The organism is Plantactinospora sp. BB1 (genome assembly GCF_003030385.1).
GTDB lineage: Bacteria > Actinomycetota > Actinomycetes > Mycobacteriales > Micromonosporaceae > Plantactinospora.
In genome coordinates this window covers 3,955,430-4,878,175 of the sequence record NZ_CP028159.1, presented here as the reverse complement: position 1 = coordinate 4,878,175, position 922,746 = coordinate 3,955,430, and the positions used below count along the sequence as shown (strand labels likewise).

Below are 922,746 nucleotides of genomic sequence, written 5' to 3'. Positions count from 1 at the left end.
GTGTGCCGCCTGTTCCTGCGCCAAGGCGGCCAGGCCATGTCGTTGCGTCGGGTCCAGCGGCACCGACTCCTCGGCCAGGGCCCGGGTCAGTGAGCGCAGCGACTCGATCGGTGACCGCAGTTCGTGGCAGAACATCCGCAACAACAGCGTCTCGCTTCCGGCAGCGGGTGCCCCGGTCTCCTCCGGCGCTGCCGAAACGGAGCCGGCGGTCGGGAGTTCCCGGACGTGCGGAGCACGGATACCGGCGCGATGAGTGGTCTCGGGCCGGCCGGGCATGATCGGTCCCAGATCGGGAAACGCCGCCGCGTGTCCGGATCCGCAACCCTCCGCCTCGTACTGGTCGATGACCATCCCCTCTTCGTCCGGGGTCTCGAACTGCTGCTTCCGGCCAGCACCCAGGGGCGGGCCCGGATCGTCGGCGCCACCGGTGACGCCGCCGCCGCGGCGGCCACGGTCCGCCGGTGCGTACCCGATCTGGCCCTGGTCGACCTGCACATGCCGGCACCGGGCGGGATCCGGGCCATCACCGCCATCCGGCGGACCGCGCCACGGGTACGGATCGTCGCGATCTCGGGTCTGGACGACACCGATCTGATGGTGCAGGCGCTGCGGGCCGGCGCCGAGGGTTACCTGCCGAAGAGCAGCGAACCCGAGGAGCTGCTGCCGCCGCTGATGGCGATTCTGGACGGGTGGGCGGTGCTCCCTGCCGGGCTGCTCGTCGCGCTGCTCCGCCCGACGTACAACGGGCTGCCGGCGACGGCCATCCTCGACGACGAGGAACGCCGGCTTCTGCAGCTTATTGCGAAAGGTTGTCGGACGGTGGAAATCGCCGAAGAGCTGAACTTCTCCGAACGCACGGTGAAGCGACTCACGGCGTCCCTGCTGCGGAAGCTGCGGGTGTCGAACCGGACAGAGGCCGCGGCGGTGGCCGGAAACGCCGGGCTGCTCTGAACCGGGCACGTCCACCGGTGGGACGGCATGGCTGAGGCGTTTGTCCCGTTGCCCGCCGGGTACGCCATCCGTGGGTGGCGGCGGTCCCCATGGGAGTTCCGCGCCGGCCGTACCGGGCGGGAACGGCCGCCGGCTTCGGGTTGGGAGGATCGGCATGGTTGGCAGGGTCAGTGGATGGCTGGCGGTGACGGTGGCGGCCGGCGTGGGAGCGGGCCTGCTCGCCCGGCGCCGCCGGGAATCGCTGCCGGCGCGCCAGGACGGCGGATACCGGACCGTACGCGCGGTCACCGTCGACCGATCGGCGGAGTCCATCGTGGAGTACTGCGGGCAGTCGCCGCACCTCTCGGCCATGCTGGACCGGCAGGTCCAGGTGCGACCGGGTGACGGCGAGCGGCGCCGGGTCCTGAGCGGCGGGTCCGGGACGGCCGGCTGGACCGTCGAGGTCCACGCCGACTCCGCGACCGGCCCGTTCCACTGGCAGGTCGAGGAGGGGTCGACGCCGCACCAGGGCCGGATCGAGCTGGTTTCCGCGCCGGGTGCCCGGGGCACCGAGGTACGGGTCGAGCTGCGCTACCCGGAGAGCCGGGTCGGACATCGGGCGGCGGCGCTGCGGGGACGCGACCTCGACCAGCTGCTCCGTACGGTGCTGCGGCGGGTCAAGTCCCTGATCGAGGCGGGGGAGGTGGTCTCCACCATGGCCGAACCCTCCGGACGGGCCGGCATCACGGAGCGGACCACCCGGGTCGTCCGGGAGAAGCTGTCGACGGGAGGACGGCCGTGAAGGCACTGTGCTGGGAGGGCGTCGGGAAGCTGCGCGTGCAGGAGGTCCCCGACCCGACGATCCAGGGCCCGGGTGACGCGATCGTCCGGGTGCGGGCGAGCAGTGTCTGCGGATCCGACCTGCACCTGATCAACGGCTACCTGCCGGCGATGCGCGAGGGCGACATCCTCGGCCACGAGTTCACCGGCGAGGTGGTCGAGGTCGGGCCCGAGGTCGGCAAGCTCAAGGTCGGTGACCGGGTGGTCGTCGGATCGGTACTCGCCTGCGGCGGCTGCTGGTACTGCCGCACCGGCCAGTACTCGCTCTGCGACAACTCCAATCCGCAGCCGAACTTCACCGAGACACTGTGGGGGCACGCGCCGGCGGGGATCATCGGCTATTCGCACGCCGCCGGTGGCTTCGCCGGCAGCCACGCCGAGTACGTCCGGGTGCCGTTCGCCGACGTCGGCGCGTTCCCGGTGCCGGAGGCGGTCGCCGACGACGCCGTGGTCTTCGCCTCCGACGCGATGCCGACCGGTTGGATGGCCGCCGACTTCTGCGACCTGCGTGGTGGTGAGGTGGTCGCGGTCTGGGGGGCCGGTGGCGTGGGCCAGATGGCGGCCCGCTCCGCCCAACTGCTCGGCGCCGAGCGGGTGATCGTGATCGACCGGCTGCCCGAACGGCTCCGCGTCGCGGAGCAGCGGCTCGGGGTGGAGACCATCGACTACAGCCGGGTCGACGTGCTCGCCGCGCTCCGGGAGATGACCGGTGGCCGGGGGCCGGACGCCTGCATCGAGGCGGTCGGGATGGAGGCCCACGACGTCGGTCCGGCGTACCGGTACGACCGGATCAAGCAGGCCGTGCGGTTGCAGAGCGACCGGCCGACGGCGGTACGGCAGGCGATCATGGCCTGCCGCAAGGGCGGTACGGTGAGCATCGTCGGCGTCTTCGGCGGCTTCGTGGACAAGTTTCCGCTCGGCGCCGCGATGAACAAGGCACTGGTGCTGCGGATGGGGCAGATGCACGCCCAGCGCTACATTCCGATGCTCCTGGAACGGCTCGCCAACGGCGAGATCGATCCCGGCTATCTCGCCACCCATCCGCTGCCGCTGACCGACGGCGTGCGCGGCTACGAACTCTTCGAGAAGAAGCAGGACGGCTGCCTGCGGTCGGTGCTGCACCCGACCCCGGCCTGACCGCCGGCTACCGGGCGACCTCGACCGAGCCGCGACCGTAGGCGTCGAGCCGGCCCCACCGTCCCGGGATGTCGAGCAGCGCGATGTGACCCATGTGCTGGGGCAGGGCCGGGTTCACCACGAGATTCTCGCCCGACGGTTCGAGGCCGAGCATCGTCCGCAGGAAGAGCAGTGGTGCCCCGGCCGACCACGCCTGCGGGCTGCACGCGGTGGGGTACTGGACGGGGTATTTGGTCCGCTCCCGCTCGTGCCCGGCGAACGCCTCGGGCAGGCGTCCCTGGAAGTAGGTCGCCGCGTCCAGGATCGCGGCGGCGACCCGGGCCGCCTCGTTCTGGTACCCGTAGCGGCGCAACCCCCAGGCGATGATCGAGTTGTCGAACGGCCAGACCGTGCCGACGTGGTAGCCGACCGGGTTGTAGAGCCGCTCGCTGTTCGCCAGGGTCCGGATCCCCCAGCCGGAGAAGAGCGCGGGACCGAGCAGGTGCCGCACCACGGCGTCGGCCTTGTCCTCGTCGACGATGCCGCTCCAGAGCAGATGGCCGATGTTCGACGAGAGGGCGTCGATCTGGCTGCCGTCGGCGTCCAGGCCGAGCGCGTAATACTGCCGGTCCTCGATCCAGAAGTCGCGGTTGAAGCGCTCCCTGAGCCTGAGGGCGTCGTCTTCGAGCCGGTCGGCGAGGGCGGGGTCGTTCCAGAACGAGCGGGCCAGTCGGGACGCGCGCAGCTTGGCGTCGTAGGCGTAGCCCTGGAGTTCGCAGGTCGCCCGGGGATAACCGGGCAGCCGACCGTCGCGATAGGAGATCGCATCCGGGGAGTCCTTCCAGCACTGGTTCGCCAGTCCCGTGTCCGGGTTGCGGGGACGGTAGGAGAGGTAGCCGTTCCCGGTCAGGTCGCCGTACTCGTCGATCCAGTTCAGAGCCGCGCGCGCCTCGTACTCGAAGTGCCGCACCAGGTCGACGTCCCCGGTCCACCGCTCGTACTCGTCGAGCAGCACGACGAACAGCGGTGTCGCGTCGGCACTGCCGTAGTACGGGCAGTGCGGCCGCTCCTCGAAGGCGACCGTCTCGCCGAACCGCATCTCGTGCAGGATCCGGCCGGGGTCCTCGTCCCGGAAGTCGTCCCGGCGGCTGCCCTGCCGGGTGCCCAGCTCCCGCAGTGTCGAGGCGGCGAGTTCGGGCTGGAAGGGCAGTGCCTGGAGGCTGGTGATGATGCTGTCCCGGCCGAAGACCGCCATGAACCACGGCAGGCCGGCGGCCGGCAGGCTGCCGCCCATGGAGGTGGGCGCGGTGAAGCGCAACGCGGCGAGGTCGACGAGGCTGCGCAGGTAGGTGTGCCGCAGCGGGTCCCAGTCGCACTCCAGGCGCGGCGCGTTCTCGATCCACTGCTTCAGGTCCCGCTTCATGTCCCGGTCGGCCCAGCTCGGGTCCCACTCGGACCCCAGCGGCAGGGTACGGCCGGCCGGGCCGATCATCGTCGGTACGACCCGCAGCTCGGTGGTCCACTCCTGCTTCGGGTCGAGCCGGACGGTGAAGGTCAGGCCGCGCCGGTCCAACTGAGCCGGTGCGGTGGCGGAGATGACGGTCTGCCGGTGGAAGGTCTGCCGGGTGTACCCGAGCAGCAGGCGCCCGTCGTCGACCCGCGTGTAGTAGTCGCCCTCCTTCGCCAGGGCGTCCTTGACCTCGAAGAGATCGGCGAAGTCGGACCCCACCTCGACCCGTACGGTGAGTTCGACCGGCTTGTCGCCGTGGTTCAGGATGGCGATCTCCTCGCTGAACCCGTCCGTCACCGCGCGCTGGCGGAGCACCGACACCTTCGCGTTGGTGTACACCCCACCGGGACCGACGAGCAGGAAGAAGCGCTTCTCGTAATATTGCAGGTCGTCGATGGAGAGCGGGCTGAGGCGTTCCCCGTCGACGGTGAGCACCCAGGTGGAGAGGTAACGCGTGTCGAAGGAGAAGAGCCCCGCCGGGTCGGTGGGCGAGGTGTCGATGTCGCCACGGGTGTCGCTGACCACGAAGGTGTTCCCCGCGAGAATGCTCACCAGGTCGCTCATCGTCTCGGCGGCTCCCCGCTGGTGGCCATCCGGTGCCCGCTGGGCGCCTGCGGTCCCGGCAACAGCCGTTCGAACATGAGCAGCAGCGGGACCTTGCCCTCGGCCGAGATCTCGCCCCGCAGCAGCGCCGCCATCAGGTTCGCCTCCCCGCAGGCGGCGCGGTCGAACAGCTCCCGGCCGACCCGTACGACACCATCCGCCTCGATGTTCTCCCGGGTCACCGTCACGTCGCCCCGGTCGACCCGCACGTACCAGTGCTCCGTGCAGAGCCCCTGCACGACCTCGAAGCGCACGGTGCCGGAAGCCTTCTCGAGCAGCCGTTCGTGCCCGCGCCGGCTGAACTCGGCGAAGTACTCCTCGGTGGGACTGGTCATCCCAAGCCTCCGTTTCCTGCGATCGTCGGCCCACCACGCCGGCGGCCGGGATCTGGGTCTGGAGCGGCGTCGGCACCTACCCCCCATGGTCGCCGTCGCCCGGGGCCGGGACATCACCCGCGCCGGGTGATCCGGACCGGCAGGGCCGGCGAAATGCGCCTGGGCGGGCCGATCGAGTCGGCCGGCCGACCTCCGGCGAGGGCGGCCGACGGGCACGCCGGACCGGGCCGTGCGGCGCTGTCGGAGAGTCGGACATCCGGGTCCGAACAGACCGGGTGAGGTCGTCACCGGTCGACGAGACCGGCCCGATCGGCTCCGCGAGGTGTCGCGGTCGCCCACCGGGGGAGACCGGATGCGGTGGCGGCCGACCGGCCGCTGTCACGAATCACCGTCCCACCCGGTCGTTGTGGGTGACAGGGCGCCGTCGGCGCCACGGAAAGCCGAACCAGAGGAACAGAAATGAAGATCGTCGTTATCGGCGGCAGCGGACTCATCGGCAGCAAGGTCGTGGAGCTGCTCGCCGCAGCGGGTCACCAGGCGGTGGCGGCCTCCCCGAGGACCGGCGTGAACGCGGTGACCGGCGAGGGACTCGCCGAGGCGCTCGACGGGGCCGACGTCGTCGTGGACGTGTCGAACTCGCCCTCCTTCGACCCGGCCGCCGCGCGGGAGTTCTTCGAGACCTCCACCCGCAACCTGCTCGCGGCCGAGGCGGCGGCCGGGGTCGGCCACCACGTGGCGCTCTCGGTCGTCGGCGCGGACCGGATGCCGAACGTCGGGTACATGGGGGCGAAGGTGGCGCAGGAGGCACTGGTCGCGGCGGGGCCGGTCCCGTACTCGATCGTGCGGGCGACGCAGTTCTTCGAGTTCCTCGACGCCATCGCCGACACCGGGACCGACGGCGACACCGTACGCCTGGGACCGGTGCTCTTCCAGCCGATCGCCGCCGACGACGTGGCAGCCACGGTCGCGGACGTCGCGCTCGGTGCCCCGGTCGGCGGCATCGTCGAGGTGGCCGGCCCCGAGCGGTCCCGCCTCGACGAGGTGATCCGGTCGGTGCTGCGCGCACAGCAGGACCCCCGGCAGGTGGTGACCGACCCGGCCGCCGGGTACTACGGCGCCGAGGTGGCCGAGGACGCGCTGGTTCCGCTCGGCGAGGCCCGGACGGGGCGCATCCGGCTGGCGGAGCGGCGTGCGGTGGACGGGGTCGGGCGGTAGCCGTCGACCCGGCACGCTGTCTGCCCGACCTGCGGCCGGCCCGCCGTGCCGGCCGGAGGCCGGGCCCGGCACCGGCCCCGGGCCGTCGGTCGGGCACAGCACCGGCCTCGGGCCGTCGGCCGGGCGCCGACGGGATTTTGCCACCGGCCCACGAACCCGTGGACGATGGCGATGTGCAACCCCCGATCGAGCAGGCCGACGGAGCGATCGAACAGGCCGAGAGATCCACTGAGCGGACCCACGGACCGATCGAGCAGGCCGAGGGACCCACCGAGCAGGCCGAGGGACAGCCGGAACAGGCCGACGGAAAGGCCGGGCAGTCCGGACATACCGACGAGCTGGGCGACTTCCAGGCGGTCCGGGGACGGTTGTTCGGCATCGCCTACCGGATGCTCGGCAGCGTCGGGGACGCCGAGGACGTCGTGCAGGATGCCTGGCTGCGGTGGCAGGGGACGGATCGCCGGAGCGTCCGCAACCCGGCGGCGTTCCTCACCACCACGACGACCCGGTTGGCGATCAACGCGGTGACGACGGCCCGGGCGCGTCGGGAGACGTACGTCGGGCCGTGGCTGCCGGAGCCGGTGGACACCTCGGCCGATCCGGCGCTCGGCGCCGAGCGGGCCGAGGGGCTGGAGTTGGGGGTACTGCTGCTGCTGGAGAAGCTCGCCCCGGCGGAGCGGGCGGCGTACGTGCTGCGGGAGGCGTTCGACTACGCCCACCGGCAGGTCGCCGAGGTCCTGGGTACCACCGAGGCGAACGCCCGGCAACTGTTGAGCCGGGCCCGCCGGCACCTGGCCTCGACGCGCTCGACACCCGTCGGCCGGGCCGAACACCGGCGGTTGGTCGAGGCGTTCCGGGCGGCGGCCCGGAGTGGCGACCTGGCCGCGCTGGAGCGGCTGCTCGCGGCCGACGTGATCGCCAGTTCCGACGGCGGGGGACGGGTGCACGCCTCCCGGAAGGACCTGTACGGCGTGGCCCGGGTGACGACCCTGCTCGACAACGTCCTGCGGAAGTACTGGAGCGAGTCGGTGATCCGGGTGGTGCCGGCCAACGGCACCGAGAGCCTGCTCGTGGCCGCCGCAGACGGGACTCCGGAGGCGCTGCTCGCCCTGACGGCCACCGACCGGGGCGTCGAGCGCCTCTTCCTCGTGCTGAATCCGGACAAGCTGCGCCAGTTCGCCGCACGGGGCTGACGGCTGCGGCAGGGCGGATTCCGGCAAACCGCCCTGCACCAGGCCCGAGCTGTGTCTAAATCGGGTACGTCGGGCGCTGGACCGATCGCGACGTACGGGGGAGTCATGGGCTTCGTCACCGCCAAGGACGGCACGGAGATCTACTACAAGGACTGGGGCTCCGGCCCGGTCGTGACCTTCTCACACGGCTGGCCGTTGAGCGCGGACGCCTGGGACGGCCAGTTGCTGTTCCTGGTGCAGCAGGGCTTCCGGGTCGTCGCGCACGACCGGCGGGGGCACGGCAGGTCCGGCCAGGCCTCCGCCCGCAACGACATGGACGGGTACGCCGACGACCTCGCCGCCGTACTGGAGGCGCTGGACCTGACCGACGTGACGCTGGTCGGCCACTCGACGGGCGGCGGTGAGGTGGCCCGCTACATCGGCCGGTACGGCACCGGTCGGGTCGCCAGGGCGGTGCTGATCTCCGCCGTGCCACCGATCATGGTGCAGACGCCGGACAATCCCGAAGGGCTGCCGATCGACGTCTTCGACGGGCTGCGCGCCAAGCTCTTCGCCGACCGGTCGCAGTTCTACCAGGAGCTGGCGCAGATGTTCTACGGCGCGAACCGGCCCGGGGCGAAGGTCTCCAAGGGCATCCTCGACCAGTTCTGGCTCTGGAGCATGCAGGCCGGCATGAAGAACGCGTACGAGAGCATCAAGGCCTTCTCCGAGACGGACTTCCGGGACGACCTCGCCAAGTTCGACGTTCCGACCCTGGTGATGCACGGCGAGGACGACCAGATCGTCCCGGTGAAGGACTCGGCCCGGAAGACCGCCCAGTTGATCGCGAACGCCCAGGAGATCTACTACCCGGGCGCGCCGCACGGGTTGACCGCCACCCTCCAGGACCAGGTCAACAACGACCTGCTCGCCTTCCTCAGGAGCTGACCGGGGACAGCTCAGAGCCCCTGACCGGCGACGACCGAGAGCAGCCGGAGCCGCTCCGCGCTCTCGCTGCCCGGGGTGGCGGTGAAGACCAGCAGCGACTGGGACTGGTCGGGATCGAGCAGGACCTGGCAGTGCAGTTCGAGGAGCCCGAGCCGGGGATGCTGGATCCGCTTCGCCGCGCAGTACGGGCCGGTGACCGGGTGCTCGCGCCACAGTTCGGCGAACTCCGGGCTGCGGGCGAGCAGCCCGTCGACGATCTCCCCGGCCCGGGAGTCCCGCCCGGCCCGGGTGTACGCCCGGTGCAGGTCGGCGGCGAGCAACCGGCTGTGCCCGGGATGGTCCTCCTCGGGGTGGATGCGCCGGCTCTCCGGTTCGGTGAACCAGCGGTAGTGCAGGCTCCGGGCCAGCCCGGTGTGCCGGGTCTCGTCGCCGAGCAGCGCGGTGGCGAGCCGGGTCTGCCGCAACGTCTCGCCGAGGTCGCTGACCACCTGCGCGGCCGCGTCGCCGAGCCCGTCGAAGATGCGCATCATCCCCGGGTTGATGTGCTCGGCCCGGCGTACCCGGCTCGGCGTCGGATAGCCGCCGAGCCGGAACAGGTGGTCCCGTTCCTCCAGCGAGAGGCGCAGGCCACGGGCGATCGCGGCGAGCATCTGCTCGGAGGGGCGGGGGCCGCGCTGCTGCTCGATCCGGCTGTAGTAGTCGGTCGACATGTCGCTGAGCGCGGCGACCTCCTCCCGGCGCAGCCCGCCGGTACGCCGCCGCCGCTGTCCCCGGGGCAGCCCGACATCCTCCGGTTGCAGCGCCTCGCGCCGGCTCCGGAGGAACTCGGCCAGCCGCACCCGGTCCATCGCGCCTCCTGCTCGTCCTGCCTTCCGGCCGCCCGCCGACCGTTCGACTTCGGCAACAATCCCCGGACCGGCGGGAATTCCTCCGGCGGCGCCGATCGTCACACCGGGGCGCGGCGGCCGACCAGGTGAGCGCTGTCCACGGATCGGCTGTACCTGGCTACGCCCGTACCGCCGGCCAAGACTCGGCTCCATGACTGGACCAACACAGAACGCGCCCGGGCACTGGATCGACGGCGCGTGGACCCCGGCCGGATCGTCGGCGACCATTTCGGTGTCGAACCCGGCGAGCGGTGAGATCGTCGCCGAGGTGCCGGCCGGTACCGCCGATGACCTTGACCGGGCGGTCGCCGCCGCCCGGGCCGCCCTGCCCGGCTGGGCCGCGACACCGCCCGCCGAGCGGGCCGCCGTCGTGCGGCGGATCGCCGAGGGCCTGGGTACCCGGGCCGAGGAGATCGCCGCCGCGATCACCGCCGAAATGGGTTCCCCGCTCGGCCTGTCCCGGACCGCCCAGGTCGGCTTCCCGGTCGCCGTCGCCGAGTCCTTCGCCAGCCTGGCCGCCGACTTCGCCTGGACCGAGGAGATCGGCAACTCGCTGATCGTGCGCGAGCCGATCGGCGTGGTCGGCGCGATCACCCCATGGAACTTCCCGCTCCAGCAGATCGTGTCGAAGCTGGCGCCGGCCCTGGTCGCCGGGAACACCATGGTCTTCAAGCCCTCCGAGATCGCGCCGCTGACCGCGCGGATCCTCGCCGAGGTCACCGCCGGGGCGGGCCTGCCGGACGGGGTCTTCAACGTCGTCTACGGCACCGGACCGGTCGTCGGCGAGGCGATCTCCGCCCACCCGGGGATCGACATGATCTCGTTCACCGGCTCCACCCGGGCCGGCCGGCGAATCGCCGCCGTCGCCGCGGCGACGGTGAAGCGGGTCGCGCTGGAACTCGGCGGCAAGGGCGCGAACGTCGTCCTCGACGACGCCGACCTGCCGACGGCGGTACGGACCGGGCTGGCGATGGCGTTCACCAACGGCGGTCAGGTCTGCGGCGCCTGGCCCCGGATGCTGGTACCGGCGTCGCGCCAGGACGAGGTCGTGGCGCTGGCCGTCGCCGCCGCCCGGGAGTACGTCGTCGGCGAGCCGACCGACGAGGCGACCCGGATCGGCCCGATGGCCTCCGAGGCGCACCGGGAGAGGGTCCACAGTTACATCGAGCGGGGCATCGCCGACGGGGCGAGGCTGGTCTTCGGCGGTCCCGGCCGCCCCGAGGGGCTGGACCGGGGCGCCTACCTCCGGCCGACGATCTTCGCCGACGTCGACCCGTACTCGGTCATCGCCCAGGAGGAGATCTTCGGCCCGGTCCTGACGATCATCCCGTACGCGGACGAGGACGAGGCGGTCGCCATCGCCAACGGCACCGTGTACGGCCTCACCGCCGGGGTCTTCGGCGAGCCGGAGCACGCCCTCGCCGTGGCCCGGCGGCTGCACGCCGGTCAGGTCGACGTCAACGGCGGCCACTGGAACCCGCTCGCCCCGTTCGGCGGCTACAAGCAGTCCGGCAACGGCCGTGAGTTCGGCCGGGCGGGGCTGGAGGAGTTCCTGGAGACCAAGTCCATCCAGCGCTGAACGGGCGTGCGGGGGGCCCGACGGCGGCCGGTGGACGCCGTCGTCACACCCCGCGCGAGTGCAGGTAGTCCGCCAGTGCGGGGACGGTGTCCAGCCCGGAGACGTCGTCGTCGGGCTCCACCACTACGCCGTAGCGGTGCTCGACGGCCTGGATCAGCCGCACGTAGCCGAGCGAGGTGAGGCCGAGCAGCCCGAGCGACTCGGGCTCGGCCAGGGCGTCCGCCGCACTGATCTGGCCGTCACTGGCCTCGACGACCAGGCCGGCGAGGTCGTGGTGCAGCTCGGAGACGGTCACCCGGGCTCCTCCGGTCGTCACTCCTGCTCCTCCTGCCGCAACCCCTGCTCCTCGGGTCGTCACTCCTGCTCCTCCTGCCGCCACTCCTGCTCCTCGGGTCGTCACTCCTGCTCCTCCTGTCGCAACTCCTCGATGGAGCTGACCACCCCGTCGACGGTCGGGGTGTCGAAGAAGACGTCGAACGGCACCTCGACGCCGAGCGCCTTCCGGATCCGGGCGGTGATCTGCATGATCGTCAGCGAGTGGCCGCCGAGGTCGAAGAGGCTGTCCTGCGGGCCGATCTCGTCGACCCGCAGTACCTCCTGCCAGATGCCGGCCACGATCCGGGTCAGGGCCACGCTCTCCGGCGTGCCGGCAGGCTCGACCTCGGTGGCCGGCGGCGTGCCGTCGGTCCGCTCCGGGGTCGGCAGGGCGGCCCGGTCGAGCTTGCCCGCCGGGGTACGGGGCAGCCGGTCCAGCCACCGGAGATCCCTCGGGATCATGTAGCGGGGCAGCGTACCGGCGACGTGCGCGCGGACCGGCGCCAGCTCGCCCGCGCCGACCAGGTAGGCCACCAGCTCGCCGTCCCGGACCGCCACCGCCGCCTCGACGACCCCCGGCGCGTCGAGCAACGACCGCTCGACCTCGCCCAGCTCGATCCGGTGCCCGCGCAACTTGATCTGGTTGTCGGCCCGGCCGAGGAACTCGACAGTTCCGTCCGCACCGAGCCGTACCCGGTCACCGGTGCGGTAGCGCCGCCGGCCGGTACCGTCCGGCACGAACCGCTCTGCGGTGAGTTCCGGCCGCCCCCGGTAGCCCCGGGCCAGCCCGGCACCGCCGATGCAGAGTTCGCCGGGTACCCCGACCGGCACCGGACGGAGCCGGGCGTCCAGGACGTGCAGCGTGGTGTTGGCGATCGGGCCGCCGATGGTGACCCGGGACGGGTCGGCCGGGATCTCGACGGCGGTGGACCAGATGGTGGTCTCCGTCGGGCCGTAGACGTTGACCAGGCGGTCGACGAGCGGGCGCAGCCGCCGGGCGAGCGGGAGCGGCAGCGCCTCCCCGCCGCTGAGCGCGGTGATCGGGGCGCCGGCCCAGCCCGCGTCGAGCAGCAGTTGCCAGCTCGACGGGGTGGCCTGCACGTGGGTGATCCCGGCGTCCCGGACGAGTCGGCCGAGCGCGGCGCCCTCCCGGGCGGTCGCGTCGGCGGCCACCACCACCCGGCCGCCGGTGCAGAGCGGCGCGAAGAGTTCGAGTCCGCTGATGTCGAAGGAGATGGTGGTCTGGTGCAGCCAGCGGTCGGCCGGATCGGCACCGAGCAGCTCGGTCATCGCGGTGACCAGGTTGAGCAACGCCGGGTGGCCGATCTCGACGCCCTTCGGGCGGCCGGTCGAACCGGAGGTGTAGATGACGTAGCCGAGCCCGTCCGGGTCGATGGCGGTCGGCGGTGTCTCCGGCTCACCGGCGAAGGCGGCCAGACCGTCGAGCGGCAGCAGCTCGACGGGTACCCCGCCGAGCGTGGCGGTCGCCTCGGCGTGCCCGAGGACCAGCTTCACTCCAGCGTCGCCGACGATGAACTCCAGCCTGCTCGCCGGATAGCCCGGATCCAGCGGGAGGTAGCCGGCCCCGGCGGCGAGGATCCCCAGCACACCGGCGACGAGTTCGACGCCCCGGCGGGGGCAGAGTCCCACCAGGTCACCGGCGGCGACGCCGTGCCGGCGCAGCCCGTGGCCGATCCGGTGCGCGGCGGCGACCAGCTCGCGGTAGCTCAGGGTGCCGTCGTCGGCGTGCACCGCCACCGCGTCCGGGCTGGCCTCGGCGGCCGCCCGGACCAGGTCGAGCACGGTGCTGGCCGGGCGCGGTCGCGCGGTGGCGTTCAACCGGTCCAGCAGCGCCAGCTCCGCCGGGACGAGCAGGTCGAGGTCGCCGACCGGGCGGTCGGGCTCGGCCAGCGCCGCGCCGAGCAGGGTACGCAGGTGTCCGGCGATCCGCTCGGCGTCCGCGACCGAGAGCAGCCGGGCCGGTACGAGCATCCGCCCGGTCAGCCCGCCCGGCGCGTCGACCAGGTGCAGGTGCAGGGCGCTGCGTACCGTCGCCGGTACGAGCAGCCAGTCCACATCGGACACACTTTCGACCAGCCGTCGGTAGCTGACCGAGACCGGTGCCATCGCCGGCCGGGGCGGCAGGCCGGGCAGGGCACGCCCGAGCGGTACCTCCCGGTGCCGGTAGACGGCCCGGGCCTCGGCCCGTACCGTGCGGACCAGCTCGGCGAAGGGGGCCGCCAGGTCGACGCCGATGGTCACCGGCAGCTCGTTGACCCACATCCCGAGTTCGTGTGCGGTCTGCGGGGACCGGGTAGAGAGGTCGACGGCGACCGAGGCGGTGCCGTTGCCGTAGCGGGCGAGTACCACGTGCACGGCGGTGAGCAGCACTTCGAACCGGGTCACCCCGAGCGCCGCCGCCCCGGCGGTCAACGCGGCGTCCAGCTCACCGCCCCAGTCGAGGTCGAGTCGGGTGGCGGGTTCGGCGGCGGTCGGCGTACCGGTCAGTCCCGGCAGCAGTACCTCGTCGGCCGGTGCCGGGCGGGCGGACCAGAAGTCGCGGGCCGCCGGGAGCGCCTCGGCGATCCGGTCGGCCTGTGCGCGTACGGCGGCGGTCAGCCCGGCCGGCGATCCGGCGCCGAGCGGCCGGCCGGCGAGCGCCTCGGCCAGGTCGGCGACGAGGATGTCCTTGCCGCCGCCGTCGAGCACCAGATGGTGGCCGACGACCAGCACCACCGTGCGACCGTCGTCGACCCGCAGTGCCACGCAGCGGGCGAGCGGGTCGGCGATGAGGTCGAAGCCGACGGCGAGTTCGGCGGCGACGGCGGAGCCGAGCGCCTCCGCCCCGACCGCCCGGTGCGCGACCGGCGCCGGGTCGGTGCGGGTCAGCAGCGCCGCGCCGTCCGCCTCGGCCACGGTCGCGGCGAGCAGCGGATGCCGGCCGGTCAGCGCGACCCAGGCCCGCTCCAGCACCGCCGGTTCCACCGGCTCCGGCACGGTCAGCGCCACCGCCAGCAGGTACGCCGTCGACGCGCCGCCGGCCCGCTCGGTGAACCAGACGCCCTGCTGGGCCAGGGTCATCGGCACCTCGACAGGCGAATCCGCCACCGCACCGGCTCCGTCGGGTCCGGCGCCGACGACCGGGGCGCGGGCACCGGACGGCTCGGCTGGCAGGAGGTTCGGTGCCTGGGTCATGGCCTCGCCGTTCTCTCTGGTGCTGCCTCCGGTGGGCAGCCGCTCGGATGCGCCGGAGTCGGGTCGGGCTGGTCGAAGAGCGCCCGCAGGCGGTGTTTGACCACCTTGCCGCCGGCGTTGCGGGGCAGTTCGTCGACGTGGACGATCCGGCTGGGCTGCTCGTGCCCGGCCAGCCGGCTGGCGAGGAACCCGCGTACCTCGGCGAGGCGCAGCGGGCGGGTGGTCACCAGCGCGGCCACCGGGGTGGTCCCGAGTACCGGATCGGGCAGGCCGAAGACGGCGGCCTCGACGATCTCGGGGTGCTCGTGCAGGGCCGCCTCGACCGCGACCGTGGAGACCTTGTCCGCACCACTCTTGATGACGTCGCTCTCCCGGTCGACGAGGTAGAGGTAGCCGTCGGCGTCGAGATAGCCGACGTCGCCCATCCGGGTCCAGCCGTCCCGGAACACCCGCCGGGTCGCCGCCGGATCGTCGTGATAGGACCGGGCGGTACCCGCGGCGCGCAGCCACACCTCGCCGGTCACCCCGGCGGGGCAGGGCCGGCCGGCCTCGTCGCGGACCTGGAGCGCGCCACCGGCGACCACCCTGCCCAGCGCGGCCGGGCGATCGGGCTCGAAGACCACGCTGGTCTGGGTCGGCGCCGCCTCCGTCGAGGTGTAGTAGTTGACGATGGTGGCGCCGGGCAGCGCGACCGCCAGTCCGGTCGCCACGGCGGGTGGCAGGACGGCGGCGGTCGAGCCGAGCAGCACCACGCTGCTCAGGTCGTACCGCTCCAGTGCCCCCGAGCGGAGCAGTTCGATCGCCATCGCCGGCACCACGAAGACGCTCCCCACCCCGTGCCGCTCGATCAGCCGGGCGAAGTGGTCCGGGCCGAACCGGGCCGTCACCAGCATCCCGGCGTGCGCATCGAGGGCGTTGAAGAGCATGGTCTGGCCGGCGTTGGTGCCGATCGGAAAGGCGTGCAGGAACTGCCGGGAGTGGGCCAGCGCCCGCAGCGGCGGATCGAGCCGGCAGCCGTGGGTCAGGTTGGCGTGCGTCGCGGTGACCCCCTTGGGCCGACCGGTCGTGCCGGAGGTGTAGAGGATCTGTGCCGGGTCACCGGGTCGGGGTCCGGCCGTCGGTGCCGCCCCGGGCAGTTCCGCGTCGGGTAGCGCCGCCCCGGGCAGCTCCGCTCCGGGCAGCTCCGCTCCGGGCAGCTCCGCGTCGGGCAGCCCCGCGACGTCGTCGGGGCCCCAGCGGAGCCGGATCGGCACGTCGGGCAGCTTCGCGGTCGGCCCGTGCAGCAGCGCCGTCGCTCCACTGTGGTCCAGCATGTACGCCAGTTCCGCCGGGGCGCTGCGGGTGGAGAGCGGCACCGCCACCGCGGCGGCGGCGAGTACCCCGGTGTAGGAGCAGGCGTACCCGATCCAGTCCTGGGCGCCGTAGAGCAGCCCGACCCGGTCCCCGGGGCGTACCCCCGCCGCCCGCAGCCCGGCGGCGATCGCCCGGGTCCGGGCCTGCCAGGTGCCCAGGTCGAGGCTGGCCGCGCCCTGGCTGACGGCGACGTGCGACGGTTCGGTGCCGGCCCGGGCGGCGAGCAGTTGCGGCACGGTCAGCGCGACCCGACCGACCCCGCCCGGCCGACGGCCGACGGTCCGCCGCGCCCCGCCGTCGGTGGCGACGCCGCGTCCCGCACCGGCGGCGCCTCCGGCCGAGGTGTCGCTCATCGGGCCGCCACCCGCTCGGTGGCCGGCGGCTGCGCCCCGCCCGGCTGCGTTCCAGCCGGCTGCGTCCCGGCGGGCTGCGTTCCGGCCGGCTGCGTTCCACCGGGCTGCGCATCCGACTCCGCCTGGCACCGCGTTCCGGGCTGCGCCCCGGGCTGCGTTTCGGCGAGCTGGGCGGACACGGCCCGGTGGCGCAGCGCCTCCACGCCCACCTGGTCGTCCGGCTGGGCGTCCGGGACCTCGTCGTCGAAGCGGGCGATCCGGGGCAGCCGCATCGCCACCAGCGCCACCGCCGCGATGGCGACCGCGAGCAGCAGGTAGAGCAGGCCGATGCCCCGGCCGTGCCCGACCCCGATGACCCGGCCGACCGTGCCGGCGAGCAGCCCCTCCGGGGCCATCAGCGGTTCGAGGAGGCGGGAACCGACCGGGCCGACCAGGGTCCAGCCGATCGGCAGGGTGGACCAGGCGATGACGGTGTTGATCGCGAAGACCCGGCCGTGGAACCGCTGTGGGATCTTGACCTGCACGATCGTGGTGTAGACGCCGTTGAGCAGCACCAGCCACATCGAGATGCCGAACGCGCCGACTGCGATCACCCACAGCGTCGGCCGCAGGCCGATGACCAGGCAGAAGGCGGCCAGCACCAGCGTGCAGCAGAGCACGGTGAAGAGCCGGCGATGCCGGGGGCCGCCCCAGATGCTCATCGCCAGGCCGCCGAGGAACGCCCCGACGCCGCCCGCGACCGAGACCTGGGCCACCTGGTCGATGCCGGCGAAGGCCAGCACCAGCGGCGTCAGCATCATGAACAGCGGCGACAGGAACACGTTGAGGCTCATGAAGAAGAGCAGCAGTGACCGGAAGCCCCGGTGCCCCCAGGAGAGGCGCAGCCCCTCGCGGATCTCGGCGGTCAGGCTCTCCCGGCGCCGCCACGCCAGGGTCCGGGGGAAGCGCACCAGCAGCACGATGACGATCGCGGCGGCGTAGCTGAGCACGTCGATCACGAGGATGCCGCCGAGGTCGATCACGGCGAGCAGCGCCACCGAGAGCAGCGGCATCATGATGGTGGCGACGCCGGTCACCATCTGGACGACCCCGTTGGCGTGCCCGAGGTACTGCTTCGGCACCAACTGCGCGATGGCCGAGTTGTAGGCGAGGCGCTGGAAGGTGAGCGACACCGACAGCAACGCGATCAGCGGATAGATGTGCCACACCTGGAGCGACCCGGTCCAGAGCAGGACGCCGAGCAGGAGCTGCGTGCCACCCGCGCCGACGTCGCCGCAGAGGATCACCGCACGTCTGCTGTACCTGTCGACGACGGCTCCGGCCACCGGCAGCACCAGTAGCCCGGGGACGAGCCCGGCGACGGCGAGCAGCGCGAAGTTCAGCAGCGACCCGGTCTCCTTGAGTACCCAGAGCGGCAGGGCCACGTCGGTGAGGGTCGAGCCGAGGATGGAGACGAGCTGGGCGAGCGCGATGACCAGGAAACGCCCCATGCTGGGCTGCGGCCCGGCTGGGGCGACCCGGTCGGCGGACCGGGAGGTGTCGTGCAGCCACCAGGTCGGCTCTGTACCGCGCGCCGGCCGGGTCAGCGGCTCGGTCCGCTCCGCCAGCACGGCGGGGTCGACGGTGGTGACGATCTCGGCCAGCTCGTCGGCCCGCCACCTGAGGAAGAAGTGCCCGGCCTCGTCGAGTACGACGACGGCGGCGCGGTCGGTCAGGAAGTGCCACTCGGTGAACCGTTCGGCGTAGAACTCGGTCGCCGGGTCCCGCTCGCCGGCCACCGTGATGACGGGCGCGCGGAGCCGCTCGGTGCCGGCGTGCATCAGCTGGGTGAAGTACGCCTCGGCGCTGTCGGAGTCCCGGCGCATGTTCCGGATGATCTGGCGGGCCTGGCCCGGCTCGATGTCGCTCATGTCGACGCCCATCGAGGTCAACCAGTTGGCGTAGACCCGGTCGGAACGGAGCGACTCCATCCGGGTCAGCCGGGACAGTGCGGTCCAGACCCGGCTGCGTGGCCGGGCGAACGGGAAGATCGCTCCGATGTAGACGGCGTCGAGGTCCCGCCCGCGCTGCTCCAGCCGGCGGGCGATCTCGACGGTGAGCGCCGAGCCGACCCCGCAGTGGCCGTAGAGCGCCAGTGGCCCGTCGACCTTCGCCAGGATCTCCTCGGTGCAGCGCTCGGCCAGTTCGTCGAAGGGGAGTGCGGCCTCGTCCAGGCCGATGTCGTGGCCGGGGATGGCGACGGAGAAGAGCCGGTGCCCGGCCGGCAGCGCGTCGGCGAGCGGCTGGTAGACCACGGCGCTGCCGCCGCCGTACGGCACGCAGACCAGGGTGCGTACCCGCTGCGCGGCGGGCACCGGGCGGGTCAGCTCGTGCACCAGGTCCCGGGGGGCGCGCTGCTCCGGCGGGGCGGCGACGAGCCGGGCCAGCTCGCGTACGGTGCGGTGGGTGAAGAGGTCCAGCACGGAGACGCCGGCACCGGCGGCCCGGCGCAGCCGCGCGACGACCTGCACGGCGAGCAGCGAGTGCCCGCCGAGGTCGAAGAAGTCGTCGTCGAGGCCGACCCTCGGCACGTCGAGCACCTCGGTCCAGACCTCGGCGACCAGCACCTCGGTGGCCGTCTCCGGTGCGACGTAGGGGGCGTCGAGGTCGCGTCCCCGGGGCGGGGCCGGCAACCGCCGCCGGTCCAGTTTGCCGTTCGGGCTCAGCGGCAGCTCGGGCAGCTCGACGAAGGCCGCCGGCACCATGTAGTCGGGCAGCCGCCGCTTGAGGGCGAGCCGGAGCGCGGCGACATCCACCGGGGCGGACCCGACCAGGTACGCCGCCAGCCGCCGGTCGCCCGGACTCTCCTCGCGGACGACGACGGCGGCGTCGCGTACCCCGGGCTGGTCACGCAGCGCCACCTCGATCTCGCCCAGCTCGATCCGCAGGCCGCGCAGCTTCACCTGCCCGTCGAGCCGGCCGAGGAAGTCGAGTGTCCCGTCCGGCCGCCACCGGGCCAGGTCGCCGGTGCGGTAGCGGCGCTCGCCGTCCGGGCCGGTGCCGAACTTCTCGGCGGTCAGCTCGGGTCGGTTGAGGTAGCCGTGCGCCAGCCCCACCCCGGCCAGGTGCAGTTCGCCCGGTACGCCCACCGGCAGCGGCTCGCCCCGCTCGTCGAGGACGTACACCCGGATGTTGTCGATCGGTGCGCCGATCGGCACCCGGGCGGCGCCGGTCAGCTTCTCGGCGGTGCAGTGGTACGCGGTGACGTCGATGGCGGCCTCGGTCGGCCCGTACAGGTTGTGCAGCTCGGCGTCGGGCAGCGCGGCGAGGGCGTGCAGCGCCAGGTCGACCGGGAGTTCCTCGCCGCTACAGACGATCCGCCGCAGCGACCGGCACCGCCCGATCCCCTCCTCGGTCAGGAACACCGTCAGCATCGACGGCACGAAGTGCACCGTGCTGACCTGCTCGGCCACGATCAGGTCGCGCAGGTAGCCGGCGTCCCGGTGCCCGTCCGGCCGGGCCAGCACCAGCCGGGCGCCGGCCAGCAGCGGCCAGAAGAACTCCCAGACGGAGACGTCGAAGCCGGCCGGTGTCTTCTGCAACACGGTTTCCGTCGCGGTCAGGCCGTAGCGGCGCTGCATCCAGTGCAGCCGGTTGACCACGCCGCGGTGGCCGTTGAGCACCCCCTTGGGCTGCCCGGTCGAGCCGGAGGTGTAGATCACGTAGGCGGGGTCGTCCGGCCCGGCCAGCGGTTCGGGGGCGGTGCCGGGAGCGCCCGCCCAGTAGGCCGGGTCGTCGAGGGCCAGCACCGGCCGGTCGGTCGGCGGCAACGCGGTCGCAGCCGCCCCGGCGGTGAGTACGGCCACCGGGTCGGCGTCGGCGAGCATGAAGCCGAGCCGTTCGGCCGGGTGGTCCGGATCCAGCGGCAGGTACGCCGCACCCGAGACGAGTACGCCGAGCAGCGCGACGACCAGCTCCGGGCTCCGGTGTGCGCAGACGGCGACCAGCCGCCCCGGCCCGGCGCCGTGTTCGCGCAGCCGGTGCGCGACCCGGTTCGCCCGCTCGGCCAGCTCCCGGTAGCTCAGCGTCGTCCCCTCGAAGGTGACGGCCGGCGCCTCCGGGGTGGCGGCGGCGCTGGCCTGGACCAGCTCGTGCAGGGTCGCCTGCTCCGGGAAGTCGGCGGCGGTGTCGTTCCAGGTGACCACTACCTCTTCCCGGGCCGCTCCGCCGAGGGTGAGCAGGCGGTGCAGCGGCCGGTCCGGGTCGCGGGCGACCTCGTGCACGAACTCGACGAAGGTGTCGGCGATCCGCTCGACCGTCTCGGCGTCGAAGAGGTCGCGGCGGTAGACGAAGGCGCCGGAGAGCGTCTCCCCGGCCAGCAGGTCCAGCTCCAGGTCGAACCGGGTCGCCACCGCCTCGACGACGAAGGGCGCCACCGAAAGCGCGGTGTTCGCCCCGCCCGGGGAGCGCGGGGAGACCGGTGGTGGCGACGACGCGGCGGGGGTCCGCATCGAGAGCGCGACCTGGAAGATCGGCGAACGGCCGACGTCGCGCGGCACGTCCAGCTCGGTGACCAGCTCCTCGAACGGCAGCTCCTGGTGGGCGTACCCGTCCAGCACGGTGTCCCGGACCCGGGCGACCAGCTCGGGAAAGCTCGGGTCGCCGCTGGTGTCGACCCGGGTGACCAGCATGTTGACGAACATGCCGATCATCGGCTCCAGCTCGGCATGGCTGCGCCCGGCCTGCGGTGACCCGACGGCGAAGTCGTGCTGCCGGGCGAACCGGGCCAGCACCGCCGCGTAGGCGGCGAGCACCACCATGAAGAGGGTGGCGCCGTGGTCCAGCGCCAGCCGGCGCAGCGCCGCCGTCGACCCGGCGTCCAGGTGCACGCCGACCGGCGCGCCCCGGAAGGTCGGCTCCGCGGGGCGCGGCCGGTCGGTCGGCAGCTCCAGTGGGGGTACCCCGGACAGCCGGGTCCGCCAGTAGCCGACGTCGCGGTCCCGGGTACCGTCGGCGAGCCGCTGCCGCTGCCGTTCCCGCTGCCAGAGCGCGTAGTCGCCGTACTGCCGCCGCAGCGGCGGGAGGGGAGCGGCCGGGGTGCCCCGCCCGGCATCACCGGCGGCGGCGAGCAGGGTGAGCACCTCGCCGACGAGCAGCTCGGCCGACCAGCCGTCGCAGACGATGTGGTGCACGGTGAGCGCGAGTACGTGATCGTCGGGGTCGACGGCGTAGAGCGCGGCGCGCAGCAGCGGACCCCGGGCCAGGTCGAACGGTTCGGCCAGCCGGGCCTGTACGGCCGTACGCACCCACGCCTCCCGGGCCGCCAGGTCGGCACCGGCCGCCTCGACCACCTCCAGCCGGATCGACACGGTGTCGTCGATGTGCAGCACCGGCCGGCCGTCGGCGGTGGCGTCGAAGCGCATTCGCAGGCTCTCGTGCCGCGCCGCGACCGTCCGGAGGGCGGCCTCCAGCGCGGTCGCGTCGAGCGTCCCGTGCAGCCGGAGTACCACCGGGACGGTGTACGCGGCGGTGCCGGGCGCGTACTGCTCCATGAACCAGAGCCGCTCCTGGGCGAACGAGAGCGGCACCGTGGTCCCCGGCGACCGGGCCGGGACGACCTCGGCCGGCGCGACCGCCGGCCTGAGCCGGGCGGCGAGCAGCGACCGTTTGGTGGCGGAGAGCTGGCCGGGAACGCCGGCTGTGGCGCCACCCGGCGGGGTGGTGCTCGACGGGGTAGTACCCGGCGTGGCGGTGGCTGGCGTGGCGGTGGCTGGCGTGGCGCTGGCTGGCGTGGCGGTGCTTGGCGTGGCGGTGGCTGGCGTGGCGCTGGCTGGCGTGGCGGTGCTTGGCGTGGCGGTGGCTGGCGTGGCGCTGGCTGGTGTGGTGGTGGCTGGCGTGGCGGTCTCCGCCCGGCGCCGGCCGGCGATGCCGGGCTCCGGTGCGGTCGGGTGCGGCTGGACGCGGCCGGTCACGGTGCCCCCGTCCGGGCGGCGGCGAGTTGTGCCGCCGCCTCGTCCTCGGTGAGCCGGTCGATCTCGGCGACGAGTGCCGCCTCGACCGCGCGGGCGAAGCCGGCGACGGTGGGATGCTGGAACAGCAGCCGCACCGGCAGGTCCAGGCTGACGGCCGCCCGCAGCCGGGCGATCACCCGGACGGCGAGCAGCGAGTGCCCGCCGAGGGCGAAGAAGTCGTCGGCCGCGCCGACCCGGTCGACCGGGAGCAGCTCGGCGAAGATCCCGGCGACCAGTTCCTCCGCGTCGGTCCGGGGTGCCTCGAACGCGACCCGGGCCTCGTCGACGATCGACGGCACCGGCAGCGCCGCCGTGTCGACCTTGCCGTGCGGGGTCAGCGGCAGCGCGGCCAGCGGCACCAGCACGCTCGGCACCAGCGGCGCGGGGAGACGCTCGACGGCGTGGGCCCGGATCTCGGCCACGGCGGCGGTGCCGGTCACGTACCCGACCAGCGTCCCGCCGAGCGCGGTGACCACGGCCTGGCCCACCTCCGGATGCCCGGTCAGCACCGCCTCGACCTCGCCCGGCTCGACCCGTACCCCGCGTATCTTGAGCTGCCGGTCGAGGCGGCCGAGGAACTCGAGTACGGGTTCGTCCCGGCGCCAGCGGGCCCGGTCGCCGGTGCGGTAGAGCCGCCCGCCGCCGTACGGGTCGGGGCGGAACCGCTCGGCGGTCAGGTCGGGCCGGCCGAGATAGCCGTCGGCGAGCCCGGCACCGGCCAGGCAGAGTTCACCGACCGCCCCCCGGGGCACGAGCCGCCCCGCCTCGTCGAGCAGGTACGCCCGGACCCCGCCGACCGGGCGCCCGATCGGTGGCCGGCGAGCGGTGTCGGCGGCCCCGAGGTCGATCGCAGTGGCGATGATCGTCGCCTCGGTCGGCCCGTACGTGTTGGTCAGCCGGATCCGGTCGCCGTGCCGGTCGCGCCAGCGGGTGACCGCCGCCGCGTCCACCTGTTCCCCGCCGAGGATCACCAGCCGCAGCGCGGCCGGCCAGTCCGGTACGAGGCCCAGCAGCTCCTGCCAGTACGCGGTCGGCAGGTCGAGTACCGTGATCGCCGGGTCGGCGGCGAGCAGTTCCGGCAGCGACTGTGCACCGTCGGGGAGCAGCACCAGGGTGCCGCCGGTGGCCAGGGTGGGCCAGATCTCCTCGGCGTGGGTGTCGAAGCTCGGCTCGGCGAACTGCACGACCCGGTCGGTGCCGGTCAGCCGGTAGGCGTCGATCATCCAGCCGACGCGTGCGGCCAGGGCGGCGCGGCCGACGAGTACCGGTTTCGGGGTACCCGTCGAGCCGGAGGTGAAGAGGACGTAGCCGGGGTCGGGCACCCGGGTCGGCGCGGTCGAGCCGGGCCGGAGACCCTCGACGGTGAGTACGGCGGCGACGGCGGCCTGCTCGACCAGCGCCGCCCGGCGCCGGGGCGGCAGTCCCGGGTCGACCGGCAGGTAGCCGGCGCCGACCCGCCAGGTCGCCAGCAGGGCGACGACCAGGTCGGGGCCGCGCGGCAGGCTCACCCCGACGAGCTGGCCGGGCCGGACCCCGGCGGCCCGCAGCGCGTCGGCCAGCTCGCCGGCACGTGCCCAGAGTTCCCGGTAGCTGACCTGGTCGGCGCCGCTGACCAGGGCGATCGCCTCGGGTGTGGTGTCGACCGCCCCGGCGATGCGGGCGAGCAGCGGCGGGCCGTCGGCGAGGACGGGGCCGGTGCCGATCCGCATCAACTCGGCCCGGGCCGCCTCGTCGACCAGCGGTAGCGCCCGGACCGGGGTGTCCGGGTCGGCCAGCACGGCGCGCAGCACGGCGCCGAACCGGTCGGCCAGCTCGTCGGCGGTGGCCGGGTCGAACAGGTCGGCGCTACAGGTGAGCAGGATGTCCATCCGGACGTCGTCGGACCGGCTGTTGATCGCCGTCGAGCTGACGAAGACGTCCATGGCGACGTCGGTGACGGTGCGCCGCGACCCCTCCCCGAACGCCTCGACGGTGAGCCCCTGGAAACCCTCGAAGCCGGTCGCCGAGACGTCCATCGTGGAGTGCAGGGTGAAGGCGGCCTGGAAGAGCGGGTTGCGGCTCGGGTCGCGCGGCAGGTCGAGGTCGGCGACGAGCTGCTCGAACGGGATCTCCTGGTGGGCGAAGGCGGCCAGGCAGGTCGCCCGGGTCCGCAGCACCAGGTCGCGCAGCGTGACGTCACCGGAGAGGTCGCCGCGGAGCACCAGCATCCGGGTGAAGTAGCCGAAGACCGACTCCGCCGCCACGTCGTCGCGGCCGGCGACCGGGGTACCGACACAGATGTCGTGTTGACCGCTGGCCTGCGCCAGGGTCAGTTGGTAGACCGTCATCAGCAGCATGAACGGGGTGCAGCGCAGGTGCCGTGCCGCCTGTTGCACCGAGGTCCACAGCTCGGCGCCGCACTCGCGGACCACCGCAACGCCCGCCGAGGTGCGTACCGCCGGGCGTGGCCGGTCCAGCGGCAGTTCGAGTACCGGTGGCCGGGCCAGCGCCGTCCGCCAGTAGCCGAGTGCCGCCTCGTCGACGGCCTGCGCGGCGCGGGCGTGGTCGAGGTAGCGCAGGCCGGGGGCGGCGGGTTCGACTCCCCGGTACGCCTCGGCGACCTGCCGGTAGAGCAGGTTCATCGACCAGCCGTCCCCGACGATGTGGTGCACGGCGGTGCAGAGCACGTGTCTGCGCGCGTCCAGGCGCAGCAGGCCGACCCGGATCAGATGCCCCTCGGCGAGGTCGAACGGGCGACCGATCAGCTCCTCGACGGCCCGCCGGGCCTCGTCCTCGCTCGACACCTCGACCAGCCGTACGGGTGTCGGCCGTGCCGCCAGCACCTCCTGGACCGGTACGCCGCCGGACTCGACGAACCGGGTCCGCAGGCTCTCGTGCCGGGCGATCACGGTGTCGAGGGCGTCGACCAACCGCTCGACGTCGAGGTCGCCCCGGAGCAGCACCGTGGTGGAGATGGTGTACGCGGGGTCGCCCGGGTCGAGCCGGTCGAGGAACCAGAGGCGCCGCTGTGCCGGGGTCAGCGGTGCCCGATCGTGTTCAGCCATGACGTGCCCGCCCCCCGTGGACCGGCTCCGGGACGGCGGGTCCCAGCAGGCGGTCCAGCAGTCGCGGCAGCTCCGGGTGCTGCCAGTCCGGGAAGACCGCCGCCGCTCCGGCCGCCCCGATCCTCTCCAGGTAACCCCGGTCCGGCACGGTGGGCATCGCCACCACCGGACTGCCGGCCGACCGGGCGGCGGTGATGCCGGTGACCGAGTCCTCGAAGACCAGTTGACTCGCCGGGGGGACACCGAGCCGTCGCGCCGTTTCCCGGTAGACGTGCGGCGCCGGCTTCAGCTTTGGTACGTCCCGCGCCGTCACCACCCGGTCGGCGCCGAAGAGCGGGAGCAGCCCCGCCCGGCGCAGGATCCGCAGCGCGGTCCCGCGTTCGGTGACGGTGCCGACGGCCATCGGGACACCCCGACCGGCCAGCCGGTGCAGGATTTCGGTCACACCGCTGCGCGGCACGATCTCGTCGACGGCACCGACCAGCGAGGAGAAGTACCGGCGCTTCGCCGCGAGCACCTCGGCCGGCGAGACCCCGGTGCCGGACAGCGCGGCGACCTCCGCCGCCAGCCGGGCGTCGGGGCCGCCGACGAAGTGCGGGAGCCGGTGCAGCGCCTCGTCCCAGCTGAGCGCGACGCCGACCTCCCGGGCGGCCCGCAGCAGGGCGTCGTGGTGGAACCGTTCCAGGTCCACCAGGGTTCCGTCGAGGTCGAAGGCGACCGCCGACGGCCGGCTGCCCGTCACCGCCGGCCGCCAGCCGGCGCGGACCCGAGGTCGGGTGGTGCCGCCGTCGCCGACCCGGGGTGGGTGAGCCGGACGACGGCCATCTCGTCGTCCTGGTAGGAGACGACGGCGGAGTAGCGGGGCGTGAGCATGCCGAGGAGATAGTCCAGGTCGTCGAGCATGCCGATCCCGTCGGCCGGGTCCCGGCGGAGCCCCTTCGACAGCACCAGCAGCGCCACCCCGGCGATGCGGAGGCTGTCCAGGATCAGCGCGGAGAGGTCGATCGGGGTGAGCATGCGCCACAGGTCGAGGTGCACCACGTAGTCGAAGGAGCCGTCCGGGTACGGCGTCCGGACGCCGAACAGGTGCGGGTTCTCCGGCCCGTACGCGACGGCGTGGTCGATGCCGGTGATCCGGCCGGCCGACGCCGCGGTGCCGACGTCGTACCCGATCCAGAGACTGCTCGCCGCGTCCGGCAGGCCGACGGCCTTGCGCACGGCGTCGCCGGTGACCCGGGCCGGGTGGTCCCGGACGAACTCCCGGCACTCCTCGTAGAACGGCAGCGTCCGGGCGACCCGGCGGTGGTTGTCCGACGGGTGGGTGAAGAACTCGACGTCGTAGTGCCGGTATTTCTCGACGAGGTACGGCAGGACCGGCTTGGTCTTCTCCCACTCGGTCGCCCAGTCCCGGAAGTGCGGGGTGTGGTAGCAGAGGGCGTCCGGGTCGTAGCGGAAGCGGCTGCTGTCCCGACCGAAGTGCCGGTAGATCCGGTAGGTGAAGTCGGTGTCCTCGTATCCCCACTGCACGAACGCCTCGTCGAAGCCACCGACCTGGAGGTAAAGCTCGCGGGGGAGCGAGAGGTTGTGCGTGAAGCCGAACATCCAGCCGGTACGCCGGTAGACGTCGAAGCCGCCGCCGGCCCGCCCCGGCAGGTCGCGGTGGTCGCCCTCCATCGGCAGCAGGTCGGCCTCGTCGGGTATCGCCTGCCGCAGCCGGGCGAACGTCCCCCAGCTCGGCTCGATCCGCCGGCCGTAGACGACCTCGACGCACGCCCCGCCGGACCGGCGCAGGTGCCGTTCCACCAGGTCCGGGGCGGCGTAGGAGTCCGCGTCCATCAGCAGCAGCAGGTCGGCCCGGGACCGGGCCACCCCGGAGTTCCGGGCCGCCGACCGCCCCCGGTTGGCGTCGTGCCGGACGTACCGCAGTCGCAGGTCGGCCTCGTGCCGGCGGACCACCGCGCGGACGTCCTGGACCGAGGCGTCGTCGACCACGATCACCTCGAACCGGTCCCGGTCGGCGGTCTGCCGGGCGAGCGACCCGAGGGTCAGGTCCAGGCAGCTGACCTGGTTGTAGGTCGGCATGATCACGGAGAGCACGTCAGGCCCCCCGGTGTGCGTGCAGGGTCGGCGTGGCGATCCCGACCAGGTCGGCCACCCGGTCGACGTCGAGGTCACCGGCGTCGAGCAGCTCGATCAGCACGAGTTCCAGCCCGGCCAGCAGCCTGCCGGCGTCGGCGGCCGGCAGGCGGCGGCTGTCGGCGAAGAGTTCGAGGACGGCGCGGGAGCGCAGCGACCTGACGTGCAGGTACAGCGTCAGCCGCTCGCTCTCCCGACCCTCCAGCTCCGAGACCACGGTGGCCGCGCTCAGCTCGCGCAGCTCGGCGACGCCGAGCGGCGCCGGAGGCGGCCCCGCGACGCCGGGTTCGGGTACCACGTTCACGGTGCTCGCCAGGTCGATGTCGACACCCCGCCGGGTCTGCACCTCCGCCAGCAACCGCGCGACGTCCCGGGGGTCGCTCTGCCCCCGCAGGTACGCCAGCGTCGAGGCCCGGTGCGCGGCGCGGAGGGTGCCGGCCAGCGAGCCGTCGTCCACCTTGATCAGTGCCGGGGCGCCCTGGTAGAAGGTCCCCACCGAGGCGGCGTCGTCCGGGGTGAACCGGTTGCCCCCGGCGAGGAAGAGCGGCACCTCCCGGGTACCGGTCCGGACGCCGATGATCGTGGCGACCGCGCCGAGCAGGACGGCGGCCGGCCCGACCCGGTGGCGTACCGAGACGGCCCGTACGGCCGCCGCCAGCGCCACCGAGTGCAGGCCGACGCCGGGGAAGAGCGGGCTCCCGCCCGGCCCCGGCGGACCGGGAAAGGCGGTCGGCGGCATGCTCTCCAGCACCCGGCGCCAGTAGGCGAGGGCGAGCTCGTTGGTCCGGCGGCCCGACGCCGACGCCTCGTAGCCGGCCCGGGCCAGCGGCTGCCAACCTGCGGCCGGCGCGGCGCGGTCGTCGCGGAGCAGGTCGAGGAACTCCCGGCGGAGCACGAAGCAGCCCCAGGAGTCGGCGGCGAGGTGGGAGAGGACGAAGACGACCTGCCGGGGGCGGCCACCGGCGGCGACGAGGCTCACCCGCAGCGGCCACTCGTCGTCGTGCCGGAACGGCTGCCGCCAGAGCCGTTCCTCGGCCTGCTCGGCGACCCGGCGTACCCGGCCGGGCTCGGTCTCGCAGATCTCCACCGGCAGGTCGCCGGCCCGGTCGCAGTGCTGCCGGGGCTCGCCGTCCGGGTCGACGGTGAACCGGGTCCGCAGCGCCTCGTGGCGGCCGACGAGGGTGTGCAGCGCGGCCAGCACCCGCTCCCGGGTGACGTCGGCCGGCAGGTGCACCCGGAACCGGATGTTGAGGTAGTGGTTGGCCGGGGCCAGCGACTCCAGGATGTCCCAGACGAAGCGCTGTCCCCAGGTCAGCTCGGCGCTGCCCCCGTCCGGCCCGGTGAACTCCAGCGTCGACCGCTCGCGGCGCGGCGCGTCGGCCGTCCCGTCGCCGGTCATGACGCCTCGGCGGTCGGGTCGGTGCCGGCACGGCGGTAGAGCAGGAACCAGTCACCGGCGCCGACGAGTTCGCGTACGTCGGGGTCGGCGATGGTGGGTTCGCGGGCCGCCAGGACGTAGCCGTGGCGAGCGAGTACCGGGGCGAAGTCCCGCCGGAGGTAGTCGTCCTCCAGGCTGAGCAGCCGGTCGCCCTCGTTCGGCACGATCAGCAGCGTGGGTACGCCGCACCGGGCCAGCAGGTCGATCCAGGCCTCGATCGCCGCGATCGGCATCTCCGAGAAGCTGTGCACGTTGACGGCCAGGTCGGGCCGCTCGGCCGCCAGCCGCTCCGCCATCTCGTCGAGGCGCAGGACCACCGCCTTCGGCTCGACCCTGCGGTGTCGCAGGTAGTGCTCGCTGAGGAAGGTCGACTCCGGGATCGCGTCGACACAGAAATAGCGCTTCAGGCCGGGAACGCTCTCCACCATCCGGTGGGCGAGGCGGCCGTACCCGGCGCCGATGTCGACGACGGTGAAGTCGGTCCTGGAGAGCAGCCCCCAGTGCCGGTCCAGGAAGTAGATCTCGTTGATCGAGTCGAGCAGGTCCCGGCTGGCCGTCGGCAGGCTCTCGAAGTCGAACGTCCAGCAGCCGAACGCGCCGTCCTCGGTGGTCCGGTCGAGCAACTTGTGCGTGTCGAGCGAGCTGACGTACCGGGCGAAGAGGAAGAACTTCAACCGGGCGTTGTCGCCGAGCTGGCGCAGCTGCCAGACGTAGGCGTTGTCGCCACGGAAGTACCGGAGGTCGAGGTCGCGCAGGCGCCGGCTCCGCCGCCAGAACCGGCCGGGCCGGAACGGCGACGCCAGCTCCCGGTAGTGCCTCCGGAGCTGCACCAGGTCCGGGTTCCGGTCGTGCAGCAGCGTGGCCAGCTCGGCCGGGAGCGGTCGGGAGTCGTCGTACCGCCCGTGGCCGGCGTGGATCCGATAGCTGGTGATCTCGGTGGAGGTCCGCGTCAGGGTCAACCCGAAGAGGCCGACGAGGTAGCGAACGGTGAGGAAGAGCCTAGAACTGACGTGGTTCACCGCGCTCGCCAACCTTCTCGCGTTCCGCCCCGGCACCGGCCGGCCCGTCGTCGGCGGCAGCGGCGCTGAATCGGCAGGCGTCGCCGCCGCGCAGCACGCGTACCGCCATGTGCCCGAGGGCGACGTGCAGGTCCTCGGTCAGGCCGTAGTCCGCCTGCCCGAAGACGACGAGCCGGTCCGCGAGTCGCGCCACCTCACCGGCGTTGCCGAGCGCCGCCAGCACGGTCATCCCGAGGTCACGGCCGACCCGGGCCGCCCGGACCAGGTTGGCCGAGTGACCGCTGACGCTCAGCAGCAGCAGTGCGTCGCGCGGCCTGCCCCAGCCGGTCAGCTGCCGGGAGAAGATCTCGTCGTAGCAGTGGTCGTTGGCGATCGCGGTGATCCGGGCGATGTTCTCGGTCAGCGCCACGACCTGGGGCGCACCGCCGAGGGTGCCCGCCGCCGCCATCAGGTCGCTGGCGATGTGGATCGCCGCCGTGCTGCTGCCGCCGTTGCCGGCCACGAAGACCCGACGACCCGAGTGCAGGGTGAGGACCAGGGTCTCCAGCAGGTCGGTCACCGAGCCGGTCTCCAGCTGGGCCAGCGCCAGCGTCAGGTCGTCGACGTACTGCTTGACCACGGTTTCGGCGCCGGTGGGTGCGGGGACCGGCCCGGCTGCCGGATCGAGCCGCTCGCCCGGGTGGACGGTCATCGGTATTCGGCGGCGGGGGAGCGCCCGAATTGCACGGACGCACCGCATTCGGTGTTGCTTTCGGATAACCGCCGGAGACCCCGATCCGGGGTGCGCGGCGCAATTATGGCCGCCGATAGTCCGACCAACGCAGGCTCCTCCTCGACACGTTGTGCGAGGACGGTGACAGACCGCAGCGCTGCGCCAGGTCGCCGTTCCCCCGTGACCCGTGTGGAAGATAACAACCATCGATGGGTACGGCAACCCCGCGATTGTGCGTCCCGGGGCCGACCTGGGCATCTTCCATCGTGCTACCAGCGACCCGTGGCGGCGGAATATCGAGATTGGACGATTCGCGCCCGCTCGGTCCCGAAATGGACCGGTGCCCGCCGTGCGGTGCGGAATGCGCCCGGAATTTGGGCGCCAACCCCGTCCCCGGACCGATCCGGAATCGCTGCCCGGCACATTCTGTCGAATGCCGGGCAACGCTCCCGCTGACCGATGGTCCGGTCGGTTCCAACTTGGTGGGATTTACGATAGGAGGACTGACCCGGCGGCCGGGTGCGGCGCTCAGACCCGGGTGATCCGGACCGCGTCGGCGACGACGTAGCCGGTGCCCGAGGTCCACCGGCTCACTCCCACCCTGTTCGCGTCTCCCGAGGGCAGCGTGAACACCCCGAGCGACACCCACCGGCCGCCGTTGGCCCGCTGGTTCACCCGTACGGTCTGGTTGCCGCTGGTGGTGGCGACGATGAACGGCGTCGAGTCGTTGTATCCGGGGTCGGCCGGATACCAGACCGCCACCGCGTAGCTGGCGGTCTCCGGGACGTTCACCCGGTACCAGGCGACGTCGCTGGACAGGACCGGGTCGGCGAACCGGTAGTCGGTGCCGAACCTGGAGCTGGAGTAGCTGGAGGTACCCCAGTTCGCGCTGGCGGTGAACCGGCCGGCCGTGCTGTTGTCGACCGTGCTGCTCCACGCCTGCGCGGTGGAGACGAAGCCGATCCCGTTCGGCACCGGTCGCTGCGCGCCGTCCGACGGGGTGTTGCGGACCGACACCGAGGTCGCTCCCGGCATCCGGGCGACCATGGTGCTGGAGCCGCCGCCGTCGAGGTTGATCGCGTCGTCGGCGCCGAGCGACTTCATGTAGTTGGCGAGTTCGACATAGGTCATCCCGACGCTGGTGCCGGAGCGCCCGTCGACGACGACCATCCACATGGTGAGGCCGTCCGCCGAGAAACCGACCGCGGTACGCGGATTGCGCGGATGCGCCACCGTGGTGGCCACCCCGTCCCGGACCAGTACGAGGTTGCCGCCGATCGCGACCTGGGTCGCGCCGGCCGCGCCGCGTGGCGAGTAGTCGACGGTGACCGTGTCGCCGACGGCGATCCCGGCCAGGGCGTCGGCACCGGCGTTCACCCCGAGCAGTACGACGGATCCGGCGGACACCTTGCCACCGGCGGTGGTGCTGACCCGGCTGACCCGGCCACCGGTTATCTCGACCTCCCGGCTCCGGGTGGCCCCGTCGAGTGCCTGACTGCGTGGCTCGTCGCCCCAGAGCGCGTTGTAGACGCCGATGCCGTCGGCGGCGATGTTCGGCGAGTTGAGGTTGGTGGCGGTGAGCTGGGCGCCGCCGGGGAGGGTGATCCGCGCGTCGAGGAAGATCTGGGCCAGGCCGCCCCGGGTGCCGGTGCCGTTGGCGTACAGCGCGGCCACGTTGTTCCAGCCGGACGCGGGGCCGTGCAGCATCGTGCCGTCGTCCAGCCCCACCCCCCGGGGTGCCCCGGTGGCGCCGATGTCGAAGAAGTCTCCGTTCACGGCGGCGACCGCGCCGACCCGGTTCGCCTGGGTGGTCAGGGTGGCGGTGGCGCCGACGGTCCCGGGGCTGAGGTATTTCGGCTTCAGGGTGGGCTCGGAGAGGTTCGCGGTGAGGACGTTGACCTGGTTCGGACCGCTGGCCGAGGCGGTGCTCAGGGAGAGGCCGGGGGCCAGTGAGGTGCTGGCGAACGTACCGATGTCGGGGTCGGCGGCGACCGCGACCGCCGGGACGGGGGTCGCCGCACCGATGCCGACGAAGGCGACCAGTGCGGCGAGCGGGACGGCGAGGGCTGATCGTCGCATGGCGTCTCCCGTGCGGGCAGGGGTGGGGACCGGAGACCGGTGGGACCGGACCGGGACGGCGCGAAACTTATTGTCATATCTTGATGCTTCGATGGCAAGAAGCGCCGCCGTCTCGGCCGGGCGGGCGAGGCATTGCTAGGCTGCCCCGGATGATCGGACCGGACGCCTACGTCGAGAACGCCGCCGCGATGTGGAGTGTGGTCGCTCTCCACACGCGTCGAGACCAGAGCTGCTTCCGCGCGGAGCTGCCCCGGGCGACCCGCCTGATCCTGCGCGCGCCGCTCTCCACCGAGGGCGTGTCGGGACTGCTCGACTCCGTGCCGCCGGCCAAGAGTGCGGTAGTGGAGGACGTCTTCGGCGGCGGTGCCGCCGAGCCGGCCGACCCGGCGGTGCGGGTCCTGCGCATGCCGGTGATGGTGCGCCCGGCGGGGACGGTCGGGACCACTTCGGACGGTGAAGCCCGGATCGTGTGCGTCTCCGATCCCGAGGAGCTGGCCGTGGCGGAGCGGACCATGGTGGAGGGCTTCCCGCTGCCGGCGTTCCTGCCGTGGCGCAGCGGAGAGGCGCTTCCCGCCGCTGTGCTGGCGGTGCCCGGCTGGAGTGTCCGACTGGCGTACCGGCGGGGCGAGCCGGCCGCCGCCACCTACACCTACGACGACGGCCGGGTGGTGGGCCTGTACTGGCTCGTCACGTCGCCCTCGCACCGCTCGGCCGGGCTGGGGCGGGCGCTGCTGACCCAGGCGATCGCGGCGCACCCGGACCGGCCGTTCACCCTGGTGGCCACCGACGCCGGGCGGCCGCTGTACGAGTCGCTCGGGTTCCGTACCGTGGCGACGGCCGGTTGGTACCTGCGGTCGCCCGTCCCGGCACCTGACCCGCACCGGTAGCCGCTGGTCCGGTCAGCCCCGGGATCCCCGGTCGAACCTGCCCGGCACGGCGTGCGCGGTGTCGGTGACGACCCCGCCTCCAGGAGCTGTTCGAGCCGGCGGAGGTTCGCGGCCATCTCCTCGGCGGGTGGCTTCCCGGCGAGCTTCAGCACCGCGTGACCCAGGTCGCCCAGCGGCGTGCTCAGCACCTCGCGGAGCCGAGCGGGTGCGGGTAACCGATGAATGAGCCGAAGTTTTGTCCGGGCGTCCGAAAGTCTGTTCAGATTGAACGAAAGCGGTTAGCCTCGCGGAAGGTTTCTACCGAGAGCCGAGGTACGCGATGGGTCGTGCGGCACCGCGTCTGCTCGCTGCCGTCCTGCTCGGCCTGCTCACCGTCCCGCTGGGAGCCGTGGCTTCCCGCCCGGCGTACGCGCACGGGCAGCTCGCCGTCTCCACCCCCGCCGACGGCGCCACCCTGAGCGCGCCCGTCGAGTCGGTGTCGCTGGCCTTCACCGAGCAACCCGCGCCGTTCGCGTACTTCACCGTGACGGCGCCGAACGGCAGCCGGGTCGACCGGCGCTGGTCGACCGGCGCCCCGATCCGGCTGGAAAAGCCGGTACGCGAGTACCAGTTGGTCAACGGCGCCTGGGAGCCTCGGCTCTTCCACGTCGGGTTCACGGTGCGGGTGCCGGTCGCGTACTGGCCGGAGCAGGGCCGGTACGTGGTGCGGTACCAGACGGTCGCCTCCGACGGGGAGGAGGTCGAGGGCGAGGTCCGGTTCGCCTACACCGGCGCAAGTACGTCCGCCCCGGCGGGTTGGCAGGCCCCGACCGACCAGCCCAGCCCGGAGCTGGTCGCGGCAGCCGGACACGGCCGCCCCACCGCCCCGGCCCCGGTACCCCCGTCGGCACCGCCGTCGGCGCCGGCCGCACCCGCGGCGGCGCCGGAGCGCGGGCCCGGTGTGTCGGTCTGGCTGGTCCCGGCCGTGCTGGTGGTCGGCGCCGTCGTGCTGATCGCCGGGGTCGCCCGCCGCCCGGCCGGTCCGGGCAGCGCGTCCCGCTCACGTGCCCCGACCGGCGGGCCGGCGCGCCGCCGGGCCGGTCCCGCCCCGACCGCGAACCGCCGCAAGCGTCGCTAGGCGTGCGTCCCCCGAACCGCCACCGACCGTCCTGGAGAACCCCATGCCGCCCCACCCCCGGCGACACCGGTCGACGCATGCCGCCGTCGCGCTGCTCGCCCTGCTCCTGATCGGACCGACCGCCTGCGGTGACGGCGAGCCGGCCGGCACCGGCACCGTCGAGACCGTCACGGTGACCATCGCCGGAGGTACCGTCTCACCCGCACCGGGCCGGATCGAGGTGACCCGGGGCCAGACCGTCCGGATCATCACGACCAGCGACGTCGCGGACATGGTGCACGTGCACGGGTACGACCGGTCGGTGACCCTGCGACCCGGGGTCGCCGGCACCGTCGAGTTCGTGGCCGACCAGGACGGGCTCTTCGAGGTCGAGACCCACGGCCAGGACCTGCAACTGTTCCAGCTCGTCGTCAGGTAGCCGGCCGTGTGGCTCGCACACGGCGTCGGCGGGCGCCAGGATCTGCCCATCCCGTTCGGCCTCGCCCTGACCGGCGCGCTGGTCGCCCTGCTGGTCTCGTTCGTGGCGCTGGGCGCGCTCTGGCGGGAGCCCCGGCTGGGCGACGACGCCGGATCGGCACGACCGCTGCCCGCACCGGTCCAGCGGGTGCTGGCCAGCCCCGCCTGGCCGTGGCTGTGCCGGCTGGCCGGGCTGGTCGTCGCGGCGTACCTCGGGCTGGGTTTCGCCGGCCCGGACACGGCCGACAACCCGACCGCCGGGGTGGTGTACGTCCTGTTCTGGGTCGGCCTGCTGCCGCTCTCGCTGCTGTTCGGCCCGGTCTGGCGGAGCCTGAACCCGCTGCGGACCCTGCACCTGCTGGCCTGCCTGGCGCTGCGCCGGGACCCGGTACGCGGGCTGCGTGACCTCCCGTCCGGACTCGGCTACTGGCCGGCGGCGGCCGGGCTGTTCGCCTTCGTCTGGCTGGAACTGGTGGCCCCGCACCGGGTGAGCCTGCCGGTCATCGGCGGCTGGCTCGCCGGGTACGCCGTCGCGATGTTCGCCGGAGCGGTGGTCTACGGCTCCCGGTGGTTCGACCGGGGCGACGCGTTCGAGGTCTACAGTGCCCTCGTCGGCCGGCTGGCGGTGCTGGCCCGGCGCCCCGACGGGACGCTGGTCCGGCGGCACCCGCTCGACGGGATCGCCGGGCTGCGACCGGCTCCCGGCCTGGTGGCCTTCGTGGTGGTACTCCTCGGTTCCACCATGTACGACAGCCTCTCCAACGCGCCGTTCTGGGTCCGGCTCCTCCAGGCGGGCGTGGCGCCGCCACCGCTGGTCGGTACGGCCGGGCTCGCCGTGGTGGTCGCGCTGGTCCTCGCCGCCTATCTGGCGGCGACCGGGCTGGCCGCCCGGCTCGGCGGCCGGTCGGTGCGGTACTGCGCCGGGGAGCTGGCCCACTCGATCGTGCCGATCGCCGTCGGGTATCTGGTCGCCCACTACTTCACGCTCTTCGTGCTGGAGGGGCAGCGCACCCTCGCCCTGCTCAGCGATCCGCTCGGGATCGGAGCGGACTGGCTGGGCACCGGGTCGTGGTCGGTACGGGGCTTCGGCACCTCGCCGGCCGGTACGTCGGCACTCCAGGTGACTGTGATCGTTCTCGGTCACGTCTTCGGCACGGTACTCGCGCACGACCGGGCGCTACGGCTCTTCGACCGGCGTACGGCGGTCGTCGGTCAACTGCCGCTGCTGGTGCTGATGGTGCTCTACACGACGGCCGGGCTGCTGCTCCTCTTCGCCGCCTGAGCAACACCGTCCCGGCCCGCGCACCCGCCCCGGCACCGGAGGGGGAGCGAGGACGCCGGATCGTCAGCGGTCGGGGGCGTCGGCGGGGGCCATCACCCGCAGTGCGTTGGCGGCGAGCCCGATCCGGACCGGGGTGCGCCCGCGTACCTCGCCGTCGACCTCGACCGGGACCGGACGGTCGGTGCGGAGCAGGATCTCACCGGCGGTCAGGAAGGGCTCGTCGTCGAGGGTGCGGCGATGACCGGTCGCCGCGTTGCGCGCCGTCGCGCCCAACAGGTCGCGGCGGGTCGGTCCCCCCACCGGATACGCGACCAGCAGCCGGTCGTCGGCGTTCGCGTCCGCCGTGATCGGCCGGCCGGCGTGGAAGCCGCCGTTGGCCACGAAGAGCTGGTGGGTCAGGTACTCCCGGGACCGCCCGTCGGCCTGCACGGTGATCCGCATCGGACGGTGTCCGGTGAGCAGCGCCAGGGCGGTCGCCGGGTACGCCAGCCGGCCGACCACCCGCTTGAGCCGGGCCGGTACCCGGGCCATCACGTCGGCGGAGAGCCCGACGCCGACGTGGTTGGCGAACGGCATCCCGTCGGCGGTCCCGAGGTCGACGTCGATCACCTTGCCGTCGGCCAGCGTCGCGACGGCCGCGTCCAGGTCGAGCGGGATGCCGACGGTCCGGGCGAAGTTGTTGGTGGTGCCGAGCGGCAGCAGCCCGAGCGCGATGTCGCGGTGCGCGAGCAGCCGGGCGGCGGCCCCGATCGTGCCGTCCCCGCCGCCCACGGCCAGCAGGTCCGGACCCAGCCCGGCGGCGGTGGCCAGGCTGGTCTCGAGTTCACCCGGCCGGTCCGCCGGATAGGTGCCGAGCAGGGTGAAGCCGGCCGCGACCAGCCGGGTCCGGGCCTCCTCGTAGAGCCGGCGGCCCCGGCGGGAGCGGGCGTTGACCACCAGCGCCGCCCGGCGCTCCCGCCGGATGGCGGCGTCCAGCTCCTGCTTCGACCGCATGCGCCAAGACCCTATCGCCCGCCGCCGCGCCGGTCCCCGGCGGTGCGGGACCGGCGGGTCGCAGGCCGCGGGGTCACCCGGGGCGGGCGGTCAGCAGGTAGTCGTCGGTCTCCGGGCTCCACCGCAGCTCGACCGCGCCGCTGGTGGCGGCCGCCTTGCAGAACTGGAGGAAGCTGCGGTAGCCGAGCTTCTTCTCGCTGAAGTCGGGCCGGGCGCGGCGGAGCTGGTTCTTCAGCCCGGAGAGCGCCACCGAGCCGTCCGCACCGGCGAGGTCGAGGAGCACGGTACGCAGCAGCCCGAACGCCACCTCCCGGTCGCCGTGCTCGGGCAGGGACACCCCCGGGTCGCCCTTGGCCGGGCCCTCGGTCAGCTCGACCACGTTGTGCTCGGCGAGGTGCCGGAGCAGCTCCCCGAAGGCCCGGAACCCGTAGTCGGACTCGCTGAAGGTCGGGTCCTTGCGCAGCAGGGTGCGCTTGAGCGTGGAGGCGGTCACCTCTCCGCTGGAGCTGCCCTGCAACCCCGCCACGGTCTGCGCGACCACCTCGGCGAGGGTGTCGACGTCGCGTACCGACTCCTCGGTGCCCTGTGCGGGCTCGGGTACCGGCTCCGCCTGCTGGTCCGGACCGGCCTGCGGCGCCTCCGGGCCGGTCGGCCGGGTCGGTCGGCCCCGCCGGGGACGGGTCGAGGGGATGTCCACCCCCTCCAGCCGGTCGTAGTAGAGGAACTCGTCACAGGCGGGCGGCAGCAGTGCCGAGGTGGACTTCTCCACGCCGACGCCGATCACCCGCTTGTTGAGTTCGCGCAGCTTGTGCACCAGCGGGGTGAAGTCGCTGTCGCCGGTGCAGATCACGAAGGTGGAGATGTATCCGCGTTCGAAGGCGAGTTCGACGGCGTCGACCGCCATCTTGATGTCGGCGGCGTTCTTGCGGCTCGCCCCCATCCGCTGCGGGATCTCGATCAGCTCCACGTGTGACCGGGTGAGCATCCGGCGGTCCTCGTCGAAGTACGACCAGTCGGCGTACGCCCGGCGGACCACCACCCGGCCGCGCTCGGCCAGCGCGTCGGCGATCGGGCGGAAGTCGAAGGCCTGGCCCCCGAGATGGTCCCGCGCGCCGAGCGCGAGGTTCTCGTAGTCGAGGAAGAGGGCGATCCGGTCTTCTTGATCCACGTCGTTCAGCCTACGCCGGGTGGGGCGCCGCAGGCGGTGGCCCGGCCCGGCGGGTCCGACCTGCTCCGGGTTGTTGCCCGATATCGCCGGTCGGTACGCTCGCCGCGACAATTGTCGATGACCACGGGGGAGGAACAGTGCCGGAGCATGTCAGTCGCCGGGCGGCGATCGGGATGGGAGCGGCGGCGGCCGCGCTGGTGGCGACCGGACGGCCCGCTGCCGCCGCGCCGGCCACCACGGTGGCGGTCGGGCGGGCACCCGTCTCCGGGCCGGGCGTACCGGGCGGCCCACTGGGCGTGACCGGCACCGCGCAGGCGTCGATCCGGCAGGCGTACGACACGCAGAAGGCCCGGGCCGGTGGGGTGTGGCACTCGCACATCGCGATGGTCAACGCCGCCGGCACCCTGGAGACCGTGGTGGCGGACGACGCCGACCGGGTCACCCACGGCTACAGCGTGCAGAAGCTCGCGGTCGCGGTGGCGGTGATGGACAAGATCGACCGTGGTCAGCTCCGGCTCGACCAGAAGCTCGACCTGACCGCCGACATCATCCTCGGCGGCACCGGCATCTACTTCCTGCACACCGTCTGGGGCGACGACATCACGGTCGCCAACTTCCTCACCGCGATGCTGCTGGTCTCGGACAACACGGCCGTCCGGATGTGCGGCCGGGTGGTGCCGGCGTTGGAGATCAACGAGATCCTCGCCAGCAAGGGCTTCACGCACACCCGGGTCGAGCCGGTCGCCAACCCGAACCGGTTCTTCCTCGGCGTCACCACGCCCCGGGAGACCCACGACCTGCTGTGGCGACTGGCCAACAAGACCATCGTGACGCCGAGGTCCGCCGACTTCCTGCTCGGCATCCTGCGCTGGATCAACGGCTACCACGACGGGGTCCGCCGGAACATGTCCTCGGCCGAGCGCAGCCGGGTGGCCACCAAGTACGGTGCGGACTACGACGAGTTGGGTGCGGCCCGGCACGAGGCCGGCATCATGTTCGACGCGGCGGGCGCGCCGACGCTGACGTACGCGATGTTCGCCGACTCCCTCGGCGACCTGGACAACTACGGCGCGACGCACCCGGCGGTGCAGGCGCACGCGGTGCTCGGCCGGACCATGTTCGACGCGATCGCGACGGTCACCAACCGGACGGCGAAGGCCCGGCACACGGTCGACCCGTTCCGTCCGGTCAGCGGCGGCTGACCGGCGCCGATGCCCGGACCGCGGCCGGGGCGAGCGGATTCCCGGCTCGCCCCGGCCCACGGGTCGCCGGGTGGGCGCTCAGAGCGTCACCACCACCTTTCCCGGGCTGTGTCCCTCCTCCTGATAGCGGACCGCCTCGCGGATCTCGGCGAACGGATAGCGCCGGTCGACGACCGGGGTGACCCTGCCCTGCTCGATGAGCCCGGTCAGCAGCCGCAGGCACCGCTTCTTGTCCGGGCAGCGGACGGTGTCGGCGAGCGTGATCCGCTGGGACACCAGCGGGCTCGCCGCGAGCGCCGCGAAGACCCGCCCGACGGGCTGTAGCCAGCGGCCGGCCGGGCCGCCGACGACGACGAGGGTGCCGTCGCGGGTCAGCGCCCGCCGGTAGGCCGCGACGGAGCGGCTCCCCACGTTGTCCAGCAGCAGGTCGTAGCGGCGCCCGCGCCGGGTGAAGTCCTCGGCGGTGTAGTCGACGACCTCGTCCGCGCCGAGGGACCGGACCAGTTCGACGTTCCGGCCGCTGCACACGCCGGTGACGGTGGCGCCGAACGCGCGGGCGAGCTGCACGGCGAAGGTGCCGACCCCGCCCGAGGCGCCGTTGACGAGTACCTGCTGGCCGGGCTGGATCCGGCCCGCGTCGCGGAGGGCCACCAGGGCGGTGACGGCGGCCATCGGCACCGCTGCCGCCTGCTCGTACGTCAGGTTCGTCGGCTTCGGCGCCAGCAGGTCCTCCCGGACGCAGACGTACTCGCCGAAGCCGCCCTCCGGCAGCAGGGCGTAGACGTCGTCGCCGGGGCGGAACTCGGTGACGTTGCCGCCGACCGCCTCGACCTGGCCGGCCATGTCGCAGCCGGGGATGCCGATCGCCGGGGTGCGCAGTCGGGGGCCGTCCGGCATCAGGCGGGCGACCAGCGGCTCGCCCCGGATGTGGTGCCAGTCGTACGGGTTGACGGAGGTGGCCCGGACCCGGACCAGCACCTCGTCGTCGCCGGGGGTGGGGCGCTGGACCTCGGTGAGTTCCAGTGCATCGGGTGGGCCGTACGAACGCAGGACTGCCGCCTTCATCGTCGTCTCCTCGGCTCGGCTCGGCTCGGCTCGGCTCAGCTCAGCTCGGTTCGGGCTCGGCTGGATCGTGCGGGCGAGCGGTGTCCCGCGTGGAACCACCGACACCCTTACGTTGTAAGTCTTACGTCGTAAGGTACTCGTACGACGTAAGGTTGTCGAGGGTCGAGCGTCGATGGAATCTCGCGTTGCTGGTCGGCACCGTCCAGCCGGGACGGCGGGTGGGCTCAGCCGCGCTCGCGGAGCCGGTCCAGGCCGTCCAGGATCAGGTCGAGTCCGAACTCGAACTCGGCCTGGTCGTCGCACCAGCCCAGCGTCGAGTCGGGATCGTCGTGTGCGATCTCGGAGAGCATCCCGACCAGGTGCGGAAGCTGCTCGGCCAGCTCGGCCAGCCCGGCCGCCGGGTCACCGTCGCCGCCGCCGTTCGGGTCGAAGAGTTCCTGGCTGAACCCCAACGCCCGGCTGCCCAGCGCGTGCATCGCGTGGTGCGCCAGATCGTACGAGAAGCCGCCCTCGCGCAGCAGACCGAGCAGGGCGTCGTAGTAGCGCAGCACCGCCATGCTGGTGGTGGTACGCGTCTCGAAGACCCCGGGCGCCCACCGGTGCCGGAGCAGGACCTCGCGGGCGGCGAGGATGCGCTGGCGTACCGCCTTCTTCCAGCCCGCGCCCCCGGCCGGTACGTCGATCCGGTCGACGACCTCGTTGATCTCCGTCGCGATCACGTCCACGACGCCGTCGAGCACGTCTTCCTTGTTGGTCACGTGGTAGTAGAGCGACATCGCCTCGGCCCCGAGATGCTCCGCGAGACGACGCATCGTCAGCGACTCGATGCCGCCCGAGTCGGCGATGCTGACCGCGGCCCGCAGCACCCGCTCGCGACTCAACGGGATCCGGGGCTCGACGCGCTCGGCTTGGCTGGCCACCTACCTCAACTCTCCTCCGGGACGACATCGTACAAGGCAGGTCGGGGCCCGGAGCGCAGGTGGCTCGGCGGAGGCGCCCGCCCGGCCGGCGGCGTCAGTAGATCCGTCGGCCGTGCGCGTCCGGTACCCCCGACTTGCGGAGGAAGTAGGTGTTGACCTTGTCGCGCCACTCCTCGGCCGAGCGCAGCTGCTCGGCGAGCCGTTCCGTCACCCGGGCGTGCAACGCCGGGTCCACCAGCCCCGCCGTGCCGATCCGCTGCCACCGGCGCACCATCTCCACCACCTGCTCGACCCCGGCGAACCGGGTGTCGTAGACGTGCTGGATCACCGTCGACCCGGAGTGCAGCACATGCTGGTAGGGCACGTGGTGGAAGAAGAGCAGCAACTCGTCCGGGCAGGTCTCCAGGAACTCGTACCGGTCCGCCCAGGGCTGCGGGTACTGGCCGGTGAAGCCGGTCCCGGTGGCCCGGGTGCGGTCCACCCCGACGCCGTACCGGTCGGCGAAGTGGTAGGTGCCCCAGCGCGAGTACTCGTAGCCGTCCACGTCCGGGCCGTAGTGGTCGCCCGGCGCGACCATGAAGCCCACCCCGAGCGGTGCCGTGTACCGCTCGTAGGTGCGCCACGAGTCGTCCAGCAGCGCGTGCAGCGTCCCGCGCAGCAGCTCGGGATCGCCGGTCGCCGACGGCGTGAAGGTCAGCTCGATCCACTCGTCGAGTACGGCCAGCGGGTCGAGGTCGGGGGCCCAGGCGAGCCGGCCGGCGACGTAGAGGTTGGCCTGGGCGAACGGGTGGCCGGTCCAGTACCGGTCGTCGCCCACGTTGGAGACGACCACCAGGCCGCCACCCGCCGACGCCCCGCCGTCACCGGCACCGTCACCCGCCGAGCCGGCGACCACCGAGGCGACCGTCGGCCCGCCCGGACCCCAGGGCGCGAACCGCAGCACCTCGCTCCAGCACGGGCCGAGATAGCAGACGTGCCGCTGCTGCCCGGTGTACTCCTGGGTCGCCTGGAACTCCACCGCGAGCCGGGTGTTCGGCATCGCCGCCAGTACCGGGGAGACGGGCTCGCGCACCTGGAAGTCCATCGGACCGTGCTTCACCTGGAGGACCACGTTCTCCCGGAACCGGCCGTCCAGGGGCGTGAAGTGGTCGTACGCCGCCCGGGCCCGGTCGGTCGACCGGTCCCGCCAGTCCTGCCGGTGGTTGTAGACGAAGGCACGCCAGTGCACGATCCCGCCGAACGGCGCCAGCGCGTCGGCGAGCATGTTCGCGCCGTCCGCGTGACTGCGCCCGTACCTGGCCGGGCCCGGCTGCCCCTCGGAGTCCGCCTTCACCATGAAGCCGCCGAAGTCGGGAATCCGCTCGTAGACCTGCGCGGCGGCCTTGCACCACCAGGCCCGGACGTCGTCGTCGAGCGGGTCGGCCGAGGGCAGTTCGCCGAGGACGAACGGCGCGGCGAAGTTGACCGACAGATGCACCCGGATCCCGTACGGGCGGACCAGGTCGGCGATCGCGGCGACGTCGTCGAGCCGGTCGGTCAGCAGCCGGGTCGCCGTACCGTGCACGTTGACGTTGTTGACCGTCAGCGCGTTCATCCCGCAGGCGGCGAGCAGCCGCGCGTAGTCGCGTACCCGATCCGGGTCCCGGCGCGGCGCACCGTCGCGCCAGAAGATCGACCCGCCCGCGTAGCCGCGCTCGACCTGCCCCATCACCGGATGCACGTCGACGTTGTCCCAGTGGCTGACCAGGCGCAGCCGCATCGCCGGCCGGTGCCGCCGCACCGCGATGTCGGCGCCGAACGCCGCCGCACCGAGCCGGACCACGTGGAACAGGCCGTGGAGCAGCCCGGCCGGCTCGTCGGCGAGCACCACCGAGACGCCGTCCCGGCGGGCCACCGCGAAACCCTCCGGTCCGAGCCCGTCCGGCTCCGATCCGGGGCCGATCTCGGCGGCGAGCGCCGCCGCGCCGGCCGGCAGCGGCCCGGCCGTGCCGAGCGCGAACACCAGGTCGTACGGCCCGTCGTGCTCGCCGGTGCGCTGCCTCTGCTCGGCCGGCAGGTGGGTGACCGTGCCGCCGAAGCGGGCACAGGCCCCGGCCACCTCGTCGCGCACCGTGTCCACGAGCGCGCCGGTGCCACGGACCAGCGTCCGGCGCGACCCGATCGCCCGGAACGCCTCCACCGGCAACCAGGCCGGATGGGTGCGCGTGGGCTCACCGGTGCTCATCGGGTCCCTCCCGGGCATGCTGCCGGAACCGTCATCGGTCCGTCTCCGGGGGGTCCTCGCGCAGCACCAGTACCCCCTTCGGGTCCAGCCGGATCGGCTGGCCCGCCGCCACCCGGCCCCCGCCGAGCAGATCCGTACCGGCGGCGTGCGCCGTCGTCTCGACCGGCTCCGCGCCGTGGTTGAGCAGGAACCGCAGCCGCGTCCCGTCCGGGGCGACCCGCACCGTCGACTCCAGTTCCGGCAGGTCCGCGTACGGGCCGACGAGATCGTGCCGCTCCAGCACCCGACGGACCACCCAGTGCACACCGGGCTGGTCGAGGCCGGCGGCGACGTACCAGCCGTGGCCGGCACCGTAGCTGTTCCGGGTGACCGCCGGGGTACCGGCGTAGAAGTCCGCCAGGTAGCTGCCGACCACCTCCGCACCCTGCGGGATCACCAGCTCGAAGAGGAGCCGCGCCTCGACCTCCAGCTCGTCGTCCGGGCCAGCGCCGTGCAGCCGTACCGGATTGACCACCTCGGGCGGGCGGGCGTCCCACTCGTCGATCCGGATGCCCATCAGCGGCCCGAGCGGACCGGGCACGTCCATCAGGAACGCCCGGTCGTCCTCGTCGACCCGGCCGGAGAGGAAGGTGGTCAGCACCGAACCGCCGCGCTCGGCCACCGCCGCCAGCCGCTGCGCCAGGTCGCCCTTGAGCATGTGCAGCGCCGGCGCGACCACCACCGCATAGCCGGTCAGGTCCGCGGTCACCGGCACGACGTCGACGTCGACGCCGGCCTCCCAGAGCGCCCGATAGTACGCGTGCACGATCTGCTGGTAGCGCAGCAGCCGGGACGGGCCGTCGGAGATCTCCAGCGCCCACCAGCTGTCCCAGTCGAAGAGCAGGGCGACCCGGGCCGGGGTCCGGGCGCCCAGCGTCGCCGGGCCGAGCCGGTCCAGCTCCTCGCCGAGGCCGGCCACCTCCCGGAAGACCCGGGTGTCCTCTCGTCCGGCGTGCCCGATGACCGCGCCGTGGTATTTCTCGCAGGCACCCCGGGAGGCGCGCATCTGGAAGAAGAGCACCGCGTCCGCGCCGTGCGCCACCGCCTGCCAGCTCCACAGCCGCATCACCCCGGGCCGCTTGAGCGGGTTGACGTCCCGGGACGCGGTGTAGCTCGGGGTCTGCTCCATCAACCAGAACGGCTGACCGTCCTTGAGCCCGCGCATCAGGTCGTGGGCCAGCGCCATCCAGGCCGGCGAGTCGTCGTCGGGCGGGTAGTTGTCCCAGGAGGCGAAGTCGAGGTGCGGCGCCCAGCGGTGGTAGTCGATCGGCCGGTACATCCCCATGAAGTTCGTGGTGACCGGCACGTCCGGGCTCGACTCCCGGATCGCCGCCAACTCGTCCCGGAAGTTGGCCAGCATCGCGTCCGACATGAAGCGCAGGTAGTCGAGGGTGATGCCCTGGAAGGCGGTGTGGTTCGGCCCGCGCCAGTGCTCGGTCAGCGCCGACGGCGGCTCGATCTCGGCCCAGTCGGTGAAGGTGTGCGACCAGAACGTGGTGTACCAGGCGGTGTTGAGCGCGTCGAGGCTGCCGTACCGGTCGCGCAGCCAGTCCCGGAAGCCGGCCGCGCAGAGGTCGCAGTAGCAGGCGCCGCCGTACTCGTTGCCGACGTGCCAGGCGACCACGGACGGGTTGCCGGCGTACCGCCGGGCGATCCGCCGGGCGAGTTCGGTGGAGAGTCGACGGAAGACGGGGGAGCTGGGGCAGGAGTTGTGCCGCTGCCCGTACCGGTGCTTGCGCCCCTCGAAGTCCGTCCGGGTCACCTCCGGATGGGCCCGGGCCAGCCAGGCCGGGTGCGCGCCGGTGCCGGTGGCCAGGCAGATCCGCCGACCCTCGGCGGTGGCCCGCTCGACGATCCGGTCCAGCAGGCTGAAGTCGTAGACGTCCGGCGCCGGCTGGGTCAGAGCCCAGTCGAAGACGCCGAGGGTGACGGTGTCGATCCGGGCGGCGTCGAAGAGCCGGTAGTCCTCCTTCCAGACCTCCTCCGGCCACTGCTCGGGGTTGTAGTCCCCGCCGAATGCAATCTTGGGGGTGACCGGCAGGCTCACGCGGTGAACTCCTTCTCGACCTTCGCGATCAGCGGGCGGCAGTTGCGGAGCAGGGCCAGCGTCAGCACCGAACCGAGCAGCCCGAGGACCGCCTCGGAGGTGACCCAGACGACCCCGGCCATCACCACCAGCAGGCAGAGGTTGCCGAGGGTCACCCCGGGGGTGTGCCCGAGGAAGTGCATCGCCAGCCGGGCGACGTCCCGGACCCGGAAGCTGAAGAGCGACGTGATCACCAGGGCGTGCACGCCCCACAGGGTGACGCCGAGCGCGACCAGGAGCAGCGGCCCCCGCCACCAGCCGGGCACCCCGGCGGCGCCGAAGTAGCTGAGGTTGAGCGCGACGATGGTGAGCCAGGCCAGCCAGGGCACCCAGATCGCGAGTACGCCCCGGACGTTGGCCCGGTAGCCGCGCCAGAACAGGGTTGCCGGGGTCAGCTCGGTCAGGTCCGGGCGGTGGTGGCGCAGCGCGTACAGCGCGGCCGAGACGGCCGGGCCGAGCGGCAGCGCGCAGAGCGCGACCAGTGGAAGGTTGCTGACGTGCCGGTCCAGCAGGAAGAGCGGGACCAGGCCGGGCAGGGTGGTCAGCACCAGCAGCAGTTCCACCACCAGCAGGCTGTAGACCAGCGCCATGGCCCGGGAGAGCGGCCCGGTGCCGAACCGTCCGCCGGCCTCCGTGGTCTCGTTCATCCCTGCTCCCTTCCGGGCGTACCCTCCGGCGTGGTCAGGCCGAGGAGCCGGCCCTCGTCCCACCACGGCGGGGTCTCGTCGACCACCACCGTGATCTCCGCCAGGGTCACCTCGTGCCGGGCCAGGGTCAGGTCGAGTTCGACCCGGCCGGCCACCACCGGCAGGCTCCGGTGGGTACGGGCCGGTTCGGCCGCCTCGCGCAGCGCGTCCAGTTGACCGGAGCGCGGCGAGCGGGGCCGACCCATCTCCGACCAGGCCGTCCAGGCGTTGCCCGACTCCTCGTTGACCGTCGAGCGGAGCAGAAAGGCGGAACCGGTGCCCGGCGGTCCGACCGGGATGGAGAGCGCCACCCGATGCCGGTCGACCGGCGCCGCCCCGGTGACGTCCACCGGTGCCCAGGCGAGCACCGCGATCCGGCCGGCGGCATCCCGGGTCACCAGGTGGTCGTCCCCGCGCGCCAGCACCTGGTCACCGAGCCGGGCCAGGAAGGCGTACAGGTGGTAGGTGGGCTTCTTGACCTGGCGGTGGGTGAGCAGGCCGAAACCGCCGTGGAAGAACGAGGTCGGGATGCCGACCTCCTCGAACATGTCGCTGAAGGTCCAGTACGAGAAGGAGTCGACCAGGTCGCCGCCGGCCGCCAGCACCGGGGCCAAATAGGCCGCGTGGAACGCCGTGTCGTGGATCGGGTTGTCCGGCCGGTAGGAGGAGTTGAACTCGGTGATGTGCACCGGCAGCCCGGCCAGGGCGGTGTCCCGGAGCAGCTCCCTCGGCGTGCCGAACTGCTCCAGCAACCGGGACGCCGGAGCCAGCGTCTGGTGTACGCCGAACGGCACGTGCTGGGCCGGCCCGGAGGTGTAGGCGTGCTTGCTGACGAAGTCGATCGGCACGTCACGGGCGGCGACGAAGTCGGCGAAACGCGGCAGCCACTCGTCGGCGCCGGGGGAGATGGCCGGTCCACCGACCTGGAGGCCGGCGTCGACCTCCTTGACGGCGTGCGCGGTCACCTCGTAGAGGCGGTGGTAGGCGGACTCGTCGGCGCCCTGCCAGAACTGTTCGAGGTTCGGCTCGTTCCACACCTCGATCGGCCAGCGGCGCACCTCGGCGAGGCCGTACCGGTCGACCAGGTGCCCGACCGTGGCCCTGACCAGGTCGGCCCACTCCGACTCGGAGCGGGGCGGGGTGACGTTGCCCTGCCACCAGAAGACCGTCTGGTCGCCGGAGGCGAGTGCGGCGGGCATGAAGCCCAGCTCGACGAAGGGCCGGATGCCGAGTTCCAGATAGGCGTCGACCACCTGGTCGACGTAGCCGAAGTTGTGCCGGACCCGGCGCGAACCCTGGTGCTCGTAGGGCCGGTAGACGCCGACACCGTCGCTGAGCAGCCCGTGCCCGCGGATGTGCCGGAAGCCGATCTCCCGTTGGACCAGCGCGAGGGAGTCCTGGTAGTCACGGCGCAGCGCCAGTTCGAAGCGGCCCGTGCCGACGCAGGTCCGCCAGGCGTCGCTCAGCCGTCCGGTCGGCTGCTCCGGTACGGGGATGTGCATGGTGTTCCTCTGTTCCGTTTCGCGCGGGTCCCGCCCGCTCCGGTGGTGGTGCGGGCGGGGCCGCTGCGCCGACGTCCGGTCCGGTCGTGCCCGTCGCGGGGCACGACCGGACCGGAGTGGTCAGCCGTGTTCCTTCTGGTACCGGTCGTACGCCTGCTGCACCTTCTCCATGTAGGAGTCCATGTTCTTGCCCTTGAGTTCGGTCAGGTAGGCGTCCCACTGGGCGAGGTCCCGCTGCCCGAGGATGAACTGAAGGGTCGCCTGGTAGACGAAGTCCCGCAGCGGCGTCGCCCAGAGCGATATCTGCTCGCGCTCCTCGTCGGTGAACGGGAAGGGCGGCATCACCGCCCGCGGCTGCCGGGCGTTCATCACCTTCTGGAACTCCTGCTCCTCCGGGGAGAAGAAGGCCTGCACCAGTTCCGGCTTTCCGCCGTAGGCGAAGATGCCGTTGTAGAAGCCGAAGTCCTTCTGCAGGTGCTTCGGCGCCTTGGGGTTGAGCGCGATGACCCGGACGTCCGGCGACAGGGTGTACTTGCCGGAGGCGTCCTTGGTGAAGGTGGTGCCCTCCACGCCGAGACGGGCGAACTCCTGCCCGGCGTCGGAGTAGAACAGCCAGTCGATGAACTGCATCATGGCGACGAAGTTCTTGCTGTCCCGGGCCTTCTTCGAGATCATGACGCCGTTCTCCAGCCTGCCGGCCGGGTTGATCTCGCCGGCCGGGCCGATCGGCAGCGGGATCTTCGTCAGCGTCGCGTTCGGCAGGGTCTTCGCCAGGTCCGGACGGTAGTCGTTGTCCAGGGTCTGCGCGTTGCTGCTGATCACGAACGACTTGCCGTTGGCGAGCTTCTGCCGGGCGTTGTCATCGGTCTGGGTGAAGGTCTCCGGGTCGAGCAGCCCCTCCTTCACCAGCTTGTTGAGGTAGGTCAGCATGTCCCGGTACTTCTCGCTGGCGCCGGTGTAGAAGAGCTTCTTGGCGTTCGCGTCCCAGCTCACGTGCTGGAAGTTCCAGCCGGCACCCTCCAGGCCGTACGAGGCGGCGAGGATGTTCAGCAGGTTGCCGGCCGGGTTGGGCTGGCTGAACCGGTCGGAGAAGGGGAAGGTGTTCGGGTACTTCGCCTTCATCGCCTTGAGCACGGTGTAGAGCTCGTCCCAGGTCTTCGGGATCTCCAGGTTGAGTTCCTTGAGAATGTCCGTCCGGATCGCCAGCGAGTAGTCGTGCCAGGGCTTCTCGTGCAACCCGGGGAGCAGGTAGAACTTGCCGTCCGCCTGCCGCCGCTGGTTGATCTCAGGAGCCAGGTTCCACTTCTCGATCTTGTCCTTGAAGTTCGGCATCAGGTCGAGATAGTCGCTGACCGGCAGGATCGCGCCGGAGGAGACGAAGGTGTCCTCCTGGCTCGGGTAGGTCTTCGGGATGATCATCGGTGCGTCGCCGGCACCGATCAGCAGACTGCGCTTCTGCTCGTAGTCGCTCAGCGGTACGGAGACCGGTTCGAGCGTGACGTTGGTCCGCTTGTTCAGCTCGGTCCAGAACAGCCAGTCGGCCTTGTAGGGGTAGTTCGGGTGGTTGTTGTAGAGCATGGAGAACGACACCGGTTCGGTCGCCTTGAACTGCTGGTTGACACCGTATTCGGCCATCGCCCCGGCGCGGTTCTCCGAGAGGTCCTCAGCCTCGCCCTCGTCGCCACTGCCGCAGGCGACGAGCGAGAGAGTGAGCGCGCCGGCAGCGACCACCGCTGCTCGGCGCCGGGCTCGTTGGAACATCAGGCTTCCTTTCGCTGGTGGTTCGTGGGTTCGACGGCTCACTCCCGCCTGCCGGACTATCCCTTCACCGCGCCGAGCATCACGCCCGACACGAAGTACCGCTGGACGAAGGGGTAGACCAACAGGATGGGCAGGGTGGTGAGCACGATGGTCACGGCCTTGAGCGTCGCCTCGGCCTGTACCTCGTTCGCCTCGGTGACGGCGCCGACGTTCTCCGCGCCGACGGCTCCGGCGATCAGGTTGCGCAGATAGACGGTGACCGGCAGCAGGTCCTGCCGATCCATGTAGAGGAACGCGGAGAACCACGAGTTCCAGAAGGAGACGGCGTAGAAGAGGATCATCGTGGCGATCACCGCCTTCGACAGCGGCAGCACGATCCGCAGCAGGATGCCGTACGTGTTCAGCCCGTCGACGGCCGCGGCCTCCTCCAGGTCCACCGGCAGGCTCTCGAAGAACGCCTTCATGACCAGCAGGTTGAAGACGCTGATCGCGTTCGGCAGCACGATCGCCCAGATGGTGTTCGTCATGCCCAGGCTGCTGATCAGGACGTAGTTCGGGATCAGCCCGCCGTTGAAGAACATGGTGAAGACCGCGATGCCGATCAGCACGGTGCGGCCCTTGAGGTGGTGCTTGGAGAGCACGTACGCGAAACAGGTGGTCAGCACCATCGCGATGATGGTGGCGACGACGGTGTAGACCACGGTGTTCCGGTAGTTGGTCCAGAACAGCGAATCCTTCATCACCAGCGCGTACGTGTCGGTGTTGAAGCCGCGCGGCACCACGGTGACCTGGCCGGCGATGATGTACGCCTCGTCGCTCAGCGACCGGGCCACGATGTTCAGGAACGGGTAGAGCGTCACCACCACCACGCCGGTCAGCACGATGGCGTTGAACACCCGGAAGACCCGGTAGCCCCGGGTGTCCTGGATGCCGCGCCGCCGACGGGGCCGGCCGAGCCGCTCGGCGGCCCGCTCCGGGTCGGCGGCCTCGGGCGCGACGGTGCTGGAATCCACGGTCACCACAGGCTCGTCCCCACTGTGCGGCGAGAGATCGCGTTCGCGGACAGGATCAGGGCCAGCCCGATCACGGCCTCGAAGAGTCCGATCGCGGCGGCATAGCTGAAGTTGCTCGACTGGAACGCCATCCGGAACAGGTAGGTCGAGATCACGTCCGCTGTCGGGTACGTCAACGGGTTGTAGAGCAGCAGGATCTTCTCGAAGCCGACCGCCATGAAGGTACCGATGTTGAGGATGAGCAGCGTGACCATCGTCGGCCGGATGCCGGGCAGCGTGACGTGCCAGGTCTGCTTCCACCGGTTGGCGCCGTCGATCCGGGCCGCCTCGTAGAGGTTGTCGTCGATCGTGGTCAGGGCGGCGAGGTAGAGGATCGTGCCCCAGCCGACCGTCTGCCACACCTCCGAGGTGACGTAGATGGTCCGGAACCACTCCGGCCGTTGCAGGAACGGCACGGCGTCGCCACCGGTGAGCTTGACCAGCTGGTTCACCGTGCCGTCGGTGGAGAGCAGCTGCATCACCATCGCGGCGACGATCACGATCGACAGGAAGTGCGGCAGGTAGGAGACGGACTGGACGAAGCGCTTGAGCTTGCGGGTCCGGACCTCGTTGAGCAGCAGCGCCAGGATGACCGGCAGCGGGAAGCAGACCACCAGGGTCAACGTGCCCAGGATCAGGGTGTTGGTGAAGACCTCCCAGAACGTCGGGTCGGAGAGGAACATCTTCACGTAGCGCAGGCCGACCCAGTACTCGCCGAAGATGTTGCCGCCGGGCTGGAAGCGCCGGAACGCGATGATGTTGCCCAGCATCGGCAGGTATCGGAAGACCAGGAAGAAGAGCAGCGGCAGCAGCGCCAGCGAGTAGAGCTGCCAGTCCCGGCGTATCGCCTGCCGCCACGTCCGGCGGTGCTTGCGGGACCGGCGCCCGGTCGCCCCGGCGGCCGGCCGGTCGGACTCGACGGTCACGGGCGGTGGGCCCGCGGTCATGGGCGCACTCATCGGCGTACCTCCGCAACTGTGGGCGGGAGCGGGCCGGTTTCCTCGCCGGAGGCGTCGGTGCCGCGCAGTCGCGGATCGCGCCGCGGCACGGCGGTCCCCGTCGTGGCGCGGTCGGCCACGGGCAACTGGCTCTTCATGCCACCCCTTCGGGCCGACGCGCCACCGTCCGGTCGGGACGGTGAAGCTGTCAGGCCGGCGAGTCTTCGAAACTTTCGGCAATATCCGCGTTACCTGTGCGGGGCAACCTATGCGGCGTAGCGAAGATGTGTCAAGGGTGTCTGAACTGCTGGATCCGTGACCACACCGCATATCGTGCGTAGAGCGGTCCGGACGGTCAACCGGATCCCACTGCATTGTCGAACCCGGGTCCGCCCGGCCGGTGTTAGGGTTTCGCACCGAAAGTTTCGGATAGTTGCGGGAGGGTGTCGATGACGAGGTCCCGACGGATCGTCAGTACCGGTGCCGCGACGATCGCGACCATCGCCGACGAGGTCGGGGTCTCCCTGACGACCGTCTCCAAGGTCCTCAACGGCCGCTCGGACGTGGCGCCCGAAACCCGGGCCCGGGTCGAGGCCAGCCTCGAACGGCACCGGTACCGCCGCCGCGCGAAGCGCCAACCGAGCGCGGTGGAGCAGATCGACCTGGTCTTCCACGAACTCGACTCCGGCTGGGCGACGCAGATCATCCACGGTGTGCAGGCGGTGACCAACACCGCGAACGTCGGCGTGGTGCTCTCCCAGCTGGGCGGCCGGCACCGCCCCTCGGCGCAGTGGTTGGAGGGCGTGCTGCTGCGGCGGCCGCTCGGGGTGCTGCTGGTGCTCTGCCACCTCACCGAGCCGCAGCGGCAGCAGCTCGCGCGCCGGTCGATTCCGCTGGTGGTGATCGACACCGACAGTGCGACCTCGGCCTCGGTGCCGACGGTGGGCTCCAACAACTGGAACGGTGGCCTGCTCGCCACCCGGCACCTGCTGGAGCTGGGCCACCGCCGGGTCGCCTGCGTCTCCGGTCCGGAGGACGTACTGTGCAGCCGGGCCCGGGCCGCCGGATTCCGCTCGGCACACGACGAGGCCGGCATCCCGGTCGACCCCGATCTGGTCCGGTACGGCATGTTCTCCGCGCAGGCCGGCTACCAGTACGGGATGGAGCTGTTGACCCGGCCCGACCGGCCCACGGCGATCTTCGCCGGCTCCGACATGCAGGCCCTGGGCGTGCTCCGCGCCGCCCGGCAGCTCAACCTCGACGTGCCGGCGGACCTCTCGGTGATCGGTTACGACGACCTGCCGGTGGCCTCCTGGATCGGCCCGGCCCTCACCACGGTCAACCAGCCGCTGCGGGACATGGCCGGCACCGCGACGCAGATGCTGCTCGACCTGGCCCGGGGGGCGGAACTCTCGACCAGCCGGATCGACCTCGTCACCGAGCTGGTGGTCCGGGAGAGCACCGCGCCGCCCCGGCAGCGCGGCTGAGCCCCGGCCGACCTGGTCGACCGGCCGGACCCCGAACGCCGCCGTCGCGCCGCCGGCCGCCGGGTCAGACCGGCGCCGGGCCGGCGCCGGGCCGGCGGTCACCAGTCGGCGTCCTGGCACACCTTGTGCGTGGTGGGCGGCTCGATCTGCAGGGTGCAGTGGTCGATGCCGAAGCCGTCGTGCAGCCGGGCACGCGCGGCGGCGAGCACCGGGGCGAGGTCGGCGCCCGGGGCCAGGGCGAGGTGCGCGGAGGCGACGTCCATCCCGGAGGTGAGGGTCCAGACGTGCAGGTCGTGCACGCCGGTGACGCCGGGCACCCCGGTCAGGCTGGTCGCCACGGCGGCGACGTCGATGTGCGGCGGTGCCGCCTGCACCAGTACCCGGACCGCGACCCGGGCCAGTTGCCAGGTGCGGGGCAGGATGAAGAGGCCGACGGCGACCGCGACGACCAGGTCGGCGTAGCGCCAGCCGGTGGTGGCGATGACCACGGCGGCGACGATCACCCCGACCGAGCCGAGCAGGTCGCCGAGCACCTCCAGATAGGCGCCCCGGACGTTGAGGCTCTCCTTGGCGCCGGCGCGCAGCAGCAGGAACGCCACGACGTTGGCGGCGAGACCGACGACCGCGACTGCCAGCATCGGCCCGGCCCGCACCTCGGGAGGGTCGTCGAACCGGCGTACCGCCTCGACGATCACGAAGATCGCCACCCCGGAGAGGAGTACGGCGTTGGCCAGCGCGGCGAGTACCTCCAGCCGGTAGAGCCCGAAGGTGCGGTGGGCGTGCCGGGCGGCCCGGCTGGCGGCGGTGATCGCGGCCAGCGCCAGGCCGATGCCGAGCACGTCGGTGAACATGTGGCCGGCGTCGGAGAGCAGCGCCAGCGAGCCGGTCCACCAGGCCGCCCCCGCCTCCAGCAGCAGTACGGTGCCGAGGACGGCCACCGCGGCCCAGAGTGGCCTGCGATGACGCTCGCCGGCCCGCATCGCCTGGCCGCCGTGGTCGTGACCCGCGCCCATCTGCCCAGCCTCCCGCCGCCGACGCCGTCGCAGCCAACATATGCGGACATTGCAATGTGTGCAAGTTGAAACTGGATGCCGATGCCGATGCCGATGCCGATGCGGTGCCGGTGCCGGTGCCGATTCCGCTTCCCGTTCCCGTTCCGGTTCCGGTTCCGGTTCCGGTTCAGCCCAGCGGCTTCGCCCTGTTCAGCCAGGCCGCCACGTCGCGGTAGATCGGCGCGTTGGCCAGGTAGCTGAACGGGGCGGCCGGCTTCCAGGGGTAGACCTGACCGGCCCTGACCGCCGGCAGGTTCGTCCAGGTCGGGATCTTCTCGGCCTTGCCCGCCACGCTGGTCACCTCCCGGCTGTCGAAGATGATGGCGTCGGCGGGGAAGCCGCCGATCTGCTCCCAACTGATCTCCTGGAAGTACTCGCCGTGCCCGAGTCGCCGGGACGGCAGCACGAACCGCATCCCGAGGGCGGCCAGGTGCTTCAGGTCGGGGTGGGCGTTCGGGTCGGCGACGTAGAACTTCTCCGGGTCGCGGGAGATGGCGAGTACCCGCAGGCCGGGCTTTGCCGCGATCGCCGCCTTCACCTCGGCGACCGCCGCGTCGAAGTCGGCCCGGGCCGCCTTCACCGGCCCGGCCTCCGGGTCGGCGCCGAGTTGCGTGGCGAGCGCCATGAAGCCGTCGATGATCTGCGGCAGGTCGAGACCGGGCATCTTCATCCCGATCGACGGGGCGAGCGCGTCGACCTCGTCGACACTGGCCTGCGGGATGTACCAGAGGGTCTTGTCGTCGAAGGAGAGGTCGACCAGGAGTTCCGGGCGCAGTGCGGCGTACCGCTCCAGGTTGAACTCGCCCCAGGTCGATCCGACCACCTCCAGATGGTCCAGTTCGATGTTCCCGGCCTGGTAGTTGAGCTTGCCGTCGGTGGTGCCCAGCTCCCCGTACACCCCGGTCACCCGGAAGCCGGCGTCCCAGAGCGCGGCGGCGGCGCTGCTCTGCGCGACCACCCTGGTCGGCCGGCCGGCCAGCTCGACGGTCCGGCCCCGCCCGTCGGTGTAGCGGAACGGCTGGCTGCCGGCGGACGGGCCGGCGCCGGGGGAGCCGGCGTCGCCGCAGGCGGCCAGCCCGAGCAGTAGGCCGGTGGCGCCGGCGTAGCGCAGGAAGCCGCGCCGGTTCACGAGGTGCGCAGACATGTTTCTCCAGTCGTCTCGGGTGCGATGCGGTCCGGGGAGGGCGCCGTTAGGTTAGCCTGCCCTAAGACTCGCTGCGCAACCCCCTCGGCCTGGTCTTTCCGCTCGGTGACTCCGGCGACAACCGGAGTGCGAAGCCCGATGCTCGCGCGCCGACGGCCCGCGCGACCGGGGCCGGCGGGTCGGCGGGCTGGCGAACGAAGATCAAATATGCCGGGACGACGGGACGGGACGGGACGGGCGCGGCCGGCGCTGCTCAGGCGCTCTCCCGGAGGATGAGCTCGGACGGGTACGCGGTGGCCGGCGGCACCCAGGCCCGGTCGAGCACCGCCGTCGCGGCCGCCGTGGCGATCTGCTCGACCGGATGGCTCGCGGTGGTCAGGGCCGGCGCGCTCAGCGCGGCGAACGGCACGTCGTCGAAGCCGGCCACCGCGATGTCGCCCGGCACGTCGATCCCGCGCCGCCGCAGCACCGCCAGCGCCCCGAGCGCCATCGCGTCGCTGTTCGCGAAGACCGCGTCGGTGTCCGGCCAGCGCGCCAGGATCGTCAGCATCGCGGCCTGGCCGGCGGGAGCGGTGAAGTCGCCCGGCACCAGCCGGATCGGCCGCCCCGCCGCCCGCATCGCCTCCCGGTAGGCGATGACGGGACGCCGGGAGCAGGGCATCCACTCCGGGCCGGTGATCATCGCGATCCGGCGGCGTCCCGAGGCGAGCAGGTGCCCGACGATGGTACGGGCGGCCCCGCCGTTGTCGACGTCGAACGACGGTACGCTCCGGGAGCCGATCCCGATCGACACCGTCCGGCCCTGAAGCCCGGCCGGTACCGCCGCCAGAATCGGTTCGGTGGTGTTGATCATCAGTACCCCACGGACGCCACGGTCCTCCGCCAACTGTCGCAGCCGGGCGGGTGCGTGCAGCGGCAGCCACTCCAGGGAGACCCCGACCTCCCGGGGTGCACAGACCTCGGCCGCGGCCCGGACGACCCGGTCGACGTACGGGTCGTGCAGCACCGTCGGCGCCGTGCCGGCGACCGCCACCACCAGTCGTACCCCGGCGCCGGTGGCCAGGGCCCGGGCGGCCGGGTCGGGTGCGTAGCCGAGTTGCGCGGCGGCCGCGACGACCCGGTCCCGGGCGGTCGCCGAGGCGGCACCGTATCCGGCGATGACCCGGGAGGCCGTCGACCGGGAGACTCCGGCGACCCGGGCCACGTCCTCCAGGGTGGCCCGGCGCGGCGCCCGGCTAGGCATCCGGGCTCCCCGTGTCGCGCGAGCAGGGAGACGAGGGGGTGGCGACGGAACGGCCTGGCTGACGCATGAGGGAATGATGCACCCGAGACGCACCCGTCCGCGAACGGGTTGCGCCGAGGCGGACGAGCGGCGGCCCTGCGCTCCCGGGTTGCGTCGAGAGCGTTCCCAGGGGTGCGATCAATGGACCCTTCCGACCCGGACGGCGCGGCGCGGGCGCCACGGCTTCCACCCGGCGGCCACGGCTGACCGCCGGGAGGGGTGCGCAAGGGTGCACTCGGCGGCTCGCCGACGGGGGAGCCGAGGAAGCGGAGGGGTACCAGGTGAACATGTCCGCCGGCACTGTCCGGCCACCGGTCGTACCGCGGCAGGTCCTTACCGCCCGGACCGCCGTCGCCGTGGTCTTCGGGCTCAACGGGCTGGCCGTCGCCTCGTGGTTCGCCCGGGTGCCGGCGGCCCGGGACGCGCTCGGGCTCACCCCCGGACGGTTGGGCCTGCTGCTGCTGGCCCTCTCCGCGGGCGCCCTGCTCGCCCTCCCGTCCGCCGGGATCCTGGCGCAGCGGCTGGGCACCGCCCGCACGGTCGGCACCGCGACCGGGGTGGCCGCGCTCGGACTGGCACTCGCCGGGGTCGCCACCGGAAGCTGGCAGGCGATACCGGCCGTCGCGGTCGGGCTCTTCGCCCTCGGCTACGGCTCCGGCACCTGCGAGGTCGCGATGAACGTCGAGGCGGCGGCGGTCGAACGGCGACTCGGCCGTACCGTGATGCCCCGGTTCCACGCCGCCTGGAGCCTCGGCACCGTGGCCGGGGCGATCGTCGGGGCCGGCAGCGCCCGGTTCGGCGTACCGATCGGGCTGCACCTCGGGCTCGCCGCCGTGGCGATGCTCGCCGGTACGCTGCCCGCGGTCCGGCTCTTCCTGCCCGACCGCGCGACCCCGCCGTCGCGGTCGAGGAGCGGACCGACCCGGGGTACCGGCACGCTGGCCGCCTGGCGCGAGCCGCGTACCCTGCTGATCGGCCTGCTGCTGCTGGTGATGGCCTTCACCGAGGGGACCGCCAACGACTGGCTGGCACTGGCCTTCGTGGACGGCCACCGGGTGAGCGACGCGGTCGGCGCGCTCGCCTTCGGGGTCTTCGTCGCCGCGATGACGGTCGGCCGGACCGCCGGCACGATCGCGCTGGACCGCTGGGGTCGGGTACCCGTGCTGCTCGGCACCCTCGTGCTGGCCGCGTTCGGCGCCACGGTGGCGGTACTGGCCAGCCCCTGGCAGTTGGCGATGGCCGGGGTACTGCTCTGGGGTCTCGGTACCTCGCTCGGCTTCCCGCTCGGGATGAGCGCGGCGGCCGACCAGGAGGACCGGGCCGCCGCCCGGGTCAGCGTGGTGGCGGCGATCGGCTACACCGCCTTCCTGGCCGGGCCGCCGCTGGTCGGACTGCTCGGCGACCGGGTCGGCAGCCTCCGCGCCCTGCTGGTCGTGCCGCTGCTCCTGCTGCCCGCCCTCCTCCTGGTGCCGGCCACCCGCCCGCCCGCCGACGCCCGACCCGAACCTCCCGACGCCCGACCCGAACCCGTTGGCGGCCGGTCGGAACCTGCCGCGGGCCGGGCGGAACCTGCCGACGCCCGACCCGAACCCGCCGAGGGCCGGTCGGAACCCGTTGGCGGCCGGTCGGTGCCGGTCAGCTCTCCCGGAGACCCCACCGCCGGTGGAGCCGGCTGAGCGGGGCCGGCGCCCACCAGTGGCCGGGCCGGCGAGCCTCAGGGCCGGCACCAGCGGTCGTGATCAGCCGGCCCGTCCGGGCCAGCCGGGTGGCGACCGGCCGGACGGCCAGCCCGGTGGGGCTGGCCGTCCGGATCGGAGGGTGCCGACCGCCGGCCGGGTCACGGCCGGCGGCGGCACCGGGCGGGGCCGGCGCCGAGACCGTTCCCGCCAGGTGCCGGGCGGGTCCGGTCGGGCGGCGCCGGCCGCCCGCGTTCACCGGCGCGACGGCGCCGTCCCGCCCCGGACCGGCTCGGTGGCCGGCGGGGCGCCGTCGACGGCACCCGCCGCGGTGGCGGTGCTGGTGGCCGGGTCCGGCAGGTCGAGGCTGGTCCGCAGGGTGACCGGCTTGAGCAGGGCGGCGGCGATCACCCCGACCACCGCGATCGCGGCGGAGATCAGGAAGATGTGCCCGGTGGCGTCGCCGTAGGCGTCGCGCACGATGTGCACGACGACGTCCGGCAGGCCGGAGAGGTTCAGGCTGTTGCCGGCGCTGCCCGCTCCCGAGGCCGGGATCCCGGCCGCGGTCAAATCCTCGGTGATCTGCTCGGTGACCCGGCGGGCGAGCACCGCACCCAGTACGGAGACTCCGATGGTGCCGCCGAGCGAGCGGAAGAACGCCACCGAGGAACTCGCCGCGCCGATGTCCTTCAGCGGTACGGCGTTCTGCACCGCGAGGACCAGGTTCTGCATGGTCATGCCGACCCCGACCCCGACCAGCAGCATCGCCCCGCCGATGAAGACCAGGGAGGTCTGGTGGTCGATGGTGCCGAGCATCAGGAAGCCGGCGACCAGGACGACCGCCCCGATCAGGATGTACGGCTTGATCCGCCCGCTGCGGGTGATCAGCCGCCCCACCACGATCGACGAGACGAGTACCCCGACCATCATCGGGATGGTGAGCAGGCCGGCCTCGGTCGGGCTGTAGCCACGGCCGATCTGGAAGTACTGGCCGAGGAAGACGGCGCCACCGAACATCGCCATCCCGACCGCCAGGCTGGCGAGGATCGAGAGTGCGGTGGTGCCCTGCCGGACGATGTCGAGCGGCACGACCGGCTCGGCGGCGCGGGTCTCGACCAGGACGGCGAGGGCGAGCAGGACCAGGGCGGCGCCGACCATGGCACCGGTCTGCCAGGAGATCCAGCCGAACGAGCCGTCGACGAACGAGATCCAGATGAGCAGCACGCTGACCCCGGCCGCGATCAGGGTGGCGCCGAGATAGTCGATCTTCACGTTCTCCCGGCGGACCGTGACCAGGTGCAGGGTGGCCTGGAGGACGAGCAGCGCGATGATCGCGATCGGTACCCCGACGAAGAAGCACCAGCGCCAGCCGAGCCAGGAGGTGTCGACGATGAGTCCGCCGAGCAGCGGTCCGCCGACGGTGGCGAGCGCCATCACGCCGCCGAGGTAGCCGTTGTAGCGGCCGCGCTCCCGGGGCGGGATCATCGCGGCGATCACCACCTGGACGAGGGCCTGCAACCCGCCGACCCCGATGCCCTGGAAGGCGCGGGCGGCGATGAGCTGGCCGGCGTTCTGGCTCAGCCCGGCGACCACGGAGCCGAGAATGAAGATCACGATAGCGGTCTGGACCAGGGCCTTCTTGTTGAACAGGTCCGCCAGCTTGCCCCAGACCGGAGTGGTCGCGGTCGCGGTGAGCAGGGTCGCGGTCACCACCCAGGTGTACTGGTTCTGCGAGCCGTTCAGGGCGCCGATGATCTTCGGCAGCGCGGTCGAGACGACGGTGCTGCTGAGCATCGCCACGAAGAGCACCAACAGCAGGCCGCTGAGCGCCTCCAGGGTGCGCCGATGACTTATCGGCTCCGCTTCCGGCGCGGGTGCGAGGGTGGTGGGTGCGCTCATCGCGCGGCCTCCAGCTTTTCTTGAGAGTTGATCGTTCCAGGGGCCCGGTCGAGGCTGCCCTGGATGTCGGTGACGAACCGGTCGAGCGCGCCGGTCAGCGCGTCGATCTCCGCCGCGCTCCAGTCGGCGAGCGCGGCCCGGAGCAGGTCGCCGTACCAGTCGCGGGCTTCGGTCAGTGCCGTACGCCCCTCGTCGGTGAGTACGACGAAACTGGCCCGCCGGTCGGCCGGGTCGGCGCGCCGGGTCACCAGGCCCCGCGCCACCAGCGCGGCGACCGCCCGGCTGACCGTGGACGGGTCGAGCCCGGACCGGTCGGCCAGTTCCTTGGCGTGGCAGCCGGCTGCCTGGTCGGCCAGCTCGTCGATCTGCAACAGCATTCCGACCAGCCCGGACGGCACGGCCGGCCGTTCGATCGCGCGACGGTGCCGGATCAGCCGCATGGCCGACATCAGGTCCCGGAGCCGGTCACCGAGCTCGATGTGTCGAGCCATGGTGTCCACCTCGTCTCCTCGGGCGGTTGGTTGTCACATACAAGGATCGGCAGTTGCTGCGCAATGCGCAAGTTTGCTCTTTGAGAAATGAGTCACCACCCCGTAAGCTGTTCCCGATGGATGAGACGGTGGGGCGGCGGGAGCGCAAGAAGATCGCCACGCGCGAAGCACTGCACCGGGCGGCACTCCGGCTCGCCGCGGAACTGGGGCCCGACCGGGTGACCGTGGAGGCGATCGCCGACGCCGCCGACGTGTCCCGCCGGACATTCTCGAATTACTTCGCAAACAAGGAAGAAGCCCTCTTCCACGCCGATCTGCTCCGAATCCGCCGGCTGTTGGAGCTGGTGCACGCCCAGCCCGCCGACGAGGCGCCCTGGACCGCCCTCACCGGGGCCGCCGAGCAACTGGCCCGGGAGAGCGACGGCCTCGACCCGCTGTGGCTGGCCCAGCGGCGGCTGATCCGCCACCATCCGAGCCTCGCCGCGCACCAGATCGCCGCGTACGGCACCGTGGAGCAGGAGTTCATCGCCGAGATCAGCCGGCGCCTGCCCGAGGCACCCGAGACCCCGCTGCACGCCCGGGTACTCGCCGGAACGTTCCTGCACACGCTGCGCGCGGCCACCCAGTACTGGACCGACCATCCCGAGCGCCCCCTGGTCGACGTGGTGCGTACCGCCCTCGGCTACGTACTCCGATGACCGGCGGGCCGGCCCCCACCGGTCGCCGGGGCGGGCCCCGGGCCGGTGACACCCGGTCCCGGATCCAGGACGTCGCGCTCGGCCTCTTCGTCGCCGACGGCTACGACCGCACCTCCCTGCGCGAGGTGGCCGACCGGCTCGGCCTGACCAAGGCGGCGCTCTACTACCACTTCCGGGCCAAGGAAGACATCGTCGACAGCCTGATCGAGGAGCGGATCGCCGCTCTGGACGAGTTGATCGAGTGGGCGGAGCGGGAGCCGGACCCGGTACGGATGCGTCGCGAGTTCGTCCGCCGCTACGCCAGCGACCTGTACGAGACCGAACGGCAGGCGGACATCAGCCGGTTCGTCGCCCGCAACCCGACGGTCGTCAACGCGCTGCCCGGCGGCCGGCGGTTGGCCGCCCGGATGCGGCGGGCCCTGGAACTGCTCGTCGTGCCGGACGAGCCGCTGGGCGCCCAACTGCGGCGGATCCTGGCGGTCTTCTGCCTGCACGCCGGTGAGCTGTTCGACGAGGGGCTCGGCGACGAGCGGGAACGGCGGACGGCGCTGCTGGAGATCGCGCTGGAGACGATGGAGAGCGCGGACGGGGCGACGGCCCGCCGGGACCGGCAGCGGAGCCCTGCTCCGGCGGCAGCGCCCGCCCGACCGGGCACCCGGCGGACCACGACCCGGTCAGGCCGCTGACCACTGACGAGTGACCGCTGACGAGTGACCGCTGACCGCTGACGGCTGACCGCTGCCGGCGGACGGCTGATCGCTGCCGGCTCTCCGGTGCCCGGCACCGGCCGCGTGGTGAACCCGACTCCCTTGCCGGCTGTCCGGTGTCCGAGGTCGACCTCGACGTGGACCCGACTCCCTTGAACATCGGTGGTGCTTGATGTTAGGAAGAGTTGATAATTTTCGGTCCCTGTGCGGATCTGTCGAGATCCGGGTGAGAGGGTGTCGATGTCATCCCGAGGACTGCTCGCCGCGTTCACCCTGCTAGCCCTGCTGGCGCCCGGCGCAGCGCCGCCGGCCGCCGCGTCGGCCGCCGGGCGCCCGAGTACCGCCGCCGCTGTCGAGGGCCCGGTCACCGCCGAGGACGTCTACCGCTATCTGGACGACCCGGAGATGACCGGCGAGGGGCAGCAGCCGCCACACGCGATGCTCCGCCCGTACCCGGACGCCCGGACCGCCGCCGCCGACATCACCGAGCACAGTGCCCGGTCGCCCTGGATGCTGCCGCTCAACGGCGACTGGCGGCTGACCGTCGCCGAGCGGCCCGGCGAGGTACCGGCCGGCTTCCACACCGAGGACTACGACGTCTCCGGCTGGCCGACCGCCACGGTGCCGCACACCTGGCAGTCCGACTTCGTCGACCACCCGATGTTCCGCAACATCCCCGAGGAGATCTGGCCCGACGACCCGCCCCGGGTTCCCCGGGACGTCAACCCCACCGGCGCCTACGTCCGCGCGTTCGAGGTCTCCCCGTCCTGGTCCGGCCGGCGGTCCTTCCTCCGCTTCGAGGGCGTCACCAGCGGCTACTTCGTCTGGGTCAACGGCCGCTACGTCGGCTACGACCAGGGCGGCTACACCCCGGCCGAGTTCGACGTGACCGACGCGCTGCGCCCGGGCACCAACCGGGTCGCGGTGCAGGTGCACCGGTGGGGCTCGGGGGCGTACCTGGAGGACGTCGACCAGTGGCGCTACAGCGGCATCTTCCGGGACGTCTGGCTGTACGCGACCCCGCGGACCCACCTGCGCGACGCGTACGTCAGCACCGACCTGGACGACCGGTACCGGGACGCCACCCTCACCGCCCGGATCGGGCTGGCCGGCCCGGCCGACGGGTACACCGTGCGGGGCACCCTGCGCGACGCCGCCGGCCGGACGGTCAGCACGATGACCGGGCGGGACACGCTGAGCACCACCGTGCGGAACCCGGCGAAGTGGAGCGCCGACGCGCCGCACCTCTACGCGCTGGTGCTGGAGCTGCTCGACCCGGACGGCCGGGTGGTGCAGACCACCGCGCAGGCGGTCGGCTTCCGCGAGGTCGAGGTGCGCGACGCGCAACTGCTGGTCAACGGGGAACGCATCCTGATCAAGGGCACCAACCGGGCGGAGACCGACCCGGAGACCGGCCGGCACGTCAGCCGGGCGGCGCAGCGCCGCGACGTCGCGCTGATGAAGAGCCTGCACATCAACGCGGTCCGCACCTCGCACTATCCGTCGGACCCCTACCTCTACGACCTGGCGAACCGGCACGGTCTCTGGATCGCCGACGAGGTGGACATCGAGACGCACTCCCACGAGAACTGCCCGAACAACTGCCTCGCCTCCCGTCCGGAGTGGCAGGCGGCGTTCGCGGACCGGTTCCAGGCGATGGTGCACCGCGACAAGAACCACCCGAGCGTGATCATCTGGGACACCGGCAACGAGGCGGGCCTCGGCACCGCGCACTTCGCGATGGCCGAATGGGCGGACGCGAACGAGCCCACCCGGCTGCTCTACCACCAGTCGAACAGCCCGAACGGCGACGCGCCGTACGCCGACGTGTGGGGGCCGCGCTATCCGACCCCGAGCTACGTCGAGTCGATCGCCCGCACCACCACCCGGCCGGTCGTCTTCGGCGAGTACGCGCACGCCATGGGGAACAGCGTCGGCAACTTCGACCGGTTCTGGGCGCTGGCCCGGGAACATCCGTCGCTACAGGGCGGCTTCATCTGGGACTGGGCCGAGGCGAACCTGCGCCAGCCGCTGGTGTTCACCCCCGACTCGTCGCGCAACCGGATCCAGGCGTTCTTCGTCGGCAAGCCGTCCCTGGTCGACGGCAGGCGCGGCAAGGCCGTCGCACTGTCCAGCCTGGACGACTTCGTCGACGTTTTCCGCGACCCCCGGCTCGACTTCACCGGCACCGAGGTGACCCTGGACGCCTGGGTACGCCCCGGCGAGTGGGCCGGCAGTTTCCCGGTCGTCACCAAGGGCCGGGCGTACGCGCTCCAGATGCGGGACCGCGGCACCCTGGAGTTCGGGGTGACCACCGCCGCCGGCTGGGCCTCGGTCGCCGCGCCGGTGCCGGCGAACTGGTACGACGACTGGCACCGGGTCAGCGGCGTCTACGACGGCACCGCGCTGCGGCTCTACGTCGACGGCACCGAGGTCGGCAGCGCCGCCCGCTCCGGCGCCCTCGACCCGGGGCTCTACGAGGTGAACGTCGGCCGCAACGCCGCCACCCAGCAGGACGACCTGCGTACCCGGTTGGCCCGGGGGCTGGTCGACGACGTCCGGGTCTACGGCGCGGCGCTGACCGTCGACGAGTTGGCGGCCGACCCGGTGCGCCGGGCCGCGCTGGCCCTGGACTTCGACCGGGCGCAGCCGCGCGGCGAGTTCGACAGTCTCGGGATCAGCCTCTCCGGCACCGACGGGCTGGTCGGCACCGACCGCTACCTCCAGCCGGAGACCGTCGAGGTGGCCTGGGCGCACGCGCCGGTCCGGTTCGACACCGACGACGCGGCGACGGGCCGGGTCCGGGTGCACAACGAGCAGCCCGCCGCCGCGCTCGACCTCCGGCTGCGCTGGTCGCTGGTCGAGGTGGACCGGACGCTGCGGTCCGGCACCCGCCCGCTGCGGCTCGGGCCGGGCCAGACCGTCACCCTCGACCTCGGCGCCGCGCCGCCGAACCCGCAGGACCGGCAGCGCCGGCTGCGGCTGGAGGCGGTCGGCGCCGACGGTCTCCGGTACGGCTGGGACGAGTTCGCCGCCGGTGGCCGGGTGGTGCCCGGCGTACTGCCGTCGGTGCCGGGCGCCGACGCCCCCCGGTTGACCCGGGACGGTCGGACGGTGCTGGTCTCCGGCCCCGGCTGGCGGTACCGGTTCGACACCGGCAGCGGAGTCCTGCGCTCCATGACGTCGGACGGCCGGGAGCTGCTGCGTACCGGTCCGGAACTCGACGTCTACCGGCCGCCGACCAGCAACGAGACGTACGGCTGGGGCACCGCCGACCGGGAGGTCTGGCACGCGCTCGGCCTGGACCGGCTGCGGACCGAGGTGACCGGCGTGTCGTCCACCCTGGACGGCGGGGCGGCGGTCGTCGAGGTACGCAGCGTCGCCCGGGGTTCGGCGGCCTTCGAGATCGACCAGACCATGCGCTACCGGATCGACGGGCGCGGCACGATCACCCTGGAACACCGGGTCACGCCGCGCGGCTCGGGCGTCGGGCAACTGCCCTACCTGCCCCGGGTCGGCGTGCAACTGCGGGTGCCGGACTCGATGCGGAAGTTCGCCTACTACGGCCGGGGACCGCAGGAGACCTACAACGACCGGCAGCGGGGCGCCTTCACCGACGTGTGGCGCAGTACGGTCGACGAGGAGTACGTGCGCTACTCCCGGCCGCAGGCGTACGGCAACCACACCGGGGCCCGGTGGGCGTCGCTCAACGACGGCCGGCGGGGACTGCTGGTCGGCAGCGCCACCGGTGCCGATCTCGACGTCAGCGTCACCCCGTACGACGAGCTGGCCCGGGCCGAGTACGACTTCCAGCTTCCACTGGTCCGCAACGACGGCTGGGTCACCCTGCACGCCGCCGCCGGGGAGACCGGGATGGGCGAGACGCCGAACTCGGTGCTGGACGAGTACCGGGTGCCGGCGAACCGGTCGCACGAGTACACCCTGACGCTCCGGCCGCTGACCGGGCCGGAGGTCCGGGCCGGTGGCGTACCCGATTCCCGGGCGGCCGCGCCCTGCCCGCCGGACGTCGCGGTGGCGGCCGGTGCGGAGGTCCGCCCCGGCGAACCGCAGCGGGTCGCGGTCACGGTCACGGCCCGGTGCGCCGACGGCCTGCGGGACGCGGTGGTCAGGCTGGCCGCGCCGGCCGGCTGGACGGTCACCCCGGCGGCCGTGCCGCTGCCGCAGGTGCGGTTCGGCTCGCCCGAGGAGGCGGTCTTCACGGTCACCGCGCCGCCGGAGACCGACTACGGCGGCTACGAGCTGACCGCGACGGTGCAGGCGGTGGGCAACGGCTTCCCGTCGGCCGTGCAGGCCCGCACGACGGTACGCGCCCCGCTGCCGCCGGGGGACCGCTGGGTGAGTGACCTGCCGTTCCTGGTCGCCGAGAACGGTTGGGGGCCGGTGGAGCGGGACATGAGCAACGGCGAGCAGCCGGCCGGGGACGGGCAGCCGCTGCGGATCGGCGGGACGACCTACGACAAGGGGATCGGGGCGCACGCACCGTCCCGGATCGTGGTCGACCTGGCCGGCGAATGCACCGCGTTCCGGGCCGACGTCGGAGTCGACGAGGAGATGGGCGGGAGTGGCTCGGTCGCCTTCGAGGTCTGGGTCGACGGCGAGCGGCGGGCCGCGACCGGGGTCCTGACCGGTGCCGCCGGCCCCGAGCGGATCTCCGCCGACGTCACCGGCGGCCAGCGGCTGGAGTTGCGGATCACCGACGGCGGCAACGGCAACGGCGCCGACCACGGCGACTGGGCCGCCGCCCGGCTCACCTGCGCCTGACGCCGGTCAAGCTGCACTCCCCGACGCCGGTCGAGCTGCTTCTGAGGCGGGTCGACCGGCGTCGGGCGGGCGGGCACGGCGGCCGGTCGGAGACGCCGACCGGCCGCCGGCCCGGTTACGGTGCCACCGGGTACTCCGTGAGATAGACCGGTGCGCCGACCCGGGTGGTGTCGGCCGGCCCGCCGACGCCGTTGACCACGTGGTCGATGGTGCCGGCGCTGAGGTTGACGGTCATGATGTGGTGCAGCCGTACGCCCGGGGTCTCCGGCACCTCGAAGCCGTTCTCGGTGTGGATCGACGGGTTGTTCTGGTTGAAGACGTACACCCCGCCGCCGTGCAGGGTGTGCCGCCGCACCCGGTCGCCGACCTTGTAGCCGGCCCAGCCCTCGACGTCGCCGTTCATCCAGTCGGCCTGGGTCGGCGGGTCGTACGGCAGCTCGTTCTGGTAGAGGATCGTCGTGCCGTCCTCGCCGTTCCAGACGGTGTTGTAGCGCTGGAAGTGCTCGACGAAGAGGCCGGTCGCGGTGACGTGGTCGCCGTTGATGACGGCGCCGTACCGGCCGGTGTTGGTCCGCCAGCGCTCGGTGTCGCCGTTGACGCCCTCGGTGAAGCCCTCGACGCCGTGGTCACCGCGCCACACCCAGGTGTGGTCGATCAGGACGTGGTCGCTGTTCACCTCCAGGGCGATGTGTGTCCTGCCGATGTGCGGCCCGCCGACCCGGAAGTAGACGTCGGACAACGTGATCGGGTTGCCCGGGGTGCTGTGGTTGCGGCCGTGCCGGCTGCCGACCCGGAGCAGCACCGGCGACTCCCGCAGGCCGGCGTCGACGGTGACCCCGGCGACCACCACGCCGGGCACCCCGGCGACCTCCAGCGGAACGGCGCCGTTCACGGCGGTCAGGGTGGCGTGCCCGATGCCCAGCACCACCGTGTCGGGGCGGCGGACCTCGATGCTGCGGGCCACGTCGTAGACGCCGGGGGTGAGCAGCAGGTGCCGGCCGCGCGCCAACTCGCGGTTGATCACGTGTACCGGGTCGGACGGCCGGGCGACGAAGAAGTCCCGCAGCGGGATCGTCCGGCCCGGGGTCAGCCCGGCACCCCAGGTGACGCCCCGGCTCTCCCGTCGTACGGCGGGCACCCGGACCTGGTACTTCCCCTTCCCGTCCACGAAGAGGTACGGCTTCTCCCGGCTGAGCGGCGTCCGCTCCAGGGTGGTGTACGGCGGGTCGGGGAACCCGGCGTCGTCGGGTGCGCCGACCACCCCGGCGAAGACCTGGTTCCAGACCGCGTTGGACCAGCTCGCGACCTCGGTGTTGCGGGTCAGCCACTGCTGCTGGGAGCCGTTGGTGGTGGCGGGCAGCCGCGAGTCGGCGATGAAGCCGCCGCTGGCGTACTGCGGTCCGGCGGTGCAGTAGTCCATCAGCGACAGTCCGCCGCCGCCGATGTTCATCCGGCGCAGCGAGACGGCCTGGGAGACGGCCCAGAAGTTCGCCGACGCCCGACAGTCGTCCTGGCCCGTCGCGACAATGTTGATCGACAGGTTGGAGAGGGTACGCCAGAAGTTGACCAGGGCGATGCAGTTGCCGGTGCCACCGCCTTCGAGGCAGCGGTTGTAGACCTCGACCTTGCCGTTGATCAGGACGTCGGTGGGGGAGGCGCCGAGCCCGGAGATCTCGGTGTAGTAGCCGACCTTGATCTGTAGCGGCTGCTCCGGGCTGCCGTAGGTGCCGGGCTTGAAGAGGTAGGCGTACCGGTCGGTGCCCATCTCGTTGCCGACCTGCCGGGCGTGTGTCGCGTCGAGCGTCGCCTGGATCTGGCTGACCGGCATGCTCGGGTCGAAGACGGTGACGTTGCGCCCGAGGTCCTGAGTACCGGGCCGGGCCGGGCCGGTGGCGCCGGCGGGTGTGCTCGTCGCGGTGGTGGCGGTGGCCAGTACGAGGCCGAGCACGAGCGCCCGACGGAGCCGGTGCCGTGCGGGGCGCCGCCGGAGGCCGGGGGAGGGTGTCGTCATGCGGTTCGTCCGTCCTTTCCACTGGCCGGAGCAGCGGCTCCGGACGCAGCGACGGGGTGGGTCGACGGGGCACCTTCGCCGGGCGGCGGCGGAGCCCCGGACGGCTAAGAGAGCGCTCTCTCAACCGTCCGGGGACATCCACTCGCCACACCAGGAAGGTTGACATGTTTCTACCCGTTGCCCGCCCCGTACGCCATCGGACGAGCGGCGTCGTCGAGAGTCGAGGGACGTCAGGAGATTAGGGTGGCGGTCCTCGGCGCGCTCGCGGGACAGACGACGAGCAGGCAGCTCTCGACGCGTACGGCGTCGATGACCGGGCCGTAGGCGCTGGGCGTGGTACTGGTGAACCGGAGGGTGGTCGAGCCGGAAAGCACGTTGGTGAAGTACACCGTCCGGTACACGTAGCCCAGGTCGGACGGGTTCCGGCCGGTGGTGTCGAAGGTCAGGTTGCCGATCGTCTGGCCGTTGGCGGTGACCGTGCCGCTGGTGACGACGGGGCCGTTGTCGGGGTTGCCGGCCAACGCGTAGCGCACCCGGTAGGTGGTGAGCAGGGTGGTCGGCAGGGTCCGGGCGACGGCGCCCGGGCCGCTGCCGTTGAGGTCGAGGGACTGGTTGCCCTCCGCGTGCTGCCAGTCGCGGGTCAGGTCGACGGTGCCGGAGGCGACCGTCCACGGGCCCAACTGCTCGCCGGCGGCGAAGGTGGTGAAGTCGTTGAAGATGACCGGGTTCTCGAAGCCGTCGGCGAAGACGACGGCGGCGGAGGCGGGACTCGGGATCAGGACGGCCAACAGGGTGGCGACGGCCGCCGCCAGGCTGGCGCCGACCGAAGTACGACGGGCACGTGCGGAGGTACTTGCCATGCTTGTCCTTCCGACGCGGCTCTGTCCGGCCAACCGGATGCCGGAATGCCGCACCGCACCCGGTCGCCGGCAACCGAGGAATCGATATCTGTCGGTGACGCTATGGTGACGCGACCAGGCGGGACAAGGTCGTCCCTGCTCGGGAGTGCCGCCGCCATCCGACAACGGAAGGAGTATCCGCCGACCTTGACACGCCGGCCCCGATCGTCGGCGGAGCCGGTGGGCGCCGGTGCCGGGCGAGGTCGGTCGGCCGGGATGGCAGCAGAGGCGGACCTCTGCCGGCGTGGCATCCCTCCGGCTGATACTCAGCTCAGCGCAGGATCAGCACCGCCACCGTGCCGATGACCGCGTTGGCGGTCACGTGCACCAGGTACGGCACCAGGATCCCGCCGCTGCGCAGCCGGAGCACGCCCAGGGCCAGCCCCCAGGTGCCGGCCATGACCATGCCGACCGTGCCGGACGGAAAGCCGGCGTGGTGTGCGGCGCCGAACAGCACCGCCTGGAGCAGCACCGCTGCCCGGGCACCCCAGACGGTGGCGAGTTCGCTCAGCAGTACCCCTCGGAAGAGCATCTCCTCCCACACCGGGTTGACCAGCGCGAACCCCACGATCCCGAGGATGGCGAGCCAGAGCGGGAGGCGTTGCAGGTCCCGCAGGTATTCGGCCGGCTCGGGGCGTACCGCGAGCGCCCAGGCGACGAGTGCGACCCCGCCGAAGAGTACGGTGGCCAGGCCCAGCCACGGCGCCTCCGGGGTCAGCCTGCCCCGGGCCAGCCACGGCGCCGCCGGGGCCACCCCGGCCCATCGCCCGACGAGTAGCAGGCAGGCCAGCGGCAGCGCGCAGACCAGCACGGTGGTGAGCGCGGGCGGCCAGTCGGCGAGGATCCCCACCGCGAAGCAGCCGAAGAGCGGGCCGACGAAGGCGGCGGTCCGCAGCGCCGCCGGTGAACGCAGCACGGCGGCGGCCACGATCAGCGCGGCCAGCAGCACCGCGACGACCGCCGTCCGGGCCGGTGCCGCGGGATCGATCGGCAGCACGGCGCAGACACCGAGCGCGACGACGATGCCGCCGGCCAGCCCGGCCCGGTTGACCGACGACGTCGATCTCGACTGCTTCGTGCCTGAGGACATCGGCGGCTCCCGAGCGGTGCGCTGCGACGGCGGACAAATCACATTGTGCTGACCGCTCGGCATCGAGGTGGTCCCGGACCGGCGCCGACCGCCGAAATCCCACCTCCGCGCGCCACTGGCGCGCGCGTCGGAACGGCTCCACAATGCCCGGTCGTGACCCGAGCCGGTGTCGGTCGGGGTTGGTGCCGCTGGGGCACGAACGGCCCCGCAGGCACCCTCCCCGACCGACAGCGTCGGGTGGTCGACTCAGCCGACCAGGTCGAATCGTTCCCAGGGGCCGATTCCGGTCCGGTTGGCGACCAGCGGGGCGGCCCCGGCGTTCTCGGCGACCACGTACCGGTTGTTCACCGTGGCGCGCAGGCTGACGCTGCCGTCGCCGTTGCGGACCAGGTGGAAGGTCTCCCAGCCGCCGACCGCCGTCCGGTTGGCGACCAGCGGATTCGCCCCGGCGTTCTCGGCGGCGACGTACCGGCCGTTGGCGCGGGCGCGCAGCGCCACGGTGCCGGCGCCGACTTCGACGAGGTCGAACTGTTCCGCCGTACCGACGGCGGTGCGGCTGGCGATCAGCGGGGCGGTGCCGGCCGGGTCGGCGGTGACGTACCGGCCGTTGGCGTGGGCGCGCAGGCTCACCGGTCGGGCCGGATCGGGCCCCGGTCCGGGGTCGACGGCCGGGTTGAACTGGCGTACCCAGTGCCGGGTCCGGTCCAGGTAGGCCGTCTCGGCGGCGGCACCGGTCTGCCCGTACGCCCCGGAGTAGGTCAGGTAGCCGTGCCCGTCCGGCGGGTTCGCGCTGGCCGGTTCGATCGTCGAGCCCTCGTGCCACTCGTTGAACGAGGTGATCGAGACCCAGGTCGGCGGGCCGCCGTGCGCCGCGCTCAGCGCGTTGCCCCACTGCCGGTCGTACGCGGTGCCGTTCGCCCGGTCCACCGTCGGGGTGGTGTTGCCGGGCACCGCCCGGTCGTCGAGGTACCCGGGTGCCACCGAGGGGGCCCAGACCAGGCCGTTCGCCTTGCAGAAGGCGCTGGCGTCGGCCCAGCCGGGCGCGGTCGCCCCGGCGATCCCGTCGTAGGTGTACATCCCGCCGAAGTGCGCCACCTTCGTGGTGTCGGTGGTCTGGGCCAGCACGATGCTGTTCGGCCTGACCTGCTCCAGCGGGGACCAGTCGGTGATCCGCAGGCTCTCGAAGACGTAGAACGCCGACCGGTTGCCGTGCGCGGTGTCCCGGTGGAAGGCCGGGTGGCCGCCGTACCGGCTGTGGATGTAGGTGATGTCGGCGACGGTCGAGTCGGCGCTCCGCCCGGCGTACGGCTCAAGGTGCCAGGCGACCTGGAGGCCGTGCTCGGCGGCGGCGTCCAGCACCACCGGGGTCAGGTTGTCCTCGTAGGAGCCCTGCCCCCACCAGCTGTGCACCACCACCCCGACCCCGGCCCGGCTGATCCAGGCCATGTGCTGCCGCACCGCCGCCGGGTCACCGGAGTCGTACGCCCCGAGCGTCGGATAGAAGTTGGCGCCGATCTCCTGCGGCGGGGTGTGGCCGCCCTGTTGCCGGTGCCGGTAGCTGCCGGAGTGCGCCGGGTTGCCGTACCAGGAGTAGTAGAAGATGTGCACGTTGTCTGCGGTTCGCGGCGGCGCCGCTGCCGCGACCGGTTCGGCGGGGCCGGCCGGGGCGGCGGCGTTCGCCGGTACGGCCGGCGCGGCGAGCCCGGCCGCCAGCAGCAGGGTGGCGGCGGTGCTCCGCAGCCAGCGCGTTCTCGGGTGCATCAGGGGTACCTCCGTTGTCGAGCCGGGCCGGCGCGGCGCGGTCGGGGACGCCGACCGCACCGCCCGGCCCGGCGGTGCTCAGCCGTTGACGAGGGTGAACTTCTCCCAGGGGCCGATCGCCGTCCGGTTGGCGATCAGCGGTTCGGTGCCGGCGTTCTCGGCGGCGACGTACATGTTGTTCACCGTGGCCCGCAGACTGACCGTGCCGTCCGGGTTGCGGACCAGCGCGAACGTCTCCCACGCCCCGGCGGCGGCCCGGTTGGCGACCAGCGGGTTCGCCCCGGAGTTCTCGGCGCAGACGTACATTCCGGTGTTCCGGGACCGCAGCGCGACGTTGCCGCCGCCGAGGTCGACCAGGTCGAACTGTTCGGTGGCCCCGATGCTCGCCTTGTCGGCGATCAGCGGGCTGCTGCCGACGGCGCTGACGTACCGGTTGTTGGCGCTCGCCCGCAGCCCGGTCGCCGGCCCGCCGCCGGTGCCGCCGGTGGCGAAGGTGAACGAGTCGACGTCGAAGAGGTTGCCGGCGCCGCCCTTGAAGACCAGGAAGAGCGTGGTCGTCCCGGCCGGCTGGTTGGCGAGGGTGGTCGAGACGTTGCCGAAGGTGTCCCAGCTGCCGGTGTTCGGCACCGCGACGCTGCCGAGCAGGGTGCCGGTGGCCGAGCCGGCCCGGACCTCGATGGTGCCGCCGGCCCCGCCGGAGGAGACCCGCGCGGTGAACCGGGTGGCGTTGCCGAGCTGGTACGGCTGGTACGAGATCCAGTCGTTGTTGTCGATGAACCCGGCGGTCCGGCCGCCCTCGGCGGTGGCGTGCTCGGCGGTCTGCACCCCGCCGGACTGGGCGCCGAAGTGCTCACCCTGGCGGTGTCTCGGTTGCAGCGTCCGGATGCTGTGCGAGGTGAGGCCGCCGTTGTCGGTGTAGCTGGCGTCGAGGACGCCGTAGATGTTCGCGGCGGCGTCGTGCTCACCGTCGACCGGCACGTCGATGGTGCCGGAGCAGCCGGTCCTGGAGGTGATCTCGTGGGCGTGGCTGTCGTGCCCGAGGGCGTACGTGACCCGGACCCGGGCACAGTCGATCGTCCCGTCCTCCGGGTCGCTGACCGTCACCTGGTACGGCACCGTGTCGCCGAAGCTGAACAGCGCGCCGTTGCCGGGGACGGTCAGGTTCACCGTCGGCGCCGAGTTGCCGACCGTGACCACCAGGCTGGCGGTGCCGGTCAGCCCGGCCGGGTCGGTGACCCGCAGCGTCGGGGTGTACGTCCCGTTCGCCGTGTACGTCTTCGTCGGGTTCGCCGCCGTCGACGTCGTACCGTCGCCGAACGTCCAGAGGTAGCTCAGCGTCCCGCCCTCCGGATCGGAGCTGCCGGCCGAGGAGAAGTTCACGGTCAGCGGGCTCGGTCCGGAGCTGCGGTTGGCGGTGGCGACCGCGATCGGGTTGCGGTTGCCGCCGCCGATGTACTCGATCCGGTAGAGCGCCTGGTTGTTGGCGCCGGTGCCGTAGTCGAGGACGTAGAGCGCGCCGTCCGGGCCGAACGCCTGGTCCATCACCTGGGTACCCCGCCAGGGGAAGTCGGAGATCTCCCCGGGTGAGCCGTCGGCGTTCACCGCGATCGCCTTGATCCAGCGCCGGCCGTACTCACCGGCGAAGAAGCGGCCGTTCAGCGAGGCCGGGAACTTGACGCTGGAGTCGAGGTTCGGGTCGTACCGGTAGACCGGGCCGCCCATCGGCGACTCGGAGCCACCGCCGAACTCCGGCGGCGAGCCGGCGTCGCCGTACCGGATCCAGCTCGGCTTGGCGGGCGGCAGGGTGCTCAGCCCGGTGTTCCGGAACGAGTTGTTGGTCGGCCCGCCGGCACAGTTGTACTTCGCCTGGGACGGCCCGGACGGGAAGGTGTACTCGTTGTACGTCTCCGCCGTGGTGTTCGTGCCGGTGCAGTACGGCCAGCCGTAGTTGCCCGGCCCGGTGATCCGGTTGAACTCGACCTGCCCGCCCGGTCCCCGGTTCGGGTCGCCGACGCCCGCGTCCGGCCCGTAGTCGCCGAGGTAGACGATTCCGGTCGCCCTGTCGACGCTCATCCGGAACGGGTTCCGGAACCCCATCGCGTAGATCTCCGGCCGGGTTCCGGCGGTCCCCGGCGCGAACATGTTCCCGGCCGGGACGGTGTAGGTGCCATCGGCCTGCGGCTTGATCCGCAGCACCTTGCCGCGCAGGTCGTTGGTGTTGCCGGAGGAGCGCTGCGCGTCGAACTGCGGGTTCCGGTTGGTCCGCTCGTCGATCGGGGTGTACGAGTTCGACTCGAACGGGTTGGTGTCGTCCCCGGTGGACAGATAGAGGTTGCCGGCGGCGTCGAAGTCGATGTCCCCGCCGACGTGGCAGCACTGCCCCCGGTCGTTCGGCACCTGGAGCACCACCCGCTCGCTGCCCAGGTTGAGGGTGTCGTCGGCGTTCATGGTGAACCGGGAGAGCCGCAGGTGCCCCTTCCACCGCTCGAAGTCGGCGGCGGTCCCGGTGGTCGGGGCGTCCCCGGCCGGGGTGTTCAGCGGCGGCGAGTAGTAGAGGTAGACGAAGCGGTTGCTGGCGAAGTTCGGGTCGACGGCGACACCCTGCAACCCCTCCTCGTCGTGGGTGTAGACCGGGATGGTGCCGGCGACCCTGGTGTTGCCGGCCGCGTCGGTGACCCGGACGGTGCCGTTGCGGGCGGTGTGCACCACCGACCGGTTCGGCAGTACGGCCAGGGACATCGCCTCGCCGATCTCGGCGGAGCCGGTGGCGAGGGTGACCTGCTGGTAGTCGGCGGCGGGGACCGGGTCGGCCTGGGCCGCCGTCGTCGGCGACGCGGCGAGGATCGCGGCGGCGGTGGCGAGCGTCGCGGTCGCGTACGACCACGGTCGTCCTCTGCGGGGGTGCGCGGACACGGGAACCTTCCTTCTGGGCCGGGGTGTGCGCGACCGCCGCCCCGGGTCGCGGGGCGCGGCACGCGCGTGCTGGGGGAGGGAGCGGAGTAGCGGGTCAGCCGCCGTAGACGTTGAGGTCCCAGAGCGAGTAGCCCCACTGGGTGGCCCGCTGGGTACCGGTGATCCGGACGTACCGGCCGTTCGCCGAGATCGGCACGTCGTCGACGCCGCCGTCGCCGGTGCTGGTGGCGTAGACCTGGGTCCAGGTCGCGTTGTCCGGCGAGACCTGGATCTGGTACGCCCGCCCGTACGCCGTCTCCCAGTTCAGCCGCACCCGGTTCAGCGGGTACGCCGCGCCGAGGTCGACGGTGATCGTCTGCGGGTCGCCGTACGCGCTGCCCCACCGGGTACCGGAGTTGCCGTCGACCGCGTTCGCCGCCACGTGCGGGCTGTTCGGCTCGACGCTGCTGGCGGTGGCCGACCTGCCCCGGGCCAGGTCGGTGCCGGGCGGCTGGGTCGGCCCGTCGGTCCTGATCCGGACGTTGCGGTAGTTGATGTCCAGCCCGGCGCCGTCGTTCTGGAGTCCGAGGTAGCCGTCGGCGATGTTCCGGCCGCTGGTGTAGTCGTTCACCTTGACCCCGTTGAGCCAGACCTCGACCCGCTGGCCGTGCACGCCGATCTCGTAGCTGTTCCACGAGCCGGGCGGGTTCAGCGCGGCGTCCCGGATCGCGGGGTTCGGTGCGGAGAAGCTGTAGACGCTGCCGGTGGTCCGGGACGGGTCGGCGTCGGTGGCGTCGATCTGGATCTCGTGGCCGGCGTCGACCGGCCGCCACGGGTCACCCTGCGGGTCGGGGAAGCCGACGAAGACGCCGCCGTTGTCGTCGCCCGGCATCATCCAGTCGACCTTGAGGGAGTAGTTGGCGTAGCTGCGGACCGGGAACCAGAGCAGCCCCATCCCGCCGAACGAGGTCAGCGTGCCGTCGGCCAGGGTGAAGCCGCCCGGCCCGGCCTGCCGCCACTGCGCCAGGCTGGCCTGGGTGCCGTCGAAGAGCGCGGTGTAGCCGGTCTCCGGCCGGCAGTCCGCCGAGGCGGCCCCGGCGGCGATCCGCAGGCCGCCGAGGAGCATCCGGGTGAAGAGCGGATCCGAGTACGACTCGTCGGTGTGCCCGAGGCCGGTGTACCAGGATCGTCCGCCGCCGTAGTTCTGGCACCAGGTGATCGGGTGGTCGCCGCCCATCGACCCGCCGCTGTACGACGACTCGTCGAGGCTGGCCAGCACCTTCACCCGGGACCGGGGATTGGTCCGGTAGTTGTACCACTCGTCGGTGCGGGTCCAGCTCGCCGGCAGGTGCGAGGTGGCGGCGTTGGCTCGGTCCTCGACCCGGATCGTCGCCTGCTGGGTCGCCGGGTGCGAGGCGAAGTACGCCCCGACCAGCCCGCCGTACCAGGCCCAGTCGTACTCGGTGTCGGCGGCGGCGTGCACCCCGACGTACCCACCACCGCCCGCGACGTACGCCTCGAACGCGCTCTGCTGCCCGGCGTCGAGTACGTCGCCGGTGGTGTTCAGGAAGACCACCGCCTGGTACTGGCCGAGGTTGCCGGTGTTGAAGGCCGCCGCGTCCTCGGTGGCGGTCACGGTGAAGCCGTTGGCGGTGCCGAGCTGCCGGATCGCGGCGATCCCGGGCGCGATCGCGGAGTGCCGGAAACCGGCGGTCTTGGTGAAGACCAGCACCCGGCTCAGCGGGGCGGCCTCGGCCGGTGCCGGGCTCAGCACCGTGACCGCGCCGGCCAGGGCGAGTCCGGCGGCCACGGCGGCGGCCGTCACGGCGAGAAGACGTCTGCGCATGCGAACTCCTTGCGAGGGGGTGTGTTCCGGGCGGAGGGACGGACGGGGCGTGGTCAGGGCAGGGTCCAGTTCTGCGCGGCGGTGCCGTTGCAGTCGTAGATCTGCAACTGCCGGCCGTTGCCGGGATTCGAGCCGGGGATGTCCAGGCACCGGTTGGCCTGCGGGTTGCGCAGGCTGCCGTTGGCGCCGGCCGCCCACTGCTGCGCCCCGCTGCCGTTGCAGGTCCAGAGCTGCACCGGGGTGCCGTTGGTGGTGCCGCTGGCCGCCACGTCCAGGCACCTGCCGAGGGCCCGGATCGTGCCGTCGCCGGGCAGCGTCCACGTCTGGTTGGCCGAGCCCGCGATGCAGTCCCACATCTGCACCCGGGTCCCGTCGGCGGTGCCGCCCGCGTTGACGTCGACGCACCTGTCCATGCCCCGGATCGGCCCGGTACGCGGCCCGCCGCCGCCGGCCGGGGTGCTGACCCCGGCGCCGGTGAAGGTGTAGCTGTCCAGGTCGAGCAGGGCGCCGCCGCTGCCGCCGGTGAAGACGACGTAGAGGTCGTGGGTGCCGTCGTCGGGTTTGCTGACCGGGGCGCTGACCTCGGTGTAGTTGTCCCAGCCGCCGGTGTTCGGCACGGTGACCCTGGCCACCTCCGGGCCGGTCGGCGAGTCGTACCGGAAGGAGACGACGTTGCCGGCCTTGTCCGACGAGACCCGGGCCCGTACCCCGGTGATGCCCTTGAGGCTCACCGCGTGGTGCCGGACGTACTCGCCGGTCTGGATGTCGCCGAGCCGCCGGCCGCCCTCGGCGCCGGAGGCGTTGATCACCTGCGGGCCGTGCACCGAGACGTAGTGCTCGGCCTGCCACTGCTTCGGCCAGAGGGTGATGTCCTTCTCCCCGGTCAGCGGCACCGCGCCGGTGGCGCCCCGGTCGGTGTAGCTGGACCGGAGCACGAAGAAGAGCACCGAGTCCGGGCCGGCGTGCACCGGTCCGGTGTTGACGGTGAAGCCGCAGCCGGTGCCCTGGCCCTCCTCGTGGGCGTGCTCCTGGTGGCCGAGCGCGGCCCGGATCACCACGTTGGCGCAGGGCACGGCGCCGTCCTGCGGGTCGGTGGCGGTCGCGGTGGCGGTGACGTTCTCGTCCCACGAGATCATGCCGCCGTTCGGCAGCCCGTCCAGCGTCACCGTCGGCCGGTTGTTGCCGACCACGATCGCGACCTGGGTGGTGCCGGACCGCCCGGTGCCGTCGTTGACGGTCAGCCGGGCCCGCTTGTCACCGTTGCCGGTGTAGGTGTACGTCGGGTTCGCGGCGGTCGAGTCGACGGTGCCGTTGCTGTCGAAGTCCCAGGCGTAGCTCAGCGGGTCGCCGTCCGGGTCGGAGCTGCCGGCGCTGGAGAAGGCGACCTGGAGCGGGGCGAGCCCGTTGTCCCGGTTGACCGTGGCGACGGCGGTCGGGGAGCGGCCCCCGGCGACGTAGTTGATTTTGTAGAGGCCGGCGGCGACGTCACCGGAGAAGTAGCCGTTGCCGTACTCCAGCAGATAGAGCGAGCCGTCCGGGCCGAACTCCATGTCGATCGGGTGCACGAGCTGCATCCCGGCGAGGACCGGCTCGATGACGGTCGGGTTGCCGGTACGCGGGTTGCCGTTGTCGAACTGGACCTCCTTGATCCAGTTGCGGCAGTACTCCGTGATGATCAGCTTGTTGTCGTAGTACGCCGGCCACTTCACCTCGGAGTTCAGGTTCGGGTCGTAGTGGTAGACCTCGGCGTGGTTCGGCGAGCCGCAGCCGCCCGGGTTGTCCAGCGCCGGCCACTCCCGGCTGCCGCCGTGCTGCTCCCAGACCAGTGCGCCCCGGGTCGGCGGCAACTGCCGCAGCCCGGTGTTGTTCGGCGAGTCGTTGACCGGCCCGGTGCCGCCGCCACACGGGAACCAGCCGCGCGGGGAGTTGGTGGCGAAGTTCCAGTCGTTGTAGGCGACGTTCGGCCCACCGCAGTACGGCCAGCCGTGGTTGCCGGGCGCGGTGGCCCGGTTGTACTCGTCGTACGCCGCCGGCCCCCGGTTGGTGATCGTGGCACCGGCGTCCGGCCCGACCTCGCCCCAGTAGAGGGTGTTCGCGTTCTTCCTGTCGACCCAGATCCGGTACGGGTTCCGTACCCCCATGACGTAGATCTCGGGCCGGGTCTGCGCGGTCCCCGGCGCGAAGAGGTTGCCGGCCGGGATGGTGTAGGTTCCGTTCTCCTCCGGATGGATCCGGTTGATCTTCCCGCGCAGGTCGTTGGTGTTCCCCGAGGTGCGCTGCGCGTCGTACTGCGGGTCGCGGCCGGGGCGCTCGTCGATCGGCGCCATCCCGGCCGAGTCGCCGCCGGAGTTGGTGTTGTCGCCGACCGCGAAGTAGAGGTTCTCGTTGCTGTCCCAGCTCATCGAGCCGGCCGAGTGGCAGCAGAGCCGCCGCTCGGTCGGCCACTCGATCAGCTTCGTCTCGGCGCCCAGTTGCAGGGTGCCGGTGTCGAAGGTGAACCGGGAGATCCGGTTGACCAGCGGGGTGCCGACCGGCGAATAGAAGAGGTACACCCAGCGGTTGGTGGCGAAGCGCGGGTGCAGGGTGATGCCGATCAGCCCGTCCTCGAACCGGGCGTCGAGTGGCAAGGTCAGCGCCACCGTGGTCGAACCGGTGGCCGGGTTGTAGAGCCGGACCTGCCCGCCGCCGGAGCTGGTGCCCCGGTTGATGTAGAGCACCTTGCCGTCCGGCAGCACGGAGAGCTCGATCGGCTCGCCCATGGAGAGCCCGCCGTCGAGCTTGACCTTCTCGAACTGGGTGGTCGGCGGCGGCGCGGCGGTCGCCGGTGGGGCGGCGACGCCGACCGCGACCAGCGGCGGCAGGAGCGCCGCGACGGTGGCCAGCACCACGGCGGCGACGGTACGACGTGCGGGAAGTCTTCGATTCATGGCGTACTCCGGCGGTTCGGTGGGGGTGCGCGGTGGGGTGGTCCGGGTACGCGGCCGCCGATGCCCGACCCGGTGGTACCGGCGGGAAGAGCCGGCGGATGCGGCTGTCCCGCCGCCACGGCCGGCGGGTCGGGGGTGGACCCGCCGGCCGTGGCCGGTCAGGCGGGGACCAGGTCGAACTTCTCCCAGGGGCCGATCGAGTCCCGGTTGGCGATCAGCGGCGCCGCGCCGCCGTTCTCGGCGACGACGTACCTGCCGTTCACGTTGGCCCGCAGGCTGACCGAGCCGTCCGAGTTGCGGACCAGGGCGAACGTCTCCCACGCCCCGGCCGAGGGCCGGTTCGCGATCAGCGGGTCGGCCCCGGCGTTCTCCGCGCAGACGAACTGGTTGTTCACCCTGGCCCGCAGCCCGATGATGCCGCCACCGAGGTCGACCTGGTCGAACTGCTCCCAGGAGCCGACGGCGGCGGCGTTCGCGACCAGGTTGCCGGCGCCCGCGTTGCTGGCGCTGACGTACTGGCCGTTGGCCTGGGCGCGCAGCGCCACCCCGCCGGACGGCTGGGTGCCGCCGGTGAGGATCCGGAGCGCGTCGACCATGCCGACCGAGGTGGTCCGGTTGACGATCCGGATCGTGTGCTGGCCGTTCGACAGGCCGGTCCGGCGCCAGACGACCTGCTGGGCCTGCCGGGCGCCGGAGGCGTTCAGGTTGACGTTGGCCTGCAACACGTTGTCGAGATAGACGTCGACGTTGCCCATGTCGCTGAAGCGCTCCGAGAGGTATTCGACGCCGGTCCCGGTGAAGGTGTACGAGGCGGTCGCCCCGACCGTGGTGCTGTGGTGGGTGTCGTCGTTGTAGTCGCCGTACCCGCGGGCGGTGGTGAGGTGCCAGTTGGCGTCGTAGCTCAGCAGGGTGTTGTTGACCAGTTCACCGCCGCCCGGGTTGCCGGGGCCGCCGCCGAGGCCGAGCGTCGAGGCGGTACCGGAGAGCGCCTTCGCGCCCTGGTTGGCGCTGCCGGTCAGCGTGGCGGCGGAGTAGCTGGCCAGCGGCTTGCCGGTCCGTTCCAGCACGTAGTTCGCGTTCGCCGCCGTGGCAAAGGCGATCTCGCCGGCCGTGCTGGTCGTCAGGACGGCGTTGTCCGAGGTACGCCGGACGCGTACCTCCTGGTTGCCCCACGGGTTCACCACCCGGGCCTGCTTGCCGTGCAGGCTGCGCAGCCCGACGTACTTGATCTCGCCGGCCTCCCGCTCCGAGCTGACCAGGAAACCGTCCTTGGCCAGCAGGGTGAACCTGCCGACGAAGCTCGCGTCGGTCGGCACCGCCGGAAAGACTCTGATCTTGTCGTTGTACGACTGCATCAGCGACTCGTTCATCGCCGTCAGGTGGATGCCGAGGTACTCGAAGACCCCGTTGGTGTTGTTGGTCATCCCGTTCGGGTAGTTCTGGTATTTCTGCAGCATCGTCCGCATGCCCTGGAACGCCTGGTTGCCGAGCCCGAGCCGGGCGGCATGCACGTGGTCGTTGGCCCAGACGTTGCCGTAGGGGTGCGGCCGGACGTTCCAGGTGTTTACCGCGGTCTGGTGGTCCGGGTAGCCGATCCCGGTCAGGTCGTAGGGCCAGACCAGCTCCAGCGCCACGTTCTCCCCGTTGCGGGTCGGCGACGACGGCGGGTCGTGCGGCAGGTAGGCCCCGTTCGAGATCTGGTACGGCGCCAGGTTGTTCACGATGTTCTGCCAGTTGGCCCGCAGCCCCGAGTCCAGCCCGAGCTGCTGGCTGACCTGGATCGTCAGCGGGAAGAGCAGCCGTACCGCCGCCAGGTCGGTGATGGCGTTGCGGACGTCCCAGTAGGTCTCGTGGGCGTTCGAGTTCGCCATGTAGTAACGACCGGAGGAGTCCCGGCTGAGGATGTCCTCGTAGAACTTCACCGCCTCCCTCATGTACGGGTACGCGGTGTTCCGCAGGTAGTTCTCGTCGTTGGTGTACCGGTATTGCAGGTACATGTTGTAGGCGGCCTCGGTCCCGGTGGAATAGAGGTCGTTGACATAGTCGCTGTTGACGGTCCCCCGGGCGTTGCCGTCCCAGCCCATCGTCTCCGGCACCCAGAGCCCGTCACTGCCGTACCGGGTGGTGGTGAAGGACTTCAGCGCGGCCAGATTGCGGCTGTAGAGCCGGTTGAAGCCGGCCATCAGGTCGACGTGGTTGCTGGCGTAGAACGAGTTGTAGACGTCGCGCTGGTTCCAGTACCAGTAGCCGTTGCTCCACTTGGAGTTGTCCTGGGTGGCCCGGAAGACTCCGTTGATGAAGTGCAGCGGATAGTTGCCGAAGCCGCCCGCCGCGATCATGTAGGTGGCCAGGTAGTAGACGTTCTCCAGATAGTCGGCGTCCCCGCCCGCGTTGGAATACTGCACGAACGACCTGGCCCAGAAGTTGTGCCACCAGTTGCGATAGTTGTTCAGCGTGCTGGCGTAACCGGTCGCCTTCACCGCCGCGAGCTGGTTCTTGGCCTGCTGCACCGAGTTCTGCCCGGGGGAGTTGACCCGGGAGGCGGCGGTGAACCAGACGGTGTAACTGCTGGTCGGGGTGATGTTCAGGCGTACCCGGGTGCCGTTGACCGTCTGCGAGGTGTAGCTCGCGCCCTCGACGGTGGCCGCCAGGGTGAAGCCGAAGTTGTTCGGGTCGGCCTGCCCCCGGCTGATCCCGACCCCGGTCGAGTCCGCGAAGGTGCTCGCGGTGCGCCAGGTGGTCAGGTTGGGCACGTCGGCGATGTTCTGGACGCTGTTCAGGTCCCAGAGGCTCAGGTCGAGGCCGACGCTGGTGACACCCGGCCGGCTGTCCTCGACGTGGATTCCCATCACCTCGGAGTTGGGCGAGCCCATGATGGTGACGGTGCGGTTGTTGTCGTACTTCGTGGTCAGGGTGCCGTCGTAGAGCGACAGCCGCTGCTGGAACGTGGTGTAGCCGGTGTCCAGCTGCGGGTTGCTGAACAGGTTGACGTTGCCGGCCGCATAGGTCGACTGCTGGGCCAGGTCGACTCCGGAGACCTGCATCGACAGGCCGTTCTGGCTCCACACCATCGCCCCGGTCCTGCCGTTGCCGACGGTCAGCCCGTGCAGCGGGTTGGTGTTCGGCCGGTTGTAGACGATGTCGTGCTTCGACAGGTAGTTGGCGTAGTTGACGTTCAGGGTGCCGGTGCTCGAATTGAACGCGGCGTCGGTGGGCGCCGCTGCGGCCGGTGTGGCCGGGCCGGTGGCGACGAGACCACCGGTGAGCAGGGCGGCGAGCATGACGCGGATCGGCGTACTCACCTTCATCGACACGATCCCCTTCTAGATCGTCCGGTGGATGACGTCTCGCGCCCCGGAGGCCGGTGCAGCTCCCCATCCGCCGAAAACGGGGAGCGACGTCGAGACGGACCGGGCCGGTGCGGTAGCCCGAGGTCGCGTTGACCCCGGGTAACCATCGACCCAGGTCTGTGATTTGCAGTTAACATTGGATGTCTTGCATCCGTCAATCCCTTGCTGCGAGGTTTTGCCGGCAGCCTGCTGCCGGAGAGCGCGCGCATACATCGGACGTATCGTCTGCCGTGCCGTGCCGTGCCGTGCCGTCGTGCGGCAGGCGGCCCGCCCCGGACCAGGGGAGAGTGGTCCGGGGCGGGCCGGGGGTGACGAGACGGGTCAGCGGCGCCGGGGCACCCAGTAGAGGAGCTGCCCGGCGATCAGCGCGGGATGCGTGTCGGGCAGCGCTCGCAGCGCGCGGGCAAGGTGCGCGGCGAGGTACATCATCAGTCCCACCCGGTCACCCCGGAAGCCGACCAGCAGGGCAAGGCGGGCCGGCGCGCACGGCCACGGGTCGCGGCAGGTCCGACACTGGTACGTCGTCGCCGGGCTGTGCCGGCCGGCCGGGTAGCGTCGCGGGTTCCGGCGCATGTGCCGGTACCAGCGCTCCTGCGGCCCGATCACGGCTCACACCAGAGCGCTGGTGCCGCGCCCGGACCGCTGCTGCCGTACCGGCGTCGCGGCGGCCGCCCGGTTGGTCCGTCGGGCGTGCAGGGGTGCGTCCCAGCCGTGGCGGCGGTTGGTCGCCCTGGTGCGGGCCGGCGGCGCGGGTACGGCCGGCTGGGCCGGCTCGGGCGTCGCCGCCCGGACGGCGGCCCGATAGTCGGCGCGGGAGAGTGGCGGTGGTGGCGCCGGCTGACAGGGCATCGGAGTCAGTTCGACCGAGTCGGGACAACGCCACCGGTAGCCGCACCGGCAATACCGCCAGAGCCGGCGCCAGTTTCGGCGGTGATAGGGCCGGAATCCGCACCAGAGTTTCATGATGATGCCTTTCGTCGGCGGAATTGGACGGGGGTGACGCCAGGCTCCGAACCTCGGCGCCACCCCCGTGGGCACCCACCCGAATTGGAAGGTCACGGGGGCGGGCAAGTGCCCGGATTCCACCCTGGACCCTGGCCCCAGCAGGGCGGAAGATGCTGGTCGGGCACGGGAACCCAGCAGGCAGAACAGCGAACATGACCATCGGCGCCGAAGCGAATTGGGGGACGTGAGAGCCTATGTCCGCGAGCGAATATCTGGTAAAGGACCTACGCCGTACGCGCGAGTTGCTCGGCCTGACCCAGGAGGCGTGGGGAGATCGAATCCACTTTTCCGCCAAGCACGTCGGCGCGGTAGAGCGAGGCGAGCGGCCGGCGCTCCCGGACTATCTTGGGGCGGTCGATCGCGCCTTCGGAACCACGTTCATGCAGTTCTACCGGATGTTCGTGAAGGAGGAGCTGGTCCCGGTCTGGTACCGACCGTTCAACGAGCACGAGCAGCAGGCAAGCCTCCTCAGGGTCTACCAACCGCTGCTGGTCCCTGGCCTCCTGCAAACCGAGGCATATGCTCGGGCCATCCTGGCCGGCTTCCGCATCCATCCAGACTCCATAGATGCCATCGTGGCGACCCGGCTCGGTCGACAGGAGATCCTCTACCGCCGGCCCGACCCCTGCCAGTTGGTCGCGGTGATCGACGAGGGTGTCCTGCACCGCCGCGTCGGGGACGCGGAGGTCATGCGCGACCAGTTGAAGGCCCTGGTGGCGGCGTGCGAGCATCCCAACGTCCGGGTGCAGGTCGTCCCGTTCGAGGCCGGCGCCTATGTGGGGCTGGACGGGCCGCTGGTGGTCGCGACGGTGGACGGCCGGTCGGTTGGGTTCCTGGAAGGGCACCTGAAGGGTCGCGTGGTCGAGAGCCCGGATGCCACGACGGACCTTGAGGGCGCCTGGGAGGCAATCCGGGACTACGCTCTACCCGGTAACCAAAGCCTAGACCTGATCACGAGGACGACTGAGAAATGGACGTGAACACCGCCCCGAACTGGCACAAGTCGTCACGCAGCGAGAGTGGACAGTGCGTCGAGGTGGCCGACAATCTCCCCGGCCGTGTCCTCGTGCGCGACAGCAAGGACCGGCAGGGACCGGTCCTGACGTTCGGCCCCCGACAGTGGCGCGGATTCGTGGAAGGGCTCTCAAGATTCTTGGAGAATTAGGGCTTGTAGCGAACCACAGATCTCCAAGAATCTTGAGGCTTGGCACGGCAGTTCACTGCGCTGCGGTCCGGTCGAGGAGGAACAGTGCGGTGGCGTCGATGACGTCGTCGAAGTGCCTGCCGTTGTCGGGGTAGTGGAACCCGTGTCCGGCCTGGTCGTATTCAAGGAGCGTGCACTCGTTGCCGGCGCGCACCATCGCGTCCCGGAACCGCCGCACGGAGTCGATCGGCTCGACCTCGTCGCGGGTACCGTGGTGGATCTGCATCGGCGGATTCCCCGGCCGCACGAACTCGATCAGCGAGTACTCGGTCAATCTGCCCGCCGCGACACCGACCTGCTGTTCGAGGCGGCGCTGCACCTCCGGCTCGAAGGAGCGCAGATTCGATCCCGCAGGATTGAAGCCGACCACGGCCGCGATGCCGGGCTCCGGCGCCGTGCCGGACGCCTCCGGGGTCATCGCCGCAAGGATCGCGAGATGAGCACCGGCTGAGCTGCCACCCGAGGCCAGCCGCGGCGCTTCGAGCCCGCGCGACGCCGCCAGCCGGCGGAACTGCTCGACCGCGCGCCGAACGTCGGCGATGCAGTCGTCGATGCTGACCGCGCCACGACCGAGCAGCCGATAACCGGCTGACACCGCGAGGATTCCGCGTGCCGCCAATTTCCGGCAGTGCGGGGCGAGCCCGTCGGCCGAGCCCGCCCGCAGGGCGCCGCCATGGAACAGCACGATGCCGGCACGCGGCTGTGTGCCGTCGCCCGGCTCGAAGACCAGCAGGGGCAGCTCCCGGCCGTCGGCGGCCCGATAGAGCATCGAGGACCCGCGACGGCCGGTCGTCATGAACGACGTCAGCCAACCCGGACGGGCAGGGCGGCCAGCCCACGGAAGACCGGGAAGGGGAGCCAGCTCAGCTCCTCCGGAGCGCACGCGAGGCGCAGGTCGGGGAAGCGGCGCAGCAGCGTACCGATTGCGACGGATCCTTCCATCCGCGCGAGTGCGGCGCCCAGGCAGCGGTGCAGACCGTGCCCGAAGGCCAGGTGCCGGTCGTCGCCGCGCGTGATGTCCAGCCGGTCGGGTTCGGCGAACCGGCGCGGGTCGCGGTTGGCCGCCGCGATCCCGACGATCACGATGCTGCCAGCCGGAACAGCGGTGTCACCGATGGTGAAGTCCTGCACGGCGTAGCTCGGCGAGGAACGCGCGGTGGGGCCGTCAAAGCGCAGCAGCTCCTCGATCGCGCCGGGCAGCAGCTCCGGCCGCTCGCGCAGCGTGGCCAACTGGTCAGGATGCCGGAGCAGGGCCGCCATGCCGTTGCCGATGAGGTTGGTCGTCGGTTCGTGGCCGGCGAAGAGCAGTTGCTGGGTGAGGGCGACCAGTTCCGCCTCGGTGAGCTGGTCGCCGTCGTCGCTCGCCGCGAGCAGCGCGGTCAGCAGGTCGCCCTGCCCACCGGTACGGGCCTGGTCACGCTTGTGCGCCACCAGACCGATGACGTACTCCCGCAGCAGTCGGCGTCCCTCCTGCCTGGACATCGGGGCGTCGGTCACGAACGGCGGGTGCATCGCCGCGATGGTCCAGGCCCGGAACCGGCCATGGTCGATCGACGGCACCCCGAGCAGTTCGGCGATGACGGTGAGGGACAACGGGTACGCGTAATCTTCGATCAGGTCTGCGGTCTTCCGCTCGGCGACGGCGTCGAGCAGGCCATCGGCGATCTGTTGGGTCCGCTCCCGCAGCTCGGCCACCCGTCGGGTCGTGAACGCCCGCCCCACCAGCGCCCGCAGCCTGGTGTGCTCCGGCGGGTCGGTGGTGTGCAGGTCGAACGTCGCCTCGCCCGGCTCACCGCTGACCACCCCGGCCGCGCGCAGGGCATCCCAGGCGCGTCGCGGATCCTTCGACAGCCGGCCGTCGGCGAACGCCGCCCGCGCCTCGGCATACCTCGTGACCAGCCAGTATTCCAGGCCGTTCGGGTTGCGAAGCCGCTGTACCGGCGCCTGCTCACGCAGCCGCGCGTACGCCGGGTGCGGATCGGCGAAGAACTCGGGCGTGTACATCGCGTGGTCCGCTGTCACCTGCACCGCCCCCTCGGCACCCCGTCGCTCGTCCTGCCGCCCGAACCGCACCGAACCGCGCCGGACCCGCCCGCCCGCCGCAGCCCGGTCCGCAGCCCGGCGATTGCCTCGACGTCCGCGATCGAAGGCTACCTCCACCGGGAGGGTCGCCAGGCCCCTGCGGTGCCGACACCTCGGGCCGGCGTTGTCGAAGGCTCGACGGAGGCGATAGCCGGCAGTGGGACGCCGGGGCAGCGGACGTGGCAGTCCTGGAATTCGGTGCGCGATGGTGGCGCGGGTTTGTAGGCTCGCCGAGCGCCGGTAACGACGGGGGTGCGGCTTGTTCTGTCAGATGGGGACGCTCCGGTGAGCGGCACGCCGGATCTCGGTCCCGTGCCGCAGCGCATCGCCGTCGACGCCGAGCAGGTACGTCGGCTCGTCGCCGACCAGTTTCCCCGGTGGGCCGATCTCCCGGTCTGGCCGGTGGCCGAAGGCGGCTGGGACAACTGGACCTTCCACCTGGGCTCCCGCCGGTCGGTGCGGCTGCCCAGCGCATCCGAATACGCCCTGGCGGTGGCGAAGGAACACCGCTGGCTACCGGAGCTCGCCCCTCGGCTCCCGCTGCCCATTCCGGTACCACTGGCGAAAGGGGAGCCGGGCCGAGGCTACCCGTACTCGTGGTCGATCTACCCGTGGTTGGACGGTGAGCCTGCCCGCGCGGACCGCATCGCCGACCCCGTTCGGTTCGCCGTCGACCTGGCCGAGTTCCTGGCTGCCCTGCGCGACGTCGACCCCACCGACGGTCCCCGGCCCGGCCTGCACAACTGGTTCCGCGGCGGCACGCTGCGCACCTACGATGGGCGCGCGCAGCACGCGCTCACGGCACTCGACGGCCATGTCGACGTCGAGCTGGCCGGCGAGATCTGGAAGAGCGCGCTGGACGCTCGCTGGGACGGTGTGCCGAGCTGGTTCCACGGTGACGTCGCCGAGGGAAATCTCCTGCTCAACGACGGCGAATTGGCGGCCGTCATCGACTTCGGGACGTGCGGCGTCGGCGACCCGGCCTGTGACCTGGCCGTCGCATGGACGCTGCTGACCGCCGACGGCCGGCAGGCGTTCCGGGAGCGACTCTCCGTCGACGACGCGACCTGGGCGCGCGGGCGCGGCTGGGCACTCTGGAAGACGCTCGTCACCTGCTCCCAGACCCTGGGCGAGGCCGACGAGTCGGCCGCCGGAAACGCACGGCGCGTCCTCGGCGAGATCTTCTCCGAGTACGCCGCCGGTGCCGTCGCCACGTCAGGATCACGTTCTGCGTTAATCGCGTCGCGTGCCGATCGTCGCGGGGGCTAGCCTGGCGCGGTGAGTTCAGGGGATGACCTTCACGGCGGATGTGTCGAGCCGGTGGTACGGCAGGAACGGGCCGAAGATCACGAGGCCGTGCGGGACCTTCACGCCCGGGCGTTCGGCGACGGCGACCGGGTTCCTGCGCTGGTCGATGCGCTCCGCGCCGGTCGGGCATCGCTCGCGCCGCTGTCGCTGGTCGCAACCGTCGCCGGGCAGGTGGTCGGGCATGTGCTGCTCAGTGCCTGCCGGTTGGACGCCCTGCCCCGGCTCGTGGACGTGTACTCGCTGTCGCCCCTCGGCGTGCTGCCGGAGCACCAGCGTCGGGGGATCGGTACTCGGCTCGTGGCGCACGCCCTCGCGGAAGCCGACAGTCGGGGCGTCCCGCTGGTGTTCCTGGAGGGCTCGCCGCTCTACTACGGCAAGCGCGGCTTCGCCGACGCCACGAAGCTGGGCTTCCGTCCGCCGACACTGCGCTACACGCCCGGCGTCTTTCAGGTCGCCAAACTGTCCTCGTACGAGGAATGGATGACCGGCACCTTCGTCTACTCCGATGCCTTCTGGGCCTTCGATTGCGTGGGCGGGCGGGGCGCAGACGCGCGGTCATAACGAGGTCGACGGGTGAATTCCGGCTGACCGCACACCCACAATGCGGAGTACGCGGAATGCGGCGCCTCGTGCACGGCCCGCCCGGGGTTGAATGTCGGTAGTACGCTCGGGCGGCGAAGGAACCGAGCGGATTAACCGCATGATTCTACTCGGGTGACTACGGCCATCGGCGATGGCGGCCGGATCGAGATGAGGGTGCCATGGGGCAGCGGCGGGCAGGTCGGCGCAACAGGTCGACGAAGCCAGGTTCCACGGCGACCCGGGAGGCCGCCCCGCCGCCACGGCCCCGCACCCGCGCTGCGGCCACACGCGACTCCGACGAGCCCGGGGCGCCGTACCGGTCGATGATGGAACGCGCGGCACAACCCGGCCCGGCGCTGGCGATTCTCCTGCTCGTGGGGCTCTTCGCGGCAGGCTGGCTCGCCCCGAGGTACGTCGCCGACCCCACGGCCGTGCAGGGTTCGGCGCGTTACGTGGTCGCCGCGGGATTGGCCGTCGTGGCATTTCTGGCGTTCTCCACTTTGAACCTGGTGGCCTATTGTCTGATCGTCGCGAGACGGTCGGAGCCGACGAAGAGGTTTGTCGCGGCGGTCGGAAACCGTGCCGCTATCGGCGCGATTCTGGGTACTCTGCTGGGCCTGCGCATGGCGACGATGATGGCGGACCGAACGGCGGGCGGCACCGTTACGGAAGGCATCACCTTCCTGGAGTTCGAGAGCAACCTGAGCAATACGATCACGCTGGCGACCCTGGCCCTGATCGGGACCGCGTGGCCATATTGCTGGGGTCCGGTCAAGACCTCGATGGCCGCCTTTGCCTCGAAGCCACCGCTCCAGGCGCACTCCGGCAGGGTGGGATCCGCGCTCGGGGCGGTCCTGCTGCTGAGCACCCACTTCCTGGGATTCGGGGTGGCGTTGTCCGTCTATCGAGGTGTCGCCTACCCGTAGCCGCCTGCCCACGTCCGGTCCCCGGTAACCCCGAGGATCGGCCCGAACCGACCCGGCATGCGCGCGATCAGCCGAGCGCTATGGCCCGCTGCGCGTCGTCGGCCGAGTCGAAGAAGGCGCAGCTCGGCCAGGGCGGTAGTTCCGCCGTTCCGCTCCAGGTCAGGTGAACCAGTGCCCACCGGTCGCCGACCCTGAGCAGTACGTCGTCGGTGGCATCGGAGCGTCCGACGACGGTGAAGGCCACCCCGTACAGCGGATGCCCCCGCGATGTCTCCTGGACCAGTTCCGTACTGATCTCCTGGACCTGCCGTTGCTCGGAATCGCCGGGTCCCCGCAGATCCCACCAGGGGTCGACCAGGACCACATCGTCAAGCACGTCGATATCTTGACATGTCGACCGCCGGCGGACGTGCCGTACCCGTCACTCTCGGTGCCGCCCGCGATCCGCGCCCCAGGAGTGGCGGTCGATGGATGTGGCGATGATGATGAGCGGATGTCGACTCCGACCCGGCCGTCGCCCCCGCGCCGCCGACCGGGCACGGTGCGGGTGGTCACCCAGAACGTCTGGGGGTGGTACTACTTCACCGAGGCGGGGATCGGCCGGGCCGCGCCGGCCGAGGAGTGGCCCGCGCCGTGGCGTGCCCGTCAGGCGGTGCTGGCCGGTGGGTTCGGTGAGCTGGATCCGGACGTGGTCGCGTTCCAGGAGGTGATCGCGGATCCCCGCTACGACCAGGTGGTCGAGTTGCTGGGCGCGGGTTACCACGTCGCGCACGCCGGCCGGCGGGAGGCCGACGGCTCGGGGGCCTCGATCGCGAGTCGCTGGCCGATCGGCGAGGTACGCGAGGTCGATCTTCAGGTGAGCACCCGCACGGCCGAGTTCCCGGCGGTGGCCCTGGTCGCCGAGATCCGGGCGCCGGAGCCGATCGGGCCGCTGCTGCTGGTCAACCACAACCCGAACTGGGAGCTGTCGTTCGAACGCGAGCGGGAACTCCAGGCCGTGGTCACCGCGCGGGCGGTCGAGGGCATCGGCGGCGTCGACGACCGGCATGTGGTGCTCGCCGGTGACTTCAACGCCGTACCGGAGGCGGCCAGCATGCAGTTCTGGGCCGGGCTGCGCTCGCTCGACGGTGTCAGCGTCTGCTACCGGGACGCCTGGCACGAGGCTCGGCCGGCGGAGCCCGGCCACACGATGACCCCGGCGAATCGGGTGGTCGCCGAGGGCACCTGGCCGCAGGAGCGCGGCCGGCGGATCGACTACCTCTTCGTCCGCTGCGTCCACCACGGGCCGACCCTGGACGTGCTCGACTGCCGTCAGGTCTTCTCGGAGCCCGTCGAGGACGTCTGGGCCAGCGACCACTTCGGCGTCGTCGCGGATCTCGGGATCCCGAGCAGGACACCCGCCACCCGCTACTGACCGGCCCGGCGGTGGCCGGTTGTCTCCGGGGACGTGGCCTTGGCGTACGTCGCCGCACCGGAACCCGCTCCGGATCGGACGTCTGCGTGCGTCGTCCGAGCCGGCCGACCTGCCGCGGAGTCCCGGGCGCGGAGGTCGGCCGGTCGGCGGGACGTCAGCCGGCGGTGCAGGACCTGACCTGTGGTCGGGCGCTGGAGTTGCCGTTCGTCATGGTGGTGAAGCCGAAGCTGTTGCCGCTGCCGTTGGAGCGCATCGTCAACACGGTGTTGTTGCTGCTCAGGCTGGCGCTGCCGCTCCAGGTGGTGCTGATCGACTGTGGTGAGGTGACGGCGACGACGACGGTCCAGTTGCTGGTGCCGCTGACGGTGACCGTGGTGTTGTACCGGTCGCCCCAGACGGTACCGGCGGTGGTCGAGGCGGTGCAGCCGCCGCTGCCGGGCGGTGGGGTCGTGGGGTTGCCGCCGGGCGGCGGGGTGGTCGGGTTGCCGCCGGGGTTGCCGTCCGGGGCCACCGCGCGGCCGGTGGACGGCGAGATCATGCCGGGGCAGAGGTTGCGGCTGGTGAGGTTGGACATGATCTGCGGGATCGCGTCGCGGGTGTTCTGGATTCCGTCGTGCATCAGGATGACCTGGCCGGCCTGGAGTCGGCTGGCGTTGGAGACGATCTGACTGACGCTGGCGCCGTTCCAGTCCTGGGAGTCGACGTCCCAGATCACCTGTCGCATCCCGAGCGACGAGGCGACGGACTGGAGGGTGCCGTTCGTCTCCCCGTACGGCGGCCGGAAGAGCTGCGGCCGGACGCCGGTCGCCGACTGGATCGCCGAACTCGTCTGGGACAGGTCGGACTGCATCTGGCTCTGGCTCATCGAGGTCATGTGGGCGTGGTTCCAGCTGTGGTTCGCGACCCACATGCCGGCCGAGACCTGCGCCTGGGCCGCCGACCGGTTGTTCTGGACGTTCTGCCCGACGTTGAACATCGTGGCCCGTACGCCGTTGTTGCGCAGCACGGAGAGCAGCGCGCTGGTGCTGCCGGTCGGCCCGTCGTCGAAGGTGAGTCCGACGTAACCGTTGCAGGCGGCGGCGCTGGACGGAGACCCCACGACGGCGACGGCGACACCGCCGGTCGCCACGGTGGTGGCGACGACGGCGAGCCGGACGAGGTGGCCGAGCCAGCCCCGGGTGGTCGGTGGCCGGGGCTTGGCGAGTTTGCCGAACATGCGGGTCTCCTTCTCGCAGGTGGTGGGTGCCGGCGGTGTCGGCCGTCCGGGCCGGGGCAGGGACAGCAGTCGTACGGTCCGGGCGGGTGGCGGTGGGCGGGAACGCCGCCGCAGACCTGAGCGGGTGCGTCGCATCGACCGCGATAGATCAAAGTATCGCAGCGTAAATTCAGGAACGTCAATAAGTTCCGGAAGCTTTCCGGACGTCGCGCGGGTGGTCGCCATCCTGCTGGCGACACTGACGCGCGCCGCCGTCGCCGACGCGCCGCTTCGTCCGAACCGGGGTGACGCGGCGGCGGCCCGCGGCTCAGACGTTTCCGGAACGCTGCCGGGGCCTGGGCGGCCGCGTCGCTCGGCTGTCGCCGCGGCCCGGGTGATGACCGTCGCGCCGTTTCCGGCCGGGCGGCGGGTACGCGCCCATCTTCCGGAACTTCTCCGATATGAGACCTCGTTGGAGTGCCGGTTGCCTCTCGCCAACCGGTCGTCCGCCTGTGCCCGGGGCAACCGGCGGCTCGCTACTCGCCGACGAGTGTGGACGACGCGTCGCGGCCGGCCGGCGGTCCCACCTCGGGGTGGGGTGCTGGGCCGGTCTTCCGTGCCGGGAAGGGTCAGCACGCGCGGCTCGGTACGGCTCTCGGAAGTTTCCGAAACATGTCTTGAACTTTTCAGGTCCGTCTGCGAGTCTTTGCCGGTCGATAGACAGTTACTGTGACGTTCGACGGATCGGATGATGGCCGTTGATGGCTGCGAGCCGGCCGTCGGACCGACACCTGTCGACGGGAGGGGACAGCGGCCCTCGTGTCCAGGGCGGACAACCGAGACCACTGTTCCCGTTCGCCCCGAGGGAGCCTCGGCTGGGCGCACTGGGCAGAGAGGACAGGTAGATGAGGGCAGGCAAGCTACTGACTCTGTCGGTAGTCCTGGCGACGGGCGTCCTGGGAACGGTCGCCTGTGGTTCCGGGGACTCGGAGGGTGCCGGGGGCAGCGGCGGCAACGTCACGATGACCTTCTGGCACAACGCCACGACCGGGCCGGGCAAGACCTTCTGGGAGAAGACCGTCGCCGACTTCCAGGCGGCCAACCCCAAGGTCAAGATCCAGCTCCAGTCGATCCAGAACGAGGACCTGGACGGCAAGCTCCAGACCGCGTTGAACTCCGGCGACGCCCCCGACGTGTTCATGCAGCGCGGCGGCGGCAAGATGGCCGCGATGGTCAAGGCCGGCCAGCTGATGGACATCACGGACGGGATCAGCGACGCCACCCGGAAGGTGGTCTCGGAGGGGTCGTTCAAGGCCCAGACGATCGACGGCAAGGTCTACGCGATGCCGGTCGCGGTGCTGCCCGGCGGCTTCTTCTACAGCAGGGACCTCTTCGCCAAGGCCGGTATCACCCAGACGCCGACCACGCTGGCCGACCTCCAAGCGGCCGTCGAGAAGCTGAAGGCCTCCGGTACCCAGCCGATCGCCCTCGGCGGCAAGGACGCCTGGCCGGCCGCCTTCTACTACTACTTCTTCGCGCTGCGCGAGTGCAGCACCGCCACGCTCACCGAGACCGCCAAGAGCATGAACTTCGACGACCCCTGCTGGCTGAAGGCCGGTCAGGACGTACAGGCCTTCGCCGCCACCCAGCCCTTCAACAACGGCTTCCTGACGACCTCGGCGCAGCAGGGCGCGGGCAGCTCGGCCGGACTGCTCGCCAACCACAGGGCGGCGATGGAACTCATGGGTGCCTGGAACCCGGGTGTCATCGGCTCCCTGACCCCGGACAAGAAGCCGCTGCCGGACCTGGACTGGTTCCCGTTCCCCAGCATCGAGGGCGGCGCGGGCGAGCCCGGCGCGATCCTCGGCGGCGTCGACGGCTACTCCTGCTCCGCGAAGGCGCCGAAGGCGGAGTGCACCGCCTTCCTCAACTTCATGCTCCAGACCCCCGTCCAGGAGGCGTACTACAAGGCGTTCCAGGCGCCGCCGGTGAACAGCGAGGCGCAGCGCGCGGTGACCGAGACGCACCTGAAGTCGGTGCTGGAGGCGTACAACAAAGCGCCGTTCGTCTCGCAGTGGCTGGACACCGTCTACGGGCAAAACGTCGGCAACGCGCTCAACACCGCCGTCGTGAACCTGCTGGCCGGCAAGGGCAGCCCCGAGGAGATCGTCAGCGCGGTCAAGACCGCCGCGAAGAGGGCCTGAAGACCCGTACATGTTCGACACAGACCGCGAGAGCGTGCAGCTCGCGCAGGACCGGCCGGCGGGTCTGACGACGGTCGGGGGTGACGCGCCCGTCGCGTCGCCCCCGACCCGGCGCCGTGCCCGCAAGGGCATCGGCTGGCCCGCCCGGCTGGAGATCGCGCTGATGACGGGCCCGACGCTGCTCGTCTTCCTCTCCTTCGTCATCCTCCCCGTCGCCATGGCCGGGTACTACGGCTTCTTCAGCTGGCAGGGGTACGGTCCGCCGACCGAGTTCGTCGGGCTCCGCAACTACCTGCTCGTCTTCCAGGACGGCACGTTCGTCGACGCGTTGCGGCACAACGCCGTGATCGTCGTACTGTCCCTGGTGCTCCAGGGGCCGGCCGCCGTGCTGCTCGCGCTGCTGCTGAACCGGAAGATGCGCGGGCAGACCCTGATCCGGGTACTCGTCTTCGTCCCGTACGTGATCTCCGAGGTGGTGGTCGGCACCGGCTGGAGCCTGATGCTCCAGGGCAGCGGCGCCGTCAACGCCTACCTGGAGCGGCTCGGGCTGGGCTGGTTGCAGAGCGACTGGCTCTCCGACCCGGAGAAGGCGATCTGGACCCTGATGGGGATCCTGACCTGGAAGTACATCGGCTTCGCCGTGATCCTCTTCCTCGCCGGGTTGCAGGGCATCCCGGACGAGCTGGTCGAGGCCGCCTCGATCGACGGGGCCTCCTACTGGCAGATCCAGCGCCGGATCACGCTGCCGCTGCTCGGGCCGACGATCCGGATCTGGGCCTTCCTGTCGATGATCGGTGCCCTGCAACTCTTCGACCTCGTCTACATCATCTGGGGCCAGTACGTCGCCGCCACGGCCGGGACCTCGACGATGGCGACGTACATGGTGGCCAACGGCCGCAACGCCGGGGAGTACGGGTACGGCAACGCCGTGGCCGTGGTCCTGTTCTTCGTCTCCCTCGTCGCGGCGCTGGTCTACCAGCGGTTCGTCCTGCGCCGTGACACCGAGGGTGCGATCACCGGAGGGAGACGCTGATGGCCGCGACCGCGGTAGCCGTGCGCAGGCCGGTGCGGGGCGGCCGGAAGCTGCCCTGGGGAAGCCCGGCGGTGTACTTCGTCGCGCTGCTGCTCATCGGGGTGATGCTGGCCCCGATCGGCTACATCGTGCTCGGTGGCTTCCGCACCAACGCGGCGATCACCACCGACCCGGCGGGCTGGCCGAGCCCGTGGGAGACCGGGAACTACCTCGACGTGCTGACCGGCGGCGTGTTCTGGCAACAGGTGCTCAACTCGACCATCGTCGCCGGGTTCACCACCGCGGGCGTGGTCACGCTCGGCCTGATGACGAGCTTCGTCCTGGCCCGCTACCGGTTCCGGGGCCGGGGCGCGATGTACTCGCTCTTCGCGGCCGGGCTGATGTTCCCGCTCACCGTGGCGATCACCCCGCTCTACATCCTGGTCCGGACCCTCGGGCTGATGAACACGCTGCCCGGGGTGATCCTTCCGCAGATCGGGTTCGCCATCCCGATGACGATCATCATCCTGGTCCCGTTCGTGCGGGCGATCCCGGACGAGATCCAGGAGGCGGCGTCGATCGACGGATGCGGCCGACTCGGCTTCTTCTGGCGGATGGTGCTGCCGCTCTCCATGCCGGGAGTCGTCACGGTGGCCATCCTGACCTTCATCTCAAGCTGGAACAGCTACCTGTTGCCGCTCTTCATCCTCAACCGGGAGGAGACCTTCACGCTGCCGCTCGGCGTGCAGGCGTTCGCGTCGCAGTACTCGGTCGACACGGCGAAGGTCCTGGCGTTCACCTCCCTGTCGATGCTCCCGGCGCTGCTGTTCTTCAGCCTGTTCCAGCGCCGGATCGTCGGAGGGCTGACCGGCGCCGTGAAGGGCTGACCCGGGACGGCTCAGCGGCGCGGGGTCAGGTAGCCACGGGAGAAGGCGGTGGCGACCGCCGCCGCCCGGTCGTTGACGCCGAGTTTGGCGTACACGTGCAGCAGGTGGGTCTTCACCGTCGCCTCGCTGATGAAGAGCTGCCGGGCCGCCTCCCGGTTGGTCGACCCCTGGGCGATCAGCTCCAGCACCTCCAGCTCGCGCTGGGAGAGCGGCTCCGAGGCGGGCTGGCGGATCTGACCCATCAGCCGGGTCGCGACGGCGGGGGAGAGGACCGCCTGTCCGCGCGCGGCAGCCTCGACCGCCCGGAACAGCTCCTCCCTCGGCGCGTCCTTCAACAGGTACCCGGTGGCGCCCGCCTCGATCGCGGGCAGCACGTCGCTGTCGGTGTCGTAGGTGGTGAGCACCAGGATCCGGGCCGGCACCCCACGGCTGGCCAGTTCCTTGATCGCGGTGACCCCGTCGGTCCTCGGCATCCGCAGGTCCATCAGGATCACGTCGGGCCGGAGCCTCTCCCCGGCGGTGATGGCCTCGGCGCCGTCACCGGCCTCGCCGAGCACCTCGAAGCGCGGGTCGGCGCTGAACATGCCCCGCAACCCGTCCCGCACCACCGGGTGGTCGTCGACGATGAGCAGCGAGATCACTGCGCACCTCCGGCGGGAATGGCCGGCACGGCCGCCGAGATCGCCGTGCCGCCACCCGGCTCCGACTCGATGTCCAACCGGCCCGCGAGGCGCTGCACCCGCTGCCGCATCCCGGCGAGCCCGAACCCGCCGTTGTGGGAACCGTTGGCCCGCTTGACCCCGGGCTCGAAGCCGACCCCGTCGTCGCGTACGTCGAGCGTCACCAGATCCTCCATGTAGGACAGGGTCAGGCCGACCCGGCTGGCCCGGGCGTGTTTCGCCACGTTCGCCAGCGCCTCCTGCGCGGTACGCAACAGGGCCACCTCCACGTCGGTGTGCATCGGCCGGGCGTCGCCGGTGGTGGTGAGTACCGTCTCGATGTGGTGCGCCTCCGCCCAGCGCCGCGCCACGTCGTTGATCGCGTCCGGGAGCCGGGCCTCGGCCAGCATCGTCGGCTCCACCGCGTGCACCGACCGGCGGGCCTCGGTGAGGCTCTCCCGGGCCAGGTTCATCGCGTTCGTCACGTGCCGGCGGGACGTCGCCGGGTCGTCGGTCTGCTCGGCGGCCTGGAGCTGGGTGAGGATGCCGGCGAGTCCCTGGGCGAGGGTGTCGTGGATCTCCCGGGCCATCCGCTGCCGCTCGTCCAGCACCCCCGCCTCGCGCGCCTGCACCAGCAGTTGGGCGTGCAGGCCGGCGTTCTCCTCCAGCGCCGCCTCCAGCTTGGTGTTCGCCTCGTGCAGCTCGGTCAGCGCCTGCCGCTGCTTGTGGTTGCGCTGGTCGGCCAGCTCGGCGAAGTAGAAGAACACCCCGGCCAGCACGATGCAGATCACGCTGACGGAGATCCCCTCCCACCACTCCCCGGCGACGATCTCGGCGGCCCCGCCCAGGTAACCGATCGCCGAGACGACCGCCGTGGCGGCGACGCCGGCGTAGCGCCAGCGGCCCTTGAGGTAGAGGAACGCCTGGGGGTAGCCGACGAAGGCGAAGAGCGCGAAGAAGGGCGCGATCGCCACCAGGCCGGCGGCCAGCACCATCAGCCCGGCGTAGTAGAGGCCCATCAGCGGACCCCTCTGGTGCCACTCCGGGTGCAGGGTGTGGAAGCAGAGCAACCAGAGCGTGGCCGCGAACGTCAGCCCGAGCACGGCCGGGACGTGCACCGGCGTGTCCCAGGTCGGTTGCAGCAGCGTGACCAGGACACTGGCCGCCAGGAGGAGGTACGGCAGCACGTTGAAGAGCGCCACCTCCCGGCGTTCCCAGCGGTCGAACTCGGCGCGCAGCTCCGCCTCGATGCTCACGACCTACTCCCAGCGGAAGTACCGCGCGGCCAGCCCACCGGCCACGATCGTCCACCCCAGCATGACAGCCAGGTGCAGCGGCTGCGGCCAGTGCCCGGCCGTCGCGTCCTGCAACGCCTGCACACCCGCGCCGAGCGGGGTGAGGTCGCTGATCGTCCGCAGTACGTCGTTCATGCTGTCGCGGGGGATCCAGAGGCCGGCGAAGAAGACGATCGGGAAGAACAGCACGGTCCCGATCGCGCCGGCACTCTTGCCGCTCGGGGCGAGCGCGGCGACGAGCAGGCCGATCGCGAACATCGCCAACGCGGCCAGCAGGTAGCCCAGCAGGTAGGCCGGGAGCTGCCGGGGCAGGCGTACCTCGAACGCCAGCCGGCCGACCGCCAGGACCACCACCATCGTTGCCACCGACAGGATCGTCGACATCAGCAACTGCGCGCCGAGCATCATCGCCGGCTTCACCGGGGTGGTCCGCATGCGTCGCAGCACACCCTTCTCCCGATAGCTGGCGAAGAGCTGGGAGAGGCCGTTGAGCGCGAACATCGCGAGGGCCAGCGCGACGACGATCGGCACGTACAGGTCGATCACCCGCAGGCCGCCGAGGGACTGGTCGGGTTCCCGGAACGCCGGGATCGCCCCGAAGATGCCGAGCAGGATCGGCGGGAAGGCGAGCGCGAAGAACACGATCATCGGCTCGCGGAAGAAGAGTCGGGTCTCGGTGGCGGTGAGCCGGTACAGGGCGGACATGGCAGTCTCCTCAGGCGTCGACGGGTCGGCCGGTGAGCGCGACGAAGGCGTCCTCCAGCGAGGTCTGCTCGACCCGCAGGTCGGCGGCGACGACCTGGTTGCGGGCGAGCACGGTGGTCACCGCGAGCAGCAGGTTTCCGGTACCGGTCACCACGAGCTGGCTGCCGGCCCGCTCCACCGACGTCACCTCGGGCAGCGCGGTCAGTACGGCGTGGTCCAGCGGCACCGACGGGCGGAACCGGATGCGCTGCCGGTCGTCGACCCTGGCGACCAGCCCGGCCGGAGAGTCGAGCGCGACGAGCCGACCCGAGTCGATCACGGCCAGCCGGTCACAGAGCCGCTCCGCCTCCTCCATGAAGTGCGTGACCAGCAGGATCGTCACGCCCCGGTCGCGGATGTCCTCGATCAGGTCCCAGGTGTCCCGGCGCGCCTGCGGGTCCAGGCCGGTGGTCAACTCGTCGAGTACCGCCACCTTCGGGTTGCCGACCAGCGCGAGCGCGATCGACAACCGCTGCTTCTGCCCGCCGGAGAGCCGCCGGAACTGCGTACCGAGCCTGCCGGTGAGCCGCAGGGTGTCGACCAGGTCCCGCCAGTCGGCCGGCTCCCGATAGAAGGAGCTGAACAGTCGCATCGCCTCGCCGACCGTGAGCTTGTCCGGCAGCTCGCTCTCCTGGAGCTGTGCGCCGAGCAGTTGCCGGAGTTCTCCGGTGTCCCGCTGCGGGTCGATGCCGCAGACCCGGATGCTGCCGGCGTCCGGGGTACGTAACCCCTCGACGCACTCGACGGTCGTGGTCTTACCCGCCCCGTTCGGTCCCAGGATGCCGAAGATCTCGCCCGGCTCGACGGCGAAGCTGACCCCGTCCACCACCGTCTGCTCGCCGTAGCGTTTGACGAGGCCGTCTACCTCGATGATTGTCATACCGGAAGCGTGCCGTCCGCGCCCCGGCGCCGAATCGACCACGCAGCCACCGCTGCCGCCGGCCCCGACGGGTGCCCCGGTCAACCGATCGGTGGATGCCCGGCCCGTCGTCGGGTCGACGTCCAGTCGGCGTCCAATCTGCGTTCAGTCCGCACTGGGAGCTTGTCCGAAAACCACACCAGCGACGGAGGCGACAGTGGAACGGACAGGCACGGCACGGATCGTCGGCCGGGGATCGGCGTGGATTCTCGCGCTGACGCTGGCCCTGATCGGGGCGTTGGCGAGCACCTTACCCGCGCAGGCCGGAGCGCGGGCGGCACGCGGCGCGCCCGATCTCCCCAACCTCACCGCCTCGGCACCGTCCGGCATCGCCAAGGCGACGCCGGATGCCGCCAAGCGGCCGGCAGGCGCCCAGCGGGCACTGCGCAAGCTCGACAGCACCGCGATGAAACTGGGTACGAAGGACGCGGGTACGGCCACCCGGAGGGTCGACGGCACCCAGGCGGAGGCTGCCGGGTGCACGCCGTACATCAGCGGATACGTGACCCGGGTCGGCCTCGACGTGCGGATCGACTACCTGGCGGAGATCGTCTGCAACTTCTACCTCGCCGGCGCCGGGCAGGCGTACCTGATCGAGCGGACGAGCGGCTCACCGTACAACGGGCAGGTGGTCGCCGCCGCCGGGGTGTTCAGCTTCGGCAACGACTACTACGGCTACAGCCTCGGCGCGGTGCTGATCGACGGCCGGGTCTACGACGGCGGCAGCCAGCTGGAGATCGGGTTCAACCTGGCGTTGCAGACGCTGGACGGATCCACCTGGGCCGGCTGCTTCCCGCTGCCGGCCGGGCAGCGCTACCTGAGCGGGTGTGCCGGCCTCGGCACTCCGACCATCTCCGTCTCGGTCGGTTCCGGAGTCTTCGGCACGGGGCTCGCGCCGAACCGGCTGGCGGTGCTGGCGAGCCTGACGCAGACCGGCTCCGACAGCTATGCCACCTGGGACGCGGCCCGGCAGAACCAGGCGATCCTGGCCGCGTACATGTTCGACTGGTCCAACGACGGCTGCACCGGCGCGCCGGACAACCCGCTCGGGTTCGCCTTCGAACTCTCCTGCATCCGGCACGACTTCGGTTACCGCAACTACAAGGCGGCGCAACGGTTCGCGGAGAACAAGGACCGGCTCGACCTCGCCTTCTACGGCGACATGCAGCGGGTCTGCGCGACCTACTCCGACGCGCTGCGACCGCCCTGCTACGGCCTGGCGACGATCTACTACGAGGCGGTCCGGATCTTCGGGCGCCCGAACGTCACCGACGCGCAGCTCAGGGCGGCGCAGGAGCAGATGCCGGAGGGTACGGCCGGCACAGCCCCGCTGGCCAGTACCGGCTGAGCACCGGGGCCGCAGCCAGCGGCAGGCAGCATTCCGGTAACCGGTCAGCGACAGCGGCAACGGTGCACGGCGAGCCTTCGAGCAGGCTCGCCGTGCACCCCGTTGCCCCACTCCGGCAGCCGGGTCAACCGGGGAGAGCGGAGATCGTCTTGACGAGGAACCGGCAGGCGTCCGCGATCTCGTGCCGGACATCGTGGTCGTCCACGTACTGGTAGCGGTCCAGATAGCGGCAGCCGGTGTCGCGGTACCCGAGCCGGAGATAGAGCCGGGCGGCGCGGACGTTCTGCTCCTCGACGCCCATCCCGATCCGGTGCCGGCCGCGGCGCGCCGCGAGGTGTTCGGCCGCACGGATGATCGCCGACCCGACGCCCTGCGACCGCCGCTCGGCAAGGACGGCCAAGCCGTTGATCTCCGGGCAGCCGGGGAACCGGTCACGGACGTCCGGATCTTTCGCCCCCTGCCACATGACCTCGCCGGAACCGACCGGAACGGCATCGAGGCAGGCGATCAGGAACGTGCTGGAACCCGCACGCTGCCGCTGGTAGCGGGCCTCGTGGTAGCGGTTCCGCCCGGTGGGGAAGTGCCGCTCCAGCACGGCGACGTCCTCCGGCCGGCACTGCCTGAGCGTCAGCCGCAGCCCTGCCGTACCCACCCGCAGCACGTTAGCCGGCACCGACCACCGGTACCAGGGGTCGGCCGACACCCCGCGGCTACGGGTGCTGGCGGGGTAGCTCGGTGGAGATCCGTCGCCACTCGCCCGGGGTGAGCCCGTAGGTGGCGCGGAACCGTCGGGTGAAGTGGGTCGGGTCGGTGAAGCCCCAGCGGCGGGCGACGGTCGCGATCGTACGGCTGCGGCTCGCCGGTCGCTGCAACTCCTGCCGGGCGCCCTGAAGTCGTTCGCCGATGATCCACTGCTCCAGGCTGAAGTCGGCCTCGGCGCAGATCTTGTAGAGGTGGCGGAGCGAGACGTTGTGCGCGGCGGCGATGGTGGCCGGGCGCAGGTTCGGATCGGCGAGGTGCTGGCGGACGTAGGCGCGGACCCGGGTCAGCAACGTCTCGGCGAGGACCGCGCGGCTGAGCGGCTCGACCCGGGCGGCCGAGACGAGCAGGGCGCGGAGCAGCTCGACGCTGGCCCGGCCGAGCGCGTCGGCGGCGGGGTCGAGGCTGAGCCGCTCGGCGTCCCCGACGAGCTGGCTGACGTGGTTGGCGACCAGGCCGTACAGCGGGCTGGTGCGCAGGTTCGCCGCCGCCCGGCGGATCAGGTCGAGCGGGAGGCCGACCTGGTCGATCGGGACCTGGATGCAGCCGGCCGCGCCCTCGCCGGACCAGGAGAAGTCGTACGCCGCCGAGAGGTCGACCATCAGCATCTCGCCGGGCGGCACGACCTGGCGGTACCCGAGTTGCTCGTGCCGGCCGTCGCCGAGCCGCTGCACGGAGAGCGCGATGACCGGGGCGGCGTCCTGGCGGGCCTGCTTGGGGGTGCGCAGCAGCCGGAGGCCGGTGGAGCGGGCGGTGAAGATGTTGGCGCCCCCGAGGTCCCACACCTCCAGCCGGGTCCGGACCTCGCCGTCCGGATCCTCGTGGATCACGTACGACGGGACGGACGCCTGCATCATCGCCGCGTAGATCGCGTCGACCCGCTCGTGAGGTGGTATGTCCGCCGTATCCAACACGAAGCCCATTTACCCCGCCCGATGTGCACGCTCAGCCGACAACGGTGCACGCACAGCCCCCGACCCGACGCGCTCCGCTCAATAGGTTCGCATGCGGGTGTTACGAGAGGGTGCCGTGCCGCAGGGGGCGGGGCAACGCCCGGATCGTCGCCCGACTCCTCATCAGCGCGAGCGCGGGAGTGTATGCATGCCCTTCGTCACCACCGCCGACGACACGCAGATCTACTACAAGGACTGGGGCGAGGGGCGACCCGTCCTGCTCAGCCACGGCTGGCCGCTCAACTCCGACAGCTGGGAGGCGCAGCAGCTCTTCCTCGCCGAGAACGGATACCGGGCCATCGCGCACGACCGCCGTGGGCACGGCCGCTCCACCCAGTCGTGGACCGGCAACGAGATGGACACCTACGCCGACGACCTGGCCGCCGTGATCGAGGCACTCGACCTGCACGACGTCACGCTGGTCGGCTTCTCGACCGGCGGTGGCGAGGTGACCCGGTACATCGGCCGGCACGGCACCGCCCGGGTCGCCCAGGTGGTGCTGGTCGCGGCCGTACCGCCGCTGATGGTGCGGACCGAGGACAACCCCGGCGGCGTGCCGGTGGAGGTCTTCGACGGGATCCGGGCCGGTTCGGTGACCGACCGTTCGCAGCTCTACCGGGACCTCGCCGACGGCCCGTTCTTCGGCCTCAACCGTCCGGGGGCGAGCGTCTCGCAGGGCGTGCGGGACGCGTTCTGGCGGCAGGGACTGCAGGCGGGACACCGCAACGCGTACGAGTCGATCGCCGCCTTCTCGGCCACCGACTTCCGCGCCGACCTGGACGCGTTCGACGTACCGACGCTGGTCATCCACGGCGACGACGACCAGGTCGTCCCCTTCGAGGTCGGCGGAAAGGCCTCCGCCGCCCGGATCAAGGGTGCGACGCTGCTCGTGTACCCGGGCGCACCGCACGGCATCACCGACACCCACAAGCAGCAGCTGTCCGAGGACCTGCTCTCGTTCCTGAGGAGCCTGCCATGACCAGCACGCCCGACACGATCGTCCTCGTGCACGGCTTCTGGGTGACGCCGCGCAGCTGGGAGCAGTGGATCGCGCACTACGAGGCGAAGGGCTTCCGGGTGATCGCGCCCGGCTACCCCGGCTTCGAGGTGGAGGTCGAGGCGCTGCGGGAGAACCCGCAGATCATCACCGACGTCACCGTGCCGGCGATCATCGCCAAGATCGAGGGGATCATCCGGGAGCTGGACCGCCAGCCGATCATCATCGGCCACTCGGCCGGCGGAGCCTTCACCCAGATCCTGCTCGACCACGGCTTCGGCGCGGCCGGCGTCGCGCTCAACTCCGCACCCACCGAAGGGGTACGGGTGGTACCGCTCTCCCAGGTGAAGTCGACGCTTCCGGTGTTGAAGAGCCCGGCCAACCGGCACCGGGCCGTCGGCCTCTCCTTCGAGGAGTGGAAGTACGCCTTCACCAACACGTTCACCGAGGAGGAGTCCCGCGCCCTCTACGAGCGCTACCACATCCCGGCCAACGGCGGCATCCTCTGGGGCAGCGTGCTCGCCAACTTCCAACCCGGCCACCAGGACACCTGGGTCGACTACCACAACGACAACCGGGCGCCGCTGCTCTTCGTCTCCGGCAGCGAGGACCACATCATGCCGCCCGCGATCCAGAGGTCGAACGCCAAGCACTACAAATCCAACACGGTCACCGAGATCGAGGAGTACCAGGGGTACGCGCACCTGCTGCCCGCGCAGAAGGGCTGGGAGGAGATCGCCGACCACGTTCTCGACTGGGCCCTCTCGCATGCCCGCTGACGTCCGCGTCACGCACATCGGCGGCCCCACCGTACTGATCGAGGCGGCCGGCTGGCGGCTGCTGACCGATCCGACGTTCGACCCGGCCGGGCGCAGCTACGCGTTCGGCTGGGGTACCTCCTCCCGCAAGCTCGCCGGCCCGGCCGTACCTCCGGACGCGCTCGGGCCGGTCGACGCGGTACTGCTCACCCACGACCACCACGGCGACAATCTCGACGAGGCCGGCCGCCGGTTCCTTCCCTCGGCCGGGACCGTCGTCACCACCGTGTCCGGCGCGGGCCGTCTCGGCGGCGGTGCCCGCGGCCTCGCGCCGTGGGCGACGACCACCCTGCGGGGTGACGGCCGGCCGTCGATCGAGGTCACCGCCACGCCCTGCCGGCACGGGCCGCCGCTGAGCGGGCCGATCGTCGGTGACGTCGTCGGCTTCGCCCTGCGCTGGCCGGGGCAGCGGCACGGTGCCCTCTGGATCTCCGGCGACACCGTGCTCTACGGCGGTGTCCGGCAGGTCGCCGGGCGGATCCCCGTCGGGCTGGCGCTGGTGCATCTCGGCGGGGTCCGCTTCCCGGTCACCGGCCCGCTCCGGTACACGATGACCGCCCGGGACGCCGTCGAACTGCTCGGTGCGGTACGCCCGCACACCGCCGTGCCGGTGCACTACGAGGGGTGGCGGCACTTCCAGCAGCCCCGTTCCGTCATCGAGGCCGAGTTCGCCGCCGCCGCACCCGAGGTACGCGACCGCGTCCGCTGGCTGCCGATCGGCACCCCCACCGAACTGGAGACCTGACCCGTTCCTCGGATTGGCCAACGACGCCCGGGCCTGCTTCGAGGCGCGCGAACGGGCCCGGGATCTGCTGGCGACGGATCCACCCACGGCCGGCAATGTGGTGGCGCGCCGGCCCGGCGGTGGCTACCGTGCCAGGGTCGCGGCCCCCTAGCCGATGGAGCGGGATTGACTCTGGACAACGATCCTGATCTCACCGAGGGATCGGCGACATCGATCGTCACCCAGGAACTCGGCGTCCGGGCGACAGGTGCGCGACGGGTTGCCGGTTCGGTTGGAAACGCGACCTTCGTGGTGCGGGTCGCCAGCGGCGGCGATGTGGTGCTGAAGGTCGGCAGCCGCGATCTGCTGACCGCCGAGTCGTGGGCCTGCGGTCGAGTCCGCGATGCTGGCATTCCCGCGCCGGAGGTCGTGACGCACCGGCTGGACACCGACGCGGTCGACACCGCGTTCATCATCATGCGGGTACTCCCCGGAGAGCCCACCCGCGACCTCGACGTCTGGCGCCAGGCCGGCAGATCGTTCCGCGCGGTACACGACATCGGCATCCCCGGGTACGGTGCGCTGGCCGTACGCCCCGACGAGGTCCGGGGCCGTCACGGGTCGTGGCGCGACGCGCTCGAGAGCGTCCTCGCGCGAATCCCGGATCTCGTGACGGCCGGTGTGCTGACGCGCGACCTGGGCGGTCACCTCGACCAGGCGATCAGGTCCTCGGGCATCATGACCTATCGAGAACCCGGTGTCCTGCTGCATCGGGATCTCAAACCGCAACACGTCTTCGCCGACCGGGCGCGACTGGCCGGGATCATCGACTGGGGCGATGTCGGCGTCGGTGACCCGATGCTCGACATCGCCCGCGTCTCCATGGCCGGGCAGGAGATCCTGTCGGCGTTCCTCGACGGCTACGGGCTGAGCCTGACACCCGAACTCGGCGACAACATCCGCGCCTATCGTCTGCTCTGGAACCTTGCGGCGCTCGCCTTCGAGTTCTCGGCCGGCGGCGACTGGTTCGACTTCTACCGGCGGAACATCCAGGCGGACCTGGGAGCCCGCGGATAGGCACCGACCGGCCGGCGTCGGCCGGGCCCAGTGCGGTCAGCAGGGCCGGTGCTTCGCGGCCGTGGGGCGCAGCAGCCGGTAGCCGCCGCCCTGCCGGGTCAACTGGAGGGTGAGATCCCAGCGCGTACAGGTCTCGTCCGGCCTGCCCTTCGGGCCGTAGCCGGCGGCCTGGTTGCTGGTGAAGGTCACCCGGGCCCGGACCGGGTCCAGCCGTGGGTCCACCTGCACCAGCGCGACGTCCGAGTCCTCGGTGCTGGACATCGCCGCAATGAAGGAGTCGCGGCTTTTCGGCTTCGCCGGGTCGACCACGCCGTCCGGGTCGTAGAGCGCGAGGAGGGTGTCCCAGTCCTTGTCGTTGATCGCCCGGAAGTAGCCGTCGAAGAACTCGGCCACCTCGATCACCTCGGCGCTGTCGCCGGCACCCGCCAGCCGGACCATACCGACCCGGTCACGCGGCGGCTCGGTGGAGAACCCGGTGCTCGGTGTCGCGGCCGTGCTCGGCACCGCCACCGGCGGCGGGACCACCCTCGTACTCGCACTCTCGTCCCGGGCGCCGTCGTCCGTCCGGCCGCCGACCCAGACCAGCAGCACACAGAGGGCGGCGACGATTGCCGCGGCGGCGACGGCCCAGCGCGCGGTCCCGGACCGTGACGTCCGGGGTGGAGCGGTGCCGCCCACCGGTCCGCCGGCCGCCCCCGGCACCGGGCCGCCGGTGGCGATCCGCCGCCGCTCCGAGCGCGGTCCCGGCTGCGGGGTGGGCACGATCTCGTCCGAGAGCGGCAGGACGGCGTCGAACGCGGCCGTCCACTCGGGCCAGTCGGGCCGCGCGTCCGGCTCCCGCCGGCTCCGGGCGGCGAGATCGGCGACGTCGGCGAAGAGTTTCCGCGCGGCCGTGAGTTCGGCCGGGTCGCGGGCGGCCTGATCCGACAGCAACAACCGGAGCACGAGCAGACCGAACTTGTACCGGTCACCCGCCTCGGTGCCGAGCGCCTCGCCCTCCGGCAGCCGCCAGTCCGGCGTTTCGACCTGCGGCGCCACGGAGTCGCCGTCGACGCAGACCGCATCGCAGTCGAGCAGGAAGCAGCGTGGCGGATCCACCGTCACCAGGACGTTCTTGGGGGAGAGGTCGCCCACCACGATCCGGTCGCCGTGCAGCACCGCGAGCATCCGGGCGAACTCGCGCAGCAGCCCGACCCGGTCGCGCTCCGAGACCCGCAGGCCGACCTTCGCCATGTACTCGATCGGGTTGAGCAGGAACTCCATCGCGAGTGGCCGGGGTCGACCGTCGCCCGGAAGGGTGAGCGTCACGGTGTATTCCGGCGGGGCCGGCGGCATGAGGAATCCGCGCAACTGCGCGCCGCGCCGGACGGCGGCGAGCGGCCACGCGGCCCGCTCGGCGAGCAGGGTACGCAGGTCGTCGCCGGCCGACGCGCGCAGCGCCACCAGCCGGTCGAGTACGTCGGCCCGCACCGAGGCGGTCGTCCCCGGGTCGTACTCCTTGAACGCCAGCCGTCCGGGGAAGATCCCCGGCGCCTCCACCAGCCGCACCCGGCCCTGCCCGCCGGAGCCGAGTTCCCCGACCACGGTGAGCGCGTCGACCTCGACCGGCCCGCCGATGACCACGCTCATCCCGCCGCCCCCGACCGCCGGGGACGCGGCCACACCGCGACGAGCGTCCGGTCGTCGTCGAAGGTGTCCCGGGAGAAGTCGAGCGCGTGGGCCAGCCCCAGCATCGGCGGTGGCCGGTCGAGCAGCGTGCCGAAGAGGTCGCCGACCAGGCCGGTACCGTCGCCGAGCGGATCGCCGAAACCGTCCGTTCCGATCAGCAGCACCGATCCGGTCAGCGACACCTCGACCGGTGCGATCCGCTCCGGCAGCCTGGGCAGGGCCGTCACCGCCGAGTCGACCATGCCGCCGCCGGAGTACTTCGACGGGAAGAGGCCGGTGAACCGGGAGCCGTCGAAGGTCCAGGCAGCGGAGTCACCGGCGCGGACCAGCTCGGCCGTCGCGCCGGAGCGGGTCGGCCGGACCACGCCGGTGACGATCGTCGTGCCGAGCCGCCGCTCCACGTCCTCGGCCCGCTCACCCGACCGCAGCCCGTACCGGCCGTGCCGCAGCAGCGCGTCGGCGGCGTCGGTCAGCACCCGCCGCCAGTCGACCCGGGTGCCACGGTCGAGTTCGTCCGCCAGCGCCTGGAGGGCGGCCTGACCGGCCAGCCTGGCGCCGACCTCGGCAGCCGTCGCACTGGAGACACCGTCCATGACCGCGAAGAGCACCGCTCCGGTCGGCCGGTGCAGCACGACACCCGCGTCGTCCTGCCGGTACTTTCCGGCGTACCGGTGTGCGTTCCCGCGCACCGAGGCCATCCGGACCACGAAGTCCGGCGTTGTCCAGCCGTCGCAGACCGTGTCGGGCTGACGTCCCGGCGCCGGCCGGGGGTCGAAGGGGTCGGTGGGCTCGTCGACCACGATCGGCGCCCACTGCCCGGGTTGCGGCGGGTTGTGGATCCTCGGGTACCCACCGGGGTCGGCCGACGGTTCGTCCCGGGTACTCCCGGCGGGGTTGGTGCGCGGATCGGCCGTCCGGCCGCGTCGCAGGAGCATCGTCACACCACGTCGATCGCCATGTGGAAGCCCTCCGGGCGGTCGACCCGGAGTTCGGCCGCGCCGTTCGCCATCGACCGGCCCGACTCGACCACGCTCTTGGTGAGCGCCGCGCAGAACTTCGCGATCGCCTGCCCGATGTCGGAGCCCTGGATGGAGACGAACGCGTACTCGGGACGCGTGGCGACCTCCAGGATCGTCCGCGCCTCGGCCCCGCCGATGCCGCAGGCGATGATGTTCGGCGCGCCGAGGGTCTGGTTCCGGTCGACGAGTTGCCGGTGGGACCGCCGCCAGTTTCCGCCGTCGCTGGGCTGACCGTCGCTGAGGAAGAAGACCGCCGGCCGGTGCACCGCGTACTCCTGCGACTTCAGGTGTCTGACATCGGCCGGGATCTGCTGGAGCAGCGCCTGGAATGCGGCGCCGAAGCTCGTGGCGCTCCGGCAGGCCAGCGGCGGCATCCCGTCGACCCGGCGCAGGTCGGCGAGGTGCATCCGCAGCACGGCGGTGTCGGAGAAGCCGATGACGGTGAAGCGCACCTTCGCCGCCGCCATCGGTTCGGCCAGCAGCGCCTGGTGCAGCGAGACGAGGCCCGCGTTCAGTTCACCGACGAGGTGCCGCATCGAGGCGGACTCGTCGGCGAGTACGTAGATCGGCAGTAGGTGCCCGCGTACGTCCGGCATGTGCTGGATCACTCTCCCTGGGGTGGCGGCGCAAGCAGTTCGGCGGCCGGGCGGAAACCGTCCGGCCCGGTGACGACGGAGTTCTGGTCGCCGTCGAGGACGGCGCGGCCGTATTCGACGACCCGGCGCAGGGCGAAGGCGCAGAATCGGCGGGCCGCCTCGGCGACGTCGCCGGCCGGGGCGACGAAGGCCAGCTCCGGCCGGGTCGCGATGCGCAGGACCGTCGGCGCCGAGGCCGGGCCGACGCCGCAGGCGATCAGGTCCGGGGCGTAGCGCTGACTGGCCCGGTCGGAGAGCCGGCGGTGCACGTCGGCCCAGGGCTGGTCCTCGGCGGGCCGGTCACCGGTGAGCATCAGCACCTGGGGGCGGCGCAGCGACGAGGTCTCCTCTTTGAGCGCGGCCGCGTCCCGTGGGATGCAGTCCAGCAGGCGGGAGAACGCGTCGGCGAGCCTGGCGGAACCGGCGCCGACCGTGAACGCCGGAAGCCGGACGCCCGGCCTCGCGGTGCTCAGGGGTATCCGGACGGCGGCCGTGTCGGCATAGCTCAGCACCGCCAGCCGGACCACCTCGGCGACCTCCGGGTCGGCGGCCAGGGTGTCGTAGAGCGAGCGCAGGCCGGCGTTGAGCGCGTCGATCCCGGCGGCCATCGCCGGTGACTCGTCGATCACCAGGTAGATCGGAATCAGGCCGGGCGGCCGGCTACCGGGCCGGTCCGCACCGTCCCCGGCCTCCGGCAGCGGTACGTCCCAGCCCGACGCCGTCGAGGGAGCGCTGCCCAGCGCGACGTGCGGGTACCCGGAGGCACCGCGGACGACCTCGTCGCGGACCTGGCCCATGTCGTACGCCTCGACCAGGTTCCGGCCGGCCATGTACTGGAACTTCTCCCAGTTCCGCTTGTCCGCCTTCTCCCGCTCGACGGCGAGCCGGGCCTCCATGTCGGCGGCCATCTCCAGGGCTCGGGCGGTGTCTCCCGGGTTGTTCTCCAGGTGCAGCGCGAGCAGGTCCTGCATGCTGAACGGCCGCCCGGCGAGCGCGTCGCGTTCCCGGGCCCGCTGTTCGATCGCGCCGCTCTGCCGGATCAGGTCGATGTTGTTCGCCCGCCGGGCCTCGTCCGCGTTGCGCTCGTGCTCGGCGGCCTTGACGACGTTGTCCCGCTTGGCCTCCTCTTCCCTCTGGAGGTAGGCGACCGCCGCCGCGTCGGGTTCCAGCCGGGCGCGGCACATGTACAGCTCGATGCAGCCGCCGATCGTCACACCGCGCCGGAAGCGGGCGTTGATGGCGTCCTCCGCCGCCTTGGCCTCCTCGATCGGGAAGGCGGCGGTGATGTCGCGGAACTCCGACATCAGATAGTCGGAGACCACCCGGAGCCCGTCCTGGATGTTGCGGCTCACGATCTGCCTCGGATCGGTCACCCGGAAGCCGACGTTCACCATCGTCGCGAAGTGGTAGATCCCGCCGCGCGCCGGCGGTGGCGAGCTGCGCAGCTCGATGGTGCGCTGGTGGTCGCTGAGGTCGACGTCGTACCTCATCCGGTAGCGGAGCAGGAGTTGGTCGCCGAGCCCGATCGGCCGGCCGCCGTCCAGGATGTCGATCTGACCGCCGGCCGTCACGTACACGGCGGCGACGTGCGGGTCGCGGACCCGTTCGGTGGCATCGAACCGCGATACCGGCCCGGACCTGAGGATCAGTTGAACGGACATGCTCGGGTTCACCTCGTGGAGTGTTCGGGGAGCAGCACGGCGTTCACCGCCTGCGCGACATTCGGCATCGGAATCAGGGCGTCCTCGTCGTCCCAGCGACGGGCCTGGCGGGTGACCACCGCGCCCGCCCACGGATCGGACTCGGCGACCGCCCGCACCAGCCGGGTGAACGCCTTGCGGATCGCGGCGTCGGACTCGGCGTAGCTGGCCCAGATGCGCAGCACATGCTCCGCGACCGAGCTGTAGCGGCTGCCGGCCAGGGTGCGGGCCCAAGACTCGATCAGCGGCCGGCGCAGGTGACCGTGACGGGTGGCCAGCAGCAGCAGCGTCGGCCACCTCGTCTTCGCGCCGTCCGCGCCGGTGACGTCGCTGAGCAGGTCCGCGGCGACGAACAGGAACATCAGCTGCGCGGTGTCCGTCCGCTTCGGATCTGCCAGGCACCGCTCGACGACGCCGTAGAAGAGCGGAAGGTACTGCTCCGGCTCCTCGGCCAGCAACGCCGCGAACCCTCGGCAGATGCCGAACTGCACCTGCAGGTCCGTGACCATGGCCAGCCGCTCCAGTGCCCGGACCGACCTGGTGGTGTCGGTACGGCCGAGCCGGGTGCCGTGTGCCAGCGCCGCCGTGGACTGCAACTCGGGACTGCCGGCCCGGTACCAGCCGTCGACGAGCCAGGTCACCGCGGTCTGCAACTCTGGCACCCCGGCCGCCACCCGGAGCACGTCGGCGACCGCCTCCCGGCGGTACGTGTTGTCACTGGCCGCCCACTCGTGCAGGACGGCACGGCGGACGTACTCGAAGGCGAGCGTCGCCAGGAAACCGACCGCCGTGCCCGCCGAGACGCGTATCTCGTCGGAGCGGTGCATCACCAGGTCGCCGAGCCAGTCGAGGATCTGGTCCTGGATCCGGTAACCCTTCCAGGCGCGTTCGATGACCCGGCGCGGATAGTCGGGGTTGCGGTACGAGATCTCGGTGGCCGGCGCGTACCCGTAGGGTGTCCGGATCGTCCCCTCCGTGGTGCGGGCCTGTAGCGTCCGCAGCAGCTGGATCGGCGGCATCCGGAAGGGATCCGGCCCGGCGACCCGGAGTGACGCGTCGTCGTCCACCACGAGCGGGCCACCGGCCGACAGGCGCTGGTGCAGCCGACGCGCGGCGGCGGCGACCTCCTCGAACGGCTGCCCGTCCAGCACCGCGAGGGCGATCGCGAAGCAGCGCAGCTCCAGGTCGGCGAGCCCGTCGAACCAGATGCCGAACTCGTCGACGTCCCGGCGCATCAGCATCGCCCGGATCCGGGCGACATCCACCGTCTCCGACTCGCGGCTGAGCAGCATCGCCAGGATGGCGGCGACCTCGCAGGTGATGCTGTCCCGGTCGAGCTTCTCCCTGACCAGCTCGGCCACGGCCGGCTGCGCCAGCAGTCCGTCGGCCCGGGTCTCGTCGTCGAGGCGATATCTCAGATGGGTACGCAGGATCTCCCGCCGTGGTGGCGCCGCGGGCAGGCTTATCCGGTGCCGGAGCAGGCTCTCGTCCCGGATCGGTGCCTCCGAGCCGACGGTGAGCACGAGCCGCGCGTCGGCGGCCCTGAGCGCCGCCTCCAGCCGGTCGAAGGTGGAGGCGTCGAGCCGCCCGACGTCGTCGGGCTGGCAGAGCAGGAAGGCGGTACCGCGCTCGAACCGGCGCGCGGTGAGTTGCTCCGCCATCCGGCTCAGGTCGATCCGGGGATCGAGTTGATAGATGACCTGGGATTCGACGCCGAGCAGGAGCCGGATCGCCATCGTGACCCGGCCGCCCCCGGTGACTCCCTGGAGCAGGACGCTGCGGCGGTCCTGGAAGTCGGCCCGGCAGGCGTCCCAGCGCTCCGGGAAGACGAAGGCGTGCCGGGCGTACTCCTCCAGGGTCGGCGCCAGCCTCGTCAGCGGCGCGCTCTGCTCCCCACCGGTGAGATAGAAGACGATCTTGTCGCCGGAGACGGCGTCGCCGCCGAAGCGCTGCTGCGCGTCGCGGACGAACTGGTGGCGGTCTGATCCGCGGCCCGGCTGGTCGGGCAGTTCGGGCAGCGCGTCGGCGCCGCCGGCCCGCTCGGTGCTCCCGGCGTCGCCTTCACCGCCCTGCTCCGGCGGTGTGGCCCCGGCCTCCGCGCCACCCTCGGGCGGCGGAGCGCCGCCGGCATCACCGGCGGCAGCGGGCCCGGCTGGTCCGCCCTCGGGTGCCGGTCCCGCGTTGGCCGGTGCCGCGGCCGGCTGGGCGGCCGCCGGTGATGCCGCTGCGGCGGGTGCGGCCGGTGCGGCCGCCGCGGCGGGTGCGGCCGGTGTCGGCGCCGTCCCGCTCATCGGTATCCCGCCTCGTCGCCGCGCACGACCTTGTTGCCGTTGACCCAGTCGCCGCCGACCTGCGGGCCGTGCACCGGTCCGTGGTTGTTGAACTGGACGCCGTGGTTGCCCGCCGGTGCCGGGCCGCCGCCGGCGGAATCCGGTGGGGAGGGGACGTCCGGCGCCGACCGGAGACCCGGCGGGGACGGGTACCCCGGAGCGTGTACCCAGCAGCGCTCCCTGCCGCCGGCGATCGGCACGGGCAGGTAGGTGGACGGATCGGCCACCAGCGGGTGCGCCCGCACCACGCCGTCGTAGAAGGCGTCCGGCAGTACGAGGACGAGGCCCGCCTTCGTCGCTCGACGCCGTACCTTGGCGACCGCCGGAAGGTCCAGGAGGTAGGCGAGCTCGTCGCAGACGTCCGTCCGGCCGCTGCGCATCGTCGAGTGGTGCAGTCCGGCGCGGACGCGCAGCGGACCGCTCTCCGGGACGGGTTGGTCGGTCAGGGCCGTCTCCAGCGCGCCGACCAGCCTGGAGAGCACCCGGATCGGCGGAACGGCCGCCGGGACGAAGAGTGTGAGCCTGGTCGGACGGGTCACCGTCTCGATGTCCGACATCTCCGCGTCCGCCGTGGCGCGGTCGATGGCCTGGTGCAGGGCGGCCACCTGCCACTCCCGGACCGGTGGTTCCAGTCGCAGCATCAGGACGGTGCCGTCCCGACCCGTCGCCGGCCCGGCGGCCGCAGCGGGCTCGCCCCGGGCGAGGGTGGCGAGTTCCTCGATCAGGAGGGGAAGGTCCCGCTGGATGCCCCGGGTGCTCAGCCACCGGTACTGCCGGTGCGCCAGTTCCGCGATGTCGTCCGGAAGGTTCTCGGCGCGGAGCACGGGTACCTCCCCGACCAGGACCGGGACGACGGGGATCCCCATCGACAACGCCGCGGCGATCTCCCGCCGTACGAAGTCCTCCGGCTGGTCGATGCGCCTGCGCCCGCGACGGTCCCGGGCCAGCCACCGTTTCCCGATGACGACCACCAGCACCACGCTCTTGGCGAGACTGCCCCAGAGTTCGGGACGGTAGTCGCGTCCCAGTTCGATCGATCGGTTGTCCCGGAAGACCCGCTTCGGGCCGATCGTCGCGCACAGTTTCTCGTCGATAAGGACGGCCACGGCCGCCTCGTCGTCGGAACGGTAGTTGATGAATACATCCGGCACCAGGAAATCCTTACTAGGATGGACTCATTCCCGATCGCCGCGGCCGATGGAGCCAGTGCATCCAGAATCGCGCGGAGTTGCCGGCCGCCGCGCTTTCAAACGATGCCAATCGTCCCAACGCCGCCAGGCCGGGACAAGCGGTTGTTGGGTCCTTCGGCAATGGACAACGGGAAACATGAGACGGATTCGGTACGGCCCGACGACGCCGATCATGTGGAGCGGCCCCGCTGGATCCCCGAAAGGAGACCGACGATCGGGAGCCTCGGCGCGGACCGGCTGCGGCGGAAGGCTGAATGACCGGCCGGGCGAGCGCGCCGGTCGGCCACAGTTGTCGTACCGGCGGACCGGTCCGCCCCGGCCAGCCCCCGTGCGAAGCTGGCGTCAGGCGCCGGGCGGCAATTGCGCTGACACCGGGCTGTCGAAAACGCGCATCCTCGGGAATCTCCTCGTGCGCCGCCCGTGACTCCGTAGCAGGTCCGGGTCGGTGAAAACCCGCCATGAATGATCTTCGCCGAGTACGGTACTACTGTCCGTAATGGGCAAACAGTCGATCAAGGTTGTTTCAACACTCGGGGACCTCGATGTCGATCCGCGCGCGGCAGCGGCTACTCAGCCTCGCCGCAATCAGCACCGTGACGATGCTCGTCGCGCCGGCCGCTGCGGCGGCACCGCCGTACCCGCCACCCCCACCGCCGGACTGGATGGTGGAGGACCCCCCACTGAAGCCCGACTGGGCAGAGGTGATCAAGGTGAAGCCCTTCAAGCCGGAGGAGCCGATTCACCTGGGCCACACCGGTGGGATCAACATCAGGTTGTCGTTGCCCACCCCGCACCGGCAACGAATGGGCGCGAACGGAAACAGCGAGCTGTACACCACCGCCGACGAGGAGGGCGAGGTTCGGTTCGCCGTGACGTTCAGCGAGGCGGGTACGGCGACGATCGAGGCCACCGGGCTGGTCTCGGAGATAACCAGCAGCATGGACCTCACGGCGGTGGAAGACCCGCTACCACGGCTGTTGACGGCGAACGACTCCGCGGAGCGCCCGCGCCCGGACGAGGAGGGCCGGAACAACCTGGCCCTGGCAGCGTCCACGGTACTGGCGGCACTGGCCGCCGGGACCGTAGCGATCTGGCTGGTGCGGCTGCGGCGACGGCATCGCTGATGTCCGGAACCCCGTAGGAGTCCGCCGATTCCGATGCCGGCGTCGCCGGCCTGGCGCCGCCCGGCGAGCGACCGGGGTCGGTCACCCGCCGGGCGGCGGAGGGGTGGGCGGAACGTCGGACGGTCAGCCGAAGGCGCGGGCCTGCCAGCTCGACACCTGGTCCGCCGGTAGCGCCTCGGGCAGGATGGCGATCCGGTCGACCTCACCGGTGAGCCGCTGGCCGCCGTCCTGGTCGGCGCCGAACCGCAGCTCCCGGGTGGCGCAGCCGACGATGCCGCCGTCGGGCACCTTGGCCGTACCGGCCTGCTGGCCGTCGAGGTAGACGACGATGTTACCGTCGTCGTCCATGGTGACGACCAGGTCGACGTACCGGCCGGTGGGCACGGTGGCGTTGCTGGTGACACCCGTACCGGAGCCGATGAACCGGAGCTGGTTGCCCGGGGTCAGGTCGATCAGGATCCCGTCGGTGCCGGGGTCGCCACCGGGCTGGAAGTCGAAGAGTCGCCGGTAGCTGCCGCTGGTGGTCACCTTGACCTCGGCCGCGAACGTCGCCCGCTCCAGATAGCCGAGGGTGGTCGGCGCGGTACGCAGGAACCGGTTGCCGTCGAGCACCAGCGCGCTGCCGGTCGGCCCGGCGGCGACGTACGCCCCGCCGGTCTGCACGGTCGCGGTCCGCCCGTTCGGCGAGTGGTCGGTCACCGTGTCGCCGGAGACCGGGTCCCAGGCCACCAGTGGCACGTCCGGGGCCGGTCGGGCACAGGGCGGCGGGACCGGCAGCGCGATCGACGTGCCGGCGGTGGCCCGCCATCTGTCGTGGGTCAGCCGCGCCTCGATCCGGTTAGGACCGGGTGCCGCCGCGCCGCCCGGGGTGACGGTGAACCGGTAGGTCTGCGTGTCACCCGGCCACAGCCGGGGCACCTGGACCCGACCCGGCCGGACCTGCCAGCCCGCCGGCAGCACCAGCTTCAGCGCCGAGGGCGGCACCTTCTGGTCACCGAGCGCGGAGACGGTCACCGAGACCGTCCCCGACTCGTCGGTCTCCAGCGTCGCCGGAGCGTCGATGGTGAAGCCGACCTGGGCGGTGGCGACGTACCGGTGGCCGGCCCGGGCGGTGAAGGTCAGCCTGTCGCCCTTCGCCGTCCCGTTCACCTTCCTGCCGGTACCCGCGTCGACCAGCTCGTACGGGCCGGCGAAGAGCGGACTGCGCACCGTCACCTCGCCGGCCCGGTCGGCGGTCAGCGCGATCTCGGTGGCGGCCCCGGCCGACCACGTCGTGTCGACGGTCAGCCCGCCCCGGGCCCGCAGTCCGCGTACCGAGCCGTCGCGCCACGCGCTGGGCAGCGCCGGCAGCACGTGTACCTCACCGGTCTGGCTCTGCAGCAGCATCTCGGCGATCCCGGCGGTCGCGCCGAAGTTGCCGTCGATCTGGAACGGCGGGTGGGTGTCCCAGAGGTTCGCCAGGGTGCTCTGCCGCAACTGCTCGACCAGCATCTTGTGCGCGTGGTCCCCGTCCAGCAGCCGGGACCAGAAGTTGATCTTCCATGCCTTGCTCCACCCCGTACCGCCGTCGCCGCGCGCGGTGAGCGAGACCTTGGCGGCGGCGGCCAGCTCCGGGTCGTCCAGCGCGGTGATCTGCGCGCCCGGGTGCAGGGCGAAGAGGTGCGAGACGTGCCGGTGCTGGTCGTCGGGGTTGTCCAGGTCCTCCTTCCACTCCTGGAGCTGCCCCCAGGAGCCGACCCGCAGCCCCGGGTCGAGGTTGGCCAGCGCGTCGCGCAGCTCCCGCCGGAACGCGTTGTCGCCGCCGACGATCCCGGCCGCCTCGATCGTGTTGGTGAAGAGTTCCCAGACGATCTGCTGCGACATCGAGGCACCGGCGGTGAAGTCGCCGTTTTCCGGCGAGTAGCTCGGCGAGACCACCAGCCTGCCGTCGCGCGGGTCGACGACCAGCTCGTCGAGCCAGAAGAGCGCCAACTCCCTCATCAGCGGGTACGCCCGCTCGCGGAGGAACCGGGTGTCGCCGGTGAACCGGTAGTGCTCGTAGTAGTGCTGGGCCAGCCAGGCACCGGCCTCCGGGAACCAGAACGACTGCGGATAGCTGTGCAGGCCGGTGAAGCCGTAGACGTTGGTCTCGTTGTTCACCACCCAGCCCCGGTTGCCGTAGATCTGCTCCGCGGTGACCCGGCCCGGCGGCACCATCGCGTCGACGTAGTCGAAGAACGGGGCGGTGGTCTCCGACAGGTTGGTGGTCTCGGCCGGCCAGTAGTTCATCTGGAGGTTGATGTTGACGTGGTAGTCGGCGTCCCAGGGCGGGTTGGTGACGTTGTTCCAGACGCCCTGGAGGTTCGCCGGCAGCGAGCCGGGCCGGGAGGAGGCGATCAGCAGGTAGCGGCCGTAGGCGAAGAAGAGCGCCTCCAGCGCGCGGTCCGCCGCCGACGCCCCGCCGCGATACTGCCGCAGCAGCTCGTCGGTGGGGATCGCCGGCATCTGCTGGCCGATGTCCAGGCGTACCCGGTCGAAGAGCGCCCGGTGGTCGGCGGTGTGCGCGGCGAGCAGCTCCGGGTAGGACTTCGCCGCCGCCGCGTCGACGGTGGCGGTGACCCGGGCGTGCGGGTCGGCTCCCCGGTACGTCGGGTACGTGCCGGCGTAGTCGGTGCCGGCGCCCAGCACCAGGGTGGCGGAGTCGGCCCCGGCCACCGTGACCGTGCCGTCGGTGCCGTCGGCGACCGTACCGCCGTCGGCGGTCACCTGGATCTGCGACTCGTATTTCAGCTTGTTGTCGTCGAGGGTGCCGGCGAAGGTGATCCGGCCGCCGCTGGCGGTGACGTTCTTCGAGCGGTTGTTCGGCGCGGTGACCCCGGCGGTGAAGCCGATCTTCCCGGGCTGGTCGGCGCCGAGCCGCACCACGAGTACCCCGTCGGGCTGGCTGGCGAAGTACTCCCGGGTGTAGCGCACCCCGTCGTGCGCGTAGGAGACCCTGGCGACCGCCCGGCCGATGTTCAGCTCGCGGCGGTAGTCGCTGACCGTGCCCGGGTCCTCGGTGAGCCGCAGCGACAGCTCCCCGAAGGTGTTGTACGACCCGAAGCCGCTCTTCGGCTGGCCGAGCCGGTTCGCCACCTCCTGCGGGCTGAGCCGGCCCCGCTCGTTGATCAGGCGCTGCACCTCCTCGATCGCGCCGGGGCGGGGCGAGGTCCAGTTGCCGAAGTTGTAGCCGCCGGCCGAGCCGGGGCCACCGGTCCAGAGCGTCTTCTCGTTGAACTGCACGGTCTCGGTGGCGACCCGGCCGAAGACCATGCCGCCGAGCGCGCCGTTGCCGATCGGCAGCGCCTGGGTCTCCCAGTCGGCGGCCGGTTCGTCGTACCAGAGGGTGAGCGGGTCCTCGGCGGAGGCCGCGCTGCCCGACGTGTGGTCGGGGGCGGCGGAGGCGGGGGTGCTGGTGGACCAGGTCGGCAGGAACGCGGTCAGCGCGGCCACCAGGGCGGCGGCCGTCCACCGACGCGGCGCGGGCCGCCGGTTGGGGTCATCCATTGCTGTCTCCGGGTCGTCCAGATGGGCCGGGGGAGAACTCTGGCGGGGCGGACGCCGCGGCCACGACCACGGGTCCGGCACGCATCCGATGTTTGGCGATGAGGTTACAAAGGACACCCGGGAGAAACAAGAGAAGATCTTGGTACGAGCTGCCTGTTCACCCGGGTATCCCCAGGTCGGTCCCGGGTTTCCGACGGCGATGACGGCGGTCCCGGGCGGGCGCCGGTAGGCCGGCGATTACCGTCCCGCTCTTGTGCCCCGGCGAGCGCACCTGATAGACATCGGATGTATTCCTGACGGGTTGCGATGGAAGTCTGGGGGCGACGGGTGAGGCTGTTGCGGGTGGGCGCACCGGGGCAGGAGACCCCGGCGCTGCTGGACGAGGCCGGGCGGTTGCGCGACCTCGGTGGAGTGGTCGACGACCTGGACGGATCGTTCCTGGCCGACGGCGGCATCGAGCGGCTGGCCGGGATCGACGTCGAGGGGCTGCCGCTCCTTCCCGACGGCCTCCGGGTCGGGCCACCGCTGCGGCCGGGAAAAATCATCTGCATCGGCCTGAACTACCGGGACCACGCCGCCGAGACCGGCGCCCCGCTCCCGGCCGAACCGGTGGTCTTCATGAAGGCCCCGGACACCGTGGTCGGCCCCGAGGACGAGGTGCTGGTGCCACGCGGCAGCACCAAGACCGACTGGGAGGTCGAGCTGGCCGTGGTGATCGGGCGGACCGCCCGCTACCTGTCCGGCCCGGCGGAGGCGCTGCGCTGCGTCGCCGGCTACGCCGTCTCGCACGACGTCTCCGAGCGGGAGTTCCAGCTCGAACGCGGCGGCCAGTGGGACAAGGGCAAGAACTGCGAGACCTTCAACCCGCTCGGCCCGTGGCTGGTCACCGCCGACGAGGTACCCGACCCGCAGCGGCTGGGGCTGCGGCTCTGGGTCAACGGGGTGCTCAAGCAGGACGGCAACACCTCGAACATGGTCTTCCCGGTGGCCGAGACCGTGCACTACCTGAGCCAGTTCCTGGTGCTGCATCCCGGCGACGTCATCAACACCGGCACCCCGGCCGGGGTGGCGCTCGGCCAGCCCGAACCGAAGCCGTACCTGGTCGCCGGTGACGTCGTCGAGCTGGAGATCGACGGGCTGGGCCGGCAGCGCCAGACGATGGGGCAGGCATGATCTTCACCGGACTCGACATCGCCGACATCCGCTTCCCGACCTCCCGGGAACTCGACGGCTCGGACGCGATGAACCCCGATCCCGACTACTCGGCCGCGTACGTGGTGATCCGTACCGACGCCGGGGACGGGCACGAGGGGCACGGCTTCGCCTTCACCATCGGGCGCGGCAACGACGTGCAGGCCGCGGCGATCGCGTCGCTGCGGCCGTACCTGGTCGGGCGCGCGGTCGAGGCGGTCCTGGCCGACCTCGGCGGCCTCTGGCGGGAACTCGTGCACGACTCCCAACTGCGCTGGCTCGGCCCGGAGAAGGGCGTCATGCACATGGCGGTCGCCGCCGTGGTCAACGCGCTCTGGGACCTGCGGGCCAAGCGGGCCGGGCTGCCGCTCTGGCGACTGCTGGCCGGGATGAGCCCGGAGGAACTTGTCGACCTGGTCGACTTCCGCTATCTCAGCGACGCGCTGACCCGCGACGAGGCGCTGGCGATCCTCCGGGCCGCCCGCACCGGCCGGGCCGAGCGGGAGGAACACCTGCTGCGCGACGGCTTCCCCGCCTACACCACCTCGCCCGGCTGGCTCGGCTACGACGACGAGAAGCTGCGCCGGCTCTGCAAGGAGGCGCTCGCCGACGGCTTCACCCAGATCAAGCTGAAGGTCGGCGCCGACCTGCACGACGACATCCGGCGGATGGGGATCGCCCGGCAGACCTGCGGGCCGGACATCCGGATCGCCGTCGACGCCAACCAGCGCTGGGACGTACCGCAGGCGATCTCCTGGGTACGCGAGCTGGCGCCCTTCGACCCGTACTGGATCGAGGAGCCGACCAGCCCGGACGACGTCGTCGGGCACGCCACCATCGCCCGGGAACTCGCCCCGGTCCGGATCGCCACCGGCGAGCACGTGGCGAACCGGGTCGTCTTCAAGCAACTGCTCCAGCTCGGCGCGATCTCCTACCTCCAGATCGACGCCAGCCGGGTCGCCGGGGTCAACGAGAACATCGCGATCCTGCTGCTGGCGGCGAAGTTCGGCATACCGGTCTGCCCGCACGCGGGCGGGGTCGGGCTCTGCGAACTCGTCCAGCACCTGTCGATGTTCGACTACGTCGCCGTCGCCGGCTCGATGCAGGACCGGGTCATCGAGTACGTCGACCACCTGCACGAGCACTTCGTCGACCCGGTGGTGATCCGCCGGGGCCGGTACGTGGCACCGACCGCTCCCGGCTTCAGCGCCACGATGCGCCCGGAGACGCTGACCGAGTACGCCTATCCGGACGGCCCGGTCTGGGCCGCCCCGCCGGCCGAGGTGGCGGTGCCGTGACCGTCGAGAACCTGCCCGGCGACGGTGCCGGCGACGGTGCCGGTGCAGGCGCCGGCCGGGGCGAGTTTGCCGGCCTGGCGGCGGTGGTGACCGGCGGAGCCTCCGGGATCGGCCTGGCCACCGCCACCCTGCTGGCCGCCCGGGGCGCCCGGGTCGGCTGCCTGGACCTGAACCCGGGCGGTCTCCCCGAACCACTGCTCGGGTTCGCCGCCGACGTCTCCGACGACGCCTCGGTACGCGTCGGAGTGGCCGCCGCCGCCCGGGCGCTCGGCGGCATCGACGTACTCGTCAACAACGCCGGGATCGGCGCGCAGGGCACCGTGGAGTCCAATCCGGACGACGAGTGGCACCGGGTACTCGACGTGAACGTGGTCGGGATGGTCCGGGTGAGCCGGGCGGCGCTGCCGTACCTGCGCCGCTCCGCGCACGCCGCGATCGTCAACACCTGCTCGATCGCGGCCTGGGCCGGGCTGCCCAACCGGGCGCTCTACAGCGCCAGCAAGGGCGCGGTGCAGTCGTTGACCCTGGCGATGGCGGCCGACCACGTCCGGGAGGGGATCCGGGTCAACTGCGTCAACCCCGGCACCGTGGACACCCCGTGGGTACGCCGGCTGCTGGACGCCGCCGCCGACCCGGCCGCGGAACTCGCCGCGCTCCAGGCCCGCCAGCCCACCGGCCGGCTGGTCGGCGCGGACGAGGTGGCGGCGGCGATCGCCTACCTCGCCAGTCCACTGTCGGGGGCGACCACCGGCACGGTGCTGGGGGTGGACGGCGGCATGTACGGGCTGCGGCTGCGGCCGAACCCGCCCGGCTGAGCAACCCGATCCCGGTCCCTCCGATCCGGACCGGCGGCCGCACGGGCGGGTCGCCGGTCCCGTTGCCATTCCCTCGTTCCCTGCCGCCCGGCATCCATCCGATGTAACGATTCCGCGTGGCCGGTGACGGGGCGGCAGATTGCCGGTTCTGGGTCTTGCGGGGCCACGGGTGGACTGATAGACATCCGATGTATTACCCGCGTGTTTCCACATTGCCTCCAAGAACCGCCCACCGTATCCGCACCGGATGGAGGACCACAGTGAGACATACCGCCAAGTCCCTGGCGGGGATCGCGATGGCCGCGACTCTCGCCGTCGGCACCGTCGCCTGCGGCGAGTCGTCGTCGAGCGGGACGGGTGGCCAGACCGGCGGCAGCCCGCAGATCGGCATCGACCTGCCCCGCGCCGACTCCGACTTCTGGAACTCGTACGCCAAGTACGTCCCGCAGTTCGCCGACGAGTACGACATCAACCTGATGTCGCCGACCAACTCGCAGAACGACGTCGCCAAGCTGGTGGCCAACGTGCAGGCGATGGTGAGCCAGGGCGCCAAGGCGATCGTGATGGCGCCGCAGGACACCGGCGCGATCGCCTCCACCCTGAGCACCCTGGAGTCGAAGAAGATCCCCGTCGTCTCCGTCGACACCCGCCCCGACAAGGGCAAGGTCTTCATGGTGGTCCGGGCCGACAACCGGGCGTACGGGCAGAAGGCCTGCGAGTTCCTCGGTGAGAAGCTCGGCGGCAGGGGCAGGGTGATCGAGTTCCAGGGCTCGCTCTCCTCGATCAACGGCCGGGACCGCTCCGAGGCGTTCGCCGAGTGCATGAAGACGAAGTTCCCCGGGATCACCATCTTCGAGGAGCCGACCGAGTGGGAGGGGCCGAAGGCCGCCGCCGCGCTACAGACCCGGCTCGCCCAGCACCCCGACATCAAGGGCATCTACATGCAGGCCGGCGGCGTCTTCCTGGCCCCGACGCTCCAGGTGCTGAAGGCGAAGAACCTGCTGGTGCCGCCGACCGACCCGAAGCACATCTTCATCGTCTCCAACGACGGCATCCCGCAGGAGTTCGAGGCGATCCGCAAGGGCGAAATCGACGCCACCGTCTCGCAGCCCGCCGACCTCTACGCCAAGTGGGCGCTCTATTACGCCAAGGCGGCGGCCGAGGGCAAGACCTTCCAGCCCGGCCCGACCGACCACAACAGCACCATCATCGACGTCGGCAACGGCCTGGAGGACCAGATCGCCGCACCGCTGGTCACGAAGGAGAACGTCGACGATCCGGCGCTCTGGGGAAACCAGATCGGCAAGTGATGACCGGTCAGACGCAGACCGCAGGCACCGTGGCCGGGGCCGTCGCCCCGGCCGCGGAGGCCCGCGACATCTCCAAGCGGTACGGCGCGACCGTCGCGCTGCACTCCGCCGGCATCACCGTCGCACCGGGCGAGACGCACGCCCTGGTCGGGCGCAACGGCGCCGGCAAGTCCACCCTGGTGGCGATCCTCACCGGACTGCAACGGCCGGACGCCGGCCAGGTGCGCTTCGACGGGACCCCCGCACCGGCACTCGCCGACCGGGACGCCTGGCGGCAACGGGTCGCCTGCGTCTACCAGAAGTCGACGATCATCCCGACCCTGACCGTCGCGGAGAACCTCTTCCTCAACCGCCAGGCCGGTCGCGGGCTGATCGACTGGCGCGGGCTGCGGCGCCGCGCCGCCGACCTGCTCGACGGGTACGGCGTAGCCGTCGACCCGGCCGCGCCGGCCGGCAGCCTCAGCGTCGAGCAGCGCCAGCTCGTCGAGATCGCCCGCGCGCTCTCCTTCGGTGCGAAGTTCATCATCCTCGACGAGCCGACCGCCCAGCTCGACGCCGCCGCGATCGAACGGCTCTTCGACCGGATGCGCGAGTTGCAGGCCACCGGGGTGACCTTCCTGTTCATCTCGCACCACCTCCAGGAGGTCTACGAGGTCTGCCAGACCGTCACGGTGCTGCGCGACGCCCGGCACATCCTGACCCAGCCGGTCGACACGCTCTCCCGGGAGGCGCTGGTCGCCGCGATGACCGGCGACGCGGGGGAGACCCTGGCCGGGATCGACCGGCCGGCCGTACCGGAGAGCGCGCCGGTCGTACTCGACGTCGCCGGCCTCGGCCTCGCCGGCTCCTACACCGACGTCGACCTGCGGGTGCGGGCCGGTGAACTGGTCGGACTGATCGGGTCGGGCAGCAGCGGCAAGGTCGCGCTGGCCGAGACGATCGCCGGACTGCGCCGCGCCGACACCGGCACGGTGCGCCTGGCCGGCAATACCCCGAAGCCGGGCAGCGTGCCCGCCGCGCTCGCCGCCGGCCTCGGCTACCTGCCGCAGGACCGGCACCGGGAGGGGCTGGTGCCGCTGCTGTCGGTGGCGGAGAACGCCACCCTGCCGATCACCGACCGGCTCGGGCCGGCCGGGATCATCACGCCGGCCCGGCAGCGTGCGGTGGCCCAGCGCATGATCGAGCAGTACGACATCAAGACCGACGGTCCACACCAGCCGGTCAACGGCCTCTCCGGCGGCAACGCCCAGAAGGTCGTGCTCGCCCGCGCCCTGGCGAACGACCCGAAGGCGCTGGTGATGGTGAGCCCCACCGCGGGGGTGGACGTCCGCTCCAAGGACTCCCTGCTGCGGGCGGTGGCCGAGGCGGCGGCCCGGGGCACCGGGGTGCTGATCGTCTCCGACGAACTCGACGACCTGCGCTCGTGTGACCGGGTGCTGGTGATGTTCCACGGACGGGTGGTCCGGGAGGTCCGGCGGGGCTGGGCCGACGCCGAACTGGTGACCGCAGTAGAGGGAGTGGAGGAGCCGTGACCGGCACCCAGACAATCGCCAAGCCGCCGGCTCCGACGCCGGGACGGCCCGGACCGGGCGGCCGGGTGCCGCTGGCCCGGCTGCGGGACCTCGCGCTGGTACCCGCGATCCTGCTGCTCGTGGTGGTCGGCGCGGTCATCGACCCGGTCTTCCTCTCCGCCGCCAACATCACCAACGTGCTGCAACAGCAGACTGAGCTGGCCCTGCTGGTACTCGCCGAGGCGATCATCCTGATCGCCGGCAAGTTCGACCTGTCGCTGGAGTCGACGATCGGGCTCGCCCCGGCGCTGGCCCTGGCCCTGGTCATCCCGGCCGCCAGCAACGGGCTCGGCACCGAACTGCCGGCCAGCCTGGCCATCCCGATCTGCCTGCTCGCCGGGATGGCGATCGGGGCGTTCAACGGGCTGCTGATCCTGCGCTTCAAACTCTCCGCCTTCATCGTCACCCTCGGCATGCTGATCGTGCTGCGCGGTCTCCAGATCGGGATCACCGGCGGGCAGAACCTCTTCGACATCCCGCCGTCGGTGCTCTATCTGGGCAACGCGGTCTGGCTGGGCGTACCGGCGTCGATCTGGATCAGCGGGACGCTCTTCGTCGTCGGGATCGCCGCGCTCGGGTTCTTCCGGCACGGCCGGGCCGTCTACGCGATCGGCGGCAACACCGACGCGGCCCGGGCCGCCGGGATCCGTACCGACCGGGTCGTCTGGATCATCCTGATGATCGGCGGGCTGCTGGCGGCGCTGGCCGGGCTGCTGATGACCGGCCGGCTCGGCTCGGTCGCGGCGGCACAGGGCGACGGCATGATCTTCACCGTCTTCGCCGCCGCGGTGATCGGCGGGATCAGCCTCGACGGCGGCAAGGGGACGCTCTTCGGCGCGCTCTGCGGCGTCATCGTCCTCGGACTGATCAACAACATCCTGACCCTCGCCGGGGTCTCCGCGCAGTGGATCCAGGCCATCTACGGCGCCATCATCCTGATCGCGCTGATCCTGGCCCGGCTGACCTCCGGCAAGGCACAGGACTAACCCGCCGGTGGACCGGCCGGTCCGGCGTGCCCCGCCGACGGTACGCCGGACCGGTCCCGGCCGGAAAGCATCGAGAAGGAGCGTCGCAGCATGCAGCGGATCGCCCTGCACACCCGGCTCAAGCCGGGGCGGGAGGACGAGTACGACAGCGTCCACCAGGTCATCCCCGCCGAACTGGAGAGCGCGCTGCGCGCGGCCGGGGTGCACACCTGGCGGATCTGGCGGGACGGCCAGGACCTGTTCCACCTGGTCGAGGTGGAGGACTACCGGCGGATGCGGCACGAACTGCGCGACCATCCGGCGAACGTGCCGTGGCAGGCTCGGATGGCGGAACTGCTGGAGGTGCGGGACGACTACTCCGGTAACGACTCGGGCCTGTCGCTGGTCTGGGAGCTGCCCACCGGCCGACCGGAGGACCGGGGCGACGACGAGCGCGACGAGGAGACGGCATGACCGGGATCAGGGTGGGACGCTCCGATGTGGTCGTGAGCCCGCTGGGCCTCGGCTGCGCCCCGATCGGCAACCTCTACACGGCGGTCGGCGAGGCCGAGGCGCTGGCGACGGTCGCGGCGGCCTGGGAGTCCGGCATCCGCTACTTCGACACCGCCCCGCACTACGGCCTCGGGCTCTCCGAGCGCCGGCTCGGCGACGCGCTGCGTACGCTGCCGCGCGCCGAATACACCGTGAGCAGCAAGGTGGGGCGGCTGCTCGTACCGGACCGGTCCGGGGCGGGGCGGCGCGACGACGAGGGTTTCGACGTACCGGCCGACCACCGGCGGCTCTGGGACTTCAGCGCCGACGGTGTGCGGCGGTCGCTGGAGGCGAGCCTCGTCCGGCTCGGCCTGGACCGGATCGACCTGGTGCTGATCCACGACCCGGAGGACCACCGGACCCAGGCGCTGGAACAGGGCTATCCGGCCCTGCACGAGCTGCGCGCCCAGGGCGTCGTCGGCGCCATCGGGGTCGGCTCGAAGCAGTGGCAGGTGCTGCACCGGTTCGCCGCCGAGACCGACGTCGACGCGGTGATGGTGGCCGGCCGGTACACCCTGCTGGAGCAGCCGGCGCTGGACACGCTGCTGCCGGAGTGCGAGCGGCGCGGCGTCTCGGTGCTGAACGCGGGCGTCTTCAACAGCGGACTGCTCGCCGTCGAGCGGCCGCACGCCGGGCTGCCGTACGACTACGCCGACGCCCCGGCCGAGATCCTGGACCGGGCCCGGGCGATCGCCACGCTCTGCGCCGCGCACGGCACCACCCTGCCGGCGGCGGCGCTCGCCTTCGCCGCCGCGCACCCGGCGGTCGCCTCCGTGGTGGTCGGCGCGCACAACCCCGACCAGGTACGCCGGAACGCCGCACTGCACGCCGCCGCACCACCGTCCGGCGAGTTCTGGGCGGAGCTGGTCGCCGTGGGACTGCTCCGCCCGGACGCGCCGGTCCCCACCCACCGGGTCGGTACCCGGTGATCGTCGACGCGCACCACCACCTGTGGCGGGTCGAGGACGGCTACCGGTGGCTGGACGCACCCGAGCTGGCCCCGATCCGCCGCTCCTTCCTCCCCGCCGACCTGGTCGCCGAGCTGACGGCGGCCGGAGTCGACCGGACCGTACTCGTCGAGGGCGGTAGGTGCGACACCGCCGAGGCGGAGACCCTGCTCGGCTACGCGGTCGGCTGCCCGGCGATCGCCGGGGTGGTGGCCTGGGCCGACCCGGCCGACCCGGCGCTGGCCGAGACCATCGCCGGCTACCGTCGGCTGCCCGGCGCCGAGCTGCTGGTCGGGATCCGGCCACAGGTGCAGGCCGAGACCGACCCGGACTACCTGGACCGGCCGGAGGTGCGGCGCGGGCTGCGTACCATCGCGGAAGCCGGACTCGCCTTCGACGTGGTCTGCCGGGCGGACCAGTTGCCGGCGGTGGCCCGGGCCGCCCGCGACGTCCCCGAGCTGCGGTTCGTGCTGGACCACCTCGGCAAGCCGGCGATCCGGGACGGCGCGGCCGGACTGGCCGCCTGGGCCGGCCCGGTGGCGGAGCTGGCCGCCGCGCCGAACGCGACCGCGAAGCTCTCGGGGCTGGTGACCGAGGCCGACTGGCGGCGGTGGCTCCCGGCCGACCTGCGGCCGTTCGTGGCCGAGGCGGTCCGGCTGTTCGGACCCGAGCGGCTGATGTTCGGCTCCGACTGGCCGGTCTGCCGGCTCGCCGCCGACTACGGCGCGGTGCTGGCGGCACTGACCGAGGTGCTGCCGCCGCTGTCGACGGCCGAGCGGTCGGCGGTCTTCGGCGAAACGGCGGTCCGGACCTACCGGCTCGGCACCTGACCGGCGCCTAGTCTTCGCGGTACGGCGGAAGGATGTGGGAGGAACGCGTGGCGGTCACAGACGAGGCGATCGACAAGATCAAACAGATGATCGTCGCCGGTGAACTGCGCCCCGGTGACCGGCTGCCCCGGGAACCCGACCTGGCCGAGCGGCTCGGCCTGTCCCGCAACTCGCTGCGGGAGGCGGTCAAGGCGCTCTCGCTGATCCGGGTCCTCGACGTGCGCCAGGGCGACGGGACGTACGTGACCAGCCTCGACCCGGCGCTGCTGCTCGACGCGCTGAGCTTCGTCGTCGACTTCCACCGCGACGACACCGTACTGGAGTTCCTGGAGGTACGCCGGATCCTGGAGCCGGCCGCGACGGCGCTGGCGGCGCAGCGGATGACCGAGGAGCAGTTGGCCAAGCTGCGCGGCGTACTGGACGGGCTCGGCGACGATCCGAGCATCGACGAGCTGGTCGCCAACGACCTGGAGTTCCACCGGCAGATCGCGGCCTGTGCCGGCAACAACGTGCTGACCTCGCTGCTGGACAGCCTCTCCGGGCCGACCACCCGGGCCCGGGTCTGGCGGGGGCTGACCCAGGAGGGCGCGGTCAGCAAGACCCGGGAGCAGCATGCGGCGATCCTGGACGCGGTCGCGTCGGGGCAGCCGGAGCTGGCCCGGGCCTGGGCGACCGTGCACGTCGCCGGGGTGGAGGAGTGGCTGCGCCGGGTGCTCTGACGCCCGTTGGCCAGACGATCCGGAAGCGGTCCCGTGCCGTCGACCCGGTCCGGTCGAAGGCGGCCCCGGGCCTCAGTGCAGGCCGAGGCGGAAGACCTCGAAGCCGGCCGCGTACTTGACGCCCAGGCGGTTGCCGGTCTGCCGGGAGATGCCCTCCAGGAACTCCTCCGGGTCGAAGTCCCCGGTGCCGAGGCCGCGCAGATAGGCGGCATGCGCCTCCAGCGACCGGACGCCCAGCTCGAAGGTGTCGGTGATGTCGGCCGCGTGCTTCGACAGCGGTGAACCGGCCGCCCAGACCTCCCGGACCCCGCCCCAGCGCTCCAGCCCCTCGTCGAGCTGCTCCCGGAACACCCAGCGGTTGGCCGCGTCGCGGACGGCGTCGAGTACGGCCCGGCCGGTGACGATGTGGTCGGACATGTTCAGCGCGTCGCCGGCCTCGTCCCAACTGTCCCGGAAGTTGTTGGTGATCACGATCTCCGGCCGGTACCTCCGGATCACCCGGCTCAGGTCACGGCGCAGTGCGACGCCGTACTCCAGTACGCCGTCGGGCAGCCCGAGGAAGTCGAGCTGGGACACCCCGACGATCGCCGCGGAGGCCCGCTGCTCCTCCTCGCGGACCGGCCCGGCCTCGGCCGGGTCCATCCCGTCGATCCCGGCCTCGCCGCTGGTGAGCAGCGCGTAGCTGACCTCCTTGCCCTGCCGCGTCCAGCGTGCGACGGCCGCGGCGGCGCCGAACTCCAGGTCGTCGGGGTGGGCGACGATGGCGAGCGCGCGCTGCCAGTTCTCGTCGACGGGCTGGAGCGGGTGCGGAACGACGGGTGTGTCAGCAGTCATGGGGACCATCATCCTCGACGTCGCGACAAATTCCGGAGCCGGCCGCGACGACGCTGGCGGCGCGGTGGCCACCGCCGTCACGCCGTTCACCCCAGGAGCGGCGTGACTATGCGCAGCCGCAGTCGGCGTCCCGGTCGACCTGTGGCTCGGGCCCGCGGCGGTGTTTCATCGTGGGAATCGGCAGTCCGAGCGCCCTGGCGAGCCGTGGATCGGCCTGCCAGATCGCGCTCGGACCGAAGAGTGCCACCGCCAGTGCGGCGCCGTTCGGCCCGTAGACCGTCCATGCCGGATCCAGCGACGGTGCGAGGTGTTGCTGCGCGTTCCGCAGTCTGGCGACCAGCCGCCTGATCGCCGATCGGTTGCCGAGCCAGCCGTCGGCCGCGAGCTGGTCGCGGAGCCGGTCGATGGCTGCCGCCACCCCGGGTTCGGCCGCGAGTCGGCGGTGCCGGCCGCCGCGGGCGGCGCCTCCGGCGGCGATCGCGGGCCCGGCCGGGGCGTCGCGCAGCGCGCAGAACACGGCGAAGGCCAGGGTGTCCGGCTCCGGCGGCGGGCCGGCAACGATCAGCCGACCGTCCGCGTCGACGGCCACCGCACCCGTGCTGTTCAACGACGCGATGCACGCCCAGACGGCGGTCCGGGTGCCACCGACGAGGAAGGCGACCCCTGTCCCGTCCGGCTCGCCACGCGGCCGGACTCGACGTAGGAACCATGCGGCCACCGGCCAATAGTAGCGAGAACACGCCGGCGACCAGTTCGGCGACGACGTCGACGAAGATCGGGTACGCGCCGCAGCCCGCCAGCCTCCGCCAGGTCCGGTACGGCGGGATCGACCGGTCAGCGGCGCGGGTCGACGTGGATCTTCGGGGCGGCACCCCAGCCGGGATCACGTTCGCCGCGCAGCACTCCGGCCACCTCGTCCAATCCGACCGTGGCGGCCACCAGCGGGCGCGGGTCGACCGCGCCGGAGGCGTACAGCGCGATGGTGCCGGCGAGCCCGCCGGAGGCGCTGAGCACGCCGATCGCGGTGACGTCCCGGAGCACCAGTTCGCGGGTGTCGAGCAGGCTCGGCCGCTCGGCGAGGCCGATCCAGACCACCCGGCCGCCGGGCTCCACCCGCTGCACCGCGTACGCCGGAAGCCGCTCGTCGTTGCTGGCGTCGGCGACCGCGTCGAAGGGGAGTGTCGCCGGGTCCGGCAGGCTCCGGGCGGTCCAGACGTAGCCGAAGCCGAGCCGGCGGGCGACGTCGAGCGACGGTTCGTCCCGGCCGAGCAGGTGCACCTCGGCACCCCGGGCCGCCGCGATCTGCGCCACCAGCAGGCCGATGGTGCCCGGGCCGAGCACCAGCAGCCGCCGGCCGGGGCCGACCCGCGCCGCCTCGACCACCCGCAACGCGTTGCCGCCCGGTTCGACGAGGGCGCCGAGGGTCGGGTCGACCTGGTCGGGGAGCGGGTGCAGGGCCCGGACCGGCACCGGCAGCCGCTCGGCGAGCGCACCCGGCCAGCCGCCCCGGATGCCGATCTCGTGGCGCTCCGCGCAGAGGTGCTGTCGCCCGCCGAGACAGCGGGCGCAGCGGCCGCAGCCGAGCATGGTGTCGCCGGTGACCCGCCGCCCGAGCCACTCCTCGGGCACGCCGGGTCCGACCGAGGACACCACGCCGCACCACTCGTGCCCGATCCGCAGCGGGTAGCGGGCGTCGCCGCTGTGCAGGTACGCCATCTGCCCGGAGAAGAACTCGACGTCGGTGCCGCAGACACCGGCCCGCAGTACGTCGACGACGACCTCGTCCGGCCCGGCGACCGGGGGCGCGACGTCGCGTACCTCGGCGACGCCCGGACCGGTCACCACGAAGGCACGCACGGTCAGGTCACCGCCCCGGGCGTGGCACGACGGTGCGGTACCGGGGTGATCCGCCGAGGACGGCGTAGCTGGTACCCGAAGTTGTTCTTGATAATGGAGAGTATGCCTGCACTTCGGAGCGATCAGTGGTACGCCGGCTCGGACCGCAACGCCTACCTGCACCGCGCGTGGATGCGCCGTGGTGTGCCGGACTCGGCGTTCCAGGGACGGCCGCAGATCGCGATCGCCAACACCGCGTCGGACCTCACCCCCTGCAACCGGCACCTCGACGAGGTCGCGGCGAGCGTCGCCAACGGGATCTGGGAGGCCGGCGGGGTGCCGCTGAACCTGCCGGTGGTCTCGCTCGGCGAGACGCAGGTCAGGCCGACCGCGATGCTCTGGCGCAACATGGCGGCGATGGCGATCGAGGAGATGATCCGGGCCAACCCGGTCGACGGGGTGGTGCTGCTCGGCGGCTGCGACAAGACCATCCCGGCGCTGCTGATGGGCGCCGCCTCGGTGGACCTGCCGGCGGTGGTGGTGCCGGGCGGCCCGATGTTGACCGGCACCTTCCGGGGCGTGCCGCTCGGCTGCGGCACCGACGTGTGGCGGCTCTCCGAGGAGGTACGCGCCGGCACGCTCTCCCCGGAGGGCTTCCTCGACTCCGAGTCGTCGATGATCCGCAGCCGTGGCCACTGCAACACCATGGGTACCGCCTCCACGATGGGCCTGCTCGCCGAGGTACTCGGGATGACCCTGCCGGGCACCGCCGGCCTGCCGGCCCCGGACAGCCGGCTGCTGGCCCGCTCGCACGGCACCGGCAGGCTGATCGTGGAGATGGTCGCGGCACAGCGCCGGCCGAGTCAGGTGTTGACCGAGGCGTCGTTCCGGAACGCGATCGTCGCGCTGGCCGCGCTGGGCGGCTCCACCAACGCGGTCGTGCACCTGCTGGCCATCGCCGGCCGGGTCGGGGTGCCGATCACCCTGGACGACGTCGACCGGCTCGGCAGCGGGGTACCGCTCCTGGTCGACCTGCAACCGGCGGGCCGCTTCCTGATGGAGGACTTCCACCGGGCCGGTGGCCTGCCGGCGGTGCTGAACCAGGTCGCCGACCTGCTCGACCCGACCGCGCCGACGGTGACCGGGCGGCCGATCGGCGACTATCTCGCCGGGCACGAGATCAGCGACCCGGAGGTGATCCGGTCCCGGGAGGCGCCGCTGATGCCGGAGGCGGGGATCGCGGTGCTGCGCGGCAGCCTCGCACCGGCCGGCGCGATCATCAAACCCGCCGCCGCCTCCCCGCACCTGCTGCGGCACCGGGGCCGGGCGGTGGTCTTCGACTCGGTCGAGGACCTGCACGCCCGGCTCGACGACCCGGATCTCGACGTCGACGCCGACTCGGTGCTGGTGCTGCGCGGCTGCGGGCCGAAGGGCTATCCGGGGATGCCGGAGGTGGCCAACCTGCCGCTGCCGGAGAAGCTGCTGCGCCAGGGCGTACGCGACATGGTGCGGATCTGCGACGGCCGGATGAGCGGCACCGCGTACGGGACGGTGGTGCTGCACGTGGCGCCGGAGGCGGCCGCCGGTGGGCCGCTCGGCCGGGTACGCACCGGTGACCCGATCGTGCTCGACGTCGAGGCGCGCCGGCTCGACGTGGACATCCCGGCCGCCGAGCTGGCGGCCCGGCCGCCCGCCGAGGCGATGGCGACCGCCTTCGCCCAGCCGGCGCGCGGCTGGGAACGGCTCTACGTCGACACCGTGCTCGGCGCCGACACCGGCGCCGACCTGGCGTTCCTGGTCGGCGGCAGCGGCGACCGGGTGGCCCGCGAGTCGCACTGAGCGCCGGCACCCCCGGCGGGGTGTTCACCGGGGGTGCCGGCGCTCAGTGCGGGGGAGACCTTGCTGCCCACCCGCGTCGGGGCCGCCTAGAGTCGGGCGCCGAGCTGCGGGTAGTCGCGCGGGCGCAGGAAGTCCGAGCCGCGGATGTTGCCGTTCGCGTCCCGGGGCCCGGTCAGCGTGCTCGGGTCGGTGCTGACCAGGTCGGCCGCGCTCCAGGAACTCTTGATGTTCCAGGAGTTGCCGGTGGCGGTGGAGGAGCCGAGCGAGACCCCGGCGCCGTTGGCGACGGCGAGGTTCCCGGTCAGCCGGGACGTGGAGTTGGCGAACTTGAAGCCGCCGTCGCCGTTGCGCCAGGCGCTGTTCCGGTCGACGGTGATGGTGCCGGGGTTGCCGTTGTCGATGAAGCCGCCGACGGCGTTGTCGAAGGCGACGCTGTTCCGGATGGTGTGGTTGGCCGGCGGATCGGGGTCGCCGCCGCCCATCTTGAAGCCGTTGCCGTCGCCGACGTAGTCGGGCAGGTTCCACCGGTTGACCCCGTTGCCCCAGGCGGCCGAGTTCTCCACCAGGATGGGCGAGGTGAACAGCCAGGCGTCGAAGCCGTCGTCGGAGTTGTTCCACAGCCGGGCACCGCGTACGACGTTGCCGCTGCCCGAGCCCTCCTTGATGGCGAGCCCGTCGGCGCTCTCACCGTTCTTGCGCGGGTCGCGGTTGCCGTACGCGTCGAGGTTGAGCACCTGGTTGTTGCTGGACGCGCCCTGGATCTGGAGTCCGGACTCGTAGTTGTCCCGGGTGACGAGCCGGTCGAAGACGTTGTTGTTGCAGTCCCGGCAGAAGATCGCGTACGGCCCGTGGATGATCTCCAGTCCCCGGATCCGCCAGTGGTCGGCCTCGATGTGCAGCACCCCGCGCTCCAGGTTGGGGATGCTGCCGCCGACCGGTGCCGGGGTGTGCGGCAGGTTCTCCCCGTCCAGCACCACCCGTTCGCCGTTGTGGTTGCTGATCGTGTACGGGCTGGCCGAGGTGCCGTCCTTCATGATCCGTACGTTGCTGCCGAACTGGTAGGTGCCGCCCCGCAGCGCGATGGTGGTGCCCGGGGTGGCCAGCTCGACCGCCCGGCCCAGTGTCGCCAGTGGCGCGCTCAGGGTGCCCGGGTTGGCGTCGTTGCCGTTCGTCGCCACGATCAGCGTCGACGCCGCGGCCTGCGCCGGGACGGTGGGGCCGAGACTGGTGCCCGAGGCGGCGGCGACGGTGGCGGCCAGCGCCGCCGTCAGTGCCGTTCGGTGCAGTCGTCGAGACATCGAGAAACTCCCTGGTGGTCGACGGGGGCGGGCGGGTCCGCGAACGTGCCGCGGACCCGCCCGGTGCGGCCCGGTGTTACCGGTAGGTGAGGTCGGACGAGGAGTAGATGCAGTTGGTGCCGTCGGCGCCGGTGCCGACCTGGGTGGGTTCGTCACCGTCGTCGTTGCCGTTGTACTTGCGGCAGATCACCATCGACCGGCCGGAGTCGTTGACGATGGTGATCCCGCTGAACCGGGCGGTGTCGCCGTAGTTCACGTTGATCCCGGCGACGGTGTTGCCGGGCCGGGTCAGCGTGACGTTGCGGATCACGACGTTGCGCTGGTGCTGGGTCGAGCAGTTGCCGCAGGAGCGGTAGAAGGTGCCGAAGTTGTTGGCCTGGAAGTTCTGGATGGTCAGCGTGCCGGGCCCGTTGTGCTGGAAGACCTTGTCGCTGGCGCTGCGTGCGCCGCCGCCGTCGACCAGGAAGCTCGGCGAACCGCTGCCCCGGAAGGTGGCGGCGTCCTCGCCGACGTCCTCCCACCAGACGTTGCGCAGGGTGCACGGGCCGGAACAGTGCACGCCGTCCCCGGCCGGGGCGCCGATGATGACGTTTTGCAGGGTGGCGCCGGAGGCGAGGCTGAACATCGGGTCCTGGTCCTCTTCCTGACCGCCGTCGCCGATGCAGCAGTACCGGCGCATTCCGCCGTCGAGGGTGCCGGAGACCGAGATGGTGCCGTTGACCCCGACCTGCCCGGTCGGGGTGGGCCAGCCACCCGTCGGCGGGGGGTTCGTCGGGGGCGTACCCCCGCCGCTGACGGTGGTCAGTCGCCACTGCTGGTTGGTGCCGTTCAGGTCGGCGAACTGGGCGATCGGGGCGCCGTCGGCGGTCGACCACTCCCAGACGTCCAGCGCCTTGCCACTGTGCCGGTTGATGAACCGGACGTGGCCGCCGTCGGAGTCGGCCAGCCGGAAGTGCTGCCGGGTGTTGTTGTTGTCGGTCATCTGGACCAGCCGGGTGCCGTCGTCGGCGTTGGGCAGTTCCAGCACCTTGCCGCTGTGCACCGAGCGGATTCGGTAGTAGCCGCTGCCGGCGTCGACGAACCGCCACTGCTGGACGGCCAGGTCGTTGCGGGCGAACTGGACGATCGGCGCACCGTCGTTGGTGGCCCAGTCGTAGACGTCCAGCGCCTTGCCGCTGTGCCGGGACGTGATCACGTAGGTGGCGTTGGTGTCGACGGTCGCGGCCGAGGCGGTACCGACGTCGACGACGCCGATCGTCGCCACCGCGGCGAGGGTGGTCGCGCCGGCCAGGACTGCCGCCCGCCAGCGTCTGGCGGGCCGGGCGATAACGGCCGCCGCCATGGACTGCGTCATATCGGAGGACCTCCGGGAGCGTGGGTGGTGGTCGGGGGACTAGGAACGCGCTTTCCTGCCGAGGTCGGAATCCTGTCGATCGATCAACCTCCAGTGCTGGTCGTGCGGCCGGGAGTCGTACGCCGGCTCGCCCGGGTGTCGGACCTGCTCCCCGGGCGGTCGCGCCGTTCGTCGCGGACCCCGGGAACCCACCGGTCCGAGTGGCTGCCCTGTCGCCGCCGTCGGAGCGCGCGCTGCGCTACGGCGGGGGCGGGCGGGGCCACTGTAGATCTGACACTGACAGCAGTCAATGCCCTCCGCAATTCGCGAGGAGTTTGTTTCATCGGTTGACGTAAACGGAAATCCGGTCGTAACCTTTCCGGCAAGATCGGACCCGCCGGCCCGCTTCCGCCGCTGCACAGTGCTTCGACGCCACCGATCCGGCCCAGGACCGTCGCGACCGACCCGCCGCCGCAGCCGGTGTGGCGCGGCCCGCCCGGGTGCGCCCGCACCGGCCGGCAACCCGCACCGGTGGCCGCCGGCAACTCCTGAAGGGACTGGGACCCCGTGACTGACGCAACGGCAAGAGTCGCCCGTACGCCGATGAGCCGCCGGGCCGTGCTGAGGACCGCCGGGCTCACCGGCCTCGGTCTCGGCACCTCGGCCTGCGGCCGGGGCTTCGGCGGCGGTGACGACGCCGAGGGCGGCACCGTCGCGCTCAACATGGTCTGGTGGGGCGACGCCAAGCGGGCCGAGAAGACCCAGGCCGCGCTGGAGATCTTCCAGCGGAAGAACCCCGGCGTCACCGTGCGGACCGAATACCAGGACAGCGGGCCGTACAAGGACAAGCTGGCCACCCGGTTCGCCGCCGGGGACGCGCCGGACGTGATGGCGATGCGGATGGACAGCCTGCGCGAGTACGCCGACCGGGGCGCCCTGCTCGACCTCGGGCAGCACGCCGACGCGCTGGACCTGACCGGGCTGAGCGAGAACGCCCGGGCACTGGCCACGGTCGGCGACAGGACCTACGGGGTACCGGCCGGGCTCAACGCGATCGGCTTCGTCGTCAACCGGACGCTGACCGAGAAGTACGGCGTCGCGGTGCCGGACGGCAACACCTGGAACTGGCCCGACCTGGCGAGGTTCGCCCGGGAGGTGACCAGGGCGAGCGGCGGCAGGGTCTACGGCACGAACTTCGAGGCGTACACCCTGGCCAACATCATCGTCTTCACCCGGCAGCGGGGCGAGGACTTCTACACCGCCGACGGCGGGCTCGGGGTCAGCGAGGCGACCGTCGCCGACTGGTTCGGGATCGTCGAGTCGATGCGCGCCGAGGGCGGCTTCCCGCCGGCCGGGTTCATCGAGAAGATCGGTGCCTCCGCCGAGCAGTCCTACCTGGCCAAGGGCTCCATCGCGTCCCAGATCATCCCGACCAACAACCTGCTGGCCTTCAACGCGGCCGCCGGGGGCAACCTGGCGCTGCTGCGCATCCCCGGCGAGACCCAGAGTGTCCGTCGTGGCCAGTCCGTCGACTGCCCGCACCTCTGGTCGATCGCCGCCGCCTCCAAGCACCGGGCCGAGGCGTTGCGGCTGCTCGACTTCCTGGTCAACGACGTCGAGGCGTCGAAGGCCACCGGCACCACCCGGGGCGTACCGGCGAACTCGACGGTGGCCGAGGAGATCAAGTCGACCCTGAGCCGGGACGACCAGATCGCCACCGAGTACCTCGGCGGGTTGCAGCGGGAGTCGTTGCCCCGCTCGTACACCTATCCACCCGGCTCGTCGAAGATCGCCGCCACCCTGGAGTCGATCGCCGCCGAGGTCGAGTTCAAACGGCAGACCCCGCAGCAGGCGGCGAAGGCGTTCGTCGAGGCCGGCCGGAAGGCGCTCGGCAGGTGAGGGCACCCTCCGGGCCGGGGGACGGCGGCCGGCCGTGAGCACGACGACCGGAGCGCCGGCCGGCGCCGTGGTCCGGCTCGATCCGGGTACGCCGCCGCCGGCCCGCCGGGCCCGGCCGCGTCGGGACCGGGCCGGCTATCTCTTCCTGCTGCCCTGGTTCCTCGGGATGCTCTTCACGATCATCCCGTTCTTCGCCTCGCTCTACCTGGCGTTCACCGACTACAACCTGCTCAACGCGCCCCGCTGGATCGGCGCGGAGAACTTCACCGAGATGCTGCACGACCCGCTGCTGCGCCAGTCGCTGAAGGTCACCTTCGTCTACACCTTCGTCTCGGTGCCGCTCTCCCTGGTCGTGGCGCTCGGGGTGGCGATGCTGCTCAACCGGGGCATCCGGGGACTGGCCGTCTACCGGGCCGTCTTCTACCTCCCGTCGCTGCTCGGCGGCAGCGTCGCGGTGGTGCTGCTCTGGCGGTACATCTTCGGCCTGGACGGGATCGTCAACGCCTTCCTCGGCTGGTTCGGCATCGACGGGCCGGGCTGGACCTCGGACCCCGACTACGCGCTGACCACCCTGATCGTGCTGCACATCTGGACCTTCGGCTCGCCGATGGTGATCTTCCTCGCCGGGCTGCGCCAGATCCCGGCGATGTACTACGAGGCCGCCGCGACCGACGGGGCGTCGAGGTGGCGACAGTTCCGCTCGGTGACGCTGCCACTGCTCAGCCCGATCATCTTCTTCAACCTGATCCAGTCGCTGATCACGTCGTTCCAGACCTTCACCCAGGGATTCGTGCTCAGCGGCGGCACCGGCGGCCCGGCCGACTCCACGATGTTCTACAACCTCTACCTCTACCAGCAGGGATTCTCCCAGTTCAACATGGGCTACGCCTCGGCCATGGCCTGGATGCTGCTGGTCGTCATCGCGGCCTTCACCGCGCTGAACTTCCTGGCCGCGAAGTACTGGGTCTTCTACGACAACTGAGGTCACGCCATGTCGATCGACACGAGGACTCCGGCCAGGACCGCCCGGCGGCGGGCCGAGGAGGAGAGCCACCTCGAACGGGTCGGGAGCAGCCGCCGGTCCCGGTTCACCCGGCACGTACTGCTCTGCCTCTTCGGCGCGGTGATGCTCTATCCGCTGCTCTGGATGGTCTCCAGCTCGGTCAAGCCGAGCCGGCAGGTCTTCACCGACCTCTCGCTCTGGCCGGCGGACTGGGACCTGGGCAACTATCCCGACGGGTGGGTCGCGCTGGAGCAGCCGTTCGGCGTCTACCTGGCCAACTCGTTCGTGATCGTCGTACTGAGCATCGTCGGCAACCTGCTCTCCTGCTCGCTGGCGGCGTACGGCTTCGCCCGGCTGAACTTCACCGGCCGCAAGCTCTTCTTCGCCCTGATGCTCGGCACCATGATGCTGCCCGGGCACGTACTGCTGGTGCCGCAGTACATCGTCTTCGCCAAGCTGGGCTGGATCAACACGTACTATCCGCTGCTGGTGCCGAACTTCCTGGCCACCAACGCGTTCTACATCTTCCTGATGGTGCAGTTCATGCGGGCCCTGCCCCGGGAACTCGACGACGCCGCCCGGATCGACGGCTGCGGGCCGTTCCGGACCTTCTGGAGCGTGATCATGCCGCTCTGCATGCCCGCCTTCGCCACCACCGCGATCTTCACCTTCATCTCGGTCTGGAACGAGTTCTTCGGCCCGCTCATCTACCTCACCGACTCCGAGCTCTACACCGTGCCGCTGGCGCTGCGCCAGTTCGTCGACTCCGAGGGCCAGTCCCAGTGGGGGCAGATGTTCGCCATGTCGTTCCTCTCGCTCGCCCCGGTGATCGGGTTCTTCATCGCCGGCCAGAAATACCTGGTCAAGGGGATCGCCACCACCGGCCTGAAATAGCCGGCCGAGGACGGAAGGGACCCACACCGATGACGCAGCAGCGACGGAGGAGGCGACCGTGCCCGACCCGGCCAGCCCGGCCGACCCGGTCAGGCTGAGCCTGGCCGGCCGGGCCGTCGCCGACTACGTCTGGCGGCCGAGGCTGCCCCGCACCCTGTCGCCCCGGCCGTTCCTGCACCCGGTACGCACCCTCGCCGGCACCGAGGTCACCGAGTCGATGCCCGAGGACCACCTGCACCACCTCGGGGTCAGCGTCGCGGTCGCCGACCTCGGCGGCGTCAACTTCTGGGGCGGCCGCACCTACGTGCCCGGGCAGGGGCCGGTGCAGCTGCCCAACCACGGCACCCAGCACCATCGCGCCTGGACCGCCCGGAGCAGCACCGACGTACGCCACGAGCTGCGCTGGGTCGGCCCGGACGGCACCGAACTGGTGCACGAGCGACGGCGGATCGCCGCCCTGCCGCTCACCGGGCAGGCGTGGGCGCTCGACTTCGGCTTCGAGCTGACCAACGTGACCGCCGAACCGCTGACCTTCGCCAGCCCCGCCACCAACGGGCGGCTGGGCGCCGGGTACGGCGGCTTCTTCTGGCGGGCCCGGCGCGGCGACCGGCGGGTGCACGTGCGGGGCCCGGAACGGACCGGCGAGCGGCACCTGCACGGTCGGCGGGCCGCCTGGCTGGCGCTGACCGGCACCGGCACCGACCCGTGGACGCTGATCTTCGTCCCGGCGGGCCGGCCGCACCGGCCCGATCTCTGGTTCGTGCGCAGCCGCGACTACGCCGGCGTCGGTTCCGCGCTCGCCTGGACGCGGCCGCTGGTCGTGGCGCCCGGCGGCCGGGTGCGGCGGCGCATCGTCACCGTCGTCGCCGACGGCAGGCTACGCTCCCGACAGGTCGCCGACCTCGCCGACACGGTGGCGGCGATCCCGGCCGAGGCGGCCCGGTCGTGAGCACCGGCCGTCGGGCCGAGCCCGGTGGCGCGACCGTCCGGGCCGGCGGCGAACCTCGGCGGTTGGCGTACCACGGGGGCCAGGCGACGAGAGGCGGCGAGGCGACGATGGCACGTCCCGGCGTACCGGATCCGGCGCTCGCCGACCGGCCGCCCGGCACCGCCGTACTCCGGGTCGAGGGTCGCGACGTCGCCCGGTACACCTGGCGGCCCGACCTGCCACTGGCGATGTCCCCGCGCCCCTACCTGCACCCGGTACGCACCTTCGCCGGCAGTACGGTCACCGACGCCGCCCCCGACTCGCACCCGCACCAGCTCGGGATCAGCCTCGCCGCCCCGGACGTCGGCGGGCGCAACTTCTGGGGCGGGCGCACCTTCGTGGCCGGACACGGCCCGGCCTGGCTGGACAACCACGGCCGTCAACGGCACCGGCGCTGGCTGCGGCACACCGGCGAGGAACTGGTGCACACGCTGGTGTGGACGGACGCGCACGACCGCACGCTGCTGGCCGAGCAGCGCGCCATCACCTGCCGGCCGGTCGACGGGACCGCCTGGTCGCTGGGCCTGCACACCCGGCTGGCCAACGTCACCGACCGGCCGTTGACCATCCGCAGCCCGGCGGCGCAGGGCCGGGCCGGGGCGGGGTACGGCGGCTTCTTCTGGCGTGGCCCGGCCGTCGCCGACACCGCCCGGATCCTCAGCCCCGCCGGCACCGACGCGACCGCCGTCAACGGCAGCCTCGCCGGCTGGGTCGCGGTCACCGGCACCGGCGAGGCCGGCCCCTGGACGGTGCTCTTCGTCCCGGGCGACGACACCACCGCCCGGGACAGGTGGTTCGTCCGGGCCCGCGACTATCTCGGGGTCGGCTCGTCGCTGGCCTGGGACCGGCCGCTGGTGCTCGGCCCGGCCGAGACGATCAGCCGGCACCTGGTCACCGTCGTCGTCGACGGTGCCCTGTCGGCGGCGACGGCCGGCGTACTCGCCGACGGTGTCCGGCAGCCGGCATGACCGGACCGATCCGACCGAGCCGACCCCGGCAGGCCGAGCAGCCCGTCCGACAGGAGAGCCTGCGCAGCATCAACCTCGAACTCGTCTTCCGGCAGATCCTCGGCGCCGCGCAGCCGATCTCCCGTACCGAACTCGCCGCGGTCACCGGGCTGACCCGACCCACCATCACCCGGATCGTCGACGACCTGCTCGGCGGTCGACTCGTCACCGAGACCGGCCTCGCGCACGACGGTCGGGCCGGCCGGCCCCGGGTCGGGTTGACCGTCTCCGACCGGGGACCGGCCGGGCTCGGCCTCGACATCCGCGCCGACGGGCTCGCCGCGTGCGTCGTCGACCTCACCGGTACGGTCCGGCACCTGGCCTTCGCCCCGGCGAGCTACGCCGACCGGGGCGCCCCCGCCGTCCTGGCCGACCTGGCCGGGATGGCGGACGCCGCCGTACGCGCCGTCGCGGCCGAGGACCTCGCCGTCGTCACCGCCACCCTCGCCGTGCCCGGTCCGGTCGACGCCGGGCTGGTCAGGTCCGCCCCGGCGCTGGGCTGGCGCAACGCCGACGCCGGTGCGCTGCTGCGGGCCGCCACCCGGCACCTGGACCTGCCGATCGCCGTCGACAACGAGGCGAACCTCGCCGCGCTCGGCGAGCTGTACGCCACGCACCACACCCTGGACAGTTTCGTCTACGTCTCCGGTGGGCTCGGTATCGGTGCCGGGATAGTCCTGGACGGACGGTTGATGCGCGGCTCGCGGGGCTGGAGCGGCGAGCTCGGGCACGTCACCGTCCATCCGGACGGGAAGCCCTGCCCCTGCGGCTCCCGGGGCTGCCTACAGACGTACGCCAGCCTGGCGGCGATCCTCGGCGCCGAGCCGGCACCGCCGGGTACCACTCCGGACGCCGAGATCACCGCCCGGGCCGACGCGGGCCACCCGGACACCCTCGCCGCGCTCGACGTCGCCGGCACCGCGCTCGGCGTCGCGCTCGCCGACATGCTCAACATCCTCGACATCGGCTCGGTACTCCTCGGCGGCAGCTTCTCGCTGCTGGCGTCCTGGCTCACCGCCAACGCCCGGGCCGAGATCGACCAGCGGGTGCTGACCACCGACTGGGCGCCGGTGACCGTCCGGCCCGCCCTGCTCGGCCCGGACGCGGCCGTGATCGGTGCCGCGCTGACCTCCATCGACCAGGTGCGCCAGCAGCCGGCCGGTTGGCTGTCGCGCCGGTCGGGCCGGTCCGGAGCGTCCCGACCGAGGCAACCGGCGAAGCCGTCCGGATAGCGCCCGACCTCCTCAGGGGGCCGGAAACGCGATGGGGCCGGCGGACGGGTGCGGGACGTCGCGGCCGCGCGCCGGGAACGCGGCTGATGGACGAGAAGCGCGAACTGCCCGGTTGGACGGTTGTGTGATCCCGAAAAGACAACGGTGGTTGTCCATGGCCGTGACGTCGCATAGCGTCCCTGTCGTTGCCCGCGTGTCCGGACGGATGCGGGCGGTGATTGCTTCGCTCACGCACGCGCGGAAGGGGAGGGACGTGCAACGACTGACATTCAGCGGGGGGATGAGATGGGCAGCCGGGCGAAGGCGCCTGCTCGCGGCGTCGGTACCCGTGCTGCTGGTCGCGGCGGCCGGAATGGCCGTCGGCGGTGCCGGGCCGGCGACCGCCGACCGGGCGGCCCGGTTCACACCGACCGAGCGCGACTTCTACATCAACTATGTGGACCCGAAGGTCGAGCGGCCCAGTGACGGCCCCGAGGTGGTGGTCCAGGGCGGCAAGCGCAAGATCAAGCGGGCCAAGCCGGATCCGGTCACCGCGTTCGGCCGGAAGTTCGCCGAGGGCAACCCGGTGGCGGCCCGGAGCCTGGCCAGGACCGAGGCCGAGGCGATCCGGACCGGCAGGAACCCCCGGCACATCCGCTACAAGCAGGCCGACGAGACGCAGGTCGCGAAGCTGCTGACCATCCTGGTCGAGTTCAACCCCGACGCGGACGACGACTTCACCGGCGTGATGGTGCCGCGGGCGACGTTCGACGACGCGACCACCCCGGAGAACGAGCGGGAGTGCGTGCCCGGCAACGTCCAGAACGGGCCGCTGCACAACAACATCCCGAACCCGGCGAAGGCCTCCCACCCGGACAACAACTCGATGTGGGTGCCGGACTTCTCCACCGAGTTCTACAACAAGATGCTCTACAGCCGGGAGGGCATCACCGAGCGGGTCCGCACCGACCTGCGTGGCCCGGACGGCCGGCGCGGCATCGACCTGCGCGGCTACACGATGCGCAACATGTACCTGGAGATGTCCAAGGGCGCGTACACGGTGAGCGGCGAGGCGACCCCCTGGGTGACCGTGCCGCACTCCGAGGCGTGGTACGGCGCCGACACCTGCACCCAGGCCGACGGTGAGTGGGTGGCCGGGGCCAGCCAGGACATGAACGGGCACCCGGACAACCCGGCGGGCCCCGGCGCGCTCGGCGTCGACGCGGTCAACGTGCTGGCCGCGCAGAACCCGGACTTCCCGTGGGCCGACTACGACATCGAGGACGTCGCGGACGCCGACGGCGACGGCGACCTCAACGAGCCGGACGGCGTCATCGACCACCTGGTGCTGGTACACGCGGGCGAGGACAAGTCCGGCGGCGGCGGCGCCGAGGGGCCGTACGCGATCTGGGCGCACTCGTCCGCGATCGTGCCCGGCCACACCATCCCGGGTACCGACAAGATGATCAGCAACTACATCGTCCAGCCGGAGGACTCCGGCGTCGGTGTCTTCGCCCACGAGTACGGGCACGACCTCGGCCTGCCGGACCTCTACGACATCGGCTCCGGCGGCGACTCGGACGTCGACTTCTGGGACCTGATGTCGTCCGGCTCGCACACCGGCCCGATCTTCCAGGGCATTCCCACCCACATGGGACTCTGGGACAAGTTCGTGCTCGGCTGGGCCGACCCGGTGATCCTGAACCCCGGCGACGACCCGGCCCGGGTCAAGCTCGGGCAGACCTCGCGGACCCCGGTCGGCACCGAGGACGGCGTCCGGGTGAACCTGCCGGCCAAGCAGATCAGCCTCTCCACCCCGCACAGCGGGGAGGGGCAGTGGTGGACCAACAACGACCAGTCCTGGGCCGACGTGCGGCTGACCCGCTCCCTTGAGGTGCCGGCCGGCTCCGACGTGCGGTTCTGGCTCTGGAACAACTACTCCATCGAGGAGGACTGGGACTACGGCTTCGTCGAGGTCTCCACCGACGGTGGCAGCACCTGGGCCGAGCAGAAGGTCTTCGACGCGGCCGGCAACCTCGTCTCCACCGACGACGGCGACCCCGACCCGAACGGCCGGCTGCACGACTACGGCAACAAGAAGTACGGCCTGACCGGCAGCACCGGCGGGCAGTGGCGGCACGACTACGTCAGCCTGACCGGGTTCGCCGGGCAGACCGTCCAGCTGCGACTGCGGTACGCCACCGACGCCGCGTTCGAGGACACCGGCTGGTTCACCGACGACTTCTCGGTCACCGCCGACGGCACGACCGTCTGGTCCGACGACGTGGAGAGCGGTGCCAACGGCTGGACCGCGACCGTCGGCACCTTCACCAACACCACCGGTACCGGCTGGAGCATCTCGCCCGGCGAGTTCTCCTACGCGCACTACTACCTCGCCGAGTGGCGCAACCACGACGGCTTCGACGAGGGCCTGAAGTACGCGTACCAGACGAACTACAACCGGGACGGTGCCTGGAAGGTGGACCGGGTGCCGTACAACGCCCCCGGCATGCTCGTCTGGTACCGGGACACCAGCTACGGCAACCTGAACCTGGTCCTGAACAACCTCTACGACCCGCCGAGCATCGGTGCCAAGGGCGGTCTGCTGATCGTGGACTCGCACTTCGACCCGTACCGCCGGCAGGGCACGGCGGCGGCGAAGGACCCGTCGGGGCTGGACAACCTGCCCTCGCGGCCGCAGTCGTCGAACGCGGCGTTCGGCTTCGGCCGGACCTACCCGTTCACCGAGTGTTTCGAGGCGCCGAACGAGCCGTTCAGCGCGTACTGCACCAAGTTCAGGTCCCAGCCCGGGGTCAGGTCCTTCACCGACGCCAAGGGCTGGTACCCGGGCATCGAGTACCGGCCGGACCTGGACGCGGAGAGCCCGCTCTTCTTCCGGGACGCCGACGCGTCGGTCGTGGTCCCCTCGGAGGGGAACGCGCCCTACTCGGTGCGGACCGTGGACCGCAACGGCAAGCCGGCGCGGAGCCAGTACGGTCTCGACCTGGGTGGCGGGGTCGTGACCGGCACCGGCAATCCGGGTGATGCCGGGGTGGACCTCGGCGTCCGGTTCGAGCTGCTCAAGCCCGGCCACCGCAACCAGTGGGCGGATGTCCGGGTGGTGCCGCCCGGCGCACCGTAACCGGTACCGGAGAGATCCACCGGTCTCCTGGGGCCGCCGTCAGCATCCCGCTGGCGGCGGCCCCGCCCGTTTCCCCGTTCCTGGCGTTTGGCCCGGCCCCGGAGGCACCGGCCAGTACCATTACGGGTTATATGCACGCAATCCGCTTCTCCTCTCGGAGGTGTGCGTGACGACGACCGGTCGACGGCGGCCCACCCCCGCCGACCCGAGCCCCGAGCCGGCGCCAGGCGGCCGGGTGCCGAGCGGGACGGATCGGGACCTGCCGCCCGAGCTGGGCCCGGACGCGGTCGGCGTACTCGACGGGTTGTCGTTCATGCTCTCCGACGCGACCGGGGACGTGCCGGCCGGCTCGATCGGCGGGCTGATCCACGAGGACACCCGGTTCCTGAGCCGCTGGGAACTCCTGCTCGGCGGCGTCCGGCCGCTGCTGCTCGGCTCCAGCTCGGTCGACCCCTACTCGGCGGCGTTCTTCCTGGCCAACGCGGAGCTGCCGGAGTTGCCCGCCAACCGGGTCGGGATCCGCCGGCAGCGTTTCGTCGGCGAGGGGATGTTCGAGCGGATCTCGGTGCAGTGCTTCGCCGACGAACCGGTGCCGATCGAGCTGCGGCTGGCGGTCGACGTCGACTTCGCCGACCTCTTCGAGGTCAAGGAGCAGCTCCGGGACCGTTCCGGCCAGATCGTCCGGGAACATACCGCCGACGGCTCCCGGCTCAGCTTCGGCTACCGCAACGAGGGGTTCACGGTCAGCACCGAGATCCGGGCGGTCCCGCCGGCGAGCCGGATCGAGGGCGACGACCTGGTCTGGGACCTCCTGCTGCATCCGGGGGAGAGCTGGGAGGTCGAGCTGCACGTGCCGCTGCACTACGTCAGCGTGCACGTGGTGCCGACCCGTCGAGAGTTCGGCGACGTGTTCGAGGTCGGCAGGGACGACGACTCGACCGGCCGGTGGCGGTCCAGCCGACCCGAGGTGCACGCCGACTCGGACCTGGTCCGCGACGTCTACCACCAGTCCGTGGCCGACCTGGTCTCGATGCGGGTCGAGAAGGAGATCGCCGGGGAGCGGATCGTCTTCACCGCCGCCGGGCTGCCGTGGTTCCTCACGCTCTTCGGGCGGGACTCGGTGATCACCGCCTACCAGGCGCTGATCGGCGGGCCGGAACTCGCCCGGGGCACCCTGCTGACCCTCGCCGCGCACCAGGCCGTCGACCTGGACGACTTCACCGACCGCGAGCCGGGCAAGATGCCGCACGAGTACCGTGGCGGCGAGCTGACCCGACTCGGCGTCAAGCCGCACAACCCGTACTACGGCGCCGCCGACACCACCCAGCTCTGGCTGGTGCTGCTCTCGGAGTACTGGCGCTGGACCGGTGACGAGCGGTTGCTGCACGACGTGCGGGAGAACGCCTACGCGGCGCTGCACTGGATCGACGAGTACGGCGACTCGGACGGCGACGGCTACGTCGAGTACGCCACCCGGTCCACCCAGGGGCTCGGCAACCAGTGCTGGCGGGACTCCTGGAACGGGGTGCAGACCGCCGACGGGACGATCCCGGTGCTGCCGATCGCGACCTGCGAGATCCAGGGCTACACCTATGACGCGAAGCTGCGGCTGGCCGAACTCGCCGACGGCCCGTACGCGGATCCGGAGCTGGCCCGGCGGCTGCGCGCCGATGCCGCCGAGCTGGCCGACCGGTTCAACCGGGACTTCTGGCTCGACGACCGGGGCGGCTACTACGCCCTCGGGCTGGACGGGGACAAACAGCCCATCGACGCGATGACCTCCAACATGGGACACCTGCTCTGGAGCGGCATCGTGCCGGCGGAGCGGGCCGCGATCCTGGCCCGGCAGCTCATGTCCGACGAACTCTTCTCCGGCTGGGGCGTGCGTACCCTGTCGACCCGCGATCGCGGCTACAACCCGATCGGCTACCACCTCGGCACCGTCTGGCCGCACGACAACTCGCTCGTCGCGCACGGGCTGGCCCGGTACGGGTTCCGGGCGGAGGCGAACCGGATCATCGAGGCGATGCTGGAGGCGGCCCGGTATTCCGACAACCGGCTGCCGGAGGCGTTCTCCGGTTACGACCGCTCGTTCGGCCGGGTTCCGGTGCCGTACCCGACCGCCTGCAATCCGCAGGCCTGGGCCAGCGCCGCGCCGCTGCTCTTCCTGCGGACCATGTTCGGGCTGGAGGCGGTCGAGGGGCGGTTCGTGCTCGACCCGGAGGTCCCGGAGCGGTTCGGACGGATCCAGCTCAACCGGGTACAGGGCTTCGGCCAGCGCTGGGAGATCGAGGTCAACGGCCGGCAGGGCCACCTGCGGCTGGTGCCCTGACCTCGACCGCGCCCCGGAGACCGGGAACCTGCACGGGCTGCTGGCGGCGTCGGCCGGCCGCCCCGGCCAGGTCGAGTGCGGTCCGGAGCAGCGCGACCGCCGGTGGGATCTCGGCATCGGTGATGTTGCCGTACCCGAGGACCAGCGCGGGCGACCCGGCCCGCTCCACCCGGTACGCGTCGAGGTCCGCCAGCCGCAGTCCGGCCGCCTCCGCCCCGGCGACCACCGCAGCGGTGTCGGTGCCGGCCGGCAGGTGCAGCAGGACGTGCAGTCCGGCGGCGGTGCCGGCCACCCGGCCGTCCGGCACCCGGACGGCGAGTTCGCGCAGCAGCAGGTCGCGTCGGGTCCGGAACCGGCGTCGGGCCGCCCGCAGGTGCGTGTCGTACCAGCCCCGGTCGATGAAGGTGGCCAGGGCGAGCTGGTCCAGCACCGGCGGCGGCGCCGCGACGGCGTTCGCCGACCGGAGTGCCGGCAGCAGGGCCGGCGGTGCCACCGTCCAACCCAGGCCGAGGGCGGGGGAGAGGGTCTTGCTGACCGAGCCGACCAGGAAGACCCGGCGGGGGTCCAGGCCCTGCATCACCGCGATCGGCCGGCGGTCGTAGCGGAACTCGGCGTCGTAGTCGTCCTCGACGACGTACCCGTCGACCGCCCGCGCCCAGCGCACCAGTTCGGCCCGGCGGCCGGGGCTGAGCATGGCCCCGGTCGGAAACTGGTGCGCCGCGCCGACCACCACCGCCCGCACCCCGCCCGCCCGGGTCAGCTCGGCCACCCGCAGCCCGTCCCGGTCCACCGGGACCGGGACGGTCCGCAGCCCGGCGCTCGCCGCCGCGTCCCGGAGCCGACCCCAGCCCGGCTCCTCCACCGCCACCTCGGCGATCCCCTCCGCCCGCAGCGCCCGGCAGATCCGGAACAGCCCGTCGGTGATGCCGGCGCAGACCAGCACCGACCCGGGCTGCGCGTCGGCGCCGCGCGACCGGCGCAGGTATTCCGCGAGCGTGCCGCGCAATGCCGGATGGCCGGCCGGGTCGGGTGGACCGAGGTCGTACCGCGCGGCCGAGCCGGTGACCGTGTGCACCGCCTCGGCCCAGCGTCGGCGGGGGAAGGCCCGCAGGTCGGGCAGGCCGGGCGCCAGGTCGTAGCGGAGCGGTGGCAGCGCCGGTCCGGGCACCGCGCGGCGGCGTGCCGGTGCGGTCTCCGGCGACCACGAGACCCGGGTGGCCGAGCCGACCCGGGCCGCGAGGTAGCCCTCGGCGACCAGTTGGGCGTACGCCTCGGTCACCACCCACCGCGAGCAGTCGAGTTCCTCGGCGAGCGCCCGGCTGGGCGGTACGGCGGCGCCGGTCGCGAGCCGGCCGTCCCGGATCGCGGCCCGCAGCGCCCGGGTCAGCCGGTCGTGCAGGGGACGCCGGGCGCGTTCCCGGGGCTCGATCTCCAGCAGGGTGGCCCACGCGGAATTGGTCTGGGATTCTGCCACGATATTGGAGCGTACCGCCCGTCCGATCGCGCCTACCGTTTCAGTCATGACCCACAACATCGCGCTCGGCGCCATGCTCTTCGGCACTGTCCAGGACGAGCGGCGCTCCTTCGAACTCCTGGACCACTTCGTCGAGGCCGGCGGCACCTGGATCGACACGGCCAACTGCTACGCCTTCTGGGCGGACCCCAGCGGGTACGGCGGGCAGAGCGAGGAACTGCTCGGCCGCTGGCTGGCCCGCCGCCCGGGGGTACGCGACCGGATCAGGATCAGCACCAAGGTGGGCTGTGAGCCGACCGTGGCCGGCCGGTTCCCGGAGACCGCGGAGGGCCTCTCCGCCTCGGCGATCAAGCACGGGATCGACGGCAGCCTCCGCCGGCTCGGCGTGGAGCACGTCGACCTCTACTGGGCGCACATGGAGGACCGCCGCACGCCGCTGGCGGAGACGGTGGCCGCCTTCGACGAACTCGTCTCCGCCGGTACGGTCGGCGCGCTCGGCTGCTCGAATCACGCGATCTGGCGGGTGGAGCGGGCCCGGGAGATCGCCCGGACGAACGGGATGACCGGGTTCACGGCGGTGCAGCAGCAGCTCAGCTACCTCCGGCCCCGCCCCGGGACCCGACCCAGCGTGGTGCACCGGTTCGGTGCGGTCAGCGACGAGGTCGTCGACTACCTGGAGTCCCACCCCGAGATGTCGCTCTGGGCGTACACGCCGCTGCTCGGCGGCCAGTACACCCGGGCGGACAAGCCGCTGCCGCCGGAGTACGAGCACCCCGGCACCGAGCGCCGGCTCGCCGTACTGGACGAGATCGCCGCCGAGACCGGCACCAACCGCAACCAGGTGGTGCTCGCCTGGCTGACCGGGGGCAACCCGGCCGCCACCCCGATCGTCGGGGTGAGCACGGTCGCCCAGTTGCGGGAGGCCCTGGCCGGGGTGGCGCTGGTGCTCACCGCCGAACAGCGGGCCCGGCTCGACGCCGCCGCCTGACCAGGCTGCCGGGCGCCGACGGCCCGGAACCCGGCCCGACGAGCCGGCCCGGCGGATCGGGGGCGGGCGCGGGCGTGCGGTGCCGGGGAACCGGACGCGGGTCCGGGTGGCCACCTCGACGGTGACCACCCGGACCCGGTGCCGTGCCGGCCGGGCTACCGTCCGGCGAGCGCGCCGTCCGGCCCGAACCTCGGCCGGAGCTGCTGGAGCCCGGTCGCGTCCACCTCGGCCGCCGGGCCGTGGTAGATCGCGTTGTACAGCAGGTTGAACTGCGCCCGGGGCAGGGTACGGAAGGTGATCTCGCTGCCGTACGTCACCACCTGGCCCTTGCCGACGTCGAAGGAGGCGGTGTTGACCGTCCCCCGGATGTGCTCGGCGCCGCGCAGGTATCCGCTGGCCAGCACCTCACCCTCGGCCGGGTACTTCGACACCACCGTCCCCTTGCCGGTCAGCTCCCACGCCTGGGTGTCGTAGAGCCAGATTGGCCAGGACTCCGGCATGCCCCAGGCGACCGGGTTGGTCGGGTCGAACTCCTGGTGCAGCAGGCTGCCGCCGGTGACGAACTCGTCCTCGTCGTCGGGCAGGGCCGGCTTGATCGGCAGCTTCAGCAGCTCCTGCACGGTCGCCACCGAGCTGCCGATCGCCAGCAGCGTGCCGCCGTTCCGGACGAACTGCGCCAGCTTGCGCCAGCCCTTGTCGCCCACCCCGTAGGCCCAGGAGTACTTCTCGGCGTACTCCTTCGGGTCGAGGCCCTCGACGATGTCGTCCTTGGAGATGCCGTGCGACAGGACGATGGTGTCGTACAGCTCGTTCAGCGACTTCCGCTGGAAGTCCTGCGCCGCGACGACGTCGTAGTTGATGCCGTACTGGTCGAACTGCCACATGTCCCAGCCGCCCGGCATGTTGCCGACGCCCCGGAAGAGTCCGACCCGGGTCTGCGGCTTGAGCTGCACCCCCGCGACGCGCGGCGCCCGGGCCACCGCGGTGACCGGGAGGCCGACCTTCGCCGAGGCGGTCGCCAGCACGTTGCGGGCCTGCGGGGTGGCCGGCACGACGTAGGTACCGGGCGGATAGCTGCCGCCCTGCGCGTCGAACCCCTGCGCGGCGCGGAACGTCGGGATGTTGGCGTCCTGCAACGCCGAGACGATCTGGATCGTCCCGTACGACTCGGGGCGGACCAGGTAGGCACCCCGGTCGCCGGGGGCGGGCGGCATCGTCACCTGGGGCAGCTTCACCGAGGCGACCCGTTCCAGGCTGGCCTCGAACGGCGCGCGGATCTCGGCGACGTCGACCCCGAGTTGCAGCGGCAGGCTGGTCGTCGCCTCGGCGTACGGCAGCAGCACCGGGCAGTCGCCGCAGTCCCGCACCTCGGGGTACCGGTCGGTGCCGAGCACCTGGTGCGCCCAGTTGCCGCGCGGCTGCCGCATCTTGATCACATATGAGCCGGCGCCGTAGCGCTTCCCGTCGGCGACGAACTCCGAGGTGGCCCGGTCGATCTCCACCTGTGTCCACTCCAGACGCTGGAGCATCTCGAAGGTCGCGTACGGGTCACGCTGCTCGGCGTCGACCACGAACGCGTAGCTGCCGGCCGGTACGCCCTTGGTCATGTACTCGTGCGGCACCGCGTACAGGTTGTCGTAGAGCAGGTCCCGGCCGTTATTCGCGGTGTACTCCATCCCGGCGTAGGTGGCGATCTTCGCGTAGTCGACGATGTCCGCCAGGGTCCAGGTGTTGGAGCGGTACGGCTCGATCAGGCTCATCCTGGCCTGCTGCGGGCCGAGCGGGCGGCCGTCCGGCGACACCTGCGGGTAGGCGTAGTCGGTCACCGAGGCGATCTCGGTCAGGTAGACGCCGGAGCCGGTGAACGGGAAGAACCCGACCGGCTGCTCCAGGGTCCAGAAGATGTGGTAGTCGAGGCTGCCCACCCCGGTCTTGCCGGCGGCGGCGAGGGCCCGGGCGGCGTGCTGACCGATCGCCGAGACCGAGGAACTCATGTTCGCCGGCACGTTCTCGCTGGTGATCCCCCCGTACGGCGGTACGAAGATCCGGCTGCCGGTGTTCCCCTTCTGGTGCATGATGTGCACGATCGCCGGCCGGTACTTCTTCTCCAGCGCCAGCCGGTACTGCGCCTCGATCTGGGTGAACATCGTCCAGTCGCGGTTGTCGTCGTGCCCGGTGTACTTGTGGTAGAGGTCCGGGTACGTCCGTCGGTAGTCCGTCCCGGCGGTGGAGTTGAAGTGGTCGATGATGAGGTGCTGGCCGTCCGGGTTCTGCGACGGGACCAGCACGATGACCGAGTTGTTCAGGACGTTCCTGGTGAACTCCGAGTCCTCGGTGGCGAGCCGGTGCACGATGTCGTTGATCGCCTGTCCGTTGCCGACCTCGCTGGAGTGGATCGTCGCCTCCAGGTGGTAGAACGGCACCCCCTCCCCGGCGAGCCTGCGGGCCTCCTCCGGGCTGGTGTTGCGCGGGTCGGAGAGCTTCTGGTTGATCTCGACCAGGCGGTCCAGCCGGCGCAGGTTCTTCGGCGCGCTGATCAGCACGGTGGCGTACTCGTTGCCCATCGTGGTGCGGCCGATCGTCTCGTAGTCGACCCGGTCGGAGCGTTCCGCGACCAGTTTCATGTAGCGGAGCACGTCGGGATAGCCGGCCAGTTTCCCTTCGGCGCCCATCTTGAAGCCGAAGTGCTGTTCCGGAGTGGGGATGGGTGCGGCCCGCGCGGTGCCGGCGGCCTCGGCGAGACCGGGGCCGGCGGTGGCGGTTGGTGCGACGGCGGTGGAGCCGACCAGGGCCAACAGGCCGACACAGGCGGTGTACAACAACGGGGGGCGGGTTTTGAGCATCGCGGGACCTTTCGACTCGACATCAGTCGTCGTAGATCGACCGTGCCTGAACGCTAGCGGTGTGAATGAAGATCCACAGTGGGGTCGCTGTTCGCGTTTGTTCGGTCTTCGGTCCCGCTGGGCGGAAGCTCAAGAATGCCTCAACACTGTTGCTCCGGGTACGGGCCGCGAGGTATCAAGAGCCATGATCGCCGGGGGGCCGCAGCCAGGGATCGGCGACCGGTTCCACCGGGCCGCCGCCGAGGTGCCCACCCGCCGGCCGGATCGGCTGCACGCCCGCGCGCTCGCGTTGATGCTCACCGACCGGTCGGCCCGGGGGATAGCCGACCGGCTCGGCCACCTGATCTACTCCGGGGAACTCGGCGCGGGGCTGCACCTGCCCACCGTGCGCGCCCTGGCCGCCGCGCTGCACGTCGGCCCGACCACGATCGCGTCGGCCTGGGCCCAACTGCGGCAACGCGGGCTGATCCACTCCGATCGGCGGCACGGCAGTTTCGTCCGTGGCCCGGGGCGGCTCGCCGGCCGCCGCTACGCCAGCCTGCCGGCTCCGGCCCGGGTCCGGCTGGACCTCTCCACCGCCCTTCCCGACCCGGCCCTGCTGCCGGACCTGGCCGGCCCGATGGCCGAGGCGGTGCACGGCGCCCGCTGGCGCAGCTATCCCGACGACACCGTGGACGCGCACCTGGCGGCCGTGCTGGACCCGAGCTGGCCGTTCGAGGCCGAGGACTTCACCGTGACCAGCGGTGCGCACGACGCCGTGCACCGGGTCGCCGACGTGCTGCTGCACCCGCACGACCGGGTGGTCGTCGAGGAGGTCGCCGCCGCCTCGCTGCTGGACATCGTCGAGGACCACCGGGCCCGGGCGACCCCGGTGGTCTGCGACGACGAGGGACCGCTGCCCGAGGCGCTCGAACTCGCCCTGGCCGCCCAGCCCAGGATGCTGCTGTTCCAGTCCAGGATGGCCAGCCCGCACGGCCACGCACTGTCCCGGCGGCGTGCCCAGGCGCTGGTGCCGATGCTCGCCGACCGGGACATCGTGATCGTCGAGCAGGACACCGCGCACGAACTCGCGCCGGCCCCGGACGTCTCGCTCGGCGAGTACCTGCCGGAGCAGACCCTCCTGGTGCGGAGCTGGAACAAGTCCCACGGACCGCACCTGCGGGTCGGCGCGCTGGCCGGGATCGGGCGGGTGGTGGCCCGGGTCCGGGCCCGGCAGCGGGCGACCGGCAGCTGGCCGTCGGTGCTGACCCAGCGGGCCCTCGCGCAGATGCTCACCGACCCGCAGACACAGGCGGCGATCCGGCTGGCCCGCACCCGCTACCGGCAGCGCCGGCAGCGGATGGTCCGGGCCCTGCACGAGCACGGGCTGGCCCCCACCGGTGTGGCCGGGCTCTCCGTCTGGGTGCACGTCCGCAACGCCGGGGCGGCGATCCGGTCGCTGGCCGCCGACGGCATCGGGATCGCCTCCGGTGCCCCGTTCGTCGCGTACGGCGACGGCAGGTCGCACGTGCGGATCGGTACCACCCTGCCGCACGACCAGCACACCCGGATCGCCCGTACCCTCGGCGAGGCGCACCGGGGCTGACCGGCCGGCGGTCCCGGCGAGGGCCGGCGCACCGACCCCCGCGCGGCCGCCCGCCGGCCGCCCCGCCGGTCTCACGGGCCGGGCTCGGCTCCCTCGTCGGCGGCGGACCGGTCCGCGTCGTCCTGCCCGGCGGCCTCGGCGGGCGGGATGGGGAAGTTGCGGTCGAAGACGTTGTCGGGGTCGTAGACCGCCTTGAGCGCGCGCAGCCGGCCGAGGGTGGGCTCGGGAAACGCGTCCAGCAGGCGCTCCGGTGCGGTGTCCACCTCGAAGCTGAGGTACATGCCGTCGAGGTGCGGATAGAGCTCGGCCCAGTGCCGGTCGAGCCGGGACCGCCGCTGCGGGACGGTGGCGGCGAGCACCGAGAAGTTCTGGGTCCGGTGTGGATAGGCGGTCTCGTCCCGGGCGACGTCGTTGACGGCGCCGCCGACGGAGCGGAGCTGCATCACCAGTACGTCGCCGGAGCGGATCATCTTCGCCATCGCGCTCGCGGCCGCCGCGTCGACGTGGTGCAGCAGGCCGCTGTGGCTGTCCACCAGCCCCTGGCCCCGATGCTGGTTGCCGGGCGGCGCGACGATCGCCGGATAGGGCACCAGCTGGGCCTGCTGGTCGAGGACCGGTCCGATCTCCAGGAACGGGCTCAGCGCTGCCTCGGCCGCCTCGACGTCGTCACCGGCGTAGACCAGGGTGACCTGGGCCATCGGTGCGGCACCGCGCCGGGCGGGAAAGAGGGAGAGGAAGCTGGTGATCTCCCGGGGGGACTGCTCGACCAGCCCGCCCCAGCGCTGGAGCAGCTCGGCCGGCTCCGAGGCGTCCACCACGAGCTGGGCGTAGACGACGTTGCCGATCTCGTACGCCTCCAGTTCGAGGGCGGTGACGACGCCGAAGTTGCCGCCGGCACCGCGTACCGCCCAGAAGAGGTCGGGGTGGTGGTCCCGGTCGACCCGGAGCAGTCGCCCGTCCGCGGTGACGATCTCGGCGGCGACGACGTGGTCGATGGTCAGCCCGTACTTCCGGACCAGATAGCCGATCCCGGCGGTGGTGGCGAGCCCGCCGACGCCGACGTCGCCGTAGTCGCCGGAACTCATCGCCAGGCCGTACGGGGCGAGCGCCCGGGCGACGTGCCCCCAGCGGGCACCCGGTTCCAGCCGGATCCGCCGGGTCGCCCGGTCGAGCACCTCGACCCTGTTCAGCTTCGACAGGTCCAGCAGGATCCCGCCGTCGTTGGTGGAGCGGCCGCTGATGCCGTGCCCGCCGCTGCGTACCGAGATCGTCACGCCTTGCGACCGGGCGTACCCGAGCGCCTCCACCACCTCGGCGGCGCTCTCCGGCCGGATCACCAGTGCGGGCGAGCCCTGCCGGCTGTAGCTGTGCCGGACGCGGTCGTACTCGGGGTCGCCGGGTTCGATCGCCCGCCCGGCCAGCGCGACCGGCAACGCGTCGTAGTCGATGCCCCGGTGTCGCCTGGCCAGCGCGACGGAGGGCCGGACCGGCCCGGTCGCGGTGCCGTTCTTGCGCCGCTCGGTGGCGACCGCCTCGCGCAGTGCCGGTGCCACCTCCCGGCCGAACGTCTGGAGCAGGCGCGGGTCGTCCCGGCCGATCAGGAACGCGCTGAACCCCTCGTCGAGGACGAGCGGGAGCAGTTGGTCGACCCACTGCGCGGGCGGCCCCTGTAGGAAGCCGCGTCCGGCGGCGGAGAAGTCGACCTGCATGATGTTGAGCAGCCGGCGGATCTGCCGGGGATCGCGTCCGGCCGCGACCGCCGCCTCGTCGATCAACCGGTTCGCGGTGACCCGGTCCGGGGTGTCCAGGTATTCCTGGGTCGGTAGCCATCCGTCGGCCTTGCGCCCGGTCAGCGCCAGCATCCGGGGCTTGTACGCACCCAGCCAGATCCCGATCTCGTGCGCCGGCGCGGGGCCGCGCCGCATTCCGGGTACCGGGTAGTGCTCGCCGGGCAGTCGCAGCGGTCCCGCCGTCGCGGTGTCCCAGACCCCGCGCAGCACGTCGATCGCCTCGTCCAGCGCCGCCACCCCCGGGCCGGCGCCGAGCCGGCGGGCGCCCATCCCCTCGATCGCGTCCCAGAACGCCCCGGCGCCGAGCCCGAGTTCGAACCGGCCTCCGGAGAGCAGGTCGAGGCTGGCGGCGGCCCGGGCCAGCACGGTCGGCGGGCGCAGCGGCAGGTTGAGCACGTTGGCCGAGACCCGAATCCGCTCGGTACGGGCGGCGACCCAGCTCAGCAGGGTCCAGGTGTCGAGGAAGCCGGGGTTGTAGGGGTGGTCCTGGAAGGTGGCCAGATCCAGTCCGGCCGACTCCGCCAGCTCGGCCAGCTCCACCACCCGCTCGGGCGCCTCCGCACTGGGCGTGATGAACGCCCCGAAGAGCAGCTCATGGCCGTAATCGGGCATTGCTTACCTCCGCGCCCCGTCGGTCAACCGACAGGAACTCTAAGTGGAACATCTTCTGCCAGACAACTCATATGGCGAGCAACATATTCCGCGCGGGGTTCGGAGCAGCGTCGGCCCCCTCCAGGGACTCCCGGAGGGGGCCGACCGAACGGTTCCCGAGCTGGCGGGTCAGCTCGACGGGTACGGCCGCGCCGCCAGCAGCTGCGCCAGGTGTGCGGCATTGCGGGCCAGTGTCCTGGTGGCGGCGCCGGTGGTCTCCGGCTTCGGCCCGGCGTCGCGGTAGTCGGTACCGCCCATCGCCTCGCCGACCCAGTAGGTGGACGCGGCGGCGGCGACGCTGAACCCGACGTCGTTGAGTGCCTGGAGCACCTCGGCGGTGACGTGGTGCGCCCCGTCCTCGTTGCCGACCACGGCCACCGCGCCGACCTTGCCGTAGGTCCGCAGCCGGCCCTGCTCGTCGGTCTCGGAGAGTTCGGCGTCGAGGCGTTCCAGCACCATCTTGCAGACGCTGGAGGGCTGACCCAGCCAGATCGGGGTGGCCACGACGAGGATCTGCGACTCCATCAGCTTGGCCCGGATGGCCGGCCACTCGTCGCCGTCGCCCTCGTCGGTGGAGACACCGAATCTGACCCGGTGGTCCACCACCCGGACCACCTCGCCCTGCACGTCGTGGTCGGCCAGCGCGGCGAGGACCTCCCGGCCGAGCAGTTCGGCGCTGGACGGCGCGGGGGAGGGCTTGAGGGTGCAGCACAGGACGAGGGCACGCAGGGTGGGCATGTCGCTCCTCAGCTCGATCTTCCGGTACCCGGAGATCCCTACCCCGGCGGTCTCCGGCCGAACCATCGCCGGAGATCGCCACGCGCCCGTCCACCCGTCCGCCGGCCCGATCCAGCGAATGTCCGGCAGGTGCCGTCCGACGGAAGGACGGCACCGACAAACCGGCCCGAAGCTCCGGCCCGGTGTGGCACAGTCGTCGGAAGTCGGTGCGGAAGGGTGGGAGACCGGCGGTGGAGACCAACATGACCGAGCGGCTGCTGGACGCGCTCAAGCGGGCCTCGGAGGCGCACGGGGAGCACGAGAAACAACTCGGCCGGGCCGACCCCGACTGGCCGCAGTGGTATGCCGAGCACATGACCCGGACCCTGACCGCAAACGGCTACGAGCTGACCCGGGCCACGCTGTCGTAGCCGCCCGGCCCGGTCCCGCCGCCGAGAACCCCCGGCGTCAGCCCAGCACCAGCACCCCGTAGTAGTCGAGCCGGTCGACCGTCACCGACAGCCGGCTGTGCCGGCAGGACCAGGCCGGCACCCGCGACCCCGCGAAGTCGGGCGAGACCAGCGTGATCCGCCGGGGGCAGGAGGGCAGCTCCACCCGTACGTCGACGCCGGTCTGCGGGATGATGCCCCGCTGGTAGTTGTGGTTGACCAGGTGCAGCGTCCGCGCCCCACTGCCGCGCTGCACCAGCAGGCTCGCCGCGACGTTGCCGGTGCTCACCCGGACCTGCTGCGCGGCGTGCGCGTTGCCGCGGTAGAGCGCCCGGTGCTCCCGGTAGAACCGGGTGTACGTCCGGAAGAAGCCGAGCATCCCGGCCTGCTCCGCCGTCGGGCCGCCGACCGTGTCCCTGAGGTGGAAGGCCGGGAAGAGCCCGTTGGCGTAGGCCTCGGCGCCGAAGATCTGCCAGTAGTCCCGCTTCTCCGCGAGCGGCAGGTTCTGGTAGTTGGTCATCATGTCGTTGGGCCAGTCGATGAAGACCGCCACCGGCACGTCACCGGCGATCTCGCGGTTGCGCTCCTTCAGGTAGCGGTAGTTGGCCTGCAACGACTTCGCCCCGTTGAGGTGCCCGTCGACCACCGGCACGTAGTCGGCGCCCCGGAAGTCGGGGGTCTGCTCGTCGGGGTTCCACGGATACATCCCGACGCTGTTGAAGTCGACGTACGGCAGCAGCCCGTTCGAGCTGACCAGGAGGTGCCGGTCCGCGCTGTCCCGGGCGTACGCCCGCAGCTCGTCCACCAGCTCCTTCCAGTACCGCCGCAGGTAGCTGGCGGTGAAGGAGTGGTCGTCGGCGTACATCCGGTTGGCGGTGACCCGTCCCCACTCGGCGGCCATCGGGTTGCCGGGGTTGAGCGGGTCGAGGTGCCAGCCGCCCGCCCGCAGGTAGTCGCGGTAGTTGAAGTTGCCGGTCAGGTCGTCGGCCGGCACGTCGGGGCGGACCAGGTTGTCGTCGGTCATCCCGAACCGGGACTTCCAGTCGGCGGCGGTGAAGGCCGGGTACTTCGCCAGCAGGTACCGGTTGAAGTCGGCGATGGCGTGGTCGTCGAAGCCCTCGTTGCCGTTGAAGCCGTACTTCTGCCCGCCGCTGAACCCGGCGTTGACCTCGTCGAGGTTGATCCCGTCCACCCCGCCGTCGATCTGGATCTTCGCCCAGTCGAGCAGGTAGTCCCGGTACCTCGGATTGAAGATGTTGCCCCGGCGGGCCGGGTCGGGGAAGCCGAACTCGTCGTGCGGTACCGGATTGTTCTCCGCGTCCCGGGTCGACATGTCGTCGAAGATCTCGGTGCTGGCGAAGTCGTGCGGGAAGATGACGCTGGCCGTCCCGCTGCCCATGAAGGTGATGCCCCTGGCGTGGTAGCGCCGGATCTGCTCGAAGTTGTAGTCGGCCGCCTCGTCGCCGTTGGTGGACCACTTCCCGATGGCCCGGATGGTGACGTCGGGGACGAGTTCGTAGACCTGCGGGTCCTCCTCGTGCACGTCGGACTGGCTGAAGCCGAAGACGGCGAAGTCCGCCGCCCGGGCGTCGCGGCCAGCCGGGGGCCCGGAGCCGGCCGGCGCGGCGGCGGCGGGCGGCACCGGCAGCATCACCGCGAGTACGACGGCGCAGAGTGCCCGGTGTGGTGTTCCGGATCGCCGTGGCATCGCGTTCCTCCGGTGGCCAGCATTCCCGCGTCCTCCGCCGGCCGGGTGCCGCGCTGCCGCCGGCAGGGCACCGCGAGCATATGCCCGGAGTACCAATATAGAAAGCTGTCTATTGCGGGCAGTTGCCGCTGGTCCGGGTGACCGTGTATTCGGTGTCGTCGTGGGTGATGCCGGACGGCTCGCCGTCGAAGTACGCCTCGACCTTCTGCCAGCCCTGCCGCTGCTCGTAGTGCAGGTGCGGCGCGCCGGAGTTGCCGGTGCTGCCGACCCGTCCGATCTGCTCGCCCTGTTCGACCCGCTGACCGACCTCGACCAGCGGCGGTTCGAGCAGGTGCAGGTACTGCGTCTCCCACTTGCCGCCATGGTCGATCTTCACCCAGTAGCCGCCGCCCCGGCCGCGCGGACCGTCCGGGTTCTCCGGGGTACGGCCGCCGAGCGAACCGTTGATCCCGGCGACCGTGACCCGACCGCCGTACGACGCCAGCACCGGCCGCCCCCACGCCTCGCCCTCGGTCGGGAAGAGGTCGACGTCGTAGTCGTCGTGCCCGGGATAGGTGCCGAGTTGCCACGCCTCGCCGCAGGCCACCGGCAGTTGGAAGAGCGGGCGCGGACCGGGTGGCCAGAGCAGCACCGCGGCGATCACGGCCACCGCGAGCACGACCACGGCCGACCCGATCGCGGTGATGGTCAACAGGATCCTGGTGGTACGGCTCCGTGGGCGGCGCCGGGCACGGCGTCTGGTCGGCTGGCCGGTCGTCACCGCCCCGAGGATGGCAGACGACGGCAACCCGCCGGCCGGCGGGTACCCGGCAGGGGAGTTTGTTTCATCGATTGATTTAATCCGGCGGGGTGCCATAGCCTCGCAGGTGCATCGAGACGGATCGGTGGCGGGCAACCACCTCTCCGTCAGCTCGTCGCCCGTCCGGGCCGGCGACGGCTACCCAGCCCCACGATGACGGCCGACAGGATCCTGATCTTCGGCTCCCACCGTCGCGAACCCGCGTACCGGGACGGCCGCCGTCGCGACCCGGCATCAAATCAGACCAACCCTGGCCCCCGTCGGCGACGCTCCCGGTCGGCGATGCGTCGCACCCCACCCGACCGGCCATCCTGTGAGCAGAGAGGATAGTCGATGTCCCAAAGGATTGCGCCGGTGCTCCGGCGTCTGCTGGCGGCGGGCGTGGCGGCCCTGACGGTGCCCGCCGTCGTGGTGGCGGTGTCGGCGCTGCCGTCCCGGGCGGCCGAGGCACCCGCGCACGGCGGTGTCTACACCCTCGCGGTCGGCGCGTCCGGCAAGTGCCTGGAGGTGGTGAACGGTTCGGCCGACAACGGTGCGCTGGTGCAGCAGGCGTCGTGCTCGGCCTCGGCGCGTCAGCAGTGGCGGGTGGTGTCGTCCGTGGGGCGGTTCACCCTGGTGAACGTCGGCAGTACCCGCTGCCTGGACGTGCCGTCGGGCTCGGCGGTGTCCGGGCTGCGGTTGCAGCAGTGGGGCTGCGGCGACGGTACGAAGGTGAACCAGGGGTGGTCCTTCGCGGCCTCGTCGGCGGCCGGAAAATACCGGATCACGAGTGCGGCGAGTGGACTGTGCGTCAGCGACCGGGACGGCGCGGCGGCGGACGGCAACCCGGTCGTCCAGGAGACCTGCGCGGACGTGGCCCGGATGCAGTGGGCCTTCGACCGGGTCGGCGGCACTCCCGACCCGACGCCGACCGGCGGCGGACGGAACTGGTCGAACACGGCCGACGGCTTCGCGCAGGGCACCACCGGCGGGGCCGGCGGACAGACCGTCACGGTCAACACCCAGGCACAACTCAACCAGTACGTCACCGCGAGCGCCCCGTACGTGATCCGGGTCGCCGGCACCATCACCATCAGTCCCAAGGGCACCGAGCTGCGGGTCGCCTCCAACAAGACCATCATCGGGGTCGGCACCAGCGGACACATCGTCGGCGGCGGCTTCTTCCTCGGCGCCGGGGTCAGCAACGTGATCATCCGCAACCTGACCATCCGCGACACCCTGATGCCCGACGACGACCCGGACGACGACGCGTACGACTACGACGCCATCCAGATGGACACCGCGAACCGGATCTGGATCGACCACAACCGGCTGTCCCGGATGAACGACGGCCTGATCGACAGCCGCAAGGACACCACCAACCTGACCGTCTCGTGGAACCACCTGGTCGACAACAACAAGACGTTCGGGATCGGCTGGACCGACAACGTCACCGCCCGGATCACCATCCACCACAACTGGTTCCAGAACACCCGGACCCGCAACCCGAGCGCGGACAACATCGCCTACTGCCACCTCTACAACAACTACCTCCAGAACACCTCCTCGTACGGCAACTACATCCGGGGCCTGACCAAGGGGGTGGTCGAGAACAGCTACTTCGAGAACAGCCGCAACCCGTACTACGTCGAGGCCGGTGAGCTGGTCAACCGGGGCAACGTCCTGGTGAACAGCCCCTGGGACTCCGGCAAGGTCACCTCGAAGGGGTCGGCGTTCAACCCGAGCAGCTTCTACTCGTACACCCTCGACCCGGCTGCCGGGCTGCCCGCGCTGCTGCGCACGTACGCCGGGCCGCAGTCGAACATCGGCACCTGATCCAGCCGACCCGAGCGGCCGGCCCCGCCCCGCGGCCCGGGGCGGGGCCGACCCCGCCTTTGCTCTCCGGGCCGGCATGACCTATGGTTCCTATTCGATGTAGCCGACTCCTTCCCCCGTGGGAGCCGGCTACATCCTTTTTCCGAGACCGTCACCCGGCCCGGCCGGGGAGCCGGACCGCCCGGACGGGGACCCGACCATGCCGGAGAGCACCCCCGCCCGGCCCCGGGCCTCCGCCGGTGCGCTGATCGTCGACACCGACGGCCGGATCCTGCTGGTCGACCCGACGTACAAACCGTTCTGGAACCTGCCGGGCGGCGGCGTCGACACCGGCGAGACACCCCGGGCGGCCTGCCGTCGGGAGCTGCGGGAGGAACTCGGGCTCGATCTCCCGGTCGGTTCGCTGCTCGTGGTCGCCTGGACGGCGAACGGCCCGGACGGACAGCTCTTCTTCGTCTTCGACGGCGGCGTACTGTCGCCGGAGCAGCGGGCGGGGATCGTGCTGCCTCCCGGAGAACTCGCCGGGTACGCCTTCGTCCCGCCGGCCGAGGCCCGGGCGCTGCTCGCCGAGCCCCGCCGGGCCCTGCTGGCCGAGGTGCTGCGGGCCCGTGCCGACGGCCAGGCCCGCTACCTGGAGCTGGCCGGGGCCTGAGTCGACGGTCCCGCCCCGCCGCGTCGAGTTCGATCTTCGGGCGATCCGGCGGTATCGTTGCACGCCGCACCCCTGCTCATGTTCCGGGCCGCCGCCAACGGCATCCGTCCCGAGCCGAGTGGTCCCTCGTCACCCTGGGAGTCGCTCGTGACCCTGCCACCGCCCGAGACGACCGCCGACTGGTTCGGGACCGCCGCCGCCGCGCTGCCCGAGGACGCCGAGCAGAGCGTCCTGGTCGGCCGGATCTGGGATCCCGCCGTCGGCGGACCGTCGCCGGTGCTGGTCCGCGACGGCGACGTCTTCGACCTCAGCGCCGAGTTCGCCACCGTGCGGGACATCTGCGAGCTGCCGGAACCCGCCGCCGTGGTCGCCGGGCTCGCCGGCCGGCGGGTCGGTGCCTTCGCCGAGCTGCTGGCCAACACGGGCCGGGCCGACCGGGACCGCGACCGGCCCTGGCTGCTGGCACCGGTCGACCTCCAGGCGCTCAAGGCCGCCGGGGTGACCTTCGCGGTCTCGCTGCTGGAGCGGGTCATCGAGGAACGGGCCCGGGGCGACCTGGGGCGCGCGGCGGAGATCCGGCAGCGGCTGCTCGCCGAGGTGGGCACCGAGCTGGCGGAGCTGACCCCGGGGTCCGAGCAGGCGGCGCGGTTGAAGGAACTGCTGGTTGCCGAGGGAGTCTGGAGCCAGTACCTCGAGGTGGGGATCGGGCCGGACGCCGAGATCTTCACCAAGGGGCAGGTCCTCTCCGCCGTCGGTACCGCCGAACCCGTCGGCGTACTCGCCGCGTCGACCTGGAACAACCCCGAGCCGGAGGTGGCGCTGCTGGTCGCGTCGACCGGGCGGATCGTCGGGGCGACCCTCGGCAACGACGTGAACCTGCGGGACGTCGAGGGCCGGTCCGCACTCCTGCTGCCGAAGGCGAAGGACAACAACGCCTCGTGTGCGCTCGGCCCGCTGGTCCGGCTCTTCGACGACCGGTTCGACCTGGACCGGGTACGCGGGCTCGAGCTGGCGCTGGAGATCGAGGGCGCGGACGGCTTTCGGCTCGACGGCGTCTCGGAGATGTCGCGGATCTCGCGCGACCCGGCGGAGCTGGTACGGCAGATGCTCGGCCGGCACCACCAGTACCCGGACGGTGCGGTACTGATGCTCGGCACCATGTTCGCGCCGATCCAGGACCGGGACCGCCCGGGGGAGGGCTTCACGCACAGGGTCGACGACGTGGTCCGGATCAGCTCCACCCCGCTCGGCACCCTGGTCAACCGGGTCCGGCACAGCGAGGAGTGCGAGCCCTGGAACTTCGGCATCCGCGACCTGATGGGCAACCTCGCCGGGCGGGGACTGCTCTGAACCGGGCCGGGGCCCGGTGCGGAGGCTGCTCGCCGCCACACCGGGCCCCGGGAAGATCGCTGGTGCGAACTATCCGGCCGAACAGGTGGGACTCATCCCCGTCCCGGAACCCGACCCCTGGAAGCCGAACTCCGTCGACTGGCCGGCGGCGATCGAGCCGTTGAAACTGACGTTGCTGAACTGCACCGCACCGGTGTTCCCGCTGCGGTTGGCGTTCCAGACGTTCGTGACGCTGGCCCCCGACGGCAGGGTCATCGAGACCGTCCAGCCGTTGACCGGCGCGGAACCGGCGGTGACCCGTACCGTGGCGACGAATCCGCCCGTCCACTGGTTGAGCGACACCGTCGCCGAGCAGGCTCCGCTGACCGGCGGGGTGGTCGGCGGCCGCGTGGTGGGCGGGGTGGTGACCGGCGGCGTGGTCGGCCCACCGGTCGGCGGCGTGCTGGGCCCACCGGTCGGCGGCGTGGTGGGCGTCGTGCCCGGACCGTCGGTCAGGGTCGGGGTCTGCCAGTCCCGCCACTCGGCCAGGTTGCCCGCCTTCCGGCTGGAGATCCGCATCGTACCGGCGGCGTTGCCCGTCTTCAGCAGGAACTTCTGCAGGTTCTGCTGGAGCGGGGTACGCCACTCGGACCGGACGGCGCAGTGCGTGCCGTCCTGGACGTCCGACCAGTAGGTGATGTTGTCACCCGCCCCGAGTGCCTTGTAGACCTCGGCACCGCCCAGCGCCGCCACGCTGCCGGAGCGGGCGCCCAGCCAGTCGACGTGCGGGTTGTCCATGATGAACAGGCCGCGCGGCGCCACCATCCCCACCATCTGGTGGGTGTCGACCGGCAGGCTGTTCGGGTTGCCGGTGAAGGAGCTGAACGCGTCACCCAGCCACGGCTGCTCGCCGTACGCACTGCTCAGCGGCTGTGCCCCACTCTCGGTGGCGATCGAGCGGAAGGCGCCGACGCCGCCGCTGCCGGACTCGATCGGCATGGTCAGCGCGATGCGCTGGTCGAAGACGCCGATGGTGAAGGCGCCCTTGCCGTACCGGGAGCAGCCGGTCACGCCCATGGCGTCGGCCCGGAGGATGTTGCCGCCGGAGGACTCGATCACGTCGATGATCCGGCTCACGCCCCAGGCCCAGGCCATCAGGATGCCGGTACTGCTGGACGCGCCGTAGATGCTGTAGAAGGCGCCCTGCTTGTTGTTCCGGGGGGTGCCCTCCCGGCCCACCGCCAGCGGGTCGAAGCTGATGGTGGCGACCCCGGCGGAGCGGATGGTGGAGGTGTCGGCGCCGAGCCCGCCCACCACGACGACGGCCGGGAAGGGGCCGGTGCCGCTGGGCAGTTGGACGCCGGCCGAGAAGCTCGCGCTGCGGCCCTGGTCGGAGACGTTCACCGTGATGCTGGAGCTCGACACCGTCCCGGTGACGGTGGCCGGCTTCGCGGGTTTCTGGCCGTAGACGTGCCGCTCCGCGAGCTCCCTGGTCTCGGCCCGCCGGCAACGCCAGTCGGCCTTGCTGGTGATCCGGGTACCGTCCATCTTCCGGAACGGGTCGGGAAGCCGGGAGTTGGATGTCGAGGACCCCGAGCCGGGTACGGGACAGTCGGCGCCCTCGTCCTCGACGCCAGAGGCGGCCACGACGACGTCGGCGGCGGCCTCGGCGGTGGTTGTCGTTCTCGCTACTACAGTTACCGTTCCGACGACCGCGAGCGCCGCTACCGCCAGCGTGACGACCGTCGAGCGGAGGCTAGAGCAGCCCGAGTTGGTGGCCACCAGGGCTCTCCTTCCGGGTGGGGTGATGGTCTCGCCAGCAAGTAATCGATGATCACCGATGCCGACTTGATAAGTTTCAGGCAAGGCGGTGAAACATGTCAATGCTGCTCCGGTGCCGCCGGATTCTCTCGCTGACCGTCGCCCCGTGATCACTTCAGGTGGCCGGCTGCGGAGGCTCCGCCGCGTCGGGTGACCGCCGGTGCGGGAGGTTCCGCTGGCCAGCGCCCTCGGCGTGGACCTACCGCCCGACCGGCCACATCCACCCGGACCCCGCCGAGAGCGGACGCCGCGAACCGGCGTGACGAGAAACGGCGCCACTACCCGGGTGCCCCGGGGCTGCGGCGCCTCCGCCGAACACCGGCGACGACCTCCGGGACCGGCCCGCCGGGCGGCCTTTTCCGGTACGCGTTTCAGCGCCGCCCACCGGGGCGGGGGCGCTCACGGTGTCGGCTCAGTGCGCGTGATCGGCTTACGTGATCGGCTCAGCGCGCGGTGTCGGCTCAGTGCACGGATCGGTTCAGTGCACGGTGTCGGCTCGGTGCACGTGATCGGTTCAGTGCACGGAATCGGGGTGCCCGGTCGTCGCCGAGCTGCCGCCGCTGCCGCCGGACGCCCCACCGGCCATCCCGGAGCCGTCGTCCTCGGTGACGATGTCCGGCCTCTCGTCCGTACCCGACGGGGCCGGGACCTCCGTGTCGGCGACCACCTGGGTCAACCTGGCCTGACCCTCCTCGTCCTCGGCGCGGTCCGGATCGACCGGCTGCTCACCCTGGCGCGCCCGGTATCCCATGACCGTCCTCCCGACTTCGCTCCCGGACGCGGCGGTCGCCCGCCGATGCCCACCGAGGGCCCGTCCGCGCGGTGCGCATACCCACGGCAGGCCCGGAGTCACCCGCCGGCCGGGCGGATCTGTGCCGGGCGAGCAACCCGGGGCCGACCGGCGAAACGGACATCCGTGCATCGCCGGAACACCGCCCCTCGCGCCGGCCCGGGAGACCGCCGCCTCCGGCGCCCCGGCTCCCGTGCCCCGCGCCGGTCGGGTCGGTCGGGTCGGCCGCGCCGGCCGGCCGTGCGCTCAGGCCAGCAGGGCCGGGCGCATTTCCGCGCCCAGGTTGATCGCGCTGACCACCCGGTGACCGCTGGGGTCGTAGACGTCGATGTTGTTGTTGCGCCGCATCAGCTCCCGGGCCGGCGGCGGCAGCCGGGGCGGGTCGTCCATCGCCGCGCGGATCTGCCGGGCGGTCGAGATCAGCCGGTTGGCCAGGGCGGCGGCGTCGACGTCCGCCCGGACCCGGCCGTACTCCCAGCCGGCGGCGGTGAGGTCCAGCACCTCGAAGACGTGTCGCAGCAGCGGGCTCGGGTCGGTCATCCGCACCAGCCGGGGCGCCCGGGCGCCGACGATCGTCACCGCCCCGGCCACCTGGACGTACGGGTGGAAGTCGCACCGCAGCGCCAGCAGCGGCCAGCGCAGCTGAGGCCCGGCCTCCCGCCACAGCGGCCGGTAGTTCCGCCGGTCGACCACGAGCCGGCGTCCGGTGCGCCGGTACAGCTCGGCGGCCTGGGCGAGGAGGTCCGCGTGGGCCGCGTCGGCGAACTCCCCGACGACCCGGGCCGCCACGAGCAGACCGTCGTCACCGTCCAGCAACCGGCTGACCGCATCGGCCTGGTCGGCGAACCGGACCTGCCCGCCGGCACCGAACCGGTGCCGAAGGTCCTGGAGGAGGGCCTCCTGTCGGGCCGGATCGTGCTGGATCTGCCTCCGACCCAGCAGGCGCTGGAACCACCGCATGTCGTCTCGTTTCAGCAGCCGACTGAAGAACGCGGCAATGCTACAAGGTGCGGCCGACGGAAGCGGGCACCGCCGCGTCGACACAGGGGAGCGGCCCGGCTCCGCGGGTCAGCCCCGCTGTCCCTCGTGAGAACGGCGGGGCCTCCTTGGCGCTGGGTTCCAGGCGCACCACGGCAATCCCGGCGATCCTACCGGCGATCCGGCCTTGACGATCTTCGCGGTGGGTCGGACCGCGCAGCGGGCGTCGGCGATCCGGGAGGCCGACACTGTGTACCGTCACCGTCGTGCTGGACGGACTCGACCGGGTGCCGTGGGCGGAGCTGACGCACGCGTACGGCCGCGCGAATGACGTGCCGGACCTGATCCGCCGGATCGGCGGTCCCGACGAGGAGGACGCGCTGTACGCGCTCTACGAGCTGCGCGCCCGCATCCTGCACCAGGGCAACGTCTGCCCGGCGACCGCCCCGGCGGTGCCGTTCCTGGCCGCTCTGCTGGACCACCCCGCCACCACCGACCCGGGCGGCATCGCGCACCTGCTCGGCGACATGGCGCAGATCGTCGACCCGGACCATCCGGTGCTGGCCGCACTCCGCCGCACGGTCACCGCCGAGGTCGACCGGCTGCTGCCCCTGCTCGCCGCAGCCGAGCCGTGGAGCCGGCTGGCCGCCGCCTACGCGCTCGGGCAGTGCCCGGAGCGGGCCGGCGACATCCTGCCGGCACTGCGCGACCGGTGGACGGTCGAGACCGACGACCAGGCGCGGGGAGCGCTCGTCATCGCGGCCGCCGCCCTCGACCCGGCCACCGCCCTGCTCGCCGAGGCGCTCGGGGAGGGCCAGCCGGGCCCGGTACGCGCCGCGGCGGCGCTGGCCGCGGCCCGGGCGCCGGCACCGTGGCCGGGGGAGGTGGCGGTCGCGGCCGTACGGGCGGGCTGGGCCGACGGGGACCACTGGCTCGACCGCGCCTCGGACGAGTACGGCATCCAGATCGGGCCGTACCTGTGGAACTGGGACCCGATCGAGGACCTGTTCGACCATCTCACCCCCGCCGACCAGCCCGCCGTGGTCGCCGCACTGCTCGCCTCCACCGATCCGGCGGTACGCGCGAAGGCCGCCGACTGCGGTGGCGAACCCGTCGACCGGTAGCGGTCGGTTTGCCGGCCGACGGCGCCGGTGCGGCGCTCCGCCGTCGTGGCCGGTCCGGCGCTCGCCGCCGTGCTGGCCCGGGGCCGGCCCGGGAACCGGGGCGAAATCTCAAGTAATGCTCAAGATCCGCTTCGGGTCGTCCGTCGATGTGAAGAATGCGCATACGCTCACCGCACCCAGCCTCGTCCACCGGCCGCTCCACGCGCATCGACCAGAGGCCGCAAACAGAAGGAGGGAGCATGCGACGCAGACGACTGCGCACCGCGCTCTTCGCGCTGCCCGCCCTGGTGGGGACCGTCCTGATGGCGACCGCACCGGCGGGCGCGGATCCCACCAGGTCCACCGACCCGGCCGGTTCCGGGCGATCCCCACTGGAGAGCCAGGAGTCGGTACGCCTGGTACGCATCCAGTTGACCGGCGCCGACATGCTGGACAAGGTCGTCGCCGCCGGCTTCGACCTCGAGCACGGCCTCCGGCGCGTACCGGCCGGCATCGAGGGCGAGGCGGTGCTGACCGCCGCGCAGGTCGCCGAGGTCCAGGCGATGGGCGTCAAGATCCTCGGCGACGACGAGTCCTTCTCCTGGAGTGACCGGGCCGACGGCGGGTTCGCCGCCCTCGGCGCGCGGGCGGTCCAGCCGCAGACCCACGAGAAGACGGTACGGGTGGTCCGCGCCGACTGGTTCACCACGAAGGGCCAGGGCTTCCTCTACGTCGAGGCCCGGACCACCGAGGGGCAGCAGTCGGACCCGGTCGTGGAGATGCAGCTCGAAAACGACTCGGGCCGGGGCACCCCGTTCGGCTTCGCCCGGACGATGAGCCGGTTCGTCGACTCCGGGCAGTACATGTTCCACCGGAACCTGTTCAAACTCGACGTACGGCCGAAGCAGATCCGGGTCACCAGTTCGACCGGCGGTGTCACCACCGGCGACGTCTCCAACTGGCTGGAGAACGCGCCGCCGCCGCTGACCGCGCGTCCGGGTTACCGGTCGGACTTCGTGGACGGCTACCGGCACCCGCAGCAGCTCTTCCGCCGCGCCGAGGAGATCGCCCGGCAGTACCCGGACATCGCGGAGATCGTCTACCTGCCGAACCGGACCAACGGCTACCAGCGCAAGGCGCAGGCCACCATCGGCGGTACCGGGCAGGAGGCGGTCGTCGTCAGCTCGGCGGCCTGGGGCCACCAGGGCGGCAACGAGGTGACCGTCGAGTTCGTGGAGCGGCCGGGTGCGAACCTCCCGCTCGGTGTCGAGGTCGTCGGCAAGGCGGTCCGGGTCCTCCTCGCCAAGGACGCCTCCGGCGCGCTGGCGAGTACCGCCGCCGAGGTGGCGGCGGCGCTGGAGAGCGGCTCCCGGGGCCTCGTCGACCGGGCGCACCCGTACCGGACGAACGCCGGCACCGGAATCGTCGCGCCGACGCCGGGTCCGGTCGCGCTGACCGACTTCCTCGACCAGAAGCGTGACGGCGCACCGGCGGGCGAGGTGCCCCGGGGCCCGGCCACCATCCCGGTCCTGCGGATCGGCAAGCACCGCGACGGCAAGAAGCCCGGCGTCCTGATCCAGGCGCAGGACCACGCCCGCGAGTGGGTACCGGCGACGACCACGCTGGAGACGGCCGAGCGTCTGGTGCACAACTACCGGACCGACCGGGAGACGAAGAAGATCGTCAACGACACCGACATCTTCCTGATTCTCTCCAACAACCCCGACGGGGCGAACTACAGCTTCTACAACTTCGCCTCGCAGCGCCGGAACATGACGAACCACTGCCCGGACGAGAACGCCGATCCGGGGCAGCGGAACGCCTGGGGCGTCGATCTGAACCGCAACTACCGGGTCGGGTCGGGCCACGACGGCTACGCGGGCGGCTCGACCAACTGCGTCAGCAACACCTACCAGGGACCGGCGGAGCTCTCCGAGCCCGAGTCGAAGAACATCATCTGGCTGGTCGAGAAGTACTCGAACATCAAGTTCATGATGTCGGTGCACTCCAACGGCGGCCAGCTCTTCTGGCAGCCCGGCGCCTACATCGCGGACGGGCGGATCACCACGCCACGGCCGCCGCTGGGTGACGAGGCGTTCTACTGGCAGTCGGCCGCCCGGATCCTGTCACAGGTCAAGGCGCACCGGCAGACCGTCGTCACGCCGGAGAACGTCGGCGGCTCGTCGGACGTCCTCTACTCCTCGGCGGGCAACGTACGCGAGGACCTCTACCACACCTACGGCATCTACGCCTTCGGCTGGGAGGTCGGCGGCTCGGTCTACAACCCGGGTACCGGCGACTGGCAGGGCGGTTCGTTCCAGCCACCGTGGGTGGGTGACCCGGAACTCGTCAGCGGCCACGCCGAGACGATGGAGTACGCCAACGGGATCATGGAGATGTTCCGGATCGCGGCGGAGTGGGGCAACGACAAGCGGGACCCGACCTCCCGGCTCCTCCCCGGCGCCGGGACATACCGCGACTCCGTCGACGTGCGCTTCGAGACCAGCGAGCCGGCCACCATCTACTACACGACGGACGGCAGCCGGCCCACCCTGGACTCGCCGCGTTACGAGGCGACCGAGTTCCGTGAGCCGGGGCAGGTGTTCCACGTGACCGAGACGACCACGTTCCGCTGGTTCTCGGTCGATGCCGCCGGGAACATCGAGAACAACTACGACCCGACGAAGAAAGACCGGCGCGAGAAGTACCGTACGGCGACGATCAGGATCGTCAAGCGGTAGCGTCCGACCCGGCCATCGCCTCGTCAGTGTGGTCCGCCGCGCTGACGCGGGCGATGGCCGATCGACGTCCGGGCCCGGCCCAGCCGGGAGGTCACGGTCGGCACGGCTCGCCGCCGGCCGCCCGCCGGTCGGTCGTCCACCTGTGACAGGTCGACCGCGACCGGCTGCGGCGGCGGTGGGCGAGGACGGCTGCGGCCGGTCGCATGGTTCGGGACCGAGCGGGGTACCAAGGCGCTGCGCGGCGAGTTCGCGACTTCCGTCGCCGCCGGTAGCCGACCCCCGACCCAGGAGCGGATCATGGAGAGTCGAGCCAAGGCGATGGGCCACGCGGTCCATCCGATGCTGATCGTCTTCCCGCTGGGGCTGCTGTGCACGGCAGTGGTCTTCGACATCCTGCACCTCTTCACCGACGGGGACGGATTTGCCGTCGCGGCGGCGTACACGATCGCGGCCGGCATCGTGGGTGCGCTGGTCGCGGCCGTCTTCGGCCTGATCGACTGGCTGGCGATTCCGGCCGGTACCCGGGCCAAGCGGGTCGGTGCGCTGCACGGCCTCGGCAACGCCGTGGTGGTCGTGCTGTTCGCGGTGAGCTGGCTGCTGCGCGCCGGCGCCGACGGCTGGGATCCGACCGTGCCGGCCCTGATCTTCAGCTTCGCCGGGGTGGCGCTCTCCGGGGTCGCCGGCTGGCTCGGTGCCGAACTCGTCGAGCGGCTCGGTGTCGGCGTCGACGACGGCGCGGGCCTGGACGCACCCAGCTCGCTCTCCGGCCGGCAGGCGTCGGCGCGGTAGCCGGGCGGCCTCCCCCTCCGGCCCCGGGTCGGGTGGTGAGTTTGGTTCACCCGGGGACGGGAGACATAGCCGACCATGGACGAACACCGCCTGCCCTTCGACGTACCGGACGCACCGCTCGACCCGGAGACGCTGCGCGACATCGTCAAGGCCGTCGCGGACCGTCCGGACCTGTGGCAGGACGCCCTCCGGCAGACGACCCGGGAGCGGACCTACGCCGACGTGCACACCAGTGAGCACCTGGGGATCTGGGCGATCTCCTGGATGGCCGACCAGCACGACACCGGCTACCACGACCACCACGCCTCCAAGGGCGCCGTCTTCGTGGTCCGCGGCGCCATCCGGCACGAACGCCTGCGGCTGGAGGGTGAGCCGGAGGGCGAGGCGGTCAGGGCGGGCGAGGTCTTCTGCTTCGACGAGACCTTCATCCACCGGATGCGACGGGAGCCGGGCGCGGGGGAGACGGTGACGATCCACGCCTACTCGCCGCCGCTGCGCCAGGCCGGACAGTACTCGGAGAGCGAGCAGGGGCAGCTGCGTCGCCAGGCGACCCCGGCGGAGGAGCAGCTCGCACCGAAGGGACCCCAGGGCGAGCCCACCGAGCGGTGAGCGCCGGCAGGCGTCCGAGCGCCGGGGCGGCGGCGCAAGGCACCGGCGCACCGTCGCGGTCCGGCCGGACCCGGGGGCGGCGACGGATCAGCGGTGCCACATTCCCACTCTGACCGGGACCCCGACGGACGCGTGCAGCAGCGGTTCCCCGTCCGGCGGTGGCAGACCCGCCGAGGGGAGCAGGTCCTGGTCCAGGTGCAGCAGTTCGGCGCGGTGCAGCGGCCACTCGACGTGTTCCGCCTCGGCGGCGACGAGCCGGCCGAGTACGACGCTGAACAGCCGGTACCGCGCCGTCAGGAAGTGGGCCAGCTCGTCGCGCTCGCGCTCGGGGAGCGGCGGACCGAGCCGTACGTCGGCGTCACAGCGCGCTCCCCTCGGCCCGGGCCAGCGGCGGGCGCACCGGTAGGAGATCCGGTCGTCGGCCCGGCGTACCGTCATGTCCGACCAGAAGTACGGCAGTGCGTAGCCGGCGCGGGCGGCGACCACGGCGGGCAGCCGCGCCGCGTCCAGGGACAGGAACCAGATGCCGCTGCGGCCCCGCCCGTCACGGACGTAGGTCCGGACGTTCGTCTCCGGGAATTCCGACAGCCACGGCACGCTCGGCACGACGGGTGGCCGGACCCCCTGCATGAGGAACGGGGTCAGGCCGATCCAGGCCGACCCGTCGAAGGTCTCCACCCGCAGCCCGGCGGGGAGCATCGCCTGCACCAGAGCCGGCGGGTAGCGCCAGTGGATGAAGCTGATCCAGTTCCACCGGTGGTACATCACCGGGTGAGCCACCCGGGGTGGAGGTGGAGCGTCCATTCGTGCCTCCCGCGCTGCGTGTCCGCGCCGACCACGATGCTGGCCGGTCGGTGACCCACCCGACCGGCCAGCATCGATCGCGTCAGCGCTTCCTGGTGGTGAGGAGCCCGAGAGCAATCATCCCCACCCCGAGGAAGAAGTGCAGCCAGTTGTCCGCACCGTTGAGCGGGACGAAGTTGGCGGCGCTGTCATGCCCGATGACCAGGCCGTACAGCCAGAGGACCAGGTAGACGGCGCCACCGCCGATGAGGTACAGCCGGGCCCGCTCGACGGTACGGGCCATCGCCAGGCCGACGACACCGAAGAGGAGGTGCACGATGTTGTGCAGCACCGAGACCTCGAAGACACCGAGCAGATGGGCGTCGGACTCGTGCCCGGCGAAGGTCATACTGTCGTAGTTGGTCGTCACGCCGGGGATGAAGCCCAGGACCCCGACGAGCAGGAAGACCGCGCTGACGGCGACCGCGACCCTGCGAACGAGGGCGGTCTCGTTCACCGTCCGGCCGATCGGCTCGGATCTGCTGGCCATGATGCCACCTCCATTGAAATAGGTGGCTGCATATTCTCCGGCTGGAGGTCCCCCAAACCCGCCGCCGCTGATCGGAGACTTGGACGATCATCACCGTCCACTCCCGCCGGGCCGAAAAAATGTCACGGCACAGTGGATCGTGCTGCGCTCGCGCGCTGATATGGCCGTGCTTGCCGGGATCCGCATCCCTCGACCGCAAAAAGCTTTGATGTCGCGTTTATCGGCAGGTCGCCAGGGTAGGGGGTGCGCACTCGACCGCTGGAGGAGAAATCGTGTTCAATCCCTTGGAGCACCAGGGCCTGCCACTGGACAGGCAAATTCGCAACTGGCGTGAGCTGAACGTCGAACCGATCGACCCGGAGGCGGTCGACCCGTACACCCGCTGCCGCATCATCACGATGAACGGCATCGAGGTCGAGGCGATCATGTTCCAGCACAACTTCGCCCGCAACTGCCCCGACCCGGAGGTCCGGCGCCAGCTCGCCTACGTGCGGTACGTCGAGAACCAGCAGCAGCGGGTGGTGAACTGGCTGCTGCCCGGGGTGGCCAGTGTGCTGGAGACGACACTCGGATACGAGCAGGTCGCGGTCGACCTCACCGCCTGGGTGGCCCGGCACGAGCCGGACCCCTACCTGAAGCAGGCGTACGAGTTCGGGGTCCTGGAGGACTTCGACCACCTCTACCGCTACGCCAACCTGTACGAGATGGTCGAGCGGCGCAAGGCGGAGAAGATCGTCGACGGGCTCACCGAGGTGATGCCGGGCCGGCCGACCGTGGCGGAGCACCGGCACCCCTTCGACGAGGTGCGGACGCCGTACGACAAGGACACCGTCGACCCCCGGTCGAAGCTGAACGCGCTGACGATCCTCTCGGCCGAGCAGCAGGTGATGATCTACTACATGAACGTCGGGCCGCAGTACATGGAGCCGATCGCCCGGCAGCTCTACCAGGAGATCAGCCTGATCGAGCAGGAACACGTCACCCACTACGAGTCGCTGCTCGACGCGGGGGAGAACTGGTGGGAGCGACTGCTCACCCACGAGTACAACGAGTGCTGGCTGTACTACTCGTTCATGGAGCAGGAGAGCGACCCGCGGATCAAGGCGATCTGGGAACTCCACCTCCAGATGGAGCTGGCCCACCTGCAACAGGCGGCGAACCTGCTGCGGGTGCACGACGGCCGGGAGCCGGAGGAGATCGTCGGCAGCACCGGGGTCCCGGAGCCGCTCACCTTCGAGCCGAACAAGGACTACCTGCGCCACCTCCTGGCCACCCAGATCGACCTGAACAAGCTCGGCGAGGGCTACGTACGGGAGGCGCACGAACGGTTCGAGTGGATGCAGCAGCAACTCCACGACGGCCAGAAGCCGCCGAGTGAGGAGGTCATCGACCTGCACCGGGAGAAGTTCGGCGACGAGTACCGGATCGAGACCGAGGGCCCGCACCCGGTCGAGTCCCTTCGCGCCCAGGAGGGGTCCCGCCGTGCCTGACGACAACGGCGCCGCCACCGCCACCACCGCCGGCTCGGCTCCCGCCACCCCCGGCCCCGAACCGGACGTCGTCGACCTGCTGCTCGCCCAGCACGCGCGGATCGAGGAGCTGTTCCTCCTGGTGACCGGGAGTGACGGCGAGACGCGGCGGGACGCCTTCGACGACCTGGTCCTGCTGCTCGCCGTACACGAGACGGCCGAGGAGGAGGTGGTCCATCCGCTGGCCCGGACGCTGCCCGGCGGTGGCGGCGACGAGCTGGTCGATGACCGGCTGGCGGAGGAACGCCAGGCCAAGGAGATGCTCAAGGAACTTGTCGACGGCGGCGTGCAGGCGGACGGCTTCGACGAGGGCGTGCTGCTGCTGCGGGAGGCGGTGCTCCAGCACGCGCGCCACGAGGAACGGTACGAGTTCCCGCTCCTGCGTCAGCACGTCCCGGCGACCCGGCTGCGCCGGCTGGCCACCGCGCTCCAGGCGGCGGAGGCGGTGGCACCGACACGGCCGCATCCGGGGGCCGAGTCGGCCACCGCCAACGCCGCGCTGGGGCTGCCGCTGGCCGTCCTGGACCGGGTCCGCGACTCGCTCCGGCGGGCCGCGGACGGCCAGGACTGACCGTCGACATGGCAGGTGCGACATGGTAGGCAGATCCACGGCGGACGTCGCCGGCCCGACCGAGGCCGTCGCCCCGGTCCGCAGGGTGGCGCTGGTGGTCGGCGTCGCGTTCCTGCTGGTCGGGATCGCCGGCTTCATCCCCGGTGTGACGACGAACTACGACAGCATGACGTTCGCCGGACACGAGTCCGACGCCCGGCTGCTCGGCCTCTTCCAGGTGTCGGTGCTGCACAACATCGTGCACCTGCTGTTCGGTGTCGTCGGCCTGGCGATGGCCCGTACGGCCGAGCGGGCCCGGCTGTACCTCATCGCCGGTGGCGCCGTCTACCTGGTGCTCTGGCTGTACGGCCTGGTGATCAGCCACGACAGCCCGGCCAACGTCGTCCCGCTCAACGGAGCCGACGACTGGCTGCACCTCGGTCTCGGGATCGGGATGATCGGGCTCGGCCTGGCGACCGGGAACCGCCGCTGACCGCCCTGCGGCCCGCGACGCCGACCGGTGGGACGGATGATCGGCGCGGCCGGCCCCCGAGGGCCGGCCGCGTTCGCGTCCCCTGCGCGGCCGGGGCGCGAGATCGGGTCAGGTCTGCCGCATGAGCTGGTCGAACTCCTCCCGGACGACCCGGTAGCACTCACAACTGGTCGCCTCCAGTCCGGCCCGGTCCCGGATGGTGATGACGCCCCGGCTGTAGCTGATCAGCCCCGCCTCCTGTAACGCTCCGGCGGTCAGTGACACGGTGGCCCGGCGCACCCCGAGCATCTGGGCCAGGAATTCCTGGGTGAGCGGAAACCGCTCGGCGTCGACCCGGTCGGCGGTCATCATCAGCCAGCGGGCGGCCCGTTGCTCGCTGTTGTGCATCCGGTTGCAGGCGACGTTCTGCGCCAGCTGCACCAGGGTGGCCTGGATGTAGCGGTGCAGCTGCCGATGGAGGTGACCGTCGCGGCTCAGGACGTCGCGCAGGCGCTCGACCGGCAGACGCAGAGCCCGACCGGGTACCTGCGCGAACACGGTGTTCGGGCTGGCCCCCACCCCGAGGAAGACCGGCAGGCCGGACATCCCCTCCCGGCCGATGGTGGCCACCTCGACCGCCGGTTCGCCGTCCACCTCCGCGATCATGGAGAGTACGGCGGTGACCGGAAAGTAGACGTCGTGGATCGCGCCGCCGGTGGAGTAGATCGGGTCCCTCGACGTCAGCTCGACGGGTGTCAACGCGTCGTGCAGTTGGGCGTACTCGGGGTCAGGAATGGTGGCCAGGATGAAGTTGCGCTGCCGGTCGGTTCGTGCCACGGCGCCACTCGGTTCGATCTGTTCCGCCATGCGACCCACCTCCGTCCGTGGTCGACTACCCAGCGCAGATACCCTTATGCCAGGTGCCGTACATAGGCGCATACACTCGTCCTATGTCTGCTGGCGTACCCAGGCGCGAGCGCCGGAGGCCGTTCGACGTGGTGGTCGTCGCCGCGTCTCTGGGCGGGCCCAGCGCGCTGAGCCAGCTGTTGCCGGAGCTGCCGGCCGACTTTCCGGCGCCGATCCTGCTCATCCAGCATCGGACGCCCGCCATCGACGGGCAGTTCGCCGCCACGCTGCGTCAGCGGTGTCAGCTGCCGGCCCGGTTGGTCGAGGATGGTGACCGGGTCGACACTCCCGGCATCGGTGTTCTGCCGGCCCGGCACACCGGAGCCGTCGATCCGGCCGGCCGGATCCGCCTGCGGCACCGGGACGACTTCCGGCTCGCGGATCCCCTGATCGCCAGCGTCGCGGTCCGGTACGGAGCGCGGGCGATCTCTGTCGTGCTCACCGGTCGGCTCGACGACGGCGCGAGCGGGGTCCGGGTGCTGAAGTGTCATGGCGGGCGCACGATCGTGCAGGATCCGTCGACGGCCGCGGCTCCCGGGATGCCGTTGGCGGCCCTGGCGACCGGCTGTGTCGACCTGGTGATGCCGTTGCACCGGATCGGCCACGCTCTGATCGCGCTGACCATGGCGCCCGGCGCGGCTGAACTTCTCCGGGTCCCCCCTTCGCCCTGGGCGAACCTGGCCGCCTGACGCCGGCCGGGCCGGCCGGTGGTGGCAGCACCGGCGGGCAGGATCTCGGCCGTGCCGGGCGCCCGGGCGGGTCAGGGGAGTTCCGGCAGGAACTCCGGGAAGTGCTTGCGGATGACCTCGGCGGCCCGGCATACCTCGTCGGCCGCGGCGAGCTGGTGCGTCTGGGTCAGCGCGGCCCGACTCCCGCCGGCTCGCTCGGCCAGGGCCCGATGGATGTTGGCCTGCTCCTCGAGCATGCTCACCGCGGTCCAGAGTGCCTGCTCGATCTTCTCCTGCTGGGCGGCGAGCAGGGTCTGCGGAGACCAGATGTGCCCGACGTGACAGGCGTAGTGCAGCGCGGCGCCGGTCTGGACCGCCCGCATGCCGCCGCTACAGTCCGGGCAGCTCACCGGCGCTGCTCGGCCGGGCTGCTCCCCGGCGACGACCCGTCGTTCGCTCTGGGCCATGTCGGTCTCCGTGATGAGGTCCGAGTCGAGGGACGGCTCGGCTGGTCGGGTGACGCTCTCGGCGACGAGTTGGCCGATCGCCGCGCCCAGCCGCTCGGCCGGCCCGACGACGGCCTCCGGTACGACGGCCAGGGCGGCCCTCGGCATGCTCTCGATGACGGCGTCGGCGGGATCCTGTACGACGCAGATGCCCCCGGCGGCGTGCAGCGCGGCCAGTCCGGCGGCACCGTCGTCGAGGCTGCCGGAGAGCACGACACCGACCGTACGGGGTCCGTACCATCGGGCGGCACTGCGGAACAGCGCGTCGACAGCGGGGCGGGCCCGGTTCTGTTTGGGCGCGCGACTGAGCAGCAGGTGCCCGTCCTTGACCAGCAGGTGCCGGTCGGGAACCGCGATGTACAGCCGCCCGGGCGACATCGGTTCGCCGTCGCGGGCGAAGGCGGTCGGCAGCGGACTGCACCGGCCGAGAATGACCGGTAGGGCGCTTTCCGCACCCGCGGGCATGTGCAGGACGACCAGGACCGCGGCGGCCAGTTCGGGCGGCAGGCCGGCGACCAGCGCCCGAAGCGCCTCGACACCTCCGGCCGATGCGCCGACGACGACGAGGTCCCGGTTGACCGCCCGGCTCTGTGCCATCCGCAGAACCTGCCCGTCGGCGGTGCCCGACAAACCCGCCCGGGGCACGGGGATCCGGCTCGACTACCGGAATTGACCCCCATCGACGGGTCGCCGCCGTTGCCGGCGATGCTCCGGCGTTCGGCTCTCGGCCGAGCGGTACGGTAGCCGCGACGACCAGAGTTCTACCCCGGAGTAGCCGTGACGCAGTCGGATCCACACCTCGAGGCGTTGCTGCTGTATCTGAAGGAGTCTCGGGGCTTCGACTTCACCGGCTACAAGCGGGCCAGCCTGACGCGCCGGGTCGGGCGCCGGATGAGCCAGGTCGGTGTCCAGGGGTACGCGGAATACCTGGACCACCTCCAGGTGCATCCGGACGAGTTCACCGGGCTGTTCAACACCATCCTGATCAACGTGACCGGCTTCTTCCGCGACCCGGACGCCTGGGCCGACCTGCGCGACCAGGTGTTGCCGGCGCTGCTTGAGGCGAAGGAGCCCGACGCGCCGATCCGGATCTGGAGCGCGGGCTGCGCCTCGGGCGAGGAGGCGTACACGCTGGCCATGATCGTTGCCGAGATTGTCGGGGCGGAGCGGTTCAGGCAGCGGGTGAAGATCTACGCGACCGATGTGGACGAGGAGGAGTTGACCACGGCGAGGCTCGGGTCGTACACCGAGCGGCAGCTCAGCCCGGTGCCGCCCGGCCTGGTGGAGCGGTACTTCGAAGCCAGCGGGGGCCGGTACGTCTTCCGCAAGGACCTCCGCCGCTCGGTCATCTTCGGCCGGAACGACCTGGTCCAGGATGCGCCGATCTCCCGGGTGGATCTGCTGGTGTGCCGGAACGTGCTGATGTACTTCAACGCCGAGACCCAGGCCCGGATCCTCTCCCGCTTTCACTTCGCGCTGACCGGTGGCGGGGTGCTCTTCCTCGGCAAGGCCGAGATGCTGCTCAGCCACGGTCGGCTCTTCACACCGATCGACCTCAAGCGGCGGATCTTCCGGAACACGTCCCTGGCGCCCCCGGGCAATCCGGCGCTACCGACCGCTCCGGTCCCGCCGGCGCAGGGCGGAGAACTCGGCGGACTCGACCGGCTCCGTGACGAGGCCTTCATGACCTGCCCGGTCGCCCAGGTGGTGGTCACCGGCGACGGCCTGGTGGCGCTGACCAACCGGCGGGCCGAGCAGATGCTCGGCATCTCGGCGAAGGACATCGGCCGGCCGTTCCGGGATCTCGAGTTGTCGTACCGTCCGGTCGAGTTGCGGGGCTACATCGACCAGGCCCAGGTCGAACGCCGGCCCGTGCAGGTGGCGGACGTGGAGTACCGGCGCGGTTCGCGGGAGCCGCTCTTCCTGGAGATCCAGGTCAACCCGCTGGTGGACAGCGACGCCAGCCTGCTCGGGGTGGCCCTGGTCTTCCAGGACACCACCGTCTCGCGGCGACTCCGCAGTGACCTCGACCACGCGAACCGCCAGTCGGAGGCGGCGCACGAGGAACTCCAGTCCACCAACGAGGAGTTGGAGACCACCAACGAGGAACTCCAGTCCAGCGTCGAGGAGTTGGAGACGACGAACGAGGAGCTCCAGTCGACCAACGAGGAGTTGGAGACCACGAACGAGGAACTCCAGTCGACGAACGACGAGTTGCAGAGCATCAACAACGAACTGCGGGACCGCACCGCCGAGCTGCACGAGGCGAACGCCTTCCTGGGGGCGATCCTGACCAGCCTTCGGGCCGGCGTCGTCGTGATCGACGAGGCGATGCGGGTGCGGTCCTGGAACCGGCGCGCCGAGGACTTCTGGGGGCTGCGCGAGGCCGAGGTGCTGGGCGAACACTTCCTCAACCTCGACATCGGCCTGCCGACCGGCCTGCTCCGCCCGCTCGTCCGCAAGGTCCTCACCGGCGAGGTCGACACCGAACAGATGACCGTCAGTGCGGTCAACCGGCGCGGGCGGCCGGTCGAGGTACGGGTCTCCGGCACCCCGATGCCGAACCAGCAGCACGGCACCACCGGGGCGATCCTGGTGATGGAGATCGACGAACCGTAGCCGTGCCGACGTGCCGGCCCGATCACTCGGGAGGCGGCGAGCCGATGTCCAGTGCGGCCCACACCACCTTGCCGCCCTCGACCGGAACGCTGCCCCATCGCCGGGCCACCCTGTCGACCAGCAGCAGCCCTCGCCCGGTCCCCAGGGTCGACGGCGCGGCCACGGACAACCTCGGCTCGGCCACACTGCCGTCCTGTACCGCGATCATCAGGTAACGGCGTAGCGAGACGCGCAGGTCGATCAGGGTCTGGGCGTGGGTCACCGCGTTGCTGACCAACTCGGTCGCGACGAGGCAGGCCGGGCCCACCGGATCCGCCAGGTGCCACCGGGTGCACGCGTCGGTGACCACGTCCCGAGCCCGCCGTGCCGCGCTGGAGACCGGCAGGAGCATCTCCCTGACCGAGGGCAGCAGCGGCCCCGCGTCGGTGGACAGCGCCCGGTCGATCGAGTCGAAGACCGCCATCCGCCCGTACGACCCGCTGCTCAGCAGGGCCGAGGTCGTCGTGTCCGGAGCGCAGAGCAGAACCGGGGTGCCGGGCCAGACGGCGGCCTGCCGGGCGACGGCGGTGAACACGGTGAGCGCCGTCGGCTGCGCGACGGTCAGCGCGGCGAGGTCGACCACCAGCGCGTCCGGCTGGTCCGCCAGACACTTGAGCAGGTTGAGTCGTACCGACGGGGCCGATGCCACCGTGAGGTGGCCGACAAACCGGGCGACCACCCGGGTGCCGACCAGTTGGGTCTCGCACTGGACCATACTGTCCATCCGTCGATTATTCCCAGCGACGCCCGCCGGGCACACCCGCCAGCTCTTCGGGCTTTTGCAGCCGGACGATGTCGCGGCCCCTCCCATAGAGCCGAATCATCCCGAACGGGGTAACGTGGCCAGTGGGTCAAGACGTGCGCCCGGACCGTTCGCCACGACGCCCGACACTACCTGAGCGGGCGGCTCCTGCCGATCACCCCCGGAGGCGTCATGCCGATTGAACAGGGGGCAACCAGTTCCGCGACAGCTCGGATCATCGGTGCCCCGATAATGTCACTCACGTTGGACCCCGAGGGCACGACGATCGTGCTCGGGGCGCGGGGTGAGGTCGACATGAGCAACGCCGACGGCCTCGTCACGGTCGTCGAGCGGCTGGCCGGCGGCCGGCCGCTGCGGCTCGTCCTCGACCTGTCGGCGGTGACGTTCTTCTCCGCGCACGGCGTCAGCGCCCTGCTGCGGGCCCGGACCATCGTCACCGGCACCGGCGGTGAGCTGGTCCTCCGTGACATCTCCCGGACGGTCGAGCACGTCCTCACCCTCACCGGCGTCCACCCCGGTTTCGGGCTGGAATCGCGGTCGTGCGTGCCAGGTGCGGACCGTCCCGACGTGACGCGGTGCGTGGCCGGCCATGCCGTCCCCAGCAGTGGTGGCGAGCACCGTGGCTGAGCGGAGAGCCGCCCCATCGGCCGCCGGGCAGGTCACCGCGACGGGCGGGGCGGAGACCCGGAGGGATTCACCGCACACCCACCCGCTGCTCGGCCAGGGACCGCCGCTGACGGTGGCGCTGGATCCGGGCACGGCCGGGGCACTCACCGTACGACTCGCCGGTGACCTCGACATGGACACCGTCGACCTGCTGCGCCGGACGCTCGACCAGGTGTTGCGGCACGGGTTCGCCAGCGTCGCCGTCGACCTGTCCCAACTGAGATTCTGCGACTCGTCCGGGATCAGGACCCTCCTGTTCGGATGCGCCGACGCCGAGCGGCTCGGCTGCCGGATGTACGTGGTCAATCCCCGGCCCTTCATCCTTCGGGTGTTCGAGCTCACCGGGGTGACGAGCCTGCTCGGGCTCCCCGAACGCCGGGCTCCGGAACGGCCGGATCGTGGCTACGCCCCGCCGCCGTTCTGAGATCCAATTCTGCTGATTCGGCCGCGTGGGGCAGGGGTAAAGGCAGACCGTGGTCGGCCACCGGCCGTCACGATCTGCGAAGCCGTGGCCCGGAGGAGTTCGAGAATGGCAGCGAAGCCATCCGCCGCGTCGGAGACCCGTGTGATGGACCACAACGACGCGTACCGGGCGATGCTGGACGCGGCGGCCCTGCGCTACGCCGAGCGTGCCGGACACCTGTCACCGTCGCAACGGGCCGCCGAGGCCGAGGAACTGGCCCGCCTGGCGCTGCCGTTCGTGCACGTCCTCGCCAGGAGGTACCGGGAGCGGGGCGAGCCGGTGGAGGACCTGCAACAGTCCGGCAGCCTCGGGCTGATGCTGGCGATCGCCCGGTTCGACCCGGGCCGTGGCTCCTTCAGCGCCTACCTCGCCGCCACCGTGCTGGGGGAGCTGAAGCGGCACTTCCGGGACCGCACCTGGGGGGTGCACGTCCCCCGCCAGCTACAGGAGCTGTCCCAGGAGGTCCGGCAGTGCGCGGCCACCCTGCGGCAGCGGCTGGCCCGCGAGCCGAGCGAGGCGGAACTGGCCCGGGAGATGGGTGCCTCGGTCGTCGACGTCCGGCAGGCCCGGCAGTCCTCGCTCGGGTATCGTCCCGCCTCCTATGACGCACCCCTGCGCGGCCGCGACGACAGCAGCGTCACCCTGGCCGACCAGATGGGCAAGCCGGACGCCCAACTGGAAACCGTCGACGAGCGGGTCACCCTGCAACGGCTGCTGGCGCAGTTGCCGCCGCGCGAGCGCCAGATTCTCACCCTGCGCTTCTACGGGAACAAGACACAGTCGGAGATCGCGCAGCGGTACGGGATCTCCCAGATGCACGTGTCCCGGTTGTTGACCCAGACACTCTCCTGGCTGCGCGTGGCGATGCTCACCGACGAGCCGCCCGCGTGGCGCGGCTACCAGCCGGGTGGGTGGCCGCCGGCGTTGCGGCTCCGTGGACAGCTCCGGGACGGCGTCCTGCGGCTCCGGGTCGAGGGTGAGGTCGACCACGACACCGCCGGTCAACTCCGGCACACCCTGCTGGAGTCGGTCGGCCGGGTCGCCGCGCGTCGGCTGGAGGTCGACCTCAGCCGGGTACCGCTGATCGACGCCGCCGGGGTGGCCGCACTCCTGGCCGGATACGAGGCCAGCCGCGCCGCCGGTTGGACGTACCGGATACTCGGCTCTCCGCCGCTCGTCGCCCGCGTGCTCCGGCTCTCCGGTCTGGCACCGCTGATGCGGGACTGACGCCGCCGGCTTCCTGGACGTTGGTGCCGCCCCCGCCGCCCCCGCCGCCCCCGCCGCACCCGGCGGGAGCCGGTCGCGGGTCCGGCCGGTCGGAGTCGTGACCGGTTGCCGGGCCGGGGGCGGCGCCGCGCCGCGGGCCCGGCCTCGGGCTCGCGGCGCGGGCGGGGTCGAGGGTCCGACCTCAGCCCGGCCCGGCGTCGCCGCCGGTCCGCCACCGGTCGTTCTCCGCGCCACCCCGGTCGGCGCCGCCGAGATCGTCGTCCGGTTCCGCCTCCGCATGCTCGGGGCGGCGTACCTCGGAGGGTTCCGGCACCTCGACCGGGCGGGCACCGGAGTGCGGGTCCGGCCGGTGCTCCTCGGCCCCGCGCGCACCTCGGGCCCCGCCCGGCGCGGGCCGGTCGGACCGGTCCGGGCCGGAGTCGGGCCCGAGCACCTCGTCCAGTTCCTGCGGCGGCTTCGTGGACCGTTGCGGCAGGTCCCGGCCCAGGTCGGCGACGAGCGGACCGTACTTGACGTCGAAGGCGGGCCGCTCGGAGCGGATCCGGGGCAGCCGGTCGAAGTTGCGCAGCGGCGGGGGGCAACTGGTCGCCCACTCCAGCGAGTTGCCGAACCCCCACGGGTCGTCGACCTCGACGACCCGGCCGAAGCGCCAGGACTTCCAGACGTTGTAGAGCAGGAAGAGCGTCGACGCGCCGAGGACGAACGACCCGATGGTGGAGATCGTGTTCAGCGTGGTGAAGCCGTCGGTCGGCAGGTAGTCGGCGTACCGGCGGGGCATCCCCTCGTTGCCGAGCCAGTGGTGCACCAGGAACGTGGTGTGGAAGCCGACGAACATCGTCCAGAAGTGGATTTTCCCGAGGCGCTCGTCGAGCATCCGGCCGGTCATCTTGGGAAACCAGAAGTACACCCCGCCGAAGGCGGCGAAGACGATGGTGCCGAAGAGTACGTAGTGGAAGTGCGCCACCACGAAGTAGGTGTCGTGGGTGTGGAAGTCGATCGGCGGGCTGGCCAGCAGCACCCCGGAGAGTCCGCCGAAGAGGAAGGTGGCCAGGAAGCCCATGGCGAAGAGCATCGGCGTCTCGAAGGTGAGCTGTCCCTTCCACATCGTGCCGATCCAGTTGAAGAACTTGACCCCGGTCGGCACGGCGATCAGGAAACTGAGGATCGAGAAGAACGGCAGGAGCACCTGGCCGGTGCCGAACATGTGGTGCGCCCAGACGCTCATCGACAACCCGGTGATCGCCAGCGTCGCCGCGACGAGTCCCTTGTAGCCGAAGATCGGCTTACGGGCGAAGACCGGGATGATCTCGGTGATGATGCCGAAGAACGGCAGCGCCACGATGTAGACCTCGGGGTGGCCGAAGAACCAGAAGAGGTGCTGCCACAGCAGCGGTCCACTGGTCTCGGCGGAATAGACGTGCGCGCCGAGCTTGCGGTCCGCGAGCAGGCCGAGCAGGGCCGCGGCGAAGAGCGGGAAGACCAGGATCGCCAGTACCGAGGTGAGCAGCATGTTCCAGGTGAGGATCGGCATCCGGAACATGGTCATCCCTGGTGCGCGCAGGGTCAGGATGGTGGTGATCAGGTTGACCGAGCCGAGGATCGTACCGAGCCCGGTGACCACCAGGCCGACGATCCACAGGTCTCCGCCGACACCCGGGCTGTGCTCGTACCGGCTCAGCGGGGTGTACGCGGTCCAACCGAAGTCCGGCGCCCCGCCCGGGGTGAACAGGCCGCCGACCACCAGCAGCGCCCCGAAGAGGTAGAGCCAGTACGCCAGGGCGTTCAGCCGGGGGAACGCGACGTCCGGAGCGCCGATCTGCAACGGCACGAGGTAGTTGGCGAAGCCGAACACCAGCGGGGTGGCGAAGAGCAGCATCATGATCGTGCCGTGCATGGTGAAGAGCTGGTTGTACTGCTCCGGCGAGAGGAACTGCATCCCCGGCCGGCCCAGCTCGGCCCGCATCAACAGCGCCATCACCCCGCCGACCAGGAAGAAGCCGAACGAGGTGACGAGATACATCAGGCCGATCTGCTTGGCGTCCGTCGTCCGGAGCAGCGCGGTGAGCGTGCTGCCCCGGCGGGTACGACGGACCGGCCCCGGATAGCCGGACTGCTGCGGAACCAGCACCACCCGCGGTGTCGCGCGTCGCCGCTCCGGTATCGTCTCGCTCACAGCCACTCCGTCCGCTCGCCGGCTCCCGAAGCCGGGCCGCTACCCCGGATTCCCCCCGCGAAACGTGCCCGTCGGGCGCACCGTCTGCTGCCGCAAAACGACGGCCAGCGGTGGGCGTGTCGCCGGCCGGAGGACCGGCCGCCATCGCCGCCGACGCCGCGCCGTGTCGAGGTTGGAGGTCCACCCGTCGTTTGGCTGTCCCGGATGGGGGTAGCGCACCCTTCGCAGGAGACGGCGACCACGACGCGGAGCTGGCCGACAGCGGGCCGGAGCGCCTCGAACGGAGGGGTTGAGATGACCGAGGGTGCGAAGCGACAGGGCGGCGAGCGTGGTGCGGCGGAGGAAAGCAGCGGCATACCGGAGACGCCGACCGAGAAGCGTGCCAGCGAACGGCCGCCGGGCCACCCGGAGGGGCACGAGGAGGACTCCCGGATGGAGGGCTACGCGGAGGCCAAGAGCGACGAACGGAACTCGGCCGGGTGATCCGGCCGGTGAGCGGCAGCGCGCCGGCCCCGTCGGTGCGGCTCCACCCACGGCACCGGCCGCCCGACCCGACGGGACCGAGATGACCAGGACAGCGCCGGCGATGGTGGCGGCGTCCGGTGAGTGGCGGGACGACGACGGCGTACGCCAGCCGGGCGGCGAGGTGCACGCGTGGCGGCCGGGGCAGAACCAGACGGTCTGCGGGCTGGCACTGAGCCGTTCCGCGCTGCGGCGTTTCCCGCACGTCAACTTCGAGTACGCCTCGACGGACGTGCTGACCGACAGCGACCAGGTACGGCATGTCTGCCCGCGCTGCGTCGCGGCGACCGGCGGCCGGCGGGACCGCCGGCCGTGGACCCGCAACTCACCGCGCCCCTGACCGGGGTGCTCACAGGTCCCGACGCTGGAAGGAGACCGCCGCCAGTCCGAGGGCGAGCAGGACCCAGAGGCCGGTCCAGCCGAGATAGGTGGGGGTGAGCGCCGCCTCGCTCAGGAAGGGGTGCCCCTTGAACGCCTCCTGGAACTGGACCAGCAGGGTCGGGTCCTGGAAGGCGTTCATGGCACCACGCCACAGCCCGTCGGTCGGCAGCAGCATCCGGGAGACGGTGCCGATCCGGGCCACGCTCTCGTTGCCGAGCGCCTCGCCGAACGCCCCGACCACGCCGCCGATCCAGGTGGCGCCGAAGAGGCCGACCGCGACGACACCGGACGCCATCGGGGAGACGGCGGTGGAGAGCAGCAGGCCGAGGGTGAGCAGCACCGCCGCCTGCGCGGCGAGCAGCGCCAGGCCGGTGACCGGTCGCGGCGGCCAGTAGCCGGTGGTGGTGCGGACGATGAGCAGCTGGGCGAGTCCGGCCACGGCCACGAAACCGCTGCCGAAGGTGACCAGCCCCAGCCACTTGCCGAGCAGCACCGTCGAGCGGCGTACCGGTCGGGCCAGGACCGCCAGGGCGATCCCGGTCTCGGTCTCACCGGCCAGGGTGGGGCCGGCGAGGAACGCCGTACCGAGCGCGGCGGTCAGGCTCAGCCCGAACATCACCAGGTTGAGCACCATGGCCGCCGCCAGCCGGGCCTCCCCGCTGGTGAGACCGCCGAAGGTGGCGTCGATCCGGGAGAATCCGAAGGCGCTGACCCCCAGCAGTACGACCGTCAGCGCGACGAGCGCCAGCAGCACCCGTCGGCGTGCGGCCTCCCGGACGGTGAGCGTGGCGACGGTGAACACGGTACGGGTGGTCATCGGTGCTCCTCGCTGGGGCCGGTACGCAGGATGTCGAGCAGCCGCTCCTCAAGGCTGATCCGCCCCGGCTCGACGGCGTGTACCCGTACCCCGAGCCGGACCAGGTCGGCCACCAGGTCGGGTACGCCGACGCCGTCCTGCTCGGCGGGGAGGGTGACGGTGAAGGTGTCTCCGCTCCGGGCGAGCGGGCCGGCGGCGGCGAGCCGGGCCTCCGCCTGCGCGTTCACCCCGTCGAGGCGGAGCCGCAGCTCACGCTGGCCGAGCAGCTCCGCGAGGGTTCCCGATGCGGCGACCCGGCCCCTGTCGAGGATGACCACCCGGTCACAGACCCGCTCGACCTCGCCGATGAGGTGCGAGTTGAGCAGGACGGCGATCCCACGGGCCTTGAGCGAGAGCAGCAGGTCCCGCACGTCGGCCCGGCCGACGGGGTCGAGTGCGCTGGTCGGCTCGTCGAGGACGACGAGTTCCGGGCGGGCCACCAGCGCGACGGCCAGCCCGAGGCGCTGCTGCATGCCCTTGGAGAAGCCGCCGACCCGGTCTGCGGCGCGGTCGGCGAGGCCGACCTGGGCCAGACACTCCTGCTGCTGGGCGGCCGGCACCGCGACGCCGGCGAGCCGGACGTGCAGGGCCAGCACCTCGGCGGCGGAGAGCCACGGCTGGTACCGGAAGAGTTCCGGCAGGTAGCCGACCCGGGCCCGGGAGTGCGGGTCCCGCCCGGGGCGCCCGAGCAGCAGCACCTCGCCGGCGTCGGGCCGGACCAGACCGAGCAGCATCTTGATCACGGAGGTCTTGCCGGCACCGTTCGGTCCGAGCAGCCCGACCACCTCGCCCCGGCCGACGGTGAGGGAGACGTCGTCGACCGCGGTCCGGCGCCGGTACCGCTTGCGCAGCCCCGAGCACCACACGGCCGGCGACGGGGGCAGCTCGGCGAGGAGCCGGTCGGCGGATTCCGGGGAGGGTGCCTCGCCCCGCCGGGTGCCGGGATCGGCCGTCACCGGTGCCACCTCGCCCCACGGGCCACCGACAGCACCTCGTCGGTGCTCAGCGAGCCGGTCACCGCGTTGAGGACGCCGTCCCGGACCCAGAAGACGGCGGCGAGCGTGCCGTCCCTGGTGGTGAGGACCGTGGCCGGTGCCCCGTCGACTTCGGCGGGGAAGCTCCGCTCCTGACCGGTCTTCACGATCAGGGGCAGGGTCGTCCCGTTGTCGGTGAAGCGGCGCAGTTGGGACGCCACGTCCTCGGGCAGGCCGGGCAGCGAGAGCAGATAGTCGCGGGCGGTGGAGAAGGGTACGCCCGAGGAGTAGACGGTCGGTGCGACCGCACGGCCGACGATCATGGACGGCCCGCCGTGGGCCTGCGACCAGACCGCGGCGATGCCCGGACCGGCGGTCATCCTGAACGGGCTGCCGTCGAGCCCCGGTGGCGGCGGGGGCAGCGGTTCGCCGACGGCCGCGGCGGTCCGCGCCGCCTTCTCCGCCGAGAAGGTGAAGGTGGCGCTCACCTGGTCACCGACGTGGAACACCGGCTCTCCGGTCACGCCCCGGGGCAGCTTCGCCACCCGTGGCGCGGTGAGGCCGGTGGCCCTCTCCGCCGCGTCGGCGTCGGCGACCGGGCGTACGTCGGCGATCCTGGTCACCGTCGCCTCGCCGTACGCGGAGAGGTCGGGCAGCCGCAGCAGATCGGCCTGGCTGATCGTGATCGGGGCGATCCGCTCGGTACGGAAGATCGGCAGCCAGTTCGCGGCGGCGGCGGTGGTGGCCCCGGTCAGCAGCGCGACGGCGGCGACACCGGCGAAGAGCGGGCTGCGCAGTGCCGTACGCCACCGGGGGGCGCGGGCGGTCACGGCAACCTGTCGGGGCCGGTCTGCGGCGACCGCACGGGAGAGGCGCTGCCAGCCGTGCTCGACATCGCTGTCGACGTCGACGTCGACAGCGAGCGCCGTTGCGGCGAGCGCGGCGTCCCGGCGGGTGGCCGCCAGTCTGGACCGGCACCGCGGGCAGTCCGCGACATGCTCGCGGTCGGTGTCGGCGACGCCGCCAGGCTCGTCCAGAAGCCGGCGCAGCATGCCGTCAGTCGGATGACGCATGACGGTTCAACTCCTTGCGTAGGGCGGACTCGGCGCGGCGCACGACGGTGCCCACGCTGCCGGGGGAGAGGTCGAGGGCGGCGGCCACCTCGGCGTAGCTCAGGCCGCTGTGCCGCAGTACCAGGGCCACGGCCTGCCTGCGGGGCAGCCGGGCCAGCGCCGCCCGCACCCGGCGGCGCTCGTCGCGCGTCACGACCATGTCGGCGACGTCCGGGCTGGCGACATCACCGACGCCGACGGCCTCCTCGCGGGAGGCGCGGCGCCGCCCGGTTCGGAGATGGTTCAGCGCGGTGTGCGCCGCGGCCACGCACAACCACCCCACCGCCTCGCCCGCCGGCACCGTGCAGCGGCCGAAGCTCAGGAAGACCTCCTGCGCGACGTCCTCGGCCTGGTCCCGGGAGCCGAGCACCCGGGCGGCGACCGCCACCACCCGGGGATAGGTGGCGCGGAAGACCTGCTCGAGGTCGGCACGGACGCTCTTTCGTCCCAGCGGCGTCGACAAGGCCACGGCATCCTTCCGTCCGGCTCGCCCGGCCGCCCGGCCGCCGATGGGCGGCACCGTGGCGACGACCGAGGCCAGCACCGTCGCACCCCGCCCGACGAACTCCACATCTTCCTCCACACCTGATGAGCACCGCCGACGGCCCGGATGTGACACCGCCGCCGGAACGCGCCGCGCAGCGCCCACCCCGCCCGGACGCGGCCCCTGGGGGTTGTGCGGGTTGGACGGGCTACGCCGGGTGGATGGGGATCGGGGCCGGGTCCGCTGCGGCCGGGGACGCCGCCCGGGCCGCCCACTCCTCGTCGGCGGCCCGCTTCCTGGCCAGCCCGTCCCGGCCGTCGTAGCGCAGGAACGCCGGCAGGGCCGCCGCCAGCGCCAGCGTGCCGACGACACAGAGCACACCGCCGGAGACGATCGACCCGCCGATGCCCACGAACCGGGCGGCGACGCCGGAGCGGAGCTGGCCGAGCAGCGGCCCGGTGGCGTACGAGAGCATCTCGATGCCGGCCAGCCGGCCACGCAGATGGTCGGGGACGGTCTGGTTCCAGATGGTCATCCGGAAGATTCCCGAGACCATGTCGGCGGCACCGGCGAAGGCGAGGAAGACGAGCGCCAACCAGAGCCAGTCGGTGAGACCGAAGCCGATGATCCCCACCCCCCACAGCCCGGCGGCGATCACGACCATCAGCCCGTGCCGGTGCACCCGCCCGGTCCAGCCGGAGGTGACCGTCGCGAGCAGCGACCCGACGGCGGGTGCCGCGTAGAGCAGGCCGAGTACGGCGGGGCCGCCGAGCTTGCCCGCCATGAAGGGGTAGAGCGCCTGCGGCATCCCGAAGAACATCGCGTTGATGTCCACGAGGTAGGTACCGAGCAGTTCGGGGCGGCTACGCGCGTAGCGCAGGCCGGTCGCCACCGAGCGCAGCGACGGTCGCTCGGCGGCCGGCGGCGGTGGTACGGCCCTGACCAGGTAGAGGCAGACCAGGGAGAACACGAACGTACCGAGGTCGACCGCGTACACCCAGGGCATCTCGACCGACGCGATCAGCAGGCCGGCGACGGCGGGCCCGCCGAGTTGGGCGATCTGCATCCGCAGCGAGTTGAGCGCGCTCGCGGCCGGAATCTCGTCCAGCGTGACGACGCGCGGGGTCAGTCCCTCCAGCGCCGGTCGCTGGATGCCGTCGATCGCGGCGGTGAGCCCGGCGATCACGTAGAGCAGCCAGAGGTGCGGCCGGTCGAAGAGCGAGTTGACCAGGAGCACGCCGCAGAGCGCGGTGAACGCGACCTCCGCGCCCAGCACCAGCGCCCGGCGGTCGAGGTAGTCGGCCAGGGCGCCGCCGACGAAGGCCATCACCAGCAGGGGTACGAGTTCGCAGACGCCGAGGAGGCCGACGAGCAGCGGATCGTCGGTCAGCGCGTACACCTGGAAGGGGATGGTCACGTACGTGATGAACGACCCGAACCCCGAGACACCGCTCGCCGCGAAGAGCAGCCGGTAGTCCCGCGACGTCCGTAACGGCGTGACGTCGAGCGCCATCCGGCGGAGCAGGCGTTTCACGAAGCGTGATGGTGCACCAGCGGCGGGGCGGTGTCGACCGGATTACCCCGGACCCGGCACCGTCTCGACGGGCCGGGCCATCGGTACCGCGACGTGGCGTTTTGAGTCGGAGCGCGGCGGGGCATATCCGTCGGTCAGAGGAAGGAGCGGACGAGATGAGCGACGTCACCCGTAGCAGCGCGGCCGACCCGGACCAGGCGCCGACCGCCGAACTGGTCCGCCAAGCCGCCGAGCAGATCTCGCACCTGGTTCGGAGCGAGCTGGCGCTGGCCAGGGCGGAGATGACCGAGAAGGGCAAGAGGGCGGGCGTCGGCGCCGGCCTGTTCGGCGGCGGCGGGCTGGTCGCCCTGTACGGGATCGCGGCGCTGCTGGCCAGCGTCATCCTCGGCCTGGCCGAGGCGATGCCGGGCTGGCTGGCCGCGTTGATCGTCTCCGTGCTGCTCTTCGCCGTCGCCGCCGGGCTGGCCCTCGTCGGCCGCAGGCACGTGCGGCAGGCCGGTCCACCGGTCCCGGAGGAGGCGGTACGCAGCGTGAAGGCCGACATCGACGAGGTGAAGGAGAGGGCACACCGATGAGCACGAGTACCGGTAAGGCAGGCGCGGATCCCGGTACCGCCACCGTCGGCGGGACGGGTGCGCCGCAGTCGGCGGGTCCGGAGGCGATCCGGGCCGACATCGCCCGGACCCGGGCGGAGCTGGGCGACACCGTGCAGCATCTGGCGGAGCGGGCGGACGTCAAGACGCGCGCCAAGGAGAAGGTCGCCGAGGTCAAGGACCAGGCCGGACAGGTCAGGGACCTGGCGGCGGAGACCGCGCAGGTGGCGGTGGTCCGGGCCGGGGAGGTCGGCCGGCGGGCCGCCACCAGGGCCCGGCAGCGGCCGGCGCCGTACGTCGGCGTGCTGTTCGGGCTCGCCGCCGCGGTGCTGACGGTGGTGCTGCTGCGCCGGCGCGGCACGATCGGGCACGGTGCCCGGTCGCGGCGTTGGCGGGCGCGGTAACCACCCGACGGAGTCGATGGGACCGGGTCGACCCAACCTGAGAGGCAGGCTCCGCGATGGTGGAGAAGAGCACGGACCACGCGTACCGCGACGACCGGGTCGCCGACGGCGGGACGGTACCCGGGAGTCGACGCCCGTCGGCGCCGCAGGCGGGTACGCACGGCGCCGGTGACGCCCCGGACCAGCCGACGAAGCTCGGTCTACGGGGCTGGTGGGGCGTACTGCGACGTACCGTGCGCGAGTTCGGCGACGACAGTCTGACCGACTGGGCCGCCGCGCTCACCTACTACGCCGTACTGTCGATCTTCCCGGGCCTGCTGGTCCTGGTCTCGGTGCTCGGCCTGATCGGCGACTCGGTGCTCCAGCCGCTGATCGACGACATGGGTAAGATCGCGCCCGGCCCGGTCGGCGAGATCCTGAAGACCGGTGCCCGGAACCTCACCGAGGCACAGGGTACGGCCGGACTCTTCGCCGCCGTCGGTCTGGCCGTCGCGCTCTGGTCCGCGTCCGGGTACATCGGGGCGTTCATGCGCGCCTCCAACGCCATCTACGACGTGCCCGAGGGTCGTCCGATCTGGAAGACCCTGCCGATCCGGGTCGCGGTCACCATCGTGGTCGGGACGCTGCTGGCGGTCAGCGCCCTGATGGTCGTCTTCACCGGCCGGCTCGCCGAGTGGGTCGGTGACGCGATCGGCGCGGGCTCGACACTGATCACCGTCTGGAACATCGCGAAGTGGCCGGTGCTGCTGGTACTGGTCAGCCTGATGTTCGCCATCCTCTACTGGGCGGCGCCCAACGCCCGGCAGGGCGGCTTCCGATGGATCACTCCCGGCGGTCTGCTGGCCGTGCTCATCTGGATCATCGCCTCGGGCGGCTTCGCCTTCTACGTGGCGAACTTCGGCACCTACAACCAGACCTACGGCACGCTGGGCGGTGTCGTCATCTTCTTCGTCTGGCTCTGGATCTCGAATCTGGCGGTGCTGCTCGGCGCCGAGTTCGACGCGGAACTGCACCGGGGCCGCGCCATCGCCGGCGGGCACCCGGAGGACGAGGAGCCGTTCGTCGAACTCCGCGACACCAGGAAGATCAAGGAAGGCAAGGACCGGGGCCTGAGCTGACCGGCCCGGCACCGGAGCGGACCGGCCGGCGCAGCGCAGCGGCCGGTCCGGGCGGGCGGAGGCGGCCCGGACCGGAGCCGGCCGGCACCTTCACCGTCGACGGCGGGGTCGGTGCCGGTTCGGGCGCCGTCGGCGGTAGCCGAGGTAGCCGGCGAGCAGCAGGGCGCTGGCGGCCGCGAAGAGGGCGAGGTAGCGGTTCTGCTCGGCCGGCCGGTCCGGGTCCGGCCGGGGCGGGGCCGCCCGGGGCGTACCACCGCAGCTGACCGAGCGAGCTTCGCCCGGCCCGGTGGCGGTGGGCGGCGGCACGGTCAGCCGGGCCTGGCAGTACCCGATGCCGGGCGCCGCGACGTCCACGGTGGTGGTCCACTCTCCGGCGGAGAGGGTGCCCTCGTAGCGGATGACGGACGGGGTCCGGGTGTCGATGGCGCGTAGCGGTACCGGACCGATCCGCGCTCCGCCGTCGGCCTGGGCGTTGATCGTGGCCACCACCGGGGTGGTGACCGGATGCCCGTCCGACCAGGTGACGTCGACCCACACGCTGCCCCGCCCGTCGTGGTGCACGACGGTGCGCACGTCGAGGTGGGCGCCGGCCGGGGCGGTGCTGGCGAGCAGCAGCCCGGGCAGGGGTGCGAGGAGCAGGACGAGTCGTCGTGCTCCGATCGCCGCGCTGGCGTGGACCCTGCCCACCTGGCCGTTCCTTCCCGGGTCGGGGCGGGGAGGTGGACAGCGCCGGCCTCCCCGCCGTACCGGTCATCGGTGGTGCCGGATCAGCCGGCGGCGACCCGTACCTCGAGCAGGCCGACGGAGGCCGCCGACCCCTGTAGTAGGACCCGCAGCCGGCTGGTGTTCACCCCGGTGAAGGTGACCCGGTTGTACTGGTTCACCGCGGTCGGGTAACCGCTCGCGCCGGGCACGTCCAGGTAGCCGCTGCCGTTCCAGTACTGCACCCGCCAGCCGGCGGGGGTGCGGACCCCGCCGTTGTCGTCGAAGAAGTAGACCTCGGCGGCGGAGACGCTCTGCGCCTGTGGCCAGGTCAGTTCGACCCACTGCTCACCCTGCTCCGGCCAGGTGCCCCAGCGGGGGTTGGCGGCGTCGTTCGACGACGTCGGCTCGACGCCGTCGTTGACCGCCGCGACGTTCTCCCACGGCGAGGTGTAGGACGCGGTCGCGGTGGCCGAGCGGGCCAGGTTGCCGGCCGGCGGATCGGGGTTCGGTCCCGGGCCGCCGCCGGTGCCCCGGATCAGGAAGAGGTTGTCGGCGACGTTGAAGTACTGGGCCAGGTAGCTGCCGGCCGGCGGGTTGGTGTGGTAATAGTCGTCGTGGTTGCAGTCCAGGCGCTGGTCGAGGGCACGGTCCGCACACCTGGTCTGGATCACCGTGTTCGCGTTGTCCTTGTAGCACATCACGTCCCACTCGTCGACGCAGTGGGCGTACCCGGAGGCGTTCGGCGCGTTGTTGTTGACGGCGCCGAGGGTGTGCCCGAGTTCGTGCGCCGCGACGCCGGCACTCCAGCAGCCGTTGTCCATCCGGGCGTACTCCGGTCCGGAGTTCGACCGGTTGGCGTCGCTCTTGCGGGTGTCGCCGGCGAACCCGCCCAGTCCACAGAAGACCCGGGCGTCGACGAACTGGAGATACTTGCGGTCGGTACGGGTGTAGCCGGCCGCCTTGACCGCGTTGAGCAGTGGTGCCCAGTCGTTGGCGTTCAGCGCGGCGTCGGGGATCTGCACGTCCCGGACGACGGGCCGGCAGGCGCCACCGACGGACTCGGTGACGTACCGGACGTGCCGTTCGCCGCCGGTGGCCCGGGCGCTCTCGTTGAAGATCACGTCGACCGCCTCGGCGAGTTGCCGGAAGGTCTCCAGGTACTGGTTGTACCGGCTGGTGCTGCCGCGCACGTAGAGCACCTCGACGCGGCGGCCGGAGACTCCGTCGCCCTCGCAGACGGCGAGCGGCTGGCTGCCCGTCCCGGCCCTGCCGGCCGGCAGCGGTGCCACCGGTCGCTTGACGGAGAGGCCGGCGGGCGCCGGATCGGGTCCGTGGGTGCACATCGCCGGTTCGACGCCGATAACCCGGAACAGCCCCGCGCACGGACCGGACCGGTCGGCGGCGAGTCCGGTGTAGACCAGGCCACGGTCGAGGTCGTCGGCCGGTACGGCGAGCGGGGCGGCGGCCGGTCGGTCCCGGTCCGGCGTGGCCGGCGGGCCTGCCTGGGCGGAACCTCCGAGGGTCGCCATCGCCATGACGGCCGCCAGGCCGACCGCGACAACTGCCTCTCGTCGGCGCCCCGAGGCGTGCGGTGGTGCTGACATGGTGCTCCTTCCGACGGTATGGATCTCGTCAGCCGGTGGGCGCCGACAAGGCAACAGAGTTACCTATCTCGATCTTTCGATAAAAACGTTTTCGGCACGGTAGGCGGTCTTCTTCGACGCCGTCAAGAGCACCTACTGTTACCGACGTCGATGTGTCGCCGGCCGAGGTGCCGGAACTGACCTGCGTCGAAGTCGACGAAGCCGTCGCATGGCGCAGGTCAGCGCGGTCGCGGCCGGAGGGCGTCGCCGGCGGCACCGTTCAGATGCTGAAAACCTTTTCGGGTACCGCGCGCCGCCGCGATCGCGCGCCGGCAACCGGGCGAGGCCGTTCTGAGCCCCGACGGCACAGTCGTGGCCCGGGGACCGGTCGGTCCCCGGGCCACGGCCCGTTCGGGTACGGCGGCTCAGCCGGCCCGGGAGAGCGCGTCGCGCGGCACCGTGAGGGTCACCACGCCGGGGTCGGCCTCGGAGACGGTGGCCACCTCACCACCGCCGACGTAGGCGTCGGCGGTGGTCATGCCGTCGAGATCGATCCGCAGGTAGCCCGCGTCCATCAACCGCTCCGCCTCCCCGGCCGGGGCGTCCGGGCGTACGTCGGTGCCGGGCTGCTGGACGGCCGACACCGTTCCGACGTGTTGGCCGGTGACGTCCAGCACGGACATTCCGGTGTTGACCTGGGCGATCGGCAGCGGCTCGGTCGGCATGCCGGGCACTGCGGGCGTGTGCGGATGCATGCCCGTCTCCTTCCCGCGACCGCCGGCGGCGAAACGTGACCGGGGTGTGCGGCGCTCGGGCGGCCGCCGGGCGGTCTCCGGCTCGGAACGCCGAGCCGGGCGGCGGCTCGGGTCGGGCCGTGCCATGATGCATGGCGGACGGCCAGCGTGGCGGTCCTGATCGCCACGCCCACCAGGCCACCTGGACAATGACTCCGGAACAGCACCCGCCCGTCGAACCCGAGGGTGAGCAGACCGTTGTGCCCTCGGTCGCGGCTGCCCGGTCCGCCCCGAGCGGCACCGGGCGGCCGGACCGGTTCGACCGGCTGCGGCGGCACCGACGGTGGCTCTTCGGGCTCGTCGTGGTGGCGCTGCTCGGGCAGATGGCGGCGGCGATGGTCAGCACCGCCCTGCGGCAGACCCCCACCATCGACGAACCGGTCTACGTGGGTACCGCCATGGTCTACCTGCGGGAGCACAGCCTGCGGTACAACCCCGAGCATCCGCCACTCGGAAAGCTGATCATCGGAGCCGGGCTGCTCTTCGCCGACGCGCGCTTCGACCCTGCCTTCACCGGTTCCCAGGGGGCGGTCGGGCGGCATCTGCTCTACGAGTCCGGTAACGACCCCGGGCGGCTGATGTTGCTGGCGCGGTTGCCGATGATCCTGTTGACGCTGCTGTTCGGACTGGTCGTCTACCTGTTCGCCGGTGACCTCGTCGGCCGGGTGGGCGGATCGGTGGCGCTCGCGCTGTACGCCTTCTCGCCCGACGTCATCGCGCACGGGTCGTTGGCCACACTCGACGTACCCGCGTCGGGGTTCCTGTTGACGTCGGTCTGGCTGCTGTGGCGGGCCCGCCGCCGACCGCTGCGCTACCTGCCACTCGCCGCGGTGGCACTCGGCGCGGCCCTGGCCACCAGGATGAGCGCGTTGGCGGCGGTGCCGGTGCTGCTCCTGCTGGTCGTCGTCTCCGTCTGGTACGCCGGCCGCCGGAGCGACCTCGGCGCGCGCACCGGGGCCCGGCTGCTCGGGCTCGGCGCGGCGGCGGGGGTCGGCGTCGGGCTGGTCGCGATCGCCGTGGTGTGGGCCAGCTACCTGGTCGTCGATCCCCGGTTGGGCTGGGCGACGCCGGAGAACCTGCGTGCCGTGCACGGGCTGCGCGGGCTGGCCCTGGACTGGCTGCCGTTCCCGCAGCCCTACCGGGACGGGATGCGGTTCCAGTTCCTCATCGAGGACAAGACGCTCAGTGGCTTCCTGTTCGGCCGACACTACCGAGGCTCGCGGTGGTATTACCTGCCGGCCGCGATGCTGGTGAAGACGCCGCTCGGCGCGCTCGCGCTCTGGCTGGCCGGCACCGTGGCGCTGGTGCTGGTGCCCCGGCTTCGCGCCGTGGTGCCGTACGTGCTGGTCCCCCCGGCGGTGCTGCTGGCCGTGGCGGTGACCGGATCCCGTGACTTCGGCGTCCGGTACGTCATCTTCCTGCCGATGTTCCTGGCGGTCGCCGCCGCTGCCGTGGTCGCCGTCCGCTGGCGGTGGGCGCCGGCGGTGACCGGGGCACTGGTCCTGTTCGTCGCGGTCAGCTCGCTGAGTACCTACCCCTACTACCTGCCGTACTCGAACGAGGCCTTCGGCGGGCCGGCGAGGACGCACCGGCACCTGCACGACTCGAACGTCGACTGGGGGCAGGACCTGGGACGACTGGCCGACCGCCTCCGGCAGCGGTACCCGGGGGAGCGGGTCTGGCTCGTCTACAAGGGCAGCGGGGTGCCGTCCTACTACGGAATCGTCGCGGCCGACCCGCTCAAGGTCCCGCCGAGCGAGGTGCACGGGTTGCTCGTCGTGTCGAACAGCCGGGTCGCCAAGGCCGGACCCCCACTGAGCACGCTGATCGAGAGCAGCAGGCCGATCGACCAGGTCGGCCACTCGATCACCATCTACCGTCGCCCGTGACCGGGAGACGTCGGTCGCCGGCCGGGGTCATGGAGGCGCTCCAGAAATCGGCGTAGCGGCCGCCACGGCGGAGCAGCTCGTCGTGGTCTCCCTCCGCCACGATCCGACCGCCGTCCAGCAGCACGACCCGGTCGGCGCGGCGGACACTCCGCGGCCGGTGTGCCACCATCACCACCGTCCGGCCCGCCATCAGCCGCTCGATCCCCTCGTGCACGGCCGCCTCGTTCACCGGATCCAGCGCCGAGGTCACCTCGTCCAGCAGCACGATGGGCGCGTTCTTCAGCAGCGCCCGCGCGATCGAGACCCGTTGCCGCTCACCACCGGAGAGCAGCGCGCCGCCCTCGCCGACGTTCGTCGCCCACCCGCCGGGCAGGCGCTCGAGCACGTCGTCCAACCGGGCGGCGGTCGCCGCCGCCCGTACCTCGGCATCGCTCGCGTCGGGACGGCCGAGACGCACGTTTTCCTCGATCGTGCCGGCGAAGAGATAGACGTCCTGGAAGACGAAGGCGATCCGCGCCATCAGCAGGTCGGTGTCGATCTCGCGTACGTCCACCCCGCCCACCCGGACCGCCCCCGCGTGCACGTCGTAGAAGCGCGCGAGCAGCCGCAACAGGGTCGTCTTGCCCGCACCGGACGGTCCGACCACGGCGAGCCGCTGCCCCTGCGGCACGGCGAGCGAGAGGTCGTCGAGCACCGTACGGTCGCCGTGCCGGAACGAGACGGAGTCGAACGCCAGATCGTGGCCCTCCGGCTGGCTGGGCTCGCGGGGTTCCGGCAGCGGCTCGGTGCGCAGCAGCGCGTCGAGTCTGGCCAGCTCGGCACGCGCGCCACGCAGTTGGCTGCCGATGTCCGACAGCGACAGCAGCGGATCCGCGCACCGGGCGGCCAGCACCAGGATGGTCAGGACCTCGGCCGTGCCGATCCGCCCGCCCAGCGCGAGGTAGGCGCCGAGCACCAGCAGCAGGGTGAAGACCGCCTGCACCACCAGGGTCAGGCCCAGCACGCCGGGCAGCGCCGACCGGATGCCACGCCGGGACGCGCGTTCGACCTCGCGCAGCGCGTCGTCGAGGAGTCGGAACCGCTCGACGGTACGGCCGCCGGCCCGGAGCACCGGCTGTGCCTGGAGGTACTCGATGACCCGCCCGGTGGCCTCGTGGTCACGCTCGGCGCGCTCGGTGTCGGCGGCGGCCATCGCGCGTCCCGTCCAGAGCTGGACCGCCGCCACGACCGGTACGGCGGCCAGCGCGGCCAGGCCCATCCGCCAGTCGAAGGCGAGCATCACGGCGACGATGGTCAGCGGCGTCACGCTGGCGGAGATCGACGGTGCCAGCAGGTGCGCGATCACCCCCATCGCCTGGAGGACGCCCCGGCTGGCCAGTACGGAGACCTCGCCGACCCGGGCGGCGCTGTACCAGCCGACGGGGAGCCGGGCCAGGTGGTCACCGAGCCGGTGGTACATGCCCCGCAACAGGGTGGTCGCGGCGCGGAAGCCGGAGACGTCGCTGAGGTAGCGCAGCACCGCGTAGCCGGCGACCACGGCCCCGAACCCGGTCAGCCAGGGCCAGGCGTCGTCGGGGGTGCCGCCGAACAGCTTCCGCAGCACCGGGACCAGCAGTGCGTAGCAGAGGCCCTCCACTACCGCGGTCGCCGTCATCAGCGCCACGGTCCGGCGTACCGGCCGGGCGTGTTCGCGGCCCAGCACGCGCAGCAGCATCCGGATCATCGGACCTCGCCTCCCTGCGGTACGCCAGCGGGTTCGGGACCGTCGGCGAGCGCCGACCGGTGTGATCGCCAGTACGCGGCGAAGCGCCCGTCCCGGGCCAGTAGTTCGGCGGGGCTGCCGCGCTCGACGATCGACCCGTTCTCCAGCACCACGACGCAGTCGGCGTCGGCGATCGTCTCCAGCCGATGCGCGATCACCAGGATCGTCCGGCCCGCCCGCAGGGTGGCCAGGGCCCGGCGTACCGCGAGTTCGGTCTGCGGGTCGGCGAAGGCGGTCGCCTCGTCGAGTACCAGTACGGGGGCGTCGGCCAGCAGCGCGCGGGCGATCGAGATCCGCTGCGCCTCGCCACCGGAGAGTTCGGCCTCCTCGCCGACCACCGTCTCGTAGCCGCGCGGCAGCTCCAGGATCCGCTGGTGGATGTTGGCCAGTTCGGCGGCGCGGACCACGTCGGCGAGGTCGGCCCGAGGTACCGCCAGTGCGATGTTCTCGGCGACCGTCGCGCGCAGCAGGCGGACGTCCTGGAAGACGAAGGAGACCATCCGGTAGAGGTCCCGGCTGCCGATCTCGCGCAGGTCGACGCCGCCCAGCCGGACCGAGCCGTGGGTCGGGTCGAAGAACCGGGGCAGCAGTTGGGCCAGCGTCGACTTTCCGCTCCCGGAGGGCCCGACGATCGCGGTCACCGTACCGCTCGGCAGCACCAGGTCGATCCCGCGCAGCACCTCGTGGTCGGGCAGATAGCCGAACCGGACGTCCCGGATCTCCACCAGGTGTCCCCGCGGCGCGACCGGGCGCGCGGGTTCGGGCAGCGGCGGCACCGCGAGCACGTCCCGGATCCGTCCCACCGCGCGTCGGGCGGTCTGCATGTCGTCGAAGCCGTGCCCGAGCGCCGCCACCGGAGCGGTCAGGCCGAGTCCGAGCAGCAGGAACGGCAGCAGGTCCGCCGGGGCCATCGAACCGGTGGTGAGCAGGGCCGCACCGCCGATCAACACGGCCAGCAGCACGAACGGTGGGGAGAGCGCGACCTGCATCCCGGCGGCGATCCCGGCGAGGCCGCGCACCATCCGGAAGAAGGAGCTGACGAAGTCGTCCACGGAGGTCCGGAAGGCGTGGTGGGCCCGCCCGGTTCCGCCGAAGGTCTTGACCACGGCGATTCCCTGGACGAACTCGACGACGGAATTCGCGATCCGTCCCATCGCCGCGTCGAACTCCTGCTGCTCGCGGAGCCGGGTCGGGGTCATCATCAGCGGGACCAGCGCCACCGCCAGCAGCACCGGGATCAGCGTGACGAGGGTGAGCCGCCAGTCGACGGTGCACAGGTAGACCAGCGACACCAGCGGCACGACGAAGGCGGAGACGAGTTCGCCGGGGGTGTGGGCGATGAACGGGTGCACGGCGGTCACGTCCTCGCCCAGCACCTTCGCCAGTTCGCCGGTGCGGCGTCGGGAGAGCCAGCCGATCGGTACCCGACCCAACCGTTGCGCCAGTTGCCGGCGGAACGACAGCTGCACCCGGCTGTCCACGGCATGCCCGACGCCGGAGGACGCCGCGGTGAAGAGCAGCCGGACGAAGAGCCCGAGCACCCCCGCGACGACGACGGTCCGGACATGTCCGTCGTCGACCGGGCCGGGGGACAACAGGGTACGGCCCAGTTCGACGACCGCCAGCAGCGGCGCGAGCCCCGCGACGGCGCCGACGACCTGGAGGATCACCACCACGGCGAAACTGGCGACGAACGGCCGCAGCAGTACCGCCAGGCTCCGTCCCGGTCCGGGCTCGGTGGGGTCGGGCCGCTCCCTCGGCTCGGCGAGACCGACCGCGCTCATCGGTTTCCCGCCGTCCATACCCAGTCACCCCGGGTCCCCGTTCGGCGGGCGAGATTCCTCTGCATGCCGTCGATCGTCGCGCCGACCGGGCATGCGTCGCTTCCGTCGACGGACGACGCCGGTTACGTAAACCCGCGTACCGAGCGGGTGGTCGGCTACGTCGGCCGGCGTACCCGGTGCCGCTTCGCGGCGGCGGCACCTGCCGTGACGGGTGTCGTACGATCACGGCATGGAGCTGGGGGCGGTGTCGGGGCAGACCTCCGCCTGGTTCTCCCGCCGGCCCGCCTGGTTCTCGGACCTGCTCCTCGCGCTCTTCGTCACCGTGATCCAGATTCTGAGCGTCGCCGACTACGGGGTCGGTCTGCCCGAACCGGTCTCCCGGCCGGTCTCGGACTTCGGCAACGCCGGTTACCTCCTGTTGGTCGTGAGCGGGGTGGCCGTCGCCGCCCGTCGCCGGTGGCCGGTCGCGGTCTTCGCCGTCACCGCGCTGGCCAGCCTGGTCTACTTCGGACTCGGCTTCCCCGACCGGCTCTCCTATCTCGGTCTCTTCGTCGCCCTCTACAGCCTCGCCGCCTACGGCGACGGCCACCGATCGCTGCGGATCGCCGCCGCGGGCACCACGGTGCTGGCCGTCGGCTGGCTGCTCGCCGCCGCGGACATCGAGCCGCGGGCGGCTCTCGGCTGGGTCTTCTTCCGGATCGGCGGGTCGGTGATCAGCACGACGCTCGGCGAGTCCGTCCGGTCCCGCCGGGTCATCGCGGCCGATGCGCAGCAGCGGGCGGAGCTGGCGGAGCGGTCCCGCGAGGAGGAGGCCCGGGCCCGGGTCGCGGCCGAACGGCTGCGGATCGCCCGGGAGGTCCACGACACGGTCGCGCACGCGATCGCCATCATCAACGTGCAGTCCGGCGTCACCGCGCACGTGCTGGACAAGCGGCCGGAGCAGGCCCGCGAAGCGCTGCACACCATCGAGGAGACCAGTTCCCGGGCACTGCTGGAGATGCGTGCCATCCTCGGTGTGCTGCGCGACGGCGACGAGCGCGAGCCGTACCCGGGTCTCGACCAGATCGACGAACTCGCCGACAAGGCCCGCGAGGCGGGACTGGAGATCGGGGTCGAGCGGGCCTCGCCGGTGACACCGCTGCCGAGCGCGGTGGGCAGTGCCGCGTACCGCATCGTGCAGGAATCGATCACCAACGTGATCCGGCACGTCGGCCCGACCCGGGTGACGGTGGTACTCCAACCCGGCGTCGACGCGCTGCGGGTACGGGTGGTCGACGAGGGCGGCCGGGAAGCCTCGTCCGCCCCGGCTCGCCCCGGCGCCTCACCCGCCACCGGTCGCGGCATCACCGGGATGCGCGAGCGCTGCCGGCTGCTCGGCGGCGAACTCGACGCGAAACCGCGTCCCGAGGGCGGCTTCGAGGTCACCGCGCACCTGCCGCTCGCCCCGGTCGGACCGGCGTCGTGAACTCCGCCCCGCCGATCAGAGTGCTGATCGCCGACGACGAGCGGCTGGTCCGGTCCGGTTTCAGGGTCCTGCTCGACCTGGAGGACGACATCACGGTGGTCGGTGAGGCCACCAACGGTGCCGAGGCGGTCGAACTCGCCCGCGCCAGCCGTCCCGACGTGGTCCTGATGGACATCCGCATGCCCCGGCTGGACGGGATACGCGCCACCGGCCAGATTGCCGAGACGAACGGGATGGAGCAGGTCAGGGTTCTCATCCTGACCACCTACGACACCGACGACAACGTCTTCGAGGCCCTACAGGCGGGGGCGAGCGGGTTCCTGCTCAAGGACGCGGGGCCGGCCGAACTCCTGCACGCCATCCGGGTGGTCGCCGCCGGGGACGCGCTGCTCGCACCTCGGATCACCCGCCGTCTCATCAGCCAGTTCACCGCGCGACGTCGGACTGCCAGGGAGGGCGAGGACCGGCTGGCGGTGCTGACCGACCGGGAGCGCGAGGTGCTCGCCCTGGTGGGGCAGGGCATGAGCAACGACGAGATCGGTGCCGCGCTCTTCCTCAGTCCGGCCACCGCGCGCACGCACGTCAGCCGGACGATGGGGAAGCTGGGCGCGCGGGACCGCGCGCAGCTTGTCGTGATCGCCTACCAGAGCGGGCTGGTCCCCTTCGCCGGTTAGGGCCACCGCGCCACCCGTGCGCCGCGCCGGCCGCCCGGACATGTCCAGTGGATCGTGCACTTTTGTCGACCGCTAGGAAAGTTGGGTCCGTCTTGACGAAACATCTAGACATCCAAACGTAACGATCGTAGGGTTTGCCTCGCCAGGCAGCGGCGTGCCAGGTCAGGTACAGGACGTCACGATGTCGTCCGTCGGCCGAGCACGGTGCGCCGCCGAGCGGTCCGCCATGCGCGTCACGGCGCGGCGTCGTCCCGCTCACCCCTGGGAGGAAACATGTTCCTACCATTCCGACGAGCGCGTACGCCGATTCTCGGCGCGGTCGCCACCGCGCTCGCCGTCGCGGCCGTCTGCCTGCCGACCGGCGCCGCCACGGCCGCGCCGCCGCCGCAGGAGCCCGGTGTCACCCTGCGGGTCTTCGACCTCCAGGTCCCGCTGAACAACCTCTGCACCCTCAAGGCCGCCCAGACGCCGAACGTCGACAAGCTGATGCCGACGGTCAACTGGACCAGCGCGGCCGACTTCGGCTTCGAGAACTACTTCCTCGCCCAGGTCCTCGGCAACATCAACATCGCCCAGGCCGGCAGCTACACCTTCCGGCTGATCAGCGACGACGGGTCGCGGCTGCTGATCGACGACGCCGTCGTGGTCGACCACGACGGGCTGCACGGACCGGACCCGAAGGACGGCACGGTCGACCTCGGCCCCGGCTACCACTCGCTGCGCATCGAGCACTTCGAACGCGACGGCGGCCAGCAGTTGACGTTGCAGTGGCGTACCCCCGGCTCGACCTCCTTCGTGACCGTGCCGAACTCGGTACTCAGCACCGACGCCGGGGTCGTCCGGGTGACCGCGCCCGGCCGCAAGGAGTGCGAGGCCAGCGGGGACTCGCCCGGTGACGGCCTGCCGCTGACCGCCGTACACCCGAACTACACGCTGACGAACCTGCGGCCCAGCGGCTTCGAACCGCAGGTCACCGGCTTCGACTGGCTTCCGGACGGGCGCCTCGCGGTGCTCACCTGGGGCGGTTCGCTGACCACCGCCGGCGAGGTCTGGCTGCTTGGCAACGTCACCGGCAACACCAGCCCGGCCCAGGTGACCCGGACCCGGGTCGCCAGCGGACTCCAGGAGCCGATGGGGATCAAGGTCGTCGACGGCAAGCTGTACGTCTCCGAGAAGCACCGGCTGACCGAGCTGAACGACACCAACGGGGACGGGGTGACCGACAACTACCGGACCGTGGCCACCTGGCCGTTCGGCGGGAACTTCCACGAGTTCGGGTTCGGGCTGCTCTACGCCGACGGGTTCTTCTACCTGAACCTCTCGGTGTCCATCAACTACGGCGGCGCCACCACGGATCCGCAGCCGGCGGGGAACCGGGGCACCACGATCAGGGTGAACCGGAGCACCGGCGCGGTGTCGTACATCGCGGGCGGGCTGCGTACCCCGCACGGGATCGGTTGGGGGCCGGAGGGCGGGCTCTTCGTCACCGACAACCAGGGCGGCTACCAGCCGGCGTCCAAGCTGCTGCACATCAAGCAGGACCGGTTCTTCAACCACTACCTCAACCCGGCCGGGCCGTTCGACAACAACCCGGTGACCCAGCCGGTCATCTGGTTCCCGCAGAACGAGATCGGCAACTCGCCGAGTACCCCGGTGATGATGACCCAGGGCGTCTTCGCCGGCCAGATGGCGATCGGCGACGTGACGTACGGCGGCCTCCAGCGGGCGTACCTGGAGAAGGTCAACGGTGAATACCAGGGCGCGCTGTTCCGGATGACACAGGGCTTGGAGGCCGGCGTCTCCGAGGTCAGCCTCGGCCCGGACGGCGCCCTCTACACCGGCGGGCTGCACGGCGGCGGCAACTGGGGCCAGGAGGGCAAGCTCAGCCACGGCCTCCAGAAGATCACCCCGAACGGCAGCAACACCTTCGACATGCTGGCGATGCGGGCCCGGTCGAACGGGTTCGAGATCGAGTACACCAAGCCGCTCTCGACGGCGACCGCGACCGCGCTCGCCTCGAAGTACCGGGTCAAGCAGTGGCGGTACGTCCCGACCGCCGCCTACGGCGGGCCGAAGGTGGACGAGGAGACGCTCTCGGTCTCCTCCGCGACACTCTCGGCCGACGGCAGGAAGGTCACCCTGGTCGTCAACGGGCTCAAGGCCGGCCGGGTCGTCCACGTCCGCTCACCCCGGCCGTTCAGCGCCAGCGACGGCCAGGCACTCTGGAGCACCGAGGTCTGGTACACCCTCAACGCGATCCCCGGCCAGACGCCGCCGGTCAACCTCGCCCTGGGCCGGCCGGCCACGGCCGACAGCTCCTGCTCGGCGGTGGAGGGCCCGGCGAAGGCCGTCAACGGGACCACCACCTCGGGCAACCTCGACAAGTGGTGCTCGACGGGCTCCAGCCGGTGGTTGCAGGTCGACCTGGGCTCGGCGCAGAGCGTGAACCGGGTCGTCGTGGCGCACGCCGGTGCCGGTGGCGAGGCCGCCGGCTGGAACACCCGGGACTTCGCGGTCCAGGTCAGCACCAACGGCACGGCCTGGAGCACGGTCGCGAACGTCACCGGCAACACGGCCAACACCACCACGCACACCTTCGCGGCCACCCAGGCCCGGTACCTCCGGCTCGCCGTCACCACCCCGGCCAGCGACGGCAACAACGCGGCCCGGATCTACGAGTTCGAGGTCTACGGCGGGGCGGCTCCGCCGACGGCCAATCTCGCCCTGGGCCGGCCGGCGACGGCGGACAGCTCCTGCTCCGCCACCGAGGGACCGGCGCAGGCGGTCAACGGCAGCGTGACCGGCGGCAACAGCGACAAGTGGTGCTCGCTCGGCGGCACCAAGTGGTTGCAGGTCGACCTCGGGGCCACCCAGAGCGTGCAGCGGTTCGTGGTCCGGCACGCCGGTGCCGGTGGGGAGAACACCGCCTGGAACACCCGGGACTTCGCCGTCCAGGTCAGCACCAACGGCACCGCCTGGAGCACGGTCGCGAACGTCACCGGCAACACGGCGAACGTCACCACGCACGACGTCCCGGCCACCCAGGCCAGGTACGCGCGACTCGCCGTGACCGCGCCGACCAGTACCACCGACAACGCGGCCCGGATCTACGAGTTCGAGGTGTACGGCCCCGGCGGGGCGCCCGGCCGGATCACCCTCTTCGACGGGTCCAACATGAACAACTTCCAGCAGCCGAACGGGGCGAACCCGACCTGGCCGCTGGGCAACGGCGGGGTGGAGGTGCTCGGCGGCGACATCCGCAGCCGGCAGAGCTTCGGCGACTTCAGGCTGCACGTCGAGTTCTGGTTGCCGAACCTGCCGGCGGACGTCACCGGGCAGGCCCGGGCCAACAGCGGCATCTACCTCCAGGACCGGTACGAGTTGCAGGTGCTCGACTCGTACGGCGACACCACCCCGGCCACCAACGAGTGCGGCGCCATCTACGAGAAACTGGCGCCGAGGGTGAACGCGGCGACCGCGCCGCAGACCTGGCAGACGTACGACGTGACGTTCCGGGCCGCCCGGTTCGACGCGGCCGGGGTCAAGACGGAGAACGCCCGGGTCACCGTGGTGTGGAACGGCGTAACCGTGCACGACAACGCCGAGATCAACGGGCCGACCGGCGGGGGTGCCCCGGAGGGACCCTCGGTGGGCCCGATCCGGCTACAGGACCACGGTGACCCCGGCCCCAACCTCTTCTACCGCAACATCTGGGTCGAGCCGATCGGCTAGGGCCCGGTCCGGCAGGGATCACGGCGACGAGGGCCGTGGCCACCCGGACGGCGAGAGCTGCCGTCTCCCGGGGCCACGGCCCTCCGGCCACGGTGGCCGGCGCGCGCCTCAGCCGGTGACGTGCAGGATCGCGTCGGCTCCGTCGATGGTCGCCTGGTCGAGCGGGAAATAGCCCTGCCGGGGGGTGGGGTCGGTCCGGGTACGAGCCGGGGGCACCTCGGCGGCCGGGATCAGGCCCCAGCCGGTGACGCGGCGTTGCAGGAGACCCTCGAAGGTGTCCGGCTCCGGCTCGCCCAACTGGAGAGCCTCGCTGCGGCCCAGACTGGCCGCGACGCAGAAGTACCTGCCGATCCGCAGGGAGTCGACGATCGCGCCGGCGCCGAACCAGTCGGCGCCGGTGTCGGCCGCGCTCCGGGCCTCGCCGGCTCCGCGCAGGTGACTGTTGTGGCCGAAGAGCATGGTCGGGCCGCGGGCCGCCTCGACGCCGCGGATGTCGAGCAGATTGCGCGCCATCAGGGTGTCCCGGGTGGTCAGCAGGAGGTGGAACCGGTCGCTCTGCCCGAGCGGCCGCGCCGCCTGCCAGTGGTAGTGCAGCAGCCCGAGGCCGGCATCCAGCTCGGTCCTGGCCCGGAGCCACTCGGCGCGGGAGGTCCTCGCGATCAGCTCCGGTGCCCGGGCGTAGAGCCTGGTGCGCAGATCCTCGCCGATCTCCCGCAGCCGTCCGGCTTCGGGTGTCGCGCCCATCGACATGGCGAAGTCGAGGACCGCCTCGGCGCGGCTCCAGCGACGGTCGTCCCCGGCGATGCCGGCGATGTCGAGATTCTCGACGTGCAGATAGTCGCGTACGTACTCGAGAAAGCGTCTCGGACTGGGTGCGCTGGTGTTCTCGGTCGGGGCGTCGAAGCCGTGGAAGGTGAGGTGCTCCCGCTCCGGCCGGTCCCGGTTGTGTTCCCGCATCCAGGCGACCAGCCGCCGGTTGGCGTCCAGGGCGCCGAAGCCGTGGGAGAAGCCTTCCCGCAGTACCGAGTCGAGGCTTCCGGTCCCGTGTCTCACGTGGTCGTCGACGACGAACGCGGCCACCCGGTCGGTCTCGAGGGCGATCGAACGGAAGCCGATCTCGACGAGCTGGGCGAAGAGTTCGTTGCGGATCGCGACGAACGCGGGTTCCTGGTGGGTCGGCTCGCCCAGGGCGAGCACATCACATGGCTCGGGTACGAGGTCCCGAATCTGCTGGCTCATGTGGCTTAAACGTACCATTGAAACTCAATTTGAGGCTTTTGCTGAGCGACGCTCCGTGACTGCCGTCGCCAAGCCTCAACCGGGGCGGGCGGCAGCCCCGTCGGCGGCGGGGGAGACCGTGCCGTGCTGTCTCCCCTCGACCGGTCGACGGGGCCGTGCCCGCGGCGAACCGGGGCCGATCCGCTCAGCAGGTGGAGTTGGTCTGGGTCAAGAGCGCGAGGCGCCAGGGGAGGCTGTTGTAGTCCCCACCGGCGCTGGGGTCCATGCCCTGGTAGAGATAGCGCAGGTTGCAGGGGCTGATCGTGAGGGTCTGGTCCACGTCGGTGCGGACCAGCTCGCCGTGGCTGATGTCCCGGGTCCAGGCCCCGTCCGGGAAGCTGACGTTGTTGGCCCGGGCGAACGGGTTGTTCTCCTCGGCGGCGAGCACCTGCCACGGACCGGCGATGTCCGAGGACGTCCAGGAGCGGAACCAGCGGCGCCCGTCCGAGCCGATCGCCTCGTGGAGCAGCAGGTACTGGTCCCGCCCGGCGACCCGGTAGACGTTGGCGGCCTCGAAGAGCCGGTACCGGTCGGCGTCCTGCATGGTGATCACCGGCTGGCTCATCCCGTTGGGGAAGTTCGCCAACGTGGTCTGCGACCGGTAGAGGTGGCCGTTGTCGTCGGAGGAGAAGAGGTGGCAGTTGGCGGTGTCGCAGATGACCCACATGTCGACCCAGTAGCCGTCGCCGATGTTCTCCTCGATGATCTGTGGCATCCCGCTGTAGAAGTGCCTCGGCGCGGTCCAGCCGTTCGGGTCGCCGATGTCGGGGTTGGTGGAGTACGACGCGTTGCCGGTCTGGTAGACCAGATACCAGAGCCGCTGCGGGGCGAAGTAGAAGACCTGCGGCGCGGCCCGGTATCCGGTGCCGAGCGGCGCTTGGTCGAGGTAGTGGAAGGTGGCGTTGCCGGCCTCGGACCAGTCGGTGAAGTTGAAGTAGACCAGGTTGTAGCCCGCCGACTTCGCCGTGCTGGCGAAGACGTGGTAGCGGCCGTTGTGGTAGACGACCGAGGGGTCCTTGATGCCGGCGATGTCGCGGCCGTCGTTCTTCGGCCCGACGAGTACGCCGGTGGAGTTCCACCGGAAGCTGGTCGGCAGGCTTCCGGTCGGCGGGTTCGTGGGCGGGTCGGTCGGCGGGGTCGTCGGCGGATCCGTGGGCGGGTTCGTCGGGGGATCGGTCGGCGGGTCGGTGACCCCACCGGTGCAGGTGGTGCCGTTCAGGGCGAACGACGAGGGCGCCGGGTTGCTGCCGGTCCACGACCCGTTGAGGCCGAACGACGCGCTCGCGTTGCGGGCTATCGAGGCGTTGTAGCCGACGTTTCTGGCGGTGACCTGGGCGCCGCTCTGCGTCACCGACGCGTTCCACGCCTGGGTGACCCGCTGCCCGACGCCGTAGGTCCAGGTGAGGGTCCAGCCGTTGATCGGGTCACCCAGGTTCGTCACGGTGACGTTGGCGCCGAACCCGCCCGGCCACTGCGACGATATCGAGTAGTTCACCGAGCAGCCGGCCGCGACGGCGTGTGCGGGCAGCACGGTCACCGCCCCGGCGGCGGCGACCATTCCGCTGACCGCCACGAGGATGCCGGCTCGTAGTCTGGCTGGTTGTCGCACTGGAGACTCCTTACAGTCGCGCTGGGGGTGGCGCCGCGCTGGGGTACGCGGCACCCGGACATGCCCGCATCGGCCTCGCGCCTCGTTCCGGCTCTCGCCCCGGCCGTCCGCCCGGTGGCGGGGAGCCGGTTGGAGCCGGGCGGCGAGGTGCACCGGGGCGCCGATCGGCTCGGGAGGTCGGCGGGGAGACGCCGGTTGGCCGTACCCGGCGACCGCCGGCAGTGGGGCATGCGGTGACGCGTGCCCGTGGACGGCCTGCACTGCACTGCACTGCACTGCCTGGCCCGTCCCGCGCGTGCCTGTCGGCGCGGCCGGGGGCTCGAAAGGCGTCCCGTGCCCCGCGTCGGCGCCACCCCGGGTGTGCTTGCCGCACACCCGTGCCCATGGGTGGTCGTCGATGTGAGCGATAACATATCGCCTGCCGGTGACCACCGCAAGATGCGATTTCCGTCGACCTCGAAGAAATGTGTCGAGCGACCGAATGAGCGCTGCACACTCTGCTTCGCCCGGATCGTCGAGTTCGACGGCGGCCGACGAACTCCCGGCATCCCCGCGGCATCCCGGAGTGGTTGCCGACACCTTTTCCGGGTTGCCGCCCGGATCACCGGGTCCGGGATCGGGTGCCGGAAAATCGGACGGTTTCTTCTTGACTCGGCCGTCGGCGTCCACCACAGTCAACCACCACACCATCGGCCCCTCGACTCCGCCGGGTACGCGACCGGCGTGCGACGGCTCGACACCACTCGTGCCCGTACGCCCGGCGTTCCGTGGCTGAGGTCGGCCCGGGCCCGGCACCACCCTCCGACACCTGCGACAGCGATGGGACATGCGAGCTACCCGTACGAACGAGACGAGCCTGGTCGTCGCGGCACAGTCCGGCGACCGTCGGGCGCTTGACGAACTCGTCGTCACGTACCTGCCGATCGTCTACACCATCGTGCGCAGGGCGCTGAGCGGCCATCCGGACGTCGACGACGTCGTGCAGGAGACGATGTTCCGTGCCCTGCGGGAGCTGCGGACGCTGCGGACGCCGGAGAGTTTCCGGCCCTGGCTGGTGGCGATCGCGCTGCGCCAGGTCAGCACGGCTGCGCAGCGCCAGCAGGCCGCCGCCGAACGCGCCGTCGCCCTGGAGGAGGTGGCCGGGGAGCCGGAGGTCGGGGCCGAGTTCGAGGACCTGACGCTGCTGCGGGTGGACCTCTCGGACCAGCGCCGGCAGGTGGTACGGGCCAGTCGCTGGCTCGACCCGGAGGACCGGGCGCTGCTGTCGCTGTGGTGGCTGGAGATCGCGGGCCGGCTGAGCAGGGCGGAGCTGGCCGAGTCGCTCGGCGTCGGGCTGGCGCACGCCGGGGTACGCGTCCAGCGGATGCGCAACCAGTTGGAGCTCGGCCGGCGGCTGGTGGCCGCGTTGGACGCCCGTCCGGGCTGCGACGGTCTCCGGGCCGTACTGGCGGATTGGGACGGCCGGCCGAGCCCGCTGTGGCGCAAACGCATCACCCGGCACACCCGGTCCTGCCCGGTCTGCGCCCGACACGGCGACGCGCTGGTCGCGCCGGAGCGCCTCCTCGTCGGCCTGGCGCTGATCCCCGTTCCCGCGGCGCTGGCGGCGGCCCTGACCGCAAAGGGCGGACTGGCCGGGGGCGTCCTCGGTGCGGTGTCGACGGCGGCCGCTTCGGGCGCGAACGGGATCGGCGGCTCCGGAGCCGTCGGCGCGGGCGTCAAGGCGGGGCTCCTCGGCCAGTTGGGCCAGCTTATCGGGACGCATCCCGTCGTCGCCGTCGTCGCCGCCGGTACGGTGGCCGCCGGTGCCACGGTCACCACCGCGACCTGGCCGGCGGCGGACCCACGGCCACCGGTACGCATCGCCGCGCCGACCTCGGCACCCACGGCCGCCGGCCCCACCTCGGCACCGGCGGTCGGTGTCCCTGCGACCTCGGCGCCCCGGGCCAGCACGCCGGCCCCGGGGCGCCCGAGCCGGACCGGTGCCCCACCGTCGAACACCGGGTCGCGACCCTTTCCGCTGGGGAGCGTGTCGATGGAGTCGGTCAACCAGGTGGGGTCGTTCGTCACGGCGGTCGACGGCGTCGGACTGCTGACCCGGGTCGGCGCGCAGAGCGACGGTGCGACCCGGCAGCGGGCGACGTTCGAGGCGGTCCCCGGCCTGGCGGACCCGGACTGCGTCTCCTTCCGCGCCGGGGACGGACGTTACCTGCGCCATTCGTCCTGGCGGGTGCGGTTGAGCGAGGTCGAGGAGAGCCGGCTCTTCCGTGGCGACGCGACCTTCTGTGTGCGGCCGGGCGCGGCGCCGGACTCCGTGTCGCTGGAGGCGTCCAACTACCCCGGCTGGTTCCTGCGGCACCGGGATCTCCAGCTCTGGGTGGACCAGGTCGTCGACGATCCCGAGTTCCGGGCCGACGCCTCCTTCCGGACCCGCCCCCCGCTGGGCGGGTAGCACCGGTCCAGCTCCGGCGGGACCCCTTCGGCGGCGACCACGGTCCGGTCCGTCCTCGGGCGGCGGCCGGCGCCGGAGGGGCGGCGCTGGGCCGACCGACCGGGTCGGCCGGGCGACTCCCCGGCACCGGCGTGGATAACAGAAAAGCGGTGTGAGATATCCGGCCGTGTCCGGCCGGCCCACTCCGGCGGAAAGTGTTATCGGTCCGCGTTATCCAAAGTCGACGTCGGATCGGGTCCGTGTCCGGTCACCCGATGCGGCAAATTCCGGCCAGGACATTGACGCTCACCCTTGAGTACGTCGAAACGTTCTGGCAATATCCGGTACATCCGACGGAGCGACTCACCCCGGGTCGGTTTGATACTGCGGCACGGTCGACTCGCTCGTGTTAGCGCTAACATTACTAGTGCGGTCAGCCCGGATATCGGCGGGCGAGGATGGTCACGACCGGAGGGAGAAACACCGTGGATGTCGCGGCGCAGTCGCCACCAGCCGCACCGACCCCGGGACCGGCCCACCGGCCCACGCTCCGCGGCCGGCGGCGTCGCTGGCGGACCGCCCTCGTCGCCGTCCTGGCGACCGCGCTGGTCAGCACCGCGACGGCCGCGTTCGGCCCGGTGCCGGCCTCGGCGGCCACCGTGGACACCGGTGCCTGGTATGTGTTGCTGAACCGGAACAGTGGCAAGGCGCTGGACGTCTACAACCTGGCCACCGGGGACGGCGCGCGGATCACCCAGTGGGCGCGGGGTGACGGCGCCTGGCAGCAGTGGCAGTTCGTGGACTCCGGTGCCGGGTACTACCGGCTGCGGTCGCGGCACTCGGGCAAGGTGCTGGACGTGTTCGACCGGTCGACCGCCGATGGTGCGGCGATCGTGCAGTGGAGTGACGGTAACGGGACGAACCAGCAGTTCAGGCTGGTGGACTCGACCGACGGTCACGTTCGGCTGATCAACCGGAACAGCGGCAAGGCGATGGAGGTGCAGGGGGCCTCGACCGCCGACGGGGCGAACATCGTGCAGTACTCGGACTGGGGCGGCACCAACCAGCAGTGGCAACTCGTCCGGGTCGACGGTGGTGCCGGCCCGACCCCCACCGACCCGCCCGGCGGCACGTTCAGCAACCCCGTGGTGTGGCAGGACTTCGCCGACGTCGACATCATCCGGGTCGGCGAGGCGTACTACCTGTCCGCGTCGACCATGCACTACTCGCCGGGCGCACCGATCCTGCGCTCGTACGACCTGGTGAACTGGGAGTTCGCCGGGCACTCGGTACCCCGGCTCGACTTCGGGTCGAAGTACGACCTCTCCGGCGGCCGGGCGTACGTGGACGGCATCTGGGCCTCCACCCTCAACTACCGGCCCAGCAACCGGACCTACTACTGGGCCGGGTGCATCGACTTCGCCCAGACCCACATCTACACCGCGTCCGCCGTCGACGGCACCTGGAGCCGGCACGCCACCATCCCCAACTGCTACTACGACGCCGGCATGCTGGTCGACGACAACGACACGATGTACGTCGCGTACGGCAACGGCACCATCAGCGTGGCCCAGCTCTCCGCCGACGGCCGTACCCAGGTGCGCAACCAGCAGGTCTTCAGCACACCGTCGAACATCGGCACCCTGGAGGGCGCCCGCTTCTACAAGCGCAACGGCAGCTACTACATCTGGCTCACCCGCCCGGCCAACGGCCAGTACGTGCTCAAGGCGAGCAACCCGTTCGGGCCGTACGAGATCCGTCAGGTGCTGCTCGACCTGCCGGGGCCGATCGCCGGCGGCGGGGTACCGCACCAGGGTGGCCTCGTGCAGACCCAGAGCGGCCAGTGGTACTACATGGCGTTCACCGACGCGTACCCCGGCGGCCGGATGCCGACCCTGGCACCGGTCAGCTGGACCGGCGACGGCTGGCCCGTGTTGCAGACGGTCAACGGAAGATGGGGGAGCACGTACCCGAACCCGCTGCCGCTGCGGCCGGTCAGGCCGCTCACCGGCGTCGACACCTTCGCCGGCACCACCCTCGGACCGCAGTGGGAGTGGAACCACAACCCGGACAACGCGCGATGGTCGGTCGACAACGGGCTGCGGTTGCAGACCGCCACGGTCACCGGCGACCTCTACAACGCCCGCAACACCCTGACCCATCGCATCCAGGGCCCGACCTCGACCGCGACGATCGAGCTCGACCATTCGACGATGCGCGACGGCGACCGCAGCGGCCTGGCGATGCTGCGCCAGTCCTCGGCCTGGATCGGCGTCAGGCGCGACAACGGCACCACCCGGGTGGTCGTGACCAACAACCTGACCATGGACGGCAACTGGAACACCACCGGCACCGGGACCGAGGTCGCCAGCGCCGCCGTCTCCGGGGGCCGGATCTGGCTGCGGGCCAACGCGGACATCCGGCCCGGCAGTGGGCGACAGGCCCGCTTCTCGTACAGCACCGACGGCGTCACCTTCACCGCCCTCGGCCCGGCCTTCACCCTGAACAACGCCTGGCAGTTCTTCATGGGGTACCGGTTCGGGATATTCAACTACGCCACCTCGGCGCTCGGCGGGGCGGTCACGGTCCGGAGGTTCGAGCTGTCCACACCATGACGCTCGGGGTGCGGGAGTGGAGGGGACCGCCCTTCCCGGCCTCGACCGCACCCCGAGACCGCCCACTGCTGGACGTGGGCGACGGGAGCCGGCGCGGAGTAGGCGACGCGCCGGCTCCCGGCGGTCTCCGGTGGTATCTGGGCGAGCACGTCGTCGACGTCGGCAGTACCCGTCGACCCTGACCGTCGCCGGTGCGGGGCCGGCAACCGGGCCCGGACCCGGGGGCGGTGATCCATACTTTGTTTGGGTCCCAAACTATTGACAAGCAGCATTCATGGGTGTGAATCTCTCATCAGGGCACCGCCGCCGGAGCCGGGTGGTTGGTGCGGGAGCGCCGGGCAGCCTCCCGCGTACTCGCTCGTGCAATCGACGTCTGGGGATCCCTATGTCTACACTCGCCCAACAACTCGATCCGGCCCGACACCGCGTCACGACGGTCCTGCGGATTCTCGCCGTCGCGGTGGCCGGGGTCGTCGCGCTCACCGTGTCCCTGGTTGCCACGCCGGACACCGCGAGCGCGCACGGCTCGACGATCAACCCGGCCTCCCGCAACTACGGTTGCTGGAAGCGCTGGGGCAGCGACTTCCAGAACCCGGCGATGGCCACCCAGGACCCGATGTGCTGGCAGGCCTGGCAGGCCGACCCGAACGCCATGTGGAACTGGAACGGCCTGTACCGCGACGGTGTCGCCGGCAACCACCAGGCGGCCGTGCCGAACGGGCAACTGTGCAGCGCCGGGCGCACCGGCGGCGTCCGGTACGCCGCACTGGACAACCCGGGCAACTGGCAGGCCACCAACGTCGGGGCCAACTTCGGTGTCAAGATCCACGACCAGGCGCTGCACGGCGCCGACTACTTCCGGATCTACGTCACCCGGCAGGGGTTCAACCCGCTCAGCCAGCGGCTGGGCTGGAACAACCTCGAACTGGTCCGGGAAACCGGCCGGTACGCGCCGGGCGCTGGCACCCGGGAGAACGACCCGGTGCTGAACGGCGTCTCCAACACCATCAACGTGAGCGCGCCGGGACGTAGCGGTCGGCACATCGTCTACACCATCTGGAAGGCCAGCCACTCCGACCAGACCTACTACTGGTGCGCCGACGTCAACTTCTGAGGCACGGGGGGCTCGCCCCTGAACCGCACCACCGCCCGACCATTCCGCCATGGTCAGGCACGGGCCGGGTCCGCGTCACACGTGGACCCGGCCCCTCCCGTCGGGCCGCCGCGGCGCCAGGTCGTCGGCGTACGGACCGGTCGAGCCGACTACCACCCGTACCGTCGATGGGGGTCCGTCGAGATCACGCCCGGCTCCAGCGTTGGTTCGCGGCGGTGTGACACGTCCAGACGATCACGGCGGTGCCGTTGCTGGTACCGCCGTTGTCGACGTCCAGGCAGAGGTTGGGGAGCCCGACGTTGCCGATCGTGCCGTTGCCGTTGAAGGTCCAGCGCTGGTTGGTGCCGCCGTTGCAGTCCCAGAGCTGTGCCGGCGTGCCGGCGGTGGCGTTCGTCGGGATGTCCAGGCACTTGCCGAGCACCCGCAGGGACTGGCCGGACTGACTAAACTGCTGGTTGGCCCCGGTGTGACAGTCCCAGACCAGCATCGTCGTACCGTTGGCCGTGCCGCCGTTGTCGACGTCCAGGCACCGGCCGCTGGACTCGCTGCGGAGCCGGAAGGTGGCCGGCGGCTCGGTGGTCCCCCCGCCGCTGACCCGGTAGACGACCGTGCCGTGCGCCGGCACGTTGGCGGAGATGTTGCCGCTGGTGGTGGAGGTGGCGTTGGTCCAGGCGTCCCGGAGGGTGAACGAGGTGCCGGACTTGCCGATCGCCGCCGCCGTCGTGGAGACCGTGGTGCCGGAGCTGCCCTGGTTGAACAGCGCCACCGCGACGTCGCCGTTGGAGAGCCGCTTGGCCAGCACCCGCGGGTACCGTCGTTGGAGACCTGCACCGCCTGGAGGGCCAGCGGATCCTGGTTGATCGCGATCAGGTTCTGGTTGCGCAGGATGGCCAGCGTCGCGGCGTCCGCGCCGCGCAGGTCGTTGCCGGCGATCAGCGGCGCCGCCATCACCGCCCAGAGCGCGAAGTGGCTGCGCATCTCGGTGTCGGTCATGCCGCCCCGGCCGACCTCCATCATGTCCGGGTCGTTGAACGACCCCGGGCCCGCATAGCCGGCCAGCGGCACGTTGACGTCGACGATGTTCTGGATCCCCATCGGATATCCGTTGGACTGGCCTGTGTTCCACGCGTTGGTGATGTCCTCGGTGCTGCGCCACATGTTGGCCACGTCACCCCAGTTGCGCATCGGCCCGGTCTTCTCGTGGATGCTGTTCGGATTGATGCTGTAGACGATCGGCCGGCCGGTGGCGGCCAGGGCGTCGCGCATCCTGGCGAACGTGGCGACCTGGTCGTCGATGGTGCCGCTCGGCGAGCACCAGTCGTACTTGAGGAAGTCGACGCCCCAGGCGGCGAACCGCCGGGCGTCCTGGGCCTCGTGCCCCTGGGCGCCGGTGGCTCCCGGGTACGAGCCGAAGTACTGTGCGCAGGTCCGGTCCAGCGGCGCCTGGTAGATGCCGAAGAGCAGACCCCGGGCGTGCAGGTAGTCGCCGAGCGCCTTCATCCCGCTCGGGAACCGGCTCGGGCTGGCCTGTAGCTCGCCCTGCGCGTCGCGGTTCGGGTCCATCCAGCAGTCGTCGACCACGACGTACCGGTAGCCCAGCTCGCGCATGCCGTTGGCCACCATGGCGTCGGCCATCTGCCGGATCAGCGTCTCGTTGATGTTGCAGCCGAACGTGTTCCAGCTGTTCCAACCCATCGGTGGGGTACGGGCCACCCCGTTGTTCAACGCCTGTGCCGGTTGCGGTGGGCGGAACGGTTCGGTGACGACCACCGCCACCGCGAGCAGAGCAACGGTCAGGGCGGCCGACCATCTGGTACGCGTACGCATGAGCCCCTCCAGGCGGGTGGGTGACGAGGATGGGAGTTCGGGAGTTCCGTGCGGGTCAGACGAAGCGCCAGAGGTGGTCGCTGGTCCCGTTGTCGTCCCAGATGACGATCTGTGCCCCGGCGGCGGTGGCGGCGCCGTCGACGCCGAGTACCCGGCCGCCGTTGGCGCACTGGATCCGGAAGTAGCCGTTGCCGCCGTACCGGAGCCGCCACCGGTGGTCCTCGGTGCCGTTGTCGGCCCACTGCACCACCCGGGCGCCGTTGGCGGTGCCGGCGTCCTGCACCCCGAGCACCTTGCCGCTGTGCGAGTTGCGCAGCCGCAGGTAGCCACCGGTGTCGACCAGCGCGGTCCAGAGATGGTCGGCGGTGCCGGTGTCGCCCCACTGGACCACCTGCCCGCCGTCGGCGGTGGACATCTCCCGTACCCCGAGCACCAGGCCGCTGGCGAGGTTCTGGATCCGCCGCGCCCCGTTGGGGACGAACCGCCACTGGTTGTCCGGCGTGCCGTTGTCCGGATCCTGCACCGCCTGGGCACCCTGGGCCGTGGAGCCGTTGAGCAGGGCCAGCAGCTTGCCGGTGTGCACGTTGCGGATCTTGTGAGAGCCGTCGCCGACGTCGGTGACGGTCCACCGGTGGTCGGCGGTACCGCTGTCGCTCCACTGCACGACGGCTGCGTTGTCGGCGGTGGACATCTCCTGGACGCCGAGTACCTTCCCACTGTTGAGGTTGCGGAGCCGGACGGCGTTGCCGTCGACGACCAGCTCCCAGTCGTGGTCGGCGGTGCCGGTGTCACCCCACAGCAGCGCCCGGCCGCCGTCGGCGGTCGACATGTCCTGGATCCCCAGCACGAGACCACTGGCCGCGTTGGCCAGCCGGTAGCTGGCGGTCGAGCCACCCGCCTGCCCGTTGGCGCTCCAGTAGACGGTGTAGTTGTGCCCGTGCGCGTCGTAGAAGGGACCGAGGTTCACGGTCGCGCCGTTTGCGGTGGCGGTGAAAGCCAGCGAACCGCTGCCGGTGCGGGTCACCGAGCCGGTGGCCAGCGACGGGAGCGCGCTCAGCGTCGTGTTGCCGTAGTTGCCGGACAAGACGACCGGACCGTAGGTGACCGCCACGACGTTCGGGTTGTCGTTCGCGGGCTGCGTCGCGACCCGCATGGGCAGCCGTACGGTGACCACGTCGCCGGAGGCCCAGGAGCGGGTGAGCGTGGCGTAGCTTCCCGGCGCGGTGGCGATGCTCTGCGCGACCCCGTTGACGCTGACCGTCGCCCCGCTCGTCCAGGCCGGGATGCGGATCCGCATCGTCCACGACCCGCCCGCGCTCCCGGTGACGGTGAGCGTCGTCGTGTCGCTGACCGGATAGCTGGTGGTCTGGGTGACGGTGATCCCGCGCTGCGACCAGGTGAGCACCGACGGCATGAACAGGTTCACCGTCAACGTGGTGCCGTTGTGGAAGTAGATCGAGTCCATCAGCTTGGTGTTCGTCTCCAGGCCCGTACCCTGGCAGCACCAGAACGAGTTGTAGTCGGTGCTCCAGGTGCCGCCGCCCCAGGCCGGACCGACGCCCCGGCGACCGCCCGGGTTGAGCGGGGTGAAGTAGGTGACGTGCCCACGGCTGTCGGCCGGGTTCTGCTGGCCGACCATGTGGTTGAGCAGCGCCCGCTCGTAGTAGTCGAAGTACGCCACCCGGTTCGGGTCCAGCAGCCACAACTCCCGGGTCAGCTTCAGCATGTTGTAGGTGTTGCAGGCCTCGCAGGTGTCGTTGCGCAGATATCCGGCGATGGCGTCGGGAGCCCGGAAGTGCTCGGCCTGGCTGTTGCCGCCGATGACGTAGGTGTGCGCGTCGACGGTGATGTTCCAGGCGTTGCTGGCGATGTCCCGGTAGCGGGTGGTGCCGGTGGCCTTGAACTCCCGGGCCGCGCCGACCCACTTCGGGACCTGGGTGTTCGCGTGCAATCCGTTGAGCTGGTCGGAGTTGGCCGCCAGGGGGTTGAACACGGCGGCGTGGTCGAACCGCTGGGCCGCGGTGAGCCATCGGGCGTCACCGGTCTGCTGGTAGAGGTCGGTGAGCACCTCGTTCATGCCGCCGAACTCGGTGCCCAGCATGGCCTGCATCTGCGCCGGGGTCAGCCGTCCGGTACGCCAGTCGACCCAGCCGGCGAGCCCGAGGAGTACGTCGCGGGCCTGGTTGCTGCCGAGGTGACGCCACACGTCGAGCAGCCCGGCCAGCGTCTTGTGGATGCAGTAGTAGGGCACGTTGCCGTTGCTCAACGTGCGCGCCTCCAGGGCGCTGAAGTCGGACTCGGGGAAGCCGGAGAGGTAGCCGGGGTTGAACCCCGCGGCGGCGTTGTTGGCCTGACAGCGGGCGAGTTCGGCCACCATGCGGTTGGCCCTGTCCCGGCAGGTGGTGTCGCCGAGCACCGCCCACATGTAGGCCCAGGCGGTCAGGAAGTGACCCTGCATGTGCGTGCGGAACGGGAACGAGGGCGCGTCCCATCCACCGGTCGCGGCGGCACCGTTGGTGGAGAGGCGGTGGTTGGCCCGGAAGTTGTAGAGCAGCCGCTCCACGTCGACGAAGCGCAGGTAGTTGAGGGTACGGTTCTGGTTGTCGAGCCAGCGGCTGGCGGTCAGCCGCACCTGGCCGAATTCGAACGGGTACGCCGAGACGCCGATGTCCGGCCGGGCGGGTGCGAGGGCGGCCTGCGCCTGGGGACCGTCGACGACGGAACCGACGGCCGAGGCGACGGTGGCGACACCGGCGGCCTGCAACAGGTGGCGGCGGCTCATGGGCGGGAACGACACGGGGGCCTCCGTTGACGGTGCGGAGTTGACAGCCGTGATCTCCGGGCTGCGGTGGTTTCCGGACTGGCTTCCGGACTGCCGGACTGGTTTCCGGGCCGCCGGGCTGGCTTCCGGGGTGCCGGACTCGTTTTCCGGACCGGGATGTTTCCGGATCTGGGGCCCGACCCGCCCGCCGGGCCCGGTGGCGGTGCCTAGGAGATGACCCGGAAGGTGGCGTCCTGCCGGTCCGACGCACTGGAACTCGCGCCGAGCGGGTCGATCCGCAGCAGATAGCCACTGTGCCGGAGGTAGCGATCGGGGAAGTTGTAGGAGCGGAACGACGACCACGAGCTGTCGGCCAGCCCGGCGGTACGCGAGAAGGTGGCGTCGGCCCGGAACGTCGCGCTGTTGTCGTTGGGGTCGAGCCGGATCGCGTAGTCGCTGTGCCGCAGGTAGCTGCCGGGGCGGTTCACCGACTCGAACGACACCCCGGCCGGGTCCGCCAGGCCGGGGACCATCCGCCACATCTGGTCCTGGTACGGGTCGAACGGGTAGGGGTCGATCCGGCCGACGTTGTTCGCGTGCCGCACGACGTGGTCGGGCAGGTTGGAGCACTTCAGGCGTACCCAGTTCGGCGTGCCCCAGCGGCTGACCAGGCCGTTGTACTCGGCGTCGGTGATGCCGAGGATCGAGCCGTGCTTGCCGTTCAGTGGCGGGGTGTAGTCGCGCTGGTTCAGTTGGCTCCACGCGTTCGCGGTGATGTTGCTGGAGGACCAGGCGTAGTAGTCGGCGTTGACCGGGCTGAACGAGTCGCCCCAGAGCCACCACCCGGCACCGTCGTTCCGCTTGACCAGCAGCGGCGCCTCTATCGCGTTGCCCTGTCGCAGGCCGCCGGTGTAGGTGGTGAAGCTGTTCGGGGCGCCGGTGCTGGACCTCGCGCCGTAGAGGTTTCCGTCGGTGAGGTTCTTGTAGTACAGGTAGGTGGTGCCGCCGTCGACGACGATGTCACCGTCGAGGACGCCGGAAGCGGGTCGGAAGAAGGGCTGCGGCGAGCTGACGGAGCGGAAGTCCGTCGTGTAGTTCACCTGGAGGATGTCGCCGCCGTTGTTGCACGAGTAGACGATCGCGTACTGGCTGCGGGAGGCGTCCCAGAAGACGGTCGGGGCCCAGGTGTGCGCGTTCAGGGTGTGCATCCGGACCCGGCGGTAGCCGGTGAAGGACTGTAGGTTGGTCGAGTCGTACACGTGCAGGTACTGGCTGTTCCGGCTGAAGTCCGTACCCCTGAGGTCGGTGGCGACCACGACGAAGGTGCCGTCCTGCTTGCGGTAGACGAACGGGTCGCGCAGGCCCAGTTCGCCGGCGGTCGGGGTGACCACCGGGTTGTTCTGGTTCAACGGGGTCCAGTTGAGCCCGTCCCGGCTGACCGCGAGGTGCAGGCCGTAGTCGGCGCCCTGGAAGCTCGGCGTCTCGGTGAAGTAGGTCATCACGTAGCCGGTGTAGGTCGCCGCCCAGGCGGCTCGGGGGCGGATCGCCAGGCCGGTCGCGGTGACTGCGGCGGAGGCGGCCACCCCCAGGGTGAAGGCTCGTCGAGTCAGGGGCACGGTAACGACCTTTCTGGGCAGGTGCTGCGAGGTGTGCCGCCCGTACTGCTCCGGCCGGGTGTCGGCCCGACCGGCGGGGCGCGGCGGGCGGTCAGCCGCACATGGGCTGCTATCGATGTGAGCGCTAACTTATCCCGCTCCAGGGATGTTCGCAAGCATCCTCGTCCGGCTGGCACATCTCCGGAGCCGATCAGTCACCCGAGGGCTCTGTGGAACCTGTTAGCGCTCACACCCGACGGGCGCAGGTCTCGCCGAAGTTGCCCGACACCCGCGCCCGCCGCCAGCCGGGAGGGCGCTACACCCGCCACTCACCGGCGACCATCAGATCCCGGCCCGCGATCTCGTTGACCTCGCGCCACGCCTGGATCAGCTCCGGCCGGATCCGGAAGTACGGGTAGTTCCGCAGTTTCCGGGGGTCGAACCCGGTCTTCGTCGCGAACGCGTCGCCGACCGCGTCGGTGAGCGTGCCGACCTCGGTCGCGGAGCCCTCCACGAGTACCACGTCGCGGGTTGGCCCGATCGTGAGCCGGACCCGCCCGTTGGCGCGCAGGTTCCGGGCCGTGGGGTTGGTGGCGGTCGTCGAGACGAGGAGCGTCTCGTCGTCCCAGAGGAAGGACAGGGGTACCAGATAGGGCGTGCCCGCCGCGTCGGCGGTGGCGATCCAGGCGTCGACGTCGTGTTCGAGCCGGTGCAGGGTGTCCGCTTTCCGCCGCTCGGGCGGTCGGGGTGGCGGTGTCATGGCGTCGAGCCTCCTGTTCACGGTCGAGCGATCGTCGTCGATCGGATGCGCCGGGACGGCGTGTCCGTCCTCGCGGGTGTTCCTTTCTACCAACCGGCTGTGACGTGGTCGGACGCGGCGGTCAGCGGTCCCGTGGGAGGCCGAGGACGGGTGCCCGCGGCGGTGACTCGGCGAGCTTCGCCCCGACGTCCGGTACGTGCCCGTAGGTGCGGCCGACCTCCCGACGACATTCGTCCAAGACGCATGCCCGGCAGGCCGTGCACCATCGCCAGATGAGCGAGTACGACGTTGAGTACCCGGACGGGTTGCACGTGGTCCACGACGGCCCCCGGCAGGCGCCGGCGATGCTGCTCATCCACGGATCCGGGGCGTCGAGCGGCAACTGGAAGCCGGTGGTCCCGGCACTCGCCGGTCACCACCACGTCATCCGGGTCGACCTCCCGGGCCACGGCCAGTCGCCACCCGGGCTCTGCTACGAGGTGCCCGCCCAGGCGGGCCGGGTGGCGGCGGTCCTCGACCACCTCGACCTGCGGGACGTGGCCGTGGTCGGGCACTCCAGCGGTGGCTACATCGCCACCGCCCTCGCCGAGCAGCGCCCCGCCCTGGTGCGGTCGCTGACGTTGATCAGCACCGGCCCGAGCCCCGACGCGTTCCTGCCGCAGCCGATCCTGCTCCGGGCCCTGTTGGCCCCGCCGCTCGGCCCGCTGCTGTTCGCGAGGCGGTCGGACGCGATGATCCGGCGGGGGATCAGCGCCACCTGCGTCCGTCCGGTGGAGATCCCGGACGACGTGGTCGCCGAGCTGCGCGGCATCTCGTACCGCACGTTGCGGACGGTGCTTAGCCGGAACACCGCGTACATCACCGAGCGGAGCGTGCCGGAGCGTCTCACCGACCTCGACCTCCCGGTACTGGCGATCTTCGGCGCCGCCGATCCCCGCTGGAACCCGTCCTCCGCACACCGGTACGCGACGGTGCCGAACGCTCGGCTCGAACTGCTGCCCGGCGTCGGTCACGTACCCATGTTCGAGGCGCCCGAGGCGGTCAGCGAACTGCTGTTGAGCTTCGCGGCGACGAGCCGCTGACGCCCCGGCCGTGACCTCCGCGCCGTAGGCTTGGTCGCGTGCTGCCGACCGGGACATCTCCCGACTGGGCGTCGGTGGAGGTCGCAGTCCCGCGCCCGTCGCGTCGGCTGCCGGGGATCAGCATGGCCGGCTTCCGCCACCACACCCCGGCGGCCGTGGACATCGCCATGGTGGCGCACCCGTCCGTCACGCTGATCGTCGACCTGAGCGAGGGCGAAGGACTCGGCTACCACGCGCCGGGCCGGCACGGGCGCGGCAGCGTCGTCGTCGGCCTCCTCCCCGGCGCGTTCCGGGCGGCGGGCCGGCGGGGCGAGTGCCTCCAGATCCGGCTGGAACCCGTCGTGGCGGCCGCGGTGCTCGGCGCGTCGACCGAACTCACCGGGACGGTGGCGACGCTGGACGAGATCTGGGGCCGTGACGCCGGGCGGGTCGAGGAGCGGCTGCGCGCCGCCGCGTCGTGGGACGAACGGTTCAGGATCGCGTGGGAGATCCTCGGCCGGCGGCTGGACGCCCGCCCGGCGGTCGATCCGGAGGTCGCGCACACCTGGCGGCAGACGCTCAGCAGCCGGGGACGGGTGCGCGTCGACGGGCTGGCGGGCGACGTCGGCTGGAGCCGCAAGCGCCTCTGGTCCCGCTTCCGGGCCCAGATCGGCATCACCCCCAAACGCGCCGCCCGGCTGGTGCGGTTCGACCACGCCGTACACCTGCTCGCCGCGGGGCAGGCCGCCGCCAGCGTCGCCACCGAGAGCGGCTACGTGGACCAGTCCCACCTGCACCGCGAGATCAGGGCGATCGCCGGGCTCACCCCCGCCGCCGTGGCCGACGCCCCGTGGCTCGCGATCGACGACGTCGCGTGGCCGGCTCCGGCGCGACCCGGAGCCCCGGTGACGCGTGGCGAAGGCGGCGCCGGCCGCTGACCGCCGTCGATCACCGACCGCCGCCGTCAACCGGTCTCGCGGTCGCGCGGTTCGCCGGAGAGTGGGCTCCGTCTGGGGCGTTCCGGACCTTCGGCGGGCTCGATCGGGCGGTCCGCCGAGGGGCGGTCGCCGGGGCAGCGAGCCGTGAACATTGTCGATACGGTGATCACGGCGCGCCGGCCGGCGCGCCTTTCCACACGACAAGACGGGGGGTTTCATGCTGCTCAGACGCTTGACGACACTCGGCATGGCGGCCGGGGTCGTCACCGCCACCGTGCTGACGGTCGCTGCCGCGCCGGCCCAGGCGGCACCGACCAGTGTGACGTCGTACTCGTTCACCAGCGAGGCCGGCGACTACATCGGCGGTGGACAGACCCGCGACTACCAGGCGCCGTCGGCCGACATCCGGCTCTCCGGCACCGCCGGGTACGTGACGATGCGGGTGGACGCCGGATCGGAGTGGTGGACCATCGAGTTGGCCGCGCCGAACGGTGACGTACTCCGGCCGGGGCGCTACCTGGACGCGGAACGGGCCGCCTTCCGCACCGGCCGCTCCCCGGGGCTGGACGTGTCGGGGACCGGGCGGGGCTGCAACCGGGTCTACGGCAACTTCTGGATCGACCAGATCGGCACCGCCGCCGACGGTACGGTGACGCTGCTGGACGCACGATTCACCCAGCACTGCGAGTCGGAGACCGCGCCCCGTCTACAGGGGACGGTGAAGTTCGCCGCCTACCCGCTGTCGTACCGGTTCGCCAGCGACGCCGGGGACTACATCGGCGGCGGGGTCACCAAGTCGTACACGAACGCCACGTCGGTGTTCGGGCTTCGGGGTACCGCGAGCGGCGTGTCGTTCTCGGTCTCCGGCCAGCGCGACTACTGGTCGGTCGAGCTGTACCCGCCGGCGGGGCAGACGCTGCGGGTGGGTACCTACACCGACGCCCAGCGGTACCCGTTCAACGAGAGTGGCCACCCCGGCCTGTCGGTGAGCGGAAATGGGCGGGGCTGCAACACTCTGACCGGAGAGTTCACCATTCGGGAGATAGCGTTCGACGCGTCGGGTGCGGTTAGCGCACTCTCCGCGACGTACGTGCAACACTGCGAGGGCGGTACGCCGGCGTTGCGCGGCACGATCCGCTACTTCGCCTAGCCGAGACTGTCCCAAACTGTCCGAGGCTGGCCGAGCGGGGGCGTGACCCACGGGTCGCGCCCCCGTCGCACATCCGTTCCCGACACCGCCGACGGCTCGGTGGCAACGCCGCCGGCCTGAGTGACCGGTCAGCGGACGAGTAGCGGAAAACTGTACTTCACACCTGGATCGGACTCGCCGCGAGGGTACGTCGCAGGAAACTCATGCACCGATTCCACATTGCCCCTAGTCAATGCCGTAGGGCGATGCTATGAATTGGTGGGTCGCTGGCGACCTACCAGGGCAATGCCGCCTCCACCGTCTAGGCATCGACGTCGTTTTGGGGAGAGAACAGTACATGAGCAAAGATCAGGATGGTTGGTTGCGGTCTGTGTGGCGGCGTTGGGCGAGAGCTGTCGCCACGGCGGTGGCATCCGCCGGAGTCGTGGTGCTCGCCATCGGAGTCACCGCCGGCACCGCTGCCGCGGGCGTCGGTCCCGCCGAGCGCGGCCCGTTGAACGCCGCGCTGGCCGCCCCGACGGTTTCCAGCGTCGCCGCGGGTTACGCGCACACCTGTGCGATCAGCACCGACGGCGGACTCTGGTGCTGGGGCGGCAACAGCAGCGGTCAGCTCGGTGACGGCACCACCACCAACCGGAGCACTCCGGTGCGGGTCGGCAGCGCCAACACCTGGGCGAGCATCGACGCCGGCACCAGTTACGCCTGTGCGGTACGGACCGACGGCACGCTGTGGTGCTGGGGCCGCAACAGCAGCAACCAGCTCGGTGACGGCACCAGCACGAACCGGACCAGCCCGGTGCAGGTCGGCACCGCCACCAACTGGGCCAGTGTCAGCGCCGGTGACGGGCACACCTGTGCCATCCGGACCGACGGCAGCCTGTGGTGCTGGGGCCGTAACCGCAACGGCCAGCTCGGTACCGGTGCCGCCCTGGCCGACGCGACCAGCCCGGTACGGGTCGACACCGCGACCACCTGGGCGAGCGTCGCGGCCGGCTACGCACACACCTGTGCCCGCCGCACCGACGGCACCCTGTGGTGCTGGGGGGACAGCTCGAACGGACAGCTCGGTATCGGCGTCCTGAGCTACCGGACGACTCCGACCCAGGTCGGCACCGGGACCACCTGGACCGGCGTGGTGACCGGCTACACCTTCACCTGCGCGGTCCGTGCCGACGGGACGCTGTGGTGCTGGGGCGAGAACGGCTACGGCCAGCTCGGCGTCACCGGCCCCCACCGGACCTCGCCGGTCCAGGTCGGCAGCGCCACCACCTGGAGGTCGGTGCTCGGCGGCAACGACACGGCCTGCGCGGTCCGCACCGACGGCAGCCTGTGGTGCTGGGGCAACAACTCGATGGGACAGCTCGGCGACGGCAGCACCACCCACCGGTACGCCCCCACCCGGGTCGGCACCGCCACCACCTGGGCCAGCGGGGTCGTCGGCAGCTACCACAACTGTGCGGTCCGCACCGACGGCGGTCTCTGGTGCTGGGGCAACAACGCGGCGGGACAGCTCGGCGACGGCACCCTCACCCAGCGGTCGACCCCGACCCAGGTGACCATCCCGGGCTGACCGGTCGACCACCGCATTTCGCTGTCATGCCGTCGGCCCGTGCCGCTGCCACTCCAGCGGCCGGGCCGACGGCATGACGACCGGGATCACCGCAGACCGCCGCGTACCCCGTCAGCGGTGCGCGAAGACGAAGCCACCCACCAGGTCCGGGGTCGGGCGCTGCACCATCTCGGCCTCGACCCTGAAGCCGGCCGCTTCCAACCAGGCCGTGACCCGAGCCGTCGACCGGCGATGCACGTAGACGTGCATCGGGTGGCCGCCGTACCCCTTCGTCTTGAGTTCGCTGCCGTCGCCGGCATGGAATCCCACCAGCAGCGGCGCGCCCGGCCGCAGCACCCGGAAGAACTCGGCCAGCACCACCGGCACCTCGTCGTCGGGGACGTGGATCAGCGAGAACCAGGCGAGCAGGCCGGCCAGGGATTCGTCGGCCAGTTCCAGACCGGTCATGCAGCCGACCTCGAACCGCAGCCCGGGATGGTCCCGCCGGGCCACCTCGATCATCCCGGGTGAGAGGTCGACGCCGAACGCGTCCAGGCCGATACCTCGCAGATGGGCAGTTATCCGGCCGGGGCCGCAGCCGACGTCGGCCACCGGCCCGTCCGGCCGGGCGCGCACCAGCTCGGCGAAGAGCGCCAGGATGCCCCGCTGGAACGGCTCGCCGGCCAGGGCGTCGCGCAGCATCCCGGCGTAGCTGACCGCCACGGTGTCGTAGGAGGTTCGGGTGTCGTCGAGCCAACCGGGAACGCGCATGCGCAGGACGATAGTCCCGGGCGGGCTGGGGTCGGCGTTCGCCAGGCGCTATGGTCGGCGCTATGCGGAACCGACAGCACCCGACCGGCGTCGAGCGGCGACTCGCCCTCTCGATCCTGGTGGTGCTGGCGGTGGTCGTCGCGGCCGTACGTACCGGTCAGGCGCTGGGCATGTGCATCGTGGTCCGGCTGGCCCGCGCCGTTCCGGGCTGCGTGCCCGCCTGGTCGGCCGACCGGGCCCCGCCGGGCGTGCCCCTCCCCGCCCGACCGTTCACCGCGCTGCGCTGACGCCGAGCCGCTCCGGCCGGCGGTCGGCAGCCGTCCCGCCTGGAGCGCCCGTCAATGGAAATCGAGCGTACGACCCTGCCCGGCATCGGGGTACGACAGACCTTCACCACGGCACAGGGCCACCGGATCGGCATCGTCGAGTACCACGACGGCGACCGCCGGGACGTCGTCCACGACGATCCGGACGACCCCGACCGGATGGTCGGCCTCACCCTGACCCGCGCCGAGGCGGTGGCCCTGGCCACCCTGCTCGGCTTCCCGGAACTGGTCGACGTCGCGGCCAGACCCGCCGAGACCCGCCGCCGGGTCTCATCCCGGGACCGCACCTGATACGCACACCCCCCGCTCCCGACGGTGGCTGTCCGGATCGGCGTGGCTGGTGAGGGCGGCGAGGCGGCGTTCCGCCTCGACCCGCTCGGGCGCCCTGAGACGGTCGAAGATGGCCACGGCCCGCTTCCAGTACCGGCACGCCTCGGCGCGGTCGTCTCGTTCGAGGAGGCCGGCGATGCCGGCGAGGGCCCGCCCCTGCTCGTAGGGGTGGCTGATCCGGGTGGCCACCCGCAGCGCGTGGTGGTGGAAGCCGACGGCCTCGTCGTGGCGTCCCTGTGCGGCCAGGGTAAGGCCGATCCCGTTCAGCGCGGCCGCCTCACCCTGCCGCTCACCGATCTGCTCCGCCGAGGCGAGCGCGCGTTGGTGGTACTCACGGGCCTCGTCGAACCGGCGCAGCCCGCGCAGCGCGGTACCCAGCTCGTTGAGGGCGAACGCCTCGCCGTACCGGTTGCCGGTACGGTCCTGTAGCCGCATCGACGTACGGAGGAAGCGGACGGCCAGCTCGAACTGGCCGAGCCGCGATCTGACCGCACCGAGATCCGTCAGGGCCCGGGCGAGGTGGAAGGGGCTGCCGACCACCCGGGCCAGGTGGAGGTGCCGACGGTGGATCTCCAGGGCTTCCTGGTACCGGCCGAGGAACATCAGGGCCAGGCCGATGTTCGGCAGGACGGTCAGCACGTGCTCGCCCCAGGACGTACGGTCCGCCAGCAGGTCGCGGTGCAGGTCGATGAGGTCGTCCATCCGGCCGAGATACCAGTAGACGGTCCCGAGATTGGCCCTGCTGCCGCTGGCGCCCGCCCTGTCGCCGATCTTCTCCCGTACCTCGATCGCGGTCTCCAGGTCCCGTACCGCGAGCTGAAGGTTGCCGCTGCGCATGTAGGCGTACGCCCGGTAGTTGCACATCGCGGCGACACCCGACTCGTCACCGCACTGCCGCGCCGCCAGTAGCCCGTACCCGTAGGTGTGGAGAATGTCGTCGTAGTAGCCCCGCATCATGTAGAACCGCCACGTCGAGGCGGCGAACTGCCAGGTCCACTGTGGGCACCTCTCCGCCCCGAGTCGGGCGAGCGCCCGCAGGTTCTGCCGCTCCGCCTCCAACCACTCCAGGTCTGTCGGTAGCGCCGAGAGCAGATCCGGCCGCAGCGGTCCGCCCGGGCTCACCTTCGCCGGGATCGGGACCGGCTCCATCGCCCGGCTCGCCGCCAGACAGGCGTGCACGTAGTAGTCGAACAGCCGCGCGAAGGCCGCGGAGAGGTCCGCCGGCTCGTCCCGACCCGCGGTCAGCTCGCGCGCGTAGTCGCGGACCAGGTCGTGCAGCCGGAACCGGCCGGCGGCCGGCTCCTGGACGAGGTGGCGGTCGACGAGTTCCGCCATCAACGTCTCCGCCCGCATCAGCGACACGTCCGCCAGCGCCGCCGCCACCCCCACCCCGAAGTGCTCACCGGGGAAGAGCCCCAACAGCCGGAACATCCGGCGTGCCGGCTCCGGCAACGGCTCGTACGACAGGCCGAACGCGTTGGCGACGGTGCTGTCCTCGGCCGAGAGTTCGTCCAGCACGGGGCGGGCGCCGGCAAACCGTTCCGCGAGATCCGCCACCCGCCATTCCGGTCGGTGTGCCAGCCGGGCGCCCGCCAGCCGGATCGCCAGCGGAAGATATCCGCACCGGCCCACCACCGCCGCCACGGCTTCCGGCTCGGCGTCGACCCGCTCCCGCCCGACGAGCCTCGCCAGCAGGTCGACCGCCTCGGCGCGGTCCAGCAGCGGCAGGGTCAGCGGCGGCACGCTGCTACTCACCACCAACCGCCGCCGGCTGGTCACCAGCGTCAGCGAACCCGGCGCCGACGGCAGCAACGGGGTCACCTGCTCGCTGCTGCCCGCGTTGTCCAGCACCAGCACCACACGCCGGCAGGCCAGTTCCGAGCGCCACAGCGCGACTCGATGGTCGAACTCCGCCGGAATTCGGCTCGCCGGGACGCCCAACTGGCGCAGCAGCGTGATCAGCGCCGCCGCCGCGCTGACCTGACCGTCGGTGCCGTGTCCGCCCAGGTCCACGAACAACTGCCCGTCCGGGTACGCCCCGGCGAACCGCCCGGCCAGGTGGACCGCGACCGCCGTCTTGCCGATCCCGGCCATGCCGTCGATGACCAGCACCGCCGACGAACCCGGGTCCACCCGCCGGATCGCCGTCGACAACCGGTCCACCAGCTCGTCCCGACCGGTGAAGTCTGCCGGTGCCCGGGGCAACCAACGTGTCGGCACCGCACCGGCACTCTCGGGCGCCGCCGACTCCGGGGACGGCGATTCCGTGTCGTCCCGGGGCGTCGACCGGTCCCGCAGGCGCGGCCCGGAACCGGCTCCGTCGAGCACCGGATCCCGGTTGAGTACCGCCTGGTGCAACCGCTGCAACTCCGCGCCCGGTTCGATGCCCAACTGCTCCACCAGCGCCGAACGCGCCACGCCGAACGCGGCCAGCGCCCCCGGCACGTCTCCCTCCTGGTACAGCGCCCGGATCAGCAACCCGTGCCCGCCCTCACGCAGCGGATGGGCGCTCAGGTGGTCCCGCAGCATCATCACCGCGGCTCCGGACCGGCCGGTCGCCAGGCAGAGCTCCGCCCACTGCTCGACCATCCCGAGCCGCAACTCCCGCATCGCCTCGGCCCGGGCCGAGAGCGCCGGGCCCAGCGGCAGCCCGGCCAGCATCGGCCCCCGCCACCGCCCCTCCGCGCGGCCGAGCGACCGCTCCGCTCCGGCGAGGTCCCCGGCGGCCAGCGCGGCGGACGCCTCCCGAAGCTCCGCCACGAACCCGAACACGTCGACGCCCTCCGGCCGCAGACCGAGTTCGTAGCCGTCGCCACGCCGGACGAGCACACCACGGCCGGCGGCGACCCCGTCCAACAGCCGACGCAGGTTCGCCGCGTACCCGCGCAGGTTCGCCACCGCCGACGCCGGGGGACCCGAGGGCCACAGCTCGTCGACCATCTCCGGCATGCCGACCCGCCGTCCCGGCTGCGACGCCAGCATGCTCAGCACCACCTGCTGCTTCGGCGGCCCGGGCGGCAGCGGTACGTCGTCGGCGATGATCTCCAGTGGCCCGAGAAGCCGAACCTCCAGCATCGCAGCCCCCCAACCACGGCCGACGTCACCCGCTACCGGGGCATCCTATCGATGGCCGCCACCGACAAACCGGTGCGCGATTCGGGGGCCAGCGGCGACGACAGGCCCGCCTCGGGCTCGCGCCGATCTCTCCGGCGGGACGGAGCACGAACGAAGAAAGGCGACCGGCGGCCGGGATGAGATCGTGGCTGCGCGGCGTCGGTCGCGCCGCCCCACCCGGGCAGTCGTCGTCGACAGCGGCGTCGCCCGACCGGGCCACCGCGCACGGCAGAGAGGCAGGACGATCATGGCGCACATCGATCTCGGGGTCGACGAGAAGCAGTTCCCCGGCATCACCGGCCCGATGCGGTACCGGCCGGAAACGGCGAAGCCGCTCAACGAGCTGGCCGAGGTACTGCTGCGGGCCCCGCACTCGCTCCCGGCCGGTGAGCGGGAACTCATCGCCGCGTACGTCTCCGGGCGCAACGAGTGCAACTTCTGCTGCGCGTCGCACTCGGCGTTCGCCGCCGCGCAGCTCGACGACGGCATGACCCTCGTCGAACAGGTACGCGCGGACCTCGACACCGCGCCGATCTCGGCCAAGCTGCGGGCGCTGCTGCGCATCGCCGGGGCGGTACAGATCAGCGGCCGCAACGTCACCACCGAGCTGGTCGCCGACGCCCGCGCGAACGGCGCCACCGATCTGGAGATCCACGACACCGTCCTGATCGCCGCCGCGTTCTGCATGTTCAACCGGTACGTCGACGGGCTCGGCACCTTCGCACCCGTCGGTCAGGACGCCTACGCCGAGTCCGCCCGCCGGGTCGTCGAGGTCGGCTACGGAGCGGCGGTGAACGCGTAGCCGGCGGAACATCGCCGCCCTCCTGAGCACAGCCAAGGGTGACCACGCCCCGATCCCGCTGCGATGGTCGATGGAGAAGCCTTGCCAGGCCCGTCACCCGGGAGTCGGAGGGATCGATGGACCACCCACGCCGCCTGCTCGACGCCGCGAAGCGGTGCCGAGCGGACATGGTCGACCGGCTGCGCACGCTCGTCGGGTACGAGTCGGCACCGGGCTCGCTGCCGCACCTGGAGTCCTGTGCCGACCTGCTCACCCGCTGGGGGGAGGAGGTGCTCGGCCGGCCCGCCCGGCGGGTCGTGGTCGACGGCCTGCCGCACCTGCTCTGGCCGGCCGCCGACCAGCGGGTGCTGCTCCTCGGCCACTTCGACACCGTCTTCCCGGTCGGCACGATCCGCGCCAGGCCCTTCACCGTACGCGGGGACGTCGCGACGGGGCCCGGCGTCTGCGACATGAAGGCCGGCATCGTGCAGATGTTCACCGCCCTGCGGCTGATCGAGGAGACCTCGACGGTCGGCGTACTGCTCAGCTGCGACGAGGAGAGCGGGTCGGTCACCTCGCGGCCGCTGATCGAGCGGGAGGCACGGCGCTCCGGCGCGGTGCTGGTCTGCGAGGCGGCCACCCCGGACGGGGCGGTGAAGGTGGCCAGGAAGGGCGGGTCGGTGTACCGGCTCACCGTCTCGGGGCGGGCCGCCCACGCCGGCGTCGAACCGCAGCGCGGCGTCAACGCCACGGTCGAGGTCGCGCACCAGGTCCTCACGCTGCGCGCCCTCGGTGCCCCGGACAGCGGTGGCACCTCGGTCACACCGACCCTGCTCTCCGCCGGTACCACGACGAACACGGTGCCCGAGCGGGCCAGCCTCGCCGTCGACGTCCGGGCCTGGACCAGGGACGAACTCGAACGCGTCGACCACGCCATCCGCGGGCTGGTGCCGTACCTGCCGGAGGCGACGTTGGCGGTGCAGGGCGGGATCAACCGCTACCCGATGTCACCGGAACTCGCGCGACCGCTGCTGGAGCTGGCCCAGTCGATCGCCGGGCAGCTCGGCATCCCGAACCTCGCCGGGGCGCACGCCGCCGGGGCGTCCGACGGCAACTTCACCGCCGCGCTGGGCGTACCGACGCTGGACGGTCTGGGCGCGGTCGGCGGCGGGGCGCACTCCGCCGACGAGTACGTCTGCCTGGACCGCATGCCGGAACGGACGGCACTGCTGGCCGGGCTGGTCGACACGCTGTCCGCCGTGGAGCGTCTCGGGCCGCGATCCATCGACGGAATCCCGTAACGTGCTCACCGCCGGCGAACGACCGGCAGCGAGAGGTCGGCGTCGGCATGGCTACCGGACGGCTCCCGGGATCGCGGATTCCGCTGCTCGGCGTGGAGGAGGAGTTCCTCGTCGTCGACGGCGAGCGGGGCGAGGTCGTACCGGAGGCGGCCACCGTGGTCGACCGGGCGCGCCCGGCCCTCGGTGCCCGGGTGGGCGGTGAGATCACCAAGCTTCAGGTCGAGACCCGTACCGATCCCTGCCGGAGCGTGGTCGAACTCAGCGGGCAGCTCGTCGAGGGCCGCGCCGTCGTCCAGGCCGCCGCCCTGTCGGCGGGTCTGCGGGTGATCGCGAGCGGCTCGCCGGTGCTCGGCCGTGCCGTGCCGCCGCCGATCACCGAGGGACCACGGCAGGATCGCGGCACCGCCACCTTCCGTGGGCTGCACGACGAACTCGCGATCTGCGCCGTCCACGTCCACGTGGAGCAGCCCGACCGGGACCGTGCCGTGCTGATCGGCAACCACCTGCGGCAACACCTGCCGGTGTTTCTCGCCCTCTCGGCGAACTCGCCCTACTGGGCCGAGCGCGACACCGGATACGCGAGTTGGCGCAGCGTCACGTGGGGGCGCTGGCCGGTGGCCGGCCCGCCGCCGTTCCTGCGGTCGGCACGGCAGTACGACGAGCACGTGCGGATGTTGCTGGAGGCGGGTGCACTGGTCGACCACGGCACGATCTTCTGGGATCTCCGGCTGTCGACGAAGCACCCCACGCTGGAGGTACGGGTCGCGGACGTACCCGTCACCGCCGCCGAGTCCGCGGCGCAGGCCGCCCTGGTGCGGGCGCTGGCGGTCGTCGCCGGTGCTGCCGTCGACCGGGGCGACGAGGGACCGGAGCTGGCGCCGGAGCTGATGCGGCTCGCGTACTGGCGGGCCGCCCGGGACGGGATGGCCGGGCACGGCGTCGACGTAACCACCGGTCGGCTGCTGCCTGCCGCGACGCTCGCCGCACGCCTGGTCGAGCTGGCCGGACCGGCGTTGGACGAGGCGGGTGACCGCGAGCGGGTCGAGGACTGGCTGGCCCGGCTGGCCACTGACGGCGACGGGGCGACCCGCCAGCGGGCGGCGGCGGCGCTGCGCGGACGCCTGACCGACGTGGTCGACGAGATCGCCAACCGGACCGCGCCCGACGTGCCCGCGCCCGACGTGTCCCGTCGGTAACGTGTCCCGTCGGTAACGTGCGCCGTGGGTGACGTGTCCCGCCGGTGACGTGCGCCGTGGGGTGACGTGCCGACGGGTGAAGAAAGCACGCCGGCATAACGCGAATCGCCCCGGTCTCGGAAATGCTGGAGGAACCGGACGCGGCGGCAGGCAGCCCTCCCGCCGGCAACCGGCACACCCGATCAGGGGAGGCCACAGGTGACCGAGGCAGACCTGCTACCCACGATCCCGGTCCGACACCACCGCAGGCCGCCGGCGGAGATGGTGCGCGAGGCCGAGGCGTTCGCGGAACGGATGGCGCAGCGCCGCTCCGTACGTGACTTCGCCCCCGACCCCGTCCCCGACGCGGTGATCGAGGCCGCGATCCGGGCCGCCTCGACCGCGCCGAGTGGGGCGAACGTGCAACCGTGGCGGTTCGTCGTGTTGACCGACCCGGCCCGCAAGCGTCGACTACGCGAGGCGGCGGAGGCCGAGGAACGCGCCTTCTACGACCGCCGCGCCTCGCGGGAGTGGCTGGACGCGATCGCCGGGTTCGGCACCGACTGGCGGAAGCCGTTCCTGGAGACCGCACCGGCCGTCATCGTCGTCTTCGAGATACACCAGGGGCCGCACAGCCCGAAGCCGTACTACGTCAAGGAGTCTGTCGGCATCGCGGTCGGCCTGCTGATCACCGCGCTGCACCACGCCGGCCTGGTCACCCTGACCCACACGCCCAGCCCGATGCGGTTCCTCAACCAGGTCTGCGAGCGGCCCCCGGAGGAGCGCCCGCACGTGGTGATGCCGGTCGGATATCCCACCCCGGACGCCCATGTCCCCGACCTGGCCCGCAAAACCCTCGACGAGGTCATGGTCCGCTGGTGAGGTCCCCGGTCAGGAACTCGACCAGTGGCTCGACGTGCCGGTCCGGGCGCCGCCACTCGGCCAGCAGATCCTCCAGCAGGTGCTGCTCGGCGAGCAGCTCCGCGCCACGGTACCGCCGGATGACCGGGTGGATGAAGGCGCTCTCCCGGGCCCGGTCCGGCGTCGGGTGCCGGTCGATGGCGAAGACGTCGCCGTAGTCGTCGCGCCCCCACCGGAGCGCGAGCGTGTACCAGTGCGCGGCGGCCGCGAAGCGCTGCACCGCGTAGTCCTCCGGCAGGTCCTCGTAGTGCTGGAAGTCGCCGGTGACCTGGTCGCGGACGAAGACGTCGCAGAGGTACTCGAACTGCGTCCAGAGCGCCGACGACCAGTTGATCCGGTCGAGCATCAGTTTGGCCAGCGACGCGGCGTCGGCCGGTGTGGTCGTGCGGGGCAACGGGACGTCCTCGTACCGCTCACGCAGGATCCGGGTGAACGTGCGGAGGTTGTAGCGGAAGCCGTCGATGAAGGGCGACGAGGCGTGCTTGACGTCCCGGGCCTGGGCGATGGTGCCGGCGAAGTAGAGGTCGTCGACGTTGCTCGACTGCCAGTCCGGGCGCAACCCGGGCATCCGGCCGTCCCGCACCATGTCGGGCCGGCACGTCTCGTCGAACATCGTGGTGTCCATCCGGAAGCCGGTGCAGCGCAGCACCGTGTGGTAGTCGAGGACGGCGGTCTCACCGTCGGCGTGGGTGTACGTGATCGACACCTGGTACCGCCCGTCGACCGGCCGGATCTCGTCGATGGTGCAGTCCAGCACCGAGTGCAACGTCTTGAACTGGTAGCTGTCGAGGATCGCGCCGTACTGACCACGGACGTCCCCGGGATGTTTGGTGTTCCAGGCGAGCCGCAGGGGTTGCCGGCTGGCGAGGTGCACCATCGACGCCCGGCCGAGGATCGCCGACGCGGTCTCGAAGGCGGAGTTCCCCTTGCCGATGATCAGGACCCGCTGCCCGTCGTACGCGGTGGGGTCGATGACCATGTCCTCGTACCCGACGGCATGCTCGATGCCCTTGATCGCCGGTACGAACGGCTGGCCCCAGCCTGTCGCGACGACCAGGCAGCGCGCGCGTACCTCCCCCCGGTCGGTCCGTACCGTGAAACCGTCGCCCGTCCGGGTGATCCGCTCGACCGTCGTGCCATAGCGGACGTTGAGCTGGTGGACCCGTTGGAACTCGGCGAGATAGCGCACCAGGTCGTCGGCGGCGGGCAGGTACTCCTGGCTGAATTTCGGGAACAGCAGGTCCGGTGAGTCGTTGAGCAGCGAATTCCAGTCCCAGCGCAGCCGGATCTCGGGATCGTTGCTGTCGGTGTGCACCTTGTTCAGGGAGATCAGCCGGCGATGCCGGGGAAACCGCCGGAAGAACCCGCCCGGTTCGTCGCCACTCTCGAGCGTCAGGTAGTCGGCGCGGTGCCGCTGAAGGTAGTAGCTCAGCTGAAGTCCGGCGGGCCCCGCCCCGACGATGACGTACCTGTGCTCGTTGCCGACCATCCTGGGACCTTTCGACGGAGAGGTGAGTCCATCGACCATGGGATGGATAGCGGAGTGTGTCAATGCGGCTTGCCGACCGGGAACCGATGCAGTGCGCCGAGAACGGCAGCACCGCGAGAGTCAGGGGCGAGGATCACGGACGCCTCCGCTCGGCTGTGGCTGAAGAACCGGGTACCCCAGGCCGGATCGGCGGTCGGACCGAAGGCGCAGGCATTCGGACGGCCGCACGGTGTGGCGAGGAAGTCCCACGGCACGACGTGGTACGCGGGTACGGCAAGCACATCTGCGGCTCGCGGCGCTACACCTCGGAGTGAGGGGCGGCCCACAGGTGCTGCCCGGCCGAGCCGTTCAGCCGGGCAGCAGGTCGTCGCGGCGGCGGGCCAGGAGCAGCAGGACGACTCCAGCGACCACGGCACCGGAGCTGTACCGGACCAGCGCACTGACGGGGTCGCCGGTGACCGGCAGGTTCGGGCCAGGGGGCGGCGGGTCGTCTCCGACGTACCGGAACCGGATCCCGGTCGAGACGCCGTCAGGGGTGTCGACGATGATGGTGGTGTGGCCGGCCCGGCAGGCCGGGGTGCGGAACGTCAGCGAGGTGCCGTCGGGAGCCACCGTGACCTGGTCGGCCGGAATGGTCCGGCCGCAGATCGTGATCGTGGTCCTACCGGGTCGGAATCCGCGGCCGAGGAGTGTCACCGTCGTGCCGCCCATGGTGTCGCCCCGGACCGGGTCGACCCTCTCGACGGTGGGCGCGACGACCAGGTAGGTGAAGCCCTCGGAGGTGACCGCGTCGGCTCCGGGCATTCGCACCCGAACCTCGACCGGGCCGGCGGGGCCGGGCGGGGTGACCACGGTCAGTGCGGTGCCGTCGGGGTCGACCGTCAGGTTGGTGCCGGGGACACCGTCGAAGGTCACCCCGGCCACCCGGTGGAAACCGGTTCCGGTGATGGTGACCGGCGTACCGCCGGTGCCCGGCCCGCGCGCCGGGCTGACCGCCGCGATGGTCGGCGCCACGTACTCGTAATGGCCGATGGCGCGGAGGCCGGCCGGGAAGGTCAACACCACCAGCGCCGGCCCAGGCGCGTGGGGCGGGGCGACCGCGCTGATGACGGTACCGGCCGGATCGATCGTGACGTCGGTGCCGGGGATCCCGTCGAAGGTCACTCCGGTCGCGCCGGTCAGGCCGGTACCGGTGACGACCACGGTGGTGCCGCCCGCGGTACGGCCGGAGCGGGGGGACAGCCGGGCGTCGCGGACCATGCTGCCGTCGGCCAGGTACGTGAAGTCCAATGGTGCCGTGGTGCCGCTGGGGGTGCGGACCAGGACGGTGGCCGGCCCGATCGGCCGGGTCGGGGTCGAGCCGGTCAGCGACCGCCCGTCGGGAGCCACCCAGACGTTCATCGCAGGTTCGCCGTCGAAGCTGACCGTCGTCAGGCCGGGAACGAGGTTGGTACCGGTGACGGTGAAGTCCTCGTAGCCCAACTGCCGACCGGAGGCCGGTGTGATCGCCGTGGCCGTCGGTGGCACACGCAGATAGCTGAAGCCGTCGACCGAGATGGCGTCGGCTCCCGGAATCAGCACCCTCACGACGGTCGGCCCGGGGAATCCGGGCGGTGTGACCACGGTCAGCGAGGTGCCGCTCGGGTTGACGACCAGGTCGGTCCCCGCTCTGCTGGCGAAGTTGACGCCGGTCGCCCCGGCGAGCCCGGTACCGGTGATCGTCACCGTGCTGCCGCCGACGGCCGGACCCTCAGCCGGAACGATCGAGGTGATCGTCGGCCCGAGGTAGCTGAAGCTCCCGGCGTAGGCATAGCCGGCGGGGAAGACGACCGATATGGTCGCCGGCCCGGCATCGCCGGGCGGAGTCACGATGCTGATCGTCGTACCGGCCGGGTCGACGGTGAAGTTGGTCCCGGGTACCTGGTCGAATATCACCCCGACCGCGTCGGTCAGATTGGTCCCGGTGATGGTGACGGTGGTGCCACCGAAACTGGGGCCGGTGTCCGGGGTGAGCCCGGTTACGGTGGCGTCGCTGCCGTCCGGCAGGTAGCTGTAGGTCACCGGCGGCGTCGAGCCGCCGGGGGTGGTGACGACGACGGAGGCCGTTCCGATCGGATGGGCGGGGGTGACGAAGGTGAGAGAGCTCTCGTCCGGACCCACATCGACGGCTTCCACGGGTACTCCGTCGACGGTGACGCTGGTCTGCTGGTAGATGAAGTTGCTGCCGGTGACGGTGACGTACTGGCCGCCGGACTGTGGGCCGGAACTCGGGCTCAGTCCGGTCACGGTCGGTGCGGGTGGCATGCCCGGACGTTCACAGCTCGCCCGCGCCACGATCACGGTTCCGACCGGGATCGTCACCGGGGAACCGGCGGCGGTGCCGGTCAGTGTGAAGGTGGCCAGGATGGCGGCGGACGCGCCGGCGCCGGTGGTCGTCTCGGTACTGCTCAGTGCGGCGTGCAGGGTGGCATCGAGCAGCCCCGGAACGGTGACCGGCGCGCTGGCGTCGACGCTGGGGCCGTTCACGGCCGGGTCGACGACCGTCGCGAACAGTCGGATCTGCCGGAATCTGGTGGTGGCGGTCTGCGCCCCGACGTATGGACAGTTGGCCAGGACGCCGACATCGACCGCGTCGAGCGTGCGGCTGCCCAGTACGTCCAGTGCCAGCACGGGCACGTCGGCGTCCGCGCTGGAGGAACCTGCCTGTCGTACGGCGAGGAGCGATCCGGCAGTACCCTGGGCGGTCACCCCTGTGGCCCCGGGCAGCGAGATGTCGGTCCGGAGGGCGAGATCTGCACCACGGCCGGCCGGCGCTGTCGCGCTGAGGATGGTGGCGTCCGCGCTGATTACCGGATCGCCGGAGACCTCCGCAGAGAGGTCCACCACCACGGCGCGGGCATCGGCGCTGCCCGGTTGGGCCACGGCCGGCGCCGGCACGGCCAGTACGACGGCACCGGCGACCAGCGTCGCCGCCAGTATCGCTCCGCTCTCCCGAATGGCTCTCACGGCTGCTCCGTCTCGGTGCGTCCGACCTCAGGTGGACGGACGGGAGCGTCCCAGGCCTGTCCTTCCTCTTTGAACGACCAGGAATCGCGAGAAGTTACGTGAAAACTACACAGAGTATTCATATGAATACGTATAGCGACGGAGGCGTCGGCGGGCGCGGACCGGATCGTCGAGGCCGCCAGCGACCCATCTATTGACGGCTGTCACTCAGCGTCGTCCAGTGCGCGTCCATTTGCGGTCCAGCCGAACTGCGTACGCTCTTCCATTGTCGACGGCATGGACGGAGAGCCGAAATTGCCCGAAATCAGCGCACCCACCACGGATCCGGTCGACACCCCCTTCACCTCCACGGGACCGGCCCGGTGCCGCCCCGGAGCGTGTCGTGGCGGCGGGTTCGACCCGGCACCGGCGCCTCACCCGGACGCGGCGGCACAGCGGATCGGAGAGCTCCTCGGTGACCTCGACGCGGGCGCCCACGTCGTCGAGGTCACCGCCGAGGCCGGCATCGGAAAGTCCAGGCTGCTCGCCGAGATCGCCCGCCTGGCCGGGGCCCGGGAGATCCGTGTCTTCTCCGGTGCCGCACCGCCGGACGGTGCGCTCTTCCCGTTCGGCGCCTTCGTCGACGCCGCCATCCGCCGTACCGGCGACGTCGACCTCGGGCCCGCTCCGCCGCCCGGAGTCCCGCCGGAGCACCGGCCGGTGCTCCGGGAGCTTCTCCCGCCGGGCGCCGGCCCGAGCGGCAGCCGCGCACGGCCGGACCGGTCGCTCCAGGCGTACGCGCGGATCGACGCCGTGTACGCCCTGCTGGAGCCGTACCTGGCGGCCGGCGGTCCCCTGGTGGTGGTGCTCGACGTCCCGCCCGCACACCCGCCGGAGCCGCTCGGACCCGACGACCGCGCCGACCCGGCCGACCGGACCGCACCGGAACCGGGTGCCGACGAGGCCGCACCGGAACCGGGTGCCGACGAGGCCGCGCCGGAGCGGGGTGGCGCACCCGTGGTCGCGCGTCCACGGCGCGGCCGGCGGCGGACCGGCCGGCCGGCGTCGGCCGCGCTGACCAACCGGGAGCGGCAGGTCGCCGAGCTGGCCGGTGACGGGCTCACCAATCGCGAGATCGCGGCGGCGCTCTTCGTCACCGAGAAGACGGTCGAGATGCACCTCACGCACGTCTTCGCCAAGCTCGACGTCCGCAACCGGGTCGGACTGGCCCGGCGGCTGCACGCGGCCGGCCGGAGCGAGTGACCGGCCCCCGGGGGCGGTGACCGCCGACCCGGCGACCGACCGGACCGGTCACCCCGCCCGCCTCACCAGCCCATCGCGACCGCGGCGACGAGGCCGCGCTTGTGGGTGATGGAGACCGTCACCTGGGCCACCCCGACCCGCTCGGCGGCGACGGTCGCCGCCCGGCGCAGGTCGACCTGCGGTGCGCCGCCGGGCCGGGAGAGTACGGCGACGTCGCACGGTGCCACCCCCTCGAAGAGTCCCGTGCCGAGTACCTTCAACACGGCCTCCTTGGCGGCGAACCGACCCGCCAGGAACTCCCGCCGTCGCTGCCCCGACAGTCGGTCGGCGTGCGCCAGCTCGGCGTCGGCGAAGGCGTACCGGACGAACCAGGCCCGCCCGGCCAGCCGGTCCAGCTCGTCCACGGACATCAGGTCAATGCCGAGCCGCATGGGGCGTCTCGTCAGGCTCGGTCGCGGCCAGGAAGTTGCCCTTCAGCACTCCCCGGAAGACGGACATCCGATGCAGGTTCGTGGTCCCTTCCATGATCTCGAAGGCCCGGACGTCACGGTAGATCTTCTCCAGCCAGGGATGTTCCACCAACGCCGCCGGTCCGAGCAGCCTGGTGGCGAGCAGCGTCGCCTCCTCGGCCAGCCGGGCGGCCTGTGCCTTGGCCGCGCCCAGCCGGTGACTGTTCACCGCGCCACGGTCGACGTCGGCGGCACCCTGCTGGATGAGCCGGCGCACCGCGGCGATCCGGTCCAGTACGTCGTCGAGGTGCAGCCGGTCGAAGCCGGCGAGGGCGGGGCGCTGCGCCTGGACGTAGTCGCAGACGGCCTGGGCACAGCCCAGCGCCATCGCCGCGATGGTGGGCCGGGCCCGGTACAGCACCTGGGTCGCGCCGTACAGGCCGCGGCGGGTCCGGCGCAGGTGCGCCCCGAGCAGGTTCTCCGCCGGCACCCGGACGCCGTCGAACCGGATCCGGCTGATCCGGGCGCCGCGCAGGCCGACGGTGGAGAGCAGCTCTCCGCTGAATCCGGGGGTGTCGGTGTCGACCAGTACGGCCTCGATGCCGAGCGGCCCGGTTGCCCGCCGGCAGAACACCACCCCGAACTCGGCGCGGGCGCCGTTGCCGATGTAGCACTTCTCGCCGTCGAGGATCCAGCCGTCGCCGTCGGGCGCCGGGGTGAGCGTGGTGGTCAGCTCGGTGGCGGCGGAGCCCTTGGCCGGCTCGGTGAGCCCGAAGAAGGTGTGCTGCGGCTGCGCGACGAGCCGGTGGTAGTACCGGTCGGCCTGTTCGGCGGTGGCGAGCACGTCGACGACGCCGCCGGAGAGCGCCGGGCCGGGGCTGGCCAGCCAGACGTTCGGGTCACCGTAGGCGAGCCGTTCCCAGGCGACGCTCTGCCCCAGTACCGTCCGGAGCAGGCTCACCAGGTTGGCCGGCGCCTCCGGGCCGGGCCAGTACCGGGGTGGGATGGCGCAGAACCGGGAGAGGCGCACCCCGGGCCGGTCCAGGTGTTCCGCGATGACGTCCGGATCGTGGTCGAGCAACCGGCCCAGCTCGCGGAAGTCCGCGGAGACCTCGGCGCAGAATCCGTCCAGCTCGCGGAGGGAGTCGTCGAGCAGCTCAGGCATGGTGGTCCTCCGTCGACCGGCCCGGCCGCGGTGCTCCGGGATGCAGGTAGAGATTGCCGGTGACCTCCGCGAGGTAGAGCTCGCCGGCCGGGCCGTCGAGCAGGAACCCGGCGGCGCCGAAGAGGTACAGGATCGTGCGACCGATCCGGACCAGCCGCTGGTGCGTACGCCACCGCGCGGCGCCGTCACCGCAACGCCGCTCCGGCGGCATCGCCTCGTCCTCGCGCAGCGCCATCGCGATGTCGGCGAGCTGCGCCTGGACGAGCTGCCGGGCCAGCAGCGAGGCCCCCTCCGAGCTGCGTTCGCCGAGATGCTCCAGCGCCTGGTCGAACGCGCGGCGCAGCACCGCCCGGTGCAGGTCGAGCAGTCCGGTGGCGAACCGCTCGGCGACGTCGTCCGGCACCGGGGGTGGTGGCCGGTCAGCACCGCCGGGCGGGGGTGTCACGGCGAGGCCGAACCGCCGCAACGGCGTCGGCTCCGCCGAGGGCAGCGCCGCCACCGAGGCGGCGACGTGCCCGGTCGGCGCCGGTACCGGCCCGTCGGGGCGGATGCTGTGGTGCAGGGCGTCCAGCGCGCGCGGGTATTCGCTGACGCCGAGCTGCTGGGTCAGGGTGATGGTCACGGCGATCTCCTCGGGGTCGGTGCGGCGGGCCGTCGCCACAGCACGGCGGCCTGGCTCTGCCCGGTACGCGGGTCGGTGTCGCAGAGCACCACCGACCGGTACGCGTCGCTCCACTCCTCGTGATGGCGCGCGAGTTCGAGCCAGACGCCGGTGCAGTACGGGCCGGCCGCGGCGTGGTGCACCGGCACGGCGATCTCGGCCAACTCGTCCGGGTGCGTCCACGAACCGGCGACGAGCAGGGTCGAGTCCGGCTCCAGGTCTGTCGTCACCGACCCGAGCAGGGCGCGCAGCGGCGTGCCCCGGGTCGCCATCCGGGTGCCGTGGAACTCGTACCGGCCGGTGTCGTCGAAGTAGAGCAGCGCCGCCGAGTTCGGCACCTTGTTCTCCTCGACGAACGGGTCGGGGTAGGCGTACGTGTTCTGCTCGCAGACGACCAGGGCCAGGGTGCGGCAGCGGCCGGAGCCGGCGAAGGCGTCGGCCACCCGCAGGGCGGTGTACGGCGCCCGGAGTCCCTGCTCGGAGACGGCGAAGCAGTGGCTGCCGCCGCCCAGCAGATAGTTGACCCGCTGGGCGACGTGCTTCAGCGCGATCATGTCCGGCAGCCCGAACGCGAAGACCAGCAGGTCGGGGCTGGTCAGCCGGAACGGCAGCCGGCCGATCACACTCTCGGCCAGCTCGGTGAACCCGATGTTCGCGCCCTGCCGGAGCCGCTCCTCGTCGCGCTGGATGCCGAACCGGACGAGCAGGTCCCGTTCGAAGATCGCGCAGTCGGGATCCGGCCGGTACGGGATGCTGCCGGGTTCCAGCACCAGGGCGGCGGATGACAGTGACAGCGGCATGGGATCAGGGCTTGTCGTCGAGGTTGCCGGCCACGTACTCGGCGAGGGTCTCCAGCGAGGTGAAGTCGGACATCTCCAGGTTCTCCGGGTCGACCTCGATGCCGACGCTGTCCTCCAGGGCCATCAGCAGTTCGAGGATCGAGGTGGAGTCCAGGTGCAGGTCCTCGAAGAGCCGGGTCTCCTTCGGCATGCCGGAGACCGGGCGCTGGAGTACCTCGCTCAGCGCCCGCTCGATGTCGGCGATGATCTTACTGTTCTCCATGGCTGGTCCCTTCGGGTGAGGCGGTGGCGGTGGTGCCGGTGGTCACCGGCACGGGCAGGCTGACCAGGCGTTGCGGCCGGAGCAGGTCCTCGACGGTGTCGCGGCTGCGGACGAGGTGCGCCACACCGTCGAGCAGGAGCACCTCGGCCGGGTGGCCGTGACTGAGGAAGAGCACCGGCGAGGCGCTGGGGCCGTACGCGCCGGAGCGCTCCACCCCGAGCAGGTCGCCGGGGCGGACCTCGGGGAGCCGGACCTGCTTGCCGACCACGTCGCCGGGAGTGCAGAGCGGCCCGGTGACCGTGTAGACGTGTTCGGCCGGCTCGTCGGGACGGCTCAGCGACCTGATCGGGAAGTTCCGCTTGACGAAGCTGCCGACGCCGACCGCGGCCATGTGGTGGTTGGTGCCGCCGTCGGCGACCACGAACCACTCGCCCTTGGAGCGCTTGACGTAGCGGGCCCGGGTCACGTACGTGCCGCACCAGCCGACCAGGTAACGGCCCAGTTCGGTGACGACCCTGCTCTCCGGGTGGCGTTCCCGGAACGCGGCCACCTCGTCGTTGACGCCGTCCACCGCGGCGTCGCCGTCGAGGTCGGTCTCGTTGTCGAAGTACGGCACGCCCCAGCCGCCGCCGATGTCCACCATCTCCAGCGGGATGTCGAGCGCCTTGGCGAGCGCCTCCGCCATGGCCAGTACGCCCCGGGTGTTGTGCCGTACCGTCGCCGCGTCCAGGATGCGGGTGCCGAGGTAGGCGTGGATCCCGGCGACGCGTACCCGGCGCAGCCCGCGCAGCGCGGCCGGGCCGTCCCGGAGGATCTCCTCGTCGATGCCGAACTGGCGCGGCTTGCCGCCCATCGCCAGCCGGGAACCGTGGGTGTCGAAGTCGGGGTTGACCCGCAGCACCACCCGCAGGCCGGCGGCCGCGTCCAGCGCGTCGAGCGCCAGCACCTCGTCGAGCGACTCGCAGACCACCGCGTAGATGCCGCGCTCGCAACAGGCCCGCAGCTCCTCGGCGGACTTGCCGGGACCGAGGAAGATCACGTCGGCGGGGTCCACCCCGGCCCGCTCGGCGGTGACCAGCTCGGCCAGCGAGGAGACCTCCAGACCCGCGCCGAGGGCGCCGAAGAGCGCGCAGACGCTGAGGTTCGGGTTCGCCTTGGCGGAGTAGAAGATGTCCACGTCGGGACGGAGCCGGCCGCGCAGCGTCTCGTACCGGCGGCGCAGCAGGTCGCCGTCGTAGACGTACACCGGGGTGCCGAACCTCTCGGCGATCTCGGCGTAGTGGTCGGTCATCGCCGTTCCTCCGTTGCGGTGGCGGTCATGTCGGCGCGGGGTTCGGGCATCGGCGCTCCTGCGGTAGGGCGGCGCTCCTCGGGTGCGAGGCCGGCGAGGGCGGCCCGGGCGGCGTCGTCCAGTGCCGCCAGCCCCGCCTGGTCGGCGGCGACGAGCAGGGCGTACAGCCGGCCGTCGAAGGGCGGCGGACGATCGGCGTCGGCGTTGACCGTGCCGAAACAGGTGATGAGGAACCGTTCGGCGCCGGTGCGGTCGAGTACCGGCCCGAGCGTGCGGGCGAGTTCGTCGAAGGAGACGGGCGCGGCCAGCCGCAGCGGGTAGTGCCGGGCGAGCGCCACGTGCCCGTCGGGCTGGTACCGCTCGGTCACCCCGCCCTGGTAGCTCGACATGTTCAGCCGGGCGTTGATCTCCAGTACCGGGTACAGCTCGCCGCCGGTGGCGACGACCGCGTCGACGCCGACGACCCCGACGTACCCGTCGGCGTGCAGCCGGGTCCCGACCACCTCGGCGGCGTGCGCCAGCTCGGCCCGCTGCCGTGGGGTGAGCGCGACCGGCATCAGGTGTCCCTTGTGTACGCCGTTCTCGGTGATCGCCCGCTTGACGAAGTCGAGGGTGACCCGGCCGTCGCCGGCCACCGTGAGCTGGTAGTTGAGGTCGTGGCTCTTCTCCAGCCACTCCTCGACGACCACGTGCAGCCGGTCGTCGCCGCTGCGCTCGGCCCGCCGGTCGACCATCCGCAGCAGCCGGTCGGCGGTCTCCGGGCGGTCCAGCAGCAGGAGCCCCTTGCCGGAGACCCCGTAGGCGTCCTTCACCACGAACCGGGTGCCGTCCGCGAGCGCCGCCCGGTGCCGGTGCAGCACCGCCGCGAGTTCGTCGCGACTCTCGCAGCAGTCGCCCGGCACGGCCCGCAACCCGGCGGCCGAGGTCAGCCGGCGGGAGTAGATCTTGCTGTTGACCCGGGCGAAGGTGGCCGCGTCGGGTACCGCGAGCGGCAGCCCGCACCGGTCGGCGAGCTTCTCCTCCAGCACGGTGGTCCCCATCGGCAGCAGTCGGGCCCCGGCGGCGCCGAGCGCGTGCAGCCGACCGAGCAGTCCGGGGGAGTCGAGGACGTCCTCGGTCGTCGACCGGTCGGCCCGGACGTTCTCCGGCACGAGTACGGTCGGCACCGGCAGCCCCAGCCCGGTCAGGTACTCCCGGTAGCCGGGGTCGAGCGGGTGTTTGAGTACCAGTACGTCGTCAGCGCCGGCCAGCAGGACGCCGTGTTCCTCCATCCGGGCCACCACCGAGGTCGGGGCGGCGAATCGCGGCGCGGGAAGTCCGACGTGTCCCTCGGCCCACCAGTTCTCGGCCTCGAAGTTGCAGAGCAGGACCAGTCGCCCGGTGGGCGCGCCGAGCAGGTTCGTCTTGAGCGTACGCAGATAGCTCGTGTCCATCGCCCACCCTCCGTCAGTATTGGATGACCATGGCGGCGTACGTGGCGCCGACCCCGACCGAGGTCAGCAGGTAGTACTGCCCCGGAATCAGCAGATCGCGGTCGCGCATCGTCGCCAGGTTGATGAACGGATCGGAACAGTACGTGTGGCTGTAACTCGCGATGTTGTCGAGAAAGACGCGGCTCCGGTCGAGACCGACCTTCGCGCACAGCCGCAACCACAGTGTCCGGTTGACGTTGTGCGGGACCACCATCGCGATGTCGGAAATCTCCAGCCCGGCCCGGCGCAACGCCTCCTGCATCATTTCCCACAGGTGGACGTTGTAGGTGTCGTCGAATTCCTTCTGCCGCTCGACCGTCATCCGGAACCCGTCGGCGAACTCACCGGCGGTGTGTGCGGCGTAGGAGAGGATCCGGCTGCCGGTGCCGTCGACGCCGAGCAGGCAGGCCGCCGAGCCCTCCCCGGTCACCGAGACGTTGAGCATGTACCGCACCAGGCCGGTGAACGGCTTCTCGCCGGTGACCACCAGCGCCTGCGCGGTCGGGTCGCCGTCGGCGCGGAGCAGCTCGCTGGCGACGTCCAGCGCGGCCAGGTTGCTGGCGCACATCTGGTGGGTGACGGCGAAGGCGTCCGCGTCGACCAGGCCCAGCCGCTCGCGCAGCCGGTCGGCCGCGAAGACGAACGACGGGGTGAGGTCGGGGAAGGTGTGTGCGTAGATCAGGTACCGGATGCGGCCCGGGTCGGAGACCGAGCGGAGGACCTTCTCGGCCGGGGCGGCGAGCAGGTCGAAGAGGTCCAGGTCGGGGTCGAGGTGTATCCGGTCGAGTCCGCGAATGCGCCGGAACATGCGTGCCTGATGTCGGTTCAGCCCATTCGCCTCGGCGATCTCCTCGACGGCCCAGGACCGTTCCGGGGCGAACGCCTCGACACGCAACAGGCTCGTGACGGGCTTGGCCACCGATTTCTCCAGGTGAGCGGCCACCGATTCCTCCCAGTGAGCGGTACGCCGGCGCGGCACTGTCGCACAACGACGGCGCGCGGCGATGCCAGATTATGTGCGGCGCCCGTTCGGCGGAACTGGGGAATCCCCCAGGATCTCGACGCCCTTCAATGTTCTCGAAAAGGCTCGGGTTTCCCCGATTGCCACGGGCCGAGCAATTCGCCTAGCGTGTTCGGCAGCCAGCGAGCCACCCATCCGCTCGACGTGTGCCGACGGACCGGCGAATCGACGCGCCGGTCGGGTAGCCGCCGCCACTTCCGGTTTCCCTGAGGAGACGGCAATGGGAATAAAGCCTATAGACCTCTTTCCGCCGCCGGTCGTCGGTCCTCGGACGTCCACTGTCGAGCTGGTCCGGGTGGAGCGGCGGTACGCGAAGGTGGTCGGCGGCCGGGGCGGCGACGGGCCGCTCACCCTCGGCCACCTCGGCATGCTGAAGTGGATCAACCAGGAGAAGCCGTACGGCCGCTGGGCGGCGGCGCCGCTGGAACTGCCCCCGGGCGCAAACGTCGACGACGTGGTGGCCGCGCTCGGCGTGCTGGTGTCCCGGCACGAGGGTCTGCGGACCCTCTTTCCCGGTCGGGGCGAACAGGTGCAGCGGGTACTCGCGCACTGCGAGCTGCCGGTCGACGTGTACGAACACGGCGAGGCGGACCCACCGGCGCTGATCGAGGAACTCTTCCACCGGCTCCGCAACGCCGAGTTCGACCTCGCCGAGGAGTTGCCGCTGCGCGCCGCCGTCGCCGTACGCGACGGCGTGCTCACCGTCGCGGCCGTGGTCTACTCGCACGTCGTCGTCGACCTGATGAGCGCGGAGCTGCTCGGTCGGGAGTTCACCGCACTCGCCGCCGATCCGGCCCGCCGGCACGTCGGACCGCCGCCGCACCAGCCACTGGACCAGGCGGCGTACGAGCGGTCACCGGCCGGGCGACGCCGGCTCGACACCGCCCTCGGGTACTGGGAACGGCACCTGCGGCGGCTTCCGCAGTGCACCTGGGCGGCACCGCGGTCGACGGCGCCACCCGGCGCCGCCCTCTCCGGCTGGCTCTGGTCCCGGGCCGGGGCGCTGGCCCTGCCGCAGATCACCGCCCGGGTGGGTGCGAGCGAGTCGATGGCGGTGCTCACCGCGATCTGCGCGGTGCTGGCCCGGCGCACCGGGCACCGGAGTTTCCCGCTGCCGACCCTGGCCAGCAACCGGATCGAGCGTCGGCTCCGGGAGTACATCGGACCGCTGGCCGCAGACAGTCTGGTGCCGATCGACATCGACGCCGAGACCTACGACGACCAACTGCGGCGGGTGGGCGGCGCGGTGCTGCGGGCCGGGCGACAGGCGTTGGTCGACGACGTCGCGCGGGTCCGGATGATCGATCGGATCCACCACGACCGGGGCAACTGGTACGGCCGGGACACCACCTTCAACGACGCCAGCACCTTCAACGACACCGAGGCGGCGGCCGACCCGACCGACCCGCCAGCCGACCCGGCCGAGGCGGTGACCGACCCGACCGAGCCGGCAGCCGAGCCGGCAGCGGAGGCGGCAGCCGAGCCGGCCGGAGGCGGCCCGACCGGTGCCGGGGACGCCCGGCGGATGCTCGGCGAGAGCCGGATCTGGTGGCAGGACTGGCCGCCCATCTCCCCGCTGCTGGCGTTCCGGCTGATGCAGAAGCGCGGTGAACTGGTGCTCGGCATCATCGCCCACGACCGGAACCGGATCCCGGCGGAGGAGATCGACCAACTGCTGCGCGGCGTGGAGCGGGTGCTGGTGGCGGCGGCCGAGGGGGACTTCCCGATGTCCCGGATCGGCGAGGTGAGCGGTGTCGAGCCGATGGAGCGCGGCGCCGGTTGGCGACTCGTCGACTCCTCCTGGGTCGAGCTGGCCGAGGCGCAGCGACTCCTCGACGAGTCGCTGGACGCACCGGTCCGGCGGGTCTTCGCGATCCCGGACGGCGACGGGTACCGGCTGGTGGCGTACCTGGTCGGCGGCTCGGCCCGGACCCCACGGGAGGCGCACGCCGCCTGCGTGGCCGCGATGCCGGGCCGCCGTACCGCGATGACGCCGCAGCGGTACGTGATCTGCGCCGAGCCGCCGGCCGACCCGGCCGACCCGGCGGCCTGGGCCCGGCAGCCCGTACTGGCCGACGGCGACGGCCGGATGGACCCGTGAGCGGGCGGACCGGCGGAGCCGGCGTCCCGGGCGACGACGTGGCCATCGCCGTGACCGACCTGCGCAAGTCCTACCGGGGGCGGCCGGCGGTCGCCGGCATCGACCTGACGATCCCCCGGGGCGAGGTCTTCGCCCTGCTCGGCCCGAACGGCGCCGGCAAGACCACCACGGTGGAGATCCTGGAGGGGCACCGCCGACGCGACTCCGGCCAGGTGCGGGTGCTCGGCGTCGACCCGGCGCTCGGCCGGGCGGACTGGAAGGCCCGGATCGGCATCGTGTTGCAGCGCTCCGACGACCTGACCCAGGGCGGGGCGCTCACCGTACGGGACTGGACCCGGGCGATCGCGGCCTGCTTCCCGAACCCCCGGGACCCGGACGAGGTGATCGAGCTGGTCGGGCTGACCGACCGGCGCGACGCCCGCGCGGCGTACCTCTCCGGGGGTCAGCGCCGTCGGCTCGACGTCGCGCTCGGCATCGTCGGCCGGCCGGAGCTGCTCTTCCTGGACGAACCGACGACCGGGTTCGACCCCGAGGCACGCCGCCGGTTCTGGGACCTGATCGCCGACCTCGCCCGGTCCGGCACGACGATCCTGCTCACCACCCACTACCTGGAGGAGGCCGAGCATCTCGCCGACCGGATCGCCGTGATCGTCGACGGCCGGGTCGTGGAGATCGGCCCGCCGCAGACCCTCGGCGGCCGGGCCACCGCCCCCGCCACGGTCCGCTGGCTCACCCCCGACGGCCCCCGCAGCGTCCGCACCGGTACCCCGGCGAAGCTGGTCGCCGAGCTGGCCACCGAGTACGGACCGGAGGTGCCGGGGCTGGCGGTCGAGCGCCCCACCCTGGAGGAGACCTACCTGCGGATGATCGGAGAGCCGGCGTGACCACCCCCGGACTCCCCGCCCGGCTGCCGGCCGTACTGGCGGTCACCCGGGCCCGGGTACGCGTGGAGTTCCTGGTCTTCATCCGGGAACGCATCTCGGTGGTCTTCACCTTCTTCTTCCCGGTACTGCTGCTGATCGTGATCGGCGCGATCTTCCACGGCCAGCGGTTGCCGGGCGACGTCGACCTCGCGCAGTACTTCGTCGCGGGCATGATCGGGGCCGGCCTCTTCGGCGTCAGCTTCCAGAACGTCGCCATCGCGATCCCGATCGAGCGGGACATCGGCACGCTCAAACGGCTCGCCGGCACGCCGATGCCGAGGTCGGCGTACTTCCTCGGCAAGATGGCGATGGTCGCGTTCGTCGCGCTGGCCCAGAACGTACTGCTGCTCGGCATCGGCTCGGCCTTCTTCGGGCTGCGACTGCCGGACACCGCCGACCGGTGGCTGACCTATCTCTGGGTCATCGCGCTCGGCATCGCCTCGTGCACCCTGCTGGGCATCGCGGCGAGCGGGTTCGTCCGCAACGGCCGTACCGCTCCGGCGGTGATGTCACCGATCGCGATCGTGCTCCAGTTCATCTCCGGCGTCTACTTCGTCTTCGCCACCATGCCGACCTGGATGCAGACGGTGGCCGCCATCTTCCCGCTCAAGTGGATCGCCCAGGGGATGCGGTCGGTGTTCCTGCCCGACGGCTACCAGAGCCAGGAGCCGGCCGGGAGCTGGGAACTCGACCGGGTGGCCCTGGTCCTCGCCGCCTGGTGCGTACTCGGCTTCGTGGTCGCCGTCCGCACCTTCCGCTGGCGCGGCCGGACCGACGACTGAAGGGAGGGAACCGATGGAGGCTGCACAACGTCCCCGGGTGGTTCTCGGTTACAGCGGGCTGCACGGCTCCGCCGAGCTGAAGGCGGCCGGTTTCGCCGACCTGGACGAGCGCGAGGCGCGGCTGTTCCAGGGGCTGGACTCGGCGGCGGCACTGGTGGTCGACGGTGCACTGGTCGCGGCGGTCCAGCAGGAGCGGTACTCCGGCCGCAAGTTCGACCACGCCTTCCCGGTCGACGCCATGCGGTCCTGCCTGCGCCTGGCCGGCCTGGACTTCGCCGTGGTCGACGCGGTGGCGCACAACTTCGACCACACCAGGTTCGAGATCTTCGCCCAGGGCGAGCCGTACGCGCTGCGCCGCTACACCGAGGTGCTGGCGCCGCAGCGGCAGACCGAGCTGCTGCACCGGTTCGTGCCGGAACTCTCCGGGCACCGGGTGCGGCCGGTGCCACACCACCAGGCGCACGCGCTGACCGCGGCGATCCCGGCCGGCTTCGACGAGGCGCTGGTGGTGGTGCTGGACGGGATGGGCGAACTGCACGCCGTCAGCGTCTACGCCTGGCGGGGCGGGGCGCTGCACCGGCTGGCCACCCTCGACTACCGCAGCAGCCTGGGACTCTTCTACGCCCTGGTCACCATGTTCACCGGGTACTGGCCGAACAGCGACGAGTACAAGGTGATGGCGCTGGCCGCGCTCGGCGACCCGGAACGGTACCGGTCGGTGATGGCGGAGGCCGTCACCCTCGGCCCGGACGGGCGGTTCGACGTGCCGGTGCTGCGGCACAACCGCGACCCGCGCAGCCGGGAGACCTTCGCCGGGTCCCGGGCCTGGCTCGCCGGGCGGGTCGGTCCGGAACGAGGGGCGGGCGAGGCGCTGAGCCAGGCGCACATCGACCTGGCCACCGCCGCGCAGCAGCGGTTGGAGCAGGCGATCTTCCACCTCGTCGGCCACTGGGTGCGGCGGACCGGGCTGCGCCGGGTCGCCTTCGCCGGCGGCGTGGCACTGAACTGCGCCGCGATCGGCAAGCTCGCGTACTCCGGTCTGGTCGACGCGATCTACGTGCAGCCGGCCGCCGGCGACGAGGGCACCGCGGTCGGCGCCGCGCTCGCGGTGGCCGCCCCGCCGACCGAGGCGGTCGACTACCCGGCGATGACCTATCTCGGCCCGGAGGTGACCGAGGACGGCCCGCCGGCCGACCAGCCGTACTGGTCGGTGCGGGTCGGGCCGGGGGTGGCCGAGCAGGTGGTGGCGCGGCTGCTCACCCGGGGCCACATCGTCGGCTGGGCCCAGGGCCGGTTGGAGTTCGGCCCCCGCGCGCTGGGCAACCGCAGCATCCTGGCCGACCCGCGCGACCGGGGCGCCCGGGAGCGGGTCAACGCGGCGGTCAAGTTCCGGGAGGAGTTCCGGCCGCTGGCCCCGGCGGTGAAGGCGGAGTCCGCGAGCCGGTACTTCGTCGTGCCGGCCGGGACCAACCTGCGGCACATGACCGTCGCGGTGGCGGTGCACCCGCACGCCCGGCCGGTCATCCCGGCCGTGGTGCACGACGACGGTACCGCCCGGGTGCAGGCGGTGTTCGCGGCGGAGAACCCCCGGTTCTGGCGCATCCTCGACGAGTTCGAACGGCTCTGCGGCGTTCCGGTACTGATGAACACCTCGCTGAACGTCAAGGGCCAGCCGACCGCGCGGGCCGGTGCCGAGGCGTTCCGCACGTTCGCCTCGTCCGGCCTGGACCTGGTGGTCATCGCCGACCGGCTGTACGCGAAGCCGTCGGCGGTCGGTGACGCCGTCGAGGCGCTCGCCGCCGTCACCGGGGCGGTCTCGGTCTGACGGACACCACGGTTGCCGGCCGTTGCTGGAGGACCGCCTACCGCGGGCCGTCGGTGGACCCGCCGCCTGAGTCGTCGTTCGTCCCGGGGGAGCGGAGCCACCGGGTGGCCTGCTGGACGACGGCGGCGGGTACCTCGTGGTTGCCGTCGAACTCCTGGTAGGTCACGGGGTAGCCGAGGGCCTCCAGTTGGGGTACCACCCGGCGGCTGCACCGGTCGACGGGCAGGACCCGGTCCCCGGTTCCGTGGGAGACGAAGACGCGTGGCTTTCCGTGCGTCACCAGCGGTGCGGCGAAGCCCGGGGAGAACGCGACGACGGCGTCGAAGAGGTCGCCGTTGGTCAACCCGAGCGACAGGGCGTACGACGCGCCGTCGGAGAAGCCTCCGATCGTGAGCCGGTCGACCGGAAAGGACTCGAAGACGTGCTCGAGTATCCGGTCGATCATGCGTACGTCGGGTCCGAAACCGTCGATGATCAGATCCCAGGAGCTGTCCGTCGACTTCGGTGCCACCAGGAGGAGGCGATGCTCGTCCGCGACGGGCAGCAGCAGGTCGAGGGCCTGCCGGGCTGAACCGCCGGCACCGTGCAGCAGCAGGACCAGGTGCCGGGGGCGCTGGTCGGTCGAAGCGGGCGCGTAGGTGAGGGCCAGCAGTTCCCCGGTCGGCGCCTCCTGGCGCAGCAGCCCGCTCCGAGCCTCGGCGGGGCTGACCGGGGGGCAGGGGCGTACGGAGAGCCGCCCGTGCCGGGAGTTCTCCTCCGGTTGGACGTGCGGGAGGGCCGGCTCGCTCATGCGGCACCCTTCCTTCCCGTCCCACCGCCCTGCACCGGACCGACGGCGCGGGTGCCGTGGCGGGCACTTACCCGTAGTGGCGGGCACTTACCCGTACCGGGTGCGGGCAAACGAGCCGAAGCGGGTGCCGGGCCGGCGCGCCAGTCGTACTTTGGGCCGATCTGGAAGCGCACCAGCGTTCGTACGATGGTCCCGTGCACCCCCGCCTGCGCGCCGTGTTGGCCGAGCCGGCCGCCCCACACGCCCCGGCCCGGGTCTGGCGCGACTGGGCGCTGCTCGCCGGCTTCGCACCGGCGATCGTGCTGGAGGGTGCCTTCCGGCCCGACCTGCCGTGGCGGGTGGGCTGCGTCGTCGTCGCCCTCGCGCTGCTCGGCACCCTGCTGTGGCGGCGTACCCGGCCGCTCGCGACGGTGGCGACCGCGTTCGGCTGCACCGCGCTCGCCCCGCTCGTATTGCCGGGCGACCCCTGCGACATGTACGCGACGAGCTTCCTGCTGCTGCTCTGCTACGCCCTGTTCCGCTGGGGCTCGGGCCGGGACGTGCTGCTGGGCTCGGTCTTCGTGGTGGCCAAGGTGGTCGTCACCGGCCTGGCCGGCTCGATCACCGGCGGCGAGGTGGTCGCCGGCTTCGCGGTGCTCTTCGCCGCCGCCACCCTGGGGGTTGCGGTCCGGTTCCGGGCCGCCGCCCGGCTGCGGGAGTTCGACCGGGTCAAGCTGTTGGAGCGGGAGCGGCTCGCCCGCGACCTGCACGACACCGTGGCCCACCACGTCTCGGCGATGGCGATCCGGGCCCAGGCCGGCATCGCCGCCTCGGCCAGCCAGCCGGACGCCGCCGTGGAGGCGCTCCGGGTGATCGAGGCCGAGGCGTCCCGCGCGCTCGCCGAGATGCGCGCGATGGTCCGGGTGCTGCGCCGCGACCAGCCCGCCGACCTGGCGCCCAGCCCCCGGGTCGCCGACATCGGGCGGCTCGCCGGCCGGTTCCGGGCCGGGCCCGCCGTCGACGTGCAGATCCGTGGCGACGTCGACGACCTTCCGCCCACGGTCGGCTCCGCGCTCTACCGCCTCGCCCAGGAGTCGGTCACCAACGCCCGCCGGCACGCCCGGCACGCCACCCGGATCGAGGTCAGCGTCGCGGCCGACGACACCTCGGTACGGCTGCGGGTCAGCGACGACGGCGAGCCCGGCGCCGTCCGCCCGGCCGGCTCGCCCGGGTTCGGCCTGGTGGGCATGATGGAGCGGGCCGGCCTGCTCGGCGGCACCTGCGAGGCCGGCCCCAACCCCGACCGTGGCTGGACCGTGACGGCGGTGCTTCCGCGCGCGGGGGCTGGTTCGTGACGGTGCGGGTGCTGGTCGCGGACGACCAGGAGATCGTCCGCACCGGCCTCACCATGATCCTGAACGCGCAGCCCGGCATCGAGGTGGTCGGCGAGGCCGGCGACGGCCGCCGGGCGGTCGAGCTGGCTCGGCGGCTCCGCCCCGACGTGTGCCTCTTCGACATCCGGATGCCCGGCATGGACGGCATCGAGGCCACCCGGGCGCTCGCCGGGCCGTCGGTCGCGGAGCCGCTCGCGGTGGTCGTCATCACCACCTTCGACCTCGACGACTACGTGTACGCGGCACTGCGCGCCGGTGCCCGCGGCTTCCTGCTCAAGGAGGCCGGCCCCGCCCTGCTGGCCCAGGCCGTGCACGCGGCCGCCGACGGGGAGGCGCTGATCGCGCCGAACGTCACCACCCGGCTGCTGAAGGCGTTCGCCGACGCGGGTCCGGCCGGTCCGCCGAAGCAGCCGGTCGAGGCGCTCACCGACCGGGAGGAGCAGGTGTTGGCCGCGGTCGCGCGGGGGCGCACCAACCGGGAGATCGCCGACGAGCTGTACATCACGCTGAGCACCGTCAAGTCGCACGTCACCAGCCTGATGACGAAACTCGGGGTGCGTAACCGGGTCGAGATCGCGATGTGGGCGTACGAGACCCCCCGGCATCCCGGTCGGTGACGGCTGCCGCCGAAGGTACGACGACCGGGTACCACCATGGGACGGCCCGATCGCGGCCCTTGTGCCGATGAGCCGGGGCGGGTACGACGGCCACCATCGACGGCATGACGAGACGCGAGTGGCGGCTGCCGGCCGCGCTGATCCTGCTGGGCCTGATCCCGATGATCGCCGGTGCGGTGCGGGTGACCGAGCTGGGCCTCGGTCCGGAGGTCACCCCGGCGAACGCCCGCTTCGTCGCCGACCCGCTGCCGGTGGTGCTGCACGTCGTCGGCGCGGTGGTCTACACGATCCTCGGCGCCTTCCAGTTCGTGCCCGGGCTGCGCCGCCGTCGCTGGCACCGGGTCGCCGGCCGGATAGTCGTCCCCTGTGGACTCGTGGTCGCCCTCTCCGGGCTGTGGATGACGTTCGGGTACGACCTGCCGGCCCATGACAACGACGTACTCGCCGGCCTGCGGCTGCTCTTCGGTTCGGCGATGGCCGCCTCGATCCTGCTCGGCCTCGCCGCCGTACTCCGCCGCGACTTCACCCGGCACCGGGCCTGGATGGCGCGCGGCTACGCGATCGGCCTCGGCGCCGGCACGCAGGCGTTCACCCACGCGCCGTACGTGGCGGCGACCGGCGAGCAGCCCGACGGGAACGTACGCGCCGCGCTGGTGCTCGCCGGTTGGCTGATCAACCTCGCCGTGGCCGAGTGGTACCTGCGCCGCCCGGCCCGTACCTCGGGTCGGTCGCGGGTCGTCGCCGCCGGATGAGCTGCTGCTGCGGCCCGGACGGTTCAGTCGCGGGCGATGTCGGCCGCGGCGAGGCGGCGGCCGGGTCCGGGTCGGTCCGGCCCGGATCGGGGCGGTGTGCCCGGCGAGATGACCCGCAGTTGGAGCATCGCCGCGAAGCGGGCCTCCGGATCGGTCAGGTCGATGCCGCCGACCTCGGCGAGCCGACGCAGCCGGTAGCGGAACGTGTTCGGGTGGACGTACATCGCGGCGGCGGCGGCGATCACGTCGCCGAACGCGTCCAGCCAGGCCCGGAGCGTCTCGACGAGGTTCGTGTGGTGCTCCTCGTCGTAGGCGAAGAGCCGCGCGACCGGTCCGGTGAGCCGGTCGCCCCGGGCCGCGACCAGGTCGTGCAGTTCCAGGACGAGCGCCTGGACCTGCACGTCGGCCAGCCGGGCGACCCGGTGGCCGGCTCCGGCGCGCAGCACCCGCAGCGCCCGGTCGGCGCTGGCCCGCGCGGCGGCCATCCCGGCGGCGTCCTGCGCGACCTGACCGACGCCGATCACGGCGTGCACCCGGTCGCCGACCCGGTCGAGGAAGTCACCGGCGATCCGCACCGCCCGCTGCTCGCCGTCGCCGTCCCGGGAGATCGGCACCAGCCCGTACGCGACGTCGCCGACCAGCGCCGCCGCGCAGCGCGGGTGGACCGCGCTCAGGTGCATCGCCAGCGCGTCGCTGGTGCGCTGGCGTTCGGTCGCCAGGGAGGCGTCGTCGCCGCCGGACCGCTGCGGGGCGGTGGCGATGACCGCGAGGCCGAGTACCACGACCGGCTGGCCGGCCAGGCCGAGCCGGCTGAGCGCCTCGCCGGCACCGGCCCCGCCCTCCAGCGCGGTGGCCAGCAGGTCGGCGCGGAGCCGGCGCTGCACGTCCGCCCCGGCCCTGATCCGCAGCATGTGCAGCGCGACCAGCTTGCTGGCGTCGCGCAGCGCCTGCGTCCGCTCGGCGCTGAGCGGCTCCCGGACGGCGGCCCAGATCGAGCCGAGGACCTCGTCTCCGGCGAGCACCGCGACGGCGACCCGGGGCACCGAGAACCCGTCCATTCCGGACGGTGGCGGTTCCACCCACAGCGGCGTACTGCTGCGGTAGAGGTCGCGGAAGACGCCCCGGTCGAGCAGGAGCCGGGAGTACCGCTGCGGGACCTGGCGGCCGAGGATGGTCTCCACCCGCGACGGGTCGGCCTCGTCCTGCCGGCCGGAGAAGGCGAGCACCCGGGAGCTGCGGTCCTCGATGGTGACGGGCGCGTCGACGAGGGCGGCGATCGCGTTGGCCAGCGTGAAGAGGTCACCGGAGGGTACCCCGCCGATCGTCTCCGGCCCGGCGTCGCCGACGTCGCCCTCGGCGAGTACGGCGCGGACCAGCGCGGCGAGCTGTGCCCAGGAGGCGCCACGGGTCAGCCCGAGCAGGGCCACCCCGGACTCCTCGACCGCCCCGGCCAGCTCGGCCGTGACCTCGACGGGGAGCCGGACCACGAGGCCGGCGGCCCGGTGCCGGCCGAGCGAGCGGAGCAGGGCGGCGATCTCGTCCGGCCCGCGCAGCCCGACGCCGAGCACGAGGGCGTGGTGCGGCAGGACCGGCTCCTCGACCGGGTCGTGGATCGCCACGCCGCCGATGTCGGCGCTGCGGTCCGGGTCGCCGTGCACGAGCTCCAGCACGGTGAACCCCAGGTCGTCGAGGACCCGGCCGAGGGTCGCGTGCGGGCGCAGATTCACCGGGAGCACCGCCCGAAACTAAGGAGGGTTCAGCCTGCCTGGTTCGTCGGAACATACGAGGTTCGTCACAGCCTATGGTGCGGACGGCCAAAGGGCTCGATGTCCTATCGTGTGGACGCGCCGGGGGCTCAGCGTCGCAGCCACCGGGATTCGGTGGTGACCGCCGCCAGTTCGTCCGGCAGCGGTTCGACGCCGATCCCCGGGCCGGCCGGCACCGCCAGGTGGCCGCCGTCGAGCACGAACGGGTCGGTGATGTCCGTCCGGTAGTAGCGGTCCGACGCCGACGTGTCGCCGGGCAGGGTGAAGCCGGGCAGCGCCGCCAGCGCGACGTTCGCGGCCCGGCCGAGCCCCGACTCCAGCATCCCGCCACACCAGACGGGTACGCCGTGCGCGACGCAGACGTCGTGTACCCGGCGCGCCTCCAGGTAGCCACCGACCCGGCCCGGCTTGATGTTGACGATCGCGCAGGCGCCCAACCGGATGGCGGCCGCGGCGGCCCGCGCCGAGGTGATCGACTCGTCCAGGCAGATCGGCGTGCGGACCGTCTTCGCCAGCTCGGCGTGGCCGAGCACGTCCTCCTCGTCGAGCGGCTGCTCGATCAGCAGCAGCCCGAACGGGTCGAGCGCGGCCAACCGCCGCCCGTCGGCGACGGTGTACGCGGTGTTCGCGTCGACCTGGAGCAGCACCTCGTCGCCGAAGCGTTCCCGGACCGCCCGGACCGGTTCGACGTCCCAGCCGGGCTGGATCTTCAGCTTGATCCGCAGGTAGCCGGCGTCGAGGTAGCCGTCGACGGTGTCGAGCAGCTCGCCGATCGAGTCCGTGATCCCCACCGAGACGCCGCAGGGCACCCGCTCGCGTACGGCGCCGAGTTCCCGGGCGAGCGGCCGGCCCAGGGCGCGCAGCTCGGCGTCGAGTACGGCGGTCTCCAGCGCCGCCTTCGCCATCCGGTGCCCCTTGAACCCGGCGAGTGCCGGCGCGACCGAGGCGGCGTCGAGGGTGTCCCGGGCGGCCAGGGCCGGCACCAGGAACCGGCTCAGGACGTCCACGGCGCCGTCGACGTACTCGGCGGAGTAGCGCGGGTCGGTCATCGCCACGCACTCGCCCCACCCCTCGGCCTGGTCGGTGACGGCGCGGACCAGCACGATGTCCCGGGTGGTCTGGGTGCCGAACGAGGTCCGGAACGGCGACACCAGCGGCATCGCGATCCGGCGCAGTTCGACTCCGACGAGTTTCATCCGGCGTTCCTTCCGACGATGTACCAGCCGGCCCGGTCGAAGCCGGTCACCCGGGCGCCGCCGGCCAGCAGCGGTACCAGGGCCTCCCGCAGCGCGGTGCGCCACCGCCGGGCCAGGTCCGGCGCGGCCGACCGCAGCGCGGCGATGTCCGGCGGTACCGCCACCAGCACCGTGTCGCCGTCCAGGGTCCCCGGCGCCGGGGCCCCGTCGGCGGTGCGCCCGAGCCCGACCACCGCGCCGCCGGCCCGCTCGGCCCGGGCGTCGCCGGCCCGGTGTCGTCCCTCGCACGCCGTGGCGACCCTGGGGTCGCGCAGCTCCCAGCGGATCAGCAGCCGGTCGGTGGCGTCACCGGCGTTGATCTCGTCGTCCATCTCGCCGTAGAAGTCCGGCAGGTACTCCACGGCGGTGGCGGCCAGCTTCACCACGTTGAAGTAGGCGTTGCGGGCGACCAGCGGGTCGAACGTCCACTCGACGGCGGAGCCGCCCCGGGCCAGCACCCAGGCGCGCTGGTGCAGCTTGAGGGCGTACCCGACGCGCCGGCCGAGGGCGGCGGCGCAGACCCCGGCGATGTGGCTGTGCAGCTCGGCCCCGGCCGGCGCGCCGGAGAAGCCGACGCAGGCGCCGACCAGCTCGTCCCCGTCGTAGGCGCCGGCCACGTAACCGCCCGACTTGCTCAGCGCCCGCAGCAACTTGGTGGTCACCAGCGGGTTGCGCGGGTCGGGGCCCCAGATGCCGTCGTAGAGCCGGCGTACCTCGGCGAAGCCGGCGACGTCCGCCAGCTCCCGGATCTCGACGCCGGCCGCCTTCGCCGCCCGGGCCACGGCCGCCTCGGCGGCGTGGATGTCGGTCATCTCGGCGTTCCCCTCTCCGCCAGCGGCCCGCGCCTCCGGGCGACCGGGCGCACGTCAGCCCACCTTCGGGGTGGCGCGGGCACCGAAGTGCAGGTACCGCTCGCCGGTCGGCAGCTGGTAGAAGATCACCGGTACCCAGGTCCGGGTCTCCGGCTCGCGGACCGCGAAGAGGTCCTCGGCGACCGGCACCATCGGGTACTCGTGGGTCGGCTCGGGCACCAGTTCGGCCAGCGGACCGGTGACCGTGGTACGCAGGGTCGGGCCACCGTCCCCGTCCAGCACCGCCATCCGGACGCCGGCCCGCTCGTACTCGCCGACGTGCCGGCCGAGGTCGGCGCCGACCGGGTGCTGCGGCGGCACGAGCGAGTGCGGTACCGCGACCCCGGCGAGTTCGGCGAAGATCTCGCGGTACAGCTCCTCGTACAGGTCGCGGGCGTGACCGCCGTTGGTGAGCAGGGTGACCGCCAACCCCTGCTCCGGCAGCAGCCGCAGGAAGGCGGACTGCCCGATCGTGTTGCCGTCGTGCCCGACGAGCCGGTGCCCGTCCCAGCCGAAGCGGATCCAGCCGAGCCCCCAGGAGTCGCCGAGGGTGTGCGTGTCGGGCAGCTCCGCCTCGCAGGCGGTCATCGCGGCGGCGCTCTCCGCGCCGAGTACCCGGCTCCCGTCCGGCGCGAGCCCGCCGGTGAGGTGCATCCGGGCGAAGCCGAGGAGGTCGGCGGCGGTCGAGGTGATCAGCCCGGCCGGCCCGAGGGAGCGGGGCAGTCCCCAGACCGGTGCGCGGGTCGGCTCGGCCTGCCCGGCCGAGACGTGCCCGACCGCCGCCCGGTGCAGCAGCGCCTCCTCCGGCAGCGTCCCGGTGCGCCGCAGCCCGAGCGGGGTCGAGATCCGGTCCCGGAGCGCGGCGTCCCAGGTGCCGCCGGTGAGCTTCTCGATCACCCGCCCGGCGAGTACGAAGCCGGCGTTGCAGTAGGACCAGGTGGCGCCGAGCGGGTGGTTCTGGGCCACCTCGCCGAGGAGCGCGACGTACTTCTCCAGGCAGTCGTCGCCGCGACCGGTGTCGGTGAAGACGTCGCCGTCGATCCCGCTGGTGTGCGCGAGCAGGTGCCGCATGGTCACCCGCTTGGTCACCTCCGGATCGGCCAGCCGCAGCTCCGGCAGGACGGTGCCGACCGGAGCGTCGAGATCGAGCCGGCCCTCGTCGACCAGTTGCATCACGATGGTCGCCGTCCACACCTTGGAGATCGAGCCGATCTGGAACACCGAGTCGGTGGTCACCTCGACCCCGGTCTCCACGTTCAGCACGCCGTACGCCGCCTCGGCCAGTTCGTCCGGGCGATCCTGGCCCAGCCGCAGGATTCCGAGTACGGCACCGGGGACGCGATGCCGCTGGGCGAGTACGGCCAGCCGGCGCTGCCAGTGCCCGGCGTCGATCGGCGCGCGGCGCCCGCCCGCGTACCGCTCGACCCAGTCCACCACCCGCTGGTTGTAGTCGGCCCGGTGTGACGGCCGCCCGTCGAGGATGAAGAGATGGCCGGCGTCCGGGTAGAGCACCAGCCGGGTCGGCACGCCGCGCTCCCGCAGCGCGGTGTGCCACTGCTGGGCCTGGCCGACCGGGCAGGTGCGGTCCTCGGCACTGTGCAGCACGAGCGTCGGCGTGTCGACCCGGTCGACCCGGGCCAGCGGCGACATCGCGGCGTAGCGCCCGGGATCGGTCCACGGCGTGGCGCCCAGCTCGTACTCGCTGAGCTGGTGCCCCTCGTCGGAGGTGCCGGCCATGCTGGTGAGGTCGGCGACGGTCCCGCCGGCCACGGCGGCGGCGAACCGGTCGTCCCGGCTGGTGAGGTAGCAGGTCATGTAGCCGCCGTAGCTGTAGCCGGTGACGGCGAGCCGGGCCGGGTCGGCGACGCCGGTGGCGACGAGCTGGTCGACCGGCTCCAGGAGGTCCCGGGCGTCCGCCTCGCCCCACCCGCCGTGGGTGGCGGTGAAGAACGCCTCGCCGTAGCCGTCGCTGGCCCGGGGGTTGAGCAGCAGCACCACCCAGCCCCGGGCGGCCAGCTCCTGGTGGTAGAGGTGCACGTCCTCGGCGGCGGCGTTCCAGGCGTTGTGCGGCCCGCCGTGCACGTCGAGCAGCAGCGGCCGTGCGCCGGTGAAGTCCGGGTCCCGGACCAGCCAGCCCTGCACGACCGTGCCGTCGGAGATCTCGAACGAGCGCTCCTCCCGGGGGTAGAGCCGCACCTCGGACGAGGTGTGTCCGGTGAGGACGGTCTCGGCGCCGGTGCCGAGGTCGACCGCGACCACCTCGCCGAACGAGGCCGGGGTGCCGAGCACGACGGCGGCGGTGCCGGCGCGGGCCGAGACGCCGAGGACGTTGCGGCCGGCCCCGCCGACGACCACCCGTGGTTCGCCGCCACCGGCCGGTACCGCGTAGAGATGGGTGCAGCCACGGTCGCGGACGCAGAAGAGCACGGTGTCGCCGTCGTCGACGAGCTGCGGCAGCGCCCCCGGATATCCGGGGCCGCCCGGCATGACGTTGCGGTCCAGCGGGGCCGCCAGGTCGGTGACCGGTCCGGCGTCGAGCGGTACCCGGAGCAGGCCGGCGTGGCCGACGGGCGCGCCCTCGGTGCCGACGGCCAGCAGCGCCGACCCGTCCGCGGTCCAGGTGACGGCGGCACCGACGCCGTCGGCCAGCCCGACCGGCCGGGGTACGGCCGCCGTGTCGTCGACGTCCACCGTGTGCAGCGGGGCCCGGAGGGTCAGGTCCGCGTCGGGGGCGGTGGCCGCGACGAACGCCAGCCGGTTCCCCTCCGGCGACCAGGACGGGTCACCGGCGTTCCAGTCGCCGCTGGTGAGCTGCCGGCACCGCCCGGTGGCGACGTCGACGACGTGCAGGTGCCGGCGTCTGCCGCCCAGCAGGCCGGCGCCGTCACTCTGGTAGTCGAGCCGGTCCGCGACGACCGGGGTGCCGTCGTCCGGGCCGTCGCCCCGGTCGTCGACGGCGGCCACGAACGCGATGGCCGAGCCGTCGGGGCTCCAGACCGGGCGGCCGGCGCCGAGTGGCAGTTCGGTCAGCGGTTCGGGCTCGCCACCGGCCGCCGGGAGCAGCCACACCTGCGGGTGCCCGTCCCGGGCGCGCAGGAACGCGATCCGGTCGCCCTGCGGCGACCAGGCCGGTGCGGTGTCCGCCGGCCCGGCGGTCAGCCGCCGCGCCGGGCCGCCCGCCGCGTCGACGTGCCACAGCGTGCGCACCGTACGGTCGGCGTCGGTGTCCGCGCCGCGCAGTACGTAGACGATCCGGGCGCCGTCCGGCGACAGGGCCGGCTGCTCCGGTACGGCGACGGTGGTCAGGTCAGCGATGCGCAGGCGGCGGGTCACCGGCTCCTCCTCGGGTCGTGATCGGTGTGTCGGCGGACTCGGCGAAGTGGCAGAGCGCCCGGTGCCGGTGCGCCGCCGTCGGCTCGACCTCCCGGCAGATCCGACGGTCCGGGTGCACCAGCGGCCCCACCGGGCAGCGGGGGTGGAACCGGCAGCCGGCCGGCGGCCGGTGCGGGTCGGCGGGCTCCGCCTCGGCGACGGCCGGCACGGCGACGGCGGGCTCAGCCTCGGCGACTGTCGGCGTGGCGACGGCCGGCTCCGCCTCGACGACTGCCGGCGTGGCGCCCTCGGCTCCGATTCCGATCGGGTGTGCGGCCGAGCCGAGCAGCTCCCGCGTGTAGGGGTGTTGCGGATCGCCCAGCACCTCGGCGGCCGGCCCGTACTCGACGATCCGGCCGAGGTACATCACCGCGATGATCTCGCTGACGTAGCGCACCACGGCGAGGTCGTGCGAGATGAACAGCACCGACAGCCGCATCCGCCGTTGCAGGTCGCGGACGAGGTTGAGCACGGCGCCCTGGATCGACACGTCCAGCGCCGAGGTGATCTCGTCCGCGACGATCACCTCGGGGCGGCCGGCGAGCGCGCGGGCCAGCGCCACCCGCTGCCGCTGCCCGCCGGAGAGGCCGGCCGGATAGCGGCCGGCGAGGCCCGGGTCGAGCCCGACCAGCTCCAGCAGCCGGGCCACCTCGGCCTTCGCCGCGACGCCGGCCCGGCGCGGGATCGCCTCCGCGATCGAGGCACCCACCGTCATCCGAGGGTCCAACGAGGAGTACGGGTCCTGGAACACCATCTGCACAGGTGCCCGTTTCGGCAGCGGGCGGCCGTCGAGCAGGATGCGGCCACCGGCCAGCGGGGCCAGCCCGACGGCGGCCCGGGCCAGGGTCGACTTGCCGGAGCCGGACTCGCCGACGAGTCCCACCACGGTGCCGGCCGGTACGGTGAGTCGTACATTGTCGACGGCGGTCAGCCGCCCCCGCCCGGTGCCGTACCGGACGGTGACGTCGTCGAAGACGAGATCGCTCACCGGCGGCTCCCCTCGATCTCGACGTCGACCTCCGCATGCCAGCAGGCGACCCGACCACGACCGTCGGCCAGCAGTGGCGGCTCGGCGGCGGTGCACCGGTCACCGGCCAGGGGGCAGCGGGGGGCGAAGGCGCAGCCCGGCGGCAGGCGGCCGGGATCGGCGGGCCGGCCCGGGATCACCGGCAACGGCCGGTCGCGGTCGGTGCTCATGTCCGGTACGGCGGCGAGCAGTGCCCGGGTGTACGGGTGCCGGGCGCCGGTACGCAGCCGCGCGGCGGGCAGCTCCTCGACGATGCGTCCGGCGTACATCACCAGTACCCGTTCGCAGACCTCGGCGACCACGGTGAGGTCGTGGCTGATCAGCAGTACCGCCACGTCGTCGTCGGCGCGGACGGCCGCCAGCAGCCGCAGCACCTGCCGCTGCACGGTGACGTCGAGCGCCGTGGTCGGCTCGTCGGCGACGATCAGTGCCGGCGTACCCATCATTCCCATGCCGATCATCGCCCGCTGCCGCATGCCGCCGGAGAACTCGTGCGGGAACTGCCTGGCCCGCCGCGCGGCGGCCGGGATCCGCACCGCGCGGAGCCGGTCGACCGCCCGGGCCAGCGCGGCGCGGCGGCTCGCCCCCCGGTGCTGCCGGACCACCTCGGCGAGCTGCCGGCCGACCCGCTGGGTGGGGTTGAACGAGGTCGTCGGGTCCTGGAAGACCATGCCGAGCGAGAGGCCCAGCAGCCGGCGTCGCGCGGCCGAGTCGCCGGCCAGCAGCGACACGCCGAGGAACTCCAGCCGCCGCGCGTCGACCCGGCCGGGCTCCTCGACGAGCTGGGCGATCGCGAGCGCGGTCAGGCTCTTGCCGGACCCGGACTCGCCGACCAGACCCACCGCCTCACCGCGACCCATGGTGAAGCTGACCTCGCGGACCGGGCTGACCTCCCCGAAGCTCACCCGCAGGCCCTCGACCGCCAGCAGGTGGTCACCGGCGGCGGGCGGAACCGGCTCGGTGCGCGGGGCCCGGCGACCGTCGCCGACCGCCGAGCCTCGGGTGCCGATCGCCCGGGCGAGTGCCTCGCCGAAGAGGTTGAACGCCAGGCCCGCCAGGACGATCGCGACGGCCGGGGCGAGGGCGGCGGCCGGGCGTACGTAGATGCCGGCCAGGCCCTCGCCGAGCAGCCTGCCCCAGTCGTACCGGGGCGGCTGTACGCCGAGGCCGAGGAAGGAGAGCCCGGCGAGCGCCAGCAGCGCGCCGCCGGCCGCCATGGTGCCGTTGACCAGCAGCGGCTCGGCGATGTTGGGCAGCACGTGCCGGGCGAGCACCCGTACCCGACCCAGGCCGGCGATCCGCGCGGCGTGCACGTAGTCCCGTTCGGCGACACCGGCCGCGAGCGTGTGGGTCAGCCGGGCGAAGCCCGGCGCGATCGCGAAGCCGATCGCCAGCACCGCACCCTTGAGACCGACCCCGAAGACGACCGCGAAGAAGAGCGCCAGCAGCAGGCCGGGAAAGGCCACCGCGATGTTCAGCGCGGCGGCCGCCCAGCGGCCGAGGCGGGCGCCGAGCAGCAGCGGCGCCATCCCCAGCACCAGGCCGGTGGCCAGACCGATCAGCGTGGCCAGCAGCGCCAGCAGCACCGACAGCCGGGTGGCGACGAGTACCCGGGCGAAGACGTCCCGGCCGAGGCTGTCGGTGCCGGCCCAGTGCGCGCCCGAGGCGCCCTGGAGGATCCGGCCGGTGTCGACCGCCTCGGCCCGCTCGGTCCAGAGCACGGGCCCGAGCAGCGCGAGCAGGACGACAGCGACCAGCAGCGCCGCCGCGGCGACGGCCACCGGGGACCGCAGGACCCGTCGTACCGGCACTAGCTCTCCCTGATCGTCGAGCGCGGGTCGAGCAGGGCGAGCCCGACGTCGACCGCGAGGTTGACCAGCAGTACGGCCGCGCCGTAGACGAGGACGATGCCCTGGACCACCGGATAGTCCTTGGCCAGGATCGACCCGACGATGGTGCTGCCCAGCCCGGGCCAGGCGAAGACGTTCTCCACCAGTACGGTCCCGGCGACCATCGCGCCGAGCAGCAGGCCGCCGACGGTCGCGGTGGCGGTCAGCGCGTTCGGCAGGGCGTGTCGCAGGTAGATCCGCCGGGCCGGGAGTCGCTTCGCCCGCGCCGTACGGATGTAGTCGGTGCCCAGCACGGCCAGCGTCTCGACCCGGACGATCCGGGCGAGCAGCGCGGCCGGGCCGATCGCCAGCGCCAGTACCGGCAGGACGTAGGAGTCCGGGCCGGAGCGGCCGGCGACCGGGGCCACGCCGAGCGTCACGCCGAAGACGTAGACCAGGCCCACGGCGACGAGGAACTCGGGGAGTACCCCGAGGATCGAGCTGGTCGAGGTGAAGGCCAGCTCCGCCGGGCGGTTCCGGCCGCCGCGGGTGGCCACCGCCATGGCCAGACCCAGCGGTACGGAGACCGCGACGGCCAGGGTGAACGCGAGGAGCGCGAGCTGTGCCGTGGCCGGGAGCCGGTCGCCGATCAGCTGCGACACGGGCAGCCCGGTGACCATCGACTCGCTCAGCTCCCCGGTGACCAGGTTCCGCAGGTAGCGCAGGTACTGCGACCAGAGCGGGTCGTCCAGGCCCAGCGCGGCCCGCCGGGCGGCGACCAGCTCCACCGGGGCGGTCGGCCCGAGCGCGGCCCGGACCGGGTCCCCGGGAATGAGGTGGATCATGCCGAAGGCGGCGGTGACGAGCACCCAGAGCGACACCACCAGCCGCGCCACCCGCCGGGCGGCGAAGCGCACCCAGGGGTGTTCGGCCGTCGTCTTCGGCACCGGGCCCGCCTTTCCGATAGTGGGGGTACGCCGGCCGCGCCGGTCAGCCGAGCATGCGGATGGAACTCGGGGCCACGCTCCCGGTGCTGAGTTCGAAGCTGGCTCCCTTGCCGAAGACCGGCACGGTGGAGTAGACGAACGGCACGATGTCGACGCCCCGGACCAGCGCCTGCTCGGCCTCGGCCCAGCTGGCGCAGCCGCCGGTACCGGCCACCGCCGACGCCGCCCCGACCGCGGCCGCGTACCCGGGGTTCTCGACGTGCGCGAAGTTCACCCCGTTCGGCGGGGTCGCGCCGGAGAAGAACGGCACCAGCTCGCTGGGGAGGCCGACGTTGAGCGGCAGGAATGCCGCGTCCCAGGAGCCCTGCCCGGCGACGATCACCTGGCTGATCTCGGCGTTGGCCACCCCCCGGATGGTCACCTGCGCGCCGACGCCCTGCCAGGCCCGCTGGAGCAGCTCCGCGCCGGCCTGCATGCCGCTGCCGGCGTTGGTCGGGTAGTAGAAGCCGAGGGCGAGCCGCCGGCCGTCCTTGACCCGTACCCCGTCGCCGCCGGGAAGCCAGCCGGCGGCGTCCAGGGCTGCCTTCGCCGCCGCCGGGTCGTGCGCCGGCAGCAGGGCGTCGGTCCCGGCGGGCGGGCAGGGGCTCAACCCGGGAGCGACCAGGCCGGTCATCGGCTTGCCGGCGCCGCTGCTGACCACCTGTCCGAGCTGCTTGAGGTCGAGCGCCTGGGTCAGCGCCCGGCGCACCGTCTCGTCGGCGCCCGGCAGGCCCGGCTTCTGGTGGAACCAGAGTTCGCCGAGCGCGGCGACCACGCTGCGTTCGAAGAGGCGCATCGCCCTGAGTCGCTGGCTGTCCGGCCCGATCACGGTCACCGCGTTCGCCTGGTCGGAGCCGAGCAGGTTGGCCGCGGTGCTCTCGTTCGTGACGATCTTCAGGATCACGGTGTCGGGCAGCCCGTCCTGGGTGGCCGGCCAGTCGCCCGGCCCCCAGGCGTACTCCTTGCGCCGGGTCAGCGTGTAGTGGTCGTCGGCCACCGCCTCGGTCAGGGTGAACATGCCGGTGCCGACCGAGCCCTGCCGGAGCAGCTTGCGGTCCTTCAGTCCCCGGTCGCAGACGATGTGCAGCCCGCCGACCATGCGGTCGAGGAAGGCGGCCGGCGTCGGCGAGGTCACCGTCACGGTGCCGGCCGCCTCGTCGGCGGTGGCGGTGGCGCCGGCCGGCACGTAGACGCCGATCCGGGAGGAGGCGTTCTTCGGGTCGCCGACGAAGGTGATGTTCGCCGCCACCTGGCCGGCGGTCAGCGGGCTGCCGTCGGCGCAGGTGACCCCCTTGCGCAGCGTGTACGTCACCGTGCTCGTGTCGCCCTGCCACTTCTCCGCCAGGCCGGCGAGGAGCGTGCCGTCCGGGCCGACGTTGAGCAGCGAGTCGTAGAGGAACCGGTCGACCTGTTGGGTGCTGGCCAGCGAGGTGAAGTGCGGGTCGAGGTTGCCCGGGTCGGCGCTCAGCACCATCGTGAAGGTCTTGCCGTTGACCAGCCGCTGGCCGTCGGTGCCGGCGGAGTCGCCGCCGCAACCGGCCAGCCCGACCAGCAGCACACCGGCCGCCGCCAGCGCAGGAACACGTCTCATCGTCTCTCCCGGGAGCTACTGGTGGCCGCTGGACGGGGTTGGTACGCCGGCACGTCGGGTCGCCCGACCACTGTGGATGTAGAGCGCCCGCCCGGTGCCGTCGTCGCCGAGGAAGACCTGCGGCAGGTGGATGCCGAGCCGTGGCCGTACCGGCAGGAAGGTCTCGGCGTCGAGGTGGACGAGTTCGGTCCGTTCCGGTTGACCGCCGATCTCCGCGAGCACGCCCTTGGGCACCTGGTCGAGCCAGAGCCGGCCCGCGTCGTCCTGCGAGACGGTCAGCTCGGCCACGTCCGAGGTGTAGGTGCCGAGACAGCGGTCGACCGGGACCCGGCGCGGCGTCGACGGCGGGGTCGGCAGCGCCGGCATCTCGATCCCGGCGAGTTCCCGGAGTACGTGGCCGTAGATCTCCGTGTAGAGGGCGATCGGGTTCCCGCCGTTGGTCAGCAGCGCGATCGCCACGTTCCGGTCCGGTACGACCCGGAGGAAGGCGGCCTGGCCGACGGTGCCGCCGTCGTGGCCGAGTACCGTGCCGCCCGGCCAGTGGTAGATCTCCCAGCCCAGCCCCCAGGCGTCACCCATGAGCCCGAGCGGTGGCAGGGTGACCTGCGGCTGCCGCATCGCGTCGGCGCTGTGCGGGGCGAGTACGGCGGTGCCGTCCGGCGCCCGTCCGCCGTCGATGTGCAGCTGGGCGAAGCCGAGCAGGTCGCGGGGGCGCATCGCCAGCATCGACCCGGCCGGGGCGGAGGAGCGGGCCAGCGACCAGATCGGCGCCGGTTCGGGATCGGCGTCCGGGTCCGGCTGGATGTGCCCGACGGCGGCCCGGAACAGGATCGCCTCGTCCGCACCGGTCGCCGCGTGGGTCAACCCGAGCGGGGCGAACAGGTGCTCGCGCAGGCAGACGTCGTACGGCTTGCCGCGCAGCACCTCGACGACGCGGCCGAGCACGCAGAACCCGGCGTTGTTGTACGAGAACATCTCGCCGGGCGGGAAGAGCTGCGCGACCTCGCCGAGCGTGTCGACGTACCGGCGTACGCAGTCGTCGCCCCGGCCGGTGTCGGTGAAGATGTCGCCCTCGAAGCCGGCGGTGTGCACCAGCAGGTGGCGTACCGTGATCGCGGCCGACGCCGCCTCGTCGGCGACCCGGAAGTCGGGCAGGACGTCGCGGACCGGCGCGTCGATGTCGAGCCGGCCCTCGTCGACGAGCTGCATGACCAGCGTCGCCGTCCAGACCTTGGTGATGGATCCGACCTGGAACACCGAGTCCGTCGTCGCGGTGACCCCGGTCGCCTTGCTGAGCACTCCCTCGGCCACCTCGACGACCTGCCCACCGGCCGACACGGCGAGCGCGGCGCCGGGCACCCGGTGCTCGGCGAGCAGCGCCGGCAGCCGGTCCCGCAGCCAGCCCGCGACCTCGTTCAGACTCGACATGCGCGCCACCATAGGGACCGGCGGCGGGTGCGGTGTTCGTGCGAGACGACGAGCCGGGGCCCGTTCGTCCGTAGCGGCGGCCAAGTGGCACTGATCAGTCGTGCAGTACCTCGGTCAGGAAGCCGATCACGTCGGCACCCTAGCCACGACCCATCGACGGGTGATGCCGTGTTCGGCTGCCGTGCCGCGCGGGCGTTCGACCCGCAGGACGCCGATATGGCGTGCAAGTCGGACAAACCGGGGTGTTCTACATAACACTTGCAGGCATGCTTCTCCGCCTCGTCCGGTACGGCGATACCGTACCCCCGTGCCGGCACCCCTGGTCGGAGCCGGCAGCACCGAGGCACCGACAGGTCCGCTCGCGATCTCCGTCCGCCCCGACGCCAGGATCGGTCCTCCTGCTCACCGCGTGCCGGACTGATCGTCACCCGCGTCCAACACCATCCCACGCCGTCACCCGAAGGATTCCGTGCCGCCCTGCTCAGCCAGCTCGGGCTGGTGCTGGGGCACAGGGGCTGATCTCCGGTACCCGAACAGATCGAGGAGCCATGACCACCGTCGAAATCACCCGCTTCCGCGTGTCGGCGGCACACGCCGACGCACTGCTGGCCACTCGTCCGGCGATGCTGCGCGACTTCCAGACCGGTCGCGCCGGCTTCCTCGGCGCGCGCCTGATCCGACTGGCCGAGGACGAATGGCTGGACATCGTCTTCTGGCGCTCGTCCGAGGACTTCGCCGAGTCCCGGCGCCGGGGCGCCGACGAGCCCGGCATCCAGGCGTTCTTCTCGCTGATCAACGAGGTGATCAGCGTCGAGGAGGGCACCACCACCGAGCCGGTGGGTGCCTGATGCGCGCGGCCTGGTACGACCGGCAGGGTCCGGCGCGCGAGGTGCTCCAGGTCGGTGAGTTGCCCGATCCGTGGCCGGGCGAGGGTGAGGTCCGGGTCCGGGTGTCGGTCTCCGGGATCCACGTCGGCGACCTGGGCAAACGACAGGGCTGGTGGGGGTCCACCATGCCGTTCGACCGGGTCGTACCGCACGGTGACGGCGCCGGAACGATCGACGCGGTCGGACCCGGCGTCGACCCGTCCCGGGTCGGCGAGCGGGTCTGGGTCTACCTCGCCCAGTCGTACCGCCCGTCCGGCACCGCCGCCGAATACACGGTGGTGCCCGCCCGGCACGCCGTGACGCTGCCTGCCGGCGTGCCGGACGAGCAGGCGGCCGGACTCGGCATCCCGGGGATCACCGCCCACCGGGCGATCTTCGGCGACGGGCCGGTGACCGGGCAACGGGTGCTCGTCACCGGTGCCCTCGGCGCGGTCGGCCGGGCCGCGCTGGCGGTTGCCCGCCGGGGCGGCGCCACCGTGATCGCCACGGTACGCAAGCCGGACCAGATGGAACCGGCACTCGCCGCAGGCGCGCACCACGTGGTGCCCACGGCCGGTGGTGACGTGGCCGCCCGGATCCTCGAACGCACCGGTGGAGAACCGATCGACCGGGTGGCGGAGCTGGCTTTCGACGCCAACCTGGCGACCAACCTGGAAATCCTCCGGTACGGCGGCGTGATCGCCACCTACGCCACCGGCGAGGCGGAGCCCCGGATCCCGTACTGGCCGCTCGGCTTCAAGAACATCACGGTGCGGTTCCTCAGCAACGACGACTTCCCGGAGTCGGCGAACGAGGCGGCCGCGACCGAACTGACGGCCGCGCTGGTCGACCGCGACCTGCGCTATCCGATCGCCGCCCGGCTGCCGTTGACCGAGATCGCCCAGGCACACGAACTGGCCGAAACGAGTTCGGCCAGCGGCCGGGTCGTCCTCGACATCGAAGACGCCCCGCAACGGCCCGCGCCTACGATCCCGAGCGCCGCCTGAGCGGCACGGAGCATCCGAGCGACCACCTCGCCCCGCCCGGGCCGGCGACACCGTACGTGAACCGGCGTGTGACAGCGGCCGCCGAGCCGGACAGGTAGGGGGTATGGACGACGAAGGAAACCCAGATGAGCGAAGCTGACCCTGGCGCCCGGGAGGAGCGTTTCCGTGCCCTGCACCTGGACACGTACCCGGATCTGCTGCGTTTCGTCGAGCGGCGGGTACCGACCGGCGAGGCCGAGGACATCGTGTCGACGGTCTTTCTGACCGCCTGGCGGCGCTTCGACGAACTGCCGGACGACACCCGGCCGTGGCTCTTCGCCGTGGCCCGCAGAACCATGGCGAATCAGGCGCGCGGCTGGCTGCGACGCCGAGCGCTGGACGTACGGCTGGGGTCGTCGGAGGCGCGCGAGTTCTCCGACGAGTCCTCGGGTGCGGCGGTACGGATCGACCTGGCGCGCGCCTGGGCCACCCTGAGCGTGGCGGACCGTGAGGTTCTCGCGTTGGTCGCGTTCGACGGCCTGACCGCCGAGCAGGCGGCCGTCGTGTTGGGCTGCCGGAGGTCGACGTTCGCGATGCGGCTCGGCCGGGCGCGACAACGGCTCCGGTCCGCCCTGGAACCGGCCGGACCGGCCACCCGCTCGTCTCTCCGCCCCCACCCGCTCAAGGAGCAGCAGTCGTGGACCCAAGCATGAAGGACCTGGAGCAACTGGCCGTGCTCGACCCGGCGCGGCAGCGTACCCCCACCGAGCTGGAGTGGGCGCGCTCGCAGGCGTACGTCGAGCGGGTGATGGCCGGCGAGGTGACCCGGAAGCCGGCCCGGCGGCCGGTGCGGCGTTGGCTGGGGGTGGGCGTTGCCGCGGCGGCGGCGGGCGTCGTCGCGGCCCTGGCCGTGCCCGCGCTGCTGCCGGGCGCGGCCGAGCAGGCGATCGCGTCCTGGACGGCCACGCCCAGTTCGCGCACCGGCGAGCAGGTGCTGCCGCAGGCGCGGGCGTGCGGCGCGAACGAGGTCGGCGGCTCGTCGACGGTACGCCCGGCCGACGTGCTCCTGGCCGAGCAGCGCGGGGTCGCCACGCTGCTCATCCTGAAGAAGAGCAGCGGCAGCGTCGTGGAGTGCCTGAGCGTGGACGGGGACCAGTTCGCCTCCATGGCACTGGCCGACAGCCGGCCCCTGCCCGCCCCGCCGGCCAGCATGGTCAACCTGGAGACGATGAGTTCCCTCGGCAGCGGCGACAGCATGTGGTCGAACATCGTCGGCCTGGTGGGCCCGGGTGTCACCGGGGTGGAGGTGCGGCTCGACGACGGCCGGCTCTTCCGGGCCAGTGTGAAGGCCGGCTGGTGGGCGGCGTGGTGGCCGGGGCCCGAGGGTGGCGAGGTCGACCGCCTCACCGTACTCGTGCACACCGCCGACGGAACGACCGGCTACCGCCCCTCCGAACTGCCCTGAGTACCTCCGGCCGGGGCGGTCCCGACGGGGGTCGCCACGGCCGGACGGACACCGACCCGGTCACCGCCCGATTCGATTCCCGCCGCCCGCGAATCCGGCCGCCGGTCCGGACCAGGTCCGGACCGGCGGCCGGCGGGACCGGTGTGGCGATTAGGGTACGGCGACGTCCGGCGTGCCGTCCCGGTCGAGCGTGGTCGGGCTGGCCGCCCCCGCCGCCAGGGCCTCGCCGCGCTTCTCGTCGGCGTAGACCATCAGGGTGGAGCCGACGATGGCCAGCACGATGCCGATCGTGGCGTAGACCGACGGCACCTTCTGGTAGACGGCCAGCGAGAGGACCACGGTCAGCACCGGGGCCAGCGCGTTGGTCGTGGGGGCGACGATCGAGGCCTTGCCCCGGCTGAACGCCATCACCAGGAAGAGCGCGCCGACGGCGTTGAGCAGCTGGGTGACCGCGGCGAGGGACGGGGCCTGCCAGGGGGCGTCCAGCGCCAGGCCGCCGGCCATCCAGATGGCGATCGGCGCCAGCAGCAGGCCACTGATCGTCATCCAGGTGAAGGTGGTGGCGTCGTTGACCCCGACCGTGGCGGCCTTGCGCATGAAGTAGGCCTGCACACCCCAGGCGACACAGACCACGATGGCCAGGATCAGCCACGCTCCGCCGGTGGCGGATCCGTCGCCGTCGCTGACGCTGAACAGCACGACCGCGACCAGCGCGGCGACCGCGCCGACCATGGCGAGCCGGGGGATGCGCTCCCGCAGCAGCGCCATGGCCATCAGCACGGTGATCGCCGGGGAGAGCGCGATCAGTGGGAAGATCAGGTAGGCCGGGCCGATGGTGAGCGCCTTGAACAGCAGCAACTGGCCGCCGGCACCGGTCAGGCCGACCAGCAGGCCGTAGCCGGCCGCGATGGGGCGGCGGTCCAGCCGGTTGCCGCGCAGCGCGGCGACGGCCGGGATGATCATGGTCAGCGACCAGACGACGTAGACCATGCCGTCGGGGTAGCCGTAGTCGCTGGTCGGGACGGCGGAGAAGGCTCCCCAGACGCCCCAGAAAAGTACGAGCAGTCCCGCGTACGGGATCCAGCTCCGGCTGATGCGGGAAATAGTCGTTGGCATCTGCGCCTCCTCAGGCAGCGGTGGCGGGCGGGGCGGTCCGGAGATGCTCGAGCGCGTCTGCGCGGAGCGGGCTGCGGGCCTGTTTCGCGGCGTAGAGCGCCGCACCGACAACCGGTGGGTACATCGGCTGACGAAGGTCGTACCGGTCGTGCAGCGTGTGCAGGTGCGCCCGGAACTCCGCGCGCACCTGTGCTGCGTTGAAGGTGCCGCCGGAGTAGGAGACCAGCACCTGCTCGTCTGCGGAGTAGCCGAGCCGGCTCCGGGTGGTCTCCACCAGGTGGGCGAGTTCCCGGCCGGCCTCGGCCAGGATCGCCGCGGCCGCCTCGTCGCCCCGGTCGGCGGCGCCGGTGACCAGGGCGCTCAGCGCCGCGATTCTGCCGCGATCGCCGTGCCACCGGTTCAGCACGACGTCGATCAGGTCCAGGTCCGCGGCGAGCTTCAGGTGGTCGCGCAGGACGTCCAGGAGCGGGCCGGCGGGCTGCCGACCGTCGCTCATCCGGGAGAACGCCTGGAGGCCCCGGATGGCGATCCAGTACGCCGAGCCCTCGTCGCCGAAGAGTTCGCTCCAGCCGCCGACGCGCAGGCCACGACCGGCCCGCTCGCCGTAGGTCATCGATCCGGTACCGCTGATCACGTTGATGCCGTCCACGGCGCCCAGCGAACCGGACCAGCCGCAGACCATGTCGTTGTCCACCCGGTACCGGTGGTGGCCGAGGATCTCCCGTGGCAGCGCGTCCAGCGTGCCGACGTCGTCGCTGACCTCGCCGTAGGTCGGGATGCCGAAGAACGCGAAGTCGATCTCGGCCGGGGTGATGCCGGCCGTCGCGCAGACGGCGCCGACGCCCTCCTCGAGGACCCGGGTGACCAGGTCGATGCCTTCGCCGAAGTAGTAACTGCTCGCGGTCGTCGCCTGGGCCACGATCGTGCCGTCCGCCCTCAGTAGGCAGAAGGCGGTCTTGGTGCCGCCGCCGTCCACGCCGAGGAACATCTGTCTCACCTCCGTGTGGCGTTGCTGGGCGTAGGCTCGGTCGCCGTCCGGGCCGGAGGAGTGGAGTCGGGCCGCCGGTGTCGTCGGCCCCGCCGTGTGCTGGCCGGCCAGGGGGTACATGATCGCGCCCTGGACGACCCGGTTGACCTCCCCGCCCGGGAAGGGGTTGTCCGGGGTACAGCCGAGCGCCAGGGAGAAGTGCAGGCCGATCAGCTGCGCGCAGATCACCGCCGGCAGTGCCAGCGCGGCGTCGTCCACGTCACCGACGTCGGGCAGGAGCCAGCCGTTGTCGTCGTCCCCGGCTCGCCGCCCGGCACGGCCGGTGACGGTGACGAGGTTCCGCTCGGGAATCACCCGCAGCAGCTCGGCCACCATGTCCCGGTCGTACTGGCTGGTGTACGGGTCGTTGGACTCGTAGCTGACGACCAGGGTCTGCTCGTTGAGTACGGATTTCGGCCCGTGCCGGAAGGCCAGCGCGGTTTCGGCCAGCGCCACCGCGCGACCGGCGGTCAGCTCCAGGACCTTCAGGGCGGATTCCCGGGCCAGGCCGTGCAGGGCACCGCTGCCGAGGTAGACGATCCGGGAGTAGCCCCGGGCGGCGAGGTCGGCGGCCGCGGCCGGCCGGGTGGTCAGCAGCTCCTCGGCCGCGCCGGCGAGCCGCTCCACCAGGGCGTCGTCGGGGCCGCCGAGGGCGAGCAGGCCGGCCAGCACCATGCCGGTGAAGCTGGAGGTCATCGCGAAACCCCGGTCGTTGGCGGCTTCGGGCAGCAGCAGCACCTGCGAGGTCGGCCGGTCGGCGTGCTGGCGGGCGAGCTTTCCCTGCCCGTTGCAGGTCACCACCAGGTGCCAGCAGTCGGTCAGTACCTCGGTGGCCAGTTCGGGGGCGGTGACGCTCTCCGGACTGTCCCCGGAACGGGCGAAGGAGACCAGCAGGGTCGGGACGTCCTCGGCGAAGCAGGCCAGCGGGTCGGCCACGATGTCGGTGGTGGCGACGGCCTCCACCCGGCGACCCAGCCGCCGGCGCAGTGCCGGCGCCAGCACCTCCCCGACGTACGCGGAGGTGCCCGCTCCGGTGAGCACGATGCGCAGCTCGGGCCGTTCGAGCAGCGGCTTGAGGAACGTGGCGGTCGGCGTACCCGATTCCGCCGCCATCCGGCCGATCTCCCGCCACACGGCCGGCTGCTGGGCGATCTCCCGGCTGGTGTCGAGGGCGCCGAGCCGGCGCAGGTGCTCGGGGTCGTGGCCGAGAAGGGTGCTCATGCCGCCCGCCCCGGTCGCGCGGGGGTGGCCGCCTGGCGGTAGCCGCGCAGGACGTCCCGGATCCGGTCGAGGACGAGTTCGCCGGGATGGTTGCCGAGGGTGCCCTCGCGGACCCGCCGGTACTGGTCGGGAAGGTACTGGCTGAGCAGCGGCAGCGGGATCTCCCGGCCGGTCAGGTTGGCCAGCAGTCGCCGCTGCGCGCCCTCGATCTCCGGGTCCGGCCAGTAGTAGCGCATCCGGTCGCTGTAGCTGTACCGCCGGGCGAGGCGCTGCTCGGCGGCGCCGCCGGTGTAGTACTTCGCCCACTGTCCCGGCTCGGCGCGCATCCGCTGCTCGACCACCTCCGGCAGGTTCGAGCGGTCGGGCTCCGCGACGAGTTCGGCCTCGATCGCGGCCAGCGCGAAGAGGGCCTCCCGGAGCGCGAAGGTCAGCCCGGGTCCGACCTTGAGCACGGCCCAGTGGTCCTCGACAAGGGCGGCGAGTCGCGGGACGGTCTGGTAGTCGGTGGAGTGCGCCTCGAAGACCATCGTCGGCTCGTCGTCGAGGACCCGCTGTAGGTCCTTGGTGCGGTCCCGGTCGTAGTCCACCACCCGGAGGTGGTCGAACTCGACGCCCGGCTGCACCACCAGGGCGATCACCTGGGGCCAGACCTCTTCGAGGCCCTGCGCGGCAAAGGCCGCCCGGTGCCGGGCCAGGGTGGCGCGGGCCGACTCGGCGGTGGTGGGCAGGAGTTCCTCGATCGTCTCCTCGGCACCGCCGGGCACCGGGACCTCGGTGCCGATGACGTACCGGAGTTCCCCGGTCCGGCCGATCGCGGCGGCGGTCCGTTCGGCGACCGCGAGCATCCGGGCGGCCCGGGCGGCCATCACCTCGTCGGGCAACGGGGTCGCATCGTCCGCACAGGGGTAGCTGCAGTCAAGGTGGATCTTGGTGAATCCGGCTTCGACGTACGCCGCCACGAGCACGTCGACGCGGGCCATGGCCTGCTCCGCCGGCAACGAACGCCACCGGTTCGGGCCCAGGTGGTCGCCGCCGAGAACGATCCGCTCCCGAGCCAGCCCGGCCCGGTCGGCGGCCCGGTACACCAGGTCGCGGAAGTCTGCCGGTCGCATACCGGTATAGCCGCCGTCCTGGTCGACCTGGTTCGAGGTCGCCTCGATCAACAGCAGGTCGCCGTCCTCCCGGGCCTGTGCCATCGCGGCCTCCAGGACCAGTGGATGGGCGGAGCAGATCGACGTGATGCCGACCGGTTCCCCCCGTTTGTGCAGGGCGATGACCGTGTCGAGCGGGTTGTTCACGGGCGACTCCTCCTCCTCGGCGTTCCGAAGCTGGTAATGGACCATACTGGTATTCGTTCTGGTCGGCTACTGTCTAGGTGGTCGCAATCTGGTACGACGCATCTGAAGCCGGAGCCGACCACCCCCGGTGGGTCGTCGCAGCCGGGCCCGGCCGCGAACCGAGGCGTCGGACAGAGCGGTCGGACAGCGCCGTCGGACAGCGGCGGCACGGCCTACCAAGGTGAAGTGGGGTGGCGACCTGCCGCAACCGGTACCGCTACCGACCGTCCATCATCGACAGACCGGCCGACCACCCGCCGGAACGGGTCGGCGCGGCGCCGGGCGACCGCTCCCGGCGGCCGGTGATACGGCGGCGACCCGCCCTGCTTCGGCTACCGTCCGGCGGTCGTCGTCACCGATTGGTGATGGAGGCTCGGAAGCGGTAGCGGTCGCCCCGGTAGACCTGGGTGGTCAGCTCGATCGGCCGGCCCGCCTGGTTGAAGGTGAGCGTGGTGGCGACGAGCATCGGCATGGTCTCGGCGATCTCGAACAGCTCGATCTCGCGTGGCGTCGGGTGGCGGGCTTCGCACGAGTAGTCGGCGACGCGCGGCGTCTGCGGCGGGTCCGCCGCGCGCAGCGTGGCGTAGAGCGAGGCGGTGTTGAAGTCGGTCTCGGCCAGGGCCGGGCAGGCGGCCAACGGCAGCCGGTTGTGTTCGAGGACCACCAGCAGGCCGTCGAGGAAGCGCAGGCGGTGGAGGTCGAAGAGGTCGGCGCCGGGAGCGATGCGGAGACTCTCGGCCTCGGACACCGTCGCCGGGCGAACCGTGGCGGAGAGAACCCGGCTGCTCGGCGTCAGACCGTTGAGCCGGGCGAAGTCGGCGAGGCCCTGCACCTGGGGGGCTGCCGTGGTGGGCGCCGTCGCCGGCTCGGGGAACTGGTCGAGGTCGGCGACGAACCATCCCCGCGAGGACGCCGGTCGTACGACGCCGCGGGCCTCCAGGTCGGCGAGGGCGGCTCGCAGTGTCACGCGTGAGACGGCGTACCGGGTCGCCAGCGCCCGCTCGGAGGGCAACCGGTCACCTGCGCGGGCGGCGGAGGCACGTAGGTCGTCGAGTAGCTGTCCGGCGGTGCGCTCGTAGAGCGGAAGCGCGTCGTCGGCGAACAGGCCACGGGGCATCCGCGTCCTCGCAACAGTCATACCAGCCAACCATACCAGTTCAGTCGATCCTGCGGCCGGTCGCCCGCAGGCGGCCCACCGGCTCGGGTCGGGCCAGGGTGGCCAAACCAAGAAACTACCGAGAACCGGCCATTGACAAGCCAAGACTATACCACTTACGTTCGTCGAGCAGACCATCCCGCAGCGAACGGGGAACGCTCGATGAGTGAGCTTCTGCTCGATCCTGTCGCCGCCAGCGTGCCGGGTCGACAGTCGACATCCCTCCGGTCTGCTCCGCGCATCCACCCGTGAACCAGACGGCGGTGCGGCAGTCCGTTGGAACCACCCTGACCTCGCTTCGACACCGCAGGCCGTACCGGCCCGTCGGGGGCGCTCGATCTAGATGATCAACAACGGGTGAGCGAACGGCGCGCCTGGTTGTCGAAAGCTGCGCAACGAGCCCGAAGGTGCGCAACGAGCCCGAAAGAGAGTTCGACATGACCGAGATGAAGCGGCGGAGCGTACTGAAGGTGGCACTGGGCGGCGCCGGCCTGGCCGCGTTGCCTGCCCTGACCACGGGTGTGGGCGCCACACCCGCAGCCGCCGCGCCGAACCGTGGTCCCGACGTCGTCGGGGTCGGCGACACCTCCATCACCCTGGAGTTCGACGACAAACTGCACACCCGGGTGGCCCTGAAGGGCGTCGACGTCACGCGCTTCGACGCCAGCGAAGCCCTGCTGCTGGGCGGTACGACCGTCGCCGACTTCCGCTACCGCGGACACCAGACCCGCCGTATCCGGCACCCCCGGCACGGCGTGGGCGTGACGGTGACCGTCCGGGGCGACTCCAGGGCGGGCGTACGCAAGACGGTGGAGCTGACCTCCTACCAGCGGCTGACCGGAATGATCGTGATGAGGGTGACCTACACCAACATCTCCGGCGCCGAGTTGACGGTCACCGGGTGGCGTAGCGGCGCGCACGAACTGCTGGAGAAGCCCGGCGGCTTCTACACCTTCTCGGGTACCACCTACGAGGACCGTCGCGACTGGGTGCAGCCGGTGCCGGACGGCTTCGACCAGAAGAACTCGCTGGGGATGGACTCCTCCGACTACGGCGGCGGTACCCCGATGGCCACCGTCTGGCGTTCCGGCGCCGGCATTTCCGTCGGGCACGTCGAGCCCGTGGCGAGGATCCTGCGCCTGCCGGTCCGCAAGACCCGCGACGGCGCGAGCATCGCGGTCGAGGGCGACACCCCGGTCACCCTGAAGCCGGGCCAGGAGTTGGCGACCGACACCACGTTCCTGACCGCCCACCCGGGCGACCACTTCGTGCCGCTCCAGCGCTATCGCGACTACATGAGCGACATCGGCCAGCGGGCTCCCCGGTCACCCAAGTCCGCCTTCGACCCCATCTGGTGCGCCTGGGGCTACGAGCGCGACTTCACCGTCGAGCAGGTCATCGCGACGCTCCCCAAGGTGCGCGAGGTCGGCCTCAAGTGGGCCGTCCTCGACGACGGCTGGCAGACCAACGAGGGCGACTGGGACCTCAACCCGGCGAAGTTCCCGCGCGGCGAGGCGGACATGCGCGCCTTCACCAGGCGGATCCGGGACGCCGGCCTGCGACCGCGGCTGTGGTGGGCCCCACTGGCGGCCGATCCGGAGAGCAACCTGTTCAAGGAGCGCCCGGACATGCTCCTGCTGGACCGGGACGGCAAGATGCAGAAGGTGACCTGGTGGAACGCCTGGACGCTCTGTCCGGCGTACCAGCCCACGGTGGACTACTTCGTCGCACAGGTGAAGAGGTTCATCCGAGACTGGGGCTACGAGGGACTCAAGATCGACGGCCAGCACCTCAACGGCGTCACACCCTGCTACAACCCGGCGCACCGGCACGCCCGCCCCGAGGAGTCGACCGAGGGCCTGGCGCAGTTCTGGAAGGCGGTGTACGAGGCCGCGCACCGGGCGAACCGCGACGCGGTCGTCGAGCTCTGCCCCTGCGGCACCGCCTTCGCCTTCCACAACCTGCCCTACATCGACCAGTACCCGGGCTCCGACCCGACCTCGTCGTACCAGGTGCGGACCAAGGGCAAGACGATGAAGGCGCTGATGGGCGAGGGCGCCAGCTATGCCGGCGACCATGTCGAACTGAGCGACGGCGGCGACGACTTCGCGTCGAGCTACGGCGTGGGCGCCGTCCTGTCGACCAAGTTCACCTACCCGACGGGCCCGGACGAGGAGAACGTGCTCACCCCGGAGAAGGATGCGCTCTGGCGTAAGTGGGTGAGCCTGTACCAGCGGCACATGCTGCCCGCCGGGGAGTACCGGGGCGAGCTGTACGACATCGGGTTCGACAAGCCCGAGGCGCACGTGGTGACCAGGCGGGGGACCCTGCACTACGCCTTCTACGCCGACCAGTGGGACGGGACGGTCGAGTTGCGCGGCCTGGGCCGGGGGAGGTACCGGCTGACCGACCCGTTCAACGGCGTCTCGCTGGGCACCGTCGACGCCCGGCACAACACGGTGCGGCTGACCTTCGAGAAGTTCCAGCTCGTCGTGGCCGAACCCGTCGGCTGACCGGGTCGCACCGTTGCGCCTGCCGAGCAGGGGTGCCGGCGGTGGGAGATCCGTTCGGGTCTCCCACCGCCGGCGCGGCGTTTTCCTGCTCAAGCGCCACGGGCCGCAGGTGCTGCGACAGCTGGCCCGATCACGCCGTCAGCGTTGCAGGGTCAGCAGGCCGGGCCGGTAGGGCAGCAGGCCGTAGTCGCCGCCGGAGTTGGGGGAACGCCCCTGGTAGAGCAGCTGTAGGTTGCAGGGATCCACCGTCATGGTCTGGTCCGCGTTGCTGCGGATCAGTTCGCCGTGACTGATGTCGTTGGTCCAGGTGGCGCCGCTGTTGGCCTTGCCGGCGAAGGGGTTGCCCTCGGTCGCGGCCTGCGGGGTCCAGGTGCCGCCCAGGCTGGTGGCGGTGAACGAGCGGAAGTACCGGCCCTGTGCGCCGATCGCCTCGACGAGCATCAGGTACCGGTTCTGGCCCTGGAGCTTGTAGACCTGGACGCCTTCGAAGAGGTTGTTCGTCGAGTCGGTCATGATCGTCGTGTAGTTCGAGCCGAAGCTGCCCGGGAAGTTCCCGATCGGCATGCTGGCCCGGTAGATCCGGCCGTTGTCCCCGGCGAAGAAGAGGTACATGTTCGTACCGTCACCGATGACCGCCTGGTCGATCGGTCCGGTGCCCGAGTTGGAGATGCTGCCGGTGAAGAGCGTCTGGGGTGCCGACCAGCTGTTCACGTTGGTCGGGTCGGTCGAGGTCCGGTAGGAGAAGGCGGGTCCACCCCACTGGTAGGCGAGCACCCAGACGTTGCGCGGGGCGAAGTAGAACAGCGACGGCGCGACAGCGGCGAACGGCATCGCGTTCTGGCTCGCCGACCCCATCTCGGACCAGTTCGTGAAGAGGCCGAAGTTCATCGAGCCCCACGTCGTTCCGGTGTCGTGCGTCGTCGCGTAGACCAGTTGCCTGCCGTTGTAGGGAGCGTGGGTGAAGTCCTTCAGCGACACCCACCCCGACCTCGGCTGCGCCAGCGCCCCGGTCGACGACCACCGGTACGTCGACGGAAGGTTGCAACTGCCCGTCGGCGGCGGCGTGGTGGGGGTGCCGCCGCCGTTGAGGCGTACCAGTTGCCACTGCTGGTTGGTGCCGTTCCAGTCGTCGTACTGCACGACGTTTCCGCCGTCGGCGGTCGAGGCGCCCTGCACCTCCACCGCCTTGTTGCTGTTTCGGTTGATCAACCGGACGTAGCCGCCGTCGGAGTCGGCCAGCCGGAACTGCTGGTTGGTTCCGTTGCTGTCGGCCCACTGCACGATGGTGGCACCGTTCGCGGTCGAGAAGTTGTAGACGTCCAGCACCTTGTTGGAGAGCCGGGACCGCAGCCGGTAGTAGCCACCGCCCGAGTCCACGAACTGCCACTGCTGCTGGTTGCCGTCGTTCCGTGCCCACTGGGTGATCCGCGCGCCGTCGTTCGTGGCCAGGTTGTACACGTCCAGGGCCTTGCCGCTGTTCCGGTTGACCAGCACGTACCACGCGCTCGTGTCGACCGTCGCAGCCGACGCCGGAGCCGGACCGAACGCGACCGCCGCGGTAGCGACGAGGGCGGACACCACGGCGACGACGAGCCCGGACCGCCAGCGGCGTCGCGGGACGCGGACCGTACCCTGGCAGGCCGGTCCTGGAGCCGGCGTGACTGGTGGCGCCTGCGCCACGACATCCATAGTCTTTCTCCTTTGCCGGAACCACCCGGGCGCGGTGCGCCACGCGTGGCGGTGGTGGGGTTCCTCGCATTCCCTGGACGGTGCGGAAGCGTGGCTGACCGGCGACGCCGTCCGTCATTTCGGTGTGACGGCATGGGCGTCTTCATTGCCCGGCCACGCTTTCGCGCTCTCCTCCCGGGGTGCGGAAACCGAACAGTGTTACCGCTAACATGACCGGCCGCATGGCCTCACGGGCATCAAGTGAGACATGGGAGAGCCGCTCAGGCGACGGATGTACGGCATATTGCCAGACTGTTTCGAGGTATTCAAGGGGTGAACATCAATGCGTGTACCGCAGCCGGCATCCGTACGACCGACGACGCCCTACGTCGGAGAACCCGACGTTTACCGCGTTGGCTGATAACATTTTTCGGCACAGAGAATCGAATCGATGCGGGAAATCAAACCGCGAGTTCTTGTTATCGATGCCGGTGTCGGAAGGTCGCGACTCTCCCGACGCCCGGGGGTGGGGGTTCACGTTGGCTCCGGGGCGAGCCGTCCGGACCGCTCGTCGTCACCGGGGCGGACGACGGCAGGTGCGTCCCGCTTCGATCACCTGGGAACACCCGCACCCGCGCCACCCACACCAGCGGTCAACTCGCCGACCTGCTCAACACCGCCGGCCTGACCACCGGCATGGGCAAGCCCTACACCGCCGCCAACATGGCGTCCCTGCGGCACGTCTACAAGATCCCCGGGCCCCGGACCGTCGCGGTCCACGACGGCGAAGTCAGCGTCAAACAGGCGGCCACCGAACTCGGCATCCCCGCCGACGCGGTCTACAACTGGCTGCGCCTCGGCCAGGTACCCGCCCGCCGCGGTCCCAGAGGACGCTGGTGCATCCCCTGGGACCCGGCCACCCGGGAGATCTACCGGCAGGATGAAGAAGGCGGAGGCGGAGGCGGAGGCGAATGAGCTTGACCTCGCCCCAAGGGAATGGCCCACGCTGGGCGGGTGAACGACGCGGAACTCATGCTGCCCGGCGAGTTCGGCGCAGCGACCCGGCTGTCGTCGAAGGCGCTGCGGCTCTACGCCGAGCAGGGCCTGCTGGTACCGGTCGGCATCGACCCGGCCACCGGCTACCGCCGCTACCACCGTGACCAGATCGCCCGCGGTCGGCTGATCGCACGGCTGCGCACCTTCGATCTGCCGCTGGCGCGCATCGCCACTCTGATCGAGCTGAGCCCAGAACGTCGCCAGGCCGAGCTGCGCGCATGGCTGGCCGCCCAGGAGGCTCAATTGCGGCGCCGGCGCGACCTGATCGAGGCCCTCGACGGTGCCGCCGCACCGATCACCGCCCCTCCGAGACTGCGAGTGAGGCCACCACGCAAGCTGTTGTGCCAGGAACGGCGCGTGCACATCGGCGAGCTGGACACCTTCGTCACCAACGCGCAGCAACGCATCCGCGCCCGGCTGCAGGCGACCGGCCTGCCGCACGACGGGCCGACCCTGGTGCACTTGCACGGATTCGTCACCCACGACGGCGACGGACCGGTCGAGGTCGCGGTGCCGTTCACCGGCTCCATCGAACCCGTCGACGACCTGCGGATCCGGCTGTCGCCGGCCGGCACCGACGTCTACCTGCCGGTCGCCGAAGCCGACGCCGGGTTCCCCGACATCCTGCGCGCCTACGAGACGTTGGAGGCGTGGATCGACGCGAACCACGTGATCAGCCTTGCCAGCCCGGTCGAGATCCGGCCCGGCACCGACGGCGCGCTCCTCGACGTCACCTACCCCATCTCGACCAGCGAAAGAGGCTGAACCATGCATCCCTACATCGGTTCCGGGCCCTACTGCTACGCCAACTCGCTGGCCATGGCCCTGGGCCCCGCGGCGCCCTCCCCGTCGATCATCGAAGTGCTGACCGGCTCGCCGTTCGGTATGCACCTGCTCGGCGGGCGGGTGCCGCTGTTCGACCCGTACGGCTGGGACGACCGCGGTATCGACGACGCGATCGCGCTGCTCGGCTGGACCTGCCGACGGCAAAGCGCGGACGACAGCGAACAAGCCCTGGCCAACCTTGAGGAAGCGGTTAAGACCGGCCCCGTCCTGGCCGGACCGCTGGAGATGGGCCTGCTGCGTCACGTGCCCGGAATGACCGGGCCGATCGGGTCGGACCACTTCGTTGCTGTCCTGGAAGCCGACGACACGCTGGTCCGGTTCCACGATCCGTACGGCTGCCCCTACGCGACCCTGCCCACCGAGGACTTCCTGGCCGCATGGCGCGCCGACACGATCACCTTCTACCACGCTGAGCCGTACACGATGCGCGGCAACTTCCAGCGGGTCCGCGAGATCACCACCGAGGCAGCGCTGCGCGCGGCCCTGCCCGCAGCGGTCGCCTGGCTGCGCGGGCGCGACGACCTCACCGTGCCGCCCGGCACCATCAGCGGCGCCGCCGCCGTACACCGCCTCGCTGACCTGGTCACCGACGGACTTGACCCTGAGACGCACGATCACCTGACGCATTTCGCGATCCGGGTCGGCGCTCGACGGCTCACCGACGCCGCAACAGCGCTCACCAGCCTCGGCCGGGACGAAGCCGCCGTAATCGCTACCCAGCAGGCCCGGCTGATCGGCAGCCTTCAGCACGACATCGTCGGCGGAGACACGGAATCCGCCACCCGAACGTTGCGGCAGCTCGCTCCGACCTACGACCAACTGGCTGCCGTGCTCGGCTGACACCGCCATGCCCAGAGCGCCCGGCCGACGGTAACCTCCAATCACGACGGTCCGAGCTGTCGGTGGCCGCGGCGACCCTCCGCCTACCAGACAACCGAAGCCGTTCGAATCCGAACAACAACCGCAGAGAAGGCAGTATGAAGCGCCCGTCGGCGAGGACGTGGACGCTCCAGCTCCGACCACCAGCGACGACCGCGCGAGTGGCGGTGTCCGGGCCGCGGTGGTCACGTTCCGGAGCCCCGATACGCTGACGCGATGGACGTCGAGGCCCTCCGCTGCCGCCCGCTTCGGCGGCTGGCCGGACTACCAGGCCCGCTGTGGCTGACCTTCCATGTGCTGCTCTACCTCGGGGTGGGCGCGGTGGGCATCGCCGTGTGGGATGTCAGGTCCGGCGCGGCCCTCACCCAAACCCTGGCTGCGATGCTCGTCGGGGTCCTGTGGTTCAGTCCGCTGGTGGTCTTCGTGAGCGTCGCGGCCACCTTCTGCCTGGGTGTGCTGCGCCTGCTGACCACCGCCCGCTGGTACTGGTTCAGGTTGGCCGCGGTGCTGCTCTTCGCGGTGCCGTTCCCGTTGTTGGTGCTGGGCGTCAACGGGCCGGAGACCGCGCTGCCGGTGGCCGCTGTCCAGCTGGCGACGGCGCTGCTCATCGTGCAGCCCAGGAGAGGGTCGGACGGCTGGGCGGACCGGGATCCCGTCATGCGGGACCATCACTGGTGACGGCTCCGGATCGCCGCAACCCACCTCAGCCGTGCCCGGGTCGGATCGTCGCTTTCACCCGGCTGGCCCGGGACTCCAGGTAGCGCTGTTCGGCGAGGCTGGCGGTGGCCTTCGCGGCACGCCGGTAGTGCTGGTACGCCCCGGCCGTGTCGCCGATCCGCTCCAGCAGATGCGCCCGTACGGACAACAGCCGGTGATTCCCGGCCATCCGTCCGTCACCGTCGAGTGTGGAGAGCAGGGCCAGGCCGGCCGACGGGCCCTCGATCTCGGCGAGCGCGATCGCCCGGTTGAGGGTCACCATCGGATTCGGTGCGATCCGTTCCAGGATCAGATAGAGGGCGTGCACCTGCCGCCAGTTCGTCTCCTCGGCGGTGGTCGCGTCGTCGTGGGTGGCGGCGATGGCGGCCTGTAGCTGATAGGGGCCCAGCGCCGGGCCGGCCAGCGACGCCTTGACCAGCTCGGTGCCCTCCTCGACGAGTGCGCGGTCCCACTTCGTGCGGTCCTGCTCGTCCAGCGGCACCAGGTCACCGGCTGCGGTGGTCCGTGCTCTCCAGCGGGCGTGCGTCAGCAGCATCAGCGCGAGCAGCCCGGTCACCTCGTCGTCCCGGGGCAGCTGTGCGTGCACGAGTCTGGCCAGCCGGATCGCCTCGTGCGCGAGGTCGACGCGGTGCAGGTCGGCGCCCGAGGAGGCGGTGTACCCCTCGTTGAAGATCAGATAGAGCACCTGTAGGACGGCGCGTAACCGCTCCTCCCGCTCCGCACCCTCCGGCAGCCGGAACGAGCTGCCGGCGGCCCTGATGCGTTGCTTGGCCCGGCTGATCCTGGCCGCCATCGTGGCCTCCGGCACCAGGAAGGCGCGGGCGATCTCGGCGGTGGTGAGGCCGCCGACCGCCCGCAGCGTCAGGGCGATCTGTGATGCCGGGGTCAGCGTCGGATGGCAGCACAGGAAGAGCAGGACGAGCGTGTCATCGGTGTCCGGTACCTCCTCGGGCGCCAGTTCGACGGCGGCGGCCGACTCGCGCTCGCGGCGCGCGCGGTCGCTGCGCATCTCGTCGATGAGCCGCCGGGTCGCGACGGTCAGCAACCAGCCGCGCGGGTTGTCCGGAACTCCCTCGGCCGGCCACTGCACGGACGCGGCGAGGACGGCCTCCTGCACGGCGTCCTCACATCCTTCGAACTGGCCGTGCCGGCGCACCAACACGCCGAGGACCTGCGGCGTGAGTTCGCGCAGCAGGTCCTCGAACGCTCGTGCCGTCATGCCTCCAATTGTCCGTCGGCGAACATCACCTGCCGCACCTCGACCCCCAGGCCCTCGATCGCGCTGTCCGGAATCTGCGACGCCAGCTCGATCGCCCGCTCCCGGCTCTCGCAGTCGATCAGGTAGAAACCGCCCAGATACTCCTTGGACTCCACGAACGGTCCGTCGGTGACCACGGGCTGGCCGTTCCGGACCGCCACCACGGCCGCCTGGGAGGGGTCGACCAGCGCCAGCGTGTTGATCAACTCTCCGGACTCCTTCAGCGCCTCGATGAACCTGCCGTGGCCGTCGCCGATCGCCGCCGTCTCCTCGTCGGTCAGCGCGTCCAGCACGGCCGGGTTGATATGCAGGCTGATCAGGAACTTCATCTCGTACTCCTCGTGGTTCGCGAGCCCGCTCCGGGCCCTTGCGCCGGTTGGTCGGAGCCGCCGCCGTCGGCTTGACATCCCGGACCGACCTCCGGACGAGTTTTTCAGCGTCGCGCCGCCCCGACCGCGAGGTCGCCCCCTTCCGGCACCCCCGCCGCACAGGATCCGAGGAATCCGGTCCGGCGATGTCAAGAAGCTCCCGACGGCTCCGACCGGCTGGCAAAGGTCGAGAGAACAGGAAGTTTCGGATATGCGAGTCAACCGGGCGTGGTGGGGACTGACGATCCTGATGATGCCGACATTCCTCGTCGCGGTGGACCTGACGGCGCTGCTCCTCGCGCTGCCACGGCTGAGCGCCGACCTGGGCGCCACCAACATCCAACAGCTCTGGATCAGCGACAGTTACGGACTTCTGGTGGCGGGCCTGGTCATCACCATGGGTACTCTCGGTGACCGGATCGGTCGCCGACGGCTGCTCATGATCGGCGGAGCCGCCTTCGCGGTGCTGTCGGTCGTCGCCGCCTTCGCGGTCAGCCCGCTGATGCTGATCGTCGCGCGGGCACTGCTCGGCGTCGCCGGGGCGACCCTGGCCCCGTCCACCCTTGCCCTGATCATGAACATGTTCCGCGACGAGGGAGAGCGCGGCCGGGCCATCGCGATCTGGGCGTCCTGCCAGTTCACCGGGGGCGCGCTCGGTCCCGTACTCTCCGGGTTCCTGCTCCAGCACTTCTGGTGGGGCTCGGTCTTCCTGGCCGCCGTACCGGCGATGCTGCTGCTCCTGCTCGCCGGGCCGTTCCTGCTGCCGGAGTTCCGCGGCGACCGGGCCGGCCGGCTGGACCCGGTCAGCGTCGGGCTGTCGCTCGCGGCGGTGCTGCTGATGGTCTACGGCGTCAAGCAGTCGACCGTCGAGAGCGTACCGGTGGTGCCCCTGGTGGCCCTGGTCGTCGGCGGGCTCACCGGGTTCCTCTTCGTACGCCGGCAACTGCGACTGGAGGCGCCGCTGCTGGACCTGCGGCTGTTTCACCACCGACCCTTCACCGCGGTGATCGTCGCGCTGGTCTTCGCGGGCGTCGCGATGGCCGGTACCGGCCTGCTGGTGACCCAGTACCTCCAGAACGTGCTCGGCTTCTCGCCGGTCGCCTCGGCGCTGCTCTTCGCGCCGATGGGCCTCGGCGTGGCGGTCGGCACCATGGCCGCACCGGCGCTGGCCCGCCGGACAGGGCAGCGGGCCGCGATCGCCGGTGGGCTGGTGGGGTCGGCCCTGGGCAGCCTGCTGCTGGTCGGCGTGCCCGGTGCGGGCGCCCTGCCGACAGTGATGATCGGCATCACCGTACTGGCGCTGGGCACCGGTCCGCTGTTCGCGCTCGGCACCGGGCTGGTCGTCGGGTCCGTACCCCCGGAGCGCGCCGGTTCGGCGGCGTCGATGTCGGAGACCGGCAACTATCTCGGTGGATCGCTCGGCTTTGCCCTGCTGGGCGTGGTGGCCGCGGTGGTCTACGACAGCCGGATGGGCGGCACCTCCGACTCACTGGCCGGCGCGGTGGCCGCCAGTCAGCACCTGCCGAGCGGCCAGGGCGCGGAACTGCTGCACAACGCGCGGGAGGCGTTCACCGTCAGCCTGCACGTCACCGGCCTCATCAGCGCGATCATCTTCGCCGGGCTCGCCGTCCTGATCCTGGCGATGCGTCCGGGGACCCGGAGCACCCCGGCCACGGTGCCCGAGTACGAGACGACGCCCGCATAGCACCTCGCGGCAGCGCAGGGGCGGAGTTCGGCCAGACGGTTGGTCGGGAGAGGGGACGTAGATGACCTTGGCGGCCGGCGGCCGGCTCTTCGGGTCGGGGCGGTGCGCCGGGTGGGGACTGTGTGCGCAAAGGCGGCGTGGCGACTCTCCGAACATGGTACTAATTTCGACAGATTTGTCGGGAGAGACGGGGAGCGGTGTCGCAGGCTCGGTCGGGGTGGATCCTGCGCGGTCAGGAGACTCCCCGCCGGATCTCCTACCTGGAACTCCTCTTCGACCTGGGCCTCATCGTCGCACTCACCCGGCTCTCCGACCGCCTGACCGGCGCCCTCGGCTGGGACCACGTGCTGGAGACCCTGGTCCTGCTCGCCGCGATCTGGTGGGTCTGGACGGTCACCGCGTACACCACCGACTGGTACGACCCCGGCCTGCCGCTGGTGCAGTTGATCGTCATCGGTGTCCTCTTCGGCGGGCTACTGATGTCCCTCGCCGTCAGCAGCGCCTTCGAGGGACGCAACGGCGTCGCCTTCGCCGGGGCGTACGTGGGCCTGCACCTCTGCCGTGGGCTCATCCTGATCACCGCGCTGCGCGGCCACGCGCTGCGGATGCGGGCCATGCGGGTGCTCGTCTGGTTCTGCGTGACCGGCGTGCTGTGGCTGGTCGGCGCGTTCCTGCCCAGCACGTGGCGGTTGGTCTTCTGGGCGGTCGCGATCACGACGGACTTCGCGGTCGGCTTCTTCGGCTATCCGCTGCCCCGGTTCGGCCGGTCGGGTGTCGAGGAACTCCGGGTCGGCGGCGAGCACCTCTCGGAACGGTACCGGCAGATGTTCATCGTCACCCTGGGCGAGATCATCCTGGTCGGGGTGCGGCAGTACGGCGACCCGCCCTTCATTTCGCTGAAGACGGCGGGCGTGCTCCTGCTCTTCGTGATGACCGTGACGATGTGGCGGATCTACATCGTCTACGTCGCCGAACACTTCGCCACCGGAATCGACCGGGCCACCAACCCCGGCCGGATCGCGCTGGTCGCCGCCTATGCGCACCTGGTCATGGTGGCCGGCGTCGTGCTGGTCGCCGCCGGTGGTGACATCGTCGCCAAGGACCCCACCGGGAGCGCCGATCCCACCCAACTCTCCGTCGTGGTCGCCGGGCCGGTGGTCTTCCTCGCCGGCCGCACCGTCTACGCGCTGGTGGTCTTCCGGGCGATGCTCTGGCGGCTGCCGATCGGCGTCGTCGCCCTGGTGCTGGCGGCGGTGTTGACCCGAGACTTGCCACCACTCGCGATGAACGCCGTCATCGCCGCCGGAATGATGGTGATCGCCTTCGTTCCGCACTTCGGCCGGCCGGTGTACCGCACCCACTGGAACATCTGTACCCGTTGGTGAACGGCCGGCACGGCGCGCAGCGTCCCGCACGTCCACACCTCGGGCCATTTAGTGAGGACCATCCATATTGACGTGTGACGTTGGTCGGCGACAGGATCTCGACACCACCACCAGCGTGATCCTCTGGAGGCGCCATGACCCGTCCCCGCCTGCGGCTCCTGCGCACAGCCACCCGGCTGGCCGCACTCGCCGTAGCCACCGCCGGCGTACTGCTCACCGTCGCCACACCCGCCAGTGCCGCCGTACCCACCGGCCGCTACGTCGCGCTGGGTGACTCGTACACCGCCGGTCCGCTGATCCCGACCCAGGTCGACCTGAACTGCCTCCGGTCCAACCGCAACTATCCGTCGCTGGTGGCCGCCTCCGCCGGATCGTCGTCGTTCGCCGACGTGAGCTGCTCCGGCGCCACCACGGAGGACATCCTGCAGGCTGGCAGCGGCCAGTTGGGCATCACGGTGCCGCCGCAGCTCAGCGCGGTCACCGCGAACACGGCGCTGGTGACGGTACAGATCGGCGGCAACGACATCGGCTTCTCCGGCATCATCAGCGCCTGCGCGGAGGCGAGCCTCAGCAGTCCGCTCGGGTCGCCGTGCAAGAACCGGTACACCAGCGGAGGCACCGACCAGTTGCAGGCCCGGATCGCCGCTACCGCGCCGAAGGTGACCGCCGTGCTCCAGGCTGTCCGCCAGGCTGCGCCGAGCGCGCGGGTGGTGGTGCTCGGGTACCCGGCGATCGTGCCGGACAGCGGAAACGGCTGCTGGCCGGTGGTCCCGATCGCCTACCAGGACGTGCCGTACCTGCGCGGCATCGCCAAGTCGCTCAACGCGATGCTGGCCAACACCGCGACCGCGAACGGCGCCACCTACGCCGACGTCTACACCCCGTCGATCGGCCGTGACGCCTGCAAGAGCAGCGGTACCCGATGGGTCGAGGGTCTCGTGCCGCAGAACTCGGCCGCCCCCTTCCACCCGAACGCCCGTGGCGAGCAGGGCATGGCCACCGCCCTGCTCGCGACGCTGAACGGCTGACCACGCCCGCAATCGACGCACCGGCCGCCCCCCGGTGACACGCGCCGCCCGGCCGGCGTGGGTGGGTGGGCGGCCGGGTCGGCCCGGGTCGTCAGTACGGCAGTGCTGGCGACCCGAGCCGTGGGGTGGGGTGTAGGTGTCCGCTGTCGGCCGTGCCGCCGATCCGTCCGGTGGGCGCCACCGACCGTGGTGACCTGCCGTGTGTCGCCGTCATCCGTCCGGCTGCCGGTCCTCGTCCTCGTCACCGGGAGTGGCCAGGCCCTGCTCGCCGAGGAAGGCCCACCACCTGTCTTCGGCGCCGATCTCGGCGTACCCGGGGCCGAAGACGTAGTAGCCGAGGAACGAGTCGAGGTCCGGCGCGACGTCGAGGAACAGTTCGCGCATGAACCACTCGTCGGTGGTCTCCGCCGGGAGGTACCAGACCGCGCCGGAATCGCGCCTGATGAGCAGCGGCTCGTCACTGAGTGTGCCGAAGACCAGCCACTCGGCGGGTTCGTCGGCGACACCGGTGAACTCGGGCATCTGCGCGATGTAGTACTGGATGTCGTCCAGGTGCGCGACCGAGGGCAGGTCGAACGCGCCGGCCAGCAGTCCGTCGGCCGTCTCCAGCAGGTCCCGGACCGACCGCGGCAGCTCGGCGGGGATCTCGTCGGCCGGGGCGCCCTGGTTGATCTGGGCCCAGGCCAGCGTCGCGGGCCGGTCCGCCTCCAGGTCGGTGCGCAGCTCCGCGATCAGCTCCCGCAGCTCGGGATTCACTCCGCTACCTCGATTCGGGTCGGTGGCCAGCGGGCCGGCTCCTGAGTCGACGGCAGATCCGTGGTGGCGATCCCGGTTCGTTCTGCCGCCGTAGCGGCTCCAGACTATTGACCAACCGCCGCCACGACCGCGTCGGAGGCGCCGGCACGAGGTCGTACGCCACGGTGCGCCCGGCGGCCGGGGGGTGGCGGGCGTGGGGTCCGCGACAACCTCGATCTGCGGGCCTTGATCCGGAAAGTGCCTGCTCAGTGATTGTTTCGGGTGGACAGTTTATTGATGAACGACGATGGATATAGGCATACTGTTGAGGCAGATTTTCCAAGGATTGGAGCGCCATGGGACAGATGAATCGGATGTCGGCTCGCGTCGGCAGGAGCGGTGCGCGCCTCGGTGGACAGCTCGTCGTGCTGGTGGCACTGCTTGTCGCGACGACCGGTGTCGGCACCGCGTCGGCGGCGACGCTGGCCAGTGACGACTTCGAGGACGGCAACGCCGCAGGCTGGACGACCACCGGCGGAACCTGGATCGTCACCCGGGAAGAGTCGAGGGTCCTGCGCCAGTCCAGCTTCGCGGCCAACGCGCTGGCCCGGACCGGCCAGCCCGGGTGGCGGGACTACACCGTCGTGGCCGAGGTGCGGCCCGACTCGTTCAATGGAATGCCGGGCTTCGTGGGCGTCGTGGCCCGGGCGCAGTCCAGCACCACCTTCTACGCACTGGTGTTGCGCCCGAACAACACCGTCGCGTTGACCCGGACCGTCGAGGGCAGGTCGAGCACCCTCGCGTCCGCACCCATGACGGTCAGCACGGATCGCTCGTACACCCTGGCGCTGCGCACGGCCGGGCGAACCCTGACCGGGTCGGTCGGCGGAACCCGGCTCACCGCCTCCGACGGCTTCATCCTCACCGGGCCGGCCGGTCTGGTCACCACCTGGGCCACCGCCTCGTTCGACAACGTCTCGGTCGACACCGACACCGACACCCCGGCCCGCTAACCCTCCGGCCGTAGTCCGGCTGCCCGATCGCACGACCGGTGCGCTCGTACCCGGGTGATCGTCGAGCCGCCCCGCCCGTCAGTACGGTGCACCCGGCACGTTGAGTTGGACCTGGTAGAGGCCGAAGTTGCCCCACGTACCGGAGGTGATGAACAGCGTTCGGCCATCGGCGCCGCCGAAGGCGGCGTTGGTGGTGTTCCGGCCTGCGGAGATCGTGCCCAGCTTCTCGCCGGTGGGCGCGAAGACGTGGATCCGCCCGTCGGTGTGAGAGGCCCAGTAGAGGTTGCCGGCGCAGTCCACCGTCGCGCCGTCCGGCCCGGCGATGCTCGCGAACGTGCTGCGCCGACCGGTGCTGCCGTCCGGCAGCAGGTCGTACCGGACTATGGTGTTTCCGGCGTTGGCGCCGACGTAGAGCGTCGTCTCGTCCGGCGAGAGCACGACGCCGTTGGGTTGGGCCAGGGTGCCGTCGACGAGGAACACCTCGCCGTTGCTCACCCGGAAGACCCCGGTCATCCCGCTCAGCTCGTCCGGCCGGTTGCCGCGTTGGAAGTTCGGGTCGGTGACGTAGACGGTGCCGTCGGAGCGGATGGTGAGGTCGTTCGGAGAGTTGAACCGTCGCCCCTGGAAGCCGCTCGCCAGGGTGCTCCGGCTTCGGTCGGAGAGCTGGTAGGACGACACGCTGCGCTGGTCGTGGGTGGCGGCGAGGATCCCGGTGCCGTCTCCGGTCACGGCCAGCCCGTTGCTGCCGGAGTTCTCCAGGAAGACGTCGAACGTGTTCGGCGGGGTGAAGCGGCGGATCGTCGACGGCTGTACGTTCTCCGGACCCGTACCGCCGCGCATGTCGGAGAAGAGCAGTTGGCCCGCCCCGGCGACCCAGACCGGTCCCTCCAGGAAACTGAAGGCGCCGCCGATCCTGGTGGCGGCCATGGTGGTGGCGGGCAGCGGCGACGGGTAGGAGGCGCCCGGGGTGCAGGGGCCGGTGGTGCCGGTGCGGGCTCCGGCGCCCGCCGGGTCGTCGGTGAACGTGGTGGTGATGGTCAGGGCGGTCAGCAGCGCCAGGGCGCCGGCCAGGCCGGCCCGGGCAGATCGTCGGGGCATGGGTCGGTTCCAATCAGGGGTGGGACCTGCCGTCTCGTCAATCAACGCCTATCTATATTGTCGTCTATCTATACCACGCCGTCCGACCCGGCGACGGACCCGGTGAGATCGCGCAGCGCCACCTTCGAGAACTTGCCCGTCGCCGTCTTGGGAATCTCGTCGACGACGACGAAGCGATCGGGGATCCACCAGGAGGCGACCCGGCCGCGAAGGTACTCGCGGAGACCCGTCTCGTCGACGTCCACCCCACCCGCGAGTACGACGTACGCGCACGGCCGCTCTCCCCAGCGGTCGTCGACGACACCGATCACCGCCGCCTCCCGCACCGCCGGGTGCGCCATCAGCTCGTTCTCGAGGGTGACCGACGAGATCCACTCCCCGCCAGACTTGATCATGTCCTTGATGCGGTCGACGATACGTAGGTAGCCGAACTCGTCGAGCGTCGCGACGTCACCGGTGCGCAGCCAGCCGTCGTCGGTGAAGGACGACGTGCCCGGATCGGCACCGAAGTAGCTCGCCGCGACCGTCGGCCCGGCCACCTGGAGTTCGCCCGACGCGATGCCGTCCCGCGCGACGGGCCGACGCTCGGCGTCCACGATCCGGACGTCGACCAACGGCACCGTCGGCCCGGGCCGGCCGAGCACCCGTCGGCGTTCGTCGGCCGGCAGCGCGTCGTGCGCGGACGAGACCCGGCCGCACGCGACGAGCGGGCTCGTCTCGGTCATCCCCCAGGAACCTGTGATGGGTACGCCGATCGCCCGCTCCCACGCCTGGGACAGCGCGTCCGGCAGGGCGCTCCCGCCGCTGACCACCTTGCGCAGCGACGAGAGGTCGGCGGTACGCAGCAGCGGCTCCAGCCCGCGCCAGATCGCCGGTACGCCGGCAGCGAATGTCACCCGGTGCCGGGAGAGCTGCTGCATCAGCTCCGTCGGAGCCATCGCCGGACCCGGAAGCACGAGGTCGGCTCCGGCGAGCACCGCCGCGTAGGGCAGCCCCCAGGCGTTGACGTGGAACATCGGCACGACGGGCATGACGACGTCCCGCTCCGAGATGGCGAAGCTGTCGACGCCCAGCAGCAGCATCGCGTGCAGCACGAGGGAGCGGTGGCTGTAGAGCACGCCCCTCGGCCGCCCGGTCGTACCGGAGGTGTAGCAGAGGCTCGCGGCGTCGTCCTCGTCGACGCAGGGCAGCGGTGCCGGCTCGGGGCATCGGGCGAGTAGCGCCTCGTAGTCGACCACCCGCGGATCGGCGGGAACCGCCTCGTCGCCACCGTCGTCCATCACGACGATCCAGCGGACCGTCGCGATGGAGCGGACGGCGTCCCAGACCGTGCCGAGCAGCGACCGGTCGACGAAGACGACATCGTCGGCCGCGTCGGACATGATGTGTACCAGGTCGCGGGCGAAGAGCCGGTGGTTGATCGTGTGGAGGACGCGGCCGGCCGACGGGACACCCAGATACAGCTCGACGTGGCGCTGGCTGTTCCAGCCGAAGGTGCCGACCCGGGCCGAGTTCGGGACCTCCAGGACGTCGAGCACGGCGGAGAGTCGCCGCGCACGGTCGATCACCTCGCCCCAGGTCGAGATCGTCTCGCCCGACGCGGTCGCCGTGACGACCCGCTTGTGCCGGAAACCCAGATCCGCCCGGCGCATCAACAGGCCGACGTCGAGCGACCTGTCCTGCATCAGTCCGTGCACGGTTCCTCCGTTTCTGCGAGGGTGCTCCTGCCGCTGTCCGGCCCGGGCCGTCCTCACCGGACGGTCGTCGACCCGAGCCGGACGTGCCGATCGTCGGCGTCCAGCACCAGGCTCGCCGGCCACTGGTCCCAGTGGCGACCGAGTCCCCGGTGCTGCGGTGATCCGTGGTGGACGAAGTTCCGGACGCTGGCGATCATCAGGTCCGACAGCCGCAGCCGGCCGGGCCGGTTCTGCTGGCTGAAGGCGTACGAGAACACGTTGCGGCCGAAGTTGCCGAAGACGAAGGGCAGGTCGATCGCGTGCACGGCGCCGTACACCTGGTCGAACGGCGCGGGCTGCTGGTTCCAGTCGAACCGGTAGTGATACAGCGACCGGTTCCCGCCGCGAGCCAGCGCATCGAGTGAATCCCGGTTGATGCCGGTGAAGACGGCCTCGGTGAGTGCCGCGGCAGCGTCGTTCCAGCCTCCGGGCTTCTCCACCGGCAGGTACTCGTCCCTGAGCAGGTCGGAGGTGGTCAGCTCGCCGGGGTCGTCCGGGTCGAACAGGTACTGCATCGTGAACCGGTCGTAGTCGCTCGGCCTGTGTGCGCCGATGGTGCTGCCGAAGAGCTTCCCTTCCTCAAGGGTGTTCCCGGCCAGTACGGGCACGTCCCGACCGACCCCGGACCCGAGTACGGCGTACGGGTCCGCGGGGATCACGGTGCCGTCGGCGATGACCGCCGGTGTCGCGTCGAGCTGGTGCCTGACGAGCACCCGGACCAGTTCGTCGGCGGGAAGCGAACGGAGCAGTTCCATGCCGCTGCTGCCCGAGGAGGGGTGGTCGCTCTTCGCGGCCTGCATCACCCGGTCGGCGTAGGCCCGCGCGCTGGCCACGCTCCGGGTGCTCAGGCCGCCGCTGAGCGGGATGGCCTTGTCCACCATGCCGCGGGCCAGTGGGGAGACGAGCAGGGACCAGACGTTCACCGCACCCGCGGACTGGCCCATCACGCTGATGTTGCGGGGGTCGCCACCGAACCGCCGCGCGTTCTGGTCGACGAAGCGGAGCGCCTTGACGAGGTCGAGGGTGCCGAAGTTGCCGGAGGCCGACAGCGGGTCGTCGTGGCCCGCGCCTTCGGCGTTCAGCCAGCCGAAGATGCCCACCCGGTAGTTGACGGTGACGACCACGGCCTGGGCGCGCCTGGCCAGCTCGCGCCCGTCGTACATCGGATCCGCCGAGTAGCCGACGACGTTGCTTCCGCCGTGGATGAAGAACACGACGGGCAGGTCGCGCGCTGACGTGGACGGCCGGAAGACGTTCAGCGTCAGGCAGTCCTCCTCGCCGACGGGCTGTTGCAGGCCGTCCCGGACCGCCAGGTCGTAGCGCGGCCCGTTCGGGGACGGGCTGAAGAAGCGTCCCGGCTGGGTGCATCCCGGCCCGTACTCCTGGGTGCGCCGGACGTCCGCCCAGGACCGGTGGGTCTTCGGCGGTTGCCACCGGAGCCTGCCCACCGGCGGCTCGGCGTAGGGGATTCCGAGCCACGAGTACGTCCCGCTCGACCGGCCCTCGTCCAGTCCGACGATCGGGCCCAGCGTCGTTCGGACCTGGGTCGGGTTCGCTCCAGGGTGGACAGCGTGCGCGGACGCACCGGTGGGTGGCGTGGCGGCCAGCACGGCGGTCGCAAGGACGACGCCGAGGATCGGCCGGAGTAGAGACGACGTGGTGCGACGACGCCCGGCCGGTTCGCGGACGATGGCGGCCCCGGACGGCATAGCAGGCATTGGCACTGCCTCCTTGGTGTCAGCCTGGCACGCGGTGTCGCTATCCCGCGTCTACATTGCCACCGCGTGCCATCACTGTTGCACGCGTCACTTATCCGGGGCAAGAGCCGGCCGGCTGCCGGACGTTTACGCTGCCGACCCTTGCGGGCCCCTGTGACCCATGGCACAGTGTTGGCACTCAGTGCCGCCTAGGGGCGGCGTTGGCGGCACAGCGTGCTTAGGCAGGAGGTTCCGCGATGAGCCAGGTGCGGCGAGTTCGGGGAAGACTGAGGCGATTCCATGCCGGACTGATCCTCGGCACCGTGTTGGCGAGCGCGACGGCGGTCCTCGGGACCGCGCCCGCCACCGCCACGGTGGGCGCGGCACCGAGCTGCGCCGAGTTGGCGGGAAGGGAGATCCCGGCGTCGGCAATCACGTTGCCGACCAGGGGTGGCCGGGTCGGGTCGGCATCCCTGGTTACCCAGACCGTGAGTGGCAAGACCATCGAGTACTGCACCGTCGGTGCGGCGCTCTTCCCGATCGACCCCTCCGCGCCGGACATCAGGCTGCAGATCGCGATGCCGGTCGAGTGGAACCGCAACGCGATGATGTTCGGCGGCGGCGGATACAACGGAACGATTCCCGCCGTCACCCAGAACGTGCCGTTCGGGCGTGCCGATCAACCGACGCCGCTGGCCCGTGGGTACGTGACGTTCGGGAGCGACTCCGGCCACCAGGCGGGGCCGGCAGGGTCCCTGGACGGGTCCTTCGGGATGAACGACGAGGCACTTCGCAACTTCGCCGCCGGTGACGCGCTCAAGAAGACCCGCGATGCCGCGCTCTACCTCATCCGTCGTGGCTACGGTGTCGGACCCGGTCGGACGTACTTCGCGGGCGGCTCGACGGGCGGACGGGAGGCTCTCGTCGTCGCGCAGCGCTGGCCGGACGCCTTCGACGGCGTCATCTCCGCCTACCCCGCCTGGAACAACACCGCCGAGATCCTGCACCTCGGCCACCTCGTGCAGGTGATGTCCCGCCCCGGCGCATTCCCCGGGCACGAGAAGCAGACCCTCCTCTACGACAGCGTCATGGCGGCGTGCGACGGACGGGACGGCCTCGCGGACAGGATCATCTCGAACGCCGACGGCTGTGAACTCGACCCCCGCGTGCTCCGCTGCCCCAAGGGTGCCGATACCGCCCCGACCTGTCTCTCCGATCCGCAGATCGCCTCGGTGATCGCCGCGGCCGAGCCGTTCCGCTGGCCGTACCGGATCGCCAGCGGCGAGCGGTACTATCCCGGCTTCCCGCTGCTCTCGGGCGCCGACATGAGAACCCCGGTCCTCGGCTTCGGCACCTCCGCGCCCGCCAACCCGATGCCGACGACCAGCGGATACGGGGCGCAGTACTGGGACCAGTGGGTGAAGTACTTCCTGACCAGGGATGCCGGCCACGACCCCCTGGCTGTCGACCCTCGGCGACCCGGAAAGTGGCTTCCCCGGATCAGTCACCTCTCCACCATCCAGGACCGCAACGACTCGGACCTGCGTCCCTTCGCGCGTTCCGGCGGAAAACTGCTGCTCCTGCACGGTGCTGCCGACGAGCTGGTGTCGCACCGCTCGACGAACGACTACTACCGGCGGGTGCTCGGCACGGTGGGCACCCGGCAGACCCGGGAGTTCATGCGGTACTACCTGGTGCCAGGGGCGAACCACGCCAACGTCGGCGCGCCCGCGTTCGCCGCCAACTGGGACTCGCTCTCCGCCCTGGAGCGCTGGGTCGAGGCAGGACGGCCGCCGGTCAGGCCGGTGGCCACCGACGCCAGGAGTGGCAGGACCCGCCCGCTCTGCGAGTACCCGCGCTGGCCGAAGTACCGCTCGGGTGATCCCGACAGCGCCGAGAGCTTCGTGTGTGCGCGCTGACGTCACCTCGGTGCCGTCAGCCTGCCGGGGCGCAGCGACCAACCGCGGCACAGCGCCGCCCGAACCGTGTGACCGAGAAGGGACTGAGATGCCTCGACCGCCAGCGCAGCTCCCCGCCGGAGGGAGGGAAGCCGGGTGACGACGAGCGATCGGATGGCGCTGCGCACCCGGTCCCTGACGAAGGTGTTCCGCGGCTTCCGGGCGGTGGACTCGGTGGACCTCGAGGTTCGCGAGGGCAGTGTGCACGCGCTGGTGGGCCCGAACGGTGCCGGCAAGACCACGCTGTTCAACCTGCTGACCGGATTCGTCTCCCCGACGTCCGGCGCGATCACGGTCTTCGACGAGGACGTCACCGGCCAGCAGCCCGAGCAGGTCGCCCGCCGTGGCGTGGCCAGGTCGTTCCAGATCACCAGCCTCTTCGAGACACTGACGAGCCGGCAGCACGTGGAGCTGGCTCTCCAGGGGCTCACCAGCCAGGGATTCCGGTTCTGGCGGTCGGAGAAGCTGCTCGGCAGGAACCGCGCCCGGGTGGACGAGCTGCTCGCGCAGGTGGGGCTGATGCCGCTGGCGGAGAAGCCGGTCGGGCTGCTCGCCTACGGGCAGAAGCGCGCGCTGGAACTGGCGCTGGTGCTGGCGCTGGATCCACGGGTGATGCTCCTCGACGAGCCGACAGCCGGGATGGGGATCGAGGACGTCGACCGGACCATCGAGCTGGTCCGCCGCCTCGCGGCCGGTCGCACGGTGGTGTTCGTGGACCACAACATGCACGTGGTCGGCAGCCTGGCAGACCGGGTGACGGTGTTGCAGCAGGGCCGAATCCTGGCCGAGGGCGGCTACGACGAGGTCCGCAACGACGAACGGGTGATCACCGCGTACCTGGGCGAGGCCGACCATGCTTGAGGTGAACGGCCTGATGGCGTGGTACGGCGAGGCGCAGGCCCTGCACGGGGTGAGCGTACGTGTCGGAGAGGGCGAGGTCGTCACCCTGGTCGGGCGCAACGGCGCCGGAAAGACCACCCTGGTGCGGTGCCTGATCGGCCTGCACCGGCAGGTCGGCGGCAGCGTCTCCTTCCTCGGCCGCGACGTCACCCGCACGCCGGCCCACCAGCGGGCCCGCGCCGGGATGGGCTGGGTCCAGGACGACCGCGGCATCTACGCGAGCCTCAGCGTGGAGGAGAACCTGCTGCTTCCGCCCAGGGTCTCCGACCGGGCGTGGACGCTGGAGCGGGTCTACGAGACGTTCCCGGAACTCGCCGACCGCCGCAGGGCGCCGGGCACCACACTGTCGGGCGGGGAGCAGCAGATGCTGGCCATCGCCCGGGCGCTCCGGACCGGTGCCCGGCTGATGCTGATGGACGAGCCCTCCGAGGGCCTGGCCCCGGTGGTCGTGGCCCGGATCGGGACGATCATCCGCCAGATCAAGGCCACCGGCGCCGGTGTGCTGCTCATCGAGCAGAACGTCAAGTTCGCCGCCACCGTGGCCGACCGGCACTACCTGCTCAGCCAGGGCCGCGTCGTCGAGACCCTCGACAACTCCGAATTCCGGCGGCGCGAGGGCGAACTCCTCACCCATCTCGGCATCTGACCGGTCGACGAGACGACGCGACACATCCGATACGACACGAGGAGGACCACCATGAGAAGCAAGCGGATTGGGGCCGGTGCCGCGGCGGTGACAGGGGTACTGCTCCTCGGCGCCTGCGGTGCCGGCGGCCCCGGGGGGTCGGACGGCGATTTCACCGACGGCAAGCTGGTGCTCGCGGTACTCAACGACCAGTCCGGCATCTACAAGGACGCGTCGGGGCCGAACAGCGTCAAGGCGGTCAGGATGGCGGTGGCCGACTACCAGAAGAAGTACGGCGACAGGGCGGTCGTCGACGAGATCGAGGTGACCTCGACCGACCACCAGAACAAGCCGGACATCGCCAACACCAAGGCCAAGGAGCTGTACGAGCGCGGGGGAGCGGACGTCATCCTCGACGTGCCGACCTCGTCGGCGGCGCTGGCCGTCGCCAACCAGGCGAAGAGCCACAAGAAGCTGTTCCTCGACGTCAGCGCGGCGACCACGGAACTGACCGGCGGGCAGTGCAACAAGTACACCTTCCAGTGGGCCTACAACACCTACATGCTCGCCAACGGCACCGGCACGACCGTCACCGAGAACGGCGGCAAGAACTGGCACATCATCTACCCGGACTACCAGTTCGGCCAGGACATGACCAAGTCCTTCACCGAGGCGATCAAGCGGGCCGGCGGCACCGTGCAGGGCACCATCCCGACGCCGTTCCCGAACGACAACTTCGCGACCTTCCTCACCAAGGCCGGCAGCACCAACCCCGACGTGATCGGCACGATGCAGGCCGGCGGTGACCTGATCAACGTGGTCAAGCAGTTCAACGAGTCGGGGCTGCGGGAGAGGGGCATCGACCTGGCCGTCGGGCTGATGCTGATCACCGACATCCACTCGCTCGGCGTCGACCAGTTCGCCGGCACGATGTTCACCGACGCCTGGTACTGGAACATGGACGCCGAGTCGCGCGCCTGGGCGGACCGGTTCCGCGACGAGACCGGGACCCGGCCGACCTTCGAACACGCCGGCAACTATTCCGCGGCGCTGCAGTATCTGGAGGCGGTCCAGGAGGCCGGCACCGACGACGCCGACGCGGTCGTCGGCAAGCTCGAGGGCAGACGAGTCAACGACGTGTTCCTGCGCAACGGCGAAATCCGCGCCAAGGACCACCTGGTCACCCACGATGCCTACCTGGCCCGGGTCAAGAAGCCGTCGGAGGTGAAGGAGGACTGGGACTACGAGGAGATCGTCACCACGATCCCGGCGGCGAAGGCATTCCCTCCGGCCGAGGCGTCCAACTGCTCGCTCTGAGCGGTGGTCGGAGTCCGTCATCCGCAGACACCCGTCGGCGCCCAGCGTGAGCCCCGGGAAAGGAACCCATGAACGCAGTGCTGCAGTACGCCGTACAGGGCCTGGCGGCCGGCAGCTTCTACGCGCTGGCCGCGCTGGGACTGGCGATCATCTTCGGCGTCCTGGGCGTGGTGAACTTCGCCCACGGCGCGTTCTACATGCTCGGCGCGGTCGCCGCGGCCGTGCTGCTCGACACCCTCGGGCTCACGCTGTGGTGGGCGCTGCTGGCGGTACCGCTGCTGATGTTCGGCTTCGGCGTCGTGGTGGAGCGGCTGCTCGTGCAGTGGCTGCTCCGGCTCGACCCGCTCTACAACTTCCTGCTCACCTTCGGTCTCACGCTGGTCCTGGTGGAGGCCGTCAAGCAGCGGTACGGCGTCTCCGGACTGCCGTACAAGCCTCCGGACGTACTGTCCGGACGCGTCGAGCTGGCCGGCGTCGTGCTGCCGCGCTACCAACTGTTCGTCTTCCTGTTCTCCGTGGCGATCTGTGTGCTCGTCTGGCTGCTGATGACGCGGACCAGGGTCGGCATGATCGTCCGGGCGGCGACCGAGAAGCCAGAGCTGGCCCGTGCCCTGGGCATCAACGTCGGCCGCTGGGTGACGCCGGTCTTCGGCTTCGGGGTCGCGCTCGCCGGGCTGGCCGGCGTGCTCGCCGCACCGTTCCGGGCGATCACTGCCGACATGGGCAACAACTTCGCGATCATCCTGTTCGCGGTCGTGGTGATCGGGGGCCTCGGTTCGATCGTCGGCGCCGTGGTCGCGGGTTTCATGGTGGGCCTGGTGGAGGCGTTCGGGCAGGCGTACGCCCCCACGTTCGCGCAGATCCTGATCTTCGTCCTGATGGCGGTGATCATCCTGGTCCGCCCCGCCGGGCTGTTCGGACGCAAGGAGGCGACGGCATGACCCGGTCCGTGGTAACCGAGGCCCCGGTCACCGAGCCGCAGTCCGCCACCTCGGCGGGCAGCCCGAGACTGCGCTGGGTTCTGCTCGCCGTCGGCCTGGTGGCGGCGCTGGCGCTGCCGTGGTTCGTCTATCCGCCGGTGGCGATGGACATCGTCGCGATGGCGCTGTTCGCGATCGCCCTGGACATCCTGCTCGGCTACACCGGCCTGCTCTCCTTCGGACACGCGGCCTTCTGGGGCAGTTCGGCGTACGTGACCGGCCTGATCGCGACGCACCACGGCGTACCGTTCCCGGTGGCCGTCGTCGGCGGCGCGCTGTTCGCGATGATTCTCGCCCTCCCCGCCGGATATCTGTCGGTGCGCCGCTCCGGGATCTACTTCGCGATGGTGACCCTCGCCTTCGCCCAGATGGTCTACTTCATCGGGTACCAGTGGAGCGGCCTGACCGGCGGCGAGAACGGACTGCAGGGCGTACCCCGGAATTTCTTCGGGATCGAGCTGGTGGAGACCGATTCGTTCTACTTCTACTACGCGGCCCTGCCGATCCTCCTGCTCGGCATGTGGGTGGCCTGGCGGATCGTGCACTCGCCGTTCGGCCGGGTCCTGGTGTCGATCCGCGACAACACCCAACGGGCCCGGGCGCTCGGTTACGAGGTGGAGAAATACAAGGTCATCGCCTTCGTGCTCTCCGCCGGACTGACCGGGCTGGCCGGCGGTGTCTTCGCCATCAACCACGGTTTCGTCGCGCTGACCGAACTGCACTGGAGCACCTCCGGCGAGGTCGTGCTGATGACGGTGCTCGGCGGCATCGGCACGCTGTGGGGAGGAATCCTCGGCGCGTTCCTCTCCGTGATGCTCGCCGACTATCTCGCCTCGTCCGGCTTCGACGGTATCGATCTGGTCACCGGCTCGGTCTTCGTCCTCGTGGTGCTGCTGTTCCGGCGTGGGCTCTGGGGTACCGTTCGGTATCAATGGCTGGCCTGGCAGCGGCGCCGTACGTCGTCGCGCCGCACCTCGGCCGGTGCCGACCCGGCGGAGCGCGGGCCGTGAGCCGCTGCGGACGTCCCGCAGGGGTCACAGAGTTCGGCAAACCTCACGATGCGCGGGAACTGCACTTCGCGCAAGAGCAGATCAGGAGAGGGCACCTGTCGGTGACTTCGCGGAGAATACTCGAGACCAAGTACCGGATCTCGGAAACGGCGATGGCCCTGTTCCTGGAGGAGGGGTACGCGAATGTGACCGTCGAAGCCGTTGCGGAGGCGTCGAGCGTGTCCCGCCGTACCGTCTTCCGGCACTTCGAAAGCAAGGACGAACTCGCGTTTCCGGACCACACCGAACGCATCAGGCTGGTCGAGCGATGCCTCCTGGAGTCGGCCCCCGACACGGATCCGGTGGAGGCCGTCATCGCGGCCACGGGCGAGTCGTTGCGTGACTTCCTCAGTCGTCCCGAACTCGTCCTCCGGCGATTCAAACTGACGCGTGTCGTGCCCGAGTTGCGCAAGCGGGAGGTCATCGAGCACGAGCGGTACGTGGCGCTCACCCGTTCGTTCCTCCGCGACCACCTCCCGGCCGACGCTCCGCCTTTCCAGTCGATGGCCCTGGCGGCGCTGATCGACGCGATCCACCGCTCCGCGCTCGGAAACTGGGTACGCACCGGCGGCGCGACCGACGCCGTCGCCGAGTTGGAGGCGGGCATGGAGTGGGTCCGTCGGCTCATGGTCCACCAGTCGACCTTCTCGGCCTCCCCGCTGCTCCTCGCGTTGCTCCCGGACACGCCGCAGACCCGTCGCGTCCTGACCTCACTGAAGGACGCGGCGGAGGAACTGTTCTAGTCATGGCGGACAGGAGGATCTAGTTATGGCGGACAGGAGGAGGAGCCGGAGTTGCCGAACCTGACCTTCGACTTCGCGGGGAGAACCGCGATCGTGACCGGAGCGGCGCGCGGACTCGGGATCGAGTTCGCCCGCCTCTTCCACGAGTCCGGGGCGACGGTCTTCCTGGTCGACGCCGACGCCGAGGCGGTCGCGCTGGCGGCGGAGGAGCTGGGCGCCGTCGGCGTCGCCTGCGACGTCACCAGCACCGAGGCCGTCGAGGCCCTGGTGCGGAGGGTGGTCGCGGCCTCCGGTCGCCTGGACATCGTCGTCAACAACGCCGGCATCCTCCGGGACCGTCGACTGTGGAAGCTCTCCGACCAGGACTGGGCCGAGGTGCTGGACGTCCACCTCGGCGGCACCTTCCGGCTGACCCGCGCCGCGGTTCCGGTGTTCCGGGAGCAGCGCTACGGCCGGGTCATCAACGTGACCTCGTACACGGGGCTGCGCGGCAACATCGGGCAGGCGAACTATGGCGCGGCCAAGGCCGGGATCATCGGCTTCACCAAGACCGCGGCCAAGGAACTCGCGACGTTCGGGGTCACCGTCAACGCCATCTCGCCCAACGCCGAGACACGGATGATCGACTCGATTCCCGCGGAGAAGCGTCAGGAACTCGCCGCCGCCATCCCACTCGGCCGGTTCGCGGCGCCGAGCGAAATGGCCACCACCACGGCTTTCCTCGCCTCCGAGGAGGCCGGTTACATCACCGGAGTCATCCTTCCGGTGGACGGGGGAATCTCGATATGACCGGGCCGGATCAGCGGATAGTGATCGTCGACGGTGCCCGTACGCCGGTCGGCAGGTACGGCGGGGTGTTCAAGGACACCCCCGCGCACGAGTTGGGGGCCGTCGCCGCCAGGGCGGCGTTGACGCGCTCGGCGGTGCCGGCCGAGGCGGTCGAGGAGGTGGTGATGGGCTGCGTCGGCCAGGTCGGGCGGGCGCCTACAACGCGCGTCGGGTGGCCATCGCCGCCGGGCTTGCGCCGTCCACCCCCGCCTACACCGTCAACCGGCTGTGCGGGTCCGGACTCCAGGCCATCTGGTCGGCGGCGATGGAGATGCGCTGGAACGGCCTCGACTTCGCCCTCGCCGGCGGTGACGAATCCATGACCCGGATGCCCTTCTACGACTTCGGGGCGCGCGCCGGTTACCGACTCGGCGACCGAGTCCTGGTGGACGGCACGGTTCTGATGCTCACCGATCCGTTCCAGCACATCCAGATGGGGATCACGGCGGAGAACGTGGCCGAACGCTACCGGGTCTCCCGCGCCGACCAGGACGAGTTCGCCGCCGAGTCCCAACGTCGCGCCGCGACCCCGGCGGCCCGGGCGGCGTTCGCCGAGGAGATCGTTCCGGTCACCACCGGGGGACGCCACGGCGCCGAGGTGACGACCGACGAGCACCCGAGGCCCGACACGACCGTGGCGGCGCTGGCCCGCCTCCGCCCGGCCTTCAGGGAGGGCGGCACGGTCACCGCCGGCAACGCCGCGGGCATCAACGACGGTGCCGCCGCCGTCGTGCTCGCCACCCGGTCCGCCGCCGCCGAACGTGGGCTGAAACCCATGGTGGCCATCGAGGCGGTTGCCACCGGTGCGCTGGAGCCGGAGATCATGGGCTACGCCCCGGTGGTCGCGCTCCGCAAGCTTTTCGCGCAGACCGGCACGGCGCCCGACGACATCGACGCCATCGAGTGCAACGAGGCGTTCGCGGCCCAGGCGGTCGCCGTGATCCGCGACGCCGACCTCGATCCGGACCGGGTCAACCCCTACGGCGGTGCCATCGCGCTCGGCCACCCGGTCGGCGCGACCGGCGCCATCCTCGCCCTCCGGCTGGCCAAACATCTGGTACGCAACGACCTGGAGCTCGGCGTCGTCACCATGTGCATCGGCGGCGGGCAGGCGCTGGCCGCGCTCTTCCGGCGGGTCTGACCGGAGCAGGTGCGGTCCGTCGCGTTCTCGGTGCCGGCTCAGCACCAGCCGTTGACCGGCCCGTTCACCCCGGTCCAGAGGTAGGCGTCGGAGACCCAGGCGCCGTCGCTGAGTCGGTTCCACAGCGATGTGGTGCCGTACCGGCCGGTGTGGGAGGTGCCGTTGGCGGAGCACGAGACGGTGACGGTGGCGCCGTCGCCCACCGATCCCAGCACCGAGTAGCCGGTGCCGGGCCCGGACCTCTTGGTCAGCGTGCCACCACCGTTGGCGTCGACCACCGCCTGGTTGAGGCCGAGCGCGCCGTGGTTGTAGAGGCCGCCTCCGACGCCAACCCAGGCCGACCCGTGCCGGGCGCCGCCCTGGTACGCCCCGGCGCCGTTGACGAACTCCCACTTGCCGATGCCGTGGCCGGCGATTCCCACGTACGCGCTGTTCTGCCGCAGTCCGAAGTGCACGTGCCGACCGGTCGCCGCCCCGCCGCAGGTCACGTCGGTCCCCGTGTTGCCGAGGTACGTGCCCTGGCTGACGGCGGCACCGTTGACCGAGATGCTGCTCCACAGGTGGTAGTAGTCGGTGGAGTAGCCCCGGTCGTGGATCACCCGGATCCACCCCGTGCACATGGTGTACGCCGTACCGGCTCGGGCCGCGCGGACCACCTGGTCACCGCCGGCCAGGTCGATGGAGCTGTACGGCGTCTCGTAGCCGCCCCAACCGTGCGGGCCGCTGGTCATCGTCCACGTCTGGCCGACCGCGAACGGCAGGGCCATCCCGGTCCGGTAGTCACCACCCGCATACCTGGGGCCCGGGGTGCTGCCGAAGACCCTCTTCTCCTGGCTGTTCACCACGGGCGACTCGGCGGCCAGCTCGGTGAACCCGGCTTCACCGTCGAAGCTCACCCGCCACGTCCCGGCCTCGGCCCGGGCGATGAAGATCGCGCCGGTCGGGTGGACGTCCCGCTCCTGGGAGGTGAGAGCCACGGCGGTGCCAAAGGCCCACTGGCCGTGCCGGCGGGTGACGGTGACGCGGGTCTCGGAAGCGTCGGTGTGCTCCGCCGCCGTGGCGCTGACCTGCCCGAGCAGCTTGGCGGCCACGGCTTCCTCGACGCTCGCCCCCAGCGGGTCCGGTGCGGGTCCGGCGTGGGCGGCAGTGCCCGTGATCAGGAGATTCGCCGCCAGCAGGGCCGGGGCGACCGCGGTCGATCGTCCGATCTGCACCATTGACGACCTCTTTCATCGAGGAACATCGCTCTGGGTAGTGCTGACGATAGGCAGCGCAGCGAAAGTTGTCTACACTTCCTCGCCGCGATGGCGAAGGTAATCTTCAGATCGTCCCGGCCGCCCGCCCCTGCCGGCCGGCGCGTCGACGGTCGACCGTCGGTGATCTCGTCCACGACCGAACCACGGTTCACCGACGCCGGTAAGGTTGCCGCCGGGATGATGAAACGGGATGAAAGGGCAGCCGTGGGATCGGGGTTCGTCGAGACCGTCGCTCGGCCGTGGCCGACGTCCGCGCTCACCCGTACCCCGACAGGGTCGGTGGACCGGTCCCGGTCCTCCCGGACCCGACGCGTACCGGTTGCGTGCCGACCACGAGCAGGCGAGCAGACCGGTTCCGGTGCGCACCCGACGACGACCGGCACCACGAGGGGAGAAGGCGCCCCGTGAGCCAGCCGCCCGACGCGGTCCCGTTTCGCGTGCCCGGCCGTACCAGCCCGGCCGAGCTGCGCTACGTCTACCTGAACCTGCGGGACCATCCCCGGGGCCAGCTACAACTGGCGGCCCTGGTCGCCGCCGGATTCGTGCCGTGCCTCGTGGTCGACGAGGACTCCCCGCTGGCCGAGGCCGGGCGGGCCGGTCAGCTCGCGGAGCTCAACCAGGTGGCGGGCTACGCCGAGCCGGAGCCCACCAGCGAGTTCTGCCGGCGGCACGGCATCGCCCACCGGACGGTCACCGACCACAACGACGAGACGACCGTCGAGCTGCTGCGGACCGCCCGGGCCGACCTCGTCGCCCTCGGCGACACCCGGATCCTCAAACCGCACATCCTGGCGCTGGCTCCGCACGGCATCGTCAACGTGCACCCCGGGTACCTGCCCGAGGTGCGGGGCAACCATCCGTATCTCTGGGCGGTCATCCACGACCTGCCGCAGGGCGTCAGCGTGCACCTGATCGACGCCGAGGTGGACCGGGGACCGCTCCTGCGGACCCGGCGGGTGCCGATCCCGGACGGAATCGGCCTCCCGGACCTGGTCCACCTGCTCAACGAGGAGTGCGCGACGCTGCTGGTCGAGACGATGCGGCAGATCGTCGACGGTACGGCGACGCTGATCCCACAGCCCGGCGACGCGCGCCTGACGTTCCGGCAGGCGCGTCCGGAGATCCGTGAACTCGCCCGGACGATGTTGCGGGAACGCGCCACGGCGCCGGTCGCCGGGCGGTGATCACCCGGCGGCCCGGGTGGCCTCGGTCAGGATCGCCAGACCCTGGCCGAGTTCCTCGATCGAGGCGGTCAACGGCGGCAGCAACTTGACCACCTCGGCGTCGGCGCCGGAGGTCTCCACCAGCAACCCCCGATCGAACGCCTCGGCCGCGACCTTCGACGCCCGTCCCGGCGAGGCGAAGACCACCCCGTGCACCAGCCCCCGGCCCCTGGTCGTGATCCCGGCCAACGGCGCGGTGAACTCCCGCAACGCGCCCGCCAGCCATTCGCCCTTGGCGCGTACCTGCTGGGCGAAGCTGTCGTCGGCCCAGTAGTGCCGCAACGTGGCGGCCGCCGCCGCGAAGGCGAGATTGTTGCCACGGAAGGTGCCGTTGTGCTCGCCGGGCGCCCAGACGTCCAGGTCGGGACGGATCAGTGTGAGCGCCATCGGCAGCCCGTACCCGCTGATCGACTTGGCCAGGCAGACGATGTCCGGGACGATTCCCGCCGCCTCGAAGCTGAAGAACGTACCGGTCCGGCCGCATCCCATCTGGACGTCGTCCACGATCAGCAGCACCCCGTGGCGCCGGCACGACTCGGCCAGCGCCCGCAGCCACCGTGGCCGGGCGACATTCACCCCGCCTTCGCCCTGTACCGTCTCGACGATGACGGCCGCCGGCCGGTCCGAGCCGCTGCCGGTGTCCCGCAGCATCCGCTCGAACGCGGGCGGTCCGCCGATCCCGACGTCGTCCCGGTCGGCGTCGTACGGGAGCACCGTGACGTTGCCGAGCGGCACGCCGGCCGCGTGGCGCTTGGCGGCGTTCCCGCTGACCGCCAGGGCGCCGAGCGTCATGCCGTGGAAGGCGTTGCCGAAACAGACGACGTCCTGCCGGCCGGTCACCTTGCGGGCCAGCTTGAGTGCCGCCTCGACCGCGTTGGTCCCGCCCGGGCCGGGCAACTGCACCCGGTAGTCCAGGTTGCGCGGCCGCAGGACCAGCTCGTGGAAGGTCCGCAGGAACTCGCGTTTGGCCACGGTGTCCATGTCGAGGCCGTGCACGATGCCGTCGCCGGCCAGGTAGTCCAGGACGACCCGCTTGAGGACCGGATTGTTGTGCCCGTAGTTGAGTGTCCCGGCGCCGGAGAAGAAATCGAGATAGGGCCGCCCGGACTCGCTGTAGATCCAGCTTCCGGCGGCCCGGTGGAACACCGTCGGCCACACCCGGCAGTAGCTGCGGACGTTCGACTCCAGCTCGGTCAAGGTGTTCATCGTGTCCCGTCCGGGGTGCCGGCTGAGCCGAGGGTGGTGGCCAGGGCGGAGGCGAGCTGCCCGACGGCCGGCTGGTCGATGATGGAGAAGTGGGTCGCCTCGACCCGGTCGATGCTCACGCCACCTCGGGTGAAGCGGCCCCAGTCGGTGCGGGTGACCAGCCCCCGGTCCAGCGAGTCGCCCGCCCAGGTGACCCGGAGCGGCGCGTCGACGACCGGCGGCCGCCAGGCGCTGAAGAGCCACCGGTGCAGCGCGGCGACCACGGCACGGGCACCGAGCGCGTCCGCGTCCGGTGTGGTGGTGCCGGGCCAGAGCCGGGCAGCGGTGGCAGCGATCCACCGGCCGCTCTCCCGGGCGATCCCACGGCTGTCCTGACCCGCCAGGCGTACGGTCAACTCGCGCACGTCGTCCGGGCCGGCGGATGCGGCACCCGCCGGGGCGAGACTGGCGAGGACCGCCGCCGCCCCGGCGGGCCAGTCGGGATCCGGGGCGCGCTGGGCGGTGACGGCTGCGACGCCGGAGTCCCACAGCGTCACCGACCGCACGGTGACGTTGCGCCGCTCCAGGGCGGCGGCGGTCGCGTGGGCGAGGAGACCACCCAGCGACCACCCGGCCAGATGGCACCCGCGCCCGTCGAGGCTCCGCGCCACCTCGGCGGCGTACGTCTCGATCATCTGCTCCGGATCGGCCCACGTCGTGCCGCGGGTGACGTCGGTGTGACCGTCGAAGACCGCGTAGACCGCCCGGTCCGGCGGCAGGGCGTCGACCAGGTGGCGATAGACGAAGACGTCGCCGCCGAGCGGGTGCAGCAGCACGAGCGGGGTGTCGTCGGCGACGTCACGCAGCGCCAGCACGCTGCCCCGGACGGGCTCGGGAGTCGGGGCCGGATCCGGCGAGTCCGGCACCGTTCGGCCGGCGAGCCGGGCGGCCAGCAACCGGGGCGTCGGCGCGTCGACGAGATCGGCGTAGGTCATCGTGGCGCCCAGTTCGTGCCGTACCCGGGCCACCAGCCGGGCGGCGAGCAGAGAGTGACCGCCCTGGGAGAAGAAGTGGGCGTGCGCGTCGAGTTCCGTCGTCTCCAGCAGGTCCGACCACTGCCGACACAGCCAGGACTCGGTCGGTCCGGCCGGCGGTTCCGGCGCCTCGGCGCCGCCCGTGGCCGTCTGCTCCCCGGTCGCGGCGAGCGCTTCCAGCGCCCGGTGGTCGATCTTCCCGATGATCGTCACGGGCATGCGGTCCAGGAGGTGGATGCGGGCCGGAACCATGTAGCCGGGCAGGAAGGCCCGCAGGTGGTCGGCGAGGGTGGCGGCGCTCACCGGCGCGCTGACCGTGACGAAGGAGTGCAGCGCCGGTCCTCGCCGATCCTGGTGGTCCAGGACGATGGTGACCGCCGACCGTACGGTCGGATGGGTCAGCAACCGGGCGGTGATCTCGCCGAGTTCGACCCGGTTACCCCTGATCTTGACCTGGCTGTCGAGCCGCCCGAGGTACTCCACCACGCCGCCCTTGGCGATGCGCACCCGGTCTCCGCTGCGGTAGACCCGCAGCGGCGTCCCGCCCGGCCCCCACGGCCGGGTGGGGAAGGCGGCGGCGGTGAGATCGGGCCGGTTCAGATAGCCCGCGCCCACCCCGGCACCCGCGATGTGCAGCTCTCCGACCGCCCCGTCGGGCACCAGCCGGCCCTGCGCATCGGCGACGAAGAGCGCCACCCCGGGCAGTTCCCGGCCGATGACCGGGCGCTCCACCGCCGGGACGACCTCCTGGAAGGTCGAGTTGACCGTGCACTCGGTGGGCCCGTACACGTTGAACACCCGCAGCTGAGCGGCGTCGGCGAGCGGTCGCCACATCGGGGCCGGCAGCGCCTCGCCGCCGGTGACGAGCCGGCGCAGCGCCAGGTCCGGACGGGTGAGCAGGCCCGCGTCGACGAGCAGTTGCAGGTGCGGGGGGATGCACTCGAAGAGCGTGATGCCGGTGCTGGCGACGTAGTCCAGCATCGCGTCGGGGTCGAGTCGGACCGCCGCCGGGATGATCACCAGGCTCGCGCCGCCGAGCAGGGCGAGCAGCTGCTGCACGCTCACGTCGAAGATCAACGGGGCGTTCAGGGAGGCCACCTCGTCGCGCCAGTCGTCGATCCCGTACGTCTCACGCAGCCCGGCCATGAAGTTCAGCATGTTGGCGTGGGTCGTGACGGCGGCCTTGGGCAGACCGGTCGTGCCCGAGGTGTAGATGGCATAGGCGATGTCGGCCGGATCGGTACGCCGGTCCCGGACAGCCTCCGGCCAGCCCTCGCCGACGACGAGGCGGGGATCGAGCACCTCGGCCCCGCAGGCGTCGAAGCCGGCCGGCCCGCACACGACGCCCAGCCCCGCGTCGGAGATCATGTGGCGTCGCCGGTCGGCCGGCAGGGCGGGATCGATGGGTACGTAGGCACCGCCGGCCAGCCAGATGCCGAGCACCGCGACGATCGAGTGCACCGAACGGTCGGCGATCACCCCGACGTACCGGCCGGGCCCGACCCCACGCAGCCCGGCGCCGACCCACTCCGCCCGGCGTACCAGTTCGGCGAAGCCGATCGACTCGTCGGCCGAGCGCACCGCGACCCGCCGGTCCCCGATCGCGGCCAGTCGACGGATCGCCTCGCTGGTGACCACGATGTCGTCGCGCGGCGGTCCGGCGGCGTGCCGCCGGCACTGCTCCTCGGCGGCCGGCGCGTCCAGCAGCGCCAGCGCCGACACCGGCTGCCCGTCGTCACGCGCGCCGTCGGTGACGACGGTGAAGACGGCCTGCACGAAGGCAGCCACCAGCGGCTCGTCGAACAGGGAGGTGTCGTACTCGACCAGCAGCCGCAGCCCGGCTCCGTCCCGCAGGAAGAACAGTGCGAGGTCGAACTTGGCCCGCCTGTCGTCGAGGCTGTCGACCCGCGCCGACACGCCGCCCCAGAGCCGTACGTCGGACTCCGGGGCGTCCTGCAACTCCAGTGCGATCCGGAAGGGCGGACCGGTGCCCAGCGCCGCGACAACCCGGTCGAACGGCACGTCGTCGTGCGAGAGCGCGTCGCTGACCGTCCGGGCGGCACGGCTCACGGCCACCCGGAAACTCGGGTCGTCGCGAAGGTCGGTGCACAACGCCACCGTGTTGACGAAGAAGCCCAGAGTCGACTCGAACTCCGGCGCCTTGCGGTTGAGCGTCGTCGTGGCGAGCGCCACCGCCGGCTCCCCGCTGAACCGTTGCGCCACTGTCTGGACGGTCGCCTGGAGGACCGCGAACACGCTGACCGTCGGGTCGGCGGTGAACCTGGCGATCGCCGCGGCGGCCGGGGCCGGAACGGCGTAGCTGACGGTGGCGGCCCGGCCGCTGTGGGTCTGGCCCAGCGGTGCGGTGGCCAGCAGGGACGGCGGCGGTGCCGGCGGCAGGGCGCGTTGCCAGTAGTCGAGCTGCCGGGCGACCAGCTCGTCGGTGAGCCGGTCGTGCTGCCAGCGGGCGAAGGTCTGGTACTGGGTGGGCTGGTCCGCGGGATCCCAGGCGCCGCTCGCCGCGAAACCCTGGTACGCCTCGGCCAGCTCCCGCTCGAAGATCGCCATCGACCAGCCGTCGGTGGCGATGTGGTGGATGGCCAGCAGCAGCACGTGGTCGTCGTCGGCGAGCCGCGCCAGGCAGGCCCGCAGCGGTGCCTCGGTCCGCAGGTCGAACGGGCGGTGCAGGAACTCCCGGGCCGCCTCCCTGACGCCCGCGTCGCCGAGCCCCGCCGGCCAGCCGACCGTCTCGCCGAGTATCGGCTCGGGGTCCAGTACCAGTTGCCGGACCGTGTCGCCCGCGTCGACGAAGACGGTCCGCAGCACCTCGTGCCGCGCGACGAGCGCGGTCAGCGCCCGACCGAGCGCGTCGGTGTCGAGGGGCCCGCGCAGCCGGATCAGCCGGGAGACGTTGTAGGCGTTCGAGTCGCGGTCGAGTTCCTGGTCGATCCAGAGGCGCAGCTGGTTCGGAGCGATCGGGTCGAGCAGCTCGACCAGGCGTGCGAACTGGTTCTCGTCGAGGGTGGCGAGGAATGCCTCGGCCTGCGTCATGCTGGTGCGACTTCCGGGTGGGGGCGGGCTGGACGTGGCGGGAACGGCCGCGCCGAGCCACCGGTCACAGATTGACCTATCTGCGACACCGCGAGCACGCCGGAGAGAGATAGTGTGAGATTTGTCTATGCGTACGTGACCGTCGTCTTTGGGTAGGGTCCAGATTCGTGCCCGCTGCGGCGCCATACCCACAGAAGATCTTCGAGCTGTTGCGGGGGACGGGTTGAGGGTGACCGCGCGTGGTCGCTGGTTCCTGGGTGCGAGCTTCCTGTCGTCTCTGGGCGACGTGCTGGTCGTGACCGCGGTACCGTTCGGCGTCGGCTCGGAGACCGGGCGTATCCAGTTCAGCGTGGTGTTCTGGCTGGTGCCGGCTCTGGCCGTACTCGTCGCCAGTTTCGCCGGACGGCACCTCGCCCGGCGCGTCGGGACCGCGCGGCTCGACTACGCGATGCTGCTGCTCGGCATCGCCGCCGTCGAGGTCATGATCTCGCTGCTCACGCTCTGGCTCCGAGGAACCCTCGAAACACTGATCCTCTCGATCGTCTTCGTCGCGCTGTACGCCTTCGCGAAGGAGGGCATCCCCCGGCTGTTCTACCAGGTCGCCGTCTACCGGTACTTCGTGGACGGTGACGAGTACGGTCGTCTGGCCGGCATGAAGGCCGGCCTGGACATCGCCGCCGCCCTGGTGGCGACGGTGGTGGCGGCGGCCATCGTCGCCACCAACACCTGGCGCTACGCCTTCCTGTTCGACGCGGTCACCTTCGTCGTCCTGGCCGCCACGCTGTGGTTCGCCGGCCGTGACGCGGCGCCGGAGCGACCCGCGCCGACCGACGACACCGGCGAACCGGCCGCCGCACCCCGGGTCAGCCCCGCGCTGCGCACCGGCCTGATCGCCGTGCTGGTGGCCATCCCACTGTTCCACGGGGTCAACGCCGCGTTCGTCAACTACCTGCCCCTGCTCAACAAGGAATTCGGCGTGATGGCGGCCAGCACCAGCATCCTGCTCCTCGCGGTGCTGCGCCTGCCCGGCATGCTGCTCGGACTGGCCTACGACCGGGTGCGGCGCTGGGCCTCGCCCCGGACCTGGGCGACGGCGCTGCCGATCGTCTTCGTCGCGGTGGCCGCCACCTACCTGATCCAGCCCAACGTCTGGTCGGTCTACGGGCTGCTCCTGCTCGGCGGCCTCAACATCGGCGTCTTCGGCCCCTCCGACGCCGTCATCCGCAACCAGATCCCCGGCCCGTACCTCATCGGCTTCAACGTCATCGTGCTGCGCTGGCTCGGCGTGTTCCAGGCGCTGGCCTGCGTGGGCGCGATGCTGGTCTTCACCTACGGCGGGATGAACACCGCCTGGCTCGGCGGCATCGTCGCCGCCGCCGTGATCGGTGGCCTGCTGCTGCCTCGGGTACACGCCCGGCACCCGGTGCTGGCCCGCACGGCCGACGAAGACACCCGGGTGGCGGTGTGAGCGCGCCCGCCGCCGACGGCGTGCGGCCCGTCGCGCGTACCGCCGACGGGTACCCGGTCTCCTGCGCCCAGGAAGGAGTGTTGCTCGCCGACCAACTCGCCGGCGGCGACCCGTCGTACAACATCCCCTGGTGCCTGCGCCTGGAGGGGAGCCTGGACGTCGCCGCCCTGACGACCGCCCTGCGGACGCTGGTCGGCCGCCACGAGGCACTCCGGACCAGCTACGAGTGGACCGGGACGAGCTTCCGGCAGGTGGTCGCGCACCCCGACGGCACGTTCCTGGACCTGCCGGTGACCGACGTGGACGGGGAGGCGACCGCGGAGCGGGAAGCCGTCGCCCTGCTGCGGGAGCCCTTCGACCTGACCGACGGGCCGCCGCTGCGCGCCCGACTGCTGCGGGTCGCCGACGACGAGCACGTGCTGGTCTTCAGCGTGCACCACATCGCCTTCGACGGCTGGTCGCTGCGACTCTTCGGTGCGGAACTCGGCGAGGCGTACGCCGCCGCGCTCGCGGCACGGCCCCCGCGGCTGCCCGACCCCGGCCCGCAGTACGTGGACTACGCCGTATGGCAACGTAACCTGCCCGATCGTCATCTCGACGCGTCCCTGCGCTGGTGGCGCGAGCGGCTCGGCGGGGCCGCGACGGTCAACCTGCCCCTGGACCATCCGCGTGCACCTACCCCGCGACACCGTGGCGGCGTGCTGCCCTTCACCATTCCGGCGGCCGTTGCCGCAGACCTGCGGCGCCTCGCCCGGGCCGCCCGCACGAGCGACTACGTGGTCCTGCTCGCCGCGTTCCTGGTGCTGCTGCACCGCTACAGCGGCCAGACCGACCTGAGCGTCGGTACGCCGGTGGCCAACCGCGACGTGGACGGACTCGACGAGGTGGTGGGCTTCTTCGTCAACACGCTCGTGCTCCGCGTCGACCTCGCCGGCGACCCCAGCTTCACCGAGCTGGTCGACCGGGTACGGGCCGTCGTGACGGAGTCGATGCGCCATCAGGAGGCTCCGTTCGAGCGCGTCGTGGCCGAGGTGAACCCGCGACGCGACCCGAGCAGCACGCCGTTGTTCCAGGTGCTGTTCGGCATGGGACTGCCCGAGACGCCACCGGCCGCCTGGGCGGCCAGCGGACTGCGCGCCCGCCCGCTCGGCTGGACACATGGCCTGGTCAAGTTCGACCTGACGATCACGGTCAATCCCCGTCGCGACGGGTCCGTCGACGGACTGTGGCAGTACGACGCCGACCTGTTCGAGGCGTCGACCGCCCGGACGATGGCTGAGCAGTTCGTCCACCTGGCCACCGGGCTCGCCGACGACGCCACCGCACCGGTCAGCCGGACCCCCCTGCGAGGACCGGCGGAACCGGACCGTTCCGGCGCGGACGTCACCGCCGAGGACCTCGACGTGACCGTGCACGAGCTGATCCTCGCGCAGGCCCGCCGCACGCCGACGGCGGTGGCCGTCGCCCAGGGCGACGCACGGATCAGCTACCGGGAACTGGACCGACGCTCCGCCGCGCTGGCCGCCAGCTTCGGGGCCGGGCAGGAGATCATCGGTCTCTGCCTGCCCCGCTGCCCCGACAGCATCGTGGCGCTGCTCGGCATCCTGCGCAGCGGCGCCGCCTTCCTGCCCCTGGATCCGGAGCTACCGGCCGAACGGCTGCGACTCATGGTCGAGGACGCCGGCGTACGCACCGTGGTGGTGCACGACCCGGCGGTCGTGGCCGGTCTGGACGTCGAGACGATCACCCTGGACGCGCTGCCGGACGTGGCGCGGCCGGTCCCGGCGCCCGGCCGTGCCGACCGGTTGTGCTACGTCATCTACACCTCCGGCAGCACCGGGCGGCCGAAGGGCGTCGCGATCGAGCACCGCAGCCTGGTCCACTACGTCCGCAGCCTCGGCGAGGTGCTCGGCGCGGCCGGCATCGACCCGTCCGGGGCGAGCTTCGCGACCGTGTCGACGCTGGCGGCCGACCTGGGCCACACCAGCGTCTTCGGGGCGCTGCTCAACGGCGGATGCGTGCACGTCCTCGACTACGACACCGTCACCGACCCGTACCGCTTCAGCTCCTACCTGGGGCAGTACCGGGTCGACATCCTCAAGATCGTGCCGACGCACTTCGACGCGCTGCGTCGCGGTGCCGCCACGCCCGAGGCGCTGACCCCCCGCCGGGCGCTGATCTTCGGTGGCGAGACCCTCACCACCCGGCTCGCCGAGGCGGTCGCCGCGCAGCCCGGGGCACCGGCCGTCTTCAACCACTACGGCCCGACCGAGACCTGTGTGGGCGCTCTGATGGGGCGGTTCACCGTGGACGGCGACGCCGCGGCCACCGTACCGATCGGTCGGCCCCTCGGCGCCACCCGGATCGCGGTCCTGGACCCGGCGGGCCGGCCGGTGCCGCCGGGGGCCACCGGCGTGCTGCACATCGGCGGGCCGGGACTCGCCCGTGGCTATCTGGGGCGCCCCGACCTGACCGAACGGGCCTTCGTCGCCCTCCCCGACGACCGCTACTACCGGACCGGCGACCTGGTCCGCGTCCGACCCGCCGGTGACCTGGAGTTCGTCGGACGCGCCGACGACCAGGTCAAGATCCGTGGGTACCGGGTGGAACCGGCCGAGGTGCAGGCCGTCCTGGACGGCCTGCCGGGAGTCGCGCAGTGCGCGGTCCTGCCCGTCCGCTCCGGCGACGAGACGACCGCGCTCGCCGCCTACCTCGTGCCGACGCCGGGCACCGACGGCGAGGCCCTCGGCCCCCGCCTGGCCGACGCCCTGCGCGAGGTCCTGCCCGCCGTGCTGATCCCCGCCTTCTTCGTGGCGATGCCGGAACTGCCCCGCACCCGCAACGGCAAGGTCGACCGCGCCCGGCTGCCCGTACCGCCCACCGGCGCGGCGCCAGTCTCCACCGTCCCGGTGAGTGCCGAGGAGCAGAGCCTGCTCGCCGTCTGGACCGACCTGCTGGGCCGGCCGGTCACCGACCCCGACCAGGACTTCTTCGCCGCAGGCGGCAACTCCCTGCAACTCATGCGGCTCGTCGGCCGGATCAGGGACACCCTCGGCGTGACGCTCTCCGTGCGGGACTGCTTCACCGCCCCCTCCGTACGGGCGATGGCCGCCCGCCTCACCGCCACCGGATCGCCGACACGCCCGGCACAGGTCGTCCGCACGGTCCCGCGCACACCGCACGGCCGCTACCCACTCTCGTTCGCCCAGGAACGGCTCTGGGTCCTCGACCGCATCACCGGGACGAGCACGGCCTACAACGTCCCCTGGTGCCTGCGGCTGCACGGCGAGCCGCGCATCCCGGACCTGCTCCGGGCGTTGCGCTCGGTCGTCGACCGGCACGAGGTGCTTCGCACCCGCTACGTGTCGACGCCCGACGGGCCACGTCAGGTGATCCAACCGCCCGGCGGCGCCTTTCCCGACCTGCCCGTCGTGCGGGTACGCGACGAGGCGGCCGCCGAGGAGAAGGCCCGGGAGTTCCTCCGGCGGCCCTTCCGGCTCGACGAGCAACCGCCGATCCGCGCCATGCTGCTGCGGCTCTCCGCCCGGGAGCACGTCCTGGTGGTGTGCGTCCACCACATCGCCGTCGACGGCTGGTCGGTCGGCATCCTCGACCGGCACCTGGCCCGGGCCTACCAGGACGCCCGCGAGGGCCGCCCGCTGGCCGGCGATCCGGCCGGCCACCAGTACGCCGACTACGCCCGCTGGCAGCGTGACCGCGACGCCGGGCAACTCGACGACTCGGTACGCTGGTGGAAGCGGCAGCTCACCGGGCTGCAACCCCTACGGATGCCCTTCGACCGGCCGCGCCCCGCGGATGTCGACCGGCCGGCGCGCACCATCGCCTTCGACCTGCCGGCCGATGCCGCCCGGGCGCTCCGGCACGCCGCCCGCACCCACGGCACCAGTCCGTTCGTCGCCTGCCTCACGGTGTTCCTGGTCCTGCTGCACCGCTACAGCGGACAACAGGACATCGCGGTCGGCACCCCGGTCGCCAACCGCGACCGGGCGGAGTTCGACGAGGTCGTCGGCTTCTTCGTCAACACGCTGGTGCTGCGGGCCACGGTCACCGGCGACGACACCTTCGGCACGCTGCTGGAGCGTGTCCACGGCGTACTCGCCGACGCGCTGACCCACCGGGACGCACCGTTCGAGCGGATCGTGACCGAGGTCAACCCGGTCCGTGACGTCGGGCGGACACCCCTGTTCCAGGTGATGTTCGGGATGGAGCTGCCCGGGGTCCGGGACTCCCGGTGGACCGCCGGTGACCTGCGGGCCGAGACACTCCGGTGGAGCCACGAGACGGCCAAGTACGACCTCTCGGTCAGCGTCGAGGACCACCCGGACGGATCCCTCACCGGTACCTGGCAGTACGACACCGCCCTCGTCGGCGACGCGACCGCCGCGGCGATGGTCGGCCACTTCCGCCACCTGGCCGCGACCCTGGCCGGCGACCTCACGTGCCCGGTCGCCCGGGCCCGGATGCTCGACGACGTCGCGTGGGACCGGATCGTCCGAGCCGAGAACGACACCGGCACGTCCGTCCCCGACGCGCAGGCCAGCGTCGGGGAGTTGATCCTGCGAGCCGCCCGCTCCCACCCGGCGGCGCCGGCGCTGCGGCAGGGCCGGCGCCAGATCAGCTATCGGGAACTCGACGACTGGTCCGGCTCGGTCGCCGCCCAGCTCCGCCCGGGACCGGGCCTCGTCGGCATCCTGATGCCGAGGGTGCCGGAGAACATCGTGGCCCTGCTCGCCGTCCTACGCGTCGGCGCCGCCTACGTCCCGCTGGATCCGACCCTGCCACCGGCGCGGCTGCGTTTCATCATCGAGGACGCAGGCATCGACACGCTGCTGCTCGACGCCCCGGACCTCGACCAGCGACTGCGTCCGGCGGTCGACGGCCTCGACGTACGCCTGGTCGACGTCCGCGCCGCGGCCGACGAGCCCAGGGCGGCGGTCAGCACGCCGGGTCCGGGCGGCGACGCGCTGTGCTACGTCATCTACACCTCCGGCACCACGGGTCGACCCAAGGGCGTCCTCGCCCACCACCGGGGCGTGCTGAACTACCTCTCCTGGGCCTGCCGGGAGTACGGCCTCACCGCCGGGTCCCGGGTCCTGCTGCACTCACCACTCACCTTCGACCTGAGCGTGACCACCACACTCGCCCCGCTGACCGTGGGCGCGGTGATCGAGATGACCGCGGGTGACGACCTCGACGGGCTGATCACCGCGCTGCGCGACACGGCGGCGCCGTACCAACTCGTCAAGCTGACCCCGGCCCACCTGCGGGTGCTCAACGTCGCTCTCGCCGCGGAGCTGGAACAGCGCACCCTCACCCGGTGCCTGGTGGTCGGGGGCGAGGCCCTGCCGTCGGAGCGGGTACGACCCTGGCGGCGATCCCGGGTGATCAACGAGTACGGCCCGACCGAGACCGTTGTCGGCTGCACCGCGCACGAGGTGACCGACGGCGACGGCGACGGCGACGTGCCGATAGGTCGACCGATCGCCAACACCGCCAACCACGTACTGGACCGGTATCGGCAGCCGGCGCCGGTGGGGGTTCCCGGTGAGCTGTGGGTGGGCGGTATGGGCGTGACCCTCGGCTATCTCAACCGGCCCGGACTCACCGCCGAACGGTTCACCCCGGACCCGTTCGTCCCCGGCGCCCGCCTGTACCGCACCGGCGACCTGGCCGTACGGGACACCGACGGGCTACTGCACTACCTGGGCCGCACCGACGACCAGGTCAAGATTCGCGGGTACCGGGTCGAGCTGGCGGAGGTGGAGAACACCCTGCGGACGCTCCCCGGCGTGCTCGACGCGGCCGTCGTGCACGATCGGCACCGGGACGTCCTGCTGGGCTATGTGGTCGCCCCCGGGCAGGACACCGAGGACATCCCGCGCGCCCTGCGGGCGATCCTGCCCGAATACATGGTGCCGGCCGGTGTCCAGGCGCTGCACCGGCTGCCGTTGACCGCCAACGGCAAGCTCGACCGGGCCGCCCTGCCCCGTACCCCGTCGGTGGTCGCGCCCTCCGCGCCGGTGCCGGGCAACGCCGGCGCCGAGGAGATCGTCCTGCGGCTGTGGGCGGAGCTGCTCGGCCGCACCGACCTGGGCCGGCACGAGAACTTCTTCGACGTCGGCGGCCACTCGCTGCTGCTGGTCCAGCTGCATGCGCGGTTGACTCGCGCATTCCACACCGACGTCGCCCTGTTGGACCTGTTCCGCAATCCCACCGCTGCGGCGATGGCGGCGCTGATGCGCCCATCCTCGGCACCGCAAGGGCCGGTGGCGGCGTCGGCGCCGCTGAACACCGACCGGCGGCAGGACCGGGCCAACGCGATGAACAGTCTGCGCAGGAGAAGGAACGGCACGTGAGCGAACTCGACATCGCGATCATCGGGATGGCCGGTCGATTCCCCGGGGCCGCCCACGTGCAGGAGCTGTGGCAGGCGGTCACCGAGGGCCGGGCCAGCGCGACCACCTTCACCCGCGACGAGTTGCTGGCCGCCGGGGTCCCGCCGGAGCTGGCCGACCAGCAGGGCTTCGCGCCGGTGCGGGGCGTACTCGCCGACGCCGACCGGTTCGACGCCGCGTTCTTCGGCTACTCGCCCCGGGAGGCCGAGTACATCGATCCGCAGCAACGGGTCTTCCTGGAGGTCGCCTGGAACGCCGTCGAGCACGCCGGCTACCGGCCCGACGGGTTCGTCAGGCCCGTCGGCGTCTTCGCCAGTTGCAGCCAGAACACGTACCTGGAGGCCGTCGGCGGCCGAGGCGGCGGCGACTGGACCGACGGGCTGCTCGTCGGGATCGGCAACCAGATCGACTTCCTGAGCACCCGGGTGTCGTACAAGCTCAACCTGACCGGTCCGAGCCTGACGGTGCAGACCGCCTGTTCCAGCTCGCTGGTCGCGATCCACCTGGCCGTGCAGAGCCTGCTCTCCGGCGAGTGCGACTTCGCGCTGGCCGGCGGGTCGGCGATCCGCTTCCCCCAGGTCGGCGGTCAACTGCACACCGACGGCGGCGTCTACTCACCGGACGGGCGGTGCATGGCGTACACCGTCGCGGCGCGGGGGGTCTTCAGCGGCAACGGTGCCGCCGTGGTCGTCCTCAGACGCCTCGACGACGCCCTTGCCGACGGCGACCACGTGCACGCGGTCATCAAGGCGTCGGCGGTCAACAACGACGGCCGGGAGAAGATCGGATTCAGCGCACCCAGCCAGGCAGGTCAGGCCGCTGCCATGCGGTCGGCGCTGGAACTGGCCGGGGTGGCACCGGGAGCGGTCGGCTACGTCGAGGGGCACGGCACCGGCACACCGCTGGGTGACCAGATCGAGATGGCCGCCCTGCGCAGCGTGCACGAGGTTCCGGGGCGCGGGCCGAGATCGTGCGCGGTGGGCTCGATCAAGAGCAATCTCGGGCACCTCGACGCGGCCGCCGGAGTCACCGGCCTGATCAAGGCCGCGCTGGCGGTCCGGGACGCGGTGATCCCGCCGCAACCGCACCCGGCCGAACCCAGCCCGGCGCTGGTCGACGGGGCGAGCCCGTTCTACCTGGCGACCGAGGCCGAGGCGTGGCCGACCCCCGGTGAGCGGGTCGCCGCCGTCAACTCGCTCGGGCTGGGCGGGACGAACGCGCACGTCGTCCTGGCCCAGCCGTCCGAGGCCCCGGCGCAGCACGCCGGGTCGACCGGCCTGGCCCAGCCGTCCGAGGCCCCGGCACAGCACATCGGGTCGACCGGCCTGGCCGGGTACTTCCTGGCGCCGGTGTCGGCCACCGGGGCGTCGGCACTGCAACGGCAACGACTCGCCGTCGCCGACGACCTCGACGCGGTGGACCACAGGCGTTTCCACCCGGCCGACGTCAGCGCGACGCTGCTCGCCGGCCGCAGCGTGCACCGGCACCGTGCGGTCGCGATCGGCCGGGACCTCGACGAGCTGACCCGGGCGCTGCGCGGGCCGGACCTGACGCACGACGAGGGCGACAGCACCGCCCAGGAGGTCGTGTTCATGTACTCCGGCGGCGGGACCCAGCACGTCGGGATGGCCCGGGAGCTGCTCGACACCGATCCCGTGTTCGCCGCTCACCTGGCGGAGTGCCGGTCCGTGTTCGCCGGGCGTACCGGTATCGACCTGGTCGACGACATCCTGCGGCGGGACGCCGATTTCACCGACCCGGTGATCGGGTTGGGCGCGACGTTCCTGCTACAGGTGGCGATGGCCCGCACCCTTGTCGAGCGCGGTGTACGCCCGCGCCGGCAGATCGGGCACAGCCTGGGCGAGTACACGGCGGCCGTGGTGGGCGGAAGTCTGTCGCTGCCCGACGCCGTCGGGCTCGTCGTGGCCCGCGCCGAGCTGCTGCGGGGCATCGAGGGCGGCATGCTCAGCGTCTACGCCTCGGAGGACGCCCTGCGCCGCTCGGGCGTCCTGCACCGGGTGTCACTGGCTGCGGTGAACGCTCCGGACATCTGCACGCTCTCCGGCTCGCGTCCCGCCGTCGAGGAGGTGGCCGCCCAACTCGCCGCGCAGGGCGTGGAGTGCCGGATGGTGGCGATCGGCACCCCGGGACACTCCTCGCTGCTGGATCCGATCCTCGACCGGTTCGCCGAGGTCGTCCGCGGCGTCACGTTCGGCGTGCCGACCATCGGCTGGGTCTCCAACCTGACCGGCGTCGAGATCACCGAGGCCGACCTCGCCGATCCGGGCTACTGGGTGCGGCACCTGCGGCACACCATCCGCTTCACCGACGGGGTGACGACGCTCCTCGACGCCGGTATGGAGGTCTTCGTCGAGATCGGCCCCAGCCGGGTGCTGGGCGCCTTCGTCCGCGCGACGGCCGGTGGCCGCCGGGTGCGCACCGTGCCGACGATGCGTCACGCCGACGAGCCGGTCACCGAAGGTTTCGCGTTGGCCCGTTGCTTCGCCCAGCTCTTCGCCGCCGGGGTGACGGTGGACCCCGCGCTGCTCTACGGACGCCGGTGGCGGCGGGTACCGATGCGGGGGTACCGCTTCGCACGCACCCGACACTGGGCGGCGCCGGCACCGGCGTTGTCGTCCGGCACCGGCGTGCTGGCCGACCCGGACGCCTGGCTCACCGCACCGACCCTGGCCCGGCTACCCCGCCTGCGGCGGCGACCGCGGCTGGCGGGACGGTCCATCGTGCTCGTCGGGGCGGCATGGCCGGGCGCCGAGGGAGTGCGCCGGGCCGCCGCCGCACGAGGTGCCACCGTGCTGACGCTCGGCGAGCTGGCGGAGTCGACCGGCCGGGACGGCGACGTCCAGCTGGTCGTCACACCGGGGACGGCTGCCGCCGAGGCGCTGGCGGTGCTCGCCGCTGCCGTCGCGGCGGCCGGGAAGCGGCCGTACCCGTCGGTCACCGTCCTGACCGCCGGGGCCTTCGCGGTGGGCGACGAGCAGACCATCGGGTACGGGCCACGTGAGCTGATCGCCGCCGTGCGGGTGTTCGCGCAGGAGTACGCCGGGCTGCGGTGGCAGTGCGTCGACCTGGCCCCGGCCGGTGAGGACGCGGACGCCGTACTCGACGAGATCGCCGAACCGGCCGACCACACGATCCGGGTGGTCCGCGGAGCGCATCGCTGGCGGCAGCTGCTGACCGGTGGCGCCTGTGATCCGGTGCCCGCCGTCGGCACCGCCTTCCGGCAGGGCGGCAGCTATCTGTTCACCGGTGGCCTCGGCCGCTTCAGCCTGCACCTGGCCCACCACCTGTGCACGCGGTACCGGGCCCGGGTGGTCCTGGTGAGCCGTCGCGGCGCCGCCACCGGGCTCGATCCGTCGACCCGGGCGGCCTTCGACCGGCTCCGCGCCGACCACGCCGAGCGGGTCGAGATCGAGCGGTGCGACGTCACCGACGTCGCCGGCCTCACCGCGGTCGTCGACCGGCATCCCCGGATCGACGGCATCTTCCACGCCGCGGCCGCCACCGCCGGGGCCTCGATGCGGGTACTCTGCGACCAGCTCACCGACGGCGACTTCGCCGAGCAGGCCGCCGCCAAGCTCGGTGGCGCGGAGGCGCTGGCCCGGGCGATGACCGGCCGCGACTTCGACTTCTGCCTCGCCTTCTCCTCCAACGCGGTCTGGTTCGGTGGCCCGGGCCTGGCCGCCTACGCCGCCGGCAACGCCGTGTTGGAAGCGTTCGCCGAGCGGCGATGGTCGGCCGGGGACACCCGGTGGCTGACCGCGGCGTGGGACGGGTGGCGGCTGCCGGACGAGCCGCCCCCGGCCGTGCGTACCGCCCTGGACGCCCTCGCGCTGGCGCCCGGCGAATCCGTGGCGATGGTGGAGGCGATCGTCGCCGGTGCCCGTGGGCCGGTGACGGTGGTGTCGAAGGCCGACGTGACCGAGCGGGCCGCCCGGTGGATCCGCGACAGCGCCTCCGCCTACGCGACGGCGGATCCGCCGCCCGAGCCGGTGCCGGGCACCGGGACGCCGGTGATGTCGAGCGAGCCGCCCGCCGACGAGCTGGAGACGACGATCGCGGGGATCTGGCACGACGTGCTCGGCACCAGCGGGATCGGCCGGCACGACACCTTCTTCCACCTGGGCGGGCATTCGCTGATGGGACTGCGCATGCTGAGCCGGGTCAACGAGACGTTCCGGGTCGAGCTGCGCTACGTCAACCTGATGGAACTCGACACGGTCGCCAAGCTGGCCGACTGGGTCAGGCGGCAGAGAGCGGCCAAGGCCGATCCGGGCCCGCCGCCCGTACCCGTTCCGACGCGTAGCCGTACCCTTTCCGAACTACGCAGGCTGGTGACCGAGACCCCATGAGCGCTCTGCTTCGGTTGCGTACCCCACGCCTGCTCCTGCGCGACTTCGACCCGTCCGACGAGGCGGCGGTGCACGCCTTCGCCGGCGACCCGGTCGTCACCCGCTACACCGACTGGGGCCCCAACACCCCCGCCGAGAGTGCGGCGTTCGTGCGTGGCTGCGTGGCGCAGGCCGCCGACCCGCACCGCACGGCCTTCAACCTGGCGGCGGTGGCCGACGGCGTGCTCGTCGGATCGGTCGCCGTCTGGGTGGAGAACGTCACCCACCGCCGGGGCGAGATCGGCTTCGTCTTCCATCCCTCGGTCTGGAACCGGGGCTACGCCACCGAGGCGGCGCGGGAGCTGGTCCGGTTCGGCATCGCCGAACTGGGCCTGCACCGCATCTCCGCGACGTGCCATCCGGAGAACATCGGCTCGGCCCGCGTCCTCGGCAAGGCCGGCCTGCGCCAGGAGGGGCGGCTGCGCGACCACCTGCTCGCCCGCGGCCGCTGGCGGGACTCGTTGCTCTTCGCCGTCGTCGCACCGGGCGCGGACGAGGCCGCCTCCGGTCTCCGGTCGCAGGACGAGACGGCGTTCCGCTCTTCAGACCCTGCAACCGGGAGAACGCTGTGACAGCCAACCAGAGCAACGGCACGCTGGTCGATCTCTTCACCCGGTCCCGGCGACGTCACGGCCAACGGCCGGCCGTCGGGGACGGCACGACCACCCTCTGCTACGACGAACTCGACCACCGGTCGGACGCGGTGGCCGCGCTGTTGCGCAGCCACGGGGTGGGCGCCGAGGACCGGGTGGGCGTCTGCCTGCCCCGCTCGGTCGACTTCGCCGTCGCGGTGCTGGGCATCCTGAAGGCCGGTGCGGCGTACGTCGCGGTGGATCCCCGCTATCCGGACGCCCGCCGGGGCCAGATGCTCGTCGGCAGCGGCGCCGACGTCGTCCTGGGGGACCCGTCCGCCCGGCCGGCCGGCGTCACGGCGACGTTCGTGTCGATCTCCGACTGGTCCGGCTTCGCGGGTCGTGGCGTCGACCAGCCGCCGCTGCCGGAGAACGCCGCCAGTGTGCTCTTCACCTCCGGTTCCGCGGGGGAGCCGAAGGCGATCGTGCTCGAGCACCGCAACCTGGTCTCCTTCGCGACCAATCCGAGCCTGCCGCGGCTGGGCCCGGAGGACCGGACGGGACAGATCTCCAGCGTCTCCTTCGACGCCTTCCACTTCGAGATGTGGAACACCCTCGCCGCCGGTGCGCAGCTGGTGATCCTGCCGGCGGTCCCGGACCTGCTCGCGGCGGATTTCCAACGGCAGATGAAGAGGTACGGCATCACCGCCATGCTCGTGCCCACCATGGTGGTCAACCACGTGGTGCGGGAGGATCGCGAGGCGTTCGCCTCGTTGCGGGTCCTCGCCGTCGGCGGTGACGTGCTGCAACCGGCCGCCTGCCGGGCACTGCTGGAGAGCCGCTTCGACGGCGACCTCTACAACCTCTACGGTCCGGCCGAGATCACCACCGCCTGCACCGCGCACCTGGTCACCGAGGAGGACGTCGCCGCCGACGTCGTACCGATCGGCACGCCGCTCGCCGGCGTGACCGTACGGCTGCTCGGCCCCGGCCTCGACGAGGTGCCGGCGGGCGAACGCGGTGAGATCGTCGTCGGCGGACCGGGCCTGGCCCGTGGCTACCTCGGCCGCGCGGATCTGACGGCGGAGCGTTTCGTGACCGTCCAGATCGACGGCACACCGGTCCGGATGTACCGCACGGGCGACCTGGCGCGGCGGCGTGCGGACGGAACGCTGCTGTTCGTCGGCCGGGTCGACGACCAGGTGAAGATTCGCGGTTACCGCGTCGAACCCGGCGAGGTCGAGCAGGCAGTGAGGCGGTACCCGGAGGTGCAGGACGCCGTGGTGCTCGCCGGTGGCGAGGGCGACGGCCGCACGCTCGTCGCCTTCGTGGCCCTCGCCGACGCCCTGAACGTCAAGGATCTGCGTGGTCGCGTCGAGCGCGATCTGCCGGACTACATGGTGCCGAGCCGCCTCGTCATCCTCGACGAGATCCCCTTCACCCCGCACGGCAAGCGGGACGTCGTGGCGCTGCGCGCGGAACTCGAGCGTCAGGACGCCCGTGCCGAGGGCGTCGTGGCACCGCGGACCGAGACCGAACGGTACCTGGCGGCGCTCTGGGAGGAGCTGCTCAACATCGAGCAGGTGGGCCGCGACGACGACTTCTTCGCCCTGGGCGGCCACTCCCTGCTCGCCTTCCGGATGAGCCGACGGATCAGCCGTGAACTCGACGTGCGGCTCCCGTTCAACGAGATCCTGGACAACGCCACCCTGAAGGACCTCGCCGGGGAACTCGACTCGGCGCGGACGGCCGGAGCCGTGCAGTGACCCGGGGGGCGGGCACCGTCGACCTCACCGATGTCGACGTGTTCGTCGCGGGTGGTCACCCGGCCGTCTTCGCGCACCTGCGCGCGCACGATCCGATCCACCTGAACCGGGGCGCCGACGGTAGCCGGTTCTGGGCACTGACCCGGTACGAGGACGTCCTGTGGGCGTACAGCAGCCACGAGCTGTTCGGCTCCACCCGGGGTGCCATCGTCGGCGGTTCGTTCCGCAGCGAGGAGGACACCTCGGCCGGGAAGATGCTGGTCTCCACCGACCTGCCCCGGCACCGGATGCTGAAGCAGATCATCCATCCCGCCATGTCGACCAGCGTCGCCAAGCGGGTCGCCGCCCGGGTGTCGGTGCTCCTGGACGACGCGCTGGCGCGGCTGCGCCGGAACGGGGGCGGCGACTTCGCCACCGAGGTGGCCACCGAACTCCCCGCCGGCGCGCTCATGGAGATCATGGGGTTGTCGCACGAGGAGGCGCACCATCTGATCGGCCTGACCCGACGCATGGTGGGCTACCGGGACGAGGTGTTCGTCGAGACCGGCGGGGACGAGCGGTTGCGTCTGGCCTGGTTGCAGGCGGAGATCTTCGAGTTCTTCACCGACGTGGTGGCCGCGCGCCGCCGTGACCCGGGCGAGGATCTGATCACGATGCTGCTGCACGGCACGGTCAACGGGCGGAAGCTGACCGAGGAAGAGGTCTTCTACAACTGCATGAACGTCGCGGTCGGTGGCAACGAGACGTCGTCGTACACCGGGTGTACCGGTCTGCTGGCGTTGCTGGACCATCCCGATCAGTACGACCTGCTGTTGAGCCGGCCGGCGATCGGGAGCACGGTCGTCGACGAGATGCTCCGCTGGAGTTCGACCAACGCATACGTCCAGCGCGTCGTGCTGCGCGACGTCGAGCGCGGCGGTGTCACCTTTCGGGCGGGCGAGTCCGTGACGCTGTGGAACTACTCGGCCAACCGCGACGAGCGGGTCTTCGCCGACGGCGACCGGTTCGACGCGACCCGGTCCCCGAACCGACACCTGTCCTACGGAGCGGGGCTGCACCGGTGCGTCGGCGCCCCGGTCGCGCAAGCCGAACTGTCGCTGCTCGTGGAGAAGATCGCCGCCCAGGGGCTGCGACTGAAGCTCGCCGGAGCCGTCCGCAGGCTCCGGTCCAACTTCATCCTCGGCGTCACCAGCCTTCCCGTGGAACCCGTCTGAGGGCGCTCGTGCCTGACCCGACCGCCCCTCGCGGGGCCGTCCAACGATCCGAACGACACGCTCGGCCGAGGGGGATGTGTGGAACGTATCGCGGTGGTCTACGACGTGGGTGCTGCCACCCCGACCGAGATCCTGGGCAGTCTCGACGGCTTGGCGGAGCCGGTCTTCGTGCTGCCCGACTCCGAGCAGGGCAGTGAACTTGCCGAGCTGATCTCCGACTTCGCCGCGGTGACGACCTTCGACACCGTTCTCGACCACCGGCCGCGCGGCGTGCTCACCTTCAGCGACTACCAGCTGGAACCGGCCGCGAACCTCGCCGAACGACTCGGCGTGCCATTCCACTCCCCGGAGGCCGCGCTCAACATCACCAGGAAGTTCCGGCAGCGGTCGATCCTCAACGAACGCGGGGTGGACCCCACCCCCACCACCCTGCTCACCAGCCTGGCGGCGGCGGACGCAGCCGCCGGCCAGATCCCGTTTCCCGCCGTGCTGAAACCGAACCGGGGGTTCGGTGGGACGAACACCTATCTCGTCGAGTCGACGGAAGAACTGTTGACGCTCGCGGAGAGGCTGTTCGGCGCCGAGGAGGTCGCCCCGGACGACGGGTACGTCGCCGAGGGCCTGATCGCCGGCGTCGATGTCGCGCCTCCCTGGGGAAACTATGTCTCGGTGGAGTCCATGGTTCGGGGCGGCGAGATCAGCCACATCGGGATAACCGGAAAGCTGGCGTTGACGCCTCCCTTCCGGGAACAGGGCAGTTACCTGCCGGCCCGCACGGACGCGTTCGACGCGGACGCCGTACTCGGGCTGACCACGAACGCACTCACCGCACTCGGAGTCGGCGACTCGATCTGTCACACCGAGGTCAAGCTGACTCCGGACGGTCCCCGGGTCATCGAGGTGAACGGCCGCCTCGGCCATCCCATCTACGACCTGTTCAGGCGGGCACACCGCGTCGACCTGATTCGGGTGGCGGCCCAGTTGGCGCTGGGGGAGCGGCCGGCGATCCGGCTCCACCCCAGCCGGGACGTCGTGTACCACTACTTCGGTTTGCCGCCGGTGGGCGCGTGGAAGCTGTCGGAGATCTCCGGGCTCGGGCAGTTGCGTGCGCGCGGCGAGGTGGAGCAGGTGTCGCTGCTCATCAAACCTCCGTCGTCACTCGATTGGCGACGCGGCTTCCAGGAGCGGATCTACACCTGCATCGGTCGTACCGACAACCACGCGGCGCTGGCGGATTTCGCCAGCCGGATCGACGACATCCTCGGCATCCGCTACCTGTAGATCACCGGCTCGCCGCTCGTGCGCGGATCGCTTCTGCCGGGCGGCTCGGCTCCGGGGGAGGAGGCGGCGGCGGACATCGGGTGCCCGCGCCGCCGCTCAGGTGGCGAGGTCCCTGGCCAGGTACCCCGGAAGTCGGAGCAGTGCGAGTGCGACCAGGCCGGCGATGACGGCGGCTCCCGGATAGAGGTACAGCGACAGCCCGGCGCTCGCCGCCACGGCACCGCCCAGCCACCCGCCGACTGCCGCACCGAGGAAGGCGACTCCCCGGGACACTCCGGAGATCCGCCCGATCGCTTCCGCCCCGGCGACCTGCTGCCGCATCGCCCGCCAGCCGACGTTGAACACCGTGGCGCCGCAGGTCTCCAGGGCGAGCGCGCCGATCACCCAGCTGATGTGGGCGGGCTTTGCCATCAGCAGGCAGGCGACCATCGAGAGCAGCAGACCGATCGCGAGCGTGCCGGGATAGCCCAGCCGGCGCTGGAGGCGGGGCAGTGCCGCCACGACCAGCGAGAAGATCGCCGTCCCCGTCATGATCAATCCGACCGTCGGCGCCGGTACGTCGAACCGGTCGCGGAGCTGGAAGATCGCCACGATGTGCAGCGCTCCGACACAGACGTTCGTCGTCGTGCTCAGAAGCATGCCGAGCCGGATCGAGCGGGTCCGGAACGCCAGCCCGATTCCCTCGCCGATCTCGCGGAGCAGGTTGCGGGTCGTCGCCGGGCGCCGGGGCGCCGCCCGGGGCGCCAGTGGCGGCAGCGAGAGGAGCAGCAGCCCGGCGACCAGGAAACTGGCCGCGTCGAAGACGATCGCGCCGACCCCCGGGCCCAGGGTGACCAGCAGGCCGGCGAGGCCGGGCCCGACCACCGCGCAGACGATGCGGCTGACCTCCAGCCGGGAGTTGGCGCTGACCAGCCGCTCCGCCGGGACGATCCGCGGGATGCACGACTCGTACCCGGGCAGCAGGGCGGCGAGCAGACACGCCAGGAGCAGCGCGCTCACGGCGAGCGTCACGGGCCCGGCAGCACCGAAGTGCAGCATGGCCGCCAACACCAGCAGTGCCGCCGTCGCCGCCGCGGAGAGCGTGGCGAGCAGCCGGCGCTGGTCGAAGCGGTCCGCGAGCGCGCCGCCGAGGATGCCCAGGGCGATGTGCGGCACCATCGTCATGCCGAATGCGATCGACATGGCGCCGGCGGAGCGGGTGGTGGCGTACACGATCAGCGGCAGCGCGACGATGAACACCTCGTCGCCGAGCTGGCTGACCGTCTGCGCGGTCCAGAAGCGGATGAAGGTCCGGCCGGAAGGGAGCTTTCGGCCGGACTCTTCGTGAGTCACCACCGCATCGGTCGTCGGCGACATGGTTCCCTCTCCCGGGCAGGGTGCTACAGGCTGAAGTAGTCGACCTTCACCCGGGGGATGTAGTTCGAGATGTCCGAGTAGTACTGCACGATCTGGTCGTGGAACTGGTCGTACGAGTGCTTCAGGTCGTGCAGGTTGTTGACCACGACGTGTGCCTGCCTGCCGGGGATGTCGCCCAGGATCCGCGTGGCCTGACCGATCAGGCTGGCGTGCTCCGCCTGCACGTCGATGCCCATGTGCCGGATGACCGGGTCGACGGAGTCCTCGGGGAAGCCGGCCGCCACCGCCGCGCGGCGCATGCTCGCCGCCCCACCCTCGAAGTCGTCCGCCCGGGCCTCGAAGAGCGAGGTGCAGGCGATGTAGGAGAGGGTGTCCTGGCGGGCGATCTCGCACAGGTTGTTGACCAGTGACCAGGTGCCGATGATCGGGTGCGCGGACCTGACCTGCTCCTCGGGGACGCCCATCTGGACGAGACTGCCCAGCAGCATGCCGGCGTGGTTCCACTCGTCCACGAAGTACTCCGACAGCAGCGGCACCAGGCGCTCGTCCCGGCAGTGGGCGATCGCGGTGCTGATGTGCTTCGGCGCCGACTTGACGTAGTGGTAGGTCTCCAGGATCAGGCCGAGGAAGACCTCCCGCCGCAGGTCGCCGTGCTCAAGGTCGGCGAAGAGGTGGTGGAACCCGATCTGCCGGGCCCACATCTCGCAGCTCGCGTCGATCTGTGCGGCGAACACGTCGCCGGGAATATATTCGGTCGGGGTCTCCCGGCGCAGCAGACCGGCCTCGTGCAACGTGCTCACGATCTGTCGTACGGACGCCTCGTCGACGCCCGACAGTTTGGCGATCTCCGGAATGGTGTGCCGCCCGTCGAGATACCGCTTGACGGTCAGCAGCGCCGTACGGGTCCCCTCTTCCTCGCTGATCTCGAAGTGTTCCCGTCCGACGATCATCAGCATGGGCTGGTCGCTGGAGAGTTCACGGAATGTGCAGTGGCGCAGCCGAGGATAGTCCAACTCGGCCAGCGGGTCGATTATGTCGGGCTGGGGAATGACTGCGGTCATGGCGGTCTCCTTCTTCGTCGGTTCAGCAGGGTCTGCACGGGTCGGTGGGCCGCCGAAAAGCGAGCCCACCGACCCGTCCTGGCCTCAGCCGCAGCGGACGACCGCCGACAGCTTGGACTCCTGCTTGGGAGCCGCGACCTTCTTAAGGGAGATCTTCACCGACATGATGTGACACCTCCTTCTCCTGGACGAAGGGTCGGGGAGGTTCGGGTCCGATTCGGCTGATCCCCGATTGGCGCCGACTGAGGTGAGTCAAGCATGTCAATAGTGGGTAACGCAAGGGCAAATTTTTTGGACGGAGTCGCGCATGATATTGCCGCATTATTAATCCACAATGTGTCCGGGATTTCGTCCGGGAATCACGCCACGCCAGCCGATCTCCACACACGTGGAATCCAGCATGAATTCGGCGCCGACCCCGCATACGAACAGGGGTCGGACACCGTGCCGGGCGCCCTCTCCGGCAGTTCGGGAATCTGTGGCGCACAACGCTTCCGCGCCCGCCGGATTTCTCCGTCCGGGGGCCGGGTGCCAGCCCTGGCTACGCCGTCGGCCGGCCCGGGGCGGAGAGCAGCGCGGCCACCCCGGGCAGCATCCGGGCGGCCGCGTCGCGGTACAACTCGGTCAGGACGTCGTCAGGCAGGTCGAGGCCGTACAGCGGGCCCGGGTCGACCGGGTCCAGCGGGGCGAACGCGTCGTCGTCGGTCTCCAGCACCCGGAACTGTTCCCGGTAGGTACCGGCGTCCTGGGCGCGGTCGCCGCCGAAGAGCACCCGACCGGCGAACTCCCGGAGGAAGCGCGCGGCGTGCCGCGGCTGCCGGGCCAGGACCCGGTGCCGGGCGCCGAGCTCCACGTACAGGTTGGGATGCCGGCGCAGCGACGCGGCCAGCACGTCGAGCCGTTCGCCGTACCCGTCGAGGTGGGCGGCGACGAGGCGCAGCCGGGGGAACCGGGTCAACACCCGGTCCCGCCGGGCGTGGACCTCCTGCTGGGACAGTCCGCCGGGGCGGCGGCGCGACCACGGCGCCCGGTACAGCCGCCGCAGCGCCTCGTTCCGGGCGTCCCACGGCCGGTACGTGGCGATGTCGTCGCCGCAGTGCACGATCACCGGTACGCCCAGCTCGGCCGCCGCCGCCCAGAACGGGTCCAGCCGCGGGTCGTCGAGGTGGATCGGGTCCGCTGGCACCGGACCCACCCCGTGGTCGTCGACCCCGAAGCCCTTGTCGTGTGCCTCGTTCACCAGGACCGCGCCGTGCCGCGTCACGTCCTCGTGGAGCCGTTCCGCGAGCAGGGCACCGCCGTTCGTCCGCCGGACCAGGGACCAGTCGACGGTGGCCGCGGCGAGGAACCGGCCCGGCGCCGCGGCGACGAATCGGCTCGCGGTATCCGCCGTGGTGTCCCCGCGATCGGCGAAGCCGCCGGTGATCGCGACGGCGACGTTGACCGAGTTCATCAGGCGGACCCGCTCGGCCGCGTCCGCGTCGCCGAGCCCGAGGTGCGCGTGCACGTCGACCACCGGGAACCGGGCCGCCACCGGCTCGGAGCCGGGCACCTCCAGCAGCGGTTCGGGCCGGTAGTCGAAGATCGACACCTCCGGCGGCGGGTCGAAGACCATGAGCCAGGCCCGCCCGTCGCCGGGAATCTCGATCTCCACCGAGCCGTCCTGCCAGCTCAGATGGCGCTTGCGCACCAGATCGGTCAGGCGCGTGTGCCGGTAGCCGGGCGCCTCCAGGGTGGCTGTGGCGCCGGCCTCGCCGTAGACCGAGACGAGCCGGCTGTGCTCGTCGTACGGCTGCGTCTCGACCCGGCATCCGGCCGCCCGGAACACCGGCTTCTCCACGCTCATACCGGCACCACCGGCCCCTCGGACATCCGGACTCGCAGCAGGTGGCGCTCCGGATCCGCGAAGTGCTCCCGGGCGTGCACGGTCCGGTGGTTGTCGACGAGGAGCACCTCGTCGGCGGCGAGTCGGATCCGGGTGCGGTGGCTGTCCGCGCCGAGCCGCCGGGCGAACGCGTCGACCGCCTCCGTCACCGGGTGGGTCGGACCCAGCCCGGCCCGCCGCAACCCCTCGGCGATCAGGTCCTCGCGGTACCGCACCAGCGGCTGGCCGGGACCGCCGAGCACCCGGACCGGCAGCAGCGTCCGGCCGTTCCACAACGGAACGTCGGTGCCGCGCAGCAACTCCACCGCCGCCCGGGCACCGGGTTCGGCCGCCATCGCCTCGACCACCCGGCGCGCGTCGACCAGGACACTCGCCCCGCCGTCGCTGGCCGGCCGGACGCACCACAGCCCGAACCAGCGCTCGGGAGCGGGCGCGAACGTGGCGTCGGTGTGCAGGCACGCCTCGCCGGACGAGATGGAGACGTTCGCGGCCTGCTGTGCCGCCGGCAGGTCCGGCCGGGGCCGGACGTCCCACACCAGCAGGTTGGTGGTCTCGCCCACCGGGCTGGGCCGGCCGAGGAGCGCGCTCACCGCGACGACCGCCGCGTCCCGCTGGACGTCGGGGAAGGCGGCGAGCCCGGGTACCCCGACGACCGCGTAACCGTCGTCGACGAGGCGCTGGCGTATCCGGCGTACCGCGGCCGGCAGGCCGGGCACCTGCGCCAGCGCCGCGCGAGCCAGCCTTTCCTGCACGTCGGGACGGTGCAGGCGCCTGCCGCCGACCTCCGGCCACCCGGCCACCGCGTCCACGAGCGACTGTAGCGACAGGGAAAGTCCCTGCGTGACCGTCATGATCTGCTCCTCGCTGCGGGTGCGGCGTTCGGTATGTCGGTCGGTGGGTGCCGCGCCGTGCCGCACCCGGCCAGGCGGCGCGGCGGTCAGACCAGGAAGTCGCCCGGCCAGCCGCCGATCGGATCCCGGGCAAAGCCGACCAGGGTGCCGACCACCCCGTCGACGTCGCACGGCAGGCAGGTGTAGCCGTACTGGGCCAGCGGCGGCTCGCCGAGGTCGCCGCTGAGCCGGTACACCGCGGAGGGGTGCGGTGGCGCCGAGGCGTCGGCCGCCGACCCGTCCAGGGCGGGCCCGTGGAGGTCGCCGACCCGGACGCCGCCGAGCCGGGTGCAGCTCTCCGGGTGGTCGTGCCGCCGCAGCACCTCGGCGGTGCGGCGCAGCCGGGCCGGGTCGGTGCCGACCAGGACGACGCAGTCGCCGGTGGCGGCCAGCACCCGGGCGGTCGTGACGGCGCGCACCTTCGCCACCGTGGCTACCCGGCCGGTGAGTACCACCAGGTCGTCCGGGCCGCAGCCGGCCACCGCCGCGCTGGCCGGCTCGTCGCCGGCGGTCAGGCCGGGCAGCTCCAGCAGCTCGGCGACGGTCGCGGTACAGCGCCGCAGCACCGTCCGGTCGACGTCGTGGCCGTGCACCCGCACCGGCCGGCCGCAGAGTGCGAACGGCAGGGCCCGGCGGATGACGTGCACCGCGTGGCCGTGCCGGGGCAGCAGGGCGACCACCGTACCGTCGCCGGACCAGGCGGCGCCGGGGAGCGCTCCGGCGTCCGGCGCCGCCCCGGCGAGTGCGCGTCGGGCCGCCCAGCTCAGGGTCAGTGCCAGTTCCCGGGCGAGCACCGAGTCCCATGCCCCGGCCGGGATCCGTGGGTCGCGAAGCCCGGCCGCCGCCCCGGCGGGCACCCCGTCCCGCACCAGCGCGCGCAGCCGGCGGAGTGCGGCCGGGACCGGGCGGTGGCGTAGCGCCACCGCCCGGCCCACCTCGAAGCCCTCCGGCGACCGGTCAGGCGGTGACATGCCAACCGACGCGCTGGAGTACGGCCGCGTCACCATGCCGGTAGTGGCACCGTATCCCGTCGAGGAAGCTCCACGTCAGCTGCGGGACGAGCGCCGCGGCGGCGACCGTCTCGGCGTCGACGGTGTGCCGCTCGGCGAGCAGGCGCAGCAGCGTACGGGTATCGTCGCCGTGCCCCAGCCGGGTGTCCTCGTCGTCGTGCCGGCGCATGGCCGACACCAGCCGCTCGCTCTCCGGCAGCTCCCGGGCCATCGTCTGGTAGAACCGCTCGTGCCGCTCGTGCACGCCGTTGTCGCCGGCGGAGAGCGACAGTTGCAGGTACGCCAGCGCCAGCACGTACGCCTTCCAGTTGCGCTGACCCAGTTCCCGCAGCGTGCCGATGAACGCCACCGTCGTCGGCAGCGGTCGGGCCGAGGCCACCGGCAGCGTGGCGTACCGGCCGCCCTGGGCCGCGTCGATGCCCCGCCGGAACATCTTGCCGTGGTTGAACTCCTCGATGAGGTGCTGCACCAGCTCGTTGCGGATCAGCGGGTCGGGGCAGGTGGAGATCGCGGCCCCTGCGTGCTGCCAGATGCCGGAGACGTAGTGGTAGTTCTCCGCCATCCACCCGTAGACCAGGGGGTACGTGGGCCGCTCGGTCAGCTCACGCCACAGCTCGTGTCCATCGATGGCGCCGAGCCAGCTCTCCACCAGCTTCTCCAGGTCCAGCGCGGACCCGTTGCCGATCCAGCCGTTGCCGGCCCGACTGACGAAGTCGCGGGCCGCCACGGCCGGCGTGGTGCCGGATTCCGTGGTGCCGGGCTCCGTGGTCGTACCGCCCGGCCGGTCCGCCGCCTTCCCGCCGAAGGCGTACGCCAGCGCCAGCGACTGCCGCACCCCTGCGGCGCTGCTCTGCGGCCCGTGGGCGAAGGACTGGTACACCTCGGCGGGCCAGACCGGTAGGCCGTCCACCTCGCCGGCGTACACCCGGACGGTGGCGTCGGCGGGGAGGGTGAGGGCGGGCAGCGCGGCGACGACGTCGCCGGAGAGGCCGGTCTCGAACGTGTCCAGCCACCGCACGATCATCTCGGCGACCAGGGTGACGGAGTTGAGCCAGTCGGCGAGTTCCTCGACCGGGACGACCTTCGCCGCGTGCAGCGCCTTGCGCCAGTTCGACCCGTGGCCGAGACCGAGGTCCGTCTCCACGTGCTCGAAGATCGCGCGTACGGCCTCGTCGCTGAGCAGTCCCTCCGCGACGAGCATCTGGTGCCAGCCGGTGACCGCCGCGTTGTCCCCGGCGGTGTATTCCAGCAGCCCCGAGCAGATCCCGGCCGCCAACGGGCTGTATGCCGCCACCGTGCGCATCAGGTGGACCCACTCGACGGTCACCGGCGACGGCCGGGCTTCCCGCAGCAGTTCGCGGGGCACGCCGAGCGCGGCGAGCCCGTTCTCGAAGTACGTGTCGTGGTTGGCCTCCTCGACCACGTGGTGCGCCTGGAGCCGCACGAGGTCGCTCGGGCGCAGCGCGTCGGTGACGCCGCTGGCCATCCGGAACGGCGCCGCGGCCAGGTAGTGCCGCGACTCGATCAGGTACGCGAAGAGCGCGTGCCGGGCGGCGCCGTCGCGGAAGCGCTGCCAGACGGGGTGCCCGTAGACATACTCCAGACACGCCTGGTATTGAGCTTCGACGATGGGCTCGACCTCGGCGGCAGGCAGGCAACGGTCGGCCGGACCGAGCCCGAGTGGCCGGGCGGCCCGGGCGAACACCTCGGTGGACGCCTGAGCCAGCGACAACTCGACCCGGTCGAGCAGCAGCACGCGAGACTCGCTCCGAGCGCGTCCGGCGGCGAGGAAGGGCACGGTTCGACGAAGGCGGCTCATGGCATCCTCCAACTAGTGCGTGTGGTCGGTGGTGTGCTCATCGGGTGGGACGACCGGGGCCGCGGACCACGGCCCCGGCCGTCGGGCGGTGGTTACTCCACCACCGCGGCGCGCAGGGCGGCCGCCGCCTCCTCGGCGCGCTCGGCAACCTCGGCGAGCTCCTGGAGCTCCTCAACGGTGAGCTGCTGGTCCATGTCGTACACCTCCTTCGAATTCGATGGGGGTCTGGATGACTCAGTGAACGGGATTCTTCACCCCGGGCCACCGGTGTTGTCAATATTGACCGCAAAAGATTCCGGCGGGCAAGAGAAAAGCGTGAGGAGACGGTGTGACGAACTTCACTTGACGGGCCGTTTATGATCGACGACGTTCGTTGAACAATGGCCTGGTCCGGCCGAATGAGCTATCTGGGTTGGGAGTTGTCAGGTGCAATTACAGGGCACGAAGAGTTGGCGCTTCCGGCTGCTTTGGTCGGGCCAGAGTGTGTCGGTGATCGGCGACGGCGCCGCAGCGCTCGCGATCCCGTTGTTGGTGCTGACCGTGACCGGTTCGGCGGTCGCCACCGCGCTGGCCGCAGCGGCACGCACCATCGCCTACCTGCTGTTCGGCCTCACCGCGGGCACCTTCGTGGATCGCTGGGACGTGCGGCGTACGATGATTTTCTGTGATGTCGTCCGAGCCGTCACCTTCCTTGTTCTGCCGATTGTCGCCACATTCAACGGCGGTATATGGATAGTTCCGCTGGCCGTTGCCGCCGCCTCGGCCGGCATATTCTTCGAAACCGCGCTCGCGGTCGCGGTGCAGGACAGTATCGCGCCGGAGCAGCTGACCGGAGCGAACGCGAAACTGGAATTCAGCAATCAGGTCGGGCTGCTGCTGGGGCCGGCCTCAATCGGCGTGGCGATCGCCACCATCGGTGTCGAAAAATGCCTCTGGCTGAATGCCGCGACGTTTGCGGTGTCCGTGGTGACCCTGGTTCCGCTGCGATTCCGGGACCGCCCGCCGGGGGAGCGGGAGACCGGCCGGCTCGGTGAGCGGCTGGCCGGGATCTGGCGGGAGACCAGGGCCGGTCTGCGCTACATCTGGGCCAACTCCCTCCTGGTCCGGCTGGTGTCGCTGCAAGCGGTGATCAACTTCGTGATCGCCGCCGAGACGCTGGTGGTCTTCCACGCCGACCGGGGGCTGCACGCCACGTCGATCTGGACCGGCGTGGTACTCGCGGCCGCCGGCCTGGGCGGCATCGTGGCCACCGGGCTCGCCGCCTGGTTCGCCGACCGCTTCTCCGCGCAGGCCCTGATCGCCTGGTCGGTGATCGCGCTGGGTGGTTCCCTGCTCGCGCTGGCGGGCTCGGCCAACCCGCTCCAGTTGGCGATCTCGAACGGGCTCCTCGGTGCGCTGTCGGTCTTCGCCTCGGTGCACATCCGCACGCTCCGGCAGCGCATCGTGCCGCGCGAGGTGCTGGGCCGGGTCACCGCGACCGCGCGGACGCTGGCCTTCGCCGCCAACCCGGTCGGTGCGGCGCTGTTCGGGTTGGTCGCGCAGGCGGCCGGCGGCAACGCCCGGTGGAGTTTCCTCGCCGCGACGGTGTTGAGCGTGGCGAGCGCGGCGGTGGCGTACCGAGGACTCCTCCGGCCGGCTCGTGAGTCCGCCGTCTCGCCGGTGCCCGGCGACGGCGAGTGATCGTGAGCGAGGCGGTTGGTCGAGAGTGTCCAGACGATCTGCATCGTTCCTCCTCAGCGCGCCTGACCCGCCGGACTACCTGCTCGGGATGCGACCGGGGCGACGGTATGCGCCCCGGTTATGCCGCTGATTTGCCGGCGATTTCCCGCCCGCCGTCGACCGTCCTTTAGTGATGCAGATCACACTACGATCAGTAGTGGGGCTCCGGGGGCGCGGGTGCGGCGGTGGGCGGTCGGGCACCCGGGCCCGCCTGGGGATGCCCGCGTAGTGACTCGGCGTCACCGGCTCGGCCTTTCCGGGTGGCGCAGTGTTGCCGACGGCTCTCGCAGCGTGCAACTATCGGTCCCGGCCAATGGCGGCACAGAGCCGAGAGTTGTAGCGATCGGCGGTGCTGCAGACGTGCCGCTTCGACGCGTACGGCAGCCGGACCCGGGTGAGGGTCTCACCGTTGTCTGGTCCTGCTGTCCGCGACTCCCGGTCCACAGTCGCCATTGGTACCGACAGCGGGGCGCAACGGGGGGATTTGCCAACCATGGGTCAGTCTGTCCAATTTCGAATACTCGGTCCTCTGGAAGTGGCCGTCGGCGGCAGACAGATCGCCGTCCCGCTCGGCCGGCAGCAGATCACCATGGCGATGCTGCTGCTTCACCCAGGCCAGGTGACCCCCGCCGACCGGATCGCCGAGGCGGTGTGGGAGGACCGGATGCCGGCCACCCCGGCGAACCAGATCGCGATCTGCATCCACGCGCTCCGCCGCAAGTTCAGCGCGGCCGGCGCCGACGAAAAGATCATCACCACTCGGGCCCCGGGCTACCTGCTGCGGCCGGCGCCCGGCAGCATCGACACCCACGTGGTGGAGGAGCATGCCGCCGCCGCCCGGAAAGCGCTCGCCGACGGTGCCGTGGAGGTGGCGGCGGAGCGCCTCCGGGCCGCACTCGCCGTCTGGCGTGGCCGCTGTCTGGCCGGCATCACCAGCCGCGTCCTCCAACCCGAGATCATCAAGTGGGAGGAGCGCCGGCTCGCGCTGACCGAGGAGTACTTCCAGGCGGAGTTGCAGCTCGGGCACCACGTCGACATCATCAGCCAGCTCCAGGCGTTCGTCGCCGAGCACCCGCTCCGGGAGAAGGCGCGGGTCCGGCTGATGGTCGCGCTGTACCGGGCCGGGCGGCAGGCCGACGCGCTGAACGCATTCCACGACGCCCGCCGGGTGCTCAAGGACGAACTGGGGCTGGACCCGGGTGCGGCACTCCAGGCGACGCACCGGGCGATCCTGCGCGGCGAGCTGTCGCCACCGGCCGGTGGACCGGGCCCGGAGATGGCCGATGAGGCACCGGAGCCGGCCAGGTCCGCGTCGGCGGCGGGGCGGACCGGTGGGGTGCGCGACCCCGCCGCCGGGACCGGTGCCGGCGCGGCGACGCACCAAGTACCGACGGCGGGCGAGCACGCCGACGACCTCCCGGCCGGAGGCGGCGAACCCGTCCGGCGACCCGCGCCGGCTGCTCCGGACCTCGCCCCCGGCGGCGGTCCGGAGGCGCTCCCCGGCGGCGTCGAACCGGGCCGGTTGCTGGGTCCCGTCGCGATCCCGGACGTCCGCCCCGGATCCGCCGAACCGGTACGCCCGGAGACGGCCAGGGCCGGCCGGCACCCGGACATCCGGCCCCGGATGCTGCCCGCGGACATCGCCGACCTGACCGGCCGGCACGGCGAGGCGGAGGAGCTGGAACGGGCACTGACCCCCGACGACCGCGCGGTCCTGCCCATCGCGCTCGTCGCCGGCCGGGGCGGCGTCGGCAAGACGACGATCGCGATCCACGTGGCGCACCGGCTGAGCCCGGTCTTCCCCGACGGGCAGCTCTACGTCGACCTGCGCGGCGCCCACCAGCCCGCCGCCGACCCGCTGGAGGTGATCACCCGGTTCCTCCGGGAGTTGGGCGCCGACACCTCGACGATCCCGGACGGACTGGAAGCGCGGGCCGCGCTCTACCGGAGCCTGCTCGCCGACCGGCGAGTGCTGCTGGTGCTCGACAACGCCGCGGACGAACGGCAGATCGAGCCGCTGCTGCCCGGCTCGCCGGGTTGCGCCGTCCTGATCACCAGCCGGTACCGTCTCACCTGCCTGGCCGGGGTGCGCCTGGTCGACCTGGCGGCGTTGGAGAGCGATCAGGCGATCCAGCTGCTGACCTGGATCGTGGGCGCGTCCCGGGTCGAGGTCGAGCCCCGGGCGGCCGAGGACCTCGCCCGATTCTGCGGCGGGCTGCCACTGGCGGTACGGGTGATCGGCGCCCGCCTGGCGGCGAAGCCGCACTGGTCCCTGGCGCAGATGGTCACCCGGCTGGCCGACGAGAGCCGGCGACTCGACGAGCTGGCGCACGGTTCGCTGGAGGTACGGGCCAGCCTGGCCCTGTCCTACCAGGCACTCGAACCGGCGGCGCGGCTGCTCTTCCGCCGGCTCGCCCTGCTCGACGTCGTGGACTTCGCGGCGTGGGTCGCCGCGCCGCTGCTGGAGTCGAGCATGCAGGAGGCGGAGGACCTGCTCGAACGGCTGGTCGACGCCCGCCTCGTCGACGTCTTCTGCCGGGACGCCACCGGCAACCTCCGGTACGGCTTCCACGACCTGGTCCGGCTCTACGCCCGGGAGCGCGTCGAGGAGGCGGAGTCCGCCGAGGAACGGACCGCGGCGGTCGGGCGGGTGTGCAGCGCGCTGCTGCACCTGACCGAGCAGGCGCATCGGCGGGTCTACGGCGGCGACTACGTCGTCGTGCACGGGCCGGCGCCGCGCTGGCGGCTGGACGAGCGGACGGTGCAGCGCCTCACCGAGGCCCCGTTGGCCTGGTACGACGCCGAGCGCCGGACGATCGTCTCCGCGGTCCGGCAGACGGCAGCGGCCGGGATGTCGGCGCTCTGCTGGGACCTCGCCGGCACCGCCCTGTCGATGTTCGGCGTGCGTAGCCACTACGACGAGTGGCGCGAGACGCACGAGGTCTCGCTCTTCGCGGCCCGCGCCGCCAACGACCGCTGCGGCGAGGCGGTACTCCTCACCGGGCTCGGCGACCTGTACGTGGTCCAGCAGCGCTACGAGCAGGCCGCCGAACGTCTCGGCGGCGCGCTGGAGATCTTCGACGAGATCGGCAACTGGCACGGGTACGGGCTCGCGCTGCGCAAGGTCGCGTACATCGACAGCGTCTACGGCCGTACCGACGAGGCCCTGCGCCGGTACGAGACGGCGTGCCGGCTGCTCCGCGAGGCCGGCGACCGGGGCGCGCAGGCGCACGTGCTGCGCTGGACCAGTCAGATATACCTGGAGCGGGGCCAGCCGGAACGGGCTCGCCCGTACATGGAGGAGGCGCTCGCCGTCGCCGAGGGGAGCAACGGCCGGGCGCGGGCACAGTCGCTCTACCTCTTCGGTGAACTGCACCTGGCAACGGGTGACCTGGAGACCGCGGACAAGACCTTCGACGAGGTACTGGCGCTGGTGCACCAGATCGGCGACCCGCGCGGACAGGCACACGCGCTGTACGGCAAGGGCCGGGTGAGCCTCAAGTTGGGCTTCTACCGGATCGCCGACAGCACGTTCCGGCAGGCGCTCGCGATCGCCCGGGAGGTGCCGGACCGGCTGGTCGAGGTGCAGACCCTGATCGCCCTGGGCGAGCTGCACACGATGAAGGGGGAGACCACCAGGGCGATCGGGCTGCTCACCGACGCGGTACGGGCCGCGCAGGAGATCCACTCGCTGGTCTGGTTGGCCCGGGGCCTCACCGCGCTCGCCGAGGTGCACTTCTCGGCCGGCGCGGAGTCGCTGGCCGAGCAGTGTCTGGCCGAGGCGGCTCGGCTCCGGGCGGAGTTCGGGGTCACCCGTGCCCGCACCGGGCCGCCGGCGGGCCGGGCACCGCTACGGATGGTCGTCGCCGGCCGGTCCGCCGGCAACGTGTCGTAGCGACGCCGGCTGCCGGCCGGCCCGGAACGCGCCGGGCGGCAGCGCCCGGTGGATGCCCGGCCGGCCGGGGCGTGCCGGGCGGGTACGCCGTCGCCGGGGCCGGTGTGGAGCCGCGGCGGCGCCCTGCCGAGGCGACGAAATCGACGGCAAATCGGCGCCGGTTAGCGTCCGGTGGAGCGGTGGCTCGACCGGGGCGATCGCGCCCTCACGGGAGGTGTTGGCATGGCACCGTCGGTTGTGGCGGACAAGCCGGCGACCGCCGGTGTCCTGGCCCCGACGATCCGGCTGATGCCGAGGCTGCACGGCCGCACCGGGCCGGAACAGGTGGCGATCGCCGAGCCGCTCGTCGTCACCGACGTCGCCGGCTGGCTACCCGCGGTGGGTCTGGTCGCCGGCGCCGGCCTGGAGCGGCTGCTCTCCGGCAAGGTACGTACGCTGCGGGTCCCCCTGCACGTGTCGGCGGTGCTGACCTGGAAGGCGTACACCTACTGGCTGACCCTGCCCGCGGTGGCCGGTTACCTGTCGTCGCGGCGGGTGCCGGTGCTCTCCGCCGGCAACATGCTGGTCCGGGTGTCGCGCCGGGAGCCGTGGGTCGTCCTCGGCATGCGCAACCCGCTGGTGACCGTGCTCGCCACGGACCCGAGCGCCGGTGCCGGGGCGACGAGGGTGGTACCCGACGAGGCGGTGCTGCTGCGCACCATGCGGGAGGCGATCGTCGAACGGCACCTGCGCCCGCTGGCGCTGGCCGTCTGCGACCTCACCCGGATCGGCGAGCGGCCGCTCCGGGGTGGCCTGGCGAACGCGGTGGCCCGGCACGTGCAGCGCGCGCCCGGCCTTGCCGGTGAGGAGGCGCTCGCCACCGCCGGCACGCTGCTGCGCGCCCTCGGGGTGGAGGACCTGGTCCGGCTGGACCTGACCGGGACCGGCGCGCTGCGGGTACGCCGACGGACCTGCTGCATGGCGTTCACCGTGTCCGGGCTGGATCCGTGTGAGAGCTGCGCGTTGCGCTGGTCGCGGAGCGTCCAGCGGCCGCTCGACAGCCTGGGCGGATAGCCGCGGCCCGGACGGACAGCGAGGAGGTACTGATGTCAACGGCTGATGTTCCGCTGGCCCAACCCCGGCACGCCCTGCCGGAGGTGGTCGCCGCGCTGCGCGCGCTGCCCCCGAACTCCCGCCAGACCATCGTGGCGTACCTGTCCGACGGCGACTACCGGTTCGACGTCACGCTCGGCGTGGACAGCGCGGTGGTACGCGTCCACGCCACGCTCCGGGAGGACTGGGCCGCGGGTGGCACCTGGTGGACCAGCCGGGTCGTACGGGTGCGTGGCGCCTCGGCGGGCGACCTTGGGCACCGGGTCGGCGCTCAGGTCGCCGCCGAGGTGACGGCCCTGCGCGGGCGGTTCGCCCGGCTGCTGCGCGAGCACCGCGCCGAGGCGGCCGAGCCGCAGCGCGCCGAGGCGATCGAGTCGCACCGCGCCGGGGCGCCTGAGTCGCACCGCAACCAGCCGACCGGGCCGGGCCGGGTCGGTGCCGGCCGGACCGCCGCCGGGCAGGGCGCTGCGCCGCGGGCCGGGGAGCACGCCCCGGACCGGTCGGGGCACGCCCTCACCTGGGGGTAAATCAACCCGAAATCGGGATCACATCCGCCCGCCATACGTTCGGCGCGCTGGACCGCTTCGACCAGGAGTGGTCTCCCTGTGCGGTACGTGAATCGGGAGGATCCGATGCTACTGACGGCTGGCTCCGTGAGCGAATACATCGTGGAGGTCGAGGAGCGGGGCAGGATCTGGGACCTCGCCCAGGGAGTTGCGGTCGATCCGCTGCTGCACGAGGAACGGGTCCGGCGTTGCGCGGCCCAACTCCCGACCGGGCTGCGCAACGCCCTGGCGGAGTTCGGCGCCGGCGCCTCGGCCTCGGGCTTCCTGCTCATCCGGGGCCTGGAGATCGGTGAGTTGCCGCCGACGCCCGACGGGCACCAGGCGACGCCGCTGACGGCGCACGGCACGACCGGACTGCTCGCGATGGTGGCCGACGCGCTCGGTCGGCTGGTCGGGTACGCGGACGAGAAGAACGGCGCGCTCGTGCACGAGGTGCACCCGGTGCGCAACGAGGAGCACCGGATCGAGAACAGTGGTGCGGTCGCCTTCGACTTCCACACCGAGAACGTGCACCACCCGCTGCGCCCCGACTTCCTCGGCCTGCTCTGCCTGCGCCAGGACCACGAGGCCGTGGCGGCGACCCGGGTCGCCTCGGTGCGCGAGGCGTACCGGTTGCTGACCGAGGAGCAGATCGCGACGCTGCGGCGGTGCGAGTACACCAGTCTGTACCCGACGTCGTTCAGCCGGAACACCCCGGACCGGCCGCGCGCCGAGTCGGGGCCGCACCCGGTGCTCTTCGGCGGCGGGGACTCGTTGTTCATGCGGTACAACTCGCACAACACCCGGGCGACGAGCACCGCCGGCCGGCACGCCCTGGACGCCCTGGCCGTGGCGCTGGAGGAGGTCGCCCGCGACCTCGTCCTCGCGCCCGGTGAGATGGTGGTCCTCGACAACCACGTCGCCGCGCACGGTCGGTCGGCCTTCCGTCCCCGGTACGACGGCGCCGACCGGTGGCTGCGACGCTTCTACTCGCTGCGGGCGGTGCCGCGGTGGGCGGAGCAGATGAGCACCCACGCCCGGGTGCTGCCGTCGATGGACGCCATCGCCGGCGTGCTCTGAGCGCGCAGCGCGACACGAGCCGAACCAGAGGTGGACGAATGGACTTCGCGGACCTGGCCCTGCTGCTTCTGGTGGCGGCCGCGGCCGGCTGGGTGGACGCCGTCGTCGGGGGCGGCGGACTGCTCCAGATCCCCGCCCTGATGCTGGCGATGCCGAACCTGCCGGTGGCGGCGGCCCTCGGCACGAACAAGCTGGCCGCGATCACCGGTACGACCACGGCGGCGATCACCTTCGCGCGCCGTACCAAGCTCGACTGGCGCTTCCTGTCCGGGGCGGCGGGGCTGGCGGTCGTCTGCTCCGGACTCGGCGCGCTGTCGGCCTCCGAGGTGCCGGTCGGCTACTTCCGGCCGGTCGTGATGGTGATGCTGCTACTGGTGGCGGTCTTCGTGGTGACCCGACCCCAGTTCGGCACGGTGCAGCAGGACGCCGTGGTGACCCGGATGCGGCGGCTGGCCGCGCTGCTCCTGGCCGGGGTCGTCATCGGCTTCTACGACGGGGTGCTCGGGCCCGGCACCGGAACGTTCCTCATCTTCGCCTTCATCGGCCTGCTCCAGCAGGACTTCGTGCACGGCTCCGCGATGGCGAAGGTGGTCAACGCGGGGACGAACCTCGGTGCCCTGCTGGTCTTCGCGGCGCAGGGCCACGTGGTCTGGCTGGTGGGCCTGGCCATGGCGGTGCTGAACATCCTCGGCGCGCGGCTCGGCGCGGCCACCGCGCTCAAGCGCGGCTCCGGCTTCGTCCGGGTGGTTCTCCTGGTGGTGGTGACGGCCATGGTCGGCAAACTCGCGCTCGACCAGTGGTAGGGCCGGCTCGCCGCTGCCGGAACATCACCGCGAAATAGCCGCCAAATCCGTCTTCCCTACCGTCCGTATCACTCCGGACAAACGTCGCCGGCCGTGAACCGGCGGGTCAGGAAGGGACCGGTTGTGAGTGATCCACGGCATGCCGTCAGCGACCCCATCGAGCAGCTCAAGTTCCTCCGCGTCGAGGAGGTCCGCGACATCGCGGAGAGGTACGGAACGCCCGTCTTCGTCTACGACGAAGGCTCCATGGTCGCCGCGGCCCGGAGCCTGGCCGCACTCTCCAGTCCGTACGGCCTCACCGTCCGCTACTCGGTCAAGTCCTGCCCGACCCGGGCGGTGATCCGGATCTTCGACCGGCTCGGGCTCGACTTCGACACCAGCTCGGTCTGGGAGGCGCTCCGGGTGGTCGGTGCCGGCGTCCCGGCGGAGCGGATTCTGCTCACCGCCCAGGAGGCGGTCTTCGACGACCGCCTGCGGGGCCTTATCGAGGCCGGCCTCCGGTTCGACGCCGGCTCGCTGCGCCAGCTCGACCAGTACGGCCGGGCGTTCCCCGGCGGCGCCGTCTCGGTCCGGCTGAACCCGGGTTTCGGCTCCGGGCTGGTCAACCGGCTGACCAGCGGCGGTCCCAACTCCAGCTTCGGCATCTGGCACGAGGATCTGGGCGAGGTCAAGCGGCTGGTCGAGAGGCACAGCCTGCGCCTGGTGCGGCTGCACTCCCACATCGGGTCCGGGCACCACTGGGACGTGCTGATCAACGCCGCCCGCGCGCTCCTCGCCGCCGCCCGGCAGTTCCCGGACGTCGAGGTGATCGACCTCGGCGGGGGATACCGGGTCAAGAGCCTGCTCGGCGACCCGGAGTACGACCACCGGGAGTGGGCCGAGGTGCTCGGCGCCGACCTGCGGGCGTTCGCCGAGGAGACCGGCCGGCGGCTGCGGGTCGAGCTGGAGCCGGGTACGGCGATCATGGCCAACTCCGGCTCGCTGGTGACCCGCGTCGTCGACGTGGTCTCCACCGGCGCCGACGGGCACCGCTTCGTGAAGACCGATGGCGGCCTGACCGAGATCGTCCGCCCGTCCTACTACGGCGCGGTGCACCCGCTCGTCTCGGTGCCGGCCTCCGGCCCACTCCGCGACGACCGCGAGCGGTACTGCGTCGTCGGCCACTGCTGCATCGCCGGTGACCTGCTCACGCCCGCTCCCGGCTCGGTCGAGGAACTGGCGCCGGTGCCGCTGGCGCGGACCCAGCCCGGCGACCTGCTGGTCGTCGAGCGGGCCGGCGGCTACGCCTCCAGCATGTCGATGAAGAACTTTAACTCGTTCCCCGAGGCGCCCGAGGTGCTGCGGCGCACCGACGGCTCGGTCCACCTGATCCGGGAGCGCCAGACCCTGGACCAGATCATCGCGAACGAACGTGTCCCCGCCGGCCTCTGAGTATCCCGATGGCGGCGTGCGGCCACGACCTGGCGCTCCCGCCGACACACGCGGCAAGGAGATGCAATGACTGTCACCAGCACCATCCCGCTGCGGGACGACCAACTGGAGCGGCTCGACGCCGCAGAGAACGCGCTGCTGGCCCCGGTCCGGGGCGAGGACGCCCGGCGGGCGCTGTCCCGGGAGTACTTCGTCAAGAAGCCGGGACGGTTCGTCACGAAGTTCCTCTTCGCCTTCGCGTTGATCGTGGCCGGTTGGGTCGCGGTCGCGCTCGTCCAGCACTGGGCCGTCACCGTGGCGGCGGTCCTCGTGCTCGGCCTGATGTACGCGCACCTCGTCGAACTCCAGCACGAGTGCCTGCACGAGCACGCCTTCCAGCGGCGGATCTGGAACCGGATCTGCGGCGTGCTCTGCGGTCTGTTCATGCTCAGCTCGTTCTGGCACTACAAGCACGACCACCTGCGCCACCACGCGTTCCTCGGCACCCCGCAGAACCAGGAGTTCTTCAACTACCGCTTCCGCAACCTGGACCGCTGGTACGGGCTCGGCTTCGCACTGGCGGCGCTGCACCCCGGGCGGTACCGGACCACGCTGCGGGACATCGTCCGCTCCTGCCTCGGCCGGCCGATCCCCGGCATCGACCGGGCCCGTGACCTGCGCCGGATCCAGTACGAGTACCGGCTGATGGCGGTGCTGCTGGTCGCCGCGGTCGTCGCCACGGTGGTCACCGGCAGCCCGTACCTGCTGCTGGTCTGGCTGTTGCCGGCCATGCTGGTGGCGGAGCCGGCGCACTATCTGATCGAGATGCCGGAGCACTTCGGGCTGAACACCCAGTCCGACGACAACGTGCTGACCAACACCCGCACCATCAGGGCCTCGAAGTTCGCGCAGTGGTACACGAACTACAACAACCTGCACACGGCACACCACTATCACCAGGGGGTGCCGATGGCGCAGGCGCCGTCGCTGCACGCGCTCATCGAGCCACGGGTGGTGCCCGTCGAATCGTCGTACTGGCACTTCTACCGGCTGGTGATCACGGGCCGGATCACCAGCGTCCGCGCGGACGAGACCTGTATGACCCGCTGAGGCATCGAGACCCAAGGAGGGACCACATGTCCGCGACTCCGTCCCAGGCGGTGGACGTCCAGGCCACGCCCGAGTACTCGACGAACGACTCGCCCGAGCCCACCGACCTGCCGCCGCTGGCGACCGCGCTGCCGCACACCGCCCGGCTGACGCCCAGCTTCGACGTCGACCGGCTGGTGGCCGACCTGGAGCGACTCGGCACCGCCGAGTGGAAGCAGCAGCAGCTCTACACCGAGTCCGGGCTCGGCGCCGTGGCCAACTTCGACTGGAAGGTGCTGTCGCTGCGCAGCATCGGCGGCGACCCGACCCGGACGGATCCGGGCGGGCCCGGGCTGGAGGGCTTCGGGTACACCGAGCGGCTGCAATCCACCCCGTACTTCGCCGAGATCCTCGCCGGGATCCCGGCACCGCTGCGGGCCGTCCGGCTCATGTCGCTCGGCCCGGGCGCCAGGACCCGGATACACCACGAGACGAAGTACGGCTTTCCGTGGGGGACGCTGCGGCTGCACATCCCGATCACCACCTCGCCGGGAGCGATCCTGGCGTTCGGCGACGAGGTGTACCAGTGGCAGCCGGGCGAGTTCTGGTTCGGCAACTTCTGCCGCTCCCACATGGTGCGCAGCAGCGGTCCGGGCAACCGGGTGCACATGGTGATCGACACGTTGGTGACCCCGGAGTTGGTCGCGTTGTTCCCGGCGGACGTGCGCGCCATCCTCGACCGGCACGAGCCGCTGTTCGCCCGCCGTACCGTGCCGATCTGCTCCGCCGACCTCGGCGAGTACCGGTCGACGACGTTCGCCATGCCGGCGTCGTTCGCCAACTGGGAGGAGGCCGACGGCGAGTTCCTCCGCCCGCAGCCGACCGTTGCGGCGTCGGTCGACGTACGCGACTCCCGGCTGGTCCTGCTGGTCGACGACAAGCCGACCTTCGGCCTGGTGCACATCGGCGACGGCGAGTTCCGGTTCGCGGGCTGGAGCGACGAGCGGACGGTGCAGCTGGGGCCGTCCGGTCCGGCGGGCGGCGTGACCCTGCGTACCCGACAGGGCGGGGTGACCCGCGAGCTGACCGTCGCCGCGAGCCGTCCATGACGGTCGGCGCCGTCTCCGCCGACCGGCTCGGTGCGGTCTTCTCCGACCATCTCGGCGGGATCCCGCCGGGGCGGTGGGACGGGTTGGCGGCCGGCCGGCTCTACTCGTCGCGGGACTGGCTCGCGCTCTGTGCCGGCGACGCCGGTGGCACCGCCGGCGCCGTCGGCGTGGAGTCGGTCGACGGACGGCTGGCCGCGCTGCCGGTCACCGCGATCACCGCCGAGGGGAACCCGTTCTACCGCTGGTCGGAGGCGCTGGCCGAGGCCGGCCTGCCGGCGCCGGCACCGGTCGGGATCCTCGCCGGCCAGCGCCGGGGGTACCAGACCCACCTGCTCGTCGAGACCGGCGAGCGGGCGGTACCGGCGGCCCGGGCCGAGGCCGCGGCCTCGCTGCTCGACCGGCTCACCGAGCTGCCCGGTGCGGCGGCCCAGGCCGGGCTGCTGGGGGCGCGACCGCCGGAACACCCGCCCTGCGTCGCGATGTACCTCGACACGGCCGACGTGCTGGCCTTCCGGGCGGCCGGGGTCGGCACCCTACCGGTGCTGCTCCGGCCGGACGCCTGGATTGCGGTGCCGGCGGGGGGCTGGGGCGCCTGGCTGGCGTCCCTGCCCTCGCCGCGCCGGGCCGAACTGGTCCGGCGGGAGAGCCGCCGGTTCGACCGCGCCGGCTACACCCTGCGGGAGACCTCGCTGCTGGAGAGCCACGCCGTCGCCGCCCGGCTGCTGGCCGGTACCGAGGCCCGGTACGGCCGGGCGACCACCGCCGCCGCACACGAGGCGTCGCTGCGCCGGCAGGCGACGCTGATGGGACCGGCCGCCCGGGTGCTGCTCTGCCTGCGCGACGACGAGCCGGTCGGCTACGTCTGCTACTACCTGTGGGGCGACACGCTGTTCCTCAGGTCGGCCGGCTTCGACCACGCCCGGCTGGCCAACGCCGCCGAATACTTCAACCTGGTCTACTACCTGCCGGTCCGGATCGCGGCCGAGGCCGGGGCGCGACGGATCCACGCCGGCATCGAGGCGTTCGACGCGAAGGCGCTGCGCGGCGCCCGACTCTCTCCACTGTGGCTGCTGGATCTCTCCGCCGACAGCCCGCTGGCCGGCCGCGACGCGCAGATCCGGGCGTACAACGCCGGCCGGTCCCGGCAGCTGGTGGAGTCGTCGCGGGCGGTCGCCAAGTCCTGGCGCGGCGGCGTGTCCGGGGTACCCGAGGAGTTCGGGCTGCACGACGGTCTGGACGCCGGGCGGCCGGACCCGGAACCTGGGACGGAGGCGTCCGGTGACGCCGGTGCTCTCCGCTGACTTCGGCCGGTTGTGGGCCGCGCAGGCGGTGTCCCAGGTCGCGGCGAAGAGCGGTCTGCTCGTCCTGCCGCTGCTGGCGGTACTGCTGCTGGACGCCTCGCCGGGCGAGGTCGGCCTGGTCAACGCCGCGCAGTACGCCCCGGTGTTCGTGGTGACCCTGCTGGCCGGCGCCTGGCTGGACGGGCGGGCCCGCCGGCCGGCCATGCTGGCCGCGCACCTCGGCCGGGCGCTCCTGCTCGGGCTCGCCGCGGTCATGGTGCTGGCCGATGCGGTGCACGTGTGGCTGCTCGCGGCGATCGCCCTCCAGGTGGGCTGCCTCACCGCGCTGGCCGACGTCGCCGCGCACACCTACCTGCCGACCCTGGTACCGGCCGCGGCGCTGCCGGCCGCGAACAGCCGGCTGGAGGCGACCTACTCGGTGACGCAGATCGCCGCGCCGGGGCTGGGCGGCATCGCCGTCGGCGCGGTCGGCGGCTCGACCCTGCTGGCGTCGCTCGGCGCGACGTACGCCGTCGCCGCGGCCTGCCTGTACCGGATCCGTCAGCCGGAGCCGCCGGCCGGGCCGACTCGCGGTGCCGGGGCGCTGCGCCGGATCCACGAGGGGGCCCGGTTCACCGCCGGGTCTCCGCCGCTGCGCAGCCTGATGGTCCAGGCCGCCTGGTTCAACCTCTTCGAACAGGTCATCCTCACGGTGTACCTGGTGCACGCCGTGCGGTTCCTGCACTTCTCGCCGGGGCTGCTGGGCGTGACGGTGGCCCTGGGCGCGGTGGGCGCGGTGTGCGGGTCGGCGCTGGCCCGGCGGATCGAGCGGCGGGTCGGCATCCGGGGCACCCTGGTCCGGGGCATGGCGGTCGCCTCCGCCGCGCCGCTGGCGATCCCGCTGACCGCCATGCCGACCCCGGTCGCCGCCGCGCTCTGCACCGTGACGTTCCTGGCCTTCGGGTTCGGCCTGACCGTGTTCAACGTCTACAGCGTGTCGCTGCGCCAGCGGCTCGCCCCGGACCACCTGCTCGGCCGGGTCACCGCGACCTTCCGGTTCGTCACCTTCGGCACGATCTGGATCGGCGCGTTGGTCGGTGGTGTGGCCGCCGAACTGCTCGGCACCCGGCCGACCATCGTGCTCGCCGCCGCCGCGCTGCTGCTCGGCTGGGTCCACTTCGCGATCGTCACCCGGCGGGTCGAGCCGACCCTCTGGACGGTCGGCGAGCGGCTGGAGTGTGCGTCGTGAGCGCTACCTCGGGCGTACCGGCCGTCATCCTGCTCGGCCGGCTGGCCACGCTGGCCCGGCACGCGCGGTTGATCCGCGAGGCACGCCGCCGGGGGTACGCCCCGATCGCCGTCGTCGGCTACGCCGCGGACGCGGCGCGACTGGCCGTCGCCCGGGCCCGACCCGGGCACCCGCTCGCCGACCTGGCGGACGCGGTCGGGGTGCCCGACGCCGCCGTCGACACGGTGGTCGCCGCCGTGCAGCCGGTACTCCGTACCCGCCCGATCGCCGCGGTGCTCTCCACCGGCGAACCGTTCCTGGAACCGGCGGCCGTACTGGCGGAACTGCTCGACCTGCCCGGCCCGGGCTGGGCCGCGGCCCGGATCTGCCGGAACAAGCTGCTCCAGCGCACCCGCCTGCCGTGGATCTCGCCGCGCTGGCGGCCGGCGGCACCGCTCGACGTCGACGGGTTCGGCGGGGTCGGGTTCCCGGCGGTGGTGAAGCCGGCCGGCCGGTTCCAGAGTTCCGGGGTCCGGGCGGTACGCGACCCGGCCGAACTGGCCGACGCGCTGGCAGCGCTGCCCGCCGGCGAGACCGTGCTGGTCGAGGAGCGGGTCGACGGGCGCGAGTACTCGGTGGAGGCCCTGGTCCGCGAGGGCCGGATCATCTGGTCCGGGGTCACCGGCAAGGAGACCAACGAGAACCACCGGGGCAGCTTCTTCACCGAGCTTTCGCACACCAGTCCGGCCTGCGGGCTGACCGGCCCGGAACACGAGGCGCTGCTCACCGCCAACGCGGAGGTGCTGCGCGGCGTGGACGTGCGCACCGCGATGACGCACGCGGAGTTCCGGCTGACCGACGACGGGCCGGTGCTGATGGAGGTGGCCGCCCGGGCGCCCGGCGACGGGATCACGCTGATGTGGGAGCTGGCCACCGGCGTACCGCTGGAACCGGTCCTGCTCGACCTGGCGCTCGGCGTCCCGACCGGGTATCCGGAGCCCCGCCGCCGGGTGCACCACCGGTACCTGCCGCATCCGCGCGGCCGGCTGCGGGACGTCGCCGCCGACGTCCCGGTGCACTGGCTGACCCGCGACGACCGCTGGCCGGAACCCGAACCGTCCCCGGCGACGGCACCGCCGCGCTGTCACGCGGTGCTGGTCAGCCGACTCCCCGGAGACCTGCTCGGCGAGCAGAGCGACTCGACACAGCGCTCGGTGTCGGTGCTGGTCGACGCGCCGTTGGAGCAGAGCGTCGAGGCGGTGGCGGCGGCAGTCGCGGCCCGGGTACGGGTCGACGTGCAGTGACAACCGATCGGAGAGGAAACATGGCGAGAGCGTTCGTGATAGTCGACGTGCAGAACGACTTCTGCGAAGGGGGCACGTTCGCGGTGCCGGGCGGCACGCGGGTGGCCGGCGACATCACCCGGTACCTGGCCCGCGCCGCCGGGGACTACGCGGCCGTGGTGGCGATCGCGGACTTCCACTACCCGGAGACGGCCGGCGACCCGCCGCACTGCGTGCTCGGTACCCCGGGCCACGAGTTCCGGCCGGAGCTGGACCTGAGCCGGGTCTCGTCGGTCTTCGCGAAGGGTGGCGAGCGGGCCGCGTACAGCGCGTTCGAGGGCACCTGCGACGGCAGGTCCCTCGGCGACTGGCTGATCGACCGGGGCGTCCGAGAACTGGACGTGGCCGGTCTCGCGGCCGACCTGTGCATCCGGGCCACCGCACTGGACGCGGCCGGCAGGGGCTTCGGTACCCGGGTCTTCACCGACCTCGTCGCCGGGTTCGACCCGGACCGGGTCGCGTCCGCGTACGACGAGATGCGCGCCGCCGGCGTGACGCTGGTGAGCACCTCGGCGGCCCCGGCGGCGCGGTGGCCGCGGTGAGGCCACGCACCGCCCCGGCGACCCGGGCGGTCCACCCGCCCGACCCGCCCCCGGTACTCCAGCGCTCGCCGACGCCGCCGCTGCACCGGGCCACCTCGTACCTCTTCGAGTCCATGGCCGAGTCGCTGGACCTGCGCGCCGGCCGGCGCAGCGGGTACGTGTACGGCCGGATCGACAACCCGACCGCCGACGCCTTCGCCACCGCCGTCGCCGAGATGGAGGCCGTGAACGTCGCCGGCCCGGTCGAGGGGCAGGCGTTCAACTCGGGGATGGCGGCGATCACGGCGGTGATGCTGGCGGTCACCGGCGCGGGTGCGCACGTGGTGGCACCGCGCGACGCGTACGGCGGCACCTACGGGCTGCTGGACGGCGTGCTCTCCCGGTTCGGTCTGGCCGTCGACTTCGTCGACCCGACCGATCCGGAAGCCGTCCGCGCGGCGATCCGGCCGGAGACCCGGGTGGTGTTCGCGGAGACCCTGGCGAACCCGACGCTCGCGGTGCCGGAGCTGCCGGTACTGGCCGAACTGGCCCACGCGGCCGGCGCGCTCCTGGTGGTGGACTCCACCCTGGCCACCCCGGTGCTGTGCCGGCCGCTGGAGCACGGCGCCGACCTGGTGGTGCACTCCGCGACGAAGTACTTCGGCGGGCACAGCGACGCCGTCGGCGGGGTCGTGGTGGGCCGGCCCGAGCTGATCCGGGAGGTCCGGGCCGCCCGGGTGGCGACCGGCGGGGTGCTCGCGCCGGACCCGGCCTACCTGCTCCGGCGCGGGCTCAGCACCCTGCCGCTGCGGATGGCCCGGCAGTGCGCGACGGCGGCGACGATCGCCGACGCGATGACCAGGCACGACGCGGTCCTCCGGGTGGACTATCCCGGCCTCGGCACCCACCCCAGTCACGACCGGGCCAGTCGGCTCTTCGACGACGAGCGGTTCGGCGCGATCGTGACCCTCACCCTCCGAGGTGGCAAGGAGGCCGGTAGCGTCTTCCTCGACTCGCTCGGACTTGTCGCGATCGGCACCTCCCTCGGCGGGGTCAGCACGGTGGCGCAACACGTCGCGTCGACGACGCACCGCCAGTTGGATCCGCAGGCGCTGGCGGAGGCCGGCATCGGGGCCGGTACGGTGCGTCTCTCGATCGGCCTGGAGGACCCGGCCGACCTGGTCGAGGACCTGCACCGGGCGCTCTGGGCCATCCGAGGCTTTTGGAGGCTGTGATGAGTCACAATCCACTGCTGCTCCCCGCCGACCTGCCGGTGCCGCAGGACGACGGTGCCGCCGACCACCTGCCCGGCCTCCGGATGCCGGCGCTCGCCCTGTCGGCCACCGACGGTACGGAGATGCGGGTCGACGTGGTACCGCCGGGCGCCACCCGGCTGGTCCTGTACGCGTACCCCCGGACCGGCCGGCCCGGGGTGGAGCCGCCGCCGGGCTGGGACCTCATCCCCGGCGCGCGCGGCTGCACCCCGCAGTCGTGCGCCTTCCGGGACCACGCGGCGGAGCTGGGCTCGGCCGGTGCGGCGGTCGCCGGGCTGTCGACCCAGGACACCGGGTATCAGCGAGAGGCGGTGCAGCGGCTGCACCTGCCGTTCCCGTTGCTCAGCGACGTCCACCTGGCGTTGACCCGGGCGCTGCGCCTGCCGACATTCGAGGTCGCCGGCGTCACCCTGTTGCGCCGGTTGACCCTCGTGGTCCGGGACGGCGTCGTCGAGCACGTCTTCTACCCGGTCTTCCCGCCGGACCGGCACGCCCGGGTCGTGCTCGACTGGCTCGCCGGGCACCCGGTGCGCTGAGGCGCCGGCTCGCGGTGCTGCCGGTTCGCGGGGCGACGGCTAGCCTGCGGCCGGTTGGTCGGGGCTCGCGCGGTCAGCACGGCCGGTTCGACCGGCCGTGCTGACCGGTGCCGGCCCTGGTCGCCGACGACGGCGCGGCCGCGCGGCTTCTCGTGCTTCCCGGTGACCCCGGTGCGGGTCGCCGGGAGGTCGCGGGATCCGATTGTGTCGGAATATCGCGGCGGAGATCCGCCCACGACCTGGGCAGTAGTGGAATTCTCGTCGCGTTCCGACGAGAATGCGAGGCGCCGCCCGAGGAGTCCGACGTTTCGGCCCGCGATGTCAATTGAATTCGCCGCCCACGGCAATGCCGTGGCGACCGCGCGAATTGGACCTCAGCTCCCTTGTCGACGCCACCCGGCGGGTGGGACGGGTGCCGTGCCCGCTGCCGGATCCCTTGCCACGGCTGGCCGGACCGCTTCCCGGAGTCCGGTCGGGGATTGACCGCGAAGCCCGTACTACAGGCTCGGCCGGACCGGCTCGAGTCGTGCCGGAACCCATATGACAGCATGGGCACATGAGGCGTATATCGGCGCGCGTCAGCGCCATTACCGAGTCGGCAACCCTCGCTGTCGATGCGCGGGCGAAGGCGATGAAGGCGGCCGGACGGCCGGTCATCCTCTTCGGTGTGGGTGAGCCCGACTTCCCGACCCCCGAATACATTGTCGAGGCGGCTCGACAGGCCTGCGGAAATCCCCGATTCCACCGGTACAGCCCCAGCGGAGGTCTGCCCGAACTGCGCGAGGCGGTGGCGGCGAAGACCCTGCGAGACTCCGGCTACCGGGTGGACCCGTCGCAGGTCCTGATCACCAATGGCGGGAAGCAGGCGGTGTACGAGGCATTCGCGACCCTGCTCGACCCGGGCGACGAGGTGCTGGTCGTCTCGCCGTACTGGACGACCTATCCGGAGGCGATCAGGCTCGCCGGTGGCGTCCAGGTGGACGTGGTGACCGACGAGACGAGCGGCTACCTGGCCACCGTCGAGCAGTTCGAGGCCGCCCGGACGCCCCGCACCAAGGCGCTGCTCTTCGTCTCGCCCTCCAACCCCACCGGGGCGGTCTACCCGCCCGAGCAGGTGGCCGCGATCGGACGATGGGCGGCCGAGCACGGCCTGTGGGTGGTGACCGACGAGATCTACGAGCACCTGACCTACGGCGGTGTCACCGCGCCCAGCATCGCGACCACCGTGCCGGAGCTCGGCGACCGGGTCGTCGTCCTCAACGGCGTGGCGAAGACCTTCGCGATGACCGGATGGCGGGTCGGCTGGCTCATCGGGCCGAAAGACGTCGTCAAGGCCGCCACGAACCTGCAGTCGCACGCCACGTCCAACGTCACCAACGTCGCCCAGGCGGCGGCGCTCGCCGCGGTCTCCGGCGACCTGAGTGCCGTGGCCCAGATGCGTACCGCCTTCGACCGCCGCCGCCGGACCATGGTGCAGATGCTCAACGGGATTCCCGGGATCGTCTGCCCCGAGCCGCAGGGCGCCTTCTACGTGTACCCGAGCGTGCGCGGCCTGCTCGGCCGTGAGATCGCGGGCCGCCGGCCGGCGAGCAGTGCCGAGCTGGCGGAGGTGCTGCTCGAGGAGGCGGAGATCGCGGTGGTGCCGGGCGAGGCGTTCGGTACCCCGGGCTACTTCCGCTTCTCCTACGCGCTCAGCGACGACGACCTGGCCGAGGGGCTGACCCGGCTCGCCAAGCTGGTCGCGTCGGCCTGATGCCCGTGCTGTCGTGATCGTCCGTGGACGCCAGCGGTCCGGCGTCGACGGACGATCACGTCAGGTTCGTACCACCTCGGCCAGCAGTGGACCGATGGTCGCGAGCGCCTCGCCGTTCAGCAGACGGTGGTGGGTCGACGCCACGTCGTGCACCACGATCTCCCCGGTGACGTACGGGCGCCACGCCCCGGGATCGCGCTCGCCAGCGGCCTCGTCCGCCGCGGCGCGGAAGAAGACCAGGTCGCCGCGGTAGACCCGGCCCGAGACCGAGCCGGCGAGCGCCGAGTTCTCGGCGAACGCCCGGGCCAGGGCGGGTACGGCCCGTTCCGGCAGGTCCGCAAGCGCACCGCCCGGGCGGCGGATCGCGGTCAGTACGTCCGCCGGTGCCGGTGCCGGCCCGACCCCGTCGTCGAGGCCGAGGGAGGCGAGCAGCCGGCGCAGGTTCTCCGGGTCGTCCGGATGCAGCCCACCCGCTCTGCCGGGACGGGCCGGATAGCCGTCCAGCATCACGAGCGTGACGTGCTCGCCCTCCGCCTGTAGCCGGGCGGCGATCTCGTGCGCCACGCCCGCCCCGAACGACCAGCCGAGCAGGTGGTACGGCCCCCGGGGCCGGGCGGCGCGAATCTCCGCGAGATAGTCCTCGGCCATCGCGGCGAGCGAGGCCGGGGCGGCGTCGGGATCGGAGAGCCGGCGCGCCTGCAACCCGTAGACCGGAAGGTCCGGGGGCAGATGGCGCAGCAGGCCGGCGTACACCCAGGCGATGCCGGCCACCGGATGCACGCAGAAGAGCGCGTCCGGTGCCGTACCGGCCCGCAGCGGCAGCAGGACGGCGAGCGGATCACCACCGGTCGGCGTCGCGCCGGATCGGTCACGGTCGCCGAGCCGCAGCGCCAGAGCGGCCGGGGTGGGGCTCTCGAACAGGGCCCGGATGCTCAGCTCGGCACCGAACTCGCCCCGAACCTGCGCGATCAGCTTGACGGCGAGCAGGGAGTGGCCGCCGAGGGAGAAGAAGTCCTCGCCGGGGCCGACGTGCGGGACCCCCAGCGTCTCGGCGAAGAGCTCTGCGATCCGCTCGCTGCGAGCGCTCCAGGAGGACTCCGCCGGGCACGGTGCGCCGTCGACGCGCGGGGGGACCCCGGCCGGCCCCCGAGGCGGCTGCGGAAGGAGCGCGGGCAGCCGGCGCGTGGGATCCTCGGCGGCGGCGTGCAGCACCCGCACGTACGCCGCCGCCAGGCCCTCGGCGGTGTCCCGGTCGAGCAGGTCGGTGGCGTATTCCAGCGTGCCGTGCAGCCCGGCCGGCGTGCCGTCCGCGGCCCATCGTTCCTGGAAGGAGTAGAACATGTCGAACTTGGCGCTGCGCCGGGTCACCCCGGTGCGGGAGACCGTCACCTCCGGCAGCTCCAGCGCCGCGTCCGCGGTGTTCTGCAGCAGGAGCATGACCTGGAACAACGGGTGGTGGGCCAGCGACCGCCTCGGGTTGACCAGCTCCACGACGCGGTCGAACGGGATGTCGTGGTGGGTGAACGCCGCCAGGTCGGTCTCCCGCACCCGGTCGAGCAGGGTGGTGAAGCGGGGATCCCCGCTGGTGTCGGTCCGCAGCACGAGCGTGTTGACGAAGAAGCCGACGAGGTCGTCGAGCTCCTCGTCGACCCGTCCGGCCACCACCGAACCGATCGGCAGGTCCTCCCCGGCGCCGCAGCGGGTGAGCAGCGTGGCGAGGCCCGCGTGCAGGACCATGAAGAGGGTCACCCGGCCGGCACCGGCGAGTCCCAGCAGTCGGGCGTGCAGCTCGGCGTCGATCTCGATGTCGACGATGTCGCCGACGTGACTCGCCACGGCGGGTCGCGGCCGGTCGGCCGGCAGGGGCAGGATCTCGGGTACCCCGTGCAGCGTCCGGCGCCAGAAGGCCGCCTGCTCGGCCAGCACACTCGACGGGTCCTCCAGCGCACCGAGCAGGTCCCGCTGCCACAGCGTGTAGTCGGCGTACTGCACGGCGAGTGGAGCCCAGTCAGGTTCCCGGCCGGTGAGGTGCGCCGCGTAGGCCACCGACAGGTCGTGCAGCAGTGGACGCTCGGACCAGCCGTCGGTGGCGATGTGATGCGTCAGGAGCAGCAGTACGTGCCGTCCCGGCCCCACCGCGAACAGGGTCACCCGGATCGGCAGCTCGTGGCGCAGGTCGAAGACGTGCGCCGCCGCGTCCCTGAGGAGTTCGTCGAGTTCGGTCTCGGTGGTGGGGACGAGCGAGACCGGGACGATGGCCTCCTCCGGCGCCAGCACCACCTGCTCCGGCTCGCCGTGCATCTCCCGGTAGACCGTGCGGAGGCTCTCGTGCCGGGCGACGACCGCACCGACACTCGCGGTCAGGGCCGCGGTGTCGAGCGGGCCCTCCAGCCGGAAGGCGAGGGGCAGATTGTAGGCCGCGCTCGGCCCGTCGATCGCGTCGAGCAGCCAGATCCGCCGCTGGGCGAACGACAGCGGCAGGTGCTCCGGGCGGGCAGCCGCGCGCAGCGCCGGGCGGTCTCCGGCGGCGGTGCTCGACGCGATCCGGCGCGCGAGTCCGGCGACCGTCGGCGCCTCGAACAGCGTCCGGATGCCCAGCTCCACGCCGAGCGCCGACCGGATCCGGCCGATCAGGCGGGCGCCGAGCAGGGAGTGACCGCCCAGCCGGAAGAAGTCGTCGTCCACACCGACCCGTGGCATGCCCAGCACCTCGGCGAAGAGTTCGGTGAGCAGCTCCTCGCGTGCGTCGCGCGGACCGCGGGCACCGACGACGGCGTGGCCCGGGGCGGGCAGCGCGGCCCGATCCAGTTTCCCGTTCGCGTTCAGCGGGAAGGCGTCCATCACGACGAAGGCCGAGGGCACCATGTAGTCGGGCAGCGTGCCGGCGACGTGCGCCCGCAGCTCCTCGACGGTCGGCGCCCGGCCGGGGGCCGCGCGGACGTACCCGACGATTCGCCGATCGTCCGGCCGGTCCCCGCGGACGGTCACCACCGCCTGGGCGACCTCCGGGCAGCGGGTCAGCACCGCCTCGATCTCGCCCAGCTCGATGCGGAAGCCGCGGACCTTCACCTGATGGTCGACGCGGCCCAGATAGACCAGGCCCTCGCCGGTCCATCGGACCAGGTCACCCGTCCGGTACATGCGGTCACCGGGCGCACCGTACGGATTGGCGACGAACCGTTCGGCCGTCAGTCCGAACCGCCCCAGATAGCCCCTGGCCAGGCCGGTACCCGCCAGGTAGAGCTCGCCGACCACGCCGACGGGTACGGGCCGCAGCCGGCCGTCGAGCACGTACGCCTGGCAGTTCCGGATCGGCCGGCCGATCGGTGTCGTCCCCCCGACCTCACCGTCGGACGACCACGAGGTGGCGTAGACGGTGTCCTCGGTCGGCCCGTACGCGTTGACCACCCGTACGGCCGAGAACGCCCGCTGGACCGCTGCGGCGGTGGCACCGGTCAGCGCCTCGCCGGCCAGCACGACGGTCGGCGCCGAAACCCGCACCGATCCCGTCGCCACGAGCTGCGCCAGCGCCGAGGGCACCCCGCTGACCAGCGTCGGCCTGCCCAGCGTGGCGTCCGCGGCCGGCGGGCGCTCCGCCAGCGCCAGCGCGTCCCGGAGCACCTCGACGGCGCCGCCGCAGAGCAGCGGGCCGAACATCTCGAAGACGGAGACGTCGAAGTTGAGCGAGGTGCTGAACAGCACGTGCGCCAGCCGGTCCGGGCCGAACTCCTCGTGCGCCCAACGCGCGAGGTTCACCGCCGATTCGTGTGACACGAGCACCCCCTTGGGACGCCCGGTGGACCCCGACGTGTAGATGACGTACGCCGCGTTCTCCGGCGTCAGCCGGCTACGACGCTCCGCGTCGGTCAGGTCGTCGGCGGCCAGCGCCGCCACCGCCTCCACGGTCCCGGGGGCGTCGAGGACGATGTGGCGGGTCCCCGCGCAGACCGGTGGGAGCACACCGGCGGTTCCCGACTCGGCGATCACCGCGACCGGCGCCGCGTCACCGAGCATGTACGCGATCCGCTCCACGGGGTAGCCGGGTTCGACGGGCAGGTAGGCGGCGCCGGACTTCAGCACGGCCAGCAGCGCGACCAGCATCCGCGTCGAGCGGGAGAGCGTGATCGCTACCAGGTCCTCGGGCCCGGCGCCGTGCTCGATCAGGTGCCGGGCCAGCCGGTTCGCCCGACGGTCGAGTTCCGCGTAGCTGAGGATCCCGTCGTCGCCCAGCACCGCCGGGGCGTCGGGGCTGCGCCGCGCCTGCGCCTCGAACATCGCGGTGAGCGTGGTACGGGGCAGCGGAGCGGCGGTGTCGTTCCACGAGCGCAGCAGCTCGTGCTCGGCCGGGCCGAGCACCGGCAGCTCGTCGAGCGGGATGTCCGGCTCCCGCCCGGCGGCGTCCAGTACCCGTACCAGCGCGTCGGTCAGCCGCTGTACGGTCGGACGGTCGAACAGGTCTACCGCGTACTCGACCTCCAGCGTCATCCCGGCCGGCGTGCCGTTGTCGTGTTGCTCGAAGAAGGCGACGAAGAGATCGAACTTCGCGTTGCCGGCGCTCATCGCCCGCACCGTGCACTCCAGCCCCGGTGCGGTGAAGTCCGCCCGGGCGTTGTTCTGCAACAGCAGCATCACCTGGAAGATGGGATGCCGGCCCAGCGAGCGGGCCGGGTTGACGGCCTCCACCACCCGCTCGAACGGCACGTCCTGGTGGGAGTAGGCGGCCACGTCGACCTCGCGTATCCGGTCGACCAGCTGCCGGAAGGTCGGGTTCCCCGCCGTGTCGGTGCGCAGCACCACGGTGTTGACGAAGAACCCGACCAAATCGGTGAGCGCCTCGTCCGTCCGGCCGGCGACCGCGGAGCCGATCGGCACGTCGGTGCCGGCGCCGAGCCGGGTCAGCAGGGCGGCCAGCGCGCTGTGCAGCACCATGAAGAGCGTCGATCCGGTACGCCGGGCCACGGTGAGCAGCCGGGCGTGCAGCGCGGGCGGGAGGTCGACGACGAGCATGCCGCCGCGGTGACTGGCCACCGCCGGACGGCTGCGGTCGGTGGGCAGGACCAGCTCCTCCGGCGCACCGGCGAGCGTACGCCGCCAGAAGGCGAGCTGCGCGCTGACCAGGCTCTCCGGACTCTTCTCCCGGCCGAGCAGCCGGTCGTGCCAGAGCACGTAGTCGGCGTACTGCACGGGCATCGGCGACCAGGACGGCCGACGGTCGAGGGCGCGGGCGGTGTAGGCGGTGGCCAGGTCCCGCATCAGGGGCCGGACGGACCAGCCGTCGCTGGCGATGTGGTGCGGGACCACGAGCACCACGTGCCGGTCGGCGGTGACCCGGAAGACGGTGCAGCGGATCGGCAGCTCGGTGGTGAGGTCGAAGGGCTGCCGCGCCGCCTCGGCCAGACGCTGCTGCACATCGGCCCGCGAGGTGTCGACGACGTCGAACGGCAGCCGCGTTTCCGGCACCGCGAGCACCACCTGGTGCGGGTCGCCCTCGGAATCCGGATAGACGGTACGCAGGATCTCGTGGCGTTCCAGCAGGTCGGCGAAGGCGGTCCGGAGCGCCTCCACGTCCAGGGGACCGTCGATCGTGATCGTCTGTGGAATGTTGTACGTCGCGCTCGGCCCCTCCAGCTGCCGCAGGAACCACATCCGCCGCTGCGCGAAGGACAGCCCCAACGTCTCCGGCCGGCTCGACGGCAGCAGCGGCGGCCGGTCCAGGCTGGAGATCTCCTCCGGTAGCCGCGCCGCCAGCTCCGCCACGGTGGACGCCTCGAACAGCAGCCGGATGCTGATGGTCGTGCCGAAGGCGATCCGGATCCGGCTGATCAGGCGCGCGGCCAGCAGCGAGTGGCCGCCGAGTTCGAAGAAGCCGACGTCGGCGCCGACCCGGTCGACCTCAAGTACCTCGGCGAAGAGCGCGCAGAGCGTCCGTTCGGCGTCGGTGACCGGCTCCCGGCCGGCGTCGGCGCCGTAGACGGGGGCGGGCAGCGCCTGCCGGTCGAGCTTCCCGTTGGGGGTGCGCGGAAACTCGTCCAGCGGGATCACCACCGACGGCACCATGTAGTCGGGGAGGGTCCGTGCCACCTCGGCGCGCAGCGCGCCGGGGTCGATGTCCCGCCCCTGGACGTACGCGACCAGGTGGGTGCCGCCCGGCCCGTTGACGTCCGGCAGCACGACGACCTGGGCCACGCCCGGCGCGCCGGCGAACGCGGCCTGCACCTCCGCCGGCTCGACCCGGTACCCGCGCACCTTGACCTGGTGGTCCACCCGCCCGACCACCTCGAACAGGCCCTCGGCCGTGATCCGCCCGAGGTCGCCACTGCGGTACATGCGTTCGCCCGGCGCCCCGAACGGGTCGGCCACGAAGCGTTCCGCCGTCAGGCCGGGCTGGTGCAGGTAGCCGTGCGCCAGGGCGACGCCGGTGAGGTAGAACTCGCCGACGACGCCGACCGGGACCGGGCGCAGCCACCGGTCCAGCAGGTACGCGCCCTTGTTCGCCAGCGGCCGGCCCACCGGCAGGGTACGCAGGTGCAGGTCCTCGGGGCGTACGGCGTGCCAGGTGGTGAAGCCGAGGTTCTCCGCCGGCCCGTAGACGTGTCGTACGCGCAGGTGGGGGTAGAGCTGCATGATCTTCCTGACGTGCGGGGTGGACGCCGCCTCGCCGGCGCTGAACGCCACCCGTACCCCCTTGAAGGTGTGCGGGTACTCGTCGACGAGGAAGTTGAACAGGCTGCCGGAGAGCCGCACCATGGTGACGCCCCGGCCCGTCACCTCGTCCGCGATGACGGCCGGTTCTGCCTCCTGCGTCGGCAGCAGCACCGACCGGGCGCCGTGCAGGAGTGCCCCCCAGAGTTCGAGGCCCGAGGCGTCCCAGGAGGGCGGTGCCGCCTGTAGGAACACCTCCTCCGGCCCGAAGTCGGCGTACGTCTGACCGAGGTAGCTGCCGACGAGCGCACGGTGCGGCGTGGCCACCCCCTTCGGCTGCCCGGTGGAGCCGGAGGTGAACATGACCCAGAGCAGGTCGTCGGGGCGTACCGGCAGGCGCAGGTCGTCGGCCGGCTGGGCGCTGATCGCCTCGGTGTCGAGGCAGATCGTGTCGGGATCACCGCCGCTGAGTCCCAGCCACTCCGACCGCCCGCTGGTGGTCAGCACGGCCCGGGCCCGCGCGGCGGAGAGGATCAGCCGGAGTCTGGCCGGCGGGAACGTCGGATCCAGGACCGTGAACGCCGCGCCGATCTTGGCGATCGCGAGCATCGCGGTCACCATCTCCGCGTTCCGGGGCAGGAGGATGCCGACGAGTGCGCCGCGAGCCACGCCTCGATCGCGCAGGTGGTGTGCCAGCCGGTTGGCCGCGGAGTTCAGCCCGGCGTACGTCGTCCACTCGTCACCGCAGATGATCGCCGTCGCGTCCGGGGTCCGCACCGCCCACTCTTCGAACAGCTCGTGCACGCACCGGTCGAGGGGCACCTCGACCGCGGTGTCGTTCATCTCCACCACCAGCCGGCGGTGCTCCGCCTCGGAGAGCCGGTCGAGCCGGCGGAGCAGTCGATCGGGTCGCTCGGCGACGTCCCGCAGGACGCGCGCGAGCACCGCGCCGAGCCGCTCGGCGGCGGCGAGGCCGACCGAGCCGGCCGCCAGCCGGATCGTCACGGCGGTGGCCGGCCCCGACGACACGCGGAGCACGATCGGCCACCCCTCGGGCACCGTCTCGACGTCCACCGCCAGGACCGTGTCGAAGAGGGGGACGGTGGCGCCGTGCGGCGCGCGGGACTCGTCGGCGCGGGCGCGCACGAGCGAGTCGAGTGTCGCCTCCGGCCCGAGCCGGACCTGCGTCGGACGCACCTCGCCCCGCTCGTCGGCCACCCCGAAGAGCACCTCCGCCCGCCCCAGCGCCTCGCCGAGGGTCACCGCCCAGGCGGCCCGGTAGACCGCCTCCGGCGAGGTCCCGGCTCCGGCCGCGACGGCGTGCAGCCGGGCGGCGACCCCGGCCGGGAGTTCCACCGGTACCTCCTCGGGAGCCTGCACCGACGCGCGGCCGTCGCCCTGTCCGCGCAGCTCGTCGACGAGCAGGGTGGGCTCGATGTCGGCGCTCGCGGGCACGGGCGCGGCCGACGCGGGCCTCTGGTCGTGCATCACCTGGTGGGACACGGGTCGAATCTCCGATCGGCGGTCGAACGGGTGCCGGTGCTGGCGGTGCTACCGGCTGCTCGCCGGCCGTAGGTCGGTCCAGTGCGTCTCGACATAGCCGAGACAGTTCGCCCTGCCGTCCGGTCCGTGCACGACGGACCAGCCCGCCGGCACGTCGATGTCGGCCGGCCAGAGGCTGTGCTGGTCCTCGGGATTGCGCAGGACCAGGTAGGAACGGTCGGGGTCCTCGAACGGATTGGTCATCAGCGGCTCCCGTCCCTGCGGTGCCCGCTCATCCGCGCACCGTCCGCGCCGAACTCTCGGCGAACCACTCGGCCGGCACCGTCGCACCGTGGCCCGGTCCCTCGGGCAGCAGGACCCGGGCTCCCTCCCGGCGGGGGCCGCCGCGGACGTCGCCGTCGTCGAGTACCTCGTACGGGAAGTAGAAGTCCGAGCCGCTCACCAGATCGCCGGCGAGGCTGTACGCCTGCATGGCCGCGCCCACCCCGAGTCGTGTCTCGTTGAGTGATCCGCAGTAGACGGCCAGGCCGTGCCGCTGCGCGCTCTGGAACAGCTCGATCGTCTGCTTCGTACCTCCGCTGCGGCCGAACTTGACCGCCACGACGTCGCAGAGCCCCGCCCGGGCGACGGGTTCGAGGTCCTCGGCGGTGCTCACCCCCTCGTCCACGCTGATCGGCACGTCGAACCAGCCGCGCAGCCGGGCCAGCCGATCCAGCTGTCGGGCCCGGAACGGCTGCTCGCAGAACTCGACCCCGCTGTCCCGGGCCGTGCCGAGGATCGCCCGCAGGGCCGTCTCGGTACCGCGCTGGTTGTAGTCCAGGCGCAGCGCCGCGTCGGGGGCGGCGCGGCGGAGCGCCCGCAGGCGTTCGACGTCCTCGGCCGGCGACAGCGCTCCGACCTTGAGCTTGAAGATGCGGTAGCCGTCGTCGGCCCGCTCCCGGACCACCCGGTCGACGGAGGCCGGATCCGGCCGGGACACGGAGTAGGAGAGATCGATGGCGAAGCCGGGGTCACCGCCGAGGAGCGTGTGCACCGCCAGGCCGGTCGCCCGGCCGACGAGGTCGTGGATCGCCATGTCCAGCGCCGCCTTCGCCACCGCGTTGCCCGGCACCGCCGCGTCCATCGCCCGGGACGCCCCGGCGCGGTCGGTCGGGTCCCGGCCGATCAGGGCGGGGGCGAGGAGCCCGGTGACGACCTCGACGATGGCCTGCGGGGTCTGCTCGGAGAAGACGGACCAGGCCGACGCCTCCCCGTACCCGTGGTGGCCGGCGTCGTCGGTGACCTGGAGGAAGACCGACTCCTGCACGCCGTTGACGGGTTGCAGCCCGCGCATCTGCGTCTGGGTCAGCTTGATCTCCCGTACGACGGCCGAGATTGATGTGATCACTACGTCCCCTTCTCGTGAATGGTGTTCCGCGGGTCGGCCGCTCAGCAGGGCAGCGGTTCCGCCCCGTCCGACGGCGGGCCGGTCGCGGCCAGCCGGTCACACTCGCGCTGGATGTGCGTCAGGGCCCGCAACAGGCCGTCGGAGGAGAGGCGGCGGCTCCGATCGCCACGGGTGACGATCGGCATCCGGCCGCCGTCGCTCCAGGCCAGCCGGCCGTCCGACTCGATGTAGCTGCGGCTCAGCCCGGCGTTGTCGGGATGTATGCAGAACGGGACGTCGAGGATCCCGCGCTCGAAGGCGGTCACGATGGCCCGGCCGACGTCGGCATCGAGGTCGAGCACCGTGTCGATCAGCAGGCGTGCCTCGGTGTGCACGGCGCTGTCCCGCCCGGAGTCGACCGCGACCGGCGGCCCGGCCCGCCGCGCCACCGCGGCCGCGTCGGTGAGCGCCGCCACGTTGTCCGCCACGGTGGGGATGCGGAACGCCTCCGCCTGCGTCTTCACCAGCAGACGGGCGACCCCGGTGCGCATCGCGAGTTCCGCGGCGCGGCGTCCGAGCAGCCGCGCGCCACCGGGGGTACGCGGGTACGCGCCCATGTAGGTGTAGAGCACGATGTGCCAGTCGGCGCCGACCAGCAGCTCGGAGGCGATGCGGTGCAGGGCGAGGATCGCCTCCTCGTCCTGGGCGGGATTCGCCTGCTGGGTGTAACTGACCGAGACGCTGTGCAGCCCCTCCTGGACGAAGAAGAGCGCCTCCAGGACCGTGATCGCCACCAGGAGGCCGGGTGGGCAGAGCTGGCCCATCATGCAGCCGCCGAAGCTCTCCAGGTGCGGCTGGACGCCGGCCCTCGACGCCGCGACGAGCAGCTCGCACGCCCGGCGCCAGCTGACCAGCGCGTCCCGCAACGGCACCCGGCCGTACGGCAGGCAGTACGAGGCCGGCCCGCCCTCCGTCGCCGAGAGCCCGGCGGCGATGGCCGCCTCGATGATCCGCTCTGGCCGGGCGGCGCCGTGCCGGACCTGGACGGGGAAGTCGGGACCGTGAATCCCGTGCAGCACCGCCCGGGTGGTGGCCGCCGAATGGGAGACGATCGGGTAGCCGTTCAGCGGGGCGCCGTCGGCCAGCGCGCGCAGCGCCGCGTCGTGGTCGCCGACCCGGGTGTAGCTGTCCAGCGTCAGCGTGCCGACCGTCGCCCCGCCGACCTGCTTCGTCGCCAGCAGCCCGGCCCGCATCATCTCCGGGTCGCCGAAGCCCATCCGGGGCTGCACGACCAACCGGCCCGAGGCGCGGGCCTGGCGGACGTAGTCCCCGAACGACGAGGCGACCACCGGCGCCCGCTGCTGCTCCGCTGCGCCTGCCGACACCGTCAACCACCCACCGCCGAGGTGCTGTGGTTCAGGTAGGTCTCCAGCTCCCGGGCCGATGCCCGGTCGTCGAAGACGGCCGTGAAACCGGCCTCCAGCAGGGCGCGGCTCTGGGCGGCGTCGGGTGACCCGTCGATGCCGAGTTTGCCGCCGATCACCACCGGTACCCCGGCCAGGGCCGGGTTGGCGCGGAGTTCCGAGATCAGCCGCAGCCCGTCGGTGTGCCCGTGGCCGTTCACGCTGCTGACCACGACAAGGTCCGGGCGGTAGGCCGCCATCTCGCTCAGCACGGTGCCGGTCGGCACGCAGCAGCCGAGGTTGCGCACCCGGTGGCCCAGCTCCTCGATCAGCAACTGCAGGAAGACCAGGTTCCAGGTGTGTGCGTCGGAGGCCGTGCTGGTCAGCAGCACCCGCATCCGGCGGCCGTCCGGCGGGCCGGCCGGGCCCACCCGGTCGGGGGAGCTGGTGGCCGGCCGCACCGCGACGGTCACCGGCCGACCTCGAATTCCGTCTCCGCCCCCACCTCGTGGGCGAGTCGCCGCACCCCGGAGAAGTCCCGGACCAGCAGGGAGTTCCCGGGAAGCCGGCGGCAGTCCTCGACGATGTCGACCGCGTTCCTGATCCCGGCGTGCCGGATGACGATCGGCCACACGTCGAAGTCCTGCACGACGAACGCCTCCAGCGCCAGCGGGATGGCGCGGTTGAAGAACTCGCGCTGCCTGCGGTCGAGGTGCGCGTGCAACTCCCTGCCGACCTCCACCATGACCGGGCCGTGCGCCGACTCGTCCCGCGCGTGCAGCCGGGTCACCAGCGAGTGCGCCGGCTGGATGGTCTCGTCCCGGGACATCAGCTCCAGGTACGCGTTCACGCTCACCTCGGCGACGGTCGCCCAGACGAACGTGAGCAGGTCCCGCTGCCAGGTCTCCGTGACGCGCTCGTGCTCGGCCAGCAGCCGCCGGTAGGTGACGGTGTGCGGGTAGTCCGGCTCCCGGTCGACCCGCCGCAACAGCCGGGTGTTGCGCATGGCGAGCATGTGCATGTAGGTGTGCCACGTCTCGTCGACGTGCGCCTGCTGGACCGTCTGCTGGATCTCGAAGCGGTCGATGCCGGGATAGTCCCCGTGCACGATCTTGGCGAAGGTGGGATTCGCGACGTACTCCTCGGCCGTGATGACCCGCTCGTTGTAGACCAGCCAGGCCAGGGTGAGTACCAACTGGCGCTGCTCGTCGGTGGCGTCGAGGAAGTCGGGGTGCTCGGCGAAGGGCAGGAACTGGACGGGATAGTCCGGCACCGTGTCGTCGTACTCGGCCCGGCCGTGCACGGCGTCGAGATCGGTACGTACGGTGGCCCGCCGTGGCCACGCCTCGGCGAGGCGTCGCAGCGTGCTCGGGCCGATGGAGTCCTCGCGGTCCAACAGGTCGGATACGGTGTTCATGTCGGTGTGATTCCTCGCTAAGACTGGTCTGCGGCACATTCCCGGACTGAGTCGGCGATCCGATCCAGTCCGGTGTGCAGGGTCGCCGGCTCGGTCGTGACCGGTGGCATCAGCTTGAGCACCTGTCCCCGTGCGCCGGAGGTCTCGGTCAGCACGCCTCGCTCGAACGCCCGGCGTGAGACCTCCGCGGCCACGCCCGGCCGCGCGAAGAACAGCCCGCGCATCAGGCCACGACCCCGCACCTCGGCGCCGAGTCCGGGATGACGGCCGGCGAGTTCGGTCAGCCGCGCGTCGAACTCGGCACAGAGGCTCTGGATCTCCTTCTCGAAGGCGGGATCCGCCCAGAGGCTCAGCGCGGCCGTGGCCGTGACGAAGGCGAGGTTGTTGCCCCGGAACGTTCCGGCATGTGCGCCCGGCTCCAGCACGTCGAGTTCGGGACGGATCAGCGTCAGGGCCATCGGCAGCCCGAACCCGCTGATGGACTTGGCGAGGCAGACGAGGTCCGGTCTGATCCCGGCCTCCTCGAAGCTGAAGAACCGGCCGGTCCGCCCGCACCCGGCCTGGATGTCGTCGACGATCAGCAGGATGCCCCGGTCCCGCACCACCTGCTCCAGGCGGCGCAGCCACTCGCCGCCGGCTGCGGCCAGGCCCCCCTCGCCCTGCACCGTCTCCACCACGACGGCCGCGGGCGTCTCGACACCGCCGGCCGGATCGTCGAGGACCGCCTCCAGGTAGGCGATCGTGTCCATCGACCCGGCGAGGTAGCCCTCGTACGGCAGGTGGACGACGTCGCCGAGGGAGACGCCGCCGGCCGACCGCTTCGACAGGTTGCCGGAGGCGGCGAGTGCGCCGAGCGAGCCGCCGTGGAAGCCGTTGGTGAAGGCGACGATGTTCGACCGGCCGGTCGCGCGGCGGGCCACCTTGAACGCCGCTTCGACGGAGTTCGCCCCGGTCGGCCCGGTGAACTGGACCCGGTAGTCGAGGTGCCGTGGGGCGAGGATCACGTTCCGGAACGCGCTCAGGAACGCCGCCTTCGCGGGAGTGTGCAGGTCGAGGGTGTGCACCGGGCGGTCTTCGGCCAGGTACCCGAGCAGCGCCCGCTTCATCGTGGGGTGGTTGTGCCCGTAGTTGAGCGCTCCCGCCCCGGCCATGAAGTCCAGGTACTCCCGGCCGTGCTGGTCCCACATCCGGTCGCCGCGCGCCCGGGTGAAGATCGCTGGAAAACGCCGGCAGTAGGTACGGACGTTCGACTCCAGCTCCTCGAAGACGGTGGTCTCCACGATCTGTTCGTCGACCCGTGGCGAATCGATCTGCAACTCATGTCCTCTCTGACGTCTGTGCCGACGGTGCCGACCGACTACCGGTGGGTCCGGCGGCTGCCCTCCACGACCCGGTCGCGGATGTTCCAGAGGCTGCGCCGGACGTACGTCCGCTGCAGCCACCGGTCCTTGCCGTCGTACCGGGCAGTGAACCGGGAGCGGGCGTGGATGCCCTTGCGGTTGTTGATGAGCAGCGCCTGGCCCGCCCGGAGGCTGACGATCTGGGCGACCTCGGGGTGGCGGGCGACCTTCTGCAGGGTGTCGAAGGCGGCGTCGGCCTCCGGCGTCAGCCGGCGCACCCCGTTGGCGGCCACGGCGATCTCGGGCGCCTCGGCCGGACCGGTGAGGAGCGGGACCGGTTCGGAGAGCACCTCGCGGCCCCCGGCGAACATCCGCGTGTAGCCGCCCGGCGCGTTGAGCTGGAACAGCGGGGACCGCAGCACCTCGATCGTCGTGTCGTCGAGGTGGTCGGTGAGGTCGCGCGCGTCGGCGTAAGCGGTCAGCGCCTCGCCGGCCAGGTCCGGGCGCAGGCAGTTCAGGACGAGGAAGTCGGGGTTGCTCACGTCGTACCGGCCGCCGGCGTCGTGCACGATGTCGTTGTGGAAGTTGAGGAACACGTCCGAACCCTGGCTGGTCTGGGTCTGGGCGCCGGCCGCCGTCGGGATGATGTCGTGGACCGCCCGGCCGTCCTTCTCGGTGAGGAAGGAGACCGGCTCACCGAGCAGGCCCGAGAGACCGAGCAGGACACTCTCCGCGACGTACGTGGACTTGCCGACGCACGGTCCGCCGTTGCTGGGCGTCGGCGGCAGGTCGAGGTCGACCGGGAGGTTCTCCACCAGCGTCACGCCGGGGGTGTCGACGTGCCGCCCGAAGTCCAGGATCGCCTGTAGCGTCTCGGCGGGCAGGGTCGCGAACGCCTTGTGTGCCAGCGTCGTCACCCAGTCCATCTGGGGCTCCGGATTCGGTAATCCCTTCAAGTGCTCGAAGAGCGCGTCCCGACTTTCGTTGGACAGAGCGATGCGGGCGATTCCCTTGACGGGAGTCGTCTGAGTCAGCGTCATGCTGTCACTCCTTTTTGGGCAGGGTGAATCGCGACGGGATCGAAATGGTCGACAGGCCGTAGCGTGCTCACCAATCGGCTTGCCAGCGATTGTTGCCCGCCGTATTCCACTGCTGCGGGTGAAATGTTTCAAGCGTCCGCGTGTGATGTGCGGTGATACTCGGGCGTCACCATCTGGAACGACGCCGCAGACCGCGCGCCGCGAGTCCGGGCGCGGTTTTCCGACGCGTCACCGGGCGTTTGCTACGCCTGCTACGAGCCGTTCATATCATGTGGATGCGAAATCAGCGTCATCCCAACCCCCGTGGAAGCTCTGACAGTGGCAGCGACACGCGCTCTGCGTGTGTGCTCTCGATGACCTCTCGGCGGCGACACTGGGCGCCGGGGTCGTCGGGATCTGGGCGACAGTCCATGGCCCCGACCCGAACGTGACCGATCGTGGCACACTCGCTACGACTGTCGCAAGTGTCGAGTAAAGATGATCAGTCTTTTATCGGAATCACCGCCGCGTGACGATCAACGCACCAGTGAGGTGATCTCAATCGGTACCGGAGTGTCCACGTGCGAACCTCAGGCTGGTGGGGGCCTGAGTTGGTGGTGGCCGACGTGCCCGGCCAGTGCGCGCGAGTTCTTCTCCGGTACGTCGGCCGGCGGCGCTCCGTATGATCAGCCTCTTCACGGCCCTACCACGGGGAACGGTTAACGACATTTACAACGGCAGATTAGGCTGTTTTAATTCTGTGTCGGCAGTGCCTGCCGGCCCGACCGTCGACCGGCCATGCCGGGGGTGTTGCCGTGCACGGGCCGTACGCTGCACCGGCGTGACGATGACGAGACCGCGGGGGAGGTCTTCCGATGGCGGACGTGCCGGTGTCGGTCGTGGAGCGGGCGAATCTGCGCGCCTTCTGGGCGGCTAGCACGGTCTCGGCCTTCGGGTCCCAGGTGAGTCTCCTCGCCCTGCCGCTGATCGCGCTCACCGTGCTGGACGTGGCGGGCTGGCAGCTCGGCGTGCTGGCGGCGCTGCAATACCTGCCCACCCTGTTGTTGAGCCTGCACGTCGGGTGGGCCATCGACCGGTGGCCCCTGCGCGGCAGCCTGATCACCGCCAACATCCTCTCCGGGGTCTTCGTCGCCGCGGTGCCGCTGCTGCACCTCGCGGGGCTGCTGAATCTCGGGGTGCTCTGCGTCATCGCCTTCGCGCTTGGCGTCAGCCGCCTCTTCCTGGAGATCGGAAACCAGTCGTACGCGCCGATGATCTTCGGGCAGGAGCGGCTGGTCGGGGCGGCCTCCCGGATCAACTCGGGGGCCTCGCTCGCCGAGACTGCCGGTCCGGGCCTCGCCGGCCTGCTGATCCAGGTGGTGCAGGCCCCCTTCGCGATGCTGCTCGACGGCCTCTCCTTCCTCGTCTCCGCCTTCTTCACCGCCACCACCAAGACCCTGCGCACCGTGACACCCGTGGAGCGGCCCCGGCGCTGGGTGCGGGCCGGGTTCGGCATCCTGTTCGGCGATCCACGGCTGATGACGCTGGCGGTGACCTCCGCCTGCTTCAACGTCTGCCTGCGGATCGCGGTGGTGGCGTTCACCGTCTACGCCGTCCGGGGGATCGGCCTGGGGCCGTTCGCGCTCGGTGTCGCCCTGGCGGTCGGTGGGGTGGGCGCGACGGCGGGCGCCGTCCTGGCCGGGCCGATCGCGCGCCGGATCGGCACCCTGCAGTCGATTTCCAAGGGCATCCTGCTGGCCTCCGTCGGCATGTTCCTGGTCCCCTGGGGCTTCGGGCCGGTGGCCGGCTTCGTCGTGGCCTGCGTGGGTCTGCTGCTGCAGTGGTTCGGCCTGGGCGTCTACAACGTGCACGTCATCGTGTACCGGCAGACGGCCGCACCGCCCGAGGCGCTCGGCGTCGTCAACGCCTGCTACAAGCTGATCTCGCATGGCAGCATCCCGATCGGTGCGCTGGTCGGCGGCATGGGCAGCAGCGTCGTCGGTCCACGGGTCACGCTCATCGGCGCGGGGCTGATCGCCATGGTGGGGGCGCTGGTCGCCGGAGCCAGACTGGCCAGGTCCCGGCCGCCGGCCGGCGAACCCCTCGACGTGACACCGGCCGCCACCAGCGCGAGCGGGCAGTAGCCTCGACGCCCTCGGTCCGGGCGGCGAAGGGGGAGGACCCGGCCCGCCGCGCCATCGAGGTCCGTTGTGGACGAGGCCGTGCGCCGGAGCCGGCGATCCTGTCCGCTCCGCGACCGTCGGTGGCGGCGCCGTCAGGTCGGTGAGGGGCTGCGGTCACGTCGCGCGGCGCAGCGCGAGGATCACGCGTCGCCGGGCGTCCGGGTAGGTCACGCCGTGCCGGGTCAGCGTCTCCGACACCGGACCGGTCAGCTTGTGCCGGAGCAGTGCGAGCAGGAGGTGACCGGAGCTGATCTCCCGGTGCCGCAGCCCGACCGTTTCGCGCAGGCACAGTTCGAGGACCGTGCGGGCCCGCGCGTCGAGCGGCCCGGTGAACCAGCCGCGCCGGTCGCGCCCCGCCGGCGGTTCGGGTTGCCGCACGGATGCGGCGGGTCCGAACTCCTGCTCGATGCGCCGAAACACCTCGTCGACGTCGGCGTCGACGGCTCGGAGCGCGGAGATCTCCTCGTCGGTGAGTCGCCGCCGCGTGGTCGGTCGGGCCATCGCCGCCCGCAGCACGGCGGCGGTGACGCCGTACTCGGCCAGGATCTGGGCGCCGGTGCCGGGTGCGTCGTCGGCGAGACCGAGCAGCAGGTGTTCCGGGCCGGCCCTCGTCGCACCGGTCTCGGCCGCGATCCGGACGGCGGCGGAGACGGTACGACGTGCGTTCGTGGTGAACCGTTCGAACATGTTCCGCTCCCGCTCCCGCTCCCCGCTCGGCGGTCGGTCGGCACAGCCGTGCCCCGTACGGTTGTCAACCTAGGTTGACGGGGCGCGTCTGTCAACTCGGGTTGACAATACGTGGACCGGTCTGGCGGAGCAGCCGCTGGGAAGTAGGGCTAGGACCACCCCGTTCCGGGTGTCAGGAGGTGTGCCCGACCGGCCCGTGCCCGCGACGATTCCAGGCATGACGACAGAGTTTTCCCGCCGGGGCGTGCTGGTCGCCGGTCTCGCCGTCGGTGCGACCACCGCTACCTCGCTGGCTGCCGGTACCTCGCTCGCCGCCACACCGGGCGCGGACCACGGCGGCGGGTCCGCCGCCACGGCTTCCGCCGAAACGGCCTTCACCTCCGCCACCGTGATCGACCCGGCGTCCGGGCGGGTCCGACCCGACACCACCGTGCTGGTGCGCGGCGACCGCATCGCCGAGGTCGGCCGGACCGGCCAGGTCCGGGTGCCGGCCGGCGCCGCCGTGGTCGACCTGCGCGGCAGGTTCCTGATCCCGGGACTCGCGGACATGCACACCCACGGGTACGCCGAGCAGATCGATCCCGCGCTCTGCGTGGCGAACGGGGTGACCACGGTACGGGAGATGTCCGGTACGGCGGCGGTGCGCGACTGGCGGCGCAGGATCGAGGCGGGCAGCCTGCTCGGCCCGCGCTACACGATCGGCAGCCGGATCATCGACGGGGCGCCGACGGTCTGGGACCCGACGATGCTCAGCGTGCTCTCGGTGGCCGACGCCGAGCAGGCCCGGCAGGCGGTCCGCCAGGTGGTGGCCGAGGGGGCCGACTTCGTGAAGGTCTACTCCCGGCTGTCGCCGCCGGCGTACCGGGCGATCGTCGCCGAGTGCCGCCGGCTCGGGGTCGAGTTCGCCGGGCACTGCCCGGACGAGGTGCCGATCACCGAGGCGGCCACGCTCGGACAGGCGAGCGTCGAGCACATGTTCTGGACCGCCATCGACACCTCGGGGGAGGAGGAGCGGCTCCGGGCCAGGATCGCCCGGATCCGTCTGGAGACCGGTGACTACAGCGGCTGGTTCGCCGCGATCCACCCGGTCGAATGGAGCGCCGCACACAGCTACAGCCCGGCCAAGGCACGTCAGGTCTTCGCGCGACTGGCCGAACGCCGTACCCGTCAGGTCCCGACCCTCGTCATGCACCACGGGCTGGACAACGCGCGCACCCTCGACCTGTACGCCGACCCGCGCGCCCGCTACCTGCCCGCGCCGATGCTCGCCGGCCTGCAGTACGCCCTCGACGAGCTGTACCTCAAGGACCGCGCCCCGGCGGAGGACGGGCAGTGGGCGGCGATGTTCGGCCACCGGCTCCGGATGGTCGGCGAGCTGCACCGCGCCGGGGTACCGCTGATGGTCGGCACCGACGTCGGCACCTGCGGCACGTACCCGGGATTCTCGGTCCACGACGAGCTGGGCTTCCTGGTCGAGGCGGGCCTGAGCCCGATGGCCGCACTGCACGCCGCGACCGCCGAACCGGCGAGCTTCCTCGGCGCCCGCACCGGCCGGGTGGCCCGGGACTACGCCGCCGACCTGGTGGTGTTGGACGCGAACCCGCTGGCGGCGATCGGCAACACCCGGCGGATCGCCGGGGTGGTGGTGCGGGGCCGCTACCTCGACCGGGCGGCGCTGGACGGGCTGCTGCGCGGGGTCGAGGAGGCGGCGGCCGCGATCTCCGCGTCGGCGCCGGGCGGCGCGGTGCCGGCGGTCGGCTGCCCGTGCCACGGCGCGGCACCGGCCGGGAAGGGCCGACGGGGGGCGTGAGGCATTGCCCAACCTCTATTGAGCGAGGGTGGGGCGGCGCACTCCGCGTCGAGCCCGGCGCAGACCGGCACCGGGTCGACTGGTACGCCGACAACGCCACCTTCCGGGCGGAGAGTTCGTTCCGGCCGACCGCCGGCTGGGCCTGACGCCTCGGGCGAGTCGCACCTCCGGCGCCCCGACCGGCCGTCCCGGCGGCCCGGTCAGTTCCGGGTGGCCGGGGGAGCGGCGGTGCTCTGCCGGATCACCAGGGTCGGCTCGATCGGCGTGGTGCTGGAGAGCACCGGAAGCGGGCCGCCGACCCGGCCGGGGGTGTCGAGCAGTTGCAGCAGGGTCGCCATGCCGCGCCGGCCCACCTCGTCGAAGTCCTGCCGGACGGTGGTCAGCGGCGGCAACATGAACTCCGCCTCCGGGATGTCGTCGAAGGCCACCACGCTGATGTCGGCCGGCACCCGGACGCCCCGCTCGTGCAGGGCGCGCAGCAGGCCGAGCGCCATCTGGTCGTTGGCGACGAAGACCGCGGTGACGTCCGGGTTGCCGGCCAGCGCGGTGCCGGCCGCGTACCCGGACCGGGCGCTCCAGTCCCCGGAGATGATCGGCGGTACGGCGGCGCCGGCCTCCTCCAGGCTCTGCCGCCAGCCGATGATCCGGTCACCCGCCTCCAGCCAGTCGCTCGGCCCGGAGACGTGCCACACGGTCCGGTGCCCGAGTTCGAGCAGGTGCTGGACGGCGAGCCGGGCCCCGGCCACCTGGTCCACCGAGACCGACGGCAGCCCGCTGTCCTGGCCGGCCTCGACCGCCACCGCCGCCATCCCCTGCGGGAGGCTGTGCAGCGCGGCGGCGGCGGCCATCTGCGGCGCGATGATGATCACCCCGTCCACGCCCTGACCGTCCAGCGCCTCGACCGCGCTGAGCACGCCACGGCGGTCGACCTTTTCCAGGGTGACGATGCTGACCCCGTAACCGGCGGCCCGGGCGGCGCGCTCGATGCCGAGCAGCGTCGAGGCCGGGCCGAAGAGGATGGTGTCGAAGCTCACCACCCCGAGTACCCGGGAGCGGCGGCTGGCCAGGGCTCGGGCCATCGCGTTCGGCCGGTAGCTCAGCTCGGCCATCGCCCGGACCACCCGGTCCCGGGTCTCGGGCCGGACCCGTGGATGGCCGTTGATCACCCGGGAGACGGTCTGGTGCGACACCCCGGCGAGCCGGGCCACGTCGGTCATCACCGCCGGACGTCCGGTCCGCGACGGTGTGGTCACGTGGTTCTCCTCCGCCAGCACAATCCCGCTACCGCCTTCCACCCCCGCCGGCGACGCCGGACGCTCGATCCAGGTTAGCCCCCTCACCATGGTCGACGGTCGCGACGGCGCGCGTTCGACCAGGTTACGTTTCGGTTCATCGTCGGCGATCACTCCGGTTCCGCGCCGTCGTCGTCGACGGTCGTTCCGGTACCGCCTCGCTGGTCCGGTATGAGGCAACTGTTATGCGCCGCTCGACGGGCCGGAGACCTAGATTAATGAGCATCGATCGAGGGCGTCGCTTCCTCGCCTTCCCCGCTCCCATAAGGAGTCGTCATGCTCAGACGCCACCTCCTCCGGGCCACGCTCGGCCTGCTCACCCTCGCCACCTCGCTGGTCGGGATCGAGGTCGCCGCCGCGCCGGCCACCGCCGCGCCCGCGGTGCGTACGGTCTACTACGACGCGAGCCGGGCCGGGGAGTTCAGCACCAACTTCACCCAGGCCGCCCAGATCTGGAACAGCAGCGTCAGCAACGTGCGCCTGGTGGCCGGCACCCCGGCGACGGTGACGATCTACGTCGACAGCGGCTGGCCCCGGGCGTACGTCACCGGGCTCGGCTCCGGCCGGGTCTACATGGGCTGGCAGGCCGTGAACCAGGGGTACGACCGGACCAGGATCGCCACCCACGAACTCGGGCACATCCTCGGGCTGCCCGACCGGCGTACCGGACTCTGCTCGGATCTGATGTCCGGCAGCAGCGCCCCGGTCTCCTGCCGCAACGCGTACCCGAGCGCGGCCGAGGCGTCCCGGGTCGACGCACTGTTCGCCGGCGGCCTCGCCCCCGCGTACGCCGGTGGCGCGGCGGCGACCGTGGCCGGCACGTACGTCTGGACCACCGGCTGAGCGTCGCGGGCCGCGCGGCGATCCGGCGCGGCCCGCCCGCGTCCACCTCCCGGTCCGGGCGGCTCGCCATGCCGCCCGGACCTTCCGGGCTCCGCCGGCACCCGGGTCCCTCCCGGCGGGCGGGCCGGTGCGGGCGCCGCGAGGACCGGCCCGGGTGGACCGTGCGGCTGCTCCGCCGGGATCGGCCGCCGAGAGTGGACGGTGTCCCGGGCCGGTTCGTCGGTGGCCGACAGTAGGCTCGCCGACACCGGCGGGCCGCCCCCCACCGGTTGAGCCGATTGGTTACCTTGAAGCCGGTCGTCCAAGATCTGACCGGCTGGACCACGTCCGGACCGGCCGTTTCCCGTTGCGGTGTTGGGGAGGTTTCGGGTGGGTTCGCACGGGTCGGCGGTGGCTGCCACGCCAGGCCGGTTGGCCGTTCCGCCGCAACCCCGCCCACCGGACCTGATGCGCCGGATGACGACACCGCTGCGCCGCACACCCGGCCGGTTCACCGCGATCCTGGCCGGGGTGGTCGTGCTGGGGCTGCTCACCGGGGTGGTCGCCTTCGTCGGCGTACGGCAGCGCGCGGATCTGGTCCGGGGAGTGACCGCCCGCAGCGGTGAGCTGGCGGTGGCGGCGCAGAGCCTCTACCGTGCGCTCTCCGACGCCGACGCCACCGCCGCGAGCGCCTTCCTCTCCAACGGTCTCGAGCCGCCCGCGCTGCGCGACCGCTACCAGCGCGACCTGGCCGACGCGGCCTCCGCGCTCACCGTCGTCTCGGCAGCGGTCTCGGACGACAGCCGGGGTGCCGCGGCGGTCGCCCGGATCACCGCCCGCCTTCCGGTCTACAGCGGGCTGGTGGAGACCGCTCGGACCTACAACCGGCAGGGTCTGCCGCTCGGCGTCGCCTATCTCCAGGAAGCCTCCGGCCTGATGCGCGACGAGCTGCTGCCCGCCGCCCAGGAGCTCTACGCGACGGCCTCGACCGAGCTGGACGAGGCGCGGGACCGGGCGGCCGGCTTCCCCTGGGTGGCGGTACTGCTCGCCGTACTCACCCTGGCGGCACTGGTGCTGACGCAGATCCATTTGACCCGGCGGACCAACCGGCTGCTCAACGTGGGTCTGCTGGTCGCCACGGGTGCGACCGTACTGCTGGTGGCCTGGCTGACCGGCTCGGCACTGGTCGCGGCGGGGAACCTGCGGGACAGCCGGGACTCCGGCTCGGCCCAGGTCAACCTGCTCGCCGAGGCGCGGATCGCCGGGTTGCAGGCCCGCGCCGACGAGGCGCTGACCCTGGTCGCCCGGGGCAACGGCGCGGCCTTCGAGGAGAACCACGGCGTCCTGATGGAGCGACTCGCCGGGGCCGACGGCTCGGGCGGGCTGCTGGCGCAGGCTCGGGCGGCGGCGCCGGACGACACCACCCGACAGGCGGTCGAGGCGGCGATCGCCCGGAGCAGGGAATGGTCGGCGGCGCACCGCAACGTGCGGGCCCTCGACGACAGTGGTGAGTACGCCAAGGCGGTGGCCGCGACGGTCGGCACCGGCGAGCAGACCACGGCCGCCATCTTCAACAGGTTCGACGAGGCGCTCGCGCTGGCCATCACCCACAACGGAGACCGGTTCGAACGTGAGGCGGTCAGCGCCGGCCGGGCCCTCACCGGCGTCGACATCGGTATCGTCGGACTGAGCCTCCTCCTGCTGGTCGGGGCCGCGGTGGGCATGCAGCAGCGGATTGCGGAGTATCGATGAGACATCGGCATCTCGCCGGCCGGGTCCTTGCCGGCGTCCTCGTGGCGGTGGCCACGGTGGGTCTCGCCGCCTGCGGCACCGACGAGCAGGCGCTGCCCGACAACCGGATGGTGGCCGACCCGCCCCGGCCGGTCGGGATGCAGGATCCGGCGGTCATCCCCACCGGCCCGGCGGCCTCGTCCGGCTCGTGCAACCCCCGGGCCAGCCTGCGGCCGTCCGGCGCGCTGCCCCGTCCCCGACAGATGCCCTCCGGCAGCGCCATGGACAAGATCGTCCAGCGTGGACGGCTGATCGTCGGGGTCGACCAGAACAACTACCAGTTCGGGTTCCGGGATCCGCTGACCGGCCAGCTCACCGGCTTCGACGTCGACATCGCCCGGGAGATCGCCCGGGGCCTCTTCGGCGATCCGGGCCGGATCCAGTTCCGGGCGATCAGCTCGGCCGACCGGATCAAGGTGGTCAAGGACGGCACCGTCGACATGGTGGTCCGGACCATGACGATGAACTGCGAACGGTGGCAGGAGGTCAGCTTCTCCACCGAATACTTCACCGCCGGCCAGCGCGTCCTGGTCACCCGTGGCTCCGGGGTGAAGAGCATCGACGACCTGCGCGGCAAGAAGGTCTGCGCGGCGGCCGGCAGCACCTCGATCCGGAACATCGCGGAGAAGGGCACCGCACCGGTCTCGGTGGTCAACTGGACGGACTGTCTGGTGCTGCTCCAGCAGAACCAGGTCGTCGCGGTCTCGACCGACGACAGCATCCTGGTCGGGCTCGCCGCCCAAGACCCGAACACCGAGGTCGTCGGCCCGCGGTTCAGCGACGAGCCGTACGGGGTGGCGATCTCCCGCGAGGCGCCTGAGCTGGTCCGGTTCGTCAACGGCGTACTCGCCAAGATCCGCCTCGACGGCACCTGGACCCGGCTGTACACCCGATGGTTGACGTCGCTGGGCCCGGCGCCGGCGCCACCGGTCGCGCGTTACCGGGACTAGCGTGTCTCGTGGACCTTCCAGTGCGGTGGCGGGGCACCGGCGGGCACCCGGCGGCGCCGGCCGGCAGCACGGGATCCGGTCAGCCCCGCCGATGAGCGTGCCGACGCCGTCACCGATGGGCCGGGCCGAGGTCGACCGGGTGCTCGGCGCGCTCGGTGCGGCGCTCGACCGGGCCTCGGCCGCGATGTACGCCCTGGACAGCCGGCCCGAGCTGGCCCTGCTGCGGGACGCCCGGCCGACCGGCGAGACCGCCCGAGTCGCCGCCGACGTGCGCGCCCGGACCGCTGCGCTCTGGTCGCAGTTCGCCGCCTTCGGGGTGCTGCTCGACCGGGCCCGCGCGGTACGCGCCCGGCGGTCCCGGCCCGGCGACCCCGAGCTGCGGGAACTCGGTGCACTGCTCACCTTCCCGGCCGTCGCGCTCAACGCGGACGGAACGGTACTGGACGACCCGGCAGGCGCGGCGGCGCACCGGATCGCCCTACCCGAGCTGGCCCGGCGGATCGAGGCGGAGGCCGCCGCGCTGGCCGGCACGCTCGACGGACTGGCGGCCGCACGGACCCGGCTCGCCGGATGGTTCGGCCAGCTCACCGACGGCCTGCACCGGCTGCGGGCAGAGGTCGTCGAGTTGGGCGGGTCGGCGCGGTCCGACGAGCCGGCGGGTACCGGCGCTGCGGCCGGGTCCGGTGCCGTCCCGGCCGCCGGCACGCGGGCCGGCGTCGCGGCGGCGGGATCCGGTACCGCCGAGGTGCCGCGCGACGAACTCGAACGGCTCGGCCGGGCGGTCGAGGAGGCGTACCGGAGCGCGCTCGCCGACCCGCTCGGCGCGACCGGGTCCGGGTCGACCGCGACAGTCCTGCGGGACCGGCTGCGGCGGTTGGCGGCCGAACTCGCCGCCCTGACCGGTCGAGTCGCCGAGTTGACCGAGGTACGCGACGGCTATCCCGGGCGTACCGCACGGCTGGCGGCCGAACTGGACGAACTCGGTACGGCCGTCGCCGAGACCGCCCGGACGTACGCGCTGGCACGCGCCAAGATCGCCAACTCGGCCCTGCCCGACCCGACCCCGGATCCGACCCCCGCGCTGCGTGCCCAGTTCGCCCAGCTCGGTCAGGTGCACCGGGAGCGGCGGTGGAGCCGGGTCGGCACGGAACTGGCCGCGCTCGAACGGGGCGTGGCGGACGCCCGGCGCCGGACGGCCGAGTCGCACGAGGCGGCGGACGGGCTGCTGCGGCGGCGTGCCGAACTGCGGGGCCGGCTCGACGCGTACCGGGCCAAGGCGGGGCGGCTCGGCCTGATCGAGCACACCGCACTCTCCGCCCGCTACCGGCAGGCCCGCGACCTGCTCTACACCAGCCCGTGTGATCTGTCGGCGGCGACCCGGGCCGTGGTCGCGTACCAGCGTCACCTCAACGATCTCGCCGAGCGCCCGGCGCCCGGCGCGAAGGGAGCCGTTCCATGAGCACCCGCTGCCTGCGACCCGGATGCCCCGGCTCCTACCTCCCCGACGGCTACTGCGACGAGTGCGGCCGGCGGGCACCGGCCGCCGGGTCGACGACGGGGCCGGAGAGCACCGGCGGCGCGACGGGTACCGGCCCGGTCGCCGCCTCGACCGGTACCGGCCCGATCGGGACCTCGACCGGTACCGGTCCGATTGGGACCTCGACGGGTACCGGTCCGGTCGGGACCTCGACCGGTACCGGTCCGGTTGGGACCTCGACCGGTACCGGTCCGGTTGGGACCTCGACCGGTACCGGACGGGGCGCGGCGCCGACCGGGACGGGCCGGGCGTCGGTACCGACCGGAACCGGCCGGGCGTCGGTGCCGGCCGCCGCCGTCGGTGTCGGTCCGGGCGTCGGCCCGGGCGGCCGCGCCCCCGCCGGACACGGCTCGGTGCCGGGACAGCCAGCGGGGCCGACCGGCCACGCCGCGCTCTCCACCGGTCAGCGCCCGGGACCGGCGTCGACGGGGCAGGGTCCGGCGTCGACCGGCCAGGGACCGGCCTCCACCGGCACCGGGTGGGGCTCGACGCCGAGCGGGATCGGCACCATGCCGAGCCGGGGCACCTCGAACTCCGGCTCGCGGAGTTCCACCCGGTCCCGCAGCGCGTCCCGGGGTGGTCTCGGCGCCGGCCTGGTCGACATCGCCCGGGTACCGCTGCGCGACCCGGCCACCGCGGTGATGGCCGAGCCGAAGGTCGCCGAGTCGCGACGGTTCTGCGTGAGCTGCGAGAAGCCGGTGGGGCGGGGCCGGGAGGACCGCCCGGGTCGGGCCGAGGGCTTCTGCCCGCACTGCGGCACCCAGTTCTCCTTCGTACCCCGGCTCGGCCCTGGCGACGTGATCAATCGACGGTACGAGATCCTCGGGGCGCTCGCGTACGGCGGACTGGGTTGGATCTATCTCGCCCGGGACCGCAACGTCAGTGACACCGTCAGCGACCGCTGGGTGGTCCTCAAGGGACTGATCAACACCTCGGACGAGGACGCGATGGCGTCGGCCGTGGCGGAGCGTCGCTTCCTGGTCGAGCTGGACCACCCCAACATTGTCAAGATCCACGATTTCGTGGAGCACCCCGACCCACGCACCGGGATCCCGGTCGGCTACATCGTGATGGAGTACGTCGGCGGCCAGTCATTGCGGGACATGCTGCTGGCCCGGCGCCGGGACACCGGCCAACGCGCCCTGCCGCTGCCCGAGGTGATCGCCTACGGGGTGGAGATCCTGCCCGCCCTCGACTACCTGCACGACCGCAACCTGCTCTTCTGCGACTTCAAGCCGGACAACGTCATCCACGCCGAGGAGCAGCTCAAACTCATCGACCTCGGCGCGGTACGCCACGTCGACGACAGCACCAGCGCGATCTTCGGCACCCCCGGCTACCAGGCGCCGGAGGTCGGCACGCTCGGCCCCTCGGTCGCCTCGGACATCTACACCGTCGGGCGGGCGTTGGCCGTACTCAGCCTCGACTTCCGCGGCTTCTCGACCACGTACGCCAACCGGCTGCCGGAGCCGGCCGACACGCCGCTGTTCACCGCCGAGATGTCGTACCACCGGCTGCTGCGTCGGGCCACCCACCCCGATCCGGACCGGCGCTTCCAGAGCGCCGGGGAGATGAGCGAGCAACTCCTCGGCGTACTGCGCGAGGTGCTCTCCGCCGCCGACGGCGTGCCCCGGCCGGCGGTGTCCCGGCAGTTCACCCCGGAGCGGCGCGCCTTCGGTACCGAGGCCGGCGAGGTCGGCCGGGCGGTCGCCGGGCGGGCCTGGGGCGCCGGAGGTGGCGTACCACCCGGTGCGATCGCCCCGGCGCCGCCGGTGGTCGCCGCGGCGCTGCCGCTGCCGCAGGTCGACGTCCTCGATCCCGGTGCCGGCTTCCTCGCCTCGCTGGGCGCGACCGACCCGGCGGAACTGGTCCGGCAGCTCACCGCCGCACCGGTCCGCAGCGTGGAGGTGGCGCTGCGGCTGGCCCGGGCCCGGATCGAGGGCGGAGACCTGGCGGGAGCGGCCGCGGACCTGGACCGGCTGGCCGCGGCCGACCCGTTCGACTGGCGGGTCGACTGGTACCGGGGCCTGGCGGCGCTGACCGCGAACCGCCCCGCCGAGGCGCGGGTCGCCTTCGACGCGGTCTACGACGTCCTGCCGGGCGAACCGGCGGCCCGGCTCGCGCTGGCGGTCAGCGCGGAGTGCACCGGCGACCGGGAGATGGCGACCCGGCTCTACGACCGGGTCTGGCGGGTCGACCACGGCTATCTGAGCGCCGCGTTCGGGCTGGCCCGGATCAGGTTCCTGGTCGGCGACCGGGCGGGCGCGCTCGCCGTACTCGACCAGGTGCCGGACAGTTCGAGTCAGCACGTGGCGGCGCAGGTCGCCGCCGTCCGGGCCAGCCTGCCCGGGTTGACGGCGGGCACCACCGGCCCGGACGACCTGCTGCGGGCGTCCGCCCGGCTGGAGCGGCTCGGCCTGGACGTGGAGCGACAGACCCGGCTCACCATCGAGGTGCTGGAGGTGGCCCTGGCCTGGGTACGGAACCGGTCGACGCCCGCCTCCGGGGCGCGTCTGCTGGGGCACGAACTCTCCGAACGCGGGCTGCGGTTGGGGCTGGAACGGGCGTACCGGACGCTGGCCCAGCTCTCCCGCGATCCGGAGCTGCGGATCGCGCTGGTCGACCACGCGAACGCCGTCCGGCCGAGGACGCTGGTGTGACCGGCGTCGGAGCCGGCGCTGCCGGCAGCATGCCGAAACCGTGTCCCGAGCACGGCGCCCCCGACGACCCGGCGCACCGCTACTGCGAGGAGTGCGGTCGGGAGTTGGAGCGCGTTCCGTTCGGGGAGGCGGCTGGCGCCTCCGGCCGGGCGGCCCCGGTGATCGGCTCGGTCGGTCCGGTCGCTCCGGTCGGTCCGGCCGCTCCGGGCGCTCCGGTCGGGACGTCCTGGTCGACCGCCACGCCCGCGACCGGGCGGTCCGACGCATCCGGCTGGGCCGAGGCGTCCGGCTCGGTCGAGTTGCCCGAGTCCACCGAGCTGCTGAGGCTGGCCGAGATGTCCGGGCCGACCGCGCTGTCCCGGCTGGAGGCGCTGGCCGGACCGACCGGATCGTCCGGCCCGACCGGATCTCCTGGTTCGACTGCGACCCCGGGTTCGACTGCGACCCCTGGTTCGGCGACGACGAGCTGGAGCAGCCAGCCCGGCCCGGCGCCGGCCGCGCCACCCGGTACGGCGGGCTGGGGTCCGCCCGGGCATCCCGGCGTACCGGCCGGAGCCGGCAACCGGGCCGGCTACCCGCCGCCGGCCGCGTCGCCCGGTTGGACCGGTCACCCCGCACCGCCCGCCCCGCCCGGCTGGACCGGTTCGGTCCCGCCGCCCCGGCCACCCGTGGCAGCCGGTGCTCCGCCCGCCGCAGTCGTGCCGCCCGGTGCTCCATCTGGCGGAGTCGCGCCGCCCGGTGCACCACCCGCAGTCGTGCCGCCCGCTGCTCCGCGTGGCGCAGTCGCGCCGCCCGGTGCTCCGTACGTGGTGCCGCCGGCAGCCGGCGGTCCGTTCGGGGCGCCACCGGTTCCGGCCGGTACCAGCGGCACCTCACCCGGTCCGGTCGCGGCCGGCAGGTCGGCCAATCCGGGCGACGCACCTGTCCCACCGGGTCCCTGGCTCTCGTCACGCGCGGTCGGCCAGCCCTGCCCGAGCTGCGGTACCCCGCCCTCCGGCCACTCCGGTCACTGTGACCACTGTGGACGGCGGGCGTCCGTCGGCCGGGACCGTGCGGACCTGGACCTGGGGGTCGTCGCCGCCGTCACCGACCGGGCCCGGCGGCGCCGCAACGAGGACGCGGTCACCGTCGGGCGGCTCGGCCAGACCATCGCCGCGGTGGTCTGCGACGGGGTCTCCACCTCGCTCCGGGCCGATCTCGCCGCGCACGCGGCCGCAGAGGCGGGGCTCGCCGCGATGCTCTCCGCGCTCGGGAGCGGTACCGCCGCGCCCGACGCCATGGTCGCCGCCGGTCGGGCCGCGGCCGTGGCTGCCCGGGCGACCGCGGTGCAGGACGACGGACAGGTGCCGCCCAGTTGCACCTTCGTGGCGGCCGTCGTCACCGCCGGCTCGGTGACCGTCGGTTGGATCGGTGACAGCCGGGCGTACTGGCTCGGTCCGGACGGTGCCGTGCACGAGGCGGTCTGCCTGACCGTGGACGACTCGGTGGTCGGCCAGATCCGGGCCGGGCGGCCGGTACCACCCGGTGCCGAGCAGGATCCCACCTCCAAGGCGTTGATCCGGTGGCTCGGCGCGGACTCCGGGGACGCCGACCCGCAGGTGGTGACGTTCCAGCCGGCCCGGCCGGGCAGACTGGTCATCTGCTCGGACGGGCTCTCGCACTACCTGCCGAACGCGGGGGCGTTGGCGGCCCGGGTACCGGGGCCGGGCGGTGCCACGCCGATCGCGATCGCCCGGGACCTGACCCGGTTCGCGGCCGAGGCCGGCGGACACGACAACATCGCGGTGGCCGTACTGCCGTTTCCGCCCGCCGCCGGATCGGGGGAGGCGGGCAGGTGAGCGCGGTACCGTACTTCGTCGCCGAGGTCGACCACAACGAGTACCTGCCGGCAGGTGGCCAGGTGGTGGACGCGATCCTGACCGTGACCGCGTCCGGTCCGGACCTGCGCAACCCGGCGACCGTTCCGACGGCGGCGCAGGTGATCATGGTGGACACCTCGGGTTCGATGGCGATGCCGCCGACGAAGCTCGCCGAGGCGAAACGGGCCACGGCGGTAGCCATCGACACCCTGCGCGACGGTGTGGCCTTCGCGGTGGTCTCTGGAACCGCGGTCGCCCGGATGGTCTACCCGGTACAGCCCGGGATGGTCCCGGCCAACGCGCAGACCAGGGCGGCGGCGAAGGCGGCGGTGGCCGGGCTGCGGGCCGACGGCGGTACCGCCATCGGCCGCTGGCTGGACCTGGCCAACTGGCTGTTCGCCAGCTATCCGACCGAGGTACGACACGCGATCCTGCTCACCGACGGACGCAACGAGCACGAGCAACCCGAAGACCTGCGCCGGATGCTCGCCGTCTGCGAGGGGCGGTTCGTCTGCGACAGCCGGGGCATCGGCAGCGGCTGGGTGGCCAGCGAGCTGCGCGCCATCGCCTCGGCCCTGCTCGGCACGGCCGACGGGCTGGAACACCCGGCGCAGTTGCCGGCCGCGTTCCAGGCGATGACGGCGTCCGCGATGGGCAAGCGGGTGGCAGACGTCGCGCTGCGGATCTGGAGTCCGGCCGGCGCGACGGTACGGATGGTCAAGCAGGTCTTCCCACACGTCGAGGAACTCACCGCACGGCGTGCGACGGTCAGCGCCCGGATCGGGGACTATCCGACCGGCGCCTGGGGAGCGGAGACGCGCGAATACCACCTGTCCGTGACCCTCGAACCCGACTCGGTCGGCGAGGAGGTGCTGGCCGCCCGGGTCAGCCTGGTCAGCGCCGGTCAGGTGTTGACAGAACGGCTGATCCTGGCCAGGTGGACCGACGACACGGCGCTCTCCACCCGGATCAGCCCGCAGGTGGCGCACTACACCGGGCAGGCCGAACTCGCCGCCGCGATCCAGGAGGGGCTGCGGGCCCGGGAGGCCGGCGACCTGGAGACCGCGACCGCCCGACTGGGTCGGGCCGTGCAACTGGCCGCCGAGTCGGGACACGACGAGACCGCGATGCTGCTCGGCCGGGTGGTCGAGGTCGTCGACGCGCCGACCGGCACGGTACGGCTCAAGCGGCAGGTAGCCGCGCTGGACGCCGAGCTGACCGACGTACGGTCGGTGAAGACGGTGCGGGTGAAGAAGGAGCAGGGGTGAGGCCGTGACGGCAGCAGTCACCTGCTCCCGGGGACATGTCTCGTCCACGATGGACTACTGCGACGTCTGCGGCGTACCGATGTCGCGTGGTTCCGCCGCGCCGGCCGGCGAGGGCGCCGAAGCCGCGCGCCCGGCGTCGGCGGTCGGCGTACCGGCGGGGCAGGGGAGCGGCGCGGCGTCGGCGGGCGGCGCGGTGTCGGCGAGTGGCGGGGCGGAACCGGCCGGGCAGTCCGCTCCGGCCGCCGCACCGTGCCCCCACTGCGGTACACCGAGAGCGGGGCGGTTCTGCGAGGAGGACGGCTACGACTTCCTGCTGGCCCCGCCCGCCGAGGGCGTCGATCCGAACGCGTCCGGTCCGGTCCGGGCCCGAACCGAACCGGGCACCGGCGGTCCGGTCGGATCCGGCGACGGCAGCCCGGCGTCCGGGCAGGGAACCGCCTGGCTGCTGGTGGTGGACGCCGACCCCGGATACTTCGACCTGGTCACGTCCTTCGGCGGTACGGACGCCGCAAGCCTGACCTTTCCCCGCTTCGTCGTGCCTCGCCGGTTCACCCTGGAACCCCGGCAGTTGCTGATCGGCCGGCGTAGCCGATCCCGAGGCGTGCAGCCGGACATCGACCTGGTCGGGCCGCCGGAGGATCCCGGAGTCTCCCACCTGCACGCACTGCTGCTCCCGCAGCCGGGCGGCTGGGCGGTGGTGGACCTGGGTTCCGCCAACGGCACGTACCTCAACGATCCGTCGACGCCGCCGATCGTGGCCAACACCCCGGTTCCGCTGGGCGACGGCGACCGCGTCTACCTCGGTGCCTGGACCCGCCTGACGATCCGAGCCGATCGCTGACCGGCCGCATCACCGGCGTGGCGACCAACTCCGGCCGCCCGGCGAGCAGCTCGGCGGCCAGCCGACAATCGAGGCCGGCACCGCCGCTGCCGCGGGTACGTCGCTCAGGCCGATGCCCGCTCCTGGTTCTGCCGCCAGGTCCGGACCCAGCTCTGTGCGGTGTGCCGAGGAACTCCGTAGTGGTCGGCCACTGCCGTGACGGTACCGGCCTGGTTGAACACCTGCGCGAGGTCGTCCGGGGCCCGCCGGTAGGAACGGCTCGCCGTCGGAGTCGCGGCGGCGGCCGGGCTGGGGGCGCGTCGCCGGCCGGTCGTCCGGGTGGTGGCGGTGTCCGGGGCGCTCTTCGCCGCCCGGCCGTTGGCACGCTTGGCGGTGGTCGTGACGGCGGTCGCCGGAGCCTTCCTGGCCGGGGTCGTCTTCCCGGCCGTGGTCGCCTTCCCGGCCGTGGTCGCCTTCCGGCCCGTGGTCGCCTTCCGGCCTGCCGTTGCCGTACCGGAGCCGGCGGCGGTCCGCCCCTTCACACCGGTACGCCCATTGGTCGCGGCCCTGCCCACAGCCGTGCCGCCGCTCTTGGCCGTGCTGGCCCGCTTGGTGGCACTGCTGGCCTTGGCGGGGCTGGTGCTCTTGGCGGGGCTGGTGCTCTTGGCGGGGCTGGTGGTCTTGGCGGGGCTGGTCCGCTTCGCGGTGCCGGTGGACTTCGCCGTGCCGGTGCGCGTGGTGGCGCTGGTGGTCTTGGTGGGGCTGGTCCGCTTGGCGGTGCCGGTGGCCTTGCCGGCACGACTCCTGGTGGAGGTCTCCTTCGCCGTGGAGCCTCGGCTCGACGGGCTCTTCCTGGCGGTACTCCGGGTCGGTGCCGCCTTCCTGACGGCGCCGCGCGTACCCGCCGCCCGGTGACCGTCCGCCGGCTCGACCTCCCCGGTGGTCGCCGCCGTGGCCGGGTCGACGGCGAGCGCGCCTGCCGAACGCTCCACCGTGGACAGCCCCGACCCCGATGCGTCCGCACCCGACTCGCCAGACGACGAGTCCGACGACGACGAGTCCGACGACGACGAGTCCGACGACGACGAGTCCGACGACGACGAGGGGCCCGACAATGACGGGTCCGTCGCCGCCGAGCTGGACGAGGGGGCCTCGGCGGAGGCGGCTTGCGGTGCGGCGCCGATCGGTGTGACCGCCTCGGCGGCGCCGGAGTCGGAGGATGCCAACGGGGTCGGCGCAGCAGGGGCGGTCGGAACCGTACCGGCCGGCATCACGGCGCGGAGCAACTGGTCGACGTCGACCGTGGGCAGTTCGCCAGCGGTGAGTCCACCGCCCTCGCCGGCCCGTACGAGCAACTCGGTGATCCGGGTGGTGCCCCCGGTGACCTCCACCCGCAACGTCGTGGTCGCCCGCGTCCGGTCGTCCGGGGAAATCGTAATTGTGTAGGCACTCACCGGGACCCAGCCTCCAATAACCACGCCACTCGCCACCGTCGCGCTCCCGGCCCCGTCAACGGTCACGTCGGTACGACTCTTCCGATGTCGGCGGCCAAGCTACCTCCCGGTACGGCGGTTGGCCAAGTCCGGTGCGGGGTGAGGTGCTGCCAGGACCGGTCCGGGTCGGCCCCAGCAATCGACGTACCGGGGTGGCCTATCTAGGATAAGTCGTCAATGTTCCCCCCATCGGCAATCTCTTTTCCCCCGTAGTCAGCCGTTCTCGGTACGGCCCGCCCCGACCATTCCGACAACCCCCGGAATGCGCCGCATCGTCCGATGCGGACAGTGCTCCGCCCCGAACGCCGCGACAACCGGTCCGGGGCGGCCAGCGCGGCGTCGGGCGCCGACCCACGAGGACCGGTCGAGAGGAGCAACTCCATGCCATCAGCAGGTCCCGTGAGGATTCTCGGGGCGTACGCGCTGGGCCTGGCCCTGGTCGCGGTACCGTTACCGGCCCGCGCCGCCCCGGCCGCGCCGCCGCCGGGCATCGTCGTGCAGGACGGCATGACCCAGCCGGTCTTCTCCCTCGCCGACGCCATCGAGGAGCGGGTGTGGGTCGAGACCCCGCTCGACACCGACCACGACGGCCGGCGTGACCGGGTGGTGGTCGACATCTCCCGGCCCCGGGAGACCGACACCTCGGGGCTGCGGGTGCCGGTGATCCTGGAACACTCGCCGTACCGGAAGGACACCTGGGGCGACGTACCCTATCCGAGCGTCCTCGTCGACGACCTGCCGCAGAACTCGTCGACCGGCACGTCCGCCCGGCGGGCCGAGCAGGCCGGCGTCCTGCGGGCGCAGGCGAAGGCGAACCTGCCCGGCCAGCTCGACGACTACTACGTGCCGCGTGGCTACGCGGTGGTGCTGGGGCAGAGCGTCGGCACCGGCGACTCCGACGGCTGCCCGACCACCGGTGACTCGGCCGAGACGCTGGGCACCAAGGCGATCATCGACTGGCTGGGCGGGCGGGCCAGGGCCTACGACGCCAGCGGCGCACCGGTACGGGCCGGCTGGACCACCGGGGCGGTCGGGATGACCGGCGTCTCCTACAACGGGACCCTGCCGAACATGGTGGCGACGACCGGTGTCGAAGGGCTCAAGACCATCGTCCCGGTCGCCGCGATCAGCAACTGGTACGACTACTACCGGGCGAACGGCCTGGTGGTGGCGCCCGGCGGCTACCAGGGTGAGGACGCCGACATCCTCACCATGTACACCGCCGGGCGGGCTCGTTCCGAGGGGACCTGTGCCGACGAGATCGCCGAGATCGCCGAGGAACAGGACCGGGTCACCGGCGACTACACCAGGTTCTGGCGGGAGCGGGACTATCTGCCTGGGGCGCGCAAGGTCCGGGCCAGCGTCTTCGTCGTACACGGGCTCAACGACTGGAACGTGAAGACCGGGCAGTTCGCCGACTGGTGGGACCAGCTCGACCGGTACGGCGTGCCGCGCAAGCTCTGGCTGCACCAGGGGGGTCACGGCGGACCGGGCAGCGCCGCCACGGTGACGCTGCCGGACGGGCGGTCGTGGACCTACAAGCAGACCGAGAACCGCTGGTTCGACTACTGGCTGTGGGGCGTCGACAACGACATCATGGCCGAGCCGAGGGCGGTGTTGCAGCGCGAGGACCGGGTCTACACGACGTACCGGGACTGGCCGGACCCGGCCACCCGAGAGGTGTCGCTCGGGCTCTCGGCGAGCGACGCCACCGCGCCGGGCCGGCTGGTCGAACACGGCGGGCGGGGCCGCACCGTGCAGAGCATGGTCGACTCGGGGCGGACGATCACCCCGGCCGAACTGGTGGCGGGACCGGATGCCGCCAACCCGAACCGGCTCGTCTACACCTCCCCGGCACTGGGGCGGGACGTCCGGATCTCGGGGCGGCCGGAGCTGCGGGTACGGCTCTCCGTCGACAACCGGACGGCCGCGAACCTGACCGGCTACCTGGTCGACTACGGTCCGGTCGGCTCGACCGACGCGCCGGTGGTGGTCAGCCGGGGCTGGCTGGACCCGCAGAACCGCACCAGCGAGGCGCACGGCCGGCCACTCCGGCCGGGGCGCCTGGCGGACTACCGCTGGACGATGGAGCCGAAGGACTACGTGTTCCGCTCCGGGCACCGGCTCGGTCTGGTGATCTTCTCCAGTGACCAGGACTACACGCTGCTGCCGCTGCCCGGTACCCGGTTGACGGTGCTGCCGGCGTCGAGCACCCTGACCCTGCCGGTGGTGGGCGGCCGGGGCGCGCTGGACTTCTGAGCGCGCCGCCGCAGGGCGCAGGACCGGCCCGGAACAGATCACGGGCCCCGGACGCCGTTGGCGTCCGGGGCCCGTCGGCCGGGGCGGACGTACCCCGGGCGGGTCGGAACAGGTCAGGACCGGCGGGTCAGAACTTGACGTCCACCAGGTCGACCACGAAGACGAGGGTGGCGCCCGGCTTGATCCGGTTGCCGACACCCTGGTTGCCGTAGCCGAGCTGCGGTGGGATCACCAGCTTGCGCCGGCCGCCGACCCGCATCCCGAGTACGCCCCGGTCCCAACCCTCGATGACCTTGCCGCCACCGACGGGGAAGCTGAACGGCGAGCCGCGGTTCCACGACGAGTCGAACTCGTCGCCGGTGTCGAACGAGACGCCGACGTAGTGCACCACGGCCCATTGGCCCGGCTGGACCTCCTGGCCCGTGCCGATCGTAATGTCCTCGATGACAAGGTCTGGCGGCGGCGGACCGTCGACCAGACCCACGGTGGGCTTTTCCATCCGGGTACCTTAACGCCGGCCCGGGATCGTGATCACTTCCCCGCCGGGAGTGTCGCGGCAGGTGAGCGCCACAACCGCCGCCGTGGCACGGATCGGCGACCCGTGGCCGGGGGGAACAGCGGCCTGTCTCGATGTCCGCGGGCTCCTCGACCGGGCTCCGATCGGTACGCTGAGGATCTGGAAACCGGTGCGGACACCAGGCTCGCCGGTACGGGCTGGCCCGTACGGGTGGCCGGGCGAGCCGGGGCGGCGAAGACACCGAGCTGGCGGAGTGTGACGGTGACACGACCGGACTGGGCGCCCGACGACATCGATACCGACCGGCCCAGCGCCTCGCGGATCTACGACGTGTGGCTCGGCGGCTCGCACAACTTCGAGGTCGACCGGGAGATCGCCCGGAAGACCGTGCTGGCCTGGCCCGACGCGGTCCGCTACGCCCGGGCCAACCGCGCCTTCCTGGGTCGGGCGGTACGGTTCCTCGCCGGGCAGGGCGTCCGGCAGTTCCTGGACATCGGCTCCGGCATCCCGACCGCGAACAACGTGCACGAGGTCGCCCGACAGCTCGACCCGGAGGCCCGGGTGGTCTACGTGGACATCGATCCGGTCGCGGTGGCACACAGTCGGGCGATCCTGGCCGGCGACGACCGTACCGCCGTACTCCAGGCAAACCTGCGGCGGCCGCAGGACATCCTCGACCAGGTCCGCGACGGCGGCCTGCTCGACCTGGCCCGACCGACCGCGCTGCTGCTGGTCGCGCTGCTGCACTTCGTACCCGACTCCGACGACCCGCACGGGGCGATCGCGCGGTTGACCGAGGGGATGCCGTCGGGCAGCTACCTGGTGGTGACCCAGGGCGCGCACGGGGCCAGCGAGGAGTCCGACGAGGAGATCAAGGAACTCTACCGGCGTACTCCGACGCCGCTGACCGCCCGGGACCGGGCCGGGACCGAGCGGTTCTTCACCGGCTTCGAACTGGTGGAGCCGGGCCTGGTGAACCTGCCGGACTGGCGTCCGGATCCGTCCGAGACGGTCGACGACCGCTACCGGGGCGCCCTCGTCTACGCCGGAGTGGGACGCAAGCGGTGACCCGGCCCGGCGGTGCGGTGGTTCGGCCGGCCCGGTGAACCGGACGTACCGCACCGGACGGGTGTCGCCCCGGACGGGTGTCGCCCCGGACGGGTGTCGCCCCGGACGGGTGTCGGCGGGGACGGGTGTCGGCGGGGACGGAAAAACCGGTTGATGCGGTCCCGACCTGCTGAGCTAGGGTGGGCGGGTGTCTGGCACCTTCCACGCCCTGATCCGCGGGTCCCTGACCGGGACGTGCACCGCCGACTGGGCGCCCCAGCTCCTGATCCGCCCTCGGGCCGGCCGCTCTGCCCTGGTCGGCTGAGCGCGGGAGCACCTGGGTTCGATCGCCGACGCCGCTGACGCGGCGCCGTCGAACGCCGGTCCCATCCTTTTGCGGTTTGTGACGTGCCGCGACGCCGTCGGCGTCCGTGCCGTCCTGTGACGCCGTTCGCGTGTGGTGCGCTGTCCAGGGTCATCCGAGTCCTGATCACTTCCGGACAGGTCGTGGCGATCGCGCCCGCCTGCCCACGAACCGGCCCGGAGCGTCCGGGCGGGAGGACACGGCTGTGCCGCACCATCATCCGAATCGAGAAAACCGTCCGCACGCCCACCGGACGAACCCGCCGACCCGCCGGCAACCCGACCGGCCCACCCGACCGGCGGTGCCGCGTACTGGGCAGGACCGGTCGCGCCGGGTCCTCGGGCAGAACTTCCTCCGCGACGAGCGGACCATCGGGCAGATCGTCGCGTCGGCCCGCCCGGACCCGACCGGGCTGATCCTGGAGGTCGGCGCGGGGCAGGGGGCGCTGACCAGGGAGCTGGTCCGGCGGTGTCGCCGGGTCGTCGCGTACGAGATCGACCCGGCGCTGGTCGCCCGGCTCGGCGAGGAGTTCCGCGCCGAGCCGGGACTCCGGCTCGTACACGGAGACTTCGTCGCCGCCGTGCCGCCGACCGAGCCGTTCGCGGTGGTCGGCAACATCCCGTACGCCTCGACGAGCCGGATCGTCGACTGGTGCCTGGACGCCCCACGGCTGACCAGTGCCACCCTGGTCACCCAGCTCGAGTACGCCCGGAAGCGCTGCGGCGACTACGGCCGGTGGACGCTGCGGACCGTGCAGACCTGGCCGTGGATCAACTGGCGGCTGGCCGGCCGGATCCCCCGGGAGCGGTTCCGGCCGATGCCCCGGGTGGACTCCGGCATCCTGCGCCTGGAGCGCCGGGCGGTGGGTCTGCTGCCGGGACGTCAGCTCGCCGCCTACGAACGGTTCGTCGCGCTCGGCTTCGGCGGGGTGGGCGGCTCGCTGCGGGCCTCGTTGCACCGTGGCTACCCGGCCCGCCAGGTCGACGCCGCGCTGCGGGCCAACCGGGTGCCGGCCGACATCCTGGTCGGGTACGTCTGGCCGGAGCAGTGGATCTCCCTCTTCCAGGCGATCCATTCGAGCCGACGGTGAGGTGACGCGCAGGACGACGACGTACTCCGGTCGGCCCGGCGCTGTCGCGGCGCCGGCCGCCGGACCCGGCGCGGTGCCTACCCGCGCGGTGCCTACCCGCGGTGCCGGCCCGCCGTCGGGTCCGTCAGTCGAGGCAGCGTACGTGCACGGCGATGTGCTGGGGTTCGGCGCCGACATCCCGGTGCAGCACCTCGAGTTCCACCCGGTGCCGGTCGGTGGAGACGGGGTCGTCGGCCGCACCGGCGAGGCAGCTCGGATAGCTGCCCTCGCCGTGCAGCGTGCCGCCCGCGTCCTGCCAGCCGTCGGCAATCACGGTGTAGACGGTGTCACCGTGCAGCGGGTCGGGCACGGCGCCGTCCCGTTCGAGGACGAACAGCCTGGTCCGGTCGTTCGACCAGGTCACCGTGCCGGTGACCATCTCCGACCGGGCGGTGTGCGGGTCGTCGGCGAGCTTCGCCGCCGTGAGACCGATCAGCACTCCGATCGTGACGAGGACCAGCGGGAGCGCGACCCGGACGAGGGCCCGGCGAGTCCGGCCGGCCGCGACACCGCGCACCGGATCGGCGGAAGCTGCTGCCATGCGAGCAAGGTACGCGACCGGCGCGGGACCGTGCGGTCGTCGGATGCGGTTGCGGTGACCATGGTGAGGCGTCCACCGGGGTACGGCCCGAGGCGGCGCGACCACGGCCGCCGCGCCTCCACCGGCGCTCGACGGGTCAGTAGGTGATGAAGCCGTACAGGGCCAGGTGGTTCGACCTGGTACCGGCCACCGTGTGGTCGACGGCCGACGGCTGCACACTGCCCCGGACGAAGAGGTAATCGATCTTGCTGGAGCCGCTGGTGGCCCTGGAACCGTAGCCGGTCATGCCGTAACCGCTCAACGTCGACGCCGGGATGCCGGTCCGGTTCGCGTCGATGCCGACCACCCGGATCGTCGAGGCGTTCATCAGGCTGGTGGCGTCCGCCCCGATGTGGATGCCGGTGCCACCGATGCCGGTGTAGCCGGCCCCGGCGCAGGCGTTCTGCCGGTTCTCCTGCGGCAGGTGCATGGTGGCGGCGAAGACGGTGGTGCCGGTCGCCTTGATGGTGAACCTCGCCGCGATGGCGCTGGTCCGCTTCCACTTGTGGTAGTCGGTGCTGTCCGGGTCGCTGTTCGGCGGCTTGTAGAGCGTGCACCCGGCACCGTTGGCGTACGCCGTCCCGGGCCGCAGCCAGCCGGCACTCCAGTATTTCGAGACGTCGCCGGAGGCGAGGCTCAGGGTCCGGGTGTTGTAGAGGATGCCGTTGGTCTGCTTCTTCTTCAGGTCACCGAGCGACTGGGAGCTGCACTTGTGGGTGCTACCCCACGGCTCCGGGTCGCTCCAGGCCACGATCGCCCGGTAGGTGCCGGCCGGATAGCCGAACTTGGCCGAGAGCTGGTCCGCGTACGCCTCCGCCTGCCCGGTACCCCGGACCTGCTGCACGATCAGCAGGTCCGGTGCCGCCACACCGGCGGTACCCGTCCGGCCGCTGTCGTCGACGAGGATCGAGGTGAGATGGTCCGGACCGGAGATCCGGGTGCAGGTGCCGTCGGCGTTGTTCACCACGAGGTTCTCGATGTTGTTGTTGTAGACCCGCAGCACCCGCTCGGCCGCCACGGCGCCGTCACCGACCGCCATCCGGGTGTCGCCGGCCGTGGGCCGGGTGTCGCCGTCGCGCGCCGACGCGTCCCCCGTCGGGATCGCGACCAGCGCGACGGCCGTGAGCAGGGTGGCGGCGGTCCGGGTCGACCGGCGTGCGGCGGTGGCCATGGCGGGCTCCTGTCCGGGTGGCGTTCCGACGGGGTACCGGCGCGCACCGGTGGCCGGGACTCTACCGCGACCGCACCGTCCTCAGGGGAGCGTGCCGCACCCCGCCGACCAACCGGTGTGGCGGGGGCGGATTGACCGTCCCGTCGGGCTATCCGCCGCCCCCGGCCCCGGAGGCGTGCGCCGGATTCAGGCCGAGCCCGTCGAGCGCGTGGGCGAGGCGGGCGTTCTCGGCCCGGAGGAAGTCGCCGAATCCCGCGCCGTCGAGGTACGCGTCGGTCCAGCCGTACTTGGTCAGCACCGTCCGCCACTCTGCCGAGGCGTGCAACCGGGCGACCATCTCGCGCATGGCCGCCACGTCCCCGCCGTCCAGTCCGGGCGGCGCGACGATGCCCCGCCAGTTGGTGAAGACGACGTCGACACCGCGCTCCCGCAGGGTCGGCGCCTCGGTGCCGGCGAGCCGGAACTCGCTGGTGACGGCGAGTACCCGGAGCTGGCCGGAGGCGATCTGGTCGGCGTACTCGCTGCGACCGGAGACGCCGAAGTCGACCTGGTGGTCGAGGATCGCGGCGAGCAGGTCGCCGCCCCCGTCGAACTGCCGGTAGCTCACCTGTCGGGGCGGGATGCCGACCGCCTCCGCGATCAGCATCGGGGCGAGATGGTCCGGCCCACCGGCGGACGAGCCGCCGCCCACCGGTACGCCCGCCGGGTCGGCCCGCCAGGCCGCAATCAGCCCGTCGATGTCCCGGTACGGCGAGTCCCGGGTCACCACCACGATCGCCGGCTCCTCGATGAGCCGGGCGATCGGCGTGGTGTCCTGGAGCGTGAACCGGGCCCCGGAGGCGTACTGGCTGCCGACCACGCCGAGTCCCATCAGCATCATCAGGTCCGGGTTGCCCCGCTCGTAGCCGAGCCGTCGGAGCCCGACGACGCCACCGCCGCCGGGCAGGTTGAAGACCTCCACCGCCCGGGCGATCCCGGCGTCGGCCAGGGACTTGGCGGCGGTGCGCGCGGTCACGTCGTAGCCGCTCCCCGGTGGGTTCGGGACGAGCAGGCGCAATTCGGCGGCGCCGTCCGCGAGGCGCCCCGCGCAGCCGGAGACGACGATCAGCACGACCGCGAGACCAGCGGCGACCGAGCCGACCAGCCGCCTCGCCACCGTCCCGCTCATCACCGCATACCTCGCCACCGCACACCTCCGCACCGGATACCTCGTCGTCCGACCCCTCGTACCGTCCCTCCGCCGATCCTGGCCGCCCGACGCCCGGTTGTCACCACCCGTGACGGGTCCGGTCCGCCGGTTGACGTCGGGGCTGGTCAGGTGAGAACTTCCCGGTTGCCCGGCGCCGCGACCGGGTGTCGTCGCGGGGCAGGCGACCGTGCCGGTACCGGACCGGCGCGACGAACCGGACGAGGAGGAGCGATGCGGCAGCGGATGTCCCTGGCCGGTCAGTTCCTGCTGTTGCAGCTCGGCATCGTCCTGCTGGTCGTCTGCACGGTGGCGGCCGTCTCGATCGCCGAGTCCGACGCGGCGTTCCGCCGGGACGAGGGCTCCCGGCTGCGCTCGGTGGGGGAGAACGCGGCGATCAACCGGACCGTACGGATGGGGATCGGCGACCCGCACGGCCAGGAGGCGCTGGCGGCGGTGGCGGAGAGCGCGCGGGCGGTCTCCGGCGCGACGTACGTGCTGATCGCCGACGCCACCGGCAAGCTCGTCACCGGCCCGGACGCCGGATCGCCGATGGTGCTCGGCAGCAGCGACGGCCTCACCGGCCGGTCCTGGGTCGGTGTGGTCGACGACGGCTCCAAGGCGCTCGTCGCGCACGTGCCGGTCCTAGACGAGCGGGACGGCCGCTTCCTCGGCCTGATCGTGGTCGGCCAGACCTATCCGACGCTGCCCGAGCAGCTCGCGGCCGGCCTCACCAACCTGCTCACCTATCTGCTGCTCGGCGGGGTGCTCGGGGTGGCCGGGTCGCTGCTGCTGGCCCGGCGGGTGAAGCGACAGACGCTGGGGCTGGAGCCGCGCGAGATCACCGGTCTGGTCGAGCACCGGGAGGCGATGCTGCACGGCATCAAGGAGGGCGTGCTCGGCACCGACACCGCCGACCGGGTGACCCTGGTCAACGACGAGGCGGTCCGGCTGCTCGGGCTGGCGGCGCTGCCGGTCGGCCGGTCGCTGCACGCCGAGCCGATGGAGCCCCGGCTGCGGGACGTACTCACCGGCAGGGTCACCGGGGTCGACCAGATCGTCCTGAGCGACGACCGGGTACTGGTGCTCAACCGCCGGCCGGTGCTGGTCCGGGGGCGCCGGGTCGGCTCGGTGACCACGTTGCGGGACCGGACCGAGCTGACCGCGCTCCGCCGCGAGCTGGACGCGAGCCGGCAGACCACCGAGGCGCTGCGGGCGCAGGCACACGAGTTCTCCAACCGGCTGCACACCATCGCCGGGCTGATCGAGCTCGGCGAGCACGACGAGGTGATCCGGTACGTCAACCGGGCCAGTCAGGTGCACGAGAAGCTGAACCGGGACGTCACCGAGCTGGTCCGGGATCCGGCGCTGGCCGCGCTGCTGATCGCCAAGGCCAGTCTCGCCGCCGAGCAGGGTGTCCGGCTGGCGGTCTCGCCGGAGTCGGATCTGCCGGCGGTCGACGAGCAGCTCGCCGCCGATCTGGTCACGGTGGTCGGCAACCTGGTCGACAACGCGCTGGACGCGGCCGGCTCCGGTGGCCGGGTGGAGGTCGTCCTCGCCCGGGTCGACACCGAGGTCGTGGTCCGGGTCGGCGACTCCGGTCCGGGGGTACCGCCGGAGCGGGTCGAGGAGGTCTTCCGGCAGGGTTACAGCACCAAGGACCCGGCCCGGGGGCACCACGGGCTGGGGTTGGCACTGGTCCGGCTGATCTGCCAGCGCCGGGGCGGCAGCGTCGAGGTCGACGGCGCATCGTTCCGGGCCCGGCTGCCGCTGCCCGCCACCGGCCGGGCCGGGCTGCCACTGGCCGCCGCCGGCCGGGATCCGGCTCGGCCCGCCGTCGGCCGCGATCCGGTCCCGTCGGCCACCGGTGCGGATCCGGTCCCGTCGGTCGACGAGCCGGCCGGGGACACCGGGCCGCCGGCCGGCGGCCCGGTCCGGGACGGCGCGCTGCCCGGGAGGGCGCCGACATGATCCGGGTACTGGTGGTGGACGACGACTTCATGGTCGCCCGGGTGCAGCGGGGCTTCGTCGAGCGGACGCCCGGCTTCACCGTCGTCGGGGTGGCGCACAACGGCGCGGAAGCGCTCGACGCGGTGCACCGGCTCCGCCCCGACCTGGTACTGCTCGACATCTACCTGCCGGATCTCTCCGGGCTGGAGGTGCTTCGTCGGCTGCGCGAGGGCGAGGTGGTGGTGGACGTACTCGCGGTGACGGCGGCCCGGGACGTCGACACGATCCGGACCGCCCTGCGCGGCGGGGTCGTGCACTATCTGATCAAGCCGTTCGGCTCGGACGCGCTGCGCGACCGGCTGGAGCGGTACGCCGCCGCCCAGCAGCGGCTGGCCGGTTCCGGAGAGGTCGGCCAGGAGGACGTCGACCGGCTCTTCGTCGCGCTCCGGCCGGCCCCGGTCGAGTTGCCGAAGGGGCTGACCCAGCCGACCGCCGACCTGGTCGCCACGGCACTGCGGTCGACCGACGGCGATCTCTCCGCCACGGAGTGCGCGGATCGGGTCGGGCTGTCCCGGGTCAGCACCCGCCGCTACCTGGAGCACTTCGTCGGGGCCGGCAAGGCCGGGGTGAGCCTGCGGTACGGCTCCGCCGGCCGACCGGAGCGCCGCTACCGGTGGACCGGCGGAACCTGACCGACCCTGCCGGCCCGCCGGAACCCGACGGGGGGCCTGCCCGGCCGGCGGAACCCGACCGGGCGTGCCTAGTCGTCCTCGCCGAAGGTGAGCCGCCGTGCCGTGGCGGGCCGGCCGCGCAGCCGGGCGACGATCCGGGGCAGGAACGGCACCAGCACCGCCAGCACGACCAGTCCGAGGAGTACGGCGGTGAGTGGCCGGGTGACGAAGACGCTCAGGTCCCCGTTGGAGAGCACCAGCGTGCGACGGAACTGCAACTCCATCATCGGACCGAGGATGGCACCGAGGATCACCGGTGCGATCGGGAACTCGAAGTGCCGCATGAAGAACCCGACCACCCCGATCCCGTACGCGATCAGCACCTGGGTCACGCTGCTGGTGGCCGCGTAGACGCCGAGGGTGGCGAAGACCAGGATGCCGGCGTAGAGGATCGGCCGGGGGATCTGGAGCACCTTCACCCAGAGCCGGATCAGCGGCAGGTTCAGCGCCAGCAGCAGTACGTTGCCGACGTAGAGCGAGGCGATCAGCGCCCAGACCAGTTCCGGGGACTTGTCGAAGAGCTGCGGTCCCGGCTGCACGTTGAAGATCTGGAACGCCGCCAGCATCACCGCCGCCGTCGCCGAGGTGGGGATGCCGAGGGTGAGCAGCGGGACGAGTACCCCGGAGAAGGCCGCGTTGTTCGCCGCCTCCGGCCCGGCGACCCCCTCGATCGCCCCCTTGCCGAACTCGGCCCGGTTCTTCGCCCGGCGCCGCTCGTAGGTGTAGGAGAGGAAGGTCGGGATGTCGGCGCCGCCGGACGGCAGGGCGCCGAACGGGAAGCCGACGGCGGTGCCGCGCAGCCAGGGTCGCCACGACCGGGCCCAGTCCTGCCGGCTCAGCCAGCCGAAGCCGCCCCGGGCCGGTTCCAGCGGGGTGACCCGGTCGGGGAGTTGTCCCAGCCGGCTCGCGACGTAGAGCGTCTCGCCGATGGCGAAGAGGCCGACGATGATCACCACGACGTCGATGCCGTCGAGCAGTTCCAGGGTGCCGAAGCTGAACCGGGCCTGCCCGGTGAGTTCGTCGAGTCCGACCAGGCCGAGCAGGAGGCCGAGGCAGAGCGAGATGAGGCCACGGATCAGCGAGCGGCCGACCAGGGCGGTGACCGCGACCATCGCCAGCAGGGCCAGCGCGAAATAGTCCGCCGCGCGGAACTCGACGGCGAGCGCGGCCACCGGCTTGGCGAAGAGGGTCAGCAGCAGCGTCGAGATGGTGCCGGCGACGAACGAGCCGATCGCCGCGGTCGCCAGCGCCGCCCTGGCCCGGCCGCGCCGGGCCATCTGGTACCCCTCGATCGCGGTCGCCACCGAGGCGGACTCGCCCGGGGTGTTCAGCAGGATCGAGGTGGTGGAGCCGCCGTACATGGCGCCGTAGTAGATGCCGGCGAACATGATGAACGTGCCGATCGGGTCGTCCAGGTTGAACGTGACCGGCAGCAGCAGGGCGATGGTCAGGGCCGGGCCGATCCCGGGCAGTACCCCGACGAAGGTGCCGAGCGTGACGCCGATCGCCGCGTAGAGCAGGTACTGCGGTTCGAGGACGGTGCCGAAGCCGCCGAGCAGGTCGCCGAAGACGTTCACAGCGGCAACACCCCGGCCGGCAGCGCGATGTCGAGTCCCCGGGTGAAGCCGTAGTAGACGCCGACCACGAGCGGCACCGCGACCGCGACGTCGCGGACCCAGCGCCGGCTGCCGAGGATCCGGGCGCACGCCACGAAGAAGAGCGCCGAGGCGAGTACGAAGCCGGCCGGGTCGAGCAGCAGCACATAGCCGAGCAGTGCCACGCAGAGCAGGGCCGGGGAGCGCCAGCGTACGGGCGGCGCCGGCTCCTCCACCGGCCCGGCGGTGGAGGTGTCGGCGTCGTCGGTGGAACTGTTCGGATCGTCGGTGGAGCTGGTCGGATCGGTGGGGGAGTGGGCCGGGTCGTCGGCGCCGGGTGGCTCGGCGGGGGACGGCGTCCGGAACTGGCCGACCAGGTACCAGCCGGCCAGCACCACCCAGCCACTCGTCACCACCAGCGGGGCCAGCCACGGTCCGGCGACCGAGTAGTCGCCGTCGGCGGCCCGGTACGCCGTCCAGAGCAGGAACAGCCCGCCGGCCAGCAGTACGGAGCCGAGGATCCGGGCTCCCCGACGGGTCGGGACGGGGGCGGCCGGCTCGACCACCCCCGTCCGGTTCGGCGACTCCGAGGGCATCAGCCGGCCAGTCCGATCTCGGTGAGCACGTCGGTGATCCGCTTGCTCTCCTGCGTGAAGAACGCCTCCGCCTCCGCGCCGCTGCGGTAGAAGTCGTCCCACTTCTGCGCGGCCAGGGTCTGCTTCCACTGCTCCGAGGCGTGCAGCCTGTCGACGAGTTCGATGATGGCGGCCCGCTCGCCGTCCTTGATCCCCGGTGCGGCGACGAGTCCGCGCCAGTTCATCAGCTCGACGTCGTACCCGGATTCCTTGATCGTCGGGGTGGGCTTGCCGGCGCCGACGTCGATGGCGGTGGCGCCGGAGACGGCGAGGGCGCGGACCTGGCCGCCGCCGACCAGGTCGGCGTACTCGCTGGCGCCGGAGACCGCCGCGGTCAGGTCGCCGGAGAGCAGCGCGGCCTTCGACTCGCCGCCGCCGGAGTAGGCGACGTACTTCATCGCCTTCGGGTCCGCGCCGGCCGCCTTGGCGAGCAGCCCGACGAGGATCTGGTCGGTGCCACCGGCGGAGCCGCCACCCCAGTTGATCGACCCGGGATTCGCCTTGGCGTCGGTCATCAACTGTTGCAGGGTGGTGTACTTCGAGTTCGCCGGTACGACGATGACCTCCTGCTCGGCGGTGAGCGTGGCGATCGGGGTGGTCTGCCCGAGGTTCACCGGGGACTTGTTGGTCAGCACGCCGCCGATCATCACCAGGCCGGTCACCATGAGGTGGTGCGCGTCGCCCCTGTTCTTGGTGACCAACTGGGACAGTCCGAGCGTGCCGCCCGCACCGGTCACGTTGGTCACCTCGACCGATTCGGTGACCAGCTTGCCGTCGGTCAGCGTCTTCTGCAGGGCCCGGGCGGTGCTGTCCCAGCCTCCACCGGGTGCGGCCGGCGCCATCAACTGGATCGTCCGGGTCGGATACTTCACCGCCGAGGCGTCGCCGTCCCCGGCACCGTTCTGGCCACAGCCGGCTGCCGCGAGTGCGATCAGCGCTACGCAGGCGAGCGCCGCGACCCGCCGCCGGCCGCCCGTACCCGAGCCGGGGGCGCCGGGCGGGCGGGAGCCGCCCCGGAGCCGGCCGGGCGCGTTCCGAACGTCTGTCATCGGTCTCTCCTCGACGGACGAAGCTGTTGCCGCAGCGTTACCGCTGGGTTGCGTAGATGGTTCCGTCCGAGGTGACGGCCGTCACGGTTACGGTCATGGAGTTCGTTGTGGTCTTTGTGGTCACCGGCCCGCGCGCCGCGGAGCGCCGGCCCGGTTGGCGGCGCCTAGCGGTCGGCGTCGATATCTGGTAGGAATTCTTCAAACATCGCGGCTGCGGGTAAGGATTTCTCCAGGAGGCTCGGATGAAGAGAACCGTGGCGGGCCTGACCGGCCTCGCCGCCGTGGTCGCCGGCTCGACGATGGCGGTCCTGCCGGCCCGGGCCGGCCTCGCCGACGACCCGGCCGCGCCGGAGCGCAGCCGCACGGTGAGCTACCAGGGCTACCGGGTCACCGTGCCGCAGAGCTGGCAGGTCGTCGACCTCGCCGCCCGGCCGCACGCCTGCGTCCGGTTCGACCGCCCGGCCGTCTACCTCGGCCGTCCGGGCGACCAGGCCGAGTGCCCGGCCCGACTCGTCGGGCGGACCGCCGGGCTACTGCTCGAACCGGTCGACGCCGACTCGGCGCAGCGGCTGCCGACCGCTGGCGCCACCACCGCACCCGGCGCGGCGACCGTCGCCGCGCCGCCGTCCCGGGACGACGCGATCCAGATCGCGGTCCGGGACGCGGGCGTATTCGTCACGGCCGTGCACACCCCGCTGACCGAGGGCCTCGTCCGACGGATTCTGGCCGGCGCGACCCTCGGACCGGACGCGGTACCGCTGTCGCCGTCCGCCCTCGGGGCGCTGACCCGACCCGCCGCCCCGGTCGCCCCGCTGGCGGCGGCCGGCCCGCAACCCGGCACCTTCCTCGGCCGGGGCTTCGACACCTGCACCGCGCCGTCCCAGTCCACGATGAACACCTGGCGGGCCAGCTCGCCGTACCGGGCCGTCGGGATCTACATCAGCGGGGCCAGCCGCTCCTGTGCCCAGCCCAACCTGACCGCGACCTGGGTGACCAACCAGACGAACAACGGTTGGCGACTGATCCCCATCGAACTCGACCGCCAGGCCCCCTGCGGCACCCGGACGCCGAAGATGTCCGCCGACCCGGCCACGGCACGTTCCCAGGGCGCCAGCCGGGCGACCAGCGCGGTGAACGCCGCACAGGCCCTCGGCATCCTCGCCGGCAGCACGATCTACAACGACATCGAGCACTACCCGTCGAACGCGTCGTGCCGGGCCGCCGTGCTGTCGTATCTCTCCGGCTGGACGGAACGGCTGCACGCCCTCGGCTACCTCTCCGGGATGTACTCCAGCGGCTCGTCCGGGGTCGCGGACCTGTGCGGCGCGTACAACGACCCGGCCTACACCCGGGTGGACCAGCTCTGGTTCGCCTGGTGGAACGACGCGGCGAACGTCGACGCCGGCCCGTACTGCCCGGCGGAGTACTACGCGAACCACCAACGGCTGCACCAGTACACCGGTGACGTCTACGAAACCTGGGGCGGGGTGCAGATCAAGATCGACCGCAACTACCTCGACGTCTCGACCGACGGGGGTGGTGGCCAGCCGCCGGCCTGGAGCAGCATCGTCGACAACGGTACCGCCGGCCGGTTCACCGCGAGCGCCAGCTGGGGCACGTCCGCCTACTCGGGCCAGCGGTACGGCGCCGACTACCGCTTCGCCGACCCGGTGGCAGCCAGCGACGTCGCCTGGTACCGGGTGAACGTGCCGGAGACCGCCAGTTACGAGGTCTCGGTCTGGTACGCGGCCAACCCCGACTACAACGACTCCACGCCGTTCATCGTCGCCACCACCGGCGGCAACCAGACGGTACGGGTGAACCAGCGCCTCACCGGTGGCCAGTGGGTGTCACTCGGCGTCTTCGCGCTGGCCGCCGGTGACGCGGACCGGGTGGGCGTGAGCCGGTGGACCGGCGGTACCGGCTACGTCATCGCCGACGCGGTCCGGGTCACCCGGGTCTGAGCCGCCGGCCGGCGGCTCCGGTCAGGGGCGCTCACCCACGCCGGTGCCGGCCTCGGCGAGCCGGCCACCGGTGAGCCGGGGCGTCAGCGGTGCCGTCGGCATCCCGGCGGTGCTGCGCAGTCCGTGCAGGAACTCCTCGATCGCCTCCCGGGCGCTGTGTCGTGGCGTCCAGCCGAGTTCGGTCCTGGCCCGGGTGATGTCCATGATCGGCACTCGGAGCACCGCGTCGAGCAGGTGCGGGGAGGCCGGCACCAGATGCAGGTGCCAGGCGAGCGCGAGCGCGGCGCGGACCGGCCCGGAGGGCAGCCGTACCCGCCGGGCCCGCAGGATGTCGGCGAGCAGCCGGCCGTCGACGACCGGCTCGGCGGCCACGTTGAAGGCGCCGCGCACGTCGCGCAGCACCGCCAGCCGGTACGCCTCGGCGGCGTCCGCCGAGTGCAGGGCCTGGAACCGCAGGCCGGGCAGGTCGGGGAGGAGCGGTACGGTCCCCGGCCGCACCAGCCGGCCCGGCAGCAGCGGGCCGGTGAAGAGTCGACGTTGCTGGCTGGCGGACTCACGCTTGAAGATGAACCCGGGCCGCAGTCGTACCACCCGCATCTGCGGGTGCCGGTGCTCGAAGGCGTCGAGAGCACGCTCCAGGTACGCCTTCTCCCGGGTGTACCCGGCGATCGGCCAGCCGTCGGTCGGCCAGCTCTCGTCCACCGGCCGGTCCTTCGGCCCCGGCGAGTACGCGCCGACCGACGAGGCGTAGACCAGTGCCGGTACGCCGGCCCGGGCCGCCGCGGCGAAGACCCGGCGCCCGCCGACGACGTTGACCCGCCAGGTGGTCAGCGGCCGGTGGGTGGGTTGGAAGAGCCAGGCGAGGTGCACCACGACGTCGGCACCGTCGAAGACCTCGACGAGGTCGGCGCTGACGATGTCCGCCTCGGCCCACTCGGTCTTCGGGGGCCGCCACCGGGGTGGCCGGCGGGCCACTCCGACGATCGTGCCGACCGCCGGGTCCCGGCCGAGCGCCTCGACGAGACTCGTTCCGACGTTGCCGGTCGCGCCGACCACCACCACCCGCAGGCCGGAGCCGGTGCCACCCCCCGCCGCCGTCACCGGTCGGTCCCGTCGTGCCGCTCGCTTGCGCCGGGCCGGTGGTCCGGGGCGGTCTGGTCGTGCCGGTCGGTTGGGCCGTCGGCGGCCACCCGAACGCTCATGGCGACAGCCGTTCCCGCCGATCGCCGCGCCAAACGTCGATCACGCCGACAAATCCGGGTACCCGGTGTCCCGCCGGTGTCGGGCCGGTGTCCGGCCGCCGGCCGGGCCCCCCGGTCCAGGCCGCCGGTGCGACCTACGTCTACCTGCGTCAATCAATCCCCGACGGGGCCGCCCGGCACGCGTTGACAGTACCGACCCGGCCAGTAACATAGACGTAAATCAATCGATGGTGATACGCCGGCATCCCCGCCGGGGTTCCGCCCGGCCGCTCCGGCGACCGGTGCGGCTCGCGCTCGCCGCCGGGCGGGCGAATCCCGGTCCCCGCCGTCCAGCACACCGCCTGCCGGGGTCCACGTTCCCCGTCGATTCACCCACCATCGTTCGGAGGACCAGCAATGCGCCTACATCGTCCCCGGTCCCGGCTGTGGTCAGCCGTGACCGTGGCAGCCGTGGCCGCCGCCGGCGGCACGGCCATCACCATCGCCGGGCCCGCGGTGGCCGCCGCCGGTTGCGGCGTCACCTACACGGTCGGCTCCCAATGGCAGGGCGGCTTCACCGCGACGGTCACCGTCAACAACGTCGGGGACCCGATCAGTTCCTGGACGCTCACCTGGAGCTACGACGCCGGCCAGCGGATCACCCAGGCCTGGAACGCCACCGCGACGCAGAGCGGCAGTCAGGTCACCGTCCGCAACGCCACCTACAACGGCAGCATTGCCACCGGAGCCAGCGTCTCGTTCGGCTTCAACGGGTCCTGGAACGGGAGCAACCCGGCGCCGACCAGCTTCGCGGTGAACGGCACCACCTGCACCGGAGCCCCCGGTCCCAACCCGACGACCGGGCCGACGAGCCAGCCGACGAACCCGCCGACGACCCAGCCCAGCACGCCGCCGAGCACGGCACCGCCCGGCAACCCGACCTGGGGCAGCGCGCTGCCCCCGGCGAGCGCCGAGCGGAGCCGGGCGTACGAGCTGATCGCCACCGCCAACGAGAAGGGGTACCTGCCGAGGTCCGGCGAGTGCTCCGTCGACATCCACGCCCGCTACTGGACGTACGGCCCCGACGGGAAGGTCTATCCGACCTGGCACCCGACCCGGGACCCCAGTGGCTGCAACTTCGGTCACGAACACGGCGACGACCCTCGGCCGTCCGACCTCTACAGCACGGTGGGCTGGCCGGCCTTCGGCTACACCAGCGAGGTGATGCTGGACAGCATGCCCGAGCACAGTCACCGGCACGAGGACCACGTCGGGCACAAGGTCCTGACGGTCAACAACGTCAACGTGATCCAGGGTGACAACGGCACCAGCTTCTTCCCGCCGCAGGGCACCACGATCGCGACCTGCGACACCCTGCTCAAGTTCCACCAGGGCACCCACTCGCCGGACGCGTTCAGCAACAACGTCCACGAACTGCTCTTCAACCAGCGCTGCACCGCGAGCAACGGTGGCCAGGTCACCGAGGCGCGGTACAACGCGATGATCCCGCTCGGCCGGGCCGGGGGATTCAGCCCCAGCGAATGCCCGGGCTTCGGTGGTGCGTTCATCAACGTCGCGCCCGCGGTGCCGGCGGACTCGCCGTCGGACACCCGCTCGCTGGGTCGGCTGATCACCGAGCCGGGCTGCGTGCAGGCGATCCGGGAGGGCCGTACCCACAACGACCCGCTCTATCCCAACCCGGTGCCGTTCACCGTCTCCGACATGGACGACTTCTGGTTCTCCGACTTCCAGGTGACGGGTTCCGGGCTGAACTTCCGGCTCGCGCCGCTGTTCTACGTGGTCAACCCGTCGCGCTACTACGACCCGACCAAGCCGAACAACCTGGGCCGGATCGTGGACCTGTGCTACACCAACCTCGCCGGTGGTGACTACTGCAACCAGGCGCGCCAGGCCGGGCAGAACCTCGCCTGGGACGACCCGCGCTCGCCGTTCAAGGGCACCCTGCGGGAGTTCCGGCCGGGCACCTTCCAGGTGCAGAACAGCAGCGGCTCGACCACGGTCTACACCGACGTGTACGGCCGCAACGCCTCCAGCACACCGTTCACCGGCTCCATCCGGCAGTACTTCTCCGGTAACCAGTCCTCCACCATGTACGTCCGTGGTGCTACCAGGGACTGGGCCGCCAACGGGGTGCACGCCCCGAACTGACGGCAGCGACCGGTGGTCCGGGCCCGCGGCGGATCCGTCCGTCGCGGGCCCGGCCCGCACCGACCGACGGTCCGGTCAGGACTGCCGGATCGCCTCGCCGGCTATCTCGATCCGTACGCTCTTGCCGACGAGTACCCCGCCGCTCTCCAGGGCCACGTTCCAGACCAGCCCGTACTCCTCGCGTTCGATCTCGGTGGAGGCGCTGAACCCGAAGATGTCCTGGCCGTACGGGTCGCGCCGGGCGCCACCGAACTCGACCTGGAGGTCGACGGGTCGGGTGATCCCCTTGATGGTCAGCTCTCCGGTGAGCACGAACCGGCCCGACGTCTTCTCGACCTGTTCCGGTACGGCGACCTCGCTGCGCCGGCCCGGGCGCTGGCTCCGCAACCGGGCCCAGTAGAAGATCGAGTCGTTGCGGTCCGGCCGCCACCTGATCCCGGTACTGCGGTATTCGAGCGTGGGATACCGCGCCACGTCGAGGAAGTCGGGGCTGCTCAGGTGGGCGTCCCGGTCGGCGTTGCCGGTACCGATGCTGGCCGATCTGATCGTCGCGGTCACCGAGGAGGACAACGGATCCGGCTCGACGAGGATCTGCGCGGTCGCCTCGCCGAACTCACCGCGTACCGGGCTCACCATCATGTGCCGGGCGAGGAAGCCGACCCGCTTGTGCGCGGGGTCGAGGAGATATGTCCCGGGCGCCGGAATCGTCATGCCCTGCCAGGAGCGTGTGGCGGAACCGGTCATGCTGGTACTTTCCCCCCGGACGGCTGCTGTGCGGCGCGGTGATCTTTCCGCTAACCGATTCCACAGAGTAGTCAGAGGGCCGACGAGGCATCCCTGACCTGGGCAGCGTCCGTGACGATCATCACCTTCAGTAGCCGACGCGGCTGGCGGGCGTCAGTCAACCCTCGGTCCCCAGCCGGGGCACGACCGGTCGGAACGGCGTCGGGGCGCCCGGGTCACCGGCACGGCGCGACCGGTATGCGGGCACCCCCACACAGGTGAAGAGCAGCGCCGCGAGGTCGGCCGGCTCGCCGAGCAGCCCGGGTACCTCCGCGTCGACGAAGGTCATGCCGCTGGCGCTGGCGCCGAGGGCGTACGCCGCGAGGTGCAGGCGTCCCTCCACCAGGCCGGCGGCCAACTGCGCGTCGCGGTAGCCCCGGTCGTCCAGCCCGGCCAGCGGCGTCGCCGCGACGACGACGTAGGCCGCGTCCGCGGCGAGGCTCTGGTCGAGGCAGACCCGCAGCAGTTCGGCGCGGTGGTCACCGGCGCGCACCGGACGCGCCAGCTCCGGCCACCGGTAGATCCCCGGGGCCAGCCCGTCGACGCCGTGCACGGCCACCCAGTGCGGGACCCGCACGCCGCGCAGTGCCGCCCGCAGCGGCCAGTCCAGCAACGCGCGGGGCAGCGTCCGGCGCCGGTCCATCCGGCGCTGCGAGCCACGCCGCCGGACCACCTCGTCCACGAACTCCGCCGCCGGCACGTCCGGCAGTTCGGGCCCCTCCGGCCAGGCCGGTCCGAGGTCGTCGCACTCGCCCGCACGCTGCGCGGCGGTGCAGAGCGGCAGCTCGACCGGCGGCAGTTCACCGGCGGCGGCCGGCCCGGTGGGTGCCACCGCCGGCTCGCCGTCACCGAGGCGGAGCAGCGCCAGCGGGTATTCGTGGGTCCCGTCGGCGCCGACCAGCGTCCGAAGCCGGGCGTCCGGAAACCGGCTGTGCAGGCGCGGTCGCAGCCCGGCGCTCGCCGCCGCCGCGTGCAGTTGCGAGAGCAGGGTGCCGGCGTCCCAGTAGAGGTGCCGCCAGCCCCGCTCGGCGTAGCGCCAGCCCGTCCGCCACGGCACACCGGTGACGACCAGGGTGGTGGCGGCGCCGTCGGCGGGCGGGCCGACCCGCACCAGGGCGTGCCGCTGCCCGTCGTACCAGTGGACTCCGTCGGGGACGCCGGCCACTCCCCGGGTACTGGCGTAGAGCTCCAGCGGAAAGCGCCCGCCCGCCGACCCGGAGGCGCGGAACGGCAGCACGATCCCGTCGCGCTCGGCGACCCGGACCACCCCGGCGCCGAGGAAGAGCACCCGTCCCAGCTGCGCGGCGTCCAGCGGCCGTGCCGGAGCCCGCTGCCCGGCCAGTACGGCGGTCGCGGAGACGCCCGGATCCGGCAGCTCACGTGGCAGCGGTACGACCGGCAGCCCGTGGTACGCCTTCATCGGCGGCGGCCGGGTGCCGGGATCGTTCGGTACGAGGTCGTGCCGGACCCGCGGATCGTCGACCGGCACGTCCCACTGCCGTCCCGGCGCGTACGACGTCAGCCGGTGCAGCAGCCCGGCGCCCGATTCCAGATCCACCGACCCATCCTCGCAGGTCCGGCCGTCGGTGGACCGGTGCCTACCGGGCGGCCCGGCCCTGGACCGTGGCCCGGGACCGGGCTCATGCCTCGGGGCTGACGGTGTCGACGGCGACGCAGGGCCGCACCTCCACCTCGCCGACGACCACCCGGACTCCGGGGGTCGCCGGGACGGGCCGCTGCGGTTCGAGGCGGGCGACGAGCGCCGCGCGCAGCCCCGCCAGATCCCCCGGACGATGGCGCCCGTCCAGGCGACCGGGGCGGAGCGCCGTGCGGAGGGACTGGCGCAGATCCGACAAGCCGCGCCGGTGACGTGCCCGGACCACCTCGACCGGGTCGACGACGGTGCAGTGGAAGATCACCGTTATCGGGAACTCCCATCCGGCTTCGGCACTGCGTACCCGGTCGGAGGTGTAGATCGACACGTCGCGGCGGACGTCGACGACGGTGGCGGCGACCGCCCGGCCGGCCCGCGCCGGATCGAGCGGGCCGGGCAGGTACTCCTCGCCGAGCTGGTAGACCAGGATCTCGTGCCGCCCGGCGACCAGCGGATGCCGGCGCTGGCGCAGGGCGTTCGGCCGGAACCGGGGCCAGAGTTCCCGGTGCGCGACGATCGGATAGTGGCGGCTCGCCATCTCAAACCTCCCACTCCGGTGACCTCAGTACTGCAACGCCGTCGCCACGTCCCGCCCGATCCGTTCGACCGCCGCGAGGTCGAGCCCGTAGAGCACGTAGCGACCGTGTCGTTCCACCCGCACCAGTCCCAGGTCGCGCAGCACCCGCAGGTGCCGGGAGACCTGGGGGCGGGTCATCGACAGCCGGTCCGCCAGGTCGGCGGTGGTCATCGACTGCCGGGCGATCAGCCGGCACAGCCGGACCCGGCGCGGATCGGTGAGCGCCAGCAGGCGACTGCGGGCCAGGGTGACCCCGACGTCCGGCGCCTCCACCGGGAAGTGCACCACCGGCGGCAGTCCCGGCTCGTTCTTCACCAGCAGGTGCGGGGCGCCGTACCGGGTGGGGATGAGCAGGACCGGGGTACGGGACGGGCTGATCACCGCGTGGTGCACCTTGTCGAAGACGACCCGGGACGGCCCGGTCGACGGAGTGGCCAGGCGGGCGGTGGAGGGGCTGAGCGCGATCAGGGCGGCCGCCGGACCCTCGTCGGCCAGCCGCTGCCGCAACCGGTGCGCGGCCCGGGCGAGGATCGGCTCCGTCCGCGCCCAGAGGTCGGCGAAGTAGACCCGGTGGCACAGGTCGAGGAAGTCGAGCAGGTCGGCCCGGAGCGCCTCGGGGTCGCGCAGCAGATCCTCGGCCAGACCCAGGTGCGGCTCCGGCAGCCGGGCGGCGGCCTGCCGCAGCGCGCCGGCCTGGGCCGGGTCGTGCAGTACCCGGCCGAAGTCGAAGCCGTGGTAACCGCTGGCGCAGGTGAACGCCGTGAGTTCGGCGAACCGGTGCAGTGGGATCCCGGTCAGCGCGGCGGCCGGTGCGGTCGTGCCGAGCCCCGGATAGAAGGCCCGCCAGCGCAGCGCCGTCCACAGTGGTGCGAAGCGCAGCAACCCGGCCCGGAAGGCGGGTGGTGCGGTCCGGGAGACCTCGGCCGCCCAGGTCGCGTGCTCGGGGTGGTGACGGTGACCGGTCAGCACGTGCAGGCTCGCCGCCAGCTCCGCCAGTGGCGACACGACGACGGGAAATCGGTCGGGGCCCACCCCCGCGAGGAGGATCACAACCGACATGACGCCGAGTGTATGGTCGGCAACTCGTCACACCCGTACCTCGGACTGCGCCGCGAACTCCGCCCGCGCCGCCGCCAGCAGGTCCGGCCGGGTGAGCAGTTCGGCGACCACCCGGGCCAGTCCGGTCGCCGCGACCTCGGTGCGGTCGTGCGCGAGGGGCGTCGCCGCCGCCTCGCGCATCGCCGCCGAGTGGCTCGGCGTGCCGGGCTCGGCGATCTGGACGTACGGGTGGATGACCGGCAGCAGCCCAGACAGGTTGCCGATGTCGGAGGAGCCCGCCGGCCCGTCCGGCTCACCGGGCAGGATCTGCACCCCGAGGGCCCGTACCGCCGCACCGAACCGCTCGGCGAGCACCATGTTGTTGCGGCGTTCGGCGTACATCGGGCCGGTTTCCCGGAGCGCCGCCGCCGTTCCGGTGGCCAGCGCCGCCCCGTCGGCCGCAGCCCGGACCCGGTCGACCAGCGCCTCGACCGAGGCTGCCGTCCGGTCCCGGACGTAGAGGTCCACGGCGGCGTACGCGGGTACGACGTTCGGGGCCGCTCCGCCGTCGGCGACGATGCCGTGCAGCCGTACGGTGGGCGGCACGAACTGGCGCATCGCGTCGACCGCCTGGAGGAAGAGTTGGGCTCCGGCCAGCGCACTGCGGCCCAGCCAGGGGGAGACCGAGGCGTGTGCGCTGGTGCCGGTGAAGGTGATCCGCAGGTGCGCGGCGGCCAGTCCGGGGCGGGCGGTCAGCGAGCGGTCACCGGGGTGGAACATCACCGCCGCGTCGACGCCGTCGAAGACCCCCGCCTCGATCAGCCGGATCTTGCCGGCGCCGCCCATCTCCTCGGCGGGGGTACCGAGCACGGCGACGGTGCCCGGATGGTCGGGCAGCGTCCGGACGACCGCGATCGCCGCCGCGGCGGCACCGGCCGCGATGAGGTTGTGGCCGCAGCCGTGCCCCAGGCCGGGCAGTGCGTCGTACTCCGCGAGCACCGCGACGTACGGTCCGGGCCGGCTCCCCTCGTGTACGGCCGCGAACGCCGTCTCCATCCCGCCCAGCGGCGCCCGCACCGTGAAACCCGACTCGGCGAGCCAGCCGGTCAGCAGCTTCCGGGCGTGGAACTCGGTGAACTTCAGCTCGGGGCGGGCGTGGATGGCCAGGCTGACCGCCTCCATCCGGGGCCGGAGCGCGGCGACGGCGGTGCGAAGGACCTCCAGCGCCGGGGTGGCGGTGGACGTGGTGGACATGGCGACTCCCGTGGTAGGCGGCGATCGGTGTGCCGACGCGCCTCGGCGGAGGCCGTGCGTCGTCAGGTACTCCGAGACTGCGACCGTCCGGAGCGCGGTGGCGGCGAATTGCCGCGGCCGAGGTAACCGTCGCCCGCTGACCCCTGGGACCGCCCGGGCGGCCCGCCGGCCGGTGGCGCGAAGCCGTTCCGTCCGGCGGGCCGCACACTCAGCTCCGGGTGATCCGCACGTCGTCGAGCGCCGCCTCGACCAGGCTGGCGCTGCCGGCGTCTGCGGCCTCCACCACGATCCGGACGCTCTGCCCGGCGAAGGCCGAGATGTTCGCGCTCGCGGTCTGCCAGGCGGCGGCCCGGTTGGCGGCGGTGCCGGCGACGTCGAGCACCGTGCCGGTGCTGCTGCCGACGATCCGCACCCGCAGGTGGTCGACGCTGCTCGCGTTGTTCAGGTGCGCCAGATACCAGGAGAAGCCGAGTGTCAGCGTGCCGCCGGTCGGCAGGCTGATCGGCGGCGACTGGACGCTGGTCACGCCACCGTCCACGTCGTGGTCTCCGGCGGCGCTGCCGGCGAGCGCACCGGTCACCAGGTCGAAGCTGCCGCTGACGGTGGTGCCGAGCTGGGTCGCCACCCCCGAACTGGTGGCCGCCGGATCGGCCCGGACCCACTGGCCGGCGGTCGCGGTGTCGGTACCGGCGGGGTTGACGGTCCAGCCGGTCGCCGTCTCGAAGGTGTCGGCGTAGACCGTACTGCCCGGTGGTGCCGGCGTACCGGCGAGCGTCCAGACGGTGTGTGCGATCGCGTCGGCGTTCCGGTCGAGCGCGGTGTCGTTGATGTTGCTCGTGGTGTCGCAGGCCCGGTGGTAGCACGGATCGAAGGCGGCGCCGGCCGTACCGCCCCAGAGGGTGGCCTGGCTGCTCGACTTGATCCCCTCGGCGCCGGTGAAGGTGCCGCCGGCCGGAATGCCCACCCGGATGAACGGCCCGTAGTCGCTGCGGCCGTCGAAGTCGGTGCCCCGGGTCGGCACCCCTATCGAGGTGAAGTACCCCTGGATCGTCTGCTCGATCAGGGCCGACCCGGCCGGTCCGGGGCCGGAGCCGACGCCGTCGGAGTTGTCGCCGTCGTAGACGAAGTAGCCGGCGTTCGGCGAGCCGACCATGTCGAAGTTCAGATACTCGCCGATCCGGGCCCGCTCGGCGCTCGGCAGGTTGTCGACGTAGTACTGCGAGCCGCGCAGCCCCAGCTCCTCCGCACCCCACCAGGCGAACCGCAGGTGCTTCCGCGCGGCCAGCCCGGTCCGGGCGACCGCCAGCGCCACCTCCAGGATCGCCGCCGAGCCGGAGGCGTTGTCGTTGATGCCCGGACCGGCGGCCACGCTGTCCAGGTGTGCCCCGGTCATCAGGACGTCCTCGGGATCGCCGCCCGGCCAGTCCGCGATCAGGTTGTATCCGGTGGCGCCGTTGTAGCTGAACGACTGCACCGTCGTGCGATAGCCGACGGCGTCGAGTTGGGCCCTGACGTGGTTGACCGAGGCGAGGTAGCCGGGGCGGCCGTGCGCCCGGTTGCCGCCGTTGGCGGTGGCGATGGACTGGAACTGGGCCAGGTGCGCCTTCACGTTGGCCAGCGGGATGTCCGGCGCGGCGAGCAGCCGGACCCGCTCGGCGGCCGAGCCGGGTGCTCCGGCTCCGGCCGGGCCGGCCCCGGCGGGTACGACCACGCTGACGGCGGCCAGTACGGCGCCGGTGAGGCAGTGCAGCAGACGACGGTTCACATGTCCTCCCAGGGTCACCGGATCGGTCCACCCGGGCGCCGCCGATCGGCGGTGACCGGGTGGCGGACGCCGTCGTCGCCGACCCGGTCCGGGCCGGCCGTCACATCGACGACTTTCATCCGCGATCAGCAGCGTGGCGATCCGGAGGCGCGGCGGCAATAGCCGGGAGTTCGATTCCCCGCCTGCCCCGAATTGGGGCGACTCACCCGACATCACCATCCGACATCACCAGCCGACCGGTCCGGCCACGCCGGCTGTCGAGGGCCGGGGAGCTTTCCGACAGTGCCGTTCAGGCGACAGAACAACATGAACGTCCCTCGATACCTTCGGTGCGGCACTCGAGAGCCGGTCCTGATTTGCCTCGCATCAGATGGGACATCCATGCGACTACGACCATCTCTTCGGACCACCACCGCGACGATCGCCATCCTGACCGCCACCGTCCTGTCGTCGACGCTGACGACGGCGGGCGCCACGGCCGCCCCGGCGGCGGATCCCGCCGGGGTCAGCTCGACCTCGGTCCGGCTCAGCCCGGAGGCCGCCGCGCTGGGCAGCACTCCGGAGACCGCACTCGCCCGGTTCTGGACGAAGGAGCGCATCGCCGCGGCCAAGCCGGCCGACAACGGCGTCTCGCTCGCCGAACTCCGCAAGACCGCGCAGAGTTCCGTACTCGGTGAGACCGTCGTGGCGGGACTGCCGCCGCGCGCCGCCGCGACCGGCCTCGACGGGCAGGCCGGGACCGGCTCGGCCAAGGCGGCCCGGGGCGACGCGTCCGTGCTGGCCGGCCCGACCGGCACCTCCTGGCCGTGGCGGCACGACTTCGTCTCGCTGACCAACGGCAAGGTGCTCTACCAGCACAACGGCGGGCTCTGGCACTGCTCGGGCGTGGTCGTCAGCACCGAGGCCCGCAACACCGTCTTCACCGCGGGACACTGCGTGCACGAGGGCTCCGGCGGTGTCTGGCAGAACACCAACTGGACCTTCATCCCGGACTACTACTACGGCGACCGGCCGCTCGGCACCTGGACCGCCCGGGAACTCTGGTCGCTGAACGGCTGGATCAACGACGGCGACCGGGCGTACGACGTCGGGGTCGCGGTGATGCACCTGAACGCCGGGCGCCGGCTCGCCGACGTCACGGGCAGCCAGGGCATCCGGATCAACGGGCCGACCACCCCGTCGGTGTGGCACTTCGGGTTCCCGCTGAACTCCCCGTTCGACGGCGAGGACCTGATCACCTGCGACGGTCCGACGTCGCGCCGGTACGTCATCACCGGCGACCTGAAGCTGGCCTGCACCATCCAGGGCGGTGGCAGCGGTGGCGCCTGGCTGGCCGACTTCAACGGCGACTCGGGCTACACGATCAGCGTCAACAGCTACCACGTCGGCAACGACCTGACGCAGATCTACGGACCGTACTTCGGTGACGGGGTGTCGAACCTCTACGCAGCGGTGCGTAACCTTAGCTGATGCGTTCCGTACGCCGCCGGGTTGTCGCCATGGTCGTCCTCTCGACCGTGGCGGCAACACCGGCGGCGTGTGCGGGTGCGGACCCGGGCGGTGACCCGGCCTCGCCCCGGGTGGTTCCGGCGCTGAGCCTCACCCTCGAACGCAGCCCGGGGCCCGCCGACCGCGAACTGCGGATCCGGGTGGCGATGTCGGCGCTGGCCGACGGCATCGACCGGGTCGAGCAGCGCCGCGACGGCGACCGGTTGGGCCTGCTGGTCTGGGTACGGGAACGGGCGGCCGGTCCGGCCGAGGCGGTGCCGAACTCGGCGCGGGTCGAGAGCACCGCCGTACCGCTCGACGAGCCGGTCGGTACCGCCCGGGTGGTCGACCTCTCCACCCGGCCGCCGCGACCGGTCCCGGTGGTCCCGGCCCCCTGACCCGGCGACCCGAGCCACCCGGCCGGCGGTCGTGACCGGCGGGACCCGGTTGACATTTGTCACGGGCCCGACCGGGTGCGCCGCACGGAAACCGGTGAGCGGTGGCACTGCCGCCGGCCGGCCACGGCCCGAACAATCGAGACATGAACCAGACCATGACGGCCACCGACCCCGGGTCCGGGGCGCTGGACCGGGAGACCGTCGTCCAGGTCGACGACCTACGGCGACGGTACGGCGGCAGCGGCGGCTTCGAGGCGGTGCGCGGGATCTCCTTCTCGGTCGGCCAGGGCGAGCTGTTCGCGCTGCTCGGCACCAACGGTGCGGGCAAGACCTCCACACTGGAACTCGTCGAGGGGCTGGACCGGCCCAGCGGCGGCACGGTCCGGGTCTTCGGGCGGGACCCCTACCGGGACCGGGCGGCGGTACGGCCCCGCACCGGCGTGATGCTCCAGGAGGGCGGCTTCCCCGCCGACCTGACCGTGACGGAGACCGCCCGGATGTGGGCCGGTACGCTGCCCGACCCGCAACCCGTCGACCGGGTACTGGAACTGGTGGACCTGCGCCACCGGGCGCGTACCCAGGTCAAGGCGCTCTCCGGCGGCGAGCGGCGCCGGCTCGACCTCGCCATGGCGATCCTCGGCCGGCCGGACGTGCTCTTCCTCGACGAGCCGACCACCGGGCTGGACCCGGAGAGCCGGCACAACACCTGGCAGTTGGTCCGGGCGCTGCTCGTCGACGGCCTCACGGTACTGCTCACCACGCACTACCTCGCGGAGGCGGCGGAACTCGCCGACCGGCTGGCGATCATGCACCGGGGACGGATCGTCACCGCCGGTACCGTCGCCGAGGTGGTGGCCGCGTACCCGGCCCGGATCAGCTTCGTACTCCCGGACGGGCTCGACCGCGCTGAGCTGCCGGCGCTGCCCGGCGCCCAGCCGCCGCCGGCCGGTGCGCCGGCCGCCGGCACCGGCGGCCGGCTGACCCTCTACACCGACGCGCTGCAACCCGCGCTGACCACGCTGCTGGGCTGGGCCAACGGGCGCGGCGTCGAACTGGCCGGACTGGACGCCCGGTCCGCGTCCCTGGAGGAGGCGTTCCTCGCGGTGGCGCACTCCGAGGAACCCGTCGAGGAGGAGATCCGATGACCGCATCGACGCAGGCGACCGGCGGTGGTGGCCTTCTCCGGCGGCTCGGGCTCGGCCGGGTGAGCCTGCGCCGGATCGGCGCGCTCGGCCGGGCCGAGATGATCCTGCTGCTGCGCAACAAGACCGCCACGACCACCGCGCTGCTGCTGCCGCTGGGCACGGTGGCGCTCTTCTCGACCTTCATCGACGGTGCCGGGCACGTCTCCACCGGGGCGATGCTCGCCACCACCATGTTCGGCTTCGTCCTGCTCTACGTCGTCTACTACAACCTGGTCACCACCTACGTGGCCCGGCGCGAGGAGCGGGTGCTCAAACGGCTGCGGACCGGGGTGGTCACCGACGCCGAGATCCTGGTCGGCGCGGCGGTGCCGGCCCTGGTGCTGGCCCTGGCCCAGCTGCTGCTCACCGTCGTCGCGGCCACGGTCTTCTTCGGCCTGCCGGTACCGGTCAACCTGCCGCTGCTGCTCGTCGCGGTGCTGGCCGGCTGTGCCATCTTCGTACTGCTCGCCGCCGCGTCGTCGGGCTTCACCAGGACGGTGGAGACCGCACAGATCACCACGCTGCCGGTACTGGTGCTGTCGATGATCGGTTCCGGGTTCACCGGCCCGGTGGAATCGCTGCCGGACGGGATCGCGGCGGTGTTCCAGATGCTGCCGCTGACTCCGGTGCTCGAACTGGTCCGGCTCGGCTGGGTCGGCACCACCGGAACGGACGCGCCGCGCGACTTCGTCGGCGTACTGGCCGAGGCGGGGCGACCGGCGCTGATCATACTGGTGTGGCTGGCTGCGGGTGTCTCGGCGACCCGCCACTGGTTCCGCTGGGACACGCGACACTAGTCGACGGAGGACAGGGAGGTCCCGGGATGCGTGAGCTGATCGGCTGGTGGACCAGACGTGGCCAGCCCGAGCGGTTCGACCTGGTGACCCGGGCCACCCTCTACGTGGTGTTGGTGACCGAGCCGATCGCGCTCCTCAACGCGACCGGGGAGGCGTGGCCACTGGCCGGCCGCGTCGTGGTGCTCGGGCTCGGTACCGCGCACATGGTGCTCTGCCTGCTCGCCGTACGGGCCGGGGTCGAGCACTTCCTCGGCCGTCGGGAACGTCCCACCCGGCTGGTACTGGCGACCGGCGGCCTGACCCTGGTCACCATCGTCGCCGCCGAGGCCACCAACGCGCTGACGCGGCACCAGGCCGACTCCGCCGGGTGGACGCTGCCGGTGACGGTACTCGTCTCGTGCTACTTCCTCGGGACGCTCTGCACCGTGACCCCGCCCCGGTACGCCTTCGTCGGCGCCGTCGGACTGGCCGGTCTCATCCTGCTGGTGGGGCTGCTCGACGGGGCGCCGGCCGCCCTGCTGCTCTCGTCGGTCTGGATGCTCCTCTTCGGCTTCGTCGTGCTGCTCTCCACCTTCCGGTGCTCGCTCTGGATGCTCGGGGTGCTCTGGGAACTGGAACGGTCCCGGGGCAACCAGGTCCGGCTGGCGGTCGCCGAGGAGCGGCTGCGGTTCGCCCGGGACCTGCACGACGTACTCGGCCGGAACCTCTCGGTGGTGGCGTTGAAGAGCGAGCTGGCCGCGCAGTTGGCGAAGCGGGACCGGCCCCGGGCCGTGGAGGAGATGCTGGAGGTGCGCCGGATCGCCCAGGACTCGCTGACCGAGGTACGCGAGGTCGTCCGAGGCTACCGCTCCGTCGACCTGGACGCGGAACTGGCCGGCGCCCGCGCCGTGCTCACCTCGGCGGGCGTGCGGTGCCGGGTGCTGGGGGAGGGGCGCGACCTGAGCCCGCAGGCGCAGAGCGCGCTCGGGTGGGTGGTCCGGGAGGCCACCACCAACGTACTGCGGCACAGCGAGGCGCTGACCTGTACCGTCTCGCTGCGGCGGGAGCGATCGGCAGCCGAGCCGGACGCTGCCGGGGCCACCGGCGGCGCCAACGCCGGACACCTCGCCGATCCGTCCGACGGCGCGCGGGTGGTCACGCTGGTGATGGAGAACGACGGGGCACGTCCGGGCGGCCCGCCCGTGTTCGGCAACGGCCTGCTCGGGCTCACCGAACGGCTGGCGCCGCTCGGTGGTCGGGTGACCGCCAGCCGACCAGGCCCGGAGCGGTTCCGGCTCACCGCGCAACTGCCGCTGGCCGCAGCGGCCCCGTCGACGGTCTCCCCGTCGACCACCTCTCCGTTGACGGTCGGCGCGTCGTCGGTCTCCCCGTCGACGGTCTGCCCGTCGACCGACGAGGCGCAGGTCGTCTCGCGGTCGACCGGTGGGCCGCAGGTTGTCTCGCCGTCGCCCGCCGGGGCGCAGGGTGTTTTCCCGGTGGGCGGCGGGGCGCCGTCGGGTGCGGCGACCGGCTCCGTCCCGAGCCGGCGGGACCGATCGTGACCGGCCAGCCGGGACCGGCGCAGCCGGAGCCGATCCGGATCCTGCTCGCCGAGGACGAGCACCTGATCCGTGGGGCGCTGACCGCGCTGCTCGGGCTGCACGACGACCTGGTGGTGATCGGCGAGGCCGCTACCGGTACCCAGGCGTTGTCGCTGGCCCGGGCGCTGCGGCCCGACGTGGCCCTGCTCGACATGCAGATGCCGGAGCTGGACGGCATCGCGGTCGCCGAGGCGATCCGGGCCGAGGTGCCGGGCTGCCAGACGATGATCGTCACCAGCCACGGCCGGCCCGGTCACCTGAAGCGGGCCCTCTCGGTGGGGGTACGGGGGTTCCTGCCGAAGACGGTCTCCGCCGAGGTGCTCGCCGACGTGGTCCGCAGCGTTCACGGCGGCGGCCGGTACGTCGATCCGCAGTTGGCCGCCGAGGCGATCAGCGCCGGGGACAGCCCGTTCACGCCCCGCGAGTCCGACGTGCTGGAGTTGGCGGCGGACGGCGCGCCGATCGAGGAGATCGCCCAGCGCATCTCGCTCTCGCCGGGGACGGTGCGCAACTACCTCTCCTCGGCGGCCGGCAAGGTCGGTGCGGCCAATCGGCACGAGGCGGTCGCCATCGCCCGCAGGTACGGCTGGCTCTGAACCCCGGCCCCCGGGTCGGCGCGTCCCGGCGCGGCGCCCGAGTTCGCCCGACGGCCGGGGTGTGCCACCGCTCAGCGGGCCCAGGGCAGCTCCCGGGGCTGGGGATCGTCCGGGACGGTGGCGGTCCCGCCGGCCGGCATGCAGACCAGCGCCTCGGCCGGCTCGGCGCCGGCCCGGATCTGTCGGGCCACCCCGGCGGGCAGGATCGCCGCCTGGCCGGCGCCGATTACCCGGGTCTGGCCGTCCACGGTGACGGTGAAGGACCCGGCCAGCGGCATCCAGACCTGCTCACGGTCGACCGCGTGCACCGGCCCGGCGCCGTCCGGCGCCATCCGGACCCGCCAGGTGGCCAGCTCGGCGCTGCCCTGGCTGGGGGTGGCCAGCCCGGACATCGTGCCACCCGGGGTACGCGTCGTCCGGCTCTCGCTCTCGGTCACCACGACCACGTCCGCTCCTCGGATCACGTCGTCTCCTCGCTAGTCAAGTAGCTTTACTCAGGTCACGAGTAAAGCAACTTGACTCAGTCGTGTCAAGATGGGGTCGTGACCACAGACGACCCACTGGCCCGTACCGAGCTGACCTTCCTGCTCGGGATGGGTTTCCAACTGGTGCTCGCCGAGTTCGTCCGGCGGGTGTCCGAGGCCGGCTACCCGGACCTGCGCCCGGTGCACGGACTGGCGTTCCAGGCGCTGCGCGGCGGGGGTGCCACCGGCACCGAGCTGGCGGAGCGGCTCGGTGTGACCAAGCAGGCCGCCGGGCAACTCGTCGACGAACTGGAACGGCGGGGTTACCTGCGCCGCGAGCCGCACCCGAGCGGTGGGCGGCGTCGGCTGATCGTGCTGACCGATCGGGCCACCGAACACCTGGCGGTCGCCGGCCGGGTACTGCACACCCTGGAGGCCGAGCTGGTCGCCGGAATCGGCGCCGACGGCCTCGCCGCGCTGCGTACCGAGCTGAGCCGGCTGGTACGGCACCTGGCCGGCGACGAGCCACCGCCGCTGCGCCCACTCTGGTAGCGGCGGCGACCACCGCTCCGGGCGGGGCACCGGATGCGTGGGAGGCGCACACCCTATCGCACTAACACTATAGATAATTAGGATGTACGGCGTGCTGGAGTTCTACCTGGATCGTCACGCCGGAATCCCGACCTATCTGCAACTGGTGCAACAGGTCACCCACGCCCTGCGGGTCGGTGCGTTGCATCCCGGTGACCGGCTGCCCACCGTCAAGGAGGCGTCGGCGCAACTCGCCATCAACCCGAACACGGTGCTCAAGGCGTACCGCGAATTGGAGCGCGGCGGGTTGGTCGAGGCACATCCCGGCCGGGGCACCTTCGTCCGCTCCGGCGTCGCGGTGGCCGCGGTACCCGACCACCCGGTGCTGCGCGACCAGCTCGCGGCCTGGGTCGACCGGGCGCGGGCGGCCGGGCTGACCGCCGACGACGTGCTGGCCCTGGTCAGCACGGCGGTACGCCGCGGATATCCGGAACGGACCGAGCCGGCGGCCTGACGCCGGGGCCGCCCCGCGCGATGCCGTCGGGCGGCTCAGTGCACCCGGACCGGATTGGCGGCGTCGATCCGGGCGGTCACCTCCAGCCGGCGCGGGGCGAGCCCGGAGGTGGTCCGGAACCGCTCGACCGCCGTCGTCACATGGTCCCGGACGGCGGTCATCCCGGCCCGGGAGTTGAGCTGCAACTCGATCCAGAGTTCCGGCCGGGGCGCGGTGCCGGCCAGCGTGACCGACGCCCGGCGGACCTGCGGATCCCGGGCGAGGTCGCGTTCGAGGCCCCGGGCCAGCCGGGCGCCCCGGACCCGGGTGGCGCCGGGCAGCGCCGGGCCGGCGGCCGCGGTCTGGCCGGTGACGGACCGCAGGTCGAGGTCGCCGAGCACCGGGTAGCGACGGGCCCGGAGTACCCGGCCGAGCAGCTTCGACCCGAGCCAGGCGAAGAGGAGCCCGAGTACGCCGAGGATGACCAGGCCCCACGGGTCGATGCCGCGCCAGGTGCGCAGCAGTCCCGACCAGAGCAGCGGTGCCTCGTTGTCGACTCCGGCCAGGTGCCCGAGGCTGGCGATCAGCCCCACCACGCCGATGGCGGTGAGCACGAGCCCGACCACCGTCCAGAGCACCCGGATGGCGCTGTTCGTCATGCCGGCTCCCCGCGTCGCCGCATCAGCCCTCCACCCGGGCTACCTCGGTACGTGGCCGGCTGCCCGACCGGACCATCTGGACGTCGACGTGGTCCTGGGACGAGGCACCCAGGTTCTCCAGTTCGCGCCGGACCGTGAACTCCACCGCCAGCCGGACCGAGGCGTCACCGGTCGCCCGGATCCGGGTCCGCCAGCCGAGGCCCTCGCGGCGGACCCGGGCGCTCGCCGACTCGACTCCGGGTACCGAGTTCGCGGCCGTCGCCAGTTGCCGTTCCACCGACCGGCGTTGCAGGTGCCAGCCGTCGGCGAACCGGGCCGGTAGCCGCTCGGGCTTCCAGCGGACCAACTGTCCCCACAGGATCAGCAGTCCGACCACACCGGCGGCGATGATCCCGGTCCGCACCCAGGGATCCGCCAGCCGGGTACCGGTCAGGGTGCGGTACCAGTCCGTCCGGTCGATCACCACCGACCCACGGTCCAGGGCCACCGCGAAGACCTCCACGATCAGCAGCAGTCCACCGCCCAGCAGCGCGCAGCCGAGCAGCAGGGTGGCGAGCCGGTTGACCAGGCGCATCCGTCAGCTCCCGTCCACCGGTACCGGCAGGTCGATGTCGTCGACCACCACCTCCACCGAGGGGCGCTGCCCGAAGTCGGCCAGTACGGCGCGGACCGCCCGCTGGATCTGTTCGGCCACCGGGGCGATCGGGACCGGAGCGACCTCGACGTGCACCTCGACCGGGTTCCCGAGCCGGATACCGACGATCTTGCCGCCGGGGAAGAGGGTGGCCACCTCCACGCCGGTGCCGGCGGTCAGCCCGGACACTCCGGGGACGGCGAGTACGGCGTCCCGGACTCTCCCGGCGACCGAGGCCAGATCGGCGACCCTGGCCAGCTCGGCGACGGCGGCCGGGCCGCTGACAGTGGTCGGGCGGGTCGGCGTGCCCCGGTCGGTGGTCGTGGTCGGGGTAGCGTCGGAAGCAGCCGCGTCGGTGGCCGCCCGGCTGGTCATCGGGCCCGCTGCTGGCGGTCGTCGCCGTCGCCGTCCTGGTCACCCTCGACGAAGACGTCGTCGACGTTGATGTTCACCTCGACGACCCGGAGGCCGGTCATCGCCTGCACCCGCTCGACGACGTTGCGGCGTACCGCCTCGGAGACGTCGACGATGCTCTGGCCGTAGAAGGTGACGATGTCCAGGTCGACCGCTGCCTCGCGCTCGCCGACCTCGACCGAGACGCCCTGCCGGATGGTCTCGCTGCCGCCCGGGACGAGGCCGCGGAGCTGCCCGACCCGCCGGGCCAGCCCGGCACCCATCGAATGCACGCCCGGAATCTCCCGGGCCGCGAATCCGGCGATCTTGGCGACCACGCCCTCCGCGATGCGGGTCTTGCCAGCCTCGGTGCTCAACTCGGCCCGGGGCGGTCCGCCGCCGTCCGGGCTGGCCACCGGTCCCGGCGCGGCGGCCTGCTTCCGGTTGTCGTTCCTGGTGGCGGTCTTGCTGTCAGCCATCGCCTCTCCTCATCTCCTGCCGCAGCTCGGTCGACATCCGGGTGCCCGGCACCCGCTCAGCGCCTGCGGGAGGCGGTTGCCCGGTCGGCCAGTCCGGCGACGTTGAGGTCACCGTCGATCACCCGTACGGCGAGCCACCCGACCAGGCCGGCGAGCACGGCGCCCGCCGCCGCTCCGAAGCCGGCGACGGCCCACACCGCCGCGATGAGGAAACCGGCGACGAAACCGAACTGTTGGCGTGACATGGGGTTCCTCCCCGGCTGGTGCGGCGTGCGGCAGGTCGCAGTGGCTTACACATTTGGCGGAGAAGTCGAACCCGGCCGGGCGGAGGAGATGTGTGATCTGCGTCACTCCGGCTCTTGCGATCATGCTTGCCCGTGTCGCCGGTACCGTGGCCGGGGTGCGGCTCACCAAGTACACCCATGCCTGCGTACGGCTCGAACACGACGGCGCCGTCCTCGTCATCGACCCCGGCTCCTGGAGCGAACCGGCGGCGCTGCGCGGCGCCGACGCGGTACTCGTCACGCACGAGCACACCGACCACATCGACGTACTGCGGCTGGCCGGCCTCGGTGTCCCCGTCTACGCGCCGGCCGGGGCGAACATCCCCGACCTCGACGTGCACCCCGTCGCGCCCGGGCAGGAGTTCACCGCCGCCGGCCTCCGGGTACGCGCCTTCGGCGGCCGGCACGCCACCATCTACGGCGGGAAGCCGGACTGCCCGAACCTCGGGTACCTCGTCGAGGGGCGGGTCTACCACCCCGGCGACTCGGTGCACCGGCCGGAGGTGCCGGTGGAGACGCTGCTCGTGCCGGTGCAGGGATCGTGGCTGAAGACCGCCGAGGCGATCGACTTCGTCCGGGACGTCGCACCCGAGCGGGCGTACGGCATCCACGACGCGCAGGTCAACGAGCGGGGATTGCAGAGCGTGCACGGGTGGCTCGCCGAGGAGGCCGGTGACTGCTACCGCTGGCTCACCCCGGGCCAGACGGCCTGACGCATCCCCCGCCACTCCCTCGATGACGGCCAACCGACGGCCGGTCGACGACCGCGCGTCGGTGATCCCGGCACTCCGTAGCCGTCAACCGCTGCGGCCGGGGCCGGCCGGGCTGCCGGGCCGTTCGGTCCAACTGTCCACGATCGCCGCGACCAGCGCGACGAGTACGAATGCGATGGTGGCCAGCAGGGCGTCCCGGAAGGCCCGCGACCAGCCGCCGTGGGTGGCGGCCAGGGTGCTGAAGAAGATCGCGCCGACTCCGGCGATGCCGGCGGCGGCGCCGATCCGCTGGCCGGTCTGCAACATCCCGGCCGCGCTGCCGGCCTGGCCGACCGGCACCTCGGAGAGCGTCAGGTTCTGGTTGGGGGTGATCACCAGGCCGCTGCCGAGTCCGGCGACGAGCAGCGGCAGGGCGGTCGCCAGCGGCGCGCCGTGCCCCGGCACGAAGTGCAGGGCCAGGATCACCCCGCCGAGCCCGACCGCGACGGTGGCCAGGCCGATCGCGACCAGCGGCCGGCCGAACCGGTTGACGATCCGGCCGCCGACTCCCGCCGTGAGCGCCGAGCCGAGCGCGAACGGTGTGATCGCCAGGCCGGCCTCCAGCGCGCTGTACCGCAGGCCGCTCTGGAGATAGAGGGTGAAGAGGAAGAAGACCGCGACGAAGCCGCCGAAGTAGAGCAGCCCGATCAGGGTGCCGAGCGAGTACGACCGGAGCCGGAACAGCGCCAGGTCGAAGAGGGGTTCGCGGTGGCGCCGGTACCGCAGTTCCCAGCCGACGAAGCCGAGCAGCACCAGCAGGCCACCGGGGATCAGCAGCCACTTGAGCGGCCCGTGCCACTGCTGCCGTTGCACCAGCGGCAGCAGCAACAGGACGACACCGGCGCCGAGCAGCAGTACGCCGACCGGGTCGAGTCCCTTGCGGCTGGCCCGGCGCCCGGGACCGGTCGGCAGCAGCCGCCAGGCGAAGAGGATCGTGGCGATGCCGACCGGCACGTTGACGAAGAAGACCAGTCGCCAGCCGAGGTGCTGGCCGCCGAGTTCGATCAGGGCGCCGCCGAGCAGCGGGCCGACGGCGGTGGAGATGCCGATGGTGGCGCCAAGCATCCCGAACGGGCGACCCCGGTCCGCACCCCGGTAGAGCTGCTGGATCAGCCCGATCACCTGCGGGTTCACCAGTCCGGCCGCCGCGCCCTGGAGCAGCCGGGCACCGATCAGCCAGGCTGGCGACTTGGCCAGCCCGGCCGCCGCACTGGTCAGGGTGAACAGCGCGAGGCCGAGCATGAAGACGTTGCGTCGGCCCCGGATGTCGCCGAACCGGCCGGCGGGTACCAGCATCAGCCCGAAGGTCAGCGCGTACCCGGAGAGGATCCACTGGAGATCGCTCGGGTCGGCGTGGATGGCCTGGTCGATCGAGGGGATCGCGACGTTCACGATGCTGACGTCGAGCAGCGTCATGAACGCGGCGACCAGTCCGATGGTCAGGATCTGCCTGCGCCGCCGGGCGGCGGTCCGCTCGTCGAGCCCGGCCAGTGGATCCGGTTCCGGTTCGTTCGGTCCGTCCGGGCCGCCCGGCCCGGATCGACCGGCACGACCCGGTGGATTGCCTTCTGCCGCGCTCAATCGGGCCTCGCTGACTGTGCCGCGTCCGGGTGCGGGCCCCGAACGGTGACCGCCGGGGACAGACTATCGCAAATCACTCCGAACGCCTGGTCAGCGACGTGCCGGCCGGGTCGTCGCCCCGGCGCTCAGGCGAGCTGCTGGGAGCACCAACGCGGGCCGAAGTCCAGACCCTCCAACGGGGAGTCCTCGCGGTGCAGCAGGTTCTTCTCGCCGAGCACGTGCAGCGGCGTCGTCAACTGGTCCGGCGGCAGGCCGACCTCTTCCGCGATGGCCTCCGGGAACGGTACCTGTCCCCGGGCCTCCAGGGTGGTGACCGCCTGGTACACCCGCTGTTCGATGTCGGTGAGATGCAGCTGTTGCATGGTGACCTCCTCGCCCGCGCACAGCGCGCGGGCAGTTCGCGAGGCGGCGATTACCCACCGAGACGGCGTTGATGCACCGGGTAGTGGATCCGCCACCGATCGTCGACCGGCGTCCCGTTCCCGGCGCCGCCCGGCCGGTCACCTAGGCTGCTACCCGTGACCTGGGACGTCGCCGTGATCGGGGCCGGACCGGCCGGGCTCTCCGCCGCGTTCGCCGCCGCGCGGGCCGGAGCCCGGACGGTGGTGCTGGAGAAGTCCGAGCATCCGCGCTACAAGACCTGCGGCGGCGGGCTGATCGGCACCTCGTTGGCGGCCGCCGAGGCGCGGATCGAGGTACCCGCCGACGACCGGGTGGACCGGGTGACCTTCACCGCCGACGGGCGGCGGGAGTTCACCCGCCGGCACCGGCCGGGGCAACTGCTCACGATGGTGCGGCGGGAGGAGTTCGACGACCGGCTGCGGGGCGCCGCCGTCGGCGCGGGCGCCGAGATCCGGCAACGGGTCGCGGTGCGCGGGGTCGAGCAGGACCCGGAGGGCGTACGCGTCCGGCTCGCCGACGGCACCGAACTGCGCGCCCGTACGGCGGTCGGCGCCGACGGCTCGGCCGGGGTGACCGCCCGCCAGGTCGGGGTGCGGTACTCGCAGGTCGACCTCGGGCTGGAGCTGGAGATCCCCGTCCCCGCCCCGCTCCAGCAGCGTTGGCGGGGCCGACTGCTGCTCGACTGGGGACCGCTGCCCGGGTCGTACGCCTGGGTCTTCCCCAAGGGCGACCGGTTGACGGTCGGGGTGATCGCGGCCCGGGGCGAGGGGGAGCGGACCCGGCGTTACCTGCGGGGGTTCGTCGAGCGGCTGGGCCTGGCCGGCCTGGAGCCGGCGCACGACTCCGGGCACCTGACCCGGTGTCGCGCCGACGACTCCCCGCTGCGGCACGGCCGGGTGCTGGTCGCCGGGGACGCGGCCGGCCTGCTGGAGCCGTGGACCCGGGAGGGGATCAGCTTCGCGCTGCGCTCCGGGACGCTCGCCGGCACCGCGGCGGCCGGTGGTGACCTGGACGGGTACGTCCGGGCGGTGCACGACCAGCTCGTCCCGCCGATGCGGGCCGGGCACCGGATCCTCGATGCCTTCTCCCGGCATCCCGGCATCTTCCACACCGCCCTGGCCACCCCGCCCGGCTGGCGGATGTTCACCGCCTTCTGCCGGGGCGAGACCAGCTTCGACCGCACCCTGGAGCGTCGCCGGGTACGCGCCGCACTGGCCCTGCTCGGCTAGTTGTAGTGCTCACGCGCGTTGTCGACGGCGTGTCGGCCTGATCCAGGCAGAGGGTGCTGACGCCCGTACCTACCGGAAGTCGCTACGGCCCACCGGGCGTGGCTAGGTGGTGGAACAGGTCACGTGCCGCTCGGCCACTGTCTTTGATCAACTGTGGTAGGTGCTCGGCGATCTCCTCGGGCTGCCGGCCCGCGATGTGTCGGTTCCAGCGGTTTATCAGCTGCTGTAGCTGTCCCGGGACGTCGCGGCCCTTGAGCAGGGTGACCCACAGGCGCGACATCTGGGCCGAGAGCTGGTCGAAGGTCGACCGCAACCAGCGGTTCCCGCTCGCGACGGCCAGGAGCTGGAAGACGCGCATCGACAGCTCGGAGAAGCGCAGGACCGCTTCCAACCGGTACTCACCGTCGGTGTCGGGCGGGGACCACTCGGCCAGCAGCCGGGCAAGCTCTCGGGCCTCGGCGTCAGACAGGCGCTCCAGGCCCAGTCGGACGAGCTCGGGGCCGATGAGATCCCACGCCTCGACCAGCTCCGACACTCGCTGGGCGTCGAGGGGGCTCACGACGTACCCGGCCCGGGGCAGCGTGATGATCAAGCCCTCGCGGTCCAGCCGAGCGAGCGCCCGACGAATCGGCGTCAGGCCGTACGGGGTCGAGCCGGCCAGTCCCCGCTCGGTGAGCGACGACCCCGGCGGAAGCTCACAGGCCACGATGCGGGTACGCAGCGCCGCGTAGGCCTGCTGCGTGAGCGAAGCCTCTCCCGTCGCACCCTGGTCGGTCACAAGAGGAAACCCTAGCCCCGCCCGCCACTGCGAATTCCAGGAGACATCGCACACTCTCCGCGAACCGGACTTGACCACCCCAGCCACCGAGAGACATGCTGGACTGAAATTTCAGCCAGCTCAGAAGGGGACTGCCGGTCTCGGAGTTGCTCGGGGCCCGGTGGAACAGAGGGGATCTCAGCAGGATGAAGGCATTCGTGCTCGCGTTCGGGACGCGTGGCGACGTACAGCCGTTCGTCGCCCTGGGACGCGCGCTCTCCGACGCCGGCCACGAGGTACTGGTGGCCGGGCCGGCGTGTTACCAGTCGCTCGCCGCTGCCGGCGGCGTTCCGTTCGCGCCCGTCGACGACCGGTGGAACCGGCTCACCGACGAGCCGCACATCCAGGAGGCGCTCGCGACGAACTACCGAGGGCCGAAGGCGAAACGGACAGCCATCGAGGTGGTACGCCGGACCCGGCACTACATCGCCGCCGCGCTCGACGACATCGCCGCAGCCGTTCCCGCCGGAACCGACGTCGTCGTGCACCACACCATGCTCCCCGGCCAGCACCTCGCCGAGGCCCTCGGCGTCCCCTCGGTCCCGGTGGCACTACAGCCAAACTGGGTGCCGACCGGCGCCTTTCCGTGCCCGATGTGGGCCCCGTCGTGGCTGCCCGGATCCTTCAACCGGCTGAGCTACCGACCGGCCGCGCTCGCTCCTCAGCTGCTCCTCGGAGCGGTGGGGAAGCACTGGCGGGCACGACTCGGGCTGAGGTCTCGGCGTGGATCCGGCGACCCGTTCCGCCGCCCCGACGGAGGCCCCGCCCTCGTACTGCAGGCGTTCAGTCGGCACGTCCTGCCGCAGCCGGCGGACTGGCCCGGGTACGCGCCCGTCACGGGATACTGGACCCTCGCCAGCGAGGAGCGGGGCCCGTCGCCCGCCCTGGCCAGGTTCCTCGACGGCGGAGCACCGCCGATCTACGTCGGCTTCGGCAGCATGCGAGGCCAGAACCCCGAGGCGATCGGCGAGATGGTCCAACGGATGGTCCAGGCGACCGGAGAGCGAGCCGTTGTCGCCACCGGCGGCGGCGGGATCGCGATGGCCGGCTCGGACACCGACCTCGTCCACGTCGTCGACGACGCTCCGCACGACTGGCTCTTCCCCCGCACCGCGGCGATCATCCACCACGGCGGAGCGGGAACGACGGCCGCCGCGCTGCTCGCCGGACGCCCACAGGTGATCTGCCCCTTCACCGGTGACCAGCCGTTCTGGTCCGAGCGGATGCGATCCATCGGCGTTGCCCCGGACCCGATCCCACAGCGGCAGATCACCGCCGAACGCCTCATCAGGGCGGTCGAGGCGACGAGATCCGACACGGCGATGCCCCGGAGGGCCGCCGAAATGGGCGAGCTGGTGCGCTCCGAAGGCGGTACACGTCGTGCAGTCGAACTCCTACTCGAACTCACGGCCCACCAGGCGTGAACCGACGCCCCCTGGTGTGCCGGTCACCCGCCGACGGTGCCCGCCCGGTCAGGCCGGTACGGCGTGAAGCGGCGCAGCCGCAGCGAGTTGCCGACGACGAAGACCGAGGAGAAGGCCATCGCCGCACCCGCGATCATCGGGTTGAGCATCCCGATCGCGGCCAGCGGCAGCGCGGCGACGTTGTAGGCGAACGCCCAGAACAGGTTGCCCCGGATCACCCGTAGCGTGGCCCGGGACAGCCGGATCGCGTCGACGGCGGCGGTCAGGTCACCGCGTACCAGGGTCAGGTCGGCGGCCTCGATCGCGACGTCCGTACCCGTGCCCATGGCGAGCCCCAGATCCGCCTGGGCGAGCGCGGCGGCGTCGTTGACGCCGTCGCCGACCATCGCCACCACCCGGCCCTCGGCCTGGAGCCGCCTGACCACGTCGAGCTTCTCGGCCGGCAGCACCTCGGCGATCACCTCGTCGATGCCGACCTCGGCGGCGACCGACCGGGCGACCGCGTCGTTGTCGCCGGTGAGCAGGATCGGGGTGAGGTTGAGCCGGCGCAGTCCGGCGACCGCCTCGCGGCTGGTCGGCTTGATCGCGTCGGCCACCACCAGCGCCCCCCGGACCCGGCCGTCCCAACCGGCCAGCACCACGGTCCGGCCGGCGGCCTCGGCGTCCGCGACCGCCGCGCCGAGCGCGCCGGGCAACTCCAGGTCGCGGTCGGCCAGCAGGCGGGCCCGGCCCACCGTGACCGCACGGCCGTCGACGGTACCGGCCACGCCCAGCCCCTCGACGTTGGCGAACCCGTCGACCTCCGGATGCGGCCCGGTCCGCTCGGCGGCCGCACCGGCGACCGCGCGGGCGATCGGGTGCTCGGAGGCGTTCTCCAGCGCGCCGGCCAGCCGGAGCAGTTCGTCCGGGTCCTGGCCGTCGGCGGGGAGGATCTCGGCCAGCGTCATCCGGCCGGTGGTGACCGTGCCGGTCTTGTCCAGCACCACGGTCTGCACCCGACGGGTCGACTCCAGCATCTCGGGACCCTTGATCAGGATGCCGAGCTGGGCACCCCGGCCGGTGCCGACCAGCAGCGCCGTGGGGGTGGCGAGCCCGAGGGCGCAGGGGCAGGCGATGATCAGCACCGCCACGGCGGCGGTGAAGGCCGCCGTGACGCCGTCCCCGGAACCGAGCCAGAAGCCGAGGGTGGCGACGGCGAGGGCGATCACGATCGGTACGAAGACCCCGGAGATCCGGTCCGCCAGGCGCTGCACCTGGGCCTTGCCGGCCTGTGCCCGCTCGACCAGGGTCGCCATCTGGGCGAGCTGGGTCTCCGAGCCGACCCGGGTGGCCCGGACGACGAGCCGGCCACCGGCGTTGACGGTCGCCCCGACCACCTGGTCACCGGGACCGACCTCCACCGGTACCGACTCGCCGGTGAGCATGCTGGCGTCGACCGCGGAGGAGCCGTCCTCCACCACGCCGTCGGTGGCGATCTTCTCGCCGGGCCGGACCACGAAGCGGTCACCGACGGCGAGCCGGTCGACCGGGATCCGGGTCTCGACGCCGTCGCGGCGCACCGTCACCTCCTTGGCGCCGAGTTCGAGCAGCGCCCGCAGCGCGGCACCGGCCCGGCGCTTCGACCGGACCTCGAAGTAGCGGCCGGCGAGGATGAAGAGGGTGACCCCGGCCGCCGTCTCCAGGTAGATGTTGCCGGCCCCGTCGCTTCGTCCGATGTCGAGGCTGAACGGGTGCGTCATGCCGGGCGTACCGGCGGTGCCGAGGAAGAGCGCCCAGACCGACCAGCCGAACGCGGCGAGCGTACCGAGCGAGATCAGGGTGTCCATCGTGGCGGCGCCGTGCCGCAGATTGATCCAGGCGGCCCGGTGGAACGGCAGCCCGCCGTACCCGACGACCGGGGCGGCGAGGGTCAGCGAGAGCCACTGCCAGTAGTCGAACTGCCAGGCCGGCACCATCGCCAACACGATCACCGGTACGGTCAGCACCAGCGACACCAGCAGCCGGGTACGCAGTGTCCGCAGCTCGTCGACGGGCGCCTCCCGCTCCGGCCCGGAATCGTCGACCGGCCGGGGCGGCGGTGGCAGCGCGGCGGTGTAGCCCGTCTTCTCCACCGTGGCGATGAGTTCGTCCGGGGTACGGGTGTCGTCGAAGGTGACCGTCGCCTTCTCGGTGGCGTAGTTGACCGTGGCGGTCACCCCGTCCAGCCGGTTGAGTTTCTTCTCGATCCGGTTGGCGCAGGAGGCGCAGGTCATCCCGCCGATCTTCAGTTCGATCCGGTTGGGTGCCATCGGTGGTCGTCCGGCGGCCGGTGCCATTGCTGCCTCCTGGGCTAGTTGTGTCCGTGTCCGGGCTCGCCGTGACCGGACTCGTCCGCTCCCGGGGTGGCCGTCGGCGCCGGCTGCCCGGGTGTCGCGCCGCCGCCCGGGGTACCGGTCGGCGACGGCTCGGCCGGTGTTCCGGCGGAGAGGGTGAACTCGGCGGTACGGACGGTGCCGCCGTGCTGGAAGTCGAGATACAGCCGGTAGCTGCCGGCCGATGGCACGTCGGCGTAGAAGGTGATCTCGGGACCGGCCGCTGTCCGCCCGTCGCCCGGCTCGCCGTCCGGGTGCACGTGCAGGTAGGCCAGGTCGCCCTGGCGGAGCGCGACCAGGTGGCCGTACGCGCCGAGGTAGGGCTCCAGGTCGGTGACGGGTCGCCCGTCGCGGCTGACGGTCAGGGTCAGTTCGCTGGTCTGTCCCGGCGTCAGGGCGCCGTCGAGGCGTACCCGGTATCCGTCGACCTCGGCGGTGGGTGCCGGTGCCGGCAGCGGCCGGGGCTGGAAGTCGCCGGCCACCGCGATGTCGAGCCCGAGGGTGAGTGCCGCCGCGCCGCTGGGCTTGAAGTCGGCGAACGCCCGCCAGCTGCCGGGACCGGTCAGCGGCGAGGCGACCCGCCAGGTGCCGTCGGCCGACATCTCCGGGTGCACGTGCCGGAAGCCGGAGAGGTCCCGACGGGCGACGATCAGGTGCATCCGCTTGTCGTGTTCGACGTCGTAGCCGGTCACCGGGTGCCCGTCCGGCCCGATGATCCGGAACGCGAACTCGCCGGCCGGGGCGGGTACGCCGGTCATCGTGTAGCCCCGGTCGGAGACGAGCAGCCCACCGGGTAGCCGTGGTGCGCCGGTCGTACCGGCGTCGGTGCCGTGCCCGGTCGAGTGGGCCGAACCGGTCGAGTCGGTGGAGTCGGCGGTGCGTACGGGGCCGGTGAGCTGGCCGACCCCGTACGCCGCGCCGAACACTGTCGCGAGCCCGAGCGCGAAGGCGCTCAACTTCGTCGCGGTGTTCATCGCGCTACCTGGTTTCTGCTCTTCGGGCGTGGTCAGTCTTCGGATGGTCAGGAGGTGACGAGTTCGTAGCCGGCCTCGTCGACGGCGGCGCGGAGCCGCTCGGTCTCCACCGGGCCGTCGCTGGTGACGGTGACCGCGCCGGAGGTCACGTCGACGCTCACCTCGGTCACCCCCGGGATCGCGCCGACCTCGGTGCTGACGGCGTTGGCGCAGTGTCCGCAGGTCATGCCCTTGACCTGGTAGCTCTCGGTGATCATTGCAGTTCTCCCTTCCCTGCCCCCACCCTATACCCTAGGGGGGTATGCGACGCCCGGTTTACCCCTCGGGGGTATCCGTACTCCTGGACCGTAGCATACCCCTGGGGGGTTAGCTATGCTTGTGGCATGACGACACCCGCCGAGACCCCGACCCGCGGCTACACCGCCAGCAAGGATCAGCTGCTCGCCCGGCTGCGTCGGGTCGAGGGGCAGGTGCGCGGGATCGAGCGGATGGTCGAGGACGACCGCTACTGCATCGACGTGCTGACCCAGATCTCCGCCATCCAGGCCGCGCTGGACAAGGTCGCGCTCGGGCTGCTCGACGGGCACGCCCGGCACTGCATGCACGAGGGCGCCGCCGAGGGGCGGGCCGACGAGATGGCCACCGAGATGATGGCCGCCGTCGGGCGCCTGATGAAGCGCGGCTGATCAGCCGCGGTTGATCAAGCGCGGCTGATGGGGCGCGGCTGACCGGTCAGCCCCGGGCCGGGTCGACCCGGCCCTCCGGCTCCGGGGTCGGGAAGAGGTCGACCTGGCCACCGAGCCGCACGTCCCCGCCCAGGTGGGCCGGCGCCGGCCGGTCGGTGGCCGGCAGCCTCGAGTACCGCCGGCCGGAGCCCTCCCGGTCGGGCCGGGAGGTGACCCGGAACGGCACCAACGCGATCGGGGCCGGCGGCGGCTCGAACCTGCGGTCGCCCCAGCGCAGCCAGACGGCGATCCGGCCGGCCTCCGCCTCCAGCCTGAGCTTCTCGACCGAACGCTGCCGGTCGGAGTGGTCGACCTCGACCACCACCGGTGCGCCGTCCGGCCGCGCGCATCCGACGTCCACTATGGAATGCCGGTGCTCGTACGGCGGCGGCAGCGGCATCACGCTGGCGGCCCGCCGGTACACCCGCCAGCCCTGGGCCATCGCCCAGGCCGCCACCGAGTCGATCAGCAGCACGGTGACCTCGTCACTCGTCTGGTCGGTGAACGTCAGCCGGCCCAGCCAACCGGTCAGCGCGGCGCCGATCCGGGCGCCCTCCTCGGCCTGGTCCACGATCCGACCGTACCGCCTCGACGTCACCGCGCGGCGACCGTGCTGACGTCACGACGCGGGTTGCCCGCTGACGTCACGACGCGGGTTTGCCCGCTGACGTCACGACGTGGGTTTGCCCTTCTCGGCCGTCGCGGTGATCGTGGCGCCACGGCGGCGCGGTGCCCTGGGGGAGCGAGGCAGCGCCGGAGGCCGACCGGGCGGGGTGTTCGGGCCGCGCGGCCGTCAGGTGACCGCCGGCAGGACGACCCGCTCCAGCAGCGTCACCGGGGTGCGCCACTGGTCCGGGGCGTTGTAGTTGCCGGCGGTGACCGCCACGGTGAGGTCCAGGTCCGGCAGCACGAAGAGGCGTTGGCCACCGTTGCCGCTGCCGGAGACCATTCGGTGGCCCGAGACGGTCTCGACATACCACTGGTATCCGTACCCGGCGCCCCAGGTGGTCTCCAGGCGGGGCCGGAGCATCTCGTCGATCCAGCCGGCGGGGACGAGCTGCCGGCCCTGCCACGCCCCTCCGGCGAGTACCAGCTCGCCGATCCTGGCCAGCGCGCGGGGCGTGAGCCGGAGACCGGAGGCGGCCGAGGCCACCCCGTCCGGACCCCTCATCCACTCGATGTCGTGGATCTCCAGCGGTGTGAACAGGGCCGCCCGGCCGTACTCCGTCAGCGACCGCCCGGTCCCGTCGGCGATGAGCCGGCCGAGCAGCGCCGCCGCGCCTCCGCAGTAGTGCCAGCGGAGACCGGGTGGCTCGACGACCGGCCGCTCCAACACGTACCGGTACCGGTCCGGCGCCAGCTCCATGGCGATCTCGGCGTTGTCCGGATCGTCGTACGGCAGATCCTCGCGCCATTGCAGCCCGAGCGACATCGTCAGCGCGTGCTCGACGGTGAGCCGGGCCCGGGCCGGATCGGCCGCCAGGTCGGGATAGTCCGGGAACTGTCCCAGCAGCGGCGCCGTGACCTCGGGAACCAGGCCGTCACCGAGGGCGATGCCGTAGAGCAGCGCGGTGACGCTCTTGCTGATCGACCGGACGTCGTGCAGCGTCTCCGGCCCGAACTCGACGACGCCGAGCGAGGTGCCCCAGGCGAAGTCCTCGCCCGTGCCGTAGTACTCCAGCAGGGTCTCACCGCCCCGGACCGCCACGGCCGCGTGCAGGCCCTCGAGCGCGCCCTCCCGGAGCGGCTCGGCCAGCCGGTCGTGCGGCTCCGTCACCGGGCATCTCCCTGGCGGAGCGGCGTCGCGCGCACGGTCCGGTGCGGCCTCGGCCGGCGACGACGTCCGTCGGGGTGGGTGGGGAGAGTCACGCCGCCGAACGTTACCGGACTCCGCGCCGGCCCGCGGGCCACCGACCGGCTACCCGAACCCGGCCGGACGCCCGATCGTTCCCGTGTGGATGGTGCGCTGCCTCCTCGGCGGGTGCCGGTTCGGGTGGGAGCGGCTCGGCGCCGGACGGGCCCGGCGCACCGGGCCGTCGGAGACCACCGGGTGGCCCGGCGGGGCGGTGGACCGGACCGCGCCGCCCGGCCCGCCACAGGTGGACCGGGAGGTAACCGAGCCCGGCGAGGCCGACCAGCACGTAGAGGTTGCTGTAGAGCAGGCCCCAGCCCCGGAAGTGCAGGTCCCAGCCGTGCAGGCCGGCGAGCACCCAACCGGTGCCGCCGACGAAGACGAGCCAGGCCAGGCCGGCGGCGGCGAGCCCGAGCCGGCTGCGCGCCCGCCGGGAGCGTACGGCCAGCAGCACCAGCGCGGGTACGCACCAGACCCAGTGGTGGTGCCACGAGACGGGGGAGACCAGCACACCGGTCGTGGCGCAGGCGAGGACGCCGAGCAACTGCTCCCCGGCCCGGGCGCAGTACGCCGCGACCGCCATCCCGAGCGCGGCGACGAGTACGGCCAGCACGAGCCAGCCGGTCCCCGGCTCGGCGGAGTCGGTCAGCCGGGTCAGCGCACCGGCCAGCGACTGGTTCAGGATCGTCCGGGGATCGGCGGTGACCCGGGCGGTGTCGAAGAGCGCGCCCGTCCAGAACCGTACCGAGTCCTCCGGCCGCCAGGCGAACCCGAGCGCCACCGTGGCGGCGAAACCGGCGAGCGCGGTACCGGCGGCCCGGAACCGGCCGGTGACCAGCAGGTACACCACGAAGACCAGCGGAGTGAGCTTGATCCCGGCGGCGATTCCCACTCCGAGGCCGGACCAGCGCCGCCGGGGGTCGCCGGTCAGGTCGAGCAGCACGAGCAGCATCAGGAAGAGCCCGACCTGTCCGGCCTGGAGGTGCCCGGAGACCGGGAACATCGGCAGCGCGACCGCCGCGCCGGCCAACGTCGCCAGCGCCCGCCGCTCGGCCGGCACGCCCGCCGCCCGGAGTGTCACCCGGAGCGCCGCCAGCAGTGCGAGGACCGAGGCGAGGGTCCAGAGCCCGACGGCGACGGGCACACCGAGCGGTACGAGCGGCTGGAACAGCAGGGCGGCGAATGGCGGATAGGTGAAGCCGAGCGCGATTCCGTCCGTACCCCGATGGGTCGCCTGGTAGAGGGCGCCGTCGGCGGAGGCGGCGGCGGAGGCCCCCGAGTGGTACGTCGCCAGGTCTCCCCAGAAGCTCCCGGTCGCCTGCTGCACGGCCACCGCCGCGCCGGCGACCAGCAGGGGGAGCACGACCAGACCGACCCTCGGGTACGCCGGGCGGCGCGGCGGCGAAGGCCGGACCTCGTCCGCGTCGGTGCCCAGATAGGTGCTGGTCACGGCGCTCCTCCGCATCCACCGAGCCGGTCGTCCGGATCCGGGGCCGGGCAGCGGTAAGGAGAAAAGTAACGATCTCTCCTCTACCGTTCCTGGACCGAACCTCGATCACGCGCGGTTCCGGCCCGCGAAGCGGACTGCTCCGCGTTCCGCCGAGCGCATCGGGCCACCGGAGTGGCGTCGGCGGCGGGCGCGGGTGGTCGGGAGTGGACTCGCGCCTCGGGACCGGTCGGAGGTGTTGTGCCGGACTCTCCGACTCGGCTAGACAGATCACATGACGGAGTCACCCGGAGCTGAGCACCCACTGCCACGGATCGTCGACCGGCAGACCTGGCAGGCGCGGATCGACGAACTCCGGGTCAAGGAGAAGGCGCACACCAGGGCCGGGGACGCCCTGGCCGCCGAACGCCGTCGGCTGCCGATGGTCGAGGTCGATCCGCAGACTCCGCTGCTCGGAGCCGACGGTCCGACACCATTGATCGACATCTTCGGCGGCCGGTCCCAACTGATCGCCTACTTCCAGATGTGGCACACCGGTCGACCGGCGGCGGAGCAGTGCGAGGGCTGCACCTTCTCCACCACCCACATCAACGAGTTGTCCTACCTGCACTCCCGGGACGTCAGCTACGCCACCCTCTGCCAGGGGCCGTACGAGGAGAGTTCGCGCTATCGCGACTTCATGGGCTGGACGATCCCCTGGTACTCGGTGCCGTCCGAGTCGGTGGACCGGTTGGTCGCGAACCGGCACTTCGGCATTCTGGTCAGCTATCTCCGGGACGACGACAGGGTCTACGAGACCTACTGGACCACCGGTCGCGGCAACGAGGTGATGGCACCGTCGTACGGGCTGCTGGATCTGACCGTCTACGGCCGGCAGGAGTTCTGGGAGGACTCGCCGGAGGGTTGGCCGCAGCGGTGGGACGCCCGGGGCGGCCAGTTCCGGCTGGACGGCCGACCGACCGCGCAGTGGTCCCGGATCAGGGCCGGGCGCGACGACGACCTCGGCACCTCGGCCGATGCCCGGCACCAGCCGCACCAGCACTGAGTACGCGTCGGGAGCTGGCAGTCGTTCCCGCCGGGCAACGGCGGGCGGGGGAGTGTGCGGACGCCGCCGTGTTATCGTCCGCATAGACCTCTGTCAATGAATATGTGTTGACGGAGCATCCTGCTGGCCAGATTTACCGTGGCCGACACCTCCCACCACCCGTAGGAGAGGAAAGCTCAGGTGATCATCCGTCCAGGTCGCTCCAGAATCCGTTCGACGGTCGTGGCGGTGGCGGTCGCGGCCCTCGCGGTCGGTGGAGCGGTGACCGTGGTAACCCAGACCACGACCCCCGCCCTCGCTGCCGCCGCACCGGTGGAAGACGAGGGCGCCGACTGTTCGGTGTCGCTTCCCGGCTCGCTGACCGCGAACTCCCGGCTCCCCGACCCGTTCCGAAGGCTCGACGGCTCGCGCATCTCCAGCAAGGCAGACTGGCGGTGCCAACGCGCACAGCTCAAGGAGATGGTCGAGCGTTACGTCTACGGCGACAAGCCGGCCAAACCGGCGACGGTGACCGGCACGGTCTCCAGCAGCAGCATCACGGTGAACGTGTCGCACAACGGCAGGAGTTCCAGCTTCTCGGCCAGTGTCCAACTGCCCAGCGGTACCGGCCCCTTCCCGGCGGTCGTCGTGCTGGGCGGCTTCGGCGCCGACACGGCCGCCATCCGAGCCGCGGGTGCCGCCGTCATCAACTACGACCCCTACCTGGTCGGTCGGGAGGGGACGCCCCGGAACAACAAGCAGGGCGCCTTCTACAGCATCTACGGCAACACGAGCAGTACCGGCCTGCTGGCCGCCTGGTCGTGGGGCGTGAGCCGGATCATCGACGTCATCGAGTCCTCCGGCGGCAACACCCTGCGGGCCGACGCGATGGGCGTCACGGGCTGCTCCCGGTTCGGAAAGGGCGCCTTCGCCGTCGGCGCCCTCGACCAGCGCATCGCGCTCACCATGCCGATCGAGTCCGGCAGTGCCGGTGTTCCCATCTTCCGTGGCATCCCGGGGGAGGGCGCCCAGAGCCTGAGCAGCGCCTACGGCGAACAGCCGTGGCTCGGCGACGGATTCGGCTCCTTCACCGGCAGCCCGAACAACCTCCCGGTCGACACCCACGAGATCGTGGCGATGGTCGCCCCGCGAGGACTCTTCATCATGGACAACCCGCACATCGCCAACCTGGGCCCCAGGTCCGCGAGCGTGGCGGCCCTGGGCGGAGCGGAGGTCTACAAGGCCCTCGGTGCCGGAGACAACATCACGTACTGGTCGGACGTCCAGGACGGCAGCCACTGCGCCAACCGGTCCGAATGGCGGACCCCGCTCCAGCAGCACATCCAGAAGTTCCTGCTCAAGACGGGCAACGCCCCGGGCACGATGCGGATCGCCAGCAAGGCGGCCGGCAACCTGGCGCAATGGCGGGACTGGCAGACGCCGACCCTCACCGACGGCCCGAACAGCCCGCCGCCGACCGGCCCCACACCGACGACTCCGCCCGCGACCACCCCGCCGCCGACCACCCCGCCGCCGACCGGTGACAGCTGCACCGCGTCGATCACCCCCGGCACGCTGTGGGGTGACCGGTACAACACCTCGGTGACCGTCAGCGGGGCCAGTGCCTGGACCGTCGTCGTGAACATCACCGCGCCGCAGAGGGTCTCGACCACCTGGAGCGGCACCTTCAGCTGGGACAGCAGCGGAAGCGTGATGACCGTACGGTCCAACGGCAGCGGCAACACGTTCGGCTTCACCACCATGACGAACGGGAACAGCTCGGCCCGACCACAGATCAGATCCTGCACCGCCGGCTGACCGCCGCCGGCCGACAGCAACCCACCACCGGCCGTGCGTGGCGACCCCGGTCACCACGCACGGCCACGATTCCAGGGGGAGCCGCACCTCACGATCCGCGCGATCACCTGCCGGGCATCCGTGGCCCGTCCGGCGCGGCATCGGACGACAGAACCGCTGACGAGCACTCCCGGCGTCGGAGTCTGACGACGCACTACCTGGAGGAGGCGGATGGCGCTCCGGCGGCGTCAGCGATGCAGGGTGGGCCGGTAGACGAGCTGCTGGGTGCGGCCGTCGAGCGTCCGGCTCTCGATCAGTTCGAGGTCGAAGTCGGCCGCACCCTGGAAGATCGGCTCCGTCCCGGTCCGACCGGTGATCACCGGGAAGATCGTCACCTGGACGCGGTCGACCAGACCGGCGGCCATCAGCGCCCGGTTCATCGACAGGCTGCCGTGCGATCGCAGCGGCACCTCGGATTCCTTCTTCAGCCGGGCGACGACGTCGACGGCGTCACCGCGCGCGACGGTCGCGTCCGGCCAGTCGAGGGGTCCCTCCAGGGTGCGCGACACCACCGTCGCCGGGAGGTTCCGCATCCGGGTGACCCAGGGGTCCCGTACCTCGGACTCCTCGGTGCTCGCGGCCAGCATCCGCGCGAACACCCGGTACGTCTCGGCCCCGAAGACCATCCGCTGCTCCTCGCTGTACTGGGCGAGGCGGTGGTCGAGCAGCTCGGGACCCTGCTTACCCCAGTAGCCGCCCCAGTTGCCGCTGGTGGTGCCGAAGCCGTCGAGGCTGGCGAAGACGTCGAAGGTGTAGCTGGCGGTCATGATGGTCTCCTGGTGCGGCTGAGTTCGGTCTGACGGGTTTGCAGGAAGGCCCGCTCGGTCTCGTTGGTGGCCAGTGCCATGGCCTCGTCGTAGGCGGCTCGGGCCTCCGCGTCGCGTCCGAGCCGGGCCAGCAGTTCGGCCCGGGTGGCCGGCAGCCTGTGGTAGCCCGGAAGGTCGAGGTCCTCCAACGCGGCGAGGGCCACCGCCGGTCCGTGCACCTCGGCGACGGCTACCGCACGGTTGAGCGCGACGACCGGGGTCGGCACGAGCGCGAGGAGCTGGTCGTAGAGTGCCAGGACCTGCCGCCAGTCGGTGCTGGCGCCGTCGGTGTGCACCGCGCTGATCGCGGCCTGGATCTGGTACGGGCCGGGCCGGTTGCGCCGCAGGCAACGGCGGACCAGGTCGCGACCCTCGGCGATGAGCGCCCGGTTCCACAGCGACCGGTCCTGGTCGGCCAGCAGCACCAGTTCGCCGGTCGGGTCGAGCCGGGCCGGGCGGCGCGCCTCGGTCAACAAGAGCAGGGCGAGCAGGCCGAGGACCTCCGGCTCGTCCGGCATCAGCACGGCGAGTTCACGGGCGAGCCGGATCGCCTCGGCGCACAGGTCCGTTCTGATCAGCGGTCCGGCGGTGGACGCGTAGCCCTCGTTGAACATCAGGTAGAGCACGGTGAGTACGGGCGGCAGCCGGTCCGGCAGCTCGTGTTCGGCGGGTACCCGGTAGGGGATGCCGGCGTCCCGGATCTTCTTCTTGGCGCGCACGATCCGCTGGGCGACCGTCGCCTCCTGGATCAGGTAGGCCCGGGCGATCTCCGGTACTTCGAGGCCGCCGAGCAGGCGGAGCGTGAGGGCGGTCCGGGCGTCCGGGGCGAGCGCCGGGTGACAACAGGTGAAGATGAGTCGCAACTGGTCGTCTTTCACCGGTCCCACCTCCTGGGGTTCGTCCTGTTGGTGCAGCAGCAGGGCCTGGGCGTACCGGGCCTCGCGGGTCGATTCCCGGCGGAGCCGGTCGACGGCCCGGTTCCGGGCGGTGGTGACGATCCAGGCGCCCGGGTTCGGTGGCGGGGTCTGCCACTTCTGCACCGCTGTGGTGAAGGCGTCCTGGACCGCCTCCTCGGCGAGGTTGATGTCACCGAGGAGGCGGGCCAGGGTGGCGACGCAGCGGCCGTACTCCGCGCGGTAGATGCTCGCCAGGTCCATGTCGGCTGACCGGCCCCGTTCAGGCCTGGGACAGGTCGTCGAAGGGGCGTACCTCGACCGGCCCGCAGGCCGCCGCGCACTTCTCGGCCCAGGCCAGCGCCTGGTCCAGATCCGCACACTTGATGACCCAGAAGCCGGCGATGTGCTCCTTCGTCTCGGCGAACGGCCCGTCGCTCATCGTGGTGGTGCCGTTCTCGACCCGTACGACGGTGGCGCTCTCCGGCGACCGGAGTCCTCCGGCGAAGACCCAGGCGCCCGCGGCCTGGAGTTCGTCGTTGATCCGGTCGGTTTCCCTGAACATGGTCTGCATCTCCTCGTCGGTCGGCGTCGGCGCGCCCTCGACGAAATGCACGGACAGCAGGTACTGCTTCATGACGGTCCTCCGGTAGCTCGTTGGTGGATGGCGACAGGTCAGGCGGCCAGGCGGCGCGCCACGGCGGGGATCACGATCGCGGCCGCGACCAGGTGGGTGAGCATCAGCAGCGCCTTGGTGGCCACCCCGGCGTCGACGATCACGTCCGGCACCAGCGACAGGACGGTCAACACCACCGTGGTGCGGACGAACGTGCGCCGCGGACGCCGGGCGAAACGGGACAGCAGCGCGGCCATGACCACGCCGATCAGCGAGAAGACGGCGGTCAGCATGCCGAACCCGCTGACCGGGATCGGGGCGCCGCTGATATCGAGGCTGATCCCGGCCGCATGCCCGGCGGCCGCGACGGCCATGGTGGCGGCGCTCGCGGCGACCGTGGCGATGACGCCGGTCCGGATCACCGCACCGACGGTCGAGGTGGTGGCGCGGGTCGGGTTGACAGTGCTGGTCATCGTGCCCTCCAGTGGCGGGTGGACCGGCTCCGTGCCGGCCTCTCACCAGGGCTACGAAAAGGATCAAGCCCAATCGACAGGCCGCCCCAGATCTTTTCGAAGAAATTCGAGTCCGGCGTCCGTCAGGGCGATATCGGGCAATAACGGACGACCCCACGATAGGCCGCCGACGACCCGGCCACGACCAGCCGCGCGGCGGTCGTGGCCGGTTCGACCCTGCGCGACCCGGTCGGTCAGGGCAGGATCTCGACGTACCCGTCGGCCCCGTGCACCCGGATCCGCTGCCCGTCCCGGATGAGCCGGGTCGCGTCGACCACACCCACGACGGCCGGCAGGCCGTACTCCCGGGCGATCACCGCGCCGTGGGTCATCAGGCCGCCCACCTCGGTCACCAGGCCCGTGATCGCGACGAACAGGGGCGACCAGCTCGGATCGGTGTAGGCCGTGACCAGGATGTCACCGGCCTCGAGGTCGGCCTGTGCCAGGTCGAGGATGACCCGGGCCCGCCCCTCGACGGTCCCGGTGGAAACCGGCAGGCCGACCAGGGCACCGGCCGGCACGTCGTCGCGCCGGTACGTCCCGACGACCGCCTCGCCGTCCGAGGTGAGTACCCGGGGCGGCGTGAGCGCCTGGTACGACCGGAACGCCTCCCTGCGCTGCTCGATGAGCCGCTCGTCCACTCGGTTCGCGCGCACGACGTCGTGCAGTTCCTGGAACGTGAGATAGAAGATGTCCTCCGGCGCGGTGAGCACGTTGGCCCGCACGAGGCGCTCCGCCTCGGCCAGCAACGCCTGCTTGTAGACGAAGTAGCGGCTGACGATGCCGTACTTCGGGTACTCCCGGTACCCGATGAAGGTCCGGACCCGGTCGATCATCCGCTTCGTCTCGTCGGCCTTCCGCGCCCCGTCCGGCAGGTCGCGCAGGCGTGCGAGTACCTCCTGTTCCTTCTGCTGTGCCGCCCGCCGCCCGTGCTCGAAGCGCCGCCCGGCGGCGCCCGGCTCGAAGTTGCGGACGTTGTCGAGGATCAGCGGCACGAGGGTGCTGGGGCGTTCTCTCCAGCGCGGCCGGGTGATGTCGATCTCGCCGACGCAGCGCATGCCGTAACGGTCGAGGTACGCCTCGATGGCGTCCCGCGCCTCGTTCCCACCCGCGAGCTTCGGCAGCTCGTCCAGGAAACCCTCGTCCTCGACGCCCTGGAGGAACGCGACCACCTCCGGGTACGGCCGGATCACGTCGGCGACGTCGAGCAGCGCCAGCCCCATCTCCGAGGTGACGTTGTTGGGAGCGGAGAGGGTCAGGGTGTCGGCCGCGTTCTTCTCGCCCAGCCACTCCTGCAACCGGTCGTTGAGCCACCAGGTGGCCTCCATGCCCGCCATGATCGCCTGCATGCTCAGCGGATCGCCGAGAACCCGCTTGTGATCCTGGAACGCCTCCAGCAGGAAGTCGAAGAGCGCGGCTCCGCTCTTCGTGCGGATCTCGCGCCGCAGCGCGGCGATGGACGCCTCGCTCCGCTCGATCAGCTCGGTGACGATGGCCGGATCGGTCTCGATCGGGGCGGGCGCGCCGCCGGCCGGCGGTCCGGCGGGCTCCGCCTCCGGGACGGGCGGGATGAAGTCGTCGCGGTCGAGGACGGTCTCCAGCGCGTCCCTGGTCAACGGATCGGCTCGCTGCATGGCTTCCAGGAGGCCGGCGCGGCTGGCGGCCGAGCCGAGCCTCGGGGTGACGTCGACGAACAGCCGCCCGCCGGCCTCGTGCATCGGTGCCATCGCCGTCAGCTGCCACATCGAGTACCCCAGGGGCCTCATCGGGTCGGTCATCATCTGCTGGTGGCCGACCGAGAGGTAGACGCGGTTCTGCGCGTCCGGGGCAGCGGGGATCGGGAACAGCGTGGTGATCGGCCGGCTCTGGACGATCTGGAAGTCCTCGTCGACCAGGCACCATTCGATGTCCTGCGGGCGGCCGAGGTGCGCCTCGATCCGCCGCCCGAGCCGTACGAGCCGCACCACCTGCGCATCCGTCAGCGCCGGCTGCTCCTGCCGCTGCGGGTCGATCGCCACCTCCTCGGTACCGCCCGCCGGCAGGGCGTGCACGGCACGCTTCTTCGCCGCGATCACCCGCTCGACGATCTCGCCGTCGCGCACCTTGAAGACGTCGGGGTTCACCAGGCCGGAGACCAGGGCCTCGCCGAGGCCGAAGCTGGCGTCCACGGTGGCGACCCTCCGGTTGCCGGTGACGGGGTCGGCCGTGAAGAGGATGCCCGCCGTGCGCGGGAAGACCATCCGCTGCACGACCACGGCCATCGTGACCGTACGGTGGTCGACGCCGTTGCGCTGCCGGTAGGTCACCGCCCGCTCGGTGAACAACGATGCCCAGCAGCGGCTGACGTGCTGGAGGATCGCGGCCGGCCCCACGACGTTCAGGTACGTGTCCTGCTGACCGGCGAAGGAGGCCGTCGGCAGGTCCTCGGCCGTCGCGCTGGATCGGACGGCGTAGGCCGCTTCCGGGCCGAACCGGGCGAGGGCGCGGGTGATCGCCGTCGCGAGATCATCGGGGATGGCGATTCCCTCGATGGTCCGGCGGATCTCCGCGCTGAGCGTACGGATCGTCTCCCGATCGTCCGGCTTCGACCGGGAGAGCCGATCGAGCCGATCGCCGATCGAGGGCGCCTCCGCCATGATCCGCCGGAAGGCATCCGTCGTCACACAGAAGCCGGCCGGCACCCGGACACCCTCGATCCGGGACAGCTCGCCCAGGTGCGCGCCCTTGCCACCGACGGTCGCGACCCGCGTCGCGTCAACCTCTCGAAGATCCACAACGTACTGCTCGGTCACCGCGACACCTCCGAGGCGGCCGTGCCGCGCCGTGCCGCACCGGCCGACCGGAGCACCGACGAGTCGGCGGGGCGTACCGCCGGTTCGACCGCACCGCGTCCCCTGAACTTCGTTGACAACACCCGCACCTCGGGCCCCCATTTCCGCAGGTTGTGGCTCGGCCGACGATTCTGCGCCAGGACCCGGGTCTTGCCGCAAGCCCCCCGGTGCGGTATACGTTAAGAGTGGCAGGGAGAGATCTCCCTGCCATCGTTGCTTTCTCGTCCCGTTCTTTGCTGGCCCGATCCTCTCGTCGGGCCCGTTCTTCTGCCCGCCCGTCGCACCCGACAAGCCTCTGTCGGTTCCCCTGTCGGGTCGGTCGGTCAGGGACGCAGCAGGGTCTTGATCGCGCGGCGATCGGTCATCGCCCGGTAGCCCAAACGGTTCACCACCCCACCGTCGGCCGCCTCGGCCTCGGCTTCGAAGCCATGCCGCTACCCGCCGACCCCGGGCTGACGATCACCGCCTACAGCGCCCCGCCCGGCACCCCGACCCACGAAGCCCTCCGCCTGCTGGCGAGCTGGGAAGCGAGTACCGCCGATGCCCGCACCGCCCCGGCAAACCCCGACACGCTCTCCTCCGGCTGACCACGGTGCGGCCGGAACGGCGGTCGGCTGTGGAGGTCGCGGAGCACCTGACCGGTGTCGTCCTGGCTACGCCAGGCGTGCCGCGTAGACGCGTACCGGTAGCCCCGACCGGGAGGTGGTGGCCCGCTCGAAGCGCAGGCCGATCTTCTCGGCGACCCGTTGCGACGGCGTGTTGTCGGGATGGACTATCGCGATGAGCCGTTCGACGCCCAACCGGTCCCGGGCATGGTCGCGGCAGGCGATCGCGGCCTCCGTGGCGTACCCGTGACCCTGTAGATCACCCCGGACGTGGTAGCCCACCTCGATGTCGATCGTCCCGTCGACCTCCTGCGGCGTCAGACCGCAGTCGCCGACGAACTCGCCGGTCTCCCGCAACCTGATGGTCCACAGACCGAAGCCCTCCCGCTGGTACAGGTCCTGGTTCCACCTGATCCAGCCCAGCGCCTCGGCGCGATCCTTCGCACGCGGGTAGTACCGCATCACGTCCGCGTCACCGAGCAGCGCGGCCATGTCGTCGAGGTCGTCGACCGTCATCTCGGCGAACGCCAGCCGTTCGGTGTCCTCGGGCGTACGGCGACCCAGGTCCACAAAGCCTCCTCGCCACCGGGGCGGGCCCGCCACCGGCCGTCCCGGAAACACAACGTACGGCACCGGGTGCCGGCGTCACTCCTGCGTGACCGGGCCCCGGTCCATCTCGTCCCGGAAGGTGTTCCCGGGGTCGGCATTGCGGTGCCGGAAGATCTCCTCCATCGCGGCGAGCCCGCCCACGAGCAGGATCAGCAGCCCGAGGGCGGCGATGGCGGGGAGGAGTGCCACCAGCGGCAACAGGCCGAAGCAGGCGACGGCCACGCCGAACCGCCGCCAGGCGATCTTCCGGTGGATCCGCCAGTGTGTGTAGGTGAAGGTGCCCAGGAAGAGGGCGCAGCCGCCGACGAGCCGGGTCATCTCGCTGTCGGTCAGCAACTCGGCCGGGGCCATCACGACCTCGGCCACGCCGTCGGCGATCGCGATGATCGCCAGGCTGAACAGCAGGTGGCAGTAGATCAGGATCGCCCGCCGCAGCCGCGCCTGCTCCTGGCCCCCGGACCGCTCCAGCGCGGACCGGAAGGCGTGCACGCCGTAGCCGAAGTACGTCCACCAGAGGGCCGCGATCAGGGCGTACCCGGCCGCCATGGCCAGCAGCCGGGCGCCCGTCAGCGGCTGCTCGACGGCCGCCGCCCCGAGCTGGATCACCGACTCGCCGAGGACGAGGATGATCAACAATCCGTAGCGGTGCGCGTAGTGCCGTGGCTGCACCCGGACCAGCTGTACCGTCCGGGCGGCCAACCAGGGGCTCAACACGTCGAGGGCGGCGGCGACCGCCCAGAGCACGATCCGGGTCGTGCCCTGGGAGAGCGCACCGGCCAGCAGCAACGGGGCGGTCGCCACGACCACCCCGTGCGGGCTGAGGAAGAAGGCCCGCCAGCGGGGGAGGTTGCGCAGCGAGACGACGCCGAGCAGGATCCGGGCGCCCAGCGCGGCGCCGACGAAGAGCAGACCACGGTCGCCGTACGCCTCGGGAACGGTCATCGCCAGCAGCACGCTGGCGAAGCCGAGGGTGAGTATCACGATCCGGCCGGACACCATGCTGACGTTCTGCTGGTCGGTGTAGAGACCGGCGCCGCCCCAGATCCAGTAGACCGTCACGAAGAGGATCAGGGCCTTGCCGACACCCGCCCAGGTGTGGTCGTCGTGCAGTACGTGCGAGAACTGGGTGAGCGCGAAGACGAAGGCCAGATCGAAGAAGAGTTCCTCCCAGGTCACACCCTTGTCGCTCGGCTGCTCAGGAGGGCACCGGCACACCATATCGGGACGGTGGGCACGGAGAATCCGGTTCGGCCGGGCGGGCTTGCCGGGGTGGCCCGGTCAGGGCCGGCCGGCGGTGAACAGCAGCGGGGTGTCGACCCCCTGCCCGGCGGCCAGGTCGGCGAGGAAGCCGGCCAGCCAGCCGAGCGCGTCGAGCGACCACTCGGCGAGCGTGCCGTGGAAGGTCACCCGGTGCCGGGGCGGGCCGTTCCAGAGAGCGTCGTCGAACGGCGGTGCCGTCGCCAGCGGGTCGTGATCGACCAGCGAGGACGACTCGCACGCGAAGACGTCCTGGTCCGGCCGGCCGATCCGCTCCCGGATCAGCGGTGCCGCCGAGGTGATGGCCGGGGCGCGGCCGCCGTCGAGGGTGACCCGGACCGGCGTACGCGACCCCGGGTCACCGGCGCCGAACCAGCCGGCCGTGCGCAGCGACGGCATCCCGGCGTACTCCGGGGGCGACGACGCGGGGTCGAGGCCCTGCACGGGCAGCAGCACCTGCACCGCCCGCAGGTCCAGGGTGCCGAGCCGGGCGAGCACGTCACCGGCGCAGCGCAGGAAGGGCTGCACCGGCAGCGGCCGGTCGACCGGCAGCGGCTCGACCCCCACCTGGAACCACGCGACCAGGGACGAGCCGGGGAGGGCGAGCGGGTGCTCCTGCCCGGCGTCGTTCATGCCCCACAGGCCCGGTGCGCCGGTCCTCCGCTCCCGGGGGCCGGCGTCGGTGATCTGGACGACCCCGCCGACGTCGTCGAGCCAGCCCATCGCGAGCGACCGGTCGTAGAACAGCGCGTACGCGTCCCGGGTGTCGTCCGGGTCCCGCCACGGATGCGGCGTCAACCCGCCGTAGAGCGCCGCGAACATGGTGCCGACCGGCGAGCGGGCACCCGGTGCCAGCCCGGGACGGGCCTCGGTGCTGTCGTCGGTCATCCGCGCCCCGCCGGCCGCCGGGGCGCCGGGTTCGGGCGCCAGCCGGACGACCCGACGGCGCGAAAGCCGGGCCGGCGCGGTGGCTTCGAGGTCGACGGCAAGGGTCCTCCTGTCCCGGGCGCGGGTGAGCTGGAACATCGACGTGACCGCCGCGACGGCCGAACCTGGTTGCCCGGGGGCCGGCCGATCGGCGATGCTGCCGCAAGTCTGCCCCTCGATCAGGAGAGCTGTCTTGCCCGTTGTGAAGATGCACGAGGATGAGATCGACATCTCGGCGGAGATGGTCGCCCGGCTGGTCGCCGGGCAGTTCCCCGAGTGGGCGGATCTGCCCGTGCGTCCGGTGGCCGCCTCCGGCACCGTCAACGCGCTGTTCCGGCTCGGCCCGGAGCTGGTGGTGCGGCTCTGCCGGGTGCCGTGGGCGGCCGGCGAGGAGGCCGAGGAGCACCGCTGGCTGCGGCGGTTGGCGCCGTACCTGCCGGTCGCCGTGCCGGCACCGCTGGCGGTGGGGCAGCCCGCCGAGGGGTACCCGTGGACCTGGTCGGTGCTGCGCTGGCTGCCCGGCACCAACCCGGTGCCCGGCCGGCTCACCGCGGCGGAGGAACTCGCCGCCGACCTAGCCGGCTTCGTCCGCGCGTTCCGCTCCGTCCGGCTGCCGGACGGGCCGGCGGCGTACCGGGGTGGGCCGTTGGCGGCGCTGGACGTGCCGACCCGGGACGCCATCGCCCGGTTGGCGGGGAGCGTCGACCCGGAGGCGGCCACCGCCGTCTGGGACGACGCCGTCGGCGCGCCCGACTGGGCGGGCCCGCCCACCTGGGTGCACGCCGACCTGATGCCGGGCAACCTGCTCACCGTCGACGGGCGGCTCAGCGCGGTGATCGACTTCGCCACCGTGGGCGTCGGCGACCCGGCCTGCGACCTGATCGTCGCCTGGAACCTGCTGCCCGCCGGCGTCCGGGACGCGTTCCGGGCGGCGGTCGACGTCGACGACGCCACCTGGCGGCGGGCCCGGGGCCGGGCGCTGTCGATCGCGCTCATCGCGCTGCCCTACTACCGGGACCGGGCACCCGGGTACGCGGCGGAGGCCCGGCACACGATCGAAGAGGTTCTGGGCGACCTCGACTCCGGTCCGGGCCTCCCGTGAGACGCTGCTCGGATCCCTAGCCGGATCGGCCGGGCGAACTATCCGGATCCACCCTGCGTCTTGCGTCCGTTGTGAGAGGGTTTGCCCTGTGGGGCCCGCTGTTTCACCGCGACGCCCCGCGTCAGCATTCGACGTCGACGGGGGCCGACACATGCGGTGGCTGGTCACAGGGGCGGCAATGGTCGCCGGTGGATACGTCGCCCGGCGGCTGCTCGGCAGGTCGGAGGAGGGCGACGGGCAGTGGCCGCAGCGCCTGGTCGGCCGCCGGAAACGGCGCTGGCACGTCGCCACGGTCAACCGCCCGGTCGACAGGATCGGCGCGGACGGCCAGCTGCCCGAGCCGTTGACCGGGCTCGGCGACGCGGTGGAGATCCAGCTCCGGCCGGCGGCCGGCGACCGGGGTACCGAGATCGCGGTGCGGCTCAGGGACGGCGCCCGGCTCCCCGCCGTCGACGTCGTGCGGCGGGCGATGGGCCGCGACCCCGAGCAGGCGATCCGGGCGGCGCTGCGGGAGGCGAAGCAGCTCATCGAGACCAGCGAGGTGCTGCACCCCGACCATCCGCCGACCACCGAGACGACCCCGCTGAACAAGCCACTTCAGGTGGTCACCCGACACGGGCGCCGGGAGGGCCGGCTGTGAAGGCACTCGTCTGGGAAGGGGCCAACGAGCTCGCCGTACGCCAGGTGCCGGACCCGCAGCTCCGCAACGACCAGGACGCCATCGTACGGGTGCGCCGGACCGTGACCTGCGGCTCCGACCTGCACCTGCTCGGCGGGTACGTGCCGTTCATGGAGCGCGGCGACGTGATCGGGCACGAGTTCCTCGGTGAGATCGTCGAGGTCGGTTCGCAGGTGCGCCGGCACCGGGTCGGCGACCGGGTGGTGGTCTGCTCCTTCGTCTCCTGTGGCAAGTGCTGGTACTGCCAGCAGCAGCAGTACTCGCTCTGCGACAACGGGAACACCAACCCCGCGATCACCGAGAACGTCTGGGGGTTCGCCCCCGGCGGCTGCTACGGGTACTCACACGCGCTCGGCGGCTTCGCCGGCAGCCACGCCGAGTACATCCGGGTGCCCTACGCCGACCAGGGCGCCTTCGCCGTCCCCGAGGGGGTGACCGACGAGCGGGCCGTCTTCGCCTCCGACTCCGCCCCGACCGGCTGGATGGGCGCCGACCTCGGCGGCGTGCGACCCGGCGACGTCGTGGCGATCTGGGGCGCCGGAGCGGTCGGGCAGATGGCGGCCCGCGCCGCGACCCTGCTCGGCGCCGATCGGGTCATCGTGATCGACCGGCTGAGCGACCGGCTGGAGATGGCGGAGCGGCACCTCGGGGTGGAGACGCTCGACTACGAGCGGCAGGACATCGGCGGGGAGCTGCTGGAACGCAGCGGCGGCCGGGGACCGGACGTCTGCATCGAGGCGGTCGGCATGGAGTCGCACAGCGGTGGTCCGCAGCTCTGGTACGACCAGGTGAAGCAGCAGCTGCGGATCGAGACCGACCGCCCGGTGGCGGCCCGGGAGGCGATCTACCACTGCCGCAAGGGTGGCAGCGTCTTCGTCCTGGGCGTCTTCGCCGGAATGGTGGACAAGTTCCCGCTCGGCGCGCTGATGAACAAGGGGCTGACCCTGCGCGGCGCGCAGCAGCACGGCCAGCGGTACATCCCGATGCTGCTGGAACGGATGGCCCGGGACGAGCTGGTGACCGAGCACCTGGCGACGCACACCATGCCGCTGGACCAGGCGCCGCGCGGTTACGACATGTTCAAGCAGAAGCTCGACGGTTGTGTACGGGTCGTCTTCGAACCCGCCGGCTGAGCTGCCCGGGCTCGCCGCCAGCAGCTCCGTACGCCGGGACCCGGCGCCGGGCCGGGACCCGGCGCCGGAGCCATTCCCGCCCTGCCACTGCGTTCTTCGATGGGATGAGCCGCGATGCGGAAACGGGTAACCACCGAACCCGGACAGGACCCCGGACGGCTGATCCTGGCCCCCGCCCGCTCGGGCGGATATCCCGGGCCGGTCCGGGAGGCGGTGCGGGGCAGCCAACTCATCCGCCTGCTGGGCACCACCGACGCCAAACAGATCGGGCTGCTCTATCTGACGACGTCGTTCGGCTTCTTCATCGCGGCGGGGATCGAGGCGCTGCTGATGCGGGCCGAGCTGGCGCGCCCGGGAATGCAGTTCCTCTCGCCGGAGCAGTACAACCAGCTCTTCACCTCGCACGGCACGATCATGATGCTGCTCTTCGCCACCCCGCTGGCGTTCGCCTTCGGCAACTACCTGGTGCCGTTGCAGATCGGTGCCCCGGACGTGTCGTTCCCCCGGCTCAACGCGCTGGCGTACTGGTTGTACCTCTTCGGTGGCCTGATGGTGCTCGGCGCCTTCCTCATGCCCGGCGGGGGGCCCGACTTCGGCTGGACCGCGTACCCGACGTTGAGCCTCTACCAGCACACTCCGGGAGCCGGCGGCAACCTCTGGGTGGTCGGCCTGGTGCTCTCCGGACTGGGCACCATCCTCGGCTCGGTCAACCTGATCACCACCACCCTGACCCTGCGGGCGCCGGGCATGACGATGTTCCGGATGCCGCTCTTCACCTGGGCGATGCTGATCACCGCGCTGATGGCGGTCGTCGTCTTCCCGCTGCTGGCGGCGACGCTGCTGGCCCTGCTCGCCGACCGGGTACTCGGCTCGCACGTCTACGCCGCCGAGACCGGCGGACCGATCCTCTACCAGCACCTGTTCTGGTATTTCGGCCATCCCGAGGTCTACATCGTGGCGCTGCCGTTCTTCGGCATCATCAGCGAAATCATCCCGGTCTTCAGCCGCAAGCCGCTGTTCGGCTACAAGACCATGGTCCTCGCCATCGTCGTCATCTTCCTCTACTCGATGACCGTCTGGGCGCACCACATGTTCGCCACCGGTCAGGTACTGCTGCCGTTCTTCTCGGCGTTCACGTTCATCATCGCCGTACCGACCGGGATCAAGTTCTTCAACTGGATCGGCACGATGTGGAAGGGGCAGTTGACCTTCGAGACGCCGATGCTCTTCTCGATCGGGTTCCTGGTCACCTTCCTCTTCGGCGGGCTGACCGGGGTGCTGCTGGCCAGCCCGCCGGCGGATTTCCACACCCACGACAGCTACTTCGTCGTCGGCCACTTCCACTACGTACTCTTCGGCACGATCGTCTTCGCCGCCTTCGCCGGGGTCTACTTCTGGTTCCCGAAGATGACCGGCCGGCTCCTCGACGAGCGTCTCGGCCGGGTGCACTTCTGGACGATGTTCGTGGGGTTCCACGTCACGTTCCTGGTGCACCACTGGCTGGGTAACGAGGGGATGCCCCGCCGGTACGCCGACTATCTGCCGACCGACGGCTTCACCACGCTGCACACCGTCTCCACCATCGGCTCGTTCATCCTGGGCGCCTCCACGCTCTTCTTCATCTACAACGTCTGGAAGTCGTGGCGGTTCGGCCGGCTGGTCGGTGTCGACGATCCCTGGGGCTTCGGCAACAGCCTGGAGTGGGCGACCACCTCCCCGCCGCCGCTGCGCAACTTCGACCGGATGCCGCAGATCCGGTCGGAGCGGCCCGCCTTCGACGCGAAGTACGGCCCGCTCGTCGCCGACCTCGGCCGGGACCTGCCGCAGCGGGCCGCCGAGCCGCCGCAGCGGATCCGGGACGAGATGCACCGCGAGCGCAGTACGCCCGAGCCGCCGACGGTGCAGGGCGCGGAGGGTGCCCGGGAGACGGTCGGGCACTATCCGCCGGAGCAGTCCGGCGCCCGGCCGGTGGAGGTACCCGATCCGGAGCAGGTCCGCCGGCCGAGCTTCGAGCAGACCGAGGAGGCGACAGATAACCCGTTCGACGCCGACCGCACCGGACCGAGTTCGAAACGGTGGCGGGACCCCGGCGGCGACGAGGAGGGCGACGACGAGGCGCGGTAACCGGTTTTGTCGTACCCGGCCGCCAGGATGCGGGCGGACGACGAGACCAGGGAGTGACTGATGATCGGAAAGCTGGAGATGGTGGTGCTCGACGCGCCCGACATCGAGAGGCTTGCCGCGTTCTACCGGGGGCTGGCCGGGTGGGTGGCGTCGGGCGTCGACGACGACTGGATCACGCTCGACACGCCCGACGGTTGGCAGGTCGGCCTGCAACTGGCGCCGGACCACCAACCGCCGCGCTGGCCCGGCCAGGAGCGGCCGCAGCAGGCCCATCTCGACCTGCGGGTGCCGGACCTCGACGCCGCACTCGACCGGGCCGTCGGCCTCGGCGGGACGCTGCTGGCCAAGAACGAGGCGTGGTACACGGTGGCCGACCCGGCGGGGCATCCCTTCGACCTCTGCCTGAAGGCGGACAACCCCGAGACCACCCTGATGGGCGTGATGCTGGACTGCCCGGACGCAAAGGTGCTCAGCGCCTTCTACGCCGAGTTGCTCGGCAAGCCGGTCACCTACGAGGGCGACGGCATGGCGATGGTCGGCAACGACGGCGAGCAGCCGGTGCTGTTCCAGCAGGTGGCCGACTACAGTCCGCCGCGCTGGCCGGACCCGGCACACCCGCAGCAGTTCCACCTCGACGTGGTCGTCGAGGACTTCGACGTCGCGGAGCCGGCGGTGCTCGCCCTGGGCGCGACCCGGCAGCCCGGTGGCGGCAGGACGTTCCGGGTCTACACCGACCCGGCCGACAAGCCGTTCTGCCTGACCCGTTCCGAGATGCCGTAGTCGCCCGAGTTGCCGTAGTCGGTCGGGACGTCGTAGCCGCCCCGAGCGCCGTAGTGGGCCGGGCCGTCGTAGCCGCCCCGAGCGCCGTAGTGGGCCGGGACGTCGTAGTCGCCCGGGGGAGACGGGAGCCGCCTTTTCCCAGGGGGAGGCGGCCGCCGTCGCAGGAACGTCGTAGCCGCCCGCCGGTCCCGTGCCGGCGGGCGGCATCGACGCGGCTGAAGTCGGTCTGAAGCCGGTCGGCGCTACGTTCTCGCCAGCGGAACCCATCCGAACAGGAGGATCCCTGATGAGAACCCGAGTGTTGGCGGCCGTGCTGACGGCGTCGCTCGTCGCGGTGTTCGCCGCCGCGCCCCAGGCGTCCGCGGCGACTCCCACGCCCCGGACGGCGGCCGACTGCGAGCGCGGCGCGAACGGTTTCCGCGACATCCCGGACACGCTGCGCGGCACCCAGGCGGTCGCGCCGGTGACGCTGCCCGGCGGTCCCGTCGTCCGCCTCTACTACGGTACGGTCGCCGGGGCGCAGCGCGGCTGGGCGATGATCGACGGAGGCACCTACGCCCGCGATCGGGTCTGGCTGAACTGGAGTGTCGACGGCGGCGCGAACATCCACGTGCAGTGCGGTCCGTTCCTCGTCGACGCCACCGGCCGCACCAAGACCAGCGCGGCGAAGACCACCAGCAGCAACCCCAGCTACCGGTTCCAGGCCTGCGGCCAGTCCTTCCCGTACGCCACACCGTTCCAGTGCACCGCCTGGTGGTGACCGGGTGCCCCGGTGACCAGCCGACGACCGGTGCCCCGCGTCACGGTGCCCGGAGCGGCGGGACGGACGGAACGGGCGGGACGGACGGAACGGGCGGGCCGGCTCAGCCGTCCGGGGTGAAGAGGCCCTGGATCCCGACGATGATGGCGATGAGGCCGAAGACCGCGAGTAGCAGCCCGACCCCGGTCGCCGCGCCGTCCGCCCCGGTCCGCGGCGCCTGCCGGCCGGTCAACCTGTCCCAGAGCAGGGCGAGGCCGACGCCGATCCCGACCACCTCGAAGTGGAACGGGCGCGGCCCGGAGACCAGGTGGACGATGAGGTAATAGCCGCCCGCCACCAGGGCGACGATCCCGACGACCCAGCCGAACGGCGCGACCCGGGCGGCGAAGCGACCGAGGTCGTCGCCGACCCGGGGCAGCCGGCGCAGGAGTGCGACGGCGAGCAGGAAACCGCCGAGGATGTTGGCGAGATCGAGCAGCAAGGCCATGATCACGGGACGGTCTCCTCCACCGGCGCCACGAACGCGAACCCACGCATGTCGATCGAGAGCATAGTGAGGTCCGGCCCGTCCCGCCCGGTGGCCGACCGCTCCGGGCGGGACGGGTGACGGCGGTCGGCCCGCGAGGCGACGCCGCCGGCGTACTCAGCTACCGGGGCGGGGGAACGCCACCGGGCTGCGGTGCCCGGCGCGGTCGACGGCGCGTACGCCGAAGAAGACGTTGTCCTTCGACAGGTCGATGGTGGCCGTGGTGACGTCGCCGACCGGGATCACGTGGGTCCACTCCGGCGCCGTGGTCTCCCGCCACACGATCTCGTAACCGGCCAGGTCCGGCTCGGTGCCCCGGGTCCAGCGCAGCTCGGTGTCGTTGGTCAGGTTCGTGGTGACGATGGTGACGCCCTTCGGCGTACCGGGGGCCTGGGCCAGGGACCAGAGCGCCGCCGCGTTCACCTTTGCCACCCGGGTGATGTACTCGAAGTCGCAGAACTCCGGCAGGTCGCCGTACTGCTTGCCGTCGACCACCCGGACGTCCTGGTGCTGGTGCGCGAAGTCCTCGTTCGGCTCGGTGAACCGGCCGGCCGGGTAGCCCTGCTCCAGGAAGGAGATGTGGTCGCTGCCGCGCAGGTAGCGGTCCCGGCGGTAGATCACCCGGACCCGCATCCCGGTGCTGTCGTTGTCGGCCACGTCGCTGACGTACCGGGCGAGTTGCCGGCTCGGCGAGTCGTTCTCGCCGCCGACGGAGCGCCGGGTGTTCGCCTCAGCCGGCGTCTCGGCCGTCGGCACGCCCTCGGCGAAGAGCCGGACCGTACGCCGGTCCCGGGTGCCGTCGTCCGCCGTCGAGCTGCCGACGATGTCGTCGCTGAACATGCCCTGTACGTCGGCACCGGCCGCCCGGTACTGCCGGGCCATGTACCCCGAGCCGTAGAGGCCCTGCTCCTCGCCGGCCACCGCCGCGAAGACGATGGTGGCCTCGCTGCGCCGGGTCGCCATGATCCGGGCGAGTTCCATCGCCACCGCCACCCCGGAGGCGTCGTCGTCGGCGCCCGGCGCGTCGCTGGTGGCGTCCATGACGTCGGTGCAGCGCGAGTCGTAGTGGCCGGTGACGACGTAGATCCGCTCCGGCGAGGTCTCGCCGCGCAGCGTGGCGACCACGTTGGTGATCCGGGTCGGCACCGGGATCCGGGAGGCCGGCTCCTGGACGTACGACTGGAGTTCCACAGTCATCCGCCCACCGGACCGGGCGGCGTAACCCCGCATCTGCTCGTAGATCCAGTCCCGGGCGGCCCCGATGCCCCGGACCGGGTCGTCCTGGCTGGAGAGGGTGTGCCGGGTACCGAACTCGGCGAGCCGGCGGACGATCGCCTCGATCCGCCGCTGGTCGATCTCCCGGAGCAGCTCCCGCAGCTCCCGGTCGGGTGACTGGGGCCGGATCGGCCGACCGGGCCCGGACGAGCCGCCGCCGGTGGTGGCGGAGGCGGCCGAACCGGTGGCGAGCGGCGCGGCGACCGTTGCGGCGGCCGCGGTGACGGTGGCGGCGGACAGGAACGTACGGCGGCTCGGCTTCGTGGGCCCGTCGCCTCGGGAGTCCTGGGATGTCATGCCAGGCATCGTCATCAATGCGAGCCGGGACTGTCAACGGGCATGATCGTCTTTCTTCGCCCGGTTTGCCGCCGTCCGGACCCGTCCCGCCCGCTCGGGCCCGGTCCGCCGGGTACGCCCACCGGTGGGTTTGCCCGGCCGATGCCCGGGAACGGGCGTTCTCATGACCAAACCGCGCGTTGTGATCGTCGGGGCCGGGTTCGCCGGCTACCACGCGGCGAAGAGCCTGTCCCGGATCGCCAACGGCCGGGCCGAGGTCGTGCTGCTGAACCCGACCGACTTCTTCCTCTACCTGCCGCTGCTGCCCGAGGTGGCGGCCGGGATCCTGGAGCCGAGCCGGGTCTCGGTCTCCCTCGCCGGCACCCTCAACGGGGTCCGGGTGGTGATCGGCGAGGCGCAGCACATCGACCTGGCGGCGAAGCGGGTCGACTACACCGGCGCCGAGGGCGACCCGGGACAGCTCGACTACGACCGACTGATCATCTCGGTCGGCAGCGTCAACAAGCTGCTGCCGATCCCCGGGGTCACCGAGCACGCGCACGGGTTCCGGGGCCTGCCGGAGGCGCTCTTCCTGCACGACCACGTGGTCAGCCAGGTCGAGCTGGCCGAGGCGACCGACGACGAGGCGGAGCGGGACGCCCGGAGCACCTTCGTGGTGGTCGGCGCCGGCTACACCGGGACCGAGGTGGCCGCGCACGGCCAGCTCTTCACCGACGCGCTCGCCGCCCAGCATCCGCGGCTCGGCGTACGGCCGCGCTGGATGCTGCTCGACCTCGCCGAGCGGGTACTGCCGGAACTCGACCGGCGGATGTCGGAGACCGCCCGCCGGGTGCTCGACGCGCGGGGCGTGGACGTCCGGATGGGCACCACGGTCTCGGAGGCGACGGCCGACGGGGTACGACTCAGCGACGGCGAGTACGTCCCGACCCGCTCGCTGATCTGGTGTGTCGGCGTCCGCCCCGACCCGCTCGTGGCCGACCTGGGACTGCCGACCGAGAAGGGGCGGCTGGTGGTCGACGAGTTCCTGAACGTGCCCGGCTTCCCCGACGTCTACGCCTGCGGGGACGCCGCCGCCGTACCCGACCTGACCCGGCCGGGCGAGGTGACGGCGATGACCGCCCAACACGCCCAGCGGCAGGGCAAACTGGCCGCGCACAACGTCGCCGCCTCGTACGGGCAGGGCAAGCGGCGGCCGTACCGGCACCACGACCTCGGGTTCGTGGTGGATCTCGGCGGCACCGACGCGGCCGCGAACCCGGTGCACGTGCCGCTTTCCGGGCTGCCCGCCAAGGCGGTTACCCGGGGCTACCACCTGATCGCGCTGCCGGCGAACCGGGCCCGGGTCAGCGCCGACTGGCTGCTGGACGCGGCCTTCACCCGCCAGGCGATCCAACTCGGGCTGGTGCCGGCACACGCCGTACCGCTGGAGAGCGCCTCCCCGGAGCTGCCGGCCCGCCGCTGACCCTGCCGGCCCGCGCCGTCAACGCCCTCGCGGCCCGCCGTCAACGCGCGCGCCTGCCGTCAACGCGTGCGCGGCCCGCCGTCAGCGTGCGCGGTCTGTCGTCGACGCTGCCGGCCCGCCACCGTCGAGGGTGGCGGGCCGGCGGACGCCGTGGCGGCTCACGGACCGAAGCGGGGCCCTGGGGCCCGTTCCGGCGGGGCGGCCATCCCGGCGCCGACCTCGTCGATCGCGTCGTCGATCTGGTGCGCGAGCGTCACGTCCAGCGCGGTCACCGCGTCCAGCGAACGGGTCCGGACGGTGAGCACCGCCGACTGTGGTGACTCGCGGCCGATGGTCGGCCCCCGCCCGGTCTCCGGCCGCAGCCGGGCCAGCCGGCCCAGCACCCGGTCCAGGTTCTCCGGCGGCAGCTCGATGGTGCGGGTCAGCCCGCGCCGGTCGCCGGACCAGTAGGGGAGGGTCGCCAGCGCGTCCCGGAGTTCGTCGTCGGTCAGCGCGGCGGTGGCCCCGGCCGGGTCGACCAGCCCGCCGCCGGCCGGTGGTGGACCGAGCAGCTCCCGCAGCTCCGGCGGCAGGTGCAACGAGTCGATCAGCCCGCCGTCCTGTGCGGCGAGCGCGCTCAACGTCGCCTGCGCCTGGTACCGGGCCTGTTCCGGGCTGCGATGGGTCGACCGGGCCACCTCGTCGAGGAAGCCGGCCAGGTCGCGGCGCCGGTCGCCGGCAGCCATCGCGCCGTCGTCGTGCAACTGGTTCGGTACGGCGTCGAGCAGCCGCTGCCGGTCTGCGGTGTCCAGCGCCCGGGCCAGCGCCGCCACGGTGGCTCCGGCGGCGGCGCGGGCCTGTTCGAAGTCGACGCCGGCCCGGCGCCCGATGTCGGAGACGAGATCCCGGTACGCGATCACCGGCACCTCGGCGGTGGTCGTGCCGACCAGCTCGTCGGGGGCCGGCATGGGGCGCTCGGCCGGTGCCGGCGGCGCAGTGGTCGGACCGCCGCGCTCGGTGCTCGGCTTGCGCGCACCGGCCGGTGGCGGACCGTCCCGACGGCTCCGGTCGAGGCTGGTGAGCTGCCTGTCCGCGCCGAAGGTCGCGCCGACCTCGCTCGGCCGCCGGCCCCGCTGACGGGCCTGCCGGGCCAGGGTACGGCGCCGCTGGTTGTCGCCCTCCATCTGCTTCCCGCTCATGCCGTCTCCTCGCTGCGCTCGTCGTCGTGAGCCCCGAGTCGTACCGGACGTACCGGCCGATCCGGGTCCACCTCGGCTCGCTCCGCGTCTCGCCACCACCGGGCGGGGCCGGCCGCCGCGTGCGCCGGCCGACCGTACGCCCCGCGGTGCGACCAACCGCCTTCCCGACCGGGCATCGACGAAACCCGGTTGGATCCGGCCGCCGGCTCCCGGCAACTCATCCGGCCGGGGTGAGGGGCACTCACCCGACCGACGTCGATGATCGGGCTGCCCGGGACCCACGTCTTCGGCCCGGGACGCGCAGGTACCGCCGGAGGAGGCCACCGTGAAGAGGATCGTCGAGATCGTCCCCGCCCGGCCCGGTTGGTACGCCCGCTGGCGGCTCGCCCCGGACACCACCCGTTGCTATCCGGTGTCGCTCTGGGCGCTGCTGGAGGAGACCGACGAGGGCGGTCGAGAGGTGATCGGGGTGGACGCCGTCGGCCAGTGGCCCGGCTCCGAGGAGAACGAGACGGGTGGCGAGTTCGTCCGTTACCTCTTCCAGCCGCCCGACAGCGGTGCGCCGGAGGACGCCGCCCGGCCGGACGAGCTGGGCATCGAGCCGACCCGCCAGCCGGCCCGGCTGAAAGCCGTCTGAACCGTCGCCTGAACTGCCGTCTGAACTCGGCTGAACCAGCCCGAACTGCCGCCTGGACCGCCGCCTGAACAGGCCCGAGTTGTCGTCCGAGCCTTGCCCGAACTGCCGGCTGAACCGCCGTCCGAGCCTCGGTCAGGGCAGTTCGAGTGGTTCAGGTGCGTGCGGTGCCGGGAAGGCGAGGTCGAGTTCGGCGAGGTCCTCTTCGCCGAGGGTCAGCTCCATCGCTGCCCGGTTCTCCCGGACGTGCTCCGGACTGCTCGCCTCGGTCACCGTGCAGACCCCGTCCTGACCGAGCAGCCAGGCCAGCGCCACCTGCCCGGGAGTGGCGCCGTGCCGCCGTGCCACCCGGGCCAGTACCGGGTGCCCGAGCATCGACCCCCGTTCCGGGGGCGGGTACGCCATCACCGGCAGGCCGGCGGCGCGACAGCGGGGCAGCAGATCCCGCTCGACGTCCCGCCGGACGAGGTCGTACGGGATCTGGTCGATCTCCACTGCGGTACCGCCCGGGATGGCGGCCAGTTCCACCACGTCCGGTACGTCGAAGTCGCGTACGCCCCAGTGCCGGATCAGGCCCTGGGTGATGAGGCTGGTGAACGCCTCGACCGTCTCCGGCAGCGGCGCGTCGCCCCGCTGGTGCAGCAGGTACAGGTCGATCCGGTCGGTGCCGAGCCGCTCCAGGCTGCGGGCGCAGGCGTCGGCGGTCCCGGTGAGGCCCGCGTGCTCGGCGGAGACCTTGCTGACCAGGAAGACTTCCTCGCGCCGGTCGCCGAGCGCCTCCCGGACCAGTTCCTCCGCGCGGCCGTCGGCGTACGCCTCGGCGGTGTCGATCAGGGTGAGGCCGGCGTCCACCCCGGCGCGGAGGGCGGCGATCTCGTCGTCGCGCCGCCGTGGGTCCTCCGCCATGCCCCGGGTGCTCTGACCGAACGCCGGGATCGCCTCGCCGGAGGGGAGTGTGACCGTCGGGATGCTCCGATCCGCCATGCCTCCGCTCCCTCCTGACCAGGCCGTATTCGGCTGCCCGCCGGTGCGCGCCTTCCCCCGGCCGTGCACGGCAAACCGCGCTCGCGGGGTGGTGGACGGGGGAGGCGAGGGCCGGGGCATCGCACCGGTAGCCTCTGGCCACACCGGTCCTCGATGTAGATCTAGTCGATGCGTATACTTGCCTGACTGCAAGTATTGGCTGTTGAGCGTACGGAGGCGGGTGTGGTTTTCTCCGTCAGGCATGTGGTGCACTCGAAGCTGGTGCGCCTCCACCTGGGGGGTGAACTGGACATAACCACCGCGCCGAGGCTCAGCGCGGAGATCGACCAGTTGGTCGACGACGGGCACCGCCGCCTGCTCGTCGACCTCGCGGAACTCACCTTCTGCGACTCCAGTGGTCTGGCGGCGTTCGTCCGGGGAGACGACCGGGCAGGTGCCCGGGGCGGCTGGCTCCGGCTGACCGGTGCCACGGGGCGCGTCGAGCGGGTATTGCGGATCAGTGGCCTGGACGACTTGCTCCGTTATGACCAGGAACAGCATGACCCGGCCGCATTGCGCGACCGTTGATCGGTTAGAGTTCGCACGCCGCGTCGACGGTCGGCGACTGCCGGCGACCAGACCATCGGCTCGCGGCGCGGGCCGCCGCCCCTAGAATTCCGACGACCAGAGACAGGTATGCCGTGGACGCAGCCGAGTCGAACCCCGTACGCATTCTGGTCGTCGACGACGACCCGGGCGACGTCTTGATGATCGAGGAGGCGCTGGCCAACTCGGAGGTACCCAAGTCGATCGACGTGGTCAGCGACGGCCAGGAGGCGATGGAGTTCCTGCACCAGGAGGGGCGGCACCGGGACGCGCCCCGGCCGGACATGATCCTGCTGGACCTGAACATGCCCCGGATGGACGGTCGGCAGGTGCTCAACAAGGTCAAGAGCGACGACAACCTGCGGACGATCCCGATCGTCGTCCTGACCACGTCCAACGCCGACACCGACATCCTCGGCAGCTACAACCTGCGGGCCAACGCGTACGTCACCAAGCCGATCGACCTCGACGACTTCAACGACGTCATCCGGCGGATCGACGAGTTCTTCGGGCAGATCGTGGTGCTGCCGAAACACCGCTGACCGGCCCGCAGGCCCAACGTCTTCCGGAGCGGACCCGGGCCGATCACCCGGCCGCCCCCGAGGAGGCCGCCTACCGCGCGACCGAGGCGCCCGCCTACCGCGCGACCCTTCTTCGATCATGGACTACCGGCGGCGTGCGTCGCCTTGTTACCGTCGGCGCCCAGCGGGATCGAGAGGAGCACGGGCGTTGAACGGGGCAACGGCATACCTGGTGGCGGCGGCGGGTCTGCTGATCGCGGCGGCGGGCGTACTGGTGGCGGTGGTCGCGCTGCGTACCGCCCGGAAGCGGGCCGCCCGACCGGCCGGAACACCGGTACGCGATCCGTTCCGGAGCGTCGACGACGACGCCGACGCGCTGCGCGGCGATCCGCGTACCCTCAAGCCCGGTGACCTGGTGGAGATCCGGCACACCTCCTACGGGGTTCGCGGCACCCTCCGGTTCCGGGAGGGCGCCTGGGGCTGGGCGGAGCACCTGCTCGACGACGCGCACGGCAGCAAGGTCTGGCTCTCGGTCGAGGAGGACCCGGACCTGGAACTGGTGCTCTGGACCGCGCTGCCGGACATCGACGTCACCCCGGGCCCGGCCGAGCTGGAGGTCGCCGGCCGGCGGTACCGGCGGGACGAGTCGGGGCGGGCCACCTTCACCTCGGCGGGCAGCACCGGACTCGACCCGACCGGCACGGTCCGCTACCACGACTATGTCGCCGCCGACGGCTCCCCGCTCTCCTTCGAGGCGTACGGCGACAGCGAGCGCTGGGAGGTCGGCACGGGTGAACGGCTGCACCGGGCCGAGGTGCTGATCTATCCACAGGCGACGGGCGCCGACGACCCGACGACGGGACGGATCGGCTGAGCGATGCTGGTCACCCTGCACACCGCGTACGAGGACACCACCGCCGCCGAGCTGAGCCACGCGCTGGACACCCCGGAACAGCCCGCGCTCCATCTGCTCGACCTCGGTCTGACGCACCTGGGCCGGCCCGGCATCCGGCTCCAGCTCCGGCTGCTCGGCGCCTCCCACCAGGTGGTGCTGGAAGGTCCCGCTGGCAACCTGATCGAGACGGTGGCCTGCCTGCCCGGTCGACGCCCCGAACTGCCGGCGACGCTGGCCGACCCGGGCACCGGCTACCGGTTCACCGCCCGGGTGCGGCGGCTGGCGGCGGCGGAGATGTCGGCCCGGGCGGCCCTACTGCGCCGCGATCTCGCCGACGACCCGTACGCCCTGGTCGGGGTCTTTCCCGGCGGCCCGGACGCGATCACCGCGCTGCGGGTGGCGCGCCGGGCCGACCCGGGCGGTGACGGGACCGGCGGGATCGGTTGGCGCACCTGGCACGCGTACCCGCAGAGCGGGGAACTGGTCGAGACGGAAACGGTGGTGACGGCGGTATGACGTACCGCAGGTGGTTCCTGGTCGGTGGCGCGTTCGCCCTGGTGGGCGCCCTTGTCGCCGGCTTCGCCATCTTCTACGGCAACTTCTCCCCGCGCGGCTACGTGCAGGACCGGTACGCGCGGGCGGCGGCCCAGGACATCGGCCGGGACGCGACCGCGTACCGCTCGGACAAGTCGCCGAGCGTCGTCGCCGACGAGATCACCGGTGCGTGGCGGCCGGCCGACCGGTACGTCGACGCCAGCGGCGTCTACCTGCGCTACGACGAGGACTCGGTGGTGATCCTGCCGCTGGCCGGCGGCTCGCTGATCCTGCTGGAGCGCATGGTCACCGCCTATCCCCGCTACTCCAGCACGGTCGGCAACGCCTGGGGCTGGGGGCGCGGCAGTTCGGTCCGGGGCGGCGGTCCCGGTGCCGGCAAGTGACCCCTCCGGCCTCCGCCCCGACCCACCACCACCACCCGCTTCGCCCACCACCACCCCCTCCTCATCCCTCCGGAGCCTGATGTGTTGACGACCCTCGCCACCGACCTGCTGGCCACCCTCGCCTACGGGGTGGTCGGGCTCGTGCTGATGGCGGTCGGCTACGTGGTGGTCGACATGGCCACCCCGGGCCGGCTGCACGACCTGATCTGGGCCGACCGCAACCGCAACGCCGCGCTGCTGCTCGCCTCCAACCTGGCCGGGGTGGGCATCGTCGTCACCACCGCGATCGTGGTCAGCCACGACGACTTCGTCGAGGGGATCGTGAGCACCGCCGTGTACGGGCTGCTCGGTCTGCTGATCATGGGCGCGGCGTTCCTCCTGCTCGATCTGGCCACCCCGGGGCGGCTCGGCGAGATCCTGGTCGACCCGGAGCCGCACCCGGCGGTCTGGGTCTCGGCGGTGGTGCACCTGGCGACCGGGGCCGTCATCGCGGCCGCGATCAGCTGATGGCCGCCGGCGGAAAGGGCGGCGGCGGGCAGGGCGCGAACGCGCGCCGGGCCGCCGCCGGACGGGCGAAGGCGGCGGAGAAGACCGCCAGGCGACTCAAGATCACCCTGGTGGTCGCCGTGTGCCTGCTCGTCACGGGAGGTCTCGTCGTCGCGGCGCTGAGCCCGGACGACGACAGCACGGTGGTGTCGCCGCCCGAGCCCGCCGAGCGGACCGACACCGTCACGCTGCTCCGGCAGGCGCACACGACGCAGCAGATCTGTTACGGCTGGCGGCTGCGCAGCGGCGGAGCGTCGTACGGCGCCGCACCGGTCAGCGTCGGCTCCAACCTCGGCGACACCGTCGCGGTGGACGGCGATCCGGCCCGCTGCCCCCGCTGGGTGGAGATCGACGCGTCGGTCTGGTACACCTCGGCGAGCAGCGAGTCGAACGACAGCGCCTCGTACCTGGTGACCAGCTCCTCCGATCTGGCCCACATCGACTTCGACCGGGGCCTGCGGCGACTCGGTGTCGACCCCGACCAGTTCGTCGACGATCCCGGCCGGGCGGTCTGCCAGGCCGCGATCCTGCTGCCGCTGCTGGTCTCGGAGGCCGGCGCGGGCTCGGCGACCCGGGCGGCGCCGCCGTCGGCGGCCGGGGCGGCGCCCTCGCCGCTGCCCGATCCCGGTAACGACTTCTGGCGCGACCGCTGGGTCTTCCTGCTCGGCGCCGCCGGACTCTTCCTGCTCACCGCCCTCTTCCTGGCGATCGGCGTCTTCGAGCGCCGACACCAGAGCCCGCCGCCGGTCGAGTCCGCCGGCCTCGGCCTGAGCGCCGACAGCGTGGTCGCACCCGGGAACGGCCGCCGCGGCGGCGGTCGCGGGCGATGAGCCCCACCCAGGCCGACCCGACCGCTGCGGCCACCTCCGCCGGCACCGCTCCCGGCCTGGCGGACCGGCCCCGGCGGCGGGCGGCCCGGGCGGCCGTGCTCGGCGCGGTCTTCGTCTGCGCCGCCTGCGGCCTGGTCTACGAACTGGCCCTGGTGGCGCTCGGCAGCTACCTGATCGGGGACACCGTCGGCCAGGCCTCGATCGTGCTCGGCGTGATGGTCTTCGCGATGGGCATCGGGGCGCTGCTGGCCAAGCCGTTCCAGCATCGGGCCGCCGCCGCGTTCGCGGTCGTCGAACTCGCCCTCGCGCTCTTCGGCGGGCTCTCGGTGCTCGGCCTCTACGCCGCCTTCGCCTGGCTGGACCTCTACGCCCCGGCACTGGTCGGCACCGCCCTGCTGCTCGGGCTGCTGATCGGGGCGGAGATTCCGCTGCTGATGGTGCTCTTGCAGCGGATCCGGGAACAGTCCGCCGGCAGCGCCGTCGCCGACCTCTTCGCCGCCGACTACGTGGGCGCGCTGCTCGGCGGCCTCGCCTTCCCGTTCCTGCTGATGCCCTTCTTCGGCCAGCTCCGCGGGGTACTCGTGGTCGGGGTGGTGAACGCACTGGCCGGGCTGGCGCTGGTCGGCACCGTGTTCCGGCGCGAGCTGACCGCCCGGGTCCGGCTCGCGCTGACCGCCGGCACCGTCGCGGTCGGCCTGATCCTCGGGTACGCCTACCTGACCGCCGCCGACTTCGAGGTGACCGCCCGGCAGCAGCTCTTCCGGGACCCGGTGGTGCACGCCGAGCGCAGCAGGTACCAGGAGATCGTGCTGACCCGGTCGGTGCCGCTGGTCTCGCAGGGCGTCACCGACCTGCGGCTCTATCTCAACGGGGACCTCCAGTTCAGCTCGGTCGACGAGTACCGCTACCACGAGGCGCTGGTGCATCCGGTGCTGGCCGGCGGCCGGCGTTCGGTACTGGTCCTCGGCGGCGGCGACGGGCTCGCCGTACGGGAACTGCTGCGCTATCCCGACGTCGGCTCGGTGACCGTGGTGGAGCTGGATCCGGCGGTGGTCCGGCTGGCCCGGACCGAGCCGCAACTGCGGGCGCTGAACGGAGACGCCTTCGCCGACCCCCGGGTCCGGATCGTCAACACCGACGCCTTCGCCTGGCTGCGCGCCCAGCCGGACCGGTTCGACGCGGTGGTGGTGGACCTGCCGGACCCGGACGAGACCGCGACGGCGAAGCTCTACTCGGTGGAGTTCTACTCGCTGGTCCGGGCGGCGGTCGCCGAGCGGGGGCGGGTGGTGGTGCAGGCGGGTTCGCCGTACTTCGCGCCCCGCTCGTACTGGTGCGTGGCGGCGTCGCTGCGGTCGGCCGGGTTCGCCACGGTCCCGTACCACGTCGACGTGCCGTCCTTCGGCGACTGGGGGTTCCTGCTCGCCGCCCCGGGGCCGACGGCTCCGGCGCTGGGGCTGCCGGCCGACGTGCCCCCGTTGCGCTATCTGGACTCGGGGACGCTGCGGGCCGCGATGAGCTTCCCGCCGGACCGGCACCGGTTGGAGTTGCCGCCCTCCACCCTGCTGCACCCCCGGGTGCTGGAGTACGCCCGCGCGGAGTGGCGCCGCTACTGAGCGCCGCCCGGCGTACCGCTCAGACCAGGGCGCCGACCACCGTGCCGGCCCGCCCCTCGTGCTGGGCGTACGCGTCGGGGAAGGCGGAGATCTGTACCGCCTGCGCGGCGCCGGTCACGCTCATCTCCTGCCAGCCGGGGATCTGGAGCAGGGCGGCGTAGAACCGCTCCGCCGCGTACGCCGGGCGCATCAGGTCGGCGACGGTGCCCCAGCCGGAACTGGGTCGCTGCTGGAAGAGCCCGACCGAGTCGTGGTCGTAGCCGACGCCCTGGTTCGGCAGGTTCAGCGACTCCGGCAGTACGCCGCTGGCCAGGTTGTAGAGGTTGCTCTCCTGCATGGCGGTGGCGATCGCGACCACCAGTCCCCGGCGCGGGATGTCCATCTTCACGCCCACCTGGACGATGGTGTGCGCGTTGTCCATCTGCGCCTGGGTGAGCCCGGCGACCGGGGTCGGTCGACTCGGCTTCTTGCTGACCCGGGCGACCTTGGTCCGGGCCACCGTCGGTGTGGCGGTCGGCGTGGCCGAGGGGGTGCTGCTCGGCGTGGCGGTCGGGGTCGGCGCGGGGGCTCGTTCGGTGGCCCGGGAGGCGGGCTGGCGTTCGGCGCTGGCGGCGCGCTCGGCGAGCAGGTTGGCCGGGGCCGGGTCGGCCGGGGTGGTCGCGGTCTGCGACTCGACGAAGACCACGGCGCCGAGGCAGCAGGCCAGCGCGGCGACCGAGCCGACCCGGAACGGGCCCGACGAGAGCAGCGCCCGGGTCCGACGCAGCCGGCGCGGCGCCGTGGCCCGGTGGCGACCGGTTACCTGGTCGGTGGAGCCGGTATCAGCCGAACGGCCAGCCTGCGCTCCGTTGTCCTGTCCACGATCAATCTGTTCCCTGTGAGGCACCCGCCGAGGTTAGGTAACACCGAGCTGGATGGGGTGGCTCAGATCGGTGGCCTGCGCCACACTTTTCCCTGGTCAACCGGGCACTCGTCGGCAGCCCGGCCCGGGGTCGCCGGGACGGGACAGATGCGGCATGTCCGTCTTGCCGTGCTGCCCGTGCCGGGTGGGCACGCTTCGCCGCCGACGCCCGGACCGACGGTGAAGATCGCCCGGTTCGGTCGTTCGGTCCAGTTCCGCTGGCCCGGTCGGGCCCGCTGCGGGCTGGTCCGAATGGTCGAGCAGCGCCAGCGTCGAGCGAAAGGCGACCCTTCCGAGCCCGCGTGCTTCCGACGGGTGCTCGGCAACTCGCCTCGGGCCGAGCCGGCGTGCTCGGCAACTCGCCTCGGGCCGAGCCGGCGTGCTCGGCAACTCGCCTCGGGTCGAGCCGGCGGGGCGGTCCGGTCCCCGGTCCCGGGCCGTGCCGGCTTCGATACGATGCACTCGGTGGCGGAGAGCAAGATCAAGCCGGCGGATGGCGGGCCGGCTGGACGGGGGCGGCGCCGCGGCACGCTGATCCTGGGCGCGGCCGCCCTGCTGACCGCCCTGATGGCGGGCCACCGGTTGATTCCCAACGTGCGCGGCCTGGGCAGCCTGGTGGACAGCGGCGCCCCCTTCCTCGGTCTCGGCGTTCCGCTGCTGCTGCTCGCCGCCGCGCTGCGCCGGTCACGGGTCGCGCTGGCCGCCGCGCTGGTGCCGGCGGTGCTCTGGGCGGTGCTCTTCGGCACCGCGTGGCTGCCCGGCGGCGGTGGCGGCTCGGTCCGGCTGCGGGTGGCCAGCCAGAACCTGCGGGCCGGCAACCCCGACCCGGTGGGCACGGTGACCAGTCTCGCCGACACCGAGGCCGACCTGATCGGGTTGCAGGAGGTCTCCGGCGACACCCGTACCCCGGTCTCCGAGGCGCTCGCCGAGCGGTACCCGTACCGGGCGGACGTCTCCACGGTCGCGCTCTGGAGCAGGTACCCGATCCGCGAGGACGTCGGCGTCGACACCGGGCTGGCCTGGACCCGGGCGCTCCGGGCGGTGGTGGCCGCGCCCGGCGGCGACGTGGTCGTCTACGTCGTGCATCTCGGTTCGGCCCGGGCCGGGGACACCGGCACCCGGGACCGTACCGTGACGGCGCTCGCCACCCGGATCAGGCAGGACCCGGCCGAGCGGCTGATCGTGCTCGGTGACCTGAACACCGCCACCACCGACCGCATGATCGAGCCGCTGACCGAACTGCTCAAGGACGCCCAGGCCGACGCCGGCCGGGGACCGGGCTTCACCTGGCCGGCCGCCCTGCCGGTGACCCGACCCGACCACGTGCTCTACCGGGGGCTCACCGCGGCGTACGCCCGGGTGGTTCGTACCCCGGCCAGCGACCACCGGGCGGTGACCGCCGGCTTCCGGTAGCGCCCGAGGCCGTGCGGCGATGCCGTGCGGGGTCGCCGTGCAGGGCGTTCGGTCAGCGGTGGGTCGGTCAGCGCTGGCCGGGTTCGGCCGGGCCGACGGTGAGGGTGTGCCGGCCGCCGTCGCTGGAGAACGGCCAGAGCCGATCGGCGTACCGGGCCAGGTCGGTGAGCTGGTCACGGTTCAGCCCCACCGAGGCGATGCTGGCCCGTACGTCGGCCCGGTAGAGCCCGTCGGCGTCCCGGGCGAGCCGGGCCTGGGCGCGGACCTGCACGGTGTGCGCCTCGTCGGTGATGCCGGTGGCCGCCTCGACCGCCGCGTGGTGCAGGCAGGAGGCGAACGCCGCCGCGAGCAACTGCTCGGGGGCGAGCCCGGTGCAGTGCGGCGCCAACGGCGAGGCCAGGGTGGTGGAAAGTTCACCGTCGTCGGTACGCAGCCGACCCCCCTCGGCCGTCGCGGTGGCCTCGTGCACCCAGGCTTCCGATTCCGGCATCCCGCACCCCCCCGTGTGGTTCCCCGGCCGGGCTACCCGGCAGGGCCGCCGGGAAACCCGCAGCTCAGCCCGCTCCGCACGTCAAGATCACGTCAAGAAGCGGGTCGCCCGCGTAGCCGAACCGTCAGAACCGGCCACCCCGACCGGCATCCGCGTTTACCTGGATCGGGCGGCCGAGAACGGTCGCCTGGACGCGCGAGCTGGAGAGGACGTTCGGTGATCGACGTCGTGTTCGTGGTGCTGACGCTGGGGCTCTTCGCGGCCCTCGCCCTGCTCGTCCGGGCGGTGGAGCGGCTGTGAGCGCCGTCAATCTCATCGGCCTGGTGCTCTCGGCCGGGCTGGCCGTCTTCCTGTTGTTCGCACTCCTCTTCCCGGAGCGTTTCTAGATGAGTACGACGACCGCGGGCATCATCCTCGTCGCCGCGCTCGCCGTGGCGCTGGTGGCGGTGCACAGGCCCTTCGGCGACTACCTCTACCGGGTGGTCGCCGGCTCCCGGCACTCCCGGGTGGAGCGGGGCATCTACCGGCTGATCGGCGTCGACGCGAAGGCCGAGCAGTCCTGGGGCACGTACGCCCGCAGCGTACTGGCGTTCTCGCTGCTCTCCCTCCTCTTCCTCTACGCCTTCCTGCGGTTGCAGGACAGGCTCTGGCTCTCGCTCGGCTTCGACGCGGTACCGGACCACGTCGCCTGGAACACCGCGGTCAGCTTCGTGACGAACACGAACTGGCAGGCGTACTCGGGTGAGTCGACCATGGGCCACCTGGTGCAGATGGCCGGGCTGGCGGTGCAGAACTTCGTCTCCGCGTCCGTCGGCGTCGCGGTGGCGGTGGCCCTGGTCCGGGGCTTCGCCCGCAGCCGGACCGACCGGCTCGGCAACTTCTGGGTCGACCTGGTCCGGATCACGCTGCGGGTGCTGCTGCCGATCGCGGTACTCGGCAGCATCGTGCTGATGATCGGCGGGGTGGTGCAGAACCTCTCCGGCGGCACCGACGTGACCACGGTGACCGGCGGCACCCAGACGATCACCGGCGGCCCGGTCGCCTCGCAGGAGGTGATCAAGGAACTCGGCACCAACGGCGGCGGCTTCTACAACGCCAACAGCGCGCACCCGTTCGAGAACCCGGCCACCTGGACCAACTGGGTGGAGATGTTCCTGATCCTGGTGATCCCGTTCAGCCTGCCCCGGGTCTTCGGCCGGATGGTCGGGCAGAACCGGCAGGGCTACGCGATCGTCGCGGTGATGGCGATCCTGGCGATCGTCAGCATCACCCTGACCAACGTCTTCGAGCTGACCGGCAACGGCACGGTGCCGCAGGCGGTCGGGGCGGCGATGGAGGGCAAGGAGGCCCGGTTCGGGGTCTCCAACTCGGCGACCTTCGCCGCGGTCACCACGCTCACCTCGACCGGCGCGGTGAACTCGTTCCACGACTCGTTCACCCCGCTCGGCGGGATGATGCCGCTGGTCAACATGATGCTCGGCGAGGTGGCGCCCGGCGGGGTCGGTGCCGGCCTGTACGGCATGCTCATCCTCGCCGTGATCACGGTCTTCGTGGCCGGCCTGATGGTGGGCCGCACCCCGGAGTACGTCGGCAAGAAGATCGGCGCCCGGGAGATCAAGTTCGCCTCGCTCTACTTCCTGACCACCCCGATGCTGGTGCTGGTCGGCACGGCGGCGGCCTTCGCCACCGGCAACAACGCGACCGCGCTGAACGTCGGCCCGCACGCCCTGACCGAGGTGCTGTACGCCTTCACCTCGGCGAGCAACAACAACGGCTCGGCGTTCGCCGGCATCACGGTCAACACCCCGTGGTGGGACACCGCGCTCGGGCTCTGCATGCTGCTCGGTCGGTTCCTGCCGGTCGTCTTCGTGCTCGGCCTGGCCGGCGCGCTGGCCCGGCAGAGGCCGGTACCCGCCTCGGCGGGGACGCTGCCGACGCACCGGCCGCTCTTCGTCGGGATGCTCGCCGGGGTCACGGTGATCCTGGTGGCGCTGACCTTCCTGCCGGCGCTGGCACTCGGCCCGCTGGCCGAGGGGCTGTGAGCCCGGTGAGAGTTCCACTCGACATGGTGAGGAAAGGGAAGATGACTGTCAGCCCGGTGCTGCCCGCCCCCTCTGGCGGGCTGCCCTCCTCCGGCCCCGCGGGTGACGGCCGGGTCGGCGGTGGGCTGTTGGACCCCCGCCAGCTCGTCCGCTCGCTGCCGGAGGCGTTCCGCAAGCTCAACCCGGTGACGCTGTGGCGCAACCCGGTGATGTTGATCGTGGAGGTCGGCGCGGTCTTCACCACCGCGCTGGCCGTCGCCGACCCGAGCGGGTTCGGCTGGGCGATCACGGTCTGGCTCTGGCTGACCGTGCTCTTCGCCAACCTGGCCGAGGCGGTCGCCGAGGGCCGGGGCAAGGCGCAGGCGGCGACGCTGCGGCAGGCCAAGCGGGACACCGTCGCGACCCGGCTGATCGGCTGGTCGCCCGGGGCGAAGCCGGGCGGGTACCGCGACGAGGCGGTCGCCGCCACCGAACTGCGGTACGGCGACATCGTGCTGGTCGAGGCCGGGCAGGTCATTCCCGGCGACGGCGACGTGGTCGAAGGGATCGCCAGCGTGGACGAGTCGGCGATCACCGGCGAGTCCGCTCCGGTGATCCGGGAGTCCGGCGGCGACCGGAGCGCGGTGACCGGCGGGACGAGGGTGCTCTCCGACCGGATCGTCGTGCGGATCACCCAGCAGCCCGGGCAGAGCTTCGTCGACCGCATGATCGCCCTGGTGGAGGGGGCGAACCGGCAGAAGACGCCGAACGAGATCGCCCTGAACATCCTGCTCGCGGCGCTCACCGTGATCTTCCTGATGGCGGTGGTGACGCTCCAGCCGTTGGCGATCTTCTCCAAGGGCTTCCAGGGCGCGGCGCCGGAGACCGCGGCGATCGGCGCCGACGGGGTCACCGGGATCGTGCTGGTCTCGCTGCTGGTCTGCCTGATCCCGACCACGATCGGCGCGCTGCTCTCCGCGATCGGCATCGCCGGAATGGACCGGCTGGTCCAGCGCAACGTGCTGGCGATGAGCGGCCGGGCGGTCGAGGCCGCCGGTGACGTCAACACGCTGCTGCTGGACAAGACCGGCACCATCACCCTGGGCAACCGGCAGGCGGCCGAGTTCGTCCCGGTCGACGGGGTCGACGCCGAGCAGGTCGCGGACGCGGCCCAGCTCTCCAGCCTGGCCGACGAGACCCCGGAGGGGCGCTCGATCGTGGTACTGGCCAAGAACGCGTACGGGCTGCGTGAGCGGGAGCCGGGGCTGATCCCGCACGCCACCTTCGTACCCTTCACCGCGCAGACCCGGATGTCCGGCGTCGACCTGACCCCGGACGCCAGCGTCGACGGTGGCTCCGCCGGCCCGGCCCGACGGGTCCGCAAGGGTGCCGCCGCAGCCGTGCTGAAGTGGGTCCGGGACAACGGGGGACACCCGACCGAGCAGGTCGGGGAGATCGTCGACGGCATCAGCGGCGGCGGCGGTACCCCGCTGGTGGTGGCCGAGCACGTCGAGGGCGAACCGGCCCGCACCCTCGGGGTGATCCACCTCAAGGACGTGGTCAAGTCCGGCATGCGGGAGCGGTTCGCGCAGATGCGCCGGATGGGCATCCGGACCGTGATGATCACGGGGGACAACCCGCGTACCGCGAAGGCGATCGCGGACGAGGCCGGCGTCGACGACTTCCTCGCCGAGGCCACCCCGGAGGAGAAGCTCGCGCTGATCAGGCGGGAGCAGGAGGGCGGCCGGCTGGTCGCGATGACCGGCGACGGCACCAACGACGCGCCGGCGCTGGCCCAGGCCGACGTCGGAGTGGCGATGAACACCGGCACCACGGCGGCGAAAGAGGCCGGCAACATGGTCGACCTCGACTCCGACCCGACCAAGCTGATCGAGATCGTGGAGATCGGCAAGCAGTTGCTGATCACCCGGGGCGCGTTGACGACCTTCTCGATCGCCAACGACATCGCCAAGTACTTCGCGATCATCCCGGCCATGTTCGCCGGGATCTATCCCAGCCTGGACACGCTGAACATCATGCGGCTGTCCAGCCCGGAATCGGCGATCCTCGCCGCCGTGGTCTTCAACGCGATCATCATCGTGCTGCTGATCCCGCTCGCCCTGCGCGGCGTCCGCTACCGGCCCAGCAGTGCCAGCAGACTGCTGACCCGCAACCTGTGGGTCTACGGCCTCGGTGGCGTCGTGGCACCGTTCGCCGGCATCAAAGTCCTCGACCTTCTCATCTCGCTCATCCCAGGGATCTCGTGATGCGCCTACCCACCTGGCTCGCCCAACACCTGGCCGCGTTCCGGGCCGTGCTGGTCTTCACCGCACTGCTCGGGCTGGCCTACCCACTGGTCATGGTCGGGGTCGGCCAGCTGCCCGGCCTGCACGACCGGACCGAGGGCTCGCTGGTCCGCGACGCGGGCGGCACCGTCGTCGGCAGCAGCCTGATCGGCCAGTCCTTCACCGACGCCGACGGCAACCCCGTCCCGCGCTACTTCCAGCCCCGCCCGTCGGCGGCCGGGGACGGCTACGACCCGACCGCCTCCGCCGCCAGCAACCTGGGGCCGGAGAGCGTCGAGGACATCCTCCCGGTGCCCGGCGTGGTCGACGCCGAGGGCAACCCGGACGAGGGTACCCAGAGCCTGCTCACCCAGGTCTGCGCCCGCAGCCGGGCGGCGGGCGAACTCGACGGTGTCGACGGCCGGCGACCGTTCTGCACCCCGGACGGCGTCGGCGCGGTGCTGCGGGTCTTCCACCGCGACGGGCTGACCGGCCCGGTGACCCGGGCGGTCAGCGTCAACCAGGCCTGCCCGGCCACCCCGTTCGTCGCCACCTTCGGCGGGGTCGCGGTCGAGTGCGCGGTGCCGGGGCAGGACTATTCCGGCGGGGTGATCACCCCGGTCCGGGGCGACGCGCCGGACCGCCCGGCGGTACCGGCCGACGCCGTCACTGCCAGCGGCAGCGGCCTCGACCCGCACATCAGCCCGGCGTACGCGTCGATCCAGGTCGCCCGGGTCGCCCGGGAGCGGCAGACCAGCCCGGACGAGGTACGCCGGCTGGTCGCCGAGCACACCGACGGGCGCGGGCTCGGCTTCCTCGGCGAGCCCCGGGTCAACGTGCTCGAACTCAACCTCGCCCTGGACCGCGAGCTGCCGGCCGGCGGCTGATCGGCACCGGGCGGCCCCGAGAGATAAGGCAGGATCGGCAGCGTGGCACGCGGGCAACTGCGCATCTACCTCGGGGCCGCCCCGGGGGTCGGCAAGACGTACGCGATGTTGGAGGAGGCGCACCGCCGGGCGGCGCGCGGTACGGACGTGGTCGTGGGTCTGGTCGAGACCCACGGCCGCCGGCACACCGCCGCGATGCTCGGCGACCTGCCGACGGTCCCGCGCCGGACGATCCGCTACCGGGACAGCGACTTCACCGAGATGGACACCGACGCGGTGCTGGCCCGCCGCCCCGAGGTGGCGGTGGTGGACGAGCTGGCCCACACCAACGTGCCGGGCTCGCGCAACGGCAAGCGCTGGCAGGACATCCAGGAGCTGCTGGACGCCGGCATCGACGTGCTCTCCACCGTCAACGTCCAGCACCTGGAGTCGCTCAACGACGTCGTGGAGCAGATCACCGGGGTCGTCCAGCGGGAGACCGTGCCGGACGGCGTGGTACGCGGTGCCGAGCAGGTCGAACTGGTCGACATGACCCCGGAGGCGCTGCGCCGACGGATGGCGCACGGCAACATCTACCATCCGGACAGGGTCGACGCGGCGCTGGCCAACTACTTCCGGATCGGCAACCTCACCGCGCTGCGCGAACTCGCCCTGCTCTGGCTGGCCGACAAGGTCGAGGACCAGCTCGACCGGTACCGGGCCGACCAGGGCATCGCGGCCACCTGGGAGACCCGGGAACGGGTGGTGGTCGGGCTGACCGGCGGGCCGGAGGGCGACACGCTGATCCGCCGGGCGGCCCGGATCGCGGCCCGGGGCCGGGGCGCCGAGCTGATGGCGATCCACGTCTCCCGCAGCGACGGGCTGCGCGGCGCGGACCCGAGCACCCTGGAGCGGCAGCGGATGCTGGTGGAGCGGCTGGGCGGCAGCTACCACCAGGCGATCGGCGCCGACATCCCGACCGCGCTGCTCGACTTCGCCCGGGGGGTCAACGCCACCCAGATCGTGCTCGGGGCCAGCCGGCGGGGCCGGTTCGCCCAGATCCTGTCCCGGGGCGTCGGCGCCACCACCGCCGCGCTCTCCGGGCCGATCGACGTGCACCTGGTCACGCACGAGCAGGCCGGCCGGGGTCGCCTGGTGACACCGCCGGCCGCGCTCTCCCGGCGGCGCCGCCTGATCGGGCTCGCCCTGACCGTCGTCGGAGTACCGCTGCTGACGTACCTGCTCTGGCTGCTCGCCGACGAGCTGTCGCTCACCAGCGACCTGCTGCTCTTCCTCGCCGCCGTGGTCGGGATCGCCCTGGTCGGCGGCTGGTGGCCGGCGCTGCTCGCCGCGCTGCTCAGCTCACTGCTGATCAACTTCTTCTTCACCCCGCCGGTACGGAAGTTCACCATCGCCGAGACCGAGAACCTGCTCGCGCTGGTGGTCTTCCTGCTGGTCGCGGCGGCGGTCAGCGGAGTGGTGGACCTGGCCGCCCGGCGTACCCGGGAGGCGGCGAGGGCCAGCGCGGAGGCGCAGTTGCTCGGCGCGGTCGCCGGCAGCGTGGTCCGGGGCGCCCGGCCGGTGACGGCGCTGCTGGAACGGCTGCGCGAGACCTACGCGCTCGGCTCGGTCACCCTGCTGGAACGCTCCCCGGACGCGCCGGAGAGCCCGGACCGGCAACGGGACCCCCGGGCCTGGCGGGTCGCCGCGAACGTCGGCGCCGAGCCCTGCGGCACCCCGGCCGCCGGGGACGTCGAGGTGGGGGTCGACGACGACCTGCGGCTGGTGCTGCGCGGCCGGGTACTGCCGGCGGCCGACCGGCGCATCGTCGAGGCGTTCGCCGCGCAGGCCGCCGTGGCGCTGCGGCAGGAACGGCTGGCCGAGGAGGCGGCGGCGGCCAAACCGATCGCCGAGGCGGACCGGCTGCGTACCGCACTGCTGGCGGCGGTCAGCCACGACCTGCGTACCCCGCTCGCCTCGGCGAAGGCGGCGGTGACCAGCCTGCGCAGCGCCGACGTCGAGTTCGACGACACCGACCGGGACGAGTTGCTGGCCACCGCCGAGGAGTCGCTGGACCTGCTGACCCGGCTGGTGGCGAACCTGCTGGACATGAGCCGGCTCCAGGCTGGGGCGTTGGGGCTGCGGCCGGCGGTGCTCGGGTTGGAGGACGTGGTGCCGTCGGCCCTGGACGAGCTGGGCGAGCCGGCCCGCCGGGTCCGGGTCAGCCTCCCCGCGCACCTGCCGGCGGTCCGCTCCGACCCCGGCCTGCTGGAACGGGTACTCGTCAACCTGGTCGCCAACGCGCTGCGGTTCAGCCCGGCGGACCGGCCACCGGCGGTCACCGCCAGCGAGCACGGCGGCTTCGTCGAGCTGCGGGTGGTCGACCAGGGCCCGGGACTGCCGCGCGAGCAGTGGGAGCGGGCCTTCCTGCCGTTCCAGCGGCAGGGCGACCGGGGCAACCACGCCGGGATCGGGCTCGGACTGGCGCTGTCCCGGGGCCTGGCCGAGGCGATGGGTGGCAGCCTGGAGCCGGAGGAGACCCCGGGCGGCGGGCTGACCATGGTGCTGCGGCTGCCGGTGGCGGACGAGGAGGGGGCCGGGTGACCCGGGTACTGGTGGTCGACGACGAGCCGCAGATCCTCCGCGCGCTGCGGATCAACCTGAAGGCCCGGCGGTACGACGTCGAGGTCGCCGGGGACGGCGCCACCGCGCTGCGGCTGGCGGCCAGCCACCGCCCCGACATCGTAGTGCTCGACCTCGGCCTGCCGGACATGGACGGGGTGCAGGTGATCCGGGGACTGCGCGGCTGGACCAACGTGCCGATCATCGTGCTGTCGGGTCGGGCCGGCAGCCAGGACAAGGTGGCGGCGCTGGACGCCGGGGCGGACGACTACGTCACCAAGCCGTTCGGGGTGGACGAGTTGCTGGCCCGGGTCCGCGCGGTGACCCGACGGGCCGCCGGAGCGGGCGAGGAGGTGCCGGCGGTGGAGGTCGGCCGGCACACCGTGGACCTCGGCGCGCACGCGGTACGCGGTGCCGACGGGGCCGAGGTGCGGCTCACCCCGACCGAGTGGCACCTGCTGGAGATCCTGGTACGCAACCCGGGCCGGCTGGTCAGCCAGCGGCAACTGCTGCACGACGTCTGGGGTCCGCAGTATCAGTCGGAGACGAACTACCTGCGGCAGTACATGGCGCAGTTGCGCCGGAAGCTGGAGGACGACCCGTCCCGGCCCCGGCACCTGTTGACCGAGCCGGGGATGGGCTACCGCTTCCAGCCCTGACCGGGGCGGTGGTCGGTTGGTACCACTCGGTTGGCTTCCGGCGTCTACGGCGGCCGGACAGTTAGCCGTTCTCAGGCTCCGCGACGTAGACGCCGCGTCCGGGCTGGCCCATGACCATGTCTCGGTCGTGCAGGAGCGAAACGGCCCGGTACGCGGTCGCTGTACTAACCCCGTACTGGTCGGCGAGTTCGCTTGTGCTGGGCAACTTCGTCCCGGGCGGAAGCTCGCCGTTCTTGATCTTCGCGGTGATCTCGTCCGCGATACGGCGGTACTCAGCAGGTGCAGAGGGCATGGTCGTAACCCCTTGGTTCGGCACCGCTATCTGATCACGCCGAGACCTACATCAGCAAGTGACGTAGAAAGCCTCGTGTCGACCATTTACCTACGTCACCTGCTGACGTAGGTTGGTTCATGGCTAACCCCTTGGTTCGGCAACCGGTGGCTAGCCCCGTCAGGGCGGCGGAAGGCCCGCCGTCCTGACGGCTCCGAGAGCCGGACGGGACGGGTTAAGGGGCAAGGGTCCCCGCCACCGTGCTGTCCCTCCAACGAGGAGTGCGGATGAGCGACCACGAACCGTCCATCCCTGAGTGGACGTGCGGCGGCTGCGGCGCGGAGTGGCCCTGCGTGATCCGACGACAGGAGTTGACCGTCGAGTTTGCCGGCAGCTACACCGCAAAGATGCTCTATCTGGCGTGTCTGCTGATGGAGGCGGCCGAGGATCTGTGCCACGTACCCGCCGGATGGCTGTACAACCGGTTCGTCGGCTGGACGTACGATGCCGATGACCTGTTCTCGTTCACTCCAGTCGACATTCTGATCAACGGCTACCGGTTGGCCAACGACCATAGCCCGGACGTCAACCGGAGGTGCCCTGTCTGCGGTGACCTCTCAGACTGCTGGGTACGCATCAACCCTGACGGGCCGGGTTTCCTAATCCCGTTGCCCTGACATGAGAGTCGCCTCGGCCAGTCAACGATGTCTGATTCGAGGGTCGCATGCATGACGTTTCCAGGTTACCGTCTGCTACGAATGGCTACCCGAAGATCTTCAGGAAGTCTGTCTGATCGTGGGGTGTTGACTGAGTAATTCCCGGACCAAAATTGCGCTAGACGATTGAGGGCGATGGGCGTCGTGCGCGGTCCTGGCTGTGGACGCTGCTGTTGGTGCACCCTCAGGCAGTCGTGATCAGTTGCATCGATGAATTTGGCTCCAGAGTTGGCTCGGCCTCTGCGAACGCGGGTGCGATGATCGCTTGCGTGGCGCGTTGGGCGCCTTCACTCCAACCTAGCCAAAGGCCACGTTGGATAGCCGGCCGCATGTGCTATGGAGGTGGGATCGTGGGTTGGGGACGGCTCGGCGATGGCTAGTACTGTTGTTCGATTCTGCGGTGACCGCGTCAAGGGGGGCCATGAGTCAACGGCGATCTTTGTCGGATATCTGAATCAAACTCAGATCTTTGGTACCGAGCTTCGTTCTCCTGCCCTCTTGGGTCTATGCTCTTGCGGCAAAGGTCTCGATCTTCGTCATCAAGCAATGACCTGAGTGAGGTGCGGACGAGTGGCGGAACCAACGAGGCGGTCGGCGGCTGTCGGTAACCCGGATGAGGTGTCGGCGTCGGATGTGAAGAAGCAGCGAGCCCGAGTGCTGCAGGAGGATGTGCCGAGCTACTCCCTTGATCAAGCCCTACGGGTGCCCAAAGCGATTGCGGACAACTACGCGTACAAGCCGACTCGGCCCTTGAACGTTGCAGAGGCAATGCGTATGGCCCCATCGTCTGGAAGCTTCCGGATGATCACGGGTGCAGCAATAGCCTACGGGCTAACAACGGGTGGTGCGCAGGCTCCCGAGATTGGCCTTACGCCTCTCGGAATGAGAATTGTCCGACCGACAAGCGAAGGTGACGACATCGCTGCAAAGCGAGAGGCGTTACTTCGACCGAAGGTTATAGGAGAATTCCTCCGGATGTACGACGGCGCTGCACTCCCCTCCGAGACGATTTCAAGAAATGTGCTTCAAGAAAAGGGAGTGCCAGCCGACCGCGCAGACGGCGTCCTTGAGATGATCGTCGAAGGGGCGCAAGCTGTCGGCTTGCTTAAGGAGTGGAACGGGAAGAAGTATGTGGACCTCGCGGGCTCGACTACTTCGGCGGCCCCCGATGCTCCTCAGGTGATACAACGTGAGCCAATAGACGTTCCTTTGCAGCGCGGATCGTCAGATTCGACTGGGACGGCGGTTGGGGTCTCCGTTACCCCGGGCGTCCACATTAACATCGAAATTCACATAGCAGCGGACGCCACCTCTGAGACAATCGAGGAAATTTTCCGAAACATGCGCCGATACGTCCTGAATGATGGGCAGGCTGATGATGCCGGCAACGCGCGGTGAAGGTCCTGACTTGGACCTGCTCCGCCGGCTTGGTGAGTTTCAGATGCGGGTGCGCCAATACCGCCGCAAGGTCGATCCGGTCGTCCCCGCGAGGGGACCTCTGTCGGGGCGTGACGCCGAGATTCTCGAGCGCCTCCGGCGTCACTCTCCGGCGCTGGCAGATTCCTTGGAACAGTCGCTCAGAGACCTGAATGACCACACCAGGCTTAGCTACATCGGACCGGCTGGCGAAGCTCGTGAGGTGATGCGTGCCGCAGTCCAAATGCTGGCGCCCGAAGACGAAGTTCGAAAACAGGCGTGGTACGTGGGTATTGAGCAGGGTAGCAAGCGGAACCCGAGTCAGGCCGAGAGGATCCGCTATGCCGTTCAACGGCGCGGGGGAAACAAGGATCAGGTCAAGGGTGTAGACGAACTTATCGATCAACTGGTAGGTCAAATTGGTAGGCAGACCTACTCGGCTGGCAGCAGCGCCCTGCATGCAGGAACCGTTAAGGCCAAAGTGCGGAAGTTGCTCGGATGGGTATTCGCGATCCTCGACGAGGTGCTGCCCGAATAATGGACCTGCGTCCTTCGGTTCTAGGTTAGCAATTCGCAGTCATTGGGTCCGTCCGCTTCGGCGAGCTAGGCCCGTTGCTGCCTGCTACTCCGCTGCTTTGAGCACCTTCCTGTGCTCCCTGTCGAAGTCGTGTCAAGAACAGGTTGATTTACCTAGCCAGACGCTCCGCGCGGTGGATACGGGCTGCTGCAGGGCGGAATCCGCTTTCATGGCGTCGTGGCCAATAACATCGGGCGCCATGCCATCCGGCCTGTCCGCATCCCGACCAGCCGGCTGGCGCACCACCAGGGCCAATCCAACCAGTACGACGACACCCGCCACGATCTCCGACCAGGTGATCGGTTCGCCGAGCAGCAGGGCGGCGGCGGCCAGCCCGAAGATCGGCACCAGCAGGCTGAACGGGGCGACCCGGGCCACCGAGTACGTCCCGATGAGCCGGTTCCAGATGCCCCAGCCGACCAGCGTGGAGAGGTACCCGACGTAGCCGACCGCCAGCACCGCGCTCCAGGACATCCCGGTGATCGCGTCGAAGACCACCCGTGGCCCGTCGACCACCCCCGCCAGGCCGAGCAGCGGCAGCGGCGGTACCAGGCTGGACCAGACCAGCAGCGACAGCGGTCGGGTCTCGCCGCTGGCCCGGACCACCACGTTCGCCACCGCCCAACTGCCGGCGGCGGCGAGGGTGAGCGCGAAACCGATCGCGGTGGCGTGCCCACCCGCGCCGACCGCGAGCAGGGCGATCCCGGCCGAGCCGGTGAGCACCCCGGCGAGCTGGGTACCGCCCGGTCGCTCGCCGAGGAAGGCGGTGGCCAGCATCACCGAGACCAGCGCCTGGGTCTGCAACACCAGCGAGGCGAGCCCGGGTGGCATCCCGGCGTCGATGGCGACGAAGAGGAGGCCGAACTTGAAGACGCCGAGAATGATCCCGTACCCGAGCACGTAGCGCAGCCGCGCGGTCGGCCGGGGGACCAGGAAGACCAGCGGGAGCGCGGCGGCGACGAACCGCAGCGCGGTCAGCACCAGCGGCGGCAGGTCGCGCAGGCCCACCTCGATGACCACGAAGTTGACCCCCCAGAGGGCGGCGACCAGGACCGCCTGCATGCGGTGCGGAAATCTCATGCCGCTCACGCTGCCGGCCGGCATGCTTAAGGTCCAGTTCAAGATTCTTAACCGGCGCTGTAGCGTGGCTACATGGATCTGGACGTCCGGCGCCTGCGGGTGCTGCACGAGGTGGCGCTGCGCGGCGGGGTGACGGCTGCCGCCGCCGCCCTGCACGTCACCCCGTCGGCGGTCTCCCAGCAGCTCGCCCAGCTCGCCCGCGAGGCCGGCTATCCGCTGGTCGAACGCTCCGGCCGGGGCGTGGTGCTCACCTCCGCCGGGCAGGTGCTGGCCGGGCACGCCGAACGGATCCTCGGCGCCGTCGAGCAGGCGGTCACCGGGCTCGCCGTCGCACACCAGCGGGTCGCCGGGACCGTCCGGGTCGGCTCCTTCCCGTCCGCCGCCGGTGCGCTGGTCGCCCCGGCCGCCGCCCGGGCGATGGCCGCACACCCCGATCTCGACGTACGGGTGAGCGAGGCGGAGGACGAGCAGAGCCGGCTGGACCTGCGCTCCGCCGTACTCGACATCGCGGTCCTCCAGGAGTACGACCACGTGCCCGGGATCGCCACCGCCGAGCTGGACCGGCACCCGATCGCCACCGACCCGATGCACCTGATCACCCCGGCCGACTGGGGTCGGCGCACCGGACTCCTCGCCGACCTCGCCGACGTGCCCTGGGTGGCCAGCGCCGCCCACACCCCGTGCGGCAGGTCCACCCTGCACGCCTGCCACCTGGCCGGCTTCGAGCCCGACATCCGGCACCGGGCGATCGACTTCGCGCTCACCCTCGACCTGGTGGCGGCCGGGCTCGGTGCCGCGCTGGTGCCGGGGATGGCGCTGCGCAACGTACCGGCCGGGGTGCACGTCGAACCGCTGCTCCGGCCGGTCACCGGTCGGCGGATCTTCGCGGTGACGCGGCCGAGCGGCGACGGGCCGGTCCATCCGGCGATCGCCGCCGTCCTCGACGCGCTGGCCCAGGCACGCCGACCGGCACCCTGACCGCTCCGCCGCCCGCCAGCGGCACCGCGGGCTACCGCCGTCCGAGGAAGCGCTGGCCGGCGGCTTCGATCCGCTCGATCTCGGTACGGAAGAAGCCGGCGATCTCGGCGCACCGGTCGAGGTCGCTCGGGCCGCCCTCCCGGCGGGGCAGGTCCGGATAGGGACTGCCGACGACGAAGATGTTCTCGTCGTTGTACTGGTTGGCCGGCGCCGTGTAGTTGAACGAACCGGCGACCACCACCGCCTCGTCGATCACCATCAGCTTGTGGTGCAGCTTGCCGAAGGCCGGTGACCGGACCGGGGCGTAGAGCGCGATGTTGGCCCGGTCGAGGTCGTGGGTGGCGGCCCACTTCTGCACGCCCTGCCCGGGGTCCACCGCCCCGGTCACGGTCCGCCCGGCGGCGGCCAGCGCGATCATCGCGTCGTCGATCCCGGACGAGCCGGAGAAGGTGAAGATGGCGAAGTCGACCCGCTCGGTCGCCTTCAGCATCTGCTTCATGATCTCCAGTTCCGGGGTGTGGTCCGGCGCGAACAGCACCTTCACCGGCACCCCGCCGACGTGGTACGCGTTCGGCACCCGGCCGTGCTCGCCGCGCCCGAACCGGCCCTGCCGGAGCCGGGCGAACTCGTCGGCGTACTCCCGGCAGATCCGGGCGTCGTGGAAGAGTACGACGTGGTTGAGGTTGCGGTGGCAGTCGGTACCGGTGAAGTTCGCCGAGCCGGAGAGCACCGCCGCCCGCCCGCCGGCCCGCTGCCGGTAGTCCCGGACCGCGAACTTCTGGTGGAAGATCGCCGGGTTGTAGTCGGCCTTGACGTCGACGTCGCAGCGGAGCAGCGCGGCCACGATCCGCCGGTTCGGCTCCAGGCTGCGGCTGCCGGGCTCCGGCTCCCACTGGGCCCGGCGCCGGGCGTCCGCCTCGGGCTCGCCGGGCCGGGTGGTGACCCGGGGCAGTTTCGCCGTCCGCAGGTAGTCCTGTTCCAGCACCATCCGGACGCTGACGCCCCGGAACCGGGCGTCGAGGATCGCCTGGGCGATCGGCTCCGAGTCGAGTTCCTGTACGGCGATGTCGAGACTCTCCCGGGCACCGGCGATGAAGTCGACCACCACCGCCTCGAGGTCGTCGGCGGCGCCGAGTTCCCGAGGCCCGACGTACGCCTCGATTTTCCTGCCGGCGAAGGTCGCCATGCGGCACAGGCTCGCACCCGGCGGACCGCCCCGGTGTCGCCTTGGCTACAAACCCGGCCCCGCCGGGGGCAGCCGTAGCCGTTCGGGTGGCAGGCTGAGGGCCGTGTATCGGGAGCGGACCTCCGGGCTGGCCGGTGCCGTCGTCTGGACGGTCACCCGGACCGCCGACGCCGGCCCGGGGCGGGTGCTGCCGGACGGCTGCATGGACCTGATCTGGTCGAGCCGGAGCGGTCTGCTGGTGGCCGGCCCGGACACGGTCGCCCAGGTCGTCCCCAGGCCGGCCGGTGACCGGTACGTCGGTCTGCGCTTCCCGCCCGGCACCGGCCCGGCGGTCTTCGGGCTGCCGGCACACGCGCTGCGCGACCAGCGGGTCCCGCTCGGCGCGCTCTGGCCGGGGGCGGAGGTGGCCGAGTTGACCGAGCGGGTGGCGTCGCACGACCGGCCCGGCCGGGTGCTGGAGGCGATCGCCGCCGCCCGGCTCGCCGCCGACGGCGGCCCGGATCCGCTCGCCGCGCCGCTGGCCGCCGGGCTCGCCGCCGGCCGCGAGGTCGCCGACGCGGCGGACGCGCTCGGGCTCGGGACCCGGCAACTGCACCGGCGCAGCCTGGCGCTCTTCGGGTACGGCCCCAAGACGCTGGCCCGGATCCTGCGGCTGCGCCGCGCACTGGCCCTGGCCCGGGCCGGTACGCCGGCCGCCGAGGTCGCTGCCCGGACCGGGTACGCCGACCAGGCGCACCTGTCCCGCGAGGTGAGGAGCCTGGCCGGCGTACCGCTGCGGCAGCTCGTCGGTGCCTAGCCGGCCGCCGGGGCGAGCGGGGCGTACAGGTCGACGCCGTTGCCGTCCGGGTCGCGCAGCACCGCGTACCGCTGTCCCCACGGCGCGTCCCACGGCTTGAGATGGCCCTCGTGGCCGGCGGCGGTCATCTCGGCGTAGACGCTGTCCACCTCGGCCGGGTCGGCGCACCGGAAGGCGAGGCTGATCTGCGACCCGCCCGGCGGGGACCAGTCCGGCTCCATCGAGCGGACCATCTCGACGGTGTCCCACATCAGGCGCACCCCGCCAGGCAGGGCGTACTCCGCGTGCGGCTGCGTGTCGGCGCTGGCCGGGACGTCCAGTCCCAGCTTCCGGTAGAAGGTGAGAGATCGGGCCATGTCGGCCACGACCAGGCCGAATGCGTCTAGTCTCGGTGTCATTCGGCCAGCGTAGGAACCGGTCACGTCCGCGTCTTGAACGAATCGGACCTGCCGGACCGGCGTTCCGGGTGCCGATGCGGTCGAGGGATCATCGGCGTACGGTGTGTTTAACGGCATCCGACGTCCTGCTTTCCGCCACCTGACCGGTGGGTTGCGGATGGTCGGCCGCGTTGTCGTGCGCGCGGGTCAGGTCGTCGGCGACAGGCGACCGGACACGGCGCTCTTTTTTCGGGTACGGGGGTAGACAGAAAGGGAGGTGGCCGGGCGATGGACCCTCTGGCCTACCTGGATGCGGGATCGGGCAGCCTCATCGTGCAGGCCGTGGTCGGCGGCGTCGCCGGGGTCGCGGTGGCCGGCAAGCTCTACTGGCGCAGGCTGACCAGCCGGTTCCGCAAGCAGCCCGCGCAACCCTCGCAGACCTCGAAGCAGGACTGAGGGCGGTCCACACCCGATGGTCGTACCACCTCCCGTCCCGGCAACGTCGTCCACCACCACCTCCGACTCCGTTCCCCGAGCCGATCCCGGCTCCTTCCGCGACCCGGCGAACCGGGTCCTGCACGCCGACGGCCAGGTCTTCCGGGGACTCGGCCCGCAGGGCGCCGAGGACTGGCGGGCACTGGCCGGGGCGGAGTTCTTCGGCCGGCTGCTCGCCGACGGCAAGGTCTGCGGCACCGAGACCGCCGACCCGGCGACGCTGCCGGCGAGCCTGACCGGGCAGTGGGCGACCGTGCTCCGGCACGAGCGCATCCCGTTCGTGTCGTACCCGTACGAGTGGTCCTTCGCCATGCTGCGCGACGCCGCGCTGCTGCACCTGGAGATCCTCCGGGCCGCCGTACCGGCCGGCTTCACCACGAAGGACGGTTCGGCGTACAACCTCCAGTGGCGGGGCGCCGAGCCGGTCTTCATCGACGTCGGCTCGTTCGAGCCGGCCCGCGACGGCGAGCCGTGGGCCGGCTACCGGCAGTTCTGTCAGACCCTGCTCTATCCGCTGCTGCTCCAGGCGCACCTGGGGCTGGACTTCCAGCCGTGGCTGCGGTCCCGGATCGACGGGATCGAGGCGGGGGAGCTGCGCAAGCTCTTCGGCGGTACCCGACGGTTCCGGGCCGGGGTGCTCAAGCACGTCCACCTGCACGATGCCATCCAGTCCCGGTACGCCGCCGCCAGCACCGGGACCGTCCGGGCCGAGTTGAAGGACGCCGGCTTCTCCCGGGAGCTGGTCCTGGCCACCCTGCGCGCGCTGGAGAAGCTGGTCGGCCGGCTCGACTGGCAGCCTCCGGCCAGCCACTGGTCCGGCTACCGGGAGACCTGCACCTACTCGGACGCGGACCGGGAGGCCAAGGAGCGGTTCGTCACCGAGGCCCTGGCCGAGTCGAACCGGTCCCGGCTGGTGCTCGACCTCGGCGCCAACGACGGCAGGTACTCGCGGCTGGCCGCCGGGTACGCCGACTACGTGGTCGCGGTGGAGAGCGACCCGGCCGTGGTCGACCAGCTCTACCGCCGGCTGCGGGCCGACGGCGAGCGCCGGGTGCTACCGCTGGTGATGGACCTGGCCGACCCCTCCCCGGGCGGCGGCTGGCGCGGCGTGGAGCGCGGCTCGTTCGCCGAGCGGGCCGACGCGGACGCGGTGCTCGCGCTGGCCGTGGTGCACCACCTCGCCATCGGCCGCAACGTCCCGCTGCCGGAGATCGTCGACTGGCTGGTCGGACTGCTTCCGACGGCCGGCGGCGGCCGGCTGGTGGTCGAGTTCGTGCACCCCGACGACCCGATGGCGGCCCGGCTGCTGGCCAACAAGCCGGCCGGGCTCTTCCCGGACTACCACCGGGAGGAGTTCGAGCGGCTGCTCGGGCAGCGGTGCGACATCGTCCGCCGGCTGGAGCTCCCGTCCGGCACCCGCACCCTCTATCTCGGGACACCGCGTGGCTGAGCCCGGTGCCGCCGGCCCGGCGCAGCGGCCGGGACCGGCGGCCGGGTCGGGGCGCCGGGTCGAGGTGCGGGCCCTGGTGGAGATCCTGGCGCTCTGCGGCCTGGTGATCACGCAGCCGCTGCTGGACGTGACCGGCAAGAGCCCGGACTTCTTCCTCTTCCACGGCGCCGACCGGCGGGACATCCTGCTGCTGGTGGCGGCGTACACGGTGCTGCCGCCGCTGGTGCTCTGGGGGACCGGTGCGCTGCTCGGGCTGCTGGCCCGGCGGGTCGTGGGGCCGGACCGGGGCCGGCTGGTCCGGACGGTACTGCACACGGTGACCCTCGGCCTGCTGCTCGCCGCGCTGGCGATCCAGGTCGGCAAGCACCTCACCCCGGTACGCGGTGTGCCGCTGGTCGGCCTCGCGGTGCTGGTCGGCGCCGCCGGGGCGTACGCGTACCGGCGCTGGCAGGTCACCGGCCAGGTGCTCCGGGTCGCCGCGGTCGGTCCACTCGTCTTCGTGCTGCTCTTCGTCTTCGCCTCGCCCGCCTCGGCCGTGGTGCTGCCGGGGGAGCGGTCCGGGGCCGGTGCGGGGACCAGCCGGGGCGGCACCACCCATCCGCCGGTGGTGATGCTGATCCTGGACGAGTTCCCGCTGACCTCCCTGCTGGACGGCACCGGTGCGATCGACGCCCGCCGCTATCCGAACTTCGCCCGGCTGGCCGGGGAGTCGACCTGGTACCGGAACGCGACCGGGGTGGCCGGCTACACCCCGTACGCGCTGCCGGCGATGCTGACCGGCCGGTATCCGAGCGAGCAGCAGGCGCCGCACCACTCGCGCTATCCGGACAACCTCTTCACGGCGTTCGCCGGCCCGTACCAGATCCGGGCCCAGGAGAGCATCACCCAGCTCTGCCCGCCGCGACTCTGCCCGGACCGGGCCGCCGGTTCCGCCCGGGGTGGCCTGCCGACCCTGCTGCGGGAGAGCGCCACCCTGCTGGAGCAGATCGTCTCGCCCTCGGAGACGGGACAGCGCGACCCCGAGGACTCGTACCGGGAGATCACCCGGCGTGAGGCGGGGAAGGCGGACGGGCCGGCGCCGCCGACCGATCCGCAGTTCCGCTGGGGGGCGCTGGACGAGAACCAGCCGGCCCGGTTCGCCGACTTCCTCGCCACCCTCCGGCCGACGGTCCGGCCGACCCTGCACTTCCTGCACCTGCTGCTGCCGCACTCGCCGTGGAACTACCTGCCCTCCGGGATCCGCTACGAGTCACCGGACGGGATGCCGAACGACGGGGACGGCTGGGTCGAGCTGGCGCACCGCCGGCACCTGCTGCAACTGGAGTACACCGACCGGCTGCTCGGCGAGACGCTGCGCCGGATGGACGAGACCGGCCTCTACGACGACGCGCTGGTGCTGCTCACCGCGGACCACGGGGTCAGTTTCACCCCGGGGGTGCAGGGGCGCGGGCTCGGCGCGGTGGAGCGGGCGCCGGGCGAGGTGCTCTGGGTGCCGCTCTTCGTGAAGCGGCCGGGACAGCGGGCCGGTGAGGTCGACGACCGGAACTGGGAGCACGTCGACCTGTTGCCGACCGTCGCCGACCTGGCCGGCGTCGAGGTGCCGTGGCGGACCGACGGCGCGTCGGCGCTCTCCACCACCCGGGCGCCGGGGGACAAGCACTACTACGACCAGCCGGGACAGCCGCGTACGGTGCCGGCCGGCGTCTTCGCCGACGTGGTCGCCGGGCGGGCGAACCCGAAGCTTCCGGCGCAGCCCCGACCGGAACTGATCGGTCGCTCGGTCGCCGAGCTTCCACTCGGTCCGGCGGCCGGCGCGGTGACGGTGCGGAACCGGTCTGATTTCGATCAGATCGACCAGGCGGGTGGCCGGCTTCCGGCGCTGGTCTACGGCACCGTGCCCGACTCGGTGCCGAACGGGACCCTGCTGGCGGTGGCGGTGAACGGCCGGATCGGCGCGGTGGCCCCGGTCGTGGCGCCGGACCCGGGCGGGCAGCGGTTCGGCGCCCTGGTGTCGGACGAGTCGCTCTTCCTGCCGGGCCGTAACACCGTGGACGTGTTCCAGGTCACCGAGACCGGCACCCTGCGCCCGCTGCACGGCTGACCGGACCCCGCCGGATCGCGGGTGCCGACCGCCCCCGCCGGGGTAGACCCCTCCGGGTGGACCGGCGGGGGATTCGCCGCTGCCACAACGGCTAGCAGGTTTCGGGCCGGCGGAGAACGTGTGACCAGCGTGATCCATCACTCACCGGCAGACCACGCAAGGTTCTCGGCTACCCTGCACGTTTACCGTAAAAAGTGAAGGCAATTCAACGTAGATTCTGCCGGCGAAGCGAGGATCACATGACGGATGTCAAACTCGACCACCCGGGCGGCCAGCTGTCGATACCGGTCAAGCCCGCGGTCGACGGCCCAGCCGGCATCGCCACGGGCAACCTGTTGAAGGAGACGGGGTACGTCACCTACGACCCCGGATTCGTCAACACCGCGGCCTGCTCCTCGGGGATCACCTACATCGACGGTGACGCGGGCATCCTGCGTTACCGGGGCTACCCGATCGAGCAGTTGGCCGAGAAGTCCTCCTTCCTGGAGGTGTCGTACCTGCTGATCTACGGCGAGCTGCCCACCACACAGCAGCTCGCCGAGTTCGACGAGTGGATCCGGCGGCACTCGCTGCTGCACGAGGAGATGCGGCGCTTCTTCGACGGTTTCCCCCGGGACGCGCACCCGATGGCCGTGCTCTCCTCCGCGGTGAGCGCCATCTCCACCTTCTACCAGGACAGCCTCGACCCGTTCGACCGGGAACACGTGGAGATCTCCACGGTGCGGCTGATGGCGAAGGTCCCGACCATCGCGTCGTACGCCTACAAGAAGTCGATCGGGCAGGCGATGCTCTACCCGGACAACTCGCTCGGGTACGTCGAGAACTTCCTCCGGATGACCTTCGGGGTGCCGGCGGAGCCGTACGAGGTCGACCCGGTCGTGGCCCGGGTGCTGGACATGCTGCTGGTGCTGCACGCCGACCACGAGCAGAACTGCTCCACCTCCACGGTCCGGCTGGTCGGTTCGAGCCAGGCGAACCTCTTCGCCTCGGTCTCGGCCGGGGTGAACGCGCTCTTCGGCCCGCTGCACGGCGGCGCCAACCAGGCGGTGCTGGAGATGCTCGACGACATCCGGGCCAGCGGCGGCGACGTGCCGGGCTTCGTGCGGCGGGTGAAGGACAAGGAGCCGGGCGTCAAGCTGATGGGCTTCGGGCACCGGGTCTACAAGAACTACGACCCCCGGGCCGCCATCGTGAAGCAGGCCGCCCAGGACGTGCTGGCCCGGATGAACAAGCCGGACCCGCTGCTGGACCTCGCGATGCAGTTGGAGGAGATCGCCCTCGCCGACGACTACTTCGTGTCGCGTCGGCTCTACCCGAACGTCGACTTCTACACCGGCCTGATCTACAAGGCGATGGGTTTCCCGACCAAGATGTTCACCGTGCTCTTCGCGCTCGGCCGGCTGCCCGGCTGGATAGCGCAGTGGCGGGAGATGATCTCGGATCCGGAGACCAAGATCGGTCGCCCCCGGCAGCTCTACACCGGCGCCGCCGAGCGGGACTACGTACCGGTCGAGAAGCGCTGATCCAACCCAGGCCCGCCGGGCCCGGTCGTTCACCGGCCGTCGACGCGTACCACGCGTCGGCGGCCGGTTCGTCGTGGGCGGTCCGGCGCCGGACGAACCCCACCTCCGTGTAACAGGGCTCACGCTGGGTAGTCGGCGGTGGCTACGTGCCCGACCGCGACAAGGCGGTGCGAACCGCTGCGTAGAAGGAGCCTGTGATGACACATATGTCACGTTCGGCCCAACCCGGCCGTGGTGGTGGCCATGACGGCCACGACGGCGAGTTCGAATTCTGGCGGAACCACGCGCACATCTCGCTCCAGCCGGTGGCGGCGCCGTCGATCCTGGGACTCTTCGGTTACGCGGCGGCCACCTTCGTCGTCGCCACGAACCTCGCCGGCTGGTACGGCAACGCCAACACCCAGACGTTCCTCTTCCCGTTCGCCGCGATGCTGGGCGGGCTGGCACAGTTCCTCGCCGGCATGTGGGCGTACCGGGCACGCGACGGGCTGGCCACCGCCATGCACGGGATCTGGGGCGCCTTCTGGCTCTCCTACGGCATCCTCTACCTGCTGATCGCGATCGGCGTACTGGTCCAGCCGACCCCGTTCGTGGCGCTCGGCTTCTGGTTCGCCGCGCTCGCCGCGATCACCTGGTCCGGTGCCTTCGCCGCGCTGGCCGAGAACATCGGCCTGACCCTCGTGCTGGGAACCCTGGCCGCCGGGGCCAGTTGCCTGGCGGTGGGCCAGATCGCCGACATCTCGCCCTGGCGTACCGCCGGTGCCTACATCCTGATCGCCTCCGCGGTGGTCGCCTGGTACACCGCCACGGCGATGATGCTGGAGGGCACGTTCCGCCGGGTCATCCTGCCGATCGGCAAGCTGCGCGGCCCGAACGTCCCCGGCCGGGAGCCGCGCCAGGTCATCCAGTTCATGGCGGGCGAGCCCGGCATCAAGGTCGGCCAGTAGCGACAGGGTCGGCCACCGACCGGCCGGCGGCGAGCCGGCCCCGACGCCCGGCGCGGGCGGGTTCCGGCGCAGAGGCCGGAGCCCGCCCGCGTCCGCGCCCGCGCCGGTCCTCGTGGGTCCGCGCCCGCGCCGGTCCTCGTGGTCCGGCCCGGCCTCCTCGTGGTCCGGCCCGGCCTCCTCGGTCCAGCCCGGCCGGTTTGGCGCTTTACGACGGTTCTTCGGGTTCATCCCGATAGCGTGGTGGTGCACGGAATCCGACGACCAGCCACGGCGAACGGGGAAACGATGCGCGGAGCACCGCTGGACATGCCCGAGGAGACGCTGGACATGCCCGACGGCGACGGCCACCTCCTGCCGCGCGCGCTCGGCCTGCTGAGCCTCGGCCTCGGCGCCGCGGCGCTCGCGGCGCCCGCCCAGGTCGGCAGGCTGATCGGGCTCGACGACGTGCCGGCCGGACCCGCCGTACTGCGCGCGATCGGTGCCCGGGAACTGGTACCGGTCCCCGGGCTGCTCCTCGCCCGCCGACCGGCCGGCTGGGCCTGGGCCCGGGTCGCCGGAGACGTGCTGGACCTGGTGCTGCTCGCCCGGACGCTGCCGCAGCGGCGCGGGGAACGCCGCCAGCGGGTCGCCGCCACCCTCGGCGTCGTCGCCGGGATCACCGCCGTCGACGTGCTGGCCGCCGTACGCAGCTGGCGCTCCTCCGGCGCGCCGCGCCGGGCCCTGCGGGCCAGCGCCACCGTCACCATCAACCGGCCGGCCGACGAGGTCTACCGGTTCTGGCGGGACTTCGAGAACCTGCCCCGGTTCATGTACCACCTGGAGTCGGTCCGGACCGACGGGGACGGGCGGTCGCACTGGACGGTCCGGGCCCCGGGCGGACGCCGGGTCGCCTGGGACGCCGAGCTGGTCGAGGACAGCCTCAGCGAGCTGATCAGCTGGCGTTCGGTGCGCGGCGCCCGGGTGCCGAACGCGGGCCGGGTCCGGTTCGCCCGCGCGGCCGGCGGCCGGGGCACCGAGGTCCGGGTCGACCTGGCGTACGCGCCGCCGGGTGGTGCGGTCGGCCGGGCCGTCGCGAAGCTCTTCGGCGAGGAGCCGGGGCAGCAGATCCGGGACGACCTGCGCCGGTTCAAGCAGGTCATCGAGACCGGTGAGGTGGTCCTGTCGGAGGGGAGCCCGGCCGGGCTGGCCACCCCGCAGCAGCTACGGCAGAAGCCGGCGCGTCCACGGGCCGGACGCCCGTCCCGCTGACCCGACGCCCGACACCGGAGGTAGTCCATGAAGGCGAACTGCTGGCAGGGCCGGGAGACCGTCCGGGTGGAGGAGGTGCCCGATCCACGGATCATGAACTCCCGGGACGCCGTCGTACGGGTCACCAGTACCGCGATCTGCGGTTCCGACCTGCACCTCTACCACGGGTACATCCCGACGACCAAGCACGGCGACATCCTCGGCCACGAGTTCATGGGCGAGGTGGTCGAGGTCGGGCCGGAGGTGGGGAACCTGCGGATCGGTGACCGGGTGGTGGTGCCGTTCCCGATCGCCTGCGGCAACTGCCTGGCCTGCCAGGCCGGGCTCTACTCGCTCTGCGAGAACTCCAACCCGAACGCCGGGCTCGCCGAGAAGCTGCTCGGGCACTCGCCGGGCGGGCTCTTCGGCTATTCGCACATGCTCGGCGGGTACGCCGGCGGCCAGGCCGAGTACGCCCGGGTGCCCTTCGCCGACATCGGGCCGATCAAGGTCCCCGACGACCTCCCCGACGAGAAGGTGCTGCTGCTCTCCGACATCTTCCCGACCGGCTACATGGGTGCCGAGATGTGCGGGCTTAACGGTGGTGAGATCGTCGCGGTCTGGGGTGCCGGCGCCGTGGGGCTGCTCGCGATGTGCAGCGCGTACCTGCTCGGCGCCGAGCGGGTGATCGCGATCGACCGCTACCCGTACCGGTTGCGGATGGCGCAGGAGCGGGCCGGTGCGGAGCCGTTGAACTACGAAGAGGTCGACGTGGTCGAGGCGCTGCGCGAGATGACCGGCGGGCGGGGCCCGGACGCCTGCATCGACGCGGTCGGCATGGAGGGGCACCACTCCTCGGCGGTGCTCGCCGGCTACGACCGGGCCAAGCAGTCGGTCCGGCTGGAGACCGACCGGCCGCACGCGCTGCGCGAGGCGATCATGAGTTGCCGCAACGGGGGTACGGTCTCGGTGATCGGCGCGTACGCCGGTTTCATCGACAAGTTCCCGATCGGTTCGCTGATGAACCGGTCGCTGACGCTGCGCAGCGGGCAGTGCCATGTGCAGCGCTACACCCGGCTGCTGCTGGACCGGATCCGTCGCGGCGAGACGGATCCGAGCTTCGTCATCACGCACCGGCTGCGGCTCGACGACGCGCCGATCGGCTACGAGATGTTCCGGCAGAAGGCGGACGACTGCGTCAAGGTCGTGCTCAAGACCTGACCGGGCCGGCGCCGGACCGTCCCGGGACGGGGTCCCGCTCGTCCTCGGTACCCGGGGTGCCGGGCGGGCGACCGCCGCCCGGCCGGGCCCGGGCGACGATCTCGTCCAGCGCGGCGACGTGCCCGTCGAAGGCGGTCAGCCCGGCGTCGGTGAGCGTCACCCAGGTACGCCGGATGCCCCGTCCCCGGTTCTCCTTGTGCACGGTGACGTAGCCCGCCGCGCCGAGCGCGCTGATGTGCTTGGAGAGCGCCGAGTCGCTGAGCCCCAACTGCTCGCGCAGATAGCTGAACTCCACCGCGTCGGCCGGGGCGAGCAGGGCGACGAGCGAGAGCCGGGCCGGTGCGTGGATCAGCTCGTCGAACCGGGGCCGGGTCACCGGGTTCCGGTCCGTGCCGGGGCCCCCGGGTCGGGAGCCGGCCCGTAGCCGACGCGGTAGAGCCAGTGGGCCATGGCCGCCATCAGCAGGGCGGACGGGATCGCGGCGAGGACCGAGGTCGGCCCCTCCGGCACGAGCGGCTGGAGCAGCAGCCGGGTCAGCGCGTACGTGCCGGCGAGCCCGACCAGCCAGCCGGCGGTGATCAGCAGGTTGCCGGGGCGCCACGCGTTCCGGCGGTACCGCACGGTGTCGCCGGCCGAGCGCCGCGACTGCGCGACGTGCCCGGCGAGCAGCAGCGCGGCGCCGACGGCCAGGGTGAGCAGCGGCACCGGGAACGGGAAGTCCAGCCCGGCCATCGCCAGGTAGTAGCCGCCGACCGTCAGCAGGGTGTACCGCCGGCCGGGACGCTGCCGGGCCAGTTCGGCCCGGACCTGCCGGTCGCGGTCGCGGACCTGGTCGAGCGCGACACGGGCCTGTTCGGCCTCCATCGATCCTCCTCGGTGCCGGGGGCGGTGCCCGGAGCCGGACACCTACTTTCCAAGGGAGAAAGTAGCACCAACTTTCCGTTGTGGAAAGTCCGTTGGGCAGGTGCGCCGGCCGGATTCGCCGACACGTTCGACCCCACCCGCAGCGGGTACGCCCCGAACCCAGCCCCGGATCGGCCACCAGGGCGCGACGGACCGTGCGGAGGCGCGATGGACGGCGTCGGCAGGCAGTGGACGGTGCCGATCACGCCGCGCCGTCAGTGGCTGCGGATCTTCCTGGTCGGCCTGGCGCTCTGGCTCGCCACGGTGGCGGTCATCTTCCTCACCGGCAACCCGACCCTGCTGCCCACCCTGGTGCTGCTCGGCAGCTTCCTGGTGCCGGTGACCTTCGTCGCCTGGGCGTTCCAGCGCCGGGACACCGGCGAGGTCACCGTGAGCGCGGTCTTCGGCACCTTCCTCGCCGGGGGCGTACTCGGGATCCTCGCCTCGGCCGTGCTGGAGTCGTACCTGCTGCGCCCCTCGGTGCTGCTCTTCCTCGGGGTCGGCCTGATCGAGGAGGCCGCCAAGCTGGCCGCGCTGGCGCTGCTGACCCGGCATCTCGTGGCCAAGACCGTCCGGGACGGGATGATCCTCGGCGCCGCGGTCGGCTTCGGCTTCTCCGCACTGGAATCCGCCGGGTACGCCTTCATCGCGCTCTTCACCGTGCAGGGCCTCTCGGTGGTGCAGGTGGTGCAGACGGAGATCCTGCGCGGCCTGGTGGCGCCGGTCGGGCACGGGCTCTGGACCGCCATTCTCGGCGGTGTTCTCTTCGCGCCGAGCGGGCGGGAGTACTTCGTGGTCGGGCTGCGGCTGCTCTACGCCTATCTGGGGGTGGCGATCCTGCACGCGCTCTGGGACGCGATGCACGTGATCGCGTTCTACCTGACCCTGCTCTTCACCGGCGCGCGAGACCAGCTCACCCTGGACGGTTCCCTGGGCCGGCTGACCCCGGTCCAGGCGGTGTTGATGCCGGCGCTGGAAGGGCTTGGGCTGACGCTCGTCGCCGTGATCGGGGTCGTCTGGCTGGTGGTGCTGTGGCGGTCCGCCCGGAACGGACCGGGGCGACCGGCGAGCGGCTGGCGGGTGCCGACCGGTTCGGGCAGGGCAGCGGCACCGCGCCCCTGAGCCGGGCCGGACCCCGACGCCCGGGCCGCGACCGGCGCCGCCCCGGCGTGGGCTGGTCCGCCGCGGCGAGTCGCAGCACGCCCCAGGCGGCGAGGGCGGCACCGGCCGTGGCGGCGAGACCGCCCCAGTAGCCGCCCGCCGTCCGCTCCCCGAGCAGCAGGATGGCGATGGCGGCCGAGGCGACCGGGTTGGCCAGGGTGACGGTGGCCAGCGGCGCGCCCAGGCCGACGCCCCGGTAGGCGAGCTGGGAGAGCAGCAGCCCGGCGGCGGCCATCCCGGCCACCGCCAGCGCCAGGCCGGCGGTGGGCAGCAGGGCTCCACCGTCGGTGACGAGTCCGGAGACGAGCTGGGTGAGCGCGGAGGCCACCGCGAAGGTGATTCCGGCCGCGGTCGCGGTGAGCAGGCTGCGCGACAGCGCCGACCGGCTGGCCCGGCCGGCCAGTACCAGCACGGCCACCAGCGCGCCGGCCACCCCGGCCAGCGCCCAGCCCTGCCCCGGCAGGAGGTCGTGGTCGCCCGCCCCGGGCAGCGTCAGCGCCAGCAGCAGCACCAGGCCGGCCACCGTGGCGGCTGCCCCGGACCACTGCCGGGCCGATGCCCGGCGACCGATGGTGGCCGCCGCGATCGGCAGCGCGAGCACCAGGGTGAGTACGCCGAGCGGCTGCACGACCGAGAGCGGCCCGTACGCCAGCGCGGCGACGTGCAGGGCGGCGCCCGCACCGTTGCCCGCCACCGACAGCCACCAGCCGGACCGGCGCAGGACGGTGCCGAGATAGCCCCGCCCCGCGTCCCCCGTCGGTCCGGCCTGACTGGCGAGCCGTTCCTGTAGGACCGCCGCCCCCGCGTACGCCGCTGCCGAGGCCACCGACAGGACGATCGCCAACACCAGTGCGATCACGGCCGGCCCCCGAGACCATGACTCGTCATGACCTCATGATCCTCCGTGACCGCTCTCCTGACGTCCCCCCGTGGTGGGCATCACCCGTACGCCGCTGGGTGTAGACGGGCTCCGGTCGATTCCCCCGAGAGGGTGAGGGCCTCCTCCCCACGGCGGGTGCCGGCTCTGCCGAACGGCTGGTCCGGCGGGGCGGGCCGGCGGCGTCGCCTAAGCTGTCAGCCGGACCGGATCGGTGGCGGTCGGCCGGCGTCGTCGTCGGGCGGACCAGCGGAGGGGGAGCGGAATGCACCGCACGGCGGTGAGGCTGTTCGTGCTGGCGGCGGTCGCCGAGGCGACCTCCTGGCTCGGGCTGTTGGTCGGGATGGCCGTCAAGTACGGCCCGCCGGGCAACGAGATCGGGGTGCAGATCTTCGGCCCGGTGCACGGTGGACTCTTCGTCGCGTACGTCGGTCTGGTCCTGCTGGTGGCCCGGCTGGGCCGGTGGCGCTGGCTGACCGTCGGCGTCGCGCTGGCCTGCGCGGTGCCGCCGTTCGCCACCCTCGTCTTCGAGCGGTGGGCCCGGCGTCGTGGCCTGCTGAACGTCGCTTCCGGTGACCCGGCCGGCGGTGCGGGGGAGCCGACGACCGGCCTGGACCGGCCGCTGGAGGACGCGGCCCGACCGTGACCCGGGCCGGGCGCGGTCAGCGGGCCAGCGCCAGCCAGGCGACGAGCGCGCCGATCAGCAGCAGGCCGATCGCGGCCTGGAGCAGCAGCGCCGGGCCGAGGTGCGACCAGAGGGTCGGGGTACGCGGCGTGAGCAGTTGACCGGTGGTGAGGTTGACGATCCGCTCCACCCGGGGTGCGAGTCCGGCGTCCTTCTGCGAGCGTACGGTCACCTGGATGTGGTCCGCCGGTTCCAGCGCGCTCTGCGGCAGGTGTCCGTGGATCTCCATCTCGCAGAGCACCCCGCTGCCGTCGCGCACCCGCAGCGGGGTCACCAGGAACTCCGGCCCCTTGCGCAGGTCCTTCCACTTCCGTCTCGCGCCCGCGCCGGCACCGGCCCGGAGCACCGAGGCGATCAGCAGCAGCACCACCTTGACCACCGCCGCGGTGCCGAGTACGGCGACCAGGACGGGCTGCCCGATCCGGACCTCCCGGGAGTAGCCCTCCATCAGCCGTACGACGTGACCGGTGATGACCGGTCCGGGGCGCCAGGCCACCCGTTCGGGAAACAGTTCACCGTCCATGCGTTCACCACCGAGAGTCCGCTCCCGAACACGAATTGTATCGATCATGACGAATGAACCGGCAGTGAGTGAATCCATTTCACGTAATGTGACGATCCGCTCACTCCTGGCTGCTCGGGACGTTTCCGGGCACCGGCCGGCCCGGGAGGAGGCCGCCCGAGCAAGCCCGCCGCCGAGGTGACAGGCCGCCGCCGAGGTGACAAGCCGACCGGCGTGGGTAACCCCGGCGGGAGCTTGGAGAGGGGACGACCCATGCAGCTGTCCTTCCTGCGTCCGATCTGTGCCCATCCCGGCCCGTGGACGTCGGTCTACCTGGACGCCTCCCGGGACACCCACGACGCCCATCCCGCGCTCGACCTGCGCTGGCGGGCCCTCCAGGAACGCCTGGCGGAGCAGCGGACCGACCCGCGCGACGTCGCGGCCCTCGACGCCGTGGTCCGGGGGCACGACCCGATGCCCGGCGACTACGGACTCGCCGCGTTCGCCACCGGCGGCGAGGTGGTGCTCACCGAGTACCTCTCCGCACCGCCGCTCAAGGACATCGCCGCGCACGGGCCGGTCGCGCACACCATGCCGCTGGTCGCGCAGCGCCGCGAGCAGATCCCCTGGGTCCGGGTACTCGCCAACCGCACCGGCGCCGGCCTGGACGCGATGAGCGCCGGCGGGGTACCCCGGCACGCCCGGGTCGAGGGCGGCAACCGGTGGCCGCTGCGCAAGGTGCACCCGGGCGGCTGGTCGCAACTGCACTACCACCACGCGGCCGAGCTGACCTGGCAGCGCAACGCCGGTGACGCCGCCTCGGCCACCGCCGCGCTGGCCGAACGGGTCGGCGCCGAGGTGATCGTGGTCGCCGGGGAGACCCGGGCCCGGCAGTTGCTCGCCGCCCAGCTCCCGGACTTCTGGCAGAACCGGGTGGTGCAGACCGACGCCGGCTTCCCGGCCGCCGGTGCCGACCAGACCGCCTTCGACGACGTCACCGTGCAGGCCATCGCCGAGGTGGCCGCCGCACACGCCGACGTGGCCCTGGACAAGTTCGGCATGCAGCGCGACGTCGGCGCCGGCCTGGACGCGGTGGTGACCGCACTGCAACGCGGTCAGGTGGACACCATGCTGATCGTGGACGACCCCTCCTCGACCGACGAACTCTGGATCGGTCCGGAGCCGACCGAGATCGCCACCGGCCCCGACGAACTCCGGGCGATGTCCGTGGAGCAGCCGCAGCGGGTACGCGCCGACGCCGCCCTGGTCCGCGCGCTGGTCGGCACCGACGCCGGAGTCACCGTGCTCGGCCCCGAGCAGGCACCCGACCTCACCGACGGGGTCGGCGCGGTCCTGCGCTACGTCGACGCCAGCACCCCGGCGGACCGCAATGGCTGACCCCGGGCGGTCGGCGGTGCGGATGAGCACGGTGACGGCGGACCGGACCATCGCCGACCTGCTGGTCGAACGACTGCGCGCCTGGCGGGTACCCCGGGTCTTCGGTGAACCCGGCGAGGGGGTGGCGCTGATCGTCGACGCGCTGCGCCGGGCCGGCGGCGACCCCGGCTTCGTACCGTCCCGGCAGCCGGAGGCGGCCGGCTTCATGGCGGCCGGACACGCCAAGTACACCGGCACGGTCGGGGTGTGCCTGGCCACCCAGGGACCGGGCGCGCTGCACCTGCTCGGTGGCCTCTACGACGCCAAGCTGGACAGCAAGCCGATGGTGGCGATCATCGGGCAGCAGACGTACAGCGCGCTGGGCAGTGCCTACCAGGAGATCGAGCTGCCTCGGCTGTTCAGCGACGCCTGCGCCCAGTTCCTGCGTACCGCCGCGGTGCCGGAACAGGTGCCGTACCTGGTCGACCAGGCGATCCGTACCGCCGTGTCGACCCGGAGCCCGACCTGTCTGGTGGTGCCGCACGACCTGCTCGGGTACTCCGTACCCGACGGGATGCCGCACCCCGACGGCGGCGGCGTGCTCGCCTCGGCGCCCGGCCTGCCCCCGGCCCGGGTGGTCCCGCACGAGGAGGACCTGAACGCCGCCGCCCAACTGCTCAGCGCCGGACAACGGGTCGCGATCCTGGTCGGTCAGGGCGCCTACGGCGCCGCCGACGAGATCGTCGAACTGGCCGACCGGCTCGACGCCGGGGTGGCGACCTCGCTGCTCGGCAAGCCGGTGCTGGACGAGCGGCTGCCCTACCACACGGGCGTGCTCGGCCAGGTCGGCACGGCGGCGAGCGCGCAGTTGATGGCCGGCTGCGACATCCTGCTGATGGTCGGCACCAACGACCCGTGGACCGGCTACTACCCGGTGCCGGGGCAGGCCACGGCGGTGCAGATCGACATCGACGGCAGCCGGCTGGCCAGCCGGTATCCGATCGACGTCCCGCTGGTCGGCGACGCCCGGGAGACACTGCGGGCCCTGCTGCCCCGGGTGCCGCAGCGGCGCAACCGGGACTGGCGCGACATGATCGAGGGGGCCGTCGACCGGGCCCGCGCCGAGTGCGACGCCCGGGCCGAGGAGCGGACCGCGCGGCTGAACCCCCGGCTGGTGCTCCGGGAACTCTCCGCCCGGCTGCCGGCCGAGGCGTCGGTCGCGGTCGACGTCGGGTCGGTGACCTACTGGTACGCCCGGCATCTGCAACTGCCGCCCGGAGTACGGGCACATCTCTGCGGCACGCTCGCCTCGGTCGGATCGGCGGTGCCGTACGCCATCGCGGCCAAGTTCGCCCAGCCCGACCGGCCGGTCGTGGTCCTGCTCGGCGACGGCGCCATGCAGTCCGGCGGGCTCGCCGAGCTGATCACCGTGGCGCAGCACTGGCCGGAGTGGCCCGATCCCCGGATGGTGGTGCTGGTGCTGAACAACTCCGACCGGACCGGCCGGGGCGGCGAGCCGGAGCGCGGGCCGGACGACGAACCGGTCCGGGCACCCGGGGCGGATCTGGACCGGCCGGCCGCACCCGGGATGCCGGCCCCGGAGGCGGTACGCGCCGGAGACATCCCGTACGCCGGCTGGGCCCGGCTGCTCGGGCTGCACGGCATCGGGGTCGACCGGCCGGACCAGATCGGACCGGCCTGGGAGGAGGCGCTCGCCGCCGACCGGCCCACCCTGATCGAGGCGGTGGTCGAGCCGTCGATCCCGCTGGACGCGCCGGAACAGCCCTTCGCCGACCTGCGCGGCCTGCTGGCCGGCGGGACCGGGGAGGGCGCCGGTACGGCGATCCGCAACCGTGCCCAGGGCCTGGCCGATCGCGCCGCCAACGGCGCCGACCTCGTCTGAGGCCGGGCCGGATCTCGCCTCGACTCGATCGCGTCCGAGGCCGTCGGGATCTCGGCCGGCGTCCGGCCGGTCTCGTTCCGGCGCCCGGCCCGTCGCGTTCTGGCGTCCGGCCCGTCTCGTTCTGGCGCTCGGCCCGTCTCGTTCCGGCGCCGGTCGGGATCAGGGGCGCTCGACCTGCCGGCCGGACCACTGCTCGACCAGCCGGATCGCCTCGTCGGCCGGCACGTCGGCCCCGTCGACCGAGCCGAGCCAGACCGGCGTACGCGCCCCGGCCGGCCAGGCCGCCAGCAGGCGCTGGTCACCGGTCCCGGGGTGCAGGCTCAGCCTGGTCACCCGGGTCCAGGCCAGCACGCCCTGCCGCCCGGTACGGATCCCGTCCGGGCCCGCCGACCGGCCGGCCCGGCCACGCCGTTCCGCGAGTACCAGGCCGACCGCCACCAGCAGGCCGGCCAGGCTGGTCACCAGGGTCGCCACCGCGATCGGGCGCAGCCCGTCGCCGGAGGCCACCTGCCAGCCGGCCAGCCCCGCCACCACCAGGGCGAACGGGACGACGGCGACGGCGAAATAGCTGGCGTACCGGGGGCCGCCGGCCGGTCCGAAGCTCAACTGGGTCACAACCGACGATCATCCGGATCCGGCCCGCCCGGAGCAAACCGGACCGGCACCCGGGCGTGGCGGGCCGGCGGCAGCGGGGCCGGACATAACGGCCCGTCCTCCGAATTGCGCCCGCCAGGTTGCTGACCGCCCGTTTGAACCCGATCGGGACGGGAAGGCCCGGGCAGCGCGGACGAGGGAGGTGGGCCCGGTGCGGGAGACACAGGAGTGGCTGGCCGCGGGTGGGTCCGGGCTCCCCGGACCGGACCGCATCGTCTCGGCGGAGAGCACCGGCCGGGTGCTGCTGGCCGTGGCGTCCCGCGCGGTCCGTGGCCAGGACTGCGCCGATCTCGGGTACCACCCGCTGCTGTCGCGCTTCCGGGGCGCGCCGGAGGCGGTACGCCGCTCCGCGCTGGCCCGGGCGGCCACCCGGACGGCGCTCACCGCCGAGCAGGCCGGGGCGCTCGACGCCGACCGGGTGGCCCGGTGGATGGTCGAGCACTACCCGCCGCGCTGGTACCCCGGTGTCGTGATCGGCTCTCCGCACGGCGGAGCGGTCCACCTGGCCACCGCGATGGGCGTGCCCTGGCTGCCGGCCGGCTTCGAGGTGTCGGTGCAGTGGCCGGAGGGCCGGGTCGACAGACCGGGCGAGGCGTCGGCGTACGGCGGTCGGGTCGCGGCCCGGGTGATCGCAGGCAACCCGGGGGTACGGGTACGGCAGGTGCACGATCCGGCCGGTCGGGGCGTACTGGCCGGCTCGACGGTCTCCCTGGTGGTCCGCTGGGACCGGCTGCCGGAGGCGTACCGGGAGTTCCTCGGCAGCCGGCTGGCGCCGGGCGCCCCGGTGCTGCTGCTGCGGGACGTGCGCACCTGGCCGGTGGTCGACGCGGGTGACGGGCACAGTTTCCAGCTCGGCGGTCCGGTCAGCGGGCTGGAGCCGGCCGACTTCCGGGCCGGCAGTGAACTGCTCGGGCAGGTGCTGCGCGGGGCCGGCGGTGACGGGGCGAGTTGGGACGCTCCGGAGGGCGGCCGACCCGGATACGCCGAACAGGGCGTCGAGCCCGGTTTCGAGACGAGTCTGCTGGACTGGGTACGAGGCGCGGGCAGCCCGCTGCACCGGGTGCTCTTCCCGGGCCCGGACGCGCTCAGTGCCGCCGCCGCGGACGTGTACCGGAGCTGGCTGCGCGGGGCCGGCAAGAGCGGGGACCGCTGCGTGGTGGAGTGCGGGCGGCTGATCGACCCGTGGCAGGTGGTCCGGGCCGGCCTGGTGCCGTACTGGTGCGAGAACGCCACCGCGCGCAGCGTGGCCGGGGCGGAGTGGTGGCTCGCCGGCAGTGCCCCGTTCAGCTCGCTGGACGTCCTCCCGGAGCCGCCCGGGCTGCGCTCGCCGGCCCTGGCCGGGCTGCCGCAGTGGCTCGCGGTGGCCTCGTTCGGGCGCCGTCGCCGAGCCGTGGACCGGGTCGCCGCCCGGGGCTACCCGGTGACCTCGGTGGCCACCCGGCATGCCACGGAGGTACTCCGGAACCAGCCGTACGACCTGCCGGCACCCGCGCCGCTGCGGGTGGTGGAGGCGCTGGCCGGGCTGCGCGCCAGTGGTACCCCGCAGGGTCTGCTGGTCTGCTGATCCGCCTGATCGCAAAACTCCTCGCGACAGTCACGTGGCGTGATTGAGTACCTACAGGGCGGGAAGAACGCTGACTGCTGGCTGGTCAACCGCGCTGCGCAACGCAGTGTGCGGCGTTCGCTCGTTCAGTTTCGGTACATGTTCGCTTCCGGCGCGGTGACGTTCCGTACGGCACCGATGACCGGATTCGCATCCCGGGCGGGGGACCTTCCTGAGGGAGGCGCGGATGTTCGGACAGATCACCACCACACCACCGGCCGAGCGGGGACTGGAGGACCTGGACGCGGCCGCTCTGGCGTACGCGGCGCGGATCGCCGGCCTGCCGCCGGAACGCCGGCAGGAGGCCCGGGACGACCTCGTCCGGTTCGCCCTGCCGTTCGCCGGCAGGTTGGCCCGGCGCTACCGGGGCCGGGGTGAACCACTGGAGGACCTGGAACAGGTGGCCCGGTTGGGCCTGGTGAACGCGGTCGACCGGTACGACCCGGAACGGGGCTCGTTCACCGCGTACGCCGCGATCACCATCGTCGGCGAGATCAAACGGCACTTCCGGGACCGGACCTGGGGTGTGCACGTACCCCGGCGGCTGCGCGACCTGATCCTGGAGGTCGGCCAGGCGACGGCGGCGCTGACCAGCGAGCTGTCCCGGGCGCCGAGCGTGGCCGAGTTGGCCGCCCGGCTGGAGACGCCGGAGGAGGAGATCCTCGCGGCGCTGGAGTCGGCGGCCGGCTACAGTCCGGCCTCGCTGAACGCCCCGGTCGGCGGGGAGAGTTCGGCGGAGTTCGGCGACCTCGTCGGCGAGTCCGACACCGACCTCGAGTCGGTCGACGACCGGGTGACGGTCAGCGGGCTGCTCGGCCGGCTGCCCTGGCGGGAGCGGCGGATCCTGGCGATGCGCTTCTACGGCAACCAGACCCAGGCCGAGATCGCCGCCCGGTTCGGCATCTCGCAGATGCACGTCTCCCGGCTGCTCTCCCGGGCGCTCACCTGGCTGCGGCAGGCGATGCTCGCCGACTCGCCGGCCCCGTGGCAGGCCGGCGGGGCCGAGGCGGGTGGCGCGCCGGCCCGGCTCGAGGTGCGCCAGGCGGGGGAGCGGGTGGTGGTCGAGGTGACCGGGGAGATCGACCGGGAGACCGCGGAGCAGTTGCGCCAGGCGGTGGTCGAGGCGGTCGCCGACGGGCATCCGACGGAAGTGGCGATCGACCTGACCGACGTGGCGAAGCTGGACGGGCCGGCGCTGGCCGCCCTGGTCGCCGGCCGGGACGCCGCACACCGGGCCGGGGTCCGGTGGCGGCTGGCTCGGGCGCAACCGGTGGTGCAGCATTCGCTCAGCGCCGCCGGCCTGGTCGCGTTGCCGGCGGACTGACCGACATCCCGGTACCCGCCGGTACGCCGCGCGTCGTCATCGGCCCTCCTCCTCTTCCGGCCGGTCGTCGCCGGTCCGCCGGCCGGTCCGCCACCGGGGGCTCTCCGGGCCACCCCGGGCGGTGTCGTCGACGTTCTCGTCCGGCTCGCTCGGCTCGAACGCCGGCCGGCGTACCTCGTGCGGCTCCGGTACCTCGATCGGCCGGGCGCCGGAGTCGGCCGGCGGGTGGTGCGCGACGGCGGCGTCCGCGCCGTGCGCCCCCTCCGGGGCCGGGACCTCGCCCTCGGGGTGCGGCGTCTCGTGCCGCAGCTCGTCGCGGGCCTCCTGGGGTGGTCGGGTGGACCGCTGCGGCAGGTCCCGGCCGAGGTCGGCGACGAGCGGGCCGTACTTCGCGTCGAAGGCGGGCCGCTCCGACCGGATCCGGGGCATCCGGTCGAAGTTGCGCAGCGGCGGCGGGGAGGTGGTCGCCCACTCCAGGGAGTTGCCGAAGCCCCAGGGGTCGTCCACCGCCACCATCCGGCCGAACCGCCACGACTTCCAGACGTTGTAGATGAAGAAGAGCGTGGAGAAGCCGAGCACGAAGGAGCTGATCGTGGAGAAGGTGTTCAGCGCGGTGAAGCCGTCGGTCGGCAGGTAGTCGGCGTACCGACGGGGCATCCCCTCGTTGCCCAGCCAGTGGTGCACCAGGAAGGTGCCGTGGAAGCCGAGGAACATGGTCCAGAAGTGGGCCCGGCCGAGGCGCTCGTCGAGGAGCCGGCCGGTCATCTTCGGGAACCAGAAGTAGACCCCGGCGAAGGCGGCGAAGACGATCGTGCCGAAGAGTACGTAGTGGAAGTGCGCCACCACGAAATAGGTGTCGTGGGTGTGGAAGTCCACCGGCGGGCTGGCCAGCAGCACCCCGGTCAACCCGCCGAAGAGGAAGGTGACCAGGAACCCGATCGAGAAGAGCATCGGCGTCTCGAAGGTGAGCTGCCCCTTCCACATCGTGCCGATCCAGTTGAAGAACTTCACCCCGGTCGGTACGGCGATCAGATAGCTCAGCCAGCTGAAGAACGGCAGCAGCACCTGGCCGGTGCCGAACATGTGGTGTGCCCAGACGGTCATCGACAGGATCGTGATCGCGATGGTGGCGGCGACCAGACCCTTGTAGCCGAAGATCGGCTTGCGGGCGAAGACCGGGATGACCTCGGTGATGATGCCGAAGAACGGCAGCGCCACGATGTAGACCTCGGGATGGCCGAAGAACCAGAAGAGGTGCTGCCAGAGCAGCGGGCCGCCGTTGATCGGGTCGTAGACGTGCGCGCCGATCCGGCGGTCGGCGTAGAGCGCGAGCAGCGCGGCGGCGAGCAGCGGGAAGACGAGTACCACCAGCAGGGCGGTGAAGAGCATGTTCCAGGTGAAGATCGGCATCCGGAACATGGTCATCCCGGGCGCCCGCAGGGTCAGGATGGTGGTGATCAGGTTGACCGCGCCGAGGATGGTGCCGAGGCCGGAGAGGACCAGTCCGATCACCCACATGTCCGGGCCGATCCCCGGCGAGTGCTGGTCCCGGCTCAGCGGGGTGTACGCGGTCCAGCCGAAGTCCGCCGAGCCGTTCGGGGTGAGGAAGCCGGCCAGCACCAGCGAACCGCCGAGCAGGTAGAGCCAGTACGCCAGCGCGTTGAGCCGGGGGAACGACACGTCCGGGGCGCCGATCTGCAACGGTACGACGTAGTTGCCGAAGGCGAACGCCAGCGGGGTGGCGAAGAGCAGCAGCATGATCGTGCCGTGCCCGGTGAAGAGCTGGTTGTACTGCTCGGGGGAGAGGAACTGCATTCCCGGCCGGCCCAGCTCGGCGCGCATCAGCATCGCCATGGCGCCGGCGATGACGAAGAAGCCGAACGCCGTGGTGAGGTAGAGCAGGCCGATCTGCTTGGCGTCGGTGGTGCCGAGCAGCCGGATCAGGGTGCTGCCCCGGATCGCCCTGCGGATCTGGCCCGGGTGGCCGCCGGACCGGGAGGGTGCCAGGACCAGCGGCCCGCGCTCCCGCCCCTGCTCCCGATCCTCCCCGCGCTCCCGCTCGGGTTCGGTGACCGCCCGCTTCGGCATCCCCGGCTCACCTCGTAGCTGATCACGGCTAGGACGAGGGGCGGCTACCCGGTAAACCGACGGCAAAACCCGGCAGGCCGACCATTTCGCCTCGCTTTGCCTCTAACGGGTGAAAACCGACGAAGGCGGGCCGGGTCGGGCGTCGGGCCGCAGCGGTGCCGGACCGTCAGGCGCGGACCGGCGACGGATCAACCGAGGGATCAACCGGGTACGGGTCGACCGGTCGGGTGGCCGACCGACGTACCCGGTCGTACAGCTCGACATAGCGTTGCGCCATCGTCGCCGGGGTGAACCTGCGGCTGGCCTCCCGGCGGCAGTCCCGCTCGTCCAGCCGGCCGACCTCCCGCACCAGGTCGGCGAGGCCCTCCTCGTCCTCGGCGAGCAGTCCGGTCCGGCCGTGCTCGATCAGCTCCGGCAGGCAGCCCCGGCCGATCGCCAGCACCGGGGTGCCGAGGGCCAGCGACTCGATCACCGCCGTCCCGCCGGGCTCCTCCCAGCAGAGCGGGAAGAGGCTGGCCCGGGCCGCCGCCACCAGCTCGTCCCGGGCGCCGCCGGCCACCATCCCCACCCAGCGCACCCGGTCGCCGTCCACCAGCGGGGCGACCTGCTCCCGCCAGTACCGTACGTCCGGATTCTGATCCGCCTCCGGCCCGGCGGCGGCCAGCTCCTCCGGACGCAGGTACGGCCCGACCGGTCCGGCCAGCACCAGGTCGAACCCGGCCTGGTGGGCCAGCCGGGCCCCCACGTGCTGCCCCTTGCCCGGCGTGATCCGGCCGAGGATCACCAGGTGGTCGGACTTCTCCACCGGCGGCCGTCGGTCGGCCGCCACCGCCAGCGGAGTGGCCAGGTGCACGTGCCCGACCGCGTGGTCGCGCAGCGCCTGCGGAGCCCGGGCGAGCTGCGCCGCCGAAACCCCGTTCACCCGTACCCGGTCACCGCCGTCCAGATATCCGTAGAGGTCCGGATGCTTGCCGAGGTCCCAGTGCAGGGTGTGCAGCGCGGGCCCGCTCCCCGGACCCATCGCGGTCAGCACGGCCAGCCCGACCGCCTCCACGTGGTCGTGCACCAGGTCGATGTCGTCCCGCTCGCGCAGGGCCCGGACCACCCCGTTCAGGTGCGCGTGCGAGATCCCGCAGACCTGGTTGTACGGCCGTTGCAGCGCCCCGAACTGGCCGTCCGGAAAGACCGACAGCAGTTCGTCGACCGGCAGCGTGGCGTCGGCGGTCGAGGCGAGCACCACCCGTACGCCGAGCCGGCGCAGCTCCGGCACCAGCGTGGCGACGACGTTCTCGATCCCGCCGTACCCGGGTGGCGGCACCGGGAGCCACGGGCCGGCGTTCATCAGCACGGTCAGGCCCATCCGTCCTCCCCGGCCGCACCGCCGTACCCGGTCACACCGCCGTACCCGGTCACACCGCCGCCCCCCGGGACGACGGCCGCAGTTCCACCAGCGGCGGGCGCTCCCGGACCGAGACGTCGCTGATCACGATCTCCCGATCGAGGTTGGGCAGCGCGCTGCTGCCGTCCCGGCGGAACTGCACCAGCAGGTTCCCCGGCGGCGCGCTCTCCTCGACCAGGCCCCGCCGGCAGAGCCGCTGCCACACGGTGTGCATGATCTGCCCGGACATCCGGCCGAGCGCCTCGGTGTCCTGGTGCCGGTGCAGGCGTTCGCCGAGGTCGACCTGGGCCAGGGCGTCCAGGCCGCACATCTCCAGCAGGTCGATCAGCATCGCCGTCTCGACGCCGTAACCGGAGACGAAGGGCACCCGTTCGAGTACGTCCCGACGGCCGGCGTACTCCCCGGCGAGCGGCTGGACGAAGCCGGCCAGTTCCGGCCAGAAGAGGTTGAACAGCGGTCGGGCCACCAGCTCGGTCACCCGGCCGCCGCCCTCCGCCTCGACGCCGCTGGTGCCGACCAGCGGGCGGTGGTAGAAGCCCTTGACGAACGCGACCGACGGGTCGGTGAGCAGCGGGCCGAGCAGCCCGGTGACGAAGTGCGGCTGGAACTCCCGCAGGTCGGCGTCGACGAAGGCGACCAGGTCCCCGGTCGACGCCGCCAGCCCGGCCCAGAGGGCGTCCCCCTTGCCGTCCAGCCGGGGCAGCCCCCGGGTCATCTCGTCCTGGCTGACCACCCGGGCCCCGGCCGCCGCCGCCACGACGGCGGTCCGGTCGTTCGACCGGGAGTCGACCACCACGACCTCGTCGACGAGGTCGATCTGCTCGACCAGGCAGGCCCGGATCGCCGCCACGATCGCGCCGACGGTGGCCTCCTCGTCCCGGGCCGGGATCACCACACTGACCGTGCGGCTCCCCTTCAGGTATGCGAGCTGTCGCGGCGTCCACTGGTCGGCCACCCCGGTACGGTGGGTGGACCACGCCTCCAGCGCCGGTGACACGGGTGTACGCGAGCGCCGCACGGCGACCTCCCCCACTGCCTCGACCGGCGCCCGGCCGGGCCCCGGTGCAGCCCTCCAGCCTTCCCCGCCGGCCCCGGATCAACCGTCCCGGCACCCGGCCGACGGCACCCCGGGGACGGGTCGCCGGACGCCGCTCACAATCCGCCCATCCGGGCACACCCGGGCGGTACGGACATCCGGCCGCCGACCCGGCGGAGAGCGGACCCGGCACCGGCCGGGCGGGCCGCACTTTGCCGGAGAGTTCGCGTACCGTTGCCCGTCATGGGTGTGTCGCAACGGTTGAAGACCAGGGTCCGGCGTTTCCTCCAGCGTCCGGGCACCACAGTTGATCTGGCGCCGCTGGAGAAGCTGCTGCCCACGATCGAGGCGCGCGAGGAGGACCTCACCGAGCTCAGCGACGAGGAACTCACCGAGGCCGCCGGTAGGGCCGAGGACTTCGTCGAGATCTGCGCGGTGGGCCGCGAGGCCGCCCGGCGCGGGCTCGACCAGCGGCCGTACGACGTCCAGCTGCTCGGCGCCATGTCGCTGCTGGCCGGCAAGGTCGCCGAGATGGCCACCGGTGAGGGCAAGACGCTGACCGCGACGATCGCCGCGTACGGGCACGTCCGGCGGGGCAACGGGCCGGTGCACGTGCTCACCGTCAACGACTACCTGGCCCGCCGGGACGCCGAGTGGATGGAGCCGGTCTACCGGCTGCTCGGGCTGAGCGTCGGCTGGGTGACCGAGGCGTCCACCCGGGAGGACCGTCAGGCGGCGTACGCCTGCGACGTCACCTACGTCTCGGTCAGCGAGGCCGGCTTCGACTTCCTCCGCGACCAGCTCGTCACCGACATCGACGACCGGGTGCAGCCGCCGCTGACCACCGCGATCGTGGACGAGGCCGACTCCATCCTGATCGACGAGGCCCGGGTGCCGATGGTGCTGGCCGGCGCGGTGCCGGGCGAGCAGGACCCGGTGCACCAGGCCGCGGCGGTGGTCCGTGGGCTGCGGGCCGGGCGGCACTACACGGTCGCCGACGACGGCCGCAGCGTCGCCTTCACCGACGCCGGGCTGGCCGAGGTCGAGTCCCGGCTCGGCGGCGTCGACCTCTACGACGACGAGCACGTCGAGCAGCTCTCCGCGGTCAACGTCGCGCTGCACGCGCACGCGCTGCTGCACCGGGACGTCGACTACATCGTCCGCAACGACGGGGTCGAGCTGATCGACGAGATGCGCGGCCGGGTCGCCCAGCGCCGCCGCTGGCCGGACGGGCTCCAGGCCGCCGTCGAGGCGAAGGAGGGGCTCGACGCCACCGCCGAGGGTGAGGTGCTCGGCACCATCACCGTGCAGGCGTACGTCGCGCTCTACAAGACCGTCTGCGGGATGACCGCCACGGCGGTGCTGGTCGGCGACCAGTTGCGGGAGTTCTTCTCGCTGGAGGTGGCGGTGATCCCGCCGAACACCCCCTGCGTCCGGATCGACGACCCGGACCGGATCTACGCCACCCGGGGTGAGAAGGAAGAGGCGCTGATCCAGGAGATCCAGGAGCAGCACGAGACCGGCCGCCCGGTGCTGATCGGCACCCTGGACGTGCAGGAGTCGGAGCGGCTCGCCGAGGCGCTGCGCGAGGCCGGGGTGCCGTGCACGGTGCTGAACGCCAAGAACGACGCCGAGGAGGCGGCGATCATCGCCGAGGCCGGCAAGTACGGCGCGGTGACCGTCTCCACCCAGATGGCCGGCCGGGGTGTCGACATCCGGCTCGGCGGCAGCGACCAGGCCGACCGGGACCGGGTCGCCGAACTCGGCGGCCTCTTCGTGATCGGCAGCGGCCGGCACGACAGCCGGCGGGTCGACGACCAGCTCCGGGGCCGGGCCGGCCGGCAGGGCGACCCGGGCCGCTCGGTCTTCTTCGTCAGCCTCGAGGACAACCTCGTCGTCCGGCACGCCCCGGACGCGATCCCGCCCTCGCCGCGGATGAACGCCGACGGTCTGGTCACCGACGAGCAGGTCGACTTCGCCGTCGAGCACGCCCAGCGGATCGCCGAGGGCGTCAACCACGAGATCCACCGCAACACCTGGCGCTACAGCGTGGTGATCGAGCAGCAGCGCAAGGCGCTGGCCGAGCGCCGGGAGCGACTGCTCACCACCGAGGTGGCGGCGCAGATGCTGACCGAGCGCTTCCCGGAGCGGGCCAAGGAGATGGACGAGGAACTCCTCTCCCGGATCGGCCGGTCGATCGCGCTCTACCACCTCGACCGGCTCTGGGCGCAGCACCTGGCCGAACTCTCCGAGGTGCGCGAGGGCGTACACCTGCGGGCGCTCGGCCGGCTCGATCCGCTCGACGAGTTCCACCGCTCGGCGGTGCCGGCGTTCAACGCGCTCGTACCGGAGATCGAGACCCGTACGGTGGAGACCTTCGAGGAGAACGAGTTCGACGACGACTGGCAGCCGGGCGAGGGTGAGCTGGCTCGACCCAGCGCCACCTGGACCTATCTGGTGCACGACAACCCGTTCGGCTCGGAACTCGACCGGCTGATCGCCGCCGTCGGTCGCCGGCTCAGCTCCAGCCCGCGCTGACCCGTCACCCACCCGCGGATCCCGGGGTTGATCGTCGGAAGCCTGACGGCAACCCCGGGGCGGGTGGGATCGTTCTCTTCCTGGAACGGGTGGTTTGTCCACCCGGCGCTCGGGTAGTAGCGCAGGTCCGTACCGGCGCGGGATCGGTGACGGCGGGGGAGAGGCGACCATGAGACAGGCGACGGTGCGAACCGGACGTACCGCGGGGGGCGCGGTGGTGGCGGGGGTTCCGGAACGGTGCTGAGGCTGAGGACGACGACGGAGCCGTCGACCGAAGCCCCGGGCGTGCTGGAGACCGCCGCCCTGCTCCGCGAAGTGACTGCCGGACTGATCGCGAGCGACGACTTCGACGCCGCGCTGGACCGGCTGGTACGTACCGTCCGGGACGCCATCCCAGCGGTGAGCTGGTGCGGCGTCACCGTGTTGCGGGCCGGGGCGCCCGCCTCGGTCGCGGCCTCGGAGCCCCGACTCGGTGACCTCGACGACGTCCGGCACGGCTCGGACGGTCCGGCGATGACGGCGATCCGCTCCCGGGAGATGGTCTGGTCGGCGGACCTGCGTACCGAGACCCGGTGGCGGCCGTGGACCGGCCGGGCGCTGGCGCTCGGCGTACGCGGGGTGCTCGCCGTACCGGTCGACGTCGACGAGCACGTGGTCGGGTCGATCAACCTGTACGCCCGCGAGCCCGGCGTGCTGACCGCCAGTCAACAGCTCACCGCGATGCTGCTCGCCGAACACGTCGGATTGCTGCTCGGCGCCGTACGGGACCGGTCCCGGCAGACCGAACTGGCCGACGCGGCCGACGACACGCTCTCGGCCGGTCAGGTCATCGACCAGGCGGTCGGGGTTATCATGACCCAACGTGGCTGTCCGGCCACGGAGGCGCTACGGGTGTTGCGGTCCGCCTCGGCGGCGCTGGCCATTCCGTTGCGGGACGTGGCCGAGCGGCTGGTCACCTCGGTGGCCCGTCGTCGCGACAACTGACCCTCCGCCGTGGTACGCGCGATGCGGCGTCGTTTCGGCGGGGTGGCCCGGGGGTAGCACGCTGAGGGCTGGTCGACGAGCGAGCCGGGAGGCGCCACCATGCAGAGCCGCCTACGGGTGCACGGTCATCCGATCCAGCCGATGCTGGTGACCTTTCCGTTCGGCCTGTTCGTCTGCGCCACGGTCTTCGACCTGGCCGACGTGGTCGGCGGCCCGGCGATCCTCGGGCTGGTCGGCTACTGGACGGCGGTGGCGGCGCTGGTCGCGGGCGGTCTCGCCACGGCGGCCGGCATGATCGATCTCTGGGACGTGCCCGGTGATCCGACCCGGCGCACTGCTATCACCTTCAACCTGGTGAACGCTGCCGTGGCGGTGCTCTTCGTCTTCGCCTGCCTGATCAGGTCCGGCGTGCCGGAGCACGGGGCGAACGCCGGCCTGGTCGCGGTCGAGCTGCTCGGCCTGCTGGTGGGCGCGGTCGGGGTACGGCTCGGCGGCAGCCTGGTGCGGCAGTTCGACCAGGGGCGTACCGAGCCGACGAGCTTCGACGGGTTCGGCCCGCCGGCCAGTTCGGTCGCCGGGGGCTTCGGCCGACGCCGCGGCGGCTGACCGACCGGCACCCGGCAGCGGCCGGCACTCGGCAGCGTCGTCAGGGGTGTGCGGTCGCCCGGTGCTCGGCGAGCAGGTCGGCACCGAAGTCACCGCGTGGGCGGCGGAGCACGCTGTGCGCGTGGTTGCCGTCCTCACTGGTGTTGTCGTACTCGATGAGCAGGTCCTCGCCCTGGATCCGGTAGTAGTGCCGCCCGCCCGGCCTGGTCGGACCCTCCCAGGCGAAGTAGAGGTCGCCCCGGGCGACCCGGGCCGCCTCCTGGCGGGCCAGCTCGGGCGGGAGCCGGTCGAGATAGAGCGCGACGAGCTGGTCGAGCAGTGCCCGGCCGGTCGGCCCGAGTCCACCGGCCCGGAGCCCGGCCGGTTCGATCCGGCTGTCGAACCGTGCCCGGGTACCACTGCGGATGTCGGCCGGTGCCTGGTCGGCGACGATCGCCGCGCCGCGCCCGTCCGGGCCGATCGCGTCGAGCAGGGCGCGGGCGAGATCCTCCTCGGGCCCGAGGGGTCGGCTGACCGGGCGGCCGGCGTAGCTCACCGTCGCCGGGTTGGCGCCGAGGAAGAGCGGGGCGGGGGAGACCCGGTCACCGGCCACCGTCATCGTGACCGAGAGGTGGTGTCCCTCGAACCGCCAGGACCACTGGTCCTCCCGGGCCGGGTCGCCGAAGACCACGATCCGGTAGTCGTCGCTGTGCCGGCCCCGCCGCCACTCCTCCTGCCGGTCGAGCACCTCCTCCAGGGCCATCACGGCGGTCGCCTGCGCGTACGCGTGCGGGCTCAGCGCGGTGGCCAGCAGCCGGTGGGTCGCCTTGCGGCCGGTCCGGTCGAGGTCGGCGAGGCAGGCGCCCGGTCGGGGCAGCGGCCGGTACTCGATCCAGCGCCGGCCGGCCTCGTCGCCGAACGGACGGGTGGCCAGCGCCCGGGCCGGACCCGGTAGCGCGTCCAGCAGTGCGGTGGCCGCCGTCCGCATCTGCCCGGCCAGGTTGGTGTTGCGCATTCCCCCTGTATACCGGCTGTGCCGGCACTCCTGACGACCAGGCTCTCGGCCGTGCGGTCGGGCCCTCTGGCGGGCCGTGCGGTCGGGCCTCCGGTGGGCCGTGCGGTCGGCGTGCGTTCGGCGACGAGGTCGGCTGGCGCCGGGCGGTACCTGCCGGTGTGCGGTCGCGTCCGGTCTGCTCACCCGGCCCACCTGTGTCTGTCCGGGTCGGACGGTCGCCGCCGGCCTGCCCGGGTTTCCGGCGGAACCGGTTGATGCCTTGTGGAGCGTGCCTGGTCGGAGGATGATCGGAAGAAGTTCCTTGATCGTCAATAATGTGACTGGGATCACATCGACGTCCACCATCTCCAGGTAAGGTCTGGTCAATCGTTAACCCCTTTCGAAGGGTGCCGCCAGATGTTCAGACTCTCCCCACAAGGGCCGCGGCGACTCCGGATCGTCGGGCTCGCCGCTCTCTCCTTCCTGGTGGTGACCGTTGCCGTCGCTCCGGCAGGCAATGCCCAACCGATGGCCGCGACGGACCGGACCACAACGGACGTCGCCGCTCCGCCGGGCGTGGACGAGATCTCCAGCAGCCCGAACCTCCGCCAGATAGCCAACGTCCCCAAGCAGGGCAGCTTCGCCACCGAGGCCGCCCTCGACTCGGACCTCGCCTTCCAGGGCCGGTACGTCTTCGCCGGCAACTACGAGGGCTTCGTCATCTACGACGTCAAGAACCCCGCCCGGCCCACCATCGTCTCCCAGGTGGAGTGCTCGGGCTCGCAGAACGACATCTCGGTCTACGGCGACCTGCTCTTCCTCTCCACCGACGACCCGCGCAGTGACGACTCGTGCGACAGCACGAGCGTGCCGCGCACCGAGACGGTCTGGGAGGGCATCAAGGTCTTCGACATCAAGGACAAGCGCAACCCGCGCTACGTCAAGTCGGTGAAGACCGCCTGCGGCTCGCACACCCACACCCTGGTGCCGAGCAAGGACAAGAAGTCGGTCTACCTCTACGTGGCCTCGTACGGACCGTCGGACACCTACGCCGGCTGCGCGACGCCGCACGACTCGATCTCGATCGTCAAGGTACCGCTGAAGAAGCCGACCCAGGCTGCGGTGGTGGCGGTGCCGAACCTCTTCCCGGACGGCGGCAACCCCGGTGGCAACGGCAGCTCGACCACGAGCGGCTGCCACGACATCACCGTCTACCCGAGCAAGGACCTGGCCGCCGGCGCCTGCATGGGTGACGGCATCCTGCTGAACATCGCCAACCGCGAGGCGCCCCGGGTGATCAACCGGGTACGCGACACGGTGAACTTCTCGTTCTGGCACTCGGCGACGTTCAACAACTCCGGCACCAAGGTCGTCTTCACCGACGAACTCGGCGGCGGCGGCGCCGCGACCTGCGTCGAGACCGTCGAGCCGACCCGGGGCGCCAACGCCATCTACGACATCGCCGGTCGGGGCGACGGCCGCAACCTGGTCTTCCGGAGCTACTACAAGATCCCGCGGCTGAACACCACCCTGGAGAACTGCGTCGCGCACAACGGGTCGCTGATCCCCGTGCTCGGCCGGGACATCATGGTCCAGGCGTGGTACCAGGGCGGCATCTCGGTCTTCGACTTCACCGACTCGGCCCGCCCGGTCGAGATCGCCTACTGGGAGCGGGGTCCACTCTCGACGGAGCGCCGGATCACCGGCGGATCGTGGTCGGCGTACTGGTACAACGGCCACATCTACTCCAACGACATCCAGAAGGGCCTGGACGTCCTGGAGCTGCGGGACTGGCGGATCTGGACGGCGCACCTGACCCGGTTCAAGGAGCTGAACGTGCAGACCCAGCCCAGCTACCTGGGCAGCAACTGGTAGCCACGGCCGTACGCACCGGGCGGCCCGGTCCCCGCGAGCGGGGGCCGGGCCGTTCCCGTGATAACTTGCCCGACCTGTGGGAGGGGAGGGCCGGTGCGGGACGGCATCTACGTCGGCCAGGCGGAGATCGACGGCGCGGAGAACGGCGGCTGGCTGCTCGGCCACTTCATGCCGCCCGGCGTTGACGTGCGGCACAGCGCCGAGGTGGAGGTCAAGTGGGGGGTGCACCCGGCCGGTGACACCCGGGCCGAGTGGGTGACCGGGGAGCGGCGTACCGCCCTGCTGGTGCTGGTCTCCGGCCGGTTCCACGTCGAGCTGCGGGACCGTACCGTCGTGCTGACCAGACCGGGTGACTACGTCGTCTGGGGACCCGGGGTGGACCACTCCTGGCTGGCTCCGGAACCGGCGGTGGTGCTCACGGTCCGCTGGCCGTCGGTGGCCGGCTACAAGGTCGCCGCGAGCTGAATCGGCCGCACGGGTCGGCCGTACCCGGCGGCGGCGGAGGCGGCCGGCGGGTCCGGGAAACGGTACCGGGTCCCCGTGCCCGGGGGACCGACCGCCGCGACGGGGGCATGCGGGGCCGGTTCCTGGGCACGGGGACGTCCTCGGTGCCGGTCAGCCGAGTGTGCAGCTGACCGCCGGGGCCGGATTGCTGCCGGTCCAACTGCCGACGAAGCCGAACGTGGCCGTACCGCCGGGCGCGAGCGAGCCGTTCCAGCCGACGTTCCGGGCGGTCACGGTGCCGCCGCTCTGCGACACGGTGGCGTTCCAGGCCTGACTGACCTGTTGACCGGCGCCGAAGGCCAGCTCGGCCGTCCAGGACCGGCCCGCCGTGGTGCCGTTGTTGGCAACCGTCACCTCACCCTGGAAGCCGCCCTGCCACTGCCCGATGCTGCGGTAGGTCGCCGTACAGCCGCCGGCCGGTGGTGCGGTGGTGGCGGTCGGCGTCGGCGTCGGTGTCCGGGTCGGCGGTGGGGTCGGGGTACGGGTCGGCGGCGGGGTGGGCGTGACGCCGTCCAGCACCGCCGCCAGCGCCGGATACCACCGGTCGGACATCTTCTGGTCCCCGGCGGCGTTGGGGTGCACCCCGTCGTAGGTGTCGCTGCCCGTGCTGAAGCCGGTCCACTGGTCGACCACCACGATCGGCGATCCGGCGGTGCTCTTCGACGCCGCCCAGCCCGGAATGGCGTCGTTGAGCGCCACCACCCGCTGGCCACACTCGGCGCAGGTGCTCGGCGCCATCGGGATGATCTTCGCGACCAGGATCTTCATCGCCGGGTTGCTGGCCCGCATCTGGTCCACCAGCTTCCCGTACGCGGCGAGGATGGTCGAGGTGGCCCGGTTGCTCCAGACGTCGTTGGTGCCGAAGTGCATCAGTACGACGTCCGGGCGGGTGGCGGCGAGCCACGGCGGCAACTGGTTCTGGTCGGCCACGGTGGTCACCAGGGCGCCGCCGTGCCCCTCGTTCTCCCCGTCGTACGGCTGTCCGCAGCCCTGCGGGCCGAGCGTGCCGACGAAGTCGATATCGGTGTACCCGGTGTTCTGCAACCGGTTCCAGAGGATGGAGCGCCAACAGCCCGGGGAGCCGGTGATCGAGTCGCCGAGCGGCATGATGCGCACGGGTGCCGGTGCCTCCGCCGGTAGCGCGGGTCTGGCGACGACGACCGTGCCGAGCGCGACGGCGAGCGCGGCGAGCACGATGCTGAGCAGGGGCCTGCGGAGCATGGTTGTCTCCTGTCACGGTGTTAGGGGTGGAACGTGCCCGGCCCTGTGCGCCCGAGATATTCAAACAGGTAACTGGATCAGAACTCAACCGGTACCGTCCGCCTACGGTCCGTGTCGTCTGCCTGCCGGCCGTTACGCCGACGGTGAACGGGTCTCCGTCAGCCTGTCGCCGGGCGCGAGGATGGACCGGTGACAGAGCACGACGCGGCGGTACGCCGGCTCGACCTCGGCTACTTCGTCCGGTCGGCGGCGGAGGCGGGCGAGCCGCACCCCCGGGTCGAGCCGGCGTACGGCTACCTGGTCCGGCGCCCGGAGGGGTTGCTGCTCTTCGACACCGGCATCGGCGAGCTCGACCCGGAGACGGAGGCGCGCTACCGGCCGGTCCGCCGGTCGGTGCTGGCGGCCCTGGCCGCCGCCGGGATCGGCCTCGACGAGATCGCGCTGGTGGTCAACTGCCACCTGCACTTCGACCACTGTGGTGGCAACCCGGCCCTGGCCGGCCGGCGGATCGTGGTGCAGCGGGCCGAGCTGGCCGTGGCCCGACAGCCCGGTCACACCATCCCCGAACTGGTCGATTTCCCGGGTGCCCGCTACGAGGAGCTGGACGGCGAGGCCGAGATCTGGCCGGGGGTGTGGATCCTGCCCACCCCGGGGCACACCGTCGGGCACCAGTCGCTGGTGGTACGCCAACCGGACGGCACCCTCGTCCTCGCCGGGCAGGCGCACGACTTCGCCTTCCAGTTCGGCTCGGCCCAGCTCGCCCTGCGGGCGGCCCGGGACGGGGTGGCGGAACCGCTGCCGCCGGTGCCGGGGTGGCTGCCCCGGCTGATGGACCTCGACCCGGCCCGGGTGCTCTTCGCGCACGACGGCGCGGTCTGGGAACCGACCTCCGACGAGTGGCGGCGGGTGTGACTTGAGGCCGACGTACCCTGCTGCGGCGCCTGTTGCATCGTCCGTCGTCAGTCCCAGACCGGCACCCACCACTGCCACCCGGCAGGCGCCGGTGGCCAACTGGGATCAGGGCACCAACCCGGTGGAGGAGTCCAACCTTTCGGCGCCGGTGGCCAACTCGGTGGTACGGCAAATTCGATTCCCGTCGGTCGCGGTGGAATCACACCGTGGGCCTGGAGGACAACCGCTACCAGATCAGGTACTGGCGACACGTGGTCGATCGTGGCCGGCGATTTCGGCGTACCGGCTGGCGACGCGGCGGTAGTGCCCAGCCAGGTCTCCGGTAGCTCGTGGGCTCGTACGACGTACAGCACCACTTCCGCCTTGATCCTGTTGCCTTTGACGATCGCCCGGGCGGCTGTCGTGGTGCCCACCGCAGCGAGGTGCCTGATCGCCGGTAACAATTCCCCACTCATCTTGGGAGTGAGCTGCCCGACCCGCCTCTCGTCGATCCGGACCTCGACGACCGGACGTGAGCTACGAGCCAGCTGCTCCATCAGCTCGTGCAGGGTCACGAATACCCAGCATTCGCCCTCCGGGCGCAGTAGCGGGGCGAGCGCGTCCAGGTGTTTTTCTTCGCCGGTCACCTGGATTGCACCTCCGAGCGGCAGCACGCGGTGCTCGCCGTTCGGCGGCATGTTGGCCGGTACGAGCATGTGTGGTTCCGCAAGGTCCAGTCGTACCGAGCCCTGGAACGACGACCGTCGGTCATCGAAGTCCGACCACTCGGATCCCCACACGCGGGCGGAGACTTGCGGCAGCCAGCCTTCCGCCGTCAGTGCCGACAGAACCGACACGTATCGTGCTGCCTCCACGCGGGGCAGGTACCCGATTTGGTTCCTGCCAGACCAGACCCCCACCGCGTTGCGGTCATGCCGGTTCTTCGGCTCTGGAATCAGCTGAACCGGCACGTTGATCTCAGTACCCGTTGGCTTGAAGTCCCTACCGAACATCCCACGAATCGCTTTGGTGTAATGGCTCTCGCCGGCTACTTCGGTACTGGCCCAGCCGCGCTGACCCCAGAGGTCGAAAGGGATTGACATCGCTGAACCGTAACGAAGAGCTGAAGCCTTGACGGAGACCCGGATGGGCACGGGTGCGCATCGAGTGGGCAGCCATCGTCAGCCGAGTGTGATGGAATGCCGTCCCTGGGTGCGAGGGTGCCGTCACAGGCACGAGCCGGGAGTCGGGTGACAGGGCCGGGTAGGAACGCATTCCTCGCCGGAGCGGCACCTACCGCCGCCCGTCACACGGGATCAGCGAGTGCTCTTGGGCGGCGGGGTCAACAGGCGGCCGAGCATCACGGCCGGTTGGAACTTGGATCGCGCGAGCACCGGTGCCCGGCCCGAAGCCGGACGGGCCGGGGCCCTCGACATCGTCGAGACGCGGGCGGCCGGGCTCCGCTGACAGCGCAAACCGTTGCCTCGTAGGCGGACTTGGCCGAAGCTGGGTCGAACCCGCGCTGCGGTCGGCGGGATGCAGGAGGGGTGGCCGAATGTCCGATGACGTCAGGGTGGCGGCGCTGCGCGAGGCCGAGCGGCGGCTCCAGGCGGCCCAGCTCGCCTCGGACGTCGCCGAGCTGGACCGACTGCTCGACGAACGACTCGTCTTCACCGGCCCGGACGGCAACCACTACGGCAAGCAGGACGACCTGCGGGTGCACCGCACCGGGGAGCAGGTCCTGACCGAGGTCCGCGAGGAAGAGTTGACCGTCCTGGTCAGCGGCGACACCGGGGTCACCTGGTTTCTCGGCACCCTGGCCGGGACGATGGCCGGCACGCCGTTCACGGCACGGGTGCGGTACACGCGCACCTGGATCCATGTCGACGGTGGCGGCTGGCGACTGCTGGCGGCACACGTCAGCGCCGTATGACCACCTCCGGTGCGCGGCGCCAGGGTCACCCGATGGTGATCTTTCCGGTCGACGACGTCACCCCCGCCGCCGAGCCGCTGCCCACCCGGCCGCTCGGGGAGCTGTTCGGCGACGCGATCGTCGTCGGCGGAGACCCGACGCTGCCGGTGCTGGTGCCGGACGGCGTTCATCCGCTGCTCGGTGCCGTGGCGCGGGCGTTCGCCGACCACCGTCCGCTGGTGCTCTCACCGGACGCGGTGTGGCTGACCATCGCGCAGGGCGTCGCCCAGCACGTCCGGCTGCACGCGGAGGAGTTGCGGCCCCGACTGGTACGCCACTCCGGGCGCAAGCGGCTGGAGGTCGTCGTCGACGGCACGATGCCGGAGAACGCGGAGGCCTGGCGGGACATGGTGGAGCTGTTCGGCAAGCTGCTCCGGGCCGAGAGCACCGGGGCGGACCTCTTCGAGTGCGACTTCTCCACCAGTACCGAGGTCGAGCGGGTCGCCGGGCGGATCGTCATGCTCGACGCGTACTCGCCGTACTTCGCGATCTGGATGGTCTTCATCTGCGGGATCCCGTCGATCAGCCTGACCGGCACGGTCGAGGACTGGCGGCGGATCCGGGACCGGGTGGACGCCCTCGCGGATCTGGGGCTCACGACCTGGCACCGCTCGCTCGCACCGATCCTCGACCAGTTCGTCCGGGCCGCCTCCGGCGACGTCGACACCGCCTTCTGGCAGCGCATCTACAGCCCCGTCGACGCGTACGGCGGTGAGGTGGTCACCGGTTGGGTGGCGCGGCTGTATCCGTACCTCAGCGGGAACGCCGTCGCCGACGAGCCGAACCCGCTGCTGGAGCTGCCGATCGGCGAGCCTCGCGACATCACCGTCGCGCACGGTTTCTATCACGGTCCCGGCATCCGGACCGACCGGGTGCCGGGCACCCTGTCCCGGGTGGTCATCAACGTCAACGACCGGGTCGGCGGCGACAACCGGGTGCTGGCCCTGCACGGCGGCCTGGCGGCCGTGGCACAGGACGACGGGGGTGCGCTGCGCCCGGTCGCCGGCTGGTATCTGGGGCGGGCGAGCGTCGCGATCGACGACGTGCTCGACCGGATCGTCCGCGACCACCAGACCACGCCGCCGCAGCCCGATCACCCCATGCACACGCACACCGACGCCGATCTCGTCGCGCTCTATCGACGGATCGGTTCGGCGACCCTCTTCGACGGTGGGTGGCGGCTGCTGCCGGCCGCCGAACAGGACTGGATCTTCGACGGCGTCGGCGACCTGGGGATCGCGGTGATCGGCGAACTCGCCGACGGCCGGAGCCTCTGCGCCGCCGCCGACTTCACGGCCCAGACGACACACTGGGTGGTCTGCCGCGTCGAGCGGGGTGCGGCCGACCGGCCGGGCTCACCCGTACCGCTGCGCCTGGTGGACCGGCTCGCCGAGGTGCCGGTGTACGGCAGCTCGCTGGCCCTGCTGCTCGACGCCGCGCTCGACTCCGGCGGCGACATCAGGCACCTCGAGACCGGTCGACTCGACGCCCTGGCCGAGGCGGCAGCCCAGCAGCACCCGCCGGTGGACGGACGCGATCCGGGCGTGGCCTGAGGGTGGACCGGGTCCGCCGAACCTTCCGGTCGTACCCTTGGCGGTCGTGGAGCGTTGCGACGAGTGCGGGTTCGACTATTCCTCCGTCCCGGCCGAGGCGCTGCCCGACCGGCTCCGCGGATTCGGGTCACGGTATTCCACCGGGCTGCGCGCGGCCCGGGACCCGCGGCGGCGCCCGGCCGAACGGGTGTGGTCGCCGCTGGAGTACGCCTGCCACGTGCGGGACGTCTTCCGGGTCCAGGGGGAGCGGCTCGCCCTGGCGCTGGCCGTCGACGAACCGGAGTTCACCCCGATGGGCCGGGACGAGCGGGCGGTCGCGGACGCCTACAACGAGCAGGATCCGGTGGTGGTGCTCGGCGAACTCGACGCGGCGGCCGGGGAACTGGCGACCGCCTTCGGTCGGCTCGGCCCGGCGGAACTCGCCAGGACCGGCAGCTATCCGTGGCCGCAGCGGCAGGTCCGGACGCTGTTGTGGCTGGGCCGGCACAGCGTGCACGAGGGGGAGCACCACCTGCTCGACATCGGTCGCGGCGCCGGGTAGCCCGTCGCCAGCTTCGGCCCGGGCCGGATCGGGGCGGGCCGGTCGTCGCTGCGGTCGGCGGGTCAGCGGCGACCGTTGAGCGAGTCGAGGAAGCGTTCCTCGAACGCGGCCCGGTCCGCCTCGAAGGCGGCCCGGACCCGGGCGCCGTACCGGTCGACGACCGTACGCCCGGACTGCTCGCCGGCCTGCACGACCGAGATCGGCACCGTACGCCGGGCGGTGACGATGTCGTCGTGCACCAGCCAGACGGCGGCGAGCGCGTCCCACCAGTACATGATGCCGAGGTCGATCAGGGCCGCCAGGTCGGGCTGGCTGGCGATCCGGTACGCGATCCGCGCCCCCGGTGCGGTCTGCTCGGCGCCGAGCCGGGCGACGAAGTCGGGGGTGATCGGCACGAACCGGGTGGCGTCGAGCGGCACCACGTGTACGGTGCCGGGCCGGGCCCGGAGCAGCATCCGCCGCGCCGAGGGCGGATCCATCCACATGTTGAATTCCTGCGAGTTGTCGAATCCGGGCAGCGCCGAGCCGTACAGGTTGCCGGGCACGGCCAGCGCGCCGCCCATCACGTAGATCCGGGCCACCCGGTCGCGCACCCCGGGGGAGGCGAGTGCGTCGGCGAGGTTGGTCATCGGGCCGGTGGCGAGCAGGACGACGTCCCGGGGTGCCGTCCGGGCGGCTCGTCCGATGAGCTGGGCGGCGCCGAGCGGTGACGGCGGCACCGGATGGTCGGCGTCGTCGAGCGCGCCGGTGAGTACCGTCTCGATGGTGTCGACCAGCTCCGGCGGGGCGGGGTTCACCCCGGCTCCGGTGGCACCGTCGGCGACGGGTACCCGGGGCAGGCCGCACTGCTCCAGTACGCTCCGCGCGTGGGTCAGCGCCCGGCCTGGTGCGCCGAAGCCGTTGTTGGCCACGGTGACCGCCCGCAGGTCGATCCGGCCGAGCTTGTGCTCCTCGCAGAGCAGCGCGAGCGTCGACGCGTCGTCGAAGTCCATGTCGCTGTCGTAGACGACCGGCACCGGCCCGCCGGCCGGCCGCCCGGACCCGGACGGCGCGGCGGAGGCTGGCCCGGCCCACTGCCCGGCGAGTACGACCCCGGCGGCCAGCATCGCCGCCACGGTCCGACGCGGTAGCACCCGCACTGTCGACACCTCCCCGTTTCGACCACTGACTCGAAGATAGACGGTGATCGACGGCGCCGGGTGCCGTGCCGACCTCGGGCCGCAGGTGAACGGTCGAGTCTCCGGCCGGTTGCCGACACAAGATCAATAGCTTAATGCGCGATGCGCGTTGTTGCCAAACTTTTGCAACTCTGCCACCGTGATCAGCCGAGGGTGCCGGTGAGCCGGTCACCCCCGCGTCCATGTCCGACCGCCGTGGGAGACCTCCGTGATCCGGATCCGTCCGACCGTCCGCCGACTCGTGGCGGTGGCCGCCGCCGGTGGCCTGCTCGCCGTCGCGTCCTGCTCGTCATCGACGGCACCCGGGGCGTCCACGGCCGCCGGTGACACCTTCGTGGTCGCCACCGGCGGCGAGCCGGACACGCTGAACCCGGTGCTCAACTACGGTGTCGACGGAGCATCGCTGATCTTCGACGGCCTGGTCGCCCGGGACGCGCAGAACCGGCTGGTGCCGGGCCTCGCCACCGAACTGCCGACGGTCTCCACGGACGGCCGGACCGTGACGGCCAAGCTCCGCGACGGGGTGCTCTTCCACGACGGTACGGCGCTCACCGCCGCCGACGTCGTCTTCACCTACCGGACCGTGCTGGACCCGAAGGTCGACTCGACGCTCCGATCCGACCTGGAGATGCTGGCCTCGGTCGAGGCCCCGGACCCGGCCACCGTGGTGTTCCGGCTCAAATACGCGTACGCGCCGTTCCTGCAACGGCTCACCCTCGGCATCGTGCCGGCCAAGGCACTGGACGGGCAGGACGTCAACAAGGCCGGGTTCAACCGCAAGCCGGTCGGCACCGGGCCGTACCAGGTGGAGTCCTGGACCCCCGGCGACCGGCTGGTCCTCACCGCCAACGACCGCTACTTCGCCGGGAAGCCGACGAACCGGCGCCTGGTGGTGGCGTTCGTCGCCGACGACAACATCCGGGCCCAGCGGATGCGGGCCGGCGAGTTCGACGTCGCCGAACTGGCCCCGAAGCTCGCGGCCGGCTTCGACGGCGGCGCCGGCTACCGGGTCGAGCGGGTGCCGACCGCCGACTACCGGGGAGTGATGCTGCCGATGGGCAACCCGGTCACCGCCGACCCGGCGATCCGGCGGGCGCTCAACCTCGCCGTCGACCGGGCCGCGATGGTCACCGGGGTACTCGGCGGGGCCGGCGAACCGGCCTACGGACCGGTCCCGCCCACGTCGGAGTTTGCCGAACCGGCCGTCGTCGGCAAGCCGACCGCCGACCCGGCCGCCGCCACCGCGCTGCTCGACGCCGCCGGCTGGACGCCCGGTGCGGGCGGCATCCGGGCCAGGGACGGCCGCCCGGCCCGGTTCACCCTGATGTACCCGGCCAGCGACAGCCTCCGCAAGGAACTGGCGCTGGCGGTGACCGCCGACGCCAGGAAGGTCGGCATCGAGATCACGCCTGCGGGCCTGACCTGGGACGCGATCGACCCACGGCTCAACTCCGACGCGCTGATCATGGGTTACGGCACCCCGTACGACCCGGACTTCGTCTCCTACAAGCTGTTCGGGTCCCGCTTCGCCGGGCAGGGCTACTTCAACCCCGGACATTACAAGTCGACAGTGGTCGACCAGGCGTTGCAGCAGGGCCGCGACCAGTCCGACCCGGCCCGGCGCAAGCAGGCGTACTCGACGTTCCAGAAGCAGCTCGCCGCCGACGTGCCGTGGGTCTACCTCACCTACCTGAAGCACACCTACGTGCTGCGGGACTCGATCGACGGGGTGTCGCCCCGGGTCGAGGCGCACGAGCACGACGTGGCGAACAGCCTCTGGTGGAACATCAACACCTGGACCCGCCGGTGACCCGACCGGCAACGGCGGTCAGGCGCCGGGGCCGGCTCGCCGGGGCGGGCGCGGTGGTACGCCGTCGGCTGCTGGTCGCCGTACCGGTGCTCGTCGCCACCAGCATGGGCATGTTCGCCCTCGGCGCGGCCTCCCCGGTCGACCCGGCGAAGCAGTACGCCGGAGCGGCGGCGTTCACCACCAGCGAGGAGAACCTGGCGCAGATCCGGGCCAACTGGGGTGTCGACGACCCGCTGCCGGTGCAGTACCTGCGCTGGGTCGGCAACCTGCTCCGCGGCGACCTCGGCTGGTCGACGAGTCGACACGAGGCGGTCGGCTCGGTCATCGCGGCCCGGGCCGGCTGGACGCTGTTGCTGGTCGGTGCCGCGCTCGCCGTCGTACTCGTGGCGAGCCTGCTGCTCGGGTCGCTGGCCGCGTACCGCCGGGGTGGGCTCTTCGACCGTGGCCTGCGGGCGGCGGCGTTCGCGGTCCAGTCGATGCCGGTCTTCTGGCTCGGGCTGGCCGCCATCGCGCTCTTCGCCCTCGCCCTGGGTTGGCTGCCGGCCGGCGGGTTGACCGACGTCACCGCGACCGGCACCTCGTGGGGCGACGTCGCCCACCACCTCATGCTGCCGATCGGGGTCCTCGCGATCTCCCAGGCCCCGTGGTTCGTGCTCTTTGTCCGGGACGCGGTCGCCGACAGCCTCCGCGACGACCACGTCCTCGCCGCCCGGGCCCGGGGGCTGCCCGGCCGCACGGTGCTGTTCGGGCACGCGCTGCGTACCGCGCTGCTGCCGTTCCTCACCCTGGTCGGCACCCACCTGCCCGAACTCGTCGGCGGTGCGGTGCTGGTCGAGACCGTCTTCTCGCTGCCCGGACTCGGCGCGGTCACCGTGCAGGCCGCACTGGGCAGCGACTTTCCGCTGCTCGCCGCGATCACCCTGCTGACCACCGCCGTGGTGCTGACCGCCAACCTCGCCACCGACCTCGGCTACGCCGCCGCCGATCCCCGGGTGCGCCTCGATGACTGAACTGACCCGTACCCGTGTCGGGTCCGCCGGCTGGCGGCCACGCTTCCGGCTGCGTCCCGGCCAGGCCGGTGCGGTCGTGGCCGGCGCGGTGCTGTCGGTGGCGGTCGTCGCCTGCCTGGTCGCGCCGCTGCTCTGGCCGCTCGACCAGAGCGCGGTCGCCCTGGACCGGATCCGGCTGGCCCCGTCCTGGGACCATCCCGCCGGCACCGACGACCTCGGCCGGGACGTCGCGCACCGGGCCCTCTACGGGCTGCGGGTCTCGCTGCTCGTCGGCGCGGTCGCCGCGCTGGTCGCCACCGTGATCGGCGGCATCGTCGGCGGGATCGCCGGCACCGTCGGCGGCCGGGTCGACCGGGTACTGATGCGGATCGTCGACACCGTCGCCGCCCTGCCGCACCTGCTGCTCGGCATCTTCATCGTCGCGATGCTCCGCCCCAGCCTCGGCGCGGTGATCGCCTCGATCGGGCTCACCCACTGGCTCTCCACCGCCCGGATCGTCCGGTCGGAGCTGCTGAGCCTGCGGACCCGGCCCTTCGTCGACGCGGCGATCACCGGGGGCGCGAGCCGGCTCCGGGTGCTGACCCGGCACCTGCTGCCGCACGTGCTGCCCCGGCTGGCCCTGGCCATCACGCTGATGATCCCGCACGCCGTCTGGCACGAGACCGCGCTCTCCTTCCTCGGGCTCGGCCTGCCGCCGCACCTCGCCTCGCTCGGCAACATGATCAACGACGGCCAGGGGTCGCTGCTGGCCGGCGCCTGGTGGGCCAGCCTCGCCCCGGGAGTGGTCATCGTCGTGGTCACCCTGGCCATCGCCGTGGTCGCCGCCCGCTGGCGGGACCGGCTCGATCCCCGCGTCCGAGCGGAGCTACAGCTGTGAAGAGCACCCCATCCGGTACCAGCACCAGCACCATCGCCACCGCCGCTGCCAGTGCCGGTGCCGGTGCCGGCGGTCCGGTGCGCGCCGGTGCCGCTGAGCCGGTGCTCACCGTCGACGGGCTCACCGTCCGGTTCCGGCTCCGGGATGCGACCGTGCACGCCGTCAGCGACCTCGCCCTCACCGTTCACCCGGGGGAGCTGCTGGCCGTCGTCGGCGAGTCCGGCTGCGGCAAGTCGGTCCTCGCGCACGCCCTGCTCGGGCTGCTGCCCCGCAACGCCACCGTCACCGGCTCCGCCCGGCTGCACCAGCCGGGCGGCGGGCAGCTCGACCTGATCACCTGCGGTGAACGGGTACTCGCCGGCTCGGTCCGGGGCCGGCGGGTCGGTCTGGTACCGCAGAGCCCGGCCACCGCGCTCAACCCGGTGCGTACCGGCCGTCGCCTGATCGAGGAGACCCTGCGGGCACACCGGCACAGCCGCGCCGAAGCCGTCGCCGGGGCGGAACGCGCCGCCACCGAGGTCGGTCTCGACGTCGCCGACCTGGACCGCTATCCGCACGAACTCTCCGGCGGGATGGCACAGCGGCTCGTCACCGCGCTCGCCCTCGCCCCGGACCCGACCCTGCTGATCGCCGACGAACCCACCAGCGGGCTGGACCAGCCCTTGGTCGAGCAGACCCTCGACCTGCTCCGCCGCAGGTGCGACAGCGGAAAGTCGGTCGTGTTGATCACCCACGACCTCGCCGCCGCCGAACGGGTCGCCGACACCGTCGCCGTGATGTACGCCAGCCGGGTCGTCGAGCACCAACCCGCCGGGCGGTACTTCACCGCACCCGTTCACCCGTACGCCGCCGCCCTGCTCGACGCGCTGCCGGGCCGCGCCTTCCGGGCCGTACCGGGGCACCCGCCGATGCTCACCGCGCTGCCGGAGGGCTGCGCCTTCGCCGCCCGCTGCCCGTACGCCACCGACGCCTGCCGGCGGCAACCGCCGTTGGCGGCGTACGACGCGGGAGCGGTCGCCTGCCACCACCCGCTCTCCGCCGGAGTTCCGTCGTGACCGCCGTGCCCGCACCCGCACCCGCATCCGTACCCGTACCGGCTTCCGGGCAGCTCGCCGCGCACGAGGTCACCGCCGGCTACCGGCGACAGGTGGTGCTCGACCGGGTCAGCCTGCGGGTCGACCGGGGCGAGACGGTCGGCCTGCGGGGGCCGTCCGGTGGCGGCAAGTCCACCCTGGTCCGGGTCCTCGCCCTGCTGCACCGGCCGGACGGTGGCCGGGTGACGGTCGACGGTACGCCGGTCACCGCCATCCGGTACGCGGTGCCGGTGGCCGTCCGTACCCGGATCGCGGTCCTCTTCCAGAGTCCCCGCGCCGCCGCCGACCCACGGCTGAGCCTGACGGACCTGATCGCCGAGCCGCTCCGCGCCACCCGGCACCCGGCCGACGAGATCCGCCGCCGGGTCGCCGAACTCGCCGACCTCGTCGGACTCACCCCCGACCTGCTCGGCCGGCGCCCGCACGCGGTCAGCGACGGGCAGCTCCAACGCGCCTGCCTCGCCCGTGCCCTCGTCCATCGCCCCGACTACCTGCTCTGCGACGAGGCCACCGCCATGCTGGACGCCTCCACCCAGGCACACGTCGCCGCCGTGGTCAGGGACTACCAGCAGGAGCACCGGGCCGGGGTCCTGCTCGTCACGCACGATCCGGCGCTGATGAGCCGCTGGGCGGACCGGGTCGTCGAGCTACCAGCGGCGGCGGCGCCGGAAGCCGACGGGGCGGGGACGTCGAGCGGGGCGGGGACGTCGAGCGGTGTCGACCGGCGTGTCGAAGGTGGTGTGCCCGGCCGGTCATGATGGTGGCTGATGGCCCGGCTGACGCAGCTCCATTCGATACCGGCGGAAGCGCAGGCCGTGGCGTGCGAGACGATCGTCCGGCTCCCGCACCCACGGCTGCGCCACCACGTGCTCGGCTACGCCGGATTCCGGGCCGGGTCGCGGAGCAGGATCCCGCACCGGCTCCTGCCGTTGAGCTACGCCATCCTGCTGGTCGACTTCGCGGACCCGGACGCGCTGGTCACCGGGGCGCGCAGTACGGCGACGCTGGCCGGGCGCACCGACTGGGCGTACGGGGTGAGCGTCGGGTTGACCCCTGCCGGGGTGGCCGCGCTGCTCGGCGTACCGATGCCGGAGCTGACCGAGGTCACCGCCCCGCTGTCGGAGCTGGTCGGCCCGCGCGCCGCCGGGCTGGCCGAGCGGCTGCGCGGGGCGCCGGACTGGCCGAGGCGGTTCGCCCTCCTCGATCGGGTACTCACCGGGTGGCTGGCCGGTGCACCGGCCGGGTCGGCGGACGCGCTGGTCAGCGCCGCCTGGTGGCGGCTGTCGCAGAGTCCCGAGCGGCTCCGGATCGGCGTGCTCGCCGACCGGCTCGGAGTCAGCCGTCGTCGCCTCGAACTCGGCTTCCGCCGTCAGATCGGCCTGACCCCGGCAACCGTCGCCCGCACCGCCCGGTTCCAGCACGCGATCCGGCTTCTCCTGCACGGTGCTGACCTGGCGGACACGGCTGTCGAGACGGGGTACGCCGACCAGCCGCACTTCACCCGCGAGGTGCGGGCGCTCTCCGGCCTCACCCCGACCGAGCTGTGCGCATTTCTTCAAGACCACGCACCTGGCCGTCGATAGCGTCTCGACCCATGAGACTCGACGGCAGGACGGCACTGGTCACCGGCGGTTCCCGGGGAATCGGCCGGGCCATCGTGCAACGGCTCGCCGAGGCCGGCGCGCGGGTGGTCTTCACCTACCGGAACGACCGGGCGGCGGCCGACGAACTCGTCTCCGGGTACGACGATGTGCGTGCCGTCCGTGCCGACCAGGCGGACCTGGCCAGCCTCGGGCCGATGTTCGCACCGGTCCGCGACGGCTTGGACATCCTGGTCAACAACGCCGCGATCGGCCCGCCGACGCCGATCGCCCAGCTCAGCGGCGAGGAGTTCGACCGGGTGATGACGGTCAACGCGAAGTTTCCGCTGCTGGCGATGCGCGAGGCGGCCACGCTGCTGCGGGACGGCGGCCGGATCGTCAACATCTCCACCCTGAACACCGTGCTGCCGGCACCCGGGCTCGCCCTCTACTGCGCCAGCAAGGCCGCCCTCGAACAGTTCACGGCGGTGGCCGCCCGGGAACTCGGCCCCCGGGGCATCACCGTCAACACGGTCTCGCCGGGCGCCACCGACACCGACCTGCTCCGGGCGTCGAACCCCGCCGAGGCGCTGGCCAGTACCGCGACGCTCACCGCACTGGGCCGGATCGGGCAGCCGGCGGACGTCGCCGCCGTCGTCGCCTTCCTCGCCGGACCCGACGCCGGGTGGATCACCGGCCAGAACATCCGGGCGACCGGCGGTCTGCTCCTCTGAGTGAGTGTTTGAGAAGAGCACGTCGGACTCGGTGTGCGGCTGATGATCGCGAACTCCTCGTTCGCGTTGACGCCCCCGCAAACCTCGGTATCCCTCCGATCTGTCCACCGTCCGGTGGCGTCCCTGCTCAGCCTGTACCTGACCACCCCGGTCCGGTTCGTCCTCGAGGCCACTTCGCCGGCCACCTTCGTACGGGTTGCTGCCCATCGCCGCCTTGCGCGCCACGGCTGGACGGGTCTCAGGGGTGGTACTCGCCACGGGTGCGGGGCAGCCATTGCGGATGGGTGTTCCGCACGTAATGGATCAGTCCCTCGCGCAGGTCGCAGCGGAGATCCCAGGCGCTCGGCCCGTCTGCGGCGGAGGCTTGGACCTGGATGACCACGGTCTGCGGGGTGGCGTCGACCATCTGCAAGACCCACTGGTGCCGGTCCCACAGCGGCGACGATTCGACGAGCCGTCTGGTCTCCTCCCGGAGGTCGTCCAGGTCGGCGGTGTGATCCAGGTGGATGCGGATCTCGCCGACCACCCGGGTCTCGTGCCGCGTCCAGTTCTGGAAGGTGTGTTCGGTGAAGTAGGTGGTGGGCAGGACGAGCATCCGGTCGTCCCAGAGCCGGATCACGACGTTGGTCAGCTTCACCTCCTCGACTCGGCCCCATTCGCCGTCTATCACCAGCACGTCATCGACGTGGAGACTGTCCGCGAAGGCGACCTGGATGCCGGCGAAGGCGTTGCCGAGCGCGGTCCGGGCGGACAGGCCGATCACGGCGCCGATCACGCCGGCCGAGGTCAGGATGGTGAGCCCGAACGTGCGTACGGGCCGGAAGGTGACCAGGATCAGTCCGAACGCCACCACTATGACGACAGCCGAGGTCAGCCGGCGTACCGGACGGATCTGAGTACGGGCGCGGCGGACTCTGCGGTCGGCGACCGTCTCGTGCGGCAGCCGGCTGAACGCGACGCCCTCGGCAACGTGCAGCGCCTTGACCACCAGCCACCCGGCGCTAGCGATCGATAGCAGCAGGATGGCATGGCGGAACACGCGGACCCACTCGTTGCCATCCACTGGCAGGGCGAAGTACAGCGCCGCGAGCAGCAGTACCACCGTGGTCGGGCGGCGACATGCCTGGCGTAGGGGGGTCAGCAGCCACTGGTAGCGGCCACGGGCGAACCGGCGGACCAGCACGCCGGTCAACAGGTCCACCAACACGGCCGCGCCGACTGCGGTCAGCACGATCAGCGCTGGACGCAAGAGATCTCATCCACTGCGGTTCTGGTCCCCATCCTTCGCGGCTCCTCACTGCGTGGTACCGCGTCAGCTTGACAGCGAGCGGCCGGGGACGAGGCGCGTATCGCCAACGGTCGCGCCTCCGTGGACCGACCGTGCTGCCGGGTCTTGCGACGCGAAGCCTGTTAAATCAGGACTCGCCCAGGCCGGTCACCAGGTTGACGGCCACGGCGAGGATGACCGTGCCAAACAGGTAGGACAGCAGCGCGTGGCCGAGGGCGGTCTTCCGGATTCGCGTATTGGCCGGTTCGCTCTCCGACACGGCAAAAGACATGCCGACGGTGAACGCCAGGTAGGCGAAGTCGCTGTAGGTCGGCAGCTCGCTTTGCTTGAAGTCGATCCCGCCATCCTCAAGGTAGAACATGCGTGCGTACTTGAAGGCGAATACGGTGTTCATCAATCCCCAGGACAGGATCGCCGTGAGTACACTCACGATGACCAGGATGACCGCGAGCGCGTCCTGGTTGCGTGACGAGTGAACGAGGGCCCAGGCCACGGCGCCGAGACTGGCCACCGCGGCGATCAGCACGGCGCTGTCAGTAGAGCGTGAATGGCTTTCCTCCTCGGCGAGCCGCTCGGTGCCCTCCGGCCCCTGATGCCAACTGATCCGCCAGACCCAGACCAGCACGACGGCGGCGGCCACGTTCCAACCGACCAGCGGAAACAGTTCGGGAAACCCGAGCACCGCGACAGCCACGGCAACGACGGCGCCGCCAGCCAGCGAGATCGACAGGCGCCGGACGGAGAGAATCCGGTCCGGCGATCGCATTTTGACCTGACCCATGTATTCAGGATTCCAGGCGGTCGGAGGAAGGCCGGCCAACCATGCCGACACTCCGTCTGGATCGGTCGGCCCTCGGCGCTGGCGCCCGTCCCCGGCACGCCACCCGCCAACAACGCCGCACCTACCATCGGCAGCCCTCATAGCCCCTTCTCAAACACCCACTGAGGCACTCTGCTCCTGCTGAGGTACCCGCCGACGGCGGTGGGGTGGGGCGGATCAGACCCGGTCGAGCGGCCGGTGTGGCTCGGCCGGCAGCTCCACGGTGATCTCGTCGCCGGGCCGGATCTCGCCGCCCTCGCGTACCACGCCCATGATGCCGGCCAGCCGGACCAGGTTGCCGGCCTCGTCGCGCCGGAGGACCCGCTTGAGCAGGCCGGCCTGGAAGTTGTCGATCTGCACGCACGGGTTGCGCAGCCCGGTCACCTCGACCACGGCCGCGTCGCCGAGCCGGAGCAGCGTGCCGACCGGCAACCCGAGCAGATCCACACCCCGGGTGGTGACGTTCTCGCCCATCTCGCCCGGGGCCACCTGGTGACCGGCCGCGCGCAGCTCGTCGTGCAGCTCGGCGTGGATCAGGTGTACCTGCCGGAGGTTCGGCTGGGTCGGATCCTGTGCCACCCGCGAGCGGTGCTTGACGGTGACGCCGAGGTGCGCGTCGCCCTCCACGCCCAGCCCGGCCAGCAGCCGGATGCTGTCCCGGGTCGGCTTGCTGAAATGGTGCCCCTCGTCCCGGGACACCGCCGTCACCACCGCGCCCATCAGACCTCCCCGTCCGGTGTGAGCCGCACTCCGCCGGCCCCGGCGGTCGCGGACAGTCACTTTGATCATAGTCCGGTCCGGCCGGGCACCCGCGCGGTACCGGTTGAGCAGGTCCGAGCAGAACCCGCCGGTTTGTGGGGAGAGGCCGTGCAGCCCGGTACTGGCCGCAAACCGGTTCAGAACGATGAAATCTGGGTGGTGACACTCCGCTGTGGACGGGACTACGCTGGCCGGCGATCGGATGATCGCAGAGGGTGATCACCCGAGGTTGTGGGGGCGGCTGACGGCGTGAGTCCGGTACGAGCAGGGGGAGTCAGAGCAGATGACCATGTCACCGTCCGAGTTCCTGATCCGGGAGTTGCGGCGCCGCAGAGTCGCCGCCGGTCTCAGTCAGGAGGCGCTGGGGGAGTTGATGCACTTCTCCGGCTCACACGTCAGCTCGGTCGAGACCGGCCAACGCCCACCGACGCCGAAGTTCCTCAAGGTGGCCGACGAGGTACTGAACACCGGCGGCCTGCTCATGAGCATCTACGAGGACCTCGTCAAGGCCGACGAGTCCCCGGTCTGGGCGCGAGAGTGGCTGTACTACGAGGAGCAGGCCGAGGCGCTGCGTACGTTCGAGAACACCACCATCCCAGGACTGCTTCAGACCGAGGCGTATGCCCGGGCAATCTTCGAGAGTGGCGGCCTGCTCACCCCGGGCGAGGTCGAGCGGCGGGTGGCGGCCCGGATGGAGCGGCAGGCGGTGTTGCGGCGGGAGAACCCACCGCAGTTCACGGTCGTGCTCGACGCGGGGGTGCTAAGGCGGTCGGTGGGCGGCCCAGAGGTGATGCGGGAGCAGTTGCTGCACCTGGTCGAGATCGCCAAGGAGTTGCCACACGTCCGTCTGCAGGTCGTGCCGGAATCGGTCGGTGCGTACCCTGGTCTCGGCGGTGCCTTCATCATTGCCACCCTGCCTGAGAACGAAGACGTCGCCTATCTGGACCACCAGGCGCCGGGTCAGGTGGTGGTCGGCGGACCGGTTCTGGCCTGGATCCTGAAGGCGTGGGAGGCCATCCGGTCGGAGGCACTGCCACACCAGCAGTCGATCGAGTTGATTGCGGAGGCGGCGAGAAGATGGGCGACCTGAGCGGTACGCGCTGGCGGACGAGTAGCCGAAGCGGCCAGACCGGCAACTGTGTCGAGGTGGCGGACAACCTGGTTGGCGTGGTCGCGGTGCGGGACAGCAAGGACCGGTCGGGGCCGGTGTTGCGTTTCGCGCCGGCCGCCTGGCGTGCGTTCGTCGGGCGGCCACCCGCTCGGTAACAGGGTGGCCGGGACCCGGGCGGCGGTCGGTCGCCTCGGGAGTGATCTCGCCCGGCCCACCGGTCGTCCGGCTGTGCGGCACCAGATTCTGCAACCGGAGTACCCGGCCGGCCGTCCGGCCTAGACTCCTTCCGCCGGTATTGACCTCGGTGGATAGGCGGAGCGGGTGTCGACGACCGATCGCGTGGGTGGACTGTCGCACCATCGGAGCCGGCTGTGGCCGACGATCGCCGTGGTCGGGGTCTGGATCGCCACCCGGACGGTCTTCGTCCTGATCTACGCGAACGTGGTCCGGGCGCCGGTCGGGAACGTCTTCGCCGACGTGGCGCTCTACCGCCGCTGGAGCGACGGGCTGCTCGACTGGCAGGTTCCCCGCGACGATCCGATGTGGCAGTACCCGCCCGGCGCCGCCGCGCTGTTCCGGTCCCTCCGGCACGTCGCGGGGGACTCGGCAGGCTCGTACGAGAGCACGTTCTTCGCCTTGGCCCTCGTCGCCGACCTGCTGGTCCTGCTCACCCTGCTCCGACTCGCCCGTGGCGACGGCCTGCTTCTCGGCGTCTGGGCGTGGGCCGTGGTCGTCCCGCTGCTCAACCTGCTGACGTACGCCCGGTACGACATCTTCGTCACCGCGACCGCCGTCGTCGCGCTCGCCGCGACGATCCGGCGTCCGGTCCTCGCCGGTGCGGCGCTGGGCATCGGCGCGCTGATCAAGGTCTGGCCGGCGGTACTGCTGATCGCTGCCAGACCGCTCGATGGCCTCCGGCCGGTCCTTGCCGGCTTCGCCGTGACGATCGCCGTGCTCGGCGGTCTCCTCACGCTCGCCTTCACCGGCGCCTGGTCCGGGTTCACCGGCAACCAGGCGGACCGTGGCCTCCAGATCGAATCGATCGGTGCCACCCCGCTGGTCCTGGCCCGCCTCGGCGACCACGGCGTCGACGTCCGCTACGCCTACGGTGCGATGGAGTTCGTGCACGACCCGTTCGTCCGACCGGTGACGCTCGGGCTGCCCGTCCTGACGTTTCTCGGGCTGGCCGCCCTGGGCCTCTGGTGGCTCGCCAGGGGACGGCATCTCACCTGGACCGGCGCCCTCGGCTTCGACGTCGCACTGCTGGCGGTCCTGACGACGGTGGCGACCAGTCGGGTCTTCTCCCCGCAGTACATGCTCTGGCTGGTCGCGGTGGCGGCGGTCTGCCTGACCCGCCGGGACACGACGCAGCGCGTCGCCAGCGCCCTGATCGTCGTCGCGACCGCGCTGACCAGCGCGCTGTTCCCGTGGTACTACGCACAGGTGTCGACGGACCCCGCCTGGCCGGGTACCGCCCTGCTGGTCGTCCGGAACGCCCTCGTCGTGGCGGCGCTCGGCATCGGCTTCCGCGCCCTGACCCGGCGTCGTGAGGGCGCGGCCCAGGTCGGCGCTTCGCGCCTTTCACCCGTTTGAAGGAGGTACGTGAAGATCGGCGTTACGATGGCCGCGTAGTGGCGGACGCCCCGGCCCGCCGCCGGCACCCCTGCGGAGCCATGGCGGGAGAGGCTGTCGTCATCAGGACGGATCCCCATGCGGCGCTTTCTCCGATTCCGAACGGTGCCGGCCAGCGCCGGAATCGACCGCGCGAGCCCGTTCGAACTCTTCTTCGACCTCGTCTTCGTCTTCGCCCTCACCCAGATCATCGCCTTCATGGGGCATCCGCCCAGCTTCACCAGCCTGGCGCGGGGACTGTTGCTCCTGCTGTTGCTGTGGTTCTCCTGGGGGGCGTACATCTGGCTGAGTAACCAGGCCCGGTCCGACGTCGGCCTGATCCAGGCCGGCACGCTGCTGGCGATGGCCGCCCTGTTCGTGGCCGCTCTGGTGATCCCGGAAGCCTGGCGCACCGAGGCCGGATCGATGCGGGCGCCGCTGATCCTGGTGGTGGCCTACGTGACGCTCCGGGCGGTGCAACTCGCCCTCTACTACCGGGTCGCCGCACACGACCCGGCGGTACGCACCGGGCTGCGGGTGCTCGCGATCCCGATCGTGCTGGCCTGGATCCCGCTCGTCCTCGGCGCGCTGTACGGCGGTTCTGTGCAGACCCTGCTCTGGGCGGTTTCGTTGCTGGTCGACATCGGTGGCCAACGGCTCGCGCTCGCCGTCTTCGGGGGCTGGCGGTTGCGGAATCCCGGTCACTTCAGCGAGCGGCACAACCTTGCGCTGATCATCGCGCTCGGCGAGTCGTTGATCTCCATCGGCACCGGCGCCGGGAAGGCGGTCACGCACCCGCCGGTGCTGGCGGCCGCCCTGCTGGGCCTGCTCTCGACGGTCTGCCTGTGGCGGCTGTACTTCGAGAACGTCGGGCCGGCCGCGGCCCGCGCCCTGGCCGGGGCCCCGGCGCCGCAGCGTGACCGGATCGCCGCCGACGGGTACGGTCTGGCCTACCTGCTGATGATCACTGGAATCATCTACCTGGCGCTCGGGATCGAACAGGTCGTCGCGGACCTGGCCGAGAACCGGTCCGGCGGGTTCGCCGGTGAACCGCTGGACTGGCCCTCGGTCGTCGCCCTGCACGGCGGTGCCGCGCTCTACCTCGCCGGTCGGCCACTCTTCCTCTGGGTCGCCCTCCGGTCGGCGCCCCGGGCGCAGTTCGGCGCGGTCGGCGCGGCGCTGCTGCTGTTGCCGGCGGGAAGGCACCTGCCCGCCCTGGCCGCGTTCGGCCTGGTCGTGGCGTTGCTGGTCGTGGCGACCGGTTACGAGCGCGTGCGCTGGCGGCCGGCGCCGCAGTCCTGACGCGGCACCGGGTTACCGTCTCGTGCGGCCGGCGACCGACGATCTCCTGGTTGATCCGTCGCATGCCGCCCCCGGCCCGACACGCTGCCGGCGGCGCTTTGCCGCCGTTCGCCCGTTTGATTGAAGTACGTCATTGCCCGGGTTACGCTGACCGGGTAAGTGGTGGCTTACCCGGACCCCGCTTCGTCGTGTCGACGTGCGCTGGAATGGGTGGAAACGTGAACGTCACCGGCATCGACCATCGTCCGACCGGCCCGCCGGCCCCGCCCGGGCCGACCCGGCACCGCCACACCGGCACCCTTGCCGGCGCCATGGCCGGAGCCGTCATCGCGCTGCTGCTCGGATATCTGCCCGGGGCACGGCTGGGCCTGCCGGGCCAGCCGAGCGAGCCGACCGGGCCGCAGCTCCGGTGGGCCTTCACCGCCACCGACGAGACCTACGCCGCACCGGTCGTCGCGGGCGGCACGGTCTATCTCGGCAGCGCCGACGGCACCCTCTACGCGCTCGACGCCGCCACCGGTACGGTGCGCTGGACCCATCCGGTCCCCGAGCCGGAGACGACCCTGACCATCGCCGACGGCGTCCTCTACCTCGCCGGTTCCGAGCTGCTCTACGCGCTCGACGTCGCCACCCAGCGGATCCGGTGGAGTTTCCGGGTCGGCGGCAGCCTCCGGTCGACAGTGAGCGCGACCGGCGGGCTGGTCTACGTCGCCGACCAGCACGGCAGCCCCGGTCCGAACCTCTACGCGCTGGACCAGGCCACCGGCCGGCTCCGCTGGAGCCGCAACCTGGGCCGCCTGCACGGCACCGGACCGACGGTGGCGCACGGCGTCGTCTACGTCGGCGGCGACCACACGCTGTACGCGCTCGACGCGGGTACCGGTGTCCTCCGGTGGAGCTATCCCGACCTGCCGGGACCGGTGGGTGCCGCCCCGGTGGTCTCGGACCACGCCGTGCACATCACGGCCGCCGGCAGCTACCTCGGCGCCTTCGACCTGTGGGACGGCCGGAAACTGTGGAGTCACGAGTCGGATCTGGTGGCGACACCGGTGGTCCGGGACGGCACCGTCTACGTACCGCTCGACACCGGCTGCTGTTTCGACCGCTGGCGTACCAACGCCTACCGGGCGTCGACCGGGGAACTCCTCTGGTCGGCCGAGTTCCACGCCTCGGGGCTGGTCACGGCGGGCGGAGTCCTCTACTCCCGCGCGGCCGGCGACGGCACGGTGTACGCGGTCGATCCGGCGACCGGCGCGGTGGGCTGGCGCTTCGCGGCCGGGGACCGGAACTCGGCCGCGCCCGCCGCCACCGGCGACAGCGTGTACGTGGCCGACGGCGAGCGCACCCTCTACGCGTTCCGGGCTCCACCGCCGCCGCCCTGGCGCTGATCCGGCCCCGTGCGGCCGGCCCGGCGGCGAGCAGGGCGCTGGGCGCAACGGCGCAGCATGTCACTTCTGCGCGGGAATCAGTAACAAACTGGCCGTTGTCCGCCCCCACCGGGGTCACTAGAGTCCAACGCCATCCGGCGCAGACCAGGGGGCACGGCGCCCGTACTCCTGTCCGGGACTGCCGACGTGGCGCAACCGAGCGGGGACGGGGGCTGGCGTGATGCGGGAGATTCCACACTGGATCGACGGGGCCGAGGTGGCCGGCGGCGGGGACCGGCGGCTGCCGGTCTACGACCCGGCGACCGGGGAACGGCAGGCCGAGGTGGTCGCCGCGACCGACGCCGAGGTGCGCGCCGCGGTCCGCTCCGCCGCCGCCGCGCAACCGGGCTGGCGGGCGGCCTCGCTGTCCCGCCGGGCCGAGGTGATGTTCCGGTTCCGCGACCTGGTGGACGCCAACCGGAAGGAGATCGCCACCCTGCTCTCCACCGAGCACGGTAAGACGGTGGCCGACGCGGCCGGCGAGGTGGCCCGGGGCCTGGAGAACGTCGAGTTCGCGGCCGGCGCTCCGCACCTGCTCAAGGGCGGCTACAGCGAGCAGGCCGCGACCGGGGTGGACGTCTATTCGATCCGCCAGCCGCTCGGGGTGGTCGCCGGGATCACCCCGTTCAACTTTCCGGCCATGGTGCCGATGTGGATGTTCTGTACCGCGTTGGTCGCCGGCAACACCTTCGTGCTCAAGCCGAGCGAGAAGGACCCGAGCGTCTCGCTGCTCCTCGCCGACCTGCTGCGCCGGGCCGGGCTGCCGGACGGGGCGTTCAACGTGGTCCAGGGCGACCGGTCGGCGGTCGAGGCGCTGATCGCCGACCCGGACGTCGCCGCGCTCTCCTTCGTCGGCTCCACCCCGGTGGCCCGGTCGATCTACGTCGCCGGTACTGCCGCCGGCAAGCGGGTGCAGGCGCTCGGCGGGGCCAAGAACCACATGGTGGTGCTGCCGGACGCCGACGTCGGGGCCGCGGCCGACGCCGCCGTCTCGGCCGGGTTCGGTTCGGCGGGGGAGCGCTGCATGGCCGTCTCGGTGGTGGTCGCGGTCGGCGGGGTCGCGGACCCGCTGGTCGAGGCGATCTCGGAGCGGATGGCGCGGATCCGGGTCGGCCCGGCCAGCGACCCGGACGCCGAGATGGGACCGTTGATCACCGGCGAGCACCGGGACCGGGTGCGGGCGTACCTGGATCGTCCCGGCGGGCGGGTGGTGGTCGACGGGCGGGCGCTGCCGGCCGCCGACGGGCCCGGGTTCTTCCTCGGCCCGTCCCTGGTGGACCATGTCCCGACCGACTCCGGCTACTACCTCGACGAGATCTTCGGGCCGGTGTTGTCGGTGGTCCGGGTCGACAGCTACGCCGAGGCCGTCGCACTGGTCAATTCCCACGAGTACGGCAACGGCACCGCGATCTTCACCCGGGACGGCGGCGCGGCCCGGCGCTTCCAGTACGACGTGGTCTGCGGCATGGTCGGGATCAACGTGCCGATCCCGGTGCCGGTCGCCTACTACAGCTTCGGCGGCTGGAAGTCGTCGCTCTTCGGCGACCTGCACATGTACGGCCCTGAGGGGCTGGCCTTCTACACCAGGACCAAGGTGGTCACCTCGCGCTGGCCCGACCCGGCGACCAGCGAGGTCGACCTCGGCTTCCCCAAGGTGCGCTGAGCGGGGCGGTACGGCGACGGGGGACCGCCCGGACCCGTATCGGATGTCGGTCGGGGCTTGTGATAAAACCTACTAAGCAGATAGGTTTTATGGGCTACCCTCACCGGTAGTCGCACACCTGCCCTGAGGACCGAAAATGATCTCCATTTCTTCGAACCCGTCGACCGGCCCGGACCCGCTCGCCATCGCCCGCCGGTACGCGGCGGCGGCGGCCGGCCCGGCCGGTTGGCCCGTACCGCTGCGCTTCGACCCGCTCGAACGCTGGTACCACCGGCTGGCCGGCGCCGCCGACCACGAGGTGTGGCTGCTCACCTGGCTGCCCGGCCAGCACACGGACCTGCACGACCACGGCGGCTCCGCCGGTGCCTTCCTGGTCGCCGCCGGAACGCTGGTCGAGGAGACCGTGGCCCGGGGCCGGCTGCACCCCCGTCAGCTCGGCACCGGCGCCGGTCGCCGGTTCGGTGCCCGGCATGTGCACCGGGTGGCCAACACCGGCGACGAGCCGGCGGTGAGCGTGCACGTCTACCGCCCCGCGCTGCGGAGGATGACCCGCTACCGGCTCGACGGCGGGCGGCTGCGGGTCGCCGACGTGGCCGAGGCGGGAGTCGCCTGGTGACCGGGTGCGGCACCCGGTGCGGGTTCGAGGCCCGACACGACGGAAGGACAGCACGGTGAACCTGACCAACCTCCGAGAGCCCGTCGACGGCTGTCGCGGAGCGCAGGCCCCGGCCGGTTCGCGGAGCATCGACGAGATCCTCGCCGCCGCCCGGGTGCGGCTGCGCCGCCTGGAACCGGAGGCGGGGCACCTCGCCGCCCGCGCCGGTGCGGTACTGGTCGACATCCGCCCCGCCGCCCAGCGGGCCGCCACCGGGGCGATCCCGGGGGCGCTGCTGGTGGAACGCAACGTCCTGGAGTGGCGCTTCGACCCGCGCAGCTCCGCCCGGCTTCCGTTCGCCGACCGGTACGACCTGCCGGTCATCGTCCTCTGCCAGGAGGGCTACACGTCGTCCCTGGCCGCCGCCGCCCTCCAGGAGATCGGCCTGCACCAGGCCACCGACATCGTCGGCGGATTCGTCGCCTGGCGCGGGCTCGGGCTGCCCGCCTTCGGGCCGACCGACGTCTACGCCCAACCCGAAACCGTCCCGCCGGTGATCCCCCGGCGGGCGCTCACCTGACCCCCGCGCGCCACCGCACGCGGGCGGACCGGACCAACGTCCCACGAAGGAGTTCCCATGTCGGTCGTCGCCATCCACCCGCGTACCCCGTCACCCGCCGGACCGCGCCGGGCCCCCTCGGCCCGGCGCCGTTCGCCGGCCGTCGAGACCGCGTCGGCCGTCGAGACCGCGCCGGTCATCCGGGTCACCGTCGACCTCCCGCTGGTCGGCGGGCGGGTCACCGAGGAACTGGCCCTGCTGCTCGGGCTGGTTCGTCAGCTACGCGACCAGGGCGCCGACGTGGTGACCGAGACCCGCCTACCGGGCCGGGCCGCCACCGACCCGGGCCTGCCCGGCCTGCCGGACTCGCTGCTGCCCGATCTGCCGGAGCCGTTGCGGCCCGGCGCCGGTCTGCCGGCGGCGTCGCTGCCGGGCGTCGGTCTGCCGGAGCCGTTGCCGACCGCCGCCGGTGCGGCGGCGGCGACCGGTCCGGACGACGCCGACTCGCTACGGGTACTGACCGGGCCCCGGGTGGTGCTCCAGGGCGGGCGACCGGTCCCGTTCACCCGGCTGGAGTTCGACCTGCTGGTCTTCCTCGCCCGCAACCCGCGCCGGGTCTTCACCCGGTTGCAACTGCTCGGCAACGTCTGGGGGTACGAGCACGCCGTCGCGCGTACCGTCGACGTGCACGTACGCCGGCTGCGGGCCAAGGTGCACCCGTCGATGCCGCTGGTCACCACCGTGCACGGGGTCGGCTACCGGCTCGCCGACGACGCCCCGGTACGCATCGACGACCTCACCTGACGCCCCCGGCCTCCCAACGGCCCGCTGGGCGGCGGAGGGGCTCAGCCGAGCAGGGCGGCGATGGCGGCGAGCGAGACGGCGGCGGCGATGGTGGAGAGCACCACCACGTCCCGGGCGTGCGGCTGGGCCTGCCGGTAGTGGGTGGCGAAGACGAAGACGTTCTGCGCGGTCGGCAGCGCCGAGGTGACCACGGCGGCGAGCAGGGCCGGACCGGTCAGCCCCAGCGCGTACCGGGCGATCAGGTACGCCACCACGGGCTGTACGACGATCTTGAGGATCACCGCGACGTACCGCTCGGCGGACCCGGGACCGACCGCCAGGGGGCGGCTGCCGGGCAGCGACATGCCGAGCGCGATCAGGGCCAGCGGAACGGCGGCCGAGCCGACCAGGTCGAACGGGAGCAGCAGCTCGGCCGGGGGCTGCCAGCCGGAGACCGAGACCAGCAACCCGCCGGCCGAACCCAGCATGATCGGGTTCCGGGCCGGCAGCAGTGCGAGCCGGCGTACCGACAGGCCCCGGTCGGTGGTGGTGGCGTCCAGTACCCCGAGGGCCAGGGGCGCCGCCACCAGCACCTGGAAGATCAGTACGGGGGCGACGAAGGAGACGTCTCCGAGCACGTACGCGGCGACCGGCAGCCCGAGGTTGGCCGCGTTCACGTACGACGCGGACATCGCGCCGATGGTCGCCTCACCGGCCGGGCGGCGCCAGCCGAAGCGCGCCACGAGCAGGTAGACCGCCGCCACGATCAGGGTACTCAGCACGAAAGCGGCCAGCGCCGGGGTGAACAGATCGGCCACTGTGGAGCGCGCGAGGGTGCCGAAGAGCAGCGCGGGGGTCGCGACCAGGAAGACCAGCCGGGCGATCACCGCGGTGCCGTGCGGGCCGAGCAGGTCGTACCGGCCGACGAGGTAGCCGACCAGGGTGACCGACCAGATCACCGCGAACCCCGTCACCACACCCCGCATCCTGACCATCCTGCCGGGTGTGCGTGCCGCGACATGATCTGGTACTAAGAGCGAGCAAGTGATTCCGTTGAGTTTGTCGATTGTCACATTCATGCATCGTCGTGTCCCCTTGACCCTCGCCCCGGTGCCCGGAAGCATCGAGGCAGCGGCGGTTCGGGCCGTGGGGAACACCCGGAGCAGCCAAGGAGGACCATGTCGGTCAGCCCCGCCTCGTCGCGTACCGGGTGGCACAGCGCCCAGCCGGTCGGCCCCGGCCGACCGCCGGGAGCCTCCCGCCGGCCCGCCGGGTCGACCGCGCCGACGCTGACGGTAACGTTATCGATCCCGCTCGTCGGCAACGAGGAACTCCTGACGGCACCCGCCCGTCGGCTGCTCGAAGCCGCCCGCGAGCTGGTGGAACGGGGCGAGGCGACGATCACCGGTGGGTTCGCCGGCCAGGCGGAACGCCGCGCCGAAGCCGCCGCCCCGCGCACGCCGGCCCGACCGGTCTCCGCCACCGCCACCGGCGGCTCGGAGCTGCACATCCTCGCGGCGTCCCGGTCCGTGCTGCTCGGCGGCGAGCCGCTGCCGCTCACCCGGCTGGAGTTCGACCTGCTGATGCACCTGGTCGCGCACCCCCGGCGGGTCTTCACCCGACTCCAGTTGCTCACCGCCGTCTGGGGCTACGAGCACACCGGGGTACGCACCGTCGACGTGCACATCCGGCGACTGCGCGGCAAGGTCGGCGACGTACCGCTGATCACCACCGTCTACGGGGTCGGCTACCGGCTGGCCGACGACGCCGTGGTCACCATCGACCGCAACGCCTGACCCACCGGCCGGGACGGCCGACCCACCCCGGGGCGAGGCGTCAGCTCCACGGGGTGGGCCCGGCGTCCCGGGAGAGCAGGGCGGCCTGCACCCGGTTCGTGCAGTCGAGTTTCCCCAGGATCCGGCTCACGTACGTCTTGATGGTCATCTCGCTCATCCGCAGCCGCCGGCCCACCTCGGCGTTGGAGAGACCCTCGGCGACCAGGCGCAGGATCTCCGACTCCCGCGCGGTCAGTACGGCCAGCCGGTCCCGCGCCTGCCGTCGCCGCGCCGCCGGTTCCGGCGCCACCATCCCGAGCAGCAGCCGGGTCACCGCGGGGGAGAGGTAGGCGTCGCCGTCGTGCGCGGCGCGTACCGCGCGGATCAGCTCCTCCGGCGTGCAGTTCTTCAGCACGAACCCGGCCACCCGGGCCTGCACCGCCCGCAGCACGTTCGGCTCCGCGCCGAACGAGGTCAGCACCACCACCCGGAGTCCCGGCAGTCGCCGGCCGAGTTCCTCGACCACGTCGAGGCCGTCCAGCACCGGCATCCGGATGTCCAGCAGCGCCACGTCGACCCGGTGCCGGAGCGCGGCGTCGACCGCCGCGCCGCCGTCCGCCGCCTCGGCGACCACCTCGATGTCGCCGGCCGACTCCAGCACGGTGCGGATGCCGGCCCTGATCAGTGGCTCGTCGTCGGCGAGCAGCACCCTGATCACCTCACCGCACCCCCAGCAGCATGCTCGCCGGCATCGCCACGAACATCAGGGCCGCGGTGGCGAGCCCGAGGGCCAGGGTACGGATCCCGCCCGGCGCGGGCAGCTCGGCGTCCGCGGCGTCCGGCTCGGCGACGGGCAGCATCGCGAGGAGTCGCCAGCTCCGTGCGCCGCCGTCCGGCTGGGCGGGATCGCCGGGCTCGACGATCCGGTACGCGACCAGCCCGCCCGCCTGCTCGGCCCGCTCCCGCAACCCGACCAGCCCGTGCCCGACCGCGCCCGGCCCGTCGCCGTCGCCCTCCGCACCTCCGATACCGCAACCGCCACCGTCCCGGGTGGGTCCGGGGCCGGGCGGCGTCCCGGCCCGCTCGGGCAGCGGGTTGTCGACGGTGAGCAGCAGGGCGTCCGGCTCCCACCGGAGCCGTACCGTCACCGGCTGGCCCGGCGCGTGCTTCAGCGCGTTCGTCAGCCCCTCCTCGACCACCCGGTACGCCGCCCGCCCGGCCGCGCCGGGCAACGGGCCCGGGGTACCCTCCTGCCGCAGCGTCACCGGGGTGCCGGCCGCGCGGAACTCCGCGACCAGCGGGCCGATCCGCTCCGAGCCCGGCGAGCGCTGATCGGTCCCCTGCCCGCCGCGCAGCGCACCGACCAGCTCGTAGAGTTCGTCCAGGGCGCCGCGTGCGGCTCCGGCGAGCTGCCGCACCGCCTGGCGCTGCACCGGCGGCAGCTCCGCCACCTCCAGCGCGGCGGCCTGCACCGAGACCAGGCTGAGCCGGTGGCCGAGCGAGTCGTGCATGTCCCGGGCGATCCGCAGCCGCTCCCGGAGCTGCTCCTGCTCGGCGAGCAGCTCCCGCTCCCGGCGGAGCTGCCGGTTGTGCCGGTCCAGGGTGGAGACCAGCCGCTCCTGCTGGGCCAGGTAGCGGCCGACCAGCACCGGCAGCGCGGCGAAGACCAGGTACGTCGAGATCAGGTTCGGGACCGTGCCGGGCTCCGCCGGGGCGGTCACCAGGTGTACGGCGAGCGCGCCGGTCAGCGCCCCGGCCACCATCACCGCACCGGTGCGGTCCAGCGCCTTCCGCCCCGCCTGGTAGGCGGCCCAGAGCAGCAGGACGTACCCGCCGTCGGAGAGTGCGACGAGCAGCAGCGCGCCGATCAGCGCACCGACCGGGGCCCGGCGGCGTACCGCGATCACCAGTGCGACCAGCACGACGTGGCCGACGACGTCCCAGGGCGACGTCCCGGGCCCGGAGCCGGCCAGCAGCAACGCGGTCTCCGCCAGCAGTACGACCACGGGCAGCAGATGTCGGCGCATGCCAGCAGGTTACGTCCGCCGGCCACCCGCCGGCACCGACCGGCACCCCGGTGGCACCCCGCCGGCCGGCGCCCCGACGGTGCCGCCCTTGGCCCCGTCGACATTGGTGGGCGGGGTGGACGACTTTCGAGGACTGTTCCGGCGGGCGGCGCTGCCTAGCGTGGCGGTCGTGATCGAGGTGTGCAATCTCAGCAAGCGCTACGGGCGGACGGTCGCGGTCGACGGGATCTCCTTCACGGTCCGGGCCGGACAGGTGACCGGCTTCCTCGGCCCGAACGGTGCGGGCAAGTCGACGACGATGCGGATGATGCTCGGCCTCGACCGCCCGAGCGGCGGTCGGGTGCTCATCGACGGCCGGAGCTATCCGGAGCACGTCGCGCCGCTGCGCTCGGTCGGCGCGCTGCTGGAGGCCCGGTCGGCGCATCCGGGGCGCAGTGCCTACCACCACCTGCTCTGGTTGGCGCAGAGCAACCGCATCCCGCGCGCCCGGGTCGCCGAGATGCTCGCCCTGGTCGGGCTGGAGAGCGTGCCGAAACGGCGGGTCGGCGGCTTCTCGCTCGGCATGGTGCAGCGGCTCGGGATCGCCGCCGCGCTGCTCGGCGACCCGCCGGTGCTGCTCTTCGACGAGCCGGTCAACGGACTCGACCCGGAGGGCATCCGGTGGATCCGGGAGTTGATGCGGGGGCTCGCCGGGCAGGGCCGGACCGTCTTCGTCTCCAGCCACCTGATGAGCGAGATGGCGTTGACCGCGGACCACCTGGTGGTGATCGGGCAGGGCCGGCTGCTCGCCGACACCGGGATGCGGGAGTTCGTCGAGGCGAACTCCGGCACGACGGTACGGATCCGGGCGCCGGAACCGGAGCGGCTGCGCGGGGTACTGGCGGCCGCCGGCATCCGGGTCGAGGCGGAGCCGGACGGGACGCTGCTGGCGTACGACAGCGAGGCCGCCCGGATCGGGGAGCTGGTCGCGGCCAACCGGCTGACGGTGCACGAGGTCGGCGTGCAGCGGGCGTCCCTGGAGGAGGCGTTCATGCGGCTCACCGCGACCGCGGTGCGGTACCGGGCCGACGTCGAGGCGGAGGGTCGGCGATGAGCGCGGTGCTGCGGGCCGAGCTGACGAAGATCCGGACCGTCCGGTCGACGGTCTGGACCCTGTTGCCGACCTTCGTCGTCGGCGTCGGCATCAGCCTGCTGGCCGGGCTCAGCTTCGGCGCGCAACCGCCGGAGCGGCAGTTCGGCTTCGACCCGCTCTTTCCCGCCTTCTACGGCCTGACGCTCGGCCAGCTCGCCCTGGTGGTCTTCGGGATACTGGTGATGGCGAGCGAATACAGCTCCGGCACGATCCGGGCCACCCTGGTCGCCGTGCCGCGCCGGGGACGCTGCTACGTCGGGAAGATACTCGCCGCCGCCCTCTTCGCCACTGCGGTGGCGGTACCGACCGTGCTGGTCGGCTTCTTCGCCGCCCAGGCCGCGCTCGGCCGGTACGGCGTCGGGCTCGGCGCCGACGGTGCGGTGGCCGCCGTGCTCGGTGGCTGCCTGCACCTCGTACTGCTCTGCCTCTTCTCGCTGGGGGTGGCGGCGATGCTGCGCAGTCCGGTACGCGCACTGGCGGTACTGTTGCCGATCTTCTTCCTCGGTTCGCAGGGCCTCGGCAACGTCCCCGGACTGCGTACCGTCACCCAGTACCTGCCGGACCAGACGACCTGGGTGATCCTGCACCTCGCCGGGTCGCAGGACGAGGCCCGGTGGGCCCGGGACTACGGCCCGTGGACCGGGGTCGCCCTGCTGGCGCTCTGGACCGCCGCCTCGCTGCTCGGCGGCTACCTCGTGCTGCGCCGCCGGGACGCCTGACCGGCCGCTCCGCCCGGGGGGCAGGATGGTCGGATGAGGGTCCGTCCGATCAGCCCCGAGCTGCTGGTGCAGGAGTTGGCCGACCGGCTGGCCGGCGAGCGTGCCGGCGGCTGGCTGCGGGTGGCGGTCGACGGGCCGCCGGCCGCCGAGCCGGGCCGGCTCGCCGACGCGCTGGTCGACCCGCTGCGGGTCCGGGGCCGCCCGGCCGTCCGGATCGACACGGCGGACTTCCTCCGGCCGGCGTCGCTCCGCTACGAGCAGGGCCGCACCAACCCCGACGCGTACTACTTCGGCTGGCTCGACGAGGCGGGCCTGCGTCGGGAGGTACTCGATCCCGCCGGCCCGGCCGGTTCGGGCCGGATCCTGCCGTCGCTGTGGAACGCCGAGACGGACCGGGCCACCCGGGCCGACTACCTCACCCTGCCGCCCGGCGGTGTCGTCCTGGTGAGCGGGGCGCTGCTGCTCGGCGGCGGCCTACCGTTCGACCTGGCGGTGCATCTCGTGCTCTCGCCCGGCGCGCTGGCCCGGCGTACCGCCCCGGCACAGCGGTGGACCCTGCCCGCCTTCGCCCGCTACGCCGACGAGGTCGGACCGTCGGCCTTCGCCGACGTGGTGGTCCGGCTGGACGACCCCCGGCACCCCGCGCTGGTCGAGGCGGACAGCGTCGGATGACCCGGTGGCCCGGGGTCCGGGGCGGGTCGGGAAATCGACGGTTTGCCGGCGACGGCGGTGGGGTAATCGCGCTGCTCATGACGGAGCGACCCGGACAATAACGTCCAGGACCGCAGATCCGTTCCTTCGACGGAAAGGCAGGCAGCGCATGCTCGTCAACGAGGCAATCGGTACGCGCCGCTCGGCGGCCGACAGCGACCAGATCCGCCGCGCCCTGCAGGCCCGCTTCGACGAGCTGACCGTCGAGTACGACGAGGCGTTGGCACAGAGCCAGGTGCTGCGACTGGTGGAGGTCGGTGACACGGCCGGCGACGACCAGGCCGACAGCGGCACCAAGACGGCCGAGCGGGACACCGCGCAGTCGCTGCTGCGGACCATTCTCGACCGCCGGGCGCAGTTCGAGCACGCGCTCAGCCGGCTGGCCGAGGGGACGTACGGCTGGTGCGAGGGATGCGGCGACTCGATCCCGGTCGAGCGGCTGGAGATCTTCCCCTCCGCGACCACCTGCGTCACCTGCAAGCAGTCCCGGGAACGCCGGGCGGCCTGACCGGACGCGACCGACGACGGAGGTGGACCGCGCTCGGCTTGCCCGTCCCGTTCGGGGCGGGTGAACTGGAGTCATGGGTGAGATCAAGGTCGGCACGGCCTCGTGGACCGACAAGACCCTGCTGGAATCGGGTTGGTATCCGGCGGGCGCGGACACCCCGGAACGGCGGCTCGGCCACTACGCCGAGCGGTTTCCGCTGGTCGAGGTCGACGCCACCTACTACTCGCCGCCCGCCGAGCGGACCGCCGAGCTGTGGGTCGGGCGCACCCCGCCCGGGTTCACCTTCAACGTGAAGGCGTTCAGCCTGCTCACCGGGCATCCGACCCGGGTCTCCGCGCTCTACAAGGACCTGCGGCCGGAGACCGAGAAGAAGAACGTCTACCCGGGCGACCTGCCGGCACAGGCGTACGAGGAGGTCTGGACGCGCTTCCTCTCCGCGCTGGAGCCGCTGGCCGAGGCGGGCAAGCTTGGCGCGCTGCTGTTCCAGTTCCCGCCGTGGTTCACCATCCGCCGGGACAACAAGCAGTACCTGCTGGAGGTGCGGCGGCGGTGCGGCCCGCTGCGGCCGGTCTTCGAGTTCCGGCACGCCTCCTGGTTCGCCGACGGCAACCGGGAGGAGACCCTGGAGTTCCTCCGCAAGCACGAGTTGGCGTACGTCTCGGTCGACATGCCGCAGGGGCACCGCTCCTCGGTGCCGCCGGTGCTGGCCGCCACCGCCGACCTAGCGGTGGTCCGGTTCCACGGGCACAGCGACAAGTGGACCAGCAAGAACATCTACGACAAGTTCGGCTACCACTACTCGGATCGGGAGCTGGCGGACTGGGCGCCGAAGCTGCGCGAACTCGCCGACGACACCGCCGAGACACACGTGTTGTTCAACAACTGCTATCGCGACTACGCGCAGACGAACGCCGAGAAGCTCCGCGATCTCCTCTCGGCCTAGCCGCCGGAATCACCCGGTGCGGGTGAGCGGCGGTCACCCGTCCCAGGGCGAGCATGGCAAGGGTGGGCAGTAGCCGAGACGGGACGGGGGATCAGTCGTGCCGAACAATTCGTACTCGATCTTCGAGTCGTCGATAGACAAGACCAACCTCATCCTCAAGGACATCGAGCAGGCGTACGGGTGGCCGAAGGAACGCCGCAACCAGTCGTACGCGGCGCTGCGGACCGTACTGCACCTGCTCCGGGACCGGCTGCCGGTGCAAGAGAGCGTGCACTTCGCCGCCCAGTTGCCGGTGCTGGTCCGCGGGGTCTACTTCGACGGCTGGGATCCGAGCGTCGTCCCGATCAAGCTGAACCGCGAGGAGTTCCTCTACGAGGTACGCGCCGGTTTCCCGTTCGACGTCGAGGGCGGCCCGGCGACCGTGGTGAACACGGTGCTGAACGCGCTGCGCCGGCACGTCACCGACGGGGAGTGGGACGACGTCAAGTCGACCATGCCGAAGGACCTCACCACGATCATGCCGTAGCCCGGCGAGCGGTTGCTCAGGGCGTCCGGCTGATCGGGACGCCCCGGCGCCCGGCGATCGCGGCCAGCGCGGCGGCGTCGACGATCGCCGCTCCGCCGGGATCGTTGTTGAAGTAGACGTAGACCGGTTCGTCGCCGGGGAAGGCCGCGCCGATCCGGTCCAGCCAGGAGCCGAGCGCGGTCCGGCCGTACCGGGGCCGGGGTTCGGCCCGCCCCTCGTGCAGCCGCAGGTAGCCGAAGTCGGCGGTACGCCACAGCGGCGTCACCGGTCGGCCGCGCCGGTCGGCCCAGCAGAGCGCGGCGCCGTACCGCTCCAGCACCTGCCGGGTCTGCCCGGTCCACCAGGACGGATGCCTCGGCTCCACGGTGACCCGTACTTCGGGTGGGAAGAGGGAGAGCACCTCGGCCAGCGCGCCGGTGTCGGCCGGCAGGTTCGGCGGCAGTTGCAGCAGTACCGGACCGAGCCGGTCGCCGAGTGCGGTGGCCCGGCCGAGGAACCGGGCGACGGGTTCGGCCGGTTCCCGCAGCCGCTTGATGTGCGTCAGGTAGCGGCTCATCTTGACGGCCACGCAGAAGTCGTCCGGGGTACGGGCCCGCCAGGCGGCGAAGACGTCCCGTTCGGGCAGCCGGTAGAAGGCGTTGTTCACCTCGACCGTGCCGAACCGTTCGGCGTAGTGCTCCAGCCAGCGTCGTTGCGGCAGACCGGTCGGATAGAACCGGTCCCGCCAGTCGCGGTACTGCCACCCGGAGGTGCCGACGAGGATCATCCCCGGTCAGTATGCCGGCTCGGCCGCCCGTCCACCCGTCGGGCGACGCCCGAGGCCCCGCCGGGTGTGGGCCCGGCGCCCCAACCGCCGACCATCGGGGCGCCGGGCGGCTGTCAGTGCAGCGTCACCTCGGCGACGAGCTGCCGGCGGTGGTCCACCCGCCGCTCGGGGCCGGTCAGCTTGACCGGGACGGTGTGCCGGTGGTCGTCGCTGGAGGCGGAGAGCCGCAGCTCCAGGTCGCCGGGCTCGACCACCCGGTGGCCGCGCCGACCGGTGAACGAGGAGAGGTCGGCGTGCACCCGGAAGTCCACCTGCCGGGTCTGGCCCGGTTCCAGCGGCACCCGGGCGTAGCCGATCAGTCGGACCACCGGGCGGTTGACCTGGGCGACCGGGTCGTGCAGGTAGAGCTGCACCAGCTCGGTGCCGGCCCGGTCGCCGTCGTTGCGGACCGAGACCGAGACGGTGACGCTCCCGTCGGTGGGCATCTCCACCGGCCGGTCCGCGACCGGTGCCGCACCCTCCACCCGCACCTCGGGCCAACTGAACGCCGTGTACGACAGGCCGTGGCCGAACGGGAAGAGCGGGGTGGGGTCGACGCTGCTGACGTCGGTCTTCTGGCCCAGCTTCGGGTTGAGGTAGCTGTTGGGCTGGCCGCCCGGGGTGCGCGGGACGCTCACCGGCAGCCGGCCGGAGGGGTTGACCGAACCGCTGAGCACCCGGGCTACCGCCGGCCCGCCCTCCTCGCCGGGGAAGAACGCCTGCACCACCGCGGCGAGCCGGTCGATCGAGTCGCCGAGCGCGTAGGGGCGGCCGGCGAGCAGCACCAGCACCACCGGGGTTCCGGTCTCCAGCAGTGCGGCCAGCAGTTCCGCCTGGGCACCGGGCAGCCGCAGGTCGTCGCTGTCGCAGCCCTCGCCGGAGGTGCCCCGGCCGAAGAGTCCGGCCCGGTCACCGAGTACGGCCACGCAGACGTCGGCCTCGGCGGCGACCGCGGCGGCGGCGCTGATCGCGTCGGCGTCGAGTTCGGCGGAGCCGTCGACGGTGCTGCCGGGGGCGTACTTGATCGGGGTTTCGGGCAGCTCGGCCCGGAGCGCGGCCAGCAGGGTGGGGATCTCGACCCCCTCCGGCAGCTCCGGGTGCTGGCTGCCGACGTGGCTGGGGAAGGTGTAGCAGCCGAGCATCCCGGCAACGTCGTCGGCGAGTGGCCCGACCATGGCGATCCGGCTCTCCGGCCGGAGCGGCAGTGCCCCGGAGTTCGCCAGCAGCACCACCGACTCCTCGGCGATCGTCCGGGCCAGCGCCCGGTTGGCCGGCGGGTCGAGGTCGACGGAGCCCTCGACGACGCCGGGGATGTCGCCGTTGCTCCGCTCGGCGGTGCCGGCCAGTGCCGCCGGCAGCGGCGACCAGTCGGGGTCGAGGAGGCCGAGTTCGCACTTCTGCCGGAGGATCCGGGTCACCGCCCGGTCGACCAGGGACTCCGGCACGGCGCCGGCCCGGACCGCGTCGATCAACAGGTCGCCGTAGCAGTGCGCGGAGGGCAGTTCGACGTCCACCCCGGCGGTCAGTGCCAGCGCCGCGGCCTCGCTCAGGTCGCCCGCGACGTTGTGCAGCCGTTGCAGGAAGCTGATCCCGAAGTAGTCGGAGACGACGGTGCCGGTGAAGTCCCACTCGTCGCGGAGCAGCCGGGTGAGCAGCTCCGGGTCGGCGGCCGGCGGGATGCCGTCGATCTCGTTGTAGGCGTGCATCACCGATCTGGCACCGCCGTCCCGCAGCGCCATCTCGAAGGGCGGCAGGAGCACGTCGGCCAGCTCGCGGTGCCCGGCGCTGACCGGTCCGTGGTTGCGGCCGGCCCGGGAGGCCGAGTATCCGACGAGGTGCTTGAGGGTGGCGACCACGCCGGTGGACTCCAGGCCCCGGACGTACGCGGTGGCGATGGTGGCGACCAGGTAGGGGTCCTCGCCGATCGACTCCTCGCAGCGCCCCCAGCGCAGGTCCCGGATCACGTCGAGCACCGGGGCCAGCCCCTGGTGTACGCCGAGCGCCCGCATCGCCGACCCGATCTGCCCGGCCATCCGCTCGACCAGCTCGGGGTTGAAGGTCGCGCCCCAGGCCAGCGGCGTGGGATAGACGGTCGCCTTCCAGGTCATGATGCCGGTCAGGCACTCCTCGTGCGCGATGGCCGGGATGCCGAACCGGTTGGCGGCGACGATCTCCTCCTGCATCCGGGCCAGTGCCCGGGCGCCGAGGGCGGGGTCGACGGGCGCGGTGCCGAACGCCCGGGTGACCTGGCCGAGGCCGTTGCTGATCAGTGCGCGCCAGTCCGGGGCCTCGCTGGTCATCTCGTGCTGGTGCGGCGCCAGGTCCTCGCCGGTGGAGTCGCCACCGACCCAGACGCCGTACAGTTGGGCTGCCTTCTCTTCCAGCGTCAGCCGGGCGAGCAGGTCCTCCACCCGCCGCGCCACGGGCAGCCGCGAGTCCTGCCAGCCGGGCAGGGTGTCGGGAGCGGGGCTGTCGCTGGGCGCTGCGTCGTCCGCCGGGACGGTCGCGGTCGCGGTGAGCTGTCCGTCGTGTGGATGCCCATCGTGCACCCCCGTCACCTCAAGCCGCTCGACTTCGGTGGTTGTCCGACTGGTGTCGGCGGCATTGCGGTTGCTGCTCACGAGCAGCCTCCTGTCGCTTGTTGCTGGCCTCTTCCGGAGCCGCCGCACGTCGAAGTGAGGTTTGGACGCGGGCGCACACGTACTTCCGACATGTTTCCGGAAAGTCCGGCCCGCGTCGAGAGGGTACTTAGGCCGAAAGTAGCTCGCAAGCCTCCGGAGGGCGCAAGCCTTGACCGTTTGTTCACCACGTCGTAGCGTGCGCCGCATCACGGCGAATTATCGGGCCGGCACCGAAAGTTTGCGGATGCTTCGGCTCGGGCCCGGCGCGGGAGACGTCCGGTCGCCCCGAGCGGCGCAGGTCCGCGACGGCGGCGTGAAAGGGATGAGGACTCGTGCGACGACCCCGGGACCACCGAAACGGTAGCCCACCGGCCGGGCGGGGGTCGGCGAAAGTGATGATCATCTCCGGTTTACCGGGTGTGGGTCGGCAGGCGTGCGGCTCCGGTTGCGACCGGCGGCCGGGCGTCGGCCGTCGGCCCCGCGACACCTCCGGTCGGGGCGTGGTCACACCCGGATGACGTGGCGGGCGGGGGAGCCCGCCGAGGACGCGGGCGGGTCGGCCGGGCGGGGACCGGCTCGCCCGCCCTCGGCGGAGCTGATCTAGACCGCGCCCGGTCCCGGTGTTACATTGACACGTGTCTCTGTCTCGTCGGGCGGCCGTGCCCACGGAAGAGTGGTCCCTGGAGGTGCGGCATGCGGAGTAGTCGGCTTCTCGTCACGGGTGCGGCGCTCGCCGTCGTACTCGGCGGCGCCGGGTTCGCCGTCGCCGACACGACCTCGGCACCGGGCGACGGGGCGGGGGTGCTGGCGGCCGGAGACTTCGACTTCAGCCGCCCGGAGACCGTCGCCACCAACCTCCAGGCGCCCTGGGGGATGGCCTTCCTGCCCGACGGCAGCGCACTCGTCGCCGAGCGGGACACCGCCCGGGTCGTGCAGATCCGCCCGGGGCAGAGCCCGCAGCAGGTCGCCACCATCTCCGGCGTCTCGCCCGGCGGCGAGGCCGGGCTGCTCGGCCTGGCCGTCTCGCCGACCTACGCCAGCGACCGCTACGTCTACGCCTACTTCACCTCTTCCAGCGACAACCGCATCGTCCGGTTCCGGCTCGACGCGCCGCAGACCCAGACGCCGATCCTCACCGGACTGGCCCGGGCCAACTTCCACGACGGCGGCCGGATCGCCTTCGGACCCGACGGCATGCTCTACGCCGGTGTCGGCGACGCGGGCCAGACCGCCAACTCGCAGAACCCGTCCAGCCGCAACGGCAAGATCCTGCGGATGCGCCCCGACGGCAGCGCCCCGCCGGACAACCCGACCGCCGGCTCGCTGGTCTACAGCCTCGGGCACCGCAACGTGCAGGGGCTCGCCTGGGACGCCCAGGGCCGGCTCTACGCCAGCGAGTTCGGGCAGAACACCTGGGACGAGGTCAACTACATCGTGCCCGGCGGCAACTACGGCTGGCCGACGGTGGAGGGGCAGGGCAACGACCCCCGGTTCCGCAACCCGATCGTCACCTGGACCACCGCCGAGGCGTCGCCGAGCGGTGCCACCATCGACGGCAACATGCTCTTCGTCGCCGCGCTGCGCGGTACCCGGCTCTGGCAGGTGCCACTGAACGGCAGCGGCGGGGTCAGCGGCAGCCCGATCGCCCGGCTCACCGGCCAGTACGGCCGGCTGCGTACCGTCGAACGCGCCCCCGACGGCGCGCTCTGGGTGGCCACCAGCAACCGGGACGGCCGGGGCTCGCCGGCCGCCACCGACGACCGGATCCTGCGCTTCCTGCCGGTCGGCGCCACTCCGACGCCCACCGCGACCACCCGGCCGCCCACCTCCTCGCCGACCCCGAGCCTCCCGCCGACGGTCCCGCCGACCAGCACCCCGCCGAGCAGTGGTGCCTGCACCGCGACCTACCGGCAGGTCAACCAGTGGCAGGGCGGCTTCCAGGGCGAGGTGACGGTCCGCAACAACGGCACCAGCACGCTGAACGGCTGGACCGTGCGCTGGACCTTCGCCAACGGGCAGACGATCAGCCAGCTCTGGAACGGCACACTGACCGCGAGCGGATCGTCGGTCACGGTCCGCAACGTCGGCTGGAACGGCACGCTCGGCGCCAACGGCTCGGCCACGTTCGGCTTCCAGGGCTCGTGGACCGGGACCAACACCCCGCCGAGCGACCTCGCCTGCACCAGCCCCTGAGTCCGACGCCGCCACCGGGCAGGGCCGGCCGGGATGCCGGCACCTGCCCGGGGCGGGTGCTCAGCCCCGGGCGGGATCAGCCGTCGGCACCGGTACGAGTTCCGGACGCGGCGTCCTGATCGGGGTCAGCACGGCGACTGCGGCGATGCCGAGGCAGGTCAGGCCGGCGGCGAGGCAGACGGCGGCGGTGCCGTACCGGGCCACCGCCCCGGTCAGCACCGCCGCGCCGAGCGGGCCGAGCGCGGAGTGCAGGGTCCAGAACGCCGACGTCACCCGGCCGAGCAGGTGCTCGGGGGTGACCTGCTGGCGCAGCGACATCGAGCAGATCCCGGCGAGGCTGGTCCCGAACGTGTAGGCGGCCACCAGCAGCGCCAGTGCCGGTACGTCCCGGGTCAGTCCGGCACCGGCGACGGCGAGCCCGCTGACCGCGTACGCCCCGATCCAGCAGGCGCCGAAGCCGAGTGACCGGCGGACCGGGGCGACCAGCAGCGCGGCCACGATCGTGCCCCCGGCCGCCGCGGCGAGGACCTGTCCGACGGTGCCGTCGGGGCGGCCGAGGTCGTGCTTGACGTGGTAGATGAAGACGTCGGTCAGCCCGATGGTGAGGAAGGTCAGGAACGACAGCAGGACGGTCAACGTCCGCAGCACCGGATGCCGCCAGAGGAACCGGACCCCGACCAGCAGCCCGGACCAGCCGGAACGGCCACCCCGGGCGCCAGGGGCCGGCGCGCTGCGGAGCCGGACGAGGCAGAGGCCGAGCGCGGAGAGCGCGAAGGTGCCGGCGTCGACGGCGAGCGCGGCGGTCGGCCCGACGGCCGAGGAGAGCAGCCCGGCCAGCACCGGCCCGACGATCCCGGCCGCCGCGTAGGTCGCGTAGAGCTGGCCGTTCGCCCGGGTGATCCGCTCCGGGCCGACCAGCGCCGGCACGGCGGCGACGTAGCCGACCTGGAAGACCATCCCGGCGGCGGCGCAGGCCGGCGCCACCAGGTAGAGCAACCAGAGCTGCGGCGCGAAGAGCCAGCTGACCGGGATGCTGGCGTATCCGGCGGCCCGGAACAGGTCGCAGCCGAGCAGCAGGAGCCGCCGGTCGACCCGGTCGACCAGATAGCCGGCGAAGATGCCGGCGAGCACCGACGCCGCCCCGACCAGTCCGGTCAGCAGCCCCATCCGGGCCACCGAGCCGGTCGCGTGCAGCACCAGCAGCGGTACGGCGAGCAGCGAGAACGAGTCACCCAGCGCGGAGAGCGCCTGCCCGGCCCAGAAGAGCGGGAAGTCCCGGCTGCGCCAGAGCGTGCCGGCGTCCGGTCTCGCCGCCTTCACCTGCCGGAACTGGCCGACCGGGACAGTACCCGGAGGGTGTCGACGATCCACTCCTCGGCCCGGTCCCGGGTGATGCCGAGGTCGACGAGGATCCGGGCGCCCGGCTCGGTGTCGACGGCGAGCAGGCCGAGCAGGATGTGTTCGGTGCCCACGTAGTTGTGGCCGAGCCGCAGCGCCTCGGCGAAGACGCGGTCCCGGACCCGCTTGGCGCCGGGGGAGAAGGGCAGGTGTTGCGCGGTCTCCGCCGGCCCGGTCGGCTCGGTGGACTCCGCTGATGTGCGTGTGCTGGCGTGGACGGCGGCCCGGACCGCCTCGGCGGAGACGCCGAGCGCACTGATCGCCCGGCCGGCCAGGCCGTCCGGCTCGTGCAGGATGCCGAGCAGCAGGTGTTCGGTGCCGACCTCGGGGCTGCCGGCGCCGCGCGCCTCCGCCTGGGCCTCGGTCAGGACGTGCCGGGCCCGGTCGGTGAACCGGGCGAGGACGCCGGCCGGGACCGGCTCGTCCAGCTCCGAGCGGCGGGTCACGAAGCGCTTCTGCACGGCCTGCTTGGTCACACCCATGCTCTGGCCGATCTCGGTCCAGGAGGCACCGGCGCGGCGGGCCTGGTCGACGAAGTGTCCGATCAGGTGGTCGGCGAGATCGCCGAGGTAGTCACCGACCAGTACCGCGTCGGTGAGCCGTTCCAGGGCGTCCCCGCTGGGGTGCTGGCGGCGGACGTACTCGATGAGGTCGTCGAGGCGTACCGGTAGTCGCTCCATGCGTCAACCCTAGGTTGACGATGGTCGGCCGTCAACCGGCGGTTGACTCCGGGGCGGCCCGCCTCAGGCCGGTACGGCCGAATGGCGGCCCCGGCCGGCGGTCGCCTCCCGCATGCCCCGCACGGCGAGCTGGTCCGCCCGCTCGTTCTCCGGATGCCCGGCGTGCCCCTTCACCCAGTGCCACCGCACCTGGTGGCGGGCGGCGGCAGCCTCCAGCCGCTGCCACAGGTCGGCGTTCTTGACGGGCTGCTTCGCGGCGGTCTGCCAACCGTTGCGCTTCCAGTTCGGCAGCCACTTGGTGATGCCGTCCCGGACGTACGTGCTGTCGACGTAGATCTGCACCGTCACCGGGCGGGTCAGGCTCTCCAGCGCCCGGATCGCCGCCATCAGCTCCATCCGGTTGTTGGTGGTGGCCGCCGCCTCCCCGCCGAGAAGCTCCTTCTCCACCGTGCCGTACCGCAGCACGGCGCCCCAGCCGCCCGGACCGGGATTGCCACTGCACGCACCGTCGGTGTAGATCTGCACGACCTGCTCTGTCACCGGGGCAACATACCCTGCCCGGTCAGCTGAAGAGGGCGCTGACCGACTCCCCGTTGTGGATCCGGCGCATCGCCTCGGCCAGCGCCGGGGCGACCGAGAGCACGGTCAGCTTGTCGGTGTGGTCCGCCGCCGGGATCGGCACCGTGTTGGTGCAGACGATCTCGGCGATCTCCGGCTCGGCGGAGAGCCGACGCAGTGCCGCCGAGGCGAAGAGCCCGTGCGTGCAGGCCACCCGTACGCTGCGCACCTTCTGCTCGCGCAGCCGGTCGAGCAGCTCGAAGACCGTACTGCCCTTGGCGATCTCGTCGTCGAGCACGATGACGTCCCGGTCGACCACGTCGCCGATCACCGCGCTGATCACCACCTTGTCGTCGGAGAACCGCTGCTTGGCCCCGGCCGCCACCGGCACCTTCAGCATCCGGGCGAACGCCGCCGCCTGCTTGGCGTTGCCCAGGTCCGGCGAGACCACCACCGTGTCGGTCAGGTCGTAGCCCCGGAAGTGCGTCGCCAGCTCGCGCAGCGCGTGCAGGTGGTCGACCGGGATGCTGAAGAAGCCGTGCACCTGCGGCGAGTGCAGGGTGATCGCCAGGATCCGGCTGGCACCGGCCGTGGTGAGCAGGTCGGCGACCAGCCGCCCGCCGATCGAGATCCGCGGGGCGTCCTTCTTGTCGCTGCGGGCGTAGGCGTAGTGCGGCATCACCACCGTGATCCGGCCGGCCGAGGCGCCCCGGGCCGCGTCCAGCATCAGCAACAGCTCCACCAGGTGCTCCTGCACCGGCGGCACCAGCGGCTGGATCAGGAAGACGTCCCGCTCCCGGCAGTTCGCCTGCAACTGCACCTCCAGGCAGTCGTTGGCGAACCGGGAGATCCGGGTCGGGAGCAGGGGAACGCCGAGGTGGTGGCAGATCTCGGTGGCCAACTCGGGATGGGCACTGCCGCTGAAGACCGCGATGTCGCGCACCCGGCAGAGTCTAGTGAACGCCGCCCCGCCGGCCGGTGTCCCGGCCCGGAGCGCCACGACCGCGTCGCCGGGGACGTCCGCGCACCGCCCGCCGGTTCACCGGCTGCCGGGTTGACGGTGGTGTGCCGGTGTTGACAGCGGTGTGCCGGCGTTGTCGCTTTGATCAGCGACCCCGATTCTCCGCCCGATCGAGTTCCGTCGACGGATGCCGAGGGTAAGGCGCGATCATTTCGCGCCGGCAACGATCACTTCGCGGCCGGCGTCGACCATGTCCGAGCAGAGGGGGAACGAGATGGCTCTCACCCGACGCGGCTTCCTCGAGGCGTCCGCCGTGACGGCATTCGGTGCACTGTGGACGCCGGGGGAGCGGCCGGCACCGCCGGACTTCCCGGCCGACGTACCCGTGCAGCGCGAGGCGTACCGCAACTGGGCCGGTGAGATCCAGGCGGACGGCGTCTGGACCTGCGCCCCGCGGACGGCCGCCGACGTGGTGACGGTGACCAACTGGGCGTACCGGCACGGCTACCTCGTCCGGGCCCGTGGCTACCGGCACACCTGGGCACCGCTGACCCTCCCGGCCGACGGTACCGCCGACCGGACGATCCTGGTGGACACCACCCGGCACCTGACCTCGATGACCGTGCTCTCCACCGCACCCGAGGCGGCGGTACGCGTCCAGGCCGGCGCCTCGATGGACGACCTCCTCGCCTTCCTCGAGGAACACGGGCTCGGCGTCACCAACACCCCCGCCCCGGGCGACCTCAGCGTCGGCGGGGTACTCGCGATCAACGGCCACGGCACCAGCGTGCCGGCCGACGGCGAGACCCGGACCCCCGGGCACAGCTACGGGTCGCTGAGCAACCTGATCCTCTCGCTCACCGCCGTGGTCTGGGACGCGGCGACCGGCGGGTACGCGCTGCGCACCTTCGACCGGGCCGACCCGGAGTGCGCGGCGCTGCTCACCCACGTCGGCCGGGCGTTCGTCACCGAGGTGACGCTGCGGGTCGGAGCCAACCAGAACCTCCGGTGCGTCAGCCGGGTCGACATCCCCGCCTCGGAACTCTTCGCCGCACCGGGCACCGGCGGCCGTACCCTGGCCAGCCACGTCGCGGCGGCCGGCCGGGTCGAGGCGATCTGGTTCGCCTTCACCGACAACCCCTGGCTGAAGGTCTGGAGCGTCAGCCCGACCCGACCGCTGACCTCCCGCCCGGTGGTCACCCCGTACAACTACGTCTTCTCCGACAACGTCCCCGAGCCGGTCTCGGAACTGGCCGAGCAACTGCTGAACGGGGCGTGGGCGCTGACTCCGACCTTCGGGCAGGTGCAGTACACCACCGCCGCCGCCGGGCTGACCGGCACGCTCGCCACCGACCTGTGGGGACCGTCGAAGAACCTGCTGCTCTACGTCAAGCCGACCACGCTGCGGGAGACCGCCAACGGGTACGCGGTGCACACCGCCCGGGGCTCCATCCAGCGGGTGGTGCACGAGTTCGCCCGGTTCTACCAGCGGCAGTTGGCCGCGTACCAGGCCCGGGGCGAGTTCCCGGTGACCGGCCAGGTGGAGATCCGGGTCGCCGGGGTCGACCGGGCCGCCGACGTGGGCGTACCCGGGGCGGAGCCGCCGGCACTCTCTGCGGCCCGGCCCCGGGCCGACCACCCGGAGTGGGACAGCGTGGTCTGGTTCGACGTGCTCACCTTCCCGACCGCGCCCCGGGCGCACGCCTTCTACCGGGAGATGGAGACCTTCTTCTTCACCAACTACACCGGCTCGTACGCCGGCTGCCGGGTCGAGTGGTCCAAGGGCTGGGGCTACACCGACTCCGCCGCCTGGGCCGACCCGACCATGCTGACCCGGACCGTGCCGGACTCGTACCGGCACGCGCCCGACCCGACCTGGGACGCGGCGGTGGCGGAGCTGAACTCCCACGACCCGCACCGGGTGTTCAGCAACGCCTTCCTCGACGTGCTGCTCCCGGGCACACCGTGACCCGGTCGCCGGGCACGCCTTGACCCGTCCGCCGGGGCGCCGAGGTCGACGACCTGCGCCCTGGGCGAACAGGGCTGGCCCGGGCCGCCCTGCCGTGCGGGAATGGAATCGGCATCGGTGCGGCCGACCGGGGAGGAACCGGATGCGTGGTGGTGCGGTGTACGACGAGATCGCCGACTGGTACGAGGCCGAGTTCCTGCCCCGGCACACCGGCAGCGACGAACTGGAGATCGACCGGAGCCTGCGGCTGCTGCTCGGCCCCGGCGACGGGCCCTGCCTGGAACTCGGCTGCGGCACGGGTGCGTACGCCGGCTCGATCCGCGCCCTCGGCCGGACCCCGGTCGGCGTCGACATCTCGGCCGGCATGCTCCGGTACGCCCGCGACCGGCTGCCGGTCGTCCGGGCCGACGCCGCCCGGCTGCCGGTCCGGGACGGTGCGCTGCCGGCCGTCGTCGCGGTGATGGTGCACACCGACATGCCGGGATATCCGGCGGTGCTCCGGGAGGCGGCCCGGGTGCTGGCCCCCGGCGGGACCTTCGTGCACGTCGGCGTCCACCCGTGTTTCTGCGGCGGGTTCGCCGACCGCACCGACGGCGACGCGATCCTGATCCGCCCCGGCTACCGGGACAGCGCCTGGACGAGGGAGTCCTGGACCGACCGGGGGATCCGGGACAAGGTCGGCGCCACCCACCATCCGCTGCCGGAGTTGCTGCACATGTTCCTGGACGCCGGGCTCACCTTCGAGCGGTTCGCCGAGGGCGGCGCGCCCACCCCGATCGTCCTCGCCGTCCGGGCCCGCCGGTCAGGCTGAGCCGGTCGCCGAACCGGTGCGCCCGGCGGCGCCGAGCTGCCGCAGCGCGGCGTCGTGCAGTGCCGGGGTCCCGGCGAACAGCGCCGGTCCGGCGGCCGGTCGGGACCGCCCGTCGAATCCGCTGTACCGGCCACCGGCCTCGGTCACGATCAGGCTGGTGGCGGCGAAGTCCCAGACCTGTCCCCGGGTCTGCACGGCGAGGTCCAGTTCGCCGCGCGCCACCAGCAGCGCCGGGTGGGTACGCCACGGGGTCGGCGAGGTGACCGCCAGCAGCGGGGCGATCATCTCGCGTTCGGCCGGGTAGACCTGCTCGTCCGGCGGTACCACCCCGAGCCGGCCGCCGGGCAGCGGATCGGTCGGGTCGGATCCGCCGGTGCGCAGGGGTCGTACCCCGGTCACCCCGGTCCCGGAGATCTCCGCCTGGTGGGCACCGGAGCCGCGCCGGGCCCACCAGATCGTCCGCTGTGCCGGCACGGCGGCGACCCCGACGACGATCTCGCCCGCCTCCTCCAGCGCGACGAGCACCTGCCAGCGCTCGTCACCGGCGACGAACTGCGCCGTTCCGTCGATCGGGTCGACGATCCAGCGCCGGGCGGCCTGCCCGGTCTGCCCGACCTCCTCGCCCAGGATCGCGTCGTCGGGCCGCGCCCCGGCGAGTACCTCCCGGACGGTGGCCTCGACGGCCCGGTCGGCCTCGGTCACCACGCTGCCGTCCGACTTCCGCTCCCGGTCGAGCCGGCCGAGGTCGGCGAAGTACCGGAGGGCGACGGCGGCGCCGGTCAGCGCGGCCCGCCGGGCAAGGAGAAGATCGTCTTCCACCGACCCATCCTCGCGGTCGACCGGGAGGATGGGTCGACCGGGGTCAGCGGTCGACCGGGGTCATCCGCAGGGCCAGGGCCGGGCACATCCGTACCGCCTTGCGGGCGCCCCCCTCCAGCCAGGTCGGCACCGGGGTGGACGGGAACGACGGGAAGCCGTTGGAGTCCAGCCGGACGAACTCCGGCACCACGCTGGCGCAGAGCCCGTGCCCGTCACAGCGCGACCAGTCCACCACCAGCTTCGAGGTCGGGGCGTCGGCCGCGTTGGGCAGCCCGAGGAGGCCCTTCACCTTCTTGCCGCAGGTGCCCCGCGCGGCGTGCGCCTCCAGGTCCTCGGTGAAGATCTCCAGCGCCGAGGTGGCGAACCGGGCCGTGCCGTCGGGGTGGCTGCACGCGCCGCGACCCTTCACCGCACCGGCCGCCGCCCGGACCACCTCGGCGGCGGCGCTGCCACCGACGATCAGGTCCAGCGAGCGGGCCAGGTCCGGCAGGCCGAGCCGGCACGGCCCGCACTGCCCGGCCGACTCGCCGGCCAGGTAGGTGACGACCTGGGCGGCCTCGCCGAGCGGGCAGACCTCGGCGCTCAGCGGCATGATGATGCCGGCGCCGAGCGCGCCGCCGACCTTGGCGAAACCGGCCCGGGAGACCTCGGCGGTGGCGGCACCCTCGGCGCTGATCCACTTGCCGTGGTAACCGCCGGTGAGCACACCCGGCCCCTCCGGCGTCTCGCAGAGTTCCAGCACGTCCCGCAGCGGGATGCCGGTCGGGCACTCCACCACGGCAGGTCGCCCGGCGGCCCCGGTCACGGTGAGCAGCACCGTGCCGGGCTCGTCGGCGGTGCCGACCGTGCCGTACTCGTACGGGCCGAGGCGGGCGGCCAGGGCGAGCTGGGCGTACGTCTCGGCGTTGGAGAGCAGCGTCGGCAGCCCGCCCACCCCGGTGTCGCTGGCCCGTACCTTGCGCCCCGGCGGGATGTGCGCCTCGCCGTTGATCCCGCGCACCAGGGCGCCACCCTCGCCGGAGATGAACCGGTGCGGCACGGTGACGATCCCGGTGCGTACCGGCATCCGGCGCTCGGCCAGCGCGGCGGTCAGCGACGCCTCACCGATGCCGTCGTCGGCGACCCCGATGACGATCTCGTCGGCGTCCAGCGCGTAGGCGGCGATCGCGGCCCCGTCGAGGATCAGGTGCGGCGCGCGGGTGAGCAGCGCCTTGTCCTTCCAGGCGCCCGGCTCGCCCTCGGTCGCGTTCACCACCACCACGGTCGGCAGGTCCTGCCGGTCCGCCGACTCCAGCACCGCCCGGAACTTGCGGGCGAACGGGAAGCCGGCGCCGCCCTTGCCCTTGAGTTCGATCCCCTCGACGAGTCGGAGCAGGCCCTTGGGGGAGAGCGGGTTGACGGCACCGTGCACCATCTCGTGCGCGGTCAGGTCGAGCCGGCCGAACTCGTCGAAGCCGGCGGTGAGCCGGGGTTCGCCGAAGCAGGCGACCGGGGGTACGGCGGTCAGACTCACCGCGCTTCACCTTTCAGACTGGTCCAGTACGCGCCCTCCTCGGCCGCCTCGTCCGGGTCGTCCCGACGCCGGGAGGACCGGCCGGACGGCTCGTCGGACCTGCGGGACCGGCGGGTGGCGAGGTCGATCAGGGCAGGCTTCTCGTCGTCGTCATCGTCGTCGTCCGCCCGGGCGACGAGATTCGGCTCGTACCGGGCGGCCCGGCCCCACTCCGCGGTGCTCTCCTCGGCGTCGTCGGCGCCGCGGGCGCGGCTGTGCCGTCCGGAGCGGTCGTCCGGTTCCTCGTCGGCGGCCCGCCGTCGCCGGCCGGCCCGGGTGGCACCGCTCGGCGTCGGCTCGTCGTCGGGCTCGCGCCAGGAGCGCCGTCCCGACCCGTCGGTGTCCCGTCGGGACCGCCGGCTCTCGCCGGGCTCGTCACCGGCCGAGGTGTCGTCCCAGGCGCGCGGCGGGCGGTACATCGCGTCGTCCTCGCCGCCCCGTGGCCGATCCCACGGGTCACCCGGCTCGTCGCCGGCCGCCCAGCGTCGGGGGCTGTCCCAGGGCAGTTCGGCGTCGCTGAACGCGTCGCCCTGGTCCCGGCCGCCCGACATGCTGCCCGGCGGCGGCACCTCGGGTACGGCGAAGCGGTCGGAGCGGCTGCGGGGGGCGTACGTGCTGTCGAGTTCTCCGGCCCGGGCCCAGGCGTCGATCGCCGACTCCGAGCCGCCGCGCAGGTCGGAGAGGCTCTCCCGGCGACGCCGGCCACCGCCCTGGGTGTCGTCCGGCCGGCCGCCGTAGGTGTCCCGCTCGTCGCGGCCGGCCCGGCCCGCCGGCTGGCCGCGCCGCCCGCTCACGGCGTCCGAGTCGTCCCAGCGGTTGTCCCGGCCGCCGCCGCGCCGGCCGGTGAGGGTGTCGTCCTCCCACCGGCTGCGCCGGCTCCGGCCGCCCTCCCGAGCGGGGGAGTTGGCCCGGCTGGCCCGGATCTCGTCGGCGGTGCGCCGCTTGGCCGGCGCCATCGAGCTGGTCCGGCCGACCGGACCCGGCTTGCCCGGCCTGCCGGCCCGTCCCGGCTTGCCCGCCCGGCCGACCGGGGAGAGCGCGCCGGTGGTCTGGCCCAGTTCCGCCCGCTTGCGACCCAGCGACACGGAGAGTCGGACACCCAGCAGCGCCAGTACGAGAGCCACGCAGAGCAGATAACTCAGGGTGACCCAGGTGGCCGCGGCCCGGCCGGCCTGGAGGCCGTGCACCAGCGCGATCGGCCAGGCGGCGTACGAGATGCTGTGCAGGGTCCGCCACAGCCACGGCTTGCCGACCCCGGCGAACCGGGCCCGGACCAGTCCGGTCCAGAGCACCGCCACCATCGCCGCCCCGGCGACGGTGCCCAGCCCGACGTAGACGTCGGCACCGTTGACGAAGGGCAGCAGCGCCTTGTCGGGGCTGATGTGACCGGCCGCGATCTTGGTCAACACGTGCAGCACCAGGGCGAAGACCGCGATGATGCCGAGGGACCGGTGGGCCGACTGGAGCAGCACCCGGTGCCGGATCAGCAGGACGATCCGGTCGGTCGCCACCAGACCGACCATCACGGTCAGGCTCAACGCCACCAGGGTGGCCGGTCCGGCGAAGAACGCCATGTAGACGAACATGTAGGCGTTGATCAGCCCACCGATCGGGCTCAGCATCGCCGCCGCCCAGAGCACCGCCAGGGCCGAGACGACGAGCAGGGCCACCGCACCCTGCGGCTTGGGTGTGCTGCCCCGGCTGGTGAAGCTCATGGGGACGCTGGCACGCTGAATCTGTCTCGTCCGGGCCATCTGCTCCTCGATCTTCCGCCTCGGCGCCCACCACCGCGCCCCGCCTGCCCACCCGTCGCGTGACGGGCACGGCCGCCTATTGTGCCCCGCCCCGATCACGCCACTTTGGGCGGAGTCGTACCGCCGCGCGTCGCTCGACGGCGGTCCGACCCCCATCAGGTACGGGAAAACGGGCCGGGGGGATGAGTCCCGTGCCGATTATGTTTCACGATCGGTGGAGTTGGCTGCCCCCGGGGGGTGGGCAATCCGGGGTCAACCGGTGAAGAGCTTCGCCGCGGTGATGACGGTCTGTACGACGCCGTACCCGAGGAGTGCCGCGACCAGCAGCCACGAGATCCAGAGTCGGCCGGACTGGTTCTTCGGTTGCCCGGTCATCGGGTGCTGCTCCTCTCGGTGCCGGTCGCGTCGGCGGCCGTCGCGGCGGGGGTGGTGGGGTCGGGGCGCTCACCCTCCGTCGGCTCCGGAACGGGTGCGTCCGTCGTCCGGGCCGGCTCGTGGAAGCGGTCCGGCACCGGCCGGATCAGCAGGTTCGCCACGAACCCGATGGCCAGTACGCCGACCATGGTGAACAGTGCGGGCTGGTAGGCGGCGGCGGTGAGCGTACCGGGCTTGCCCTGTGCGTCGAGGAAGCCGTTGATGATCAGGGGACCGGCGATACCCGCCGCCGACCAGGCGGTCAGCAGCCGGCCGTGGATGGCGCCGACCTGGTAGGTGCCGAAGAGGTCCCGCAGGTAGGCCGGCACGGTGGCGAAGCCGCCGCCGTAGAAGGAGAGGATGACGCAGGCCAGCAGGACGAAGAGTGCGGTCGCGGTGGAGCCGACCAGGGCGAGCAGGGCGTAGAGCACCATGCCGACGCCGAGGTAGACCATGTAGATCGGCTTGCGCCCGATCACGTCCGAGGTGGACGACCAGGCGAACCGGCCGGCCATGTTGAACAGTGAGAGCAGTCCGACGAAGCCGCCGGCCGCCGCGATGGTGACGCTGGAGGTGCCGCCGTCCCGGAAGAAGTCCTGGATCATCGGGCTGGCCTGTTCCAGGATGCCGATCCCGGCGGTGACGTTGCAGAAGAGCGCGATCCAGAGCAGCCAGAACGAGCGGGTGCGGATCGCGTTCGACGCCGAGACGTTCGCCGTGGTCACCAGGGGCTTGGCGGCCACCGTACCCGGGTCGAAGCCGGCGGGGCGCCAGCCCGGCGCCGGGACCCGGACGTTGAAGACCCCGAACATCATGATGGCGAAGTAGCCGATGCCGAGGGTGACGAAGAGCCCGACCAGGGCGCCGCCGGAGGCGACCGAGGCGGAGTTGGCCGGGTCGTAGCCGGGGTCGTAGAGCGAGAGCAGTTGCCGGCTCAGCGGGCTGGCCAGCATCGCGCCGCCGCCGAAGCCCATGATCGCCAGCCCGGTGGCCAGGCCGGGACGGTCCGGGAACCACTTGATCAGCGTGGAGACCGGCGAGATGTACCCGATGCCGAGGCCGATCCCGCCGAGGAAGCCGTAGCCCAGGTAGACCAGCCAGAGCTGCCCGGTCGCGATCCCCAGCGCACCGACCAGGAAGCCGGCGGCCCAGAAGGAGGCCGAGACGAACATCGCCTTGCGGGGGCCGTTCGACTCCACCCAGGTGCCGCCGAGCGCCGCCGAGAGGCCGAGCATCACGATGGCGATGCTGAAGATGACCCCGATCGCGGTCTGGCTCGCGTCGAAGTGCGCGATCAGCGAGTTCTTGTAGACGCTCGTCGCGTACGCCTGACCGATGCAGAGGTGCACCGAGAGTGCCGCCGGAGGTATCAGCCAGCGACTGTATCCCGGTGGAGCGACGGTGTGCTGGTGGTCGAGTGCGGTCATCAGCGACACGACGTACCTCGTTTGCGGCAGGGCGGGCGTGGCGCGGTGCTACGGATCGGTCGTCCCGCGTTGACGCCAGCCGCGGTGGCTTTGCTCTTCGCCCGGAACCTATTCCCCGATCCAGGCTACCTTGATCATCGATGTCTCACCGATCGGCGGACGGTCGATCGGCTGAGCCGAACGGTAGTTCGTATACCGTACGCGGTCGCCAGCGTCGTCCGTCCGGGCGCGTCCGGCCCGGCGGGGCGGGCGGACGCACTCGATCAGCGGGTAGCTCGGGCGGCGGCGGTGAGCGCGGCGGTGATCCGGGGCAGCGCGCTGCCGATCGGCTCCCTGACCACCTCGTCGGCCAGGCCGTCGTACGGGGTCGGGTCCCGGTTGACGATCACCAGCCGGGCACCGGCACCCACGGCGAGCCGGCAGAGCGAGGCGGCCGGCTCGACCAGCAGCGACGAGCCGACCGCGAGCATCAACTGACTCGCCGCCGCGATCCGCTTCGCGTTGTCCAGGGTTTCCGGGTCGAGGTACTGCCCGAACAGCACGACGGCGAGTTGCAGGATCCCCCCGCACTCCCGGCACCCCGGATCCGGCTCGCCCGCCGCCACCCGGTCCAGGGTGGCCCGCGCCTCGGACCGCGCCCCGCAGCCGGTGCAGACCACCGAGCGCATGCTGCCGTGCAGCTCCAGCACCTTCCGGGCGGCGATCCCGGTCATCTGGTGCAGGCCGTCGACGTTCTGGGTCAGGATCCGCACCGCGATCCCGGCCCGGTCCAACTCCGCCAGCGCGTGGTGCGCGGCGTTCGGCTCGGCCCGCCACGCGGCGTGCCCGAGATAGGTACGCCAGAACCGGGCCCGCACCTGCGGGTCCGCCATGAAGCGGTCCCGGGTGAACGCGTCGGTGAGCTTCGGATCCCGGGTCCAGACCCCGTCCGGTCCCCGGTAGTCGGGGACCCCGGAGTCGGTGGAGATGCCCGCCCCGGTGAGCACCGCCACCCGGCGTACGTCCCGGCACCATTCGGGGATCTCCACGTCCTCCATGACCGGCGATGCTAGGCGGCGGTACCGGGCGACGGCGAGGCGATTATCGGCGGCCGGACCATGGGGGACGACACCCGGGAGGCCGGGAAGACACCACCGGCACCCGATCGGGTGGACGGGTCGAAGGTCCCGGACCGGACGGACCTCGGACCGGTCACCAGCGGGCGCCGACGGCCATACCGTGGTGGAGGCGGCCGGACATCGGCGCGGATCGGGTGCGGGACGCGGCGCCGGCTCGCCGGAGGCCGACGACGTACGTCTGCGGAAGGGTTGAGCGTGGCAACGGAGACCAGGGACCAGACCGGGACGGCGGCCGACGCCGCGATCCTGCACACCCTCGCGGCGCCGGACGAGTCCGAACTCGCCCGGCTCGACGCGTGGTGGCGGGCGAACAACTACCTGACGGTGGGGCAGATCTACCTGCGCGGCAACCCGCTGCTGCGCGAGCCGCTCAGCGCCGAGCACATCAAGCCACGGCTGCTCGGGCACTGGGGGACCAGCCCCGGCCTGTCGCTGATCTACGCGCACGTCTCCCGGCTGATCAGGCTCACCGGACAGCAGGCGATCTACCTCGCCGGGCCGGGGCACGGCGGGCCGGCCCTGGTCGCGGCCGGCTATCTGGAGGGCACCTACAGCGAGATCTATCCGGAGGTCGGGCAGGACGAGGCCGGCCTGCTCCGGCTCTTCCGGCAGTTCTCCAGCCCCGGCGGCATCCCGAGCCACGTCTCGGTGACGACGCCGGGCTCGATCCACGAGGGCGGCGAACTCGGGTACGTCCTCGTGCACGCCTACGGCGCCGTCATGGACAACCCCGACCTGCTCGCCGTCGCCGTGGTCGGTGACGGCGAGGCGGAGACCGGCCCGCTGGAGGGCTCCTGGAAGGGCGTCTCCTTCGTCAACCCGGCCCGGGACGGCGCCGTCCTGCCGATCCTGCACCTCAACGACGCGAAGATCGCCGGCCCGACGGTGCTGGCCCGCAAGGATCCGGCCGAGGTCCGGGCGCTGTTCGAGGGACACGGCTACGACGTGATCGAGGTCGACGCCGTCGACCTGCCCGGTTCACACCACCGCTTCGCGGCGGCCCTCGCCGGGGCGTGGGGCCGGATCCGGGCCATCCAGCGGGCCGCCCGGGGCGGTGACTGGGACGGCAGCCGGCCACGCTGGCCGCTGATCGTCCTGCGCTCGCCGAAGGGCTGGACCGGGCCCGAGGAGGTCGACGGGGTGCGGGTCACCGGCAGCTGGCGGTCCCACCAGGTGCCGCTCTCCGGGGTACGGGACAACCCGGAACACCTGGCGATCCTCCAGCGCTGGCTGCGGTCGTACCGGCCGGAGGAGCTCTTCGACGACGACGGCGCGCCCAGCGCGACAGTGCGGGAACTCCCACCCCGGGGTGACCTGCGGATGAGCGCCTCGCCGCACGCGAACGGCGGCCGGCTCACCCGCGACCTGGACCTGCCGGACTTCCGCGACTACGCGGTCGATGTCCCGGCGCCGGCCAAGCTGCGCGCCGAGTCGACCCGCCGGCTCGGCGAACTGCTCCGGGACGTCTACCGCCGCAACCCCGACACGTTCCGGCTCTTCTGCCCGGACGAGACGAACAGCAACCGCCTCGGCGCCGTCTTCGAGGCGTCCGACCGGGCCTTCATGGAACGGGTCACCGACGCCGACGTGGCGATCGGCCGCGACGGCCGGGTGATGGAGGTGCTCTCCGAGCACAACTGTCACGGCTGGCTGGAGGGATACACGCTGACCGGCCGGCACGGGATGTTCGCCACCTACGAGGCGTTCGCGATGGTCAGCGCGTCGCAGACCGTCCAGCACGGAAAGTGGCTCCAGGAGGCGAAGCACCTGCCCTGGCGGGCGAAGGTGCCGAGCCTGAACATCCTGCTCACCTCGACGGCGTGGCGCAACGACCACAACGGCTTCTCGCACCAGGGGCCCGGCCTGATCCAGGTGGTCCTCACCCAGCGCGGCGACATCGCCCGGATCTACCTGCCGCCGGACGCCAACTGCCTGCTCTCGGTCGCCGACCACTGCGTCCGGTCCCGGTCGTACATCAACCTGATCGTGATCGACAAGCAGCCGCAGTTGCAGTGGCTCTCCATGCCCGAGGCGATCGCGCACTGCGCCCAGGGCGCGGGGATCTGGGAGTGGGCCGGCACCGACGACGGCGGCAGCGACCCGGACATCGTGCTCGGCTGCGCCGGTGACGTCGTCACCATGGAGACCGTCGCCGCCGCCCAGATCCTCCGGGAACGGCTGCCCGGGATGAAGGTCCGGGTGGTCAACGTCGTCGACCTGATGACCCTGGTCCGGCCCAGGGACCACCCGCACGGGATGAGCCCCACCCTCTTCACCGAGCTGTTCACCGACACCGTGGACGTGGTCTTCGCCTTCCACGGCTATCCCGGCGCCATCCACCAGCTCGTGCACGGGCGGCCGGACGCCGACCGGTTCCGGGTACGCGGATTCGTGGAAGAGGGTACGACCACCACGCCGTTCGACATGACGGTACGGAACCGGACGTCCCGCTACCACCTGGTGCTGGACGCGATCAACAACGCCCGGCGGCTGCCCCGGGGCGCGGCCGAGCTGAGCCGCTGGTGCGAGCGGCAGCTCGCCCGGCACGAGGCGTACGTGGTCGAGCACCTGGAGGACATGCCGGAGGTGCGCGACTGGTCCCTCGGCGACTGGGCGACCCGCGGCTGAACCGTCGACGACCGGACCCGGCGACCGGGACAGGTTGCCGGGTCCGGGCCGCCGTCGCCGGGTCCGGTCAGGGTGCGCGCAGGACGGCGGCGGTCTCCTCGGCGATCCCGCGCTCCTCGTCGGTCGGCACGACGCAGACCGCGACCCGACCGGCGTCGGCGGAGATGGTCCGGGCCGGCGCGCCGGAGGCGTTGCGGGCCGGATCGACGACGATGCCCAGCGGCTCCAGTCCGGTCAGGGCGCGTTCGCGGACCACCGCGCTGTTCTCGCCGACCCCGGCGGTGAAGACGACCGCGTCCAGCCGGCCGAGCACCGCCTGGTACGCCCCGACGTACTTGCGGATCCGGTAGCCCCGACGGTGACGACGTCGGTGGTCATCACGTCCTGCACCTGCCACCGTCTCATCACAGCCCCTTCCGCCGGGCTCCGGACGTCTTTCCCGACGTCCCACCCCGACGCTAGGACCGTGCTCCCGGGCCGGACAGGGTCGACCGGCCCGCCGGGCCGGGCGCTCCGGCCCTGTCCGTCCGGGCCGCGCCCGGCTGTGCTGGTAGGCAGACGACCAGCGGCCCGCTGGGGAGAACGACTCGAAATGGGGTACCAGAGGTGTTCGTGCAGGCCATACCCGGCGCCGACGCGCTCACCATCGACGGTGGAATCGTACGGATCCGCGCGGTCGTGCCGCAGGACCGGGAGCGGTTGACCGAGCTGTACCGGCACAGCTCCCCGGAGAGCCTGCGGATGAGGTTCTTCGCCGTACCCGGTGAGCGGGCCATCGCCGCCGAGGTCGACCGGCTCTGCCGGCCGGGGTCACCGGCTGAGCACGGCGCCGTACTCGCCGAGACCGCCGGCCAGCTCGCCGGGGTCGCCTCCTACGAGGTGGGTGACGGCGGCACCGGCGCCGAGTTCGCCGTCTTCGTCGCCGACGGGCAGCGCGACCGGGGCATCGGCACGCTGCTGCTGGAGCACCTGCGGGCGGTGGCCGGCGCGGCCGGCGTGACCGAGCTGCGTGGCGACGTCCTGCCGGCGAACGCCGCGATGCTCCAGGTCGCCGCCGACCTGACCGGACACGCCGGTTCCCGGACCGGGGACGCGACACTCGCCGTCGGCCTGCCCACCGTGCTCAGCGAGGCCGAACTCGGCGCCGCCGACGCCCGCGACCGGGTGGCGGGGCGGGCCTCGCTGCGACCGCTGCTCGCACCCCGCTCGGTGGCGGTGGTCGGCGCCGGCCGTACCCCGGGCGGCATCGGCCACGAGACGCTGCGCAGCCTGCTCCGGTACGGCTTCACCGGGCCGGTGCACCCGGTCAACCCGCACGCCACCGAGGTCTGCGGGCTGCCGGCGTACCCGAGCCTGTCGGCGCTGCCCGAGCCGGTGGAGCTGGCGGTCGTCGCGGTACCCGCCCCGGCGGTGCTCGACACGATCCGCGACGCGGCCGCCGCCGGGGTACGCGCCGCCGTGGTCCTGACCTCCGGGCTCGGCGAGAGCGGCGCCGCCGGACGCCAGGCGCAGCGCGAACTGGTGGAGGTCGCCCGGGCGCACGGGATCCGGCTGGTCGGCCCGAACTGCATCGGGGTGGTGAACACCGATCCGGCGGTCCGGCTCGCGGCGGCCTTCGCGCCGGTACTGCCGCCGGCCGGTGGGCTGGCGGTCGCCTCGCAGTCCGGCGCGGTCGGCGTCGCGCTGCTGGAGCACGCCGAGCGGGCCGGCTGCGGGCTCTCCAGTTTCGTGTCGCTGGGCAACAAGGCCGACGTCAGCGGCAACGACCTGATCGCGTACTGGCACGACGATCCGGCGACCACGGCGGTCGCCCTCTACCTCGAGTCGTTCGGCAATCCCCGCCGGTTCGCCCGGCTGGTCCGCGGGCTCGCCCGGCGCAAGCCGGTGCTGGCGGTCAAGAGCGGCCGCTCCGGTGCCGGCGCCCGGGCCGGTGCCTCGCACACCGCCGCCGCGGCAGCCCCGGACAGCACCGTGGACGCGCTCTTCGCCCAGGCCGGGGTGATCCGGTTGGAGACCCTCGGTGACCTGATGGACACCGCCCGGCTGCTCACCGACCAGCCGTTGCCGGCGGGTGACCGGCTCGCCGTGATCGGCAACGCCGGTGGGGTCAACGTGCTGGCCGCCGACGCCGCCGACGGGGCCGGGCTCCGGGTCGGGTCGCTCAGCCCGGCGCTGCGGGAGCGGCTGCGGGCCGTACTGCCCCCGCTGGCCGGTGACGACAACCCGCTCGACCTCGGTGCGGGGGCGAGCCCGGCGGCGCTCGCCGACGCGGCCCGGGTGGTCGCGGCGAGCGGTGAGGTCGACTCGCTGCTGCTGGTGGTCGCGGCGACCCGGGCCAACGACGTGCCGGCGATGCTCGCCGCCCTCGCCCCGGTCCTGGACTCGGCGCCCGCCCTCACCGCCGCCGTCGTCGTGCTCGGCCTGGCCGATCCGCCGGCCACCGTGGGCAGCCGCCGGGCCCCCGTCTTCGACCTGCCGGAACGGGCCGTCCGGGCGATCGGACGTGCCGCCTGGTACGCCGACTGGCTCCGGCAGCCGGCCGGCGGCATCCCGCCGAGGGCCGCGACTGCCGGACGGGGTCGGGAACTGGCCCGCGAGGCGCTGGCCACGGCTGCCGGCTGGCAGCCGTACGACCGGATCGCCGAGATCCTCGGCAGCTACGGCATCCCGGTGGTGCCGGCGCGCCGGGTGGAGACCGTCGAGGAGGCGGTCGCCGCCGCCGAGGGGTTCGGCTACCCGGTCGCGCTGAAGGCCGCCGATCCGGACCTCGTGCACAAGAGCGACGTGGGTGGGGTCGCGCTGCGGCTCGGCGGCCCGGAGCAGGTGCGGGCGGCGTACCCGGGGGTGGCCGGAGCGGCCGGTCCGGACGGGCCGGTACTGGTGCAGCCGATGGCCCGGGGCCAGCTGGAGCTGGTCGCCGGGGTGGTGCACGACCCGCAGTTCGGCTCGCTGGTGATGGTCGGGCTCGGCGGGGTGCACACCGACCTGCTGGGCGACCGGTCGCTGCGGCTGACGCCGGTGACCGACCTCGACGCCGGCCGGATGTGGCGGTCGTTGCGGGCCGCGCCGCTGCTCACCGGCTACCGGGGCGCCCCACCGGTCGACACCGCCGCGGTCGAGGAGCTGCTCTGCCGGCTCGGTCAGCTCGCCGAGGACCTGCCGGAGGTGGCCGAACTCGATCTCAACCCGGTGCTGGTCGGCCCGGACGGGGTGGCGGTGGTCGACGCCAAGCTGCGGCTCGCGCCGGTCGGCGCGGAGCCGCACCGCACCCTGCGGCAGCTGCGGGCCGCCCGGTGAACCGGTGGCCGCGCGGCGGGCGCGAGCTGATCATCGCGCCTGCCGTGCGGCCCGGTGCCGGGGATAACATCGCCGGATGACCGAGTCGAGGCCGCCAGCCGAACCGGGCTTTCCGACCCCGTCGCTGGGCATCACGCCGCTGTCCCGGGTACGCCTGGACGAGTTGCTCCAGGAGATGCTGGACCGGGTCGGCGAGGTGGTGACCAGCCGGGAGCGGCTGCGGGCGCTGCTGACCGCCGTCGTCGGGATCAGCACCGACCTCGACCTGCACAGCACCCTGGACCGGATCGTCGCCGCCGCGTGCCGGCTGGCCGACGCCCGGTACGCCGCGCTCGGCGTCATCGGCCCCGACCGGCTGCTCACCGAGTTCATCACGCACGGCATCGACCCGGAGACGCACGCCCGGATCGGCGACCTGCCGCACGGCCGGGGCGTCCTCGGGCTGCTCATCGCCGACCCCCGTCCGGTGCGGATGCCGGACATCACCCAGCACCCGCAGTCGTACGGCTTCCCGCCGAACCACCCGCCGATGCACAGCTTCCTCGGCGTGCCGATCCGGATCCGCGACCAGGTCTTCGGCAACCTCTATCTGGCCGAGAAGCAGGGTGCGGCGGAGTTCACCGACGACGACGAGGAGATCGTCGTCGCGCTCGCCGCCGCCGCCGGGGTGATCATCGAGAACGCCCGCCTCTTCGCCATGGCGCACCGCCGGGAACGCTGGCTGGCCGCCGCCGCCGAGATCACCGGGGTGCTGCTCGGCGAGGTGCGCCGCACCGACGCGCTGCGGCTGATCGCCCGCCGCGCCCGGGAGGTGGCCGAGGCGGACGTCGCCCTGGTGCTGCTCTACGACGAGGGCGCCGGCGAGTTCACCGTCGAGGTCGCCGACGGTGGCCAGGCCGCCGCCGAGCTGGTCGGGGCGGTACTCGCCGCCGACGACACGGCCTTCGTGGAGCCGGTGACGCACCGGCGGCAGGCGGTGGCGGAGAGCCTGGCGAAGGCGGCACCCTGGCCGGTACCGGTCAGCGCCGGCCCGGGGCTGATCTCCCCGCTGATCGTCGGCGACGCGCTGCACGGCGTACTGGTCGTCGGCTACCCGGTCGGGGAGCAGGCCGGTACCGACGTCGAGGGCACCCTGCTGGCGACGTTCGCCGGGCAGGCGGCGTTGGCCCTGGAACGGGCCCGGGCGCAGGAGGAGCGGGAGCTGCTGGTGGTCCTGGAGGACCGGGAGCGGATCGCCCGGGACCTGCACGACGTGGTGATCCAGCGGCTCTTCGCGATGGGGCTCCAGTTGCAGACGGTGGCGCCGCTGGCCGCCCGGCCGGACGTACGGCAGCGGCTCAACGCCACCGTCGACGACCTCGACTCCACCATCCGGGACATCCGGCGGGCGATCTTCGAGCTGCGGACCCCGATGAGCGCGGCGCTGCGTACCGAGATCCGGGACCTGGTCGCCGGCTCCGCCGAGGCGCTCGGATTCCGTCCCGGGCTGGAGATGACCGGGCCGGTGGACAGCGCCGTGCCGGACCGGATCCGCCCCGACCTGCTCGCGGTGCTCGGCGAGGCGCTCTCGAACGCCGTTCGGCACGCCCGGGCGAGCCGGGTGACGGTCACCGTCGACGTGCGCGACGGTGAGCTCTGCGTCGGGGTCGCCGACGACGGGGTGGGCACCGACCCGGCCCGGGCCCGTGGCGGCCTGGTCAACCTGCGGGAACGCGCGGAGCGCTACGGCGGCAGCTTCGAGGTCGGCCGGACCGAGCCGACCGGTACCACTGTGGTGTGGCGGGTGCCGCTGCGCGACTGAGCGCTCGGCCGAGCCGGTCCGGTGCCGGAGTCAGTGCCGGTGCGGGGGTCAGTGCCGGCGTCGGGATCAGTGCCGGCGTCGGAGTCAGTGCCGCTCGCCGAGCAGTCGGGTGGCGAGCACCGCCGCCTGGGTGCGCCGTTCCAGGCCGAGCTTGGCCAGCAGGCTGGAGACGTAGTTCTTCACCGTCTTCTCGGCCAGGAACATCTTGCCGGCGATCTCCCGGTTGGTCAGCCCCTCCGCCACGTACTCCAGGATCCGGCGCTCCTGCTCGGTCAGCGACTGGAACTCCCGAGGCTGCTCGACGCCGGTGCGGATCCGGTCCAGCACCCGGGCGGTCACCGCCGGGTCCAGCAGCGACTGGCCGGCGGCCACCCGGCGGACCGCGTCGACCAGGTCGGTGCCGCGGATCTGCTTGAGGACGTACCCGGCGGCGCCGGCCATGATCGCCGCGAAGAGCGCCTCGTCGTCCTCGTACGAGGTCAAGATCAGCCCCTTGATCGCGGAGTCGACCGCCCGGACGTCCCGGCACACGTCGATGCCGTTGCCGTCCGGCAGCCGGGCGTCCAGGATCGCCACGTCCGGGCGGAGCGCCGGGATCCGGCGCGCCGCCTCCTGTGCCGAGCCGGACTCGCCGACCACCTCGATATCGCCGTCGCTCTGCAGCAGCCCGGCCAGGCCGCGCCGGACCACCTCGTGGTCGTCGAGCAGGAAGACCCTAATCACCCGTCCTTCCTATCCGGCCGACGCCCCGCCCGCCAGGGCCGAAGGTCCCGAACGCCGGTCGCCGGGATCGGGGACTGGGTCCCGCCGGCACGGGACCTGCGGCCCTGCCGGCGCGCCCCGGCGGCGGCGCACGGTGGTGGGGCAGGCAGCGAACGAGGAGGAAGTGCGATGAGCCCCAACCGGAGCGACGCGACGACGCCCGCCGACGGAACCGCCGTACCCGCCGCCGAGGTCCGCGCCGCGTTCGGTGCGGCCGCCGGGTACGCGCTGCTGGCGCCCTCGGTCTTCAACACCCAGCCGTGGCGCTGGCGGGTCGGCCCCGGCGCCGTACTGACGCTGCGGGCGGACCGCTCCCGGCAGGTGCACAGCGTCGACGAGGCCCGACGGCTGCTGCTGGTCAGCTGCGGCGCGGCCCTGCACCACGCGCGGTTGGCGCTCGCCGTGGCCGGATACCGCACCGAGGTGGTGCGGTTCCCGGAGGCGGCCGACCCGGACGTGCTGGCCAGGATCACGGTGACCGGACGACAGGAGCCGGATCCGGAGCAGTCGCGACTGCACGCGGCCGGGGAGCGGCGACGTACCGACCGGCGGGCCTTCGACGACCGCCGGGTCGCCGAGCCGACGCTGCGCCGGCTCCGCCAGGTCGTCGAGGCCGAGGGGGCGTACCTGCACCTGGTCCGCGAGGACCAGATGCCGATGCTGGCCGTCGCGACCGCCAACGCCGCCGCCGTCGAGTTGGAGGACCCGGCGTACCGGGCCGAGTTGCGGCGCTGGACGAACCGCCCGGCCGGCAGCCGGGACGGGGTACCGGCCGCCTCGGCGGTCCGCCCGGGACCGCGCCGGGTGCCGATCCGCGAACACGCGTTCGGCGGCACGCCCGGGCTGGAGACGGGCGACGGCATGGATCGGGGCGCCGCCTACGCGATCCTGTTCGGCAACGGCGACGCCCCGGCCGACCTGCTCGCCGGCGGCGAAGCGCTCTCCGCCCTGCTGCTGACCGCCGTGGCGGAGGGGCTGGCCACCGCACCGCTGAGCGATCCGATCGAACTGGAGTGGCCCCGCTGGCTGATGCGCAACCTGCTCGCCGCGATCGGTGAGCCCTATGTGGTGGTCCGGCTCGGCTTCGTCGCCGACCCGAGCCCGCTGCCGCCGGTGCTCCGGCGGGACCCGACCGACGTGATCGAGTACGCCGACTGAGCCGAGCGGTCCCGGCACGGCACCGAGTCCGGCCGCGCACCGTCGACGGCCGGGTCCGGTGCCGGACGGGTCCCACGCACGGCCGATCCGCCGCCCGTCGACCCGGGCGGGACGGGGCGAGGAGAAGCAGGATGAGTCCGACGGGCTACACGCGGGAGGACCTGGAGCTGGCCGTTGTCGCCGCCGCCCGGGCACCCGTGCCGGAGCAGAGCCAGCCGTGGCTGCGGCTGCACGGCGGCGCCATCGACGTGCTGGTCAGCCCGCCCCGGGCGAGTCCGGCCGGTGCGCACGCCGGGTGGGCCGCCCGGATCGGCGGTGGGGCCGGGCTGTTCAACGTACGGCTGGCGCTGAGGCAGCTCGGGCGGCCCGCGCTGGTCCGGCTGCGTCCGTACCGCGACGAGCCGGACCTGCTGGCGCGGCTGCATCCCGGTCCGGCGCAGCCGCCCGGCCCCACCGAGCGGGAGCTGTTCGCGGCGTTGCCGCTGTGCCGGGTCGATGCCGGCCCGGTCGTCCCGACGCCGGTACCGCCCGAGGTCCGGCGTCGGCTGATCGACGCCGCCCGGACCGAACACGGCTGGCTGGAGCTGATCGTCGGTCATGCCGCGGTGGCCGCCTTCACCGAGATCGAGGCGAGCGCCGGGCGGGTGCTGGACCGGGCCCGGACGGACCCGGTCCGCTGGCGCACCGCCGCACCGCCGTTCGACGGGCCGTTCCACCTGCCGTGCGACGTGCCGGCCGGTCGGGGCGACCGGTCCGGGACGGCCGACGAGCCGGCTCAGCGGTCGGATCAGGGACCCGGTCAGGAGCCGGACCAGGAGCCGGTGGTCGCCGTGCTGGGGAGTCCGGCGGACGGCCCCGGTGCGCAGTTGCGGGCCGGGCAGGCGTTGCAGCGCGTCCTGCTGACCGCCGCGGCGGCCGGGCTGACGACCTGCCTGCACAGCCAGGTGATGGCGGTGCCGGCGGCACGCGAGCAGCTCCGGCTGGCGCTCGGGCGGTTCGGCAGACCGCAGATGGTGCTGCGGATCGGGCACCGACCGGCGCACCGGGGAACGCCGCCGGCGGTGGCGGACCCGAACCGGACGTCCCGGGAAGACGGGTCCAAGGTCCCGGCGGCGAGCGGCCCGTCGGCCCTGCCCCGCCCGGTGGTGCACGGCGTCGAATAGAGGTAGCCGCGAGGGACAGCGCGGACGACACGAGAGGACGTGACGACGATGACGGCGACCAGCAACCAGCCCGTCGCCCGCCAGACCGCTGCGCCGGCCGACCCGGTGGGTGCGGAGACCGGCGCCCAGCGGGCCACCCGGTACGTTTTCGCCGGCATCCGGCTCGCGCTGGGCTGGACCTTCCTGTGGGCGTTCCTGGACAAGATGTTCGGCTTCGGCTTCGCGACCGAGAGCAAGGCCGCCTGGGTCAACGGTGGCAGCCCCACCAAGGGCTTCCTGGCGTTCGGCGCGGAGGGACCGTTCAAGGGGTTCTACCAGGGCATCGCCGGGGCGGCCTGGGCGGATGTGCTGTTCATGGTCGGCCTGCTCGCCATCGGCGTCGCCCTGCTGGCCGGGATCGGCCTCCGGGTCGCCGCGGTTGCCGGCGGCCTGCTGTACGTGCTGATGTGGACGGTCGTACTGCCTCCCGCGAACAACCCCTTCCTGGACGAGCACCTGGTCAACGCGGCGCTGCTGGCCGCTCTGGCCCTGGTCGGCGCCGGTGACACCTGGGGACTGGGCCGGGTCTGGGCGAGGCTGCCGATCGTGCGGCGGCAGCCCTGGCTCAGGTGACTTCGGTTTCCGCTGCGGCGGGCATCACCCCCGGGTGGTGCCCGCCGCGCCGTCGTCCCGGTGCGGCACTACGGTCTGATCTGTAGGGATACGCGCCGGTCCGCCCGGACCGCTCACCTTCTGGGGGAAGCTCATGACCGTGCAGATCGACCTGACCGGCCGGACCGCGCTGGTGACCGGATCGACCCAGGGCATCGGGGCGGCCATCGCGACCGGGCTGGCCAGGGCCGGTGCGCGGGTGGCCGTCAACGGTCGTACGCCGGAGAGCGTCGCGCGGGCCGCGACCGCGCTGCGGGCCGAGGTGCCGGACGCCGAGGTGGTCGAGGTCCCGGCCGACGTGGCCACCGACGACGGTACGGCGCGGACCCTCGAACTCCTGCCCAGCGTCGACATCCTGGTCAACAGCCTGGGCATCTTCGCCGCCCGGCCGGCGCTGGAGATCGACGACCAGGAGTGGCGGCGCTACTTCGAGGTCAACGTGCTGGCGGCGGTCCGGCTGACCCGCAGCTACCTGCCCGGGATGATGGAACGCGGCTGGGGACGGGTGCAGTTCATCGCGAGCGACTCGGCGGTGGTCATCCCGACCGAGATGATCCATTACGGGGTCTCCAAGACGGCGCTGCTCGGCGTCTCCCGGGGCTTCGCCAAGGCCGCCGCCGGGACCGGGGTGACGGTCAACTCGGTGATCGCCGGGCCGACCCACACCGGTGGGGTGGAGGACTTCGTCTACCAGCTTGTCGACCGGAGTGTGCCGTGGGAGCGGGCGCAGCGCGAGTTCATGCGACTGCACCGGCCGCAGTCCCTGCTGCAACGGCTGATCGAGCCCGTCGAGATCGCCAACATGGTTACCTACCTGGCCTCGCCGCTCGCCTCGGCGACCACCGGCGCGGCGGTCCGGGTCGACGGCGGGTACGTCGACGCCATCCTCCCCTAGGTCGACGCCATCCTCCCCTAGCCGGTGCACGGGGCCCCGGTAGCGCGCCCGTCGACGCCGTCTCCGGCTCCTCCAGTCCGACAAGTCTTCTGTCCTTGACAAATTGAGTTGTCGGTGTGAGAGTTGCTGGCAGGCGCGGGAGAACGCGCCGACGACGACGGTCCGCCGCACAGCGGGGCCCGATGGAGAGGACACCGACAATGCGGAAACTGGTGGTGAGCACCTTCCTGACCCTCGACGGGGTCATGCAGGCCCCGGGCGGCCCCGGCGAGGACGACGACAACGGCTTCGCCCACGGCGGCTGGATGGTCAACTACTGGGACGATCAGGTGGCCGAGGCCATGACCGACCTGATGGACAAGCCGTTCGACCTCGTACTCGGGCGCAGGACCTACGACATCTTCGCCTCGTACTGGCCGCACGCCTCGGAGGAGGAGGGCGCCGGGCCACTCAACCGGGCCACCAAGTACGTCGCCTCCCGGGGCCGCCCCACGCTCGACTGGGACAGGTCCGTGCTGATCGAGGGTGACGTCGCCGAGGGTGTCGCGGCGCTCAAGCGGCAGGACGGACCCGAGTTGCAGGTGCACGGCAGTGCCAACCTCATCCAGACGCTGCTGCGGCACCGCCTGGTCGACGAGTTCCGGCTGCTGGTCTTCCCGGTCGTCCTCGGCTCGGGCAAGCGGCTCTTCGCCGACGGCACCGTCCCGGTCGGGTTGAAACTGGTGCGGAGCACGGTCTCGCCGAACGGGGTGATGATCGGCAGGTACGAGCCGGCCGGCGAGATCGTCGTCGGCTCGTTCGGGGCGGAGTGACCGGCCACACCACCGGCCACACCGCTCCGCCGGGGACGCGAAGGGAAGGTGCCATGGCGGAACTGCTCGTGGTCGCACACTGGACGATCGCCGCGGGGGCGGAGGAGGAGGTCCGCGCGCTGTTGCCCGAGTTCATCGAGGCGAGTCGCGGCGAACCGGGCTGCCTCTCCTTCGTCGGCTACCAGCAGTTGGACGACGACCGGACCGTGGTGCTGCTCGAACGGTATGCCTCCCGCGAGGCGTTCGAGGCGCACCGCGACACGCCCCACTTCCAGCGGCTCGCCCTCGAACAGATCGTGCCGCGCCTTGCGCGCCGCGTCGTGCAGACGTACGACGTACCCGGTTAGCGCCGAAGGGTCGGGCCCGCCGCCCGGCCGCTGGTAGACAGGGGTTCGACCGGCCGGCGGACGGAGGAGGCAGGGTGCGGATCGAGGTTGCCCAGCGGCGGGCCAGGATCGGCCGGCGACACCGGCTCGCGGCCGAGGCCCGCGCCGACGACCCGGTCGAGGTCGCCCGGGACATGGTGGCGCTGCACGCCTCCGACCCGCCCACCGTCTATCTGGCCCTCTTCGCCCGGCTGGCCGGCGCCGCCGCCGACGTGCGGACCGTCGACCGGGCGCTGTACGAGGACCGGACCCTGATCCGGATGCTCGCGATGCGCCGGACCATGTTCGTGACCCCCGTCGAGTCCGTACCGGTGCTGCACGAGGCGGCGGCCCGGACCGTCGCCGGCCGGGAACGGCGCAAGCTCCTCGGCTTCCTCGCCGAGGCGGGCGTGGCCGACGACGTCGAACGCTGGCTCGCCGAGGTCGAGGCGGTGGCGCTCGCGGCGATCGAGGCGCGCGGCGAGGTGACCTCGGCGGAACTCGCCGAGCAGGACGAGCGGCTGCGCCAGCCCCTGGTGCTGGCCCGGGGCAAGTCCTACGAGGGCCGGCAGCGGGTGGTCGCCCGGCTGCTCCTGCTGCTCGCCGCGGAGGGGCGGATCGTCCGGGGACGGCCACGCAGCACCTGGCGGTACAGCCCGTACCGGTGGTCGCTGGCGCAGCGCTGGTATCCGGTGGCTCCCGAGCCGTGGACGGCACAGGACGCCGAGGTCGAGTTGGCCCGCCGCTGGCTCGCCGCGTACGGGCCCGCGCCGGTCGAGGACCTGCGCTGGTGGACCGGGTGGACGGTCACCCAGACGCGTCGGGCGCTCGCCGGGGTCCGGCCGGTGGAGGTGGAGTTGGACGGTGGCACCGGGCTGCTGCTCCCCGACGACCTCGAACCGGTACCTCCGGTCGAGCCCTGGGCGGCGCTGCTGCCCGGCCTGGACCCGACCCCGATGGGCTGGTCCCGCCGGGAGTGGTTCCTCGGTGGGCACGGCCCCCGGCTCTTCGACCGGAACGGCAACATCGGCCCGACCGTCTGGTGGGACGGCCGGATCGTCGGCGGCTGGGCGCAGCGCAGGGACGGCGAGATCGTCCACCGGCTGCTCGAGGACGTCGGCGCCGAGGCGGCCGGCGCGGTGCTGGCGGCGGTGGCGGAGCTGGCCGGACGGCTCGGCGAGGCGCGGATCACGCCGCAGTTCCGTACCCCGCTGGAGCGGGAACTCGCCGGCTGACCGGCCGGACCGCGACTCGGCCGGCCCGACGGCACCGGCCCCGGGCTCAGTGCCGGGCGCTGCCCTGCGGCGGGGCGAGCAGCTCCGGACGGGCGCCGGTCCGGGCGGCCCAGCCGAGTACGTCCGGCACCGTGACGTTGCCGCCGCAGCAGAGCAGTCCGAGCACCGCGTCGGCGCCGACCCGCTCGACCACCCGGCGGGCGGCCGGCAGCAGGCAGCCGGCCGCCGGCTCCAGCCACAGTTTGGCCTCCTCGGCGACGGTCAGTACCCCGTCGACCGCCTCGGCGTCGGAGACCACCAGCACCTCCTCGACGTACGCCCGGACGTGTGCCAGGGTCAGCTCGGTGACGGTCGGCGCGCCGAGCGTGGTCGAGATCGAGGTGACGTCGACCCGCACCGGGTGCCCGGCGGCCAGCGCCCGGGACATCGACTCCGCCCCGACGGTCTCCACGCCCCAGATCCGTACCCCCGGCTTCGCCGCCTTGATCGCGGTGGCGACCCCCGAGATCAGCGCGCCCCCGCCGATGCTGACCAAGACGTCGGTCAGGTCCGGCCGGTCGGCGACGAACTCCGCGCCCGCCGTGCCGTGCCCGGCGACGATGGCCGGGTCACCGAGCGGGTCGACGTAGGTCATCCCCGCCTGCCGACGCTGCTCGGCGACGTCGAACGCGGCGCCGACGTCCGGGGTCAGCACCAGCTCGGCACCGCTGGCCCGGACCCGGGCGGCGGACCGGGCCGGCGCCTTCGCCGGCATCACGACGGTGGCCCGGACACCCGTCCGGGCGGCCATCGCGGCCAGCGCGATCCCGTGGTTGCCGCCGCTGACCGTGACCAGCCCGGCGGCGAGTTCCGACGGCGACAGCGACAGCAGCCGGTTGGCGATGCCCCGCGGCTTGAAGCTGCCGGAGTGCTGGAGCGTCTCCAGCTTCAGCGCCACCGGCACGCCGAGCACCTCGGCCAGCCCCGGACTGGGCACCGTCGGGGTACGCAGCACGTGTGGCCGGATGCGGCTCGCCGCCTCCGTGATCCGTTCGGCGGGAATCAGCTCGACCATGCCGACGTAGGTTACCGGGTGCCCGGCCCGGCCCGCCCCGCCCGGCGCCGCCCGTCCGCCCGACCGGGCGGTACCCGGTGTGCGGGCGGACTATCCGGGTAGGCGGGCCCGGACAGCGGTACCGGCAGAGCGGAGCGACCGATGAACGTGTCCCATCTTCCGCTGCGCGTCGCGATCGGCGCGTTCGTCCTGAACTCGGGCGTCTCCAAGTGGAACCTGGAGGGGGAGGAGGCGGCCGGCATGCACGGGATGGCATCCGGGGCGATCCCGCCGATCAAGCAGATCCCGCCGGACCAGTTCGCCCGGCTGCTGGCCGGCACCGAGGTGGCGCTCGGCGCCGCCCTGCTCTTCCCGGTGGTCCCGTCCGCGCTGGTCGGGCTCGGCCTGCTCGCCTTCGGCGGCGGCCTGATGCGGCTGTACTGGGCCACGCCCGGCATGCACGAGCCCGGCAACCCCCGGCCCACCCAGCAGGGCGTACCGATCGCCAAGGACAGCTGGCTGGTCGGGGCCGGTCTCACCCTGCTCCTCGACGACCTGCTCGGCCGGGCCGCCGGCAAGCGGCGCGGCGTGGGCCGGCAGATCGCGCGCCGGTGCGGCAAGCGGCGCGGCTGACCGTGCGCCGACCCGGCCGGCGGCTGTTTCGGCCCGCCCACCCCGGGTACGCCCGGAAGAACACGAGCGGCCCCACCGGCGTTCTCGGCCGGTGGCGTCCGGAGAGGTCCCGAACCGGGAGGAGGGCGACGCGATGGCCGGGATTCTGATGCGCAGCCGCGCCTTCAACGACCACGACCGGCTGCCGGACCGGTTCTCCCGGGACGGCGGCAACATCTCGCCACCGCTGGAGTGGTTCGACGTACCGGACGAGGCGACCGAACTGGTGCTGCTGGTCGAGGACCGGGACGCCGGGCGTACGCCGTTCCTGCACTGGCTGGTGACCGGGATCGAGGCGACCTCCGGCGGCGTCGACGAGGGCGAGACCCCACCGGGCGGCCGGGTCTGGGAGAACGGCTTCGGCACGGCGGGCTGGGGCGGCCCGCATCCGCCGACCGACGACGACCCGCACCGGTACTTCTTCCGGCTCTACGCCGTGAACCGACCGCTGGAGCTGCCCGGCGCGCCGCAGGCGCCGGACGTGCACGCCGCGGTGCGGAAACTCGAACTGGCCAGCGGCAACATGGTCGGCACCTTCGCCCGCTGACCCTCGGCGGAAATCCCGCCGGTCCTCGCCGGAAAGTCGGCGCCGATCCTCGGCGGAAAATCGGCGGCGGAGCAGGGCCGGCCGGGGTTAGATGCACGACATGCCCCTGCCGCCCGGCTGGTCGGTGCGCCGGCCCCGCCTCGTCGACGTGCCGGCGATCCTGGCCGTCGTGCACGCCAGCGACATCGCCGCGCTCGGCCACCCCGACTTCAGCGCCGACGACGTACGCGAGGTGCTGACCGCGCCCGACCTCGACCCGGCCCGGGACAGCTGGCTCGCGATCGACCCGGACGGCGAGGTGCGCGGCTGGTCCTATCTGGAGGACTCGAACCGGGGGCCACGGGAGACCGTCGAGGTCTACGTGCACCCGGAGCGGGGACTGCCGGCCCAGGTGCCGCTGCTGGAGATGCAGCTGGCCCGCTCCGCCGAACGCGCCGCCGAGTTCGGTCTCGCCGCGATGACCGTACGGGCGCTCGCGCTGCCGACCGAGGAACGCTGGATCGGGGTACTCCGGGACGCCGGCTTCGAGTTCGTCAAGCGGTACGCCCGGATGCGCCGGCCGCTGGCCGGGGTGGCTGCCGAGCCGCCGCCCCCGCCGCCCGGGGTGCTGGTCCGGCCGGTCCGGTCCACCGACGACGCGGAGCTGCGCACCTTCCACCGGATCCTCGACTCGGCCTTCCGGGACACCCCGGACTACCAGCCGGCGAGCTACGAACAGTGGCGGGCCCAGGTGGCCGCGCTGCCCAGCGTCGCCTGGGACGAGTGGTTCGTCGCCGAGGTGGCCGGCGAGCCGGTCGGCGTCCTCCAGTCCGCCGACCAGACCCTCGACCAGAACGAGGGCTGGGTGAAGCAGTTGGCGGTGCTCCGGGAGCACCGGCGGCGGGGCGTCGGCGCGGCGCTGCTGGCCCGGGCCTTCGCCTGCTATGCCGGCAAGGGCCGGGAGTACGCCGGGCTCGGCGTCGACCTGGCCAACCCGATCGGTCCGGTCCGGCTCTACGAGTCGGTGGGGATGACCCCGCGCTACGAGGCGGTCGTCTTCGAACGGAGCGTCGACGCCGACGGGGAGTAGTCGGGCGGCTCAGGCGTCGACGAGGTCGTCGTCGACCACCTCGGCCCGGTCCAGCGAGCCGAGCACCCGGTAGTCGTACCAGTCGACCCCGATCGCGTCGGCGGTGGCGTAGCAGCCGATCACCCGGCCGGTGAAGCCGCCGGCGACCTCGGTGGAGAGGTAGCGGCCGTCGAGTTCGGCGAGGACGACGAACTCGCCGCCGGGGGCCTCGTAGCCGAGCCGCACCACGTCCGGCTCCTGCCGGGGATGGTCCATGCCCGGCCCGGAGGCCCAGGTCTCGACGCGCAACACCACCGGACCGGTCACCGGACGGCTGCCGATCCGCTGGCAGAGCGGCCCGATCCGGGCCCGTACCCAGACCTCGCCGTCGCCCAGCTCGACCGCGTAGTGGTGGGCCTCGTCGAGGCGTACCGCCAGGCCGCCCCGGCCCACCCCGGGGTCGACCAGGGCGCGTACCCGGACGTCGTGCTGCTCCTGCCGGCGGCCGACGAAGGTCACCGTCGGCTCGTCGAGCGAGTTGCCCCGGGAGCGCAGGGTCAGCCAGCCGGGGCGCTCGATCAGCGAGACGTCCTCCGGCGGCCGGGCCCGGACCGAGATCCACCGCGGGTGCAGTTCGGTGGTGTCGAAGTCGTCCCGCACCGGCGCGGCACCCACCGGCGCGGGGGACAGGGTGGGGGTACGCGGCACCGCGCCGACCGGCCCGACCACCGGCCAGCCGTCGGACCAGGTGACCGGGGCGAGGAAGGTTTCCCGGCCGAGTACGTGCCAGCCGGGTGTGCCGCCCCGGGCGCGTACCCCGAGAAAGACCAGCCACCAGGAGCCGTCGGCGGCCCGCACCAGGTCGCCGTGCCCGGTGTTCTGGATCGGGTGGTCGGTGCTGCGGTGGCTGAGGATCGGGTTGGCCGGGCAGGGTTCGAAGGGCCCGTCCGGAGCCGGCGCCCGGGCCACCGAGATGCCGTGGCCGCGCTCGGTGCCGCCCTCGGCGATCAGCAGATACCACATGCCGTCGATCTGGTAGAGGTGTGGCGCCTCGGGCGCCTGCGCACCCGGGGTGCCGGACCAGATCCGCTTCGGCCGGCTCAGTGCCGTGCCCCGGACCGGGTCGATCCGCAGTTGGTCGACGCCGGCCACGGTGCACCAGCAGGTGCCGTCGTCGTCCCAGGCCAGGTCCGGGTCGATGCCGAGGACGTCGGGCAGGTGCACCGGCTCCGACCAGCGGCCGGCCGGGTCCTCGGCGGTGACCAGCAGGGTGCCGCCGTGCGGGACGTTCGAGGTGATCAGCCAGAACCGGCCGTCGTGGTGCCGCAGGGTGGGCGCGTAGACCCCGCCGGAGGAGGGGGTGCCGGGCGGCAGGACGAGCTGGCTGGGCCGGTCGAGGACGTTGCCCAACTGGGTCCAGTGCACCAGGTCCCGGCTGTGGAAGATCGGCACGCCCGGGAAGTACTCGAAGCTGGAGCAGGCCAGGTAGTAGTCGTCGCCGACCCGGCAGATGCTCGGGTCCGGATGGAAGCCGGGGATGACCGGTGCGCCGGAGGGCACCATCAGGACTCGACCCCGGCCAGGTCACCGGTCGCCCGAGCCGGCGGGACCGTGGGCGCGGCGAGACGGGGCATGGACGATCCTCTCCGGCGTAAACTTTCCGGAATTGTTCCGTAACTCGTTCGGAACGTTATGGCCCACCGTGCGGTCAGTCAACCCCGAAAGCTGCGGCAAAATACTGGGAGGGCACGTGACCGACGCCGGTGCACCCTCGAAAGTGTTTCGGTCGTAGGCTGAACCCTCAACGAAGGAGCTGCCTCGTGACGGTCGACGAAGGACGCAGGATCACGATCACCGCCATCGCACAGGAGGCGGGCGTGTCGGTGCCGACGGTCTCCCGGGTGCTCAACGGCCGCAACGACGTGGCGCCGCAGACCCGGGAACGGGTGGAGGAACTCCTCCGCCGGCACGGCTACCGCCGACGGGCCACCCGACCGCGGGCCGGGGCGAGCCTGATCGACCTCATCTTCAACGACCTGGACAGCCCCTGGGCGGTCGAGATCATCCGAGGGGTGGAGGACGTCGCGCACGCCTCCGGCGTCGGCACCGTGGTCTCGGCGATCCACCGTCGCTCCACCTCGACCCGGCAGTGGTTGCAGAACCTGCGTACCCGGGCCACCGACGGGGTGATCCTGGTGGCCAGCGACCTCGCCCCGCCGGTGCACGCCGAGCTGCGCCGGCTCAACGTGCCGATGGTGCTGGTCGACCCTGCGGGAGTGCCCAACCTCGACATCCCGACCATCGGCGCGACCAACTGGGCCGGCGGGCTGCGCGCCACCGAGCACCTGCTCTCGCTCGGCCACCGCCGGATCGGTTTCATCGCCGGGCCGCCGCGACTGCTCTGCAGCCGGGCCCGGCTCGACGGCTACCGGGCCGCCCTGGACGCCGCCGGCATCCCGCTCCGCGACGAGCTGGTCCTGCCCGGCGACTTCTACCACGAGTCCGGCTACTCCGGCGGGTCCGCACTGCTCGACCTCGACGAGCCACCGACGGCGATCTTCGCCTCCAGCGACCAGATGGCGTTCGGGGCGTACGAGGCGGTCCGGCGGCGCGGTCTGCGGGTCCCCGACGACGTGAGCGTGGTCGGCTTCGACGACCTGCCGGAGGCGCGCTGGGCCTCGCCGCCGCTCACCACCGTGCGGCAGCCGCTGGCCGAGATGGGGCTGCTGGCCGCCCGGACGGTGCTCCGGCTGGCCGGCGGCGAGCCGCTGGACACGCCCAGGGTCGAACTCTCCACCGACCTGGTGGTCCGGGACAGTTCGGCGCCGTACGCCCGCCGTTGACCCCGAGGCCCTTCCGGCAATGCCGGGGTGAACTTCCGGGAGATTTCCGGTAGCTGTCGAGGGCGGCTGACCGGGTGTTCCGGGCCCGTCGTCGGGCCGCGCACGGGACGCGTTTTGCCCCGAACCGCGTCGCCTGCCGTACCGGCTGACCGCCAGCGCTGCGCTGGGTCGCGAGGCACCCCCGCGCGGGAGAAGGACCGGTTTGCCGGGTTAGAGGTGATCGCGCGCGGGGTACCACCACCCGCGTAGCGACGCCCGGCCGGCGCGGCGGGGCGCTGACCCGAGGGAGCAACCCGATGAGACTCGACGACGACGACATCCGGACCACGGGCGGCGGCGGTGGTGAGGGCCCGGCCGACGGCGGAGCCAACCCGCAGGGCCGGGACGGTGGCGCGGACGGTGCCGCCGAAGGCCCGGCCGACGCCGGAGCCACCCAGGGGCAGCACGACGGCGGCGCCGACGGCAGCGCCGAGGGTCCGGCCGACGGCGGCGCGACCCCCGGGCAGCACGACGGCGGGGCGGACGGTGCCGCCGAGGGCCCGGCCGACGCCGGTGCCACCCCCGGGCAGCAGGACGGCGGCGCCGACAGCGCCGCCCGGTAGCGCCCGACGATGACCGAGTACGACGGGTCGACCGGCACGGTCGCGGCCCGGTACCGGCCGGAGGCTTCCCGGACGGACCTGCCGGACGTACCGCCGACCGGGACACCCCGACCGGTGGTACCGACCCTGCCGGGATCCGATCCGACGACCGGGGCGGGCGGCGACGGTCGCCCGGCCCGGTCCACCGGCCCGGCGACGGGGCCCGCTCCGGCCAACGGATCGGCGCTGACCCGCTGCGTGGCGGTCGAGCCGGCGAAGTTCGCCGCCGCGTACTGGGGACGGGCCGCGCTGCTCTCCCGGGCCGCCGAACTCGGTAACCCGGACGGCTTCCGGGACCTGCTCAGCCCGGACGACGCCGACGAACTGCTCAGCCGGCGCGGACTGCGTACCCCGTTCCTGCGGGTGGCCAGGAACGGCCAGGTACTGCCGACCGGGCAGTACACCGGCGGTGGCGGGGCCGGGGCCGAGATCACCGACCAGGTACTCGACGAGCGGGTCCTCGCGCTCTACGCCGACGGCGCCACCCTGGTGCTCCAGGGACTGCACCGCACCTGGCCACCACTGATCGACTTCACCCGGGAGCTGAGCCGGCAGCTCGGCCAGCCGCTCCAGGTGAACGCCTACCTGACGCCGCCGGGCAACCAGGGCTTCGCCACCCACTACGACACGCACGACGTCTTCGTGCTCCAGGTCGACGGGCACAAGCACTGGCAGATCCACGAGCCGGTGCTGCCCGACCCGCTGGAGCGGCAGCCGTGGGGCGGCCGGGCCGACGAGGTCGCCGCGGTCGCCGACGGGCCACCGGCGCTGGACGTGGTGCTGGGTCCCGGTGACGCGCTCTACCTGCCCCGGGGCTGGCTGCACAGCGCCCGGGCCCAGGACGAGAGCAGCCTGCACCTGACCGTCGGGGTCCGGGCACTCACCCGGTACGCGATGGTCGAGGCGCTGCTGGAGTTGGCCGCCGAGGATCCGCGACTGCGCGCCACACTGCCGTTCGGGATGGACGTGGCCGAGGTCGACCAGGTCGAACCGGAGCTGACCGAGACCGTCGAGGCGCTGCGGGACTGGCTGCTGCGGGCCGATCCGGGCGAGGTCGCCGCCCGGCTACGGGCCCGGGCCTGGCCGGCGGCCCGCCCGGCGCCGATCCGGCCGCTGGCCCAGGCGGCGGCGATCAGTGCGGTGCACGCCGACACCCGGCTGCTGCCTCGGGACGGCCTGCGCTGGCGGTTGACGAGCCAGCCGGCCGGCGGGGACGGCAGCCCCGGTCGGATCGTGCTGTCGCTCTTCGACCGCACGGTGACCTTCCCCGCCCAGTGCGGGCCGGCGCTGCGGGCGTTCCTCTCCGGCGGGGTGGAGCGGGTCGGTGACCTGCCCGGACTGGACGACGACGCCGACCGGATCGTGCTGGCCCGGCGGCTGCTCCGCGAGGCGGTCGCGGTACCGGCCTGAGTCCGGCCGCACCGCGTCCCGGGCCGGCGTCCTCAGCGGAGCAGGCCGAACAGGGCCCCGGTGGTGACCAGCCCGGCGACCACGACCACCAGCGCGGAGCGTACGTCCAGGCCGGCGTGCCGCCGGTCGGCGAGTACCCGGGCCGGTGCCAGCCCGACGACCGGGCCGAGGAGCGTCACCAGCAGCCCGAGCACCGGCATGCCCACCGCCAGGTCACCGCCGTACCGGTCGCCGACGGTCCGGGCGGCCAGCCCGAGGGCGTACGCGGCGGCCGCGCCGAGCACCCCGAAGAGGGCCAGCAGCGGCCGGGTGGCGCTCGGCAGCTCGCCCGGTTTCCGGGCCCGGTCCAGCAGCTCCCGGACCCCGTCGAGCAGCGCCTCGACGTCGGCCGGTACGCCCACGCCGTTGCGCGGCACCGGTGGCTCGCCGACCCGCCGGTCCGCCGCACCGAACTGCCCGCGCAGGATGCTCCAGAGGTGGATCGACTCGGCCTCGGTGCGGTCCACCTCCTGCTGGGCGTCGGCCACCTCCGCCTCGGCCCGGCGTACCGCCTGCTCCGCGTCGCGTACCGCCCGTTCGGCGGCGGCGCACTGCCGCTCGTACCAGGCGTCCGCCTCGGCGCGCTCGGCCTCGGCCCGGCCGGTCAGCTCGGCGAGCCGCCGGATCGCCTGCGCGTAGCCGGCCTCCCGTTCCAGGTCGCCGCTCATCGGGACGGTCCATAGGGGATGATCACTTGACCGGTCCGGTGCACCGAGCGGTCGAAGAAGAGCCCGCGCCACGGCCGGGGGTACCAGTCCGGGCCACCGCCGGCCCCGGGATAGAGCGCGGAGGTCAGCTCCGCACCCTGCACGTCGAGCGCGACCCAGGCGCCGATCTGGTCGGTACGCGACGCCGGGCCGCCGAGGTCCGCCCGCAGCCGGGCCACCCCTCGCCACCAGGCCAGCACGTGGGTGCGCCGCTCCGGCCCGTTGTGCAGCACGTGCCGCAGGTGGTCCAGCCCGGTGCGCCGCCCGATCGTGGTGCCGAGCTGGCCGGCGGCGGCGTCGACGGCGTAGAGCAGCAGGTAGTGCGGCTCGCCCGGGGCGCCGCCCGAGCCCAGCCCGTCGGCGGTCTCGGCCATCAGCTCGCCGATGTCCTCTTCGGAATACCAGGCGGCGTCGGCGCCGAGCGCCTCGTAGAGCGACCGGGCGGCGGTGTCGGCGTCCGGGTCCAGGCAGGCGATGGAGAACCGGGCGGTACCGGGGCGGTGCTGGCGGCGCAGCGACCGGGCCGCCGCGTCCAGCACCGCGCAGGCCTCGTCCACCCCGGTGCCCAGCACCGCCAGGTTCCGGCCCGGTGCCCGGGGCAGTCGCATCCCGGCCGAGCGTGCCTGCACGTCGATGATCTCGCCGAGCAGCGCCACCGGCCCCCGGGCCCCGCCACCGGTCCGCTCCGGGCCGCCCGGCCGGTCTCCGCCGGGCTGCGCCGGTGTGCCGCCGTTCGGCACTCCGCCCCGCTCCGGCCCGACCCCCTCGGGCCAGATCGCGCCGCCGGCCGCGCGGTCCCGGGGGGCGCCGACCGGGGTCGCCTCGCCCGGCGGCCGCAGCGCGACGAAGTCCGGCGCCTCGTCCAGCCGGGGGATCGCGTCGCCGTCGAAGAGCCGGGCCGGGGCCGCGTCCGGCGGGCGCATCCGCCAGAGCCGGTGCTGGAGGTCGCTCCAGGTGCCCCAGTCGCTGGCCGCTGGGATCCGGGCCACCTGGTTGCCCTCGGACATCCCGGACTCGGCGTTCACGATCGCGTGGTGCCGGGGCAGCACCTGGGCGGCGTCGTTGCGTTCGGCCAGGATGCGCAGCGCCTTGGGCAGCGCGATCCGCAGGGTGAACTGGGCGACCAGCGCGGGCCGGCCCCAGAGCGCCTCGATGCCCCGGACGTCCTGCGAGGCGAGCACCAGGTGGATGCCCTGGGAGCGGCCCCGCCGGGCCAGGTCCTCCAGCAGGTCGGCGGCCTCCCGGGCCACCGCGTCCCGGCCGGCCAGCAGCATCTGGAATTCGTCCACCACCGCGACGATCCTCGGCCAGCGACCGGTCGGGTCCACCGCGCGCAGCTCGGACAGCTTGGTCACCTCGTGCCGCTTGGCCGCGTCCGCCCGGCGGCGCAGCTCCTCGGCGAGGAACCGCAGCAGGGCCAGCCCGAACTCCCGGTCGGTGTTGACGTTGATCCCGACCAGCCGCATGTGCGGCAGCCAGCTCGGGTCGCGCCGGCCCTGGGCGAACCGGGCGAACGACACCCCCTCCTTGAAGTCCAGCAGATAGAACTCCAGCTCGGCGGGGGAGTAGCGGGAAGCGAGCGAGCCGATCCAGGCGAAGATCAGGTTGGTCTTGCCGGTACCGGAGGGGCCGCCGATCAGCGCGTGCGGTGGATAGTCGCCCAGGGTCAGCGTCACCGGCCGGCCCTGTGGACCGTCCCCGATCGGCGCGACCAGACCGGCGGCGGAGTCCTCCCGCCACATCTGGTCGGCCGGCGGGAGCAGGTCGGTGAAGGGCGTCGGTGGCGGACCGGCGTTGACCCGGGTCGCCACCTCCCGGCAGGTCTCGGTGACCAGCCCGGCCGGCGGGGGCGGGTCGGGAAGCACCGGCAGGTCGGGGCAGGTGTCCAGCCAGGCGGTGCCGTCGTCGACCACCACCCGGTGCACGTCCGGCCCGTCGGGCAGCTCGATGCCGCGTACCACCAGGTGCACGCCGCAGGCGGCGCCGGTCCGGGCCACCCGGTCGAGCTGGCCCCGCTCGTGCCGGGAGAGTTCGTCGCCGCCGAGCAGCACCGCGACCCGCCACGGCTCGGGCCGCCGGCCGGTCGCCGCGGCCAGCTCGCGCAGTGAGGAGTACTCGCCGGCCAGCACCGTCTCGTTGATCCGGCGGATCTGGTCGACGAGGTCGTCGAGGAGCCGGGCCAGGCCGCCCGGCCCGACGAAGGTCAGCAGCCCGGCGGTGGAGAGCGGGGCGAAGCCGGCCAGCCCGCCGCCGAGGTGTTCCGGGTCGTAGCCGACCAGCCGCAGCGCGCCGGGATCGGCCCGGCCCAACGCCCGGAGCAGCAGCGCGGCGACCACCGCGTCGCAGCCGCCCCGGTCGGCCCCGGAGAGGTGTACGTGGCCGGCGTCGAGCAGCGGCACCAGCGCCGGTACCGGCACGGCGCCGTCGACCCGTACGGTGCCGATCCGCAGCGGTCCCGGTGCCTCGCCCCGGATCACCGGGGTCGGTTGCCAGCCGGCCCAGTCCGTACCGGCGGCACCGGGCGCCTCCCGGGCGGCGGCCTCGGCGGCCCGGGTGGCGAGCCGGCCGATCTCCGCCGCGTACCGGTCGGAGAGTTCGGCCACCCGACGGTCCCGTTCCGCACCGACCCGGTCGGGTACCCGGGCGGCGGCGTCCCGGATCCGGCGCAGCCGGTCCTGTGCGCCGCCGAGTTCGGTCCGCGCCGCCGTGAGCCGGGCCCGGGACGCGCCCAGGGCGTGCGACAGCATGGTGCGGACCCGGTCGACGAGCTGGGTCCGTAGGTCAGGCATGGGTGTCCCGGGGTGCGCGAGCGGTGACGGGGCGCTGGTCGACGCCGAGCCGGCGCATCAGCAGTCCGGTGAGGACCCCGGCGGCGACCGCCGGGTCGGCCGGGTGCGGCTGCTCGACGGGTTCCTTCGGCGGCGGCATCCGGCAGAGACGGCTCAGCACGGTGTCGAGCACCCCGGGTGGCAGGTTGGGCACCAGGTCCTTGACCCCTCCGGTGAGCTCGCGGCGCAGCCTCGGCAGGTCCGCCGCCCGGGGCGGGTGGCCGAGCAGGGCGGTGGCCAGGTCCCGCAGCATCGGCGGGGCGACCGAGGCAAGGCCCAGCCCGACGTTCGCCTCCACGGCGCGCAGCTCGGTGTGCAGCCGGGTCCGGTCGCCGGAGCGGACCCCGCTGGTCACCCGACGGAGCAACTCCTCCGGGTCGGTGATCTCACGGTCCGGCTTGGGTGCCGGGGTGTCCCGCCGGTCGAAGAGTTCGGCGACCCGGACCGACCACCAGCCGCCGGTCCCGGCGGGAGCGGCCCGCCGGACCGGCCCGGACGCGTCGGTCGGGCCCCGGGTGCCGGGACGATTCGCCGGCCGCTGCGGGCCGCCGGCCGGCGGGCCGTCCCGGCCCAGCCCGATCGCCGCCAGGTACGTCGCGAACTGGTCCTGGGCGAGCCGCAGCGCGTGCCCGGCCGTCTCCAGGTGTTCGGTGGCGGCGGAGAGTTCCGGTACGCCCATCGGGTCGGCCGACTCCTGCCGGACCCAGCGCAGCCGCTCGGAGGCGAGTTTCAGGTGGTCGAGTGCCTTGATGACCAGCTCGACCGGCAGCTCGTCGGAGGCGGCCCGGACCCGGGCGCCCAACTCCTCGATGATGGACATCCGCTGCTCTACAGCGTCGAGACGTAGAGCTGGGCGTGTTCGACGGCGGCGAGCGTCGCGGCGAGGCACTCCTCCAGCTCCTGGGCGGCCTGCGACAGCGACGCCTGCGCGGCGTCGACAGTGGAGTGTCCACTCCCCTCCAGCGCCCCGGCCAGGGTCTGCTGGGCCTCGGCGAGCTTGTCGCTGGCGGCCTGCACCGCGGCCTGGCCGTCGCCGATCTGCTGCAGTGCGGCGTCGATGGCCGCTTTCAGCTCGGCGACACTCGCCACGGCGAAACCTCCTGGGGGCGGGAAGGCTCTAATTAGAGCTTATCCCGATCAGCGCTCTGCGGCGCCCTGGGCGTTTGCTGCCCCGCTGTCCGTTCCCAGGTGGTCCCGCCGGAGCGGGTCACCCGCCCCGCTTCCTCCCACTTTGCGTCACCGGACGATTACTCAGTCGGATCTCCGACAGTTGTCTGGCGGCCACCGGCAGGCCCAGCTCAGCGCCGCAACTTCCAGGCCGTCCCGAGCCGGTTCTCCGTCACCCGTGCGGCGGTGCGGTCAACCAGCGCGGTCCGCGTACCTGCGCACCGAGCGCGGTGACGCGGTCCCGCAGCGCCCGGTCGGCGGTGACCACCACACAGCTCCGGCCGGCGCCCTCCGCACCGACCAGGCCGACGATGGCGTCGTCGCCGGAGCCCTCCGCAGCGACCACCCGGACGCCCTCGGCCGGCTCCACCCGGCGGGCCGCGCCCTCCACCACCAGCACCACCGCCACCGGCGGGGGCAGCCCCGGCAGGCCGTGCCGGGCGATCGGCGCCAACCGGTCCCGCAACCGTGCCGTCGCCCCGGCCCGGTCCCGCCACCAGCCGTCCGGGCGGGAGCCGACCACGTTCGCGGCGTCCACGACGAGGAGAGCTTCGACTGCCATCCGCCCAGCCTGCCAGCACAGCCGTCCCACCTGTGGTTAGGGCGCGTTTGTCGGGCCTTCCGCCGGGTAGCCGAGATGACGCCAGTGCCCGCGCCCGTGAGGGGGACAAGAGATGACGCAGGGACCCGGCGACTTCGGCCCCGATCCGTGGGACGAGTTCCTCGCCCGCTACTTCGGCCGGGGAGAAAGCCGCCGGCAGGGGCAGCGGGTCGACATCACCAGGCTGATGACCGCGGACGCCCGGGAGATGCTGGCGGACGCGGCACGCCGGGCGGCACAGGCGAACAGCAACGACCTGGACACCGACCACCTGCTCTGGGCCGCCCTGCAACGCGAACCCCTGCGGGACCTGCTCAGCCGGGCCGGTGCCGACCCGGACGCGCTACTCGGGGCGCTCGGCGGCGAGCAGCGGGTGGAACGGCCGGCCAAACACGGCCAGGTGCCGTCGAACATGTCCCTCACCCCGGCGGCGAAGCGGGCGCTGCTCGACGCGCACCAGCTCTCCCGGGCGATGGGCGCCTCCTACATCGGGCCGGAGCACATCCTGATGGCCCTGCCGCTGAACCCCGAGTCGCCGGCCGGCCGGATGCTGGCGGCGGGCCGGATCCAGCCGCAGTCGTTGCAGGCGGCCAGCGCCAGCGGCGGCGGGAACGGCGGCGCCAAGCCGGACCGGGGCACCCCGACCCTCGACCAGTACGGGCAGGACCTCACCGATCTGGCCCAGGCCGACGGGATCGACCCGGTGATCGGCCGAATGGACGAGATCGAGCAGGCGGTGGAGATCCTGTCCCGGCGTACCAAGAACAACCCGGTACTGATCGGCGAGGCCGGGGTCGGCAAGACCGCGATCGTCGAGGGGCTCGCCGAGCGGATCTGTGACGGGGACGTGCCGCAGACGCTGATCGGCAAGCGGGTGGTGCAGCTCGACCTCGCCGGCCTGGTCGCCGGCACCCGCTACCGGGGCGACTTCGAGGAGCGGCTGAAGAAGGTGATCGACGAGATCCGGGCGCACGGCGACGAGCTGATCATCTTCCTCGACGAGCTGCACACCCTGGTCGGCGCGGGCGGAGCCGGTGCCGAGGGCGGGATGGACGCCAGCAACATGCTCAAGCCGGCGCTCGCCCGGGGCGACATGCGGGTGATCGGCGCGACCACGCTGAACGAGTACCGGCGGCACATCGAGAAGGACGCCGCGCTGGCCCGGCGGTTCCAGCCGGTACTGGTGCCGGAGCCCACCGTGGACGACACCGTCGCCATCCTGCGCGGACTGCGGGACCGCTACGAGGCGCACCACCAGGTCCGGTTCACCGACGAGGCGCTGGTCGCCGCCGCCGAACTCTCCGACCGGTACGTCACCGACCGGTTCCTCCCCGACAAGGCGATCGACCTGATCGACCAGGCCGGTGCCCGGGTCCGGCTGCGTACCCGGACACCCGCCGGTGACGTGCGGGAGCTGGAGCGGGAGCTGGAGGAGGTACGCCGGGAGAAGGACCAGGCGGTCGCCGACGAGCAGTACGAGCGCGCCTCCGAACTGCGCGACCGGCTCCAGGAGGTACGCGAGCGGCTGCACGTGGCGAACGGCAACGGCGACCAGCCGGCGGTGCCCGAGGTGGGGCCGCAGGAGATCGCCGAGGTGGTCTCCCGGGCCACCGGCATCCCGGTCAGCCAGCTCACCGAGGAGGAACGGGACCGGCTGCTCCGGCTGGAGGGGCACCTGCACGAGCGGGTGGTCGGCCAGGACGACGCGGTGAGCGCGGTCGCCGAGGCGGTACGGCGGTCCCGTACCGGGCTGGCCGACCCGGACCGGCCGATGGGCAGCTTCCTCTTCCTCGGCCCGACCGGGGTCGGCAAGACCGAGCTGGCCCGGGCGCTGGCCGAGGCGCTCTTCGGCGAGCAGGACCGGATGGTCCGGCTGGACATGAGCGAGTTCCAGGAGCGGCACACGGTGAGCCGGCTGGTCGGCGCCCCGCCCGGGTACGTCGGCTACGAGGAGGCGGGACAGCTCACCGAGGCGGTCCGGCGCCGCCCGTACGCGGTGGTGCTGCTCGACGAGATCGAGAAGGCGCACCCGGACGTCTTCAACATCCTGTTGCAGGTACTCGACGACGGACGGCTCACCGACAGCCAGGGGCGGACGGTGAACTTCCGGAACAGCGTACTGATCATGACCAGCAACCTCGGCTCCGAGCTGATCACCGGCAGCCAGCGCAGCGTCGGCTTCGGCGGCGGTGCGGGTGGCGGCGCCGAGGAGGAGAACACCGAGCTGCGGGACCGGCTGATGCGCCGGCTCCAGGAGCAGTTCCGGCCGGAGTTCCTGAACCGGATCGACGAGGTGATCATCTTCCGCCGTCTGGAGCAGCAGCAGCTCCGGCAGATCACCGAGCTGCTGCTGGGCGAGACCCGCCGACGGCTGCGCGCCCAGGACATCGGGGTCGAGTTCACCACCGAGGGGGTGGACTGGATCGCCGAGCACGGCTACGAACCGCAGTTCGGCGCCCGGCCGCTGCGCCGGACGATCCAGCGGGAGGTCGACAACCGGCTCTCCCGGATGCTGCTGGACGGGACCGTGGAGCCGGGGCAGCGGGTCACGGTCGGCGCGCGGGACGGCCAACTGACCTTTGACGTGTCGGCGGAGCGGCCCGGCGGACGCAGCCCGGCCACCGCCACGCACGGCCGATGAGCCGACGGCCGGCCGGCGGCTCGCCCGGACCCCGCACCTACCGGACCGGCGGGCCCGGCCGGGAGCCGCGCCCACTGGCCGGAAGTCTGGGAGCCCCGCGCGGCCACCGCGCCGGGGCCCCGCTGACCGCAGACCCGGACCCGCGGGTACGACCCGCCTGGCGGGGACCGGGCCGAGAGGAGGAGAGCGACGTGAGCCAGCCCGAGGAGAACCGCGAGAAGAGCGCGAAGACCGACGCCGTGCTGCGGCCACCGACCGCCGGGGGACCGGCGCGGCCCCAACCGCCGCAGGGAAACCGGAACCGTACCGAGGAGGAGGCCGACCGATCCGCGCCGCCGTCGACGGAGGAGGCGTGATGGCCCGACAGCAACGGGTGGAGCCGGAGGTGGAGCAGCTGTGGCAGGACTTCCACAGCCGCGTCAACGTCACCTCGGAGCAGCTGCGCAGCTGGCTGCTCACCCAGGGCTCCGGTGAGCAGGCGTTCGGCGCCGACCCCGATCTCGGGCTGCCGGAGCCCGGCCGGCAGATCCTGATGATCCTGGGCAAGCGCAAGGTCGACCTGACCGACGGCGACATCCAGGTGATGCGGGAGACGGTCGACGAGATCCAGGACCTGATCGACACCCGACCCCCGGACGGCGCGACCGACGAGCAGTGGCGGCGGGCCCTGCTCGACCTCGGCCACGACCCGCTGATCGAGCGGTAGTACGACCCGACCCGACCACGCCGTTCGCCGTCACACGGAGACCGGCGTGGTCGGTCGGGTCGAGCTACGCGCCGCCGATCGACGGTACGTTCAGTCCGGCCGTGTCGGCGGCGTCGGTCCGCTGGGTACGCAGCGCCTCCTCCCGGGCCAGCAGCGCCGCGTACTCGGCGATGTCCTCGGGAGTCGGCAGCGCCGGTACCCGGCGAAGGAACGCCTCGACGTCCCGGGAGGCGGCGGTGTGCGCGGCGGCGACCCGGCGTACGGTCTCCCGGTCGTCCTCGGGCGGGATCATGTCGGTCATGCCGGTACCCGTACCCGCTCCCGGCCGCTTCGCACCAGTCCGTCACGGGTGGCGGTCTCGGCCGGTCGGGCCGTGCGCCGTCCGGCCCGGAACCGGACGGCGCACGGTGGCGGGTGCCCCGCCGACCGGGGGTCAGTCCCGCCGGCCGGGGCGATGTCGACGGTCGCCTCGGTACCGGAGGTTCTGGGTCGGGCAGGGCACCGTCAAGGTAACCGGCCACGATCGACCGAGGTATATCCCGGCTAGCTCATACCGCCTCGTGCGGCGGGCCGGGCGGATCTTCCGCTCCGTGCCGGCGCCTCGTAATCTTGGGCGCCCGATCGACCCGTCGCTGCGCACCCCGCACCGCACCGCCGCCGAGGAGCCCCCTTGCCCGTCACCCGACCCGGCCGGCGGCCGGCGGTCCTGCTGGCCTATGCCGCCTTCGTCCTGGTCGGCCTGAGCGCCGGGGTCGGCGGTGTGCTGCTGCCGGCCCAGATCGACGACTACGGGATCGACAAGGCCACCATCGGGATCACCTTCTTCACCTTCTCCGCCGGCTTCCTGCTGGCCGGGATCACCACCGGCGGCCTGATCGACCGCCTCGGCACCCGGACCGCGCTGGCCGTCGGCGGCGGCGCCTTCGTGCTCGCCGCCCTCTACACGGCGCTCCGCCCACCCTTCCTGGCTCTGGTGGCGGTGCAGGTGCTCGCCGGCTACGGCATCGGGGTACTGGAGTCGGTACTCAACGCCCACCTCAGCGAGTTGCCCGGGGCGACGACACTGCTGAACCGGCTGCACGCGTTCTTCGGCGTCGGGGCGCTGCTCGCACCCGCGCTGGCCGCCTGGATGCTGCGTTCGCTGCCGTGGACGGCGGTGTGGCTGGTACTGGCCCTGGCCGGCCTGCCGCTGCTCCTCGGCTTCCTGTGGGCGTACCCGGGTCGGCGCGGCCCGGAGCACGGCCCGGCGCCGACGGCCGCCGACGGCCCGGTGGCGGTCGCCGGCCCGCCGCCCGGCGGTGCCGGTCCGCCCGACCGGCCCGGCGGCGGCGGGCTGCTGCGCGCGGCGCTGCGGCAGCCGGCGGTGGTGCTGGCGGCGGTCTTCCTCGCCGTCTACGTAGGACTCGAGATCAGCGTCGGCAACTGGGGCTTCAGCCTGCTGGTCGACGGCTACGACCAGTCGACGGTGCTGGCCGGCTACGCGGTCAGCGGCTACTGGCTGGGCCTGACCGCCGGACGTTTCCTGATCAGCCCGCTGGCCACCCGGGCCGGCCTCACCCCGGCGGCCACCAGCGCCGGCTGCCTGCTCGGGGTCACCGCCAGCGCCCTGCTCGCCTGGGCGGTACCGGTCGCGGCGGTGGCCAGCGTCGCGCTGGTACTGCTCGGCTTCTTCCTCGGGCCGCTCTTCCCGACCGCGATGGCGATGGTGCCCCGGTTGACGGCCAGCCGTCTGGTGCCGACCGCGATCGGGGTGCTGAACGGGGTCTCGGTGATCGGCGGGGCGGTCTTCCCCTGGCTGGCCGGCGTCATCGCCCAGGGGGTGGGTGTCTGGACCCTGCTGCCGTTCGCCCTGGTCCTGGCGGTCGGTCAGCTCGGGATCTGGTGGCGGCTGACCCGGCGGGTCGCCCCGGGCTGACCGGCCCGGCCCCCTCCACCCGGCTGACCGGCCCGGCCGCCTCCGCCCGGCTGACCGGCCCGGCCGCCTCGGCCGTTTCGGGCGCGGCGGAGCCGGACGGCGGTCAGCCGGGCCGGAGCCGGACGGCGGTCAGGCGGCGGCCAGGTGGTGGTCAGGCGGCGGCCAGGTCCTGCGGGCCGAAGTTCGGGTTCCGGGCCAGCCAGGCGAGGTAGTTCGGGTTGCGGGACAACGAGTCGGTGTAGGCGGCGATGGCGTGCCCGAGCACCCGGGCGGCGATGCCGGCCGCCGGGGCGTCCGGGTGCCAGCCGAGCAGCAGCCGCCAGCGCAGCGGCGTGTTCGCCAGCGGGCGGGTGACCAGGCCGGAGACCGGCCGAAAGGTGGCCTGGGCGAGCGCGATCGCCTCGCCCGCCTCGACCAGGTCGATGCAGCTGCGGATGTCGGTCTCGTAGATCTTCGCCGGGGTGAAGCCGGCCCGGGCGCAGGCCGCCACGAAGCAGTCGGCGAAGCAGCCGTCACCGGGCGCCGCCGCCCAGCGCTCCCCGGCGAGCGCCGCCAGGTGCACCTCGTCGTTGGCGGCCAGCGGATGCGCCTCCGGCAGCAGCACGAAGACGGCGTCCATCGCCACGGCCCGCCAGGTCAGCCCGAACTCCGCCGACGGTACGGCGTCACCGCAGACCCCGGAGAGCACGAAGTCGAGCCGGCCGCTGAGCACCATCTGGGCCAGCTCGTCCACCGACCAGGACGCGTGGGTGCTGATCTGCGCGTGCGGCTGGTCGGCGGCGAGTCGGTGCACCAGTCCACCGAGGATCGGACTGTTCACCCCGCCGAACCGGAACCGGGTCATCGTGGTGCCGGTCCCGGCCAGCCGGGCCGCCTCGTCCTGCAACCCCTTCATCGCGGGCAGCAGCACCCGGGCCCGGGCCAGCACCAGCTCACCCAGCGCGGTCGGTCGGGCGCCGCGTCGATCCCGCTCGAACAGCGGGCCGCCGAGAGTCCGCTCGATGCGCTGGAGCTGTGCGGTGAGCGCGGGCTGTGCCAGGCCCAGGGTCGAGGCCGCCTTCGTCACGCTGCCCGTCTCCGCGATCGCGCAGACCACCTTGAGGTGCCGCAGCTCCAGGTTCATAGCGTGACGGTAGGACCCGAAAGGGATTCACGGCTAGACCTTTGACTAGTGAAAGATCCCCCAAAGGAAACCCAAACTGCAACCGAACGGACACCTAATTCTGACGGGCGGCCCAGAGCAGGCCCCGTTCGGTGATCGTCCGGATCGGCGGCAGGGTCAGGTCGTCGAGCTTGTGCCCGACCGTCGAGACGAAGACCCGGCCGGCGCCCCAGGATCTGGTCCAGACCGCCGGCAGGGTGACCGACCGCTCCCACGGGGTACGCTCCGTCGTCCCCACCTCCGCGACCGGCTCCGGGTCGAAGGTCACCGTCGCGAGTACGTCGTTGAGCGGATCGGTCAGCACCCAGTACTTCTCGGTGTGCAGCCGTACCGTCCCGATGCCCCGGACGATCGGATGGTCGGCCCGCTCCGGGCGCACCGTCAAATCGTGGTCGAGGAAGCCCGGCGGATGGTGCACGAAGACGCCGCCGGTGAGCTGGTGGTAGGCGTTGTGGTGGAAGGCGCCGACGATCCCGCCGTGCCAGCCGGCGAACCCGGTACCGGCCCGGACCGCCGCGATCAGCCCGGCCGCCTGCTCGTCGCTGATCGTCCCGATCGACCAGCACTGCACCACCAGGTCGGCGGCGGCCATCCGCTCCGGGTCGGCGTAGACGGCCAGGTCGTCGTGGACCTCCACCGCGAAGCCCGCGTCCCGCAGGAACGGGACGAACAACTCCGTCGCGGCCACCGGGACGTGCCCCTCCCAGCCGCCCCGGACCACCAACGCGTCTCGCACCGCCACACCTCCGTCCGGTAACGCACCCCGGCCCGACGCGGGGTCCGCGCCGGGCCGAGCAGGATCATGCCATCCGGGCGGACGTTCAGGTCGCCGCCGGCGGCGTCGCCGTGGTCGCCGGCGGCGTCAGGTCCTCGACGTACGTCGGCCGGCCGCTCACCGCGTCGCGTACCTTGTCCACCACGCCGAGCGCGGGTTCGACCACCCGGTTCCACGGCGGTGTCGCCGGGGTGTCCGGGTGCGGCCGGGTCGGGGCGGCCTCCTCGGCGATCTCCACCCGGTTGCCGAGCCGGATCAGCTCCGCGTCACTGGCCGCGGCCCGCAGTGCCGGGAAGATCTCCGTCGAGGCGGTCGACGCGTGCCGGCGCAGCTGCCCGGTCACCTCGTCGGCGAGTTCGGCGAACCGGGGCTCGGTCGGGGTGACCTGCGCGAGTTCCCGCAGCGTACGCAGCACGTCGGTGTCCGCCGCCAGCTCCCGGTCGGCCAGCGGTCCGCCGTCGGGCAGCGCGCTGCGCACGGTCGGGTAGAGGTACTGCTCCTCGCCGGAGAGATGCCGGGCGACGGTCGCGGTCAGCACCTCGGCGACCTGGCTGCGCCGCTCCGGCGCGATCTCCCCGGTCAGCTCCCCGCAGAGCGCCACGATCTGGTCGTGCTCCTCGGCGAGCAGTTCCACCATGCTGCGCCCGCCGGGCCGGTAGTCCTCCTCGTCACCGGTCGGGGGCAGCGGCGGCAGTGGCACGCTCACGGTTGGCCTCCTCACTCCAGGTCCGCCGGTCCGGTCCATCCATCGACCGGCGCTGTTGGGCGGACACCCGCAGGTACCCTCGGGTCCAGATGGCGAAACCCGACACCGGGTGGGGGCGGACGCGCGGAGCCGCCCGGCTGGTATGAAGAACCGCATGACTAGCGAGTCCGCGTCCACCCATCCGAGCGCCGCCGACGAGGTCGTCGAACTCTGCCGGGACCTGCTCCGGATCGACAGCAGCAACACCGGCGACCCCGAGACCACCGTCGGGGAACGGGCCGCCGCGGAATACGTCGCGGGCAAGCTCGCCGAGGTCGGCGTGGAGTCGCAGCTGCGCGAGTCCGCGCCCGGCCGGACCAGCCTGGTCGCCCGGATCCCCGGTACCGACCCGGGCCGGGGCGCGCTGCTGGTGCACGGACACCTGGACGTCGTACCCGCCGACGCGAGCGAGTGGTCGGTGCACCCGTTCTCCGGCGAGATCGCCGACGGCTACCTCTGGGGCCGGGGCGCCATCGACATGAAGGACTTCGACGCGATGGTCCTCGCGGTGGTGCGCCAGTGGCAGCGCACCGGGGTACGCCCGCCCCGCGACCTGGTGCTCGCCTTCACCGCAGACGAGGAGGCCGGCGGCGAGTACGGCGCGCACTTCCTGGTCGACCGCCACCCCGAGCTGCTGGAGGGCGCCACCGAGGCGATCGGCGAGGTCGGCGGCTTCTCCTACACGGTCAGCCCGGACCTGCGGCTCTATCTCATCGAGACCGCCGAGAAGGGTCTGGAGTGGCTGCGGCTGCACGCCCGGGGCCGCCCCGGCCACGGCTCCATGGTGCACGACGACAACGCCGTCACCGCCCTCGCCGAGGCGGTGGCCCGGGTCGGCCGGCACCGCTTCCCGATCGTGGTCACCCCGACCGTACGGGCGTTCCTGGAGCAGGTCTCCGAGGCGCTCGGCATCGAACTCGACCCGGACGACCCGGAGCTGGCGATCGCCAAGCTGGGGCCGATCGCCAACCTGATCGGGGCGACGGTCCGGAACACCGCCAACCCGACCCGGCTGGCCGCCGGCTACAAGGACAACGTGATCCCGAGCCGGGCCAGCGCCACCATCGACTGCCGGAGCCTGCCCGGCCAGTCCGATCTGCTGATGGAGCAGTTGCGCGAGGTGATCGGGCCGGACATCGAGATCGAGCACGTCCAGCGGCAGCCGGCGCTGGAGACCAGTTTCGACGGCGACCTGGTCGACGCGATGGCGGCGGCGCTGCGGGCCGAGGACCCGGGTGCCCGGCCGGTGCCGTACATGCTCTCCGGCGGCACCGACGCCAAGGCGTTCGCCAAGCTCGGCATCCGCTGCTTCGGCTTCGCGCCGCTGCGGCTGCCGGCCGACCTGAACTTTTCCGCGCTCTTCCACGGCATCGACGAGCGGGTGCCGGTCGACGGACTACAGTTCGGCGTGCGGGTGCTCGACCGGTTCCTCCGGCAGAGCTGACCACCCGTCCGCCTGGCACATCCGGCGGCACTCGTCTACGGTTCCCCGGTTGATCCATCTACTTCCGGTTCCACCCAGTCCCGGTCCACCCAGTCCCGGCCGCGTCGGCGTATCGACTTCCCGCCCGCGCCGGGCTCGGCGGGCCGGCGACATCGCAGCGAAGGGACAGGCCACACCATGACCGACCAGCACGCCGAGCTGGACGCCGCCCTGGAACGGGTCATCGAGACCGCTCGGGCGCACCTCGCCGCCGTCCGGGCCGCCGAGGGCCGGATCGACGACGATGCCGTCTGGCAGGCGTACGTCGAGCTCAACAACGCGTCGTACGAGTACGACGAGCAACTGCTCGACGCCTTCGGCGAGGTCACGCCCTGGGACGTGGAGGCGATCGACCCGGACGAGGCGGACGAGCGCTTCGGGGTGGGCCTGGGCGGTGCCGACGGCTCCGAGCCGAGCGACCCGCACCCGCTGGTCCTCTCCGTACGCCACCGGCGCGACTACCGGGTGCCGAGCGTCGCCGCCCTGCTCCGGGTGGCCCAGGCCGCCCGGCGGGCCGCCGTACCGGAGGACGAGGAGTCGCCGGTGGTGGAGGGTGTCGGCGAGGCGGTGCTGGAGCTGTTGCAGACCGGGGACGGGTCGCTGGGCGCCCTCGACATCCCCGAGCTGGAGCCGCTGGACGGCGTGGTGATGGTCAGCGAGGTCTCCGTCCCGCTCGACCTGGAGTCCTTCGACGACGAGGACAGCAGCGGACCGTTCACGCCGGGGGCCGACGACCGGCTCGTCGGTCGGCTGGACGAGCACCCGTTCCTGTCGGACGCCGACGAGGAGACCGAGCGGGCCCGGTAGGGGTGGTTCAGTAGGAGAGGCCCGGTTGCGACTGGTTGGCCACCCGGCGGCGCAGCACCACCTGTCGGGTGCCGTCCCGGAACAGTCGCACCCGGGCCAGCTCCCAGCCGGAGAACTCGGCCTGGATCGCCAGTTGCGCCATTGCGGTCTTCCGGTCGACATTCGGCGGTAACCGCAATGGCGCGTATTCGTAGTCCATGTCCTCTATCCTGCCCACGCGCGCGGGGCGGCACCAGTCCTTCCGCGCCGGTGCGGTGTGCCGTGTCCCCGTCCGGGGTCAGCTGTCCCGTTCCGGGTAGCCGACCGGGACGGACGAGACGTCGTCGAGGGCCCGGGTGATCTCCAGCGGCAGCGTCATCCGCTCCACCTGGAGTGCGCCGAGCAGCTGACCAACGGTGCGGGCGCCGAGGATCGGGGCGACCACCCCGGGCCGGTCCCGGACCCAGGCCAGCGCCACCTCCAGCGGTGACACGCCCAGTCCGCCGGCCGCGGTCGCCACCGCCTCCACGATGCTGGAGCAGCGCGGCTCCAGATAGCGGGCGACGAAGGGTTCGAAGTGTGCCGAGGCGGCCCGGGAGTCGGCCGGTCGGCCGTGCCGGTATTTCCCGGTCAGCACCCCGCGACCCAGCGGTGACCAGGGCAGGACGCCGAGCCCGAGCTCCTCGCAGGCGGGCAGCAGCTCCCGCTCGATGCCGCGCTCCAGCAGGGAATACTCCACCTGGGCGGCGACCACCGGCGCCCGGCCGGGGAACGCCGCCTGCCAGGTGGCGGCCCGGGCGGTCTGCCAGCCGGAAAAGTTGGAGACCCCGACGTAGCGCACCCGGCCGCTGGTCACCGCGTGGTCCAGCGCGGCCAGCGTCTCCTCCAGCGGGGTGGCCGGGTCGTAGCCGTGCACCTGCCACAGGTCGACGTGGTCGGTGCCGAGCCGGCGCAGCGAGGCGTCCAGGGTGCGCAGCAGGTGGCCCCGGGAGGTGTCCCGGCGGCGGCCGGGACCGGGCCGCAGCCCCGCCTTGGTGGCGATCAGCAGGTCGTCGCGGGGGACCAGGGTGCCGAGCAGCGAGCCGATCACCGCCTCGGCGTCCCCGTCGCCGTAGACGTCGGCCGTGTCGACGATGTTGCCACCGGCGTCCAGGTAACTCTTCAGTTGCGCGGCAGCGTCGTCCGCATCGGTGTCCCGACCCCAGGTCATGGTGCCGAGCGCGAGCCGGGAAACCGCCAGCCCGCTTCGGCCGAGCGGTCGCTGTTGCATGGTTGAACCTTATTCAGAACATCGCCCCGCCGATATCCTCGCTCCCGCCATCCCGCTGCGGGTCGAGAGGTACAAAAACGACGTCCAGGCACGGGTCCGGCATCGGCGGGTCAGCGGAGGAGGGTCGGGGGTCATTGCGTACCCTGATGCGACTTGCGCCACGGATGGGGGAGAAGAAGCAGTGCGACTCGGGCTCAGCCTCGGATACCAGACGGCGTGGAGCACTCCGGCGGACCACCTCGCCCTCACCCGGGAGGCGGACCGGCTCGGCTACTCGGTGGTCTGGGCGGCGGAGGCGTACGGCTCGGACTCGCCCAGCATGCTCGCCTGGCTGGCCGGGCAGACCGAGCGGATCGACGTCGGCTCGGCGGTGATGCAGATCCCGGCCCGCAGCCCGGCGGCGACCGCGATGACCGCCGCCACCATCGACGCCGTCTCCGGCGGCCGGTTCCGGCTCGGTCTCGGCGTCTCCGGCCCGCAGGTCTCGGAGGGCTGGCACGGGGTGCGGTTCGCCAAGCCGCTGGCCCGGACCCGGGAGTACGTCGACATCGTCAAGCTGGCCATCGCCCGCAAGCCGGTGGAGTACGACGGCGCGCACTACCGCCTACCGCTGCCGGACGGCCCCGGCAAGGCGCTCCGGCTCGGCTTCCATCCGCCCCGGGAGGAGATCCCGATCTACCTGGCCGCGGTCGGGCCGAAGAACCTCGAACTCGCCGGTGAGATCGCCGACGGCTGGCTGGCGATCTTCTACGCGCCGGAGTTCGCCGCCGAGCAGCTCGGCGCGGTGACCGCCGGCCGGGCGAAGGTCGGCAAGGAACTCGCCGGCTTCGACGTGGTGCCCAGCGTGCCGGTGGTGGTCGGTGACGACGTCGCCGCCTGCGCCGAGCTGGTCCGCTGGTACGCCGCGCTCTACGTCGGCGGGATGGGCAGCCGGGAGCAGAACTTCTACAACCAGCTCGCCACCCGGATGGGGTACGGCGACGCCGCCCGCGAGGTGCAGGACCTCTACCTGGCGAAGCGGCAGCGCGACGCGGCGGCGGCCGTACCACTGGAGTTCATCGACCGGACCTCGCTGCTCGGCCCGAAGGAGCGGATCGCCGACCGGATGCGCGAGTACGCCGCTGCCGGCGTCACCACGCTCTCGCTGACCCTCTTCGTCGCCGACGCGGAGAGCGGGATCGAGACCCTGCGTACCTGCGCCGAGGCGCTGGACCTCGCCGGGGTCGGCGAGTGAGCGGGCCGGGAGAGCACGGGCCGGCGGGCGAGCGGCGGGGTACGGGAACGAGCGGGGTGCGCGGGTGAGCTGGATCGAGGCAATCGTCCTGGGGATCGTCCAGGGCCTCACCGAGTTCCTGCCGGTCAGTTCGTCGGGTCATCTACGGATCACCTCGGCGATCTTTTTCGACCAGGACGCCGGGGCGTCGTTCACCGCGGTCACCCAGCTCGGCACCGAGGCGGCCGTACTGCTCTACTTCGCCAAGGACATCTGGCGGATCACCCGGGTCTGGGTGGTCGGGATCTGGGACAAGTCCGTGCGGTCGAGCCTCGACTACCGGATGGGCTGGTACGTCATCATCGGCTCGATCCCGATCGGCGTCTTCGGCTTCCTCTTCAAGGACCAGATCCGGGACACCGCCCGGAACCTCTGGCTGGTCGCCACCACGCTGATCGTCTTCGCCTTCGTGCTCGCCTTCGCCGAGTACTGGGGCCGGCAGACCCGCCGGCTGGAGAACTTCACCCTCAAGGACGGCGTCGTGATGGGCTTCGCCCAGGCGATGGCGCTGATCCCCGGGGTGTCCCGGTCCGGCGGCACGCTGACCGCCGGGCTCTTCCTCAACCTGACCCGCGAGGCGGCGGCCCGGTACTCCTTCCTGCTGGCCATTCCGGCGGTGGTGATGTCCGGGATCTTCAGCCTCCCCGACGTCTTCGACACCAGCGGCGGCGGCTCGATCCCGACCCCGGCGCAGATGATCGTGGCCACGGTGATCGCCTTCGGGGTCGGCTACGCCGCCATCGCCTGGCTGCTGCGCTATGTCGCGCACCACACCCTCTACGTCTTCGTGCTCTACCGGGTGGCGCTGGGCAGCCTGGTCCTGGCCCTGCTGCTGACCGGCACGATCAGCGCCACCTGATCCACCCGGCACGGCCGGCCACCTGATCCACCCGCCACGGCCGTCGGTGGTCGGCCCGCCGGCCGTCACCGGGGCCCGGCCGCCGGGCCGGTGACCCTCCGGTCGGGGCGGCCGACCTGGCGGCTCGCCGGGGCGGCCGGACGGCCGGAACGTAGGGTGTGGTCGTGGCGACCCTTCTGCTCCTCCGGCACGGCCGGACCACGGCGAACGCCGACGGCGGCCTGGCCGGACGGCAACCCGTGGAACTCGACGAGACCGGCCGGGCCCAGGCGACGGCGGTGGGCGGCCGGCTCCGGGCGATCCCGCTGGCGGCGGTGGTGACCAGCCCGCTGATCCGGTGCCGGCAGACGCTGGAGCTGGCGCTGCCCGACGCCGTACCGACGGTCGAGGAGGGGCTCGTCGAGTGCGACTACGGCGCCTGGCAGGGCCAGCCGCTGAAGAAGCTGGCCAAGGATCCACTGTGGCAGGTGGTGCAGCAGCACCCGAGCGCGGCGGTCTTTCCGGACGGGGAGTCGATGGCCGGGATGGCGGCCCGGGCGGTCGAGGCGGTACGCCGCTGGGACGCCCGGATCACCGCCGAGCACGGGCCGGAGGCGGTCTGGCTGGCGTGCAGCCACGGCGACGTGATCAAGGCCATCGTGGCGGACGCGATGGGCGTACACCTGGACCAGTTCCAGCGGATCGTGGCCGACCCGGGCTCGGTGACCGGGATCCGCTACACCCCGGTCCGCCCGTTCGTGCTGCGGCTCAACGACACCGGCGGTGACCTGACCAGCCTGGTCCCGCCGCGCCCGACCCGGCGCCGCCGGGCCCGCCCGGTCTCCTCCGACGCGGCGGTCGGCGGTGGGGTGGGGGTGGCCGGCGCCGGATCGGCTGGCCCCGCCGGGCGGCGGCGGTGACCGGGCGGCGCCACCGACCCGGGCGGTGCCCCGCAGCGACCGGACCGGGGCGTACGGTGATTCGGGTCGGTGGGCTGCGCGGTGTGGTACCGGGCCGGATAGGGTCGTGGGTATGACCCACCAGGTGCACGCATTCGAGCCGCCCGAGCGGTTCGTCGCCGGAACTGTGGGTCCGCCGGGTGAGCGGACGTTCTTCCTCCAGGCGCGCGGCGGGGGCCGGCTGGTCAGCGTCGCCCTGGAGAAGGTCCAGGTCTCGCTGCTGGCCGAGAAGCTGGAGGAGCTGCTGACCGAGGCGCACCGGCGGTTCGGTGTCGAGCTGCCCGAGCCGCCCCCGGTCACCTCCGACAACGAGCCGCTGGACACGCCGGTCGACGAGGAGTTCCGGGTCGGCACCCTCGGTCTCGCCTTCGACGTCGACACCGCGACGGTCGTGATCGAGGCGATCGCGGCCGGCGAGGCCGAGGCGGAGGTCGAACTCGGCGGCGAGGAAGAGGTCGACGAGGACGAGGAGGAGCCCGACGACGACCTCGACCGGCTCCGGGTCCGGTTGACCCCGCAGGCGGCCCGCGAGTTCATCGAGCGGGCCCGCCGGGTGGTGGCGGCCGGCCGGCCGCCGTGCCCGCTCTGCGGCCAGCCGCTCGACCCGGCCGGCCACCTCTGTCCCCGACACAACGGCTACCACCGGTGACGGTCGCCGTGCTGCCGCCGGGACCGCCCCGGTGACCTCCTCCGAACTGCGACCCGTGCTGGACGAAAGCGACGCGCTGCGCCTCCTGGAAGGGGGCGAATTCGAGCTGGAGGGTCGGCTGGTCGACGCCTCCAACACGACCCTGCGGGGGTTTCTGACCCTGGACGGGGTGACCGCCCGCTGCGTCTACAAGCCGATCCGGGGTGAGCGGCCGCTCTGGGACTTCCCGGACGGGACCCTGGCCGGTCGGGAGGTCTCGGCGTACCTGCTCTCCCGGGCCACCGGGTGGGACCTGGTCCCGCCGACCGTTCTGCGGGACGGTCCGCTCGGCCCCGGCGCCTGCCAGCTCTGGATCGACGAGCCGGAGCAGGCCGAGCCGCTGGTCGGGTTCGTACCGGCCCGGAGCCTGCCGGCCCGGTGGTTCCGGGTCGCGGCCGCCCGGGACGAGGACGGCGCCCCGTACGCCCTGGCGCACGCCGACGACCCCCGGCTGGCTCGGCTCGCCGTCCTCGACGCGGTGATCAACAACGCGGACCGCAAGGGCGGGCACGTGCTCGTCGGGCCGGACGACCGGATCTACGGCGTCGACCACGGCGTCTGCTTCCACTTCGAGGAGAAGCTCCGCACGGTGCTCTGGGGCTGGGCGGGCCGGGACCTGCCGCCGGACGCGCTGGAGATGCTGACCGAGCTGTCCCGGGGGCTGACCGGCCCGCTGGGGGAGAGCCTGGCCGAGCACCTGACCCTCGGCGAGGTCGCCGCGCTGGCCCGCCGGGTCGACCGGCTGCTGGCGACGGCCCGGTTTCCGGAGCCCTCCGAGGAGTGGCCGGCCATCCCCTGGCCGCCGATCTGAGCCGCGCCTCCGGCGCAGCCGTCCCGGGTTTCCGGGCGGGCCGGGCGGTGCTGTCGATCTGATCACCCCTGCCGTCGCGCCGGAGATTCGCGTCGGTCCGGCTGACTAGGCTGGTGACCATGGAAACCTGGATGGGTCACGAGATTCCGCGGCTGCCGGGCAGGGGACCGCGGCTCGCGCTGTACGACTCGGCACGCCGCGGCGTGCACCCGACCCGCCCCTCCGGGCCGGCGACGATGTACGTCTGCGGGATCACTCCGTACGACGCGACCCATCTGGGGCATGCCGCGACGATGATCGCCTTCGACCTCGTACAGCGGGTGTGGCGGGACGGCGGCCATCAGGTCAGCTACGTGCAGAACGTCACCGACATCGACGATCCGCTGCTGGAGCGGGCCGAACGGGACGGCGAGGACTGGGTGGTCCTGGCGATGCGGGAGACCGCGCTGTTCCGGGAGGACATGGAGGCGCTGCGGATGATCCCGCCCGCCCACTACGTCGGCGCCGTCGAGTCGATCCCGGCGATCGCCGAGAAGGTCCGGGTGCTGCTCGACGACGGTGCCGCGTACCGGCTCGACGACGGCACCGGGGACGTCTACTTCGACATCTCCGCCGCGCCCCGGTTCGGCTACGAGTCGAACCTCTCCCGGGCGGAGATGCTCGACTACTTCGCCGAGCGGGGCGGGGATCCGGACCGGGCCGGCAAGCGGGATCCGCTCGATCCGCTGCTCTGGCGTGGCGCCCGGGACGGCGAACCGGCCTGGGAGGGCGGCCCGCTGGGCCCCGGGCGGCCGGGCTGGCACATCGAGTGTGCGGTGATCGCGATGGCGCTGCTCGGCGAGACCATCGACGTCCAAGGCGGCGGCAACGACCTGGTCTTCCCGCACCACGAGTGTTCGGCGGCGCACGCCGAGCGGCTCACCGGGGCGGAGCCGTTCGCCCGGCACTACGTACACGCCGGGATGATCGGCCTGGACGGCGAGAAGATGTCGAAGTCGAAGGGGAACCTGGTCTTCGTCTCCCGGCTCCGGGCCGACCACGTCGACCCGATGGCGGTCCGGCTCGCGCTGCTCGCCGGCCACTACCGCAGCGACCGGGAGTGGACCGACGACCTGCTCAAGGACGCCACCTCGCGGCTGGCCCGGTGGCGGGAGGCCGCCGCCGGGCCGTCCGGGCCCGCCGGCCCGGAGCTGCTGGCCGGGGTACGCGAACGGCTCGCCGACGACCTGGACACGCCGGGCGCGTTGGCCCTGGTGGACCGCTGGGCGGATGCGGCGCTGGCCCGGTCCGGTGCCGATCCGGCCGCGCCGGACCTGATGGCCGCCACCGTGGACGCGCTGCTCGGCATCAAGCTCTGACCGCCCGCGAGGTCCCCTCCGTCTCGCGAGGGGACCTCAGGGGCGGCACTCAGCCGAGCACCAGTCCCGGGTCCGGGTCGGCCTCCGGCGCCGGGCCGGGCACCTGGTACTGCTCGGTCAGCGTGGTCATCGGGCCGGGCCAGGTCGCCTGGGCCACCTCGATCGGCCGGTGGCTGGCGTCGTAGGCGACGTGCAGCAGGTGCAGCACGGGCGTGTCGGGGCGGATCTGGAGGATCTCCGCCTCCTCCCGGCTCGGCTGCCGGGCGCTGATCTGGTCGGTCGCCGAGACGTAGCGCCGGCCGATCGCCTCCTCGGCCTCCTGGTAGAGCGGCCGGCCGTACGCCTCCATCCGCTCCAGGCTGGTGCCGGCGGCGTCGGCGGTGCGGAACCAGGAGGCGCCCACCTCCACCGGGACCTCCTCGGTGCGGACCAGGTGCCGCCGGACGATCAGTTCGGTGCCGTCGGGCACCCCGAAGGCGTCGGCGACCTCCGGCGGGGCCGGTGCCCGGCCGACCTGTACCAGCTGTTGCCGGTACCGGGCGGCCAGGTCGGCGTGGTAGCCCCGGTGGCCGCCGTACCGGCCCCGGGATAGCCGGTTGAGCCGGCGCCGGGTGCCTCGTACGTACGTCCCGGAGCCCGGCTTGGTGATCAGCACGCCCTCCACCCGGAGTTGGTCGATGGCGCGCTGCACGGTCTGCTTGGCCACCCCGAACATCTCGGCGATGGCGGGGATGGAGGGGAGCCGCTCACCGGCCGCCCAGTCGCCCGCCCGGATCCTCGCCCGCAACTGGCCGGCGATCTGCCGGTGGGGGAACTCGGCCGCTCCGGGATTGATCTGCACCGCTCCTCCGTCCGCCCAGGACATGATCCAGCAATAACGCTAGGTTCCTAGGATGCCGTACGGGGTGTGCGCCGGGCAACCGGAACGCTCACGCCGAGAATCGGGAAGCGGCGGCGGTTCAGCGTCGGGAAACGGTCGGTCAGCGTCGGCAAGTGGCCGGTAACCGGCCGAAGAAGCGGCCGAGGAAGCGGCCGAAGGAGCGCCGAAGAACCGGAAGCCCATCGGTCGGCAGATACACGAGGGCCCCCGGTCCGGCCGACTCACCAACGGCGGACCGTCGGCGAGTCGGCAGCGGTCACCAGGGACCCGAGGCGTTCACCGGGAGCTGGCAGCGGTCACCAGGAGCCGGCGGTGGGGCCGGCGGAGCCGCCGCGCCGCCGCAGGTACTTCTCGAACTCCTGGGCGATCTCGTCACCGGTCAGCGGCTGGATGCCGGCGTCGCCGACCCGTTCCTCCAGCTCGCGGACGTACTCGCCGAGTTCGGCGTCCTGCTCGGCGGCGGTGCGGACCCGCTGCTCCCACTCGGCGGCCTCCTCGGCCAGCTCCGACATCGGGACGGGGAGGTCGAGCACCTCCTCGACCCGGTGCAGCAGGGCCAGCGTCGCCTTCGGGCAGGGCGGGTTGTTGGCGTAGTGCGGCACGTGCACCCAGAACGAGACGGCGTCGACCTCGGCCCGGGTGGCGGCGTCGTGCAGTACCCCGACGATCCCGGTCGGGCCGTCGTAGCGGGTCGGGGTGAGCTGGTAGCGCTCGGCGGCGTCCTTGTCCGAGGCGCTGCCGCTGATCGGCAGCGGCCGGGTGTACGGCACGTCGGCGAGCAGCGCGCCGAGTAGCACGATCCGGTTGATTTCGAGGCTGTGGCAGAGCTCCAGCACCTGCTCGCAGAAGGTGCGCCAGCGCATGCTGGGCTCGATGCCCCGGATCAGCACGACGTCGCGGTCCGTACCGTCCGGGCTGGCCCGCATGAACCGGGTGGTCGGCCACTCGACCCGGCGGGTCTCGCCGTCGGCCATCGTGATCGTCGGTCGGCTCACCTGGAAGTCGTAGAAGTCCTCGGGGTCCAGTTCGGTGATCTGGCGCGCCTGCCACACCTGTTCGAGGTGTTCGACCGCCGCGGTGGAGGCGTCGGCCGCGTCGTTCCAGCCCTCGAAGGCCGCGATCGCGACCGGCGAGCGCAGCTCGGGCAGCCCGTCGAACTCGGTCACGCCCTACCCCCAGCGTGCGTGCCACGGCCGAGCCGGGCGGTCCGGAGCCGCGTGGTGGTGCCCCCGATGTGCCTGGTGCCGTCCCTGTTGTCCCTCACGTCCGTCAGCCTACGTCCCTGACTCGGATGCGGCCCGCCGGCCGCGCCGGCTCGGCCCGCCGGGGGAGCGGTCCGGCAGGTCGACCACCATCGGACCGGCCCGGACAACCAGGACAGAAAGGGCGATTGCCCGGCGGACCGTACGTTCGGCAATGGTACGCCCACGTCCGGTTGTCAGCACCCCCGCCGGACTAGCCTGAAGTCGTGCCGACTCCGCTACGTGACGCCCTGGGCGGCCGGGTACTGGTCGCCGACGGCGCGATGGGGACGATGTTGCAGGCGGCCGAGCTGACCCTGGACGACTTCGAGGGGCACGAGGGCTGCAACGAGATACTCAACGTGAGCCGGCCCGACGTCGTCCGGTCGGTGCACGACGGGTACCTCGCCGCCGGGGCCGACTGCGTCGAGACGAACACCTTCGGGACGAACCTCTCCGCGCTGCGCGAGTACGGCATCGAGCACCGGATCGCCGAGCTGGCCGAGGCCGGCGCCCGGCTGGCCCGGCAGGCCGCCGACGCGGCGGGTACCCCGGACCGGCCCCGGTACGTGCTCGGCGCGATGGGGCCGGGGACCAAGCTGCCGACCCTGGGCCACCTCGGCTACGCCGAACTGCGCGACGCGTACCAGGCCAACGCGGCCGGGCTGGTCGCCGGCGGCGCGGACGGGCTGATCGTCGAAACCTGCCAGGACCTGCTCCAGGTCAGGGCGGCGGTCGTCGGGGCCCGGCGGGCGCTGGCCGAGGCCGGCCGGGAGCTGCCGGTGATCTGCCACGTCACGGTCGAGACCACCGGCACGATGCTGCTGGGCACCGAGATCGGCGCGGCGCTGACCGCGCTGGAGCCGCTCGGCATCGACCTGATCGGGCTCAACTGCGCCACCGGGCCGGCCGAGATGACCGAGCACCTGCGCCACCTGTCCCGGCACGCCCGGATCCCGCTGTCGGTGATGCCGAACGCCGGGCTGCCGGAGCTGACCGCCGACGGGGCCCGCTATCCGCTGACCCCGGAGGAGTTGGCGGAGGCGCTGGCCGGCTTCGTCGAGGAGTACGGGCTCTGCCTGGTCGGCGGCTGCTGCGGTACCACGCCCGCGCACATCCGGGCGGTGGTGGACCGGCTCGGTGGCGTGGCGGTGCCGCCCCGGACGCCCGAGCCGGAGCCGGGGGTGGCCAGCCTCTACCACCAGGTGCCGTTCGCCCAGGACGCCAGCGTGCTGATGGTCGGCGAGCGCACCAACGCCAACGGCTCCAGGGCGTTCCGGGAGGCGATGCTGGCCGGTGACTGGCAGGCGTGTGTCGAGATCGCCCGCAGCCAGGCCCGGGACGGTTCGCACCTGCTCGACCTCTGCGTCGACTACGTCGGCCGGGACGGCGTACGCGACATGCGGGAGATCGCCGGCCGGTTCGCCACCGCCTCCACCCTGCCGATCATGCTCGACTCGACCGAGCCGGCGGTGATCGAGGCCGGGCTTGAGATGCTCGGCGGCCGGTGCGTGGTCAACTCGGTGAACTTCGAGGACGGCGACGGCCCCGACTCCCGGTACGCCCGGGTGCTGCCGCTGGTCCGCGAGCACGGCGCCGCGGTGGTGGCGCTGACCATCGACGAGGAGGGTCAGGCCCGGACCGCCGACTGGAAGGTACGGGTGGCGTCCCGGCTGATCGACGACCTCACCGGCCGGTGGGGGATCGACCGCCGCGACATCCTGGTCGACTGCCTCACCTTCCCGGTCGCCACCGGCCAGGAGGAGACCCGGCGGGACGGCATCGAGACGATCGAGGCGATCCGGGAGATCGCCCGCCGCTATCCCGGGGTCAACTTCACGCTCGGCATCTCGAACGTCTCGTTCGGGCTGAACCCGGCGGCCCGGCAGGTGCTCAACTCGGTCTTCCTGCACGAGTGCGTGCAGGCCGGCCTGACCAGCGCGATCGTGCACGCCAGCAAGATCCTGCCGATGGCCAGGATCCCGGACGAGCAGCGCGAGGCGGCGCTGGACCTGGTCTACGACCGGCGCCGGCCCGGCCACGACCCGGTGGCCCGGTTCATCGAACTCTTCGAGGGGGTGGACGCCGCCTCGGCCCGGGCCACCCGGGCGGAGGAGTTGGCCGCGCTGCCGGTCGACGAACGGCTGAAGCGGCGGGTGATCGACGGCGAGCGCAACGGCCTGGAGGCCGACCTCGACGAGGCGTTGACCGGCCGCCCGGCGCTGGCCATCGTCAACGACCTGCTGCTGGACGGGATGAGGGTGGTCGGCGAGCTCTTCGGCGCCGGCCAGATGCAGCTGCCGTTCGTGCTCCAGTCGGCCGAGGTGATGAAGGCGGCGGTGGGCCACCTCGAACCGCACATGGAGAAGTCCGACGACGGCGGCAAGGGCCGGATCGTGCTCGCCACCGTCAAGGGCGACGTGCACGACATCGGCAAGAACCTGGTGGACATCATCCTGACCAACAACGGCTACGAGGTGGTCAACATCGGCATCAAGCAGCCGATCGCGGCGATCCTGGAGGCGGCCGAGGAGCATGCCGTCGACGCCGTCGGGATGTCCGGGCTGCTGGTGAAGAGCACCGTGGTGATGAAGGAGAACCTCGCCGAGATGGCGTCCCGGGGGGTCGCCGGGCGTTGGCCGGTACTGCTCGGCGGTGCGGCGCTGACCCGGTCGTACGTCGAGGACGACCTCCGGTCGACGTACCCCGGCGAAGTGCACTACGCCCGGGACGCCTTCGAGGGACTGTCCCTGATGGACCGGTTGATGGCGGCGAAGCGCGGCGGCGCCCCGGTGGTGGACGCCGAGCGGGAGGCGGCGCTGGCCGCCCGGCGGGCCCGCCGGGACCGGCAGCGGACCCGGGTGGCGGCATCCCTGCCGGAACTCTCCGACGCCTCGGTCCGCTCCGACGTGGCGGTCGACGTGGAGGTGCCGGCGCCGCCGTTCTTCGGTACCCGGGTGGTGAAGGGCATCCCGCTGGCCGACTACGCGGCCCTGCTCGACGAGCGGGCCACCTTCGCCGGCCAGTGGGGGCTGCGCGGGTCGCGCGGCGGCTCCGGGCCGAGCTACGAGGAGCTGGTGGAGACCGAGGGACGGCCCCGGCTGCGCTCCTGGCTGGACCGGCTCGCCGCCGACCGGGTGTTGGAGGCGGCGGTGGTCTACGGCTACTTCCCGGCGTACTCCGACGGCAACGACCTGGTGCTGCTCGACGAGCGGGGCGAGGCCGAACGGGCCCGGTTCAGCTTTCCCCGGCAGCGGCAGGAGCGGCGGCTCTGCCTCGCCGACTTCTTCCGGCCCCGGGGCGAGCGGCTCGACGTCGTCGCGCTGCAACTGGTCACCGTCGGGGAGCCGGTCGGCGAGTACGCCGCGAAGCTCTTCGCCGGGGACGAGTACCGCGACTACCTGGAGGTGCACGGGCTGTCGGTGCAGCTCACCGAGGCACTCGCCGAGTACTGGCACCGCCGGATCCGGGCCGAGCTGACCCTGCCCGACGGCCGTACCGTGGCCGACGACGACCCGGACGACCTCGCCGGGCTGCTGCGTACCGACTACCGGGGCTGCCGGTACGCGTTCGGTTATCCGGCCTGCCCCGACCTGGAGGACCGGGCGAAGCTGGTCGAGCTGCTCGGCGCGGAGCGGATCGGGGTCCGGCTCTCCGAGGAGTTCCAGCTCGTGCCGGAGCAGGCGACCGACGCCATCGTGGTGCACCACCCGGACGCCGGCTACTTCAACGCCAGGTGACCGGCCGTCCCGACCCCGGGTAACCGGCCGGGGTAATTGCCGGCGAACTCCGGCACGGCCGGGAACGCGCTGGATAACCTCCGGATGGAGGCCGAATCCGGCTCGGGTCCGGGCGCGGTCGCCGCCGAGGGGGTGCCATGGCCACGTCGTTCACCCTGGACCGGCCGGGCGGGCCGGCGGCGGACGGGCTACCGGTCGCCTCCGCGGCCCAGCGGTGGATCCTCCGGGCGGTGGCGATCTGCGCGGACCCGTGCCAGATCTGGTTTCTGGAGCGGATGACCGACCGGACCGGTCCGGGGCTGCACGACGACGTCGAGGCGCTGATCGCCGGGGGTGCGCTGGCGGACTCGCCGGCCGGCCTGCGGCCCGGCTCGGTCGAGCTGCGCGACGCCGTCCGCCGGGGCATCCCGCCGTCGCTGCTGGCCGCGCTGCACCACCGGGCCGCCGGGGTACTGGCCGACCAGGCGCGTCCGGCGGCGGCCGCCGAGCACCTGCTCCGGGTGCTGGAACTGGCCGGGCGGGTCGACGTACCCCTGGTTTCCCGGCTGGTCGCGGATCCGGCCCTCGACCCGTCGACGGCGGCCGACCTGCTGCTCGCGGCCCGGGACGGCCGGGATCCCGCGCTCGGTCCGGAGCTGCGCCGCGACTGGGCGCTGGCCGCGGTCGACCACCTGATGCTGGCCGGGCGGGTCGAACCGGCGCTGGCGATCCTGGCCGACGAGATCGCGGCCGACCGGGCCGGGGCCGGACACCGGGCGCTGCTGCTCGGCCGGCTCGGCGCCTGGTACGCCACCGGCCGGCCGTCGCTGGCCTTCGACTACCTGGACCGGGCGCTGGCCCAGCCCGACCTGCGGCCCGGTCACCGGGGCTGGCTGTTGAGCACCCTGGCCGCCGTGGCGGGCCGGCTCGGCCGGCCGGGCTTCGACGCGCTGCTCGCGGCGGCGGACCGGGCCCAGGCCGACGCGCCGACCCCGGACGGCGAGATCCGGTTGGCGCTGGCCCGGGCCGGGAGCGCGCTGGCCGGCGGGGACCTGCCGGCCGCCCGGCGGCTGCTCGGCCGGGTCGACCCGAGCGACCCGGCGGCCCGGGCGCAGGCCGCGTTCCTGCGGGTCGAGCGGATCGCCTGCCAGCTCGCCGGCGGCGACCACGAGGAGGCCGGCACCGCGCTGCGCTTCGCCGAGGTGGACCTGGGCATCCTGGGCGGGGCGGCGCAGCCGATGCTTGCGGCCCTGGACTGCCGGCTCCGGGTCTGTGCCGGTGACCTGCCGGAGGCGTCCGCCCGGGCCGGCCTGGCGCTGCGCCGCCACCCTGCCGACCGGCTTCCCGACGAGGTCCGTGCCGAACTGCTGGCGGTACTGGTGGAGGTGGCCTTCCGGCAGGGCCGGCCGGAGCGCGCCCGCGAGCTGCTGGCCGAGGTCGAGACCCCGATGGACTGGCCCGACGCGCTGCCCTGGGTACGGCTGGCCGGTGCCGCCGCCTTCGATCCGGAACCCGGCCGGCACGCCGGGCTGCTCCGAGCCGCCGTCGACGTGCTGGACCGGTCGCTGCGCCCACTGCTCCTCGTCCCGCAGCAGGCACCGGCGCTGACCCGGGCGGTGCTGCTCCTCGGCGACCAGCACCGGGCGCACCAGCTCGCCGAGCATCTGGTCCGGATCGCGCAGCGGGTGGAGAGCGGACTGTGGTGGGGCGTCGCGCAGCACGTCGCCGGGCTGGTGCAGCGGGACCCGGAGCTGCTGCGCGGTGCGGTGGAACAGTTGCGGGCCACCTCGGCCCGGCCGGTGCTGGCCGACGCGCTGCACGACCTGGCCGGTACGCCCGGGGCCGGGCCGGCGCAGGTCCGGCGGGCGGCCGAGGAGGCCGCCGCCCTCTTCGGCCGGCTCGGCGCCACCGGCGACCAGGAGCGGGCGGTACGCCGGGGGCGTGCCCCGGTGGCGTCGGAGCGCCGGGACCGGGGCGGCGCCGACGCCGCGACGGCGATCGAGGGGGACCGGAGGAGCCGGCACGGCGCCGGGTTCGACGCGTTGACCGCCGCCGAGACCCGGGTCGCCGAACTGCTGGCCGGCGGTGCGACGAAGCAGCAGGCGGCGGCGAGCCTCTTCGTCTCCTTCCACACCGTCGACGCCCAACTCCGCGCCGTGTACGCGAAACTTGGCGTCCGGAACCGGCTGGAGCTGGCCCGGCTCTGGGCCACCCGCACTCCGGCGCCGGGCGATCCGACCCGGCCGCCGCCGGGCACCGAATCGGGCGGGCCGGCGCGGCCGGACTGATCCGACCCGTGGCCGGCCCGGTCGGACGAGCCCCGACGGCGGCTCAGGAGGCGATCGGCCGCTTCGTCCTCGGGATCGACTCGACCAGCGACCGGGGCAGGTTGAGGGTGTCGGCGGCGACCTGCGGCGGGGTGTTCGCCATCCACTGGGCCAGCGAGATGTCCTCGAAGCGCGGGTTGCGGAACATCTCCAGGAAGACCAGCGGCTCCCGGCCGGTGTTCTCGATGTAGTGGCCGTAGGCGAACGGCACGTAGCCGACGTCCCCGGACCGGTAGTCGAAGGTCCGGTTCACCCCCGAGCTGGCGAAGACCCCCATCCGACCGGAACCGGAGATGTAGTACTGCCACTCGTCGTCGGTGGGATGCCAGTGCAGTTCGCGCATCGCGCCCGGCTCGATCTCCACCAGCGCCGCGCAGATGGTCGTCGAGGCGGCGAAGTTGCTCACGTCGGCGATCCGTACCGTGCCGCCGTCGAACCGCTCCGGCGCCTGGGCGTGCAGCCGGTGCTTGAAGGTACGCGGTACGTCCCCGGTGGGGCTGACCACCCGGTCCGACTGCAGCGGGGGCGGCACCTGCCCGGGGAAGATGTACCGCTCCTTCTCCGGCAGGCCGGCGAGCTGGTCCGTACGCCAGCCGAAGTTCTTCGCGATCACCTCTTTCGGGGTGTGTGCGAAGAAGTCGCTGATCAGGAAGGTGGAGTTCTCCGAGAAGCCGCCGTCGTCGAAGACGAGCAGGAACTCCACCCCGGCGTCGAGGGCCTGGATGTGGTGCGGTACCCCCTTCGGGAAGAACCACAGGTCGCCCTGGGAGACGTCGTCGAGGAAGTTGCGCCCCTCCTGGTCGACCGCGCCGATCCGGCAGCTCCCGGCCAGCACGTACGCCCACTCGGCCTCCTTGTGCCAGTGCAGCTCCCGGTAGGCGCCGGGTTGCAGCGCCATGTCGACCCCGGAGAGGGTGCTGGCGATCGGCAACTCGCGCTGGGTCACCTCCCGGGTCCAGCCGCCCTCCTCGATCCGGGTGTGCGCGTTGGAGAACGAGAACTTCAGGTTCGGCACGGTGCCCCGGTCGGTCGGCGGCGGTACCAGCAGGTCCGGGTTCTGCCGGTCCAGCCCGAGGTTGCGGGGCCCCGGGTCGGGGCCGCCCGCCGTGCCGCGCGTCGGTTGGGGCAGGTCGTTGCGGGGTGTCCGGCTCATACCAGTTCTTCCTCTCGTCGGCGCAGATCGTCGGTTCGGGTCCGCGGCCCGGTCGCACCGAGCAGCAGCGTCCGCACCAGCGCCGGTCCGCCGTGCAGCCCGACGGCGGCCGGGATCGCGAGGCAGGTCAGGGCGAGCACCAGTACCGTCCAGAGTGGTGCGCCGGTCAGTGCGGCACCGGCGGTCAGCACGGCGAGGGCGCCGAGGTTGCGCCGGGTCCGGCGCAGCGGCACGATCATGGGAACTCCTTCCGGACGGTGCTGCGGACCGGACGACGGATCGGACGGGCGCCGGCTGCCGGAGCCGGCCCGCCGGCCGGGACGGGGCGGAGAGCGCCGGGCGCGGTGCGCGGGATTGCCGGCGGTGGCCGCGACCGGCCGGTCCCGGCGACCGGTCGTCACGCCATCCGGTCTAGCCGGGAAGCGCGCCGACAATCTCACGTGATCGCGGGAAATGTGCCCGGCCCGGGGCCGCTGACCGGGCAGGGGTTTGGCCCGGTGCGCACGCTGGGAAGTGTTCTGCCCGTCGACCCGTGGAGGCCATGATGCGCCCGTTGCGCCGTACCGGCCGGTTCTGGCCACTGCTCGCGCTGATCGTGACGCTGGTCGTCGCGGGAGCCTGCTTCGTCGGCGGGACGGGCGGGGGCGGTCCGGAGGCACCCGACGATCCGGGTACCTCCGGCGCGAACGGCACCGGCGAGGCCGACGGCACGATGACGGTCGACGAGTTCCGGCGCGACATCGACGGCGCGGTGCGGGTCGCCGAGGAGTACTGGACAGGGCGGTTCAAGGCGTCGGGGGAGCGGTTCCAGCCCATCCGCCGGATCACCGCCTACCAGCGCGAGGGCGAGGTCGACTGCGCCGGCCAGGGACTGCCGCGCAACAACGCCGTCTACTGCTCGGCGGGCGACTTCATCGCGTACGACGTCAACTGGGCGGTCGCCGCCTTCCGGCAGGTCGGCGACGCGTTCCTGTACTACCTGCTCGGGCACGAGTACGCGCACGGCGTGCAGGTGCGGCTCGGCATCCGGTACGAGTTCACCATCCAGCAGGAGTTGCAGGCCGACTGCATGGCCGGGGCGTACCTCGGGGACTCGGTGCGGGCCGGGGCGCTGACGATCGAGGAGGGCGACCTCGACGAGCTGAGCCGGGGCCTGCGGGCGGTGGCCGACGAGCCGGGCCAGCCGTGGTTCGCCGAGGGGGCGCACGGTACCGCCGAGCAGCGCACCGACGCCTTCTTCGGCGGTTACGAGCGGTCGCTGGACGCCTGCGACCTGCGCTGAGCCGGCCCGGGTGCCGACCGGCGCGCCGCCGACCCCGACCCGCCGCGCCACCGACCCCGACCCGGCGGGCCGGCTGAGGCATCCGCCACACTTCGGCGCCGACAGCGGGAGATCGTCGGGCCGCGTTGGCAGGATCGGAGCCGGCAGCTCGCGTCCGATCCGGGAGGACACCCTGAACAGCCAGCATCTCGCCGCGGTGCTCTTCGACATGGACGGCACGCTGGTGGACAGCGAGCGGTTGTGGGACATCGGGCTCCAGGAACTCGCCGCGCACTACGGCGGCACCCTCTCCGACGCGGCCCGGCTCGCCATGGTCGGCACCGACATGGCCGTCTCGATGGAGATCCTGCACACCGACCTCGGGCAGCAGTGGCGGGACCCGGCGGTCAGCGCCGCCTGGGTCGACCGCCGGGTCGGCGAGCTGTTCCTGACCGACCTGAAGTGGCGGCCGGGGGCGCTGGCCCTGGTGACGGCGGTACGCGCCGCCTCGGTGCCGGCCGCGCTGGTCACCTCGACCCGGCGGGCGGTGGTGGAGATCGCGTTGGAGACGCTCGGCCGGGACACCTTCGACGTGGTGGTCTGCGGCGACGAGGTGGCCGCCACCAAGCCCGACCCCGAGCCGTACCTCACGGCGGCCCGGCTGCTGGACGTGCCGATCTCCCGCTGTGTGGCGATCGAGGACTCGCCGACCGGGGTGGCGAGCGCGCTGGCCGCCGGAGCCGCCGTACTCGCCGTGCCGCACGCGGTGCCGATCGACCCGGTCGACGGCGTACGCCTGCTGGAGACGCTGACCGGAGTCGACCTGGACCTGCTCTCCGGCCTGCTCTCCCCGCTCGACCTCTCCCGCTGACCACACCCGCCGGCCACACCGGGCGCCGGGCCGGAACCCGGCCGGGCCCGGACGTGGCCGGGGGCGGCGCCCGTCCCGACGCCGCCCCCGGCCCTGCTGCCCACGGCCACCCCCACGGCCGCAGGCCGGCCCGCTACTCGTGCGCGATCGCGCCGAGCACGTTCAACCGGGCGGCGCGGATCGCCGGCAGTACCGCCGCGACCACCCCGACCACGGCCGCCAGGCCGAGGAAGACCCCCATCTCGGTCCACGGCAGCACCAGGTCGGTGATGCCGTCCTCGCGCAGCGCCCGGACCACGGCGGCGCCGAGACCGGTGCCGACCACCACCCCGAGCAGGGCACCGAAGACCGAGATCACCACCGCCTCGACGGTGATCATCCGCATGGTCTGACCTCGCCGCAGGCCGATCGCCCGCAGCAGACCCAACTCCCGGGTCCGCTCCAGCACCGACAGCGCCAGCGTGTTCACGATGCCGAGTACGGCGATCACGATCGCCAGCGCCAGCAGGATCTGGATCATCGTCAGCAGGCCGTCGAGCTGACCGGTCTGCTGCTCGATGAAGTCGGCCCGGTCGGCGACCGACACCTCGGGGCTGTCCGCCAGCAGCGTCTCGACGCTCGGCATCACCTGGTCGACCGAGGCACCCGGCGCCAGCTTGAGGTACGCCTGCGTCGGCTGCGGCACCGCGAAGTCGGCCGCCGCCGAGGCCGGTACGACGAACCCGCCGAACAGCTCGGACTCGGCGTAGATGCCGCTCACCGTGTAGTTCCGGGCATCGCCCCGGGACAGCTGCACCGGCAGGGTGTCCCCGACCGAGAGGCCCCGGTCCTTCGCGGTCTCCGAGTCGACCAGGAGCTGGCCGGGGCCGAGCGAGTCGATGCTGCCGGCCGTCGGGGTGGCCCGGTAGATCTCCCGCAGCGCCGGGACGCTGCTGGTCGCGGTGATCCAGCCCTGCTTGCCGCCGATCACCGCGCGGTCGCCGTACAGGCCGGCGACCATCGCCACGCCGGGCAGCTCGGCGGCCCGGTCCAGCACCGCCGGGTCGAAGCTCGGCGGCCGGGGGCCGGTCTGCGCCCCCGAGATGACCAGCTCGGCCTGGATGGTGTCCTCGGCCAGCGCGGTGAGGCTGCTCTTGGCCGAGTCGAGGATCACCGTCACGCCGGTGACCAGCGCGATCCCGACCATCAGCGCGGCGGCGGTGATCGCGGTACGGCGCGGGTTGCGGCCCGAGTTCAGCCGGCCCAGCTTGCCCGGCACCGACCAGGAGAAGAGCCGGCCGAGCAGGCCGACCACCGGACGGCTGATCAGCGGGGTCAGCAGGGCCACCCCGACGAAGGAGAGCAGCACGCCGCCGAGGATGGTCAACAGGGTGTTGCCGCCGTTGCCGCTCAGACCCAGCGCCATCAGGGTGCCGCCGAGCGCGGCCACCACCGCACCGGCGGCGGAGATCTTCGTCAGCGGCCGGTCCGGCGTCGCCACGTCCTGCATGGCGGCCACCGGAGGGATCCGGGCGGCCCGCATCGCCGGGAGTACCGCCGCGATGACCGTGACGACCAGACCGACCGCGAAGGAGCTGATCACCGCGGCCGGGGGTACGCCCAGGCCGGCCAGTTGCAGCCCACCGGCGGTCTGCCCGAAGACGTACGCCAGCAGCGCGCCGATGCCGATGCCGGCGCCGAGCCCGAGTACCGAGGCGACCAGGCCGATCGCGACCGCCTCGACCAGCACCGAACCGATCACCTGACGGCGGCCCGCGCCGATCGCCCGGAGCAGCGCGAGTTCCTTGGTGCGCTGCGCGACGATGATCGAGAAGGTGTTCAGGATCAGGAAGATGCCGACGAAGAGGGCCACCCCGGCGAAGCCGAGCAGGATGTTGTTGAAGAAGGCGAGTCCCTCCTTCAGCCCGGCGGAGGCGTCCTCGGAGAGCTGTTCGCCGGTCTTGACCACGTAGCCGTCGCCGAGCGTGGCGGCGATGTCGTCGCGCAGCTTCGCCGGGTCGACCCCGTCGGCCGCCTTGACGCTCAGTTCCGAGAAGACGCCGGGCTGGCCCAGCATCAGCTCCTGGGCGACCCGCTCGGTGAACGCCACCTCCTGGGCGCCGCCGAGGCTGTCCCGGTCACCGCTGTAGCCGTAGATGCCGACCACGGTGAAGTCGCGCTTCGGTTGCAGGGTGAGTACCCCGACCCGGTCGCCGACGGCGAGCTTGGCCGCCTTGGCGACCCCGGCGTTGACCGCGACCTCGTTGTCGGCGGTCGGGCCCCGGCCCTCGCGCAGTTCGACCTGGCCGCTCTCGCCGGTCCAGTTGGCGCCGATCTGCGGCGGACCGACGGAGGTGAGCACCTTGCCGTTGCTGCCGATCACCCGGGCGCCGTCGGCGGCGGCCAGGCCGGTGGCGCCGGCCACCCCGGACACCCCACGGACCTGCTCCAGGGTGCTGGCCGGGAAGGTGGCGGCGACCGGCATGCCCTCCATCTCGCTGACGTCGATCTTCGGCTTGGCGGAGACCCCGACATCGGTACCGGCGTACGCGTCGCTGAAGACGGTGTCGAAGGACCGGCCCAGGGTGTCGGTGAGCACGAAGGCGCCGGAGACGAACATCACGCCGAGCACGACGGCCAGGCCGGAGAGGACCAGCCGGACCTTGCGGGCGAGCAGGCTCTTCAGGGTCGCGCGCAGCATCAGAGCCCCGCCTCGGCGAGCCCGTCGAGCTTCTTCATCGTGTCCAGCACGGTCTCCGGGGTCGGTTCGATGAGTTCGGAGACGATCTGGCCGTCGGCGAGGAAGATGACCCGGCCGGCGTACGAGGCGGCCACCGGGTCGTGCGTGACCATCACGATGGTCTGCTGGTATTCGGCGACGGAGCGGCGCAGGAAGCCGAGCACCTCGGCACCGGCCCGGGAGTCGAGGTTGCCGGTCGGCTCGTCGGCGAAGATCACCTCGGGTCGGGAGGCGAGTGCCCGGGCGCAGGCGACCCGCTGCTGCTGCCCGCCGGAGAGCTGGGCCGGCCGGTGTCCCAGCCGGTCCCGCAGCCCCACGGTGTCGATGACGGTGTCGAGCCATTCCTTGTCGGGCTTACGACCGGCGATCGAGAGCGGCAGCAGGATGTTTTCCAGTGCGGTCAACGTGGGCAGCAGGTTGAACTGCTGGAAGATGAAACCGACCTTGTCCCGGCGCAGTTTCGTGAGACCGGCGTCACCGAGTCCGGTGACCGCGGTGTCGCCGATATGGATCGTCCCCCGGGTCACCGAGTCGAGGCCGGCGAGGCAGTGCATCAGGGTGGACTTGCCGGATCCGGACGGTCCCATGATGGCGGTGAACCGGGCCCTTTCGAATTCCGCATTCACTCCCCGCAGCGCGACGACCTGGGCCTCTCCGCTGCCGTACACCTTCCACACGTCGTTGGCCCGGGCGGCCATCTGGGCATCTCGGGCTAGCGTCGCGGTCACTTTCATCTCCCCCTAGACATTCTTGGTCCGGCCGGACTACCTGGTCCGGCCGGCAGCATCCATCGTCGGTGACCCGGGCAACCCGGGCGTCCGTCCCGCGGTGGAGTTCTACGCGGAAATCTGCTGCGGGTGGGCCCTGACTGCGAATCAGGGTTGCCCCTGACTGATATGTGTCGGCGCCGTCGTGTCGGCACAATCGACGCACCCGCTCGCCGATCGGTGAGCGTGCCGCGACCGGCTCGGAATTCGACGGTCCAATTTCCCTTTCGGGCGAATACGTTTGGTTGCGCCCGCTGTCCGGCTCCGGCCGGATCCCGCGCGGGTCGTATCAGTCTGTCACGATCCGCTTGCGCTGTGCGTCGATCGCCGGAACGTCGCCCCGGTCCGCTCCGGTACCCCCGTCGTCGCGGTCATGCCGCCCCCTCTGCCCGCCCGGTCGGCGGAACCTCCGCCCCCGTCGTCGTACCTGCGGAAAACGGTAGGCGCGGGAAGCCGGCGGGCCGTCGTGCGCCGGGATGGTCTTCGGGTACGCCCCGAGCCCCGGGCCGGTCCTCCGACCGGACGACTCCGCGTCCGAAGGGTCGTACGCCGTCCGGGCCGTCCGGTCTACTCCTCCGGGCGTGCTGCGCCGGCACCGACTCCGCCTGCCGGAGGGTCCGACCCCGGGCCCGACTCAGGGTCGGCGGTCGGACCCGCCGTCGGCCGGGGCGGTGCGGCGGAGTGGCGCTGCCGTCACGCGCCGGGCCGGACCAGTCCGGTCTCGTAGGCGAGCACCACCGCCTGGACCCGGTCGCGGAGACCGAGCTTGGTCAGCACGTGCCCGACGTGGGTCTTGATGGTCGTCTCGCTCACCGAGAGCACCCGGGCGATCTCCGCGTTGGAGAGCCCCCGGGCCACCTGGACCAGCACCTCCCGCTCCCGCTCGGTGAGTACGCCGATCGCCTTGGGCGGGGTGGCGTCCGGATCGGGCAGCGTCTCGGCGAACCTGTCCAGCAGCCGCTTCAGGATCCGGGGCGCCACGACCGCCTCGCCGGCGGCGACGGTGCGGATGGCGGTGACCAGGTCCTCGGCGGGTACGTCCTTGGCCAGGAAGCCGCTCGCACCGGCCCGGAGCGCGCCGACGACGTACTCGTCCAGGTCGAAGGTGGTCAGGATGAGCACCCGGACCGGCAGTCGGGCGTCGATGATCGCCCGGGTGGCGGCGACCCCGTCCATCCGGGGCATCCGGATGTCCATCAGCACCACGTCGGGGAGGAGCCGCCGGGACAGGTCGACCGCCTCGACGCCGTCGCCGGCCTCGCCGACGATGTCCAGGTCGTCCTCCGCGCCCAGCACCATCCGGAATCCGGTACGCAGCAGCGGCTGGTCGTCGGCGAGCAGCACGCGTACCGGCCGGCTGGACTCCCTACCGTCGCTCATGCCGGCACTCCGCCGCGCTCCGTGCCGGCATGCGGCTCGTCCACACCGAGCTGGCTGATTCGCTCGCTCCGCTCGCTCATGCCGGCACTCCGATTCGCCGATCGTTCCGTTCGCCGCCCTCGGTCATGCCGCTCCCTTGCTGATCGGCGCACCCAACTGCTCCATCGGCATCTTGGCGTAGACGCGGTAGCCGCCGCCGGGACGGGGCCCGGTGCGCAGGGTTCCACCGTAGAGGGCCATCCGTTCACGCATCCCCACCAGCCCGTGCCCCAGCCGTCCACCCTCCGGGGCCGGCCCCCGGCCGGTATCGGCGACCTCGACGATCAGCCAGTAGACCCCGAAACTCAACCGGACCTGGGCGGTCGCCGCCCCGGCGTGCTTGAGGGTGTTGGTGAGCGCCTCCTGCACGATCCGGAACACGGTCAGCGCCACCCCCGGATCCAGCGGGCCGGGTGTGCCGTCCACCCGCAGGGTCACCGGCAGCCCGGCCTCCCTGACCTGCTCCACCAGCGCCTCGATGCCGGCCAGTCCCGGCTGCGGGGACAGCTCGGCGGCCGGCTCGGCGTCGGTACGCAGCACGTCCAGCAGCCGGCGCAGTTCGCGCAGGGTCGTCCGGCTGGTCTCCTCGATGGTGCCCAGCGCGCCGTCGGTGGCAGTCGGATCCCGGGACAGCACCCGGCGCGCCCCGGTGGCCAGTACGCCCATCACGCTGACGTGGTGCGCGACGACGTCGTGCAGCTCGCGGGCGATCCGCCGGCGCTCGTCGGCGACCGCCTGGTCGGCGAGCGACCGCTGGTTCTCCTCGGCCACCCGGGCCCGCTCCTCCAGGGCGAGGATGGTGGCCCGCCGGGCGTGCACGGTACGGCCGACGAAGAAGCAGACCAGCGCGAGCAGTACCTGGGTGAAGACCAGGTACGCGGGGGAGGGTTCGGTGAAGTCGGGCGGTGGCGGCTCGGCGAGCGCGACGGCCACGGCCGGTCCCCAGATCGCTCCGGCGGCGAGTGCCGCCTGGCGCAGCGGGAGCAGCGCGGCGGTGGTGTAGGTCAGCAGCACGAACGTGGCGGCGGCGGTGACCGGCTGGGCGCCGGTCAGGGCCGAGCCGACGAAGATCGGCACCGCCAGCAGCACCGCCCACCAGGGAGCCACCCGGCGCAGGGTGATCGGTGCGGCGCAGAGGACGCTCCAGAACGCCCACCCCGGCCACCCCCACGGGGCGAGTCCCGGCGGAGCGGTGCCGACCAGTACGGTCTCCACCGCGACGGCGGCGACCGCGAGCAGCCCGTCCCGGGCCAGCCATGCACGCTGCCGGGAATCGGGCCGGAGGCGTCGCCAGCTCCCCCGGATCCGGCTGGAGGCCGGCGTCGCGGGGGTATCGGTAGGGGTCATGCTGGCGACGCTAGCCGCTGCCTGGCGCGACAGGTCATCGCCAGCGGCGACCCTCTGCTCCTCCTTCAGGAGGAGCCGTGCTCCTCCCGAGGGGAGCCGACCCCGAGCCCCGGCGCCGCAGCCCCCGCCCGGCCCGGCCCGGTCGACTGGCTCGGCACCACCGCAACGCCCGGTCCCGGTCCGGCCTCCGCCGCCGGTCCCGGTCCGGCCTCCGCCGCCGGTCCTGGTCCCGACACTGGAGCCGAAGCCGAAGCCGGAGCCGGAGCCGGAGCCGGAGTCGGAGCCGGGCGGGCGCCGGGCCGGGCCGGTGGCGGGATCGGAGCGCTCGGGTCGACCGGCGCGGTCGGCTCCGGAAACGGCGGGGGAGTGCCGCCGAAGGTCGGGCAGTGCGCCTGGTGGCTGCACCAGTCACAGAGCCGGCTCGGCTTGGGTCGGAAGTCGCGCGCCCGGGTGGCCTGCTCGATGGCCCGCCAGAGCGCCAGCACGGTGCGCTCGAACCGGACCAGCTCCTCCGCGTCGGGGGTGTAGTCACAGACCTCCGCGTCCCGGAGATAGAGCAGGCGCAGCACCCTCGGCACCACCCCCCGGGTGCGCCACAGCACCAGGGCGTAGAACTTGAGCTGGAACAGCGCCCGGGCCTCGAACGCCTCGCGGGGCGCGCCCCCGGTCTTGTAGTCGACCACCCGCAGCGCGCCGTCGGGCGAGACGTCCAGCCGGTCGATGTAGCCCCGGATCAGCAACTGGTCGTCCACCACCGTGGAGACCAGGCTCTCCCGCTCGGCCGGCTCCAACCGGCGCGGATCCTCGACGGTGAAGTAGCCGTCGAGCAGCTCGCGGGCCGAGGCCAGGAACTCGGCCGGGCCGGCGAGGTCGCCGTCGGTGAAGATCTCCGCCAGCTCCGTCTGCTCGGTCACCAGCCGGTCCCACTGCGGCGCCACCAGGTCACCGGCGGCGGCCGGCGTCCGCTCCTGCGCCGGCAGGTCGAAGAGGCGTTCCAGCACCGCGTGCACCAGGGTGCCACGGGCCTGTTCGACGCTCGGCCGCTCCGGCAGCCGGTCGATGCTGCGGAACCGGTAGAGCAGGGGGCAGGTCTTGAAGTCGGCGGCCCGGGACGGGGAGAGCGAGGCGGTGACCTGCGCCGCGGGCGGGTCGCCGGCCGGGGAGTCCGCCGGGTCGCCCGTGGCTGTCTGCGATGTCACCGTCTCCGCCGTCATGTCCGGAAGGCTATGTCACGGGTACGACCGAACCGGGCCCACCCGCCCCGGCATGCGTACCGGCCCCGATCGTCCGCAGTCACCCCGGCCGAACCGACGGGGTCACCCGGAGGGTTGTTCCGTAGCATCGGAGGAGATGGAGCGAAACTCGCGACCGCGACGCGGCGCTGACCGGCGGCCCGGCGTCACCGTCGGTCGGGTGTTCGGCGTGCCGGTCTACCTCAACCCCTCCATGCTGCTGCTGGTGGCCCTGATCACCCTGATGTACGGCGAGTTCGTCCGGCAACAGCTCGGATTGTCGCAGCTCACCGGCTATCTCGTCGGGCTGGTCTTCGTGGTCCTGCTGCTCGGCTCGGTACTGCTGCACGAGTTGGGGCACGCGCTGACCGCCCGCCGGTTCGGGATCGGGGTGCGCGGCATCACCCTCGAACTGCTCGGCGGCTACACCGAGATGGAGCGGGACGCCCCGACACCCCGGGTGGACCTGTTCGTCTCGCTCGCCGGCCCGGCGGTCTCGCTGGTCCTCGGGCTGGTGGGGGTCGTCGCCACGCTCGCCCTGCCGGACGGCACCCTGGCCAACCAGTTCGCCTTCCAACTCGCCGCCAGCAACGTGCTGGTCGGGCTCTTCAACATCCTGCCCGGACTGCCGCTGGACGGCGGCCGGGCGTTGCGGGCCGGGGTCTGGGCCGTCACCCGGGACCGGCACCTGGCCACCGAGGTGGCCGGCTGGTCCGGCCGGGTCGTCGCGATCGGCACCGCCGTGGTCTTCACGCTGCTGACCTGGCTGGCCGGGCTGCCCTGGCTGGGCCTCGCGCTGGTGCTGCTGGTCGCGTTCACCCTCTGGCAGGGCGCCGGCCAGACGATCCGGGCGGCCCGGATCAGCCGGCGATTCCCGCTCGTCGACCTGGCCCGGCTGGCCCGGCCGGTCTTCTCGGTGCCCAGCGGCACCCCGCTGGCCGAGGCGCAGCGGCGGGGAGCGGACGCCGGGCTACCCGGTTCGACGCTCGGGGTGGCCGACTCCTCCGGCCGGCTGGTGGCGCTGGTCGACCGGACGGCCGCCGAGGCCGTACCCGTCGAGCGTCGGCCCTGGGTGGCGGTGGACGCGGTGGCCCGGGGTGTGGACGCCGTACCCAGTCTCGCGGTCGGGCTCGGCGGGGAGCAGGTGGTGCACGCGGTGCAGGCCCACCCGGGCGCACAGTACCTGGTGACCTCAGGCGAAGATGTGGTCGGCGTTCTGCACGTAGCCGACCTGGCGCAGCTCCTGGAGCCGAACCGAAAGATGACTCAGTGACCGCACAGCCCACCGCCGTCCCCGCCGCCCCGACCGCACCGGTGCCGGCGCACCGAGGGCCGTTCCGCCCCGGTGACCGTGTCCAGCTCACCGACCCGAAGGGTCGGATGCACACCATCAAGCTGGAGCCGGGGCGGTCGTTCCACACCCACCGTGGCGCGCTGGAGCACGACGCGCTGATCGGGTTGCCGGACGGCAGCGTGGTCACCTCGACCGGCGGGACCGCCTACCTGGCGCTGCGTCCGCTGCTCGCCGACTACGTGCTCTCCATGCCGCGCGGTGCGCAGGTGATCTATCCCAAGGACGCGGCCCAGATCGTGGCGATGGGCGACATCTTCCCCGGCGCGAAGGTCCTGGAGGCCGGTGTCGGGTCCGGCGCGCTGACCTGTTCGCTGCTCAGGGCGGTCGGCCCGGAGGGCGAACTGCATTCCTACGAACTGCGCGAGGACTTTTCCGAGATCGCCCGCAGAAATGTGGAATCCTTCTTCGGTGGACCGCATCCAGCCTGGAATCTCCGGGTGGGCGACGTGGCAGACTGCCAGGAGTCCGGTTTCGACCGGATCATTCTTGACCTCCTCACCCCCTGGGAGGCGCTCGACATGGTCGAACGCGCGCTGGTCCCGGGCGGGGTCTTCATCGGTTACGTCGCCACCACGCCCCAGCTCTCCGAACTCGTCGAGGCGCTGCGGGAGCGGGGCGGCTTCACCGAGCCGAGGGCCTGGGAGTCGCTGGTCCGGGACTGGCACGCCGACGGGCTCGCCGTGCGCCCGGACCACCGCATGATCGCGCACACCGCCTTCCTCGTGTCGAGCCGGCGGCTGGCGCCCGGGGTGACCGCGCCGCCGCGCCGGCGCAAGCCCAGCAAGGGCGCCGAGGCGTACGCGCTGCGCCGCCAGGCGCGGCAGGAGGCCGAGGCAACCTCCGGGAGGGCCGGGGAATGATCCTTCCCGCCGGAGTCGACGCATCAGCGGGCGTGCCGAGCACGGCGAGGAGACGGCATGACTGAGCGCAGCGGGCGAGTGAGCCGGCTCGGCTCCGACGAGCCTCGTGAAGCCGACGAGCCTCGCGACGGTGACGAGCCTCGTGACGGTGACGAGCCTCGTGACGGTCACGAGCCTTGGGACGGCACGGGGCACGACGGTCCGCTGGATCCGATCCGGATGCGGAGCGGAGTGCCGGGATGAGCGACCGGAACGAGGCGACGGCGTGAGCCGGCCGGCATTCGGTGGGGGAGACCTGCCGGCCGTGTTTCCCGACTGGTCGCCGTACCGCGACCTGGAGTCGGCCGCCCGGGCGTACCTGCGCGATCCGGATGTCGCGATGGAGGCGCTGACCGGGGTGCTGAACGGCGCCTCGGTGCTCGGCTTCACCCTGGAGCGTTTCGTCAACGAGGTGAACGGGGTCTGGCAGGAGGTCGCGATCTGCGACGGCAGCCGGTTGATCCTCTGGCACGGCGAGGACGTGCCACCCGACGACGGTCCGGCCGGCGCGATGACGTCGTCGTTGCGGGTGGTGCCGGTCTCGACGGTCAGCGAGGTGGGCTGCCGACGGCGGTTGAGCCGTACGCCGACCGGCCAGATCCGGGTCGACAGCATCGACGTCTACCTGCTGCTCAGCTCGCTGGACGAGGGCGTGCCCGGCGACGAGGCGCACGTACCGCCCCGGCACGACGCGCTGCGGTTCGGCAAGACGCTCGACGACGGCGGTGCGGGGCAGATCTCCCGGCTGGAGGAGTTCGCCCGACTGGTCGCCTCGGTGGTCGGCCGTCCCACTCTGTGAGCAGGGGCGCGGTGAGAAATGTCCCCGTCGTCGCCGGTGGGAAACCTCCGGCCTCCTCGCGGGTGAGAAATGTCGCCGCCCCCGTCTCGGCGTCCGGCCGGGCGGATTCCCCTTCGCAAACCTCGGCGGCGATCCGGTGCCGAACCGCGACCGGCTGGCGCCGGGACGGCCGCGTCGTTCGACGGCGCCGCAGCGCCGACAGGGCGGCTCCTGCCGGCCCGGAGTCCCTGGTCAACAGCGGTGTCGAGTCGACCGGCGCCGCCCTCGGACGGAGTCGCCGGGGCACCGGGCGGCGGGCCGGGACGCCGTCCCGTTTCGCCGACGTCGGCCCGCCGGTCCGTCGACGAAGTGATCAAGCTTCGGCGACGAGGGTGTTGCGTGGAACCGAATCAGCGTCATAGCGGTTAGTGTTAGGGCAGAACGTTCAAGCCCCCGGGGAGGTGGGACGTGGCACGCAGCGACGACGCGGACTCGCGCGCCGCACGGTGGGAGAAGGAGGCCCACGATCTCTCCACCCAGGTCGCGTTTCTTCAAGAGGAACTCGCTCTGGTGCGGCGCAAGTTGACCGAAAGCCCTCGACACGTCCGGCAGCTTGAGGAACGGCTGGCGGCGACACAGGCGCAGCTGGCTCGACTGACGGAGAACAACGAGCGGCTCGTGAACACCCTCAAGGAGGCACGCGCCCAGATCGTCACGCTCAAGGAGGAGATTGACCGGCTGGCGCAACCGCCGAGCGGTTATGGTGTCTTCCTGGCCAAGCACGACGACGGTACGGTCGATGTCTTCACCGGCGGTCGCAAGCTCCGGGTGGCGGTGTCACCCTCGCTCGACGTGGCGGAGCTGCGCCGTGGGCAGGAGGTCCTGCTCAACGACGCGCTCAACATCGTCGACGCGTTCGGCTACGAGCGGGTCGGCGAGGTCGTCATGCTCAAGGAGGTGCTGGACAGCCCCTCCGGCGGCGCGGGCGACCGGGCACTGGTGATCTCCCACGCCGACGAGGAACGGATCGTCCACCTCGCGGAGACTCTCATCGGCGCGCCGCTGCGGGCCGGTGACTCGCTCATGATCGAGCCCCGCTCGGCGTACGCGTACGAGCGGATCCCGAAGAGCGAGGTCGAGGAACTGGTCCTGGAGGAGGTGCCGGACGTCGACTACGGCGACATCGGCGGCCTACAGGCCCAGATCGAGCAGATTCGGGACGCCGTCGAGCTGCCGTTCCTGCACGCCGACCTCTTCCGGGAGCACCAGCTCCGGCCGCCGAAGGGCATCCTGCTCTACGGCCCGCCCGGCTGCGGCAAGACGCTGATCGCCAAGGCGGTGGCGAACTCGCTGGCCAAGAAGATCGCCGAACGGCGGGGCGAGGAGAAGCACACCAGCTTCTTCCTCAACATCAAGGGCCCGGAGCTGCTCAACAAGTACGTCGGCGAGACCGAGCGGCACATCCGGCTGATCTTCCAGCGGGCTCGGGAGAAGGCCGGCGAGGGCACCCCCGTCATCGTCTTCTTCGACGAGATGGACTCGGTGTTCCGGACCCGGGGCTCCGGCGTCTCCTCCGACGTGGAGAACACCATCGTTCCGCAGCTGCTCAGCGAGATCGACGGTGTCGAGGGCCTGGAGAACGTGATCGTGATCGGCGCCTCCAACCGGGAGGACATGATCGATCCGGCGATCCTCCGCCCCGGCCGGCTCGACGTCAAGATCAAGATCGAGCGGCCGGACGCCGAGGCGGCCAAGGACATCTTCTCCAAGTACATCCTCACCGGGCTGCCGCTGCACCCGGACGACCTCGCCGAGCACGGCAACGACCCGCAGTCCACGGTCGCGGCCATGATCGAGGCGGTCGTGCTGCGGATGTACTCGGAGACCGAGGAGAACCGCTTCCTCGAGGTCACCTACGCCAACGGCGACAAGGAAGTCCTCTACTTCAAGGACTTCAACTCCGGCGCGATGATCCAGAACATCGTCGACCGGGGCAAGAAGATGGCGATCAAGGAGTTCCTCTCCTCCGGCCGCAAGGGGCTGCGCCTGCAGCACCTGCTCGACGCCTGCGTCGACGAGTTCCGGGAGAACGAGGACCTGCCCAACACCACCAATCCCGACGACTGGGCCCGGATCTCCGGTAAGAAGGGGGAGCGGATCGTCTACATCCGTACCCTCGTCTCCGGCGGCAAGGGCGCGGAGGCCGGCCGGTCCATCGAGACCGCGAGCAACACCGGCCAATACCTGTAGCACCACGAACGGCATCTGTGGGCGCCGCGTTCCGCGGCGCCCACAGTGCTGTCCGGGACCCGCCACCGCGACTCGCCGCCGGCACCCCGGTGCCGAACCGGGCGAAGAAGCGGTGAAGGCGTACCGTGGCCGTGTCGACACACCGGGCGAACAATCCGGCGACGGCGCGGACTAGGCTCAATAGCATGGGCAAGCGGAGCGAGGCGGCGGCATGAGCGAGCGTGGCGAGCGAATCATCAGACTCAGGGTGGTTGTGCCTCATGGCGGCGCCGAGCGGAGCGAGGCGGCGGCATGAGTGTACGACGGATCATGGGCACCGAGGTGGAGTACGGCATCTCCGTGCCCGGGCAGGCCGGAGCCAACCCGATGGTGACCTCATCGCAGGTGGTGAACGCCTACGGCGCCCGACCGGAACTGGCCCGGGGCGGCCGGGCCCGGTGGGACTACGAGGAGGAGTCCCCGCTGCGGGACGCCCGCGGCTTCACCTACTCGGGTGCCGCCTACGACCCGGCGGAGGCGCTGGCCGACGAGGACCTCGGGCTGGCCAACGTGATACTGACCAACGGGGCCCGGCTCTACGTCGACCACGCCCACCCGGAATACTCCACCCCCGAGGTGACCAACCCGCTGGACCTGGTCCGCTGGGACAAGGCGGGGGAGCGGGTGATGGCCGAGGCGTCCCGCCGGGCCGCCACCATCCCGGGCACCCACCCGATCCACCTCTACAAGAACAACACCGACAACAAGGGCGCCAGCTACGGCGCGCACGAGAACTACCTGATGCGCCGGCAGACGCCGTTCGCCGACATCGTGGCGTACCTGACGCCGTTCTTCGTGAGCCGGCAGATCGTCTGCGGCGCCGGCCGGGTCGGGATCGGCCAGGACGGTTCGCAGCCCGGTTTCCAGATCTCCCAGCGGGCCGACTTCTTCGAGGTCGAGGTGGGCCTGGAGACGACGCTGAAGCGGCCGATCATCAACACCCGGGACGAGCCGCACGCGGACGCCGACAAATACCGCCGGCTGCACGTCATCATCGGCGACGCCAACCTCTCGGAGATCTCCACCTACCTCAAGGTCGGCACCACCGCGCTGGTGCTCACCATGATCGAGGAGAAGGCGCTCAGCCCCGACCTGGCGATCGCCGACCCGGTGGGTGAGCTGAAGGCGGTCAGCCACGACCCGTCGCTGTCGCACCGGCTCAGGCTGCGCGACGGCCGCCGGCTGACCGCGCTCGACCTCCAGTGGGCGTACCTCGAACGGGCCCGCTCCTTTGTGGAGGAGCGGTACGGCGACGACGTCGACTCCGACACCGCCGACGTCCTCGACCGCTGGGAGGGCGTACTCGACCGGCTCGGCCGGGACCCGATGCTCTGCGCCGGTGAGCTGGACTGGGTGGCGAAGCTGCGGCTGCTGGAGGGCTACCGGGAGCGGGAGAAGCTCGGCTGGGCCTCGCACAAGCTGCAACTGGTCGACCTGCAGTACTCCGACGTACGCCCGGAGAAGGGCCTCTACCACCGGCTGGTGAGCCGGGGCTCGATGGCGACGCTGCTGCCCGAGGAGCTGACCCGTTCGGCGATGACGGAGCCGCCCGAGGACACCCGGGCCTACTTCCGGGGCCGCTGCCTCGCCCAGTACGCCTCCGAGGTGGTGGCGGCGAGCTGGGATTCGGTCATCTTCGACGTCGGCCGGGAGTCCCTGGTGCGGGTTCCGATGATGGAGCCGGAGCGGGGCACCCGCAAGCACGTCGGGGCGTTGTTCGACCGGTGCGCGAGCGCCAAGGACCTGCTGGAGACGATCACCGGTGGCTGACCCCGAGCCACCCGCCGCCCACAGCGGCGGTGGCGGAGGATTCGTCGCCCATCCGAGGTAAGTTTTCCCCAGGCGATCGTGGAGGAGGCAGCAGAGATGGCTACCCGTGACACCGGCGGTCAGTCGCAGTCCGGCAAGGCGCGCCGGGACGAGGAGGTCGACGAGGTCGCGACCGAGGCGAACCCCGAGGTCGCCGAGCGGCACGCGGAGATCACCGAGGACGTCGACGACCTGCTGGACGAGATCGACTCGGTGCTCGAGGAGAACGCCGAGGAGTTCGTCCGGGGCTACGTCCAGAAGGGCGGACAGTAGCCGTACCCGGGCCGGGTCGGGCGTGGTCCGCCACGCCGAACCCGGCGCGGCGCGCGGCGGCGGGCCGTGCCGACCAGACCGGCGCGACCGCCGACCGTGGATCGCGCCGCCGGGCCGGGACGTCCGGGCGGTGGCGGCGACCGGCGGCCGGGCGCCTTCGGGCGGCGCCGTCGGGAGTGACGCAACACGGCGACGACGATCATCGCACCGGGGAGATCCGGGGGATACTCTGCTTCAACCGCAACGGTGGCCTCGCCCGGTTCCCGCGCTGACGCGGGGGATCCGGGCGACGTGATGAGAGAGCTGAGAGGGAGCACGTGGCAGCGGCTTTTGATCCAACCGGGCGTCTACCAGACGTGTTCCTCAACGTGGGGACGTCCTCGTTCACCCAGTTCCTGAGCACGGCAGCCCCCGACCTGCTGCCCGGACGCCGGCCGCTGCCGCCCGGCTCCGCCAGCGCGCTGGCCCCGCACGCCACCACCATCGTCGCGCTGACCACCGCCGACGGGGTGGTGATGGCCGGGGACCGGCGCGGCACCATGGGCAACCTGATCTCCAGCCGGGACATCCGCAAGGTGCATCCGGCGGACGAATACTCGCTGATCGGCTTCGCCGGCACCGCGGGCATCGCCCTGGAGATGGTGCGGCTCTTCCAGGTGGAGCTGGAGCACTACGAGAAGATCGAGGGGGCGATGCTCTCCCTCGACGGTAAGGCCAACCGGCTCGCCGCGATGATCCGTGGCAACCTCGGCGCCGCGATGCAGGGTCTCGCGGTGATCCCGCTCTTCGCCGGCTACGACCTGGCCGCCCCCGACCCGGCCAACGCCGGCCGGATCTTCAGCTTCGACGTGGCCGGCGGCCCCTACGAGGAGACCGGCTACGACGGCATCGGCTCCGGCTCGCTCTTCGCGAAGGCGGCCCTGAAGAAGCGGTACCGTCCCGGGTTGAGCACCCCGGACGCCATCCGGCTCGCCGTCGAGGCGCTCTACGACGCCGCCGACGACGACAGCGCCACCGGTGGCCCCGACCTGAGCCGCCGCATCTATCCAGTCGTGATGACGGCGACCGCGGAGGGCACCAACCGCCTCTCCGACGCCGAGGCGGCCGAGGTCGCCGAAGCGGTGGTCGCCGCCCGGATGGAGAACCCCGGCGGCTGACCGCCCCGCACCACCCGCAACCCGCCGTCGTCAGCAGAACCGGTTAGGAGAACCGCCGCCGTGGCCATGCAGTTCTACGCCTCACCCGAGCAGATCATGCGCGACCGCTCGGAGCTGGCCCGCAAGGGCATCGCGCGCGGCCGGAGCGCCGTGACGCTCAGCTACTCCGACGGGGTGCTCTTCGTGGCGGAGAACCTCTCCAGCGCCCTGCACAAGGTCAGTGAGATCTACGACCGGGTCGCCTTCGCGGCGGTCGGCCGGTACAACGAGTTCGAGAACCTGCGCCGCGCGGGCGTCCGGATGGCGGACGCGATCGGGCTCAGCTTCGACCGCCGGGACGTCACCGGCCGGGCACTGGCGAACGCGTACGCCCAGACCCTGGGGGCGATCTTCACCGAGCAGTCCAAGCCGTTCGAGGTGGAGATCTGCGTCGCCGAGGTCGGCAGCACGCCGGAGGCGGACGAACTCTACCGGATCACCTACGACGGGTCGGTCAACGACGAGCCCGGCCGGATGGCGATGGGTGGGCAGGCGGAGGCGGTCACCGGGGCGCTGCGCGAGGAGCACCAGCCGGACATGTCGCTGGACGCGGCGGTCCGGCTGGCGGTCCGGGCGCTGGGCAGTGTCGGTGGCGAGGGCGGCGCGCCCCGGACCATCGCCGCCAGCCAGCTTGAGGTGGCGATCCTGGACCGGCGGCGGGTCGGGCGTACCTTCCGGCGGATCACGGGTGCCGCCCTCGTCTCGCTGCTGGAGGGGGCGCCCGCCAAGGCCGACGGCGGCGAGGCACCCGCGGCCGAGCCGAAGGCACCGGCTCCCGGCCCGGACAAGCCGGCCGAGTCCGCCGGCTCGGCCGACCTGGAGGGCAAGCCGAAGCGGGCCGGCGGCAAGTCGAGCGGCAGCGCGGAGAAGTCGGAGTAGGGACCAGGGCAGGGACCGGGCTATCGCGATCCGGAGCCGATCCGGTCCTCGGTTGCGTCGCTCGGCGCTGGCGGTCGGCGAGCGGTGCCGAGCGTCCCGTCCGGTCGTAGCGCGTCGGCGAGCATCGCCCGCCAGTCCGCCATCGGGGCCAGCCCGGCCCGGGACCACCCGGCGTGTCCGAGCACGCTGTAGCCGGGCCGGCGCGCCGGCCGGGGAAACCGGTCGCTGCTGGTGGGACGGATCCGGTCCGGGTCGAGTCCGGTCCGGGCGAAGACCTCGCGGGCCAGGCCGTACCAGCTGGTCCGGCCGCCCGCCGTGCCGTGGTAGACGCCGGCCGGTGCGGCTGACCGGTGTGCGGCGGCGCCGAGGTCGGCCAGCCGCTCCGCGAGCGCGTACGACCAGGTGGGCTGGCCGAGCTGGTCGTCGACCACGTCGAGGTACGGCCGAACGGCGGCCAGCCGGAGCATCGTGGTGACGAAGTTGGGGCCGTGCGCGCCGTACAGCCACGCGGTGCGTACCAGGTATCCGGTCTGCGGCAGCAGCCGGGCGACGGCGAGTTCGCCGACGAGCTTGCTGCGCCCGTACGCGTTGATCGGGGCGGTCGGGGCGTCCTCCGGGTAGGGGCGGTCGGCGTCGCCGGCGAAGACGTAGTCGGTCGAGACGTGCACCAGCCGGGCGCCGGCCTCGGCACAGGCTGCCGCCAGGTTGGCGACCCCGGTGCCGTTGACGGCGGTGGCCGCCGCCTCCCGCTGCTCGGCACCGTCCACGTCGGTCCAGGCCGCCGCGTTGACCACGATGTCGTGCCCGGCCACCGCCGCGCGGACCGCTGCCGGGTCGGTCAGCTCGACCTCGGCCCGGGTGGCGGCGGTGACCCGACCCCGCTGCCGGGCGGTGAGCACCGCCACCAGGTCCCGGCCGAGCATCCCGCCCGCCCCGGTCACCAGCCAGCTCGGCTCCGCGTCCCGCTGGGCGGTCACCGGGGGGCCGGCCCGGGGTGCCCGATCTCCTCGCCGCTCAGCCGTGCCTTGAGCGGTTCCCACCAGGCCCGGTTCTCCCGGTACCAGGTGACCGTCTCGGCGAGCCCGCGGTCGAGTTCGACGCTGGGTGCGTACCCGAGTTCTTCGCTGATCTTGGTGATGTCCAGGGAATAGCGGCGGTCGTGCCCCATCCGGTCGGTGACCGGCCTGACCCGGTCCCAGTCGGCGCCGCAGGCGGCGAGTAGCCGGCCGGTCAGCTCGCGGTTGGTCAGCTCGGTGCCGCCGCCGATGTGGTAGACCTCGCCCGGCCGCCCCTTGTCCTGCACCAGGGCGACGCCGACACAGTGGTCGTGCACGTGCAGCCAGTCCCGGACGTTGCCGCCGTCGCCGTAGAGCGGCACGGTGCCGCCGTCGAGCAGGTTGGTGACGAAGAGCGGGATGACCTTCTCCGGGAACTGGTACGGCCCGTAGTTGTTGGAGCAGCGGGTCAGCACCACGTCCATCCCGTAGGTGCGGTGGTAGGCCAGCGCGAGCAGGTCGGAGCCGGCCTTGGCGGCCGAGTACGGCGAGTTCGGCGCCAGCGGGGTGGACTCGGTCCAGGAACCCTGCTCGATCGAGCCGTAGACCTCGTCGGTGGAGACGTGCACGAACCGGCCGGTACGGTGCCGCAGCGCCGCCTCCAGCAGGGTCTGCGTGCCGAGCACGTTGGTGGTGACGAACGGGGCGGCCCGGTGGATGGAGCGGTCGACGTGGGACTCGGCGGCGAAGTGCACCACCACGTCGTGCCCGGCCATCACCTCGTCGACCACGGCCGGGTCGCAGATGTCGCCGACCACCACCCGCAGCCGGGGATCGTCGCGTACCGGGTCGAGGTTGGCCAGGTTGCCGGAGTAGGTCAGCTTGTCCAGCACCGTGACGGCGCTCGGCGCGAGCCGCGGACCGGTGCCGGTCAGCAGCATGCGTACGTATTCAGAACCGATGAATCCGGCTCCACCGGTCACGAGGATCCTCATGAATTGGAAAGTCTACGCGTCGGCCGGCGACTCCGGCCCGAGGCGTTTTGTCGGCGAGCCGACTCTGCCGACCGTCGCCCGCCGGTAGCCTGCGCGAATGCGCGGAATCCTGCTGGCGGGCGGCACGGGCTCGCGGCTGTGGCCGATCACCCAGGCCGTCTCCAAACAACTCATGCCGATTTTCGACAAGCCGATGATCTATTACCCGCTCTCCACTCTGGTCATGGCGGGAATACGGGAAATCCTCATCATCACCACTCCTGGCGACCAGGGGCAGTTCCGGAAACTACTGGGTGACGGCTCCCAGTGGGGCCTCCGGCTGGAGTACGTCGCGCAGCCGAGTCCGGACGGAATCGCGCAGGCGTTCCTTCTCGGCGAGGAGTTCCTGGCCGGGGATTCGGTCGCGCTGATCCTCGGCGACAACATCTTCTACGGCGCCGGACTGGGCCGGAGCCTGGCCCGCAACGGTGACCCGGACGGTGGCCGGATCTTCGCCTATCCGGTGGCGAACTGCGAGGGTTACGGAATTGTCGAGTTCGATTCCGAGGGGCGGGCGCTGTCGATCGAGGAGAAGCCGGAGAAACCCAAGTCGCGGTACGCCGTCCCGGGCCTCTACTTCTACGCCAACGACGTGGTGGAGATTGCCCGGGGGTTGACCCCGAGCGACCGGGGCGAGCTGGAGATCACGGCGGTGAACCAGACCTACCTGGCGGCGGGCCGGCTCCAGGTCACCGCCCTGGACCGGGGTACCGCGTGGCTGGACACCGGCACCTTCACCTCGCTGGTCCAGGCCGGCGAGTTCGTCCGGGTGATCGAGGAGCGGCAGGGCCTGAAGGTGGGCTGCATCGAGGAGGTGGTCTGGCGCAGCGGGCTGATCTCCGACGAGCAACTCCGCGAGCTGGCCGAGCCGCTGAGCCGCAGCGGCTACGGCGAGTACCTCTTCGGCATCCTGGAGGATCCCGGCCGGTGAGCGGTCGGACGGCACGACCGGTGCACGGCGACGGACGCGCGGGGGGCTCGCCGGCGCGGTTCCCGCACAACCCGACCCTCCGACAGTGACCAACCGGGGCTCCGGGCGACTAATCTCCAAGCATGGAGCGGCGAATCTTCGGCCTTGAAACCGAGTACGGTGTCACCTGCACCTACCGCGGCCAACGGCGGCTGTCCCCGGACGAGGTCGCCCGTTACCTCTTCCGCCGGGTGGTCTCCTGGGGGCGCTCGAGCAACGTCTTCCTGCGCAACGGTGCCCGGCTCTACCTCGACGTCGGGTCCCACCCGGAGTACGCCACCCCGGAGTGCGACTCGGTCTCCGACCTGGTGGCGCACGACCGGGCCGGCGAGCGGATCCTGGAGGGCCTGCTCGTCGACGCCGAGAAGCGGCTGCACGACGAGGGGATCGCGGGCGAGATCTACCTGTTCAAGAACAACACGGACTCGGCCGGCAACTCGTACGGCTGCCACGAGAACTACCTGGTCTCCCGGCACGGCGAGTTCGGCCGGCTGGCCGACGTGCTGATCCCGTTCCTGGTCACCCGGCAGCTCATCTGCGGTGCCGGCAAGGTGTTGCAGACCCCGCGCGGCGCCGTCTACTGCCTCTCCCAGCGCGCCGAGCACATCTGGGAGGGCGTCTCCTCGGCCACCACCCGCAGCCGGCCGATCATCAACACCCGGGACGAGCCGCACGCCGACGCCGAGCGCTACCGGCGGCTGCACGTCATCGTCGGCGACTCCAACATGAACGAGGTCACCACCCTGCTCAAGGTCGGCAGCGCGGACATCGTGCTGCGGATGATCGAGGCCGGGGTGGTGATGCGCGACCTGTCGCTGGAGAACCCGATCCGGGCGATCCGGGAGGTGTCGCACGACATCACCGGCCGGCGCAAGGTCCGGCTCGCCTCGAACAAGGAGATCAGCGCGCTGGAGATCCAGCAGGAATACCTGGCCAAGGCGACCGAGTTCGTCGAGCGGCGGGGCGGTGACCAGACCGCGAAGCGGGTGGTCGAGCTCTGGGGCCGGGTGCTGCGCGCGGTCGAGACCGGCGACCTGGACCCGGTCTCCCGGGAGATCGACTGGGTGACCAAGCTCCAGCTCATCGAGCGGTACCAGCGCAAGAACGACCTGCCGCTCTCGCACCCCCGGATCGCCCAGATGGACCTCGCCTACCACGACCTGCGGCGGGGCCGTGGCCTCTACGGGCTGCTGGAGCGGCGCAAGCAGGTGGACCGGATCGCCACCGACCCGGAGATCTTCGAGGCGAAGGAGACCCCGCCGCAGACCACCCGGGCCCGGCTGCGCGGCGAGTTCATCCGGCACGCCCAGGAGAAGCGCCGGGACTTCACCGTCGACTGGGTGCACCTCAAGCTGAACGACCAGGCCCAACGCACGGTGCTCTGCAAGGACCCGTTCCGGGCGTACGACGAGCGGGTGGAGCGGCTGATCGCGAGCATGTGAGGCCGGGCGGTTAGGCTGGCCCCCGCTATGACGCATCCAGAGGGTCGTGACGACGACGAGCACCGCCGCCCCGAGACGATCCGGCAGAACCGGGTCGAGCGGCGGCGCGCCAAGATCCGGGAGGAGATCGAGCGCAACCGGCGGGGTGAATACACCGTCCCCACCTGGGTGCTCACGCTCATCCTCGTCCTGGTCGTGGCCGGCTGGCTGGCGCTGGTCTTCCTGAGCTGACCCGACGCGGTGCGGCTCAGCCCAGCCCGGCGGCGCACCGGCCGGCGGCGGCCGCGGCCAGGAAATAGGCGTGCTCCTCGGCCAGTCCCCGGCCCATCGTCGAGAGCGGCACCGGGCTGGCCCGCAGCGCCTCGTCGAGCCCCTCCACCGGCACCCGGACGATCCGGTGCCGCCGCGCCAGCTCGGCCACCGCCGGCTCGACCAGCGCGGCCAGGTCCGCCGGCAGCTCGGCCGGGAGCACCAGGTCGGCGGCGGCCAGCGCGACCCGGCCGTACGCGGTCACGCTGTGGTGCGACAGCCCCCGGTGCCGGTCCCGCGGGTCGGCGCCGGAGATCCGCAGCGAGCCCACCGGCCGCCCGCCCAGGGTGGCGACCGCGTTGACCGCCTCCCCGACGGCGACCCCGGAGAAGCCCCACCGGGTACCCGTGCCCAGGTTGCCCGGCCCCTGCGCCACGACCGCCACGTCGGCGCGGAGCACGTGCCGGGCGGCGAGCAGCCCGCTGTGCAGGTTCGTCGCCTCCAGGTCGCCGCCGAACGCCTGCCCGACGGTGACCGTGCCGGCGAGTTCGCCGCGCAGCCCGTGCAGGGTGCGGGAGAACCAGGCCGGCAGGGCGCCGCCGTCGGTCATCAGGTACGCGATCCGGGCCCCGGGCGCGTCGGCCCGGATCCCGGCAACGATCGCCGGCAGCGCGGAGTGCAGGTCGGCGGTGACCACCGGCAGCCCGCCGAGGTCGTCGGCGTCGGCCAGCGCGGCCCGGTGCGGGGAGGCCTCCTCGTCGACGCCGAGCAGGATCGGTTGCAGCGGCGTGTAGCGGGCCTTCACCAGGTGTCCGGCGTCGCGGCTGTCGACCGTCTCGGGCGGGTCCGCCGGGAGCCGGTCCGGCAGCGCCACCACCAGGGCGTACCCGCCGGTGCCGAGCCCCATCAACAGCGCGCCGACGTTGAGCAGCACCCGGTCGCCGGGCTCGGGGGTGCCGACCAGTTCCGGGTACGCCAGCGCGCGTAGCCGCACCCCGTCGGCCTGCCGGACGTCGAGTTCGACGGCACCGTGCCAGCTACGCCGGACCGCCGTGACCGTCCCGGACCGCCATCGCACCATGGCCGGCAGGGTAACCGGCTACGGCCGGCCGCTCCGGGTCGGGTCGAGGAAGACGTACCGGACGTGTGGGAAGCGGGCGACCAGCCGGCGTTCGGCCTCCTCGGCGCCGGCCTCGATCTCCGCGCCGGTCGCCTCGTCCCGGAAGTCGACCTTCGCCGCGACCAGGATGTCGTCCGGGCCCAGATGCATGGTGAGCAGGGTGTCCACCCGGTCCACCGTCGGCAGCGCGGAGAGTTCGCGGTGGATCTGGTCGTGCATCGGCCGCGGCACCGCCCGGCCGACCAGCAGCGAGATGTTGCTCCGGGCCAGGATGGTGGCGACCACCAGGAGCAGCAGTCCGATCAGGATCGAGGCCAGCCCGTCCCAGAACTCGGTGCCGGTGGAGTGGGACAGGGCGAGACCGCCGGCGGCCAGCGAGATCCCGATCAGCGCGGCGGTGTCCTCCAGGAAGACCGCCTTGATCGTGGTGTCCGCGGTGCTCCGCAGGAAGCGGGCCGAACTGATCCGCCGCGCTCGGGACGCCCGGCGGATCTGCCGGACCGCCCGGGTCAGCGAGACCGACTCGATCAGGAACGAGACCGCCAGGACGACGTAGGAGACCAGGAACTCGCCGGTGTGCTCACCGCCACGGATCGTGTTCACGCCGTGCGTGATCGAGAAGCCGGCGCCGACCACGAAGGTGAAGACCGCCGCGATGAAGGCCCAGACGTAGCTCTCCTTGCCGTACCCGAACGGGTGCTCGACGTCGGCGGGCCGGGCGCCCCGGCGCAGCGCGGTGAAGAGCAGCACCTCGGTGGTGGTGTCGGCGATCGAGTGCGCGCCCTCGGAGAGCATCGCGGCCGAGCCCGAGATCACCCCGGCGACCACCTTGGCGAGCGCGATCGCCAGGTTGGCCAGCCCGGCTACCACGACCGTGAGGACGCTTTCCGACGTGTCGTCCCGTTCCGGCATACCGCCAGCCTAGGAGTCGTCCGGTCGGCCGGCACCCGGACCGGGCGGCGCGGTGCCGCGCGGGGTACCCGCTTCGTGATCCGACACTGCTAGCGTCTGTGTCGTGTCGCGGACCCGTACCGAACGCCTGGTCAACCTGGTGATCTGTCTGCTCTCCACCCGACGGTTCCTGACCGCCGCGCAGATCGCCGCGACCGTGCCGGGCTATGAGCATGATCCGGACGACCCACGTGACCACGAGGCCTTCCAGCGCAAGTTCGAGCGGGACAAGGCCGAGCTGCGTGAACTGGGCGTACCACTGGAGACCGGCACGGCCAGCGCCTTCGACGCCGAGCCGGGCTACCGGATCGCGCGCCGGGAGTACGCGTTGCCGGACATCCCGCTGGAGCCCGACGAGGCGGCGGCGGTGGGGATCGCCGCCCGGCTCTGGCGGCACGCCGGGCTGGCCGCGGCGGCCTCCTCCGGGCTGGCGAAGCTGCGCGCCGCCGGTGTCGACGTCGACCCGCAGGCCACCCTCGGGGTGGAGCCGGTGGTCACCGTCGACCCGGCGTTCGGGCCGCTGACCGCCGCGGCCCGGGAGCGGCGCACCGTCGGTTTCGACTACCGGGTGCCCGACGGCGACGCCCCGACCAGCCGCCGGCTCGAACCGTGGGGAGTGGTCTGCTGGCGGGCCCGGTGGTATGTCGTCGGTCACGACCTCGACCGCGACGCGGCCCGGTGTTTCCGGCTCTCCCGGATCGTCGGTGGGGCCGTCCGGACGATCGGCGGTCCGGGCGCCTTCTCGCCGCCGGTCGGCGTCGACCTGATCAGCCACGTCGCCAAGTGGTCCGGTCCGGTGGAGCGCTCCGGCCGGGCCACCGTGCTGGTCGCACCGGGACGGGCGGCCGGCTTGCGGCGGTGGGCCCGGGAGGTGACCAGCGGACCCGACGGCGACCGCCTGGTGCTGCCGTACGCCGACGCCGAGTCGCTCGCCGGTAGGCTCGTCGGCTACGGTCCCGATGTCCGGGTGCTCGAACCGCCGGAGATCCGGGATGCCGTGATCCAGCGGCTCAAGGAGATCACCGCCCGGCACGACGAGATGGCGACCGCCCGGGCGTCGGGGTAACGCGGGGGCGGACCGGGGTCGGGGCCCCGGAGACTGACCAGAGGGGGGAGCCGGCGTGACTCGTCCGGCGCAACGGTCCGGCGGCGGGGCGCGGGCCTCGGCCGACCGGCTGGCCCGACTGCTGAACCTGGTGCCATACCTGCTGGCGCGACCCGGGATCGAGCTGTCCGAGGCGGCCGCCGACCTCGGGGTGACCGAGCGGCAACTGCGGGAGGACCTGGAGCTGCTCTGGGTCTGCGGGCTGCCCGGGTACGGGCCGGGTGACCTGATCGACATGGCCTTCGACGGCGACCGGGTCACCATCACCTACGACGCCGGGATCGACCGCCCACTGCGGCTCACCCCGGACGAGGCGCTGGCGCTGGTGGTGGCGCTGCGGATGCTCGCCGAGACGCCGGGCATGGCCAACCGGGACGCGATCGAACGCGCCCTCGCCAAGATCGAGAACGCGGCCGGTGAACTCGCCGACGCACCCGTCGCGGTGCGGATGCCGGGCGACAGCGACCGGGTGGCGGCGCTGCACGGCGCGGTGCAGCGGGGCCGGGCGCTGCGGATCACCTACTACGCCGCGACCCGCGACGAGACGACCGAACGCACCGTCGACCCGATCCGGGTACTGATGGTCGGCGGCCTGGCCTACCTGGAGGCGTGGTGCCGGCGGGCGGAGTCGGTACGGCTGTTCCGGGCCGACCGGATCGACGCGCTCGTCGAGCTGGAGGAGGCGGCCGCACCGCCGCCGCAGGCCCGGCTGCACGACCTGAGCGCCGGGATCTTCCGCCCCGACCAGGACCTGCCGCTGGTGACCCTGCGGGTCGGCCGGTCCAGCCGGTGGATCACCGAGTACTACCCGTGCGAGCGGGTCGAGCCGGATCCGGGTGACGCCGACCGGGCCGGCCGGGAGTGGCTGGTCTCACTGCGGGTCACCGACCTCGACTGGGCCCGGCGGTTCGTGCTCGGGCTCGGGCCGGACGTCACGGTGGTCGCCCCGGCGGAACTCGCCGACCAGGTACGCGACCGGGCCGCCGCCGCGCTCGACGCGTACGCCACGCTGCCGCCGGACGGCGCGGCGGCACCCGCCCCGCACCCGGACGTCGCACTGGTCCCGGACGCCAGTCCGGCGGCAACGGCCGGGAGCCACTAGGCTGGCCGACGTGGTGAAGTGGATCGTGCTCGCGGTCGTTCTCGTCGGGCTCCTGGTGCTGGGGCTGGCGGCCCGCCGGGTGCTGACCCGGCTGCCTCGGCTGCACCGGGCCGCCCGGGGCCTGCAACGCCGCCAGGAGCAGGCCGAGGACCTCCAGCGGGTCGCGCTGGCGGTGCAGGATCGGGCCGAGGCCATGCAGCAGCAGGTCGAGACGCTCCAGCAGCGGCTCGTGCTGATCCGCGCCAAGCGCGGCGGCGAGGAATAGCTCCCGTCGCGGCGGCGAGGAATAGCTCCCGTCGCGGCGGCGAGGAATAGCTCCTGGTCAGCGCCGTCGATCTTCCGGTTGACGGATGCCCGACGTTGGTCAAGACTTCACCAGCCGGCCGCAAAGTCACCAGCCTGGCGGGTGGCACTCCTTCCCGACGCACGTACGATGGGCCAGGACACACCCTTTGCTGGACAAAACATCGAACTGGAGCTTCCATGGGCGTCCTCAAGCCATGGCACATCTTCGTCCTCGTGGCTGTGCTGGTCCTGCTCTTCGGCGCGAAGCGGCTTCCGGACGCGGCCCGGTCGCTCGGTCGTTCGCTGCGGATCATCAAGGCCGAGACGAAGAGCCTCGCCGACGACGACAAGGACCTGGCGGAGAAGGCCGACGCGCAGGCGGGGCGGCAGCCGCTGCCGGGTGACCCGGTGCAGCCGACCAGCGTGCACCAGCCCGGTTACCAGCCGCCGCCCGCGGCGCCGGTCAACGACCCGGTGCAGCGCGTCCGCGACAACTGACCGGGGCCCGCACCCGTGGCCTTCGCCCTGCTGCGTCGGCGCGGCCCGAGCAACTTCGAGCGGGCCGCCGACGGCTCGATGACGCTCATCGAGCACATCCGGGAGCTGCGTAACCGGCTCTTCAAGGCCTCCCTGGGCATCGTGGTCGGCTTCGGCCTCGGCATCTGGCTGGCCCAGGACGTCCGGCACCTGCTCCAGCAGCCGTACTGCGAGCTCGAGGGCTCGACCGTGGACGGCAAGTGCCAGTTCGCCCAGCTCGGCCCTGCCGACGTACTCCTGCTCGACCTGAAGATCGCGCTCTGGGTCGGGCTGATCGTCGCCGCCCCGATCTGGCTCTACCAGCTCTGGGCGTTCATCGCGCCGGGGCTGCACCGGCACGAGCGGAAGTACGCCTACATCTTCACCGCGCTCGCCGCCCCGCTCTTCGCGGCCGGCGCCGTACTGGCGTTCTTCGTGGTCGCCAAGGGGCTCGAGTTCCTGGTCGGCCTCGCCGGCGAGGACGTCACCAACACGCTGGAGATCACCCGGTACATCTCCTTCGTGACGAACATGATCCTGATGTTCGGGGTCGCGTTCGAGTTCCCGCTCATCGTCCTGATGCTCAACTTCGTCGGGCTGGTGACCGGCCGGAAGATGCTCGGCTGGTGGCGGATCGCCGTCTTCGTCTTCTTCCTCTTCTCGGCCATCGTCACGCCCACCCCGGACCCGTTCGGCATGACCGCGCTGGCGATCTGCCTCTGCGCGCTCTACTTCGCGGCGGTCGGGGTGGCGATGCTCAACGACCGGCGCCGGGGACGCGGCAAGGAGATCTACGCCGGGCTGGACGACGACGAGGTCTCGCCGTTGGACCTGGAGCCGGAGCCGGTCACCGCCGGCGAGCGGGTGGAGACGGTGGCACCGGTCTCCGCGCCGGATCCGGTCCCGGCGCCGCAACCGATCGACCGGCGCTACGACGACATGACCTGAGTTCGACCGAGGTGTCGGAGGCGGCACGGCGGGCGGTACGGTGCTCGCCGTGACCGCCGACGATCAACTTCCCGGGCCGGGTGCCGCCGGCCCGCTGGCCGACGGCCACCTGGCGGTGCTGGCCAATCCGACCGCCGGGCGGGGCCGGTTCCACGGGCTGTTGCCGGCCGTACTCGACCGGCTCGGCACCGTGGGCCGGCCGATCCGGCTGCTGGAGGCGGGCAGCGCCGCGCAGGCGAGTGCGGCGTGCCGGGCCGCGGTCGCGGACGACGCCGCCGCGCTGGTGACGGTCGGCGGCGACGGTACGGTCCATCTGGCGCTCCAGGCGGTAGCCGGTACCGGTGTCGCCTTCGGTCCGGTACCGGCCGGCACCGGCAACGACTTCGCCATCGGCACCGGGTACCCGGCCGATCCGCTCGCCGCCGTCGAGGTGATCGCGGCGGCGGTCGCCGCCGGGCGGACCCGCCCGACGGACCTGGCCCGGATGACCGGCCCGGACGGCGACGAGCGCTGGTACGGCGCGGTGCTGGCCGCCGGTTTCGACGCGCTGGTCAACGAGCGGGCCAACCGGATGTCCTGGCCGCGCGGACCGCGCCGCTACGACCTCGCCATCCTGGTCGAGCTGGCCCGGCTCCGGCCCCGCCGCTACCTGCTCCGGCTGGACGGGGTGCCCCGGGACCTGGACGCGGTGCTGGTGGCGGTCGGCAACTGCCCGAGTTACGGCGGGGGGATGCGGATCTGCCCGACGGCCGACCCGACCGACGGGCTGCTCGACGTGGTCTACGCCGGCCCGGTCAGCCGCACGACGTTGACCCGGATCAAGCCCCGGGTCTACCGGGGTACCCACCTGGCGCATCCGATGGTGCACACCCAGCGGGCCCGTACGGTCGAACTCGTCGCCGAGGACATCGTCGGGTACGCCGACGGTGAGCGGGCGCTGCCCCTTCCGGTGACCGTCACCGCGGTCCCCGGCGCCGTACGCCTGCTGCGCTGATCCGCCGCGACTGATCCGGGGTGGTACGTCGGCCCGGTACCCGATCCGGGCGGTGGCGGGGGCGGCGGGATACCTGTTTGCGAGACTGTCGAGCTGCCCCGTCTGTGCTCCCGCGTCCGCGCTGGCCGGTGCGCTGACGGTACGGGCCGACGAGGACACGGTGCGGGACGTGAGGCACCGGTTCGACCAGAGGGAACACGCGCGCCTCCGCAGCGAAAAGGGCCTTCGCTGGGGAGGAATGACCTTCCCCGAAGCGGCGTGAACGGCCCGCCTCGGCAGGGTCGCTCACCCGAAGGACTGGACCGGGACGCGGACGAAGCCCTCGGTCCAGTGGTCCTCATCGAGGTCGTACTCTCCGATCTGGAAGCAGTCCGGCTCGTCGGCGAAGCCCGGCAGCAGACGCGCGCGGCGGATCCGCTCTTCGGCCAGGGCCTGCGAGGAGTAGATGCCGAGCAGCTTGACGTCGTCGCCGTCCTGCTCGTCGATGACCACACCCTCGTCGTCGAGGTGAATCGTCTCGTCGTCGGGGCCGGCTTCGTTCTGGTGGCTGATGTGCCAGAGGGGATAGACCTGCACGGCGCAGGCTACCCCGGGCCCATCCGGTGAACGTTCCCGGTCAGAGCACCAGGTCTCATTTCACCCCGGGCCTGCTGGTTGCGCTGGTGCTCTGGGCTCAGCTGGTAGGTCCAGTAACGGTCGAAGTGGCGGTCGGCGAGCAGCGCGCGGAGTTTCAGGACGGCTTCGGCGCCGGCGCTCCGCCCGGCCGTCGAGGCGTTCGTCCGACAAATGCGCTATCCGGCGGCCGGAGCGCCGTGATACACCACCGAGGTGCAGAACATCTTGGAGTTCCCCGAGGTCCTGCGGCTGATCGAAGACCGCTCGGCCGCGTTCCGCGCCGCGATCGCGTCCGCCCCCGACCTTGACGTCCAGGTCCCGACCTGCCCGGACTGGACGCTGCGCGAACTGGCGCAGCACCTCGGCGACGGCCGCCGCCGTCAGGCCGCCATCGTCGCGGCGGGCCCGGGCGCTGAGCCCCCGGCGAAGACGGATCCGAAGGGCGCCCCGACCGCGCCCCGCGACCGGGAAGCCCTGGACGCCTGGCTCGCCGAGTCGACCCAGCTCATGCTCGACGCGCTGCGCGAGGCCGGCCCGGATCGCGGCTGTTGGACCTGGTGGGGCCGCTCGCAGGCCCCAGAGACCAGCGGAGCCGTGGCGCGGCACCAGATCCAGGAGATCGCCGTCCACACCTACGACGCCCAGCTCACCCTGGGGGCCGCACAGCCGCTACCGACGGACGTCGCGGTCGAGGGCGTTGACGAGTTCCTGACGACCGTCTCGGCGACGACCGTCCCCTGGCCGTTCAAGCCGGCGACCATCGACCTGCACACGACCGAGGGCCGCTCCTGGCGCCTGACCCTCAACGCCGACGGCGTCCGCTGCGACGACCTCGCCGCGGACGCGGAGCCGGGCGACCTGGCGATGCGCGGCGCAGCGAGCGAACTGGTCCGCTACTTCTACGACCGCATCCCGCTCGACGGCCTGGAGACCACCGGCGACACCGAGCCGATGGAGCAGCTCGCAGACTGGGACCCGAACGCGTAAAGCCCGCATTTGTGACGCATCTGTCGGTTGTGCGCGCGCTCCTGCGGGCGTCACCGGCCTGTCCGGCTCATCCCACCGGTTGCGGGCCCGCCGCCGCCAACCCGGTGAACGTTCCCGGTCGGAGCAGTAGCCAGCGCGGACGCGGGAGCACAAACGGGGCAGCTCGACAGTCTCGCCACGACCCTTCACGACCCCGACCCCGACCCCGACCCCGGTCTCGGTCCCGGCCTCGAACCCGGCCCCGACCGCGACGGCGACGCACGCGGGTCACGGCGGCGGGGCCATCCAGGTCAGCGGCCGTTCGGCACCGCCAGGTCCACCGCGGCGGTCAGCCCGTTGACCTGCCCCGGCTCGGCGGCCGGCAACACCAGCACGGCGCAGCCGGCGCGTACCGCCCCGGCGTCGGCGGGGGTGTCCCCGACCATCAGCGTCCGTTCCGGGTCGACGCCGAGCAGGCCGCAGGCCCGGTAGAAGATCGCCGGGTCGGGTTTGCAGCGCCCGACCTCGTAGGAGAGCACGAACGCGTCGACCAGGTCGGTCAGCTCCCATGCCTCGAAGATCGGCCGGAGGTCGAATCCGATGTTGCTCACCACCGCCACCGGCACTTTGGCCGCGCGCAGCGACCGCAGCGTGGCCGCGGTGTCCGCGTACGGGAGCCAGCCGTCGGGGAGCAGGAGGCGGTCGTAGAGCGCCTCGGCCAGCCCGCTCACGCCGCTGTTGACCGTTTCGGCCAGCCCGACGAAGGCGGCCCGGTGGGCGGGGCCGTAGAGGTCGCGTTCCGCCCACACCTCGGCCAGGTGCGGCGGAACCCGGGCCGGCAGCGGCCCACCGGCCCGGCCGGCGGTGACCAGGCGGTCGGCGAGTGCCGTCGCCCGGGCGCGGTCCAGCGTCGTCCCACAGGCCGTGGCGGCGGCCAGCACCCAGGCGACCGGCTCCTCCACCTGGGCGAGGGTGCCGTGGAAGTCGAAGAGCACCGCGTCCACCGGGCGGCGCGGCGGCACCCCTGGGGCGGAGTCGGCGGTTCCGCTCGACGTACGAGGCTTGGGCGGTTCGGCATGATCCGGCACGTCGTGCACCCTACCGACCGGCTCTTCGGGGCCCGCTCTACGGCCTGCCGGCGTGCGAGCACCCGGTACGCATTAATCTTGGATTCATGTCGAGCCCCGCCGAGCGGTACGCAGCGGCGCGCCGCCGGGCCGCGCAGGCCAGCATGTTCCCCGCGCTTGACGAGTTCGCCCAGGATCTGGGGTTCGATCTCGACGACTTCCAGCGGGAGGCGTGTCAGGCGCTGGAGCGGGGCAGTGGTGTCCTGGTCTGCGCCCCGACCGGTGCCGGCAAGACGGTCGTCGGCGAGTTCGCCGTGCACCTGGCGCTGCGCACCGACGCCGGGGCCGAGCCGGGTGGGCCGACCCGGAAGTGCTTCTACACGACTCCGATCAAGGCGTTGTCGAACCAGAAGTACCACGACCTGGTGGACCGGTACGGCTCCGAGCAGGTCGGGCTCCTCACCGGGGACAACGCGATCAACGGCGACGCGCCGGTGGTGGTGATGACCACCGAGGTGCTGCGCAACATGCTCTACGCGGGCTCGTCCAGCCTGACCGGCCTGGCGTACGTGGTGATGGACGAGGTGCACTACCTCGCCGACCGGTTCCGGGGCGGCGTCTGGGAAGAGGTGATCATCCATCTGCCGGAGTCGGTGACCCTGGTCTCGCTCTCCGCCACGGTCTCCAACGCCGAGGAGTTCGCCGACTGGCTGATCACGGTACGCGGCGAGACCGAGGTCGTGGTCAGCGAGCACCGCCCGGTGCCGCTCTGGCAGCACATGCTGGTCAACCGGCGGATGTTCGACCTGTTCCACGACGCCGACGCGGCCCGCAAGCACGACGTGCACCCGGAACTGCTCCGCTACACCCGGGAGATGCTGCGCCGCCTCGAACTCGGCGACGGCCGTACCCACGGGCCGGGGTGGGGGCGCGGCGGGCCCCGGGGGCCACGCTGGCGCGGGCCGCTGCGGCCCGACATCGTCGAACGGCTGGACCGCGAGGGGCTGCTGCCGGCGATCCTCTTCATCTTCAGCCGGGCCGGCTGCGACGCCGCCGTGGCGCAGTGCCTGGCCGCCGGACTGCGGCTGACCACCCCGGACGAGCGGGCCGAGATCCGCGAGGTGGTGGAGAGCCGGATCACCAGTGTCCCCGGCGAGGACCTCGCCGTGCTCGGCTACTGGGAGTGGCTCGACGGGCTCGAACGCGGCCTCGCCGCCCACCACGCCGGGATGCTGCCGGCGTTCAAGGAGGTGGTCGAGGAACTCTTCGTCCGTGGGCTGGTGAAGGCGGTCTTCGCCACCGAGACGCTGGCGCTCGGGATCAACATGCCGGCCCGGTGCGTGGTGCTGGAACGCCTGGTGAAGTTCAACGGCGAGGCGCACGTCGACCTGACGCCGGGGGAGTACACCCAGTTGACCGGGCGGGCCGGGCGGCGGGGGATCGACGTCGAGGGGCACGCCGTCGTGGTCTGGTCGCCGGAGGTCGATCCCCGGCACGTGGCCGGGCTCGCCTCGACGCGTACCTATCCGCTGCGGTCCAGCTTCCGGCCGTCGTACAACATGGCGGTCAACCTGGTCGGGTCGGTGGGTGCGGCGCCGGCCCGGGAGCTGCTGGAGTCGTCGTTCGCGCAGTTCCAGGCGGACCGCTCGGTGGTCGGCCTGGCCCGGCAGGTGCAGCGCAACGTCGAGACCATCGAGGCGTACGGCGCGGAGGTGCGCTGCCACCACGGCGACTTCGACGAGTACTTCGGGCTGCGGCTGGCGATCGCCGACCGGGAGCAGTCGCTGGCCCGGCAGGGGCAGTCGCAGCGCCGGGCGGCGACGTTGGCCGCGCTGGAGCGGCTGCGGGTCGGTGACGTGATCCGGGTGCCGTCGGGCCGGCGGGCCGGGCTGGCGGTGGTGCTCGATCCCGGCGTCGGTGGGTTCGGCGAACCCCGGCCGCTGGTGCTGACCCAGGATCGCTGGGCCGGCCGGATCACCCCCGGCGACTTCACCACCCCGGCCGAGGTGTTGGCCCGGATCCGGGTACCGAAGCATTTCAACCACCGTTCCCCGGCGGCCCGCCGGGATCTCGCGGCGGCGGTCAGCGGGACGGGGCTGGACCGGAACGCGCGGCGCGCCGGCCGGTCCCGGGGTGCCGCGGGTGAGGACGAGCGGCTCAGCCAGCTCCGTGCCGAGCTGCGCCGGCACCCCTGCCACGCCTGCCCGGACCGGGAGGAGCACGCCCGCTGGGCGGAGCGCCGCCGTCGGCTGGAGCGGGACACCGCCGAGCTGCGGCAGCGGGTCTCCGGACGTACCGGATCACTCACCCGGACCTTCGACCGGGTCTGCGGGATCCTCACCGCCCGTGGCTACCTCTCCGAGTCCGGCGAGGTCACCGACGCGGGCCGGATGCTGGGCCGGATCTGGACCGAGGCGGACCTGCTGGTCGCGGAGTGCCTGCGGCGCGGGGTCTGGGACGGGCTCTCCCCGGCCGAGCTGGCCGCCGCGGTTTCGGTGGTGGTCTACGAGGCGCGCCGGGACACCGACGAGCGGGCCTCGATGCCCCGGGGGCCGGTCTCGGACGCGGTGGGCGAGACCCTGAAGATCTGGGCGGAGCTGGAGTCCGACGAGGCGGCCCGGGGGCTGGAGGCGACCCGGGAGCCCGATCTCGGCTTCGTCTGGCCGGTCTACCGGTGGGCCCGGGGCGAGGCGCTGGCGAAGGTACTGGCCAGCGGCCACAACCTGGACGGCGACATGCCGGCGGGTGACTTCGTCCGGTGGGCCCGGCAGGTGGTGGACCTGCTCGGGCAGGTCGCGGACTCGGCGGGTGCCTCGGTGGAGCTGCGTGGCACGGCGCGGCAGGCGATGGGGACGATCAATCGGGGCGTGCTGGCCTACCACGGCGCGACCTGACGGGCCGATCGAGTCGGGCTCGGCTGTTCAGCCAGCCGTTCTCTTCCGTCAGGTCAGCCGACGCTCCTCCTCTGATGATCTTTACGGCCACCCTGCCCACGGCCCGTCGGCCGGCAGATGCGCCCGAACGCACCGTTGTGGCTGGTCGGACAGCAAGTGATCATCATCCGCGGGCGCGGAACCGCCGTGCGACGGCGCGAGGAGATCACCGACATGGGCACCATCGACCATTTCCAGTACGGCTGGGTCACGCCCACGCTGAGCTACGGGCTCTCCGTCCTCGGCTCGTTCCTGGGGCTGCTCTGTGCGGTACGGGTCCGGGAGGCGCGGACGACCGGACGCCGGGTCTGGTGGCTGCTCCTCGCCGCCTGGGCGATCGGCGGTACGGGGATCTGGACCATGCACTTCACCGCCATGCTCGGGTTCAGCGTGACCGGCACCCCGATCCGCTACGACGTGGCGGTGACCGTGGCCAGTGCCCTGGTCGCCGTCCTGACCGTCGGGATCGGGCTGGTCGTCGCGGTCTTCGCCGGGCGGGTCTCCTGGCCCCGGATCCTGCTCGGCGGGCTCTTCGCCGGGCTCGGTGTGGCCAGCATGCACTACCTGGGCATGTCGGCGATGCAGTTGCGCGGGCGGATGGACTACCAGATGTCCCTGGTGGTGGCGTCGGTGCTGATCGCGGTGGTCGCCGCGACCGCGGCGCTCTGGCTGGCCGTCAACGTCCGCGGCACCCGGGCGGTGACCGGTGCCGCCTTCGTGATGGGCTTCGCGGTCACCGGCATGCACTACACCGGGATGGCGGCGATGTCGGTGCACCCGCAGCCGGCCGCCCCGGCGCCGACCGGTGCCAGCGGCGCCACCCTGCTGTTGCCGATCATGCTGATCGTGATCTTCGTGGCCTTCGTGCTCTTCTACGCCCTGCTCGCCACCCCCACCGAGGCCGACCGGGCCGCCTCGGCGTACCTGGCCGACCGGGCGGCGGAACGGCTCGAGGCCGACCGGGCCGCCGAACGGCGTGCCGAGGAGCGGGCCGCCGAGCGCGGCGCGGAGCGCTCCGCACCGTCGACCGGCCCGGGCCGACGCTTCCGGACCCGCCAGCCCTTCTGACGCCGCACCCGGACGGCTCCGGGCCGCACCCCGGGCCACCCCGCCGACGAGGTCGGCCGGTCGCCACGGTGGTCACTCCGTCGGCAGCAGCGTGCCGAGAGGGCCGAGATCCAGGTTCAGCTCCTCGGGGGACAGCCCGAAGTACTCCCGCAGCTCGGTCATCTGCTCCTCCAGCGCCATCAGGGTGACGCCGATCCGTTCCACCTGCTCGCCGGTGAGGTCGCCCAGCTCCACCCGGCGCAGCGCCTGGCGTTCCACGAGCTGCCGCAGCAGCTCGATCACGGTGAGCACGAGACTGGCGAGCCCCCGCTCGACGGAGTCCCGGTCCACCGCGAGCCGCCGGTCCAGCGGCGTCACCCGGGGCGCCGCCCAGCTCGGCTCGCCGAGGGCGGCGGCGAGTTCGGCCGCCTCGTCCCGCCGGGCGGCTCCGCCCGGTCCGGCCGGGACGTCCCGGCCGCCGTCGAACCCGGGCCCCGTCATTGCCCGAACCCGACCGGCTCCGGCCCGCACGGCTGCGGCGTACCGGGCGGCTCCGCCGGCTCCGGCGCTTCCGGCTGGACGAGCGCGCCGACCGAGGAAACCAGCGCCCGCAGCGAGATGCGTACCAGCTCCACGTCGGCGACGGCGATGGTGAGGTCACCGCTGATCACCACGCCGGTGGCGAGTACCCGGTCGAGCAGGTCCACCAGCGCCACCGGCCGGTACGCCAGCGGGTCGTCCGCGCTGCTCGGCGTGAGTGCCGTGGTCACCACGCCGGCTCCCGGACGGTCAGCGCCGGCCGCGGCGGGTCGTCCTGGGCGAAGGAGTACGCCGGCCAGGGGCCGGTCAGCTCCAGGCGCAGCTCGGCGTGGCGGCGGGCCAGGGCGGCGACCAGTGCGGTGAACCCGTCGAGGCCGGCCACGTCCACCAGGTACGCCCCGTTGAGCACCATCGCGGTGGGCGCCCCGGACAGCCGGCGGTCCTGCGGGGCGTGCCGGCGGGCGGCCGCCGCGTACCCGGCGAGCGCGTCGTGCACGGCCGCGCCGGCCTGCGCGGCGGCTCGCTGACCCTCGTCCCGACAGCTCAGCTCCGCCCGGCGTCGCCGCAGGTACGCGGCTCCGGCCCCCTCGGCCCCGACCGGGGCGGTGGCCCGGGCGGGCAGGCCCGGCACGACGTACCCCTTGACGCCCCACTCCGTGCGGCCGGCGAGCCGGTCGAGGGTGGCCGCCAGGTCGGCCCGGCGTTCGGCGAGCAGCCGGGCGACGCCCCGCTCGTCGCGGTAGACGGTGGCGAGCCGGGTCGGCACCACCGCGCCGGTCCGGGACAGCGCCGCCACCACCTCGTGGTGCGTCCGTGCGGCCCGCTCCAGCCAGGCCAGGTCCTCCAGATTGCGGCGCAGCGCCTCCTCGCCGTACTCGGCCAGCGGCGCGGTGCTCACCACGGCGACCAGGCCGGCGGCGGGTACGGCCCGCAGCGGCCCGCCGTCCATCCCGGTGCCGCCGGCCAGCGTGGCCGGGTCGACCTCCCGGGCCACCCCGTGCAGCCAACACCCGGCCGCCCCCGCCGCGGAATCCGGCTCGCCCGGAACAGGCTCATCGATCCGGCTCATCGCGGTCCTCTCTGTACACGGCGGCCCGGCGGGCCACCCGGGGCCGCCGTTGCGCCTCGACCTCCTCCGGGTCCCGGGGACCCGGCTCGACCGGCGGGCGGGCCCGCGAGCTGAGCCACGGATCGTGCTCCCACCAGTCGATGCCGATCTGCCGGGCGGTGTCGACCGACGCGATGACCAGCCGGAGCTTCAGGGTCAGCAGCTCGATGTCGAGCAGGCTGACCCGGATGTCACCGGCGATCACGATGCCCCGGTCGAGCACGCGTTCGAGGATGTCGCCGAGGTTCGCCGGCTCGTGGCCGGCCGGCAGCACCTGGCCGGAGTTCTGCACCACCGACGCGGTGCGTGGACTCGTCATCTCAGCCCACCTCGCCCTTTCCGCGCGGGTAGCGACGCACCCGCCGGTACCCGAGCAGCTCACCGTCGACGTCGATGTCGATCTCGTACAGCCCGAGCAGGTCGGTGGAGGCGGGAATCCGGTGGTCCTCGACCACCTCCACGCCGACCCGCCAGCCCTCGTCCGTGGACTCCAGCGAGACGACGCCCTGCGCCTCCCGGCCGGCGAGGGTGCTGATCAGGCGCAACCCCTCGTCGGCCGCCTCGGCCGCCGACAGCGGTTCGGGGTATTCCTCGTCGTCACGCCCGCCCACCGGCTCGCCGCCCCGGGCGCCGACGTCCCGGATCCGTCCCTGGGTCATCCCGCCTACCTCCCTGACCGCCGCCTGCTGCTGCCGTCGCCCCGGTGCGCCCCGGTGCCCCGCCGCGCGCCGCCGGGGTCCCGCCCCGGCTGGCGCTCGCCCGTCGGCGTCAGCCGGTCGAGGATCCGCTGCTGCGCCCGGTCCCGCTCCCGTTCCGTGATGTCGCCGGCCGCCGCCGCCCGATCGAGTGCCTCCAGTTCCCGGCGCACGTTCACCGGGTCGTGCTGCTGGGACTCGGCCTCCCGGGCGATCACCTTCACCACCGCCGTCAGCCCGCGCACCGGGGCGTACGGCAGGGTCAGCAGTGCCCAGAGGATGTCCACCCGTCACCCCGCCAGCTGGTGCGCGGCGACGAAGTCGTACGGGGCGTGCGGGCCGAGCAGCCGCATCCGGATCAGGTCCCGGTGCCGCCCCGCGTACTCCTCCAGAGCGTCGACGAACTCGTCCACCCGCGCGGAGTCCACCAGGAAGGCCAGGTTCACCGCGTCCAGCTCGTTGCTCGGCGGGCGGGCCGTGCTCTCCACCACCAGCGGCGCCACGGCGTCCAGGACGTGCCGGTTCTCCGCCTCCCGGCGCAGCTCCACCGCCTGGCTGAGCATCTCGCCGAGCCGGAGCCGCTGCTGCCGGCTCGCCGCCTCCGGCTGCCCGTGCACCTGCCGCGCCAGCTCGGCGGCCTGCGGGGCGGCGGCGAGCAGCTCCTCGACCAGCGGCTCCTCGTGGTAGCGGCCGTGCACCACGTACTCGACGCGGTCCTCGAACCCGTCGAGGGCCGCCACGAACCCGTCGTGGTGGTTGCCGAGCAGCTCGGTCACCGCGTCCGGTCCGGTGACCACGGTGCCGAAGCGCACCGGCAGTACCGGTGCCACCACCGCCGTCCCGTCCAGCAGTTCCTGGTAGGCGCGCAGGTCGGCCGGCCGGCCCAGCGGCTCCGCCAGCCCTACCTCGCTGACCAGCGCGGCCAGCTCGCCGTGCCGGATCGCCGCGACCTCGCCGGGCGGGTCGCCGATTCCGGCGGCGTCCGGGGTCGGCTCCACGTCGGACGGCACGATGCCGTAGACGAAGAGTCCCGTCTCGTCGGCCACCTCACCGCCTCCGGTTCTCGCGGCGCGTCCGCCGGGCCGGCGCGGCGGGGCCGCCGGCCGCGTCGCCCAGCTCGCGGGCGACCCCGGCGAGGCCGGCGGTGAGCCCCTGCGCGGCGTCGGTGACGTTCTCCACCAGCCCGCCGAGCGCGTCGCCCGGCGCGGGGGAGAGGTCCAGCCGGTCCACGATCTCGGCGAAGCGCAGGTACGTCTCGATGCTCGCCACGACCACCCGGGCGTTGATCTCCAACAGGGGGATACCGACCACCCCGACGGCGACCTGGGCGTCGATCACCACGCCCTTGTCGAGCACGGTCTCCACCACGTCGGCCATCCCCCCGGCTCCGCCGGACCGCTCCAGCGCGCCGCCGCCCGCGGCACCCCCCGCCGCGACCGTCATTCGCCCCGCTCCTCCCGTCGGCGCCGGACCACGGGTCGCCGGGGCGGCTCCGAGATGCGGCGGGCCGCCGGACGGGGACGTTCCGGCTCCTCCTGCGGCCGGGGGCGGCGGACCCGTTCCGGCCGGCGTCGGCGCGGCGGCTCCTCCTCCTCTTCCGGCTCCTCCCCGTCGTACTCGTCGAACTCGTCCTGGTACTCCTCGTCCCGGGGGCGGCGGCGCTGTTCGGGCCGGCGGTCGGCGGCGGGCCGCTGCTCGCGCTCCTGCTCGGCCGGCCGCGCTTCGTCCCGCTGCTCGCGTTCCTCGCGCAGCGCCGTCTCGTGGTCCCGCACGACCTGGGAGTCCTCGATCTCGCCGCGCCAGCCCTCGACGGAGTCCGGGTCGAGGACCGTCTGCGTCATCACGTGCCGGACGAAGTGCTTCAACTCCAGCCGCACCCGGCGGCCCTGGGCCCGCCAGAGGTTGCCGGTGTGCTCGAAGAAGCCCTGCGGGTGGTACTCCAGGACGATCAGGATGCGGGTCAGGTCCGGGGTCAGTTCGTGGAAGCTGACGGTGCCGTCGACCGAGCCCTTCTCACCCTTGGAACGCCAGTGGATCAGCCGATCCGGGATCTGCCGGACGGTTGTCGACTCCCAGCTCCGGTGCGACCAGAGCACCTGTGCCTTCCAGCTCAGCTTCTCGTCGCTGTCCGCGTCGACGCTCTCGACCTTCTTCATGAAGCTCGGGAAGTCGCCGAACTGCGTCCACTGGTTGTACGCGACCCGGATCGGCACGCCGACCTCGATCGACTCGACGATGTTGGTGACCTTGAGTTTCTTCGAGCCGCCCTTTCCGCCGCCCCTGCCGAAAGCTGACATCAACCTCTCCCTACCGCTGGCCAGGCCGGCCTCGAACATCGCCCTTGCCGGGGTACGTCCTTCGGCGAGCTTCTGCGCGCCCGTCGCCGCGGCGATGAGGCCGGGGCCGCCACCCTGCCGGGCGTACTCGCTGAGCCGTTCGGTCGCGCCGGTGACCTTCTCCGTCACCGCCGCCACCGCGCACTCACCGATCGCCGAGGCGAGGTTGCGCAGCTCGGCCCCGATCTGGTCGCGGGCCCTGCCGGCGAGGCCGCCGGGCTTCGCGTTTCCGGCCATCGTCACCGCCCCCGCCTCCGCCGGCCGCCGGCGTTCTCGGTTCCGGCCTCCGCCCCGTCCGGCCTGTCCTGGTTCTCGTCCCGGCCCTGCTCCTGGCCGGGTTCTTCGCCGCCGCCGGCCTCGGCACCAGGCGCGCCGGGCGAGCGTCGGCGCAGGGCGTCCGCGCCGCCGCGCAGCCGACCGCTCAGGGCGTCGATGCCGCTGCCGGCGGCGGCGGTCGCGGCGGCCCGGCCGGCCGAGACGAGCGGGCTGCCGAGGCGGCCGAGGCCGCTCAGCTGGGGGGAGGACTGGAGCAGATCCTGGCCCTGCTTCAGCAGGCCGCCCGGCCCACGGCTGGCCCGTCCGGCCGCCACGGCGGTGGCCAGGACGAGAGCGCTCCGCAGCTTTTTCCGACGGCCGAGAACGTAGCCCAGAGCCACCGCGAGTCCGATCCGCATTCCGCTCTTCATCCGTGCTCCTTAGCTCCCCGGTAGGCGGAAACATCCCTTTCGGGGGGAGGCCGGAAAAAGCTACCGAGGATCAGCGCGACAGTGGCCTCTGCCTGGGAAGTTCCGCTTCAGCGGACCGGCGGGCAGTACCCGTCGACATTTCCGCGAAACGTCGGAACGCAATTCCTGGGGGCAGACCGGGGCCAGGTCGGACGAGCACGACGCATTTCCCCTCTGACCGGGCCGCGCGCCGCAATAATGCCCGGATCGGTGGCCCTGCCGGCGAACGGGCCTCGGGGGCGTCTCCTCGGCGGAAGTCGGAGGGCGCGGGCGGGAGCGGGAGGGGTCAGGCGGGCACGGCGTTGCCGGCCAGCGCGTCGACGAGCCGGCGGCACGGGCCGGCGAGGTTCCACGCCTCGGCGAGCCCGAGCAGTCGGTCGGCGTCGACCGGCGCCGCCGGCAGGGTGGTGTCCAGCGGCGGTAGCGGCACGTCCAGGGCCACCCGGACCACCTTCGGCGCCACCGCCAGATAGTCCCGGGCCGCGTTCAGCTTGGTCCGCAACCCGGGCGCGAAGCCGGAGGAGGGGTCGTCCAGCGCGGCCAGGATGCCGGCCAGGCTGCCGTACCGGTCGACGAGCCGGGCGGCGGTCTTGTCACCGACCCCGGCCACCCCGGGCAGGCCGTCGCTGGGGTCACCCCGCAGCGCGGCGAAGTCGGCGTACCCGGCGGCCGGTACGCCGTACTTGGCCCGTACGGCGGCGTCGTCGCAGTCCTCCAGTTTCGCCACGCCCCGGCCGCAGTAGAGCAGCCGCACCGGCCGACTGTCGTCGATGAGCTGGAAGAGGTCCCGGTCCCCGGAGGCCACCTCCACCGGTGCCGGTGCGGTGGCGGCCAGCGTGCCGAGTACGTCGTCCGCCTCGTAGCCGTCCACCCCGATCGCCGGGATGCCGATCGCGGCCAGCAGTTCGAGGATCAGCGGTACCTGTGGGGAGAGGGTGTCGGGCACCACCTCGCCACCTTCCGGCGCCACCCGGTGCGCCTTGTACGACGGCAGCAGCTCCACCCGCCAGGCCGGGCGCCAGTCGTAGTCAAGGGCGCAGACCAGCCGGTCCGGCCGGCGGGTCCGGATCAGTGTCGCCAGCATGTCCAGGAAGCCCCGGACGGCGTTGACGGGGCTGCCGTCCGGCGCCTTGGCGGCCGACTCCGGGATGCCGAAGTAGGCCCGGAAGTAGAGGCTCGGTGCGTCGACGAGGAGCAGGGGGCGGCTGTCGTTCACCCGGACAGCCTGGCACAGCGTCGCCCGCCCCGGCCGCAGGCCCTGGCCCGGCGGGTCGACGGCACCGCCACGACCGGCCCGGCGGGTTGGCAGGACACTTCCTCTTGTCGGCCCCACCGGCCGGGGCGTCGTCGGCGCGGCGCTCCGGATGCCCTCCGAGCAGGGCAGGTCGGACGGCCCGCCGAGAGCCGGCTTTCGGTGTGGTCCCGCCGGTCGATTCCGCCCGAACGACCGTTAAGCTATTCAGGTGTGTGACGCAGACCTCTATCCGCCGCACCGGCTGGCCGCGGCCCAGAAGGCCACCGCCGACGCCGGGCTGGACGCCCTGCTCATCCCGCCGGGCTCCGACCTGCGCTACCTGACCGGCTACCACGCGCACGCCCTGGAACGGCTCACCTGCCTGGTGTTGCCGGCCACCGGCGAACCCACCCTCGTCGTACCGACGCTGGAACGGCCGGCCGCCGAGGCGTCTCCGGCGCCACGCACCGGGGTACGCATCGTGGACCACCCGGACGGCACCGACCCGTACCCGCTGGTGGTGCGCGCCCTCGGCGGGCCCGTCGCCGCGGTCGGGCTCGGCGACCGGATGTGGGCCGAGCAGGTGCTCGCGCTGCGCGCCGTGCTCCCCGGCACCACCCAGCGGCTCGCCGGCGAGGTGTTGCGGGGGCTGCGGCTGCGCAAGTCGGCGGCCGAGGTGGCGGCGCTGCGCGAGGCCGGTGCCGCGATCGACGCGGTACACGCCCGGATGGCCGAGTGGCTGCGTCCCGGCCGGACCGAGGCAGAGGTCGCCGCCGACATCTCGGTCGGCATCCGGGAGGCCGGACACGCCACCGCCGACTTCGCGATCGTCGCCGCCGGCCCGAACGGCGCCAGCCCGCACCACGGCACCTCCGACCGGGTGATCGGGGTCGGTGAACCGGTCGTCGTCGACATCGGCGGGACCATGCCGTCCGGCTACTGCTCCGACTCGACCCGCTGCTACGTCGTCGGCGACCCGCCGGCCGACTACACCGACTACTACCAGGTGCTGCACGCGGCCCAGCAGGCCGCCGTCGGGGCGGTACGGCCGGGGGTGAGCGCGGCGGCCGTCGACTCGGTGGCCCGCGAGGTCATCGCCGACGCCGGCTACGGCGCGGCCTTCCTGCACCGTACCGGGCACGGGATCGGGCTGGACGGACACGAGGACCCGTACCTGGTCGCCGGCAACGAGCTGCCGCTGGAACCCGGGATGGCGTTCTCCATCGAGCCGGGCATCTATCTGGCCGGCCGGCACGGCGCCCGGATCGAGGACATCGTGGTCTGCACCCCGGACGGGGTGGAGCGGCTCAACACCCTCTCCCGGGACCTGGTGCGGCTGTGACCGGCCCAGCCCTGCCCGGCGGAGTTCCCGGCCGGCCCCGCACGACGGGCCGGGAATCCGGGGCGACCCCGGCCGATCGGGCCGGCCAGGCGTGCCACGTCATCGACCAGCGGAGTGGGAGAGCCCGATGACCGTCGACCGGATCCTGCCCACCGACGAGGCGTACGAGCTGCTCGAACTCGTCACCGAACTCGCCGACCGGGAACTCGCGCCCCGGGTGGCCGACTTCGAGCAGCGTGGCGTCTTCCCCCGCGAGCTGCTGCGTACCCTCGGCCGGGCCGGACTGCTCGGCCTGCCGTACCCGGAGGAGCACGGCGGCGCGGCGCAGCCGTACGAGGTCTACCTCCAGGTGCTGGAGATCCTGGCCAGCCGCTGGTTGGCGGTGGCCGAGGCGGTCAGCGTGCACACCCTGTCCTGCTACCCGGTGGCGACCTACGGCGGCGAACAGGTACGCAAGCTGCTGCCGGACATGATCGGTGGCGAGCTGCTGGGGGCGTACTGCCTCTCCGAGCCGCAGGGTGGTTCGGACGCGGCGGCGCTGACCACCCGGGCGACCCGGGACGGCGACGACTACCTCGTCTCGGGCACCAAGGCCTGGATCACGCACGCCGGCAGCGCCGACTTCTACAACATCTTCTGCCGCACCGGCGGGCCCGGCGCCCGGGGGATCTCCTGCCTGCTCGCCGACGCCGGCACCGCCGGGATCGTCCCGCAGAGCCCGGAACGCACCATGGGGCTGCGCTCGTCGCCGGTCGCGCAGATCGCCTTCGACGACGCCCGGGTGCCGGCCGACCGGCTGGTCGGTGCCGAGGGGGAGGGGTTCCGGATCGCGCTGTCGGCGCTGGACAGTGGCCGGCTCGGCATCGCCGCCTGCGCCGTCGGGCTGGCCCAGGCGGCGCTGGACTACGCGGTCGACTACGCCCGGCAGCGGGAACAGTTCGGCCAGCCGATCATCGACTTCCAGGGGCTGGGCTTCATGCTGGCCGACCTGGCGACCCAGGTGTCGGCGGCCCGGGCGTTGACCCTGGCCGCGGCCCGGCTGCGGGACGCGGGACGGCCGTACTCGATCGAGGCGGCCAAGGCGAAGCTCTTCGCCACCGACACCGCGATGCGGGTCACCACCGACGCGGTGCAGGTGCTCGGCGGTGCCGGTTACGTGGCGGACCATCCGGTCGAGCGGTACATGCGGGAGGCGAAGGTGTTGCAGATCGTCGAGGGGACCAACCAGATCCAACGCCTGGTGATCGCCCGCTCGCTGGCCCGCTGACCGGGGACCGTCCGCCCGCCGACCCCAGCCTGCTGAGCTGGTCGGCGGGGCGGTCGGTCGGCCGTCCGGGATGGCCGTCAGCTATCGACCTGATAACGCACGGCGGGGACGCGGTCGGCGCGACGTCGTCCGGGGCACCCATTGCGGGTAGGTTGCAGGCCGTGGAGGAGACCGATCGGGCCATCGTGGCGGCTCTGGCCGCCGACGGCCGGCTGTCGTACACGGACCTGGCCGAGCGGGTGGGGCTGTCGGTGTCCGCGGTGCACCAGCGGGTCCGCCGGCTGGAGCAGCGCGGTGTGATCAAGGGGTACGCCGCCCGCATCGCGTTCGAGGCTATCGACCTGCCGTTGAGCGCGTTCGTGGCGATCCGGCCGCTGGACCCGTCGCAGCCGGACGACGCACCGGACCGGCTGGCCCACCTGCCGGAGATCGACTCGTGCTACTCGGTGGCGGGGGAGGACTTCTACCTGCTGCTGGTCCGGGTGGCCAGCCCGGTGGACCTGGAGCGGGTACTCCAGGAGATCCGTACCGCCGCGAACGTCACCACCCGGACCACCGTGGTGCTCTCCGTCCCGTACGAGAGCCGCCCGCCGAAGCTGCCGGTGGCGTCGAAGCTCAGTTCGGAGCCGGGGACGGCGCGGCTGCGGGCGCTGCCGGCCGACCCGACGAGTTCCAGCGCAGGATGACCGGGCGGCCGTGCTCGTAGCCGAGCGCGGAGACGGTGGCGGTGTCCAGGCGCAGCCGGCCGCCGCCGCTGGGCGGTAGCCCGATCCAGCGCGCCCCGGCCACCCGCAGGCTGTGCCCGTGCGCCACCAGGGCCACGTCACCGGTGTCGAGCAGCGCTGTCGCCCTGGCCAGTACCCGGTCCAGCCGGTCGCCGACCTGTTCGGGGCTCTCGCCGCCGGGGCAGCCGTCGGTCCAGAGCAACCAGTCCGGGCGTTTCTGCCGGATCTCGTCGCTGGTCAGACCCTCGTACTCCCCGTAGTTCCACTCGCTGAGGTCCTCGTCGACCTCGGTGACGTGCAGTTGGGCGAGTTCGGCGGTGCGCAGTGCCCGCCGCCGGGGGCTCGAGAGCACGGCGGCGAAGCTCCGCCCGGCGAGCTCGGTGGCCACCTCGCGGGCCTGGCGTTCGCCGTCCGGGGTGAGTTCCAGGTCGGTGTAGGAGGTGTGCCGGTGGCTGGCACTCCAGGTGGTCTCGCCGTGGCGGATGAGGATGATCTCGGCCATCCGTCCAGTCAACCATCCCCGCCGCGCACCAACCTCAAACTAGTATCCTAGGATGCCTTACGGGATGTGGCACGCCAGCCAAGGTCAAGACCCGAAGAGACCCCGAGGGGCAAGGGCTCACGCGTTGTTTGTGGAGATCCGAGCACTCTGAGGCGATTAGGCAGGTTTCACCGCAGCCTGTCGGGCAACTCAGCTATCGGCCAGCCGCCGCGAGCGGAGCCATCGAGGTGAGGAGTGCGACATGAGTGCCATGGACAAGATGCGCAACAAGGCGGAGGAGTTGAAGGGCGCCGCCAAGGAACGGATGGGCGACCGCACCGACAACGAGCAGATGCGCGGCGAGGGCGCCTCCGATCAGATGCAGGCCAAGGCGAAGCAGGCCGGCACCAACGTCAAGGAAGCCGGCCGCAACGCCAAGGACGCCTTCGACCGTTGACGGTCGTCCGTCCTCAGTGATCGGTCTGAGTGCCGTGCCGGGCCCACCAGGCCCGGCCGGCCTCGGGCAGGCTGTCGATCGGGTCGTAGTAGGCGTACCGCCGGTCCAGCGCGGCGAGGTCGTCGGACTCGATCGACGTACGGTAGTTCTTGGTCCAGTACGAGATGCCGCGTTCGCGGTCGTACTCGGTGACCATGTGCACCCAGCGCTTGCCGACGAAGGGCACGTCACAGACGATCCGTGGGGTGGCGTAGCCGGGCAGGTAGCCCATCATGTCGTGCTGGAGCCGCTGGGCGTGCCAGACCGGTACCCGCCAGTGTTCGGCGTTGGGGATCATGTCGCACATGTAGAAGTAGTACGGCAGGATTCCGGCTTCCCCCTGGAGCGTGAAGCAGAGGTCCAGCAGGTCGGCGGTGGTCGCGTTGACGCCGCGCATCAGCACGCCCTGGTTGCGTACGTCGCGGACGCCGACCTCCAGCGCGGTCTGGGCGGCCCGGGCGACCAGCGGGGTGAGCGACTGGACGTGGTTGACGTGGGTGTGGATGGCGAGGTTGACGCCGCGTCGGGCGGCGGTCCGGGCGACCCGTTCGAGTCCCTCCACCACCTCCGGCTGGAGCCAGTGCTGGGGGAGTCCGGCGAGTGCCTTGGTGGCGAGCCGGATGTCGCGGATCGTCTCGATGCCCAGTAGCCGCATCAGGTACGACTCGAGGTTGCGCCAGGGCACGTTGGCGACGTCGCCGCCGGAGACCACCACGTCGCGGACGCCGGGGTGGGCGCGCAGATAGTCGATGTGCGCGTCGTACCGGTCGACGGGCTTGAGGCTCAGTCGCAGTTTCTGCACGGTCGGGGTGGAGTTGCCGACGAGGTCCATCCGGGTGCAGTGCCCGCAGTACTGGGGGCAGGTGGAGAGCAGTTCGGCGAGGACCTTGGTGGGGTAGCGGTGGGTGAGGCCCTCGGCGACCCACATGTCGTGTTCGTGCAGTGAGTCGCGGGTGGCGTACGGGTGGGAGGGCCAGTCGGTGCGCCGGTCGCTGCCGAGCGGCAGCATGTAGCGGCGGATCGGGTCGGCCCGGAAGGCGTCGGTGTCGAGTGGGCCGTCCGGCACCATCGTGTTGAGCATCTGCGGTGGGACCAGCATCGACATGGTGGCCTGGGTGGCCTGGTCGGCGGTGAGGTCGGCGTAGCAGTCGTCGTCGACGGTGTCGCCGAGGACGGCGCGGAGCTGTTTGACGTTCTTGACGCAGTTGGCGCGCTGCCACTGGGCGGATTCCCACTGTTCGCGGGTCACCTGGCGCCAGCCGGGGAAGCGGGTCCAGTCGGGTTCGACCAGGGGGCGGCGTCGGTATTCGTACGGCTGGCCCGCCGTCTCGGCCGGGCGGGGGTGCGCCGGTCCGGTGGGGTTGCGGGGGGCGAGCACGGCGGTTGCCGGTTCGACCTGGGTCACGGCGCCTCCTCCAGTTTCGGGTGCCGATGGGTCTCGGGTGGGGGCCGGTGGGCCTTGATCTCGAACGCTACTGGAAGATTTCCCGTCTAGGAAATATCCTGCCGTAAGTTTTCCTGTGCATGGCGGGTCTGAAGGAGCGATGCCCCGCCTGGCGGGCGGTCGGGAGGAGGCGGCGGTGGGGGCGACATCCGGAGGTGTGGCGGTCACGTCGGCGGTCGGGTTGCGCCGGGTACGCGAACCGGCCGGGGTGCTGCCGCAGGCGGCGTACCGGCTGGACGCCCGCGGTGAGATCTCCGCCGACGAGGTCCGGGTCCGGGTGGAGCGGCTGAACCTGGACGCGGCGAGCTTCCGGCAGTTGTCGGAGAAGCACGGCGGGGACGGTGCGGCGGTCCGGGCCGAGGTGCTTGAGATCATCCGCGAGCGCGGCAAGATGCAGAATCCGGTGACGGGTTCCGGTGGGATGCTGGTCGGCACGGTCGACGAGGTCGGTCCGGAGTCACCGTTGCCGGTCAAGCCGGGCGACCGGGTGGCGACGCTGGTCTCGCTGACCCTGACCCCGCTGGCGGTCACCGACGACCTCGCCGGCTGGGACGGCCGCTCCGAGCAGGTGCCCTGCGCCGGGCACGCGATCCTGTTCGCCCGCTCGATCGTGGCGGTACTCCCGGACGACCTCGACCCCGGGTTGAGCCTGGCGGTCTTCGACGTCTGCGGTGCGCCGGCGCTGACCGCCCGGACGGTGCGCGGCTACCCGGCGCCCCGGGTGGCGGTGCTCGGCGGTGCCGGCAAGAGCGGTTCGCTGGCGCTGGCCGCCGCCCGGCAGGCCGGGGCGGCCCGGACCGTCGGCGTGGTGCCGGTACCGGCCGAGCGGGACCGGCTGGTCGCCGCCGGCCTCGCCGACGAGGTGGCGCTCGCCGACGCCCGGGATCCGGTGGCGTTGGCCGCGGCGGTGACCGGTGCGTTGGGTGGGCCGGCGGACGTGACGGTGGTCTGTGTCGACGTGCCCGGCTGCGAGCACGGGGCGATCCTGGCCACCGCCGACGGCGGGACCGTGGTCTTCTTCTCGATGGCCACGAGTTTCGCCTCGGCGGCGCTCGGCGCGGAGGGGCTGGCCGCCGACGTGACGATGCTGATCGGCAACGGCTACCTGCCGGGGCATGCCGAGTACGCGCTGTCGCTGCTGCGTACGGTGCCCGGAGTGCGGGCGCTGTTCACGGACCGGCTAGCGGCAGACTGATGTCATGACGAACCCCTCGACTCTCTATCGTGCCGGCCGGTTGTACTGTCCGGCCGATCCGCAGGCGACCGCGCTGCTGGTCCGGGACGGCCGGATCGACTGGCTGGGTGCCGACGCCGACGCCCCGGCGGCCGACCGGGTGGTGGAGCTGGACGGCGCGCTGGTGACTCCGGCGTTCGTGGACGCGCACGTGCACGCCACCGACACCGGGTTGGCGCTGTCCGGGCTGGACCTGTCCGGGGCGCGGTCGGCGGCGGACGTCTGCGCGGCGGTGGCCGGGTTCGCGGCGGGGCTGCCGGCGGACGCGGTGGTGCTGGGGCACGGCTGGGACGAGTCCGGCTGGTCGGACCGGCGGGTGCCGGAGGCGGCGGAGCTGGACCGGGCGGCCGGTGGCCGGCGGGTGTATCTGGCCCAGGCGTCGATCCATTCGGCGCTCTGCTCGTCGGCGCTGCTGGCGGCGGTGCCGGAGGTGGCCGGGGTGCCGGGCTACGACGCGTCGGGCTGGTTGCGTCGGGACGCCCACCACGTGGTGCGGGAGCTGGCGTTGGGTTCGGTGACGGACGCGCAGCGGCGGGAGGCGCAGCTGGTGGCGTTGCGCCGGGCGGCGTCGTTGGGGATCGCGGCGGTGCACGAGTGCGGCGGGCCGGACATTTCCAGCGAGGCGGACTTCACCGCCGTGCTCGGTCTCTCCGGGGTCGACGGTCCGGAGGTGTACGGCTACTGGGGTGAGCTGATGGGTGCGCGGCGGGCCCGGGAGCTGGGTGCGGTCGGCGCCGGTGGTGACCTGTTCGCGGACGGGGCGCTGGGTGCGCGTACGGCGCACGTGTCGGTGCCGTACGACGACGGCGAGCCGGGGGCGTGCGGGCACGGCTATCTGACGGCGGAGCAGGTCCGGGACCATCTGTTGGACTGTGCGGCGCACGGGGTGCAGGGCGGTTTCCACGCGATCGGGGACGCGGCGATCGACACGGTGTTGTCGGGGTTCGCCGGCGCGGCGGAGGTGCTCGGGGTGGAGCGGTTGCGGGCGGCCCGGCACCGGATCGAGCATGCCGAGATCATGAACAAGCGGTTGATCGCCGGTTTCGTCGAGTACGGGATCGTGGCGAGCATGCAGCCGGCGTTCGACCGGCTGTGGGGCGGCGAGCGGCGGATGTACGCGTCCCGGCTGGGTGTGCGGCGGTCGCTGGAGTCGAATCCGATGGGCGCGATGCACGGGGTGGGGGTGACGTTGGCGTTCGGTTCGGATTCGCCGGTGACGCCGCTGGATCCGTGGGGTTCGGTGCGGGCGGCGGTGGCGCATTTCAATCCGGCGCAGCGGATGAGTGTGCGGGCGGCGTTCGCGGCGCACACCCGGGGTGGTTGGCGGGCGGTGCCGGCGGGGGCCGGTGGCCGGGATCCGCGGCTGACCGAGGGGGTGCTGGTGCCGGGTGCGGCGGCGACGTTCGCGGTCTGGTCGACGCCGGCCGGGGTGGACGGTGGGCTGCCGGTGCTGGTGTCGGCGAGTCCGGAGGAGCGCGGGCCGGAGGATCCGACGCCGTTGCCGTCGTGTCGGCGGACGGTGCTGCGCGGTGCGGTGATCTACGACGGGGAGGACGCGTCGTGACGGGACGGTTGGGGGTCGCCGATGACGTCGGGTAGCACGGGCAAGTTGGCGTTGGATCCGGTGCTGGTCGGTCGGGCGCGGGAGTTGGCCCGGCGGGCGGGGCAGCCGGTGGTGGAGTTGGCCCGGGGTCATACGACGGTGTCGGTGGAGCGGGCGGTGTTGCGGCTGGCCGGGGTGACCGGTGCGGATCCGGACGGGATTCCGTGGGTGAACCGGCTGGTCGACGCGGTGGTCGCGGAGGTGGGGCTGGCGCACGGGGTGGCGGTGCCGGTCTTCGACGCGCTGCTGCGTGAGCTGGGTCCGGCGCCGGCGGGTCGGGACGTCGGGGCGGCGGTGACGCTGCTGGCTCAGAAGGCGGCGGCCGGGTCGGTGCGGTTCGAGGTGCCGGCGGGTCGGGCGGCGAGGTCGGCCCGGGCGGCGGCGCGGCGGGCGGTCGGCGCCGGGTTGCGCCGGATCGACCGCCGTCGTGCGGAGCGGGATCGGTTGGTACGTCGGCACGGCGATCCGCGGCAGCGGCCGTGGATCTATCTGATCGTGGCGACGGGTGACATCTACGAGGACATTCCGCAGGCGCAGGCGGCGGCCCGGGCGGGTGCGGACGTGATCGCGGTGATCCGGTCGACGGGGCAGTCGTTGCTGGACTACGTGCCGGAGGGGGCGACCCGGGAGGGTTTCGCCGGCACGTACGCGACGCAGGAGAACTTCCGGTTGATGCGGGCGGCGTTGGACGAGTCGTCGCGGGAGCTGGGCCGGTACGTCCGGTTGACGAACTACGCCTCCGGGTTGTGCATGCCGGAGATGGCGGTGCTGGCCGGCCTGGAGCGGCTGGACATGATGCTCAACGACTCGATGTACGGGATCCTGTTCCGGGACATCAATCCGGTGCGGACCTTCGTGGACCAGCGGTTCTCCCGGCAGGTGCACGCCCGGGCGGGGATCGTCATCAACACCGGCGAGGACAACTACCTGACGACGGCGGACGCGGTCGACGAGGCGCACACGGTGACGGTGTCGCAGCTGCTCAACGAGTACTTCGCGCACGAGGCGGGGTTGCCGGACGCGCAGTTGGGGCTGGGGCACGCGTTCGAGATCGATCCGGATCTGCCGGAGTCGTTCCGGTTGGAGTTGGCGCACGCGTTGCTGGCCCGGGAGTTGTTTCCGGACGCGCCGCTGAAGTGGATGCCGCCGACCCGGCACATGACCGGGGACGTGTTCCGGGGCAATCTGCTGGACGGGTTCTTCAACCTGGTGGGTGCGATGACCGGGCAGGGGATCCTGCTGGTCGGGATGATGACCGAGGCGGTGGTGACGCCGTGGTTGTCGGACCGGGACATCGCGCTGCAGAACGTCCGGTACGTGCTCGGCGCGGCGGGCGGGTTGCACGAGGATTTCGTGCCGGCTTCGGGTGGGTTCATCCAGCGGCGGGCGGCGACGGTGCTGACCGAGGCGGTGGCGTTGCTGGAGCGGATCGTCGATGGCGGGTTGTTGCCGGCGATCGCGGACGGCACGTTCGGGATCACGAAGCGGCCGGCGGACCGGGGCCGTGGCCTGGACGGGGTGGCGGCGCATGCCGACGACTACTACAACCCGGCGACGGAGCTGCTGGAGGCGGGGCCGTGAGTGGTGGTCCGGTGGTGCGGCCGTACGGGGACGCGACCGGTGACGGGATGGTGCAGGTGTCGTTCACCCTGCCGGTGCCGCACGACAAGCGGGCCGAGGGGGCGGCGCTGCAGCTGGCGGCGAAGATGGGGCTGGAGCCGGCGATGCTGGTGCACTCCCGGCAGATGGGTGACGGTTTCACCTTCTTCGTCGTCTACGGCCGGGTGAACCATCTGGTGGACCTGTCGGCGGTGCGGGTGGTGGAGCGGGACTATCCGCTGCTGTCGGCGAAGGAGGTCAACGCGCTGATCCGGCGGCGGCTGCGGCGCAAGCTGTCGGTGGTGGGGGCGTGCATCGGTACCGACGCGCACACGGTCGGGATCGACGCGATCCTGAACGTGAAGGGGATCGCCGGGGAGAAGGGCCTGGAGTACTACCGGGAGTTGCGGGTGACGAATCTGGGTGCCCAGGTGAGCGTGCCGGATCTGGTGGCGGCGGCCCGGGCGGAGCGGGCGGACGCGGTGCTGGTGTCGCAGGTGGTGACGCAGCGGGACGCGCACCTGCACAACACCCGGGAGATGTCGGCGGCGTTCCGGGAGGCGATGCCGGCGGGGCGGCGTCCGCTGCTGGTGGTCGGTGGTCCCCGGTTCGACGAGTTGATGGCCGGGGAGTTGGGTGTGGACCGGATCTTCGGCCGGGGGACGACGCCGGGTGAGGTGGCGAGCTATCTGGTGCACCGGCTGGTGGCCGGTGGCGGCCCCGCGGGGCGGGACGGGGCGGCGGCCGGGGCGACGGCGGCCCGAGATGATCGGGATCGGTCAGTGGGCCGGGGAGCGGAAGGGGTGCACGGATGACCGGAGTGGACGGGGCGGCGGATCCGCGGCTGGGGCTGACGGTGCTGCACCGCCGGTACGTGCCGTACTCGCACGCGCACTACGCGGGCAACCTGGTCGACGGGGCGTACGCGTTGGGGTTGTTCGGTGACGTGGCGACCGAGGTCTGCATCCGGACCGACGGTGACGAGGGGTTGTTCGCCGGTTATGCGCAGGTGCGGTTCCTGGCGCCGATCCGGGCCGGTGACGTGCTGGAGGTGTCGGCGACGGTGACCCGGGTCGGCAGCCGGAGCCGCACCTGCGAGTTCGAGTGCCGGGTGGTGTGCCGGGGGCGGCCGGACCGGGGCGACTCGGCGGCCGAGGTGCTCGATCCGCCGGTGGTGGCGGTGACCGCGGTCGGCACGGTGGTGGTGCCGGCCGGTGGCGGCGGGCCGGTGGCGCCGGCCGACGGCGGGTCCCGGTAGCGGTGCCGTCGTTCGCGGTCTGCGCCGATGTCGGTTCGACCTGGACGAAGGTGGCGGTGGTGGATCTGGCCGACGGCACGTTGCTCGCCTCGGCGTCGGGTCGGACCACGGTCGGCACGGACGTGTTGCACGGCCTGGACGCGGCGGTGGCCGAGGCGACCGCCGGGCTGGCCGGGGCCGGCTCGGCGCCCTGGTACGTCTGCTCGTCGGCGGGTGGCGGGCTGCGGCTGGCGGTGCTCGGCTACGAGGAGCTGATCACGGCGCGGGCGGGGCAGCAGGTGGGGTTGTCGGCCGGGGCCCGGGTGGTGCACGTCGGCGCGGGCCGGCTCGACGGGGCCGGGTTGGCGGCGTTGCGGGCGGCCCGGCCGGACGTGGTGTTGCTGGTCGGCGGGACCGACGGTGGTGACGCGGAGGTGTTGACCGGGAACGCGGAGCGGCTGGCCCGGGCCCGCTTTCGGGTGCCGGTGGTGGTCGCCGGGAACGCGGTGGCGGCTCCGGCGGTCCGGGAGGTGCTGGCCGGGCGGGGGGTGCCGGTGACGGTGGCGGAGAACGTGCTGCCGTCGATCGGCGTACTGGCGGCGGGGCCGGCCCGGGCGGCGATCCGGGAGGTGTTCCTGCGGCATGTGATCGGCGGGAAGCGGCTCTCCCGGGGTCCCCGGTTCGCCCGGCTGGTCCGGGCGGCGACCCCGGACGCGGTGTTGACCGGGGTGGAGTCGCTCGCCGACCTGCTCGGCGGGGATCTGCTGGTCGTTGACGTCGGCGGGGCGACCACCGACGTGTACTCGGTGCTGGTGCCGGACGAGCGGGCCGGTGGTCCGGGGCGGCCGGCGGCCGGGACGCTGTGGCGGGCCCGGACCGTCGAGGGTGACCTGGGGGTGCGGTGGAGTGCCCAGGGGGTGGTGCGCGCGGCGGTGGCCGAGCGGCTGCTGTCGCCGGGCGAGGAGGGCCCGTTGACGGCTATGGCGGCGACGCTGGCGGCCGAACCGGGCCGGTTGGTGGTCGGTGTGCCGGAGGGGGCGGCGGAGCGGCGGATCGCGGCGCTGGCGGCCGTGGTGGCGGTACGCCGGCATGCCCGGGGCGGCGGTGCGGCGGGGCAGCCGGGGCGGGATCTGCGTGACGTGCGGCTGCTGGTCGGCTCCGGCGGGGTGCTCCGGCATGCCGGGCCGGTGGTCGGGGCGGGGTTGCTCGACGGGGTGTCGACGGACCATGCCGGCGGCTGGGCGCTGCCCCGGTCGGCTCGTACGGTGGTCGACGCCAGGTACGTGCTGGCGGCGGCCGGGCTGTTGGCGGGGCCGCATCCGGTGGCCGCGGCCGGGCTGCTGCGCCGGCATCTGCTGGCCGGCTGAGCCCGGTTACCGGGCGGTGGTCGGAGCCGGCTGGGCGGTGTCCGGTGGGCGAACGGGAGACGAACCGGCGGTGCTGCGGCGCGCCGGATCCGACACGCCGCATCGAACAGCGCGACTGGCCGGGGGGCGGTTGACAGTGCCCGGGGGGTACCACGTACCGTCTTTGAGTCCTACAACGGGAAGTGGCTGTTGTTCGCTTCGTCCCTTCGTCCGCTGGCCGAGCGGCATGTGTTCGTGTCGTCGCAACGGCCAGGTCCAGCGGGCGGGGGTCGGCGGGGCGGCGCGAACCGGCTGCGGTTACCGGTGTTCGGGCAGGGTTTTGCAGGCGGCCAGTAGACAACGGCCCGACGGGAACAGCCAGTTCACGTCCGGTCGGTCCGAAGGTCGTGTTGCGGCGCCCTACCACACCGGCCGGGGAGGGCCTGGGAGCATCGGGGCGCGGCTTGTCGGCCGCGCCCCGATTTTCGTTCCCGCCCCGACCCGCCGCCGACCTCACCACTCTGCCTCCGACCTCTCCGCTGTGCCCCCGGCCTTCTCCGCCTCACCTCACCGCCCTGCCCCGACGTCGCTGCGGTGTTTCGAGCTGGTTCGGGTGGGTTGCAACCCGGGGTGCGGTTCCGGATCGGCGCGACTGCGGATCGGGGCGGCCGGGCCGGTAGCCTTCCGCAGGTGGGTCGACCGGCGCCGGGGCCGGTGACGTTCGAGAAGACGTGAGGCGCGCGTGACAGTGGTGACGGCCGAGCCGCCGGAGACTGCCGAGGGTGGGGACCGGCCCGCCGAGCCGGCCGGGAGAGCCCTGCCGTGGTGGCTGGCCCTGCCGGCCGCGGTCGGCGCCGGGCTGGTGCTGCTGCTGGCGTTTCCGCCGTACGGGGCGTGGTGGCTGGCGCCGGTCGGGGTGGCGCTGCTGTCGGTGGCGGTGCACCGGCGACGGTTGCGGGCCGGGTTCGGGCTCGGCACCCTCGCCGGGCTGGCGCTGTTTCTGCCGATGCTGAGCTGGACGAACCTCTACACCGGTAACGTGCCGTGGCTGCTGTTGTCCGGGTTGCAGGCGGCCTATCTGGGGCTGTTGGGGCTGGCGCTGGCCTTCACCGGCCCGCTGGTGGACCGGTTCCGCTGGTCCTGGCCGCTGGTCACCGGGGTGCTGTGGGTGGCGCAGGAGGCGCTGCGGGACCGTACGCCGTTCGGCGGGTTCCCGTGGGGGCGGCTCGGGTTCAGCCAGGGTGACTCGCCGACGTTGCGGCTGGCCGCGTACGGCGGTGCGCCGCTGGTCACCTTCGTGGTGGCCGCGGCCGGCGGGCTGCTGGTGGTGGCGCTGTGGCGGCCGTGGCGGGCGCTGCCGGCGGCCGGATGGCTGCGCGGGGCGGGCTTCGTCGCCGGGGCGGCGGCGCTGCTGGCCGGTGGGCTGCTGGTGCCGCTGGCCGGGGAAGGTGCCGACACCGCCCGGGTGGCGATCGTGCAGGGCAACGTGCCCCGGATGGGGCTCGACTTCAACGCCCAGCGGCAGGCGGTGCTGGACAACCACGTCGAGGCCACCATCGAGCTGGCCCGCCAGGTCGCGGCCGGCGAGGCGGAGCGGCCCGACCTGGTGGTCTGGCCGGAGAACTCCAGCGACGTCGACCCGACCCGCAACGCGTCGGCGGGGCGGCGGATCTCGGAGGCGGCGGACGCGGTCGGGGCGCCGATCCTGGTCGGCGCGGTGCTGCTCGGCCCCGGCGAGGGGCAGGTGCGTAACGCGGGGCTGGTGTGGCTGCCGGGTACCGGCCTGGACACGTCGCAGATGTACATCAAGCGGCATCCGGTGCCGTTCGCCGAGTACGTGCCGTTGCGGGACATCGCCCGGATGGTCAGCAAGGAGGTCGACCGGGTCCGCAACGACTTCGTCGCCGGTACCGAACCGGGGGTGCTGCGGGTCGGCGGGGTGACGCTCGGTGACGTGATCTGTTTCGAGGTCGCCTACGACGAGGTGGTCCGGGACACCGTGACCGGCGGGGCGCAGGTGCTGGTCGTGCAGACCAACAACGCCACGTTCAACGTGGCGGAGGCCGAGCAGCAGTTGGCGATGGTGCGGCTGCGGGCGGTGGAGCACGGCCGGGAGGCGTTGATGGCCTCGACGGTCGGTGTTTCCGGGTTCGTCGGGGCCGACGGGCGGGTAACCGGGGCGACCGGGTTCAACACCAGGGCGGTGGTGACCCGGCAGATGCACCTCGGGGAGACCCGTACGGTCGCCACCCGGGTCGGCCTCTGGCCGGAGGTGGCGCTGCTGGCCATGGCTGCCGCGGCGCTCGCCGCCGCGATGCTGACCCGTCGGCGTCCGCTTCCCGGGGTCGGTACGGCGACGGCCGGCGACCCGGCGGATGCGGAGGAGCGGTGAATGAGTCGACGGGTGGGGCCGGGGACGGCTATCCGGGGGTGGGCCGGGTGCTGGTGGTGGTGCCCACCTACAACGAGGCCGACAACCTCGGGGTGATCGTCGACCGGGTGCACCGGGCGGCGCCGTCGGTGGAGATCCTGGTCGTCGACGACAACAGCCCGGACGGCACCGGGGCGATCGCGGACCGGATGGCGCAGGCCGACGGCCGGGTGCACGTCCTGCACCGGCCCGGCAAGCAGGGGCTGGGTGCGGCGTACGTGGCGGGGTTCGGCTGGGCGGCCGGGCAGGGCTACGACGCCGTGGTGGAGATGGACGCCGACGGCTCGCACGCCCCGGAGGAGCTGCCCCGGCTGCTGGACGCGGCCCGGGACGCGGACGTGGTGATCGGTTCCCGCTGGACGCCCGGCGGTCAGGTGGTGAACTGGCCGTGGCACCGGCAGTTGCTGTCCCGGGGCGGCAACCTCTACACCCGGGTGGCGTTGGGGATGCCGCTGTCGGACGCGACCGGTGGGTTCCGGGTGTACCGGGTGCCGGCGCTGGCCCGCCTCGACCTCGACTCGGTCGCCTCGCAGGGGTACTCGTTCCAGGTGGAACTCTCCTGGCGGGCGCACCGGGCCGGGCTGCGTACGGTCGAGGTGCCGATCACGTTCGCCGAGCGGGAGCGGGGGGCGAGCAAGATGAGCCCGGTGATCATCGGTGAGGCGTTGTGGCGGGTCACGCTCTGGTCGGTGGCGGACCGGCGGCCGGTGTCGGGTCGGGCGCGCCGGGACGGTACCGGCGACCATCGGCTGCGCTGGCCGTGACCGGGGGCGTGTCATGCTGGACGTACGGGCTTTGTGGGTCCGACATCCGGATGGGGTGACATGCGCCGAGGGTTGAGGTTCGTGCCGCTGGCACTGCTGCTGACCGGGGTCGTCGAGGTAGCGGTTTTCGTGCTGCTCGGGCGGTGGATCGGGTTCGGCTGGGCGCTTCTGCTGGTGCTCGCCGCCTCGCTGCTGGGGCTGGCCCTGCTGCGCCGGGAGGGGATGCGGGCCTGGCGGGGGTTGCGGGCCGCCGTCGAGGGTGGCCGGCCGCCGGGCAGTGAGGTCAGCGACGGGCTGGTGGGGTTGCTCGCGGGGCTGCTGCTGGCGATTCCCGGCCTGCTCACCGGGGTCGCCGGGCTGCTGCTGACGGTGCCGGTGCTGCGTCGGCTGGTCCGCGGGCAGGTGCAGCGGATAGCCGAGCGGCGGGTTTCCGCCCAGGTTGCCGGGGACCTGTTCGGGCCGCGTCGGGTGCGGGTCCGGCGGGGTCAGCCGCGACCGGATGCCGGGCCGGGGCCTGCCGAGAGCGCACCGACGCCGCCGCCGGCCGCGCCGGGTGGGGCGATCGAGGGCGAGATCGTCGAGCCGCGCCGACCCTGACCGCCAGCCGGCCCGGGATACGGTACTGCCCCCACGGCGGCGCCGTGGGGGCAGTGGTGTGCTGTCGTGTCGGTGTCAGGCCCGGCCGCGCCGGGTCCGGACCTCTTCGAGCCGCTCGGCGAGGATGCTCTCCAGCTCGGCGATCGAGCGGCGCTCCAGCAGCATGTCCCAGTGGGTACGCGGCGGCTTGGCCTTCTTCTGCTCCGGCTCGCTGCCGTCGACCAGCCGGGCGACGCTGCCGTCGAACTTGCATTCCCAGGTCATCGGCACTTCGGCATCGACGGCGAAGGGCACCTCGAACTGGTGGCCCTTGGCGCAGAGGTACTCTCGGGTCTGTCGCGGGGCAAGCTCGGTGTTGCGGTCGGACTCGTAGCTGACTGCTCCCAGACGGCTCCCGCGCAGCATGCGCTCGCCCATGATCGGCTTTCCCCTCGGTCGTGATGCTTGTTCTTATCGGTGTAACGACAGGTGCCGGGTGGGCGATTCCCGCCGCCGGCAGAAACGTACAAGTGGTCAAACGCTCCGAGCGTAGCCGGATCTCCTCGCAGGTGATCGGGATCACCGGTAGCCGTGCTGAATTGCCGGGATATGTCGTCTTGCTCCGGTCGTCCGGTCCGGGACGACGGCAGCGGGGACGTTACCCGGCGGTCACGGCTCGGGTGCCGGCCCGGCCGGGTGGGCTGCGGCGGCGCCCGGGCGGCCGGTCGAGGCGTCGGCGACGGCGCGGGCGCTGAGTCCGGCCAGCGCGGCAGCGAGGTCGCTGACCTGGGTGGAGAGCTGACCGGCCCGCTCCCGGGCGGCGTCCCGGTCGGCTAGCGCCGCTGACAGACGTACCGTCAGCGCGTCGAGCCGGGCCTCGGCGGCGGCCGCGGCCTCCCGTGCGGCCCGCAGGTCGCTCCGGGTCCGCTCCAGGTCGGCGGCTGTTGCGGCGGCCGTGGCGCGGGCCTCGACGGCGTCGGCCGCCGCCCGCTCGGCCTCGGCGCGGAACCGGGCCGCCTCCTCGGCCGCCCGCTCGGCGGCGGTCCGGGCCTCGGCCGCCGCCGCCCGGAACCGTTCCGCCTGGCCGACCGCCTCGGCGGCCGATCGGGTCGCCCGCTCCGACTCGGCCCGGGCCGCGTCCCGGTCCCGGGTCGTCTCGGCCAGTTCCCGGGTCAGTTCGGCCAGCCGCCGCCGGTCGGCGTCCGCCTCGGTCCGCACCGCCCGCAGCTCCCGGCGGGCCGCGTCGCGGTCCTGCTCGGCCTGGGTACGCAGTGCGGCGGCGGCACTGGCCGCCTGCTGGGCGGCGTCCCGGGCGGCGAGCGCGGCGGCAGTCTCCGCCCGGGCCTGCTCGGCGGTCCGGGCGGCCCGCTCGGTCTCGGCCCGGGCGGCGGCCCGCTCGGCGACCGCCGTGCTCGCCGCCTGCTGGGCCTGGTGCAGGGTGACCGCCGCCGTCTCGGCGTCCCGGCGGGCCTCGTCCCGTTCGGTCTGCGCCGCCGCGATCTGGCTGGCCGCCTCGGCCCGCACCTCGGCGAGCCGGCGTTCCACCCCGGCGGGGGAGAGTTCGGCGTGCAGCGCCTCGGCGAGCGCCTCGGTGACCTGGTCGAGCCGGTCCACGACCTCCCAGGTGCGGGCCACCTGGCCGGCCAGCCCCGGCGCGTTGCGGTGCCGCATCCGCTGGTTGCGGGAGGCCCGCTGGCAGGCGCCGTCGTTGTCCCGGCAGTACCGGAACGGCCGGCCCGCCGCCGCCCGCTGCGGTACCGGCCGTCCACAGTGGGCACACGGCCGGGTCTCGACCGGCGGCTCCGGGGTCGGGTTCTGCTCGTCCATCGCCGGGGAAGTCTAGTGCGGGCCGTCGCCAGTCCCAGCACACTCCCATTCCTTCGGCCCCTAACGACCATCGGGGTCAACAATGACTCGCAGAGAGCCAACTCAAACCAGGACCCGTACGTGCGAGCGGCCCCGCTCACCGCCCGGGCCCGGGTCTACGACCAGCTCTACGCACAAACCACCGACCGATGTATGCCGCAGTGTGCTTCCGGGCGGCAATCCTCGACCAAGTGGCGGCCGCCGCCATCCGCTTTGATTAACGTCCGGACCGCGCAGTGCGGACTTATCGGGTCGGCTCGGGGGATGCCGCGGTCGTTCCTCCTGGCAGACGTGTGCGCTCGTCTGCCTTCGCGTCGGTCAGATTCGCGTCGGTTAGGTCCGCGCCTCTCAGGTCTGCACTGGCCAAGTCCGCGTCGGTCAGATTCGCGTCGGTCAGGTCCGCGCCTCTCAGGTCTGCGCCGGTCAAGTCCGCGCCGGTCAGGTTCGCGCGGATCAGTTCGGTGCCGCTCAGGTTCGCGCCTAGCAGGTTCGCGTTGTCCAGGTTCGCGTAGGTCAGGTCCGCGCCGCCTAGGTCCGCGCCGCCCAGGTTCGCGCGGCCCAGGTCCGCCTCGGTCAGGTTCGCGCCGCCCAGGTCTGCGTAAGTCAGGTCCGCGAAGCGCAGATTCGCCTCGGTCAGGTTCGTATCGATCAGGTTCGCGTTGGCTAGTTTCGTGGCGATCAAGATCGCGCCGTCCAGGTCAGCGTCGGTCAGGCGAGCGTCGGTCAGGTCCGCGCCGGTCAGGTCCGCACCCGGGATGTAGACACCGTCGAGTCCGAGCAACGTGCGGCTCAGGTCCAGGCGCGCATTCTCTTTAGCATCGGGCGCGGGACGTCGGGCCAGAACGGTCACCGCCGCACGGACATCAGGCGGAGATGCGGGCACTGGGTGCGGCACCCGGTGGGGCCGGGGTGAGGCGGTACGTACGAACGCGCACAGCACTTCGATCACTGTGGGTTCGTCGGCTGCGGAGTCGCGCATTAGCCGCTCCAGGGCGTAGATGCCGCCCAGGCGGATGGACAGCTTGTCGTCTCCCGGTTGCCCGAGTTGGTCGATGGCGCGGCTGAACCGTTCGGTGACCTGGCCGCGTTCGACCAGCCGTACCTGTTCGCGGTTGGCGTCGGTGGCCTCGGCGGTGTAGTCGAGCGAGCGGGCGGTAAACAGCAACGCGGCCACTGCGGCGACCGCTGTGAGGCCTTGAAAGGCGGTGTGTACGCTCTCGCGGATCATGCTCCACCGGCCGGGTCGGTCGGTGCCGGTTGTTGGGGTGGGGCGGATCTGGCGGCGGCTGGTGATGCCCTTGGCCCGCCATCGGCGGGACGGCGGGGTAGGCGGGTGCCAGGGGGAGGGGCGGCCAGATCTCCAGCCGGCACGGGCAGCGGCAAGCCGATCACGCAGGGTTGGCATAACGTCTATTGGACCGCCCCGGTGCTACTCCGGCGGCCACCGACCCCAGCGGTCGCGGAGTTGGCCGCCGCCGGTCCCGTGTCGCCGTGTCACGGGTGACAGACGTGTGAGTCACGCTGCCCCTGCGCCCTACCCAACCCTGTCCCCTCCCTTCGGGACGAGGGGGCAGGGCCCTGCCGTCGGCGCCGGGTCATCCACCCGTTCGATGCGGCACCTGCGGGCGCCGGACCTGGGCGGCCAGCACGTCTCGAAACGTCGACCGGTAGATCGCCGCCGGCACCGCGAGGATCCCTCGCAGCGCGAGTTTGTGCAGGCCCAGGTGTCGGGTCAGCACCACCAGCGCGCCGGGGACGAGTATCGGCGGCGGCTCGGCGCCTCGTTGTCGCTAGACCCGAACCGCAGTCGGAGACTCCGACCGCCACAACACCCGCCGCCGCTACAGCCGCCGTGCTGCCAGTGATGTCTCCGAGGTCGGTGTTCCGCAGCCAGCACCGTGTAGCGGATTCGGAGGCGGGTAGACGCTGCGGATGGACTGGCAGTCGATCTTCGCTCCGAGCGTCCCGGTGCTGGAGGGGATCGTTCGCGGCACGGTGACCTTCCTCGTACTGCTCTTCCTGATGCGTCTGGTCGGCCAGCGCGAGTCCGGCGGGCTGGGGCTCACGGACGTGTTGCTGGTGGTGCTGGTCGCCCAGGCCGCGGCGGTCGGCCTGCACGGCGAGGCCGAGTCGGTCACCGACGGGGTGGTGGTGGTCGCCACGATCCTCTTCTGGAGCGTCACGGTCGACGCGCTCGCGTACCGGTTTCCCCGGGGGGCGAGGCTACTGAAGGCCCGGCCCAAGGCGCTGATCGAGGACGGCAAGCTGAACCGCAGGGTGATGCTGCGGGAGTTCATGACGGTCGAGGAGGTCCACTCGCAACTGCGGCTGCACGGCATCGAGGAGATCGACGTGGTCGACCGGGCGTACATCGAGCCGAACGGCATGATCAGCGTGATTCGTCGGGACCATGCCGAGACCGACCCGGTCGAGCCTCCCGAAATCCGTTGACGGCAGCAGGACCCCATTCCGTAGCCTTGCCGGGCCGAAGGAGTACGGGCGGCCCGTGGAGGAGACGAATGACCCCCGAACACCCCGACTGGTGGCTCGACGAGCTGGCTCACGCCGGGCCGGAGCACCTCGACCCGGCGTACGTCGACGGCTACGACCGCAAGGCCGGACACGATCCGCTGGCCGACCTGGAGCTGCTGCGCCGGCACGGGCTGGACGGCGACGCCACCCTGGTCGACCTCGGCGCCGGTACCGGCCGGCTCGCCCTGGCCGCCGCGCCGCTGTGTCGGCGGGTCGTCGCCGTGGACGTCTCGGCGGCGATGCTGGCCCGGCTGCGGGCCGGTGCCGACCGGGCCGGGCTGGGCAACGTCGAGGTGGTCCGGGCCGGGTTCCTCAGCTACCACCACCAGGGCCCGCCGGCCGACCTCGTCTACAGCCGGCACGCGCTGCACCAGCTACCGGACTTCTGGAAGGCGGTCGCGCTGACCCGGGTCGCCGGGATGCTCCGGCCGGGCGGGGTCCTGCTGCTGCGTGACCTGGTCTACAACTTCGAGCCGGCGCAGGTGGCGGAGCAGTTCGAGACCTGGCTGGCCGGGGCGGCCGGCTCCTCCGACGACGGTTGGACCCGGGAGGAGTACGCCACCCACATCCGCACCGAACACAGCACCTTCGGTTGGCTGCTCGAACCGATGCTGGTCAGGGCCGGGTTCCGGATCGTCGAGACGACCGCGAGCCGCGACCCGGCCACGTACGCCAGCTACGTCTGCGTCCGGACCTGACGCCCCCGGCCGAGGCGGTCGCCGGTCGTCCCGGGGCCGGGCGGGGCGGTCAGCGCCGCTCCGGCTTCGCCGAGCGGGCCATCAGCTCCTTCACCGCGATCTGCGGCGACTTCCCGCCGCGCACGATGTCGACGACCATCTCGGCGATCGGCATCTCCACGTCGTGCCGGCGGGCGAGGTCGAGCACGGACTCGCACGAGGTGACGCCCTCGGCCGTCTGCCGGGTCGCCGCGACCGTCTCGGCGACCGTCATGCCACGGCCGAGGTTGGTGCCGAAGGTCTGGTTGCGGGACAGCGGCGAGGAGCAGGTGGCGACCAGGTCACCCATCCCCGCCAGGCCGGCGAAGGTGAGCGGGTCGGCGCCCATCGCCAGCCCGAGCCGGGTCGTCTCGGCCAGCCCACGGGTGATCAGCGACGCCCTGGTGTTGTCGCCGAGGCCGAGACCGCCGGCGATGCCGACCGCCAGCCCGATGACGTTCTTGACCGCCCCGCCGATCTCGCAGCCGACCACGTCGGTGTTGGTGTAGGGGCGGTAGTAGCCGGTGTGGCAGGCGGCCTGGAGGCGTCGGGCGACGGTCTCGTCGCGGCAGGCCACGACGCTGGCGGCGGGCTGCCGGCGGACGATCTCGGGGGCGAGGTTGGGGCCGGAGACGACCGCGATCCGGTCCGGACCGGCGCCGGTGACCTCCCCGACGACCTGGCTCATCAGCTTGGCGGTGCCGAGTTCGACGCCCTTGATCAGGCTGACCAGGACACTCTCCGGCGGGATCAGTGGCGCCCAGGCGGTGAGGTTGGCCCGCAGGGTCTGTGACGGCACCGCGAACACCACGAACTCGGCGCCGTCGGCGGCCTCGGCCGGATCGGCGGTGGCGGTGATGCCGGCCGGTAGCGGGATGCCGGGGAAGTAGTCGGGGTTGGTACGGGTGCGGTTGACCGCGTCGACGAGGTCGGGTCGGCGCCCCCACAGGGTGACCCGACAGCCGGCGTCGGCGAGGATCATCGCGAAGGCGGTACCCCAGGAGCCGGCGCCGAACACGGCCATGCGGGTGGTCACCGGGCGGCCTCCCTCTCGCGGCGCCGCCGGGGCGCGGCGCGGGTCCGGTCGTAGCGTACGGGGCCTACGGCGTCGACCCGTACGGCCGAGCGGGTCGGCGGTGCCGGGCCGGGCCGGGGACCCGGGTCACCCGGTACCGGCGGACGGGACAGCCGCGGTGGTGCTCGGCCCGGCCGGTGTGCCGCCGGTGCCGGCGGGCGGGGCGGGCGGAGTGGTGCTCGGCACGGCCGGTGTGGTGCCGAAGAGCAGCCCGAGGTGGGCGTCGAGGACGGCGACCGCCTCCTCGCCCGAGTAGTGCCCGCTCAGGACGTGGATGCCGAGCCCGTCGACCAGGGCCAGCAGGGCGGTGGCCGCGTGCGTCGGGTCGACGGGTGGCACCGTCCCGCCCGTCGCCTGTACGGCCCGGATCTGGTCGGCGAGGAAGTTCCGCATGTGGCCGGAACTTTCCCGCAGCCCCTCGGCGATGGCCGGCTTCACGGCCGCGTAGGCGAGGAAGGCGAGGGTGACGTGCCCCTCCAGCCGTCGGGGTTCGTCCAACGGCAGGATCTGGACCATCAGCGTCCGGACGAGTTCGGCGGGGGCGAGGACCCGGCCGGCGGCGGTCGCCTCGGCGGTGACCCTCCGCTCCGCGTCCCGCATCACCATGTCGAGGGCGAAGGTCATCATCTCGTCCTTGGTGCGGAAGTAGTGCTGCACCATGCCGGTGGAGACCCCGGCCTCGGCCGCCACGTGCCGGAGGCTGACGGCCTCCAGGCCCTGGGTCGCGGCGAGTCGCATCAGGGCGTCGGCGAGCTGCCTCCGGCGGGCGACGTGGTCGGTTCTCCTGGGCACCCGACCACTTTACATTGCAGTCGTATTGACGTGACCTCGCCGAACCGGTTACATTGCAGTCGTATTGGAAAAGGTGGAGGGGGACCGGGGTGCACGTGGTCACGTTGGCTGAGACGTCCGGCGGCATGGTGGAGCTGGTCGGTGGCAAGGCCGCCGGGCTCGGCGAGCTGATCAGGCTTGGCGAGCGGGTGCCGGAGGGGTTCTGCCTCACCACCGCCGCCCACGACCGGGGCGTCATCCCGGAGGCGGAGCTGGCGGCGGCGTACCGGGCGCTGGGCGGCGGGCCGGTCGCGGTCCGGTCCAGCGCCACCGCCGAGGACCTGCCGCACGCGAGCTTCGCCGGCCAGCAGGACACCTTCCTTGGCGTCACCGGCGTCGACGCGCTGCACGACGCCGTCGCCAAGTGCTGGAGTTCGCTGCACACCGAGCGGGCCGTCGCCTACCGCCAGGCCAACGACATCGACGGGCGTACCGTCCGGATGGCCGTGGTGGTGCAGCGCATGGTCGACCCCGTGGTCGCCGGGGTGCTGTTCACCGCCAACCCGCTCACCGGTTCCCGCGCGGAGATGGTGGTCGACGCCGCCCCCGGGCTCGGCAGCGCCGTGGTCGACGGCACCGCCCCGGCCGACCACTACGTCCTCGACGGCACCCGCCACCACGAACGCGGCTGCCTCAGCCCCGACCAACTCGCCGAGCTGCACCGGGCCGGCGAGCGGATCCAGGCCCACTTCGGCGCCCCCCAGGACATCGAGTGGGCGATCGACTCCGACGGCACGCTCTGGCTGCTCCAGTCCCGGCCGATCACCACACTCTTCCCGCTGCCGCCGCCGACCGACCGGCCGCAGCCCCGGATCTACCTGGAGTTCGGGCATGTGCAGGGGATGCTCCGTCCGGTCACCCCGATGGGGATGTCCGCGCTGCGGGTGCTCCTGGCCGCCATGCTCGGCTCCTTCGGCATCAGGGCCGAGATCGTCGACATCGGCGGACGCCTCTACGGCGACCTGACCGACCTGGTCCGCGATCCCAGGAGCCGCAAGCGGCTGGTGAAGCTGATGGCGGTCGACTTCGGCCCGCGCGCCCAGGCGGTGGTCGAGCACATCCTGACCGACCCGCGCTTCTCGCCCGCGCCCGCCCGCCGGTCCGGCTCCGGCGGTGGTCTCGGCCCGGCGCTGCGCACCGCGCCCCGGGCGGTCGCCGGGATCGTGGGCGCGCTGGCCCGGCCCGAGGCGGCCCGGACCCGGCTCTTCGAGGAGATCGACCAGCTCCGGCAGCGGGCCGCCGCCGGACCCGCCGGGCTGGAGACCGCCGCCGAACGGCTCGACTACGTCGAGGCACAGGACCACACCACCCGGTACGACCGGATCATCTGGCCGATCGTCGCCGGCATCCTCACCACCGCCCTGCCGGCCGGACTGCTCAAGGGGATCGCCAGCCAGGCGGAGATCCACACCGTGCTCGGCGGCATGCCGCACAACGTCACCATCGAGATGGACCTGGCGCTGTGGCAGCTCGCCCAGCGGGCCGGCCCGCACCGCGAGCTGCTCTCGACCACACCGCCGGAGGAACTCGCCGCCCGATACCTCGCCGGCACCCTGCCGGAGATCGGACTTGCGGCGTTCCTCGACACGTACGGGCACCGGGCCGCCGCCGAGGTCGACCTCGGGGTGCCCCGCTGGGCCGAGGACCCGACCCCGGTCTTCGCCTCGATCGCGAACTACCTGCGGGTCACCGATCCTGAGCAGGCCCCCGACCGGCGGTTCGCCCGGGCCACCGCCGAGGCCGAGGCGACACTCGCCGAACTCGTCGTACGGGCCCGGCGCCGGCGACCCGTCCGGGGCCGGATCGCCGGGTTCCTGCTGCGCCGGGCGCGGGTGCTGGCCGGGCTGCGCGAGGCGGGCAAGTTCGCCGGGCTGTATCCGCTGCGGGAGAGCCGCCGGCAACTGCTGCTGGTCGGCGCGGAACTGGCCGACGGCGGGCTGCTGGAGCGGGCCGACGACATCATGTTCCTGACCCTCGCCGAGGCGCGGGCCGCCGTCCGCGACGGGGTCGACCATCGGGACCTGGTCGCCGACCGGCGGGCCACGCACCGGCGGGAGCTGCGCCGTCGGCACGTACCCGTCTCGGTGCTCTCCGACGGCACCGACGTCGAGGCGATGCTCGCCCCGGCCGCCGCCGCACCCGGCGCGCTGCGCGGCGTCGGCGCCGCCCCGGGCACGGTGACCGGCCCGGCCCGGGTGGTGCACGACCCGGCGACCGCGCATCTCGAACCCGGCGAGATCCTCGTCGCCCCGACCACCGATCCCGGCTGGACGCCGCTGTTCCTGACCGCCGGGGGACTGGTCACCGAGACCGGCGCGCCGATGGCGCACGGCCCGACGGTGGCCCGCGAGTACGGCATCCCCGCCGTGATCTGCGTCCTCGGTGCCACCGATACGATCAGAACCGGTCAGGTGGTCACCGTCGACGGTGCCGCCGGCACGGTGACCGTCCACCAGGGACAGTAGGCTCACCCGTCGGCTGTCGGCACCGGAGCGGTTCGGCGGCCACCAGCGCCGCCAGCCGGGCCGGTGGCGACGACGGGAGGAGCCGATCCTGGAGGACGAGCCGACGGCGTCGCCGCGTACGGTCCGGTGGTCCTGGGGCGTCGACGGGCGCGGCCGCTCGACGTGGCGACGCGGGCCGGTGCTCGCCGCGTTGGCCGTGCTGGTCGGCGCGCTGCTGGCCGGGCACGCCCTGCTGCCCGCCGGGATCGGCCGGCTGGGCAGCCTGGTGCAGACCTTCCTGCCCTGGCTGGGCCTGGCCGTGCCGGTCCTGCTGGTGCTGGCGGTGCTGCGCCGCTCGGGCACCGCCCTGGTCGCGCTGGCGCTGCCCGGCACCGCCTGGCTCGGCCTGTTCGGCCCGGCACTGCTGCCCGGCGGAGACGACCGCCCCGGCGACCTCACGGTGGTCCAGCACAACCTCAGCGACACCAACGCCGATCCGACCGGTACGGCCAGGGCACTGGCCCGGGTCCGGCCCGACCTGATCGGGGTGCAGGAACTGACCGCACCGGCGCTGCCGGCGTACTCGGCGGTGCTCGCCGGGGAGTACCCGTACCGTTCGGTGCACGGCACCGTCGGGCTCTGGTCACGGTATCCGCTGGTCGACGACCGGCTGCTCGACATCAGGCCGGCCGGGCTGGACCCGGACTGGAACCGGGGACTGCGGGCCACGGTCCGGATGCCCGGCGGTGACATCGCCGTCTACGTGGCGCACCTGCCGTCGATCCGGCTCGGCCTGCCGGACGGATTCGGCGCCGCCCGACGCGACGAGAGCGCCAGGCTGCTGGCCCGGGCGCTCGCCGCCGAACGGCTGGAGACGGTGATCCTGCTGGGTGACCTGAACAGCACCGTGCACGACCGAGGGCTGGCGCCGGTCGGCGACCTGCTTCCGTCGACCGGGCCGGCCTTTCCGTTCAGTTGGCCGACGGCGCTGCCGGTCGCCCGGATCGACCAGGTGATGGCCCGCTCGGCGAGCGTCACCGACCTGTGGGCGCTGCCGCCCACCGGCAGCGACCACCTGCCGATCGCCGCCCGTCTCAGGCTCTGACATCCCGTACCGGCTCGGTGGGGTAGGTGTTGAGGAGAGCCGGCCGGGACGGCGTGCGGGAGCGGGCCAGCGGCAGCGCGCGACCCGGCCCGGTCAGGTGCCCTCGGGATAGTGGCCGACCAGTTCGGCGCCGATCCGGGCCAGTTCGGTCCGGACGGACCGTGGCTCGACCACCTCGACCAGCCCGCCCCAACCGGCGAGCTGCCGGGCGATGTCGACCGGGGTGGGCGCGCCGAGCCGGACCCGGATCCGCCCGTCGGCCGGCTCGCCGTCGGGATGACAGTGCCGGCCGAACTGGTCGCGCAGCACCGGCAGGTGCCTGGCCTCGACGAGTACCGTCGCCCAGGTCCGGGACCGCCGCTCCTCCACCTCGTCGACCACCTCCCGCCACGCCGCGGCCAGGGTGAAGTCGTCCGGACGCTCGGCCGGCCGGTCGGTCGGCACCGCCTCGACGATCCGGTCGACCCGGAAGGTCCGCCGCCCCCGGTCGGTGCCGGCCAGCAGATACCAGACGTCGTCCTTGTCGACGAGCCCCCACGGGTCGACCAGCCGTTCGGTGCGCCTCCGGCCACTGCCCAGGTAGCTGAGCCGGACCTGGCACCGGCGGATCACCGCCGCCTGCAACAGGTCGACCAGGGCCGGCCGGGGCCGCTCCCGGCCACTCCACCGGGTCGCGTCGACCATCGTGGCCCCGGCCGCCGCCTCGGCGTCGGCCCGGAAGGTCCGCGGCAGGGCACGGACCAGTTTGCGCAGCGCCGCCCGGGCCTGGTCCGAGCCGGCCGCCGCCGGCCAGACGAGCAGGAACAACGCCCGCGCCTCCGTCGCGGAAAGGCCACTGAGATCGGTACGGGCACCGCCGACGAGCGACCAGCCGCCGTTGCGACCGGGTTGCGGGTACACCGGTATGCCGGCCGTCGACAGCGCCGCCAGGTCGCGGCGGGCGGTGGCCAGTGACACCTCCAGCTCCCCGGCCAGTTCGGCGGCGGTCACCCGGCCCCGGGCCTGCATCAGCAGAAGGGCGGCGACGAGACGGTCGGCACGCATGCCGCCAGCCTGCCGGAAAAAGCGCTCAATTGGTGAGCACTTCAGGTCGGAGGATGGGAGTCGATTCGACACCGACCGGAAGGAAGAACTCCCATGTTGCGTGGTCTCACCACCGTCAGCCTCTTCGCCGACGACGTCCCGGCCGCCCGGAACTGGTACGCGAAACTGCTCGGCGTCGAGGCGTACTTCGTGCGTCCGACCGAGGGCCCACCGGCGTACGTCGAGTTCCGCGTCGGCGACTACCAGCACGAACTCGGCATCGTCGACAGCCGGTACGCCCCGCACGGCCGTCCGGAGCGAGTCGGCGGCGCCGTCGTCTACTGGCACGTCGACGACGTCCGGGCCAGCTTCGACCGGCTGCTGTCGCTGGGCGCCACGGTGCACGACAAGCCGGTCGAGCGCGGCCCCGGATTCGTCACCGCGTCCGTCGTCGACCCGTTCGGCAACATCCTCGGCGTGATGGAGAACCAGCACTACCTGGAGGTTCTCCGCTCGTGGGCGGCGGCCGGCAGCCCGGAGCGGCGGTAACGGCGGCACGGTGACAGGGCCGGCCGGACGGATCCCGGTCGGCTCAGTCCAGCCAGCCGAGGCGCCGGACGACCTCCCCGGCGATGTCGGACACCGTCCGGCCGTCCGTGTCGACACGCAGGTCGCCGAGGCCCGCGTCCGCCAGGGCGTCGGCGTCGGCGGTCGCGGCGTCGGCGATCTGGCGCAACCGGGCGGCCGGCTGCCCCCTCAGGTCGTCACCCGCGAGCAGCGGCCCCTGACCCTGTCCCCGGAACACGACCCGCTCGGCGATCGAGTCCCGGCCGGCGTGCAACCGGCACAGCGTGATCCGCACGGCCGGCAGCGCCTCCCGGTATGTCCGTACCGCGTCGGCGTCGTCGGCCGGGCCGACCACGATCAGGCGGCGCAGCCCGGTGGCCCGGAATGTCTGCCATACCGCGGCGAGGTTGCTCGCCCGGAGCCGATGGTTCCGTGGCGTCGGCGGGCCGGCGGGCCGGTAGAACCCGATCTGGTCGAGGTCGACGAACGCGGCGCGGCGCCCGGCCGCGCGGACGGCGGTGTAGACCTGCCAGCCGACCGTGGACTTGCCGACCGCGGTCGCACCGCAGAGCCAGAGGATCTCGCCGGGGCCGGTGGGGTAGCGGGGGTATGGCCCGACCATTGCCGTACCCGGGCCGGTCAGGGCCGGCCAGTCGCCGGTCTCGGCCAGTACCAGCCTGGCGACCTCGGTGACGCTGAGCCCCGTCGTGTCGACGCGGCGATCGGTCGGATGGTTCCGGTCCAGCGCCGCCGCGTACGTCAGTACACTCTCGACCGGCTCTTCCCGACGGCGGGTGGCCCGTAGAGCCACAGCACCGGCAGCGGTGCCGTACTCGTCGCCGGTGGACCGGCCGACGCGTCCGCAGCCGGCGGCGTCGGGCCCGGAGTCATGGCCGTGAGTATGGTCATCGATGCCCGGCAGGTCGATCGAATAACCCGGCAGCCGTCAGGACAGCAGGCCGCGCCAGCGTTCGGCCGACTCCATGATGTCCAGGCTGACCCGCTCCAGGAACGCTCCGGCCCTGGAAAGTCGCTGCCCGACGGGGCTGTCGAGTCCGGACGTCTCCGCGGCGGCCATCGCGGCCTGCGCCGATTCGAGGGTGTACCGGGTGCTGATCACGACGGAGTGATACCAGGCCTGGTCGTCGACCACGTAGACGTCGCGACGTCCCTGCGGATCGCGTTCGCGCCGGACGTAGCCGTGCTGGACGAGGTAGTTCACGGCCACGGAGACGGAGGCGGGGCTGACCTTCAGCCTGCGGGTCAGCTCGGCCGCGGTGCGCCTGCCGTCCTCGGCGAGCAGCAGGTCCACGTGTACCAGCGCCGTCATCCTGGGCAGCCCGGTCCGGACCGCCATCTCGACGATCTCCGCTCCCGCCGTGCCACCCGGTGGCCCGGCGGCGCGCGAGGTCGCCGGTGTGCCCCGTCGCGCGCGTTGGGCCGTCGCCCGGTGCGCCTGCTGGGGCCGGTAGCTCTTCGGGCCGCCGTTGCGTCCGACTTCCCGGCTGATCGTCGAGGTCGGCCGGCCGAGCCGCCGGGCGATCTCGGCGTAGGAGAGCCCGTCGGCGAGTCCGGTCGCGATGCGCTGGCGCTCCTGCTGGGTCAACCGTCCTCCTGGCATGCCGCCAGTATTGCCTTCGTCGCCATTCATTGCAACGAAGCATTGCATTCGCGCCCAGCGTCATTGCATCAATTTACCGCTTGCGACCTGCCGTAACGGCTCATAGCAAATTGACCGCCACCTCGAATGCAACGTAGCGTTTAGTTATCGCCAAACACGTACTATCGCGAGATGAGGAATGGCCATGGGGGAATCTCCGCACGCCGTGACGACGATGCCGACGGCGCGCCGACCCGGCTGCCCCTTCGACCCGCCGGCAGAGCTGGTCGAGGCCCGCCGACACGGCCCGATCAGCCGCTACACCTTCCCCGGCAACAGACCCGGCTGGCTGATCACCGGATACGACCTGGTCAGGTCGGTGCTCGCCGACTCGCGGTTCAGCTCACGCAAGGAGCTCATGCTCCATCCGACCATCGACTACGGGGACATCCAGATCCCACCGGCGCCGCCCGGCGAGTTCCTCCTGATGGACGAGCCCCAGCACAGCCGCTACCGCAAACCGCTGATGGGCAAGTTCACCGTACGGCGGATGCGCCTGCTCACCGACCGCGTCGAGCAGATCACCGCCGAGCACCTGGACGCGATGGCGAAGGCCGGACCGCCGACGGACCTGGTGACCGCGTTCGCCAGGCCCATCCCGGCGATCATGATCTGTGAGCTGCTGGGCGTGCCGTACGAGGATCGGGGCTCCTTCCAGGAACAGGTCGACTCGTTCATGAACGGGGAGACCAGCGACGAGGACCTGATCGCGGCCTACACCGCGACCCAGGACTACCTGGCCGGCCTGGTGGCCACCAAACGCGCGAACCCCACCGACGACGTGCTCAGCGACCTCACCGACAGCGAGCTGACCGACGAGGAACTGAAGGGGATCGCCCTGATCCTGCTGGCGGCCGGGCTCGACACCACCGCGAACATGCTGGCCCTCGGCACCTTCGCGCTGCTGCGCAACCCGGAGCAGCTCGCCGCGCTGCGCGCCGATCCCGCGCTCGCCGACCGGGCCGTGGAGGAGCTGCTGCGCTACCTCAGCGTCGCCAAGACGTTCATGCGGACCGCGCTGGAGGATGTCGAGCTGGGCGGCCAGACGATCCGGGCCGGCTCCCGGGTGATCCTGTCGTACAACACCGCCAACCGCGATCCCGAGCGTTTCACCGAGCCGGACGTGCTGGACCTGAGCCGGCAGGAGGGCGGGCACCTGGCCTTCGGCCACGGCATCCACCAGTGCCTGGGTCAGCAACTCGCCCGGGTCGAGATGCGGGTCGCGTTCCCGGCACTGGTCAACCGGTTCCCCACGCTGCGCCTGGCCGTACCGCCGGAAGAGGTTGCCCTGCGCCCGGAGACCGCGGACATCTACGGGGTGAAGAGCCTCCCGGTCACCTGGGATGTGTGATCGATGAGGATCACCGTGGACACCGAACGCTGCATCGGCTCCGGGATGTGCGTGTTGACGGCCGGCGAGGTCTTCGACCAGGGACAGGACGACGGCAAGACGGTCGTACTGCAACCCGAGCCGCCGCCGGAAACGTGGGGCTCGGTTCGCGAGGCCGTCGACCTGTGCCCGGCCGCGGCGATCGTCCTGTCGACCGACCGCCGATCCCCGGGCTGAGCACGGTTGCTGCCACGGGGTGCGACCGGGCGGGCAGCGTAGCCCGCCCGGCCACATCCCCCGCCTAGTCTCCGGCCATCACGACGAAGGTGAATCCGGTACTCGTCGAACGGCGCAACGGGATGTCGCACTTGACCCGGCGCAGTACCTCGTTTCGGCTGAGGCCGAGCCCTTGCGCGATGAGCCGTTCCGGGCGTACCGGTACCGGATCCTCGAAGACCACCTCCACCTGGACCGGCCACGCCTCGTCGCGCCACGCCGACGGGATCTCCAGCCGCCAGGCACCCGTCCAGTCCAGGGTGAAGCGGTTACGCCGGGCCAGCAGCGGATCCAACAGCCTGGACGTCACCAGTTCGGGATCGTTGACGCGGTAGCCGTGGAGTTCGACCGGATCGAACGATCTGACCGGCGTCCGTTCGTGCACGGTGAGCTTGCTCGTCCGATCGCAGGCCACGCAGCGGACCAGCAGCCATACGTCCAGCAACTTGCCGTTGGCGTTGACGCGGAACCTGCCCTGGCCGGTGGTAGCCGATTCCGCCCGGCAGTCCACGCAGCGCAACGACAGCAGCGGCAGCCTGGTCCGACGGACGACCCAGGGCAGCACGATATGAGGTTGTGAAGACATGATCTCCAGACCTGATCTCTTTAGACCTGACACGAGGCCGATTGCGCGCGGCCTCAAGCGCCGTATGACCGGGCGCACAGGGGCAGCCCGGCAGAACCGACGGGATCGTCGGCTACCGGTGAGCGGAAGAAGGTGTCAGGTCTAGAGAGCGGGCGGGGTCACGCGGTCTTGTCCTCTGTCCTCACGGCGACGGGCGCAGGCAACCTACGGGAACGCGGCAGCAAGGCTCAACCGGTTTTCCACCGGACCCTGGTCGGTCGGTGCTCCCCCGGGTGGGGAGGCGAACTTGTGCCTAGCTGTAGTGACCATGAGCGTTGTTGACGGCGTGTCGGCTTGATCCATGGAGAGACCTCCGGCGAGGTGTGAGGTGCTGACGCCCATACCTACCGGAGGTCTCTATGGCCCACCGTAACGCCCGGCTGACAGCAGATCACCGATCCGGAGTACTCGACCATCGCGTTCCTCAAGGGCCTCAAGCAGGTTGACGGTTGGCAGGACCTGCCGCTGACCGTGGCCGCGCAGAAGGTACAGGTCTCGGCCTACCCCGACGCCTACGCGCAGTGGGAAGACCTGGCCGCCGACCTGGTCGCCAACACCTGGAACAACAGCTAAGACAACCAAACAACACGACCGCACCACCCGCTGGCCGGGTCCCCACCACAGGGGACCCGGCCAGCGGCGTCTCCGGACCCGGGAAGCTGGCGAACCAATTCGACGACGGCGGATCGAACCGGAGACGGTCGTGCACCCCGGGCATCGCCCCGGCGGTGGCTCAGCCCGCCATCACCCGCTGGTGCAGCGCGGTGACCACCGATCGGGCCGAGACGAAGGCGCCGTGTTGCCAGGCGACCGCGCGGCTCAGCCAGTCTCCGGCGAAGTAGACCCGGCCAGCCGGGTGGAGCAACAGGGTGTATCCGGCACTGCCGTACGGCGGCAGGGTCCAGGCGCCCTCCAGATAGCGGGTCCGGTCCCATGCCTGCGAATACGCCGTCACCAGCTCGGAACGGTACTTCGCACCGTGGATTCTCACGCCCTGGGTGACCGCCCGCTCCCGCCGCTGTGCCGGGGTCAGCACGCTGTACACCCGCGCCGCCGCCCCGGCGTTGTAGTAGCCGACGATCAGGCCGCGCTCGCCGTGGAAGCCGTACGACGGGTACCAGATGTTCGTCAGGTCGAGGTCGGTCTCCGTGATGCCGCCGTAGATCCGCTGGTCAAGTTCCCACCAGCGGCTCCGGTACTCCAGACCGATCTTCCCGGAGGCAGTGGCCGGGAAGCTGTCCAGTGCCGCCGTCACGTCGGCGCCGAGGTTGTGCGGCACCCGGGCCATCAACCGTGGCGGCAGCGTCGTCACGCAGAAGTCGCCCCGGACCAGGCGGTCCCGGCCACCCTGCCGGTAGGTCACCTCGACCTGACCGCCCCGGTCGGTCACCCCGGTCACCTCCGCGCCGAGGCGGATCCGGTGGGTGCCGATCGCCTTCGCCAGCGCCCGGGTGATCCGGTCCATCCCGCCAACCGGCTGGAACATCAGCATCGCCTGGTCGTACTCGACCTCGAAGGAGAAGTACCGGCCGACGTTGCTGGCGAAGACGTCGGCCAGCGGCGGCGGGGCACCCAGCGGTACGCCGCCGTCGTTACCCGCACCGGGATAGCTGGTGTAGCCCCGCCGGCTGCTTCCGGTGTAGGCCCAGCCGCTGGTGCGCCCACCGATCGCGCCGTACTGCTCCAGGAACGAGAGCAGCCGCTGCTTGTCCTCGGCGGTCAGCCGGTGGTCCAGTGCTCCCTGGTCGGTCGCTTTGGCCAGCAGCTCCGAGACGTAGCCGTGCACGTCCGCCCTGGCCGTGCGGTAGCGGACCGGCGCGGTCATCCCGGCCGAGGCGTTGTAGAGCAGCGCGTCCGCGTTGGCGTTGGCGAACACCTCCACCGGTACGGCCAGCTCGCGGCAGTAGTCCATGGTGAGCATCCACTGGGCGATCCGGCCCGGCCCGGCGTTGAGGTAGATCCCGTCGGAGAACTCGGCCCGCTGGGTATGCCCGTCGAGGTCTGTCTCCACCGTGCCGCCCCGGACCGTCAGGTTCCGGCCACCGGCCCGGGCACGCGCCTCCAGCACCGTGCAGTGGTACCCGGCCTTGCCCAGCTCGTAGGCGACCGTGAGGCCGGCGACGCCACCGCCGAGCACCAGCACCCGGGCGCCGGCCCGGCCGGTCAGGCTGAAGTCGGAGCGGGCCGGTGCCCGGAACGGCGGCGCCGGTGCGTCGGCGGTCGCGACGAGCCCGAGCGCGCCCATCGTGGCGAGCAATCGCGCCCGCCCCGCCGCTGACACCGACCGCACGGAGAAAGCCACGCCGGCTGACCGTGGACCGGTCCTGCTCGTTCATGCCGTCTCCTCGCCGCCCCGTCGTCACGCCCACGGAACCGAGCTGCGATTCTCCCACCGCCCCCGCTCAGGTCCCGTCGGCGAGCCGGACCAGCATCTTGCCGACGTTGCCGCCCCGGAGCATCTCCAGGAAGGCGCCCGGAGCCGCCTCGATCCCCTCCCGGACCGTGCTCGCGGTCCGCAGCGAGCCGTCGGCCAGCCAGCCCGCCGCCAGCGGAAGATACTCGGGGAACTGGTCCAGGTGGTCGGTGACCAGCATGCCGCGCAGGCTGAGCCGCTTGGTCAGCGCCAGCACCAGGTTGGTGGGGCCGGGCACCGGCGCGGTCGCGTTGTAGATGCTGATCGCGCCGACCAGCGCCACCCGGCCGCCGATGTGCAGGGCGTCCAGCGCGGCGGCCAGGTGGTCGGTGCCGACGTTGTCCAGGTAGACGTCGATCCCGTCCGGCGCCGCCGTCGCCAACTGCGCGCCGACCGAACCGGCCCGGTAGTCGATCGCCGCGTCGTAGCCGAACTCCTCGACCAGCCGCCGCGCCTTCTCCGGGCCGCCGGCCGAGCCGATCACCCGGGACGCGCCGAGCTTGCGGGCGAACTGGCCGGCGACCGAGCCGACCGCTCCGGCGGCGGCGGAGACGAAGACCACGTCCCCGGGACGGACCGGGGCGGTGTCGGTGAGCGCGACGTACGCGGTCAGCCCGGTCGTGCCGAGCACCCCGAGGTACGCCTCGGCGGGCGCGAGCGCGGTGTCGACCACGGTCGCGGCGGCGGCGTCGAGTACGGCGTACTCGCGCCAGCCGTACCCGTGCGACACGGTCGCCCCGACCGGTACCGCCGGCGCCTCGGAGGCGACGACCTCGCCGATCGCACCACCGTCCAGGGCGGCGCCGACCCGGAACGGCGGCATGTACGACTTCCGGTTGTCCATCCGCCCCCGCATGTACGGGTCGACCGACATCCAGGTGTTCCGCACCAGGATCTGCCCCGGCCCGGGTGCGGGCACATCGGTGCTGACCAGTTCGAAGTTCTGCGGGCCGGGTTCACCGTGCGGCCGGGCGGCCAGCCGGATCTCCCGACTGGTCAGTCCCGGGCCGGCCGGACCGGTCCCGCCACGGTTCTCCGGGTCTGCTGCGCTGGCGTCGATCGACATGCTGGCTGTTCCTTCCGGTGCTGTCTGCTGCTAGCCGCGCGATTGTTGCTCGGCCTGCCAGTGTTGTCGTACCCGATGGCGGGTCTCCATGCCGTGAGACCCGCCACCTCGGGTGCGGTGGCCGCGCACGGACGACGCAGCGCCTCGCCCCCGGGTCGACCGGGGGCGAGGCGCTGTCGGGTCGGTGGCGCGGCTACGGGCGGCGGGTCAGCTCGCCGACAAAGGCCCGCCAAGCGTCCGGGGCGAAGCTGAGCGCGGGGCCTGCCTGGTCCTTGCTGTCCCGGACCAGCACCCGGCCGGGCAGGCTGCCGGCCACCTCCACACACGCGCCGCCGTTCGAACCGCTGCGACTGGACTTCCGCCAGGTCGGCTCAGGTGTAATCATCGATCACCCTCAGGATCACGTCGCGGGACTGATCACGCGGAAGCGCGACCGCACTCAAACTCTCCCACGTCAGGTCCAGATCGCCTACCTCGTCGGCGTCCGCGACCACCCGCCCGCGCAACTGGTCGTCGAGATAGCCGAGGCGCGACCCACCGGGCAGGGTGGCCACGACGAAGGCCCCGGTCAGCCCAGCATGTAGACCGGCGCCCTGGGGAACGACGCGGATATGGACGGTCGACCGGTCCCCGATGTCGACCAAATGCTCAAGCTGATCCTTCATGATCGACTGGTTGCCGAACCGTAGCGCCGATTCGCCGATGATCGCCGAGAGCGTTGGTGGATCGTCGCGGTCGAAGACAGCCGCCTGTCGGGCCAGCCTGCTCGCTGTCCATTCCTCCACCACGGCAGGGCGGTTCGGACCGGCGGAGAGAATGGCGCGGGCATAGTCGGCGGTTTGCAACAGCCCCGGTATCAGACTGTGCTCGAACCAGCGGAGCAGGGTCGCCCGCCGTTCGTTGTCGGTCCACGGACGCAGCCACGGCGCCTGCGCCTCGGCCCGCGCCTCGGTTGACAACCGCTGGATCTCGTCACCGGTATTGAAGAGCTCATCCAGCGCCTTCGCGGTGTCGGGCATCGGAACCATCCGACCGTTCTCGAAGGCACCGACCGACGACGCACTCACGTTGATCACGGCGCCGGTCTGGTCCTGCGTCATTCCGAGTCTGGCCCGCTCCCGGCGGAGTTCTCTCGAAGATCACTCACACACTACTCCCTAACCACGGCGGATTACGGACGACTGGTCACCAGTCCCCTACCACTGCTTTCCGAACCCCTATCGAGGCTATGCGCTTTCCGTCCATGGTGGAACTGGCGGCCTTTCCAGGCCGTCCACGATTTGGCGACGGGAGACAAACAGATGAGATGGTTTCGCAAATCCCGCTCGATTCACCGCCGCGACTGGCGCCGACTCTGGCGGTACTGCCGATGCGGCTTTCGGTGGATCTGTCCGGACGCGGCCCGCCGCGCCCCGAAGCCGTACACACCGTTGATTCGGCCGATGACCGACGAGGAGTACCGAGCCGGCATGCGCGCCTCGTCGCCCGTACCCGAAGTCGTCTTACGCCTGGACCCGATCGGCCCGCCGCCGCCGGACAAGCGGTGGGCGCGGGAGGGCAGGGACGGGAGGAGCGGCAGGGACGACAGGGATCCGCTCCGGAACTCACCGTCCGGTCGACACCAGGTCGGCCGGGCCGGCGCTTTCGCGCCCGCGCGGAATTCCCGAGGCCGTTACGGCGACCGGGAGTGGAATGCCGAGCGAGCCGGTCGGAGCTAGCCGTGATCGGGCCCCAGGAGCGCTGGTACCGGCACATGCGACGACTCTCCCGGCGGCGGTACCCGATCGGCCCGCACATTCCGGCGCGGTCGTACCACTGCCAGACCTGCCAGGATCCGTGGCCGTGCGCGCCGGCCCGGTTGGCCCTGCTCATCGGCTTCAACGGCGACCGGGTGGGGTTGATGATGTACCTCGGCGCGCACCTCACCCGCGCACTGCAAGCGATGCCCGACACGCACCCCGCGCTGATCGCCGGGCAGATCCTCTACTGGGTCCCCCGGCGCCGTTGACCGCCTCGTCACGGGGCCGGGTCGCCGGACCGGCCCAGACGACACCCGGCCGGCGGGTACGGTGGCGCCATGTCCGCGATCACCGCCCTGACCTCGGCCAACCTCCCGCACCGGGTGATCCGGCACGGGCCGGTCCGCAGCGTCGCCGAGGCGGCTGAGGCGATCGGCGTCGAGGTTCCGGACGTGGTGAAGACCATCGTGGTACGCCGGGGTGCGCAGGACTTCGTCTTCGTCCTGGTCCCCGGCGACCGGGTGATCTCCTGGCCGAAGCTGCGTACCCTGCTCGGGGTCAACCGGCTCGCCCTGCCGGACGCCGACGAGGCCAGGTTGGCGACCGGCTACGAGCGCGGCACCATCACCCCGTTCGGCTCCCGGACGGCGTGGCCGGTGGTGGCCGACGAGCGGATCCGGGGCCGCACCATCACGCTCGGCACCGGCGAGCGCGGCACTGCCGTGGCGCTGGACGCCGACGCGGCGGTGGCCGCCCTGGACGGCCGGGTCGCCGACGTCACCGACCCGGAACCGCCACGCTGAACCCCGACCCCAACGCCGACCGCGATCCCGACCCTGACCGGCACCCCGACCGGCCCCGACCGGCGCCCCGACCGGCCCCGACCGGCACCCCGACCGGGTACGCGCTCAGTCGAGCTGCGCGAGCAGGGCGGACACCACCTCCCGGGTGGTGGCGGTGCCGGCCAGGTCCCGGGTCCGGGTCGCCGGATCTGACAGGCACGCCTCGATCGCGCTGACCACCTCGGCCGCCGCCTCCGGATGCCCCAGGTGGTCGAGCATCAGCGCGGCCGACCAGACCGCGCCGAGCGGGTTGGCGATCCCCTGACCGGCGATGTCCGGCGCCGAGCCGTGCACCGGCTCGAACATCGACGGGAAGGTACCGGTCGGATCCAGGTTCGCCGACGGCGCGATCCCGATGCTGCCGGCCACCGCCGCCGCGAGGTCGCTGAGGATGTCACCGAAGAGGTTCGAGCCGACGATGACGTCGAACCGGTCGGGTTGCAGCACCAGCTTGGCGGCGAGCGCGTCGATGTGCTCGGCGTCCCACCGCACGTCCGGGTGCTCGGCGGCCCGCTCGGCGACGACCTCGTCCCAGAACGGCATGGTGTGCACGATCCCGTTCGACTTGGTGGCCGAGGTGACGTACGACCGGCGGGTCCGGGCCAGCGCGAACGCGTAGTCGACGATCCTGCTCACCCCGGCCCGGGTGAAGACCGACTCCTGCACCGCCATCTCGTCCGGGAATCCCCGGTTGAACCGGCCACCGATCTCGCTGTACTCGCCCTCCACGTTCTCCCGGACCACCACCAGGTCGACCGCGCCCGGCCGGGCGCCCCGGACCGGACTGGACACCCCGGGGAAGACCCGGACCGGGCGCAGGTTGACGTACTGCCGGAACGTCCGGCGGATCGGGATCAGCAGCCCCCAGAGCGAGACATGGTCGGGTACCCCCGGCCAGCCGACCGCGCCGAGCAGGATCGCGTCCGCCGGGCGGAGCCGGTCGAGGCCGTCGGCCGGCATCATCGCGCCCTCGGTCAGGTAACGCCGGCAGGACCAGTCGTACTCGTCGTAGGCCAGCGGGATCCGGTGCCGCCGGGCCACCGCGTCGAGCACCTGCCGGGCCGCCTCGGTCACCTCGACGCCGATGCCGTCGCCGGGAATCACCGCGATCCGTCGCACGTCCGCGCCGGACTTCGGGGCCGCCATCAGCTACCCAGCCCGACGAGCGCGATCATCAGCGGAAGGATCAGCAGGATCAGGATCGCCCCCAGGATGTCGAAGGAGAAGCCGGAGCGGATCATCTTGGTGATCGGTACGACGCCCGAGCCGTAGACGATCGCGTTCTGCGGGGTGGAGACCGGCAGCATGAAGCCGAACGAGGCCGCGAAGGTCGCCGCCAGCGCGGGTACGAACGGGTTGATCCCGGCGGCCACGGCGACCGGGATGATGATCGGTACCACCACCGCGGCCGAGGCGGTGTTGCTGGTCGTCTCCGAGATGACGATCGCCAGCAGGACCGCGAAGGCGGTGATCGCGAAGGTGCTGCTCAGCCCGAACAGGTCGGCGCTGCCGTCGCCGATCGTCTTGGCCAGTCCGCTCCCCTCCAGCAGCGCGCCGAAGATGATGCCGGTGCCGAAGAGCAGGATCGTGCCCCAGTCGATCCGGGCCGCGTCGGACCAGGTGAGGGTGAACGAGCGGCTCTGCCAGTCGGTGGGGAGCAGGAAGAGCAGCGAGGCGCCGAAGACCGCCACGATCCCCTCGTCGAGCCGGCCGCCGATCCACTCGTACTGGCCGGAGTCGCTGCCCCAGATCAGCGCCACCACACCCGGGGTGATCCAGAGCACCACCGTGACGGTGAAGGCGACCAGGGTGTTGCGTTCGGCCCTGGAGAGCCGGCCGAGTTGGGCGCGCTCGGCGGCGACGTACTCGGCGACGCCGTCGATCCGGCGGATCTCGGGCTTGTTCAACAGCAGCAGCACCACGGCGAGCGCGACGAACATCAGCGCGCAGATCGGGAAGGCGACCGCCATCCACTCGGCGAACGAGATCCGCTCCCCGGTCGCCTCTGCGATCAGGTCCCGGCCGATCAGGTTCGGTGGCGTGCCGACCGGGGTGAGCAGGCCGCCGACGCTGGCGCCGTAGGCGAGCATGAGCATCAGCGCGACGCCGACCCGCAGCCGGGTCGGGTCGAAGTCGGCCTTGGCGATGCCGCGCTCCTGCAACAGCTTCGCGATCACCGCGAGGATGCCCAGCGCGGTCGGCAACAGCATCGCCACGGTGGCCGTGTTCGAGACGAAGGCGGAGAGCAGCGCGGTGATCAGGCCGAAGGTGACGACCACCCGGCCGGTGGTCCGACCGACGCCGGGCAGCGACAGCATCCGGAACGCGAACCGCCGGGCCAGGCCGTGCTTGAGCATCGCCTGGGCGAGGATGAACGCGCCGATGAAGGTGAAGACCGTCGAGGAACCGAACGGTCCGAGCACGTCGTCGGCGGGCGCCACTCCGAGTACGACGACGGCGGCGACGCCGAGCAGCCCGCCGATCGGAATGGGCACCGGTTCGGTGACCCAGAGCACGATGACGCCGAGCAGGATACCGGCCAGGGTCTGCTGGTTGCCGGGCATGTCGAGAGGCAGGGCCAGGAAGATCACCGAGACGAGCGGGGCGAGCCAGAGGCCGGTGGTCCGGCGGCCGCGCTCGAACCGTTCCTCGGCCGGGGAGAGCCGCTGCTCCCCGAGGCTCCGGTAGGTGCCTCCGCCGAGTAACGCCCTGTCCACATCGGTCCTGGCAGGGGCGGTGTCGCTCGTGGTAGGGGCGGTGTCGGTATTGGCAGGGGCGGTGTCGCTGCTGTCGCTGGTGGTGGCCACGACAACCTCCATCGGTCTGCTCGGGTGCCGGAAGAGGGGGTACTCCCCCTCATTCCCGCCAGACCGATGGTCCACAACCGAAGTCGACGAAAAAGGACAGTCGAACCCGGCCGTACGGCACTCAGCCGCGTTCGATCAGGTGCCCCACCCTGTCCGGGCCGAACATCGCCACCCCGGAGCCGTCCCGGCGCTGGTCCGGCTCGGGCAGCGCCATCGGCTCGCCGCGCTTGCTGATGCCCACCGGTCGCGGCCCGATCCAGGCGACGACCAGTCGGGCCTCGCCCTTGAGGAAGCGCTGTGCGCGTACCCCGCCGGTGGCCCGACCCTTCGCCGGATAGAGCGCGAACGGGGTCACCTTCACGCCGCTGCCGGTCGAGGTGACCACCATCGGCTCGCCGTGCTCCGCCTCGTCGGTGCGGACCGCGCCGAAGAAGACCACCTCGGCGCCGGAGCCGAGGTTGATCCCGGCCATCCCGCCGCCCTTGACGCCCTGCGGCCGGACCAGCTTGGCCGGGAAGCGCAGCAGCGAGGCGTCCGAGGCGACGAAGGCGAGCGTCTCGGCACCGTCGGTGAGCCAGGTCGCCCCGACCACCTCGTCGCCGTCACGCAGCCCGATCACCTCGAACTCGTCGGACCGGACCGGCCAGTCCGGGGCGCAGACCTTGACCACACCCTGCCTGGTCCCGAGGGCCAGGCCGGGCGAGCCAGCGCCACGCTCGCCGAGCGGCGCCAACCCGACGACGCTCTCCCCCGGCTCCAACGGCACCAGCTCGGCGGTGGACATCCCGCCGGAGAGCGAGACCGTACCGGCCTGCTCCGGCAACACCGGCAGCGGCAGTACGTCGGTCTTGAACGCCCGCCCCGCACTGGTCACCAGCAGCACCTGACCCCGTGCGGTGGTATGCACGACGGCGCGTACGGCGTCGTGCTTGGTCCGGCCGTTGCGGCGCCGCCCCTCGGCGGCCTCCTCCGACTCGGCGGCGGTCCGGGCGACCAGCCCGGTGGCGGAGAGGATCACCTGACACGGGTCGTCGGCGACCTCCAGCGGCCCGGCCGGTGCCGACGCCGCCAGCACCTCCTTGAGGTCCCCGTCGATAAGCGTGGTACGCCGCCTCGTGCCGAACTCGTCCACCACCGAGGCCAGCTCGTCGGAGACGACCTTACGCAGCACCCGGTCGTCGTCGAGGATCTCGGTCAGCGCGGCGATCTCCTCGCGCAGCCGCTCCCGCTCCACCTCCAGTTCGATCCGGTCGAACTTGGTCAGCCGGCGCAGCGGGGTGTCGAGGATGTAGGTCGCCTGGATCTCGGAGAGCCCGAACTGGCTCATCAGCCCGTCCTTGGCGGCCTGGGCGTTCTCGCTGGCCCGGATCAGCCGGACCACCTCGTCGATGTCGAGCAGCGCCATCAGCAGGCCGTCGACCAGGTGCAGCCGGTCGGCCCGCTTGCGCCGGCGGAACGTCGTACGCCGGGTCACCACCTCGTAGCGGTGGGCCAGGAAGACCTCCAGCAGCCGCTTGAGCCCGAGGGTCTGCGGCTGGCCGTCCACCAGGACGAGGTTGTTGACCCCGAAGGACTGCTCCAGCGGGGTGAGCCGGTAGAGGTCGGCGAGCAGCGCCTGCGGGTTCACCCCCACCTTGCACTCGATCACCAGCCGGGTGCCGTTTTCCCGGTCGGTCAGGTCCTTGACGTCGGCGATGCCCTGGAGCCGGGCGGCCTGCCGCTGACCCTTGCGCGGGCCGGAGGTGATCAGCTTGCCGCGTACCTCGTCGGTGATCGCCTCGATGATCTTCTCGGCGCCGACCCCGTACGGCAGCTCGACCACGGTGATCGCCTGCCGGCCCCGGCTCCCCTCCAGCGGACCGGTCTCGACCCGGGCGCGCATCCGCACCACGCCCCGCCCCGTCTCGTACGCCTTGCGCACCTCGTCCAGCCCGAGCAGCAGGCCGCCGGTCGGCAGGTCCGGGCCGGGGACGAACTCCATCAGCCTGTCCAGGTCGGCGTCCGGGTGGTCGATCAGCCAGCGCGCCGCCGCGACCACCTCGCCGAGGTTGTGCGGGATCATGTTGGTGGCCATCCCGACCGCGATCCCGGAGGTGCCGTTGACCAGCAGGTTCGGGAAGGCGGCCGGCAGCACCGAGGGCTCGGTCAGCGAACCGTCGTAGTTCGGCTTGAAGTCGACGGTCCCCTCGCCCAGCTCGCCGACCAGCAGCATCGCCTCGCGGGACATCCGGGCCTCGGTGTAACGCGCCGCAGCCGGTCCGTCGTCCTGGGAACCGAAGTTTCCATGACCGTCGATGAGCGGCACGTTCAGCGAGAAGTCCTGGGCCAGCCGGACCATCGCGTCGTAGATCGCGGTGTCGCCGTGCGGATGGTACTTACCCATCACGTCACCGATGACCCGGGCCGACTTCACGTGGGCCCGGTCGGGCCGGTGCCCCTGCTCGTTCATCGAGTAGAGGATGCGCCGGTGCACCGGCTTGAGGCCGTCCCGCGCGTCCGGCAGCGCACGGGAGTGGATCACCGAGAAGGCGTACTCCAGGTAGGAGTCCTCGACCTCGGTGGCCAGTGGGTTGTCCAGGACCCTCGCCCCCGCCTGGTCGAAGGCGGAGAGGTCGACCTTGGGTCCCTTGCCCGTACGGCGTGCCATGGTGTGCAGCGCTGCCTTTCCTCGCCGGCCGGGAATGCCCGGCCGCTGTCGGTTCCGCGTGCCCGTCCGTGCGGACGGATCAGGCGTCGATCGCCTCCTGGTCGACCCGGTTCGCCGAGTCGATCAGCCAGTTCTTCCGGGGCTCGACCTTCTCGCCCATCAGCAGTTCGAGGACCTGCTCGGCCGCCTCGGCGTCGTCCATGGTGATCCGTCGGACCATCCGGCTGGCCGGGTTCATCGTGGTGTCCCACAGCTCGTCGGCGTCCATCTCACCGAGACCCTTGAACCGGGGAATCGGGGTCACCACCTGCTTCTTCGCCTTTTCCAGCCGGCCGACCGTGGCCTCCATCTCGGCCTGGGTGTAGGTGTAGAAGGTCTCCGGGTTCTTCCCCCTGGTGCTGATCTTGTGCAGCGGCGGCACGGCGGCGTAGAGCCGGCCCGCCTCGATCACCGGCCGCATGTACTTCGCGAAGAGCGTGATCAGCAGGGTACGGATGTGCGAGCCGTCGACGTCCGCGTCCGCCATGATCAGGATGCGGCCGTAGCGCAGCGAGCCGAGATCGAAGGTGCGCCCGGAACCCGCCCCGAGCACCTGGATGATCGCCGAGCACTCGGCGTTGTCCAGCACCTGCTGGAGGCTGGCCTTCTGCACGTTGAGGATCTTGCCCCGGATCGGCAGCAGCGCCTGGTATTCGCTGGAGCGGGCCAGCCGGGCGGTGCCGAGCGCGCTGTCTCCCTCGACGATGAACAGCTCGCTCCGCTCGACCCCGGTGGAGCGGCAGTCGACCAGCTTCGGCGGCATCGCCGCGCCCTCCAGCGCGGTCTTGCGCCGGGCGGCGTCCTTCTGCTGCTTCTGGGTCAGCCGGACCCGGGCCGCGTCGACGATCTTCTGCAGCACCGTACGCGCCTCGGCCCGGGTCCTGCGGTCCTCCAGCCAGGCCTTGATGTGCTGCTCGACGACGGCCTGCACCACCTTGGTCACCGGGGCGGTGGAAAGCTCGTCCTTGGTCTGCGAGGTGAACTGCGGCTCCGGGATCCGGACGTGCACGACGGCGGTGAGGCCCTCGAGGATGTCGTCCAGGACCGGGGCGTCCTCCTTCGGCTTGAGCAGGCCGCGGGCGTTGCGGATCGCGTCGACCAGGGCCCGGGTGGCACCCCGCTCGAAGCCCCGGCGGTGGGTGCCGCCGTGCACGTTGCGGATGGTGTTGGTGAAGCACTCGACGGTCCGCTCGTAGCCGGTGCCCCAGCGGAACGCCACCTCGACCTCGGCGCGGCGCTCGACGTTGCTGCGCATCACGCCGTTGGCGTCGGCGGCGTTCTCCCGGTAGGTGCCCTCGCCGGTGACCAGCAGCGTGCCGGAGACCGGCTTCTCGGCGGCCGGCGCCAGGTAGTCGACCATGTCGGCCAGGCCGTTCGGGAAGTGGAACGTCTCGGCGCTGATCGCCCCGCCGGTGGCGTCCCGCAGCACGTAGGTCACGCCCGGCACCAGGAACGCGGTGTGCCGCAGCTTGGTCCGGACCGCCTCGACGTCGAGGGTCGCGCCGCTCTCGAAGTAACGCGCGTCGTGCCAGTAGCGGATCGAGGTGCCGGTCCGCTCGCCCCGCTTCATCTTGCCGAGCAGGCGCAGCCCGGGGTGCGCGGCGAAGGTCGCCCCGGCGCCGGCCCCGTCGAATATTCCCGGTACGCCGTGCTGGAACGACATCTGGTGGATCTTGCCGTCCCGGCGCACCGTCACGTCGAACCGCCGGGAGAGCGCGTTGACCGCCGAGGCGCCCACCCCGTGCAGGCCGCCGGAGGTCTTGTAGCCGGAGTTGCCGAACTTGCCACCCGCGTGCAGCCGGGTCAGCACCAGCTCGACCCCGGAGAGCCCGGACTTGGCGTGCACGTCCGTCGGGATCCCCCGGCCGTCGTCGTCGACCTGCACCGAGCCGTCGGCGTGCAGGGTGACCTCGACCCGGGTCGCGTGGCCGGCGACCCCCTCGTCGGTGGAGTTGTCCACGATCTCGTTGAACAGGTGACCCACGCCACGGCTGTCGGTCGACCCGATGTACATGCCGGGGCGCTTCCGGACCGCGTCCAGACCCTCCAGGTGGGTGAGGTCGTCGGCCCCGTACAGGATTTCAGGCTGTGCAGTCAACGAGGTGAACTCCCAGGGTTGCCGGTCGTGCGCCGCTGGTCGGCGGGCTGGGCGCCGGGGCGGACCCCACGCCGGTAGCGAGCGTACCCACTGGGCCGGCCGGGGGGCGGCACCGTCCGGCCGGGCCGGGCCGCGTGGCGAGGAACATCACCCGATTGTCGCCGCAGGGTGTGACAGGAGTCGACCGAGGGCCCGCCGCGCCGCGCCGGGCACGCCTGGTGCCAGCGGTGCCGGCGTGATCTCCGGTGCGGGCGGGACCTCCGGTACGGCAGGATGTCCGTCGTGTCCAGGCGATCGTCGTCTCCCCGGCTACCCGACGGGACCCAGGTGGTGCTGCGGGAGACCGGCGTCGACCTGGCCGGCACCCGGGTGCAGCGCGGCGCCACCGGCCGGGTGCTCGACCACGACCCGACCGGCGACGACTACCTGGTCCAGCTCACCGACGGGCGGCGGCTGCGCAGCCCGCGCGGGCAGCTCGCGCTCCGCAAGGCGTACCAGCAGAAGCTGGCGGTCGAGGCGGGCACGGCGGCGGTCGACGGCCCCGACCTGGTCGTCCGGCACACCATCTACGCCGCGGTGGTCGGCTCCCGCGCCTTCGGGCTGGCCACCGAGGAGTCCGACACCGACGTCCGGGGCGTCTACGCCGCGCCCGCCGCCGCCTTCTGGTCACTGGCCAAGCCGCCGAGCCACCTCGACGGCCCCGAGCCGGAACGGTTCTCCTGGGAGGTGGAGCGCTTCTGCGAACTGGCCCTGAAGGCCAACCCGAACCTGCTGGAGGTGCTGCACTCCCGCACCGTGCTCACCGTCACCCCGGTCGGCGAGGAACTCCTCGACCTGCGGCCGGCGTTCCTCTCCCAGCTCGCCTACCAGACCTACTCCGGCTACGTGCTGAGCCAGTTCAAGAAGCTGGAGGCGGATCTGCGGCAGCGCGGCGAACCCCGGTGGAAGCACGTCATGCACCTGCTCCGGCTGCTGATCGCCGCCGGTGACCTGCTCCGGCACGGCCGGCTGGAGCTGGACGTGGGGCCGCACCGCGAACGGCTGCTCGCCGTACGCCGGGGCGAGGTCGGCTGGACCGAGGTGGAACGCTGGCGGCTGGCCCTGCACGCCGACCTCGACGACGCCGTCACGCACACCCCGCTGCCGGCGGCGCCCGACGCGGCCCGGGTCGACGCCTGGCTCTATTCGGTACGCGCCCGCAGCGCCCGGGAGGCACTCGGATGAGCCACCCGGAACCCACCCCGACGACCGGCGACACCGGCCGCACTCCCCCGGCACCCGACCTGACCCGGCTGGACCCGGCCGCGCTGCGCGACGTCGTGGCCGACCAGCCCTATCCGCTGCTCTTCGCCACCGTCTCCGGGGCGCACCTCTACGGCTTCCCGTCCCGGGACTCCGACGTCGACCTGCGCGGCGTGCACCTGCTGCCGGCCGCCGAGGTGGTCGGGTTGCGACACGGGCCGGCCACGGTGGACCGGAGCTGGACCCGGCCGTGCCCAGCCGTTAGTCCTCCGAGCCGGCCCCGACCAGGTCGCGGATCCGGTACGTCTCGACCAGGCGGTCGTGCAGCGCGTCGAGCCGGGCGTCAATCCGCTGCCGGGTCGGGTCGGCGTCGTACCAGTCGACGATCTCCCGGGCGCCCTGTGCGAACGGGACGGTGGCGACGAAGTCCGGCACCAGCCGGCGCAGCTTGCTGTTGTCGAAGACCATCGAGTGCGTCTTGTCGCCGAGCAGCGCGGCACCCCACTCCGGATCCGCCGCGGCTATCGCGTCCGAGGGCACGTGCACGATCCGGGCCGGTACGCCGGCCGCCGACGCCAGCGTCTCGGCGATCTGGTTCCAGGTGAGCGCCTCGTCGGAGGTGATGTGGAAGGTGTCCCCGATCGCGGCCGGATGCCCGAGCAGCGGTACGAAGCCCCGGGCGAAGTCCGAGTGGTGGGTGAGTGTCCACAGTGAGGTGCCGTCGCCGTGTACGACGATCTCCCGACCCCGGCGCATCCGGTCGACCACCGTCCAGCCGCCGTCGAACGGCACCAGGGTCCGGTCGTAGGTGTGCGACGGGCGCACGATGGTGGCCGGGAACGCGTCATCGCGGTACGCCCGGACGAGCAGGTCCTCACATGCGATCTTGTCCCGGGAGTACCGCCAGTACGGGTTGCGCAGCGGCGTCGACTCCACGATCGGCAGCCGGGCCGGCGGGGTCTGGTAGGCCGACGCCGAGCTGATGAAGACGTACTGGCCGGTCCGGTCCCGGAACAGCTCCATGCTGGTCCGCAGGTGTGCCGGGGTGAAGGCGATCCAGTCGACGACCGCGTCGAACTCCCGGCCACCCAGTGCCGCCCGGACCGAGTCCGGGTCGCGGATGTCGGCCCGGAGCGCCGTGACCCCGGCCGGCAGCGGTCGCCGGGTGGTGGTGCCCCGGTTGAGCACCGTCAACTCGATGCCGTGCTCGACCGCGAGCCGGGTACAGGCGGAGCTGATGATCCCACTGCCGCCGACGAAGAGAACCCTGCGGGCGCTGATGCCGCCACCTCCTGTGCTCGCCGCCGACCCCCGGAACGCGGCCGCGCCGGCCGATCCGGAAAGCGTGTCGGTCTCGCGACCGGCGGAAGGCTGTCAGTATGGCCGCTGACGGGTCTGGGCCACAACGCGCAGGGTCGGGCCTTGACGGAGTCCGATCAGGCGCAGTCGAACCGGCAGTCGAACCGGCAGTCGAACCGGCAGTCGAACGGGTGATCCGGGCGATCCGGGCAGGCGAGGAGATAGATGCCGCCGACGTCGCCTCTCGAAATCCGGCGACCGGGCGCTGCTGGCGCCCTGTCTTTTGAAGGTCGATCGTGCAACCCGGTGCTTCCAGGTGTCTCCGAGCCGGCGATCTCCTGACGTCGGGTGGGGAGCGAGGTGGGGACACTCGCCGAGGAGACTGTCGAGCTGCCCCGCTTGTGCGCCCACCCTCCCGGGCTGCCCGGACCCCGCCCTGCCCGAACCGGCCCTGCCCGAACCCCGGTCTCGCCCGGCCGGTCGACGGCGAACCGCAGCACGCCGTCGACAACCCCGGCTTCCGTGCCCCGCCTGTGCACCCAGCTCGACAGTCTCCGCGCCAACTACCCCCGGCTCCGCCGCCGGGTCGCTCCGCGCCGACGATGACCAGCTCGCCTCATCACCCAACACCACCCCGGGCGGCCAGTTTGCCGGGCCGGTCGATTCCACCCCTCACCGATCGAAGTCCACTGTGATCAGTTCGACCGCAGCTCACAACAGGGTCAGAGCAGTCGCCGCAAAGAGTGGCAGCGGCTCTCGCCCACCGACGGTCCGGGCCCGGATGGCGGTGCCACCCGGGCACGAACCGTCCGTCGTCGGTGTCAGCAGGTGGCGGTCAGGCCCGCCCAGTCGGCGCGGTCGTTGTAGCCGCCGTCGCCCGCGTCGCCGACCACCAGGTCGAGGACCCGTACCCCGGTCAGGTCCACGTCGACCTGGCGCGGGTCGTCCCGGGTCAGCACGCCGCTGTCGTACCGGACCTGGCCGTCGCCGACCACCTGGAAGGTCACCGTCGCGCCCTCGGGTCCGACGTTGCGGACCGCGTCGTCCAGCCCGACCAGGGCGGAGAGCCGGGTGCACCGGCCGCCGAGGTAGTAGCGGACCGTGGAGGGCGAGGCGACCCCGATCCCGGTGGGGTAGACCTGGCCGACGACGCTGATCGGGGAGCCGCCGCCGACGCTGGCGTCGACCGTCGGGCTCATCCAGCCGCTGGTGGCGCTGATCCAGTCATGGTGCGAGAGCACCACCGCGCCGTCCGGCGGCGCCGGGGCGACCGTCAGGGTGCCGACCGTCGACTGTCGCAGCCGGCCGTGCCCGGGTACCTGGTAGGAGGTGGTGGCGGTCAGCTTCGCGGCACCGGGAGCGGCACCGGCCGGCAGCGTCACCGTGAAGCCGAAGCTCCTGCGCTGCCCGCCGGCCAGTACCGGCACCGCCGCCCGACCCACGGGGCGGACTGTCCAGCCGGCGGGTGCCGCCAGGGTCACCTGCGGTGCGAGTACCGGCAGCAGGCCGTCGTTGCGGACGGCGACCTCGACCCGCGCCTGGTCCCCGCCGGCCGCGACCGGCGCCGAACCGTCCGGCGTGCTGACGCCGCCGACCTGGGTCACCTGCGGAAGTCCGGCGGTGACGTGCGGTACCCCGGGCAGCCCCCGGTGCGTGCCGACCCGGAACAGCGCCGCGCCGTGCGCCGGTACCGCCGCGCTGATGGTGCCGGCGCTCTCGGTGACCTGGTTGGTCCAGGCGTTCTCGACCGTGAACCGGTGGCCGGTCAGGCCGACCGCCTTCGCCGTGGTGGTCAGGGTCGCAGGGCTGTCGCCCCGGTTGAGCAGCACCACCGCCCGGTCGCCGTCGGCGAGCCGCTTCACCCAGGTCTCGGTGCTGCCGGCCGGGCCGACCCGGACCGCCTGCACCCCGGCCGGGTCCTGGTTGATCGCCAGCACCTCGGGGTCGGTGAGGATGTCGACCGAGGTCTGGCTGATCTTGCGTACGTCACTGGCGATCACCAGTGGCGCGGCGGCGACCGTCCAGAGCGTCATCTGGGTCCGGAACTCCTCGTCGGTCATCCCGAGTTCCGGCCCGAGGTAGTCCGGGTCGTTGAAGTGCCCAGGCCCGGCGACCTCCGGGTGCCGCGCGTTCGCGTCGAAGTTGCGCAGCACGTCCTTGTACTTCACCTCGCCGACGAACCCGACGTCGGTGTACGTACGCCAGGACTGCGCGATCGCCGGGGCGTAGCTCCAGGAGTACGTCGACTGCTGCTCCTCCGGGTAGTCGCCCCAGTCCGGAGAGGTCACCGGGTTGCAGAGGTTGAAGATGATCGGCCGCTCGCTGGCGTTGTTGCGCAGCGCGGCGGCGAACTCGGTGTAGACGGTCTTCGGGTCCAGGCCGGCGGCGATCCCGCAGAGATAGTCCACCTTGACCGCGTCGAACTCCCAGGCGGCGAACTGGTCCGCGTCCCGCTGGTAGTAGCCGTGGCTGCCGAGCCCGCACTTCCCCGGGATGTACGGTCCGGCGTCGGTGTAGATGCCGGCCCGCAGGCCCTTGCCGTGGATGTAGTCGACCAGCGGCTTCAGCCCGTTGGGGAACCGGGTCCGGTCGGCCTGGAGGTCACCGGCGGCGGTACGCGGCTCCGGGTCCTGCCAGCCGCCGTCGAGCCAGACGATGTCGTAGCCGGCCTCGGCGAAGCCGCGCTCGACCAGGGCGTCGGCCACCTGCTTCACCGACTCCTCGGAGAACTCCCCGCCGAGCCCGTAGTAGGTGTTCCAGCCCTGGTAGGGGGTGGGGCTGAGCACCTGCCGGGTCACCGGCGGCGCGGCGGCGAGAGGCTGCGCCTGGGCCGGGACGGGTGCGACCAGCAGGCCGGCGGCGAGGGCGAGCACGCCGACGTACGCATGTCGTCTCACATCGTTTCCTTCGCTGTTGGGGGACGGGGGTGCTGGGTCAGGCGCGCCGGAGGACGACGAGTTCCGCGTCGTGCTCGGGTGTCCACCGGACCGGCAGACCGACGGTGCTCAGGTGGCTGCCGGAGTAGCGCCGTTCGTGGTGTCGGTAGGCGGCGGCCGGGTCGAGACCGGCCAGCGGGAGCCGGACCGGGCGGGACGGCAGCAGACCGGCGCCGTCGAGCCGGCCGGTGTGCCAGGCGAGGACCACCACCGTCTCCTCGTCGGGCGCGGTGTACTGCACGGCGCAGCGGGGCTGGTCCGGGCCGCCGATCAGGTGCACGGTGCCGTGCGTGACGACGTCCCGGATCTCCTTGTACCGGGCGATCCAGCCGGCCGCCTCGCGGCGCTGCTCCGGCGTCCAGTGCCGGATGTCGGCGCCGATGCCGAGCACGCCGGCCATCGCCAGCACGAACCGGAAGGCCAGTGACCGGGGGCGCGGGTCGAAGAGGCCGGGCGAGTCGGTCACCCAGGAGCTGAGCAGGTGCGGGGCGTTGGCGTGCAGGAAGCCGTGCTGGATGGCGAGCCGGTCCAGCGGGCCGGTGTTGTCGCTCGGCCAGAAGACGTCGGCCCGGGCAGCCATGCCGAGGTCGGTCCGGGCTCCGCCACCGGCGCAGGCTTCGAGCAGCACGTGCGGGTGGTCGCGGCGCAGCCGCTCGTAGATCCGGTGCAGGTTCGCCACGTGCGCGCCGTCCAGGTCGACCCGCCCGGCCGCAACCGCCGCCGTGGGAAAGCTCCGGCCCGCTTCGGTACGCGGCCGGTTGAAGTCCCACTTCAGATAGCCGATGTCGTACCGGCGGAGCAGTCCGTCCACGGTGGAGTGCACGAACTCGGCCACCTCGGGGCGGCCCAGGTCCAGCAGGTACTGGTTGCGGATCGGGGTCAGCGGACGTCCCCGCACCTGGTAGACCCAGTCCGGGTGTTCGGCGTAGAGCTTGGAGCGCGGGTTGACGCACTCCGGTTCGACCCAGAGCCCGAAGTTCATCCCGAGGCCACGGATCTCGTCGACGAAGGTGTCGAAGCCGTCCGGGAACTTCGCCGGATCCGGGGTCCAGTCGCCCAGTCCGGCGGTGTCGTCGTCGCGGCCGACGAACCAGCCGTCGTCGACCACGAAGGTCTCGACGCCGAGGTCGGCGGCGATCCGGGCCAGCGCGAGCTGGTTCTCCGCGTCGACCGCGAAGTAGGTCGCCTCCCACGAGTTGTAGAGGACCGGACGGGGCCGCAGCCGCTCCCCGGCGAGCCGGCGCTGGTAGTCGTGCCAGACCCGGGCCAGCCCGTCGAGCCCGTCCGGGCTGTAGGCGCCGGTGACCGCCGGCAGCGTCAGCCGCGCCCCGGCGGGCAGGTCGAGCGGGCCGTCGACGAGGCGCCGGCCGGCGCGTACCCGGGTCAGCCCGCCGGTGTCCCGGGTCGCGCTGATCTCCCACGAGCCGGTCCAGTCCACCGCCACCGCCCAGGCGGAGCCGTCCGGTTCGGCCCGGTCCCGCACGACGAGCCACGGCACGTACGCGTGCCCCGGTACGCCCTGCGCGCTGCCGACGGTGAACTCACCGTGCCCGAGGTCGACGTGGTCGAGTTGGAACTCCTGCGCCCACTGCCCCCACTGGTAGCTCAGCCGGGCACCGTGCGGGGTGGGTACGCAGAATCCGGCGGAGTCGGCCCGGTGCAGCCGCAGCGGCTCCGGGCCGGTGTTGGTCAGCTCGACCCACCGGCGCAGCACGTCGGTGCCGTCCGGGATCTCGTAGTGCAGCCCGACCCGCAGCCCGGTCACCGGGTCGGCGAAGGTCACCACCAGCCCGCCCGGGACACCCTCGGCGTCGACGTAGTCGAGGCCGACCCGCCGGTCTCCCCCGGCGGTCTCCACCACCAGGTCGGCCCCGGTGAACGGCCGGGCGGCGTCGGTGGCGTACTCGATCGGGGCGGCGTCACCGGCGGTGAGGAACGGCACCGGACCGGCGTACTCCACCGGCGAGGGCCCCTCGCTCACCCCGTGCGGCCCCCAGGCCACCAGTTCGAGCCAGCGCCCGTGCTCGGGTACCGCCACCGTGTATTCGGTGCGCGCCCCGCGCAGCGTCCACCGGCGCGCCTGCGGGGCGGTCACTTGACGGCTCCGATCGCGAGGCCGGAGACGAAGTGCCGCTGGAAGCGGAGGAAGACCAGTACTGTCGGCACCGCCGCGATCACCGTACCGGCGGCGATGACGTTCCAGGACGAGACGAACTGCCCTTGCAGGCCCAGCAGGGCGGGGGTGACCGGCATCCGGTCGTCGGTACGCAGCACCGTGATGGCCCAGAGCAGGTCGTTGAAGATCCAGGTGAAGGAGAGCGCGCCGAGGGCGGCCAGCGCCGGCCGGGTCAGCGGCAGGATCACCCGGCCGAAGATCTGCCCCGGCCCGGCACCGTCGATCATGGCCGCCTCCTGGATCTCGCCCGGCAGGTCGCGCATGAAGCCGTGCAGCACGAACGTGTAGAAGCCGAGTCCGAAGCCGACCTGGACCGCGATCAGCGCCCAGAGGGTGTCGTAGAGGCCGATCAGCTCGCTGAACTTGTTCACCGGGATGAGCAGGATCTGCGGCGGCAGCAGGTTGCCGGCGAGCATCAGCAGCAGGATCGTGCGCCGGCCCGGGATCCGGAACCGGGCCAGCGCGAAGGCCGCCACCGCGGCCAGCGCCAGGCTGAGCAGCACCGACGGTACGGTCACCAGCATGCTGTTGACCAGCGCCCGCATCTGACCGCCGTCGGTCCACGCCTGGCGGTAGGTGTCCAGGGTGAACGAGTGCGGCAGGCTGCCCACCCCGTTCGCGGCGATGTCGTCGAAGGAGCGGAGCGACATGCTGACGACCCAGAGGATCGGGCCGAGCCAGAGCAGCGCCACCAGGCTCATCCCGAGGTGGAAGCCGCCGGTCCGGAGCTTGCGGATCATCAGTCCTCCCGGAAGGCGCGGACGAGATAGCCGAGGATGACCGCCAGCGCCAACCCGAAGATGACGACGGCGATCGCCGAGCCGTAGCCGAGCCGCAGGCTCTGGAACGCGGTCGAGTACATGTAGGTGCTGAGCAGCTCGGAGGAGTGGTACGGCCCGCCCCGGGTCAGCGCCCAGACGATGTCGAAGGAGCGGAGCGAGTCGATCACGATGACCGAGAGCACCACCGCGTTGACCCCGCGCAACTGCGGGACGGTGACGTTCCAGAGCCGCTGCCAGCCGTTGGCGCCGTCCACCCGGGCCGCCTCGTGCAGCGCCGGGTCGATGGCCTTGAGACCGGCGAGGTAGAGCACCATGACGTACCCGATCTGCCGCCACAGGGCGGGCAGGATGACCGCGTAGAGGGCGGTCTGCGGGTCGGCCAGCCAGGGCCGGATCAGGTGCTCCAGGCCGATCGTCCGGAGCACCTGGTCGGCGAGCCCGTCGGGCTGGTAGAAGACCCGCCAGACCAGCCCGGTCACCACCAGCGAGAAGACCACCGGGGTGAAGAGCGCGGCCCGGTAGAAGCCGATGCCGCGCCGCTCCTTCTGCAACAGCAGCGCCATGCCGAACCCGCCGACCACCGAGAGCCCGCCGAAGAGCAGCAGCCAGATCACGGTGTTGAGCAGGGCGCCCCGGAAGACCGAGTCGCCGGCCATCTCGGCGTAGTTGTCGAGACCGATGAACTGCGGCGGTTCGAGCCCGTCCCAGCGGGTGAGCGAGAAGTAGAAGCCCTGTAGGGCCGGCCAGAAGACCCAGATGCTCTCCACCGCGAAGGGTACGAGCACGAAGGCCACCAGCAGCGGCGACATCCGCCGGGCAGGTCGCCGCCGGGACGGCTTCCGGTCCGGCGCCGGCCGCTGCCGGGGGCTCTCGGTCGGGGCGAGTACCGTCATCAGCCCTTGAAGACCTTTTCCGCTCCCGCCTGCCACTCGCGCAGGATCGCGTCGATCTGGTCGGGCTTGTCCATGAACTTGGTCAGCGCGGTGTCGGCGGTCGGCTGGAGCGCGTCGCTGGAGTCCCGGTTGAAGAACTGGGTCAGCTCCTGCGCGCTCTCCAGCATCGCCTTGCCCTTGGCGACCAGCGGGGAGTCGGCGGCCTTCGCCTTCGGGTTGGCCGGCAGCACGATGCCGGAGCTGTGCCTGATGTACTCCTCCTGCGCCTCGACCGAGGCCAGGTGGCTCAGCAGCGCCTTGGTGCCGGTCGGGTTGCCGGTCTTGGCGCTGGCGAAGAAGCCGTCGGTCGGGCCCTCCTCGGCGACCGGCACCGCCGGGTCGATGATCGGGAACCGGAAGAAGTCGAGGTCGCCGAGGGCGTCCTTCGGGGCGGCGTCGGCGAAGAAGGTGCCGATCAGGAACATGCCGGTCTTGCCCGCCAGCAGCGCGGCGGTGGCCTCCTGGAACGGGTACGCCTTGCCCTTCGGGTCGAAGTACGGCAGCACCTCGCGCCAGCGGGTGAAGACCGCCTTCACCTTCGGGTCGTCGAAGCGCTGCTTGCCGGCGAGCAGCTCACGGTGGAACGGCGCGCCGTTGATCCGGATGTTCAGGTAGTCGAACCAGGCCGACGCCACCCACGGGGTGTCGCCGAGTCCGATGCCGATCGGCGGAATCCCCTTGCCCTTGAGCGTCTGGCAGAGCGCGACGAAGTCGGTCCAGTTCTTCGGCTCCTGCACGCCCCACCTGGCGAAGTTCGACTTGCGGTAGAAGAAGCCCCACCAGTAGTTGGTCATCGGCACGAAGACCTGCTTGCCGGAGGCGTCGGTGGAGATGGTGCGCAGCGCCTCGGGATAGTCGGTCAGCCCTTTCCAGACGTCGGAGACGTCCAGCAGCAGGCCCTTGCTGGCGTAGTCGTCGGCGACCGAGCCGGCGTACCAGGTGTAGAGGTCCGGCGGGTTCGCCGAGGTCAGGTACGTCGGAAGCTGGGTACGGTAGGTTTCGGCGGCGATCGTGTTCAGCGTCGCGCTGCCCTTGCCCTGCTTGTTGAAGGTCTCGATGATCTTCTCCATCGCGGCCTTCGCCTGCGGGGAGGAGAGATTGGACTGCACGGCGACCGGGCCGTCGCTCCCGCCCCCGCCGGAGGAGGTGCTGGCGGAACTGGCGCAACCGACCAGGCCGCCCATGCCGAGCGCGCCGAGGCCGGCGAGTCCGAGGTGGCCGAGGAACCGGCGACGACCGGGGTCGAAGTCGCTCACGGGGAGTATCCCTTCCTCATCGACCCGTGCTCGGGTCGCGGGTGTGTCACTCAGGTAAACGGTGTGATCCAGAAGGTTGCATCCACGGGTCGCGGCTGTCAAGATTTCTTCCTAATTAATGTTTTGATTGGCGGGACGGTGACGGGTGGAGAGCCAGCGGACGCGACGACTGGAAGGCAAGGTCGCCCTGGTCACAGGGGCTTACGGCGGCATCGGCGCGGCCACCGCCCGACGGCTCGCCGCCGAGGGCGCGGCCGTCGGCCTGCTCGACATCCGGCCGGCCGAGCAGGTCGCCGAGGAGATCACCGCAGCCGGCGGCCGGGCCCGCCCGATCGTCGCCGACGTCTCCGACGAGGCCGCCTGGACCGGTGCGGTAACCACGCTCCGTGATCTGTTCGGCCCGGTCGACATCCTGGTCAGCAACGCCTACCTCAGCGAGGTCGCCCCGGCGCACGAGACCAGCCGGCAGTCCTGGGACCGGCAGCTCGCGGTGAGCCTCACCGGCAGCTTCCTCGGCCTGCGGGCGTGCCTGGCCGACCTGCGCGCCGGCCGGGGCGCGGCGGTGCTCGTCTCCTCCGTGCACGCGCTGGTCGGGCTCCCCGGTCACCCCGCCTACGCGGCCGCCAAGGGCGGGCTGGTCGCGCTCGGCCGCCAGCTCGCCGTCGAGTACGGCCCCGAGGTGCGGGTCAACACCGTGCTGCCCGGCCCGATCCTCACCGCCGCCTGGGACAGAGTGTCCGAAGTCGACCGGCAGCGCAGCGTCGCGGAGACTGTGGCCGGCCGGTTCGGCACCCCGGACGAGGTGGCGGCGACGATCGCCTTCCTCGCCTCACCGGACGCCGGCTACGTCACCGGCACCACCCTGGTGGTGGACGGCGGTTGGACCGCGGTGAAAGCCTCGGCCTGACCCGGACCACCCCCGTCGGACCAACGAGAAGGCACGGAGAGCATTGGCACAGTACGCACGCCGCGGCGTCCACGGGCAGACCGTCGAGGTCATCGCCCGGCGCATCCTCGCCGGTGAGATCGCCGAGGGCGCCACCCTGAACCTGGCCGCACTGCAACAGGAGCTCGACGTCAGCCTCACCGCGCTGCGCGAGGCACTCAAGGTCCTCACTGCCAAGGGCATCGTCGACGCCCGGCAGAAGCGGGGCACCTTCGTACGCCCCCGGGCCGACTGGCACCTGCTCGACGGCGACGTGATCCGCTGGCAGTTCGCCGAGGGTGCCGGACAGCACCTCCTCGACCAGCTGCACGAGGTGCGTACCATCGTCGAGCCGGCCGCCGCCCGACTCGCCGCCACCCGCGCGACCGGGGCCGACCTGGCCGCCCTCGACGAGGCGCTGGCCGAGATGTCCGCCGCCACCGACCCGGTCACCGCCGTCCGGGCCGACCTCGCCTTCCACCGCGCGCTGCTCGCCGCCACCCACAACGAGCTGGTGCAGCGCCTGGAGGTGGTGATGGAGACCGGACTGGCCGAACGGGACCGCCTGGTGCACGGCGGGGCACCCGACGACGACCCGGTACCCAGCCACCGCGCGGTGGTCGAGGCGATCCGGCGCACCGACGCGACCGGCGCCGAGCAGGCCATGCGCGACCTGCTGGACAAGGCGATCCGGGACGTCCAGAAGCTACGCCGGCGCCCGGGCGACAGGCGGTGAGCGTCGCTGTCCTCGTCGGGTGGGCACGGGCTGAGCCATTACAGAGAGGCGTCCAGTGAAGATCGTCCGAATCGAGACCTTCCTCGTCCCACCCCGGTGGCTCTTCTGCCGGGTGGAGACCGACGAAGGGCTGGTCGGCTGGGGTGAACCGGTGGTGGAGGGCCGGGCCGAGGTGGTCCGGGCCGCCGTCGAGGTGCTCGCCGAGTATCTGCTCGGCGAGGACCCGCTGCGGATCGAACAGCACTGGCAGATCCTCACCAAGGGCGGCTTCTACCGGGGTGGCCCGGTGCTCTCCAGCGCCGTCGCCGGGATCGACCAGGCGCTCTGGGACATCGCCGGCCAGGCGTACGGCGCCCCGGTGCACGCGCTGCTCGGCGGCCCCGTCCGGGAGCGGGTCCGGGTCTACTCCTGGATCGGCGGCGACGAACCGGCCGAGCTGGCCGACGCCGCCGCCGCACAGGTCGAGGCCGGGATGACGGCGATCAAGATGAACGCCTCCGGCCTGCTCGCCGCCATCCCCAGCGCCCGCGAGGTGGCGGCCGTGGTGCGCCGGGTCGCCGCCGCCCGGGAGGTGCTCGGCGACGACCGGGACATCGCGCTGGACTTCCACGGTCGGGCCACCCCGGCGGCGGCCCGCCGCATCCTGCCGGAACTCGCCCCGCTGCGTCCGCTCTTCGTCGAGGAACCGGTACTCCCCGAGCACAACCACCAGCTCGGTGACCTCGTCGGCGCCTCACCGGTGCCGATCGCCACCGGTGAGCGGCTCTTCGCCCGGCACGAGTTCCTCGGGCCGCTGCGCGCGGGCGTGGCGGTGGTGCAGCCCGACCTCTCGCACGCCGGTGGCATCTCCGAGGTACGCCGGATCGCCGCGCTGGCCGAGACGTACGGCGCGGTGCTGGCCCCGCACTGCCCACTCGGGCCGATCTCGCTCGCCGCCAGCCTCCAGGTCGCCTTCGCCACGCCGAACTTCCTGATCCAGGAGCAGAGCATCGGCATCCACTACCACGCCGGCTCGGAACTGCTCGACTACGTGGTCGACCGGGAGCCGTTCCGGTTCGTCGACGGGCACCTGCGCCGGCCGGAGGCACCCGGGCTCGGCATCACCGTCGACGAGCGGGCCGTACGCGCCGCCGCCCGGCACGGGCACGCCTGGCGCAACCCGGTCTGGCGGCACGACGACGGCTCCTTCGCGGAATGGTGAGCCGACCCGACCTCCCCGCACCGGTCGCCGTGCCGCTGCGGATCGCCGTCGACCACCGACACGGTGGACGGTGGACCAGCCTGGCCGGTGGCGGGCGCGAGTGGCTCTGGCGGGGCGGCGCGACCGGCCGGGAGCGGGTCGCCCCCGGCGACGCCTTCGTCGACGCGGGCGGCCTGGAGGAGTGCGTGCCGACGGTACGCGGCACGCCGGACCACGGCGCCGCCTGGTCCCGTCCCTGGCGGACGACCGGTCCGCGGAGCGCGGTCGTCGACTGTGCCGACTTCACCCTCGCCCGCCGGATCACCGAGGAGGCGGGCGAGGTGGTGGCCCGTTACCGGCTCGCGGCCGAGCCGGGCTACCGGTTCGTCTGGGCGGCACACGCCCTGCTCGACCTGTCACCGGCGGCCCGACTGGTCGCACCGGCCGGCACCCCCACCCGGCTCTACCCGGAGGCCGCCGAGCTGCTGCCGCCCGGGACGTGGCGGGCCGGGGACCGGTGGCACACCGCCGGCTGGCCCGACCCGGCCGGGTTGCCGCTCGACCGGCTCGGCCCGGACGACGGTACCGCGCTCGGCGCCGTGCTGGTCGGTGCCGACGACGTACGGGTGGTGGACGGGACCGACGCGCTCCGGCTGCGCCTGCACTGCCCGGACCAGCCCCGTTCCGTCGCGCTGTGGCGCAACCTGCGGGGCTGGCCGGCGGCGGCGCCGTACCGGAGCATCGGGGTGGAGCCGATGCTCGGCGCGGTCTTCGACCTGGCCGAGGCGGATTCCGACGGCGGCGACACCGCTGCGGCCGGCAACGCCGCCGTGGTACCGGCCGGCGGCGAGGTCGAGTGGGAACTCGTGGTCACCGGGTACCGCTCGGGCTAGCGGCCCCGGCTCGGCGTGCTGCGAGACCTTCCGGGTCCCGACCCTACCGGCCGCCGGCCCCGGGAGACGCCGACCAGCACCACCGACGACCGGCGGGAGCCAGGGGTGTTCCCGCCGGTCGTCGGCAGTCGGTTTCGACCGACTATCCCATCGAGAAGCTGGGGTGCGGCGGTTGGTTGTACGCGGTGTTCTGCCAGGCGACGGCGACCCGGTACTGCCGGTCCTGCATCAGCGAGGGCCGGGAGATGCTGGTGGAATCGGTCGTGGAGTAGATGCGCAGCGCCGAGTTGTTCGACGTACGCCAGATGACCTCCTCACGCCAGTCACCGAGGATGTCGGCGGAGAGCGCCGGGGTGGACTTGGTGCCGTTGTTCGAGGCGACCCCGGAGCCGGTGAGCAGCCGGGTGTCGCCACCGGTGCCGTACTTGTCGATGCGGGTGCCGTCGAGCAGCTCCCGCTGCGCGTCGCCGTCCCACCAGATGACGAAGTTCGCCGAGGACGGGTTCCGGCCGATCGAGGCACCGGAGCTGTTGTAGAGGTTGCCCATGTTGGTGCCCGAGCCCCAGAACTCCGCGCCGGGGTTGCCGGCGTAGATATCGGCGGCCACGCCACGGCCGGGACCCTCGGATCCCCCGTTGTTCGGCCGCTGCCAGATGACCTGGCCGTTGCTGCCGGCGTGTACGTCGGCGGCCGGCTGGTTGCCGGACTCGTGGATGGTGAACACCTCGATGCCGGCCCGGCTGGGGATCAGGTCGCCGACGTGCAGCGCGTCGCCGTGCCCGAAGCCGGTGGAGTACATCAGGCTGCCGTTGTCGTTGATGGTGGCCGCCCCGTAGATGATCTCGTCACGGCCGTCGGAGTCGACGTCGGCCACGGAGAGGTTGTGGTTGCCCTGACCGTAGGCGCCGCCGCTGTTGCCGGAGTCGTACGTCCACCGCCGGGTCAGGCTGCCGTTGCGGAAGTCCCAGGCGACGATGACGGCCCGGGTGTAGTAGCCCCTGGCCATGATCAGAGACGGTCGCTGCCCGTCGACGTACGCGGTCGCGGCCAGGAACCGGTCCACCCGGTTGCCGTAGTTGTCTCCCCAGGAGGAGACGTTGCCGCGCGCCGGCTCGTAGTTCACGGTGGAGAGCACGGCGCCGGTCTGGCCGTTGAACATGGTCAGGAACTCCGGGCCGGCGAGGATGTAGCCGCTGGAGTTGCGGTGGTCGGCGTTGGCGTTGCCGATCACCTGTCCGGTACCGGAGCGGGTGCCGTCGGCGGTCTTCATCGCCACTTCCGCGCGGCCGTCGCCGTCGTAGTCGAAGACCTGGAACTGGGTGTAGTGCGCACCGGCCCGGATGTTGCGGCCGAGGTCGATCCGCCACAGCCGGGTGCCGTTGAGCTTGTACGCGTCGATGTAGACGTTGCCGGTGTAGCCCGACTGTGAGTTGTCCTTGGCGTTGGACGGGTCCCACTTGAGCACGATCTCGTACTCGCCGTCGCCGTCCAGGTCCCCGACGCTGGCGTCGTTGGCCGAGTAGCTGTACGACTCGCCGCTGGGCGTGGAGCCGCCGGGCGGGATCTGCAACGGCACGTCACGCGAGGTGGCGAACGGTACGACCTCGGACTCGGCGGCGGAGAGCAACTCCACCCCGCCGGTGACCGGGCGGACCGAGTAGCTGGCGTCCGCGGGCGCGCCGGCGTCGAGGTAGCTGGTGGCCTTGGTGATCGGGGTGGCGTTGACCTTCACTGCGCCCCGGTAGACGTTGAAGGCGATGCCGGCCGGATCGCTGCGCAGCAACCGCCAGGACACGAAGTTGCCCTTGTCCGAACGGATCGCGATCAGTCCGCGGTTCAGCTTCTCCGTGGTCCCGTGGGCGTCGACCGGTGCGGCGGCGCCGCTGGCGGGGAGCGGGTCGGTGCCGGCGTACGCGCCGGTCGAGGCGACGATGCCGGCAGCGCCGACGGTGAGGGCGGTGGCGGCGGCGAGTACCAGCCGCGGCGCCGACCGGCGGGCGCGCGACAGACCGGTCGGCACGGGGTGGTGGTTGATACGTTTCATTGAACCGTCCTGGGTAGGGGTGCGCGGGGAGGCGGCACCGGTGGAATGGCCCTGGTCCGTACCGGGTGGTGCGCGTGACGTTCGGTGTTGCCTGCCCGGACGCAGAACGTCGCGGCAGCCGGTCCGGAGTCGTGCTGACGAGGATGGCCCTTACGTGAGCGCTAACAAGCGTGCCCGGTGTCGAGCAGGGCGTGCCGCTCGGTCCGCGCTCCTGAACCCGGCCCGAGCCAGGTGGCTGCCCCTGGCCAGCGCCGGAGAGCAGGTCACCACGAGATCGGGCCAAACGTTTACATTGACGACGGTAAACATGGTGTGACTCGCACGTCAAGTGTCGTCAGCGACCGACCAGGGTGCGCAGAGCCATCCACTGTGGCCGGTACGGGCGCGGCGATCGAGCGCGAAACCCGTAACTGGAAACCGCTTACGGCCTTCGGGCGCACCCGCGACCCACGCTCGGGCGCACCCGTCGGCAACCTCGGCACCCAGGAAGCGTGAGCGCTAACATCCGTCGATCTGGCCGCAGAGACCGGGGATCCGGCGGAACAGGGCGGTCAGCTACAGGCGGTGCCGTTGAGGGTGAAGTTGGTCGGTGCGGCGCTGTCGCCGCTGTGGCTGGCCTGGAAGCCGATGGTGATCGAGCCACCCGGTGGTATGCCGGCGTTGTGGCCGACGTTCGTGGCGGTCGCCTGCCCGCTGACCGTCGAGTACGTGGCGTTCCAGCCGGAGGTGATGGTCTGCCCGGGTCGGAGGACGAATCTCAGCGACCAGCCGTCGACGGCGCTCGTACCGGTGTTGGTGATGGTGACGTTGTCGACCAGGCCGGTGCTCCAGGCGGTGATCGAGTTGGTCACCCGACAGGTTCCGCCGCCGACCGGCGGACCGGTGGTGGGCGGAGTGGTCGGTGCGGTGGTCGGTGGAGTGGTCGGTGGAGTGGTCGGCGGGTTGCTGGCGGCCGGTCCCTCGGTGACGGTGATCGTGGAGATGCTCCGTGCGGGGACGTTGACGGTCACCTGTCCGCCGCTCACGGTCGCCGGCTGGGACGCCCCGCTGAGACTCTGTGAGGTGACGGAGTATTCCGCCTTCGAGATGCTCTGCGGCGTCTGGACGACGGCGTTGTCGACGGCGCTGTTCGAGCGGTTGAGAATCACCAGCACCACCTTGCCGCTCCCCTGGTAGGCGGTGACCTCCAGAGAGGAAGCCCGCGAACTCTTCGAGAGGGCGACCCGCCTGTCCCCCGGCCGGACATGCTTGGAGTACTGCGCGAACGCGTGACCGCGCTTGAGGACCGCGCCCTTCGTGGTCCCGTACTGCGAGTCGCCGTCACCGATGAAGGAGTAGAAGCGGCGGCCGTACCACCAGACGTAGGCGCTCCAGTTCGCCTCCATCGATCTGTGCACGGTCCGGATGATGTCGTCGAGGGTCTCGTTCCAGACGGTCGCGTTGCTCGGGTTCCCCCAGATGTTCGACCCGCCGCCGTCCGCCGCGTGCAGGTTCCACTCGGTCATCCACTGGTTCTTGCCGTACTGGGCCGCCAGCGGGTACGGGGAGAGGTTGCCGCTGTTCTCGGCGTCGTACAGGTGCCCGCCGACGTAGCCGATGTTGTTGCGCGCGGCGGCGTCCTGGAGCGTGGGGTCGGAGTAGGCGCGGTTGAATCTCAGGGACTCGCCGACCATCAGCCGGGTGTCCCTGACCTTGGCGCCCTGGTCGCGGACCCAGTTGCGCAACTCGGTGCCGGTCCAGTCCATCGAGTCGTAGTCGGGGTGCCAGTCCGGCTCGTTCTGGACCGAGGTCACGTCGATCGCGACGCCCTGGTTCTTCATGTACTGCACGTAACTGTTCAGGTGCTCGGCATAGTCGTCGTAGTAGTCGGTCCGCAGCTTGCCGCCGTTGGTCCTGCTGTTGTTCGTCTTGAAGGTGGCCGGGGCCGTCCAGGGCGAGGCGAGAATCTTGACGTCGGAGCCGTACGCCTTCGCCGTCTGCAGGCTGCTCGCGTACAGGCCCCACTCGCTCGACACCGGCGACACCACGGTCCGGACGATCGACAGGCCGAGCTGGCCCTGGCCGGTACCGACGAGGGTCTGGGTTTCGCTTGTCGTCCACGGGCTACCGGAACCACCGAAGATCGGGGTCGCGGCCCCGAACCCGTCGATCGTCTGGTACGCCGTGGCGGTGTTGACCGTGATGTCGGGGGTTGCGGCCGACAGCGGCGGGGCGGTCAGGACTCCTGCGGCGGTGACCAGCGCGGTCGCCGCGGCCACCCACAGAATCCGGGACTGTTTCATGGTCTACTCCACTGGCTCGTGCGGCGACAGCCTTGCGGGTCGACGGGCAGGGCCCGCTCCTCAGAACCGAGGACGATCTGCCGGACCCGCTGGGGTCAGCCGGGCGTGCGGAGTCTCATCCCGGCGGTGGGTCGGCGGGTGTGCGGCCGGCGACGTCGTGGTTGGCTTCCGCCCTCCTGGACCGAACGGGGCCGACTCCGTGCGCCGTCTGCCCCGATCCGAGCTGTCCAGGGATGCCAATCCATCGATGAACTAGAATCCCAGAAGCAATTTGAAAGCACAAGGAAACGTCTCTGCACGTCGCCCGGATCCGGGACGTACCCGGGAAAACGGCACTCCCGGATGGACCGGCGGGGAGGCGGCGAACCGACCCGGCACGGACCGGGCGGGATCCCGGCGACCGGTCACCAGCGGGGCGGAGGCGCGCCGCTCTCGGGTACGACGAGCTCGGTGGCCAGCTCGACCCGGGTCCGGGCGAGCGTTTCCCCGTCGGCCAGGGCAAGGATCAGCCCGGCCGCGGTCGCCCCCATCGCCGACGGCGGTGTCCGGTCGATCTTCGACTCGCCGACACCGGCGAGGAGGCAGGGGGCAACGACGGAGGGCTGGCCCTCGACGGACCAGCCCTCTTGGACAGCGAACACGTGGTTCGCGCGGTGCCAACTTCGGTGGGCGATACTGGGATCGAACCAGTGACCTCTTCGGTGTGAAGGAACGATCAAAGGCGGCTGAGCTGTCCGACAACGGCATCCGACCTGCCGAAACAGTCCATGAGCGTCCACGGGCGTCCGTCTGTGTAGACCTCGGTCGTCACTCAGTTTGTCACCCGGCGAGCCCTGGGGTTGCTGCACGGTTGCTGCACCTCGCTGCTCTACCGCTGAAGGGTAGCCGAGCCGGACCAAGTGCCTACGGTGTGTCTGAAAGACGTCTCGATCAACAATGCGCCATGCCTTGACGTCTAGGCGTCACGTACCGGACCGTGAAGCCTCAACCAAAGCAATGCTCACGTCCAGATTAGGTAGTCAGGAGAGATATTAGTGACAGAAGACTTGTGGCATTGCAAGTTTTGCGGGAAGTCGCAACGTCAGGTCAAGAAGATAATTACCGGAGGAACCGATAGGGTAGAGTCTGTCGCTATTTGCGACGAATGCATAGAGCTATGCATGCAGATTCTATCGGAAGAAAATTTTGAGTTTGCGCAATTAGATGTGACACCGAAAGATATCATTACAACAATGGCCTTCCGTCCCGTTTTCACCAGGAGGAGATTTAGAAAGAAGAGGCGTCATTGTTTTTATCTCGGACCATTTCGGGAGCCATTCAATACTATATATGCTCAACAAATCGTCGCCGCCTTGACAAAGGAAGGCGTTACCGTAAGTCGAGCGGATGAGATTTACAGCACGGACGTAATTATTGAGGATATCTGGGAGGGGATTAACACTGCCCACTTTATTGTCGCCGATGTAACCGACAAGAACCCGAATGTCCTGTATGAAATCGGCATGGCACACACTATCGGAAAGCCGGTTCTGATAATTAGTCAATCGATCGACGATATCCCCTTTGATCTGCGACATCGTCGTTGCGTTGTTTACGAATATACGCCACCCGGCTGCGAAAAACTGCGAAAAGAACTGATATCGACAGCTCAATTCATTCTCGGCAAACGACCTTAAATAACATTCCCACCAACTTGATGTGGCTCGCCATCCCGTCTGCCGTCGACCCGCCCTCCTGGGCAGCGAGCCGCCGCCCAGCCCGCCACGTCAATCGGACCTTGACGCCTCTGGGTGACCGGCGACGAGTCGGGGACGGGGTTGGCGGCGCGCATCATGTAAGGGCAGGCCATCGGCCTGCCCACGACTCCTGCCCGAGGGTCGCAGAGGCTCCGAGGTCAAGGGCGGCCCGCAGGGCCGTCGCTTGCGACGCGTAGCGCCCTTGAGCTTGGAGGGGCGGCCCGGCACACTCGCGCCGCCAGCCCCGGCGCCGACGGCCGCAAGCCGCCGCGCGGACCGGCGTGCCTTTCCCCTCGGGTGCCGCGTCGCTCGGGCGCGGCGCGGCCGGCTGCCGGCGACGAACCTCCACCACTCCTAGAGCGATCCCGTCTGCGGCGGCCCCATGGGCTCTCGCTTCCGCGCCAGCCGCCGGGCGTGTTGCGTGGCCGGCGTGGAGCGACAGCGGAGCGTCGGACGCGCGCCCAGGCGGCGGCGCGTGCGGCCCGTCTAGGGCCGCCTTGAAGACGCACAGAAAGTTTGAACCACCTTTGGCCGGCAGCCGGCTAGGTTCAGAGCCCGAGAGCCCGTTGGTGGAGGGCGAAAGATTCAGTGAGGCTAGCCAGGGCGGCCCTACCCTTGTCGGCCGTACCGAGCGAGGGACGCCCGATAACGCCTGTCGTTGTATAAGCCGCCATTCCCAGCGTTAGGAGATGGGGTCGCTCGTCCGCGATCCAATCGGCGTTCTCGTTACCGTCGCGAACCAGGTCGGGAGCGACATGCAGCAGCAGCGAACTTTCTAGCTCCCCAGCGTGCATGTCTTCGTGATTGTTCGTCTGCATGCCCGCATCCGTGCGAGCCTTGGTCCAGTCGCGTGACTGTGGGTACAAGCTCATGGCGGGTCCGTTCACCGCCGTATACTCCTGAACCACGTTGGACAGGACGTAGTTACCGCCGTGCCCGTTGACGAGTACTAGATGATCCAGGCCAGAACGGGCTAGGGAATCAGCTACGTCAGCCACGACGCGGTAGAGAGTTCGAGAGCTGATGCTGACGGTGCCGCGCCAGCTTGCATGTTCGTGGGAGCAGGAGATCGTGATCGGAGGTAGCAACATCACGGGGTACGCCCGGGAGATGTCACGGGCTACAGCACAGGCAACCACGGTGTCGGTGATTAGCGGCAGGAAGTCTCCATGTTGCTCGAAGCTGCCGACGGGCAGCAGAGCGATCTTGGCATCACGCTCTGTCTCGTCGGTCGCGGTAGCTGCCGTTACCAGATCCATCACTGAGAGTGAACCCCTCTTATCTAACCGTGGTCAAGCGCTTGATCGCGCAGCACAGCTCAGATACTTCCTCATCTCGCCGCCATGGCGCTAGGCGTTCACGCAGCTGACGTAGGCCCCGTAGCGCCCGTGCAGAGGTTGCCGACTGAACGGTCTTCAACGCTTGGTGCCCGACGCGACATGCATTCTCTTTGTCTCCCTGGGCGGCATGTGCGCTCGCTAGACGAGTTTGGCAGAGCCCTCGATCGCGTCTCAGCCCACGGGGCAATTCACTCAACGCTCTCTCGAAGATAGGAATTGCAAGGCTTGGCGCCTGGAGATCAGACCAGCAGTTGCCAGCCTGGATACGTATGTATGCAGGCGTACAGTACGAGGCAATGTCGTCTGCTTCTGCGTCAGGTCGGGTGATCTCGTGCATGGCGGTGTCAAGCGCGCGAGCAGCTTCCTCAGTCCTGCCTCGTAATGAGTGAGCCCGGGCCTCTTGGCCTAAAACGAGTGCTCTGACGCGAGGTGAGACCGCCGATCCATTTCGGAGAGCTGCGGAAGTGAGCCCGAGTGCCCGATCGAATGCCCCCATGTCGTTCGCAATATTTGACTTTCGCATGAGCAGATACGCTGTCTCGGTTGGACTGTCGATAGCTAGCGCGTAGTCCATTGCTCGGTCAGAGTAGTGCATTGCATTTCGTGTGTCTCCAGCGTCTTGGTAAAGCCAACCCGCGAATTCGTTGTATCGATAAGCCAAGACGAGCAAATCACCGCGAATGTCATCCTCGGCGTCGGACAGAACCTCGTCGAGAAGTGTCGCCTGCGCCCGCACCACATCCACCAAATGTTGTGGACCCATGAGGTTGTCAGCCCGGATGTGTTGATCTAAGACGTTGCGGAAATACTCGACTGTTTCAGGGTCAAGCGATGGAGCGACACGGGAAGACTGGCGGCCAAATCGCTCCTGCGGATCCTCAAACCCCAGCTCCTCTTGATTCTGGCCGTAGATGGCGCAGAAAAGCCTTCGGTAGACGAGGTCGGGCTGACCACTGCCGTTCTCCCACCGGGAAAGCATCGTCTTCAGGCTGGTGTGCGCCGCGATGCTAACGCGCTGTCTGCGAGCTTCGGCTGTGAGAGCAGCAATCACTTTCGACTGCTTCCAGCCGAGATCCAGCCGCGCCTGCTGCAAGAGCGTTGCGCCTTCGTTGGTGTTCGTTGAAACCATGATCCTCCTCCACGCGCCGGTTAACAGACATCCACAGAGCAGTATGCCTTGTGGATGCCACAAATCGAAGGAGTTAACACGGTAACCATCCGGGAGCCTGCTAACTCGTCCGGGCTGGCAGCTTGAGACAGGCCGTCGTCTCCTTGAGTCACGGGCCGATCGGTCCAGACAGAGACGGATCCGAGTGGATCCCCGAACGAAGGAGACCTTCGTGAAGCTGTACGTGGACACCACGAGCAAGCAGGTGACGGTGTCGAGGGACCCGGAGCCGAAGAACGACCAGAACGGCAACCAGCGGTCCGAGAAGGGAACGGGCCGGCTCATGTGGTCTACCCAGGTCTTCGTTCTCGACGAGACGGGCGGTGAGGTCATCACCATCACCACGGCGGGTGAGAAGCCGAGCGTGAAGGTGGGGGAGTTCATCGCGGTCGAGCAGTTGGAGGCCATCCCGTGGGCGACCAACGGGCGTAACGGCGTCGCGTTCCGTGCGGTGTCGCTGAAGTCGAAGGCTGGCGCTTCGGCGAAGTAGGTTCCTCGCACATCGTGCTGTGTCAGCCACAGGTGTCCGTGGCATCCGTAGCGGTCTGATGGTCCGCTGATCTATCGCATGTGTCCGGGAGTGTTTCTGGCTCCTACGTTCCCGGCCTGGCAACCGGTGGTTGCCGTCTCGATTGTGGCGCGGGGTCGGTACTGGCTCCTACACCTGCCGACCCCGTAGCCGTCCAACCCGTTCGCCCAACATGTTGGGAGAGGTTGTCATGCTCGAATCCGCAATTGTGTTTGCCGTCGTCGCGGCGGTTCTCTACGCCGGTCACGAGGTGGCTGATCACGTACTCGGCCAGACTGACAAGCAGGCTACGCACAAGGCCGCGCCGGGCTGGCACGGCTGGCGTCATCTGCTGGCTCACGTGATGGCCTATCACTGCGTCCTGGTCGTGATGCTGGCAATCACGATCGCCGCGCTCGGCCTGCCGGTGACTGTCATCGGCTTCTGCGCCGGGATGGCGTTCTCCGCCGTCACTCACGCAATCCTGGACCGGCGTTGGCCGGTCCGTTGGATCCTGACCCACACCGGCGGAGCGGATTTCGCCGACCGTCAGGCGCCGATCTGCGGCATGTACCTCGCCGACCAGTCCCTGCACGCGGGATGTCTGTGGGTCTCCGCGCTACTCACCGCCTGTCTCTGACACCCACCACAGGCTCATGCCTTCCTTGAATGAAAGGACTTCTCCCATGTACCTCTACTACGTCAGCTTCGCGCACATGACGCCTGCTGGCCTGAGCGTCGAATCGTTCGAGTACCGGACTCCTCTGTCGATTCGTACGGGCGAGGACATCGACCAGATCACCAAGATGATTCGCAGTTGGGGACGTAGCGACGTCACCGTTCTAGGTTTTTCTCGCCTTGAGGACAGCTACACGGTGCGCTGACCTGATTCTGCCGCTGTTCGAGCGCGGGGTCGGTACTGGCTCCTACACCTGCCGACCCCACGCCCTCCAACCCATCCACCCCATCATTTGGGAGGACGTGTCATGTCCAAGCCTACCGCCCGCCTCTTCGGCGGGAAATCGTCAGGAACGGTCACGGTCATCGAGGCCAGGGTGCATCGTTCCTCGGCCCGGAACGCCCGGCTGGCGTTCGTGTTGACGGCCGTCATCGTCGGCCTCCTGGCCTCCGTGGTCACCGCCTCGTACTGGCATCCGATCCTGGCCCTGTTCGCCGGTGCTGCTATCGGCATCGGGTGCGGTGCCCTGGCGTGGGTGCTGGTGCGGGTCTGGCCGGTTATCCGGCTGCTGTGGTGGTGGACTCCCGAGATCCTGCTGTCGGTCCTGTTGCTGACCGGCTGGGTCCAGCTCGCCAACCACACCCCGGCTGTGGTGACCCTGATCGTCGTCGCCGTCCTCGTCGGCGTCCCGGCTGCCATCCCTGCTATCCGTCGGCGGATCGTCGCCTGGGTGTGGTGCCTGGTGGTGCGGCACCGACTGCGGGTCTGCTTCGCACAGTTCATCGTCGCCAACCAGTCCGGCTCCCTGCCACTGATCCTGTGGGCACGACCCACCCCAGTGGGTGAACGCGTCTGGGTCTACCTGCGGCCCGGCCTGGCCATGGCCGACCTGGAAGGCCGTCTTGACCGGATCGCGGTCACCTGCCACGCCTCCACCGTCCTGATCGAGCGGGCATCGGAGCGTACCGCCGCCTACCTGCGGTTCGACATCAAGCGCCGGGAGGTGCTGACCGCCACCGTCGGCTCCCCGCTGGTCGACATCGTCGACCCGAATACCCCGGCCACCGACCGGACGGCCGGGCCAGCGCCGACCGCGCTGGACCTTCCCGACGTCCCGACGATCACCCTGCCGGCGCAGAAGAAGCCGACTTCGGCTGCCAATGGCAGCAAGGCCGCGGACTCATCCTCGTCCGACGCGGACGACATGTCCGACTGGATCTGAACCCGAAACCCCTACCAGGACGCGAGGAGCCCCACGGGCTCGGTCGTGTGGCTTCTCGCGCCCGCCTACGTCCAAGGAGGGCATCCCATGTCTGTCACTGCTGAACCGGCACCCGTGCCGGTCGGGCCTGGCCTGTCGATGTTCGACCCGATCTTCATCGGGATCGACGAGTTCGGCCAGCCCGTCTACATCACCCTCGCCTACCGCAACCTCCTCGCTGGAGGTGAACCCGGCGGCGGCAAGTCCGGCCTGCTCAACACGATCGCCGCGCACGCGGCCCTGTCTGTCGATTCCCGCCTGGTCCTCCTTGACGGCAAGCTCGTCGAACTCGGCCAGTGGGAGGACGTCGCCGATGCGTTCATCGGCCCCGACATCACCGCCGCCCTGGCCGTCCTACGACGGCTTCAGACGGTGATGAACAACCGCTACGCCTGGCTCCGCGCCCACGGGCGACGGAAGGTCACCCCGGCCGACAACCTGTCGGTCATCACCGTCCTGGTCGACGAGATCGCCTTCTACTCCGCGACCGTCGGTGCGAAGCAGGAACAAGAGGAGTTCGTCGCGTTGCTGCGTGACCTGGTCGCCCGGGGACGGGCCGCCGGTATCCCGGTCGTCGCCGCCACCCAGCGGCCGTCGTTCGACATCATCCCCACCAGTCTGCGGGATTTGTTCGGCTACCGCGCCGCGTTCCGCTGCACCACCCCGAACAGCTCGAACATCGTGCTTGGCCACGGTTGGGCCGAGCAGGGCTACACCGCCACCGACATTCAGCCCACCAACCAGGGCGCCGCCTATCTCATCGCCGAGGGCGGCACACCGCGCCGGATCAAGGTCGCCTACCTCACCGACGCGCAGATCGCCGGCATCGCCGACTACGCCGCCTGGATCCGTCGACCCGTCAACGGGTTACAGACCGACGAACACGAAGCCCGGCGCCTCGCCCAGCAGGCACACGCCATGTTGAGGGCAGCGGCATGACCACCCGGGAACGCGCCCGCGCCAAGGCCAACACCCAACAGATGGCCCAGTACACCGAACTGTGGATCGTCGGCCACCCCGCCGACGTCGCCGCCCTGGTCCACACCGCCAGCCGAAGCGGCCTCCTCGCCTACGTCTCCCCACCCGCATCGATGGGTGGGGACGACCCGCGCATCCGCCGCTACCTCCGGCTACGCGCACACCGCACCCGCTAGCACGGCCGACAGGACCGGACCACGCCTGCAAGCAAACCCGGTCCTGCCGACCTTCACCCATCCGAAAGGACGTGGCTGCCATGAAGGCTACCCACAACCCACCCACCCGGCCGGTCGTCGACCTGACACCGGCCGACATCCTCCGCTGCGCCGCCGTCTACCTGAAGACGCGCGGCTGGACCCGGGGCAACTTCTTCAACCCCCTGACCTCTGTGCCGTTCCCATCGGCCTGCGCCGCTGGCGCCATCTGCGCCGCCACCGTCGGCCGCTCGACCGTGCCCGCCGACCTGTCGTCGACCGACCGGTCCCTCGCCTACCAGGCGTTGGCGTTCTTCGCCGACTACCTCAACGACTTCGGCGACCCCAACAACCGCCCGGACGCCGTCAACTTCATCGGCGACTGGAACGACGAAACCGACCGCACCGCCGCCGAGGCCATCAACACCCTCAACGACGCCGCCACCGAATGGGACCGCCAACACCACACGGGCGGTGAGACCGCATGAACACCGCCAAGCACCCTTTGACACCGAACGCCCCCCGGCCCCGCCGCCGGGACGTCGTCGAAAACGACGAGTTCGCGGCCTTCGCCCGGCGCATCATCCGCGCCCACGGCCGCCGCGTCGCCACCGGCGACGTCGAAGCACTCCGCGACCTCGTCGCCCTCTCCGCCGACCTCGACCAAGCCATCGGCCAAGCCGTGATCGGCCTACGGGCCTTCGGCTACTCCTGGGCCGAGATCGGTCAACGTCTCGGCATCTCCCGCCAAGCCGCGCAACAGCGCTGGGGCGGTGAACAGCTATGACCTGCGTATTCTGCGCCATCACACGCGGGCAGGAACCCGCCACCATCATCCGCCGCTGGTCCGACGCGATCGCGATCACCCCGCGCCACCCCGTCACCGCCGGCCACACCCTCATCATTCCCGTCCGACACGTCCAGGACGTCACCGAAGACCCCGACGTCTCCGCCGCGACGATGCGGGCCGCCAGCGAACTCGCTGTTCCGCCCTGCAACATCATCACCTCCGCCGGCCCGGAAGCCACCCAAACCGTCTTCCACCTACACCTTCACCTCGTACCCCGCACCAGCACCGATCTGCTGTCCCTGCCCTGGGACCCCCGTCAATCGGCGGGCGGTGAGAAGTGGTGACCGAGCTGCGCAACTCCGACATCGACCAGCTCGTCGACCGGAGCGGCATCTACGTCGAGTTCTACGACCCCACCGGGAACCGGTACGGGTTCCCGACCTTCCCCTACCGGGGAGCACCAGAGCACCTCGCCACCGTCCGGCAACTGCGCGCCGACGGCCTCCGCCCCGGTGGACACGACCCGATCGCGCAAATCCTGTGGCGGCACCGCCGTCAGCGCCGGGTCGCCTACCTCTACGACCGGCGCCTGGCCAAACCGAAGCGGACCGCCACCCCGGCCCAACAGGCGGCCATTGCCGCCGCGCTGCTGGCCCGCCGTACCTGCCCCGAATGCGAGCAGGTCAAGCCCTACTACATCCCCCGCCGCTACGGCGAATGCCTCGACTGCCATCAAGGGAGGCCGTCGTGAGTTTCCACCTTGCCGACCCGTGCCTGTGGTGCATCGAAGGCAGCAGCCCTGCCGGCGTCCATCACATCATCGGCCCCGTCTACAAGCCCTGCCCCGAATGCCTACCCATCTGCCCCGACTGCGCCGGCACCGCCGTCTTCCCCGCCGACTTCGTCTGCATCGGCTGCTTCCAAGGACAGATGGCCACCCTCGGCCTCGTCCCCGCTTTCTGCCCCGGCTGCTCCGGCGTCGCCTACCTCGTCCGCACCGACACCCTCCCGGAGGTGACCCCCCATGCCGACCACTAACCCACCCACCCGCGCAGCCGACCGTCTTGAAGGCGTGGTCCTGGTCCTCATCCTGTTGACCGTCGGCGGCGCTGCCGGTGCCGCCTCCTTTACCCACGTCCACGACTGGACCATGGACAACAGCCCGGCCCACACCCCGGGCTGGTTCGGCTGGGCCAACGCCGTCATCTCCGAACTCGTCCCCATCGCCGCACTGCTCACCATCCGACGCCGCCGCCGGATCGGTGCCCCGATCGGCTACCCGGTAGTCCTACTCATCGCCGCCGCCAGCCTGTCGCTGGCCGCGCAGTTGGCCGTTGCCAAACCCAGCCCGTCCGGCTGGCTCCTGGCCGCCGTTCCTGCACTGGCCTTCATGGCCCTGGTCAAACTCGTCCTCAACCCCGTCAAGACCCAGGCAGGCACCACCGACACCCCGGCGGCTGCCGACCCGATCCGGGTCCAGGTCACCGAACCGGTCACCGTCGAGTCGGAACCGCCGGCTATCAGCCCGGCACCCGAACCGGTCGACATCCCCACACACATGATCCCTACCGCCCGGTTCGCCGTCGTCCAGCACGAGCAGACCACCGGACAACCGATCACCGTCAACGAGCTGTCCCATCGACTCGACGTCGACCCGGCTGTCGCCCGGGAACTCCTGACCGTCATCCGGGACGGCCAATGACCATCCATGTCGTCGATCTCGAACAGGTCACCCACACCTGCCCGGCACAACCCGGTCCGCATGTCTACGACACCCGCCGGACGCTCGTTGACGTCATCCCCGGCGGCCCCTGCCGCACCCCGGTCACCATCCGCTGCGGCACTACAACCGCCACCATCCCCTGTCACCGGCACGAGCCGGCCGACCGGCAATGCGGCGCCTGCCGCATCATCGTCACCCAACACACCATCACCACCCGGCACCTCACCGAGGTAGCCGGCTGATGGCCTCGACGCTGGACCTCACACCCCGTGCTACGGCCCGGGGTGTGGGCTCGAACGCCGACACCATCCCACCCGTCTACTCCTACACCGCCGCCGGGCAAGCGTTCCGCCGCGCACAACAGCCCGACTACTTCGCCTGGCTCGACCACGTCCGCCCGGCCGCCGGCTGCACCCGCCCTATCCGCCTCGCCGGCAGCATCCACACCGTCGAAGCCGGCACCGGCCGGATCCTCGACGCCCGGCACACCGACACGATGCCCGACGCCGCCATCTACACCGGCTGCGGCAACCGACGTGCCACCGTCTGCCCCTCCTGCGCCCGCACCTACCAACGCGACGCGTTCCAGCTCCTGCGCGCCGGCCTCATCGGCGGCAAGGGCGTCCCCGACACCGTCACCGCGCACCCGGCCGTCTTCGCCACCTTCACCGCACCATCCTTCGGCACCGTCCACACCCGCAAAGTCGGCCGGCATACCTGCCGCGAACGGAAACGCTGCGACTGCCGACCCGACCCCTGCCATGCCCGCCGCACCACCGACCCCACCACCGCCGCAGTGTGCGAACACGACCGGCCGGCGGTCTGCTGGGCACGCCACGCCCCGGGCGACCAGGTACTCGGCCGGCCGCTGTGCCTGGACTGCTACGACCACGACCACCAGGTCGTGTGGAACCTCTACGCGGGCGAGTTGTGGCACCGCACCAAACAAGCCGCGGAACGCTACCTCGCCCAGCTCGCCCGCCAGCGAGGCATCCCCCGCGTCGAAGTCATCACCACCTCCGGGAAGGTCCGCAAGGTCCCGCCCGTGCGGCTCTCCCACGGCAAAGCGGCCGAGTTCCAAACCCGCGCGGCAGTGCACTTCCACGCCCTGCTCCGCCTCGACGGCATCCGCCCCCTGGACCCGACGGCCGTCGTCCCACCCCCGGCCGGGTTCACCACCGCCGACCTCGACGATGCCATCCGCCACGCCGCCGCACAGATCACCTTCACCACCCCCGCCCACCCCGACCGGCCCGACGGCTGGCCCATCACCTGGGGCGAACAACTCGACATCCGCCCCATCACGCTGACCGGGCGCGGCGACGTCACCGACAGCATGGTCGCCGGCTACCTTGCCAAGTACGCCACCAAAAGCACCGAGGTAACCGGGCACCGCTCCGTCAGGCTCGACGCCGACAGCATCGGCGACTACGCCGCCCCAGACGGCGACCACACCGCCCGCCTCATCGACGCCTGCTGGCGACTCGGCCGACCCACCACCACACCCCGACCCCTACGCGATCGGCCCCGCGACCGCCGACCCACACCCGGCTTCACCGCCCCGTGGACATGCCCGGACTGCGGCACCCACACCCGCTACCCCGCCTGCCCCGGCTGCGTCACCAGCCGTCAAGCCGTCGTTGACACCCAACCGGCGATACCAAGGCAAGGCAACCCGTACGCCCGGCTACGCCGCTGGGCACACATGCTCGGATTCGGCGGCCACTTCCTCACCAAAGCCCGCCGCTACTCCATCACCTTCCAGCTCCTGCGCGACACCCGCATCGCTTTCCGCCGCCACGAGGGCCAGGAGCAGACCGGCACCGACCCCGGCACTGTCCGGGCCGCCGACCACCACGGCGACGAAACCACCCTCATCGTCGGCACCCTCACCTTCGCCGGCGCCGGTTGGCACACCACCGGCGACGCCCTCCTCGCCAACACCGCCGCCGCCCTCGCTCGCGAGCGACAAGCCACCGGCCGCGAAGAACTCGCCCACGAACTCGGCACCGTTACCGCTACACCCGCAGCGGCATAACCGCCCCCAACCAGCGAAGGAAACAGGAGACAACCCCTTGCCGACCGTCCTGACCGTTCCCGAGAGAAAGGCGCTCTACCGCATCCCCGAGGCCATGGCACTGCTCAGCCTGAGCCGCAGCGTCATCTACGAACAGATCCGCTCCGGCCGGCTTCGTACGGTCCGGCAGGGACGAACGCGTCTCGTCCCCGCTGCCGCCATCACCGACTACGTGACATTGCTCGAACACGAAACCGAGGAAGGAGGCACCCGATGACCAAACGCCGTGCTCGTGGAGACGGCGGCCTGCACTGGGACGAGTCCCGACAGCGCTGGATCGCCACAGTCACCGTCGGCTACACCCCGGCCGGCAAGCGCATCGTCCGTAAAGGCAGCGGCAAAACCAAGACTGAGGCTCGCGCCAAGCTCCGCGAGAAGATCCGCGACTACGAAGACGGGCTCGCCTTCGCCGAGCATCACTACACCGTCACCGAGGCCGTAACCGACTGGCTGACCTACGGACTCAACGGCCGATCCGACCGCACCAAGACCAAGTGCGAGATCTTGTGCCGTACTCACATCATCCCAGCGTTGGGCGCTCGGAAGTTGCGTGAGCTTCGCGCCCAGGACGTCGACCGGTGGCTATCCGACAAGGCCACCATCCTCAGCACCCGTACCCTCGGCGACCTCTACGGCTGTCTCAACCGCTCGATCAATCGAGCCATGGCCCGGGACAAGGTGAAGCGGAACGTCGTCGCCCTGTGCACGATCCCACGTGGTCAGCAGGGTCGACCTTCCAAGTCCCTCACGCTTGTCCAGGCACGGGCGCTTCTGGCCGCCGCCGAGAGCACACCTCTGCATGCCTACGTGGTGTTGTCGCTCCTCACCGGAGCACGAACCGAGGAGCTACGCGCCCTGACCTGGGCTCATGTTGACCTTGACGGTCGACCCGACCTTGATCCGCCGCTACCACCCTCCGTGCAGGTCTGGCGCTCCGTCCGGGCCGGCGGCGACACCAAGACCAGGAAATCGCGACGGACGCTCGCGCTTCCTCAGCGCTGCGTCACCGCGTTGCAGGCGCATCGGGAGCAGCAGAGCCGGGACCAAACCAGAGCCGGCAGAGATTGGCAGCCCCTGGGCCTGGTCTTCACGAGCACCATCGGCACCGCACTCGACGCGGCCAACGTCCGCCGGGCATTCCGCCGAATCGTCGCCCTGGCCGGTTTGGACCCGGCCGTCTGGACGCCGCGCGAACTCCGGCACAGCTTCGTCTCGCTGCTCTCCGACAGCGGCGTCTCGTTGGAGGCCATCGCCGACCTGTGCGGCCACGCTGGTACGACCGTCACCGAGAAGGTCTATCGGCATCAGCTCCGTCCGGTGATTCTCGACGGAGCACAGGCGATGGATGTGATCTTCGGGCCGGCGGACCCGTAGTCACCCAGTTGGTCACCCATCTACGGAGAGAGGCCCGGATCATCGATGTGATCTGGGCCTCTACGTGCGTGGGCGATACTGGGATCGAACCAGTGACCTCTTCGGTGTGAACGAAGCGCTCTCCCGCTGAGCTAATCGCCCTCAGCGCGGACGACTGTACCCGATCGGCCGGAGTCCGCGCGACCTAGGGGTCAGTGCGTCGCGATGTAGTGCATGAACCGGGCGATCAGGTCGATGCCGAGGCTGGCCCGTACCGACAGCCAGACCACCAGCGCCACGAAGACCAGCCCGACCGAGCCGAGGACGATCCGGACCAGCAGTGACTGTTCACGTACCCAGCGTGCCCAGCTCTGTACGTGCCGACGAGTGAAGCCGAGCAGCCGTTTGGCCCAGTGGAACTCCACCGCCCAGATGCCCAGCCCGCCGATCACGATCAGCCAGCCGGGCCCCGGGAGCGGAATCAACGCGAGGCCGAGTGTGACGACGATCGCACCCGCGACCGCCACGAAGACCTTCAACGCGATCCGACCGGTCGGATTCGCTCGGATCATCTCCAGCGTCCGGCGTACCCGTTGCCGCCGGGTCTGCGTCACGAAGGGTTCGAGCGGAGCCTCCGCACCGACGCCCGTCGGCGACTCCGTCGCAGGTCCGGACCAGTCCCCCCGTGGGACGCGCTCGTCCTCCGGCACGTCGTACCTCCGCTCCTCGACCGCCCCCGCGACGCCGGAGCGGGCCCCGGCGCCGACCCCGTTCACCCTCGATGCGCCCGACAGAGCCGCTTTCTCCATTGAGGATGGATTCGTAGCCATTTCATCCCCCAGTGTGGCCCGGCCCGTCACTCAACAGGACGACTGGACGTTACCGGAGTGAGTCGACGGCTGAACCATCCGGCATCGGGTGGGATCGAGTACCTGGGCAGAACTGGACATCCTACATAAAGATTCGATTTCGATCGGTGACTAGGAAGCCTCTTCCCACTACTGGGTGATATCAGCGTATGGCGGAGCGTAACCATGAGTAGCACCTGAGGATGGGAAAGGCGGGACACATACGTCCCGCAGCGGTGCCGGGGGGAGAACGTCCATGAGTGTCATCCGACCGACCACGGTCGAGGTCGAGACGTCGTTAAGGCTCGTTGCACCTGACGCCACGGCTCTGCCCGTGCGTGCCAGCCTGCGTTACGACCCAGCCGACCCGTATGCGGTCCATGTCCTGTTCCATGCCGAATCCGCCGGGGGCGAAGCGGTGAGCTGGTCCTTCGCGCGGGAACTGCTCGTCACCGGCCTCGATGAGCCGGCCGGGATCGGCGACGTCCGGGTCTGGCCCTGGGCCACACCCCGGGGCGACTTCGTCGCGCTCGCGCTCTCATCACCGGACGGTAACGCACTGTTCGAGGTGCCACGTAGCGTCCTGGTCAGGTTCCTGCGCAGGACGTACGTGGTGGTCCCCCGGGGCCGGGAAGGCGACCACCTCGACGTCGACACGGCGGTCAACCGACTACTGGCCGGTCGCTGACCGTTCCCCGCGACGGCCTCGCGGGCACGTCACGCCGCTGGAACGCCACGCCGCGCGGACCCTGCCGAGGTCCGCGCGGCGACGTCTGGTCGGTGGGCCGGCACCCGGTCGGCGAGGTGGCCTCCGGTCCGGGCAGCCGTGCGGGGCCTCCCGTCCGGGCAGCCGTGCGGGGCCTCCGGTCCGGCAGGGCGGGCGTGTCCGGGCAGCCGTGCGCGGGCTCCGGTCGGGGTCAGCCGTGCGTGGTGATGCCACCGTCGACCGGGATGACCGCTCCGGTCAGGTACGCCCCGGCTCGGGACGCGAGGTAGATCGCGGCGCCGGCCATGTCGTCGGGCCGACCGATCCGGCCGAGCGGCACCTGGTGCTCGATCGTCGCCCGGGTCGCCGGGTCGTCCAGCGCGAACGCCATCATCTTGCTCTCGAACGGGCCGGGTGCGATCGCGTTCACCGTGATGTGCTCCGGGGCGAGCTGGTGGGCCAGGCTCCGGGTCAGCATGTGTACCGCCGCCTTAGTGGCCGAGTAGGCGTACACCTCCATCCACGGCACCCGGATGCCGTCGATCGAGCCGATGTTGATCACCCGGGCCGGGTCGTCGGCGCTGGCCGAGGCGCGCAACGCCGGCAGCAGGGCGGTGGTCAACTGGAAGACCGCCTTGACGTTGACCGCCCAGAGCTTGTCGAAGGCGCTCTCCGGGTACGCCTCCAGCGGCGCGCCCCAGGTCGCACCGGCGTTGTTGACCAGTACGTCCAGCGCCGGCACCCGGGCCAGGACCTGCTCGGCGAGCCGGGCCGCCCCGGCCGCGTTGGAGATGTCCGCCGGGATCGCCTCGCAGCGGCCGAGGTCGGAGAGCTGCTCGGCGACCTCGGCGCAGACGTCCGCCTTGCGCGACGAGATGATCACCTGGGCGCCCGCCTCGACGAATCCCCGGGCGATCATGAGGCCGATCCCCCGGGTGCCGCCGGTGACCAGCACCGCCTTCCCCTCGACCGAGAACAGACCTGGCATGCACACCTCTGCAGGTTGTGGGCGGCCGGCACCGGGGCGCCGGCCGACCCGTTTCACGTACTGTTCGGTAACTTAATCCTGACCGCCCCGACCCGACAACTCCGGCCGGCACGGCTGCGCTACGGCCCGGTCGAGCAGACGATCACGACCGGGTCCCGATGATCATCGCTCAGCGCCCGGCTGATGGCGAGCCCGCCGGAGTCACGGCTCGGTCCCGGCGATGCGTACGCCGTCCAGGTAGACCGTGATCCGGGTACTGGGCTGGTAGCCCGGCCCCGCCGGCCGCCAGCTGTGGTCGTCGGTCTCGACGAACCGCGACCGGTCCGCCTTGGTCAACCGCAACTCGATCGGGCCGGTCCTCCCGGCCGCCGGCAACGTCCCGGCACCCCGACCGAACCCGACCTCCAGATAGCCGTCCGCGCCACGCCGGGATCTCGGCAGCGTCACCAGCCACCGGGTCACGTTGGCGCAGTCGATCGTGGCCTGCACGCAGGCCGCCTGCACCGCGCCGCGCCCACCGTCCCGGGTGAACCAGTACCGCACGGTCAGCCGGGACAGCTCGACCGGCACCCGGCCGGGATTCTCCAGCTCGATCGCCGGACGGATCTGGGCGTCCGTGGCCGACCGGTCCAGGTTGCGGTGCAGCACCGCCAGCGGCGGCGGGCTCTCCGGCGCCCCTATCACGAAGAGCGTCACCGAGTCGGCCGGGAAGGTGTGCGACAGGGTGCCGTTCGGCGCGCCGGCCACCGGCGGCGGCACCAGGATCCGCTGGTCCGCCTCCCGGACGATCGCGCCGAGGTTGCCGGCGCCGTACCGGTAGACCTGGGTGGTCGCGGCGGACCGGCCGCGCAGCGCCAGCGAACTGGTCCGCTCCACCCCGCTCTTGTTCACCACCATCACGGTCAGCGCGCCGTCCGAGCCGCGCTCGGCCGCGTACACCGAGAGGGCCTCCTGGTCCGCGGAGGTCGCCCGGACCCCGACCTCACCGAACCGGCCGCCGGCGCCGTCGTAGTTGCGGTACATCCGGAAGGCGTACGCGCCCGGCTGGCTCGCGGCCGGCGGCGCCCAGAGGGTCGCCAGGTCCAACCCCTCCCGACCGAAGATCCCGAGTACGTCGGCCTGGGCCAGCGCCCCGTTGACGTGGTCCAGCGCCCCCCAGTTGTACTCGGTGATCGCCGTCCTCGTCCCCGGATAGTTCGCCGCCACCAGCTCCTTCATCCGGGGCACCAGCCGGACCTGGGTGTTGATCCAGCTCTCGTCGGTGTAGGTCGGGTCCCAGAGCGCCCGGGTGGAGCGCAGCCGCAGCGCGTTGGTCGCCGGGTCGGTGCCGTTGCCGAACGCCACCCCGGAGGCCTGCGGATAGAAGTGCATGTCGAAGTAGTCGAGCACCCGCTGCCCGTGCGCCTCCTCGTAGTCGCGCATCTGCTGGAGGTACCAGGTGGCGAAGGGCAGCCCGTCCCGGGCCGGCCGGTCCGGCGGGTTCGCCCAGCACCCGGTACGCCCGCACACCTCCTGGTCGAGCCCGGAGTGGTCCCAGGAGGTCCAGCCCCAGCCGACCGGGCCGAGCGTCGCCGCCGACGGGTCGACCTCCTTGACCGCCGCGCCGATCGCGTACGCCTGGTCGCGCAGCTCCGCCGAGCTCGCCCCGGTCGGGTGCACGTCCCGGTGGGTGGAGTGCCAGATGTCCGGCTCGTTGTCGAGGTTGTAGAACTTCACCCCGCCCTCGGCCGCCGTGCCGTACTTGCCGGTGAGGTGGCGCAGCCACTCCCGGACGTACTCCGGGCCGACCTCCACACTGGTGTCGTGCGGGTCGTTGCCGGTGACCAGGGAGCCGTCCGGCCGTACGCCGTTGCCGCAGTCGGGACGCCACTCGTCGGTACGCTCCTGCGGCCCGTACTTGGCGACCGAGAAGCCGCACGAGCCGTCCCGGGCCTTCGGCGCCCAGCCGATCAGCGGCACCGTCAGCACGGTGTCCGTGCCGGTACGCCGGTCCTGCTCGACGAAACGGTCCGTGGACGATCCGTCCGGCAGCGCCGCCGGGTCGGCGTTCTCCTCGGCGATGTTCTCGAAGAACCAGTCCGAGGCGCGGTTGGTGGTGTCGTAGCGGTAGTGGTAGCGGGTGGTGGCGTTGCCGCCCCAGCGGCGTACCGGCAGGGCCAACTCCTCGGCCAGGGCCTCGTCGACGAAGTTCATCCCGTAGATGTGCGGGCTGATCGGATGCCGGTCGGCGGCGACGTCGACCTCCAGTGCCGGGCCCGGTTCGGCGAACGCCGGGGGCGGAGCGGCGACCACCGCCGCCCCGGTGGCGACGAGCGCGGCGCTGACGGCGGCGGACAGGATGGATCTACGACGCGTGATGGTGGTACGGCGCATGCGGGATCTCCGGAACTCCTCGGATGTCCGGCCCGGAAAGGGCGGACGTGGCAAGTTCGGTGTGTCTCGCGTGCACCCGTCGCTGTCCCGCGCGCGTTGGTCGTGGCCCGGACCGGGGCCAGGTTACCGATCAACCGAGCCGACGGTCAACGTCGTACGTCGATGTCTGGCCGTCCGGCCCCGGCGCGGATCCGGTCGGCACGGCGACCCCCGCCAGCAGCGCTTCCCGCCGCGCGGTCGACGCCGGACACGGGCCCCCCGAGGGATGCGCGGCGGGCCGCCGACGGCTAACGTCGCAGGTGATGGTCCGATTCGGTCAACTTCCCGGTACGTCGGGCGAGGTGCCGGCCCCGCCCGGCTGGGCCGGCATCCGCACCTTCACCCTGCGTGACTACCTCCTCGACCCGGCCCGGCGGGGGCCACTGCTGGTCGATCGACACCTGCTCATCCTGGTCACCGTCGGACACGGCACCCAGGAGATCGACTTCCGGACCTACCCGTGCCGGCCCGGGTCGCTGCTCTGGGTCCGGCCCGGCCAGGTCGTCCAGCACGGCGGACAGAGCGGACTCGACGCCGTGATGGTCTGCTGGACCCCGGAGACCATGCACGGCCTGGGCGTGTCGCCGATCGGGCCGCCGTTCACCGCCGGCTACTGGCAGCTCGCCGGCGAGGACGAGGACGCGGTGATCAACGAGGTCAGTCAACTGGTGGTCGACTGCCAGCGGCACGGCGGCGGCGCCCTCGCCACCGAACTGCTCCGGCACCAGCTCGCCGTACTGCTGCTGCGCCTGGCCCTGCTGCCCCGCGACCCGGCCGACCCCGGCGCGCTGCCCCCCGCCCGGCAGGTGGTGGACGCTGCCGATGCCGATGCCGACCCGCACGGTGCGGACCCGACCGGCACCTTCTGGCGGCTCCGCCACGAGGTCGAGCGCTCGTACGGGCAGACCCGGCGGGTCGAGGACTACGCCGGCCGGCTCGACTGCTCCGTCCGTACCCTGACCCGGGCCTGCCTGGCCGCCACCGGCCGCAGCGCCAAACAGGTGATCGACGAGCGGGTGGCGTTGGAGGCCCGACGGCTGCTCGCCGCGACCGACCTCCCGGTCGCCGAGGTCGGCCGGCGGCTCGGCTTCCCGGAGCCGACCAACTTCGGCCGGTTCTTCCACCGGGAGGTCGGGCACAGTCCCGGCGCCTTCCGGGCCGGACTCTCCGGCCGGGCCACCGCCCTGCCGGGCTGACCGACCCGCCGCCGTCGGCCCGCCACACCGGGGCATGGATGATGGAGGCGTGCAGATCTCGGCGCGCGGTGACTACGCGGTACGGGCCGGCCTCGGCCTCGCGGCGGCGTACCCGGCGTTGATGTCCGCCCAGGCGCTCGCCGCCGAGCAGGACCTGCCCCGGAAGTTCCTGGAGGCGGTCCTCGGCGACCTGCGTCGGGCCGGGATCGTCAGGGCGCAGCGGGGGGCGGAGGGCGGCTACACGCTGGCCCGGTCGCCCCGGGAGGTGACCGTCGGCATGATCCTGCGTGCCGTGGACGGCCCCCTCGCCGGGATCCGCGGGATGCGCCCCGAGCAGACCCGGTACGACGGGGCGGCCGAGAACCTGCCCCGGCTCTGGGTCGCCGTCCGGGCGGCGGTACGGGACGTCGTCGACGAGGTGAATCTCGCCGAACTGATCAGCGGCCGGATGCCGGCGCACGTACGCAAGCTGACCACCAGGCCGGACGCCTGGCAGCCGCGCTGAGCGACGGGGCGGCACCGGCCATCCCGGACCGTCCTCAGCGGACCGGACGCGGTCCCGCCGACGCCGGTGCACGTTTGCCGAACATCCGTACGGGGCATTTTCCCGGTCACCCAAGCAGTTGACTTGCCGGTCACCGAAACAGTCGTCCCGAAGGGAGCAGGACCGTGGGTCTGATGTTCCGTAAGCGCAAGAAGTTCGGTCCACTGATCCTCAACTTCACCGAGAACGGCTTCTCGTCGTGGAGTATCAAGATCGGACGTTGGTCGTGGAACTCCCGGGCCCGGGCGCACCGGGTCGACCTGCCCGGCCCGCTGTCCTGGAAGCAGGACAAGTCGCGGTCCTGAGGAAGCGGTGACGGACGGGGATGCCGGCGAGGTCGTCGGCGTCCCTGTTTGGCGCCCGGCCACGGCCCGTCGACAAGGCGGCAGGCTCAGGTGGAGGGTGTGGCGGTGATCGTCACGTCCCCGGCGAGCCGGCCCGCCCCGGGTTCCCGGCGCACCACCCCGGCCGCCAGCAACGCGGTGAGCACCCGGTTGGTGTCCGCCGGACGATAGACGGTCCGCTCGGCGGTGAACTGCCGCAGCTCGGTGACGGACGCGGCACCGACCGACGCCAGCCGGGCCAGGAGTTCCCGCCGTAGCGGCCCCGGATGCGGTGCCAGCGAGATGTCCAGCAGGTGTCCCTCCGGGTCGCCGGGATCCCGGTAGCGCACCCCGGCGTACTCGTCGACCGCCCAGAGCGCGTTCTTGAAGGCGTCCAGCCGCTTGCCGGCGGCGGTGGCGAAGACGAGAACCTCGGCCCGGTCGTCGGCGACCAGCTCCACCTCGGTCACCAGCGGCAGCCCGACCCCGGCCAGTCGGGGTCGGTGGTCGGCCCCGGACCAGACCGGCGGATCGAGCACCAGCAGCAGTTCGGCGGGGCGGCCACCGGCGACCGCCGCGAGCACCTCGACGGCCGGCTCCGGGCCGCCGGTGCCGTCCAGGTAGGCGAAGACCGGAGCGCCGTTCGCGACGGCAGCCTTGAGCGCCACCGGCACCCGGTCGACCCCGCCCGGCATCAGGTGCGCGGCCAGCCCGGCCGGCAACTCCGCCTGCGCCGCCGCGTGCCGTGCCGCGAGGTCGTGGTCGTCGGCCCGACCGAGCGTCAGCGCCGTCATCCGCCCACCGCGCAGCAGGTCGGCGAACTCGACCAGGACCCGCAGCGCGGCGTCGGCGGTCCCGCCGTCCGCCCCGGCGTACGCCTGCGCGAAGGTCGCCCGCCGGGACCGGTGCAGCGCGGCCGGCGCCCAGGAGTCGAGCTGGCGTACCAGCAGTTCCCGTTTGACGACGCCGATCGGGTCCGTGGACATGCTGCGGTTCTACCCTGCCCGGCCCGCCCCTGTCACCTCGACGGTCGCCGCCCCGGTACCGGCCGTCGACGGAAGCCGCCCCGGCTCCCGGCGCCGGTCAGGACGGGATGGAGACGCCGACCCCGCCCCGGGTCTGCCCGCCGTACCGCTGCTTCTCCCGGTCGAGGTCGAGCCGCGAGATCCGGCGGCGCGCGGCGAGGGTCTGCTCGTCGAGCCGGTCGGCCGGAACCAGCCAGACCACCTCGAACTCCAGCCCGTCCGGATCCTTGCCGTAGAGGCTCTTGGTGCTGCCGTGGTCGGAGCTGCCGGCCAACGCGCCGGCCTCGGAGAGCCGCCCGGCGAGCGCCGACAACTCGTCCAGGGTGTCCACCTCCCAGGCCAGGTGGTAGAGGCCGACCGTGGTCCGCCCGGCACCGGACGGGCCGGCGGCGGCACCCACCTCGAAGAGGCCGAGGTCGTGGTCGTTGGTGGAACCGGGCGCCTGGAGGAAGGCGGCCCCGTCGAAACCCTCCGGCGTCATCGGCACCTGCCGGAAACCGAGGACGTCCCGGTAGAAGGCGACACTGCGGGCGAGGTCGCGGACGAAGAGTACGGCGTGGTTGAGCCGGTGGATCCCCATCGCTCCACCGTAGCCGTCCGGACCGGACGCCCGGTATGACGACCAAACTGCCCCACCTGCCCTCTTGTACTGAACGTCGCCGGGCGAGCACGATGGGGCGTGGCTTCCGGCTTCGGTGAACTCACCCAGCAGGCGAACGCGCTCGTGGCAGCCGGCGACCTGACCGGGGCCCGAAATCTGCTCGGCCCGCCGCTGGACGCCGCCGACCCGAGCCCCGCGCACGCCTCCGTCGAGTTGGCCGAGGCGGCCGGCCTGCACGCCCGGGTGCTGGTGGCGCTCGGCGACCCGCACGCCGCCCGGGGCTGGGCCGCGTTCGCCTACTCCGCGGCCACCCGGCTCTACGGGACGGCCGACCAGCGGACCGTCGCCACCGCGGCGACCCTCGCCGCCGTACTGCACCGGACCGGCAACCACACCCGGGCCGCCCGGCTGTACCGGGACGTGATCATCGAACTCACCGCCAACGACGGGCCGGAGTCGCTGCGGGTACTCGCCGCGCACGCCGACCTGGCCACCGTCGAGTACGCCCAGGGCGAGTGCACGCTGGCCCGCAACCGGCTGGAGGACGCCTGGGAGCTGCACCGGGAGGTCTACGGTGACGGGCATCCCGGCGGGATCCGGATGCTCGCCCGGCTCGGCGCGATGCAGCGCGACTGCGGGCTCTTCACCCGGGCGCACGAGCACCTGGCCCTGGCCCTGGAGTTGTGCCGGGAGCACCTGCCGGCCGACCATCCGCTGGCGGCGCAGGTGGCGGCCCTCGCCCGGGCGGCGGCGGATCCCGACCACGTCTGCGCGGACCCGGAGCCGGAATCCGCCGACGACCCGCACGCGCCGACCGGCCGCACCCAGCACGCCCCGGAGTACGCCGAGCCGTGGCACCCCGAACCCCGGCACGCCGAACCCGACCCGTACCCCGAACCGGACCCGTACGCCGAGCCCGATCCGTATCTGGAGCCCGATCCGTACCCCGAGCACCCGGAGCACGGCGGGAGTCGGGCGCACCCGCACCACCCGCAGCACTCCGCCGTACCGCCGCAGGCTGGCGGGGCGGCGACGTCGGCGTACCCGGGCAGGGCCGGGCAGCACGACCAGCCGTACCGGGGCGGGGTGCCGGGCGGTTTTCCGGACGGCGGAGAGCATCCGCCGGACGCGGAGCTGCCACCGCGTGACGAGTTGCCGCCGTTGCGCTTTCCGCCGCCACCGCCGCCCCGGTCCGCCCGAACCGGCACCGACGCCCCGCCAGTGCCGCCGCCCCGGCTGCCTCCCGCCCCGCTCGTCGAGCCGCCGCCCCGGTGGGCCGGCCCGCCGCCGGCCGGGCCACCGGTCCCGACACCCCGCAACGCGGCGAACCGGTCCGGGCCGGGAACCTTCACCGGTGCCGGGCCGGGTGGCGACGCGGACGACGATCCGGAACACGGCTGGTGGCCGCCGGACGTGGCCCGCCGCACCCCCGACGGCGACGACGACCCGGAGCTCGGGCGGCGGGTCGGACCGGCCTCCGCCGAGCCTTGGCGGCCGGAGGGCGCCTTCGACTCCACCTCCGTCGTCGAGCGACCGCACCGGGAACTCCCGGAGGGCCACCCCGGTGACCTCGGCGGCGCCGGGGGCGTACCCGAGGTCCGGCACCTGCCGGAACGGCGGTCGTCCCGGTTGCCGGTCCGGATCCACCGGCCGCAACCCGTGGGGCGACGACTGCCGCCGCTCTTCGTGGCCGGCCTGGTGGGGCTGGTCCTGCTCGGCACCGTGGCCGTGGTGCTCGGGTTCGGGCTGACCGGGGAGGACGAGCCGGAGCCACCGGCGCCCGGCCCGACCACCGGCACCCCGGCCGCGCCGCCGAGCACACCGCCGCCGGCCGCCGCCGGCACCCCGCCCGGCTCGGTGACCCTGGCCGACAACCAGAGCAGCGTGACGCTGGGCTGGAGCTATCCGAGCGGCGCGACCGGACCGGTGGTGCTGGCCGGAGGGCGGACCGGGCAGGAACTCCGGCCGTTCCAGGAGCTGCCGGCCGGCTCCACCGGCTACGTGGTCTACGGCCTGGACACCCGGGGCAACTACTGCTTCTCGGTCGCGGTCGTCTATTCGGAGAGCGTCGTCGGCGAGGCCGAACCGGTCTGCACCGAGCGGCCCGGCAGGTCGCCCTCGGCCCGCTGAGCGACCGGCGCCGGCCGGGTCGGTAGCGCGTCGTCCTGGCCGTCCGGGACCGGACGCTCGGCAGGCAGGCGTACCTCGACCCGCAGTCCGGGTCCGGCGTCGCCGAGGGTCACCGTGCCGCCCTGGCGGCGTACCAGTTCGCGGACGATGGCCAGGCCGAGACCGGCGCCGCCCGCGTCCCGGGCCCGCGCGTCGTCCAGCCGGGTGAAGCGGTCGAAGACCCGGTCCCGGTCCGCGGCCGGGATGCCCGGCCCGTCGTCGGTCACGGTCACCAGGTGGTACGCCGGACCGGTCGGACCGCCCGGCCCGGCCTCCAGCACCACCTCGCTGCTGGTGTGCCGGACCGCGTTGTCCAGCAGGTTGCCAAGGATCCGGGTCAGCGCGTCCGGCTCGGCCAACACCCAGAGCGGGAACCTCGGCACCACCACCCGCACCGGCGGCGCCGGGTACCGCTCGGCGACCTCGGCCAGCAACTCCCCCAGCTCGACCGGTTCGGCGGCCCGGGGCGGCCGGCCACCCGCGTCGTCGAGGCGGGCGAGCAGCAGCAGGTCGTCGACGAGCCGGCTGAGTCGCTGGGTGTCGGCGAGCAGGTCGTCGGCGACCGCCGGCCACTCCGTCGCCGGACCGAGCCGCTGCGCGACCTCAAGCTGGGTGCGCAGGTTGGCCAGCGGGCTGCGCAGCTCGTGCGCGGCGTCGGCGACGAAGGCGCGCTGCCGGGCCCGGGCCGACTCCAGCCGGCCCAGCATGCCGTTCAGGGTCACCGCCAACCGGTGGATCTCGTCGTGCGAGGCCGGCAGCGGCAACCTGCCCGGCCGGGCCCCGCCGGTGATCTCCTCCGCGCCGGCCCGCAACGTCTCGACCGGGCGGAGGGTCGCGCCGATCACCCGCCAGGCGACCGCGGCCAACGCGATCAGGAGCAGCGGAAAGCTGACCAGCAGGATCGTGCGGACCACGGTCACGCTGTGCCGTACGTCCGCCGTCGACTTCGCCACGAGTACCGTCTGCGGATCGGCGGCCGGTCCGGCGGGTACCGCCACGACCCGGATCGGTCCGTCCAGGCCGAGTCGCCGGCCGGGCAGGTAGAACCGGTCCCGTTCCCCGGCCTGGAAGCGTCGCAGCTCGTCCGGGTAGAGCATCGGGACCAGCCGGTCGGCGTCGATCGAGGCGGCCCGGATCCGGCCCTGCCCGTCGACCACCTGGACGCGTACCTGGCCACCGGCGACCGGTAGCGGGTCCGGCAGGGCGTTCTGGCCGGCGAGCAGGGCCACCGCCTCGGCGGTCTTCAGCGCCTCGGTGTCGACGGTGCGCTGGAGCGCGTAGCCGAGCGCGCCGAGCAGCACCAGCCCGCCGACGGCGAGACCGACGGCCAGACCCGCCGCGCTGATGATGGTGAGTCGGGCCCGCAGGCTCAGCTTCAGCCACGGCCGTCGCCAGCCGCGCAGCCGCCGACCTCGCCCCGCCCGGGCCCCGTCACCGCCCTCCGCCGGGGGCACCTCACCGCCCTCCGCCCGGGTCACGTCACCAGCCGGTAGCCGGCCCCTCGGATCGTCTCCAGCCGGTCCCGGCCGATCTTGCGACGCAGGTAGCCGACGTAGACCTCGACGGCGTTCGGCGCGGTGTGCACGCTCGCGTCCCAGACGTGGTCCAGCAGCTCCGTCTTGGAGACGACCTCGCCGGCCCGGCGGAGCAGGTACTCCAGCAGGGCGTACTCCCGGGCGGTGAGTTCCACCTCCGCCCCGTCCCGGGTCACCCGGCGGCGGGCCGGGTCGAGCCGCAGGTCACCGGCGACCAGCACCACCGGGCGGCGCGGCGCGCCCCGGCGCAGCAGGGCGCGCAGCCGGGCCAGCAGCACCACGTACGAGAAGGGTTTGGTCAGGTAGTCGTCGGCGCCGCAGTCCAGCCCGTCGGCCTGGTCGTACTCGCCGTCCTTGGCCGAGAGCATGAGCACCGGCAGCCAGTGCCGCTCGGCCCGCAACTGCCGCACCACGCGATAGCCGGAGAGCCCCGGCAGCATCACGTCCAGGATCATCGCGTCGTACCCGCCGTGCCGGGCCAGGTCGAGCCCCTCCGGCCCGCTCGCGGCCACGTCGACGACGAAGCCCTCGGCCTGGAGGCCGCGCTGCAACGCCGAGGCCAGTCGCGCCTCGTCCTCTACCACCAGCAACCGCACCGGCCAAGCGTGCCATCCCCCACCGCCCACAACCACACCCGGCTGAGTGAGGCCACAGCGGTTCTCAGTGGCTTCACAGCGCGGCAGGCGCAGGATGGGGACCAGGAGGTACGAACATGTCGGTTTTGCAATCCCGCCCCGCGCTGCGGTGGCTGCTCCCGACCGGGGCGGCCCTGGCGATCCTCGGCGGAGGTGCGGCGGTCGGCACCTTCGCCTCGGCCGCCGAGCCGAACCTGCCCGAGCGCAGCGCCGCACAGCTCCTCGTCGACCTACAGACCGCCCGCCTGGACGGCCTCTCCGGAACGGTGATCAAGCGCGCCGACCTCGGCCTGCCGAGCCTGCCCGGCATCGGCGGACGGGGCAGTGCCGAACTCACCTCGCTGGTCTCCGGTACGCACACCATGCGGGTCTGGCACGCCGGCCCGGACCAGACCCGGGTCGCGTTGCTCGGCACGCTCGGCGAGACCGACGTCATCCGCAACGGCAAGGACGTCTGGATCTGGGACAGCCAGGCCAACCGGGCCGAGCACACCACCCTGGACGGCTCCGGCAGGTCCTCCGGCGTCCCGGGTCACCTGCCGAGCACCCCGCAGGAGGCCGCCGAGCAGGCGTTGGCGGCGGTGGATCCGACCACCCGGGTCAGCGTCGGGCGGTCGGCCTCGATCGCCGGCCGGGACGCCTACGAACTGGTACTCGAACCACGGGACGACACTTCGCTGGTGGGCCAGATCACGATCGCGATCGACGCCGCCGAGCACGTACCGCTGCGTTTCCAGGTGGTACCGGAGGGCACCAGCAAGCCCGCCTTCGAGGTAGCCTTCACCCAGGTCAACTTCGAGCGCCCCGACCCGGCCCAGTTCGCCTTCAACCCGCCGCCGGGTGCGGAGGTGACCGAGGCGACCCGACCGGAGGGCCGCCCGGCGCTGCCGACCGGCGTGCAGCGGCCGACGGTGGTCGGCACCGGGTGGACGAGCGTACTGGTCGCCGAGGTTCCGCAGCTCGCCGGATTCACCCAGGGGCAGAGCGGCGGCACGCGGTCGGAGGGCTCGGAAGCCGGCCTGCTCCGGGGCCTGCTCGGCGGGCTCCCCGAGGTGGGTGGCGAGTGGGGCAGCGGCCGGCTCGTCACCGGCAAGCTCTTCACCGCCCTGCTCACCGACGACGGCCGGGTACTCGTCGGCGCGGTGAAGCCGGAACGGCTGTACGAGGTCGCCCAGACCGGTAGGTGATCGGCTCTCGGACGGGCGCTCTGCCACCCGGCCATCGCGGTGACGCCGCGACGGCGGCAGGGCGCTCGTCCGTTGCCATGCGACAAGGCCCCGTTGCCATGCGACAAGGCCCCTCTGCCGGCGCCCGGTCGGGTTCTTCGTCTCCCCGACGCCCGATCCCGGACGCCGATCAGTCGAGCGCGGTGTGTCCGTCAGGTCGCGCGGCCGATGGATGCCGGTAAAGAAACGCGCTATCGTTTCTCAGTTCGGAAATAAAAAAGAACGGCATAATGCCGTTCCGCGCAAAGCCTAACAATGGGGAGACGGTTTGTCAAAGCAATCCGGTGTTTCGCCCGACCAGCGTCTCGACGAGCCGGCCGACGAACCGATCGGACGTGCCGTACCCTCCGGCGCCGACGGGCCGGTGGCCGCCGGGCAGTCCCGGCCCGCCGCCCCGAGCGGGGACGACCTCCCCGGCGAGCAGCGGTACGTCTCCATGCTCTACGGGCGCCTCGACGAACTGCGTACCCAGGCCACCCGGCGACTGCGCACCGCGCTGCGCAACGCCGGCGGCACCCAGCAGGAGCGCTCGCAGCGCGACGGCACCGTCCAGATGTACGCCGAGCAGCTCGACCGGCTCGGCGCGGTCGAACAGGGCCTCTGCTTCGGTCGACTGGACCTCGACGACGGCACCCGCCGCTACATCGGCCGGATCGGCATATTCGACGGCGACGGCGAGTACGAACCGGTGCTGCTGGACTGGCGCGCCCCGGCCGCCCGGCCCTTCTATCTCGCCACCGCCGCCGCCCCGGACGGGGTACGCCGACGCCGGCACATCCGGACCCGGGATCGCGAGGTGGTCGGCCTCGACGACGAGGTGCTGGACCTGAACGCGGCCGGGCAGGCCGGCGACCGGGGCGGGCTGACCGGCGAGGCGGCGCTGCTGGCGGCGGTGAACGCCAGCCGTACCGGCCGGATGACCGACATCGTCCGGACCATCCAGGTCGAACAGGACCGGGTGATCCGGGCCGACCTGGACGGGGTACTGGTGGTGCAGGGCGGCCCCGGCACCGGAAAGACGGCGGTGGCGCTGCACCGGGCGGCGTACCTGCTCTACACACACCGGCAGATCCTCTCCACCCGGGGTGTGCTGCTGGTCGGCCCGAACGCGACCTTCCTGCGCTACATCTCGCAGGTGCTGCCGACGCTCGCCGAGACCGGCGTGCTGCTGCGTACCGTCGGAGAACTCTTCCCCGGGATCACCGCGACCCGGCCCGAGCCGGCGGAGGTCGCCGAGCTGAAGGGCCGGCTCGACATGGTCGAGGTGCTGGCCGCCGCGATCCGGGACCGGCAGCGGGTGCCGGAGGAGCCGATCGAGATCAACATCGAGCGGGACAGCCTGGTGCTGGATCCGGCCACCGTCGCCGCCGCCCGGGACCGGGTCCGCCGCACCGACCGGCCGCACAACCTGGCCCGGCCACTCTTCGACATCGAGATCATTCACGCCCTCGCCGACCAGCTCGCCGAGCGGATCGGCGCCGACCCGCTGGGCGGGGAGAACCTGCTCGACGAGGCCGACCTCGCCGAGTTCCGGCGGGAGCTGCGGGCCGAGCCCGAGGTGCAGGCGGTGCTGGACTGGCTCTGGCCGATCCTCACCCCGCAGCAGGTGGTGGCCGGGCTGTTCGCCTCGGAGCAGCGGCTCGCGGTGGCGGCGCCGAAGCTGGACGAGACCGAGCGGGCGGCGCTGCGGCGGGAGCCGTGGGGCGGCTGGAGCCCGGCCGACGTACCGCTGCTGGACGAGGCGGCGGAGCTGCTGGGCGAGGACGACCGCGCGGTCCGGGCCAGGGCCGCCCGGCAGCGCCAGGCCGAGATCGAGTACGCCGAGGGCGTGCTCGAAATCGCCGCCGGCTCCAAGTCGATCGACTTCGAGGACGAGCCGGAGGCCGAGGACGGGATGCTGGACGTCACCGACCTGCTCGTCGCCGACCGGCTGGCCGAGCGGCAGGCCGACGGGGACCAGTTGAGCACCGCCGAGCGGGCGGCGGCGGACCGGAGCTGGGCCTTCGGGCACGTGATCGTGGACGAGGCGCAGGAACTCTCCCCGATGGCCTGGCGGGTGCTGATGCGCCGCTGCCCGAGCCGCTCGATGACGCTGGTCGGCGACGTGGCCCAGACCGGATCGCTGGCCGGCGCCTCGTCGTGGTGGCCGGTGCTGGAGCCGTACGTCGGTGACCGGTGGCGGCTGGAGGAGCTGACGGTCAGCTACCGTACGCCGTCGGAGATCCTGGCGGTCGCCGCCAAGGTGCTGGCGGAGATCGACCCGACGCTCACCCCACCCCGAGCGGTACGCGACACCGGCGAAGAGCCCTGGGACGTCCAGGTCGGTACCGGTGAACTGGTCGGGCGGCTGGTCGAGGCGATCCGGACCGAGGCGGCCGGGGTCGGCACCGGCCGGGTCGGGGTGATCGTGCCGGCCGGGCTCGTCGACGAACTGGGTCCCGGGGTCACCGAGGCGGAGCCCGAGGTGGCGCTCGGCGACGATCCGGAGTTGACCAGCCGGGTGGTCCTGCTGACCGTCGCCCAGGCCAAGGGGCTGGAGTTCGACTCGGTGCTGGTGGTCGATCCGGACCGGATCGTCGCCGAGTCCAGCCGTGGGCGCAGCGACCTCTACGTCGCGCTCACCCGGGCGACCCAGCGACTGGGCATCCTCCGGGTCGGCTGAGCCCCGGCCGGTGCGGCCGGGTCACTTGTCCGTGAAGTTGCCGATCTGCCGCGCCTGTCCGGAGGCGTCGCTGGTGGACCCGGCCGCCGACGGGTTGATCCCGCCGGTGGTCGCGTCCCCGGTGGTGGTCGGTGCCACCTTTCCGCCCGGCCGGCGAGGTTGGCGGCGCGCGTTCGCCGACCCGGCCCGCCGGTCGGTACCGGTGGTGGTGCTCACCCCCCGGTTCCGGGTCGGACCGCCGTCCCGCAGTACGTCCGGATCCCGCGCCCGGTCCGCGGGGTCCTCGATGTCGCGTTCGTGCGCCTCGCGGCCCTCGTCAACCGGGAGGGTGACCTCCTCCATCGCGCCGGGGCCGTACTTGCCGCGCCCGATCCGGTCTTCGGTCCGCCGTGCCGACTCCCGCCGTTCGTCCTCGCCGCGCACGTCCACCACCTCGCCGAGTTGTCCGTTGTCGTCGTCCCGGGTGTCCCCGGTGCCCGGGTCGGCAAACGCCACCGGCCACCCCGGGCGGCGCGGAATCGATAGTCCGCTGGTCAGCGGCTGTTTGTGGCAGGGCCGGTCGGGTAGCCAACGGGTGCCACGGGCGCGGAAGTGCCGTGACCGTTGGCGGTCGGAAGAGATCTCATCGAATCCGAGGAGGAAAAGATGAGCACGCAGACCCCGTCCAGGCAGCCGATGGGCCAGCAGGTGACGGACATGCAGTCGGCACCGACCCGGGAGATGGGTGCCCAGAACATCTCCAACCAGCAGATACAGCAGACTCTGTCGGAGATGCAGCGCCGGATGGACGAGCCGGTACGGCGGAATCCTGGTAACGAGACCAAGCCCGCCTGGCTGAGTACCGAGTTCTACATCTATCTGGCGGCGGTCGGCTTCACCTTGCTGGCTGCGGACCTGGTCGGTACGGACGCGACCGGCGTCGACCCGTTCCGGGCTCAGCAGGCCTGGTTCTTCATCACCCTGATGACCATCGCCTACCTGGGTAGCCGTGGTCTGGCGAAGCTGGGTAACGCCTGGCGACACGGCAAACGGTGACGATGCTCCGGACGCCGTAGCGGCGGAGCGCAGTCTCCGCTGAGGACCGGTGTACCGGAGTGTCCCGAGCAGTGGCGACTTGCCACGGGGGGTCGCGGTCCCCGCCGACAACGGCGGGGACCTCGGCCTTTTCCTCGTCCGTGGCCGCCGGCCGGGTCACTCCTCGCCGAAGTCGCCCTCGAAGGCGTCCTCCAGCATCTCACCGGCGATCATGCCGCCGGCCAGCCCAAGCGCCGCACCGGCGACCATGCCGCCCATGCCGTGCCCGCCGTGGTGCCCCTGCTTGCCGGGGTGGCCGTAGTGCTGCCCCGCCCCGCCGTGCCGGCCGTAGCTCTGCACCGTCTGCGCCAGCCAGCCCTCGACCCGCTGCCGCCAGTCGACCTGGTCGACACCGGCGTGCTCGGCGGTGTACCGGCCCACGCTGTCGTGCCCGCCGCTGAACATCCCGCCGCGCTTGTCGCACTCGATGATGACGTCGACGCCGTGCTGGTTGGTGACGAAGGTCAGCTCGACCTCGCGGATCGCGTGCGCGTACTGCGGGGCGGCGAAGAACTCGATCTCCTGGTAGAACGGCAGCGTCTGCTGCACGCCGTAGATCTGTCCGCGCTCCAGGTCGGCGCTCTTGAACTGGAAGCCGAGTTGGGCGAACGCCTCCAGGATCTTCTCGTGCACCGGCAGCGGGTGTACCGCGATGGCGTCCAGGTCGCCCTTGTCCACCGCCCGGGCGATCGCGAGTTCGGTACGCAGCCCCATCGTCATGCCGCGCAGCCGCTGACCGTAGACGTCGGTGATCGGGGTCTCCCAGGGCACCGGGAGCTGGAACGGGATCGCCAGTTCCTGCTTGGCTTCCAGGCGCATGGCGCCGCTGACCGGGAGACGGTAGAACTCCATGGTGCCGGCGTACTCGCTGTCTCCGGCCTCCATCTCGACCCGGGTGACCAGCGCGACGGTGACCTGCTCGATGTCGGCCGCGGAATCCCCGCCGCGCAGGTTGACCTGCCCGTCGAGCACCAGGCCGGGCCGGGTGTTCGGGTTCGTCAGCACGGTGTCCACGCTCGGACCGCCGACGCCGAAGGCGCTCAACATCTTCTTGAAGACCATAGAGATACTCCTGTTTACGGCGGATATGTGCCGCTGGTGTCGGCGCGCATTTTCCACGATGGATCGACGCGCACTCCGGTGACCCTATTCACCGTAGCTGTGAGGTGGCTGGGAGCGTTCGCCCGTCACCGATTCGGGTGACGGATCCGGGCCCGCGACCAGTGCCCGGACGCACCGGGCCGCCGGCCGGGAGGCTGGCGGCGGCGGGCGGGACGTAAGCTCTCCAGACCATGCGCGTGGGTATCGTGATCCTTCCCGACCAGCGGTGGTCCGTGGCCGAGCGCCGGTGGCGCCAGGCCGAGGAGTGGGGCTTCGACCACGCCTGGACCTACGACCACCTCGGCTGGCGTGACCTGGTCGACGGGCCGTGGTTCGACGCCCTGGGCACGCTGACCTCGGCCGCGATGGTCACCTCCCGGATCCGGTTGGGCACCCTGGTCGCCTCGCCCAACTTCCGGCATCCGGTGCACTTCGCCCGGCAGATCACCGGGCTGGACGACGTCTCGGACGGCCGGGTACTGCTCGGCATCGGCGCCGGCGGGATCGGGTTCGACTCGGACGTACTCGGTGCCCAGGCGCTCTCCCCCCGACACCGGGTCGACCGGTTCACCGAGTTCACCGAGCTGCTCGACCTGCTGCTCCGGACCGACGGGGTCACCTGGCGGGGCGACTACTACGCGGCGGTCGACGCGCGGAGCAACCCCGGCTGCGTCCAGCAGCCCCGGGTGCCGTTCGTGGTCGCCGCGAACGGGCCGCGCTCGATGCGGCTCGCCGCCCGGTACGGCCAGGGCTGGGTCACCACCGGCATCCCGGACGGCGACGACATGGCGGCGTGGTGGCGCTCCGTCGCCGACCTCGCCGGCCGAATGGACGAGATCCTCGCCGCCGCCGGCCGGGAGTCCGGCAGTCTGGACCGCTATCTCTCCCTCGACTCCGCCCCGGTCTTCTCGCTCTCCAGCGCGGGGCACTTCGCCGAGGCGGTCGGCCGGGCCGCCGAGCTGGGCTTCACCGACGTCGTCACGCACTGGCCGCGCGAGTCGAGCTGGTACGCCGGGGACGAGGCGGTCCTCGCGGAGGTGGCCACCGAGGTGCTGCCCCGGCTACCGGGCCGGAGCTGACCGTCCCCTCGGGAACCGGCGGAGACGCCGGAGGCGCCGGAGGCCCCGGAGACGGCGGAGACGGCGGCGGGTAGTTGCCGACCGGTCGCCGCAGGAACGCGTGGCCGGGCCCGCGGACGCGGGCCCGGCCACCGGCGGAAGCCGACAGGTCAGCTGGCGGTGCAGCTCAGCGTCGGCGTGGTGTTGCTGCCGTTCCAGGTTCCGATGAACCCGAACGCGGTACTCGCCCCGGCGCCGAGGCTGCCGTTGTGCGAGACGTTCCGCGCGGTCACGGTCGACCCGCTGCTGGTGAGCGTCGCGTTCCACGCCTGGTTGACCTGCTGCCCGTTGGCGAAGGTCCAGGTGACGGTCCAGCCGCTGATCGCCGCGCTGCCGGCGGTCACCCGGACCTCGCCCTGGAAGCCGCCCTGCCACTGCCCGGTGACGGCGTACGTGGCGGTGCAGCCCCGGGTACCGCCCGGTGACGTGGTCGGCGGAGTCGTCGGCGGGCGGGTGGTCGGGGTACCGGTCGGGGGCCGGGTCGTCGGCGGCCGGGAGGTCGGCGAGATCGTCGGGGTACTGCTGTCGTAGACCGTCGCCTGCCGGGCGGTCTGCCGGATCCCGTTCGCCCCGTTGAAGATCCGCTGCCCCCACGAGGTCAACTGGCTCACGTTGAAGTTCGTCACCATGTCGAGGTACTCGACGCCGCCGCCGTTACCGCTCCACGACCAGCCGATGTAGCCGATCCCGTTCTGCTGGGCGTACGACATGATGGTGTCCTCGTCCGGGTTGCCGTCCGAGTGGTTGTGCCCGAACTCCCCCACCACGATCGGCAGGTTGGCGCTGCGGAACCGGCCGAGGTAGTCGGTGATCTCGGCGGCGGTGTCGAAGACGCCGTACATGTGGATCGAGAAGATGGTGTTCCGGTCCGGGTCGGCGTTGAAGACGCTCTGCGCGTTGTCCCGCATGATGAAGCGCCAGTCCTGACCCCACATCGGCGCGTCGACCATGATGGTGTGGTCGAAGCCGGCGTTGCGCAGCCGGGTGATCGCGTTACGGGTGTGCGTCGGCCAGTTGGCGCTGGTCGCCTCGTTGTTGCCGAACGGCTCGTTGCCGATGTTGAGGATGACGTAGTTCTCCTGGCCGGCCAGCGCGCTCTGGATGCTGATCCAGTAGCTCACCGCCTGGTCGAGGGTGATCGCCGCGCCCTCCTCGCCGTACCCGGTGGTGTCGTGCACCTCCAGGACGCAGATCAGCCGGTTGGCCTTGCACAGCGAGATGACGTTGGCTACGTCGCTGGCGCTGTTCTGGGTCCACCGGGCACCGCTGCTCAGCACCACCCGTACGGTGTTCGCGCCCAGCGATTTGATGTCGCGGAATGAACCGGTTTGGCTGGCGTACCAGGTGTGCGCGTGGCTGACCCCACGCATGATGAACTCGTTGCCGCGCGCGTCGATGAGCCGCCCGCCGCTGATCGTGAAGCCGGCCGCCGCCTGTGCCGACGGGGTCACCACGAAGAGCGAGACGGCAGTGGCGGCGACGAGCGCGAGCAGCGCCGATGCGACGGCGTAGATTCGTCTTTTCATGACCTACCTCAGGGAGGGTCCCGGGACGGGGACAGAAGTGAGGGACCGGCAACTGTTGCCCGACAGTTGCCACCCAACTCCCTGCGACGGCACGGATCAGGGTAGGCCGATGAACCGGTTAACGCAACCGGTTAAGTAACCCCTCCGCCCGGTACCGGACGGAGGGGCGGTGCCGGATCGTCACCAGGCGGTGGGCTTGCCCGGGGTGTAGAGCCAGGTCTGGAAGAAGGCGTCGAGCTGCCGCCCGCTGACCTTCTCGGCGAGCCGGACGAAGTCGGCGGTGGTCACCGTGTCGTCGCGGTTCGCCGCGTACCAGGCGCGGAGCAGGGCGAAGAAGGCCCGGTCACCGATCTTCGTACGCAGTGCGTGCAGCGTCATCGCGCCCTTGGTGTAGACCGAGCCGGCGAAGAGGTTGGTCGCACCCGGGTCACCGGGCGGCGGGTTCCAGAAGCTCGCCGTCTCCGGCCGGGCGTAGTTGGTGTCGAACCGCGCCTGCGCGGTACGCCCGCCGGTGTGCTCCTCCCAGAGCCACTCGGCGTAGCTGGCGAACCCCTCGTTCAGCCAGATCTCCTGCCAGCGGGCCGGGCTGACGCTGTTGCCGTACCACTGGTGGGCCAGCTCGTGCGCCACGGTGCCCTCGCCGGGCGGTCCGGAGTAGATCGGCCGGGTCTGCGTCTCCAGCGCGTACCCGGCGTCCTCGTCGTCGTCGACGATCGCCCCGTAGGAGGTGAACGGGTACCGGCCGAAGAGGTCGGAGAAGTACTGGATCATCTCCCTGGTCCGGGCCAGCCCGTCGGCGGCGTCCGGGCCGAGGTCCCGGTCGACCGCGTCGATGATCGGCAGGCCGCGCGGACCGGTGCTGCGACGCAGGTCGTAGTCGCCGACCGAGGCGGTGGAGAGGTAGCTCGCCATCGGGTCGCGGGCCCGCCAGACGAAGGTCGTCCAGCCGTTCCTCGTGCGCTGCTCGACGAGTTCGCCGTTGGCGACCGCGGTCTTGCCGGCCGGCACCGTGATCCGGAAGTCGTAGCTGGCCTTGTCGGTCGGGTGGTCGTTGACCGGATACCAGGTGGCGGCGCCGTCGGGCTCGTTCGCCACGAAGGAGCCGTCCGGCGTGGAGACCCAGCCGTAGAGGGCGCCCTCGATGTCGGTCGGGCGGCCGGTGGTGCCGTCGTACCGGACGACGACGGTGAACCGCTCGCCCCGGGACAGGCCGTTCCTCGGCGAGATGCGCAGCTCCTGGCCGTCCCGGTCGTACCGGGCGGCCCGGCCGTCGACGGTCACCGACCGCACCTCGAAGCCGCGCAGGTCGAGGTTGAACCGGGAGAGCCGGTCGGTGGCCCGGGCGCTGATCGTGGCGACCCCGGCGAAGGCCCGGCTGGTCGGTTCGTAGCGGATCTCGAGTCCGTAGTGGAGGACGTCGTACCCGCCGTTGCCGGCCGCCGGGAAGTAGCCGTCGCCGACCCCCGGCGCACCCGGCTTCCCGGCACCGCCGTGACCGTGACCCCGCCCGGTGGCCGACGCGGGGGTGGCACCGAGCGAGAGGGTGACGGTCGTCGCCGCCAGCACGGCACCGAGCCGTCGAGAGATCACCATGGTCGGACACGTTAATACGGCCGTTGACCGGGGGGAAGAACCGAACTCCGCCGGCGGCGCCCGGGCGGTGCGGTGACCGACCGCCACGGGCGCCGTCATCCCCACCACAAGGATGATGCACCGGCCATTCTTAACCGGTTAAGGACGAACCTACCTCCACGGTCGGGAAATAGTCAAGGACGTCACTGCACTTCACGCCGGACGACCGGGGTTTACCGGCGCCAGGAGGGGTAGACAACCGGAATCGGACGACGGAGGAGGCCGGCATGGTCGGGGTGGGCTACACGCTGATGTGTGAACAGACCGGACCGAAGGACCTGGTCGACCAGGCGGTCCGGGCGGAACAGGCCGGCTTCGACTATCTCGTCATCTCCGACCACTACTCCCCCTGGCTCGCCTCCCAGGGCCACTCGCCCTACGCCTGGGCCGTGCTCGGCGCGGTCGCGCACGCCACCTCCCGGATCAAACTGATGACCTACGTGACCTGCCCGATCCGGCGGTACCACCCGGCGGTGGTGGCGCAGAAGGCCGCGACGATCGGGGTGATGTCCGACGGCCGGTTCACCCTCTCGCTCGGCGCCGGGGAGAACCTCAACGAACACGTGGCGGGCGCCTGGCCCTACGTCCACCAGCGGCACGAGATGCTGGAGGAGGCGTTGCAGATCATCCGGCCGCTGCTCGACGGCGACAACCTCTCCTACTCCGGCAACCACTTCGAGGTGCCCGAGGCGTACCTCTGGGACCGGCCGGACAGCCCCATCCCGATCGCCCTCGCGGCCTCCGGGCCGCACTCGGTCGAGCTGGCATGCGAGTACGCCGACGCGCTGGTCTGCGACAACCCGGACGCGGCCGTGGTCAGGATGTACGACGAACGCGGCGGCGCCGGCAAGCCCCGCTACGGGCAGGCGGCGGTCTGCTACGGCCCGGACGCCGACGACTGCCGCAAGACGGTGCACGATCAATGGCGGTGGGCCGCCCTGAACTGGACGGTCAAGGCCGAGCTGCCCGGGCCGGAGTCCTTCGTCAGCGCCAGCGAGGCCATCCGTCCCGAGGACATCGCGCAGCTCGTACCCTGCGGACCGGACCTGGACCCGCACGTCGAGGCGTTCCGCAAGTACGTCGACGCCGGCTTCACCGACGTGGCGTTCGTGCAGGTCGGCGTCGAGGGCCAGCCGCGTTTCCTGGACTGGGCCGAGCACGAGCTGCTGCCCCGGCTGCGGGAGCTCTGACCGGGATGCGATTCGGCCGTGTCGAGGTACGCCCGCTCGGTGGCGGACTGGGCTGCCTGCTGATGATCCTGATCTCGATCGTCGGCTCGATCGTCCTGACCGTACTCGTCAATCTGCTCCTCTGATCGGCCGGCCGGCGCTCGACCGACCGGCCGACGTGTCGGGGCGTGCCCGGCGTGTCGGGCATTCCTCCCGGACAGCCGGGTCAGCTGTCCCTGGCTCGGCCCCGGGCGGTGCAGCAGGCTCGGCCCCAGGCAGTCGTACGGCTGTCGCGCGGCGACGCGGCGGAGACGAGTATGCGGTTCAGAATCCTGGGTCCCCTGTCGGTCGAGGTTGCCGGTGCTCCACTCCGGATCCGGAGCGCCCGGGTCTCGACCCTGCTCGCGACCCTGCTCCTGGAGGCCAACCGGACGGTGCCGACCGACCGGCTGATCGAGGCGGTGTGGGGCTGGCACGCGCCGCCGACCGCCCGCAGCCAACTGACCATCGTGGTGTCCCAACTGCGCCGGCTGCTCGCCCGGGCCGGCGCGCAGCGGCCGATGGTACTCACCGAGTCGGCCGGTTACCGGCTCGCCGTGACGACCGACGAACTCGACGCGCTGCTGTTCGAGCGGTACGTCGCCGAGGCGGAGCGGGCGGCCTCCACCGGCCGGCCCGCCGAGGCCGTCGCACGGCTGAGGTCCGCGCTCGACCTGTGGCGCGGCTCCGCGCTGGCCGGGGTGCCCGGTCAACTGGTCGGGACGGCGGCCACCCTGCTCACCGAGCGGCGAGCCGCGATCCGGGCCCGCTGCATCGAACTCGAACTCGCGCTCGGCCGGCACGCCGACCTGGTCACCGAACTGGTCGGGCTGGTTGCCACGGATCCGTTCAACGAACGGTTCCGGGAGAATCTGGTACTCGCGCTCTATCGCTGCGGCCGGGTCACCGAGGCGCTCACCGGATTGCAGGACTTCCGGCGGCGACTCGCCGACGAGGTCGGGATCGAGCCCGGCCCCCGCCTGACCGAACTCCAGCACCGGATCCTCAACCGCGATCCCGCGCTCGACCTCCCGCCGGAAGCTCCGTTGGCGGGGCCGGGTGCCTCGTTGGCGGGGCCGGAAGCCCCGTTGGCGGGGCCGGGCGCGTCGCTGGCGGCCGCCGTCGACTCGGGGGGCACCGATGCGAACCGGCCGGGACGGCGCCCGGGCGGGCCACCGGCCCGCCGTCGGGTGGCCGGACGACCGGCTCGTCGACCGGGTGGACTGCCCGGTCGGCGGCCCGGCGGGCAACCGGGCGGCCCGGCCCGCCGTCGACCCAGCGGCCGGGACGGTACGACCGGACGCACCGGGGACGTCCCGTGGCAGCTGCCACCCGCCGTCGCCGACTTCGTCGGGCGGGACGCCGAACTGACCCGGATCCGCCGCGCCCTCGGGGACGGCACCGGCCGGACCGGACCAGCCGTGGTGGTCGTCTCCGGCCTGCCCGGGGTCGGCAAGACGGCACTGGCGATCCGGGCAGGCTGGGACGTCGGCCCCGGTCACCCGGACGGCTGCCTCTACGCCGAACTCGTCGACGGCGGTCAGGGCGTGCCGGTGGACCCGCACGAGGTACTCGGCGGGTTCCTCCGCGCGCTCGGCGTACCCGGGACCGCGGTTCCGGACGGGCGTACCGAGCGGCGTGACCTCTACCGGTCGCTGGTGGCACGGCGCCGGATCCTGGTCCTGCTCGACGGTGCCGCCGACGAGGCGCAGGTACGCCCGCTGCTGCCCACCGGGCCGGCCTCGGCGGCGCTGGTGACCGCCCGGCGCCCGCTGGCCGGCCTGGACGGCGCCCACCGGGTCACCCTCGACGTGCTGCCGGTCGAGCCGGCGGTCCGGCTGCTCACCGGCATGCTGCCGGACCGGGTCGCCGGTGACCTGCCGGCCGTGCACCGGATGGTGCAGCTCTGTGACCGGCTCCCGCTGGCGATCCGGGTCACCGGAAATCGGCTCGCGGTCGGGGCCGACCGGTCGCTGCCCCAGGCCGTCGACCGGCTCACCGACGGTACGCGCCGGCTCGACCGGCTCGTCGACGGCGACCGGGACGTGCGGCGCGGCCTGGCCGGGGCGTACCAGCGGCTGGCGGCGCAACCCGCGACCCTGCTGCGGCGGCTCGGCGCGCTGCCGGTGGCCGAGTTCCCCGGCTGGCTCGCCGTCCCGCTGCTGGACACCGACGAGAGCAGCGCCGAACAGGCTCTGGCCGCCCTGACCGACGCCGGTCTGGTGTGGCCCGTGCCGGACCGGCGTACCGGGCTGCCCCGCTACCGGATGCCGGAACTCGTCCGGCTGTACGCGGCGGAACGGGTCGGCGTCGACGATCCACCGCCGACCCGGGCGACGGCGCACCGCCGGGCGTACTGGTGGGTGCTGGACCTGGCGCTGCGCGCCGACCGGCAGGTACCCGAGCAGGTCTTCCCGGCCGGTGCGATCGGCCTGCCGCGCGGGTTCGGTCCGGGCGAGAGACTCCTGCGCGCCGTCGACGCCGACCCGCTCGGCTGGCTCGGCGCGGAACGGCACCTGCTGGTCGGCGCCGCCGAGCAGGCCGCCGGACTCGGCGACACCGAGCTGGCCTGGCGGCTGGCGGTGGCACCGACGAACTTCCTGCACCAGCGCGGCCTGACCGAGCTGTGGCAGCGCGCGGTCGCGCACGGTCGCGCCGCGCTGCGGGACCGGGGCGGTGTCGATCGCGGCCGGGCACTGCTGTCGCTCGGCAACGCCCTGCTGCTGCTCTCCCGGGCCGAGTCCGGCGCGGCCTGGACGGCGGCGCGGGCCGCCCGGCGGCTCTTCGACGAGCTGGGTGATCCGGACCGGGCGGCGGCCTGCGCGGCCGTCCAGTGGCTGGCCGGGCAGCGTCCGGCTCCGGCGGCGAGTCCGGTCGGGGTCGGGGCGCGGCGCGGCACCGACGAGCCGGCTCCGCTGCGGAGGACGGGAACGCTGCGCGGGGTGATCCGACGGATCGGCGTCGCGCCCCGGGCCACCCCGATCCTCTGCCCCGCCGACCAGCCCGAGCCGGTGGCACGGCGGCCGGTCGGTGGCGCTCCGGCGCCGCGCCGTGGATCGGCCCAGCGCCCGCCGGACGTCGTGGCGGTCATCCCGGGCCAGGTACGCCCGCCCGACCCGGCCCTGGCCGGGAGCGAGTGACCGGAAGCAAGTGGCCGGGAGCAAGGTGACCGGAAGCGAGTGACCGGAAGCGAGTGCCCGAGAGCAAGAGGTCGGGAGCAAGTGACCGGGAGCAAGCGACCGGAAGCGAGCGCCGGGAGCGAGTGACCCAGAGCAAGAGGCCGGGAGCAAGTGACCGGAAGCGAGTGACCGGAAGCGTGCCGCCGCCGATCGGCGCGGCCGCGAGAGGTCGGATCTGGCTGGACCGGGTCGGTCGTCGTATGGCGTCCAGCCGGTTACGGCGACGGCTTGGCGGTGCCGTCCGGTGCACGGGTCGGCACCCGGGACGTCGCGGAGGCCGACGGAACGACCGGACCGGAAGCCTCGGCGCAGAGCCCGACCACCTCGTCCAGCCCGATCCGGTCGGCAGGCTCCGCCCGCAGCAGGCCGGTGACGATCCGGCGCAACGGCGCCGGAACCGGCGGCCCGCCGAACGACGGCGCCAGCAGCGCCGCCACCCAGTCCTCCGGCCACCGTACCGGCAGGCCGGCGGATCCGGCCCACGAGCCGGTACCCGCCACGTCGAGGCCGGCCGGGGAGACCCGGCCGGCCAGCCAGAGAGCCAGCACGCCCAGACTGAACAGGTCGGCCGCCGGGTCCGGTGCCGCGCCCCGCCACAGTTCCGGAGCGACGAAGCCGGCCGCGCCGGAGAGCCGCAGGTCGAGGTAGGACCAGTCGTCCGGCCCGCCGGTGCGTAACGCGGCCAGCTCCAGGTCGACCAGCCGGAGGTCGCCGTCCGGCAGCAGCAGCACGTTCTCCGGGGCCAGGTCCCGGAGTACCACGCCGACGGGGTGCACCGCGCCGAGCAGCCGGGCCAGCCGGCCGAGCAGGTGATGCCAGCCGGGTCGGCCCGGACCGACCACCCGTACGTCCGGCAGGTCGGCGGAGAGTGGCCGCCCCGGGAGCAGTTCCTCGACGAGGAACCGGTGGTCGCCTTGGACGAACTCGCGCAGTGGCCGGGGCGTCACGCCGAGCGGGAGCAGGTGGCGCAACACCCGCGCCTCGTGCCCGAGCAGGTCCCGGACGTCCCGGTCGTACGCGTCGACCCCGACGTACGGCCGGGCCTCCTTGATCAGGACCTCGACGCCGGTACGCAGGTCCCGGGCCCGGTAGACGCCCCCCTTGTTCGCCTGCCGGATAGCCCCGGTGACCGCGTACCTGCCGCCGATCAGGACCTCGGCCGGTCCGGTCGGGTCGACGGGCCCCCACGTCCCCGTCGACCCGACCGCCCCCGTTGACCCGGCCGCCCCCGCCGGCCCGACCGGGTCCCCCGACCCGGCAGGTCCCCCCACCCGCGCGGCTCCCCTGAACCGCACGGCTCCCCCGAACCCCGCGGATTCCCCCACCCGCGCGGTTCCCCCCGTCCGCGCGGATTCCCCCACCCGCGTGGTTTCCCCCGACCCGGCCGGGCCCTCCGACTCGGTCGAGCCCCCCGACCGAGCAGGTACTGCGGGCCCGGCCGGGCCCCCCGGTCCGCCCCCCACGGACCCGGCCGTCCCCGCCGAACCGAAGACCGGTTCGGCGGTGGACGTCCCCAAGATCTGCATCGACGCCACCGACCAGCTGGGCCCGGTCGGGCCGGCCCGGTTGGTCGGCCAGACCGGCGCCCCGGGCACCGCCGGGGCCGATCGCCCCGGCGCGGAGTCGAACGGCGGCTCGGCCCAGGCCGGTGGCCGGAAGACCGGCTCGCACCGGTCCTCGACCAGGTTCCCCTCCGGATCGACCAGGCAGCGCCGGTACCGGCCGTCGTCGTCCAGTACGCCGACCCCGCCGAAGGCGCCGTACCGGTAGTGCACCACCCCGCCCCACTGGTACGGCCGGTCGGAGAGGACGGCCGGCCCCACGTAGCCGGCGGTCGCCTCGTCGAGACGTCTCGCCAGTTCCCGGAAGAGTTCGTCGGTCGCGGGGTGCACGGTGAGGAACTTTCCGGCCCGGGCCCTCGGTGCCCGGGGACCGTTGAGTTCGGCGAGCCCCGCTGCGGTGGCGACGAAGCTGAATTCGGTACCGGTCTCGACCAGCGTCGGCGCGCAGGCCGCGAGCACCAGCGGCGCGTTCGCGGGCGTCGCCGAGACGTGCAGCTTCCAGCCCTGAAGGCGGTTGACCGGCAGCGCCGGGGTGACCACGGTCCGCCCGGCCCGTTGCCGCACGGTCCAGCCGGCGAGGCTGATCCGGTCCAGCAGCTCGCCGACCAGGTCGGCCGGCTCAGGCTGCCCGGACCACGACGGGTGGCGTGCGGGAGCCGAGGTCTGCCCACGCAGCGGCATGGCGAGGCCGGAACTCCGGCTCGCGGTTGCCGACGACTCGGGCGTCATAGGTCTCCCCGGTTTGGCGATTGGTGAAGTGCCGGCCGTGGTGAGTGGCGGCTGGCACCGCCGACGAGAGTGCCGGGCCGGGGCATCGAGTGGCCATCGACCCGACATCGAGTACCTCCGGCCGGGCCCCGCAGCGGTGGCTTCGATCGGAGAGTCGTGCACCAGATCCGGTCGGGTACCGGACCGTACGGAGACACGCCGGATTTTCCCGAGTGGACTGGGACACCGGTCCCGGGCCTGCGGGACCCCCGACGGGACATGATGCGTCAGTCCGACGGACCGTTCCGCGCCCCGTTGAACAGCGGGCCTAGGCTGCGGAGGAACCGTCGCCCACCAGCGCCGAGAACCGTCGAGATTGGATTACGAGGGGAGTGTCATGACCGCTAAGCCGATTCGCCCGGTTCGCCGTACCGAGATCGAACCGATCGTCATCGCCAGCGACAACAGCTTCGCGCACGCCTACGGCAGCGTCGCGGAGATGCTGAGCGAGAAGGACATCGGCGCCAAGGCCCAGGGCGGCCTTGAGTTCTTCGACAAGGCGGGCCGTCGGCTCGCGCCGGTACTCAGCCACGCCTGGGAGCTGGAGGGGCTGGTACCGACGCTGGAGGATCCCGACCCGGAGCTGGTCCAGGGCCGGCTACAGGCCGTCGTCCAGCACGTCGGCGACTACATCCGCCGGCACCCGGAGACCGTCGCCGACTCCGGATTGACCGTGGACGAGGCGATCGCCGCGCTGCCGCAGCTCGGCGGCGGCACGCTCGCCGAGGACGCGGCGCACTTCCCGGGTGGCGACTCGCCCTCCGGTGGCGTCAGGCTGATGACGCAGGGTGGTTGGTTCCACAACTCCCTGCACGCGGCCGGCTGGACACACTGAGCACTTGATCGGACAGGGGTCGAAGGGGTGACGTCCACCGAGGACACCGGGCGGTGGCCCGCACGTCGGGTCGCCGTGCTGGTCGGGGCAGCCGTTGTCGTCGCGCTCGCGGTGATCGGGCAAGTGATCAACATTGGTGGCTCGACGGTCCAACTGACCGGCGAGACCGCGGTGATCGCGGTCGCGTTCACCGCCATGGGCGCGTTGGTCCTGGTAGGCATACCCGGACATCTCGTGGGCCGGCTCATGCTCGCCGCCGGGGGGGCGGCGAGCATGGCCACGCTCGCGGAGAGCTGGGGAAACGTTCTGCCCGCCGCCTGGCTGAGCCAGTGGGCCTGGTGGCCGCCGTACGGACTGATCTTCCTTGCCCTGCTGGTCTTCCCGGACGGCCGCCTGCCGTCCCGGCGGTGGCGACCGGTCGCGGTGCTGATGGTCGTCGGCATCACCGTCGCCTCGCTCGCCTACGCGGTGGCCGCCCTGGACGACCCCTACAGCCTGGTCAGCGTCGCCGAGGCGGCGCCGACCCAGCGGGCCCGCACGCTCGTGCTGGTCGGTCTGCTCGGCATCGGGGTCACCGTGCTCGGCCTGGTGGCGGCACTGGTCGCGCTGGTGTTGCGCTGGCGACGGGCCGACGGTGAGACCCGGGCGCAGTTGGCCTGCCTGCTGGCAAGCGCGATCCTGCTGCTGCTCGGCCTCGTGCTGGAGACCATCGACCTGCCCGGAGCCTGGGTGATCATGGTGGTCGCACTTCCGGTCGGGATGGCCGTCGCGGTGCTGCGCTACCGGCTGTACGGGCTGGACCAGGTCATCAACCGGACCATCGTCTGGCTGGTGATGAGCCTGCTGGTGATCGCCGCGTTCGTCGGGCTGATCACCCTGCTCCGGGACCTGCTGATGGCGGGCAGCACCTCGAACGCCTCGCTGGTCGCGACCGGGCTGATCGCGGTCGCCTTCGAGCCGGCCCGGGGCCGGGTGCAGCGGGGGGTCAACCGGCTGCTCTACGGCGACCGCGACGACCCGTACCAGGTGATGGCCCGGCTCGGCGAGCTGCTCGGCCGTACCGTCGAGCCCGGCGCGGTGCTGCCGCTGCTGACCGACACCATCGCCCGGTCGCTGCGGGTGCCGCACGTCGCGGTCGAGGTCGAGGGGCGTGAGGGGCCGCGCGTCCTCGCCGCGCACGGCACCGCGAACACCCCGGTCGAGGCGTTCGACATGGTTACCCGGGGGGACCGGGTCGGCCGGCTGCTGGTCGCCAACCGGAGCGCGGCGAGCCGGTTCACCCCGGTGGAACGGCGGCTGCTGGGCGACCTGGCACTGCACGCGGCCGTGGCGGCCGACGCCGTCCGGCTCATCCACGACCTCCAGGAGTCGCGGGAGCGCCTGATCACCGCCCGTGAGGAGGAGCGTCGGCGACTCCGCCGCGACCTGCACGACGGGCTCGGCCCGACGCTGGCCGGGATGGCCATGCAGGTCCGGGCGGCGCACAAGCTCGTCGCCGGGCAGCCCCGCACCGGTCGGATCCTCGACGCCCTCGCCGCGGACCTGCAAACCTGCACCGCCGAGGTACGCCAACTCGTCGACCAGCTCCGGCCACCGGCGCTGGACCGGGGGCTCGCCGCCGCGCTGCGCAACGAGTGCGCCCGGTTCGACAGCCCGACGCTCTCGGTCCGGTTGCAGGTCGACGGGAACCTCCAGGGGCTGCCGGCGGCGATCGAGGTGGCCGCGTACCGGATCGTCGCCGAGGCGCTGAACAACGCGACCCGGCACTCCCGGGCCAGCAGCTGCCGGGTGAACGTGCACCGGGACCGGGCGCTGACGGTGGAGATCGTGGACGACGGGGTGGGGCTCGGCCCGCGCCGGCCCGGCGGGGTCGGCCTCGACTCGATGCGGGAACGGGCCACCGAACTCGGCGGCGAGTTCGACATCACCCCGAGCAGTCCACATGGTACGTCCATCCGGGTGCGTCTGCCGTTCCAGCCGGCCGTACCCGACCAGCCGACCGGTGCGGTGGCACAGGACAGCCCAGCCACTCTCGGACGAGCGGCCACCGGAGCACCGGCCGTAGATGCCGCCGCCCCCGACCGTACGGCCGGGGACTCCGGGACCGATCTCGGTTCCGGCGGCCCGGACGGCTGCTGGGGGGTCGCCCACCGATCCGTCGACACCGGCCCGGAGTCGGAGGTGCCGCAGCCGCGGAGCACCACGGCACAGCCCGCCGGCACCGCCCCGCAGGCCGCCGGCAACCAGAGTCCGGACAGCGACGCGGGCCGGACCGGCTAGCCCGCTACGCTGAACCCGCGATGCGCAGCCCGGCTCCGCGGTGCCATTCCGCCGCCCGCTGGCAGCGCACAGGACGCGGTGTGCGGGCAGAGGCGGCGACGAGCATGGTGCACGGTGGACGGATCCTCATCGTCGACGACCACCCGGTGGTGCGCCGGGGGCTGCGCACCATGCTTGAGGGCGAGTCGTGGGTCAGCGAGGTCTTCGAGGCGGCGACCACCGCCGAGGCGATCAGCACCGCGGTCACCGAGCGGGTCGAGGTGATCGCGATGGACGTGACGCTGCCGGACGGCGACGGGGTCGACGCCACCGCCCGGATCGTCCAGTCCTGCCCGGAGACCAAGGTGCTGATGCTGACGATGGCCAACGACGAGGAGATCGTGGCCCGGGCGCTGCGGGCGGGCGCCCGGGGCTACGTGCTCAAGGACACGGATCCGGACGCCGTCATCGACGCGCTGCGTACGGTCGCGCAGGGCGGTGTCGTGCTGGGTCCGGGCATCGGGCCGTCGGTGCTCACCACCCTCAACCGGGGGCCGGTCGAGCTGCCCGCCCCGTTCAACCAGCTCACCGCCCGGGAGCGGGACATCCTCGGCCGGCTCGCCTTCGGCGACACCAACGCCAAGATCGCGCGACACTTCGGGCTCAGCGAGAAGACGGTACGCAACCAGCTCTCCGCGATCTTCGCGAAGCTGGGTGTCGCGGACCGGGTCCAGGCGGCCCTGCTCGCCCGCGACGTCGGACTCGGCGCCTGAGCCGGTTCGGTTGAGTGGACTCGGCGCCCGAGCGGACTCGACGCCCGAGCGGCCTCGGTGGCGGTCGCCTGCCAGGGTCTGGGGCGTCTCCCGGTGCTCAGCGCGGGTGCAGGTCGAACTCGACGGTGACCGGGTAGTGGTCCGAGGCGGATTCCGCCGCACCACCGGTGACCACCCGAGGATCGTGCGCCAACCGGGCGAGCGGCGGCGTGCCGAGCAGGTAGTCGAGTCGCATCCCGGTGAACTCCGCCCCGCCGCCCGCGCTGGTCGGCACGGTGTGCGGCGGCTCCGCCCGGTCGGCCGGGGTGCCGGAACCCTCCGGCCGGAACAGGTCCACGAAGCCCGCCCGGTACAGCGCGGCGACCGCGCGGCTGTCCACGGTCAGCCCGTCCGGCATCAGGTGCCGCGCCCGGTACTCCGGCAGGAGCCGGCCGATCCGCCCGTCGTGCCGGTCGCCCGGGTCGAGCGTGTTCAGGTCACCCATCAGCAGGACCAGCCGCTCCGGTAACGGCCTCCGGTCCGGTCCGCCCCGACCGGCCGCCCCGACCAGCCAGCCGGCCTCCCGCAGCCGGCGCCGCCCGGAGTACGGATTCAGGTGCGTGCCGAGCACGGTCAGCGGCCCCCGGTCGGTCGCCAGCACGACCCGCTGTGCCCCGTGGTGGAACGGCCGGCGGACCGGCGCCACCGCGACCGCCTCGACCGGCGGCCGGACCAGGATCGCCACCGGTTGCCCGAACCAGCCGCCGGCCAGGTACGCCCGCATGCCGAGCCGCCGCGCCACCGTGTCGAGCCGGTCGCGGTCCCGGCGCAGGCCCCGGAGTTCCTGCAACGCCAGCACGTCCGGCCGCTGCTCGGCGACGACCTGGAGTACCCGATCGAGCCGACCCTGGTCGGTGCCGTCGCGGCCGCCGTTCTTGATGTTGTAGGTCATCGCCCGCACCCCGGCCCGCACCCCCGTCCTCGTCCTCGTCCGGTTCCGGGTGACCGCCGGCCTCAGTCCGGCCGGGCCGCCCGGGCCAGTTCGTCGTCGAGGCGCGACAGCTCGGCCGGGCTGCCCGGCACGGTCTCCGCCGGCCGCGTCCCGTCGGTCGGGCGGCTCGACCCGGCCGGCTCCACACCGGCATCGCCGCCGCCCTGCCGCCGGCCGTCCTCGGAGAGTTCCGCGTTGGGGCGCACCACCAGCCAGAGCAGGCCGATCCAGAGTGTGGTGAGCAGGGTGGCCCCGGCGAAGTCACTCGGATGGTGCATCCCCCGGTACATCCGGGAGGTGGCCACCGCCAGCGGCATGACGACCGCGGCCAGTACGGTGAGCCAGCGCCACCACCGGTCGGTGCGCGGCATCACCAGCAGGGCGATCGCCACCCACAGGCACATGGTCGCCGCGATGTGCCCGGACGGAAAGGACGCGGTCGGCAGATGGCCGTCCAGGTGCTCGACCGGGGGACGGGGCCGGTCAACCGCCCGGGCCGACGCCAGGAAGAGGGTCAGCTCGCCGAACATGGTCAACGCGAGGAAGAGCACCGGCCGCCAGCGCCGCCAGAAGGCCAGCGCCAACGGGCAGAAGACCAGCGAGACCAGCAGGATGGCGTGGGTGTCGCCCGCCTTGCTCGCCAGGTAGCTGAGGTCGTTGAGGAACTCGGTCCGGTGCGCGGCGAACCACTCCGGCACCTCCCGGTCGAGGGTCTCGACGAAGCTGCCCTTCAGGTGATAGCTGACCAGCATGCCGAAGGCGTACAGCGCGCCGAAGACCAGTACCCAGCCGGTGAGTACCTCGGCGACGGCCGCCCGGGGGTGCGGCAGCAGGTGGTCCTCGGCCGGCACCGGGCTGATCTCCCGACCCGCCTCCGGCTCCAGCCCCTCGGCCAGCGGCCGGACCGGCCGACCCCGCTCGCGGCGCCACAGTCGGAAGGCGTACGCGGTGACGCCCAGCCAGGCGAGGCCGAGCAGCCAGCCGGCGAGCACGTCGGAGAGGTAGTGCACGCCGAGCGCGACCCGGGTCACCCCGACCGCGAGTACCACCGCGACGACGACCCCGACGGCCGCCCGGCGCCACCCGCGCCGCATCGCCGGCAGGAAGACCAGCAGCAGGGCACCGTAGGCGACCATCGATCCGAGGGCGTGCCCGCTGGGGAAGCTGTTGCCCGGCGCCGAGGCGACCGGGATGTCGACCACCGGACGGAGCCGGCCGACCAGTTCCTTCAGCGACGGGTCGAGCACCAGTGCGCCGAGACCGGTGACGATCAGATAGACCGCGAGCCGGCCCTGCCGGCGGATCAGCAGGCCCACCACCGCGATGGTGACCAGCCAGATCATGATCGGTCGGCCGCCCAGCGAGGTGATCGCCCGGAGTACGGTGACCAGGCCGTCGTTGGCCGAGACCAGCTCGTTGAACCAGGCCGCCGTGCCGTGGTCGGCCCGGTGCAGCGGCTCCCAGTGGAATCGGACCAGCAGCAACAGCACGCCGAAGCCGACGCCGGTGCCCGCGACCAGGGCGAGCCCGGCCAGGCTACGTTCGGCGAAGTGTCCGAGGGGCCGCCGCAACTGTTCGCTGACCGTCGCCACGCCAGAACTCCCTTCTCGGTTCTGGCCTGCCCGGTACCCGCGCCGCGGGCGGCGTACACCCGTCAGCCGTCGCGCGGCTCCGTGCCGGAGCCGACCGTGTCGACTACCCGCCCTCCGGTGGCCCGTGGCCCGGGCACGGTCCGGCCGAGCGGCTCCGCCGGATCGACGCCCGCCGTGTCGGCCTGCCCCGGGTCGGTCCGGTCCGGTTCCCAGCGGTCCGGCTCGGCCGGTTCGTGCTCGCCGATCCGCAGCGCCTCCAACTGGGCGGCGAAGGCGAGGCCACCGAAGAGCGCTATGCCGGTCAGGTTGGCCCAGAGCAGCAGCGCCATCATCCCGGTCAGCGCGCCGTAGGTGGCACCGAACGCGTCGCTGTAGGACACGTAGCCGGCGAGCAGGACGCTGGCCAGCCACCACAGCACGATGCTGAACCCGGCGCCGAAGAGCAGCCAGGACAGGCCGGGCTGCCGGCGGCGCGGCGCGTGCCGGAACAGCACCGCGACGGCGAAGACGGTCAGCCCGAGGCTCAACGGCCAACGCAGCACGTCCCAGGCGAGGCTGGCGGACGGCCCCCACCAGTCGTAGTACCGGCCCATCGAGCGGCCCAGTTCACCGCCGCCGACCAGGATGAGGAAGCCGGCCAGCGCGGGTGCCCCGGCGGTGAGCGCGAGTACGGCGGCCCGGAAGTACTTCCACAGTGCCGGCCGGTCCCGCTCCACCCCGTAGATCCGGTTCGCCCCGCGCTCCACCTGGGCCATCGTGGTGGTCAGCGCGACGAGCCCGGTGAGCAGGCCGAGGGCCAGGGCCAGTTCGCCGGCGTCCTCGGTCTGCTCCGAGTCGACCAGCAGCTCCTTGACCACCGCGTCGCTGGCGCCCGGCGTCAGCGCGATCACGGTGTCGGCGACCACCAGGCCGCCCTGGTCCGCCCCGAGGTCGCTGATCAGACCGGCGAGCGCGATCAGGAACGGCACCACGGCGAGGCAGAGTTGCAGGGCCAGCGCCCGGGCGTGGCTGAACGCGTCGCCGTAGCGGAACCGGATGAAGGCGTCCCGGACCAGGTGCCAGCCGCCGTGCCGGCGCAGCGCGTGCCAGGCGTCGTCGGCCGAGAGTTCGTCGTCCGCCATGCAGCGGGTCTCGGGAACCAGCCGGGTACTGCTCACTGCGCCTCCTCCACCCGCCGCTCCCCGCGCTCGGCGACCGCGTCGGCGTCCACCGCCAGGTCGGGCTCGGTCTCCGGCTTCGGTACGCAGAGCCAGAGCGCCTGCGGGCGCACCGACACCTTCAGCGCGCGACCGGCGGGGATGACGTCGCCGTCCAGCTCGCGCGGCTGGGCCCGGTTGCTGGTGATGGTGACCTGCCGGCCGCGCAGCACCTCCATCCCGGGCACCCGGCGGCGGCGCCGCAGCACCGCCCAGCCGAGCGAGAGCCAGTGGTTGAGCGTCCTCGGGGTGAGCACGGCGACGTCCAGGTAGCCGTCGTCCGGCTCGGCGTCGGCGAGCAGTCGTACCCCGCCCTGCAACCGCCCGACGTTGGCCACCAGTACCGTCTTGGCCCGGCGCCGTCGGGGCGGCTGGTCGTCGATCCGGATCGAGACCCGCATCGGCCGGTCCCGCAGGTGCCGCAGCGCTCCCATCACGTACGCGGGCCAGCCGACCCGGGCCTTGGTGGTCTCGGAGGTGGCTTCGAGCATCTTCGCGTCGAAGCCCATCCCGGCCATCACGGTGAAGTACTGGTCCCCGCAGGCGCCGACGTCGATGCGCCGCCGGCCCTGTTCGATCGCCACCTCCAGCCCGGCGGCGAGGTCGTTGGAGAGCCCGAGGTTGGCGGCGAGCAGGTTGCCGGTGCCGGACGGCAGGATGGCCATCGCCACGTCGGTGCCGACCAGGGCGCCGACGCATGACATCACGGTGCCGTCGCCGCCGCAGACGAAGACCACCTCGGCGCCGGCCTCGATCGCCTGCCGGGCCTGACCCTCGCCCGGGTCGTCCACTGTGGTGCTGTACCAGGCCGGTTCGGGCCAGCCGGCGGCCGACAGCGTGTCGGTGACGGTACGCCGCAGCCCGTCCAGGTCGGTCTGCTTCACCGGGTTGACCACCACCGCCGACCGGGGACCCCCGGCTCCGCTGGTCCGGGGATGGGCCGGGACGCCGTCCGTGCTCTCCTCGTGCGCCTTCACGGCCGCCAGTGTGCAGCAGCTTGCCGCCGTCAGCGAGCCGGACGGACGTGACCAATCGCGCATGCCGGGCGGGTTTGCCCGGGACACGCCGCGAGCGGCTCCGGCCGGAACCGGTCAGGCGGCCCTGCGGAGCGAGTCGAGGGTACGGCGGCGCAGCTCGGCGAGGTCGAGCCCGGCCTCGGTCAGCACCAGTGCGGCCAGTCCGTTTCCCTCGCGGAGCAGCCCGAGCAGGATGTGCTCGGCGCCGATCTCCCGGTGCCGGAGCTGGACCGCCTCGCGCAGGGCCAACTCCAGCACCTTCTTCGCCCGGCTGGAGAAGCGGCTGGAGAGGTCCCAGCCGCCGAAGATGCCCCGCCGCGCCGACCGGGCCGGCGGCGGTTCGAGGGCGCCCTCGCCGAACGACTCCTCGAGCTTGGAGCGGACCGCCGCCAGGTCGATGCCGATCGAGCGGAGCGCCTCCGCGTCGCGGTCGCCGAGTTCGTCGGTGCCACGGCCGATCTTCCGGTCGATCGCCTCGGTCACCCGCGCGGCGTCCACGCCGGCCTGGTTGAGCAGCCCGGCGACCGAGCTTCTCTCCGCGTCGAGCAGGGCGAGCAGCAGGTGCTCGGTGCCGACGTTGCGGTGCCCCAGCCGCTCGCGGGCCGCCACCGCTCCCCGGACCACGTCCCGGGCCTGCACCGTGAACCGCTCGAACATCATGCCCCTCCCTGGCTACGCGCCGACGCCCGGCCGGCGTGCTTCTTGTGTACTCCCTGCCTGCTGACCTCGAGTGCGTCGGCGATCTCCTGCCAGGACCAGCCCTGGCGCCGGGCGTTGTCGACCTGGACGACCTCCAGGCGTTCCAACAGCCGGCGCAGGGCCACCACCGCGCGCAGCCCGATCCGTGGATCGGTGCTGCCGGCCGCCGCCGCCAGATCCGTTGCCTGACTCATACTGTCAACTTAGGTTGACAGTGCCACTCTTGTCAACCCCAGTTGACACGACCCGGGACGGAGGTCCGTGGGCCCGGACACCGCAGCGCGGGCCGGTCAGGAGAGAGCGGCGCGGAATGCCGTGGCCCGCAGGCGCAGGGCCGCCAGGTCACCGCCCTGGGGCGCCGTACCGAGCAGGGACTCGGAGGCGCCCACCGCGACGGCACCCGCCGAGAGGTACTCCGGAGCCGACTCGACGTCCACCCCGCCGAACGGTACGAACGGCACGTCCGGAAACGGCTCCCGGAGCGCCCGGAGATAGGCCGGGCCACCGAGCGACGCGGGAAAGAGCTTCACCGCCGCCGCCCCGGCCAGGCTGGCCGCGACCACCTCGGTCGGGGTCAGCGCGCCGACCAGCACGGGCAGCCCGAGCCGGACCGCCTCGGCGACCGCCGGCACCAGCCCCGGCGTCACCACGAACGACGCACCGGCCTGCTCCGCCTGCACCACGTCGGACTCGGTGAGCACCGTACCGGCGCCCAGCGGCGCGTCCGGCCCCAACGCCGCCCGGGCCCGGACCAGCACCCCGGCCTCGTCCCGGGAGGTCAGCGACACCTCGACCAGGGCGATGCCCACCTCCGCCAGCGCCAGTACGCTGGCCAGCGCCGCATCCGGGTCGTCGCCCCGCACGACGGCGAGCAGCCGGTGCCGGCGCAGCACGTCGGGCAGGTTCACCGCCCCATCCTCGCAGTCGGGCCCGCCCCTGCGCGGCACAACGGGACCGGGCCGAAGCACCGCAGAACCGGCAGCGGCGGAGATTTGCGGTGATTCGCATATACCGCCTGGGCGACCTGGCAAATCCTGCTAACCTCCCGGCCATGCACCGAAGCCCCGTGACGGGTCCGGACCGGATGCCCGCCGAGGGCGACGTCAGCCGCAGCTACCCACTCGGCGGCCACCGGCTCGACGTCGCCGGGGGCAGTCGGGTCGGCCAGCGCTACTCGGCCAACTTCGACGTGCTGCACGTCGATCCGGTGCTGCCGTTCCTGGCGGTCGCCGACGGGATGGGCGACGGCCGGGGCAGCACCGTCGCCGGCGGTACCACCATGGAGACGATGGTCGCCGGAGTACGCGCGGCAGCGCCCGACCTCGGCCCCGGTCCGCTCCGCGCCGCGATGGCCCGGGCACAGTCCCTCGTCCGGGCGGCCGGTGCCGAGCTGAACGAGCTGACCGGCTGCACCTTCACCGGCCTGGTCGTCGTCCCGCCCGCCACCGGGCCGGTCGACGAGGGGCACGGTGGCGGGGCACGGCGTACCGCGCCGACCGCCCGCGCCGCCCCGGGCGGCAGCACACCGGATCCGGCGACGGTGGCCGAGCTTTCCGGCTGGATCGTGCAGATCGGCGACTCCCGCGCGTACCGGCTGCGGGACGGCTTGCTCGAACTGCTCACCGTCGACCACACGGCCGCCTGGCTCGGTGCCGTCTACGGCTGGTACCCGGCGGACTCCCCGGCGGCGGCCGCCGCCCGCTACCAGCTCACCCGCTACGTGGGGCACCCGGCCATGCCCGAGCCGGACCTGCTCAACGTCACGTTGCGGCCCGGCGACGTCTACTGCCTCTGCACCGACGGGGTCGCCGAACAGCTCGACTACCAGCGGCTGGCCAGCCGGCTCGGCGCGACCGGCAGCCTCGCCGAGACGGTCCGGGGGATACTCGCCGACACCCTGGTCGCGGGCGGCCGGGACAACGCCACCGCGGCCGTACTGCGGGTCGAGCACTGACCGGACCGGCATCCGGCGGCCGTACTGGCCGAATCCGCCGACGGCCCCCGTACCGTCCGGATACTCTCGGCTGGTGCGAGGGATACCCCAGGTAACCGATGGCGGGCCGATCGCCGCCATGCCCCCGGGGCGACGGTGAACGCTCCCCCGGACGCGCTGGTGGTCGTCGGGGTCGACGACTCCCGGCTGAGCATGACCGCGGTCCGGCTGGCGGCCCGCGAGGCGGTCCTGCACTCCCGCCCGCTGCGCATCGTGCACGCGTTCAACTGGGTCGCGGACCCCTCCGAGCCGATGCCGGAGGAGCCCCGCCGTCCCGCCGAGGAGCTGCTGCAACGGGCCGGCGCCATCGCGTTCGAGGCACAGCGGGGCGTCGAGGTCTCCTGCGCGCTCGTCGAGGGACCGGTGATCACCACCCTGCTCCGGGAGTCGGGTTCCGCCGCGCTGCTGGTGATCGGCGACGGCGGGCTGTCGGCGGGTTCCGACGTGCCGACCCCCTCCGACGCCACCGCCGTGCAGCTCGCCGCCCGGGCCGGATGCACCGTGCTGGTCGCCCGGGAACAGCTCCCGCTGACCGGGCCGGTACTGGTCGGGGTGGACGGCTCGGCCAGCTCGCTGAGCGCCCTCGACTTCGCCTTCGACACCGCCGAGCGGCACTGCACCGACCTGGTCGTGGTGCAGGTCTGCGACCCGGACGGCGCGGACGGCGCACCGCCGCCCGAGGTCGTCGAGCAGCTCGCCGAGGCGGTCGCGCCGTGGCAGCGGAAGTACCCCTCGGTCCGGGTGAGCCAGCAGGTCCGGACCGGCGACCCGGAGTCGACGCTGGCCCAGGAGACCCGCCGGGCCGAACTCGTGGTGGTCAGCGCCCGCGGTGACGAGCCGTGGCGCGGCATGCTCGGCTCGGTCAGCCAGGCGATGCTCTACCACTCGGTCTCGCCGGTGGTCGTGGTACGCGGCGCGCACGGCGTCTACATCCAGGAGTGAGCGAGCCGGCCGAGATCGGGCGTTCCGGTCACGGGTCGGGCCGGCTCGGGGCAGGCTCGGGTGATGGGAATTGCGCTGGACCCGCAGCCTCGACTGACCGACGAGGAACTGGGCCGGATCGACGCGTACTGGCGGGCCGCCAACTATCTGAGCGCCGGGCAGATCTATCTGCTGGCGAATCCGCTGCTCCGCGAGCCGCTGCGGCCGGAGCACGTCAAGCCGCGCCTGCTGGGCCACTGGGGGACGGACCCGGGGCTGAACCTGGCCTACGTACACCTGAACCGGCTGATCGTGGCCCGCGACCTGAACGCGATGCTGGTGACCGGCCCGGGACACGGCGCCCCGGCGATCATCGCGAACACCTGGCTGGAGGGGACCCTCACCGAGCTGTACCCGTCGGTGAGCCGGGACGAGGCCGGGATGGCCCGGCTGTTCCGGCAGTTCTCCTTCCCGGGCGGGATCCCGAGCCATGTCGCCGCCGAGGTGCCGGGGTCGATCCACGAGGGTGGCGAGCTGGGCTACGCGCTGGCGCACGCCTACGGGGCCGCCTTCGACAACCCGGACCTGTTGGTGGCCTGCGTGGTCGGCGACGGCGAGGCGGAGACCGGTCCGCTGGCCGGGAGCTGGCTCTCCACGATGTTCCTCGACCCGGCCCGGGACGGTGCGGTGCTGCCGATCCTGCATCTCAACGGCTACAAGATCGCCAACCCGACGGTGCTGGCCCGGATGCCCGAGGAGGACCTGCTGGGCATGTTGGGCGGCTACGGCTTCCGGCCGTACGTGGTGGCCGGGGACGAGCCGGCCCGGGTGCACCGGGAGTTGGCGGCCTGCCTGGACCGGGCGCTGGACGAGATCGCCGAGATCCAGCGGCGGGCCCGTCGCGGCGGGACGGTCGAGCGGCCACGCTGGCCGATGCTGGTGCTGCGGACCCCGAAGGGCTGGACCGGGCCGGCCGAGGTCGACGGCGAGCAGGTCGCCGGGACGTTCCGGTCCCACCAGGTGCCGCTGGAGGGGGTACGCGACAATCCCGACCACCTGGCCCAGTTGGAGCGCTGGCTGCGGTCGTACCGTCCGGAGGAGCTCTTCGACGCGACCGGCGCGCCGCTGCCGGTGCTGGCCGGGCTGGCGCCGCGCGGCGACCGGCGGATGAGCGCTAACCCGCACACCAACGGCGGCGTCGTACTCCGCGACCTGGTCCTGCCCGACTTCCGGGAGCACGCCGTCGAGGTGGACCGGCCGGGCAGCCCGGCGACCGGTGCCACCGGGGTGCTCGGCGGCTGGCTCCGGGACGTCATCGCGGCGAACCCGGACCGGTTCCGGCTCTTCGGCGCGGACGAGGTGGAGTCGAACGGGCTGGCCTCGGTCTTCGAGGTCACCGACCGGACGTTCCTGGGCACGATCGAGCCCGGCGACGACCACCTCGCCCCCGGCGGCCGGGTGATGGAGGTGCTCTCCGAACACCTCTGCCAGGGCTGGCTGGAGGCATACCTGCTGACCGGCCGGCACGGCATCTTCACCAGCTACGAGGCGTTCATCCACATCGTCGACTCGATGCTCAACCAGCACGCCAAGTGGCTCAAGGTCACCCGGGACATCCCGTGGCGCCGCCCGGTCGCCTCGCTCAACTACCTGCTCTCCAGCCATGTCTGGCGGCAGGACCACAACGGCTTCTCCCACCAGGATCCGGGCTTCATCGACCACGTCACCAACAAGAAGGCCGAGATCGTCCGGGTCTACCTGCCGCCGGACGCCAACACGCTGCTCTGCACCATGGACCACTGCCTGCGCAGCCGGCACCACGTCAACGTGGTGATCTCGGGCAAGCAGGCCGCCCCGACCTGGTTGCCGATGAAGCAGGCGGAGCTGCACTGCCGGCGCGGGCTCGGGATCTGGGCCTGGGCCAGTACCGACGCCGGGGCCGAGCCGGACGTGGTGCTCGGGTGTGCCGGCGACGTACCGACGCTGGAGACGCTGGCCGCCGCCGACCTGCTCCGGCGGCACCTGCCCGAGCTGAGGGTACGGGTGGTCAACGTGGTGGACCTGATGCGCCTGCAACCCGCGAGCGTGCACCCGCACGGGCTGGCCGACGCGCAGTTCGACGCCCTCTTCACCCGGGACCGGCCGGTCATCTTCGCCTACCACGGCTATCCCTGGCTGATCCACCGGCTCACCTACCGTCGGACCAACCATGCCAACCTGCACGTCCGGGGCTATCAGGAGGAGGGCACCACCACCACGCCGTTCGACATGGTGATGCTGAACGACCTGGACCGGTTCCACCTGGTCATGGACGTGATCGACCGGGTACCCGGGCTGGCCGTCCGGGCCGCCGACCTGCGGCAGGTGATGGTCGACGCCCGGCAGGAATGCCGCGACCACACCCGGCGGTGCGGCGAGGACCACCCGATGGTCGCGCAGTGGCAGTGGCCAGGTTGAGCCGGCCCAGGAGTGGGGAGATCATCGAGCACGGCCGGCCAGCAGCCAGCGGGTGACCGGAATCCGCAGCAGGGTGCGCGGACCCTCCCCCGGCACCGGCACGGTGACGTCCCAACCGGCGTACTTGCCGTGGAACGCGTAGACGATCTCGGCCGGGAAGTCCGCGCGGAGTACCGTCGCCCGCCCTTCGGCCACCACCGGGGCGTCCCCGTTCTCCAGCGCGAGCGAGACCCGGGGGTCGGCGTCGATGTTGCGTACCTTCCTGTTCCGCGCGGCGCTGCCGACCCAAAAGGTGTCTTCGCGGTAGAGGAACCACACCGGCGTGACGTGGGGGCTGCCGTCCGGCCGGAGCGTACAGAGCCAGACGTTGCGGTCCCGGTCGAGACGATCACGCACCCGTCGGTCAAGATCCATCGGCATGGTTCCATCCTCCACCGGTGGTGCGAACCGTCGGCAAGGAGGCTGACCAGGAGCGGGTGATTTGGTTATCTGGTGGCAGCCGGTGCTTCCCCGCACCGGCACCGGCACGTAGAGGAGGCAGACATGCCACTTCCGGACCAGGACTCCGCCGCCGGCCACTCGTTCGCCCTGGAGGTGGACGGGACAGTGATACCGCAGATCACCGAGGTCTCCGGGCTGCGCCTGGGCCAGGACGTCGTCGAGTTCAAGTCGAGCGCATCCGACGGCGAGTATGTGGTCCGCACGCTGCCCGGCCGGCCCCGGGAGGGCGAACTGACCGTCGTCCGGCCGCGGGACGGCGGCGACAGCTTCGAGAGCTGGATCGCCGACGTCCGCGCCGGCCGGGGCGCCGGGGGCGGGTCCGCCGCCGCCGTGCTCGTCCTCGACGCCGAGGGTACGCCGGTCAAGCGCTACAAACTCCTCGGTGCCACGCCCAAGCACCTGGAGGTCAGTACGATCACCAGCGGCGGTACCGGTGTGCTCACCGAGAAGCTGGTGCTGACCTACGAGGCGGTGGAGGTGGAGTAGTCCCGTGGCACGGTCGGCGGACGAGATCCTGGACATCGTCGACGAGCGGGACCGGGTGGTCGGGCAGGCCCCACGCGGCGTGGCGTACGCGCGGCGGCTGCGGCACCGGGCCGTCTTCGTGCTGGCCCGCGACCCGTCGGGGCGGATCTTCGTGCACCGGCGTACGGCGCAGAAGCTCGTCTTCCCGTCCCGCTACGACATGTTCGTCGGCGGGGTCGTCGGTGCTGGTGAGTCCTACGACGAGGCGGCCCGGCGGGAGGCCGAGGAGGAGTTGGGGGTCTCCGGCCTGCCGGCGCCGACCCCGCTGTTCAGGTTTTGCTACGAGACGCCCGAGCACGCCTGGTGGTCCGCCGTCTACGAGGTGAGCTGCGCGATTCCGGTCGACCCGCAGGTCGAGGAGGTGGCCTGGCACGCGTTCCTCACCGACGAGGAGCTGGCCCGGCGGCTGACCGAGTGGGAGTGGGTGCCGGACGGGCTGGCCGCGTACCACCGGCTGCTCGCCTGGCGGCGGGACCGCGCCGACGGCGGGGCCGGTCAGCCCGGATAGTCGAGCTGCGGCTCGGCGTGCGGGGCGCCTTTCAGTTCGTGGAAGCCGGGCACACCGGCGACCAGCAGGGTGCCGTCCCAGAGCCGGCCGGCCTGCTCGCCGGTGGGGATCCGGGAGATGACCGGGCCGAAGAAGGCGATCCGGCGCCCGTCGGTGCCGGTCACCGCGATGATCGGGGTGCCGACGTGCGTACCGACCAGCGAGATCGCCTCGGCGTGCGAGGCGCGCACCGCGTCGTCGTACCCGGTCGACATGCCGGCCTCGACCAGCTCGCGCGGCAGGCCGGCGGCGTCCAGCGCGGTGTGCAGGTCGCCGAGCCAGTCCCCGTCGCCCCGGGCGGTGGTCCACATCGCGGTGTAGAGCCGGGCCAGTGCCTCCGGACCGTGCTGCTGGCGGACGGCCGCGCAGATCCGCACCGGAACCCAGAGGTAGCCCTCGGGGTCGCCTTCCGGGTCGTCGTCCCGGCCCTCGTTGAGCACCGAGAGGCTCATCAGGTGCCAACGCGGCTCGACCGGCCGGACCTTCGCCACCTCCAGCAGCCAGCGCGAGGTCGTCCAGGTGTACGGGCAGGAGGGGTCGAACCAGAAGTCCGCGACGATCGTCTCCGGCATCCCGTGCCCCTTCCAGGTCTGCTCGTGCCGCCCCTCCTCGGAGCTTAGGCGGAGGCGATCCCGGGCGATGCGCAGCCGGGGTGCCGCCCAGCCGAGGAAGCGCGCGTGCATGAGCTTCGGATCCGGGCGGCGGCTCGGGTGCAGCCGGTGCAGGTCGGCCATCGCCTCCTGCATCAGGCCGGCGAGGAAGACGGCCAGCCCGACCGGGTCGGCGACGTAGTCCAGCGGCAGCAGGGTCCGGGCGGTCAGGCAGGGCCAGTCGGTGGCGCAGACCCGGCAGAGCCAGAGCGGACGTCGGGGCAGGTGCGACCAGCCGAGCCGGTCGGTCGCCGCCGTGCCGCGGTCGCGTCGGCGGGAGGAGTACTCGGTTCGCAGACTGTCGAGCTGCCCCGCTTGTGCGCCCGGCTCGACGGTCTGCGGGGACGACTCTCCTGCCGAGCGCCCCTCGTCGGTACCGACATCTGGCTCGTCCGCCATCACGAGGACTCCTTCCCGTTCCACTGGTGACACTCTGCTGTGGTTGCCCTACTGTCGGAAGGCGCCGGCCGTGGCCTCGGCTTTTCAGTGGCCACATCGGTCGTCACACACCGTGTCCAGTGGAGGCGAGAGAGGGACTGTGGAGGAACTGTGGAGAGCGAGCAGCAGCCCACGGCGGACCTGATCCGCACCCAGCTACGCCTGATGCGCACCAACGGCGGACTCAGCCAGGACGAGTACGGCCGCCGGTCGAACTACTCGGCGTCGATGGTGTCGGCGGTCGAGCTGGGTCAACGCCCCCTTGATCGGGTCTACCTGGCCCGCGCCGACGCCGTCTTCGGCACCGGCAACCTCTTCGTCTCGCTACTCAAGCTCGCCGAGCGGGACGGCGAGCCGATCTGGTTTCGGCCGTGGCTCGACGCCGAACGCACGGCCACGCAGCTCAGATGCTTCGAACCGATGTTGATCCCCGGACTGTTCCAGACCGAGGACTACGCGCGGGCGGTCATCCGCAACGATGTCACCCTCACCGAGGAGGAGGTGGAAAGGCTGGTCGCCGCCAGGATGGCCCGGCAGGCCATCCTGGACCGGGACCATCCACCGCAGCTCACCGCCGTGCTCGACGAGTCAGCTCTGCACCGGTTCGCCGACGGCTACGCCCAGGTAATGGCCGGGCAACTCAATCACCTGATCGCCTGCGCCGAGCGTCCGAACGTCAGTGTGCACGTCATCCCGGCCCGGGTCGGCCTGCATGTCGGGCTCGAAGGCTCGTTCATCCTGGCCCGCTCGGACGACGGCGGCTGGGTCGGCTTCTTGGACAACCAGCTCGGGGGGACCGTGGCGGACCGCACCGAGGAGGTCGAAACGCTTCTGGCAAGGTGGGAGAGTGTGCGCAACGTGGCGCTGCCCACCTGGCAGTCGGTCGAGCTGATCAAGGATGTGATGAGGCCATGGACGCCCTGAGCGGTGCACGCTGGCGTACCTCCAGCAGGAGCGGCTCCAGCGGCAACAACTGCGTCGAGGTGGCGGACAACCTGGCTGGGGTCGTACTCGTGCGGGACAGCAAGGATCGCGAGGCCGGCACGTTGAGCTTCACCCCGTACGCCTGGCGGGCCTTCGTCCGCCACCTGTCGGACCGCTGATCACCCCTGCGGTTGACCCGGGCCGGAGACCGGGCGGCCGGCCGGGGCGTACCCGGGGCGTCCCGGTCCCGGCTGCGGTGCCGGCGGCGGCGCGAAGACGCCGGGTTGCGCCGGCGCCGCGACGACGTTGCGCCCCACCTGGAAGCCGACCGCCGCGAGCATCGTGGTCAGGCTGCCGATCGCCGTCACGATCGCCAGCGTCTCCAGGCCCTCGGCCTCGAACTGGCAGTTGGGGTCGATGGGGTCACGAGGGTTGGGCATGCAGACCTCGATCGCCCACATGCCGATGGCTGGTGCGACCAGCAGGCCGACGAAGGAGAAGAGCATCAACACGATAAAGACGGGATGGACACCGGCACGTCGCATGATCGCGAAGTGTAGATGATTCCCTCTTCGGCCGGGGCCTGACAGCCTGTCAACCGCCGCCTCCCCCACCGCCGCAGCCTCCCCCGGAACCGCAGCCGCCTCCGCCGGCGTCACCGCTGCCGCTGTCGGCACCGCCGTAGCCGGCGTAGCCGGAGCCCGAGGCGCCGGTCGGTCCGGTGTCCAGGGCACGGTGCTCGACGTACGCCTCGGCGCCCATCTCCGGGTCGACGTGACCGAGCACGTCGGTACCCGAACAACGCCACCGCCATCGCCGCCGCCTGCGGGCCGTAGGTGGCCAGGGCGGGTCGGTGCTGCGGGCTCAGGTGGGCGTACGTCCGGCGAAGCTGTTCGAGCAGCACCTCGGCGGCGGCGCTCTGCCGGGGCAGCCTGGCGATCAGCACGAGGTAGCCGCCGAACACGGCGAGCGTGGCCAGGCCCAGCCAACCGGGCGACCGCCCGCCGACCAGGTCGCCACTGATTCCGGCGACCCCGATGACGACCAGCAGCAGCATCAGCCTGGCACCGCGCCGGACCCGGCGGGACGCGGCCGGACCGAGCAGCAGCCCGGACTCCTCCAACCCGTCCCGGATCCGCCCGACCGCCGCCACCACCCGGGGATCGGCCCGGAGCGCCTGCTGTGGCACCTCGGCACCGGCGGCCGCGTGCACCGCCTCGTCCAGCGCGGTGGCGCCGGGTGGCAGCGGGCCGTTCACCCGCAGCGTACGGGCGGGCGTCAGCCGTACCGCCTCGGCGGCGCGCAGGCCGGCCAGTGCGGCGTAGACGGCCAGCCGCTCCCCCGCGTGCAGGTAGCCGACCTGCTGCGGGGTGAGGTCACCGTGTTCGAGCCGGGACGGCTGCTGGAGCAGTCGACGGCGGTACGTCCAGGCGGTGCCGAGGACCGCCGCCGCCGTACCCAGGTAGACCCAGACGGAGGTGGGGATGTCGAGGGACCACATCGGGGCGCTCCGGAGGGGATGGGGTGGTCAGGTCGCTACAGTGTCCAACCCGCCCGCCAGCGGATCGTCCGGGGAGGTCGCCGACCGCCGACCAACTACGCTGCATCGTCATGGCCCCGGAGCACGTGCTGACCGGCAAGACGACGCTGCGGTACACGCTGACCGTCGACGACCTGCTCGACGGGTTCGCCGCGCAGTCCCGGAGCTTCCGCCACCCCTGGTACCTGCGCTGGCCGACCACCATCCTGACCCCGGTGGTCGTCGCGGCCGTCCTCGTCCGGGCCGCGCTGGCCGGGGACTTCTCCACGGTCGTGGCACTGGCGGTGCTCGCCCTGCTGGTGGTGCTGATGCCGATCGTGGCCGGCGTCGACTTCCTGCTGCGCCGGTTCCTCCGCAATCCCCGACTGATCTACCGGCTGCACGTCGGGCTGCTCGTCCGGGCGAACCCGGCGCTGACCCAGCCGATGACCGCCGTCGTCGACGAGACCGGGGTCCGGGTGTGCAACGTCAGCGGGGAGATGCGCAGCGGCTGGGCGATGCACCCGCTGCACGTCGAGACGGAACGCTCCTTCGTGCTGCTCGCCTCCCGGCGCCGGGGCGCGGCCGTACTGGTGTTGCCGAAGCGTGGGTTGGGCGGCGCCGACCCGGCACCGCTGCGGGCGCTTCTCGCCGCGCACGGCAACCGGCTCGACTGAACCGGCCCGGCGTCGACCGGTGACCCGTGGCCGCCAGCCGGTCCCCGGAGCCGGAGCCCGCAGCCGGAGCCCGCAGCCGGGGTCCGCAAATAATATCGATCCGGGTAAATCGCCCCACTCCCCCACATCGATCCGGACTGATCCGGCCGAGGTGTTGACGCAGCCGTAGCGCGTCTGCAACATTACGACGACACCACGCAAGTTTCGGGTCACTAGTTGCTAGATAGCTTTCTACATCCCGGAATTTCTGGACAGGCGTTCTCTGTGCTCCTTCCCCGGCTGCCCACGGGGATCGACCCTCGGCGGGGTCGCGGCGGCGGTGGACAGGCGGACGGACGGCGCCACCGCTCGCCTTCGGCGGCGGGCGGCAGCCGGGCCAGCCGCCGACCAGGCCCGGCCGCTCGCAGCATCTCCAGTCGGTTCCGACGAGCGCCAAGGGAACACGATGAGACAGCTACCACCAAGACCCCGCCTGATCGCGGCGACGCTCGCCACCGGACTGCTGGTGGCCGCCGGATCGCTCTTCCCGACCCCGGCCGCCGCCCGCCCCGACACCGGGCCCGCGCGGGCCGAGGTCGCGGTCGCCGCCACCCTCAGCGCCAGCAGCTCCCACCCGGAGTACCCGGCGGGCAACGCGGGCGACGGCAACCCGGCAACCTACTGGGAGAGCAACAACAACGCGTTCCCACAGTGGATCCAGGCCGACCTCGGCTCCGCCGCCGAGGTGAACCGGCTGGTGCTCAAACTGCCGCCCGGCTGGGGCACCCGGACCCAGACCCTCTCCGTGCAGAACAGCAGCAACGGCTCGACGTTCAGCACCCTCGTCGCCGCCACCGGCTACACCTTCAACCCGGCCAGCGGCAACACCGTCACCATCAACCTGCCGGCCACCAACACCCGCTACCTGCGGCTGCACATCACCGCCAACAACGGCTGGCCGGCCGGTCAACTCTCCGAGCTGGAGGTGCACGGCCCGACCGGCGGCCCGGACAGCCAGGCCCCGACGGCACCGGGAAACCTGGCCTACACCCAGCCGGCCAGCGGGCAGATCCGGCTCACCTGGAACGCCGCCAGCGACAACGTCGGCGTCACCGGCTACGACGTCTACGCCAACGGCACGCTCCGGGCCAACCTCGGCAACGTGCTGACGTACACCGACAACCAGCCGGCCAGCGCGACGGTCTCCTACCACGTACGGGCCCGGGACGCCGCCGGGAACGTGTCGCCGAACAGCAACACGGTGACCCGCACCGGCACCGGGAACCCGCCGGCCGGGACGAACCTGGCGGTCGGCAGGCCGATCACCGCCTCGTCGACCGTGCACACCTTCGTCGCGGCCAACGCCAACGACGACAACGTGGCGACGTACTGGGAGGGGGCCGGCGGGGCGTACCCGAGCGTGCTCACCGTGCAGCTCGGCGCGAACGCCACGGTCAGCTCGGTGGTGGTCCGGCTGAACCCGGACCCGGCCTGGGGCCCGCGCAGCCAGACCATCGCGGTGCTCGGCCGCGAGCAGAGCGGCTCGTCGTTCGGCACCCTGTCGGCGGCGACGCTCTACAACTTCAACCCGGGCAGCGGCAACAGCGTCACCATCCCGGTCAGCGGCAACGTCGCCGACATCCGGCTCTCGATCACCTCGAACAGCGGGGCGCCGGCCGGTCAGGTCGCCGAGTTCCAGGTCTTCGGAGTGCCGGCGCCGAACCCGGACCTGACGGTCACCGCCGCCACCTGGAGCCCGGCCGCGCCGGTCGAGACCACCGCGATCACCGTCTCGGCCACCGTCCGCAACGCCGGCACCGCCGCCTCCGGCGCCACGAACGTCAACTTCTACCTGGGTACGACCCTGGTCGGCACCGCCGCCGTCGGTGGGCTCGCCGCCGGGGCCAGCAGTACCGTCACCGCGAACGCGGGGCCGCGCAACGCCGGCACGTACCAGTTGACCGCCAAGGTCGACGAGGCGAACTCGGTCGTCGAGCAGAGCGAGACCAACAACAGCTTCACCAACCCGTCCACGCTGACCGTCGCCCCGGTGGCCAGCTCGGACCTGGTGGCGATCCCGAGCTGGTCGCCGAGCACCCCGGCGAACGGCCAGACGGTCACCTTCACGGTGGCGATCCGCAACCAGGGCACCAGCGCCTCGGCCGGCGGCGCGCACGGCATCACGGTGACCGTGCTCAACGCCAGCGGCACGGCGGTACGCACGCTGACCGGCTCGTACACCGGCACCATCGCGGCCGGGGCCAGCACCGCACCGGTCAGCCTCGGCACCTGGACCGCGGCCAACGGCCGGTACACGGTCCGGACCGTACTCGCCGCCGACGCCAACGAACTGCCGGTGAAGCAGGGCAACAACACCAGTGACACGCCGTTCTTCGTCGGGCGCGGCGCCAACATGCCGTACGAGATGTACGAGGCCGAGGACGGCACGCTCGGCGGCGGCGCGGCGATCGTCGGACCGAACCGGACCGTCGGCGACCTCGCCGGTGAGGCGTCCGGCCGGCGCGCGGTGACCCTGAACAGCACCGGCGCCTACGTCGAGTGGACCACCCGGGCCCCGACCAACACCCTGGTGACCCGCTTCTCCATGCCGGACGCCCCGGGCGGCGGCGGCACCAACTCGACGCTGAACATCTACGTCAACGGCACCTTCCACAAGGCCATCGACCTGACCAGCCGGTACGCCTGGCTCTACGGTGCCGAGGCGAGCCCGAACAACTCGCCCGGCTCCGGCGGCCCCCGGCACATCTACGACGAGGCGAACGTGATGCTCAACTCGTCGATCCCGGCCGGCAGCCGGATCAGGTTGCAGAAGGATCCGGCCAACAGCACCACGTACGCGATCGACTTCGTCAACACCGAGCAGGTCTCACCGCGACCGAACCCGGACCCGGCCCGCTACACCACGCCGACCGGCACCGGCCACCAGGACGTGCAGAACGCGCTGGACCGGGTCCGGATGGACACCACCGGCAACCTGGTCGGGGTCTACCTGCCCGCCGGCACCTACAGCACCTCGAACAAGTTCCAGGTGTACGGCAAGGCGGTCAAGGTGGTCGGCGCCGGCATGTGGTACACCCGGTTCCAGACCCCGCCCGGGCAGGAGAACACCGACGCCGGCTTCCGGGTCGAGGGTACGGCGAACGGCTCGTCCTTCGAGCACCTCGCCTTCTTCGGCAACTACACCTCCCGGATCGACGGCCCCGGCAAGGTCTGGGGTGAGCTGTCGAACGTCTCCAACCTGACCTTCGACAACGTCTGGGTCGAACACACCGTCTGCATGTTCTGGGGCGTGCACGTCAGCAACGTCACCATCAAGAACTCGCGGATCCGCAACACCTTCGCCGACGCGGTCAACATGACCAACGGCAGCACGAACAACCTGGTCAGCAACGTCGAGGGGCGTGGCAACGGGGACGACGCGTTCGCGCTCTTCTCCGCGACCGACGCCGGTGGCGGGGCGAACACCGGCAACGTCTTCGAGAACCTGACGGCGACGCTGACCTGGCGGGCCGCCGGGGTCGCGGTGTACGGCGGGCAGAACAACACCTTCCGCAACATGTACATCGCCGACCAGCTCGTCTACTCCGGGATCACCATCAGCTCACTCGACTTCGGTTATCCGTTCGTCGGGTTCGGGCCGGGGATCACCCGGGTGGAGAACGCCTCGATAGTCCGGTCCGGCGGCCACTTCTGGGGCGCGCAGACCTTCCCCGCGATCTGGGTCTTCTCCGCCTCCAAGGAGATGCGCGGAATCCGGGTCAGTGACGTCGACATCGTGGACCCGACCTATCACGGCATCATGTTCCAGACGAAATACAACGGCAGCAGTCCGGAGAACCCGGTGACCGACACCGTGTTCACCAACATCTCCATCAGCGGGGCGCAACGCAGCGGCGACGCGTACGACGCGAAGTCCGGGTTCGGCATCTGGGCGAACGAGATGCCGGAGCCGGGTCAGGGTCCGGCGGTCGGCTCGGCGGTCTTCAACAACCTGCGGATGAGCAACAACTACCAGAACATCCGGAACACCACGTCCACCTTCACCATCACCGTCAACCCCTGACGACAGCCGGGCGGGGTGTCGCCGGAAGCGGGTGCTTCCGGCGACACCCCGCAGGCGCTACCGGCGCTACCGCGGCTGCTCGTGCCGCTGGGCGAACGCGATGTCCCGCCAGGTGGCGAACCGCCCGGCCGGGTCACTGCCGCTGGAGTAGTACCACGGCCACTCGGTCACGTTGTCGCCGATCGCGTCGAAGACGGCGGCCGCCGCCGGATAGTCCTCGGCGAAGGAGAAGGCGAGCGCGAACGAGTTGTACGGGCTGGGCCAGCCCGGCCGGCGTCGGTGCTCCGGGTGCCAGATCGACTGCTCCGCCGCCGCCCGCAGTTCGGCCCGTACCGCCGGGCTCATGATGTACGGGTCCTTCTCCTCGCTGGGCAGGCCGAGCCAGTGCTCGATGTGCGCCACCACCACCAGTTCGTGCAGCAGGCTCCCGGCCGGTGCCTTGGCCGCCGCCGTACGCGCGAAGTCGAACATCTCCTCCGTACTGCCGAACCACTTCTTGCAGAGATACTGCAACATCTGCTGGTGTGCCGTCTGGTGCGTGGGGTGCCGGGCGACCACCTGGGCGAAGCGGCGCATCGCCTCCTCCCGGCCGACCTGGCGACCCCGGGCCGCGGTCACCAGGAAGGTCCACGCGGTCGTGTCGTCGGGTTCCCGGTCCACCACCTCGTCGAGGCAGTTCTCGGCCATCCGCAACCGGTCGAAGAAGCCCTTGAACTGGCTCTGGCTGGTGTGCTCGGCGGTGGCGCCGCCGCGCGCCTCCCAGGCCCAGTAGACGCCGTGGCAGCCGCGTACCAGCATCGGCAGCGTGGAGTGCGGCTCGGCGGCGATCCAGTCCCCGATCCAGTCCTGCACCCCCTCGACGTCCGCGCAGACGCCGAGATAGAACGCCCGGTCGTCGGGGTGCCCGACCGAGTCGAGGAAGTCGCGGGCGGTCACCCAGTCCCGCTGGGCGAGCGCGGCGCGCAGCCGGGCCGCCCCCGGATCGCCCTTGGCCTTGTCGATCGGCGGCGCGGTGCTGGCCGGAGCCCCCGACGCCGCCGCGGCCTGCTTCTTACGGAACGGCCAGACCACCGTTTCCCCTCCCCCGTCGTCGACCCGTGTGCCGGACCCGACGCGCATTCCCCGTTGTCGAAGCGCAGAGGTTACCGGGCAACGGGACCCGGGCGGAAGCGAGCCTCGACCGGCGGGGTACACGCTGGCGAAAGCGGACCGGCACGCACCGCGACAGCGCCGGACGGTGGAATCGTGTTACCGGGACGCACCGGGCTGGCCGGCGGAGATATCTCACTCGTTCCGCCGGGGTGACGACTTGCCTGCGGGCTCGGCCCGCCCCTAGCGTGGGACGGCGATCACGTGGACGGGGGACGACCGGTGCGGATCGGGATCCGACGACGACGCACGGTACGACGAGACGCTGCGGAAAGCGCTCCGGTATCCCGTCACCAGTTCCGGACGGCACCCCGGATGGGCGGGACCGGGGCGTCCCGTAACGGAGTCGAACCGTGCCGGCCGAGCTGAGTGCCCTGGTCCGGTCGGCGCAGCAGGGCGACGAGTACGCGTTCCGGATGCTCTACCGGGAACTCCAGCCCGGGCTGCTGCGTTACCTGACCGTGCTGGTCGGCTCGGACGCCGAGGACGTGGCGTCGGAGACCTGGTTGCAGATCGCCCGTGACCTGGCAACCTTCGCCGGCGGGCCGGGGTTCCGGGCCTGGGCCACCCGGATCGCCCGCAACCGGGCACTGGACCACCTCCGTCACCAGCGCCGCCGGCCGACCGTGTCGGTACCGGTCGAGGCGCTCTCCGAGTTGCCGGGCGCCGAGGACACCGCCGCGAGCGTCGACGAGGGGCTGGGTACCGACACCGCCGTCGCGCTGATCGCCTCCCTGCCGCGTACCGAGGCCGAGGCGGTGCTGCTGCGTACCGTGATCGGGTTGGACGCCGAGAGCACCGCGCGGGTGCTCGGCAAGCGACCCGGAGCCGTCCGTACCGCCGCGCACCGCGGGCTGCGGCGACTGGCCCGCGTCCTGGCGCAGAACGGGCGGGACGGGCGGGAGGGGGCGACGGAGTCGGCGGCCGACGGTGGACCGGCGGTCGCACCGGTCGCCGACGTACGGTCCAGCGAGGATGTCGAGGCTGGACAGGGATGGCGCTGAGAGAGATGAGCATGGCTTTCCGTCGACGCCGTCGGCCTGGTCCGGAAGCGGCCGAGCGGCTGCTCGACGCCGTCGCGGCCGGCGCCGCAGCGGCCCGGCAGGCGCACGGCGACGTCCGCGAACCGGTCGGTGATCGGGCCGATGATCCGGTAACCGATCCGGTGGCCGCTTCGGCGACCGCTTCGGTGGCCGATCGGGTCGCCGGCCCGCTGGCCGATCCGGTGGGCGGTTCGTTCGGCGATCCGGTCGCCGAGTTGCTCGCCGTGGCGGCGGCGCCGGGCCGGCCCGGAGAACTCCAGGGCGAGGACGCCGCGGTAGCGGCGTTCCGGGCGGTCCGTGACGCCCGGGCGATGGCGGGCCCGGCGGCGACAGCCCGGACATCCGAGATCCCCGACACCCCGGCCGGTGCGTCGACCCGGCCGCCGGGCCGCCGCCGACGGCTGACGGCCGGCGCCTTCGGCTGGCTCGCCGCGCTCGTCGCCACCCTCACCGCCGGGGTGGCACTGGCCGCGGAGATCCCCGCGCTGCGTCCCGCCGGTCCACCGCGCAGCACACCGAGCGTGGACGCGGGCCCGAACGGCGGGCGGACGACCGCACCGCCGACCACCGCACCGGCACCGACGCCCGCACCGCACCGCACCGCACCTCCGGCCACCGGGCCCGGCCCGTCCGGCCGCGCTCTGCCGCCCCAGGCGCTCGTGGCGCAGTGTCGCGCCTTTGTGAAGGGTGGCCACGGTTCCGGTCCCGCCGCCCGCCGCCCGGCGTCCGCCGCGCTGGTCCGGGCGGCCGGCGGCCGCGCCGAGGTCGAAGACTACTGCCGACGGCTGCTGGCCGCCGATCCCAAGCGTGGCGGCGCCCCGGACAAACCCCGCGACAAGGGCGGGCCGGGCAGTCCACCCGGCAGGCCGGCCGACCGGCACCCCGGGGCCAACGGGTCCCGCTGAGCGGTCGCCACCGCCACCGCCACCACAGGCTCCGGCTCCGGCTCGGCCACCGGACCGAGGCGGCGGTTCCCGGGCCGTCGTCGGTGACCGCCTATCGCGGATCGGAGCCAGGAGCGGAGCCCGGAGCAGACCCAGGAGCAGAGCCGGGAGTAGAGCCGGGATCGTCGAACAGGCGCCGGTCGACCCAGTCGGGCAGCGCCTCCCGGGCGGCCAGCCAGGTCGCCGGCACGCCGACCGCGTCGGGCCGGTCCCCGATCCCGGTGTACGCGGCCAGCACGCCGCCGACGATCGCCCCGGTCGTGTCGATGTCCCCACCGGCGGTCACACACGCGCTGATCCCGGCCGGATAGTCGCCGAGATGCGTCGCGGCGACCCAGAGCGCGAACGGGACGGTGTCCTGGGCGGTCACCCGTGACCCGTTGCCCAACTCGTACGCCGCCTCCTCGACGGTCACCGCCGCGGCGCTGAGCAGTCGACGGGCCCGCTCGACTCCCCGGCGTACCTGCCCGTCGACCAGGTACGGCTCCAGCCGGTCGACGAACTCGGGCGCGGAGGGGCGTACCCCGGTGAGCCGGGCCGCCGCGGCGTGCGCGGCGGCGACCGCGACCAGTACGGCCCCGGCGATCCCCTCGGGGTGGGCGTGGGTCACCTCGGCGGACCGGATCGCCTGCTCGGCCGCGCGGCGGGGCCGGTCGGCGTGGTAGGCGCCGAGCGGAGCGATCCGCATCGCCGCCCCGTTGCCGCAGGAGCCCTCTCCGCCGAACGCCTCGCGGGCGGCGTCCCGCCACGGCACCCCGTCGCGGATCTGGTGCAGGATCACCACCGCGCCCGCCCCGTAGCCCCGGTACGGTTCACAGCGCTCCGCGAACACGGCGGCGAGCCGGTCGGACCGGATCTCGCCGTGCGCGGCGAGTTCGGCAACCACCGAGCAGGCCATCTCGGTGTCGTCGGTCCACTCCCAGGGGGCGGCCGGGGGTCGACCCGCCGCCAGGTCGGCGGGTAACCGGCCGACCATGAAGAACTGTGCGCCGAGCGCGTCACCGACGGAGAGCCCGTGCAGGCTGTCGTAACAGAGGTCGAGCCGGGCCGGCTCGTGCAGGACGAAGGACATCACCTCCGATCATGCCCAACCCGGTTCGGGCCCGGCCACCCCGGCGCGAACTGCCGGGGCGACCGGGTGCCGGATCAGCGCTGGCAGGCCTTCAGCGGGGTGCTGGTCCGGGCGGTGCGGGTCGAGCCGTCCTTGAACTTCGCCGTGGCGGTGATGGTGATCGTGCCGCCCGCCGAGTTGCGCGGCTCGGCCCGGAACGGCCCCAGGCTGGCCAGCCAGGTCCCCCGGTCGCTGCCGATGGTCCGGGCGGATCCGCTGCCGTCGAACGGTACGGCGGTGCTCACCCGGTAGCGGAACGACACCGACGAGACGTTGCCGGCCGCGCCCACCCGGATCTGCACCAGCCCGAAACTGGGGTTGCCACACCCCTCCTGGTGCAGGCCGGAGAAGTTCTGCGCCTGGCCGAACCCGCCGGTCACCCTGACCGTCACGGTCGTCTGCTCGCCCATGGTGCGGGCGCGGCGGGTGGGTGCGGTGGTGGTCGGTGGCCGAGTGGTGCGGGCCGCCGTGGGCCGGGGCGTCGGGGTCGGGGGCGGAGTCGGGGTCGCCTCGGTCGGGCTGGGCGCGGCCGACGAGGGCTCGGTGGCCGGCACCCCGTCCGACCACTGTGGACGCTCGGCGCCGCCGCCCGCGCAGGCTGCCGAGAGGGTCAGGACCACCGCGCACGCCACGGCGAGCGCGGCGTCTGATCGGGTACGCCGAAAGTTGAGGACAGTCACCATGATCCCGTCGGTCGTGTTGGCCCCATTTCGCGGCATCAGCCGGCCTTGACCGTAGTCCTATCCCTCGATGTCGCCAAATCCACACCGGAAAGTGGGACAAGTCAGCACTTCAGGGACCCGTTACCCCGGTCCGCCAGCTCGGCCGGGAGCGCCCGGTGATGCAGCACGTCGAGTCGCGACACGGCCCGGGTCAGCACCACGTAGAGGCGGTGCAGGCCGCGCGGCTCCGCCTCGACGATCTCGGCGGGCTCGACGACGATCACGTGGTCGTACTCCAGGCCCTTCGCCAGGGTCGAGGGCAGCAGGGTGACCCGGGCGTCCTGGTCGGGCGCGTCCGCCCGGCCGACGGCGATCCCGGCGGACCGCAGCGCCCCGGCCAGTCCGGGCAGCGCGGCGTCGGCGGCAACCACCGCGACGGAACCCGGGCGGACCAGTGCGGCCCGCACCGCGGCGACGGTCGCGGCCGGCAGGTCGTCCGCCGCGCGGACCCGGACCTCTCCGTCGGTACGCACCGAGCGCGTCCGCGCCACCGCGACCCCCAACCCGGGCAGCAGCCGGTTCGCCAGGCCGAGTACGGCCGCCGGCACCCGGAACCCGGCGGTCAACGGCACGATGGCGGCGTCGGGCCGACCGAGGTACGCCAACTGGTCCCGCCAGTCCGACGCCGCCCACGGGGTGGTGCCCTGGGCGAGGTCGCCGAGGACGGTCAGCGAGCCGTGCCGGCTACGCCGGGCGATCACCCGGCACTCCAGCGGCGAGAGGTCCTGCGCCTCGTCCACCACGACGTGCCGGTAGCCGGCCGGATGGTCGAGCAGCCCGCCCAGCTCGTCGAGGAGGACCAGGTCGGCCGCGGACCAGGTCGCGGCCCGGACCGTCCGGGGTGGCCGGGGCCAGGCGAGTGTGGACTGCTCGGCGGGCGTGAGCAGCCCGGCCGCCGCCCGGGCCAGCACGGTCGGGTCGCCGAGCAGCGACGCCAGCAGTTCCACCGGCCGGGTCGTCGGCCAGACCGCGTCGAGGAAGGCGGTGACCGGACGGCACCGGGCCATCCTGCGCAACCACGCGCCGCTGGGCGTCTCCGCCCGGGTCTCGGCCCGGGTTTGCAGCAGGCCGACGATCCGGGCGCGGAGCCGTTCCCGGCCGATCGCGTACGGCGGCTCCTCGGCGCGTACGTCCTGGACGGTGCGGCGCAGCCACGCCACCGGCAGTCGCCACCGGTACGAGCCGTCCGGGATCACCAGCGGCTCGGTCGGCTCGGCGATCCGGTCGTACAGCGCCCGGCGCAGCACCGTGACCATCCGAGGGTCGTGTTTCAGGGCCGCCGTCTCGGCGCTGTCCACGGCGCCGACCGGGTGTTCCGGCAGCAACTCGGCGAGGGTGCACTGCTCGACGTCCACCTCGCCGAGCGCGGGCAGTACGGCGGAGATGTAGCGCAGGAACGCCGCGTTCGGCCCGACCACCAGTACGCCGCCCCGGCGCAGCCGCTGCCGGTGGGTGTAGAGCAGGTACGCGGCCCGGTGCAGGCCGACGGCGGTCTTTCCGGTGCCCGGTCCGCCCTGTACGCAGACCGAGCGGTCGAGATCCGCCCGGACCAGGTCGTCCTGCTCGGGCTGGATGGTGGCGACGATGTCGCGCATCGGCCCCTCCCGGGGACGCTCGATCTCGGCGGCGACCAACCGGCTCAGCCCGTCGCCGGGTTCGGCGCCGAGCCGCCCGGCCTCCCCGGCACGTTCGAGGCGTTCGTCCTCGTAACCGGTCAGTTCGGCGGGCTGCCGGCTGGTCCAGCCGTACCGGCGACGCTCGCGTACGCCGAGCGGGTCCCGGGCGCTGGCCCGGTAGAAGGCGCGGGAGACCGGTGCCCGCCAGTCGATGACCAGGGGTTGGCCCGACTCGTCGGGGACGTGCCGCCGGCCAAGGTAGTAGCACTCGCCCCGGTGCTCGCCGGCCGCCGCCGAGTCGCCGAACCACAGCCGGCCGAAGTACACCGGCCCGTCCGGCTCCTCGGTCAGCTCCTTGAGGTGGCTCTTGAGCATCCGGCCGAGCGTCTCGGCGGTGTACCGGTCGCCGGCCACGGTCTCACCGGTGGCCACCCGTACCCGGGCGGTGGTCAGCATCCGGGCCAGCGCGGCCCGTACGGCGGCCAGCCGGGCCTGCTCCTCGGCGAGGGTGCCGGCGGGTCGCCCGGCGCCGCCGGTCGCAGGTGCGGGCACGGGCCGGGTGCGGGAGTCGGCGGGGTGGGCGGGACCGGACAGCACCATGGTCAACTCTCCATGTCACATGGCAGATTCCTTAACTCGGTAAAGACTATAACCCGAGTAACAAAGTTGACCTGATCTGGAAATGTTAGGATCGATCACATGACCGACGGACCGGGGCTGCGGGAGCGGAAGCGGCAGCGCACCCACGACGCCCTGTCGGCGGCGGCGATCTCCCTCTTCCTCCGGCACGGCTACGACAACGTCTCGGTGGCCGACGTGGCCGCCGCCGCCGAGGTCTCCAAGCCGACGCTCTTCAAATATTTCCGGAGCAAGGAGGATCTGGTCCTGCACCGGATCCTCGACCACCGCGCCGAGGCCGCCCGGGTGGTCCGGCAGCGCTCCGCCGACGAGGCGCCGCTCAGCGCGCTGCACCGGCACTTCCTGGCCGGGCTCGACCGGCGTGACCCGGTGACCGGGCTCAACGACCACCCGGAGGTTCTCGCGTACCACGCGATGGTCTTCGGCACGCCGAGCCTGGCGGCCCGGGTCGCCCGGTACGCGGCCGACGACGAGGAGGCGCTGGCCGAGGCGTTCGGCGAGGCGGCACCGGCGACCGGCGTACTCGACGCCCGACTCGCCGCCGGTCAGGTCGTGGCGGTACAGCGGATACTCGCCCGGGAGAACTGGCAGCGGCTCAGCGCCGGACGTACGGCCGCCGAGGTGTACCCGGAGGCGGTGGCCGCCGCCGACGGCGGGTTCCGGCTGCTCGCCACCGGCCTCACCGCCTACGCCGACCCGGGCGGCTCCGGCCGTCGCTGACCGCCGCGGCCAGCCGGGCGCGGTGGGGCTGGCCGAGTTGTCGGCGGCCCGGTCCCGGTCGTGCTCAGCCGGCCTGGCCCTCGGTGCCGACCGGGGCCGGTGGGCGGCGGGCGAACGGCGGCGCGTGCTCGGGGCGCACGCCGATGCCGATCAGGTAGGCCGGGCCGAGGGAGGCGAACGGGAACCGCCGCAGCAGCGCCAGCACCGGCCGGGGCGGCCCGGCCCGACGCCCGTCCAGGATCGGCGCAACCAGGCCCCGGTGCATGAGCCGCTGTAGTCGCTGCACCAGGATCGTCGGCAACAGTCGCCGGGCCCGGACACGCGCCAGATCGGCCTCGCTGACCGTGCCCCGCCGGAGCGGCTCGGCGAGCAGCGTGGCGGCGGCGACCGCGTCCTGCACGGCGAGGTTGATCCCGACGCCGCCGACCGGTGACATCGCGTGCGCGGCGTCGCCGAGGCAGAGCAGTCCGGGCACGTGCCAGCGGTCGAGCCGGTTCAGCCGTACGTCGAGATGCTTGACGTCGTCCATCGAGGCGATCGCGTCGACCCGGCCGGCGAAGCCGGGAGCGAGTTCCGCGATGTCCCGGCGGAACTGCTCGACCCCCTGGGCGCGCAGCCGCGCGTCGCTGCCCTTCCGGGCGATGTAGGCGACCTGGAGGTAGTCCTCCCGGGGGATCACCACCGCGAACCGGCCCGGAGCCACCCGGGGGGTGAGCCCGGCCGGGTCGTCGTGCGGGTCGCGGGGCAGCCGGAACCACCAGGCGTCGATCGGCACCGGGAACTCCCGGACCGGCAGGTCGGCCTGGGCCCGGGCGATCGACCACCGGCCGTCGCAGGCCACGGTCAGCTCCGCCCGCAACTCGCCGGTCTCGCCGTCCGGTCCCCGGTAGCGCACGCCCCGGACCTGGCCGTCCTCCCGGATCAGCTCGGTCACCTCGGTGCGCATCCGCAGCGTGAAGGAGGGCTCGGCGGCGCCCGCCTCGGCGAGCAGGTCGAGCAGGTCCCACTGCGGCACCATCGCGACGTACGGATAACGGGTCTTCAGCCGGCGGAAGTCGGCGACGACGATCTGCCGCCCCGGCGCCACCGGAAAGGCCACCTCGTCCAGCCGGCTCTGCGGCAGGGCGGCGAACCGCTCGCCGAGGCCCAGCTCGTCGAGGAGTTGCAGGGTGGACGGGTGCACCGTGTCGCCCCGGAAGTCCCGCAGGAAGTCGCCGTGTTTCTCCAGCACCGTCACGTCGACGCCGGCCCGGGCCAGTAGCAGCCCGAGCACCATTCCGGCCGGTCCACCGCCGACGACGACGCAGGTCGTACGTCCGTCCACCGCGACCACCTTATTCAACAGACGATGAATTATGCCCTCACCGTACTCCCGGCGCAGCGAAGATCGCAACTGTCCGGGCTCCGGTGGCGTTGACGGGTGGAAGGCGTCACGCTACGTTCGTTATCAGAACAGGCGTACGCAAAACGAACGACTGCGCCCGTCTGCCGTCGCCGCGCTCGGCAGGGCGACGACGCGCGATCAGGAGACTGGGGACGGATGGCTGAGATCGTCTCGTTGACCGAAGGTGTCGCCGAACTGGTCAACGACGGTGACACGGTGGCGCTGGAGGGATTCACCCACCTGATTCCGTTCGCCGCCGGCCACGAGATCGTCCGGCAGCGGCGACGCGACCTGGAACTGGTCCGGATGACCCCGGACGTCATCTACGACCAGCTCATCGGGATGGGCTGCGCCCGCCGGCTGGTCTTCTCCTGGGGCGGCAATCCGGGCGTCGGCTCGCTGCACCGGTTCCGGGACGCGGTGGAGCGCGGCTGGCCCACCCCGCTGGAGATCGAGGAGCACAGCCACGCCGGGATGGCGAACCGCTACGTCGCCGGAGCCTCCGGGCTGCCGTTCGCGGTGCTGCGCGGCTACACCGGCACCGACCTGCCCCGGCACACCGCCACCATCAGGCCCATCACCTGCCCGTTCACCGGCGAGGTACTCACCGCCGTGCCGGCGTTGAACCCCGACGTCGCGATCGTGCACGCCCAGCGGGCCGACCGGGCCGGCAACGTGCAGATGTGGGGCATCACCGGAGTGCAGAAGGAGGCGGTACTGGCCGCCAAGCGGTCTCTGGTCACCGTCGAGGAGATCGTCGACTCCCTGGAGCCGATGCCCACCCAGGTGGTACTGCCGACCTGGGCGGTCAACGCGGTCGCCCTCGCGCCCGGTGGCGCGCACCCCTCCTACGCCCAGGGCTACTCGGTCCGGGACAACGACTTCTACCAGGCCTGGGACGCGATCAGCCGCGATCGGGACACCTTCACCGCCTGGATGCGGCAGCACGTTCTCGACCCCGGGAGGTGGCGGCGATGAGTGCGGAGTGGACCGCCGACGAGATGATGACCGTCGCCGCCGCCCGGCAACTGCGGGACGGCACCGCGTGCTTCGTCGGGATCGGCCTGCCGAGTACCGCCGCCAACCTCGCCCGGGCGACCCACGCACCCCGGCTCGTGCTCATCTACGAGTCCGGGTGCCTCGGCGCAAAGCCCGACCGACTGCCGCTCTCGATCGGCGACGGCATCCTCGCCGACACCGCCGACGCCGTGGTGAGCGTCCCGGAGGTCTTCAACTACTGGCTCCAGCCCGGCAACATCGACGTCGGATTCCTCGGCGGTGCCCAGCTCGACCGGTACGGCAACATCAACACCACGGTCATCGGCGACGACTACGGCGACCCGGCGGTACGGCTGCCCGGGGCCGGTGGGGCACCCGAGATCGCCGCCTCCTGCCGCGAGGTCATCGTCATCATGCGGCAGAGTCCGCGTACCTTCGTCGAGCGGGTCGACTTCGTCACCTCCTTCGGGTACGGCACCGGGCCCGGTGACCGGGAGCGGCTCGGGTTGCGCGGGGCCGGACCACAGGTGGTGATCACCGACCTCGGCGTACTCCGGCCCGACCCGTCCAGCCGGGAGCTGGTGCTGACCGAGCTGCACCCCGGCGCCACGGTCGAGCAGGCCCGGGCGGCGACCGGTTGGCGGTTGCGGGTCGCCGACGACCTGCGTACCGGCGCGCCGCCGACCGGGTCGGAGCTGTCGGTGCTGCGGGCGCTCAAGGCCGCCACCGGCGACGGCCGATCCGGGGCCGGAGGCTGACCGGCCGTCGGGACCCGGTCCCGCCCGAGCCTGATAGCACCGCCCGAGCCTGATAGCACCGCCCGAGCCTGGTAGAAACGGTCAATGACCCGCAGCATCGCCACCAACACCCGTGTCGACCGTGCCGAACTCCTCGAATTCCTCCGACCCCGGCACCGCGCCGTCCTGATGACGACCCGCCCGGACGGCCGGCCGCAGTCCTCGCCGGTGACCTGCGGCGTGGACCCGAAGGGCCGGATCGTCGTCTCGACCTATCCGGAACGGGCGAAGGCGACCAACGCCCGCCGGGATCCCCGGGTCTCGCTCTGCGTCCTCTCCGAGGACTGGAACGGGCCGTGGGTGCACGTCGACGGTACCGCCGAGGTGCTCGACCTGCCGGAGGCGCTGGAGCCGCTGGTCGAGTACTTCCGGTGCATCTCCGGCGAACACCCGGACTGGGACGAGTACCGCGAGGCCATGCGCCGGCAGGGCAAGTCGCTGATTCGGGTCACCGTCGACAGTTGGGGCCCGGTCGCCACCGGCGGCTTCCCGGCCCGCCTCGCCGACTGACCCGGCCGCCCCCAGTCGACCCGAGGGGGTGGCCGGGGTGGCCGGTCAGAGGTAGAGGCAGAAGGGGTGGCCGGCCGGGTCGAGGTGCACGAGGACGTCCTCCTGGGGCTGGAAGTCGGCCCGGGTGGCGCCACAGGCCACGGCGTGTGCGGCGGCGCGTTCCAGGTCGTCGACCCGGATCTCCAGGTGCATCATCATCTGCTGGTCGCCGGGACGGGCCGGCCAGCTCGGCCGGCGGTACGCCGCCTCGGTCTGGAAGGCCAGCCCCACTCCCCCGGCCGGGTCACGCATCAGTACCCAGTCCGGCGCCTCCTCGGTGATCTCCCAGCCGAGGAGGCGCTGGTAGAAACGGGCCAGAGCCCTCGGATCCGGTGCGCTCAGGTTGACGGTGGTCACGGTCAGACCGGTGCCCTCGATCATGGTGTGGAACCTCCGAACGTTGGTCAGAGTCTTGGGGTCGCTGCCGCGCTGCCGGGACTACGACCCGAACGCGGCGAGGAACCGGTCCCGGAAGTCGCTCATCCGCCAGACCGGCGTCTCCGGACCGGGCTTCAGCCCCTCCTGCCAGTTCCAGCCGGCGATCCTCTCCAACGTCGCCGGGTCCTTGGCGACGATGGTGATCGGAACGTCGTGACTGGCGTTCTCGCCGGTCACCAGCGGGGTCGGCTGGTGGTCGCCGAGGAAGACGAAGACCAGGTCCTCGTCGCCGTACCGCTCCAGGTAGGAGACGACGGTGTTCAGCGAGTACTCGACGGCCCGGCGGTACTGGGTGCGTACCTTGCCGGTGTCCCGCCAGACGTCGTCCGGCGACTCGCCCGCCTCCGCCATCGGCCCGAAGATCGATCCGTCGCCGAGCTGGTCCCAGCCGATCAGTTCCGGGATCGGTGCCCACGGCGCGTGGCTGGACACCAGCGGGATCGTCGCCATCACCGGCGGATGGTCCGGCGTGGAGTGTTCGCGCTGCTCGAAAACGGAGAGCGTGTACTGGTCCGGCATCTGGGCCCAACTGAACTGCGGGCCCCGGTAGCCGAGTTCCTTCGAGGCGTGCACCTCGTCGTAGCCGAAGAACGTTCCCTCCGGCCAGGTCTGGGTGATCCCCGGCATCACTCCGACGGTCCGCCAGTCGGCCCGCTGGAAGGCCCGGTTCAGGGTCATCCGGTCGGTGGCGACGAGATGGGTGTAGCGCTGCTGGTTGTCGATCCAGAGCCCGGAGAGCAGCGTGGCGTGGGCCAGCCAGCTTCCGCCGCCGGCGGTCGGCGAGGTGAGCCAGCCGCTGCGCGCCGCGTACCCGGCGGTCCGCAGTCGGGTGTAGCCGGTGTCGAGGGTGGCACCGATCTCCGGGGCGAAGGCCGGATCCTCGACCGCCGAACGACCGTAGCTCTCGACGAAGGCGACGACCACGTCCTTGCCCCGCAACCCGGTCAGCAGCTGGTCACCGGGGGTGTCACCGAACGCGTCGACCCGGGCCTCGGCCGCGAAGACCTCCTGGTCGCGCAGGGCCGCCCGCACCTGGAGTGCCCGGTCGTAGCTGAGCGTGCTGACCGGTACCTCCGGGACGATCTGCACGCCGAGCACGGCACCGACGACACAGGTGGCCCCGAGGGCCGCGACGATGTGCGTCGTCGCGCGGCGGTGCCGGACCGCCAGCCGGGTCAGCCGGAGCACCGACAGCGTCATCAGCACGAGCAGGCCGACCGCGAGCAGCCCGGCGGCGACCACCGCGACGACGGCACCGGTCCGGCCGTACGACTCCTCGACGTAGTCCGTGCCGGCCTCGAACGAGATCCAGTCGAAGACCGGGTTGAACGGCCGGGCCAGCACCGCGAAGAAACCCATGTCGATGACCTTCACGATGGCCAGCAGCCCGAGGGCGATCCCGACCGGTACCGCCACGATCCGGCGTCCCCAGCCCGGCAGGAGCAGCACCAGCGCCACCACCACCAGCGCCTCCAGCGGCAGCCGCAGGAACGCCCCCGGCGTGTAGAGGGTGAGCTGGTTCGGCGCGAGCAAGGCGAAGACGACCAGCAGCAGCGCCAGGATGCTGGCCAGCCGAGCCGCCACGACCCGCGGCCAGCCACGCTTCCGGGCGGGTGTGCCGGCGTCGGTCCCGCCGTCGGAGGTGTCCGGCACGTCGGTCCCGCCGTCCGTGCCGGCGGCGTCACCGTCCGGGGTCGCACCGTTCGAGGCGGCACCGTCCGGGGTCGCACCGTTCGAGGCGGCACCGTCCGGCGGTTCCGGCAGTGCGTCGGTCGGGGTTCGACGACGGCGCGTGAAGACCGACAATCCAGAGGCCCTTTCCCGTGAAGCCTGGTGACGCCCGCCCGCCACTGGGGTAACCGATCCGCGCGCACCCGCACGTGGTCGGTGGCGCCGGCACCGTCTGGCCGGCCGGCGACGGTCGAGGCGGTGACCGGCCAGGTCCCCGTGCCGCCGTCGTGATCCGGGCGCCACGTTAACATCCCGGGCTACCCCGGCCCGGCCGCCGGTTGTCGGGTCGGTGCCGCACTCACCGGCCGGGACCGTGCCGTCACCCGACGGCGAGTTCCTCGCTGTACGCGGCGATCGGGCTGCCGTCCGCGCCATAGGCGGTCAACCGGCCGTGCGAGAGGTTGGCCGAACGGAACGAGAAGAGCCGCTGCCCCGGATAGACCTCCAGCAGCGGAATCGTCCGGGGAGCACCGCCGGGCGCGGACTGGTATTCCAGCCGGGCCACGGTGGCGTCGACGACTCCGTTGACACGTACCTTGGTCTTCTCGGCGGTGACCCCGAAGGTGATCGGCACACCCGCACCGAACGCGGCGCACTCGGCGGCGCTGCGGCAGACGAAGAAGTACCGCGGGTTGTGCACGTCCGACATCGAGTACGCCTTGAACGTCGGATCGGCCCCCGCCGGCAGCGGCTGTACGGCGAAGAAGGCGACCGTGGCCACCGCGGCGGTGCCCACCCGCAACCAGCCGCGCGCCGTGCCGGTACGCCGACCGGCGGCGACGGCGGCGACCGTGACCCCGCCGAACCCGGCCAGGCAGAGCGTGACGGTGGCCAGGGATCGGGAGTTCTCCAGGAGGAACTGGAGTCCCGGGGTCATCGAGACCGGACTGAGCAGCGCGCCCAGCGACAGCACCATCACGCCCAGCACCGCGACCCCGGCCACCCGGCGGGCCACCCCGTACGCCCCGACCAGGAACATCGCGGCCAGCACCGGCCAGATCTGGTGGTGGGTCCAGGAGACCGGCGAGGCCGCCACGGTGGCGCAGCCGACCAGTACGGCCGCGTGTGCCGACCGGCCGGAGAGTTCGAGCTGCCGCGCCCGCAGCAGCGCCGTGCCGCAGACCACCAGCACCAGGCCGGCCCAGAGCAGCGGAAAGGTCCCGCCCTCGACGCCGACCCGCAGCAGCATGCCGTGCACGGACTGGTTGCCGAGCGAGGCGAGGTTGCCGACCCGGGAGGTGTTGAGGAAGGTGCCGGTCCAGAAGGTCCAGCTGTCGGCCGGCAGCACGACCGCGCCGACCAGGCCGCAGGCCAGGAAGGCGACGACCGCCCGGCCGGCGTCGCGCCAGCGGCGGGAGACCAGGAAGAAGACCACGAACAGCAGCGGGGTCAGCTTGACGGCGGCGGCGATCCCGACGAGTACGCCCCGGTACCGGGCCGGGGTCAGCCCCATCCCGTCGACCAGGGCCAGCAGCACGATGAAGACACTGACCTGACCGAACCGCAGGTTGCTCTGGGCCGGGGCGGAGAGCATCAGCGCGCAGGCGACGGCCGCGACCACCAGCGGGCGCCGGTGCCGTTCCGAGGCGACGGCGCCACCCGCCGCGATCGCGATGGCGGCGATCGCGGCGCAGGTCAGGACCAGCCAGGACAGTTGCAGGACACCCTCGGGCAGCAGGCCGATCGGCGAGAGGACCAGGGCGGCGAAGGGCGGGTACGTGAACGGTCCGCCGTTGGCGGCGACGAATTCGTAGAGCGGCTGGCCGGCGTGCAGGTGCCGGATGGCGCCGTAGTAGATGTGTAGGTCCGAGAGGCGTTCCCACTCGGGTCGGCGGAGCACCAGGACCGACGAGACCGCCGCGATGACGGCGAAGACTCCCCAGAGCGTGATCGTCCCCCGGCGACTGCCCATTGCAGGAGTCTAGACAGCCGGGGTCGGCGGGAGATCGACCGATGCCGTACGGAGACCTTGCGGTGACCGAGCCGGTACGGCAGTCGGGCGGCGGCGGCGGCGTACGTGGGCTGCCGCCGGGGAGGATGATCGGATGACTCTGGACGTCGCCGACCAGCACCGCCGGGCGGTCACCTTCCGCCGGCTGCACGAGGGGCCGACCTTCGTACTCCCCAATCCGTGGGACGCGGGCAGTGCCCGGGTACTCGCCCAGCTCGGTTTCCCCGCGCTCGCCACCACCAGCGCCGGGCTGGCCTTCGCGCTCGGCCGGCCCGACGGCGCCAACCTGGTCAGCCGGGCGGAGACGTTGCAGAACGTCCGGGTGATCGCGGCGGCCACCCCGCTGCCGGTGGCGGCGGACCTGGAGAGCGGATTCGGCGACAGTCCGGCCGAGGTGGCCGAGACGATCCGGCTCGCCGCCGAGGCGGGCGCGGTCGGCGGGTCGATCGAGGACGCCACCGGCGACCCCGCCGAGCCGATCCGCCCGCTGGACGAGGCGGCCCGTCGGGTCGAGGCGGCGGTGGCGGCGGCCCGGAGCCTGCCGTTCCCGTTCACCCTGACCGCCCGGGCGGAGAACTTCCTCTACGGCCGGGCCGACCTGCCCGACACCGTCCGCCGGCTCCGGGCCTACGCCGCTGCCGGCGCGGACGTGCTCTACGCACCGGGGCTGCCGGACCTGGACGCCGTCCGGTCGGTCTGCACGGCGGTGGAGAAGCCGGTCAACGCGCTGGCCGGGTCGCCCGGGGTGACGGTCGCGATGCTCGCCGACTGCGGCGTACGCCGGGTCAGCGTCGGCTCGACCCTGGCCCGGGTGGCGATGAGCGCCCTCGTGGCGGCGGCCCGCGAGATCCGTGCGGCCGGCAGCTTCGACTTCGGCACGGAGGTGCTCAGCTACTCCGAGGTCAACAGGCTGATGCCCTAGCCGCCCGCCGACCCGCGCCACGCCGTCTGGACTGCTGTTTTGTCGGTGCTGCTCGGCATACTCCCGTGCGGACCCCAACGGCGTACGTCCGATCGGAGAGCTGACCATGACAACCTTGCTGGCAATCGGCACCGCCAAGGGACTCTTCCTGGCCACCAGCGACGACGGCCGCAGGAGTTGGCAGGTCAGCGGCGTGCACTTCCCGATGACCGGGGTCTACTCGGTCGCGATGGACAAACGGCGGCCCACTCCCCGGCTGCTCGCCGGGGTGACGAGTTCGCACTTCGGCCCGAGCGTCGCGACCAGCGACGACCTGGGCGCGTCCTGGCAGGAGCCGGCGGAACCACCCGTCGCCTTCCCGGACGGCACCGGATCCAGCCTGGAGCGGGTCTGGCAGCTCACCCCCGGTGCGGCCGACGAGCCGGGCGTCGTCTACGCCGGCACCCAGCCCTCGGCGCTGTTCCGGTCGGTCGACGGCGGCATCTCCTACGAGCTGGTGCGCCCGCTCTGGGACCACCCGCACCGCACCCAGTGGGACGCCGGGTTCGGGGGTCAGGCGATCCACACGGTGCTGCCGCACCCGGCCGACCCGGCGCAGATCCTGGTCGCCATGTCGACCGGCGGCGTCTACCGCACCGCCGACGCGGGTGCGAGCTGGCGTCCGCAGAACACCGGCATCCGGGCCTACTTCATGCCGGACGAGTGGCCCGAGTTCGGGCAGTGCGTGCACAAGGTCGCCCGGGACGCGGCCGACGCCGAGCGGCTCTACGCGCAGAACCACCACGGCGTCTACCGCTCCACCGACGGTGGGCTGAGCTGGCAGTCGATCGCCGACGGGCTGCCCGGCGACTTCGGGTTCCCGATCGTCGCCCATCCGCGCCGGGGCGGGACCATCTACACCTTCCCGCTGGTCGCGGACCGGGAGCGTTTCCCGGTCGACCGGCGCTGCCGGGTCTTCCGCTCCACCGACGCCGGTGACACCTGGCAGCCGCTGACCGACGGGCTGCCGACCGGCCCCTTCTATCCGGCCGTGCTGCGCGACGCGATGTGTGTCGACGACGCCGACCCGGCCGGCGTCTATTTCGGCACCCGCTCCGGCGAGGTCTACGCCAGCCGCGACGAGGGGGACTCGTGGTCGCTGGTCGCCGCGCACCTGCCCGACGTGCTCTGCGTCCGGGCCGCGGAGGTGTGAGCCGGATGGTCACCGTCATCGTGCCCGCCGCCCTGCGCGGCGAGACGGCCGGCGCCGGCCGGCTCGACGTCGCCACGGCGGGCACCCTCCGAGCCGTGCTCGACGAGGTGGCCGCGCAGTGGCCCCGGCTGATCCGGCGGATCCGGGACGAGCAGGGCCAGTTGCGTCGATACGTCAACGTCTACGTCGACGGCGAGGACTGCCGGCAGACCGGTGGCCTCGACACGGCGGTACCCGACGACGCGGAGATCCGGGTCATCCCCTCCGTCGCCGGAGGCTGACCCGGCAGCGCCGCACACGCCCTGCGGCCGGGCAACTCAGGAGACGCCTCGCGGCCGGCGGCCGTCCCGGGCCCGGCCGGCGTTGTCCGCGACTCGGGGTGCGAAGGGTCGCGGCGCCGCCTACCGTGGGGGTTGGTCAACGTTTCCGTGCTGTTGGCCGGCGATTTGTCGTCCTCGGCCGGGGGCAGGCGTGGGATGGGACGGCGGCCCGGGGCGGGCCGTCGACCGGTTGTGCGATCCACTGCTCGCGGGGTCCCCGCACGTGTCGCTCGACGTCTTCGTTCTGGAGGCTGCCCATGTCCGACTGGCGTTCGCGCGCCCTCCGACCCGCGAAGCGGGCCCTGCGCCGCTCGCAGGACCGGTATCCGCAGTCGCCACCGGAGCTGTCGATGGATCCGCGGGCGGCCGAGGAGGGCAACGAGGCGCCTCCGGCGGAGGAGAGTGTGGTCACCTCCGCGATCTACCGGGACGGTCAGCGGATCGAGGGTCCGCCCAACCTCGCCGAGACCTGCCGGCGGCTGCGGGAACATCCCGGGACGATGGCGTGGATCGGCCTGTACCGGCCGACCGAGGGGCAACTGCTCACCGTGGCGGAGGAGTTCGGGCTGCACGAGCTGGCCGTCGAGGACGCCATCGTCGCGCACCAGCGGCCCAAGCTCGAACGGTACGGCGACACGCTCTTCGTGGTGCTCCGGGCCGCCCGCTATCTCGACGAGGTCGAGGAGGTCGACTTCGGCGAGGTGCACGTCTTCGTCGGGGCCAACTTCGTGCTGACCGTACGGCACGGCCAGGCACCCGACCTGAACGCCGTACGTCGCCGGATGGAGAACGACCCCGACCTGCTGCGGCGCGGCCCGGAGGCGGTGCTGTACGCGATCCTGGACAGCGTCGTCGACGGGTACGCCCCGGTGGTCGGCGGCTTGCAGAACGACATCGACGAGATCGAGACCGAGGTGTTCCGGGGCGATCCCCGGGTGAGCCGGCGGATCTACGAACTCTCCCGTGAGGTGATCGAGTTCCAGCGGGCCACCCGGCCGCTGCTGGACATCCTCCAGGGGCTCACCGCCGGCTTCGAGAAGTACGGCACCGACGAGGAGCTGCGGCGCCTTCTGGGTGACGTCGCCGACCACGCCACCACCGCCTCGGAGCGGGTGAACGAGTTCCGGCAGATCCTGGCGGACATCCTCGCGCTGAACGCCACCCTGGTGTCGCAGTCGCAGAACGAGGAGGTCAAGAACCTGACCGTGGCCAGCTACACGCAGAACGAGGAGATCAAGAAGATCTCCGCCTGGGCCGCGATCCTCTTCGCGCCGACCCTGATCGGCACGGTGTACGGGATGAACTTCGTGCACATGCCCGAACTGCACTGGGTCTTCGGCTACCCGTTCGCGATCTTCCTGATGCTGGTGGTCTGCAGCACGCTCTACGTGATCTTCAAGCGCCGCGACTGGCTCTGACCCGCCGCGACCGCCCCGGGCCGCCCGCCACCGGCCGCCCCCGGTCCCGCGCTCAGAGCCAGTTGTTGCGCCGGAAGCCACGGTGCATCAACACCGCCAGGACCAGCATCACCAGCAGCACCACCCAGAAGCCCTGCGCCGCCTTCACCCCGGGGATGAACTCGAAGTTCATCCCGTAGATGCCGGCGATGAAGGTCTGCACCGCGAAGATCGCCGCCCACGCGGCGATCTTGCGCATGTCGTTGTTCTGGTCCACCGAGACCTGGGCCAGCCGGGCCTGGAGGATCGAGTTCAGCAGGTCGTCGTAGGCGGTCACCCGCTCCACCGTCCGGGACAGCACGCCGTGCACGTCCCGGAAGTAGCGCACCACGGGCCGGGGCAGCTCCCGGTCGTCGAGCAGCGCGGCGAACGGTCGCTGCAACGGCGCCACCGCCCGCTTGAACTCCATCAGCTCCCGCTTGAGCTGGTAGATGTGCGCGATCCGGTCCCGGGCGGTGCGGGAGGCGAAGACCTGCTCCTCCACCGCGTCGATGTCGGCCTCCACGGCGGTGGCCACCTGGACGTACGAGTCGACGAGCTGGTCGCAGACCGCGTACGCGACCGCCCAGGGGCCGAGGGCCAGCAGGGTGGGCCGGGCCTCCAGGTCGGCCCGGACCGGGCGGAGCGCCCCGGGTGCGCCGTGCCGGACGGTGAGCACGAAGCGGGGGCCGACGAACACGGTCACCGCGCCGGTCTCGACCACCTCGGAGGTCTCGGTCAGTTCGGTGTGCTCGACGTACCGGCTGGTGCGAAGCACGATCACCGTCACCTGGTCGTAGCGCTCCACCGCCGGCCGGTGCTCCCGGTTGAGCGCGTGCCCGGCGACCAGGTCGTCGAGGCCGAACGTCCGGGCGATCGGCGCGAAGTCCGCCTCGTCCGGATCGTGCAGCCCCAGCCAGACGAACCCGCGCCCCTTGCGCGCCGCCGCCAGGGCCGCGCGGTAGTCGGGCGGGCCCGGCAGCCGGCGACCGTCGAGGTACGCCGCGCAGTCCACGATCCGGTCGGTCTCCGGGCCGCGCTGCGCGGGGACGTACCCGGAGGAGAGGCCCTCGGGGTTGAGCATCCGGGCGATCGCCCGGCGGACCGGCGCCACCCACCTGGTCCGGGTACCGGCCGAGGCCGCATCCCGTTCGTACCCCGTCATCCCCGGATGCCCCTTCCCGCGCGGTCGCTGGGGTGCATCGAACCACCCGCCGACCACCCGGCCGGTCCCGGGTCTCCCCCGGCCGGTGCCGTCGTGGGTCAACCGGCCCGCCGGCTCAGTGGAAGACCTTCAGCCCCACCACGCCGGCCACGACGAGCAGTAGGCAGAGCAGCCGGGGCAGGCTCGCCGACTCGCCGAGCGCGATCATGCCGACCAGCGCGGTACCGACGGCACCGATGCCCACCCAGACCACGTAGCCGGTGCCGACCGGAATGCTGCGCAGCGCGTAGCCGAGGCCGGCCATGCTCAGCACGAGGGCGGCGGCGAAGATGCCGGTGGGGAGCGGACGGCTGAAGCCGGCGCTGCGCTCCAACGCGATCGCCCAGACCGTTTCCAGCATTCCAGAGATGATCAACACGATCCAGGCCATGACGAACTCACCTCGATGGCGGTCGTCTTGGCAGGCCGGGTACGACGCGCAACTCGTCCGGGATCGCCGCGGTGCGGCGTCACCCCAAGGATAACGATCTAGAGCGCCGGCAGCCCCGTTTGTGCGGGATGTCACCGGGGGTCGGAACTGCTCAGGTGGGCGCCGGCCGGTGTGCGCGGGCGCTCGGCGTACCGGCCGGGCCCCCCGAGCCCGGCCCGGTTTGTGTCTGCGAGGGCCGGGAAGAGCTAGCCCGGCCCACCGGTACGTCGGGAGGAGGCACGATGGCCAACGCCGTACCCGATCCGTCGGCCGTGTCGATCGGGCTCGACACCGCCGCGCACGTCGGGATATCCGTCTCCGACCTGGACCGCTCGGTCGCGTTCTACCGGGCGCTCACCGGGCTCGATCCGGTGGTCCGGGACGAGGGCATGCACGGCGCCGGGTTCGCCCGCTCCCAGGGACTGCTCCGGACCAGACTGCGGTACGCCACCTTCCGGCTGCGCAACCTCGGCATCGACCTGATCCAGTTCGAGGAGCCGGCGGGCGTACCGGCCGAGGTGGCGGCGAACCGCCCCGGCTCGATGCACCTCTGTTTCGAGGTGGACGACCTGCCGGCGGTCTACGACCGGATGCAGGCGGCCGGGCTCGACTTCCTCGGCCCGGCCTACACGTTCACCACCCAGGAGGTCTCGCCGCCCGACGCGGCCGGCACCGAGGTGGCGTACTTCAACGACCCGGACGGCACCAACCTGGAGATCATCGCCCCGAGGGGCGGGTTCGCCCGGCCGGACTGACCAGCGGCCCGGCCGGGCGGTGCTGAGGCGGGGCTCAGTTGTCGCCCCAGACCTCCTGGGCGGTCTCCACGATCAGCCGCAGCTTCGCCACCTGCTCCTCCTGGGTCAGCGCGTTCCCCTCTACAGTGGAGGAGAAGCCGCACTGCGGCGAGAGGCAGAGCTGCTCCAGCGGCACATAGCGGGCCGCCTCGTCGATCCGGCGCTTGAGCGCGTCCTTGCTCTCCAGCTCACCCCGCTTGGTGGTGACCAGGCCGAGCACCACCTTCTTGCCCGGCGGGACGAACCGCAGCGGCGCGAAGTCGCCGGAGCGCTCGTCGTCGTACTCCAGGAAGAAGCCGTCGACGTCGAGCTGGCTGAAGAGCGCCTCGGCGACGAAGTCGTAGCCGCCCTCGGCGGCCCAGGAGGACCGGAAGTTGCCCCGGCACATGTGGGTGGTGACCGAGAGGCCCGCCGGCCGGCCGGCCAGCGAGGCGTTGATTTGCCGGATGTAGCGCTCGTGCTGGTGCTCCGGGTCGCCGCCCTGCGCGGCCACCATCTCCCGCTGCCGGGGGTCGTTCAGGTAGGCCAGGCTGGTGTCGTCGAACTGGAGGTAGCTACAGCCGAGGTCGGCGAGCCGGCGCACCTGCTCGGCGTAGGCGGCGCTGAGGTCGGCCCAGAACTGGTCCAGGTCGGGGTAGACGGCGGTGTCGATGGCGGCCCGGCCACCCCGGTAGTGCACCATGCTCGGCGACGGGATGGTCAGCTTCGGCGTACCCGTCGTGACCTGCTGCTTGAGGAAGGTGAAGGCGTCGCCGAAGATGGTGTCGGTCAGCTTCACCCGGTCGTGTACCCGCAGCGCCGCCGACTGGAACTCCAGCTTTCCGGCGGCGTTGAAGAACTCGACGGTCAGCTTCTCGTCGGCCGGGTCGATCCCGCCGAGCTGGTAGATGAAGTCCATGTGCCAGGAGGTACGCCGGAATTCGCCGTCGGTGGCGGTACGCAGCCCGATGCTCTCCTGTAGGCGTACCACCTCGCGGATCGCGTCGTCCTCGACGGCGCGCAGCTCATCGGCGGAGATCCGCCCGGCGGCCCGGTCGGCCCGGGCGGTCAGCAGCCGCGCGGGTCGCAGCAGGCTGCCGACGTGGTCGGCGCGGAACGGCGGGCGGGATGGTGTGTCCATGGTGGTCCCCTCTGTTCCTGGTACGCGGGCGCTCGGTCGGCACACGCCGGCGCCACGTACCGCGACGGCGCGATCCGGCCAACCATAGTCCGCCGCGCCGGCATTGATGATCTAGAGACCGTACCGCCGGCCGGGTCTCTCCGCCGGCCGGAAACGACGTCAGGAGGCCGGTTCGGGACCGGTCTGCGCCCAGATGGCGCTCATCTCCTTCATGGCCTGCTCCATGATCCGCACCATCGCGGTCTTGGCCCGCTCGCCGTCGTGCCGCTGGATCGCCTGGGCGACGTCGGCGTGCAGTTGCAGCGCCTCCTCGTGCGGATAGTGCGGCATCAGGTCGTAGTGGTGGCGGCCGGCCAGCACCTCGGCGACCAGCTCGTGCAGCTTGACGAACATCTCGTTGCCGGAGTCGACCAGCACCTGCCGGTGGAACTCGATGTCGAGCCGGAGGAACTCCGCCTCGTCGCCGGCCTTGCCCGCCGCCCACATCTTCGCGGCGAGTCCGACCAGCTCGCTCGCCTCCTGCGGGGTGGCCCGCAGCGCGGCGAGCGAGGCGGCCTGCGGCTCGACGGCGGTACGCAGCTCGGTGATCGAGCGGAGCTGGGCGATCCGGCCGGTGGAGGCGAGTCGCCAGCGGATCACCTGGGGGTCGAAGACGTTCCAGTCGCCGGCGGCCCGGATCAGGGTGCCGACCCGGCGGCGGGACTCGACCAGCCCCATCGAGGAGAGCACCCGCAGCACCTCCCGGACCACCGAACGGGAGACGGCGTACTGCTCGACGAGGTCGTCGATGTAGAGCACGGAGCCCGGCGGGAGCTGGCCGGCGCAGACGGCCGTGCCCAACTGGTCGAGCAGCCGGGCGTGCAGCCCGGATTCGCCGGGGTCGAGCCGGACAGACGCGACCTCAGGTGACGGCATGGCCATAAATAAAGCCTATCAGTGAGTGACCTGGTCTTGCTTAAGTCAGGTTTATCGGCCTAGCATCCGGCATTAGGCGGACGTAGGAGTCCGCGGGCGGCGTCCCAACGGCGGGGCGTCGCGAGGGAAGGGGAGATGGACGTGTTACGTCGCTCGGTAATCGGAACATCTCTGGCCGTGGTGGCTGCCCTCGGCCTGTCCGCCTGCGGAGGCGGCGGCGATGACAGCGGCGGGTCGGACACGCTGCGCGTCACCCTGGTGAACCACGTCTGGACAGAAAACATAAAGAAGGCACTGCCGGAGTTCGAGCAGCAGAGCGGCCTGAAGGTCGAGGTCACCCAGCTCGGCGAGGACCAGCTCTCCGACCAGTACAACGTCAAGTTGAACGCCGGCTCCAGCGACATCGACGTGATGATGTACCGGCCCCTCCAGGAGGGGAAGCTCTTCGCCAAGAACGGCTACCTGACCGACCTGACCGACCGGGCCAAGGAGGACTCGGCGTTCGACTTCGCCGACTTCCAGGGCCCGCCGGTGCAGGCCACCACCTACGAGGAGAAGCTGGTCGGCATCCCGATCATCACCGAGCAGGAGGTCCTCTACTACCGCAAGGACCTGCTCCAGAAGTCGGGCTTCAGCGCACCGCCGAAGACCCTCGACGAGCTGAAGACCATGGCCGCCAAGGTCGAGGCCGACAACCCCGGCACCGCCGGCTTCGTCGCCCGGACCGGCAAGGCCGCCGCGGTCACCCAGTTCTCCAGCTTCCTGTTCAGCTTCGGCGGCGACTTCGTCGACGGCAGCGGCAAGGCCAGCGTCAACACCGAGCAGGCCAAGCAGGCGTACGCGTACTACGGCGGGCTGCTCCGTGAGCACGGCCCGGAGAACATCAGCACCGACATGAGCTGGTCCGAGGCGATGGCGATCTTCACCCAGGGCAAGGCCGCCTTCTACACCGAGGCGAACTCGCTCTACAAGAACGCCACCGACCCGGCCAAGTCCAAGGTCTCCGACAGCGTCGGGTTCGCGCCGTTCCCGGCCGGCCCGGCCGGCTCGAAGCCGTACAACATCCCGTCCTGGGCGCTCGGCGTCAACGAGGGCTCGGAGAACCAGGCCAACGCCTGGAAGTTCATCCAGTGGGCGGCCGGCAAGGACCAGACGCTGGCGCAGCAGAAGGGCGGCGTGCCCGGTGCCCGTACCTCGGTCTGGGCCAACCCGGAGGGCATCGCCACCTACCCGCAGGACCTCGCCGAGGCCATCAAGGTCAGCACCGAGAACGGCGTCGGCCACGACCGCCCGCTGGTCGTGAAGGTCGCCGAGTCCCGCGAGATCGTCGGCCAGCCGATCGTCGACGCGATCACCGGCAAGGACGTGGCCGGCTCGGCCGCGACGGCGAACGAGGCGTTCCAGAAGCTCCTCGACGACGAGAAGTAGGCCATCGCGCGGGGTGACGGAGCGATCCGTCACCCCGCCGCTGGATCCGCCGACCCGGAAAGACCACCCCATGGCATCTCTGGCATCCCCCCAGCCGTCCGGCGAACTGACCGGCTGGACCCGCTGGGCGAACAACAACCGCAAGTGGCTCTTCGCGGCACCGGCCATGACGTTCGTCGGTGCGCTGATCATCTTTCCGCTGGCCTGGACGATCTATCTCAGCCTGACCGACGCCGAGGGCTCGGTCCGGGCCGAGTCCGAGTTCATCGGCTTCGCGAACTACCTCGAGGTGCTCTCCGACACCGACCGGTTCTGGCCCGCCGTGCTGCGTACGGTCGGCTTCACCGGGGTGGCGCTGCTCTTCGAGATCGTCCTCGGCATGGCGGTCGCGCTGCTGTTGTGGCGGCCGTTCCGGGGCGAGCGGTGGGTCCGGGTCGCGATCCTGCTGCCGCTGGTCGCCACCCCGGTCGCGGTCGGCATGATGTGGCGGCTCATCTTCGACCCGAACATCGGGATGGCCAACCAGATCCTCGGCTGGGTCGGGATCGGCCCGCAGCCCTGGCTGGCCGGCCAGCACAGCGCGCTGCCGACGACCATCTTCATCGACATCTGGCAGTGGACCCCGATGGTGGTGCTGATCCTGCTGGCCGGGCTCACCTCGCTGTCGAACGAGCCGGACGAGGCCGCCCGGGTGGACGGGGCGAGCGCCTGGCAGCGGTTCCGGCACGTCACGCTGCCGCTGCTGATGCCGACGGTGATCGTGGCGATCCTGCTGCGCGGCATCGACGCGCTGAAGACCTTCGACATCCTGTACGCCACCAAGGGGCGCGGCGGCGGCTCGTTCCACGAGGTCGAGACGCTGAACGTGTACGCGTACGGGCTGAGCTTCGACTACAACGAGTACGGCATCTCGTCGACCGTACTCATCATCTTCTTCCTGATCATCATCGGTTCGATGTGGGCGTTGACGTCCCGCCGCAAGAAGGGCGCACAGTGATGGCCCGCCGCAAGCGTCGTACCCCGTACCAGGTCTTCCGGGCGGTCGCCCTGGCCGTGGTGGTGGTCTCGCTGATCGCCCCGCTGCTCTGGATGGTCGCCGCCTCGTTCAAGACCAACGTCGACATCTACGACTCCGGCAAGGCGTTCGCGTTCACGCCGGTGCTGGACAACTACACCAAGGTCCTCGACCAGGCGAACTACCTCCAGTTCATCGGCAACAGCCTCTGGGTGGCCTTCGCCGCCACCGTGCTGTCGCTGATCCTCGGCGTGCCGGCGGCCTATTCGATGAGCCGGTTCAACATGAAGAAGTCGGCGCTCGTGGTGCTGATGGCCCGGGTGATCCCCGGCGTCTCGCTGCTGGTGCCCTGGTATTACGTCTTCTCCAACCTGAAGCTGGTCGGCGGCTTCACCGTGCTGATCCTCAGCCACATGTTCGTGTCGCTGCCGCTGGTCGTCTACATCCTGATGGGCTTCTTCGACGGCCTGCCGCTGGAGCTGGAGGAGTCGGCGCAGGTGGACGGGCTCACCCCGATCGGTGCGTTCCGCCGGATCACCCTGCCGCTCTCCGCGCCGGGCATCGCGACCGCCGGCATCCTGTCCTTCATCTTCTCCTGGAACAACTTCATGTTCGCCCTGGTGCTCTCCGGCGCCGACACCAAGACCCTGCCGGTGGCGATCTTCGACTTCGTCGGCTACGCGAGCATCGACTGGGGCGGCCTGATGGCCGCGTCCACGGTGGTCACCCTGCCGATCATGCTGATCGCGCTCTTCGTGCAGAAGTACGTCGTCTCCGGCCTCACCGCCGGGGCCACCAAGGGCTGAGGGCGGAGACCGTGACAAAGATCGAACGGGTGGAGACCTTCCTCGTCCCACCCCGGTGGCTGTTCGTCCGGATCGAGACCTCGGACGGCACCGTCGGCTGGGGCGAGGCGACCTGCGAGGGCCGGTCCGAGACGGTACGCACCGCCGTTGCGCAGCTCAGCGAGCTGCTCGTCGGCCAGGACGCGCTGCGGATCGAGGACCACTGGCAGGTGATGACGAAGGGGTCGTTCTACCGGGGCGGGCCGATCCTGGCCAGCGCCGTCTCCGGGCTCGACCAGGCGCTCTGGGACATCGCCGGCAAGCACTTCGACGCCCCGGTGCACCAGTTGCTCGGCGGCCCGGTCCGGGAAAAGATCCGGGTGTACGGCTGGGTCGGCGGCGACGACCCCGGCGAGGTCGCCGAGCACATCGCCGCGCAGGTGGCGGCGGGGCTGACCGCGGTGAAGATGAACGCCTCCGGCCGGATGAGCCCGGTCGCCTCGGTGGCCGAACTCGACGGGGTGGTCCGGCGGGTCGCCGCCGCCCGGGAGGTGCTCGGCGAGCACCGGGACGTCGCCGTCGACTTCCACGGCCGGTTCACCCTGGCCAACGCCCGTCGGGTCGCCCCGCTGCTGGAGCCGTTCCGGCCGTTCTTCCTGGAGGAGCCGGTCGTACCGGAGAACTCGCACCTGCTCGGCGAGTTCGTCCGGTCGACCAGTACGCCGGTCTCCACCGGCGAGCGGCTCTACAGCCGGCAGGAGTTCCTGCCGGCGCTCCAGGCCGGCATCGCGGTCGCCCAGCCGGACCTGTCGCACGCGGGCGGGATCACCGAGGTCCGTAAGATCGCGGCACTGGCCGAGGTGTACGACGTACAGCTCGCGCCGCACTGCCCGCTCGGACCGATCGCGCTGGCCGCCTGCCTCCAGGTCGGCTTCGCGACCCCGAACTACCTGATCCAGGAGCAGAGCATCGGGATCCACTACAACGCCGACGCCGAGGTGCTCGACTACCTGGTGGACCGGGCGCCGTTCGGGTTCGCCGACGGGTACATCGCCCGGCTGACCGGTCCCGGGCTCGGCATCCAGATCGACGAGAATGCGGTACGCCGGGCGGACCAGCGCGGGCACAGCTGGCGCGGTCCCGTCTGGCGGCATCCCGACGGCTCCTTCGCGGAGTGGTGAGCCGACCCCTCGGCGCGCCGCTCCGCCCCACCACCCCAGCGCAGAAAGGCATGTCGTGAAGATCGTCGCCGCGGACGTGATCGTCTCCAGCCCGGACCGCAACTTCGTCACACTCAAGATCACCACTGACGAGGGGATCACCGGGCTCGGCGACGGCACCCTCAACGGCCGGGAACTCTCCGTCGCCTCCTACCTGGCCGACCACGTCGTACCGCTGCTGATCGGGCGGGACCCGCACCGGATCGAGGACACCTGGCAGTTCCTCTACCGGTCGGCGTACTGGCGGCGCGGGCCGGTGACGATGGCCGCGATCGCCGCCGTCGACGTGGCGCTCTGGGACATCAAGGCGAAGGCCGCCGGGATGCCGCTCTACCAGCTCCTCGGCGGGGCGTCCCGGACCGGGATCATGGCGTACGGGCACGCCTCCGGGCGGGACATCCCGGAGCTGTTCGACTCGATCCGGCACCACCTGGAACTCGGCTTCCGGTCGATCCGGGTGCAGACCTCGGTCCCCGGCATCGAGGCGGTCTACGGGGTCGCCGCCCAGACCAGTGTGGACGGCAAGCGCTACGACTACGAGCCGGCGCAGCGCACCGCGCTGCCGGTCGAGGAGGACTGGGACACCCGGGCCTACCTGCGGCACCTGCCGACGGTCTTCGAGGCGGTCCGGGCCGAGTTCGGCCCGGAGCTGCCGCTGCTGCACGACGGCCACCACCGGATGACCCCGATCCAGGCCGCCAAGCTGGGCAAGGCGCTGGAGCCGTACGACCTGTTCTGGCTGGAGGACTGCACCCCGGCGGAGAACCAGGAGGCGCTGCGGCTGGTCCGGCAGCACACCACCACCCCGCTGGCGATCGGCGAGGTCTTCAACACGGTCTGGGACTACCAGACGCTGATCCGCGAGCAGCTCATCGACTACGTCCGCTCCGCCGTCACGCACACCGGCGGGATCACCGCGATGCGCAAGCTGCTCGACTTCGCCGCGCAGTACCAGATCAAGTCCGGGATCCACGGGCCGACCGACATCTCCCCGGTCGGGATGGCCGCCGCGCTCCACCTGGACTTGGCGATCCACAACTTCGGGATCCAGGAGTACATGCGGCACGGCCCACTGACCGACGAGGTGTTCCGGCAGTCGTTCACCTTCACCGACGGCTACCTGCACCCCGGCGAGCAGCCCGGCCTGGGGGTGGAACTCGACGAGGAGGCGGCGGCCCGCTTCCCGTACCAGCCGGCGTACCTGCCGTTCAACCGGCTCAAGGACGGCACCGTCCATGACTGGTGACGGCCGTCCCGGCCCGTCGCTCGGCGGCGACGGGCCGGATCGGTCCACCACCCGGCACGTGGTGGTGATGGGGGTCTCCGGGTCGGGCAAGACCACCGTGGCCGTGGGAATCAGCGCGGTCACCGGGCTGACCTTCGCCGAGGCGGACGAGTTCCACCCGGAGTCCAATGTGGAGCTGATGCGGGCCGGGGTGCCGCTCGCCGACGCGCACCGCTGGCCCTGGCTGCGCGAGCTCGCCGGCTGGATGGCCGAACGCGCCGCCGAGGGGGTCTCCACGGTGCTGGCCTGCTCGGCGCTGCGACGCTCCTACCGGGACGTACTCCGGCAGGGGCCGCCGAGCGTCGACTTCGTCTTCCTCGACGGGTCGGCGGAGGTGATCCGGGAGCGGATATCGCGGCGGGCCGGGCACTACATGCCGGCCAGCCTGCTCGACTCGCAGATCGCCACGCTGGAACGCCCCGGGCCGGACGAGCGGATCCTCACCCTCGACGTCGCCGCGACCCCGCAGGAGCTGGTCGAGGCCGCGGTCGAGGGTCTCGACCTGCCCCGTCGCCGGGCCGCCCAGCCGGGCCGCTGAGCAACCGGGACACCGCGCCCGGTCCGCCGTGACCGGCCGGCCGGGTGACCGCTCCCCGCGCCGGCCGGGTTACGTCCTACCCGCCCCTCGATCGTTCGCCTAGTGACAGGAGAAGGCGGCGGTCGAGGACGGCAGGGAGTGGGACGGCGGCTCAATGGCGAGCGACGAGACGCGCAGGCTGCTGCGCCACCCCGCGGCACCGAAGCGGGCGACCCTGCTGGAACTGCTGCTCGACGTGGTCTACGTCGCGGCGCTCGCCCTGCTCTCGATGCGGTTGGCCGAGGAGGTGACCTGGCTCGCCGCCGCGCAGGTACTGGTACTGCTGATGGCGGTCTGGTGGGTCTGGTCGATCACCGCGCTGCTCACCGACTTCTACAACCCGGACGAGCCCAAGATCCAGGTTATCGTCGCCTGGGCGATGCTGGGCAGCATCGTGATGACGGCGAGCCTCCCGCAGGCGTTCGCGGGGCTCGGCTGGCTCTTCGCCGGGATGTACGTCGCCATCCACGTGGTACGCGGATTCGTGCTGATAGCCGTGCTCCGCGGCCACCAGGCCCAGATCCGGGCGGCCCGGTTCCTCTGCTGGTTCGTGCTCTCCGGTGCGCTCTGGCTGGCCGGCGCCTTCCTGCCCGCCTCGACCCGCCTGCTGCTCTGGGGCATCGCCCTGGTGATCGACTACGTCAGCGCCGCGCTGCGGTACCCGACACCGTGGCTGGGCCGGGTCCCGCTGTCCCAGTACGACAAGGCGAGCGAGCACCTCGGCGAGCGGTACCAGCAGTTCGTCATCCTGACGCTCGGCGACATCATCCTGGTGCCGCTGCTGATCAGTGGCCAGCACGGGCTCAACCCGCAACGGATGGGGATGCTGCTGCTGGCGTTCGCCACCATGCTGCTGCTCTGGCAGATCTACGTCCACCGGGCCGGAGCGCTCCTGCAGACGGCGATCGACAGTGGGCCACGCCGGGCCACCCGGTGGGCGCCGTACACCCACCTGCTGATGGTGGCCGGCATCGTCTGCACCGCCGCCGGCTTCGAACAGCTCGTCAGCCAGTCCCGCACCCGGGCCGGGCTCGGCCTGGTCGGCGTCATCGTCGGCGGACCCGCCCTCTTCCTGATCGGCCGCACCGTCTTCGAGTACGAGCTGTTCGGCAAGTTCTCCTGGTCCCGGCTGGTCTGGCTGGTGGTACTGGTCGGCACGGCACCGGCGTTCCTGCCGCTGACCCCGGTCGCGGTGGCCGCCTTCACCGGCACGGTCCTGCTCGGGGTGGCCCTCTCCGACGCCGCCCGGTCGACCGACTGGCACTGGCCGGGTCGCCGCCGCACCCGGTCCTGAGCCGGCGGGGGTGCGCCGGGTCGCTACGCTGCCGCAGCAGTCGAACGATCGTGGGAGGCGCCGTGTTCGGGATCGTACGGCCGTGCCGGCACCGGATGTGCGGGAAGCTGCACGCCGCCTGGCTCGGCCACCTCTGCGGGCTCTGCCTGACCCTCCGGGACGAGCACGGACACCGGGCCCGGCTGGCCACGAACTACGACGGCCTGCTGATCTCCGTACTCCTGGAGGCACAGCGCGCCGCCCCGGCCCGGTACCGTCCGGCGGCGCCCTGCGCACTGCGCGGCTTCCAGCCCGCCCAGGTGCTCCCCTCGACCGACCCCGGCGCCCGGCTGGCCGCCGCCGTCTCGCTGGTCCTCGCCGCCGGCAAGACCCGGGACCACGTCGCCGACCGGGACGGCGCGCTGCGGGTCCCCGCCCTCGCCGGGGTCGCCGGCCGGCTGGCCGACCGGTGGGCCGAGGCCGGCGCCCGGACCGGCGACGCGGTCGGCTTCGACACCGGCGTGCTGCTCGCCGCGGTGGCCCGGCAGTCCGAGTTGGAGTCGACGGTCGTCCCGGGCATGTCGGTGCTGGTCGCCACCGAGCCGACCGAGACCGCCGTGGCGGCCGCCTTCGCGCACACGGCGACGCTGGCCGGCCGGCCGGGCAACGCCGCCGGGCTGGCCGAGATCGGCCGGTACTTCGGCCGGATCGCCCACCTGCTGGACGCCGTCGAGGACCACGCCGACGACGCCGTCCGGGGCGCGTTCAACCCGTTGCGGGCCAGCGGCACCGACCTGGCCCAGGCTCGCCGGCTCTGCGAGGACGCGCACCACGGCCTGCGGCTGGCCCTGGCCGACCTGGAGCTGCGGGACCCGAGGCTGGTCCGGGCGCTGCTCGACCGCGAGGTCTCCGACGCGATCGACCGGACGTTCGCGCTGGCCGGTGCGGCGGACGACGGTCCGGCGGTGCCGCTCGCCGGGCACGGCCGGTCCGGTCGGCCGGCGGGCCATCCGGACGGGGCCGCGCAGCCGCGACCGGACGGCTGCGGCGCCCCGCTGGTGGTCGGCGGCGCCTGCATCCTGACCACCTGCACCTGCGGGCTGTGGCAGCCGCGCTGGGGCAAGCGCCGGCGCAAATCGTGGGACGACCGCTGCTGGTGCACCCGGCACTGCGACTGCGACTGCTGTAGTTGCTGCGACTGCTCCTGACGCCGGCGCCTCGGGCATCCACCGGGCCGCTCGGCCAGATATTGACGGATGTCAAGGAAAGCGCTTACCGTTTGCCGCGTTGTGGATCCATCACGGTGCGTGGCCCCGATGAGTCGCGCGTACCGACGGCCGTCGGCCCGGTCGACACCGCCGCCGGGCGAGCCGTGGAGTCCACACCACTGTGCCGACCCGATCGCGGACGACCGCGGTCGCCGCCGAAGGAGGTGTCGGTGACGCACACAGCCAAGTCCCGGACCCTGGCCGTCCTGGTCCTGATCCCGTCCCTGCTCAGCGCGACGCCGGCCGTGGCCGCACCCGCCGCGCCGGCACCGGAACGCCCGGTCGCCGCCCCGGCCCCCCAGCCGGAGACGCTCGCCCCCACCCCGCCGATGGGCTTCAACAACTGGAACGCCTTCGGCTGCGACGTCAGCGAGACCCTGATCAAGGAGACCGCGGACGTACTCGTCTCCTCCGGGCTCGCCGCCGCCGGCTACGAGTACGTCAACATCGACGACTGCTGGTCGCTGCGCGAACGTGGCCCGGACGGCCGGCTGGTGCCGGACCCGGTCAAGTTTCCGAGCGGGATCTCCGGAGTCGCCGACTACGTGCACGGCAAGGGCCTCAAGCTGGGCATCTACGGCGACGCCGGCACCGCCACCTGCGCCGGCTACCCGGGCAGCCTCGGTCACGAGGAGATCGACGCCCGGACCTGGGCCGACTGGGGCGTCGACTACCTGAAGTACGACAACTGCAACAACCAGTCCGACGGGTCGCAGCAGGACTTCGTCCGGCGGTACACCGCGATGCGCGACGCGCTGGACGCCACCGGCCGGCCGATCGTCTACGCGATCTGCGAATGGGGCCAGTCCCAGCCGTGGACCTGGGCGGCCGAGGTCGGCGACCTGTGGCGGACCACCGGCGACATCAGCGACAACTGGTCCAGCGTCCGCTCGATCATCGCGCAGAACGCGCCACTGGCGCCGTACGCCGGGCCGGGCAACTGGAACGACCCGGACATGCTGGAGATCGGCAACGGCGGGATGACCGGCACCGAGTACCGCACCCACATGAGCATGTGGGCGATGATGGCCGCACCGCTGCTGATCGGCACCGACCTGCGCAAAGCCACCCCGGAGACGCTGGCGATCCTCGGCAACCGGGAGATCATCGCGATCGACCAGGACCGGCTCGGGGTGCAGGGCGCCGTCGTCTCCGACCGGGACGGGCTGATGGTCCTGGACAAGCCGCTGGCGAACGGCGACCGGGCGATCGCGCTCTACAACTCGACGGACTCGCTGGCCACGGTGAGCGTGCCGGTCCGGGAGACCGGGCTGCGCCGGGCGGGCGCGTACCGGTTGCAGGACGTCTGGACCGGCCGGGTCAGCCAGGCGAGGTCCACCATCTCGGCCGGCGTACCGGCGCACGGCACCGTGGTCTACCGGGTCCGACCGCTGGCCGACCCGGCGACGGTCCCGCCCCAGGTCGCCCTCGGGGCGACGGTCGACAACCTGCTCCCCGGCGCGCTCGGCGAGAACCTCCTGACCAGTACCGTCACCAACCGGGGCGTGGGTGCGGTGCGCGACGTGCGGGTCACGGTCTCGACCCCCGAGGGCTGGCGGGCCGCCGAGATGAGCGACACCGCGCGACGGCGACTGGGCACCGACGCCTCCTTCGAGACCACCTGGGCACTCCAGATCCCCGAGGAGACGCCCGCGGGGCGATATCCGATCACCGTCACCACCACGTACCGGTGGGGCGGACGGCAGCGGCCGGCCAGCACCACCAGCGAGATCATCGGGGTGGTCTTCACCCCACCCGGGGACGGCCGGCGCCACCTGAGCACCATCGCGCCGCTGCACTCCAGCAACGCCCTCGGTCCGGTCGAGGCCGACCAGAGCAACGGCGGAGGTGCCGGCGGCGACGGCAACCTGATCACCATCGGCGGACGGGTCTACAACCGGGGCATCGGCACCACCGCCCCCAGCGAACTCTTCTATCTGGTCGCCGGTTGCACCCACCTGGTCACCGACGTCGGAATCGACGACGAGGCACCCGCCACCGCGCCGGTCACCTTCACCGTCCACACCGACGACCGGGTGGTGGCCAGCAGTGGACCGGTCAGCCCGGGGGCCGCCCCGGTCACCCTGACCGCCGACCTGACCGGCGCCTCCGGGCTGCGTCTGGTCGCCACCGGCGACGCCACCGGCCAGGCACACGCCGACTGGGCCGCGCCGATCCTGACCTGCGGCTCCGCCGGGCCGGACGACCCGGTGCTGCCGACCGAGCGGACCATCTTCTCGTTCGAGTCCGGCACCGAGGACTTCACCGTCGCCAACCCGGGCTCCGGGGGCACCGTCGCGCAGACCCGTACCTTCCGTACCGAGGGCGAACACGGGCTGACCGTCGCGACGCCGAAGGACGGGAACTGGTTCGGGCGTACCTTCGCCGAGCCGCTGGACCTGACCGGGGCGGCGCGGCTGCGCTTCGACGTACGGGCCGGCGAGGTCGGGACGGTCGGCGAGTTCGCCGTACAGGTCGGTCCGGACTGGGCCTGGTGCCAGGGTGGACTGTGGAGCTGGACCAATCCGTTCGCCAGTCGGACGATCACCGAGGAGATCGACGACCTGAGCTGCCCGGCCGGGGCGAGCCTGGACCTCTCCCAGGTACGGGCGGTCTGGATCTTCCTCAACGGTGGCGGTCAGGTGCACGTGGACAACGTCCGGGCGGAGTACCCGGAGTAGCGGAGTACCCGGAGTAGTTGTCCAAAGGTCGAGTCCGCACCGGGGTCCCGGCACCGGTGCGGACTCGACCCGCTGGACGGGCGGCCGGCGCCTCAGCTCACGGTGATCGCACCGCTGCCGGAGCGGACGCAGGCGACGGCCCGGTTCGGGGTGGCCGCCGCACCGGCGAGGCACTGCCCGAGCACCGCGTGTCCGGCCGCGTTCGGGTGCCAGGACTCCTGACAGGTCTGGAAGTACGTGACGCAGGCGTTCGCGATCCGCTGGATGGCGATCTTGTCGTGGCCGGAGAGGCTGGTCACCGGGATCCCGGTCGGGCCGTCCTGCAACCGGATCGGGGTGGCGAGCGCGCCGGTCGGGCTGGACCCGGTCTCACAGAGCCGGGCGCCGTCGAAGGCCCGCTGCACGTTCAGGTAGACCAGGTCGTCGCCGGGGAACTCGGCCCGCATGGTGCCGTGCACCGACTGGACCAGCGTGCCGAGGCCGGTGGAGAAGAGGTGCCCGGCGGCCAGACTCGCCCGGTGCACCGGGCAGCCGGCCGCGTACCGCTCGGCGCCGAGGGCCCGGAACTTGTCCCGGGTGTCGTCGCGGTTGTCCTCCTCGTGGAAGCGCGACTCCAGCTCGAACGGCAGCGGGTTGGTGTAGTCCTGGAAGACGATCCGGTGCTGCCCGTCGGCGTCGACCTGGTCCAGGGTGGCCAACAGTTGCCGGACCGCGTTGGTGGTCTCGGCGGTCGCCGCCGCGAACTCGGCCGGGGTGCCGAGGTCCTCGCCGGCACACGGCGCCTGCTCGACCGGACCGCCGAGGTACGCCCAGAACTCCCACCAGCCGGTCCAGGCGTCCGCGATGAACCGGTTGGCGCAGTCGGAGGCGACGTCGCCGAAGGTGAAGGAACTGTTGTTGGAGCCGAGCCCGAGCAGCACCAGGTCGATGTCGTGGGTCTGCGCCACCGCCCGGAGCTGGTCGAGCTGGGCCGCCACCGTACGTCCCTTGGCCCGCCCGGCGGAGGCGTTGACGATGTCGTACGGCTGGCCGCCGGAGCAGGCGAGGTTGAACCGGGCCGAGATGCCGGGCAGGCTCGCCTGGTGCAGCGAGGCGTTCGCCGACCGGTGGCAGAAGAAGGCGTTGCTGTTTGGCGCGGACCAGCCGGGGAAGCCCTGCGGGCTGCCGTTGGCGTCCACCACCGGCTGGTAGCCGCCGGCGCCCTCGCCACTGACGAAACTGTCCCCGATCGCGACGGCGGCCGTCGGCAGCGCCGCGCCGGCCGTACCCGGTGCGGTGACGATGCCCGACAGCGTGCCGGTTGCGGCGAGGGTGAACGCCAGCGCCGCGGCGGCAGCGGGTCGACGGAACCCGAACATCTCCGACCCCCAAGAACGTCTGATCGAAATATCGAAGCTTCTTCGCGTCCGGGCATCAGATCACGCACCCGGACGGGAATCAACGAATGGCACCGATCCCGGCCGTCACCGCCCGGGCGACGTCTCCGGCGGCCACCGTCCGCGCCGGGGCGACGTGCCGGGCGCGGCCGTCAGGGCCGGGGCGACGTGTCCGGCGTGGTCGTCAGGGCCGGGGCCGGGTTCGGCCGGCGCGGCCGGCGGAGGTCCGCGCCTGGGCACGGCAGGTGTCCAGGATCTCCGGACGCAGCAGGTGGCCGAAGCCGGCCCGGTCGAGGCGGAGGGTCAGGCCGGCCCGGTCGGTGCCGAGCGCGGCGGCGGTGGCGTCCAGCTCCCAGTCGTGCGCGGCGAGCCGGCCGAGCAGGTGCCCCCGGCGGGCCTGCGCGGCGGAGAGCCGGAAGGTCTTCAGGTACGCCAGCCGCCCGTCGGCGTCGGTGATGGTCTCGCCGACGTGGTTCTCCCGGTCCGGGTGGAACGGCGGCAGGAAGCGGGACAGCGTGAACCGGCCCATCCGGTACACCGACTCGACCGTGCGCTGCTCCCCGCCGAAGAGCCCGTCGGCCGTCAGGTGCTGCGGTTCCGCCCAACCGGCCCGGCCCCGCGCCACCTCGGCGCGGAGGTCGGCCAGGCCGTACACCCGGGACTCGTCGATCCGGGCCGGGAACTCGGGTACCGCCGGGTAAAGCTGGGCGTACTGGTGCACCAGCTCGCCGTAGAGGTCGCCCAGCAGCGTCGGGTGCAGCGCGCGGTAGTCCTCGGGGTGCGGCACCACCAGGGCGGCGGCGAGCGCGTCCGCGACGTGCAGCAGCATGCCGCACTGGCCCGGGTGGATCTCGAAGATCCGCAGCGCGTCGGCGAGGCCGGGGATCTCGGTGCCGGCGTACGCGGCCTCGGCCCGGGGCGAGAGACCACGGCTGACGGCCCGACGGGTCCACTCCTGCCAGGCGATCGGCGGCCCGCCGAACTGCAACCCGAGGAAGCCCTCCAGGGCCAGGTGCAGCGGCAGGAAGCGCAGCCGGCGCTTCTCCTCCCGGCGGGCCATCCGGCGGTGGAAGTGCAACCCGATGCCCCGGGGCGGACCGCCGGTCGCCGGGTCGACCAACTGGGTGCCGTACGCGGCGGCCGGGCTGCCGTCCCCGGTCCAGGTCGCCACGAAGGCGTGCGGGATGTAGGCGACGTACCCGGTGCGCGGGCCCACGCCGACGACCGACAGCTCGTCCGGGTCGTAGAGCCGGGGGTGCAGCCGCAGGTCGGTGAGGGGCTCGGTACGCAGCAGCGGTTGCAGCCGGACGGCACCCCAGACCTGGTCCGGGCCGGCGTACAGGCCGGTCAGCCGCAGCTCGTGCGCACCCGACGGGTCCGCCCCGGCACCACCACCGGCGTGCCGCGCCGGGCTCATCCGTCGCCCCCTTCCGGTCCACTGTGGTCGTCGCGGCTCTCCGGGTGCGGCGGCGACCCGGCGAGGAACCGGTCGACCCGGTCGTCGAGATGCCGGCGCAGCTCGGCGAAGCTCGCCGTACCGGTGGCGAAGCGGGCGAGTTCGACCAGCGCGGCGGCGTCCTCGGCGTCGCGTACCCCGACGGTCGCCACCCCGGGCGCGAGCCGGCGTACGTCGAAGGTGTCGCTGTCGTACACCGGGTTCAGGTGCACGACGGAGGTCCGCCGCTCCGGGTCGAGCCGGATGCGCCAGACCCGCAGCACCTCCGCAGCCAGCCCGGGGGGCGCGTTGTCCCAGCCGTCCGAGACCACCACCAGCCGGTCCGGCCGGTGCGCCAACCCGTCCAGCAGCCGCTCCCCCAGCCCGGTCGGCCCGACCGCCCGGACCAGCAGCGGGTCGTCCCGGTGGTGCAGCCAGAGCCCGGTGTAGTCGGCGGCGAGCGCGCCGAGCAGGAAGTGGGTGGCCAGCGCCACCGCCAGCGGACGGCGGCGCTTGACCCGCGAGCCGGACGACGAGTAGCTGTCGTCCAGCACCGCCACCACCCGGCCCCAGCTACCGGCCTGCCGGCCCGCGGCCCGGCGGGCGGCGGCGCGCAGCGCGTCGGTCAGCTCGGTGCGCCGCTCGACCCGCTCGGCCAGGGGCAGCGACAGGACGTACCCGGCGAGCCGGGTCAGCGGGGCCCGGGACAGCTCCATCCCGACCGCCGCCACGCCGAGCCGGCGGGCCGAGGACTGCAACCGGAGCCGCTCGGCACCGGTCAGCTTCGGGGCGATGTTGGTCAGGAACCGGGCCCGGTCGATGCCGTGCAGCGCGGCCAGCCCCTCGGCGGCGGTGTAGGGCAGCCCGTACAGGGCCCGCTGCTCGTAGTGCGCCCGGCGCCAGGTCTCCAGCAGCGGCGTGTCGTACCGCTTCGGGCGGCGCCAGTCGAAGAGCACCGTACCCAGTTCCCCCGGCAGCGCCAGGTGCGCGTGCCGGGCGGCGACGGCGAGTCCACGCCGGTACTTGACGGCGTCGAACGCCGGATCGGGCCGGGCCGCCAGCCAGTCCCGGACGATGGCCCGGGTACGCCGGTTGTTCACACCCAGCCGGCGCAGCTCCCGGAAGACCCGGTACGCCCGCTGCGGCGGCAGCAGCCGCAGCCGGGCGGCGATCAGCCGTCCCTCCACGGCCCGCCGGGCCGGGTCGGCGTCCCGGGCGGTGCGGAGCAGGTTCGTCACCACCAGCGCGGCGTTGAAGTCGTTGACGTCCAAGGCCAGGGTCGCGGCGTAGAGGTCGCGGTAGTTGCCGAGCACGTAGTCGTGCAGGAACGCCAGCGACATCCGCTGCTCGGCGGCGCCGGAGCGAAACTCGTGCTGCCCGGTCGAGGTGACCGCCGCGTTGACGAACATGACCACGTCCTCGCACGCGACCCGGTCCGGCAGCGACAGCACGGCGACCTCCGTCGGGGGTGGCGAAAGCCGGCCGGGGAATGAGGGCACGAACTGCGAATCATCGCTGCAGAGGCGGGTTCCGGAAGTCGTACCTGAGTCCCGCGGCCGGCCGGGTCACCGTACCCGGATCGACGACGCGTGGGCGACACCATTACCCGCCGACGGCGATCCGTCGGCCCCGGGCGCGGTCGGCCGGGGACGGGCCTCGGTCGGCCGGGACGGGCGCCGGGTCAGGTGTAACTACAGGGGGTGTCGTTCAGTTTGACGTTGGAGATCCAGACGGCGGACTGTTCTCCGACGAACTCTCCGGAGAACCCGATCTCGTGGGCCTGACCGGGAGCCAGGTCCTCGGCCCAACGCGGGGCGTTGATCCGGACCGGAGCGTAGAACGAGATGAGCAGGCCGTTCCAGGCCTGGGTGATGCGGGCGGTGGTGGGCGCCAGGTCGAACGCGAGCCGCCAGTCCTCGATCGGCTGGGTGCCGGTGTTCGTGACCTTCACCGACCCGGTGAAGCCGCCCTGCCACACGTTGCTGAGCTGGTATTCGGAGCGGCAGGCGATGGCGGCGAGATCGGCCGACGCGCGCGGCGCCGCGGCGGCCGGACCGGCGAAGGCGAGAGCGACCGTCCCAGTCGCGGCCAGGAGGGTACCGACGAACCTGCGCCACGGCTGCATGGCTCTCCTTCGGGAAAAGGCGAAGAACGCTCAGGGTACGTTAGCGACATCGACAGATTCGAGCAACCAATCGGGTACAGCGCGTGACGAGGGTATTCGACCCGCCGTCGGGCGGCGTTTCGCACCCGCCCGGGCGGGAATGCCACCCTGGGCAGCGCCGTTACACCGCCCGAAGAGCCGGGCCCAGGGGTACGACCGGCGTGAGGCGTTGGAGGACGAGATGGCGACGGCCGTGGAATTCGGTCTGGACAGCTTCGGCGACGTGACCGCCGACGCCGAGGGCAACCCGGTGCCGTACGCCCAGGTGATCCGGAACGTGGTCGAGGAGGCCGTGCTGGCCGACCGGCTCGGCGTTGACGGCTTCGGACTCGGCGAGCACCACCGGGACGACTACGCGGTCTCGGCGCCCGAGATCGTGCTCGCGGCGATCGCCGCCCGGACCGAGCGGATCCGGCTCGGCACCGCGGTCACCGTGCTCAGCTCCGACGACCCGGTACGCGTCTACGAGCGCTTCGCCACCCTCGACGCGCTGGCCCGGGGCCGGGCGGAGATCACCCTGGGCCGTGGCTCGTTCATCGAGTCGTTCCCGCTCTTCGGCTACGACCTGACCGACTACGACCGGCTCTTCGAGGAGAAGACCGAGCTGATGTCGCAGCTGCTCACCGAGGACGCCGTCACCTGGGAGGGAACGGTACGGGCATCGCTGACCAAGCAGCACGTCTATCCGAAGACGGAGTCGGGTCGGATCCGCACCAGGATCGGTGTCGGCGGCAGCCCGGAGTCGGTGGTCCGCGCCGCCCGGTACGGCTTTCCGCTGGTGCTGGCCGTGATCGGCGGCGAGCCGGCCCGGTTCGCCCCGTACGTGCAGCTCTACCACCGGGCGCTCGCCGAGTTCGGCAGGGAGCCGCTGCCGGTGGCGGTGCACGCGCCCGGCTTCGTCGGCGAGACCGATCAGGAGGCGGCCGACCTGCTCTGGCCGCACGTCCGGGTGCTGTTCAACCGGATCGGCGCCGAGCGCGGCTGGCCGCCGATGACCCGGAGCCGCTTCGACGCCGACATCGCCAACGGTGCCTGGCACGTCGGCTCGGTCGAGACCGTGGCCCGCAAGATCGCCCGGACGGTACGGGTCCTCGGCGTGCAGCGCTTCGACCTGAAGTACTCGGCCGGCACGCTGCCGCACGAGCGGATGATGGAGACCATCGAGCGGTACGCCACCGGGGTGATCCCCCGGGTCCGGCAACTCCTCGCCGAGCAGAGCTAGCCGGCGGAACGGTCAGCATGATTCTTGGCGACCTATGGTCCAGGGCGAACCACAGATCGCCAAGAATCTTGGGAACCGCTACTCCGCCGAGGTGCCGAGCAGTCCCCGGGCCATCGCGGTGGTCACCGCGGCGGTCCGGTCGGAGACGTCGAGCTTGCTGAACGTACGCAGCAGGTGCGTCTTGACCGTCGCCTCGCTGATGTGCAGGGCCCGGCCGATCTCGGCGTTCGTCCGCCCCTCGGCGACCAGGCCGAGCACCTGCACCTCCCGGGCGGAGAGCGCCGGGGTCGCCGGCCCCCGTACCTGCCGGACCAGCCGGCCGGCGACCGACGGCGCGAGTGTCGTCTCGCCCCGGGACGCGGCCCGGATCGCGGCGGTGAGTTCCGTCCTGGTCGCGTCCTTCAGCAGGTAGCCGATGGCACCGGCCTCCACCGCGCGCAGGATGTCGGCGTCGCTCTCGTAGGTGGTCAGCACCAGCACCCGGCTGGTCCGCGACTCGCGCAGGATCGCCCCGGTGGCGTGCACCCCGTCCATGCCCGGCATCCGCAGGTCCATCAGGACCACGTCCGGCCGGTGCGCGCGGGCCATCGCGACGGCCTCCGGGCCGGATCCGGCCTCGCCGACCACCTCCAGGTCGGCTTCGGTCTGCAACATGCCGCGCAACCCAGCCCGGACCACCGGATGGTCGTCGACCAGCAGCACCCTGATCACCCGTCGACCTCCCACGTCGCCCGCCCCGCCGACCGCCTGGTCAGCGGCTCTCCCGCCCGGTCCAGCGGAACGTCAGCAGGCAGAGCAGCAGACCGCCCACGCACCAGGCGCCGAGCACCAGCGCCGTCCTGCCGTGCTCCCACGAACCCGCCGCCTCCTGCACCATCATGCTGTCCGGCAGGAAGACCGACCGGAAGCCCTGCCCCATCCACTTCACCGGAAAGAACGATGCCACCCGCACCATCCCGTCCGGCAGCGCGTCGTTCAGCACGAAGATCCCGGAGACGAACTGGAGCGCGATGGCCGGCAGGTTGAGCACCGCCGGGGCGCTCTTCGCCGAGCGGGCCAGCGAACTCGCCGCGATGCCGAGCAGGGTGCAGGCGACGACGGAGAGCGCCAGCAACCAGCCGAAGGTGAGCCACCGGCCGGGGTCGGTCGGCAGCCGCAGGTCGAACAGGACGACCCCGACCGCCAGCAGCAGGGCGATCCCGCCGGCCGTGGAGACCGCGACCAGGCAGATCTTGCCGAGGAAGTACGCGACCGCGCTGGCCGGCGTCCCGCGCAGCCGCTTCAGCGTGCCGTCCTCGCGGTCGAGCGCGATCCCCACCCCGACGCTGATGAAGGCGGTGGAGACGATCCCGTACGCGATCATGCCGACCACGAAGACCTGACTGACGGCGACCTCCGGCACGCCGTACGCCGGTTCGTCGAAGATCAGCCCGAGCATCAGCGCGATGAAGGCCGGGAAGGCGAAGGTGAAGACCACGGCGTCCCGTTGCCGGAAGAACTGCTTCAGCTCGACGGCTCCCCGGGCCAGGCCGATCCGGAGGGTGGACGGCAGCCGTACCGCCGGGGTCGGCGTGCCGGTGGTGGCGGTCATCGGCGTTCTCCGATCAGGTCGAGGTAGACGTCTTCGAGGCTCGGCCGGTGCACCCGCAGGTCCGTCAACGTCCCGCCGGCCCGGGCGGTCAGCCGGGCCACCAGGGCGGCCGGGTCGGCGGTCCGCTCGCGGTGTTCGCCGTCGGCGTCCCGCCAGGTGACGGTCGCCGTCGCGGTCGCCCGGCCACCGATGGTCCCCGGGGTGCCCTCGGCGATGATCCGGCCACCGGCGAGCACCGCGAGCCGGCCGGCCAGCGCCTCGGCCTCGTCCAGGTAGTGGGTGGTGAGCAGGATCGTGCCGCCCTCGTCGGCGAGGCGGCGGATCAGCGTCCAGAACTGCCGGCGGGCCTCCGGGTCGAAACCGGTGGTCGGTTCGTCCAGGAAGAGCAGCTCCGGCCGGCCGACGATGCCGAGGGCCACGTCGAGGCGGCGGCGCTGGCCGCCGGAGAGGGTACGGATCCGGGCACCGGCCTTTCCGGCCAGCCCACACACCTCGATCACCTCGTCCGGGTCGCGCGGCTCCGGGTAGTACCCGGCGAGGTGTCGCACGGTCTCCCGGACGGTCAGCTCGGCGGCGTCGGTGGCGGTCTGCAACACGATGCCGATCCGGGCCCGCCAGCGTCGGCCGGCGGTTCCGGGGTCCTCGCCGAGCACCGAGACCGTGCCGCCGTCCCGGCGCCGGTACCCCTCCAGGATCTCGATCGTGGACGTCTTGCCCGCACCGTTCGGCCCCAGCAGCGCGAAGACCTCACCACGGTCCACGGTCAGGTCGATCCCGTCCACCGCCACCCGGCCGCCGTACGTCTTGCGCAGCCCGTACGCACTGATGACTGTCATGCCTCGATGCTTCCGCCGGGCGAACCGGCCGGGGACGACCACAGGACGGAATCCGGCTGTCCACCGACCGGTGGACAACCGAGGTCCCCTCCCCCGGGCGGTGTCGGGTTTCCGGCAGTGGTGGCCCGAACAAATCAGCCTGAGGCCGGGACTAACCGGATGACAACCCAGTCAGACCGGAGGGTCCACCATGTACAGACCAGCACGACACCACGTCGCCGGCCTCGGCATCCTGCTCGCCGGCCTCCTCGTCGTCCCCGTCGGCGCCGCCCCGGCGGCGGCCGGCACCCCGGCCGCCCGACCGGTCGTGGCCGCCGCGCCCCCGGCGGTCGCCTCGGCTCCCCGGGACGGAGCCGGCGGCTCCGGGGCCGCCCTGGTCCGCGCCGGACGGCAGGCGACCCGCGACATCCTCACCGCCGACGGCATCGGCCCGTACCGGATCGGCGTCTCCACCCGGAGCGGACTGCTCGCCGCCGGCCTGCTGACCGGGGTCGCGGAGGAGCAGGTCTGCAACGGCTTCTACTCCGCCGAGGCCACCGGGCGGTACGCCGGGCGGCTGTTCTTCAGGTTCCAGGGCGAACGACTGGTCCTGATCTCCACCACCGATCCGACGATCCGGACCTGGGCCGGTGGCCGGGTCGGGCTGACGTTGGCCGAACTGGAGCAGCGGTACGGCCCGCGCGGCGCGGTCGAGTACGGCAAGTGGACACTGCGGGCGTACGTCGTGCCGAGCGGCGACCGGATTCTCGCCTTCTTCGAGGACCCCTACACCCCGTACGTCTACCGGCTGGCCAGCGGCGAGCGCGACCGGGTGCTCGCCTCCTTCGTCGGCGGAGACGACCAGTGCTGACCTCCACCCGCTGACCGGACCCGCTGACCACGGACCCGCTCGCCCCGGCCCCGCCCGGTACGGCGGTCACCGCCGCCGCCACCGGTCGACCACGGCCGGGCGGGCGGGTCCGCTCGGCGGGGGGGGTCCGGCAGGCCGGTCCGGCGCTCCTCCGAGCCGGTGGCGGCCTGGTCACCGGAGGTTATCCTGACCGGGTGACCAGCGGTTCTCGCCTGGTGGCGCTCGGTGGCACGAACGGTCCGGCGACCCGCGAGCGTCTCCAGCCACCCCCGTGAACCCGCCCCGGCGGATCGGCCCCTACCGCGTCGAGCGGTTGTTGGGCTTTGGTTCGTTCGCCACCGTCTGGCTGGGCCACGACCCGGCTCTCGACGCCCGGGTGGCGATCAAGGTACTGGCCGAGAACTGGTGCCACGACCTGCGGGTCCGGGAACGCTTCCTGGACGAGGCCCGCCTGCTGTGGCGGCTGGACCACGAGCGGCTCGTCCGGGTCTACTCGGTCGGCGAGTTGCCGGACGGACGGCCGTACCTGGTGATGGCCTGGGCGGCGGGCGGCAGCCTGCGGGACCGCCTCGCCGCCGGGCCGATGCCGGTCGGGTCGGCACTGCGGGTGCTGCGCGAGATCGCCGCCGGGGTGGCCGTCCTGCACGCGCACGACATCGTGCACCGGGACCTGACCCCCGGCAACGTGCTGTTCCAGCCACAGCCTCCCGCCGCCGACGCCAACGCCAACGCCAACGCCAACGCCAACGCCAACGGTGCCACAGTGGACGGCGGGCCGGATCGGGACGGGTCCGCCGACTCGGTGCTGATCGCCGACCTCGGGCTCGCCAAGGCGCTCGCCGCCGCCTCCGGGCTGACCGCCCGGGCCGGCACGCCCGGATACATGGCTCCGGAGCAGGATTCCCCGTCGGCGCTGGTCGACGCCCGGGCCGACGTCTTCGGGCTCGGCCGCCTCGGCGTGACGCTGCTGGGCACCTCCGGCCCCGACGACGACCCGGCGGAGGTCCCGGCGCTGCGTGCCGGAGTACCCCCGGGGGTCGCGGCCGTGCTCCACCGGGCGACCGCACGGACGCCGGCCGAGCGCTATCCGGACGCGGCCGCCTTCGGCACCGCGCTCGACCTGGCCGTCGGCGCCGGACCGACCACCGAGACCCGACGGCCACCCCGGGCCCGGTCCCGGCGGCGGCGGACCGCCGCGCTGCTCGGCACCGCCGCACTGGCGGCGACCGCGTTCGGCACGCTCGGCCCGGGTTGGTCGGACGGCGACAACCGGATCGGTACGGACTCGACCGGCCGGATCACGGTCGCCCTGCCGGAGGGCTGGCAGGCGACGGGTTCGGGCTGGATCGGCCAGCGCGGGCCGGACGGCGAACTGGAACCGGCGCTGGTGATGTCACCGGATCCGGAACGCTGGCCGACCGACCCGGCCGTGCCGGGGGCGTTCGTCGGACTCTCCCGCAGCCTCGCGCAGCGACACGACCCGGCCGGGTACGTCGCCGAGCACCCGCACGCCGAGTGCCTCGCGACCCCGGCCCGCACCGTCCGGCGCGGCGACGTCGACTGGTACGTCGCCGCGTTCACCGCCTGCCGCAGCGGCAAACCGGCGATCGTCGAGGCGGCCGGGCTCGCCCCGGGGCAGACCGGCCTGGTCTACGCGCAGATCGCGCCCCCGGCCGACGCCTCGGCCGACTTCGTGGACACGCTGCTGGCCGGAATCCGCATACGCCGCTGATCCGCCGCACCGGCCGACTCGTCCGGCCCCGGAACTCCGCCCCGGCCGAAATGCGCCTCGCCCCGGACTCCACCTCGCCCCGAACTGCGCTTCGGCCGAACTCGGCCTCGGCCCGGCTTCGCCGGTCACTCGACCACCAGCACGGTGATGGTGTGGCTGCCGGTCTCGGCCGCGATCTGGACCGTGACGGTGCCGGGGCGCAGCATCCGGCAGTCCACCACGCCACCCTCCCAGTGCCGGGCGACGTGCTCTTCCGGGTTCGCCGTGACGGTCCCCGGACCGACGTTCTGGATCCGCAGGATCGCGGCCACCGTCAGGCAGAGCGCCTCGGGCATCGCCGCCGGATCGGAGCCGTCCACGGTGTAGATGACCGCCGGGAGGCAGGCCGGGGAGAGGTCGACGGTCGGCGAGGCCCTGGGCGGGGTACGGGTAGGGGTGCGTCGGGGCGTACCGGCCGGGGTGGAGACGGCGGCCGGGGTGGCCGGGGTGTGCGGGGTGGCCGCCGGTGGGGACGGTATGCCGGAGGTCGGGCCTGCGGTGGCGGTGCCGGACGGTGCCGGGGTGGGCCACTGTCCGGGCAGCGGTGCGACCGGCGCCGAGCCGCATCCGGCCACCGGTACCGCGGCGAGGAGCACTCCCAGGACCAGCTGCCAGCGGCGGTGACCGGCCGGGACGGGGCGTGCTACGCCCGGGGCGCCCCGCCCTGCTCCGCCGGGCCGGTGGGCTCCGCCGCCCACCGAGCCGGACCGCCCGGCGGGGGCGGCGGGCGGAGACCGCCTGCGGCGCACCGGATCAGACCCCGGCGTCGGTGAGCAGGTCCCGCAACCGCCGCCGCCCCTGGTGGATCCGGGACTTGACCGTGCCCTCCGGCACCCCGAGCAGCCCGGAGATCTCCCGGTACGGCAGGCCGAGGACGTCCCGCAGCGCCACCGGTTCGGCGAGTTCGGGGCCGATCGCGTCCAGCGCGTCGAGCAGGTCCAACCGGGTTCCGGCGACCACGCTGGTACGGCGCGGGTCGGGTGGTTCCGGCATCGGCCCACCGGACGCCTCCGCCTCGAACCGTCGGCGCAGTGCCGCGTACGTCGACCGGGCCCGGTTCGCCGCGACCCGGTGCAGCCAGGTCCGGAACGCCGACCGGCCGTCGAACCCGGCGATTCCCCGGGCCACCGCCAGCAGGGTGTCCTGGCATGCCTCCTCGGCGTCCTCCCGGTTGGGCAGGAAGCGCGCGGACATCCGCAGCACGTCGGGGCGCACCGCGACGAGGAGGCGGTCCAGGGCGTCCCGGTCGCCGATCGCGGCGGCCCGGGCCAGCCCTTCGAGGTCGACAACGCCGGAGGGCACGGGCCGAGTCTAGGCAGCCGTGTCCAGCCGGTAGCGGTGCGTCGCGGTCAGCTTCGGCCGATCGCCCCGGTGGCGGTCAGGTAGTCGCCGACCGAGGCCGGTGCGACGACGGCGACCCGGCACCAGTCGACGAGCAGCAGGTCCGCCTCGCGCATCACCCGCTCCAGGGCGGCGACGAACTCCGGCTGTGGTTCCGCCGCCGGTCCCGGCTCGGTGTGCACGGCCAGTACGGCGAGCGAGTCGCCGTCGGCGAGCCCGTAGAGCAGTACCCGCCCGACGCAGAGCGCGAACGAGCTGGGCACGATTCCCGGCTGGGCGCGGAAGCCGATCCCGCCCCTGTTCCGGGCGTCGGGCGGCAGCAGGTTCAGCAGGCGGTTCCGGGAGACCGGTCCGGAGAGCGGCCGGACGGGCTGGCTGCGGATGTGGATGCCCTGGAAGCCGTAGACCCGCCCCTGCTCGTCCCGGCGGGCGTGCTGCTCGAAGCTGCGGCGTACCGCCCGCAGCTCGGCCTGCACCTCGTCGCCGAGGTCGGCGCTGACCAGCTCCACCTGCCGCCAGTCGTCCTCGTGCAGTTCGAGGCGGTCGGCACCGGCGGGTGCGGCGGCGACCGCCGGCACGGCGGCACAGAGCGTCGGCAGTGAGTAGAGGATGTCGCCGGGCGGGACCGACTCCATCCGGCGCAGGGTCAGGGTGAGAGTGCCGGTCGTGCCGAACTGTGCCGCCGTCGGCGGCTCGGCGCGTTCGACCGACCAGACGGTGCCGGCCAGCTCCAGCGTGGTCGCCGGCTGGAAGCTCTCCGGCAGTTGGCCGAGCGGCAGCTCGCTCCGACCGATCTGCGCCCCGGTGTCGGCGTCGAGAAAGGCGACCCGCACGAGCTTTTTTCGACATGGCGGGGACCCTATCCGTACCCCGATCATGCGCGACCGGAGGCCCTCGGCGGGCTGATGCCGGTGGCGGCGCGGCGGTGGGTACGGGGCCGGGTGGTCCTGAATAGCGGACACCATTGCTCCCTCGTTGAACAAACGTGCCAGACTCGGTGGCTGCCACCAGGGTGCGGCATAGCATGGCGGCGGACGAGGACGGCGAAGGAGACCGGCAGATGGTTTCGATCGAGGCGACCGACGGAGCCCCGGGCGGAGCGGACGACCGCGTGCACGCCCTGGTCGCCGAGTGCGGCCGGCGGGCCCGGGCCGGGGCGGCCGGGTTGACCGAGGCACCGGATTCGGTGATCGACTCCGCGCTGACGGCAATGGCCGACCGGCTGGTCTCCGCCGAGAGCGAGATCCTCGCCGCCAACCAGCAGGACGTGGAGGCGGCCAGGGCCACCGGGATGAGCCCGGCGCTACAGGACCGGCTCCGGCTCGACACGGCCCGGCTGAAGGGGATGGCCGACCAGCTGCGGCTGCTCGCCGAGGCGCCCTTCCCGGCCCGGGAGACACCGCTGCGGTCGCTGCCGGGCGGGTTGCGGCTCTCCGAGCGCCGCCGGCCGGTCGGGGTGATCGGGGCGAACTTCGAGGCCCGGCCCAACGTGACCGTCGACGTCGCCTCCCAGCTCGTGAAGTCCCGCAACGCGGGCGTGCTGCGCACCGGGTCCGCCGCGCTGACCTCGGCGAACGCGCTCCACCAGCAGGTCATCGCCCCCGGGCTGCGCGACGTCGGCCTCGATCCGGACGCGATCCAGCTGCTGCCGGACGCGAGCCGGGCGAGCGCGGTCGCGCTGGTCCGGCAGACCGACCTGATTCCGCTGGTGATCCTCAGGGGCAGTGGCGACGCCACCCGCTCGCTCGGTGCCGAGGCGGCCCGGCACGGCGTCCGTACCCTGGCACACGCCGACGGCGGCGGGGTGTTCTACGTCGACGCGGCCGCCGACCTGGACCGGGCGACCGGACTGCTGGTCGCCGGCCTGGACCGGCTGGGCGTCTGCAACCGGGTCAACCTGCTGCTGGTGCACCGGGACGTCGCCGGGGCGGCGCTGCCCCGCTTCGAGGCGGCCCTGACGGAGCTGGGCGTACGCGTCTCGCTGCCGCCCTACGACCACCCGGTCGGCTACGAGTGGGCGTTGGACAGCGGCCGGGAGGCGACGGTGACGATCGCCGAGGTGGCCGATCTGGCCGAGGCGGTGACGATCGCCAACACCGAGACCTCGGGGCTCGCCGCGACGATCGTGACCGAGGATCCGGCCGCCGCCGAGCGGTTCATCGCCACCGCGATCGGCACCGGCGTCTTCTGGAACGCCTCGACCCGGCTGCTGGACGGCTTCAAGCTGCACGGGGTGCCGGAGACCGGGATCAACGTGGACCACGTGCCGGGCCCGCGCGGCCCGGTCACCTTCCAGGATCTCTACCTGCGGCAGTACGTGGTCGTCCCGGAGGACGCCCCCGGCCTCCCCGGCTGACCCGCCGACGCACGCATCGGGCCGGTCCGTCGGAGCAGTCCGGCCCGTCAGAGCAGTCCGGCCCGTCAGAGCAGTCCGGCCCGTCAGAGCAGTCCGATCCGTCAGAGCAGTCCGTGCCGGACCGCCCAGACCACCGCGGAGATCGGCGCCGGCACGCCGAGACGGTCGCAGATGGCCCGGGTACGTCGCCGGACCGTCCGCTCCGACATCTCCAGCCGGCGGGCGACCGCGTCGACCGGAAGTCCCTGGGCGAGCAGTCGCAGCAGGGCCAGTTCCTCGTCGTCCAGTGGATGGCGTTGCACGATCGGTACGGTCACGGCGCCACTCCCTCCTCACCGCGCGGTGTTGCCCGTTCCTGCTCCGATCCACGCTCCGGCCGGACGCCGCTCCGGCCGGAGCCGTCGTGCCGCCCGGCATCCCCGCCCGGGTCCGGGGGTCGAACGCCCGGCACCGCCGTCGGAGCCGCGCGACGGTGGGCCCGTCGGTGGCCGACGGCGGCGCCGGGTCGGCTGCGCCTAGAAGTTGAACTGGTCGATGTTGGCGGCGTCGAAGACGGTCGGCGGGCCGAGCACCACGACACCCTGGGCGCCGACGGTGTACTCACCCAGCTTGCCGGCGGTGAACTTGTCCCCCTCCTTGCCGGTGATCATTCCGGAGGCGAGGGCGGCACCGGCGTACGCGGCCAGGTAGCCGAGGTCCGCCGGGTTCCAGAGCGCGAAGCTCTTCACCGTGCCGTTCTTGACGAACTCGCGCATCTGGTTCGGAGTGCCCAGTCCGGTCAGCGCCACCTTGCCCTTGTACTGCGACCCGGAGAGGTAGCGGGCGGCCGCCGCGACGCCGACGGTGGTCGGCGAGATGATGCCCTTCAGGTCGGGGTGGGCGGAGAGCAGGCCCTGGGTCTCCTGGAACGACTTCTCGTCCTTGTCGTCGCCGTAGACCGTGGTGACGAGCTGGATCCCGCTGTACTCCGGCTTCTTCAGCTCGGTCTTCATCAGCTCGATCCAGGCGTTCTGGTTGGTCGCGTTCGCGGTCGCCGACAGGATCGCGATCTTGCCCTGGCCGCCGATCGCGTCCGAGATCAGCTTCACCTGGTTCTCCGCGATCCCCTGCCCGGTGACCTGGTTGACGAAGAGGTCCCGGCAGTCGGGGTTGGTGTCGGAGTCGAAGGTGACCACCTTGGCGCCACCCTGCCGGGCCTGGTTGACCGCCCCGCAGATCGCGTTCGGGTCGTTGGCCGAGACCACGATCACGTCACTGCCCTGCTGGGTCAGCGTGTTGAGGTAGCTGACCTGCGAGGAGGCGCTCGCCTCGGAGGGACCGACCTCCTTGTACTCGCCCTTGAACTCCTCCACCGCCGCCTTGCCGCCGTTGTCCGACACGGTGAAGTACGGGTTGTTCACCTGCTTCGGCAGGAAGGCGACGCTCAGCCCCTCCTTGATCGAGCCGCCGCCACCGGCGGAGGAACCGCCCGACGGGGTGCCCTCGTCGTCGCTCGCGCAGCCGGCGCTGAGCAGCAACGCCGCCAGGGCCGTGGCGGCGGCGCCGAGCCGTACGCCTCTGGATCGCATGACGGTCATACCGGTCCTCCTTGACATGAAAGGTTCGGTGGTCAGGCGCTCTCGGCGCCGGCCACCGGCGGTGCGGCGGGTCGTCGCCGTCGCATCCGCGCCCGGAGCATGCCGGCCGCGTTCGGCCCGACGACGGAGATGATGAGCAGGGTGCCGGTGACCACGGTCAGGGTGTCGGCCGGCACGTCGGCGAGTTGGAGTGCGTTGCGCAGGGTCATCAGCAGCAGTACGCCGGCCAGCACGCCGAGCAGGGTGCCCCGGCCGCCGAAGATGGAGACGCCGCCGAGCAGTACCGCCGCCACCACCGACAGTTCGAGCCCGGCCCCGTTGTCGGCGCGGGCGCTGGCGTACCGCATGGTCCAGAAGACTCCGGCGAGGGCGGCCACCGCGCCGGTGACCACGTAGAGCCAGAACTTGGTCCGGACCACCGCGATGCCGGCGAAGGTGGCGGCCTGGTCGTTGTTGCCCATCGCGTAGAGGCCGCGACCGATCGGGGTGGCGTGCAGCAGCACCCCGAAGCCGATCGCGAGGACGGCGAGCGGCAGCACCACCCACGGCACCGTCGTGCCGGGCAGCGCCTCGATCGAGTTGCCGGTCCAGCCGATCGGGAAGTCCGCGACGGCCCGGTCGCCGAGCACCACGTACGCCAGTCCCCGGTACAGCGCGAGGGTGCCGATCGTCACCGCCAGGGAGGGCAGGCCGAACCCGGCGATGAAGAGTCCGTTGACGGCGCCCAGCAGCGCGCCGAGCAGCACCACCAGGGGTACGGCCAGGGTCAGCGGCAGGCCGGTCACCCAGAGCTGGCCGAGTACCGCGCTGGCCAGTCCGAGCATGCTGGCCACCGAGAGGTCGATCTCGCCGGTGATCACGATCAGCGTCATCGGCAGCGCGATCAGCGCGATCGGGACGATGTCCAGCAGCAGGAAGCCCCAGAAGCGGGCGGTGGCGAAGCCCTCGACCAGTACCGACGCGCCGACCACCACCACGGCCAGGACGACGATGACGAGCACGTCCCAGGTGCCGAGGGTGGATATCCAGCGGGCCGGCCGGCCCGTCCTGTCAGGCGCCACGGGCCTTCCTTCCTCGAAGCCGGTGGGCCACCCGCGCGGCGAGCGCCCGGTCCAATCCGATCGCGGCCAGGATCAGTGCCCCGACCACCGCCTGCTGCCAGAACGGGTTCACCTTCAGCACCGGCAGGGCGCTGCCGATGGTGCTCAGCAGTACGGCGCCGAGCGCGGCCCCGTACACCGAGCCACTGCCGCCGAAGATCGCCACTCCGCCGACCACCACCGCCGCGACGACGTTCAACTCGATCCCGCTGCCGGCCGCCGCGTCGAGGGTGCCGAACCGGGCCGCGTAGAGCACCCCGGCCAGGCCGGCCAGGCCGCCACTGACGACCAGTGCCCCGAACACCCGCCGGCCGACCGGGATGCCGTGCAGCCGGGCCGCCGCCGGGTCGGAGCCGATCGCGTACAGCTCCCGCCCGCCCCGGTAGGACTTCAGGTAGAAGCCGGCGACCACGAGTACCGCCACCGCGAAGAGGGCGAGCAGGGGGATGCCGAGCAGGTCGGCGGTACCCATGCTCTTGAACCCGGCCGGCATGTCGGCGGCGTTGATCTGCTGTCCCGCCGCCCACGAGTAGTCGATGCCCCGGAAGACGTAGAGGGTGCCGAGGGTGACCACCAGGGCGGGTACCCGGGCCACCGCGATCAGCGCACCGTTCAGCACGCCGCAGAGCACGCCGATCCCGACCCCGACCAGCAGGGCGAGCACGATCGGCGCGTCCGGCATCGCCAGGAACAGCTTTCCGGTCGCGAAGGCGGCGAGGCCGAGCACCGAGCCGACCGAGAGGTCGACGTTGCGGGTGATGATGACGATCGCCTGCCCGACCGCGAGTACCACCAGGATGGTCGCGCCGAGCATCAGGTCCCGCCGGCCCTGTCCGGAGAGGAACCTCGGGTTCACCGCCGTGGTCACCGCGATCAGCAGGACCAGCGCGAGTCCGATGCCGACCTCGCGGGCCAGGAAGAGCCGCTGGCCGAGCCGGACGCCGGCCGCGCCGTTGCGGGCCCGGGCCGTCGCGGCCTCCGGTGCCGGCTCCGGTCGGGTCGTGGTCGTCACGCGTCACCTCCCCGATCGGCCACCGCTCGCCGCCCGGCCGCCGTCCGTCGCTGCCCGGTCACGCGTTACCTCCCTGCCCGGTGGCGGCCAGCATCACCGACTCCTCGCTCGCCGCGTCCCGGGTTATCTCGCTGACCAGCCGGCCCTCGTGCATCACCAGCACCCGGTCGGCCATGCCCAGCACCTCGGGCAGTTCGCTGGAGACCATCAGCACCGCGACCCCCTCACCGGCGAGCTGCGACATCAACCGGTGCACCTCGGCCTTGGTGCCGACGTCGATCCCCCGGGTCGGCTCGTCGACGATCAGCACCTTCGGGGTGGTGGAGAGCCACTTCGCCAGTACCACCTTCTGCTGGTTGCCGCCGGAGAGCGTGGAGACCGGGTCGTCGAGGCGTCCCGCCTTCACCCGCAACCGCTGGGTCCAGGTCTGCGCGGCGGCCCGTTCCGCGCCCCGCCCGAGCAGGCCGAACCGGGCCAGCGGCCAGCGCCGGGTCAGCGTGGCGTTGCGTTCGATCGACAGCTCCATCACCAGCCCCTGCTGCCGGCGGTCCTCCGGCACCAGGGCCAGTCCGGCGGCCATCGCCGCCGCCGGCCGGTTCCGGGGCAGCCGTACGCCGTCGACCAACACCTCGCCCGCGTCGTACGGGTCGACGCCGAAGACGGCCCGGACCACCTCGCTGCGGCCCGCCCCGACCAGGCCGGCGAGCGCCACGATCTCGCCCCGGCGTACCTCGAAGCCGACGTCGGCGAAGACGCCGCGCCGGGTCAGGCCGCGGACCTGGAGGATGACCTCGCCGGCTTCGGTCTGCTCCTTCGGGTAGAGCTGGGAGACCTCCCGGCCGACCATCCGGCGGACCACCTGGGCCACGTCGAGGTCCTCGGCCGGGTCGGTGGAGACCCACCGTCCGTCCCGCATCACGGTGATCCGCTGGCTGAGCGCGAAGACCTCGTCGAAGCGGTGCGAGATGAACAGGATCGCCGCGCCGGCCTCGCGCAGCGACCGGACGACCGCGAAGAGGCGTTCCACCTCGACTCCGGAGAGCGCCGCCGTCGGTTCGTCCATCACCAGCACCCGGGCCTCGAAGGAGAGTGCCTTGGCGATCTCCACGAGCTGTTGGTCGGCAATGGAGAGCCCGCGCGCCGGCCGGTCCGGATCCAGCGGTACGCCGAGTCGGGCGAAGAGTTCCGTCGCGCGTCGACGCATCGTCGCGGTGTCGATCCGGCGTAGGCCGCGCAGCGGTTGCCGGCCCATGAAGATGTTCTCCGCCACGGAGAGGTCGGGGAAGAGCGTCGGTTCCTGATAGATCACCGCGATCCCGGCCGCCCGGGCGTCGGCCGGACCGGTCAGGGTCAGCGGTGCACCGTCCATCGTCAACTCTCCGGCGTCCGGGGCGTGCACCCCGGCCAGGACCTTCACCAGGGTCGACTTGCCGGCACCGTTCTCCCCGACCAGCGCGTGCACCTCGCCGGCCCGCAGTTCGAGGCGTACGTCGGCGAGCGCGTGCACCGCGCCGAACGACTTCCGTACGCCGGACAGGGCCAGCCGCGCCGCACCCGGGTCTGCACGCTCGGGCATCCGGCCCTCCAGCCATGAAACGTTTCAGCCCAATGTGATGAAGACGCTAGAGGCCGCCTTCCCGGCCGGTCAAGCATTTCGAGGCGGTTACCGAATCGTTACTCGTAGGTAAGCCCTTTCCTCACCGTCGATCCCCACCCTGGGCAGGGCTGATGCCATGATCATCGCCAACGCCTGGCCCCTCGGCATCGACAACCGCCGCCGCGCTGGCCACATCCGGTCAGGTACCCCCCGCCGCCGGGGCCGCCAGGCATCCTTGACACGATTCAGTTGCCGGCCGACGCGGAGGAGGAGAGCGTGCGGGAGACCTCCGTGGTGAGCATCCGCGACGTCGCCAGTCACGCGGGAGTCTCGATGGGCACCGTCTCCAACGTGCTCAACCAGCCCGACCTGGTTTCGAGCGCCACCCGGGCCCGGGTCCTCGCCGCGATCGAGGAACTCGGCTTCGTGCCGAACCACGCCGCCCGGCAACTGCGGCGGGGCCGCAGCCGCACCCTCGGCCTCGTCGTGCTGGACGTGGCCAACCCGTTCTTCACCGACCTCGCCAAGGGCGTCGAGGACACCACCGGCACCGCCGGCATGGCGGTGATCTTCTGCAACAGCGACGGTGACCAGGCCAGGGAGGACGCCTACCTGGACCTGCTCAAGGAGCAGCGGGTGCAGGGCGTACTCATCACCCCGGTCGACGACGCCAGCGCCCGGCTGCTCCGGCTGCGCGACCGGGGCATCCACGTCGTACTGCTCGACCGGCGCTCCCGGCACGCCGACCTCTGCTCGGTCTCGGTGGACGACCGGCTCGGCGGCGAACTGGCGGTACGTCACCTGCTGGAGGCGGGGCACCGGCGGATCGCCTTCGTCGGCGCGTCCCGGCTGGAACAGGTACGCGACCGGCACGCCGGCGCGGTGCAGGCGATGGCCGGGGCCGGGCTGGGCGAGAGCGACCTGCCCCGGCTCGACACCCCGGCGATGACCGTGGCCGCCGGCCGGGACGCCGCCGCCCGGCTGCTCGGCGCGCCCCGGGAGAGCCGGGCCACCGCCGTCTTCTGCGCCAACGACCTGGTGGCGCTCGGTGTGCTCCAGGAGCTGACCCGGCAGCGGATCCGGGTACCCGAGGACGTCGCCCTGGTCGGCTACGACGACATCGACTTCGCCGCCGCGGCGGCCGTGCCGCTCACCTCGGTGCGCCAGCCCCGGCAGCGGCTCGGCCAGACCGCCGCCGAACTGCTGCTCGGCGAGGTCAACGAGCCGGCCGGACACCGGCACCAGCAGGTCGTCTTCGAGCCGGAACTCGTCGTCCGGGAATCCAGCCGCCGCCGCCCCGCCGGCCAGCCCACCGGGTAGCCGGCCCGAGCGGGCCACCCGGTCCTCCGCCGCCTTGCCGTCCCGGTCGCCGCCGTCGCCGAGAACCGGCCCGCAGGAGCGACCGGGCCAGGCGTCAGCGGCCGGCCGGGGAGGCCGGCGGTGGAGCCGGAGCGGCCGGCAGCGGCACCGACCAGACGTCGGCGATGGACGGGTCGTAACCCTCGCCGGTGTCCTGGAAGCGCACCCGGACCGTCCCGTCGGCCGTCGACTCCGGCCGGTCCACCACGAACTGGTAGCTCACCGTGCCAGCCCCGCCGGCCGTACGCTGGTACGCCCGCGCGTGCACCCGCGCCCCGTCGACAAGTACGTCGTAGTCCTTCGACTGCGCGCTGTCGTACGTCTCGACGACCCGGAGCAGGAACGGCCGGCCCGCCGGGACGGCGAGGTCGAACTCGAACCAGCCGCCCGGATGGGTGACGTTGGTGTAGCGGCGGGTCAGTCCGGCCTCCACACTGGTGCCGGAGTGTTCCGAGGCGAGCAGCCGGTGCGCCTGCTCGGAGGCGGTCGCGCCGAGGTCGACGTGGTCCAGCGCCGTACCCGGCGGGTTGTCGAACCGGACCGGCAGGTCGACCCTGCGGCGTTCCGCCTCGGTCGGCCCGGTGGCGACGGTGATCCCGACCGCGCCCTCGGTCGTCGCCAGCGGCGCGGTGACGGTGCCCTCCAGGGTGACCTCGGCGCCCGGGGCCAGCGCGAACGGCCGGCTGCCGGGCTCGATCCGCCAGCCGTCCGGTGCGCTGCCGGTCAACTCGCCCCGCACCGGCACCGTGGACCGGTTGCGGAGCACGGTGTGCAGGGTGGCGGTGCCGCCCGGCGCCACCGAGGCCGGCTCGGCGGTGGTCGAGACGACGGTGACGGCCGGCGCCACCGGCAGCGAACCCGCCAGCGGCAGCGTCGCGGTGCCGGACCGGTAGCGGTAGCCGGCCGAAGCGGTCAGCGGCAGGGTACCGACGGGTTGGCCGGGCGGAATACGCAGCTCGTACTCGTGCCGCACCGTCCGGCCCGGCGCGACGCTGCCCGGCCGGCTGCCCACCGGGCGGACCGTCACGCCGGCACCCGCGTCCACCGTGGACACCAGTCCGGTGACGGTTTCCGTCCCGCCGTTCTGCACCAGCACCGCCGCCCGGAGCACGCCACCGGGCAGCACCTCGCCGACCGGCAGGTCGAGTCGGGCCACCGCGCCGATCAGGGCCGACGAGGCGGCGGAGAGCCGCTGGTCGAGCCGGGTCAGCGGGGCGGCGAACCGGTCCGCGACCGCCCTCGGCATCCGCCCGGCCCGCACCTGGGTCTCCAGCCAGCGGTCCAGATCGGAGCCGGTGGCCAGCGCCCGGTGCACGGCGGCGCCGGTGACCCGGGCGTCACCCTCGCCGAGCCGGTACGCCAGCCGGGCGGCCGCCGCGTCGACGGTCAGCCGGGCGAGCCGGAGCCGCAACCCGATCGCGAGCGGCCAGTGCAGCCCACCGGCGACCTGGTCGGCGACGGTTGCCGCCTCGGTGACCGCGTCGGCCGCCTCGCCGAGGTCGCCGAGCACCCGGTCGACGGCGAAGGCGTACCTGCCGGAGCCGACCTCGAAGACCGCGTCGCCGCCGTCGAGCCGGACGAACCGTACCCCGTCGGCCCGCTCCGCCGGCCGGCCGCCCTCGGTGACCGCGTGCCGGCTCGCCGCCGGGATGCGTACCGTGGCGGTGGTGTTGCCCGGCACCGTGACCGCCAGCCGGAGCTGTCCCCGGTCGTCCAGTCGCCAGTCGGTGCCGACGGTTCCACGGATCGACCGGTACGACGCCTTCGCCGACCGGATGTCCCCGCCGGGGCGCGGCGCGATGGTCAGGTGCGCGTAGCCCGGATGCGCCGGGTCCGGCTGGATGCCGGCGACCGTGCGGTACATCCAGTCCCCGACCGCGCCGTAGGCGTAGTGGTTGAAGGAGTTCATCGAGACGTCGCCGAAGCTGCCGTCCGGCATGATCGAGTTCCACCGTTCCCAGATCGTGGTGGCACCCTTGCCGATCTCGTAGCCCCAGGACGGGTAGGTGTCGTTGAGCAGCAGCCGGTACGCCACGTCGAGGTGTCCGGTGTCGGCCAGCGCCGGCAACAGGTCCGGGGTGCCGAGGAAGCCGGTCGCCAGGTGCCAGTCGTGCCGTTCCAGGTTGGCGACCAGCCGGTCGGCGGCCCTGCCGCGCAGCGCGTCGGGGAGCAGGTCCATCCCGATCGCCAGCACGTACCCGGTCTGGCTGTCGCCCTGCACGGTGCCGTCGGCGGCGACGTACGCCGTGGTGAACGCCTCGGCGATCCGGGCCGAGAGCGCGGCGTAGCGTTCCGCGTCGGCGGTCCGGCCGATCGCCCCGGCCATCTCGCCGAGCAGCCGGATGCTGTACGCGTAGTACGCGGTGCCGATCACCCCGGCCGGGGTCGGGTCGTCCAGGTTCAGCCAGTCCAGGTACGGGCCGGCGTTGGTCCGCCGGTGTCCCGAGCTGGTGCTCTCCAGCCAGGCCGCGTAGCGGACCATCGAGTCGTAGTGCTCCTCGATCACCCGGGTGTCGCCGTAGCGCTGCCAGAGCGCGTGCGGGACGGTGATGCCGGCGTCGGCCCAGCCGGTGGCGCCGTCGCCGCAGCAGGCCCTCGGCGCGACATCCGGATAGGCGCCGTTGCCCGACTGCGCGTCCCGCAGGTCCGCCAGCCACTTGGTCAGGAAGGTCAGGCTCTCCATGTTGAACGTCGCGGTCTCGGCGAAGACGTTGATGTCGCCGGTCCAGCCGAGCCGCTCGTCCCGGGCCGGGGTGTCGGTCGGGATGGAGAGGAAGTTGCCGCGCTGTCCCCAGGTGATGTTGCTGTGCAACTGGTTCACCATCGGGTTCGAGGTGGCGAAGGTGCTGGTCAGCTCGCCGTCGGTGTGCATCACCAGACCGGTGACGGTGCCCAGGTCGGGGGTGCCGGGGAAGCCGGTCAGCTCGACGTAGCGGAAGCCGTGGAAGGTGAAGGTCGGCTCGTACACCTCCGGGCCGCCGCCGCGCAGCCGGTAGAGGTCGGTGGCCCTGGCCGTACGCAGGTTCGCGGTGTACGCCGTACCGTCCGGGTTGAGCACCTCGGCGTGCCGGATCCGTACCGTCGTACCCGCCGGGCCGGCCACCTTCAGCCGGACCTTGCCCACCATGTTCTGCCCGAGGTCGAAGATCCAGGTTCCCGGGGTGGGCTGGGTCAGCGCCGTCGCCTTCAGTTCCTGGGTCACCCGGACCGGCGGGTCGACCTGGGCCACCAGCCGGGCGGTCGCCCCGCCGTCGCCGCCGACCGTCGCCGCCGACCAGCCGGAGTCGTCGAAGCCGGGCCGGTCCCAGCCGGCCGGCAGCCGCCGGGCGTCGTAGGTCTCGCCGTGGATCAGGTCGGTCAGCAGGAACGGTCCCGGGGTGGCCCGCCAGGAGCCGTCGGTGCGGACCGTCTCGGTGCGGCCGTCCGCGTAGTCGATCACCAGGGCGGCGCTGAGCAGCGGCCGGGGACCGTAGTTGTCGGTGCCGAACCAGGCGATGCTGCCGGAGTACCAGCCGTCGCCGAGCATCGCCCCGAACGCGTTGTCGCCGGGCCGGAGCTGCCCGGTCACGTCGTAGCTCTGGTATTGCACCCGCTTGGCGTAGTCGGTCCAGCCGGGGGCCAGCTCGTGGTCGCCGACCCGTTCGCCGTTGAGCGAGAGCTGGTAGACGCCGAGCCCGCTGGCGTAGACCCGGGCCCGGGTCACCTCGCCGGCCACCCGGAAGCCGCGCCGCAGCAGCGGGTTCGCGTCCAACGCGGCGAGCATCGTCTCGGTGTCGCCGCTGACCCGCAGCCCGTCGGCGGTCGGGGTACCGGCGCCGAACGGGTTCTCGCCGTCGGTCAGCGGTGCGGCGTAGAGGGTCCGGTCGCCGTCGGTCACCGAGAAGTCGGCGAAGACCGCCGACTCCTGGGTGGAGGTGCGCAGCCCGACCGAGCCGGAGCGGTGCGCGGCGTGCCGGGTGACGTCGACCTGGACCCCGTCGACCCAGGTGGTGAAGGTGTCACCCGCCGCGGAGATCCGCAGCGTGTGCGGCGCGGTCAGCTTCTCCGGGGGTACGACCGCAGCCAGCGGCACCTCCTTGAGCACCGTCCACGCCCCGTTCACCCGGACGTGCGGGCGCAACGTGGCGCTCCCGTTGGTGGTGGAGAACTGCCACATGTAGGCGTTGCCCGCCCCGCTGGCCCGGAGGAAGATCCCGGCCGCGTCCCGTTCCACCCGGACGGTGGTCTGCACCGTGTAGTCCACCCAGGACTCGGTCGGCGGTGCCAGCCCGATCCAGTCGCCCTGCCAGCCGTCCGGCCCGCCGACCCCGGTCTCCCAGTACGCCGGCTCGCTCCAGCCGGAGACGCGGCCGGTCTCGTCCCAGATCCGCACCTGCCAGGCGTACCGGGTGCGCGGCTTCGGCGCCGGGCCGGCGTACGGGACGAGGGTGCTGTTCCGGGAGGTGACCCGGCCGCTGTCCCAGACGTCCGGCCGGCCGAGCCGGCTCGGGCTACTCGCCACCCGGACCTGGTAGGAGTGCTGGAGCACCCCGCGCCGGGTGGAGTCGATCGTCCAGCCCAGCCGGGGTCGTTCGGTGTCCAGCCCGATCGGGTTCGTCGCCCGCTCGGTGGTCAGCCCGGCCACCGTCACCGCCGGGCCCGAGGTCCTCGCGGCGGCGGGTGCCGGCCCGGCGACCGCCGCCAGCGGCAGTGCCAGCAGCAGCGCCAGCGCCGCCGAAAGTCCCGACCGGGGCAACCTGGTGAGCAACATCGCCGACTCCCCACTTCCGTACGGCTGGTGACGCGTCTCAGTGGACGGACACTGAGACGATCCTGACCAGCCGCCCCGCCCGGACTCAATGGCTGGCGGTGGCCACATCCGGCCAGCCTCCGCCGGCACCGCCGACACACCGGCCGGACGGGGGCGAGGACGGATCGGGCTAGGGGCGCAGCGCCACCCGCAGCTCGGTCAGCCGCCAGGTTCCGGGATCGGGTACCCGGCATGCCCCACCCTGCACCGGTGCGAGTTCCGGGAACCGGCGGAGCAGGGCGCCGAGCGCGACCTCGAGCTGCACCCGGGCCAGTGCCGCACCCAGGCAGAAGTGCGGTCCGTACCCGTACCCGAGGTGCGCGGGTCCGCCGACGGGGCGGCGCAGGTCGAGCCGGTCCGGATCGGCGAACACCCGGGGATCCCGGTTGGCGCCGGCCAGCGCGGCGCTGACCGGCTCGCCCTTGCCGATCGGCACACCGGCGATCTCGACGTCCTCCCGGGCGTAGCGGGGCAGGCTCAGCAGCTGCGGGCCGCACCAGCGGGTCAGCTCCTCGACCGCGCCGGGCAGCAGCCCCTCGTCTGCGCGCAGCGCCGCGAGCTGGTCGGGGTGCCGGAACAGCGCCTCGACGGCGTTGGCCAGCGCGTTGGTCGGGGTCTGTCCGGCCAGTACGAGATGCCAGACCAGGGTGACCAGCTCGGTCTCGCTGAGCCGGTCGGAGTCCTCGGCGTGCACGCCGACCAGCTCGGCGAGCAGGTCGACGCCGGACCCGCCGGTACGCCCGACGACGGCGTTCGCGGCGTCCCGCATGATCGCCGGTACGGCGGCGACGAACGCCGGCCCGTGCCCGGCGGCGATCGCGGCGCCGTACTCGCGCCAGCTCTGCCGGGCGGCCTCGGGGATGCCGACCAGTTCACAGATCACGTCCATCGGCAGCGGCCCGGCGAAGCCGGCGAGCAGGTCGACGACGCCGTCGTCGGTCCGGTCGGCCAGTTCGTCGAGGAGCTTCTCGACGATGGCGACGATCCTCGGCCGGAACTCGGCGGCCCGGCGCGCGGTGAAGGCGGGTGAGACCAGCCGGCGCAGCCGGGCGTGCTCGTCCCCCTCCATCTCCTGCATGGTCCGCAGGTACTTCCGGCAGTGCTCCGGGACGTCGAGTCGCTGGTAGGTGGAGGCGTTCAGCTCGAACCGGGGATCGGTGAGCAGCGCCTTCGTCTCCGCGTACCGGGTGACCGCCCAGATGGTGCCGAAGCCGGGCGTGACCAGCCGGGCGAGCGGGCCGAGTTCGCGGACTCGGCCGTACGCCCCGAACGGGTCGGCCAGGGTCGCCGGGTCGGCAAGTTTGATCTCCGGGATCTCCGCCATGCCACGCTCCTCGATTCAGATGTTCACGTCAGATGTTCACGTCATTCGGATGGCGACGGTATCCTACTGACGCTCGACGGGCAACGGCCGTGGAGCGACCGTGCGGAACAGACGAGGGGACGATGGTCCGGCGCAACAGGATCGAGATGCAGGAACACAACCGCGCCAAGGTGCTGGCCGCCGCGCGCGACGAGTTCACCGAGCGCGGCTTCCGGGACGCCAAGATCGATCAGATCGCCGAGCGGGCCGACCTGACCCGGGGCGCCGTCTACTCCAACTTCCCCAGCAAGCGGGCGCTCTACTTCGCCGTACTGGCCGAGGCGGCCGAGGCGGCGGACGAGCCGGAGTACCGGCCGACGGCCCGGACGGCCGGCGCGGCGCTGGCCGACTTCGCCCGGGCCTGGCTGGCCCGGCTCCCCCTGGCCACCGAGGACCGGCACAGCGCGTCCCGGCTCGGCCGCGACCTCGTCCCCGAGATCCTCGCCGACGAACGGACCAGCCTGCCGTTCGCCCAACTGACCGGGCTGAGCGCGATCGTGCTCGGCCTGGCCCTGGAGCGGCTCGGGTCCGGGCGGGCTCCGGCCCGGATGGTCCGGGTCGCGGAGACCGCGTTGACCACCCTGCACGGCGCCGGCCAGCTCGCCGCCGCCGCGCCCGGCTTCGGCGAGCCGTTCACCGTCGTCCGTGCCTGCGAACAGCTCGCCGAACTGGACCTCGACGACGAGTGGGGGCCGCCGCACCTGCCGTACGTCTCCCCGGCCCGTCCCGTCGACCAGCCGTGGAACCCGCCGGCCGCGATCGACGCGCTGCGCGACGAGCCGGCCCGGCTGACCGGGGACGGCGTGGTGGCGGTCCTCGGGCTGCACCGGCTGACCGCCGTCGAGGAGGCCCGTCGCGCCGCCCCGGCCGATGCCGAGGTGACCGTCGTGCTGGTCACCGGCAACCCCGGTGAGCTGGGCCCGCTGGCCCGGCTCACCGTGACCGAGCTGCGCGGCTGTCTCCGCGCGGCGGTCCCGGCGGCGGCCCGCCCCCGGCTCCAGCTCGTGCACGACGAGACGGGCGCGCTCGCCGCCGCGGCCGGCGTGGCGGCCTGCAGCGACGCCACCGAGAGCGCGGTACGCGTCGAAGCCGGCCGGATCGTCGCCCGCGCCGACGGCTACGGCGCCTGCCACGCCGTGGCCGCCGGCTGACGGCGCAGAACGAATCGCCGGCCGGATCGCACCGACCGGCGGGCGGCGCCCGCTACGGGGTGGCGGCGGAGCGGCTCAGCTCCGGCTCGTTCGGCTCCGTCCCGGCCGCCGACCCGGTCATGAACCGCCGGCTCAGTCGCCGGTACGGCCGGCTGCGCAGCGCCAGCCCGGTCGCGATCAGCCCGACGATCCCGGTCAGCACGAAGACCAGGGCGAGTCCACGGTCGGCGCCGGTGCCGAACCAGCCGCCGATCGTCCGGGCACCCGCCCCGTCGGTCATGAACGGGATGAAGACGAACTGCGCGACCGGTGCGATCAGGAACGCGGTCAGCGGCGAGGCGGCCTGCTCGACGCTCTGCGCGAAGCCGAAAACCCGGCCCTGCCGCTCGTACGGCACCACCTTCTGCAACACCGTCTGCTCGGCGGCCTCGGCGTAGGGCACGACCAGCATGTAGACGTAGAGCCCGACGGTGAGCAGGACGATCGACGCGCGGAGCGGGAAGAGCAGGGTGACCGTCCAGAGCAGCAGGTTGACCAGGAGCAGCAGCCGGACGGGGTTGCGGCTCAGCCCGGTACGCGCGATGAGCAGCCCGCCGACGATGAAGCCGGTGCTCAACAGCCCCCAGAGCAGTCCCCAGGTCTGCACCGACACCAGCGACAGCCCGTACGCGTCCATCAGCGCCATGAAGACGCCGCCGAGGAAGTTGTTGAACGCCGAGAAGAGGATCAGCGCGGTCAGCCCCGGCACCTCGCCGACCACCCGGATGGTGCCGCGCAGGTCCACCCTGCGCTTCTCCGCGACCGGCGGCTCGGCCGGCGGTGGCGCGGCGGTGGCGACCGGCGCCGCACTGGTGGTGGCGCCCGGCGGTGCGGTGCTGGCGAGCGGCGGCTCGACCGGCGGCGCCGGTGCGACGGTGCCGGCCGGTGCCGCCGGGCGGTGCGGTACCGGCACGAGGGCCAGGTGCACCAGCGCGACCGCCAGCACCGCCAGGGCCAGGACCAGCACCCAGAACATCCCGCCGATCGCCACGAGGATGCCGCTGATCACCGACGTCACCAGGAAGGTGACCCCGGAGACCGTGCCGACCAGCCCGTTGGCCCGGTCCCGGGTCTCCTCCTCGATGAGCACCGTCACCAGGGTCGGCAACGCGATCGTCCGGATGTTCCCCGCGATTACCCCGAACATCAGCAGTACGATCATCACCCACAGTGGAACGCTGGCCGGGTCGGCGAACGACTCCTTCGGCGTCGCCTGGTAGACGGCGAAGGCCAGCGCGTAGAGCACCAGCGACACCAGCGCCGACGCCTGCATCATCGTCTTCTTGGAGTGGTGATCCACGAGGCTGCCGAACCAGATGCCGGTCAGCGCCGTCAGCACCAGGAAGATCCCCGAGACCACGCCGGTGGCGAAGACCGACCGCGTCTGGAGGTAGACGTAGAAGGTGATCGCGAACCACGCGGTGAAGTTGATGACCGACACCAACAGGGTGTTGACCAGTAGCTGGTAGAAGGTCTTCCGATCCCCCCGGATCACGCTCATGCCCATGACCCTATGACCTCAATCAAGGTTGATGTCGAGGCGTTTCCGAACCCGGGCCGAACGTCCCGGACGGGGTGCCGAGCACACGTGGTCGATCCGGGGCCCGGCCCCCTAGGCTCGGCCGGGTGGACCAGGCAGCCCCGCACACCACCGGCTCCCTCGCGGCGGACCTGCGTGCGCTCGGTCTGAGCGCGGGCGACGTGGTGCTGCTGCACTGCGCGAGGCGGAGCATCGGATTCGTCGCCGGAGGCACCCAGGCGATCGTCCAGGCGCTGCTGGACGTGCTCGGCAGTGCCGGCACTCTCGTCGTACCGACCCACACGCCCGACAACACCGATCCGGCCGGCTGGCGGCACCCGCCCGTACCGGAGACCTGGTGGCGGACGATCCGTGACCAGACCCCCGGCTTCGATCCGGCCCGCACCCCGAGCCGGTGGATGGGCGTGGTCGCCGAGGCGGTCCGCACCTGGCCCGGGGCGCTGCGCAGCCACCACCCGCAGGTCTCCTTCGCCGCGCTGGGCGCCCGGGCGCCGGAGATCGTGCGGGACCACCGACTCGACGACGCGCTCGGCGAGAACTCCCCGCTCGGCGCCGTCCACCGGCTCGACGGCAGGGTGCTGCTGCTGGGCTGCGGGCACGAGTCGAACACGTCACTGCATCTGGCGGAGTACCGGCAGCCGTCGCCGCCGCGCGGCGCCACCGGCTCCTCCGTCCGGCAGGCCGACGGAAGCAGCCGCTGGACCAGCTGGATCGACGTGGTCACCGACGAGAGTGACTTCACCCGGCTCGGGGCGGACTACGAGGCGACCGGCGCCGCGCGCGTCGGTGCGGTCGGCAGCGCCACCGCGCGGCTGATCCCGCAGCGTCACCTGGTCGACTTCGCCACCGGGTGGCTCGCCACCCACCGGCCCGGGACGCCATGATCCGGAGATCGGACCCACCGGATCTCGGCCCGTCGGCCGGACCTCCGGTTGGTGGCACCGCCGTGGCCCGCCCGGGTCGGCCGGGCCACGGCGGCGGACGACGTCAGTGCGAGCGGCCGGCCGGCTGGAAGACGGAGCGGCCGGAGCCGACCTCGAAGACGGCCCGGCCGTCGGAGACCCCGACGAAGGTCGCCCGGCTCGGCCCGGCCGCCCGGTAGGACCGGCCCGGCAGCACCGGCAGCGCGACCCGGGCGGTCACGTTGACCGGCACGTCCAACTCGACCCGCAGCCCGGCACCGGTACGTCGCCAGTCCACGCTCACGGGCCCGCGCTGGGTGTGCACCGTGCCGCTGGCGTACCCGAGACCGGTCGCCGGGGGCACGATGTCGACCCGGCCGGCGCCGGGAGTCGCGGTACGCACCCCGAGCAGGGTCTCCTGGACGTCGACCACGGCCTGGGCACCCCAGCCGTGCGACTGGCTGAAGTTGGTTCCCGGGTCGAGGGTCCACGCCTCCCAGGTGAAGGTGCCGCCCTGGGCGAGGATGTTCGCCCAGCCGAGGTCGTCCGGGTTGGTCAGCAGGTCGAGTACGGCGTCCGCCCGGCCCGCCTCGCCGAGCGCGGCGAGCAGCCAGTGTGCCGTCATCGGCCCCTGCTTCATGCCCAGCGACGCCAGGTACCCGGCCAGCGCCGGCCGGTCCGCCTCCGGCGCCACCCCGTGCGCGATCGCGTACGAGGTGCTGTGCTGGCCGGCGTGCGTGCTCTGCTCACCGGTGGCGGCGAGGCCGTCGACGTAGACCCCGTCGGAGCGGCGCAGCTTGGCGTTCATCGTCTCGACCAGCGCGTCGGCCCGGGCCTGGTAACCGGCCGCCTCCCCGGCCGGCCGGCCCAGCGCCTCGGCCGCCTGCGCGACCGTACGCAGCACGTCCACGCCCTGGGCGTTGATGGTGGTCCGGGCGGCGGCGCTCATGTCGTAGCCGAACCGCCCCGGCTCGGGCCAGTCGACGATGCCGTACTGGTAGGCCCCGCTGCCGCCGGAGAGCCGGGTGACCAGGCCGGCGGTCGGCCCGTCGGCCGGGATGTGCCGGAGCACGTAGTCGGCGGTGTTCCGGATCGCCGGGTACGCCTCGGCGAGCAGTCCCGCGTCACCGGTCTCGGTGTAGTAGCGCCAGACCCAGTCGACGAACATCAGCGAGTAGTCGGGGATGTCCCGCTTGCCGTCCCCGTTCGGATAGACCGCGTTGTAGCGCCCCAGGTCGTCGCCGCTGTTCCAGAAGCGCGTGGCGGAGTGCAGGAACTCCCGGATCGCCTGCTGGGTGGCGTCCCGCTCGCCGAAGGCGCCCATGGTGGCGTACGAGATGTCGGCCGCGTCGCCGAGGAACTGCCCCTTCTCCCGGGTCGGCGTGTCGACGAACGCCTCCTGCACCGAATAGATCGCCGAGCGCTTCAGCATCTCCCACACCTCGTTCAGGGTCCGGTCGGAGCTGCGGAAGCTCGCCTCCCGACCGGCCGGGGTGTCGGTGTGCACCAGCACCGCCGAGACGTCGTCCCGGTCGATCCGCTCGCCCGCGTCCGGGATCTCCAGATAGCGGAAGCCGAGGTGGGTGAAGGCCCGGAACTCCTGCTTCCCGTCCTTCTGCACGTAGGGGAAGCTCATGTCGGTGCCCTGGGAGAGCAGGGTGGAGGTCTCGACCCGGCCGGTGTCGGGGTTCAGGTTGTAGCCGGCCCGGATCGGCACGGTCCGGCCGGCGACCCCGGCGTCGAACCGTACCGCCGGGCGGGCCGGGACGACCACGCCGAAGTCCGCGACCACCGTGCCGTCGGCGGCGGTGGTCAGCGCGACCGGCCGGACGGTCCGCTCGGCGAGCCGGGTCTCCTGGCCGATCAGGTGCGGGTACTCCGCCGTCGGGTGCGCCCCGACGACCACGGCCGGCGCCCAGGGCGCGGCGGAGTCGTCGTAACCGGGTGCGGTCCAGCCGACGATCTCGGCGCGGGCGTCCTGCCGCTCGATCCGGTCCCCCTCGCCGTTGCGCCGGGCGGAGCCGGCCGGGAAGAGCCCGTCCCGGGCCACCCGCCACGACCCGTCGGTGACGATCACCCGCCGGGTACCGTCGGCGTGCTCGACGACCAGCTTCAGCAGCACCCCGGGAGCCCCGGCGGGGCGGCCCTGGCCGCTGCCGTACCAGTGGTAGCGGAGCCCGACCGCGAGCGGCTTGCCCGCCCTGACCAGGTCGGTGACGTCGGCGGCCTGGTAGTAGTCCTCGCCGGGGTAGCCGAACGAGGTGCCCCGGTCGGCCCGCCGGCCGTTCAGGTACAGCTCGTAGGTGTGGTCGGCGGCGGTGTAGGCGCGGGCCCGGACCACCCGGCTGCGCCCGATCGACACCTCGGTCCGGGCCAGCGTGTAGTCGTCGGCGTCCCCGGTGACCCGGCGGATCCAGTTCGCCCCCTCCCACTGGTCGTCGGAGATGCCGGTCTCGAAGCTGCCGCTGCCGGCCGGCGAGCTGCGGCCGGTCCGGTCCCAGGTCCGCACCGTCCACCGGTACGCCGCGCCGGGCGCCAGCGCGGGTCCGGCGTACGGCACGTAGGACTGCTGCGCCGAGCGGACCCTGCCGGAGTCCCAGAGCAGGTCGCCGCCGGCCGTCGAGACCGTCAACCGGTACGCGGTCTGCGTCTCGCCCGGGTCGTTGTCCCGGGGCAGCCAGCCGAACCGGGGCGTGCCCTCGACGTTGTGCGGGCGTACCCGGTCGTCGACGGTCAGGCCGGTGGGTGTGCCCGGCGCGTGCCCCCGGGTCGCCAGTGCCGGCGGGGCGGCGGCGAGCACACTCCCCGGCACGAGTACGGCGGTGACGACCAGGGCGGTCCTCAGCCGGGCGGATCGTCGGCGTCGTGACATGTGGCGCTCCTCTTTCGGGGTTCTGCCGCGGGCGGGTTCTGCTGTGGACGGTTCGGGGCTCCGCGCGCCCGGCCGACCGGGGCGTTCAGTGCCGGTCCGGCCAGGTGAGCTGGGTCGTGCCCGGTTCGACCCGGGTCAGCACGAGCCGGCCGCCGGCCACCGCGCGCTCCGGCGCCCGCCCGTCGGAGCGGACCCGCACCCGGCGGGCCTCGGCGACACCGAACCGGGCGAGGTCCAGCTCGATCCGGCCGGCGACGTTCGGCGGCAGCGTGACGGAGAGGTGCGGTCCGGACCCTCGGTGCGGCTGCGGTCCCGCCCCTCGGTGCGGGTGCGCTCCGGAGCGCCGGTCGAGCCGGACCTGCACCGGGCCGCGTACCGTCGGGACGGTCGCCCGCAGCCACTGAAGCGGGCCGGGTTGCGGTGCGACCAGCACCTCCCGGGCACCCGGGGCGAGCGGGCGGACCCCGGCGACGAACCGGGGCACGATGTTGGCCGGCGCCGAGCCCCAGGCGTGCGAGAAGGTGGTGTTCGGCTTGATCGACGGGTCCCACGCCTCCATCACGATGGTGGCGCCGAGATCGTCCATCATGTGCAGCCAGGAGGACTGCTCCCGGCTGGTCAGCAGCCGGTGCGCGGCGTCGGCCAGCCCGGCCCGGTAGAGCGCCTCCAGCAGGAACTGCGCGCCGTAGACGCTCACCCGCATCCCGCCGCCGGCCAGCCACTCCCCCAGGGCGCGGACGTGCTGCTCCTGCGGCACCCCGAGGGCCAGCGGGAACGCCGTCGCGTGCTGTGCCCGGTGGTCCGTGCCGACCCCGTCGCGGTAGGCGCCGACGACCGGGTCGAGCAGCTCGGCGTTGAGCGCGGCCCGCAGCCGGCCGGCCAGTTCGGCGTACCGCTGCTGGTCGGCGGGGCGGTCCAGCACCCCGGCGATCCGGGACAGCGCGTCGAAGGCGGCGTACTGCCAGGCGTTGATCACGGTGTTGACCCGGGTGAAGACGTACCCGTCCCGGTTGCTCGCCGGCCAGTCGACCAGGTCGGCGTTGGCCTGGCTGGAGCTGCCCGGATTCTTCTCCACCAGGCCGCTGGCGTTCAACGCCTCGTCGAGCTGCCGGTCCACGAAGAGGTCGTAGTCGGCGGCCAGGTTCGACGGGTCACCGGTGGCCAGGTAGTCCTGCCAGGCGGTGAGTACGGTCTGCAACCGGTACTCGGCCGGCCAGGTCGGCCGCCGGGCCAGGTAGGAGGTGGAGTACCGGGCCAGCGCGTACGACCGCTGGGTGGCGTACTCGGAGAGCTGGTTGATGATGGCGTCGCCCTCGTACGGGCCGCGTTCCCGGGTCGGGGTGTCCTGGTAGAGGTCCTGCCGGGTCGCCTCGATCGAGTACCGGCACATCGCCCAGACCCGGTCCAGATCCGGGTCGGAACTGGCGAACGCCGCGTCCCCGTCCCGCCAGGGCAGTTTCAGCACCGCCGCCTCGACCGCCCGGGAGAGGTCGAGTCCCGGATCGGCGACCAGCTCGATCCAGCGGAAGCCCCGGTAGCCCCAGTGTTCGAGCCGCTGCCAGCCGTCCCGCAGCGTCCAGACCTCGCGATAGGTCTGCCCGGCCCGCAGGTTGTACCGGGCACCGGTCTCGGTGCGCTCCTCGCCGAGCCGGACCTCGACGGTCTGCCCGTCGACCCCGCGCACCGAGAGCCGGACTCCGCCGACCACCTCCCGCCCCAGGTCGAAGAGCCAGCGCCCCGGTTCGAGCCGGTGCACCGCGACCGGCCGCAGGTAGCGGTACTCCATGTTGCCGACCCAGGCCGGCGCCAGCGGCCGGGTCAGCGGGGCGCCGACCGCCGGCTGCCAGCCGGAGTCGTCGAACCCGGCGCGGGTCCAGCCGACCGGCTCGCGACGGGCGTCCAGATATTCCTGCGGCGCCTGGTAGTAGCCGCCGCCGGTGGAGCCGGCCGGTGGCCGCCACGCCCCGGCCCGGCGGGCCCGCCAGCCGGGACCGGTGCCGAAGACCTGCCGGGTGCCGTCGGCAAAGACCACGACGAGCTGGGCCAGGAAGCTGCGTTCCCGGGCGGAGTAGCAGAGCGCGGCGAGCGCGTTGCGGCCGGGCCGCAGCAGGTCGGTGACGTCGTGGGTGGCGTAGCGGGCCTCGCCGGCCATCGCCCGGACCGGGCCGACCCCGGCGATCTCGTCGTTGACCCGGAGCTGGTAGACGTACTGCCGGGCCGGCTCGGGCGACTGGCCGGTCGCGTAGAGGTAGCCGGCGGCGATCGGCCTGGCCGGCAGTACCACCTCGGTGCGCAGCAGCGCCCAGTCGCTGCTCTCGCCGAGCGTCGCCAGCACCGACTGGCCCCGGTCCACGACCAGGTCACCGCCGTCGACCGTGCCGGTCGGGCCGAAGACTCCCGGACCGGCCGAGAAGTCCTCGTCGACCAGTACGCTGCCGGTCGGGTCGGTGAAGCTGGCGGAGTGGAAGCGCTGCGCCTCGGTACTCCCGTTGCGGAACCCGATGCTCCCGGCGGCGTACGTCCCGTCCACAGTGGTGTCCAGCAGTACGTCACCGAGGTAGGTCCGGATGGTCGGGCCGGCGAGTTCGACCCGCAGCCGCAGCGGGGTGCCCACCGGTACCGGCTCGGTGAGCGGCCGGTCGGCCAGTACGGTGTAGCTGCCGTTGCGCTGCACGTGCGTACGCAGCACCCCGGGGCTGCCGGCCCGGAGCTGCCACAGGTAGTTGTTGGCGCTGTCCTGCGCCCGGAACCAGAGGCTGGCGGCGACCGAGGTGATGGTGACCGAGACCTCGAAGCTGCCGTCGCCGAGCCGGACCGTGCCGTCGGGTGCCCAAATCGGCTCGGCCACCCAGGTGTCCCCGGCGGCGGTGACCACCCGCTGCGGCGCGGACCAGGACGAGACCCGCTTCGGGTCGGCCCAGGTACGCACCCGCCAGTGGTAGACCGAGCCGGCCCGCAGCGGCGGACCGGCGTACGGCACGGCGGTGGAGTCGGCCGACACGACCCGGTGGCTGTCCCAGACCACACCGCCCCGGCGGGACAGTTCGGTGGCGGTGTGCGCGACCTGCACCTGGTAGGCGTACTGCCGGGGCGCCCGGCCCAGGGCCGGCACGATCCAGCTCAGCCGGGGGCGCTCGGCGGCGATCCCGAGTGGATCGTCCAACAGGGAGGTGAGCAGTCCGGTCGGGGCCGGGGTTCCGGTCGGCCTGCCGGCGGCCGAGGCGGCCGCGGTGCCGGCGGCGTCGCCGAGCGCGCCGAGGGTGGCTCCGGACGCGGTGGCAGTGGCGGTGGCGCCGAGGGCGAGGGCGCCTCCGGTGCCGAGGAGGCCCCGGCGGGACAGCCCGGGGACCGGGTCGGTGGTCTGGTCGGCGGTGTGCTCGGCGCTGGGCTGGCTCACCCTGCCTCCTGCCTGAATCGTTTCAGGCAGGTTAACGCCGCCGGCCGGTCCGCCGGAAGACGCGACGGTTGGCCGGATCCGGCCACCCCTCCCCCCGCCACTCCACCCGTGCGGCCACGTGTGGCGGGTTACACCGCGACCGGGCGGGTTCGGGTCGGCCACCGCAGTACGGTGAAGCCGTGCCGACCAAAGACGTTCTCACCAGCGCAGACCTGACCGAGCTGCGACAGTCCGCGCTCGGCGCGGCCGACCCGCTGGGCATCGCCGCGGAGCTGGCCGAGGCGGTCGAGCAGGAGCGGCTCGCCGATCCGGCCGACGCCGGCCGGGCGCTGACGCTGGCCGCCGAGATCGCCGAGTCCAGGGCGAAACTCGACGCCGCCCAGCGGTACGCGGACCGCGCCGTCGGGGCGTACCGGGACAGCACCGAGCCGGACGCCGGTTTCGCCAGGGCGCTGCACGCCCGGATCCTCTTCCGGGCCGGCCGGGCCGACGAGGCACTGGCCGAACTCACCGCGCTGCGTCCACTCCTCGACTCGCAGCCGGATGCCGCCGCCTATCTCAGCGCGGCACTGGACGTCGGGGGCCGGACCGACCTGGCCGAGCAGTGGTTGACCGAGGCGGTGGAGACCGCGCTGCGCAACCGGGCCACCCCGGCGCAGGGTGCCGAGGCGGACGCCACGGCGACCGCCGACGCCACGGCGACCGCCGAACCGACCGCCCAGGAAGCCTCCGGACTCCTCTTCTTCCTGCTGCAACAGCGGCACCGGGTACGCCGCGAACTCGACCTGCCGCACGACCAGAACGACAACCTGGCCGACCGGCTGGAGAACGAACTGTTCCGCAGCGCGACCACGACGGCGGCCGAGCCGGGGCCGGAGGCACGGCTCTTCCTGCCGGAGGGCGAGTTCGACGCGCTGCTGTCGCGCTGGCCCGACCTGGCCGGGGCGGTCGGCGCGGACTGGGCCGAGCACCGGGCCGGGATCCAGCGGGAACTGGTCCGGTTGACCGACTCGGGTCGGGTCGGGCTCGGCCCGCTGCGCGGCTCGACCGACGGGCTGGCCGGGCACGCCGCGCGCACCGGAGTGGAGCCGACCGACGAGTCGGCCCGGGCCGGCTACGCGGCGGAGCTGGCCGAGCGGGGCGCACAGCTTCCCTGGCCGCCGGAGCGGAACGAAGCGTGCTGGTGCGGTTCGGGCAGCAAGTACAAGAAGTGCTGCCTGCCGCGTACCCGAGGCTAGCTCTCCCGCCGGTGGGTCGGCTCGGTCGATCAGCGCAGGCGTAGCCCGGCGAGGAGCACCTCCACCATCCGACGGGCGTCGTACCGGGGGTCCCGGTCCGCGCCGATGCAGAGGTTGCCGACGCCCCGCATCAGTTCGAGCGCCCCGATGTCGGGGCGGATCTCGCCCGCCCTGACCGCGGCGTCGAGCAGTTCGGCGCAGACCGGCACGAGTCGGTCGAGGAAGTAGTCGTGCAGGGTCGCGAAGGTCGCGTCGTCGGATTGCAGCGCCTCGGCGAGGCCGTGCTTGGTGACCAGGAAGTCGACGAAGAGATCGATCCACCGGGTCAGGGCGCCGTGCGCTGAGTCGCCGCTCGCCAGCAGCGCCTGCCCCGCCTCGACGCACGCCTCGACCTGGTGCCGGTAGACGGCGACGACGAGATCGGCCCGGGTCGGGAAGTGGCGGTAGATCGTCGCGACCCCGACGCCGGCCTTGGCGGCGATCTCCCGCACCGGCGCGTCGACGCCGGAGGCGACGAAGGCCGCGGCGGCCGCATCGAGCAGGCTCTCCTCGTTACGCCGGGCGTCGGCCCGCTTCCGTCGGGGCGACGATGCCGCCCCGCTGCCGATCTCGGTCACTGTGCCGTTGCCTCCGTCACTCGCCTTGATAACCGGAACAGCGTTCCGTATGGTTGAAACGGAACAAGGATCCGGTACTCATGGTGCCAGAGCGGGCGCCCGGTGACCAGGCCGCACCCCGCCCCGCACACCACTCCCCCGCACAGCACTTCTCAAGGAGAAGCTCATGCGTCACTCCGACGAATCCCTCGGTACGCCCGTTCCCGTCGTCTCGGTACGCCCGGTGCTGCTGCCGGCCCCGGGCCGCGACGAGGATCTCCAGGTGCGGGTCTCGGCGCCGGTGACCGGCGACGAACTGCCCGTCATCGTCTTCTCGCACGGCTTCGGCGGGTCGCTGGACAGCTACGCCCCGCTGGTCGACTTCTGGACCGCGCACGGTTTCGCGGTCCTTCAACCCACCCACCTCGACTCGCGGACCCTGAACGTGACGCCCGACGACCCGCGTTACCCGAAGATCTGGCGCTTCCGGGTCGAGGACCTGACCCGCGTCCTCGACGAGTTGGACCGGATCGAAGCCGCCGTACCCGGCCTCGCCGGGCGTCTCGACCGCGGCCGCATCGCTGTCGCCGGCCACTCCTGGGGAGCCCAGACCGCCAGCATGTTGTTGGGCGCGCGGGTCCTCGACGCCCAGGGTGTGCCGGGCGACGACCTCTCCGACCCGAGGATCGGGGCCGGGGTACTGCTTGCCCTGGCGGGCACCGGCGGCGCCGACCTGACGCCGTTCGCCGCCGAGCACTTCTCCTTCATGAACCCGGACTTCACCGGGATGACCACACCGGCTCTGGTGGTGGCGGGCGACAGGGACCAGTCCGCCCTGACCGCCCGGGGGCCGGAGTGGTTCACGGACGCGTACTTCCAGAGCCCGGGGGCCAGGAGCCTGCTCACCCTCTTCGGCGCGGAACACTCGCTGGGCGGGATCTCCGGGTACGACTCCACCGAGACGACGGACGGGAGTCCGGAACGGGTCGTCCTGGTCCAGCGGCTCAGCTCGGCCTTCCTCCGCAGCGCGCTCTACCCGACGGACACCGGCTGGGCCGTGGCGAGCGCCGCACTGGCGGAGGGCACCGACCCGCTGGGCCGGGTCGAAACCAGGTGACCCTGCGACCGAAGGCTGCCCGTCCCTCGGGGCGGGCAGCCTTCTGGGGGTTGACACCGGCCGCCGCCGGCGGCATATTCAAACTGTCGGTTGATTAACCGAGCGGTTGAGAAGGGCGGAGCCAGTGGACCGGCTGAGCGAGGTGTTCGGCGCCCTCGCCGACCCGACCCGGCGGGCCATCCTGGCCCGGCTGGCCGAGGGCGAGGCGACGGTCAACCAGATCGCCGAGCCGTTCCCGATCAGCCTCCAGGCCGTCTCCAAGCACCTGAAGGTGCTGGAGCGGGCCGGGCTGATCACCCGGGGCCGGGAGGCGCAGTGGCGGCCGTGCCGGCTCGACGCGGAGCCGCTGCGCGAGGTGGCCGACTGGATCGCCGGCTACCAGCGGTTCTGGGAGCAGCGCTACGACCAGCTCGGCGATTACCTGCGACAGCTACAGCGAGACGACACCCGACCGGAGGAATGAGATGAGCGAGAACCTGACCGTGACCCTGCCCACCGACCTGGAGATCAAGATGGTGCGCGTCTTCGAGGCGCCGCGCGCGCTGGTCTTCGAGGCGCATGCGAAGTGCGAGCACGTCAAGCACTGGTGGGGCCGGGGCAACCCGCTCGACTGCGAGATGGACTTCCGGCCCGGCGGCAGCTACCGCTTCGTCGAGCACGCCCCGGACGGCGAGTACGCGTTCCGGGGCGAATACCGGGAGATCCGGGCGCCGGAGCGGATCGTGCAGACCTTCGAGTTCGAGGGCATGCCCGGGCACGTCTGCGTGGAGACGCTGGAGCTGACCGAGTCCGACGGCAGGACGACGGTCACCAGCGTCACCCGGTTCGACACCAAGGAGGAGCGCGACGCGATGGCCGCCTCCGGGATGGCCGAGGGCGCCCGCGAGTCGTACGAGGCCCTGGCCGCGTACCTGCCGAAGCTCTCCTAGCGGCGGAAGCCGCGCGTTTGGCAGGGTGCGGCGCCGGTCAGCGCAGGGTGACCCGGAGGCTGCGACCGTACACCTGCCGGGTGACGGCCTCGATCCGGGTGCCGCCGGGGATCCGGCGGACCCGGATCCCGTCGTCGGCCGAGACCACCCGGCACCGCCGGCCGCGCAGCGTCACCGAGACGGTGTCGCGGTCCATCGTCGGGTCGGCGAGCGCGACCGCGACGCCGCCGTCGCGGGCCTGACGCAGCAGCACCGACGCCGGACCGTCCACCACCAGCCGGCCGGCGGCGTGCCGGCCGGGCGCGAAGGCGTTCACGGCGACCAGCCCCAGCCCGGCGTGCCGGACGGCCTGGAACCGGGTGCTGTTGGCCAGCACCGCGACCGGCCCGTTCGGGTACGCCCGCAGCCGCTGCTCCGAGGCGTTCGGCAGCAGGACGTACGCCAGCGAGCCGAGCGGCGCACCGGCGGCCTGCTCCACCGAGACGGAGAAGACCCGCTTCCGCACCATCGTGTCCGGGTTGGCGGTCCGGACCACCCGGTGGCTCCGGGTCACCAACTCGGAGCCGACCGTCGGGGCCGGCCCGGCCAGGAAGGCGTAGCCGACCGAGGTCTGCGCGGCGGCGTTGGCGTAGCGCAGCCAGGCCAGCGGGGCGGTGCCGGTGCCGGTGAAGCTCCGGCCGTTGCGGAGTCGCCCGGTCACCGTCACCGGGTCGGACTCCTCGGCGATCCGGCTGTCGACCGTCGTGCTGACCGCCCGGCCGGCCAGGTCGCCGACCCCGGCGGCGAGCACCACGATCTCGTCGTCGAAGAGGAACCACGACTTGGTCGCCACCGCGTTCCGGTACGCGACGAAGTCGTCCGGCAGCCGACCGGCCCGCTTGGCGGCGTACGCGGCGTCGTCGGACTGGACCAGCCCGGCCACCCCGTAGGCGTCCAGGGTGGCTCCGCCGGAGAACCCGTTGGTGCCGCGCGGGAAGTAGACGTAGGTGTTCTGCGACTCCGACGACGAGGTGAAGCCGAGCGCCGGATTGTCGTACCAGGCGGTGCCGTACAACTCGGGGACGGTGTGCCGGTGCTCGACCGGCGCGGTGACCCCGGCCAGCCGGTACGGCGAGACGGTCGTGAAGTAGTCCACCCCGTACGCCTGGGTCTGGTCCTGCCCGGCGAGATAGAGGTAGTACGCCCCGTCCCCCTGGAACCAGGGCGTCAGGTTCTCGCCGTTCATGTACTCGTACTTGCTGATCCGCTCCGAGCTGCGGGCGAGCGCGAAGGCGTAGCCGGGGCGGCGGTGCACGGTCCGGTCCATCGCGTTGAACGCGACGCTGCGCCGCGGCGGGTTCAGGTCGGCCGCCGGGATCGAGGCGTCGGCCAGGATGTCGGCGTACCGGGCGATGCTGACCGGCGAGACGAAGCTGCTCGGGTTGAGCGTGGCCCGGGAGGTCTGCCGGACGAACTTGACGTAGCCGGCCAGCGCCCGGGCGTCGGCGCCGGTGGCGTGGCCGGAGAGGTCGACGACCGCCTCCAGCACGCCCGCCACGTCGGCGTAGCCGGTGCTGGTCCGGGAGACCGCCCGACCCTTGACGATCTCCATCATCCAACCCTCGAAGATCAGCGGGGCGAACCCGTCGACCACCCAGCCCCGGACCACGTCGACCAGGTCGGCGCCGGGGACGTAGCCGGTACCTTCGAGGATCTTGATGGTCTGCACCACCCGGGTCAGCAGGTTCCGGCCGTACGAGCCGGTGTAGGCGACCGAGGCGTGCTGGATGAACGACCCGTCGGCGTAGTAGCCGTCGGTGACGCCGTGCACCAGCGCGTACGGGTCGACGGTGGCGAAGACGGTGAGCTGGTCGGCGAGGGCCTTGCGGATCCGGGCGTCGTCGCCGAGTACGGCGCCCTGGAGGATCCGGTTCGTCGCGATGTCGGCGAGGTTGGCGCCGGTGTGGAACCGCGAGTCGAGGTCGACGTCGCCGTCCTTGCCGTTGCGCAGGTAGGCGTCCATCGAGGCGACATAGCTGGCGACCAGCTCCGGCCGGTACGCCGCCACGTCGTCGGCGAGCAGCACCAGGATCCGGCTGACGTGCTGGGAGATGCCGATCTCCCAGTTGTGCCAGTTGCCGTAGTAGCCGGTCGACTGGTCGCCGTAGTAGCGCTCGTGCAGCCAGCCGAGCCCGTCGAGCACCCGGCGGCGCAGTGCGAGGTCGCCGTCGAGGGCGCCGCCGGGGACCCGGCTGGCCAGGGCGATCTCGTAGAGGTACTGGAACGACGTGGTCAGGTTGGGGTCGCTGCTGCCCAGCGGTACGCCCCGGAACAGCTCGCCCGGTCCGGCGCCGGCCAGCGCGTCGAGTCGGGCCCGGGCCGTGGCGTCGATGGCCGCGAGTTTGGCCGCGACCTCGGGCCGGGCGTTCGACTCGGCGGTACCGGCGAGGATCGCGACCGTGTTGTCGCGCAGTACGGCGTGCTCGGCGGGGGCGGCGGTCGCCCGGTCCGCCGGGGTCGCGGCGCTGGCCCGCGCCTGTCCGGCCAGCGCCAGCAGGCCGGCGGCGGGGATCGTCGACAGGATGGCGCGGCGGGAGACGGACACGGCGGACGCTCCAAGATCGACCGTAGGTGATTGCCGAATTCAACCAACCACGGTGAAACTTTTCAACCTCCCGTCCCCTCCGACCCGGCGCCGGGCGGGGCCGTCGTCAGGCGGCGGCGAAGAGCAGCGAGACGTTCTGCCCGCCGAACCCGAAGGAGTTGCAGACGGCGGCGTCGAGCCGCTGCTCGCGCGGCCCGTCGGCGGCCACCTCCAACCGGACCTCGGGGTCCTTGCGGTCCAGGTTGAGCGTCGGCGGGATGACGTCGTTGGCGACCGACAGCAGGGTGAGGATCCCCTCCACCGCGCCGGCCGCGCCGACCAGGTGCCCGAGGCTCGACTTCGGCGCGGTGAGCACGACGTCGTCGCCGAGCGCCTGCTGGATCGCGTTCGCCTCGCCGACGTCACCGACCACGGTGGAGGTGGCGTGACAGTTGACGTGCCCGACGTCGCCCGGTCCCAGCCCGGCGTCGGCCACGGCGTTGCGGATCGCCCGGACCTGCCCGGCACCGGTCGGGTCCGGACCGGTGATGTGGTGCGCGTCGGCGGTGATCCCGTAGCCGGCGAGCCGGCCGAGCACCCGGGCACCCCGGCCCGCCGCGAAGTCCGCCCGTTCCAGGATCATCATCCCGGCACCCTCGCCGAGCACGAACCCGTCGCGGTCCACGTCGAACGGTCGGGAGGCCCGCTCCGGCTCGTCGTTGCGCTTGGAGAGGGTACGCGCCTGGGCGAAGCCGGCGATGGTCAGCGGTGCGATGGCGGCCTCGGCACCACCGGCGATCACCACGTCGGCCTCGCCGGAGCGGATCAGCCGGGCGCCGAGCGCGAGGGCCTCGGCACCGGAGGCGCAGGCGGAGACGGTGGTGTAGACGCCGGCCCGGGCGTCGAACTCCAGGCTGACCCAGGCCGCCGGACCGTTCGGCATCAGCATCGGCACGGTGAGCGGGGAGATCCGGGCCGGACCCTTCTGCTCCAGCAGGTCGTCCTGGGCCAGCAGGGTGTTGACGCCGCCGATCCCGGTGCCGACCACCACCGCCAGGCGGAGCGGGTCGACCTCGGGACTGCCGGCGTCGGCCCAGGCCTGCCGGGCGGCGACCAGCGCGGCCTGCTGGCAGCGGTCCATCCGGCGGGCCTGCACCCGGGTCAGCGCCGAGTCCGGCGAGACGGCCATCGGCGCGGCGATCCTGGTCGGCAGGTCGTCGGTGTGCGCGAAGGAGGCCACCAGGTCGTCGATCCGGCGTACCCCGGAGTGCCCGGCGAGCATGCCCTGCCAGAGGGAGTCGACGTCCCCGCCGAGCGGGGTGGTCGCGCCGAGTCCGGTGACGACAACGTCCCGGCCGCTCATGCTGTCTCCTCGTCGTCTTCGCGGTGTGCCGGCTTGTCCTCCGTTAGTTGTATCGCATACAACTATGGCATGTCCACCGAGCCGCCCCGGGCCCGAGGCCGGCGCACCCGGGCGCAGATCCTCGAGCACGCCGCGACACTCTTCGCCGAGCGCGGCTTCGACGCGGTCAGCGTGGCCGAGATCGCCACCGCCGCCTCGGCCCACCCGAACCAGATCACCTACTACTTCGGCTCCAAGGACGGGCTCTTCGTGCACGCCGCGTTCATGCTGCTGCTGCGCGACGCCGAGCGGCTGGAGCCGGTCGGCCGACGCCGACGTACCCCCGCCGCGTTCCGTACGGCGCTGGCCCGCAGCGCGCTGACCCTGCCCGCGGTGCCGATCGCGGTGCAGGCGATGTCGATCGCCCGGCGCCGGCCGGAGCTGCGACCGGTGGCCGAGCAGGGTCTCGCCGTGCTGTTCCGCAGGGCGCAGAGCTATCTCGCCGCGATCCTGGACCGGCACGGCTGGGTGATCGACCGTCCCGCCGACGTCGAGGCGCGGACCTTCTGGAGCACCGTCCTCGGCGCCCGGCTGATCTCGGAGTCCGGTTTCGACGGCCGCGCCGACGACATCGACCTGGCCGGGGTGCTCACCGTCCGGGCGCCGGCCGACCCGGCACCGTGACCGGCGGGGTGCTCAGCGGCGGCCGGGTCGGGCCGCGCAGCACCCGCAGCGCCACCCTCGGGTGCGCCAGCGCGGCCGGCGGCCGGACCAGGTGCTGCACGTCGGTCAGCACCCGCAGCACGTACGGGTCCCGGTCGGCCACGTCGGAGGCCCGGTCCAGATACCAGTACGAGAGCCGGCCACGCCGTCCCGGCCGGACCGCACCGGCGGCGAACCGCAGGTCGGTACCGGTGGCGATGGTCCAGGCGGTGGCGCTGCACCCGGCCACCGCGGCCTGGGCGGTCCGCCCGAACCGCCGGTGTGCCCGAAGGTGCTCGCCGAGCACCACCGCGGTCTGCGCGGCGACGCTCATCCCCTGCCCGTAGACGGGGTTGAAGGCGCAGGCGGCGTCCCCGACCACCAGGAACCCCTCCGGCCAGCGCGGCATCGTCTCGTAGTGCCGGCGGTGGTTCCCGGTCCGCCGGAACCCGTGGATCGGCCCGTCCGGCTCGGCGTCCCGGATCGCCTCGTAGATCAGCGGACTGCGCAGGTTGCGGGTGAACTCCAGGAAGCCCGTCTCGTCGGTGGGCGGGATCTCGTCGCCGAACCCGCCGACGGTGACCATCCACCGGCCGTTCTCGATCGGATAGAGCACCCCGGCCCGGGAGACCTGCGGCGGTTTCGGCATCAGCATGATGTTCTTCCAGCCGTCGGCGACGCCCGGCGCCAGCCGGTAGCGCCGGCTCGCGTAGCCCAGGCCGGCGTCGATCCGGGTTTCCTCCGGCCGGCCGTAACCGAGCGCGGCCAGCCACTGCGGGGTACGCGAGCCGCGCCCGCTCGCGTCGACGACCAGGTCGGCCTCGCAGCGGTGGATCTCGGCACCGCCGTTGCGGACCCGCAACCGCACCCCGGTGACCGAGGCGCCGTCCGGACCGGGCAGGAGTCCGACCACCTCGCGGGCGGTCTCGAACCGGATCCGCCCGTCGGCGGCGAGCCGCTGCCGGATGGTCCAGTCCAGCAGTTCCCGACTCGCCCCGACCAGGGTGTGGGTGGCCGGGAAACGCTCCCGCCACCCGTTCGGGCTCAGCGACAGCAGGTCGGTCGGCGCGGCGACCGGGACGGCGCCCCGGTCGTACAGCTCGGCCATCAGGCCGGGAAAGAGCCGGTCGAGGGCGCGCTGTCCGGAGGTGACCAGGACGTGCAGGTGACGCGCCTGCGGGATGCCCGTACGCAGCCTCGGTCCGTCCGGAAAGCGGTCCCGGTCGAGTACGGTGACCCGCTCGACGAAGTCGGCGAGGGTGCGCGCGACGCAGAGGCCGGCGAAGCTCCCGCCGATGACCACGGCATGGCGGGGCTTGGACAGTGGCGAAGGCATGCCTCCATCCTTACCGACACCGGCGCTCACCAGGCGAAACCGGTTCGGCAACCTGCCGGAGAGTCAGCATCACGACTCTCCGGCGGGTCGGTGCGGCGACCTACTCCAGGTGGAGGGTGGCGGAGGCCTGCTCGGCACTGGAGGTCACCGGCTCGACGTAGAGCAGCCCGGCCCGGTGCCGCAGGTACCGCCCGGCGGCGTTCTGCGCCTCCAGCGAGATGGCGGCGGAGCTGGCCAGGCCGGCCCGGCGCAGGAAGCTGGCGTCGGCGCGGAACTGCGCCGAGCCGTCGTCGCGCTCCACGTAGACCGCGTAGTCGCGGTGCCGGAGGTAGTAGCCGGGGAAGTTCGTCGACTCCAGCGAGACGGTGCCGGAGCCGGCCAGGCCGGTCACGATCCGGAACTGCGAGTCGGCCAGCGGCGTCACGTTCGCCTCGACCCGGCCCCGGTAGTCGTAGTGCCGCAGGTAGCTGCCGGCGAGGTCGTGCGGGCGCAGCCGGACCGGGGTCGCGCCGTCCGGCACCGGGATGCCGAGGTTCGGGGTGCCGTCGGCGTTCCAGTAGAGCTTCTGGATCCGGGTACGCCGGTTGGGGTCGTTCAGCGGGTCACCGTTGATGTCCCGGTAGTTGCGGTCGTGGTAGACCAGGATGTCGCTCTGGCCGTCCTCGGAGACGGTGAAGGAGTTGTGCCCGGGCCCGTACTGGCCGGTCGCGGCGTTGCTGGTGAAGACCGGGTTCGGGCTCTTGCTCCACGACGAGGCGGAGAGCAGGTTCGCCGTCGCCGAGGCGGTGAGCATGCCGAGACAGTAGTTGGCGTCGGTGGCGCTGGCCGAGTAGGTCAGGAAGATCCGGCCGTTGCGCTGGATCACCGCCGGCCCCTCGGCCACCCGGTGACCCCGGGTCTCCCAGTCGTACGTCGGCACGGTCAGCCGGGTCACCGTGCCGGTGATCTGCCACGGGTTGGCACCCATCCGGGCCAGGTAGAGGTTGGAGTTGGTCGAGATCCCCGGTTCGGACTGCGCCCAGACCAGATAGCGGACGCCGTTCGCCACGAAGGTCGAGGCGTCCAGCGCGAAGGTGTCCCACGGGGTGCTGATCCGGCCGCGTTCGGTCCACGAGCCGGTCAGCGGGTTGGCGCTGGAGTTCTCCAGCACGTACATCCGGATCCGCCAGACGTCGTCGGTGCGGCCGGCGGCGAAGTAGACGTACCAGCGGTTGTTGATGAAGTGGATCTCGGGCGCCCAGATGTGCGCCCCCATCTCGCCGCTGGTGTGCCGGCGCCAGATCGTCGTCTCGGCGGCGCTGGACAGCCCTTGCAGGGTGGTCGCGCGGCGGAGCACGATCCGGTCGTACTGCGGCACGGTCGCGGTCATGTAGTAGTAGCCGTCGGTGTGCTTGACGATGTGCGGGTCGGCCCGCTGGTTGACCAGCGGGTTGGTGTAGTTCACCGCCGGGGCGGCGCCGGCCGGCACTCCCGGGAGCAGACCGGCCAGCAGCGCCAGCACCGTGGCCAGCGCGCCGATCAGTGACGTGCCGAGCCGCCGGCCGGGCCGGTGCGCGGCCGCACCGGTCGCGGTGGCAACGGCCGGGAGCGGCCGGGGTGACCTGCTGCGCGGCATCCACATCATGACCAGCGGCCTCTCGTCGATCCCTGCGGGGGTGTCCGGTCGGTTACCTCGGTGTTACGCAGACAGTGTTATCGCTAACATCGATGGCAGTCAAGAATTCTTCGGCCTTGGCGAGGCAAGGATGCGAAACCTTGACATCAAAAGATGTTAGCGCGAACATCATCGATACGTCCGGGCCAGACGACACCGCCGCGCCGCCCGGCTGCGCACCGGCCCTGCGGCGGCGTCCGCCGAAGCACCACCGGCGAGCCACCTCGGAGCGCGCTATCCACAGCGCAGGGCGATCCACCGCTTCGACCACCCTGTCATCCCGCGGGGAACGTCGTCCCACCGCACCCGCGGGCCGGCACCGTCCACTGACGGACCGACGGAAGGAAGACCATGGAAGCTCCCGCTTCCCCACCCTCGACGGCGCCGGGCCGGACCCGGCTGCTGCGCACCGCCACCGTACTCGTGGCCGCCGCCATGCTCGTCGGCGCCGCGATCACCGTACCGGTCCGGTCGGCCTCGGCCGCGACCGTCGACCCGAACGCCTGGTACGTCCTGGTGTCCCGGCACAGCGGCAAGGCCCTCGACGTCTACGACCGGTCCACCGCCGACGGTGGCGCGATCGTGCAGTGGGCCCGCAACGACGGCGCCTGGCAACAGTGGCAGTTCGTCGACTCGGGCTCCGGCTACCACCGGCTCCGCTCCCGGCACAGCGGCAAGGTCCTCGACATCCGGGACTCCTCCACCGCCGACGGCGCGGAGGTGATCCAGTGGGCCGACCAGGGCAGCACCGACCAGCAGTTCCGGCTGGCCGACTCGGACGGCGGGTACGTCCGGCTGATCAACCGGAACAGCAACAAGGCCCTCGACGTCTGGGAGTGGTCCACCGCCGACGGCGGCCGGATCAGCCAGTACGCCGACCAGGGCGGCACCAACCAGCAGTGGCAACTGGTCCGGGTCGACTCGGGCGGCACCCCGAACCCGACCCCCACCGGTAACCCGGGCACGCCGCCGGCCGCCTATCCGGCGCCGATGCGGGTGACCGGGGACATCGGGGTGCACGACCCGACCGTGGTGCGCCGGCCCGGCGGCGACTACCTGGTGGCGCACACCGGCAACGACATCTCGCTGAAGACCTCGACCGACCGGGTCGCCTTCCGCAACGCCGGTTCGGCCTTCCCGGGCGGTGCGCCGTGGACCACCAGCTACACCGGGGGCAGCCGCAACCTCTGGGCGCCGGACATCTCCTACCGGAACAACCAGTACTACCTGTACTACTCCGCCTCCACCTTCGGCTCCAACCGGTCGGCGATCTTCCTGGCCACCAGCCCGACCGGCAACTCCGGGAGCTGGACCGACCGGGGCCTGGTGATCGAGTCGCGCACCTCGGACAACTTCAACGCGATCGACCCGAACCTGATCGTGGACGACCAGGGCCGCTGGTGGCTCGCCTTCGGCTCGTTCTGGTCCGGGCTCAAGCTGGTCGCCCTGGATCCGGCCACCGGCAAGCGCTCGGACAGCACGATCCGGGCCATCGCCGGCCGTAACGGCGGCGCGATCGAGGCGCCGACGCTGGTCAAGCGGGGCAGCTACTACTACCTGTACGTCTCCTTCGACCGCTGCTGCCAGGGCGCCTCCAGCACCTACCGGGTGATGGTGGGGCGCTCGACCAGCGTCACCGGACCCTTCGTCGACCGGAACGGCACCGCGCTCACCTCCGGCGGCGGCACCCAGGTGCTCGCCTCGCACGGCGACATCCACGGGCCGGGCCACCAGACCGTGCTCTCCGACAGCGGCGGCGACTTCCTCGTCTACCACTACTACGCCAACAACGGCGCCTCGCTGCTCGGCATCAACCGGATCGGCTACGACTCCGCCGGCTGGCCGTACGTCTACTGACCGTCCCCATCGACCGTAGGGAGCAACCCGTGACACCCCCGCATCCGCGCCGGGTCCGCTGGCGGGCCGCGCTCGCCGTCGGCGTCACCGCGCTGGTCACCGGCACCGGCGTACTCGTCGCCGCCGCACCGGCCACGGCGGCCACCGCCGACCCGAACGTCTACTACGTACTCGTCAACCGGAACAGCGGCAAGGCCCTCGACGTCTACAACCTGGCCACCACCGACGGCGCCCCGATCAACCAGTACGCCCGCAACGACGGCAACTGGCAGCAGTGGCGGTTCCTCGACGCCGGTGGCGGCTACTACAGGGTGCAGTCCCGGCACAGCGGCAAGGTGCTGGAGCTGCCGAACTCCGACGACGGCGTGCAGTTGGTGCAGAACGCCGACAGCGGCAACAGCCGGCAGCAGTTCCGGCTCGCCGACTCGGCCGGCGGCTACGTCCGCCTGGTCAACCGGGCCAGCGGCAAGGCGCTGGACGTCTGGGAGTGGTCCACCGCGGACGGCGCGATGGTCTCCCAGTACCAGGACCTGGACGGCGCCAACCAGCAGTGGCAGATGGTCAACGTCGGGTCGGTCGGCGGCGGGAACCCGACGCCGGGCACCTTCACCAACCCGATCAAGCGGAACGGGCCGGACCCCTGGCTCCAGTACCACAACGGCTACTACTACCTCGCCACCACCACCTGGAACTCGACGATCACGATGCGCCGGTCCGCCACCCTCGGCGGGCTGGCCAGCGCGTCCGACCAGGTGGTCTTCAACCTCTCCGGTCGGCCGAACGGCTGCTGCAACATGTGGGCGCCGGAGTTCCACCTGATCAACGGGCCGAACGGCAACCGCTGGTACCTGTACTACGTGGCCGGGCAGAACGTCAGCGACTTCAACCCGACCCAGCGGCTGCACGTACTGGAGAGCGCCGGCACCGACCCGATGGGGCCGTACACCTTCAAGGCCGACCTGGGCGGTGACTGGCAGCTCGACGCCAGCGTGCTGCGGGTGAACAACAGCCTCTACCTGCTCGGCACCTACAACGCCGGCGGCAGCTACGGGCAGAGCCTCTTCATCACCCCGCTGAGCAACCCGTGGACGATCAGCGGGTCACGGGTCCGGCTCACCTCCCCGACGCTGAACTGGGAGCGGCAGACCCACCCGGTGACGGAGGGTCCCGAGCCGCTCTACCGGAACGGCCGGACGATGATCGTCTATTCCGCCAGCGCCTGCTGGGGACCGGACTACAAGCTCGGCCTGCTCACCCTGACCGGCAGCAACCCGCTCAGCGCGTCCTCCTGGACCAAGAGCCCGAACCCGGTCTTCCAGCGCAGCGACGCCAACGGCGTCTTCGCGCCCGGCCACAACGGCTTCTTCAAGTCACCGGACGGGACCGAGGACTGGATCGTCTACCACGGCAACGACTCGGCCAGCGGCGGCTGCGACATGAACCGCTCGACCCGGGCCCAGAAGTTCACCTGGAACAGCGACGGCACCCCGAACTTCGGCACCCCGGTACGGCTCGGCGTGCCGCTCACCGCACCATCGGGCGAGTAGCCGGGCGGGTCCGCCCGGGGGACCGATCCTCGCCGGTTCCCCGGGCGGGTCTCGCCGCCGGCCCGGCCGGTCAGCCGGGCTCGACCGGCGGAGTCAGAGCGCCACCTCGACCGATGTCGCCCCCGGCTCGTCGAGCCGGAAGGTCGCCGTACGCCCGCCGGCCGACACCTCGTACTCGCCGAGGAAGCCGGTGAAGCCGACCCGGCCCTGCTCGTCGGTGCCGAGTCGGGTCGGCGCGAGCCACCACTCGTCGCGGACCAGCGCGCGCAGCGCCTCGTAGGAGGGCTTCGGCGTACCGTCGGCCCGGACGAAGCCGCCGGGCGCGCCGAGCCAGCCGCCGTCGACCATTCCCCAGTAGGTGCTGGCCCGCACCGACGGGTGCGACAACAGCGTCCTGTAGTGCCGGACGATCTCGTCGGCCTGCCGCTCCTCCCCCTCCGGCGTACTGGGCCAGTCGGCGATCTGGTAGTCGTTCAGGTCGACGATCTCGGCCGGCATCAGGTGCCCGGAGAGCAGGGTCGTCTCGGTGAAGTGGATCGGCAGGCCGTACCGGGCGAACCGGTCGATGATGCCGAGCGTCTTCTCCTCGCCCCAGTAGCCCTGGTGCATGTGGCTCTGCAACCCGAGCGCGTCGATCCGGATCCCCGCCTCCAGCACCCCCTCGATCAGGCACTCGTAGGCGGCGGACATGTCGAAGTCGTTGAGCAGCAGGGTGGCGCCCGGATTCGCCTCGCGGGCCGCGTCGAAGACCATCCGGACCAGCGGGATCCGCCCCAGCTCCCGGCAGATCCGGGTGAGGCCGTTGTCGTACTTGTCGAAGATGGGCATGATCACCACCTCGTTGATCACGTCCCAGCTGTCGATCAGGCCGGCGAAGTCGGTCACCTCCCGGCGGATCCGGTCCAGCTGCACCCGGGTGATCTCCGGATTGGTCAGCTCGGTCAGCCACTCCGCGCTCACCGTGTGCCAGGCCAGCGGGTGCCCCTTGACCAGGCAGCCCCGCTCGGTGAACCAGCGCGCCGTCGCCTGGAGGCGCCGGGTGTCCGGCCGGCCGCGCTCCGGCTCGAAGCGTCCCCAGTAGAACGGCAGGGTGGCGAAGTTGAACAGGTCGAGCCAGAGTTCGGCCAGCCGCTCGACCCCGGAGGCGTCGGCCTCGCCCAGCGAGCCGGTGCCGCCGCCCGGTCCGGCCCCGGCGGTCGCGGTCAGCTCGCCGTTGGCCAGCGGGATGAACTCGAATCCGGTGCAGCCGAACAGGAACGCGTGGTCGCGCTGCGCCACTACCACCTCCTGGTCGACCAGTGGGCTGCCGTCGCTGGTCGTCACCGTCAGGGTGGCGGTGGCGGTGCGGTACTGCCGGATCAGGGAGTCGGACGACATCCAGCATCCTCCATCGGTGGGGTGACGGCGCGGATGGCTCACCGTACGCCCCGGCACCCGTCGAGCCGTCGCGCTCACCGTCGTCGTGCCGGCCTGGGCGCCGAACGGCAGCCGGATCGCGCCCAGCGATTCGACGTTCCGGAAAGCAAGTGCAAATGCACGTGCATCTGCACTTGCGAGTAGCCCGGCCGGTCGGCAGAATTGCCTGATGTCGATGGAGGGATCCCGTTGACCGGGACGCGGACGCGGCAGCCGACCGGGCCGGCCAGGCAGGACGGGCCTCCGGCGTCGGTCGCCGTCGTCCTGCTCGGGGTCGAGGCGCTGCTGATCGTCCTCTCGGTCTGCGCCGCCGTGCTGGAGCAGACCGCCCTGGCCGTGATGGCCGGCACCGCCGCCGTCACGCTGGCCGGGGAGATCGTGCGCCGCTACCTCACCCCCGGGCCGGAGCGGCACTCCGGCGGGGCCGGCACTGACCCGGGTGGGGAGTCCGGGGTACCGGCACCGCCGCCCGGCACCGACGGCTGAGCCCGGTCGCCCACCGACCGGCCCTGATCGGGGTGCGCCGGAGGCGGGCACTATGGAGCCATGCGTCTGGTCTCCCTGCTCCCCTCCGCGACCGAGATCGTCTACGCCCTCGGGCTCGGGGACGACCTGGTCGGAGTGACCTTCGAGTGCGACGAGCCGCCGTCGGCCCGGACCGACAAGACGGTCGTGGTCGGTGGCCGGGACACCCGGGGGATGACGCCGGCCCAGATCGACGACTACGTGAAGGGCCAGATGTCGGCCGGCGCCGACCTCTACACCCTGCACGCCGACGCGCTCGCCGGGCTGGACCCGGAACTCATCCTCACCCAGGACCTCTGCCGGGTCTGCGCCCTCCCCTCCGGGCACGTCGAGGACGCCCTCGACCATCTCGGCTGCCGGGCCGACGTGCTGTCGCTGGACCCGTACACCCTGGAGGAGGTCTTCGGGACGATCCTGGCGGTGGGCGAGCGGACCGGCGTACCCGATCGGGCCGAGGCCCTGGTCGGCGCGTTGCGGGACCGGCTCGCGGCGGTGGCCTCGGCGGTCCGGGGCCGGCGGCGGCCCCGGGTCGCGGTGGTGGAGTGGGTCGAGCCACCCTTCACGGCCGGACACTGGGTGCCCGATCTGGTACGCGCGGCCGGCGGCGAGCCGGTGGCCGCCCGGCCCGGGGCGCGGTCCGTGGAGACGACCTGGCGGGAGTTCGCCGACGCGGCGCCGGAGATCGTGCTCGTCACACCGTGCGGCTTCCACCTGGAGGGCGCGGCCCGGCAGGCCGAGGTCGTCGCCGGCCGGCTGCCCGGGGTCGCGGTCTGGGCGATCGACGGGGACGGCCTGGTCGTCCGCCCCGGCCCGCGCCTGGTGGACGGGGTCGAGGCGATCGCCGCGATCCTGCACCCGGACGCCGTGCCCGAGCCGCCCGACGGAGCCGTCGCCCGGATCGCCTGACCGCCGCCCGACCGGCGGTCAGGGCCGCGCCGCGACCACCCGGCCGAGCAGGTCGTCGAGTTCGGTGAGGATCCGCCAGGTGGACTCGGCGTGCCCGTCGGTCTCGGCGGTCTCCAGCACGGCCCCGAGCGCGGCGGTGACCGCCCGACGCAGGTCGGCGCCGGCGAGCCAGGCGCTCACCTGGGCGGCCTGGCTCCCCCGCTCCGCCCAGAAGGCGTTGCCGAGCCGCCAGGTGGTGCCGGCGGGGCGGCAGTGGTGTGCGAGCAGGTCGAGCAGGGCTGCCGCGGCCGTCGGCCGGGCGAGCTGCCGCGCCCACTCCGCCAGATAGGGCGTGAGGTCGTCCTCGACGTTGCCGATTGCGCAGAGCACGGTGTCGACGTCGTGCACCGCCGCCGGGTCGTCGGCCAGCACCTCGGCCCAGAGCGCCGCGAGCAGCTCCCGGACGGCGTGGCGTTCCCCGGCCGGCCAGCTCCGCCAGCCCGCGTGACGCAGCCGGCCGAGCAGCGGCTCCAGGTCCGGCCAGAGGAAACCCTCGGTGCAGCCGATCTCCAGCATCCGGGGCAGGAAGTAGCGGTAGTCGGCGACGCCGCCGACGGTGAAGAGTACGACCGCGGCGTAGTCGCCCAGGTCGTCGGCGGTCAGCTCGGCCAAGGGTACGGGGGCGAGCAGTTTCCGCTCGTCGTCGGGGGTGAAGCAGCACGGACAGGAGTCGATGGCGGCCGGCCGGGGAACTCCGCCGAACACCACGTAGAGCCGGTCGATCGCCTCGGCCAGAGCGGTACCCACCGGGCAACCGTAGGCCGCCGAACCGAGCCGGGCAGCCGGATATCCGAACCCGGTTCGCGGACTCGCACCGCCGGCCGTGCGCCGCCCGGCCCGGCCCGCGCGGCAGCTCCGTACCCTCCGTACGTCCTGGGAGGATTCGCAGGGCTGCTGGCGCTTCCGTCCCCTTCGTACTGCTGCCACCGGTTTGATTGACAGTCCCTAGATCGGCAGGTATCAAGGTGACACTCTTCGAAGTCCAAGATCTCCAACCTGAGCCACCAGGGGAGGAACCAGTGACCGAATCGAATCTGCGGCACCCGATGGACCGGCGTGCCGTGCTGCGCCTCGGCGCGGGGCTCGGCGCGGGAGCCTTCCTCGCCGGTTGCAGCGTGCAGACCGGCGGCGGCGGCGACGGAGACGGCTCGGGATATCCGGAACGCTCGGTCGAGCTGGTCGTGCCGTTCGCGCCGGGCGGCAGCACGGACCTGATCGCCCGGACCCTCGGCAAGGCGATCGAGAAGCCGCTCGGCCAGTCGATGGTGATCGTCAACCGGGACGGCGCGGCCGCCGCCGTCGGCACCAGGGAGGTGGCCTCGGCCGAGGACGACGGCTACAAGATCGGCTTCCCGCCCAGTTCGCTCTTCACCCTCACCCCGCAACTGGGCAAGGGTGCCGCCACCGTCTCCCTCGACGAGCTGCGGGTGGTGATCGGGCTGACCGTGGAGAACATTGTGCTCGTCGCGCACCGGGACTCCCCGTTCAAGACCATCGACGACGTCATCGCGCTCAAGGGCAGCGGCCGGCGGATCACGTACGGGCACTCCGGGGTGGGCACCGGGGCGTACTTCGCGCAGACCGCGTTCTACAAGCTCGCCGGGATCAACGCCACCGACGTGCCGTTCGGCGGCGGCGGTCCGGCCGTCACGGCGGTGCTCGGCAGGCAGGTCGACATCGGCGCCTCCCAACCGGCGGAGTCGATGCGGCTGGTGCAGTCCGGCGAGCTGCGCTGGCTCGGGGTCTTCAGCCAGCAGCGCAGCCCCTCGCTGCCGGACCTGCCGACCGCCGTGGAGAAGGGCTTCGACCTGACCGTCGACCAGGCCCGGTTCATCGCCGGACCGAAGTCGATGCCGGACGAGGCGGTGACCGCGCTCCAGGAGGCGTTCCGGGAGGCGGTCAAGGCACCGGAGTACGACGACTTCCTGAAGAAGAACTACATCGACCGGTTCGAGGTCGACGGTACCGAGGTGGCGAACAAGATCAAGGGTGACTTCGACCGGTACAGGGCGCTGATCGACCGGTTCGGGCTGGGGCCGAAGTGAACCCGTCCGGCCTCGACGAGGCGGCCACCCCGGCCGGGGAGGGGGAGCCCGGCGGCCTGCCCTCCGACGACATCCCGCCGGCCGGCCGGACCGGGCAGCTCGTCGCCGGCGTGGTACCGGTCGCGCTCGGCCTGGCCGGACTCGCGTACTCGGTCTCGCTCTCCCTCGGCACGCCCGCCGAGGCCGGGCCGGGACTCTGGCCGGCACTGGCCAGCCTGCTCCTGCTCGGCGCCGGCCTCTGGTCGCTGCTCTTCGAGCGGAAGGCGGCGGCGGTCGAGCGGTTCAGCCGGGGCGGGATCGGGATCGCCCTCGGGGTGGTCAGCCTGCTCGTCTTCGTACTGCTGATCAGCCGGATCGGTTTCGAGATCCCCACCCTGCTGGTGCTGGCCTTCTGGCTCAGGGTGCTGGGCCGGGAGTCCTGGCTCGCCACCGCCGTGGTCAGCGTCGCCACCACGGCCGCGCTCTACCTGCTCTTCATCACCCTGCTGGACGTGAAGCTCCCGAGATTGGCCTTCTGAGTGGACTTCCTCGACCCCGTCCTGGCCGGTTTCGGGGTGGTCTTCACGCCGGTGAACCTGCTCTACGTGCTGGCCGGCGTGGTGATCGGCATGGTCATCGGGGTACTCCCCGGCCTCGGCCCGGTCGCGACGATCGCCCTGCTGCTGCCGATCACCTACGAGATCCCGGCCGAGTCGGCGATCATCATGCTCGCCGGCATCTACTACGGCGCCATGTACGGCGGCACCATCACCTCGGTACTGCTGCGGCTGCCCGGCGAGGCAGCAACGGTCATCACCACCATCGACGGCTACCAGATGGCCCGGCAGGGGCGGGCCGGCTCGGCCCTGGGCATCGCCGCGATCGGGTCGTTCATCGGCGGCACGGTCAGCATCGTCGGGCTGACCCTGGTCGCACCGCTGCTGGCCAGGTTCTCGCTCGGCTTCGGGCCGCCGGAGAACGCCGTACTGGCCGCGATGGGGATCCTGCTGGTCGCCAGCCTCGGTACGGTCTCGACCGCGAAGAGCCTGGTCGCGGCGGGACTCGGCCTGCTGCTCGCCGCCGCCGGGCCGGATCCGCTCTTCGCCTCGCCCCGGTTCACCTTCGGCAACATCAACCTGGCCGACGGTGTCGACTTCGTCGCCCTCGCGATGGGGCTGTTCGGGCTCGGCGAGATCCTCTACCTGCTCGAACACCGGGCCCGGAACCGGCTGCCGAAGCCCCGGATCAGCAATGCCTGGCCGTCCCGGGAGGACTGGCGGCAGTCCCGGGGTGCGGTGGGGCGCGGCTCGGTGGTCGGGTTCTTCATCGGACTGCTGCCCGGTGGCGGCGGGGTGCTGTCGTCGATGGCCGCGTACGCCCTGGAGAAGCGGCGGAGCAGGACGCCGGAGCGGTTCGGTCGGGGCGCCATCGAGGGGGTGGCGGCGCCGGAGACCGCGAACAACGCGGCGGCGACCTCGTCGTTCATCCCGCTGCTGACCCTGGGCATCCCGACCAACCCGGTGATGGCGCTGATCTTCGGCGCGCTGCTGCTCCAGGGGATCCCGCCCGGTCCCCGCCTGATCAACGAGAACCCCGAGGTCTTCTGGGGCGTCGTCGACTCGATGTACGTCGGCAACATCTTCCTGCTGATCCTGAGTGTCCCGCTGGTCGGCGTCTTCGTCCGGCTGGTCTCGGTCCGGGACAGCATCCTCGCGCCGGTCGTGGTGACCGTGACGATGCTCGGCGTCTACACCGTCAACAACAGCACCTTCGACATGCTGCTGGTGATCCTCTTCGGTGTCGTCGGGTACCTGATGAAGAAGACCGGCTTCGAGCCCGGCCCACTGGTCCTGGCGTTCGTGCTCGGCAGCGTGCTGGAGACGGCGTTCCGGCAGTCGATGCGGATCTTCGACGGCGACCCGAGCGGGTTCGTGACCCGGCCGATCTCCGGCACCCTCTTCGTGGTCACCGTGCTGGCCCTGCTCGTGCCGGTCGGCGTACGGCTGCTCCGGCGGCGCCGGGCGGCCGCACCGGCGGTACCCGGTCAGCGGGAGGGTGCGGCCGCTGACCGGGAGGCCGACGAGGAGCTGCGGTGACGGGCTACGGGACGATGTCCGCGCCGCTGACCCCGGCACCCGCGGACGGCGGGCTGCTGCTGGCCGACCCGGCCGAGTAGCCGTACGGCGGTGGCCCGACGCTGCCGTCGGCCCGCAGCCAGTCGTCCTTGGTCTTGCCGCTGTCGTTCGCCCGGGTGATGGTGGCGATGTCGTAGAAGTTGCTGTTGGTCCAGGTCAGCCGGGCGTTGCCGAAGTCCTGGGTGATGGTCTTGGCACCCCGGACGTAGTTGCTCTCGGCGTAGATCCGGCCCTCGACCCCGAGCCCGATGAAGTAGTCGTCGACGCTGACGTAGTTGGCGTAGACGTGGGCGTAGCCGAACCGCACCCGGGGGTGGCGGGTGTTCGACCCGTCGAACCAGTTGTGGTGGTACGTCACGCGCAGGTAGCCGGTGTCCTGGGCGGCGTTGTTGTCGCTGTGCCCGAGCAGCATCGACTTGTCGGTGCCGGCGAACCGGTTGTAGGAGACCGTCGCCAGATCCGAGCCGCGCTTGATGTCCACCGAGCCGTCGGAGGCCGGGTAGAAGGTGTTGTGGTCGATCCAGACGTGGTGCGAGTAGCACTGCACGTTGATCGAGTCGTCCGGCGAGTTCCGGAACGACAGGTTGCGGATGATGACGTTCTGCACGTGGGTGAAGCGGTCCCGCTCGGCGGGGTCGCAGGTGTCGCCGCCCCAGTCCACCTCCGCCGGCCCCCAGCCGTTGACGTCCAGCCCGAAGCCGCTGATCGTCGCCGACGACCCGACGCCGATGATGGTCTTGTTGGAGCCGACGTCCAGCATGTCGTCGCCGTTGCCGGTGATGGTGCCGGAGACCCGGACGATCCTCGGCAGGTCGTCGGCGACCGCCGCCGCCAACTGGGCGTAGTTGCCGACCGTCACCGTCGGGCCGCCGGTCCCGCCGTTGGTGCCGGTCCGGCCGTACCCGGAGAGGGTGGCGAAGCCGACCAGGCCCTCGGCGGAGACTGCGGCGGCGCTGGCAGGAGCCGCGGAGACGACCGCGGCGGCGGCCAGCAGCGTGACCACGCCGCCGACCAGTGACCGGCCGAGCCGGGCTTTCGGGCGGGCTGAAGCACGGACACCCATGGGTGCCTCCCTGTGCGGTTGCGGGATTGGGTGGACGAGGAGCAGGAAAGCGCTTTCCTGAAACAGGATGGTAATGACCTGATTCAGCTTCGTCAATGTCTCGCCCACCCCGGCTCTCCCGCCCCGACGAAGCCGGCTCTCCCGCCCACAATGTCGGAGGCGGGAGAGCCGGCGCTCGTTCAGCAGCGGCCGAGGTCACGCCACTGCGCGGTCAGGCCCGGCTCGGAGCCCTGGGTCCACCAGTTCGCCTGCCAGAGCCGGCCGTTGTGCCGCACCCGGGCACCCTCCAGATAGACGGTCCCCCAGTCCCAGGCGGGGGCGCCGGCGCAGTTGGCCGGCGGCGGCGTGGTGGTCGGCGGGGTCGTCGGCGGCCGGGTGGTGGGCGGGGTCGTCGGCGGCCGGGTGGTCGGGGGCGTCGTCGGGCAGGCACCGCCGCTGCCCACGGTGTCGACGTGGCCGGTGCCGGCCGACCGGTACGCGGCCACCCGGTTCTTCGCCTCGGCGGTGCTGATCACCTCCCGGTCGGCGTAGTAGAGGTAGTCGACCTGCTGGATGTAGCTGGCCAGCCCGGTGCCGGTCCGCCCGGTCAGGTCGATGAACCAGAGGTTGAAGTTGATCGACATCGGGGTTTCCGGGTAGTACCGGTCGCCGTGGTCGGCCACCTGCTGACCGTCCACGTAGTACTTGACCCGGCCGTCGGAGACGGTGAAGACCAGGTCGTGCCAGCCGGCGAAGCTGCTCCGCTGCGCGGTGTGGGTGTTGTCGGCCTGCCACGGCTCGTTCTGGTACGTCTCCCAGGTCGTCTGGTAGAAGATCGGCCCCTGCTCGCCCCACCCGCCGTTCGGCAGGTACTCGAAGTCGATCTCGCCGTAGTTGGGGTCGAGCGGCCGGTCCAGCGGGGTGATGGTGAAGAAGGTCTCCACCAGGTGGTCGCCGTCCGGCCCGGACTGCGGCGCGTCGGTGAAACGCACCCGGCTGGCGTAGGTGCCCTCGAAGAACTTCCGCTGGTGGAAGAACTCGGCGTGACTGGTGCCGCCGGCCGTACCGTCGGTGCGGGCGGTCAACTGGAGCACCTTCTGCCCGGCGTCGGTGGGGAAGCTGACGTTCGACGCCGGCCAGGAGGCACTGGGCACGCCCGGACCGCCGGAGTTGGTCCGCACCGTCCAGCCCCGGGCGGCGATGGCGGGATCGGACGGCGACGAGTAGCCGAAGTCGTCGAAGAGGACGCCGCAGGCGGCTGCGGCGGCGGGGGCGGTGGCCGGTTGGGCACCGGCGGTGGTCGCGGTGATGCCGGCGAGAGTGCCGGCGGCCAGCAGGGCCGCCGTACCGACGGCGAGGCTTCGCGCGCTGGGTCTGGCTGACACGGGGGTTTCTCCTCCCGGTGGGGGTGACAAGGGGGTTGCCGCGCGCCGGCCGACGGTGGCCGGCACCCGGATGGTGACCCAGGAGAGGTGCGGTGCTACGGGGGTCTAGCGGACCGCACCGGCGGTCAGGCCGGTCCGGATCTGGCGTTGGAAGAGCACGTACGCGGCCAGCACCGGCAACATCGCGATGGTGAGGCCGGCGAAGAGGCCGCTCCAGTCACTGCGGTAGCCCTGGCTCACCGAGAGCGCGGCCAGCCCCTGGGCCAGCACGTACCGCTCGGGGTCGGGATTGAGCACCAGCGGCAGCAGGTACTGGTTCCACAGGCCGAGGAAGTTGAAGATCGCGATGCTGACCAGCCCCGGCCGGGCCAGCGGCAGCATCACCCGGAAGAGCACACCCCAGTGCGAGCAGCCGTCCAGGAACGCCGCCTCGGCCAGCGCCGTGGGGAGCGACCGGAAGAAGCCGTGCAGGAAGAAGACGGTGAACGGCAGGGCGTACGCGGTGTAGACCAGGATCAGCCCGGGATAGGTGCCGAGCAGCCCGAGTTGGCGTACCACGAAGAAGAGCGGCACCAGGGCGAGGAAGACCGGGAAGAGCAGCCCGGCGACGAAGAGGTGGTAGAGCAGCCGGTTGCCCGGGAACGAATACCGGGCCAGGGCGTACGCGACCAGCGCGCCGAGCAGCATCGTCAGCACCAGTGCGATGCCCACCACGATCGCGCTGTTCAGGAAGTAGCGGCCGATCGACGCCTCGCCCCAGGCCCGGGCCCAGTTGTCGAACCGGGGTGTCGCCGGCACCGTCCACGGGCTGGTCAGGATCTCCCGGTCGGTTTTCAGCGAGCTGAGCACCGCCCAGAGCAGCGGCACGGTGACCAGTGCCGCCCAGCCGACCAGGAAGAGGTGCGCCGCCGCGTCGCCGAACCGTCCGGTCCGGCGGGCCGGGGTGCGGGCCGGGGCGGCGGCCGGCTGCCGGCGGGCGGGACGGTCGACCAGGGTCGTCATGAGAGTTCCACCCGCTCCCGGCGGCCGGCCCGCAGCGCCACGACGGCGAGCGCGAGGGTGAGGAAGAAGAGTGCCACTCCCATGGCGGCGGCGTAGCCGAACCGGCCGTAGGTGAAGGCGTTGCGGTAGAGGCCGAGCCCGATGACCTCGGTCGACCCGTCCGGCCCGCCGGGCCCGACCGTCATCACCTGGACGACCGCGAAGCCGTCGAGCGCGAGTACCCCGAGGTAGACGAAGGCGACCTGCACGTTCTCGCGTACCAGCGGCAGCACCACCCGGCGGAGTATGGCGAGCCGGCCGGCGCCGTCCAGCACCGCCGCCTCCAACACGTCGCGCGGGACCGACTCCATCGCGGCGGAGAAGAGCACCATGTAGAAGCCGACCGACGACCAGACCAGCACTCCGGCGACGGCCCAGAGCGCCAGGTGCGGGTCACCGAGCCAGGTCCGGGCCAGGAAGTCCAGCCCGACGGCCCGGAGTGCGCCGTTGAGCACGCCCTCGTTCGGGTGGTAGACGAACTGCCAGAGCACCGCGATGATCGGCAGCGAGAGCAGTTGCGGGAAGAAGTAGGCGACCTTGTAGAACTCGCCGCCCCGGACCCCGCCGACCATCGTGCTCCCCCGCCGGCCGCCGAAGTTGACCAGCGCGGCGAGCAGCAGCCCGAGCCCGATGGTGACCGCCGGGACGACGAGCAGCAGCAGCCCGTTGTTGCGCAGCGCCGCCAGGAAGAGCGGATCGTCGACGAGCCGCCGGAAGTTCTCCAGCCCGACGATTTCCACCTGCCCGGAGACGCCGGTCCAGTCGGTCAGCGCCAGATAGAACGCCTGCGCGTACGGGGAGAGTACGAAGACCGCGTAGAGCAGCAGTCCGGGCAGGATCGCCCCGGCGAGGAAGCGGTACTTGCCGTGCCGCAGGGCCGCCATCGAGGGCTACCGGGTGTACTTGGTGACGGCGGAGTCGGCGGCGATCGCGTCGGCGGCCTTCTGGATCCGGTCGGCCCACTGTGCCGGGGTGATCCGGCGGGTGGCGAGTTCACCGGTGGCGTCGTCGACCGCCTTGGCCAGCGGGGCGTACCAGGTGCGGAACCGGTAGGTGACGGTGTTCGCCCCGGCCGCCTGCACGGCGGCGCGGACCGAGCCGAGCCCGGTGCTGAGGGTCAGCCCGTCGGTGGCTCCGGCGACGCTGGGCAGGGTGCTGTTCAACTCGGCGAACCGCCGGGCGCTGCCGGAGGAGAAGAGCACCCGGAGGAACTCCAGCCCGCCGCGCGGGTTCTTCGCCCGGGCCGGGACCAGGAACGATTCGCTGCTGGCGGCCTGGACCGTCCCGTACGGCAGTTTGTCGGCGGCGCCGAGCGACGGGACCGCGCCCATCACCATGTCGAAGCCGGCCGGGGTGACGCCCTTCTGCTCGGCCTCCAGCCAGGAGCCGCACGGGATGATGGCGGCCTTCCCCTGCGACCAGGCGGCCTGGGCCTCGGTGTGCGACAGCGCCTCCGAACCGGGCAGCAGGTAGCCCCGGCCGGCGAGTTCGGCGATCGCGGTCGCCGCGTCCAGCAGCGGCTGCTGTTTCCAGGCGCCCGGCTGGAGGTTGTCGACCGCCTTCACCAGCTCCGGTCCGCCGGCCTTGGCCGCCATCGCCAGCAGCGGGTCGTTCAGGTACTCCGGGTACTTGCCCTGGTAGGTCCAGGGTGCGATGCCGGCCTTCTTGATCTCGGCGCAGAGCGCCAGCATCGCGTCCCAGCTCGTCGGGTACGCCCAGCCGTGCCTGTCGAAGAGCGGCTTGGAATACC

At 72.3% G+C, this 922,746-nt stretch carries 768 protein-coding genes, 1 tRNA gene, 14 pseudogenes and 1 riboswitch (2 of these 784 only partly in view); of the genes and pseudogenes, 415 read left to right on the top strand and 368 right to left on the bottom strand.

Annotated features, from left to right (window positions below):
- On the bottom strand, positions 1-276 hold the 5' end (the start) of the coding sequence (locus tag C6W10_RS21195) for a sensor histidine kinase KdpD (RefSeq protein WP_159104692.1). 504 nt of this gene lie to the left of the window's left edge; the window shows 276 of its 780 coding nt (coding positions 1-276); it begins with the start codon at positions 274-276; its stop codon lies off the left edge, out of view.
- 30 nt (positions 277-306) lie between these two features.
- Here C6W10_RS21195 and C6W10_RS21190 point away from each other — a divergent pair, with 30 nt between their 5' ends.
- From C6W10_RS21190 to C6W10_RS21180, 3 genes are all read left to right on the top strand, one after another.
- Positions 307-951: a response regulator transcription factor gene (locus tag C6W10_RS21190; RefSeq protein ID WP_107259871.1), complete on the top strand. Its 645-nt coding sequence runs from the start codon at positions 307-309 to the stop codon at positions 949-951.
- Between the two features lie 154 nt (positions 952-1,105).
- Positions 1,106-1,732, top strand: a complete 627-nt coding sequence (locus tag C6W10_RS21185) for a cyclase (protein ID WP_159104691.1) — start codon at positions 1,106-1,108, stop codon at positions 1,730-1,732.
- Positions 1,729-2,907 carry a zinc-dependent alcohol dehydrogenase gene (locus C6W10_RS21180; RefSeq protein WP_107259867.1) on the top strand — a complete coding sequence of 393 codons (1,179 nt, stop codon included), beginning with the start codon at positions 1,729-1,731 and terminating at the stop codon, positions 2,905-2,907. The genes C6W10_RS21185 and C6W10_RS21180 overlap by 4 nt, the downstream gene beginning before the upstream one ends.
- 7 nt (positions 2,908-2,914) lie before the next feature.
- On the opposite strand, the gene C6W10_RS21175 is transcribed toward C6W10_RS21180, so the two are convergent.
- Positions 2,915-4,960, bottom strand: a complete 2,046-nt coding sequence (locus C6W10_RS21175) for a glycogen debranching N-terminal domain-containing protein (protein WP_107259865.1) — start codon at positions 4,958-4,960, stop codon at positions 2,915-2,917.
- Positions 4,957-5,334, bottom strand: a complete 378-nt coding sequence (locus C6W10_RS21170) for an SCP2 sterol-binding domain-containing protein (RefSeq protein WP_107266364.1) — start codon at positions 5,332-5,334, stop codon at positions 4,957-4,959. The genes C6W10_RS21175 and C6W10_RS21170 overlap by 4 nt, the downstream gene beginning before the upstream one ends.
- A gap of 459 nt (positions 5,335-5,793) precedes the next feature.
- Between C6W10_RS21170 and C6W10_RS21165 the strand changes: the two genes are divergently transcribed.
- The 3 genes from C6W10_RS21165 (at position 5,794) to C6W10_RS21155 (ending at position 8,669) form a co-directional block, all read left to right on the top strand.
- Positions 5,794-6,549, top strand: a complete 756-nt coding sequence (locus tag C6W10_RS21165) for an SDR family oxidoreductase (protein ID WP_107259862.1) — start codon at positions 5,794-5,796, stop codon at positions 6,547-6,549.
- Positions 6,550-6,722: 173 nt separating this feature from the next.
- Positions 6,723-7,742 (top strand): RNA polymerase sigma-70 factor, encoded by a 1,020-nt coding sequence (locus C6W10_RS21160; RefSeq protein ID WP_234361366.1) that lies wholly within the window; start codon positions 6,723-6,725, stop codon positions 7,740-7,742.
- A 105-nt stretch (positions 7,743-7,847) separates the two neighbouring features.
- Positions 7,848-8,669: an alpha/beta fold hydrolase gene (locus C6W10_RS21155; RefSeq protein WP_107259860.1), complete on the top strand. Its 822-nt coding sequence runs from the start codon at positions 7,848-7,850 to the stop codon at positions 8,667-8,669.
- An 11-nt stretch (positions 8,670-8,680) separates the two neighbouring features.
- Here the strand turns inward: C6W10_RS21155 and C6W10_RS21150 are convergent, their stop codons facing one another.
- Entirely contained in the window at positions 8,681-9,517 is an 837-nt protein-coding gene (locus tag C6W10_RS21150; RefSeq protein ID WP_107259858.1) for a helix-turn-helix transcriptional regulator, read from the bottom strand.
- 190 nt (positions 9,518-9,707) lie between these two features.
- On the opposite strand from C6W10_RS21150, the gene C6W10_RS21145 reads away from it, so the two are divergent.
- Positions 9,708-11,135, top strand: a complete 1,428-nt coding sequence (locus tag C6W10_RS21145; RefSeq protein ID WP_107259857.1) for an aldehyde dehydrogenase family protein — start codon at positions 9,708-9,710, stop codon at positions 11,133-11,135.
- Between the two features lie 43 nt (positions 11,136-11,178).
- Here the strand turns inward: C6W10_RS21145 and C6W10_RS21140 are convergent, their stop codons facing one another.
- The 11 genes from C6W10_RS21140 to C6W10_RS21090 all read right to left on the bottom strand — a co-directional run bounded on the left by C6W10_RS21140 (position 11,179) and on the right by C6W10_RS21090 (position 32,769).
- Entirely contained in the window at positions 11,179-11,451 is a 273-nt protein-coding gene (locus C6W10_RS21140; protein WP_159079098.1) for a phosphopantetheine-binding protein, read from the bottom strand.
- A gap of 80 nt (positions 11,452-11,531) precedes the next feature.
- Complete coding sequence (locus tag C6W10_RS21135) at positions 11,532-14,558, bottom strand: non-ribosomal peptide synthetase (protein ID WP_159104690.1); 3,027 nt, start codon at positions 14,556-14,558, stop codon at positions 11,532-11,534.
- Between the two features lie 83 nt (positions 14,559-14,641).
- Positions 14,642-16,351: a class I adenylate-forming enzyme family protein gene (locus tag C6W10_RS21130; protein ID WP_107259851.1), complete on the bottom strand. Its 1,710-nt coding sequence runs from the start codon at positions 16,349-16,351 to the stop codon at positions 14,642-14,644.
- On the bottom strand, positions 16,348-22,302 hold the full coding sequence (locus C6W10_RS21125; RefSeq protein ID WP_234361365.1) for a non-ribosomal peptide synthetase: 5,955 nt from the start codon (positions 22,300-22,302) through the stop codon (positions 16,348-16,350). Before C6W10_RS21125 ends, C6W10_RS21130 begins: the two co-directional genes overlap by 4 nt.
- Positions 22,299-25,385 carry a condensation domain-containing protein gene (locus C6W10_RS21120; RefSeq protein WP_107259849.1) on the bottom strand — a complete coding sequence of 1,029 codons (3,087 nt, stop codon included), beginning with the start codon at positions 25,383-25,385 and terminating at the stop codon, positions 22,299-22,301. Before C6W10_RS21120 ends, C6W10_RS21125 begins: the two co-directional genes overlap by 4 nt.
- Positions 25,378-26,127 (bottom strand): HAD family phosphatase, encoded by a 750-nt coding sequence (locus tag C6W10_RS37450; RefSeq protein ID WP_159104689.1) that lies wholly within the window; start codon positions 26,125-26,127, stop codon positions 25,378-25,380. Before C6W10_RS37450 ends, C6W10_RS21120 begins: the two co-directional genes overlap by 8 nt.
- Positions 26,124-27,482, bottom strand: a complete 1,359-nt coding sequence (locus C6W10_RS21110) for a glycosyltransferase family 2 protein (RefSeq protein WP_107259847.1) — start codon at positions 27,480-27,482, stop codon at positions 26,124-26,126. The genes C6W10_RS37450 and C6W10_RS21110 overlap by 4 nt, the downstream gene beginning before the upstream one ends.
- A gap of 1 nt (position 27,483) precedes the next feature.
- Positions 27,484-28,920, bottom strand: a complete 1,437-nt coding sequence (locus tag C6W10_RS21105) for a condensation domain-containing protein (RefSeq protein WP_107259845.1) — start codon at positions 28,918-28,920, stop codon at positions 27,484-27,486.
- On the bottom strand, positions 28,917-29,978 hold the full coding sequence (locus tag C6W10_RS21100; protein WP_159104688.1) for a putative sugar O-methyltransferase: 1,062 nt from the start codon (positions 29,976-29,978) through the stop codon (positions 28,917-28,919). Before C6W10_RS21100 ends, C6W10_RS21105 begins: the two co-directional genes overlap by 4 nt.
- Positions 29,959-30,669 carry an SIS domain-containing protein gene (locus C6W10_RS21095; RefSeq protein WP_159104687.1) on the bottom strand — a complete coding sequence of 237 codons (711 nt, stop codon included), beginning with the start codon at positions 30,667-30,669 and terminating at the stop codon, positions 29,959-29,961. Before C6W10_RS21095 ends, C6W10_RS21100 begins: the two co-directional genes overlap by 20 nt.
- A gap of 549 nt (positions 30,670-31,218) precedes the next feature.
- Complete coding sequence (locus C6W10_RS21090) at positions 31,219-32,769, bottom strand: phosphodiester glycosidase family protein (protein ID WP_107259839.1); 1,551 nt, start codon at positions 32,767-32,769, stop codon at positions 31,219-31,221.
- Between the two features lie 149 nt (positions 32,770-32,918).
- On the opposite strand from C6W10_RS21090, the gene C6W10_RS21085 reads away from it, so the two are divergent.
- The 4 genes from C6W10_RS21085 to C6W10_RS21070 all read left to right on the top strand — a co-directional run bounded on the left by C6W10_RS21085 (position 32,919) and on the right by C6W10_RS21070 (position 36,511).
- Positions 32,919-33,656 (top strand): GNAT family N-acetyltransferase, encoded by a 738-nt coding sequence (locus C6W10_RS21085; protein WP_159104686.1) that lies wholly within the window; start codon positions 32,919-32,921, stop codon positions 33,654-33,656.
- A gap of 319 nt (positions 33,657-33,975) precedes the next feature.
- A complete protein-coding gene (locus C6W10_RS21080) occupies positions 33,976-34,773 on the top strand; it encodes a copper resistance CopC family protein (protein ID WP_107259835.1) in 798 nt (265 codons plus the stop codon).
- Between the two features lie 43 nt (positions 34,774-34,816).
- Positions 34,817-35,191 (top strand): hypothetical protein, encoded by a 375-nt coding sequence (locus C6W10_RS21075; RefSeq protein WP_107259833.1) that lies wholly within the window; start codon positions 34,817-34,819, stop codon positions 35,189-35,191.
- Between the two features lie 6 nt (positions 35,192-35,197).
- Positions 35,198-36,511 (top strand): hypothetical protein, encoded by a 1,314-nt coding sequence (locus C6W10_RS21070; RefSeq protein ID WP_107259831.1) that lies wholly within the window; start codon positions 35,198-35,200, stop codon positions 36,509-36,511.
- 63 nt (positions 36,512-36,574) lie between these two features.
- Here the strand turns inward: C6W10_RS21070 and C6W10_RS21065 are convergent, their stop codons facing one another.
- Together C6W10_RS21065 and C6W10_RS21060 are read right to left on the bottom strand one after the other, a co-directional pair.
- Positions 36,575-37,504: a diacylglycerol kinase family protein gene (locus tag C6W10_RS21065; RefSeq protein WP_107259829.1), complete on the bottom strand. Its 930-nt coding sequence runs from the start codon at positions 37,502-37,504 to the stop codon at positions 36,575-36,577.
- Positions 37,505-37,577: 73 nt separating this feature from the next.
- Positions 37,578-38,672: a PIN domain-containing protein gene (locus tag C6W10_RS21060; RefSeq protein WP_107259827.1), complete on the bottom strand. Its 1,095-nt coding sequence runs from the start codon at positions 38,670-38,672 to the stop codon at positions 37,578-37,580.
- Positions 38,673-38,809: 137 nt separating this feature from the next.
- Between C6W10_RS21060 and C6W10_RS21055 the strand changes: the two genes are divergently transcribed.
- The gene (locus C6W10_RS21055; RefSeq protein ID WP_107259825.1) at positions 38,810-39,874 is read left to right on the top strand and encodes a serine hydrolase; all 1,065 of its coding nucleotides are present in this window, start codon (positions 38,810-38,812) and stop codon (positions 39,872-39,874) included.
- 78 nt (positions 39,875-39,952) lie between these two features.
- On the opposite strand, the gene C6W10_RS21050 is transcribed toward C6W10_RS21055, so the two are convergent.
- From C6W10_RS21050 to C6W10_RS21010, 9 genes are all read right to left on the bottom strand, one after another.
- On the bottom strand, positions 39,953-40,939 hold the full coding sequence (locus C6W10_RS21050; protein WP_107259823.1) for an NAD(P)-dependent alcohol dehydrogenase: 987 nt from the start codon (positions 40,937-40,939) through the stop codon (positions 39,953-39,955).
- Positions 40,940-41,163: 224 nt separating this feature from the next.
- The gene (locus tag C6W10_RS21045) at positions 41,164-41,859 is read right to left on the bottom strand and encodes a TetR/AcrR family transcriptional regulator C-terminal domain-containing protein (RefSeq protein ID WP_199853707.1); all 696 of its coding nucleotides are present in this window, start codon (positions 41,857-41,859) and stop codon (positions 41,164-41,166) included.
- Between the two features lie 94 nt (positions 41,860-41,953).
- A complete protein-coding gene (locus tag C6W10_RS21040) occupies positions 41,954-44,083 on the bottom strand; it encodes an alpha-glucuronidase (RefSeq protein WP_234361364.1) in 2,130 nt (709 codons plus the stop codon).
- Positions 44,084-44,114: 31 nt separating this feature from the next.
- Positions 44,115-46,169 (bottom strand): beta-galactosidase, encoded by a 2,055-nt coding sequence (locus C6W10_RS21035; protein WP_107259819.1) that lies wholly within the window; start codon positions 46,167-46,169, stop codon positions 44,115-44,117.
- Positions 46,166-46,855, bottom strand: coding sequence for a DUF624 domain-containing protein (locus C6W10_RS21030; protein ID WP_107259817.1), 690 nt, complete (start codon positions 46,853-46,855; stop codon positions 46,166-46,168). The genes C6W10_RS21035 and C6W10_RS21030 overlap by 4 nt, the downstream gene beginning before the upstream one ends.
- On the bottom strand, positions 46,852-48,396 hold the full coding sequence (locus tag C6W10_RS21025) for a xylan 1,4-beta-xylosidase (protein ID WP_107259815.1): 1,545 nt from the start codon (positions 48,394-48,396) through the stop codon (positions 46,852-46,854). The genes C6W10_RS21030 and C6W10_RS21025 overlap by 4 nt, the downstream gene beginning before the upstream one ends.
- A gap of 120 nt (positions 48,397-48,516) precedes the next feature.
- Positions 48,517-50,157, bottom strand: coding sequence for an extracellular solute-binding protein (locus C6W10_RS21020; RefSeq protein WP_107259813.1), 1,641 nt, complete (start codon positions 50,155-50,157; stop codon positions 48,517-48,519).
- 56 nt (positions 50,158-50,213) lie between these two features.
- Positions 50,214-51,176: a carbohydrate ABC transporter permease gene (locus C6W10_RS21015; protein ID WP_234361363.1), complete on the bottom strand. Its 963-nt coding sequence runs from the start codon at positions 51,174-51,176 to the stop codon at positions 50,214-50,216.
- Positions 51,173-52,168 (bottom strand): sugar ABC transporter permease, encoded by a 996-nt coding sequence (locus tag C6W10_RS21010; protein WP_107259810.1) that lies wholly within the window; start codon positions 52,166-52,168, stop codon positions 51,173-51,175. Before C6W10_RS21010 ends, C6W10_RS21015 begins: the two co-directional genes overlap by 4 nt.
- Before the next feature lie 428 nt (positions 52,169-52,596).
- On the opposite strand from C6W10_RS21010, the gene C6W10_RS21005 reads away from it, so the two are divergent.
- Positions 52,597-53,634 carry a LacI family DNA-binding transcriptional regulator gene (locus C6W10_RS21005; protein ID WP_107259808.1) on the top strand — a complete coding sequence of 346 codons (1,038 nt, stop codon included), beginning with the start codon at positions 52,597-52,599 and terminating at the stop codon, positions 53,632-53,634.
- A gap of 98 nt (positions 53,635-53,732) precedes the next feature.
- Here C6W10_RS21005 and C6W10_RS21000 read toward each other — a convergent pair whose 3' ends face one another.
- The 3 genes from C6W10_RS21000 to C6W10_RS20990 all read right to left on the bottom strand — a co-directional run bounded on the left by C6W10_RS21000 (position 53,733) and on the right by C6W10_RS20990 (position 57,073).
- Positions 53,733-54,647 carry a cation diffusion facilitator family transporter gene (locus C6W10_RS21000; RefSeq protein WP_107259806.1) on the bottom strand — a complete coding sequence of 305 codons (915 nt, stop codon included), beginning with the start codon at positions 54,645-54,647 and terminating at the stop codon, positions 53,733-53,735.
- Positions 54,648-54,813: 166 nt separating this feature from the next.
- Complete coding sequence (locus tag C6W10_RS20995; RefSeq protein WP_107259804.1) at positions 54,814-55,830, bottom strand: ABC transporter substrate-binding protein; 1,017 nt, start codon at positions 55,828-55,830, stop codon at positions 54,814-54,816.
- 253 nt (positions 55,831-56,083) lie between these two features.
- Positions 56,084-57,073 carry a LacI family DNA-binding transcriptional regulator gene (locus tag C6W10_RS20990; RefSeq protein ID WP_107259802.1) on the bottom strand — a complete coding sequence of 330 codons (990 nt, stop codon included), beginning with the start codon at positions 57,071-57,073 and terminating at the stop codon, positions 56,084-56,086.
- A 326-nt stretch (positions 57,074-57,399) separates the two neighbouring features.
- Here C6W10_RS20990 and C6W10_RS20985 point away from each other — a divergent pair, with 326 nt between their 5' ends.
- On the top strand, positions 57,400-58,788 hold the full coding sequence (locus C6W10_RS20985; RefSeq protein ID WP_107264144.1) for an MFS transporter: 1,389 nt from the start codon (positions 57,400-57,402) through the stop codon (positions 58,786-58,788).
- A 255-nt stretch (positions 58,789-59,043) separates the two neighbouring features.
- Here the strand turns inward: C6W10_RS20985 and C6W10_RS20975 are convergent, their stop codons facing one another.
- Positions 59,044-60,687, bottom strand: a complete 1,644-nt coding sequence (locus tag C6W10_RS20975) for an MDR family MFS transporter (protein WP_107259798.1) — start codon at positions 60,685-60,687, stop codon at positions 59,044-59,046.
- Positions 60,684-61,178 carry a MarR family winged helix-turn-helix transcriptional regulator gene (locus C6W10_RS20970; RefSeq protein ID WP_234361934.1) on the bottom strand — a complete coding sequence of 165 codons (495 nt, stop codon included), beginning with the start codon at positions 61,176-61,178 and terminating at the stop codon, positions 60,684-60,686. The genes C6W10_RS20975 and C6W10_RS20970 overlap by 4 nt, the downstream gene beginning before the upstream one ends.
- Before the next feature lie 116 nt (positions 61,179-61,294).
- On the opposite strand from C6W10_RS20970, the gene C6W10_RS20965 reads away from it, so the two are divergent.
- The 3 genes from C6W10_RS20965 (at position 61,295) to C6W10_RS20950 (ending at position 67,365) form a co-directional block, all read left to right on the top strand.
- Positions 61,295-61,876 carry a TetR/AcrR family transcriptional regulator gene (locus C6W10_RS20965; RefSeq protein ID WP_107259794.1) on the top strand — a complete coding sequence of 194 codons (582 nt, stop codon included), beginning with the start codon at positions 61,295-61,297 and terminating at the stop codon, positions 61,874-61,876.
- A complete protein-coding gene (locus C6W10_RS20960; protein WP_107259792.1) occupies positions 61,873-62,562 on the top strand; it encodes a TetR/AcrR family transcriptional regulator in 690 nt (229 codons plus the stop codon). The genes C6W10_RS20965 and C6W10_RS20960 overlap by 4 nt, the downstream gene beginning before the upstream one ends.
- Before the next feature lie 261 nt (positions 62,563-62,823).
- On the top strand, positions 62,824-67,365 hold the full coding sequence (locus C6W10_RS20950; RefSeq protein WP_107259790.1) for a glycoside hydrolase family 2 TIM barrel-domain containing protein: 4,542 nt from the start codon (positions 62,824-62,826) through the stop codon (positions 67,363-67,365).
- A gap of 115 nt (positions 67,366-67,480) precedes the next feature.
- Here the strand turns inward: C6W10_RS20950 and C6W10_RS20945 are convergent, their stop codons facing one another.
- From C6W10_RS20945 to C6W10_RS20895, 10 genes are all read right to left on the bottom strand, one after another.
- Positions 67,481-69,376, bottom strand: coding sequence for an adenylyl cyclase (locus C6W10_RS20945; protein WP_107259788.1), 1,896 nt, complete (start codon positions 69,374-69,376; stop codon positions 67,481-67,483).
- 230 nt (positions 69,377-69,606) lie between these two features.
- The gene (locus C6W10_RS20940; RefSeq protein WP_107259786.1) at positions 69,607-70,236 is read right to left on the bottom strand and encodes a DUF642 domain-containing protein; all 630 of its coding nucleotides are present in this window, start codon (positions 70,234-70,236) and stop codon (positions 69,607-69,609) included.
- A 310-nt stretch (positions 70,237-70,546) separates the two neighbouring features.
- Positions 70,547-71,365: a CPBP family intramembrane glutamic endopeptidase gene (locus C6W10_RS20935; RefSeq protein WP_234361362.1), complete on the bottom strand. Its 819-nt coding sequence runs from the start codon at positions 71,363-71,365 to the stop codon at positions 70,547-70,549.
- A 246-nt stretch (positions 71,366-71,611) separates the two neighbouring features.
- Positions 71,612-73,126 (bottom strand): hypothetical protein, encoded by a 1,515-nt coding sequence (locus C6W10_RS20925; protein ID WP_199853706.1) that lies wholly within the window; start codon positions 73,124-73,126, stop codon positions 71,612-71,614.
- Between the two features lie 78 nt (positions 73,127-73,204).
- Entirely contained in the window at positions 73,205-76,039 is a 2,835-nt protein-coding gene (locus tag C6W10_RS20920) for a PQQ-dependent sugar dehydrogenase (protein WP_107259782.1), read from the bottom strand.
- Between the two features lie 94 nt (positions 76,040-76,133).
- Positions 76,134-77,864 (bottom strand): ThuA domain-containing protein, encoded by a 1,731-nt coding sequence (locus C6W10_RS20915; RefSeq protein WP_107259780.1) that lies wholly within the window; start codon positions 77,862-77,864, stop codon positions 76,134-76,136.
- 53 nt (positions 77,865-77,917) lie between these two features.
- Positions 77,918-80,791: a ricin-type beta-trefoil lectin domain protein gene (locus tag C6W10_RS20910; RefSeq protein ID WP_107259779.1), complete on the bottom strand. Its 2,874-nt coding sequence runs from the start codon at positions 80,789-80,791 to the stop codon at positions 77,918-77,920.
- Between the two features lie 158 nt (positions 80,792-80,949).
- Positions 80,950-84,099: a glycoside hydrolase family 95-like protein gene (locus C6W10_RS20905; protein WP_234361932.1), complete on the bottom strand. Its 3,150-nt coding sequence runs from the start codon at positions 84,097-84,099 to the stop codon at positions 80,950-80,952.
- Positions 84,100-84,462: 363 nt separating this feature from the next.
- Entirely contained in the window at positions 84,463-84,747 is a 285-nt protein-coding gene (locus C6W10_RS20900) for a hypothetical protein (RefSeq protein WP_107259777.1), read from the bottom strand.
- 3 nt (positions 84,748-84,750) lie between these two features.
- Positions 84,751-84,990: a hypothetical protein gene (locus tag C6W10_RS20895; RefSeq protein WP_107259775.1), complete on the bottom strand. Its 240-nt coding sequence runs from the start codon at positions 84,988-84,990 to the stop codon at positions 84,751-84,753.
- Positions 84,991-85,340: 350 nt separating this feature from the next.
- Here C6W10_RS20895 and C6W10_RS20890 point away from each other — a divergent pair, with 350 nt between their 5' ends.
- Entirely contained in the window at positions 85,341-86,126 is a 786-nt protein-coding gene (locus tag C6W10_RS20890; protein WP_107259774.1) for a helix-turn-helix transcriptional regulator, read from the top strand.
- Positions 86,117-86,311, top strand: coding sequence for a DUF397 domain-containing protein (locus C6W10_RS20885; protein ID WP_107259772.1), 195 nt, complete (start codon positions 86,117-86,119; stop codon positions 86,309-86,311). Before C6W10_RS20890 ends, C6W10_RS20885 begins: the two co-directional genes overlap by 10 nt.
- 52 nt (positions 86,312-86,363) lie before the next feature.
- On the opposite strand, the gene C6W10_RS20880 is transcribed toward C6W10_RS20885, so the two are convergent.
- Positions 86,364-87,146 (bottom strand): alpha/beta hydrolase, encoded by a 783-nt coding sequence (locus C6W10_RS20880; protein WP_107259770.1) that lies wholly within the window; start codon positions 87,144-87,146, stop codon positions 86,364-86,366.
- 8 nt (positions 87,147-87,154) lie between these two features.
- A complete protein-coding gene (locus C6W10_RS20875) occupies positions 87,155-88,372 on the bottom strand; it encodes a cytochrome P450 (protein WP_199853705.1) in 1,218 nt (405 codons plus the stop codon).
- A 345-nt stretch (positions 88,373-88,717) separates the two neighbouring features.
- Here C6W10_RS20875 and C6W10_RS20870 point away from each other — a divergent pair, with 345 nt between their 5' ends.
- From C6W10_RS20870 to C6W10_RS20860, 3 genes are all read left to right on the top strand, one after another.
- Positions 88,718-89,701: an aminoglycoside phosphotransferase family protein gene (locus C6W10_RS20870; RefSeq protein ID WP_107259768.1), complete on the top strand. Its 984-nt coding sequence runs from the start codon at positions 88,718-88,720 to the stop codon at positions 89,699-89,701.
- A 9-nt stretch (positions 89,702-89,710) separates the two neighbouring features.
- The gene (locus C6W10_RS20865) at positions 89,711-90,301 is read left to right on the top strand and encodes a GNAT family N-acetyltransferase (RefSeq protein ID WP_234361361.1); all 591 of its coding nucleotides are present in this window, start codon (positions 89,711-89,713) and stop codon (positions 90,299-90,301) included.
- Positions 90,302-90,645: 344 nt separating this feature from the next.
- Positions 90,646-91,248: a hypothetical protein gene (locus C6W10_RS20860; protein ID WP_107259764.1), complete on the top strand. Its 603-nt coding sequence runs from the start codon at positions 90,646-90,648 to the stop codon at positions 91,246-91,248.
- Positions 91,249-91,315: 67 nt separating this feature from the next.
- Here C6W10_RS20860 and C6W10_RS20855 read toward each other — a convergent pair whose 3' ends face one another.
- A complete protein-coding gene (locus C6W10_RS20855; RefSeq protein ID WP_107259762.1) occupies positions 91,316-91,624 on the bottom strand; it encodes a hypothetical protein in 309 nt (102 codons plus the stop codon).
- 117 nt (positions 91,625-91,741) lie between these two features.
- On the opposite strand from C6W10_RS20855, the gene C6W10_RS20850 reads away from it, so the two are divergent.
- Positions 91,742-92,662 carry an endonuclease/exonuclease/phosphatase family protein gene (locus tag C6W10_RS20850; protein ID WP_107259760.1) on the top strand — a complete coding sequence of 307 codons (921 nt, stop codon included), beginning with the start codon at positions 91,742-91,744 and terminating at the stop codon, positions 92,660-92,662.
- Positions 92,663-92,816: 154 nt separating this feature from the next.
- Here C6W10_RS20850 and C6W10_RS20845 read toward each other — a convergent pair whose 3' ends face one another.
- On the bottom strand, positions 92,817-93,878 hold the full coding sequence (locus tag C6W10_RS20845; RefSeq protein WP_107259758.1) for a polysaccharide deacetylase family protein: 1,062 nt from the start codon (positions 93,876-93,878) through the stop codon (positions 92,817-92,819).
- 884 nt (positions 93,879-94,762) lie between these two features.
- Here C6W10_RS20845 and C6W10_RS20840 point away from each other — a divergent pair.
- From C6W10_RS20840 to C6W10_RS20830, 3 genes are read left to right on the top strand one after another with little or no spacing between them, the layout of a single operon-like run.
- Positions 94,763-96,061, top strand: a complete 1,299-nt coding sequence (locus tag C6W10_RS20840) for an ABC transporter substrate-binding protein (RefSeq protein ID WP_107259756.1) — start codon at positions 94,763-94,765, stop codon at positions 96,059-96,061.
- A gap of 10 nt (positions 96,062-96,071) precedes the next feature.
- On the top strand, positions 96,072-97,094 hold the full coding sequence (locus tag C6W10_RS20835; RefSeq protein ID WP_107259755.1) for a carbohydrate ABC transporter permease: 1,023 nt from the start codon (positions 96,072-96,074) through the stop codon (positions 97,092-97,094).
- Positions 97,094-97,960 (top strand): carbohydrate ABC transporter permease, encoded by an 867-nt coding sequence (locus C6W10_RS20830; RefSeq protein WP_107259753.1) that lies wholly within the window; start codon positions 97,094-97,096, stop codon positions 97,958-97,960. Before C6W10_RS20835 ends, C6W10_RS20830 begins: the two co-directional genes overlap by 1 nt.
- A gap of 11 nt (positions 97,961-97,971) precedes the next feature.
- On the opposite strand, the gene C6W10_RS20825 is transcribed toward C6W10_RS20830, so the two are convergent.
- From C6W10_RS20825 to C6W10_RS20810, 4 genes are read right to left on the bottom strand one after another with little or no spacing between them, the layout of a single operon-like run.
- The gene (locus tag C6W10_RS20825; RefSeq protein WP_107259751.1) at positions 97,972-98,601 is read right to left on the bottom strand and encodes a response regulator transcription factor; all 630 of its coding nucleotides are present in this window, start codon (positions 98,599-98,601) and stop codon (positions 97,972-97,974) included.
- Complete coding sequence (locus C6W10_RS20820; RefSeq protein WP_107259749.1) at positions 98,598-99,875, bottom strand: sensor histidine kinase; 1,278 nt, start codon at positions 99,873-99,875, stop codon at positions 98,598-98,600. Before C6W10_RS20820 ends, C6W10_RS20825 begins: the two co-directional genes overlap by 4 nt.
- A gap of 3 nt (positions 99,876-99,878) precedes the next feature.
- Positions 99,879-100,619: an ABC transporter permease gene (locus C6W10_RS20815; protein ID WP_107259747.1), complete on the bottom strand. Its 741-nt coding sequence runs from the start codon at positions 100,617-100,619 to the stop codon at positions 99,879-99,881.
- A 10-nt stretch (positions 100,620-100,629) separates the two neighbouring features.
- Complete coding sequence (locus C6W10_RS20810; protein WP_107259745.1) at positions 100,630-101,538, bottom strand: ABC transporter ATP-binding protein; 909 nt, start codon at positions 101,536-101,538, stop codon at positions 100,630-100,632.
- 196 nt (positions 101,539-101,734) lie between these two features.
- Between C6W10_RS20810 and C6W10_RS20805 the strand changes: the two genes are divergently transcribed.
- Positions 101,735-102,925, top strand: a complete 1,191-nt coding sequence (locus C6W10_RS20805) for a phospholipase (protein ID WP_234359239.1) — start codon at positions 101,735-101,737, stop codon at positions 102,923-102,925.
- 124 nt (positions 102,926-103,049) lie between these two features.
- On the opposite strand, the gene C6W10_RS20800 is transcribed toward C6W10_RS20805, so the two are convergent.
- Together C6W10_RS20800 and C6W10_RS20795 are read right to left on the bottom strand one after the other, a co-directional pair.
- On the bottom strand, positions 103,050-103,598 hold the full coding sequence (locus tag C6W10_RS20800; RefSeq protein WP_234361360.1) for a GNAT family N-acetyltransferase: 549 nt from the start codon (positions 103,596-103,598) through the stop codon (positions 103,050-103,052).
- Between the two features lie 37 nt (positions 103,599-103,635).
- Positions 103,636-104,598 (bottom strand): helix-turn-helix domain-containing protein, encoded by a 963-nt coding sequence (locus tag C6W10_RS20795; protein ID WP_199853704.1) that lies wholly within the window; start codon positions 104,596-104,598, stop codon positions 103,636-103,638.
- Positions 104,599-104,785: 187 nt separating this feature from the next.
- Between C6W10_RS20795 and C6W10_RS20790 the strand changes: the two genes are divergently transcribed.
- From C6W10_RS20790 to C6W10_RS20775, 4 genes are all read left to right on the top strand, one after another.
- A complete protein-coding gene (locus tag C6W10_RS20790) occupies positions 104,786-105,616 on the top strand; it encodes an alpha/beta fold hydrolase (RefSeq protein WP_107259741.1) in 831 nt (276 codons plus the stop codon).
- Positions 105,613-106,413 carry an alpha/beta hydrolase gene (locus C6W10_RS20785; RefSeq protein ID WP_107259739.1) on the top strand — a complete coding sequence of 267 codons (801 nt, stop codon included), beginning with the start codon at positions 105,613-105,615 and terminating at the stop codon, positions 106,411-106,413. Before C6W10_RS20790 ends, C6W10_RS20785 begins: the two co-directional genes overlap by 4 nt.
- Positions 106,403-107,197, top strand: coding sequence for an MBL fold metallo-hydrolase (locus C6W10_RS20780; protein ID WP_107259737.1), 795 nt, complete (start codon positions 106,403-106,405; stop codon positions 107,195-107,197). The genes C6W10_RS20785 and C6W10_RS20780 overlap by 11 nt, the downstream gene beginning before the upstream one ends.
- A gap of 165 nt (positions 107,198-107,362) precedes the next feature.
- Positions 107,363-108,253, top strand: a complete 891-nt coding sequence (locus tag C6W10_RS20775; RefSeq protein ID WP_159104685.1) for a phosphotransferase family protein — start codon at positions 107,363-107,365, stop codon at positions 108,251-108,253.
- 36 nt (positions 108,254-108,289) lie between these two features.
- Here C6W10_RS20775 and C6W10_RS20770 read toward each other — a convergent pair whose 3' ends face one another.
- The 6 genes from C6W10_RS20770 to C6W10_RS20745 are packed head-to-tail and all read right to left on the bottom strand — an operon-like array spanning position 108,290 to position 116,756.
- The gene (locus tag C6W10_RS20770) at positions 108,290-109,882 is read right to left on the bottom strand and encodes a hypothetical protein (RefSeq protein ID WP_159104684.1); all 1,593 of its coding nucleotides are present in this window, start codon (positions 109,880-109,882) and stop codon (positions 108,290-108,292) included.
- Positions 109,879-110,856: a protein phosphatase 2C domain-containing protein gene (locus C6W10_RS20765; protein WP_107259731.1), complete on the bottom strand. Its 978-nt coding sequence runs from the start codon at positions 110,854-110,856 to the stop codon at positions 109,879-109,881. Before C6W10_RS20765 ends, C6W10_RS20770 begins: the two co-directional genes overlap by 4 nt.
- Positions 110,857-110,858: 2 nt before the next feature.
- On the bottom strand, positions 110,859-111,548 hold the full coding sequence (locus C6W10_RS20760; RefSeq protein ID WP_234359241.1) for a hypothetical protein: 690 nt from the start codon (positions 111,546-111,548) through the stop codon (positions 110,859-110,861).
- Positions 111,545-113,236 (bottom strand): hypothetical protein, encoded by a 1,692-nt coding sequence (locus C6W10_RS20755; RefSeq protein WP_159104683.1) that lies wholly within the window; start codon positions 113,234-113,236, stop codon positions 111,545-111,547. The genes C6W10_RS20760 and C6W10_RS20755 overlap by 4 nt, the downstream gene beginning before the upstream one ends.
- An 8-nt stretch (positions 113,237-113,244) precedes the next feature.
- Complete coding sequence (locus C6W10_RS20750; protein ID WP_107259727.1) at positions 113,245-115,566, bottom strand: hypothetical protein; 2,322 nt, start codon at positions 115,564-115,566, stop codon at positions 113,245-113,247.
- Entirely contained in the window at positions 115,563-116,756 is a 1,194-nt protein-coding gene (locus C6W10_RS20745; protein WP_107259725.1) for a toll/interleukin-1 receptor domain-containing protein, read from the bottom strand. Before C6W10_RS20745 ends, C6W10_RS20750 begins: the two co-directional genes overlap by 4 nt.
- 581 nt (positions 116,757-117,337) lie before the next feature.
- Here C6W10_RS20745 and C6W10_RS20740 point away from each other — a divergent pair.
- Complete coding sequence (locus C6W10_RS20740) at positions 117,338-117,919, top strand: hypothetical protein (RefSeq protein ID WP_107259723.1); 582 nt, start codon at positions 117,338-117,340, stop codon at positions 117,917-117,919.
- 123 nt (positions 117,920-118,042) lie between these two features.
- On the opposite strand, the gene C6W10_RS20735 is transcribed toward C6W10_RS20740, so the two are convergent.
- The gene (locus tag C6W10_RS20735; protein ID WP_107259721.1) at positions 118,043-121,444 is read right to left on the bottom strand and encodes a glycoside hydrolase N-terminal domain-containing protein; all 3,402 of its coding nucleotides are present in this window, start codon (positions 121,442-121,444) and stop codon (positions 118,043-118,045) included.
- A gap of 327 nt (positions 121,445-121,771) precedes the next feature.
- On the opposite strand from C6W10_RS20735, the gene C6W10_RS20730 reads away from it, so the two are divergent.
- From C6W10_RS20730 to C6W10_RS20685, 10 genes are all read left to right on the top strand, one after another.
- Positions 121,772-122,617, top strand: coding sequence for a fumarylacetoacetate hydrolase family protein (locus C6W10_RS20730; RefSeq protein ID WP_107264138.1), 846 nt, complete (start codon positions 121,772-121,774; stop codon positions 122,615-122,617).
- Positions 122,614-123,933, top strand: a complete 1,320-nt coding sequence (locus C6W10_RS20725) for an L-fuconate dehydratase (protein WP_107259719.1) — start codon at positions 122,614-122,616, stop codon at positions 123,931-123,933. Before C6W10_RS20730 ends, C6W10_RS20725 begins: the two co-directional genes overlap by 4 nt.
- Before the next feature lie 11 nt (positions 123,934-123,944).
- Positions 123,945-124,748 carry an SDR family NAD(P)-dependent oxidoreductase gene (locus tag C6W10_RS20720; protein ID WP_107264137.1) on the top strand — a complete coding sequence of 268 codons (804 nt, stop codon included), beginning with the start codon at positions 123,945-123,947 and terminating at the stop codon, positions 124,746-124,748.
- Between the two features lie 260 nt (positions 124,749-125,008).
- A complete protein-coding gene (locus C6W10_RS20715; RefSeq protein WP_234361359.1) occupies positions 125,009-126,058 on the top strand; it encodes a sugar ABC transporter substrate-binding protein in 1,050 nt (349 codons plus the stop codon).
- The gene (locus C6W10_RS20710; RefSeq protein WP_107259717.1) at positions 126,058-127,590 is read left to right on the top strand and encodes a sugar ABC transporter ATP-binding protein; all 1,533 of its coding nucleotides are present in this window, start codon (positions 126,058-126,060) and stop codon (positions 127,588-127,590) included. The genes C6W10_RS20715 and C6W10_RS20710 overlap by 1 nt, the downstream gene beginning before the upstream one ends.
- Positions 127,587-128,615, top strand: a complete 1,029-nt coding sequence (locus C6W10_RS20705) for an ABC transporter permease (RefSeq protein ID WP_107259716.1) — start codon at positions 127,587-127,589, stop codon at positions 128,613-128,615. Before C6W10_RS20710 ends, C6W10_RS20705 begins: the two co-directional genes overlap by 4 nt.
- 90 nt (positions 128,616-128,705) lie before the next feature.
- On the top strand, positions 128,706-129,068 hold the full coding sequence (locus C6W10_RS20700; RefSeq protein ID WP_107259714.1) for an L-rhamnose mutarotase: 363 nt from the start codon (positions 128,706-128,708) through the stop codon (positions 129,066-129,068).
- Complete coding sequence (locus tag C6W10_RS20695; protein ID WP_107259712.1) at positions 129,065-130,075, top strand: aldo/keto reductase; 1,011 nt, start codon at positions 129,065-129,067, stop codon at positions 130,073-130,075. The genes C6W10_RS20700 and C6W10_RS20695 overlap by 4 nt, the downstream gene beginning before the upstream one ends.
- The gene (locus C6W10_RS20690) at positions 130,072-130,923 is read left to right on the top strand and encodes an amidohydrolase (protein WP_107259710.1); all 852 of its coding nucleotides are present in this window, start codon (positions 130,072-130,074) and stop codon (positions 130,921-130,923) included. The genes C6W10_RS20695 and C6W10_RS20690 overlap by 4 nt, the downstream gene beginning before the upstream one ends.
- Before the next feature lie 47 nt (positions 130,924-130,970).
- A complete protein-coding gene (locus tag C6W10_RS20685) occupies positions 130,971-131,642 on the top strand; it encodes a FadR/GntR family transcriptional regulator (RefSeq protein ID WP_107264135.1) in 672 nt (223 codons plus the stop codon).
- 72 nt (positions 131,643-131,714) lie between these two features.
- Here the strand turns inward: C6W10_RS20685 and C6W10_RS20680 are convergent, their stop codons facing one another.
- The 3 genes from C6W10_RS20680 to C6W10_RS20670 form a co-directional block, all read right to left on the bottom strand.
- Complete coding sequence (locus C6W10_RS20680; RefSeq protein WP_107259708.1) at positions 131,715-132,476, bottom strand: PIG-L deacetylase family protein; 762 nt, start codon at positions 132,474-132,476, stop codon at positions 131,715-131,717.
- 106 nt (positions 132,477-132,582) lie between these two features.
- Positions 132,583-133,194, bottom strand: a complete 612-nt coding sequence (locus tag C6W10_RS20675) for a hypothetical protein (RefSeq protein WP_159104682.1) — start codon at positions 133,192-133,194, stop codon at positions 132,583-132,585.
- Positions 133,195-133,310: 116 nt separating this feature from the next.
- Positions 133,311-134,333, bottom strand: coding sequence for a zinc-binding dehydrogenase (locus C6W10_RS20670; protein ID WP_107259704.1), 1,023 nt, complete (start codon positions 134,331-134,333; stop codon positions 133,311-133,313).
- A 102-nt stretch (positions 134,334-134,435) separates the two neighbouring features.
- Between C6W10_RS20670 and C6W10_RS20665 the strand changes: the two genes are divergently transcribed.
- Complete coding sequence (locus tag C6W10_RS20665) at positions 134,436-136,151, top strand: dihydroxy-acid dehydratase (protein ID WP_107259702.1); 1,716 nt, start codon at positions 134,436-134,438, stop codon at positions 136,149-136,151.
- An 86-nt stretch (positions 136,152-136,237) separates the two neighbouring features.
- Here the strand turns inward: C6W10_RS20665 and C6W10_RS20660 are convergent, their stop codons facing one another.
- A complete protein-coding gene (locus C6W10_RS20660) occupies positions 136,238-137,449 on the bottom strand; it encodes a right-handed parallel beta-helix repeat-containing protein (RefSeq protein ID WP_107259700.1) in 1,212 nt (403 codons plus the stop codon).
- Positions 137,450-137,525: 76 nt separating this feature from the next.
- Positions 137,526-138,791: a pectate lyase gene (locus tag C6W10_RS20655; RefSeq protein WP_107264134.1), complete on the bottom strand. Its 1,266-nt coding sequence runs from the start codon at positions 138,789-138,791 to the stop codon at positions 137,526-137,528.
- A 558-nt stretch (positions 138,792-139,349) separates the two neighbouring features.
- Here C6W10_RS20655 and C6W10_RS20650 point away from each other — a divergent pair.
- The 8 genes from C6W10_RS20650 (at position 139,350) to C6W10_RS20615 (ending at position 151,258) form a co-directional block, all read left to right on the top strand.
- Entirely contained in the window at positions 139,350-140,681 is a 1,332-nt protein-coding gene (locus tag C6W10_RS20650) for an ABC transporter substrate-binding protein (protein ID WP_199853703.1), read from the top strand.
- A 34-nt stretch (positions 140,682-140,715) separates the two neighbouring features.
- Positions 140,716-141,663 (top strand): carbohydrate ABC transporter permease, encoded by a 948-nt coding sequence (locus tag C6W10_RS20645; RefSeq protein WP_234359244.1) that lies wholly within the window; start codon positions 140,716-140,718, stop codon positions 141,661-141,663.
- 9 nt (positions 141,664-141,672) lie between these two features.
- Positions 141,673-142,578: a carbohydrate ABC transporter permease gene (locus tag C6W10_RS20640; RefSeq protein WP_107259696.1), complete on the top strand. Its 906-nt coding sequence runs from the start codon at positions 141,673-141,675 to the stop codon at positions 142,576-142,578.
- 58 nt (positions 142,579-142,636) lie between these two features.
- The gene (locus C6W10_RS20635; RefSeq protein ID WP_107259695.1) at positions 142,637-143,527 is read left to right on the top strand and encodes a PmoA family protein; all 891 of its coding nucleotides are present in this window, start codon (positions 142,637-142,639) and stop codon (positions 143,525-143,527) included.
- On the top strand, positions 143,524-144,534 hold the full coding sequence (locus tag C6W10_RS20630; RefSeq protein ID WP_199853702.1) for a PmoA family protein: 1,011 nt from the start codon (positions 143,524-143,526) through the stop codon (positions 144,532-144,534). The genes C6W10_RS20635 and C6W10_RS20630 overlap by 4 nt, the downstream gene beginning before the upstream one ends.
- Complete coding sequence (locus C6W10_RS20625; protein ID WP_107259693.1) at positions 144,531-145,805, top strand: ROK family transcriptional regulator; 1,275 nt, start codon at positions 144,531-144,533, stop codon at positions 145,803-145,805. Before C6W10_RS20630 ends, C6W10_RS20625 begins: the two co-directional genes overlap by 4 nt.
- Positions 145,806-146,085: 280 nt before the next feature.
- Positions 146,086-148,926: an immune inhibitor A domain-containing protein gene (locus C6W10_RS20620; RefSeq protein ID WP_107259691.1), complete on the top strand. Its 2,841-nt coding sequence runs from the start codon at positions 146,086-146,088 to the stop codon at positions 148,924-148,926.
- A gap of 166 nt (positions 148,927-149,092) precedes the next feature.
- Positions 149,093-151,258, top strand: a complete 2,166-nt coding sequence (locus tag C6W10_RS20615) for a glycogen debranching N-terminal domain-containing protein (RefSeq protein ID WP_234361358.1) — start codon at positions 149,093-149,095, stop codon at positions 151,256-151,258.
- Here C6W10_RS20615 and C6W10_RS20610 read toward each other — a convergent pair.
- Positions 151,221-152,732: a PLP-dependent aminotransferase family protein gene (locus C6W10_RS20610; RefSeq protein WP_234361357.1), complete on the bottom strand. Its 1,512-nt coding sequence runs from the start codon at positions 152,730-152,732 to the stop codon at positions 151,221-151,223. The genes C6W10_RS20615 and C6W10_RS20610 overlap by 38 nt on opposite strands.
- Before the next feature lie 46 nt (positions 152,733-152,778).
- Here C6W10_RS20610 and C6W10_RS20605 point away from each other — a divergent pair, with 46 nt between their 5' ends.
- Positions 152,779-153,720, top strand: a complete 942-nt coding sequence (locus C6W10_RS20605) for an aldo/keto reductase (protein ID WP_107259685.1) — start codon at positions 152,779-152,781, stop codon at positions 153,718-153,720.
- Between the two features lie 155 nt (positions 153,721-153,875).
- Here C6W10_RS20605 and C6W10_RS20600 read toward each other — a convergent pair whose 3' ends face one another.
- Complete coding sequence (locus tag C6W10_RS20600; protein ID WP_159104681.1) at positions 153,876-156,563, bottom strand: M14 family zinc carboxypeptidase; 2,688 nt, start codon at positions 156,561-156,563, stop codon at positions 153,876-153,878.
- 184 nt (positions 156,564-156,747) lie between these two features.
- Between C6W10_RS20600 and C6W10_RS20595 the strand changes: the two genes are divergently transcribed.
- Entirely contained in the window at positions 156,748-158,148 is a 1,401-nt protein-coding gene (locus C6W10_RS20595; RefSeq protein ID WP_107259681.1) for an aminotransferase class I/II-fold pyridoxal phosphate-dependent enzyme, read from the top strand.
- Between the two features lie 71 nt (positions 158,149-158,219).
- On the opposite strand, the gene C6W10_RS20590 is transcribed toward C6W10_RS20595, so the two are convergent.
- Both C6W10_RS20590 and C6W10_RS20585 read right to left on the bottom strand, forming a co-directional pair.
- Positions 158,220-160,550, bottom strand: a complete 2,331-nt coding sequence (locus C6W10_RS20590; protein WP_107259679.1) for an LLM class flavin-dependent oxidoreductase — start codon at positions 160,548-160,550, stop codon at positions 158,220-158,222.
- 168 nt (positions 160,551-160,718) lie between these two features.
- Positions 160,719-161,327, bottom strand: a complete 609-nt coding sequence (locus tag C6W10_RS20585) for a flavodoxin family protein (protein ID WP_107264131.1) — start codon at positions 161,325-161,327, stop codon at positions 160,719-160,721.
- Between the two features lie 230 nt (positions 161,328-161,557).
- On the opposite strand from C6W10_RS20585, the gene C6W10_RS20580 reads away from it, so the two are divergent.
- The gene (locus tag C6W10_RS20580) at positions 161,558-161,737 is read left to right on the top strand and encodes a hypothetical protein (protein ID WP_107259677.1); all 180 of its coding nucleotides are present in this window, start codon (positions 161,558-161,560) and stop codon (positions 161,735-161,737) included.
- A 37-nt stretch (positions 161,738-161,774) separates the two neighbouring features.
- On the opposite strand, the gene C6W10_RS20575 is transcribed toward C6W10_RS20580, so the two are convergent.
- Positions 161,775-163,463 (bottom strand): hypothetical protein, encoded by a 1,689-nt coding sequence (locus C6W10_RS20575; RefSeq protein ID WP_159104680.1) that lies wholly within the window; start codon positions 163,461-163,463, stop codon positions 161,775-161,777.
- 109 nt (positions 163,464-163,572) lie between these two features.
- A complete protein-coding gene (locus C6W10_RS20570) occupies positions 163,573-164,223 on the bottom strand; it encodes a M23 family metallopeptidase (protein WP_234359247.1) in 651 nt (216 codons plus the stop codon).
- Between the two features lie 372 nt (positions 164,224-164,595).
- Between C6W10_RS20570 and C6W10_RS20565 the strand changes: the two genes are divergently transcribed.
- The 3 genes from C6W10_RS20565 to C6W10_RS20555 all read left to right on the top strand — a co-directional run bounded on the left by C6W10_RS20565 (position 164,596) and on the right by C6W10_RS20555 (position 168,079).
- Positions 164,596-166,077 carry an RICIN domain-containing protein gene (locus tag C6W10_RS20565; RefSeq protein WP_107259674.1) on the top strand — a complete coding sequence of 494 codons (1,482 nt, stop codon included), beginning with the start codon at positions 164,596-164,598 and terminating at the stop codon, positions 166,075-166,077.
- Positions 166,078-166,276: 199 nt separating this feature from the next.
- Positions 166,277-166,729 carry an NUDIX hydrolase gene (locus C6W10_RS20560; protein ID WP_107259672.1) on the top strand — a complete coding sequence of 151 codons (453 nt, stop codon included), beginning with the start codon at positions 166,277-166,279 and terminating at the stop codon, positions 166,727-166,729.
- A 147-nt stretch (positions 166,730-166,876) separates the two neighbouring features.
- On the top strand, positions 166,877-168,079 hold the full coding sequence (locus tag C6W10_RS20555; protein WP_234361356.1) for a fumarylacetoacetate hydrolase family protein: 1,203 nt from the start codon (positions 166,877-166,879) through the stop codon (positions 168,077-168,079).
- A 69-nt stretch (positions 168,080-168,148) separates the two neighbouring features.
- On the opposite strand, the gene C6W10_RS38670 is transcribed toward C6W10_RS20555, so the two are convergent.
- The 3 genes from C6W10_RS38670 to C6W10_RS20540 all read right to left on the bottom strand — a co-directional run bounded on the left by C6W10_RS38670 (position 168,149) and on the right by C6W10_RS20540 (position 171,629).
- Positions 168,149-169,840, bottom strand: a complete 1,692-nt coding sequence (locus C6W10_RS38670) for a cellulose binding domain-containing protein (RefSeq protein ID WP_234361355.1) — start codon at positions 169,838-169,840, stop codon at positions 168,149-168,151.
- A gap of 553 nt (positions 169,841-170,393) precedes the next feature.
- Complete coding sequence (locus C6W10_RS20545; protein WP_107259669.1) at positions 170,394-170,630, bottom strand: preprotein translocase YidC; 237 nt, start codon at positions 170,628-170,630, stop codon at positions 170,394-170,396.
- A gap of 285 nt (positions 170,631-170,915) precedes the next feature.
- Complete coding sequence (locus C6W10_RS20540; protein WP_107259667.1) at positions 170,916-171,629, bottom strand: hypothetical protein; 714 nt, start codon at positions 171,627-171,629, stop codon at positions 170,916-170,918.
- Between the two features lie 284 nt (positions 171,630-171,913).
- On the opposite strand from C6W10_RS20540, the gene C6W10_RS20535 reads away from it, so the two are divergent.
- From C6W10_RS20535 to C6W10_RS20520, 4 genes are all read left to right on the top strand, one after another.
- Positions 171,914-172,771 (top strand): hypothetical protein, encoded by an 858-nt coding sequence (locus tag C6W10_RS20535; protein ID WP_107259665.1) that lies wholly within the window; start codon positions 171,914-171,916, stop codon positions 172,769-172,771.
- Positions 172,772-173,010: 239 nt separating this feature from the next.
- Positions 173,011-175,491 (top strand): M14 family zinc carboxypeptidase, encoded by a 2,481-nt coding sequence (locus C6W10_RS20530; RefSeq protein WP_107259663.1) that lies wholly within the window; start codon positions 173,011-173,013, stop codon positions 175,489-175,491.
- A 297-nt stretch (positions 175,492-175,788) separates the two neighbouring features.
- The gene (locus tag C6W10_RS20525; protein ID WP_107259662.1) at positions 175,789-176,280 is read left to right on the top strand and encodes a DUF2231 domain-containing protein; all 492 of its coding nucleotides are present in this window, start codon (positions 175,789-175,791) and stop codon (positions 176,278-176,280) included.
- Between the two features lie 75 nt (positions 176,281-176,355).
- The gene (locus tag C6W10_RS20520) at positions 176,356-176,889 is read left to right on the top strand and encodes a cysteine dioxygenase family protein (protein ID WP_107259660.1); all 534 of its coding nucleotides are present in this window, start codon (positions 176,356-176,358) and stop codon (positions 176,887-176,889) included.
- Between the two features lie 87 nt (positions 176,890-176,976).
- Here the strand turns inward: C6W10_RS20520 and C6W10_RS20515 are convergent, their stop codons facing one another.
- Positions 176,977-177,693: a YqjF family protein gene (locus C6W10_RS20515; protein ID WP_107259658.1), complete on the bottom strand. Its 717-nt coding sequence runs from the start codon at positions 177,691-177,693 to the stop codon at positions 176,977-176,979.
- Positions 177,694-177,775: 82 nt separating this feature from the next.
- Positions 177,776-178,222, bottom strand: a complete 447-nt coding sequence (locus tag C6W10_RS20510; protein ID WP_107259656.1) for a DUF4383 domain-containing protein — start codon at positions 178,220-178,222, stop codon at positions 177,776-177,778.
- 272 nt (positions 178,223-178,494) lie between these two features.
- Here C6W10_RS20510 and C6W10_RS20505 point away from each other — a divergent pair, with 272 nt between their 5' ends.
- The 3 genes from C6W10_RS20505 to C6W10_RS20495 are packed head-to-tail and all read left to right on the top strand — an operon-like array spanning position 178,495 to position 180,794.
- Positions 178,495-179,712, top strand: a complete 1,218-nt coding sequence (locus C6W10_RS20505) for a hypothetical protein (RefSeq protein WP_199853192.1) — start codon at positions 178,495-178,497, stop codon at positions 179,710-179,712.
- Positions 179,705-180,322, top strand: coding sequence for a hemerythrin domain-containing protein (locus C6W10_RS20500; RefSeq protein ID WP_107259652.1), 618 nt, complete (start codon positions 179,705-179,707; stop codon positions 180,320-180,322). Before C6W10_RS20505 ends, C6W10_RS20500 begins: the two co-directional genes overlap by 8 nt.
- A gap of 22 nt (positions 180,323-180,344) precedes the next feature.
- The gene (locus tag C6W10_RS20495) at positions 180,345-180,794 is read left to right on the top strand and encodes a DUF4383 domain-containing protein (RefSeq protein ID WP_107259650.1); all 450 of its coding nucleotides are present in this window, start codon (positions 180,345-180,347) and stop codon (positions 180,792-180,794) included.
- Positions 180,795-180,902: 108 nt separating this feature from the next.
- On the opposite strand, the gene C6W10_RS20490 is transcribed toward C6W10_RS20495, so the two are convergent.
- Positions 180,903-181,640 (bottom strand): Crp/Fnr family transcriptional regulator, encoded by a 738-nt coding sequence (locus C6W10_RS20490; RefSeq protein ID WP_159104679.1) that lies wholly within the window; start codon positions 181,638-181,640, stop codon positions 180,903-180,905.
- A gap of 83 nt (positions 181,641-181,723) precedes the next feature.
- Here C6W10_RS20490 and C6W10_RS20485 point away from each other — a divergent pair, with 83 nt between their 5' ends.
- Entirely contained in the window at positions 181,724-182,368 is a 645-nt protein-coding gene (locus tag C6W10_RS20485; protein ID WP_107259646.1) for a chemotaxis protein CheB, read from the top strand.
- Positions 182,369-182,439: 71 nt separating this feature from the next.
- Here C6W10_RS20485 and C6W10_RS20480 read toward each other — a convergent pair whose 3' ends face one another.
- Entirely contained in the window at positions 182,440-183,450 is a 1,011-nt protein-coding gene (locus C6W10_RS20480) for a chemotaxis protein CheB (protein WP_107264128.1), read from the bottom strand.
- Positions 183,451-183,630: 180 nt separating this feature from the next.
- Here C6W10_RS20480 and C6W10_RS20475 point away from each other — a divergent pair, with 180 nt between their 5' ends.
- Positions 183,631-185,472: a CheR family methyltransferase gene (locus tag C6W10_RS20475; protein WP_107259644.1), complete on the top strand. Its 1,842-nt coding sequence runs from the start codon at positions 183,631-183,633 to the stop codon at positions 185,470-185,472.
- A gap of 22 nt (positions 185,473-185,494) precedes the next feature.
- Here C6W10_RS20475 and C6W10_RS20470 read toward each other — a convergent pair whose 3' ends face one another.
- Positions 185,495-186,235 (bottom strand): ATP-binding protein, encoded by a 741-nt coding sequence (locus C6W10_RS20470; RefSeq protein WP_234361354.1) that lies wholly within the window; start codon positions 186,233-186,235, stop codon positions 185,495-185,497.
- Between the two features lie 270 nt (positions 186,236-186,505).
- Between C6W10_RS20470 and C6W10_RS20465 the strand changes: the two genes are divergently transcribed.
- The 3 genes from C6W10_RS20465 to C6W10_RS20455 all read left to right on the top strand — a co-directional run bounded on the left by C6W10_RS20465 (position 186,506) and on the right by C6W10_RS20455 (position 188,630).
- Entirely contained in the window at positions 186,506-186,901 is a 396-nt protein-coding gene (locus C6W10_RS20465) for an STAS domain-containing protein (protein ID WP_159104678.1), read from the top strand.
- Positions 186,894-187,364 carry an STAS domain-containing protein gene (locus C6W10_RS20460; RefSeq protein WP_159104677.1) on the top strand — a complete coding sequence of 157 codons (471 nt, stop codon included), beginning with the start codon at positions 186,894-186,896 and terminating at the stop codon, positions 187,362-187,364. Before C6W10_RS20465 ends, C6W10_RS20460 begins: the two co-directional genes overlap by 8 nt.
- 105 nt (positions 187,365-187,469) lie before the next feature.
- Positions 187,470-188,630 carry a SigB/SigF/SigG family RNA polymerase sigma factor gene (locus C6W10_RS20455; protein ID WP_234361353.1) on the top strand — a complete coding sequence of 387 codons (1,161 nt, stop codon included), beginning with the start codon at positions 187,470-187,472 and terminating at the stop codon, positions 188,628-188,630.
- A gap of 181 nt (positions 188,631-188,811) precedes the next feature.
- Here the strand turns inward: C6W10_RS20455 and ctaD (C6W10_RS20450) are convergent, their stop codons facing one another.
- On the bottom strand, positions 188,812-190,791 hold the full coding sequence (gene ctaD, locus C6W10_RS20450; protein WP_234361930.1) for a cytochrome c oxidase subunit I: 1,980 nt from the start codon (positions 190,789-190,791) through the stop codon (positions 188,812-188,814).
- Between the two features lie 306 nt (positions 190,792-191,097).
- Here ctaD (C6W10_RS20450) and C6W10_RS20445 point away from each other — a divergent pair, with 306 nt between their 5' ends.
- Both C6W10_RS20445 and C6W10_RS20440 read left to right on the top strand, forming a co-directional pair.
- Positions 191,098-191,286 carry a hypothetical protein gene (locus C6W10_RS20445; RefSeq protein ID WP_107259634.1) on the top strand — a complete coding sequence of 63 codons (189 nt, stop codon included), beginning with the start codon at positions 191,098-191,100 and terminating at the stop codon, positions 191,284-191,286.
- Positions 191,287-191,368: 82 nt separating this feature from the next.
- Positions 191,369-191,665: a hypothetical protein gene (locus C6W10_RS20440; RefSeq protein WP_107259632.1), complete on the top strand. Its 297-nt coding sequence runs from the start codon at positions 191,369-191,371 to the stop codon at positions 191,663-191,665.
- Positions 191,666-191,674: 9 nt separating this feature from the next.
- Here C6W10_RS20440 and C6W10_RS20435 read toward each other — a convergent pair whose 3' ends face one another.
- The 5 genes from C6W10_RS20435 to C6W10_RS20415 all read right to left on the bottom strand — a co-directional run bounded on the left by C6W10_RS20435 (position 191,675) and on the right by C6W10_RS20415 (position 196,666).
- Positions 191,675-192,523: an ABC transporter permease gene (locus C6W10_RS20435; RefSeq protein ID WP_107259630.1), complete on the bottom strand. Its 849-nt coding sequence runs from the start codon at positions 192,521-192,523 to the stop codon at positions 191,675-191,677.
- Complete coding sequence (locus tag C6W10_RS20430; RefSeq protein WP_107264126.1) at positions 192,520-193,518, bottom strand: ABC transporter ATP-binding protein; 999 nt, start codon at positions 193,516-193,518, stop codon at positions 192,520-192,522. Before C6W10_RS20430 ends, C6W10_RS20435 begins: the two co-directional genes overlap by 4 nt.
- On the bottom strand, positions 193,515-194,609 hold the full coding sequence (locus C6W10_RS20425; RefSeq protein WP_107259628.1) for a hypothetical protein: 1,095 nt from the start codon (positions 194,607-194,609) through the stop codon (positions 193,515-193,517). Before C6W10_RS20425 ends, C6W10_RS20430 begins: the two co-directional genes overlap by 4 nt.
- Positions 194,593-195,231, bottom strand: coding sequence for a sigma-70 family RNA polymerase sigma factor (locus C6W10_RS20420; RefSeq protein ID WP_234359251.1), 639 nt, complete (start codon positions 195,229-195,231; stop codon positions 194,593-194,595). Before C6W10_RS20420 ends, C6W10_RS20425 begins: the two co-directional genes overlap by 17 nt.
- Positions 195,232-195,340: 109 nt before the next feature.
- The gene (locus tag C6W10_RS20415; RefSeq protein ID WP_369931115.1) at positions 195,341-196,666 is read right to left on the bottom strand and encodes an MFS transporter; all 1,326 of its coding nucleotides are present in this window, start codon (positions 196,664-196,666) and stop codon (positions 195,341-195,343) included.
- A 155-nt stretch (positions 196,667-196,821) separates the two neighbouring features.
- Here C6W10_RS20415 and C6W10_RS20410 point away from each other — a divergent pair, with 155 nt between their 5' ends.
- From C6W10_RS20410 to C6W10_RS20400, 3 genes are read left to right on the top strand one after another with little or no spacing between them, the layout of a single operon-like run.
- A complete protein-coding gene (locus C6W10_RS20410) occupies positions 196,822-197,241 on the top strand; it encodes a phage holin family protein (protein WP_107259626.1) in 420 nt (139 codons plus the stop codon).
- Positions 197,238-197,663: a DUF3618 domain-containing protein gene (locus C6W10_RS39495; RefSeq protein ID WP_107259624.1), complete on the top strand. Its 426-nt coding sequence runs from the start codon at positions 197,238-197,240 to the stop codon at positions 197,661-197,663. The genes C6W10_RS20410 and C6W10_RS39495 overlap by 4 nt, the downstream gene beginning before the upstream one ends.
- A 56-nt stretch (positions 197,664-197,719) precedes the next feature.
- Positions 197,720-198,781, top strand: coding sequence for a YihY/virulence factor BrkB family protein (locus C6W10_RS20400; RefSeq protein WP_107259622.1), 1,062 nt, complete (start codon positions 197,720-197,722; stop codon positions 198,779-198,781).
- A 90-nt stretch (positions 198,782-198,871) separates the two neighbouring features.
- Here C6W10_RS20400 and C6W10_RS20395 read toward each other — a convergent pair whose 3' ends face one another.
- The 3 genes from C6W10_RS20395 to C6W10_RS20385 form a co-directional block, all read right to left on the bottom strand.
- Entirely contained in the window at positions 198,872-199,468 is a 597-nt protein-coding gene (locus C6W10_RS20395; protein WP_107259620.1) for a hypothetical protein, read from the bottom strand.
- A gap of 80 nt (positions 199,469-199,548) precedes the next feature.
- Positions 199,549-201,090, bottom strand: a complete 1,542-nt coding sequence (locus tag C6W10_RS38040) for a hypothetical protein (RefSeq protein ID WP_199853700.1) — start codon at positions 201,088-201,090, stop codon at positions 199,549-199,551.
- 404 nt (positions 201,091-201,494) lie between these two features.
- On the bottom strand, positions 201,495-201,824 hold the full coding sequence (locus C6W10_RS20385) for a hypothetical protein (RefSeq protein ID WP_234359252.1): 330 nt from the start codon (positions 201,822-201,824) through the stop codon (positions 201,495-201,497).
- A gap of 239 nt (positions 201,825-202,063) precedes the next feature.
- On the opposite strand from C6W10_RS20385, the gene C6W10_RS20380 reads away from it, so the two are divergent.
- Positions 202,064-203,752: a phospholipid carrier-dependent glycosyltransferase gene (locus C6W10_RS20380; RefSeq protein ID WP_234361352.1), complete on the top strand. Its 1,689-nt coding sequence runs from the start codon at positions 202,064-202,066 to the stop codon at positions 203,750-203,752.
- Here C6W10_RS20380 and C6W10_RS20375 read toward each other — a convergent pair.
- Positions 203,730-205,475 (bottom strand): ABC transporter ATP-binding protein, encoded by a 1,746-nt coding sequence (locus C6W10_RS20375; protein ID WP_107259615.1) that lies wholly within the window; start codon positions 205,473-205,475, stop codon positions 203,730-203,732. The genes C6W10_RS20380 and C6W10_RS20375 overlap by 23 nt on opposite strands.
- Positions 205,472-207,298, bottom strand: coding sequence for an ABC transporter ATP-binding protein (locus C6W10_RS20370; protein WP_107264123.1), 1,827 nt, complete (start codon positions 207,296-207,298; stop codon positions 205,472-205,474). The genes C6W10_RS20375 and C6W10_RS20370 overlap by 4 nt, the downstream gene beginning before the upstream one ends.
- Before the next feature lie 229 nt (positions 207,299-207,527).
- Between C6W10_RS20370 and C6W10_RS20365 the strand changes: the two genes are divergently transcribed.
- The 3 genes from C6W10_RS20365 (at position 207,528) to C6W10_RS20355 (ending at position 213,169) form a co-directional block, all read left to right on the top strand.
- A complete protein-coding gene (locus tag C6W10_RS20365) occupies positions 207,528-208,763 on the top strand; it encodes a histidine kinase (protein ID WP_107259614.1) in 1,236 nt (411 codons plus the stop codon).
- Positions 208,760-209,437 carry a response regulator transcription factor gene (locus C6W10_RS20360; RefSeq protein WP_107259613.1) on the top strand — a complete coding sequence of 226 codons (678 nt, stop codon included), beginning with the start codon at positions 208,760-208,762 and terminating at the stop codon, positions 209,435-209,437. The genes C6W10_RS20365 and C6W10_RS20360 overlap by 4 nt, the downstream gene beginning before the upstream one ends.
- Before the next feature lie 273 nt (positions 209,438-209,710).
- Positions 209,711-213,169: a discoidin domain-containing protein gene (locus tag C6W10_RS20355; RefSeq protein WP_107259611.1), complete on the top strand. Its 3,459-nt coding sequence runs from the start codon at positions 209,711-209,713 to the stop codon at positions 213,167-213,169.
- Between the two features lie 108 nt (positions 213,170-213,277).
- Here the strand turns inward: C6W10_RS20355 and C6W10_RS20350 are convergent, their stop codons facing one another.
- Together C6W10_RS20350 and C6W10_RS20345 are read right to left on the bottom strand one after the other, a co-directional pair.
- Positions 213,278-214,408, bottom strand: coding sequence for an erythromycin esterase family protein (locus C6W10_RS20350; RefSeq protein ID WP_107259609.1), 1,131 nt, complete (start codon positions 214,406-214,408; stop codon positions 213,278-213,280).
- Between the two features lie 184 nt (positions 214,409-214,592).
- Positions 214,593-216,056, bottom strand: a complete 1,464-nt coding sequence (locus tag C6W10_RS20345; protein ID WP_234361351.1) for a non-reducing end alpha-L-arabinofuranosidase family hydrolase — start codon at positions 216,054-216,056, stop codon at positions 214,593-214,595.
- 826 nt (positions 216,057-216,882) lie between these two features.
- Here C6W10_RS20345 and C6W10_RS20340 point away from each other — a divergent pair.
- The 3 genes from C6W10_RS20340 to C6W10_RS20325 all read left to right on the top strand — a co-directional run bounded on the left by C6W10_RS20340 (position 216,883) and on the right by C6W10_RS20325 (position 222,213).
- Complete coding sequence (locus C6W10_RS20340) at positions 216,883-218,505, top strand: sigma-70 family RNA polymerase sigma factor (RefSeq protein WP_107259605.1); 1,623 nt, start codon at positions 216,883-216,885, stop codon at positions 218,503-218,505.
- 572 nt (positions 218,506-219,077) lie between these two features.
- Positions 219,078-221,099: a family 43 glycosylhydrolase gene (locus C6W10_RS20330; protein ID WP_107264122.1), complete on the top strand. Its 2,022-nt coding sequence runs from the start codon at positions 219,078-219,080 to the stop codon at positions 221,097-221,099.
- Positions 221,100-221,484: 385 nt separating this feature from the next.
- On the top strand, positions 221,485-222,213 hold the full coding sequence (locus tag C6W10_RS20325) for a lytic polysaccharide monooxygenase (protein ID WP_107259603.1): 729 nt from the start codon (positions 221,485-221,487) through the stop codon (positions 222,211-222,213).
- Positions 222,214-222,397: 184 nt separating this feature from the next.
- On the opposite strand, the pseudogene C6W10_RS20320 reads toward C6W10_RS20325, so the two are convergent.
- The 4 genes and pseudogenes from C6W10_RS20320 to C6W10_RS20305 all read right to left on the bottom strand — a co-directional run bounded on the left by C6W10_RS20320 (position 222,398) and on the right by C6W10_RS20305 (position 229,156).
- Positions 222,398-224,040, bottom strand: a pseudogene (locus tag C6W10_RS20320) (ricin-type beta-trefoil lectin domain protein).
- A gap of 55 nt (positions 224,041-224,095) precedes the next feature.
- The gene (locus C6W10_RS20315) at positions 224,096-226,822 is read right to left on the bottom strand and encodes a beta-L-arabinofuranosidase domain-containing protein (RefSeq protein WP_369938706.1); all 2,727 of its coding nucleotides are present in this window, start codon (positions 226,820-226,822) and stop codon (positions 224,096-224,098) included.
- A gap of 206 nt (positions 226,823-227,028) precedes the next feature.
- Complete coding sequence (locus C6W10_RS20310) at positions 227,029-228,417, bottom strand: glycoside hydrolase family 43 protein (RefSeq protein ID WP_107259599.1); 1,389 nt, start codon at positions 228,415-228,417, stop codon at positions 227,029-227,031.
- 295 nt (positions 228,418-228,712) lie between these two features.
- On the bottom strand, positions 228,713-229,156 hold the full coding sequence (locus C6W10_RS20305; RefSeq protein ID WP_107259597.1) for a pyridoxamine 5'-phosphate oxidase family protein: 444 nt from the start codon (positions 229,154-229,156) through the stop codon (positions 228,713-228,715).
- A gap of 272 nt (positions 229,157-229,428) precedes the next feature.
- On the opposite strand from C6W10_RS20305, the gene C6W10_RS20300 reads away from it, so the two are divergent.
- The 4 genes from C6W10_RS20300 (at position 229,429) to C6W10_RS20285 (ending at position 233,875) form a co-directional block, all read left to right on the top strand.
- Complete coding sequence (locus C6W10_RS20300) at positions 229,429-230,238, top strand: alpha/beta fold hydrolase (protein WP_107259595.1); 810 nt, start codon at positions 229,429-229,431, stop codon at positions 230,236-230,238.
- A gap of 122 nt (positions 230,239-230,360) precedes the next feature.
- Positions 230,361-231,155, top strand: coding sequence for an AraC family transcriptional regulator (locus tag C6W10_RS20295; RefSeq protein WP_107259593.1), 795 nt, complete (start codon positions 230,361-230,363; stop codon positions 231,153-231,155).
- Positions 231,156-231,372: 217 nt separating this feature from the next.
- Positions 231,373-232,305, top strand: a complete 933-nt coding sequence (locus C6W10_RS20290) for a hypothetical protein (RefSeq protein WP_159104676.1) — start codon at positions 231,373-231,375, stop codon at positions 232,303-232,305.
- Positions 232,306-232,642: 337 nt separating this feature from the next.
- The gene (locus tag C6W10_RS20285; protein ID WP_107259589.1) at positions 232,643-233,875 is read left to right on the top strand and encodes an RCC1 domain-containing protein; all 1,233 of its coding nucleotides are present in this window, start codon (positions 232,643-232,645) and stop codon (positions 233,873-233,875) included.
- Positions 233,876-233,986: 111 nt separating this feature from the next.
- Here C6W10_RS20285 and C6W10_RS20280 read toward each other — a convergent pair whose 3' ends face one another.
- A complete protein-coding gene (locus tag C6W10_RS20280) occupies positions 233,987-234,625 on the bottom strand; it encodes a class I SAM-dependent methyltransferase (RefSeq protein WP_107259587.1) in 639 nt (212 codons plus the stop codon).
- 62 nt (positions 234,626-234,687) lie between these two features.
- On the opposite strand from C6W10_RS20280, the gene C6W10_RS20275 reads away from it, so the two are divergent.
- On the top strand, positions 234,688-234,912 hold the full coding sequence (locus C6W10_RS20275) for a hypothetical protein (protein WP_107259585.1): 225 nt from the start codon (positions 234,688-234,690) through the stop codon (positions 234,910-234,912).
- A 54-nt stretch (positions 234,913-234,966) separates the two neighbouring features.
- Positions 234,967-235,242, top strand: a complete 276-nt coding sequence (locus C6W10_RS20270; protein WP_107259583.1) for a potassium transporter TrkA — start codon at positions 234,967-234,969, stop codon at positions 235,240-235,242.
- On the opposite strand, the gene C6W10_RS20265 is transcribed toward C6W10_RS20270, so the two are convergent.
- The gene (locus C6W10_RS20265; protein ID WP_107259581.1) at positions 235,222-238,356 is read right to left on the bottom strand and encodes a BTAD domain-containing putative transcriptional regulator; all 3,135 of its coding nucleotides are present in this window, start codon (positions 238,354-238,356) and stop codon (positions 235,222-235,224) included. The two genes, C6W10_RS20270 and C6W10_RS20265, sit on opposite strands and share 21 nt — an antisense overlap.
- Positions 238,357-238,642: 286 nt before the next feature.
- On the opposite strand from C6W10_RS20265, the gene C6W10_RS20260 reads away from it, so the two are divergent.
- The 4 genes from C6W10_RS20260 to C6W10_RS20245 all read left to right on the top strand — a co-directional run bounded on the left by C6W10_RS20260 (position 238,643) and on the right by C6W10_RS20245 (position 242,534).
- On the top strand, positions 238,643-239,197 hold the full coding sequence (locus tag C6W10_RS20260; RefSeq protein WP_107259579.1) for a carboxymuconolactone decarboxylase family protein: 555 nt from the start codon (positions 238,643-238,645) through the stop codon (positions 239,195-239,197).
- 116 nt (positions 239,198-239,313) lie between these two features.
- Complete coding sequence (locus tag C6W10_RS20255) at positions 239,314-240,477, top strand: M20 family metallopeptidase (RefSeq protein ID WP_107259577.1); 1,164 nt, start codon at positions 239,314-239,316, stop codon at positions 240,475-240,477.
- 47 nt (positions 240,478-240,524) lie between these two features.
- Positions 240,525-241,673: a glutamate--cysteine ligase gene (locus C6W10_RS20250; protein ID WP_107259575.1), complete on the top strand. Its 1,149-nt coding sequence runs from the start codon at positions 240,525-240,527 to the stop codon at positions 241,671-241,673.
- A gap of 261 nt (positions 241,674-241,934) precedes the next feature.
- The gene (locus C6W10_RS20245; protein WP_199854057.1) at positions 241,935-242,534 is read left to right on the top strand and encodes a nitroreductase family protein; all 600 of its coding nucleotides are present in this window, start codon (positions 241,935-241,937) and stop codon (positions 242,532-242,534) included.
- On the opposite strand, the gene C6W10_RS20240 is transcribed toward C6W10_RS20245, so the two are convergent.
- Together C6W10_RS20240 and C6W10_RS20235 are read right to left on the bottom strand one after the other, a co-directional pair.
- Complete coding sequence (locus C6W10_RS20240; protein ID WP_107259571.1) at positions 242,518-244,062, bottom strand: NAD(P)-binding domain-containing protein; 1,545 nt, start codon at positions 244,060-244,062, stop codon at positions 242,518-242,520. The two genes, C6W10_RS20245 and C6W10_RS20240, sit on opposite strands and share 17 nt — an antisense overlap.
- Before the next feature lie 348 nt (positions 244,063-244,410).
- Positions 244,411-247,068: an IPT/TIG domain-containing protein gene (locus tag C6W10_RS20235; protein ID WP_107259569.1), complete on the bottom strand. Its 2,658-nt coding sequence runs from the start codon at positions 247,066-247,068 to the stop codon at positions 244,411-244,413.
- 294 nt (positions 247,069-247,362) lie between these two features.
- On the opposite strand from C6W10_RS20235, the gene C6W10_RS39750 reads away from it, so the two are divergent.
- On the top strand, positions 247,363-248,310 hold the full coding sequence (locus tag C6W10_RS39750; protein ID WP_234361350.1) for a LuxR family transcriptional regulator: 948 nt from the start codon (positions 247,363-247,365) through the stop codon (positions 248,308-248,310).
- A gap of 62 nt (positions 248,311-248,372) precedes the next feature.
- Here C6W10_RS39750 and acpS read toward each other — a convergent pair whose 3' ends face one another.
- Genes acpS through C6W10_RS20190 form a run of 8 tightly spaced genes read right to left on the bottom strand, consistent with a single transcriptional unit; the run spans position 248,373 to position 255,329 of the window.
- Entirely contained in the window at positions 248,373-248,741 is a 369-nt protein-coding gene (acpS, locus tag C6W10_RS20225) for a holo-ACP synthase (RefSeq protein WP_107259565.1), read from the bottom strand.
- Complete coding sequence (locus C6W10_RS20220) at positions 248,725-249,924, bottom strand: acyl-CoA dehydrogenase family protein (protein ID WP_107259563.1); 1,200 nt, start codon at positions 249,922-249,924, stop codon at positions 248,725-248,727. The genes acpS and C6W10_RS20220 overlap by 17 nt, the downstream gene beginning before the upstream one ends.
- Positions 249,917-250,546, bottom strand: coding sequence for an acyl-CoA dehydrogenase family protein (locus tag C6W10_RS20215; protein ID WP_159104675.1), 630 nt, complete (start codon positions 250,544-250,546; stop codon positions 249,917-249,919). The genes C6W10_RS20220 and C6W10_RS20215 overlap by 8 nt, the downstream gene beginning before the upstream one ends.
- Complete coding sequence (locus C6W10_RS20210; protein ID WP_107259559.1) at positions 250,543-251,385, bottom strand: hypothetical protein; 843 nt, start codon at positions 251,383-251,385, stop codon at positions 250,543-250,545. Before C6W10_RS20210 ends, C6W10_RS20215 begins: the two co-directional genes overlap by 4 nt.
- A gap of 4 nt (positions 251,386-251,389) precedes the next feature.
- A complete protein-coding gene (locus tag C6W10_RS20205; protein ID WP_107259557.1) occupies positions 251,390-251,647 on the bottom strand; it encodes an acyl carrier protein in 258 nt (85 codons plus the stop codon).
- Positions 251,634-252,938: an alanine racemase gene (locus C6W10_RS20200; RefSeq protein WP_107259555.1), complete on the bottom strand. Its 1,305-nt coding sequence runs from the start codon at positions 252,936-252,938 to the stop codon at positions 251,634-251,636. Before C6W10_RS20200 ends, C6W10_RS20205 begins: the two co-directional genes overlap by 14 nt.
- Complete coding sequence (locus tag C6W10_RS20195; protein ID WP_107259553.1) at positions 252,935-254,371, bottom strand: ATP-grasp domain-containing protein; 1,437 nt, start codon at positions 254,369-254,371, stop codon at positions 252,935-252,937. The genes C6W10_RS20200 and C6W10_RS20195 overlap by 4 nt, the downstream gene beginning before the upstream one ends.
- A gap of 13 nt (positions 254,372-254,384) precedes the next feature.
- Entirely contained in the window at positions 254,385-255,329 is a 945-nt protein-coding gene (locus C6W10_RS20190) for a 3-oxoacyl-ACP synthase III family protein (protein ID WP_107259551.1), read from the bottom strand.
- Between the two features lie 322 nt (positions 255,330-255,651).
- On the opposite strand from C6W10_RS20190, the gene C6W10_RS20185 reads away from it, so the two are divergent.
- From C6W10_RS20185 to C6W10_RS20170, 4 genes are read left to right on the top strand one after another with little or no spacing between them, the layout of a single operon-like run.
- Positions 255,652-257,532: a condensation domain-containing protein gene (locus C6W10_RS20185; RefSeq protein ID WP_159104674.1), complete on the top strand. Its 1,881-nt coding sequence runs from the start codon at positions 255,652-255,654 to the stop codon at positions 257,530-257,532.
- Positions 257,529-258,416 carry an ABC transporter ATP-binding protein gene (locus C6W10_RS20180; RefSeq protein WP_199853699.1) on the top strand — a complete coding sequence of 296 codons (888 nt, stop codon included), beginning with the start codon at positions 257,529-257,531 and terminating at the stop codon, positions 258,414-258,416. Before C6W10_RS20185 ends, C6W10_RS20180 begins: the two co-directional genes overlap by 4 nt.
- Complete coding sequence (locus C6W10_RS20175; protein WP_234361349.1) at positions 258,413-259,237, top strand: ABC transporter permease; 825 nt, start codon at positions 258,413-258,415, stop codon at positions 259,235-259,237. Before C6W10_RS20180 ends, C6W10_RS20175 begins: the two co-directional genes overlap by 4 nt.
- 13 nt (positions 259,238-259,250) lie before the next feature.
- Positions 259,251-261,062: a carbamoyltransferase C-terminal domain-containing protein gene (locus tag C6W10_RS20170; RefSeq protein WP_107259547.1), complete on the top strand. Its 1,812-nt coding sequence runs from the start codon at positions 259,251-259,253 to the stop codon at positions 261,060-261,062.
- Positions 261,063-261,099: 37 nt separating this feature from the next.
- Here the strand turns inward: C6W10_RS20170 and C6W10_RS20165 are convergent, their stop codons facing one another.
- A complete protein-coding gene (locus C6W10_RS20165) occupies positions 261,100-261,852 on the bottom strand; it encodes an alpha/beta hydrolase (protein WP_107259545.1) in 753 nt (250 codons plus the stop codon).
- A gap of 194 nt (positions 261,853-262,046) precedes the next feature.
- Here C6W10_RS20165 and C6W10_RS20160 point away from each other — a divergent pair, with 194 nt between their 5' ends.
- The 3 genes from C6W10_RS20160 to C6W10_RS20150 all read left to right on the top strand — a co-directional run bounded on the left by C6W10_RS20160 (position 262,047) and on the right by C6W10_RS20150 (position 264,594).
- Positions 262,047-263,186, top strand: a complete 1,140-nt coding sequence (locus C6W10_RS20160) for a sensor histidine kinase (protein WP_107259543.1) — start codon at positions 262,047-262,049, stop codon at positions 263,184-263,186.
- Positions 263,183-263,842 (top strand): response regulator transcription factor, encoded by a 660-nt coding sequence (locus tag C6W10_RS20155; RefSeq protein ID WP_107259541.1) that lies wholly within the window; start codon positions 263,183-263,185, stop codon positions 263,840-263,842. The genes C6W10_RS20160 and C6W10_RS20155 overlap by 4 nt, the downstream gene beginning before the upstream one ends.
- A gap of 104 nt (positions 263,843-263,946) precedes the next feature.
- Positions 263,947-264,594, top strand: a complete 648-nt coding sequence (locus C6W10_RS20150; RefSeq protein ID WP_107259539.1) for a DUF2306 domain-containing protein — start codon at positions 263,947-263,949, stop codon at positions 264,592-264,594.
- A 23-nt stretch (positions 264,595-264,617) separates the two neighbouring features.
- Here the strand turns inward: C6W10_RS20150 and C6W10_RS20145 are convergent, their stop codons facing one another.
- The 9 genes from C6W10_RS20145 to C6W10_RS20105 all read right to left on the bottom strand — a co-directional run bounded on the left by C6W10_RS20145 (position 264,618) and on the right by C6W10_RS20105 (position 278,679).
- A complete protein-coding gene (locus tag C6W10_RS20145; RefSeq protein WP_199853698.1) occupies positions 264,618-266,330 on the bottom strand; it encodes a CdaR family transcriptional regulator in 1,713 nt (570 codons plus the stop codon).
- A gap of 119 nt (positions 266,331-266,449) precedes the next feature.
- On the bottom strand, positions 266,450-267,556 hold the full coding sequence (gene menC / locus C6W10_RS20140; RefSeq protein WP_107259537.1) for an o-succinylbenzoate synthase: 1,107 nt from the start codon (positions 267,554-267,556) through the stop codon (positions 266,450-266,452).
- The gene (locus C6W10_RS20135) at positions 267,553-268,407 is read right to left on the bottom strand and encodes a GNAT family N-acetyltransferase (RefSeq protein WP_107259535.1); all 855 of its coding nucleotides are present in this window, start codon (positions 268,405-268,407) and stop codon (positions 267,553-267,555) included. Before C6W10_RS20135 ends, menC begins: the two co-directional genes overlap by 4 nt.
- A gap of 54 nt (positions 268,408-268,461) precedes the next feature.
- Positions 268,462-271,779: a serine hydrolase gene (locus C6W10_RS20130; RefSeq protein WP_107259533.1), complete on the bottom strand. Its 3,318-nt coding sequence runs from the start codon at positions 271,777-271,779 to the stop codon at positions 268,462-268,464.
- On the bottom strand, positions 271,754-272,806 hold the full coding sequence (locus tag C6W10_RS20125; RefSeq protein WP_107259531.1) for an ABC transporter ATP-binding protein: 1,053 nt from the start codon (positions 272,804-272,806) through the stop codon (positions 271,754-271,756). The genes C6W10_RS20130 and C6W10_RS20125 overlap by 26 nt, the downstream gene beginning before the upstream one ends.
- Positions 272,803-274,656, bottom strand: a complete 1,854-nt coding sequence (locus C6W10_RS20120) for a dipeptide/oligopeptide/nickel ABC transporter permease/ATP-binding protein (protein ID WP_107259529.1) — start codon at positions 274,654-274,656, stop codon at positions 272,803-272,805. Before C6W10_RS20120 ends, C6W10_RS20125 begins: the two co-directional genes overlap by 4 nt.
- Complete coding sequence (locus tag C6W10_RS20115; RefSeq protein ID WP_234361348.1) at positions 274,656-275,621, bottom strand: ABC transporter permease; 966 nt, start codon at positions 275,619-275,621, stop codon at positions 274,656-274,658. The genes C6W10_RS20120 and C6W10_RS20115 overlap by 1 nt, the downstream gene beginning before the upstream one ends.
- A 43-nt stretch (positions 275,622-275,664) precedes the next feature.
- Complete coding sequence (locus tag C6W10_RS20110; protein WP_107259527.1) at positions 275,665-277,251, bottom strand: ABC transporter substrate-binding protein; 1,587 nt, start codon at positions 277,249-277,251, stop codon at positions 275,665-275,667.
- 15 nt (positions 277,252-277,266) lie between these two features.
- The gene (locus C6W10_RS20105; RefSeq protein ID WP_107259525.1) at positions 277,267-278,679 is read right to left on the bottom strand and encodes a serine hydrolase; all 1,413 of its coding nucleotides are present in this window, start codon (positions 278,677-278,679) and stop codon (positions 277,267-277,269) included.
- 548 nt (positions 278,680-279,227) lie between these two features.
- Here C6W10_RS20105 and C6W10_RS20100 point away from each other — a divergent pair.
- The 4 genes from C6W10_RS20100 to C6W10_RS20085 all read left to right on the top strand — a co-directional run bounded on the left by C6W10_RS20100 (position 279,228) and on the right by C6W10_RS20085 (position 281,996).
- Entirely contained in the window at positions 279,228-279,527 is a 300-nt protein-coding gene (locus C6W10_RS20100; RefSeq protein ID WP_107259523.1) for an antibiotic biosynthesis monooxygenase, read from the top strand.
- Complete coding sequence (locus C6W10_RS20095) at positions 279,527-280,552, top strand: NADPH:quinone reductase (RefSeq protein WP_107259521.1); 1,026 nt, start codon at positions 279,527-279,529, stop codon at positions 280,550-280,552. The genes C6W10_RS20100 and C6W10_RS20095 overlap by 1 nt, the downstream gene beginning before the upstream one ends.
- Positions 280,553-280,677: 125 nt before the next feature.
- The gene (locus tag C6W10_RS20090) at positions 280,678-281,244 is read left to right on the top strand and encodes an RNA polymerase sigma factor (protein ID WP_107259519.1); all 567 of its coding nucleotides are present in this window, start codon (positions 280,678-280,680) and stop codon (positions 281,242-281,244) included.
- Positions 281,229-281,996 carry a hypothetical protein gene (locus tag C6W10_RS20085; RefSeq protein WP_159079122.1) on the top strand — a complete coding sequence of 256 codons (768 nt, stop codon included), beginning with the start codon at positions 281,229-281,231 and terminating at the stop codon, positions 281,994-281,996. The genes C6W10_RS20090 and C6W10_RS20085 overlap by 16 nt, the downstream gene beginning before the upstream one ends.
- Positions 281,997-282,146: 150 nt before the next feature.
- Here the strand turns inward: C6W10_RS20085 and C6W10_RS20080 are convergent, their stop codons facing one another.
- From C6W10_RS20080 to C6W10_RS20060, 4 genes are all read right to left on the bottom strand, one after another.
- Positions 282,147-283,112 carry a DMT family transporter gene (locus tag C6W10_RS20080; protein WP_107259515.1) on the bottom strand — a complete coding sequence of 322 codons (966 nt, stop codon included), beginning with the start codon at positions 283,110-283,112 and terminating at the stop codon, positions 282,147-282,149.
- Between the two features lie 10 nt (positions 283,113-283,122).
- Positions 283,123-285,360 carry a BadF/BadG/BcrA/BcrD ATPase family protein gene (locus C6W10_RS38030; RefSeq protein WP_199853697.1) on the bottom strand — a complete coding sequence of 746 codons (2,238 nt, stop codon included), beginning with the start codon at positions 285,358-285,360 and terminating at the stop codon, positions 283,123-283,125.
- Complete coding sequence (locus C6W10_RS20065) at positions 285,357-286,658, bottom strand: D-tagatose-bisphosphate aldolase, class II, non-catalytic subunit (protein ID WP_234361347.1); 1,302 nt, start codon at positions 286,656-286,658, stop codon at positions 285,357-285,359. The genes C6W10_RS38030 and C6W10_RS20065 overlap by 4 nt, the downstream gene beginning before the upstream one ends.
- Before the next feature lie 391 nt (positions 286,659-287,049).
- Positions 287,050-287,814, bottom strand: a complete 765-nt coding sequence (locus C6W10_RS20060; RefSeq protein ID WP_107259511.1) for a GntR family transcriptional regulator — start codon at positions 287,812-287,814, stop codon at positions 287,050-287,052.
- A gap of 476 nt (positions 287,815-288,290) precedes the next feature.
- Here C6W10_RS20060 and C6W10_RS20055 point away from each other — a divergent pair, with 476 nt between their 5' ends.
- Positions 288,291-290,366: a glycoside hydrolase family 36 protein gene (locus tag C6W10_RS20055; protein ID WP_107259510.1), complete on the top strand. Its 2,076-nt coding sequence runs from the start codon at positions 288,291-288,293 to the stop codon at positions 290,364-290,366.
- A 138-nt stretch (positions 290,367-290,504) separates the two neighbouring features.
- Here C6W10_RS20055 and C6W10_RS20050 read toward each other — a convergent pair whose 3' ends face one another.
- Positions 290,505-292,055 carry a non-reducing end alpha-L-arabinofuranosidase family hydrolase gene (locus C6W10_RS20050; RefSeq protein WP_107259509.1) on the bottom strand — a complete coding sequence of 517 codons (1,551 nt, stop codon included), beginning with the start codon at positions 292,053-292,055 and terminating at the stop codon, positions 290,505-290,507.
- A gap of 675 nt (positions 292,056-292,730) precedes the next feature.
- On the opposite strand from C6W10_RS20050, the gene C6W10_RS37440 reads away from it, so the two are divergent.
- The 4 genes from C6W10_RS37440 to C6W10_RS20030 all read left to right on the top strand — a co-directional run bounded on the left by C6W10_RS37440 (position 292,731) and on the right by C6W10_RS20030 (position 295,493).
- The gene (locus C6W10_RS37440; protein ID WP_159104673.1) at positions 292,731-293,009 is read left to right on the top strand and encodes a hypothetical protein; all 279 of its coding nucleotides are present in this window, start codon (positions 292,731-292,733) and stop codon (positions 293,007-293,009) included.
- Between the two features lie 39 nt (positions 293,010-293,048).
- Positions 293,049-293,855 (top strand): MerR family transcriptional regulator, encoded by an 807-nt coding sequence (locus C6W10_RS20040; RefSeq protein ID WP_234361346.1) that lies wholly within the window; start codon positions 293,049-293,051, stop codon positions 293,853-293,855.
- Positions 293,856-293,858: 3 nt separating this feature from the next.
- Positions 293,859-294,776, top strand: coding sequence for a hypothetical protein (locus tag C6W10_RS20035; RefSeq protein ID WP_107259505.1), 918 nt, complete (start codon positions 293,859-293,861; stop codon positions 294,774-294,776).
- A 255-nt stretch (positions 294,777-295,031) separates the two neighbouring features.
- Positions 295,032-295,493 (top strand): hypothetical protein, encoded by a 462-nt coding sequence (locus C6W10_RS20030; RefSeq protein WP_107259503.1) that lies wholly within the window; start codon positions 295,032-295,034, stop codon positions 295,491-295,493.
- Between the two features lie 25 nt (positions 295,494-295,518).
- On the opposite strand, the gene C6W10_RS20025 is transcribed toward C6W10_RS20030, so the two are convergent.
- The gene (locus tag C6W10_RS20025; RefSeq protein WP_107259501.1) at positions 295,519-296,751 is read right to left on the bottom strand and encodes an RNA polymerase sigma factor; all 1,233 of its coding nucleotides are present in this window, start codon (positions 296,749-296,751) and stop codon (positions 295,519-295,521) included.
- The gene (locus tag C6W10_RS20020; protein ID WP_107259499.1) at positions 296,748-297,119 is read right to left on the bottom strand and encodes a YciI family protein; all 372 of its coding nucleotides are present in this window, start codon (positions 297,117-297,119) and stop codon (positions 296,748-296,750) included. Before C6W10_RS20020 ends, C6W10_RS20025 begins: the two co-directional genes overlap by 4 nt.
- Positions 297,120-297,369: 250 nt before the next feature.
- Here C6W10_RS20020 and C6W10_RS20015 point away from each other — a divergent pair, with 250 nt between their 5' ends.
- From C6W10_RS20015 to C6W10_RS20005, 3 genes are all read left to right on the top strand, one after another.
- Positions 297,370-298,863: an MFS transporter gene (locus C6W10_RS20015; protein ID WP_107259497.1), complete on the top strand. Its 1,494-nt coding sequence runs from the start codon at positions 297,370-297,372 to the stop codon at positions 298,861-298,863.
- Between the two features lie 197 nt (positions 298,864-299,060).
- Positions 299,061-300,248 (top strand): low temperature requirement protein A, encoded by a 1,188-nt coding sequence (locus C6W10_RS20010; protein WP_159104672.1) that lies wholly within the window; start codon positions 299,061-299,063, stop codon positions 300,246-300,248.
- Between the two features lie 134 nt (positions 300,249-300,382).
- Complete coding sequence (locus C6W10_RS20005) at positions 300,383-301,276, top strand: SGNH/GDSL hydrolase family protein (protein ID WP_107259493.1); 894 nt, start codon at positions 300,383-300,385, stop codon at positions 301,274-301,276.
- 210 nt (positions 301,277-301,486) lie between these two features.
- Here the strand turns inward: C6W10_RS20005 and C6W10_RS20000 are convergent, their stop codons facing one another.
- Positions 301,487-302,032: an SUKH-4 family immunity protein gene (locus tag C6W10_RS20000; protein WP_107259491.1), complete on the bottom strand. Its 546-nt coding sequence runs from the start codon at positions 302,030-302,032 to the stop codon at positions 301,487-301,489.
- A gap of 335 nt (positions 302,033-302,367) precedes the next feature.
- On the opposite strand from C6W10_RS20000, the gene C6W10_RS19995 reads away from it, so the two are divergent.
- Positions 302,368-303,024 carry a hypothetical protein gene (locus C6W10_RS19995; RefSeq protein ID WP_159104671.1) on the top strand — a complete coding sequence of 219 codons (657 nt, stop codon included), beginning with the start codon at positions 302,368-302,370 and terminating at the stop codon, positions 303,022-303,024.
- A gap of 78 nt (positions 303,025-303,102) precedes the next feature.
- Here the strand turns inward: C6W10_RS19995 and C6W10_RS19990 are convergent, their stop codons facing one another.
- From C6W10_RS19990 to C6W10_RS19980, 3 genes are all read right to left on the bottom strand, one after another.
- Complete coding sequence (locus C6W10_RS19990) at positions 303,103-304,122, bottom strand: SMP-30/gluconolactonase/LRE family protein (protein ID WP_107259487.1); 1,020 nt, start codon at positions 304,120-304,122, stop codon at positions 303,103-303,105.
- A 68-nt stretch (positions 304,123-304,190) separates the two neighbouring features.
- The gene (locus C6W10_RS19985; protein ID WP_107259485.1) at positions 304,191-305,819 is read right to left on the bottom strand and encodes a long-chain fatty acid--CoA ligase; all 1,629 of its coding nucleotides are present in this window, start codon (positions 305,817-305,819) and stop codon (positions 304,191-304,193) included.
- A 53-nt stretch (positions 305,820-305,872) separates the two neighbouring features.
- Complete coding sequence (locus C6W10_RS19980) at positions 305,873-307,576, bottom strand: carboxylesterase/lipase family protein (protein ID WP_234361345.1); 1,704 nt, start codon at positions 307,574-307,576, stop codon at positions 305,873-305,875.
- Between the two features lie 467 nt (positions 307,577-308,043).
- On the opposite strand from C6W10_RS19980, the gene C6W10_RS19975 reads away from it, so the two are divergent.
- The 9 genes and pseudogenes from C6W10_RS19975 to C6W10_RS19935 all read left to right on the top strand — a co-directional run bounded on the left by C6W10_RS19975 (position 308,044) and on the right by C6W10_RS19935 (position 317,096).
- Positions 308,044-309,474 (top strand): tannase/feruloyl esterase family alpha/beta hydrolase, encoded by a 1,431-nt coding sequence (locus C6W10_RS19975; RefSeq protein WP_199853696.1) that lies wholly within the window; start codon positions 308,044-308,046, stop codon positions 309,472-309,474.
- Positions 309,475-309,627: 153 nt separating this feature from the next.
- On the top strand, positions 309,628-310,374 hold the full coding sequence (locus C6W10_RS19970) for an ABC transporter ATP-binding protein (protein ID WP_107259479.1): 747 nt from the start codon (positions 309,628-309,630) through the stop codon (positions 310,372-310,374).
- Complete coding sequence (locus C6W10_RS19965) at positions 310,367-311,059, top strand: ABC transporter ATP-binding protein (protein ID WP_107259477.1); 693 nt, start codon at positions 310,367-310,369, stop codon at positions 311,057-311,059. The genes C6W10_RS19970 and C6W10_RS19965 overlap by 8 nt, the downstream gene beginning before the upstream one ends.
- A 51-nt stretch (positions 311,060-311,110) precedes the next feature.
- The gene (locus tag C6W10_RS19960) at positions 311,111-312,355 is read left to right on the top strand and encodes an ABC transporter substrate-binding protein (RefSeq protein WP_107259476.1); all 1,245 of its coding nucleotides are present in this window, start codon (positions 311,111-311,113) and stop codon (positions 312,353-312,355) included.
- 68 nt (positions 312,356-312,423) lie between these two features.
- Positions 312,424-313,296 carry a branched-chain amino acid ABC transporter permease gene (locus C6W10_RS19955; RefSeq protein WP_107259474.1) on the top strand — a complete coding sequence of 291 codons (873 nt, stop codon included), beginning with the start codon at positions 312,424-312,426 and terminating at the stop codon, positions 313,294-313,296.
- Positions 313,293-314,345, top strand: a complete 1,053-nt coding sequence (locus tag C6W10_RS19950; RefSeq protein ID WP_107259472.1) for a branched-chain amino acid ABC transporter permease — start codon at positions 313,293-313,295, stop codon at positions 314,343-314,345. Before C6W10_RS19955 ends, C6W10_RS19950 begins: the two co-directional genes overlap by 4 nt.
- A 152-nt stretch (positions 314,346-314,497) precedes the next feature.
- Complete coding sequence (locus C6W10_RS19945) at positions 314,498-315,127, top strand: TetR/AcrR family transcriptional regulator (protein WP_159079126.1); 630 nt, start codon at positions 314,498-314,500, stop codon at positions 315,125-315,127.
- A gap of 51 nt (positions 315,128-315,178) precedes the next feature.
- Complete coding sequence (locus tag C6W10_RS19940; RefSeq protein ID WP_107259468.1) at positions 315,179-315,916, top strand: SDR family oxidoreductase; 738 nt, start codon at positions 315,179-315,181, stop codon at positions 315,914-315,916.
- A pseudogene (locus tag C6W10_RS19935) lies at positions 315,913-317,096 on the top strand (acetyl-CoA C-acyltransferase). The gene C6W10_RS19940 and the pseudogene C6W10_RS19935 overlap by 4 nt, the downstream one beginning before the upstream one ends.
- Positions 317,097-317,134: 38 nt before the next feature.
- On the opposite strand, the gene C6W10_RS19930 reads toward C6W10_RS19935, so the two are convergent.
- Complete coding sequence (locus tag C6W10_RS19930) at positions 317,135-318,313, bottom strand: peptidoglycan DD-metalloendopeptidase family protein (RefSeq protein ID WP_107259466.1); 1,179 nt, start codon at positions 318,311-318,313, stop codon at positions 317,135-317,137.
- Between the two features lie 443 nt (positions 318,314-318,756).
- Between C6W10_RS19930 and C6W10_RS19925 the strand changes: the two genes are divergently transcribed.
- Positions 318,757-319,536: a formyltransferase family protein gene (locus C6W10_RS19925; RefSeq protein ID WP_159104670.1), complete on the top strand. Its 780-nt coding sequence runs from the start codon at positions 318,757-318,759 to the stop codon at positions 319,534-319,536.
- On the opposite strand, the gene ectB (C6W10_RS19920) is transcribed toward C6W10_RS19925, so the two are convergent.
- Both ectB (C6W10_RS19920) and C6W10_RS19915 read right to left on the bottom strand, forming a co-directional pair.
- Positions 319,537-320,781, bottom strand: coding sequence for a diaminobutyrate--2-oxoglutarate transaminase (gene ectB / locus C6W10_RS19920; protein WP_107259462.1), 1,245 nt, complete (start codon positions 320,779-320,781; stop codon positions 319,537-319,539).
- Positions 320,778-324,845, bottom strand: a complete 4,068-nt coding sequence (locus C6W10_RS19915) for a non-ribosomal peptide synthetase (RefSeq protein ID WP_159104669.1) — start codon at positions 324,843-324,845, stop codon at positions 320,778-320,780. Before C6W10_RS19915 ends, ectB (C6W10_RS19920) begins: the two co-directional genes overlap by 4 nt.
- Before the next feature lie 229 nt (positions 324,846-325,074).
- On the opposite strand from C6W10_RS19915, the gene C6W10_RS19910 reads away from it, so the two are divergent.
- From C6W10_RS19910 to C6W10_RS19880, 7 genes are all read left to right on the top strand, one after another.
- A complete protein-coding gene (locus tag C6W10_RS19910; protein WP_159104668.1) occupies positions 325,075-326,313 on the top strand; it encodes an MFS transporter in 1,239 nt (412 codons plus the stop codon).
- The gene (locus C6W10_RS19905; RefSeq protein WP_107259457.1) at positions 326,310-332,690 is read left to right on the top strand and encodes a non-ribosomal peptide synthetase; all 6,381 of its coding nucleotides are present in this window, start codon (positions 326,310-326,312) and stop codon (positions 332,688-332,690) included. The genes C6W10_RS19910 and C6W10_RS19905 overlap by 4 nt, the downstream gene beginning before the upstream one ends.
- Positions 332,687-337,099 carry a type I polyketide synthase gene (locus C6W10_RS19900; protein ID WP_107259455.1) on the top strand — a complete coding sequence of 1,471 codons (4,413 nt, stop codon included), beginning with the start codon at positions 332,687-332,689 and terminating at the stop codon, positions 337,097-337,099. The genes C6W10_RS19905 and C6W10_RS19900 overlap by 4 nt, the downstream gene beginning before the upstream one ends.
- The gene (locus tag C6W10_RS19895; protein WP_199853694.1) at positions 337,096-337,710 is read left to right on the top strand and encodes a GNAT family N-acetyltransferase; all 615 of its coding nucleotides are present in this window, start codon (positions 337,096-337,098) and stop codon (positions 337,708-337,710) included. The genes C6W10_RS19900 and C6W10_RS19895 overlap by 4 nt, the downstream gene beginning before the upstream one ends.
- Entirely contained in the window at positions 337,707-339,476 is a 1,770-nt protein-coding gene (locus C6W10_RS19890) for a non-ribosomal peptide synthetase (RefSeq protein ID WP_107259453.1), read from the top strand. The genes C6W10_RS19895 and C6W10_RS19890 overlap by 4 nt, the downstream gene beginning before the upstream one ends.
- Positions 339,473-340,690: a cytochrome P450 gene (locus tag C6W10_RS19885; RefSeq protein WP_107259451.1), complete on the top strand. Its 1,218-nt coding sequence runs from the start codon at positions 339,473-339,475 to the stop codon at positions 340,688-340,690. The genes C6W10_RS19890 and C6W10_RS19885 overlap by 4 nt, the downstream gene beginning before the upstream one ends.
- Positions 340,691-340,768: 78 nt before the next feature.
- The gene (locus tag C6W10_RS19880) at positions 340,769-341,971 is read left to right on the top strand and encodes an acetyl-CoA carboxylase biotin carboxylase subunit family protein (protein ID WP_107259449.1); all 1,203 of its coding nucleotides are present in this window, start codon (positions 340,769-340,771) and stop codon (positions 341,969-341,971) included.
- A gap of 96 nt (positions 341,972-342,067) precedes the next feature.
- On the opposite strand, the gene C6W10_RS19875 is transcribed toward C6W10_RS19880, so the two are convergent.
- The 6 genes from C6W10_RS19875 to C6W10_RS19845 all read right to left on the bottom strand — a co-directional run bounded on the left by C6W10_RS19875 (position 342,068) and on the right by C6W10_RS19845 (position 349,929).
- Entirely contained in the window at positions 342,068-343,303 is a 1,236-nt protein-coding gene (locus C6W10_RS19875) for an MFS transporter (protein ID WP_159104667.1), read from the bottom strand.
- A 47-nt stretch (positions 343,304-343,350) separates the two neighbouring features.
- On the bottom strand, positions 343,351-344,388 hold the full coding sequence (locus C6W10_RS19870; protein ID WP_107259445.1) for a helix-turn-helix domain-containing protein: 1,038 nt from the start codon (positions 344,386-344,388) through the stop codon (positions 343,351-343,353).
- A gap of 541 nt (positions 344,389-344,929) precedes the next feature.
- Positions 344,930-346,234 carry an amidohydrolase family protein gene (locus tag C6W10_RS19860; RefSeq protein ID WP_107259441.1) on the bottom strand — a complete coding sequence of 435 codons (1,305 nt, stop codon included), beginning with the start codon at positions 346,232-346,234 and terminating at the stop codon, positions 344,930-344,932.
- The gene (locus tag C6W10_RS19855; RefSeq protein WP_159104666.1) at positions 346,231-347,124 is read right to left on the bottom strand and encodes a TauD/TfdA family dioxygenase; all 894 of its coding nucleotides are present in this window, start codon (positions 347,122-347,124) and stop codon (positions 346,231-346,233) included. The genes C6W10_RS19860 and C6W10_RS19855 overlap by 4 nt, the downstream gene beginning before the upstream one ends.
- Positions 347,125-347,210: 86 nt before the next feature.
- Complete coding sequence (locus C6W10_RS19850) at positions 347,211-348,134, bottom strand: hypothetical protein (protein ID WP_107259437.1); 924 nt, start codon at positions 348,132-348,134, stop codon at positions 347,211-347,213.
- Complete coding sequence (locus tag C6W10_RS19845; protein ID WP_159104665.1) at positions 348,121-349,929, bottom strand: hypothetical protein; 1,809 nt, start codon at positions 349,927-349,929, stop codon at positions 348,121-348,123. Before C6W10_RS19845 ends, C6W10_RS19850 begins: the two co-directional genes overlap by 14 nt.
- Positions 349,930-350,418: 489 nt before the next feature.
- On the opposite strand from C6W10_RS19845, the gene C6W10_RS19840 reads away from it, so the two are divergent.
- The 16 genes from C6W10_RS19840 (at position 350,419) to C6W10_RS19765 (ending at position 370,669) form a co-directional block, all read left to right on the top strand.
- Positions 350,419-351,672 carry an MFS transporter gene (locus tag C6W10_RS19840; RefSeq protein WP_159079133.1) on the top strand — a complete coding sequence of 418 codons (1,254 nt, stop codon included), beginning with the start codon at positions 350,419-350,421 and terminating at the stop codon, positions 351,670-351,672.
- A 574-nt stretch (positions 351,673-352,246) separates the two neighbouring features.
- A complete protein-coding gene (locus C6W10_RS19835) occupies positions 352,247-355,606 on the top strand; it encodes a BTAD domain-containing putative transcriptional regulator (RefSeq protein WP_159104663.1) in 3,360 nt (1,119 codons plus the stop codon).
- 222 nt (positions 355,607-355,828) lie between these two features.
- A complete protein-coding gene (locus C6W10_RS19830) occupies positions 355,829-356,659 on the top strand; it encodes a ferric iron reductase (protein WP_107259430.1) in 831 nt (276 codons plus the stop codon).
- A gap of 32 nt (positions 356,660-356,691) precedes the next feature.
- Positions 356,692-357,225 carry a hypothetical protein gene (locus tag C6W10_RS19825; protein ID WP_159104662.1) on the top strand — a complete coding sequence of 178 codons (534 nt, stop codon included), beginning with the start codon at positions 356,692-356,694 and terminating at the stop codon, positions 357,223-357,225.
- A gap of 126 nt (positions 357,226-357,351) precedes the next feature.
- Positions 357,352-358,323, top strand: coding sequence for a TauD/TfdA family dioxygenase (locus tag C6W10_RS19820; RefSeq protein ID WP_199853693.1), 972 nt, complete (start codon positions 357,352-357,354; stop codon positions 358,321-358,323).
- Between the two features lie 38 nt (positions 358,324-358,361).
- Positions 358,362-359,126 carry a TSUP family transporter gene (locus C6W10_RS19815; protein WP_107259426.1) on the top strand — a complete coding sequence of 255 codons (765 nt, stop codon included), beginning with the start codon at positions 358,362-358,364 and terminating at the stop codon, positions 359,124-359,126.
- A 123-nt stretch (positions 359,127-359,249) separates the two neighbouring features.
- Positions 359,250-360,557: a diaminopimelate decarboxylase gene (locus tag C6W10_RS19810; protein ID WP_107259424.1), complete on the top strand. Its 1,308-nt coding sequence runs from the start codon at positions 359,250-359,252 to the stop codon at positions 360,555-360,557.
- Between the two features lie 66 nt (positions 360,558-360,623).
- Entirely contained in the window at positions 360,624-361,646 is a 1,023-nt protein-coding gene (locus C6W10_RS19805) for a fatty acid desaturase (RefSeq protein ID WP_107259422.1), read from the top strand.
- Positions 361,647-361,672: 26 nt separating this feature from the next.
- Positions 361,673-362,734: an aspartyl/asparaginyl beta-hydroxylase domain-containing protein gene (locus tag C6W10_RS19800; RefSeq protein ID WP_107259420.1), complete on the top strand. Its 1,062-nt coding sequence runs from the start codon at positions 361,673-361,675 to the stop codon at positions 362,732-362,734.
- Positions 362,731-364,035: a GNAT family N-acetyltransferase gene (locus tag C6W10_RS19795; RefSeq protein WP_199853692.1), complete on the top strand. Its 1,305-nt coding sequence runs from the start codon at positions 362,731-362,733 to the stop codon at positions 364,033-364,035. The genes C6W10_RS19800 and C6W10_RS19795 overlap by 4 nt, the downstream gene beginning before the upstream one ends.
- Complete coding sequence (locus tag C6W10_RS19790) at positions 364,013-365,263, top strand: MFS transporter (protein ID WP_159104661.1); 1,251 nt, start codon at positions 364,013-364,015, stop codon at positions 365,261-365,263. Before C6W10_RS19795 ends, C6W10_RS19790 begins: the two co-directional genes overlap by 23 nt.
- Complete coding sequence (locus C6W10_RS19785; RefSeq protein ID WP_107259416.1) at positions 365,260-366,546, top strand: acetyl-CoA carboxylase biotin carboxylase subunit family protein; 1,287 nt, start codon at positions 365,260-365,262, stop codon at positions 366,544-366,546. The genes C6W10_RS19790 and C6W10_RS19785 overlap by 4 nt, the downstream gene beginning before the upstream one ends.
- 20 nt (positions 366,547-366,566) lie before the next feature.
- Entirely contained in the window at positions 366,567-367,127 is a 561-nt protein-coding gene (locus C6W10_RS19780; RefSeq protein WP_107259414.1) for an isochorismatase family protein, read from the top strand.
- Complete coding sequence (locus C6W10_RS19775; protein WP_107264114.1) at positions 367,124-368,341, top strand: PLP-dependent aspartate aminotransferase family protein; 1,218 nt, start codon at positions 367,124-367,126, stop codon at positions 368,339-368,341. Before C6W10_RS19780 ends, C6W10_RS19775 begins: the two co-directional genes overlap by 4 nt.
- A complete protein-coding gene (locus C6W10_RS19770; protein WP_107259412.1) occupies positions 368,341-368,916 on the top strand; it encodes a peroxiredoxin in 576 nt (191 codons plus the stop codon). Before C6W10_RS19775 ends, C6W10_RS19770 begins: the two co-directional genes overlap by 1 nt.
- 556 nt (positions 368,917-369,472) lie before the next feature.
- Positions 369,473-370,669 carry a pyridoxal phosphate-dependent aminotransferase gene (locus tag C6W10_RS19765; RefSeq protein WP_107259410.1) on the top strand — a complete coding sequence of 399 codons (1,197 nt, stop codon included), beginning with the start codon at positions 369,473-369,475 and terminating at the stop codon, positions 370,667-370,669.
- Between the two features lie 60 nt (positions 370,670-370,729).
- Here C6W10_RS19765 and C6W10_RS19760 read toward each other — a convergent pair whose 3' ends face one another.
- From C6W10_RS19760 to C6W10_RS19725, 8 genes are read right to left on the bottom strand one after another with little or no spacing between them, the layout of a single operon-like run.
- Positions 370,730-378,814 carry a non-ribosomal peptide synthetase gene (locus tag C6W10_RS19760; protein ID WP_107259408.1) on the bottom strand — a complete coding sequence of 2,695 codons (8,085 nt, stop codon included), beginning with the start codon at positions 378,812-378,814 and terminating at the stop codon, positions 370,730-370,732.
- Positions 378,815-378,862: 48 nt separating this feature from the next.
- The gene (locus tag C6W10_RS19755) at positions 378,863-379,057 is read right to left on the bottom strand and encodes an MbtH family protein (RefSeq protein ID WP_107259406.1); all 195 of its coding nucleotides are present in this window, start codon (positions 379,055-379,057) and stop codon (positions 378,863-378,865) included.
- 28 nt (positions 379,058-379,085) lie between these two features.
- Positions 379,086-380,201, bottom strand: a complete 1,116-nt coding sequence (locus C6W10_RS19750; RefSeq protein WP_107259404.1) for a mandelate racemase/muconate lactonizing enzyme family protein — start codon at positions 380,199-380,201, stop codon at positions 379,086-379,088.
- A gap of 41 nt (positions 380,202-380,242) precedes the next feature.
- Positions 380,243-381,565 carry a methylaspartate mutase gene (locus C6W10_RS19745; RefSeq protein ID WP_234361344.1) on the bottom strand — a complete coding sequence of 441 codons (1,323 nt, stop codon included), beginning with the start codon at positions 381,563-381,565 and terminating at the stop codon, positions 380,243-380,245.
- 2 nt (positions 381,566-381,567) lie between these two features.
- Positions 381,568-382,056 (bottom strand): cobalamin B12-binding domain-containing protein, encoded by a 489-nt coding sequence (locus tag C6W10_RS19740; protein ID WP_234361343.1) that lies wholly within the window; start codon positions 382,054-382,056, stop codon positions 381,568-381,570.
- Positions 382,053-383,000, bottom strand: a complete 948-nt coding sequence (locus C6W10_RS19735; RefSeq protein WP_107259400.1) for a diiron oxygenase — start codon at positions 382,998-383,000, stop codon at positions 382,053-382,055. Before C6W10_RS19735 ends, C6W10_RS19740 begins: the two co-directional genes overlap by 4 nt.
- A 17-nt stretch (positions 383,001-383,017) precedes the next feature.
- A complete protein-coding gene (gene ectB, locus C6W10_RS19730) occupies positions 383,018-384,316 on the bottom strand; it encodes a diaminobutyrate--2-oxoglutarate transaminase (RefSeq protein ID WP_234361342.1) in 1,299 nt (432 codons plus the stop codon).
- A gap of 41 nt (positions 384,317-384,357) precedes the next feature.
- Positions 384,358-385,266 carry a TauD/TfdA family dioxygenase gene (locus C6W10_RS19725; RefSeq protein WP_199853691.1) on the bottom strand — a complete coding sequence of 303 codons (909 nt, stop codon included), beginning with the start codon at positions 385,264-385,266 and terminating at the stop codon, positions 384,358-384,360.
- 968 nt (positions 385,267-386,234) lie between these two features.
- Here C6W10_RS19725 and C6W10_RS19720 point away from each other — a divergent pair.
- Positions 386,235-387,503, top strand: a complete 1,269-nt coding sequence (locus tag C6W10_RS19720) for an MFS transporter (RefSeq protein WP_107259396.1) — start codon at positions 386,235-386,237, stop codon at positions 387,501-387,503.
- 153 nt (positions 387,504-387,656) lie between these two features.
- On the opposite strand, the gene C6W10_RS19715 is transcribed toward C6W10_RS19720, so the two are convergent.
- Entirely contained in the window at positions 387,657-388,229 is a 573-nt protein-coding gene (locus C6W10_RS19715) for a Clp protease N-terminal domain-containing protein (protein ID WP_107259394.1), read from the bottom strand.
- 217 nt (positions 388,230-388,446) lie between these two features.
- Between C6W10_RS19715 and C6W10_RS19710 the strand changes: the two genes are divergently transcribed.
- Complete coding sequence (locus C6W10_RS19710; protein ID WP_159104660.1) at positions 388,447-390,039, top strand: amidohydrolase family protein; 1,593 nt, start codon at positions 388,447-388,449, stop codon at positions 390,037-390,039.
- A gap of 200 nt (positions 390,040-390,239) precedes the next feature.
- Here C6W10_RS19710 and C6W10_RS19705 read toward each other — a convergent pair whose 3' ends face one another.
- Entirely contained in the window at positions 390,240-391,256 is a 1,017-nt protein-coding gene (locus tag C6W10_RS19705; protein ID WP_107264111.1) for a LacI family DNA-binding transcriptional regulator, read from the bottom strand.
- Positions 391,257-391,607: 351 nt separating this feature from the next.
- Here C6W10_RS19705 and C6W10_RS19700 point away from each other — a divergent pair, with 351 nt between their 5' ends.
- From C6W10_RS19700 to C6W10_RS19680, 5 genes are all read left to right on the top strand, one after another.
- Entirely contained in the window at positions 391,608-392,174 is a 567-nt protein-coding gene (locus C6W10_RS19700; protein WP_107259390.1) for a snapalysin family zinc-dependent metalloprotease, read from the top strand.
- Positions 392,175-392,630: 456 nt separating this feature from the next.
- Positions 392,631-393,905 (top strand): hypothetical protein, encoded by a 1,275-nt coding sequence (locus C6W10_RS19695; RefSeq protein WP_159079138.1) that lies wholly within the window; start codon positions 392,631-392,633, stop codon positions 393,903-393,905.
- Positions 393,902-394,894 carry a glutamate ABC transporter substrate-binding protein gene (locus tag C6W10_RS19690; RefSeq protein ID WP_107259386.1) on the top strand — a complete coding sequence of 331 codons (993 nt, stop codon included), beginning with the start codon at positions 393,902-393,904 and terminating at the stop codon, positions 394,892-394,894. The genes C6W10_RS19695 and C6W10_RS19690 overlap by 4 nt, the downstream gene beginning before the upstream one ends.
- 1 nt (position 394,895) lies before the next feature.
- Positions 394,896-396,353 carry a hypothetical protein gene (locus C6W10_RS37435; protein ID WP_159104659.1) on the top strand — a complete coding sequence of 486 codons (1,458 nt, stop codon included), beginning with the start codon at positions 394,896-394,898 and terminating at the stop codon, positions 396,351-396,353.
- A gap of 431 nt (positions 396,354-396,784) precedes the next feature.
- The gene (locus C6W10_RS19680) at positions 396,785-399,091 is read left to right on the top strand and encodes a serine/threonine-protein kinase (RefSeq protein WP_234361341.1); all 2,307 of its coding nucleotides are present in this window, start codon (positions 396,785-396,787) and stop codon (positions 399,089-399,091) included.
- A gap of 79 nt (positions 399,092-399,170) precedes the next feature.
- On the opposite strand, the gene C6W10_RS37430 is transcribed toward C6W10_RS19680, so the two are convergent.
- Entirely contained in the window at positions 399,171-399,653 is a 483-nt protein-coding gene (locus tag C6W10_RS37430; RefSeq protein ID WP_159104658.1) for a hypothetical protein, read from the bottom strand.
- Between the two features lie 244 nt (positions 399,654-399,897).
- Between C6W10_RS37430 and C6W10_RS37425 the strand changes: the two genes are divergently transcribed.
- Genes C6W10_RS37425 through C6W10_RS19665 form a run of 3 tightly spaced genes read left to right on the top strand, consistent with a single transcriptional unit; the run spans position 399,898 to position 403,059 of the window.
- The gene (locus tag C6W10_RS37425) at positions 399,898-400,929 is read left to right on the top strand and encodes a PP2C family serine/threonine-protein phosphatase (protein WP_159104657.1); all 1,032 of its coding nucleotides are present in this window, start codon (positions 399,898-399,900) and stop codon (positions 400,927-400,929) included.
- Positions 400,926-402,218, top strand: coding sequence for a VWA domain-containing protein (locus tag C6W10_RS19670; RefSeq protein WP_107259381.1), 1,293 nt, complete (start codon positions 400,926-400,928; stop codon positions 402,216-402,218). The genes C6W10_RS37425 and C6W10_RS19670 overlap by 4 nt, the downstream gene beginning before the upstream one ends.
- A gap of 4 nt (positions 402,219-402,222) precedes the next feature.
- Positions 402,223-403,059: an FHA domain-containing protein gene (locus tag C6W10_RS19665; RefSeq protein WP_199853690.1), complete on the top strand. Its 837-nt coding sequence runs from the start codon at positions 402,223-402,225 to the stop codon at positions 403,057-403,059.
- 104 nt (positions 403,060-403,163) lie between these two features.
- On the opposite strand, the gene C6W10_RS37420 is transcribed toward C6W10_RS19665, so the two are convergent.
- Complete coding sequence (locus C6W10_RS37420; protein WP_159104656.1) at positions 403,164-404,030, bottom strand: hypothetical protein; 867 nt, start codon at positions 404,028-404,030, stop codon at positions 403,164-403,166.
- A 1-nt stretch (position 404,031) separates the two neighbouring features.
- On the opposite strand from C6W10_RS37420, the gene C6W10_RS19650 reads away from it, so the two are divergent.
- Both C6W10_RS19650 and C6W10_RS19645 read left to right on the top strand, forming a co-directional pair.
- Positions 404,032-404,484 carry a hypothetical protein gene (locus C6W10_RS19650; protein WP_159104655.1) on the top strand — a complete coding sequence of 151 codons (453 nt, stop codon included), beginning with the start codon at positions 404,032-404,034 and terminating at the stop codon, positions 404,482-404,484.
- A gap of 446 nt (positions 404,485-404,930) precedes the next feature.
- Complete coding sequence (locus C6W10_RS19645) at positions 404,931-406,790, top strand: Xaa-Pro dipeptidyl-peptidase (protein WP_234361340.1); 1,860 nt, start codon at positions 404,931-404,933, stop codon at positions 406,788-406,790.
- A gap of 127 nt (positions 406,791-406,917) precedes the next feature.
- Here the strand turns inward: C6W10_RS19645 and C6W10_RS19640 are convergent, their stop codons facing one another.
- Positions 406,918-407,289, bottom strand: coding sequence for an FKBP-type peptidyl-prolyl cis-trans isomerase (locus C6W10_RS19640; RefSeq protein ID WP_101365836.1), 372 nt, complete (start codon positions 407,287-407,289; stop codon positions 406,918-406,920).
- A gap of 279 nt (positions 407,290-407,568) precedes the next feature.
- Here C6W10_RS19640 and C6W10_RS19635 point away from each other — a divergent pair, with 279 nt between their 5' ends.
- Both C6W10_RS19635 and erm read left to right on the top strand, forming a co-directional pair.
- Positions 407,569-408,375 (top strand): SAM-dependent methyltransferase, encoded by an 807-nt coding sequence (locus tag C6W10_RS19635; protein ID WP_107264110.1) that lies wholly within the window; start codon positions 407,569-407,571, stop codon positions 408,373-408,375.
- Positions 408,376-409,019: 644 nt separating this feature from the next.
- Complete coding sequence (erm, locus tag C6W10_RS19630) at positions 409,020-409,808, top strand: ErmE/ErmH/ErmO/ErmR family 23S rRNA (adenine(2058)-N(6))-methyltransferase (RefSeq protein WP_107259369.1); 789 nt, start codon at positions 409,020-409,022, stop codon at positions 409,806-409,808.
- A 124-nt stretch (positions 409,809-409,932) separates the two neighbouring features.
- Here the strand turns inward: erm and C6W10_RS19625 are convergent, their stop codons facing one another.
- The 3 genes from C6W10_RS19625 to C6W10_RS19615 all read right to left on the bottom strand — a co-directional run bounded on the left by C6W10_RS19625 (position 409,933) and on the right by C6W10_RS19615 (position 412,766).
- Positions 409,933-410,388: a hypothetical protein gene (locus C6W10_RS19625; RefSeq protein ID WP_159104654.1), complete on the bottom strand. Its 456-nt coding sequence runs from the start codon at positions 410,386-410,388 to the stop codon at positions 409,933-409,935.
- 136 nt (positions 410,389-410,524) lie between these two features.
- Positions 410,525-411,598 (bottom strand): hypothetical protein, encoded by a 1,074-nt coding sequence (locus C6W10_RS19620; RefSeq protein ID WP_199853689.1) that lies wholly within the window; start codon positions 411,596-411,598, stop codon positions 410,525-410,527.
- 148 nt (positions 411,599-411,746) lie between these two features.
- Positions 411,747-412,766 carry a tripartite tricarboxylate transporter substrate binding protein gene (locus C6W10_RS19615; protein WP_107259365.1) on the bottom strand — a complete coding sequence of 340 codons (1,020 nt, stop codon included), beginning with the start codon at positions 412,764-412,766 and terminating at the stop codon, positions 411,747-411,749.
- 252 nt (positions 412,767-413,018) lie between these two features.
- On the opposite strand from C6W10_RS19615, the gene C6W10_RS19610 reads away from it, so the two are divergent.
- Both C6W10_RS19610 and C6W10_RS19605 read left to right on the top strand, forming a co-directional pair.
- Entirely contained in the window at positions 413,019-414,755 is a 1,737-nt protein-coding gene (locus C6W10_RS19610; RefSeq protein ID WP_199853688.1) for an ATP-binding protein, read from the top strand.
- A complete protein-coding gene (locus C6W10_RS19605; protein ID WP_107259363.1) occupies positions 414,752-415,426 on the top strand; it encodes a response regulator in 675 nt (224 codons plus the stop codon). The genes C6W10_RS19610 and C6W10_RS19605 overlap by 4 nt, the downstream gene beginning before the upstream one ends.
- A 68-nt stretch (positions 415,427-415,494) precedes the next feature.
- Here the strand turns inward: C6W10_RS19605 and C6W10_RS19600 are convergent, their stop codons facing one another.
- Genes C6W10_RS19600 through C6W10_RS19590 form a run of 3 tightly spaced genes read right to left on the bottom strand, consistent with a single transcriptional unit; the run spans position 415,495 to position 418,744 of the window.
- The gene (locus tag C6W10_RS19600; protein WP_107259361.1) at positions 415,495-417,042 is read right to left on the bottom strand and encodes a tripartite tricarboxylate transporter permease; all 1,548 of its coding nucleotides are present in this window, start codon (positions 417,040-417,042) and stop codon (positions 415,495-415,497) included.
- Positions 417,039-417,656, bottom strand: coding sequence for a tripartite tricarboxylate transporter TctB family protein (locus tag C6W10_RS19595; RefSeq protein ID WP_107259360.1), 618 nt, complete (start codon positions 417,654-417,656; stop codon positions 417,039-417,041). The genes C6W10_RS19600 and C6W10_RS19595 overlap by 4 nt, the downstream gene beginning before the upstream one ends.
- The gene (locus tag C6W10_RS19590) at positions 417,656-418,744 is read right to left on the bottom strand and encodes a tripartite tricarboxylate transporter substrate binding protein (RefSeq protein WP_107259358.1); all 1,089 of its coding nucleotides are present in this window, start codon (positions 418,742-418,744) and stop codon (positions 417,656-417,658) included. The genes C6W10_RS19595 and C6W10_RS19590 overlap by 1 nt, the downstream gene beginning before the upstream one ends.
- Before the next feature lie 242 nt (positions 418,745-418,986).
- Here C6W10_RS19590 and C6W10_RS19585 point away from each other — a divergent pair, with 242 nt between their 5' ends.
- Entirely contained in the window at positions 418,987-420,708 is a 1,722-nt protein-coding gene (locus tag C6W10_RS19585; protein WP_107259357.1) for a glycoside hydrolase domain-containing protein, read from the top strand.
- Positions 420,709-420,729: 21 nt separating this feature from the next.
- Here C6W10_RS19585 and C6W10_RS19580 read toward each other — a convergent pair whose 3' ends face one another.
- Entirely contained in the window at positions 420,730-421,809 is a 1,080-nt protein-coding gene (locus C6W10_RS19580; protein WP_234359272.1) for an NAD-dependent epimerase/dehydratase family protein, read from the bottom strand.
- Positions 421,810-422,345: 536 nt separating this feature from the next.
- Here C6W10_RS19580 and C6W10_RS19575 point away from each other — a divergent pair.
- Positions 422,346-424,058 (top strand): cellulose-binding domain-containing protein, encoded by a 1,713-nt coding sequence (locus tag C6W10_RS19575; protein WP_369936594.1) that lies wholly within the window; start codon positions 422,346-422,348, stop codon positions 424,056-424,058.
- 75 nt (positions 424,059-424,133) lie between these two features.
- Here C6W10_RS19575 and C6W10_RS19570 read toward each other — a convergent pair whose 3' ends face one another.
- From C6W10_RS19570 to C6W10_RS19545, 6 genes are all read right to left on the bottom strand, one after another.
- A complete protein-coding gene (locus tag C6W10_RS19570; RefSeq protein WP_107259354.1) occupies positions 424,134-424,802 on the bottom strand; it encodes a YceI family protein in 669 nt (222 codons plus the stop codon).
- Between the two features lie 157 nt (positions 424,803-424,959).
- A complete protein-coding gene (locus tag C6W10_RS19565; protein WP_234361339.1) occupies positions 424,960-426,399 on the bottom strand; it encodes a hypothetical protein in 1,440 nt (479 codons plus the stop codon).
- 82 nt (positions 426,400-426,481) lie between these two features.
- Positions 426,482-427,033: a hypothetical protein gene (locus C6W10_RS19560; RefSeq protein ID WP_107259352.1), complete on the bottom strand. Its 552-nt coding sequence runs from the start codon at positions 427,031-427,033 to the stop codon at positions 426,482-426,484.
- 24 nt (positions 427,034-427,057) lie between these two features.
- Positions 427,058-428,131, bottom strand: coding sequence for a DUF5937 family protein (locus C6W10_RS19555; protein WP_107259351.1), 1,074 nt, complete (start codon positions 428,129-428,131; stop codon positions 427,058-427,060).
- A 27-nt stretch (positions 428,132-428,158) separates the two neighbouring features.
- Positions 428,159-429,364: an amidohydrolase gene (locus tag C6W10_RS19550; RefSeq protein WP_107259350.1), complete on the bottom strand. Its 1,206-nt coding sequence runs from the start codon at positions 429,362-429,364 to the stop codon at positions 428,159-428,161.
- 208 nt (positions 429,365-429,572) lie between these two features.
- Positions 429,573-431,129, bottom strand: a complete 1,557-nt coding sequence (locus tag C6W10_RS19545) for a M28 family peptidase (protein ID WP_369936590.1) — start codon at positions 431,127-431,129, stop codon at positions 429,573-429,575.
- A gap of 381 nt (positions 431,130-431,510) precedes the next feature.
- On the opposite strand from C6W10_RS19545, the gene C6W10_RS19540 reads away from it, so the two are divergent.
- The 6 genes from C6W10_RS19540 (at position 431,511) to C6W10_RS19515 (ending at position 437,172) form a co-directional block, all read left to right on the top strand.
- Entirely contained in the window at positions 431,511-432,599 is a 1,089-nt protein-coding gene (locus C6W10_RS19540; protein WP_107259349.1) for a serine protease, read from the top strand.
- Positions 432,599-433,015 carry a hypothetical protein gene (locus C6W10_RS19535; protein ID WP_107259348.1) on the top strand — a complete coding sequence of 139 codons (417 nt, stop codon included), beginning with the start codon at positions 432,599-432,601 and terminating at the stop codon, positions 433,013-433,015. The genes C6W10_RS19540 and C6W10_RS19535 overlap by 1 nt, the downstream gene beginning before the upstream one ends.
- Positions 433,016-433,158: 143 nt before the next feature.
- Positions 433,159-434,160: an ABC transporter ATP-binding protein gene (locus C6W10_RS19530; protein ID WP_234361338.1), complete on the top strand. Its 1,002-nt coding sequence runs from the start codon at positions 433,159-433,161 to the stop codon at positions 434,158-434,160.
- A complete protein-coding gene (locus tag C6W10_RS19525) occupies positions 434,157-434,996 on the top strand; it encodes an ABC transporter permease (RefSeq protein WP_107259346.1) in 840 nt (279 codons plus the stop codon). The genes C6W10_RS19530 and C6W10_RS19525 overlap by 4 nt, the downstream gene beginning before the upstream one ends.
- A 26-nt stretch (positions 434,997-435,022) precedes the next feature.
- Complete coding sequence (locus C6W10_RS19520; protein WP_107259344.1) at positions 435,023-436,537, top strand: sensor histidine kinase; 1,515 nt, start codon at positions 435,023-435,025, stop codon at positions 436,535-436,537.
- Positions 436,534-437,172 carry a response regulator transcription factor gene (locus tag C6W10_RS19515; RefSeq protein WP_234361337.1) on the top strand — a complete coding sequence of 213 codons (639 nt, stop codon included), beginning with the start codon at positions 436,534-436,536 and terminating at the stop codon, positions 437,170-437,172. The genes C6W10_RS19520 and C6W10_RS19515 overlap by 4 nt, the downstream gene beginning before the upstream one ends.
- 71 nt (positions 437,173-437,243) lie before the next feature.
- Here the strand turns inward: C6W10_RS19515 and C6W10_RS19510 are convergent, their stop codons facing one another.
- Positions 437,244-437,636 (bottom strand): cupin domain-containing protein, encoded by a 393-nt coding sequence (locus tag C6W10_RS19510; RefSeq protein WP_234359276.1) that lies wholly within the window; start codon positions 437,634-437,636, stop codon positions 437,244-437,246.
- A 78-nt stretch (positions 437,637-437,714) separates the two neighbouring features.
- Here C6W10_RS19510 and C6W10_RS19505 point away from each other — a divergent pair, with 78 nt between their 5' ends.
- Positions 437,715-438,188 carry a MarR family winged helix-turn-helix transcriptional regulator gene (locus tag C6W10_RS19505; RefSeq protein WP_234361336.1) on the top strand — a complete coding sequence of 158 codons (474 nt, stop codon included), beginning with the start codon at positions 437,715-437,717 and terminating at the stop codon, positions 438,186-438,188.
- 91 nt (positions 438,189-438,279) lie between these two features.
- Entirely contained in the window at positions 438,280-438,681 is a 402-nt protein-coding gene (locus C6W10_RS19500; protein ID WP_107264102.1) for a GntR family transcriptional regulator, read from the top strand.
- A gap of 35 nt (positions 438,682-438,716) precedes the next feature.
- On the opposite strand, the gene C6W10_RS19495 is transcribed toward C6W10_RS19500, so the two are convergent.
- Genes C6W10_RS19495 through C6W10_RS19475 form a run of 5 tightly spaced genes read right to left on the bottom strand, consistent with a single transcriptional unit; the run spans position 438,717 to position 441,070 of the window.
- Positions 438,717-439,319 (bottom strand): hypothetical protein, encoded by a 603-nt coding sequence (locus C6W10_RS19495; protein ID WP_107259340.1) that lies wholly within the window; start codon positions 439,317-439,319, stop codon positions 438,717-438,719.
- A 22-nt stretch (positions 439,320-439,341) separates the two neighbouring features.
- Positions 439,342-439,893 carry a DUF6286 domain-containing protein gene (locus C6W10_RS19490; protein ID WP_107259339.1) on the bottom strand — a complete coding sequence of 184 codons (552 nt, stop codon included), beginning with the start codon at positions 439,891-439,893 and terminating at the stop codon, positions 439,342-439,344.
- A gap of 3 nt (positions 439,894-439,896) precedes the next feature.
- A complete protein-coding gene (locus tag C6W10_RS19485) occupies positions 439,897-440,328 on the bottom strand; it encodes a hypothetical protein (RefSeq protein WP_107259337.1) in 432 nt (143 codons plus the stop codon).
- Entirely contained in the window at positions 440,325-440,825 is a 501-nt protein-coding gene (locus C6W10_RS19480) for an Asp23/Gls24 family envelope stress response protein (protein WP_107259335.1), read from the bottom strand. The genes C6W10_RS19485 and C6W10_RS19480 overlap by 4 nt, the downstream gene beginning before the upstream one ends.
- A 56-nt stretch (positions 440,826-440,881) precedes the next feature.
- The gene (locus C6W10_RS19475) at positions 440,882-441,070 is read right to left on the bottom strand and encodes a hypothetical protein (protein ID WP_107259333.1); all 189 of its coding nucleotides are present in this window, start codon (positions 441,068-441,070) and stop codon (positions 440,882-440,884) included.
- Between the two features lie 155 nt (positions 441,071-441,225).
- Here C6W10_RS19475 and C6W10_RS19470 point away from each other — a divergent pair, with 155 nt between their 5' ends.
- Positions 441,226-441,822: an MBL fold metallo-hydrolase gene (locus C6W10_RS19470; protein ID WP_107264101.1), complete on the top strand. Its 597-nt coding sequence runs from the start codon at positions 441,226-441,228 to the stop codon at positions 441,820-441,822.
- 84 nt (positions 441,823-441,906) lie between these two features.
- Here C6W10_RS19470 and C6W10_RS19465 read toward each other — a convergent pair whose 3' ends face one another.
- Both C6W10_RS19465 and C6W10_RS19460 read right to left on the bottom strand, forming a co-directional pair.
- Entirely contained in the window at positions 441,907-443,277 is a 1,371-nt protein-coding gene (locus C6W10_RS19465) for an MFS transporter (protein ID WP_199854051.1), read from the bottom strand.
- Positions 443,278-443,567: 290 nt separating this feature from the next.
- Positions 443,568-443,804 carry a hypothetical protein gene (locus C6W10_RS19460; RefSeq protein WP_107259329.1) on the bottom strand — a complete coding sequence of 79 codons (237 nt, stop codon included), beginning with the start codon at positions 443,802-443,804 and terminating at the stop codon, positions 443,568-443,570.
- Positions 443,805-443,960: 156 nt separating this feature from the next.
- Here C6W10_RS19460 and C6W10_RS19455 point away from each other — a divergent pair, with 156 nt between their 5' ends.
- Positions 443,961-445,073, top strand: a complete 1,113-nt coding sequence (locus C6W10_RS19455) for a geranylgeranyl reductase family protein (protein ID WP_107259327.1) — start codon at positions 443,961-443,963, stop codon at positions 445,071-445,073.
- Between the two features lie 82 nt (positions 445,074-445,155).
- On the opposite strand, the gene C6W10_RS19450 is transcribed toward C6W10_RS19455, so the two are convergent.
- Positions 445,156-445,851, bottom strand: a complete 696-nt coding sequence (locus tag C6W10_RS19450) for a GntR family transcriptional regulator (RefSeq protein WP_159104653.1) — start codon at positions 445,849-445,851, stop codon at positions 445,156-445,158.
- Between the two features lie 185 nt (positions 445,852-446,036).
- Here C6W10_RS19450 and C6W10_RS19445 point away from each other — a divergent pair, with 185 nt between their 5' ends.
- Positions 446,037-447,314, top strand: coding sequence for a glycosyltransferase (locus tag C6W10_RS19445; protein WP_107259323.1), 1,278 nt, complete (start codon positions 446,037-446,039; stop codon positions 447,312-447,314).
- A gap of 23 nt (positions 447,315-447,337) precedes the next feature.
- Here the strand turns inward: C6W10_RS19445 and C6W10_RS19440 are convergent, their stop codons facing one another.
- The 3 genes from C6W10_RS19440 to C6W10_RS19430 are packed head-to-tail and all read right to left on the bottom strand — an operon-like array spanning position 447,338 to position 450,896.
- A complete protein-coding gene (locus C6W10_RS19440) occupies positions 447,338-449,629 on the bottom strand; it encodes a cation-translocating P-type ATPase (RefSeq protein WP_107259321.1) in 2,292 nt (763 codons plus the stop codon).
- Positions 449,630-449,643: 14 nt separating this feature from the next.
- A complete protein-coding gene (locus C6W10_RS19435) occupies positions 449,644-450,639 on the bottom strand; it encodes a hypothetical protein (protein ID WP_107259319.1) in 996 nt (331 codons plus the stop codon).
- A 47-nt stretch (positions 450,640-450,686) separates the two neighbouring features.
- Positions 450,687-450,896: a heavy-metal-associated domain-containing protein gene (locus C6W10_RS19430; protein WP_107259317.1), complete on the bottom strand. Its 210-nt coding sequence runs from the start codon at positions 450,894-450,896 to the stop codon at positions 450,687-450,689.
- A gap of 126 nt (positions 450,897-451,022) precedes the next feature.
- On the opposite strand from C6W10_RS19430, the gene C6W10_RS19425 reads away from it, so the two are divergent.
- Complete coding sequence (locus C6W10_RS19425; RefSeq protein WP_101365859.1) at positions 451,023-451,325, top strand: metal-sensitive transcriptional regulator; 303 nt, start codon at positions 451,023-451,025, stop codon at positions 451,323-451,325.
- A gap of 46 nt (positions 451,326-451,371) precedes the next feature.
- On the opposite strand, the gene C6W10_RS19420 is transcribed toward C6W10_RS19425, so the two are convergent.
- The 3 genes from C6W10_RS19420 to C6W10_RS19410 all read right to left on the bottom strand — a co-directional run bounded on the left by C6W10_RS19420 (position 451,372) and on the right by C6W10_RS19410 (position 454,666).
- The gene (locus tag C6W10_RS19420) at positions 451,372-451,935 is read right to left on the bottom strand and encodes a hypothetical protein (protein WP_107264100.1); all 564 of its coding nucleotides are present in this window, start codon (positions 451,933-451,935) and stop codon (positions 451,372-451,374) included.
- Positions 451,936-452,157: 222 nt separating this feature from the next.
- Positions 452,158-453,141: a serine hydrolase gene (locus C6W10_RS19415; RefSeq protein WP_107259315.1), complete on the bottom strand. Its 984-nt coding sequence runs from the start codon at positions 453,139-453,141 to the stop codon at positions 452,158-452,160.
- 103 nt (positions 453,142-453,244) lie between these two features.
- Entirely contained in the window at positions 453,245-454,666 is a 1,422-nt protein-coding gene (locus C6W10_RS19410) for a glycosyltransferase 87 family protein (RefSeq protein WP_234361335.1), read from the bottom strand.
- A gap of 271 nt (positions 454,667-454,937) precedes the next feature.
- On the opposite strand from C6W10_RS19410, the gene C6W10_RS19405 reads away from it, so the two are divergent.
- A complete protein-coding gene (locus tag C6W10_RS19405; protein ID WP_107259313.1) occupies positions 454,938-455,708 on the top strand; it encodes a DUF899 family protein in 771 nt (256 codons plus the stop codon).
- A gap of 261 nt (positions 455,709-455,969) precedes the next feature.
- The gene (locus tag C6W10_RS38660; RefSeq protein ID WP_234361334.1) at positions 455,970-457,505 is read left to right on the top strand and encodes a cellulose-binding protein; all 1,536 of its coding nucleotides are present in this window, start codon (positions 455,970-455,972) and stop codon (positions 457,503-457,505) included.
- 227 nt (positions 457,506-457,732) lie between these two features.
- Here the strand turns inward: C6W10_RS38660 and C6W10_RS19395 are convergent, their stop codons facing one another.
- The 6 genes from C6W10_RS19395 to C6W10_RS39225 form a co-directional block, all read right to left on the bottom strand.
- Complete coding sequence (locus tag C6W10_RS19395) at positions 457,733-458,311, bottom strand: dihydrofolate reductase family protein (protein ID WP_107259309.1); 579 nt, start codon at positions 458,309-458,311, stop codon at positions 457,733-457,735.
- Entirely contained in the window at positions 458,308-459,507 is a 1,200-nt protein-coding gene (locus C6W10_RS19390) for an RNA polymerase sigma factor (protein ID WP_107259308.1), read from the bottom strand. Before C6W10_RS19390 ends, C6W10_RS19395 begins: the two co-directional genes overlap by 4 nt.
- Positions 459,508-459,526: 19 nt before the next feature.
- A complete protein-coding gene (locus C6W10_RS19385) occupies positions 459,527-459,880 on the bottom strand; it encodes a YciI family protein (RefSeq protein WP_107259306.1) in 354 nt (117 codons plus the stop codon).
- A gap of 38 nt (positions 459,881-459,918) precedes the next feature.
- Positions 459,919-460,332 carry a DUF6069 family protein gene (locus C6W10_RS19380; protein WP_107259305.1) on the bottom strand — a complete coding sequence of 138 codons (414 nt, stop codon included), beginning with the start codon at positions 460,330-460,332 and terminating at the stop codon, positions 459,919-459,921.
- 233 nt (positions 460,333-460,565) lie between these two features.
- Positions 460,566-463,163, bottom strand: a complete 2,598-nt coding sequence (rph, locus tag C6W10_RS19375; protein ID WP_107259304.1) for a rifamycin-inactivating phosphotransferase — start codon at positions 463,161-463,163, stop codon at positions 460,566-460,568.
- Positions 463,160-463,282, bottom strand: coding sequence for a hypothetical protein (locus C6W10_RS39225; RefSeq protein ID WP_255419601.1), 123 nt, complete (start codon positions 463,280-463,282; stop codon positions 463,160-463,162). The genes rph and C6W10_RS39225 overlap by 4 nt, the downstream gene beginning before the upstream one ends.
- Positions 463,283-463,315: 33 nt before the next feature.
- Here C6W10_RS39225 and C6W10_RS37415 point away from each other — a divergent pair, with 33 nt between their 5' ends.
- Positions 463,316-463,789 carry a hypothetical protein gene (locus C6W10_RS37415; RefSeq protein WP_159104651.1) on the top strand — a complete coding sequence of 158 codons (474 nt, stop codon included), beginning with the start codon at positions 463,316-463,318 and terminating at the stop codon, positions 463,787-463,789.
- A gap of 66 nt (positions 463,790-463,855) precedes the next feature.
- On the opposite strand, the gene C6W10_RS19365 is transcribed toward C6W10_RS37415, so the two are convergent.
- From C6W10_RS19365 to C6W10_RS19355, 3 genes are all read right to left on the bottom strand, one after another.
- Positions 463,856-464,377 carry a GNAT family N-acetyltransferase gene (locus tag C6W10_RS19365; RefSeq protein WP_107259303.1) on the bottom strand — a complete coding sequence of 174 codons (522 nt, stop codon included), beginning with the start codon at positions 464,375-464,377 and terminating at the stop codon, positions 463,856-463,858.
- Between the two features lie 75 nt (positions 464,378-464,452).
- Complete coding sequence (locus C6W10_RS19360) at positions 464,453-465,592, bottom strand: low temperature requirement protein A (protein ID WP_159104650.1); 1,140 nt, start codon at positions 465,590-465,592, stop codon at positions 464,453-464,455.
- 102 nt (positions 465,593-465,694) lie between these two features.
- A complete protein-coding gene (locus C6W10_RS19355) occupies positions 465,695-466,699 on the bottom strand; it encodes a hypothetical protein (RefSeq protein ID WP_199853685.1) in 1,005 nt (334 codons plus the stop codon).
- A 103-nt stretch (positions 466,700-466,802) separates the two neighbouring features.
- Here C6W10_RS19355 and C6W10_RS19350 point away from each other — a divergent pair, with 103 nt between their 5' ends.
- The 6 genes from C6W10_RS19350 (at position 466,803) to C6W10_RS38655 (ending at position 473,178) form a co-directional block, all read left to right on the top strand.
- Complete coding sequence (locus C6W10_RS19350; protein WP_234361928.1) at positions 466,803-467,702, top strand: aminoglycoside phosphotransferase family protein; 900 nt, start codon at positions 466,803-466,805, stop codon at positions 467,700-467,702.
- Between the two features lie 178 nt (positions 467,703-467,880).
- Positions 467,881-468,342: a hypothetical protein gene (locus C6W10_RS19345; RefSeq protein ID WP_107259301.1), complete on the top strand. Its 462-nt coding sequence runs from the start codon at positions 467,881-467,883 to the stop codon at positions 468,340-468,342.
- Complete coding sequence (locus tag C6W10_RS19340) at positions 468,339-469,514, top strand: zinc-dependent alcohol dehydrogenase (RefSeq protein WP_107259300.1); 1,176 nt, start codon at positions 468,339-468,341, stop codon at positions 469,512-469,514. The genes C6W10_RS19345 and C6W10_RS19340 overlap by 4 nt, the downstream gene beginning before the upstream one ends.
- A 114-nt stretch (positions 469,515-469,628) precedes the next feature.
- Positions 469,629-471,638, top strand: a complete 2,010-nt coding sequence (gene ctaD, locus C6W10_RS19335; RefSeq protein WP_107259299.1) for a cytochrome c oxidase subunit I — start codon at positions 469,629-469,631, stop codon at positions 471,636-471,638.
- Between the two features lie 60 nt (positions 471,639-471,698).
- Positions 471,699-472,418 (top strand): VOC family protein, encoded by a 720-nt coding sequence (locus C6W10_RS19330; protein WP_107259298.1) that lies wholly within the window; start codon positions 471,699-471,701, stop codon positions 472,416-472,418.
- A 286-nt stretch (positions 472,419-472,704) separates the two neighbouring features.
- Positions 472,705-473,178, top strand: coding sequence for a hypothetical protein (locus C6W10_RS38655; protein WP_159104649.1), 474 nt, complete (start codon positions 472,705-472,707; stop codon positions 473,176-473,178).
- Positions 473,179-473,281: 103 nt separating this feature from the next.
- Here the strand turns inward: C6W10_RS38655 and C6W10_RS19320 are convergent, their stop codons facing one another.
- Positions 473,282-473,665: a hypothetical protein gene (locus C6W10_RS19320; RefSeq protein ID WP_234359723.1), complete on the bottom strand. Its 384-nt coding sequence runs from the start codon at positions 473,663-473,665 to the stop codon at positions 473,282-473,284.
- A gap of 156 nt (positions 473,666-473,821) precedes the next feature.
- Entirely contained in the window at positions 473,822-475,276 is a 1,455-nt protein-coding gene (locus C6W10_RS19315; protein WP_107259292.1) for a M20/M25/M40 family metallo-hydrolase, read from the bottom strand.
- 163 nt (positions 475,277-475,439) lie between these two features.
- Between C6W10_RS19315 and C6W10_RS19310 the strand changes: the two genes are divergently transcribed.
- Positions 475,440-476,738, top strand: coding sequence for an NAD(P)/FAD-dependent oxidoreductase (locus tag C6W10_RS19310; RefSeq protein ID WP_107259290.1), 1,299 nt, complete (start codon positions 475,440-475,442; stop codon positions 476,736-476,738).
- 158 nt (positions 476,739-476,896) lie between these two features.
- Here C6W10_RS19310 and C6W10_RS19305 read toward each other — a convergent pair whose 3' ends face one another.
- Positions 476,897-477,916, bottom strand: a complete 1,020-nt coding sequence (locus tag C6W10_RS19305; RefSeq protein WP_107259289.1) for a DUF2267 domain-containing protein — start codon at positions 477,914-477,916, stop codon at positions 476,897-476,899.
- 325 nt (positions 477,917-478,241) lie between these two features.
- On the opposite strand from C6W10_RS19305, the gene C6W10_RS19300 reads away from it, so the two are divergent.
- The gene (locus tag C6W10_RS19300) at positions 478,242-478,553 is read left to right on the top strand and encodes a hypothetical protein (RefSeq protein ID WP_107259287.1); all 312 of its coding nucleotides are present in this window, start codon (positions 478,242-478,244) and stop codon (positions 478,551-478,553) included.
- Positions 478,554-478,685: 132 nt separating this feature from the next.
- Here C6W10_RS19300 and C6W10_RS19295 read toward each other — a convergent pair whose 3' ends face one another.
- Positions 478,686-479,534 carry an aldo/keto reductase gene (locus tag C6W10_RS19295; protein ID WP_107259285.1) on the bottom strand — a complete coding sequence of 283 codons (849 nt, stop codon included), beginning with the start codon at positions 479,532-479,534 and terminating at the stop codon, positions 478,686-478,688.
- Between the two features lie 222 nt (positions 479,535-479,756).
- Here C6W10_RS19295 and C6W10_RS19290 point away from each other — a divergent pair, with 222 nt between their 5' ends.
- The 8 genes from C6W10_RS19290 to C6W10_RS19255 all read left to right on the top strand — a co-directional run bounded on the left by C6W10_RS19290 (position 479,757) and on the right by C6W10_RS19255 (position 485,462).
- On the top strand, positions 479,757-480,101 hold the full coding sequence (locus C6W10_RS19290) for an STAS domain-containing protein (protein ID WP_107264097.1): 345 nt from the start codon (positions 479,757-479,759) through the stop codon (positions 480,099-480,101).
- A gap of 113 nt (positions 480,102-480,214) precedes the next feature.
- Positions 480,215-480,661: a response regulator gene (locus tag C6W10_RS19285; RefSeq protein ID WP_199853210.1), complete on the top strand. Its 447-nt coding sequence runs from the start codon at positions 480,215-480,217 to the stop codon at positions 480,659-480,661.
- A 187-nt stretch (positions 480,662-480,848) separates the two neighbouring features.
- Positions 480,849-481,514, top strand: a complete 666-nt coding sequence (locus C6W10_RS19280) for a DUF4178 domain-containing protein (protein ID WP_107259283.1) — start codon at positions 480,849-480,851, stop codon at positions 481,512-481,514.
- A gap of 3 nt (positions 481,515-481,517) precedes the next feature.
- Entirely contained in the window at positions 481,518-482,051 is a 534-nt protein-coding gene (locus C6W10_RS19275) for a DUF2617 family protein (protein ID WP_107259281.1), read from the top strand.
- On the top strand, positions 482,048-482,473 hold the full coding sequence (locus tag C6W10_RS19270) for a DUF4247 domain-containing protein (RefSeq protein WP_107259279.1): 426 nt from the start codon (positions 482,048-482,050) through the stop codon (positions 482,471-482,473). Before C6W10_RS19275 ends, C6W10_RS19270 begins: the two co-directional genes overlap by 4 nt.
- 84 nt (positions 482,474-482,557) lie before the next feature.
- Positions 482,558-482,980, top strand: coding sequence for a DUF350 domain-containing protein (locus C6W10_RS19265; protein WP_107264095.1), 423 nt, complete (start codon positions 482,558-482,560; stop codon positions 482,978-482,980).
- Complete coding sequence (locus C6W10_RS19260) at positions 482,980-483,849, top strand: hypothetical protein (protein WP_199853684.1); 870 nt, start codon at positions 482,980-482,982, stop codon at positions 483,847-483,849. Before C6W10_RS19265 ends, C6W10_RS19260 begins: the two co-directional genes overlap by 1 nt.
- The gene (locus C6W10_RS19255; RefSeq protein ID WP_107259277.1) at positions 483,846-485,462 is read left to right on the top strand and encodes a polyamine aminopropyltransferase; all 1,617 of its coding nucleotides are present in this window, start codon (positions 483,846-483,848) and stop codon (positions 485,460-485,462) included. Before C6W10_RS19260 ends, C6W10_RS19255 begins: the two co-directional genes overlap by 4 nt.
- Before the next feature lie 19 nt (positions 485,463-485,481).
- Here the strand turns inward: C6W10_RS19255 and C6W10_RS19250 are convergent, their stop codons facing one another.
- Positions 485,482-486,330: a hypothetical protein gene (locus C6W10_RS19250; RefSeq protein WP_107264094.1), complete on the bottom strand. Its 849-nt coding sequence runs from the start codon at positions 486,328-486,330 to the stop codon at positions 485,482-485,484.
- Between the two features lie 498 nt (positions 486,331-486,828).
- On the opposite strand from C6W10_RS19250, the gene C6W10_RS19245 reads away from it, so the two are divergent.
- Complete coding sequence (locus C6W10_RS19245) at positions 486,829-487,776, top strand: endonuclease/exonuclease/phosphatase family protein (RefSeq protein WP_234361332.1); 948 nt, start codon at positions 486,829-486,831, stop codon at positions 487,774-487,776.
- Between the two features lie 67 nt (positions 487,777-487,843).
- On the opposite strand, the gene C6W10_RS19240 is transcribed toward C6W10_RS19245, so the two are convergent.
- Positions 487,844-488,266: an OsmC family protein gene (locus C6W10_RS19240; protein WP_107259273.1), complete on the bottom strand. Its 423-nt coding sequence runs from the start codon at positions 488,264-488,266 to the stop codon at positions 487,844-487,846.
- A 296-nt stretch (positions 488,267-488,562) separates the two neighbouring features.
- On the opposite strand from C6W10_RS19240, the gene kdpF reads away from it, so the two are divergent.
- Genes kdpF through C6W10_RS19210 form a run of 6 tightly spaced genes read left to right on the top strand, consistent with a single transcriptional unit; the run spans position 488,563 to position 496,719 of the window.
- Positions 488,563-488,652, top strand: coding sequence for a K(+)-transporting ATPase subunit F (gene kdpF / locus C6W10_RS19235; protein ID WP_101366169.1), 90 nt, complete (start codon positions 488,563-488,565; stop codon positions 488,650-488,652).
- On the top strand, positions 488,653-490,308 hold the full coding sequence (kdpA, locus tag C6W10_RS19230) for a potassium-transporting ATPase subunit KdpA (protein WP_107259271.1): 1,656 nt from the start codon (positions 488,653-488,655) through the stop codon (positions 490,306-490,308).
- A gap of 41 nt (positions 490,309-490,349) precedes the next feature.
- Positions 490,350-492,554 carry a potassium-transporting ATPase subunit KdpB gene (gene kdpB / locus C6W10_RS19225; protein ID WP_107259269.1) on the top strand — a complete coding sequence of 735 codons (2,205 nt, stop codon included), beginning with the start codon at positions 490,350-490,352 and terminating at the stop codon, positions 492,552-492,554.
- Positions 492,554-493,459, top strand: coding sequence for a potassium-transporting ATPase subunit C (locus C6W10_RS19220; protein WP_107259267.1), 906 nt, complete (start codon positions 492,554-492,556; stop codon positions 493,457-493,459). Before kdpB ends, C6W10_RS19220 begins: the two co-directional genes overlap by 1 nt.
- Positions 493,460-493,501: 42 nt before the next feature.
- Entirely contained in the window at positions 493,502-496,042 is a 2,541-nt protein-coding gene (locus C6W10_RS19215) for a DUF4118 domain-containing protein (RefSeq protein ID WP_107259265.1), read from the top strand.
- Positions 496,039-496,719, top strand: a complete 681-nt coding sequence (locus C6W10_RS19210) for a response regulator (protein WP_107259264.1) — start codon at positions 496,039-496,041, stop codon at positions 496,717-496,719. The genes C6W10_RS19215 and C6W10_RS19210 overlap by 4 nt, the downstream gene beginning before the upstream one ends.
- Before the next feature lie 61 nt (positions 496,720-496,780).
- Here C6W10_RS19210 and C6W10_RS19205 read toward each other — a convergent pair whose 3' ends face one another.
- Positions 496,781-497,011 (bottom strand): winged helix-turn-helix domain-containing protein, encoded by a 231-nt coding sequence (locus C6W10_RS19205; RefSeq protein WP_107259263.1) that lies wholly within the window; start codon positions 497,009-497,011, stop codon positions 496,781-496,783.
- A 266-nt stretch (positions 497,012-497,277) separates the two neighbouring features.
- Between C6W10_RS19205 and C6W10_RS38650 the strand changes: the two genes are divergently transcribed.
- From C6W10_RS38650 to C6W10_RS19195, 3 genes are all read left to right on the top strand, one after another.
- Positions 497,278-497,667: a hypothetical protein gene (locus tag C6W10_RS38650; protein WP_234361331.1), complete on the top strand. Its 390-nt coding sequence runs from the start codon at positions 497,278-497,280 to the stop codon at positions 497,665-497,667.
- 609 nt (positions 497,668-498,276) lie between these two features.
- Complete coding sequence (locus C6W10_RS37410; RefSeq protein ID WP_159104648.1) at positions 498,277-499,104, top strand: hypothetical protein; 828 nt, start codon at positions 498,277-498,279, stop codon at positions 499,102-499,104.
- A gap of 10 nt (positions 499,105-499,114) precedes the next feature.
- The gene (locus C6W10_RS19195) at positions 499,115-499,660 is read left to right on the top strand and encodes a hypothetical protein (protein WP_159104647.1); all 546 of its coding nucleotides are present in this window, start codon (positions 499,115-499,117) and stop codon (positions 499,658-499,660) included.
- A 132-nt stretch (positions 499,661-499,792) separates the two neighbouring features.
- Here the strand turns inward: C6W10_RS19195 and C6W10_RS19190 are convergent, their stop codons facing one another.
- Positions 499,793-500,779: an EamA family transporter gene (locus C6W10_RS19190; RefSeq protein WP_107264093.1), complete on the bottom strand. Its 987-nt coding sequence runs from the start codon at positions 500,777-500,779 to the stop codon at positions 499,793-499,795.
- A gap of 72 nt (positions 500,780-500,851) precedes the next feature.
- Here C6W10_RS19190 and C6W10_RS19185 point away from each other — a divergent pair, with 72 nt between their 5' ends.
- On the top strand, positions 500,852-501,757 hold the full coding sequence (locus C6W10_RS19185; protein WP_107259261.1) for a LysR family transcriptional regulator: 906 nt from the start codon (positions 500,852-500,854) through the stop codon (positions 501,755-501,757).
- Positions 501,758-501,788: 31 nt separating this feature from the next.
- Here C6W10_RS19185 and C6W10_RS19180 read toward each other — a convergent pair whose 3' ends face one another.
- Entirely contained in the window at positions 501,789-502,943 is a 1,155-nt protein-coding gene (locus tag C6W10_RS19180) for a phospholipase D-like domain-containing protein (RefSeq protein ID WP_107259260.1), read from the bottom strand.
- A 103-nt stretch (positions 502,944-503,046) separates the two neighbouring features.
- On the opposite strand from C6W10_RS19180, the gene C6W10_RS19175 reads away from it, so the two are divergent.
- Complete coding sequence (locus C6W10_RS19175; protein WP_107259259.1) at positions 503,047-503,739, top strand: helix-turn-helix domain-containing protein; 693 nt, start codon at positions 503,047-503,049, stop codon at positions 503,737-503,739.
- On the opposite strand, the gene C6W10_RS19170 is transcribed toward C6W10_RS19175, so the two are convergent.
- Positions 503,736-504,137 (bottom strand): VOC family protein, encoded by a 402-nt coding sequence (locus C6W10_RS19170; RefSeq protein ID WP_107259258.1) that lies wholly within the window; start codon positions 504,135-504,137, stop codon positions 503,736-503,738. The two genes, C6W10_RS19175 and C6W10_RS19170, sit on opposite strands and share 4 nt — an antisense overlap.
- A 267-nt stretch (positions 504,138-504,404) precedes the next feature.
- On the opposite strand from C6W10_RS19170, the gene C6W10_RS38015 reads away from it, so the two are divergent.
- The 7 genes from C6W10_RS38015 to C6W10_RS19140 all read left to right on the top strand — a co-directional run bounded on the left by C6W10_RS38015 (position 504,405) and on the right by C6W10_RS19140 (position 513,080).
- Positions 504,405-504,572: a hypothetical protein gene (locus tag C6W10_RS38015; RefSeq protein ID WP_199853212.1), complete on the top strand. Its 168-nt coding sequence runs from the start codon at positions 504,405-504,407 to the stop codon at positions 504,570-504,572.
- Between the two features lie 16 nt (positions 504,573-504,588).
- Positions 504,589-506,061, top strand: coding sequence for a class I SAM-dependent methyltransferase (locus C6W10_RS19165; protein WP_107259257.1), 1,473 nt, complete (start codon positions 504,589-504,591; stop codon positions 506,059-506,061).
- Entirely contained in the window at positions 506,054-508,162 is a 2,109-nt protein-coding gene (locus C6W10_RS19160) for a sulfatase-like hydrolase/transferase (protein WP_107259256.1), read from the top strand. Before C6W10_RS19165 ends, C6W10_RS19160 begins: the two co-directional genes overlap by 8 nt.
- Positions 508,163-508,401: 239 nt before the next feature.
- Positions 508,402-509,685, top strand: a complete 1,284-nt coding sequence (locus tag C6W10_RS19155) for a citrate synthase (RefSeq protein WP_107259255.1) — start codon at positions 508,402-508,404, stop codon at positions 509,683-509,685.
- 197 nt (positions 509,686-509,882) lie between these two features.
- Positions 509,883-510,632, top strand: a complete 750-nt coding sequence (locus tag C6W10_RS19150; RefSeq protein ID WP_107259254.1) for an acetate uptake transporter family protein — start codon at positions 509,883-509,885, stop codon at positions 510,630-510,632.
- 285 nt (positions 510,633-510,917) lie between these two features.
- Complete coding sequence (locus C6W10_RS19145) at positions 510,918-511,880, top strand: SRPBCC family protein (RefSeq protein WP_234361330.1); 963 nt, start codon at positions 510,918-510,920, stop codon at positions 511,878-511,880.
- Positions 511,881-511,907: 27 nt separating this feature from the next.
- Complete coding sequence (locus C6W10_RS19140; RefSeq protein ID WP_107259252.1) at positions 511,908-513,080, top strand: zinc-dependent alcohol dehydrogenase; 1,173 nt, start codon at positions 511,908-511,910, stop codon at positions 513,078-513,080.
- Here C6W10_RS19140 and C6W10_RS19135 read toward each other — a convergent pair.
- Entirely contained in the window at positions 513,070-513,456 is a 387-nt protein-coding gene (locus tag C6W10_RS19135; protein ID WP_107259251.1) for a transcriptional regulator, read from the bottom strand. The genes C6W10_RS19140 and C6W10_RS19135 overlap by 11 nt on opposite strands.
- Complete coding sequence (locus C6W10_RS19130; RefSeq protein ID WP_107259250.1) at positions 513,453-513,944, bottom strand: hypothetical protein; 492 nt, start codon at positions 513,942-513,944, stop codon at positions 513,453-513,455. Before C6W10_RS19130 ends, C6W10_RS19135 begins: the two co-directional genes overlap by 4 nt.
- A 207-nt stretch (positions 513,945-514,151) precedes the next feature.
- Between C6W10_RS19130 and C6W10_RS19125 the strand changes: the two genes are divergently transcribed.
- Complete coding sequence (locus C6W10_RS19125; protein WP_107259249.1) at positions 514,152-515,105, top strand: PrsW family intramembrane metalloprotease; 954 nt, start codon at positions 514,152-514,154, stop codon at positions 515,103-515,105.
- A 76-nt stretch (positions 515,106-515,181) separates the two neighbouring features.
- Here C6W10_RS19125 and C6W10_RS38645 read toward each other — a convergent pair.
- A pseudogene (locus tag C6W10_RS38645) lies at positions 515,182-515,991 on the bottom strand (DMT family transporter); the annotation flags it as partial.
- Positions 515,992-516,301: 310 nt separating this feature from the next.
- On the opposite strand from C6W10_RS38645, the gene C6W10_RS19120 reads away from it, so the two are divergent.
- On the top strand, positions 516,302-516,667 hold the full coding sequence (locus C6W10_RS19120) for a DUF3817 domain-containing protein (RefSeq protein WP_369931182.1): 366 nt from the start codon (positions 516,302-516,304) through the stop codon (positions 516,665-516,667).
- Positions 516,668-516,683: 16 nt separating this feature from the next.
- On the opposite strand, the gene C6W10_RS19115 is transcribed toward C6W10_RS19120, so the two are convergent.
- The gene (locus C6W10_RS19115) at positions 516,684-517,229 is read right to left on the bottom strand and encodes a hypothetical protein (protein WP_107259247.1); all 546 of its coding nucleotides are present in this window, start codon (positions 517,227-517,229) and stop codon (positions 516,684-516,686) included.
- 252 nt (positions 517,230-517,481) lie between these two features.
- Between C6W10_RS19115 and C6W10_RS19110 the strand changes: the two genes are divergently transcribed.
- Together C6W10_RS19110 and C6W10_RS19105 are read left to right on the top strand one after the other, a co-directional pair.
- Positions 517,482-518,606 carry a Vms1/Ankzf1 family peptidyl-tRNA hydrolase gene (locus C6W10_RS19110; RefSeq protein ID WP_107259246.1) on the top strand — a complete coding sequence of 375 codons (1,125 nt, stop codon included), beginning with the start codon at positions 517,482-517,484 and terminating at the stop codon, positions 518,604-518,606.
- Between the two features lie 22 nt (positions 518,607-518,628).
- Entirely contained in the window at positions 518,629-520,488 is a 1,860-nt protein-coding gene (locus tag C6W10_RS19105) for a thiamine pyrophosphate-binding protein (protein ID WP_107264092.1), read from the top strand.
- A gap of 159 nt (positions 520,489-520,647) precedes the next feature.
- Here C6W10_RS19105 and C6W10_RS19100 read toward each other — a convergent pair whose 3' ends face one another.
- Complete coding sequence (locus C6W10_RS19100; RefSeq protein WP_107259245.1) at positions 520,648-521,103, bottom strand: hypothetical protein; 456 nt, start codon at positions 521,101-521,103, stop codon at positions 520,648-520,650.
- Between the two features lie 190 nt (positions 521,104-521,293).
- Between C6W10_RS19100 and C6W10_RS19095 the strand changes: the two genes are divergently transcribed.
- Together C6W10_RS19095 and C6W10_RS19090 are read left to right on the top strand one after the other, a co-directional pair.
- Entirely contained in the window at positions 521,294-522,706 is a 1,413-nt protein-coding gene (locus tag C6W10_RS19095; protein ID WP_234359285.1) for a hypothetical protein, read from the top strand.
- 226 nt (positions 522,707-522,932) lie between these two features.
- Complete coding sequence (locus tag C6W10_RS19090) at positions 522,933-524,069, top strand: SigB/SigF/SigG family RNA polymerase sigma factor (protein WP_107259244.1); 1,137 nt, start codon at positions 522,933-522,935, stop codon at positions 524,067-524,069.
- 36 nt (positions 524,070-524,105) lie between these two features.
- Here C6W10_RS19090 and ctaD (C6W10_RS19085) read toward each other — a convergent pair whose 3' ends face one another.
- The 3 genes from ctaD (C6W10_RS19085) to C6W10_RS19075 all read right to left on the bottom strand — a co-directional run bounded on the left by ctaD (C6W10_RS19085) (position 524,106) and on the right by C6W10_RS19075 (position 528,574).
- Positions 524,106-526,157 carry a cytochrome c oxidase subunit I gene (ctaD, locus tag C6W10_RS19085; protein WP_107259243.1) on the bottom strand — a complete coding sequence of 684 codons (2,052 nt, stop codon included), beginning with the start codon at positions 526,155-526,157 and terminating at the stop codon, positions 524,106-524,108.
- A gap of 166 nt (positions 526,158-526,323) precedes the next feature.
- Positions 526,324-527,517, bottom strand: coding sequence for a glycosyltransferase (locus tag C6W10_RS19080; RefSeq protein WP_107259242.1), 1,194 nt, complete (start codon positions 527,515-527,517; stop codon positions 526,324-526,326).
- A 49-nt stretch (positions 527,518-527,566) separates the two neighbouring features.
- Positions 527,567-528,574, bottom strand: coding sequence for a glucosyl-3-phosphoglycerate synthase (locus tag C6W10_RS19075; RefSeq protein ID WP_107264090.1), 1,008 nt, complete (start codon positions 528,572-528,574; stop codon positions 527,567-527,569).
- Positions 528,575-528,835: 261 nt separating this feature from the next.
- On the opposite strand from C6W10_RS19075, the gene secA2 reads away from it, so the two are divergent.
- The 3 genes from secA2 (at position 528,836) to C6W10_RS19060 (ending at position 532,720) form a co-directional block, all read left to right on the top strand.
- Entirely contained in the window at positions 528,836-531,130 is a 2,295-nt protein-coding gene (secA2, locus tag C6W10_RS19070; protein WP_107259241.1) for an accessory Sec system translocase SecA2, read from the top strand.
- Between the two features lie 246 nt (positions 531,131-531,376).
- Complete coding sequence (locus tag C6W10_RS19065; protein WP_107264089.1) at positions 531,377-532,114, top strand: GAF and ANTAR domain-containing protein; 738 nt, start codon at positions 531,377-531,379, stop codon at positions 532,112-532,114.
- Positions 532,115-532,213: 99 nt separating this feature from the next.
- Entirely contained in the window at positions 532,214-532,720 is a 507-nt protein-coding gene (locus C6W10_RS19060) for a DUF2231 domain-containing protein (protein ID WP_107259240.1), read from the top strand.
- Between the two features lie 40 nt (positions 532,721-532,760).
- Here C6W10_RS19060 and C6W10_RS19055 read toward each other — a convergent pair whose 3' ends face one another.
- Entirely contained in the window at positions 532,761-533,714 is a 954-nt protein-coding gene (locus C6W10_RS19055; RefSeq protein ID WP_107259239.1) for a DUF3500 domain-containing protein, read from the bottom strand.
- A 396-nt stretch (positions 533,715-534,110) separates the two neighbouring features.
- On the opposite strand from C6W10_RS19055, the gene C6W10_RS19050 reads away from it, so the two are divergent.
- Both C6W10_RS19050 and C6W10_RS19045 read left to right on the top strand, forming a co-directional pair.
- Complete coding sequence (locus C6W10_RS19050) at positions 534,111-535,568, top strand: hypothetical protein (protein WP_199853213.1); 1,458 nt, start codon at positions 534,111-534,113, stop codon at positions 535,566-535,568.
- A gap of 93 nt (positions 535,569-535,661) precedes the next feature.
- Positions 535,662-536,033 carry a signal peptidase I gene (locus C6W10_RS19045; protein ID WP_107259237.1) on the top strand — a complete coding sequence of 124 codons (372 nt, stop codon included), beginning with the start codon at positions 535,662-535,664 and terminating at the stop codon, positions 536,031-536,033.
- A gap of 150 nt (positions 536,034-536,183) precedes the next feature.
- Here the strand turns inward: C6W10_RS19045 and C6W10_RS19040 are convergent, their stop codons facing one another.
- Positions 536,184-537,293, bottom strand: coding sequence for a cellulose binding domain-containing protein (locus tag C6W10_RS19040; RefSeq protein WP_107259236.1), 1,110 nt, complete (start codon positions 537,291-537,293; stop codon positions 536,184-536,186).
- A gap of 189 nt (positions 537,294-537,482) precedes the next feature.
- Here C6W10_RS19040 and C6W10_RS19035 point away from each other — a divergent pair, with 189 nt between their 5' ends.
- The gene (locus tag C6W10_RS19035; protein ID WP_107259235.1) at positions 537,483-538,205 is read left to right on the top strand and encodes an MBL fold metallo-hydrolase; all 723 of its coding nucleotides are present in this window, start codon (positions 537,483-537,485) and stop codon (positions 538,203-538,205) included.
- A 47-nt stretch (positions 538,206-538,252) separates the two neighbouring features.
- Here the strand turns inward: C6W10_RS19035 and C6W10_RS19030 are convergent, their stop codons facing one another.
- Entirely contained in the window at positions 538,253-539,287 is a 1,035-nt protein-coding gene (locus tag C6W10_RS19030) for an HIRAN domain-containing protein (protein ID WP_107259234.1), read from the bottom strand.
- Positions 539,288-539,739: 452 nt separating this feature from the next.
- On the opposite strand from C6W10_RS19030, the gene C6W10_RS19025 reads away from it, so the two are divergent.
- The 3 genes from C6W10_RS19025 to C6W10_RS19015 are packed head-to-tail and all read left to right on the top strand — an operon-like array spanning position 539,740 to position 542,250.
- Positions 539,740-540,117: a nuclear transport factor 2 family protein gene (locus C6W10_RS19025; RefSeq protein WP_107259233.1), complete on the top strand. Its 378-nt coding sequence runs from the start codon at positions 539,740-539,742 to the stop codon at positions 540,115-540,117.
- 32 nt (positions 540,118-540,149) lie between these two features.
- Entirely contained in the window at positions 540,150-541,709 is a 1,560-nt protein-coding gene (locus C6W10_RS19020; protein WP_159104646.1) for a DUF4419 domain-containing protein, read from the top strand.
- 46 nt (positions 541,710-541,755) lie between these two features.
- Positions 541,756-542,250, top strand: a complete 495-nt coding sequence (locus C6W10_RS19015) for a DinB family protein (RefSeq protein WP_159104645.1) — start codon at positions 541,756-541,758, stop codon at positions 542,248-542,250.
- A gap of 62 nt (positions 542,251-542,312) precedes the next feature.
- Here the strand turns inward: C6W10_RS19015 and C6W10_RS19010 are convergent, their stop codons facing one another.
- A complete protein-coding gene (locus tag C6W10_RS19010; RefSeq protein ID WP_199853682.1) occupies positions 542,313-543,389 on the bottom strand; it encodes a nucleoside hydrolase in 1,077 nt (358 codons plus the stop codon).
- A gap of 247 nt (positions 543,390-543,636) precedes the next feature.
- Here C6W10_RS19010 and C6W10_RS19005 point away from each other — a divergent pair, with 247 nt between their 5' ends.
- The 7 genes from C6W10_RS19005 to C6W10_RS18975 are packed head-to-tail and all read left to right on the top strand — an operon-like array spanning position 543,637 to position 550,533.
- Positions 543,637-545,238 (top strand): ABC transporter substrate-binding protein, encoded by a 1,602-nt coding sequence (locus tag C6W10_RS19005; RefSeq protein ID WP_234361329.1) that lies wholly within the window; start codon positions 543,637-543,639, stop codon positions 545,236-545,238.
- A complete protein-coding gene (locus C6W10_RS19000; RefSeq protein WP_234361328.1) occupies positions 545,208-546,248 on the top strand; it encodes an ABC transporter permease in 1,041 nt (346 codons plus the stop codon). The genes C6W10_RS19005 and C6W10_RS19000 overlap by 31 nt, the downstream gene beginning before the upstream one ends.
- Positions 546,241-547,125 (top strand): ABC transporter permease, encoded by an 885-nt coding sequence (locus C6W10_RS18995; RefSeq protein ID WP_107259230.1) that lies wholly within the window; start codon positions 546,241-546,243, stop codon positions 547,123-547,125. Before C6W10_RS19000 ends, C6W10_RS18995 begins: the two co-directional genes overlap by 8 nt.
- On the top strand, positions 547,122-548,180 hold the full coding sequence (locus C6W10_RS18990) for an ABC transporter ATP-binding protein (RefSeq protein WP_234361327.1): 1,059 nt from the start codon (positions 547,122-547,124) through the stop codon (positions 548,178-548,180). The genes C6W10_RS18995 and C6W10_RS18990 overlap by 4 nt, the downstream gene beginning before the upstream one ends.
- Entirely contained in the window at positions 548,177-548,977 is an 801-nt protein-coding gene (locus C6W10_RS18985; RefSeq protein WP_107259229.1) for an ABC transporter ATP-binding protein, read from the top strand. Before C6W10_RS18990 ends, C6W10_RS18985 begins: the two co-directional genes overlap by 4 nt.
- 9 nt (positions 548,978-548,986) lie before the next feature.
- Positions 548,987-549,802 carry a helix-turn-helix domain-containing protein gene (locus C6W10_RS18980; RefSeq protein WP_107259228.1) on the top strand — a complete coding sequence of 272 codons (816 nt, stop codon included), beginning with the start codon at positions 548,987-548,989 and terminating at the stop codon, positions 549,800-549,802.
- 11 nt (positions 549,803-549,813) lie between these two features.
- Positions 549,814-550,533 (top strand): SDR family oxidoreductase, encoded by a 720-nt coding sequence (locus C6W10_RS18975; protein ID WP_107259227.1) that lies wholly within the window; start codon positions 549,814-549,816, stop codon positions 550,531-550,533.
- A 238-nt stretch (positions 550,534-550,771) separates the two neighbouring features.
- Here the strand turns inward: C6W10_RS18975 and C6W10_RS18970 are convergent, their stop codons facing one another.
- The 3 genes from C6W10_RS18970 to C6W10_RS18960 all read right to left on the bottom strand — a co-directional run bounded on the left by C6W10_RS18970 (position 550,772) and on the right by C6W10_RS18960 (position 553,361).
- Positions 550,772-551,782, bottom strand: coding sequence for a mechanosensitive ion channel family protein (locus tag C6W10_RS18970; RefSeq protein WP_234361326.1), 1,011 nt, complete (start codon positions 551,780-551,782; stop codon positions 550,772-550,774).
- Between the two features lie 166 nt (positions 551,783-551,948).
- Positions 551,949-552,602 (bottom strand): DUF1345 domain-containing protein, encoded by a 654-nt coding sequence (locus C6W10_RS18965; protein WP_107259225.1) that lies wholly within the window; start codon positions 552,600-552,602, stop codon positions 551,949-551,951.
- A 216-nt stretch (positions 552,603-552,818) separates the two neighbouring features.
- Positions 552,819-553,361, bottom strand: a complete 543-nt coding sequence (locus C6W10_RS18960) for an MOSC domain-containing protein (protein ID WP_199853681.1) — start codon at positions 553,359-553,361, stop codon at positions 552,819-552,821.
- A gap of 322 nt (positions 553,362-553,683) precedes the next feature.
- On the opposite strand from C6W10_RS18960, the gene C6W10_RS18955 reads away from it, so the two are divergent.
- From C6W10_RS18955 to C6W10_RS39485, 9 genes are all read left to right on the top strand, one after another.
- Positions 553,684-554,490: a helix-turn-helix transcriptional regulator gene (locus C6W10_RS18955; protein WP_107259224.1), complete on the top strand. Its 807-nt coding sequence runs from the start codon at positions 553,684-553,686 to the stop codon at positions 554,488-554,490.
- A complete protein-coding gene (locus C6W10_RS18950; protein ID WP_107259223.1) occupies positions 554,478-554,666 on the top strand; it encodes a DUF397 domain-containing protein in 189 nt (62 codons plus the stop codon). Before C6W10_RS18955 ends, C6W10_RS18950 begins: the two co-directional genes overlap by 13 nt.
- Before the next feature lie 166 nt (positions 554,667-554,832).
- On the top strand, positions 554,833-556,104 hold the full coding sequence (locus tag C6W10_RS18945) for a glycosyltransferase 87 family protein (RefSeq protein WP_159104644.1): 1,272 nt from the start codon (positions 554,833-554,835) through the stop codon (positions 556,102-556,104).
- A gap of 144 nt (positions 556,105-556,248) precedes the next feature.
- Positions 556,249-557,424, top strand: coding sequence for a low temperature requirement protein A (locus C6W10_RS18940; RefSeq protein WP_159104643.1), 1,176 nt, complete (start codon positions 556,249-556,251; stop codon positions 557,422-557,424).
- A gap of 206 nt (positions 557,425-557,630) precedes the next feature.
- A complete protein-coding gene (locus C6W10_RS18935) occupies positions 557,631-558,812 on the top strand; it encodes a PQQ-binding-like beta-propeller repeat protein (protein WP_159104642.1) in 1,182 nt (393 codons plus the stop codon).
- A 220-nt stretch (positions 558,813-559,032) separates the two neighbouring features.
- Positions 559,033-560,514 (top strand): CoA-acylating methylmalonate-semialdehyde dehydrogenase, encoded by a 1,482-nt coding sequence (locus C6W10_RS18930; RefSeq protein WP_107259219.1) that lies wholly within the window; start codon positions 559,033-559,035, stop codon positions 560,512-560,514.
- A gap of 136 nt (positions 560,515-560,650) precedes the next feature.
- Positions 560,651-561,130: a cysteine dioxygenase family protein gene (locus tag C6W10_RS18925; RefSeq protein ID WP_107259218.1), complete on the top strand. Its 480-nt coding sequence runs from the start codon at positions 560,651-560,653 to the stop codon at positions 561,128-561,130.
- 61 nt (positions 561,131-561,191) lie between these two features.
- The gene (locus C6W10_RS18920) at positions 561,192-561,689 is read left to right on the top strand and encodes a rhodanese-like domain-containing protein (RefSeq protein WP_107264083.1); all 498 of its coding nucleotides are present in this window, start codon (positions 561,192-561,194) and stop codon (positions 561,687-561,689) included.
- Positions 561,690-561,746: 57 nt separating this feature from the next.
- On the top strand, positions 561,747-562,472 hold the full coding sequence (locus C6W10_RS39485) for a winged helix-turn-helix domain-containing protein (protein ID WP_107259217.1): 726 nt from the start codon (positions 561,747-561,749) through the stop codon (positions 562,470-562,472).
- 41 nt (positions 562,473-562,513) lie between these two features.
- Here the strand turns inward: C6W10_RS39485 and C6W10_RS18910 are convergent, their stop codons facing one another.
- The gene (locus C6W10_RS18910) at positions 562,514-563,437 is read right to left on the bottom strand and encodes an AEC family transporter (protein ID WP_107259216.1); all 924 of its coding nucleotides are present in this window, start codon (positions 563,435-563,437) and stop codon (positions 562,514-562,516) included.
- Between the two features lie 192 nt (positions 563,438-563,629).
- Between C6W10_RS18910 and C6W10_RS18905 the strand changes: the two genes are divergently transcribed.
- Positions 563,630-564,247, top strand: a complete 618-nt coding sequence (locus C6W10_RS18905; protein WP_107259215.1) for a winged helix-turn-helix domain-containing protein — start codon at positions 563,630-563,632, stop codon at positions 564,245-564,247.
- A gap of 40 nt (positions 564,248-564,287) precedes the next feature.
- On the opposite strand, the gene C6W10_RS18900 is transcribed toward C6W10_RS18905, so the two are convergent.
- Together C6W10_RS18900 and C6W10_RS18895 are read right to left on the bottom strand one after the other, a co-directional pair.
- Positions 564,288-564,944, bottom strand: a complete 657-nt coding sequence (locus tag C6W10_RS18900) for a response regulator transcription factor (RefSeq protein ID WP_107259214.1) — start codon at positions 564,942-564,944, stop codon at positions 564,288-564,290.
- 1 nt (position 564,945) lies between these two features.
- The gene (locus C6W10_RS18895; protein ID WP_107259213.1) at positions 564,946-566,253 is read right to left on the bottom strand and encodes a sensor histidine kinase; all 1,308 of its coding nucleotides are present in this window, start codon (positions 566,251-566,253) and stop codon (positions 564,946-564,948) included.
- A gap of 169 nt (positions 566,254-566,422) precedes the next feature.
- Between C6W10_RS18895 and C6W10_RS18890 the strand changes: the two genes are divergently transcribed.
- From C6W10_RS18890 to C6W10_RS18865, 6 genes are all read left to right on the top strand, one after another.
- Positions 566,423-567,346 carry an ABC transporter ATP-binding protein gene (locus tag C6W10_RS18890; protein WP_107264082.1) on the top strand — a complete coding sequence of 308 codons (924 nt, stop codon included), beginning with the start codon at positions 566,423-566,425 and terminating at the stop codon, positions 567,344-567,346.
- On the top strand, positions 567,343-568,104 hold the full coding sequence (locus C6W10_RS18885) for an ABC transporter permease subunit (RefSeq protein ID WP_107259212.1): 762 nt from the start codon (positions 567,343-567,345) through the stop codon (positions 568,102-568,104). Before C6W10_RS18890 ends, C6W10_RS18885 begins: the two co-directional genes overlap by 4 nt.
- Before the next feature lie 33 nt (positions 568,105-568,137).
- Positions 568,138-568,776: a uridine kinase gene (locus C6W10_RS18880; protein ID WP_107259211.1), complete on the top strand. Its 639-nt coding sequence runs from the start codon at positions 568,138-568,140 to the stop codon at positions 568,774-568,776.
- 148 nt (positions 568,777-568,924) lie between these two features.
- Positions 568,925-569,323 (top strand): TraR/DksA C4-type zinc finger protein, encoded by a 399-nt coding sequence (locus C6W10_RS18875; RefSeq protein ID WP_107259210.1) that lies wholly within the window; start codon positions 568,925-568,927, stop codon positions 569,321-569,323.
- A 73-nt stretch (positions 569,324-569,396) separates the two neighbouring features.
- Positions 569,397-570,266: a DUF72 domain-containing protein gene (locus tag C6W10_RS18870; RefSeq protein WP_107259209.1), complete on the top strand. Its 870-nt coding sequence runs from the start codon at positions 569,397-569,399 to the stop codon at positions 570,264-570,266.
- Between the two features lie 97 nt (positions 570,267-570,363).
- Positions 570,364-570,792: a DUF2267 domain-containing protein gene (locus C6W10_RS18865; protein ID WP_107259208.1), complete on the top strand. Its 429-nt coding sequence runs from the start codon at positions 570,364-570,366 to the stop codon at positions 570,790-570,792.
- Positions 570,793-570,808: 16 nt separating this feature from the next.
- On the opposite strand, the gene C6W10_RS18860 is transcribed toward C6W10_RS18865, so the two are convergent.
- Together C6W10_RS18860 and C6W10_RS18855 are read right to left on the bottom strand one after the other, a co-directional pair.
- Entirely contained in the window at positions 570,809-571,558 is a 750-nt protein-coding gene (locus C6W10_RS18860; protein WP_107259207.1) for a DUF72 domain-containing protein, read from the bottom strand.
- A gap of 113 nt (positions 571,559-571,671) precedes the next feature.
- Positions 571,672-574,218 carry a beta-glucosidase gene (locus C6W10_RS18855; protein WP_234361325.1) on the bottom strand — a complete coding sequence of 849 codons (2,547 nt, stop codon included), beginning with the start codon at positions 574,216-574,218 and terminating at the stop codon, positions 571,672-571,674.
- A gap of 693 nt (positions 574,219-574,911) precedes the next feature.
- Between C6W10_RS18855 and C6W10_RS18850 the strand changes: the two genes are divergently transcribed.
- Positions 574,912-576,411 carry a PQQ-dependent sugar dehydrogenase gene (locus C6W10_RS18850; RefSeq protein ID WP_107259205.1) on the top strand — a complete coding sequence of 500 codons (1,500 nt, stop codon included), beginning with the start codon at positions 574,912-574,914 and terminating at the stop codon, positions 576,409-576,411.
- 60 nt (positions 576,412-576,471) lie between these two features.
- On the opposite strand, the gene C6W10_RS18845 is transcribed toward C6W10_RS18850, so the two are convergent.
- From C6W10_RS18845 to C6W10_RS18830, 4 genes are all read right to left on the bottom strand, one after another.
- Complete coding sequence (locus C6W10_RS18845) at positions 576,472-577,731, bottom strand: MFS transporter (protein WP_107259204.1); 1,260 nt, start codon at positions 577,729-577,731, stop codon at positions 576,472-576,474.
- Entirely contained in the window at positions 577,728-578,489 is a 762-nt protein-coding gene (locus C6W10_RS18840) for a Clp protease N-terminal domain-containing protein (protein ID WP_107259203.1), read from the bottom strand. The genes C6W10_RS18845 and C6W10_RS18840 overlap by 4 nt, the downstream gene beginning before the upstream one ends.
- Positions 578,490-578,552: 63 nt before the next feature.
- Complete coding sequence (gene rnhA, locus C6W10_RS18835; protein WP_107259202.1) at positions 578,553-579,029, bottom strand: ribonuclease HI; 477 nt, start codon at positions 579,027-579,029, stop codon at positions 578,553-578,555.
- 22 nt (positions 579,030-579,051) lie between these two features.
- The gene (locus C6W10_RS18830) at positions 579,052-579,990 is read right to left on the bottom strand and encodes a ribose-phosphate pyrophosphokinase (protein WP_107259201.1); all 939 of its coding nucleotides are present in this window, start codon (positions 579,988-579,990) and stop codon (positions 579,052-579,054) included.
- A 292-nt stretch (positions 579,991-580,282) separates the two neighbouring features.
- Here C6W10_RS18830 and C6W10_RS18825 point away from each other — a divergent pair, with 292 nt between their 5' ends.
- Both C6W10_RS18825 and C6W10_RS18820 read left to right on the top strand, forming a co-directional pair.
- Positions 580,283-581,977 (top strand): cholesterol oxidase substrate-binding domain-containing protein, encoded by a 1,695-nt coding sequence (locus C6W10_RS18825; RefSeq protein WP_199853680.1) that lies wholly within the window; start codon positions 580,283-580,285, stop codon positions 581,975-581,977.
- A gap of 142 nt (positions 581,978-582,119) precedes the next feature.
- Positions 582,120-582,788 carry a class I SAM-dependent methyltransferase gene (locus tag C6W10_RS18820; RefSeq protein WP_107259199.1) on the top strand — a complete coding sequence of 223 codons (669 nt, stop codon included), beginning with the start codon at positions 582,120-582,122 and terminating at the stop codon, positions 582,786-582,788.
- Here the strand turns inward: C6W10_RS18820 and C6W10_RS18815 are convergent.
- From C6W10_RS18815 to C6W10_RS18795, 6 genes are all read right to left on the bottom strand, one after another.
- Entirely contained in the window at positions 582,780-583,607 is an 828-nt protein-coding gene (locus C6W10_RS18815; RefSeq protein WP_107259198.1) for an inositol monophosphatase, read from the bottom strand. The genes C6W10_RS18820 and C6W10_RS18815 overlap by 9 nt on opposite strands.
- 43 nt (positions 583,608-583,650) lie before the next feature.
- Positions 583,651-585,120, bottom strand: coding sequence for an NADH-quinone oxidoreductase subunit NuoF family protein (locus C6W10_RS18810; protein WP_107259197.1), 1,470 nt, complete (start codon positions 585,118-585,120; stop codon positions 583,651-583,653).
- Entirely contained in the window at positions 585,117-586,874 is a 1,758-nt protein-coding gene (locus tag C6W10_RS18805; protein WP_107259196.1) for a hypothetical protein, read from the bottom strand. The genes C6W10_RS18810 and C6W10_RS18805 overlap by 4 nt, the downstream gene beginning before the upstream one ends.
- Before the next feature lie 291 nt (positions 586,875-587,165).
- On the bottom strand, positions 587,166-587,288 hold the full coding sequence (locus C6W10_RS39220; RefSeq protein ID WP_255416204.1) for a hypothetical protein: 123 nt from the start codon (positions 587,286-587,288) through the stop codon (positions 587,166-587,168).
- Positions 587,285-588,757: an OFA family MFS transporter gene (locus C6W10_RS18800; RefSeq protein ID WP_107264081.1), complete on the bottom strand. Its 1,473-nt coding sequence runs from the start codon at positions 588,755-588,757 to the stop codon at positions 587,285-587,287. The genes C6W10_RS39220 and C6W10_RS18800 overlap by 4 nt, the downstream gene beginning before the upstream one ends.
- A 260-nt stretch (positions 588,758-589,017) precedes the next feature.
- Positions 589,018-589,791, bottom strand: a complete 774-nt coding sequence (locus C6W10_RS18795; protein ID WP_107259195.1) for a Sir2 family NAD-dependent protein deacetylase — start codon at positions 589,789-589,791, stop codon at positions 589,018-589,020.
- Positions 589,792-590,115: 324 nt separating this feature from the next.
- On the opposite strand from C6W10_RS18795, the gene C6W10_RS18790 reads away from it, so the two are divergent.
- Positions 590,116-592,500: a phosphoketolase gene (locus C6W10_RS18790; protein ID WP_107264080.1), complete on the top strand. Its 2,385-nt coding sequence runs from the start codon at positions 590,116-590,118 to the stop codon at positions 592,498-592,500.
- Positions 592,501-592,567: 67 nt separating this feature from the next.
- Here C6W10_RS18790 and C6W10_RS38635 read toward each other — a convergent pair.
- Positions 592,568-592,846 (bottom strand): annotated as a pseudogene (locus C6W10_RS38635) (acetate kinase); the annotation flags it as partial.
- A gap of 266 nt (positions 592,847-593,112) precedes the next feature.
- Here C6W10_RS38635 and C6W10_RS18780 point away from each other — a divergent pair.
- Positions 593,113-595,797 carry a bifunctional GNAT family N-acetyltransferase/acetate--CoA ligase family protein gene (locus tag C6W10_RS18780; protein ID WP_234361324.1) on the top strand — a complete coding sequence of 895 codons (2,685 nt, stop codon included), beginning with the start codon at positions 593,113-593,115 and terminating at the stop codon, positions 595,795-595,797.
- A 76-nt stretch (positions 595,798-595,873) separates the two neighbouring features.
- Positions 595,874-597,598 carry a GAF domain-containing sensor histidine kinase gene (locus C6W10_RS18775; RefSeq protein ID WP_107259193.1) on the top strand — a complete coding sequence of 575 codons (1,725 nt, stop codon included), beginning with the start codon at positions 595,874-595,876 and terminating at the stop codon, positions 597,596-597,598.
- An 84-nt stretch (positions 597,599-597,682) separates the two neighbouring features.
- On the opposite strand, the gene C6W10_RS18770 is transcribed toward C6W10_RS18775, so the two are convergent.
- Entirely contained in the window at positions 597,683-598,321 is a 639-nt protein-coding gene (locus tag C6W10_RS18770) for a response regulator transcription factor (RefSeq protein ID WP_107259192.1), read from the bottom strand.
- A 168-nt stretch (positions 598,322-598,489) separates the two neighbouring features.
- Between C6W10_RS18770 and C6W10_RS18765 the strand changes: the two genes are divergently transcribed.
- From C6W10_RS18765 to C6W10_RS18735, 7 genes are all read left to right on the top strand, one after another.
- Positions 598,490-599,518, top strand: a complete 1,029-nt coding sequence (locus tag C6W10_RS18765; RefSeq protein WP_369936542.1) for a nitroreductase — start codon at positions 598,490-598,492, stop codon at positions 599,516-599,518.
- Positions 599,519-599,649: 131 nt separating this feature from the next.
- Positions 599,650-600,681 carry a nitroreductase family protein gene (locus C6W10_RS18760; RefSeq protein WP_107259191.1) on the top strand — a complete coding sequence of 344 codons (1,032 nt, stop codon included), beginning with the start codon at positions 599,650-599,652 and terminating at the stop codon, positions 600,679-600,681.
- Positions 600,682-600,720: 39 nt separating this feature from the next.
- On the top strand, positions 600,721-601,293 hold the full coding sequence (locus C6W10_RS18755) for a hypothetical protein (RefSeq protein WP_107259190.1): 573 nt from the start codon (positions 600,721-600,723) through the stop codon (positions 601,291-601,293).
- Between the two features lie 133 nt (positions 601,294-601,426).
- Entirely contained in the window at positions 601,427-602,227 is an 801-nt protein-coding gene (locus tag C6W10_RS18750) for an SDR family NAD(P)-dependent oxidoreductase (protein WP_199853679.1), read from the top strand.
- Between the two features lie 200 nt (positions 602,228-602,427).
- A complete protein-coding gene (locus C6W10_RS18745; protein WP_107259189.1) occupies positions 602,428-603,039 on the top strand; it encodes a dihydrofolate reductase family protein in 612 nt (203 codons plus the stop codon).
- A 53-nt stretch (positions 603,040-603,092) separates the two neighbouring features.
- Entirely contained in the window at positions 603,093-603,386 is a 294-nt protein-coding gene (locus C6W10_RS18740) for a putative quinol monooxygenase (RefSeq protein ID WP_107259188.1), read from the top strand.
- Positions 603,387-603,460: 74 nt separating this feature from the next.
- Positions 603,461-604,639 (top strand): winged helix DNA-binding domain-containing protein, encoded by a 1,179-nt coding sequence (locus C6W10_RS18735; protein ID WP_199853678.1) that lies wholly within the window; start codon positions 603,461-603,463, stop codon positions 604,637-604,639.
- Positions 604,640-604,685: 46 nt separating this feature from the next.
- Here C6W10_RS18735 and C6W10_RS18730 read toward each other — a convergent pair whose 3' ends face one another.
- Positions 604,686-605,693, bottom strand: a complete 1,008-nt coding sequence (locus tag C6W10_RS18730) for a threonine/serine dehydratase (RefSeq protein WP_107259187.1) — start codon at positions 605,691-605,693, stop codon at positions 604,686-604,688.
- Positions 605,694-605,834: 141 nt separating this feature from the next.
- Between C6W10_RS18730 and C6W10_RS18725 the strand changes: the two genes are divergently transcribed.
- The 3 genes from C6W10_RS18725 (at position 605,835) to C6W10_RS18715 (ending at position 607,960) form a co-directional block, all read left to right on the top strand.
- Positions 605,835-606,305: a DoxX family membrane protein gene (locus tag C6W10_RS18725; protein ID WP_107259186.1), complete on the top strand. Its 471-nt coding sequence runs from the start codon at positions 605,835-605,837 to the stop codon at positions 606,303-606,305.
- Between the two features lie 133 nt (positions 606,306-606,438).
- Positions 606,439-606,891, top strand: coding sequence for a YbhB/YbcL family Raf kinase inhibitor-like protein (locus C6W10_RS18720; protein ID WP_107264075.1), 453 nt, complete (start codon positions 606,439-606,441; stop codon positions 606,889-606,891).
- Between the two features lie 91 nt (positions 606,892-606,982).
- A complete protein-coding gene (locus tag C6W10_RS18715) occupies positions 606,983-607,960 on the top strand; it encodes a GNAT family N-acetyltransferase (protein ID WP_369936537.1) in 978 nt (325 codons plus the stop codon).
- A gap of 9 nt (positions 607,961-607,969) precedes the next feature.
- On the opposite strand, the gene C6W10_RS18710 is transcribed toward C6W10_RS18715, so the two are convergent.
- The gene (locus tag C6W10_RS18710) at positions 607,970-609,502 is read right to left on the bottom strand and encodes a glycoside hydrolase family 43 protein (protein ID WP_107259185.1); all 1,533 of its coding nucleotides are present in this window, start codon (positions 609,500-609,502) and stop codon (positions 607,970-607,972) included.
- A 257-nt stretch (positions 609,503-609,759) separates the two neighbouring features.
- Between C6W10_RS18710 and C6W10_RS18705 the strand changes: the two genes are divergently transcribed.
- The 3 genes from C6W10_RS18705 to C6W10_RS18695 all read left to right on the top strand — a co-directional run bounded on the left by C6W10_RS18705 (position 609,760) and on the right by C6W10_RS18695 (position 612,833).
- Positions 609,760-610,782, top strand: a complete 1,023-nt coding sequence (locus C6W10_RS18705) for a LacI family DNA-binding transcriptional regulator (protein ID WP_107259184.1) — start codon at positions 609,760-609,762, stop codon at positions 610,780-610,782.
- Between the two features lie 296 nt (positions 610,783-611,078).
- Entirely contained in the window at positions 611,079-611,384 is a 306-nt protein-coding gene (locus C6W10_RS18700) for a hypothetical protein (RefSeq protein ID WP_107259183.1), read from the top strand.
- A gap of 9 nt (positions 611,385-611,393) precedes the next feature.
- Positions 611,394-612,833: a cupin domain-containing protein gene (locus tag C6W10_RS18695; protein WP_107259182.1), complete on the top strand. Its 1,440-nt coding sequence runs from the start codon at positions 611,394-611,396 to the stop codon at positions 612,831-612,833.
- A gap of 32 nt (positions 612,834-612,865) precedes the next feature.
- Here the strand turns inward: C6W10_RS18695 and C6W10_RS18690 are convergent, their stop codons facing one another.
- The 6 genes and pseudogenes from C6W10_RS18690 to C6W10_RS18665 form a co-directional block, all read right to left on the bottom strand.
- Positions 612,866-613,540, bottom strand: coding sequence for a hypothetical protein (locus C6W10_RS18690; RefSeq protein WP_107259181.1), 675 nt, complete (start codon positions 613,538-613,540; stop codon positions 612,866-612,868).
- Positions 613,537-614,244: pseudogene (locus tag C6W10_RS39745) on the bottom strand (cell division protein FtsK); the annotation flags it as partial. The gene C6W10_RS18690 and the pseudogene C6W10_RS39745, both read right to left, overlap by 4 nt.
- Before the next feature lie 147 nt (positions 614,245-614,391).
- Positions 614,392-616,368 (bottom strand): annotated as a pseudogene (locus tag C6W10_RS18680) (FtsK/SpoIIIE domain-containing protein); the annotation flags it as partial.
- Positions 616,361-617,227, bottom strand: a complete 867-nt coding sequence (locus C6W10_RS18675) for a hypothetical protein (protein WP_107259180.1) — start codon at positions 617,225-617,227, stop codon at positions 616,361-616,363. The pseudogene C6W10_RS18680 and the gene C6W10_RS18675, both read right to left, overlap by 8 nt.
- A gap of 8 nt (positions 617,228-617,235) precedes the next feature.
- Complete coding sequence (locus tag C6W10_RS18670; protein ID WP_107259179.1) at positions 617,236-617,496, bottom strand: hypothetical protein; 261 nt, start codon at positions 617,494-617,496, stop codon at positions 617,236-617,238.
- 250 nt (positions 617,497-617,746) lie between these two features.
- Complete coding sequence (locus C6W10_RS18665; RefSeq protein WP_107259178.1) at positions 617,747-618,136, bottom strand: hypothetical protein; 390 nt, start codon at positions 618,134-618,136, stop codon at positions 617,747-617,749.
- A 112-nt stretch (positions 618,137-618,248) separates the two neighbouring features.
- On the opposite strand from C6W10_RS18665, the gene C6W10_RS18660 reads away from it, so the two are divergent.
- The 3 genes from C6W10_RS18660 (at position 618,249) to C6W10_RS18650 (ending at position 621,522) form a co-directional block, all read left to right on the top strand.
- The gene (locus C6W10_RS18660) at positions 618,249-620,816 is read left to right on the top strand and encodes an ATP-dependent Clp protease ATP-binding subunit (RefSeq protein ID WP_107259177.1); all 2,568 of its coding nucleotides are present in this window, start codon (positions 618,249-618,251) and stop codon (positions 620,814-620,816) included.
- Positions 620,817-621,007: 191 nt separating this feature from the next.
- A complete protein-coding gene (locus tag C6W10_RS37405; protein ID WP_159079152.1) occupies positions 621,008-621,172 on the top strand; it encodes a hypothetical protein in 165 nt (54 codons plus the stop codon).
- The gene (locus C6W10_RS18650) at positions 621,172-621,522 is read left to right on the top strand and encodes a DUF3140 domain-containing protein (RefSeq protein ID WP_107259175.1); all 351 of its coding nucleotides are present in this window, start codon (positions 621,172-621,174) and stop codon (positions 621,520-621,522) included. The genes C6W10_RS37405 and C6W10_RS18650 overlap by 1 nt, the downstream gene beginning before the upstream one ends.
- A 64-nt stretch (positions 621,523-621,586) precedes the next feature.
- Here the strand turns inward: C6W10_RS18650 and C6W10_RS18645 are convergent, their stop codons facing one another.
- A complete protein-coding gene (locus tag C6W10_RS18645; RefSeq protein WP_107259174.1) occupies positions 621,587-621,823 on the bottom strand; it encodes a hypothetical protein in 237 nt (78 codons plus the stop codon).
- Positions 621,824-622,192: 369 nt separating this feature from the next.
- Here C6W10_RS18645 and C6W10_RS18640 point away from each other — a divergent pair, with 369 nt between their 5' ends.
- Entirely contained in the window at positions 622,193-623,437 is a 1,245-nt protein-coding gene (locus tag C6W10_RS18640; RefSeq protein ID WP_107259173.1) for a sugar MFS transporter, read from the top strand.
- Positions 623,438-623,588: 151 nt separating this feature from the next.
- On the opposite strand, the gene C6W10_RS18635 is transcribed toward C6W10_RS18640, so the two are convergent.
- The 3 genes from C6W10_RS18635 to C6W10_RS18625 all read right to left on the bottom strand — a co-directional run bounded on the left by C6W10_RS18635 (position 623,589) and on the right by C6W10_RS18625 (position 626,080).
- Positions 623,589-624,560, bottom strand: a complete 972-nt coding sequence (locus tag C6W10_RS18635; RefSeq protein ID WP_107259172.1) for a LysR family transcriptional regulator — start codon at positions 624,558-624,560, stop codon at positions 623,589-623,591.
- Between the two features lie 94 nt (positions 624,561-624,654).
- Positions 624,655-625,335 carry a ThuA domain-containing protein gene (locus C6W10_RS18630; protein ID WP_107264073.1) on the bottom strand — a complete coding sequence of 227 codons (681 nt, stop codon included), beginning with the start codon at positions 625,333-625,335 and terminating at the stop codon, positions 624,655-624,657.
- Positions 625,336-625,420: 85 nt separating this feature from the next.
- Entirely contained in the window at positions 625,421-626,080 is a 660-nt protein-coding gene (locus C6W10_RS18625; protein WP_107259171.1) for a hemerythrin domain-containing protein, read from the bottom strand.
- A 154-nt stretch (positions 626,081-626,234) separates the two neighbouring features.
- Between C6W10_RS18625 and C6W10_RS18620 the strand changes: the two genes are divergently transcribed.
- Complete coding sequence (locus C6W10_RS18620) at positions 626,235-627,563, top strand: M20/M25/M40 family metallo-hydrolase (protein ID WP_107264072.1); 1,329 nt, start codon at positions 626,235-626,237, stop codon at positions 627,561-627,563.
- 177 nt (positions 627,564-627,740) lie between these two features.
- On the top strand, positions 627,741-628,409 hold the full coding sequence (locus tag C6W10_RS18615) for a hypothetical protein (RefSeq protein WP_107259170.1): 669 nt from the start codon (positions 627,741-627,743) through the stop codon (positions 628,407-628,409).
- 7 nt (positions 628,410-628,416) lie between these two features.
- Here the strand turns inward: C6W10_RS18615 and C6W10_RS18610 are convergent, their stop codons facing one another.
- Both C6W10_RS18610 and C6W10_RS18605 read right to left on the bottom strand, forming a co-directional pair.
- Positions 628,417-628,608, bottom strand: a complete 192-nt coding sequence (locus C6W10_RS18610) for a DUF5703 family protein (protein ID WP_101366076.1) — start codon at positions 628,606-628,608, stop codon at positions 628,417-628,419.
- A 78-nt stretch (positions 628,609-628,686) separates the two neighbouring features.
- Positions 628,687-629,658, bottom strand: coding sequence for an aldo/keto reductase (locus C6W10_RS18605; RefSeq protein WP_107259169.1), 972 nt, complete (start codon positions 629,656-629,658; stop codon positions 628,687-628,689).
- A 181-nt stretch (positions 629,659-629,839) separates the two neighbouring features.
- On the opposite strand from C6W10_RS18605, the gene C6W10_RS18600 reads away from it, so the two are divergent.
- The 6 genes from C6W10_RS18600 (at position 629,840) to mshC (ending at position 635,585) form a co-directional block, all read left to right on the top strand.
- Positions 629,840-630,892: an LLM class F420-dependent oxidoreductase gene (locus C6W10_RS18600; protein ID WP_107259168.1), complete on the top strand. Its 1,053-nt coding sequence runs from the start codon at positions 629,840-629,842 to the stop codon at positions 630,890-630,892.
- Between the two features lie 64 nt (positions 630,893-630,956).
- Positions 630,957-631,790: an undecaprenyl-diphosphate phosphatase gene (locus C6W10_RS18595; RefSeq protein WP_107259167.1), complete on the top strand. Its 834-nt coding sequence runs from the start codon at positions 630,957-630,959 to the stop codon at positions 631,788-631,790.
- Between the two features lie 158 nt (positions 631,791-631,948).
- On the top strand, positions 631,949-632,689 hold the full coding sequence (locus C6W10_RS18590) for a histidine phosphatase family protein (RefSeq protein ID WP_107259166.1): 741 nt from the start codon (positions 631,949-631,951) through the stop codon (positions 632,687-632,689).
- A gap of 112 nt (positions 632,690-632,801) precedes the next feature.
- Positions 632,802-633,377, top strand: coding sequence for a DUF3090 domain-containing protein (locus tag C6W10_RS18585; protein ID WP_107259165.1), 576 nt, complete (start codon positions 632,802-632,804; stop codon positions 633,375-633,377).
- 31 nt (positions 633,378-633,408) lie between these two features.
- Positions 633,409-634,227, top strand: a complete 819-nt coding sequence (locus C6W10_RS18580; RefSeq protein ID WP_107259164.1) for an SCO1664 family protein — start codon at positions 633,409-633,411, stop codon at positions 634,225-634,227.
- Positions 634,228-634,346: 119 nt separating this feature from the next.
- Positions 634,347-635,585, top strand: a complete 1,239-nt coding sequence (gene mshC, locus C6W10_RS18575) for a cysteine--1-D-myo-inosityl 2-amino-2-deoxy-alpha-D-glucopyranoside ligase (protein WP_107259163.1) — start codon at positions 634,347-634,349, stop codon at positions 635,583-635,585.
- Between the two features lie 49 nt (positions 635,586-635,634).
- Here the strand turns inward: mshC and C6W10_RS18570 are convergent, their stop codons facing one another.
- Together C6W10_RS18570 and C6W10_RS18565 are read right to left on the bottom strand one after the other, a co-directional pair.
- Positions 635,635-636,426 (bottom strand): GntR family transcriptional regulator, encoded by a 792-nt coding sequence (locus C6W10_RS18570; protein WP_101371151.1) that lies wholly within the window; start codon positions 636,424-636,426, stop codon positions 635,635-635,637.
- Between the two features lie 335 nt (positions 636,427-636,761).
- Complete coding sequence (locus C6W10_RS18565; protein ID WP_101366070.1) at positions 636,762-637,631, bottom strand: PAC2 family protein; 870 nt, start codon at positions 637,629-637,631, stop codon at positions 636,762-636,764.
- Between the two features lie 302 nt (positions 637,632-637,933).
- On the opposite strand from C6W10_RS18565, the gene metH reads away from it, so the two are divergent.
- Together metH and C6W10_RS18555 are read left to right on the top strand one after the other, a co-directional pair.
- Positions 637,934-641,446 carry a methionine synthase gene (metH, locus tag C6W10_RS18560; protein WP_107259162.1) on the top strand — a complete coding sequence of 1,171 codons (3,513 nt, stop codon included), beginning with the start codon at positions 637,934-637,936 and terminating at the stop codon, positions 641,444-641,446.
- Between the two features lie 137 nt (positions 641,447-641,583).
- Entirely contained in the window at positions 641,584-643,713 is a 2,130-nt protein-coding gene (locus C6W10_RS18555) for a LuxR family transcriptional regulator (RefSeq protein WP_107259161.1), read from the top strand.
- A 43-nt stretch (positions 643,714-643,756) separates the two neighbouring features.
- Here the strand turns inward: C6W10_RS18555 and C6W10_RS18550 are convergent, their stop codons facing one another.
- On the bottom strand, positions 643,757-644,905 hold the full coding sequence (locus C6W10_RS18550; RefSeq protein ID WP_107259160.1) for an oxalate decarboxylase family bicupin: 1,149 nt from the start codon (positions 644,903-644,905) through the stop codon (positions 643,757-643,759).
- Entirely contained in the window at positions 644,902-645,144 is a 243-nt protein-coding gene (locus C6W10_RS37400) for a hypothetical protein (RefSeq protein WP_159079153.1), read from the bottom strand. The genes C6W10_RS18550 and C6W10_RS37400 overlap by 4 nt, the downstream gene beginning before the upstream one ends.
- Positions 645,145-645,446: 302 nt before the next feature.
- Between C6W10_RS37400 and C6W10_RS18540 the strand changes: the two genes are divergently transcribed.
- Together C6W10_RS18540 and C6W10_RS18535 are read left to right on the top strand one after the other, a co-directional pair.
- Positions 645,447-646,187, top strand: a complete 741-nt coding sequence (locus C6W10_RS18540; protein WP_234359730.1) for a neutral zinc metallopeptidase — start codon at positions 645,447-645,449, stop codon at positions 646,185-646,187.
- A 196-nt stretch (positions 646,188-646,383) separates the two neighbouring features.
- Complete coding sequence (locus C6W10_RS18535) at positions 646,384-647,037, top strand: HAD family phosphatase (protein WP_107264070.1); 654 nt, start codon at positions 646,384-646,386, stop codon at positions 647,035-647,037.
- A gap of 133 nt (positions 647,038-647,170) precedes the next feature.
- On the opposite strand, the gene C6W10_RS18530 is transcribed toward C6W10_RS18535, so the two are convergent.
- The 5 genes and pseudogenes from C6W10_RS18530 to C6W10_RS18510 form a co-directional block, all read right to left on the bottom strand.
- Positions 647,171-649,717: an ABC transporter permease gene (locus tag C6W10_RS18530; RefSeq protein ID WP_107259158.1), complete on the bottom strand. Its 2,547-nt coding sequence runs from the start codon at positions 649,715-649,717 to the stop codon at positions 647,171-647,173.
- On the bottom strand, positions 649,717-650,484 hold the full coding sequence (locus C6W10_RS18525) for an ABC transporter ATP-binding protein (RefSeq protein WP_107259157.1): 768 nt from the start codon (positions 650,482-650,484) through the stop codon (positions 649,717-649,719). Before C6W10_RS18525 ends, C6W10_RS18530 begins: the two co-directional genes overlap by 1 nt.
- Positions 650,485-651,216: 732 nt before the next feature.
- Positions 651,217-651,903 (bottom strand): response regulator transcription factor, encoded by a 687-nt coding sequence (locus C6W10_RS18520; protein WP_107259156.1) that lies wholly within the window; start codon positions 651,901-651,903, stop codon positions 651,217-651,219.
- 123 nt (positions 651,904-652,026) lie between these two features.
- Positions 652,027-653,289 (bottom strand): sensor histidine kinase, encoded by a 1,263-nt coding sequence (locus C6W10_RS39480; RefSeq protein WP_107259155.1) that lies wholly within the window; start codon positions 653,287-653,289, stop codon positions 652,027-652,029.
- Between the two features lie 263 nt (positions 653,290-653,552).
- Positions 653,553-654,503 (bottom strand): annotated as a pseudogene (locus C6W10_RS18510) (RecB family exonuclease); the annotation flags it as partial.
- Between the two features lie 136 nt (positions 654,504-654,639).
- Here C6W10_RS18510 and C6W10_RS18505 point away from each other — a divergent pair.
- The 8 genes from C6W10_RS18505 to prcA all read left to right on the top strand — a co-directional run bounded on the left by C6W10_RS18505 (position 654,640) and on the right by prcA (position 663,998).
- On the top strand, positions 654,640-655,794 hold the full coding sequence (locus tag C6W10_RS18505; protein WP_369931213.1) for a site-2 protease family protein: 1,155 nt from the start codon (positions 654,640-654,642) through the stop codon (positions 655,792-655,794).
- The gene (locus C6W10_RS18500) at positions 655,791-656,735 is read left to right on the top strand and encodes a tRNA (adenine-N1)-methyltransferase (protein WP_107259153.1); all 945 of its coding nucleotides are present in this window, start codon (positions 655,791-655,793) and stop codon (positions 656,733-656,735) included. Before C6W10_RS18505 ends, C6W10_RS18500 begins: the two co-directional genes overlap by 4 nt.
- 265 nt (positions 656,736-657,000) lie before the next feature.
- Positions 657,001-657,573 carry a hypothetical protein gene (locus C6W10_RS18495; RefSeq protein ID WP_107259152.1) on the top strand — a complete coding sequence of 191 codons (573 nt, stop codon included), beginning with the start codon at positions 657,001-657,003 and terminating at the stop codon, positions 657,571-657,573.
- A 447-nt stretch (positions 657,574-658,020) separates the two neighbouring features.
- On the top strand, positions 658,021-659,802 hold the full coding sequence (gene arc, locus C6W10_RS18490) for a proteasome ATPase (protein WP_107259151.1): 1,782 nt from the start codon (positions 658,021-658,023) through the stop codon (positions 659,800-659,802).
- Between the two features lie 291 nt (positions 659,803-660,093).
- A complete protein-coding gene (gene dop, locus C6W10_RS18485) occupies positions 660,094-661,611 on the top strand; it encodes a depupylase/deamidase Dop (RefSeq protein WP_107259150.1) in 1,518 nt (505 codons plus the stop codon).
- A 96-nt stretch (positions 661,612-661,707) separates the two neighbouring features.
- Positions 661,708-661,923 (top strand): ubiquitin-like protein Pup, encoded by a 216-nt coding sequence (locus tag C6W10_RS18480; RefSeq protein WP_101366062.1) that lies wholly within the window; start codon positions 661,708-661,710, stop codon positions 661,921-661,923.
- Positions 661,924-662,240: 317 nt separating this feature from the next.
- On the top strand, positions 662,241-663,080 hold the full coding sequence (gene prcB, locus C6W10_RS18475) for a proteasome subunit beta (RefSeq protein ID WP_107259149.1): 840 nt from the start codon (positions 662,241-662,243) through the stop codon (positions 663,078-663,080).
- Between the two features lie 60 nt (positions 663,081-663,140).
- Positions 663,141-663,998, top strand: a complete 858-nt coding sequence (gene prcA / locus C6W10_RS18470; RefSeq protein WP_107259148.1) for a proteasome subunit alpha — start codon at positions 663,141-663,143, stop codon at positions 663,996-663,998.
- A gap of 20 nt (positions 663,999-664,018) precedes the next feature.
- Here the strand turns inward: prcA and rfbD are convergent, their stop codons facing one another.
- Positions 664,019-664,921, bottom strand: coding sequence for a dTDP-4-dehydrorhamnose reductase (gene rfbD, locus C6W10_RS18465; protein ID WP_199854048.1), 903 nt, complete (start codon positions 664,919-664,921; stop codon positions 664,019-664,021).
- 50 nt (positions 664,922-664,971) lie between these two features.
- Positions 664,972-665,988, bottom strand: coding sequence for a dTDP-glucose 4,6-dehydratase (gene rfbB, locus C6W10_RS18460; protein WP_107259147.1), 1,017 nt, complete (start codon positions 665,986-665,988; stop codon positions 664,972-664,974).
- A 97-nt stretch (positions 665,989-666,085) separates the two neighbouring features.
- Here rfbB and rfbA point away from each other — a divergent pair, with 97 nt between their 5' ends.
- The 3 genes from rfbA (at position 666,086) to C6W10_RS18445 (ending at position 668,670) form a co-directional block, all read left to right on the top strand.
- Positions 666,086-666,958 (top strand): glucose-1-phosphate thymidylyltransferase RfbA, encoded by an 873-nt coding sequence (gene rfbA / locus C6W10_RS18455; RefSeq protein ID WP_107259146.1) that lies wholly within the window; start codon positions 666,086-666,088, stop codon positions 666,956-666,958.
- 122 nt (positions 666,959-667,080) lie between these two features.
- The gene (pafA, locus tag C6W10_RS18450; RefSeq protein ID WP_101366057.1) at positions 667,081-668,439 is read left to right on the top strand and encodes a Pup--protein ligase; all 1,359 of its coding nucleotides are present in this window, start codon (positions 667,081-667,083) and stop codon (positions 668,437-668,439) included.
- Between the two features lie 27 nt (positions 668,440-668,466).
- Positions 668,467-668,670, top strand: coding sequence for a hypothetical protein (locus C6W10_RS18445; protein ID WP_107259145.1), 204 nt, complete (start codon positions 668,467-668,469; stop codon positions 668,668-668,670).
- Positions 668,671-668,686: 16 nt separating this feature from the next.
- On the opposite strand, the gene C6W10_RS18440 is transcribed toward C6W10_RS18445, so the two are convergent.
- Positions 668,687-669,769, bottom strand: coding sequence for a DUF3866 family protein (locus tag C6W10_RS18440; protein ID WP_107259144.1), 1,083 nt, complete (start codon positions 669,767-669,769; stop codon positions 668,687-668,689).
- Positions 669,770-669,787: 18 nt separating this feature from the next.
- Complete coding sequence (locus tag C6W10_RS18435; protein WP_107259143.1) at positions 669,788-670,720, bottom strand: cation diffusion facilitator family transporter; 933 nt, start codon at positions 670,718-670,720, stop codon at positions 669,788-669,790.
- 103 nt (positions 670,721-670,823) lie between these two features.
- Between C6W10_RS18435 and C6W10_RS18430 the strand changes: the two genes are divergently transcribed.
- The 6 genes from C6W10_RS18430 to C6W10_RS18405 all read left to right on the top strand — a co-directional run bounded on the left by C6W10_RS18430 (position 670,824) and on the right by C6W10_RS18405 (position 675,709).
- A complete protein-coding gene (locus C6W10_RS18430; RefSeq protein ID WP_107259142.1) occupies positions 670,824-671,825 on the top strand; it encodes a YafY family protein in 1,002 nt (333 codons plus the stop codon).
- Between the two features lie 55 nt (positions 671,826-671,880).
- Complete coding sequence (locus tag C6W10_RS18425; RefSeq protein ID WP_107259141.1) at positions 671,881-672,966, top strand: YafY family protein; 1,086 nt, start codon at positions 671,881-671,883, stop codon at positions 672,964-672,966.
- 10 nt (positions 672,967-672,976) lie between these two features.
- Positions 672,977-673,231, top strand: coding sequence for a hypothetical protein (locus tag C6W10_RS18420; RefSeq protein WP_107259140.1), 255 nt, complete (start codon positions 672,977-672,979; stop codon positions 673,229-673,231).
- Positions 673,232-673,449: 218 nt separating this feature from the next.
- Positions 673,450-673,749, top strand: coding sequence for a Sec-independent protein translocase subunit TatA (gene tatA / locus C6W10_RS18415; RefSeq protein WP_107259139.1), 300 nt, complete (start codon positions 673,450-673,452; stop codon positions 673,747-673,749).
- Positions 673,750-673,764: 15 nt separating this feature from the next.
- Positions 673,765-674,715: a twin-arginine translocase subunit TatC gene (gene tatC, locus C6W10_RS18410; RefSeq protein ID WP_107259138.1), complete on the top strand. Its 951-nt coding sequence runs from the start codon at positions 673,765-673,767 to the stop codon at positions 674,713-674,715.
- A gap of 49 nt (positions 674,716-674,764) precedes the next feature.
- Positions 674,765-675,709 carry a diacylglycerol kinase family protein gene (locus tag C6W10_RS18405; protein ID WP_234361322.1) on the top strand — a complete coding sequence of 315 codons (945 nt, stop codon included), beginning with the start codon at positions 674,765-674,767 and terminating at the stop codon, positions 675,707-675,709.
- Between the two features lie 285 nt (positions 675,710-675,994).
- Here C6W10_RS18405 and C6W10_RS18395 read toward each other — a convergent pair whose 3' ends face one another.
- Positions 675,995-676,285: a hypothetical protein gene (locus C6W10_RS18395; protein WP_107259135.1), complete on the bottom strand. Its 291-nt coding sequence runs from the start codon at positions 676,283-676,285 to the stop codon at positions 675,995-675,997.
- A gap of 252 nt (positions 676,286-676,537) precedes the next feature.
- Between C6W10_RS18395 and C6W10_RS18390 the strand changes: the two genes are divergently transcribed.
- Complete coding sequence (locus C6W10_RS18390) at positions 676,538-677,311, top strand: maleylpyruvate isomerase family mycothiol-dependent enzyme (protein ID WP_107259134.1); 774 nt, start codon at positions 676,538-676,540, stop codon at positions 677,309-677,311.
- A 290-nt stretch (positions 677,312-677,601) separates the two neighbouring features.
- On the opposite strand, the gene C6W10_RS18385 is transcribed toward C6W10_RS18390, so the two are convergent.
- Positions 677,602-678,378, bottom strand: coding sequence for an HAD family hydrolase (locus tag C6W10_RS18385; protein ID WP_369931221.1), 777 nt, complete (start codon positions 678,376-678,378; stop codon positions 677,602-677,604).
- An 86-nt stretch (positions 678,379-678,464) separates the two neighbouring features.
- Here C6W10_RS18385 and C6W10_RS18380 point away from each other — a divergent pair, with 86 nt between their 5' ends.
- Complete coding sequence (locus C6W10_RS18380) at positions 678,465-681,251, top strand: RNA helicase (protein WP_107259132.1); 2,787 nt, start codon at positions 678,465-678,467, stop codon at positions 681,249-681,251.
- A gap of 186 nt (positions 681,252-681,437) precedes the next feature.
- Positions 681,438-682,358 carry an MHYT domain-containing protein gene (locus C6W10_RS18375; protein ID WP_234359295.1) on the top strand — a complete coding sequence of 307 codons (921 nt, stop codon included), beginning with the start codon at positions 681,438-681,440 and terminating at the stop codon, positions 682,356-682,358.
- A gap of 72 nt (positions 682,359-682,430) precedes the next feature.
- Here the strand turns inward: C6W10_RS18375 and C6W10_RS18370 are convergent, their stop codons facing one another.
- The 11 genes and pseudogenes from C6W10_RS18370 to C6W10_RS18320 form a co-directional block, all read right to left on the bottom strand.
- Complete coding sequence (locus C6W10_RS18370; protein WP_107259131.1) at positions 682,431-682,838, bottom strand: gas vesicle protein K; 408 nt, start codon at positions 682,836-682,838, stop codon at positions 682,431-682,433.
- On the bottom strand, positions 682,835-683,107 hold the full coding sequence (locus C6W10_RS18365) for a gas vesicle protein (protein WP_234361321.1): 273 nt from the start codon (positions 683,105-683,107) through the stop codon (positions 682,835-682,837). Before C6W10_RS18365 ends, C6W10_RS18370 begins: the two co-directional genes overlap by 4 nt.
- Positions 683,104-683,946: a GvpL/GvpF family gas vesicle protein gene (locus C6W10_RS18360; RefSeq protein ID WP_107259130.1), complete on the bottom strand. Its 843-nt coding sequence runs from the start codon at positions 683,944-683,946 to the stop codon at positions 683,104-683,106. The genes C6W10_RS18365 and C6W10_RS18360 overlap by 4 nt, the downstream gene beginning before the upstream one ends.
- A 157-nt stretch (positions 683,947-684,103) precedes the next feature.
- A pseudogene (gvpJ, locus tag C6W10_RS39740) lies at positions 684,104-684,304 on the bottom strand (gas vesicle protein GvpJ); the annotation flags it as partial.
- A 1-nt stretch (position 684,305) separates the two neighbouring features.
- Positions 684,306-684,644 carry a gas vesicle protein gene (locus C6W10_RS18350; RefSeq protein ID WP_107259128.1) on the bottom strand — a complete coding sequence of 113 codons (339 nt, stop codon included), beginning with the start codon at positions 684,642-684,644 and terminating at the stop codon, positions 684,306-684,308.
- A 5-nt stretch (positions 684,645-684,649) separates the two neighbouring features.
- A complete protein-coding gene (locus tag C6W10_RS18345; RefSeq protein ID WP_107259127.1) occupies positions 684,650-684,967 on the bottom strand; it encodes a gas vesicle protein GvpG in 318 nt (105 codons plus the stop codon).
- A gap of 3 nt (positions 684,968-684,970) precedes the next feature.
- On the bottom strand, positions 684,971-685,726 hold the full coding sequence (locus C6W10_RS18340; RefSeq protein WP_107259126.1) for a GvpL/GvpF family gas vesicle protein: 756 nt from the start codon (positions 685,724-685,726) through the stop codon (positions 684,971-684,973).
- A gap of 181 nt (positions 685,727-685,907) precedes the next feature.
- Positions 685,908-686,057 (bottom strand): annotated as a pseudogene (gene gvpJ, locus C6W10_RS39735) (gas vesicle protein GvpJ); the annotation flags it as partial.
- Between the two features lie 62 nt (positions 686,058-686,119).
- A complete protein-coding gene (locus tag C6W10_RS18330) occupies positions 686,120-687,253 on the bottom strand; it encodes an SRPBCC family protein (protein WP_107259124.1) in 1,134 nt (377 codons plus the stop codon).
- A gap of 2 nt (positions 687,254-687,255) precedes the next feature.
- Complete coding sequence (locus C6W10_RS18325) at positions 687,256-687,702, bottom strand: hypothetical protein (RefSeq protein WP_159104641.1); 447 nt, start codon at positions 687,700-687,702, stop codon at positions 687,256-687,258.
- 325 nt (positions 687,703-688,027) lie between these two features.
- A complete protein-coding gene (locus C6W10_RS18320; protein WP_107259122.1) occupies positions 688,028-688,957 on the bottom strand; it encodes a 5'-3' exonuclease in 930 nt (309 codons plus the stop codon).
- Between the two features lie 247 nt (positions 688,958-689,204).
- Between C6W10_RS18320 and C6W10_RS18315 the strand changes: the two genes are divergently transcribed.
- From C6W10_RS18315 to C6W10_RS18305, 3 genes are all read left to right on the top strand, one after another.
- Positions 689,205-690,317, top strand: a complete 1,113-nt coding sequence (locus C6W10_RS18315) for a Xaa-Pro peptidase family protein (RefSeq protein ID WP_107259121.1) — start codon at positions 689,205-689,207, stop codon at positions 690,315-690,317.
- A 127-nt stretch (positions 690,318-690,444) separates the two neighbouring features.
- Positions 690,445-691,584, top strand: a complete 1,140-nt coding sequence (locus tag C6W10_RS18310) for an acyl-CoA dehydrogenase family protein (RefSeq protein ID WP_107259120.1) — start codon at positions 690,445-690,447, stop codon at positions 691,582-691,584.
- Between the two features lie 161 nt (positions 691,585-691,745).
- Positions 691,746-692,270: an Lrp/AsnC family transcriptional regulator gene (locus C6W10_RS18305; protein ID WP_107259119.1), complete on the top strand. Its 525-nt coding sequence runs from the start codon at positions 691,746-691,748 to the stop codon at positions 692,268-692,270.
- Here C6W10_RS18305 and C6W10_RS18300 read toward each other — a convergent pair.
- Positions 692,200-692,811 carry a histidine phosphatase family protein gene (locus C6W10_RS18300; RefSeq protein ID WP_107259118.1) on the bottom strand — a complete coding sequence of 204 codons (612 nt, stop codon included), beginning with the start codon at positions 692,809-692,811 and terminating at the stop codon, positions 692,200-692,202. The genes C6W10_RS18305 and C6W10_RS18300 overlap by 71 nt on opposite strands.
- A gap of 241 nt (positions 692,812-693,052) precedes the next feature.
- Here C6W10_RS18300 and C6W10_RS18295 point away from each other — a divergent pair, with 241 nt between their 5' ends.
- On the top strand, positions 693,053-693,247 hold the full coding sequence (locus C6W10_RS18295) for a CsbD family protein (protein ID WP_107259117.1): 195 nt from the start codon (positions 693,053-693,055) through the stop codon (positions 693,245-693,247).
- Between the two features lie 13 nt (positions 693,248-693,260).
- Here the strand turns inward: C6W10_RS18295 and C6W10_RS18290 are convergent, their stop codons facing one another.
- The gene (locus C6W10_RS18290) at positions 693,261-694,691 is read right to left on the bottom strand and encodes a KamA family radical SAM protein (RefSeq protein WP_369938611.1); all 1,431 of its coding nucleotides are present in this window, start codon (positions 694,689-694,691) and stop codon (positions 693,261-693,263) included.
- Positions 694,692-694,938: 247 nt separating this feature from the next.
- On the opposite strand from C6W10_RS18290, the gene C6W10_RS18285 reads away from it, so the two are divergent.
- The 9 genes and pseudogenes from C6W10_RS18285 to C6W10_RS18245 all read left to right on the top strand — a co-directional run bounded on the left by C6W10_RS18285 (position 694,939) and on the right by C6W10_RS18245 (position 705,541).
- Positions 694,939-695,925 (top strand): zinc-binding alcohol dehydrogenase, encoded by a 987-nt coding sequence (locus tag C6W10_RS18285; RefSeq protein WP_199854046.1) that lies wholly within the window; start codon positions 694,939-694,941, stop codon positions 695,923-695,925.
- A 4-nt stretch (positions 695,926-695,929) separates the two neighbouring features.
- A complete protein-coding gene (locus C6W10_RS18280; RefSeq protein ID WP_107259115.1) occupies positions 695,930-697,528 on the top strand; it encodes an amidohydrolase in 1,599 nt (532 codons plus the stop codon).
- Positions 697,529-697,549: 21 nt separating this feature from the next.
- On the top strand, positions 697,550-699,148 hold the full coding sequence (locus tag C6W10_RS18275) for a lysine 5,6-aminomutase subunit alpha (RefSeq protein WP_107259114.1): 1,599 nt from the start codon (positions 697,550-697,552) through the stop codon (positions 699,146-699,148).
- Positions 699,145-699,873 (top strand): annotated as a pseudogene (locus C6W10_RS18270) (OAM dimerization domain-containing protein); the annotation flags it as partial. The gene C6W10_RS18275 and the pseudogene C6W10_RS18270, both read left to right, overlap by 4 nt.
- Before the next feature lie 104 nt (positions 699,874-699,977).
- Entirely contained in the window at positions 699,978-700,424 is a 447-nt protein-coding gene (locus tag C6W10_RS18265) for a hotdog domain-containing protein (RefSeq protein ID WP_107259113.1), read from the top strand.
- A 2-nt stretch (positions 700,425-700,426) separates the two neighbouring features.
- On the top strand, positions 700,427-701,770 hold the full coding sequence (locus C6W10_RS18260) for a glutamate mutase L (protein ID WP_107259112.1): 1,344 nt from the start codon (positions 700,427-700,429) through the stop codon (positions 701,768-701,770).
- A 730-nt stretch (positions 701,771-702,500) separates the two neighbouring features.
- Positions 702,501-704,141, top strand: a complete 1,641-nt coding sequence (gene lnt / locus C6W10_RS18255; RefSeq protein ID WP_369938701.1) for an apolipoprotein N-acyltransferase — start codon at positions 702,501-702,503, stop codon at positions 704,139-704,141.
- Positions 704,138-704,944, top strand: a complete 807-nt coding sequence (locus tag C6W10_RS18250) for a polyprenol monophosphomannose synthase (RefSeq protein WP_234359297.1) — start codon at positions 704,138-704,140, stop codon at positions 704,942-704,944. Before lnt ends, C6W10_RS18250 begins: the two co-directional genes overlap by 4 nt.
- 60 nt (positions 704,945-705,004) lie before the next feature.
- On the top strand, positions 705,005-705,541 hold the full coding sequence (locus tag C6W10_RS18245) for an FxsA family protein (protein ID WP_107259109.1): 537 nt from the start codon (positions 705,005-705,007) through the stop codon (positions 705,539-705,541).
- Positions 705,542-705,616: 75 nt separating this feature from the next.
- On the opposite strand, the gene C6W10_RS18240 is transcribed toward C6W10_RS18245, so the two are convergent.
- The 4 genes from C6W10_RS18240 to C6W10_RS37395 form a co-directional block, all read right to left on the bottom strand.
- The gene (locus tag C6W10_RS18240) at positions 705,617-705,958 is read right to left on the bottom strand and encodes an RNA polymerase-binding protein RbpA (RefSeq protein ID WP_101366032.1); all 342 of its coding nucleotides are present in this window, start codon (positions 705,956-705,958) and stop codon (positions 705,617-705,619) included.
- A 231-nt stretch (positions 705,959-706,189) separates the two neighbouring features.
- A complete protein-coding gene (locus tag C6W10_RS18235) occupies positions 706,190-707,347 on the bottom strand; it encodes a hypothetical protein (protein ID WP_234361845.1) in 1,158 nt (385 codons plus the stop codon).
- 283 nt (positions 707,348-707,630) lie between these two features.
- Positions 707,631-708,614: a pentapeptide repeat-containing protein gene (locus C6W10_RS18230; RefSeq protein WP_159104640.1), complete on the bottom strand. Its 984-nt coding sequence runs from the start codon at positions 708,612-708,614 to the stop codon at positions 707,631-707,633.
- Positions 708,615-708,981: 367 nt separating this feature from the next.
- Entirely contained in the window at positions 708,982-709,128 is a 147-nt protein-coding gene (locus tag C6W10_RS37395; protein ID WP_159104639.1) for a hypothetical protein, read from the bottom strand.
- A gap of 190 nt (positions 709,129-709,318) precedes the next feature.
- Here C6W10_RS37395 and C6W10_RS18225 point away from each other — a divergent pair, with 190 nt between their 5' ends.
- Positions 709,319-709,837, top strand: coding sequence for a DUF421 domain-containing protein (locus tag C6W10_RS18225; protein WP_107259107.1), 519 nt, complete (start codon positions 709,319-709,321; stop codon positions 709,835-709,837).
- A 68-nt stretch (positions 709,838-709,905) separates the two neighbouring features.
- Positions 709,906-710,616 (top strand): class I SAM-dependent methyltransferase, encoded by a 711-nt coding sequence (locus tag C6W10_RS18220; protein WP_107259106.1) that lies wholly within the window; start codon positions 709,906-709,908, stop codon positions 710,614-710,616.
- A 49-nt stretch (positions 710,617-710,665) separates the two neighbouring features.
- On the opposite strand, the gene C6W10_RS18215 is transcribed toward C6W10_RS18220, so the two are convergent.
- Together C6W10_RS18215 and C6W10_RS18210 are read right to left on the bottom strand one after the other, a co-directional pair.
- A complete protein-coding gene (locus C6W10_RS18215) occupies positions 710,666-711,670 on the bottom strand; it encodes an NAD(P)H-dependent glycerol-3-phosphate dehydrogenase (RefSeq protein WP_199853961.1) in 1,005 nt (334 codons plus the stop codon).
- Positions 711,671-711,796: 126 nt separating this feature from the next.
- Positions 711,797-712,501: a TetR/AcrR family transcriptional regulator gene (locus C6W10_RS18210; protein ID WP_107259105.1), complete on the bottom strand. Its 705-nt coding sequence runs from the start codon at positions 712,499-712,501 to the stop codon at positions 711,797-711,799.
- Positions 712,502-712,596: 95 nt separating this feature from the next.
- Between C6W10_RS18210 and C6W10_RS18205 the strand changes: the two genes are divergently transcribed.
- Together C6W10_RS18205 and C6W10_RS18200 are read left to right on the top strand one after the other, a co-directional pair.
- Positions 712,597-715,005: a PEP/pyruvate-binding domain-containing protein gene (locus C6W10_RS18205; protein ID WP_234361844.1), complete on the top strand. Its 2,409-nt coding sequence runs from the start codon at positions 712,597-712,599 to the stop codon at positions 715,003-715,005.
- A 178-nt stretch (positions 715,006-715,183) separates the two neighbouring features.
- Positions 715,184-716,089 carry an endonuclease/exonuclease/phosphatase family protein gene (locus tag C6W10_RS18200; RefSeq protein WP_107259103.1) on the top strand — a complete coding sequence of 302 codons (906 nt, stop codon included), beginning with the start codon at positions 715,184-715,186 and terminating at the stop codon, positions 716,087-716,089.
- Between the two features lie 93 nt (positions 716,090-716,182).
- Here the strand turns inward: C6W10_RS18200 and C6W10_RS18195 are convergent, their stop codons facing one another.
- The gene (locus C6W10_RS18195) at positions 716,183-717,133 is read right to left on the bottom strand and encodes a YafY family protein (RefSeq protein ID WP_107259102.1); all 951 of its coding nucleotides are present in this window, start codon (positions 717,131-717,133) and stop codon (positions 716,183-716,185) included.
- A gap of 93 nt (positions 717,134-717,226) precedes the next feature.
- Between C6W10_RS18195 and C6W10_RS18190 the strand changes: the two genes are divergently transcribed.
- On the top strand, positions 717,227-717,661 hold the full coding sequence (locus tag C6W10_RS18190) for a VOC family protein (RefSeq protein WP_107259101.1): 435 nt from the start codon (positions 717,227-717,229) through the stop codon (positions 717,659-717,661).
- A 43-nt stretch (positions 717,662-717,704) separates the two neighbouring features.
- Here the strand turns inward: C6W10_RS18190 and C6W10_RS18185 are convergent, their stop codons facing one another.
- Together C6W10_RS18185 and C6W10_RS18180 are read right to left on the bottom strand one after the other, a co-directional pair.
- On the bottom strand, positions 717,705-718,490 hold the full coding sequence (locus C6W10_RS18185) for a hypothetical protein (RefSeq protein ID WP_107259100.1): 786 nt from the start codon (positions 718,488-718,490) through the stop codon (positions 717,705-717,707).
- Positions 718,491-718,625: 135 nt separating this feature from the next.
- Entirely contained in the window at positions 718,626-719,300 is a 675-nt protein-coding gene (locus C6W10_RS18180; RefSeq protein WP_107259099.1) for a helix-turn-helix domain-containing protein, read from the bottom strand.
- A gap of 184 nt (positions 719,301-719,484) precedes the next feature.
- Here C6W10_RS18180 and C6W10_RS18175 point away from each other — a divergent pair, with 184 nt between their 5' ends.
- Both C6W10_RS18175 and C6W10_RS18170 read left to right on the top strand, forming a co-directional pair.
- Positions 719,485-720,690: a cytochrome P450 gene (locus tag C6W10_RS18175; protein ID WP_107264064.1), complete on the top strand. Its 1,206-nt coding sequence runs from the start codon at positions 719,485-719,487 to the stop codon at positions 720,688-720,690.
- Positions 720,691-720,693: 3 nt separating this feature from the next.
- Entirely contained in the window at positions 720,694-720,906 is a 213-nt protein-coding gene (locus C6W10_RS18170) for a ferredoxin (RefSeq protein ID WP_107259098.1), read from the top strand.
- A gap of 64 nt (positions 720,907-720,970) precedes the next feature.
- Here C6W10_RS18170 and C6W10_RS18165 read toward each other — a convergent pair whose 3' ends face one another.
- Entirely contained in the window at positions 720,971-721,510 is a 540-nt protein-coding gene (locus C6W10_RS18165; RefSeq protein ID WP_234361842.1) for a DUF1062 domain-containing protein, read from the bottom strand.
- A 444-nt stretch (positions 721,511-721,954) separates the two neighbouring features.
- Here C6W10_RS18165 and C6W10_RS18160 point away from each other — a divergent pair.
- Positions 721,955-722,143, top strand: a pseudogene (locus C6W10_RS18160) (hypothetical protein); the annotation flags it as partial.
- A gap of 160 nt (positions 722,144-722,303) precedes the next feature.
- Here C6W10_RS18160 and C6W10_RS18155 read toward each other — a convergent pair.
- The 5 genes and pseudogenes from C6W10_RS18155 to C6W10_RS39730 all read right to left on the bottom strand — a co-directional run.
- On the bottom strand, positions 722,304-723,872 hold the full coding sequence (locus tag C6W10_RS18155; RefSeq protein ID WP_234361840.1) for an FAD-dependent oxidoreductase: 1,569 nt from the start codon (positions 723,870-723,872) through the stop codon (positions 722,304-722,306).
- Between the two features lie 100 nt (positions 723,873-723,972).
- Positions 723,973-725,049: an NADP-dependent oxidoreductase gene (locus tag C6W10_RS18150; RefSeq protein ID WP_107259096.1), complete on the bottom strand. Its 1,077-nt coding sequence runs from the start codon at positions 725,047-725,049 to the stop codon at positions 723,973-723,975.
- A gap of 193 nt (positions 725,050-725,242) precedes the next feature.
- The gene (locus tag C6W10_RS18145) at positions 725,243-725,434 is read right to left on the bottom strand and encodes a DUF397 domain-containing protein (RefSeq protein WP_107259095.1); all 192 of its coding nucleotides are present in this window, start codon (positions 725,432-725,434) and stop codon (positions 725,243-725,245) included.
- A complete protein-coding gene (locus C6W10_RS18140; RefSeq protein WP_369938699.1) occupies positions 725,421-726,008 on the bottom strand; it encodes a DUF5753 domain-containing protein in 588 nt (195 codons plus the stop codon). The genes C6W10_RS18145 and C6W10_RS18140 overlap by 14 nt, the downstream gene beginning before the upstream one ends.
- A gap of 21 nt (positions 726,009-726,029) precedes the next feature.
- Positions 726,030-726,170, bottom strand: a pseudogene (locus tag C6W10_RS39730) (helix-turn-helix domain-containing protein); the annotation flags it as partial.
- A 599-nt stretch (positions 726,171-726,769) separates the two neighbouring features.
- On the opposite strand from C6W10_RS39730, the gene C6W10_RS18135 reads away from it, so the two are divergent.
- Entirely contained in the window at positions 726,770-727,057 is a 288-nt protein-coding gene (locus tag C6W10_RS18135) for a flavin reductase (protein ID WP_107259093.1), read from the top strand.
- Positions 727,058-727,126: 69 nt separating this feature from the next.
- Complete coding sequence (locus C6W10_RS18130; RefSeq protein ID WP_107259092.1) at positions 727,127-727,591, top strand: aminoacyl-tRNA deacylase; 465 nt, start codon at positions 727,127-727,129, stop codon at positions 727,589-727,591.
- A 105-nt stretch (positions 727,592-727,696) separates the two neighbouring features.
- On the opposite strand, the gene C6W10_RS18125 is transcribed toward C6W10_RS18130, so the two are convergent.
- The 4 genes from C6W10_RS18125 to C6W10_RS18110 all read right to left on the bottom strand — a co-directional run bounded on the left by C6W10_RS18125 (position 727,697) and on the right by C6W10_RS18110 (position 735,221).
- Positions 727,697-728,776 (bottom strand): tartrate dehydrogenase, encoded by a 1,080-nt coding sequence (locus C6W10_RS18125; RefSeq protein ID WP_107259091.1) that lies wholly within the window; start codon positions 728,774-728,776, stop codon positions 727,697-727,699.
- Positions 728,776-730,347, bottom strand: coding sequence for a DASS family sodium-coupled anion symporter (locus C6W10_RS18120; protein ID WP_234361838.1), 1,572 nt, complete (start codon positions 730,345-730,347; stop codon positions 728,776-728,778). Before C6W10_RS18120 ends, C6W10_RS18125 begins: the two co-directional genes overlap by 1 nt.
- A gap of 211 nt (positions 730,348-730,558) precedes the next feature.
- Positions 730,559-733,084 (bottom strand): DNA topoisomerase (ATP-hydrolyzing) subunit A, encoded by a 2,526-nt coding sequence (locus C6W10_RS18115; protein WP_107259089.1) that lies wholly within the window; start codon positions 733,082-733,084, stop codon positions 730,559-730,561.
- Between the two features lie 79 nt (positions 733,085-733,163).
- Positions 733,164-735,221 carry a type IIA DNA topoisomerase subunit B gene (locus tag C6W10_RS18110; RefSeq protein WP_107259088.1) on the bottom strand — a complete coding sequence of 686 codons (2,058 nt, stop codon included), beginning with the start codon at positions 735,219-735,221 and terminating at the stop codon, positions 733,164-733,166.
- Positions 735,222-735,503: 282 nt separating this feature from the next.
- Here C6W10_RS18110 and C6W10_RS18105 point away from each other — a divergent pair, with 282 nt between their 5' ends.
- Both C6W10_RS18105 and C6W10_RS18100 read left to right on the top strand, forming a co-directional pair.
- A complete protein-coding gene (locus tag C6W10_RS18105; RefSeq protein ID WP_234361837.1) occupies positions 735,504-736,445 on the top strand; it encodes a DNA polymerase beta superfamily protein in 942 nt (313 codons plus the stop codon).
- A pseudogene (locus C6W10_RS18100) lies at positions 736,442-736,711 on the top strand (DNA polymerase beta superfamily protein); the annotation flags it as partial. The gene C6W10_RS18105 and the pseudogene C6W10_RS18100, both read left to right, overlap by 4 nt.
- A gap of 13 nt (positions 736,712-736,724) precedes the next feature.
- Here the strand turns inward: C6W10_RS18100 and C6W10_RS18095 are convergent.
- On the bottom strand, positions 736,725-737,702 hold the full coding sequence (locus C6W10_RS18095) for an NAD-dependent epimerase/dehydratase family protein (RefSeq protein ID WP_234361922.1): 978 nt from the start codon (positions 737,700-737,702) through the stop codon (positions 736,725-736,727).
- Here C6W10_RS18095 and C6W10_RS37390 point away from each other — a divergent pair.
- The gene (locus C6W10_RS37390; protein ID WP_159104638.1) at positions 737,644-737,853 is read left to right on the top strand and encodes a hypothetical protein; all 210 of its coding nucleotides are present in this window, start codon (positions 737,644-737,646) and stop codon (positions 737,851-737,853) included. The genes C6W10_RS18095 and C6W10_RS37390 overlap by 59 nt on opposite strands.
- 730 nt (positions 737,854-738,583) lie before the next feature.
- Here C6W10_RS37390 and C6W10_RS18090 read toward each other — a convergent pair.
- The 5 genes from C6W10_RS18090 to C6W10_RS18070 are packed head-to-tail and all read right to left on the bottom strand — an operon-like array spanning position 738,584 to position 745,844.
- Complete coding sequence (locus C6W10_RS18090; RefSeq protein ID WP_107259085.1) at positions 738,584-740,659, bottom strand: NPCBM/NEW2 domain-containing protein; 2,076 nt, start codon at positions 740,657-740,659, stop codon at positions 738,584-738,586.
- A 37-nt stretch (positions 740,660-740,696) separates the two neighbouring features.
- Positions 740,697-742,793, bottom strand: a complete 2,097-nt coding sequence (locus C6W10_RS18085; RefSeq protein WP_107259084.1) for an alpha-galactosidase — start codon at positions 742,791-742,793, stop codon at positions 740,697-740,699.
- Entirely contained in the window at positions 742,790-743,614 is an 825-nt protein-coding gene (locus C6W10_RS18080) for a carbohydrate ABC transporter permease (RefSeq protein ID WP_107259083.1), read from the bottom strand. The genes C6W10_RS18085 and C6W10_RS18080 overlap by 4 nt, the downstream gene beginning before the upstream one ends.
- Entirely contained in the window at positions 743,614-744,549 is a 936-nt protein-coding gene (locus C6W10_RS18075) for a carbohydrate ABC transporter permease (protein WP_107259082.1), read from the bottom strand. The genes C6W10_RS18080 and C6W10_RS18075 overlap by 1 nt, the downstream gene beginning before the upstream one ends.
- Positions 744,549-745,844, bottom strand: coding sequence for an ABC transporter substrate-binding protein (locus C6W10_RS18070; protein WP_107259081.1), 1,296 nt, complete (start codon positions 745,842-745,844; stop codon positions 744,549-744,551). Before C6W10_RS18070 ends, C6W10_RS18075 begins: the two co-directional genes overlap by 1 nt.
- A gap of 145 nt (positions 745,845-745,989) precedes the next feature.
- Here C6W10_RS18070 and C6W10_RS18065 point away from each other — a divergent pair, with 145 nt between their 5' ends.
- From C6W10_RS18065 to C6W10_RS18050, 4 genes are read left to right on the top strand one after another with little or no spacing between them, the layout of a single operon-like run.
- A complete protein-coding gene (locus C6W10_RS18065; protein ID WP_107259080.1) occupies positions 745,990-746,751 on the top strand; it encodes an SDR family NAD(P)-dependent oxidoreductase in 762 nt (253 codons plus the stop codon).
- A 43-nt stretch (positions 746,752-746,794) separates the two neighbouring features.
- Complete coding sequence (locus C6W10_RS18060; protein ID WP_107259079.1) at positions 746,795-747,505, top strand: FadR/GntR family transcriptional regulator; 711 nt, start codon at positions 746,795-746,797, stop codon at positions 747,503-747,505.
- A 55-nt stretch (positions 747,506-747,560) separates the two neighbouring features.
- Positions 747,561-748,706, top strand: coding sequence for a galactonate dehydratase (gene dgoD, locus C6W10_RS18055; RefSeq protein ID WP_107259078.1), 1,146 nt, complete (start codon positions 747,561-747,563; stop codon positions 748,704-748,706).
- Positions 748,700-749,578, top strand: coding sequence for a hypothetical protein (locus tag C6W10_RS18050; RefSeq protein ID WP_107259077.1), 879 nt, complete (start codon positions 748,700-748,702; stop codon positions 749,576-749,578). Before dgoD (C6W10_RS18055) ends, C6W10_RS18050 begins: the two co-directional genes overlap by 7 nt.
- A gap of 142 nt (positions 749,579-749,720) precedes the next feature.
- On the opposite strand, the gene C6W10_RS18045 is transcribed toward C6W10_RS18050, so the two are convergent.
- The 3 genes from C6W10_RS18045 to C6W10_RS18035 all read right to left on the bottom strand — a co-directional run bounded on the left by C6W10_RS18045 (position 749,721) and on the right by C6W10_RS18035 (position 754,545).
- Positions 749,721-751,622: a rhamnogalacturonan lyase gene (locus C6W10_RS18045; protein WP_159104637.1), complete on the bottom strand. Its 1,902-nt coding sequence runs from the start codon at positions 751,620-751,622 to the stop codon at positions 749,721-749,723.
- 551 nt (positions 751,623-752,173) lie between these two features.
- A complete protein-coding gene (locus C6W10_RS18040) occupies positions 752,174-753,904 on the bottom strand; it encodes a cellulose binding domain-containing protein (RefSeq protein WP_107259076.1) in 1,731 nt (576 codons plus the stop codon).
- Between the two features lie 404 nt (positions 753,905-754,308).
- On the bottom strand, positions 754,309-754,545 hold the full coding sequence (locus C6W10_RS18035) for a hypothetical protein (protein ID WP_107259075.1): 237 nt from the start codon (positions 754,543-754,545) through the stop codon (positions 754,309-754,311).
- Between the two features lie 393 nt (positions 754,546-754,938).
- Between C6W10_RS18035 and C6W10_RS39725 the strand changes: the two genes are divergently transcribed.
- On the top strand, positions 754,939-755,580 hold the full coding sequence (locus C6W10_RS39725) for a ClpX C4-type zinc finger protein (RefSeq protein ID WP_159104636.1): 642 nt from the start codon (positions 754,939-754,941) through the stop codon (positions 755,578-755,580).
- A 608-nt stretch (positions 755,581-756,188) separates the two neighbouring features.
- On the opposite strand, the gene C6W10_RS18025 is transcribed toward C6W10_RS39725, so the two are convergent.
- Positions 756,189-756,899: a creatininase family protein gene (locus C6W10_RS18025; protein ID WP_107259073.1), complete on the bottom strand. Its 711-nt coding sequence runs from the start codon at positions 756,897-756,899 to the stop codon at positions 756,189-756,191.
- 19 nt (positions 756,900-756,918) lie between these two features.
- On the bottom strand, positions 756,919-758,109 hold the full coding sequence (locus C6W10_RS37385) for a hypothetical protein (RefSeq protein ID WP_159104635.1): 1,191 nt from the start codon (positions 758,107-758,109) through the stop codon (positions 756,919-756,921).
- Between the two features lie 211 nt (positions 758,110-758,320).
- Between C6W10_RS37385 and C6W10_RS18015 the strand changes: the two genes are divergently transcribed.
- The 16 genes from C6W10_RS18015 (at position 758,321) to xerC (ending at position 767,732) form a co-directional block, all read left to right on the top strand.
- A complete protein-coding gene (locus tag C6W10_RS18015) occupies positions 758,321-758,638 on the top strand; it encodes a hypothetical protein (RefSeq protein WP_107264062.1) in 318 nt (105 codons plus the stop codon).
- 229 nt (positions 758,639-758,867) lie between these two features.
- Positions 758,868-759,296, top strand: a complete 429-nt coding sequence (locus C6W10_RS18010) for a DUF3307 domain-containing protein (protein ID WP_107264061.1) — start codon at positions 758,868-758,870, stop codon at positions 759,294-759,296.
- 46 nt (positions 759,297-759,342) lie between these two features.
- Positions 759,343-759,540: a hypothetical protein gene (locus C6W10_RS18005; RefSeq protein ID WP_107259071.1), complete on the top strand. Its 198-nt coding sequence runs from the start codon at positions 759,343-759,345 to the stop codon at positions 759,538-759,540.
- Positions 759,541-759,642: 102 nt separating this feature from the next.
- On the top strand, positions 759,643-760,557 hold the full coding sequence (locus C6W10_RS18000) for a hypothetical protein (RefSeq protein ID WP_107259070.1): 915 nt from the start codon (positions 759,643-759,645) through the stop codon (positions 760,555-760,557).
- A gap of 87 nt (positions 760,558-760,644) precedes the next feature.
- Positions 760,645-761,535 carry an FtsK/SpoIIIE domain-containing protein gene (locus C6W10_RS17995; RefSeq protein ID WP_107259069.1) on the top strand — a complete coding sequence of 297 codons (891 nt, stop codon included), beginning with the start codon at positions 760,645-760,647 and terminating at the stop codon, positions 761,533-761,535.
- Complete coding sequence (locus tag C6W10_RS17990; RefSeq protein ID WP_107259068.1) at positions 761,532-761,750, top strand: hypothetical protein; 219 nt, start codon at positions 761,532-761,534, stop codon at positions 761,748-761,750. Before C6W10_RS17995 ends, C6W10_RS17990 begins: the two co-directional genes overlap by 4 nt.
- An 80-nt stretch (positions 761,751-761,830) precedes the next feature.
- Positions 761,831-762,256 (top strand): hypothetical protein, encoded by a 426-nt coding sequence (locus tag C6W10_RS17985; protein WP_107259067.1) that lies wholly within the window; start codon positions 761,831-761,833, stop codon positions 762,254-762,256.
- A complete protein-coding gene (locus C6W10_RS17980) occupies positions 762,253-762,555 on the top strand; it encodes a hypothetical protein (RefSeq protein ID WP_107259066.1) in 303 nt (100 codons plus the stop codon). Before C6W10_RS17985 ends, C6W10_RS17980 begins: the two co-directional genes overlap by 4 nt.
- Positions 762,552-762,902 (top strand): HIT family protein, encoded by a 351-nt coding sequence (locus C6W10_RS17975; protein WP_107259065.1) that lies wholly within the window; start codon positions 762,552-762,554, stop codon positions 762,900-762,902. Before C6W10_RS17980 ends, C6W10_RS17975 begins: the two co-directional genes overlap by 4 nt.
- A gap of 5 nt (positions 762,903-762,907) precedes the next feature.
- Positions 762,908-763,309, top strand: a complete 402-nt coding sequence (locus C6W10_RS17970; protein ID WP_234361921.1) for an RRQRL motif-containing zinc-binding protein — start codon at positions 762,908-762,910, stop codon at positions 763,307-763,309.
- The gene (locus C6W10_RS17965; protein ID WP_107259064.1) at positions 763,306-763,596 is read left to right on the top strand and encodes a hypothetical protein; all 291 of its coding nucleotides are present in this window, start codon (positions 763,306-763,308) and stop codon (positions 763,594-763,596) included. Before C6W10_RS17970 ends, C6W10_RS17965 begins: the two co-directional genes overlap by 4 nt.
- The gene (locus C6W10_RS17960; RefSeq protein ID WP_107259063.1) at positions 763,583-764,260 is read left to right on the top strand and encodes a hypothetical protein; all 678 of its coding nucleotides are present in this window, start codon (positions 763,583-763,585) and stop codon (positions 764,258-764,260) included. Before C6W10_RS17965 ends, C6W10_RS17960 begins: the two co-directional genes overlap by 14 nt.
- Positions 764,257-764,523 (top strand): hypothetical protein, encoded by a 267-nt coding sequence (locus C6W10_RS17955; protein WP_107259062.1) that lies wholly within the window; start codon positions 764,257-764,259, stop codon positions 764,521-764,523. The genes C6W10_RS17960 and C6W10_RS17955 overlap by 4 nt, the downstream gene beginning before the upstream one ends.
- Entirely contained in the window at positions 764,523-766,319 is a 1,797-nt protein-coding gene (locus C6W10_RS17950; protein WP_107259061.1) for a replication initiator, read from the top strand. Before C6W10_RS17955 ends, C6W10_RS17950 begins: the two co-directional genes overlap by 1 nt.
- Before the next feature lie 37 nt (positions 766,320-766,356).
- Positions 766,357-766,575, top strand: coding sequence for a helix-turn-helix domain-containing protein (locus C6W10_RS17945; RefSeq protein WP_107259060.1), 219 nt, complete (start codon positions 766,357-766,359; stop codon positions 766,573-766,575).
- Positions 766,572-767,732 carry a tyrosine recombinase XerC gene (xerC, locus tag C6W10_RS17940; RefSeq protein ID WP_107259059.1) on the top strand — a complete coding sequence of 387 codons (1,161 nt, stop codon included), beginning with the start codon at positions 766,572-766,574 and terminating at the stop codon, positions 767,730-767,732. Before C6W10_RS17945 ends, xerC begins: the two co-directional genes overlap by 4 nt.
- Before the next feature lie 69 nt (positions 767,733-767,801).
- On the opposite strand, the gene C6W10_RS17935 is transcribed toward xerC, so the two are convergent.
- Both C6W10_RS17935 and C6W10_RS17930 read right to left on the bottom strand, forming a co-directional pair.
- Positions 767,802-767,873, bottom strand: a tRNA-Val gene (locus C6W10_RS17935).
- A gap of 50 nt (positions 767,874-767,923) precedes the next feature.
- On the bottom strand, positions 767,924-768,541 hold the full coding sequence (locus tag C6W10_RS17930; protein WP_369930644.1) for a TIGR02611 family protein: 618 nt from the start codon (positions 768,539-768,541) through the stop codon (positions 767,924-767,926).
- A 274-nt stretch (positions 768,542-768,815) separates the two neighbouring features.
- Between C6W10_RS17930 and C6W10_RS17925 the strand changes: the two genes are divergently transcribed.
- A complete protein-coding gene (locus tag C6W10_RS17925; protein WP_101365276.1) occupies positions 768,816-769,247 on the top strand; it encodes an SsgA family sporulation/cell division regulator in 432 nt (143 codons plus the stop codon).
- Between the two features lie 229 nt (positions 769,248-769,476).
- Here C6W10_RS17925 and C6W10_RS17920 read toward each other — a convergent pair whose 3' ends face one another.
- Both C6W10_RS17920 and C6W10_RS17915 read right to left on the bottom strand, forming a co-directional pair.
- Positions 769,477-770,253, bottom strand: a complete 777-nt coding sequence (locus tag C6W10_RS17920) for a glucose 1-dehydrogenase (protein ID WP_107259057.1) — start codon at positions 770,251-770,253, stop codon at positions 769,477-769,479.
- A gap of 201 nt (positions 770,254-770,454) precedes the next feature.
- Positions 770,455-772,626, bottom strand: coding sequence for a glycoside hydrolase family 44 protein (locus C6W10_RS17915; protein ID WP_159104634.1), 2,172 nt, complete (start codon positions 772,624-772,626; stop codon positions 770,455-770,457).
- A gap of 302 nt (positions 772,627-772,928) precedes the next feature.
- Between C6W10_RS17915 and C6W10_RS17910 the strand changes: the two genes are divergently transcribed.
- The 3 genes from C6W10_RS17910 (at position 772,929) to C6W10_RS17900 (ending at position 774,710) form a co-directional block, all read left to right on the top strand.
- On the top strand, positions 772,929-773,861 hold the full coding sequence (locus C6W10_RS17910; RefSeq protein WP_107259056.1) for an AraC family transcriptional regulator: 933 nt from the start codon (positions 772,929-772,931) through the stop codon (positions 773,859-773,861).
- Positions 773,862-773,910: 49 nt separating this feature from the next.
- Entirely contained in the window at positions 773,911-774,366 is a 456-nt protein-coding gene (locus C6W10_RS17905) for an Rrf2 family transcriptional regulator (RefSeq protein ID WP_107259055.1), read from the top strand.
- Between the two features lie 164 nt (positions 774,367-774,530).
- Positions 774,531-774,710, top strand: coding sequence for a DUF4236 domain-containing protein (locus tag C6W10_RS17900; RefSeq protein WP_101365273.1), 180 nt, complete (start codon positions 774,531-774,533; stop codon positions 774,708-774,710).
- Positions 774,711-774,796: 86 nt separating this feature from the next.
- On the opposite strand, the gene C6W10_RS17895 is transcribed toward C6W10_RS17900, so the two are convergent.
- Complete coding sequence (locus tag C6W10_RS17895; RefSeq protein ID WP_107259054.1) at positions 774,797-775,714, bottom strand: hypothetical protein; 918 nt, start codon at positions 775,712-775,714, stop codon at positions 774,797-774,799.
- Positions 775,715-775,811: 97 nt separating this feature from the next.
- Complete coding sequence (locus C6W10_RS17890) at positions 775,812-776,333, bottom strand: VOC family protein (protein WP_107259053.1); 522 nt, start codon at positions 776,331-776,333, stop codon at positions 775,812-775,814.
- Between the two features lie 99 nt (positions 776,334-776,432).
- Here C6W10_RS17890 and C6W10_RS17885 point away from each other — a divergent pair, with 99 nt between their 5' ends.
- A complete protein-coding gene (locus tag C6W10_RS17885) occupies positions 776,433-778,484 on the top strand; it encodes a tetratricopeptide repeat protein (protein WP_369938593.1) in 2,052 nt (683 codons plus the stop codon).
- On the opposite strand, the gene C6W10_RS17880 is transcribed toward C6W10_RS17885, so the two are convergent.
- Together C6W10_RS17880 and C6W10_RS17875 are read right to left on the bottom strand one after the other, a co-directional pair.
- Positions 778,409-779,926: a HAMP domain-containing sensor histidine kinase gene (locus C6W10_RS17880; RefSeq protein ID WP_107264058.1), complete on the bottom strand. Its 1,518-nt coding sequence runs from the start codon at positions 779,924-779,926 to the stop codon at positions 778,409-778,411. The genes C6W10_RS17885 and C6W10_RS17880 overlap by 76 nt on opposite strands.
- 71 nt (positions 779,927-779,997) lie before the next feature.
- Positions 779,998-780,654, bottom strand: coding sequence for a response regulator transcription factor (locus tag C6W10_RS17875; RefSeq protein ID WP_107259052.1), 657 nt, complete (start codon positions 780,652-780,654; stop codon positions 779,998-780,000).
- Positions 780,655-780,770: 116 nt separating this feature from the next.
- Between C6W10_RS17875 and C6W10_RS17870 the strand changes: the two genes are divergently transcribed.
- Both C6W10_RS17870 and C6W10_RS17865 read left to right on the top strand, forming a co-directional pair.
- Positions 780,771-781,880, top strand: coding sequence for a sigma-E factor regulatory protein RseB domain-containing protein (locus C6W10_RS17870; protein WP_107259051.1), 1,110 nt, complete (start codon positions 780,771-780,773; stop codon positions 781,878-781,880).
- 475 nt (positions 781,881-782,355) lie between these two features.
- Positions 782,356-784,581 carry an AAA family ATPase gene (locus tag C6W10_RS17865; RefSeq protein ID WP_107264057.1) on the top strand — a complete coding sequence of 742 codons (2,226 nt, stop codon included), beginning with the start codon at positions 782,356-782,358 and terminating at the stop codon, positions 784,579-784,581.
- 21 nt (positions 784,582-784,602) lie between these two features.
- On the opposite strand, the gene C6W10_RS17860 is transcribed toward C6W10_RS17865, so the two are convergent.
- The gene (locus C6W10_RS17860; protein ID WP_107264056.1) at positions 784,603-785,004 is read right to left on the bottom strand and encodes a hypothetical protein; all 402 of its coding nucleotides are present in this window, start codon (positions 785,002-785,004) and stop codon (positions 784,603-784,605) included.
- Between the two features lie 222 nt (positions 785,005-785,226).
- Here C6W10_RS17860 and C6W10_RS17855 point away from each other — a divergent pair, with 222 nt between their 5' ends.
- Positions 785,227-785,616 carry a hypothetical protein gene (locus C6W10_RS17855; RefSeq protein WP_107259050.1) on the top strand — a complete coding sequence of 130 codons (390 nt, stop codon included), beginning with the start codon at positions 785,227-785,229 and terminating at the stop codon, positions 785,614-785,616.
- Between the two features lie 156 nt (positions 785,617-785,772).
- On the opposite strand, the gene C6W10_RS17850 is transcribed toward C6W10_RS17855, so the two are convergent.
- Positions 785,773-786,717, bottom strand: coding sequence for a sporulation protein (locus tag C6W10_RS17850; RefSeq protein WP_107259049.1), 945 nt, complete (start codon positions 786,715-786,717; stop codon positions 785,773-785,775).
- A gap of 230 nt (positions 786,718-786,947) precedes the next feature.
- Here C6W10_RS17850 and C6W10_RS17845 point away from each other — a divergent pair, with 230 nt between their 5' ends.
- The gene (locus C6W10_RS17845; RefSeq protein ID WP_107259048.1) at positions 786,948-787,835 is read left to right on the top strand and encodes an LLM class flavin-dependent oxidoreductase; all 888 of its coding nucleotides are present in this window, start codon (positions 786,948-786,950) and stop codon (positions 787,833-787,835) included.
- A 149-nt stretch (positions 787,836-787,984) separates the two neighbouring features.
- On the opposite strand, the gene C6W10_RS17840 is transcribed toward C6W10_RS17845, so the two are convergent.
- Both C6W10_RS17840 and C6W10_RS17835 read right to left on the bottom strand, forming a co-directional pair.
- Positions 787,985-789,400: a cellulase family glycosylhydrolase gene (locus C6W10_RS17840; protein ID WP_107259047.1), complete on the bottom strand. Its 1,416-nt coding sequence runs from the start codon at positions 789,398-789,400 to the stop codon at positions 787,985-787,987.
- Between the two features lie 180 nt (positions 789,401-789,580).
- Complete coding sequence (locus tag C6W10_RS17835; RefSeq protein ID WP_107259046.1) at positions 789,581-790,993, bottom strand: M1 family metallopeptidase; 1,413 nt, start codon at positions 790,991-790,993, stop codon at positions 789,581-789,583.
- A 266-nt stretch (positions 790,994-791,259) separates the two neighbouring features.
- Between C6W10_RS17835 and C6W10_RS17830 the strand changes: the two genes are divergently transcribed.
- Complete coding sequence (locus tag C6W10_RS17830) at positions 791,260-792,222, top strand: TIGR03557 family F420-dependent LLM class oxidoreductase (protein WP_107259045.1); 963 nt, start codon at positions 791,260-791,262, stop codon at positions 792,220-792,222.
- 296 nt (positions 792,223-792,518) lie between these two features.
- On the top strand, positions 792,519-795,380 hold the full coding sequence (locus tag C6W10_RS39475) for an AfsR/SARP family transcriptional regulator (RefSeq protein WP_107259044.1): 2,862 nt from the start codon (positions 792,519-792,521) through the stop codon (positions 795,378-795,380).
- A gap of 254 nt (positions 795,381-795,634) precedes the next feature.
- Here C6W10_RS39475 and C6W10_RS39470 read toward each other — a convergent pair whose 3' ends face one another.
- The gene (locus tag C6W10_RS39470; RefSeq protein ID WP_159104633.1) at positions 795,635-797,710 is read right to left on the bottom strand and encodes a hypothetical protein; all 2,076 of its coding nucleotides are present in this window, start codon (positions 797,708-797,710) and stop codon (positions 795,635-795,637) included.
- 376 nt (positions 797,711-798,086) lie between these two features.
- Between C6W10_RS39470 and C6W10_RS17815 the strand changes: the two genes are divergently transcribed.
- The 3 genes from C6W10_RS17815 (at position 798,087) to C6W10_RS17805 (ending at position 801,616) form a co-directional block, all read left to right on the top strand.
- Positions 798,087-798,584 (top strand): hypothetical protein, encoded by a 498-nt coding sequence (locus tag C6W10_RS17815; protein WP_107259042.1) that lies wholly within the window; start codon positions 798,087-798,089, stop codon positions 798,582-798,584.
- Between the two features lie 27 nt (positions 798,585-798,611).
- Entirely contained in the window at positions 798,612-800,864 is a 2,253-nt protein-coding gene (locus tag C6W10_RS17810; protein WP_234361835.1) for a sensor histidine kinase, read from the top strand.
- A gap of 80 nt (positions 800,865-800,944) precedes the next feature.
- Positions 800,945-801,616 carry a response regulator transcription factor gene (locus C6W10_RS17805; RefSeq protein ID WP_234359066.1) on the top strand — a complete coding sequence of 224 codons (672 nt, stop codon included), beginning with the start codon at positions 800,945-800,947 and terminating at the stop codon, positions 801,614-801,616.
- A 97-nt stretch (positions 801,617-801,713) separates the two neighbouring features.
- Here the strand turns inward: C6W10_RS17805 and C6W10_RS17800 are convergent, their stop codons facing one another.
- From C6W10_RS17800 to C6W10_RS17770, 7 genes are all read right to left on the bottom strand, one after another.
- A complete protein-coding gene (locus C6W10_RS17800; protein WP_107264055.1) occupies positions 801,714-802,547 on the bottom strand; it encodes an endonuclease/exonuclease/phosphatase family protein in 834 nt (277 codons plus the stop codon).
- A 62-nt stretch (positions 802,548-802,609) separates the two neighbouring features.
- Positions 802,610-804,178: a phosphatase PAP2 family protein gene (locus C6W10_RS17795; RefSeq protein ID WP_107259040.1), complete on the bottom strand. Its 1,569-nt coding sequence runs from the start codon at positions 804,176-804,178 to the stop codon at positions 802,610-802,612.
- Positions 804,179-804,240: 62 nt separating this feature from the next.
- The gene (locus C6W10_RS17790; RefSeq protein WP_107259039.1) at positions 804,241-805,335 is read right to left on the bottom strand and encodes a YihY/virulence factor BrkB family protein; all 1,095 of its coding nucleotides are present in this window, start codon (positions 805,333-805,335) and stop codon (positions 804,241-804,243) included.
- Positions 805,332-806,270, bottom strand: a complete 939-nt coding sequence (locus C6W10_RS17785; RefSeq protein WP_234361916.1) for a diacylglycerol kinase family protein — start codon at positions 806,268-806,270, stop codon at positions 805,332-805,334. Before C6W10_RS17785 ends, C6W10_RS17790 begins: the two co-directional genes overlap by 4 nt.
- 195 nt (positions 806,271-806,465) lie before the next feature.
- Positions 806,466-807,050: a Clp protease N-terminal domain-containing protein gene (locus tag C6W10_RS17780; protein WP_234361834.1), complete on the bottom strand. Its 585-nt coding sequence runs from the start codon at positions 807,048-807,050 to the stop codon at positions 806,466-806,468.
- A complete protein-coding gene (locus C6W10_RS17775) occupies positions 807,047-807,283 on the bottom strand; it encodes a helix-turn-helix domain-containing protein (protein ID WP_107259036.1) in 237 nt (78 codons plus the stop codon). Before C6W10_RS17775 ends, C6W10_RS17780 begins: the two co-directional genes overlap by 4 nt.
- A gap of 96 nt (positions 807,284-807,379) precedes the next feature.
- Complete coding sequence (locus C6W10_RS17770) at positions 807,380-807,997, bottom strand: bifunctional 4-hydroxy-2-oxoglutarate aldolase/2-dehydro-3-deoxy-phosphogluconate aldolase (RefSeq protein ID WP_107259035.1); 618 nt, start codon at positions 807,995-807,997, stop codon at positions 807,380-807,382.
- Positions 807,998-808,140: 143 nt separating this feature from the next.
- On the opposite strand from C6W10_RS17770, the gene C6W10_RS17765 reads away from it, so the two are divergent.
- From C6W10_RS17765 to C6W10_RS17755, 3 genes are all read left to right on the top strand, one after another.
- Entirely contained in the window at positions 808,141-809,043 is a 903-nt protein-coding gene (locus tag C6W10_RS17765; RefSeq protein WP_234361832.1) for a PP2C family serine/threonine-protein phosphatase, read from the top strand.
- Between the two features lie 135 nt (positions 809,044-809,178).
- Positions 809,179-810,024: a universal stress protein gene (locus tag C6W10_RS17760; protein WP_107259034.1), complete on the top strand. Its 846-nt coding sequence runs from the start codon at positions 809,179-809,181 to the stop codon at positions 810,022-810,024.
- A gap of 63 nt (positions 810,025-810,087) precedes the next feature.
- Positions 810,088-812,460: a phosphoketolase gene (locus tag C6W10_RS17755; RefSeq protein WP_107259033.1), complete on the top strand. Its 2,373-nt coding sequence runs from the start codon at positions 810,088-810,090 to the stop codon at positions 812,458-812,460.
- 21 nt (positions 812,461-812,481) lie between these two features.
- Here C6W10_RS17755 and C6W10_RS17750 read toward each other — a convergent pair whose 3' ends face one another.
- Complete coding sequence (locus tag C6W10_RS17750) at positions 812,482-812,880, bottom strand: TIGR03618 family F420-dependent PPOX class oxidoreductase (RefSeq protein WP_199853960.1); 399 nt, start codon at positions 812,878-812,880, stop codon at positions 812,482-812,484.
- A 123-nt stretch (positions 812,881-813,003) separates the two neighbouring features.
- Between C6W10_RS17750 and C6W10_RS17745 the strand changes: the two genes are divergently transcribed.
- Both C6W10_RS17745 and C6W10_RS17740 read left to right on the top strand, forming a co-directional pair.
- Positions 813,004-813,447 carry a phage tail protein gene (locus C6W10_RS17745; protein ID WP_107259032.1) on the top strand — a complete coding sequence of 148 codons (444 nt, stop codon included), beginning with the start codon at positions 813,004-813,006 and terminating at the stop codon, positions 813,445-813,447.
- A gap of 4 nt (positions 813,448-813,451) precedes the next feature.
- Positions 813,452-813,994, top strand: coding sequence for an NUDIX hydrolase (locus C6W10_RS17740; RefSeq protein ID WP_107259031.1), 543 nt, complete (start codon positions 813,452-813,454; stop codon positions 813,992-813,994).
- Here the strand turns inward: C6W10_RS17740 and C6W10_RS17735 are convergent.
- Entirely contained in the window at positions 813,982-814,605 is a 624-nt protein-coding gene (locus tag C6W10_RS17735; RefSeq protein ID WP_107264052.1) for a disulfide bond formation protein DsbA, read from the bottom strand. The two genes, C6W10_RS17740 and C6W10_RS17735, sit on opposite strands and share 13 nt — an antisense overlap.
- Positions 814,606-815,232: 627 nt before the next feature.
- Here C6W10_RS17735 and C6W10_RS17730 point away from each other — a divergent pair.
- Positions 815,233-816,045: a helix-turn-helix transcriptional regulator gene (locus C6W10_RS17730; protein WP_199853959.1), complete on the top strand. Its 813-nt coding sequence runs from the start codon at positions 815,233-815,235 to the stop codon at positions 816,043-816,045.
- Complete coding sequence (locus C6W10_RS17725) at positions 816,033-816,224, top strand: DUF397 domain-containing protein (RefSeq protein ID WP_107259030.1); 192 nt, start codon at positions 816,033-816,035, stop codon at positions 816,222-816,224. Before C6W10_RS17730 ends, C6W10_RS17725 begins: the two co-directional genes overlap by 13 nt.
- On the opposite strand, the gene C6W10_RS17720 is transcribed toward C6W10_RS17725, so the two are convergent.
- Complete coding sequence (locus C6W10_RS17720; protein WP_159104632.1) at positions 816,225-816,590, bottom strand: hypothetical protein; 366 nt, start codon at positions 816,588-816,590, stop codon at positions 816,225-816,227.
- A 110-nt stretch (positions 816,591-816,700) separates the two neighbouring features.
- Complete coding sequence (locus C6W10_RS17715; RefSeq protein WP_107259028.1) at positions 816,701-817,546, bottom strand: TIGR04222 domain-containing membrane protein; 846 nt, start codon at positions 817,544-817,546, stop codon at positions 816,701-816,703.
- Between the two features lie 110 nt (positions 817,547-817,656).
- Here C6W10_RS17715 and C6W10_RS17710 point away from each other — a divergent pair, with 110 nt between their 5' ends.
- Positions 817,657-818,241 (top strand): YcxB family protein, encoded by a 585-nt coding sequence (locus C6W10_RS17710; RefSeq protein ID WP_107259027.1) that lies wholly within the window; start codon positions 817,657-817,659, stop codon positions 818,239-818,241.
- Between the two features lie 445 nt (positions 818,242-818,686).
- Positions 818,687-822,304 carry a discoidin domain-containing protein gene (locus C6W10_RS17705; RefSeq protein WP_107259026.1) on the top strand — a complete coding sequence of 1,206 codons (3,618 nt, stop codon included), beginning with the start codon at positions 818,687-818,689 and terminating at the stop codon, positions 822,302-822,304.
- A 66-nt stretch (positions 822,305-822,370) separates the two neighbouring features.
- Here C6W10_RS17705 and C6W10_RS17700 read toward each other — a convergent pair whose 3' ends face one another.
- On the bottom strand, positions 822,371-823,375 hold the full coding sequence (locus tag C6W10_RS17700) for a DUF4034 domain-containing protein (protein WP_159104631.1): 1,005 nt from the start codon (positions 823,373-823,375) through the stop codon (positions 822,371-822,373).
- A 431-nt stretch (positions 823,376-823,806) separates the two neighbouring features.
- On the opposite strand from C6W10_RS17700, the gene C6W10_RS17695 reads away from it, so the two are divergent.
- Together C6W10_RS17695 and C6W10_RS17690 are read left to right on the top strand one after the other, a co-directional pair.
- Positions 823,807-824,457, top strand: a complete 651-nt coding sequence (locus tag C6W10_RS17695; RefSeq protein WP_107259024.1) for an RNA polymerase sigma factor — start codon at positions 823,807-823,809, stop codon at positions 824,455-824,457.
- Between the two features lie 11 nt (positions 824,458-824,468).
- Positions 824,469-825,401: a hypothetical protein gene (locus tag C6W10_RS17690; protein ID WP_107259023.1), complete on the top strand. Its 933-nt coding sequence runs from the start codon at positions 824,469-824,471 to the stop codon at positions 825,399-825,401.
- A 181-nt stretch (positions 825,402-825,582) separates the two neighbouring features.
- On the opposite strand, the pseudogene C6W10_RS17685 reads toward C6W10_RS17690, so the two are convergent.
- The 3 genes and pseudogenes from C6W10_RS17685 to C6W10_RS17670 all read right to left on the bottom strand — a co-directional run.
- Positions 825,583-826,512 (bottom strand): annotated as a pseudogene (locus tag C6W10_RS17685) (ADP-ribosylglycohydrolase family protein); the annotation flags it as partial.
- Positions 826,513-826,586: 74 nt separating this feature from the next.
- Positions 826,587-827,234 carry a hypothetical protein gene (locus C6W10_RS37380; protein ID WP_159104630.1) on the bottom strand — a complete coding sequence of 216 codons (648 nt, stop codon included), beginning with the start codon at positions 827,232-827,234 and terminating at the stop codon, positions 826,587-826,589.
- Positions 827,235-827,335: 101 nt separating this feature from the next.
- Positions 827,336-829,489, bottom strand: coding sequence for an AAA family ATPase (locus C6W10_RS17670; RefSeq protein ID WP_107259019.1), 2,154 nt, complete (start codon positions 829,487-829,489; stop codon positions 827,336-827,338).
- 99 nt (positions 829,490-829,588) lie between these two features.
- On the opposite strand from C6W10_RS17670, the gene C6W10_RS17665 reads away from it, so the two are divergent.
- Positions 829,589-830,248, top strand: a complete 660-nt coding sequence (locus C6W10_RS17665) for a TetR/AcrR family transcriptional regulator (RefSeq protein WP_107259018.1) — start codon at positions 829,589-829,591, stop codon at positions 830,246-830,248.
- 64 nt (positions 830,249-830,312) lie between these two features.
- Here C6W10_RS17665 and C6W10_RS17660 read toward each other — a convergent pair whose 3' ends face one another.
- Positions 830,313-831,572, bottom strand: a complete 1,260-nt coding sequence (locus C6W10_RS17660) for an FAD-dependent oxidoreductase (RefSeq protein WP_107264050.1) — start codon at positions 831,570-831,572, stop codon at positions 830,313-830,315.
- A 216-nt stretch (positions 831,573-831,788) separates the two neighbouring features.
- Here C6W10_RS17660 and C6W10_RS17655 point away from each other — a divergent pair, with 216 nt between their 5' ends.
- The 3 genes from C6W10_RS17655 (at position 831,789) to C6W10_RS17645 (ending at position 833,938) form a co-directional block, all read left to right on the top strand.
- The gene (locus tag C6W10_RS17655; protein WP_107259017.1) at positions 831,789-832,610 is read left to right on the top strand and encodes a CoA transferase subunit A; all 822 of its coding nucleotides are present in this window, start codon (positions 831,789-831,791) and stop codon (positions 832,608-832,610) included.
- On the top strand, positions 832,607-833,389 hold the full coding sequence (locus C6W10_RS17650) for a CoA-transferase subunit beta (protein ID WP_107264049.1): 783 nt from the start codon (positions 832,607-832,609) through the stop codon (positions 833,387-833,389). Before C6W10_RS17655 ends, C6W10_RS17650 begins: the two co-directional genes overlap by 4 nt.
- Positions 833,390-833,473: 84 nt before the next feature.
- The gene (locus C6W10_RS17645) at positions 833,474-833,938 is read left to right on the top strand and encodes a PPOX class F420-dependent oxidoreductase (protein ID WP_107259016.1); all 465 of its coding nucleotides are present in this window, start codon (positions 833,474-833,476) and stop codon (positions 833,936-833,938) included.
- A gap of 45 nt (positions 833,939-833,983) precedes the next feature.
- On the opposite strand, the gene C6W10_RS17640 is transcribed toward C6W10_RS17645, so the two are convergent.
- From C6W10_RS17640 to C6W10_RS17630, 3 genes are all read right to left on the bottom strand, one after another.
- On the bottom strand, positions 833,984-834,358 hold the full coding sequence (locus C6W10_RS17640; protein ID WP_107259015.1) for a VOC family protein: 375 nt from the start codon (positions 834,356-834,358) through the stop codon (positions 833,984-833,986).
- A 57-nt stretch (positions 834,359-834,415) separates the two neighbouring features.
- Complete coding sequence (locus tag C6W10_RS17635) at positions 834,416-836,221, bottom strand: sulfatase (protein ID WP_107259014.1); 1,806 nt, start codon at positions 836,219-836,221, stop codon at positions 834,416-834,418.
- A 244-nt stretch (positions 836,222-836,465) separates the two neighbouring features.
- On the bottom strand, positions 836,466-838,058 hold the full coding sequence (locus tag C6W10_RS17630) for a glycosyltransferase 87 family protein (RefSeq protein ID WP_107259013.1): 1,593 nt from the start codon (positions 838,056-838,058) through the stop codon (positions 836,466-836,468).
- Positions 838,059-838,191: 133 nt separating this feature from the next.
- Between C6W10_RS17630 and C6W10_RS17625 the strand changes: the two genes are divergently transcribed.
- The 4 genes from C6W10_RS17625 (at position 838,192) to C6W10_RS17610 (ending at position 841,949) form a co-directional block, all read left to right on the top strand.
- Positions 838,192-839,019, top strand: a complete 828-nt coding sequence (locus C6W10_RS17625) for an isocitrate lyase/phosphoenolpyruvate mutase family protein (RefSeq protein ID WP_107259012.1) — start codon at positions 838,192-838,194, stop codon at positions 839,017-839,019.
- A gap of 106 nt (positions 839,020-839,125) precedes the next feature.
- The gene (locus C6W10_RS17620; protein ID WP_107259011.1) at positions 839,126-840,211 is read left to right on the top strand and encodes a glycosyl hydrolase; all 1,086 of its coding nucleotides are present in this window, start codon (positions 839,126-839,128) and stop codon (positions 840,209-840,211) included.
- Between the two features lie 5 nt (positions 840,212-840,216).
- Complete coding sequence (locus C6W10_RS17615; RefSeq protein ID WP_107264048.1) at positions 840,217-840,492, top strand: ubiquitin-like small modifier protein 1; 276 nt, start codon at positions 840,217-840,219, stop codon at positions 840,490-840,492.
- A gap of 296 nt (positions 840,493-840,788) precedes the next feature.
- On the top strand, positions 840,789-841,949 hold the full coding sequence (locus tag C6W10_RS17610) for a magnesium and cobalt transport protein CorA (protein WP_107259010.1): 1,161 nt from the start codon (positions 840,789-840,791) through the stop codon (positions 841,947-841,949).
- A 52-nt stretch (positions 841,950-842,001) separates the two neighbouring features.
- On the opposite strand, the gene C6W10_RS17605 is transcribed toward C6W10_RS17610, so the two are convergent.
- Together C6W10_RS17605 and C6W10_RS17600 are read right to left on the bottom strand one after the other, a co-directional pair.
- Entirely contained in the window at positions 842,002-843,132 is a 1,131-nt protein-coding gene (locus C6W10_RS17605) for a magnesium and cobalt transport protein CorA (protein ID WP_107259009.1), read from the bottom strand.
- Between the two features lie 115 nt (positions 843,133-843,247).
- Positions 843,248-843,562 (bottom strand): multidrug efflux SMR transporter, encoded by a 315-nt coding sequence (locus C6W10_RS17600; protein WP_107259008.1) that lies wholly within the window; start codon positions 843,560-843,562, stop codon positions 843,248-843,250.
- A 15-nt stretch (positions 843,563-843,577) separates the two neighbouring features.
- Positions 843,578-843,646: riboswitch (guanidine-III (ykkC-III) riboswitch) on the bottom strand.
- A 197-nt stretch (positions 843,647-843,843) separates the two neighbouring features.
- On the opposite strand from C6W10_RS17600, the gene C6W10_RS17595 reads away from it, so the two are divergent.
- The gene (locus C6W10_RS17595; RefSeq protein WP_159104629.1) at positions 843,844-844,356 is read left to right on the top strand and encodes a VOC family protein; all 513 of its coding nucleotides are present in this window, start codon (positions 843,844-843,846) and stop codon (positions 844,354-844,356) included.
- A gap of 34 nt (positions 844,357-844,390) precedes the next feature.
- Here the strand turns inward: C6W10_RS17595 and C6W10_RS17590 are convergent, their stop codons facing one another.
- Both C6W10_RS17590 and C6W10_RS17585 read right to left on the bottom strand, forming a co-directional pair.
- Positions 844,391-845,515 carry a 5-methyltetrahydropteroyltriglutamate--homocysteine S-methyltransferase gene (locus C6W10_RS17590; RefSeq protein WP_107259006.1) on the bottom strand — a complete coding sequence of 375 codons (1,125 nt, stop codon included), beginning with the start codon at positions 845,513-845,515 and terminating at the stop codon, positions 844,391-844,393.
- Between the two features lie 159 nt (positions 845,516-845,674).
- Positions 845,675-846,430 carry a FadR/GntR family transcriptional regulator gene (locus C6W10_RS17585; protein ID WP_234358960.1) on the bottom strand — a complete coding sequence of 252 codons (756 nt, stop codon included), beginning with the start codon at positions 846,428-846,430 and terminating at the stop codon, positions 845,675-845,677.
- A gap of 177 nt (positions 846,431-846,607) precedes the next feature.
- Here C6W10_RS17585 and C6W10_RS17580 point away from each other — a divergent pair, with 177 nt between their 5' ends.
- From C6W10_RS17580 to C6W10_RS17540, 9 genes are all read left to right on the top strand, one after another.
- Positions 846,608-847,858 (top strand): sugar ABC transporter substrate-binding protein, encoded by a 1,251-nt coding sequence (locus C6W10_RS17580; protein ID WP_199853053.1) that lies wholly within the window; start codon positions 846,608-846,610, stop codon positions 847,856-847,858.
- 70 nt (positions 847,859-847,928) lie between these two features.
- A complete protein-coding gene (locus C6W10_RS17575) occupies positions 847,929-848,855 on the top strand; it encodes a carbohydrate ABC transporter permease (protein WP_199853052.1) in 927 nt (308 codons plus the stop codon).
- Positions 848,855-849,679, top strand: a complete 825-nt coding sequence (locus tag C6W10_RS17570; RefSeq protein ID WP_107259003.1) for a carbohydrate ABC transporter permease — start codon at positions 848,855-848,857, stop codon at positions 849,677-849,679. The genes C6W10_RS17575 and C6W10_RS17570 overlap by 1 nt, the downstream gene beginning before the upstream one ends.
- A gap of 11 nt (positions 849,680-849,690) precedes the next feature.
- The gene (gene dgoD / locus C6W10_RS17565; RefSeq protein WP_107259002.1) at positions 849,691-850,839 is read left to right on the top strand and encodes a galactonate dehydratase; all 1,149 of its coding nucleotides are present in this window, start codon (positions 849,691-849,693) and stop codon (positions 850,837-850,839) included.
- A 55-nt stretch (positions 850,840-850,894) separates the two neighbouring features.
- Positions 850,895-852,124, top strand: coding sequence for a D-mannonate dehydratase ManD (gene manD / locus C6W10_RS17560; RefSeq protein WP_107259001.1), 1,230 nt, complete (start codon positions 850,895-850,897; stop codon positions 852,122-852,124).
- Positions 852,114-852,701 carry a gluconokinase gene (locus C6W10_RS17555; protein WP_107259000.1) on the top strand — a complete coding sequence of 196 codons (588 nt, stop codon included), beginning with the start codon at positions 852,114-852,116 and terminating at the stop codon, positions 852,699-852,701. Before manD ends, C6W10_RS17555 begins: the two co-directional genes overlap by 11 nt.
- Before the next feature lie 154 nt (positions 852,702-852,855).
- On the top strand, positions 852,856-854,034 hold the full coding sequence (locus C6W10_RS17550; protein WP_107258999.1) for a low temperature requirement protein A: 1,179 nt from the start codon (positions 852,856-852,858) through the stop codon (positions 854,032-854,034).
- Positions 854,035-854,096: 62 nt separating this feature from the next.
- Positions 854,097-855,221, top strand: a complete 1,125-nt coding sequence (locus C6W10_RS17545; protein ID WP_107258998.1) for a DUF5685 family protein — start codon at positions 854,097-854,099, stop codon at positions 855,219-855,221.
- A 230-nt stretch (positions 855,222-855,451) separates the two neighbouring features.
- On the top strand, positions 855,452-857,962 hold the full coding sequence (locus C6W10_RS17540; RefSeq protein WP_199853958.1) for an NPCBM/NEW2 domain-containing protein: 2,511 nt from the start codon (positions 855,452-855,454) through the stop codon (positions 857,960-857,962).
- A 92-nt stretch (positions 857,963-858,054) separates the two neighbouring features.
- Here the strand turns inward: C6W10_RS17540 and C6W10_RS17535 are convergent, their stop codons facing one another.
- The 4 genes from C6W10_RS17535 to C6W10_RS17520 form a co-directional block, all read right to left on the bottom strand.
- The gene (locus tag C6W10_RS17535; RefSeq protein ID WP_107258997.1) at positions 858,055-859,320 is read right to left on the bottom strand and encodes a hypothetical protein; all 1,266 of its coding nucleotides are present in this window, start codon (positions 859,318-859,320) and stop codon (positions 858,055-858,057) included.
- Between the two features lie 202 nt (positions 859,321-859,522).
- Positions 859,523-860,755, bottom strand: coding sequence for a hypothetical protein (locus C6W10_RS17530; protein ID WP_107258996.1), 1,233 nt, complete (start codon positions 860,753-860,755; stop codon positions 859,523-859,525).
- Positions 860,752-862,224, bottom strand: a complete 1,473-nt coding sequence (locus tag C6W10_RS17525) for a hypothetical protein (protein WP_199853050.1) — start codon at positions 862,222-862,224, stop codon at positions 860,752-860,754. Before C6W10_RS17525 ends, C6W10_RS17530 begins: the two co-directional genes overlap by 4 nt.
- A gap of 230 nt (positions 862,225-862,454) precedes the next feature.
- Complete coding sequence (locus C6W10_RS17520; protein WP_107258995.1) at positions 862,455-862,898, bottom strand: cellulose binding domain-containing protein; 444 nt, start codon at positions 862,896-862,898, stop codon at positions 862,455-862,457.
- A gap of 220 nt (positions 862,899-863,118) precedes the next feature.
- Here C6W10_RS17520 and C6W10_RS17515 point away from each other — a divergent pair, with 220 nt between their 5' ends.
- Positions 863,119-864,159 (top strand): LLM class flavin-dependent oxidoreductase, encoded by a 1,041-nt coding sequence (locus tag C6W10_RS17515; RefSeq protein ID WP_107264044.1) that lies wholly within the window; start codon positions 863,119-863,121, stop codon positions 864,157-864,159.
- 78 nt (positions 864,160-864,237) lie between these two features.
- Here C6W10_RS17515 and C6W10_RS17510 read toward each other — a convergent pair whose 3' ends face one another.
- The 3 genes from C6W10_RS17510 to C6W10_RS17500 are packed head-to-tail and all read right to left on the bottom strand — an operon-like array spanning position 864,238 to position 866,586.
- Positions 864,238-864,870: a response regulator transcription factor gene (locus C6W10_RS17510; RefSeq protein WP_107258994.1), complete on the bottom strand. Its 633-nt coding sequence runs from the start codon at positions 864,868-864,870 to the stop codon at positions 864,238-864,240.
- A 40-nt stretch (positions 864,871-864,910) separates the two neighbouring features.
- Positions 864,911-865,750 (bottom strand): ABC transporter permease, encoded by an 840-nt coding sequence (locus C6W10_RS17505; protein ID WP_107258993.1) that lies wholly within the window; start codon positions 865,748-865,750, stop codon positions 864,911-864,913.
- The gene (locus C6W10_RS17500; RefSeq protein ID WP_107264043.1) at positions 865,747-866,586 is read right to left on the bottom strand and encodes an ABC transporter ATP-binding protein; all 840 of its coding nucleotides are present in this window, start codon (positions 866,584-866,586) and stop codon (positions 865,747-865,749) included. Before C6W10_RS17500 ends, C6W10_RS17505 begins: the two co-directional genes overlap by 4 nt.
- 190 nt (positions 866,587-866,776) lie before the next feature.
- Here C6W10_RS17500 and C6W10_RS17495 point away from each other — a divergent pair, with 190 nt between their 5' ends.
- Both C6W10_RS17495 and C6W10_RS17490 read left to right on the top strand, forming a co-directional pair.
- Entirely contained in the window at positions 866,777-867,436 is a 660-nt protein-coding gene (locus C6W10_RS17495; RefSeq protein WP_107258992.1) for a hypothetical protein, read from the top strand.
- Between the two features lie 271 nt (positions 867,437-867,707).
- Positions 867,708-869,168, top strand: a complete 1,461-nt coding sequence (locus C6W10_RS17490; RefSeq protein ID WP_107258991.1) for a serine/threonine-protein kinase — start codon at positions 867,708-867,710, stop codon at positions 869,166-869,168.
- A gap of 125 nt (positions 869,169-869,293) precedes the next feature.
- Here C6W10_RS17490 and C6W10_RS17485 read toward each other — a convergent pair whose 3' ends face one another.
- From C6W10_RS17485 to C6W10_RS17475, 3 genes are all read right to left on the bottom strand, one after another.
- Complete coding sequence (locus C6W10_RS17485) at positions 869,294-869,803, bottom strand: hypothetical protein (RefSeq protein ID WP_107258990.1); 510 nt, start codon at positions 869,801-869,803, stop codon at positions 869,294-869,296.
- Between the two features lie 157 nt (positions 869,804-869,960).
- Positions 869,961-870,509, bottom strand: coding sequence for an RNA polymerase sigma factor (locus C6W10_RS17480; RefSeq protein ID WP_107258989.1), 549 nt, complete (start codon positions 870,507-870,509; stop codon positions 869,961-869,963).
- Between the two features lie 47 nt (positions 870,510-870,556).
- On the bottom strand, positions 870,557-871,381 hold the full coding sequence (locus C6W10_RS17475) for a hypothetical protein (protein WP_107258988.1): 825 nt from the start codon (positions 871,379-871,381) through the stop codon (positions 870,557-870,559).
- A 227-nt stretch (positions 871,382-871,608) separates the two neighbouring features.
- On the opposite strand from C6W10_RS17475, the gene C6W10_RS17470 reads away from it, so the two are divergent.
- Complete coding sequence (locus C6W10_RS17470) at positions 871,609-872,904, top strand: aldehyde dehydrogenase family protein (RefSeq protein WP_107264042.1); 1,296 nt, start codon at positions 871,609-871,611, stop codon at positions 872,902-872,904.
- Positions 872,905-873,005: 101 nt separating this feature from the next.
- Here C6W10_RS17470 and C6W10_RS17460 read toward each other — a convergent pair whose 3' ends face one another.
- The 5 genes from C6W10_RS17460 to C6W10_RS17440 all read right to left on the bottom strand — a co-directional run bounded on the left by C6W10_RS17460 (position 873,006) and on the right by C6W10_RS17440 (position 878,169).
- Positions 873,006-873,221, bottom strand: coding sequence for a LuxR C-terminal-related transcriptional regulator (locus C6W10_RS17460; RefSeq protein WP_199853049.1), 216 nt, complete (start codon positions 873,219-873,221; stop codon positions 873,006-873,008).
- A gap of 198 nt (positions 873,222-873,419) precedes the next feature.
- Positions 873,420-874,481, bottom strand: a complete 1,062-nt coding sequence (gene rhaS / locus C6W10_RS17455; protein WP_199853048.1) for a rhamnose ABC transporter substrate-binding protein — start codon at positions 874,479-874,481, stop codon at positions 873,420-873,422.
- A gap of 32 nt (positions 874,482-874,513) precedes the next feature.
- Positions 874,514-875,542 carry an ABC transporter permease gene (locus tag C6W10_RS17450; protein WP_107258987.1) on the bottom strand — a complete coding sequence of 343 codons (1,029 nt, stop codon included), beginning with the start codon at positions 875,540-875,542 and terminating at the stop codon, positions 874,514-874,516.
- Positions 875,532-876,593, bottom strand: coding sequence for an ABC transporter permease (locus tag C6W10_RS17445; protein ID WP_234358959.1), 1,062 nt, complete (start codon positions 876,591-876,593; stop codon positions 875,532-875,534). The genes C6W10_RS17450 and C6W10_RS17445 overlap by 11 nt, the downstream gene beginning before the upstream one ends.
- Before the next feature lie 58 nt (positions 876,594-876,651).
- Entirely contained in the window at positions 876,652-878,169 is a 1,518-nt protein-coding gene (locus C6W10_RS17440) for a sugar ABC transporter ATP-binding protein (protein ID WP_107258986.1), read from the bottom strand.
- A 297-nt stretch (positions 878,170-878,466) separates the two neighbouring features.
- On the opposite strand from C6W10_RS17440, the gene C6W10_RS17435 reads away from it, so the two are divergent.
- On the top strand, positions 878,467-879,510 hold the full coding sequence (locus C6W10_RS17435; RefSeq protein ID WP_234358958.1) for a LacI family DNA-binding transcriptional regulator: 1,044 nt from the start codon (positions 878,467-878,469) through the stop codon (positions 879,508-879,510).
- Positions 879,511-879,604: 94 nt separating this feature from the next.
- Here the strand turns inward: C6W10_RS17435 and C6W10_RS17430 are convergent, their stop codons facing one another.
- Entirely contained in the window at positions 879,605-884,299 is a 4,695-nt protein-coding gene (locus tag C6W10_RS17430) for an alpha-L-rhamnosidase (RefSeq protein ID WP_107258985.1), read from the bottom strand.
- A 169-nt stretch (positions 884,300-884,468) separates the two neighbouring features.
- Positions 884,469-885,662, bottom strand: a complete 1,194-nt coding sequence (locus C6W10_RS17425; protein WP_107258984.1) for a cytochrome P450 — start codon at positions 885,660-885,662, stop codon at positions 884,469-884,471.
- A gap of 122 nt (positions 885,663-885,784) precedes the next feature.
- On the opposite strand from C6W10_RS17425, the gene C6W10_RS17420 reads away from it, so the two are divergent.
- Positions 885,785-886,852 (top strand): TetR/AcrR family transcriptional regulator, encoded by a 1,068-nt coding sequence (locus C6W10_RS17420; protein WP_107258983.1) that lies wholly within the window; start codon positions 885,785-885,787, stop codon positions 886,850-886,852.
- 52 nt (positions 886,853-886,904) lie between these two features.
- Here the strand turns inward: C6W10_RS17420 and C6W10_RS17415 are convergent, their stop codons facing one another.
- Positions 886,905-888,392: an MFS transporter gene (locus C6W10_RS17415; protein WP_107264037.1), complete on the bottom strand. Its 1,488-nt coding sequence runs from the start codon at positions 888,390-888,392 to the stop codon at positions 886,905-886,907.
- Positions 888,393-888,517: 125 nt separating this feature from the next.
- Between C6W10_RS17415 and C6W10_RS17410 the strand changes: the two genes are divergently transcribed.
- A complete protein-coding gene (locus C6W10_RS17410; RefSeq protein ID WP_107258982.1) occupies positions 888,518-889,315 on the top strand; it encodes an aminoglycoside N(3)-acetyltransferase in 798 nt (265 codons plus the stop codon).
- Between the two features lie 103 nt (positions 889,316-889,418).
- Here the strand turns inward: C6W10_RS17410 and C6W10_RS17405 are convergent, their stop codons facing one another.
- Positions 889,419-892,205 (bottom strand): family 78 glycoside hydrolase catalytic domain, encoded by a 2,787-nt coding sequence (locus C6W10_RS17405; protein WP_107258981.1) that lies wholly within the window; start codon positions 892,203-892,205, stop codon positions 889,419-889,421.
- A gap of 85 nt (positions 892,206-892,290) precedes the next feature.
- The gene (locus tag C6W10_RS39215; protein ID WP_107258980.1) at positions 892,291-895,602 is read right to left on the bottom strand and encodes a family 78 glycoside hydrolase catalytic domain; all 3,312 of its coding nucleotides are present in this window, start codon (positions 895,600-895,602) and stop codon (positions 892,291-892,293) included.
- Positions 895,603-895,781: 179 nt separating this feature from the next.
- On the opposite strand from C6W10_RS39215, the gene C6W10_RS17395 reads away from it, so the two are divergent.
- Positions 895,782-896,840 (top strand): SEC-C domain-containing protein, encoded by a 1,059-nt coding sequence (locus tag C6W10_RS17395; RefSeq protein WP_107258979.1) that lies wholly within the window; start codon positions 895,782-895,784, stop codon positions 896,838-896,840.
- Positions 896,841-896,869: 29 nt separating this feature from the next.
- Here C6W10_RS17395 and C6W10_RS17390 read toward each other — a convergent pair whose 3' ends face one another.
- A complete protein-coding gene (locus C6W10_RS17390; RefSeq protein WP_107264036.1) occupies positions 896,870-897,448 on the bottom strand; it encodes a TetR/AcrR family transcriptional regulator in 579 nt (192 codons plus the stop codon).
- A 175-nt stretch (positions 897,449-897,623) separates the two neighbouring features.
- Here C6W10_RS17390 and C6W10_RS17385 point away from each other — a divergent pair, with 175 nt between their 5' ends.
- The 3 genes from C6W10_RS17385 to C6W10_RS17375 all read left to right on the top strand — a co-directional run bounded on the left by C6W10_RS17385 (position 897,624) and on the right by C6W10_RS17375 (position 899,482).
- Positions 897,624-898,553, top strand: a complete 930-nt coding sequence (locus tag C6W10_RS17385; RefSeq protein ID WP_107258978.1) for a chlorophyllase — start codon at positions 897,624-897,626, stop codon at positions 898,551-898,553.
- A gap of 124 nt (positions 898,554-898,677) precedes the next feature.
- A complete protein-coding gene (locus C6W10_RS17380) occupies positions 898,678-899,016 on the top strand; it encodes a helix-turn-helix transcriptional regulator (protein WP_107258977.1) in 339 nt (112 codons plus the stop codon).
- A gap of 1 nt (position 899,017) precedes the next feature.
- Entirely contained in the window at positions 899,018-899,482 is a 465-nt protein-coding gene (locus C6W10_RS17375; RefSeq protein WP_107258976.1) for an SRPBCC family protein, read from the top strand.
- Positions 899,483-899,519: 37 nt separating this feature from the next.
- Here C6W10_RS17375 and C6W10_RS17370 read toward each other — a convergent pair whose 3' ends face one another.
- Positions 899,520-902,066 carry a polysaccharide lyase family 8 super-sandwich domain-containing protein gene (locus C6W10_RS17370; RefSeq protein ID WP_107258975.1) on the bottom strand — a complete coding sequence of 849 codons (2,547 nt, stop codon included), beginning with the start codon at positions 902,064-902,066 and terminating at the stop codon, positions 899,520-899,522.
- Between the two features lie 106 nt (positions 902,067-902,172).
- Positions 902,173-903,408 carry a beta-ketoacyl synthase gene (locus C6W10_RS17365; RefSeq protein ID WP_107258974.1) on the bottom strand — a complete coding sequence of 412 codons (1,236 nt, stop codon included), beginning with the start codon at positions 903,406-903,408 and terminating at the stop codon, positions 902,173-902,175.
- A gap of 69 nt (positions 903,409-903,477) precedes the next feature.
- Here C6W10_RS17365 and C6W10_RS17360 point away from each other — a divergent pair, with 69 nt between their 5' ends.
- Positions 903,478-904,071, top strand: a complete 594-nt coding sequence (locus C6W10_RS17360; protein WP_107258973.1) for a TetR/AcrR family transcriptional regulator C-terminal domain-containing protein — start codon at positions 903,478-903,480, stop codon at positions 904,069-904,071.
- On the opposite strand, the gene C6W10_RS17355 is transcribed toward C6W10_RS17360, so the two are convergent.
- Positions 904,037-905,425 carry an NAD(P)/FAD-dependent oxidoreductase gene (locus C6W10_RS17355; protein ID WP_107258972.1) on the bottom strand — a complete coding sequence of 463 codons (1,389 nt, stop codon included), beginning with the start codon at positions 905,423-905,425 and terminating at the stop codon, positions 904,037-904,039. The two genes, C6W10_RS17360 and C6W10_RS17355, sit on opposite strands and share 35 nt — an antisense overlap.
- Positions 905,426-905,525: 100 nt before the next feature.
- Entirely contained in the window at positions 905,526-907,040 is a 1,515-nt protein-coding gene (locus C6W10_RS17350) for a family 43 glycosylhydrolase (protein ID WP_107264035.1), read from the bottom strand.
- A 390-nt stretch (positions 907,041-907,430) separates the two neighbouring features.
- Here C6W10_RS17350 and C6W10_RS17345 point away from each other — a divergent pair, with 390 nt between their 5' ends.
- Complete coding sequence (locus tag C6W10_RS17345; protein ID WP_199853047.1) at positions 907,431-908,936, top strand: family 43 glycosylhydrolase; 1,506 nt, start codon at positions 907,431-907,433, stop codon at positions 908,934-908,936.
- Between the two features lie 29 nt (positions 908,937-908,965).
- Positions 908,966-910,483 (top strand): family 43 glycosylhydrolase, encoded by a 1,518-nt coding sequence (locus tag C6W10_RS17340; RefSeq protein WP_234361827.1) that lies wholly within the window; start codon positions 908,966-908,968, stop codon positions 910,481-910,483.
- Positions 910,484-910,576: 93 nt separating this feature from the next.
- Here C6W10_RS17340 and C6W10_RS17335 read toward each other — a convergent pair whose 3' ends face one another.
- Positions 910,577-911,860 carry an endo-1,4-beta-xylanase gene (locus C6W10_RS17335; RefSeq protein WP_107258971.1) on the bottom strand — a complete coding sequence of 428 codons (1,284 nt, stop codon included), beginning with the start codon at positions 911,858-911,860 and terminating at the stop codon, positions 910,577-910,579.
- Positions 911,861-912,088: 228 nt separating this feature from the next.
- Between C6W10_RS17335 and C6W10_RS17330 the strand changes: the two genes are divergently transcribed.
- Entirely contained in the window at positions 912,089-912,385 is a 297-nt protein-coding gene (locus C6W10_RS17330; protein WP_107258970.1) for a hypothetical protein, read from the top strand.
- A 60-nt stretch (positions 912,386-912,445) separates the two neighbouring features.
- Entirely contained in the window at positions 912,446-913,330 is an 885-nt protein-coding gene (locus tag C6W10_RS17325; protein ID WP_107258969.1) for an ABC transporter substrate-binding protein, read from the top strand.
- A gap of 18 nt (positions 913,331-913,348) precedes the next feature.
- On the opposite strand, the gene C6W10_RS17320 is transcribed toward C6W10_RS17325, so the two are convergent.
- Entirely contained in the window at positions 913,349-914,116 is a 768-nt protein-coding gene (locus C6W10_RS17320) for a hypothetical protein (protein WP_107258968.1), read from the bottom strand.
- 272 nt (positions 914,117-914,388) lie between these two features.
- Between C6W10_RS17320 and C6W10_RS17315 the strand changes: the two genes are divergently transcribed.
- The 3 genes from C6W10_RS17315 to C6W10_RS17305 are packed head-to-tail and all read left to right on the top strand — an operon-like array spanning position 914,389 to position 917,489.
- Positions 914,389-915,414 (top strand): tripartite tricarboxylate transporter substrate binding protein, encoded by a 1,026-nt coding sequence (locus C6W10_RS17315; RefSeq protein ID WP_159104628.1) that lies wholly within the window; start codon positions 914,389-914,391, stop codon positions 915,412-915,414.
- Positions 915,411-915,932, top strand: a complete 522-nt coding sequence (locus C6W10_RS17310) for a tripartite tricarboxylate transporter TctB family protein (protein ID WP_107258966.1) — start codon at positions 915,411-915,413, stop codon at positions 915,930-915,932. The genes C6W10_RS17315 and C6W10_RS17310 overlap by 4 nt, the downstream gene beginning before the upstream one ends.
- Positions 915,933-917,489 carry a tripartite tricarboxylate transporter permease gene (locus tag C6W10_RS17305; protein ID WP_107258965.1) on the top strand — a complete coding sequence of 519 codons (1,557 nt, stop codon included), beginning with the start codon at positions 915,933-915,935 and terminating at the stop codon, positions 917,487-917,489. It begins immediately after the preceding gene.
- Positions 917,490-917,493: 4 nt separating this feature from the next.
- On the opposite strand, the gene C6W10_RS17300 is transcribed toward C6W10_RS17305, so the two are convergent.
- From C6W10_RS17300 to ngcE, 5 genes are all read right to left on the bottom strand, one after another.
- Positions 917,494-918,591 (bottom strand): polysaccharide lyase family 1 protein, encoded by a 1,098-nt coding sequence (locus tag C6W10_RS17300; protein WP_107258964.1) that lies wholly within the window; start codon positions 918,589-918,591, stop codon positions 917,494-917,496.
- A 179-nt stretch (positions 918,592-918,770) separates the two neighbouring features.
- Positions 918,771-919,955: a carbohydrate-binding protein gene (locus C6W10_RS17295; protein ID WP_234361825.1), complete on the bottom strand. Its 1,185-nt coding sequence runs from the start codon at positions 919,953-919,955 to the stop codon at positions 918,771-918,773.
- Between the two features lie 105 nt (positions 919,956-920,060).
- On the bottom strand, positions 920,061-920,957 hold the full coding sequence (locus C6W10_RS17290; protein WP_107258963.1) for a carbohydrate ABC transporter permease: 897 nt from the start codon (positions 920,955-920,957) through the stop codon (positions 920,061-920,063).
- On the bottom strand, positions 920,954-921,880 hold the full coding sequence (locus tag C6W10_RS17285; protein ID WP_369938570.1) for a carbohydrate ABC transporter permease: 927 nt from the start codon (positions 921,878-921,880) through the stop codon (positions 920,954-920,956). The genes C6W10_RS17290 and C6W10_RS17285 overlap by 4 nt, the downstream gene beginning before the upstream one ends.
- Positions 921,881-921,886: 6 nt before the next feature.
- On the bottom strand, positions 921,887-922,746 hold the 3' portion of the coding sequence (gene ngcE, locus C6W10_RS17280; protein ID WP_107258962.1) for an N-acetylglucosamine/diacetylchitobiose ABC transporter substrate-binding protein. Its footprint extends 577 nt past the window's final position; the window shows 860 of its 1,437 coding nt (coding positions 578-1,437); its start codon lies off the right edge, out of view; it ends in the stop codon at positions 921,887-921,889.

Excerpts from the sequence above, each read along its gene's own strand:
- C6W10_RS21185 (WP_159104691.1), top strand. The coding sequence starts at position 1,106 with ATGGTTGGCAGGGTCAGTGGATGGCTGGCGGTGACGGTGGCGGCCGGC.
- C6W10_RS21175 (WP_107259865.1), bottom strand. The coding sequence starts at position 4,960 with ATGAGCGACCTGGTGAGCATTCTCGCGGGGAACACCTTCGTGGTCAGC.
- C6W10_RS21170 (WP_107266364.1), bottom strand. The coding sequence starts at position 5,334 with ATGACCAGTCCCACCGAGGAGTACTTCGCCGAGTTCAGCCGGCGCGGG.
- C6W10_RS21165 (WP_107259862.1), top strand. The coding sequence starts at position 5,794 with ATGAAGATCGTCGTTATCGGCGGCAGCGGACTCATCGGCAGCAAGGTC.
- C6W10_RS21155 (WP_107259860.1), top strand. The coding sequence starts at position 7,848 with ATGGGCTTCGTCACCGCCAAGGACGGCACGGAGATCTACTACAAGGAC.
- C6W10_RS21150 (WP_107259858.1), bottom strand. The coding sequence starts at position 9,517 with ATGGACCGGGTGCGGCTGGCCGAGTTCCTCCGGAGCCGGCGCGAGGCG.
- C6W10_RS21145 (WP_107259857.1), top strand. The coding sequence starts at position 9,708 with ATGACTGGACCAACACAGAACGCGCCCGGGCACTGGATCGACGGCGCG.
- C6W10_RS21130 (WP_107259851.1), bottom strand. The coding sequence starts at position 16,351 with ATGAGCGACACCTCGGCCGGAGGCGCCGCCGGTGCGGGACGCGGCGTC.
- C6W10_RS21120 (WP_107259849.1), bottom strand. The coding sequence starts at position 25,385 with ATGGCTGAACACGATCGGGCACCGCTGACCCCGGCACAGCGGCGCCTC.
- C6W10_RS21105 (WP_107259845.1), bottom strand. The coding sequence starts at position 28,920 with ATGACCGGCGACGGGACGGCCGACGCGCCGCGCCGCGAGCGGTCGACG.
- C6W10_RS21095 (WP_159104687.1), bottom strand. The coding sequence starts at position 30,669 with ATGACCGTCCACCCGGGCGAGCGGCTCGATCCGGCAGCCGGGCCGGTC.
- C6W10_RS21090 (WP_107259839.1), bottom strand. The coding sequence starts at position 32,769 with ATGCGACGATCAGCCCTCGCCGTCCCGCTCGCCGCACTGGTCGCCTTC.
- C6W10_RS21085 (WP_159104686.1), top strand. The coding sequence starts at position 32,919 with ATGATCGGACCGGACGCCTACGTCGAGAACGCCGCCGCGATGTGGAGT.
- C6W10_RS21080 (WP_107259835.1), top strand. The coding sequence starts at position 33,976 with ATGGGTCGTGCGGCACCGCGTCTGCTCGCTGCCGTCCTGCTCGGCCTG.
- C6W10_RS21075 (WP_107259833.1), top strand. The coding sequence starts at position 34,817 with ATGCCGCCCCACCCCCGGCGACACCGGTCGACGCATGCCGCCGTCGCG.
- C6W10_RS21065 (WP_107259829.1), bottom strand. The coding sequence starts at position 37,504 with ATGCGGTCGAAGCAGGAGCTGGACGCCGCCATCCGGCGGGAGCGCCGG.
- C6W10_RS21050 (WP_107259823.1), bottom strand. The coding sequence starts at position 40,939 with ATGAAGGCGGCAGTCCTGCGTTCGTACGGCCCACCCGATGCACTGGAA.
- C6W10_RS21040 (WP_234361364.1), bottom strand. The coding sequence starts at position 44,083 with ATGAGCACCGGTGAGCCCACGCGCACCCATCCGGCCTGGTTGCCGGTG.
- C6W10_RS21030 (WP_107259817.1), bottom strand. The coding sequence starts at position 46,855 with ATGAACGAGACCACGGAGGCCGGCGGACGGTTCGGCACCGGGCCGCTC.
- C6W10_RS21025 (WP_107259815.1), bottom strand. The coding sequence starts at position 48,396 with ATGCACATCCCCGTACCGGAGCAGCCGACCGGACGGCTGAGCGACGCC.
- C6W10_RS21020 (WP_107259813.1), bottom strand. The coding sequence starts at position 50,157 with ATGTTCCAACGAGCCCGGCGCCGAGCAGCGGTGGTCGCTGCCGGCGCG.
- C6W10_RS21010 (WP_107259810.1), bottom strand. The coding sequence starts at position 52,168 with ATGAGTGCGCCCATGACCGCGGGCCCACCGCCCGTGACCGTCGAGTCC.
- C6W10_RS21005 (WP_107259808.1), top strand. The coding sequence starts at position 52,597 with ATGACGAGGTCCCGACGGATCGTCAGTACCGGTGCCGCGACGATCGCG.
- C6W10_RS21000 (WP_107259806.1), bottom strand. The coding sequence starts at position 54,647 with ATGGGCGCGGGTCACGACCACGGCGGCCAGGCGATGCGGGCCGGCGAG.
- C6W10_RS20995 (WP_107259804.1), bottom strand. The coding sequence starts at position 55,830 with ATGTCTGCGCACCTCGTGAACCGGCGCGGCTTCCTGCGCTACGCCGGC.
- C6W10_RS20990 (WP_107259802.1), bottom strand. The coding sequence starts at position 57,073 with ATGCCTAGCCGGGCGCCGCGCCGGGCCACCCTGGAGGACGTGGCCCGG.
- C6W10_RS20985 (WP_107264144.1), top strand. The coding sequence starts at position 57,400 with ATGTCCGCCGGCACTGTCCGGCCACCGGTCGTACCGCGGCAGGTCCTT.
- C6W10_RS20975 (WP_107259798.1), bottom strand. The coding sequence starts at position 60,687 with ATGAGCGCACCCACCACCCTCGCACCCGCGCCGGAAGCGGAGCCGATA.
- C6W10_RS20970 (WP_234361934.1), bottom strand. The coding sequence starts at position 61,178 with ATGGCTCGACACATCGAGCTCGGTGACCGGCTCCGGGACCTGATGTCG.
- C6W10_RS20965 (WP_107259794.1), top strand. The coding sequence starts at position 61,295 with ATGGATGAGACGGTGGGGCGGCGGGAGCGCAAGAAGATCGCCACGCGC.
- C6W10_RS20960 (WP_107259792.1), top strand. The coding sequence starts at position 61,873 with ATGACCGGCGGGCCGGCCCCCACCGGTCGCCGGGGCGGGCCCCGGGCC.
- C6W10_RS20950 (WP_107259790.1), top strand. The coding sequence starts at position 62,824 with ATGTCATCCCGAGGACTGCTCGCCGCGTTCACCCTGCTAGCCCTGCTG.
- C6W10_RS20945 (WP_107259788.1), bottom strand. The coding sequence starts at position 69,376 with ATGACGACACCCTCCCCCGGCCTCCGGCGGCGCCCCGCACGGCACCGG.
- C6W10_RS20940 (WP_107259786.1), bottom strand. The coding sequence starts at position 70,236 with ATGGCAAGTACCTCCGCACGTGCCCGTCGTACTTCGGTCGGCGCCAGC.
- C6W10_RS20935 (WP_234361362.1), bottom strand. The coding sequence starts at position 71,365 with ATGTCCTCAGGCACGAAGCAGTCGAGATCGACGTCGTCGGTCAACCGG.
- C6W10_RS20925 (WP_199853706.1), bottom strand. The coding sequence starts at position 73,126 with ATGCACCCGAGAACGCGCTGGCTGCGGAGCACCGCCGCCACCCTGCTG.
- C6W10_RS20915 (WP_107259780.1), bottom strand. The coding sequence starts at position 77,864 with ATGCGCAGACGTCTTCTCGCCGTGACGGCCGCCGCCGTGGCCGCCGGA.
- C6W10_RS20910 (WP_107259779.1), bottom strand. The coding sequence starts at position 80,791 with ATGAATCGAAGACTTCCCGCACGTCGTACCGTCGCCGCCGTGGTGCTG.
- C6W10_RS20905 (WP_234361932.1), bottom strand. The coding sequence starts at position 84,099 with ATGAAGGTGAGTACGCCGATCCGCGTCATGCTCGCCGCCCTGCTCACC.
- C6W10_RS20895 (WP_107259775.1), bottom strand. The coding sequence starts at position 84,990 with ATGCCCTGTCAGCCGGCGCCACCACCGCCACTCTCCCGCGCCGACTAT.
- C6W10_RS20890 (WP_107259774.1), top strand. The coding sequence starts at position 85,341 with ATGTCCGCGAGCGAATATCTGGTAAAGGACCTACGCCGTACGCGCGAG.
- C6W10_RS20885 (WP_107259772.1), top strand. The coding sequence starts at position 86,117 with ATGGACGTGAACACCGCCCCGAACTGGCACAAGTCGTCACGCAGCGAG.
- C6W10_RS20880 (WP_107259770.1), bottom strand. The coding sequence starts at position 87,146 with ATGACGACCGGCCGTCGCGGGTCCTCGATGCTCTATCGGGCCGCCGAC.
- C6W10_RS20860 (WP_107259764.1), top strand. The coding sequence starts at position 90,646 with ATGATGGAACGCGCGGCACAACCCGGCCCGGCGCTGGCGATTCTCCTG.
- C6W10_RS20850 (WP_107259760.1), top strand. The coding sequence starts at position 91,742 with ATGTCGACTCCGACCCGGCCGTCGCCCCCGCGCCGCCGACCGGGCACG.
- C6W10_RS20845 (WP_107259758.1), bottom strand. The coding sequence starts at position 93,878 with ATGTTCGGCAAACTCGCCAAGCCCCGGCCACCGACCACCCGGGGCTGG.
- C6W10_RS20840 (WP_107259756.1), top strand. The coding sequence starts at position 94,763 with ATGAGGGCAGGCAAGCTACTGACTCTGTCGGTAGTCCTGGCGACGGGC.
- C6W10_RS20835 (WP_107259755.1), top strand. The coding sequence starts at position 96,072 with ATGTTCGACACAGACCGCGAGAGCGTGCAGCTCGCGCAGGACCGGCCG.
- C6W10_RS20830 (WP_107259753.1), top strand. The coding sequence starts at position 97,094 with ATGGCCGCGACCGCGGTAGCCGTGCGCAGGCCGGTGCGGGGCGGCCGG.
- C6W10_RS20815 (WP_107259747.1), bottom strand. The coding sequence starts at position 100,619 with ATGTCCGCCCTGTACCGGCTCACCGCCACCGAGACCCGACTCTTCTTC.
- C6W10_RS20810 (WP_107259745.1), bottom strand. The coding sequence starts at position 101,538 with ATGACAATCATCGAGGTAGACGGCCTCGTCAAACGCTACGGCGAGCAG.
- C6W10_RS20790 (WP_107259741.1), top strand. The coding sequence starts at position 104,786 with ATGCCCTTCGTCACCACCGCCGACGACACGCAGATCTACTACAAGGAC.
- C6W10_RS20785 (WP_107259739.1), top strand. The coding sequence starts at position 105,613 with ATGACCAGCACGCCCGACACGATCGTCCTCGTGCACGGCTTCTGGGTG.
- C6W10_RS20780 (WP_107259737.1), top strand. The coding sequence starts at position 106,403 with ATGCCCGCTGACGTCCGCGTCACGCACATCGGCGGCCCCACCGTACTG.
- C6W10_RS20770 (WP_159104684.1), bottom strand. The coding sequence starts at position 109,882 with ATGAGCGTGGTCATCGGCGGGCCGGTCGAGGTCGACGCGCTCACCGTG.
- C6W10_RS20765 (WP_107259731.1), bottom strand. The coding sequence starts at position 110,856 with ATGCTCCTGCGACGCGGCCGGACGGCCGATCCGCGCACCAACCCCGCC.
- C6W10_RS20755 (WP_159104683.1), bottom strand. The coding sequence starts at position 113,236 with ATGTCCGTTCAACTGATCCTCAGGTCCGGGCCGGTATCGCGGTTCGAT.
- C6W10_RS20750 (WP_107259727.1), bottom strand. The coding sequence starts at position 115,566 with ATGAGCGGGACGGCGCCGACACCGGCCGCACCCGCCGCGGCGGCCGCA.
- C6W10_RS20740 (WP_107259723.1), top strand. The coding sequence starts at position 117,338 with ATGTCGATCCGCGCGCGGCAGCGGCTACTCAGCCTCGCCGCAATCAGC.
- C6W10_RS20735 (WP_107259721.1), bottom strand. The coding sequence starts at position 121,444 with ATGGATGACCCCAACCGGCGGCCCGCGCCGCGTCGGTGGACGGCCGCC.
- C6W10_RS20725 (WP_107259719.1), top strand. The coding sequence starts at position 122,614 with ATGATCTTCACCGGACTCGACATCGCCGACATCCGCTTCCCGACCTCC.
- C6W10_RS20710 (WP_107259717.1), top strand. The coding sequence starts at position 126,058 with ATGACCGGTCAGACGCAGACCGCAGGCACCGTGGCCGGGGCCGTCGCC.
- C6W10_RS20700 (WP_107259714.1), top strand. The coding sequence starts at position 128,706 with ATGCAGCGGATCGCCCTGCACACCCGGCTCAAGCCGGGGCGGGAGGAC.
- C6W10_RS20695 (WP_107259712.1), top strand. The coding sequence starts at position 129,065 with ATGACCGGGATCAGGGTGGGACGCTCCGATGTGGTCGTGAGCCCGCTG.
- C6W10_RS20680 (WP_107259708.1), bottom strand. The coding sequence starts at position 132,476 with ATGACTGCTGACACACCCGTCGTTCCGCACCCGCTCCAGCCCGTCGAC.
- C6W10_RS20665 (WP_107259702.1), top strand. The coding sequence starts at position 134,436 with ATGCCTGCACTTCGGAGCGATCAGTGGTACGCCGGCTCGGACCGCAAC.
- C6W10_RS20660 (WP_107259700.1), bottom strand. The coding sequence starts at position 137,449 with ATGTCTCGACGACTGCACCGAACGGCACTGACGGCGGCGCTGGCCGCC.
- C6W10_RS20655 (WP_107264134.1), bottom strand. The coding sequence starts at position 138,791 with ATGGCGGCGGCCGTTATCGCCCGGCCCGCCAGACGCTGGCGGGCGGCA.
- C6W10_RS20640 (WP_107259696.1), top strand. The coding sequence starts at position 141,673 with ATGTCGATCGACACGAGGACTCCGGCCAGGACCGCCCGGCGGCGGGCC.
- C6W10_RS20625 (WP_107259693.1), top strand. The coding sequence starts at position 144,531 with ATGACCGGACCGATCCGACCGAGCCGACCCCGGCAGGCCGAGCAGCCC.
- C6W10_RS20620 (WP_107259691.1), top strand. The coding sequence starts at position 146,086 with ATGAGATGGGCAGCCGGGCGAAGGCGCCTGCTCGCGGCGTCGGTACCC.
- C6W10_RS20605 (WP_107259685.1), top strand. The coding sequence starts at position 152,779 with ATGACCCACAACATCGCGCTCGGCGCCATGCTCTTCGGCACTGTCCAG.
- C6W10_RS20600 (WP_159104681.1), bottom strand. The coding sequence starts at position 156,563 with ATGCTCAAAACCCGCCCCCCGTTGTTGTACACCGCCTGTGTCGGCCTG.
- C6W10_RS20595 (WP_107259681.1), top strand. The coding sequence starts at position 156,748 with ATGATCGCCGGGGGGCCGCAGCCAGGGATCGGCGACCGGTTCCACCGG.
- C6W10_RS20590 (WP_107259679.1), bottom strand. The coding sequence starts at position 160,550 with ATGCCCGATTACGGCCATGAGCTGCTCTTCGGGGCGTTCATCACGCCC.
- C6W10_RS20585 (WP_107264131.1), bottom strand. The coding sequence starts at position 161,327 with ATGCCCACCCTGCGTGCCCTCGTCCTGTGCTGCACCCTCAAGCCCTCC.
- C6W10_RS20575 (WP_159104680.1), bottom strand. The coding sequence starts at position 163,463 with ATGCCACGGCGATCCGGAACACCACACCGGGCACTCTGCGCCGTCGTA.
- C6W10_RS20565 (WP_107259674.1), top strand. The coding sequence starts at position 164,596 with ATGTCCCAAAGGATTGCGCCGGTGCTCCGGCGTCTGCTGGCGGCGGGC.
- C6W10_RS20560 (WP_107259672.1), top strand. The coding sequence starts at position 166,277 with ATGCCGGAGAGCACCCCCGCCCGGCCCCGGGCCTCCGCCGGTGCGCTG.
- C6W10_RS20545 (WP_107259669.1), bottom strand. The coding sequence starts at position 170,630 with ATGGGATACCGGGCGCGCCAGGGTGAGCAGCCGGTCGATCCGGACCGC.
- C6W10_RS20540 (WP_107259667.1), bottom strand. The coding sequence starts at position 171,629 with ATGCGGTGGTTCCAGCGCCTGCTGGGTCGGAGGCAGATCCAGCACGAT.
- C6W10_RS20530 (WP_107259663.1), top strand. The coding sequence starts at position 173,011 with ATGCGACGCAGACGACTGCGCACCGCGCTCTTCGCGCTGCCCGCCCTG.
- C6W10_RS20525 (WP_107259662.1), top strand. The coding sequence starts at position 175,789 with ATGGAGAGTCGAGCCAAGGCGATGGGCCACGCGGTCCATCCGATGCTG.
- C6W10_RS20520 (WP_107259660.1), top strand. The coding sequence starts at position 176,356 with ATGGACGAACACCGCCTGCCCTTCGACGTACCGGACGCACCGCTCGAC.
- C6W10_RS20515 (WP_107259658.1), bottom strand. The coding sequence starts at position 177,693 with ATGGACGCTCCACCTCCACCCCGGGTGGCTCACCCGGTGATGTACCAC.
- C6W10_RS20510 (WP_107259656.1), bottom strand. The coding sequence starts at position 178,222 with ATGGCCAGCAGATCCGAGCCGATCGGCCGGACGGTGAACGAGACCGCC.
- C6W10_RS20495 (WP_107259650.1), top strand. The coding sequence starts at position 180,345 with ATGGTAGGCAGATCCACGGCGGACGTCGCCGGCCCGACCGAGGCCGTC.
- C6W10_RS20490 (WP_159104679.1), bottom strand. The coding sequence starts at position 181,640 with ATGGCGGAACAGATCGAACCGAGTGGCGCCGTGGCACGAACCGACCGG.
- C6W10_RS20485 (WP_107259646.1), top strand. The coding sequence starts at position 181,724 with ATGTCTGCTGGCGTACCCAGGCGCGAGCGCCGGAGGCCGTTCGACGTG.
- C6W10_RS20480 (WP_107264128.1), bottom strand. The coding sequence starts at position 183,450 with ATGGCACAGAGCCGGGCGGTCAACCGGGACCTCGTCGTCGTCGGCGCA.
- C6W10_RS20470 (WP_234361354.1), bottom strand. The coding sequence starts at position 186,235 with ATGGACAGTATGGTCCAGTGCGAGACCCAACTGGTCGGCACCCGGGTG.
- C6W10_RS20465 (WP_159104678.1), top strand. The coding sequence starts at position 186,506 with ATGTCACTCACGTTGGACCCCGAGGGCACGACGATCGTGCTCGGGGCG.
- C6W10_RS20455 (WP_234361353.1), top strand. The coding sequence starts at position 187,470 with ATGGCAGCGAAGCCATCCGCCGCGTCGGAGACCCGTGTGATGGACCAC.
- C6W10_RS20445 (WP_107259634.1), top strand. The coding sequence starts at position 191,098 with ATGACCGAGGGTGCGAAGCGACAGGGCGGCGAGCGTGGTGCGGCGGAG.
- C6W10_RS20440 (WP_107259632.1), top strand. The coding sequence starts at position 191,369 with ATGACCAGGACAGCGCCGGCGATGGTGGCGGCGTCCGGTGAGTGGCGG.
- C6W10_RS20435 (WP_107259630.1), bottom strand. The coding sequence starts at position 192,523 with ATGACCACCCGTACCGTGTTCACCGTCGCCACGCTCACCGTCCGGGAG.
- C6W10_RS20425 (WP_107259628.1), bottom strand. The coding sequence starts at position 194,609 with ATGCGTCATCCGACTGACGGCATGCTGCGCCGGCTTCTGGACGAGCCT.
- C6W10_RS20410 (WP_107259626.1), top strand. The coding sequence starts at position 196,822 with ATGAGCGACGTCACCCGTAGCAGCGCGGCCGACCCGGACCAGGCGCCG.
- C6W10_RS39495 (WP_107259624.1), top strand. The coding sequence starts at position 197,238 with ATGAGCACGAGTACCGGTAAGGCAGGCGCGGATCCCGGTACCGCCACC.
- C6W10_RS20400 (WP_107259622.1), top strand. The coding sequence starts at position 197,720 with ATGGTGGAGAAGAGCACGGACCACGCGTACCGCGACGACCGGGTCGCC.
- C6W10_RS38040 (WP_199853700.1), bottom strand. The coding sequence starts at position 201,090 with ATGTCAGCACCACCGCACGCCTCGGGGCGCCGACGAGAGGCAGTTGTC.
- C6W10_RS20385 (WP_234359252.1), bottom strand. The coding sequence starts at position 201,824 with ATGCATCCGCACACGCCCGCAGTGCCCGGCATGCCGACCGAGCCGCTG.
- C6W10_RS20375 (WP_107259615.1), bottom strand. The coding sequence starts at position 205,475 with ATGATCCGGATGCTGCTGCGCGTGCTGGGCCGCGAACACGCCCGGCCG.
- C6W10_RS20370 (WP_107264123.1), bottom strand. The coding sequence starts at position 207,298 with ATGAGCGCGGTCGGTCTCGCCGAGCCGAGGGAGCGGCCCGACCCCACC.
- C6W10_RS20365 (WP_107259614.1), top strand. The coding sequence starts at position 207,528 with ATGGAGCTGGGGGCGGTGTCGGGGCAGACCTCCGCCTGGTTCTCCCGC.
- C6W10_RS20355 (WP_107259611.1), top strand. The coding sequence starts at position 209,711 with ATGTTCCTACCATTCCGACGAGCGCGTACGCCGATTCTCGGCGCGGTC.
- C6W10_RS20350 (WP_107259609.1), bottom strand. The coding sequence starts at position 214,408 with ATGAGCCAGCAGATTCGGGACCTCGTACCCGAGCCATGTGATGTGCTC.
- C6W10_RS20340 (WP_107259605.1), top strand. The coding sequence starts at position 216,883 with ATGCGAGCTACCCGTACGAACGAGACGAGCCTGGTCGTCGCGGCACAG.
- C6W10_RS20325 (WP_107259603.1), top strand. The coding sequence starts at position 221,485 with ATGTCTACACTCGCCCAACAACTCGATCCGGCCCGACACCGCGTCACG.
- C6W10_RS20315 (WP_369938706.1), bottom strand. The coding sequence starts at position 226,822 with ATGAGCCGCCGCCACCTGTTGCAGGCCGCCGGTGTCGCCACCGTCGCC.
- C6W10_RS20305 (WP_107259597.1), bottom strand. The coding sequence starts at position 229,156 with ATGACACCGCCACCCCGACCGCCCGAGCGGCGGAAAGCGGACACCCTG.
- C6W10_RS20300 (WP_107259595.1), top strand. The coding sequence starts at position 229,429 with ATGAGCGAGTACGACGTTGAGTACCCGGACGGGTTGCACGTGGTCCAC.
- C6W10_RS20295 (WP_107259593.1), top strand. The coding sequence starts at position 230,361 with ATGGCCGGCTTCCGCCACCACACCCCGGCGGCCGTGGACATCGCCATG.
- C6W10_RS20290 (WP_159104676.1), top strand. The coding sequence starts at position 231,373 with ATGCTGCTCAGACGCTTGACGACACTCGGCATGGCGGCCGGGGTCGTC.
- C6W10_RS20285 (WP_107259589.1), top strand. The coding sequence starts at position 232,643 with ATGAGCAAAGATCAGGATGGTTGGTTGCGGTCTGTGTGGCGGCGTTGG.
- C6W10_RS20280 (WP_107259587.1), bottom strand. The coding sequence starts at position 234,625 with ATGCGCGTTCCCGGTTGGCTCGACGACACCCGAACCTCCTACGACACC.
- C6W10_RS20275 (WP_107259585.1), top strand. The coding sequence starts at position 234,688 with ATGCGGAACCGACAGCACCCGACCGGCGTCGAGCGGCGACTCGCCCTC.
- C6W10_RS20270 (WP_107259583.1), top strand. The coding sequence starts at position 234,967 with ATGGAAATCGAGCGTACGACCCTGCCCGGCATCGGGGTACGACAGACC.
- C6W10_RS20265 (WP_107259581.1), bottom strand. The coding sequence starts at position 238,356 with ATGCTGGAGGTTCGGCTTCTCGGGCCACTGGAGATCATCGCCGACGAC.
- C6W10_RS20260 (WP_107259579.1), top strand. The coding sequence starts at position 238,643 with ATGGCGCACATCGATCTCGGGGTCGACGAGAAGCAGTTCCCCGGCATC.
- C6W10_RS20255 (WP_107259577.1), top strand. The coding sequence starts at position 239,314 with ATGGACCACCCACGCCGCCTGCTCGACGCCGCGAAGCGGTGCCGAGCG.
- C6W10_RS20250 (WP_107259575.1), top strand. The coding sequence starts at position 240,525 with ATGGCTACCGGACGGCTCCCGGGATCGCGGATTCCGCTGCTCGGCGTG.
- C6W10_RS20245 (WP_199854057.1), top strand. The coding sequence starts at position 241,935 with ATGGTGCGCGAGGCCGAGGCGTTCGCGGAACGGATGGCGCAGCGCCGC.
- C6W10_RS20240 (WP_107259571.1), bottom strand. The coding sequence starts at position 244,062 with ATGGTCGGCAACGAGCACAGGTACGTCATCGTCGGGGCGGGGCCCGCC.
- acpS (WP_107259565.1), bottom strand. The coding sequence starts at position 248,741 with ATGCGGCTCGGCATTGACCTGATGTCCGTGGACGAGCTGGACCGGCTG.
- C6W10_RS20220 (WP_107259563.1), bottom strand. The coding sequence starts at position 249,924 with ATGCCTGAGCTGCTCGACGACTCCCTCCGCGAGCTGGACGGATTCTGC.
- C6W10_RS20210 (WP_107259559.1), bottom strand. The coding sequence starts at position 251,385 with ATGCCGCTGTCACTGTCATCCGCCGCCCTGGTGCTGGAACCCGGCAGC.
- C6W10_RS20205 (WP_107259557.1), bottom strand. The coding sequence starts at position 251,647 with ATGGAGAACAGTAAGATCATCGCCGACATCGAGCGGGCGCTGAGCGAG.
- C6W10_RS20200 (WP_107259555.1), bottom strand. The coding sequence starts at position 252,938 with ATGACCGACCACTACGCCGAGATCGCCGAGAGGTTCGGCACCCCGGTG.
- C6W10_RS20195 (WP_107259553.1), bottom strand. The coding sequence starts at position 254,371 with ATGGACACGAGCTATCTGCGTACGCTCAAGACGAACCTGCTCGGCGCG.
- C6W10_RS20185 (WP_159104674.1), top strand. The coding sequence starts at position 255,652 with ATGGGAATAAAGCCTATAGACCTCTTTCCGCCGCCGGTCGTCGGTCCT.
- C6W10_RS20170 (WP_107259547.1), top strand. The coding sequence starts at position 259,251 with ATGGAGGCTGCACAACGTCCCCGGGTGGTTCTCGGTTACAGCGGGCTG.
- C6W10_RS20165 (WP_107259545.1), bottom strand. The coding sequence starts at position 261,852 with ATGAGCGAGCCGGCCCTCCCGCACGTCCAACCGGAGGAGAACTCCCGG.
- C6W10_RS20150 (WP_107259539.1), top strand. The coding sequence starts at position 263,947 with ATGACGAGACGCGAGTGGCGGCTGCCGGCCGCGCTGATCCTGCTGGGC.
- menC (WP_107259537.1), bottom strand. The coding sequence starts at position 267,556 with ATGAAACTCGTCGGAGTCGAACTGCGCCGGATCGCGATGCCGCTGGTG.
- C6W10_RS20135 (WP_107259535.1), bottom strand. The coding sequence starts at position 268,407 with ATGACCGACATCCACGCCGCCGAGGCGGCCGTGGCCCGGGCGGCGAAG.
- C6W10_RS20110 (WP_107259527.1), bottom strand. The coding sequence starts at position 277,251 with ATGAGACGTGTTCCTGCGCTGGCGGCGGCCGGTGTGCTGCTGGTCGGG.
- C6W10_RS20105 (WP_107259525.1), bottom strand. The coding sequence starts at position 278,679 with ATGTCGAGTCTGAACGAGGTCGCGGGCTGGCTGCGGGACCGGCTGCCG.
- C6W10_RS20100 (WP_107259523.1), top strand. The coding sequence starts at position 279,228 with ATGACCACCGTCGAAATCACCCGCTTCCGCGTGTCGGCGGCACACGCC.
- C6W10_RS20095 (WP_107259521.1), top strand. The coding sequence starts at position 279,527 with ATGCGCGCGGCCTGGTACGACCGGCAGGGTCCGGCGCGCGAGGTGCTC.
- C6W10_RS20090 (WP_107259519.1), top strand. The coding sequence starts at position 280,678 with ATGAGCGAAGCTGACCCTGGCGCCCGGGAGGAGCGTTTCCGTGCCCTG.
- C6W10_RS20080 (WP_107259515.1), bottom strand. The coding sequence starts at position 283,112 with ATGCCAACGACTATTTCCCGCATCAGCCGGAGCTGGATCCCGTACGCG.
- C6W10_RS38030 (WP_199853697.1), bottom strand. The coding sequence starts at position 285,360 with ATGAGCACCCTTCTCGGCCACGACCCCGAGCACCTGCGCCGGCTCGGC.
- C6W10_RS20060 (WP_107259511.1), bottom strand. The coding sequence starts at position 287,814 with ATGCCCCGTGGCCTGTTCGCCGACGACGCGCTTCCGCTCTACGAGCGC.
- C6W10_RS20055 (WP_107259510.1), top strand. The coding sequence starts at position 288,291 with ATGACCGAGATGAAGCGGCGGAGCGTACTGAAGGTGGCACTGGGCGGC.
- C6W10_RS20050 (WP_107259509.1), bottom strand. The coding sequence starts at position 292,055 with ATGGATGTCGTGGCGCAGGCGCCACCAGTCACGCCGGCTCCAGGACCG.
- C6W10_RS37440 (WP_159104673.1), top strand. The coding sequence starts at position 292,731 with ATGGGCAAGCCCTACACCGCCGCCAACATGGCGTCCCTGCGGCACGTC.
- C6W10_RS20035 (WP_107259505.1), top strand. The coding sequence starts at position 293,859 with ATGCATCCCTACATCGGTTCCGGGCCCTACTGCTACGCCAACTCGCTG.
- C6W10_RS20030 (WP_107259503.1), top strand. The coding sequence starts at position 295,032 with ATGGACGTCGAGGCCCTCCGCTGCCGCCCGCTTCGGCGGCTGGCCGGA.
- C6W10_RS20025 (WP_107259501.1), bottom strand. The coding sequence starts at position 296,751 with ATGACGGCACGAGCGTTCGAGGACCTGCTGCGCGAACTCACGCCGCAG.
- C6W10_RS20020 (WP_107259499.1), bottom strand. The coding sequence starts at position 297,119 with ATGAAGTTCCTGATCAGCCTGCATATCAACCCGGCCGTGCTGGACGCG.
- C6W10_RS20015 (WP_107259497.1), top strand. The coding sequence starts at position 297,370 with ATGCGAGTCAACCGGGCGTGGTGGGGACTGACGATCCTGATGATGCCG.
- C6W10_RS20005 (WP_107259493.1), top strand. The coding sequence starts at position 300,383 with ATGACCCGTCCCCGCCTGCGGCTCCTGCGCACAGCCACCCGGCTGGCC.
- C6W10_RS19995 (WP_159104671.1), top strand. The coding sequence starts at position 302,368 with ATGGGACAGATGAATCGGATGTCGGCTCGCGTCGGCAGGAGCGGTGCG.
- C6W10_RS19990 (WP_107259487.1), bottom strand. The coding sequence starts at position 304,122 with ATGCCCCGACGATCTGCCCGGGCCGGCCTGGCCGGCGCCCTGGCGCTG.
- C6W10_RS19980 (WP_234361345.1), bottom strand. The coding sequence starts at position 307,576 with ATGCCTGCTATGCCGTCCGGGGCCGCCATCGTCCGCGAACCGGCCGGG.
- C6W10_RS19970 (WP_107259479.1), top strand. The coding sequence starts at position 309,628 with ATGGCGCTGCGCACCCGGTCCCTGACGAAGGTGTTCCGCGGCTTCCGG.
- C6W10_RS19965 (WP_107259477.1), top strand. The coding sequence starts at position 310,367 with ATGCTTGAGGTGAACGGCCTGATGGCGTGGTACGGCGAGGCGCAGGCC.
- C6W10_RS19960 (WP_107259476.1), top strand. The coding sequence starts at position 311,111 with ATGAGAAGCAAGCGGATTGGGGCCGGTGCCGCGGCGGTGACAGGGGTA.
- C6W10_RS19955 (WP_107259474.1), top strand. The coding sequence starts at position 312,424 with ATGAACGCAGTGCTGCAGTACGCCGTACAGGGCCTGGCGGCCGGCAGC.
- C6W10_RS19950 (WP_107259472.1), top strand. The coding sequence starts at position 313,293 with ATGACCCGGTCCGTGGTAACCGAGGCCCCGGTCACCGAGCCGCAGTCC.
- C6W10_RS19945 (WP_159079126.1), top strand. The coding sequence starts at position 314,498 with ATGGCCCTGTTCCTGGAGGAGGGGTACGCGAATGTGACCGTCGAAGCC.
- C6W10_RS19930 (WP_107259466.1), bottom strand. The coding sequence starts at position 318,313 with ATGGTGCAGATCGGACGATCGACCGCGGTCGCCCCGGCCCTGCTGGCG.
- ectB (WP_107259462.1), bottom strand. The coding sequence starts at position 320,781 with ATGAACACCTTGACCGAGCTGGAGTCGAACGTCCGCAGCTACTGCCGG.
- C6W10_RS19915 (WP_159104669.1), bottom strand. The coding sequence starts at position 324,845 with ATGACGCAGGCCGAGGCATTCCTCGCCACCCTCGACGAGAACCAGTTC.
- C6W10_RS19895 (WP_199853694.1), top strand. The coding sequence starts at position 337,096 with ATGAGCGCTCTGCTTCGGTTGCGTACCCCACGCCTGCTCCTGCGCGAC.
- C6W10_RS19870 (WP_107259445.1), bottom strand. The coding sequence starts at position 344,388 with ATGACCGCAGTCATTCCCCAGCCCGACATAATCGACCCGCTGGCCGAG.
- C6W10_RS19860 (WP_107259441.1), bottom strand. The coding sequence starts at position 346,234 with ATGAGCGTGGAGAAGCCGGTGTTCCGGGCGGCCGGATGCCGGGTCGAG.
- C6W10_RS19855 (WP_159104666.1), bottom strand. The coding sequence starts at position 347,124 with ATGACGGTCACGCAGGGACTTTCCCTGTCGCTACAGTCGCTCGTGGAC.
- C6W10_RS19850 (WP_107259437.1), bottom strand. The coding sequence starts at position 348,134 with ATGTCACCGCCTGACCGGTCGCCGGAGGGCTTCGAGGTGGGCCGGGCG.
- C6W10_RS19830 (WP_107259430.1), top strand. The coding sequence starts at position 355,829 with ATGGCACCGTCGGTTGTGGCGGACAAGCCGGCGACCGCCGGTGTCCTG.
- C6W10_RS19825 (WP_159104662.1), top strand. The coding sequence starts at position 356,692 with ATGTCAACGGCTGATGTTCCGCTGGCCCAACCCCGGCACGCCCTGCCG.
- C6W10_RS19815 (WP_107259426.1), top strand. The coding sequence starts at position 358,362 with ATGGACTTCGCGGACCTGGCCCTGCTGCTTCTGGTGGCGGCCGCGGCC.
- C6W10_RS19805 (WP_107259422.1), top strand. The coding sequence starts at position 360,624 with ATGACTGTCACCAGCACCATCCCGCTGCGGGACGACCAACTGGAGCGG.
- C6W10_RS19800 (WP_107259420.1), top strand. The coding sequence starts at position 361,673 with ATGTCCGCGACTCCGTCCCAGGCGGTGGACGTCCAGGCCACGCCCGAG.
- C6W10_RS19795 (WP_199853692.1), top strand. The coding sequence starts at position 362,731 with ATGACGGTCGGCGCCGTCTCCGCCGACCGGCTCGGTGCGGTCTTCTCC.
- C6W10_RS19780 (WP_107259414.1), top strand. The coding sequence starts at position 366,567 with ATGGCGAGAGCGTTCGTGATAGTCGACGTGCAGAACGACTTCTGCGAA.
- C6W10_RS19770 (WP_107259412.1), top strand. The coding sequence starts at position 368,341 with ATGAGTCACAATCCACTGCTGCTCCCCGCCGACCTGCCGGTGCCGCAG.
- C6W10_RS19765 (WP_107259410.1), top strand. The coding sequence starts at position 369,473 with ATGAGGCGTATATCGGCGCGCGTCAGCGCCATTACCGAGTCGGCAACC.
- C6W10_RS19755 (WP_107259406.1), bottom strand. The coding sequence starts at position 379,057 with ATGACCAATCCGTTCGAGGACCCCGACCGTTCCTACCTGGTCCTGCGC.
- C6W10_RS19735 (WP_107259400.1), bottom strand. The coding sequence starts at position 383,000 with ATGAACACCGTATCCGACCTGTTGGACCGCGAGGACTCCATCGGCCCG.
- C6W10_RS19725 (WP_199853691.1), bottom strand. The coding sequence starts at position 385,266 with ATGGACTGGGTGACGACGCTGGCACACAAGGCGTTCGCGACCCTGCCC.
- C6W10_RS19720 (WP_107259396.1), top strand. The coding sequence starts at position 386,235 with ATGGCGGACGTGCCGGTGTCGGTCGTGGAGCGGGCGAATCTGCGCGCC.
- C6W10_RS19715 (WP_107259394.1), bottom strand. The coding sequence starts at position 388,229 with ATGTTCGAACGGTTCACCACGAACGCACGTCGTACCGTCTCCGCCGCC.
- C6W10_RS19710 (WP_159104660.1), top strand. The coding sequence starts at position 388,447 with ATGACGACAGAGTTTTCCCGCCGGGGCGTGCTGGTCGCCGGTCTCGCC.
- C6W10_RS19705 (WP_107264111.1), bottom strand. The coding sequence starts at position 391,256 with ATGACCGACGTGGCCCGGCTCGCCGGGGTGTCGCACCAGACCGTCTCC.
- C6W10_RS19700 (WP_107259390.1), top strand. The coding sequence starts at position 391,608 with ATGCTCAGACGCCACCTCCTCCGGGCCACGCTCGGCCTGCTCACCCTC.
- C6W10_RS19695 (WP_159079138.1), top strand. The coding sequence starts at position 392,631 with ATGACGACACCGCTGCGCCGCACACCCGGCCGGTTCACCGCGATCCTG.
- C6W10_RS19690 (WP_107259386.1), top strand. The coding sequence starts at position 393,902 with ATGAGACATCGGCATCTCGCCGGCCGGGTCCTTGCCGGCGTCCTCGTG.
- C6W10_RS19640 (WP_101365836.1), bottom strand. The coding sequence starts at position 407,289 with ATGGAAAAGCCCACCGTGGGTCTGGTCGACGGTCCGCCGCCGCCAGAC.
- C6W10_RS19625 (WP_159104654.1), bottom strand. The coding sequence starts at position 410,388 with ATGGCAGCAGCTTCCGCCGATCCGGTGCGCGGTGTCGCGGCCGGCCGG.
- C6W10_RS19620 (WP_199853689.1), bottom strand. The coding sequence starts at position 411,598 with ATGGCCACCGCCGCACGCCGGTCGACCCGGACCGCCGCCACCCTGCTC.
- C6W10_RS19615 (WP_107259365.1), bottom strand. The coding sequence starts at position 412,766 with ATGAGCGGGACGGTGGCGAGGCGGCTGGTCGGCTCGGTCGCCGCTGGT.
- C6W10_RS19610 (WP_199853688.1), top strand. The coding sequence starts at position 413,019 with ATGCGGCAGCGGATGTCCCTGGCCGGTCAGTTCCTGCTGTTGCAGCTC.
- C6W10_RS19605 (WP_107259363.1), top strand. The coding sequence starts at position 414,752 with ATGATCCGGGTACTGGTGGTGGACGACGACTTCATGGTCGCCCGGGTG.
- C6W10_RS19595 (WP_107259360.1), bottom strand. The coding sequence starts at position 417,656 with ATGCCCTCGGAGTCGCCGAACCGGACGGGGGTGGTCGAGCCGGCCGCC.
- C6W10_RS19590 (WP_107259358.1), bottom strand. The coding sequence starts at position 418,744 with ATGACAGACGTTCGGAACGCGCCCGGCCGGCTCCGGGGCGGCTCCCGC.
- C6W10_RS19585 (WP_107259357.1), top strand. The coding sequence starts at position 418,987 with ATGAAGAGAACCGTGGCGGGCCTGACCGGCCTCGCCGCCGTGGTCGCC.
- C6W10_RS19570 (WP_107259354.1), bottom strand. The coding sequence starts at position 424,802 with ATGACCGGTTCCGCCACACGCTCCTGGCAGGGCATGACGATTCCGGCG.
- C6W10_RS19560 (WP_107259352.1), bottom strand. The coding sequence starts at position 427,033 with ATGGCGAGCCGCCACTATCCGATCGTCGCGCACCGGGAACTCTGGCCC.
- C6W10_RS19555 (WP_107259351.1), bottom strand. The coding sequence starts at position 428,131 with ATGTCGGTTGTGATCCTCCTCGCGGGGGTGGGCCCCGACCGATTTCCC.
- C6W10_RS19550 (WP_107259350.1), bottom strand. The coding sequence starts at position 429,364 with ATGTCCACCACGTCCACCGCCACCCCGGCGCTGGAGGTCCTTCGCACC.
- C6W10_RS19540 (WP_107259349.1), top strand. The coding sequence starts at position 431,511 with ATGCGACTACGACCATCTCTTCGGACCACCACCGCGACGATCGCCATC.
- C6W10_RS19535 (WP_107259348.1), top strand. The coding sequence starts at position 432,599 with ATGCGTTCCGTACGCCGCCGGGTTGTCGCCATGGTCGTCCTCTCGACC.
- C6W10_RS19530 (WP_234361338.1), top strand. The coding sequence starts at position 433,159 with ATGAACCAGACCATGACGGCCACCGACCCCGGGTCCGGGGCGCTGGAC.
- C6W10_RS19525 (WP_107259346.1), top strand. The coding sequence starts at position 434,157 with ATGACCGCATCGACGCAGGCGACCGGCGGTGGTGGCCTTCTCCGGCGG.
- C6W10_RS19520 (WP_107259344.1), top strand. The coding sequence starts at position 435,023 with ATGCGTGAGCTGATCGGCTGGTGGACCAGACGTGGCCAGCCCGAGCGG.
- C6W10_RS19495 (WP_107259340.1), bottom strand. The coding sequence starts at position 439,319 with ATGACGAACAGCGCCATCCGGGTGCTCTGGACGGTGGTCGGGCTCGTG.
- C6W10_RS19490 (WP_107259339.1), bottom strand. The coding sequence starts at position 439,893 with ATGCGCCTGGTCAACCGGCTCGCCACCCTGCTGCTCGGCTGCGCGCTG.
- C6W10_RS19485 (WP_107259337.1), bottom strand. The coding sequence starts at position 440,328 with ATGACCAGCCGGGCGGCCACCGACGCGGCTGCTTCCGACGCTACCCCG.
- C6W10_RS19480 (WP_107259335.1), bottom strand. The coding sequence starts at position 440,825 with ATGGCTGACAGCAAGACCGCCACCAGGAACGACAACCGGAAGCAGGCC.
- C6W10_RS19475 (WP_107259333.1), bottom strand. The coding sequence starts at position 441,070 with ATGTCACGCCAACAGTTCGGTTTCGTCGCCGGTTTCCTCATCGCGGCG.
- C6W10_RS19465 (WP_199854051.1), bottom strand. The coding sequence starts at position 443,277 with ATGACGCTGCTCGACGTCAGCATCGTGAACGTCGCGATCCCCTCGATC.
- C6W10_RS19460 (WP_107259329.1), bottom strand. The coding sequence starts at position 443,804 with ATGCAACAGCTGCATCTCACCGACATCGAACAGCGGGTGTACCAGGCG.
- C6W10_RS19445 (WP_107259323.1), top strand. The coding sequence starts at position 446,037 with ATGAAGGCATTCGTGCTCGCGTTCGGGACGCGTGGCGACGTACAGCCG.
- C6W10_RS19440 (WP_107259321.1), bottom strand. The coding sequence starts at position 449,629 with ATGGCACCGGCCGCCGGACGACCACCGATGGCACCCAACCGGATCGAA.
- C6W10_RS19435 (WP_107259319.1), bottom strand. The coding sequence starts at position 450,639 with ATGAACACCGCGACGAAGTTGAGCGCCTTCGCGCTCGGGCTCGCGACA.
- C6W10_RS19430 (WP_107259317.1), bottom strand. The coding sequence starts at position 450,896 with ATGATCACCGAGAGCTACCAGGTCAAGGGCATGACCTGCGGACACTGC.
- C6W10_RS19425 (WP_101365859.1), top strand. The coding sequence starts at position 451,023 with ATGACGACACCCGCCGAGACCCCGACCCGCGGCTACACCGCCAGCAAG.
- C6W10_RS19405 (WP_107259313.1), top strand. The coding sequence starts at position 454,938 with ATGACGGAGTCACCCGGAGCTGAGCACCCACTGCCACGGATCGTCGAC.
- C6W10_RS19395 (WP_107259309.1), bottom strand. The coding sequence starts at position 458,311 with ATGACCGCCAGCTACACCTTCGACGTCTTCGCCAGCCTCGACGGCTTC.
- C6W10_RS19390 (WP_107259308.1), bottom strand. The coding sequence starts at position 459,507 with ATGGACCTGGCGAGCATCTACCGCGCGGAGTACGGCCGCTGCGTCGCC.
- C6W10_RS19385 (WP_107259306.1), bottom strand. The coding sequence starts at position 459,880 with ATGAAGCAGTACCTGCTGTCCGTGCATTTCGTCGAGGGCGCGCCGACG.
- C6W10_RS19380 (WP_107259305.1), bottom strand. The coding sequence starts at position 460,332 with ATGACCAGCACTGTCAACCCGACCCGCGCCACCACCTCGACCGTCGGT.
- C6W10_RS19355 (WP_199853685.1), bottom strand. The coding sequence starts at position 466,699 with ATGTTCCAGCTCACCCGCGCCCGGGACAGGAGGACCCTTGCCGTCGAC.
- C6W10_RS19345 (WP_107259301.1), top strand. The coding sequence starts at position 467,881 with ATGGTCGCCGGTGGATACGTCGCCCGGCGGCTGCTCGGCAGGTCGGAG.
- ctaD (WP_107259299.1), top strand. The coding sequence starts at position 469,629 with ATGCGGAAACGGGTAACCACCGAACCCGGACAGGACCCCGGACGGCTG.
- C6W10_RS19330 (WP_107259298.1), top strand. The coding sequence starts at position 471,699 with ATGATCGGAAAGCTGGAGATGGTGGTGCTCGACGCGCCCGACATCGAG.
- C6W10_RS38655 (WP_159104649.1), top strand. The coding sequence starts at position 472,705 with ATGAGAACCCGAGTGTTGGCGGCCGTGCTGACGGCGTCGCTCGTCGCG.
- C6W10_RS19320 (WP_234359723.1), bottom strand. The coding sequence starts at position 473,665 with ATGGCCTTGCTGCTCGATCTCGCCAACATCCTCGGCGGTTTCCTGCTC.
- C6W10_RS19315 (WP_107259292.1), bottom strand. The coding sequence starts at position 475,276 with ATGACATCCCAGGACTCCCGAGGCGACGGGCCCACGAAGCCGAGCCGC.
- C6W10_RS19310 (WP_107259290.1), top strand. The coding sequence starts at position 475,440 with ATGACCAAACCGCGCGTTGTGATCGTCGGGGCCGGGTTCGCCGGCTAC.
- C6W10_RS19305 (WP_107259289.1), bottom strand. The coding sequence starts at position 477,916 with ATGAGCGGGAAGCAGATGGAGGGCGACAACCAGCGGCGCCGTACCCTG.
- C6W10_RS19295 (WP_107259285.1), bottom strand. The coding sequence starts at position 479,534 with ATGGCGGATCGGAGCATCCCGACGGTCACACTCCCCTCCGGCGAGGCG.
- C6W10_RS19275 (WP_107259281.1), top strand. The coding sequence starts at position 481,518 with ATGCTGGTCACCCTGCACACCGCGTACGAGGACACCACCGCCGCCGAG.
- C6W10_RS19270 (WP_107259279.1), top strand. The coding sequence starts at position 482,048 with ATGACGTACCGCAGGTGGTTCCTGGTCGGTGGCGCGTTCGCCCTGGTG.
- C6W10_RS19260 (WP_199853684.1), top strand. The coding sequence starts at position 482,980 with ATGGCCGCCGGCGGAAAGGGCGGCGGCGGGCAGGGCGCGAACGCGCGC.
- C6W10_RS19255 (WP_107259277.1), top strand. The coding sequence starts at position 483,846 with ATGAGCCCCACCCAGGCCGACCCGACCGCTGCGGCCACCTCCGCCGGC.
- C6W10_RS19240 (WP_107259273.1), bottom strand. The coding sequence starts at position 488,266 with ATGCCGGAATCGGAAGCCTGGGTGCACGAGGCCACCGCGACGGCCGAG.
- kdpA (WP_107259271.1), top strand. The coding sequence starts at position 488,653 with ATGAGTACGACGACCGCGGGCATCATCCTCGTCGCCGCGCTCGCCGTG.
- kdpB (WP_107259269.1), top strand. The coding sequence starts at position 490,350 with ATGACTGTCAGCCCGGTGCTGCCCGCCCCCTCTGGCGGGCTGCCCTCC.
- C6W10_RS19220 (WP_107259267.1), top strand. The coding sequence starts at position 492,554 with ATGCGCCTACCCACCTGGCTCGCCCAACACCTGGCCGCGTTCCGGGCC.
- C6W10_RS19205 (WP_107259263.1), bottom strand. The coding sequence starts at position 497,011 with ATGCCCTCTGCACCTGCTGAGTACCGCCGTATCGCGGACGAGATCACC.
- C6W10_RS38650 (WP_234361331.1), top strand. The coding sequence starts at position 497,278 with ATGAGCGACCACGAACCGTCCATCCCTGAGTGGACGTGCGGCGGCTGC.
- C6W10_RS19190 (WP_107264093.1), bottom strand. The coding sequence starts at position 500,779 with ATGAGATTTCCGCACCGCATGCAGGCGGTCCTGGTCGCCGCCCTCTGG.
- C6W10_RS19185 (WP_107259261.1), top strand. The coding sequence starts at position 500,852 with ATGGATCTGGACGTCCGGCGCCTGCGGGTGCTGCACGAGGTGGCGCTG.
- C6W10_RS19180 (WP_107259260.1), bottom strand. The coding sequence starts at position 502,943 with ATGGCGACCTTCGCCGGCAGGAAAATCGAGGCGTACGTCGGGCCTCGG.
- C6W10_RS19170 (WP_107259258.1), bottom strand. The coding sequence starts at position 504,137 with ATGACACCGAGACTAGACGCATTCGGCCTGGTCGTGGCCGACATGGCC.
- C6W10_RS38015 (WP_199853212.1), top strand. The coding sequence starts at position 504,405 with ATGGACCCTCTGGCCTACCTGGATGCGGGATCGGGCAGCCTCATCGTG.
- C6W10_RS19165 (WP_107259257.1), top strand. The coding sequence starts at position 504,589 with ATGGTCGTACCACCTCCCGTCCCGGCAACGTCGTCCACCACCACCTCC.
- C6W10_RS19155 (WP_107259255.1), top strand. The coding sequence starts at position 508,402 with ATGACGGATGTCAAACTCGACCACCCGGGCGGCCAGCTGTCGATACCG.
- C6W10_RS19150 (WP_107259254.1), top strand. The coding sequence starts at position 509,883 with ATGACACATATGTCACGTTCGGCCCAACCCGGCCGTGGTGGTGGCCAT.
- C6W10_RS19145 (WP_234361330.1), top strand. The coding sequence starts at position 510,918 with ATGCGCGGAGCACCGCTGGACATGCCCGAGGAGACGCTGGACATGCCC.
- C6W10_RS19140 (WP_107259252.1), top strand. The coding sequence starts at position 511,908 with ATGAAGGCGAACTGCTGGCAGGGCCGGGAGACCGTCCGGGTGGAGGAG.
- C6W10_RS19130 (WP_107259250.1), bottom strand. The coding sequence starts at position 513,944 with ATGGAGGCCGAACAGGCCCGTGTCGCGCTCGACCAGGTCCGCGACCGC.
- C6W10_RS19125 (WP_107259249.1), top strand. The coding sequence starts at position 514,152 with ATGGACGGCGTCGGCAGGCAGTGGACGGTGCCGATCACGCCGCGCCGT.
- C6W10_RS19115 (WP_107259247.1), bottom strand. The coding sequence starts at position 517,229 with ATGGACGGTGAACTGTTTCCCGAACGGGTGGCCTGGCGCCCCGGACCG.
- C6W10_RS19110 (WP_107259246.1), top strand. The coding sequence starts at position 517,482 with ATGCAGCTGTCCTTCCTGCGTCCGATCTGTGCCCATCCCGGCCCGTGG.
- C6W10_RS19105 (WP_107264092.1), top strand. The coding sequence starts at position 518,629 with ATGAGCACGGTGACGGCGGACCGGACCATCGCCGACCTGCTGGTCGAA.
- C6W10_RS19090 (WP_107259244.1), top strand. The coding sequence starts at position 522,933 with ATGTTCGGACAGATCACCACCACACCACCGGCCGAGCGGGGACTGGAG.
- ctaD (WP_107259243.1), bottom strand. The coding sequence starts at position 526,157 with ATGCCGAAGCGGGCGGTCACCGAACCCGAGCGGGAGCGCGGGGAGGAT.
- C6W10_RS19080 (WP_107259242.1), bottom strand. The coding sequence starts at position 527,517 with ATGGGCCTGACCGTGCTGATGAACGCCGGCCCGTGGCTCCCGGTGCCG.
- secA2 (WP_107259241.1), top strand. The coding sequence starts at position 528,836 with ATGGGTGTGTCGCAACGGTTGAAGACCAGGGTCCGGCGTTTCCTCCAG.
- C6W10_RS19060 (WP_107259240.1), top strand. The coding sequence starts at position 532,214 with ATGCAGAGCCGCCTACGGGTGCACGGTCATCCGATCCAGCCGATGCTG.
- C6W10_RS19055 (WP_107259239.1), bottom strand. The coding sequence starts at position 533,714 with ATGCGCAACACCAACCTGGCCGGGCAGATGCGGACGGCGGCCACCGCA.
- C6W10_RS19050 (WP_199853213.1), top strand. The coding sequence starts at position 534,111 with ATGTTCAGACTCTCCCCACAAGGGCCGCGGCGACTCCGGATCGTCGGG.
- C6W10_RS19040 (WP_107259236.1), bottom strand. The coding sequence starts at position 537,293 with ATGCTCCGCAGGCCCCTGCTCAGCATCGTGCTCGCCGCGCTCGCCGTC.
- C6W10_RS19030 (WP_107259234.1), bottom strand. The coding sequence starts at position 539,287 with ATGTCAATCCCTTTCGACCTCTGGGGTCAGCGCGGCTGGGCCAGTACC.
- C6W10_RS19025 (WP_107259233.1), top strand. The coding sequence starts at position 539,740 with ATGTCCGATGACGTCAGGGTGGCGGCGCTGCGCGAGGCCGAGCGGCGG.
- C6W10_RS19020 (WP_159104646.1), top strand. The coding sequence starts at position 540,150 with ATGGTGATCTTTCCGGTCGACGACGTCACCCCCGCCGCCGAGCCGCTG.
- C6W10_RS18995 (WP_107259230.1), top strand. The coding sequence starts at position 546,241 with ATGACTGAACTGACCCGTACCCGTGTCGGGTCCGCCGGCTGGCGGCCA.
- C6W10_RS18980 (WP_107259228.1), top strand. The coding sequence starts at position 548,987 with ATGGCCCGGCTGACGCAGCTCCATTCGATACCGGCGGAAGCGCAGGCC.
- C6W10_RS18975 (WP_107259227.1), top strand. The coding sequence starts at position 549,814 with ATGAGACTCGACGGCAGGACGGCACTGGTCACCGGCGGTTCCCGGGGA.
- C6W10_RS18965 (WP_107259225.1), bottom strand. The coding sequence starts at position 552,602 with ATGGGTCAGGTCAAAATGCGATCGCCGGACCGGATTCTCTCCGTCCGG.
- C6W10_RS18960 (WP_199853681.1), bottom strand. The coding sequence starts at position 553,361 with ATGGGCGCGGTGGTGACGGCGGTGTCCCGGGACGAGGGGCACCATTTC.
- C6W10_RS18955 (WP_107259224.1), top strand. The coding sequence starts at position 553,684 with ATGACCATGTCACCGTCCGAGTTCCTGATCCGGGAGTTGCGGCGCCGC.
- C6W10_RS18950 (WP_107259223.1), top strand. The coding sequence starts at position 554,478 with ATGGGCGACCTGAGCGGTACGCGCTGGCGGACGAGTAGCCGAAGCGGC.
- C6W10_RS18935 (WP_159104642.1), top strand. The coding sequence starts at position 557,631 with ATGGGTGGAAACGTGAACGTCACCGGCATCGACCATCGTCCGACCGGC.
- C6W10_RS18930 (WP_107259219.1), top strand. The coding sequence starts at position 559,033 with ATGCGGGAGATTCCACACTGGATCGACGGGGCCGAGGTGGCCGGCGGC.
- C6W10_RS18925 (WP_107259218.1), top strand. The coding sequence starts at position 560,651 with ATGATCTCCATTTCTTCGAACCCGTCGACCGGCCCGGACCCGCTCGCC.
- C6W10_RS39485 (WP_107259217.1), top strand. The coding sequence starts at position 561,747 with ATGTCGGTCGTCGCCATCCACCCGCGTACCCCGTCACCCGCCGGACCG.
- C6W10_RS18910 (WP_107259216.1), bottom strand. The coding sequence starts at position 563,437 with ATGCGGGGTGTGGTGACGGGGTTCGCGGTGATCTGGTCGGTCACCCTG.
- C6W10_RS18905 (WP_107259215.1), top strand. The coding sequence starts at position 563,630 with ATGTCGGTCAGCCCCGCCTCGTCGCGTACCGGGTGGCACAGCGCCCAG.
- C6W10_RS18895 (WP_107259213.1), bottom strand. The coding sequence starts at position 566,253 with ATGCGCCGACATCTGCTGCCCGTGGTCGTACTGCTGGCGGAGACCGCG.
- C6W10_RS18885 (WP_107259212.1), top strand. The coding sequence starts at position 567,343 with ATGAGCGCGGTGCTGCGGGCCGAGCTGACGAAGATCCGGACCGTCCGG.
- C6W10_RS18880 (WP_107259211.1), top strand. The coding sequence starts at position 568,138 with ATGAGGGTCCGTCCGATCAGCCCCGAGCTGCTGGTGCAGGAGTTGGCC.
- C6W10_RS18875 (WP_107259210.1), top strand. The coding sequence starts at position 568,925 with ATGCTCGTCAACGAGGCAATCGGTACGCGCCGCTCGGCGGCCGACAGC.
- C6W10_RS18870 (WP_107259209.1), top strand. The coding sequence starts at position 569,397 with ATGGGTGAGATCAAGGTCGGCACGGCCTCGTGGACCGACAAGACCCTG.
- C6W10_RS18860 (WP_107259207.1), bottom strand. The coding sequence starts at position 571,558 with ATGATCCTCGTCGGCACCTCCGGGTGGCAGTACCGCGACTGGCGGGAC.
- C6W10_RS18850 (WP_107259205.1), top strand. The coding sequence starts at position 574,912 with ATGCGGAGTAGTCGGCTTCTCGTCACGGGTGCGGCGCTCGCCGTCGTA.
- C6W10_RS18840 (WP_107259203.1), bottom strand. The coding sequence starts at position 578,489 with ATGGAGCGACTACCGGTACGCCTCGACGACCTCATCGAGTACGTCCGC.
- C6W10_RS18825 (WP_199853680.1), top strand. The coding sequence starts at position 580,283 with ATGGCTCTCACCCGACGCGGCTTCCTCGAGGCGTCCGCCGTGACGGCA.
- C6W10_RS18820 (WP_107259199.1), top strand. The coding sequence starts at position 582,120 with ATGCGTGGTGGTGCGGTGTACGACGAGATCGCCGACTGGTACGAGGCC.
- C6W10_RS18805 (WP_107259196.1), bottom strand. The coding sequence starts at position 586,874 with ATGAGCTTCACCAGCCGGGGCAGCACACCCAAGCCGCAGGGTGCGGTG.
- C6W10_RS39220 (WP_255416204.1), bottom strand. The coding sequence starts at position 587,288 with ATGACCGGGCAACCGAAGAACCAGTCCGGCCGACTCTGGATCTCGTGG.
- C6W10_RS18795 (WP_107259195.1), bottom strand. The coding sequence starts at position 589,791 with ATGGAGGACGTGGAGATCCCCGAATGGTGCCGGGACGTACGCCGGGTG.
- C6W10_RS18775 (WP_107259193.1), top strand. The coding sequence starts at position 595,874 with ATGACCGAGTCGAGGCCGCCAGCCGAACCGGGCTTTCCGACCCCGTCG.
- C6W10_RS18765 (WP_369936542.1), top strand. The coding sequence starts at position 598,490 with ATGAGCCCCAACCGGAGCGACGCGACGACGCCCGCCGACGGAACCGCC.
- C6W10_RS18760 (WP_107259191.1), top strand. The coding sequence starts at position 599,650 with ATGAGTCCGACGGGCTACACGCGGGAGGACCTGGAGCTGGCCGTTGTC.
- C6W10_RS18750 (WP_199853679.1), top strand. The coding sequence starts at position 601,427 with ATGACCGTGCAGATCGACCTGACCGGCCGGACCGCGCTGGTGACCGGA.
- C6W10_RS18745 (WP_107259189.1), top strand. The coding sequence starts at position 602,428 with ATGCGGAAACTGGTGGTGAGCACCTTCCTGACCCTCGACGGGGTCATG.
- C6W10_RS18740 (WP_107259188.1), top strand. The coding sequence starts at position 603,093 with ATGGCGGAACTGCTCGTGGTCGCACACTGGACGATCGCCGCGGGGGCG.
- C6W10_RS18730 (WP_107259187.1), bottom strand. The coding sequence starts at position 605,693 with ATGGTCGAGCTGATTCCCGCCGAACGGATCACGGAGGCGGCGAGCCGC.
- C6W10_RS18725 (WP_107259186.1), top strand. The coding sequence starts at position 605,835 with ATGAACGTGTCCCATCTTCCGCTGCGCGTCGCGATCGGCGCGTTCGTC.
- C6W10_RS18720 (WP_107264075.1), top strand. The coding sequence starts at position 606,439 with ATGGCCGGGATTCTGATGCGCAGCCGCGCCTTCAACGACCACGACCGG.
- C6W10_RS18715 (WP_369936537.1), top strand. The coding sequence starts at position 606,983 with ATGCACGACATGCCCCTGCCGCCCGGCTGGTCGGTGCGCCGGCCCCGC.
- C6W10_RS18710 (WP_107259185.1), bottom strand. The coding sequence starts at position 609,502 with ATGGTGCCCTCCGGCGCACCGGTCATCCCCGGCTTCCATCCGGACCCG.
- C6W10_RS18700 (WP_107259183.1), top strand. The coding sequence starts at position 611,079 with ATGAGACTCGACGACGACGACATCCGGACCACGGGCGGCGGCGGTGGT.
- C6W10_RS18695 (WP_107259182.1), top strand. The coding sequence starts at position 611,394 with ATGACCGAGTACGACGGGTCGACCGGCACGGTCGCGGCCCGGTACCGG.
- C6W10_RS18690 (WP_107259181.1), bottom strand. The coding sequence starts at position 613,540 with ATGAGCGGCGACCTGGAACGGGAGGCCGGCTACGCGCAGGCGATCCGG.
- C6W10_RS18675 (WP_107259180.1), bottom strand. The coding sequence starts at position 617,227 with ATGTCCATCATCGAGGAGTTGGGCGCCCGGGTCCGGGCCGCCTCCGAC.
- C6W10_RS18665 (WP_107259178.1), bottom strand. The coding sequence starts at position 618,136 with ATGGCAGTCGAAGCTCTCCTCGTCGTGGACGCCGCGAACGTGGTCGGC.
- C6W10_RS18660 (WP_107259177.1), top strand. The coding sequence starts at position 618,249 with ATGACGCAGGGACCCGGCGACTTCGGCCCCGATCCGTGGGACGAGTTC.
- C6W10_RS18650 (WP_107259175.1), top strand. The coding sequence starts at position 621,172 with ATGGCCCGACAGCAACGGGTGGAGCCGGAGGTGGAGCAGCTGTGGCAG.
- C6W10_RS18645 (WP_107259174.1), bottom strand. The coding sequence starts at position 621,823 with ATGACCGACATGATCCCGCCCGAGGACGACCGGGAGACCGTACGCCGG.
- C6W10_RS18635 (WP_107259172.1), bottom strand. The coding sequence starts at position 624,560 with ATGAACCTGGAGCTGCGGCACCTCAAGGTGGTCTGCGCGATCGCGGAG.
- C6W10_RS18620 (WP_107264072.1), top strand. The coding sequence starts at position 626,235 with ATGACTAGCGAGTCCGCGTCCACCCATCCGAGCGCCGCCGACGAGGTC.
- C6W10_RS18615 (WP_107259170.1), top strand. The coding sequence starts at position 627,741 with ATGACCGACCAGCACGCCGAGCTGGACGCCGCCCTGGAACGGGTCATC.
- C6W10_RS18610 (WP_101366076.1), bottom strand. The coding sequence starts at position 628,608 with ATGGACTACGAATACGCGCCATTGCGGTTACCGCCGAATGTCGACCGG.
- C6W10_RS18605 (WP_107259169.1), bottom strand. The coding sequence starts at position 629,658 with ATGCAACAGCGACCGCTCGGCCGAAGCGGGCTGGCGGTTTCCCGGCTC.
- C6W10_RS18585 (WP_107259165.1), top strand. The coding sequence starts at position 632,802 with ATGACCCACCAGGTGCACGCATTCGAGCCGCCCGAGCGGTTCGTCGCC.
- mshC (WP_107259163.1), top strand. The coding sequence starts at position 634,347 with ATGGAAACCTGGATGGGTCACGAGATTCCGCGGCTGCCGGGCAGGGGA.
- C6W10_RS18555 (WP_107259161.1), top strand. The coding sequence starts at position 641,584 with ATGGCCACGTCGTTCACCCTGGACCGGCCGGGCGGGCCGGCGGCGGAC.
- C6W10_RS18550 (WP_107259160.1), bottom strand. The coding sequence starts at position 644,905 with ATGAGCCGGACACCCCGCAACGACCTGCCCCAACCGACGCGCGGCACG.
- C6W10_RS37400 (WP_159079153.1), bottom strand. The coding sequence starts at position 645,144 with ATGATCGTGCCGCTGCGCCGGACCCGGCGCAACCTCGGCGCCCTCGCC.
- C6W10_RS18540 (WP_234359730.1), top strand. The coding sequence starts at position 645,447 with ATGATGCGCCCGTTGCGCCGTACCGGCCGGTTCTGGCCACTGCTCGCG.
- C6W10_RS18530 (WP_107259158.1), bottom strand. The coding sequence starts at position 649,717 with ATGCTGCGCGCGACCCTGAAGAGCCTGCTCGCCCGCAAGGTCCGGCTG.
- C6W10_RS18520 (WP_107259156.1), bottom strand. The coding sequence starts at position 651,903 with ATGAGCGACGGTAGGGAGTCCAGCCGGCCGGTACGCGTGCTGCTCGCC.
- C6W10_RS39480 (WP_107259155.1), bottom strand. The coding sequence starts at position 653,289 with ATGACCCCTACCGATACCCCCGCGACGCCGGCCTCCAGCCGGATCCGG.
- C6W10_RS18505 (WP_369931213.1), top strand. The coding sequence starts at position 654,640 with ATGGAGCGAAACTCGCGACCGCGACGCGGCGCTGACCGGCGGCCCGGC.
- dop (WP_107259150.1), top strand. The coding sequence starts at position 660,094 with ATGAGTGTACGACGGATCATGGGCACCGAGGTGGAGTACGGCATCTCC.
- C6W10_RS18480 (WP_101366062.1), top strand. The coding sequence starts at position 661,708 with ATGGCTACCCGTGACACCGGCGGTCAGTCGCAGTCCGGCAAGGCGCGC.
- rfbD (WP_199854048.1), bottom strand. The coding sequence starts at position 664,921 with ATGCTCGGCCGGGACCTGGTGGCGGTGCTCACCGCCCGGCAGCGGGGT.
- rfbB (WP_107259147.1), bottom strand. The coding sequence starts at position 665,988 with ATGAGGATCCTCGTGACCGGTGGAGCCGGATTCATCGGTTCTGAATAC.
- rfbA (WP_107259146.1), top strand. The coding sequence starts at position 666,086 with ATGCGCGGAATCCTGCTGGCGGGCGGCACGGGCTCGCGGCTGTGGCCG.
- pafA (WP_101366057.1), top strand. The coding sequence starts at position 667,081 with ATGGAGCGGCGAATCTTCGGCCTTGAAACCGAGTACGGTGTCACCTGC.
- C6W10_RS18445 (WP_107259145.1), top strand. The coding sequence starts at position 668,467 with ATGACGCATCCAGAGGGTCGTGACGACGACGAGCACCGCCGCCCCGAG.
- C6W10_RS18440 (WP_107259144.1), bottom strand. The coding sequence starts at position 669,769 with ATGGTGCGATGGCGGTCCGGGACGGTCACGGCGGTCCGGCGTAGCTGG.
- C6W10_RS18435 (WP_107259143.1), bottom strand. The coding sequence starts at position 670,720 with ATGCCGGAACGGGACGACACGTCGGAAAGCGTCCTCACGGTCGTGGTA.
- tatA (WP_107259139.1), top strand. The coding sequence starts at position 673,450 with ATGGGCGTCCTCAAGCCATGGCACATCTTCGTCCTCGTGGCTGTGCTG.
- C6W10_RS18380 (WP_107259132.1), top strand. The coding sequence starts at position 678,465 with ATGTCGAGCCCCGCCGAGCGGTACGCAGCGGCGCGCCGCCGGGCCGCG.
- C6W10_RS18370 (WP_107259131.1), bottom strand. The coding sequence starts at position 682,838 with ATGACGGGGCCCGGGTTCGACGGCGGCCGGGACGTCCCGGCCGGACCG.
- C6W10_RS18360 (WP_107259130.1), bottom strand. The coding sequence starts at position 683,946 with ATGAGCCGGATCGATGAGCCTGTTCCGGGCGAGCCGGATTCCGCGGCG.
- C6W10_RS18350 (WP_107259128.1), bottom strand. The coding sequence starts at position 684,644 with ATGACCCAGGGACGGATCCGGGACGTCGGCGCCCGGGGCGGCGAGCCG.
- C6W10_RS18330 (WP_107259124.1), bottom strand. The coding sequence starts at position 687,253 with ATGGCCGGAAACGCGAAGCCCGGCGGCCTCGCCGGCAGGGCCCGCGAC.
- C6W10_RS18325 (WP_159104641.1), bottom strand. The coding sequence starts at position 687,702 with ATGAAGAGCGGAATGCGGATCGGACTCGCGGTGGCTCTGGGCTACGTT.
- C6W10_RS18310 (WP_107259120.1), top strand. The coding sequence starts at position 690,445 with ATGACCGTCGACCGGATCCTGCCCACCGACGAGGCGTACGAGCTGCTC.
- C6W10_RS18300 (WP_107259118.1), bottom strand. The coding sequence starts at position 692,811 with ATGGCCGAGATCATCCTCATCCGCCACGGCGAGACCACCTGGAGTGCC.
- C6W10_RS18295 (WP_107259117.1), top strand. The coding sequence starts at position 693,053 with ATGAGTGCCATGGACAAGATGCGCAACAAGGCGGAGGAGTTGAAGGGC.
- C6W10_RS18280 (WP_107259115.1), top strand. The coding sequence starts at position 695,930 with ATGACGAACCCCTCGACTCTCTATCGTGCCGGCCGGTTGTACTGTCCG.
- C6W10_RS18275 (WP_107259114.1), top strand. The coding sequence starts at position 697,550 with ATGACGTCGGGTAGCACGGGCAAGTTGGCGTTGGATCCGGTGCTGGTC.
- C6W10_RS18265 (WP_107259113.1), top strand. The coding sequence starts at position 699,978 with ATGACCGGAGTGGACGGGGCGGCGGATCCGCGGCTGGGGCTGACGGTG.
- C6W10_RS18245 (WP_107259109.1), top strand. The coding sequence starts at position 705,005 with ATGCGCCGAGGGTTGAGGTTCGTGCCGCTGGCACTGCTGCTGACCGGG.
- C6W10_RS18240 (WP_101366032.1), bottom strand. The coding sequence starts at position 705,958 with ATGGGCGAGCGCATGCTGCGCGGGAGCCGTCTGGGAGCAGTCAGCTAC.
- C6W10_RS18235 (WP_234361845.1), bottom strand. The coding sequence starts at position 707,347 with ATGGACGAGCAGAACCCGACCCCGGAGCCGCCGGTCGAGACCCGGCCG.
- C6W10_RS18230 (WP_159104640.1), bottom strand. The coding sequence starts at position 708,614 with ATGATCCGCGAGAGCGTACACACCGCCTTTCAAGGCCTCACAGCGGTC.
- C6W10_RS18225 (WP_107259107.1), top strand. The coding sequence starts at position 709,319 with ATGGACTGGCAGTCGATCTTCGCTCCGAGCGTCCCGGTGCTGGAGGGG.
- C6W10_RS18220 (WP_107259106.1), top strand. The coding sequence starts at position 709,906 with ATGACCCCCGAACACCCCGACTGGTGGCTCGACGAGCTGGCTCACGCC.
- C6W10_RS18195 (WP_107259102.1), bottom strand. The coding sequence starts at position 717,133 with ATGCGTGCCGACCGTCTCGTCGCCGCCCTTCTGCTGATGCAGGCCCGG.
- C6W10_RS18190 (WP_107259101.1), top strand. The coding sequence starts at position 717,227 with ATGTTGCGTGGTCTCACCACCGTCAGCCTCTTCGCCGACGACGTCCCG.
- C6W10_RS18180 (WP_107259099.1), bottom strand. The coding sequence starts at position 719,300 with ATGCCAGGAGGACGGTTGACCCAGCAGGAGCGCCAGCGCATCGCGACC.
- C6W10_RS18175 (WP_107264064.1), top strand. The coding sequence starts at position 719,485 with ATGGGGGAATCTCCGCACGCCGTGACGACGATGCCGACGGCGCGCCGA.
- C6W10_RS18170 (WP_107259098.1), top strand. The coding sequence starts at position 720,694 with ATGAGGATCACCGTGGACACCGAACGCTGCATCGGCTCCGGGATGTGC.
- C6W10_RS18150 (WP_107259096.1), bottom strand. The coding sequence starts at position 725,049 with ATGTCGATCGACGCCAGCGCAGCAGACCCGGAGAACCGTGGCGGGACC.
- C6W10_RS18145 (WP_107259095.1), bottom strand. The coding sequence starts at position 725,434 with ATGATTACACCTGAGCCGACCTGGCGGAAGTCCAGTCGCAGCGGTTCG.
- C6W10_RS18130 (WP_107259092.1), top strand. The coding sequence starts at position 727,127 with ATGTCCGCGATCACCGCCCTGACCTCGGCCAACCTCCCGCACCGGGTG.
- C6W10_RS18125 (WP_107259091.1), bottom strand. The coding sequence starts at position 728,776 with ATGGCGGCCCCGAAGTCCGGCGCGGACGTGCGACGGATCGCGGTGATT.
- C6W10_RS18115 (WP_107259089.1), bottom strand. The coding sequence starts at position 733,084 with ATGGCACGCCGTACGGGCAAGGGACCCAAGGTCGACCTCTCCGCCTTC.
- C6W10_RS18080 (WP_107259083.1), bottom strand. The coding sequence starts at position 743,614 with ATGATCCGCAAGCTCCGGACCGGCGGCTTCCACCTCGGGATGAGCCTG.
- C6W10_RS18075 (WP_107259082.1), bottom strand. The coding sequence starts at position 744,549 with ATGACGGTACTCGCCCCGACCGAGAGCCCCCGGCAGCGGCCGGCGCCG.
- C6W10_RS18050 (WP_107259077.1), top strand. The coding sequence starts at position 748,700 with ATGGTGAGCCGACCCGACCTCCCCGCACCGGTCGCCGTGCCGCTGCGG.
- C6W10_RS18045 (WP_159104637.1), bottom strand. The coding sequence starts at position 751,622 with ATGAAACGTATCAACCACCACCCCGTGCCGACCGGTCTGTCGCGCGCC.
- C6W10_RS18040 (WP_107259076.1), bottom strand. The coding sequence starts at position 753,904 with ATGAAACAGTCCCGGATTCTGTGGGTGGCCGCGGCGACCGCGCTGGTC.
- C6W10_RS18025 (WP_107259073.1), bottom strand. The coding sequence starts at position 756,899 with ATGGATCTGGTAACGGCAGCTACCGCGACCGACGAGACAGAGCGTGAT.
- C6W10_RS37385 (WP_159104635.1), bottom strand. The coding sequence starts at position 758,109 with ATGGTTTCAACGAACACCAACGAAGGCGCAACGCTCTTGCAGCAGGCG.
- C6W10_RS18010 (WP_107264061.1), top strand. The coding sequence starts at position 758,868 with ATGCTCGAATCCGCAATTGTGTTTGCCGTCGTCGCGGCGGTTCTCTAC.
- C6W10_RS18005 (WP_107259071.1), top strand. The coding sequence starts at position 759,343 with ATGTACCTCTACTACGTCAGCTTCGCGCACATGACGCCTGCTGGCCTG.
- C6W10_RS18000 (WP_107259070.1), top strand. The coding sequence starts at position 759,643 with ATGTCCAAGCCTACCGCCCGCCTCTTCGGCGGGAAATCGTCAGGAACG.
- C6W10_RS17995 (WP_107259069.1), top strand. The coding sequence starts at position 760,645 with ATGTCTGTCACTGCTGAACCGGCACCCGTGCCGGTCGGGCCTGGCCTG.
- C6W10_RS17990 (WP_107259068.1), top strand. The coding sequence starts at position 761,532 with ATGACCACCCGGGAACGCGCCCGCGCCAAGGCCAACACCCAACAGATG.
- C6W10_RS17985 (WP_107259067.1), top strand. The coding sequence starts at position 761,831 with ATGAAGGCTACCCACAACCCACCCACCCGGCCGGTCGTCGACCTGACA.
- C6W10_RS17980 (WP_107259066.1), top strand. The coding sequence starts at position 762,253 with ATGAACACCGCCAAGCACCCTTTGACACCGAACGCCCCCCGGCCCCGC.
- C6W10_RS17975 (WP_107259065.1), top strand. The coding sequence starts at position 762,552 with ATGACCTGCGTATTCTGCGCCATCACACGCGGGCAGGAACCCGCCACC.
- C6W10_RS17960 (WP_107259063.1), top strand. The coding sequence starts at position 763,583 with ATGCCGACCACTAACCCACCCACCCGCGCAGCCGACCGTCTTGAAGGC.
- C6W10_RS17955 (WP_107259062.1), top strand. The coding sequence starts at position 764,257 with ATGACCATCCATGTCGTCGATCTCGAACAGGTCACCCACACCTGCCCG.
- C6W10_RS17950 (WP_107259061.1), top strand. The coding sequence starts at position 764,523 with ATGGCCTCGACGCTGGACCTCACACCCCGTGCTACGGCCCGGGGTGTG.
- xerC (WP_107259059.1), top strand. The coding sequence starts at position 766,572 with ATGACCAAACGCCGTGCTCGTGGAGACGGCGGCCTGCACTGGGACGAG.
- C6W10_RS17930 (WP_369930644.1), bottom strand. The coding sequence starts at position 768,541 with ATGGCTACGAATCCATCCTCAATGGAGAAAGCGGCTCTGTCGGGCGCA.
- C6W10_RS17925 (WP_101365276.1), top strand. The coding sequence starts at position 768,816 with ATGAGTGTCATCCGACCGACCACGGTCGAGGTCGAGACGTCGTTAAGG.
- C6W10_RS17920 (WP_107259057.1), bottom strand. The coding sequence starts at position 770,253 with ATGCCAGGTCTGTTCTCGGTCGAGGGGAAGGCGGTGCTGGTCACCGGC.
- C6W10_RS17915 (WP_159104634.1), bottom strand. The coding sequence starts at position 772,626 with ATGCGCCGTACCACCATCACGCGTCGTAGATCCATCCTGTCCGCCGCC.
- C6W10_RS17910 (WP_107259056.1), top strand. The coding sequence starts at position 772,929 with ATGGTCCGATTCGGTCAACTTCCCGGTACGTCGGGCGAGGTGCCGGCC.
- C6W10_RS17895 (WP_107259054.1), bottom strand. The coding sequence starts at position 775,714 with ATGTCCACGGACCCGATCGGCGTCGTCAAACGGGAACTGCTGGTACGC.
- C6W10_RS17890 (WP_107259053.1), bottom strand. The coding sequence starts at position 776,333 with ATGGGGATCCACCGGCTCAACCACGCCGTACTCTTCGTCCGCGACCTC.
- C6W10_RS17870 (WP_107259051.1), top strand. The coding sequence starts at position 780,771 with ATGTCGGTTTTGCAATCCCGCCCCGCGCTGCGGTGGCTGCTCCCGACC.
- C6W10_RS17865 (WP_107264057.1), top strand. The coding sequence starts at position 782,356 with ATGCTCTACGGGCGCCTCGACGAACTGCGTACCCAGGCCACCCGGCGA.
- C6W10_RS17855 (WP_107259050.1), top strand. The coding sequence starts at position 785,227 with ATGAGCACGCAGACCCCGTCCAGGCAGCCGATGGGCCAGCAGGTGACG.
- C6W10_RS17850 (WP_107259049.1), bottom strand. The coding sequence starts at position 786,717 with ATGGTCTTCAAGAAGATGTTGAGCGCCTTCGGCGTCGGCGGTCCGAGC.
- C6W10_RS17845 (WP_107259048.1), top strand. The coding sequence starts at position 786,948 with ATGCGCGTGGGTATCGTGATCCTTCCCGACCAGCGGTGGTCCGTGGCC.
- C6W10_RS17840 (WP_107259047.1), bottom strand. The coding sequence starts at position 789,400 with ATGAAAAGACGAATCTACGCCGTCGCATCGGCGCTGCTCGCGCTCGTC.
- C6W10_RS17835 (WP_107259046.1), bottom strand. The coding sequence starts at position 790,993 with ATGGTGATCTCTCGACGGCTCGGTGCCGTGCTGGCGGCGACGACCGTC.
- C6W10_RS17830 (WP_107259045.1), top strand. The coding sequence starts at position 791,260 with ATGGTCGGGGTGGGCTACACGCTGATGTGTGAACAGACCGGACCGAAG.
- C6W10_RS39475 (WP_107259044.1), top strand. The coding sequence starts at position 792,519 with ATGCGGTTCAGAATCCTGGGTCCCCTGTCGGTCGAGGTTGCCGGTGCT.
- C6W10_RS39470 (WP_159104633.1), bottom strand. The coding sequence starts at position 797,710 with ATGACGCCCGAGTCGTCGGCAACCGCGAGCCGGAGTTCCGGCCTCGCC.
- C6W10_RS17815 (WP_107259042.1), top strand. The coding sequence starts at position 798,087 with ATGACCGCTAAGCCGATTCGCCCGGTTCGCCGTACCGAGATCGAACCG.
- C6W10_RS17800 (WP_107264055.1), bottom strand. The coding sequence starts at position 802,547 with ATGACCTACAACATCAAGAACGGCGGCCGCGACGGCACCGACCAGGGT.
- C6W10_RS17780 (WP_234361834.1), bottom strand. The coding sequence starts at position 807,050 with ATGATGTTCGAGCGGTTCACGGTGCAGGCCCGGGACGTGGTCCGGGGA.
- C6W10_RS17775 (WP_107259036.1), bottom strand. The coding sequence starts at position 807,283 with ATGAGTCAGGCAACGGATCTGGCGGCGGCGGCCGGCAGCACCGATCCA.
- C6W10_RS17765 (WP_234361832.1), top strand. The coding sequence starts at position 808,141 with ATGCACCGAAGCCCCGTGACGGGTCCGGACCGGATGCCCGCCGAGGGC.
- C6W10_RS17755 (WP_107259033.1), top strand. The coding sequence starts at position 810,088 with ATGGGAATTGCGCTGGACCCGCAGCCTCGACTGACCGACGAGGAACTG.
- C6W10_RS17750 (WP_199853960.1), bottom strand. The coding sequence starts at position 812,880 with ATGCCGATGGATCTTGACCGACGGGTGCGTGATCGTCTCGACCGGGAC.
- C6W10_RS17745 (WP_107259032.1), top strand. The coding sequence starts at position 813,004 with ATGCCACTTCCGGACCAGGACTCCGCCGCCGGCCACTCGTTCGCCCTG.
- C6W10_RS17735 (WP_107264052.1), bottom strand. The coding sequence starts at position 814,605 with ATGCCGGAGACGATCGTCGCGGACTTCTGGTTCGACCCCTCCTGCCCG.
- C6W10_RS17725 (WP_107259030.1), top strand. The coding sequence starts at position 816,033 with ATGGACGCCCTGAGCGGTGCACGCTGGCGTACCTCCAGCAGGAGCGGC.
- C6W10_RS17720 (WP_159104632.1), bottom strand. The coding sequence starts at position 816,590 with ATGCGACGTGCCGGTGTCCATCCCGTCTTTATCGTGTTGATGCTCTTC.
- C6W10_RS17715 (WP_107259028.1), bottom strand. The coding sequence starts at position 817,546 with ATGTGGTCCCTCGACATCCCCACCTCCGTCTGGGTCTACCTGGGTACG.
- C6W10_RS17710 (WP_107259027.1), top strand. The coding sequence starts at position 817,657 with ATGGCCCCGGAGCACGTGCTGACCGGCAAGACGACGCTGCGGTACACG.
- C6W10_RS17705 (WP_107259026.1), top strand. The coding sequence starts at position 818,687 with ATGAGACAGCTACCACCAAGACCCCGCCTGATCGCGGCGACGCTCGCC.
- C6W10_RS17690 (WP_107259023.1), top strand. The coding sequence starts at position 824,469 with ATGGCTTTCCGTCGACGCCGTCGGCCTGGTCCGGAAGCGGCCGAGCGG.
- C6W10_RS37380 (WP_159104630.1), bottom strand. The coding sequence starts at position 827,234 with ATGGTGACTGTCCTCAACTTTCGGCGTACCCGATCAGACGCCGCGCTC.
- C6W10_RS17670 (WP_107259019.1), bottom strand. The coding sequence starts at position 829,489 with ATGGTGCTGTCCGGTCCCGCCCACCCCGCCGACTCCCGCACCCGGCCC.
- C6W10_RS17665 (WP_107259018.1), top strand. The coding sequence starts at position 829,589 with ATGACCGACGGACCGGGGCTGCGGGAGCGGAAGCGGCAGCGCACCCAC.
- C6W10_RS17655 (WP_107259017.1), top strand. The coding sequence starts at position 831,789 with ATGGCTGAGATCGTCTCGTTGACCGAAGGTGTCGCCGAACTGGTCAAC.
- C6W10_RS17650 (WP_107264049.1), top strand. The coding sequence starts at position 832,607 with ATGAGTGCGGAGTGGACCGCCGACGAGATGATGACCGTCGCCGCCGCC.
- C6W10_RS17645 (WP_107259016.1), top strand. The coding sequence starts at position 833,474 with ATGACCCGCAGCATCGCCACCAACACCCGTGTCGACCGTGCCGAACTC.
- C6W10_RS17640 (WP_107259015.1), bottom strand. The coding sequence starts at position 834,358 with ATGATCGAGGGCACCGGTCTGACCGTGACCACCGTCAACCTGAGCGCA.
- C6W10_RS17630 (WP_107259013.1), bottom strand. The coding sequence starts at position 838,058 with ATGGGCAGTCGCCGGGGGACGATCACGCTCTGGGGAGTCTTCGCCGTC.
- C6W10_RS17625 (WP_107259012.1), top strand. The coding sequence starts at position 838,192 with ATGACTCTGGACGTCGCCGACCAGCACCGCCGGGCGGTCACCTTCCGC.
- C6W10_RS17620 (WP_107259011.1), top strand. The coding sequence starts at position 839,126 with ATGACAACCTTGCTGGCAATCGGCACCGCCAAGGGACTCTTCCTGGCC.
- C6W10_RS17615 (WP_107264048.1), top strand. The coding sequence starts at position 840,217 with ATGGTCACCGTCATCGTGCCCGCCGCCCTGCGCGGCGAGACGGCCGGC.
- C6W10_RS17610 (WP_107259010.1), top strand. The coding sequence starts at position 840,789 with ATGTCCGACTGGCGTTCGCGCGCCCTCCGACCCGCGAAGCGGGCCCTG.
- C6W10_RS17605 (WP_107259009.1), bottom strand. The coding sequence starts at position 843,132 with ATGACGGGGTACGAACGGGATGCGGCCTCGGCCGGTACCCGGACCAGG.
- C6W10_RS17600 (WP_107259008.1), bottom strand. The coding sequence starts at position 843,562 with ATGGCCTGGATCGTGTTGATCATCTCTGGAATGCTGGAAACGGTCTGG.
- C6W10_RS17595 (WP_159104629.1), top strand. The coding sequence starts at position 843,844 with ATGGCCAACGCCGTACCCGATCCGTCGGCCGTGTCGATCGGGCTCGAC.
- C6W10_RS17590 (WP_107259006.1), bottom strand. The coding sequence starts at position 845,515 with ATGGACACACCATCCCGCCCGCCGTTCCGCGCCGACCACGTCGGCAGC.
- C6W10_RS17585 (WP_234358960.1), bottom strand. The coding sequence starts at position 846,430 with ATGCCGTCACCTGAGGTCGCGTCTGTCCGGCTCGACCCCGGCGAATCC.
- C6W10_RS17575 (WP_199853052.1), top strand. The coding sequence starts at position 847,929 with ATGGCATCTCTGGCATCCCCCCAGCCGTCCGGCGAACTGACCGGCTGG.
- C6W10_RS17570 (WP_107259003.1), top strand. The coding sequence starts at position 848,855 with ATGGCCCGCCGCAAGCGTCGTACCCCGTACCAGGTCTTCCGGGCGGTC.
- C6W10_RS17555 (WP_107259000.1), top strand. The coding sequence starts at position 852,114 with ATGACTGGTGACGGCCGTCCCGGCCCGTCGCTCGGCGGCGACGGGCCG.
- C6W10_RS17550 (WP_107258999.1), top strand. The coding sequence starts at position 852,856 with ATGGCGAGCGACGAGACGCGCAGGCTGCTGCGCCACCCCGCGGCACCG.
- C6W10_RS17535 (WP_107258997.1), bottom strand. The coding sequence starts at position 859,320 with ATGTTCGGGTTCCGTCGACCCGCTGCCGCCGCGGCGCTGGCGTTCACC.
- C6W10_RS17530 (WP_107258996.1), bottom strand. The coding sequence starts at position 860,755 with ATGAGCCCGGCGCGGCACGCCGGTGGTGGTGCCGGGGCGGACCCGTCG.
- C6W10_RS17520 (WP_107258995.1), bottom strand. The coding sequence starts at position 862,898 with ATGCAGCCGTGGCGCAGGTTCGTCGGTACCCTCCTGGCCGCGACTGGG.
- C6W10_RS17515 (WP_107264044.1), top strand. The coding sequence starts at position 863,119 with ATGGCGACGGCCGTGGAATTCGGTCTGGACAGCTTCGGCGACGTGACC.
- C6W10_RS17505 (WP_107258993.1), bottom strand. The coding sequence starts at position 865,750 with ATGACCGCCACCACCGGCACGCCGACCCCGGCGGTACGGCTGCCGTCC.
- C6W10_RS17500 (WP_107264043.1), bottom strand. The coding sequence starts at position 866,586 with ATGACAGTCATCAGTGCGTACGGGCTGCGCAAGACGTACGGCGGCCGG.
- C6W10_RS17495 (WP_107258992.1), top strand. The coding sequence starts at position 866,777 with ATGTACAGACCAGCACGACACCACGTCGCCGGCCTCGGCATCCTGCTC.
- C6W10_RS17470 (WP_107264042.1), top strand. The coding sequence starts at position 871,609 with ATGGTTTCGATCGAGGCGACCGACGGAGCCCCGGGCGGAGCGGACGAC.
- rhaS (WP_199853048.1), bottom strand. The coding sequence starts at position 874,481 with ATGACCGTCATGCGATCCAGAGGCGTACGGCTCGGCGCCGCCGCCACG.
- C6W10_RS17440 (WP_107258986.1), bottom strand. The coding sequence starts at position 878,169 with ATGCCCGAGCGTGCAGACCCGGGTGCGGCGCGGCTGGCCCTGTCCGGC.
- C6W10_RS17430 (WP_107258985.1), bottom strand. The coding sequence starts at position 884,299 with ATGTTGCTCACCAGGTTGCCCCGGTCGGGACTTTCGGCGGCGCTGGCG.
- C6W10_RS17425 (WP_107258984.1), bottom strand. The coding sequence starts at position 885,662 with ATGGCGGAGATCCCGGAGATCAAACTTGCCGACCCGGCGACCCTGGCC.
- C6W10_RS17420 (WP_107258983.1), top strand. The coding sequence starts at position 885,785 with ATGGTCCGGCGCAACAGGATCGAGATGCAGGAACACAACCGCGCCAAG.
- C6W10_RS17415 (WP_107264037.1), bottom strand. The coding sequence starts at position 888,392 with ATGAGCGTGATCCGGGGGGATCGGAAGACCTTCTACCAGCTACTGGTC.
- C6W10_RS17405 (WP_107258981.1), bottom strand. The coding sequence starts at position 892,205 with ATGTCACGACGCCGACGATCCGCCCGGCTGAGGACCGCCCTGGTCGTC.
- C6W10_RS17385 (WP_107258978.1), top strand. The coding sequence starts at position 897,624 with ATGCGTCACTCCGACGAATCCCTCGGTACGCCCGTTCCCGTCGTCTCG.
- C6W10_RS17375 (WP_107258976.1), top strand. The coding sequence starts at position 899,018 with ATGAGCGAGAACCTGACCGTGACCCTGCCCACCGACCTGGAGATCAAG.
- C6W10_RS17365 (WP_107258974.1), bottom strand. The coding sequence starts at position 903,408 with ATGAGCGGCCGGGACGTTGTCGTCACCGGACTCGGCGCGACCACCCCG.
- C6W10_RS17360 (WP_107258973.1), top strand. The coding sequence starts at position 903,478 with ATGTCCACCGAGCCGCCCCGGGCCCGAGGCCGGCGCACCCGGGCGCAG.
- C6W10_RS17355 (WP_107258972.1), bottom strand. The coding sequence starts at position 905,425 with ATGCCTTCGCCACTGTCCAAGCCCCGCCATGCCGTGGTCATCGGCGGG.
- C6W10_RS17350 (WP_107264035.1), bottom strand. The coding sequence starts at position 907,040 with ATGCCGCGCAGCAGGTCACCCCGGCCGCTCCCGGCCGTTGCCACCGCG.
- C6W10_RS17345 (WP_199853047.1), top strand. The coding sequence starts at position 907,431 with ATGGAAGCTCCCGCTTCCCCACCCTCGACGGCGCCGGGCCGGACCCGG.
- C6W10_RS17335 (WP_107258971.1), bottom strand. The coding sequence starts at position 911,860 with ATGTCGTCCGACTCCCTGATCCGGCAGTACCGCACCGCCACCGCCACC.
- C6W10_RS17325 (WP_107258969.1), top strand. The coding sequence starts at position 912,446 with ATGCGTCTGGTCTCCCTGCTCCCCTCCGCGACCGAGATCGTCTACGCC.
- C6W10_RS17300 (WP_107258964.1), bottom strand. The coding sequence starts at position 918,591 with ATGGGTGTCCGTGCTTCAGCCCGCCCGAAAGCCCGGCTCGGCCGGTCA.
- C6W10_RS17290 (WP_107258963.1), bottom strand. The coding sequence starts at position 920,957 with ATGACGACCCTGGTCGACCGTCCCGCCCGCCGGCAGCCGGCCGCCGCC.
- C6W10_RS17285 (WP_369938570.1), bottom strand. The coding sequence starts at position 921,880 with ATGGCGGCCCTGCGGCACGGCAAGTACCGCTTCCTCGCCGGGGCGATC.